768 protein-coding genes, 13 tRNA genes, 19 pseudogenes and 1 riboswitch (1 of these 801 only partly in view) are annotated in these 885941 nt (G+C 57.5%); of the genes and pseudogenes, 441 read left to right on the forward strand and 359 right to left on the reverse strand.

Annotated elements, in window-relative coordinates:
- The 5 genes in view from AC1ME2_RS18225 to AC1ME2_RS18245 are tightly spaced (at most 39 nt apart) and all read left to right on the forward strand, a layout consistent with a single transcriptional unit that may run on beyond the window.
- Positions 1 to 1543, forward strand: the 3' portion of a protein-coding gene (locus tag AC1ME2_RS18225) for a toxin VasX (RefSeq protein WP_480435710.1). 1424 nt of this gene lie to the left of the window's left edge; only the last 1543 of its 2967 coding nucleotides appear in the window; its start codon lies off the left edge, out of view; it ends in the stop codon at positions 1541 to 1543.
- A 13-nt stretch (positions 1544 to 1556) separates the two neighbouring features.
- Complete coding sequence (locus tag AC1ME2_RS18230) at positions 1557 to 2117, forward strand: hypothetical protein (protein WP_480435711.1); 561 nt, start codon at positions 1557 to 1559, stop codon at positions 2115 to 2117.
- On the forward strand, positions 2110 to 3240 hold the full coding sequence (locus AC1ME2_RS18235) for a hypothetical protein (RefSeq protein WP_480435712.1): 1131 nt from the start codon (positions 2110 to 2112) through the stop codon (positions 3238 to 3240). Before AC1ME2_RS18230 ends, AC1ME2_RS18235 begins: the two co-directional genes overlap by 8 nt.
- A 39-nt stretch (positions 3241 to 3279) precedes the next feature.
- A complete protein-coding gene (locus AC1ME2_RS18240; RefSeq protein WP_480435713.1) occupies positions 3280 to 3978 on the forward strand; it encodes a hypothetical protein in 699 nt (232 codons plus the stop codon).
- Entirely contained in the window at positions 3971 to 5107 is a 1137-nt protein-coding gene (locus AC1ME2_RS18245; protein WP_480435714.1) for a hypothetical protein, read from the forward strand. Before AC1ME2_RS18240 ends, AC1ME2_RS18245 begins: the two co-directional genes overlap by 8 nt.
- Before the next feature lie 79 nt (positions 5108 to 5186).
- On the opposite strand, the gene AC1ME2_RS18250 is transcribed toward AC1ME2_RS18245, so the two are convergent.
- Positions 5187 to 5642 carry a DUF721 domain-containing protein gene (locus AC1ME2_RS18250; protein ID WP_480435715.1) on the reverse strand — a complete coding sequence of 152 codons (456 nt, stop codon included), beginning with the start codon at positions 5640 to 5642 and terminating at the stop codon, positions 5187 to 5189.
- A gap of 306 nt (positions 5643 to 5948) precedes the next feature.
- Between AC1ME2_RS18250 and secA the strand changes: the two genes are divergently transcribed.
- The 4 genes from secA (at position 5949) to AC1ME2_RS18270 (ending at position 11742) form a co-directional block, all read left to right on the forward strand.
- Positions 5949 to 8684 (forward strand): preprotein translocase subunit SecA, encoded by a 2736-nt coding sequence (secA, locus tag AC1ME2_RS18255; protein WP_480435717.1) that lies wholly within the window; start codon positions 5949 to 5951, stop codon positions 8682 to 8684.
- A 125-nt stretch (positions 8685 to 8809) separates the two neighbouring features.
- Positions 8810 to 10027, forward strand: a complete 1218-nt coding sequence (gene argJ / locus AC1ME2_RS18260) for a bifunctional glutamate N-acetyltransferase/amino-acid acetyltransferase ArgJ (protein WP_480435718.1) — start codon at positions 8810 to 8812, stop codon at positions 10025 to 10027.
- 141 nt (positions 10028 to 10168) lie between these two features.
- On the forward strand, positions 10169 to 10801 hold the full coding sequence (locus AC1ME2_RS18265; protein ID WP_480435719.1) for a glutathione S-transferase family protein: 633 nt from the start codon (positions 10169 to 10171) through the stop codon (positions 10799 to 10801).
- Positions 10798 to 11742, forward strand: a complete 945-nt coding sequence (locus tag AC1ME2_RS18270; RefSeq protein ID WP_480435720.1) for a Nudix family hydrolase — start codon at positions 10798 to 10800, stop codon at positions 11740 to 11742. The genes AC1ME2_RS18265 and AC1ME2_RS18270 overlap by 4 nt, the downstream gene beginning before the upstream one ends.
- Positions 11743 to 11815: 73 nt before the next feature.
- Here the strand turns inward: AC1ME2_RS18270 and AC1ME2_RS18275 are convergent, their stop codons facing one another.
- The 3 genes from AC1ME2_RS18275 to AC1ME2_RS18285 form a co-directional block, all read right to left on the reverse strand.
- Positions 11816 to 12391 carry a cob(I)yrinic acid a,c-diamide adenosyltransferase gene (locus AC1ME2_RS18275; protein ID WP_480435721.1) on the reverse strand — a complete coding sequence of 192 codons (576 nt, stop codon included), beginning with the start codon at positions 12389 to 12391 and terminating at the stop codon, positions 11816 to 11818.
- Positions 12392 to 12393: 2 nt separating this feature from the next.
- The gene (locus AC1ME2_RS18280; RefSeq protein ID WP_480442205.1) at positions 12394 to 14430 is read right to left on the reverse strand and encodes a sensor histidine kinase; all 2037 of its coding nucleotides are present in this window, start codon (positions 14428 to 14430) and stop codon (positions 12394 to 12396) included.
- 79 nt (positions 14431 to 14509) lie between these two features.
- Positions 14510 to 15427, reverse strand: coding sequence for a putative 2-dehydropantoate 2-reductase (locus AC1ME2_RS18285; protein ID WP_480435722.1), 918 nt, complete (start codon positions 15425 to 15427; stop codon positions 14510 to 14512).
- A 175-nt stretch (positions 15428 to 15602) separates the two neighbouring features.
- Between AC1ME2_RS18285 and AC1ME2_RS18290 the strand changes: the two genes are divergently transcribed.
- Positions 15603 to 16082, forward strand: coding sequence for a YajQ family cyclic di-GMP-binding protein (locus AC1ME2_RS18290; RefSeq protein WP_219062239.1), 480 nt, complete (start codon positions 15603 to 15605; stop codon positions 16080 to 16082).
- 12 nt (positions 16083 to 16094) lie between these two features.
- Positions 16095 to 16943 (forward strand): mechanosensitive ion channel family protein, encoded by an 849-nt coding sequence (locus AC1ME2_RS18295; RefSeq protein WP_480435723.1) that lies wholly within the window; start codon positions 16095 to 16097, stop codon positions 16941 to 16943.
- Positions 16944 to 17034: 91 nt separating this feature from the next.
- On the opposite strand, the gene AC1ME2_RS18300 is transcribed toward AC1ME2_RS18295, so the two are convergent.
- Entirely contained in the window at positions 17035 to 18594 is a 1560-nt protein-coding gene (locus tag AC1ME2_RS18300; RefSeq protein ID WP_480435724.1) for an AmpG family muropeptide MFS transporter, read from the reverse strand.
- Positions 18595 to 18636: 42 nt separating this feature from the next.
- Complete coding sequence (locus AC1ME2_RS18305; protein ID WP_480442207.1) at positions 18637 to 18987, reverse strand: MGMT family protein; 351 nt, start codon at positions 18985 to 18987, stop codon at positions 18637 to 18639.
- 154 nt (positions 18988 to 19141) lie between these two features.
- On the opposite strand from AC1ME2_RS18305, the gene AC1ME2_RS18310 reads away from it, so the two are divergent.
- On the forward strand, positions 19142 to 20149 hold the full coding sequence (locus AC1ME2_RS18310) for a DUF481 domain-containing protein (protein WP_480435725.1): 1008 nt from the start codon (positions 19142 to 19144) through the stop codon (positions 20147 to 20149).
- A gap of 112 nt (positions 20150 to 20261) precedes the next feature.
- Here the strand turns inward: AC1ME2_RS18310 and AC1ME2_RS18315 are convergent, their stop codons facing one another.
- Positions 20262 to 21020 carry an SDR family oxidoreductase gene (locus AC1ME2_RS18315; RefSeq protein ID WP_480435727.1) on the reverse strand — a complete coding sequence of 253 codons (759 nt, stop codon included), beginning with the start codon at positions 21018 to 21020 and terminating at the stop codon, positions 20262 to 20264.
- Positions 21021 to 21165: 145 nt separating this feature from the next.
- On the opposite strand from AC1ME2_RS18315, the gene AC1ME2_RS18320 reads away from it, so the two are divergent.
- From AC1ME2_RS18320 to groL, 4 genes are all read left to right on the forward strand, one after another.
- Complete coding sequence (locus AC1ME2_RS18320) at positions 21166 to 21897, forward strand: HugZ family pyridoxamine 5'-phosphate oxidase (RefSeq protein WP_480435729.1); 732 nt, start codon at positions 21166 to 21168, stop codon at positions 21895 to 21897.
- A 66-nt stretch (positions 21898 to 21963) separates the two neighbouring features.
- A complete protein-coding gene (locus AC1ME2_RS18325; protein WP_480435730.1) occupies positions 21964 to 22446 on the forward strand; it encodes an FxsA family protein in 483 nt (160 codons plus the stop codon).
- 265 nt (positions 22447 to 22711) lie between these two features.
- The gene (locus AC1ME2_RS18330; RefSeq protein ID WP_020292988.1) at positions 22712 to 23005 is read left to right on the forward strand and encodes a co-chaperone GroES; all 294 of its coding nucleotides are present in this window, start codon (positions 22712 to 22714) and stop codon (positions 23003 to 23005) included.
- A gap of 50 nt (positions 23006 to 23055) precedes the next feature.
- Positions 23056 to 24699, forward strand: coding sequence for a chaperonin GroEL (gene groL / locus AC1ME2_RS18335; protein WP_480435731.1), 1644 nt, complete (start codon positions 23056 to 23058; stop codon positions 24697 to 24699).
- A 119-nt stretch (positions 24700 to 24818) separates the two neighbouring features.
- On the opposite strand, the gene AC1ME2_RS18340 is transcribed toward groL, so the two are convergent.
- Positions 24819 to 25565 (reverse strand): phosphatase PAP2 family protein, encoded by a 747-nt coding sequence (locus tag AC1ME2_RS18340; RefSeq protein WP_480435732.1) that lies wholly within the window; start codon positions 25563 to 25565, stop codon positions 24819 to 24821.
- A gap of 186 nt (positions 25566 to 25751) precedes the next feature.
- Here AC1ME2_RS18340 and AC1ME2_RS18345 point away from each other — a divergent pair, with 186 nt between their 5' ends.
- The 5 genes and pseudogenes from AC1ME2_RS18345 (at position 25752) to AC1ME2_RS18365 (ending at position 28333) form a co-directional block, all read left to right on the forward strand.
- Positions 25752 to 25892, forward strand: coding sequence for a hypothetical protein (locus AC1ME2_RS18345; protein ID WP_480442409.1), 141 nt, complete (start codon positions 25752 to 25754; stop codon positions 25890 to 25892).
- 146 nt (positions 25893 to 26038) lie between these two features.
- Positions 26039 to 26722 (forward strand): two-component system response regulator ColR, encoded by a 684-nt coding sequence (colR, locus tag AC1ME2_RS18350; protein WP_259098423.1) that lies wholly within the window; start codon positions 26039 to 26041, stop codon positions 26720 to 26722.
- On the forward strand, positions 26712 to 27992 hold the full coding sequence (locus AC1ME2_RS18355; RefSeq protein WP_480435733.1) for a sensor histidine kinase: 1281 nt from the start codon (positions 26712 to 26714) through the stop codon (positions 27990 to 27992). Before colR ends, AC1ME2_RS18355 begins: the two co-directional genes overlap by 11 nt.
- A 3-nt stretch (positions 27993 to 27995) precedes the next feature.
- Positions 27996 to 28103 (forward strand): annotated as a pseudogene (locus AC1ME2_RS18360) (lipopolysaccharide kinase InaA family protein); the annotation flags it as partial.
- Entirely contained in the window at positions 28103 to 28333 is a 231-nt protein-coding gene (locus tag AC1ME2_RS18365) for a hypothetical protein (protein ID WP_480435734.1), read from the forward strand. The pseudogene AC1ME2_RS18360 and the gene AC1ME2_RS18365, both read left to right, overlap by 1 nt.
- A gap of 81 nt (positions 28334 to 28414) precedes the next feature.
- Here the strand turns inward: AC1ME2_RS18365 and AC1ME2_RS18370 are convergent, their stop codons facing one another.
- From AC1ME2_RS18370 to AC1ME2_RS18415, 10 genes are all read right to left on the reverse strand, one after another.
- The gene (locus tag AC1ME2_RS18370) at positions 28415 to 31450 is read right to left on the reverse strand and encodes a multidrug efflux RND transporter permease subunit (protein ID WP_480435736.1); all 3036 of its coding nucleotides are present in this window, start codon (positions 31448 to 31450) and stop codon (positions 28415 to 28417) included.
- A gap of 14 nt (positions 31451 to 31464) precedes the next feature.
- Positions 31465 to 32616, reverse strand: coding sequence for an efflux RND transporter periplasmic adaptor subunit (locus tag AC1ME2_RS18375; protein WP_480435737.1), 1152 nt, complete (start codon positions 32614 to 32616; stop codon positions 31465 to 31467).
- A 129-nt stretch (positions 32617 to 32745) separates the two neighbouring features.
- Positions 32746 to 33837 carry a DUF1513 domain-containing protein gene (locus tag AC1ME2_RS18380; protein ID WP_480442208.1) on the reverse strand — a complete coding sequence of 364 codons (1092 nt, stop codon included), beginning with the start codon at positions 33835 to 33837 and terminating at the stop codon, positions 32746 to 32748.
- A 166-nt stretch (positions 33838 to 34003) separates the two neighbouring features.
- Positions 34004 to 35068, reverse strand: a complete 1065-nt coding sequence (locus AC1ME2_RS18385; protein ID WP_480435738.1) for an imelysin family protein — start codon at positions 35066 to 35068, stop codon at positions 34004 to 34006.
- 28 nt (positions 35069 to 35096) lie between these two features.
- Positions 35097 to 36524 (reverse strand): di-heme oxidoreductase family protein, encoded by a 1428-nt coding sequence (locus AC1ME2_RS18390; RefSeq protein ID WP_480435739.1) that lies wholly within the window; start codon positions 36522 to 36524, stop codon positions 35097 to 35099.
- A gap of 182 nt (positions 36525 to 36706) precedes the next feature.
- The gene (locus tag AC1ME2_RS18395) at positions 36707 to 38035 is read right to left on the reverse strand and encodes an imelysin family protein (protein WP_480435741.1); all 1329 of its coding nucleotides are present in this window, start codon (positions 38033 to 38035) and stop codon (positions 36707 to 36709) included.
- 170 nt (positions 38036 to 38205) lie between these two features.
- Positions 38206 to 40257 carry a putative bifunctional diguanylate cyclase/phosphodiesterase gene (locus tag AC1ME2_RS18400; protein ID WP_480435742.1) on the reverse strand — a complete coding sequence of 684 codons (2052 nt, stop codon included), beginning with the start codon at positions 40255 to 40257 and terminating at the stop codon, positions 38206 to 38208.
- Positions 40258 to 40563: 306 nt separating this feature from the next.
- Entirely contained in the window at positions 40564 to 41160 is a 597-nt protein-coding gene (locus tag AC1ME2_RS18405; protein WP_480435743.1) for a superoxide dismutase, read from the reverse strand.
- 346 nt (positions 41161 to 41506) lie between these two features.
- Positions 41507 to 42109, reverse strand: coding sequence for a LysE/ArgO family amino acid transporter (locus AC1ME2_RS18410; RefSeq protein ID WP_480435744.1), 603 nt, complete (start codon positions 42107 to 42109; stop codon positions 41507 to 41509).
- A 26-nt stretch (positions 42110 to 42135) separates the two neighbouring features.
- Complete coding sequence (locus tag AC1ME2_RS18415) at positions 42136 to 42534, reverse strand: ACT domain-containing protein (protein ID WP_480435746.1); 399 nt, start codon at positions 42532 to 42534, stop codon at positions 42136 to 42138.
- Between the two features lie 95 nt (positions 42535 to 42629).
- Between AC1ME2_RS18415 and AC1ME2_RS18420 the strand changes: the two genes are divergently transcribed.
- The 9 genes from AC1ME2_RS18420 (at position 42630) to AC1ME2_RS18460 (ending at position 52385) form a co-directional block, all read left to right on the forward strand.
- Entirely contained in the window at positions 42630 to 43529 is a 900-nt protein-coding gene (locus AC1ME2_RS18420; protein ID WP_480435747.1) for a LysR family transcriptional regulator ArgP, read from the forward strand.
- 65 nt (positions 43530 to 43594) lie between these two features.
- A complete protein-coding gene (locus AC1ME2_RS18425) occupies positions 43595 to 44587 on the forward strand; it encodes an NAD-dependent epimerase/dehydratase family protein (RefSeq protein ID WP_480435748.1) in 993 nt (330 codons plus the stop codon).
- A 238-nt stretch (positions 44588 to 44825) separates the two neighbouring features.
- Entirely contained in the window at positions 44826 to 45704 is an 879-nt protein-coding gene (locus tag AC1ME2_RS18430; RefSeq protein ID WP_480435749.1) for an ATPase, read from the forward strand.
- A 317-nt stretch (positions 45705 to 46021) separates the two neighbouring features.
- Positions 46022 to 46789 (forward strand): hypothetical protein, encoded by a 768-nt coding sequence (locus tag AC1ME2_RS18435; protein ID WP_480435750.1) that lies wholly within the window; start codon positions 46022 to 46024, stop codon positions 46787 to 46789.
- Between the two features lie 488 nt (positions 46790 to 47277).
- Complete coding sequence (locus AC1ME2_RS18440) at positions 47278 to 47613, forward strand: YceK/YidQ family lipoprotein (protein WP_480435752.1); 336 nt, start codon at positions 47278 to 47280, stop codon at positions 47611 to 47613.
- A gap of 542 nt (positions 47614 to 48155) precedes the next feature.
- The gene (locus AC1ME2_RS18445; RefSeq protein WP_480435753.1) at positions 48156 to 48767 is read left to right on the forward strand and encodes a hypothetical protein; all 612 of its coding nucleotides are present in this window, start codon (positions 48156 to 48158) and stop codon (positions 48765 to 48767) included.
- Positions 48764 to 49285 (forward strand): Tli1a family immunity protein, encoded by a 522-nt coding sequence (tli1a, locus tag AC1ME2_RS18450; protein WP_480435755.1) that lies wholly within the window; start codon positions 48764 to 48766, stop codon positions 49283 to 49285. Before AC1ME2_RS18445 ends, tli1a (AC1ME2_RS18450) begins: the two co-directional genes overlap by 4 nt.
- Complete coding sequence (gene tli1a / locus AC1ME2_RS18455; protein ID WP_480435757.1) at positions 49270 to 49827, forward strand: Tli1a family immunity protein; 558 nt, start codon at positions 49270 to 49272, stop codon at positions 49825 to 49827. Before tli1a (AC1ME2_RS18450) ends, tli1a (AC1ME2_RS18455) begins: the two co-directional genes overlap by 16 nt.
- Positions 49812 to 52385, forward strand: a complete 2574-nt coding sequence (locus AC1ME2_RS18460; RefSeq protein WP_480435759.1) for a T6SS phospholipase effector Tle1-like catalytic domain-containing protein — start codon at positions 49812 to 49814, stop codon at positions 52383 to 52385. Before tli1a (AC1ME2_RS18455) ends, AC1ME2_RS18460 begins: the two co-directional genes overlap by 16 nt.
- Before the next feature lie 128 nt (positions 52386 to 52513).
- On the opposite strand, the gene AC1ME2_RS18465 is transcribed toward AC1ME2_RS18460, so the two are convergent.
- From AC1ME2_RS18465 to AC1ME2_RS18475, 3 genes are read right to left on the reverse strand one after another with little or no spacing between them, the layout of a single operon-like run.
- Positions 52514 to 53563, reverse strand: coding sequence for an alkene reductase (locus tag AC1ME2_RS18465; RefSeq protein ID WP_480435760.1), 1050 nt, complete (start codon positions 53561 to 53563; stop codon positions 52514 to 52516).
- A 21-nt stretch (positions 53564 to 53584) separates the two neighbouring features.
- Complete coding sequence (locus AC1ME2_RS18470; protein WP_480435761.1) at positions 53585 to 54751, reverse strand: MFS transporter; 1167 nt, start codon at positions 54749 to 54751, stop codon at positions 53585 to 53587.
- 27 nt (positions 54752 to 54778) lie between these two features.
- Positions 54779 to 55081, reverse strand: coding sequence for an ArsR/SmtB family transcription factor (locus tag AC1ME2_RS18475; RefSeq protein ID WP_480435762.1), 303 nt, complete (start codon positions 55079 to 55081; stop codon positions 54779 to 54781).
- A 161-nt stretch (positions 55082 to 55242) separates the two neighbouring features.
- On the opposite strand from AC1ME2_RS18475, the gene AC1ME2_RS18480 reads away from it, so the two are divergent.
- Positions 55243 to 55836 (forward strand): acyl carrier protein phosphodiesterase, encoded by a 594-nt coding sequence (locus AC1ME2_RS18480; protein ID WP_480435763.1) that lies wholly within the window; start codon positions 55243 to 55245, stop codon positions 55834 to 55836.
- Here AC1ME2_RS18480 and AC1ME2_RS18485 read toward each other — a convergent pair.
- The gene (locus tag AC1ME2_RS18485; protein WP_480435765.1) at positions 55800 to 56585 is read right to left on the reverse strand and encodes a lysophospholipid acyltransferase family protein; all 786 of its coding nucleotides are present in this window, start codon (positions 56583 to 56585) and stop codon (positions 55800 to 55802) included. The two genes, AC1ME2_RS18480 and AC1ME2_RS18485, sit on opposite strands and share 37 nt — an antisense overlap.
- Complete coding sequence (olsB, locus tag AC1ME2_RS18490) at positions 56585 to 57340, reverse strand: L-ornithine N(alpha)-acyltransferase (protein ID WP_480435766.1); 756 nt, start codon at positions 57338 to 57340, stop codon at positions 56585 to 56587. Before olsB ends, AC1ME2_RS18485 begins: the two co-directional genes overlap by 1 nt.
- Before the next feature lie 534 nt (positions 57341 to 57874).
- Here olsB and AC1ME2_RS18495 point away from each other — a divergent pair.
- From AC1ME2_RS18495 to AC1ME2_RS18525, 7 genes and pseudogenes are all read left to right on the forward strand, one after another.
- Positions 57875 to 58896: pseudogene (locus AC1ME2_RS18495) on the forward strand (IS110 family RNA-guided transposase).
- A 561-nt stretch (positions 58897 to 59457) separates the two neighbouring features.
- Complete coding sequence (locus AC1ME2_RS18500) at positions 59458 to 60555, forward strand: serine hydrolase domain-containing protein (protein WP_480435768.1); 1098 nt, start codon at positions 59458 to 59460, stop codon at positions 60553 to 60555.
- Positions 60552 to 60872, forward strand: coding sequence for an amidase (locus tag AC1ME2_RS18505; RefSeq protein WP_480435769.1), 321 nt, complete (start codon positions 60552 to 60554; stop codon positions 60870 to 60872). Before AC1ME2_RS18500 ends, AC1ME2_RS18505 begins: the two co-directional genes overlap by 4 nt.
- A gap of 46 nt (positions 60873 to 60918) precedes the next feature.
- Positions 60919 to 62376 (forward strand): amidase, encoded by a 1458-nt coding sequence (locus AC1ME2_RS18510; RefSeq protein WP_480435770.1) that lies wholly within the window; start codon positions 60919 to 60921, stop codon positions 62374 to 62376.
- A 42-nt stretch (positions 62377 to 62418) separates the two neighbouring features.
- Entirely contained in the window at positions 62419 to 63012 is a 594-nt protein-coding gene (locus AC1ME2_RS18515; RefSeq protein WP_480435771.1) for a YceI family protein, read from the forward strand.
- Between the two features lies 1 nt (position 63013).
- Positions 63014 to 64171: a phospholipase D-like domain-containing protein gene (locus tag AC1ME2_RS18520; RefSeq protein WP_480435773.1), complete on the forward strand. Its 1158-nt coding sequence runs from the start codon at positions 63014 to 63016 to the stop codon at positions 64169 to 64171.
- Between the two features lie 112 nt (positions 64172 to 64283).
- A complete protein-coding gene (locus AC1ME2_RS18525) occupies positions 64284 to 64865 on the forward strand; it encodes a DJ-1/PfpI family protein (protein WP_480435774.1) in 582 nt (193 codons plus the stop codon).
- An 80-nt stretch (positions 64866 to 64945) separates the two neighbouring features.
- Here AC1ME2_RS18525 and AC1ME2_RS18530 read toward each other — a convergent pair whose 3' ends face one another.
- Positions 64946 to 66469, reverse strand: a complete 1524-nt coding sequence (locus tag AC1ME2_RS18530) for a fumarate hydratase (protein WP_480435775.1) — start codon at positions 66467 to 66469, stop codon at positions 64946 to 64948.
- Between the two features lie 483 nt (positions 66470 to 66952).
- Between AC1ME2_RS18530 and AC1ME2_RS18535 the strand changes: the two genes are divergently transcribed.
- Positions 66953 to 68059, forward strand: a complete 1107-nt coding sequence (locus AC1ME2_RS18535) for a GGDEF domain-containing protein (RefSeq protein WP_480442209.1) — start codon at positions 66953 to 66955, stop codon at positions 68057 to 68059.
- Complete coding sequence (locus AC1ME2_RS18540) at positions 68052 to 68993, forward strand: iron-sulfur-binding ferredoxin reductase (RefSeq protein ID WP_480435776.1); 942 nt, start codon at positions 68052 to 68054, stop codon at positions 68991 to 68993. Before AC1ME2_RS18535 ends, AC1ME2_RS18540 begins: the two co-directional genes overlap by 8 nt.
- A 116-nt stretch (positions 68994 to 69109) precedes the next feature.
- Here the strand turns inward: AC1ME2_RS18540 and pyk are convergent, their stop codons facing one another.
- Complete coding sequence (gene pyk / locus AC1ME2_RS18545; RefSeq protein ID WP_480435777.1) at positions 69110 to 70561, reverse strand: pyruvate kinase; 1452 nt, start codon at positions 70559 to 70561, stop codon at positions 69110 to 69112.
- A gap of 157 nt (positions 70562 to 70718) precedes the next feature.
- Here pyk and AC1ME2_RS18550 point away from each other — a divergent pair, with 157 nt between their 5' ends.
- Together AC1ME2_RS18550 and AC1ME2_RS18555 are read left to right on the forward strand one after the other, a co-directional pair.
- Positions 70719 to 71093 carry a tetratricopeptide repeat protein gene (locus tag AC1ME2_RS18550; RefSeq protein ID WP_480435779.1) on the forward strand — a complete coding sequence of 125 codons (375 nt, stop codon included), beginning with the start codon at positions 70719 to 70721 and terminating at the stop codon, positions 71091 to 71093.
- 300 nt (positions 71094 to 71393) lie between these two features.
- Positions 71394 to 71753, forward strand: a complete 360-nt coding sequence (locus tag AC1ME2_RS18555; protein WP_480435780.1) for a PilZ domain-containing protein — start codon at positions 71394 to 71396, stop codon at positions 71751 to 71753.
- Positions 71754 to 71798: 45 nt separating this feature from the next.
- Here the strand turns inward: AC1ME2_RS18555 and AC1ME2_RS18560 are convergent, their stop codons facing one another.
- Genes AC1ME2_RS18560 through AC1ME2_RS18585 form a run of 6 tightly spaced genes read right to left on the reverse strand, consistent with a single transcriptional unit; the run spans position 71799 to position 78644 of the window.
- A complete protein-coding gene (locus AC1ME2_RS18560; RefSeq protein WP_480435781.1) occupies positions 71799 to 73142 on the reverse strand; it encodes a DUF58 domain-containing protein in 1344 nt (447 codons plus the stop codon).
- Positions 73139 to 74149, reverse strand: coding sequence for an AAA family ATPase (locus AC1ME2_RS18565; RefSeq protein ID WP_480442211.1), 1011 nt, complete (start codon positions 74147 to 74149; stop codon positions 73139 to 73141). Before AC1ME2_RS18565 ends, AC1ME2_RS18560 begins: the two co-directional genes overlap by 4 nt.
- A gap of 11 nt (positions 74150 to 74160) precedes the next feature.
- Complete coding sequence (locus AC1ME2_RS18570; protein ID WP_480435782.1) at positions 74161 to 75369, reverse strand: DUF4350 domain-containing protein; 1209 nt, start codon at positions 75367 to 75369, stop codon at positions 74161 to 74163.
- Positions 75366 to 76955, reverse strand: coding sequence for a DUF4129 domain-containing protein (locus tag AC1ME2_RS18575; RefSeq protein ID WP_480435784.1), 1590 nt, complete (start codon positions 76953 to 76955; stop codon positions 75366 to 75368). The genes AC1ME2_RS18570 and AC1ME2_RS18575 overlap by 4 nt, the downstream gene beginning before the upstream one ends.
- A complete protein-coding gene (locus tag AC1ME2_RS18580) occupies positions 76942 to 77922 on the reverse strand; it encodes a stage II sporulation protein M (protein ID WP_480435786.1) in 981 nt (326 codons plus the stop codon). The genes AC1ME2_RS18575 and AC1ME2_RS18580 overlap by 14 nt, the downstream gene beginning before the upstream one ends.
- Complete coding sequence (locus tag AC1ME2_RS18585) at positions 77919 to 78644, reverse strand: RDD family protein (protein ID WP_480435788.1); 726 nt, start codon at positions 78642 to 78644, stop codon at positions 77919 to 77921. Before AC1ME2_RS18585 ends, AC1ME2_RS18580 begins: the two co-directional genes overlap by 4 nt.
- A 125-nt stretch (positions 78645 to 78769) precedes the next feature.
- Here AC1ME2_RS18585 and sbcB point away from each other — a divergent pair, with 125 nt between their 5' ends.
- A complete protein-coding gene (gene sbcB / locus AC1ME2_RS18590) occupies positions 78770 to 80200 on the forward strand; it encodes an exodeoxyribonuclease I (protein ID WP_480435789.1) in 1431 nt (476 codons plus the stop codon).
- Positions 80201 to 80325: 125 nt separating this feature from the next.
- Here sbcB and mvaT read toward each other — a convergent pair whose 3' ends face one another.
- Complete coding sequence (gene mvaT / locus AC1ME2_RS18595) at positions 80326 to 80703, reverse strand: histone-like nucleoid-structuring protein MvaT (RefSeq protein WP_480435790.1); 378 nt, start codon at positions 80701 to 80703, stop codon at positions 80326 to 80328.
- A 349-nt stretch (positions 80704 to 81052) separates the two neighbouring features.
- Between mvaT and purU the strand changes: the two genes are divergently transcribed.
- Positions 81053 to 81904, forward strand: a complete 852-nt coding sequence (gene purU / locus AC1ME2_RS18600; protein WP_480435791.1) for a formyltetrahydrofolate deformylase — start codon at positions 81053 to 81055, stop codon at positions 81902 to 81904.
- 525 nt (positions 81905 to 82429) lie between these two features.
- Here purU and gpgF read toward each other — a convergent pair.
- The 5 genes from gpgF to AC1ME2_RS18625 all read right to left on the reverse strand — a co-directional run bounded on the left by gpgF (position 82430) and on the right by AC1ME2_RS18625 (position 87480).
- Positions 82430 to 83425, reverse strand: coding sequence for a glucosaminyl phosphatidylglycerol flippase (gene gpgF, locus AC1ME2_RS18605; RefSeq protein WP_480435792.1), 996 nt, complete (start codon positions 83423 to 83425; stop codon positions 82430 to 82432).
- A complete protein-coding gene (gene gpgD, locus AC1ME2_RS18610; RefSeq protein ID WP_480435793.1) occupies positions 83422 to 84192 on the reverse strand; it encodes an N-acetylglucosaminyl phosphatidylglycerol deacetylase in 771 nt (256 codons plus the stop codon). Before gpgD ends, gpgF begins: the two co-directional genes overlap by 4 nt.
- Entirely contained in the window at positions 84185 to 85297 is a 1113-nt protein-coding gene (gene gpgS / locus AC1ME2_RS18615; protein ID WP_480435795.1) for an N-acetylglucosaminyl phosphatidylglycerol synthase, read from the reverse strand. Before gpgS ends, gpgD begins: the two co-directional genes overlap by 8 nt.
- 253 nt (positions 85298 to 85550) lie before the next feature.
- Positions 85551 to 87023 carry an inorganic phosphate transporter gene (locus tag AC1ME2_RS18620; RefSeq protein ID WP_480435796.1) on the reverse strand — a complete coding sequence of 491 codons (1473 nt, stop codon included), beginning with the start codon at positions 87021 to 87023 and terminating at the stop codon, positions 85551 to 85553.
- Positions 87024 to 87282: 259 nt separating this feature from the next.
- The gene (locus AC1ME2_RS18625) at positions 87283 to 87480 is read right to left on the reverse strand and encodes a hypothetical protein (RefSeq protein WP_480435797.1); all 198 of its coding nucleotides are present in this window, start codon (positions 87478 to 87480) and stop codon (positions 87283 to 87285) included.
- Between the two features lie 899 nt (positions 87481 to 88379).
- Here AC1ME2_RS18625 and pcaR point away from each other — a divergent pair.
- The 6 genes from pcaR (at position 88380) to pcaD (ending at position 94577) form a co-directional block, all read left to right on the forward strand.
- Positions 88380 to 89222 carry a pca regulon transcriptional regulator PcaR gene (gene pcaR / locus AC1ME2_RS18630; RefSeq protein WP_480435798.1) on the forward strand — a complete coding sequence of 281 codons (843 nt, stop codon included), beginning with the start codon at positions 88380 to 88382 and terminating at the stop codon, positions 89220 to 89222.
- Positions 89223 to 89420: 198 nt separating this feature from the next.
- The gene (locus AC1ME2_RS18635) at positions 89421 to 90278 is read left to right on the forward strand and encodes a CoA transferase subunit A (protein ID WP_480435799.1); all 858 of its coding nucleotides are present in this window, start codon (positions 89421 to 89423) and stop codon (positions 90276 to 90278) included.
- Positions 90279 to 91058, forward strand: coding sequence for a CoA-transferase subunit beta (locus AC1ME2_RS18640; RefSeq protein ID WP_480435801.1), 780 nt, complete (start codon positions 90279 to 90281; stop codon positions 91056 to 91058).
- The gene (pcaF, locus tag AC1ME2_RS18645) at positions 91055 to 92260 is read left to right on the forward strand and encodes a 3-oxoadipyl-CoA thiolase (protein ID WP_480435802.1); all 1206 of its coding nucleotides are present in this window, start codon (positions 91055 to 91057) and stop codon (positions 92258 to 92260) included. The genes AC1ME2_RS18640 and pcaF overlap by 4 nt, the downstream gene beginning before the upstream one ends.
- A gap of 172 nt (positions 92261 to 92432) precedes the next feature.
- Positions 92433 to 93713 (forward strand): MFS family transporter, encoded by a 1281-nt coding sequence (locus AC1ME2_RS18650; protein ID WP_480442213.1) that lies wholly within the window; start codon positions 92433 to 92435, stop codon positions 93711 to 93713.
- A gap of 75 nt (positions 93714 to 93788) precedes the next feature.
- Positions 93789 to 94577 (forward strand): 3-oxoadipate enol-lactonase, encoded by a 789-nt coding sequence (gene pcaD, locus AC1ME2_RS18655; protein ID WP_480435803.1) that lies wholly within the window; start codon positions 93789 to 93791, stop codon positions 94575 to 94577.
- 337 nt (positions 94578 to 94914) lie between these two features.
- On the opposite strand, the gene adeC is transcribed toward pcaD, so the two are convergent.
- From adeC to AC1ME2_RS18670, 3 genes are read right to left on the reverse strand one after another with little or no spacing between them, the layout of a single operon-like run.
- Complete coding sequence (gene adeC / locus AC1ME2_RS18660) at positions 94915 to 96375, reverse strand: AdeC/AdeK/OprM family multidrug efflux complex outer membrane factor (RefSeq protein ID WP_480435805.1); 1461 nt, start codon at positions 96373 to 96375, stop codon at positions 94915 to 94917.
- Positions 96372 to 99512, reverse strand: a complete 3141-nt coding sequence (locus tag AC1ME2_RS18665; protein ID WP_480435807.1) for an efflux RND transporter permease subunit — start codon at positions 99510 to 99512, stop codon at positions 96372 to 96374. The genes adeC and AC1ME2_RS18665 overlap by 4 nt, the downstream gene beginning before the upstream one ends.
- A gap of 3 nt (positions 99513 to 99515) precedes the next feature.
- Positions 99516 to 100676 (reverse strand): efflux RND transporter periplasmic adaptor subunit, encoded by a 1161-nt coding sequence (locus AC1ME2_RS18670; protein ID WP_480435808.1) that lies wholly within the window; start codon positions 100674 to 100676, stop codon positions 99516 to 99518.
- Between the two features lie 242 nt (positions 100677 to 100918).
- Here AC1ME2_RS18670 and AC1ME2_RS18675 point away from each other — a divergent pair, with 242 nt between their 5' ends.
- The 4 genes from AC1ME2_RS18675 (at position 100919) to AC1ME2_RS18690 (ending at position 104533) form a co-directional block, all read left to right on the forward strand.
- Positions 100919 to 101551: a TetR family transcriptional regulator gene (locus AC1ME2_RS18675; protein ID WP_480435810.1), complete on the forward strand. Its 633-nt coding sequence runs from the start codon at positions 100919 to 100921 to the stop codon at positions 101549 to 101551.
- A 334-nt stretch (positions 101552 to 101885) separates the two neighbouring features.
- Positions 101886 to 103016, forward strand: a complete 1131-nt coding sequence (locus AC1ME2_RS18680) for a DUF3396 domain-containing protein (protein ID WP_480435811.1) — start codon at positions 101886 to 101888, stop codon at positions 103014 to 103016.
- A gap of 183 nt (positions 103017 to 103199) precedes the next feature.
- The gene (locus AC1ME2_RS18685; RefSeq protein ID WP_480435812.1) at positions 103200 to 103898 is read left to right on the forward strand and encodes a CoA transferase subunit A; all 699 of its coding nucleotides are present in this window, start codon (positions 103200 to 103202) and stop codon (positions 103896 to 103898) included.
- Positions 103899 to 103900: 2 nt separating this feature from the next.
- Positions 103901 to 104533: a CoA transferase subunit B gene (locus AC1ME2_RS18690; protein ID WP_480435813.1), complete on the forward strand. Its 633-nt coding sequence runs from the start codon at positions 103901 to 103903 to the stop codon at positions 104531 to 104533.
- 15 nt (positions 104534 to 104548) lie between these two features.
- Here AC1ME2_RS18690 and AC1ME2_RS18695 read toward each other — a convergent pair whose 3' ends face one another.
- The gene (locus AC1ME2_RS18695; protein ID WP_480435815.1) at positions 104549 to 106063 is read right to left on the reverse strand and encodes an MDR family MFS transporter; all 1515 of its coding nucleotides are present in this window, start codon (positions 106061 to 106063) and stop codon (positions 104549 to 104551) included.
- Positions 106064 to 106185: 122 nt separating this feature from the next.
- Entirely contained in the window at positions 106186 to 107097 is a 912-nt protein-coding gene (locus AC1ME2_RS18700; RefSeq protein ID WP_480435816.1) for a LysR family transcriptional regulator, read from the reverse strand.
- Between the two features lie 102 nt (positions 107098 to 107199).
- Here AC1ME2_RS18700 and AC1ME2_RS18705 point away from each other — a divergent pair, with 102 nt between their 5' ends.
- Complete coding sequence (locus AC1ME2_RS18705; RefSeq protein ID WP_480435817.1) at positions 107200 to 107814, forward strand: NAD(P)-dependent oxidoreductase; 615 nt, start codon at positions 107200 to 107202, stop codon at positions 107812 to 107814.
- Positions 107815 to 108295: 481 nt separating this feature from the next.
- Here the strand turns inward: AC1ME2_RS18705 and AC1ME2_RS18710 are convergent, their stop codons facing one another.
- A complete protein-coding gene (locus AC1ME2_RS18710) occupies positions 108296 to 109183 on the reverse strand; it encodes a LysR substrate-binding domain-containing protein (protein ID WP_480435818.1) in 888 nt (295 codons plus the stop codon).
- A 159-nt stretch (positions 109184 to 109342) separates the two neighbouring features.
- On the opposite strand from AC1ME2_RS18710, the gene AC1ME2_RS18715 reads away from it, so the two are divergent.
- From AC1ME2_RS18715 to AC1ME2_RS18740, 6 genes are all read left to right on the forward strand, one after another.
- Positions 109343 to 110983 (forward strand): 5-guanidino-2-oxopentanoate decarboxylase, encoded by a 1641-nt coding sequence (locus AC1ME2_RS18715; protein ID WP_480435820.1) that lies wholly within the window; start codon positions 109343 to 109345, stop codon positions 110981 to 110983.
- Positions 110977 to 112446, forward strand: a complete 1470-nt coding sequence (locus AC1ME2_RS18720) for an aldehyde dehydrogenase family protein (RefSeq protein WP_480435822.1) — start codon at positions 110977 to 110979, stop codon at positions 112444 to 112446. Before AC1ME2_RS18715 ends, AC1ME2_RS18720 begins: the two co-directional genes overlap by 7 nt.
- 223 nt (positions 112447 to 112669) lie before the next feature.
- On the forward strand, positions 112670 to 113773 hold the full coding sequence (locus tag AC1ME2_RS18725) for an ABC transporter substrate-binding protein (RefSeq protein ID WP_480435824.1): 1104 nt from the start codon (positions 112670 to 112672) through the stop codon (positions 113771 to 113773).
- A 115-nt stretch (positions 113774 to 113888) separates the two neighbouring features.
- On the forward strand, positions 113889 to 114797 hold the full coding sequence (locus tag AC1ME2_RS18730; protein ID WP_480435825.1) for an ABC transporter permease: 909 nt from the start codon (positions 113889 to 113891) through the stop codon (positions 114795 to 114797).
- Positions 114794 to 115651 carry an ABC transporter permease gene (locus tag AC1ME2_RS18735; protein ID WP_480435826.1) on the forward strand — a complete coding sequence of 286 codons (858 nt, stop codon included), beginning with the start codon at positions 114794 to 114796 and terminating at the stop codon, positions 115649 to 115651. The genes AC1ME2_RS18730 and AC1ME2_RS18735 overlap by 4 nt, the downstream gene beginning before the upstream one ends.
- Positions 115652 to 115670: 19 nt before the next feature.
- On the forward strand, positions 115671 to 116726 hold the full coding sequence (locus AC1ME2_RS18740) for an ABC transporter ATP-binding protein (RefSeq protein ID WP_480435827.1): 1056 nt from the start codon (positions 115671 to 115673) through the stop codon (positions 116724 to 116726).
- Between the two features lie 28 nt (positions 116727 to 116754).
- On the opposite strand, the gene AC1ME2_RS18745 is transcribed toward AC1ME2_RS18740, so the two are convergent.
- Positions 116755 to 117684: an AraC family transcriptional regulator gene (locus AC1ME2_RS18745; protein WP_480435829.1), complete on the reverse strand. Its 930-nt coding sequence runs from the start codon at positions 117682 to 117684 to the stop codon at positions 116755 to 116757.
- 347 nt (positions 117685 to 118031) lie between these two features.
- Here AC1ME2_RS18745 and AC1ME2_RS18750 point away from each other — a divergent pair, with 347 nt between their 5' ends.
- On the forward strand, positions 118032 to 118415 hold the full coding sequence (locus AC1ME2_RS18750) for a putative quinol monooxygenase (RefSeq protein WP_480435830.1): 384 nt from the start codon (positions 118032 to 118034) through the stop codon (positions 118413 to 118415).
- Between the two features lie 37 nt (positions 118416 to 118452).
- On the forward strand, positions 118453 to 118722 hold the full coding sequence (locus AC1ME2_RS18755) for a hypothetical protein (protein WP_480435831.1): 270 nt from the start codon (positions 118453 to 118455) through the stop codon (positions 118720 to 118722).
- On the opposite strand, the gene AC1ME2_RS18760 is transcribed toward AC1ME2_RS18755, so the two are convergent.
- The gene (locus tag AC1ME2_RS18760) at positions 118690 to 119313 is read right to left on the reverse strand and encodes a flavin reductase family protein (protein ID WP_480435833.1); all 624 of its coding nucleotides are present in this window, start codon (positions 119311 to 119313) and stop codon (positions 118690 to 118692) included. The two genes, AC1ME2_RS18755 and AC1ME2_RS18760, sit on opposite strands and share 33 nt — an antisense overlap.
- A 135-nt stretch (positions 119314 to 119448) precedes the next feature.
- Positions 119449 to 119802, reverse strand: a complete 354-nt coding sequence (locus AC1ME2_RS18765; RefSeq protein WP_480435834.1) for a hypothetical protein — start codon at positions 119800 to 119802, stop codon at positions 119449 to 119451.
- Positions 119803 to 120169: 367 nt separating this feature from the next.
- Here AC1ME2_RS18765 and AC1ME2_RS18770 point away from each other — a divergent pair, with 367 nt between their 5' ends.
- A complete protein-coding gene (locus AC1ME2_RS18770; RefSeq protein ID WP_480435835.1) occupies positions 120170 to 120925 on the forward strand; it encodes a COG4705 family protein in 756 nt (251 codons plus the stop codon).
- Between the two features lie 53 nt (positions 120926 to 120978).
- Positions 120979 to 121194 (forward strand): hypothetical protein, encoded by a 216-nt coding sequence (locus tag AC1ME2_RS18775; RefSeq protein ID WP_480435836.1) that lies wholly within the window; start codon positions 120979 to 120981, stop codon positions 121192 to 121194.
- 188 nt (positions 121195 to 121382) lie between these two features.
- On the opposite strand, the gene AC1ME2_RS18780 is transcribed toward AC1ME2_RS18775, so the two are convergent.
- The 4 genes from AC1ME2_RS18780 to bglX form a co-directional block, all read right to left on the reverse strand.
- Positions 121383 to 122705, reverse strand: coding sequence for an MFS transporter (locus AC1ME2_RS18780; RefSeq protein ID WP_480435838.1), 1323 nt, complete (start codon positions 122703 to 122705; stop codon positions 121383 to 121385).
- A gap of 178 nt (positions 122706 to 122883) precedes the next feature.
- The gene (locus AC1ME2_RS18785; RefSeq protein ID WP_480435839.1) at positions 122884 to 124221 is read right to left on the reverse strand and encodes a sigma-54-dependent transcriptional regulator; all 1338 of its coding nucleotides are present in this window, start codon (positions 124219 to 124221) and stop codon (positions 122884 to 122886) included.
- A 6-nt stretch (positions 124222 to 124227) separates the two neighbouring features.
- Positions 124228 to 126006, reverse strand: coding sequence for an ATP-binding protein (locus AC1ME2_RS18790; protein ID WP_480435840.1), 1779 nt, complete (start codon positions 126004 to 126006; stop codon positions 124228 to 124230).
- A gap of 154 nt (positions 126007 to 126160) precedes the next feature.
- Positions 126161 to 128449 (reverse strand): beta-glucosidase BglX, encoded by a 2289-nt coding sequence (bglX, locus tag AC1ME2_RS18795; protein ID WP_480435841.1) that lies wholly within the window; start codon positions 128447 to 128449, stop codon positions 126161 to 126163.
- A 271-nt stretch (positions 128450 to 128720) separates the two neighbouring features.
- Between bglX and AC1ME2_RS18800 the strand changes: the two genes are divergently transcribed.
- The 4 genes from AC1ME2_RS18800 (at position 128721) to AC1ME2_RS18815 (ending at position 132033) form a co-directional block, all read left to right on the forward strand.
- Positions 128721 to 129329 (forward strand): LemA family protein, encoded by a 609-nt coding sequence (locus AC1ME2_RS18800; protein ID WP_480435842.1) that lies wholly within the window; start codon positions 128721 to 128723, stop codon positions 129327 to 129329.
- Positions 129329 to 130048 (forward strand): TPM domain-containing protein, encoded by a 720-nt coding sequence (locus tag AC1ME2_RS18805; protein WP_480435843.1) that lies wholly within the window; start codon positions 129329 to 129331, stop codon positions 130046 to 130048. Before AC1ME2_RS18800 ends, AC1ME2_RS18805 begins: the two co-directional genes overlap by 1 nt.
- 25 nt (positions 130049 to 130073) lie before the next feature.
- Positions 130074 to 130691, forward strand: coding sequence for a TPM domain-containing protein (locus tag AC1ME2_RS18810; protein WP_480435845.1), 618 nt, complete (start codon positions 130074 to 130076; stop codon positions 130689 to 130691).
- Between the two features lie 124 nt (positions 130692 to 130815).
- Complete coding sequence (locus tag AC1ME2_RS18815) at positions 130816 to 132033, forward strand: class I SAM-dependent methyltransferase (protein WP_480435846.1); 1218 nt, start codon at positions 130816 to 130818, stop codon at positions 132031 to 132033.
- On the opposite strand, the gene AC1ME2_RS18820 is transcribed toward AC1ME2_RS18815, so the two are convergent.
- Together AC1ME2_RS18820 and AC1ME2_RS18825 are read right to left on the reverse strand one after the other, a co-directional pair.
- On the reverse strand, positions 132034 to 132930 hold the full coding sequence (locus AC1ME2_RS18820; protein WP_480435847.1) for a DMT family transporter: 897 nt from the start codon (positions 132928 to 132930) through the stop codon (positions 132034 to 132036).
- Positions 132931 to 133062: 132 nt separating this feature from the next.
- Positions 133063 to 134109, reverse strand: a complete 1047-nt coding sequence (locus AC1ME2_RS18825) for a DUF4917 family protein (RefSeq protein WP_480435848.1) — start codon at positions 134107 to 134109, stop codon at positions 133063 to 133065.
- Between the two features lie 184 nt (positions 134110 to 134293).
- Here AC1ME2_RS18825 and yiaY point away from each other — a divergent pair, with 184 nt between their 5' ends.
- Both yiaY and AC1ME2_RS18835 read left to right on the forward strand, forming a co-directional pair.
- Positions 134294 to 135442, forward strand: a complete 1149-nt coding sequence (gene yiaY, locus AC1ME2_RS18830; protein ID WP_480435850.1) for an L-threonine dehydrogenase — start codon at positions 134294 to 134296, stop codon at positions 135440 to 135442.
- A 19-nt stretch (positions 135443 to 135461) separates the two neighbouring features.
- On the forward strand, positions 135462 to 135791 hold the full coding sequence (locus AC1ME2_RS18835; protein WP_480435851.1) for a DUF2025 family protein: 330 nt from the start codon (positions 135462 to 135464) through the stop codon (positions 135789 to 135791).
- Between the two features lie 126 nt (positions 135792 to 135917).
- Here AC1ME2_RS18835 and AC1ME2_RS18840 read toward each other — a convergent pair.
- The 15 genes and pseudogenes from AC1ME2_RS18840 to AC1ME2_RS18910 all read right to left on the reverse strand — a co-directional run.
- Positions 135918 to 136145, reverse strand: a pseudogene (locus AC1ME2_RS18840) (GFA family protein); the annotation flags it as partial.
- A 380-nt stretch (positions 136146 to 136525) separates the two neighbouring features.
- Positions 136526 to 137056, reverse strand: a complete 531-nt coding sequence (locus AC1ME2_RS18845; RefSeq protein ID WP_480435853.1) for a hypothetical protein — start codon at positions 137054 to 137056, stop codon at positions 136526 to 136528.
- Between the two features lie 440 nt (positions 137057 to 137496).
- Positions 137497 to 137570, reverse strand: a tRNA-Gly gene (locus tag AC1ME2_RS18850).
- 140 nt (positions 137571 to 137710) lie between these two features.
- Complete coding sequence (locus AC1ME2_RS18855; RefSeq protein ID WP_480435854.1) at positions 137711 to 138595, reverse strand: alpha/beta fold hydrolase; 885 nt, start codon at positions 138593 to 138595, stop codon at positions 137711 to 137713.
- Between the two features lie 307 nt (positions 138596 to 138902).
- Positions 138903 to 139595 (reverse strand): pseudouridine synthase, encoded by a 693-nt coding sequence (locus tag AC1ME2_RS18860; protein ID WP_480435855.1) that lies wholly within the window; start codon positions 139593 to 139595, stop codon positions 138903 to 138905.
- 44 nt (positions 139596 to 139639) lie between these two features.
- Positions 139640 to 139879 (reverse strand): cysteine-rich CWC family protein, encoded by a 240-nt coding sequence (locus AC1ME2_RS18865; protein WP_480435856.1) that lies wholly within the window; start codon positions 139877 to 139879, stop codon positions 139640 to 139642.
- Between the two features lie 7 nt (positions 139880 to 139886).
- Positions 139887 to 141374 carry a sensor domain-containing diguanylate cyclase gene (locus AC1ME2_RS18870; protein ID WP_480435857.1) on the reverse strand — a complete coding sequence of 496 codons (1488 nt, stop codon included), beginning with the start codon at positions 141372 to 141374 and terminating at the stop codon, positions 139887 to 139889.
- Positions 141375 to 141453: 79 nt separating this feature from the next.
- Positions 141454 to 144831 carry a dermonecrotic toxin domain-containing protein gene (locus AC1ME2_RS18875; RefSeq protein ID WP_480435858.1) on the reverse strand — a complete coding sequence of 1126 codons (3378 nt, stop codon included), beginning with the start codon at positions 144829 to 144831 and terminating at the stop codon, positions 141454 to 141456.
- 169 nt (positions 144832 to 145000) lie between these two features.
- Positions 145001 to 146812, reverse strand: coding sequence for an allophanate hydrolase (atzF, locus tag AC1ME2_RS18880; RefSeq protein ID WP_480435859.1), 1812 nt, complete (start codon positions 146810 to 146812; stop codon positions 145001 to 145003).
- Positions 146813 to 146842: 30 nt separating this feature from the next.
- Positions 146843 to 150493, reverse strand: a complete 3651-nt coding sequence (gene uca / locus AC1ME2_RS18885; protein ID WP_480435860.1) for an urea carboxylase — start codon at positions 150491 to 150493, stop codon at positions 146843 to 146845.
- A 295-nt stretch (positions 150494 to 150788) separates the two neighbouring features.
- On the reverse strand, positions 150789 to 151418 hold the full coding sequence (locus AC1ME2_RS18890) for an urea amidolyase associated protein UAAP2 (protein WP_480435861.1): 630 nt from the start codon (positions 151416 to 151418) through the stop codon (positions 150789 to 150791).
- 11 nt (positions 151419 to 151429) lie between these two features.
- The gene (locus tag AC1ME2_RS18895; RefSeq protein WP_480435862.1) at positions 151430 to 152167 is read right to left on the reverse strand and encodes an urea amidolyase associated protein UAAP1; all 738 of its coding nucleotides are present in this window, start codon (positions 152165 to 152167) and stop codon (positions 151430 to 151432) included.
- A gap of 12 nt (positions 152168 to 152179) precedes the next feature.
- A complete protein-coding gene (locus AC1ME2_RS18900) occupies positions 152180 to 152944 on the reverse strand; it encodes an ABC transporter ATP-binding protein (protein WP_480435863.1) in 765 nt (254 codons plus the stop codon).
- Positions 152941 to 153756 (reverse strand): ABC transporter permease, encoded by an 816-nt coding sequence (locus tag AC1ME2_RS18905; protein WP_480435864.1) that lies wholly within the window; start codon positions 153754 to 153756, stop codon positions 152941 to 152943. Before AC1ME2_RS18905 ends, AC1ME2_RS18900 begins: the two co-directional genes overlap by 4 nt.
- A gap of 27 nt (positions 153757 to 153783) precedes the next feature.
- Entirely contained in the window at positions 153784 to 154863 is a 1080-nt protein-coding gene (locus AC1ME2_RS18910) for a putative urea ABC transporter substrate-binding protein (protein ID WP_480435865.1), read from the reverse strand.
- A 60-nt stretch (positions 154864 to 154923) separates the two neighbouring features.
- A riboswitch (guanidine-I (ykkC/yxkD leader) is annotated at positions 154924 to 155025 on the reverse strand.
- A gap of 303 nt (positions 155026 to 155328) precedes the next feature.
- Here AC1ME2_RS18910 and AC1ME2_RS18915 point away from each other — a divergent pair.
- Entirely contained in the window at positions 155329 to 155730 is a 402-nt protein-coding gene (locus AC1ME2_RS18915) for a hypothetical protein (protein WP_480435866.1), read from the forward strand.
- 37 nt (positions 155731 to 155767) lie between these two features.
- On the opposite strand, the gene AC1ME2_RS18920 is transcribed toward AC1ME2_RS18915, so the two are convergent.
- The gene (locus AC1ME2_RS18920) at positions 155768 to 156880 is read right to left on the reverse strand and encodes an enoyl-CoA hydratase/isomerase family protein (RefSeq protein ID WP_480435867.1); all 1113 of its coding nucleotides are present in this window, start codon (positions 156878 to 156880) and stop codon (positions 155768 to 155770) included.
- A gap of 188 nt (positions 156881 to 157068) precedes the next feature.
- On the opposite strand from AC1ME2_RS18920, the gene ung reads away from it, so the two are divergent.
- Entirely contained in the window at positions 157069 to 157761 is a 693-nt protein-coding gene (gene ung / locus AC1ME2_RS18925) for a uracil-DNA glycosylase (protein WP_480435868.1), read from the forward strand.
- 223 nt (positions 157762 to 157984) lie between these two features.
- Here the strand turns inward: ung and AC1ME2_RS18930 are convergent, their stop codons facing one another.
- The 4 genes from AC1ME2_RS18930 to AC1ME2_RS18945 form a co-directional block, all read right to left on the reverse strand.
- Complete coding sequence (locus AC1ME2_RS18930; RefSeq protein WP_480435870.1) at positions 157985 to 159499, reverse strand: tripartite tricarboxylate transporter permease; 1515 nt, start codon at positions 159497 to 159499, stop codon at positions 157985 to 157987.
- 1 nt (position 159500) lies between these two features.
- Positions 159501 to 159959 carry a tripartite tricarboxylate transporter TctB family protein gene (locus AC1ME2_RS18935; protein ID WP_480435871.1) on the reverse strand — a complete coding sequence of 153 codons (459 nt, stop codon included), beginning with the start codon at positions 159957 to 159959 and terminating at the stop codon, positions 159501 to 159503.
- Positions 159960 to 160024: 65 nt separating this feature from the next.
- Positions 160025 to 161005, reverse strand: a complete 981-nt coding sequence (locus AC1ME2_RS18940) for a Bug family tripartite tricarboxylate transporter substrate binding protein (protein WP_480435872.1) — start codon at positions 161003 to 161005, stop codon at positions 160025 to 160027.
- Positions 161006 to 161052: 47 nt separating this feature from the next.
- On the reverse strand, positions 161053 to 162348 hold the full coding sequence (locus AC1ME2_RS18945; protein ID WP_480435873.1) for an OprD family porin: 1296 nt from the start codon (positions 162346 to 162348) through the stop codon (positions 161053 to 161055).
- Between the two features lie 229 nt (positions 162349 to 162577).
- Here AC1ME2_RS18945 and AC1ME2_RS18950 point away from each other — a divergent pair, with 229 nt between their 5' ends.
- Together AC1ME2_RS18950 and AC1ME2_RS18955 are read left to right on the forward strand one after the other, a co-directional pair.
- Entirely contained in the window at positions 162578 to 163249 is a 672-nt protein-coding gene (locus AC1ME2_RS18950) for a response regulator (RefSeq protein ID WP_480435875.1), read from the forward strand.
- Complete coding sequence (locus AC1ME2_RS18955) at positions 163242 to 164657, forward strand: sensor histidine kinase (RefSeq protein ID WP_480435876.1); 1416 nt, start codon at positions 163242 to 163244, stop codon at positions 164655 to 164657. The genes AC1ME2_RS18950 and AC1ME2_RS18955 overlap by 8 nt, the downstream gene beginning before the upstream one ends.
- Here the strand turns inward: AC1ME2_RS18955 and AC1ME2_RS18960 are convergent.
- Together AC1ME2_RS18960 and ygfZ are read right to left on the reverse strand one after the other, a co-directional pair.
- Positions 164651 to 165472, reverse strand: a complete 822-nt coding sequence (locus AC1ME2_RS18960; protein WP_480435877.1) for an HDOD domain-containing protein — start codon at positions 165470 to 165472, stop codon at positions 164651 to 164653. The genes AC1ME2_RS18955 and AC1ME2_RS18960 overlap by 7 nt on opposite strands.
- 99 nt (positions 165473 to 165571) lie before the next feature.
- Positions 165572 to 166513, reverse strand: a complete 942-nt coding sequence (gene ygfZ / locus AC1ME2_RS18965; RefSeq protein ID WP_480435879.1) for a CAF17-like 4Fe-4S cluster assembly/insertion protein YgfZ — start codon at positions 166511 to 166513, stop codon at positions 165572 to 165574.
- 159 nt (positions 166514 to 166672) lie between these two features.
- On the opposite strand from ygfZ, the gene AC1ME2_RS18970 reads away from it, so the two are divergent.
- Positions 166673 to 166927 (forward strand): FAD assembly factor SdhE, encoded by a 255-nt coding sequence (locus AC1ME2_RS18970; protein ID WP_480435880.1) that lies wholly within the window; start codon positions 166673 to 166675, stop codon positions 166925 to 166927.
- Entirely contained in the window at positions 166911 to 167378 is a 468-nt protein-coding gene (locus tag AC1ME2_RS18975; protein WP_480435881.1) for a protein YgfX, read from the forward strand. Before AC1ME2_RS18970 ends, AC1ME2_RS18975 begins: the two co-directional genes overlap by 17 nt.
- Here AC1ME2_RS18975 and nadB read toward each other — a convergent pair.
- Positions 167347 to 168963 carry an L-aspartate oxidase gene (gene nadB / locus AC1ME2_RS18980; RefSeq protein ID WP_480435882.1) on the reverse strand — a complete coding sequence of 539 codons (1617 nt, stop codon included), beginning with the start codon at positions 168961 to 168963 and terminating at the stop codon, positions 167347 to 167349. The two genes, AC1ME2_RS18975 and nadB, sit on opposite strands and share 32 nt — an antisense overlap.
- Positions 168964 to 169470: 507 nt before the next feature.
- Here nadB and rpoE point away from each other — a divergent pair.
- From rpoE to pdxJ, 11 genes are all read left to right on the forward strand, one after another.
- Complete coding sequence (gene rpoE / locus AC1ME2_RS18985) at positions 169471 to 170052, forward strand: RNA polymerase sigma factor RpoE/AlgU (RefSeq protein ID WP_219062107.1); 582 nt, start codon at positions 169471 to 169473, stop codon at positions 170050 to 170052.
- A 31-nt stretch (positions 170053 to 170083) separates the two neighbouring features.
- Positions 170084 to 170677 carry an anti sigma-E factor RseA C-terminal domain-containing protein gene (locus tag AC1ME2_RS18990; RefSeq protein WP_480435883.1) on the forward strand — a complete coding sequence of 198 codons (594 nt, stop codon included), beginning with the start codon at positions 170084 to 170086 and terminating at the stop codon, positions 170675 to 170677.
- A gap of 8 nt (positions 170678 to 170685) precedes the next feature.
- Positions 170686 to 171654 (forward strand): MucB/RseB C-terminal domain-containing protein, encoded by a 969-nt coding sequence (locus tag AC1ME2_RS18995; protein ID WP_480435884.1) that lies wholly within the window; start codon positions 170686 to 170688, stop codon positions 171652 to 171654.
- 350 nt (positions 171655 to 172004) lie between these two features.
- The gene (locus AC1ME2_RS19000) at positions 172005 to 173369 is read left to right on the forward strand and encodes a DegQ family serine endoprotease (RefSeq protein WP_480442215.1); all 1365 of its coding nucleotides are present in this window, start codon (positions 172005 to 172007) and stop codon (positions 173367 to 173369) included.
- A 179-nt stretch (positions 173370 to 173548) separates the two neighbouring features.
- On the forward strand, positions 173549 to 175348 hold the full coding sequence (lepA, locus tag AC1ME2_RS19005; RefSeq protein WP_480435885.1) for a translation elongation factor 4: 1800 nt from the start codon (positions 173549 to 173551) through the stop codon (positions 175346 to 175348).
- A gap of 5 nt (positions 175349 to 175353) precedes the next feature.
- Positions 175354 to 176208, forward strand: a complete 855-nt coding sequence (gene lepB, locus AC1ME2_RS19010; protein ID WP_480435886.1) for a signal peptidase I — start codon at positions 175354 to 175356, stop codon at positions 176206 to 176208.
- A 112-nt stretch (positions 176209 to 176320) separates the two neighbouring features.
- Positions 176321 to 176698: a DUF4845 domain-containing protein gene (locus AC1ME2_RS19015; RefSeq protein ID WP_480442217.1), complete on the forward strand. Its 378-nt coding sequence runs from the start codon at positions 176321 to 176323 to the stop codon at positions 176696 to 176698.
- Entirely contained in the window at positions 176695 to 177384 is a 690-nt protein-coding gene (gene rnc / locus AC1ME2_RS19020; protein WP_219062100.1) for a ribonuclease III, read from the forward strand. The genes AC1ME2_RS19015 and rnc overlap by 4 nt, the downstream gene beginning before the upstream one ends.
- Positions 177377 to 178279 (forward strand): GTPase Era, encoded by a 903-nt coding sequence (gene era, locus AC1ME2_RS19025; RefSeq protein ID WP_219062099.1) that lies wholly within the window; start codon positions 177377 to 177379, stop codon positions 178277 to 178279. The genes rnc and era overlap by 8 nt, the downstream gene beginning before the upstream one ends.
- 93 nt (positions 178280 to 178372) lie before the next feature.
- Positions 178373 to 179056 (forward strand): DNA repair protein RecO, encoded by a 684-nt coding sequence (gene recO, locus AC1ME2_RS19030; protein WP_480435887.1) that lies wholly within the window; start codon positions 178373 to 178375, stop codon positions 179054 to 179056.
- 52 nt (positions 179057 to 179108) lie between these two features.
- The gene (gene pdxJ, locus AC1ME2_RS19035; RefSeq protein WP_480435888.1) at positions 179109 to 179855 is read left to right on the forward strand and encodes a pyridoxine 5'-phosphate synthase; all 747 of its coding nucleotides are present in this window, start codon (positions 179109 to 179111) and stop codon (positions 179853 to 179855) included.
- A 76-nt stretch (positions 179856 to 179931) separates the two neighbouring features.
- Here pdxJ and cmoB read toward each other — a convergent pair whose 3' ends face one another.
- The 4 genes and pseudogenes from cmoB to AC1ME2_RS19055 form a co-directional block, all read right to left on the reverse strand.
- Positions 179932 to 180891 (reverse strand): tRNA 5-methoxyuridine(34)/uridine 5-oxyacetic acid(34) synthase CmoB, encoded by a 960-nt coding sequence (gene cmoB / locus AC1ME2_RS19040; RefSeq protein ID WP_480435890.1) that lies wholly within the window; start codon positions 180889 to 180891, stop codon positions 179932 to 179934.
- Positions 180888 to 181631 carry a carboxy-S-adenosyl-L-methionine synthase CmoA gene (gene cmoA, locus AC1ME2_RS19045; protein WP_480435891.1) on the reverse strand — a complete coding sequence of 248 codons (744 nt, stop codon included), beginning with the start codon at positions 181629 to 181631 and terminating at the stop codon, positions 180888 to 180890. The genes cmoB and cmoA overlap by 4 nt, the downstream gene beginning before the upstream one ends.
- Positions 181632 to 181746: 115 nt before the next feature.
- Positions 181747 to 182139: a protease inhibitor I42 family protein gene (locus tag AC1ME2_RS19050; protein WP_480435893.1), complete on the reverse strand. Its 393-nt coding sequence runs from the start codon at positions 182137 to 182139 to the stop codon at positions 181747 to 181749.
- 116 nt (positions 182140 to 182255) lie between these two features.
- Positions 182256 to 182393 (reverse strand): annotated as a pseudogene (locus AC1ME2_RS19055) (RNA-binding protein); the annotation flags it as partial.
- An 83-nt stretch (positions 182394 to 182476) separates the two neighbouring features.
- Here AC1ME2_RS19055 and AC1ME2_RS19060 point away from each other — a divergent pair.
- The 6 genes and pseudogenes from AC1ME2_RS19060 to AC1ME2_RS19085 all read left to right on the forward strand — a co-directional run bounded on the left by AC1ME2_RS19060 (position 182477) and on the right by AC1ME2_RS19085 (position 185105).
- Positions 182477 to 183616 carry an S-type pyocin domain-containing protein gene (locus tag AC1ME2_RS19060; protein WP_480435894.1) on the forward strand — a complete coding sequence of 380 codons (1140 nt, stop codon included), beginning with the start codon at positions 182477 to 182479 and terminating at the stop codon, positions 183614 to 183616.
- A gap of 15 nt (positions 183617 to 183631) precedes the next feature.
- A complete protein-coding gene (locus AC1ME2_RS19065) occupies positions 183632 to 183871 on the forward strand; it encodes a pyocin S6 family toxin immunity protein (protein ID WP_480435896.1) in 240 nt (79 codons plus the stop codon).
- Positions 183872 to 183892: 21 nt separating this feature from the next.
- Positions 183893 to 184135 (forward strand): pyocin S6 family toxin immunity protein, encoded by a 243-nt coding sequence (locus AC1ME2_RS19070; protein ID WP_480435897.1) that lies wholly within the window; start codon positions 183893 to 183895, stop codon positions 184133 to 184135.
- A 273-nt stretch (positions 184136 to 184408) separates the two neighbouring features.
- Positions 184409 to 184742, forward strand: a pseudogene (locus AC1ME2_RS19075) (colicin E3/pyocin S6 family cytotoxin); the annotation flags it as partial.
- The gene (locus AC1ME2_RS19080) at positions 184739 to 184972 is read left to right on the forward strand and encodes a DUF7683 domain-containing protein (RefSeq protein WP_480435898.1); all 234 of its coding nucleotides are present in this window, start codon (positions 184739 to 184741) and stop codon (positions 184970 to 184972) included. The pseudogene AC1ME2_RS19075 and the gene AC1ME2_RS19080, both read left to right, overlap by 4 nt.
- Before the next feature lie 4 nt (positions 184973 to 184976).
- A complete protein-coding gene (locus tag AC1ME2_RS19085) occupies positions 184977 to 185105 on the forward strand; it encodes a pyocin S6 family toxin immunity protein (RefSeq protein WP_480435901.1) in 129 nt (42 codons plus the stop codon).
- Positions 185106 to 185385: 280 nt separating this feature from the next.
- Here AC1ME2_RS19085 and lon (AC1ME2_RS19090) read toward each other — a convergent pair whose 3' ends face one another.
- Entirely contained in the window at positions 185386 to 187776 is a 2391-nt protein-coding gene (gene lon, locus AC1ME2_RS19090) for an endopeptidase La (protein WP_480442219.1), read from the reverse strand.
- 288 nt (positions 187777 to 188064) lie between these two features.
- Between lon (AC1ME2_RS19090) and AC1ME2_RS19095 the strand changes: the two genes are divergently transcribed.
- Both AC1ME2_RS19095 and AC1ME2_RS19100 read left to right on the forward strand, forming a co-directional pair.
- On the forward strand, positions 188065 to 188748 hold the full coding sequence (locus AC1ME2_RS19095; RefSeq protein ID WP_480435903.1) for a methylamine utilization protein: 684 nt from the start codon (positions 188065 to 188067) through the stop codon (positions 188746 to 188748).
- On the forward strand, positions 188745 to 191123 hold the full coding sequence (locus tag AC1ME2_RS19100) for a bifunctional diguanylate cyclase/phosphodiesterase (protein ID WP_480435904.1): 2379 nt from the start codon (positions 188745 to 188747) through the stop codon (positions 191121 to 191123). The genes AC1ME2_RS19095 and AC1ME2_RS19100 overlap by 4 nt, the downstream gene beginning before the upstream one ends.
- A 112-nt stretch (positions 191124 to 191235) precedes the next feature.
- Here AC1ME2_RS19100 and AC1ME2_RS19105 read toward each other — a convergent pair whose 3' ends face one another.
- Positions 191236 to 193674, reverse strand: coding sequence for a glucose/quinate/shikimate family membrane-bound PQQ-dependent dehydrogenase (locus AC1ME2_RS19105; protein WP_480435905.1), 2439 nt, complete (start codon positions 193672 to 193674; stop codon positions 191236 to 191238).
- Positions 193675 to 194001: 327 nt separating this feature from the next.
- On the opposite strand from AC1ME2_RS19105, the gene AC1ME2_RS19110 reads away from it, so the two are divergent.
- Complete coding sequence (locus AC1ME2_RS19110; RefSeq protein WP_480435907.1) at positions 194002 to 194229, forward strand: VF530 family protein; 228 nt, start codon at positions 194002 to 194004, stop codon at positions 194227 to 194229.
- Between the two features lie 38 nt (positions 194230 to 194267).
- Positions 194268 to 194930 carry a Pr6Pr family membrane protein gene (locus tag AC1ME2_RS19115; protein ID WP_480435908.1) on the forward strand — a complete coding sequence of 221 codons (663 nt, stop codon included), beginning with the start codon at positions 194268 to 194270 and terminating at the stop codon, positions 194928 to 194930.
- A 53-nt stretch (positions 194931 to 194983) separates the two neighbouring features.
- Here AC1ME2_RS19115 and AC1ME2_RS19120 read toward each other — a convergent pair whose 3' ends face one another.
- From AC1ME2_RS19120 to AC1ME2_RS19130, 3 genes are all read right to left on the reverse strand, one after another.
- On the reverse strand, positions 194984 to 195754 hold the full coding sequence (locus AC1ME2_RS19120) for a siderophore-interacting protein (RefSeq protein WP_480435910.1): 771 nt from the start codon (positions 195752 to 195754) through the stop codon (positions 194984 to 194986).
- On the reverse strand, positions 195754 to 196332 hold the full coding sequence (locus AC1ME2_RS19125; protein WP_480435911.1) for a PadR family transcriptional regulator: 579 nt from the start codon (positions 196330 to 196332) through the stop codon (positions 195754 to 195756). Before AC1ME2_RS19125 ends, AC1ME2_RS19120 begins: the two co-directional genes overlap by 1 nt.
- A 78-nt stretch (positions 196333 to 196410) precedes the next feature.
- The gene (locus AC1ME2_RS19130) at positions 196411 to 199536 is read right to left on the reverse strand and encodes a transglycosylase domain-containing protein (protein WP_480435913.1); all 3126 of its coding nucleotides are present in this window, start codon (positions 199534 to 199536) and stop codon (positions 196411 to 196413) included.
- A gap of 545 nt (positions 199537 to 200081) precedes the next feature.
- Between AC1ME2_RS19130 and AC1ME2_RS19135 the strand changes: the two genes are divergently transcribed.
- Entirely contained in the window at positions 200082 to 201503 is a 1422-nt protein-coding gene (locus AC1ME2_RS19135; RefSeq protein ID WP_480435915.1) for an amino acid permease, read from the forward strand.
- 78 nt (positions 201504 to 201581) lie between these two features.
- On the opposite strand, the gene AC1ME2_RS19140 is transcribed toward AC1ME2_RS19135, so the two are convergent.
- Positions 201582 to 202721, reverse strand: a complete 1140-nt coding sequence (locus AC1ME2_RS19140) for an OpgC domain-containing protein (RefSeq protein WP_480435916.1) — start codon at positions 202719 to 202721, stop codon at positions 201582 to 201584.
- 122 nt (positions 202722 to 202843) lie between these two features.
- On the opposite strand from AC1ME2_RS19140, the gene AC1ME2_RS19145 reads away from it, so the two are divergent.
- Genes AC1ME2_RS19145 through AC1ME2_RS19155 form a run of 3 tightly spaced genes read left to right on the forward strand, consistent with a single transcriptional unit; the run spans position 202844 to position 205852 of the window.
- Entirely contained in the window at positions 202844 to 203359 is a 516-nt protein-coding gene (locus tag AC1ME2_RS19145) for a GtrA family protein (RefSeq protein ID WP_480435918.1), read from the forward strand.
- Positions 203356 to 204282, forward strand: a complete 927-nt coding sequence (locus AC1ME2_RS19150; protein ID WP_480435920.1) for a glycosyltransferase family 2 protein — start codon at positions 203356 to 203358, stop codon at positions 204280 to 204282. The genes AC1ME2_RS19145 and AC1ME2_RS19150 overlap by 4 nt, the downstream gene beginning before the upstream one ends.
- Before the next feature lie 55 nt (positions 204283 to 204337).
- Positions 204338 to 205852, forward strand: coding sequence for a glucosyltransferase domain-containing protein (locus AC1ME2_RS19155; RefSeq protein ID WP_480435921.1), 1515 nt, complete (start codon positions 204338 to 204340; stop codon positions 205850 to 205852).
- Between the two features lie 129 nt (positions 205853 to 205981).
- Here AC1ME2_RS19155 and AC1ME2_RS19160 read toward each other — a convergent pair whose 3' ends face one another.
- Positions 205982 to 207592 (reverse strand): FMN-binding glutamate synthase family protein, encoded by a 1611-nt coding sequence (locus AC1ME2_RS19160; RefSeq protein ID WP_480435922.1) that lies wholly within the window; start codon positions 207590 to 207592, stop codon positions 205982 to 205984.
- Between the two features lie 117 nt (positions 207593 to 207709).
- Entirely contained in the window at positions 207710 to 208525 is an 816-nt protein-coding gene (locus tag AC1ME2_RS19165; protein ID WP_480435923.1) for a helix-turn-helix transcriptional regulator, read from the reverse strand.
- A gap of 136 nt (positions 208526 to 208661) precedes the next feature.
- On the opposite strand from AC1ME2_RS19165, the gene AC1ME2_RS19170 reads away from it, so the two are divergent.
- From AC1ME2_RS19170 to ddlA, 4 genes are all read left to right on the forward strand, one after another.
- Positions 208662 to 209480: a carbon-nitrogen hydrolase family protein gene (locus AC1ME2_RS19170; protein ID WP_480435924.1), complete on the forward strand. Its 819-nt coding sequence runs from the start codon at positions 208662 to 208664 to the stop codon at positions 209478 to 209480.
- Between the two features lie 83 nt (positions 209481 to 209563).
- Positions 209564 to 210889: an APC family permease gene (locus tag AC1ME2_RS19175; protein WP_480435926.1), complete on the forward strand. Its 1326-nt coding sequence runs from the start codon at positions 209564 to 209566 to the stop codon at positions 210887 to 210889.
- Between the two features lie 156 nt (positions 210890 to 211045).
- Positions 211046 to 211327 carry a type B 50S ribosomal protein L31 gene (locus AC1ME2_RS19180; RefSeq protein WP_480435928.1) on the forward strand — a complete coding sequence of 94 codons (282 nt, stop codon included), beginning with the start codon at positions 211046 to 211048 and terminating at the stop codon, positions 211325 to 211327.
- A 143-nt stretch (positions 211328 to 211470) separates the two neighbouring features.
- Positions 211471 to 212559: a D-alanine--D-alanine ligase gene (gene ddlA, locus AC1ME2_RS19185; protein WP_480435929.1), complete on the forward strand. Its 1089-nt coding sequence runs from the start codon at positions 211471 to 211473 to the stop codon at positions 212557 to 212559.
- Between the two features lie 117 nt (positions 212560 to 212676).
- Here the strand turns inward: ddlA and metR are convergent, their stop codons facing one another.
- The gene (gene metR, locus AC1ME2_RS19190; RefSeq protein ID WP_480442221.1) at positions 212677 to 213594 is read right to left on the reverse strand and encodes a transcriptional regulator MetR; all 918 of its coding nucleotides are present in this window, start codon (positions 213592 to 213594) and stop codon (positions 212677 to 212679) included.
- Between the two features lie 107 nt (positions 213595 to 213701).
- Between metR and metE the strand changes: the two genes are divergently transcribed.
- From metE to AC1ME2_RS19205, 3 genes are all read left to right on the forward strand, one after another.
- A complete protein-coding gene (gene metE / locus AC1ME2_RS19195) occupies positions 213702 to 216014 on the forward strand; it encodes a 5-methyltetrahydropteroyltriglutamate--homocysteine S-methyltransferase (RefSeq protein WP_480435931.1) in 2313 nt (770 codons plus the stop codon).
- Between the two features lie 209 nt (positions 216015 to 216223).
- The gene (locus tag AC1ME2_RS19200) at positions 216224 to 217216 is read left to right on the forward strand and encodes an alpha/beta fold hydrolase (protein WP_480435932.1); all 993 of its coding nucleotides are present in this window, start codon (positions 216224 to 216226) and stop codon (positions 217214 to 217216) included.
- A gap of 72 nt (positions 217217 to 217288) precedes the next feature.
- A complete protein-coding gene (locus AC1ME2_RS19205) occupies positions 217289 to 217945 on the forward strand; it encodes a DsbA family oxidoreductase (protein ID WP_480435934.1) in 657 nt (218 codons plus the stop codon).
- A 14-nt stretch (positions 217946 to 217959) separates the two neighbouring features.
- On the opposite strand, the gene AC1ME2_RS19210 is transcribed toward AC1ME2_RS19205, so the two are convergent.
- The 5 genes from AC1ME2_RS19210 to AC1ME2_RS19230 all read right to left on the reverse strand — a co-directional run bounded on the left by AC1ME2_RS19210 (position 217960) and on the right by AC1ME2_RS19230 (position 224231).
- Positions 217960 to 219357 (reverse strand): sigma-54-dependent transcriptional regulator, encoded by a 1398-nt coding sequence (locus AC1ME2_RS19210; protein WP_480435935.1) that lies wholly within the window; start codon positions 219355 to 219357, stop codon positions 217960 to 217962.
- Positions 219354 to 221105, reverse strand: a complete 1752-nt coding sequence (locus tag AC1ME2_RS19215) for a sensor histidine kinase (RefSeq protein ID WP_480435937.1) — start codon at positions 221103 to 221105, stop codon at positions 219354 to 219356. Before AC1ME2_RS19215 ends, AC1ME2_RS19210 begins: the two co-directional genes overlap by 4 nt.
- A 168-nt stretch (positions 221106 to 221273) precedes the next feature.
- Positions 221274 to 222149: an alpha/beta hydrolase gene (locus tag AC1ME2_RS19220; RefSeq protein WP_480435939.1), complete on the reverse strand. Its 876-nt coding sequence runs from the start codon at positions 222147 to 222149 to the stop codon at positions 221274 to 221276.
- A complete protein-coding gene (locus AC1ME2_RS19225) occupies positions 222146 to 223540 on the reverse strand; it encodes an aspartate aminotransferase family protein (protein ID WP_480435941.1) in 1395 nt (464 codons plus the stop codon). Before AC1ME2_RS19225 ends, AC1ME2_RS19220 begins: the two co-directional genes overlap by 4 nt.
- Positions 223533 to 224231 (reverse strand): MtnX-like HAD-IB family phosphatase, encoded by a 699-nt coding sequence (locus tag AC1ME2_RS19230; RefSeq protein ID WP_480435943.1) that lies wholly within the window; start codon positions 224229 to 224231, stop codon positions 223533 to 223535. Before AC1ME2_RS19230 ends, AC1ME2_RS19225 begins: the two co-directional genes overlap by 8 nt.
- A 249-nt stretch (positions 224232 to 224480) precedes the next feature.
- Here AC1ME2_RS19230 and AC1ME2_RS19235 point away from each other — a divergent pair, with 249 nt between their 5' ends.
- Positions 224481 to 225260 (forward strand): MipA/OmpV family protein, encoded by a 780-nt coding sequence (locus tag AC1ME2_RS19235; RefSeq protein ID WP_480435946.1) that lies wholly within the window; start codon positions 224481 to 224483, stop codon positions 225258 to 225260.
- Positions 225261 to 225289: 29 nt separating this feature from the next.
- On the opposite strand, the gene AC1ME2_RS19240 is transcribed toward AC1ME2_RS19235, so the two are convergent.
- The 13 genes from AC1ME2_RS19240 to AC1ME2_RS19300 form a co-directional block, all read right to left on the reverse strand.
- Positions 225290 to 225685, reverse strand: coding sequence for an EamA family transporter (locus AC1ME2_RS19240; RefSeq protein ID WP_480435949.1), 396 nt, complete (start codon positions 225683 to 225685; stop codon positions 225290 to 225292).
- Between the two features lie 7 nt (positions 225686 to 225692).
- A complete protein-coding gene (locus AC1ME2_RS19245) occupies positions 225693 to 226067 on the reverse strand; it encodes a DMT family transporter (RefSeq protein ID WP_480435951.1) in 375 nt (124 codons plus the stop codon).
- A gap of 165 nt (positions 226068 to 226232) precedes the next feature.
- Complete coding sequence (locus AC1ME2_RS19250) at positions 226233 to 226562, reverse strand: GlpM family protein (RefSeq protein WP_219062347.1); 330 nt, start codon at positions 226560 to 226562, stop codon at positions 226233 to 226235.
- A gap of 741 nt (positions 226563 to 227303) precedes the next feature.
- On the reverse strand, positions 227304 to 228629 hold the full coding sequence (gene aauR, locus AC1ME2_RS19255; protein ID WP_480435954.1) for a two-component response regulator AauR: 1326 nt from the start codon (positions 228627 to 228629) through the stop codon (positions 227304 to 227306).
- A 24-nt stretch (positions 228630 to 228653) separates the two neighbouring features.
- A complete protein-coding gene (aauS, locus tag AC1ME2_RS19260; protein ID WP_480435956.1) occupies positions 228654 to 230564 on the reverse strand; it encodes a two-component sensor histidine kinase AauS in 1911 nt (636 codons plus the stop codon).
- Positions 230565 to 230630: 66 nt separating this feature from the next.
- Positions 230631 to 231365, reverse strand: coding sequence for an amino acid ABC transporter ATP-binding protein (locus tag AC1ME2_RS19265; protein ID WP_480435959.1), 735 nt, complete (start codon positions 231363 to 231365; stop codon positions 230631 to 230633).
- Positions 231362 to 232030: an amino acid ABC transporter permease gene (locus AC1ME2_RS19270; protein ID WP_480442224.1), complete on the reverse strand. Its 669-nt coding sequence runs from the start codon at positions 232028 to 232030 to the stop codon at positions 231362 to 231364. Before AC1ME2_RS19270 ends, AC1ME2_RS19265 begins: the two co-directional genes overlap by 4 nt.
- Positions 232027 to 232773, reverse strand: coding sequence for an amino acid ABC transporter permease (locus AC1ME2_RS19275; protein WP_480435961.1), 747 nt, complete (start codon positions 232771 to 232773; stop codon positions 232027 to 232029). The genes AC1ME2_RS19270 and AC1ME2_RS19275 overlap by 4 nt, the downstream gene beginning before the upstream one ends.
- Positions 232774 to 232862: 89 nt before the next feature.
- The gene (locus tag AC1ME2_RS19280; protein ID WP_480435963.1) at positions 232863 to 233777 is read right to left on the reverse strand and encodes a glutamate/aspartate ABC transporter substrate-binding protein; all 915 of its coding nucleotides are present in this window, start codon (positions 233775 to 233777) and stop codon (positions 232863 to 232865) included.
- Positions 233778 to 234095: 318 nt separating this feature from the next.
- Positions 234096 to 235634, reverse strand: coding sequence for a glycerol-3-phosphate dehydrogenase (glpD, locus tag AC1ME2_RS19285; RefSeq protein ID WP_480435965.1), 1539 nt, complete (start codon positions 235632 to 235634; stop codon positions 234096 to 234098).
- Between the two features lie 263 nt (positions 235635 to 235897).
- Complete coding sequence (locus AC1ME2_RS19290) at positions 235898 to 236653, reverse strand: DeoR/GlpR family transcriptional regulator (RefSeq protein ID WP_480435967.1); 756 nt, start codon at positions 236651 to 236653, stop codon at positions 235898 to 235900.
- Between the two features lie 112 nt (positions 236654 to 236765).
- Positions 236766 to 238271, reverse strand: a complete 1506-nt coding sequence (glpK, locus tag AC1ME2_RS19295) for a glycerol kinase GlpK (RefSeq protein ID WP_480435969.1) — start codon at positions 238269 to 238271, stop codon at positions 236766 to 236768.
- A gap of 29 nt (positions 238272 to 238300) precedes the next feature.
- Complete coding sequence (locus tag AC1ME2_RS19300) at positions 238301 to 239167, reverse strand: MIP/aquaporin family protein (protein ID WP_480435972.1); 867 nt, start codon at positions 239165 to 239167, stop codon at positions 238301 to 238303.
- A gap of 385 nt (positions 239168 to 239552) precedes the next feature.
- Here AC1ME2_RS19300 and ybaK point away from each other — a divergent pair, with 385 nt between their 5' ends.
- Both ybaK and AC1ME2_RS19310 read left to right on the forward strand, forming a co-directional pair.
- Positions 239553 to 240023, forward strand: a complete 471-nt coding sequence (gene ybaK, locus AC1ME2_RS19305) for a Cys-tRNA(Pro) deacylase (RefSeq protein WP_480435973.1) — start codon at positions 239553 to 239555, stop codon at positions 240021 to 240023.
- Between the two features lie 96 nt (positions 240024 to 240119).
- A complete protein-coding gene (locus AC1ME2_RS19310) occupies positions 240120 to 240902 on the forward strand; it encodes a PhzF family phenazine biosynthesis protein (protein WP_480435975.1) in 783 nt (260 codons plus the stop codon).
- A 17-nt stretch (positions 240903 to 240919) separates the two neighbouring features.
- Here AC1ME2_RS19310 and AC1ME2_RS19315 read toward each other — a convergent pair whose 3' ends face one another.
- Together AC1ME2_RS19315 and argF are read right to left on the reverse strand one after the other, a co-directional pair.
- Entirely contained in the window at positions 240920 to 241993 is a 1074-nt protein-coding gene (locus tag AC1ME2_RS19315; RefSeq protein WP_480435976.1) for an ABC transporter ATP-binding protein, read from the reverse strand.
- Positions 241990 to 242910 (reverse strand): ornithine carbamoyltransferase, encoded by a 921-nt coding sequence (gene argF / locus AC1ME2_RS19320; RefSeq protein WP_480442226.1) that lies wholly within the window; start codon positions 242908 to 242910, stop codon positions 241990 to 241992. Before argF ends, AC1ME2_RS19315 begins: the two co-directional genes overlap by 4 nt.
- A gap of 330 nt (positions 242911 to 243240) precedes the next feature.
- Between argF and AC1ME2_RS19325 the strand changes: the two genes are divergently transcribed.
- From AC1ME2_RS19325 to grxD, 3 genes are all read left to right on the forward strand, one after another.
- A complete protein-coding gene (locus tag AC1ME2_RS19325; protein WP_480435977.1) occupies positions 243241 to 243534 on the forward strand; it encodes a hypothetical protein in 294 nt (97 codons plus the stop codon).
- Positions 243535 to 243673: 139 nt separating this feature from the next.
- On the forward strand, positions 243674 to 245782 hold the full coding sequence (locus AC1ME2_RS19330) for a molybdopterin oxidoreductase family protein (RefSeq protein ID WP_480435979.1): 2109 nt from the start codon (positions 243674 to 243676) through the stop codon (positions 245780 to 245782).
- A 105-nt stretch (positions 245783 to 245887) separates the two neighbouring features.
- Positions 245888 to 246229: a Grx4 family monothiol glutaredoxin gene (gene grxD / locus AC1ME2_RS19335; protein WP_480435982.1), complete on the forward strand. Its 342-nt coding sequence runs from the start codon at positions 245888 to 245890 to the stop codon at positions 246227 to 246229.
- Positions 246230 to 246377: 148 nt separating this feature from the next.
- Here the strand turns inward: grxD and bfr are convergent, their stop codons facing one another.
- The 4 genes from bfr to pyrC all read right to left on the reverse strand — a co-directional run bounded on the left by bfr (position 246378) and on the right by pyrC (position 249286).
- Complete coding sequence (gene bfr / locus AC1ME2_RS19340; protein WP_480435983.1) at positions 246378 to 246848, reverse strand: bacterioferritin; 471 nt, start codon at positions 246846 to 246848, stop codon at positions 246378 to 246380.
- Positions 246849 to 247050: 202 nt separating this feature from the next.
- Positions 247051 to 247269: a bacterioferritin-associated ferredoxin gene (locus AC1ME2_RS19345; RefSeq protein WP_480435985.1), complete on the reverse strand. Its 219-nt coding sequence runs from the start codon at positions 247267 to 247269 to the stop codon at positions 247051 to 247053.
- A 290-nt stretch (positions 247270 to 247559) separates the two neighbouring features.
- Positions 247560 to 248243: a ribonuclease T gene (gene rnt / locus AC1ME2_RS19350; protein ID WP_480435986.1), complete on the reverse strand. Its 684-nt coding sequence runs from the start codon at positions 248241 to 248243 to the stop codon at positions 247560 to 247562.
- On the reverse strand, positions 248240 to 249286 hold the full coding sequence (gene pyrC, locus AC1ME2_RS19355; RefSeq protein ID WP_480435987.1) for a dihydroorotase: 1047 nt from the start codon (positions 249284 to 249286) through the stop codon (positions 248240 to 248242). Before pyrC ends, rnt begins: the two co-directional genes overlap by 4 nt.
- 127 nt (positions 249287 to 249413) lie before the next feature.
- On the opposite strand from pyrC, the gene AC1ME2_RS19360 reads away from it, so the two are divergent.
- Together AC1ME2_RS19360 and AC1ME2_RS19365 are read left to right on the forward strand one after the other, a co-directional pair.
- Positions 249414 to 250328 carry a flagellar protein MotY gene (locus AC1ME2_RS19360; RefSeq protein WP_480435989.1) on the forward strand — a complete coding sequence of 305 codons (915 nt, stop codon included), beginning with the start codon at positions 249414 to 249416 and terminating at the stop codon, positions 250326 to 250328.
- Positions 250329 to 250457: 129 nt separating this feature from the next.
- Positions 250458 to 251675 carry an argininosuccinate synthase gene (locus tag AC1ME2_RS19365; RefSeq protein ID WP_480435990.1) on the forward strand — a complete coding sequence of 406 codons (1218 nt, stop codon included), beginning with the start codon at positions 250458 to 250460 and terminating at the stop codon, positions 251673 to 251675.
- A 197-nt stretch (positions 251676 to 251872) separates the two neighbouring features.
- On the opposite strand, the gene AC1ME2_RS19370 is transcribed toward AC1ME2_RS19365, so the two are convergent.
- From AC1ME2_RS19370 to AC1ME2_RS19380, 3 genes are all read right to left on the reverse strand, one after another.
- Positions 251873 to 252151: a hypothetical protein gene (locus tag AC1ME2_RS19370; protein WP_480435992.1), complete on the reverse strand. Its 279-nt coding sequence runs from the start codon at positions 252149 to 252151 to the stop codon at positions 251873 to 251875.
- 386 nt (positions 252152 to 252537) lie between these two features.
- Positions 252538 to 253158, reverse strand: a complete 621-nt coding sequence (locus tag AC1ME2_RS19375; RefSeq protein WP_480435993.1) for a hypothetical protein — start codon at positions 253156 to 253158, stop codon at positions 252538 to 252540.
- Between the two features lie 383 nt (positions 253159 to 253541).
- Complete coding sequence (locus tag AC1ME2_RS19380) at positions 253542 to 254087, reverse strand: hypothetical protein (RefSeq protein WP_480435995.1); 546 nt, start codon at positions 254085 to 254087, stop codon at positions 253542 to 253544.
- A 1345-nt stretch (positions 254088 to 255432) separates the two neighbouring features.
- On the opposite strand from AC1ME2_RS19380, the gene AC1ME2_RS19385 reads away from it, so the two are divergent.
- Positions 255433 to 256059: a response regulator gene (locus AC1ME2_RS19385; protein WP_480435997.1), complete on the forward strand. Its 627-nt coding sequence runs from the start codon at positions 255433 to 255435 to the stop codon at positions 256057 to 256059.
- A 179-nt stretch (positions 256060 to 256238) separates the two neighbouring features.
- On the opposite strand, the gene AC1ME2_RS19390 is transcribed toward AC1ME2_RS19385, so the two are convergent.
- The 8 genes from AC1ME2_RS19390 to metG all read right to left on the reverse strand — a co-directional run bounded on the left by AC1ME2_RS19390 (position 256239) and on the right by metG (position 263098).
- Positions 256239 to 256421 carry a PA3496 family putative envelope integrity protein gene (locus tag AC1ME2_RS19390; RefSeq protein ID WP_480435999.1) on the reverse strand — a complete coding sequence of 61 codons (183 nt, stop codon included), beginning with the start codon at positions 256419 to 256421 and terminating at the stop codon, positions 256239 to 256241.
- Positions 256422 to 256526: 105 nt separating this feature from the next.
- Positions 256527 to 257165 (reverse strand): endonuclease III, encoded by a 639-nt coding sequence (gene nth / locus AC1ME2_RS19395; protein ID WP_480436001.1) that lies wholly within the window; start codon positions 257163 to 257165, stop codon positions 256527 to 256529.
- Entirely contained in the window at positions 257162 to 257827 is a 666-nt protein-coding gene (locus tag AC1ME2_RS19400; RefSeq protein ID WP_480436003.1) for an Rnf-Nqr domain containing protein, read from the reverse strand. Before AC1ME2_RS19400 ends, nth begins: the two co-directional genes overlap by 4 nt.
- The gene (locus AC1ME2_RS19405) at positions 257824 to 258447 is read right to left on the reverse strand and encodes an RnfABCDGE type electron transport complex subunit G (protein ID WP_480436004.1); all 624 of its coding nucleotides are present in this window, start codon (positions 258445 to 258447) and stop codon (positions 257824 to 257826) included. The genes AC1ME2_RS19400 and AC1ME2_RS19405 overlap by 4 nt, the downstream gene beginning before the upstream one ends.
- Positions 258440 to 259453, reverse strand: a complete 1014-nt coding sequence (locus AC1ME2_RS19410; protein WP_480442228.1) for an RnfABCDGE type electron transport complex subunit D — start codon at positions 259451 to 259453, stop codon at positions 258440 to 258442. The genes AC1ME2_RS19405 and AC1ME2_RS19410 overlap by 8 nt, the downstream gene beginning before the upstream one ends.
- 22 nt (positions 259454 to 259475) lie before the next feature.
- Positions 259476 to 260342 (reverse strand): electron transport complex subunit RsxB, encoded by an 867-nt coding sequence (gene rsxB / locus AC1ME2_RS19415; protein ID WP_480436005.1) that lies wholly within the window; start codon positions 260340 to 260342, stop codon positions 259476 to 259478.
- Positions 260339 to 260926 (reverse strand): Rnf-Nqr domain containing protein, encoded by a 588-nt coding sequence (locus AC1ME2_RS19420; protein ID WP_480436008.1) that lies wholly within the window; start codon positions 260924 to 260926, stop codon positions 260339 to 260341. Before AC1ME2_RS19420 ends, rsxB begins: the two co-directional genes overlap by 4 nt.
- 129 nt (positions 260927 to 261055) lie before the next feature.
- The gene (metG, locus tag AC1ME2_RS19425; RefSeq protein ID WP_480436009.1) at positions 261056 to 263098 is read right to left on the reverse strand and encodes a methionine--tRNA ligase; all 2043 of its coding nucleotides are present in this window, start codon (positions 263096 to 263098) and stop codon (positions 261056 to 261058) included.
- 187 nt (positions 263099 to 263285) lie between these two features.
- Between metG and apbC the strand changes: the two genes are divergently transcribed.
- Positions 263286 to 264380 carry an iron-sulfur cluster carrier protein ApbC gene (gene apbC, locus AC1ME2_RS19430; protein ID WP_480436010.1) on the forward strand — a complete coding sequence of 365 codons (1095 nt, stop codon included), beginning with the start codon at positions 263286 to 263288 and terminating at the stop codon, positions 264378 to 264380.
- A 152-nt stretch (positions 264381 to 264532) separates the two neighbouring features.
- Here apbC and AC1ME2_RS19435 read toward each other — a convergent pair whose 3' ends face one another.
- The 13 genes from AC1ME2_RS19435 to yaaA all read right to left on the reverse strand — a co-directional run bounded on the left by AC1ME2_RS19435 (position 264533) and on the right by yaaA (position 282664).
- Complete coding sequence (locus AC1ME2_RS19435) at positions 264533 to 265984, reverse strand: mannose-1-phosphate guanylyltransferase/mannose-6-phosphate isomerase (RefSeq protein ID WP_480436013.1); 1452 nt, start codon at positions 265982 to 265984, stop codon at positions 264533 to 264535.
- Between the two features lie 123 nt (positions 265985 to 266107).
- Positions 266108 to 266794: an alginate O-acetyltransferase AlgF gene (locus AC1ME2_RS19440; RefSeq protein ID WP_480436014.1), complete on the reverse strand. Its 687-nt coding sequence runs from the start codon at positions 266792 to 266794 to the stop codon at positions 266108 to 266110.
- A gap of 12 nt (positions 266795 to 266806) precedes the next feature.
- On the reverse strand, positions 266807 to 267982 hold the full coding sequence (locus AC1ME2_RS19445) for an alginate O-acetyltransferase (protein ID WP_480436016.1): 1176 nt from the start codon (positions 267980 to 267982) through the stop codon (positions 266807 to 266809).
- Between the two features lie 10 nt (positions 267983 to 267992).
- On the reverse strand, positions 267993 to 269579 hold the full coding sequence (locus tag AC1ME2_RS19450; RefSeq protein ID WP_480436017.1) for an MBOAT family O-acyltransferase: 1587 nt from the start codon (positions 269577 to 269579) through the stop codon (positions 267993 to 267995).
- Positions 269580 to 269776: 197 nt separating this feature from the next.
- Positions 269777 to 270898 (reverse strand): mannuronate-specific alginate lyase, encoded by a 1122-nt coding sequence (locus AC1ME2_RS19455; RefSeq protein ID WP_480436018.1) that lies wholly within the window; start codon positions 270896 to 270898, stop codon positions 269777 to 269779.
- A gap of 7 nt (positions 270899 to 270905) precedes the next feature.
- The gene (locus AC1ME2_RS19460) at positions 270906 to 272360 is read right to left on the reverse strand and encodes an alginate O-acetyltransferase (protein WP_480436021.1); all 1455 of its coding nucleotides are present in this window, start codon (positions 272358 to 272360) and stop codon (positions 270906 to 270908) included.
- A gap of 12 nt (positions 272361 to 272372) precedes the next feature.
- Positions 272373 to 273950 carry a mannuronan 5-epimerase AlgG gene (gene algG, locus AC1ME2_RS19465; RefSeq protein WP_480436022.1) on the reverse strand — a complete coding sequence of 526 codons (1578 nt, stop codon included), beginning with the start codon at positions 273948 to 273950 and terminating at the stop codon, positions 272373 to 272375.
- 25 nt (positions 273951 to 273975) lie between these two features.
- Positions 273976 to 275445 carry an alginate export family protein gene (locus AC1ME2_RS19470; protein WP_480436024.1) on the reverse strand — a complete coding sequence of 490 codons (1470 nt, stop codon included), beginning with the start codon at positions 275443 to 275445 and terminating at the stop codon, positions 273976 to 273978.
- Positions 275442 to 276854 carry an alginate biosynthesis TPR repeat lipoprotein AlgK gene (algK, locus tag AC1ME2_RS19475; RefSeq protein ID WP_480436026.1) on the reverse strand — a complete coding sequence of 471 codons (1413 nt, stop codon included), beginning with the start codon at positions 276852 to 276854 and terminating at the stop codon, positions 275442 to 275444. Before algK ends, AC1ME2_RS19470 begins: the two co-directional genes overlap by 4 nt.
- Before the next feature lies 1 nt (position 276855).
- Positions 276856 to 278025: a PilZ domain-containing protein gene (locus AC1ME2_RS19480; RefSeq protein ID WP_480436029.1), complete on the reverse strand. Its 1170-nt coding sequence runs from the start codon at positions 278023 to 278025 to the stop codon at positions 276856 to 276858.
- A 40-nt stretch (positions 278026 to 278065) separates the two neighbouring features.
- The gene (alg8, locus tag AC1ME2_RS19485) at positions 278066 to 279547 is read right to left on the reverse strand and encodes a mannuronan synthase (protein WP_480436032.1); all 1482 of its coding nucleotides are present in this window, start codon (positions 279545 to 279547) and stop codon (positions 278066 to 278068) included.
- A 223-nt stretch (positions 279548 to 279770) separates the two neighbouring features.
- A complete protein-coding gene (locus AC1ME2_RS19490) occupies positions 279771 to 281087 on the reverse strand; it encodes a nucleotide sugar dehydrogenase (RefSeq protein ID WP_480436034.1) in 1317 nt (438 codons plus the stop codon).
- A gap of 797 nt (positions 281088 to 281884) precedes the next feature.
- Positions 281885 to 282664 (reverse strand): peroxide stress protein YaaA, encoded by a 780-nt coding sequence (yaaA, locus tag AC1ME2_RS19495; protein ID WP_480436037.1) that lies wholly within the window; start codon positions 282662 to 282664, stop codon positions 281885 to 281887.
- A gap of 95 nt (positions 282665 to 282759) precedes the next feature.
- On the opposite strand from yaaA, the gene AC1ME2_RS19500 reads away from it, so the two are divergent.
- Entirely contained in the window at positions 282760 to 283884 is a 1125-nt protein-coding gene (locus AC1ME2_RS19500; RefSeq protein ID WP_480436038.1) for a polysaccharide deacetylase family protein, read from the forward strand.
- A 348-nt stretch (positions 283885 to 284232) separates the two neighbouring features.
- Positions 284233 to 285627, forward strand: coding sequence for a PhoH family protein (locus tag AC1ME2_RS19505; protein ID WP_480436040.1), 1395 nt, complete (start codon positions 284233 to 284235; stop codon positions 285625 to 285627).
- Between the two features lie 130 nt (positions 285628 to 285757).
- On the opposite strand, the gene AC1ME2_RS19510 is transcribed toward AC1ME2_RS19505, so the two are convergent.
- A complete protein-coding gene (locus AC1ME2_RS19510) occupies positions 285758 to 286525 on the reverse strand; it encodes a sulfite exporter TauE/SafE family protein (RefSeq protein ID WP_480436042.1) in 768 nt (255 codons plus the stop codon).
- Positions 286526 to 286774: 249 nt separating this feature from the next.
- Positions 286775 to 287704 carry a hypothetical protein gene (locus AC1ME2_RS19515; RefSeq protein WP_480436044.1) on the reverse strand — a complete coding sequence of 310 codons (930 nt, stop codon included), beginning with the start codon at positions 287702 to 287704 and terminating at the stop codon, positions 286775 to 286777.
- A 371-nt stretch (positions 287705 to 288075) separates the two neighbouring features.
- On the opposite strand from AC1ME2_RS19515, the pseudogene AC1ME2_RS19520 reads away from it, so the two are divergent.
- The 4 genes and pseudogenes from AC1ME2_RS19520 to moaE form a co-directional block, all read left to right on the forward strand.
- Positions 288076 to 288207: pseudogene (locus AC1ME2_RS19520) on the forward strand (PhoH family protein); the annotation flags it as partial.
- Between the two features lie 163 nt (positions 288208 to 288370).
- Positions 288371 to 288856 (forward strand): cyclic pyranopterin monophosphate synthase MoaC, encoded by a 486-nt coding sequence (moaC, locus tag AC1ME2_RS19525; RefSeq protein WP_480436046.1) that lies wholly within the window; start codon positions 288371 to 288373, stop codon positions 288854 to 288856.
- Entirely contained in the window at positions 288853 to 289098 is a 246-nt protein-coding gene (locus AC1ME2_RS19530) for a MoaD/ThiS family protein (protein WP_480436047.1), read from the forward strand. The genes moaC and AC1ME2_RS19530 overlap by 4 nt, the downstream gene beginning before the upstream one ends.
- Before the next feature lie 2 nt (positions 289099 to 289100).
- Positions 289101 to 289559, forward strand: a complete 459-nt coding sequence (gene moaE / locus AC1ME2_RS19535) for a molybdopterin synthase catalytic subunit MoaE (protein ID WP_480436049.1) — start codon at positions 289101 to 289103, stop codon at positions 289557 to 289559.
- A 58-nt stretch (positions 289560 to 289617) separates the two neighbouring features.
- Here moaE and AC1ME2_RS19540 read toward each other — a convergent pair whose 3' ends face one another.
- The 3 genes from AC1ME2_RS19540 to AC1ME2_RS19550 form a co-directional block, all read right to left on the reverse strand.
- On the reverse strand, positions 289618 to 290745 hold the full coding sequence (locus AC1ME2_RS19540; protein WP_480436050.1) for an NAD(P)/FAD-dependent oxidoreductase: 1128 nt from the start codon (positions 290743 to 290745) through the stop codon (positions 289618 to 289620).
- Between the two features lie 164 nt (positions 290746 to 290909).
- The gene (rhlB, locus tag AC1ME2_RS19545) at positions 290910 to 292388 is read right to left on the reverse strand and encodes an ATP-dependent RNA helicase RhlB (RefSeq protein ID WP_480436052.1); all 1479 of its coding nucleotides are present in this window, start codon (positions 292386 to 292388) and stop codon (positions 290910 to 290912) included.
- Positions 292389 to 292535: 147 nt separating this feature from the next.
- The gene (locus tag AC1ME2_RS19550) at positions 292536 to 293192 is read right to left on the reverse strand and encodes an alpha/beta hydrolase (RefSeq protein WP_480436053.1); all 657 of its coding nucleotides are present in this window, start codon (positions 293190 to 293192) and stop codon (positions 292536 to 292538) included.
- 479 nt (positions 293193 to 293671) lie between these two features.
- Between AC1ME2_RS19550 and AC1ME2_RS19555 the strand changes: the two genes are divergently transcribed.
- From AC1ME2_RS19555 to AC1ME2_RS19595, 9 genes are all read left to right on the forward strand, one after another.
- Positions 293672 to 294700 (forward strand): amino acid ABC transporter substrate-binding protein, encoded by a 1029-nt coding sequence (locus AC1ME2_RS19555; RefSeq protein ID WP_480436054.1) that lies wholly within the window; start codon positions 293672 to 293674, stop codon positions 294698 to 294700.
- Between the two features lie 70 nt (positions 294701 to 294770).
- Positions 294771 to 295952 carry an amino acid ABC transporter permease gene (locus tag AC1ME2_RS19560; RefSeq protein ID WP_480436055.1) on the forward strand — a complete coding sequence of 394 codons (1182 nt, stop codon included), beginning with the start codon at positions 294771 to 294773 and terminating at the stop codon, positions 295950 to 295952.
- 10 nt (positions 295953 to 295962) lie between these two features.
- Positions 295963 to 297060: an amino acid ABC transporter permease gene (locus AC1ME2_RS19565; protein ID WP_480436057.1), complete on the forward strand. Its 1098-nt coding sequence runs from the start codon at positions 295963 to 295965 to the stop codon at positions 297058 to 297060.
- A 10-nt stretch (positions 297061 to 297070) separates the two neighbouring features.
- Entirely contained in the window at positions 297071 to 297835 is a 765-nt protein-coding gene (locus AC1ME2_RS19570) for an amino acid ABC transporter ATP-binding protein (RefSeq protein WP_480436059.1), read from the forward strand.
- Between the two features lie 265 nt (positions 297836 to 298100).
- Entirely contained in the window at positions 298101 to 299378 is a 1278-nt protein-coding gene (locus tag AC1ME2_RS19575; RefSeq protein ID WP_480436060.1) for a CynX/NimT family MFS transporter, read from the forward strand.
- 110 nt (positions 299379 to 299488) lie between these two features.
- Positions 299489 to 299959, forward strand: a complete 471-nt coding sequence (locus AC1ME2_RS19580; RefSeq protein ID WP_480442230.1) for a nuclear transport factor 2 family protein — start codon at positions 299489 to 299491, stop codon at positions 299957 to 299959.
- Between the two features lie 92 nt (positions 299960 to 300051).
- Positions 300052 to 305586 carry an NEL-type E3 ubiquitin ligase domain-containing protein gene (locus AC1ME2_RS19585; RefSeq protein WP_480436061.1) on the forward strand — a complete coding sequence of 1845 codons (5535 nt, stop codon included), beginning with the start codon at positions 300052 to 300054 and terminating at the stop codon, positions 305584 to 305586.
- A 124-nt stretch (positions 305587 to 305710) separates the two neighbouring features.
- A complete protein-coding gene (locus tag AC1ME2_RS19590; protein ID WP_480436062.1) occupies positions 305711 to 306031 on the forward strand; it encodes a GIY-YIG nuclease family protein in 321 nt (106 codons plus the stop codon).
- Between the two features lie 84 nt (positions 306032 to 306115).
- Complete coding sequence (locus AC1ME2_RS19595; protein ID WP_480436064.1) at positions 306116 to 307048, forward strand: glutathione S-transferase family protein; 933 nt, start codon at positions 306116 to 306118, stop codon at positions 307046 to 307048.
- A 127-nt stretch (positions 307049 to 307175) separates the two neighbouring features.
- Here AC1ME2_RS19595 and AC1ME2_RS19600 read toward each other — a convergent pair whose 3' ends face one another.
- Positions 307176 to 307526 carry a glutaredoxin family protein gene (locus AC1ME2_RS19600; protein ID WP_480436065.1) on the reverse strand — a complete coding sequence of 117 codons (351 nt, stop codon included), beginning with the start codon at positions 307524 to 307526 and terminating at the stop codon, positions 307176 to 307178.
- 6 nt (positions 307527 to 307532) lie between these two features.
- Complete coding sequence (gene yejK, locus AC1ME2_RS19605) at positions 307533 to 308534, reverse strand: nucleoid-associated protein YejK (protein WP_480436066.1); 1002 nt, start codon at positions 308532 to 308534, stop codon at positions 307533 to 307535.
- A gap of 416 nt (positions 308535 to 308950) precedes the next feature.
- Here yejK and AC1ME2_RS19610 point away from each other — a divergent pair, with 416 nt between their 5' ends.
- Positions 308951 to 309232, forward strand: a complete 282-nt coding sequence (locus tag AC1ME2_RS19610) for an HU family DNA-binding protein (protein WP_480436068.1) — start codon at positions 308951 to 308953, stop codon at positions 309230 to 309232.
- Between the two features lie 107 nt (positions 309233 to 309339).
- Here the strand turns inward: AC1ME2_RS19610 and rlmF are convergent, their stop codons facing one another.
- The 5 genes from rlmF to AC1ME2_RS19635 form a co-directional block, all read right to left on the reverse strand.
- On the reverse strand, positions 309340 to 310341 hold the full coding sequence (gene rlmF / locus AC1ME2_RS19615) for a 23S rRNA (adenine(1618)-N(6))-methyltransferase RlmF (protein WP_480436069.1): 1002 nt from the start codon (positions 310339 to 310341) through the stop codon (positions 309340 to 309342).
- Between the two features lie 177 nt (positions 310342 to 310518).
- Positions 310519 to 313365 (reverse strand): valine--tRNA ligase, encoded by a 2847-nt coding sequence (locus tag AC1ME2_RS19620; protein WP_480436070.1) that lies wholly within the window; start codon positions 313363 to 313365, stop codon positions 310519 to 310521.
- Between the two features lie 199 nt (positions 313366 to 313564).
- Complete coding sequence (locus AC1ME2_RS19625; protein ID WP_480436073.1) at positions 313565 to 313981, reverse strand: DNA polymerase III subunit chi; 417 nt, start codon at positions 313979 to 313981, stop codon at positions 313565 to 313567.
- Between the two features lie 7 nt (positions 313982 to 313988).
- Positions 313989 to 314417: a DNA polymerase III subunit chi gene (locus AC1ME2_RS19630; protein WP_480436074.1), complete on the reverse strand. Its 429-nt coding sequence runs from the start codon at positions 314415 to 314417 to the stop codon at positions 313989 to 313991.
- A 55-nt stretch (positions 314418 to 314472) separates the two neighbouring features.
- The gene (locus AC1ME2_RS19635) at positions 314473 to 315963 is read right to left on the reverse strand and encodes a leucyl aminopeptidase (RefSeq protein WP_480436077.1); all 1491 of its coding nucleotides are present in this window, start codon (positions 315961 to 315963) and stop codon (positions 314473 to 314475) included.
- Positions 315964 to 316301: 338 nt separating this feature from the next.
- On the opposite strand from AC1ME2_RS19635, the gene lptF reads away from it, so the two are divergent.
- Both lptF and lptG read left to right on the forward strand, forming a co-directional pair.
- Positions 316302 to 317423: an LPS export ABC transporter permease LptF gene (gene lptF / locus AC1ME2_RS19640; protein WP_480436079.1), complete on the forward strand. Its 1122-nt coding sequence runs from the start codon at positions 316302 to 316304 to the stop codon at positions 317421 to 317423.
- On the forward strand, positions 317416 to 318477 hold the full coding sequence (lptG, locus tag AC1ME2_RS19645) for an LPS export ABC transporter permease LptG (RefSeq protein ID WP_480436081.1): 1062 nt from the start codon (positions 317416 to 317418) through the stop codon (positions 318475 to 318477). Before lptF ends, lptG begins: the two co-directional genes overlap by 8 nt.
- Before the next feature lie 64 nt (positions 318478 to 318541).
- Here lptG and AC1ME2_RS19650 read toward each other — a convergent pair whose 3' ends face one another.
- The 23 genes from AC1ME2_RS19650 to gap all read right to left on the reverse strand — a co-directional run bounded on the left by AC1ME2_RS19650 (position 318542) and on the right by gap (position 344859).
- Positions 318542 to 319033: an RDD family protein gene (locus AC1ME2_RS19650; RefSeq protein ID WP_480436082.1), complete on the reverse strand. Its 492-nt coding sequence runs from the start codon at positions 319031 to 319033 to the stop codon at positions 318542 to 318544.
- A gap of 98 nt (positions 319034 to 319131) precedes the next feature.
- On the reverse strand, positions 319132 to 319344 hold the full coding sequence (locus tag AC1ME2_RS19655) for a cold-shock protein (protein WP_480436085.1): 213 nt from the start codon (positions 319342 to 319344) through the stop codon (positions 319132 to 319134).
- 314 nt (positions 319345 to 319658) lie between these two features.
- Entirely contained in the window at positions 319659 to 320783 is a 1125-nt protein-coding gene (gcvT, locus tag AC1ME2_RS19660) for a glycine cleavage system aminomethyltransferase GcvT (RefSeq protein ID WP_480436087.1), read from the reverse strand.
- A gap of 73 nt (positions 320784 to 320856) precedes the next feature.
- Positions 320857 to 322233, reverse strand: a complete 1377-nt coding sequence (locus AC1ME2_RS19665) for an L-serine ammonia-lyase (RefSeq protein WP_480436088.1) — start codon at positions 322231 to 322233, stop codon at positions 320857 to 320859.
- A 175-nt stretch (positions 322234 to 322408) separates the two neighbouring features.
- Positions 322409 to 325273, reverse strand: coding sequence for an aminomethyl-transferring glycine dehydrogenase (gcvP, locus tag AC1ME2_RS19670; RefSeq protein WP_480436090.1), 2865 nt, complete (start codon positions 325271 to 325273; stop codon positions 322409 to 322411).
- Positions 325274 to 325282: 9 nt separating this feature from the next.
- Positions 325283 to 325660, reverse strand: a complete 378-nt coding sequence (gene gcvH, locus AC1ME2_RS19675; RefSeq protein WP_480436092.1) for a glycine cleavage system protein GcvH — start codon at positions 325658 to 325660, stop codon at positions 325283 to 325285.
- A 370-nt stretch (positions 325661 to 326030) separates the two neighbouring features.
- On the reverse strand, positions 326031 to 326417 hold the full coding sequence (locus AC1ME2_RS19680; RefSeq protein ID WP_480436094.1) for a hypothetical protein: 387 nt from the start codon (positions 326415 to 326417) through the stop codon (positions 326031 to 326033).
- Positions 326414 to 327031 carry a hypothetical protein gene (locus AC1ME2_RS19685; protein ID WP_480436096.1) on the reverse strand — a complete coding sequence of 206 codons (618 nt, stop codon included), beginning with the start codon at positions 327029 to 327031 and terminating at the stop codon, positions 326414 to 326416. The genes AC1ME2_RS19680 and AC1ME2_RS19685 overlap by 4 nt, the downstream gene beginning before the upstream one ends.
- On the reverse strand, positions 327031 to 327417 hold the full coding sequence (locus AC1ME2_RS19690; RefSeq protein ID WP_480436097.1) for a hypothetical protein: 387 nt from the start codon (positions 327415 to 327417) through the stop codon (positions 327031 to 327033). The genes AC1ME2_RS19685 and AC1ME2_RS19690 overlap by 1 nt, the downstream gene beginning before the upstream one ends.
- Positions 327414 to 328895 carry a hypothetical protein gene (locus AC1ME2_RS19695; protein WP_480436099.1) on the reverse strand — a complete coding sequence of 494 codons (1482 nt, stop codon included), beginning with the start codon at positions 328893 to 328895 and terminating at the stop codon, positions 327414 to 327416. Before AC1ME2_RS19695 ends, AC1ME2_RS19690 begins: the two co-directional genes overlap by 4 nt.
- Positions 328892 to 329374: an Hcp family type VI secretion system effector gene (locus AC1ME2_RS19700; protein ID WP_480436100.1), complete on the reverse strand. Its 483-nt coding sequence runs from the start codon at positions 329372 to 329374 to the stop codon at positions 328892 to 328894. The genes AC1ME2_RS19695 and AC1ME2_RS19700 overlap by 4 nt, the downstream gene beginning before the upstream one ends.
- Positions 329375 to 329497: 123 nt before the next feature.
- Positions 329498 to 331006: a sigma-54-dependent transcriptional regulator gene (locus AC1ME2_RS19705; RefSeq protein ID WP_480436102.1), complete on the reverse strand. Its 1509-nt coding sequence runs from the start codon at positions 331004 to 331006 to the stop codon at positions 329498 to 329500.
- A gap of 85 nt (positions 331007 to 331091) precedes the next feature.
- The gene (locus tag AC1ME2_RS19710; RefSeq protein WP_480436104.1) at positions 331092 to 331448 is read right to left on the reverse strand and encodes a DUF5064 family protein; all 357 of its coding nucleotides are present in this window, start codon (positions 331446 to 331448) and stop codon (positions 331092 to 331094) included.
- Between the two features lie 77 nt (positions 331449 to 331525).
- Positions 331526 to 332455 carry a carbamate kinase gene (gene arcC / locus AC1ME2_RS19715; RefSeq protein WP_480436106.1) on the reverse strand — a complete coding sequence of 310 codons (930 nt, stop codon included), beginning with the start codon at positions 332453 to 332455 and terminating at the stop codon, positions 331526 to 331528.
- A gap of 493 nt (positions 332456 to 332948) precedes the next feature.
- Positions 332949 to 333956 (reverse strand): ornithine carbamoyltransferase, encoded by a 1008-nt coding sequence (locus AC1ME2_RS19720; RefSeq protein ID WP_480436107.1) that lies wholly within the window; start codon positions 333954 to 333956, stop codon positions 332949 to 332951.
- A 179-nt stretch (positions 333957 to 334135) separates the two neighbouring features.
- On the reverse strand, positions 334136 to 335392 hold the full coding sequence (arcA, locus tag AC1ME2_RS19725) for an arginine deiminase (protein WP_480436109.1): 1257 nt from the start codon (positions 335390 to 335392) through the stop codon (positions 334136 to 334138).
- A gap of 33 nt (positions 335393 to 335425) precedes the next feature.
- Positions 335426 to 336853: an arginine-ornithine antiporter gene (gene arcD / locus AC1ME2_RS19730; RefSeq protein WP_480436110.1), complete on the reverse strand. Its 1428-nt coding sequence runs from the start codon at positions 336851 to 336853 to the stop codon at positions 335426 to 335428.
- Positions 336854 to 337060: 207 nt separating this feature from the next.
- Entirely contained in the window at positions 337061 to 339343 is a 2283-nt protein-coding gene (gene secF / locus AC1ME2_RS19735; RefSeq protein ID WP_480436111.1) for a protein translocase subunit SecF, read from the reverse strand.
- A gap of 122 nt (positions 339344 to 339465) precedes the next feature.
- The gene (locus AC1ME2_RS19740) at positions 339466 to 339882 is read right to left on the reverse strand and encodes a YbaN family protein (RefSeq protein ID WP_480436114.1); all 417 of its coding nucleotides are present in this window, start codon (positions 339880 to 339882) and stop codon (positions 339466 to 339468) included.
- Between the two features lie 60 nt (positions 339883 to 339942).
- Positions 339943 to 340551 (reverse strand): biliverdin-producing heme oxygenase, encoded by a 609-nt coding sequence (locus AC1ME2_RS19745; RefSeq protein ID WP_480436116.1) that lies wholly within the window; start codon positions 340549 to 340551, stop codon positions 339943 to 339945.
- 52 nt (positions 340552 to 340603) lie between these two features.
- The gene (locus AC1ME2_RS19750; RefSeq protein ID WP_480436119.1) at positions 340604 to 343021 is read right to left on the reverse strand and encodes a TonB-dependent hemoglobin/transferrin/lactoferrin family receptor; all 2418 of its coding nucleotides are present in this window, start codon (positions 343019 to 343021) and stop codon (positions 340604 to 340606) included.
- Between the two features lie 175 nt (positions 343022 to 343196).
- Positions 343197 to 343709, reverse strand: coding sequence for an RNA polymerase sigma factor (locus tag AC1ME2_RS19755; RefSeq protein WP_480436120.1), 513 nt, complete (start codon positions 343707 to 343709; stop codon positions 343197 to 343199).
- A gap of 148 nt (positions 343710 to 343857) precedes the next feature.
- Positions 343858 to 344859, reverse strand: coding sequence for a type I glyceraldehyde-3-phosphate dehydrogenase (gene gap / locus AC1ME2_RS19760; RefSeq protein WP_480436122.1), 1002 nt, complete (start codon positions 344857 to 344859; stop codon positions 343858 to 343860).
- A 221-nt stretch (positions 344860 to 345080) separates the two neighbouring features.
- On the opposite strand from gap, the gene edd reads away from it, so the two are divergent.
- From edd to AC1ME2_RS19780, 4 genes are all read left to right on the forward strand, one after another.
- Positions 345081 to 346907 carry a phosphogluconate dehydratase gene (gene edd / locus AC1ME2_RS19765; protein WP_480436123.1) on the forward strand — a complete coding sequence of 609 codons (1827 nt, stop codon included), beginning with the start codon at positions 345081 to 345083 and terminating at the stop codon, positions 346905 to 346907.
- A complete protein-coding gene (locus AC1ME2_RS19770; RefSeq protein WP_480436124.1) occupies positions 346904 to 347860 on the forward strand; it encodes a glucokinase in 957 nt (318 codons plus the stop codon). Before edd ends, AC1ME2_RS19770 begins: the two co-directional genes overlap by 4 nt.
- Positions 347861 to 347958: 98 nt before the next feature.
- Complete coding sequence (locus AC1ME2_RS19775) at positions 347959 to 348702, forward strand: response regulator (protein ID WP_480436127.1); 744 nt, start codon at positions 347959 to 347961, stop codon at positions 348700 to 348702.
- Entirely contained in the window at positions 348692 to 350152 is a 1461-nt protein-coding gene (locus AC1ME2_RS19780) for an ATP-binding protein (protein WP_480436128.1), read from the forward strand. Before AC1ME2_RS19775 ends, AC1ME2_RS19780 begins: the two co-directional genes overlap by 11 nt.
- 407 nt (positions 350153 to 350559) lie before the next feature.
- On the opposite strand, the gene AC1ME2_RS19785 is transcribed toward AC1ME2_RS19780, so the two are convergent.
- Positions 350560 to 351864: an IS4 family transposase gene (locus AC1ME2_RS19785; protein ID WP_480442169.1), complete on the reverse strand. Its 1305-nt coding sequence runs from the start codon at positions 351862 to 351864 to the stop codon at positions 350560 to 350562.
- A 212-nt stretch (positions 351865 to 352076) separates the two neighbouring features.
- On the opposite strand from AC1ME2_RS19785, the gene AC1ME2_RS19790 reads away from it, so the two are divergent.
- From AC1ME2_RS19790 to AC1ME2_RS19815, 6 genes are all read left to right on the forward strand, one after another.
- On the forward strand, positions 352077 to 353315 hold the full coding sequence (locus AC1ME2_RS19790) for an ISL3 family transposase (RefSeq protein ID WP_480436129.1): 1239 nt from the start codon (positions 352077 to 352079) through the stop codon (positions 353313 to 353315).
- 215 nt (positions 353316 to 353530) lie between these two features.
- Positions 353531 to 354823 (forward strand): ABC transporter substrate-binding protein, encoded by a 1293-nt coding sequence (locus AC1ME2_RS19795; RefSeq protein ID WP_480436130.1) that lies wholly within the window; start codon positions 353531 to 353533, stop codon positions 354821 to 354823.
- A 126-nt stretch (positions 354824 to 354949) separates the two neighbouring features.
- On the forward strand, positions 354950 to 355858 hold the full coding sequence (locus AC1ME2_RS19800; RefSeq protein ID WP_480436132.1) for a carbohydrate ABC transporter permease: 909 nt from the start codon (positions 354950 to 354952) through the stop codon (positions 355856 to 355858).
- Positions 355851 to 356696 (forward strand): carbohydrate ABC transporter permease, encoded by an 846-nt coding sequence (locus tag AC1ME2_RS19805; RefSeq protein ID WP_480436133.1) that lies wholly within the window; start codon positions 355851 to 355853, stop codon positions 356694 to 356696. The genes AC1ME2_RS19800 and AC1ME2_RS19805 overlap by 8 nt, the downstream gene beginning before the upstream one ends.
- 2 nt (positions 356697 to 356698) lie before the next feature.
- Positions 356699 to 357862: an ABC transporter ATP-binding protein gene (locus tag AC1ME2_RS19810; protein WP_480436134.1), complete on the forward strand. Its 1164-nt coding sequence runs from the start codon at positions 356699 to 356701 to the stop codon at positions 357860 to 357862.
- Between the two features lie 122 nt (positions 357863 to 357984).
- On the forward strand, positions 357985 to 359349 hold the full coding sequence (locus AC1ME2_RS19815) for a carbohydrate porin (protein ID WP_480436136.1): 1365 nt from the start codon (positions 357985 to 357987) through the stop codon (positions 359347 to 359349).
- 450 nt (positions 359350 to 359799) lie between these two features.
- On the opposite strand, the gene AC1ME2_RS19820 is transcribed toward AC1ME2_RS19815, so the two are convergent.
- Positions 359800 to 360660, reverse strand: a complete 861-nt coding sequence (locus AC1ME2_RS19820) for a MurR/RpiR family transcriptional regulator (RefSeq protein ID WP_480442232.1) — start codon at positions 360658 to 360660, stop codon at positions 359800 to 359802.
- A gap of 239 nt (positions 360661 to 360899) precedes the next feature.
- Here AC1ME2_RS19820 and zwf point away from each other — a divergent pair, with 239 nt between their 5' ends.
- The 3 genes from zwf to AC1ME2_RS19835 are packed head-to-tail and all read left to right on the forward strand — an operon-like array spanning position 360900 to position 363761.
- A complete protein-coding gene (gene zwf, locus AC1ME2_RS19825) occupies positions 360900 to 362369 on the forward strand; it encodes a glucose-6-phosphate dehydrogenase (RefSeq protein ID WP_480436137.1) in 1470 nt (489 codons plus the stop codon).
- Positions 362356 to 363069: a 6-phosphogluconolactonase gene (gene pgl, locus AC1ME2_RS19830; RefSeq protein WP_480436139.1), complete on the forward strand. Its 714-nt coding sequence runs from the start codon at positions 362356 to 362358 to the stop codon at positions 363067 to 363069. Before zwf ends, pgl begins: the two co-directional genes overlap by 14 nt.
- 17 nt (positions 363070 to 363086) lie before the next feature.
- A complete protein-coding gene (locus AC1ME2_RS19835; protein WP_480436141.1) occupies positions 363087 to 363761 on the forward strand; it encodes a bifunctional 4-hydroxy-2-oxoglutarate aldolase/2-dehydro-3-deoxy-phosphogluconate aldolase in 675 nt (224 codons plus the stop codon).
- A gap of 68 nt (positions 363762 to 363829) precedes the next feature.
- Here AC1ME2_RS19835 and AC1ME2_RS19840 read toward each other — a convergent pair whose 3' ends face one another.
- Together AC1ME2_RS19840 and AC1ME2_RS19845 are read right to left on the reverse strand one after the other, a co-directional pair.
- Entirely contained in the window at positions 363830 to 365032 is a 1203-nt protein-coding gene (locus AC1ME2_RS19840) for an aminotransferase class V-fold PLP-dependent enzyme (protein WP_480436143.1), read from the reverse strand.
- Between the two features lie 26 nt (positions 365033 to 365058).
- The gene (locus AC1ME2_RS19845; protein WP_480436146.1) at positions 365059 to 365283 is read right to left on the reverse strand and encodes a DUF3820 family protein; all 225 of its coding nucleotides are present in this window, start codon (positions 365281 to 365283) and stop codon (positions 365059 to 365061) included.
- Positions 365284 to 365510: 227 nt separating this feature from the next.
- On the opposite strand from AC1ME2_RS19845, the gene AC1ME2_RS19850 reads away from it, so the two are divergent.
- The gene (locus tag AC1ME2_RS19850; RefSeq protein WP_480442234.1) at positions 365511 to 365984 is read left to right on the forward strand and encodes a ferritin-like domain-containing protein; all 474 of its coding nucleotides are present in this window, start codon (positions 365511 to 365513) and stop codon (positions 365982 to 365984) included.
- Between the two features lie 63 nt (positions 365985 to 366047).
- On the opposite strand, the gene AC1ME2_RS19855 is transcribed toward AC1ME2_RS19850, so the two are convergent.
- From AC1ME2_RS19855 to AC1ME2_RS19880, 6 genes are all read right to left on the reverse strand, one after another.
- Positions 366048 to 367580, reverse strand: a complete 1533-nt coding sequence (locus AC1ME2_RS19855) for a sensor domain-containing diguanylate cyclase (RefSeq protein ID WP_480436148.1) — start codon at positions 367578 to 367580, stop codon at positions 366048 to 366050.
- 402 nt (positions 367581 to 367982) lie between these two features.
- A complete protein-coding gene (locus tag AC1ME2_RS19860; protein ID WP_480436150.1) occupies positions 367983 to 368213 on the reverse strand; it encodes a hypothetical protein in 231 nt (76 codons plus the stop codon).
- Between the two features lie 207 nt (positions 368214 to 368420).
- Positions 368421 to 369785: a heavy metal sensor histidine kinase gene (locus AC1ME2_RS19865; RefSeq protein ID WP_480436152.1), complete on the reverse strand. Its 1365-nt coding sequence runs from the start codon at positions 369783 to 369785 to the stop codon at positions 368421 to 368423.
- On the reverse strand, positions 369775 to 370455 hold the full coding sequence (locus tag AC1ME2_RS19870) for a heavy metal response regulator transcription factor (RefSeq protein ID WP_480436154.1): 681 nt from the start codon (positions 370453 to 370455) through the stop codon (positions 369775 to 369777). The genes AC1ME2_RS19865 and AC1ME2_RS19870 overlap by 11 nt, the downstream gene beginning before the upstream one ends.
- 11 nt (positions 370456 to 370466) lie before the next feature.
- A complete protein-coding gene (locus AC1ME2_RS19875; protein ID WP_480436156.1) occupies positions 370467 to 373580 on the reverse strand; it encodes a multidrug efflux RND transporter permease subunit in 3114 nt (1037 codons plus the stop codon).
- Complete coding sequence (locus AC1ME2_RS19880) at positions 373577 to 374734, reverse strand: efflux RND transporter periplasmic adaptor subunit (RefSeq protein WP_480436159.1); 1158 nt, start codon at positions 374732 to 374734, stop codon at positions 373577 to 373579. Before AC1ME2_RS19880 ends, AC1ME2_RS19875 begins: the two co-directional genes overlap by 4 nt.
- Positions 374735 to 375119: 385 nt before the next feature.
- Here AC1ME2_RS19880 and AC1ME2_RS19885 point away from each other — a divergent pair, with 385 nt between their 5' ends.
- The 7 genes from AC1ME2_RS19885 to AC1ME2_RS19915 all read left to right on the forward strand — a co-directional run bounded on the left by AC1ME2_RS19885 (position 375120) and on the right by AC1ME2_RS19915 (position 382065).
- Positions 375120 to 375461, forward strand: coding sequence for a hypothetical protein (locus AC1ME2_RS19885; RefSeq protein WP_480436162.1), 342 nt, complete (start codon positions 375120 to 375122; stop codon positions 375459 to 375461).
- 333 nt (positions 375462 to 375794) lie between these two features.
- Entirely contained in the window at positions 375795 to 376376 is a 582-nt protein-coding gene (locus AC1ME2_RS19890; protein WP_480436164.1) for a fimbrial protein, read from the forward strand.
- Positions 376377 to 376437: 61 nt separating this feature from the next.
- Entirely contained in the window at positions 376438 to 377187 is a 750-nt protein-coding gene (locus AC1ME2_RS19895) for a fimbrial biogenesis chaperone (RefSeq protein WP_480436166.1), read from the forward strand.
- Between the two features lie 268 nt (positions 377188 to 377455).
- Entirely contained in the window at positions 377456 to 379915 is a 2460-nt protein-coding gene (locus AC1ME2_RS19900; protein ID WP_480442236.1) for a fimbria/pilus outer membrane usher protein, read from the forward strand.
- Entirely contained in the window at positions 379912 to 380727 is an 816-nt protein-coding gene (locus tag AC1ME2_RS19905) for a fimbrial biogenesis chaperone (RefSeq protein ID WP_480436168.1), read from the forward strand. The genes AC1ME2_RS19900 and AC1ME2_RS19905 overlap by 4 nt, the downstream gene beginning before the upstream one ends.
- Complete coding sequence (locus AC1ME2_RS19910; RefSeq protein WP_480436169.1) at positions 380724 to 381713, forward strand: fimbrial protein; 990 nt, start codon at positions 380724 to 380726, stop codon at positions 381711 to 381713. The genes AC1ME2_RS19905 and AC1ME2_RS19910 overlap by 4 nt, the downstream gene beginning before the upstream one ends.
- Positions 381714 to 381831: 118 nt before the next feature.
- Positions 381832 to 382065, forward strand: coding sequence for a hypothetical protein (locus AC1ME2_RS19915; protein ID WP_480436170.1), 234 nt, complete (start codon positions 381832 to 381834; stop codon positions 382063 to 382065).
- Between the two features lie 43 nt (positions 382066 to 382108).
- Here the strand turns inward: AC1ME2_RS19915 and AC1ME2_RS19920 are convergent, their stop codons facing one another.
- From AC1ME2_RS19920 to AC1ME2_RS19935, 4 genes are all read right to left on the reverse strand, one after another.
- Complete coding sequence (locus AC1ME2_RS19920; RefSeq protein ID WP_480436173.1) at positions 382109 to 382861, reverse strand: YkgJ family cysteine cluster protein; 753 nt, start codon at positions 382859 to 382861, stop codon at positions 382109 to 382111.
- 103 nt (positions 382862 to 382964) lie between these two features.
- A complete protein-coding gene (locus AC1ME2_RS19925) occupies positions 382965 to 383288 on the reverse strand; it encodes a hypothetical protein (RefSeq protein ID WP_480436175.1) in 324 nt (107 codons plus the stop codon).
- A gap of 303 nt (positions 383289 to 383591) precedes the next feature.
- Entirely contained in the window at positions 383592 to 384047 is a 456-nt protein-coding gene (locus tag AC1ME2_RS19930) for a GNAT family N-acetyltransferase (protein ID WP_480436176.1), read from the reverse strand.
- Between the two features lie 44 nt (positions 384048 to 384091).
- On the reverse strand, positions 384092 to 384994 hold the full coding sequence (locus tag AC1ME2_RS19935) for a chemotaxis protein (RefSeq protein WP_480436178.1): 903 nt from the start codon (positions 384992 to 384994) through the stop codon (positions 384092 to 384094).
- Positions 384995 to 385330: 336 nt separating this feature from the next.
- Between AC1ME2_RS19935 and hmpA the strand changes: the two genes are divergently transcribed.
- The 8 genes from hmpA (at position 385331) to AC1ME2_RS19975 (ending at position 393786) form a co-directional block, all read left to right on the forward strand.
- The gene (hmpA, locus tag AC1ME2_RS19940) at positions 385331 to 386512 is read left to right on the forward strand and encodes an NO-inducible flavohemoprotein (RefSeq protein ID WP_480436180.1); all 1182 of its coding nucleotides are present in this window, start codon (positions 385331 to 385333) and stop codon (positions 386510 to 386512) included.
- A gap of 672 nt (positions 386513 to 387184) precedes the next feature.
- Positions 387185 to 387694 carry a disulfide bond formation protein B gene (locus AC1ME2_RS19945; RefSeq protein ID WP_480436181.1) on the forward strand — a complete coding sequence of 170 codons (510 nt, stop codon included), beginning with the start codon at positions 387185 to 387187 and terminating at the stop codon, positions 387692 to 387694.
- Between the two features lie 488 nt (positions 387695 to 388182).
- Positions 388183 to 389121, forward strand: coding sequence for a ubiquinol oxidase subunit II (gene cyoA / locus AC1ME2_RS19950; protein WP_480436182.1), 939 nt, complete (start codon positions 388183 to 388185; stop codon positions 389119 to 389121).
- A 3-nt stretch (positions 389122 to 389124) separates the two neighbouring features.
- Positions 389125 to 391101 carry a cytochrome o ubiquinol oxidase subunit I gene (gene cyoB, locus AC1ME2_RS19955; RefSeq protein WP_480436183.1) on the forward strand — a complete coding sequence of 659 codons (1977 nt, stop codon included), beginning with the start codon at positions 389125 to 389127 and terminating at the stop codon, positions 391099 to 391101.
- A 3-nt stretch (positions 391102 to 391104) separates the two neighbouring features.
- Complete coding sequence (locus AC1ME2_RS19960) at positions 391105 to 391719, forward strand: cytochrome o ubiquinol oxidase subunit III (protein ID WP_480436185.1); 615 nt, start codon at positions 391105 to 391107, stop codon at positions 391717 to 391719.
- Complete coding sequence (gene cyoD, locus AC1ME2_RS19965; protein WP_480436187.1) at positions 391720 to 392079, forward strand: cytochrome o ubiquinol oxidase subunit IV; 360 nt, start codon at positions 391720 to 391722, stop codon at positions 392077 to 392079.
- 10 nt (positions 392080 to 392089) lie between these two features.
- Positions 392090 to 392977: a heme o synthase gene (cyoE, locus tag AC1ME2_RS19970; RefSeq protein WP_480436189.1), complete on the forward strand. Its 888-nt coding sequence runs from the start codon at positions 392090 to 392092 to the stop codon at positions 392975 to 392977.
- Positions 392978 to 393159: 182 nt separating this feature from the next.
- Positions 393160 to 393786, forward strand: coding sequence for a hypothetical protein (locus AC1ME2_RS19975; RefSeq protein WP_480436190.1), 627 nt, complete (start codon positions 393160 to 393162; stop codon positions 393784 to 393786).
- Between the two features lie 39 nt (positions 393787 to 393825).
- Here the strand turns inward: AC1ME2_RS19975 and AC1ME2_RS19980 are convergent, their stop codons facing one another.
- The 18 genes from AC1ME2_RS19980 to AC1ME2_RS20065 all read right to left on the reverse strand — a co-directional run bounded on the left by AC1ME2_RS19980 (position 393826) and on the right by AC1ME2_RS20065 (position 410588).
- Positions 393826 to 397170 (reverse strand): DUF6701 domain-containing protein, encoded by a 3345-nt coding sequence (locus tag AC1ME2_RS19980; RefSeq protein ID WP_480436192.1) that lies wholly within the window; start codon positions 397168 to 397170, stop codon positions 393826 to 393828.
- Positions 397167 to 397595 carry a hypothetical protein gene (locus AC1ME2_RS19985; RefSeq protein WP_480436194.1) on the reverse strand — a complete coding sequence of 143 codons (429 nt, stop codon included), beginning with the start codon at positions 397593 to 397595 and terminating at the stop codon, positions 397167 to 397169. Before AC1ME2_RS19985 ends, AC1ME2_RS19980 begins: the two co-directional genes overlap by 4 nt.
- Entirely contained in the window at positions 397585 to 398565 is a 981-nt protein-coding gene (locus AC1ME2_RS19990; RefSeq protein ID WP_480436195.1) for a prepilin-type N-terminal cleavage/methylation domain-containing protein, read from the reverse strand. The genes AC1ME2_RS19985 and AC1ME2_RS19990 overlap by 11 nt, the downstream gene beginning before the upstream one ends.
- Positions 398565 to 399020 carry a type II secretion system protein gene (locus tag AC1ME2_RS19995; RefSeq protein WP_480436197.1) on the reverse strand — a complete coding sequence of 152 codons (456 nt, stop codon included), beginning with the start codon at positions 399018 to 399020 and terminating at the stop codon, positions 398565 to 398567. The genes AC1ME2_RS19990 and AC1ME2_RS19995 overlap by 1 nt, the downstream gene beginning before the upstream one ends.
- Positions 399017 to 399469 carry a prepilin-type N-terminal cleavage/methylation domain-containing protein gene (locus AC1ME2_RS20000; protein ID WP_480436199.1) on the reverse strand — a complete coding sequence of 151 codons (453 nt, stop codon included), beginning with the start codon at positions 399467 to 399469 and terminating at the stop codon, positions 399017 to 399019. The genes AC1ME2_RS19995 and AC1ME2_RS20000 overlap by 4 nt, the downstream gene beginning before the upstream one ends.
- On the reverse strand, positions 399469 to 399909 hold the full coding sequence (locus tag AC1ME2_RS20005; protein ID WP_480436200.1) for a pilin: 441 nt from the start codon (positions 399907 to 399909) through the stop codon (positions 399469 to 399471). The genes AC1ME2_RS20000 and AC1ME2_RS20005 overlap by 1 nt, the downstream gene beginning before the upstream one ends.
- Before the next feature lie 28 nt (positions 399910 to 399937).
- Entirely contained in the window at positions 399938 to 400474 is a 537-nt protein-coding gene (locus AC1ME2_RS20010) for a prepilin-type N-terminal cleavage/methylation domain-containing protein (RefSeq protein WP_480436201.1), read from the reverse strand.
- 7 nt (positions 400475 to 400481) lie between these two features.
- Positions 400482 to 401009 (reverse strand): hypothetical protein, encoded by a 528-nt coding sequence (locus AC1ME2_RS20015; RefSeq protein WP_480436202.1) that lies wholly within the window; start codon positions 401007 to 401009, stop codon positions 400482 to 400484.
- Positions 401006 to 401515: a type II secretion system F family protein gene (locus tag AC1ME2_RS20020; protein ID WP_480442238.1), complete on the reverse strand. Its 510-nt coding sequence runs from the start codon at positions 401513 to 401515 to the stop codon at positions 401006 to 401008. The genes AC1ME2_RS20015 and AC1ME2_RS20020 overlap by 4 nt, the downstream gene beginning before the upstream one ends.
- Before the next feature lie 6 nt (positions 401516 to 401521).
- Complete coding sequence (locus AC1ME2_RS20025) at positions 401522 to 402238, reverse strand: type II secretion system F family protein (protein ID WP_480436204.1); 717 nt, start codon at positions 402236 to 402238, stop codon at positions 401522 to 401524.
- Between the two features lie 70 nt (positions 402239 to 402308).
- A complete protein-coding gene (locus tag AC1ME2_RS20030; protein ID WP_480442240.1) occupies positions 402309 to 404033 on the reverse strand; it encodes a GspE/PulE family protein in 1725 nt (574 codons plus the stop codon).
- 6 nt (positions 404034 to 404039) lie between these two features.
- On the reverse strand, positions 404040 to 405485 hold the full coding sequence (locus AC1ME2_RS20035; RefSeq protein ID WP_480436205.1) for a tetratricopeptide repeat protein: 1446 nt from the start codon (positions 405483 to 405485) through the stop codon (positions 404040 to 404042).
- Entirely contained in the window at positions 405482 to 406399 is a 918-nt protein-coding gene (locus AC1ME2_RS20040) for an ExeA family protein (protein ID WP_480436207.1), read from the reverse strand. The genes AC1ME2_RS20035 and AC1ME2_RS20040 overlap by 4 nt, the downstream gene beginning before the upstream one ends.
- A gap of 3 nt (positions 406400 to 406402) precedes the next feature.
- Positions 406403 to 408052, reverse strand: coding sequence for a secretin N-terminal domain-containing protein (locus AC1ME2_RS20045; RefSeq protein WP_480436210.1), 1650 nt, complete (start codon positions 408050 to 408052; stop codon positions 406403 to 406405).
- 5 nt (positions 408053 to 408057) lie between these two features.
- Positions 408058 to 408363, reverse strand: a complete 306-nt coding sequence (locus AC1ME2_RS20050) for a Type II secretory pathway component (RefSeq protein ID WP_480436213.1) — start codon at positions 408361 to 408363, stop codon at positions 408058 to 408060.
- Positions 408364 to 408373: 10 nt separating this feature from the next.
- Positions 408374 to 409051, reverse strand: coding sequence for a type II secretion system protein GspM (locus AC1ME2_RS20055; protein ID WP_480436215.1), 678 nt, complete (start codon positions 409049 to 409051; stop codon positions 408374 to 408376).
- Positions 409048 to 409653, reverse strand: a complete 606-nt coding sequence (locus AC1ME2_RS20060; RefSeq protein WP_480436216.1) for a PilN domain-containing protein — start codon at positions 409651 to 409653, stop codon at positions 409048 to 409050. The genes AC1ME2_RS20055 and AC1ME2_RS20060 overlap by 4 nt, the downstream gene beginning before the upstream one ends.
- Complete coding sequence (locus AC1ME2_RS20065; protein WP_480436217.1) at positions 409653 to 410588, reverse strand: MSHA biogenesis protein MshI; 936 nt, start codon at positions 410586 to 410588, stop codon at positions 409653 to 409655. Before AC1ME2_RS20065 ends, AC1ME2_RS20060 begins: the two co-directional genes overlap by 1 nt.
- Before the next feature lie 920 nt (positions 410589 to 411508).
- On the opposite strand from AC1ME2_RS20065, the gene AC1ME2_RS20070 reads away from it, so the two are divergent.
- From AC1ME2_RS20070 to AC1ME2_RS20105, 8 genes are all read left to right on the forward strand, one after another.
- Complete coding sequence (locus AC1ME2_RS20070) at positions 411509 to 412180, forward strand: ATPase (RefSeq protein WP_480436220.1); 672 nt, start codon at positions 411509 to 411511, stop codon at positions 412178 to 412180.
- 165 nt (positions 412181 to 412345) lie between these two features.
- Positions 412346 to 412717 (forward strand): hypothetical protein, encoded by a 372-nt coding sequence (locus AC1ME2_RS20075; protein ID WP_480436222.1) that lies wholly within the window; start codon positions 412346 to 412348, stop codon positions 412715 to 412717.
- 3 nt (positions 412718 to 412720) lie between these two features.
- Positions 412721 to 412903, forward strand: coding sequence for a DUF1289 domain-containing protein (locus AC1ME2_RS20080; protein WP_480436223.1), 183 nt, complete (start codon positions 412721 to 412723; stop codon positions 412901 to 412903).
- A gap of 81 nt (positions 412904 to 412984) precedes the next feature.
- Positions 412985 to 413365 (forward strand): hypothetical protein, encoded by a 381-nt coding sequence (locus AC1ME2_RS20085; RefSeq protein ID WP_480436224.1) that lies wholly within the window; start codon positions 412985 to 412987, stop codon positions 413363 to 413365.
- A gap of 208 nt (positions 413366 to 413573) precedes the next feature.
- Positions 413574 to 414101, forward strand: a complete 528-nt coding sequence (locus AC1ME2_RS20090) for an NADPH-dependent FMN reductase (RefSeq protein WP_480436226.1) — start codon at positions 413574 to 413576, stop codon at positions 414099 to 414101.
- 227 nt (positions 414102 to 414328) lie between these two features.
- On the forward strand, positions 414329 to 414607 hold the full coding sequence (locus AC1ME2_RS20095; RefSeq protein WP_480436227.1) for a YkgJ family cysteine cluster protein: 279 nt from the start codon (positions 414329 to 414331) through the stop codon (positions 414605 to 414607).
- A gap of 12 nt (positions 414608 to 414619) precedes the next feature.
- The gene (locus AC1ME2_RS20100) at positions 414620 to 415552 is read left to right on the forward strand and encodes a hypothetical protein (protein ID WP_480436228.1); all 933 of its coding nucleotides are present in this window, start codon (positions 414620 to 414622) and stop codon (positions 415550 to 415552) included.
- A gap of 4 nt (positions 415553 to 415556) precedes the next feature.
- Entirely contained in the window at positions 415557 to 415967 is a 411-nt protein-coding gene (locus tag AC1ME2_RS20105) for a hypothetical protein (RefSeq protein ID WP_480436229.1), read from the forward strand.
- A 347-nt stretch (positions 415968 to 416314) separates the two neighbouring features.
- Here AC1ME2_RS20105 and AC1ME2_RS20110 read toward each other — a convergent pair whose 3' ends face one another.
- Together AC1ME2_RS20110 and AC1ME2_RS20115 are read right to left on the reverse strand one after the other, a co-directional pair.
- On the reverse strand, positions 416315 to 416449 hold the full coding sequence (locus tag AC1ME2_RS20110; protein ID WP_480436230.1) for a hypothetical protein: 135 nt from the start codon (positions 416447 to 416449) through the stop codon (positions 416315 to 416317).
- Positions 416450 to 416623: 174 nt separating this feature from the next.
- Positions 416624 to 416971, reverse strand: a complete 348-nt coding sequence (locus AC1ME2_RS20115) for a hypothetical protein (protein WP_480436232.1) — start codon at positions 416969 to 416971, stop codon at positions 416624 to 416626.
- On the opposite strand from AC1ME2_RS20115, the pseudogene AC1ME2_RS20120 reads away from it, so the two are divergent.
- Positions 416898 to 417125: pseudogene (locus tag AC1ME2_RS20120) on the forward strand (DUF1801 domain-containing protein); the annotation flags it as partial. The gene AC1ME2_RS20115 and the pseudogene AC1ME2_RS20120 overlap by 74 nt on opposite strands.
- A 578-nt stretch (positions 417126 to 417703) precedes the next feature.
- Here AC1ME2_RS20120 and AC1ME2_RS20125 read toward each other — a convergent pair.
- A tRNA-Leu gene (locus AC1ME2_RS20125) sits at positions 417704 to 417788 on the reverse strand.
- 108 nt (positions 417789 to 417896) lie between these two features.
- Between AC1ME2_RS20125 and queA the strand changes: the two genes are divergently transcribed.
- The 6 genes from queA to AC1ME2_RS20155 all read left to right on the forward strand — a co-directional run bounded on the left by queA (position 417897) and on the right by AC1ME2_RS20155 (position 424020).
- Positions 417897 to 418961: a tRNA preQ1(34) S-adenosylmethionine ribosyltransferase-isomerase QueA gene (gene queA / locus AC1ME2_RS20130; protein WP_480436233.1), complete on the forward strand. Its 1065-nt coding sequence runs from the start codon at positions 417897 to 417899 to the stop codon at positions 418959 to 418961.
- Between the two features lie 14 nt (positions 418962 to 418975).
- Positions 418976 to 420091, forward strand: coding sequence for a tRNA guanosine(34) transglycosylase Tgt (gene tgt, locus AC1ME2_RS20135; RefSeq protein ID WP_480442241.1), 1116 nt, complete (start codon positions 418976 to 418978; stop codon positions 420089 to 420091).
- Positions 420092 to 420143: 52 nt separating this feature from the next.
- Positions 420144 to 420479, forward strand: coding sequence for a preprotein translocase subunit YajC (gene yajC, locus AC1ME2_RS20140; protein ID WP_480436236.1), 336 nt, complete (start codon positions 420144 to 420146; stop codon positions 420477 to 420479).
- Positions 420480 to 420542: 63 nt separating this feature from the next.
- Positions 420543 to 422411, forward strand: coding sequence for a protein translocase subunit SecD (gene secD / locus AC1ME2_RS20145; RefSeq protein WP_480436237.1), 1869 nt, complete (start codon positions 420543 to 420545; stop codon positions 422409 to 422411).
- Positions 422412 to 422420: 9 nt separating this feature from the next.
- On the forward strand, positions 422421 to 423332 hold the full coding sequence (gene secF, locus AC1ME2_RS20150) for a protein translocase subunit SecF (protein WP_480436240.1): 912 nt from the start codon (positions 422421 to 422423) through the stop codon (positions 423330 to 423332).
- A gap of 121 nt (positions 423333 to 423453) precedes the next feature.
- Positions 423454 to 424020: a glycine zipper 2TM domain-containing protein gene (locus AC1ME2_RS20155; RefSeq protein ID WP_480436241.1), complete on the forward strand. Its 567-nt coding sequence runs from the start codon at positions 423454 to 423456 to the stop codon at positions 424018 to 424020.
- A gap of 437 nt (positions 424021 to 424457) precedes the next feature.
- Here the strand turns inward: AC1ME2_RS20155 and suhB are convergent, their stop codons facing one another.
- Positions 424458 to 425273: a type III secretion system regulator SuhB gene (gene suhB, locus AC1ME2_RS20160; RefSeq protein ID WP_480436243.1), complete on the reverse strand. Its 816-nt coding sequence runs from the start codon at positions 425271 to 425273 to the stop codon at positions 424458 to 424460.
- 143 nt (positions 425274 to 425416) lie between these two features.
- Between suhB and trmJ the strand changes: the two genes are divergently transcribed.
- The 23 genes from trmJ to AC1ME2_RS20275 all read left to right on the forward strand — a co-directional run bounded on the left by trmJ (position 425417) and on the right by AC1ME2_RS20275 (position 445448).
- The gene (gene trmJ / locus AC1ME2_RS20165) at positions 425417 to 426187 is read left to right on the forward strand and encodes a tRNA (cytosine(32)/uridine(32)-2'-O)-methyltransferase TrmJ (protein ID WP_480436244.1); all 771 of its coding nucleotides are present in this window, start codon (positions 425417 to 425419) and stop codon (positions 426185 to 426187) included.
- Between the two features lie 2 nt (positions 426188 to 426189).
- On the forward strand, positions 426190 to 426966 hold the full coding sequence (gene cysE / locus AC1ME2_RS20170; protein ID WP_480442243.1) for a serine O-acetyltransferase: 777 nt from the start codon (positions 426190 to 426192) through the stop codon (positions 426964 to 426966).
- Between the two features lie 178 nt (positions 426967 to 427144).
- The gene (iscR, locus tag AC1ME2_RS20175) at positions 427145 to 427636 is read left to right on the forward strand and encodes a Fe-S cluster assembly transcriptional regulator IscR (protein ID WP_480436245.1); all 492 of its coding nucleotides are present in this window, start codon (positions 427145 to 427147) and stop codon (positions 427634 to 427636) included.
- A gap of 45 nt (positions 427637 to 427681) precedes the next feature.
- Positions 427682 to 428896, forward strand: coding sequence for an IscS subfamily cysteine desulfurase (locus AC1ME2_RS20180; RefSeq protein ID WP_480436246.1), 1215 nt, complete (start codon positions 427682 to 427684; stop codon positions 428894 to 428896).
- Between the two features lie 46 nt (positions 428897 to 428942).
- Positions 428943 to 429329, forward strand: a complete 387-nt coding sequence (iscU, locus tag AC1ME2_RS20185; RefSeq protein WP_480436247.1) for a Fe-S cluster assembly scaffold IscU — start codon at positions 428943 to 428945, stop codon at positions 429327 to 429329.
- A 57-nt stretch (positions 429330 to 429386) separates the two neighbouring features.
- Entirely contained in the window at positions 429387 to 429710 is a 324-nt protein-coding gene (gene iscA, locus AC1ME2_RS20190; protein WP_219061126.1) for an iron-sulfur cluster assembly protein IscA, read from the forward strand.
- Positions 429711 to 429718: 8 nt separating this feature from the next.
- Positions 429719 to 430240: a co-chaperone HscB gene (gene hscB / locus AC1ME2_RS20195; RefSeq protein ID WP_480436249.1), complete on the forward strand. Its 522-nt coding sequence runs from the start codon at positions 429719 to 429721 to the stop codon at positions 430238 to 430240.
- A gap of 42 nt (positions 430241 to 430282) precedes the next feature.
- On the forward strand, positions 430283 to 432145 hold the full coding sequence (gene hscA / locus AC1ME2_RS20200) for a Fe-S protein assembly chaperone HscA (protein ID WP_480436250.1): 1863 nt from the start codon (positions 430283 to 430285) through the stop codon (positions 432143 to 432145).
- Between the two features lie 3 nt (positions 432146 to 432148).
- Entirely contained in the window at positions 432149 to 432487 is a 339-nt protein-coding gene (gene fdx, locus AC1ME2_RS20205; RefSeq protein WP_480436251.1) for an ISC system 2Fe-2S type ferredoxin, read from the forward strand.
- A 12-nt stretch (positions 432488 to 432499) separates the two neighbouring features.
- On the forward strand, positions 432500 to 432700 hold the full coding sequence (gene iscX / locus AC1ME2_RS20210) for a Fe-S cluster assembly protein IscX (RefSeq protein ID WP_480436253.1): 201 nt from the start codon (positions 432500 to 432502) through the stop codon (positions 432698 to 432700).
- Positions 432701 to 432790: 90 nt separating this feature from the next.
- Positions 432791 to 433222 carry a nucleoside-diphosphate kinase gene (gene ndk / locus AC1ME2_RS20215; RefSeq protein ID WP_480411230.1) on the forward strand — a complete coding sequence of 144 codons (432 nt, stop codon included), beginning with the start codon at positions 432791 to 432793 and terminating at the stop codon, positions 433220 to 433222.
- Between the two features lie 24 nt (positions 433223 to 433246).
- Positions 433247 to 434395 (forward strand): dual-specificity RNA methyltransferase RlmN, encoded by a 1149-nt coding sequence (rlmN, locus tag AC1ME2_RS20220; RefSeq protein ID WP_480436254.1) that lies wholly within the window; start codon positions 433247 to 433249, stop codon positions 434393 to 434395.
- Positions 434396 to 434409: 14 nt separating this feature from the next.
- A complete protein-coding gene (pilW, locus tag AC1ME2_RS20225) occupies positions 434410 to 435168 on the forward strand; it encodes a type IV pilus biogenesis/stability protein PilW (RefSeq protein WP_480436255.1) in 759 nt (252 codons plus the stop codon).
- Complete coding sequence (locus AC1ME2_RS20230) at positions 435168 to 436148, forward strand: RodZ domain-containing protein (RefSeq protein WP_480436256.1); 981 nt, start codon at positions 435168 to 435170, stop codon at positions 436146 to 436148. The genes pilW and AC1ME2_RS20230 overlap by 1 nt, the downstream gene beginning before the upstream one ends.
- A 3-nt stretch (positions 436149 to 436151) precedes the next feature.
- Positions 436152 to 437261, forward strand: coding sequence for a flavodoxin-dependent (E)-4-hydroxy-3-methylbut-2-enyl-diphosphate synthase (ispG, locus tag AC1ME2_RS20235; protein ID WP_480436258.1), 1110 nt, complete (start codon positions 436152 to 436154; stop codon positions 437259 to 437261).
- 23 nt (positions 437262 to 437284) lie between these two features.
- The gene (hisS, locus tag AC1ME2_RS20240; RefSeq protein WP_480436261.1) at positions 437285 to 438574 is read left to right on the forward strand and encodes a histidine--tRNA ligase; all 1290 of its coding nucleotides are present in this window, start codon (positions 437285 to 437287) and stop codon (positions 438572 to 438574) included.
- 39 nt (positions 438575 to 438613) lie between these two features.
- Positions 438614 to 439255 carry a tetratricopeptide repeat protein gene (locus tag AC1ME2_RS20245; protein WP_480436262.1) on the forward strand — a complete coding sequence of 214 codons (642 nt, stop codon included), beginning with the start codon at positions 438614 to 438616 and terminating at the stop codon, positions 439253 to 439255.
- Positions 439248 to 440399 carry an outer membrane protein assembly factor BamB gene (gene bamB / locus AC1ME2_RS20250; protein WP_480436264.1) on the forward strand — a complete coding sequence of 384 codons (1152 nt, stop codon included), beginning with the start codon at positions 439248 to 439250 and terminating at the stop codon, positions 440397 to 440399. Before AC1ME2_RS20245 ends, bamB begins: the two co-directional genes overlap by 8 nt.
- 160 nt (positions 440400 to 440559) lie before the next feature.
- Positions 440560 to 442023 carry a ribosome biogenesis GTPase Der gene (gene der, locus AC1ME2_RS20255; protein WP_219061138.1) on the forward strand — a complete coding sequence of 488 codons (1464 nt, stop codon included), beginning with the start codon at positions 440560 to 440562 and terminating at the stop codon, positions 442021 to 442023.
- Between the two features lie 120 nt (positions 442024 to 442143).
- Positions 442144 to 443304, forward strand: a complete 1161-nt coding sequence (locus tag AC1ME2_RS20260) for a pyridoxal phosphate-dependent aminotransferase (protein ID WP_480436267.1) — start codon at positions 442144 to 442146, stop codon at positions 443302 to 443304.
- Positions 443297 to 444088 (forward strand): amidohydrolase, encoded by a 792-nt coding sequence (locus AC1ME2_RS20265; RefSeq protein WP_480436269.1) that lies wholly within the window; start codon positions 443297 to 443299, stop codon positions 444086 to 444088. The genes AC1ME2_RS20260 and AC1ME2_RS20265 overlap by 8 nt, the downstream gene beginning before the upstream one ends.
- A gap of 224 nt (positions 444089 to 444312) precedes the next feature.
- A complete protein-coding gene (locus AC1ME2_RS20270) occupies positions 444313 to 444615 on the forward strand; it encodes a transposase (protein WP_480435584.1) in 303 nt (100 codons plus the stop codon).
- 26 nt (positions 444616 to 444641) lie between these two features.
- Positions 444642 to 445448, forward strand: a complete 807-nt coding sequence (locus AC1ME2_RS20275; RefSeq protein WP_480442245.1) for an IS3 family transposase — start codon at positions 444642 to 444644, stop codon at positions 445446 to 445448.
- A 170-nt stretch (positions 445449 to 445618) separates the two neighbouring features.
- On the opposite strand, the gene leuA is transcribed toward AC1ME2_RS20275, so the two are convergent.
- Positions 445619 to 447289 (reverse strand): 2-isopropylmalate synthase, encoded by a 1671-nt coding sequence (leuA, locus tag AC1ME2_RS20280; protein WP_480436270.1) that lies wholly within the window; start codon positions 447287 to 447289, stop codon positions 445619 to 445621.
- Between the two features lie 420 nt (positions 447290 to 447709).
- On the opposite strand from leuA, the gene AC1ME2_RS20285 reads away from it, so the two are divergent.
- Positions 447710 to 448039 (forward strand): hypothetical protein, encoded by a 330-nt coding sequence (locus AC1ME2_RS20285; RefSeq protein WP_480436271.1) that lies wholly within the window; start codon positions 447710 to 447712, stop codon positions 448037 to 448039.
- Positions 448040 to 448049: 10 nt separating this feature from the next.
- Here AC1ME2_RS20285 and AC1ME2_RS20290 read toward each other — a convergent pair whose 3' ends face one another.
- Together AC1ME2_RS20290 and xseA are read right to left on the reverse strand one after the other, a co-directional pair.
- Positions 448050 to 448892 carry a peptidoglycan DD-metalloendopeptidase family protein gene (locus AC1ME2_RS20290; protein ID WP_480436273.1) on the reverse strand — a complete coding sequence of 281 codons (843 nt, stop codon included), beginning with the start codon at positions 448890 to 448892 and terminating at the stop codon, positions 448050 to 448052.
- A 7-nt stretch (positions 448893 to 448899) separates the two neighbouring features.
- A complete protein-coding gene (xseA, locus tag AC1ME2_RS20295; protein ID WP_480442246.1) occupies positions 448900 to 450279 on the reverse strand; it encodes an exodeoxyribonuclease VII large subunit in 1380 nt (459 codons plus the stop codon).
- 111 nt (positions 450280 to 450390) lie between these two features.
- Here xseA and AC1ME2_RS20300 point away from each other — a divergent pair, with 111 nt between their 5' ends.
- The 4 genes from AC1ME2_RS20300 to guaA all read left to right on the forward strand — a co-directional run bounded on the left by AC1ME2_RS20300 (position 450391) and on the right by guaA (position 455084).
- The gene (locus AC1ME2_RS20300) at positions 450391 to 451161 is read left to right on the forward strand and encodes a sulfite exporter TauE/SafE family protein (RefSeq protein WP_480436275.1); all 771 of its coding nucleotides are present in this window, start codon (positions 450391 to 450393) and stop codon (positions 451159 to 451161) included.
- Between the two features lie 68 nt (positions 451162 to 451229).
- Positions 451230 to 451787, forward strand: a complete 558-nt coding sequence (locus AC1ME2_RS20305) for a sugar ABC transporter ATPase (RefSeq protein ID WP_480436276.1) — start codon at positions 451230 to 451232, stop codon at positions 451785 to 451787.
- Between the two features lie 84 nt (positions 451788 to 451871).
- Positions 451872 to 453341, forward strand: a complete 1470-nt coding sequence (guaB, locus tag AC1ME2_RS20310; protein ID WP_480436277.1) for an IMP dehydrogenase — start codon at positions 451872 to 451874, stop codon at positions 453339 to 453341.
- 165 nt (positions 453342 to 453506) lie between these two features.
- Positions 453507 to 455084: a glutamine-hydrolyzing GMP synthase gene (guaA, locus tag AC1ME2_RS20315; protein WP_480436279.1), complete on the forward strand. Its 1578-nt coding sequence runs from the start codon at positions 453507 to 453509 to the stop codon at positions 455082 to 455084.
- 89 nt (positions 455085 to 455173) lie between these two features.
- Here the strand turns inward: guaA and AC1ME2_RS20320 are convergent, their stop codons facing one another.
- Entirely contained in the window at positions 455174 to 458092 is a 2919-nt protein-coding gene (locus AC1ME2_RS20320) for a membrane-targeted effector domain-containing toxin (RefSeq protein WP_480436280.1), read from the reverse strand.
- 201 nt (positions 458093 to 458293) lie between these two features.
- On the opposite strand from AC1ME2_RS20320, the gene AC1ME2_RS20325 reads away from it, so the two are divergent.
- Positions 458294 to 459670: a multicopper oxidase family protein gene (locus tag AC1ME2_RS20325; RefSeq protein WP_480436281.1), complete on the forward strand. Its 1377-nt coding sequence runs from the start codon at positions 458294 to 458296 to the stop codon at positions 459668 to 459670.
- Positions 459670 to 460152 carry a tRNA adenosine(34) deaminase TadA gene (gene tadA / locus AC1ME2_RS20330; protein WP_480436282.1) on the forward strand — a complete coding sequence of 161 codons (483 nt, stop codon included), beginning with the start codon at positions 459670 to 459672 and terminating at the stop codon, positions 460150 to 460152. The genes AC1ME2_RS20325 and tadA overlap by 1 nt, the downstream gene beginning before the upstream one ends.
- Positions 460153 to 460548: 396 nt before the next feature.
- On the opposite strand, the gene mltF is transcribed toward tadA, so the two are convergent.
- Entirely contained in the window at positions 460549 to 462009 is a 1461-nt protein-coding gene (gene mltF / locus AC1ME2_RS20335) for a membrane-bound lytic murein transglycosylase MltF (RefSeq protein WP_480436284.1), read from the reverse strand.
- Between the two features lie 190 nt (positions 462010 to 462199).
- On the opposite strand from mltF, the gene purL reads away from it, so the two are divergent.
- The 20 genes from purL (at position 462200) to AC1ME2_RS20435 (ending at position 489589) form a co-directional block, all read left to right on the forward strand.
- Positions 462200 to 466096, forward strand: a complete 3897-nt coding sequence (gene purL, locus AC1ME2_RS20340; protein ID WP_480436286.1) for a phosphoribosylformylglycinamidine synthase — start codon at positions 462200 to 462202, stop codon at positions 466094 to 466096.
- A 17-nt stretch (positions 466097 to 466113) separates the two neighbouring features.
- On the forward strand, positions 466114 to 466425 hold the full coding sequence (locus AC1ME2_RS20345) for an NGG1p interacting factor NIF3 (RefSeq protein ID WP_480436287.1): 312 nt from the start codon (positions 466114 to 466116) through the stop codon (positions 466423 to 466425).
- Positions 466426 to 466738: 313 nt separating this feature from the next.
- Entirely contained in the window at positions 466739 to 469495 is a 2757-nt protein-coding gene (gene gyrA / locus AC1ME2_RS20350; protein WP_480436288.1) for a DNA gyrase subunit A, read from the forward strand.
- A gap of 235 nt (positions 469496 to 469730) precedes the next feature.
- The gene (gene serC / locus AC1ME2_RS20355) at positions 469731 to 470816 is read left to right on the forward strand and encodes a 3-phosphoserine/phosphohydroxythreonine transaminase (protein ID WP_480436291.1); all 1086 of its coding nucleotides are present in this window, start codon (positions 469731 to 469733) and stop codon (positions 470814 to 470816) included.
- Positions 470816 to 471910, forward strand: a complete 1095-nt coding sequence (pheA, locus tag AC1ME2_RS20360; RefSeq protein WP_480436293.1) for a prephenate dehydratase — start codon at positions 470816 to 470818, stop codon at positions 471908 to 471910. The genes serC and pheA overlap by 1 nt, the downstream gene beginning before the upstream one ends.
- Before the next feature lie 16 nt (positions 471911 to 471926).
- A complete protein-coding gene (hisC, locus tag AC1ME2_RS20365; protein WP_480436294.1) occupies positions 471927 to 473039 on the forward strand; it encodes a histidinol-phosphate transaminase in 1113 nt (370 codons plus the stop codon).
- A gap of 28 nt (positions 473040 to 473067) precedes the next feature.
- The gene (locus AC1ME2_RS20370; protein WP_480442247.1) at positions 473068 to 475275 is read left to right on the forward strand and encodes a bifunctional prephenate dehydrogenase/3-phosphoshikimate 1-carboxyvinyltransferase; all 2208 of its coding nucleotides are present in this window, start codon (positions 473068 to 473070) and stop codon (positions 475273 to 475275) included.
- Positions 475272 to 475958 (forward strand): (d)CMP kinase, encoded by a 687-nt coding sequence (gene cmk / locus AC1ME2_RS20375; RefSeq protein ID WP_480436295.1) that lies wholly within the window; start codon positions 475272 to 475274, stop codon positions 475956 to 475958. The genes AC1ME2_RS20370 and cmk overlap by 4 nt, the downstream gene beginning before the upstream one ends.
- A gap of 124 nt (positions 475959 to 476082) precedes the next feature.
- Positions 476083 to 477774: a 30S ribosomal protein S1 gene (gene rpsA / locus AC1ME2_RS20380; RefSeq protein WP_480436297.1), complete on the forward strand. Its 1692-nt coding sequence runs from the start codon at positions 476083 to 476085 to the stop codon at positions 477772 to 477774.
- A 172-nt stretch (positions 477775 to 477946) separates the two neighbouring features.
- Positions 477947 to 478405: an REP-associated tyrosine transposase gene (locus AC1ME2_RS20385; protein WP_480436298.1), complete on the forward strand. Its 459-nt coding sequence runs from the start codon at positions 477947 to 477949 to the stop codon at positions 478403 to 478405.
- A gap of 1557 nt (positions 478406 to 479962) precedes the next feature.
- Positions 479963 to 480244 (forward strand): hypothetical protein, encoded by a 282-nt coding sequence (locus tag AC1ME2_RS20390; protein WP_480436300.1) that lies wholly within the window; start codon positions 479963 to 479965, stop codon positions 480242 to 480244.
- A 166-nt stretch (positions 480245 to 480410) separates the two neighbouring features.
- Positions 480411 to 480707 carry an integration host factor subunit beta gene (gene ihfB, locus AC1ME2_RS20395; RefSeq protein ID WP_480436301.1) on the forward strand — a complete coding sequence of 99 codons (297 nt, stop codon included), beginning with the start codon at positions 480411 to 480413 and terminating at the stop codon, positions 480705 to 480707.
- 24 nt (positions 480708 to 480731) lie between these two features.
- On the forward strand, positions 480732 to 480974 hold the full coding sequence (locus AC1ME2_RS20400; RefSeq protein ID WP_480436302.1) for a lipopolysaccharide assembly protein LapA domain-containing protein: 243 nt from the start codon (positions 480732 to 480734) through the stop codon (positions 480972 to 480974).
- Between the two features lie 313 nt (positions 480975 to 481287).
- Positions 481288 to 482778 (forward strand): MBL fold metallo-hydrolase RNA specificity domain-containing protein, encoded by a 1491-nt coding sequence (locus AC1ME2_RS20405; protein ID WP_480436304.1) that lies wholly within the window; start codon positions 481288 to 481290, stop codon positions 482776 to 482778.
- A gap of 447 nt (positions 482779 to 483225) precedes the next feature.
- Positions 483226 to 484302, forward strand: coding sequence for a dTDP-glucose 4,6-dehydratase (gene rfbB / locus AC1ME2_RS20410; protein ID WP_480436306.1), 1077 nt, complete (start codon positions 483226 to 483228; stop codon positions 484300 to 484302).
- The gene (gene rfbD / locus AC1ME2_RS20415; RefSeq protein ID WP_480436307.1) at positions 484299 to 485204 is read left to right on the forward strand and encodes a dTDP-4-dehydrorhamnose reductase; all 906 of its coding nucleotides are present in this window, start codon (positions 484299 to 484301) and stop codon (positions 485202 to 485204) included. Before rfbB ends, rfbD begins: the two co-directional genes overlap by 4 nt.
- Positions 485201 to 486091: a glucose-1-phosphate thymidylyltransferase RfbA gene (rfbA, locus tag AC1ME2_RS20420; protein ID WP_480436309.1), complete on the forward strand. Its 891-nt coding sequence runs from the start codon at positions 485201 to 485203 to the stop codon at positions 486089 to 486091. Before rfbD ends, rfbA begins: the two co-directional genes overlap by 4 nt.
- Before the next feature lie 58 nt (positions 486092 to 486149).
- A complete protein-coding gene (locus AC1ME2_RS20425) occupies positions 486150 to 487073 on the forward strand; it encodes a glycosyltransferase (protein ID WP_480436310.1) in 924 nt (307 codons plus the stop codon).
- Between the two features lie 453 nt (positions 487074 to 487526).
- Entirely contained in the window at positions 487527 to 488957 is a 1431-nt protein-coding gene (locus AC1ME2_RS20430; RefSeq protein ID WP_480436311.1) for an acyltransferase family protein, read from the forward strand.
- Positions 488958 to 489232: 275 nt separating this feature from the next.
- Positions 489233 to 489589 carry an acyltransferase family protein gene (locus tag AC1ME2_RS20435; protein WP_480436313.1) on the forward strand — a complete coding sequence of 119 codons (357 nt, stop codon included), beginning with the start codon at positions 489233 to 489235 and terminating at the stop codon, positions 489587 to 489589.
- Between the two features lie 69 nt (positions 489590 to 489658).
- On the opposite strand, the gene tnpC is transcribed toward AC1ME2_RS20435, so the two are convergent.
- A complete protein-coding gene (gene tnpC / locus AC1ME2_RS20440) occupies positions 489659 to 491191 on the reverse strand; it encodes an IS66 family transposase (RefSeq protein WP_480436315.1) in 1533 nt (510 codons plus the stop codon).
- Between the two features lie 17 nt (positions 491192 to 491208).
- Complete coding sequence (gene tnpB / locus AC1ME2_RS20445) at positions 491209 to 491568, reverse strand: IS66 family insertion sequence element accessory protein TnpB (RefSeq protein WP_323569419.1); 360 nt, start codon at positions 491566 to 491568, stop codon at positions 491209 to 491211.
- A gap of 140 nt (positions 491569 to 491708) precedes the next feature.
- Here tnpB and AC1ME2_RS20450 point away from each other — a divergent pair, with 140 nt between their 5' ends.
- Positions 491709 to 492233, forward strand: a complete 525-nt coding sequence (locus AC1ME2_RS20450; RefSeq protein WP_480442249.1) for an acyltransferase family protein — start codon at positions 491709 to 491711, stop codon at positions 492231 to 492233.
- Positions 492234 to 492709: 476 nt separating this feature from the next.
- Here the strand turns inward: AC1ME2_RS20450 and AC1ME2_RS20455 are convergent, their stop codons facing one another.
- Both AC1ME2_RS20455 and AC1ME2_RS20460 read right to left on the reverse strand, forming a co-directional pair.
- Complete coding sequence (locus tag AC1ME2_RS20455) at positions 492710 to 493543, reverse strand: class I SAM-dependent methyltransferase (protein ID WP_480436318.1); 834 nt, start codon at positions 493541 to 493543, stop codon at positions 492710 to 492712.
- Between the two features lie 580 nt (positions 493544 to 494123).
- A pseudogene (locus AC1ME2_RS20460) lies at positions 494124 to 494373 on the reverse strand (IS5/IS1182 family transposase); the annotation flags it as partial.
- 353 nt (positions 494374 to 494726) lie between these two features.
- On the opposite strand from AC1ME2_RS20460, the gene AC1ME2_RS20465 reads away from it, so the two are divergent.
- The 5 genes from AC1ME2_RS20465 to AC1ME2_RS20485 are packed head-to-tail and all read left to right on the forward strand — an operon-like array spanning position 494727 to position 502068.
- On the forward strand, positions 494727 to 495548 hold the full coding sequence (locus tag AC1ME2_RS20465; protein WP_480436320.1) for an ABC transporter permease: 822 nt from the start codon (positions 494727 to 494729) through the stop codon (positions 495546 to 495548).
- Entirely contained in the window at positions 495538 to 496803 is a 1266-nt protein-coding gene (locus AC1ME2_RS20470; protein ID WP_480436322.1) for an ABC transporter ATP-binding protein, read from the forward strand. Before AC1ME2_RS20465 ends, AC1ME2_RS20470 begins: the two co-directional genes overlap by 11 nt.
- The gene (locus AC1ME2_RS20475) at positions 496800 to 499823 is read left to right on the forward strand and encodes a glycosyltransferase (protein ID WP_480436324.1); all 3024 of its coding nucleotides are present in this window, start codon (positions 496800 to 496802) and stop codon (positions 499821 to 499823) included. The genes AC1ME2_RS20470 and AC1ME2_RS20475 overlap by 4 nt, the downstream gene beginning before the upstream one ends.
- Positions 499824 to 499864: 41 nt before the next feature.
- Positions 499865 to 500965 carry a non-hydrolyzing UDP-N-acetylglucosamine 2-epimerase gene (gene wecB / locus AC1ME2_RS20480; protein ID WP_480436325.1) on the forward strand — a complete coding sequence of 367 codons (1101 nt, stop codon included), beginning with the start codon at positions 499865 to 499867 and terminating at the stop codon, positions 500963 to 500965.
- Positions 500965 to 502068, forward strand: coding sequence for a glycosyltransferase family protein (locus AC1ME2_RS20485; protein ID WP_480436327.1), 1104 nt, complete (start codon positions 500965 to 500967; stop codon positions 502066 to 502068). The genes wecB (AC1ME2_RS20480) and AC1ME2_RS20485 overlap by 1 nt, the downstream gene beginning before the upstream one ends.
- A 64-nt stretch (positions 502069 to 502132) precedes the next feature.
- Here the strand turns inward: AC1ME2_RS20485 and AC1ME2_RS20490 are convergent, their stop codons facing one another.
- Together AC1ME2_RS20490 and AC1ME2_RS20495 are read right to left on the reverse strand one after the other, a co-directional pair.
- Positions 502133 to 502552: a hypothetical protein gene (locus tag AC1ME2_RS20490; RefSeq protein ID WP_480436329.1), complete on the reverse strand. Its 420-nt coding sequence runs from the start codon at positions 502550 to 502552 to the stop codon at positions 502133 to 502135.
- Positions 502552 to 503955, reverse strand: coding sequence for a GMC oxidoreductase (locus AC1ME2_RS20495; RefSeq protein ID WP_480436331.1), 1404 nt, complete (start codon positions 503953 to 503955; stop codon positions 502552 to 502554). The genes AC1ME2_RS20490 and AC1ME2_RS20495 overlap by 1 nt, the downstream gene beginning before the upstream one ends.
- 393 nt (positions 503956 to 504348) lie before the next feature.
- Here AC1ME2_RS20495 and AC1ME2_RS20500 point away from each other — a divergent pair, with 393 nt between their 5' ends.
- The 7 genes from AC1ME2_RS20500 (at position 504349) to AC1ME2_RS20530 (ending at position 513826) form a co-directional block, all read left to right on the forward strand.
- Positions 504349 to 505320 (forward strand): glycosyltransferase family 2 protein, encoded by a 972-nt coding sequence (locus tag AC1ME2_RS20500; protein ID WP_480436333.1) that lies wholly within the window; start codon positions 504349 to 504351, stop codon positions 505318 to 505320.
- A gap of 259 nt (positions 505321 to 505579) precedes the next feature.
- The gene (locus tag AC1ME2_RS20505) at positions 505580 to 508057 is read left to right on the forward strand and encodes a hypothetical protein (protein WP_480436335.1); all 2478 of its coding nucleotides are present in this window, start codon (positions 505580 to 505582) and stop codon (positions 508055 to 508057) included.
- A 185-nt stretch (positions 508058 to 508242) separates the two neighbouring features.
- Positions 508243 to 509214 carry a UDP-glucose 4-epimerase family protein gene (locus AC1ME2_RS20510; RefSeq protein WP_480442250.1) on the forward strand — a complete coding sequence of 324 codons (972 nt, stop codon included), beginning with the start codon at positions 508243 to 508245 and terminating at the stop codon, positions 509212 to 509214.
- Complete coding sequence (locus tag AC1ME2_RS20515; protein WP_480436337.1) at positions 509211 to 510239, forward strand: MraY family glycosyltransferase; 1029 nt, start codon at positions 509211 to 509213, stop codon at positions 510237 to 510239. The genes AC1ME2_RS20510 and AC1ME2_RS20515 overlap by 4 nt, the downstream gene beginning before the upstream one ends.
- 106 nt (positions 510240 to 510345) lie before the next feature.
- Positions 510346 to 512343, forward strand: coding sequence for a polysaccharide biosynthesis protein (locus AC1ME2_RS20520; protein ID WP_480436339.1), 1998 nt, complete (start codon positions 510346 to 510348; stop codon positions 512341 to 512343).
- Positions 512344 to 512690: 347 nt separating this feature from the next.
- The gene (locus AC1ME2_RS20525; protein WP_480435584.1) at positions 512691 to 512993 is read left to right on the forward strand and encodes a transposase; all 303 of its coding nucleotides are present in this window, start codon (positions 512691 to 512693) and stop codon (positions 512991 to 512993) included.
- Positions 512994 to 513019: 26 nt separating this feature from the next.
- Complete coding sequence (locus tag AC1ME2_RS20530; protein WP_480442245.1) at positions 513020 to 513826, forward strand: IS3 family transposase; 807 nt, start codon at positions 513020 to 513022, stop codon at positions 513824 to 513826.
- Positions 513827 to 514326: 500 nt separating this feature from the next.
- Here the strand turns inward: AC1ME2_RS20530 and AC1ME2_RS20535 are convergent, their stop codons facing one another.
- The 7 genes and pseudogenes from AC1ME2_RS20535 to AC1ME2_RS20565 form a co-directional block, all read right to left on the reverse strand.
- Positions 514327 to 515283: a GDP-mannose 4,6-dehydratase gene (locus AC1ME2_RS20535; RefSeq protein ID WP_480436340.1), complete on the reverse strand. Its 957-nt coding sequence runs from the start codon at positions 515281 to 515283 to the stop codon at positions 514327 to 514329.
- Positions 515284 to 516098: 815 nt separating this feature from the next.
- A pseudogene (gene wecB, locus AC1ME2_RS20540) lies at positions 516099 to 516936 on the reverse strand (non-hydrolyzing UDP-N-acetylglucosamine 2-epimerase).
- A gap of 54 nt (positions 516937 to 516990) precedes the next feature.
- Positions 516991 to 518562: an FAD-dependent oxidoreductase gene (locus tag AC1ME2_RS20545; RefSeq protein ID WP_480436341.1), complete on the reverse strand. Its 1572-nt coding sequence runs from the start codon at positions 518560 to 518562 to the stop codon at positions 516991 to 516993.
- Entirely contained in the window at positions 518559 to 519839 is a 1281-nt protein-coding gene (locus AC1ME2_RS20550) for an NAD-dependent epimerase/dehydratase family protein (protein WP_480436342.1), read from the reverse strand. The genes AC1ME2_RS20545 and AC1ME2_RS20550 overlap by 4 nt, the downstream gene beginning before the upstream one ends.
- Positions 519836 to 520363 (reverse strand): GtrA family protein, encoded by a 528-nt coding sequence (locus tag AC1ME2_RS20555; protein WP_480436343.1) that lies wholly within the window; start codon positions 520361 to 520363, stop codon positions 519836 to 519838. Before AC1ME2_RS20555 ends, AC1ME2_RS20550 begins: the two co-directional genes overlap by 4 nt.
- Positions 520360 to 521373 carry a glycosyltransferase family 2 protein gene (locus AC1ME2_RS20560; protein WP_480436345.1) on the reverse strand — a complete coding sequence of 338 codons (1014 nt, stop codon included), beginning with the start codon at positions 521371 to 521373 and terminating at the stop codon, positions 520360 to 520362. The genes AC1ME2_RS20555 and AC1ME2_RS20560 overlap by 4 nt, the downstream gene beginning before the upstream one ends.
- Positions 521374 to 521385: 12 nt before the next feature.
- Entirely contained in the window at positions 521386 to 521724 is a 339-nt protein-coding gene (locus AC1ME2_RS20565; protein WP_480436347.1) for a hypothetical protein, read from the reverse strand.
- Positions 521725 to 522144: 420 nt separating this feature from the next.
- On the opposite strand from AC1ME2_RS20565, the gene AC1ME2_RS20570 reads away from it, so the two are divergent.
- From AC1ME2_RS20570 to fabF (AC1ME2_RS20590), 5 genes and pseudogenes are all read left to right on the forward strand, one after another.
- On the forward strand, positions 522145 to 522477 hold the full coding sequence (locus AC1ME2_RS20570) for a ComEA family DNA-binding protein (RefSeq protein WP_480436348.1): 333 nt from the start codon (positions 522145 to 522147) through the stop codon (positions 522475 to 522477).
- A 109-nt stretch (positions 522478 to 522586) separates the two neighbouring features.
- Positions 522587 to 522934 carry a type II toxin-antitoxin system RelE/ParE family toxin gene (locus AC1ME2_RS20575; protein WP_480436349.1) on the forward strand — a complete coding sequence of 116 codons (348 nt, stop codon included), beginning with the start codon at positions 522587 to 522589 and terminating at the stop codon, positions 522932 to 522934.
- Positions 522935 to 522944: 10 nt separating this feature from the next.
- A complete protein-coding gene (locus AC1ME2_RS20580) occupies positions 522945 to 523247 on the forward strand; it encodes a helix-turn-helix domain-containing protein (RefSeq protein WP_480436351.1) in 303 nt (100 codons plus the stop codon).
- A 235-nt stretch (positions 523248 to 523482) separates the two neighbouring features.
- Positions 523483 to 523791: pseudogene (locus AC1ME2_RS20585) on the forward strand (SDR family NAD(P)-dependent oxidoreductase); the annotation flags it as partial.
- 78 nt (positions 523792 to 523869) lie between these two features.
- On the forward strand, positions 523870 to 525144 hold the full coding sequence (fabF, locus tag AC1ME2_RS20590) for a beta-ketoacyl-ACP synthase II (RefSeq protein ID WP_480436353.1): 1275 nt from the start codon (positions 523870 to 523872) through the stop codon (positions 525142 to 525144).
- A gap of 28 nt (positions 525145 to 525172) precedes the next feature.
- Here fabF (AC1ME2_RS20590) and AC1ME2_RS20595 read toward each other — a convergent pair whose 3' ends face one another.
- Complete coding sequence (locus AC1ME2_RS20595; protein WP_480436356.1) at positions 525173 to 525736, reverse strand: TetR/AcrR family transcriptional regulator; 564 nt, start codon at positions 525734 to 525736, stop codon at positions 525173 to 525175.
- A gap of 247 nt (positions 525737 to 525983) precedes the next feature.
- Here AC1ME2_RS20595 and AC1ME2_RS20600 point away from each other — a divergent pair, with 247 nt between their 5' ends.
- From AC1ME2_RS20600 to AC1ME2_RS20620, 5 genes are all read left to right on the forward strand, one after another.
- Entirely contained in the window at positions 525984 to 526937 is a 954-nt protein-coding gene (locus tag AC1ME2_RS20600) for an AraC family transcriptional regulator (RefSeq protein WP_480442252.1), read from the forward strand.
- A gap of 225 nt (positions 526938 to 527162) precedes the next feature.
- Positions 527163 to 528530: a benzoate 1,2-dioxygenase large subunit gene (gene benA / locus AC1ME2_RS20605; protein ID WP_480436357.1), complete on the forward strand. Its 1368-nt coding sequence runs from the start codon at positions 527163 to 527165 to the stop codon at positions 528528 to 528530.
- Positions 528530 to 529018 carry a benzoate 1,2-dioxygenase small subunit gene (gene benB / locus AC1ME2_RS20610; RefSeq protein WP_480436358.1) on the forward strand — a complete coding sequence of 163 codons (489 nt, stop codon included), beginning with the start codon at positions 528530 to 528532 and terminating at the stop codon, positions 529016 to 529018. Before benA ends, benB begins: the two co-directional genes overlap by 1 nt.
- 15 nt (positions 529019 to 529033) lie before the next feature.
- Positions 529034 to 530044 (forward strand): benzoate 1,2-dioxygenase electron transfer component BenC, encoded by a 1011-nt coding sequence (gene benC, locus AC1ME2_RS20615; RefSeq protein ID WP_480436360.1) that lies wholly within the window; start codon positions 529034 to 529036, stop codon positions 530042 to 530044.
- A 101-nt stretch (positions 530045 to 530145) separates the two neighbouring features.
- Positions 530146 to 530925, forward strand: coding sequence for a 1,6-dihydroxycyclohexa-2,4-diene-1-carboxylate dehydrogenase (locus tag AC1ME2_RS20620; RefSeq protein WP_480436361.1), 780 nt, complete (start codon positions 530146 to 530148; stop codon positions 530923 to 530925).
- A gap of 87 nt (positions 530926 to 531012) precedes the next feature.
- Here the strand turns inward: AC1ME2_RS20620 and AC1ME2_RS20625 are convergent, their stop codons facing one another.
- The 4 genes and pseudogenes from AC1ME2_RS20625 to dsbD form a co-directional block, all read right to left on the reverse strand.
- Positions 531013 to 531471: an REP-associated tyrosine transposase gene (locus AC1ME2_RS20625; protein WP_480436362.1), complete on the reverse strand. Its 459-nt coding sequence runs from the start codon at positions 531469 to 531471 to the stop codon at positions 531013 to 531015.
- 255 nt (positions 531472 to 531726) lie between these two features.
- The gene (gene dsbG, locus AC1ME2_RS20630) at positions 531727 to 532494 is read right to left on the reverse strand and encodes a thiol:disulfide interchange protein DsbG (RefSeq protein WP_480436364.1); all 768 of its coding nucleotides are present in this window, start codon (positions 532492 to 532494) and stop codon (positions 531727 to 531729) included.
- Positions 532491 to 533327, reverse strand: a complete 837-nt coding sequence (locus AC1ME2_RS20635; RefSeq protein WP_480436366.1) for a prolipoprotein diacylglyceryl transferase family protein — start codon at positions 533325 to 533327, stop codon at positions 532491 to 532493. Before AC1ME2_RS20635 ends, dsbG begins: the two co-directional genes overlap by 4 nt.
- Positions 533327 to 535071: pseudogene (gene dsbD, locus AC1ME2_RS20640) on the reverse strand (protein-disulfide reductase DsbD). Before dsbD ends, AC1ME2_RS20635 begins: the two are co-directional and overlap by 1 nt.
- A 705-nt stretch (positions 535072 to 535776) precedes the next feature.
- Between dsbD and AC1ME2_RS20645 the strand changes: the two are divergent.
- The 3 genes from AC1ME2_RS20645 (at position 535777) to AC1ME2_RS20655 (ending at position 539209) form a co-directional block, all read left to right on the forward strand.
- Complete coding sequence (locus tag AC1ME2_RS20645) at positions 535777 to 536466, forward strand: response regulator (RefSeq protein ID WP_480436368.1); 690 nt, start codon at positions 535777 to 535779, stop codon at positions 536464 to 536466.
- Positions 536463 to 537788, forward strand: coding sequence for an ATP-binding protein (locus tag AC1ME2_RS20650; protein WP_480436369.1), 1326 nt, complete (start codon positions 536463 to 536465; stop codon positions 537786 to 537788). Before AC1ME2_RS20645 ends, AC1ME2_RS20650 begins: the two co-directional genes overlap by 4 nt.
- A 143-nt stretch (positions 537789 to 537931) precedes the next feature.
- On the forward strand, positions 537932 to 539209 hold the full coding sequence (locus tag AC1ME2_RS20655) for a serine/threonine transporter (RefSeq protein WP_480436370.1): 1278 nt from the start codon (positions 537932 to 537934) through the stop codon (positions 539207 to 539209).
- Positions 539210 to 539279: 70 nt separating this feature from the next.
- On the opposite strand, the gene AC1ME2_RS20660 is transcribed toward AC1ME2_RS20655, so the two are convergent.
- From AC1ME2_RS20660 to AC1ME2_RS20675, 4 genes are all read right to left on the reverse strand, one after another.
- Positions 539280 to 539840, reverse strand: a complete 561-nt coding sequence (locus AC1ME2_RS20660) for a DUF1003 domain-containing protein (protein ID WP_480436372.1) — start codon at positions 539838 to 539840, stop codon at positions 539280 to 539282.
- A gap of 186 nt (positions 539841 to 540026) precedes the next feature.
- A complete protein-coding gene (locus tag AC1ME2_RS20665; protein ID WP_480436373.1) occupies positions 540027 to 540224 on the reverse strand; it encodes a hypothetical protein in 198 nt (65 codons plus the stop codon).
- Positions 540225 to 540346: 122 nt separating this feature from the next.
- Positions 540347 to 540829: a GreA/GreB family elongation factor gene (locus tag AC1ME2_RS20670; RefSeq protein ID WP_480436375.1), complete on the reverse strand. Its 483-nt coding sequence runs from the start codon at positions 540827 to 540829 to the stop codon at positions 540347 to 540349.
- 17 nt (positions 540830 to 540846) lie between these two features.
- Entirely contained in the window at positions 540847 to 541224 is a 378-nt protein-coding gene (locus AC1ME2_RS20675; RefSeq protein WP_480436377.1) for a hypothetical protein, read from the reverse strand.
- Between the two features lie 127 nt (positions 541225 to 541351).
- On the opposite strand from AC1ME2_RS20675, the gene earP reads away from it, so the two are divergent.
- Both earP and AC1ME2_RS20685 read left to right on the forward strand, forming a co-directional pair.
- Positions 541352 to 542485, forward strand: a complete 1134-nt coding sequence (earP, locus tag AC1ME2_RS20680) for an elongation factor P maturation arginine rhamnosyltransferase EarP (RefSeq protein WP_480436378.1) — start codon at positions 541352 to 541354, stop codon at positions 542483 to 542485.
- 47 nt (positions 542486 to 542532) lie between these two features.
- On the forward strand, positions 542533 to 543102 hold the full coding sequence (locus tag AC1ME2_RS20685; RefSeq protein ID WP_480436379.1) for an elongation factor P: 570 nt from the start codon (positions 542533 to 542535) through the stop codon (positions 543100 to 543102).
- Between the two features lie 101 nt (positions 543103 to 543203).
- On the opposite strand, the gene AC1ME2_RS20690 is transcribed toward AC1ME2_RS20685, so the two are convergent.
- Together AC1ME2_RS20690 and AC1ME2_RS20695 are read right to left on the reverse strand one after the other, a co-directional pair.
- A complete protein-coding gene (locus AC1ME2_RS20690; protein ID WP_480436380.1) occupies positions 543204 to 543623 on the reverse strand; it encodes an organic hydroperoxide resistance protein in 420 nt (139 codons plus the stop codon).
- Between the two features lie 248 nt (positions 543624 to 543871).
- A complete protein-coding gene (locus tag AC1ME2_RS20695) occupies positions 543872 to 544342 on the reverse strand; it encodes a MarR family winged helix-turn-helix transcriptional regulator (RefSeq protein WP_480436382.1) in 471 nt (156 codons plus the stop codon).
- Positions 544343 to 544549: 207 nt separating this feature from the next.
- On the opposite strand from AC1ME2_RS20695, the gene AC1ME2_RS20700 reads away from it, so the two are divergent.
- Complete coding sequence (locus AC1ME2_RS20700; RefSeq protein ID WP_480442254.1) at positions 544550 to 545296, forward strand: sulfite exporter TauE/SafE family protein; 747 nt, start codon at positions 544550 to 544552, stop codon at positions 545294 to 545296.
- Here AC1ME2_RS20700 and AC1ME2_RS20705 read toward each other — a convergent pair.
- Positions 545286 to 546167 carry a LysR family transcriptional regulator gene (locus tag AC1ME2_RS20705; RefSeq protein WP_480436384.1) on the reverse strand — a complete coding sequence of 294 codons (882 nt, stop codon included), beginning with the start codon at positions 546165 to 546167 and terminating at the stop codon, positions 545286 to 545288. The two genes, AC1ME2_RS20700 and AC1ME2_RS20705, sit on opposite strands and share 11 nt — an antisense overlap.
- A gap of 68 nt (positions 546168 to 546235) precedes the next feature.
- Here AC1ME2_RS20705 and AC1ME2_RS20710 point away from each other — a divergent pair, with 68 nt between their 5' ends.
- Positions 546236 to 546472: a DUF1127 domain-containing protein gene (locus AC1ME2_RS20710; RefSeq protein ID WP_480436386.1), complete on the forward strand. Its 237-nt coding sequence runs from the start codon at positions 546236 to 546238 to the stop codon at positions 546470 to 546472.
- Positions 546473 to 546522: 50 nt separating this feature from the next.
- A complete protein-coding gene (locus tag AC1ME2_RS20715; protein ID WP_480436389.1) occupies positions 546523 to 547728 on the forward strand; it encodes a winged helix-turn-helix domain-containing protein in 1206 nt (401 codons plus the stop codon).
- Positions 547729 to 547836: 108 nt separating this feature from the next.
- On the opposite strand, the gene AC1ME2_RS20720 is transcribed toward AC1ME2_RS20715, so the two are convergent.
- Positions 547837 to 549183: a class II 3-deoxy-7-phosphoheptulonate synthase gene (locus tag AC1ME2_RS20720; RefSeq protein WP_480436390.1), complete on the reverse strand. Its 1347-nt coding sequence runs from the start codon at positions 549181 to 549183 to the stop codon at positions 547837 to 547839.
- A 348-nt stretch (positions 549184 to 549531) separates the two neighbouring features.
- On the opposite strand from AC1ME2_RS20720, the gene AC1ME2_RS20725 reads away from it, so the two are divergent.
- On the forward strand, positions 549532 to 550287 hold the full coding sequence (locus AC1ME2_RS20725; protein WP_480436392.1) for a spermidine synthase: 756 nt from the start codon (positions 549532 to 549534) through the stop codon (positions 550285 to 550287).
- Positions 550288 to 550300: 13 nt separating this feature from the next.
- On the opposite strand, the gene AC1ME2_RS20730 is transcribed toward AC1ME2_RS20725, so the two are convergent.
- Positions 550301 to 551098 carry a crotonase/enoyl-CoA hydratase family protein gene (locus AC1ME2_RS20730; RefSeq protein ID WP_480436393.1) on the reverse strand — a complete coding sequence of 266 codons (798 nt, stop codon included), beginning with the start codon at positions 551096 to 551098 and terminating at the stop codon, positions 550301 to 550303.
- A gap of 412 nt (positions 551099 to 551510) precedes the next feature.
- On the opposite strand from AC1ME2_RS20730, the gene AC1ME2_RS20735 reads away from it, so the two are divergent.
- Complete coding sequence (locus tag AC1ME2_RS20735; RefSeq protein WP_480436394.1) at positions 551511 to 553193, forward strand: DEAD/DEAH box helicase; 1683 nt, start codon at positions 551511 to 551513, stop codon at positions 553191 to 553193.
- A gap of 147 nt (positions 553194 to 553340) precedes the next feature.
- Here the strand turns inward: AC1ME2_RS20735 and AC1ME2_RS20740 are convergent, their stop codons facing one another.
- The 3 genes from AC1ME2_RS20740 to AC1ME2_RS20750 all read right to left on the reverse strand — a co-directional run bounded on the left by AC1ME2_RS20740 (position 553341) and on the right by AC1ME2_RS20750 (position 555991).
- Positions 553341 to 553580 carry a pyocin S6 family toxin immunity protein gene (locus AC1ME2_RS20740; RefSeq protein ID WP_480436396.1) on the reverse strand — a complete coding sequence of 80 codons (240 nt, stop codon included), beginning with the start codon at positions 553578 to 553580 and terminating at the stop codon, positions 553341 to 553343.
- A gap of 16 nt (positions 553581 to 553596) precedes the next feature.
- On the reverse strand, positions 553597 to 554730 hold the full coding sequence (locus AC1ME2_RS20745; protein ID WP_480436398.1) for an S-type pyocin domain-containing protein: 1134 nt from the start codon (positions 554728 to 554730) through the stop codon (positions 553597 to 553599).
- 493 nt (positions 554731 to 555223) lie between these two features.
- Entirely contained in the window at positions 555224 to 555991 is a 768-nt protein-coding gene (locus tag AC1ME2_RS20750) for a DODA-type extradiol aromatic ring-opening family dioxygenase (protein WP_480436400.1), read from the reverse strand.
- Between the two features lie 103 nt (positions 555992 to 556094).
- On the opposite strand from AC1ME2_RS20750, the gene AC1ME2_RS20755 reads away from it, so the two are divergent.
- The gene (locus AC1ME2_RS20755) at positions 556095 to 556760 is read left to right on the forward strand and encodes a thiopurine S-methyltransferase (RefSeq protein WP_480436401.1); all 666 of its coding nucleotides are present in this window, start codon (positions 556095 to 556097) and stop codon (positions 556758 to 556760) included.
- Here the strand turns inward: AC1ME2_RS20755 and AC1ME2_RS20760 are convergent.
- From AC1ME2_RS20760 to AC1ME2_RS20770, 3 genes are all read right to left on the reverse strand, one after another.
- On the reverse strand, positions 556737 to 557387 hold the full coding sequence (locus AC1ME2_RS20760) for a DUF2959 domain-containing protein (protein WP_480436403.1): 651 nt from the start codon (positions 557385 to 557387) through the stop codon (positions 556737 to 556739). The genes AC1ME2_RS20755 and AC1ME2_RS20760 overlap by 24 nt on opposite strands.
- A gap of 75 nt (positions 557388 to 557462) precedes the next feature.
- The gene (htpX, locus tag AC1ME2_RS20765; protein WP_480436405.1) at positions 557463 to 558350 is read right to left on the reverse strand and encodes a protease HtpX; all 888 of its coding nucleotides are present in this window, start codon (positions 558348 to 558350) and stop codon (positions 557463 to 557465) included.
- A 231-nt stretch (positions 558351 to 558581) separates the two neighbouring features.
- Entirely contained in the window at positions 558582 to 559793 is a 1212-nt protein-coding gene (locus AC1ME2_RS20770) for a pyridoxal phosphate-dependent aminotransferase (protein WP_480436406.1), read from the reverse strand.
- Between the two features lie 192 nt (positions 559794 to 559985).
- On the opposite strand from AC1ME2_RS20770, the gene msrB reads away from it, so the two are divergent.
- Both msrB and AC1ME2_RS20780 read left to right on the forward strand, forming a co-directional pair.
- On the forward strand, positions 559986 to 560381 hold the full coding sequence (msrB, locus tag AC1ME2_RS20775; RefSeq protein ID WP_480436408.1) for a peptide-methionine (R)-S-oxide reductase MsrB: 396 nt from the start codon (positions 559986 to 559988) through the stop codon (positions 560379 to 560381).
- A 112-nt stretch (positions 560382 to 560493) separates the two neighbouring features.
- On the forward strand, positions 560494 to 560976 hold the full coding sequence (locus AC1ME2_RS20780; protein ID WP_480436409.1) for a glutathione peroxidase: 483 nt from the start codon (positions 560494 to 560496) through the stop codon (positions 560974 to 560976).
- Positions 560977 to 561566: 590 nt separating this feature from the next.
- Here the strand turns inward: AC1ME2_RS20780 and AC1ME2_RS20785 are convergent.
- Positions 561567 to 563897: a hybrid sensor histidine kinase/response regulator gene (locus AC1ME2_RS20785; RefSeq protein ID WP_480436410.1), complete on the reverse strand. Its 2331-nt coding sequence runs from the start codon at positions 563895 to 563897 to the stop codon at positions 561567 to 561569.
- A gap of 86 nt (positions 563898 to 563983) precedes the next feature.
- On the opposite strand from AC1ME2_RS20785, the gene AC1ME2_RS20790 reads away from it, so the two are divergent.
- Entirely contained in the window at positions 563984 to 564874 is an 891-nt protein-coding gene (locus tag AC1ME2_RS20790) for an ATP-binding protein (RefSeq protein ID WP_480436411.1), read from the forward strand.
- The gene (locus tag AC1ME2_RS20795) at positions 564871 to 565356 is read left to right on the forward strand and encodes a GAF domain-containing protein (protein ID WP_480436413.1); all 486 of its coding nucleotides are present in this window, start codon (positions 564871 to 564873) and stop codon (positions 565354 to 565356) included. Before AC1ME2_RS20790 ends, AC1ME2_RS20795 begins: the two co-directional genes overlap by 4 nt.
- Before the next feature lie 98 nt (positions 565357 to 565454).
- Here the strand turns inward: AC1ME2_RS20795 and AC1ME2_RS20800 are convergent, their stop codons facing one another.
- A complete protein-coding gene (locus AC1ME2_RS20800) occupies positions 565455 to 566225 on the reverse strand; it encodes a hypothetical protein (protein ID WP_480436414.1) in 771 nt (256 codons plus the stop codon).
- A 265-nt stretch (positions 566226 to 566490) separates the two neighbouring features.
- On the opposite strand from AC1ME2_RS20800, the gene AC1ME2_RS20805 reads away from it, so the two are divergent.
- From AC1ME2_RS20805 to AC1ME2_RS20820, 4 genes are all read left to right on the forward strand, one after another.
- A tRNA-Glu gene (locus tag AC1ME2_RS20805) sits at positions 566491 to 566566 on the forward strand.
- Between the two features lie 4 nt (positions 566567 to 566570).
- Positions 566571 to 566646 (forward strand) — tRNA-Gly (locus tag AC1ME2_RS20810).
- Between the two features lie 101 nt (positions 566647 to 566747).
- Positions 566748 to 566823 (forward strand) — tRNA-Glu (locus AC1ME2_RS20815).
- A 3-nt stretch (positions 566824 to 566826) separates the two neighbouring features.
- Positions 566827 to 566902, forward strand: a tRNA-Gly gene (locus AC1ME2_RS20820).
- Positions 566903 to 566960: 58 nt separating this feature from the next.
- Here the strand turns inward: AC1ME2_RS20820 and AC1ME2_RS20825 are convergent.
- The 3 genes from AC1ME2_RS20825 to AC1ME2_RS20835 form a co-directional block, all read right to left on the reverse strand.
- Complete coding sequence (locus tag AC1ME2_RS20825) at positions 566961 to 568190, reverse strand: acyl-CoA dehydrogenase family protein (protein ID WP_480436415.1); 1230 nt, start codon at positions 568188 to 568190, stop codon at positions 566961 to 566963.
- 121 nt (positions 568191 to 568311) lie between these two features.
- Positions 568312 to 569895: a rhodanese homology domain-containing protein gene (locus AC1ME2_RS20830; RefSeq protein WP_480436417.1), complete on the reverse strand. Its 1584-nt coding sequence runs from the start codon at positions 569893 to 569895 to the stop codon at positions 568312 to 568314.
- A complete protein-coding gene (locus AC1ME2_RS20835; protein WP_480436419.1) occupies positions 569892 to 570500 on the reverse strand; it encodes a cysteine dioxygenase family protein in 609 nt (202 codons plus the stop codon). Before AC1ME2_RS20835 ends, AC1ME2_RS20830 begins: the two co-directional genes overlap by 4 nt.
- 221 nt (positions 570501 to 570721) lie before the next feature.
- Here AC1ME2_RS20835 and AC1ME2_RS20840 point away from each other — a divergent pair, with 221 nt between their 5' ends.
- Positions 570722 to 571627, forward strand: a complete 906-nt coding sequence (locus AC1ME2_RS20840; RefSeq protein WP_480436420.1) for a LysR family transcriptional regulator — start codon at positions 570722 to 570724, stop codon at positions 571625 to 571627.
- A gap of 81 nt (positions 571628 to 571708) precedes the next feature.
- Here the strand turns inward: AC1ME2_RS20840 and AC1ME2_RS20845 are convergent, their stop codons facing one another.
- Entirely contained in the window at positions 571709 to 572797 is a 1089-nt protein-coding gene (locus tag AC1ME2_RS20845) for an LLM class flavin-dependent oxidoreductase (protein WP_480436422.1), read from the reverse strand.
- A gap of 258 nt (positions 572798 to 573055) precedes the next feature.
- Here AC1ME2_RS20845 and AC1ME2_RS20850 point away from each other — a divergent pair, with 258 nt between their 5' ends.
- Both AC1ME2_RS20850 and AC1ME2_RS20855 read left to right on the forward strand, forming a co-directional pair.
- Positions 573056 to 573862 carry an ABC transporter permease gene (locus AC1ME2_RS20850; protein WP_480436423.1) on the forward strand — a complete coding sequence of 269 codons (807 nt, stop codon included), beginning with the start codon at positions 573056 to 573058 and terminating at the stop codon, positions 573860 to 573862.
- A gap of 2 nt (positions 573863 to 573864) precedes the next feature.
- Positions 573865 to 574653 carry an ABC transporter ATP-binding protein gene (locus AC1ME2_RS20855; protein WP_480436424.1) on the forward strand — a complete coding sequence of 263 codons (789 nt, stop codon included), beginning with the start codon at positions 573865 to 573867 and terminating at the stop codon, positions 574651 to 574653.
- Positions 574654 to 574749: 96 nt separating this feature from the next.
- Here the strand turns inward: AC1ME2_RS20855 and AC1ME2_RS20860 are convergent, their stop codons facing one another.
- The gene (locus tag AC1ME2_RS20860) at positions 574750 to 575160 is read right to left on the reverse strand and encodes a PA2817 family protein (protein WP_480436426.1); all 411 of its coding nucleotides are present in this window, start codon (positions 575158 to 575160) and stop codon (positions 574750 to 574752) included.
- A 74-nt stretch (positions 575161 to 575234) separates the two neighbouring features.
- Entirely contained in the window at positions 575235 to 577682 is a 2448-nt protein-coding gene (locus tag AC1ME2_RS20865) for an acyl-CoA dehydrogenase (protein ID WP_480436427.1), read from the reverse strand.
- 260 nt (positions 577683 to 577942) lie between these two features.
- On the opposite strand from AC1ME2_RS20865, the gene AC1ME2_RS20870 reads away from it, so the two are divergent.
- The 3 genes from AC1ME2_RS20870 (at position 577943) to AC1ME2_RS20880 (ending at position 580420) form a co-directional block, all read left to right on the forward strand.
- Positions 577943 to 578566: a glutathione S-transferase family protein gene (locus AC1ME2_RS20870; protein ID WP_480436430.1), complete on the forward strand. Its 624-nt coding sequence runs from the start codon at positions 577943 to 577945 to the stop codon at positions 578564 to 578566.
- Between the two features lie 133 nt (positions 578567 to 578699).
- Entirely contained in the window at positions 578700 to 579632 is a 933-nt protein-coding gene (locus AC1ME2_RS20875) for an ABC transporter ATP-binding protein (RefSeq protein WP_480436431.1), read from the forward strand.
- On the forward strand, positions 579629 to 580420 hold the full coding sequence (locus AC1ME2_RS20880; protein WP_480436434.1) for an ABC transporter permease: 792 nt from the start codon (positions 579629 to 579631) through the stop codon (positions 580418 to 580420). The genes AC1ME2_RS20875 and AC1ME2_RS20880 overlap by 4 nt, the downstream gene beginning before the upstream one ends.
- 380 nt (positions 580421 to 580800) lie before the next feature.
- Here AC1ME2_RS20880 and AC1ME2_RS20885 read toward each other — a convergent pair whose 3' ends face one another.
- Complete coding sequence (locus tag AC1ME2_RS20885) at positions 580801 to 581316, reverse strand: DUF2062 domain-containing protein (protein ID WP_480436436.1); 516 nt, start codon at positions 581314 to 581316, stop codon at positions 580801 to 580803.
- A gap of 138 nt (positions 581317 to 581454) precedes the next feature.
- Between AC1ME2_RS20885 and AC1ME2_RS20890 the strand changes: the two genes are divergently transcribed.
- From AC1ME2_RS20890 to AC1ME2_RS20945, 12 genes and pseudogenes are all read left to right on the forward strand, one after another.
- The gene (locus tag AC1ME2_RS20890; RefSeq protein WP_480436438.1) at positions 581455 to 583671 is read left to right on the forward strand and encodes a DNA internalization-related competence protein ComEC/Rec2; all 2217 of its coding nucleotides are present in this window, start codon (positions 581455 to 581457) and stop codon (positions 583669 to 583671) included.
- 83 nt (positions 583672 to 583754) lie between these two features.
- Positions 583755 to 584390, forward strand: a complete 636-nt coding sequence (locus AC1ME2_RS20895) for a MotA/TolQ/ExbB proton channel family protein (protein ID WP_480436440.1) — start codon at positions 583755 to 583757, stop codon at positions 584388 to 584390.
- On the forward strand, positions 584387 to 584818 hold the full coding sequence (locus AC1ME2_RS20900) for an ExbD/TolR family protein (protein ID WP_480436442.1): 432 nt from the start codon (positions 584387 to 584389) through the stop codon (positions 584816 to 584818). The genes AC1ME2_RS20895 and AC1ME2_RS20900 overlap by 4 nt, the downstream gene beginning before the upstream one ends.
- Complete coding sequence (lpxK, locus tag AC1ME2_RS20905) at positions 584818 to 585822, forward strand: tetraacyldisaccharide 4'-kinase (RefSeq protein ID WP_480436443.1); 1005 nt, start codon at positions 584818 to 584820, stop codon at positions 585820 to 585822. Before AC1ME2_RS20900 ends, lpxK begins: the two co-directional genes overlap by 1 nt.
- 25 nt (positions 585823 to 585847) lie before the next feature.
- Entirely contained in the window at positions 585848 to 586033 is a 186-nt protein-coding gene (locus AC1ME2_RS20910) for a Trm112 family protein (protein ID WP_058437370.1), read from the forward strand.
- Positions 586030 to 586794 (forward strand): 3-deoxy-manno-octulosonate cytidylyltransferase, encoded by a 765-nt coding sequence (gene kdsB / locus AC1ME2_RS20915; RefSeq protein WP_480436445.1) that lies wholly within the window; start codon positions 586030 to 586032, stop codon positions 586792 to 586794. The genes AC1ME2_RS20910 and kdsB overlap by 4 nt, the downstream gene beginning before the upstream one ends.
- Complete coding sequence (gene murB, locus AC1ME2_RS20920) at positions 586794 to 587819, forward strand: UDP-N-acetylmuramate dehydrogenase (RefSeq protein ID WP_480436446.1); 1026 nt, start codon at positions 586794 to 586796, stop codon at positions 587817 to 587819. Before kdsB ends, murB begins: the two co-directional genes overlap by 1 nt.
- 271 nt (positions 587820 to 588090) lie before the next feature.
- Positions 588091 to 588561, forward strand: coding sequence for a (2Fe-2S)-binding protein (locus tag AC1ME2_RS20925; RefSeq protein ID WP_480436447.1), 471 nt, complete (start codon positions 588091 to 588093; stop codon positions 588559 to 588561).
- Between the two features lie 62 nt (positions 588562 to 588623).
- A pseudogene (locus tag AC1ME2_RS20930) lies at positions 588624 to 589055 on the forward strand (molybdopterin cofactor-binding domain-containing protein); the annotation flags it as partial.
- 39 nt (positions 589056 to 589094) lie between these two features.
- A complete protein-coding gene (locus tag AC1ME2_RS20935; RefSeq protein ID WP_480442256.1) occupies positions 589095 to 590879 on the forward strand; it encodes a xanthine dehydrogenase family protein molybdopterin-binding subunit in 1785 nt (594 codons plus the stop codon).
- Positions 590879 to 591865: an XdhC family protein gene (locus AC1ME2_RS20940; protein ID WP_480436449.1), complete on the forward strand. Its 987-nt coding sequence runs from the start codon at positions 590879 to 590881 to the stop codon at positions 591863 to 591865. Before AC1ME2_RS20935 ends, AC1ME2_RS20940 begins: the two co-directional genes overlap by 1 nt.
- On the forward strand, positions 591862 to 592470 hold the full coding sequence (locus AC1ME2_RS20945) for a nucleotidyltransferase family protein (protein ID WP_480436450.1): 609 nt from the start codon (positions 591862 to 591864) through the stop codon (positions 592468 to 592470). The genes AC1ME2_RS20940 and AC1ME2_RS20945 overlap by 4 nt, the downstream gene beginning before the upstream one ends.
- Before the next feature lie 543 nt (positions 592471 to 593013).
- Here the strand turns inward: AC1ME2_RS20945 and rne are convergent.
- Positions 593014 to 596226, reverse strand: a complete 3213-nt coding sequence (gene rne, locus AC1ME2_RS20950; RefSeq protein WP_480436451.1) for a ribonuclease E — start codon at positions 596224 to 596226, stop codon at positions 593014 to 593016.
- A gap of 710 nt (positions 596227 to 596936) precedes the next feature.
- On the opposite strand from rne, the gene rluC reads away from it, so the two are divergent.
- Genes rluC through AC1ME2_RS20965 form a run of 3 tightly spaced genes read left to right on the forward strand, consistent with a single transcriptional unit; the run spans position 596937 to position 599553 of the window.
- Positions 596937 to 597893: a 23S rRNA pseudouridine(955/2504/2580) synthase RluC gene (gene rluC, locus AC1ME2_RS20955; RefSeq protein ID WP_480436454.1), complete on the forward strand. Its 957-nt coding sequence runs from the start codon at positions 596937 to 596939 to the stop codon at positions 597891 to 597893.
- Entirely contained in the window at positions 597883 to 598539 is a 657-nt protein-coding gene (locus tag AC1ME2_RS20960) for an HAD-IA family hydrolase (protein WP_480436455.1), read from the forward strand. Before rluC ends, AC1ME2_RS20960 begins: the two co-directional genes overlap by 11 nt.
- A 21-nt stretch (positions 598540 to 598560) precedes the next feature.
- Positions 598561 to 599553 carry a S49 family peptidase gene (locus AC1ME2_RS20965; protein ID WP_480436456.1) on the forward strand — a complete coding sequence of 331 codons (993 nt, stop codon included), beginning with the start codon at positions 598561 to 598563 and terminating at the stop codon, positions 599551 to 599553.
- 483 nt (positions 599554 to 600036) lie between these two features.
- On the opposite strand, the gene AC1ME2_RS20970 is transcribed toward AC1ME2_RS20965, so the two are convergent.
- Positions 600037 to 600615, reverse strand: a complete 579-nt coding sequence (locus tag AC1ME2_RS20970; protein ID WP_480436457.1) for a Maf family protein — start codon at positions 600613 to 600615, stop codon at positions 600037 to 600039.
- A gap of 106 nt (positions 600616 to 600721) precedes the next feature.
- On the opposite strand from AC1ME2_RS20970, the gene AC1ME2_RS20975 reads away from it, so the two are divergent.
- The 13 genes from AC1ME2_RS20975 to AC1ME2_RS21035 all read left to right on the forward strand — a co-directional run bounded on the left by AC1ME2_RS20975 (position 600722) and on the right by AC1ME2_RS21035 (position 610998).
- Entirely contained in the window at positions 600722 to 601249 is a 528-nt protein-coding gene (locus AC1ME2_RS20975) for a YceD family protein (RefSeq protein ID WP_480436459.1), read from the forward strand.
- A gap of 13 nt (positions 601250 to 601262) precedes the next feature.
- Complete coding sequence (rpmF, locus tag AC1ME2_RS20980; protein ID WP_003442519.1) at positions 601263 to 601445, forward strand: 50S ribosomal protein L32; 183 nt, start codon at positions 601263 to 601265, stop codon at positions 601443 to 601445.
- Positions 601446 to 601449: 4 nt separating this feature from the next.
- Positions 601450 to 602457: a phosphate acyltransferase PlsX gene (plsX, locus tag AC1ME2_RS20985; RefSeq protein ID WP_480436462.1), complete on the forward strand. Its 1008-nt coding sequence runs from the start codon at positions 601450 to 601452 to the stop codon at positions 602455 to 602457.
- Between the two features lie 146 nt (positions 602458 to 602603).
- On the forward strand, positions 602604 to 603542 hold the full coding sequence (fabD, locus tag AC1ME2_RS20990) for an ACP S-malonyltransferase (RefSeq protein ID WP_480436464.1): 939 nt from the start codon (positions 602604 to 602606) through the stop codon (positions 603540 to 603542).
- A 15-nt stretch (positions 603543 to 603557) separates the two neighbouring features.
- Positions 603558 to 604301, forward strand: a complete 744-nt coding sequence (gene fabG, locus AC1ME2_RS20995; RefSeq protein ID WP_480436465.1) for a 3-oxoacyl-ACP reductase FabG — start codon at positions 603558 to 603560, stop codon at positions 604299 to 604301.
- 193 nt (positions 604302 to 604494) lie between these two features.
- The gene (acpP, locus tag AC1ME2_RS21000) at positions 604495 to 604734 is read left to right on the forward strand and encodes an acyl carrier protein (protein ID WP_480436467.1); all 240 of its coding nucleotides are present in this window, start codon (positions 604495 to 604497) and stop codon (positions 604732 to 604734) included.
- A 108-nt stretch (positions 604735 to 604842) separates the two neighbouring features.
- Positions 604843 to 606087: a beta-ketoacyl-ACP synthase II gene (gene fabF / locus AC1ME2_RS21005; RefSeq protein ID WP_480436468.1), complete on the forward strand. Its 1245-nt coding sequence runs from the start codon at positions 604843 to 604845 to the stop codon at positions 606085 to 606087.
- Complete coding sequence (gene pabC, locus AC1ME2_RS21010; RefSeq protein WP_480436470.1) at positions 606087 to 606902, forward strand: aminodeoxychorismate lyase; 816 nt, start codon at positions 606087 to 606089, stop codon at positions 606900 to 606902. The genes fabF (AC1ME2_RS21005) and pabC overlap by 1 nt, the downstream gene beginning before the upstream one ends.
- A gap of 3 nt (positions 606903 to 606905) precedes the next feature.
- The gene (gene mltG, locus AC1ME2_RS21015; protein WP_480436471.1) at positions 606906 to 608123 is read left to right on the forward strand and encodes an endolytic transglycosylase MltG; all 1218 of its coding nucleotides are present in this window, start codon (positions 606906 to 606908) and stop codon (positions 608121 to 608123) included.
- A 19-nt stretch (positions 608124 to 608142) separates the two neighbouring features.
- Positions 608143 to 608775, forward strand: a complete 633-nt coding sequence (gene tmk / locus AC1ME2_RS21020) for a dTMP kinase (protein ID WP_480436473.1) — start codon at positions 608143 to 608145, stop codon at positions 608773 to 608775.
- Positions 608768 to 609754 carry a DNA polymerase III subunit delta' gene (locus tag AC1ME2_RS21025; protein ID WP_480436476.1) on the forward strand — a complete coding sequence of 329 codons (987 nt, stop codon included), beginning with the start codon at positions 608768 to 608770 and terminating at the stop codon, positions 609752 to 609754. Before tmk ends, AC1ME2_RS21025 begins: the two co-directional genes overlap by 8 nt.
- Positions 609755 to 609842: 88 nt before the next feature.
- The gene (locus tag AC1ME2_RS21030; protein WP_480436477.1) at positions 609843 to 610199 is read left to right on the forward strand and encodes a PilZ domain-containing protein; all 357 of its coding nucleotides are present in this window, start codon (positions 609843 to 609845) and stop codon (positions 610197 to 610199) included.
- A 13-nt stretch (positions 610200 to 610212) separates the two neighbouring features.
- A complete protein-coding gene (locus AC1ME2_RS21035; RefSeq protein WP_480436479.1) occupies positions 610213 to 610998 on the forward strand; it encodes a TatD family hydrolase in 786 nt (261 codons plus the stop codon).
- A gap of 238 nt (positions 610999 to 611236) precedes the next feature.
- Here the strand turns inward: AC1ME2_RS21035 and AC1ME2_RS21040 are convergent, their stop codons facing one another.
- Complete coding sequence (locus tag AC1ME2_RS21040; RefSeq protein WP_480436481.1) at positions 611237 to 612370, reverse strand: aminotransferase class V-fold PLP-dependent enzyme; 1134 nt, start codon at positions 612368 to 612370, stop codon at positions 611237 to 611239.
- Positions 612371 to 612448: 78 nt separating this feature from the next.
- Here AC1ME2_RS21040 and AC1ME2_RS21045 point away from each other — a divergent pair, with 78 nt between their 5' ends.
- The 21 genes from AC1ME2_RS21045 to AC1ME2_RS21145 all read left to right on the forward strand — a co-directional run bounded on the left by AC1ME2_RS21045 (position 612449) and on the right by AC1ME2_RS21145 (position 632512).
- Positions 612449 to 613093, forward strand: coding sequence for a TetR/AcrR family transcriptional regulator (locus AC1ME2_RS21045; RefSeq protein ID WP_480436483.1), 645 nt, complete (start codon positions 612449 to 612451; stop codon positions 613091 to 613093).
- 135 nt (positions 613094 to 613228) lie between these two features.
- On the forward strand, positions 613229 to 614197 hold the full coding sequence (locus AC1ME2_RS21050; protein ID WP_480436486.1) for a GTP 3',8-cyclase MoaA: 969 nt from the start codon (positions 613229 to 613231) through the stop codon (positions 614195 to 614197).
- Positions 614198 to 614324: 127 nt separating this feature from the next.
- A complete protein-coding gene (locus tag AC1ME2_RS21055; protein WP_480436488.1) occupies positions 614325 to 614927 on the forward strand; it encodes a DUF4823 domain-containing protein in 603 nt (200 codons plus the stop codon).
- A 10-nt stretch (positions 614928 to 614937) separates the two neighbouring features.
- Positions 614938 to 615498: a DUF1285 domain-containing protein gene (locus tag AC1ME2_RS21060; protein ID WP_480436490.1), complete on the forward strand. Its 561-nt coding sequence runs from the start codon at positions 614938 to 614940 to the stop codon at positions 615496 to 615498.
- 106 nt (positions 615499 to 615604) lie between these two features.
- Positions 615605 to 616615, forward strand: coding sequence for an aspartate-semialdehyde dehydrogenase (locus AC1ME2_RS21065; protein ID WP_480436491.1), 1011 nt, complete (start codon positions 615605 to 615607; stop codon positions 616613 to 616615).
- Positions 616616 to 616703: 88 nt separating this feature from the next.
- A complete protein-coding gene (locus tag AC1ME2_RS21070) occupies positions 616704 to 619472 on the forward strand; it encodes a motility hub landmark protein FimV (RefSeq protein WP_480436493.1) in 2769 nt (922 codons plus the stop codon).
- Between the two features lie 142 nt (positions 619473 to 619614).
- Positions 619615 to 620439: a tRNA pseudouridine(38-40) synthase TruA gene (gene truA / locus AC1ME2_RS21075; RefSeq protein ID WP_480442258.1), complete on the forward strand. Its 825-nt coding sequence runs from the start codon at positions 619615 to 619617 to the stop codon at positions 620437 to 620439.
- A 63-nt stretch (positions 620440 to 620502) separates the two neighbouring features.
- Positions 620503 to 621123, forward strand: coding sequence for a phosphoribosylanthranilate isomerase (locus AC1ME2_RS21080; protein WP_480436494.1), 621 nt, complete (start codon positions 620503 to 620505; stop codon positions 621121 to 621123).
- 281 nt (positions 621124 to 621404) lie between these two features.
- Complete coding sequence (gene accD / locus AC1ME2_RS21085) at positions 621405 to 622325, forward strand: acetyl-CoA carboxylase, carboxyltransferase subunit beta (RefSeq protein ID WP_480436497.1); 921 nt, start codon at positions 621405 to 621407, stop codon at positions 622323 to 622325.
- Positions 622322 to 623629, forward strand: coding sequence for a bifunctional tetrahydrofolate synthase/dihydrofolate synthase (gene folC / locus AC1ME2_RS21090; protein WP_480436498.1), 1308 nt, complete (start codon positions 622322 to 622324; stop codon positions 623627 to 623629). Before accD ends, folC begins: the two co-directional genes overlap by 4 nt.
- On the forward strand, positions 623613 to 624239 hold the full coding sequence (locus AC1ME2_RS21095; RefSeq protein WP_480436499.1) for an SPOR domain-containing protein: 627 nt from the start codon (positions 623613 to 623615) through the stop codon (positions 624237 to 624239). Before folC ends, AC1ME2_RS21095 begins: the two co-directional genes overlap by 17 nt.
- An 87-nt stretch (positions 624240 to 624326) precedes the next feature.
- Positions 624327 to 624914 carry a CvpA family protein gene (locus AC1ME2_RS21100; protein ID WP_480436500.1) on the forward strand — a complete coding sequence of 196 codons (588 nt, stop codon included), beginning with the start codon at positions 624327 to 624329 and terminating at the stop codon, positions 624912 to 624914.
- Between the two features lie 12 nt (positions 624915 to 624926).
- Entirely contained in the window at positions 624927 to 626432 is a 1506-nt protein-coding gene (gene purF, locus AC1ME2_RS21105) for an amidophosphoribosyltransferase (RefSeq protein ID WP_480436502.1), read from the forward strand.
- A gap of 14 nt (positions 626433 to 626446) precedes the next feature.
- Entirely contained in the window at positions 626447 to 627658 is a 1212-nt protein-coding gene (locus AC1ME2_RS21110) for an O-succinylhomoserine sulfhydrylase (RefSeq protein WP_480436503.1), read from the forward strand.
- Between the two features lie 11 nt (positions 627659 to 627669).
- A complete protein-coding gene (locus AC1ME2_RS21115; RefSeq protein WP_480442259.1) occupies positions 627670 to 628434 on the forward strand; it encodes an SDR family oxidoreductase in 765 nt (254 codons plus the stop codon).
- A gap of 193 nt (positions 628435 to 628627) precedes the next feature.
- A tRNA-Val gene (locus tag AC1ME2_RS21120) sits at positions 628628 to 628703 on the forward strand.
- A 47-nt stretch (positions 628704 to 628750) separates the two neighbouring features.
- A tRNA-Asp gene (locus tag AC1ME2_RS21125) sits at positions 628751 to 628827 on the forward strand.
- Positions 628828 to 628956: 129 nt separating this feature from the next.
- Positions 628957 to 629033: transfer RNA gene (locus AC1ME2_RS21130), tRNA-Asp, on the forward strand.
- 210 nt (positions 629034 to 629243) lie between these two features.
- The gene (locus tag AC1ME2_RS21135) at positions 629244 to 630404 is read left to right on the forward strand and encodes an FIST N-terminal domain-containing protein (RefSeq protein ID WP_480436504.1); all 1161 of its coding nucleotides are present in this window, start codon (positions 629244 to 629246) and stop codon (positions 630402 to 630404) included.
- The gene (locus tag AC1ME2_RS21140) at positions 630397 to 631491 is read left to right on the forward strand and encodes a sensor histidine kinase (RefSeq protein WP_480436505.1); all 1095 of its coding nucleotides are present in this window, start codon (positions 630397 to 630399) and stop codon (positions 631489 to 631491) included. The genes AC1ME2_RS21135 and AC1ME2_RS21140 overlap by 8 nt, the downstream gene beginning before the upstream one ends.
- A gap of 205 nt (positions 631492 to 631696) precedes the next feature.
- The gene (locus tag AC1ME2_RS21145) at positions 631697 to 632512 is read left to right on the forward strand and encodes a DUF2242 domain-containing protein (protein WP_480436507.1); all 816 of its coding nucleotides are present in this window, start codon (positions 631697 to 631699) and stop codon (positions 632510 to 632512) included.
- Between the two features lie 81 nt (positions 632513 to 632593).
- Here AC1ME2_RS21145 and ilvA read toward each other — a convergent pair whose 3' ends face one another.
- From ilvA to AC1ME2_RS21160, 3 genes are all read right to left on the reverse strand, one after another.
- Positions 632594 to 634123, reverse strand: coding sequence for a threonine ammonia-lyase, biosynthetic (ilvA, locus tag AC1ME2_RS21150; protein WP_480442261.1), 1530 nt, complete (start codon positions 634121 to 634123; stop codon positions 632594 to 632596).
- 477 nt (positions 634124 to 634600) lie between these two features.
- Positions 634601 to 635641, reverse strand: coding sequence for an AraC family transcriptional regulator (locus AC1ME2_RS21155; RefSeq protein WP_480436510.1), 1041 nt, complete (start codon positions 635639 to 635641; stop codon positions 634601 to 634603).
- Between the two features lie 4 nt (positions 635642 to 635645).
- On the reverse strand, positions 635646 to 636791 hold the full coding sequence (locus tag AC1ME2_RS21160; protein WP_480436512.1) for a nitrilase-related carbon-nitrogen hydrolase: 1146 nt from the start codon (positions 636789 to 636791) through the stop codon (positions 635646 to 635648).
- A 242-nt stretch (positions 636792 to 637033) separates the two neighbouring features.
- Between AC1ME2_RS21160 and AC1ME2_RS21165 the strand changes: the two genes are divergently transcribed.
- From AC1ME2_RS21165 to AC1ME2_RS21180, 4 genes are all read left to right on the forward strand, one after another.
- A complete protein-coding gene (locus AC1ME2_RS21165; RefSeq protein WP_480436513.1) occupies positions 637034 to 639070 on the forward strand; it encodes an oxidoreductase in 2037 nt (678 codons plus the stop codon).
- A gap of 149 nt (positions 639071 to 639219) precedes the next feature.
- Positions 639220 to 640149 carry a 1-aminocyclopropane-1-carboxylate deaminase/D-cysteine desulfhydrase gene (locus tag AC1ME2_RS21170; RefSeq protein WP_480436514.1) on the forward strand — a complete coding sequence of 310 codons (930 nt, stop codon included), beginning with the start codon at positions 639220 to 639222 and terminating at the stop codon, positions 640147 to 640149.
- A gap of 136 nt (positions 640150 to 640285) precedes the next feature.
- Entirely contained in the window at positions 640286 to 641629 is a 1344-nt protein-coding gene (locus AC1ME2_RS21175; RefSeq protein WP_480436515.1) for an MFS transporter, read from the forward strand.
- Positions 641630 to 641816: 187 nt separating this feature from the next.
- Entirely contained in the window at positions 641817 to 643034 is a 1218-nt protein-coding gene (locus tag AC1ME2_RS21180; RefSeq protein WP_480436517.1) for an MFS transporter, read from the forward strand.
- A 626-nt stretch (positions 643035 to 643660) separates the two neighbouring features.
- Here AC1ME2_RS21180 and AC1ME2_RS21185 read toward each other — a convergent pair.
- Positions 643661 to 644650 (reverse strand): DUF1853 family protein, encoded by a 990-nt coding sequence (locus AC1ME2_RS21185; RefSeq protein ID WP_480436519.1) that lies wholly within the window; start codon positions 644648 to 644650, stop codon positions 643661 to 643663.
- Positions 644651 to 644842: 192 nt separating this feature from the next.
- Between AC1ME2_RS21185 and AC1ME2_RS21190 the strand changes: the two genes are divergently transcribed.
- The 8 genes from AC1ME2_RS21190 to AC1ME2_RS21225 all read left to right on the forward strand — a co-directional run bounded on the left by AC1ME2_RS21190 (position 644843) and on the right by AC1ME2_RS21225 (position 655224).
- Positions 644843 to 645733 carry an NAD(+) kinase gene (locus AC1ME2_RS21190; RefSeq protein ID WP_480436520.1) on the forward strand — a complete coding sequence of 297 codons (891 nt, stop codon included), beginning with the start codon at positions 644843 to 644845 and terminating at the stop codon, positions 645731 to 645733.
- The gene (locus AC1ME2_RS21195; protein ID WP_480436521.1) at positions 645733 to 646704 is read left to right on the forward strand and encodes a metallophosphoesterase; all 972 of its coding nucleotides are present in this window, start codon (positions 645733 to 645735) and stop codon (positions 646702 to 646704) included. Before AC1ME2_RS21190 ends, AC1ME2_RS21195 begins: the two co-directional genes overlap by 1 nt.
- Positions 646701 to 647570, forward strand: coding sequence for a rhomboid family intramembrane serine protease (locus AC1ME2_RS21200; RefSeq protein WP_480436523.1), 870 nt, complete (start codon positions 646701 to 646703; stop codon positions 647568 to 647570). The genes AC1ME2_RS21195 and AC1ME2_RS21200 overlap by 4 nt, the downstream gene beginning before the upstream one ends.
- Before the next feature lie 27 nt (positions 647571 to 647597).
- Positions 647598 to 647858 (forward strand): YeaC family protein, encoded by a 261-nt coding sequence (locus AC1ME2_RS21205; protein ID WP_480436525.1) that lies wholly within the window; start codon positions 647598 to 647600, stop codon positions 647856 to 647858.
- Positions 647855 to 648685, forward strand: a complete 831-nt coding sequence (locus AC1ME2_RS21210) for a DUF2797 domain-containing protein (RefSeq protein WP_480436526.1) — start codon at positions 647855 to 647857, stop codon at positions 648683 to 648685. Before AC1ME2_RS21205 ends, AC1ME2_RS21210 begins: the two co-directional genes overlap by 4 nt.
- Before the next feature lie 10 nt (positions 648686 to 648695).
- Positions 648696 to 651353, forward strand: a complete 2658-nt coding sequence (pepN, locus tag AC1ME2_RS21215) for an aminopeptidase N (RefSeq protein ID WP_480436527.1) — start codon at positions 648696 to 648698, stop codon at positions 651351 to 651353.
- Positions 651354 to 651717: 364 nt separating this feature from the next.
- Entirely contained in the window at positions 651718 to 652803 is a 1086-nt protein-coding gene (locus tag AC1ME2_RS21220; RefSeq protein ID WP_480436528.1) for a WD40/YVTN/BNR-like repeat-containing protein, read from the forward strand.
- A 27-nt stretch (positions 652804 to 652830) separates the two neighbouring features.
- Positions 652831 to 655224, forward strand: coding sequence for an efflux RND transporter permease subunit (locus AC1ME2_RS21225; RefSeq protein ID WP_480436530.1), 2394 nt, complete (start codon positions 652831 to 652833; stop codon positions 655222 to 655224).
- Between the two features lie 686 nt (positions 655225 to 655910).
- On the opposite strand, the gene AC1ME2_RS21230 is transcribed toward AC1ME2_RS21225, so the two are convergent.
- Positions 655911 to 656633, reverse strand: coding sequence for a FadR/GntR family transcriptional regulator (locus AC1ME2_RS21230; protein ID WP_480436531.1), 723 nt, complete (start codon positions 656631 to 656633; stop codon positions 655911 to 655913).
- Positions 656634 to 656740: 107 nt separating this feature from the next.
- Positions 656741 to 658483 carry an IlvD/Edd family dehydratase gene (locus tag AC1ME2_RS21235; protein WP_480436532.1) on the reverse strand — a complete coding sequence of 581 codons (1743 nt, stop codon included), beginning with the start codon at positions 658481 to 658483 and terminating at the stop codon, positions 656741 to 656743.
- A 196-nt stretch (positions 658484 to 658679) separates the two neighbouring features.
- On the opposite strand from AC1ME2_RS21235, the gene AC1ME2_RS21240 reads away from it, so the two are divergent.
- From AC1ME2_RS21240 to AC1ME2_RS21305, 14 genes are all read left to right on the forward strand, one after another.
- Positions 658680 to 660017, forward strand: coding sequence for an MFS transporter (locus AC1ME2_RS21240; protein WP_480436533.1), 1338 nt, complete (start codon positions 658680 to 658682; stop codon positions 660015 to 660017).
- Between the two features lie 25 nt (positions 660018 to 660042).
- Positions 660043 to 661035 (forward strand): AraD1 family protein, encoded by a 993-nt coding sequence (araD1, locus tag AC1ME2_RS21245; RefSeq protein WP_480436534.1) that lies wholly within the window; start codon positions 660043 to 660045, stop codon positions 661033 to 661035.
- A gap of 12 nt (positions 661036 to 661047) precedes the next feature.
- The gene (locus tag AC1ME2_RS21250; RefSeq protein WP_480436535.1) at positions 661048 to 662631 is read left to right on the forward strand and encodes an aldehyde dehydrogenase (NADP(+)); all 1584 of its coding nucleotides are present in this window, start codon (positions 661048 to 661050) and stop codon (positions 662629 to 662631) included.
- 187 nt (positions 662632 to 662818) lie between these two features.
- A complete protein-coding gene (locus tag AC1ME2_RS21255; protein ID WP_480436537.1) occupies positions 662819 to 663130 on the forward strand; it encodes a DUF5629 family protein in 312 nt (103 codons plus the stop codon).
- A 93-nt stretch (positions 663131 to 663223) separates the two neighbouring features.
- Positions 663224 to 665641, forward strand: a complete 2418-nt coding sequence (locus tag AC1ME2_RS21260) for a glucose/quinate/shikimate family membrane-bound PQQ-dependent dehydrogenase (RefSeq protein WP_480436539.1) — start codon at positions 663224 to 663226, stop codon at positions 665639 to 665641.
- 121 nt (positions 665642 to 665762) lie between these two features.
- Positions 665763 to 666929, forward strand: a complete 1167-nt coding sequence (locus tag AC1ME2_RS21265; protein ID WP_480436542.1) for a lactonase family protein — start codon at positions 665763 to 665765, stop codon at positions 666927 to 666929.
- Between the two features lie 170 nt (positions 666930 to 667099).
- Positions 667100 to 667282 (forward strand): hypothetical protein, encoded by a 183-nt coding sequence (locus AC1ME2_RS21270; protein WP_480436546.1) that lies wholly within the window; start codon positions 667100 to 667102, stop codon positions 667280 to 667282.
- Positions 667283 to 667586: 304 nt separating this feature from the next.
- Entirely contained in the window at positions 667587 to 667778 is a 192-nt protein-coding gene (locus tag AC1ME2_RS21275; RefSeq protein ID WP_480436548.1) for a hypothetical protein, read from the forward strand.
- Positions 667775 to 668002: a hypothetical protein gene (locus AC1ME2_RS21280; protein WP_480436550.1), complete on the forward strand. Its 228-nt coding sequence runs from the start codon at positions 667775 to 667777 to the stop codon at positions 668000 to 668002. The genes AC1ME2_RS21275 and AC1ME2_RS21280 overlap by 4 nt, the downstream gene beginning before the upstream one ends.
- Before the next feature lie 216 nt (positions 668003 to 668218).
- Positions 668219 to 669040 (forward strand): hypothetical protein, encoded by an 822-nt coding sequence (locus tag AC1ME2_RS21285; protein ID WP_480436551.1) that lies wholly within the window; start codon positions 668219 to 668221, stop codon positions 669038 to 669040.
- Complete coding sequence (locus AC1ME2_RS21290) at positions 669037 to 672357, forward strand: LysM peptidoglycan-binding domain-containing protein (protein WP_480436552.1); 3321 nt, start codon at positions 669037 to 669039, stop codon at positions 672355 to 672357. Before AC1ME2_RS21285 ends, AC1ME2_RS21290 begins: the two co-directional genes overlap by 4 nt.
- On the forward strand, positions 672342 to 673334 hold the full coding sequence (locus AC1ME2_RS21295) for a tetratricopeptide repeat protein (RefSeq protein ID WP_480436554.1): 993 nt from the start codon (positions 672342 to 672344) through the stop codon (positions 673332 to 673334). The genes AC1ME2_RS21290 and AC1ME2_RS21295 overlap by 16 nt, the downstream gene beginning before the upstream one ends.
- A 58-nt stretch (positions 673335 to 673392) precedes the next feature.
- Positions 673393 to 674385 (forward strand): tetratricopeptide repeat protein, encoded by a 993-nt coding sequence (locus AC1ME2_RS21300; protein ID WP_480436556.1) that lies wholly within the window; start codon positions 673393 to 673395, stop codon positions 674383 to 674385.
- Between the two features lie 150 nt (positions 674386 to 674535).
- Entirely contained in the window at positions 674536 to 675726 is a 1191-nt protein-coding gene (locus AC1ME2_RS21305; protein ID WP_480436557.1) for a hypothetical protein, read from the forward strand.
- Between the two features lie 57 nt (positions 675727 to 675783).
- Here the strand turns inward: AC1ME2_RS21305 and AC1ME2_RS21310 are convergent, their stop codons facing one another.
- The 12 genes from AC1ME2_RS21310 to AC1ME2_RS21365 form a co-directional block, all read right to left on the reverse strand.
- On the reverse strand, positions 675784 to 676410 hold the full coding sequence (locus AC1ME2_RS21310) for a glutathione S-transferase (RefSeq protein WP_480436559.1): 627 nt from the start codon (positions 676408 to 676410) through the stop codon (positions 675784 to 675786).
- 12 nt (positions 676411 to 676422) lie between these two features.
- Positions 676423 to 676935, reverse strand: coding sequence for a peptidylprolyl isomerase (locus AC1ME2_RS21315; RefSeq protein WP_480436561.1), 513 nt, complete (start codon positions 676933 to 676935; stop codon positions 676423 to 676425).
- 117 nt (positions 676936 to 677052) lie between these two features.
- A complete protein-coding gene (locus tag AC1ME2_RS21320) occupies positions 677053 to 680709 on the reverse strand; it encodes an AAA family ATPase (protein WP_480436563.1) in 3657 nt (1218 codons plus the stop codon).
- A complete protein-coding gene (locus tag AC1ME2_RS21325) occupies positions 680706 to 681947 on the reverse strand; it encodes an exonuclease SbcCD subunit D C-terminal domain-containing protein (RefSeq protein WP_480436564.1) in 1242 nt (413 codons plus the stop codon). The genes AC1ME2_RS21320 and AC1ME2_RS21325 overlap by 4 nt, the downstream gene beginning before the upstream one ends.
- Before the next feature lie 93 nt (positions 681948 to 682040).
- Positions 682041 to 683699 (reverse strand): BatD family protein, encoded by a 1659-nt coding sequence (locus AC1ME2_RS21330; RefSeq protein ID WP_480436565.1) that lies wholly within the window; start codon positions 683697 to 683699, stop codon positions 682041 to 682043.
- Positions 683696 to 685435, reverse strand: a complete 1740-nt coding sequence (locus AC1ME2_RS21335; RefSeq protein WP_480436566.1) for a vWA domain-containing protein — start codon at positions 685433 to 685435, stop codon at positions 683696 to 683698. The genes AC1ME2_RS21330 and AC1ME2_RS21335 overlap by 4 nt, the downstream gene beginning before the upstream one ends.
- The gene (locus AC1ME2_RS21340; RefSeq protein ID WP_480436568.1) at positions 685432 to 686502 is read right to left on the reverse strand and encodes a vWA domain-containing protein; all 1071 of its coding nucleotides are present in this window, start codon (positions 686500 to 686502) and stop codon (positions 685432 to 685434) included. Before AC1ME2_RS21340 ends, AC1ME2_RS21335 begins: the two co-directional genes overlap by 4 nt.
- Complete coding sequence (locus AC1ME2_RS21345) at positions 686495 to 686989, reverse strand: DUF4381 domain-containing protein (RefSeq protein WP_480436569.1); 495 nt, start codon at positions 686987 to 686989, stop codon at positions 686495 to 686497. Before AC1ME2_RS21345 ends, AC1ME2_RS21340 begins: the two co-directional genes overlap by 8 nt.
- Positions 686986 to 687930, reverse strand: coding sequence for a DUF58 domain-containing protein (locus AC1ME2_RS21350; RefSeq protein ID WP_480436570.1), 945 nt, complete (start codon positions 687928 to 687930; stop codon positions 686986 to 686988). Before AC1ME2_RS21350 ends, AC1ME2_RS21345 begins: the two co-directional genes overlap by 4 nt.
- A 5-nt stretch (positions 687931 to 687935) precedes the next feature.
- Entirely contained in the window at positions 687936 to 688895 is a 960-nt protein-coding gene (locus tag AC1ME2_RS21355) for an AAA family ATPase (RefSeq protein WP_480436572.1), read from the reverse strand.
- A 219-nt stretch (positions 688896 to 689114) separates the two neighbouring features.
- Entirely contained in the window at positions 689115 to 689864 is a 750-nt protein-coding gene (locus AC1ME2_RS21360) for an amidohydrolase family protein (RefSeq protein WP_480436574.1), read from the reverse strand.
- Between the two features lie 44 nt (positions 689865 to 689908).
- Entirely contained in the window at positions 689909 to 690268 is a 360-nt protein-coding gene (locus tag AC1ME2_RS21365; RefSeq protein WP_480436575.1) for a hypothetical protein, read from the reverse strand.
- A 173-nt stretch (positions 690269 to 690441) separates the two neighbouring features.
- Here AC1ME2_RS21365 and AC1ME2_RS21370 point away from each other — a divergent pair, with 173 nt between their 5' ends.
- Together AC1ME2_RS21370 and AC1ME2_RS21375 are read left to right on the forward strand one after the other, a co-directional pair.
- Positions 690442 to 690660: an alkylphosphonate utilization protein gene (locus tag AC1ME2_RS21370; RefSeq protein ID WP_257604287.1), complete on the forward strand. Its 219-nt coding sequence runs from the start codon at positions 690442 to 690444 to the stop codon at positions 690658 to 690660.
- A 501-nt stretch (positions 690661 to 691161) separates the two neighbouring features.
- The gene (locus AC1ME2_RS21375) at positions 691162 to 696021 is read left to right on the forward strand and encodes an NAD-glutamate dehydrogenase (RefSeq protein WP_480436577.1); all 4860 of its coding nucleotides are present in this window, start codon (positions 691162 to 691164) and stop codon (positions 696019 to 696021) included.
- Between the two features lie 494 nt (positions 696022 to 696515).
- Here the strand turns inward: AC1ME2_RS21375 and acnB are convergent, their stop codons facing one another.
- On the reverse strand, positions 696516 to 699116 hold the full coding sequence (gene acnB, locus AC1ME2_RS21380) for a bifunctional aconitate hydratase 2/2-methylisocitrate dehydratase (RefSeq protein ID WP_480442262.1): 2601 nt from the start codon (positions 699114 to 699116) through the stop codon (positions 696516 to 696518).
- Between the two features lie 406 nt (positions 699117 to 699522).
- Here acnB and AC1ME2_RS21385 point away from each other — a divergent pair, with 406 nt between their 5' ends.
- Positions 699523 to 699993 carry a DUF1289 domain-containing protein gene (locus tag AC1ME2_RS21385; RefSeq protein WP_480436578.1) on the forward strand — a complete coding sequence of 157 codons (471 nt, stop codon included), beginning with the start codon at positions 699523 to 699525 and terminating at the stop codon, positions 699991 to 699993.
- 119 nt (positions 699994 to 700112) lie between these two features.
- Here the strand turns inward: AC1ME2_RS21385 and AC1ME2_RS21390 are convergent, their stop codons facing one another.
- Positions 700113 to 700976 (reverse strand): universal stress protein, encoded by an 864-nt coding sequence (locus tag AC1ME2_RS21390; RefSeq protein ID WP_480436579.1) that lies wholly within the window; start codon positions 700974 to 700976, stop codon positions 700113 to 700115.
- Positions 700977 to 701231: 255 nt separating this feature from the next.
- Between AC1ME2_RS21390 and AC1ME2_RS21395 the strand changes: the two genes are divergently transcribed.
- The 5 genes from AC1ME2_RS21395 to AC1ME2_RS21415 all read left to right on the forward strand — a co-directional run bounded on the left by AC1ME2_RS21395 (position 701232) and on the right by AC1ME2_RS21415 (position 706874).
- Positions 701232 to 701846 (forward strand): MiaE family protein, encoded by a 615-nt coding sequence (locus AC1ME2_RS21395; protein WP_480436580.1) that lies wholly within the window; start codon positions 701232 to 701234, stop codon positions 701844 to 701846.
- Positions 701847 to 702075: 229 nt separating this feature from the next.
- A complete protein-coding gene (locus AC1ME2_RS21400) occupies positions 702076 to 702564 on the forward strand; it encodes a MarR family winged helix-turn-helix transcriptional regulator (protein WP_480436582.1) in 489 nt (162 codons plus the stop codon).
- Positions 702561 to 704030 carry an efflux transporter outer membrane subunit gene (locus tag AC1ME2_RS21405; protein ID WP_480436583.1) on the forward strand — a complete coding sequence of 490 codons (1470 nt, stop codon included), beginning with the start codon at positions 702561 to 702563 and terminating at the stop codon, positions 704028 to 704030. The genes AC1ME2_RS21400 and AC1ME2_RS21405 overlap by 4 nt, the downstream gene beginning before the upstream one ends.
- A 15-nt stretch (positions 704031 to 704045) precedes the next feature.
- Positions 704046 to 705278 carry an EmrA/EmrK family multidrug efflux transporter periplasmic adaptor subunit gene (locus AC1ME2_RS21410; RefSeq protein WP_480436584.1) on the forward strand — a complete coding sequence of 411 codons (1233 nt, stop codon included), beginning with the start codon at positions 704046 to 704048 and terminating at the stop codon, positions 705276 to 705278.
- Between the two features lie 63 nt (positions 705279 to 705341).
- Positions 705342 to 706874 (forward strand): DHA2 family efflux MFS transporter permease subunit, encoded by a 1533-nt coding sequence (locus AC1ME2_RS21415; protein ID WP_480436585.1) that lies wholly within the window; start codon positions 705342 to 705344, stop codon positions 706872 to 706874.
- Positions 706875 to 707424: 550 nt separating this feature from the next.
- On the opposite strand, the gene lpxH is transcribed toward AC1ME2_RS21415, so the two are convergent.
- Together lpxH and AC1ME2_RS21425 are read right to left on the reverse strand one after the other, a co-directional pair.
- Positions 707425 to 708168 carry a UDP-2,3-diacylglucosamine diphosphatase gene (lpxH, locus tag AC1ME2_RS21420; protein ID WP_480436587.1) on the reverse strand — a complete coding sequence of 248 codons (744 nt, stop codon included), beginning with the start codon at positions 708166 to 708168 and terminating at the stop codon, positions 707425 to 707427.
- Positions 708165 to 708665 carry a peptidylprolyl isomerase gene (locus AC1ME2_RS21425; protein ID WP_480436588.1) on the reverse strand — a complete coding sequence of 167 codons (501 nt, stop codon included), beginning with the start codon at positions 708663 to 708665 and terminating at the stop codon, positions 708165 to 708167. Before AC1ME2_RS21425 ends, lpxH begins: the two co-directional genes overlap by 4 nt.
- Positions 708666 to 708797: 132 nt before the next feature.
- On the opposite strand from AC1ME2_RS21425, the gene AC1ME2_RS21430 reads away from it, so the two are divergent.
- Together AC1ME2_RS21430 and cysS are read left to right on the forward strand one after the other, a co-directional pair.
- Positions 708798 to 710495: a glutamine--tRNA ligase/YqeY domain fusion protein gene (locus tag AC1ME2_RS21430; RefSeq protein WP_480436590.1), complete on the forward strand. Its 1698-nt coding sequence runs from the start codon at positions 708798 to 708800 to the stop codon at positions 710493 to 710495.
- A gap of 9 nt (positions 710496 to 710504) precedes the next feature.
- Positions 710505 to 711887 (forward strand): cysteine--tRNA ligase, encoded by a 1383-nt coding sequence (gene cysS, locus AC1ME2_RS21435; RefSeq protein WP_480436592.1) that lies wholly within the window; start codon positions 710505 to 710507, stop codon positions 711885 to 711887.
- Between the two features lie 61 nt (positions 711888 to 711948).
- Here the strand turns inward: cysS and folD are convergent, their stop codons facing one another.
- Complete coding sequence (gene folD / locus AC1ME2_RS21440) at positions 711949 to 712803, reverse strand: bifunctional methylenetetrahydrofolate dehydrogenase/methenyltetrahydrofolate cyclohydrolase FolD (protein ID WP_480436593.1); 855 nt, start codon at positions 712801 to 712803, stop codon at positions 711949 to 711951.
- A 281-nt stretch (positions 712804 to 713084) separates the two neighbouring features.
- Between folD and AC1ME2_RS21445 the strand changes: the two genes are divergently transcribed.
- From AC1ME2_RS21445 to AC1ME2_RS21490, 10 genes are all read left to right on the forward strand, one after another.
- A tRNA-Arg gene (locus AC1ME2_RS21445) sits at positions 713085 to 713161 on the forward strand.
- Between the two features lie 57 nt (positions 713162 to 713218).
- A tRNA-His gene (locus AC1ME2_RS21450) sits at positions 713219 to 713294 on the forward strand.
- Between the two features lie 56 nt (positions 713295 to 713350).
- A tRNA-Leu gene (locus AC1ME2_RS21455) sits at positions 713351 to 713435 on the forward strand.
- A 391-nt stretch (positions 713436 to 713826) separates the two neighbouring features.
- The gene (tig, locus tag AC1ME2_RS21460; protein WP_480436595.1) at positions 713827 to 715137 is read left to right on the forward strand and encodes a trigger factor; all 1311 of its coding nucleotides are present in this window, start codon (positions 713827 to 713829) and stop codon (positions 715135 to 715137) included.
- A gap of 90 nt (positions 715138 to 715227) precedes the next feature.
- The gene (gene clpP, locus AC1ME2_RS21465; protein ID WP_480436597.1) at positions 715228 to 715869 is read left to right on the forward strand and encodes an ATP-dependent Clp endopeptidase proteolytic subunit ClpP; all 642 of its coding nucleotides are present in this window, start codon (positions 715228 to 715230) and stop codon (positions 715867 to 715869) included.
- A 105-nt stretch (positions 715870 to 715974) separates the two neighbouring features.
- The gene (gene clpX, locus AC1ME2_RS21470) at positions 715975 to 717258 is read left to right on the forward strand and encodes an ATP-dependent Clp protease ATP-binding subunit ClpX (protein ID WP_480436599.1); all 1284 of its coding nucleotides are present in this window, start codon (positions 715975 to 715977) and stop codon (positions 717256 to 717258) included.
- A gap of 156 nt (positions 717259 to 717414) precedes the next feature.
- Positions 717415 to 719811, forward strand: a complete 2397-nt coding sequence (lon, locus tag AC1ME2_RS21475) for an endopeptidase La (protein WP_480436600.1) — start codon at positions 717415 to 717417, stop codon at positions 719809 to 719811.
- Positions 719812 to 719950: 139 nt separating this feature from the next.
- Positions 719951 to 720223 (forward strand): HU family DNA-binding protein, encoded by a 273-nt coding sequence (locus tag AC1ME2_RS21480; protein WP_002552737.1) that lies wholly within the window; start codon positions 719951 to 719953, stop codon positions 720221 to 720223.
- Positions 720224 to 720276: 53 nt separating this feature from the next.
- Positions 720277 to 720353 (forward strand) — tRNA-Asp (locus tag AC1ME2_RS21485).
- A 98-nt stretch (positions 720354 to 720451) separates the two neighbouring features.
- Positions 720452 to 722323: a SurA N-terminal domain-containing protein gene (locus tag AC1ME2_RS21490; protein WP_480436602.1), complete on the forward strand. Its 1872-nt coding sequence runs from the start codon at positions 720452 to 720454 to the stop codon at positions 722321 to 722323.
- Between the two features lie 120 nt (positions 722324 to 722443).
- On the opposite strand, the gene AC1ME2_RS21495 is transcribed toward AC1ME2_RS21490, so the two are convergent.
- The 9 genes from AC1ME2_RS21495 to gloB form a co-directional block, all read right to left on the reverse strand.
- Positions 722444 to 722644 (reverse strand): hypothetical protein, encoded by a 201-nt coding sequence (locus tag AC1ME2_RS21495; protein ID WP_480436605.1) that lies wholly within the window; start codon positions 722642 to 722644, stop codon positions 722444 to 722446.
- A 913-nt stretch (positions 722645 to 723557) separates the two neighbouring features.
- Positions 723558 to 724352 carry an enoyl-ACP reductase FabI gene (fabI, locus tag AC1ME2_RS21500; RefSeq protein ID WP_480436607.1) on the reverse strand — a complete coding sequence of 265 codons (795 nt, stop codon included), beginning with the start codon at positions 724350 to 724352 and terminating at the stop codon, positions 723558 to 723560.
- A gap of 18 nt (positions 724353 to 724370) precedes the next feature.
- Complete coding sequence (locus AC1ME2_RS21505) at positions 724371 to 725981, reverse strand: ABC transporter ATP-binding protein (RefSeq protein ID WP_480436609.1); 1611 nt, start codon at positions 725979 to 725981, stop codon at positions 724371 to 724373.
- 1 nt (position 725982) lies between these two features.
- Entirely contained in the window at positions 725983 to 727002 is a 1020-nt protein-coding gene (locus tag AC1ME2_RS21510) for an ABC transporter permease (RefSeq protein ID WP_480436612.1), read from the reverse strand.
- 1 nt (position 727003) lies between these two features.
- Complete coding sequence (locus AC1ME2_RS21515; RefSeq protein WP_480436614.1) at positions 727004 to 728077, reverse strand: microcin C ABC transporter permease YejB; 1074 nt, start codon at positions 728075 to 728077, stop codon at positions 727004 to 727006.
- Between the two features lies 1 nt (position 728078).
- A complete protein-coding gene (locus tag AC1ME2_RS21520; protein ID WP_480436616.1) occupies positions 728079 to 729932 on the reverse strand; it encodes an extracellular solute-binding protein in 1854 nt (617 codons plus the stop codon).
- Entirely contained in the window at positions 729929 to 731758 is a 1830-nt protein-coding gene (locus AC1ME2_RS21525) for an extracellular solute-binding protein (RefSeq protein WP_480436617.1), read from the reverse strand. The genes AC1ME2_RS21520 and AC1ME2_RS21525 overlap by 4 nt, the downstream gene beginning before the upstream one ends.
- 148 nt (positions 731759 to 731906) lie before the next feature.
- A complete protein-coding gene (locus tag AC1ME2_RS21530) occupies positions 731907 to 733481 on the reverse strand; it encodes a LysM peptidoglycan-binding domain-containing protein (RefSeq protein ID WP_480436618.1) in 1575 nt (524 codons plus the stop codon).
- A 99-nt stretch (positions 733482 to 733580) separates the two neighbouring features.
- Positions 733581 to 734360: a hydroxyacylglutathione hydrolase gene (gloB, locus tag AC1ME2_RS21535; RefSeq protein ID WP_480436620.1), complete on the reverse strand. Its 780-nt coding sequence runs from the start codon at positions 734358 to 734360 to the stop codon at positions 733581 to 733583.
- An 82-nt stretch (positions 734361 to 734442) separates the two neighbouring features.
- Here gloB and AC1ME2_RS21540 point away from each other — a divergent pair, with 82 nt between their 5' ends.
- From AC1ME2_RS21540 to AC1ME2_RS21570, 7 genes are all read left to right on the forward strand, one after another.
- The gene (locus AC1ME2_RS21540) at positions 734443 to 735201 is read left to right on the forward strand and encodes a class I SAM-dependent methyltransferase (protein ID WP_480436621.1); all 759 of its coding nucleotides are present in this window, start codon (positions 734443 to 734445) and stop codon (positions 735199 to 735201) included.
- An 86-nt stretch (positions 735202 to 735287) separates the two neighbouring features.
- The gene (rnhA, locus tag AC1ME2_RS21545) at positions 735288 to 735740 is read left to right on the forward strand and encodes a ribonuclease HI (RefSeq protein ID WP_480442264.1); all 453 of its coding nucleotides are present in this window, start codon (positions 735288 to 735290) and stop codon (positions 735738 to 735740) included.
- Positions 735733 to 736491: a DNA polymerase III subunit epsilon gene (gene dnaQ, locus AC1ME2_RS21550; RefSeq protein ID WP_480436623.1), complete on the forward strand. Its 759-nt coding sequence runs from the start codon at positions 735733 to 735735 to the stop codon at positions 736489 to 736491. The genes rnhA and dnaQ overlap by 8 nt, the downstream gene beginning before the upstream one ends.
- 30 nt (positions 736492 to 736521) lie before the next feature.
- Complete coding sequence (locus AC1ME2_RS21555) at positions 736522 to 737076, forward strand: GNAT family N-acetyltransferase (RefSeq protein ID WP_480436625.1); 555 nt, start codon at positions 736522 to 736524, stop codon at positions 737074 to 737076.
- Between the two features lie 210 nt (positions 737077 to 737286).
- Positions 737287 to 737823, forward strand: coding sequence for a sugar dehydrogenase complex small subunit (locus tag AC1ME2_RS21560; RefSeq protein ID WP_480436628.1), 537 nt, complete (start codon positions 737287 to 737289; stop codon positions 737821 to 737823).
- 14 nt (positions 737824 to 737837) lie between these two features.
- A complete protein-coding gene (locus tag AC1ME2_RS21565) occupies positions 737838 to 739427 on the forward strand; it encodes a GMC family oxidoreductase (protein ID WP_480436630.1) in 1590 nt (529 codons plus the stop codon).
- A gap of 10 nt (positions 739428 to 739437) precedes the next feature.
- Positions 739438 to 740901, forward strand: coding sequence for a c-type cytochrome (locus tag AC1ME2_RS21570; protein WP_480436631.1), 1464 nt, complete (start codon positions 739438 to 739440; stop codon positions 740899 to 740901).
- Positions 740902 to 740970: 69 nt separating this feature from the next.
- Here the strand turns inward: AC1ME2_RS21570 and AC1ME2_RS21575 are convergent, their stop codons facing one another.
- Positions 740971 to 741183: a hypothetical protein gene (locus tag AC1ME2_RS21575; RefSeq protein WP_480436633.1), complete on the reverse strand. Its 213-nt coding sequence runs from the start codon at positions 741181 to 741183 to the stop codon at positions 740971 to 740973.
- A 315-nt stretch (positions 741184 to 741498) separates the two neighbouring features.
- Here AC1ME2_RS21575 and AC1ME2_RS21580 point away from each other — a divergent pair, with 315 nt between their 5' ends.
- Positions 741499 to 742059 (forward strand): NADPH-dependent FMN reductase, encoded by a 561-nt coding sequence (locus AC1ME2_RS21580; RefSeq protein ID WP_480436636.1) that lies wholly within the window; start codon positions 741499 to 741501, stop codon positions 742057 to 742059.
- A 192-nt stretch (positions 742060 to 742251) separates the two neighbouring features.
- Positions 742252 to 747510: a dermonecrotic toxin domain-containing protein gene (locus tag AC1ME2_RS21585; protein ID WP_480436637.1), complete on the forward strand. Its 5259-nt coding sequence runs from the start codon at positions 742252 to 742254 to the stop codon at positions 747508 to 747510.
- Positions 747511 to 747591: 81 nt separating this feature from the next.
- On the opposite strand, the gene AC1ME2_RS21590 is transcribed toward AC1ME2_RS21585, so the two are convergent.
- From AC1ME2_RS21590 to antC, 3 genes and pseudogenes are all read right to left on the reverse strand, one after another.
- Positions 747592 to 748743, reverse strand: a complete 1152-nt coding sequence (locus AC1ME2_RS21590) for an acyl-CoA dehydrogenase family protein (protein WP_480436638.1) — start codon at positions 748741 to 748743, stop codon at positions 747592 to 747594.
- A 3-nt stretch (positions 748744 to 748746) separates the two neighbouring features.
- Complete coding sequence (locus AC1ME2_RS21595; RefSeq protein WP_480436640.1) at positions 748747 to 749826, reverse strand: enoyl-CoA hydratase/isomerase family protein; 1080 nt, start codon at positions 749824 to 749826, stop codon at positions 748747 to 748749.
- A 414-nt stretch (positions 749827 to 750240) separates the two neighbouring features.
- A pseudogene (antC, locus tag AC1ME2_RS21600) lies at positions 750241 to 750445 on the reverse strand (anthranilate 1,2-dioxygenase electron transfer component AntC); the annotation flags it as partial.
- Positions 750446 to 750462: 17 nt separating this feature from the next.
- Here antC and AC1ME2_RS21605 point away from each other — a divergent pair.
- Positions 750463 to 750642 (forward strand): annotated as a pseudogene (locus AC1ME2_RS21605) (helix-turn-helix domain-containing protein); the annotation flags it as partial.
- A 24-nt stretch (positions 750643 to 750666) separates the two neighbouring features.
- Here AC1ME2_RS21605 and egtB read toward each other — a convergent pair.
- The 4 genes from egtB to AC1ME2_RS21625 all read right to left on the reverse strand — a co-directional run bounded on the left by egtB (position 750667) and on the right by AC1ME2_RS21625 (position 754719).
- Complete coding sequence (gene egtB, locus AC1ME2_RS21610) at positions 750667 to 752841, reverse strand: ergothioneine biosynthesis protein EgtB (RefSeq protein ID WP_480436641.1); 2175 nt, start codon at positions 752839 to 752841, stop codon at positions 750667 to 750669.
- 133 nt (positions 752842 to 752974) lie between these two features.
- Entirely contained in the window at positions 752975 to 753343 is a 369-nt protein-coding gene (locus tag AC1ME2_RS21615) for a DUF427 domain-containing protein (protein WP_480436642.1), read from the reverse strand.
- Between the two features lie 213 nt (positions 753344 to 753556).
- Complete coding sequence (cynS, locus tag AC1ME2_RS21620) at positions 753557 to 754027, reverse strand: cyanase (RefSeq protein WP_480436643.1); 471 nt, start codon at positions 754025 to 754027, stop codon at positions 753557 to 753559.
- Between the two features lie 29 nt (positions 754028 to 754056).
- Complete coding sequence (locus AC1ME2_RS21625; protein WP_480436644.1) at positions 754057 to 754719, reverse strand: carbonic anhydrase; 663 nt, start codon at positions 754717 to 754719, stop codon at positions 754057 to 754059.
- A gap of 110 nt (positions 754720 to 754829) precedes the next feature.
- Between AC1ME2_RS21625 and cynR the strand changes: the two genes are divergently transcribed.
- The 3 genes from cynR (at position 754830) to AC1ME2_RS21640 (ending at position 758689) form a co-directional block, all read left to right on the forward strand.
- A complete protein-coding gene (gene cynR / locus AC1ME2_RS21630) occupies positions 754830 to 755711 on the forward strand; it encodes a transcriptional regulator CynR (RefSeq protein ID WP_480436645.1) in 882 nt (293 codons plus the stop codon).
- A gap of 147 nt (positions 755712 to 755858) precedes the next feature.
- Complete coding sequence (locus AC1ME2_RS21635; RefSeq protein WP_480436647.1) at positions 755859 to 757526, forward strand: MFS transporter; 1668 nt, start codon at positions 755859 to 755861, stop codon at positions 757524 to 757526.
- Positions 757523 to 758689 (forward strand): HlyD family secretion protein, encoded by a 1167-nt coding sequence (locus AC1ME2_RS21640; protein ID WP_480436649.1) that lies wholly within the window; start codon positions 757523 to 757525, stop codon positions 758687 to 758689. The genes AC1ME2_RS21635 and AC1ME2_RS21640 overlap by 4 nt, the downstream gene beginning before the upstream one ends.
- Before the next feature lie 157 nt (positions 758690 to 758846).
- Here the strand turns inward: AC1ME2_RS21640 and AC1ME2_RS21645 are convergent, their stop codons facing one another.
- From AC1ME2_RS21645 to AC1ME2_RS21680, 8 genes and pseudogenes are all read right to left on the reverse strand, one after another.
- Complete coding sequence (locus AC1ME2_RS21645) at positions 758847 to 759560, reverse strand: methyl-accepting chemotaxis protein (protein ID WP_480442266.1); 714 nt, start codon at positions 759558 to 759560, stop codon at positions 758847 to 758849.
- 219 nt (positions 759561 to 759779) lie between these two features.
- A pseudogene (locus AC1ME2_RS21650) lies at positions 759780 to 760535 on the reverse strand (methyl-accepting chemotaxis protein); the annotation flags it as partial.
- A gap of 125 nt (positions 760536 to 760660) precedes the next feature.
- Positions 760661 to 761482 (reverse strand): aldo/keto reductase, encoded by an 822-nt coding sequence (locus AC1ME2_RS21655; RefSeq protein ID WP_480436651.1) that lies wholly within the window; start codon positions 761480 to 761482, stop codon positions 760661 to 760663.
- Positions 761483 to 761571: 89 nt separating this feature from the next.
- Entirely contained in the window at positions 761572 to 763011 is a 1440-nt protein-coding gene (locus tag AC1ME2_RS21660) for an efflux transporter outer membrane subunit (RefSeq protein ID WP_480436654.1), read from the reverse strand.
- Entirely contained in the window at positions 763008 to 763898 is an 891-nt protein-coding gene (locus AC1ME2_RS21665; RefSeq protein WP_480436656.1) for an efflux RND transporter periplasmic adaptor subunit, read from the reverse strand. The genes AC1ME2_RS21660 and AC1ME2_RS21665 overlap by 4 nt, the downstream gene beginning before the upstream one ends.
- Positions 763895 to 764104, reverse strand: a complete 210-nt coding sequence (locus AC1ME2_RS21670; protein WP_480436657.1) for a DUF1656 domain-containing protein — start codon at positions 764102 to 764104, stop codon at positions 763895 to 763897. Before AC1ME2_RS21670 ends, AC1ME2_RS21665 begins: the two co-directional genes overlap by 4 nt.
- The gene (locus AC1ME2_RS21675; RefSeq protein ID WP_480436658.1) at positions 764101 to 766185 is read right to left on the reverse strand and encodes an FUSC family protein; all 2085 of its coding nucleotides are present in this window, start codon (positions 766183 to 766185) and stop codon (positions 764101 to 764103) included. The genes AC1ME2_RS21670 and AC1ME2_RS21675 overlap by 4 nt, the downstream gene beginning before the upstream one ends.
- Positions 766182 to 766634, reverse strand: coding sequence for a MarR family winged helix-turn-helix transcriptional regulator (locus AC1ME2_RS21680; protein WP_480436659.1), 453 nt, complete (start codon positions 766632 to 766634; stop codon positions 766182 to 766184). The genes AC1ME2_RS21675 and AC1ME2_RS21680 overlap by 4 nt, the downstream gene beginning before the upstream one ends.
- 191 nt (positions 766635 to 766825) lie before the next feature.
- Here AC1ME2_RS21680 and AC1ME2_RS21685 point away from each other — a divergent pair, with 191 nt between their 5' ends.
- The 4 genes from AC1ME2_RS21685 (at position 766826) to AC1ME2_RS21700 (ending at position 769662) form a co-directional block, all read left to right on the forward strand.
- Positions 766826 to 767395 carry a YbhB/YbcL family Raf kinase inhibitor-like protein gene (locus AC1ME2_RS21685; protein ID WP_480436661.1) on the forward strand — a complete coding sequence of 190 codons (570 nt, stop codon included), beginning with the start codon at positions 766826 to 766828 and terminating at the stop codon, positions 767393 to 767395.
- 141 nt (positions 767396 to 767536) lie between these two features.
- A complete protein-coding gene (locus tag AC1ME2_RS21690; RefSeq protein WP_480436663.1) occupies positions 767537 to 768142 on the forward strand; it encodes a hypothetical protein in 606 nt (201 codons plus the stop codon).
- A gap of 151 nt (positions 768143 to 768293) precedes the next feature.
- The gene (locus AC1ME2_RS21695; RefSeq protein WP_480436665.1) at positions 768294 to 768902 is read left to right on the forward strand and encodes a cytochrome b/b6 domain-containing protein; all 609 of its coding nucleotides are present in this window, start codon (positions 768294 to 768296) and stop codon (positions 768900 to 768902) included.
- The gene (locus AC1ME2_RS21700; RefSeq protein ID WP_480436666.1) at positions 768895 to 769662 is read left to right on the forward strand and encodes a molybdopterin-dependent oxidoreductase; all 768 of its coding nucleotides are present in this window, start codon (positions 768895 to 768897) and stop codon (positions 769660 to 769662) included. The genes AC1ME2_RS21695 and AC1ME2_RS21700 overlap by 8 nt, the downstream gene beginning before the upstream one ends.
- 284 nt (positions 769663 to 769946) lie before the next feature.
- On the opposite strand, the gene AC1ME2_RS21705 is transcribed toward AC1ME2_RS21700, so the two are convergent.
- The 6 genes from AC1ME2_RS21705 to AC1ME2_RS21730 all read right to left on the reverse strand — a co-directional run bounded on the left by AC1ME2_RS21705 (position 769947) and on the right by AC1ME2_RS21730 (position 776641).
- Positions 769947 to 770972, reverse strand: a complete 1026-nt coding sequence (locus AC1ME2_RS21705; protein WP_480436668.1) for an IS110 family RNA-guided transposase — start codon at positions 770970 to 770972, stop codon at positions 769947 to 769949.
- A gap of 327 nt (positions 770973 to 771299) precedes the next feature.
- A complete protein-coding gene (efeO, locus tag AC1ME2_RS21710; protein ID WP_480436670.1) occupies positions 771300 to 772124 on the reverse strand; it encodes an iron uptake system protein EfeO in 825 nt (274 codons plus the stop codon).
- A gap of 29 nt (positions 772125 to 772153) precedes the next feature.
- Positions 772154 to 773464 (reverse strand): iron uptake transporter deferrochelatase/peroxidase subunit, encoded by a 1311-nt coding sequence (efeB, locus tag AC1ME2_RS21715; protein ID WP_480436672.1) that lies wholly within the window; start codon positions 773462 to 773464, stop codon positions 772154 to 772156.
- Positions 773465 to 773509: 45 nt separating this feature from the next.
- On the reverse strand, positions 773510 to 774718 hold the full coding sequence (efeO, locus tag AC1ME2_RS21720; RefSeq protein ID WP_480436674.1) for an iron uptake system protein EfeO: 1209 nt from the start codon (positions 774716 to 774718) through the stop codon (positions 773510 to 773512).
- Between the two features lie 8 nt (positions 774719 to 774726).
- Entirely contained in the window at positions 774727 to 775584 is an 858-nt protein-coding gene (gene efeU / locus AC1ME2_RS21725) for an iron uptake transporter permease EfeU (protein WP_480436675.1), read from the reverse strand.
- Positions 775585 to 775762: 178 nt separating this feature from the next.
- Positions 775763 to 776641 carry a LysR family transcriptional regulator gene (locus AC1ME2_RS21730; RefSeq protein WP_480436676.1) on the reverse strand — a complete coding sequence of 293 codons (879 nt, stop codon included), beginning with the start codon at positions 776639 to 776641 and terminating at the stop codon, positions 775763 to 775765.
- Positions 776642 to 776774: 133 nt separating this feature from the next.
- Between AC1ME2_RS21730 and AC1ME2_RS21735 the strand changes: the two genes are divergently transcribed.
- The 5 genes from AC1ME2_RS21735 to AC1ME2_RS21755 all read left to right on the forward strand — a co-directional run bounded on the left by AC1ME2_RS21735 (position 776775) and on the right by AC1ME2_RS21755 (position 780967).
- Positions 776775 to 778067, forward strand: a complete 1293-nt coding sequence (locus AC1ME2_RS21735; protein ID WP_480442268.1) for a CitMHS family transporter — start codon at positions 776775 to 776777, stop codon at positions 778065 to 778067.
- 1 nt (position 778068) lies between these two features.
- On the forward strand, positions 778069 to 779433 hold the full coding sequence (locus AC1ME2_RS21740; protein WP_480436679.1) for an acyclic terpene utilization AtuA family protein: 1365 nt from the start codon (positions 778069 to 778071) through the stop codon (positions 779431 to 779433).
- Positions 779430 to 779747: an AtuA-related protein gene (locus tag AC1ME2_RS21745; protein WP_480436680.1), complete on the forward strand. Its 318-nt coding sequence runs from the start codon at positions 779430 to 779432 to the stop codon at positions 779745 to 779747. The genes AC1ME2_RS21740 and AC1ME2_RS21745 overlap by 4 nt, the downstream gene beginning before the upstream one ends.
- Before the next feature lie 206 nt (positions 779748 to 779953).
- On the forward strand, positions 779954 to 780169 hold the full coding sequence (locus AC1ME2_RS21750; RefSeq protein ID WP_480436681.1) for a hypothetical protein: 216 nt from the start codon (positions 779954 to 779956) through the stop codon (positions 780167 to 780169).
- 48 nt (positions 780170 to 780217) lie between these two features.
- Positions 780218 to 780967, forward strand: a complete 750-nt coding sequence (locus AC1ME2_RS21755) for an SDR family NAD(P)-dependent oxidoreductase (RefSeq protein ID WP_480436683.1) — start codon at positions 780218 to 780220, stop codon at positions 780965 to 780967.
- Positions 780968 to 780969: 2 nt separating this feature from the next.
- Here AC1ME2_RS21755 and AC1ME2_RS21760 read toward each other — a convergent pair whose 3' ends face one another.
- The 5 genes and pseudogenes from AC1ME2_RS21760 to AC1ME2_RS21780 all read right to left on the reverse strand — a co-directional run bounded on the left by AC1ME2_RS21760 (position 780970) and on the right by AC1ME2_RS21780 (position 784324).
- Positions 780970 to 781464 (reverse strand): DUF4142 domain-containing protein, encoded by a 495-nt coding sequence (locus tag AC1ME2_RS21760; protein ID WP_480436685.1) that lies wholly within the window; start codon positions 781462 to 781464, stop codon positions 780970 to 780972.
- Between the two features lie 86 nt (positions 781465 to 781550).
- Positions 781551 to 781706: a hypothetical protein gene (locus AC1ME2_RS21765; RefSeq protein ID WP_480436686.1), complete on the reverse strand. Its 156-nt coding sequence runs from the start codon at positions 781704 to 781706 to the stop codon at positions 781551 to 781553.
- Positions 781707 to 781852: 146 nt separating this feature from the next.
- Positions 781853 to 782311: a methyl-accepting chemotaxis protein gene (locus AC1ME2_RS21770; RefSeq protein WP_480442270.1), complete on the reverse strand. Its 459-nt coding sequence runs from the start codon at positions 782309 to 782311 to the stop codon at positions 781853 to 781855.
- 87 nt (positions 782312 to 782398) lie between these two features.
- Positions 782399 to 783172 (reverse strand): annotated as a pseudogene (locus AC1ME2_RS21775) (PAS domain-containing protein); the annotation flags it as partial.
- 243 nt (positions 783173 to 783415) lie between these two features.
- Complete coding sequence (locus tag AC1ME2_RS21780) at positions 783416 to 784324, reverse strand: MurR/RpiR family transcriptional regulator (protein ID WP_480436688.1); 909 nt, start codon at positions 784322 to 784324, stop codon at positions 783416 to 783418.
- A gap of 285 nt (positions 784325 to 784609) precedes the next feature.
- Here AC1ME2_RS21780 and AC1ME2_RS21785 point away from each other — a divergent pair, with 285 nt between their 5' ends.
- From AC1ME2_RS21785 to AC1ME2_RS21860, 16 genes are all read left to right on the forward strand, one after another.
- Positions 784610 to 786547 (forward strand): bifunctional 5-dehydro-2-deoxygluconokinase/5-dehydro-2-deoxyphosphogluconate aldolase, encoded by a 1938-nt coding sequence (locus AC1ME2_RS21785; RefSeq protein WP_480436689.1) that lies wholly within the window; start codon positions 784610 to 784612, stop codon positions 786545 to 786547.
- Between the two features lie 53 nt (positions 786548 to 786600).
- Complete coding sequence (iolE, locus tag AC1ME2_RS21790) at positions 786601 to 787536, forward strand: myo-inosose-2 dehydratase (RefSeq protein WP_480436691.1); 936 nt, start codon at positions 786601 to 786603, stop codon at positions 787534 to 787536.
- A complete protein-coding gene (iolB, locus tag AC1ME2_RS21795) occupies positions 787533 to 788342 on the forward strand; it encodes a 5-deoxy-glucuronate isomerase (RefSeq protein WP_480436693.1) in 810 nt (269 codons plus the stop codon). Before iolE ends, iolB begins: the two co-directional genes overlap by 4 nt.
- A 42-nt stretch (positions 788343 to 788384) precedes the next feature.
- On the forward strand, positions 788385 to 789887 hold the full coding sequence (locus tag AC1ME2_RS21800; protein ID WP_480436696.1) for a CoA-acylating methylmalonate-semialdehyde dehydrogenase: 1503 nt from the start codon (positions 788385 to 788387) through the stop codon (positions 789885 to 789887).
- Positions 789888 to 789923: 36 nt separating this feature from the next.
- The gene (locus AC1ME2_RS21805) at positions 789924 to 790736 is read left to right on the forward strand and encodes a TIM barrel protein (protein ID WP_480436698.1); all 813 of its coding nucleotides are present in this window, start codon (positions 789924 to 789926) and stop codon (positions 790734 to 790736) included.
- 105 nt (positions 790737 to 790841) lie between these two features.
- A complete protein-coding gene (gene iolD / locus AC1ME2_RS21810) occupies positions 790842 to 792779 on the forward strand; it encodes a 3D-(3,5/4)-trihydroxycyclohexane-1,2-dione acylhydrolase (decyclizing) (RefSeq protein WP_480436700.1) in 1938 nt (645 codons plus the stop codon).
- A gap of 39 nt (positions 792780 to 792818) precedes the next feature.
- Positions 792819 to 793829, forward strand: coding sequence for a bifunctional inositol 2-dehydrogenase/D-chiro-inositol 1-dehydrogenase (gene iolG, locus AC1ME2_RS21815; protein WP_480436701.1), 1011 nt, complete (start codon positions 792819 to 792821; stop codon positions 793827 to 793829).
- A gap of 110 nt (positions 793830 to 793939) precedes the next feature.
- Positions 793940 to 794800 carry a sugar phosphate isomerase/epimerase family protein gene (locus AC1ME2_RS21820; RefSeq protein ID WP_480436703.1) on the forward strand — a complete coding sequence of 287 codons (861 nt, stop codon included), beginning with the start codon at positions 793940 to 793942 and terminating at the stop codon, positions 794798 to 794800.
- A gap of 92 nt (positions 794801 to 794892) precedes the next feature.
- Complete coding sequence (locus tag AC1ME2_RS21825) at positions 794893 to 795918, forward strand: Gfo/Idh/MocA family protein (RefSeq protein ID WP_480436704.1); 1026 nt, start codon at positions 794893 to 794895, stop codon at positions 795916 to 795918.
- A 187-nt stretch (positions 795919 to 796105) separates the two neighbouring features.
- A complete protein-coding gene (locus AC1ME2_RS21830) occupies positions 796106 to 797032 on the forward strand; it encodes a sugar ABC transporter substrate-binding protein (RefSeq protein ID WP_480436706.1) in 927 nt (308 codons plus the stop codon).
- 53 nt (positions 797033 to 797085) lie between these two features.
- A complete protein-coding gene (locus AC1ME2_RS21835; protein ID WP_480436709.1) occupies positions 797086 to 798657 on the forward strand; it encodes a sugar ABC transporter ATP-binding protein in 1572 nt (523 codons plus the stop codon).
- Between the two features lie 41 nt (positions 798658 to 798698).
- The gene (locus AC1ME2_RS21840) at positions 798699 to 799721 is read left to right on the forward strand and encodes an ABC transporter permease (protein ID WP_480436710.1); all 1023 of its coding nucleotides are present in this window, start codon (positions 798699 to 798701) and stop codon (positions 799719 to 799721) included.
- A 123-nt stretch (positions 799722 to 799844) separates the two neighbouring features.
- The gene (locus AC1ME2_RS21845) at positions 799845 to 801194 is read left to right on the forward strand and encodes a carbohydrate porin (RefSeq protein ID WP_480436711.1); all 1350 of its coding nucleotides are present in this window, start codon (positions 799845 to 799847) and stop codon (positions 801192 to 801194) included.
- A 396-nt stretch (positions 801195 to 801590) separates the two neighbouring features.
- Positions 801591 to 801995, forward strand: coding sequence for a TraR/DksA family transcriptional regulator (locus tag AC1ME2_RS21850; RefSeq protein ID WP_480436712.1), 405 nt, complete (start codon positions 801591 to 801593; stop codon positions 801993 to 801995).
- A gap of 342 nt (positions 801996 to 802337) precedes the next feature.
- The gene (locus AC1ME2_RS21855) at positions 802338 to 803843 is read left to right on the forward strand and encodes a methyl-accepting chemotaxis protein (RefSeq protein ID WP_480442272.1); all 1506 of its coding nucleotides are present in this window, start codon (positions 802338 to 802340) and stop codon (positions 803841 to 803843) included.
- A 373-nt stretch (positions 803844 to 804216) separates the two neighbouring features.
- Positions 804217 to 805644, forward strand: a complete 1428-nt coding sequence (locus AC1ME2_RS21860; protein ID WP_480436714.1) for a T6SS phospholipase effector Tle1-like catalytic domain-containing protein — start codon at positions 804217 to 804219, stop codon at positions 805642 to 805644.
- Between the two features lie 48 nt (positions 805645 to 805692).
- On the opposite strand, the gene AC1ME2_RS21865 is transcribed toward AC1ME2_RS21860, so the two are convergent.
- On the reverse strand, positions 805693 to 805929 hold the full coding sequence (locus AC1ME2_RS21865; RefSeq protein ID WP_480436715.1) for a DUF2789 domain-containing protein: 237 nt from the start codon (positions 805927 to 805929) through the stop codon (positions 805693 to 805695).
- A 197-nt stretch (positions 805930 to 806126) separates the two neighbouring features.
- Positions 806127 to 806357, reverse strand: coding sequence for a hypothetical protein (locus tag AC1ME2_RS21870; protein ID WP_480436717.1), 231 nt, complete (start codon positions 806355 to 806357; stop codon positions 806127 to 806129).
- A 557-nt stretch (positions 806358 to 806914) separates the two neighbouring features.
- Between AC1ME2_RS21870 and AC1ME2_RS21875 the strand changes: the two genes are divergently transcribed.
- Complete coding sequence (locus AC1ME2_RS21875; protein ID WP_480442273.1) at positions 806915 to 807361, forward strand: hypothetical protein; 447 nt, start codon at positions 806915 to 806917, stop codon at positions 807359 to 807361.
- Positions 807362 to 807523: 162 nt separating this feature from the next.
- On the opposite strand, the gene AC1ME2_RS21880 is transcribed toward AC1ME2_RS21875, so the two are convergent.
- The 7 genes from AC1ME2_RS21880 to AC1ME2_RS21910 all read right to left on the reverse strand — a co-directional run bounded on the left by AC1ME2_RS21880 (position 807524) and on the right by AC1ME2_RS21910 (position 815316).
- Positions 807524 to 807901 carry a Na+/H+ antiporter subunit G gene (locus AC1ME2_RS21880; protein WP_480436719.1) on the reverse strand — a complete coding sequence of 126 codons (378 nt, stop codon included), beginning with the start codon at positions 807899 to 807901 and terminating at the stop codon, positions 807524 to 807526.
- Positions 807898 to 808176: a K+/H+ antiporter subunit F gene (locus AC1ME2_RS21885; protein WP_480436721.1), complete on the reverse strand. Its 279-nt coding sequence runs from the start codon at positions 808174 to 808176 to the stop codon at positions 807898 to 807900. The genes AC1ME2_RS21880 and AC1ME2_RS21885 overlap by 4 nt, the downstream gene beginning before the upstream one ends.
- On the reverse strand, positions 808173 to 808661 hold the full coding sequence (locus tag AC1ME2_RS21890; protein WP_480436722.1) for a Na+/H+ antiporter subunit E: 489 nt from the start codon (positions 808659 to 808661) through the stop codon (positions 808173 to 808175). Before AC1ME2_RS21890 ends, AC1ME2_RS21885 begins: the two co-directional genes overlap by 4 nt.
- Positions 808658 to 810340, reverse strand: coding sequence for a monovalent cation/H+ antiporter subunit D (locus AC1ME2_RS21895; RefSeq protein ID WP_480436724.1), 1683 nt, complete (start codon positions 810338 to 810340; stop codon positions 808658 to 808660). Before AC1ME2_RS21895 ends, AC1ME2_RS21890 begins: the two co-directional genes overlap by 4 nt.
- The gene (locus AC1ME2_RS21900) at positions 810337 to 810681 is read right to left on the reverse strand and encodes a Na+/H+ antiporter subunit C (RefSeq protein WP_480436726.1); all 345 of its coding nucleotides are present in this window, start codon (positions 810679 to 810681) and stop codon (positions 810337 to 810339) included. The genes AC1ME2_RS21895 and AC1ME2_RS21900 overlap by 4 nt, the downstream gene beginning before the upstream one ends.
- Complete coding sequence (locus tag AC1ME2_RS21905) at positions 810681 to 813599, reverse strand: monovalent cation/H+ antiporter subunit A (RefSeq protein ID WP_480436728.1); 2919 nt, start codon at positions 813597 to 813599, stop codon at positions 810681 to 810683. The genes AC1ME2_RS21900 and AC1ME2_RS21905 overlap by 1 nt, the downstream gene beginning before the upstream one ends.
- A gap of 682 nt (positions 813600 to 814281) precedes the next feature.
- Positions 814282 to 815316 (reverse strand): DMT family transporter, encoded by a 1035-nt coding sequence (locus AC1ME2_RS21910; RefSeq protein ID WP_480442275.1) that lies wholly within the window; start codon positions 815314 to 815316, stop codon positions 814282 to 814284.
- Here AC1ME2_RS21910 and AC1ME2_RS21915 point away from each other — a divergent pair.
- Together AC1ME2_RS21915 and AC1ME2_RS21920 are read left to right on the forward strand one after the other, a co-directional pair.
- Complete coding sequence (locus tag AC1ME2_RS21915; protein WP_480436730.1) at positions 815311 to 815874, forward strand: helix-turn-helix domain-containing protein; 564 nt, start codon at positions 815311 to 815313, stop codon at positions 815872 to 815874. The two genes, AC1ME2_RS21910 and AC1ME2_RS21915, sit on opposite strands and share 6 nt — an antisense overlap.
- A 209-nt stretch (positions 815875 to 816083) precedes the next feature.
- Positions 816084 to 817523, forward strand: coding sequence for an FAD/NAD(P)-binding protein (locus AC1ME2_RS21920; RefSeq protein ID WP_480436731.1), 1440 nt, complete (start codon positions 816084 to 816086; stop codon positions 817521 to 817523).
- 100 nt (positions 817524 to 817623) lie between these two features.
- Here AC1ME2_RS21920 and AC1ME2_RS21925 read toward each other — a convergent pair whose 3' ends face one another.
- The 4 genes from AC1ME2_RS21925 to ssuD all read right to left on the reverse strand — a co-directional run bounded on the left by AC1ME2_RS21925 (position 817624) and on the right by ssuD (position 821894).
- The gene (locus tag AC1ME2_RS21925) at positions 817624 to 818058 is read right to left on the reverse strand and encodes a hypothetical protein (RefSeq protein ID WP_480436733.1); all 435 of its coding nucleotides are present in this window, start codon (positions 818056 to 818058) and stop codon (positions 817624 to 817626) included.
- Positions 818059 to 818387: 329 nt separating this feature from the next.
- On the reverse strand, positions 818388 to 819494 hold the full coding sequence (locus AC1ME2_RS21930; protein WP_480436735.1) for a sigma-54 interaction domain-containing protein: 1107 nt from the start codon (positions 819492 to 819494) through the stop codon (positions 818388 to 818390).
- 8 nt (positions 819495 to 819502) lie between these two features.
- Entirely contained in the window at positions 819503 to 820690 is a 1188-nt protein-coding gene (locus tag AC1ME2_RS21935) for an acyl-CoA dehydrogenase family protein (RefSeq protein ID WP_480436737.1), read from the reverse strand.
- A 64-nt stretch (positions 820691 to 820754) separates the two neighbouring features.
- Positions 820755 to 821894 (reverse strand): FMNH2-dependent alkanesulfonate monooxygenase, encoded by a 1140-nt coding sequence (ssuD, locus tag AC1ME2_RS21940; RefSeq protein ID WP_480436738.1) that lies wholly within the window; start codon positions 821892 to 821894, stop codon positions 820755 to 820757.
- Positions 821895 to 822477: 583 nt separating this feature from the next.
- On the opposite strand from ssuD, the gene ampC reads away from it, so the two are divergent.
- The 11 genes and pseudogenes from ampC to AC1ME2_RS21995 all read left to right on the forward strand — a co-directional run bounded on the left by ampC (position 822478) and on the right by AC1ME2_RS21995 (position 834077).
- A complete protein-coding gene (gene ampC, locus AC1ME2_RS21945; protein ID WP_480436740.1) occupies positions 822478 to 823668 on the forward strand; it encodes a class C beta-lactamase in 1191 nt (396 codons plus the stop codon).
- 108 nt (positions 823669 to 823776) lie between these two features.
- On the forward strand, positions 823777 to 824697 hold the full coding sequence (locus AC1ME2_RS21950; RefSeq protein WP_480436742.1) for a LysR family transcriptional regulator: 921 nt from the start codon (positions 823777 to 823779) through the stop codon (positions 824695 to 824697).
- Positions 824698 to 824832: 135 nt separating this feature from the next.
- Positions 824833 to 826026 (forward strand): CaiB/BaiF CoA transferase family protein, encoded by a 1194-nt coding sequence (locus tag AC1ME2_RS21955; RefSeq protein WP_480436745.1) that lies wholly within the window; start codon positions 824833 to 824835, stop codon positions 826024 to 826026.
- Positions 826023 to 826961, forward strand: a complete 939-nt coding sequence (locus AC1ME2_RS21960) for a hydroxymethylglutaryl-CoA lyase (protein ID WP_480436746.1) — start codon at positions 826023 to 826025, stop codon at positions 826959 to 826961. The genes AC1ME2_RS21955 and AC1ME2_RS21960 overlap by 4 nt, the downstream gene beginning before the upstream one ends.
- Before the next feature lie 99 nt (positions 826962 to 827060).
- Complete coding sequence (locus AC1ME2_RS21965) at positions 827061 to 828398, forward strand: MFS transporter (protein WP_480436747.1); 1338 nt, start codon at positions 827061 to 827063, stop codon at positions 828396 to 828398.
- A 226-nt stretch (positions 828399 to 828624) separates the two neighbouring features.
- Positions 828625 to 829002, forward strand: coding sequence for a type II toxin-antitoxin system HigB family toxin (locus tag AC1ME2_RS21970; protein WP_480436748.1), 378 nt, complete (start codon positions 828625 to 828627; stop codon positions 829000 to 829002).
- Positions 828999 to 829481, forward strand: a complete 483-nt coding sequence (locus tag AC1ME2_RS21975) for a helix-turn-helix domain-containing protein (protein ID WP_480436750.1) — start codon at positions 828999 to 829001, stop codon at positions 829479 to 829481. Before AC1ME2_RS21970 ends, AC1ME2_RS21975 begins: the two co-directional genes overlap by 4 nt.
- A 151-nt stretch (positions 829482 to 829632) precedes the next feature.
- The gene (gene ku, locus AC1ME2_RS21980; protein ID WP_480436752.1) at positions 829633 to 830475 is read left to right on the forward strand and encodes a non-homologous end joining protein Ku; all 843 of its coding nucleotides are present in this window, start codon (positions 829633 to 829635) and stop codon (positions 830473 to 830475) included.
- A 53-nt stretch (positions 830476 to 830528) separates the two neighbouring features.
- Positions 830529 to 831096 (forward strand): annotated as a pseudogene (locus AC1ME2_RS21985) (DNA polymerase ligase N-terminal domain-containing protein); the annotation flags it as partial.
- 62 nt (positions 831097 to 831158) lie between these two features.
- A pseudogene (ligD, locus tag AC1ME2_RS21990) lies at positions 831159 to 833069 on the forward strand (DNA ligase D); the annotation flags it as partial.
- A gap of 93 nt (positions 833070 to 833162) precedes the next feature.
- The gene (locus tag AC1ME2_RS21995; RefSeq protein WP_480436754.1) at positions 833163 to 834077 is read left to right on the forward strand and encodes a hypothetical protein; all 915 of its coding nucleotides are present in this window, start codon (positions 833163 to 833165) and stop codon (positions 834075 to 834077) included.
- A 6-nt stretch (positions 834078 to 834083) separates the two neighbouring features.
- On the opposite strand, the gene AC1ME2_RS22000 is transcribed toward AC1ME2_RS21995, so the two are convergent.
- The gene (locus tag AC1ME2_RS22000) at positions 834084 to 834416 is read right to left on the reverse strand and encodes a hypothetical protein (RefSeq protein WP_480436756.1); all 333 of its coding nucleotides are present in this window, start codon (positions 834414 to 834416) and stop codon (positions 834084 to 834086) included.
- Between the two features lie 256 nt (positions 834417 to 834672).
- Here AC1ME2_RS22000 and AC1ME2_RS22005 point away from each other — a divergent pair, with 256 nt between their 5' ends.
- Positions 834673 to 840039, forward strand: a complete 5367-nt coding sequence (locus AC1ME2_RS22005) for a deaminase domain-containing protein (protein WP_480436757.1) — start codon at positions 834673 to 834675, stop codon at positions 840037 to 840039.
- Positions 840040 to 840118: 79 nt separating this feature from the next.
- On the opposite strand, the gene pssA is transcribed toward AC1ME2_RS22005, so the two are convergent.
- On the reverse strand, positions 840119 to 841462 hold the full coding sequence (gene pssA / locus AC1ME2_RS22010; RefSeq protein WP_480436758.1) for a CDP-diacylglycerol--serine O-phosphatidyltransferase: 1344 nt from the start codon (positions 841460 to 841462) through the stop codon (positions 840119 to 840121).
- A gap of 277 nt (positions 841463 to 841739) precedes the next feature.
- Between pssA and AC1ME2_RS22015 the strand changes: the two genes are divergently transcribed.
- Positions 841740 to 843290, forward strand: coding sequence for a sensor domain-containing diguanylate cyclase (locus tag AC1ME2_RS22015; RefSeq protein ID WP_480436759.1), 1551 nt, complete (start codon positions 841740 to 841742; stop codon positions 843288 to 843290).
- A 122-nt stretch (positions 843291 to 843412) separates the two neighbouring features.
- Here AC1ME2_RS22015 and AC1ME2_RS22020 read toward each other — a convergent pair whose 3' ends face one another.
- Positions 843413 to 844510: a glycerophosphodiester phosphodiesterase gene (locus AC1ME2_RS22020; protein ID WP_480442277.1), complete on the reverse strand. Its 1098-nt coding sequence runs from the start codon at positions 844508 to 844510 to the stop codon at positions 843413 to 843415.
- Between the two features lie 610 nt (positions 844511 to 845120).
- A complete protein-coding gene (locus AC1ME2_RS22025; RefSeq protein WP_480436761.1) occupies positions 845121 to 845729 on the reverse strand; it encodes a histidine phosphatase family protein in 609 nt (202 codons plus the stop codon).
- A gap of 129 nt (positions 845730 to 845858) precedes the next feature.
- Between AC1ME2_RS22025 and AC1ME2_RS22030 the strand changes: the two genes are divergently transcribed.
- Positions 845859 to 846794 carry a 2-hydroxyacid dehydrogenase gene (locus AC1ME2_RS22030; protein ID WP_480436762.1) on the forward strand — a complete coding sequence of 312 codons (936 nt, stop codon included), beginning with the start codon at positions 845859 to 845861 and terminating at the stop codon, positions 846792 to 846794.
- 8 nt (positions 846795 to 846802) lie between these two features.
- Here AC1ME2_RS22030 and AC1ME2_RS22035 read toward each other — a convergent pair whose 3' ends face one another.
- Positions 846803 to 847474, reverse strand: coding sequence for a type 1 glutamine amidotransferase (locus AC1ME2_RS22035; protein ID WP_480436763.1), 672 nt, complete (start codon positions 847472 to 847474; stop codon positions 846803 to 846805).
- Between the two features lie 102 nt (positions 847475 to 847576).
- Between AC1ME2_RS22035 and AC1ME2_RS22040 the strand changes: the two genes are divergently transcribed.
- The 3 genes from AC1ME2_RS22040 to AC1ME2_RS22050 all read left to right on the forward strand — a co-directional run bounded on the left by AC1ME2_RS22040 (position 847577) and on the right by AC1ME2_RS22050 (position 850898).
- Complete coding sequence (locus AC1ME2_RS22040; protein ID WP_480436764.1) at positions 847577 to 847978, forward strand: DUF488 domain-containing protein; 402 nt, start codon at positions 847577 to 847579, stop codon at positions 847976 to 847978.
- 233 nt (positions 847979 to 848211) lie between these two features.
- Positions 848212 to 849648: a cytochrome-c oxidase, cbb3-type subunit I gene (gene ccoN / locus AC1ME2_RS22045; protein ID WP_480436766.1), complete on the forward strand. Its 1437-nt coding sequence runs from the start codon at positions 848212 to 848214 to the stop codon at positions 849646 to 849648.
- Positions 849649 to 849767: 119 nt separating this feature from the next.
- Entirely contained in the window at positions 849768 to 850898 is a 1131-nt protein-coding gene (locus tag AC1ME2_RS22050; RefSeq protein ID WP_480436767.1) for an HPP family protein, read from the forward strand.
- A gap of 6 nt (positions 850899 to 850904) precedes the next feature.
- Here the strand turns inward: AC1ME2_RS22050 and AC1ME2_RS22055 are convergent, their stop codons facing one another.
- Complete coding sequence (locus AC1ME2_RS22055) at positions 850905 to 851768, reverse strand: LysR family transcriptional regulator (protein ID WP_480436769.1); 864 nt, start codon at positions 851766 to 851768, stop codon at positions 850905 to 850907.
- A gap of 219 nt (positions 851769 to 851987) precedes the next feature.
- Between AC1ME2_RS22055 and AC1ME2_RS22060 the strand changes: the two genes are divergently transcribed.
- The 4 genes and pseudogenes from AC1ME2_RS22060 to AC1ME2_RS22075 form a co-directional block, all read left to right on the forward strand.
- Positions 851988 to 852683 (forward strand): fumarylacetoacetate hydrolase family protein, encoded by a 696-nt coding sequence (locus tag AC1ME2_RS22060; protein WP_480436771.1) that lies wholly within the window; start codon positions 851988 to 851990, stop codon positions 852681 to 852683.
- A gap of 106 nt (positions 852684 to 852789) precedes the next feature.
- Complete coding sequence (locus AC1ME2_RS22065) at positions 852790 to 853695, forward strand: helix-turn-helix transcriptional regulator (protein WP_480436772.1); 906 nt, start codon at positions 852790 to 852792, stop codon at positions 853693 to 853695.
- A 149-nt stretch (positions 853696 to 853844) separates the two neighbouring features.
- On the forward strand, positions 853845 to 854276 hold the full coding sequence (locus AC1ME2_RS22070; protein WP_480436773.1) for a cytidine deaminase: 432 nt from the start codon (positions 853845 to 853847) through the stop codon (positions 854274 to 854276).
- Between the two features lie 43 nt (positions 854277 to 854319).
- Positions 854320 to 854571: pseudogene (locus AC1ME2_RS22075) on the forward strand (hypothetical protein); the annotation flags it as partial.
- 76 nt (positions 854572 to 854647) lie between these two features.
- Here AC1ME2_RS22075 and AC1ME2_RS22080 read toward each other — a convergent pair.
- The 3 genes from AC1ME2_RS22080 to AC1ME2_RS22090 all read right to left on the reverse strand — a co-directional run bounded on the left by AC1ME2_RS22080 (position 854648) and on the right by AC1ME2_RS22090 (position 857743).
- A complete protein-coding gene (locus AC1ME2_RS22080) occupies positions 854648 to 856066 on the reverse strand; it encodes a short-chain fatty acid transporter (RefSeq protein WP_480436775.1) in 1419 nt (472 codons plus the stop codon).
- A 243-nt stretch (positions 856067 to 856309) separates the two neighbouring features.
- Positions 856310 to 856966, reverse strand: coding sequence for a CoA transferase subunit B (locus AC1ME2_RS22085; RefSeq protein WP_480436776.1), 657 nt, complete (start codon positions 856964 to 856966; stop codon positions 856310 to 856312).
- A gap of 75 nt (positions 856967 to 857041) precedes the next feature.
- Positions 857042 to 857743, reverse strand: a complete 702-nt coding sequence (locus tag AC1ME2_RS22090) for a CoA transferase subunit A (RefSeq protein ID WP_480436777.1) — start codon at positions 857741 to 857743, stop codon at positions 857042 to 857044.
- 328 nt (positions 857744 to 858071) lie between these two features.
- Here AC1ME2_RS22090 and AC1ME2_RS22095 point away from each other — a divergent pair, with 328 nt between their 5' ends.
- Entirely contained in the window at positions 858072 to 858338 is a 267-nt protein-coding gene (locus AC1ME2_RS22095) for a hypothetical protein (RefSeq protein ID WP_480436778.1), read from the forward strand.
- Positions 858339 to 858473: 135 nt separating this feature from the next.
- Positions 858474 to 859082, forward strand: coding sequence for a LysE family translocator (locus AC1ME2_RS22100; protein ID WP_480436780.1), 609 nt, complete (start codon positions 858474 to 858476; stop codon positions 859080 to 859082).
- 94 nt (positions 859083 to 859176) lie between these two features.
- Here AC1ME2_RS22100 and ssuE read toward each other — a convergent pair whose 3' ends face one another.
- From ssuE to AC1ME2_RS22185, 17 genes are all read right to left on the reverse strand, one after another.
- On the reverse strand, positions 859177 to 859758 hold the full coding sequence (ssuE, locus tag AC1ME2_RS22105; protein WP_480436781.1) for an NADPH-dependent FMN reductase: 582 nt from the start codon (positions 859756 to 859758) through the stop codon (positions 859177 to 859179).
- A 294-nt stretch (positions 859759 to 860052) separates the two neighbouring features.
- Positions 860053 to 861135: a polysaccharide biosynthesis/export family protein gene (locus tag AC1ME2_RS22110; RefSeq protein ID WP_480436783.1), complete on the reverse strand. Its 1083-nt coding sequence runs from the start codon at positions 861133 to 861135 to the stop codon at positions 860053 to 860055.
- Between the two features lie 145 nt (positions 861136 to 861280).
- A complete protein-coding gene (locus AC1ME2_RS22115; RefSeq protein ID WP_480436784.1) occupies positions 861281 to 862690 on the reverse strand; it encodes an undecaprenyl-phosphate glucose phosphotransferase in 1410 nt (469 codons plus the stop codon).
- Positions 862691 to 862703: 13 nt separating this feature from the next.
- Entirely contained in the window at positions 862704 to 863921 is a 1218-nt protein-coding gene (locus tag AC1ME2_RS22120) for a glycosyltransferase family 4 protein (protein ID WP_480436785.1), read from the reverse strand.
- A 31-nt stretch (positions 863922 to 863952) separates the two neighbouring features.
- A complete protein-coding gene (locus AC1ME2_RS22125; protein ID WP_480436786.1) occupies positions 863953 to 864993 on the reverse strand; it encodes an acyltransferase family protein in 1041 nt (346 codons plus the stop codon).
- Between the two features lie 9 nt (positions 864994 to 865002).
- A complete protein-coding gene (locus AC1ME2_RS22130; RefSeq protein WP_480436788.1) occupies positions 865003 to 866148 on the reverse strand; it encodes a glycosyltransferase family 4 protein in 1146 nt (381 codons plus the stop codon).
- An 84-nt stretch (positions 866149 to 866232) separates the two neighbouring features.
- Positions 866233 to 867552: a hypothetical protein gene (locus AC1ME2_RS22135; protein WP_480436789.1), complete on the reverse strand. Its 1320-nt coding sequence runs from the start codon at positions 867550 to 867552 to the stop codon at positions 866233 to 866235.
- A 48-nt stretch (positions 867553 to 867600) separates the two neighbouring features.
- Positions 867601 to 868857 carry a glycosyltransferase family 4 protein gene (locus AC1ME2_RS22140; RefSeq protein ID WP_480436792.1) on the reverse strand — a complete coding sequence of 419 codons (1257 nt, stop codon included), beginning with the start codon at positions 868855 to 868857 and terminating at the stop codon, positions 867601 to 867603.
- Positions 868854 to 869855, reverse strand: coding sequence for a glycosyltransferase (locus AC1ME2_RS22145; protein ID WP_480436794.1), 1002 nt, complete (start codon positions 869853 to 869855; stop codon positions 868854 to 868856). The genes AC1ME2_RS22140 and AC1ME2_RS22145 overlap by 4 nt, the downstream gene beginning before the upstream one ends.
- Before the next feature lie 50 nt (positions 869856 to 869905).
- Positions 869906 to 870421, reverse strand: a complete 516-nt coding sequence (gene rfaH / locus AC1ME2_RS22150; RefSeq protein ID WP_480436796.1) for a transcription/translation regulatory transformer protein RfaH — start codon at positions 870419 to 870421, stop codon at positions 869906 to 869908.
- A gap of 52 nt (positions 870422 to 870473) precedes the next feature.
- Positions 870474 to 871226 (reverse strand): WbqC family protein, encoded by a 753-nt coding sequence (locus tag AC1ME2_RS22155; protein WP_480436798.1) that lies wholly within the window; start codon positions 871224 to 871226, stop codon positions 870474 to 870476.
- A gap of 34 nt (positions 871227 to 871260) precedes the next feature.
- Positions 871261 to 873477 carry a polysaccharide biosynthesis tyrosine autokinase gene (locus AC1ME2_RS22160; protein WP_480436800.1) on the reverse strand — a complete coding sequence of 739 codons (2217 nt, stop codon included), beginning with the start codon at positions 873475 to 873477 and terminating at the stop codon, positions 871261 to 871263.
- The gene (locus AC1ME2_RS22165; RefSeq protein ID WP_480436801.1) at positions 873478 to 873930 is read right to left on the reverse strand and encodes a low molecular weight protein-tyrosine-phosphatase; all 453 of its coding nucleotides are present in this window, start codon (positions 873928 to 873930) and stop codon (positions 873478 to 873480) included.
- On the reverse strand, positions 873920 to 874858 hold the full coding sequence (locus AC1ME2_RS22170; RefSeq protein WP_480436803.1) for a glycosyltransferase family 2 protein: 939 nt from the start codon (positions 874856 to 874858) through the stop codon (positions 873920 to 873922). Before AC1ME2_RS22170 ends, AC1ME2_RS22165 begins: the two co-directional genes overlap by 11 nt.
- Before the next feature lie 3 nt (positions 874859 to 874861).
- Positions 874862 to 876376, reverse strand: coding sequence for a lipopolysaccharide biosynthesis protein (locus AC1ME2_RS22175; RefSeq protein ID WP_480436804.1), 1515 nt, complete (start codon positions 876374 to 876376; stop codon positions 874862 to 874864).
- A 5-nt stretch (positions 876377 to 876381) separates the two neighbouring features.
- Positions 876382 to 877503, reverse strand: a complete 1122-nt coding sequence (locus AC1ME2_RS22180; RefSeq protein WP_480436805.1) for a DegT/DnrJ/EryC1/StrS family aminotransferase — start codon at positions 877501 to 877503, stop codon at positions 876382 to 876384.
- A 53-nt stretch (positions 877504 to 877556) separates the two neighbouring features.
- Entirely contained in the window at positions 877557 to 878336 is a 780-nt protein-coding gene (locus tag AC1ME2_RS22185; RefSeq protein WP_480436806.1) for a hypothetical protein, read from the reverse strand.
- Between the two features lie 1112 nt (positions 878337 to 879448).
- Here AC1ME2_RS22185 and AC1ME2_RS22190 point away from each other — a divergent pair.
- Entirely contained in the window at positions 879449 to 880615 is a 1167-nt protein-coding gene (locus AC1ME2_RS22190) for a cysteine desulfurase family protein (protein WP_480436808.1), read from the forward strand.
- Between the two features lie 57 nt (positions 880616 to 880672).
- A complete protein-coding gene (locus tag AC1ME2_RS22195) occupies positions 880673 to 882481 on the forward strand; it encodes an aminopeptidase P family protein (protein ID WP_480436809.1) in 1809 nt (602 codons plus the stop codon).
- Positions 882482 to 882502: 21 nt separating this feature from the next.
- Here AC1ME2_RS22195 and AC1ME2_RS22200 read toward each other — a convergent pair whose 3' ends face one another.
- On the reverse strand, positions 882503 to 883111 hold the full coding sequence (locus AC1ME2_RS22200) for a 2-hydroxychromene-2-carboxylate isomerase (RefSeq protein ID WP_480436811.1): 609 nt from the start codon (positions 883109 to 883111) through the stop codon (positions 882503 to 882505).
- A gap of 34 nt (positions 883112 to 883145) precedes the next feature.
- Positions 883146 to 883886, reverse strand: a complete 741-nt coding sequence (locus AC1ME2_RS22205) for an SDR family oxidoreductase (RefSeq protein ID WP_480436812.1) — start codon at positions 883884 to 883886, stop codon at positions 883146 to 883148.
- 90 nt (positions 883887 to 883976) lie between these two features.
- Between AC1ME2_RS22205 and AC1ME2_RS22210 the strand changes: the two genes are divergently transcribed.
- Entirely contained in the window at positions 883977 to 884549 is a 573-nt protein-coding gene (locus AC1ME2_RS22210; protein WP_480442279.1) for a TetR/AcrR family transcriptional regulator, read from the forward strand.
- 3 nt (positions 884550 to 884552) lie between these two features.
- Here the strand turns inward: AC1ME2_RS22210 and AC1ME2_RS22215 are convergent, their stop codons facing one another.
- Together AC1ME2_RS22215 and rhtA are read right to left on the reverse strand one after the other, a co-directional pair.
- Complete coding sequence (locus AC1ME2_RS22215; protein WP_480436813.1) at positions 884553 to 884831, reverse strand: hypothetical protein; 279 nt, start codon at positions 884829 to 884831, stop codon at positions 884553 to 884555.
- Positions 884832 to 885016: 185 nt separating this feature from the next.
- A complete protein-coding gene (rhtA, locus tag AC1ME2_RS22220) occupies positions 885017 to 885904 on the reverse strand; it encodes a threonine/homoserine exporter RhtA (protein WP_480436815.1) in 888 nt (295 codons plus the stop codon).
- Positions 885905 to 885941: the final 37 nt, after the last annotated feature.

Genomic DNA, 885941 nt, shown 5'->3' on the forward strand with positions numbered 1-885941 from the left:
CCATCGCGCCGCCTGGTATTTCGATGCGCAACAGGCCGCGCAGCAACTGGCGGCGTTCAGCGCCGAATATGCCTGCCTGAAAGACATCTGCCGCAGCGACACGTCCAGCCAAGCGATGCTCGAGTGGCTGGAGAAAAATCCGCAGTTCGGCCTGCCGCTCCTGCATACCTTGCCGTTGAGCGAACAAAGCCAACTGACCACCCAGTACGCCACGCTGGTCAACGTCGGCTATGCGCTACTCAATAATCTGCCGCACTGGATCGGCGAGTGGCAACGGATCACCCAGGGCAAACTCCCGGCCCTCGATCAGTTGCCCGACAACGTTCGCGTGGTCGCTGAAGGCGCGCGCGATACCTTGGCGCCAGCCCTGAGTCGCGGAATGGAACGGATTCAAAGCGCATTCATCCAGGGTATTCAACGCGAACAGATGCCGGACCTGGACCACCTGTTCCGCAACCTGCCCAAAGCCCTGCCGGGGCGAATTCTCGAAGCCGCAAAACGCGAAGGCGCGACCTTCACCTTCGCCACCCCGGCCGAACAAACCGCCTTGCAGAACGACCTCAAAGAAGTGCTTGAGCAGCGTCGACAACTCAAGTGGATCACCCATGAACGCAACCAGATCATCCGTCGCAGGGACCACAAAGAGCCCGAAGCGAAAAAATTGCAGGCCGAAATCTACCAAATTCGCGGGACACTGGACACGATAGAGGCGCGCCTGGCCAAAGCCATCAGCCCCATCCCCGAACTGCCCCATGAATCCGTAAGGCTATACGGCGCCGCGCAGGGCAAGGCGGGCGTGACCTTGCTGTTCCCGCCTGCGCAACAGCGCGAGTTGGGGCACTTGATGGGCAATGTGCGCCAGGGGATACAGACTGCACCGAAGCTGAATGTGCTGGGCGATGGGGTGGGGGTGCTGGTGTTTGTGGCGCAGATGGTGAACTTGATAGTGGTGGGGAGGGAGGCTAGGGCGCAGACGTGGAGCGATGAGGCGTTTCGTTCATTTGTTGTTGCCCTTACAGCTACTGCCACTTCTGGGTTTACGGCGGTTCGTGGGATTTTTGACACTGCCTTGACGGCTAGGGCTGCCGCGCTGGCGAGCGTTTTCCAGCGGCATGCTTTGAATAACGTGCATGTGCAGTTGGGCAAGATGCATGTTGGATTGGGAGTGTTTGGTTCACTCTTTGGGATTTTTGCAACCGGCGCTAGCCTCAATGCACACCATAGCAATTGGCAGCAGGCTGTGCGTAGCGGCAACCGTACCCTTCAAAACAGCGCGACGTTGGCCATGGTGGGTGCTGGGGGGCAGCTAGTCAGTCATTTTTATGATTTCGGGCACGTCGGATATTCGGCATACAAAATTCTGATCGCTAGGGACCGCGCGGCACGTACTGCGGCTTGGGCCGCCGCTGGAGTACGGATGTCGACAGTGTTCTTTCGCGTCAATCTGGCCGGCGCGTTTTTCACCGTCGTTGAACTGGGTGGCACCTGGCTCTACAACCGCCACACAATGGCTGGAAAGCACCCCATGGAGCCTGGACGGTAACAAACGTCAATTTTTGAGCCTCGGCGAATATCAACGAAAGTTGACGTGGCTGTTGCAGGTGCCACAGGTACAGGTCGGTCCTAAATTCCACAGCGACCGCTGGCAAGACATGCTGCGCCAAGCGCCGCGCGGCGCGATCCATCTAACACTGCCCGGCCTCAGTCTCGCCAACTTGCGAACACCTCTGTCGGATACGCCCTCTCATCGCCTGAGCATCGCCGCGTATCGGATCATAACCGCCCAGTGGGAGCGCGGGTTTGACAGCGACCAATGGGCCATCGTCAGTGAGCGGGTGATTGCCAGTTTGCGGGTGGTGCAGTCCGCGCCATTGATACTTCGGCTGGATTACCCGGATGAATGGGAGAGACCCTCGACCGTGGCCAAGGCCGCACTGGTCCTGGCTGTTGCCGTGCAAACCTACGACAGCGAGGGTGAGGCCCAGACGCATCTCTACCACCTGCGGCTGGACCCTAATGGCGAAGGTGTTTTCCCGGTGGCGCCCTTTGAGCCCCGATACGATACGGCGAAGTTGTTCACGGTCGACCCGCTGACACTGGAGGGCGCTGATGAGTAAGGCGCCTGAAATTACCCTGCAAGAACCGCAGCTTCAGCAACCCAAACAGGCGGGTGATGTGGAGCCGTTTCCCAGCGGTCGCGTCACCTACTTGGCTCCGCTGCCGCTGCCCACGCAATTGCCGCCGTGTTGTCCTGCCGTTGGGGAACTCAATGATGTTTATTTGGACTTTGGGCTGGGTTCGCCACAGGCCTTTTCATGGCAGGTTACCTTGGGTGGCCCATTTAATTTTTTTGTCGCGGCCAGTTTTCTGTTGCCGCTGATTGGTGGGTTGATAGTTATGTCGATGGGCGCTGAGTTGCCCGAGGTTTGGGAGGTGATCGTTGGAACGCACCGAGTAGGCTGGGGAATGACTGTGGGAATCAGTCTTTTGGCATTTGCCACTTACCTCATCATCTGGTTCTACATGCACAACAAATACGAAGAAGTCATTCCCACCCGTTTCAACCGTCAACGCCGTGAAGTGTGCTTCATGCCCGAGGATGCTGAAGTGCCGGTTTTCGTTCAGTGGGAGTCCCTCTCGGCCTGGGTCATAGAAGCTCAAGGCGCCAATCAATACGGTGTGCAGCGTCAGTACGGCATGGGGTTGGGCTTTTTCTATAACGATCGGGTGGTCAGCGTCGAATTTTCCTGCGCCGCACTGCCCATCGCCATCAGCAACTGGGAAGCCATCCGCGCGTACATGGAGTACGAAGTCCACACCCTGAAAGAGATCACCGACCCCCTAGACTTACAAGGCCCCGACGACCCGCCGCACGAAGGCCTGCACACCTTCCGCAACGCCCGCGCTCGCCTGCATCAGGAGATTCGCGACAAGCAACGCGGCTGGGTCTATGGCTTCTTCTGGTACCTGTTTCACGTCATGACCTTCTGGACCTTGCCGTTTCACCTGACCGAGTGGGAAGTCGGCCGGGTCAAGCGCATGGCTCGTCAAGCGCTGCCAGAGACCATGCGCGACTGGTCGGAGCCGCTGCCTCAAGCGCAATGGGCCAAGCCCAGTCCCGAATTGCTGAGCATGAGCGCGCAGGTTCGGGCGTTGCATAAACGCAATCCACAACGCCCGATCCCGGATATTTTTGCCGAGGTTTATCGAGCCGAGAAATCGGGGAAGCGCAGCGCATGATGGGCAGTCGTACCGACCCGCTGACACTGGAGGGCGCTGATGAGTAAGGCCCCTGAAATAACCCTGCGCGAACCTGAGCTGGGTGGCACCTGGCTCTACAACCGCTACAACACCTCGCCCCATGATCAATGGCTGGAAAGCACCCCATGGAGCCTGGACGGTAACAAACGTCAATTTTTGAGCCTCGGCGAATATCAACGAAAACTGACTTGGCTGTTGCAGGTGCCACAGGTACAGGTCGGTCCTAAATTCCACAGCGACCGCTGGCAAGACATGCTGTTGCAAGCCAGCCCCGGCAGCATTCATCTGACACTGCCCGGCCTCAGTCTCGCCAACCTGCGAACACCGCTGTCGGATAGGCCCACTCATCGCCTGAGCCTCGCCGCTTACCGGATTATCACCGCCCAATGGGACCGCGGCTTCGACAGCGATCAATGGGCCATCGTCAGTGAGCGGGTGATTGCCAGTTTGCGGGTGGTGCAGTCCGCGCCATTGATACTTCGGCTGGATTACCCGGATGAATGGGAGAGACCCTCGACCGTGGCCAAGGCCGCACTGGTCCTGGCTGTTGCCGTGCACACCTACGACAGCGAGGGTGAGGCCCAGACGCATCTCTACCACCTGCGGCTGGACCCTAATGGCGAAGGTGTTTTCCCGGTGGCGCCCTTTGAGCCCCGATACGATACGGCGAAGTTATTCACGGTCGATCCGCTGACGCTGGAGGGCGCTGATGCGTAAGGCGCCTGAAATAACCCTGCCCGAACCGCAGCTTCAGCAACCCAAGCAGGCGGGTGATGTGGAACCGTTTCCCAGCGGTCGTATTACCTACCTGGCTCCGCTGCCGTTGCCTACACAATTGCCGCCGCAATGTCCTTATGTGGGGGAGCTTAACGATGTGTATTTGGATTTTGGATTGGGGTGGCCGGGGGCTTTCTCATGGCAGACCAACTTAGGCCTCCCATTTAATTTTTTTGTCTTGGCCAGTTTTGTGTTGCCGCTAATCTTGGGGTTGATAGGTCTTTCGGTCGGCTATAGCTCGTCAGAAGCTTGGGAAGTGATCGCTGGAACGCACCGCGCTGGCTGGGGAATGACGGTGGGGGTCACACTTTTTGCTCTCGCCATCACCCTCCTTATCTGGTTCTACGTCCACAACAAATACGAAGAAATCATCCCCACGCGTTTCAACCGTCAACGCCGTGAAGTCTGTTTCGTCCCCAACGACGAAAGCGAACCCGTAATCGTGCCTTGGGAATCGGTCACCGCCTGGGTGATTCAAGCCCAGGGCGCCAATCAATACGGCGTCCAACGTCAATACGGCATGGGCGTGGGTTTTTACCATGAGGCCAGCGGCGAGCGTTTTACCTTGGAGTTCGTCTGCCCCGCACTGCCCATCGCCATCAGCAACTGGGAGGCCATCCGCGCCTACATGGAGTACGAAGTCCACACCCTGAAAGAAATCACCGACCCCCTAGACCTGCAAGGCCCCGACGACCCGCCCCACGAAGGCCTGCACACCTTCCGCAACGCCCGCGCTCGCATGCACCAAGAGATTCGTGACAAACAGCGCGGCTGGGTCTATGGCTTCTTCTGGTACTTGTTCCACGTCATGACCTTCTGGACCTTGCCGTTTTACCTGACCGAGTGGGAGGTGGGTCGAGTCAAACGCATGGCTCGTCAAGCGCTGCCAGAGGCCATGCGCGACTGGTCGGAGCCGCTGCCCAAAGAGCAATGGGCCAAGCCCAGCCCCGAGCTGCTGCGGATGAGCGCTCAGGTCCGGGCGCTGCATACACATCATCCGCAACGCACGATCACGGAGATTTTTGCCGAGGTTTATCGCGCCGAGAAGTCGGGGAAGCGCAGCGCATGATGGACGGTCGTCAGTGAGCAAGTGCCCCACGCGGTCTCACGAAAATAAGTCTACGTCCTGCATCGGTAGAGGATTTACCTCAACCCTTGGGCTTGCCATGACTCGCCAACCGCTCCAGCGCGGCACGCAGATTGGGGTCGGTAATACCCTCTGCCGTGGCCTGGATGCTTTCTGCGGCGATGGCCGACAGATGGATGGTATGTCCTGTTGCGCCCTGCTGGACGGTTGGCGGTTGCACTTTGAACAGGATGCGCGTCAGGCTGGCGAACTCTTCAAACGCGACCAGTTGGCGTTGCAGGCGCTTCTGTTGATAGCGCAGGCGCGTGGCCCAGTGACCGTCGGTCACGATCAGCAGCAGGCTGCCTTCGCGCCATGAAGCGACGTGGCAGTGTTCACGAGCGGCCGGTTGCAGCTGGGTTTCGAGCAGGCGCTGTAAATGCGCCAGGCGTTGAGCGTGGTGGAATATGGCTTTAAGCGGCTTCGCTTCGCGGAGCAAGACGGCCGGCGCCCTTGCCGAGAGGGGACGAAATGCCATTTGGGACACCTTGAGTTACAGAGCGGCCATGTTAGCAGAAAGCGCCCGCACGGCTGCGTTAGATGGGTTTTTCGTGCTTTTATCGGCAAATTCAATGAGTCACTTCACCCCTTGATGGGTTGAAGTCCAGAAAAACGGCCCTATTGTAAAGCTGCCCCGTTAGAGCACTGTGTCGGCATCGTGGAATAACGCCACTTTCCTCACCAGCGTTTCCGGGTAGAATGCTCGTTCGCATGCGGCCATGAGGGCTGCACGGGCGACTCACGGGGCCGCCCTCCATCCCTATGTGTGGAAGATCCTGTCGATATGTTTGCGCCTTTGTTAAAGAAACTTTTTGGAAGCAAGAACGAGCGTGAAGTCAAACGCATGCTCAAGACGGTCATAACCGTCAATGCCTTCGAAGAGCAAATGGTGGCCCTTTCGGACGAGCAATTGCGTGCCAAGACCGAAGAGTTCAAGGCCCGTTTAGCCAAAGGTGAAACCCTCGATCAACTGCTGCCTGAAGCATTTGCTGTTGCCCGCGAAGCTGGCAAGCGTGTCATGGGTATGCGCCACTTCGACGTCCAGTTGATTGGCGGCACGGCCCTGCACGAAGGCATGATCGCTGAAATGCGTACCGGTGAAGGCAAGACCCTGGTGGCAACACTGGCGGTTTACCTGAACGCGCTGTCCGGTAAGGGCGTGCACGTTATTACCGTGAACGACTACCTGGCTCGTCGTGACGCCAACTGGATGCGTCCGCTGTATGAATTCCTCGGTCTGACCGTCGGCGTTGTCACGCCTTTCCAGCCGCCGGAAGAGAAGCGTGCTGCTTATGCGTCGGATATCACCTACGGCACCAACAACGAATTCGGTTTCGATTACCTGCGCGACAACATGGCTTTCAGCATGGAAGACAAGTTCCAGCGCGAGCTTAACTTCGCTGTAATCGACGAAGTCGACTCGATCCTGATCGACGAAGCGCGTACGCCGCTGATCATTTCCGGACAGGCTGAAGACAGTTCCAAGCTGTACACCGAAATCAATAAGCTGATCCCTAAACTCGAGCAACACATCGAGGAAGTGGAAGGCGTCGTTACCAAGGCCGGGCACTTCACCGTTGACGAGAAAACCCGTCAGGTCGAACTGAACGAAGCCGGTCACCAGTTCATCGAAGAGATGCTGACTGACGTAGGTCTGCTGGCCGTTGGTGAAAGCCTGTACTCGGCCCATAACCTGGGCCTGTTGACCCACGTTTATGCCGGTTTGCGTGCGCATAAGCTGTTCCACCGCAACGTCGAGTACATCGTTCAGGATGGGCAGGTTCTGCTGGTTGACGAACACACCGGGCGTACCATGCCGGGTCGTCGTCTGTCCGAAGGCCTGCACCAGGCCATCGAAGCGAAGGAAGTCCTGAATATTCAGGCCGAGAGCCAGACCCTGGCATCGACCACCTTCCAGAACTATTTCCGCCTGTACAACAAGCTGTCCGGCATGACCGGTACGGCCGATACCGAGGCGTTCGAGTTCCATCAGATCTACAGCTTGGCGGTAACGGTCATTCCGCCGAACAAGCCGCTGGCGCGTAAAGACTTCAACGACCTGGTCTACCTGACGGCCGAAGAGAAGTACGCCGCCATCGTCACCGATATCAAAGAATGCCTGATCCAGGGTCGTCCGGTACTGGTGGGTACGGCAACCATCGAAACCTCCGAGCACATGTCCAACCTGTTGATCAAGGAAGGCATCGATCACAAGGTTCTGAACGCCAAGTATCACGAAAAAGAAGCCGAAATCATCGCGCAGGCCGGTCGTCCGGGTGCGCTGACCATCGCCACCAACATGGCCGGTCGTGGTACCGACATTCTGTTGGGCGGCAACTGGGAAGTGGAAGTCGCGGCCCTGGAAGAGCCGACCCCTGAGCAGATCGCTCAGATCAAAGCCGACTGGCAGAAACGCCATCAGCAAGTGATCGAAGCGGGCGGCCTGCATGTGATTGCTTCCGAGCGTCATGAATCGCGCCGTATCGATAACCAGCTGCGCGGTCGTGCCGGTCGTCAGGGCGATACAGGCTCCAGCCGTTTCTATCTGTCGCTGGAAGACAGCCTGATGCGTATTTTTGCCTCTGATCGGGTGAAAAACTTCATGAAAGCGCTGGGCATGCAGTCCGGCGAAGCGATCGAACACCGCATGGTGACCAACGCGATCGAAAAAGCGCAGCGTAAAGTCGAAGGCCGTAACTTCGACATTCGCAAGCAACTGCTCGAGTTCGATGACGTCTCCAACGAACAGCGTAAAGTGATTTACCACATGCGTAACAGCCTGCTGGCTGCGACCAACATTGGTGACACCATCGCTGACTTCCGCCTGGACGTGCTTAACAGCCTTGTCAGCCAGCACATTCCGCCACAGTCGCTGCCAGAGCAGTGGGATGTCGCGGGTCTGGAAGCGGCGCTGAACAGCGATTTCGGCGTTCAGCTACCGATCCAGCAGTGGCTCGACGAAGACGATCATCTGTACGAAGAAACCCTGCGCGAGAAGCTCCTGCACGAACTGCTGGCGGCTTACAACGATAAAGAAGAACAAGCCAGTGCCGAAGCGCTGCGTTCGTTCGAGAAGCAGATTCTGTTGCGTGTCCTTGACGACCTGTGGAAAGACCACCTGTCGACCATGGACCATCTGCGTCACGGGATTCACCTGCGTGGTTATGCGCAGAAGAACCCGAAACAGGAATACAAACGCGAGTCCTTCGCGCTGTTCCAGGAACTGCTCGATTCGATCAAACGCGACACTATCCGTGTGCTGTCCCACGTTCAGGTTCGCCGCGAAGATCCTGCCGAAGAAGAAGCCCGTCTGCGTCAAGACGCCGAGGAACTGGCTCAGCGCATGCAGTTCGAGCACGCTGACGCACCCGGTCTGGATCAGCCCGAAGCGCTGCTGGAGGAGGGCGACGTTGCTGTCGCAGCCGTACCGGTTCGCAACGATCAGAAGTTGGGTCGCAACGAATTATGCTGGTGTGGTTCAGGCAAAAAATTCAAGCACTGCCACGGCCAGATCAACTAAGTTCAGCCAGGCGTTGTTAACCTGAGATACCCCGCGCCGCGACCGGCCTAGCCGTCGCGGCGTTTTTCCATCGATTGAGCCGTACCGATACGGGCGGCGCAGATAGCTTTCAAGGAGCGCACTTCATGGCTGTTGGTCTTGGTCCTTTGCCGACGTTGCACCCGGTTCCTGGTTTTGAACTTGGCATTGCCTCTGCGGGTATCAAGCGCCCAGGGCGCAAGGACGTGGTGGTCATGCGCTGCGCCGAAGGTTCTCGTGTGGCGGGTGTGTTCACGCTGAACGCGTTCTGCGCAGCGCCAGTGATTCTGGCCAAGCAGCGTGTACAAGGCCCCGTGCGTTATTTGCTGACAAACACCGGTAATGCCAACGCGGGTACCGGTGAGCCAGGGCTGGTCGCAGCCGCGCGTACCTGCGCCAAACTCGCGGAGTTGGCGGGTGTCGACGCCCATGCCGTACTGCCTTATTCCACCGGCGTGATCGGTGAACCGTTGCCCGTGGAGAAAATCGAAGGCGCGCTGCAAGCCGCCCTCGACGACCTGTCTGTGGATAACTGGGCCGCTGCGGCGACCGGGATCATGACCACCGACACCCTGCCCAAGGGTGCGAGTCGTCAGTTCCAGCACGAAGGCGTGACGATTACCGTCACCGGCATCAGCAAAGGCGCTGGCATGATTCGTCCTAATATGGCGACCATGCTTGGCTACATCGCCACTGACGCCAAGGTTGCGCAGAGCGTGTTGCAGGACCTGCTGCGTGACGGGGCGAACAAGTCGTTCAACCGCATCACCATCGACGGCGACACCTCGACCAACGACTGCTGCATGCTGATCGCAACGGGCAAGGCCGCACTGCCGGAGATCACCGAGGCCAAAGGTCCGTTGTTCGCCGCGCTTAAACAAGCAGTGTTCGAAGTGTGCATGGACGTGGCTCAGGCCATCGTCCGTGATGGCGAGGGCGCAACCAAGTTTGTCACTGTCGAAGTCAACGGTGGCGGCAATCATCAAGAATGCCTGGACGTTGCTTACGCCGTCGCGCATTCGCCATTGATCAAGACGGCCTTGTTTGCCTCCGATCCCAACTGGGGCCGTATCCTCGCCGCTGTGGGTCGCGCTGGTGTGCCGGACCTGGACGTCAGCAAGATCGACGTCTTCCTCGGCACCGTGTGCATCGCCAGCAAAGGTTGCCGTGCGACCACCTACACCGAAGAGCAGGGTTCGGCGGTCATGGCTGAAGCTGAAATCACCATCCGCATCGAGCTGGGCCGTGGTGAATGCCGCGAAACCATCTGGACCACCGACCTGTCGCACGAATATGTGAAGATCAACGCGGAATACCGTACGTAATTTGGACCCGCACTTCAGCTGATTTTGTGGGAGCGAATTTATTCGCGAAGGCGGTATGCCTGACGTACCGCCTAGCATTTTTCGCGAATGAATTCGCTCCCACTTGACGTGACCTATCCGACCTCCTGGAGAGTCCCGAACATGAGCTTGCATCTGATTATCGGCGACAAACGCTTTTCTTCCTGGTCCCTGCGCCCTGCGCTGGCGCTGGACATGATCGGCGCGCCCTATACCGAACAAGTGATCTGGCTTAATCAGCCAGACAGTCGGCAGCGGGCGCTTGAACATTCGCCGACCGGCAAAGTGCCACTCCTGAAAACCGAACACGGCACTATCGCGGATTCTCTGGCGATTATTGAATACCTGGCCGAGCGTTTTCCCGACGCCGGTCTCTGGCCGCAGGATATCGCCGCTCGGGCCCAGGCGCGTTCCGCCTGCGCGCAGATGCACAGCGGGTTCATGGGCTTGCGCACGCACATGGGGTTCGACCTGCGGCGTGATGGGGCGCTGGACGTGATCCCTGCTGACGCTCGGGCCGATATCGACCGGATTGTTGCGCTGTGGGCTGAATGCCGTGCAGCGGCCGTTGAGAGTGGTCCTTGCCTGTTTGGTAAACTGAGCGCGGCGGATGCGTTTTTCGCCCCGGTTGCAGTGCGCCTGCGGACCTATCGCGTGGCATTGCCCGCCGAGGCTGCGGCGTATGTTGAAACAATTTACCAATGGCCTGCCTTTCAGCGCTGGCAGAAAGCAGGTCTAGAGGAAGTGGTGCGGTGAAACGAGTTCATGTAGCAGCGGCAGTGATCCGTGGCAACGACGGCAAAATCCTTATCGCGCGACGTGCGGGTACTCAGCACCAGGGCGGTTTGTGGGAGTTCCCTGGTGGCAAGGTCGAGGCCGGTGAAACGGTCGAAGCGGCGCTGGCGCGTGAGCTGTTGGAAGAGCTGGGTATTGTTGTGGTCACCACTCGCCCGCTGATCAAGGTTCAACACGACTACCCGGACAAGCAGGTGTTGCTGGATGTCTGGGAAGTGTCGGCATTCACCGGTGAGCCGCATGGCGCCGAGGGCCAGCCATTGGCGTGGGTGTCTACGCGCGAGCTGGCAGATTACGACTTTCCGGCAGCCAATCAGCCTATCGTCTCGGCAGCACGCTTGCCTGGCGAGTACCTGATCACCCCTGAGGGGCTGGAAACGCCTGAACTGCTGCGCGGTTTGCAAAAGGCGATCGCCGGGGGTATCAAGCTTGTGCAACTGCGCTCGCCGAACGGGTACGACCCGCAATACCGCGACTTGGCCGTGGATGCTGTCGGGCTGTGCGCAGGCAAGGCACAGCTGATGCTCAAAGGGCCGCTAGAGTGGCTGGGTGACTTCCCTGCGGCTGGCTGGCACCTGACAGCGGCACAGTTGCGCAAACTCGCCAGCGCAGGTCGACCGTTCCCTGCGGAACGCTGGTTGGCGGCTTCCTGTCATAACGCTGAGGAATTGGCGCTGGCCGAACAGATGGGTGTGGATTTCGTCACCCTGTCTCCGGTGCAAGCCACACTCACCCACCCAGACGCTCTGCCGCTGGGCTGGGAGCAGGCAACGCAGTTGATCGCGGGCTTCAGCAAACCCGTGTTTCTGCTCGGTGGTGTGGGTGTCAATGATCGCCAGCGTGCCTGGGAAAGCGGCGCGCAAGGGGTGGCAGGGATTCGAGCGTTTTGGCCTGAGGTCTGACGAGTTTCATTCGCCCCCACAGCCTGCGTGGGAGCGAATTTATTCGCGAAGGCGTCGACACAGACGCCGTCATTTAGGGCTTCGGCGCAGCCTGCCAAAGAATCTCGGCAATTCCCTGGCGCTTGGCAATCAAGCGCGCTGCAACGAACAGCAGGTCTGACAGTCGGTTGATGTAGGCCAGGCCAACCCCGGCCAGGGGTTCGATGGCATTGAGGTGTTGGCAGCGGCGTTCGGCGCTGCGTGCCAGGCTGCGACAAACGTGGGCCTGAGCAATCAACGCCGAACCACCCGGCAGAATGAAGTTTTCCAGCGGTCCCAGCTCTTCGTTCCACAAGTCGATGGCGGCTTCCAGTCGTTCGATTTCAGCGTTGTCGAGCGCTTGATACACTGGCATTGCCAGTTCGCCACCCAGATCGAACAAGCGATGCTGGCAAGGTTCAAGCACTTCGATCAACTCGCCCAAGCCCGGATAACGCTCGGTCTGCTCGGCCAGCCCTGCGAGCAACACGCCCACTTGGCTGTTCAATGTATCGACCTCGCCAATGGCCTCGATACGCGGGTGGTCTTTGGGTACGCGGCGGCCATCACCGAGGCCGGTTTCGCCTTTGTCGCCAGTGCGCGTGTAAATTTTTGACAGGCGAAAGCCCATACTTATAACTCCGAAAAAGGCGGCTCCTGCGCGTTGAGCATGTTGCCAGCCAACGGCAGGCGTAGTGTGAAGCAGGTGCCCTGGCCAGGGGACGATTGCACTTCCATCTGGCCTTTGTGGTTGTTGGTGATGATGAAATACGACACAGACAGCCCGAGCCCTGTGCCCTGACCGATTTCCTTGGTGGTGAAAAACGGCTCGAAGGTGCGCTTTCGTACACTCTCAGGCATACCGATGCCATTGTCCTCTACCTGAATCTCCGCCCACGGCGGGTTTAGGCGAGTACGCAGGGTGATGCGCCCCGGTTCGGCATCACTTGCCCGCTGGTGAATGGCCTGAGCGGCGTTTTTCAGTAAATTGAGCAGCACCTGCTCCAGTTCGTTCGCTGTGCCGGGTACGGGGCCAAGGTTGGGGTCGAACTGGCGGGTGATGGCCTGACCCTTGAAGTCGAAGCCGATGGTCAGGTCAAAGTCGTTACTGGCGATCTCTACGGCCTGATCAATCAGGGCGGGCAAGTCGCAGGGCGCCATCTGTCGGTTGCTGAGGCGGCTGAAACTGAGCATGTGGCTGACGATTTTGGCTGCGCGGGCGCCGGCCTGCTGGATGCCGTCGAGCAGTTTCGGCACTTCACGGCTTTGCAGGTATTGGTTGACCGTCGCCAGATCGATGCCGCTCTGTTCGGCCTGTTCAATGTTTTTTGCCAGATCCGGCGACAGGCGTCGGCGAATGTTCTGCACGTTATGCAGGATTGCACCTAAAGGGTTGTTGATTTCGTGGGCCATGCCGGCTGCAAGGCCGCCGACTGATAGCATCTTTTCTGACTGCACCATCATGTCCTCCAGCGACAGCCGCTGGGTGATGTCATCAATCCGAATCACCACACCACGGCCTGCGCTGCCCATCAGGGGGTAGAAGGTCAATGCGTAATGGTGGGGCACTTCATCTTTGACCCAGGTCACCCGCTCTATCTTGGTGACGGTGTGCCGCTCGACCGTTTGTTTGATTTTCGGCAGGAAAGCCTTCATGGGCTCAAAGGCGAGAAAAATCGGTTGATTGAGGGCTTCATCCAGCGGCGTGCCGGAGAGGGCGCTGGCCTCCTGATTCCACTGCGTGACATACAACTGTTCGTCGAGCGCGATCAGCGCCGACGGCATCGAGTCGATGATGCTGTTGAGGTAGTTTTGAAAACCGGTGAGTTTCTTCTCGATCTTGCTGCGCACCTGGACTTCGAGCTCAAGCTTGCGGTTGGTGTGACGGGTTTCTTCTGCCAGGCCCTGCGCCTGGTCATAGGCCTCTTGAGAGTCGTCCCGTGCGCGCTTGAGTTGCTGTTCCCGGGCTTCAATGCGCGAGAGCATGGTATTGAAGGCTTCAGCCAGGCTACCGATTTCATCGTCATTGCCCCGCTTGGCGCGCAACGCATAATTCTCCTCACGGGTGACCTGACGCGACAACTCTTCAAGCTGATAGATCGGCTCGGTGATCAGGCGTCGAATCTGCCGGGCAACGATTAGCCATAGCAGCACGCTGAACACCAGAATCCCCAAGCTGGCGGTGAACGTGCCGGTATAAAACGCCATCGGCAGCTCGCTGCTGGCCACCAGCAACAAATGGCCCGGTGCTTGTCCCGCTTTGGGGATATTAATCAGTTGGGTGCTGCGAAACTCGGTCAGGCGCCAGCCTTCTACGTTCTTGTAGCGGTCGGGTAGCTTGAGTTTTTCTCCCTGCTGTACCTGCGCCAAACGGTCGCCGTTGTTGTCGTACAGCGCTGCCGCACGCAATGGGGTGTAGCTATTGAGTTCCTTGAGCAAGGCTTGGGCGTTGGTCGTCGAGGTCAAGGCCTCTTGGGTGAGACTGGGGCTGCTGATCAGCCGGCCAATGGTCTGCAAGGCCTGTGGCGCCATGCTTTCCTGGGAAATGTAGTAAGCGGCACTGATAAAGGTCAGGTTGGCCACCAACAATACGGTGGTCAACAAGACCAGCAAGGCTGCCAGAAGCTTCTGGCCCACCGGTAGGTTTTCTAGGCGCTGGCGCAATGGCATCGGGCGAATCACATGCGATTGAGGAGTCAGCAGGGTAACGCGCTGTTCACGCACTGAGCAATCGTGGCTGCAGCGTAATCTAGTCGGTGCGCAAGCCGCGTGATTGCAAATGGGCGATCAAACGAGCTTGCAGTTGAGTCAGGTGTGGCAGCGAGCACTGATGACGCGCCGCCACCGCGCAGGCATGGCCCAACAAATAGCTGATTTCGGTTCGTCGGCCGTGGGCGACGTCCTGGTACATCGAAGAGTAGTTGGCTGCCGTCGCCTGAATCACTCGCTCGACCTCACTGTGCAAATCGTCGGCGGCGGCGGGCTCACCGCAGCAATTGAGCAGGTCACTCAATTCCGCGCACAGTGTCGCGACTTCGCAGCTGTGTACGTGCAGCCCACCGTTACGGCAGTCATGGAGTACGGTCAGCGGGTTGATCGCGCAGTTCAGCGCCAGCTTGCGCCAGAGTCGGGTGAGGATGTCCGGGGTCCATTGATGAGGGATGCCGCTGGTGTCTAGCTCATCTAGCCAGGTCGGCGGCGTTGGATCGCTTGCATCGCCGAGCCATGTGTAGCCATGGCCGGCAAATACCACGCGCCAGTCGCCGTCACGAAAAGCGCCCTCGGTACTCGACGCAATTATACAGCGGGCCTGTGGCACCTTTGCTGCGACTGCATCCTGACTGCCGAGACCGTTTTGCAACAGGATCAATTCGGCATTGGCGCTCAAGCGCGGGGCCAGACGGGCGACAGCCTCTTCTGCGTCATAGGCTTTACACGCCACCAGCAGGCGTTCAATGGGTTCGGCGGCGTCGAATGTTTGTGCGGGGATGGCCATAGGGTAGCTGTGGCTTTGCTCGACCAAGGTCAAACCGCCAGCGGCCTCGTAAGCCGCCAGGCGCGCGGGGTCGCGCAAGATCAGCCGCACCGGCAGTCCTGCTCGCGCCAACCGGGTTGCCCATAGGCTGCCGAGGCTGCCGGCGCCTAAAACATGCCAGATAACAGCCATCAGCCATTCACTGGCGAGGGTTTGATGGGCCGTTGAATGAAGGAATTGGAATTCAGCATGGCAGGCTCGCAGCGACGGTGGGGAAAGTCCCGTTATAATGACGGCGCATTCATACCGTCAAGTCAGGCGTGCTCCATCTTCATGTTGAGCCGCGCCGTTTATCTGGAGAAATTACATGCCCTCGTTCGACGTAGTGTCCGAACTGGATAAACACGAAGTCACTAATGCCGTCGACAATGCCATCAAAGAGCTGGATCGTCGGTACGACCTTAAAGGCAAAGGCACATTCGAGTTCAAGGAATTGACCGTGAACCTGACCGCCGAGGCAGACTTCCAACTCGAGGCCATGGTCGAAATCCTCAAGCTGTGCCTGGTCAAACGCAAGATTGATGTGCAATGCCTTGAACTCAAGGATGCTTATGCGTCCGGCAAATTGATGAAACAGGAAGCCACCCTTAAGGAAGGCATTGATAAAGAGATGGCGAAGAAAATCGTCGCTCATATCAAAGACGCCAAGCTAAAAGTGCAGGCAGCCATTCAGGGCGAGCAAGTTCGTGTGACCGGCAAGAAACGTGATGACCTGCAAGAAGCGATGGCCGTGCTGCGTGGTCATGAGTTTGGCATGCCCTTACAGTTCAACAATTTCCGCGATTAAAAGGAGGCGTAAATGGATTTGAATGCTCAAGTCAGTCATCTGCAGAAGCTCTCTGAAGCCTGGATTCCGCTGTTCTTGCAATACGGCAGCCGCGTGCTACTGGCAGTGGTCACCCTTGGCATCGGCTGGTGGGTGATCAACACAGTGACCCGTAGGCTGGGGGGGCTCTTGGCGCTGCGCAATGCCGATCTGGCCTTGCAGGGCTTCATCGGCAGCCTGGCGAACATCATTCTCAAGGTATTGCTGATCGTTAGCGTCGCGTCGATGATCGGTATTGAAACCACCTCGTTCGTGGCCGCCATTGGTGCCGCAGGTCTGGCCATCGGTCTGGCCTTGCAAGGCAGCCTTGCGAACTTCGCCGGTGGCGTGCTGATTTTGCTGTTCCGTCCGTTCCGCATCGGTGACTGGATCGAAGCCCAAAACATTAGCGGTACGGTCGACAATATCCTGATTTTTCATACCGTCCTGCGCACCGGTGACAACAAGACGGTGATCGTGCCCAACGGCATTCTGTCCAATGGCATCATCACCAACACCAACACCAACCGTCAGCCGACCCGCAAGGTGGTGTTCGATATCGGTGTGGATCACGACGCCAACCTCAAACAAGCCCTGCAAGTGCTGCTGGAGATGGCTCAGGATCCTCGCGTGTTACAGACCCCTGCGCCACAAGCGGTGGTCACGGCGCTGGGCGAAAATGCCATTACCCTGTCGCTACGGGTCTGGACCAAGACCGGCGACTATGGCGATATGGTTTCGTATTTCAATGTTGAGGCACGAGACCTCTTGAAGGCCGCCAACATCGATATTCCTACGCCATCGCGCATGGTCCGCGTGATGCAGGAAGCAGTAGAAAAATAAGCTGGCACTGCTGCAAACAAAAAGCCCCGGTTCTGAGCTGACCCCATAAAGTGGGGCCGTTCAAACCGGGGCTTTTGTTTGGCTGGATGCTCTAAGGCTGATCGCTGACCGGCGATTCAGTGGTTTCTGATGCTGGCATGCCCTTGCCGCGCCGCACCTCCTGGGACCAGTGCAGCGCGATCATTATCAGGGTCGGTATGCCGAGCAGGGCGGTGATCAGGAAGAAGGTGTGATAGCCAAACCTTTCTACCATCACGCCGGAGTAGCCACCTATCAGGCGCGGGAGCAGTAGCATGATTGAGCTGAGGAGCGCGTATTGCGTCGCCGAAAACTTCAGGTTGGTCAGGCTCGATAGGTACGCGACGAAGGCGGACGTCGCCATCCCTGCGCTGAAGTTGTCCAGGGAGATGGTCACGATCAGCATCCGCAGGTTCGGGCCCATGTCGGCGAGCAACAGGAACAGCAGGTTGGTGGCTGAAGAGGCCGCTCCACCGATAAACAGGATGGGCAAGATGCCGAAACGCACGATCAATAGGCCGCCAAAACCCGCGCCCAGTAGGGTCATGACCAGGCCGAAGAGTTTGCTGACGCTGGCAATCTGATCCTTGGTAAAGCCCAGGTCGATATAAAACACGTTAGCCATGACGCCCATGACCGTGTCTGACATTCGATAGGTTGCGATCAGGCCGAGCAGCAGAAATGCCTGCCAGCGATAGCGCCTGATGAAGTCGTTGACCGGGGTTAAAACGGGTGCGAGCCCGCGTCGGCCAATGGATGACAGGCACAGAGTGGTCAGTGTGATGTACAGGAGGGCGCGCAGAAAGGCGCGGTCTTCAAGCAGAAGGTCGACCCAGCGGGTGCCGTTGAAGAGCACGCCGGAGAAGTCTGTGTAGTACAGCTGGGTGAACATTGCGGGCACCGATACCAGCAAGATGATCAGCACAAAGACCGACGCCAATTGATGGCTGAACCCATAGCGCGCCGCCGACAGTTGAGTGCGCAGCGGCACCGGTGACTCACGCATGACCATCGTGGTAATCAGTGCGGGCAGCATCAACAGGCCGAAGATAATGTAGGTCCAGGCCCAAGCGGAATGTTTGTAACTGAAACCGGTAGAGCCGAAACCTTCGGCAATATAGAGTGCGCCGGCTGTCGCCAGCAGGGCTGCAACCCGGTAGCCGGACATGTAGCTGGCGGCCAACGCGGCCTGGCGGCTGTCCTCGGCGATTTCCAGACGATAGGCGTCGATGGCGATGTCTTGCGTCGCAGACGAGAACGCAACCAACACGGCAATAGCAATCAGCCAGGACAGATGTTTTTGTGGGTCGCAAAAACCCATGCCGATCAAGCCAAGCACTATCAGGGATTGAGACAGCACCAGCCATGATCGCCGACGGCCAAGTTTGCCAAGAAAAGGCAGGCGCCACTGGTCCAATAGGGGTGACCAGACCCACTTGAAGGCATACGCCAGGCCGATGAGGCTGGCATAACCGATGGTTTCACGTGCAACGCCCGCTTCGCGCAGCCAGACCGACAGCGTGGAAAACACGAGCATGTAAGGCAAGCCCGCAGCGAACCCGAGCAGCAATAGCACTAATGTCGAGGGGTTGGCATAAGCGGCGAGCGCGACGCGCCAGGATTTACGGGGCATGGGCTGAAGTCTGCCTCAGGTTGCGAAAACAAAGGGCGCACTCTAACCGCTGTGCTCTATCGGGCGCCAGCCATGGCACTGAATATCTACTCGATTATTCGAAATAGTGATGCCTTCAGCGCGTAGGCGCGCGCGCTGTTCGTCGCCGGAGGCTGTGCCTGCTGGCAAGCTGAGTCTACCGCCGGCCCCCAGTACCCGATGCCAGGGTAGGGAGGTGCCCAGCGGTAATTGGCTCAGTGTGCGCCCAACCCAGCGCGCGGCACGGCCCAGTCCTGCCAACTCCGCCAACTGACCATAGCTCACGACCTTGCCTTCCGGGACTTGATGGAGGGTCAGGTAGAGCGCTGCGCGCCGAACTTCAGCCGGCGTCAATGGCACGGTATCGTCCTGCATGGGTGGGTGATCAGTCACACGTTTCTTCCTGTTGAGAGACGGGTGGCACTAGCTTACGCGGAACTGAAACCCGTTTTCAGGGTCTTTAAGGGCTCGCCATCGTCTTGGACGATGATGCCCAATTCCCCCGTAAACCCGAGTCTTGTCGTCGCTTATGCTGTCTAGAACCTTGCTGTGCATCGCTATCACCAGCGTCTCCATGCCTTTGCTCGCCGATACCGTATGGTTAAAAAATGGTGACCGGCTGACCGGAACAATCAGAGTCTTCGACGGCGGTAAGTTGCTGCTCCAGACCGATTATGCCGGGGCGATCCCGCTGGACTGGAAACAGATCAAAACCCTGGAGAGTGACCAGAAACTTTTGATCAAGCAGGGCAAGTCCCCTGGCGAAATCGCCAAGTCGTTGCAGCCTGCCGAGGACGGCAAAGTGACGCTGGCCAATGGTGAGGCACCGAAGACTGTCGAACTGGCCAGCATTCAACAGATCATGAAGCCGCAACCGGTGATTACCGATCTGGTCTGGAAAGGCAGCGTCGACGCAGCGCTGGATTTTCAGCGCGCGGAAAAGAACACCGACGATTACAACATCGCCTTCAAAACTTCGGCGCGTCACGGCGATTGGCGGCATAACGCCAAAGGTGAGTACAACCGCGAAACTCAGGACGGCCTCGTCAGTACGGATAACTGGAGCGCCGAGTACTCCATTGACCGTTTTTTCACCGAAAAATGGTTCTGGGATGGCCGTGTTACCTACAAACGCGACGATATAGAGAATTTGTCCCGCCAACGTACAGTCGGTACCGGTCCGGGCTATCAATTCTGGGATGACGAGCTGGGTGCGTTCTCGCTGGGTTCATTGCTTAACCGCACCGACTACGAATACGCCGACGGTAAGAAAGCCAATTTCTATTCCGCGGGCATGAAGTGGGATTACAACCGCTTCTTGATTGGCAAGAAAGTTGAGTTCTTCACCAATGGTGAATTGAGCAAGTCACTCACCGGCGTTGCCAATTACAGTCTGGACAGTGAGATTGGGCTGCGTTACAAGGTCACCGAATGGGCCTCGCTCAACCTGAAGGCTGAGAAAAACCTCATTAGTGGTTCTTCCGACGGGGATCTCGACAAAACCCGCTATACGGCTGGCTTTGGGGTGACGTGGTAAGCGTCCGATGACGCCATCGCAGGGGGCATGCAACCAGGCATCCCCTCTGCGACTGGATCAGGGTCGCGTCCGACTGACGCGATCTACCTGATCAGCAATAGAGCCTGAGAACCTAGATCCGCAGCCCGCCATCCAGCTCCAGAATACGACCGCTGTAGTAATCGTTCTCCAGAATATACGCCGCCGAATGAGCGATCTCTTCAGGTTTGCCCATACGCTTGAGCGGGATGCCAGAGGTCATTTTTTCCAACGCTTCAGGCTTCATGCCCAAGGTCATTTCAGTTTCGATGAAGCCAGGCGCAATGCCCGCCACACGGATGCCATAGCGAGCCAGTTCCTTGGCCCAGGTCACGGTTGCTGCCGCGACACCGGCTTTGGCTGCCGAGTAGTTGGTCTGCCCGACGTTACCTGCACGGGAGATCGAAGAAATATTGATGATTGCGCCCTGATTCTTCAGTTCGATCATCTTTGCCGCTACTTCGCGGGTACACAGGAACACGCCTGTCAGGTTGACGTCGATGACTGCTTGCCACTGCGCGAGGGACATTTTGGTCATCTCGCCGTCCTTGACCCTAAGCAGCAGGCCATCACGGAGGATCCCTGCATTGTTGATCAGGCCGTGAATTGCCCCGAAGTCTTCGGCTACCTGGGCAACCATCTGCATCACGTGTTCTTCGTTAGCGACGTTGCACAGGTAGGCGCGCGCTTCAACGCCCAATGCCTGGCAAGCGGCGACCGTCTGGTCAAGCTTTTCCGGATTCAAGTCCACCAAGGCCAGCTTCACGCCTTTAGCGGCGAGATATTCGGCCATCGAGCGACCCAAACCCTGGCCACCGCCAGTGATAATAATTACCTTGTCTTTCAAATGCATGCGCGTGCCCAATAAACAGTCAGTGGTTATCCTTACCAGATGACCCACAATCACGACATTCGTGCTTGGAGCTGCCCTGGTGGCGCTGCGAAAAAAATTTCTGAGCGCCCGTCCGTTTACGGGATTCTTTATAAGGAGTCATAAAATGAGCGTGAATGCCGCTAAGCATGCCCGAGAACTGCTTCTCAAGGAATACCGGGGTGCGTTGTCCACTCACTCCAAGTCCATGCCTGGCTTCCCGTTTGGTTCGGTCGTGCCCTATTGCCTGGATGATCAAGGTAGGCCGCTGATCCTGATCAGCCGCATTGCCCAGCACACCCATAACCTGCAACGCGACCCCAAGTGCTCGCTGCTGGTAGGCGAACGCGGAGCTGAAGATGTGCAGGCGGTGGGCCGTGTGACGCTATTGGCCGAGGCCGAAAAACTGACCGACGGTGCGGCCATCGACGCGGCTGCCGAGCGCTATTACCGGTATTTTCCCGAATCGCAGAGCTATCACCAGGCTCACGACTTTGATTTTTGGGTGCTTGCCCCGGTGCGTTATCGCTATATCGGCGGTTTTGGGGCAATTCATTGGCTCGATGACGTAGCCCTGGCCAATCCGTTTTTCGGCGCGATTGAAGCCGGAATGGTCAAACATATGAATGATGACCACGTCAAAGCCATCGCACATTACGTGGCGCTGTCCGGTCTGCCGCAGACGCAGCCCGCGCAGATGGTGGGTGTCGACAGCGAAGGCATGCATTTACGCATCGGGCAGGGCCTATACTGGTTGGCTTTTGGCCACCCCTGTAATACGCCGACACAAGTCCGCGAAGCCTTGGTCCAGCTGGCCCATGCTGAAAAATGGCCGGTCGATCAAGCCCAAGAAGCTTGAATTAACGAGTTGGCGACATCACATAGGGTTTATTGGAAGTCACTCTTCCGCTGAGGAACTCATTTGATGCGCGTTTTTCTGTTGCTCTTTCTGCTATTTCCAGTGCTGGAGCTGTTCGTTCTGGTCAAGGTCGGTATGGCCATCGGCTTTTTGCCTACCTTCTTGCTGGTGGTCGCCAGCTCCATGCTCGGTGTATTCCTGATCCGCGTGGCGGGCTTTGCCACGGCCCTGCGTGCCCGTGAGAGTCTGGCCCGTGGCGAGCTGCCGGCCCAGCAGATGCTGGAAGGTCTGATGGTTGCAGTGGGTGGTGGGTTATTGCTGCTGCCCGGCTTCATCAGCGACGTGCTGGGGCTGATCTGCCTGCTGCCGGTCACCCGTCGGGTGTTGGTTAACAAGCTACGCAAGCGTGCTGAAGAGCAAGCGATTCGCCAGCGGGCGTTTGCCGATGACCTGCAAGCCGGCGGTGGTCCTGAACGTCCAGGTGCAATCCACCCCGGCAGCCGTCAGCCCAACGTGATCGAAGGAGAATTCGAGCATCGCGACAAGTAAGCGTGCAGGCTTGCATGCAGCGGTCTGCGCGGCACCTTCAGGTGCCGCATACGTTACAAAAGGCTGCACCTGTCAGCAAAAAAATTACACGCCAAGCCTTGTAATCACCTTGCTCGCCCTTATGTAAGGGTCACCGCAAGGTTTCTGGCGGATTCGCCAGACCGTATTCTGCGGTTCGCTCGTCGAACCGTAACCGGCAACGCCGGATGTTCTAACCCGCCGGTGCAGTCACCGGACGTTCAAAACCATAATTAGGAGATCGACAATGAAGCTTCGTCCTCTGCATGACCGCGTCGTAATCCGTCGCAGCGAAGAAGAATCAAAAACTGCTGGCGGTATCGTTCTGCCGGGTTCGGCTGCTGAAAAGCCAAACCGTGGCGAGATCCTCGCTGTGGGTACCGGCCGCGTGCTGGACAACGGTGAAGTGCGTGCGCTGGCCGTAAAAGTAGGCGACAAAGTGGTGTTTGGCCCTTACTCCGGCAGCAACACTGTGAAAGTAGACGGCGAAGACCTGCTGGTGATGAGCGAGAACGAAATTCTCGCAGTCGTCGAAGCCTGAGTATTTCCCGCGAATTTCCATTACTACAAAGTATTTAAGGAATAACGATCATGGCTGCAAAAGAAGTTAAATTTGGCGACTCCGCCCGTAAAAAAATGCTCACCGGTGTCAACGTCCTGGCTGACGCAGTTAAAGCGACCCTCGGGCCTAAAGGCCGTAACGTCATTATCGAAAAAAGCTTTGGTGCTCCGCTGATCACCAAAGACGGCGTTTCCGTTGCAAAAGAAATCGAACTGAAAGACCGTTTCGAAAACATGGGCGCGCAGCTGGTTAAAGACGTTGCTTCCCGTGCAAACGATGACGCAGGCGACGGCACCACGACCGCTACCGTTCTGGCTCAATCGATCGTCAACGAAGGCCTGAAAGCCGTTGCTGCCGGCATGAACCCGATGGACCTGAAGCGCGGCATCGACAAAGCGACCATCGCTATCGTTGCTCAGCTTAAGCTGCTGTCCAAGCCTTGCACCGACACCAAGGCCATCGCTCAGGTGGGTACTATCTCCGCCAACTCCGATAGCTCCATCGGCGACATCATTGCCGAAGCTATGGAAAAAGTGACTAAAGACGGCGTTATCACCGTTGAAGAAGGCACTGGCCTGGAAAACGAATTGTCTGTTGTTGAAGGCATGCAGTTTGACCGTGGTTACCTGTCCCCGTACTTCATCAACAAGCCAGATACCATGGTTGCCGAGCTGGACGGTCCGCTGATCCTGCTGGTCGACAAAAAAATCTCCAACATCCGCGAAATGCTGCCAGTTCTGGAAGCAGTGGCCAAAGCTGGCCGTCCGCTGTTGATCGTTGCTGAAGACGTTGAAGGCGAAGCCCTGGCGACTCTGGTTGTGAACAACATGCGCGGCATCGTGAAAGTTGCAGCCGTCAAAGCCCCAGGCTTTGGTGATCGTCGTAAGGCTATGCTGCAGGACATCGCTGTTCTGACTGGCGGTACCGTTATCTCCGAAGAGATCGGCCTGAGCCTGGAAACCACTACCCTGGAACACCTGGGTAATGCCAAGCGCGTTGTGCTGAACAAAGAAAACACCACCATCATCGACGGTGCAGGCGTTCGTGCCGACATCGACTCGCGTATCGCTCAGATCCGCACGCAAGTAGCCGACACCACGTCGGACTACGACAAAGAAAAACTGCAAGAGCGTCTGGCCAAGTTGTCCGGCGGCGTTGCAGTGATCAAAGTCGGCGCCGGTTCCGAAGTTGAAATGAAAGAGAAGAAAGCCCGCGTTGAAGACGCCCTGCACGCAACCCGTGCGGCCGTTGAAGAAGGCGTGGTACCTGGCGGTGGCGTGGCATTGGTTCGCTCCCTGCAAGCAATCGCTGGCCTGAAAGGCGACAACGCTGATCAGGACGTCGGTATCGCTCTGCTGCGTCGCGCTGTAGAAGCTCCACTGCGTCAGATCGTTTCCAACTCCGGCGACGAACCAAGCGTAGTTGTCGACAAGGTCAAGCAGGGTTCGGGTAACTTCGGTTACAACGCTGCTACCGGCGAATACGGCGACATGATCGAAATGGGCATCCTTGACCCGGCTAAAGTGACTCGCTCTGCTCTGCAAGCGGCCTCCTCCATTGCCAGCCTGATGATCACTACCGAAGCGATGATCGCTGAAGTGGTTGATGACAAGTCAAGCGGCGGCGGCATGCCGGACATGGGCGGCATGGGTGGTATGGGCGGCATGATGTAAGCCAGCTTTACCCCTCCCATAAAAAACCCCGCTTCGGCGGGGTTTTTTTTGACCAATGTTCGGTGAGCTTAAGTGTGCGGCGAGCGTTAACGCGCACCTCACACCCTACAGAATCAGGATCAACCGGCCTTGGCCACCAGAGGTTTACTCGCTGGGGCTTCTTTCGGTTCAGCGCGGTACAGCACGGCGTAATACGACCCCAGACTAATCAGCCAGCAGAACACGGCTGTCCAGACGTTGTGGGAGAAGAAGTGCGCACCTTGAAGCATTCGACCGATCGAGAAGATCGTGCCGAGGCTGAAGGCGAAGATCAGCGCAGCTCGGGCCATGCGAGGGCGGCGATCACGCAAAATGAAGAAGAGCGCGAACAGGGTGAAGCCGGTAGCAGCATGACCGCCGGGCCAGCAGCGCCCAGGGTTATCGGTTGCAGGGCGAGGGCTTAGCAGCTCGCTGTAGGTTTCCTTGCCGCCGAACTCGGTCAGGCTCCAGGGGCATTGCACCGAGGTCACAACCTTGGCCGGCGTCACGAAGCTGGTGGACAGCGCCATGGACAGCACCAGGCAACCGAGTTCACGACGGAACGGTATCAGGCGTTGCACAAAAAATGCGCCCGCAAAGGCCGCCAGGGAAATAAGACTGAACGCAATCACTGCCTGTTTGGCGTGATTGTGGAGGACGCTTTCCAGGAAATGGCTGTGTCGACCGATAAAGTCGCCCGCTACCGGATCATAGAGGTGCCTGGCGATATCCATGTCCAGCGAGGTCAGTTCCAGCAAGATCAGAATGACCGCTGTAATCGCGGGGACACCCAAGCACACCCAAAGATTGAGTGGGCGAGAGTAGGGTCGGGCAGAAGGTGAAGGCATGACAGATCCTGAGCGCGTAGAGAGAGGATCCAGGCCGATCAGCCTGGAGTATGGTTATTGTCGGGTACTCACCACAGAAGGTTGCTCGGCACTTCATCGGAGTACACGAGACAGTCAACAGCAATAAAGTTGAAGCGCACGCCAAATTCGCCCCAGAACAGCCGTTCTGCAACGGAGGTAAAAAGCATGATGAAAATACTGACGCTCAGCAGCCCCTGGAGAAACCAGCGGTGGACCGTAAAAGCCAATAGTGCAGCGCCGCCGATAGCGCAAACCGTATTGATGATGCCTTACCGCAAAGGGCAAAGTCTGGCAGCGACACTGTAATGCGGTTGTGAACCCGCTGTGAAAAAAACGTTGAGCGAGTTCGACCCTGCGACCCTGTCCTGACCGTTAGAACTGGTCGTGCGCGTCACTTGGCCTTAAGCTGCGCCAGCTTCAAAGGCCTTAACAGCATACAGAGAGAGTACCCCATGCGAATTCTGCTGGTTGAAGACAACCGCGACATCCTGGCAAACCTGGCGGATTACCTGGGTTTGAAGGGCTATACGGTCGACTGCGCGCAGGATGGGCTTTCCGGTTTGCACCTGGCGGCCACCGAGCACTACGACCTGATCGTGCTCGATATCATGCTGCCCGGTATAGACGGCTATACCCTGTGCAAGCGTCTGCGCGAGGATGCTCGGCGCGATACCCCTGTGATTATGCTCACCGCACGCGATCAACTGGACGACCGGCTGCAAGGCTTCCGGTCCGGCGCCGATGATTACCTGCTCAAACCCTTCGCTTTGTCCGAACTCGCCGCGCGAATCGAAGCGGTATTGCGTCGTGCCCAAGGGGGTGGCCGGCGCACCCTGCAGGTCGCTGACCTGATTTACGACCTCGATACGCTAGAAGTGACTCGGGAAGGGCGCCTGCTCAAACTCAACCCTGTCGGCCTCAAGCTGTTGGCGGTGTTGATGCAGAAAAGCCCGCATGTGCTGCGTCGGGAGATTCTTGAAGAGGCCTTGTGGGGCGACGATTGTCCCGACAGCGACAGCCTGCGCAGCCATGTGCACCAGTTACGTCAGGTGATCGACAAACCGTTTGCCAAGCCGCTACTGCAAACGGTGCATGGCGTTGGGTACCGCTTGGCCGAGGGCCGTGATGGAGTTTAAACAGAGCCTTGCCCAGCGGATCATCATCGCGTTCGCGTTGATGAGTGCGTTGGTCGCAGGATCGTTCGCCCTGGGCATCGTGGCAACCGTCCATGTGGTCGAAGAAAAGCTGATCTCCGCAGGTCTTGGGAGCGACCTCAACCGCTTGTTGTTGATGGACAGCATTAGCGACTGGAGCCATCGCCCGGAGCCAGGTGAGCTGTTCTATTTCAGCGACGGCCGTGGTGAGTTCGAGTTGCCTAAAGATTTGCGGCATCTGGAGCCAGGGTTTCATGAAGTCTTTCGTGATGACCGTTCCTATCACGTCATGGTGGTCGTCGTTGACGGACGTCGATACGCGTTGTTGAAGGATCAAAGCGATTTTGAAGAGCGTGAACGGGTGCTGTTCGCGGTGGTGCTGGTCGGGTTCGTCCTTGCGCTGGGGCTGGCGGTGTTCCTCGGCTGGGTATTGGCGCGAAAAGTAATGGCGCCGGTGGTAAGGCTGGCCAGACAGGTTAGGCATCGCGACCAACTGTTGGGGCTTGCGCCGCTCTTGGCGCCAGACTATGCCGCCGATGAAGTGGGTGAGCTGGCCGTGGCCTTTGATACCACGCTCGGGCGTTTGCGTCAGGCCCTGACGCGAGAGCGCCTGTTCACCAGTGATGTCAGTCATGAGCTGCGCACGCCGTTGATGGTACTTGCCAGTTCCTGTGAGTTGCTGCTTGAAAACCCGGCCCTCGATCAGCGCGCTCGCGCTCAGGTGCAGCGTATTGCTCGTGCCTGTGAAGAAATGCGTGATCTGGTGCAAACCTTTCTCATGTTGGCGCGTACCCAGCGTGAGGATTCGGACATGGCGCCGAAGCTATCCCTCGCCACGGCGGCTGATCAGTTGATCACGTTATGGCGTGAGCCCATTGAGGCCAAAGGTCTGACACTGTTGTTCGAGCCTGGTCAGCCTTCGGATACAGGCTACAACGCCACGTTCCTTCATGCGGTGATGGGCAACTTGCTGCGCAACGCATTGCATTACACCGACAGCGGGTTTATCCGGCTTACGCTAGAAGCTGAAGGCTTTGTGGTTGAGGACAGTGGCGTCGGAATTCCAGAGGAAAAACGTCAAGCCATGTTTCAGCCGTTCGTGCGCGGCAACGAGCAGCGAGGTGAAGGATTGGGCCTGGGGCTTTCTCTGGTCCAGCGGATCTGTGAAAACCAGGGGTGGAGCGTCAGCCTTACCAGCAGTGAGCCCAACGGTTGTCGTTTTCACGTTGATCTGCACGTCAAACCCTGCTGAGAGGACAGGGAACACCTACACCGCCAGTCGTCGTTCAGCACGGCGGACGGGCAGAAATGGGTCTACGGTTATAAGACAGCGTTCGGCAGCGCTATCAAAGGCTTACAGTAATGAGGCTCGAAATAGCCCGAAGTTTGTTTCTGGTGGGGGGGCTAGGCATAGCATCCTTGGCCCTGACCGTATGGGAGCAACCTGGTCCCAGGATATTGAGCGCGCAGCAGGGCGAGGGTCAATGCCCATTGCCGCGGGTCGCGCGGGTCGCCAAGGTTCAGGAGTCGAAGACGCCTGATCAAGATCTGTTGCTGTTGATGTATGGCTTGATTCAAGGAATGAGGCAATAAAATTGAAAACTTCTGCTACCTGAAGGCTCCGTTTTTACGGAGCCTTTCAGTTTCCGGGAGCTGCCTTCAATCGTTCGTCTGCTAAACCGCAGCCTTCTTGTCCGGTGCCGCCAGCAGCGTGTAGACACATGGCAGCACGAACAATGTGAACAACGTGCCAATCGACATCCCCGTGGCAATCACGGTGCCAATGTCGAAACGGCTTACCGCCCCGGCACCGGTGGCAAGAATCAACGGCACCATGCCAAACACCATGGCGGCAGTGGTCATCAATACCGGTCGCAGACGAATTGCGGCGGCCTCTTCAATCGCTTCACGGGCGCTCAGGCCCTTGTCGCGGCGTAACTTATTGGCGAACTCTACGATCAGGATGCCATGCTTGGTGATCAGCCCTATCAGCGTCACCATGCCCACTTGGGTGTAGATGTTCATGCTCGATAATCCCAGGAACAACGGGATCAGCGCCCCGCAGATCGACAGCGGTACGGTCATCAGAATCACCAAGGGGTCTCGAAAGCTTTCAAACTGCGCCGCCAGCACCAAAAAAATAATCGCCAGCGCCAGCCCAAAGGTCACCCACAAGGCGTTGCCTTCCTGCACGAACTGCCGCGCGCCACCTGCGTAGTCGAACGCGAAGCCGGGCGGGGCCTCTTCGGTGGCGATCTGGTGAAGGGTCTCGATGGCCTCGCCCATGCTGACAATCGGGACGCCTTGAATAATCGCCGAATTGAGCTGCTGAAACTGATTCAACTGGCGGGGCTTGGCCCGGTCACTGACCTTGATCAGCGTCGACAGTGGCAGTAGCTGGTTTTTATTGTTCTTCACGTAGTAAGTGTTCAGCCAATCAGGGTTGTCCCGATACGGCCGCTCGACCTGCGCGATAACCTTGTAGCTGCGGCCTTCGATGGTGAAACGGTTGATCTCCGCCTCGCCGAGCAGCGTCGCCAGCGTGCCACCCAGGTCCTGCATGGACACGCCCATCTGAGCGGCCTTGGCCCGATCGATATCGACAACCACTTCGGGCTTGTCGAAGGCCAGATCGATATCGAGAAAGGCGAACTTGCCAGACTCGACCGCGCGTTTCTTCACCCGGGTGGCGACTTGCAGCAGCGACTCGTAGTCGTTGGGCGTATTAATCACAAACTGAAAGGGCAAGCCATCGCCCGTGCCCGGCAGTGACGGTAGGTTGAAGCCGAACACTTGCAAGCCAGCAATCTTCGCCAGCTTGCCCTGTACCTCAGGCAGAATCTGCATTTGCGTGCGGCTGCGCTCGTTCCACGGTTTGAGCAGGAAACCGCCGATGCCGGACTGCACGCCGTCGAAGCCGTTGATCTGGAACGACGAGTAATATTCGGGAAACTCCCTGAAAATCGCGATGAACTCATCGGTGTACGTGTTCAGGTAGTCGAGGTTGGTCGGCTGCGGCGAGGTGGCCATCATGAAGATGATGCCCTGGTCTTCGTTGGGCGCCAGTTCCGATTGGGTGAACTTGAGCAGTACCGGGATCAGGCACAACACGATCAAGGCGAAGACCAGCACGACTGGCCGGGTATTCAATGTGCCGTGCAGCATGCGTTGGTAGCGGGCTTTGAGGCGCTCGAAGGCCTGATCGAGCGTATGGGACAGGCCGCCAGGATTCTCGTCATGACGCAAGAGCAGGGCGCACATCATGGGCGATAACGTCAGCGCGACAACCCCTGAAATGACCACGGCCCCTGCCAGCGTCAGGGCGAACTCTTTAAACAACGCACCGCTCAGGCCTTGAAGAAAACCGATGGGTGCATAAACGGCCGCTAGGGTGATGGTCATTGAGACCACCGGCATGGCGATTTCCCGGGCACCTTCGATGGCTGCATCGAACGGCGTCTTGCCCTTCTCGATGTGCCGATGGATGTTCTCCACCACCACAATGGCATCGTCCACCACCAGACCGATCGCCAGCACCATGGCCAGCAAGGTCAGCAAGTTGATTGAGTAGCCCATCAGTTGCATGAAGAACAGCACGCCGATCATCGACAGCGGGATAGTGATCACCGGAATCAGCACCGAACGCAGGGCGCCAAGGAACAGGAACACCACGACAATCACGATCAATACCGCTTCGATCAGGGTTTTCACCACTTCATGGATTGATGCCTGAATAAACAGCGTGGCGTCATAGGCGATGGACACTTTCAGGCTGGGCGGCAATTGGCTCTCCAGCTCCGGCAAGATCTTGCGCACCTCCTTGATCACATCCAGCGGGTTGGAGCTGGGTGTGCCCTTGATGCCGATATACACCGACGGCGTACCGTTGAAAGAGCTGACAATGTTGTAGTTTTCCGCACCCATTTCTACTCGGGCCACATCGCCCAGCAGGACACGGCTGTCACCCGAGATTTTCAGTGGGATCGCGGCAAAGGCTTCAGCAGACTTCAATTCAGTGGCGGCGTTGACGCTCGTAACCACGTACTCGCCTTTCACTTCGCCGGCCGCAGAGAGGAAGTTGTAGCGGCGCACGGCGTTGGTGACGTCACTGGCGGTCAGGCCGAAACCGGCGAGCCGCACAGGGTCGAGCCACACGCGCATGGCGAACACTTGATTGCCGATAATCTCTGCTTCGGCCATCCCCGGCAGGGTTGCAAGCTTGGGCTGAATCACCCGCGACAGGTAGTCGGTGATCTGCGGGTTATTCAATTCGCTGCTGTAGAAGCTGATGTACATCAAAGCCGAGGCGTCGGCCGCTTGCTTGGTCAGCACCGGGTCTTCAGCGTCTTGCGGTAGCTGGTTTTTGACCGCGTTGGTTTTGGCCAACAGCTCGGTGAACAGCCGGTCGCTGTCCGAGCCGATGCGTGCATAGATCGATATCACCGAAAAATTCTGGCGGCTGAACGAGGTCATGTAATCGATGCCCTCGGCGCTGGCCAGGCTCTGTTGCAGCGGTTGGGTGATATAGCCCTGGATGGTCTCTGCGTTGGCTCCGGGGTACGCCGTGGTCACGGTGATCAGGGCATTTTCCATCTGCGGGTATTGGCGAATGGTCAGCTTGCTGAATGCCTGAAAACCCAAGAGCACAATCAGCAGGCTGATCACGGTGGCCAACACCGGACGACGGATGAACGGGTCTGTAAACGCCATGAAGAATTCCTTGATCAGTCTGCGCGTGGCGGGCTGTTCTGTTCGGCTTGCAGTGTCTTGTCGGCACTGATGGCGACATGGGCGCCGGTGTCCAGTTTGAGCTGACCGGCACTGACCACTTGTTCGCCGGCTTGCAGCCCTTTGTTGACAACTGCCACGCCATTACGGCGCTCGCCGATCTCGACGAAGCGTCGCTCCACGGTCCATTGTGGCTCGCCTTTGGCGTCTTTTTCGGGCTGGCCGTCGGCGGTTCTTCTCGGCACCACGACATACACCGAGTCGCCGTAAAGGGTGTAGGTGATCGTGCTTTCAGGGACCACCACCCGGGTGCTGGCGCCTGGCAGCAACACCTGCAGGCTGGCGAACATCCCCGGCAACAGCTTGGCATCAGGATTGGGCAGCGTGGCGCGGACCAGTATGTTGCGCGTGGCGTCATCGACTTTCGGGTTGATCGCGCTGATTTTGGCCTCAAAGGTTTGCGTCGGGTAGGCCGCGACGTTGACCCTGGCGATCTGGCCGATGGCCAATTTAGGCACCGCTTGTTCAGGCACATAGAAATCGACGTACAAGCTGCTCAAATTCTGCAACGTAGCGATCATTGTGCCGCTCGCGAGGTAATCACCGACATCCACTTGGCGAATGCCGATGGTGCCGCTGAAGGGCGCGAGGATGCGTTTTTTCGCCAACGAGGCATTTAATTGCGCGACGGTGGCATCAGCTTTTTTCAGCTGCGCGGCCATACGGTCGAAATCACCTTTGGAAATCGCCTGGCTGCCGACCAATTGGCTGCCACGCCCGTGCTCAATCTTTGCCAGCCCCTGATCAGCTTCAGCGGTGCCCAACAGGGCTTTTTCCACATCGCTGTCCAGTTGCAGCAGCGGTTGGCCGGCAATGACCTTCTGCCCTGACTCGAACTGCACGGCCTTGACCGTTCCGGCAATCTCCAGGCTCAGATTGACCCCTTGCAGGGCCTTGAGGCTGCCGATGGCAGGCAGCAGGCTCTGCCACGGTTGTTCGCGGGCGCTGGCGACGGCAACACTGATGGGCGGTTTGGGCGTGGCGAACACCTGGATTTGCCGGTAGATGGAAAAGGCTTTATAGCCCGCCAGACTCAGCACCACGAGTAGCACAACCCCCAACATAATCAGCATGCGGCGACGCAGCATATTCCACTTCCTTGGAAAGACAGTTGAATCAGGCAGAAGACTCAGAATAGGCCGCCTTCAAAGCACCCATACACATTTCAGCTGTCCCCCGATCCAATGTGGAGCGAATTTATTCGCGACAGCGCTGTATCACACCACATGTAAATGGTTGTCCCAGAGCCCGGCTGGCAGTTCCAGCGGTGTTGCCAGCAGCTCTTTTTGCCGGCAATCGTAGAATCTGCAACGACCCTGGCCTGAGGTGACGACGAAGCCATCCGCCACTGCGCCGACGCCCGCGCAGTCGGCCAATGGCGCATCGAGACGCACTTCGCCGCTGTCCATATCCCAGATAAAAAAGCGATTGCCGCGCGGTGCAGTGAGGGCCACCAGGCGCAGCTCGCTGTGCACGGCAACGCTGGCGGTGTAGTGATTCATCGCCTGCAATTGACTGTCACCGACCGGGAAGGCAACGAAGGGCTGACCGGGGCGTTTGATCGCCAGCAGTTCAGCAGATTCGTGTGCGTCGCCCATGAACTGCTGCCCCGCGACAATCGTACCGTCGCTGGCAACGGCCAGGTGGCGGACGCTGTTCATCGACTGGCTGAGGGTTTCTTTGCTGAGCAAGGTGCCATTGCGCTGCATCAGTACCAGGCTGGGTTGCATCGCACTGAGGTTCATCTCGACCCGGCTTTCGGCTTCGGTGCGAATGCCGCCGTTGGCGACCACCAGCGTCTCACTATCGGGCATCCACGACACCTGATGTGGGCCGACGCCGTGGGTGGGGATTTCACCTCTGCGTACCAGTCGCTCGTTGACGAACTGATACACGCCCAGCACGCCGCGACCTGGGTCGGTGGTGTCGTTCTCGGTGGCGTACAGCCATTCGCCGCTTTTGTGAATGACGGCGTGGCCATAGAAGTGCCGGTTGGGCTGAGACGTAATGGTCTGGAGCAAGCGACCATCGCGCAGGTCGATCAGATAGCTTTGCGTTCCGGGCCTGCGCGCGACGAACAGCGCCAATGGCAGGTCAGGGTGATTGATGATGGCGTGGCAACGTTGGCCGACCTGAGTGGCGAAGACCTGGCTGCCGTCCAGACGATAACCCACGGCATAGTGCTGGCCGTTGCCGTCATCCCGAGCGGAAAGCAGCAGGGGATTTGCTCCTTTTTGCCGAAACCCCTTTTGCTGAAAAAGTGCCCAGCCGCCCAGCGTACAGGCGCTGAGCAGCAGGCTTCCAAGCAGGCTGTGTGAAAACGTAGCGAGCGAAGGCAAGACAAGGCAAAAACAGGCGAGGAAGCGGAGTTTACGTGTTGTAAATGAGCATTCCGAGCCTGTTTTTAACGCAGTATTGTCGAGCGCAGTAGTTTTCACACAGCCTGCAAGGGTCGGGGCCTGACGTTGCAACATATCAGTCACCATCGTTGGCGTTGAAGCCGAGCTGAATACCCAGCGCCTTGGCGAGTTCGCCTTCATGCAAGCGATGGAGCGCGTTGAGGCTGTCGTAGAAGGCATTGAGTTGCTGGCGGCCGGCGTCGGTAGCCAGCAGATCGGTCAGCGGAGGTTTCAACGCCGAAAGCAGTTGGCGGCTGGCAGCGTAGGCGGCATCGATTTTTTCGCTCAGCGGTTTCTGCTCGGCGGGCAGCAGGCCGCGCAGGCCGTGGTTGTCGACGCCGGACCACACCGTCTCAGCGCTGCCCAAACTGGCGTCCAGGCTGCTGAGCGACGCCTTGCTGCGCCAGGCGTCGGCCTGGAACGGCTGCGGTATGCCCTTGGTCTGACGACCCAGTGGCGTGCCGAGTTTTTTCTTCAGGCTGTCCAGCGCAGTGACCTGTACCCGAAGCAATTCAGCGATGGCTTCGTGGGCGTCGGCGTAACGCTGGTTGGGGAACTTGCTCAGTTGCGCGAGCATGCCATCAGTACTGTTCCAGCGAGTGAGGATCTCTTCGGCCAGACCTTTCTGGCGCTCACCGATAGCGATCAGCAAGGGGCAATAGCGGGTTTTTTGCTCGGCGTTGGCCATGTCGATATTGGCGTCGAACAGAATGTATTCATACGCCGAAAGACCCTGCACAACGACGCTGGATTGACTCAGTGCATCGGCGTTGATCTGCGGTTGTGCGCTCACCAATTGCTCGACCTGACGGCCTACCAGATTCTTTTTGTCCGGCCAGAATTGTACCTGCCAGGCACGATTGCCTTCAGCCAAAGGACCGATCAGCAGCGGTTGCAATTTCGCCCAGGCTTGTTGCGCATGCAGGAAGTCTGCGCGCGCGGTGTCCAGATTCGATGTGCCCCGACAGAACGCCAGCGCACTGATCGACAGCTGGCGGTCGGCATCGACCCAGTAACTGTAGGTCGGCAGGATTACCTGCTTGGCAATGGCCGCAGACGTTACGGCCTGTGGGTCTTGTGGCGAGCAGGCGCCGAGGGCAAAGGCCGCCAGGCTGGTGAATAACAGTGTGGGGCGGAACATGTCCGGCTCCTTTGTTCTATCGAGAAAATTATAGAGAGTTCAAAAACGCCAACAACGCTGTGCGCTGCCCGGCATCGAAAGCCAATACCTGTTGCTGCGCTGCTTGCGCCTCTCCACCGTGCCAGAGCACCGCTTCGAGCAGGTTGCGGGCGCGACCGTCATGTAAAAACTGCGTGTGACCACTGACTGTTTCGGTCAGGCCGATACCCCACAACGGAGGCGTGCGCCAGTCGCGGCCAGTGGCTTGGAATTCGCTGCGATGGTCCGCCAGCCCTTCGCCCATGTCATGCAGCAACAGATCGCTGTAAGGGCGGATCACTTGATTGGCTTGCTCGGGTTCGGCAGCGTTGGCACCCGTGGTGAACGTTGGTGTATGGCACTGCTGGCAGCCTGCTTGATAAAACAGATTTTTGCCGGCCAGCACCTGCGGGTTGTCGACATCCCGTCGCGCGGGCACACCCAGGTTGCGGCTGTAAAACAGCACCAGGCGCAGAATGTTGTCGCTGACCTCAGGCTCACCTTCGGGGTCTTTACCGGTTGGGGCGTTGCGGCAATCGATTTGGGTCGCGGTGCAGTCATCGACGGCTTTGAGGCGAGTGGTCAGGCCCATATCACCCGAGAAGGCGTGTGCATTTTGCTGGTTGAGATTCGGCTGACCGGCTTTCCAGCCAAATCGCCCCAGCACGACTTTCTGTTGTGCGTCGTCCCAGACCCAATTGGCGCGTCCAGCAATGCCGTTGAGGTGTTTAGCTTGAGCATTGGCGTTGGCCAGAATCGCCGCATCAGGGATCGCCTCCAGCAGGCCCAGCCCAATCATCGGGGGCGCGACGCGTGCGGAGAAAAGGGTGTCGGGGTGCATCGGCCCATAGCCGAGCTGGGTAATCTTCAATTTTGGCTGGCGCAACTCGACCCGTGTGCCGTCCTTGAAGGTCACTGGCAGCAGGTCATAGTCGACCCGCACCTTCCCTTCAGGCGCGACGCCGGGGATCGCCATGTCCTGCAACTGCCCGCCATACACAGGCTCGGGCAGTACACCCGCTTGCTCAATGAGTGTGGCGTAGGCGGGATCGTTGGGGATCGACAGGCGCACCAGCATTGACACCGCATTGCTGTCGCCTGAGGCCGGCGGATGACCGCGCCCGTCCTTGATGTGGCAGTTCTGGCAACCGTTGGTATTGAACAGCGGGCCCAAGCCATCACGGGCGGTGGTGGTCGACGGCGCGATCACCCAGGGGTTGCGAAAAAAGCTGTTGCCGACGCTGAAATCCAGACGGCGTACAGGCGAAAGATTGGCCGAGGGCAGCGAAAAAGCATTTCGATCGGACTTGTTGACTGTCGCGCTGCCAGCGGACAAGGCTTCACCCGGCTCGGCTGTAGTGAAACGCGGGGCGTCATCGCATGCACTCAGGGCCATGGACAGCAGTAGGGGGTACGACAAGCGGCGCAGCGCAAACATATACATCCTACTACTGCTGAAAAATGTGGACTGGCACGCGCATTACCTCGTGAAGCTATTCGCAGCGGGACGCGTAGTTGCAAGCCTGCTCCCACAGTTTGGGGACTCAACTCCTGTGGGAGCAGGCTTGCCTGCGAATGGGCTAACACGGTGTGCGGGGTGTATAGCTGCACAAAGTTGAATCAAAACGCGTGATCAGCGTTGTCCGGGTTCAGGTCGGTGATGCCGAGCTTGTTTGCCGCTTGTTCGATCGCGGCGGTCTGGGTGACTAGGGCGGCGATAGCGTCACGCACGATCTGGTTGCCCTGGGTGTTGCCGGCAGCGATCAGTTGATCGAAGTGCTCGCCCTGATTGGCGTGGTCGACGATGACTTGCAGCTTGGCCTGCGTGGCATTCAGGTCGGCCTTGAGCGTCGCGTCGGTGGTGGCGTCTGCTTTGGCGACCAGCGAAGACAGGCTCGGACCGCTGATGTGAGTCCCGTCTACACGGGTGTATTCGCCCAGATAAACGTTACGGATGCCTTTGGCATTGTAGAAGTGTGAGTTGTGCGTGTTGTCGCTGAAACAGTCGTGTTCGTCTTCGCTTGAGTTGGCTTCCAGCGCGACTTTCATGCGTTCGCCGGCCAGTTCGCCTAGGGACAGGCTGCCCATGCCGAAGAGTATTCTGCGCAGGCCACTTTCGCCGGATTCGGCTTCCAGGGTGGCGCGGTAGTTGTCCGCGACGCCCGGTTTCCAGTGGCCAACCATTTTTTTCATGTCGCTGACCAATAGGTCCGTTACCGCTTTGAGGTAGGCACGACGACGGTCGTTGTTGCCGCCAGTGCCTGCCGCACCTTCGACGTAATCAGTGGCCGGGCGCTCGCCGGCACCAGGGCCATTGCCGTGCAGGTCCTGGCCCCAAAGCAGGAATTCGATGGCGTGGTAACCGGTGGCGACATTGGCTTCTGAGCCACCCAGTTCGTTGAGGCTGGCCAGTGTCTCGCCAGTGATTTGCTTGACGTCGACCTTGTCTTCGCCGACCTGGATTTCAGTGTTGGCGATGATGTTGGCGGTCGCACCCGGGTTGCCCAGCGCGTGCTGGTAATCGCCGGCGACATAGTCGATCAGGCCTTCGTCCAGGGGCCAGGCGTTAACCTGGCCTTCCCAGTCGTCGATGAGGGTGTTGCCGAAGCGGAAGACTTCGCTCTGCATGTAAGGCACGCGAGCCGCGACCCAGGCATCACGGGCCTTTTTGAGGGCGTTCTCGTTGGGGTTGGCGAGAAAGTCGTTCACTGCGGTACGCAGGGTTTTCGCGGTGGATTCGGCATCGCTGAACACAGCGAAGACCATGTTGGTGTAGTTGGCAACCACTGCCTTGGCCGCGACGTCGTCAAGCTGGCCGGGCGTTGCAGGTGCATGGGCAGCGGCGACTGGAGCAGGTGCTTGCGGCGCCTTGTCCTTGCCTTCGCCACAACCGGCGAGCGAAATAGCGATGGCCAGCAGACTGGCGGTTGCCAGAGGCATACGAATCATGACGAAATCCTGCGTCGAGAGGTAAATGACACGCGTTAGCACTTGAAACGCTGCGCAATAATGCGAAACGTTTGCATTCCGTGTAAAGGCTAACCGGGTAAAACTTGGTTACATGTCATTTCGGCTGATAACAGCCTGCAACATCGGGGGCAGGGCGGGCGGCGTTCACATCACAGAATCGCCGCGTTGGAGCGCCTGGCCTGTTTCAGGTAGGCCAGTAATTCGCGGGCGGGAAGGGGTTTGCTGTAGTAATAGCCCTGACCTTCGTGGCAGCCTTCAGAGATGATGTACGCCTCTTGTTCGGCTGTTTCTACGCCTTCGGCGATCACCTGCATGCCGAGGCTTTTACCCAATTGGATGATGGCGCGCACGATGGTGACATCATCATCGTCAGCAATCAGGTCTTGCACGAAGCTCTTGTCGATCTTGATTTTGTCCAGCGGCAAACTCTTGAGGTAACTCAAGGAGGAATACCCAGTGCCGAAGTCATCAATAGCGATTAACGCACCGGAGCGGCGCAGGCTCAGCAGATGCTGGGCCGCAGTACTGATGTCCTCCATCAAGCCGGTTTCGGTGACTTCCAGTTCCAGGCTGCGCGGTGGCAGACGGTAGATCTGCAGCAGGTTGTTCACGACCCGCGGTAATTCGGCGTGGTGAAGCTGCACGGTGGACAGATTGACTGCCATGCGCAGGTCGCTGAAGCCCTGATCGTGCCATTCACGTAACTGCCGACAGGCCTGATCGAGCACCCACTCGCCAATTGCGATGATCGTGCCGTTCTGCTCGGCCAGCGGAATGAACAGGTCCGGCGGCACCAGACCATGTTCCGGATGCTGCCAACGCAGCAAGGCTTCAACGCCGACGATGCGATGATCGAGGTAGCTGATCTGCGGCTGATAAACCAGGTACAGCTGATTGCGTGGCAGGGCTTCGCGCAAGTCTTTTTCAAGCTCGCGACGTCGACGCATTTCGCTGTCGACGCTGGCGATATAGAACTGATAACGGTTGCGCGAGCGGGACTTGGCCAAGGTCATGGTCTGTTCGGCTTTTTGCAGCAGATTTTCGGTGCTGTCGCCATCTTCTGGAAACAAGGTGATGCCGATGGTCGCGCGCAGACGGATTTCCTGCTGGTCCTGTGCAAAGGGCGCTTCCAAATCGTCGAGGATGTTCTGCGCCAGTTCAGCCGCTTCGTAAGGCTGTTCGATATCGGCCTGGACCAGCGCGAACTGATCACCGCCCAAGCGGGCGAGGGCACCCAGTCGACCACTGTGGCCGCGTAGACGGTCAGCCAGCGCCAGCAGTAGTTGGTCGCCGGTCTGGTAGCTGAACTGTTCGTTGATGCCTTTAAAGTCATCAAGCCCTACACACAGCACCGCAACCCGACGTTGCAGGCGGCCAGCATCGACCAGGATTTTATCCAGCTGTTGTTGAAATTGCTGGCGGTTGGGCAAGCCGGTGAGGAAGTCGTACTGGGACATGCGCAACAGGCTGTTCTCGGCTTCGCGGCGCAGATGCGTGTTGCGCTCAATCGAGGCCAACAGCTGGTTGGCGGTATTGACCCAAATACCCAGTTCGTTTTTTTCATGGCCCTTGAGAAGCGGCAGTTGATGCTCGCCGGGGCGATCAGGGTTGATATTGGTCAGGTGTTCGATGATTTTCGACAGCGGTTTGGTCAGCAACCAGTGATAGACCAGGTACAGCACCAGGCCCATGGCCAGGGCTCGCAGTACGCCGGAAATGAAGATGATCACCGAACTGACGATAAAGCTTTCGCCATAGCTGGCGGTATCGAGGGTGATTCGCAGGTCGCCGTAGTATTCGCTGTACGGGCCGTGACCGACCAGTTGGGTGGTGAAAGTGCGCTCCTGGCCGAGGATCAGGTCGGTCAGCCAGCGGGTTGAGGTTTGTTTCAGTTCGCGGGATTTTTCCGCGAGCATGGTTTCGTTCGGATGACCAATGGACGCCATGCGCACCGCGTCGTCCTGAAACAAACCTTCGATGACCTGCATGCCCATCTCGCGGTCCAGGCTGTAAACCGCCTGGGTCGAAGGGTCGCGGAACATATCGAGAATACGTCCAGCATCACTGGAGACAGCCTGCCGGGTCTTGTAGGCGTCGAAGACGATCTGCGCACAACTCAATACCACCCCTACGATCAATGCCGAAAGTAGCACCACGCGCAACAACTTCACCGACAAGCTGTTTTTGAGTTCCAGCTTCAAATGACTATTCCTTAATCCGTGTCGGGAGCGTGTGATCCTGTACGAGCATTGGCAAACACAACCTGTCCGTCAGGGGGCACACATCTGGAGGTCAGTTGCGAGTACCTGGCTTTTGACGCTATTCGAGGGACGGGGATGAGGCTATCTCTACTGTGTCGGTCGAATATAGGTGGAGTTTGAGCGTTGATCTACAAAAACGTCAAGAATCTGATATTAGTCTGCTATTGCACCGTGACACTACAGAAAAGCGTGAAGTGCGGACGAAAAAAAACCCGGCACTGCCGGGTTTTTTTTCTGCATCAGCGCTTAGGCTTTGAAGACTTTGCCTTCGAACTGCTCGGCTACGAACGTCCAGTTGATCAGATTCCAGAACGCTTCTACGTACTTCGGACGCACGTTGCGGTAGTCGATGTAGTAAGCGTGTTCCCACACATCGCAGGTAAGCAATGGTGTTTCGCCGCTGGTCAGCGGGTTGCCGGCGCCGATGGTGCTGGCCAGAGCCAGGGAACCGTCAGCCTTTTTCACCAGCCAGCCCCAACCGGAACCGAAGGTGCCGATGGCGGTTTTGCTGAACTCTTCTTTGAACTTGGCGAAGGAGCCGAACGCAGCGTTGATCGCGTCAGCCAGAGCGCCGGTAGGTTCGCCGCCAGCGTTTGGTGCCATGCAGTTCCAGTAGAACGTGTGGTTCCAGACCTGAGCGGCGTTGTTGAAGATACCGCCTGAAGACGTCTTGATGATTTCTTCCAGGGTTTTGCCGTCGAACTCGGTGCCTGGCACCAGGTTATTCAGGTTCACGACGTAGGTGTTGTGGTGCTTGTCGTGGTGGTATTCCAGGGTTTCGCGGGAAATGTGCGGCTGCAGAGCATCGTGTGCGTAGGGCAGCGCAGGCAATTCAAAAGCCATGGTTAATCTCCTAATCAGGTCAGTTGCGGTGAGCGCAAGGCCGATCACGGGCGGCCAGACAAAAACATGCGTCGGGGAGTTTGTACTCTTTGCGACGCAGGGGCTGGATCATAGCACCGGGCCTGCGCCATAACCACGCAACAACTGTGTGGAATAGAGGTTCCAGAGCCTTGGGATAAAACTCATGATAATTATTGATCAGCAATTGGATGCTGATAACAGTCTTGGATTAGCGGTGGCTGAAAGGGCCTTTTCGCAGGCAAGCCTGCCCTCACAGATGTTGTGCACGACGCATGCCCTGTGGGAGCAGGCTTGCCTGCGAATAGATTCACGCGGTCTCGCTGACTCAGCTTGCTCGAATCAATTGCGCCGCCACACTGAACATCATCACCGCCACCAATAGGTCCAGCAGGCGCCAGGTTGCCGGTCGCGCTAACCACGGGGCGAGCCACGCCGCATCCACCGCCAGTGTGGTGAACCACAGCAATGAGGCACTCGCGGCGCCGACCACATACGCACCGGGCACAGTTTGCTGGGCGCCAAGCGAACCGATCAACAGCACGGTGTCCAGGTACACATGGGGGTTGAGCAGCGTCACCGCCAGCGCACTGAGCAGCACCGCGCGTCGTGAACGCACCCCGGTCTTTTCGCTGTGTTGCAGGCTTTGCCGGGAGCAGGCGCGGCGCAGCGCCAGGCTGCCGTACCACAGCAGAAATCCCGCCCCGCCCCAACGGGCGATCGACAATAGCAGTGGATTTTGCGCCAGCAGATTCGCCAGTCCAAAAACCCCGGCGGCCACTAGCAGCGCATCACAGACGATGCACAGCGCCGCGACGGGCAGGTGATGTTCGCGGCGCAAGCTTTGCGCGAGGACGAACGCGTTCTGCGTGCCAATCGCCATGATCAGCCCCGCTGCCACCAACAGGCCATTGAGATAGCTTTGCCACATACTCGGTCTCTCCTTTTGAGCGCTGCTTACGCGTGTGCCGCCAATTGCCGCAGAACAGACAGCGCCTTGTGCGCGTCGTCTTTGCCGACAAATAAATGGTCGTGGTAAAAGCCAGCGATCACGTTGCAACTGATGCCAGCCTGTCCGAGCGCGCCGGCGAAAGCAGCGGTCAAACCGACGGCTTCAAGGGCCGAATGCACGTTCAACGTGATCCATGCCGCGACGTAATCGAATGACAAGCCCAGTGCTTCGGCTTGCTGGCGTTCAATGATGACCGTCAGTCCCTCGCGCTCACGGAAGCTGCCCAGCACATCGGTGCCCTTGAGCACACGGGCGTCGGTGAGTGTGCAAAACACGTAGTCGCCATCATTCAGTTCCGGGCTCATGCTGCGCAGCAGCGTTGCCAGTGACGTTTCGCCAGCCATGTTTATTCCCTGGTTGATGCAGTTTGTGTGGCGAGTGTGGGGCGCTTGGCGGTATAAGAAAAACCAATAATGCTGATCACTCATTAGAGAAAATGATGTTCGACTATAAGTTGCTCTCTGCCTTGGCGGCGGTCATCGAGCAGGCCGGCTTTGAACGTGGCGCTCAGGTCCTGGGCTTGTCCCAGTCAGCCGTGTCGCAACGGATCAAATTGCTTGAGGCGCGAGTCGGTCAGCCGGTACTGATACGCGCCACCCCGCCAAGCCCGACAGAGATTGGCCGACGCTTGCTCAACCATGTGCAGCAGGTGCGCCTGCTTGAACGTGATTTGCAAAGCCTGGTGCCAGCGCTGGACGAAGAAGGCATGCCCGGACGCCTGCGCATCGCGCTTAACGCTGACAGCCTGGCGACGTGGTGGGCGGCTGCGGTGGGGGATTTTTGTGCCGAACAGCATCTATTGTTGGACCTGGTGGTAGAAGATCAGGACGTGGGCCTCAAGAGGATGCGTGCCGGTGAGGTGGCCGCCTGTTTGTGCGGCACCGAGCGGCCGGTGGCAGGGGCGCGCAGCGTGTTACTGGGCGCCATGCGCTATCGTGCGGTGGCCAGTCCCGATTTTATCGCCCGGCACTTTCCACAGGGCGTGACCGCAGCGCAACTGGCGCGCTCACCGGCGTTGGTGTTTGGTCCCGATGATTTTCTTCAGCATCGTTACCTGGCGTCGCTGGGCGTGGAGGGTGGCTTCGAGCATCATTTGTGTCCGTCGTCCGAAGGGTTTCTGCGCATGGCCGAGGCCGGGCTCGGTTGGGGTCTGGTGCCGCAGAAGCAGGTGCGTGATCAGATGCAGCGGGGCCTGCTGGTGGAGCTGCTGGCTGATCATCCCATCGATGTCCCTTTGTACTGGCATCATTGGCGCAATGGCGGTCGGTTGCTGACGCAGTTGACTGAGCACCTGACCCAACGGGCGGGCCAATGGCTGGTGCCGCTTAACATCCCGTGAGCGTCACCTGTTTCGAACCCTGCAATAACCAACACCTGTCATGCACACAGTTAACGGAGCGGTAAATGAAGATTCTGGTCACCGGCGCAAGCGGCTTCATCGGCGGACGCTTTGCGCGTTTCGCGTTAGAGCAGGGCTTGAGCGTGCGGGTCAACGGCCGTCGTGCCGAGGGCGTCGAGCATCTGGTGCGTCGTGGTGCGGAATTCATTCAGGGTGATTTGTCCGATCCAGAACTGGTACAGCGGCTGTGCCAGGACGTCGAGGCGGTGGTGCATTGTGCTGGCGCCGTGGGTGTTTGGGGGCGGCGTCAGGACTTTCAGCTGGGCAACGTGCAAGTGACGGAAAACATCGTTGAAGGCTGCCTTAAACAGCGCGTGCGGCGACTGGTGCATTTGTCATCGCCGTCGATTTATTTCGATGGCCATTCGCATCTGGGCATCAAGGAAGAGCAGGTGCCCAAGCGCTTCATCAACCACTACGCCGCGACTAAATACCTGGCAGAGCAAAAGGTGTTCGGTGCCGAAGAGTTCGGGCTGGAAGTCATCGCCCTGCGCCCGCGCTTTGTTACCGGTGCAGGCGATAACAGCATCTTCCCGCGGCTGTTGAACATGCAGCGCAAAAAGCGCCTGTCGATTGTCGGTAACGGCCTGAACAAGGTCGATTTCACCAGCATTCAGAACCTCAACGACGCCATGCTCAGCAGTCTGCTGGCAGCGGGTTCTGCCTTGGGCAAGGTCTACAACATCAGCAACGGCACGCCGGTTCCGCTGTGGGACGTGGTGAACTATGTCATGCGTCAGATGGAACTGCCCCAAGTCACCCGTTACCGCTCCTATGGTCTGGCTTACAGCATCGCGGCGCTGAACGAAGGCGCTTGTCTGCTGTGGCCCGGGCGCCCTGAGCCCACGCTGTCACGGTTGGGTGTGCAAATGATGAGCAAGGATTTCACCCTGGATATCAGCCGCGCCCAGCATTATCTGGACTATCAGCCGCGGGTCAGCCTATGGGCGGCATTGGACGAGTTTTGCGGTTGGTGGAAGGCACAACAGTCGAATTGACGCAGGGCCTCTTGGGAGCCGAGTCTGGTGGTTATACTGCAATCCTTTCTAGGTTCTGTACGAAAAGTGGCTGCGCTCGGTGATGCTGCGTTAAAAACAGGCTCGGAATGCTCATTTAGAGGCCTAAACTCGGGTGCGAGCCCAGTCCGCTTCCTCGCCTGTTTTTGCCTTGCCTGACCTTCGCTCGCCGACTTTTCGTACAGAACCTGGTCTTCAGCAGCCTCCATAAGGTTTAACCATGCGTAACGACCCGCACGATGACTTTGATGATGTGCCAAACCTCAGTGCCAAAGACGACGATGACGACTTTGCACCGACGGCAGGCGCTCGTGAGCGCACGACCGTCTATTCGCGCAACACGCCTGTGGTGAAGGTCAAACGCGCCAATACCGGGCCGATCTGGGCGTTGGTCGGCGCATTGTTCATTGCCTTTGCAGGGCTGGCCTGGTGGAGCTTTCAGCAGGTTTCATTGATGGAACAGCAACTGGTCGCGACCCAGGAAAGCTTTGCGCGCATCAGTGAAGAAGCGGCAGGGCGGTTACAAGACATCTCCGGGAAAGTGGTGGCGACCCAGTCGGTAGCCAGCAATGGCAGCGAAGCGTTGAAACTGCAAATCCAGAAGCTGGAAAGCAAACTGGACGATCAGGACAAACAGCAAGAGGGCGTCGTCGGCCAACAAAGTGGCTTGGACAAGCGTCTACAACAGATGTCTGCACAGACTACCCAGTTGCAGACCGCCAATGCTCAGTTACAGGATCAGGTGAAAAACCTGAGCACCGAACTGGCGGCATTGAAAGGCGCGCAGTCCGACGTGAAGGCCACCCAGTCCGACGTGAAGGCCTCGCAGTCCGCCCAAGCTCAGCTTGATGCTCAGATGAAAAGCCTGAACGCTGAAGTGGCCGCGCTGAAAAAGCAGGGCAATCCAAGTGTGGCCATCGACCGTCTTGAACAAGAGCTGCTGGTACTCAAAAGTGAGCAGGACAATCGTCCGGCTGCTACGGCTCAAGGTGGCAGTACCGCTGAGTTTGATTCATTCCGTGGGCAAGTCACGCGCAACATCAGTACCTTGCAAAGCCAGATCCAGAACCTGCAACAGCAGATCAACGCCCATCAGTAAGCCGTGAACGCATAAGGGCGCGCGCTCGCATCGGTGTATCGATAATGTCGGTGCGTAGCGTGGCCTGAAGTAGTTGTGGTGATTGGAAATAGGTCAGTTGCGTGTGGGGTTTTTCTGTTTATTGGTGTTTCTTGATAATGAGCCGCGGAGGGACTTGTTTTTTGTTAGTTCTTTTGTAAGGTGTCGTTGGCGACTGAGTTGTTATTGGTCGGGGCGGGTTATGAAAATAGTTTTATTCCCGTTAAATAAATACCTTTGCGATAACTAATTAATGCCGGGTCATGCACCGACTGCGTGATCAGGTAAAGGACGATATTATGAATGGACCTGCTGATTCGGATAGCCCGGCTGTTGAGCATTATTTTGATGATCCTGAGGCGTTGGTAATGGCCGTTTCAGGGCCGCCGAAAGTCCCTAAACGACCCATCAAAAAAGATCCTTCCGAAGACAACTCTTCGATCTCTAAGGATAAGCCCAAGGGCCCTTCAACCAAGCCACCGACTTCCCTGGATAAGCCAAAAGGCCCCCCAACCAAGCCGCCGACTTCCCTGGACAAGCCAAAAGGTCCACCCGCCAGGCCACCGATGATCTCGGACAAGCCAAAAGCTCCGCCAGCCAAGCCTCAAGTGGATCAAACGGGCTTGCCCGTCCGAGATCTTCCCGAAAAACCGGCACCCCGCAGCACCCTGGAAAGTGTCAGTACTGCCTTTGATATAGCCGCTAACGCGTTTTCGATCGCGTCCTCCATCAAGGATCTTTCCACCGGCCAACCCGTCCCCATCGCTACGCTGGCCGACGGAACCATTGTTAATAACGAAACGTCGACCGTTACACTTCCCGATGGGAAAGTAATTGATGACGCTAAAAAGACAGTGACTCATCCGGACGGAAGCAAACAATACGCAGATGGAACGACCGAATACCCGGATGGGTCAATCAAAGACCCTGCCGGTGATATCAAATACCCGGATGGAAGATGGTATTACTCGGCAGACAAAGTGATGCGTCATGTCGACGGCACGTTTGAATATGACGATGGCACGGTGACCGACGCGGACGGTAATCCCGTCGGCAAGCGTGTGTAGGGCGCACGGGAATAACTGTTGACTGCTCTGGCACTGATTGTAATGGGTGTTAGTTGTTAAACAAGGCAAGAAGCCCCGACTCTGTGAGTTGGGGCTTCTTCATTTTGGTCGATCAGTTATAATGCTCCACCGATTCACTCGACTCAAGTACCACACTTTCCAAACGCGAGAGCTGGGGTCGTATTGTTTCGCGAACCTCCCTAACACCACCGCAAAGCCTCCAGGATAGACGTGTTCCAGGTTTTTCAGCGCGTCAGCGCTGATACCTCCTGTGAACAGCTTCGTTTCATGTATGTATGCGGCTCCGTGCCAAGTTGTCAACGCTTGATCGCTTAGATACTCGGATAGACCTTGTTAAACCGGGTGGATAAGTCAAGAGACTGCCCCTTGTATCTATCTGTAGTTTGCATCGTGCAGAGCTGTCGGAATTTTCCTGTAGAGAATCGAGAATTGGACTACAGCGTTGCGCGACGCTCGTCAGTTACTATTTGAAAACTTTATTTAATAAAAGAGATGTGATTGCTTTGATTAAAAAAACGAAACATTTTATGCGTGGGACTCTAGTCGTGTTCCTGGTAGTTGCCACCAGCGGGTGTGGGACGGCCTTGGGTAGAGGAAATCATAATGGTGGGGTAGATGCTAATTACTTTAAGGGTGTTCAAGGAAGTTTTCAGTTGCTTACTGGACAGTTGGATGGTGGCTATGTTCCCATGGCCCTCGGTTGTTGGATATCAATCATATGTCCTGTGGCGGTGTTCTACTCACTGCCCATTGATGCGGCAATCGACACCGTCCTGCTGCCCTATGACTTCTTCAAGTCTTGATTTAGAAACTGTTTGCTAAGGACGTTGCCGCTAGGTATGAGCGCGCAGCTTTATTGTGTTCAATGTATTCGCAATCATGGTTGGCCTAACAACATCATCGTTTTTATTAGTTCTGGTTCTGTGTTTAGCTATATTTCGGAAATTTCCTGCAAAGAATTGTCGAGTCTCCTACTTCTCAAGGCGGTGAATTGAACGATCATTCGCTCGGATACTTCAGGTGATTTCAGACGCATAAAATGGCTGCGAAATGCCGGTCTTCAGTAATCTGAAAAGCTCAATCTGACCGTCGCCAATCTCAAAAATAACGTTGATCTACAGGCGTTCTGGTTTTCAGGGCAAGAACGGCTTAACCAACCCTGTTGTTTTAATGTCGAAGGGGTGATGGACCACTGTGAGTTGGACCTGGATGAATATCCGCATAAGTCGGCCTGTCTCTGCTTCGACGACTAAAGGGGGATGGTGTTCACTGCGTTATCCGCGAACAACTATCCGGCGAGATTGCGCAAGAAGCTGAGGCCGTCTAATTATTCTATGGAGATTACATGGTTTTATTCGTGCGCGATTGGCTCGGCGGTCTGAAAAAATACGCCAAGGGCCAAAACATTGAACACCTGGATGTTGTGATCAATGCCACGTTGCTCGACGACCCCCTATTGCAACGGCTGGCCGGACTCGATCCACCACCGCCTCAAGCATTACGGCTTGAAGGCACCCCGGAATACGCACTGGCAGTTCAAGGGTCGGTGCTGATTCGGGTTCTCTGGGAGCACGCCAGCCAAGTCGCCTGGCTCGGCGAGTTTCATACGGCGGCCATCAACTGGTACTGGATTGCCCATGACCGCAAGGCACAGGCCATCGGCGGCGATCAGCGCAAGCTTTATGAGTTTGCCCGCCCCCAAACACCCTTGATGCTCGACCAACGCCAAATGGAATCGATTCGCGCCCGGACCAAGGGCGAGCAATGGGAGGACCCCCAGGGATTGACCCGCCCAAACTACTCGGTCAGTAAAGAGCAACGGATCGCCCACATTCACTTGGGACTTATCGTCAGGGATGACAAGCACCTCAAAGGTAAAGAACACACCGCGTTCACGGTCGAGTGGCTAGCCCCAAACCTGCCCGAAGACCTGCTGCAGACCGGGGGGTTGGCATGAGGCGCCCACTCGCGCTTTGCCTGCTGGCCTGCCTTGCGCTGCAAGCGTGCAGCAAATCTCTGCCCGACCGACTCGGCGCGCCCATCGAGGGCTACAGCCACACCTCGGCGGCGATCAATTACTTCATGGTCAACGGCAATGGCGGTCCGAACGTCGGCCCTTACGGCGGGGGCGGCAAGCAGAACTGCTGCGTGAGCATGCCGCGCCAGTGGCATCCCGGCCTGACTGTGGTGGTGGAGTGGGAGAAAGATCCGAATGTTGGTGCGTCACGGTATTGGATCGAACCTCGATTCTCCGACGCATGGTTCAAGCGAATGGATGAACACGAAACCAAATACACCCGCCATCGCGCCGTCGTGGAGGTGGCGCCGTATGAAGAACTCGGCGTCGTCGATGTTCATTTCTTGCCCTGCAACCAAGTTGCCGTTTCGGCTGTCGCCGTTACGCCCGGCCAAGCCGGTTATCCCTTCAACTACCCGTCCAAAATGGAAGAGCCTGCCGTATGTCCCGCACCTTAAAACCTGGCGCCCCACGCCGAAGGCCAGCGCTTTGGGCGGCGGCTGCGCTCGCCTGCCTTGCGCTGCAAGCCTGTAGCAAATCGCTGCCCGAGCGCCTCGGCATTCCCATCGAGGGGTACAGCCACACCTCGGCGGCGATCAATTACTTCATGGTCAACGGCAACGGTGGTCCGAACATTGGGCCTTACGGCGGGGGCGGCAAGCAGAACTGCTGCGTGAGCATGCCGCGCCAGTGGCGCCCCGGCCTGACCGTGGTGGTGGAGTGGGAGAAGGATCCGAATACCGGTGACTCAGTTAACTGGCCCAAACCTCGTTACTCAGATGCTTGGCGAAAGGCCGCAAGAGAACACCAATCCAAATACACCCGCCATCGCGCCGTCGTGGAGGTGGCGCCGTATGAAAAGCTGGGGGCAATCACGGCGCATTTCCTGCCCTGCGACCAGGTAAAGATCTCTGCGGGCCCTACCTATCTCGGCATGCCTGATCACCCCTACAACTACCCCCTCAAAATGGAAGTCCCTGCCGTATGTCCATTACCTTGAATTCAGGTTCTCAACGCCCGGCCCCAGCGTCTTTAACGCCGACCCCACCGTTCCCAAAAGAGGGGCTGCTGCCGCGCACGTCCGAGGATGTGGCGCTTAACTACCGCACACAGTTCCGGCCCAAGCTGCTCGCCGGCTATGCGGCTCAGCGGGCCGCCAAGGCGGCGGGTGAAACCTATACCGGCCCGCCGTGCATCAATGTGCTGAACATCACCCTGTGTTTCGACGGCACCAACAACCACGAACCCTCGGACAAACTCGCTCAACCACCAAGCACCAGCAACGTGGCGCGGCTTTACCACGCCAGCGTCGGTGCCGGCCAAGGCACAGAGCAGAGCCGGGCGAACACAAACGGATTTTACGCCTATTACATGCAAGGGGTCGGCACCGAGTTCAAGGAGATCGGCGAATTCGAACCCCTGGATTCCGGGTTGATCGGCGCGGTCGGCGGCGAGAACCGGATCAATTGGGGCATTACCCGCTTGCTGGATGCAGTGGGCCGGGCTTGCGGCGAGCCGTATCTGGACCCCGGCGTTGCCTACGAACTGGTGCGAAAAATGGGCACCTCACTCACTGAAGAGATGCTCGGCGCGACGTTGCTCAAGAGCGATGACAGCCGTCGGCGCGAGGCCTTGCACGCGCCGTTGCTGGCGTTGCAAAAAAAGGTCGATTTCGTGCATGTGCGCAAGACCCAACCGCAGATCATCGGCCTGCGCCTGTACGTGTACGGCTTTTCCCGGGGCGCCGCCGAAGCCCGGGCCTTTGCCACTTGGTTGGAGAGCCTGACCCAAGTCGAGGTCGAGGGTGAAACCTGTTACCTGTTTGCCGGCCTGCCGATCTGCATTGCCTTCCTGGGCCTGTTCGACACCGTGGCCTCCACCGGCATGGCCTACGCGATGCCGTTCGCCGAGGGCCACATGAGCTGGGCCGATGACACCATGCGCCTGCCAGAGTCGGAAACGTTTCTGGAGCGCTGCGTGCATCTGGTCGCTGCCCATGAGCAACGGGTCTGTTTCCCGGTGGACTCGATTCGGCGCAAAAACGATCCCGATGACCCGAGCGGCCCCTCGACCTACCGCGCCAACACGGTCGAATACCTGTACCCCGGCATGCACTCCGATGTCGGTGGTGGGTATCCACCGGGCGATCAGGGCAAGTCGCTGGGCGGTCCTCAGGATGTGATGTCGCAGATTCCGTTGCAGCATATGTACGCCGAAGCTTATGCCGTAGGTGCACCGTTACAGGCTCCGAAAGACGTGCTCAGCGACGAACAGAGACAGGTCTGGCCGTGGCTGGCAATGGCGGAAGAAACAGAAATCGCCTTCGACATCTCCGAAACCCTCACCCACCGCTTCAACACCTGGCTCGCCCACCACAAAACCGGCCCGCTGGAAGACGTCTTGGCCGGTGAACAGGCGCTGCTGACGGGGTGGCGGATCAATCGGTATGGCAGCTATCACTACAGGACAACCTCCGCCTACCAGCATGTCAACGGCAAAGACATGACCCAGGAGGAATGGGATGCCCTTAAAGCGCTGCATGAGCGGCAGCTGGCTGAGGAAAAAGCCAACCATGAGGGCCAGCCGCTGCGCGAGTTGTCAGGCAGCACGCTGGCAGCGCATCAGGAATATCGGGCGCTCAAACAGGGTTATGAACAACGCGTCGGCGCGGAACGCCCCATCGACTTTAATACCAAAAAAGCCTTTGAGCCCACGCTCGATCAGCGCCAGATGGACAGGGCCATGATCGAGTTCGGTCGTGACTATGACCCGAACAACTGGTCGCTGGCGTTGGCCGGTGACGCCATCAGTTGGGCGACCATTCCTCATCTGATGTTCGGGGGGTTGATATACCTGACCAACGAGCAGGATGAAGCCCAGGAATACCGTGACCTGCGCACCGCTGGTAACCAAGCTTACCTGGCGCTATATGACTTAAAAACCGCCGAGCCCCTGACCGACATCGCTCGCACGCTCACCGACTTTTTCGACGAGCAGGTCCACGATTCCCGCGCTTGGTTCATGAACTCTTCTGGCTTGGGCGAGCGCGAAGTGTTCAGTGATTACTTCCGCTACCGCTGCATCTTTTTTGATAACGAGACGAACAAATCGCTGTCGCCGGTGGCGAGGGCTGGGCAAGTGATTGGGGTCGGCATTGCGGTGGCCAGTGTCGGCTTGAGCATCAAGCGCCACGACCCGCGTTATCTGGTGGGTCTGCTGATTCCATCGCTGGGCATTCCCGTGTTTCGCGGCAAGGTGGGCTTTCCACAAGTCAGCGCGTTTGATTCTGTCACGGGTATCGCCTTGCCCATGCTGGACAACCTCGACAACATTCGGGCGTTCAGCAAAGACCCCGGCGATATGCTGAAACTGGTGAAAGCCCTGCCCACGCCGCCTGCCCTCAGCGCAGAAACCGCGACTACGCCTGAGTTGCAAAAACTGCTCAAGGCCACGGAAGCGGCGAAGGCGTTGAAGGAGGTTAAGGACCTGCTCGACCAGTTGCCTGACGAGTCGAAGATGGGGTTGTTGGATCAGGTGAAGGGAGCGTTGGGTAGCTGAGGCCAAGAACTGCGGCAGGTTCAGATTGTGGACGCAGGACTACGAAGGCTGCGCTACGGTTCAAACGAAAAAGCTCCGGCTCTGAATGTGAACGAGTCGGGGCTTTTCCAGTTCAGATGCTCAGCGTCTTACATACGTGGGTAATCGATATAACCGACGGGCCCCTTGCCGTAGAACGTTTCAGGGTTTGGGATGTTCAGCGGTGCGTCTTGTTGCAGGCGCTCCGGCAGATCCGGGTTGGCGATAAACGGCACGCCGAACGCAACCGCGTCGGCTTTGCCACTGGCCAGCCAGGCATTAGCGCTGTCTTTGGTGAAGCGTTCGTTGGCGATGTACTGGCCGCCGAAGGCTTTTTTCAGTTGTGGGCCAAGGCTGTCGCCAGCTTCTTTTTCACGGGAGCAGATGAACGCTATCCCGCGTTTGCCCAGTTCACGGGCTACGTAGCTGAAGGTTTCAGACAAGTTCTCGTCGCCCATGTCATGGGAGTCGGCCCGTGGCGCCAGGTGCATGCCGACACGGCCCGCGCCCCAGACTTCGATCACCGCATCGGTCACTTCCAGCATCAGGCGTGCACGATTTTCCAGCGAGCCGCCGTATTCGTCGGTGCGATGGTTGGTGCTACTTTGCAGGAACTGATCGAGCAGGTAACCGTTGGCACCGTGAACCTCGACACCATCGAAACCAGCAGCCTTGGCGTTTTCCGCACCCATGCGGTAAGCATCGACGATATCGGCGATTTCAGCGGTTTCCAGGGCGCGTGGTACCGGGTAGTCAGACAGTGGGCGAACCAGGCTGACATGGCCCGCAGGGGCAATGGCGCTCGGAGCGACCGGCGCTTCACCGTTGAGGTACGACGGGTGGGAAATCCGGCCAACATGCCACAGTTGCAGAACGATACGGCCGCCCGCAGCGTGCACGGCTTTGGTGATGTTGCTCCAGCCCCGTACCTGGTCGTTGGACCAAATGCCGGGTGTGTCAGGGTAACCGACGCCCATCGGCGTGACCGACGTCGCTTCGCTGATGATCAGGCCCGCCGAGGCGCGCTGAACGTAGTACTCAGCCATCAGCGCATTGGGGACGCGACCTTCATCGGCACGGCAACGGGTCAGCGGCGCCATGATGATGCGGTTCGGCAATTTCAGATCGCCCAGTGTGATCGGGTCAAAAATAGTGGTCATGGTGTGAAACCCTCTAAATGATCAGTTGGTAGCCGGTGCCAGGTCGGGATTAACGCTCTGGCGAAAAGTAATCAGGGTCACCAGCAGTGCAAGCACCGCCAGCGCTGCAGCGGCCACAGGCACGCTGGTCAAGCCGAAGCCGCGTGCGATCACGCTCCCACCCACCCAAGCGCCCAGGGCGTTGCCGACGTTAAAGGCGCCGATGTTCAGGGTCGAAATCAGGTTGGGCGCGGCCTTGCCGAAGGTCATCACGTTCACTTGCAGGGCGGGCACGGCGGCGAAGCTTGCGGTGGCCCAGAGGAACAGGGTGATTTCAGTCGGAATCAGCGCGGTGCTGGTCCAGGTCAGCACGGTAGAGACCACCGCCATGACGATGAACACGCCGATCAGGGTCAGCGACATGTTGCGGTCGGCCAGCTTGCCGCCAATCACATTACCTAGGGTCAGGCCCAGGCCGATCAGCAGCAGGGTCCAGGTCACGCCGCGTGGTGAGACGCCGGTGACGTCGCCCAGCAGCGGTGCGATGTAGGTGAAGAGGGTGAACACGGACGCGGCGAACAGCACGGTCATGCTCAGTGACAACCAGATTCCGGCGCCTTTGAGGGCGGCCAGTTCGGCACGCATGTCGAGTTTTTCCTCGTCATGTTTGGCCGGCAGGAAACGGATCAAGCCAATCAACGAGACCACACCGAGCACCGTCACGGCCCAGAAGGTCGAACGCCAGCCAGCCAACTGACCCAGCGCTGTACCCAGCGGCACACCCAACACGTTGGCCAGGGTCAGCCCGGTGAACATCATCGCCACGGCAGAAGCACGACGATTGGGCGCGACCAGGTTTGCAGCCACCACCGAACCGATGCCGAAAAACGCACCGTGACACAGGGCGGTGACAATCCTGGCAAACATCAGCACGTTGTAGTCGCTGGCCAGGGCGCAGAGCAGGTTGCCGATGATGAAAATCACCATCAACGAGACCAGTGCGGCCTTGCGCGGCAGCTTGGCGGTGACCATGGCCATGAATGGCGCACCGATGGCCACGCCCAGGGCGTAACCGGTCACCAGCCAGCCAGCGCCAGGGATCGAGACACCAAGGTCAGCCGCGACATCGGGCAGCAGTCCCATGATCACGAATTCCGTGGTGCCGATAGCGAAGGCGCTCAAGGCCAGCATCAGTAATGAAAGAGGCACGACGCGTCTCCTAAAAGGTGGAAAAAATCAGAGTTGCTTGTTCATTTCTTGCAGGAACGCCTGGATGGCATCGTCGTTGCGTTTGAAAAAATGCCACTGGCCGACTTTTTTGCTGGTGATAAGACCTGCTCGTTGCAAGGTCGCCAGATGCGCAGAAATGGTGGATTGGGAAAGGCCCGCACGTTGGTCGATCTGCCCGGCGCAAACGCCGTGTTCCACGGAGTGCTCCTGATTGGGAAAGCAGGCGTGGGGGTCTTTGAGCCACGCGAGAATTTCACGGCGAACAGGGTGGGCCAGCGCTTTTATGATTTCGTCGAGGTCGATAGGCATGTCGTTCTCAAATCCGTACGTAACGGTATATCGCGATGGGGCGAACTTTATATTGGTATTTCGCGATATACAAATATTAAAGGGTGCTAAGCATCGCATAAAACGTTATATCGGGTTATATCGATATAGGCCTAGACGCTGAATAGGCGTACGCTGGGCCCATGAATTACCTCGCACATCTCCACTTGGGCGGTCAGCGCCCGGCGCAATTGCTCGGCAGTCTGTATGGCGATTTCGTCAAAGGACCGCTGCCTGGGCGCTTTACCCCTGAACTCGAAGCGGCGATCCAGCTGCATCGCCGCATTGATTTGTTCACGGATGCGCACCCGCTGATCAAACAGTCCATCGCACGTTTCCCGCCGGAGCGCCGGCGTTTTGCCGGCATCATGCTGGATGTGTTTTTCGATCATTGCCTGGCGCGGGACTGGGAGCTGTATGCCGAGCAACCGCTGGATGCATTCACCTCCAGGGTTTACCAGGTGCTGGCCGCCGAACCGGCGTTGCCGGAGCGCCTGGCCCTGATCGCGCCGCGCATGGCGGCTCAGGATTGGCTGGGCTCTTATCGTGAGTTCGAGGTGCTGGAGCAGGTGTTGAGCGGGATTTCCCGACGCCTGTCGCGGCCGCAAGGTTTGGCGGGCGGCATGCAGGAGTTGCAGGCGCTTTATGAACCCCTCAGCGCGGACTTCGTTGAGTTTTACCCGCTGTTGCAGGAGTTTGCTCAGGCTGCTTTGTCCGGACGCGATTCCCTCGGCTGAGCAATCTCGCCAAACAAGGCCAACTGCACGGCTTGCTGAGCCTTAAACGCCAGGGCGGTGCGTTCCTGATGCTGGCTGGCAATCGGGGTGAGCAACTGGATGTGTACATCACCCTGTTCGTTGGCGAACAGGCGCCGCAGGTGCGAGAGCAAATCGTCATCGCCGATGAACGGTGCAATGGGGTCAGGTTTGCCGTCACGCAGATAACGAATGGCAACCGGTTGCAACGGTACGCCCGCGTCGATTGCACTGGACAGCAGGCGACCGTGGAAGGTGCGCAGGCTACGGCCATCGGTGGTGGTGCCTTCCGGAAAAATCATCAGCGCATCGTGCTCTTGCAGGTGCTGGGTCATCTGCCGCTGAATCAAACGGCTATCGCCCGAACCACGGCGGATAAACAAGGAGCCGGCTTTCACCGCCAGCCAGCCGGCCACGGGCCAGGTGCGCACTTCAGCTTTGGACAGGAACGACAGGGGCGCGAGCATCCCCAGCAACGGAATATCGGTCCACGACACGTGGTTGCTGACCCACAGCATCGGCTCACGTGGCAGCTCGCCGCTGACAGTCACGCGAAAGGGTAGCGCGCCACTCAACCGTGCCATGAACCAACGGGCCCAGCGTTGTCGACGCGCCATTGAGTTGCCGATACGCAGGCGTTCGAGGACGCCAAACGCGCCCGCAATGGTCAGGCCCAGGGCAACCACCCACAGCACCCGTGCGACGCGGGCATAACCGCGTACCCGGCTCATCAAACGGCTGCCTTGAAGTGACGGGCATAACGGGGGCATAGCTCGTCGCGTTTGAGCAGGATGAACACGTCGGCTACCTGGAAATCTTCATCCCAGCACGGTTCGCCGCAGATCTTCGCCCCCAGCCGCATGTACGCCTTGAGCAGCGGTGGCATTTCACAGATGACGTTGTTGGGCAGGTCGAGGACCGGCAGCGGATTTTTCGGCTCGGCGCGTAGGTGTTCGGTGCTCAGATAGCGTTCGCGCAAGCGCTGCATGATCGCGTGGGCCTGGATGCCGCCATCTTGCATCGGAATGCTGGCGCAGCCCATCAGGTAGCTGTAACCGCCTTCATTGAGAATTTCCGCCAGCTCGCTCCACAACACAGCAATGGTGCCGCCGTTGCGGTACGCCGGGTCGACGCAGGTACGTCCCAGTTCCAGGATCGGACCTTGCAGATGGCCGAGGCCGTGCAGGCTGAACTCCTCTTCGCTGTAGAAGCGTCCCAGGGTATTGGCGGCCTTATGGTCAAGCAAGCGGGTGGTTGCTACCAGACGACCCGTGCTGAGGTCGCGTACGCCGATGTGCGAGCAGTGCACATCGTAGTCATCCCTGTCCAAGCCAAGCTCGGCGCCTTTGAGTTTGGCATTGAACTCGCCACTGAACACGCTGAAGCGCAAAGCCTGGGCTTCATGCAGCGCTTGTGCGCCAACCAGGCGTTCGGCCTGAAGGCGACGTTCGGCGCTTGTGTCACGACTGCGGGCGATCTGGGTCATGGGTCGTCTCCGTAAGCCAGCCATGGGTTTGCGGCCGGTCGACTGTGTTGTACGGAGTCAGGCTAGGGAGAGCCGATGTCACCACCATTAAGCTTTGGTGATGCTTGTATGACAGGGCGGCCGGAGGGGCCGCCCCGTCTTCGACGCCGCGCTGTCGCGCATGCGATTTGTGTGTCGCGATTGGTGGCGGCGTGTCAGGTACGCCGCCTTCGCGAATGAATTCGCTCCTACAGATTTTGATCTGCCTTCGGGATTTTGTGTGAATTGACTCTAAAATTACGGCAAGGCCCCGTTTCCAGGAGGCCGAACGCAGGCGTTGCGCAGGGGGTAACGAGGCAGGACGCCGAGTTAGCCGCACGGGGCCAGGGATGGCCCCGTGCGGCGCCCCCCGGAGCAACGCCGGAGCGAGGGAAGTCCGAGCCTAGGCGAGGATCCGTATGGAGGGGCAAGCGTTAATGAGATGGTCAGCCCAGCACGGGAACCCCGGTAAATCTAAACTTACCGGGGTTCTCATTTTCTCGAAGGAGATCGCTCATGAACAGCTTGACGTTGCTAGGTCTTGATATTGGAAAAAACACCTTTCACCTCATAGGGCACGACGCCTGCGGCCATCAAGTGCTGCGCAAGCAGTTCAATCGCAACCGCCTGCTTCAGTTCGCTGCGCAGCTAAAGCCCTGCACGATAGTGATGGAGTCCTGTGGTGGCTCACACTGGCTTGCCAGGAAGCTCATTTCTTCGGCCATCAGGCAAAACTTATTGCACCGCAGCATGTGAAGCCCTACGTCACGGGCAACAAAAACGACTACATAGACGCTGAGGCGATCTGTGAAGCTGCGTCCCGCCCTAAAACACACTACGTCGCCGTCAAAACTGTGGAGCAGCAAGTACTGTCGACCCAGCACCGCCTCCGAGAGGCGTTAGTGTGCCAACGAACTCAAACGATAAATCGCGTTCATGGATTCCTTCTTGAGTTTGGAATTGCGTTGCCCGCGACAAAAGCAGCCATGAACCAGATTCATCAGATACTGGATGACCCTGCCGCTGAATTGCCTCAACAGTTGAAGTTGTTTATTGAGCATCTGCTGGAGGACATTAATCGGATCACAGGGGAGATTAAGTCCATTGACCGCAGCATCAAGGACCAAGTGGTAGCTGATGATGCGGGATCACGACTGATGAGCATCCCCGGCATCGGCCCGATCACCGCTAGCGCGCTGCTGGCCGACATCGGGGACGCTTCCAATTTTCGCTCAGCACGAGACTTCGCCGCGTCTTTGGGACTGGTGCCGAGACAGTATTCAACGGGTGGCCAAACGGTGCTGCTGAACATCAGCAAGCGAGGTGACAAATACCTTCGAAAGCTGATGGTTCAAGGCTCTCGGGCGGTACTGGTGCGTATAGACAAGCGTACGGATGCTTTGGGGAGTTGGTGCAGAGACCTGCTCACACGAAAGCACCCGAACAAAGTCGCCTGCGCCTTGGCCAACAAACTGGCAAGAATCGTATGGGCCGTGTTAACTCGCGGAACTAGCTACAACGCACAATCCTTGGCTTGATCAAACACACTACCGGCTTTTGCGACGACAACGATGATGACGATAAACAGCTCAAATCCCGCCTGAAAACCTGGTAACCGAAACAGCTTTCGAAGCTGAAGCGTTTTTCAAGGACAGGCAGGAGCGACTACTCATCAAGGGCCGGGCAGCAAAGCTGCCCATTACGAGCCCGGATACATTAGTGCAAGCCTGCTTTACCGCTCATCGTCCCGTGGTTGCAGGAGGTGGGCTGACCATACATTCGGTTACCTTTTTGTGGTCCGGCATTCCGGCGTTTGTAAAAGGTGACACGCTGTAAGAGCGGAACCGTAATTCCAGCACACGCCAATGCCGGATATATACCCAATACCCAGCGCCAACACATTGTTTTTAAAAGATTAAAGCGCAGTTTTATAGGAGGGGCATCTGTGCCTGACAGATTGTCTTCGTGAATAAATTCACTCCCACGAGGTGAACCGGATTTTGTGGGAGCGAATTTATTCGCGAACGGCTGGATACGGTCTTCTCTGGCCTGTCACGAATCACTGCTAGGGTCATGAGCCTTGCGTGAGAGAACTCCTCATGAATCTACGGTTTTGTCTGGCTGGAGTCTTGGCCCTCTGTACCCATTCGGCACTGGCGCAAAACTGGCCCGGCGAACAATGGTCAAGCGCACCGGCGGCACAGAGCCCGGCGTTACGAGCGTTGGAGGATTACGCCTTCCCGACGCGTGATGACGCCACCCGCAAAGGCATCCGCACTGATGCGCTGTTGGTGATCCGTGACGGGCAACTGGTTTACGAGCGCTACGCGGCAGCGACCACGGCCAATACGCCGCACTTGACCTGGTCGATCAGCAAAAGCGTGATGGCCAGCGTGCTCGGGGTGGCGTTTGGTGAAGGGCGGTTTCAGTTGGGCGATCCAGTGAGCACATTCTATCCACCGTTCAAGGCCCATCCCGACATCCGTATCCAGGATTTACTGCACTGGGCCTCCGGTCTGGATTGGCAGGAAGACTATGAGTACGCGCCGCTCAACTCGTCAGTGGTGGCCATGCTTTACACCCGAGGGCGCGGCGACATGGCCCAATTCACCAGTGGGCATGGCGTCGCCAGTGCGCCGGGAACCTCATACCGTTATTCCAGCGGCGACAGCAACGTAGTGTCTGCTGCCTTGAAAGGCATGGTGGGCGACAAGGCCTACCCGGACTATCCCTGGACCGCGTTGTTCGACCCGTTGGGCATCCGTAGCGCGGTATGGGAAACCGATGGCGGCGGCACCTTTGTCGGCTCGTCCTATGCCTACATGAGTGCGCGGGATCTGGCGCGTATCGGCCTGCTGATGCAGCGCGGTGGACGCTGGCAGGATAAGCAACTACTGCCTAAGGCCTGGGTCGATTTCAATCTGACACCCTTCACTCATTATCAGTCCAACAGGGTGAATGAAGTGGCGGGCGGCCAGTGGTGGTTGAATCGCGCCGCTGACAACACCCCAAGGCCATGGCCCGACGCGCCGGCGGATACGTTTGCCGCACTCGGGCATTGGGGGCAGGCGCTGTATGTGGTGCCCAGCGGCAATCTGGTGATCGTACGTTATGCCGATGACCGCGACGGCAGTTATGACCCTAACCAACTGCTCAAACTGGCGCTGGCCGCGTTTGCCGTGGAGGGTGGCCAATGATCAATCGTAGAGCGTTTAGCTGTCTGCTGTTGCTGGTGGTCCTGACGATGGCCGCGCTGGCGTGGCAGAACCGCATTGCATTGCAGAGTTTTCCGAGCATCATCAGTGCTTACACGGCCAAGGAGTATTGTTCGTGTCGATACGTGATGGACAACCCGGCGGGCTATTGCGCAGGCTATGTTAAACAGTGGCTGCCCAGTAGCCTGACCGATGACGCCGAGCACAAACGTGTGACGTCCAGCGGCTTGGGGCGGACCAGTACCGCCGTCTGGAAAACCCCGCGACAGGGTTGTCAGTTGTTGCCGCCAACACCCTGAATCGGAACCCTGGTCTTGGGCCAGACACACCTCTGGGAAGTACTTTATGGAAAACAACCCGATCGTTGATGTCGACGCACTGGAATTGTCTCGCATGATCCACGCCCGGCAGGTGAGTTGTCGCGAAGTGATGCTGGCTTATCTGGCGCAGATCGAGCGATTCAATCCGCAGGTGAACGCCATCGTTTCACTGCGCCCGGCTGAAGCGTTGCTCGCAGAAGCGGACGAGTGCGACCGGCAGCTGGGGCTGGGTCAGTCCCGGGGCTGGATGCATGGCATGCCGCAAGCGATCAAGGATCTGGCCGCCACGGCCGGGTTACGCACAACCCTGGGGTCGCCGTTGTTCGCCGAGCAGATGCCTGAACATGATGCGATCTCCGTGGAGCGAGTGCGGGCCAGTGGCGCAATCATCATTGGCAAAACCAATGTCCCCGAGTTCGGTCTAGGCTCGCAGAGCTACAACACGGTATTTGGCACCACGCGCAATGCTTACGATCTCAATCGGGTCGCGGGCGGCAGTAGCGGTGGGGCGGCGGTAGCGCTGGCGACACGTATGCTGCCAGTGGCTGATGGCAGCGACATGATGGGCTCGCTGCGCAATCCGGCGGCCTTCAATAATCTCTTTGGCTTTCGTCCTTCGCAAGGGCGAGTGCCGCACGGCCCGGCGCCTGAGTTGTTCGTCCAGCAACTGTCGACCGAAGGCCCCATGGGCCGCACGGTAGCGGATGTCGCGCAGTTACTGAGTACTCAAGCAGGGTTTGACCCGCGTGCACCGTTGTCATTGCGCGGTGACCCGTCGCTGTTCGCTGGCGCCTTGCAGCGTGATTTCAAGGGTGTACGCCTAGGCTGGATGGGCGATTACAACGGCTACCTGCCCATGGAAGAGGGAGTGTTGGCGTTGTGCGAATTGGCGTTGCAGGACTTCACCCAGTTGGGTTGCGTGGTCGAAGCCTGTCAGCCGGACTTTCCCTTGGAGAAACTCTGGAGCAGTTGGCTGGTGCATCGCCATTGGCTGGTCCACGGCAGCCTTGGCAAGCTCTTCGCCGACCCACAGCAACGCCGCTTGCTCAAGCCTGAAGCGCAGTGGGAAGTGGAGGGCGGCTTGCACCTGAGCGGCGGGCAGATTTTTCAGGCATCGCTGGACCGCAGCGACTGGTATCGTGCGTTGAGCACGTTGTTCGAACGTTACGATTTCCTGCTGTTGCCCACGGCTCAGGTATTTCCGTTTGCCGCAGACCAGCACTGGCCACGCGTCATTGCAGGTCGGTCGATGGATACTTATCACCGCTGGATGGAGGTGGTGGTCGGCGCCTCGTTGGCTGGTTTGCCCGCGATGAGTGTTCCGGTCGGTTTCAACCCGGAGGGATTGCCGATGGGGATGCAGATCATCGGCCCGGCACAGGCGGATTGGGCTGTACTGCAATTAGCGCATGCCCATGAACAACTCACGCAGTGGGTCACGCGTTGTCCACCGCCGCTTTTACAGAGTTTGCCAGCTCTCTGACAGCCGGTTAAGGTTGGCGCCAACTGCGCACCTGGAGCTTGCATGCACAAGACGACCCGCCTGGCCCTACTGGGTGTGCAGGCCCTGTTCGGGGCTCTGGCCTTGCCGGCCCACGCCAGTTGGTATCTGGATAACGAGTCATCGCGACTGTCGTTTATTTCCACCAAAAATGTCGACACGTCGGAAGTGCATCGCTTCCTGACCTTGCACGGCAAGGTCGACCTTAACGGCTTGGCCGAACTTGAGGTTGAGCTGGACTCCGTCAGCAGCGGCATTCCCTTGCGCGACGAGCACATGCGTACTCAGTTGTTCGAGGTTAAACAGTTTCCCTCGGCGCAGATCGTTGCGCAGCTCGACCTGCAGCCGATCAATGACCTGGCGCCCGGCGCTCAACTGGAACTGCGCTTGCCGCTGACAGTCACCCTGCACGGAGCCAGCCACAGCTACAACACTGAACTGCTTGCCACCCGGCTCGATGATCGACGTTTCCAGGTGGTAACCCTCGAGCCCTTGGTGGTGCGTGCCGATGATTTCGATTTGGTATCAGGGTTGACTGCTTTGCGTAAGATCGCCGGGTTGTCGGCGATCAGCTTGTCGGTGCCGGTAGGTGCGGTACTGATTTTTACGGCGCGTTGACATGAGCAGAGCGATCTTTGCGTGGCGCAGCAACAATAAATTCAGCTTGCTGATCGACGGTCCGGCTTTTTTTCCGCGCATGATCGCGGCTATAGAACAGGCGCACCAACAGATCGAGCTGGAGCTCTACCTGGTGGAAACCGGGGCGTGCGCCGAGGCCGTGGTTCAAGCGCTCGTCCGTGCGGCATCGCGTGGTGTGGTGGTCCGCTGCCTGTTCGACGACTATGGCTCACAGGCTTTTACCTTGAGCTTGCGTAAACGATTGACCGACGCCGGTGTCATTCTGCGCTTCTACAACCGCGTGTTTTGGCGCCATGGTTTGCATAACCTCTATCGCGATCACCGCAAGTTGCTGTTGGTGGACAAGCGCCTGGCGGTGGTCGGTGGCACGGGCATGACCGATGAGTTCTGGCAGCCGGAGCAGAACACCAGCGAGTGGCATGAAGTGATGGTGGAAATCACGGGTCCGATGGTTGCTGACTGGCAGTTGCTGTTCGACCGGCAGTTTCACGCAAATCACCGCCCCACCGCATGGCGGCCGACGCTCAGTTTCGGGTTGCGGCGCCTACCCAAGGTGCCAGTTGCCTATCAGGGCTTGGGTCGCGTGGCGTATGCCGACTCCCGGCAACACCGCGACATTCTGCAATCGTTGGTGCGCGCGTTGAACAGCGGCCAGCGTCGAATCTGGCTGGCAACCCCGTATTTTCTACCCACCTGGAAAGTCCGTCGTTCACTGCGCAGAGCCGCCATGCGTGGCGTCGACGTGCGTCTGCTGTTGACCGGGCCGCGTACCGATCACCCGTCGGTGCGCTATGCCGGCCATCGCTATTACCCGCGCTTGCTCAAGGCTGGGGTGCGGATTTTTGAATACCAACCGTGCTTTTTGCATTTGAAGATGGTTCTGGTCGATGACTGGGTCAGCATCGGCTCGTGCAACTTTGATCACTGGAACCTGCGGTTCAACCTGGAAGCCAACCTCGAAGCCCTCGACCCCGGCCTGACACTGGCGGTGGCCACCTGCTTCGAAAACGATTTTGCCCTCAGCTCACAGGTCAGTCTCGAAGCCTGGGAGTCGCGCCCGCTGTGGCGTCGGATCAAGCAGCGGTTATGGGGCTGGATTGATCGCCTGGTCGTTAACGTACTCGATCGACGGGACTGACCCGTCGGGCACTGTTTCATGGGCGTAGTAGTTGCCTATTACCTGCCGTTCACCCAGTGGCCGTAGTTTGACTACTCTTATTGCCCAAGCCCATCTTCAAGGAGCGCTTCAAATGGCCGCTAAAAAAATTCTCATGCTGGTCGGCGATTACGTCGAAGACTATGAAGTGATGGTGCCATTCCAGGCGCTGCAGATGGTCGGGCATACCGTCCATGCGGTGTGTCCGGGAAAAACCAGTGGTCAATCCGTGCGCACGGCGATTCACGACTTTGAAGGTGATCAGACCTACAGCGAAAAACCAGGGCACAACTTTGCCCTCAACTTCGATTTCGACAAGGTTAATGTCCAGGATTACGACGCGTTGTTGGTGCCCGGCGGTCGGGCGCCGGAATACCTGCGCTTGAACGAGACGGTGTTGGACTGGGTTCGCGCCTTCGACAAGGCCGACAAGCCGATTGCTTCGGTCTGCCATGGTGCGCAACTGCTGGCCGCCGCTGGCATCCTCGAAGGCCGCGAATGCAGTGCTTATCCTGCGTGTGCGCCGGAAGTGCGTCTGGCCGGTGGCACGTTCATCGACATCGCGGTCACCGATGCCCATACCCATCGCAATCTGGTTTCCGCGCCTGCGTGGCCTGCGCATCCAGCCTGGCTTAACGGTTTCCTGAAACTGCTCGGGACCGAGATCATTCTGTAAGGAGGTATGCCGCGTCGAACCATTCGCGAATGAATTCGCTCCCACAGAGGTTTCGAGATCAAACTGTGGGAGCGAAGGTGTTACTGAACTTCTACCGCCAGACTTTCACTGATTTTCTTCTGCCAGATAGCCGGCCCAGTGATGTGTACCGATTCGCCTTTGCTATCGACTGCAACGGTGACCGGCATGTCTGAGACGTCGAACTCGTAGATCGCTTCCATGCCCATTTCGGGGAAGGCCACCACACGGGATTTCTTGATCGCCTGAGCCACCAGATAAGCCGCGCCGCCGACAGCCATCAAGTACACGGCTTTGTAGTCCTTGATCGCTTCGATGGCGGTCGGACCCCGTTCGGATTTGCCGATCATGCCCAGCAGGCCGGTCTGATCGAGAATCTGGCGGGTGAATTTATCCATCCGTGTTGCAGTGGTTGGGCCAGCAGGGCCAACGACTTCGTCGCGCACCGGATCAACCGGGCCAACGTAGTAGATGAAGCGACCCTTGAGGTCCACGGGCAGGGTTTCACCCTTGTTCAGCATCTCGACCATGCGCTTGTGCGCGGCGTCGCGACCGGTGAGCATCTTGCCGCTGAGCAGGATGGTTTCGCCGGTTTTCCAGCTCAGTACGTCTTCCGGTTTCAGGGTGTCGAGGTTGACGCGGCGCGCGGATGGACCCGCTTCCCAGACGATTTCCGGGTAGGCGTCCAGCGGTGGCGCTTCCAGCGAAGCCGGGCCACTGCCGTCGAGCACGAAGTGCGCGTGACGGGTCGCCGCGCAGTTAGGGATCATGCACACCGGCAACGAAGCCGCGTGGGTTGGGTAATCCATGATCTTCACGTCGAGCACGGTGGTCAGACCGCCAAGGCCCTGAGCACCGATGCCCAGTTGGTTGACCTTCTCGAACAGTTCCAGGCGCATCTCTTCGATACGGCTGGACGGCCCGCGCAGTTTCAGCTCGTGAATGTCAATGGACTCCATCAACACTTGCTTGGCCATGACCGCAGCTTTCTCGGCGGTACCGCCGATGCCGATGCCGAGCATGCCCGGTGGGCACCAGCCAGCACCCATGGTAGGTACGGTTTTCAGCACCCAGTCGACGATCGAATCGGACGGGTTGAGCATCGCCATCTTCGATTTGTTTTCCGAGCCGCCGCCTTTGGCCGCCACGTCCACTTCCACGGTGTTACCTGGGACGATGGAGTAGTGGATGACTGCCGGGGTGTTGTCTTTGGTGTTTTTACGCGCGCCTGCCGGGTCAGCCAGGATCGAAGCACGCAGGACGTTTTCCGGCAGGTTGTAAGCGCGACGCACGCCTTCGTTGATCATGTCGTCCAGGCCCATGGTGGCACCGTCCCAGCGCACGTCCATGCCGACCCGGACGAACACGGTCACGATGCCCGTGTCCTGGCAGATTGGCCGATGACCGGTAGCGCACATGCGCGAGTTGATCAGAATCTGAGCGATGGCATCGCGGGCCGCAGGCGACTCTTCGCGAAGATAGGCCCCATGCATGGCTTGAATAAAGTCTACGGGGTGGTAATAAGAAATGAACTGTAAGGCGTCGGCGACGCTCTGTATCAGGTCGTCTTGCTTGATCACGGTCATGTGGCACGCTCCTCTGCTAGGACGGGAACATTCGATTAGCTGTTTCCAACAGTGCTGTCGTGCTCTGCTGAAAGACATCTTTAAGTAAGCGCGCCGACCCACAACGCCGACGCAAAAAAGGCGCCGCAGTATAACGCGGCGCCGGCCCAGACACATCTGCTGGCGTGCAAACGATAGTCGACCAAGGGTGGGCACTTTTTTTGCGTGGTAGAAAATAACGTTGCTGTACAGAGAGCCTATATTGAATAGTGATTTTCAGTGGTATTACTGGAGTGGCAAGTAGCCTCTATCATGGGCTGGCGAGCTCGACGTTTCGAACATCGCAGATTCTTGATTCAGGCGCTGCAAGGCGTTGCAGGCCGGCAACGGGGCAACGGCAACTAAAATGGGTAGTTCCACACCAAACGTCTGCTAATGAAATTGGCCAACAGGCCATTTGTGCCAGTAAGGGAAGGGGGCCCTATGAGCACTGTGAGTCAACGAGTGACCCATAAAGCCATACAGCGTTTACTGTTGAAGCGGTTTGCCTTGGCTGCTGGCACCTATTTGCTGGTGGTGGCACTCGTCTGGGTGGCGATTGTCACCCACTATTATCAGGCCCCTCTACGCACTGCCGTTATGGGCACCGGTCTTGTAGTGCTTTGCCAATTGTTGCTACTCGCGGTATTTGTCAGCGGCCTCAATCTGCATTTCAAAGACCCAAGCCTGACCGAATTTCAGGTGTTATTAGCGCTGGGGTGGCAAACCTACCTGCTTGCCAATCTGGACAGCGCCCGGGGCACGTTCCTGGTTATGTATGTGCTGATCATGCTGTTCGGTCTGTTTCATCTGCAGCTCAAGGTATTTGTGCGCTGCGCGGTGTTCGTGTGTTTGAGCTTCGCCGGATTGAACCTGTGGGAAGCCTTCCATCACATACTGATCGATCCAGGCTTGGCAGCGTTGCAGGTATTCGTTCTGTTCATTGTTTTATTCTGGTTGTGTCTGTACGCCCGCTATGTTCAGGACTCACGGCAGCGCATGCGTCAGCGTCGCTTTGCGCTTCGGGCGCACCAAGACACCTTGCGCGGGATGATGCGTCAGCTTGAAGATCTGGTGGCGACTGACGAACTGACTGGCTTGTATAATCGTCGGCACTTCTGGCGCATCGCCTCCCGAGAATTGGGGGCCATGGATAATAGCTATTCTCACGGGTTGGCACTGATTGATCTGGATCACTTTAAGCGCATCAACGATCTTCATGGGTATGTCGCCGGGGATCAGGTGCTGCAGGCTTTTGCTGCCGTCGCCACTGCCTGTCTGCGTGGGGACGATGTATTGGCTCGCTATGGCGGGGAGGAATTCGTGTTGCTGATACCGCAATGCACCCCGGAGCACCTGACCTGCTGTTGCGAGCGGTTGCGCGAAGCGTTTACCCGTGTCGAGCTGGTAGGGCTGGAAGTGACGGGTTTGAGCCTGTCGGCGGGAATGACCTTGCTGGACATGGGCGACGATCTCGACGAAGCCTTGCAGCGTGCCGATCAAGCGCTTTACCGCGCCAAGCGCAGCGGACGAAATCGCTGTGCCGCCGCTTGGGAAAACGCCGATGCCTGACCTTCGTGTCGGTGACCGGCAATGGTCGGTCGCCGCAGCAAGCAATCTGCTCGATGCCCTGAATAACGCCGGGATCGCTGTGCCCTACAGTTGTCGAGCGGGCAGTTGCCATGCGTGCCTGGTCCGCTGCCTGCAAGGCGAGCCTGCGGATGCTCAGCCAGAAGCGCTGGAGGCCGGCAAACGTCAGCAGGGTTGGCGGTTGGCCTGTCAGTGTCGGGTCGTCGAAAACCTGACCGTGGAAGTCTTCGACCCTGGCCGCGATGGCCTGCCCGCCAAGGTTGTCAGTTGCGACTGGCTAAGCCCGACGGTATTGCGCTTGCGTCTGACGCCCGAGCGGCCATTTCGGTATCGCGCCGGGCAGCATCTGGTGCTGTGGACCGCCAACTGCATTGCTCGCCCCTACTCGCTGGCGAGCCTGCCGGAAGAGGATCGCTTCCTGGAGTTTCATCTTGATTGCCGTCACCCCGGCGCCTTCAGCGATGCCGCGCGGCACCTGCAGCCCGGCGACCCGGTAAGACTGGGGGAACTTCGCGGTGGCGCCCTGCACTACGATCCAGATTGGTCCAGTCGCCCGTTATTACTCCTGGCGGCTGGCACCGGACTTGGCCCGCTGTGGGGTGTGTTGCGCGAAGCCCTGCGTCAGGAGCATCAAGGTGCTATCCGGGTCATTCATCTGGCGCACGATGCGAGTGAGCACTACCTGGCGGGTCCATTGGCTGAGTTGGCGGCTGCCTGTCCGCGGGTGCAGATTCAATTGTTCAGCGCGGCCGAGCTACCCGCAGCGTTGGCTGAGCTGCGGCTTGTTACCCGGCAAACCATCGCCTTGCTCTGCGGGCACCCTGCCAGCGTCGAGCAGTTTGCCAAACGCCTTTATCTCTCCGGTCTACCGCGTAATCAACTGTTGGCTGATGTGTTTCTCACAAGGAACGCGTAAATACAGTGGGAGCGAATTCATTCGCGAAGATGCCCGTCTAGGCGCTAGGAATTCAAGGTGCAAAAAAAAGCCCCGCAGCGAACACTGCGGGGCTTCTTGATATTGCTGAGAAAGTCTTAAACCATCGGATCGCCGACGTGCAGGATCTTCATGCCATTGGTCCCGCCAATGGTGTGATAGCTATCACCTTTGGTCAGGATCACCCAGTCGCCTTGCTTGACGAGGCCACGTTTGACCAGCTCGTCCACCGCTGCCTGGCTGACTTGGCCCGGTGGCAGCGCCGCAGGGTCGAACGGCACGGTGTAGACGCCACGGAACATCGCGGCGCGTGCCTGGGTTTCGCGGTGTGGGGAGAACGCGTAGATCGGCACGGAGGAACGAATCCGCGACATGATCAGCGGCGTGTAGCCACTTTCGGTCAAGGCGATGATCGCTTTTACACCGGGGAAGTGGTTGGCCGTGTACATGGCCGCCAGTGCAATACTTTCATCACAGCGCTCGAATTTCTTGCCAATGCGGTGGCTGGAGGATTTGCTGGTCGGGTGCTTTTCAGCGCCGACGCAAATCCGCGCCATGGCCTGGACCGCTTCGATCGGGTACGCACCCGCGGCGCTTTCTGCCGAGAGCATCACCGCATCGGTGTAGTCGAGCACGGCGTTGGCAATATCGGACACCTCCGCGCGAGTCGGCATCGGGTTCTGGATCATCGACTCCATCATCTGCGTCGCCACGATGACCGCCTTGTTGTGGCGGCGTGCGTGCAGGATGATTTTTTTCTGGATGCCGACCAGTTCAGCGTCACCGATCTCAACACCCAGGTCGCCACGGGCAACCATGACGGCGTCACTGGCGCGAATCAGTGCGTCGAGGGTTTCATCGTTGGCCACGGCTTCGGCGCGTTCGATCTTCGCCACCAGCCAGGCAGTGCCGCCGGATTCGTCGCGCAGTTTGCGAGCGTATTCCATGTCGGCTGCATCGCGAGGGAACGAAACGGCCAGGTAATCCAGCTCCATTTCCGCTGCCAGCTTGATGTCGACCTTGTCTTTCTCGGTCAGGGCCGGCGCCGTCAAGCCACCACCACGGCGGTTGATGCCTTTGTGGTCGGACAGCGGACCACCGATCAACACCGTGCAATGCAATGCATCGGCGGTGGCGGTGTCAACACGCATGACTACGCGGCCGTCGTCGAGCAGCAGCTCATCGCCTACACCACAGTCTTTGACCAGGTCCGGGTAGTCGATGCCGACGATGTCCTGGGTGCCTTCAGTCAGTGGATGAACGGTAGAGAAGGTGAAGTGATCACCGATCTTGAGGTCGATCCGCTTGTTGGCGAATTTGGCGATACGAATTTTCGGGCCTTGCAGGTCACCGAGCAGTGCGACGAAGCGCCCGTGCTTGGCGGCAATCTCGCGGACCATGCGAGCGCGAGCTTTATGCTCGTCCGGCGTGCCGTGGGAGAAGTTCAGACGAGCGACGTCCAGACCGGCCAGGATCAGTTGTTCTAGAACTTCCGGCGAGTTACTGGCGGGGCCAAGGGTAGCGACGATTTTGGTACGACGAACGGTCATGCACAGACTCCTTTGCTGAGGCGCAGCGAGAGGCTACTACTGTCTAGTCCTGTAGTCATTGTTCCTTTGCACTACCTTACGCGGCCTTTTCTGGGCAAAAAACACTCTGAAGAAATCCATTACCGGGTCGATACATTGCAGAGCACAGGAGAGACCCATGCGAATCTTGATCGTTTTAGCGTTGATGGCCAGTGCCATAGGCTGCACCCGCTGGTCGATGGACCAGCATCTGAACAGCGCCTATCGCTCGTATGCCGATGGCAATTGCGACAGCGTGATGCTTGACTTGTCCCAGGTCGAGCGTGAGAGTCGTTCGCGTCGATACATCCAGCCTGAGGTGTCGATGCTGCGCGGGCAATGTCTGGAGCGCGAGAATCTGTTCGTTGATGCGGCGCAGACCTACCTGTTCATCATTACTCAGTACCCCTCCAGCGAGTATGCATTCCGGGCGCGCGCGCGTCTGGATACCCTGCAACAATTGGGGCACTATCATGGCGGCGAACCCGCTCAACCGAGTCCTGCTTCACTTTAATTACACCCGGTTGGATGGGCGGTCATGTTTTTGAGTGGCCATCTGCCTGCGCTGAGCTAGTCTCTGAGTGCAGGGAGCTAACTAAAGACGAACGGCACACACGCAGCCAAGGATTGGCGTACACACAAACGAACGCTCTATGACGAGGCTCTGCACTGGGCTGCGGTTATGGAGGTCTTTGATTGTGTGCAGGTATAAAGGGAGAATTCGCCCCGGCCGCGATCATCGCCAGCCCCCGTGCGAACTCGAATAGCACTAGCGCGACCATGCTTAATGGTTTACTCATAGCGACCGTCAAACATGCTTATCGAGCGACGAATCGAACGTCACCAACTGCCTTATTTTTTGCAGGTTTTCAATCGATATACCGATAAACCACTGGGGTGTCTGGGCAACGTTTCACAACACGGTTTGATGTTGATCAGCGACCTGCCGATTTTGGTAGATGCTGATTTTCAGTTGCGGTTGAAGATCCCGGGCCTCGATGGCGAACAGATAACCCTTGATATCAATGCTTGCTGTCGCTGGTGTCACGAAGACGAAACGCCCGGGAATTACGATTCGGGGTTCGTATTAGAGGCTTCGCCCATCGAGTACGCTCAGTTGATTCGGGCGTTGCAGCATTATTTCAGCTTCCATTCTCTGGAAGCGTCGGTCTGAGCACTGGCGCTGCTTGCAGTCGGCGCTGTGTTGATTGGCACTGAATTAAAGCGTGCCGGCCTTTTTCCAGTTCAGATAACGACTGACCAATTGCGCCCCGAGTTCTCCGGGGCGCGCATCCAGTACTGGCACGCCATGCGCGATCAACCGCTCGTGTAAAGCTGCGCGTGCGTTGAGGAAATCAATGGTGCCGCAGTAGGCAAGGGCGTCCTGCCAGGTGTGCACTGGCGTCTGACGCAGGTTATCGAGTATTTCTTCACGCAGGCTGACAACCAATACCCGGTGCTGACGGCTCAACTGTTTGACCGCTCCGAGCAATTGCTCATCGTCCTCATCGCGCAGATTGGTGACCAGTACCACCAGCGCGCGGCGTTTCTGCCGGACGAGCAATTGCCGAACGGCGACGCTGTAGTCGGCGGGACGCTGTGTGCATTTCAAGTCATAGACGCTGTTGAGCAATACATTCAACTGTCCTGGCCCTTTGACCGGTGCAAGGTAGTGGTTCTGCTCGCCAGCAAACGTGGTAATCCCCACAGCGTCGCCCTGACGCAATGCGACGTAACTGAGCAGCAGGCAGGCATTGAGCGCATGGTCGAAGTGCGCCAGGTCTCCATCCTGGCTGCGCATGCGTCGGCCGCAATCGAGCATGAAGACAATCTGCTGATCGCGTTCATCCTGGTATTCGCGGGCGATGGGTGTGCGTTGGCGTGCGGTGGCTTTCCAGTCGATCTGGCGCAGGCTGTCGCCTTCGCGAAACTCGCGCAGTTGATGAAACTCCAGCCCCAGGCCACGGCGCTGACGTTGGCGCACACCCAACTGGCTGATCCAGTTATCAACGGCGAGCAGCTGACCGCCGTACAGGCGAGCGAAGTCTGGGTAGACTCGGGTGGCGTCGATCAGCGGGACGTAGCGGCGTGTGGTCCATAGACGCAACGTGCTGGGCAGGTTGATTTCGCACCGTTCGAAGCCGAAGTGGCCGCGACTCAGCGGGCGCAGGCGGTAGCCCAGTTGGCCGTGTTCGCCGGGGAGCAGAGTGATGGGTTGCGGCAGGTTTTCAAAGGACAGACCCTCCGGCACATGATCGAACACCTTCAGTGTCAGCGGCTGGCTGAAATCGTGCTCAACGCTGATGCGAACTTCGCTCCAGCGTCCCAGCGCCAGACTGCCCGGCAGTAGACGTTGCAGGCGCGGCGAGGGCCGGCGCGTCAGTCGCAAGGCATCAATCAGGCTGATCAGTACCAGTGCCAACAACACCCCCCAACCTGCCGCCGAGAGTGTTGCCGGCAGGTCAATGCCCAGCGCGGTCAGGGTGCCGAGGACCACGGTCAGGCCCAGCAGCGCGCCGAACCAGCCGAGCAATAAGCGAGAGGGCTCGAGCACCTGCTTCATAGACGCGGTGCCGGAACCTGATCGAGCAGTTGTTTGAGCACTTGATCCACCGACAATCCTTCGATGTCCAGCTCGGGCGAGAGCCTGACCCGATGGCGCAACACGGCCAGCGCGCACCCCTTGATGTCATCCGGGATCACGAATTCGCCACCGCGCAGCAGTGCGCGTGCCCGGGCCCCGCGAACCAGTGCAATCGATGCCCGCGGCCCGGCGCCGAAGGTCAGGCCTGGCCAACTGCGGGTTGCGCGTGCCAGGCGCACGGCGTAATCGAGGACCTGTTCGTCCAGCGGCAACTCACTGGCAATGCGTTGCAGGGCCAATACGTCCTTGGCTTGCAGAACGGTGCGCAGCGGCTGCACCTCGAGCATGTCGGCCTTGGTCGAACGCGTGACCTGACGGACCATGCTCAGTTCTTCTGCGGCGTCGGGGTAGTCCATGCGCAACTTGAGCATGAAACGGTCGAGTTCAGATTCGGGCAGCGGATAAGTGCCTTCCTGCTCGATGGGATTTTGCGTGGCCAGCACCATGAACGGCTGCGCGATCGGCAGGGCGCGTCCTTCCAGGGTGACCTGGCGTTCCTGCATGGCTTCAAGCAGCGCGGCCTGGGTCTTCGCCGGGGCACGGTTGATTTCATCAGCCAGAAGCAGGTTAGTGAACAGCGGACCTTTGCGCAATTTGAACTGCTCGGTGTGGATGTCATACACCGCGTGGCCGGTGACATCACTGGGCATGAGATCAGGGGTGAACTGAATCCGAGCGAAATCCCCGCCGAAGCAGCGGGCGAGGGCGCGGACCAGCAACGTTTTGCCCAGTCCCGGAACACCCTCGATCAGCACATGGCCGCCAGCGATCAGCGCAGTCAACACATCGTCGATCACCGTATCCTGGCCGATCAGGACTTTTTGCAGTTCTTGGCGCAGGGTCTGAGCCAGATGACTGGCACGTTGTCGTTGCTGGGCCTGATTGCTGGGCGCTGGTGTGGTCTCGGCGTTGCTTTGCGGGTCCATCGGGTAGTCGCTCATAGGGCATTCCTGAGAGTTTGCAGGTGGGCAACCTGACGGGTGAATTCTGCGCTGGACAGTCGCTGAGCGAGCCGTGGGCGCAGGGCCTGGCTGACAGCGCTGGTGGGTTGGCGCGTCAGGCGCGCAAGCACCTGCCATTGATCGGCGACACCGAGGCGTTCGAAACCAGGATGACGCTGTTGAGCGCGACGCAATATGTCTTGCTGCAAGGCGCGCAACAGGATCTGTTGGCCACTGCGTCGGAGCAGGAAATCGGCACTGGCGCGCAGGTGTTCGGTCAAGTGTCGGCGGCCCCGTGAGGCGGGTGCCTGAAGGGGCCCGTGACGCAGGCCTACATGCCACAGCAGCAAACCGATCAGTAACGCCAGCGCAGTCAAGGCCTCCGGAAAATAACGCAGCAACAGGCTGAACACATCTTTATGTTCGGTTTGCAGCAGCATCGTCACCGAGCTGTCCTGGGTCAGGTACCACAGTAGCCAGGCGTTATCGTAGCGGCCGATGGCTTTGTTTTTCCACACATCACTGTCGGTCAGAATGGTGATCAAACCGTCGCCATAGGCCAGTTGCATCATGTGCGTCGCCGCACTGCTGTTGGCCCAGGACTGAGCATGGTCCTTGGGATCGTCCAGGTGAAAAGCAGGATCGAAACTGAAATAGGCCGGGTCGTCTTCGTTTTCCAGGTAGAGCTTGGTCAGCTCGGAGTAGTCAGTCGGGGCCAGGGGCGAAGGCGGTGTGCCGATCGTTGGCTTGGGCGCTATAGCGTTTGCGCGATCCTGTGATTGAAGGTCCGTGCTAAGGAATTGGTGAATCTGCACACGGTCCAGCAGCAGATCGCCACTGCGGCCTTTCTGTTCATCCCAGAGCTGCTCAGCGACGAACACCAGGTGACCGCCGGATTTGGTCCAACTCAACAACCGCTCGACTTGCCGGGGTGTCATGTTTTCTCGGCTGGCGAGGAGCATCAGCGTGTGTTGTTCCTGACGCGCGTCGGGCAAGTTCTGGAGGGTATTGGTGACTTGAACCGGCACCGAGTGTTGGCGCAGGAAGTTTTCGGCGGCCAGATAAGGGTTGCTGCGTACTTCGGGCGACGGGCCTTGGTCGATGACTTCTGTATAGGGTTCTACGTGGGTGTACAGATAGCGCCCGCCAAGGGCGAGCACGACGATGACCAGCAGGCCGATCAGCAGCGTGTTGCGCCTGTTCATCGGGGAGCCCCCGAACCGAACAGGTGCCGCCAGCCATCACACAGCTCCTGCTGCAGGTGCGCAGCGGGCAGGTGATGGCCGTAGGCAAGGTTCTGCCAGTGTCGGGTCAGGTTTTGGCTGTACGCGTTCAATGGCGGCAGCTTGAGCTGCGCGACGTGCTGCAACACCTGGCCCTCGGTGTCGGCGTTTTTCAGCGGCAGTTGGTAGTCGATCAACAGACGGCTGAGCAGCCCTCGATACAGCAAGCCCAACGCCTCGCGGGGTTGAGTGGTCCAGAGCCGTTCAGCTGTGCCGGCCACGTCATCGGGCAGGCTTTGGGTATTGACCTGCAAACCGAACAGTTGCTGTGGGACGCTGCGCTGGATGTTGTCCACGCCTTGGCGACGGCTGACGAAGGTGCTGATCCAGGCCCGGTATCGCCAAATCAATACGCTGACCAGGACGATCATTCCTGCCCACAGCAGCGCTTCAAACACCTGGGCAAATACGTTGGTGATACGCGCCAGCTCACTGATCAACCGGAGTAACCATTGCGCGGACGCCGCAGGGTTTTCTGCCTTGTCAGCCGCCTTGTCTTTGCTCAAGCGCCAACCGGTCTCGGTCTTGGGATTCTTGAACGGCGGTTGCGCCAGTTGTGTCTGAATGCTCTCGCGTGCAGCACTGCTGGTCAGTGCTTGATGCGTCAGGCGTGGCGTGTCCGGGCCGACCGGAGCGTGCTCGGGTGATGCCGGATCAAGCGGTGGCAATGGGCAGCTGTACTGTTGATCCGCCGCCCAGGTGGGTGGCGTGAATACTGAAAAAGCCAGGCTCAGACCGATCAACATGGCATAGGCGCTGCCGATCAGGCGTTGGCGCAAGCGGCGCAGCACCAGTTCGATATCCCAGGCTTCCAGCGCGGTGCGTCGGTTCAGGTACAAGGTGAAACCGCTGGCCACATAAATCGGTTCCCAGAAAATCAGCACCACGGCATAAAACGCGTTACTCAGGTGTTCGAGCCAGTTCCAGTGGCCTTCGATGTCGAGCAGGCTGTTCCAGCTCCAGTTCAGCTCGACCTGTTGCGGGATCAACAAATAGAAGACACTCATCAGCCCGATCCATAAGGTCATTTCCAGCGAGCTACCGACCGATGTCAGCCAGCGGGCCGCGCTCAGATTGCGTTGGCTGAGAATGCCGATGCGCTGCTGGCGTGCCGTGCCGGATAAATGTTCGAGTTGTTGCACGGGCAGTTGGAAGCTGCGGCTGAGGCTGAATCGGCGCCAGGTCAGGCTCGCCAGTAACTGCGGTTTGAGTGCGTTAGGCCAGGCTTTCAGGGCTTGCTTAAGGCTGGGCGTCGAACCGAACAGTGCCTGCGAAAGAATCAGCAGCGGCAGGCGCTCAAAGGCTGGCTTGAGCCACCAGAACACCAGGATCGCAATCGTTGGCGAGTCCCAGAACACCAGGCTGAGCAGGGCGAAGATCGGCAACGTGACGATGGCCCAACTGCCCATCAGCAAACCGCGATGCTCGCGAGCCAGCAGCACGCCAAGGTCGATGGCTTCCCAGGGGTTGCGCGGGCGAATCGCGACGCTGGCGTCAGTCAGGCGCATGGCGACTCCGTCCAGCGAAGATCAGGTACGCGGCGACCAGCCCCCATAAACAGGCACCGATCAGGTATTTGGTCAGCGGTCGAAAAGACGTTATCGATGACCAATAGGCCTCGATAAAGGCTGCGATAAGCAGAAATAGCATGACCCCGTAAATCAACTGCACGCTCACTTTTGCCGCCAGCCGTAGCGCCTCGCTGCGCGGCAAAGGCCCGGGTGCGAGCAGCGCCCAGCCCAGCTTCAGGCCTGCGGCTCCGGCAAGGGCCACGGCGCTCAGCTCGAAAGCGCCATGACCGATGACGAATGACCAGAAGGTCTGCCCATAACCGATACCGCTGAGATGACCGGCCACTGCACCGATCATCAGGCCATTGAAGAACAGAAAAAACAGGCTGCCCAGGCCGAACAGCAACCCGCTGGCGAAGGTCTGAAAGGCGATGCCGATGTTATGCATGATGTAGTAACCGAACATCATCCAGTCTTCGCTGGAACCCCGGGTCGCCGCCTCGCCAATGCGCCGCGCAGCGGGGTCGTACATACTTTCCATCTCGGTAACCTGCTCGGGGCTGACGACGCTGTAGACCAGGTCCGGAAAGAAATACACCAACAGGCCCATGCCGATCAGGCTGCCGAAAAACAGCAGGCTGGCGACCAGTACAAAGCGCCATTGGCTTCTGACCAGTCTCGGAAAGTCGGCGAGGACGAAACTCAACAGATGGGCGCCCAATTGGCTGTGGTGCCGATACAGCTGTTGATGGCCGCGCATGGCCAGTTGTTGCAACGGGTCTACCAGATGGCTGCTGTAGCCGCGATCTTGTGCCAAGGCCAATTGATGGCAGATTCGGCGATAGTCGCTGGCGAATGTCTCGCAGGCCTTGCTCTTCGCTTTACCGCGCTCCAGCGTGTCCAACTGTTGGGCGAAGCGCTGCCAGTCGGATTGATAGCGACTTTCGAACAGGCTCTGTTTCATGTTGGCCCCAACAGGCCGCGAGCGATGCCATTAAGGTGCGCAACGGCCTGATCTGCCGGGATCTGCAAGGGCTCCGCAAGAATCGCGGCCAACTCCTGGGTGCGTTCGGCGGACAGGCTGGCCTGCCGTTCGGCGAAGCCCAGCAGCGCGCGTTGTTCATCCAGCGTCAGGGCGAAGGGTGCAACCCGGGGCAAAGCCTGTGGCAGCGTTGGGCGCAGGATGGGAGGGTCGCAATAGATCACCAGGGTGCCTGCGGCCAGATCGCCCAGACGTTTGAAGGTGGGGTGTTGCAGGCAGCTTACGGCGCCCAGAAAGTAACCGAAGGGCAGCATGTCGACGAAACGCAGCAGGTTGCGAGTCAATGAAGCGGTCCAGCCAATCGGCGTGCCATCGTCGTGAACCACGCGCAGCCCCATGATCTGCTTGCCGAGGGTGCGCCCTTGATTCAGCACCTCGAACAGGACCATGTACCACCAGGTGCCCAGGAACAACACGAGCGCACTCAGGCCCATGCCGAACCTGTCGAACAGACTAAGGAAGATGAACAGCCCGCCCATGATCAGCCCACGAATCAACATATCGAGGGTAAAGGCCAGTGTGCGAGGCACCAGCCCCGCCGGGCGCAGGATCAGATCGATGCCTTCCGGGGTTTCAATGCGGGCGCGGGTATCCAGTGGCGCGTGCGGCGCTGCAATCCTTGGCAAAACTGGCTGGAGGGGCATTATCGAGAGGTGCACGCCTGAAGACAAAACCCGATGCTAGCCAGCGCGGGCCATTGAAGCAACCGATTGGCCATTTATGCTGCACACCCCCTACACTTTGCCGGTCTTCTGTTCAGGAATAGCCCGTGACCTCCAGCATTTTTTGGTACGACTATGAAACCACCGGTATCAACCCGCGCAATGATCGTGCGCTTCAGGTTGCCGGTATCCGCACGGACGCTGAGCTCAATGAGATCGCTGCGCCCATCAATATTTATTGTCAGCCGAGCGAGGACATCCTGCCGCACCCGGCGGCGTGCCTGATCACCGGCATCACCCCCGACCGCCTGGCCGAGCACGGCTTGAGCGAAGCCGCGTTCATGACCCGGGTACACGCCGAACTGTCGGCGCCAGGCACGTGTGGCGCGGGCTATAACACCTTGCGTTTCGACGATGAAGTGACTCGCTATAGCTTGTACCGCAACTTCTTCGATCCTTATGCGCGGGAGTGGCAGGGCGGCAATAGCCGTTGGGATTTGATCGACGTCGTACGAACAGCGTATGCGTTGCGTCCTGAAGGGATCATCTGGCCCGAGGAAGATGGGCGAGTGACCTTGAAGCTTGAGCGTCTGACCGCCGCCAATGGCATTGATCACGGTCAGGCTCACGATGCGTTGTCCGATGTGCGCGCCACTATTGCCTTGGCACGTTTGATTCGTGAGAAGCAGCCGAAACTGTATGACTACCTGTTTCAACTGCGCAGCAAGCAGCGAGTGCAGGATCAGATTCGATTGATTCAACCGCTGGTACACATTTCGGGGCGCTTTTCCGCGGCGCGCAGTTACTTGGGCGTGGTACTGCCACTGGCCTGGCACCCGCACAATCGAAATGCGCTAATTGTCTGTGACCTGCATCTAGACCCTGCGCCTTTGCTTGAACAGGACGTCGATACATTGCGCCAGCGCTTATATACCCGGCGAGATGATCTGGCCGCCGGTGAGTTACCGGTGCCGCTCAAGCTATTGCATGTAAACCGCTGCCCGGTGGTCGCACCTCTCAACGTGTTACGCGCGGAGGATCAGCAGCGCTTGCAGTTGGACATGGGGCACTATCAGGCGCGCGTACGGCAGTTAACTGACACGCAGGGACTTTGGCAGGATAAATTGAAAGCCATTTATGCGCGTGAAAATTTCACGCCCAGCGAAGATCCCGAGCAGCAGTTATATGACGGATTCTTTGGCGATCGTGATAAACGCTTGTGTGAACAAGTACGTACTGCCGACCCGCAACAATTAGCCCGCGACGAGTGGCCCTTCGATGATGAACGGCTGCCTGAATTACTCTTCAGGTATCGCGCCAGGAACTTTGCCGAGACCTTGACTGCCCAGGAGCAACAGCGCTGGCATGCATTTTGTCAGCAGCGCTTATCGAGTGCTGAGAGCGGGGCGCCTAATACCTTACACAGCTTTACACAGTCCCTGGTCGAGTTATCCCTTAGTGCTACGCCTGAGCAGCTTAAGGTACTGAGCCAATGGCAGGACTATGCCCAGCAACTGCGCGAGCGCTTCAACCTCTGAAGGGCAGGCCGGCTGGGGCTTGGACATTTTTTGTAATAAAATTATTGTAATAAAACGCCGATAATAAAAAACGCCAGCAAGCTGGCGTTTTTTATGAGCCGTCATGACTGACGGCCGGTAGTCATTTAGCCCAGCAGAGTTGCCCAGCCTTCAACTACGTCACCGCCCCACTTGGCTTTCCACTCTTTCAGAGTCTTGTGGTTGCCGCCTTTGGTTTCAATGACTTCGCCGTTGTGCGGGTTTTTGTACTGCTTGACCTTGCGAGCACGCTTGGTGCCGGTAGTTTTCACGGCGCCGCGAGGAGTCTTGCTAACTTTGGATTCTGGATCAAGCAACGCGATGATGTCGCGCAGCGATTTTTGATATTCGCCCATCAGGGTGCGCAGTTTGCCTTCGAATTCCAGCTCGGTTTGCAGTTTGTCGTCTTGCGACAGATTCTTCAAACGGGCTTGCAGTTCTTTGATGGCTTCTTCTGTGGCACGGTATTCGTTGATCAGGGACATGAGGGCTACCTTATGTTGTGAGGGTGGTAGGGAGACTGTGACGCAATAATAGTCAGACAGTTTGATCAAGTAAACATTAAAGAAAAGTTTTAGGGCAATTATTTATAAATTTGTCATGTGCTACAGCGTGACAAAACTTGATAATCCACCGTGGGCTGTAAATAGCGTCCGAATAATGGCCCTTTATAGCGCAGGGCCTCTGCCGGCATAGGGCTGTAGGACATGGGAACGCGGCGACGCCTGGACTGGCGAGACAGGGTGGTTTCAGGCTCGGCGAGAAGGAGTACTGCAGTTTTTCCGCGCAGTCGCTAGAATAGCGACCTTTGCGAAGTTCTGGAGTTTTTCCCTCATGCGCACTTTTCGGCTAGTGATTGCTTGCCCGGACCGCGTCGGCATCGTTGCTAAAGTCAGTAACTTTTTGGCCGCCTATAATGGCTGGATTACCGAAGCGAGCCATCATTCGGACAATCTCAGTGGCTGGTTCTTTATGCGTCACGAGATTCGTGCCGCTACATTGCCCTTTGAACTTGAGGCGTTCCGCAAGGCCTTCGCGCCGATTGCCGAAGAGTTCTCCATGAACTGGCGCATCACTGATTCGGCGCAGAAGAAGCGTGTGGTGTTGATGGCCAGTCGTGAATCCCATTGCCTGGCGGATCTGTTGCATCGCTGGCATACCGATGAACTGGACTGCGAAATCAGCTGCGTGATTTCAAACCATGAAGACCTGCGCAGCATGGTCGAGTGGCATAAAATCCCCTATTACCATGTACCGGTGGACTCAAAGGACAAGGAGCCGGCGTTCGCCGAAGTCTCTCGTCTGGTCAAGCACTATGAGGCGGACGTAGTGGTACTGGCGCGTTACATGCAGATCTTGCCGCCGCAACTGTGCCGCGAGTATGCGCATCAGGTGATCAACATTCATCACAGCTTCTTGCCGTCATTTGTAGGGGCCAAGCCTTATCACCAGGCGTCGCTGCGTGGCGTGAAGCTGATCGGCGCGACCTGTCACTACGTGACTGAAGAGCTCGATGCGGGTCCGATCATCGAACAGGACGTAGTGCGCGTCAGCCATCGTGACAGCATCGAGAACATGGTGCGCTTCGGCCGCGATGTGGAAAAAATGGTGCTGGCACGCGGGCTTCGTTATCACCTGGAAGACAGGGTGCTGGTGCATGACAACAAGACAGTTGTGTTTGACTAGTCTCAAGCACCTGAATTGCCGCCGTTCGCTCTCATCAAACTAATTTTTAATTATTTAAAAACAATGAGTTGGCGCTGGTCTTGATGTGTATATCCGGCATTTGGGTGTGCTGGAATTACGGTTTCGCTCTTACAGCGAGAAACCTTTTACAAGCGCCTAAAAGGTACCCCAAAACGCTTGCCCCTCCATGCGGATCCTCGCCTAGGCTCGGATTTCCCTCGCTCCGGCGTTGCTCCGGGGGTCGCCGCAAGGGGCCATCCCTGGCCCCGTGCGGCTTACTCGGCATCCTTGCCTCGTCACCCCCTGCGCAACGCCTGCGCTCGGCCTCCTGGAAACGGGGCCTGACCGTAATTCGGCAGTCAATTCACTCAAAAATCAAAGGCAAATCAAGACCCCGGTGGGAGCGAATTTATTCGCGAAGGCGGCTTACCTGACACACCACCACCAATCACAACCCAGTTTGCTGCGCGACAGCGCAGCGTCGAAGACGCGACGAGGCCTTCCACGGACATGCCGAAACAATAATCAGGCGTGTTTCAGGCGCATCAGCTTGTTCAGCAACGGTCGCCCAACCAACATTAAAAACACCGGTCCGCCCGCGATCAAGTAGAAGTAGTACGTCACCGCCCGCCAGATCAGGATCGCGGCGGCGGCTGTGGACTTGCCAACTATCGGCGCCAGCAGTGCGGCAGATGTCAGTTCTGCAGCGCCTGCGCCGCCGGGCAATAGGCTCAGTTGCCCGGCGCTCAGTGACAGCATCTGAATCAGAAAACTCCAGGCCCACTGAATGTCCACGCCCAAACCGCGCAAGGCCAGGTACAGCACGCTATAGCGCAAGCCCCAATGCAGGCAGGTCAGCACGAACACCTGCGCCAGTTTTCTCCGGGGTAGCTTCAACGTGTCGACAAACGCGTTGCGAAAGTGCAGCAGTTTGCGTGCCCAGTGCCGACGGGTCGTGGCGCTGGTCTTGAAGCGTTTGAGCAGGCCTCCGTTGAGTTTGATGATCTGCCGATGATAGCGGGCGAAGCCGAGGCACAGGCACAGCCCACACAGCATCAGAGCCGCACTCAGGCTGAGCATCCACTCCAGCTTCTGACTAAGTTTGTGAAACAGCGTGTACAGCAGAATACCCAGCAGGGCACACAGGAAAAACAGCAGATCGCTGAGTTGGTCGGTGGCGAAGACTGCGCTGCTTTTAGCCGGACGTACGCCATTGCGCGATAGCAAGGCCATTAATGTCAGTGGCCCGCCACTGCCGCCAGGCGTCGCGCAAATGGCGAACTCAGTGGCCATGACCATTCCGAGGCTTTTCAGTGGGCTTAACTCGCCGAGGCTATCACCGAGCAATAGGCGCAAGCGCAGCGCGTTCAAGCCCCAGCACACAACGATCATGCCAAGCATTCCCAATAGCAGGTCCAGGGGGAAGCTGCGCAGGCGCAGGAACATCTCACTGCCGCCCAATACAAACGGAATCAGGATGGCGGCGAGCAGGCCCGCTAATAACCAGGCAAGTCGTTTCACGCGGCTGAACTCAGGGCTGGACGCTGAGTGGCAAGCCAGTGCGCTTTGGTCATGGGTGTGCGACCGCTCTGCATCAGTCGTTTTAGAGTCTGCAGCCAGTAGGTACGGGAAAATTCATGGCGCATGTCGACCGGGTGCAATCCCAGGCGAATGGTCGAGGCTGCCTGAAACTTTTGCTCAAGGCGGTTGCTGACGATTTTTGACACGGCGCGCCGCCAAGGGCTGCGTGCGCTCCAGACAATGCTAGGGGCTTCGACGCGGGAAAAATCTGGCAGCCGATACAGATGCTGACGATCACTGGTGTAGTGCAGAGGTAGCCGTCGCAAGGCTTCTCGCGTGCCTTCACTCATCAGCCAGGCAGGGGCGATGAATCCGTGGAGCGGCCAGCCTAAGCGCTGAAATAATTCGATTCCGGCGTGCAGGCGCGCCAACGCCTGGTCACGGTCCAGGGCATAAAACTCGCCTTCCCACGTGAAAATGCGCCGCATGAAATAGTCGTGCGGTGTGCGCGGCGGCGGGCTGTCGTCGCAATGGTAGTAGCCATGCAGGGCCAGTTCGTCACCATGGGCAATGCGAGTTTCCAGTACGCGCTGAAAGTGATTGTCAGTGCTTACCGCGTTGCGTTTATGAAAGTCGGGAACCACTAACAGTGTCATCGGGATATTGCCCAAAGCGTCGATGGCTTGAACAAAAGGCTGGTAGTCGGCCCAGGTTTCTGGCGCCACATCATGAAGGACCAGCAGTACGCTACGCTCGGTGTCAGACATGAGTGAGCACCGGCAAACGACTGCCCAGGACAGCTTGATAATGTTCAAGCAGGCCCTCGACCACGGTGTCCCACGCGTATCGCTGTTCGACATACTGTCGCGCCTGGTAGCCTTTTTGCACGCTGTCGTGGCTGAACAGCTCTCGTACGGCGCTGGCCATGGACAAAGGATTGTTCGGCTCGCAGAGCAGGCCACACGCGTCAGGAACTATTTCGGAAAAAGCGCCAGCCGCCACCGCGATGACCGGAATGCCACTGGCCATGGCTTCGAGAATCACCAGGCCGAAGGTTTCCTGATCGCCTGCATGCAGTAAGGCATCGGCGCTGGCCAGTAATCGGGCGATTTCGTTGGCGGGGCAGAAATGACCGATGACCGACACATTGTCTGGAACCACATCAGGCATATGCGAGCCGACCAGCAACAGGTGATAGCCGGCGCCCAGTTGTCTCATGCAGTCGAGCAGTACGGGGAGATTCTTTTCGCGCGAACCACGTCCGGCAAAAATCAGCAGACGCGTGTGTTCGGCCAATCCCAGTTCGGCTCTGAGGCCAGGATCACGCAGGTTCGGCGTAAACGTCACAAGGTCTACACCCAACGGTTGCACATGCACATTCTCGACGCCCAATCTGATCAGCTTGTCGGCCATGATGGTACTGGGCGCTAATACCCGGTCGAAGTTGTTGTACAGCTTGCTGACATAGGTCTCGACATTAGTGCCGAGCCAATTACCGATGCGATTACTGACCAGCATCGGTAAATCGGAGTGATAGAAGCCAATGACCGGTACATCCAGTTGGCGACGTGCGTCCAGTGCGGCCCATGCAGTCAGGTAAGGATCGCCGACTTCGATGAGGTCGGGCTGCAGGTCTTTCAGGACATTGCGCCACGGCGCGAGGCGGAGAGGAAAGCGATAGCCATTACCGAAGGGCAGGGCCGGTGCAGGCACCTTATAAATGCCGTCTTTGTTGCTCAGGCTGGCGCCGGGGATCAAGAGGCTGTGACGAACGCCCGAATAACGTCCCAGGCGACGATGTTTTGCATCTAAATAAGTGCGCACGCCACCGCTGGCTGGGGCGTAGAACATGGTCATGTCAGCGATATGCACGGTAATAGTCCCTCCGCTCCATGGTTGTTCCTAAGGTTGACCACTGAGAAGAATAGATGTTCGGTGCGAAAAGGTAAGACGTTAGGGTCTGTTGACGTTTGGGGCCTCCGTCGCGGTCGTCACCAAACGTCAACAGACCTAGGGGACAGCGCCAAACTTAAACGTCCGGTACTGCTTTATAGGGTCGCTGCGAATCGAGGCTGACAGGCCAAAAAAAAGTGCCCAATAGGGCACTTTTTTTGAACCGTGTTATTCAAGCCAGCGCTTTTGACGCCAGCCAGAACAACCCTGCCGACAGCAGGATGGTCGCTGGCAGGGTCAAGACCCAGGCCAGGATAATGGCGCGCACGGTGCCACCTTGCAAACCGCTTTTGTTCGCGACCATGGTCCCGGCGACGCCAGAGGACAGGATATGGGTGGTCGAAACCGGCAGGCTGAAGACGTTAGCCAGGCCGATGGCGAGGGTGGTGGTGATTTGTGCCGACATACCTTGGGCATAGGTCATGCCTTGCTTGCCGATTTTTTCGCCGATGGTCAGCACCACGCGTTTCCAGCCAATCATGGTGCCCAGGCCCAAGGCCAGGGCGACGGCGAGAATGACCCAGAATGGCGCATATTCAGTGGTTGCCGTCAGGTCTTTACGAAGCTTTTCAAGGTCGGATTTTTCACGGGGAGCCAAGTTGGAAAGCTTGCCGACTTTTCGGGCGGTGTCATCCATACAGAGCAGGTAGCGACGCACTTCGATGCGGCTGTCCGTCGACAGTGAGTGATAGTCGACAACGCCTTTAAGCGTGCTGAGCAGGGCGTTGATGGTCGGTTCGGTTTGCTCCGGGTTGCAACTGAAGCGCTCCGGCAAGTCGCCTTCCTTCGATTTGCCCAAGGCCAGGAACTCACTCAGGGTCGCGCTGTTGCGCTGATAGAACTGGCTCAGGTGCAAGGTTGCATCGCGGGTGCGTTCGATCTGGTAGGTGGTGCTGCTCAGGTCGAGAACGAACTGGCTTGGCACTATGCCAATCAGCACCAGCATGATCAGGCCGATACCTTTCTGACCGTCGTTGGAGCCGTGCACGAAACTGACCGTCATGGCGGAAACCACCAATACCAGGCGGTTCCAGAAAGGCGGGTGCTTCTTGTCGTCCATCTTGCGACGCTGGTCAGGTGTCTTGTGCATCTTTGACAGCGGGCGCCACCATTTCAGAACAAGCAGCACCAGACCCGCGACGATGAAGCCTGCCAGCGGCGAAAATACCAGCGACGAACCGATATCGATCGCTTTCTGCCAATTGACGCCATCGGCCAGTGGAATGTGGTTGATCATTGCATTGGCGAGCCCGACGCCCAGAATCGAGCCAATCAGGGTGTGCGAACTGGAAGCCGGGATCCCGAAATACCAGGTGCCCAGGTTCCAGGTGATCGCCGCTGCGAGCAACGAGAACACCATGGCCAGGCCGTGTCCGGTATTCACATTGATCAGCAGTTCGACAGGCAGGAGGTGGACGATGGCATAAGCCACACCTACACCGCCCAGCAATACGCCGAGAAAATTGAACGCACCAGAAAGGAATACAGCCAGGTGGGGCGGCATGGCTTTGGTGTAGATGACAGTGGCTACTGCGTTAGCGGTGTCATGAAAGCCGTTGATGAACTCGAACGTGAGAACGAAGGCCAGGGCCAGCAGCAAGCTCACAAGCACCCAAGCATCTAGCCCGCTGAATAAATCGATCATGAAGGTTTACTGACCCGGTCGTAAGGGGGCGCGATTATGCCAGAAAACCCTATAAATCGATGCACTTGCTATCAATCGGTAACATTTTTCAACGAAATGGATACTCGTTTCAACAAAACAGATGATCACAGCTACCGCCTTTCAGGCTACCCGGAAGGTAGCCCTGCGTTCATTTTCGCCTCAAGCCTCAGCAAACAGGGCTCTGCGCCCGCCAGGACAGGGGCGCACCGCAAGCCACAGCTGATTTTAGCCGCAACGGCTAAGGTGCTTCCTTGAGGTCTTTTTCCATCTTCTGTAGTTCTTGCTGGAAAGCCTGATCGAGAAGGCTGGCTCTTTTGCGCCAAGGCTTACGTTCGGGCTCTGGTTGTGCGGCGTAGGTGGTGACTTCCCCGCCGTATACATCCTTGTAACGTTGTTCCTGGCGCTCAAGTTCCACGCGCAGTTCATCTTTCGTCACAGTGTTACCTAATAAAGTCGAAATTAATTCTGGTGAAAACGCAGAGCTCTGAAAGTGTTTGCACAACGTATGTCCGGTCCATCGGGCTGTTTAAACAGCCTGACGTTCCTTTACAAATTGTGTGTAAACACCTTCTTGCTGCACGCGGCTACGGGCACCAGAAAAAAAGCTGTCGTAGCAACAGGTACGGATTGCGAGCGCGGTGGCTAACAATGGATCGGGAGCTCATCCGCGTAATAATAGAACGGTGCACTGGGCCAGTGCAGGGTTCACATGATTGGATCCACGCTTAGCGCGGTGGAGTTTCAATCACAGCGGGGCATTATAGCCAGTCGACTGAAGAACACTATCTCCAAGATAGTCCGTGCCGTCAACTTTATGTGCGTGTTTGTTACGATAAGTCTGCTGTCTGTACTATTTTTCTGTACGACAATTCTGAAGTTTAGACACAGGCTGAATACGGATGGAACTTCTTATCCGAGGCACTGGCTGTTTCCAATTGAGAATGTCAGTAGGGGCACGGGATAAGCCCGAAGCGCTCGTCGTATAGAACACAGGGGTAGGCATGTTTTATCAGGCGCAATAGCGCAGCGGTTCTCCCGTGGTGCCGGAAGAGGCTGCGTATCGGGTAGCGTTGCGCTCGTGTACGGCGCTGAAAGAAAACGGCCTCGCTTCGTGGGCAAGGCCGTGCCGATGGACTTCTCGTGGGTACCTGACCAGTATTTCCAAGAAGCCACTTTAGCGGCGTGTGAAAGGTATAAGGATAAAGGCGACGGGTCAATTGCGATTATCGGTCATTGGTTCGATAATCGCCCGAGGTGGCCCGATGAATTCCGTAGTGAAGAGGCATGAAGGGCTTTGTATACGGCCTGAAAAGGCGTCGATAGGCGGTGTTAGGGATGAACGATCAACTGCGCAACTCATTTTCTTCGCTGGCGCCACCGATCGTTGCGTCGCCAGCCAAGCGTATTCAGGCGCTGACCGGCGACCCGGATTTCATGACGTCTCTGGCCAGAGGGTTGGCGGTGATCCATGCCTTTCAGGAGCGTAAGCGTCAATTGACCATTGCTCAGATCAGCCATCGCACGGAAATCCCCCGCGCTGCTGTACGCCGTTGCCTGCATACGTTGATTAAACTGGGCTACGCCACCAGTGATGGTCGGTCCTACTCGCTATTGCCTAAAGTCCTGACGTTGGGGCATGCCTATCTGTCATCGACGCCGCTTGCAATCTCGGCCCAACCCTATCTGGACCGCATGAGCGATCAATTGCATGAGGCCTGCAATATGGCGACCCTCGAAGGCGACGATATTCTCTATATCGCTCGTTCAGCCACGACCCAGCGATTGATCTCGGTGGATCTGTCCGTGGGCGGACGGTTGCCGGCCTATTGCACGTCCATGGGGCGCATTCTGTTGGCGGCGCTGGACGATGTTTCGCTGCGTGAATACCTCGATCACGTCGACCTGCAACCCAAAACCAGCCGCACATTATCGACACCCGAGGATTTGCTGGAATGTCTGCAACAGGTTCGCCAACGGGGTTGGTGCATCGTTGACCAGGAACTAGAGCAAGGTCTGCGCTCGATTGCCGTACCGGTCTATGACGCGTCCGGTCAGGTGTTGGCCGCCCTCAACGTCAGCACCAGCGCCGGACGCGTGGCCCGCACGGAACTGGAGCAGCGGTTTCTGCCGATCATGCTCGATGCCAGCCGCGATCTGAGTGCGCAGCTATTTACCTGATGCGCTGAATACAGGGTGTCTGATCGATTCGTTCGCGAAGAGCCGGCACTCTCAGTCGTTATCTTAATTTGTGCGATTAACGAACAGTTAGTCGATTATCGGATTGTTTGCCCCTTCGCTCAGGCATAACCTGATTCGCATTCCAGCGCAGTTAACGGCGCTATTTATTGAGTGTGATGCAAGATTGGGAGCAACTCCATGGCTGAAATTCTTTCTCTGCACGATGCCGTGAAGCAATTCGTCAACGATGGCGACACCGTTGCACTGGAAGGCTTCACCCATCTGATTCCCACCGCTGCGGGCCACGAGATCATTCGTCAGGGTAAAAAAGACCTGACCCTGGTACGCATGACCCCCGACTTGATCTATGACCAATTGATCGGTGCCGGTTGTGCGAAAAAACTGATTTTCTCTTGGGGCGGCAACCCTGGTGTTGGTTCCCTGCATCGCTTGCGTGATGCGGTCGAGAAACAGTGGCCGCACGCGATGGACATCGAAGAGCACAGCCATGCGGACCTGGCCAACGCCTACGTCGCGGGTGCGTCCGGGCTGCCTTTCGCGGTGTTGCGGGCTTACGCCGGTTCTGATCTGCCCAAGGTCAACCCGATGATCAAAACGGTCACCTGCCCCTTCACCGGAGAAGTGCTGGCCGCAGTCCCGGCTGTGCGCCCTGATATCACCGTGATTCATGCACAGAAAGCCGACCGTAAAGGCAACGTGCTGCTGTGGGGCATTCTTGGCGTGCAAAAAGAAGCGGCGCTGGCGGCCAAACGGTGCATCGTCACCGTCGAGGAAATCGTCGATGACCTCAAGGCCCCGATGAACGCCTGTGTACTGCCGACCTGGGCCCTGAGCGCCGTCTGCCTGGTACCGGGTGGCGCACATCCATCCTATGCCCATGGTTACTACGAGCGTGACAACCGCTTCTATCAAGCCTGGGACGCTATTGCTCGCGACCGCGACAGCTTCACTGCCTGGATTGCCGACTATATCCACGGCACTGCTGATTTCAATGAATTCAAAGCTCGGTTGGCTAGCGCTTCGGAGGCTCAATAAATGACTTACACCACCAATGAAATGATGACAGTCGCTGCAGCTCGTCGTTTGAAGAACGGTTCGGTCTGCTTCGTCGGCATCGGTCTGCCTTCCAAGGCCGCTAACCTGGCTCGGCTGACGTCTTCGCCGGACGTGGTACTGATTTACGAATCCGGCCCGATTGGCGCCAAGCCGAACGTGCTGCCGCTGTCGATTGGCGACGGCGAATTGGCGGAAACCGCCGACACCGTTGTCTCCACCAGCGAGATTTTTCGGTACTGGCTGCAAGGCGGCCGGGTTGACGTAGGTTTTCTGGGCGCCGCTCAGGTCGATCGCTTCGGCAACATCAATACCACCGTGGTGGGCGACTATCACAACCCTAAGGTCCGCTTGCCGGGAGCTGGCGGCGCGCCGGAGATTGCCGGTTCCGCGAAGCAGGTATTGATTATCCTCAAGCAGTCGGCGCGGGCATTCGTCAACAAGCTCGACTTCATCACCTCCGTCGGTCACGGCGAAGGCGGGGACTCGCGCAAGAGACTGGGCCTGCCCGGTGCTGGTCCTGTGGGGATCATCACTGACCTGTGCATTATGGAACCTGAGGCGGTTTCCAATGAGTTCGTGGTCACGACGCTGCACCCAGGCGTAACCCGCGAGCAAGTGATCGCTGCCACCGGTTGGGACGTGCGCTTTGCCGAGCATCTCGTGCATTCGGCTGAACCCACCGAAACTGAATTGACCGCGCTGCGTGATCTGGAAGCGCGTACCGCAATCGCACACGGTCAGGCACCGGGAGAAGCATGATGCGTGACGTTTATATCTGCGATGCGATTCGTACCCCCATCGGCCGTTTTGGCGGCGGCCTGTCGACGGTGCGTGCCGATGACCTGGCTGCGTTGCCGATCAAAGCATTGATGGAGCGTAACCCGTTGGTGAACTGGGACGAGGTGGACGAAGTATTTTTCGGCTGCGCCAACCAGGCTGGCGAAGACAACCGCAACGTGGCGCGTATGGCGGCCTTGCTGGCTGGCCTGCCGCAGACCATTCCGGGGGTGACGCTAAACCGCCTTTGCGCCTCGGGCATGGACGCAGTCGGCACCGCATTTCGCGCTATCGCCAGCGGTGAAATGGAGCTGGCCATTGCTGGCGGTGTTGAATCAATGTCCCGTGCGCCCTTTGTCATGGGCAAAGCCGATGCGGCGTTTTCGCGCAACATGAAGCTGGAAGACACCACCATCGGCTGGCGGTTTATCAACCCGCTGATGAAGGCGCAGTACGGCGTCGATGCCATGCCGCAGACCGGCGACAATGTTGCGGATGACTATAAGATTTCTCGTGCTGATCAGGATGCTTTTGCCCTGCGCAGCCAGCAGCGCACGGCCGCAGCTCAGGCCGCAGGCTATTTTGCTGAAGAAATCGTGCCGGTGCGCGTTATGCACAAAAAAGGCGAAACCATTGTTGCGCACGATGAACATCCTCGCGCTGATACCAGCCTGGAAACCTTAAGCAAGCTCAAACCGGTCAATGGGGCGGACAAAACCGTCACTGCGGGCAATGCCTCAGGCGTCAACGATGGCGCGGCAGCCATGATTCTGGCCTCGGCCGACGCCGTGAAAAAGCATGGTTTGACCGCACGGGCTCGGGTGCTGGGGATGGCCAGCGCAGCAGTCGCTCCGCGTGTGATGGGCATTGGCCCGGTGCCGGCAGTTCGAAAACTGGTCGAGCGTCTTGGCCTGGCAGTGACCGATTTTGATGTGATCGAACTCAATGAAGCCTTCGCCAGCCAAGGTCTGGCGGTGTTGCGTGAATTAGGTATTGCCGACGACGCACCGCAGGTCAATCCCAACGGTGGCGCGATTGCTTTGGGTCACCCCCTGGGCATGAGCGGCGCGCGCCTGGTATTGACGGCGTTGCATCAGCTAGAAAAAACGGGTGGCCGTAAAGGGCTGGCAACCATGTGCGTGGGGGTAGGGCAAGGCTTGGCGTTAGCCATCGAAAGAGTCTGATCTCACCGCTTACAAGCATCCAGGACAGGGCTGGCCTCCACGGCAGAAGAACCCTCTTCTGGATGATTGCGTTTTGTGCGGTCAGTTGATTACAGAATATGTCTAGAATGGGGTAGTTTCCCCTCAGAGTGAACGCCTAATGACAATAACAAGTACCGCCGTCTCCGAGCCCATGTATTACACCGGTGAGGAGCGCCGTAAGCGGATTTTTGCCATCGTCGGTGCCTCATCGGGCAACTTGGTCGAGTGGTTCGACTTTTACGTCTACGCCTTTTGTGCCATCTATTTCGCGCCAGCCTTCTTTCCCTCCGACGATCCGACCGTGCAGTTACTCAACACGGCGGGCGTATTCGCCGCTGGCTTTCTGATGCGCCCCATCGGCGGCTGGCTGTTTGGCCGGGTCGCGGACAAGCACGGCCGCAAGAACTCCATGATGATTTCGGTGCTGATGATGTGCGCCGGCTCATTGGTCATCGCCTGCCTGCCGACCTATGGCTCGATTGGCGCCTGGGCCCCGGCCCTGCTATTGGTGGCTCGGCTGTTTCAAGGCTTGTCCGTGGGCGGCGAATATGGCACCACGGCGACCTACATGAGCGAGGTTGCGCTCAAAGGGCAGCGTGGCTTCTTCGCTTCGTTCCAGTACGTGACCCTGATCGGCGGCCAGTTGCTGGCAGTGTTGACGGTGGTCATTCTGCAGCAGTTCCTCAGCACCGATGAGCTGCGTGCGTATGGCTGGCGCATCCCGTTCGTGGTGGGCGCCATCACGGCGGTGATCTCCCTGTTCCTGCGTCGCTCGCTCAAAGAAACCACGACGGCAGAAATGCGTCAGGACAAAGACGCCGGGAGCATGGCGGCGTTGTTCAGGGATCACAAAACAGCCTTTATCACCGTGCTCGGTTACACCGCCGGTGGTTCGCTGATTTTCTACACCTTTACCACCTACATGCAGAAATACCTGGTGAACACGGGCGGCATGGACGCCAAGGTCGCCAGTTACATCATGACCGGCGCGCTGTTCCTTTATATGTGCATGCAGCCACTGTTCGGTATGTTGGCGGACAAGATCGGTCGCCGTAACTCAATGCTGTGGTTCGGTGCGCTGGGTACGATTTTTACCGTACCGATTCTGATGACGCTAAAAGTCACGACCAACCCCTTCATTGCGTTTGTCCTGATCACGTTGGCGCTGGCAATTGTCAGCTTCTACACCTCGATCAGTGGTCTGGTGAAAGCTGAGATGTTCCCACCGCAAGTTCGCGCGCTAGGCGTCGGCCTGGCGTATGCCGTGGCTAACGCGATCTTTGGCGGCTCGGCCGAATACGTTGCGCTGAACCTGAAGAACATGGGCATGGAGAGCAACTTCTACTGGTACGTGACCGTCATGATGGCGATCGCTTTCCTGTTCAGCTTGCGCTTGCCGAAACAACCAACGTACCTGCATCACGATCTTTGATTGTTCCGCGCGCGCCTCAAGGGGCGTGCGTCATTCAGATGATGCGTTTATGTAACGCGTCCGAAGGAGGCTGCTGTGGGATTTGTACAATGTGCCGATGGTCAACTGCACTATCAACTTGATGGCCCGGAAGATGCTCCGGTACTGGTTTTGTCCAATTCGTTGGGCACCGACCTGCATATGTGGGACACCCAGTTGCCGACCTTCGGCAAATACTTCCGTGTCCTGCGCTACGACACCCGAGGACACGGTCGCTCGCTGGTGACGCCGGGCCCTTACAGCATCGAGCAATTGGGTCGGGATGTGCTGGCGTTGCTCGACGGATTGAATATTGAGCAAGTGCATTTCTGCGGGTTGTCCATGGGCGGACTGATTGGCCAATGGCTGGGCATTCATGCCAATGAGCGGCTGCACAAGCTGGTGCTGTGCAACACTGCGGCTAAAATCGGCGGTCCTGAGACCTGGGATCCGCGAATTGAAACCGTCCTGCGCGATGGCCCGGCGGCGATGGTCGCGCTGCGTGATGCGTCAATCGCGCGCTGGTTCACGCCTGAGTACGCCGCCGCCCACCCGGATCAGGCCAAGCGCATTACCGATATGCTCGCGGCAACCTCGCCTGGCGGTTATGCCGCCAACTGCGCAGCCGTACGCGACGCCGATTTCCGCGATCACCTGGGTTCGATCAGCGTGCCGACGCTGGTCATCTCCGGTACCCAGGACGCAGTGACGCCGCCAGCCGGCGGGCGTTTTATCCACGACCACGTCGAGGGCTCCGAGTACGAAGAAGTCCATGCGGCGCACCTGTCCAACGTAGAGGCCGGTGAGGTGTTTACCAGTCGGGTGTTGGCGTTTTTGTTGAGCTGAGATTGATCGAAATAAGAGGGTGCGTCAGTAACCCTGCCCGTGCAGGCTGTGTGAAAACTACTGCAGGCTGGGCGACTTCGGCGCTACGCACACAATACTGCGTTAAAAACAGGCTCGCGCGCGAGTCCGATCGGAATGCTCATTTACAACCCGTAGACTCGAGTGCGAGCCCAGTCCGCTTCCTCGCCTGTTTTTGCCTTGTCTTGCCTTCGCTCGCTACGTTTTCACACAGCCTGCGTGGGAACAGGCTTGCCTGTGAAGCGGACGACACGGTTTTGCTGATTCACATCCAATAAAAAACCCACCAGACGGTGGGTTTTTTTATGCAGCGCTGAAACTAGAACAGTCTGGTTTCAGGCACATCACCGGTCGCAGGCTTGGCCTGTCCGGTTTGTTCGTACCAACCGCCACCCAAGGCCTTGTACAGATTGACCTCGCTGGTCAGCTGCGAAAGGCGGTTGCTGATCAGTGCCTGCTGCGCGCTGAACAACGAGCGTTGGGCATCGAGGAAGGTCAGGTTACTGTCGATCCCGATCCGGTAGCGACGCTCGGCCAGGCGGTAGTAGTCCTGGTCGGCAGCGACCAGATCACGTTGGGCCTGGAGCTGATTGTTGAACGTTTGACGCGAGGCCAGGCCGTCGGAGACTTCCTGGAACGCGGTCTGGATGGCTTTCTCGTAGTTAGCGACGCCGATGTCTTTCTGGATTTTCGAGTAGTCCAGGCTGGCACGAAGGCTGCCCGCGTTGAAAATCGGCAGATTGATTTGCGGCTGGAACAACCAGGTACCGGACCCGCCTTTGAACAGCCCGGACAGGTCCGCGCTACCGGTGCCAGCACTGGCTGTCAGGCTGATGCTCGGGAAGAACGCGGCGCGTGCGGCGCCGATGTTGGCGTTGGCAGCCTTGAGCTGATGTTCCGCTTCAAGGATGTCCGGGCGCCGTTGTAGCAAGTCCGACGGCAAGCCCACTGGCATGTCTGCGAGCAGGTCGGCATTGAGTGGCTGACCCGCCGGCAGGTCGGCTGGCAGACCCGTGCCCAACAGTAGGGTCAGGCCGTTCAGGTCCTGAGCGACCAGGCGTTGGTACTGCGCCAGATTGACTCGGGCGCCTTCGACCGATGTACGCGACTGGGCCAGGTCGAGTGCCGAGGCCACGCCGACTTCGGCGCTGCGAGCGGTGAGCCTGTAGCTCTCTTCGAAGGCATGCAGCGTGTCTTGGGTCAGCTTGTACAGTTCTTTGTCGGCCTGCCAGGTCAGGTAAGCATTGGCGACACTGGCCACCAGGCTGATCTGCGTGCTGCGTCGGGCTTCCTCGCTGGAGAAGTAAGTCTCCAACGCTTGCTCGCTGAGGCTGTGAACGCGACCGAACAGGTCCAGCTCATAGGCGCTGACGCCCAGGGTGGCCGAATACTGACTGCTGATCACTGCTTTACCGGACTGCGACAGGTCAGCCGGAACCCGCTGACGGGTACTGCTGGCATTGGCCGAAACGGCCGGGTACAAATCGGCACGCTGAATACGGTATTGCGCGCGGAAGGCCTCGATGTTCAGCGCCGCGACGCGCAGGTCACGGTTGTTGACCAGCGCACTCTGGATCAGCTGTTGCAGGGCCGGGTCCTGAAAGAACTGGCGCCAGCCTTGCTCGGCAGCGGCGACGGCGGCCGATTCGGTTGGCGAGTAAGCCGGGCCTTGCGGCCATTGCGCTGGCACCGGCGCTGCTGGCTGGTTGTAATCGGGGATCAACGAGCAGCCACCAAGAATGAACGCGGTGATTGCCAGAGAGATCAGGGACTTGCTCATTGGCCAGCCTCATCGTGTGGAATTTCTGTCGGTTTGACCTTGCTTTTGAACAGCGAGGATATCGAAACGAAAAACAACGGCACCCAGAAAATCGCCAGCACCGTGGCTGTAATCATACCGCCGATTACCCCGGTACCGATTGAGTGTTGGCTGCCCGAGCCTGCACCCGTTGAAATCGCCAGCGGGACCACACCGAGGATGAATGCCATGGACGTCATCACGATTGGCCTTAACCGCATGCGGCAGGCTTCGATCGCCGCCTCCGTATAGGATTTCCCTTGCTCATGCAGCTCCTTGGCGAACTCAACGATCAGAATGGCATTTTTCGCCGACAGCCCAACCGTGACCAACAAGCCCACCTGGAAGAATACGTCGTTGGACAAGCCTCGCAGGCTGGTGGCAATCAACGCACCGATAACCCCCAAGGGCACCACCAGCATGACCGAGATCGGAATCGACCAGCTTTCATACAGGGCCGCCAGACAGAGGAACACCACCAGCAGCGACAGGGCGTACAGCGCGGGCGCCTGAGAGCCGGACAGGCGTTCTTCATAGGACAGACCGGTCCATGAATAACCGATACCGGCCGGTAGTTTCTTGGCGATGGCTTCGACTTCGTCCATGGCCTGGCCGGTGCTGTAGCCCGGTGCAGGTACACCCAGCACTTCTTCAGCTGTCACGCCGTTGTAACGCGACAGTTTCGGCGAGCCATACACCCACGTACCGCTGGCGAAGGAAGCGAACGGCACCATCTCGCCAGAAGCGTTGCGCACATACCACTTCTTCAAATCTTCAGGCGTCATCCGGCTACCGGCTTCACCCTGGACGTAGACCTTCTTGACTCGACCGCGGTCGATGAAGTCGTTGACGTAGCTGCCACCCAGCGCAATCGACAGTGTGGTGTTGATGTCCGACATCGTCACGCCCAAGGCGTTGGCGCGCTCGTCATCGATGACCAACTGATACTGCGGTTCATCGTTCAGACCATTGGGCCGTACACCCGCCAGAATCTTGCTTTGGGCGGCCAGACCGAGGAACTGATTACGCGCTTCCATCAGCTTGGCATGACCGAGTCCAGCCTGATCCTGCAGGTAAAAGTCAAAGCCTGTAGCGTTACCCAGTTCCAGTACCGAAGGCGGAACGACAGCGAATGACATCGAGTCCCGGAAGCTGAAGAAGTGTGCCTGGGCACGCTTGGCCAGCGCGAACACGCTGTTCTCTGCTGAACGCTCGTCCCATGGTTTGAGCAGGATGAAGGCCAGGCCGGAACTCTGACCGCGTCCGGCGAAGTTGAAGCCGTTAACGGTGAACACTGACTTGACCGCCGCACCTTCCGAGTCGAGCAGATAGGCGCGCATTTTGTCGAGAACGTCCTGAGTCCGTTCGGAGGAGGAGCCGGCCGGCGTCTGCACCTGGGCGAAGATCACACCCTGATCTTCCTCTGGCAGGAATGCGCTCGGGATGCGGGTGAACATAAAGACCATCCCGGCGAAAATCAGGGCGTAGCCCAGGAATGCCGGGATTTTGTGCTTGATCATGTTGCCCACGCCGCGTTCGTAACTCAGTACGCTACGGTCGAAGGTGCGGTTGAACCAACCGAAAAAACCACGTTTCGGTTGGCCATGTTTTTCGTGGTCGATCGGTTTGAGCAGGGTGGCGCACAATGCTGGAGTGAAGATCAGTGCAACCAGCACCGAGAGCGCCATGGCCGAAACAATGGTGATCGAGAACTGCCTGTAGATCACCCCGGTGGACCCGCCGAAGAACGCCATTGGTAGCAGAACCGCCGACAGTACCAGCGCAATACCGACCAGAGCTCCCTGAATCTGCCCCATGGATTTGCGTGTCGCGTCTCTGGGCGAGAGCTTCTCTTCGGCCATTACCCGCTCAACGTTCTCCACCACCACAATCGCATCGTCTACCAGCAAGCCGATGGCCAGCACCATGCCGAACATGGTCAGGGTGTTAATGGTGAACCCGGCGGCCGCGAGGATACCGAACGTACCGAGCAATACCACTGGCACCGTCATTGTGGTGATGATCGTGGCACGCAAGTTTTGCAAGAACAGGTACATCACCAGGAACACAAGGATGATGGCTTCTACTAGCGTATGGACTACGCCGGAAATCGATTCGGTGACCACTGGCGTGGTGTCATACGGGTACACCGCTTTCATGCCAGGCGGAAAGAAAGGTTCCAGCTGGGCAACGGTGGCGCGGATCGCTTTCGCGGTGTCCAGTGCGTTGGCGCCGGTGGCGAGTTTGATTGCAAGGCCGGAAGCCGGCTTACCGTTGAACTGAGCACTGACGCTATAGTTCTCGCCTCCCAGACCGACACTGGCGACATCTTTCAGTCGTACCTGAGAGCCATCAAGGTTGACCTTGAGCAGGATTTTTTCGAACTGTTCGGCAGTCTGTAGACGGGTTTTGCCGATGATAGTGGCGTTCAGCTGTTGGCCGGGAAGCGCGGGTAGACCGCCGATTTGGCCCGATGAAACCTGAACGTTCTGAGCTGCGATGGCGGTTTTAACGTCCACCGGGGTCAGCTGGAAGTTGTTCAGCTTGGCTGGATCAAGCCAGATACGCATGGCGTACTGGGCGCCGAAGACCTGGAAGTCACCCACACCGGACGTACGGGAGATAGGGTCCTGCATGTTCGACACAATGTAGTTGGCCAAGTCATCCTTGGTCATGCTGCCATCTTCGGACACCAGGCCGATAACCATCAGGAAGTTTTTCACCGCCTTGGTCACGCGAATACCTTGCTGCTGTACTTCTTGCGGCAACAGAGGTGTGGCCAGGTTCAGTTTGTTCTGGACCTGAACCTGCGCGATGTCCGGGCTGGTGCCCTGATTGAACGTCGCAGTGATGGTCATGCTGCCATCGGAGTCACTTTCCGAGCTGACATACCGCAGGTTGTCGATACCGTTGAGTTGCTGTTCGATGACCTGAACCACAGTGTCCTGCACGGTCTGTGCAGAAGCGCCTGGATAAGTCACCTGAATCGCGATGGCCGGTGGTGCAATGGCCGGGTATTGGTTGATCGGCAGCTTGAGAATCGAGAGGGCCCCGACCAACATGATGATCAGGGCAATTACCCAGGCAAAGATTGGACGGTCGATAAAAAATTTCGACATGAATTACTCCCCTTTACTGCTCGCGGCTTTTTCAGTTTCCGGTGCAGGTGCCGGGTTTGCTGCCTTGATGTTGGTCGCGTCGGCGACTTTCACTTCAGCGCCTGGTTTGACGTACTGCAGACCTTCGGTAATGACACGGTCACCCGCGTTCAGGCCGCTCTCGACCAGCCAGTCGTTGCCAACGGTGCGCGAGGCCACCAGGGTGCGCAGTTCGACCTTGTTGTCCTTGTTTACGATCAACGAGGTCGGCGTGCCTTTCAGGTCACGGGTCACGCCTTGTTGTGGAACCAGAATCGCTGCGTTGTTCACGCCTGACTGCAATTGAGCGTGCACGAACATGCCCGGCAGCAGTGTGTGAGCCGGGTTCGGGAACTTGGCGCGCAGGGTGACGGAGCCCGTGGTCTGGTCGACCGAGACTTCCGAGAACTCCAGTTTGCCGTCAAGCGGATAGGCACTGTTGTCTTCCAGTGTCAGTTTGACCTTGGCCGCGTTCTCTCCGACTTTTTGCAGTTGGCCGCCTTCCAGTTCATGGCGCAGCTTGAGCATGTCGGCCGAGGACTGAACAATATCGACGTAGATCGGGTCCAGTTGCTGAATCACTGCCATGGCGTTGGTCTGGGCGTTATTGACCAGCGCGCCTTCAGTGACGGCGGAGCGGCCGATACGACCGGAGATTGGAGCGAGCACTTTGGTGTAGCGCACGTTGATCTGAGCCGTCTGCAGGGCGGCCTGTGCTTCCAGGCTGGACGCTTGCGCCGTGTCGTATTCCTGACGGCTCACCGCGTGCTCATCGACCAATTGTTTATAGCGATCAGACAGCGATTTGGCCGACTGCAGGGTCGCCTTGGCACTGTTGGCCGTCGCCTCGTAGACAGCCGGGTCGATCTGATAAAGCTGATCGCCGGCCTTGACGTCACCGCCTTCAGTGAACAGACGTTTGAGAATGATGCCATTGACCTGAGGACGTACTTCAGCAATGCGGTACGCCGTGGTGCGCCCAGGCAGCTCGGTAGTCAGGGTAAAGGCTTGTGTTTGTAGAGTAACTACACCGACCTGAGGAGGGGGTGGGGCGGGCGCTGCTTCTTGCTTTTGGTTACACCCACTGAGCATCGATGCCAGGGCGACGGCAGTGACCAGAACGGTAACAGCTGGCTTGAATTGCATGAAGATCCTCGGGTCAGGAGCTTGAGTTGCTCAAGAAAGTGAAAAGGGTTTCGGCTAGATAAGTAGGATGCTAAGGAATATACTTACGTTCGCGGTTGTTTGTAAATACCCTGGCCTGCGACACTCCAGCACGGCAAGGCAAGATTGTAGGTCCGGGACAAGGCAATACAAAGGCCGCCCGGCACAGTGTCAGGCTGATTGAAATCATCAGGCTGACACATTTCGATTGAGGTTTTACTGCCATGGTCCGTCGTACCAAAGAGGAAGCTCAGGAAACCCGAAGCCAGATTCTGGAAGCAGCCGAGAAAGCTTTTTATGAGCGAGGCGTCGCCCGCACTACGCTGGCAGACATCGCTACGCTTGCGGGCGTTACTCGCGGAGCCATTTACTGGCACTTTAGCAACAAGGCCGATCTGGTTCAGGCGATGCTCGACAGCCTGCATGAGCCGCTCGATGAAATGGCCAAAGCCAGCGAAAGCGAAAACGAAGTAGACCCGCTGGGCTGCATGCGAAAATTGCTGATTCATTTGTTTCATCAAGTTGCATTGGACACTAAAACCCGTCGCATCAATGAAATTCTGTTTCATAAGTGCGAATTCACCGATGAAATGTGTGACATGCGGCGACAGCGTCAAGTTGCAGCCCTCGACTGCAATGACCGCATCGGGCTGGCCTTGAGCAACGCTGTACGTAAAGGCCAATTGCCTGCGGGTCTGAACACGGCACGCGCCTCGATCTGCCTGCATGCCTATATTGATGGCATCCTTGGGCAGTGGCTACTGATCCCGGATAGCTTTGCGCTTTGTAAAGAGGCCGAGCAACTGGTCGATACGGTCTTGGACATGCTTCGCTTGAGCCCCGCTTTACGTCATTGAGCGATGGCAGAAGTAGCGCTATCCAAATGAATATACCGGGATGGCGCTTGGCCTGTAGTTATATCTTCCTGCGCATCGTCTGGATAGTTAGTTTACTAAGTATTTACCTAGTGTTTTTTGCGAGCGTAGGTGAATGTGCATAACGTCCGGCTGCTTTTGGCGTCTGCTGCCAGGGGCGGCGAAAACGCTGAAAAAGTCGATATTTTGTAGGACATGAGTAGGACGCTTCTTGATATGCGTAGCTGATTTCCTAAAGTAATTTCCTCGTATTGCCCCTCTCTGAAAGACCCTTCAGTCTCTGCAGTCAGAAAACTTCAGATTGAGAGGACAGGGCATGTCAGAAATTATCTCTGATGACGTAAGCCTTTTGAGTCGGCTCAGGATTCAGGCTGCAAATATTGCGATCAACTCTGCAGAGGGCGATCCAATCGTTCGCCCGGGGCTGATCACCACGCTCTACTTCAGGCACGGCCACACACTGGAGACCAAGCGGCGGGTGGATGAGTGCTTTGTCTGGTTCCGTCAGCAGTTCAACGCCGAGCTCAAATGGCAGTTCTACAAACACTTGCGCAAAATGACACCCAGCAGCTTTGCCGGTTGTCGACGCAAGATTCTCGACAGTTCGCCTGACGAGCAATTTATCTGGTCGATTGGCAGTGGCACGCTGCAAGAAGTTGCCGAATATCAACTGTTTGTCATGAACACCCCCCAAAGTCAGGCCGATATTGATCGCTCCTGCCTGAAAATGGTCTTGCCGTTGTCGATTCTGCTTGAACCCGAAGGCGCTCAACGTTATGAGCGCTGGCTTAAATACCTGTGCGATCAGGTTTATGCCGAGCATGGTTATGGCGGTCTGGCGTGCGTTCTTCCTTATGAGGGCCATCACTACTTCCCATTGGAATACCAGCTGGCGCAGGAATACACCGGCCTGATGGTCGATCCCTTGCCCCATATAGAAAGCTTGCGCTTGCTTGATCACATCAAAGGGGTGAGTTGGTACACGATCATGGGAGGACGCTTCGTCACGCGGTTGGGCGGCAGTGATGTGTTGCGCCAGCAGCTCAGCCGTTGCAGCGATGTGGTTTTTCATGCCTATGACGACGGTTTGATTATCCGGGCTGGCGCCTTGCCGGAACTGGGCGGTCAGAGTGAGGCGCCGCCAGCGGCCTACATAGAAGTCAACAAGGTGCTCAAACCGGTTCGCGTGCAGGACACCGGTTGTCTGCACCCCTATCCAATACGCGGCGGGTTCAGCGAAGCGTCCACCGCGCTCTGGTATGCCCGCTTCGACGAAAAGCCCAAGCCCGCGCTGAGCGCGGGTGACCTCTGCAGCCATACAGGTTTCTGGTTCAGCAACGCCACGGCGCGCTCGCGACGACTGTTTACCCAAGGTGAAATCATGCCAACTTTCCCGCATATGAAAGCGGGGCGGGTTCAATGGTTTTGGGTGGAGGAGGCTGAGTGAGCGTGCGCTCGATGACCTCCAGGGCAGGATTCGTGCTCGATGAGTGTGCCTCGGGGGGGTTAACGAACACGGCGTTATCTCGATCAACCGTCTAAGCTCAGACGACACCGTAAAACCCTGGCCCGAAACCTGCGCCGCCGCCCCGCGATAACCTTGGGCGTGGCGACCTTCGAGGAATAACCATTGAATAAAATTTACTCGACCGCCGAATCAGCCCTGCAGGGCCTCGTCGAAGACGGCATGACCCTGGCGGTTGGCGGCTTTGGCCTGTGTGGTATTCCGGAAGCGTTGATTGCTGCGCTACGAGACAGCGGCAAGCGTGAATTGACTGTCATCAGCAACAACGCTGGCGTCGACGGTTTTGGCTTGGGCCAACTGCTCGCCACCCGGCAGATCCGCAAAATGATCTCGTCTTATGTGGGTGAGAATAAAGAGTTCGAGCGTCAGTACCTGGCGGGCGAACTGGAGCTGGAGTTCACCCCGCAAGGGACGTTGGCTGAAAAGCTGCGTGCTGGCGGCGCGGGCATTCCGGCGTTCTTCACCAAAACCGGTTACGGCACCCTGGTCGCCGAAGGCAAGGAAACCCGTGAGTTCGATGGCGAGTGGTTCGTGATGGAGCGTTCCCTGCGCGCCGACGTTGCGTTGGTCAAAGCGTGGAAGGCGGACACATCAGGCAATCTGGTGTTCAACAAGACCGCGCGCAACTTCAACCCGCTGGCGGCCATGGCCGCGAAAGTCTGCGTGGTCGAGGTCGAAGAAATCGTCGAACTTGGCGAGCTGGACCCGGATCAGATTCACCTGCCGGGCATTTATGTACAGCGTCTGGTACTCAATGCCACGCCTGAAAAACGTATCGAACAACGCACTGTGCGGAGCGCCTGATCATGGCTTGGACTCGTGAAGAAATGGCGCAGCGCGCCGCCCAGGAATTGCAGGACGGTTTTTACGTCAACCTCGGTATTGGCTTGCCCACCATGGTCGCCAACTACATTCCTGAAGGCATGGATGTTTGGTTGCAAAGTGAAAACGGCCTGCTCGGCATCGGTCCGTTCCCGCGTGACAATGAAGTCGACCCTGACCTGATCAACGCCGGTAAACAGACCATCACCACCTTGCCCGGCAGCAGTTTTTTCAACAGCGCGGACTCGTTCGCCATGATCCGTGGCGGTCATATCAACCTGTCGATTCTCGGTGCCATGCAGGTGTCTGAAAAAGGCGATCTGGCCAACTGGATGATCCCCGGCAAGATGGTCAAGGGCATGGGCGGTGCCATGGACCTGGTGGCGGGGGTTAAACGCGTTGTCGTGTTGATGGAACACACGGCCAAGGGCGGCACCCACAAACTGTTGGAGCACTGCGATCTGCCACTGACCGGGGTTGGGGTGGTCGACCGGATCATCACCGACCTGGCCGTACTGGATGTCACCGATACCGGTTTGAAACTGGTGGAGCTGGCCCCCGGCGTTAGCCTGGAAGCGCTTCAAGACGCCACCGGTTGCAAGGTGATTGCTCACTGACCGCCTCTGGCCGTTTCAGACGTCCCTGTCCTTGTCTGCGCGTCCGCGCAGCAGGTTATTGGGCATCGCCAATGCGGCGGCCAGACCGAACAGCGAAATCCCCGCGCTGACCATCAGCAAATGCCGGAATGTCAGTAGCAGCTCTTCACGCAAGTGTTGCTGCGCAGGTCCGCTGGCGGCATTCAGGCCGCCCATTAATACGTTGCCCGAACTGCCCTCGACGCCCATCGGTGCGCCGCTCAGCTGTGCGAGGCCGGATCGTTGCAGCATGGCTAGCAGCAACGCTGACATCAGCGCCACACCCACCGCGCCACCCAGCGAGCGGAACAGGTTGGTGGTGCTGGTGGCAACGCCCATGTCGTGCTGCGCGACTGAGTTTTGGGTGCCTACCAACGACGTGGGAAACTGCAGGCCGCTGGCAAAACCGGTCAGCACCATGAACACACTGGTGAGCAGCGCCGCTTGCGGAGGGGTATAGGCCATGCCCAGGACCGCGAAGGGCATCATCAGTGCACCGATGAGAATCAATGGTTTGTAGCGCCCGGTCATTGAGGTGCGACGGCCAGCGAAATACGCGCCCATGGGCATGCCGATTGCCAACGGCATCAGGTGCAGAGCTGCGCTGTCGGCACCGCCGCCGGTCACGGTCTGGAAGCGCAGGGGCACCAGCACGATCAGCGAGATGGCTTGAAAACTGGTGAAGAAAATCGTGCACCAGCACAGCACTGCGTTGCGATTGGCAAACAGGTGCATCGGCAGTAGGGGTTCGGGGGCACGACGCTCGTACCAAACGAACGTGATCAGTACCAGAAGCGCTATCCCGAGCAGCGCAAGTACCTGGCTGTCGCGCCAGTCATGGCCCTGGCCGATTTCAGTAATGCCCAGCAACAGGGCGCTCAGACCGACAATCATCAGCACCGTGCCGAGGTAGTCGATGATTGGCTTGCGTTGCGGAATAGGTAGCCCGATCAGCGTGCGGTGGGCGATCCACAAGGCGCTCAGGCCCAACGGCAGATTGATCAGAAACACCCAGCGCCACGACATGTATTGGGTCATGAAACCGCCCAGCACAGGCCCGGCCACGCTCGCCACCGCGTACATGCCGCTGAAGTAACCTTGATAGCGACCGCGTTCGCGAGGCGGGATGATGTCGCCAATGATCGCTTGGCTGACCGACACCATGCCGCCTGCGCCGATGCCCTGAAGGACCCGCGCCAGCACCAATTGCTCCATGTTTTGGGCCATGCCGCAGAACAGTGAGGCCAGGGTGAACATCCCCAGGCCAAACAGCATCAGGCGCCGTCGTCCATACAGATCGCCGAGCTTGCCATAAATCGGCACCGCCACCGTCAACGCCACCATATAGGCGGAGATCACCCAGGCGAGCAGGTCGAAGTCTTTGAATTGCGCAGAGATCGCCGGCATCGAGACCGCAACAATGGTCTGATCCAGCGCACTGAGGAAAACAGCCATCATCAGCGCGAATAACACGCCTCGGATCGCAGGTTTAGGTTGGTTGAGACTGGTCAAGGAGGTGCTCAACTAGCAGTGACCCCGCCGTAAATGTCGGCAGGACAAGGCTGGCCAGTTTAAACCGATAGCAGGCTACTCGATAGGGTCATATGGAACGTGAACGGGATGAAATGTGCGAATCAGGGGCAGAGGTGGTCATCCCATTCGGGCTCGGCCTGGAAACGTTCAGCGAGGAAATCCAACAGGCTGCGCAAGGTGGTGGGCATGTGCTTGCGGGAGGCGTACACCGCATACAGGGTCAGGTCCAAGGGTTGTGCTTCGGGTAATAGCCGGATCAGTTCACCGGTGCGCAGAAGCGGGGAGGCCAGGTAGGTCGGCAACATTGCCACGCCAGTCCCCGCCATGGTGGCGCGCATCAGGGCGGTGGCTTCGTTGCCGCTGATGTTGCCGTGGATAGGCACCGCCACCTGTTCGCCATCCTGCTTGAAATGCCACAGGCTTTTACCGAAATAGGAATGTGTCAGGCAGTTATGCTCGCTGAGGTCTTCCACCCGCAGCGGCACGGGATGTTCGCGCAAGTAACCCGGTGAAGCGCAGATTACCGAACGACAGACGGTCAGGCGCCGGGCAATCAGATTCGGGTCCAAGTCGTTGCTGGCTCGAATGGCCAGGTCGATGCGTTCATCGATCAGGTTCACCGTGCGGTCCAGGGACTGCATATCGATGCTCACGCCAGGGTGCAGTTTGACGAAGTCGCTGAGCGCATCGGCCATTTGCGCGTGACCGAAGGACGTGCTGACGCTGAGGCGCAAAGCCCCGCGCAGCGTATCGGCCGGAATGCTGACAGCGGCTTGCATATCGGCCGACAGCTCTAATAATTGTCGGCAGCGAGGCAGGGTTTCGTTGCCTGCGGCAGTCAGGCTCAGCTTGCGCGTGGTGCGGTGCATCAGGCGTGCGCCGATCCAGTCTTCCAGCTCAGCCAGATAGCGTGAAATCACGGGCCTCGACATGTCTAGATGGTCGGCCGCTGCCGACTGACTGCCCATGTCCACGACTGTGACAAACACCCGCATTGCGATTAAGCGATCCATGATTTGCCCGATTTCAGAAACAAACTATGTTCAAGCATCGCATTTTTTGTACTGAGTCGCGCAACTAAGCTCTGTTCATTGCCTAACCTTTGGAGAACTACCATGAGCAACATCGCAATTATCGGTGCCACCGGCCGTGCCGGAAGTCAGTTGTTAGAGGAAGCCCTGCGCCGTGGTCATAGCGTGACGGCTATTGCTCGGGACACGTCCTCTCTCGTCGGACGTGCGGGAGTGGTCTGCAAAGCTCTGGATGTCAGCGATGCCAAGGCTTACGCCGATGCAGTTGCTGGGCATGACGTGGTGATCAGTGCGACGCATTTTTCCAGTGTGTCGGCCAGTGCAACCATCGAACCGGTCAAGCAGGCTGGGGTTCCCCGTCTGCTGGTGGTAGGCGGCGCAGGCAGTCTGTTCGCCGCGCCCGGCCTGCGGGTGATCGATACGCCAAACTTCCCTGAAGAGTACAAAGCCGAAGCCGGCGCAGGGGTGACGTTTCTGGAGACGCTGCGACAGGAAAAGTTGCTGGACTGGACCTTTCTTTCGCCGTCGGCGGAGTTCTTCGAGGGCGAGCGTACGGGCTCATTCCGCTTGGGGAAGGACGATTTGCTGGTCAGTGCAGCCGGTAAAAGCTCGATCAGTTTTGCCGACTACGCCATCGCTATGCTTGATGAAGTTGAGCAACACGCACACCCGCGTCAGCGTTTTACAGTCGGTTATTGAGTTTTTTGTTGGAGGGAGCATCGGTGTGCCAGACATGCCGCCTTCGCGAATGAATTCGTTGCTATCAAACTGATTTTTAATCCTTTAAAAATAATGTGTTGGCGCTGGTCTTGATGTGTATATCCGGCATTTGAGTGTGCTGGAATTATGGTTCCGCTCTTACAGCGGGTCACCTTTTACAAACGCCGGAATGCCGGACCACTAAAAGGTACCCCAAAACGCTTGCCCCTCCATGCGGATCCTCGCCTAGGCTCGGATTTCCCTCGCTCCGGCGTTGCTCCGGGGGTCGCCGCAAGGGGCCGTCCCTGGCCCCGTGCGGCTAACTCGGCGTCCTGCCTCGTTACCCCCTGCGCAACGCCTGCGCTCGGCCTTCTGGAAAAGGGGCCTAGCCGTAATTCGATACTCAATTCACACTAAATCCCAAAGGCAGATCAAAATCTCTGTAGGAGCGAATTCATTCGCGAATGGCTTGACGGCGCCGTTAATCGGAACGTTCGGCCGCCTGGACGAGCAACCAATCGATCAGTTCGCGTAATTGTGGCGAGGGGTCGGAGCGTTCGGGATACACCAGGTAATAAGCGGCACCGGTGCGCACTTTGAGGTCGAAGGGCGCCACCAGCCGTCCGGCGCTGAGGTCTTCGCCGATCAGCGACCAATCGCCAATGGCGACCCCGGTTCCTTGGGCGGCGACCGACATGGCCAGGTCCAGCGTATCGAAATGCTGGCCCTTGCCGATATTGCTGACGGTGCCTCCGGCTGCTTTTAGCCAGCCTTCCCAATCGCGCTGATCGCGGGTCGGGTGCAGGAGCATGTGCTGCTCCAGATCCGCCAGGGTCTTGAGCTGAGTCGGTCCGGCCATGAGTTGCGGGGAGCAGACCGGCGTCAGTTGCTCATCGAATAAATGGTGTGCCGCCACCGAATTGGCCGGCGGTGCGCCATATACCACGGCGGCATCGAACTCTTCGCGGCGGAAGTCCACTGCATGCTGCACGGTGGTGGTCAACTCGACCGGCACATCCGGGCGCTCTTTCTGCCACTGCAACACACGCGGGAGCAGCCAGCGCATCATGCAGGTCGGGGCCTTGAGTCGCAGGGTTTCGCGTTTCGCACCGACGTGTTCGACCGCTTCGTCGATCAGCAAAAACACTTTCTGAATCCGTGGAAACAGCTCGCGCCCTTGGGCGGTCAGGCTCAGTCCGCGCGCCTGACGCTGGAACAACGTATAGCCCAGATGACTTTCCAGCCCAGAGATCTGCCGGCTCACCGCGCCTTGGGTGATGTGCAGCAGTTCTGCGGCCCGCGTGAAATTGCAGCACTGGGCTGTAATCAGAAAGGTATGCAGGGCAGGTAAGGGCGGCAGGCGTTTCATCGGGGCTCAGGTATGAATGGAGGACATGCCTAGCATGACATTTTTTGCGTTGTCACAGCTACGGCATGACGGTCCAATTAGACCTCATCTGTAGCGTGTCTGGCAGGCCTGAGTGCCGGGACAACGTGCAGTTCCCGAATAAAAGAAAGGCAGACGAACATGGCAACGTGCGGCGAAGTATTGGTCAAATTGCTCGAGGGCTACGGCGTCGAGCAAGTCTTCGGCATCCCGGGTGTGCACACCGTTGAGCTTTATCGCGGGCTCGCCAGCTCGTCGATCAACCATGTCACGCCGCGCCATGAGCAAGGCGCTGGCTTCATGGCCGACGGTTATGCACGCACCAGTGGCAAGCCGGGTGTGTGCTTCATCATCACCGGCCCCGGCATGACCAACATCACCACGGCCATGGGCCAGGCGTATGCCGACTCGATTCCGATGCTGGTGATTTCCAGTGTGCAGTCGCGCAGCCAGTTGGGCGGTGGGCGCGGCAAGTTGCATGAGCTGCCGTCGCAGAGCAATCTGGTCGCAGGCGTTGCTGCGTTTTCTCATACCTTGATGTCGGCGGCGGAATTGCCGGCCGTGTTGGCCCGCGCTTTTGCGTTGTTTCAGGCCGGTCGTCCGCGCCCGGTACACATCGAGATCCCCCTCGATGTACTGGTAGAAAACGCCGACGCGTTGCTCACCAGCGAACCTGTCAGCATCAGCCGTGCCGGTGCTGCGCCTGCGGCCATTGCACACATGGCCAGCTTGCTGGCAACGGCCAAACGGCCACTGATTCTGGCCGGTGGCGGCGCCATCGATGCCGCGCCTGCTTTGGCACGGCTTGCCGAACAGTTGGACGCCCCTGTAGCGCTAACCATCAATGCCAAGGGCATGTTGCCGTCGCGGCACCCGCTGTTGATTGGTTCAACCCAATCGCTGGTGGCGACGCGTGCGCTGGTGGCTGAGGCTGACGTGGTGTTGGCCATTGGCACCGAACTGGCCGAAACCGACTACGACATCACCTTCGCCGGTGGCTTCGAGATTCCCGGCGCGTTGCTGCGCATTGATATCGACCCCGATCAGACCGTGCGCAACTATGCGCCGCAGGTGGCGCTGGTCGCCGATGCCGACACTGCCGTGCAAGCTTTGTTGGTCGCGTTGTCTGCACAAGAACTGGCCCCTCGTCGCACCGACTGGGGCCACGTACGCGCATCTGCGTTGCGCGAAACCCTGGCAACCACCTGGGACGAAGCTACCCGCGGGCAGAGCGTCTTTTTGCAGACGGTGCTTGATGTGTTGCCCGATGCAGTGCTGGTCGGTGACTCGACTCAGCCGGTCTACACCGGCAATTTGACCCTCAATCTGGAGCAACCGCGTCGCTGGTTCAACTCATCGACCGGTTACGGCACCCTGGGTTATGCCTTGCCTGCCGCGATTGGCGCGTGGCTGGGTCGCGCCTCCGAGGCCAGCGCACGCGGTGCGGTGGTGTGCCTGATCGGCGACGGCGGTTTGCAATTCACTCTCTCGGAACTGGCCAGCGCCGTGGAAGCGCGCACGCCGATCATCGTCCTGTTGTGGAATAACCAGGGCTACGAGGAGATCAAAAAATACATGGTCAACCGCTCGATCGAGCCGGTGGGCGTCGACATCTATACCCCCGACTTTATCGGCGTTGCCAAAGCCCTGGGCTGTGAAGCAGAAGGGGTGGCTGGCGTCGAGGAACTGAAAGTGGCATTGCGAAAAGCGGGTGACCGCCAAGGCCCGACCTTGATCGAAATTGACCAGACAACCTGGATGAACGGGATGAAAGCATGCTGAACGCTCAAGCGAACCTGAATAACGCACCCCTTGCCGGTCTCTACATTGACGGTCAATGGCTGTCTGGCGGTGAGCAACTGACAGTGATCAACCCGGCCACCGAAGCGCCACTGGCGACGGTGGCTGGCGGCGATGCCACGGACGTCGAACACGCCGTGCAAGCAGCGCGTCTGGCATTCCCGGCCTGGTCACAGACCACGGGAGCGGCCAGGGGCGTGCTGTTGCGCAAGATCGTCAGCGGCGTGCAGGAACGACGCGAACGACTGATTGAGCTGCAATCGCGCAACAACGGTAAGCCGCTGTTTGAGGCGGCGATCGATGTCGATGATGTCATCGCCACATTCGACTATTACGCCAGCCTGGCCGAAGCGCTGGACGGGCAGCAAGACAGCACGCTGACATTGCCCAGCGAAGACTTCGCAGCACGTTTACGTCGTGAGCCGTGTGGCGTTGTCGGGTTGATCGTGCCGTGGAACTTCCCGATGGTCACCACCGCCTGGAAACTCGCCCCGGCCTTGGCTGCTGGCTGCTGCGTGGTATTGAAACCATCGGAAGTTACGCCGCTGCCGGAGCTGGAACTGGCGGACATTATCGCTCAAAGCGGTCTGCCAGCCGGGGTGTTCAACCTGGTCTGTGGGACCGGGCTGGCGGTCGGTGCGCCACTGGCGGCACACCTGAACGTTGCGAAAATATCGTTCACCGGCAGCAATGCGGTGGGTGTTCAGGTCATGCAGCGCGCCGCTGAAACGGTCAAGGGCGTGAGCCTGGAGCTGGGCGGCAAGTCCTCGCTGCTGGTGCTGGCCGATGCCGATCTGGATCTGGCGGTGGAGCTGGCCAGCGGTGGCGGATTCTTCAATGCCGGGCAGATGTGTTCAGCCACCAGTCGTGTGCTGGTGGCCGATGAGCTGGCCGATGCGTTCCTCGAAAAGCTCAAGGCGCGCGCCGAAGCCATCCGCGTGGCCGATCCCTTCGAGCCCGAGGTCGAGATGGGGGCGCTGGTCAATCAGGCGCAATACCAGCGGGTGCTCGGGCATATCGCACGGGGTGTGAGCGACGGCGCACGCCTGGTGTGCGGCGGCGGGCGGCCTGCGGATCTACCTCACGGATATTTTTTACAGCCCACAGTGTTCACTGATGTGCCCTTGGACAGTGCGTTATGGCGCGAAGAGATTTTCGGCCCGGTGCTGTGCGTGCGCCGTTTCGCTACGGAAGACGAGGCCATCGCGTTGGCGAATGACAGCGAGTTCGGTCTGGTGGCCAGCGTGGTCAGTCGCGACCCAGGCACTGCCGATCGTGTCGCCAACGCTCTGCAGGCCGGTCTGGTATGGATCAACGCGCCTCAGGTGATTTTTCCGCAGGCCGCGTGGGGCGGTTACAAGCAGAGCAGCATCGGTCGCGAGTTGGGACCGTGGGGCCTGCAGGCTTTTCAGGAAATCAAACACGTCATCCGCGCCGCCATTTAGCACCAAAGCGGCTCACGCATGCCTCCTGTCGAGGCATGCGTTTGACACATGGCTTCAATGACAATTTTTCGATTGTTGCGCCTCAAGCCCCGCCTCAGGATGAACGTGTCGAATCAGCTAGGGCCCCCGGAGCACGGGAGCTGTAGCCGGATCAACTGGCGCACTCAGCCTGAGGCGAAGCTGCGATCAACCCTCACATTTAGAAGAACAAAAGGAGTCCGTCATGGGCAAGCTTGATCTGAACAGAAGGCAATTCATCAAGACGGTGGGCGTTGCATCGGTCGCGGCTGCTGCGATGTCCATGCCCTTCATCCGGGCTAGTGCCAGTGACACCCGGTTCCAGGGTAAGACCCTGCGCTTGCTCACCTGGTCCGACGACACAGGCCTGGCGGCACTGCGCAATATCGCGGCCACTTTCGAAGCCAAAACCGGGGCCAAGGTCATCGCTGACCGTACCGGCAGTACCTCGGAGATGGTCGCCAAGCTCAAGGCCGGTGGTGATCGTCCGCAATACGACGTCATCACCCTCGCCGGTGTCGGTGCAGAGGGCCTGGCCGCCGCCGGTCTTCTGGAAAAACCAGACCTCAATCGCATCCCCAATCTGGTCGATGTGCCTGAAAAATACCGCACAGGCGCCAACGGTCACGGCATCGGTTATCTGCTCTGGTGCAACAGCCTGGTCTACAGCACCCGTACCGTGAAAGAAGCACCGGACAGCTACGCTGCACTGTGGGACCGGGACCTGGCACCGAATATTTTCCTGCCACCGCCAAACTGGACCGAGGCCATGGACCTGATCATCATCGCGGCCAAACTGGCCGGTGGCGATGAACACAACATTGAGCCCGGCTTCAAGAAACTGGCAGAGCTCAAGGACCGCGTAGTGACCCTGGGCGAGAACCCGAACCAGATTGCAGAACTGTTCCGTACAGGCTCGCTGGACATGGGCGGCCTGTACGCCCCTGCGTTCTTTCCGAAACAGATTCGCGATCCGGCCTACGGTCTGGGCGCTACCTTTGGGATGAAAGAAGGCTTCTACACCGACTTGATGCAGTCGGTCATGCCGAAAAATCGTCCAGGCGACACCGATCTGGCCTACGCCTTCATCAACCACTCTCTCGACCCACTGGTCCAGGGCAAGATGGCTGAAGACATCTTCAACGGCCCGGTCAACGCCAAGGCAATCATCTCGGCAGAAGCGCGCAAGAGCCCGTACATCCTCACGCCAGAGCAGATTGCCGACAAAGCGATCATGCACGACAACGCATTCCTGGCCACCGTTCATGATCAGTGGATCCGTCGATACACGGAAATCTTCTCTTCCTGAGTTGCGAGTCGCGGGCAAGCAAGCGCCTGCATGCTCCTGTAGGAGCGGGCTTGCCCGCGATGGCGGTGTCCAGACACACCGCCATGCTGAATCCATCTCCAACGAGATTATTGCCATGGAACACCCACCTCTGATCAGCTCGGCCGCCGTGCCTTCGGTACGCCGGGCTAAACCGATTTCCCCCACAGCACGCGCCTGGCTTTTTCTCTCGCCGTCGATGCTGTTTCTCGCCGTGCTGATTGCCGCCAGCTTGCTGGTATTGCGCATGAGTGTTGGCACCAAGGGCGCCGAATGGACCGGCTTCAGCCTTGCCAGCTATGCACAACTGGCTGAACCCTATTACCTGAAATCGTTGCTGTTGACCTTGCGCCTGGCGTTGTTCAGCGCGGTGATCGCTGTGGTGCTGGCGATCCCGGTGGGGTACACCATGTCGCGCTTGCAGTCGCCGCTGTTGCGTCGGGTGTTTCTCGCCGCTGTGCTCTTGCCGCTGCTGGTCAACCTGCTGCTGCAAAGCTATGGCTGGCTGGTGATCCTCGGCCCGGGCGGCATGCTCAATCAGGCGTTGATGGGGTTGGGCATCATCACCCGTCCGGTGATGATGCTCTACAACCAAAATGGCGTGCTGATGGGCCTGGTGCAAACGGCCTTCCCATTGGCGGTGTTGCCGATTGCCAGCGCCATGCGCGGGGTTTCGCGTAGCTACGAGGAAGCCGCCGCCACCTTGGGCGCCAGCCGTTTTCAAGTGTTTCGCCAAGTGGTGTTACCGATGAGCCTGCCCGGCATCATCACCGGCGCCACGCTGGTGTTTGCCTATAACGCCAGCAGTTTCGTCGTGCCGTTGCTCCTCGGCGGTCGGCGGGTGCCGATGCTGGCGGTGATGGTCCACGACCAGATCGCACCGTTGATGAACTGGCCTGCGGCCTCGGCTGCTGGCGTGGTGTTGATCATTACGACCCTGGCGATCATGACCCTCTCCGAATACATCACCGGCCGTCGTCGCCGTCTGCTGGAGGCTTCGCAATGAACAGCCCCTCGAAAAGCCGTTTACGCTTTCAACCGATCCTGCCCGGAGATACGGGCCGGTTCGCCGGCATTCTCTCCGGTTTCATTCTGTTGCTGGCCGTGCTGCCGATTCTGACCATGATTGTCATGTCGTTCAGTGGTGCCTCAAACCTGGACTTCCCGCCCAGCAGTTACAGCCTGCAGTGGTACAAGGCCGCCTGGAACACCTTTGTTTCTCCCGATGCCAGTGATGTGCTGAGCCTCGGCAAAGCCATGACCACCAGTCTGTGGGTCGCGTGCCTGACCATGGTCCTGGCGACCCTGGTCGCGGTGCCCGCGTCCTATGCCCTGACACGCTGCGAATTTCGCGGCAAGGGCGTGGCGCTGCAACTGATGTCACTGCCGTTGGTGTTCCCCATGGTGGTGCTCGGCCTGGCGTTGCTGCTGATATTCGACAGCCTGCCGTTCCAGATGAATACCTCGCGGCTGGTTATCGCGCACGTGATTCTGGCGCTGCCGTTCGTGGTGAAAAACTGCACCGCGGCGATGATGTCCATCGGCAGCGAAGTCGAGGAGGCCGCGCAAATGCTCGGCGCCTCACCGTTGCGGGCCATTTTCGACGTGGTCGTACCGTTGATGAAATCGGGGATTCTCGCCGGGATGTTGCTGGCCTTTATCGTCTCGTTCAACGAGTTCACCGTGACCTACTTTCTGTACAACATCGACGTGATGACCGTGCCAATCTGGATGTACAGCCGCACCGTGTCATCGCTGGACCCCACCGTCTTTTCGTTTGCCGTGCTGATCGTGCTGATCGACTTCGTCCTGATTTGGGCGTTGGAGAAGCTGGTCGGTGAAGGTGGCGTTTCGTTCTAATTTTTTGAGGTTTAGGTAAATGACCGGATTAATCCTGGAAAACGTCGAGAAATTCTACGGCTCGGCCTGTGCGGTAACGGACGTCAATCTGCACCTACCTGAAGGCAAACTGGTGTGTTTTCTCGGCCCTTCGGGCTGCGGCAAGACCACCTTGTTACGCATGATCGCTGGCCTGGAAACCTTGAGCAGCGGCGAGATTCGTCTTGATGGCGAGGACGTGAGCCATACCCCGGCGCACCAGCGCAATTTCGGCATGGTGTTCCAGTCGCTGGCGCTGTTCCCGCACATGACGGTCGGGGAAAATATCGCGTACCCGTTGAAGCTGCGTGGCGTGAGCAAGGCCGATCAGCAAGCGCGGGTCAAAGAGTTGCTCGAGTTGATCCAGTTACAGCAAATGGTTGATCGTCCGGTGGCCAAGCTCTCGGGCGGTCAGCGTCAGCGCGTGGCTATTGCGCGGGCGATTGCATCACACCCCAAGCTTCTGCTGCTGGATGAGCCTTTGTCGGCACTCGATGCCAAGCTCCGCGAGTCGATGCAGGTGGAGATCCGCCAACTGCAACAACGGCTGAACATCACCACTATTCTGGTGACTCACGATCAGCGCGAAGCCATGACCATGGCCGACATCGTGGTGGTGCTGGGGCAGAATCGTGTGCAGCAGGTCGGCACGCCGATTGAGATCTATCGCAACCCGGCCAACGAGTTCGTCGCCGACTTTATCGGCTCGGGTAATATTTTCCCTGCGACCGCGCTGGGCAACGGGCGCGTCGGATTGCCCGGCGGTGAGGCGCTGGACGTGCCGATTTGCGCGAGCATTGAAGCCGGCGCCAGGATCAAGATGCTGGTGCGCCCGGAGGATCTGCAACTGTCGTCGCCACTGCCGACCGCTGGCAACCGTCTGTTGGGCACCGTGACCTTCGTTCGCGATATCGGCGCGACCATTGAAACCACCATCGATTGCGCCGGTGTTTCGCTCACCGCGTTGAGTACGCCGTGCCAGGGCTTCGGTCTGAGCATTGGTAATCCGGTGTCGATCACCATTCCTTCCGAGGCCTGCCGGGTACTGACCGCCTGAATGTGAATGACTGACCTCTGGCGGTGCGTTAAACGCGCTTGCGCAGCCGAGCCAGGTCGCGCAAGGGCGGTGCGCCGAACAGACGGCTGTATTCGCGACTGAACTGCGAAGGGCTTTCATAGCCAACCCGATAACCGGCTGCCGAGGCGTCCAGCCCGTCAGCCAGCATCAACCGACGGGCCTCCTGCAACCGTAGCTGCTTTTGGTACTGCAAGGGGCTCATGGCCGTTACCGATTTGAAGCGATGGTGCAGCGTCGACACGCTGAGATTTACTTCGCGCGCCAGATCTTCGATGCGCAAGGGCTGCTCGTAGTTGCTGTTGAGCCATTTGATCGCCTGCGTGACGCGATGCGTCTGGCTATTGGATATCGCGATTTCATACAGCCGATAACCCTGCTGACTACGTAACAGGCGGTAAAGGATCTCGCGCTGAATCAGCGGCGCGAGCATGGCGATGTCTTTCGGGGTGGACAGCAAGCGTGTCAGACGCAGCACTGCATCGAGCAGTTGCGAATCAATGCGCTCTATATACAACCCGCGTCCAGTCGGGCGGGTCGGGACGCTCATGGGGCCGGCTTCAGCGATCAGGGCATTGATTTGCGCGGGGTCGATGTCCAGGCGCAGCGCCAGGTTCGGGTGCTCCGGCGTGGCATGCTGAATACAGCCACTGATCGGCATTGCCACCGAGACCACCAGATAATTCAGCGGGTCATAGGTGTAGTTTTCCTCACCCAGGCGCACGTCCTTGCTGCCTTGGGCGAGGATGCACAGGGCCGGCTGCACCAGGGTCGGAAACGATTGGATCGGATGATCGTGGCAAACCATGTGCAGCGGTGCGATGGCGGTGGTGAAAATGCCATCTTCAGGCGCAAAGCGTCGAATGATATCGGTCAACTCGGCACGCTGCTTTTCCATATCATCGTCCAACGGAACGCTGGGGGGCTCACGCTGCAACATGCCTCTACTCCTCTGAAGGTTCACCGATGAGCACAGCCTATTTTTGTGCAAACAAAAGTGCTACCTGGATTCTGCTCAATGCTTGCCTGATTCTGTCGTCGCGTGCACAGAGAGGTAGCAACTCACCCTTATCCAGGCCCGAACTTGCTTGATGCTACGGTGTTCGGCAGGTACGAATTTTCCGCGCTTAGCGTCAGGTGCAATGGGGAGCAAACACTCTGGCGCAGTAATAGGCAATAACCGGGCAGAAACCGGCTAACGGCAAACTCCCCACGGGCTTAATCTCTGCTGCTGTAGCGAGCCGCGCCGTGCCCCTTATAAAACTGTCCACCTCAGGAGTGCAGACCATGCCCAATCCAAGCCCTGTGAGCCACCTTGCCTTTGCCCGCGCCAGAACCGGGTGCAGTGCACACTTGGGCGTGCGACTGAGTAGCCTGATCGACCCTGCGCTGAAGGCCCCGGGCTGCCTGCACTTTGCGTTACAGCAATCAATGTGCGACTCGGATTTGTGGTTGGTGTCTGGCCTGTGGTCCAGCGAGCAGGCAATGAACGCTTATTTCTCTACACCGGAATTAAGCGTTTTTGCTGACGTGGTCCAGGAACTGGTGGTCAGCAGTCTGGATTTCCATACCTTTGCCACCGTTAGCGTGGCGCAGGCTAATCAGATGATCGTGCCCCTGCACGGTGTGGGTTCGACCATCGCGCTGCGGCCCGGCCTGCAAACAGTTTAGAATTGCCGCGTTTTCATCAACAGGCAGGATAAGCGGCATGGCACGTAAAGAGTTCAAAGACGTCGAAGCGGTTTCCGCAGTCATGCCCGGTGAGGGCGGTTACGATGCGGCGATTGCCGTTAAAGCCCATGGCGCGGGTGGCGCGCCACGTTTTCATCGTGTGCTGGACGGGCAAAAATTCAAAACTGCGCATGAAGCCGACCAGGCCGCGACCAACGTATTGGCCCTTCTGGTCGATGTCGATGCGGACGGTGAGTTGGTGTTTTTAGCCGGTTTAAACGGTGGGCCGGTACATCTTGAACAGTGACTCCGGGCTCAGCTGAAAGTAATCGGCCGGGCCGCCGCCGCGCAAAATAGGCGCTGCGGCTGCGGTGTCGTAGAGGCCATCTTTCAACAGCGACTTGGCAATATACACCGCCACCACTTCGCCAAGAATCAGCCAGCTCGACACCAATTCCTTGTCCGCGCGCTGCAATTGCACGATCTGCGTGACCTTGCATTCGAACGATACCGGCGTCTCCAGCACGCGTGGCACCTTGATGATGCGCGATGCTACTGGGGTCAGGTTCGCTAGCTCGAACTCATCGACCCCCGGCGCGACGGCTGCGCAGCTTTTATTCATTGCTTCGGCCAGTGGACGGGTCGCCAGATTCCAGGCGAATTCGCCGGTCTGTTCGATGTTGTTCAGGCTGTCCTTACGACCGACACTGCAAAAGCCGATGATCGGCGGAATGTAGTTGAAGGCGTTGAAGAAACTGTAAGGCGCCAGATTCAGATTGCCCTGAGCGTCCTGGGACGAAATCCAGCCGATAGGACGCGGGCCGACGATGGCATTGAACGGGTCATGGGGCAGGCGATGCCCTTGGGAAGGCTCGTAGAAATGGATATCGTCTGGCATGGCGGGATTCCTGATGACAACAGCTGCTTCTGGGAAGGCTGTCATAGTGCAAGGCATCGACCAGCGTTTCCAGACTTTCATGCCGCGCAAAATTAAGCCCGGCATAAGCCGGGCTGGAAGGAGCAGTGTGAGCTGTTAGCTCACACGGTTTGCACCGACGTGATCAGCGCCATCAGCGGCGACACGGTTTGCACCAACGTGGTCAGCACCATCAGCGGCGACACGGTTTGCGCCGACGTGGTCAGCGCCATCAGCGGCGACACGGTTTGCACCGACGTGATCAGCGCCATCAGCGGCTACGCGGTTTGCACCGACGTGGTCAGCGCCATCAGCGGCGACACGGTTTGCACCGACGTGATCAGCGCCATCAGCAGCAACATGAGTAGCGCTGGTGTGAGCCGAACCGTTTTCTGCAAAAGCGGGAAGGGCGAACGTGCTGCTGGCCAATACTGAGAACGCCAGGCCGAAGATAAGTTTTGAAGTTTTCATGATAGTTGATCCGCAAGGTATTTGGGGTGTTAAGTTGCTATGAGGTGAATTTTACGCCGCTCGGTTTCATTAAAAAGTCATTAAGGATGCTAACGACTATCGTTGAAATTGATAGTACAAAAAACAAAGTAAAATCATTAGGTTGCGGCGGTAATTGACGTTGGGTTCGGGGGAAAAAGATGCACTTTATACCCGCCTTGTCGGTGACGTTAGCCACGAAGTTGGCGCATTAGAGTGAGAAGTAGAATTATTATTCTGGTGAGGTGAAGTACGCATTTTTCATACTGAAGTCACTTATTTTTCACCCGTGCAATAGTACGATTGGCGCCGTGTGTGGATATCACTCCTTAAAAGGTTACTCAACTCTATGAATAAACTTCCTCAAATCACGCTCGCGTTCTGGGTGATGAAAATATGTGCGACTACCCTGGGGGAAACCGCAGGCGATCTGTTGTCCATGACGCTCAATGTCGGTTACGCCGTCAGCTCAATGATTTTGATCAGCGTTTTTTTGCTGACGTTGATCACGCAACTACGATCAAAAATCTATAATCCGGCGCTGTATTGGATTGTGATTCTTTCCACCAGTACGGCCGGCACCACCATGTCTGACTTCATGGACCGGACATTGGGGCTGGGGTATGCCTCTGGCTCGATGATCCTGATCGCCATATTGATAGCGATTTTTGCAGCCTGGCGTTTGAGTGGCGACTCGCTAGACGTGAACAAGATCCAGACCTTTCGAGGCGAGATGTTTTATTGGATGGCTATCCTGTTCTCCAACACGTTGGGCACAGCGCTGGGTGACTTTCTGGCAGACGATTCAGGGTTGGGCTTTGCCGGGGGCGCGTTGGTGATTGGTTCGGCCATTGCGTTGGTGGTGTTGCTCAAGTTCTACACAAAACTCTCGTCAGTCCTGTTGTTCTGGGTTGCTTTCGTATTGACGCGTCCTTTCGGCGCAACGGTAGGGGACTTTCTCACCAAGCCTCACGAAAAGGGTGGTCTGGATTTCGGCACTGTGGGTTCATCATTAGCTTTGGCAGGCGTTCTGCTGGCAATGATCGTGGCGGCGTCTGTCTATAAGAGCCGGGACTTACGAGAGGTCTCTGTCGAGCCTTCATAAAATCTGTAAAAAACTCAGCCCGGCACTGGCCGGGCTGAAGGTGACTCCAAGAAGTGTTGCCTCAAACGGTTTGCACAATCAGCACCCTCAGCCGCTATGCCTTCAACATCCAGGTGATTAGCGCCGTCACCAGTAACACCGTGAGTACTGACGTGGTCAGCATCATCAGCAGCAACGCGCTTTGCACCGACGTGATCAGCGCCATCAGCAGCACCATGATTTACACCTATGGGGTCAGAACCGTCAGAAACGACGTGGATTTGGATTGAATCCTACGCCGCTCGATTTGATTAAGAAGTCAATCAGGTTGCTACCGAACATCGCCAAAAGTGATAGTGCAAAAAACACGCGTTCATTCAGGTATTTACCAACGTTTTCAGTAAAGAAAAGGGGCGGCCACTTGAAGTGGTCGCCCCTTGTTTACTGGGTGATACCGATCAAAAGTCGGTATTCACGCTCAGTCGGTTTCGATCCGTGAGTGCTTGCGGGTGTCCTTCATGAACACGTAGACCAGCAGCGAAACGGCAATGCAGGCAGTGACGTACCAGTAGTAGCCCGTCTCCATGCCGATGCTTTTGAACCACAAAGCGATGTATTCAGCCGTGCCGCCGAAGACCGAAACGGTCAAGGCATAAGGCAGGCCCACGCCCAGGGCGCGAATCTCGGTAGGGAACAGCTCAGCCTTTACCACGGCATTGATCGAGGTGTAGCCGCTGACAATAATCAGCGCCGCCATGATCAGGAAGAACGCGCCCCACCAGCTCTGGACAGTGTGCAAGGTGGTCAGGATCGGCACCGTGAACAGCGTACCCAGAACGCCGAACGCAATCAGGATCGGACGCCGTCCGATTTTGTCCGAAAGCGCACCGACCAAGGGCTGGATGCACATGAACAGAAACAGCGTCGCTGCGGAAACAGTGGTGGAGTCGGAGATGCTCATGCCGACGGTGTTCACCAGGTACTTCTGCATGTAGGTGGTGTAGGTGTAGAAGGCCAGGGTGCCGCCCATGGTCAGGCCGACCACGGTCATCAGTTCCTTCGGATGACGCATCAAGGTGCGCATCAGGCTTTCTTTTGGCTTGTCTTTCTTCTTGGTGAACGACTCGGTCTCTTCCATCCCGCGCCGCAGGTACAGCGCGACCACGGCACACAGCGCGCCGATCACGAACGGAATACGCCAGCCCCATGCGTACAGTTGCTCAGTGGTCAGGGTTTGCTGAAGGATGATCAGCACCGCCAGCGCGATGAGCTGGCCGGAGATCAGGGTGACGTACTGGAAGCTGGAGAAGAAGCCGCGACGCTCCTTGGTGGCCATCTCGCTCAGGTACGTTGCCGACGTGCCGTACTCGCCACCCACTGACAAGCCCTGCAACAGCCGGGCGATTATCAGCAGGATCGGTGCCCCAACGCCGATGGTTTCGTAACTCGGCGTCAAGGCGATGATCAGCGAGCCGAAGCACATCAACAGCACGGATATCATCAGTGCGGCTTTGCGTCCCTTGCGGTCGGCGTAAATGCCCATCAGCCAGCCGCCGATCGGGCGCATCAAAAAGCCCACGGCGAAGATCGCAGCGGTGTTGAGCAGTTGTGCGGTGGTGTCGCCTTGGGGGAAGAACGATTTTGCGAAGTACAGCGAGAAAGCGGCGTAGACGTACCAGTCGTACCACTCGACCAGATTGCCGACCGAGCCGCTGAAAATCGATTTCAGGCGACTGCTTGTGGTTTTTTCTTTGGTCGGCGCATTAGCCGACCCTTTAGACAGAGAGTTGGGGATGTCCATCACGGATCCTTTAAGTCATTGTTTTTAGTGATGCACGTGCACGCGCAGCCTGGTAGTCCTATAGCAGGAGCTGTGCCAAGCCGTTGAGGGCCGATCTAGAGGGGTTAGTGTGAATTTATAGGCGGAAATCCGCTCATTGCCGTGGTTTCAATGAGCGAAAAACTGCCGATTGAGCGGCTTATTCCGCGCCTTGCAGGAACATTTCCCGTTGCAGGCCGTGGCGTTGCATCTTCTCGTTGAGCGTTCTGCGTGGCAGTTGCAGTTCGTGGAGGACCGCCTTGATGTCGCCTTTGTACCGGGTCAGCGCGGCGCGAAGGCAATGGGCTTCGAACGCCTCTTGCTGTGCGGCCAGTGACTGTCCGGATTCGAGGGTCGCAGGCTCTGTCTGGCCCAGCCCGAGGACTTGACGTTCCGCCGCGTTGGCCAGTTCGCGGACATTGCCCGGCCAGTCATGGCTGAGCAGATGGCTCAATTGCGCGCCGCTCAATACCGGAGCCTTGCGCCCAAGGCGTTCGGCAGCGGTGCGGGCGAAATGGCCGAACAGCAGCGGAATGTCTTCCCGGCGCTCGCGCAACGGCGGCAAACGCAGTTCAGCGACGTTCAGACGATACGCCAGGTCTTCGCGAAAACGCCCGGCACGCGCTTCTTCCAGCAGATCCGGTTTGGTCGCGGCGATAATCCGGATATCGACGCTGATGCTCTGGTTCGAACCCAGCCGTTCGAGGCGTTGCTCCTGAAGGACGCGCAGCAATTTGACCTGTTGGGCCAGCGGCATGCTTTCGATTTCATCGAGAAACAACGTACCGCCGTCGGCGTATTCCAGCTTGCCAATACGCTTGCCCTGCGCCCCGGTGAAGGCGCCGCTTTCGTGGCCGAACAATTCGGCTTCGAACAACTGCTCGGGGATCGCCGCGCAATTGAGCGCGACAAAGGGTTTGCCCGCCCGAGGGCCAAAGTCATGCAGGCAGCGCGCGACCAGTTCCTTGCCGCTGCCGGTTTCGCCGCGAATCACTACGTTGACCGGCAATTGCGACAGCTCCAGCACCTGTCGGCGCAAGGTGTGCAGGCTGGGCGCGACGCCCAACAGGGTCATGTCCAGTTTGGCCTTGGCATCGGCCTGCTCGTGCAGGCGACGATTTTCCAGCACCAACTGGCGCTTCTCCAGCGCCCGACGCAGGCTGCTCATCAGTGTTTCAGGGCTGAAGGGTTTCTCCAGAAAGTCATAGGCGCCGTCGCGCATGGCATCCACCGCCATGGGCACATCGCCGTGGCCGGTCAGCAGGATCACCGGCAAGTCCGGGTCGAAGCGTTGCAGGCGGGCCAGAAACTCCAGGCCGCTCATTCCTGGCATGCGTACATCGCTGAGAATCACGCCGGGAAAATGATCGGGCAGGGCGGCCAGGCAATCTTCAGCGCGTCTGTGCACCTGCACACTGAATCCGGATAGCGACAGCCATTGCTGCACCGCATCGCGGATGCTGGCTTCGTCATCGACCACAATTACAGAATTCAGCATGCAGGATCAGGCCTCCGGGTCAGTGGGCAGGGTCAGTGCGAATCGCGCGCCGTTGCCATGATTATCGACGCACAGCGTACCGCCGGACTCATGGACGATGGCGTAAGACACCGCCAGGCCCAGTCCGAGCCCATCGCCCACGGGTTTGGTGGTGAAGAACGGGTCAAAAACGTTGGCCAGATACTCCGGCGCAATGCCGCCGCCACTGTCGCCAACCGTCAGGCGCCACTGCGAAAGGTTAAGGGCGCCGTGGGGATGCGGTTCGACCTCGATACGCACGTCCAGACGCTTGAGCGGTTTATCGCGCATGGCGTCCAGCGCATTGCGTAGCAGGTTGATCAGTACCTGTTCCAGACGGATCGCATCACCGCGCACGTACGCGGGTCGAGTCAGGTGCAAGACACAACTGACGCGCTCTTCGCGCAGCCGAGGTTCGAGCAGGAGTAATGCCTGATCGACCACCGCCGCCAGGTCCAGCCGTTCCCGCAGGCCCCTGGGGCTTTTGCGGGCGAAGGTTTTCAAATGCCCGGTCAGCGCGGCCATGCGCGTCAGTTGCTGATCCAGTGGGGTCAGTGCCTGATAAGCTTCGTCGATACGGCCGTGATCGAGCAGCAGGCGCAGGCTGGCCAGTTGCATGCGTTGTGCGGTCAGCGGTTGATTGATTTCGTGGGCCAGCGCCGCAGACATCTGCCCTAGCGCCGCGAGTTTGGCCGACTGCACCAACCCGTCCTGAGCGGTGCGCAGGTCGCGGGTACGTTCTTCGACCAGTTGCTCCAGTTCTTCACGGTTGCGCTGATGCAAACGCGCCAGGCGCCAACGCTGATAAAGAAACAGGCTCAGAAACACCAGCGTCAGCCAGGTGCCGGCCGCTGCCAGCGCGGCATTGCGCAGGTCTTCGGCGGCCACCAGCGGTTTGCGCAACAGGTGTAAGGTCCAGCCTTCGCCAGTCAACGGCAACGATTCCCACAGATAGTCCACCGGACCGTCGGGGCCTTCGATCCGGGCCAGTCGACCACTGTCGTCGAACTCGCGCATCACCTGGTGACGCAGGGCCGACAAGGGTTGTTTGTCGTACTGACGGGTGGTGCTCAGTTCCGCACGATCACTGGCGGAAATCGGCTGCAACTCGCGATAACGCCAGCCGGGCTGATTGGCGATGAACACAATGCCCTTGGCGTCGCTGACCAGCAGCAGGTCGCTGCCCTGGCTCCATTCGTGTTCCAGGTCGGGGAACTCCAGTTTCACCACCATGGCGCCGAGAAACTCGCCCGCGTTGTTGGTTACTGCGTTCGATAAGAAATAACCGGGAATGCCGCTGGTGACGCCCACCGCATAAAAGCGCCCCACGCCTTGGGCCTTGGTCTGCAGAAAGTAAGGGCGAAACGCGTAGTTGTGACCGACATAGCTGCTAGGCAAACGCCAGTTACTGGCGCCGACCGCCAAACCGTTGCGGTCCAGCAGTTCCAGGGTCGATGACTGCGCCGCACTGTTGATCCGCTCCAGTTTGCGGTTTAACGCGTCCTGGGTCGTCGGGCTGACCGGTCCGTTTAAGGCCGAACGCAGTTCAGGGTCCAGCGCCAGCACGGCGGGCAGGGCGCGATAGCGTTCGATCAGGGTGTGCAGCGTGTTGCCATACAACGCCAATTGCCCATGGGCTCGCGCAGCATCGTCGGCCAAGGCGTGACGTTCGGTCTGACGCATCGCCATCCCGGCAGCCAATACCGCGCCCGCCAGAATGAGCAGCACATAGAGAGACAGGCGAAAGGTGCGAGCGGTAAAAGGCATGGTGGCGGAGGAGGAAATGGACCGGCAGGCACCTTAGCATGCGGCTGGACCAGGGATGGCGGGTGAACGTCGAGATTTTATGTCGTCTGATGTGCAGCTTTCGCGAAGGACGCGACGCGGTCCTGGGTCTGGACCGCGCCTCATGCCGCACCGCTTACAACAAATTAAAGTGCTCTGTTTTCACGTCGTTAGAGTCGAGACCGATCATCACGTTGAATTCGCCCGGCTCAGCGGCGTATTTCAGCGCAGGGTTGTAGAACTTCAGGTCGTCTTCACTGATGACGAAGTTGATGACTTTCTCTTCCCCCGGCTGAAGCATGACTTTCTGGAAGTTCTTCAGCTCTTTGACCGGGCGACTGATCGAGGCGGCAACATCGTGCAGATAAAGCTGGACCACCGTCTCTCCGGCAACTTCTCCGGAGTTCTTTACAGCGACGCTGGCGGTCAATTGGCCACCGCGTTTCATGTTTTTAGTCGATAGCGTGATGTCCGACACGTTGAACTGGGTGTAGCTCAAGCCATAACCAAACGGAAAGAGCGGGCCAGTGACGTCTTCTTCGAAGTAGTTCGACGTGTAGTTGGGAGGCGAACCGAGCGTGTAAGGACGGCCGGTGGGAAGGTGGTTGTAGTAGACCGGAATCTGCCCCACCGAACGAGGGAAGGACACCGGCAGTTTGCCTGACGGGTTGTAATCACCAAAGAGCACGTCCGCCACTGCATTGCCGCCTTCGGTGCCGGTGAACCAGGTTTCCAGCATTGCGTCAGCCTGTTTCTGTTCATCAACCAGGGTCAACGGACGGCCGTTCATCAGCACCAGCACCAAGGGTTTGCCGGTGGCTTTGAGCGCCTTGATCAGATCCCGCTGTCTGCCGGGAATATTAAGGTCGGTGCGGCTCGCCGATTCGTGGGACATGCCCCGCGACTCGCCGACCACTGCCACCACCACATCGGCTTGCTGTGCGACCTTGACGGCCTCGGCGATCATTTCTTCGGCCGGGCGTGGGTCAGTCTCGACTTCAGTGACCATGAAGTTCAGGTATTTAATGATTTTCGGGTTGTCAGTGACGTTAGCGCCCCGGGCATAGACCAACGTGGCCTTGTCGCCGACTGCATTGGCCAGACCGTCAAAAATAGTGACCGATTGTTTCGCCTCGCCCGCAGCAGACCAACTGCCCAGCATGTCGATCTGGCTTTTCGCCAGAGAACCGATGACCGCGATGGTGCCTTGCTTCTTCAGTGGCAACGTATGGTTATCGTTTTTCAGCAACACCATGGTCTTGCGCGCCACGTCACGCGCTTCTTTGCGGTGCAGGCGGTCTTCGGCATTGGTGTCGGCCGGGTCATGAGCGGCAGTGCCGATACGAACGTACGGGTCGGCGAACAGGCCCATGTCGTATTTGGCGCCCAACACTTCGCGAACGGCGTTATCGATATCTTTCTGGGAAATCTCGCCGTCCTTGAGCAGGCTTGGCAATTCTTTGCCATAGGCCGAGTCATTCATGCTCAGGTCAATGCCGTTCTTGATCGCCAGCTTGGCGGCTTCACGTTCGTCGCTGGCCACGCCGTGGCGGATCAGTTCCTTGATGGCGCCGTGGTCGCTGATGGTCACGCCCTTGAAGCCCCATTCCTTGCGCAGCAGGTCCTGCATCAACCAGGTATTGGACGTGGCCGGTACGCCGTTGACCGAGTTGAGTGCGACCATTACCCCGCCAGCACCGGCATCGATAGCGGCGCGGTAAGGCGGCAGGTAGTCCTGGTACATGCGCACCGGACTCATGTCGACGGTGTTGTAGTCACGCCCCCCTTCGACAGCGCCGTACAGCGCAAAGTGTTTGACGCTGGGCATCAGGCTGTCAGCACTACCGGGATGCTCGCCGCGATAAGCGTTGACCATCACTTTGGCAATGCGCGACACCAGGTAGGTGTCCTCGCCAAATCCTTCCGAACTGCGACCCCAGCGGGGATCGCGGGAGATATCGACCATCGGTGCGAACGTCATGTCCAGACCATCGGCGCTGGCTTCGATGGCCGACACCCGACCGCTCAAGGCTATCGCGTCCATGTCCCAGCTGGCCGCAAGACCCAAGCTGATCGGAAAGGTCGTACGATGGCCGTGGATCACGTCATAGGCGAAAAACATGGGGATCTTCAGGCGGCTCTTCGCAACAGCAGCCTCCTGCAACGGACGGTTTTCGGCGCGAGTGATCGAGTTGAAAGTACCGCCGATTCTGCCAGCGGCAATTTCCTTGAGAATAGTCGGCTGTGGCATTTCAGGGCCGATACTGATGAGTCGCAACTGCCCGATTTTTTCATCGAGGGTCATTTTTTTCATCAGGTCGGAGATGAATGCGTTTTTATTGTGCAGGGTGGAGTCATTGGTCTCGGCCATCACCGAGTGACTGGCCAGACCGACGACAAGGCCCAGCAAACACAGCTTATTCATGAATGATTTCTCAAGGCGTTCTTCAGCAACTCACGTTAAGTACTGGTCAGCCAAATGTTGGGTATTGAGCCTGTTGCGCTTATTGTCGATCAGGGCGAATGGGCGCCGCTGAACTCTTTGTCGCGCAGAGCATCTGTAGCGCAGCGAGTTTTAGCTTATTGCGCGTTAGCAATCCAGTCTTGGGCGCGGATTATGCAGCGGATCGCCTGTTTTGGCTAAAGTCAGTCTGTAGGCCAGAATTAAAAAGCATTTCAAATAGGGAGAAAAGAACATGCGAACACAACGGGGCTACCGTTTTAGTTGGTCCATGACGGCGCTGATGCTGTTGAGCACGTTATTGGCCGGTTGTGGCATTAACAACATCCCTACCTATGACGAACAGGTAAAGGCCGCTTGGGCGCAGGTGCAGAACCAATATCAGCGTCGGGCCGACCTGATCCCCAATCTAGTCGAGACGGTGCGGGGTTACGCCAAACAGGAACAGACCACCCTGACCGCTGTCATTGAGGCACGGGCCAAGGCCACGTCGATCCAGGTCGACGCCAGCACCTTGAACGACCCGGAAAAACTCAAGCAGTTCCAGCAAGCTCAGGGCCAGCTCACCAGCGCGCTGAGTCGTCTGATGGTGGTCTCCGAGCGTTACCCGGACCTGAAATCCAACCAAAACTTCCTTGCCCTGCAATCGCAGCTTGAAGGCACGGAAAACCGTATCGCCGTGGCGCGCAAAGACTTCATCGCTTCGGTCGAACGTTACAACACCGAAATCCGCACCTTCCCCGGTCGCCTCTGGCACACCGTGATGTACAGCGATCTGCCGATCCGGCCGAACTTTGAAGCCACGACGCCAGACTCCGAGAAAGCCCCGGAAGTGAAATTCTGATGCGCGCCCTGCGGCTGTCCCTGGTGGGCTTACTGTTGGCTTGCGCCACGGTGGCTCTGGCCGCGTTGGTGTTTCCGCCCCTGACCGGGCGCGTGGTCGACACCGCGCACCTGATCGACACGCAAACCGCCGCGCAACTGGCGCACATGCTCGAGGCCCATGAACAGGCAACGGGCGAGCAACTGGTGGTGGTCACGCTGCCCAACCTGCAAGGCACCAGCATTGAGGATTACGGTTATCAACTGGGTCGCTTCTGGGGCGTCGGGCAAAAGGGTAAAGACAACGGCGCGTTGCTGATCGTCGCCCGCGATGATCATAAAGTGCGGATTGAAGTGGGCTACGGTCTCGAAGAGCGTCTGACCGATGCCCAGTCTTCGGTGATCATCAATCAGGTCATCACCCCGGCGTTCAAGGCCGGTAACTTCGCCGGTGGCATCAGCCAGGGCGCGCAGGCCATGATTCAGGTGCTCGGCGGCAATCCGCTGGCCGAGCCCGCTGCCAACAATGGCTCCGGCAATGCTGTGCAGAACATGGTGTACCTGGCGCTGTTTTTGATCTTTATCTTTATAAACATGCTCTGGGGCCGAGGAAGAGGCGGTGGCGGTGGCTTCATCGGCGGCATGGGCGGTTTTGGCGCTGGAGGCTCGCGCTCCGGTGGCGGCGGTTTCAGTGGCGGCGGTGGCAGCTTCGGCGGCGGCGGCGCGTCCGGCAGTTGGTAAACGATGGGTCAATAGGTGATCGCACATGGCTTTACTGAATAAAGAAGAACAACGCCAGGTCGCCGAGGCTGTTAGCCGGGTCGAACAACGAACCGATGCCGAACTGGTCACGGTGCTGGCTGCACACGCCGACGATTACACGTACGCGCCGTTGATCGGGGCCGGGCTGGTGGCGCTGTTGCTGCCCGGGTTGATCAACTATTACCCAGGCTGGCTAAACGCCAACCAGCTGCTGTTGGCGCAGATGGCCACCTTTATCGTTGCCGCACTGATCATGCGCATTCCGGCAGTAACGACCCATCTGATCCCCAAGTCCGTACGCCATTGGCGCGCCGGTAGCCTGGCTCGTCGTCAATTCCTCGAACAAAATCTGCACCACACCATTGGGGGCACCGGCATTCTGATCTTCGTCTGTGAAGCTGAGCGCTACGTCGAAATCATCGTAGACCGAGGCATCAGCAGCCGTGTGGACGACACGGTCTGGAAAGCGCTGATCGAGGTGTTCACTCAACAGGTCCGTGACGGTAAAACCTTGCAAGGGTTCCTGGGCTGTATCGAAGCCTGCGGTGAATTGCTCGCGACCCACGTGCCCGTGACGCAGACGCGCAATGAGCTGCCGAATCGGTTGGTGGTGTTGGGGTGAAGGCGTATTTCAGTGGTCTGAGCTGACACCGCCAATCGCCAACCCGCAATTAAATTAACCCCAACCCCTCAACCCGCCTAAAATAGCCGCCTCGTTATTTTCAGCCCGTCCGAGGCGCTTTCCAATGTCAGCCACTGCAACGCCCACCCAGTCTGTGCCGGATCACCGTGCGCAGTTTTTGAGCCTGCTGGACACCAGTCTGTCGCAGAACTCCTTTATCAAGCTGGTGCTGGCCAAGTACGTCGGTGCTGAGGTGGAGTTGCAGCGCATCATCATCAAGCTGACGACGATCAAGGAGCTGCCGCACCTGTCGTTTGTGTACCGCTATAAATCCCGCGACATCACCAAGAATTTCCCGCTGGCGGAAGGGGTCGAGGTGATTGCGGGTTTATTGCCGGAGTCGTTCAAGAACGCGCACTTGTTATCGCTGACTGACGAAGTGCAGCTGGAATACAGCAAAAAAGGTAAAAGCACGCTGTTCACCAGCAAGGCCCAGCAGCAGCGCGAAGCGCCATCGGTCGAACATGATCGTGAGAAAAAGCGCTTTCTGGAGCTGAATCGACCGTTCTTGACCGATCTGGGCGTGACCAATAAGCAGCACGAACTGATCCCGTCCATGTCGCGTAAGTGGAAGCAGATCAACAAGTTCATCGAGGTGTTTTCCCACGCCTTGAGCACGTCGCCGCTGGCGCTGGATCAGCCGATCAAGGTCGCGGACTTTGGTTCGGGCAAGGGCTACCTGACCTTTGCTATTCATGATTACTTGCGCAACACCTTGCACGCCGAAGGCCATGTCACTGGGGTCGAGTTGCGCGAGGACATGGTGACGCTGTGCAACAACGCTGCCGCGCGTCTGGAGCATCCGGGCCTGGTTTTCCAGCATGGCGATGTGCGCACCGTGGCGCCCAGTGCCATCGATGTGATGATTGCCTTGCACGCCTGCGACATCGCCACCGATTACGCGATCCACATGGGTATTCGCTCTGGGGCGTCGATCATTATGTGTTCGCCGTGCTGCCACAAACAGATCCGCTTGCAGATTCAAAGCCCGACGCTGCTGCGGCCGATGCTGCAATACGGTTTGCACATGGGCCAGCAGGCGGAAATGGTCACTGACAGCCTGCGTGCCTTGTTCCTCGAAGCCTGCGGTTACGAGACCAAGGTGTTCGAGTTCATCTCGCTGGAGCACACCAATAAGAACAAAATGATTCTTGCGGTCAAACGCGCTGAGCCACTCAAGCAACCTGAGTTGCTGGCCAAGATCCAGGAGTTGAAAGAGTTCTACGGTATTCAGGAGCACTGCCTGGAAACCTTGCTCCAGGCAGACGGCACTATCAGCTGATTAAAGGCGGGTGGTGAGTGGCTGGGGCGCAATGACCGTGGTCTTGCGTCCCAGCATTACTGTAGCGATCACGCCCGCGGCGAATAGCCAGGTAATCGGCTCGATGTGTTCACCGAAAAACAGCGCTGAAAAGGTGATGGTGAAGAAAATCTGCAGCAGCTGTACCTGACTGACTCGCGAGATGCCGCCCATGGCCAGGCCGGCATACCAGGCGAAGAAGCCGATGAATTGCGAGAAGATCGACACGTAACCAAACGCCCACCACGTGCCGGTGGATATCGGCCCTTGATGCTGCATTGCCAGATAAATCACGGGTCCGAGCAGCAGTGGACTGGACAGCACCAGCGCCCAACAGATCACTTGCCAGCCCCCCATCTGCTTGGCCAGACGGCCGCCTTCGGCATAACCCAGCCCTCCGATCGCCACCGCCGCCAGCATCCACACGTCGCCTGCCTGAATATTCCCGGCGCCGCTGATCAAGGCATACCCGAGCACCAACCCACTGCCCAGTGCCGCGCAGGCCCAGAATGCTTTCGATGGGCGCTCATGGGAGAGCCACGCCGCATAGATCGCCACGCACAAGGGTTGTAAACCGTTGACCAGCGCGCCGTGGGACGCGGGCAGGGTTTTCATCGCCCAGGCGGACAGCACAGGGAAGCCGACAATCACCCCAAGCGCTACCAGACTCAGGCCTTTGACCTGCGCCCAGGTCGGCCACTTTTCGCGCCGCCAAAGCAACAGCGCTGCCGCCGGAATCGCCGCCAGTAACGCGCGGCCCAGGCCATTGAGGAGTGGGTGGACTTCCTGGACCACGATACGGGTCATGGGCAGCGTCAGACTGAAAATAATCACCCCGATCAGGCCCAGGGCCATGCCGGTGTTTTCGCGAGAGGACATGATGGAAGCGTGACCTTGTTGTTATGGGATACACGAGCCTCTCATCTAGCCACAAACCGCCCCCGCACGCCCTCACAGCTATCGAGAGATTTATCCGTACAGTTCGGGTGTTTGCTCCGGAGTGACTCGCTATCAGTGTTTTGCGCCGGTTGGCTTTGGTGCGCTAACAGCAGCATTCAGCCGCTCGACCGCCACCGACAATTCAGGATCGCCCAACGGATGGGTCTTGGCGTCGAAGAACGTCAACGTCACGTCCTGCCCCGCGAAGAGGGTGCTGTAGTGCCGCTTCTGGTGCTGGATAAAGGCAGTGCTGCGCGGGTAAATAGAGATGGCGATGGTCTTGACCCTGGCTTGCCTGATTGCCTCGATGATATGCGTGTCTTGTGCGCCAAGGGCGTGGCCAAAAATGCACAGCGCGTCTTCATGGGTGGCAAGTTGCGAGTAGCAGAAAGACAGGTAATCCGAGTGGCGGATCATCTTCAGCTTGTTCTCGCTGTTGTCTTCGCTGATGAATATCGGCACGTCATCCAGCGCATTGATGGCGAAGCTGCCCAGCAGGGTGCTTTCCGATGACAACAGCTTGCGAACGCTGCCGTCGAGGTTTTTCACCAGGTGCAGGCCGCCGTGCAGATAAAGCATGCGCGTGGCGTCGGTCGGCGTGTTGTTGAGGTTGAAGGTGGCGTCTTCGTCGAACAGGTCGTTGAATGTCTGCGGCGACTGCATCACGGCCCAATAACAGAGCAAGTCGTAGTTGGTCGAGTAGACGGTGCGGTACTGGCTGAACGCTTGATTGATACGGGCCAGGGTTTTTTCTTCCACCAGACGCCATGGAATGTGCACCGAACGCACGGCGTGGATCAGGGCTTCTTTAATCGCGAAATAACGATTGCGTGGCGATGAAGAGCTGATGGTCAGCGCGGCGTTGACCCTCATGGTGGTTTTCAGCGCACTCAGGATGGGCTCGAAATTGCTGGTGTTCATGGCCTTGAACACGGCAAGTTCGGTATGGCTCAACGGCTTGTTACGGGTGGTCTCGGCTGTTTCGAAGAGCGAGTCGTAAGAAAAGTTTTTCCACACCGCCATGCTCGCGCCATTACCCACCAGTAAACCGGAAAATGGGGTGGTCGCCCGCAGCTCATTCCAGTCTGCAAGCTCAGCATCAAAATCCGTGAAGTCCATAGTCTTTGTTCGTCGTCGTCAGGTCGGGAAAAGGCAGCGCCGGGACTTTATCACGCCTGTCGGCCGATCCCGGTGTTGATGCCAGTATTGAGCCAGATCAATGCGAAAGATTAGCGATCAGAAGATGCTACGCGCATTCGCCAAACCGGATCGACTGGCTTGGCTTGGTTACAGAGGACTTGCGATGAGCAGCACTTTCTTCATTCCTGCGGTGAACATCATGGGCATCGGCTGCATGGCCGAAGCGATGACCGCCATCCATAACTTTGGCTTTCGCAAAGCGTTGATCGTCACCGATGCCGGGCTGGTCAAGGCCGGTGTCGCAGCGAACATCGTTGGGTTGTTGGCTGAACAGGATATCGACGCACTGGTATTCGACGGTGCGCAAGCCAACCCTACCGTGGGTAACGTCGAGAAGGGCTTGGCGTTGCTCAAGAACAGCGGCTGCGACTTCGTGATTTCCCTCGGCGGCGGTTCGCCTCACGATTGCGCAAAAGGCATCGCGCTGTGTGCGACCAACGGTGGTCACATCAGCGATTACGAAGGTGTTGATCAGTCGGCCAAGCCGCAGCTGCCGGTGGTTGCGATCAATACCACGGCGGGTACTGCCAGCGAGATGACGCGGTTTTGCATCATCACCGACGAAGTCCGCCACATCAAAATGGCCATCGTCGACCGTAATGTCACCCCCGTACTCTCCGTCAACGATCCAGGACTGATGGTCGGGATGCCCAAAGCGCTCACTGCCGCCACGGGTATGGACGCACTGACCCACGCCATCGAAGCCTACGTCTCCACTGCCGCCACACCGATCACTGACGCCTGTGCCCTGAAAGCCATGGCGCTGATCTCCAGTAACCTGCGCCAGGCGGTGGTCGATGGCAGCGACATGGTCGCGCGGGAAAACATGGCGTATGCACAGTTCCTTGCCGGCATGGCGTTCAACAATGCCTCTTTGGGCTATGTACACGCGATGGCCCATCAATTGGGTGGCTTCTATAACTTGCCCCACGGCGTCTGCAACGCAATATTGCTGCCCCATGTCGAAAGCTTCAACGCCAGCGTCTGCCCGGCGCGGCTGACCGACATCGCCCACGCCATGGGCGAAGACACGCGCGGTCTCTCCCCGGAAGACGGCAGCCGGGCGGCCATCGCCGCCATTCGCAACCTGTCCCGTGCCGTCGACATCCCTGCGGGCCTCAAAGAGCTGGGCGTCAAGGAAGAAGACATTCCTACCCTGGCCGCCAATGCCTTGAAAGACGCCTGCGGCCTGACCAACCCGCGCCCTGCGGAACAGCACCAGATCGAAGCCATCTTCCGTAGCGCACTTTGATACGTCCCAGAGGATAACCATGAGCATTACCTCAAGCGTCATCTGCGACGCAGCCGATCTGCTTAAAGGCTTCGTCGGCTACCACCACAAAGCGGACAGGTACATCGTCCGCTTCAGCGAAGACGCCTTTGGCATGGACGTGCCTGACCACACCATCACGCCGACTCACGAATTCGTCTGGCAAGCCGGTGATAACCAGGTCATGACCCTCAAGCGCGAGCTGTTGGCGTTGTTGCTGGAGCAGAATATCGATGACCGGCTGAACATCACCGAGCCACTGCGGGTGTATGTGAAACGCGTGGACTTGCCGGAGATAACGGCCGTGCGGAGGTTGAAGGGGGAGGGGTGATGGATAGCGTGTGTGCCTAGGCCGACTGCTTACCTGTACAGTCGGCGGGAGGTGATGTTTACAAAGCAAAAGTGTTGGGCAATAAAGCGATGAAACGAATTTGTTTTCGGCGTTTTAACTCCCGCATCACCGCCCCGGCTGCCATTCCGAATATGCCTGGATACCCTCGTACTCAAGCCACGGCACATCATGCGAAACCCAAATATGATTTTCGGGAACTGCACCAGGGTCCTCATCCAAGGTCGCAATACGTACGATGACGATGGGATGTTGCGGGCGTTCGGCAATTAAGTGAGAACCGCATGCCGAGCAGAAGTGGCGCAACTTGCCGGGGGATGACTCGTAGGACGAGAGCGAAGCTGACTTGTCTGCGAATCGGTCCGGGGTCGCGTCCGACCGCACCAGTCGTAAAATGGCCGAACTCACCACCGCATGAAGGTTCTTCGGCCCTTATCGCAGGCAAGACTACGCGTCCCGGCCGCTCCGCCCTCCGGGCAGAATCGAGACCCGGATTGCTGCGCGACAGTGGGCGTGGAAGCCCTGGACAACCGCGAGCAGTTCCAGAGCCACACGCGCCGCCGGACACCGCCGGAGAGTTCACCTGCAATGCCGCCAGCACGCTGTTGCTGAGTGGGAAATTAAAACCCATCATTGGAAAGCAAAAGCCCGCCAATTGGCGGGCTTTCTGCATCGCACGAGAATATGGAAAAGCTCGCGCGACGGTAAGGACGGGTTTACTGATCTTGTTTGGTGGTCGAAGTGGCAGCCTTACTCAAGCCCTTTGCATTGTGATCTCCCGGCGTGGTGGTTGAGATCGCAGTGGCCTTGGTAAGTCCGTGGGTGGTTTTGGAATGTGCAATACCGGACGTAGCCACGGCATGGCCTTTACTGTCATTACGAGTGCGGCCAGTGTGATGACCATTGACGCCATTGACGCCATTGACGCCATGGTCCCTGACCGCGCGACCGGCATGAACGCTTTCTTTACCTTCAGCACGGCCACTGATGCCATGGTCCCTGACCGCTCGGCCGTCATGATCGCTTTCCTGACCTTCACCACGGCCATTGCTGCCAGCATCAGCAGAATGACCTTCTCCCTGGCCGCCACTGCCGATGCCGCCGCCGTGACCTGCGCCGCCACCGCTACCACCACCGTGGCTTCCTCCATCTTTTGCATAAGCGGAGCTCATGGGGAGTAAAGGAGCAGCAGCCAGCATCATTACGCATGACATAACAGCGATTAGATTCGTTTTCTTTAAAAGCATGATTGCTTCCATCGATCAGGATAGGTTCACGTGCACTAGGACGCCTATCACTGTCTATAGTTCTCAGGCTTCCGACGGAAGGAGATGATTACGCAGATGACTATTAACAGAAAGCCCGCAGGTGGCGGGCTCTCTGTCGAGGGGGCGCTGATCCGTCAGCTGATCTCAGTGTAGGTCAGGATGGTGGCGGTAAAGGGGTGGTGACAAAATTTCGGAATGAAAAAGCACGCAGGTAGTGGGCTCTCTTTAGATGGGCCAAATCCCTTTAGCTGACCTCATTGTGCTTGGCGGATGTAGAGATTGAGCCACGGCGCTTTTGGAGTAGGTATACGGTCGTGGAGGGTGGAACCTGACGTCTGCGTAAAAGCAGTAACTGTCACTGAAACTGTCACCAGTCGCTATTGGATGTCCGTGGACTGCGCTGGAGACCTTGAAAATAGTGGAGCGGGTGGCGGGAATCGAACCCGCGTGATCAGCTTGGGAAGCTGGAGTAATACCATTATACGACACCCGCTTTGAGCGGCTGACTTTGTACCAGATGTCGGCGCTGAACTGAAGCTCTATTTTTCTTCAGGTGGTATTTTTGTGTTGCGGATCAGGTGAATCACACACTCCCTGCACACGTTAGCGTCTACAGGGAGTGGTGGTTTCCGTTCACAGTGCAAATGCATGGTGGCTCTGTACCTGTGTGTAGCGTGGCCGTTTTGCAACGGGTGCTGGCTTGAGGAAACTCAATAGGGCCTTTTGCGAGTCGCGGCAGGCGGCTTTGTGTTCCATGTCCAGAAAGTGCCCGGTGGCCCGGAGGGTGCAGAACTCGCTTTGGCGCACGTGTTGACCGAAGAGCCGGGCGTCGTCTGCGGCGGTGTATTCGTCCCACTCGCCGTTGAGGAACAACACGGGCACGTCGATGGTTTTCGCAGCGTCGAGGTAGCACAGCTGGTCGATGGTCAGTACTTGGCTGATATGAAAGTGCATTTGCACGTATTCATGGATATCCAGGTTGCTGACATGCCGGTAGTTGAAGCGCTTGAACAGCGACGGCAGGTGTTTGCCGATGGTGTTGTTCACCAGGTGGCCGACCTCGTGACGATCAAACGCGCCGAGGTGCCTGACGCCTCGTTCGAGGTAGTCGCGCATGTGTTCGTTGACCACGGGGGAGAACGAACTGATGACGGCTTTTTCAATGCGTCGTGGTTTTTGCGCGAGCGCGATCAAGGTTGCCGCGCCGCCCCAGGAAAAGGACAGCACATGCTCGGCGGCGAAGTGGTCGATCAACTCAAGGAGGATCTGACCTTCGAGTTCTTTGGTCAGCGGCTGCCGATGCAAGTTGTGGGCTTTGGATTTGCCCGCGTAGGGTTGGTCGTACAGCACCACGTTGAATTGCGGGTGCAGGTTACGGACGGTCTGAGCAAAGGACGCAGTGGTGGCCATCGAGCCGTTGACCAGAATAATGGTCTTTTCTGCGGCATCTGCACGATACAACTCCGTGTAAACCCGGAACTGACCTTGTATATCAAGCACCGCGATTTCTGGCCTCATAACATAGACTCCTGGCGAAAACAGGTATGCGCGCAAACGAGGTTGCACGAGTTTCGTGACAGGTAGGCATACGCCTGGAAAGGGAGCCCATGTCGATCCGATGCAGTCTGGTCGACAGGTATTGTTATTGGCGGGCGGTTTGTCGGCACGGAGCCTGAGGCTCTCGGGACGGCAAAAGGTTTCTTAGAATGAGTTCATGACCAATCAGTCACATGCGGACTGACGGTTTGATTCAAGCAGGCTCGGGGGCAACCCGCAAGTGCCGTTGGTAAATTGTTCGACAACTTCTGCTGAGTGGTCGGATCGGTCAGATTGCGAGGATTTCTTCGGTGCTCAAGGCACGGTATTGCCCAGGCGCTAAACCGGCGTCCAGTTGCAGGGGGCCCATGCGTTCGCGGTGCAGGCGCAGGACTTTATTGTTGAAGTGGCCGAACATGCGTTTGACCTGATGGTAGCGGCCCTCGACGATACTCAAGCGCGCGCAGTGAGACCCCAGCACGATCAGTTCGGCGGGCTGAGTGGTGAGGTCTTCGAACGCGAAATAAAACCCTTCAGCGAATTTCTGCACATAGTCGTCACTGATCGCTTGCTCGGTTTCGACGTAGTAAATTTTCGCCAGCTTGGTCTGCGGTTGGGTCAATCGTCGCGACCAGACACCGTCATTGGTGATCAGCATCAGGCCCGTGGTGTTGAAATCGAGTCGACCGGCGATGTGCAGGTCTTCTTTGTCGGGCTCATCCAGCAAGTCGAGCACCGTCGGATGCTGTGGGTCGAGTGTCGCGCTGACGCAACCCGGTGGTTTATGCAGCATGAAATAGCGCGCCGGTTTGCCGACTTGCAACACGTCGTCGTCGCATTCCACACGGCTGAATTCACGCACCTCGTGAAGGGGGTCGTTGATGGTCTGACCGTCGACCTTGATTCGCTTGGCCACCAACGCAAATCGCACGTCTTTGCGGCTGAAGCGCGGCAGGTTGCTGAGGAATCGATCAAGACGCATGGCGGTGACGGACGACTGGGGAAGTGGCGCGCATGGTACGCGATCTAGTGGTTGTGCTTCGACTGAGCATCAGTTTCGATCTGCGCGCAGCGCGGGCACAGGCAGGCGGCATTGCGCACTTCCAGCGGCAGCGCTTCAAGCACAGCGGGGTCGATGCTGACTGAAAAGCACCAGCAGGGTTGCGCCGCCGTACGTGGGTTGGCGAGGGTGCAGCGGTTGCTGGCGCCGCATACAGGGCAGCGGTCGGGGTCGATTGAGTTTTTTTTAATCGTGTGGTTGTTCATGACGCGCCTATTCAAACTGAGACTGAGCCATGTCCATACACACCCGATTGCGCCCGGTCTGTTTGGCGCGATACAGCGCGTGGTCGGCGCGGGCAATCAGGCTGTGCAGGGTGTCGTCGGGTTGCAGTTCAGTCAGGCCAACGCTGACGGTGATTTGCAACGGAGTGCCGGAAAAGCTGTAGGAATGTTGCTCGGCCAGTAGACGAACTTTTTCCGCGACTTGCTGGGCGTTGGCGCTGTTGGTGTCTTTGAGCAGGATGATGAACTCTTCGCCGCCCCAGCGACAAATAATATCCGACTGACGCAAACAGCTTTGCAGGTCCTGGGCGAAGCCGACGAGCACTTCGTCGCCAGCCAGATGGCCATGTTCGTCATTGAGGCGCTTGAAGTGGTCGATGTCGATCAGTAGCGCCGCCAGGGGCTTGGGCTCGCGTTGCGCTTCCTGCATCGCCTTGAGCGCCATCAAATCGAAGCCGCGGCGATTGGGCAGACCGGTGAGACTGTCGAGGGTGGCCTGGGCTTCGATCTTGTGCTGATAGCGGCGGATGACCCGATGCAGCAGGAGCAGGACCACCAGTGTCACCACCAGGCAAATGAACAGGTTCAGGTACAGCGACTGGCGGATATCGGTGAGTGCGCCGTCTTCCTGTTTGTCGACGAACAGGTACCAGTTCAGTTCCGGGATGAAACGCACGTTGAGGAAGTGACCCTGGCCTTGCGCTTGGTATTCGAAACTGCCGGTCTGTGGCTTGGGCAGTTTGTTGTGCAAGTCGCTCAGGCCCGGCAGGTCTTTGAGGCGCTGACCGATGGCGGCACCCAGCGGTCCACCTTGGGCGCCGGTGAGCACGATTCGGCCGAAGGCGTCGACGAAATACACGCTTCGCTGATACCGCTGCTGATAACGGTCGATCAGTTTGATCACCGCATCCACGGTCAGGCCCACACCCGTGGCGCCGATGAAGTTGTCCTTGTAATCGAACACCTTGTAGTTGATGAAGAAGGTCAGGTTGTCCTTGTTGGCCATGTCTGGATCGACATTGATTTCATAGGGCGCAGCCATGTCGCGTACCCGGTAGTACCAGGTATCGCGCGGCTCTTTGGCGTCTATTTTCTTCAAGACTCCTTTGGCCTGGTAATACTTGAGGCTGGTGTCGGAGACAAAAAAGGCGGTGTAGGCGTCGTAGTGATTCATGACCTCGTTGAGGTAGCGGGTCATTTGCTCAGGGTCACGTTCGCCAGCCACTACCCAATCACGCATGAAGGTGTCGCGGGCCATCATTGAGGAAATCAGGATCGGTCGGACCAGGTCTTTCTGGATCTCCGAATACACCGTGTCCGAGGTCAATGGCAGCTCTGTGTTGACGATGCTGTCGCGAATCGACGCCCGCGAGGCGTAATAGCTGAGTAACGATGTTGCCAGAAAGCCGCCCCCCAGTAGGACGACCAGCGTCAGGATCAGTGACCGTTGCGACTTGAGTGGCGAGCTAAGTGGCATGACGAATCCGGTGGGAGAAGACCAATAGTGGCGGCATGCTAGCGTGCCGTCACTGCTTTGCGCTATTGCCGATTCAGGTTCACGGTGTAATCGGCATGGTCGCGGTCGGTGCTATATAAACGGGCGAGCGGCCCATCAAGGCGTTGATGGCAGCACACCGGCAGTGCACCAATAAAATTTTGTCGTAATGAATACCCTGTTCAGACAATGACTTGAAAAGATCCTGCAGGTTGGGATGAGTCACGCCAAAGCGATTCCTGACGGTCAGTACATCCATGGGCGTGGCGGGGAGCCCGTTTAAAGGCGACAGATTTGAATGACGCACTACCTGACTGATCTCCTGATACGTCTCGCCGCGGGTACTTTGGAATTTCATCAGCGAATAATTCTTGATATTGCCCGGAAGGGATGTTCCGGCCAGCACCTTATCGGTGATGGCATACGGCGGCAGCGGGCCTGCAGGACGCGCGAGGCTGTTGTTTGCGTTATTCAAGATAGAAAACGGTTTGACCCTCTGGCTCACGACTCGGTGAAGCGTTGGGTCGACCAGTTCATAACCATGCGGCGCGTAAGTTCTAAGTTCGGTGCCATTGGGGATCCGTGCGGTTTTAGTCCATGGCAAGTAATGCCCGTGTGTACTCACAACCAGGACTCTGGCTTGAGCCTTGTCCGAGGTCCAGAGCAGGAGTTTGCGACCAAGCTTCCAGGCTTTGACGGGTAAGGTTCCGAAGGAGTGATGGCCGGGAATGGTCCAGGTCTTGAGCAGGCTGTTGGTATTGAAAAATGTTTCCAGGCGGGTTTTACGGGCGTTGATTGATCGGTGAATCCAGGAGCCGAAGCTTTTTGTGGCGGCGGGTGTAGCGCTGGCAACCGCGATGGCTGTTTTCCCTGGGACGTTGAATGTGTTGAACATACGCAGCAATCGGGGGGTGTAGGGCGCTAGCTGCAACAACCCTAGAGACAGCGCGTTGAGCACTGCCTGGGTTTTTTCGGTGTCCCTATTTCCCGGCAACGCTGCTGTCGCGATGCCCAGGTAGATGGACCCGGCGTGAGTCGCCAGAGAGGCCAGTGCCGCGGGCACCAATAGCAATGACATCGGCGCCAGCAAGAGCTGTAGATGGTTGAGTTGACGCGTCCAATAACGCAGCGAAACTTCTTTCGAGGTCACGATGTTTTCATTCGCATCATCCTGATGATTACGTTGCAGCGTCTCGCGCATAAAGACGAAAGGCGACGAAGTAATGGGCTGCTCGCAGAAGGTACGGGCTTTGGCTTTATGCAGGTCGTTGGCGTAAACCACGTCGGTCCAGGGCCGAAGCAGGGAGGACGCCGGGTCGGGGATTTTATTGCCGCTCCAGATATCAAGAATATACATAAATTTCTCGTGGAGTCTGACCGGTATATAGCTCAACAGCATGCGTTGCCACTGCTTATCCTTGGCGGCGGTTTGTATATAACGGGTGAGTTCGATGTCGCTATTGAACTCGACAAATGCCACGGACTGACCGGCCTGGTAGAGAACCGTCAAGGGTGTGTTGGCGTGAGTGAATACCAGCAGACCGGCACAGCATTGGCATTGCGTGCCTTCTACTAACGAGGGTTTCAGGTAAAAACCCAGCGCTTTGCAGTGGATGCCAGTAGACGTCGTGGTGGATGAAGTCGTGTCCAACATCTCGACCAGAAGATCGAATCCAGCGCGTGATAACTGCTTCTGTTTAAGGCTGATCACTGCCTGCGCCATGAAGGTTGTCTTGAATGACTGCTCGATAGCCGCTCCCTGTTCCTCCCAAAAACGGTTGAGTTGCTTCGACATCAGGTCAAGAAAATCAGTGCGCTTGATGTGACTTTCGATGACCTCCGGAGAGATCGCAAGCTCAGCCCCTTCGGACCATTGCCCTTTGCCTGTGGGGTCGGTGTAAACCTGGCTACGGCCGCCGTTGTCGATATAGCCAACAGGCTGCTCGACCCGGTAGTTGCTCAACAGGGCTTTACTCAGGCTGATCGGGGTTTCGTCGGGGGTATGAATATACGTGATGGGCGAGTGGGCGCTGCCCAAGGGGGTGGTCGATGTGCCTCGAACATAGCGAATGAAGACATGATCCGGATTCACATCCAGTTGATGTTCGTTTTTCAGGTAGGCGCGCATCAGTCGATTGGCGGCCTTCAATGGATTGGGTATTCGCTTCACGATATCCGGCTGTAGTTCCCAGCGATCAAGGACGCTCACCAGGGTCAGGCCGCGTTCGACCAACATGAACAGGGTGTCCGCGTGGGTCTGTAGTGCGTGCTGCTCCAATGAAAACGCTTTCTGGGCGCGGGTGAGCGCGGAAAAAATATCCTCATTGAGGGTTTTTATATCGAGAGTGAAGGGCGCATCCCCTTGTTTGTCGGCAACGTCCAGATACGGCGCAAGCCAGGGCGACGTGTTCAAGGCGCTGAGAAGCTTTTGTCTCATCAACTCAGGGTTGTCGCTGATGTATTCGAAAACGGCAGGTCGCTGGCCGGTGATGTGAATAAAGCTGTGCGATGTGTTTTTTGATGTCAGTTGAAAGATGCCCGGCACGATGTTGTCATTCAGCAGCACCACACGGGCGACCGTGCGCTCGCCTTTGGCTGATGCTTCCAGGGCTTCAACGGTGGTGGGGAACCGGTCGAGTCCTATGGCTTCAAGCGCCAGGTTATAACCGTCCCGGCTGATCATCTTACGCGTGTGGTACCGCGCCAGCGTGTCGAGGAATGAAAGTTTGGCGAGGGTGCGATACGTCATTTCATGCGTGGCCCAGAAGGCGGCAAGTAAGGTCTCGTAGTGTCGAGGCCAATCCGCCTTGTCGATCAGCTTGAGGGCCAGGGTTGTGGTAAGCGACGGTGTTCCCTCATCAAGCGGATGATCAGGTTCAGCGCTCTGCATCAGGCCATAAAAACTGGCGGCATCAAAAGAGGTAACCGCCACATCGGTGAGGGACAGGCGCCATGCGTAGACTTCTTGCCCATCGACAGAGACGGCAGGATGCGTATCGGTCGTGAAGTCCATGTGCATCTGATCCGGGAAATGGTGCTTGCCGGTCTGTTCAAATAAAAGCTGGGTCAGCTGTTGTTTGATATAGGCACGCACCCCAGGTGGGCAGTCCATGTCCATCTGCCAGGCCTTCAAACTCAAGGTCGAGGTGGCGAGCAGTCTGGCGGCAGGACTCTTTCTGAGCGTGGCAAGCTGTTTGTTGTTCAGCACGAGGGTGGCGTCGTTGGCAGGTGGCTGTTCCCGCTGCAGTCCCTCCAGACGATCGTTGGACGTTGCGTAATAAAACGGCGACAGAGAAAAGGCTCCAGAAGAGGGTAGGGTATCGTTCTGCTCGCTGTGGTTGCCGGTCAGGTGCGTAAGCGCGGGGTGTACGAGGCTGTACGTTGAGGCGGGTGTGGTGCGTGCTGGAGCAGGGGGGACTGAATTTTCTTGGTCATTCATGTGGATGGCCGAACGTGAGGAGGGACGCGTCACTGTGTCATCGGGGACCTCTTCACGTCGTACATCTATGTAACGACGAGGCGCGGGTAAACAGGGGTATGCAGGACACTACGGCCGCGCACTGAAACGTACGCAGCCGTGTTCTCCGTCGTGCTATTTGAGGGCGAGTTCACGCACTCAAATAGGCGCGCCATCCGCCCAGGTGACTGATGTCTGTCGCGCCCTCCAGGCCGTAGGGTTCGCAGATGAAACCGCTTTCCCAGCGCCCGTCGGCCAACTGCACTTTGCCCAGACCCAAAGGTGCTGGAATACCGGTCAGAAACGAGCCCAGTTCGCTGCTTGGCAGCTCCCAGATTTCCACTGCAATCGCTACGCCGCCTTGCGCGACACGCAGCATGCCGGGCCGAAACGGTGGTCCGCTTGCCAATGCATAGAGCTGGTAATCCGCCGAGCTTTGCGTGGCTTCCAGCAAGCGACCGCCGCGCTGCTTGAGTTGCCCGTTCAGTGCCAGGCCATCCAGGTGCGCGCCGCACACGACCAGGCGTGCCATGTCGTTGCGGGCGACGGTCGCTGGGGCTGACAGGTTGGGTGCGTGGCCGCCGATCAGCGGCAGGCCGGTATGGCGTTGCAGGGCGTCGGCCAAGCTGAGCAGGTAGTGATCAGTGAAGACCCGACCGAACAGGGTTACGCCCCACGGCAGGCCGTTGTCCATGAAGGCACTGGGCACGGCGACGGCGGCGTAGTCCAGCAGGTTCATGAAATTGGTGTAGTAACCCAGTTCAGAGTTGCGCAGCACCGGCTCAGCCTCCAGTTCGGCGAGGGTCACTGGGCGGCCGATCGAGGGTGTCACTACGCAATCGAGGCCTTCAAGGGCTTTGTCGCACAGGGCTTTGAGCGCTTGCAGGCGGTAGTGTGCGCGGAAGGTTTGCACGCCGGTCACGGCGGGCGCTTTCGACAGTACTGCGCGGATCACCGGCAATACCGCTTCTGGATTCTGCTCCATCAGTTCGCCCGCAACGCTGTAGCGCTCGGCGACCCATGGGCCGTCGTACAGCAGGCGCGCAGCTTCGAGGAAGGGCGACAGGTCGAGCGGCACAGCTTCGCCGCCCATCGCGCTCAGGCGGTCAATGGCGTCACCGAACAGCAGCGGCCCTTGCTCGCAGCCAAAGAACGCCAGATCCTGCGCACGAGGTACGCCGAAACGAAACGGGCGGGGCGCGCCGAACGCCGAGGCGTCGTTCCACAGCGGGTTGCTGCGGCTGTATTCATCACGCGGATCGAGCCTGGCTACCAGGCCGAGCAACTGGCTGGCCTCGCGTGCGGTGGCGGTGAAGGTGGTCACGCAATCGAGGGTGCGGCAGGCCGGTACTACCCCTGCCGTGGAGATCAGGCCCTTGCTGGCTTTGAGCCCCACCAGATTGTTCAGCGCAGCTGGCACCCGGCCAGAACCGGCCGTGTCGGTGCCAAGGGCGAAGCTGGCAACGCCAAGGGCCACGGCCAATGATGATCCTGCGCTGGAACCGCCTGACGGGTACTCGGCCAGCACACTGTTTGGGCAGGCTCCGTAGGGTGAGCGGCTGCCGTTTAGCCCGGTGGCGAACTGGTCGAGGTTGGTCTTGCCCAACGGGATCGCGCCGAGACCGATCAACTGCTCGACGATGGTCGCCGAGCGCTCTGGGGTATAGGCGAACGCAGGGCAGGCGGCGGTGGTGGGGATGCCCGCCAGGTCGATGTTGTCCTTGATTGCGAACGGCACGCCATACAGTGGTAAATCGTTGAGGTCGCTGTTTTCCAGCACTGCCAGATAGGGTTCCAGCTCGGCAACACTCAGCAGGTGGATGAACAGGTGATAGTCCGGGTTCAGCGCGGCGGCTTTTTCGCGCAGGGCGAGGATCAGTTGCCGAGGTGTTTGGCGACCGTCTTGATACGCGGCGCGAACGCTGTCGAGGCGCAGGTCGCTTGAATACAGGTCATGGCTCATGGCGTAATTCCGTCAAAAAAATAAGTAAGTTCAGTCAGCTTCCAGCACCACGACCCGCTGCCCGGCACGCACCGCCGAGCCGGGTTGCACCCGCACTTCACGCACGGTGCCGGCCAGGGTTGCCAGTAGCGGGATTTCCATCTTCATCGACTCCAGAATCACCAGCACATCACCCACCTCAACCCGATGGCCGACCTCGACCTGCACCTGCCACAGGTTGCCGGCGATATGGCTGTCGACGCCATGCTGGCCAGCTTCAAGGGGTGTGTCGTCGGTGGCTGGCATAGCCGCTTCGTCGCTTTCAAAATTCGCCTGACCACTGGTGATCCAGCGTTCGCGTTCGGCGTTGAAGGCTCCTTGTTGCTGCGCACGAAACGCGGCGATGCCTTCGGCTTCACGGGCGAGGAAGTCCTGATAATCGGCCAGGTTCAAGGTGCTGTGCTCGATGTTCAGCGGGTAACGACCCAGCGGGAAATCGCGGCGAATGCGCAACAGCTCTTCAGCGCTGACCGGGTAAAAACGGATCTGATCGAAGAAGCGCAACAGCCACGGCTTGCCATCGAAGGCCGTGACTTCGCGGTAGCGATTCCACATCTGCAACGTGCGCCCGACAAACTGATAACCACCGGGGCCTTCCATGCCATACACGCACATGTAGGCGCCACCGATGCCGACCGAGTTTTCCGCCGTCCACGTTCGTGCCGGGTTGTACTTGGTCGTCACCAGCCGATGCCGAGGGTCGAGCGGGGTGGCGACAGGCGCGCCGAGGTACACGTCACCCAGGCCCATCACCAGGTAACTGGCGTCGAACACCGTGCGCTGCACTTCGTCGAGGTTGGGCAGGTCGTTGATGCGACGGATGAACTCCAGATTGCTCGGGCACCAGGGTGCGTCCTTGCGCACGGTGGTCATGTATTTCTCGATGGCCAACTGGCACGCCGGGTCATCCCAGGACAGCGGCAAGTGCACAATTCGCGACGGCACTTGAAGGTCTTTGGCCGCGCACACGGCGTCCCATTCGCCGGCAACGATGTCGAGCAGATCCGCCAGTGGCAGTTGCTCAGGCTGGTAGTGCACTTGCAGCGAGCGAATGCCTGGTGTCAGGTCTATCACGCCCTGGAGCGCTTTGGCTTCAAGGGCCTGCATCAACGCATGAGCGCGAAAGCGCAGTACCAGGTCCAGTTCGGGCGCGCCGATTTCCAGTAATAAATGCGTATCGCCAGACAGTCGCGCCACCAGCCGCGTGTCGTCTTGGCCGATATCCAAGACAACAGGTGAGATTAACCCGGAGGAACACAGACTCTGTGGGAGCAGGCTCGCCTGCGAATGGCTTGATGCGGTGGTGTCAGGTAAACCGCCTTCGCAGGCAAGCCTGCTCCCACAGGGATCGGTTTCCAGCTTGAGGGTCCGAGCGGTTTCGATACTGACCGGATGAAACTGCACGTTGTCCCCGGCTTTGAGTTGCCCCAGTTGCCAGAGGTCGGCTTCGATGATGGTCACCGGGCAGACGAAACCGCCCAGGCTCGGGCCATCCGGACCAAGGATGACCGGCATGTCGCCAGTGAAATCCACGGCACCGATGGCGTACGGGTTGTCGTGGATGTTCGAGGGGTGCAACCCGGCTTCGCCACCGTCGGCGCGGACCCATTCTGGCTTGGGACCGATCAGGCGGACGCCGGTACGGCTGGAGTTGAAATGCACTTCCCATGAGGTGGCGAAGAAGGTCTCGATGTAGCGTTCGGTGAAATATTCCGGTGCGCCATGGGGGCCGTAAATGACCCGGATCTGGCGCACGGCAGGCAGCTTTTGAAGCTGATTGTCCGGCACGCGCTGACCGATGCTGCGATCACTCAGGGCTGGAATGTGCAACACGTCACCGGCCCTTAAGGCTCGTCCGCCATGGCCGCCAAATTGCCCCAGGGTGAACGTGCTTTTGCTGCCCAGATAGTCCGGCAGCTCCAATCCGCCGCGCACACAGAGGTAGCTTCGTGCGCCGGAGCCAACGATGGTGCCTAGGGCCAGCGTCGAGCCAGCTGACACCAGCAACGCGGTATTCAGCGCCTGGGGCTGACCGTCCAGGGTCAGCGGAATCGTCGCGCCGGTGATGGCGACCACTGCGTCGGTGTTGAAGCGCAGCAGCGGGCCGCTCATGGTGATTTCCAGCGCGGCACAGCCTTCGGCGTTGCCCAGCAGACGGTTGCCCAGACGCAATGCGCGACTGTCCATCGGCCCGGACGGCGGCACACCGACGGCCCAGTAACCGAGGCGCCCCGGATAGTCCTGCACGCTGGTCTGGGTACCACCGCTCAGCACTTCAAAGGTGTTGGCGCGGTACACCAGACCTTCCAGGCAGCGGGTCCATGGCTGGCCGCTGGCGAAGGGCGCGTCGACGAGAATCTGCCGCAGGTAATCGCGGTTGGTTTCCACGCCATACAGGTGGCTGTCGCCCAGCGCTTGAGCAAGTCCAGCGCTGGCTTGGTCGCGGGTTGGCGCCCAACTGATCAGCTTGGCAATCATCGGGTCGAAGAACGGCGGAATCTCGCAACCGGCTTCGACCCAGGTGTCGATGCGCAAGGTTTTGCCATCGGCCGCAGGGAAGTTCACCGAGGTCAGCAAGCCAGGGCAGGGCTGGAAATCCCGGCCCGGGTCTTCGGCATAAAGCCGCGCCTGAATCGCATGACCATTCGCTTGCAAGCCCCTGCGCAACTGGTTGAGTGGCGCTAAATCACCCGCCGCCAGTTGCACCATCCAGCTGACCAGATCGACGCCCCACACCTGTTCGGTGACCCCGTGCTCGACCTGCAAGCGGGTGTTCACTTCGAGGAAGTAGAAACGCTGATCCTCGCTGTCGAACACGAACTCCACCGTCCCGGCGCTGCGGTAATTAACCGCTTTGGCCAGCTTGATCGCTGCCGCACACAGTTCGTCGGCCATGCCGTCTGGCAGGTTCGGTGCGGGGGTTTCTTCGAGGACTTTCTGGTTGCGCCGTTGCACCGAGCAATCACGCACACCGAGGGCGATAACCTCGCCCTGGCCGTCGCCGAACACCTGCACTTCCAGGTGCCGGGCACGTTGGATGTACTTCTCGATAAAGACTCCGGCGTCGCTGAAGTTGTTCTGTCCTAGGCGCTTCACCGCGTCGAACGATTCGCTTAGTTCGACCGCACTGCGGCACACGCGCATGCCGATCCCGCCACCGCCGGCCGTGCTTTTCAGCATCACCGGGTAGCCGATCAGCTCGCCAGCGTTGAGTGCGTCGCCGAGGCTGTCGAGTAGTTCGGTGCCTTCAAGCATCGGCACGCCATGTTGCTTGGCCAGCGCGCGAGCGGTGTGCTTGAGGCCAAACACTCGCAGTTGTTCAGGTGTCGGGCCGACGAAGGCGATGCCAGCGTCTTCGCAGGCTTGGGCGAACGCGGCGTTTTCGGAGAGGAAACCGTAACCAGGATGGATCGCCGTGGCGCCGCTGGCTTTGGCGATGGCGAGAATTTTATCCACCGCCAGATAAGTCCCGGCCGCTCCACCTTCGCCGAGGCTGTGGGCTTCATCGGCTTGAAGAATATGCAGGCTGGCGGCATCGGCTTCGGAATAGACCGCCACACCCTTGACCTGCAAGGCGCGCAGGGTACGCAGGATGCGGCAGGCAATGGCGCCACGGTTGGCGATCAGCAGTGTGTCGAACATGGCATAAACCCCGGAAACCGATGGCTGATCGGTTTCGTGCTGGGAAGCGGGCCGTCCCGCTATTTTCGTAGTGCCTCGAGGCCGTCCCCGATGGCTAAACCTGGTGCTCTTGTAGGAGCTGCCGCAGGCTGCGATAAGGCCCGAAGGGGCTTCGTCTCTGCTAGAGCGCTGCCGCCAAGGCGACAGATCGCAGCCTGCGGCAGCTCCTACAGACGGTTGCGGCGCTCTGACGCCAGGCACTGCCCGGAGCGGCTTTGGCACAGGCTGAATATCCAGCGGCGCAGCTTCAAAAGATTCAATTCCATATCAGCAGCTGCGCAGGCGTTGGGTTGTAGGCGTTGCACGGGTTGTTCAGTTGCGGGCAGTTGGAGATCAGCACGATCACGTCCATTTCCGCACGCAGTTCGACGTATTTTCCGGGGGCCGAGATGCCATCTTCGAAGGTCAGACCGCCGTCTGCGGTGACCGGCACGTTCATGAAGAAATTGATGTTCGGCCCGATGTCACCTTTGCTCAGGCGACCGTCATGGGCACAGGCGCGCAGGTAGTTGTCGCGGCAACTGTGCATGTGGCGTTTTTCCAGGGCGTAGCGCACGGTGTTGCTCTCCTGCGCGCAGGCGCCGCCGAGGGTGTCATGGCGTCCGCAAGTGTCTTCAACGATGGTCAGCATCGGTTTGCCGAGGTTGGAATACAGCACGCTGCCGGTGGTCAGGTACACGTTGTTCTGCCGGCGCAAGGTGCGCTGCACGTCATACCGTTCGCCGGGGTTGGCCAGGCTGTAGAACAGCGTATCGACCGCTTGATTGCCTTCCAGATCAAGGATGCGCAAGGTTTGCCCGGCTTTGACTTCCGTCAGCCAGGGCTCGCCTGCGGGAATGGTAGCGTTGTAGATCGCCGCTTCCGGGTGCTTGGAGAGTGTGGTCATGGCAGCGATCCTCAGGCGAACAGGCGATCAGTGTTGATAAACCCGCGCTCGTTTTCCGGGCGCGAGGTGCGGCAGTGCTCGGCGACGCTGGGGTCGGCGTTCATCCAGCTGAGCTTGAGCGGTTGGGGCGCGTACTGCGGATTAGGGTCCATCGGGTGCTGCAGGGCCGTCAGCACCACAAGGGTGTCCATCGGCGCATACAGCTCGATGTAGTCACCGGCTTTGGAGTTGTTCGCAACGAAGTGAAAGTGTCCGTCTTCGTCGACGCTGACGTTGCTGAACAGGTTCAGGGTCATCAGCAGGTCAGACAGGCCCAGGCCCCATTTGCCCAGTTCCACCAGCAGGTTATCGGTGCCGTTGCGAAAGAAGCCGTTGCGCAGTTCCTGATAGCGGCCTTGACCATACTTTTCCGCGACCTCTTCAGCGCACAACACACCACCGAAGCTGTCGCTCCAGCCGCAGGTATCCGCCGTGATCACTGCCAGCACGCGCCCCATGTCCGAGTACAGGCAGTGGCCGCTGGTGAGCTTGGCAGTGTGTTGGCATTTGAGGCTGTCCGGCAGGTTTAGCCGTTCAGTTTTTTCGTTAGCGTTAAGCAGGGTCAGGCTGACGTTGGCACCGCCTCGGAGGTCGGTCAGGCGCAGCAGTTGGCCGCGCTTGAGCACGAACGAGCGGTGGCCGCCGCCGGGCAACATCTCTTCGGCGAAAAGGGGGAACAGGGGTGTTGAGTCGGTCGTATGTTCTTTCATAAAGAAGGTCCTCTAAACCGTTTGCAGCGAGTCAATGGCGGCGCGTGCGGCGCGGCGATCGCTGTTCAAGGGAATGTCGTAAGTGATGCGGGCGCCGTAGGCACCGGGTGCGTGCGGGTCGTGGCGAACCTTGTCGAACACCAGCAGGCGCGTGCCGAGGTTGAAACCTTCGGACAGGTCGTGGGTGACCATGAACACAGTCAGTTGGGTCTCGCGCCACAGCTCCAGCAGCAGGACATGCATGTCCTTGCGGATGCCCGGATCGAGCGCGCCGAAGGGTTCATCCAGGAGCAATACGCGCGGTTGCATGATCAGTGCTTGAGCGATGGCCAGCCGTTGCTGCATGCCGCCCGACAATTGCGTTGGGTACTTGTCCAGCGCGTGGGCCAATCCCACTTTGCCCAGCAATGCAGCGGCCTGTTCCCGTGCCTCGCGCTTGGCGGTGCCAAACAGGCGCCCAAGCAGCGGCGCATGTGGCAATTCCAGACCCAGCGCGACGTTGTCCAGCACCGACAGATGCGGAAACACCGAGTAGCGCTGAAAGACCACGCCACGGCTGGCGTCCGGTTCGCCAGCAAGCGGCTTGCCGTCGAGATGGATCTGGCCGCGACTGGGCACTTCCTGACCGAGTAGCAAGCGCAAGAAGGTGGATTTACCGCAGCCCGAGGCGCCGACCAAGGTGCAGAACTCACCTTCGTTGACGCTCAGGTTCAGGCCTTCGAGCACCACTTGATCGTCGTACTGTTGCCAGACGTTTTTCACCGAAATAAAGCTCATGTGCGCGCGCCCTCATACCAGGGGAATGCACGCCGGGTCAGGGCCTTGAGCGCCCAATCCATCAGCCAGGCCAGCAGGGTGATCCAAACCACGTAGGGCAGGATCACGTCCATGGCCAAGTAACGTCGCACCAGAAAAATCCGATACCCCAAACCGTCAGTGGAGGCGATGGCTTCGGCCGCGATCAGGAACAACCAGGCCGAACCCAGCACCAGACGCAAGGCAATCAGCAGACGTGGCAGCAGTTGCGGCAGGATCACCCGCAGGATCAGGGTCCAGGTCGAGGCGCCGAGGGTTTGCGCCTTGATCAGCAGTTCAACCGGAATTTCCCGGGCGCGCTGCTCCAGATCCCGTGCCAGGATCGGTGTGATACCGATCACGATCAGCATGACTTTCGACAGCTCACCCAAGCCAAACACGATGAACAGAATCGGCAGAATCGCCAGCGGCGGGACCATCGACAGCACCGTCAGCAGTGGTGACAACGGCGCGCCGAACAGCGGCAGGATCCCCGACGCAATACCCAGGCACAGACCGAGCAGGGCGCTGATGCCAAGACCAATCGCCAGGCGTTGCAGGCTGGAGGCGGTGTCCTGCCACAGCAGATAACCGCCGCTGCGTTGGTCTTCGGTAAAGGCCATGCGCTTGACCGCATCGGTCATTTGCACCGCGCTGGGCAGCAGTTTGTCGTTGGGGTTTTCCGTGAGCCGGGTCGCCGAACCCATGAAATAGGCGAACAGCAACAGGGCGAACGGCAAGATCACCAAAATCAGACGGCTGGCGCGATCCGGGCGGCGGTTTATCAAGCGCATGGCAATAACCTTTAGACAGGGACGCGATTACAATTTGCCTTCGGCAGCCATCTGTACGTAGCTCGGGTCGAAGCGCAGCTTGAGGTTGGTCTTGTCGCCGCTGGTCACGCCATTGGCGAACGACATGCCGATCGCACTGGTGTCCTTGGCGCCTTCACCGAGCAGCCCATGTTGAAAGGAAAACTCGGCGACCTTGCGCATGGTCTGCGGCAGCTGTGCGCTGTTGGCGAAGTCGAGCGCTTCCTTGGGGGTGGCGAATAGCTTGGTGGTGTCCAGTTGCGACTGGAAGCCGGCCAGGTCGGTGCCCGAGGCTTTGGCCATGTGCTCCAGTGCGGCGGTGCTTGCGGCGGACTTGCTGTTCATCAGTGCGACCACTTCAAACCAGGCGCCGGTCAGGGCTTTGCCCAGTGCCGGGTTGTCTTTCAGGGTCTGGGTGTTGACCACCATCATGTCCATGATTTCGCCAGGGATCTTGCTCGAATCGAATACCTCGGTCACGCCAGGCTTGGCCTTGATGTCCGAAAGCATCGGGTTCCAGGTGGTCACCGCTTTGACGTCATCGGTGTTGAACGCCGCAGAAATGTCGGCGTCGGAGGTGTTGACGACCTTGAGGTCTTTCTCGGTAAGGTCAACGCTGTCCAGGGCACGGGCCAGCAAGTAGTGAGACACCGACAGCTCGACTAGATTGACCTTCATGCCTTTGAGGTCGGCGACTTTCTTGCCTTCACCCTTGATCACGATGCCGTCGTTGCCGTTGGAGAAATCGCTGACGATCAGCGCGGTGCTGTCGACGCCACCAGCGGCCGGGATGGTCAGCGCATCCATGTTGGTCATGGAGCAGCCATCGAATTGGCCAGCGGTGTATTGGTTGATCGATTCGACGTAGTCGTTGATCTGGGTGACATCGATGGTGATGCCGTATTTTTTCGCCCATTTGTCGACGATGCCTTGGGTGCCTGCGTATTCCCAGGGCATCCAGCCAGCATAGATGGTCCAGCAAACGTTGAAGTGCTCTTTCGGCGCTGCTTGCGCCGAAAGGCTCAATGCAGCGACGAGGCCAGCAGCGAGCATGGCGAACAGACGGGGCTTTTTGATGGAACTCTGCATATAAGAACCTCCAGTAGGAAAATCGAACGGTCAGGAGTCACGTGACACCACTGGTGTCCTGTCTCCCGGGCTTTTATCCCGCCGTGTAACCTCTACTGGAGGTCGCCAACTCTCGGACCAGCCACTCGCGTCAAGCGAGCCGGAACCCTAGTCAGCTATTGCAAATTGTGGTGCCGCGAACCTGTTTTGACTCCTGCACATCAAGTGTTAAGCGAGAGCCGTGCCAAGTCTCACCAAGCCTTGCGGCAGACGGGTTTCGCGCTTGTGTGGGGAATGGAAAGGGGCGGTGGCGCTTTATCATGGTGCGGCTGCGCACTGGTTCAGGGCGTTGCCGGGGCGGGATATAGTTTTCGGGGGCGGGCACTTGAGGGGTTTTTTGCGGTCTGATTTTTTGTCAGTCAGCGGTTTTGACCGATGCCGACCAGCGTCGCTGGTATGAGCTTTCCAGCGGTCCAGGAGGCCGCCATGTATCGACGACCTTTGCTTATAGTTGTGCTGGGTTTGACCCTCGCTGGTTGTTATGCAGGTCCCGGTTATTACGAACCCGATGTCTACACGGCACCCGTTTACGGTGGCGCTTACTACGGCATCTACGATCATTACTACCGACCCGGCTATTACGTGGGGTCACCCCGCTATTACGGGCCACGCCCGGGTCCTTATTACGCCCCTCGACCCGGTTACCGTCCTGGACCCGCCCCCTACGTCGGGCGGGGCTACTATCGCAGCGACGTCGGTGGTTCGCGCGGCCATTCCACCCCGCCATGGAATAATGGCCACAGTGGCGGCGGCCGAGGTAACAGTAATGGTTCTGGTGGCCGTGGTGGTTCGGGTGGCGGCCATGGTGGTCAAGGCGGAAACAGGTGAAGGGTCGCTCCAGTGGCGCTTCACCTGTTTCAAGGTTTTAGTAGTCCGAAAGGTCCGCCAGCGGATGCCGTCCTTCCCAGGCTTTATCGAAGTGGGCGTCGATCACGGCGTCCGGGATGTTGGCGACGTCTTGCCAGTGCCAATGGGGTTTTTGATCCTTATCGATCAATCGCGCCCGGACGCCTTCGCTGAACTCGGGATGACGACAGCAGTTGAGGCTTAGGGTGTATTCCATCTGGAATACCTGAGCCAGCGACAGGTGTCGGGCGCGGATGATCTGTTCCCACACCAGATGGGCCGTCAGCGGACAGCCTTCGGTCAGGTTCTTCGCCGCATGGCTGAGAAGCGTATCCTCGTGCGTGTGCAATTGACTGATGGCGCGCCAGGCGCACGGCAGCGTGGCAACGTCCAACAGCTCATCGATCTGCACCCGAAGCGGCAGCCATTGCGCGTCCGGTAGTTGGCCAATGGCCTCCTGCTGCAACGCCTTGAGCAGGCTGTTGAGTTGCACCGAGGTTTGTTCCTGCCAGTTCAATTGCCGCAGCCCTTCCACCAACTCTTCTTGCTGTTCATCCAGCAGAAAACGGTCGGCCAGGTCCAGGTCCAGCGCGTCACGCCCGTTGATGTGCGCGCCGGTCAATCCGAGGAACAGCCCCAGTTTGCCGGGCAGCCGGGAAAGAAACCAACTGGCGCCGACATCGGGGTACAACCCAATGCTGATTTCCGGCATTGCCAGGCGACTGGTCGGGGTGACGATGCGAATGCCGGCGCCCTGCAGCAAACCCATGCCACCACCAAGCACATAACCGTGGCCCCAGCAGATCAAGGGTTTGGGGTATGTGTGCAGACGATAATCGAGCCGGTATTCCGCCGCGAAAAAGTGCGCGGCCAGCGGCGGGACTTCGCCTGGATGGGCTCGGCAGGCTTCAACCAGCGCTCGTACGTCGCCGCCAGCGCAAAAAGATTTCGGGCCATTGCCACGCAGCAGAACACAGACGATTTGCGGGTCATTGGCCCACTCTTCAAGACGATCCATCAGCGCCTGGATCATCGGTAGAGACAACGCGTTCAGAGACTTTTCCGCATCCAGGCTGGCAATACCAATGCGTGCGCCGTCTTGGGCGAGGAGTTCTTCAAAGTGCAGATTCATCGTGACCTCTCGGGGGCGGGGCAACTCTATCCATTGAGTCTGTGATACCCCTCTGCGGGGGTAAGTTGCAAATGGTGATTGCAGGGAGGTGGGAAAGAGGGATGGGTGGCGGGGTGCAGTGACATTCGCCGATTGACATCGGTGGTCAGCTTTCCTAGTGTCCGCGCATTGATTTTTGCAGGTGTGCCATGACAAGCGACGACCGTATCAAACTCGAACCCGGCTGGAAGCACGCGTTGCACGAGGAATTCGAGCAGCCCTACATGAATGAACTGCGTGAGTTTTTGCGCCAGGAACACACTGCGGGCAAGGAAATCTATCCCCCGGGCCCCCTGATTTTCAATGCGCTGAATTCGACGCCACTGGATCAGGTCAAGGTGGTAATCCTCGGCCAGGACCCATATCACGGCCCGGGTCAGGCCCATGGTTTGTGCTTCTCGGTGCAGCCAGGCATACCGACGCCGCCGTCACTGGTCAATATCTATAAAGAACTCAAGCGCGACCTGAACATCGACATCGCCAATCACGGCTGCTTGCAGTCCTGGGCCGATCAGGGCGTGTTGCTGCTCAACACCACCATGACCGTCGAGCGCGCCAACGCCGCTTCACACGCGAAAAAAGGCTGGCAGACCTTCACCGATAGGGTGATCGAAGTGGTCAGCGAGCATCAGCCGCACCTGGTGTTTATGCTGTGGGGCGCGCATGCCCAAAGCAAACAGAAACTGATCGACGCCAGCAAACATCTGGTACTGACCTCGGTACACCCCTCGCCGCTGTCCGCTTACAAAGGCTTTCACGGCAACGGGCATTTCGGGCGGACCAACAAGTTCTTGCAACAGAATGGATTGACGCCGATTGACTGGAGATTGCCGCCGGTATGACCTGAATGAGATGGCGTGCCTCCTGCCATCTTCGCGAATGAATGAGCGCCCACAGAAAATAGCGAGTTCATTCGCGAACGGGCCAACCCAGCCTCTACTCAGCCCGCTTATCCCAATGCCGAAACAGCGGCTCGGCGAGAAACAGCACCAGCAGCCAGGGCCAGTCGACGGTTGCCGGGTTTAACGTCGGCGTGCCGTTGACCACCCTGTTTTTAAGGAGCGATCAAGCATCGGCCACGGCACGACGCTGCACGGAACGCTTACGCCAGATCCGCATGATCGGCATCGACAGCATGATGGCCGTCAGCACCCAGATCCCGAAGGTAATCGGGCTGGACCAAAGAATTTCCAAAGCACCATTGGAGATCGACAGGGCACGGCGCAGGTTCTGTTCCATCAAACCGCCGAGGATAAAGCCCAGCAGTACCGGCGACAGGGGGAAGTCCATCTTGCGCAGGATGTAACCGAAGATGCCGATGCCGACCATCAAGAACAAATCGAACGTGGTGGCATGCACGGCGTAGACGCCAATCGCAGTGATGATCGCGATCACCGGCACCAGCGCCCAGTTCGGCACAGCGAGGATGCGGGTGAAGATGCGGATCATCGGGATGTTGAGAATCACCAGCATGACGTTGGCGACGAACAACGAAGCGATCAGGCCCCAAACGATGTCGGGCTGCTGTTGAAACAGCAATGGGCCGGGCGTGATGTTGTACAGCGACAACGCGCCGATCATCACTGCCGTAGTGCCCGAGCCCGGAACGCCGAGGGTCAGCATCGGCACCAGCGCACCACATGCCGCACCGCCGATGGCGGTTTCCGGGGCCGCGAGGCCACGTATGTCACCTTGTCCGAATTTACCGGTCTTGCCCGCCAGACGTTTCTCGGTCATGTAGGCCACGGCGCTGGCCAGTGTCGCACCGGCACCCGGCAACACGCCCATGATGAAACCGAGCGCACCGCAACGCAGGTTCACCACGAACACCGAGCTGGCTTCTTTGAAGTTGAACATCATGCGGCCGGTGGCTTTGACCGCTTCTTGCCCGCGATGGGTTTTTTCCAGGAGCAATAGGATTTCGCTGATCGAGAACAGACCCAGGACCAGCACCACGAACTGAATCCCGTCAGTCATGTGTATGTTGTCGCCGGTGAAACGGTACACGCCGCTGTTGGCGTCGATGCCGACCGTGGACAGAAACAGCCCGATCAACGCTGCGATAAAGGTCTTCAGCGGACGATCACCGGCCATGCCGCCAAGGCAGACGATGGCGAACACCATCAGTACAAAATACTCCGCCGGTCCGAAGGCAATCGCCCACTTCGCCAGCAAGGGGGCGAACAGCACCATGCCGCAGGTGGCAATGAACGCACCGATAAACGAACTCCATGCCGACAGCGACAAGGCGACACCGGCCAGACCCTGGCGAGCCATCGGGTAACCGTCAAGGGTGGTCATCACCGTAGACGCTTCGCCCGGAATGTTCAGCAGGATCGAGCTGATCCGGCCGCCGTATTCGCAGCCCAGGTACACAGCGGCCAGGAGGATCAACGCCGACTCAGGGGGTAACCCGAGGGCGAAGGCGATAGGGATCAACAGCGCCACGCCATTGATCGGGCCGAGGCCGGGGAGCAAGCCGACAACGGTGCCGATCAGCGTGCCACACAGGGCGGTGATCAAGTTGTAGAGGGTCAGCGCAACGCCGAAGCCTTGGCTCAGGTAGCTAAAAGTGTCCACATCAATTCTCCAGAACGTCGAGCAGGCCCAGCGGCAACGGAACGTCCATGGCTTTATCGAACAACAGGTAAAGGCCAATGCTGATCAAGGTTACGACCACCACACTCAGCTTCCAGCGACCGCCATACAGGCGGGCCATGGGGATGCCGATCAGGATGCTGCTGAGGATGAAGCCCAAGGGTTCGAACAGACCGGCGAAAATAAGGAGCAACACCGTGCAAGCGGCGATTTTGATCAGGGTAGGTCGGTCCAGTGGCGGGTCTTCTTCGCCGTGGACGATGGCGGTCGGGCGAAACAGCATGTACAGCAAGCCCAGCATCATCAGGCTAAGCATCAGCAGGGGAAACGCCCGAGGCCCTACAGGTTCATAGGAAAATGCGGCCTGATAGGGCCAGGCCATCAGCGCAAGGCCGACGCACGCCAGCAGCAGGGCCGAGGCGAAAATTCGTTGTAAGAGCATGGGTAACTCCTGTGTCGCGCCGCCTCGAAAAGGACGACGCAACCACTGATATCAATTGAGTTCAATCACTGAATCAGGCCGAATTCTTTGGCCAGGATTTTGTAGTCGGCGACCTGCTTCTTCACGTACGCGTCCAGCTCCGGGCCGGTCATGGCAAAGGGGAACAGTTCGCGTTGGTCACGCAGCTTGGCGAAGTCATCGGAGGCCAGCAGTTTGTCGAAAGCCGCTTTCCACCAGGCGTAGTCTTCGTCGCTGACTTTTGGCCCGAGGTAGAAACCGCGTACCACCGGCCAGACGATGTCGTAGCCTTGCTCCTTGGCGGTCGGGATGTCTTTCATTTCCGGCTCGTCCAGGCGTTTTTCGGAGAACACGGCGAGCAGGCGCATGTCCCCGCCGAGGATGTGCGGCATCGAGTCGGAGATATCGGTGCTGCCCACTTGAATGTGGCCGCCGAGCAACGCAGTGGCGATTTCACCGCCGCCTTCGAGGGCGACATAACGCAGGTCACGCGGGTTGATGCCCGCCGCCTTGGCGATCAGTGCGGTCTGCATCCAGTCTTGGCTGCCGACGGTGCCTCCAGAGCCGATCACCACTTTGCTCGGGTCTTTTTTCAGTGCTTCGACCAGATCGTTGAGGTTCTTGTACGGCGAGTCGCTTTTCACTGCGATGGCGCCATAGCTGGTACCGACCGCCGCCAGCCAACGGACGGCATTCTCATCGAAGCGTCCGAACTTGCCTTGCGCCAGGTTCAACAGCGAGCCGCTGGACCATGCCACCAGCGTGCCTGCGTCGGCCGGGCGTTGGGCGACCACGGCGTTGTACGCCACGGCACCGACACCACCGGGCATGTAGGTCACGCGCATCGGTTTGCTCAGGAGCTTTTCGTTGACCAGCGCGCTCTGTGCCAACTTGCAGGTCAGGTCAAACCCGCCCCCCGGTGAGGCGGGCGCGATGCATTCCGGGCGCTTGGGTTCCGCGGCGAGCAACTGAGTAGCCATCAGCATGCAGCTGGCCGCCATGGCGAAACGACGCAAAAATAAAGTCATGGTTGTCTCCAGGGGAGTTATTGTTTTGGGCCCAGCGATTCCAGCGGTTACCAGATCGCGACCGTGTAACTGACCAGCAGGCGCACCTCATCGGCATCCCGGGCGAAGTTGGACCGGTACGTGGCGTTGCGCAGGCGCACGGCGACGTTTTTCAGCGGGCCGCTCTGTACCACGTATTTGATTTCGCTGTCGCGTTCCCACTCTTTGCCTTCGCCGTTGTGGCCGGTCACTTTGCCGTTGTCACCGCTGACGTAGCGGCTCATAAAGGTCAGGCCCGGGATGCCCAGTTTGGCGAGGTCATAGTCGTAACGCGCTTGCCAAGAGTGTTCGTTAGCCTCGGCGAAGTCGCCGATCTGCACGAAGTTGATGAGGAACGGATCACTGTCATTCACATACGGGAAGGCGCTGTCACCGGACATGTGTTGATAGCCCGCGCTGAATTTGTGACCGGTGAGGCTGTAGCTGACGATGCCATTGAGCGATTTGTTGTCGATGTTACCGCCGCGAGCCGCGCCCTGATCGTCGCTGATGGCCAGTCGCACATCTGCACCCAGTGTGCCGGGGCCCACAGGTTGCGCGGCCACAAGGCCGATGAAATGTTGGTTATAGACCTGATCAAGCTGCGCGAAGTGGTAGCTGGCGGTCATTTTCTCGGTGAGTTTGTAATCGAACCCGGCCATGTCGAAGTGATCACCCGTCGCGGTGCCGGTAAAGCGTTTGTTCTTGTTGTTCAGCGCGATGTCTTCGCTGCTGGTGTCGTCGCGGTCCTTTACCTTCTCAAGACGCCCCCCGGTAAAGGTCAGGTTCTTGAATTCCCGCGAGGTAAGCATGCCGCCTTCGAAGGACTGCGGCAGGATGCGTCCGTCGTTGGGTTTCAATGTTTGCAACTCGGGGATCAGCGTGCCGACTTTCAGTTCGGTGTCCGAGATTTTTATTTTGCCCGTCAGGCCCCATTTGGAATATTCGTCGGCAGCGCGGCCGTTGTCGTGGGTTGGCAGTAGGCCGGTGCCAGTGCGGTCAGGGCTTGAGTCGAGCTTGACCCCGAGCATGCCAATGGCGTCCAGACCAAAACCGACGGTGCCTGCGGTGTAGCCTGACTGGACATTCAGGATGAAGCCTTGGGCCCACTCGTCGCGCTTGGATTGTTGGGCACTGCTGCCATCGCGGAAGTCGCGGTTGAAGTACATGTTGCGGGTGTCTAGGCTGGCGCTGCTGTCTTCGATGAAATCGGCATAGCTGAGCGGGCTGAAACCGGCAAGGGCGGCGGCGCTGGCAAAGGCGGTGGGGCTGAGGCGAAGGGAACGAGCAGGCGAGGCGGCCTGAGGCTGCAAGGACAGCGTCATGAAATACTCCGTTGTTGTTATTATTTTTTAGTAAAAAGCTGTGAAAACGCATCGTGGCGCTTTCCAGTTTCGCGGTATGCGTAACCAACCGTACGGGGATGCTAGAGGGTGAAACTTTCACTAACCTTTCAACCGCCTTCTAGCTTCGGTTGATTTTTTCTGTGCTTCACAGCCAGCGGTGCGGCTGTAAACTCCTCGCCCTAATAAGCCTAAGAATCTGGAGAAGTCGATGCGTGTTCTTCTCGTCGAAGACCATCTGCAACTGGCCGAAAGTGTTGCCCAAGCCCTAAAAAGCGTGGGTTTGACCGTGGACGTTCTGCACGATGGGGTGGCCGCCGATTTGGCTTTGAGCACTGAGGAATATGCGGTCGCGATTCTGGATGTGGGCTTGCCGCGCATGGATGGCTTTGAAGTATTGGGTCGCTTGCGTGCCCGGGGCAAAAATCTGCCAGTACTGATGCTGACCGCCCGCAGCGATGTCAAAGACCGCGTCCATGGCCTCAATCTTGGCGCCGATGACTATTTGGCCAAACCCTTCGAACTTACCGAGCTGGAAGCGCGGGTCAAGGCGTTGCTCCGCCGTAGTGTGCTCGGCGGCGAACGCCAGCAGCGTTGCGGGGTGCTGGTCTATGACCTCGACACCCGGCGTTTTACCTTAGGCGAGGAGCTGTTGGTCGTCACGTCTCGTGAGCAGGCGGTGCTTGAAGCGCTGATCGCTCGACCTGGCCGGGTGATGAGTAAAGAGCAGTTGGCGGCGCACGTGTTTGGCCTCGATGAAGGCGCCAGCCCCGATGCCATAGAAATCTATGTGCACCGCCTGCGCAAAAAGCTCGATGGCCAGCCCATCGCCATCGTGACGTTCCGTGGTCTCGGCTATTTGCTGGAAAGCCGCGATGCTTAAAGCCGCACGCTCTCGGCGTACCAGCCTGCGTTGGCGGTTGTTGTGGAACCTGGGCTTGCTGTTGACGGTGTTGATGCTGGCCAGCGGTTTGAGCGCTTACTGGAATGGTCGCGAAGCAGCCGACACGGCCTATGACCGAACCTTGCTGGCGTCGGCGCGAACCATTGCCGCCGGGCTTTCGCAACGCGACGGGAGTCTGAGCGCCGATGTGCCTTATGTCGCTCTGGATACCTTTGCTTACGACAGTGCCGGGCGGATCTATTACCAGGTCAACGACATCAACAAAAAGTTGATCTCCGGCTATGAAAATCTGCCATCGCCGCCGCCGGGTACCCTGCGTACGGATGATTATCCGGCACTGGCGAGCTTTTATAATGGGCGTTATCAGGGCCAGGATGTGCGGGTGGTTAGCCTGCTCAAGCCTGTCAGCGAGCCTGACATGAACGGTATGGCGGAAATCCGCGTGGCCGAAACTGAGGAGGCTCGGGTGCGCATGGCTCGCAGCCTGATGGCTGATACGTTATTGCGCCTGGGCATGCTCGGCTTGGGCGCGTTGGTGTTGGTATGGTTCACCGTCAGCGCCGCGTTGCGCCCGCTGGAGCGTTTGCGTACGGCGGTCGAGGAGCGTCAGCCCGACGATCTAAGGGCGTTACCACTGGTGGAAGTCCAGCATGAGCTGCGCCCGCTGGTGAGTGCGCTCAATCACTTCACCGAACGCCTGCGCGTGCAGTTTGAGCGTCAGGAGCAATTCATCGCGGATGCCGCCCACGAGTTGCGCACGCCGTTGGCCGCGCTCAAGGCGCGCATCGAACTGGGGTTGCGTGATACCGATCCGGCAAACTGGCGTACCACCCTGGCATCAGCGGCGCAGGGCACTGATCGTCTGACGCATCTGGCCAATCAATTACTGTCTTTGGCTCGTATCGAAAACGGTGCGCGGGCGATTGCTGAAGGGGGTGCCCAGTTGCTCGACTTGAGCCAACTGGCTCGCGAGTTGGGCATGGCCATGGCGCCGCTGGCCCACGCGCGCGGCGTTGCGTTGGCGCTGGAGGCTGAAGAGCCGGTGTGGCTGCGCGGTGAACCGACGTTGCTTAACGAATTGCTGAGCAATCTGGTGGATAACGCCCTGGCGCACACACCGTCAGGTGGCAACGTGATTTTGCGGGTCAGCGCGCCATGCACCCTGGAAGTCGAAGATGACGGTCCCGGCATCCCTGAAACGGAGCGTGAGCGGGTGTTCGAACGCTTCTATCAGCGTCATCAGCAGGGGGCGGGGTCAGGCTTGGGGTTGGCGATTGTCGGCGAGATCTGTCGGGCGCATCTGGCGCAGATCAGCTTGCATGACGGTGCGGAGGGTGGTTTGACGGTGCGGGTGAGTTTTGTCCCGGTTCAAAACAGCGTTCAATAGAGCATGTTCATCGCTTCATCCATTTCGCAAACAAGGCGGCCATCGCCAAGGTCCAGACCCAGCTGGGCGAAGGCAGGCAAGCTGCTCAGTTCGATTTCGGCATAAGGATGGTTCGTGCCGTGGTAGCTGTGCACCGTTGCGATCTGCACCAGGTCGACGTAATCGGCGCGGACCGATTGGCGGGTGAAGTCCTGGAACTGCCCCGGCACCTTGGCCAGCGATTCAGGAAACTCCCAGTTGGTGAGCAGTTTTTCGCCGATAATTGGGTGAATATGCTCGATCACATGGTTGAGGCTGACGGCGTCTGAGAGCAGTTCGTAATGGTCTTCTGCGTACGTCAGGATCGGCAATATGCCAATCAGGTGCACCATGCCCGCCAAGGTCGCTTGATCGGGTTTGAGCTGCGAATGCTTGCGGCACAGCGAGTAACTGATACCCGCCACTTGCAGGCTTTGTTTCCAGACATCGCGCATCTTGCGTTCGACTACTTCGGACTTGGCCTGGAACATCTGCTCCACCACCAGTCCGATGGCCAGGTTGCAGCTGTAATTGATCCCTAGGCGGGTGATGGCGGTGTGCAGGTCGCTGACCTCGACGCTGGCGCGCATCTGTGGGCTGTTCACCACTTTGATCAGGCGTGCTGAAAGCGCGGTGTCGCCGCGTATTACCTTGCTCAAATCGCTGGCACTGATGTCTGGATTTTCGGCGGCGAGACGAATTTTCAGTGCGACTTCCGGCAGGGTTGGCAGAAACAGAGCATCGTTATTGATCGCCTTGATCAAGTCCGCTTGCACTTTGTCAGCCATGTCGCTCATGTCGAATCTCGTGATAGTGCGTGACCTGCACCTTAAGCGCTCGATGAGCGCTCGGAGCAATTTTCCAGGTTTTTGGTTTGAGCGGGGGAGGGGGCGCGCTTAACGCTGGGTTTCGAGTTTGGCGTCCAGTGTGTAAGGCAGGTCGGTCAATTGCAGCGCCGGGCCATCGAGGGTGCCGAGTCGGATATTACCGTCCTCCACGGCTTCGGCCTGCAACACCGCTAATAGTTCGATGCCGTTTGTCGCCTGCGCGGCAATAACCACTTCGCCCACGGCGCTCGCGTGAACCGGCGAGAACAGCGGAGTGCCAGGTTCAGGGATTTCAGCGCTGGCCAGGGTCAAGCGATACAGCCGACGCTTGAGTTTGCCCAGGTACTGCATGCGCGCAACGATTTCCTGGCCGGTGTAGCAGCCTTTTTTGAAACTCACGCCACCCACTGCTTGCAGATTGATCATCTGCGGAATGAAGGTTTCGCGAGTGCCGCCTAGCACTTGACCGATGCCGGCGCGAATCTGCCCCAGCAACCAGTCATTCAATGAGCCCTGAGCCAGTTGCGCCGCAAGATGCACCTGTACGTTTGCGGCCTGGTCGGTAGGGACCCACAGCTCGGCGCGGGCAGGGGAAACGCGAATGGCGATCAGACCATTGGCCCGCACCACGGTGTCAGACGCCTGCGGCAAGTCCAGTCCCAGCGTGATCAGTGCCGCGTCGCCATCGCTGAGGCCAAAGCGGACCCAGGCTGGGCTTTCGTCGGTGAGTTTTGATTTGGAGAACACCGCGTACTTCTTCAAATCCGCCAACTGCGGCTCAATCAGTTCAGACGCCATCGCCAGCAGGCAGCCATCGCCTTCAAGCAGTATGCGGAAACTCGATTGCATGCGGCCTTTTTGCGTGCAGCGCGCACCGAGGGTTGCGGTGGTGTCGTTGAGGTAATTGAGGTTGCAGCTTAATTGGCCCTGTAGGAACTTGCTGGCGTCAGGGCCGCGGACGGCGAGAATGCCCTCGTGGGACAGCGTGCAGAAAAAAGCTGAGTCGGCCATTGGTCATCGCAGGGTAAAAAGTCTGGGCACTATGATAGTGCTGTGTTTGCAGATAGGTACAGGGTTGATCAGGTGTCCTTTGAAAACTGCTGCGACCAAAGCGCAGTGCGCCTTCTGGAGCGGCGCCTGTATACTTGCCGCCTATTTGAGGAGCGCCCCATGGTCGATGACGTTGAACTCAACCGGCTTTACTGGCATAGCCGTCGCGGCATGCTTGAGCTGGACGTGTTGTTGGTCCCTTTTGTAAGGGAGGTTTACGCCACCCTGAATGCCGAAGATCGTGATCTTTATCGCAAATTGCTGACGTGTGAAGATCAGGACATGTTCGGCTGGTTCATGCAGCGTGCCGAATCTGAAGACCCGGAGCTGCAGCGCATGGTTCGCATGATTCTGGATCGTGTCCAGCCGAAGTGATTGTTTCGAATGCCGTTGGCAGGCCTCTCGGCTTCTGCTGACGGCTTACCTGATTGCTCAGGCGTTGGCGCTGGTTTCGTTATATTTCCTTGAAGGTCCCGGCTGGGCATGCGCGCTCGGCGTTTTGCTGTGCCTGATTCATGGAGGCTGGGCGTTGCCGCGTTTCATTTTGCTGAGCAGTCCATCGGCGTTTACCGGTTTGCGCCGTGATGCCGACGGTTGGCAGCTATGGAGTGCTCGTTCTGGCTGGAAGGCGGTGCAACTGCGACGAGACAGCCTGGCGCTGCCATTGGTCGTGGTACTGCGTTTTCGTCTGGTGGGGGAGCGGGGCGTCGCGGGGCGACGAGTGCGCGGTTTGTGCATCCCCCGCGACGCGCTGGCGCCGGAGGTACACCGGCGTTTGCGCGTGCGGTTGAAGTTTAGTCGACGTAGGTGGGCGGCACCAGAATAGTGTCCAGGGCCTCGGGCAACATGTCTGGGTAGTCCAGCGTGTAGTGCAACCCTCGGCTTTCCTTGCGTTCCATGGCCGAGCAAATCATCAATTCTGCCACTTGAGCCAGATTGCGCAGCTCGATCAGGTCACGGCTGACTTTATAGTTGCTGTAGAACTCGTCGATCTCGTCCAGCAGCAATCGCACCCGATGCTGGGCGCGCTGCAAGCGCTTGTTAGTGCGCACGATGCCCACGTAGTCCCACATGAAACGCCGCAATTCATCCCAGTTGTGAGCGATGATCACGTCTTCGTCTGAGTCGGTGACCTGGCTGGCATCCCAGGTAGGCAGCCCCTCAGGGAGTGGCACATTCGGCAATTGTTCGACGATGTCGGCCGCAGCTGAGCGGGCGTAGACGAAGCACTCCAGCAGCGAATTGCTGGCCATACGGTTGGCCCCGTGCAGGCCGGTGAAGCTGGTTTCTCCGATGGCGTAAAGGCCCGGCACATCGGTGCGGCCCTGTTCGTCGACCATTACCCCGCCGCAGGTATAGTGCGCGGCTGGCACCACCGGGATTGGCTGTTTGGTGATGTCGATGGAAAATTCAAGGCAACGCTCATAGACCGTCGGGAAGTGGGTCTTGATGAATTCTGCCGGTTTGTGGCTGATGTCCAGGTACACACAGTCAATGCCCAGGCGCTTCATTTCATGGTCGATGGCGCGGGCTACGATATCGCGCGGCGCCAACTCGGCCCGGGGATCGAAGCGCTGCATGAAACGCTCACCGTTCGGCAGTTTCAACCAGGCGCCTTCGCCGCGCAGTGCTTCGGTCACCAGAAAGCTTTTGGCTTGGGGGTGATACAGGCACGTGGGGTGGAACTGGTTGAACTCCAGATTCGCCACCCGGCAACCGGAACGCCAGGCCATGGCGATGCCATCACCGCAGGCGCCATCGGGGTTGCTGGTGTACAGGTAAACCTTTGCCGCGCCGCCAGACGCCAGGATGGTGAAGCGCGCACCGTAGGTGTCGACTTCGCCACTGGCGCGATTGAGCACGTAGGCGCCCAGGCAGCGTTGACCGTGCAGGCCCAAACGACGTTCGGTGATCAGATCGACCGCCACGCGCTGTTCCAGCAGTTCGATGTTAGGCCGTAGCCGGGCTTGCGCGAGCAGGGTTTTGAAGATTGCAGCGCCTGTGGCATCGGCGGCGTGGATGATGCGCCGATGGCTGTGCCCGCCTTCACGGGTCAGGTGGAATTCAAAACCGCCATCTTCCGTGGCTGATTGGTCATCGCGAGTAAACGGCACACCTTGATCGATCAGCCACTGAATGGCCTCGCGGCTGTGCTCGACGGTGAAGCGCACGGCGTCTTCATGGCACAGGCCGCCGCCAGCATCAAGGGTGTCTTCGACGTGGGATTGTACGGTGTCTGAGTTGTCCAGCACGGCAGCAACGCCGCCCTGGGCCCAGAATGTCGAACCGTTGGCCAGATCGCCCTTGCTCAAAACGGCAACGCGTAAATGGCTTGGCAAGGTGAGTGCAAGGCTCAACCCTGCGGCACCGCTGCCAATCACCAGGACGTCGTGTTGAAAATGTTGGCTCATGTCTGAATTCCGAGCTTAGCGGCCACTAGTATATAGAGGGGTGGGTCGGCACAATAGCAGCGCTTTTATGGCATTGTGAAACCACGGCGGGCTCGGATTGTGCTCCAGTCGGAACGATCATGCATACCGTTTTCCCTACGGAAGGTCGGTGTTGCGATGGTTTCCGGGCTGAATCAGCTTTTCCTCAAGAGCAGTGGGAAGCTTCTTACACCTGAAAGCGAAACTCGGGAACTTTTCATACACGCCCGGGCTCAATAGCGGGTTGCCTATAAAGGAACATGTCGGGTATGTGCGGGGGCTCAAAATATCGGCTTCCCCATGTGTATTCGGTGAAAAAATTATTCACGTAGCCGGTCATGCCCGAGCTGCGTTTTTCGTGCGGGCCTAATGACTGTCCGCAGGAAACTTGCGTGGAGGGAGAGAACTTTTGCGAAAAGCCCGAGTCTATGTTTGCAAGCCTGCTCAATGGCCAATGCAGCGCTCCTTCAGGTTCAACGAGGAGTGTTCATGCTAACCCAGGAAGAGGATCAGCAGTTGGTCGAGCGCGTACAACGCGGCGACAAGCGAGCTTTTGATCTGCTCGTGCTGAAATATCAGCACAAAATTCTCGGGTTGATCGTGCGATTCGTGCACGACACCCATGAAGCGCAGGACGTTGCTCAAGAAGCCTTTATCAAGGCTTATCGTGCACTTGGTAATTTTCGCGGGGACAGCGCCTTTTATACGTGGCTGTACCGTATCGCTATTAACACGGCGAAAAACTATTTGGTGTCGCGCGGTCGGCGACCACCGGATAGCGATGTAAGGTCTGAAGATGCGGAGTTCTACGATGGCGACCACGGCCTCAAGGACATCGAGTCGCCAGAGCGTGCATTGTTGAGGGATGAGATCGAGGGCACTGTCCATCGAACTATCCAGTTACTTCCGGAAGATTTACGTACAGCCCTAACTTTACGTGAATTCGATGGTCTTAGTTACGAAGACATTGCCAGCGTCATGCAGTGTCCGGTGGGTACCGTGCGCTCTCGCATTTTCCGCGCTCGGGAAGCCATAGACAAAGCCCTGCAACCCCTGTTGCAGGACTCCTGAGACAGCGGCGATAGCCAAGAGAGGAACCGCCATGAGTCGTGAAGCCCTGCAGGAATCGCTGTCCGCGGTGATGGATAACGAAGCGGACGAATTGGAATTACGTCGGGTGTTGAATGCCTTTGACGATGCGGATACACGTGCCACATGGTCGCGTTATCAAGTTGCCCGTGCAGCCATGCACAAAGACTTGCTGCTGCCTCATCTGGATATTTCGGCTGCTGTTTCTGCCGCGATCGCCGATGAAGTCAGCCCGCTCAAGACAGCGCGTAGTCCTTGGCGTAATCTCGGTCGGTTAGCTGTCGCCGCGTCGGTAACTGTCGCTGTATTGGCCGGTGTACGTTTGTACAATCAGGACGATATCGTTGGCGCCAAATTGGCTCAGCAAGCAGCTCCGCAGACGAACCTGTCGGTACCGCAAGTAAAAGGTCCAGCAGTATTGGCTGGCTATAATGAAAGCTCCGAGCAGGCTCCGGGCCCAATGGCAAGCGGTGTGTTGCAAGGTCAGGCGGGCTGGCACGACCAGCGGTTGCCAGGCTATCTGCGTCAACATGCTCAGCAAGCTGCTTTAAAGGGCACTGAAAGCGCTCTACCCTATGCTCGTGCTGCCAGCCTGGAAAACCGCTAAGGAGGATCATGCGCGTCATCCCTCTATTTCCGCTTCTGCTCGCTGGATGGATGGTTCTTCCAGCGTATGCCGACGACGCGCAAGACATGCTCAAGCGTCTTGCGCAAGCTGAGCAAACACAAAGCTTCCAAGGTACTTTCGTTTACGAGCGTAACGGTAGTTTCTCTACCCATCGGATCTGGCATCGTGTTGTCGATGGTAAAGTCCGTGAGCATCTGCTCCAGCTGGATGGCTCTGCACAGGAAGTGCTACGCGTCGATGGGCTTACCCAGTGTGTCAGCGGCACGCTGGTATCGGGTGTCACCAATCTGCATGACTCATCGGCGCGAGCCCTTGATCCGAAAAAACTTTCAGCTTGGTATGACATAACTGTTGTCGGGAAATCGCGGGTGGCGGGTCGTAATGCGATCATTGTTTCGATGACGCCTCGTGATCAGCACCGTTATGGCATCGAGTTGCACCTGGACAGCGAAACAGCATTGCCTTTGAAGTCGTTGCTGTTGAGCGACAAGGGTCAGTTGCTTGAGCGTTTCCAGTTTACCGAGCTAGATACTCGGGACGTCCCAACTGATCAGATGCTTGAGGCCAGTTCCGATTGCAAGCCGGTACAGATCGCCAAGGCCAATGATGACGTGTCCAATGTTCCGTCTGCATGGCGTTCGGACTGGTTGCCTGATGGCTTTGAGTTGAGCAGCAGCGCAGTGCGCAAGGATTCTGTCACGAAGGCTCTGGTGACCAGCTTGATGTATGACGATGGTCTTGCCCGATTCTCGGTTTTTATCGAGCCATTGGACGGTGCTGTTGTTGCTGACATTCGTACTCAGCTCGGTCCGACTGTCGCAGTATCGCGGCGGGTGACAACGCCTGCCGGAGATGCGATGGTCACCGTGGTGGGAGAGATACCAATAGGCACTGCGGAGCGGATTGCGCTGTCAATGCGCAATACTGATGGTCAGGTCAAGCAGGTGACTAAGTGAATGGCTGGGTAAGTGCCTGAGGCGAGGCGCTCTGATTTCGGGCTGTTTTATCGACAAGGCGAGCCTATGCTTGTCTTGTGGTGGAGATGCTGAAATGTTTAGTTATCTTTCCTGCTTGCAAAAAACTTCGATTTTCTCTAAAGGTCATTGCTTCGCAGCTCTGGCCTTTGTCGTGTCTGGGCAAAAAATGGCTGAGAAGGGCGCAGCAGTTACTTTGTGATGCACACATGCTCCTCGGGCCCGTCGGCCCGTACTGTTTAACCATGCTCGTTGTGAACGGGAGCCGTATGTTGATACCACGCTTGAAGTCTTACCTGTCATTTGTTGCCGCAGTCCTGATACTGGGTCAGATGGCCGCCGCGCAGGCGGAGGCTTTGCCTGACTTCACTGATCTCGTCGTGCAGGCCTCGCCCGCAGTGGTGAACATCAGTACTCGCCAGAAAATGCCTGCGCGCGCTGCCGCAGACGCTCAGATGCCGGACCTGGAAGGGCTGCCACCGCAGCTTCGCGAGTTCTTTGAGCGCAACATGCCTAAGGGGCAGCGCTCGCCCAAAGGTGATCGTCAGCGCGAAATTCAGTCTTTGGGTTCCGGCTTTATTATTTCTGCCGACGGCTATGTGTTGACCAACAACCATGTCATCGAAGGCGCAGATGAAATTCTCGTGCGTCTTTCTGATCGCAGTGAGTCGAAGGCCAAACTGATTGGCACTGATCCGCGCACTGATGTTGCGGTCCTGAAGATCGAAGGCAAAGACTTGCCGGTCGTCAAGATTGGCAATTCTGACAAGCTGAAAGTCGGTGAATGGGTATTGGCCATTGGTTCTCCGTTTGGCTTTGATCACTCGGTGACTAAAGGTATCGTCAGCGCCAAGGGTCGCAGCCTACCGAACGATACCTATGTGCCGTTCATTCAGACCGACGTGGCGATCAATCCGGGTAACTCCGGCGGTCCGTTGTTCAACATGGCAGGTGAAGTGGTCGGGATGAACTCCCAGATATTTACCCGCTCTGGTGGCTTTATGGGTCTGTCTTTTGCCATTCCAATCGACGTCGCGATGGATGTGGCTAACCAGTTGAAAGCGGGCGGAAAAGTCAGTCGCGGCTGGCTGGGCGTGGTGATTCAGGAGGTCAACAAAGACCTGGCTGAATCCTTCGGTCTGGACAAACCTGCCGGTGCGTTGGTGGCTCAGGTGCTGGAAGATGGTCCGGCCGCTAAAGGCGGCGTGCAAGTGGGTGACGTCATCCTCAGTGCCAATGGGCAGCCGATTGTAATGTCTGCGGACTTGCCTCACCTGGTCGGCAATATGAAGGATGGCAGCAAGGCCGACCTGGAAGTAATCCGTGACGGCAAACGCAAAACCTTGACCGTGACCATTGGCGCGCTGCCCGAGGAGGGTCAGGAAATGGGCGCTCTGGATTCCGGCGTCGAGCGCAGCAGTAATCGTCTCGGTGTGTCGGTCGTCGAGTTGACTGCTGAACAGAAGAAAACCTTCGACCTCAAGGGCGGTGTGGTTATCAAGGAAGTGCTGGACGGTCCTGCGGCCTTGATCGGCTTGCAGCCGGGCGATGTGATCACTCACCTGAACAATCAGGCGATCACCTCGGCCACGAACTTCACTGAAGTTGCCAAAAGCCTGCCGAAAAATCGCTCGGTGTCCATGCGCGTTCTGCGTCAGGGTCGAGCAAGCTTCATTACCTTCAAGCTGACTGAATAACAGGTTGGTGAGATGAAAAGGGCGGTGATTACCGCCCTTTTTTACGCCTGTCGTCCAGAGAATACGCTTACTGACCGCTGGTGTGGCGTGTGAACGTGACGCTTGAGTCTTCCATCAGGTACAATTCCCGGCTATTTTTCGGCGGGCAATCTGCCTGCAACCTTTTTGAGTGATGATCCGTGAGTGATTTGAGTCATATCCGTAATTTCTCCATCATCGCCCACATTGACCATGGCAAGTCGACGCTGGCCGACCGTTTCATTCAGATGTGCGGTGGCTTGTCTGAGCGCGAGATGGAAGCTCAAGTCCTCGATTCCATGGATCTTGAACGCGAACGCGGCATCACCATCAAGGCCCACAGCGTTACCCTGTATTACAAGGCGCTGGACGGCAAGACCTACCAACTGAACTTCATCGATACCCCGGGCCACGTCGACTTCACCTATGAAGTCAGCCGTTCCTTGGCCGCCTGCGAAGGCGCGCTGCTGGTAGTCGATGCGGGTCAAGGGGTCGAAGCTCAGTCCGTCGCCAACTGCTACACCGCTATCGAGCAGGGCCTTGAGGTCATGCCGGTACTGAACAAGATCGACTTGCCGCAGGCCGACCCGGACCGCGTCAAGGAAGAGATCGAGAAGATTATCGGCATCGATGCCACCGACGCGGTTGCCTGCTCAGCCAAGACCGGCGTGGGCGTCGATGAAGTGCTTGAGCGTCTGGTTCACACCATTCCCGCGCCGACCGGCAATATCGAAGACCCGCTGCAAGCGTTGATCATCGATTCCTGGTTCGACAACTACCTGGGCGTCGTCTCGCTGGTGCGTGTACGCCACGGCCGTGTGCGCAAGGGCGACAAGATTCTGGTCAAATCCACCGGCAAGATGCACCTGGTGGACAGCGTGGGTGTTTTTTCCCCCAAACATACGCAGACCGTTGACCTGAAAGCAGGCGAAGTAGGCTTCATCATCGCGGGCATCAAAGACATTCACGGCGCCCCCGTCGGTGACACCCTGACCCTGAGCTCCACGCCCGATGTGGACGTGCTGCCGGGCTTCAAGCGTGTACAGCCGCAGGTGTATGCCGGTTTGTTCCCGGTCAGTTCGGATGACTTCGAAGACTTCCGCGATGCGCTGCAAAAACTGACGCTCAACGACTCGTCCCTGCAATACTCGCCAGAAAGCTCCGACGCACTGGGTTTCGGCTTCCGTTGCGGATTCCTGGGCATGCTCCACATGGAGATCATCCAGGAGCGTCTGGAACGCGAGTACGACCTGGACCTGATCACCACGGCGCCAACGGTAATTTTTGAATTACTGTTGAAAAACGGTGAAACGATTCTCGTCGACAACCCGTCCAAGCTTCCTGATCAGTCCGTGATCGAAGATATGCGCGAACCGATCGTGCGGGCTAATATTCTTGTGCCGCAAGAGCACCTTGGCAACGTCATTACACTGTGCATCGAAAAACGTGGTGTGCAGCATGACATGTTGTTCCTGGGAACTCAGGTACAGCTGACCTATGATCTGCCGATGAATGAAGTGGTCCTGGACTTCTTCGACCGTCTCAAGTCGGTGAGCCGTGGTTATGCGTCTCTGGACTATCATTTCAACCGTTATCAGTCAGCAAATCTGGTCAAGCTCGATGTATTGATCAACGGTGAAAAAGTCGACGCTCTGGCGTTGATCGTGCATCGTGATACGGCGAACTCCAAAGGTCGCGCGTTGACCGAAAAGATGAAAGAACTGATCCCGCGGCAGATGTTCGACGTGGCAATCCAGGCCGCCATTGGCGGTCAGGTTATCGCGCGTACATCCGTCAAGGCGCTCAGAAAGAACGTACTGGCCAAATGTTACGGCGGTGACGCCAGCCGTAAGCGTAAACTGCTCGAGAAGCAAAAGGCCGGTAAAAAACGCATGAAGCAAGTGGGCAATGTGGAAATTCCACAGGAAGCCTTCCTTGCAGTGCTCAGGTTGGATAGTTAGGTCCTATGTCACTAAATTTCCCGCTATTGTTGGTCATCGCTGTCGTGGTCTGCGGCTCACTTGCGTTGCTCGACCTGCTCATTCTGGCACCACGCCGGCGGACAGCCATCACGACTTATCAGGGCAGCGTCAGCCAGCCGGATGTCGCGGTCCTGGAGCGCCTGGACAAAGAACCTTTGCTGGTTGAATACGGCAAATCGTTCTTTCCCGTGCTGTTCATCGTGCTGGTATTGCGCTCATTTCTGGTCGAGCCCTTCCAGATCCCTTCGGGGTCGATGAAGCCAACGCTGGATGTGGGTGATTTTATCCTGGTGAACAAGTTCGCCTACGGTATTCGCCTGCCGGTCCTGGATCAAAAAGTGATCCAGATCGGTGATCCACAGCGCGGCGATGTCATGGTGTTCCGCTACCCAAGTGACCCAAGCGTCAACTACATCAAGCGTGTGATTGGCTTGCCGGGTGATCAGATCCGTTACACCAGCGACAAGCGTCTGTTCCTCAATGGGGAGTTGGTGGCCAAGCAATTGATCGGCGCCGAGCCGGGGACCTTGGGCAGTGCGGAGCTGTATCAAGAGCACCTGGGTACAGTCGAACACCAGATTCGCCAGGAAATGAGCCGCTACCGTGCGCCACCAGACCATGAATGGACCGTGCCAGCCGGGCACTACTTCATGATGGGTGACAACCGGGATAACTCGAACGACAGCCGTTTTTGGGATGATCCAAACATTCCCAAGGATGAGTTGGGCATGGTTCCCGACAAGAATATCGTGGGTAAAGCCTTCGCTGTCTGGATGAGCTGGCCTGAGCCGAAGCTGAGCCACTTCCCTAACTTCTCGCGGGTTGGGCTGATCAAGTAGCCAATGCGGCGCTGTACTCAACAGCGCCGTATGTCATTTGGGCTGCGTTGAAACGGTGGCAATGGACACAAACCTTGCCAGCACCATGGAACAGCTACGCTTGAGGTCACACATGACATCTGCCGGCTCACAAAAAGGCTTGTCGTTCGTGGGGTGGTTGCTGGCTTTGGCTCTGATCGCTTTTGCGGCAACCTCGGCCTTAAAACTGATTCCGCATTACCTCGACTATATGTCGATGAAGAAAATCATTAGCTCGGTCGAAACCGACAAAACGCTGGAAATTACGACGATCAGCGATTTTTACAGTCATGTCAGCAAAGGCATGCAGGTCAACAGCATTCGGGATTTGGATTTGAACAAGGCGTTAAGTGTGACGGTGGAGAACAACCAGTTCCTCGCCCATTTGAAATACGAAAAACGTGAGCCACTGATCCAGAACATCGATCTGGTGGTCAAGTTCGACCACGAATTCAGCGTGGGTAAACCGTGAGCGTTTCCTTGAGTCGCCTGGAGCGTCAGCTCGGCTATACCTTCAAAGATCAGGAACTGATGATCCTGGCCCTGACTCACCGCAGTTTTGCCGGGCGCAACAATGAACGCCTGGAATTCCTCGGTGATGCCATTCTGAACTTCGTCGCCGGTGAAGCCTTGTTCGATCGCTTCCCTCTGGCGCGCGAAGGTCAGTTGTCGCGCTTGCGGGCACGATTGGTGAAAGGCGAGACGCTGGCCCTTCTGGCCCGTGGCTTCGACTTGGGCGAGTACCTGCGCCTGGGCTCCGGCGAATTGAAAAGCGGTGGTTTTCGTCGCGAATCGATTCTTGCCGATGCCCTGGAAGCGCTGATCGGTGCGATCTACCTGGATGCTGGCATGGACATGGCGCGTGAGCGCGTACTGGCCTGGCTGACCACCGAGTTCGACAGCCTGACCCTGGTCGATACCAACAAAGATCCTAAAACCCGGCTGCAGGAGTTTCTCCAGTCGCGTGCCTGTGACCTGCCGCGTTACGAAGTGGTGGATATTCAGGGCGAGCCGCACTGCCGGACATTTTTTGTCGAGTGCGAGATAAACTTATTGAATGAAAAAAGCCGGGGTCAGGGTGTCAGCCGTCGTATTGCCGAACAGGTAGCAGCGGCCGCAGCACTCATTGCCCTTGGCGTGGAGAACGGTCATGACTGATTCAACTGCAACACGCTGTGGCTATGTTGCCATTGTTGGCCGGCCCAACGTGGGCAAGTCCACGCTGCTGAACCACATCCTCGGACAAAAACTGGCGATCACGTCGCGTAAGCCGCAGACCACCCGGCACAACATGCTCGGTATCAAGACCGAAGGCACGGTACAGGCGGTCTACGTCGATACCCCAGGCATGCACAAAAACGGCGAGAAAGCGCTGAACCGTTACATGAACAAAACCGCTTCGGCCGCGTTGAAAGACGTCGATGTGGTGATTTTCGTTGTCGACCGTACCCGTTGGACCGATGAAGACCAGATGGTGCTCGAGCGCGTGCAATACGTGCAGGGTCCGGTGATTCTTGCGATCAACAAAACCGACCGCCTCGAAGACAAAGCCGCATTGATGCCGCATCTGGAATGGCTGCAAGGCCAACTGCCGAACGCGCAGATCGTGCCAATTTCTGCTCAGCAGGGTCATAACCTTGAAGCGCTGGAAGGTCTGATCGCTGCCCATTTGCCGGAAAACGATCACTTTTTCCCGGAAGATCAAATCACCGACCGCAGCAGCCGTTTCCTGGCCGCCGAGCTGGTCCGCGAGAAGATCATGCGTCAGCTCGGTGCCGAGTTGCCGTACCAGATCACCGTGGAAATCGAAGAGTTCAAGCAGCAGGGCAAAACCTTGCACATCCACGCGCTGATTCTTGTCGAGCGTGACGGTCAGAAGAAAATCATCATTGGCGACAAGGGTGAGCGGATCAAGCGTATCGGCACGGATGCACGCCGGGACATGGAGCTGCTGTTCGACTCCAAGGTCATGCTCAACCTGTGGGTCAAGGTCAAAGGCGGCTGGTCCGATGACGAACGCGCCCTGCGCTCGTTGGGTTACGGCGACCTGTAAGCCTCGCAGCCAGGTGACAGGTCGCCTTGTCGACCGATCACCTGGTCTGGTTATACCCCTCATATTGCTGCGATCTGCGAGCCTGCCTGAACGATGAGCACGCCCACCGGCCAACTTGCTTATGTGCTGCACAGCCGGGCGTACCGCGAAAGCAGCGCATTGGTCGATTTCCTTACCCCGCAAGGCCGATTGCGCGCTGTATTACGTAGCGCTCGCGGCAAGGCTGGCACCCTGGCACGTCCCTTTGTGCCGCTTGAAGTCGAGTTTCGCGGGCGCGGCGAACTGAAAAACGTCGGGCGCCTGGAAAGCGCAGGCCTTTCCACCTGGCTGATTGGCGAAGCGTTGTTCAGCGGTCTTTACCTGAATGAGCTACTGATCCGCCTGCTGCCTGCCGAAGACCCTCACCCTGCTGTTTTCGATCACTACGCCGCCACCTTGCTGGCACTGGCGGAAGGTCGGCCGCTTGAACCGCTGTTGCGCTCCTTTGAATGGCGGCTGCTCGATGATCTGGGCTATGGTTTTGCGCTGGACACCGATATCAACGGTGAACCGCTGGAAGCCGACGGCCTGTATCGCTTGCAAGTGGATGCTGGGCTGGAACGAGTATGGTTGTTGCAACCGGGGCTGTTTCAGGGGGCCGAGTTGATGGCCATGGCTGAAGCCGACTGGAGTGCCACGGGTGCTTTGGCGGCAGCCAAGCGGTTGATGCGCCAGGCGTTGGCCGTGCACTTGGGCGGGCGCCCGTTAGTCAGCCGTGAACTGTTTCGCAAGCCGTGAGCAAGCTTTATGCTGCTGCGGTCTGTTTTGATCAAATTTCTAGGAGACATCCGTGACCCATAGCACCCGCATTCTTCTTGGCGTGAACATCGACCATGTCGCCACCCTGCGTCAGGCCCGTGGCACCCGCTATCCGGACCCGGTGAAAGCAGCGTTGGATGCCGAAGAGGCGGGTGCCGATGGCATCACCGTGCACTTGCGCGAAGATCGTCGGCATATTCAGGAACGCGACGTACTGTTGCTCAAGGATGTGCTGCAAACGCGAATGAACTTTGAAATGGGCGTCACCGAAGAGATGCTCGCGTTCGCCGAGCGTCTGCGTCCGGCACATATCTGTCTGGTCCCGGAAACACGGCAGGAACTGACCACCGAGGGCGGTCTGGACGTTGCCGGTCAGGAAGCGCGGATCAAGGCTGCGGTGGACCGTCTGGCGAAAGTCGGCTGTGAAGTATCGCTGTTCATCGATCCTGATGAGCGGCAGATAGCGGCATCGAAACGCATAGGTGCGCCCGCCATCGAGCTGCACACAGGCCGTTACGCCGACGCGCAAACACCGAGTGAAGTCGCGGAAGAATTGAAACGCATCGCTGACGGTGTGGCGTTTGGCCTGGCCCAAGGCTTGATCGTCAATGCCGGTCATGGCTTGCACTACCACAACGTTGAAGCCGTCGCGGCGATCAAGGGTATCAACGAACTGAACATCGGCCACGCGCTGGTGGCGCATGCGCTGTTCGTCGGCTTCAAGTCCGCCGTGGCTGAAATGAAGGCATTGATTCTGGCAGCGGCTGCCAAGGGTTGATTCAAGCCTATCGCCAACAAGTTGGCTCCTACAGAAAATTGCGTTCCCCTGTAGGAGTCAACTTGTTGGCGAGCTTTTAAGGCTTGCGCGCCACGATCACTGCACGCATCGGTGCGGGCAAACCTTCCACCGTGCGACTGTGATCGGCTGGGTCTAGGTAGTCGCTCAATGACTGAAAGCGCATCCAGTCGGTGCCGCGCTGTTCTTCGACGCTGGTCGTGCTGACATCCACGCAGCGCACATCGACAAATCCGGCACGTCGCAGCCATAGCTCAAGGGCAGGCACTGACGGCAGGAACCAGACGTTGCGCATTTGTGCATAACGGTCTTCCGGCACCAGTACTTGCTGCACATCGCCTTCCACCACTAAGGTTTCCAGCACCAACTCTCCGCCTTTGACCAGGCAGTCTTTCAGCGCCAGCAAATGGTCGATGGGTGAGCGGCGGTGATAGAGCACGCCCATAGAAAATACCGTGTCGAAGCCTTCGAGATTGGCCGGCAGGTCCTCCAGGGCGAACGGCAGGTGCCAGGCGGGCAGGTCGGGCAGGTAACGCTGGATTGCCTGGAACTGACAGAAGAACAGCCAATTCGGGTCAACGCCGATTACGCTGTCAGCACCCGCGCCGAGCATGCGCCATTGGTAATAGCCATTGCCGCAACCGACATCCAGTACGCGTTTGCCCTTTAAATCGAGATGCGGCGACACTCGCGACCATTTCCAGTCCGAGCGCCATTCGGTGTCGATATGCACACCAAATACATCGAATGGCCCTTTACGCCAAGGCGATAAGCCCATCAGCGCCTTGCGCAACTGCACCCGCGTTTCGGCATCGCAGTCGTTATCAAGGGTGAAGCTTTCGACCAGATCGATGCGTGTCGGCACCAATTCAGGCAGGGCCTCCAACGCACTCTGCCAGCGTTGCAAGTCGCCGTGACTCTTGGTCATTTTGGCATCGAGTTGTGCTTGCAGACCATTGGCCCATTCAGCCAGAGGGGTGCCCGCCAAGCGGCGGACCAGTGGAGCGAGATCAATCATGGCAGGGCAATCAACGAGGCAAAGTTAAGGCATTGAAACCATGGGACCACCTTGGAAAACCCGGCCGCCAACAGGCGATCACGATGTTCTTCGAGGCTGTCGGGCTTCATGACGTTTTCAATGGCGCTGCGCTTCTGGGAAATCTCCAGATCGCTGTAGCCATTGGCGCGCTTGAACGCGACGTGCAGATCAGTGAGCAGCGCGTGTTCCTGCTCATCGTCGAAACGCAGTTTTTCCGACAGGATCAGCGCGCCGCCCGGCACCAGCGCCTGGCGGATGCGGCTGAGCAGGGCGAGGCGCTGCTCGGGGGCGATGAATTGCAGGGTAAAGTTCAGCGCCACCACCGAAGCCGGCTGGAACTGCAGGGCGAGAATATCGCCGTCGATGACTTCAACCGGCAGCAACTCCTGGAACATTGAGTCTTGAGCTTTTAGGTATTCGCGGCAGCGTTCAACCATCGCGCTCGAGTTATCCACAGCGACCACGCGACAGCCTTCACTGCGCACGTGACGGCGTAACGATTGAGTCACGGCTCCGAGCGAACTGCCCAGGTCGTACAGCACGCTATGAGGTTGGGCAAATTGCGCCGCAAGTACGCCAAGGTTCTCGACAATAGTCGGGTAGCCCGGTACCGAACGTTTGATCATGTCCGGAAACACGCGCACCACGTCCTCGTTAAAGGCGAAGTCCGGCACTTGGGCCAGGGGCTGGGCGAAAATGCGGTCGGGTTCTTTGCTCACGGAGGTTCCAGCGGAGAGGGCGAAAAGGCCGGCATTTTAGCCAGTTTGCGCTCAGGATGCGATGTGTCCTGTCAGACGGGTCGCATCAGGGCCTTCGCGAATGTCGACGCTACCCTCAATTGACCGTGATCGAGCAATCAAAGGTCTGTACCGGCGCCACTTCAGGCGCCCAAGGCTGTTGATAGATCATCAACAGACGCCCATCCCCCGCGTTGGCGGCTTGATAGCGCCACACCGATTGCCCGGCGCTCCCCACAAGCCCGATCTCTTCCGGGTTGCTATAAACCTCCGGTCCCAAACTACGCAGCACGCCCGGCGCAGGGTTCTGCACCTTCCAGCGATAACCGGTAGTGGGTGTACTGGGCAGGGTCAGGATCAACGTTTGCCCGGCTTTCAGCGCCAGAGGGCATTCGCTTTGTTTTTCAAGAGAGACAATCTGCCGTGGTTGTTGCGCACAGGCAGCAAGCAGGGCAAGGCTCAGTGGGACGAGCAGGCGGGCAGCAGTCATGGAGGCTCCAGTCGTTTGCAACGAACAGGGAGCATAGCCCTTCTTGCCAATAAGTTGGCTACAGGGTTTGCGTCAACTGCCAGGCAAAAAAAACCGAACCAGTCGGTTTTTTTTGTTCAGACGATCAGCTCAAGAGCAGATAAGTCTTCGCGATAGCGACGCAGCTTCAGCTGCTTGCCAGCAACGCGGGTGTCTTTCAATTTGGTCAGCAGACGCTCGAGGCCATCTTCCGGCAGCTCGACCAGGCTGAAACTCCAGGTTATCGAATTACCTTTGACCGGGTTCGGGCTGGGCAGCAAGCTCCCCGGCTCGACATAAAGTGATACAGGGACTTGTCATGAACAAGGATGACCCAAAAGATCCTTTCAACCGCTTTCGGCTCTCTAATCGAAATCTTCCCAACGGTGGTGGCTCGTGGGCAGCCTGGAATAAACCCTCTGAGCCAGAGCGGATTTACATCGCCGAAGATCGATGGCCGGCCCCTAAGGAACGTACAGATCTGGTCTTTGCCAAGTCCTGCATTTCTGGCAAATGGTGCCGCACTAACGCCGGTACTGCCCCAGAGCCCACCTCCAACTTCGGCAACGTGATGGTGGCGGGTGCCATGCTTATTCCATCTGCCAGCACCGCTGTAGCGACGGCCCTCGGTGCCGATCTGGCGCTGGGTCGCATGGCCGGTGGTGGAATCATGCAGCAGGGGCTCAATTGGGCACTACGCGGGGCGGGCGGGCCTGCCAGCATTTTCATATTGGGGATGCTCCTGGCCAAAATGGGCGACGGCACACTCTACACCGACGACCAGTTGCGCAGTATGGCTCGCGCTCCCACGCGTGTGCGCTTCCAGTTTCGCCGTGATGCCGAGGGCGCGCTACAGGTCTACGGCATCCATACCGGCGCCTCGGGCGACGACACGGTACGCACGGTGCAGGCCACGTGGAACGCCGACAAAACCGCGATGGAGACCAAGCTCAACGGCATCACCATTCTCTGGACCCCGCGGCGCAGCGGACTGGTACAAATGCCGCCGCTGGTATATCCCGACAACAATGGCGGAAAATTAGGCACTATCCTGGTCCACCCGATCCCGGACGGCACAGACTCGCAGATTGAAGGCCTTCCCGGCGAAGACATCACCACCGATGACTTTATTCTGGTGTTTCCGGCGGATACGGGTCTGAACTCGTTGTATGTGGTGTTTTCAAAGCCTGCTGGCGGGGGTGATATCAAGTACCACAAGCCGCCATTGGTGTTACCTGCATTTCCAGATACCTTTCCTGTTAAATCTAAAAGCAGCGTTCAGGGTGGCGGAGGTAAGCGTAGCCGATGGAAAGACCGCAAGGACCGAATATACGAGTGGGATAGCCAGCACGGCGCAGTTGAAATGTACGATCCGCAGGGGAAACACCTTGGTGAATTCAACCCGGAAACGGGCGAACAAACCAAGCCAGCAAAACCCGGCAGAACCACACCAAAATAGGATATGAGGCCAATTATGTTTTTATGGATCAGTGGGTTTTTAAAAGGCGATGATGAGGACGACTCGTTGAAATACGACCTTACCATTCAGCCTGAGCATGAAGCCGCTGTAATGGGAATTCTTGGCTGGAAAAATCTAAATGAGAGCCCAGATGGGGAATGGTTGCTAACCAGCAAGCAAGTACAGCAGATAGCCGTAGCGATCAATGAGCAGTTGCCAGTGGGGCTAGACCTGTTCATCGGAGTACGGGCCTAGCCGTAGGTCCCATATTAATTCATGAGATTTATCGTAATCAGTGGCTTTTATCCCGAACCCAATCCGGACAATTCATTGCAGTACGAAAGAGCTGTACCGCAAGAGTTAGAGTCAGCAGTGCTCGCCGCAATGGGGTGGGCGTCCCTGACGGACGTGCCGATGGGCGAAAACGATCTAACGCAAGGTCAAGCCGTAGCGGTAATGGCGGCACTCAGTGACGTCATCAAAGATGAGTTGATGTATTGCATTGGACTTTACAGCTAGTGGACTGAGTGGCTAGTGCATTTGTCTTTCACCAAGAAAACAATAACCAATTTATTTTTATGGATAAAAAATACACCCCGCAGGACCCGCTTTAACCGGGAGGGCGGTAATCGCTGCCTGCCGCTACGGTCCCGTATTGGCTGCGCGACAGCGCGGGATCTCTCGACGATTTGTGTCAGGACCATATGTGAGACCAACCCCAGTCCTGGGGCCTGTGGTCGCAGGAATGCCTGCGAAATAGAAGGCCTCTTCGGCGAAGACATCACCACCGATGACTGTATTCTGGTGTTTCCGGCGGATACGGGTCTGAACTCGCTGTATTTGGTGTTTACTCGGCCTATTGGCGGGGACCACAGCTATCACCCTGCACCCAAATGGGCTGACAGCCTTTCCGGATGCAAGGGTTACGCCTCGTAAAACACCTATACAAGGCGGGGGAGGACTACGTAAAAGATGGAAAACTAGGGATGGCACTATATTTGAGTGGGACAGCCAGCATGGAGCTGTTGAAAAATACAACAAGCGCGGAAAACATCTTGGGGAGTTTGATCACGAAACAGGTGAGCAAACTAAAGATGCAGATAACAGACGAGAGGTAGAACCATGAAATATATCGTTGAAGCATTTGACAAAGAAAACGAATTTCTAGATTTTGAAATTGTGCTTCCGGATGGTTGCGAAGCTCAATTGGCGGAGATAATGAACTGGACATCACCACAGCGAGGCGATGAGGGGTACAACCTTAGTGATACGCAGCTATTGAGCATTGAGCTATTAGCGAGTAAACGTTTTTACGACGCAAACCATATATTCCAACTCACCTGCAATGTGAACTGATAGGTTGCCCTTATGCATCACAGGGTTTTTTGCGAACGACAGCGACGATACTTCGCTGAAATATGAGCTAGAGGTGCCGCCTCAGTTTGAGCCAGCGGTACAGTTGCTCCTACAGGAGGGCGATTCTCTGTAGGAGATGCCGCCCCGTCTGCGACGCCGCGCTGTCGCGCAGCAAACTCGGCCTCTAATGTAGGAGCTGCCGAAGGCTGCGATAAGGTCGGCACGACCTTCAGCGATCTCAAGAAAACGACCGGTTCCGTCGGACGCGACCCCGGGGCGATCGCAGCCTTCGGCAGCTCCTACGAATCTGCGTTTGGCTGAAAATATAACGACATTTATGCTTTATTTTTCAATTGGTTATCTGTTGTTTGATAGGAGCCAACGTGAACTGGCGAAGGGTTTGACGCGATCGCTTAGAACAACACCTTCGCTACATCGGCAAAGCGTTTGGCGAAGTGCACGGTGATGCCTTCCTTGAGGTAGTCGGGCAGCTCTTCGAAGTTGCCACGGTTCGGTTCGGGCAGGATCAACTCTTGGATTTTCTGCCGCCGCGCCGCGATGACTTTCTCCCTTACGCCGCCAATCGGCAGTACATGGCCGGTCAGCGTCAGTTCGCCGGTCATGGCCACGCCTTTTTTCGGCGCCTGGTTGCGGGCCAGGGACAGCAAAGCGCTGGCCATGGTCACCCCGGCACTTGGGCCGTCTTTCGGTGTGGCGCCTTCGGGCACGTGCAAGTGCACAAAAGCTTCGTCGAAGAAGCGCGGATCGCCACCGAATTGCGCGAGGTTCGCGCTGATGTAGCTGTAGGCGATTTCCGCCGACTCTTTCATCACGTCCCCCAGTTGCCCGGTGAGTTTGAAGCCGCGGTTAAGCGTGTGGATCCGGGTTGCTTCGATCGGCAATGTGGCGCCGCCCATGCTGGTCCACGCCAGACCTGTGATCACGCCGGTGCCAGACAGCACTTGCTCGTTACGAAATACCGGCATGCCCAGCGAGGCTTCCAGGTCTTTGGGCGCGATCTTGATCACGGCCTTTGGGTCATCCAGCAGCTTGACCACAGACTTGCGCACTAGCTTGCCCAGTTGTTTCTCCAACTGTCGGACCCCGGCTTCACGGGCGTAACCGTCAATGACTGCACGTAACGCGTTGTCAGTGATGGACAGGCTGGCCTTTGACACACCAGCTTTCTCTAGCTGCTTAGGCCACAAATGGCGTTTGGCGATGGCGACTTTTTCTTCGGTGATGTAACCAGATAGGCGAATCACTTCCATTCGGTCGAGCAACGGACCGGGGATTGAATCCAGGGTGTTGGCGGTGCAGATGAACAGGACTTTCGACAGGTCCAGACGCAGGTCCAGGTAGTGATCGAGGAATTCCACGTTCTGCTCTGGATCAAGGGTTTCCAGCAGCGCCGAGGCCGGATCGCCCTGATAGCTCTGACCCATCTTGTCGATCTCGTCGAGCATGATCACGGGGTTCATCACTTCGACATCTTTGAGCGCCTGGACCAGCTTGCCCGGTTGCGCGCCGATGTACGTGCGACGGTGGCCCTTGATCTCTGCCTCGTCGCGCATACCGCCGACGCTGAACCGATAGAACGGCCGACCCAGGGATTCGGCAATCGAACGGCCTACGCTGGTTTTGCCTACGCCCGGCGGCCCGACCAGCAAGACGATGGAGCCGCTGATCTGGCCCTTGTAAGCGCCGACTGCGAGGAATTCGAGGATCCGGCTCTTGATGTCATCCAGTCCGGCATGATGCTGATCGAGCACCTTGCGCGCGTGCTTCAGGTCGAGCTTGTCCTTGCCGTAAACGCCCCACGGCACCGAACTGGCCCAATCCAGATAGTTACGCGTCACCGCGTATTCCGGTGAGCCGGTTTCCAGTATCGAGAGCTTGTTAATTTCCTCGTCGATCCGCTTGCGTGCCTGAGGCGGCAGGGTTTTGCCTTCCAGGCGCTGCTCAAACTGCTCGATATCGGCGCTGCGATCGTCCTTGCTCAAGCCCAGCTCTTGCTGGATCACTTTGAGCTGTTCCTTGAGGAAAAACTCGCGCTGGTGCTCACCGATCTTACGGTTCACTTCAGCGGAGATTTCTTTCTGCAAGCGTGCGACTTCGACTTCCTTGCGCAGCATTGGCAGGACTTTTTCCATGCGCTTGAGCATGGGCACGCAATCGAGCACTTCTTGCAGTTCGACGCCGGTCGCCGAGGTCAGCGCGGCCGCGAAATCGGTAAGCGGCGATGGATCGTTGGGGCTGAAGCGGTTCAGATAGTTTTTCAGCTCTTCGCTGTACAGCGGGTTGAGCGGCAGCAGTTCCTTGATCGCATTGATCAGGGCCATGCCGTAGGCCTTGACCTCATCGGTCGCCTCTACGGGCTGGTGCGGGTATTCGACTTCCACCAGATACGGTGGGCGATGATGTTTGAGCCAGGTGCGAATGCGCACCCGACTGAGGCCCTGGGCCACGAATTGCAGTTTGCCGTTCTCGCGACTGGCGTGGTGGATCTTTACCAGCGTGCCATATTCAGGCAGCGCATTGGTATCGAAATGGCGGGGGTCGTCGGGGGGCGTGTCCATGAAAAACAACGCCAGGGAATGATGGTCCGACTTGCTGACCAAATCCAGGGTCTCGGCCCAGGGGTCTTCGTTGACAATCACCGGCAGCACTTGCGCCGGGAAGAAAGGGCGGTTGTGGATCGGGATGATGTAGACCTTGTCCGGGAGATTTTGCCCCGGAAGGGCCAGGCTGGTGCTGGTCGACGTCAGGTTTACTTCGTGCTCGGCATTAACGTCATCTGACAAATTCTGTGAGTCTGCTTGCTGGTCGCTCATGGGGCACCTGCACAATTGAACATGCTGGTTAGATGGGGCGGAGCACCAGTGGTTTCAATGGCAAGGGCAAATAGATTCGGTCGAGTATAGGTTGCCGTGCAATAGGCCGAGCGTTTTTTATGGGGATCAATGGCGCGATGGCAAAAAGCCTCTTTTGATACGTGATCTTCTCCCTGCCGCCCGCTAATCGGGGTAGGCTGCATATTGCCAAGGCTGGCGCACTTTAACCGGCTCTACCGTTACAAGTGGGAGACAGGTATGTCTAACGTTCTACCTTCGGCTGTTCTAGCGAGTGTTCTTGCGGGGCTGTCGGTATTTTTCAGTGTGTGGGCGTCGGCGGCAACGCTTGACGCCGTCATCGTCGACCAACAGGGCAAACCGTTGGACGATGCGGTGCTGACCCTGCAAGGGCCCTTGGGTAAGCCAGTTGTCGCACCCAAAGCAGATATGGACCAGCGTGACAAACAGTTTGCGCCGTATGTGTTGGCAGTCCATACCGGTACCCAGATTGCTTTTCCCAACAGCGATAACATTCGCCATCAGGTCTACTCTTTCTCCCCCGCTAAACGCTTTGAATTGCGTTTATACGGAGGCACCCCCTCGCAGCCGGTGCTGTTCGACAAGCCAGGCGTGGTGGTGCTCGGGTGCAATATCCATGACTGGATGCTGGGTTACGTCTACGTCACTGATGACCCGTGGTTCGCCGTCAGCGATGACGACGGCAGCCTCAAACTCGACCAATTGCCCGCAGGGCGCTACAGAGTGACTCTGTGGCATCCGCAAACCATCGATATGCAGTCACAGTCCGGCGGTGAAATCGACGTGCAGGCCGCGGACATTCAACAGCGTTTCAGTCTGATCGTGCGGCCCAAAGCGCAGGAGATGCCTTCTCCGGTGCCCAGTGAGTTCGGCGAGACCTTCCATAAAGCCGCGTACGAATGAAGCTGCGCAGTAGTTTTCAGGCGCGTATCGCCTGCGTGCTGATCCTCCTGCCCCTTGTGGTGGTGGGCGCTGTATATTTTGCGGTTAAAGCTGCAACGAACGGCGCTGTACACACTCAGGCCGAGGAGCAATTGAAAGTCGGCACACGGGTGTTCGAGCGGCTGCTGGAAATTCGTGGTCGGCAGTTGCGTGACGGGGTGCAATTGCTGGCGGCGGATTTCGGCTTTCGCGATGCGGTGGCCAGCGGCGAATCTGCGACCATTCGTTCGGTGTTGCGCAATCATGGGGCGCGGATCAATGCCAGCGACATGTTCCTGCTGAGCATGGATGGCAAGGTCATAGCCAGCACCGTGGCCCAAGTGCCTGAAGGCAGTCAGTTCCGCTACGACAAAGCGCTGCGCGAGGTTCGGCGCAACAACCAAACGATGTTGATCGTCCCGGCGCAAGGCAAACCGCATCTTCTGGTGGAGAGCACCGTGTTGGCGCCGTTGCCGATCGGTCGTGTGGTCATGGGCTTTGCGATGGACAGTGATTTTGCCCAGGAGCTGCGTTCACTGAGTGGGCTGGAAGTGTCCTTTCTCGCGGTGGAAAATCAGCAGCCAGGGCAGATGGTCAGCACCCAGCCCGACTCGCTGTATGCCAGCCTGAATACGCTGATGCTCGACACCTCCCCAAGCCGGCATATCCAGATGACCGAACACCTGAGCGAGCGTTTCCTCAGCCAGTCATTGCTGTTGGTCAATACTGGGGATGCTCGCGACGGCCAAGTGGTTGCGTTGCTGCAAAGCCCGCTCGATCAGGCCATGCAGGCCTTTGCTCCGCTCGATGAAAAACTCTTCTGGATTGCCCTTGCCGCCTTGTTGGCCTCATTGGTGGGGGCGCTGCTGTTGGCGCGCAGCGTGTCATTGCCGGTACGTGCGTTGGCACAGGCGGCCGAGCGTATCGGCGAGGGTGACTATCAGACCTCTGTGGTGCTCAAACGCAGCGATGAACTGGGGGTGCTGGCCCGTGCGTTCAACTCGATGCAGAGCGGCATTGCCGAACGCGAGCAGCAATTGGCGCACAACGCGCTGCATGACGCCCTCACCGGGTTGCCTAACAGGGCGCTGGCAATGGAGCGTCTGGGCAGTGCGATTGCGGCTGAGCGCCCAGTGGCGCTGTTGTATCTGGGCATCGAGAACTTCCGGGCCATCAACGAAAGCTGCGGCGTTGAAGGTGTCGACCAGATGCTGCAACAGGCCGGTGAGCGGTTGCAGGCTGCGTTGCGTCCCGGCGATACCGTGGCTCGGCTGACCGCCAACGAATTTTTGCTGTTGCTGGAAAATACCGGCAGCGATGGGGCGGTAGCCATGGCCGACACGCTGCAACAGTTGTTGATCAAACCACAGAGGATTGGTAGTCACGAGATTACGCTGGACTGCTGCGTCGGCATCGCGGCGTACCCCACCGACGGCGATGTCCCGCAGGAGTTGCTCAATCGCGCCGCCATCGCTCGGCAAGATGCGGCGCAATTGCTCGGGCGTTTACAGATTTACCAGCAGGGCCGTGACGTGGCCCACCAGCGCCAGATCAGCCTGATTCGCGACCTGCGCCATGCGGCGGCCAATAATCAATTGGTCCTGCATTATCAGCCCAAGCTGGATATTCGCCAGCGTCGGGTACGTCAGGCCGAGGCACTGCTGCGTTGGCAGCACCCTCAGTTCGGACTGGTCTCGCCCCTGGAATTCATTGTATTGGCCGAGCGCACAGGCAGCATTCAATTGCTGACTAATTGGGTCATAGAAGAAACCATGCGCCAAATAGCCGAGTGGTCCGGGCGCGGAATGTATGTGCAGGTGTCGCTGAATATCTCTGCCGAAGACCTACTCAGCCATGATTTGGCTGATCGTGTGTCAGCGTTGCTCAAACAATACCGGGTACCTGCCGAACAATTGATCTTCGAGATCACCGAAAGCGCGGTCATGCGTGAGCCAGAACATGCGCTTCACGTCCTGCACCGTTTGTGTGAATGCGGGATCAGTCTGTCAATTGATGACTTTGGCACGGGCTATTCGTCGCTGGCGCATCTCAAGCGGATGCCGGTCAAGGAATTGAAGATCGACCAGTCGTTTGTGCGCGATCTTGATGAAACCAGTGAAGATGCAGTGATCGTGCGTTCCACCATCGAGATGAGCCATAACCTTGGCCTGAAAGTGGTCGCCGAAGGCGTCGAGTACGCGCACAGCCTGCGCCTGCTTGAGCGCTGGAAATGCGACACGGCGCAGGGTTATCTGATCAGCCGGCCATTGACGGCCGCCGAGTTTGAAGCCTGGATCGCCCAACCCCTTCCTTCCTACAGTCTGATGGGGCAGAGGTCCACAAAGGTCAACACGTGACCCGCAGTGATTTCAACGCGCGGGGACGTGATTGATAAGTAAAAGGGGTCAAGTCCCACAAAAAAGGCGGCTACCTCTCGGTAGCCGCCTTTTTCATTGGGTCAACGCCTCGTCAGTCCGGCAGTTTGAATGCCAGGATGTAGTCGCCTTGTTTGGTGCCCAGTGAACCGTGACCGCCCGCCATGACCAGCACGTATTGCTTGCCGTCCTTGCCGGTGTAGGTCATCGGTGTGGTTTGGCCACCTGCTGGCAGGCGACCTTCCCACAATTGCTTGCCGTTACGAACGTCATAGGCCCGTAGGTACTGGTCGAGGGTGGCGCTAAGGAAGGCCACACCGCCCTTGGTGATAAATGTTCCGCCCAGGCTAGGTACGCCCAGGGGCAATGGGATCGGAATCGGCGAACTGTCACGCACAGTGCCGTTTTTGTGTTTCCAGATCGTGGTGTGGTTGGTCAGGTCCACTGCTGCGACGTAACCCCACGCGGGTGCCTGGCAAGGCAGGCCCATGGGCGACAACATCGCTTCAAGGATCACACCATAAGGCGCACCTTTGTTCGGCTGTACGCCCTGTGTTTCGCTTTTACGACCCGGGCCTCCTTCCACTTCGGCGGCCGGTACCAGCCTGGATTTGAAGGCCATGTAGCTTGGGTTCACGAAAGCGATCTGACGCACCGGGTCAACGGAGATACCCCCCCAATCGAACACGCCGAAGTTGCCTGGGTAGATGATCGAGCCTTGCAGCGATGGCGGGGTGAAGGGGCCGTCATAACGCAGGGATTTGAAATTGATCCGGCACAGCATCTGATCGAACGGCGTCACGCCCCACATGTCGCGCTCCTTGAGGGGCGGCGGCATGAAGTTCAGGTCAGACTTGGGCTGGGTCGGCGACGAGCGGTCGCCTGCGACAGCACCTTGTGGAACAGGGATTTCGTTGATGGGCACGATTGGTTGACCGTTGGTCCGGTCCAGCACGTAGATACTGCCCTGCTTGGTCGATGCCAGGACGGCCTGTTTCATGCCATCAGCGGTTTTGATGTCCATGAGCGTCGGTTGACCGCCCACGTCCATGTCCCACAAGTCGTGATGGGTGAATTGGTAGTTCCAACGTAAGTGGCCGGTGTTGATGTCCAGCGCAACAAGGCCCGCGCTGAACTTCTCTGAATTAGGGGTGCGACCGCCGCCCCACTGGTCAGGCATCTGGTTGCCCATTGGCAGGTAAAGCATGCCGAGTTTTTCATCGACGCTGAACATCGACCACATGTTTGGCGAGTTGCGTGTGTAGAATTTTCCCGCTGCAATGGGGGCGGTGTCATCCGGATTGCCGCTGTCCCAGTTCCAGACCAGGCGACCGGTGTGTACGTCGAACGCACGGATGACGCCGGAAGGCTCATCGATGGAGACATTGTCTGTAACGTGCCCACCGATTACGACCAGATTTTGGGTGACGGCAGGCGGCGAGGTGGAGTAATAGCCGCCCGGTAAGAAAGTACCGATGTTGGCGGTCAAATCGATTGAGCCTTTATCGCCGAAGTCTTCGCAGCGCTTGCCTGTGTCTGCGTTCAGCGCGATCAGACGGGTATCGGCGGTTGGCAGGAACAGGCGACGTGGGCACGCGTTGGCGGTGGTTGCCGACGTTGCTGCCGCTGCCGGGCTTTGCGCAGGCATTGTCGACGGAGCGTGTGCAGGCGCCGCAGCGTACGCGGCGTCATCGTGATACGACACGCCGCGGCAGGTCATGTGTGCCCAACCCTTGAAATTGGCCGCTTTCTGCGTGCTGATCTTCGGGTCGAAACGCCAGATTTCCTTGCCGGTATCCGGGTCCAGCGCAATCACCTGGCTGTGCGGCGTGCACACATAAAGCATGCCGTTGACCTTGAGTGGCGTGTTCTCGGCAGTGGTTTCACTCGGATCGTTCGGCCCAGGAATATCCCCAGTGCGGTAGGTCCAGGCCGGCACCAGCTTGCCGACGTTTTCAGGGGTAATCTGCGCTAGCGGCGAATAGCGATCACCGAACGCGGTACGGCCGTAGGACTGCCAGTCACCGTCGGGCATGGCCGGGGCAGTGTTGGTGGTGCCTGCGGTCTCGCGATCCAATTGGCCTTTGATCTCGCCAGGGTCGGTGAACTGGCTTGCCAGCGCGGTCAGACCGGCCAGCACCACGGCGATGCTCAATGCGCCGGTGGCCATGGGTGCGGGCTGCCCACGCAGCAACGGACGACGAAACCACGGCAGTAAAAGCACGATGCCCAAGGCAAACCACAACGCCAGACGCGGAACCAGCTGCCACCAATCCAGGCCAACTTCCCACAGCGCCCAGAGCGTACTCGCGAACAAAATCAGCGCGTACAGGCCTAGCGCGGCACGACGTGCGGCGATGAGTAATACGCCGGTCACGACAAAGCCGATACCGGCCAGCAGGTAGTACACAGAGCCGCCCAGTTGGGTAAGCTTTATGCCTCCGGCCAACATGGCCAGGCCCATCAGCAGCATTACGAGACCGAGCAATGTCGGTAGCACGCGTGTTCTGCTCAAAGCACCGTCAGTGCTCATAGTGTGTTTCTCCAGGACGATTAAGGGGGTGCCGCTGGTTCGTAACGTCTATTTGGTGAGCCTAGCCCAGTCAGGTGCTTGCGCATGGACGCCACTGAGGCTGGCGATCAGACGTTGACGGGGTTATTTCATAGGCAGCTATCGATGCGCAGAGTTCAGGCCTCTGTGCCAAACATGGGATTTAATTGTTGATGAGGGCTTTTATCGGCATTTAGCGGGTGCCAATCTGAGGCTTGTGCACGCTAAGCTCTTCCCGCTGCCGGGACGCTCGGCTAAGGTGCGCACCTTACGGGGCACGCCCTGCTCAAATCAGTTCGAAGGTCTGGCATGACGACATCTAACAACAACCCGCTGCATGGCATAACGCTGGAACAGATCCTCAATGCGCTGGTGGCGCATTACGAGTGGTCAGGGTTGGCAGAACGCATTGATATTCGCTGTTTCAAAAGCGATCCGAGCATCAAGTCCAGCCTGACTTTTTTGCGCAAGACACCGTGGGCTCGGGAGAGGGTCGAAGGCTTATACGTGAAGTTGGCACGCAGCAAGGGCTGGTGAGCGCGCGGACGTCGCTCCCGGTACTCAAGGACTAGACAATGCACAGCGAACACGCACAACAGTCGCAACGACAACGCAGCTTCATGATCAGCGCGGCGCTCCTGGGCTGGTCGGCATTAGTTATTCAGCTCTACCTGATCTTTATCGCGCGGTGGATGGATCACGCGAGTCTGCTGGGTGGACTGGTGAGGTTTTTCAGTTTTTTTACCGTGCTCACCAACACCCTGGTGGCGACGGCCCTTAGCTGTGCAATCAGTGGCAGAAGCTCCGGTGCTCATCGTTTCTTCCGAACCCCTTGGGTGTGCGGGGGGATTGCCGCCAGCATTACGCTGGTGTGCCTCGCTTACAACGTGCTGCTGCGCCATCTTTGGCAGCCCGAGGGCTGGCATTGGGTCGCCGACGAATTGCTGCACGATGTCATGCCGCTGCTGTTTCTCCTGTACTGGTGGTTGTACGTACCCAAAGGCGGGATACGCCTGAGCCACATACTGCTGTGGACGATCTATCCGGTGATGTATTTCGCCTACGTGTTGTTGCGCGGGGATTTGATTGGCGACTACCTGTACCCGTTCATTGATGTAGGCACCCTCGGTTACGCCAAGGCCTTTATCAATGCAGGTGGCGTGCTGGCAGGGTTTGTAGTGATCTCGCTGGTGCTGGTAGGCCTTGATAGGCTCAAGGGCCGCAACGCCAGAGGATGAGCAATGCGGTCTGTTGAATAGCGCATTGCATTCACCCCTTGGTGCGAGGCACCTTAACCTTTATCGGATTCATCCAACCGCCAGTAACCGACGGTTTTGACGGCGGCTTCGTTCAGTCCGAACTCATTGAGCAACACGTGACGAACCTTGCGTGACAACGCCGCTTCGGTTGCCACCCAGGCATATAACTCACCTTCAGGCATTTCCAGCCTGCGCGTCACCGTCACCAAATCCTGCTCACCACGCACTATCCAAATCACGTCGACCTGCGCCAGGCTGTGCAAGGTCTGTTGCTCGGACGAATCGGCGATCTCGACCACGACCAACGCGCTGCGGTTGGCTGCCAGGCTTTCGACGCGGCGGGCAATGGCGGGGAGGGCGGTTTCGTCGCCGATCAGCAAGTAGCTGTCGAATATATCCGGGACGATCATCGAGCCCCGTGGACCCGCTATATGCAGCGATTGCCCCGGTTTGGCCTGCGCTGCCCACGTGGCGGCAGGGCCATCACCGTGGAGGACGAAATCAATATCCAGTTCGCCAGTTTTTGCGTCATAGCGTCGTGGCGTGTAGTCGCGCATAACCGGGCGTGGGCCATCGCCCGGGGCACCGGGGACGAAGGTCTCGAGTACGGCCTGTTCTTCAGCTGTCTGGGCGAAGATCAACTTCACGTGATCATCGGTGCCCAGGCTGATAAAGCCCTCGAGTTGCGGTCCGCCCAGGGTAATGCGGCGCATGCGGGGCGTCAGGTCGATGACGCGCAGCACCTCCAGCTTTCGGCGTTTGATGTCATGGTTGACGCGATGAATGATGTGTTGCGAATTCATCAATACTTCTCCGGGGCGCTGACAGGGCCATCGACGATGGCTTTGGCGGTGTTGTTCAGCAAATCGCGGACGCGCAGGATTTCTTCCGCGCTCCATCGACCGTGATGGACTTGCAGCGCATGCCGCAGGTTATGCACCGCTTCATGGATTTCCGGCGGCCGATCATGGCCCCGCAAGGAACGTTTACTGACGTCGATGCGCGTGCGTACGCCATCCAGTGCGACCGCTTGTTCCGCCAGCGATTGCTGACCAACTTGGGTGATGGTGTAGGATTTTTTCCCGCCCAAGGCGTCGCCGAGGATCATTTCGCTTTCTTCAAGAAAGGTCAGCGTCGGATAGATCACGCCGGGGCTGGGGCTGTAAGCGCCGTCGAACAGGCCTTCGATCTGGCGGATCAAGTCGTAGCCGTGGGAGGGCTGTTCGGCGATCAAGGCAAGCAGCAGTAGTTTCAGATCGCCGGGGGCGAAGACGCGTGGGCCGCGCCCGGCGCGTTCCCGGCCGGGGCGTTTTTCGAAACCATCGTGGCTGTCACCATGCTCTCGGTGAGCGTGGCGGGTGTGGTCACCTGTCTCTCTCATTTCTCTTTCTCCTGCGTAAGTTAGATATACCTTAAGATATATCTAACTTGTGACGCAAGAGCTAAAGACGAACGGTTCTTATTGGGCGTTCGCCTGCATAGAGGCCGTCGGGACGTGGCACTCGGTGTAGTGGCCTGGCGTCAAGTACGGGTTGAGGATCGGCGCCATGCCTTTGAGCACCTGCACCGGCAAGGCCGACGTGAATTTGAAGGCTTCAGACGCCCGACCGGGTACGAACGCCGTCAGCGTGCCGAAGTGATTGGCACCGATGTAGAACACAAAGGTCGCGGTGCGGTTGATCGACCGGGAGCTGAGAACTCGGCCTCCTGTGCCAATGCTCTCGATTCGGTTGTCACCGGTGCCGGTTTTGCCGCCCATGGGCAGCAGGGTGCCATCTGCGAGTTTGAAGCTGCCCTGCACGCGCTTGGCTGTACCGGCGTCCACCACCTGCGACAGTGCTTCACGCATGGCGGTCGCGACCTCCGATGGGAGCACGCGGACGCCCATATTGGGTTTGTTCGTCAACTGCGTATCGTAAGGCGTACCGGCGCCAAAATGCAGGCTGTCAACGCGCAATACGGGGAGGCGGATGCCGTCGTTCTGGATAATCCCAATCAACTCGGCCAACGCTGCGGGGCGATCCCCCGAGCTGCCGATGGCCGTCGCCAGTGACGGTACCAGATGGTCGAACGGGTAACCCAGTCGCTGCCAGCGGCGATGAATATCGGTGAAGGCCTCGATCTCCAGCATGGTGCGAATCCGGGTGTCGCGGGCGCTCTTGTGGTGGCTTTTGAACAGCCAGCTGTACACTTCCTGGCGCTGATCATGACTGGCGGCAACCGCGTCCTTGAACTGCGCTTGCGGGTTTTGCAGCAGGTAGCCCATCAACCACAAATCCAGCGGGTGAACCTTGGCGATGTAGCCCTGATCCGGCAGGTCGTACGCACCCGGTCCGTAGTTTTTATACAGCTCGGCGAGGCGTTTGTCGGTGAGTTTGTCGGTCGCTATTTTGTCTTCGGTCAGATGCCCACGGACAAAAGCATTAAACGCGTTCTGATCGGCATCGGGCAGCAAGTAGCGATGTACGGCAGCCAGCCGCATTGCAGTGGGATGCATGCCATCGAGGAAGGTATCCAGCCGGTCCTGGGTGGACTTGCCCTTGTAGCGTTTCCAGAAGCGCAGGAGAAACACGGTGCCTTCTCGATCGGCAAATTGGCTCAGGTATTCCTGGCGTTTGGGGTCATCATCGTCCTTGAGCAATTGAGCGCTGCTGTTGGGCGACTGATACGTGCTGTAGCGCACGAGGTCGCGCATCAGGCGAATGAACGGCAGGTTGATTGACTCGCGTATCGCGTCGCGCAAGCTTGGGCTACGACCGTTGTCTTCATTGCGAAAGTTATGGAAGTGATGCATCCCGCCCCCGGTAAAAAAGCTTTCTCCGGGACTGGCGGAATACTGCCGATCCAGCGCCGCTGAGAGCATCTTCGACAGGTCCTGATCTTTGTTCTGGATCAGGTAGTCAATGGCCCAGCGGGTGATCTGATCCTGTTCTTCGACCGGGACTTTTTTAAGCTCGGCGGGTGTTTGCCCGGCATAGCGCTGATGCAGCTCGGACATGATTTCCAGATAGCTGGTCAGCACGCGCATTTTCGCGGTAGAGCCCAGCTCCAGTTTGCTGCCCTCGTTGATGTCGAAAGGCTGGTCAGTGCTGTCGGTCTGTACGCGTACCCGTGAACCATCCAGGTCGCGCTCGAACAAGGTGAAGCTATAACTCACCTGCTGGGTGCTGGTCGGGGTCAGCAAGTGCTCACCGATCAAACCGAGTTTTCCGGCGACAGCAGGGTCCGCCAGATCTCGCAGGTATTGGCTGACGCGGGTCTGCAAGTCAACTTGCAAGGTGCTGGTCGCCGACAGATCCAGGCGATCGAGGTCATAAAGCGGACGATTGAGTAACGTGGACAGGCGACTGCGGGCGACGCTGATGCCCTTATTGGTTTCGATAGGCTGAATGGTAGGTTGCTGGGCCCAATCGCGATAGGTCACTGTGCTGGCCAACGCCGCGTTTGCCAGTGACTGATCGATTATGTCGTTCTGCGCCAGCAGGCGGATATGGCTGTCGGTCAGTTGCGCCAATTCTTCGCGACCTCGGGCCAGGTAATGCGAAGGCCGGCGTTGAGCAATCACCAGTGACAGTACCTGACGCAGCGCCAGACCTCGTTCAGCAAGGTTCTTTGGGTCGTTGGTGGTGGCGGTAAGTTGCTGATTGACCTTATTAAAGTCCGCGCCGTACCAGACGCGCAAACCTTCAGCCAGGCCATGCACTTCGCCATGCCCCGGCACGGCGGACAGCGGCACACTGTTGAGGTAATCACGAATCACGCGCTGCCGGGCCTCAAATGTCTGCGGGCCTGTTTGATAGGCACGGACGCTGGCGGAAATCATCTGCCGCAGCTTCTCCGCACCTGACTGCGTCAAGCCATCGGGTGAATGGCGATACTTCTCCAACTGTGTGGCGAGCGTACTGCCGCCCGCAGATTGACCGGACACGGCGAAGAGCTTGGCCGCTTGCGAAAACGCTGCCTTGGCAAAGCGCGGCCAATCGACGGCGGGGTTGGCCAACGGTTGCTGCGGGTCGAGCAGATCGCGGTTCTCGATAAACAGCAAGCTGTTCACCACCAGGGGCGGGATCGCCGCAAAACTGGGGTAGAGCTGCTGCGGATAGCTGAACTGATAAAGCGGTGCACCCTGGCAATCAGTAATCGACAACCCTGCCTGAATTTTCTCTTGGTACGGCACGAAGAAACCATGCTGGCTGTAGGCGAGCAGATTGGAGGAGAAGTGGGTTTGCTGGGTCACCAGATAGTCACGTTTGAGCAGGCGTGGCAGAAACTCATCCAGCGCTGAATAACCTAAACGTCTATCGAACGGGCCCTCACCGGGATACACGATCGAGTTGCTCGGGCCGGGCTGCATCGAATAGCTAAGCGTGGAAGCGAAGCGGCTGAACTCCCGGGCTTGCAGCTTGGAGCTACGGGTTTCTGCAGAGATAGCAAGGCCTAGAGCGATTAGCCCTGCCAGCAACAGCAACCAGAGCAGACGCCAGCCATACCGCTTACGGCGTGTATTTTTCGGCAGTGGAGCGCCATCAGAACCGTCAGCAGGAACCACGGTCTTTTTAGAGTCGGTATGCCACAAAGCGCCCATAGTCGATTGGCCCGGTTAAGCGTATTAATCGCACCTGCCACAAGCTTAGACGCTGGTCGCCTTTGGTGAGAAATTTGTAAGACCCAAGTAGGTAAATTCTTCAAAGAAATACAGCGCGCTGTATTCGGGCGTTATGCATGACTGAAGATGGGGCAGGAGGAACATTCCGACGCTGCCAAACGGCCCGCACAGATGAGATCGACAAAAATACACATGACAGAATATATCCCTCTCTCAAAGCGGTTTTTGCCGTGAATTATCGCCAAATAAAGACATTTATATAGTGAAATTAACTAGCTATTGATTTTTATACTGCGCGGCTATTGTGAAAGGCATCACTGACCTTTTCTGATAGCCGCTCTTTATCGAGGCATTTGTGTGCACCTTTTTCGTGCAGTACTCGCCGCCGATTTCAGTAGGACCCTTCCCGCATGACGGGCTCACTCACAAGGATGAGCTTGATAGCGCGGTGCACTGGCTTATCCGCCGGTGCTTTGAATCGTCGACTGACTACACATCCAATAACAATACGAGGTTGTAAATATATGCCAGTCGGCAAGCACGCTTTGCACATAGAGACCGCTCAAGGTGGACCTCTGAAACGAGAGTTGGGCGAGCGCCACATCCGCCTGATGGCTCTAGGTGCCTGTATTGGTGTCGGCCTGTTTCTCGGTTCTGCCAAAGCCATCGAGATGGCAGGGCCCGCGATCATGCTGTCTTACATCATCGGCGGCCTGGCGATCCTGGTGATCATGCGCGCCCTCGGTGAAATGGCCGTGCACAACCCGGTCGCTGGCTCCTTCAGCCGTTACGCACAAGACTACCTCGGCCCGTTGGCGGGCTTCCTTACCGGCTGGAACTACTGGTTCTTGTGGCTGGTAACCTGCGTTGCGGAAATCACCGCCGTTGCGGTTTACATGGGCGTCTGGTTCCCGGACGTACCGCGCTGGACCTGGGCGTTGGCGGCACTGATCAGCATGGGCACCATCAACCTGATCGCCGTCAAAGCCTTCGGTGAATTCGAGTTCTGGTTTGCCTTGATCAAGATCGTCACCATCATCGCCATGGTCGTCGGCGGTATCGGTGTCATCGCCTTTGGTTTCGGCAATAACGGCGTGGCGTTGGGCATCTCCAACCTGTGGAGCTACGGCGGCTTCATGCCCCATGGCGTGCAAGGCGTCCTGATGTCCCTGCAAATGGTGATGTTCGCCTACCTCGGCGTCGAAATGATCGGCCTGACCGCCGGTGAAGCGAAGAACCCACAAAAAACCATTCCCAGCGCGATTGGCTCGGTGTTCTGGCGGATCCTGTTGTTCTACGTCGGCGCGCTGTTCGTGATTTTGTCGATCTACCCGTGGAACGAAATCGGCACCCAGGGCAGTCCTTTCGTGATGACCTTCGAACGGCTAGGGATCAAGACCGCCGCCGGCATTATCAACTTCGTGGTGATCACTGCGGCCCTGTCGTCCTGCAACGGGGGCATCTTCAGCACCGGGCGCATGCTCTACAGCCTGGCGCAGAACGGCCAGGCGCCGCGTAGCTTCGCGCAAACCTCTGCCAACGGCGTACCGCGTCGCGCCCTGCTGCTGTCGATTTTTGTTTTGTTGATCGGCGTATTGCTTAACTACCTGGTGCCGGAAAAAGTCTTCGTCTGGGTAACGGCCATCGCCACCTTCGGCGCGATTTGGACCTGGGCCATGATCCTGCTCGCACAGCTCAAGTTCCGCCGTGGGCTGAGCAAAACCGAGCGAGATCAACTGAAGTTCCGCATGTGGTTATGGCCACTCAGCTCGTATCTGGCGCTGGCGTTCCTGATTCTGGTAGTTGGCCTGATGGCCTACTTCGAAGAAACCCGCATCGCTCTGTACGTCGGCCCGGCATTCCTGGTGCTCCTGACGGTGTTGTTCTACGCACTCAAACTGTCGCCTAAAAACGAAGCAGTGGGCGCTATACGTACGGCGTCATAACACCGCTTGAAACGCAAAAGCCCTGGTCGGTTGATCAGGGCTTTTTTATACGCCTCTCTATTTTCTGTATTTTCTAGATCACTTTGCAGGCAAGTCTGCCCCCGCCTGCTTGGGCGTCCCAAGTTGTTTGTTCCATTCCAGGCCGCTCGCCAACAACATCATCAAGCCCAACCCCGCCAGCGCCGTGCACACCTGCATCGGCCAAGTATCGCCCGCCAGGGCATTGGCCATGTCGGCCAAGGGGGCCAACAATACGCCAAAGCAGAAAACCCCCAGCGAGTAGCGGCCCATGCGGCAGGCTTGTTGGGCGGGCCAGTTGTTCAGCCATGCCTGACTTATCGGCAGCAGTTTCGCGGTGCAGTAGGCCAGCGCCAGGAAGTGCAGCAGACGCAGGGGTGAGAGGTCGGTTTTGCTGATGGGGTACAGCCGCTCGGAGATGACTGTCGGCATCAGCGCATCGTGCAGCCCCGGCCATTGCCACGAGAAGGTGATCAGCCCGGTGATCACCACGTAAGTTGCGCAGAGGATGAACCACGGTTGTTGCGTCAGAGGGCGTGGTTGCTGGACGCTAAGCCGTTGCCCACGAATGGCGCAGGCGCCGCCGAGGACGAACAGCAGTTGCCAGGCCACCGGGTTGAAATACCACACGCCACCTTCATACGCCGACAGATTCCAGCCAAACAGCGGCACCATCAGGTACAACGCAACGGACAGGGCTACCACGCATTCGGCCTGGCGCAGCAGCCAGGGCAGGATCAGTGGCAACGCCAGTAGCAGCAAAATGTAGAGCGGCAACGGGTCAGTCAGGTTGGGTTTGAAGCGCAGGAGTAACCCTTCGGCCAAGGCTTGTTGCGGGTTTCTGACGAAGTAGCCCAAGCCCATTTCCTGGATCATATCGCGGGTTTCGACATGATTGTTGGCGACGAACACGATGCCCATCAGCAGCGTCAGCAGGAAAATATGCACCACGTACAGCACCCACGCCCGCCGCAGGATGCGGACGCAGGCGACGACAAAACCATCGCGCAGGGCGATGCGCCCATAGGCCAGCACTGCCGCATAACCGGCGAGGAACACGAAGATCTCCGCCGCGTCGCTGAAGCCGAAGTTGCGCACAGTGAGCTGCGCTAAAGGGTTGCCGGGTACGTGATCCCAAAAAATGAAGATCAGCGCCAAGCCTCGAAAGAAGTCGATTCGAGGGTCACGTCCGTTAGCCATAACGGTGGGCTCTTTGCACAATAGGTTTAATGAGTATCGGCCGCTGGACCCGTAGGTTCCGTGCGGTCGATCAGGTAGGCCGTCAGCGCGGCAGGGTGTCGGGTTTTAACGGTGAATGCAAAATGCTCTTATTGCTGAATGTCTCAGGGCTTCGTTGGCGGCGTCTACTGTCATTTATGACAGTAGACGCGCTGACTGAGGCGATCTACTTTGGACACCAGCCACTCTTCGCTGCCAATGGCGGGTTAAACATGACAGGGGCATTAAACCGGATTTCAAAGGATTTTCAAAAGTATATATCGATAGGACTTGCTAACACGTTGGTTCACTGGAGTGTATTTTTGGTGCTGCACCTTGGTATGAGCATCAGTCAGGCGTACAGCAACCTGAGCGCCTTTAGTGTGGCGGTATCACTGTCGTTTTATGCCAACGCCCGATATACCTTTAGGGCCAAGGCATCCTGGTCGCGTTATGTGTTGTTCTTCGGTTTTATGGGGTTAGTGAGCCTGGGCGTCGGGCAGGCAGCAGAGGTGCTAAGACTGCCGGCGTTAATAACGCTGCTCCTGTTTTCAACCATCAGCCTGATCGGTGGCTACTTCTATTCCAAGTGTGTAGTTTTTCGGGAGCATACCTCTTGAAAATCTCGCTCATCGTTCCCGTCTTTAATGAAGAACAAGCGATTGCGCTGTTTTATCAAGCCGTCAGGCAAGAGCCTTTGCTGGCGTCATATTGCGTCGAGATCATTTTCGTTAACGATGGGAGTTCGGACCACACCGGCGAGTTTGCTCAGGCATTGGCGCTCGCGGATGACAATGTTCTGGTGGTGAATTTTTCGCGCAACTTCGGTAAGGAAGCAGCGTTGTTCGCAGGGCTTGAATACGCGAGCGGTGAGGTAATCATTCCGATGGATGTTGATCTGCAAGACCCGGTCAATGTCATTCCGCTGCTGGTTCGCGAATGGGAAAAGGGCGCTGACGTAGTATTGGCCAAGCGGCATGATCGTTCGGCGGACAGCTATGCCAAGCGTTACGCCGCAGCGATGTTCTATCAAGTACTCAACCTGATTGCCAGCACGAAGATTGAAGAAAATGTCGGGGACTTTCGGCTGATGGACCGCAAGGTGGTGGATGTAGTCAAAGCGTTGCCGGAGCAGCAACTGTTCATGAAAGGCGTGCTGTCATGGGCGGGATTTACGACCGTCGTCATCGAGTACGACCGGGCGGTACGGGTGGCGGGCGTCACCAAGTTCAATGGCTGGAAGCTGTGGAACCTGGCGCTGGACGGCATCACCTCCTTCAGTACCGTTCCTTTGCGCGTGTGGACCTATGTCGGTGGCGCGGTCTCGTTATTCTCATTGTTGTATGCCGTTTTCAGGGTGCTGGACAAATTGTTCTTCGGTAACAATGTGCCCGGTTACACATCGTTGATGACCGCCATTCTGTTTTTGGGCGGAGTGCAGCTCGTGGGGATCGGCGTATTGGGTGAGTACATTGGCCGGATTTATATGGAAGCCAAGCATCGACCAAGGTATGTCGTAAAGAATGTTGTAGGTAAAAAATGAGCGCCCTAATAGTTGTTGCTCGGATCATAGGAAATGGGCTGGAAAGGAGAGGGTAATGAGGCTTGATAAGAATCTGACCGCCGGAGAACTATTCGTATTTTTCTTGCTGGCCATGCTGTTTTATGTGTACCCAATTATTCAAGCTGATTATTCTTTTTTTGATGATCAATGGAGATCGTTGTTGTTGGCAGACGATGCGTGGAGAACCCAAGGCCGAATACTGAATGAGATAATGCATAAGGCGTTAGCGTTTACTAATGGAACGATAAATATTTTTCCGCTGCCTCTTTTTATTTCTACGACGGCGTTGGCGTTAGCATTAACGAGTTTGGTCTTGCACTATTACAAAAAAATAGGTTTTACTCAGTGCCTTGTGGTACTCCCTATGGGATACAGTCCTTTTTTTCTCGGTAATTTGACCTATCAATATGACGGCCCAGCCATGATGTTGAGTGTCGTCGCGATGATATATGCCATTACATACCGCTCGCCGAACAGGGTGTGGCAGCTTGGCGTGCCGGGATTATTGATTGCGGTTGCGATGGGGTTGTATCAGTTGGTGATTAGCGTGTTCGTAGGGCTGTGTTGTATAGAGGTCATTAAATCGCTTCGTGAAAAGGAGCCGCTGGGTGAAGTTTTATGTTCGCTGCTTCAGAAAGGGGCTCAATTGGGCGTGGGCGGTATTGTTTATTATTTCACCGCTTATCAGTTTTACGCCACATCCCGCGGCGATTTAATTGCTTGGGATAGCCACTGGTTTGCGGCAGTTGGATCTCGTTTTACGCTGGCGATGGAAAAGGTTGGTTTGCTATTTAACGAAGGTAATAGTTGGTTTTCAGTCATTTTGTTGGCGCTCGCTGCCGTTGGCTATGTTTTGACTTTTAGTAATGTCATCACTATTAAACAGCATGCTGCGAAGAAAATAGCAGTGCTGGTCGTTGGCCTGGGCATGCTGCCGCTCATGGTTTTAGTTGTTCCTGGGATTAGAATTCTGTTCAGCGATCCCGGCATAGCTGATGCCCGTAATCTGATGGGATTCTCGACGTTACTGGTCTTCATGTTTTTCTTGAGTCACTCGGTGCTGGAGCGAATTCATCCACGCTCACGCTGGTTTTTGGCTGTGCCCGTCGTGTGTATGCTGTCGTTCTCTTACGCGTATGGACATGTGCTTATCGCCAGAAAAGAACTTGAGCTGAGTGTCGTACATGACCTCGGGTATGATTTGACCTCTCACCAAGAGCTGAACAACGTGAAGCGCTTTTATTTGATAGGGCCTGATGCCGTTGTGAACTGGATACCCGGCGCTCATGGTGCGCTGACGCTGATGCCGGCCCTGCGGTACGTATTGACTGATATGGGACAGATATTTGTTGCCGAGCGTTTACCGAGGATCGGAATTACCAATGTAGCGGGATGGTCAGCAAAAAAAGACTTCGAGACTTCGGTGGGAAATAAAGAACATGTGCGGGTGGTGGATAACAAGTTTTACAGCATTTATCTGGTTGACGGTGACGGTTATATTGTATTTGCCACGATAACGGATTCTGAGGCCTATACGGCCCAACCCTGATGGCTAAATAAGAAACGACAATTTTTTGTTGTTTGCCCTTTTTGGTGACAGGGCACGCGAGCAAAAGAAGGACGATCCCTGTCCCGATATAGCTGGCGTGCGGGCTAATGTCGAATTCAATCGACGGCCTCAGATCGCATTAGGCTCAAAACTGTCGGCTCGCGCCATCTGCCACATGTTGGAGTAGAACTCGCCATCCACCTCGCCGGTCAGCAATTCGCCGGGCTTGAGGAATACATGGGACTGCGAGAACAACTTGATCTCGGTGGCGGAGATGCGTCGGACCAGGTGTTTGGCCTCAAGCTGCGAAGGATGATCGAGCCCGGCGGCGGCCAGCATTTCGGCTAAAGCCTTGAGCGTGCTGCGGTGAAAGTTGAACACCCGTTGGGCTTTGTCTGGCACTACCAGTGCCCGTTGACGCAATGCATCCTGGGTAGCGACGCCGGTCGGGCATTTGTTGGTGTGGCAGCTTTGCGACTGAATGCAGCCAATCGCGAACATGAAGCCGCGTGCCGAGTTGGCCCAATCAGCGCCGATGGCCAGCACGCTAGCGATGTCGAAAGCGCTGACGATCTTGCCGCTGGCACCGAGTTTGATCTTGTCCCGCAGGTTCAGGCCGACCAGGGTGTTGTGCACGAACAGCAGACCTTCACGCATCGGCACGCCCATGTGGTCGGTGAATTCCACTGGCGCTGCGCCGGTGCCGCCCTCTTTGCCGTCGACCACGATGAAGTCCGGAAGGATGCCGGTCTCAAGCATGGCTTTGGCGATGCCCATGAACTCCCACGGATGCCCCAGGCAGAACTTGAAGCCCACGGGTTTGCCACCGGACAGCTCGCGCAGCTGAGCAATGAAGTGCATCAGCTCGTAAGGGGTCGAAAACGCACTGTGCCGCGAGGGTGAGATGCAGTCTTCGCCCATCATGATGCCGCGGGTTTCAGCGATTTCCTTGGTCACTTTGCCCTTGGGCAAGATGCCTCCGTGGCCCGGTTTGGCGCCTTGGCTCATCTTGATTTCGATCATTCGCACTTGCGGGTCCTTTGCCTGCGCGGCGAAGCGCACCGGGTCGAAACGACCATCCGACGTCCGGCAGCCGAAGTAGCCGCTGCCCAGTTCCCAAGTCAAATCGCCACCGTTTTCCCGGTGATACGGGCTGATACTGCCTTCGCCGGTGTCGTGGGCGAAGTTGCCGAGTTTGGCGCCCTGGTTCAGCGCACGAATCGCGTTTGCGCTCAGCGAGCCAAAGCTCATCGCCGAGATATTGAAGACCGAGGCCGAGTACGGTTGTGTGCACTGCGGACCGCCGACGATCACACGAAAGGCGTGAGGATCGCTCAACGGTGCCGGGCGCATCGAGTGGCCGATGAATTCGAAACCGGTCTGGTAGACATCAATCAGGGTGCCGAAAGGTTTGTCCGCCGTTTCATTTTTGGCGCGCGAATACACCAGCGAGCGTTGGGCCCGAGAGAAGGGCAGGGCGTCATTGTCGGACTCCAGCAGGTACTGGCGGATCTCCGGGCGGATGCCTTCGACCAGGTAGCGGATATTGCCCAGGATCGGGTAGTTACGGCGTACCGCGTGCGGGGACTGCAACAGGTCGCCGATGCCGATCAGGCTGAGCACGCCGCTGACCAGGGTGAAGGGCCAAAGCCATTCGTGGTGCCAGAACGGAATACTGGCAAGGGTGAATAACACGCAAAACACAAAGAAGGCGTAACGACTGAGAAGGGACAAGCTCATGCGGAATCCTGGGGGTTTAATGACGGTTAATGTAAAAACGGTGGCGCTGTTCCGCGCCTATCAATCGGTGGTTTCACTCCGGGTCTCTGTGGACTGGCAATGAAACCTTCCCTCGATTCAGACACTTTGTGCCTGAAGAAAAATCGAAAACAGCTCCGACTGCGACTTGATGCCGAGCTTGCTGTAGATGTGCTTCTTGTGCACCCGCACGGTTTCGGCGGAGATTTCCAGTTTGCGGGCGATCTCCTTACTGGAGCAGCCGCTGAGCATCAGCCGCCCGACATCCAGCTCACGGGCGGTTAATTGCGCGCCTCTGCTCTGCTGCACCGATGCCTCCAGCTGGGTACGCCAATCATTGACCGGTTGCAGCGTCTGCATTTGTTGCTCGGACCGAACATCCGGTTCAGGCAGTTCGAACGGCATGCGTTGTCGGAGCAAGGCCACCACCCAGGGCTGAATCAGCGAAAGCAGGGCGATTTGTTCGCTGCTGAACCGCTCGGTCGAACCCAGTGACAGGCACACGGTGCGATCCGCATCGAGTTGGCAGTTGAACTGAATCTCATCGGCCACCACGTTCAGGCGAAAGTAGCGCTGATAATACTCGGTAAGTTCAAAGTGTTCCGGCGCCACCTCTGCCAAACGAAATAATCCGGTCTGCGAGAGCTCGCGGCTGGCGATGTAGAACGGGTCAAGCAGGTACAGGCCCTTGAGATAGTCCTGGAACAACTGGTCGGGCGTGCCATCTTCACCGGGGCATTCAGCGAACACCAGAGGACGTTGCCGGGAGCTGAACTGCAGCGCGACCCAGCTATCGAAATTCACGTATTGATTAAGCTGGCGCACCAATTGAGCCCAGAAGTTCGGCTTGTCCAGCGCGTCTATCAATTGTGCGACCGAGCGATGCCAAGCGATGTCCTGTAGTGCGATTGTCATACATCTACCCCTATTGGGTTACCACAGCTGCGTAATTCCCCGCACACGCTGCTGATGCGCATACTGCCCGCAGAGCCAATGACCAGGCCAGCATTTATTGTGCCGGGTCGGCTACGACGATAAATAAGGAGAACCCATGAAGGTCGAACTCGCCCAACTGGCAGGCCAGGATAACGGCACCGCCTACAACTTGCGGCGTGCCTTGGCAGCGATTGCCGCCTGCGCCAGCGACACCCAGTTGATCGTCTTTCCGGAAACCCATCTGATGGGCTTCCCTTCGGCCGACACCGTGGCCCGGATCGCCGAGCCGCTGGACGGTCCGACCGTACAAGCGGTGCAACAGGCTGCCCGCGAGCGTGATATCGCCGTGGTGATCGGCGTTGCCGAAAATGATAACGGTCAGTATTTCAACACCACGTTGCTGATTACCCCTGAAGGCATTGCCCTGCGCTATCGCAAGACACACCTGTGGGCGTCAGACCATGGTGTGTTCAGCCCCGGTGACCGCTTCGCCACGTGTGAGTGGAAGGGCATACGGGTCGGTCTGCTGATCTGTTACGACATCGAATTCCCGGAAACGGCGCGTGCCATCGCGCAGTTGGGGGCTGATCTGATCGTTGTCACCAACGGCAATATGGACCCGTACGGCCCAACGCATCGCACCGCGATCATGGCCAGAGCCCAGGAAAACCAAGCGTTTGCGCTGATGGTCAACCGCGTTGGCGAAGGCGATGGCGGCCTGTTGTTTGCCGGAGGCAGTGCCTTGGTCGACCCGTTTGGCAGTCTGCTGTACGAAGCGGGGCGCGAAGAAAGCCAGTTCAGCGTCGAGCTGGACCTCAGTCAGCTGACTGCCGCGCGCCGCGATTACCGTTATTTGAACGACCAGCGCCTGTGTTTACCAGGCGAAGTCGTCGAACACGCCGATGGCCGGCGTGAGCTGTTGATTCCCCGATAAGCACGGATTTTTATAACAACAACTGTTTTTGTTCTGCCGAACTTTTCTCTGCCATAAAACCAATAAATTCGGAGTAGTCGCTCATGGCTCATTTGCAACGCACCCTTTCACTAGGGTCGGTGGTGCTGTTTGGCATCGCTTATATGACACCGATTATCGTACTCGGTACTTTCGGCATTCTCGCGCAATCCACCAACGGCATGGTGCCCGCAGCGTATCTGGCGGCGCTGGTGGCAATGTTCTTCACGGCGATGAGTTACGGCCGCATGGCCGCGGCGTTCCCGGTCGCAGGGTCGGCCTACAGCTACGTACGCAAAGCCATCAGCCCGAAACTGGGCTTTATCGCCGGTTGGGCGGTGCTGCTTGATTACCTGTTCCTGCCCATGGCCATCTGGCTGATCGGCGCGGCCTACCTCGGTTCGGCGTTTCCGGCGATTCCGCAACCGGTCTGGGTCTTGGCGTTCATCGTCATTACCAGCGTGATCAACGTGGTCGGCTTGAAACTGGCCAATACCATCAACGCATTGCTAATGATCGTGCAATTCCTGGTGCTGGCGGCGTTCGTCGCGCTGAGTATTCATTACATCGGCGGCGATGCGAGCAAACCCCTGTGGACGTTGGCACCCTTCTTCAGTGGCGACATGCACATGCCGCTGATCATGAGTGGCGCGGCGATTGCCTGTTATTCGTTCCTCGGTTTCGACGCAGTCAGTACCTTGACTGAAGAAACCAAAGACCCACGTCGCACCATTCCCCGGGCGATCATGTTGATTACCCTGATTGGTGGTTTGGTCTTCGTAGGGGTCTCGTACTTCGTGCAGTTGGCACATCCCTCGTTCGTGTTCGAGAACGTCGATTCGGCGGCCTATGAAATCGCCCGCAATATTGGCGGTGATCTGTTCGTGTCGATCTTCCTCATCGGTCTGATCGTGGGTCAGTTCGCCTCAGGCTTGTCAGCACAGGCCAGCGGTTCGCGCCTGTTGTTCGCCATGGGTCGCGATGGGGTTTTATCGAAATCTTTTTTCGGGCGCCTGAACGAGCGTTTCGGCACGCCCGTCAACAGCATTGTGCTGTGCGGAGTGGTCGCTCTGCTGGCGTTGAAACTGGACGTCACGACCTCGACCTCCTTCATCAACTTCGGCGCGTTCCTGGCCTTCAGTCTGGTCAACCTGTCAGTGATTTTCCACTACTGGATCGGTGGGGAAAAGCGCGGCCTACGTGAACTTGTGCTGTTCCTGATCTTTCCGTTGATCGGTCTGGCCGCTGACCTGTGGCTGATGATCAGCCTAGACAAGCTGGCGATTATCCTGGGTCTGAGCTGGCTGGCGATTGGTTGCGTCTATCTGGCATGGCTCACCGGCGGCTTCCGTCGTCAGCCACCGGAGATGGACTTCCAGGAAGCGACCTGATCCATGCACGTGCGGTCTGCCAGACAGACCGCGTCGCCTGCGAATGGCTAGACCACAACGATCTAGGCTTATTGCGATCCATTATCGGCGTGCCTCTGCGTTCTCTTTCGGTGTAATCCACACTGACTGAACGTATTTTGCGGAGGCAAACTCACCATGAAAACTGGAATCCATCCCGATTACCGAATCGTGCTGTTTCATGACACGGCCGCCGATGAGTACTTCCTGATTGGCTCCACCGTTAAAACGGATCGCACCCTCAAGCACACTGATGGCAACACGTACCCGTATGTGGCGCTCGATATCTCCAGCGCCTCTCACGCGATGTACACCGGGCATCACCGCAAAGCCGATGCTGAAGGCCGTATTGCGGGCTTCAACAAGCGTTTTGCGATATTTGGCTCCGGGGGCAAGAAAGACGGACCCACTGCCGGATGAGTCAAATCGGTCTCGCGTTATGAACCCTTGCTTTTAGAGTGTTCATAGCGTGAGATTTTTTTGCCTGTACGTTGCCCTGCGCCACTGGACGAACGCCGAAAATTGTTTTTATCTCTGTGGCTTGAAAATAAGGAATCGCCACGTTGAAAAAAACAATCGCCATCGTCTTTGGTGGGCAATCCAGCGAGCACGAAGTCTCGTTGCAGTCAGCCCGTAATGTGATAAATGCGATCGATCGCGGCAGTTACGACATTACCTTGATCGGCGTCGACAAGCTGGGCCGCTGGTTGCGGTTCGATGAGAACGATTATCTGCTGAACGCCAACGATCCGGCGAAGATCACGCTAAGCCCATCGGGCAACTACCTGTCTCTGCTTCCGGGGAGTGCGGGCGGGCAGTTCATTGAGGTCGAAAGCGGTGTGGCGCTGGCGCGGATCGACGCGGTGTTTCCGCTGATTCACGGTTGCTTCGGTGAAGACGGCTCGCTGCAAGGCTTGCTGCGGTTGCTGAATATTCCGTTCGTGGGCCCGGATGTAGTGGGCTCGGCGGTGTGCATGGACAAGGACGTGACCAAGCGTCTGTTGCGCGATGCCGGGATTGCGGTGGCGCCTTTTGTGGTGCTGACACGCAATCAATCGGCTGACTTCAGCGCATTGGTCGAGCAGTTGGGCCTGCCGCTCTTCGTCAAACCCGCCAGCCAAGGCTCGTCGGTCGGCGTCAGCAAGGTGACCGACGAAGCGGGCTTTATCACGGCGTTGGCGTTGGCGTTCAGCTACGACCATAAGGTGCTGATCGAGCGAGGCATGGTAGGCCGTGAAGTTGAATGCGCGATCCTGGGCAACCGCGAGCCGCAGGCCAGCGTTTGCGGTGAGGTGATCGCCAACGATGAGTTCTACGCCTACGACACCAAATACCTGAATGACGGTCAGGCGCGGATCGCCATTCCTGCCGAACTGGCGGATGGGCTGGCTGATCAGGTGCGTGAAGTGGCGTTGCAGGCTTATCGAGTACTCGAATGCTCAGGCATGGCACGCGTCGACTTTTTTGTGACTGCGGCACGCGAAATCATCATCAACGAGGTCAACACTATTCCAGGCTTCACCTCGATCAGCATGTACCCGAAACTGTGGCAGGCGAGCGGCCTGTCGTATGCGGCGCTGATCGACCGGTTGATCGTGTTGGCGCTGGAGCGGGCAGATGAAGCCCGATTGCTCAAGACTGATATTTTCTAGGCGACCGCATCAAACCATTCGCGAATAAATTCACTCCCACAACGGATCGTGCGCTCCCCGAGCAGGCTGCGTGGGAGCGAATTTATTCGCGAAGGCGTCAGATCAGGCGATACATCCTCATCTGACGGCACTCACCCCATCCAGCGTTGAAAACGAGGTGTCTTTAGCGGTCAGCAGAAAATCACGCATGTACGGCGCGTCGAGCATGTCGGCGCGGATGCCGGCGTACAGCGTGGCGAATAAGCCTTTTTCGCCCAGACGCTTGGCCTTCACATAACCCCGTGAGCTGTATTCATGCAGCGCCCAATGGGGCATGCCACATACGCCGCGTCCGCTGGCGACCAGTTGCATCATCATCACCGTCAACTCCGAGGTGCGTACCTGCGCGGGTTCAACATCGGCCGGCTCCAGAAAACGGGTGAAGATGTCCAACCGGTCACGCTCTACCGGGTAGGTGATCAAGGTTTCCTTGAGCAGGTCTTCCGGGACGACATAGGGCTTGTTCGCCAGCGGATGCTGATTGGCGACCGCCAGCATGGCTTCGTAAGTGAACAACGGCACGTAAGTGATGCCCACCAGCTCCAGCGGATCGGAGGTCACCACCAGGTCCAGATCGCCACGGGCCAGTGCGGGCAGCGGCGCGAAAGAAAAACCGGACGACAGGTCCAGCTCGACTTCCGGCCATGCGTCGCGGAACTGGTCGATGGTTGGCATCAGCCACTGGAAGCAGCTATGGCATTCGATGGCCATGTGCAGGCGCCCCGCAGTACCGCCGGCCAGACGAGCAATATCGCGCTCGGCGCCCCGCAGTTGTGGCAACACGGAATCAGCCAACTGCAACAGGCGCAGCCCGGCACTGGTGAACCGTACCGGTTTGGTCTTACGCGTGAACAGCGACATGCCCATGCGCTCCTCCAGCTCTTTGAACTGATGGGACAAGGCAGATTGCGTCAGGTGCAGGCGTTCGGCGGCTTCCACAAGGCTGTCGGCCTCGCGCAAAGCGTGCAGGGTTTTCAGGTGGCGGATTTCCAGCACAACAGGCTCCATGAAAAAACTTTGTGATCAACACGAATACAATGAGTTTGTCTCATGTTGGTCGGACTGTCGACAATAGCGTCATCTTTTATCGGGAGGACGTTGTCATGGCCTTGGCCCACAATCTTGGATTTCCGCGCATCGGCGCTGATCGTGAATTGAAAAAAGCGCTGGAAGCGTATTGGAAAGGCGATCTTGATCAGGCGGGGCTGCGGGCAGTCGGCCGTGAAGTGCGCGCTATCAACTGGCAGTTGCAGAAAGACGCCGGGATAGATCTATTGCCAGTGGGCGACTTCGCCTGGTACGACCAGGTGCTGACTCATTCGCTGACCTTCGGCGTGATCCCTGAACGCTTCGCTGGCACTAGAGATGGCGCCGGCTTGCCGACGCTCGATACCTTATTCGCCATGGCCCGTGGCGCCAGTGATCATTGCTGCGGCAGTCATCATGGCCAGGCGCAATACGCTCAGGAACTGACCAAGTGGTTCGATACCAACTACCACTATCTAGTCCCTGAGTTCACTGAGGATCAGCGTTTCCAGCTGAGCTGGGAGCAGTTGTTCGAAGAGGTCGACGAAGCCCATGCGCTCGGTTATGCCGTCAAGCCGGTGTTGATTGGCCCTTTGACGTATCTGTGGCTGGGCAAAGCCAAGGGCGACAGCTTCGACAAACTTGATTTGCTGGAACGCCTGCTGCCGTTGTACGGCGAAATCCTCGGACGTCTGGCGGCGCAGGGTGTTGAATGGGTACAGATCGATGAACCGATCCTGACCCTCGACCTGCCACAAGCCTGGAAAAACGCGTTTGAACGCGCTTATCACAGCCTGCAATATTCGCCGTTGAAAAAACTGGTGGCCACCTACTTCGGCGGCCTGGAAGACAACCTTGGGCTGGCGGTGGCGCTGCCAGTGGCGGGCTTGCACATCGATCTGGTGCGTGCGCCGGAACAGCTGGCGGCAGTGCTTGACCGTCTGCCGACCTATAAGGTGCTGTCGTTGGGTGTGGTCAACGGGCGTAATGTCTGGCGTTGCGACCTGGACAACGCGCTAGAGCAGCTGCAACGGGCTCAAAGCCGTTTCGGCGACAACTTGTGGGTGGCCGGGTCGTCCTCGTTGCTGCACAGCCCGGTGAACCTGCAGCGTGAAGACACGCTCGATGCCGAACTGAAAAGCTGGCTGGCCTTTGCCGTGCAGAAGTGCGAAGAAATAGCGGTGCTCAGCGCGGCCTTGAACGATCCGCAGGCTGCGGCAGTGCAGGCAGCTTTGGTTGAGAGCCGCGCTATACAGCTCAGCCGCCAGCAATCACCGCGCATCCACAACCCCCACGTCCAGGCACGTCTGGCTGCGATCACTGCGGCTGACAGTCGGCGTCAGTCAGCCTTTGCCGAACGCATCGAGCTGCAACGCGCGCGGCTGAACCTGCCACCGTTTCCGACGACCACCATTGGCTCGTTCCCACAGACCGCGTCCATTCGTCTGGCGCGTCAGGCGTTCAAACAGGGCACCTTGTCGGCCAACGATTACACCGAAGCCATGCACCGAGAAATTCGTCATGCGGTGGACGTTCAAGAGTGTCTTGGGCTGGACGTACTGGTGCATGGCGAGGCCGAGCGTAATGACATGGTCGAGTACTTCGCCGAGCAGTTGGACGGGTATGCGTTCAGCCGGTTTGGCTGGGTTCAGAGCTACGGCTCACGCTGCGTGAAACCCGCCGTGATCTTCGGTGACCTGAGCCGTCCGCAGGCCATGACGGTTGAATGGACACGCTACGCTCAGAGCCTGACCGACAAGGTCATGAAAGGCATGCTCACAGGCCCGGTGACCCTGCTGATGTGGTCGTTCCCGCGTGAAGATGTTTCACGCAAGATTCAGGCGCAACAGTTGGCACTGGCGATCCGTGACGAAGTACTGGATCTGGAGCAGGCCGGCATCAAGATCGTGCAGATCGACGAAGCGGCCTTCCGTGAAGGGTTGCCGCTACGCCATGCACAGTGGCAGGAATATCTGGAATGGGCGGTGGAGGCTTTTCGCCTGTGCGCTTCTGGCGTGCGTGATGAAACCCAGATTCACACTCATATGTGCTACAGCGAATTTAACGACGTGATCGAATCAATTGCCGCCATGGACGCCGACGTAATCACCATTGAAACCTCACGCTCGGACATGGAATTGCTGGAGGCCTTCAAGGCATTCGACTACCCGAATGACATCGGGCCGGGCGTCTATGACATCCATTCGCCGCGAGTGCCGGAGATCGCCGAGATGGTCAAACTGATGGCCAAAGCGGTCAAGCACATTCCTGCTGAACGGCTGTGGGTCAACCCCGACTGCGGCCTGAAAACCCGTGGCTGGGCCGAGACTGAAGCGGCGCTGGTGAACATGGTGGCGGCGGCACGGCAACTGCGGCGCGAGTTGGTGTGATCACAACCATAGAATCTCCCACAGTGGTACGCGATCTACCGTGGGAGTGAATTCATTCGCGAAGGCGATTTAGCCAGACAAATACAGCTAACAGTTGAACCCGGACCACTGGGCAGCATTCATCAAATTGTCATGCAACTGTGGCAGCGCGCTTTGAAAAACATCATCAAACTTCGCACCTACTGGGGATTTGCGGCTTGGTGTTTTTCATGCGGGTGTTTATTTTTTGGGTCGCACTGTTGTGCGGCCTGCCTTCTTTTGCGGCTTCTCGATGCGACGTCAACGTCCCCACGCAAGTGGCCGACCTCAACGAGGTGCACCTGGCCTATCAGAGCATAGGGCGTACCTCCGATCCTGCGCTGGTCTTGGTGATGGGGTTGGGTGGCCAATTGATTCACTGGCCGGATGAGGTGGTGGTCGCGCTCTGTCAGCAGGGCTTTCGGGTCATTCGTTACGACAACCGCGATGTGGGTTTGTCCACGTGGGTACAGGCGCCAGCCAGTCCCAACCTCACTTATGAAGTCCTGCGCTACAAGCTTGGCTTGCCGGTTTCGGCGCCTTATAGCTTGACCGATATGGCCAATGACGCCTTGGGCTTGATGGATGCGCTGCATGTTCGGCAGTTCCATGTGTTGGGTGCGAGTATGGGCGGGATGATCGCTCAGCATCTGGCGGACATAGCGCCGGATCGCGTGGAAAGCCTGACCTTGATCATGACCAGTTCCGGCGCGCCGGGTTTGCCTGAGCCAAGCCCGGCGTTGCTGCAATTGCTGGCCCGACGCAGTGCGCCGAATCGCGAGGTGGCCATTGAGCAACAGGCGGACTTGCTGGCTGCCCTAGGCAGTCCGCAGGTATTGGATGATCGCAAGATGTTGTTGCAGCAGGCGGCGACCTCTTATGATCGTGCCTTCAATCCCGATGGCGTAAAGCGCCAGATTCTGGCGATTCTGGCCGAGTCCAGTCGCGTAGAGCTGCTTGATCGTCTGCGCCTGCCGACACTGGTGGTGCATGGCACCGCCGACCCGTTGTTACCGGTGATGCACGGCATCCATGTCGCCGCGCATATCCATGGCAGTCAGTTGCGCTTGATTCCAGGGTTGGCCCACCGTTTCCAGGAGGCGTTCAAGGCGCCGCTTCTGGCGGCGGTTCTGCCGTATCTGAAAGCGCATCAACACGATGGCAGTCATATTGCGCAGTTGTAGCTCAGGTGAAAAAGACGCCTGTGAAGGTGTAAGGTGCAAACTTTCCCACGGTGATAAGTGAGCGAGGGTTCCATGAGCACGCCCCTGAAAATCGATTTCGTTTCTGATGTGTCCTGTCCCTGGTGTGTGGTTGGCCTGCGGGCGTTGACCCAGGCGCTGGAAGGGCTGGGCGATGAGGTCAAGGCCGATATTCATTTCCAGCCGTTCGAGCTCAATCCGAACATGCCCGCTGAAGGTCAGGACATCAACGAGCATATCTTCGAGAAATACGGATCGACGCCAGAGCAGTCGCGGCAAAATCGCGAAGTGATCCGCCAGCGCGGTGCAGCGTTGGGGTTTACCTTTTCGCAGGGGGACCGACGTATCTACAACACCTTCGATGCTCATCGCCTGTTGCATTGGGCGGAGCTGGAGGGCAAGCAGCAAGCGTTGAAAGAAGCCTTGTTCGCCGCGTACTTCACCGATCACGCCAACCCTTCGGATCATGAAGTGCTGGCCGCCGTGGCTGAACAGGTGGGCTTGGACCGCCAGCGTGCCGAAGCGATTCTGGTTTCAGGCGAATACGCTGCCGAGGTCCGTGAACTGGAACAGTTGTGGGTTTCGCGTGGGGTCAGCTCAGTGCCAACCATCGTCTTCAACGATCGCTATGCCGTGTCTGGGGGGCAACCGGTGGAAGCGTTCACCGATGCCATTCGCCAGATTATTGCTGAGGCTGCCGAGCAGCAATAACGCGTCACAGGGTCTTACCGCACAATCTTGTCCACATGGATTTCCAGCTTTTTCAGCCGATACCACAGGCTGCGCTCGGAGACGCCGATCAATTGCGCGGCGGCGGCCTGAACGCCATGGGTTTCATGCAGGGCCGCGAGGATGTAGGCTTTTTCCACTTCGGCGAGGGCTGCATCCAGGTCCTTTGGGATCCCTGGGCCTTCGTTGAGCAGGTTGATGACGCTGCTGTCTACAGGGTGCGAGCCGAACAGGTAGGCCGGCAGATCGCTTTCTTCAATGGTGTGGTTGGAGGCGACGATGGTGGCGCGCTCCACGCAGTTTTGTAGCTCGCGGATATTGCCTGGCCATGGGTAATTGGCCATCGCCAGCATGGCTTCCGGGCTGAAGCCGGTGATGCGTTTGCCCGCAGTCGCGCCCAGCGTGTGAGCAAAATGCAGGGCCAGCGGCGCGATGTCCTCGGTCCGCTCGCGCAGAGGGGGCAGGGGGATCGGGAACACGTTCAAGCGGTAGTAAAGGTCTTCACGGAACTCCTTTTTCGCCACCGCTTCGAGCAAATCTTTGTTGGTTGCGGCAATCACTCGCACATCAACTTTGCGCTCACGCGAATCACCCACGGGCTCGATCACGCGCTCCTGCAAGGCGCGCAGAATTTTCGCCTGCAACGCCAAGGGCATGTCGCCCACTTCGTCAAGAAACAGCGTGCCCTTGTCAGCCTGCATGAAACGGCCGACGCGATCAGCCACGGCGCCGGTGAACGCGCCCTTGCGATGGCCAAACATCTCGCTCTCGAGCAAGCCTTCGGGGATTGCGGCGCAGTTGACCGCGATAAAGGGTTTGTCAGCGCGGTTACCGTGTTTGTGGATGGCGCGGGCAACCATCTCTTTGCCGGTCCCGCTTTCGCCGGTCAGCAGGATGGTGGCATTGCTTTCACGCACCGAATCGACTGCTTGCAGCACTTGGCGAAAGGCCGGGCTTTCACCGACCAGGCTGTCGATCTGCTGATGCTGGTCGAGTTCGGCGCGCAGGCGTGCGTTGTCGCGCAGGATGTCGCGAAACTGCAGGGCCTTGTTGACCGTGATGTCCAGCTCGTCGATATCAAAGGGCTTGCTGATGTAGTCATATGCGCCATTACGCATCGACTGCACAGCGTTTTTCACCGTGCTGTAGGCGGTCATGACGATCACGGGCAACATTGGGAAGCGGACTTTGATTTCAGCCAGCAATTGCGGGCCATCCATGCCTGGCATGCGCCAGTCACTGATCACCAGATCGATCTCTTCGCGTTCGAGCACGGCCAAGGCATGCAGGCCGTTGCCGGCAGTGAACACCTGGATATCATTTTGGCTCAGCGCTGAAGCCAGCAGGTCGCAGAGCTTGGGCTCGTCATCAACCACCAGCACGTTATGGCTCATGACCGCTCTCCATCATAGGCTGGCAAGTACAGATTGAACGTCGCTCCGACGCCTATTTGGCTGACGCATTCCACCCGGCCATCGTGGTTTTCCATGATCGAGAAGACCTTCGCCAAACCTAATCCGGTGCCGGATGCCTTGGTCGTGACAAAGGGGCTGAAGATACGGTCGATCATGTCTGGTTCAATGCCGTGGCCGGTGTCGGAAATACTAATGACCGTTGTTTCCTGAGCGATAGCAATGCCCACCGTCAAGCGCCCGCCCGTGGGCATCGCGTCGATTGCGTTGAGGATCAGATTCAGACAAGCCTGAGTCAGTTGCCGAGCGTCGGCATAAATCGTGGCATTGGCGTCGTGCTCGATGATCACCGCTTCGACGTGGTGGATCGACAGCTCCGGGGCGCAAAACCCCAGCAAATCATCCAGCAGAGGCCTGGCCAGTTGCGTGGAGCGGATCGGTGCGCTGGGTTTGGCGAAGTCGAGGAACTCGGTGATCAGGTCGTTGATCCGGGTGACCTCGGAAATCACGTACTCCAAGTGGCGCATGTCGGTTTCGGGCAGCTGCGCGCGGCGGTGCAGCAACTGGGTGGCGGTCTTGATAATACCTAGCGGATTGCGGATCTCGTGGGCCAACCCCATGGCCACCTCGCCCAGGGTATGCAAACGATCGCGGCGGCGCAGTTGTGCTTCCAGGTGCTGGAGCTCTTTGAGGCGTTCGGTCATGTCATTGAAGGTCACGCTGAGCTCGGCCAGCTCGTCGTTTCCGATGACCTCGACGCGCTGACGATAATCGCCGGCGGTTACGGCCCGCACGCCTTCGGACAAACCGCGCAACGGCTTGGTCAGGCGTTGGGAAATCAACCAGCCGACGCCCAGCGACAGGGCTGAGCCGAACAATAGAATAAGCATGAATAAATTGGTCTGATTGACCAGTCCGACCAGGGTGGTATGCCTTAGTAGTCCACTGAAAATGACGCCTTGAAGCTCCCCGGTGTCATTGAAAATCGGGGTATACAGGCCGGCGTAGCTGCTGGTGGACTGTTCGCTGGGCTCTTTGGTCTCGCGCAAGATTTGTTCGATTCTGGGTGGCACGACCGCCGGGTGGTTCATAAAGCGCTGTGTCGAAAAAATCTCGCTGAAGCCCCCGGCATCTCTCATATACAGCCGCAGGTCGAGGGAGTGTACGTCGGCCACGCTGGTGAGGAAGCTGCTGTCCAGGTAGGTCCCGATCAGTAACTCATAATCGACGCCATCCTGAGTAGACTGATAGGTCGACACCACGACACCTGTGAACACGCTGCCGTTGTGGATGGTTTGCAGTACCGCGTTGGGCGCGATACTGATCTGTTCGATGATGTTGTCGGCAACGGTGGAAAACACCACTTTGTGGTCACTGCTGCGGATTAGTGCGACCACGTCGATGCCCATCGCATTGGCGAGATCGGAGGTCAATTTATTGTGCCTGGCCGCAGAGGGTGCGGACGGGCGGGTGTTTTGCAGGAACAGCTGAGAGACCCTGGCGTTGACACGCAGAATTTCGCTGATTTCGTCCTGGACGATCCTGGTCGATTCTTGCAACCAGGTGCTCACGTTACTTTCAAAAATCTGCGACAACGTAGTCGCCGCCAGTTCGGCGGCGATCATTGTCGGAATTACGCTGACCAGCCAGAACGCCAATACCAGCTTGCGCTGTACGGTCCAGCGCGAAAGGGTAAACACCGTTCGGGTGCGGCTTTTTTCTTCGCTCATCAACGCTCGCTTATCGCAGCAGCCATGCCAAGGTCAAATCGCTCCGGTAGAAGGAGCATTTGCCCGGTTTCAATACAGTCCCCCAGCACACCGGGAAAACAATCGCTGCAAACGGCGTACTTGCTTGCCTGACGGCAGCAGAAAGAGTGAGGGGTGAGCATGGTGAGGTCAGGCCAGTTGTCGATGATTATTCAAAGAGACAGCATGGGGTTTCGGTTGTTCGGTCACGCTACCTATAAAGTCCGCGCTCAGGGTGATCACCTTACGATACTGCAGGTCCACGGTGATCATGTGATAGCAGTTGTCGAGCAGCACTTTAGTCACCGGCCCGCCAAGGTGTTTCTCGACATAGTCGGCATTCCAGCGGCTGGTGATGTCGTCTTCGATTGAATGCAACACCAACGTAGGCGTGGTGACCGAAGGCATTTCTCGTTTCACGACCGCGACCAATCGATGCAGCTCGCGAACGTTGACACCCGACATGGTCAGGAGTCCGGCATTGCTGCTTTCGCCGGCTTTCATCTGACGCTCGACGATAGCCCGCAAGCGTGCGTCCTTGATCCCGTAAGGCGAGCTCTCGTTGAAGCGGCACAGGTGCACACCAAACGGGATCGCCATGACCAAATGGCTCAACTTCGCTACTTTCGGCATGTTCCAGCCATCGTAGCGCAGGGTCGTCGAATACAGCAGTAAACCGGCGATTTGCCCCGGATGCTCGGCAGCCATGTGCATGGACATCACAGCGCCCATCGACAGCCCGCCGACGAACACCTGTGCGTGGCGTTGGCGGATGCCGACAAAGGCCTTGCGCGCGCTCTCGTACCAGTCTTTCCAGCCCGTGGCTTGCAGGTCGGCGTTGTCGCCGCAGTGCCCGGCAAGCGTGGGTACGTACACGGTGTACCCCCGCTTGGCCAAGCCTTGGGCAACCCGACGTAACTCCGTCGGGGTGCCGGTCAGGCCGTGGATCAACAACACCGCGACCGGGCCACTGCCGAGAACGAAACTGGCGTTACCTTCGCCCATATCGATCTCTGGCAGGTTCACCGCTTCATGGCCCGATGCAGCAGGCGGTCGAGCAGGGCAATGCCCAGATCGATTTCTGCGTAGCTGATTTCCAGCGACGGTGCCAGGGTGATGACGTTTTTGTAGTAGCCGCCCACATCGAGGATCAGGCCCAAGCGCTTGCCGTCGATTTCGATGTCGCCCTTCATGCCTTCGTCAACCATGAAGTCGAGTGTGGCCTTGTCCGGGGTGAAGCCATCCGGGCCGCAGATTTCCGCACGCAGTGCCAGGCCCAAACCGTCGACGTCGCCGATGATCGGGTAGCGTTTTTGCAGATCTTGCAGGCCAGCCAGGAAGTACTTGCCCTTTTCCATGACCATCGCGCCGTAGTCGACTTCGGAGGTCATTTTGAACATTTCCAGACCTACCGCAGTACCCAGTGGGTTGGAGGCGAAGGTGGAGTGAGTCGAGCCTGGCGGGAAGATTTTCGGGTTGATCAGTTCTTCGCGAGCCCAGATGCCGCCCAGTGGGTTGAGGCCGTTGGTCAGCGCCTTACCAAACACGATTACGTCGGGTTTGACGTCAAAGTGTTCAATGGACCACAGCTTGCCGGTGCGGAAGAAGCCCATCTGGATTTCGTCGACTACCATCAGGATGCCGTGTTGATCCAGGACGTGCTTGAGTTCGCTGTAGAAGTTCATCGGCGGGATAACGTAGCCGCCGGTGCCCTGAATCGGCTCGACGTAGAAGGCTGCGTATTCGCACTGGTTGGTTTTCGGATCCCAAACACCGTTGTATTCAGTCTCGAACAGACGGGCGAACTGCTGAACGCAGTGGGTGCCATATTCTTCTTTGGTCATGCCTTTCGGGCCACGGAAGTGGTATGGGAAAGGAACGAATTGCGCACGCTCGCCGAAATGGCCATAACGGCGACGGTAGCGGTAGCTGGACGTGATCGATGAAGCGCCCAAGGTACGGCCGTGGTAGCCGCCTTCGAAAGCGAACATCAAGCTTTTGCCGTTGCTGGCGTTACGCACGACTTTCAGCGAGTCTTCGATAGACTGCGAGCCGCCGACGTTGAAGTGAACGCGACCGTCCAGACCGAATTTGTTCTTGGCATCCACGGCGATCATTTCTGACAGCTCGATTTTGCCACGGTGCAGGTATTGGCTGGCAATCTGCGGCATGGAGTCGATTTGTTGCTTGAGCGCGTTGTTCAAGCGTGGGTTGGCGTAACCGAAGTTGACAGCCGAGTACCACATTTGCAGGTCGAGGTAAGCCTGGTCACTGGTGTCGTAGACGTACGAGCCTTCGCAACGATTGAAGATACGCGGCGGGTCGATGTAGTGAACGGTGTCGCCAAAGGAACAATACTTGGCTTCTTTCTCCAGAAGAATCTGGTCTTCTGGGCTCGCGATACGAATGTCAGACATGGTGGAAAAGTTCCTGCTGTTCAAGAGGGATGCTGATTGCATGGGCCGGTTCGAGGTGTGGCAAACGGGCGAGCAGAGCGGGTAAGTCGGCAAAAGAGTCGAAGCGGGCATAAGGGATGCCACTGCGTTCGCAATGTTCTGCCAGGCGATCTTTGGCGAATACGAAGTCGGCGGTCCCGGCCACGCACATGTCTGATTGACCGTCGCCGATCACCAGTATGCGTTTGCCTTTGGGGGCGGACTTGCATTTGCAGTTGCCGGAGGCTGCGCGGCAGGCATCGCTGGAGTGCGGGAACTCGATGCGCCAGCTATCCTCATCAACTTGACGCAGGCGATTGGCAATGATCGGCAACAGCGGGCACTCATGTCGCGCAAGAACGCGGGCGATGCCTTGTTCGATGCCGTCGCTAACGATGTCCAGTGTGGCGCCGCGGCTCAGGATAAGATCCACGAAGTCAGGAAATGCCGGGTCTATATCGACGGTGTCGAAATAGCCGAGAAGCTCTGATGGAGAGGCTTTCACCAAGGCGAGCTGCCGACCCAGGCATTCTCGCGAACCGATCTTGCCAGAGAGCCATTCGTCTTCGATGGCCTCCCAGCTAGGGTCGGCGAAACGCTCGAGGATGTTATCCACAGCGTCGGTCCGGGTGACGGTCCCATCGAAATCACACACGATATGCCAGTGCATCATCTGCAGGTGCCTATTTGATAAGGTCGATCAGGTAAGTAGAGCGCGCGTTTTGCGCTTGCACTGGGGTACAGCATGGACTGTGCCAATATGGGTTAACCCCGCTGCCAGTGGGTCTTGGCAACAGTGGCCGGGCACGGGGGGCTAGCAAGCTACAATTTTTGTAGCTTGCTACAAACAACATAAGTGCTTGCATAAGAGGGCCTGTTTAGGCGTACATGCGCGCACGTTCTTCCGTACGAGATAGTTTTCATGCCTTTTTCCAGGCTCAATCGCTGTGTTTTACTCACTGCATGTGCTTTGGGTTTCAGCGCGGCTGGGCAGGCCGAGCCAGTCATTGGCGACCTTGGTATGGCGCTCAGCTATCAGCCTCATGATCCCAGCGGCAGCCGTTACGAAGCCCGGGTTTTGCCCTACATGGATCTCACTTGGGGAGACTTCAGTCTCAGCTCGGACGATGGTTTGTCCTGGGATGCGCTGAAGGATGATGGCTGGAGCGCCGGCCCGTTCGTCAAATACGTCCCAGGCCGTAACGGCAACGGCACATTGCGCGGCTTGCGTGATGTGTCGGATATGGGCGAGGTCGGTGGTTTCGTGCAATACAGCCCTGCAGATTTCTGGCGTGTGTTTGCCCAAGTCGGTCAGACCGTGGGTGGTAGCGACAGGCAAGGCGGGATGCTGGGCCGGATCGGTGGTGAGCTGGGTTTCCCTCTGGGGTTGGGCGTCATTGGCGATACGTCAGTGACGGCGAACTATGCGGATGCTCGACAGACTCAAACCTTTTACGGCGTGAGTGCCCAGGAGGCGCAGGCCTCAGGCATCAGCCGATACAACGCCAGTGGCGGTCTGCAGAACGTCACCCTGACCCAGGGCGTGCAGTTTCCCCTCGCTCACGGCTGGTTGCTGCTGACCAGCGCCAGTTGGATCCACCTGGTCGGTTCAGCGGCGGACAGTTCAATCGTCAAACAAAAGGGCAATGATGACCAGGGCGAGCTCAATATTGCCGTGGCTTATCATTTCAAAGGCCTCTAAGGGCATCGCTCAGGCAGGTGGCATCTCCATTACGTGGGCGCTGCTTGTCCTTCCGCCAATAACACAATCCCGCCAATGATGACGCATACCCCCAGCCAGTGCAGCGGGCTTATCGTCTCGCCTAGGCCCAGCCATGAGCCGAGCAACACCACCACAAATACCAGTGAGCTCAAGGGGAAGGCCAGCGACAGGTTGCTGCGGCGCAAGATCAGCATCCAGCTGAGGAACGAGCCGATATAGCAGAAAATCGCCACCATGACTGCCAGGTTGTTCACCGCAGCCAGTAGCCAGCTCAAGCCAAACGGAATGGATGCCAACCCGTCACCCCCCACTTTCAGCGAGATTTGCGCGCCGCTTTCAAAGGCTATCAATAGTGCCCATAGGCCGATGCTGGCGCCGCGACCTTCGATCCAATTGTGTGTCATAGAGACCTCAAGCACCTGTGGCGCAAACCAGCATGACGCCGGTAGTGATGACGACAGTGCCAAGCCAGCGTCGTCGACTGACGGTTTCGCCCAACACAAGGCGCCCGCCAAGCACCACGCCGCAATAGCTCAGGCTTATCGCTGGAAACACCAGGCTCAGCGGTGCCAATGACAGTACCTCCAGCCAGGCAACGAAAAGGACGGAATAACAGGTAACCCCACACCACAGCAGGGGCGCACCGGCGATTTGTCGCCAGAAATAACGCAAGCGAAAGCCGCCGACGTGCTCGGGCAGCCGATCCAGACCGAGCTTGAAGGCGAGTTGGCCAATGACATCGAGCACGATGCACAGCGCGATCAGTAGGATCACGGTAGGGGTCAAGGGAACAGCTCCTGCCAATTGGCCGAGGGAAAGTGGATCGGGTGAATGCAAGGGATGGGCCAGTGCAGGGATGCGACGGCCTGCACAGTGGATCTGCGACCGGCACAGAATCATTGTGGGAGCAGGCTTGCAACTACGCGTCCCGCTGCGAATGTGTCGACGCGGTTATCCGTGAAACCGAATCCAGAACGTCACGAGCAGTGTCGCCGCGACCAGCCACGCCAATGCCGCCAGGGCAAGGGAGACTTCCAGGCGCCAGCGGTCGACCATCAGGTACAGCGCTGCCAGGTAAATGAAGTAGGGAATGATCGACCACATGCCAAACAGGATGGTGGTCTTCAAATCGTCCAGTGAACGACCCTTACCGACGATGTAATGGGCAATCAGAGCGAAGGTCGGGAATAACGGAACCAGACCGGCGATGTAGTAATTTTTTGTTTTGGCCAGCGCGGCCAGAATCACCACCACGGCAGCACCCAACAAGGCTTTGAAAATCAGGTCCACAATGGCCTCCGGTCAAACAACCCGTAAGTGATTGAAAAATAAAATATAAATTGCACAAGCTTTTCAGCCAAACCCTGACCCCCTGTAAGCGCGCTTGCAACTACGCGTCCCGCCGCGATGGAGCGCGAAGCGGTCCCAAAACGCTGAGTACGGTTCTCACTGGTAGAGTCGAGCGAGCTGATTTACGACTGCTACGCAGCCGATCGCGGGCAAGCGCGCTCCTATAAAACTGATTTTTAATCCTTTAAAAACAATGTTTTGGCGCTGATCTTGATGTATATATTCGGCATTTTGGTGTGCTGGAATTACGGTTTCGCTCTTACAGCGAGGAACCTTTTACAAGCGCCTAAAAGGTACCCCAAAACGCCTGCCCCTCCATGCGGATCCTCGCTTAGGCTCGGATTTCCCTCGCTCCGGCGTTGCTCCGGGGGTCGCCGCAAGGGGCCATCCCTGGCCCCGTGCGGCTTACTCGGCATCCTTGCCTCTTACCCCCCTGCGCAACGCCTGCGCTCGGCCTTCTGGAAAAGGGGCCTTGCCATAATTCGATACTCAATTCACATAAAATCCCAACGGCAGATCAAAATTCTGTGGGAGCAGGCTTGCCTGCGAAGGCTGCGTGCCTGACACACCACTAAACGATCACACCACGCAAATCAAAACCAGTTTGCTGCGCGACAGCGCGTGGCCTTTTATCCAAATGGCAAATGGCAAATGGCAAAGGGGTTGGATCGATCAACCCAACCCGTATTTTTTGACCTTGTCGAACAGCGTGGTCTTGGCCATGCCCAGTTCCTGACTGGCCTGACTGAGGTTGCCTCCGCTGCGTTGCAAGGCATCGCCGAGCAGGGTTTTTTCGAATGATTCCACTGCTTCGGCAAAGTCCAGACTGTTACTGGTGATGCTGGCGCCGGCCTTCTTGAAGGCTGGCAGGCCGAGGGCGTAACGCTCGGCGACGTTGCGCAGCTCGCGCACGTTGCCCGGCCAGTCGTGGCTCATCAGGCTCGATAGCGTCTGACGATCCAGCTCCGGGGTTTCGCGGTCGAAGCGTAACGCCGACAGCTGCAAGAAGTGTTCGAACAACTGCAGAATGTCCTCGCGTCGCTCCCGCAAAGGCGGCAGTTCCAGGGTGACCACATTCAGCCGGTAATACAGGTCACTGCGAAATTGACGGGCCTTGCTCAACTCGTCCAGATCGGACTTGGTCGCGGCAATCACCCGACAGTCCACGGTGACGCTCTGGTTCGAGCCCAGGCGTTCCAGCGTACGCTCCTGCAAAACCCGCAGCAGTTTGATCTGCAGGGTCATCGGCATGCTTTCGACTTCATCGAGAAACAGCGTGCCGTTATGGGCGTGCTCTATCTTGCCGATGCGACGTTTGCCCGCGCCGGTAAACGCGTTGGCTTCGTGGCCGAAAATCTCGCTTTCAAACAGGTTCTCCGGCAGGCCTCCGCAGTTGAGGGCGACGAATTGCTGAGAATGGCGGCGACTGAAGTCGTGCAGGCAGCGGGCAACCAACTCCTTGCCAGTACCGGTTTCACCTTCAATCAGGACGTTGGCTGAGGTGTCGGCCACGTTGCTGATTAATGCCCTCAGGTTTTGCATGGCCGGCGAGCGTCCAATGATTCGGCCCTCCAGTGAGTTACGCTCGGCCAGTTGCCGGCGTAGCGCCCACACTTCACGTGCCAGGCCGCGTTGCTCCAGAGCCCGTCGAGCCACTTCCACCAGACGCTCCGGGGAGAAGGGTTTTTCCATGAAGTCGTAAGCACCGTCGCGCATCGCGTTGACGGCCATGGAGATGTCGCCGTGTCCGGTAATCAGCACCACCGGCAAGCTGCGGTCTCGCGCCTTGAGGCGAGTCAGCAGTTCCAGTCCGTCGATTCCCGGCAAGCGGATATCGCTGATGACGATGCCCGCAAAATCTTCGCCAATCCTTGCCAACGCCTCTTCGGCACTGCCCACACCTTCACTGGGAATGTCTTCCAGGGCCAGGGCTTGCTGGCAACCGAGGAGGACATGAGGGTCGTCTTCGACGATCAGAACGGTCAGGTCGCTGTTCATGCTTTCAGGCTCATTAATAGCGGCTCATATCAGCTCGGCTTCGCGAGGTTCGGGCGGATTGAGCAGTGGCAGGCTCAAGACAAAAGCAGTGCCGCCGCTGGGAGGATGTTCTGCACTGAGACTGCCACCGGCTGCCGCAGCGAGGCTTGCAGACAGGGTCAGGCCAAGGCCAAGGCCGTGTTCGCCCGGTTTGGTGGTGAAGAACGGTTCGAATAGATGTTTGCGCGCTTCGGGGCCGATGCCATGACCGTTGTCACGCACATAGAGGCGGTAGCGACCGTCGGCGATTTCACCTTCGAGCCACAACTCGGGCAGCGGCTGGGCCTGCATGGCATCCAGGGCGTTGCCGATGAGGTTGACCAGGATTTGTTCCAGGCGCGTTTGATCGATTCGCAAGGCTACGTCCTCAAAATGCTCATGCAGTGTGAGGTCGAAGTTCTCCAGTCGGCCATTAAGTACCTGCAATGCGGCGTCGACGGCCTTGCGCAACGATGCTTGGCCTTTGTCATCGCCACGCCGGGCAAAGGCGCGCAGGCTGGCAGTGATCCGGCCCATACGATCGACCAGGTCATTGATGGTTTTCAGGTTGGTGCTGGCGGTGTCCAGCGCGCCGCGCTCGATGAAGCGTATGGTATTGCCGGATAAGGTGCGCAAGGCGGCCAAGGGTTGATTGAGTTCGTGGGCGATGCTGGTGGACATTTGGCCGATGGCGGCGAGTTTGCCGGCCTGGACCAGTTCATCCTGAGCGCGACGCAATGTGTCTTCGGCAAGGCGCCGTTCGCGGATCTGGGCCTTGAGGCGTTCATTGCTGGCGCGTAGATCGGCAGTGCGCTCGGCAATTTTGCGTTCGAGTTCATTGTTGGCCTCTTGCAGCGCTTCGCGGGCGGCCAATCGAGTGGCGATCACTTTGCGCCGCTCGTTCCAGGCAATCAGCAGAAATGCCACCAGCGCGCAGGCCACCGCTACCAACATTCCCTGGCGCGCGGCTTCGCTGCGCAACTCTTGCAGGGGCGTAAGCAACGTCAGGTGCCACGGTGTATCGTTCAGCCTTCGTGTCTGGGCCAGGTAACTGACTTCGGTATGGTCGTGATCGACGCTGGTATTGGCAGGGAAGGTCAGCTTCTCGACGCCTTCGGCCAACTGCTCGCGGGCCAGCGGCACCAGTTCATTGAGTGGCCACCAGTAATACTGCAGGCTGCGTGCGAGCCGCTCCTTGGTTTCCGGCGTCAGCGGGCGAACTGATTTCAGGCGGCGCGCTGGGTCGCTGGACAGAATGATGATGCCGTTCTCGTCAGTGACGAAAGCTTCCAGGCGAGCCCGTTGCCAGCGCTCCTCCAACGCTTCGAGGCGCACCTTGATCACCGCGACGCCAATAATCTTGCCTTGCTCTTCCAGGCCGTGGGCCAGGTAATAGCCGGGCTCGCCGGTGGTGCTGCCAATCCCGTAGAAGCGCCCCGGCAGACCCCGTATCGCATCCTGAAAATAGGCGCGGAACGACAGGTCTTCGCCCAGATAACTGTCGGCATCACGCCAGTTGCTGGTGGCCAGCACGCGCCCGGTGGTGTCGAGCACGTAAATCGCCCTGCTGCGACTGCGGCGATTAAGGCCTTCCAGGTAATCGTTGACGTTCTGGCGAAGCTCTGGGGTTGGGTCGTTCAATAAGCGCGATACATTCCCTTCCAGTTCAAGCACGCTCGGCAGGTAGGTGTATTTGCTGATTTCGCTTTCTACGGTGCGGGCGTGCAGCTCCAACTGCCGTTGACCGTTTTCGCTCAGGGCTTGAACGCCGTTGCGCTCGCTGACCAGATAACTGACATAGCCCAGCGCGACCATCAACAAGATGACCAGCGGGGGCAGAAACAGGTGGCGTATCAGGCGGGGTTTCACGGCAAGTGATGGCGGCGCGGCGCGATAGAGGTTGGGATCGCATTTCATCACAGTCGTCCGGGACCGACCAGCGGCCTGTGCCCAATAACTGTGGGCACAGACAGCCGGACTTACTTAGTGTTGCAGGATCTTGGCGAGGAAGTGTTGGGCACGCTCGGAGCGCGCGGTCACATCACCAAAGAACTCTTCTTTTGCACAATCTTCGACGATCTGCCCCTGATCCATGAAAATCACCCGGTTCGCCACTTTACGGGCGAAGCCCATTTCATGGGTTACGCACATCATGGTCATGCCTTCGTGGGCCAGTTGCACCATGACATCGAGCACTTCGTTGACCATTTCAGGGTCCAGGGCCGAGGTGGGCTCATCGAACAGCATGACCACCGGGTCCATCGCCAACGCACGGGCAATCGCCACACGTTGCTGCTGCCCACCGGAAAGTTGGCCCGGGTGCTTGTTGGCGTGGGCGGACAGGCCAACACGCTCCAGCAGTTGGAGACCTTTTTTGGTGGCTTCAGCCTTGCTGCGGCCAAGGACCTTGATCTGGGCGATGGTCAGGTTTTCGACGATGCTCAGGTGCGGGAACAGTTCGAAGTGCTGAAACACCATGCCAACCCGCGAACGCAGTTTGGGCAGGTTGGTCTTGGGGTCGCTGATCGAGGTGCCATCGACAATGATGTCGCCCTTCTGGAAGGGTTCCAGTGCATTCACGCACTTGATCAACGTCGATTTGCCAGAGCCGGATGGACCGCAAACCACCACCACTTCACCTTTCTTGACCTCGGTGCTGCAATTGGTCAGCACCTGGAAGTCCCCGTACCACTTGTCGATATTCTTGATTGAGATCATACGGCAAACCTTTTTTGCAGGCGCTTCACCAACTGCGAGGCGGCAAAGCTGATCGTGAAATACACCAGACCGGCGAAGATCAGGAACTCATTGGAGCGGCCAATGATGTCGCCACTGGAGCGCGTGGCATTAAGGAAGTCCACCAGGCCGACGGCATAAACCAGCGAAGTGTCCTGGAACAAAATGATGCTCTGCTGCAACAGCAGCGGGGTCATTTTGCGAAACGCCTGAGGCAGGATGATCAAACGCATCATTTGCCCGTAGTTCATGCCTAACGCCTGGGCTGCGCCCATCTGGCCTTTGGGAATGGACTGGACGCCGGCACGCACGATTTCGCAGAAATACGCGGCCTCGAACATCATGAACGCAACCAGACAGGAGGTGAACGCTCCGATCGGGGTGTCTTCGCCAGTGATCCAGCGCAGCACGAACGGCACCGCCAGATAGAACCAGGTGATTACCAGCAGCAGCGGGATCGAGCGAAAGTAGTTCACGTAAGCGCCGGCGAGCCTTGCCAGCAACTTGCTCGATGACAGGCGCATCAATGCCAGGACAGTACCCAGTGCAATGCCGCCGATGACGCCCAGCGCCATCAGTTGCAGGGTCATGATCATGCCGTTCCACATGCCCGGCAGGGCGGGAACAATTCCACTGAAGTCCATTATTTACCTCCCAGGGAAATCAGCCCGGGCACCGCAACTTTCTTCTCGATCATGCGCATCAACAGCATCAGGCTCATGTTCAAGGTGAAGTAGATCAGCGTCGCCAGGGTGAAGGCTTCGAACAGGTTGGCGGAGAACTCGGCGGTCTGTTTGGTCTGCGCAAGCAGCTCCATCAGGCCGATCAGAGAGGCTACGGACGAATTCTTGAAGACGTTCAGAAATTCCGAGGTCAGGGGTGGAATGATGATCCGGTACGCCTGGGGCAGCAGTACGTTCCAGTAGATCTGTGGCAGTTTGAAGCCCATGGCTCGCGCCGCTGATTCCTGACCAGCAGGCAGTGCCTGGATACCCGTGCGCACTTGTTCGCAAACCCGTGCGGCGGTGAACAGACCCAGACAGACCACGACACTTAGAAAGGCCGACGTCGTGGGGTTGAGGTCTTGCTTGTACCACTGCTGAAGATTGTCAGGCAGCAGGTCAGGTATCAGGAAGTACCAGATAAACAATTGCACCAGCAGCGGCACATTACGGAAGATTTCCACGTAGACCGTGGCAATGCCCGACACCCAGCGGTTAGGCACAGTACGCATTACCCCGAGCACCGAGCCCAGCGTTAGCGCGATGATCCAGGCAGCAACGGCGATGGCAATGGTCCAGCCCAGACCGGTGACGTACCAGTCCAGATAGATTTCGTTGCCTATGCCGGTGGACTTTAGGAAAACGCCCCAGTCCCAGTTGTAATTCATCAGGGTCTCCCCTCAGTTGGATCGATTCACGGGCACCTTATTTCACTTGAGTGCGCGTTGGCGCGCTCAAGTGAGCGATTAGCCAGCGCTTAGATAGTTTTTTCGGGAGCCGGCTTGTCGGTAGGCGTGGCGATCAGTTTTTTCAACTCGTCACTCATCGGGAAGTTCAGGTTCAGACCCTTTGGCGGAATCGGCTGCATGAACCATTTTGCGTAAATCGTGTTGATTTCACCCGAGGCGAAGGTCGCTTTGATCGCGTCATCGACAGCTTTCTTGAACGGGGCATCTTCTTTGCGAACCATGCAGCCGTAAATTTCATAGGACTGCGGAGTACCGGTCACGGCCCAGTCATCAGGCTTCTTGGCCTTGGCCATTTCGCCAGCGAGCAGGGCGTCATCCATCATGAATGCGACTGCACGGCCGGATTCGAGCATGTTGAAGGATTCGCCATGGTCCTTGGCGGAGATGACGTTCATGCCCATCTGTTTTTCGGCGTTCATCGACTTGATGATGCGTTCGGAGGTGGTGCCCGCCGTGGTGACGACGTTTTTACCTTTCAGGTCGGCGAAGTCTTTGTAGGTAGAGTCTTTCTTGGTCAGCAGGCGCGTGCCGATTTCGAAGATACCCACAGAGAAGTCGACTTGTTGACCGCGTTCAACGTTGTTGGTGGTGGAACCACACTCGAGGTCTACAGTGCCGTTTTGCACCAGCGGGATACGGGTTTGCGACGTGACCAGGTTGTACTTGATTTTCAGGTCTGGCATGGCCAGGTCTTTCTTGATGGCTTCGACGACTTTCAGTTGGATGTCGTGGGAATAGCCAACCGGAACCCCGGAAGCGTCAGCGATATAGGAGAACGGGATAGAAGCGTCGCGGTGCCCGAGGGTGATGGTGCCAGACTCTTTGATTTTCTTCAGTGTGCCGGTGAGTTCGGCAGCGAAAACTGGAGTGCTAATCAGAGCGGCAGCGATTGCTGCGCCCAAAAGATGGGGAACGATGCGCATCAGTTAATCCTCGACTTTGTTTTTTTTATAGGACCCCTGTGGTGGTCCTTTTGATAAGTGAGTGCCTTCAACGGCGGCCCAATCAGGCGCGCGCTACAGTCGGCACATTCGACTCTGAGTGTAGAGCATGACTCATGCCAAGGCGTTCAACATGATTAAGTTGTTGATTTATATGTAAGTTATTTGATTATTAGGCGCCGAAAAATCAGTTCGCGTCCGGCAGGCCGAACTAATAAGGTGGGCGCGTTCGGAAAACCGAATGGATGGGGCTGCAACACAACGGCCTCCCCGTTGCGAGGAGGCTGTCAGAGGGGGCGATCAGGCTGCTTCGATGCTGCTTTTATGGCGAGCGACGGTGTCGAGGTAGTCCTGCACACGCAATTGTTCGCTTGGCGTGGTGAACAGACCCAATTTGCTGCGACGCCAAAGAATGTCTTCAGCATTCAAGGCCCATTCCTCGCTGCACAGATAATCGATTTCGCGGGTATAAAGGCCGCCACCGAGGTGCTCACCCATATCGGCGAGCCCCTGCACACCTTCGAGCAAGCGCCAGCTGCGGCTGCCATAGGTGCGAGCCCAGCGTTGGGCGATTTCGCCTGGCAGCCAGTCGAAGCGCTTCGTCAGTTCTCTGCCCAAGGCGAGTGGTGTGCTCATGTCTTCGCCTCCCGGCAGGCTGGCAGTGGCGGTCCAGCTTGGCTTCATGTGCGGGAAGAAGGGCGCGAGATGCGTCATTGCTGATTCGGCCAGCTTGCGATAAGTCGTCAGCTTGCCGCCGAACACCGAGAGGATCGGTGCTTCTTCAGCGCTGCCCGACAGTGACAGGGTGTAGTCGCGGGTAACCGCCGAAGGATTATCTGATTCGTCATTGCACAGCGGACGAACGCCCGAGTAGGTGCGCACGATATCGCTGCGGCTCAGTTGTTTCTTGAAGTGTTCGTTGACCACGTTGAGCAGGTAGTCGATTTCGTCTTCGGTAATCGTCACTTTGCTCGGATCACCCTGATATTCACGGTCCGTGGTGCCGATGATGGTGAAGTGTTCCAGGTAAGGAATCGTGAAAACGATACGTTGATCTTCGTTTTGCAGGATGAACGCGTTTTCGCCCTCATACAGCGTGGGCACGATCAAATGGCTGCCCTGGATCAGGCGGATGCCATAGGGTGAGTCGAGTTTCAGGTCGTCACGGATGAATTTGGCGACCCAGGGGCCCGCGGCGTTGACCAGCGCTTTGGCGCGAATGGAAAACAGGCTGCCGTCGGATCGTTCCATGTTCATGTGCCACAGGCCCTTGCTGCGGCGGGCGTTGATGCAGCGCGTTTGGGTGTGGATGTGTGCGCCGTTTTCGCGAGCAGCCATGGCGTTGAGGACCACCAGGCGGGCGTCGTCGACCCAGCAGTCGGAATATTCGAAACCACGGGTGATGCTTGCGTTGAGCGGGCTGTCGCTGCCAAAGCGCAGGCTGCGCGAGGCGGGCAGTTTTTCCCGTTTACCGAGATGGTCATACAAAAACAGACCGGCACGGATCATCCAGGCGGGACGCAGGTGCGGGCGATGGGGGAGCACGAAACGCATCGGTTTGACGATGTGGGGTGCTTTGGCCAACAGCACTTCACGTTCGGCCAGGGCTTCTCGCACCAGGCGAAACTCATAATGTTCGAGATAGCGCAGGCCGCCATGGATCAGCTTGCTGCTGGCTGACGACGTGTGGCTGGCCAAGTCATCCTTTTCGCAAAGGAACACTGACAAGCCACGGCCGGCTGCGTCCGCTGCTATCCCTGCGCCGTTGATACCACCGCCAATGACGGCGATATCGTAAATGTCGGAAAGCGGTAGCACGGGCAAGGTGGTGCGGGGCATTTGATGGCCTCCTGTCTGTCTCTTCAAAGCATGGCTTCGAGCGGCGAATTCGAACATTTATGTTCAATTTCGAAAATAATAGCTCAATAAGAAGCGCGCAGCCAGCCTGTATTCATTGAAAATACTGATGGGAGGGGAGGGAAAGGAAGAAAATCGAACATTTTAACGGGGTGTGTCAGGCGCACCGGCGTCGCGTCCTTCGCGAATGAATTCGCTCCCACACAGCCTGCACACGGGATGTGTCGGGCTGTGTCAGGAGAGGGTCAGACCACTTCCACCCGGATCTTGTACTGAGTCAGCAGCTGCATCAGCGCAGGGACGGGGGCCTGGTCGGTGACCAGGCAATCGATCAGGCTGATCGGCCCCAGGCGGACCATTGCGTTGCGCCCGAACTTGCTGGAGTCGGCGGCCAGCAGCACTTTTCGGGCGTTGGCGATGATCGCCTGGGACACCCGCACTTCCTGATAATCGAAGTCCAGCAAGCTGCCGTCTTCATCGATGCCACTGATGCCGACCAGCGCGAAGTCGACCTTGAACTGATTGATAAAATCAACGCTGGCCTGACCTACCACTCCGCCATCGCGGCGAACATTGCCCCCGGCCAGCAGGACTTCGAAGTCATCCTTGGCGCTGAGGATCGAGGCTACATGCAGGTTATTGGTGATGATCTTCAGGTTGTTGTGGTTGAGCAGCGCACGGGCGATGGATTCGGTGGTGGTGCCGATATTGATGAACAGCGAGGCGTGGTCCGGGATCTGCGCGGCGATGGCCTCGGCGATCCGTTGTTTCTCATCGCGCATCTGGTCCGCACGCATGGCGTAGGCCGTGTTCTCGATACTTGAGTCATAGGCCGCGCCGCCGTGGTAGCGGCGCAACAGGTTCATTTCCGCCAATTGATTGATATCACGGCGGATGGTTTGCGGGGTCACGACAAACAGCTGAGCCATTTCTTCGATGCTGACATAACCGCGTTCGCGTACCAGCTCGAGGATCTGCTGCTGGCGGGGAGGCAGATTCATTGTGTTGATTTTCCTTCAGGCTGCCAAGCAAATGGCGACCATCATGCCGCAGCCTAATAGCGCTGTCAGCCGGAAACTCATACCTCTCCCCGCCCGCGAGGGCATTTGTCGATCAGTTGCTTTCTTCGTGCGGTTCCCAATCGCGGGTGCGGCTCACCGCTTTTTTCCAGCCTGCATAGAGCTTTTCTTTTTCCTCTTCGGCAAGTTGCGGTTCAAATTCGCGCTCGATCACCGCTTTGCTACGCAGCTCGTCCAGGCTGCCCCAGAAGCCGATGGCCAGGCCCGCGAGATAAGCAGCCCCCAGTGCAGTGGTTTCACGCATTTGCGGGCGTTCGACCTTGGTCCCGAGAATATCTGCCTGGAACTGCATCAAAAAGTTGTTGGCCACAGCGCCGCCATCCACGCGCAAGGCTTTGAGGCGCTCACCGGAGTCCTGCTGCATGGCGTCCAGAACGTCACGCGTCTGATAGGCGATCGACTCAAGCGCGGCACGAATGATGTGGTCGACCTTGACCCCGCGGGTCAGGCCAAACAATGCGCCACGGGCATACGGGTCCCAGTACGGTGCGCCAAGCCCGGTAAAGGCCGGCACCAGGTAGACGCCGTTGCTGTCCTTGACCTTGCCAGCGAAGTACTCGGTGTCCAGCGCGTCGTTGATGAGTTTCAGTTCGTCGCGCAGCCACTGGACGGTGGAACCGCCATTGAACACCGCGCCTTCAAGGGCATAGGCGACTTCGCCGCGTGGGCCGCAGGCAATGGTGGTCAGCATGCCGTGTTGCGATGTCACGGCTTTTTTGCCGGTATTCATCAACAGGAAGCAGCCGGTGCCGTAGGTGTTTTTCGCCTGACCGGGTTCGACGCACATCTGGCCGAACAAGGCCGCTTGTTGGTCTCCCGCAATACCGGCGATAGGGATGCCGCTTTTGCTGTGGCCGTAAACCTCGGAGGAGGACCGTACCTCAGGCAGCATCTCGCGTGGGATATCCAGCACCTTCAGCATCTTTTCATCCCATTCCAGGGTATGGATGTTGAAGAGCAGGGTGCGCGAGGCATTGGTGTAGTCGGTGACGTGAACTTTGCCACCGGTAAATTTCCAGATCAGCCAGCTGTCGATAGTGCCGAACAGCAGTTCGCCTTTGCGTGCGCGTTCGCGGCTGCCTTCGACATGATCGAGAATCCACTTGAGTTTGGTGCCGGAGAAGTAGGGGTCAGTGACCAGCCCTGTCGTTTCCTTGATGTAGGCTTCCAGGCCGTCGCGTTTGAGTTGTTGGCAGATTTCAGTGCTGCGGCGGCATTGCCAGACAATTGCGTTGTAGATGGGGCGGCCGGTGTCTTTTTCCCACACAACCGTGGTTTCGCGCTGATTGGTGATGCCAATGGCCGCAATTTGATCGTGGTGCAAATCTGCCTGGGCCAAGGCCTTGGTCATGCACGCGGTTTGGGTGGCAAAAATTTCCATGGGGTCATGCTCGACCCACCCTGCTTGGGGGTAATGCTGGACGAACTCGCTTTGTGCGGTACTGACCACATTGGCATCACGGTCGAAAATAATGGCGCGTGAACTGGTTGTGCCCTGGTCAAGGGCAATGATGTAGTTCTTATTCTGTGTGTCGGTCATGTCGATTGCCTTGCACTAATGGGTGAGGTTCAAGATGAAGCCTGGGCTTTGCTGCGAACGACATCGGCGTTCGTCTTCTCTACAACAGGGGTGCTGGGCAGGTAGCGGGCGATGAGCCCGCGATAGCTTGCAGCGCCAAGACAGGCGCCAAGGATTGGCGCGAAAATCGGAATCAGAAAGTACGGAATTTCACGGCCGCCGGTAAAAGCCATCGGGCCCCAGCCGGCGAGGAATGTCATCAGTTTAGGGCCGAAATCCCGTGCAGGGTTCATGGCAAACCCGGTCAACGGGCCCATGGCGCTGCCAATCACAGCGATCAGCAAGCCGATCAGCAGAGGCGCCATTGGACCTCGGGGTAAACCGTTGTTGTCGTCGGTCAGGGACATGATCACGCACATGAGAATGGCAGTGATCACCACTTCAACCAAGAAGGCTTGCTCGGTGGATATCGCCGGATTGGGGTAGGTGGAAAAGATTGACGCCAATTCCAGGCTGGCTTGAGTGCCGCGAACCATGTGATGCACGTGTTCGAATTCGAAGAACAGGCTGATGTAAAGCCCGTACACAAGGGCGGCCGCGCAGAAGGCGCCAGCGACTTGAGCGATGATATAGAAGGGCAGCTTTCTTTTTTCGAAGTCACCAAAAATGCACAGCGCAATACTGACTGCGGGGTTGAGGTGAGCGCCGGAAACCCCTGCGGTCAGGTAGATCGCCATGCTGACGCCAATGCCCCAGATGATGCTGATTTCCCACAATCCAAAGCTGACACCAGCGACCTTGAGCGCCGCAACACAACCTGTACCAAAGAAAATCAATAAAGCTGTCCCCAGAAATTCTGCCAGACATTGGCCTGTCAGCGTCGGCTGTTGCATGGGTTGCTGTAGAGCAGTTGTCATGGAAACCTCTTTTTTTGTTGTTCTAAAGCACTGAAGGAAAGTCATCAGTGCTTATCTCTTTCCACATCGGAGAAGTCCCCGTCTCCGAGCGGCCCACGATCCTTCGTCATCACCGAACCGAAATATTCGTTATCGAAAAAATATAGACAATAAAGAATGCTGTCAAAGGTCGAAAGTGAACCGTAGACCATAATTTGATCGTCTGTCGTTAGTTCGTTGCTCGTTTTTATGTAGGAAATTTCTTGCTGCTAACCCCTAAAGTTTTTTTTGCGGCGCCCATGACGGCGACACAGCTTGAATATCGCAGCCAATAAGGTGTTTTAGCTGCAGATGGCTTAAAGTACGCGTCTCGATCTAAAAGCCCCGCGACATCCCGGAGAGCTGCATGACCCCCGCATTGGATTTGTTGAAAAAAGTTCGCGCCGAGCACCGTGTTCACAGTTATGAACACGACCCGAAGGCGGCGTCTTATGGGTTGGAGGCGGCGGAAAAGCTTGGCCTTGAGCCCGCACAGGTGTTCAAGACCTTGCTGGCCGCGACTGAAAAAGGCGAATTGCTGGTGGCGGTGGTGCCGGTCGTCGGAAGTCTTGACCTCAAAGCGCTGGCGCATGCGGCGGGTGCCAAGAAAGTCGAAATGGCTGATCCCGCAGCTGCTCAGCGCGCCACAGGCTATTTGTTGGGCGGCATTAGCCCGTTAGGGCAGAAGAAGAGACTGCGTACTTTCATTGATCAATCGGCCCAGTCCTTTGCCACGCTCTTCGTCAGTGCCGGGCGCCGTGGCCTTGAAGTTGAGCTTTCGGCTGCCGTACTGGCGGAGCTCACCCAGGCAACGTTTTCCGGGATTGGTCGCGCCTAGCGTTCTGTATTGTCGAGAACGACACGTTCTGTGACTGGCGGTGTATCCGGCTGACGTGCATGCTGGGGGCAAATAATCTCAAGGACGTGCCCACTCATGCAGCTCGAATTTCATCAGGTCGACGCTTTCAGTAACCGCCCGTTCAGTGGCAACCCGGCAATGGTCTATCGACTGGATGCCTGGTTGGCGGATGAGTTGATGCAGCAGATCGCTGCCGAGCACAACCTGGCGGAAACCGCGTTTGTGGTCCGTGAAGCTCAGGGTTGGCGCATCCGCTGGTTCACTCCAACCACCGAAGTCCCGCTGTGTGGCCATGCCACCTTGGCCAGCGCTTACGTGTTGTTCGAAGTCTACAAAGAGCCGCTTGAACGAATAGATTTTATGAGTAAGTCGGGTGCCTTGAGTGTCACTCGCGAAAACGATCGGTTGCTGCTGGACTTTCCGGCCTTGGTGCCTCACGTAGTGGGGGTGACGGTCGAGCTTGAGCGGGCGCTGGGAGTCGACATTGTCGATGTGTTGGGTTCGACCGAATTGCTGGTGGTGTTGGAATCCGAACAGGCAGTGCGTGATTGCACGCCTGATATGGCGGCGCTGGCGCGTTTACCGTGGCCGGGAGTGATCATCACCGCCATGGGCATCCAGCATGACTTCGTCTCTCGCTACTTCGCACCGGCCATTGGTATCGCTGAAGACCCGGTGACCGGCTCGACCCATTGCAGTTTGATTCCCTATTGGTCGAATCGACTCGGCAAGCTAGGGCTGACCGCCTATCAATGCTCGGCCCGTGGCGGCGAGCTGTTCTGTCGCCTGGAAGGTGACCGAGTCAAAATCGGTGGGCATGCGACGCTGATCGCGAGCGGGAAGCTGTTACTGGGTTGATGCCGCGACAGGGCGATTCAGGCCAGGTCGTTCGCCGCAATGCAGCCAGCCGCCTGGAATAGCACCAGATGATCCGCCGCGACCCTAATCCCTACTTCGTCGCCTGCGCGATAGTCGACATGACTGGGGAAGATTGCTTCCAGTTGGCTGCCGGTTGGCAGTTTCAGCCGGTAAAGTGTCGAGGCGCCCTGAAAGGTCCTGCTAACAACGAGGGCCTTGAGCGCGCTGTCTGGCGCGTAGACGATGTCGTCTGGCCTTAGCAGCACATCCACTGCACCGCCGGTTGCCCAGATATAGGCACGATTGCCGCGTAACAGGCCTAGTTCGGTCTGCACTGATTCCGGGCTGACAAGCTGCCCACGAATGAAATAACCCTGACCGATAAAGCTGGCGACGAAAGGGGTCAGCGGCTCGTGATAGAGGGTGTAGGGCGTATCCCACTGCTCAAGCCTGCCTTCTTTGAATACACCGACGTGATCGCTGACAGCAAAGGCTTCTTCCTGGTCGTGAGTCACTAGAATTGCACTGGTGCCACGTGCCTTGAGGATGTCGCGGACTTCATGGCTGAGGCGTCGGCGCAACTCGCCATCAAGGTTGGAAAACGGCTCATCCAGTAATAACAACTGCGGCTCCGGCGCCAAGGCTCGGGCCAGCGCGACCCGCTGTTGTTGCCCGCCCGAGAGTTCATGCGGGTAGCGCTTGCCCAGTGTGCCGAGGTTGACGAGTTCGAGCAGTTCATCGATGACGTGCTTGAGGTGGGGGTGTTTGCGAATGCCGAAGCCAATATTTTCCGCGACACTCAGGTGCGGGAACAGCGCGTAGTCCTGAAAGACCATGCCGATCCGGCGCTTCTCGGGCGCCAAGGTGAAACCTGCGCGGGAGATGACTTCACCCCCCAGGGTGATTTCACCTTCATGCACCGGCTCGAAACCGGCGATGGCGCGCAGGGTCGTGGTCTTGCCGCACCCTGATGAGCCCAACAAGCAGCCGATATCACCGGTGTTGAGGTGCAGGTTAAGGTCCTGCACCACCCGTTGGTCCTGATAGCCGCACGCCAGATTACGCAGACTCAGCAGTAAAGGCTGGCTCATGCGTGGTGGTAGGCCGGCTCGACCAGAAACTCAAGCAGCGCTTTTTGCGCGTGCAGGCGATTTTCGGCTTGATCCCAGGGCACTGCGCGTGGGTCGTCGAGCAGATCCAGGCTGATTTCTTCGCCACGATGAGCCGGTAGACAATGCATGAACAGGACGTCTTCGGCGGCCAGATCAAGCAACTCGCGGGTCACCTGGAATGGCGCGAACAAGGCCAGGCGCTTGGCGGTTTCTTCTTCCTGACCCATGGAGGTCCAGACATCGGTGCTGACCAGATGCGCGCCCGCAACCGCTTGTCGTGGGTCCCGAACGACGCTGACCCGGTCACCGGCCAGCGCGAGGAATTCGGCGTTGGGCTCGTAACCTTCAGGGCAGGCGACACGCAGTTGAAAGTCAAACTGGATCGCGGCCTCTATATAGCTGTTGCACATGTTGTTGCCATCGCCAATCCAGGCCACAGTCTTGCCCTGGATCGAACCCCGATGCTCAAGAAAGGTTTGCATATCGGCCAGCAACTGGCAGGGGTGCAGGTCATCGGAGAGGCCGTTGATCACCGGAACACGGGAATTGGCGGCAAACTCAGTCAGGTTACTGTGGGCGAACGTACGGATCATCACCGCATCGACCATGCGCGACATGACTCTTGCGCCATCGGCGATAGGCTCGCCGCGACCCAATTGGGTGTCGCGAGGCGACAAAAAGATCGCCTGACCACCGAGCTGGATCATCCCGGCTTCGAACGAAAGACGTGTGCGAGTCGAGGATTTCTCGAAGATCATTCCGAGAACCCGGTTTTTCAATGGCTCGAAGAGTACGCCGCGGTTACGCAGGTCCTTCAGCTCTATGCCGCGACGAATCACGCTGACTAGCTCTTCTGGCGTGTAATCCATCATCGAGAGAAAGTGCCTTGCGCTCATCATTAACTACCTTTTTGCAACAGACCGCAGATACTCAAAGCCGGGTTTTATCGGGAAAACGGGCGAGACCTGCGGCGAAAGCCGCACGGGGCGACGAATAGGGAAGGCGCGATGTTATAAGCAAATGTCGCGTATTGCCAATAGCGAGCTGACTTCTGGAAAGACAGAAGCATTTGTACACTGGGGCCCAAGACCTTGGCAATTAGTGTCGATCACGTAACAGTTCCATAACATTACTGGCTGCCAGGCCCTGAACAGACTGGCTGACCATTTCATAAATGTCGAGGCTGGGTTATAAATAGCGCTTGCTCATCACGGGAGCTATGGGGAATGGATTCAAAAGAACAGCAGTTAACGGAATTACTCGGGCTCACGGCGCGCACCCTGACGCACCTCACTGCATCGATGACGTCCATGTCATTCGAATTGCTGCGCAGCAACGATGAAATTACCCGGTCGGCAGGACGCCGCATGATTGACCGCATGGCCACCGTCAGCGCTGGCCTTGATGAACATTGGCGCCTGATTGGCGAACTGACCGGGGTCCATGTTACTCAGGAGCAGGTCGAAACCGTTCATGAACTGCAAATGCAGCACAAGTTGACCACTCCACCACTCGTCTGAAGCTCCGTTTATTGGGCGCATCGGCCGGCTTGATGCTCTCAGATTCACACGATGAACGTTTCTGGCGCAGTCATTCACCAGACGCCATAGTTTTGTTTCCGCGACCGTAAAGGTGGCCCAAGACAAAATGAGGCTGGCAATGACCAAGACCCTCCATCATCGTGCCTGCCATCTGTGTGAAGCCATTTGCGGCCTGACCATTGAGATTACCACCCAAGAGGGCGCCGGGGCCCGGATCACGTCGATCAAGGGTGATGCTCTGGACAGTTTCAGTCGCGGCCATATCTGCCCCAAGGCGGTGGCGCTGCAAGATATCCAGAACGATCCTGACCGCCTGCGCCAGCCCATGCTCAGAGTGGGCAGCGAATGGCAGCCTATCGAGTGGCAAGCCGCGTTTGAATTGATTGCCGAGCGCTTGTTCGCCATCCAGCAACGTCATGGGCAAAATGCGGTAGCGGTCTATCAAGGCAACCCCAGCGTGCACAACTATGGGCTGATGACCCACAGCAACTACTTCCTGGGACTGCTGAAAACCCGTAATCGCTTTTCTGCCACGTCTGTGGACCAACTGCCCCATCACTTGAGCAGCCATTTGATGTACGGCCACGGTCTGCTGCTGCCCATTCCCGACATCGATCACACCGATTTCATGCTGATTCTCGGCGGTAACCCGCTGGCGTCCAATGGCAGCATCATGACGGTCCCCGATGTTGAAAAGCGCCTTAAAGCGATTCAGGCACGAGGCGGCAAGGTGGTGGTGGTCGATCCTCGCCGCAGCGAAACGGCAGCGATTGCCGATCAACACCTGTTTGTGCGTCCCGGTGGGGATGCGGCCTTGTTGTTTGGCGTGCTCAACACCTTGTTTGAAGAGCGCCTGACGCGTGACAGTCATCTGCCGGTGGATGGGCTGGATGAGGTACGGCAGGCCATCACCCACCTGAGCGCTGAAGCCATGAGCCCGCGTTGTGGCGTGCCTGCTGAGCAGATTCGCCAGTTGGCGCGTGACTTTGCCAGTGCCGACAAAGCGGTGTGCTATGGGCGGATGGGCATATCCACACAGTCCTTTGGCACGCTTTGCCATTGGCTGGTGCAACTGATCAATCTGGTCACCGGCAACCTGGACCGTGTCGGTGGGGCGCTGTGTACCGAGCCCGCAGTGGATCTGGTCAGCTCGACCTCGGGCGGCCATTTCAATCGCTGGCAAAGCCGGGTTTCTGGTCTCCCGGAATATGCAGGCGAGCTGCCGGTTTCCGCCTTGGCTGAAGAGATGCTGAACGAAGGGGAAGGGCAGGTCCGCGCGTTGATCACCGTCGCCGGGAATCCGGTGTTGTCGACGCCTAACGGGCGAAAACTGGAGCAGGCGCTCGAGGGGCTTGAGTTCATGCTCAGCATTGACCTGTACATCAACGAAACCACGCGCTATGCCGACCTGATTCTGCCATCGACCTCTGCGCTGGAAAACGATCATTACGACACCACGTTCAATATGTTTGCGGTGCGTAACGTCACGCGATTCAATCGCGCGATTCTCGAAAAACCTGAAGGTGCATTCCACGACTGGGAGATTTTCGTCGGCCTGGCCCAAGCGTTTGCCGCGAAAGCCGAGCTTGAACTGAAGCCGACACTGCCGCCGGCACAGATGATTGATCGGGGGCTGCGCGCCGGGCTTTATGGCGACGCCACCGAACACAAACTCTCATTGGAGACGCTACGAGACCACCCACATGGGCTGGATCTGGGCGCGCTGAAACCCAACCTTCAACCGCGCCTGAAGACTGCCAATCAGCGGATTCAGGCGGCGCCTGACGTGATTCTTGCTGATTTGGCGCGTTTCACTGCCGTGCAGGCGCCTCAAGTGGGTGAGCTGCTGCTGATCGGCCGTCGTCATGTGCGCAGCAATAACTCATGGATGCACAATTATCACCGGCTGGTGAAGGGCAAGCCGCGTCACCAGTTATTGATGCATCCGGATGATCTGTCTAGCCGTGGGTTGAGCGACGGGCAGTGGGTTCGGGTCAGTTCGCGGGTTGGGGTGGTCGAGGTGCAAGTGCTGGCCAGCGTCGAGATGATGCCCGGGGTGGTCAGCCTGCCTCATGGCTGGGGTCATGCGCGCCCAGGCGTGCACATGGGCATCGCCAGCGATCAGCCGGGCGTCAGTGCCAACGACCTGACCGATGAACGTCAATTGGACGCACTTTCGGGTAACGCGGTACTGAACGGAGTGCCGGTACACGTCGCGGCTGCGTAAGTAACGGGTCGGCGGTTAAGGAGAGCCCAAGCGTAGTGCTCGGGATTCCGTTACAATGCGCCACCGTGCCGACATCTGAGTCGGAAAGTTCAGCCGAGGTGCTCCATGGATATCATCGAAACTATTAAAGAGCAGATTGCCAGCAACACCATTCTGCTTTACATGAAAGGCTCTCCGAATGCCCCGCAGTGCGGCTTTTCGGCGAAAGCTTCGCAGGCATTGATGGCGTGTGGCGAGAAGTTCGCTTACGTCGACATCCTGCAGAACCCGGAAATTCGCGCCAACCTGCCTAAGTATGCCAATTGGCCGACGTTCCCGCAGTTGTGGGTCGGTGGCGAACTGGTCGGCGGCAGCGACATCATCACTGAGCTGCTGGCCAGTGGCGAGCTGCAAACGCAGGTCAAAGAAGCGACCGCCAAAGCAGCGGCTGATAAAGCCGACGCTTGATGGATGCTGATGTGGGTCTGCCCCGAATCTCTGGGAGCAGGCTTGCCTGCGAATGATTTGACGCGGTGTGCCTGATTCACCGCGTTCAAATGCCAGGCATTAAAAAGCCCGCCCTCGTGAGAGAGCGGGCTTTTTCGTCAGTGAGCGATCAGTCGCCCATTTGCGACTGCAAGTAGTTTTCGATCCCTACTTTATCGATCAAGCTCAGTTGGGTTTCAAGCCAGTCGATGTGCTCTTCTTCGGACTCGAGAATGTCTTCGAGCAGCTCACGGCTACCGAAATCGCCAACAACTTCAAAATGCGCGATGGCCGCTTTGAGGTCAGCCAGGGCTGTGGTTTCGATTTTTAGGTCGCACTCAAGCATTTCCTTGGTGTGCTCGCCGATCAGAATTTTGCCGAGATCTTGCACGTTAGGCAGACCTTCGAGGAACAAAATGCGCTTGATCAGCTTGTCAGCGTGCTTCATCTCGTCGATGGATTCGTGGTACTCGTGGGCGCCGAGTTTTTTCAGGCCCCAATCTTCGTACATGCGGGCATGCAGAAAGTATTGATTGATTGCGACCAGCTCGTTTCCGAGGATCTTGTTGAGATGCTGGATGACGGTGATGTCGCCTTTCATGTCGAGGTCCTGTTCTATGGCTTATGTAGATAAGACTAGGAGTCTGAGCCGCACTATGAAGGGTGTCAAACCTAAGGTATTGAATAATAAGTCAAATTAAATACTAATAAGAGTGTTTAAGTTCCGTATCTATGGGCTAAGCATTTGAATTAAAGACATAAAAAAACCGGACACAAGGTCCGGCCCTTTGAAAAAGCGGCATTCAGGCAGCTGAAAACTCTGCGGGGTAAGCCAGCATGACCTGGCTGCTCTGCAGCGCGGTCAGACTTTCACGCACGACGGCTTTGGCAACGGTAGCGCATTTGCCACATTTGCTGGCAACGCCCAACGTTTCGCGGACATCACGGTAACTGCAGCAACCCTCAAGGATCGCGTCCCGGATTTGCCCATCAGTAACACCTTGGCAGAGGCAGACATACATAAGTGAAAACCGTCGCTGGTTGATGACTCAGTGCTGGAGATACTAATGTTAATGAGAATGCTTGTCAAAACAACTTGTGTGAGCCCCGGATTAGAGCTGTCGGCTTCTCGCAGTGAGTGATGGAGGAGGGGTGGATAAGCCAATCCTGTCCTGGAAGCGGGTTTAAGCGCGTCCCTTCCGTCCAGAACACAGCGCGGCGTCGAAGGCGGGGTGGGCCCTCCTATAAAGCACCTGATGGCAGGCATAAAAAACCGGCCACATGGGCCGGTTTTCAGAGCTCAGGGCAGGCTTCAGTCGTTGAAGTCTTCCCAGCCGCCCATTTGTTTCCAGCGGTTGACGATGCCGCAGAACAGCTCTGCGGTTTTTTCGGTGTCGTAGCGGGCTGAGTGTGCTTCACGGCCATCAAAGTCGATGTCCGCTGTCTGACAGGCCTTGGCGAGCACGGTTTGACCATAAGCCAGACCCGCCAGGGTCGCGGTGTCGAAACTGGAGAACGGGTGGAAAGGGTTGCGCTTCATGTCCATGCGCGCGACGGCAGCGTTTACGAAGCCGAGGTCGAAGCTGGCGTTATGCCCCACCAGAATCGCGCGTTTGCAGCCATTGGCTTTCAAGGCTTTGCGAACGCCACGGAAGATGTCGGTCAGCGCAGTTTCTTCACTGACGGCCATGCGTAGCGGGTGATCGAGCTTGATGCCGGTGAACTCCAGCGCAGCCGCTTCGATATTGGCGCCTACGAACGGTTCAACACGGTAGAAGTAAGTGTGCTCAGGGAACACGAAGCCTTTTTCGTCCATGCCGATCGTGACAGCAGCGATTTCCAGCAGTGCATCGGTCGCCGAGTTGAATCCGCCGGTTTCTACGTCGATAACGACCGGCAGATAGCCGCGAAAACGGGCCGCCATGGGGTGACGAGAGCCGCCTCCGCCTCCGCCGCCATGACCGTCCTGTTCGTCGTCGAAATGATCTTCGCTCACGCGTGTTCCTCCAGCAGGCGCCAGCGCAGTTTTTCACCGGCGCGCAGCGGGATTACGGACAGCGTGCCAAACGGCAGGCTGGTGGGTGCGGTCCATTCATCACGGACCAGCGTTATGGTGTCGCGGTTGGGTGCCAGGCCGTAGAACGCAGGGCCATGAACACTGGCAAAACCTTCCAGTTTGTTCAGGGCATCGCGTTGTTCGAAGGCTTCGGCGTACAGCTCAATGGCAGCGTAAGCGGTGTAGCACCCGGCACAGCCGCACGCCGCTTCTTTGGCATGCTGGGCGTGAGGCGCTGAATCGGTACCCAGGAAGAATTTCGCGCTGCCACTGGTGGCGGCATCGAGCAATGCTTCCTGGTGAGTGTTGCGTTTGAGAATCGGCAGGCAATAGAAGTGCGGGCGAATGCCACCGACCAACATGTGGTTGCGATTATAGAGCAGGTGATGGGCGGTGATCGTTGCCCCGACGTTCGCCGAAGCTTCGTTGACGAACTGTACGGCTTCGCAGGTGGTGATGTGTTCGAAAACCACCTTCAGCGTGGGGAAGCGTTCAACCACTCGGCGTAAATGCTCATCAATGAAGATCTTCTCACGGTCGAAAACGTCGATTTCGCTGCGGGTCACTTCCCCATGGACCAGAAGCGGCAGGCCGACTTCAGCCATGGTTTCGAGCGCCGGGAAAATCTTGTCGATGCTGGTGACGCCGGAGTCGGAGTTGGTGGTTGCCCCTGCCGGGTACAGTTTCGCGGCATGGACAAAACCGCTGGCCTTGGCCGCGCGTATATCCTGCGGCTGCGTCAGGTCGGTCAGGTAAAGCACCATCAGCGGCTCGAAGTGGCTGCCTGCCGGGCGCGCAGCAAGGATACGCTGGCGATAGGCGTCAGCTTCCTGCGCATTACGTACCGGAGGCACTAGATTAGGCATGATGATTGCGCGTCCAAAAGTACGCGCTACGTCAGCGACGGTGTGAGGCAAAACAGCTCCATCACGGAGGTGAATGTGCCAGTCGTCGGGACGCAGAAGGGTCAGGCGGTCAGACATTGGGGATTCCAGGCGGGTCAAACTCGCTGGGAATGCTACCGGAAAAGACTCTTCCAGGCACTCGCTATCAAGTTTTCCGGGAAGTTACCGATAGCCAGTCGTGTACAGTTTTCTAGTGGAGCCTCCCGTGCGCCAGCGTTATTTAGCCTTGCTCAGCGTGTTTGCCAGTCTGCCGGCCGCGGCTATCACTTTCCAGACGCGTCTGGAGAGTATCGAATGGAAAGTCGAAGGCGATAAATTTGAGTGTCGCCTGACCCAACCTATCACCGATTTCGGTGTGGGTGAGTTCGTGCGCCGCGCGGGTGAACAGGCCACATTTCGCCTCAAAGCCAGCGGCAGCATGCTCGGTTCGGGTTCTGCAACGTTGTTGGCGGCGGCTGCGCCCTGGCAGCCGGGGCGCGGTGATCTCAACCTGGGTGCGGTTAAAATGAGCAACGGTTCAATTCCGTTCAATAGCTCCCAGGGCCAGGCCGGGCGTCTGATGGCGGGCTTGCTCGAAGGCCGCAGTCCGGTTATTCGTCATTACTCTCAAGAGGGTAATAGCGCCGTGGAAGTGCGGTTGTTACCGATCAAGTTCGGCAAGGCATTCAGCGATTACCAGACCTGTACCGCCAAATTGCTGCCGATGAATTACGAACAGGTCAAGCAGGCGCAAATAGGTTTTCCAGGCAACGGCGTCGATCTTGATGCGCCAGCTCGCGCAAAGCTGCAGGTGATCGCTGAGTTCCTGAAAGCCGATCCCACCGTTAACCATATCGAACTCGATGGCCATTCCGACAACAGCGGCAATCGACTGACCAACCGTGATATGTCGCGGCGCAGGGCGTTGGCAGTGATGGACTTCTTCAAGGCTCAAGGTGTGCCGGAAAAGCAGATAACCCTGCGCTTTCATGGCGAGCGATATCCGCTGGCGCCCAACACCAATGCCGCCAACCGCGCGCGTAACCGCCGGGTCAACGTCCATCTGGAACGTGTGGCGCCTGACGAGCCAGCACCTGTTGCACCTGTTGCGGCTGCGAGCAGCGCTGCAGCCACCTCCTGAGCGGCATGATTCGGTCGCGCCCTCGACACTCGCTGTCGCTTCGTCGTCACACGCTGTCGCGCCTCTGTAAATTCATGGGTTTGAGCGGTAGAATCATCGGTTTTCCGTACAACCCGGTGGAGTGATGGCATGGCGGACGTAAACAAGGTAGTTCTCGCGTATTCCGGTGGCTTGGATACTTCGGTAATCCTCAAGTGGCTGCAGGACACGTACAACTGCGAAGTAGTGACTTTCACTGCGGACCTGGGTCAAGGCGAAGAAGTCGAGCCCGCCCGCGCCAAGGCAAAAGCCATGGGCGTGAAAGAAATCTACATCGACGATCTGCGCGAAGAGTTCGTGCGCGATTTCGTATTCCCGATGTTCCGCGCCAATACCGTCTACGAGGGCGAGTACCTGCTGGGTACCTCCATCGCACGTCCGCTGATCGCCAAACGTCTGATCGAGATCGCCAACGAAACCGGCGCTGATGCCATTTCCCATGGCGCCACCGGCAAAGGCAACGATCAGGTTCGTTTCGAGCTGGGCGCCTATGCCCTCAAGCCGGGCGTCAAGGTGATTGCCCCGTGGCGTGAATGGGACCTGCTGTCGCGCGAAAAACTGATGGATTATGCCGAGAAGCATTCCATTCCGATCGAGCGCCACGGCAAGAAGAAGTCGCCGTACTCCATGGATGCCAACCTGCTGCACATCTCCTATGAAGGCGGCGTGCTGGAAGACACCTGGACCGAGCACGAAGATGACATGTGGCGCTGGACCAAGTCCCCAGAGGACGCGCCAAACGTTGCTACCTACCTGGAGTTGACCTATCGCAACGGCGATATCGTTGCGCTGGACGGCGTAGAGATGACGCCTGCCACGGTATTGGCAACCCTGAACCGCATTGGCGGCGAAAACGGTATCGGACGTCTGGATATCGTGGAGAACCGTTATGTTGGCATGAAGTCTCGCGGGTGCTACGAGACCCCGGGCGGCACCATCATGCTGCGCGCTCACCGCGCCATCGAGTCAATCACTCTGGATCGTGAAGTCGCTCACCTCAAGGATGAGTTGATGCCTAAATACGCCAGCATGATTTACACCGGTTACTGGTGGAGCCCTGAGCGTCTGATGTTGCAACAGATGATCGACGCGTCTCAGGCTCACGTGAATGGTGTTGTGCGTCTGAAGCTCTATAAGGGCAACGTCATCGTGACGGGTCGTAAATCTGACGAGTCATTGTTTGATGCGAACATCGCGACGTTTGAAGAGGACGGCGGCGCTTATAACCAGGCGGATGCTGCTGGCTTTATCAAGCTAAACGCCCTGCGCATGCGCATCGCTGCAAATAAAGGCCGTAAGTTATTCTGATGTCCGGTGCCGAGGGCTGCTGAAGACACCAAGGTGTGTTTGCAGTGCTCGTGCACGAGCGATGTAGCCCTTGACCCGCTCTCCCTCTGGAAGCGGGTCAAGGGCTGTTTTTGAATTCGATTCTGGCAACGCTTTGTCAGGGTTTTCGAAGCAGCCTGTGATTCGAGCCTATAGCATCTATACACCTGCGACTCGGGTCACTGATGCCTTGATTCCGGTGCTTTCTTAAGCCTCTTGGTCGTCGCTGTGTACGGTACGGCAGGGTCGTGAACGGTATCGCTAGAGAATGGCAATGAATTGTCCAGCAACGTAATAATGTCTTTCGGCGTTTTACTGTACTGCTTCATGAGTGCTTGAATTTTTCTTTCAAACTCAAGTGTTTGCATGAGCGAGGTGTTTTTTTTAAGCGACTCTAACAACAGCAGTTGTCGTTCAAGTGCTCTTTCGGTATCGCGGTATTCCTTTAATGTAGACATGATGTTTTCTACTCGAGAGTACGAAGGGTGGCCCTTAAGCATTTAAGGCGCGTTTACGCTAACGTGGGTGCGTCAGATTTTAAGGGGGGAGGCAATCGCACGCTGCGTCTCATTACACTAGCTGCTTTTTTTTGAAGTGTGCTTCAAGTGCCGATGTCAAAAAATAGTCCGGGTTTTAATAACGATATTCTAATCTCCAGAGATTTAAGGCTGTCATTGTTAGTCTCGCAGCTCCAGAGGAAGATGCGTTGCCATTCCAAGGTAAACTCCTACGTAATAAAATGAATAGAACGTTATCTATTTTAGAATTGGCTGTAATGGTTGTAGCGTTTTTCCCACGATTGGCAGCGAACAATTGAGCGATGTGGCAGTAATTTTGGATCTTTTTACACGTAGAATATGTCGTTTGAGTCATGCGTCAAAACGGCAAAGGTGTCGGTGTACTGTGTGCCTTTTTTTTGTTGCTTGATTAGGGCAATGAGTTCGTCGCGACTGAACGGTTCGCTCCAGTTTTTAAGCACTAAGATCCACCGAATTGATGGGCGTGCATCGCTGCGTACGGAACAGTCCTCAGTGACCAGCAGGGATAAAATATCCTTTAAGTCACGTCTACAAAAAATGGGCCTTCCATAGATAACATCCACCCTGCTTTCTGGGTGTAACAGAAGCCTTGATAGTGATTTTTTCTTGATTTTGTTTGCAGGTGCCTTGAGCGGTTCATGGTGTGTGCTGTCTTTTGAAGAAAATTCAGACTTCTCGAAAATCTTGAGAAAGTTTTTTTCGTTGGAGAAATCTGAGGGGGCATACAGGGCTTTGTAGTTGAAATTCAATGTCAAAAAAAACATAAATATCAGGGCAGAGGGAAAAACAATTAGAAACCAGACGTAAATGCCCTGGTTATCTTCGTGTAAAAAAGGCAGTGCTGTGGCTGCGGAGGCTTCGGAAAGCGCAGCGAACACGGCAATAATGCTCACGGGATTCATGCTGTTGATCGAGTCCTTAATCATGTTGATTCCTTTGTGTGGTGTGCGTTGATATGAGGCGATAATTGAGTGGCTATTAGATAAGCGAGAGACTGATATTGTTGCAATAAACAAACAGAGACTGGGTGTATTTAAGGGTAGCCGTAGGGCAGGGAAATACAATCATCATGGGGGACTAAGTTGTAGCGATTATTAATCGATGGGTGCTGCGGTACTTTTTGTTGCCGTGGACGATCAACGGGAGTGAGCGTATTTGACACCGATGGGCGAGGGCTAAAAAGTCCACAACGCCGGTCTCGGCGCGAGATGAACACTGACCGCTACTCTGTCACCCTGCTTCCACCGGTTTTTGCAGGTTGCGTTACCCACAACGACAGCATCGTATTAATAGTCGGCTTTTCAATGTGTTACTCCTCGGGCGGATTGCGTGGCGTGGCGCTCTCAGTGGTTTGCCTGAACTCAAATCGATAGTCCTGTCCAATTTTCCACACCTGACGCACGCTTAAATTCAATTTCTGAGCGATCTCCCATGCTGTGTATCCCAAGCTTGAGTAGTGTATGGCGTGGCCGGCGACGTCGTCATTGACGGAGGCTGGTTCAGCTTTGGTTTCGTTCCTGACCCCGCGAACAGGTCTGCTGTAGGGTATTTTCAGACCGTTTTCGCAGGCCATTCGTCTGACGTCCCTTTTGTTCATTCTCAGGGAGTATTGTAGGGCACTGACACCGGCGCCCTTGGCCACCAAACTTTTCAATAGTTCTAGCTTTTTAGGGTCGTCTTCTTCCAGCTCTGTATCAGGTCGGGCGGGAATGGCGGGTTCTATAGCGGTATCTGCTGTTTCTCCGAGGGGAATTATATGGATAACACCTCCTTGCTGAATGAACTGTTCTACGGCGGCCGCCAAGTCCAGTAGGTGTGCATGTTTAAGTGTGGGGTGGGAGACTTTTTTGTTCACGATGATATACCTGTTATTGGTATCAATGATGGGAGTGGCCACGGCATAAGATGTCACTCGCTTTAATCCGGTTGTGTCGGAAAAACAAGTGATCTTGAATGGCCAGGTATTAAGTGGTCGAGTTTAGTCAGTTCGACTCAATAACCAATGGGGGTGTGCTGGATCGCCGTCAGCATAATGCGCTGACTGAGTAGGCGACTTTGCCCAGTGATTCAATTAGGCAGTGCATGTAGGGTTTTAATAAAATCGCTGCTGATAAAAAGTAACGATTGGTAATGGATTTTGCAAGTGAAAAAAGTGCTTTACATAAATTGCTTCGCGAACAGCATGAGGTTCTTACATGAGGGCGGTCGGTATTCTTTATATGGCGTAGTACGTTTCCTCTTCGTAGTGTGAGGTATAGCTAGAACTCAACGAATAGCATTAACTTGTGGTCGGACGAGCTTTCTGTCTCCGTGATGCATACGGTTTTCTTGCAAAGTCAGTATGATTTCCACCTTCTGTGTGGCTCAGTAATGGTTCATGTGTTGAGGTGGGTTTCAAGTCGGCCGCGCAAACGTTCATCGCGATGAGGTAGGTTATTGGTGCGGGATAATTAGAAAAGCTGTTAAGTAATGTATAGGTTGAGTTGGGGTGTGGGGTTTTAGGACTTTTCTGAATACTATGTGGCTTTTTTCCTAAAATACATGAAGATAATAAAAAAACCTGTACGTGTGCATGGCTTTTTGATTCGACATGTGGGGATTTTTCTGGGAAGTCCGTAATAGAATCGGTAATAATTTATGACCGTTGTCCTGTGTGCTGTCTGACAATCCGACATATTCTGAATAGGTAGAAGATTGACGATATCGCTGCATCGGTGTGGCCACGGTTCACAGGCGCCATGTGCAGCGATCAGGTTCTAACCAGGCGGGATGACGCTCTCGGTTTTCAGTAGTGGCCTGATGCTATGTTTGTGCACCGATGGATCGGAGCGCGCACTGGATATGTCAGGTCCCGGTTTTTTTCGGCGGATATTCCCAAAGAAAATTGCGGTATGGATTGATTTATTTAACGAGATATTGCGCCGGTGCTTGACCAATCGTTGATTATTCTATTACGTGAATCACGATGCTGTAGGTCAGCAAATGAAGCCTTAACCATTTCATCCGCCCCTGAGGGTTGCCAATTGTCAAAAAGCTCAGAAAGTACATCGTGCATGGCGTCTTTTGTAGGATATATCTGTTGTATATGTAGGAATGGTCTCTGGCTGTTGGTCCTCGGGGGGGCACGCTATGCAAAGCACTAAACGACTAGGCTATTGTGCTGACTCTAAAAAATCGAACAGCGAAAATTGGACTTGCCCATGAATAAAGTGCTGATCGTGGATGATCACCCCGTCATTCGCCTTGCTGTACGCATGCTAATGGAGCGCCATGGCTATGAGGTCATCGCGGAAACGGATAATGGCGTGGACGCCTTGCAGCTGGCTCGCGAGCATTTGCCGGATATCGTTATTCTTGATATAGGGATCCCCAAGCTGGATGGCCTGGAGGTTATCGCTCGTCTGACGGCCATGACGTTACCTTTCAAGGTGCTGATTCTGACCTCGCAAGCTCCAGGGCATTTTTCCATGCGCTGCATGCAGGCAGGTGCTGCCGGTTATGTTTGCAAGCAACAAGACCTTACTGAGTTACTGAGTGCTATCAAAGCGGTGTTGTCGGGCTACAGCTATTTCCCCAACCAGGCCCTTCACACCGTGCGCTCAAGCCTGGGTAATGCCAGTGAGGCAGACATGGTCGATCGGCTGTCAGGTCGAGAAATGATGGTGCTGCAGCAACTGGCTCGCGGTAAAACCAATAAAGAAATCGCTGATGGAATGTTTCTGAGCAATAAAACCGTCAGTACCTACAAGACACGCTTGTTACTCAAACTCAACGCCCACTCATTGGTCGACTTGATTGAGCTGGCCCAGCGTAATGGTCTGGTCTGAGGCAGCGTTTCATTGCGTTCAGGGATAGCCGGAATATTGGATAGAGAGGGCAGGTTCTGCCGCCGCCACACATGGAAATCGCAAAGTCGCTAAAGCCTCTCGCGAGTGAGAGGCTTTAAACGGTCAAACGCTTGGGGGGCAAAGACCGCTTTCCAACAGCCGGCGGGGAGGCTGATGCTTTACAGGTCGAAGTCGTAATCGGCCAGTTGCTTTTGCAAACGTCGTTCTTCCAGAAGATTGTCTATAGTCCGGCGCTTACTCAAATTGGTCTTGGCCTGCTCCACAGGTGTCTGCGTATCCTCATCCGTTTCGACTGCAACGAAGTCGTCTTCTATGTCTAGTTGCTCTTTGCCAGTGCTCATAAAGTGACTCCAGGCTTAGGCTGTCATTGGCGCACCTTATAGCGACAATCCTGGGCTGGGTAAAAAAGATTTTTTCAATCGATCGCCTAATAAAACCTCTATCACTCAATCGTCAGAGGTCTTTTGCTTGTATTCGCAGAGGTCTTCGATTCTGCAGCTGCCACAGCGCGGCTTTCGAGCCTGGCAAACATAACGCCCATGCAGGATGAGCCAGTGATGAGCATCGAGCAGGAAATCCTTTGGAACAAATTTCATCAGTTGCTTTTCTACCTCGACCACATTTTTGCCGGGCGCGATGCCTGTGCGATTACTGACGCGAAAGATATGCGTGTCAACCGCCATGGTCAGTTGGCGAAAGGCGGTGTTAAGAACAACGTTGGCGGTTTTGCGCCCGACGCCCGGTAAGGCCTCTAGCGCTTCGCGGGTCTGTGGTACCTGGCCGCCGTGCAGTTCGACCAGCATTCTGCAGGTCTCGATGACGTTTTTTGCTTTGCTGTTGTAGAGCCCGATGGTTTTTATGTACTCGGACAACCCCGCCACGCCCAGGTCGTAAATCGCTTGGGGGGTATTGGCCACCGGATACAGGCGTGCAGTGGCTTTGTTCACCCCGACATCTGTCGCTTGGGCCGAAAGAATCACGGAGATCAGCAGTTCGAACGGTGAGCTGTAGGCCAATTCGGTTTTAGGTTCCGGATTGTCTTCGCGCAGGCGACGGAAAATTTCCAGGCGTTTTGCGGCATTCATGGGTGAAGCGTTTCCTTGGAAGCGGAGAGTCGATCAATGTTCTTGGCGTCAGGCATTCGATTTGGACTTGAGCGGCTTGCCCAGGCGTTTCTTGCAGCCAGAAGCAGTCCTAGCAGGATAAATCCTCCGGGCGTCAGGAGTGCAAGGTGTAGCCCTCCAGTGAGCACATTAATTTCCCAGTGCGTTGCGCTTGCGCCAAACAACCACTGGGCATGGCTGAACAAGGTGCCGTTGCCCAGCAATTCGCGCAGTAACCCAAGGATCAGCATCAATACGCTGAACAGAGTGATAAGCGTTGGAAACGCTTGAATTTGATCGTCAGCCACGTTGACTGCACGTTCGTTCAGCATGCAATGAATGCCAATCAATGCCAGGTAAATCCCTAGCCCCTGATAGAACGCTAGCGCTTGCGCCTGCAAAATCAGCTCAGTGCAACTGACGAGCGCTGCAGCCACCAGTGTACTGGCGAGCAGACGCGAGCCGGGGTTCAGTAGGGGGCGCATCCACCTGACTAACGCAACGTGCAGGCCGACGACGATCCATAGGACCAACAATAGCCCCATTGCCCGCACGAGCGAATCAGTGACGCCCAGGAGGGGTGTCAGGCTCAGCGGGCCAAGAAGGGGGCTGAAGTCGTTGTTCTGTTGCGCTCGCTCGCTCATGGCGGGTTACCTGTGGATGGCGACAGGAGTTGCGCTCGATTGGCATCGAAGAATTGCAGTGTTTCGTGGATCGCACGGGTGGTGGCTCGAGAAGTAATCGTCGCCCCCGCGATCTGATCGAATTGTCCGTTGTCTTTTTTCAATGCCCAACCCGACTCTGCCGGGTCATTCGTTGATTTGCCGAGAAACCCAGCCAGCCAGCCAGGTTCGGTAGCGATACGCGCGCCCAGACCCGGTGTTTCGCTTTGCTTGAGGGCTTTTACACCGATCAGTTTGCCATTGGCCGAGACGCCAATCAGCAGTTCGATGCTCCCGGAGTAACCCTGCGTCTGGCTTTGGAAAATGATGGCGCTGGGTTGATCACCCAGTGTTGCAAGATACGCGGCGATGACTGTCTGGGGTGCAGATGTGCGCTCAGGCAGGGTTAGAGGGTGTCGCAAAGGATGATTGTCATAGCTATCTGGAGGCAGGATCGATAGAAACGATTGAGCCTGAGCGGCCTCTCGCGCTGCAATGATTTGCCCACTTGCGCCGTGTTGCAGAGCGATCGTCAGGCCCGCCCCGACGCAGGCGAGGAGGGTGATGATCAACACGCTGAGGGTTCTGGAGGGTTTATTCATGACGCGGTTCCGGTTTTTCTTCGGAGGGCCTCATTCGCTCCAGGCGTTCCAGCGCGGGCACTGTGAGGTTCATCAACAGCACCGCGAAAGCAACCCCGTCGGGGTAGGCTCCCCACGTGCGGATCAGGTACGTGATCACTCCCACACCAACGCCAAACAACAGCCGCGCACGGGGGCTTTTGGGGCCGGACACCGGTTCTGTCGCGATAAAGAACGCGCCGAGCATGCTCGCACCCGTCAGCAGGTGAAACAGTGGCGAGCCGTGGGAATCCGACCCCGAACCGTTCCAAAAGAGCAGGCTGATGATGAACAGACTGCCGAGCATTCCCACAGGTGCATGCCAGGTGAACACCCGCTGTTTGAGCAGGAACGCACCGCCCGCGAGGAATGCCAGGTTGAGCCATTCCGCACCTCTGCCACCGAACCGGCCGAACGACGGGTTGCTCGCGAACAGTTCGTCGATGGTCAGACTCTTGTTGATCCGCAACGCATCCAGCGCAGTGGCTTGAGCCCAGGCATCGGGTTGCGTGCTTGAGCCGAAACTGACGCCGAAAATCTGTTGCAGGCCGCCCATCAGATTCAGACCATGGGGCGCCGGCCAGTGATTCATCTGTTGCGGAAACGACACCAGCGCCATGGCATACCCAAGCATGGCCGGGTTGAACGGGTTTTTACCCACACCGCCGAACAGGTGCTTGCCACATAGCAGCGCAAAGCCGCTGGCCAGCAAGGTCAACCACCATGGCGAATACGGTGGCAGGGCAAAGGCCAGCAGGGTTGCACTCACCAATGCACTGCCGTCGCTCAGGGACGGCTTGAGCGGCTGTTGGCGTAGCGTGAGTGCCGCGGCTTCTACCGCCAGGGCCATGCTGGCTGCCAGTAGCCAATTGATCACAACGCCCCAACCATAAAACCACAGCAGGGTCAGTGCGCCGGGCACCGTGGCCAGTAACACCAGTACCATGGTTTTTTGCAGGCGTTCGCTGAACTGTTCGGCCATGCTCATTTTTTCAGCCGTGCTGGGGCCCTCAGGCTTTGGCATGAGTGCTGACCTCAGGTTGCGCCTGAACCGTCGCTTCGAGCGTGATCAAGGTGTGCTCGGCGGCTTCGAATTCGCGCTGCAGTACAACCAGCTGTGCTTGCTGTTCAGCGGTTGGGGGATGGCCGAAGGCCTTGAGCGACTTGTTCAGCTGCGCCCGGCTCATGGCCAGGGCAATCTTGGCCTTTTTCAGGGCTTGGTCATTGGCGGCGGCTTTCTGCGCTCGAATGCGCTCGATGGCAGACTGTACGGGGTTGAGCGGGGCGGTGGTCGTTGTTACGGGTGTTTGAGTCGGGCGTTGTGAGCGGGCCAATCGTTCGGCCTGTTTGTGTTCTTCTTCGTGGCGCAGCCGGTCGTTGCGCAGCTCGAAGCGTCGGCGCGCATGGTTCCGCTTGCTGGCGCGGGCCTGTTGCTGTTCGCTGCTGAGCGCGAGGCTGCCAACGATGGGTATCACGCTGAGCGGCAACGGGTGCATTTCGATGCAATCCACTGGGCAAGGCGCCACGCACAGGTCGCAACCGGTGCACTCATCGACGATGACGGTGTGCATCAGCTTGGCCGCGCCCACGATGGCATCCACCGGGCAGGCCTGAATGCATTTGGTGCAGCCAATACATTCGGCTTCACGGATGAATGCAATCTGCGACGGTGCGGGGCCGCGCTCAAGGTCCAGTTGCACGACAGGTACTTTCAGTAGTCGAGCGAGCGCGGCGATGGTTTCGTCACCGCCAGGCGGGCACTTGTTGATCGCTTCGCCGCTGGCAATCCCCTCGGCGTAGGGCTTGCAGCCGGGATGCCCGCACTTGCCACACTGCGTCTGTGGCAACAGCGCGTCGATAGATTGGATCAGGTTCATGGTTTGACCAGCCCACTGAAGCCGAGAAAGGCCAGGCCCATCAGGCCGGCGCTGATCAGCTCGATGGGGACTCCGCGAAAAGGCAGTGGAACGTCTTGGGTTTGAATGCGTTGACGAAGATCGTGAAACAGACTCAGCACTAACCAAAAGCCCAGTCCGGCCCCAAGGCTCAATGCCAGCGTGAGGAAAATCCCCTTGTCTGCCTGCGTGCTCAGCAGCGAGAGCCCGAGGATCCCGGCATTGCTCAGCAGTAGCGGCCACAGCCCGTTGAGTGGCAATCGCGGCAATAATCGAGACAGCAGGGACAAGCCGGGCATGATCGACAGCACGGCGACCGGCAGTAACACAAACAAGCGCAGATACGTCAGTTCCAGCGGCATCAGCAGATAGCGGTACAGCAGGTAACTGAGGAGCGTGCTTAAAAGCATGATCCAAACGGTCGCAATGCCCAGTGCATGCACCTGCCAGCGGGAGAAGTCTGCTGGGTGCGAGGCCTGGAGCAGCGAATCAACCCCAAGTGGTAATTGCAACACAAAGTTGTTGATCAATGCTGCGCTGATGAGCGTGAGGATGAGATCGGTCATGATCGTGCCGGGGGATCGAGCAGGCGAGAGGGGGGCCTTTAAGGAAGATAGTACCCGGCAAAGAAGCAGGTCGTACTTCTTGCACGAAAAAGCCCACGAACAGCACTGTTCGCGGGCTTTTTATTGGGCTTACTTGATGCGTTGACCAGGCTTGGCGCCGCTGTCCGGGCTGAGCAGGTAGATTTCTTCACCACCAGGGCCTGCCGCCATCACCATGCCTTCGGAGATGCCAAAGCGCATTTTGCGTGGTTTGAGGTTGGCGATCATCATCGTCAGGCGACCTTCCAGCTCGGCTGGATTTGGGTAGGCGCTTTTTATCCCGGAAAAGACATTGCGCTGTTCGTCGCCAATGTCCAGGGTCAGACGCAGGAGCTTGTCGGCGCCTTCAACGTGTTCGGCCTTGAGGATCAGGGCCACGCGAAGGTCCACGGCTTCGAATGCGCCGAAGTCGATCTCTGCGGCCAATGGTTCTTTCACCAGTTCGCCATTACCTTGTGGGGCAACGGAGGTCTGGCTGGCGGTCAGGTCTTCTTTCGAGGCGTCGGTCATGGCTTGCACTTTTACGGGGTCGATTCGTGTCATTAGCGGCTGGAACGGATTGAGCTGATGATTGCTCAGTAGCGTCTGGTGGTCGTTCCAGGTCAGTGGCGCGACGTTCAGGAAGGCCTCTGCATCGGCAGCCAGGAGCGGCAACACCGGTTTGAGGAAAATCACCAGTTGGCGGAACAGGTTGATGCCCAGCGCACAAACAGCCTGGACTTCGTCTTGCTTGCCTTCCTGCTTGGCTAGCGACCAGGGTGCTTTTTCTGCGATGTACGCATTGGCGCGGTCAGCCAGGCCCATGATTTCGCGCATGGCCCGGGCAAAGTCGCGCGTTTCGTACGCGTCGGCGATGCTGGGTGCGGCGGTGAGGAAGGCGTCGGTCAATTCTGGCGCGGCATTGCCTGCGACCAGCACGCCGGCATTGCCTTTGTGGATGAAACCGGCACACCGGCTGGCAATGTTGACCACTTTGCCGATCAGGTCGGAGTTGACCTTCTGCACGAAGTCTTCCAGGTTCAGGTCCAGGTCGTCGACGCCCCGGCCGAGCTTGGCGGCATAGTAATAGCGCAGGTATTCCGGCGACAGGTTGTCCAGGTACGTACGGGCCTTGATGAAGGTGCCGCGCGATTTCGACATTTTCTGGCCGTTGACGGTCAGGTAGCCGTGGACGTTGATTGCGTTTGGCTTACGGAAGCCTGCACCTTCGAGCATGGCTGGCCAGAACAAGGCGTGGAAGTTGATGATGTCCTTGCCAATGAAGTGGTACAGCTCGGTGGTGGCATCCTTGGCCCAGTAAGCATCGAAGTCCAAATCAGGGCGACGTGCGCAAAGGTTCTTGAAGCTGGCCATGTAACCAATGGGCGCGTCCAGCCAGACATAGAAGTACTTGCCCGGCTCGCCTGGAATCTCGAAACCGAAATACGGCGCATCGCGTGAGATGTCCCACTGTTGCAGGCCTGCATCCAGCCATTCGGCGATTTTGTTTGCCACGGCATCCTGCAATGTGCCGCTGCGGGTCCAGCTTTTGAGCATCGCATCGAAGTCTGGCAGCTTGAAGAAGAAGTGCTGGGACTCTTTCAATACCGGTGTCGCACCGGAAATCGCTGATTTCGGATCTTTCAGGTCGGTCGGGGCGTAGGTTGCACCGCATTTTTCGCAGTTATCGCCGTACTGATCTTCCGTGCCGCATTTAGGGCAGGTGCCCTTGATGAAGCGGTCGGCCAGGAACATCTGCTTTTCCGGGTCGAAATACTGGGTAATCGAACGGGTTGCGATATGACCTGCGTCGCGCAAGCGGGTATAGATCAGGCTCGACAACTCACGATTTTCGTCAGAATGAGTCGAGTGGAAGTTATCGAAATCCACCAGGAAGTCGGCAAAGTCGGCGCTGTGTTCAGCCTTTACATTGTCGATCAGCTGTTCTGGGGTGATCCCTTCCTTTTCAGCGCGCAGCATGATCGCCGAGCCATGGGCGTCGTCCGCGCAGACATAAATGCACTGATTGCCGCGATGCTTCTGGAAGCGCACCCACATATCGGTCTGGATGTACTCAAGCATATGGCCAAGGTGAATTGATCCATTGGCATAGGGCAGGGCGCTGGTGACGAGAATCTTGCGTGGCTCGGACATGGGGCTCGGCTACTTGAAGTGAAACGGAGGTCGGTCACTATAAAGGTCTGGGCGATATATTTCACCCCGTTGGCAAGCATTGCCCACGATCAGCCAACTGATCGGCAGGGTGTGAAAGCATGCCGGCAACTTTCATAACGGGTAGGATAGCCTTCTGTTTTACTCAGTCTTTTTACCGGGAGTAGCCATGAGCGCCGTCAATCGCACAGCGGTGGAAGCCGTGCTTCGCCAATATACCGACCCTTACTTGAATCAGGATCCTCTCAGCGCTGGCTGTGTGCGTGCCATCGATATTCAGGGCGATCGCGTCAGCGTTCAGCTTGAGTTGGGTTATGCCGCCGCCCTGTTCAAGAATGGCTGGGCGCAAATGCTGAAAATGGCTATCGAAGGGATCGAGGGTGTGTCCTCGGCCAATGTCGACGTTCGCAGCGTGATCACTGCGCATAAGGCACAGGGACAAATCCCGGGTCTGGCCAATGTGAAGAACATCGTTGCCGTCGCTTCAGGTAAAGGCGGTGTGGGTAAATCCACTACCGCCGCAAACCTGGCGCTGGCGCTGTCCCGCGAAGGCGCACGGGTCGGTATTCTCGATGCCGATATCTATGGTCCGAGTCAGGGTGTGATGTTTGGCATCCCGGAAGGCACGCGGCCGAAGATCAAGGATCAAAAATGGTTCGTGCCCATCGAGTCCCATGGCATCGAAGTCATGTCCATGGCATTCCTGACCGATGACAACACGCCGATGGTCTGGCGCGGGCCAATGGTGTCTGGCGCGCTGCTGCAACTGATTACGCAAACAGCGTGGAATGATCTGGATTATCTGGTCATCGATATGCCGCCTGGCACCGGTGATATCCAGCTGACACTGGCACAGAAAGTCCCTGTGGCAGGCGCTGTGATTGTCACCACCCCGCAGGATCTGGCGTTGCTGGATGCCAAGAAAGGCGTCGAGATGTTCCGTAAGGTCAACATTCCGGTGTTGGGTGTCGTGGAAAACATGGCCGTGCACATCTGCTCCAATTGCGGTCACGCGGAGCACCTGTTCGGAGAGGGGGGTGGTGAGAAGCTGGCGGCGCAATACGACGTCGAGCTGTTGGCGTCATTGCCACTGTCGATCGTGATTCGCGAACAGGCGGACAGCGGCAAGCCGACAGTGATCGCCGATCCGGAAAGCCCGATTGCCATGGTCTATCAGGAACTGGCTCGTCACGTAGGTGCGCGAATCGTCTTGCAGGAAGCTCAAACCCAGGCGATGCCGAACATCACCATCAGCGACGACTGAACTGTCGATGTCGTGGGCATCCAGCCGGGTGCTCACGCTATTGGCGCAACACCTTTACATTTCTTACGATACATAAAAGCCTCCACACCCCCTCTGCGGATCTGAATACGCAGAGGGGGTGTGGAGGCTAGTGCGTTACGTTTGACGCCGTATCACCGCGCGATGGTCTTGGTCTGTATGCCCATTTCCAACACGTTGGAACGGCCGTAGACGTCTTCGAAACGTTCGATGTCGTCTTCGCCCAGGTAGCTGCCGGATTGGACTTCAATGATTTCCAACGCGATTTTGCCTGGGTTTTTCAAGCGGTGGACCGAGGCTATCGGGATGTACGTGGATTGGTTTTCGGTCAGCAGGAACACGTTTTCATCGCAGGTCACTTCGGCCGTGCCGGAGACGACGATCCAGTGTTCGGCACGGTGGTGGTGCATTTGCAGGGACAGGCAAGCGCCTGGTTTGACCGAGATGTGCTTGACCTGGAACCGGCCGCCCATGTCGACCGAATCGTAGGAACCCCAAGGTCGGTAAACCTCACAGTGGTTCTGGGTTTCGCTGCGACCCTGTTCGTTGAGGGTGTTGACCATCTGCTTGACGCCCTGAACCTTGTCCTTGTGGGCAATCATCATGGCGTCTTTGGTTTCGACCACGACAATGTTGTCCAGGCCAATGACCGAGACCAGTTTGCCATTGCCATGGATCATGCAGTTGCGGCTGTCCTGGATGACCACATCGCCTTTGGCGACGTTGCCGTGGACGTCTTTTTCCTGCACGTCCCACAGCGATGACCAGCAACCGACATCGTTCCAGCCAGCGGTGAGCGGAACCACGCAGGCGCGCTGGGTTTTTTCCATCACGGCATAGTCGATGGAATTGTCCGGGCAGCAGGCGAAGGTGGCTTCATCGATGTCGATGCTGTCGCCGTCACGGCTACTGCGCTCAAGGGCCAGCATGCAGGTGTCGTAGATGTCCGCGTCGTGCCTTTTCAGCTCTTCCAGGTAACGGCTGGCGCGGAACAGGAACATGCCGCTGTTCCAGAAATAACCGCCAGCCTTAACGAACTCGGTGGCGCGTTTTTCGTCAGGTTTTTCGACGAAGTGCGAAACGCGGCTCACACCTTCAGGCAGCAACACATCGTTGGTCGACTTGATGTAGCCATAGCCGGTTTCAGGTTTGGTCGCCGGTACGCCGAACAGCACCATTTCGCCGCGTTCAGCCGCGACGGTCGCCAGGGCGAGGGCACGTTGCAGGGCTTTTTGATCGTCGATGACGTGGTCGGCCGGCAGCACCAACATCAGTTCATCACGGCCTTCGCTCAGTAGCATCATCGCAGTGATCGCGACAGCCGGTGCGGTGTTGCGGCCGAAGGGCTCGAGCAAGATGGCCTGGGTTGCCAGCTTCAACGTATCCAGTTGCTCGCTGACGATGAAGCGGTGGTCCTTGTTGCAGACCACGATAGGGTCCTGCATACCGTCGAACTTCAGGCGCTCGAGGGTTTGCTGGAACAGGGTATGTTCGCCGGTCAGTGCCAGGAACTGTTTAGGGAACTGTTTGCGCGAAAGCGGCCAGAGTCGTGAACCGCTACCACCTGACAAGATTACTGGAATCATTTTGTTTCTCCAAAAGTCTTCAAAAAGGCTGTACGTCGTTTTCTGTCGTTTCAGTCTTGTTGTTGTTCCGTACCCGCCGGCCCTCGTTTGGCTAAGAAGTCCAGGGCCGGCTGTTTCAATGGGTTAGCGAGTCGCGACCGGGGGTTTTACCCATACCGGCGACAGGCTGCTGCCGCTGCCGGTGACATACAGCACGGCGGCTTCGCCACGCTCCAGGGCAACCGGTTTGAGGTCGCTGACTTTCTTGTCACCGTCGTACAGCGCCAGGCTGACTTTCACCGGGTTGATTTCACGGTCGCCACGGCCTTTGGCAGCGACGGCCGGGATCACGTCAGTCTTGCCATCGGCCGTTTTCAAGGTCAGCGCTTTGTCGCTGAGGTTCTGCACGCGAACCAGGGATTTCTGTTTGTTCTTGAACGGCGGCTCTTCCACCAGTTGCGGCGTGCCGCTGGTGTTGCTGACGAGGGTGTAATAGTGATCACTGGCCAGTTTCACCGGCAGGGTCTGGCTGCCGACCTTGGCGCTGTAGTCGCCCTGGGGCATGAAGCTGAAGGCACTGCTGGCCAACGGCGCGATTTCGTTGAGGTTGGTGTTACCCACGTTGGCGCTGACTTCCGCGTTGCTGGCGTTGTAGACCCGGATGAACGTCGAGCCTTTAGGCGCGGTCGGGCCGTAGAGCGCAGAGTCGCCACCGGCGAAAGCTTGCATGGAGAACAGGCCGATACCGGCAACCAGTGCGCAGGTTTTCAACAGGCTTTTTTTGGTTGAGCCGGTTTTGGACAAACGAAGTGGGGTGGTCTGTAAGGTCATGGGAAGGTCCTCTCAGTTTTGCGCCCGGTTGGGCGACTCGGATTTGTTGGCGTTAAGTGCCAAATTTTGTTGAGGGTCGCGAGCGTGTTTAAGGTGGGCGATCCACTGTGGATCGAACTCGCCAAGGTCGTTGTGAGCAGGCAGATAACGTTCCGGAAACTCCCAGATCAGCACCTGTGGCGGGCTGTTCTTGAACGCGTCGGTTTGCAGGTACTTGAGCATGGGCAGAATCGGGCCATGGCCGTCTTCGGCGTAATTGACCACGTCGCTGTGCAGCGCTTGCTTCAAGGCGCCAAGGAAGTTCCAATTCGGGTTGGCGCTATAGCTAGTGCCGACCAGCCCTACCGCGACTTCGCTGTCGGCGAACAGGGCATCGCCGCCTTCAGCCTCGGCCTGGGCCGGATTAGTGCTGCGTTGTTGCAGCTGATCCGGTTTAGGTAGCAGGTTGCTGAACAGCGGGTCCAGTGGCAGGAAAGTGGTCAGATCGCCCTTGTACGGCGCGGTCTCTTTGGCCACGGTGACGAACTTTTCAGGTTCGCCGCTCAAAGGCGTTTCCGTGCTGATGACCGTGCCTAGCCGTTGAGCGACGACATCGGCGCCCATGGGTGTCCAGTGAGTGTCCGTGCGCAGGAACACCGGGCCGATCTGCTTTGCGGTTTGCAGCGGTGTCAACAGGTCAGGGGCAATAATGCCGGCGTTCGCCACTTGCGCATGGAACTGTTGATACAGATCGGCATGCAGCGCAGCCGGGGTGTTGTTGCCGATGTGTTCCGGGTACAGGCGGGTTTTTGCCGGCACGATGGCCAGCACCAGCTGCGTGCCCTGTTTTTCCAAGGCATCGCGCACGCCCTGGATCAGCGCCAGGTTGTCTGCTTCGTTCTGTTCGCCATTGACCACGGGGTCGAATTCTTCATCGCTGTACAACCATTGATCGCTGCCCAGCACCACGCCGGGACGACCTTCGTTGAACAGTTTGAAATCCAGCGCGGCCCAGAGGTTGGTGCCCAGGCGTTTGATCGGGAACTCATCGTCGTAATGAGTCTCCGCTGCCTTGGTCCAGCGTCCGTTGAGCACGGTGGTCTCGGCGGAAGTCGAGAAGCTGCCGAAGCTGCGCAGCGACCAGGCACCCAGTGCCAACAGGATGGCGAGGAACAAGGCTATGTAGAGGATGCGTAATGATCGGGTCATGGCAGGCTCCTCAAAACTGGAAGTAAAGGAACGGCGAGAAACTTTGCGCCGAGAGCTTGAGGATCGATGCCACAAACAACAGCAACACCAGGGTTCGCATGGCATAACGCGGCCAGTCCGCGACCCAGAACGCAGGCTGCACTTGAGCCTCGGTGCCGACGGTGTAACCCGGCAGGTGAATGCTGTTCGGCTGATCGCCAGGGACTGCTTTGATCATCCCCGGTTGAGCTGTTGCGGGACCGTTGGCCTCGGTGCTCTCTTCGCCGGCAGCAGGTTTCGCACTCTTGATCTGGCCGGCTTTAGGTCGGTTGGCGTAGAAGTCACGCAGACCGAAGAACGCCAGTGTCATGTACGCCACGATCAGTGTTGCCACTTGCAGGCCGGTGAGGCTGGCGCGGTTAAGTTCCGACAGTTGCCATTCACCGAAGCTGAACATCGCGCCGTACATCCGAGCAGCAACGTGGAGGTTTTCCGAGCGGAAAATAACCCAGCCCATGATCACCAGCAGGAAGGTCAGCGCCCAGCGGATCGGGTTGAAACTGCGCTGGTTAGTGTTCAGCCCCAGTGCTTTTTCGATGGCCAGCCACATGCCGTGCCAGGCGCCCCACACGATGTAAGTGATGTTCGCGCCGTGCCACAGACCACCCAACAACATGGTCAGGAACAGGTTGCGGTAAGTGGTCAAGGTGCCCCCGCGGTTACCGCCCAAGGTGATGTACAGGTAGTCACGCAGCCAGGTGGACAGGCTGATGTGCCAGCGCCGCCAGAACTCGGTGATCGACTGGCTGATGTACGGCTGCTTGAAGTTCTCCATGAAGCGGAAGCCCATCATCAGGCCCAGGCCGATGGCCATGTCGCTGTAGCCGGAGAAGTCGAAATACAGCTGGGCGGTATAGGACAGGGCGCCGAGCCAGGCATCGCCGGTGGTCGGGTGCTGCAAGGCGAAGCAGTGGTCGGCGACCACGGCCAGGGTGTCAGCGATGAACACCTTCTTGATGAAACCCTGCATGAAGCGCGTGGCGCCTTCGGAGAACTTGTCCAACGTGTGCGTGCGATTGTTGAACTGGTCGGCCAGGTCACGGAAGCGCAACACCGGGCCTGCGATCAAGTGCGGAAAGATCGCGACGAACGCGGCGAAATCGATCAGGTTGCGTGTGGCCGGTGTGTCGCCACGGTAGACGTCGATGATGTAGCTGATCGACTCGAAGATGTAGAAGGAGATCCCGATCGGCAGCAACACATGGGTCAGGATGAACGGCTCCAGACCGAGCGAGGTCATCATTGCGTTGATGCTGTCCACGCCGAAGTTAGCGTATTTGAAGTAGCCCAGGATGCACAGATCCACCGCCACGCCGAGCAACAGCCAGCGCTGTGCCGGTTTGGTGCGTACGCCTGCCGCGCCGACTTTGAGGCCGATCCAGTAGTTCCACAGGGTCACGCCGACGAACAACGCCAGGAAATCCACTCGCCACCAGGCATAGAACGCATAGCTGGCAATCAGCAACAGCAAGTTGCGATAGCGTTGCCCACTCAAGTAGTACAAACCGAGGAAGATCGGCAAGAACAAGAACAGGAACACATTGGATGAGAAAACCATCCTTATCTCTCCGTTGGTTCAACAGTCAAGGGCCGCAGCCCCCCCAAACCCCCCCACCAAAAACAGGGGGGTGTATTGCCATCCTTGTAGGAGCGAATTCATTCGCGAAGGCGGTCTGTCAGACAGACCGTGTTGCCCCCCTTCGCGAATAAATTCGCTCCTACAGGATTTCAGCCAATCCCAAGCGGTGTGTCAGCTCACAAACCTTTGTTGCCTTTCTCATGCGACGGATCGAAAACCCTGGTCAGGTCGCCGCCAAGACGGAAGGTCTTGAACGGTTCCATCTTGTGTTTTTGATCCAGCACGTCGGCCTTGCAGGTGTAGAGCGAGCAGTAGGGTTCGAGCCAGGCGAACTTGCTGTCGACCTTCAGATCGGTCATGTCCTGTTTCTCGCCGTTGCGCTGGGTGAAGCTGTCGGAATCCTTGATCCCGCTCAGTACCCTTTCACCCAGACGCTGCAATGCACCGTTGTTTTCCGGGCGCAGGTCGAGGCCGTTGGCCTGGGCAAAGCTGGCGATCATCGCCATCGGCGGCAGGGCGTAGTTGTGATACGACAAGGCGCGCTGTTTGCGTTTCATCTCGTTGGGCAGGAAGCCGTCTTTGTCGATCTGATTGGCGCCGATGCGGTATTCCTTCACCGACCAGTCGAACAAATCACGTCGATTGGTCACCACCGACGTGGCCATCACCGACCAGGCAGCCCAGTAGGTGTGGTTGTTGTTCTTGTCCAGCGGCAGGTTGTCCCAGTCGCTGACCACCTGATCGGCCAGTTTGCTGAACCAGGTCTCGATGATTTGCGCTTGCTCCTGACGAGCCGCCATTGGGTGCGAATCGGAGAACTTCAGGCGCAGGTAAGCCGAGGACATGCTGCCCAGGGCCCATTTGCGCATCGACTTGCCTGTGTGGTTGAAGTCCTGGGACTCCAGCGCACCGGCCTTGGCCCACGTAGTGAGCAGGTTCAAGGCGCAGTCGAGCTGTTCCGGGCGACCGTCACGCATGTACTGCATGACGATTTTGCTGGTGTCACGCTCTAGCTTGGTAATGTCGGAAGTGGCGTCCCTGAAGGCTTTTTCCGAGACCTCGTTCAGGGTCGAACGGGCCTTGTCCGAGCCTTCGTACTTGCTACGAAACACCAGTTTGTCGGTGTACGGCTTGGGGATCGCATCGCAGGTGAATTTGTTGTCACCGCTCTTGACCTTCTCAATGCCGGCGAAGTAGCCCTGTGGCGGAACCAGCGACTGGGCGGCAGAAGCAGCATCGGTCGCAGACAGCAGCGCCACGGCGAGCAGGGTAGGGAGCATCATTTTTCGAGTGTGCATATAGGCCTCATAATCCGGCTTGCGCGGTATTTTGCGCAGGGCTTTGGAACACGTTGCGTTTGCATATTTTCGCGTCGACTTGCTGAGGTGCAGTGCCCGCTTCCGGGCCCTGTACTTCCACTGCGAGCAACTGCTGGTTAGCCCAGTCCTTGTCGTCGCGCAGCTCAAAGGCGAAGCGCCCGTCTGTATCGGAGGTTGTCGGTTTTTCGATTTTCAGGTCCTCATGCCGGCCATTCATGTACCAGAGCGTGGCGTGTAAGGTTTTTACCGACGTGTCGGCAAAGCGAATGTCGACCTGATTGCTGCCGTTGCGCACATCCTTGATGCCGTTTTTGCCATTGACCAGAAGCTCATTGGGCCCGGTTTTTAGCGTGGCGCTCTGGCTCATGATCGCCTCCTTGCCTTCGCAGCCGTTGTCGAGCATCGACATCATTTGCCGGTAGATGGTTTCTTGATCGAGGCGATACAGCGGCGAGAATTCCCAGATCAGAATTTTCGGTGGCTTTTTCTGGAAGTCGTCGCTGCCCAGGTATTGCAGCATCGAGCCTTCCAGACCGCCGCCAGGGAAGGCAACGTTGAGGACGTCCGCACCGATGTACTCTTCAAGGAAGCCGGCGAAGTTGTAGTTCTTGCCGCTGTGGCTGGTACCGACCAGGGTGATTTCCGGGTTGCCGGCGTCGCCGAACAGGTCGCCGTCGGCCGCTTCGCCCTTGGGCTCGGTCACGAATTGATCCATGTACTGGATCGAGTAGGTGTTGCCGCACAGTTGCGCGGCCATGTTGTGCAGGGTGCCGGTCTTGCCCATACGGCCCGATTTGTGGCTCTCGAATTCACGCTTGGGAATGTCAGCGAACCCAGGCACTTGCTTGACCTTTTCAGCAACGATTTTCGCCGTGCGCTGAGCGCCGTAAGGCGTCCAGTGTTGGTCGCCACGGAAGTAGAAATCGTGGCCTTGCTCTTCCTTGGTCGAGGGTTCATTGGTCAAGGGCGACAGGTCGGGCACCCAGTACCCCATCTTGCTGAAACGACCGAGCATGGCCTGGTAGTTTCTCAGCGCCGTCTCGTAGTCGAACTTGTCGCGATCAGTCGGAAACAGCTTGTTGCGGTCGACCAGACCACGGGTCGGTTGGTACACAACCACCAGCTCGACACCTTTGCTTTTGAAGGCATCGTGCAGTTCTTTCATGCGCCGATAGCCTTCGGGCGTGGTGTCGAATTGGGTACGCAGGTCTTCCTGGGTACGGAATAACCAATCGCCCTGAGCCTGCACCAGCGTGGTGAAGTTTTGCTGATAGCGAGTAGTGTAGTTCTTCGCGTCCAGGGCCTCGGGGCAAATGTTGCAGCACGGTGCGGCGGTGTACGTCGGTGCGTGTGCTTCATCGGCGCGTACGCCGTTCGAGGCTGCGAAGATGGCTGCCGTGAGGCCCGAGAGGCTGAGTAGCTTGATCAATTGAGCGTGCATAAATAGGTTTCCTCAGTCCCGGAGTTGTGTCTGGCGTTCGACCGGGTCGATCAACACGGCTTTTTTCTGGCGAACCAGCAGGTCGAGAATTTCGTCCTGACGTTCACCGAGAATCCCGTTGAAGGTGATCCCGTTGGCCTTGGTCGGTGCGAGCATCGATACCCGATACAGCTCGACACTCAACGGCGAGTCGATGGACAGCGGGCCGGAGCCGTTGGCGGCCAGTTCACCGCCGACCACGATCAGCGATACCTTGGTATCGAAGGGGTCGAGCGAGATGTTACGGTCGGTGTCGCTCAAATCCTTGATGTGGCCGTAGACACCCATCAGACCGTTGGCCATGGAGACGTTTTCGTACAAACGGATATTCACGCTGTTACGCACACGAATCCCATGGCGACGGTTGTTGATGACGCGGTTGCCCCAGATCAGGTTGTCGCCGCTTTCGTACATCGTGATGCCGTCGGAATGGTTCTGAAAAATCTCGTTGTAAGCGATCAGGTTGTTCACGCTGTTACGGTCGATCACCACGCCTGACAGGTTGTTGTCGTAGCTGCGGTTGTTGAAGATGAAGCTGTCGTTGACCTCGCGGGAAATAATAATCCCGTGTTTTTTCTGGGTCCCGTAGACCGTGTTATCGGCAATGATCAGACCGTGGGAACGGTCATGCGGGTCGATGCCGTACACGATGTTGTCGCGGTAGGTATTGCCCTTGACCACCACGTCGCGCGCTTCATAGCAGTAGAAGCCGTACCACATGTCCGAGAACTCGGAACCGATGATCCAGCCGGTCGGTTGTGGACGCTTGAGTACTTTGGCCATGTTCGGCGTGTACTGGGAAATACTCACACCATAGGATTTGCTGTTGGCGTAGCCGAAGCTGGCAATCTTGGTATTGACGATGTAGGTCTCAGTACCGCCCCAGGACAGCAGGAACGGGCGGAACTCGTTCGGCTTGCGGAAGGTCGCCGGGCCGTTGTCGGCTTCGCGCCAGCCGGTGATCTTGGTGTCCCGGACAAACAGCTGGCCATCGTTGATCAGGAACGAACCGGCTTCCTGAGACAAGCGCAGCTCTTGAGTCTTGTTGTCGACTTCAAGGATGCCCTTGCGCCCAACCACAATCGGCAACCTGGCCAGGAATACACCGGGCGAGGTTTCGCTGAAGTACTGCTTGGGCAGACTTTTGGTCAGGTCACGCAGGTTGACGTAACCGTCTTCGATAAAGATCGCCTGGGGGATGCCATGCTGGCGCGCCACCCATTCGATCATCTTGTTATCGCCACCGATAAAGTCTTTCAGGGCATCTTCTTGCATCATGCGCCGGACGTTGATTTTGCCCGGTTTGCTGCGCACGATTTTCTTGGCGACAGCTTCGGCGGTGTAGCCGGAGATATCGGGCAGTTTAGGCTTGGCCAGGTCCAGCGGCGCGGAGGGCGGGCTGGTCACGGTGTAGGTTTTGGCCAGTTGCAGGCCTTTGGCCGGTGCAGCGGGGTTGGTCGCAGGCTCGGTCGCGGCAAAGGCCGCAGCGCTGGTCAGCAGCAATGCGCTGGCCAGCAGGCTCATGGAGCCTCTTATGGGTAAATTGTTCATCGCATCGCTCCCTTCTCGGCGTGCATCAGAAGCGCCAGATGACGTCGATAAAGGCGCGGTGCATGTACGAATCCACTGCTTTACCGTAAGCATCACCCGGCTTGAACACACCGCCACGGAAGCGCACCAGTGCCGACGGTTCATCGATGGATTGGCTCAGCGCCGCAGGTAACAGGCCCTGTTTGAAGTACTTGGTGACCACCAGATCCATCTCCTGACCGAGGTCTTTTTTCCCGTCCATCAGTGGCAGCGAGGTGCTGGATTCCACTCCATCGTCGGCGTTGTACGTATTCTCTACAGCGTTGATGCCGCTGCTGCCGACAGGCTTGCTGCCATCGACGCGCCAGAATTTGTGGTAAATCAGGCTGGCGTCGTAGTCTTCACGCAACATCCAGGAGCCGAACAGCGTGCCGGTTTGTACGTTTTGCATGCTGCCGCGAAAGGCCTCGCCGAAACGATGGATGCGCGAGCGGGTACCTGTGTAGTTCGAACGGTTGCTTTCCAGACCGGTTTGTTCGTAGTTGCCGCTGGCGCGGGCATAGGCCGCACCGACTTGCCAGTTAGGGTCCAGGCGCAGGCGCAGCCCCAGGTCAGTGGCCCAGCCATTGACGTTTTCGTCAGTTTTGTCGCCAGCGACACTCATCCCGTTTTGGCTCGAAGGATGGATCGAGTCGCGTTTGCCGTTCAGCCCGGTCAGGCTGGCCCAGTAGTTGACGGTATTGGTGTTGCGGTAGTTATAGGCGTCGCTGTTGGCTTCGATACCCAGCCAGGTCAGGTCGCCATTTTCGGTTTTGTCCAGGGAGTCGACTTGATCAAGGCCACTCTTGAGCTTGCCGTCATCGTGGGTGTGATGAGCGCGCACACCAGCCCATTGACCTGGCATCCACTGCGCAGAAATATCGCCATACACATGCAGGCGATCCTTGTCTTTAGGCGACAGTTCGGAGAGGTCGGTGCGGTATTCGCTGAAGCGTTCTGCTGCGCCGACGTTGGCCCGAAGTAACGTGGTGTCGAAGGTCCAGTTCAGGGCTTCGATGTTGGCGTCGCGCCACATGCCGTCGTCGTTGCGCAGGCGCTGACGACCCAAACGCAGTTGCTCGCCTGGATAAGGGGTCAGGCCTTTGTAGCCGATCCAGAACTCGCGCATGGCCAGGTAGTTTTTTTCGGGTTTGCGCTCATCGCTGCTGTTGTTCTTGTTTGACTGTTGCAGGGTATCGGTTTCGATAATGTCGGTCGAAGTGACCACCTGGCCCATGGCGTAGGCGCTCCAGTTTCCGCGCTCGCCGTAGGCCCACGGGCGCAGGTCCAGACCGACACCGTTGACACTGCCGCCTGAGCGGGTGCCAAGGTCGCGGTCGTCTTCGGACTGGCCGGTTGCTTTCACTTCCAGACCGAAGTTCTTGGTTTCGGTCAGTGCTTCTGCCAACACAGAGGTGGCCGAGAGCAGGGAAACGCTCAGCCCCAGTCCGGCTGTCATCCATAGATTCAACTTCATAGGGCTTCCTCGGCGTCTTCTTCTTGCAGCGCATGCAGGACCAGAGTGTTCTGGGCGGACGTACCCCGTACCTGTTGCTCTTGTTGCAACAGACGTTGGGCTTCGGCGCGCTGTGCAGGCGGCAGTTGTTCATTGAGTAGCTGGGCGAGATCGGTCGCGTCCTGGGTCGGAGCGTTCTGCTTTAGCGCCAGTTGACTGAACACATAGGCATTGAGCGGGTTGGGCAGGGTGCCCTTACCTTGGGAGAACAATTGCGCGAGGGCATAGTCGGCGCTGTTCTGCCCGCCGCGAGCGGCTATCAAGAGTTGCTCGACGGCCTTTTGCGAATAGACCTGACCGAGGTAACCCCGGCGGTAGATCTGGCCCAGGTAGTAGTGCGCGGCGATTTCGCTGCCGGCGGCTTTTTGCAGATGCACTTCGGCTTGCCTGGCATCCGGGAGTACCCATTTGCCTTCGTAATAGAGCTTGCCCAGCAGCAGTTCGGCGCGCGGTTGATCCGCTGCGCGACCGTTGTTCAGGTACTCCATCATCTTGTTTACGTCGCCCAGTTCGGGGAAGTCATAGAGCAGTTTGGCCAGGGTGACCCAGGAAACCGGATAGCCCGGCGCGACGCCTTCCAGCAGTTGCTGGGCGGTCTTTTCATCGGGCTTGCCGAGATCGGTGTCACTCAATACACGAGCCACACCGTCTACCCGTTGCGCTGAAACCCTTCCGCTGGCGTGAGCGCTTTGCAGCTGCGCGATCAGCGCATGCTGTTGCTCGACCTGCCCCCGCTTCTGGTAAACGGTGGCCAGTTCGACATAGCAAATATCCGTGGCGAGCAGGGCCTGTTTGCAGAGGCTTTCGATTTCATCCAGGTGCTGGTCGTAGGTGTTCTGGGTGCGATAGAGCAGCACTTGGGCCAGACCCGCTTCCGGGTACCGTGCGGCACGCCACTGGTTGATCTGCTGCTGTGCGTTGACCTTGGGGAAGCTCTGCGGGTATTGCAGATACAGCATCGCCAGCGGGATCAAGGTGCCGCCTTCGCCATTGGCAAAGGCCTTTTTCAGCAGGCCCTCGGCTTCATGGTGTTCGGCTTCAGTGGCGTCTGGCTGGGCGACCAGCAATCGCCCGAGCCGGGCTTGGGCTCGGGGTGAGGTGTCAGCAGCGGCGCGATAGGTCGCTATGGCCTGCTTGATCTGGGCGGGGTCGTGGGTTTCGACCTGGATATCCGCCAGACCGACCTGTGCATCGCTATAACCCAGGTCCGCCAGTTGCCGATAATTCTGCTGTGCCATCGCGGTATCACCGCGTTTGAGGGCCTCGTTGGCCAAGCGCTGATCGGGCAGGCCCGCGCAACCGCTGAGGCCGATCGCTACAGCGAGGCCCAGCAGGGTCGGGGTCGACAGCTTTCGTAGTGGGCTAGCCATGTTAGAGACCCGCGGCCGTGGCTTTGTCGATCAGCCAGTTCAAGGAAGGACCACGGTCGCTGGTGACTTCCACCGGACGGCCGGACAGGCTGCTGCTCAGAGATTGGTCAGGCTTGATCTGCACGCGAATGTCGGTCGACAGGTCGGTGCTGCTGTTGTTGGTGCTGCTGACGATCTTGCCTTGACGGATTTCATCTTCGCCGGCGACCTGGAAGTTCACACGGGTACCGGGGCGCACGTCAGCGAACTGGCGATAGCTGAAGCGGGCATCGACAGTGGCTTCGGTATTGCGGGGTACCAGTTGGAAGATCACCGCGCCTTTGCCAGCGAACTGGCCGTCAGCGACCAGTTGTTTGGCGATGATGCAATCACAAGGGCTGGTCAGGGTGCCGCTCAGTTGACGGGCGAACAGGTCTTCGACCTTGGACGGTTGCAGTTGCGCGTCATCCAGGTGGTCTTTGAGCATCTCCAGCATGCTGGTGCTGAACGAGGCCAAGGGTGCGCCTTTGGCGATTACGCCATCGGTGCCGGCCAGACTTTTTACGGTGCCTTCGCGGGGCATGGTCACGTCCATGCTTGGCACGGTGACCACCCCGGCTGTTGCATGGCTGACGAAGTACAGGCCATACACCGACTTGAAGATAAAGCCGAATGCCACCAGGCCCACCAGGAAGATGCCCAGGCTGAAGGTCACCGCTCGCATACGGCCAAAAAACGTCATGCCGCTGCCGCCATCCTTCACCTTGCGTGCTTTGGTGAAGTTGTCACGTTGCAGGGTGGCGAGCACCTCACCCATGGTCACGATGTCACCGCTCAAGTGCGAGGTGATCAGGTGGCGCAGGGTGGCGATGTCTTGCTGTTCCAGGTTCTGGAACTGGCAACCGGCCCGGCCGCTGCGAGGATCAAAGGAGCGAACCTGGAGTTCCACGTCCATGGCCAGGCCAAGGTTATCGATGACGAATTGCAGACGGCCTTTTTGTACCTCCCCGATTTTCAGGGTCTGCTGACCGGCGTTGAAGCACAGACCGCCTGCGGACAGGTCTTCGACCCGGGCTATATGCGCGGTACCGTCGCTGCCGAAGAAGCGCAGCTTGGCTGGTATTTTGACCCGGGCGTGCTGGCGCTGGGCTTCTGATTCATGCACGACATTGGCATTCATGGCGGTATTCATGGCGGGTATTCCTACTTAATCAATTGATCCAATGGTCCGGTCAGACCATCGTCAGCAGCACAGCGACGAACACGCTGCCCGCGGAAAAGGTCATGGTCCGAGACGACCAGGTGTTGAACCAACGCTGAAAGCTGGCCAGGTCGCGGGTAAGTTTGGTGTCCTGGCGGGTCCAGGATTGTTGGTCGAGGCGGAAGAAAACGTAGATTTTCACCAGCGCGCCGACGATCTGGTTGTAATAGAGAATCACGGGGTAAGCGGGGCCGATGGTGTGTCCGGTGCAGGACAGCAACAGCGTCAGGATCAGGCGGGTGATGCCGATCCACAGCAGGTACATCAGGATGAACGTCACGCCATATTTGAAGCCGGCGATCAGGGCCACGGTCAGCCCGAGAATCGAGGTCCACATCGACACGCGTTGATCGAACAGCACCACGCTGGTGAACAACCCCAGACGCCTGACACCCAAGCCCAACGCACGTGAGTTCTGCCGCAGGTTGTTGCCGTACCAGCGGAACATCAGTTTGCGGCTGGCCTTGATAAAGCTCTTTTCCGGGGGGTGTTCAACGGTGTTGATCGAGGCGTCTGGCACGTAGAACGTGTCGTATCCCAAGCGCATCAAACTGAACCAGCTGGACTTGTCATCGCCGGTCAGGAACTTGAAGGTGCCCAGACGCCAATGGTGCAGGGAGTCGCTTTCGACGTCGGCGATAAATTCCGGGTCGGTGACCACTTCGGCACGGAACACCGACATCCGCCCAGTCATGGTCAGCACGCGCTTGGACAGGGCCATGGAGCACATGTTGAGGTGGCGTTGGGCGAAGCGCAGTTTGTGCCACTCGCTCATGATGTAGCCGCCACGTACTTCGCAGAACTCGTTGGTGGTCAGGCCGCCGACATTGCCGAATAACTGGAACCAAGGCACGGTCTTGCGCACGACGCCTGGGCTGAGCACGGTGTCGCCATCGATCACCGCAACCACTGCGCGAGCATCGGGCATGTGCCGGGAAATGGCGCGGAAGCCAAAGGCCAGACCGTCGCGTTTGCCGGTGCCAGCGATGCGTACGAAGTCCAGCTTGACCCGATCAGGCGGATTGAGTCTGGCCCACATGCTCTTGACCAACAGCTCGTCGGACATCTCCACCAGGGAGCAGACGATCGTGGTCGGGTAGCCACATTCGATGGCTTCACGAATCACCGAGCTGTACACCTGAGCGGTGGTCAGGGCATCAATCCGAAAGCTGGTGACCATCAGAAATACATGGGACGGATCTGCAGAGGCGCCGAGCTTGCGTACTTTGCGGCGCAAGTGCGGATAGACCACGTACAGAAACAGCATGCCGCGCAGAAAGTGCGTGGCACCCATCGAGTAGCGCCAGATGCCGACAGCGCCAATCAGGAATAGAAAGTTCTTCGACTGAGCGTCAAAGACACTGGTAGGCAGCGCCAGGGCGAGGCCCATTAATAGACTGAGATAAAACAGCCAACCTGCGGCTTGAAATAGGCCGTGCTTTAGCCTGTGCATAATCTGCATCCGTCTCGAGATCGGGCAAGCCAGTGGGGTGGCCCGAAGTGGTTAAGGCAGGCATGTGTCGCTGATGCCCGTCAGTTAAGGTGAGGGGAGACTTGTGGCAGCGGACTTATCCGCGAAGGAGGCGGCACATCCAGAATCAGGTGTGCCTGATACACCGCATTCGCGAATGAATTCGCTCCTACAGACCTTGACTGACGGCGTCAGAGCCGCTCGATTACCAGCAGATGCCTTCGGTCCGGCCAAGGGTGCTGGTGGCGTTGGACATGAAACCGACCAGGTCGACCACTTGTTTGCCGGCCGGGGCTTTGTCCGCCAAGGCGCGGAACTTCTCGTCACGGTTGCCGAGAATGATCACGTCGGAGTTGTTGATCACATCGTCGAAGTCCGAGTTGAGCAAGGACGAGACGTGGGGGATTTTCGACTCGATGTAGTCCTTGTTGGCGCCGTGCATACGGGCATATTCGACGTTGGTGTCGTAGATGCTCAGCTCGTAGCCTTTGCCGATCAGCATTTCAGCCAGGTCCACCAACGGGCTTTCGCGCAGGTCATCGGTGCCCGCCTTGAAGCTGAGGCCGAGCAGGGCGACTTTGCGTTTGTCATGGCTGGTGATGATGTCGAACGCGTTCTGCACTTGCGAAACGTTGCTGCGCATCAGCGAGTTGAGCAGCGGCGCGTCAACGTCCAGCGAGCCGGCACGGTAGGTCAGGGCGCGAACATCTTTGGGCAGGCAAGAGCCGCCGAAAGCGAAGCCAGGACGCATGTAGTACTGGGACAGGTTGAGTGTTTTGTCCTGGCAGACCACTTCCATCACTTCACGACCATCGACGCCCACCGCTTTAGCGATGTTGCCGATCTCGTTAGCAAAGGTGACCTTGGTCGCATGCCAGACGTTGCAGGTGTACTTGATCATCTCGGCGACAGCGATGTCCTTGCGGATGATCGGTGCGTCGAGTTCTTCGTACAGCGCTTGCAGCACGTCACCGGACGCCTTGTCGAACTCGCCGATCACGGTCATCGGTGGCAGGTCGTAATCCTTGATCGCGGTGCTTTCACGCAGGAACTCAGGGTTGACCGCAACACCGAAGTCGACGCCAGCCTTCTTGCCGGAGCAATCTTCAAGGATCGGGATCACCACGTTGGCGACAGTGCCCGGCAAAACGGTGCTGCGCACGACGATGGTGTGACGGGTGGTCTTGTCTCGCAGGACAAAGCCAATTTCCCGGCAGACTGATTCGATGTAATCGAGTTCCAGATCGCCGTTCTTTTTGCTGGGCGTGCCCACACAAATCATCGACAAGTCGGTGTCGCGAATGGCCTCGGAGAAGTCCGTGGTGCCCCGCAACTTCCCGGTTTTAATGCCCAGAGCCAGTAGTTCTTCCAGGCCCGGCTCGACGATGGGCGATCTGCCATTATTGATCAGGTCGATTTTGGCGCTTGAGATATCCACACCGACTACATCATGACCACGTGCAGACAGGCAGCCGGCACATACTGCACCGACATAGCCCAAACCAAAGATGCTGATACGCATCGTATTCTCCTCGTTAATTCACGCCATAAGTTGGCTGGGTATTTAGGTTGATCCGCAATAATCATCCGCTCAAAAGTGTGACGCTTAGAAGGTCACATAATGAGCGTCGGCATATTTAAGTTGTGAGGGCCTAATAAGGGGCGCACTCAATGATGCTGGTGTGGGCGAAATTCGGCCTATTGTCAGGCTCTGGCCCATGAGGCTTGGCGAAGCACTTCAGGGTGCGCATTGCCAGCAATCGCGGTGGACGCTGGCCTTGGCTCCGCGCCTTGACGCACGGGGCCTGGTGATTGCTACACGCACTGGAAGGGTGCTTTGCCTGATCGTCTCAGGTACGGCTGGTGCTGTCTCCTGAGCTAACTTATCGACCCTGCGGTCGACCGTATAGACGGTAACTTCCCTGATCGTCTTGCCAGTGCGTAAGCCATCTCTTACAGCACAGGCGAGAATTGTTACGATGGGTAAGAGCCTCTAATTTTGATATTAGTTCCTGACCGTCCATAGTCTTTTCAGAATAAGATTAAATAAGATCAGTGATAATTGTGCCTTCACGCTAGTGGCATTTTCGGTTATAGCCTTAGTTCATTGGTACTTGCGGGCAGAAATCCTTACAGCCCACTAGTTGAAATTAGTGCAGGGGAGGGGGTAAAAAAAATTGTAAATTTTTTGAGAATTTCAGATTCTGAATTTGCTGGTCATTTTTATGGCGTCAATAAAACGTCTAAAAGTGGGTGTTAATTGGATGGGCGGGAGGGGGATATGCACGTCTTTGAGTGGGCGTGCATTCTAAAATGCCATTACTCGGCGGGGGTGTCTCTGAGAAAAACCAGGGTGTCCGTTTTCGAGTGTGGGGCGCTGTATCGGTAACCGTGCTCGGCGAACTGTTTTAGGGCGTCGGGATTGTCGATCTGCTCCTTGATGACGAAGCGGCTCATCATTCCCCGGGCTTTTTTCGCGTAGAAGCTGATGATTTTGTACTGACCGTTCTTCAGATCGCGAAACTCGGTGTTGATGATCCGCGCATTGAGGGCTGAGCGCTTCACTGCCGAGAAATACTCATTGGAGGCCAGGTTGAGCAGCACGTCATCGCCTTGGTCAGCCAGCGCCTGGTTCAACCATTCACTGATTTGCGTGCCCCAAAAGGCGTAGAGATCCTTGCCGCGGGCATTGCCCAGTTTGGTGCCCATCTCCAGCCGGTAAGGCTGCATCAGGTCCAGCGGGCGCAATAAACCATAAAGGCCGGAGAGCATGCGCAGGTGATCCTGGGCATAGGTGAAGTCGGCGTCGGTGAAATTTTCGGCTTGCAACCCGGTGTAGACATCACCCTTGAACGCCAGCAGCGCCTGCTTGGCGTTCGCTGGGGTGAAAGCGGGTGTCCAGTTGCCGAAACGAGCGGCGTTGAGGCCCGAGAGCTTGTCCGACAGGTACATCAGTTCGCCGATCTGCAGGGGCGTTAATTCACGCAGCAGAACCATCAATTCCTGAGAGTGATCCAGGTACTGCGGCTGGGTGAAGCGCGCGGTCACGGGTGGGGTTTCGAAATCGAGGGTTTTGGCTGGGGAAATCACCATCAGCATAAAATCGTCTCCTTTAATCGTGGGCGCGATTCTAGGGGCTGCGAGGTGAGGACTCCAGCTATAGTGCGCAGCGGGGATTTTCTGGGGATCTGATTTTGCGCATTGTTCTATTTATCGCGACTTGCTTGTTCTGGTTCAACGCTCAGGCCGCCGGGCCTGCTGAACCGGCCATGCTGGATCGCAGCGTATGGCCCGAGCATTTGACCACGCCGGTCTTGTTTGATGTTGCCTCACGCGCGGAGATCCTGGCGTTCGCTCATGCCTTGTTGGTCAGCGAAAGCCAGGATGAAGCGGGCCTCAAGACGCGTCTGGGGTTGAAAAAAATCGACATGGTTTCGCTGAATTTTATCCGTCAGCGTCTATGGAAACGTTTGCTGGAGAACTACCAGTTTGCGCAACAAAGCTGTGAGCAGGATGCCTCGTTCTGTGTACTGGTCGAAGACATGCAGATGTTGCGCGAGCAAGCCGCCAAGTTTCAGGTCGCCGACGACTCGTTTTATGCGGCCTGGGCGGCGCCGAGTCAGGCGTTTCACGAACGCTACCTGAATGAGCTGCTGCGCATGGCGGCCTTGTTCCCGCTGGTCAGCAGTGAAATTGAGCGCTACAACTCAGATGAACTCACTGGCGACGAACTCAAGGACCGATCGTTTCTGCTTAGCTTCGACAGTGGCCCGACGGTGGTGGGTGGCACCACGGATTGGCTGACCGAATACCTGCGCCAGCAAAAACTCAACGCTGATTTTTTTGTGCTGGGCAAAAATATGCAAACGCGCCTGGAGAAAAACTCGGTGACCGAGGTGCAGGACCTCTATAAGCAGCAATGCGTCGGTTCGCAGGGCTGGGAATACCGCTCACACAGCCAGTGGCTCGATTGGCAGAACTCGGTGCAACGCAGCGCCGTGCTGTTGCAGCAGGTGTTGCCTGACAACTACCAGCCGCTGTTCCGTCCCCCTTACGGTCAACGTCGGGCCGACAGCGGCGAATACTTCCGCGCCCAGGGGCTGAAGGTTTCGCTGTGGAATATCGACTCTCAGGACTGGAACCAGAAAATGTCTGCCCAGCAAGCCAGCGAACGGGTGTTGACCCTGATGCTGCTGTGGCGACGCGGTGTGATTGTGTTCCATGACATCCACAACAAAGTCGAGATGGCGTTGCCCTGGCTGATCGCCAACACGGCACAAAGTGGACTTCAATGGCAGGATTGTCACGATTATCCCTGAAACGCCCGTGGGGCAAGGGAATGCACGCTTTTAAAGGGCCGGAGGAGGTGGATTTTTCCGGCAATTCTGGTCGGGCGGACTTCTGACTTTAACGGTGCTTATCGATCCCGCCAAGCGCTATTTGTCCTACTGAAAAATAAACATCAAAAAGACGTCAAAGTGCTTTTTTCTGTCATGAGTTATGCGGTATTACCACTACAGACCGCCGAAACCTGCAACACAGGTGGCGTCATCCCAGACCCACCATGAGCATGTCCCCTCTGCCTCAAGAGGGGAACTCGACGGCCTTTCCGTGGCGCAGCACTGTTAAGGTATTGCGTTGCTTGGCTTTTAAAAAGGTGAGCGAGTATGGATGATCACGGACGTACCCCTTCTTCTAACCAGCCAATCCTTTACGTGCTAGATACCAACGTATTGATCCATGATCCAAACGCACTGCTGAACTTCGAAGAGCACCACGTCACTATCCCCATGACCGTCCTTGAAGAGCTGGACAAGCTCAAGGCCGGCAAGCATTCGGTTGCTGCCGAGTGCCGTCAGGCCATTCGTTTGATCGACAAGACACTGGGCGGCGCCACACCGGAGGAAGTTGAACAAGGCGTACCGATCGACCGAGGCACAGGCATCTGCAAAGGCTTCCTGTCGATCCTGATGAACAAGCGGGCCGAGCCCAACAGCTTGCTGCCCGAGCACCTGAACGACAACATCATCATTAACCAATTGATCGACCTGCACGTGCGCGATAAGGATTTGCGTGTCGTACTGGTGACCAAAGACATCAACATGCGCCTCAAAGCGCGGGCGTGTGGGATCGCCGCAGAGGATTACAGCACCGACCAACTGGTCGACGACGTTTCCATGTTGTCGCGTGGCTACCACAACATGACCGGCTCCTTCTGGGACCGTGTCAGCAAGGTTGAAACCCGCCAGGACCACGGTCGCACCTGGCATCGGGTGCAGCTTATCGACAACTTGCCGGCGGTGCACATCAATGAGTTCATCATCGATGCGCAGGGCTTTGTCGGCTGGATCAAAGGTATCAAGGCTGACGAACTGCTGATTCTCGACATGCATCAGGAGCCCTTGTTGCACCAGGAAGCCTGGGGCCTGAAACCACGGGATATCTATCAGGGCCTGGCGTTGTTCGCGTTGCTCGATCCGGACATCCATCTGGTCAATCTGTCGGGCGCAGCCGGTTCGGGCAAAACAATTCTCGCGTTGGCGGCAGCCATCGAGCAGACCATGGTCAGCAAGCGCTATCGGCGCATTATCGCTACCCGTAGCGTGCAAGGGCTGGATCAGGAGATTGGTTTCCTGCCCGGTACCGAGGCCGAGAAAATGGAGCCGTGGCTTGGCGCCATTACCGATAACCTGGAAGCGCTGCACATGGATGACGAAAACACCCATGGCAGTGTCGACTACATCCTTAGCAAAGTGCCGTTGCAGTTCAAATCCCTCAACTACATCCGTGGACGCAGTTTTCAGCAAAGCCTGATCCTGATCGATGAATGTCAGAACCTCACACCGCACCAGATGAAAACCATCATCACCCGTGCCGGTTCCGGTTCCAAAGTGGTCTGCCTGGGTAACCTGGCGCAGATCGACACCCCGTACCTGTCGGCCACCAGTTCTGGCCTCACTTACCTGACGGAGCGTTTCAAAGACTTCCCCAATGGTGTGCACATCACCCTGCAAGGGGTGCCACGCTCGATCCTGGCCGAATACGCCGAGAGTCATTTGTAACGCTTGACCAACTGGGCGGCCGTTACGGCCGTCCATTTTCGCCCCCCCCGCTTCGTTCAAATGCTATTTGCTAAGAATCCTGACCTTTTCGGCATGGTATTGGTCGCAAGATTAGAAAGCCGGCTATAAATTATAAAAAGATGGATACTCCCATCCTACCTATCAAAAATAAAAGTAAAATTAAAAAGAATATCCGAATAAAGCCACTTCCATAACGCAATGCCAAAAAAGCGCCAGTGAGGGAGCCTGCAATATTACATGCACCAACCACTCCACCTATCGTCCATAAAACATTACCTGATGGGATAAAAAACATTAGCGCCGCGCTAAACGTTCCCAAATTAACTAATTTTGCTGAAGCTGAAGCATTTAAAAAGTCGAAACCAAAATATTTAACAAAAATAAAAAGCAGGAAACTGCCACTGCCCGGTCCAAAAATCCCATCATAAAACCCAATCAATCCTCCAAAAAAAATCCCCAACAGGACTTCTCTCTTTCCGCATTGAATATGAGAATGGACCCGGCCTAAATCTTTTTTTGCAAAGGTATAAATAGCCATCACTACCAAAATAATAAAAACAATATACTCCATAAGCTCTTTTGGCACGAGCGAAACAGAAATAGCACCAAAAAATGCGAATATAAATGCTGAAATCATAGTGGGAAGCATAAGTTTCCATACGATTTTTATTCTTTTTACATACGTGAAAGTAGATGAAATATTGCCCGCCAAAACAGCCAGTTTATTAGTTCCAAAAATAGTAGCCAAACTGTATTGGGGTAAAGCATGTAAGAGTGCTGGCAATTGTACAAGCCCCCCTCCACCAACTGCCGCATCAATTAAGCCACCGCAAAAAGCAAAAAATCCTATTACAACAAGAGCGTGTTCAAAATTCATATACTGTCCAGCCAAGGTTCGAGCGCTTGACGAATCATCATGACATCCTCGTCACTTTATTATACATAGGCGAATAACATGCCGCCCTAGATGCTCCGACCAACTTGCCGTTGCGGAAGTTAATCGGAATGTCCTTGGGCGTCATTACGCTAGCTTCCATTTCAACTGGCATGGCATGATTTAGATATTTAACAATAATGCCGAGCAGATTGAATATATAAAATACTTAAGATAAGCATTTCAGAACCATTAATTCATCAGCGTCAAAACTCCATGCAAAGAATTGAATGCTCTCCCGACACGATTATTATAATCAAGCATTACGTCCTTGAGCCGATCGATCTTAAACGTTAGGTCTACCGCGCGACCAAAAACTTGCGCTGCGGCTAAAGCATGCAGGCCATGCTTATTTTCTACTTCACCGGCATGGCCCATTACATATCCTTTTGCATTGCGTAGACTGTTATTGTTATTACTCAATGACGAATTGATAGAGAGAAGTTTCTCTTCGATATGTTGAGCGATTAAATTATACTCGCGTCCATTCCAGAGTTCCGAAGCGATAGAGACCATCATGGCGTCCATGATAGATTGTTTATGCTCAGAGGAGTTCATGGCGGACTTGTGCTCCGCAACACCCGTTTCGTAGAGAGATTCAGAAAACTCGTTGCACTCGTTAACTTTGTATTGACTTTCTACCCAGTCGGACGCACCAAAAGCTGCCGTCATGTAGCAGTACATACCATCATGTCCTTTATGTCCTAGGCCCAAATCATCCTTTGCGACCTCATGCATGTGCGCCATGATGTTATTATAACCAACTTGTTTCTCTGCAGGGACGGATAGAGCGTCCGCGGATAAACACATGATAATTTTAGCAGAAACTAAGCTAGTTGTTTTGTGAGTTTCATTCCATCCATTGAAAAATTTCAAAACGCCAGCGTCTACTTTGTCTTTTTTGAGGAGGGCTTTAAATGCGCTCTCGGCATAGAACTGAGCTTCTTGCGTGATCGAATGGCAAAGCACCTCGTGCATTGCATTCTGAATTTCGGTTATTTGCTCAACCTGCGCGAACACAGGCTCCCTCCGAAAATCGTCAGATATCATTCGCCCTGGTATTTTTAAGCTTCCTATATGCCTGGGTAATGCCTCATTGAAAATCTCACCAAACTCTTGCATCGACTTAGATCTTTAAAAAGTTTCGAAACGTTTTTGCGATGATGCTAAGTTCATTATTTCGCCTTGCCCTTTTATTTTGACTTATGAAGTCTCGTGATTTCATGCTTTGAGAGTAATGTTTACACATTTTCTGTCAATAAAATTATTGTATGATATCTCCTACAGCTCACTCCTTCTTATTAGTGGGAAAATTCTGATTTTTATTTTGTCTTCTTTTTCAACGATTTATATTCGTCGAATAATGCATTCGTATAGTAGAGAGTCGAGTTTAATCAAGGGGTGGTAATGTTTTGTAATGGGTAATGCTGATTTGGAACTGTGGAATCGCAGCGTTTCGGCGTAGGAACAATCGACACAATTGAGTTTGCAGACGCAGTTTTCAGCAAAGCCTGATCCTGATCGATGAATGTCAGAACCTCACACCGCACCAGATGAAAACCATCATCACCCTGCAAGGGGTGCCACGCTCGATTCTCGCCGAATACGCCGAGAGTCATTTGTAACTCACTCGCTGAGGATCTGTGGGAGCAGGCTTGTCTGCGAATGGGGATGCACGGTGTGTCAGGCCGGCCCTCTTCGCAGGCAAGCCTGCTCCTACAGTTATGAGTCAGGCCCACAATTTGAGGTTTAGGTTTACAATCGCCACTCCTGCTCAGGAGTAAGGCTGTGCTAACTCATCTCGATTCCCAAGGTCGCGCCAATATGGTCGACGTCACTGACAAAGACGTGACGTTCCGTGAAGCCGTGGCCCAAGCGTTTGTACGTATGCGCCCTGAAACCCTGCAAATGATCGTCAGTGGTGGCCATCCCAAAGGGGATGTGTTCGCCGTGGCGCGTATTGCGGGTATTCAAGCGGCAAAGAAAACTTCGGATTTGATCCCGCTGTGTCATCCATTGCTGCTGACTGGCGTCAAGGTCGAGCTGAGCGCGGAAGGTGAAGACGCGGTGCGTATCGTCGCCCGCTGCAAGCTGTCCGGGCAGACGGGGGTGGAAATGGAAGCGCTGACGGCCGCGAGCGTTGCCGCATTGACTATTTATGACATGTGCAAGGCGGTGGATCGCGGGATGGTCATCGAAAACGTCCGCCTGCTGGAAAAACTCGGCGGCAAGAGTGGTCATTTCATAGCTGAAGAGCAGGCGGGCGCGCAATGACGTTTAAAGTGCTGTATTTCGCCCGTTACCGCGAAGCCTTGGGGTTGGATACCGAAACGGTGGAAGGCGTTTTCGCCACCGTCGACGCACTGCGCGAACATCTGGCGCTGCGGGGTGGGGAGTGGCAGGTATTGGCCGAGCAGAACCTGATGTGTGCCCGCAACGAAGAGCTGTGTCAGCTCGACGAGCCGCTGGTATCGGGTGATGAAGTTGCTTTCTTCCCTACCGTGACCGGAGGCTGAGCATGGCCATTCGGGTGCAAACGGCGGCGTTCGATCCAGGCGCGGAAGTGAATGCCTTGCACGCTGCCAATGTGGGCGTCGGGGCGGTGGTCAGCTTCATTGGCTACGTGCGCGATTTCAACGAAGGGCGAGAAGTCGCGGGGATGTTTCTGGAGCATTACCCAGGCATGACGGAAAAGGCGCTTGGCAAGATCACTGCCGAAGCCGAACAGCGCTGGCCTTTGCTCACGCTGGAAGTGCTGCACCGGATCGGCGCTCTTGAACCGGGTGAGCCGATTGTGTTTGTCGGCGTTGCCAGCGCTCATCGGCAGGCGGCGTTCGAGGCCTGTGCGTTCGTGATGGACTACCTGAAAACCCGTGCTCCGTTCTGGAAAAAAGAAAACACCCGCGACGGCCCACGCTGGGTTGAAGGCCGTGACAGTGATCACGCGGCGGCGGGGCGTTGGGTCGATAAGGCCTGAACCGCGTCCCGCTGCGAGTGTGCCGTAAACCATGCCGGTCGTCACCCGGCAGGCGGTGTCAGCGAAGGCGGGACGGGGACAGCATCTGTGCAGTGAGACCGAATTGCTTGAGGTGTTCCGGCAAGTCCTGACCTTGTGCCAGTGCCGCACAGGCCTGCCCCATCGCTGCGGAGGTCTGAATGCCGTAACCGCCTTGCGCCGCGACCCAGAATAACCCCTGGACGTGTGGGTCAAAGCCCGCCACCAGGTTGCCATCGCTGACAAAACTGCGCAGACCCGCCCACGTACGGGTCGGTCGGCGAATGGTCAAGGTGGTGGCCTGTTCGATCTGATAAATACCCATGGCGATGTCCAGTTCTTCAGGCTGTACGTCATGCGGTTCTACCGGATCGGCGTTGGCGGGAGAACCGAGCAGCATGCCCGCGTCCGGTTTTATGTAGAACGACTCGTCCAGGCTGACCAGCATCGGCCAGTCATGAACATCCATGCCTTCAGGGGGCGCAAAGATAAAGGCGGCGCGGCGTTTTGGTTGCAGGTCCAGCGGCGCGGCGCCCGCCATCTTGCCCAGCGTGTCGGCCCATGCACCCGCAGCGTTGATTACCACGGGGGCGCTGTAGGTTTGCGCGGCGGTGTGCACCTGCCAGAGGCCTTGGGCGTCCAGCTCCAGGCTTAGCACTTCACTGTCGGTGTGGATCTGGCCCTTGTTCCGTCGGATGCCGCGCAGATAGCCTTGGTGCAGTGCATCTGTGTCTATATCGCTGGCAGTGGGGTCATAAATAGCGCCATGAACCAGCTCCGGGCGCAGGATCGGCAGGCGGGCACAGGCTTGTTCGGCGCTGAGCAATTGGGTCTCCGGTACGCCGGCTTTGGCACTCAGGTATTGGCGTTGCAGCTCCTCAGGGTCGCCGGTGAAGTCCACGGTCATTTCCCCGCGCGGCGACAACAAAGGCTGCTCGGCGAAACCGGCGGGTGGCGCATCGAGAAAGGCACGACTGGCCAGGGTCAAGGCGCGGACCTGGGTGGTGCCGTAAGCGGCGGTGTACAAGGCGGCCGAGCGACCGGAGGAGTGATAGGCCGGGTGCGATTCGCGCTCCAGCACAATCACGCGGGCGTGTTGCGACAGCCAGTAGCCGGTGGAAGCACCGGCGATACCGGCGCCGATAATGATGAAGTCTGCCTGGCTCATAAAGGTCTCCTAGGGGGGGCACGCGGTAGTTACAATAAACCTCCCTGCCCTTGAGTGTCTCGGGCGGGGAGAGCCAGCCCCCAGTGAAGGTGATAGGCCCGGCACGCCAAAAAAAAGCGCATCTCCGAAACCGGGATGCGCTTTTTTTGCACGATGCAGCGATTTTACTGAGGCATTGCGCTCTTGCGCACGACCGGTTTCAACAGCTCGGTCGGCGGCGTTTCGCAGCTGATCTTGCGGCCGAGCAGTGCTTCGATCGACGGCAACTGATAGGAGTCATCTTCCCCGGCGAAGCTGATCGAAACACCGCTGGCACCCGCACGGCCTGTACGGCCGATGCGGTGTACATAATCGTCCGGTACTTCAGGCAGGGTGAAGTTGATTACGTGGCTGATGCCGTCGATATGGATCCCGCGGCCTGCCACATCGGTGGCCACCAAGACGCGGATTTTACCCTCGCGGAAGCCTTCCAGGGTCTTGATGCGTTTGTGCTGTGGCACATCGCCGGACAATTGCGCGGCATTTACGCCATCCCGTACCAGACGTTCTTCAATGCGCCGCACTTCATCCTTGCGGTTGGCGAAGACCATCACCCGTTCCCAATTGTTCTCGGTCACGAGGTTGTAGAGCAGCTTGTACTTGTCGGCGGCGGCCACGGCATAGATATGCTGTTCGACCATTTCGCTGGCAACGTTCAAGGCTTCGATTTCGACGATGGACGGATCGGTGGTCCACTGCTTGGCGAGGTTCATCACGTCTTCGGTGAAGGTCGCGGAGAACAGCAGGGTCTGGCGTTCGCCCTTGTGCGGGGTCTGGCGAATGATCTGGCGCACCTGTGGGATGAAACCCATGTCGAGCATGCGGTCGGCTTCGTCCAGCACCATCACTTCGACCATGTCCAGATGCACTTCGCCGCGCTGGTTGAAGTCCAGCAGGCGGCCCGGTGTGGCCACGAGAATGTCGCAGTGTCGGGCTTCGAGCTGCTTGAGCTGTTTATCGAAGTCCATGCCGCCGACGAACGTCATGACGTTGAGGCCGGTGTATTTGGTCAGGCTGGCCGCATCCTTGGCGATCTGCACCACCAGCTCACGGGTAGGGGCGATGATCAGGGCACGCGGTTCGCCCATGTAGCGCTCTTTGGGCGGTGGGGTCTGTTCCAACTGCGTGATGATCGAAATCAGGAACGCGGCGGTTTTGCCGGTGCCGGTTTGCGCGCGACCGATGGCGTCTTTGCCCGCGAGGGTAAAGCCCAATACTTCGGCCTGGATGGGCGTGCAATACGGGAAACCCAGGTCATGGATGGCGTGCATCAGCTCGGGCGACAGGTTGAAGTCGTGAAAGCGGGTTTTGCCTTCCTGTGGCTCTACGACAAAGTCTTCGGGCTTCCAGGCGACGACCGGAGGCTTTGGTGCGCGTTCGCGACGCGGGCGCTCGGCCTTGGGTTGTTCGACTTTGGCGGGTTCGAGGCGCGTGTTCTGACCCTGGGCAGGCGTGCTGGCAGGTGCCGGATTTTGTGCGTTGCGTGGCCGCTGATCGCCCTCGGTAGGGGCCAAGGCAGCAGGCGAAGTTACGATAGGGCTGGGCGCGAGCTGCTCAGCCTCGCTTTTACCGAACATCTTTTTGAGTGCTTTGAGCACGGTCATCTCGTCAATTGATTAAGGAGTGTACGCCGGGCAGTGTAAAGCAAGAACCCGGCGCGGCGTAGTGCCATGCCAAATGCGCTACAGGAAGTGTCAACTATGGGCTTTTCAGCGCGCCGCAGGTGGTATTTTTCCGTTCTGTTTAAACGATTAACGCAGTTTTTGCGCCAACCAGGTACCGATGTCGGAAATTTCCTGCGGTAACACTTCATGGCCCATTGGGTATTCCTGCCATGTCGCGGTTACGCCCCAGGCCTTCAAGTACTCATACGCTGTGCGGCCCATCGCGTTTTGCACCACGTCATCATAATGCCCATGCAAGCAATACGCAGGGATGCGTTGCTGGCTGGCTGAAAGGGTCAGTTGGTCACTAAAGGTCGGTGCATAAGTGGAGAGCGCAATCACGCCGCCCAAGGGGCCTTGCCAGCGCAGGAACGCGGTATGCAACACCACCGCGCCACCTTGAGAAAAGCCTGCGAGGAAGATTCGCGCCGGGTCGATGCCACTGTCGCGCTGCGCTTCGATCAGGTCCAGGAGCATTTGGGCTGAGGACTCAAGCTGCTCGTGATTGATAGCCCGGGCGGGGTTCATGGCCAGAATGTCGTACCAACTGGGCATCTCGTAGCCACCATTTATGGTGACTGAGCGGGTCGGCGCCTGGGGCAAAACGAAGCGGGTCGTCAGCAACGTGGCTTGCAGCGCTTCAGCGACTGGCATGAAGTCATAACGGTCGGCACCCAAGCCGTGTAACCAGATGACGCAGGCATCTGGAGTGTTGACGGGTTGAAGGATCAAGGGGTCGCTCATAGCTGCTCCATTAGTGTGCGTGCGCTCTTTGGCAGTGCATTGGCACTGGGCGCATGTGAAAAAAGACTGACAAAGATGTCGCAAGGTTACAAGTTTTGGACTTGACCTGTCGCTAATTCGACATTGCCAGCATGCTGGTACGCGCTTTGCTAAGAAACCCTTGGAGTGAATGCGCTTCCCTTTGGAGGTAACACTATCAGGCGACTGATAGCTGTGGGGGAAGCATGGAATCCATGCATCAAGATTCTGCGTACGGTTCGTTCTGTACCGGACTGGTCCAGCGGACATCATGGGGCTTCAGTCCATTCGACCGATTAACGGGCTACGGGTAGGTGGTGTCGGGTAGATCTCGCACCAGACCCGTGGTCCAGGTCTTACGTCGCGTGACCCAAAAATAAGCCAGCACGGGTCATTAATGCCTCATAAGGGTGCGACGGGGCTCAAGCTCCCAAACAACAAAGAGCAAACTGGAGGTTTGAATGAAGATGTTGAAATCCACCCTGGCTGTACTGACGGCGGCAGCGGTTCTTGGTGTTAGCAGTTTTGCTCACGCAGGCGCCACCCTCGACGCTATTCAGAAAAAGGGTTTTGTTCAGTGCGGTGTCAGTGATGGCCTGCCAGGTTTTTCTGTTCCTGACTCTACAGGCAAGATCCTGGGTATCGACGCTGACGTTTGCCGCGCTGTTGCTGCTGCCGTTTTTGGTGACGCTACCAAGGTCAAGTTCAGCCAGTTGAACGCCAAAGAGCGTTTCACCGCGCTGCAGTCTGGCGAAATCGACGTGTTGTCGCGTAACACTACCTGGACCAGCTCCCGTGACGCAGGCATGGGCCTGGTGTTTGCCGGCGTGACTTACTATGACGGCGTTGGCTTCCTGGTAAACAAAAAGCTGGGTGTTAAAAGCGCCAAGGAACTGGATGGCGCGACCATCTGTATCCAGGCCGGTACCACCACTGAGCTGAACGTTTCCGACTTCTTCCGCGCCAACAAGCTTAAGTACACCCCGATCACTTTCGACACCTCTGATGAAAGCGCCAAGTCGCTGGAAAGCGGTCGTTGCGACGTACTGACCTCCGACAAATCGCAGCTGTTCGCACAGCGCAGCAAACTGGCGAGCCCGGACGATTACGTGGTAATGCCTGAAACCATCTCCAAGGAGCCACTGGGCCCAGTCGTGCGTAAGGGCGACGAAGATTGGTTCTCCATCGTCAAGTGGACCCTGTTCGCGATGGTCAACGCTGAAGAGATGGGCGTTACCTCGAAAAACGTTGTAGAAGAAGCCAAGGCCAGCAAAAACCCTGACGTTGCTCGTCTGCTCGGTACTGATGGTGAGTACGGTAAAGACCTGAAACTGCCGAAAGACTGGGTCGTGCAGATCGTTAAACAGGTCGGTAACTACGGCGAAGTCTTTGAGAAGAACCTCGGACAAAGCACGCCGCTGAAGATCGATCGTGGTCTGAACGCGCTGTGGAACAACGGCGGCATTCAATACGCACCTCCAGTGCGCTGATAGGCCCTGCGCTCGGTAACGGTTAACCGTTACCGAGCGTTGTTCTGTTCCAATTTTCATGGGGCACTTCATGCAAAATCAAATCGGCGCACCAAAGCAGAGGTTTTCCCTCAGCGATCCTAAAGTGCGTGCGTGGCTATTCCAGATCATCACGATTGGCGTGGTGGTCTTCATGGGTTGGTATCTGTTCGATAACACCCAAACAAACCTTCAGCATCGCGGTATTACGTCTGGCTTCGGCTTTCTTGAGCGGAGCGCCGGTTTTGGTATCGCTCAGCATTTGATCGATTACACCGAATCCGACACGTATGCGCGGGTGTTCGTCATTGGCCTGCTCAACACCCTGCTGGTGACGGTCATCGGTGTCGTGCTGGCGACGCTGCTGGGGTTCATCGTAGGTGTCTCCCGTTTGTCGTCGAACTGGATGATCAACAAGCTGGCGACGGTGTACGTCGAGGTTTTCCGTAACATTCCGCCTTTGCTGCAAATTCTGTTCTGGTACTTTGCCGTATTCCTGACCATGCCGGGCCCGCGAGGCAGCCATAGCATTGGCGGTATGTTCTTTTTCAGCAATCGCGGCTTGAACATGCCGGGCGCGACCCTGACCGACGCCTTCTGGCCGTTTCTGGGCAGCGTGGTGGTGGCCATCGTCGCCACCGTGCTGATGGTCCGCTGGGCCAACAAACGCTTCGAAGCCACTGGCGTGCCGTTTCACAAGTTCTGGGCCGGTCTGGTCTTGATGGTGGTGATCCCGGCGATGTGCGTTCTGGTCTCCGGCAATCCGCTACAGTGGGAAATGCCAGAGCTCAAGGGCTTCAACTTCGTTGGTGGCTGGGTGATGATCCCGGAACTGCTGGCCCTGACCATTGCCTTGACGGTGTACACGGCGGCATTCATCGCCGAGATCGTGCGCTCCGGGATCAAGTCGGTGAGCCACGGTCAGACCGAGGCGGCGCGCTCGTTGGGCCTGCGCCCTGGCCCGACCCTGCGCAAGGTCATCATTCCGCAAGCCCTGCGGGTGATCATTCCACCGCTGACCAGCCAATACCTGAACCTGGCGAAGAACTCTTCGTTGGCGGCCGGTATCGGTTACCCGGAAATGGTTTCGTTGTTTGCCGGTACGGTGCTCAATCAGACCGGTCAGGCTATCGAGGTGATTGCGATCACCATGAGCGTTTACCTGGCGATCAGTATCAGCATTTCGCTGCTGATGAACTGGTACAACAAGCGCATTGCGCTGATCGAACGGTGAGGAAAAGCGCATGACAACCCATACTTTCAAACCCGACATGCCACCCCCCAAGTTAAGCGTGGGGGCTGTGGCGTGGATGCGGGCAAATCTGTTCTCCAGCTGGCTCAACACCGTTCTGACGCTGTTTGCTTTCTACCTGGTCTGGTTAATCGTTCCGCCGTTGTTGCATTGGGCGATCTTCGATGCCAACTGGGTCGGCACCACCCGCGCCGACTGCACCAAGGCCGGTGCGTGCTGGGTATTCATCGAGCAACGCTTCGGTCAGTTCATGTATGGCTATTACCCCGTCGAACTGCGCTGGCGCATCGACCTGACCGTGTTGCTGGCGGTTTTCGGTGTGGCGCCCTTGTTCATATCCAGGTTCCCGCGCAAGGCCATTTATGGGCTGAGCTTCCTGGTGATCTACCCGATCGTGGCGTACTTCCTGCTGCACGGCGGACTGTTCGGCCTGGTCAACGTGGCAACCAGCCAATGGGGCGGTTTGATGTTGACCCTGGTGATCGCCACTGTGGGCATCGCCGGGGCTCTGCCGCTGGGTATCGTGCTGGCCTTGGGTCGACGTTCGAAAATGCCGGCGATTCGTGTGGTCTGCGTGACCTTCATCGAGTTCTGGCGTGGTGTGCCGTTGATTACCGTGCTGTTCATGTCCTCGGTGATGCTGCCGTTGTTCCTGCCCGAAGGCATGAGCTTCGACAAGTTGCTACGGGCGCTTATCGGGGTGATTCTGTTCCAGTCGGCCTACGTGGCTGAAGTGGTGCGCGGTGGTTTGCAAGCCATCCCCAAAGGTCAGTACGAAGCGGCCGCCGCCATGGGCCTGGGTTACTGGCGCAGCATGGGGCTGGTGATTCTGCCGCAGGCGTTGAAAATGGTGATTCCGGGCATCGTGAACACCTTTATCGCCCTGTTCAAGGACACCAGCCTGGTGATCATCATCGGTTTGTTCGACCTGCTCAACAGCGTCAAGCAAGCTGCCGCCGACCCGAAATGGCTCGGTATGGCCACCGAGGGCTATGTCTTTGCGGCCCTGGTTTTCTGGATCTTCTGTTTCGGCATGTCCCGCTACTCCATGCATTTGGAGCGTAAGTTGGACACAGGCCACAAGCGTTAGGAGTTTTGTGATGAGTGAAGCAATCAAACAGCCTCTGGGCGCTGAAGGCATGATCCAGATGCAGGGCGTACACAAGTGGTACGGCCAGTTCCACGTGTTGAAAGACATCAACCTGAACGTACGTCAGGGCGAGCGTATCGTGCTGTGCGGACCTTCTGGTTCGGGCAAGTCGACCACGATCCGCTGCCTCAACCGTCTGGAAGAGCACCAGCAGGGTCGCATCATCGTTGACGGTACCGAGTTGACCAACGACCTCAAGCAGATTGAAGCGATCCGTCGTGAAGTCGGCATGGTGTTCCAGCATTTCAATCTGTTCCCGCACCTGACCATCTTGCAGAACTGCACGCTGGCCCCGATGTGGGTGCGCAAGATGCCTAAGCGCAAGGCCGAAGAAGTCGCCATGCATTACTTGGAGCGTGTGCGGATTCCAGAGCAGGCGCACAAATTCCCGGGCCAGCTTTCCGGTGGTCAACAGCAGCGCGTGGCAATTGCCCGGGCGTTGTGCATGAAGCCGAAAATCATGCTGTTCGATGAGCCGACCTCGGCCCTCGATCCAGAAATGGTCAAGGAAGTGCTCGACACCATGGTCAGCCTCGCAGAAGACGGCATGACCATGCTCTGCGTAACCCACGAAATGGGCTTTGCCCGCACCGTGGCAAACCGGGTGATCTTCATGGACAAGGGCGAAATCGTCGAAGAGGCTGCGCCAAACGACTTCTTTGATAACCCACAAAGCGACCGTACCAAGTTGTTCCTGAGTCAGATTTTGCATTGATTTGGTGACAGGCTGCATAAAGAAACCCGGGCTTAGGTCCGGGTTTTTTATGGGTGTCGGGAATTGGGTGGGGTCTGATAAAAGTTCTGTGCTTGACGTATCGTCTTCGCGAATGAATTCGCTCCCACACAGCCTGCACAGCTCAAGCGGCGGAGCGAATTCATTCGCGAAGAGTTTATCGCTGCCGCAAACAGCCAACCTTGTGTTCTCTGTCGTTCTCCAACAGGATGCCCAGCCTGATCCAAAAACCTGACCAGAGAATCAAATGACGACTAAGGCGCCTCAGGCGAGCACTGGCCCCCATGACCTAAATGAACTGCTGATCGATGCCGAAGCCGACGATGAGCAGGTGCAGCAAAGCCACCCGGTACTGAAGCGTCCCTGGTTGCTGCTGTTGGGGCTGGTATTGGTCGCCTTGAACCTGCGTCCGGCGCTGTCGAGCATGGCGCCGATGCTCAGCGATGTCTCGAAAAGCCTTGGCCTGTCGGCGGCCAAAGCGGGTTTGCTGACCACGTTGCCTGTGCTGTGTCTGGGGTTGTTCGCGCCGCTGGCACCGATTCTGGCGCGGCGTTTTGGCAGTGAAAGGGTGGTACTGGGCATTCTGCTGACGCTGGCGGGCGGGATCATCCTGCGCAGTTCATTCGGTGAAGCGGGGCTGTTTGCCGGCAGCATTCTGGCCGGGGCGAGCATCGGCATCATCGGTGTGTTGCTGCCGGGGATCGTCAAACGGGATTTCGCTAAACAGGCCGGGATCATGACGGGCATCTACACCATGGCCTTGTGTATGGGTGCGGCGATGGCGTCGGGCTCGACCGTGCCGTTGAGTCAGTACTTCGACAACAGTTGGGCCATGGGGCTCGGTTTCTGGATTATTCCGGCGCTGGTCGCGGCGGTATTCTGGTTGCCCCAGGCGCGTCAGGGGCATGGCCTGCATCAAGTCGCCTACCGTGTGCGCGGTTTGCTGCGTGATCCACTGGCCTGGCAAGTCACCCTTTATATGGGCCTGCAATCATCGCTGGCGTATATCGTGTTTGGTTGGTTGCCATCGATTCTGATCGGTCGTGGCCTGTCACCGACCCAGGCGGGTCTGGTGCTGTCCGGTTCAATCATGGTGCAACTGATCAGTGCGCTGACTGCGCCTTGGCTGGCGACACGCGGCAAGGACCAGCGGCTGGCGATTGTGGTCGTGATGTTGCTGACGCTCGGCGGCTTGTCCGGCTGCCTCTACGCGCCGCTCGACGGTCTGTGGGGTTGGGCGGTTTTGCTGGGCCTGGGGCAGGGCGGGGCGTTCAGTCTGGCGCTGACCCTGATCGTGTTGCGCTCGCGGGATGCACATGTCGCGGCCAACCTGTCGAGCATGGCTCAAGGCTTCGGTTACACCCTCGCGTCCCTTGGGCCGTTCGCGGTGGGCATCGTTCATGACGTGACCGGGAGCTGGAATGCCGTTGGCTGGATCTTTGCTGTCCTCGGTCTGGGCGCGATCGTTTTCGGGCTGGGCGCCGGGCGTGCGTTGTATGTGCAGGTCAACAGCGAGAAAGTCTGACTGTGTCGGTATTCCCGGTACGAATGCTCATGGTCAGGCGGCGGATAGCCGACTATCGTGCATGCATCTTCTTTCCCAAAGGGCCTGGCTGCATGAGCGATATAAAAAGCGTGAGCGATGCCAACAGCGCAGTGATTACTGAGTTTTACCAAGCGTTCAATCGGCTGGACGCCGAGGCTATGAGTGCCTGCTACACCGAGGATGTGCTGTTCAGCGATCCGGTGTTTGGTGAGCTGCGTGGACGGCAAGCCGGTGACATGTGGCGCATGTTGACCTCGCGGGCCAAGGACTTCTCCGTGACCTACGACAATGTGCGCGCCGACGAGCGTACCGGTGGCGTGCATTGGGTCGCGACCTATTTGTTCAGCCAGACCGGCAACACCGTGGTCAACGATATCCAGGCGCGCTTCGTGTTTCGCGACGGCAAGATCTGCGAACACCATGACCATTTCGATCTGTGGCGTTGGTCGCGCCAGGCCCTCGGAATCAAGGGCGCGTTGTTGGGCTGGACGCCGTTTGTGCAGAACGCGATTCGAGCACAGGCGCAGAAGGGGCTTAAGGCGTTTCAAGCCGAGCGCTGAGGTTCTTGCCAACGTAGTATTTATCTAGGCTTTTTCAGGGATTGGGCCAGATAACGTCGCAACCTTATTTTCAGCAATAAGGTTATTGCGCCATGCCCTTGATACCCAATCCCCCTCCGATTGTGTCCCTTATCACTACCTCGAAACTTGAGCAGCTACAGCAACGGTTCAAGCAAGACCCTGTCCTTGATGTCATCCAGAAAAACCTGCCCGACGCGTTTACGCAGGCCTCGCTTCAAGCGCGCAAAGACTATTGTGCCGCGCTGTTGGCAAGCCGGCAGGCCAAGGACGCGTTGAAGCAACTGTTCAAGCCACTAAAGGGGCTCTCTGAATTTGCCGAGCCCTTGTTACGTCAGGCGCTGGATGCCCGGTTCGGTCCGGGTCTGGACGTCAGGAAAGATACGTTGTTTTATCCCACGCTCACCTCCGACGGGGCGACAGGACCGTCTACCCAGCTAACGCTGCTGGAGTCAGCGTTGCATAACTTCGAACGCAAGGAATCCGTGGCGGGATTCTTTCTGTCGAGTGCCGCGATCCTCGACAGCAAGGGCGAAGTTCACCCGAAGGGGATCAAGCCAGAACAATTCGCTGACCTGTGCCGACACCTGAATCTGGGGCGTAAATACCTGGACCACCTGCAAAGCGTGCTCGAACCGGACTCCGCACCGGACGATGCTCCGGACGCCGCCCGATTCAATGCCCGGGCAACATTCATTGCCAACGACAAAGCCGACATGGAAGTCTGCGCTCGCGCCGCTGCCATGAAAAAAACCATTGGCCAGGCGGCATGTTCGGCAGTGATAGCGCTGGCCCGGCAGCAACCTGAGCCGCAGTTCGATGGCCACCTCATGTGGTTGAAATGCCTGACGATGTTTGGGGTCGAGATACAGCGGGTGTTATTGATCACGCCACAACGTACCTGGACGACGACGCAAGTCCCCATTCTCCTGTACATCCCACAGGACCCTGTCAATCCGCTGAAGGAATACGGGTCCATGACCGAGTTGGAGGACGATCTTCGGACGCGCTTGATGGACAAATCCTACCAGGCGTTTTTCGCCCAACTCATCGGCGAGCGTAACAGAGCAGCGTTCTTCACCCGGTTGAACACACATCTTTTTCCACTGGCGCCCATCGATGGAGACATGTTTACCCAAGGACTTTGGCATCACGCCGCCGATCCCAAGGCAAACCTGGTACTCGACACCGACGTCATTAAAGAAGCTCCGTTCAGCAGGATGCACAGGCAGCAGCTGTTTTTGTTGAAGGACAATGCGCGATTCCTGGCGGTGCCTACCGAAGAGGAGGACGCGAAAAGCCGTCAGGAGCGGCTGGATTATTGGATGAGCATTGGCATGAACATCCTCAATGCCGCCTCGTTTGTGCTCCCCGCACTGGGCGCGGTCATGATGGTAGATTCGACGATGGAATTGATCGGAGAGGTGTATCACGGTCTTCAGGACCTGAGCCACGGCGATATGGACGAGGGTCTTGATCACCTGATGGACGCCGCTGGACAGATTGCTTTCATGGCGCTGCTGGTTGCGGGACACCAAGTGCCGGAGCCCCCGCCAATCAAGAGCAACAACTTTGTGGGTAAGGTCATCCCGATCACGCTCGATAACGGGGAGACCCGGCTCTGGAAGCCTGACCTGACACCTTTTCAATCCAGGACGGTGCTTCCCGAAGGTGTCAGCCCTGATATCGACGGTGTGGTTGAACACGATGGGAAAAAATACCTGACCATCGACGACCAGCGCTATGAGGTTCAGCACCATGAACCGCTGAATAAGTGGGTGATCAAGCATCCGAACGAAAACCATCCTTTTACCCCCACGCTCGAACATAACGGTGTCGGTGCGTTCTGGCATGAGGGTGAAATACCGCAACAGTGGGCGAAAGATAAATTATTCAAACGCCTTGGCCATTCTGTATCGGGCCTGTCCGACACCGCTGCCGAGCAGATACTGGCCGTTGTCGATGTCGACGAATCACTGCTGCGCCGGGTTCATGTGGAAAATGCGGTCCCGCCGGGGCAACTGCGCGATACGGTCAAGCGATTCCAGTTGGACGCGACGCTTGAAACCTCCATTGAGGAACCTGGCAGCACACGTTCAGAACGGTTCGAGCAGCTGTACAACGCCAGTGAAGTCACGACGGACCCACTTGCGCAGTTGATCCGTCGTGACTTCCCGACCATTCCAGCGGCAGTGGCAGAGGATCTGGTTGCCACCCTGACTTCCGCTGAGCAACAACTGATGCTGGAAACCGGTCGAATACCCTTGCGTATTGGCGAAGCGGCTGCCTGGCAGCAGAAGCAAACGCGACTGAACAGGGCTATCGAAGGTTTCTATCTGAAGTCTGTGGCCAATCCCGATACCGAAATCCTGAGCCTGCACCTGCTGGAAAAATTGCCCGGCTGGTCTGATCAGGTGCGTTTTGAGATTCGCCAAGGCACCCTCCGAGGATCGTTACTGGACAGCATCGGCGATCCACAAGCGTCCGAACTCAAGATCCTGGTCAAATCCAACGGTCGCTATCAAGCGTTCGACGCCGACGGTAATGAACTCAACAGCGTTCCCAAGGACGGCAATAATCTGTGCGCCTCGGTGCTGCATGCGTTGCCAGATGAACCTCGTCGCGCCATCGGCCTCCCGCATGTCGCACAAGGCCCCGAATTGAATGCCACGCTTGCGACGCTGGCCGCCGGTGACCGTGGACAAGCGTCACGTATTCTCGGCATACGCAAGGGACCGCTGAAGTTCAATATGCCCAAACGCATGAAACAGGGGCGTCTGGGTTATCCCCTGAGCGGCACGGGCAAGCTTGCCGGGTTTATCAGTGACGATCACTTGCTGGACAGGATCGGCTTGCTTGAGCTGGACACTGTGACTGCGCCGGAAGTGCTCACGGGCATGCGCAACGAAGGATTGTCCAATGCGGACATCAATGCACGGTTGGACGTGCTGCAGGAAGAACATCAGGCTCTGCGCTTCAGCCTGGACCAATGGACGTTGGCGTCGAGCGCGTTACCGGAATTGAGCGCAGCGCGCGCCGTCAGCAGGACTCGAATTGCTGAAGCGATCATGCATCATTGGCAAGCCAGCAGTGTATTCGTCGTCGGTGAGGCACCTGTCACGTTTCGCCTTGAGCACGTAGCGTTGGGAGATTTTCCTGCACAGTTGCCGGACTTTTTCTACAGTCGGATCGAAAGGTTGGAGTTGTTCGACACGGTGCGCAATCTGCACGAAATCCCTTTGTCAGAATGGAATGGGGTCGAACAAACACTTGAGCGTTTTTTGAGCAGGTTTGCGCACATAACCTCACTCGACGTCAGCAGACCTGTCGCAACCGGCTATCGATCACCAGGTTATTTAGAACTCCCGCGCATTGTATCGACCAGCCTTCCGCGCCTCAGAACACTGAACTTGATCAACCAGGACTTGACCATTAGCCCGATGGCCCTGGAGGCCTTGAATGGCCTTCAGGACCTCGAACGGCTGGACTTGAGTGGTAATAGTCTCGAATTACTCAATGAAATGACACAGTTCCCGATTCATCGGAATCTCCAGCGCCTCGGACTGGATCGCACCGGTACTAACTGGCCTTTTTGGCTCAATGATCGATTGCCTGGGCGTATCGGCGAACTTTCACTGAACGATAACCCTATCTCTGTCTTGCCTGATCGCATCGTGAGCAATCAGCTCGACTCGTCAGGCCGTACGCTTATTTCGTTGCAACGCAATCAATTGTCGCGTGCCACCCGCATGGAGATTTTCCTGGGTGAAGCCAGGACCGGCAGCTCGTTCAGCTACCACCTTGATATGCCTGTTGAACTTCAAACGCAGATGAACGTGCTGTTGCGGGAACAGGCAGAACTGGAAAGTGCATTGCGCGACTGGACAGACGCGTCGGGGTCCGGCGCACCTCTGGACGAGAACGTGATGCTGGGCAGGCGAGAAACAAGCGCAGTGCTGATCAACCACTGGGGCCGGGCGGTCTCGGGACGAGCCCCGCTTGCAGTGGTGATTGAATCGTCTCCGTTGGCCGACTTTCCTCAATTTTTGCCCGAGACCTTCTACCGCAATGTCAGCAGCCTATCGCTACAGGAGGTGACGGCCGACGTAGAACAATTGAATGGGTTTCTAAGGCGGTTTCAGCAGATAACCAGTCTGGAGCTCATCGAACTTTCTCCCCGCTTGGTGACGCCTCCGTGTGCGCTGGCTGAACTTCCGAACCTGTTAGAGCTGGACCTGATCAATCAGGGGATGATGATCGACCAAAATGCCATGGATTTTTTCGCTAGCCTTCCAAGGGTTCAACATTTGAATTTGAGTGGCAATCGACTCGGTCCGATAACGAATACCTCCGTTTTGGGACGCCACCATTGGCGGTCTCTGATGCTGGACAACGCCGGGATACAAAGCTGGCCTGAGTGGCTCACCGAGCTGGTTCCGGGAAACATAAACTCGTTGTCCCTTAACCGAAATCAAATAACCGAGCTACCGGCAGCAATTTTAGAGAACCCGCGCAACGATTGGGCGCATACCGAGATCTCCCTGGAGAGTAATCCGCTGTCGCGTGAATCCATGATCGCCGCCCACGCCCGTGATCATGGTTCCTATAGATCCTTCAGTTTCTATATGGACTTGCCTGAGGATATCCAGGCCATGCCCATCGACAGGACGGAGTCTGGGGTTTCCGACTCGGATACGGATACGGAGTCTGATTATGATTCTGATGCCCCAGTCCATGGGCATGGGCGGGTGGGCGGCGGTATTGCGGGGCGTCCTGTCGTTGAGCCGTGGCTTGTGGGTACCGCCGAAGAGATCGCCGATCATCGCGTGGTGTGGGAACAGCTCGAAACGGCTGCCGATGCGCCAGCGCTTTTGGCGTTGGTCAATCGTCTGCGAGAGTCTGCGGATTTCCTCCGGGCGCGTGATGCGCTGACCCCGCGTGTCTGGTATGTGCTGGAGGCGGCTGCACAAGACCCGGAGCTGCGCGGGCTGCTCAATGGCATGGCGCAGGACGAGGACATCGCCAATCCAACCTGCGCAGACGGCGTTCGGCTGGAGTTCAACCAAATGGAAGTTCGGGTCTTCACCCGTCGCTCACTTCGGGATATCCCGGACGCCGAGCGAGGACAGACACTCTATGGGCTCATGCGGCGGTTATACCGTTTGAGCGAAGTCGATCGCCTTGCGGTTACCAATACCCGTGGCCGGGATCAGGCGGAAGTACGCCTGGCCTACCGCTTGGGCTTGGCCGAGCGGCTGGATTTGCCCCTGCCACCTTCAAGCATGCTTTATAGAAACGTTGCCGGGGTAAACGCCGACGAACTGGCCACCGTTCAAGGCGAGGTGATGGCAAACGAGAGCGGCCCGGGGCTATTGGACTATGCGGCAAACAGGGATTTCTGGACCGACTGGCTTCGAGAAACGTACGCCCCGGAATTCGCGGAACTTCAGGAGACGTTCGATCAGGAGCGGTCACGCCTGGAGGATGACTTCCCTGAACTGAACGACGAGTATCTGGAACGGGCAAAACGATTGCTTGAGCAGAAAGAAGAGAAGGATCGAAACCTGATAAGGCAATTGACCAACAACGCAGGACTCAAGTACGACTGACAATACGCCGCGCCACCCGCTCTCTGTCTGTGTGACAGAGGGCGGGTGGTCCGTCCGGCCTTGTCGTTGGCAACCCGTCAAATACCTCTGATAGAATCGCCAACCCCTTTGCCTGTCAGCCACCATGCAAGAAACACCGTCCCCCGTCAGCAGTGAAACACCCACGGCGACCGGTATCCAAAAGCCTTGGTTCGTCTATCTGGTGCGCGCCGCCAACGGCTCGCTGTACTGCGGCATCAGTGATGATCCCCAGCGTCGCTTCGCCGCCCATCAACGCGGCAAGGGCGCACGGTTTTTCTATTCCAGCCCTGCGGTGGCGCTGGTGTATATCGAAGCGTGCTGCGATAAGCGTGAAGCCTTGCGTCAGGAGCGTTTGATCAAACAATTGAAGAAAAGCGCGAAGGAAGCGCTGGTGTTGAGCGCGGTTGCTCATCCATCGGCGTGATGTCCGCTTATCAGGCTGATCGGGTAGGCTCACAGGGCACAGGCAGGTAAGCTGAAGACTTTCCATCTGAAGGGCGGACCGAACATGACAGAGCTGATCCTGCACCATTACCCAGCCTCGCCGTTTTCCGAAAAGGCCCGTTTGATGCTGGGCTTCAAAGGGCTGTCGTGGCGTTCGGTGATGATCTCACCCGTCATGCCCAAGCCTGACCTGACGGCGTTGACCGGCGGTTATCGCAAAACGCCGGTGCTGCAGGTGGGGGCAGATATCTATTGCGACACAGCGTTGATGGCCCGCCGTCTGGAGCAGCAAAAAGCCTCACCCACATTTTTCCCCGAAGGCCAGGAATTCACCGTGGCCAGCTTCGCCGCCTGGTCCGACTCGATCATGTTCCAGCATGCCGTGAGCCTGGTATTCCAGCCCGAATCCATAGCGCTGCGTTTTGCCAAAGTGCCGCCTGAGGTGGTCAAAGCCTTCATCGCCGACCGTACCGAGTTGTTCAGTGGCGGCACCGCATCACGCCTGACGCTGGAGCAGGCAACGCATCAATGGCCCACCCTGATGGCCCGTCTGGAGCTGCAACTGGAACGCAATGGCGATTTCCTGTTTGGCGAGGCCTCGATTGCCGACTTCTCCCTTGCCCACACCCTGTGGTTTCTCAAGCAAACACACGTCACCGCACCGTTTGTAGATGCCTACCCGGCGGTGTCGACGTGGTTGAATCGAGTGCTGGGCTTCGGTCATGGTGCGTTCAGCGACATGAGTGCCACCGATGCGCTGGAGATCGCTCGTAACGCCACGCCCGCAGCGCTGCCGGACGAGGTCTTCGAAGACCCGAATGGCTTTACCCTAGGTCAGAAAGTGGCCATCTCCGCCGTCGACTACGGCGTCGATCCAGTGGAAGGCGAGTTAGTCTTTGCGGGTCGTGAAGCGCTGATCCTGCGTCGAGAGGACGAGCGCGCCGGTGTGGTGCATGTGCACTTTCCGCGCTTTGGATTTCGGATCGAGGCGCGCTGATACAGGGGATCGCATTCTGTAGGAGCAACCGGGGCGCGCAGTCTTGTTGGCGAGAGGCTTGGCGCGGTATGCCTGATACACCGCCTCGCCAACAAGGCTGCGCGTCCCGGTTACAGGTACTACGCGATCACTTCAGCGCCGCCAATATCGCCTCTTCACTGAATCCCCTGATCAACGTGCCATTCACGTCGATCAGCGGGATGCCACGTCCGCCCAGCGTTTCATAGGCCTTGCGGCCTTCGGCTGATTTCTCGATATCGAACTCTTTGTACGGGATGCCTTTGCTGTCGAGGAAGCGTCGGGTCTGTTTGCAGTAGCCGCACCAGTCGGTGGCGTAAAGCGTGACCCTGGCCTGCGCCTGGGTATGCATCGCTGCGGCGGAGGAGGGGTTGAAGAAGTGTTCGATCTTGCCCCAGTTCTGGTAGGCCACAACCACCAGCATGATCAAGACGAACTTCTTCAGCGTACGTACGAGCATGGGGGCTTAGCGCCGCTTCAACTGATCGGTGAGTTGGGTGGGCAGACCTTTGATGATCAAGGTGCCAGCCTCTTCGTCGTACTCGATCTTGTCGCCCAGCAAATGGGCTTCGAAGCTGATGGACAGGCCTTCTGCTCGGCCAGTGAAGCGACGGAACTGATTCAGGGTGCGCTTATCCGCCGGGATCTCCGGAGACAGGCCGTAGTCCTTGTTGCGGATGTGTTCGTAGAAGGCGCGCGGACGTTCTTCGTCAATCAGCCCTGAAAGCACTTCCAGGCCCATAGGCTCACCGATCTTGCTCTGGCTGCTGGCGTAGTCCACCAGTGTCTTGGTTTTCTCCCGGGCGGATTCTTCCGGCAGGTCTTCGCTTTCCACGAAGTCGCTGAACGCCTTGAGCAGGGTGCGGGTTTCGCCGGGGCCATCGACCCCTTCCTGGCAGCCGATGAAGTCGCGGAAATACTCTGAAACCTTTTTCCCGTTCTTGCCCTTGATGAAGGAAATGTACTGCTTGGATTGCTTGTTGTTCTGCCACTCGGAAATATTCACCCGTGCGGCCAGATGCAATTGGCCCAGGTCCAGATGGCGCGACGGCGTCACGTCCAGCTCGGCGTTTACCGCAACGCCTTCACTGTGGTGCAACAGGGCGATGGCCAGGTAGTCGGTCATGCCTTGTTGGTAGTGGGCAAACAAGACGTGGCCACCCACCGAGAGGTTGGATTCTTCCATCAGCTTTTGCAGGTGCTCGACCGCCACACGACTGAACGCGGTGAAATCCTTGCCGCCGTCCAGGTATTCCTTCAGCCAGCCGCTGAAAGGGTGCGCGCCGGACTCAGCATGGAAAAACCCCCAGGCCTTGCCTTGCTTCGCGTTATAGCTCTCGTTGAGGTCCGCCAGCATGTGCTCGATGGCTTGCGACTCAGCGAGTTCGGAGTCACGCGCATGGAGGACTGCCGGCGTACCGTCGGGTTTTTTGTCGATCAGGTGGACGATGCAATGACGGATCGGCATGGGCTTCTCGGCTGGGGTAGACGGAGGATGAAGCGCTGCGTTGGAACCGGCGCTCAATTCAAAGTCGCGCAGTGTAACGCACCTTGGGTACTGTCATAACGCTGCGCAAGCGCCCTGTTTTGGTCTGAATCGGGTGTTTCCCCTGTATTTTTAACGCTCTAACCCTCTAAAGCTGACCAAATGGGTAGGTAGGTGCGGATATTTGATCGTCTCTGTGCTAGTTTTGCCCGGTCTTGCGCACTTGAAGGGCGCTAAGCATGCAGTTTGTACGCGTCAGGTCGAACCAAAGCCCGGTTTCAGTATCTACATTTCGCGATTAATCGTGGCTGCTACTGGAGGGCCGGATTCATTGTCTGGCCCCAGGCCGATGCCGCATTCTGCAATCCACATGAATTTGATAGGGAAGGAACACCACCATGGCTCTGACTAAAGACCAATTGATCGCCGATATCGCTGAAGCTATCGACGCGCCAAAAACCACCGCGCGTAATGCTCTTGAGCAATTGGGCCAAATTGTTGCTGACCAACTGGAAAATGGCGCTGAAATCACTTTGCCAGGCATTGGCAAATTGAAAGTGACCGAGCGTCCAGCTCGTACCGGCCGTAACCCGTCGACGGGCGCAGCCATCGAAATCGCTGCCAAAAAAGTCATCAAATTCGTACCTGCTAAAGCGTTGACCGATTCGGTTAACAAGTAAGCCGAAACTGCCTTAAGGGCAGTTTTTACTTGCTGTAAAAAAGCCGTGCTCCGGATCACTCCGGGCACGGCTTTTTCAGGCCTGCGGTAAACACATCCAGCGTGAACTCAGCTTTTGGCCGATGCCCAGCGCTCCAGGCGCCATGCTTGCTGCTGTGCTTTGTCGAGGAACGTCCAGGCAACGAAGCGGCTCTGCTTCTGGCCTTGGGACATTTCCACCACGTGGCTTTCCACAACCCCGGCTTTTTTCAGCGTGCTTTGAATCGAGGCCAGGTTGGAGGCCTTCGACACCAGCGTGCTGAACCAGAACACCTGCCGTGGTACCTGCTTGCTCTCGTTGATCAATTGCGTCACGAAGCCAATTTCGCCGCCTTCGCACCACAGTTCCTGTGACTGCCCACCGAAGTTCAGGACGGGCAATTTGCGCTTGGGGTCTGCTTTGCCGAGGGCGCGCCATTTGCGTTGACTGCCGCGTTGCGCTTCGTCGATCGACGCGTGGAACGGCGGGTTGCACACGCTCAGGTCGAAACGTTCGTCGCTGCGCAGCAGGTCCAGGAGGATATGCGTGCGATTGCTTTGCAGGCGCAGGCTGATGGCTTTGCTCAGGCCATTGGACTTGACGATGGCGGTGGCGGCGGCGACGGCGGTTGGATCGATTTCCGAGCCGAGGAACTGCCAACCGTAGTCGCTGTGACCGATCAATGGATAGACGCAGTTGGCGCCCATGCCGATGTCCAATGCACGAATAGAGGCGCCGCGCGGGATAACGCCGTCGTTGCTGCTGGCCAACAGGTCAGCGATGAAGTGCAGGTAATCGGCACGCCCTGGAATCGGCGGGCACAGATAATCCGCCGGGATATCCCAATGGGCAACGCCATAGTAGGACTTGAGCAGGGCGCGGTTGAACACCCGCACGGCAGTCGGGTTGGCAAAGTCGATGCTTTCCTTGCCATACGGATTGATGACCACGAATTCGGCCAGTTCCGGGCTGCTTTTGATCAACTGCGCAAAATCGTAACGGCCTTGATGGCGGTTGCGTGGGTGCAGGGTCGCTTTTTCACGGGGCTCTGCGGGTTTGCTGGGTGCTTTAGGTGTGCGTGGCGCTGTCATGGGAGGTCAATTCTGTGAAGTGTAGGCGTAGCCCTGTAGGAGCTGCCGAAGGCTGCGATAAGGTTGGAACAACCTTCGCTTATTTAAGACCACGACCGCTTCGCAGTCGATCGCAGCCTTCGGCAGCTCCTACAGGGTGCCACTGGCTCGCTCGCGAGCCAGTCGTGCTTGTCGCCCTTACAAACTGGCGATACGTGCGTGTTGCTCAGCCAGCTTGCCCAGTGCCTGTTCGGCTTCGGTCAGCTTGCTGCGTTCTTTGGCGATGACTTCAGGCGGTGCTTTGTCGACGAAGGCAGCGTTGGACAGCTTGCCGCCGACACGTTGCACCTCACCTTGCAGGCGCAGGATTTCTTTGTCCAGGCGCGCCAGCTCAGCGGCTTTGTCGATCAAGCCAGCCATTGGCACCAGCACTTCCATCTCACCCACCAGCGCGGTAGCGGACAGTGGCGCTTCTGCGCCCTCAGCCAACACGGTGATGGATTCGAGCTTGGCCAGTTTTTTCAACAGGTAATCGTTTTCGGTCAGGCGACGCTGATCTTCTGCACCGACGTTCTTGAGGAACAATTGCAGCGGCTTGCCTGGGCCGATGTTCATTTCCCCACGAATGTTACGGGTGCCGAGCATCAGGCCCTTGAGCCACTCGATATCGCCTTCGGCGGCCTGATCGATACGTGCTTCATTGGCCACTGGCCACGGTTGCAGCATGATCGTCTTGCCCGTCACGCCAGCCAGCGGCGCGAGGCGCTGCCAGATTTCTTCGGTGATGAAGGGCATGAACGGGTGAGCCAGACGCAGCGCGACTTCCAGCACGCGAACCAGGGTGCGGCGGGTGCCGCGCTGGCGCTCGACCGGTGCGGTTTCGTCCCACAATACCGGCTTGGACAGTTCCAGGTACCAGTCGCAATACTGGTTCCAGATGAACTCGTACAGCGCCTGGGCCGCGAGGTCGAAGCGGAACTGGTCGAGTTGACGGGTCACTTCGGCTTCGGTGCGTTGCAATTGGGAGATGATCCAGCGATCTGCCAGCGAAAGCTCTACAGCTTCGCCGTTCTGGCCGCAGTCTTCGCCCTTGTCCAGAACGTAGCGCGCGGCGTTCCAGATCTTGTTGCAGAAGTTGCGATAGCCTTCGACGCGGCCCATGTCGAACTTGATGTCGCGGCCGGTGGAGGCCAGCGAGCAGAAGGTGAAGCGCAGGGCGTCGGTGCCATAGCTGGCGATACCGTCGGCGAACTCGTCACGGGTCTGCTTTTCGATCTTTTTCAACAGTTTCGGCTGCATCAAGCCGGTCGTGCGCTTCTGTACCAGCGCTTCGAGCTCGATACCGTCGATGATGTCCAGTGGGTCAAGGACGTTGCCCTTGGACTTGGACATCTTCTGGCCTTGGCCATCGCGTACCAAGCCGTGTACGTAGACGGTCTTGAATGGAACCTGCGGTGTACCGTCGTCGTTCTTCACCAAATGCATGGTCAGCATGATCATCCGGGCGACCCAGAAGAAAATGATGTCAAAACCTGTGACCAACACGTCGGTGGGGTGGAAGGTCTTGAGGGCTTCGGTTTTTTCCGGCCAGCCTAAGGTCGAAAAGGTCCACAGACCCGAGCTGAACCAGGTGTCGAGAACATCGTTGTCCTGTTGCAGCGCGATGTCCGGACCCAGGTGGTGCTTGGCACGCACTTCGGCTTCGTCGCGGCCGACATAGACCTTGCCGGACGCGTCGTACCAGGCGGGAATGCGGTGGCCCCACCAGAGTTGACGGCTGATGCACCAGTCCTGGATGTCGCGCATCCACGAGAAGTACATGTTTTCGTACTGCTTGGGCACGAAGGCGATGCGGCCATCTTCCACGGCGGCGATGGCAGGTTCGGCCAACGGCTTGGTGGAGACGTACCACTGATCGGTCAGCCACGGCTCGATAATGGTCCCGGAGCGGTCGCCCTTGGGCACTTTCAGCGCGTGGTCATCGACGCTCACCAGCAAACCCATTTCATCGAAGGCGGCGACAATGTGTTTGCGCGCTTCGAAACGGTCAAGGCCGGCGTAGGCGGCAGGCAGGGTGCCGTCCACCTGATCATTGAGCTTGCCGTCGATGTTGAACACTTGCGCGACAGGCAGGACAGCGGCGTTTTTATCGAAAATGTTCAGCAGCGGCAGGTTGTGGCGCTTGCCGACTTCATAGTCGTTGAAGTCGTGGGCTGGAGTGATCTTCACGCAGCCGGTGCCGAATTCAGGATCGCAATAATCGTCAGCAATGATCGGGATGCGGCGACCGACCAGTGGCAGCTCGACGAATTTGCCAATCAGGGCCTTGTAGCGCTCGTCTTCCGGGTTCACCGCCACAGCGGCGTCGCCGAGCATGGTTTCCGGACGCGTGGTGGCGACGACCAGGTAATCCAGGCCATCAGCGGTTTTAGCACCGTCAGCCAGAGGATAACGCAGGTTCCACAGGTGACCTTTCTCGTCGTGGTTTTCCACTTCCAGATCGGAAATCGCCGTGTGCAGCTTGGTGTCCCAGTTGACCAGACGCTTGCCGCGATAGATCAAGCCGTCTTCATGCAGGCGCACAAAGGCTTCTTTGACTGAGTCGGACAGGCCATCGTCCATGGTGAAGCGCTCACGGCTCCAGTCCACGGATGAACCCAGGCGGCGAATCTGCCGGCTGATGTTGCCGCCTGACTGATCCTTCCATTCCCAGATTTTTTCGAGGAATTTTTCACGGCCCAGGTCGTGACGGCTCAAGCCTTGAGCTTCGATCTGACGCTCTACCAGCATCTGCGTGGCGATACCGGCGTGGTCGGTGCCCGGCTGCCACAGGGTGTTGCGACCCTGCATGCGGCGGAAGCGGATCAGGGCGTCCATGATCGCGTTATTGAAGCCGTGACCCATGTGCAGACTGCCGGTGATGTTCGGCGGCGGAATCATGATGGTGTATGAGTCACCCGCGCCTTGCGGAGCGAAATAATTCTCGGCCTCCCAGGTTTGGTACCAGGAAGTTTCAATGGCGTGCGGCTGGTAGGTCTTATCCATGCGCGGCGGGACCCTATAGGCATTAATTCAGGAAAGCCGACAAGTATAGCGGGGATGGACAGCGGGGCGTAGAGCGAGGCGATGGTGGGCGGCAGAAAAGTGCGTTATAGCCGCTTCGCGAATGAATTCGCTGCTACACAGGATTTATGTCCACAAGCGAATTCGTTCGCGAAGGCGTCAGGTCAGACGCCGCAACACTTCAGGCCTGATATTGACTCAACAACCGTTCCATCCGCGCATCGAGGCGGCGCTTGATCTCGGTTTCGATATGCGGTGCGAAGTCATCGATGACGTCTTGCATGATCAATTGCGCAGCGGCACGCAGTTCGTTGTCCAGATGCAGCACGGCATCCGGATTGGCGCTGGCGGGTTGCGCGGCGGGAGGTTCGGGTGTCAGGGTCGGAATGTCCGCTTCGTCGATATCGGTGTCATCCGCTTCGGCGTGTACCGCCGCCTTGGCGCCCACCATGTCAAACAGCAACGGAATCTGAATGTCGCTGGCGACGGTGTTGGTCAGCAACGGCGGTTGCAGGGAGCTATCGCCGAGCAATTGGCGGATCGACTCGAGGTCATCCAGCAAATGCGCGGAGTCTTTCAGGGGGTTGGAAGTATCCATCGTATGCTCAGAGACGCTGTAACCGGTGATCTTGCAGAGGATAGCCTTGTTCACGATAGAAGCGGAAACTCTCTCGTGCGGCCTGACGGATTGCCGGGTCTTCTACCACGACTTCCGCCACGCGGGCAAAACGCTTGAAAAAATCGGGGATGCGCAGGTCCAGATTGACCAGCAGATCCTGATGCGGCCCAGGGTTATCGCCCACGCCTAAAACGACGGGAGCATCCTGATCGTCTTCCGCAGCGCCATGGGGCACGAAACTTTCGCCCTTGAAGCGCCACAAGCGGGCGTCGAGGTCGTCGCGCTGGGCTGCATCGCTGCAATGGATGTACACCCGATGACCCAGGCGCCAGGCTTTTTCGCTGAGTTTGCAGGCGAAGTCCAGGCGCGCCAGAGGATCAGCGCTGGGCAGGATATAAAAGTCGACTTGAGTCATGTCAGTTCCAAGGCGCAGGGCGCGTCAGCCAGTCGGCCGACACGCCCATGGGCGTTTACACGCCAGCGCGGTCGAGCAGGTATTGAGTCAACAGCGGAACCGGACGGCCGGTGGCGCCTTTGTCCTTGCCGCCGCTCAGCCATGCAGTGCCAGCGATGTCCAGATGCGCCCAGTTGTAGGCCTTGGCGAAGCGTGACAGGAAGCAACCGGCAGTGATCGAGCCGCCTTTTGGGCCGCCAATGTTGGCAATGTCGGCGAACGGGCTATCAAGTTGCTCTTGGTACTCATCGAACAACGGCAATTGCCAGGCGCGGTCATCGGCTTGTTTGCCAGCGTCGAGCAGTTGGCCGATCAGCGTGTCGTTGTTGCCCATCAGGCCCGAGGTGTGGCCGCCCAGTGCGACGACGCAGGCGCCGGTCAGGGTAGCGATGTCGATCACCGCTTGTGGCTTGAAGCGTTCGGCGTAGGTCAGGGTGTCACACAGCACCAGACGGCCTTCGGCGTCGGTGTTGAGGATCTCGACAGTTTGACCGCTCATGGTGCTGACGATATCGCCCGGGCGAGTGGCGTTGCCGCCAGGCATGTTCTCGGCACACGCCAGCAGGCATACCAGGTTGATCGGCAGTTTCAGCTCAAGCACCGCACGCAGGGTGCCGAACACACTGGCGGCACCGCACATGTCGAACTTCATTTCGTCCATGCCCGCAGCAGGCTTGATGCTGATGCCGCCGGTGTCGAAGGTGACGCCCTTGCCGACCAGTACGTACGGTTTTTCGCTCTTTTTGCCGCCCTGATAGTTCATCACGATCAGGCGAGGTGGTTGTTCGCTGCCCTGAGCCACGGCCAGGAAAGCGCCCATGCCCAGTTCCTTGAGCTTCTTCTCATCGAGGATGTCGATTTTGAGATTTTTGTGTTCCTTGCCCAGCGCTTTCGCTTCTTCGGCCAGGTAGCTTGGGTGGCAGACGTTGGGCGGCAGATTGCCCAAGTCGCGGGTGAAGGCCATGCCAGTGGCGATGGCGGCGGCGTGAGTGGCGGCGCGCTCGGTATCAGCCTGGGTGGTCTTGGCCGTCAACAGGGTGATTTTCTTCAGAGCACGGGGTTCGGCTTTCTGGCTTTTGAAACGATCGAATACGTATTCGCCATCGGCCAGGGTCTCTACCAGCAGGCGCGCTTTGCCGTAGGTGTCGCGATTCTTGACAGCTATATCATCGAGGGCGAATACGGCATCGCTGCCACCCAGGCCTTTTAGTACGTTTAGTGCGCCGATGACGACTTTGCGGAACTGACGGTCAGATAATTCGTCTTCTTTACCCACACCCACCAACAGCACGCGTTCGGCTTTGAGGTTGGGCAGGGTGTGCAGCAACAGGCTTTGGCCGACTTTGCCAGGCAGATCACCACGTTTGAGAACCGCACTAATCGCGCCGCCGCTGAGGGTGTCGAGTTTTGTCGCAGCGTCGCTGAGTGTGCGGTCTTCTGTGACTGCGACCACCAGCGTGGCGGTTTTCAAGGTTTCTGGACTAACGCTCTTTACAACAAATTCCATGTCGGGGTCCCCGAATAAACTGTGAGTTTTCGCAGAATAAGTGACCTGCGCAGCCACAGAGAGGTGTCTCGAATCTGTGGCGCCTGCTACAAGGCCCGCAGTTTGACCCTGACGCACGGACCCTGACAACCCTTCGCTTGATCCGTTTACAGGCAGTCCGGGCGTTGTCGTCTCGTGCGTATCAGCCTTCTAAGGAGAAGGCGCAGTGACAGGGACCCTCAATCACAGGATAATGCCGCATATTTTTTAGGCGGTCGCTTCTGCGAGCCGGTAATCATTGTGGCTGATTCGCTTTCTTTGTCTGGCCGCCTACGCCTGACAACCCTGGAGTGCCTGGTTTGATTGTTTTTCGTTATCTGTCCCGAGAAGTGATGGTTACCTTGAGCGCGGTCAGCGCGGTGTTGTTGGTAATCATCATGAGCGGACGCTTCATCAAATACCTGGCTCAAGCCGCATCGGGAGCCCTCGACCCTGGTGTTCTGTTCATGATCATGGGCTTTCGTATGCCTGGCTTCATGCAACTGATCCTGCCGCTGGCCTTGTTTTTGGGCATTCTTCTGGCTTACGGTCGGCTTTATCTTGAAAGCGAGATGACTGTCCTGGCCGCCACCGGCATGAGCCAGCAACGTTTGCTGTTGATCACCATGGCGCCAGCAACCGTGATTGCGCTGCTAGTCACCTGGCTAAGCCTGGGGTTGGCGCCGCAAGGTGCTGCGCAGGTTTCTATGATCGTCAACCAACAAGACGCGTTGACCGAGTTCGATACGCTGGTACCCGGCCGCTTCCAGGAGCTGCGCGACGGTTCGCGGATCACTTACACCGAAACGCTTTCAGACGACCGCGCTCATCTGGGTGGGGTATTCATCTCCGAGAAACGCACGTCCCAGAACGGGGCCAAGGATCAAGGGATTTCCGTGCTGGTCGCCGAGAAGGGACATCAAGAGGTCAGGGCTGATGGTTCCCACTATCTGATTCTGGAAAACGGTTACCGTTATGACGGCAACCCCGGTGAAGCCAACTACCGCGCCATCAAATACGAGACCTATGGCGCCCTGTTGCCAAAACCCGCGATCAGCGAGGAGATTACCGACCGCGAGTCGATTCCGACCCGTGATTTGTTCGGCAGTGATAATCCTCGCTACAAGGCTGAGTTGCAGTGGCGGCTCGCGCTACCGGTGCTGGTGTTCATCGTGACATTGATCGCGGTGCCGCTGGCCAAGGCCAATCCGCGTCAAGGGCGTTTCCTCAAGCTGCTTCCGGCGATTCTGCTGTATATGGCTTACCTGACCATTTTGATTGCTGCTCGCGGTGCGCTGGAGCGGGGCAAAATTCCAATGGCCCTGGGCCTTTGGTGGGTGCATGCGCTGTTTCTGGGCATTGGCTTGTTATTGCTGTATTGGGAGCCTCTGCGGCTGAAGGTGGCGAGTCGCCGCCGCGCGCAGGAGGTGGCCCGTGGTTAAAATCGACCGCTACATCGGCAAGAGTGTTTTAGTCGCGATCCTTGGCGTGCTCGGGGTCATTCTGGGGCTGGCGTCGCTGTTTGCATTCATCGATGAAATAAACGACATCAGCGACACCTACACGTTGGTCGATGTTGCTTCCTTCGTGTTGCTGACCGCGCCACGGCGTGTCTACGACATGTTGCCGATGGCGGCGCTGATCGGCTGTCTGGTTGGCCTTGGCAGTCTGGCCAGCAGCAGTGAACTGACCATCATGCGCGCAGCGGGTGTGTCTATCGGGCGTATCGTCTGGGCGGTGATGAAGCCGATGCTGGTGCTGATGATCGCTGGTTTGCTGGTGGGCGAGTATGTTGCTCCGCCCGCTGAAGACCTGGCTCAGTCCAACCGCGCCCTGGCTCAGGGCAGCGATGAATCGCAAACGGGCAGGTACGGTGTGTGGCACCGCCAGGGCGATGAGTTCATCCACATTAATACCGTGCAACCCAACGGGGTGCTGTACGGCGTGACCCGCTATAGTTTCGACGATCAACGGCACATGCAGTCCGCAAGTTTCTCGAAGAAGGCGAAGTTCGAGAATGATTCATGGGCCCTGGAAGACGTGACCACGACGCTCTTCCACACTGACAGCACTGAAGTCGTCAAAAGCCCGACTGAACATTGGGGCGTGTCCCTCAGCCCACTGTTGCTCAGCACGCTGGTCTTGCCGCCGGACTCGCTGTCGATCACTGGCTTGTGGAGTTACACGCATTATCTTGCGGATCAGGGTTTGAACAACGGCCGTTACTGGCTGGCGTTCTGGACCAAAGTCCTGCAGCCGCTGGTTACAATGGCGCTGGTATTGATGGCGATCTCGTTCATCTTCGGCCCATTGCGCTCGGTGACCCTGGGTCAACGGGTGTTCACCGGGGTGCTGGTCGGATTCACCTTCCGCATTGCCCAGGACCTGCTTGGGCCGTCGAGTCTGGTGTTCGGCTTCTCGCCGCTGTTCGCGGTGCTGGTGCCGTCCGGGATCTGTGCCGTGGCCGGGGTCTGGCTGCTGCGTCGGGCAGGGTAGAAAGAAGACAGACAAAAAAGCCGACGTCGAGTCGGCTTTTTTTCGTACGTGAGTTCATCCAGCGTCACTGCTTCTTGCGCTTGGGCACCTGTACCAGTTGGCTGTCGGAATATATGTCATGCCAGCTGCGCTTCTGCTTATCAAACAACATCCAGAAAAAGCCCAGCCCCACGCATAGCCACGAACCAATCGCGACCACGAAGCGCAATAGCGCCTGCCACAGGCTGATGCCAGTGCCGTCGTTGTTCTGCACGCGAATGCCCCATACCTGCATGCCGAGTGTCTGGCCTGAATGGGTCCAGAACTTGGCGAAGAAGCCGAACAGCACAAACACCAGGATTGTTGAAAGCAGCGGATCGCTGTCCAGCGACCCGGACTCGGTCAAGGCGCGTAATTTGGCCTCACCGATAAAAGCCATCAGTATCAGCTTGTAAATAAAGGTGGTGACCATCAGCAGGGCGATGCACAGCAGGGTGTCATAGAGCATAGCCGCAAGGCGATGACCCAGGCCCGCAACGGGAAAGTCGCCTTGTGGACGCAGCAGGTGTTTCGACATGACGGGCTCTCGGTTGCAAAAAAGAACCCATTTTACGGAATCCCAGCCATAAAAAAGCCCCTGATGTCAGTATCAGGGGCTTTTTTACATGAGGCTACTCAGGCTTCGGCTTGAACTTCATCCGCCTGCAAGCCTTTTTGGCCTTGCACTGCAACGAAGGTCACTTTCTGGCCTTCTTTCAGGCTCTTGAACCCGTTGCCCTGAATAGCGCGGAAATGGACGAACAGATCCGGACCGCTCTCTGGAGTGATAAAACCAAAACCTTTCTCGTCGTTAAACCACTTGACGGTACCGTTCTGACGATTCGACATTTTCTTTTTCCCTGGACCTTGAATTGATGGCAGCCCCTTTCACTTGAAAGAGTACTGGGCTGGTTGCGGGAAGAAGAACGTTGAGCGGGATGTAGCAATACTTAGAGCTACTGCCCGGGTCCCAGTTCAAGCGACCCATGCAAACACAGTTGAGAAACTCTACGCTAACCTCAGCAGAAAAAACAAGCCCTTCAAAGACCCGGTTTCAGGCGCTCTCCGGGCTGTTTGAAAAGATTTACCGATAGCGCGTGATCGATAGTTTTTTACCCGTTTACGGTGTTATGGATAGCGTAAACGGTGGACTAACCACGCCTTTAGCCACGGTAGTAACGTTGCGCAACAAACGGCATTTTACTGACCCGCATCGGCACTTTCTTACCCCGTACAATGGCCCAGACTTCGCTGTCCAGCGCGGTGTAAGCGCTGTCCAGGTAAGCCATGACCAGAGGCCCTCCGAGGCTTGGGCCAAAGCCGCCGCTGCTGACCGTACCGATGGTTTTGTCGTTGGCATCAACAATTTCTGCACCTTCACGTACAGGCGTACGTTCCTGCGGAAGCAGGCCGACACGTTTGCTGCTCACACCGGCTTGCTGCTGAGCGAAGATCTGCTCTGCACCCGGGAAACCCCCTGCGCGCGCGCCATCGGCACGCCGAACCTTGGAGATCGCCCACAACAGGCTGGCCTGGATCGGCGTGGTCTCAGTGTTCATGTCGTGGCCATACAGGCACAGGCCTGCTTCCAGGCGCAACGAGTCACGAGCACCGAGGCCGATCGGTGCGACTTCTGGCTCGGCCAACAGGCGACGGGCCAATGCGTCGGCTTGATCGGCGGGAACCGAGATCTCAAAACCGTCTTCACCGGTGTAGCCGGAGCGGCTGACATAGCAGTCGGCGCCGAGCAACGTCACCTTGGCAAACTGCATGAACGTCATTTTCGCCACTTCCGGGGCCAGACGAGCAAGGACAGTCACCGCCTCGGGGCCTTGCAGGGCCAGCAGGGCGCGTTCTTCGAACAACGGGTGGATGTCGCACTGACCGGCCAGGTGCTGTTGCAGGTGTGCCAGGTCTTGATCCTTGCACGCGGCGTTGACCACCAGAATCAACTCGTCGTTGCCGATGTTGGCGACCATCAGATCATCGAGAATGCCACCGCTTTCATTGGTGAACATCGCGTAGCGCTGCATGCCTACGGGCAAGTCGATGATGTCGACCGGCACCAGGGTTTCCAGGGCCTTGGCGGCGTTGGCGCCGGTCAGGCGAATCTGGCCCATGTGCGAAACATCGAACAGGCCAGCGTGAGCGCGGGTGTGCAGGTGCTCTTTAAGCACGCCAGCGGGGTATTGCACGGGCATGTCATAGCCGGCGAACGGCACCATTCGGGCACCTAGTTCGCGGTGCAAAGCGTGCAGCGGGGTGGTTAAAAGCTGTTCGGTGGACATTCATGGCTCCTTGGGTTTTTCCCAGCTTTCGCTTTGTAGAGGAGCGAAAGCAGTCGATTTCGTGAGGCTGTTTTTAGCACTCGATAATGTTCACGGCCAGTCCGCCTCGGGCGGTTTCCTTGTATTTGCTCTTCATGTCGGCGCCGGTCTGGCGCATGGTGCGGATCACTTTGTCGAGGGAGACAAAGTGCTGACCATCGCCGCGCAACGCCATGCGTACGGCATTGATCGCTTTAACCGAACCCATGGCGTTGCGCTCGATGCAGGGCACCTGCACCAAGCCACCAATCGGGTCGCACGTCAGACCGAGGTTGTGTTCCATGCCGATTTCGGCGGCGTTTTCTACCTGCTGGACATTGCCGCCCAACACTTCGCATAACGCCCCGGCCGCCATAGAGCAGGCCACGCCGACTTCGCCCTGACAGCCGACTTCGGCGCCGGAGATCGAGGCGTTTTCTTTATAGAGAATGCCAATTGCGGCCGCCGTGAGGAGAAAGCGCACCACTCCGTCTTCATTGGCACCGGAGATAAAGCGCATGTAGTAATGCAGTACCGCCGGGATAATGCCCGCCGCGCCGTTGGTGGGTGCGGTGACAACCCGGCCGCCGTTGGCGTTTTCTTCGTTGACTGCCAGGGCGTACAGGTTGACCCAGTCGAGCACCGACAGCGCATCGCGCAGCGCCGCTTCCGGGTTGTTGCACAACTGACGGTGCAACGCTGCGGCCCGGCGTTTGACCTTCAAGCCGCCCGGCAAAATGCCTTCATTGCGGCAACCTGCTTTTACACAATCCTGCATGACCTGCCAGATGTTCAGCAGGCCTTTGCGGGTTTCCGCTTCCGGGCGCCACGCAGCTTCGTTGGCCAGCATCACCTGGCTGATCGACAGACCCTGTGCGGTGCAATGGCCCAGCAAATCCTTGGCGCTTTTGAACGGGTAGGTCAGCGGCGTGCTGTCTTCGACGATCCGGTCAGCGCCGGCGGCGTCTTCATCGACGACAAAGCCACCGCCGACCGAATAATATTCGCGGCTACGAGTCTGCAAGCCGGCGGCATCGAAAGCACGGAAAATCATGCCGTTTGGATGGAACGCCAAGGGTTTGCGGATCATGGCCAAGTGTTGTTTTTCGATGAACTCGATGCTGTGTTCACCGAGCAGGTTCAGGCGCTGACTGCTGCGAATCTGTTGCAGGCGCGCAGCGATAGTTTCGGTATCGACGGTGTCTGGGTGCTCGCCTTCGAGGCCCAGCAGCACGGCTTTGTCACTGCCGTGGCCTTTGCCGGTAGCACCCAGTGAGCCATACAGCTCGACCTTGACGCAGGCCGTTGTCGCAAGCAAGTCGTCACGGCGCAGACCTTCGGCGAAGCGAGCTGCAGCCCGCATCGGGCCCACGGTATGCGAACTGGAGGGACCGATACCAATCTTGAACAGGTCAAACACGCTCAGAGACATGGTGCACTCCATTGTTTTTGTTGTTGAGCCGTTCGCAGGTAAGCCTGCTCCCACAAAATTTGAGTGATCCCCACTCTGTGGGAGCAGGCTTGCAACTACGCGTCCCGCTGCGAACGGCGATAGATCAGGCACCGCCTAAACAGGGGCCACTGCTTGCACAGTAGCCCCATCCCGATCAGGCGTCTTGATAGCTCTCGATGGACGGGCAGGCGCAGATCAGGTTGCGGTCGCCAAACACGTTGTCGACGCGACCCACGGGCGGCCAGTACTTGCTGTCGATCAACGAGGCTACCGGGTACACCGCTTGTTCACGGCTGTACGGATGGGTCCACTCGCCGACGATTTCAGCGGCGGTGTGCGGCGCATTTTTCAACGGGTTGTCGTCCTTGTCCAGCGCACCGCTTTCCACTGCGCGGATTTCCTCGCGGATGCGGATCATGGCTTCGCAGAAACGGTCCAGTTCTTCCTTGGATTCGCTTTCGGTCGGCTCAATCATCAGGGTGCCAGCCACCGGGAACGACATGGTCGGGGCATGGAAACCAAAATCGATCAAACGCTTGGCCACGTCATCGACGCTGATACCGCTGCTGTCTTTGAGCGGACGCAGGTCGAGGATGCATTCGTGGGCGACAAGACCGTTGCTGCCGGTGTACAGCACGGGGTAGTGCTCTTCCAGGCGGCGGGAAATGTAGTTGGCATTGAGGATCGCCAGTTGCGACGCGCGCTTGAGGCCTGTGCCACCCATCATGCGGATGTACATCCAGGTGATCGGCAGAATGCTTGCGCTGCCAAACGGTGCTGCGGCGACAGCGCCGGTTTTGCGCTCCATCGTCCCGTGACCCGGCAAGAACGGTTTCAGGTGTGACTTGACGCCGATCGGGCCAACGCCTGGGCCGCCACCGCCGTGGGGAATGCAGAAGGTTTTGTGCAGGTTCAGGTGCGAGACATCGCCGCCGAACTTGCCCGGTGCGCAGAGGCCAACCATGGCGTTCATGTTGGCGCCATCGATGTACACCTGACCGCCGTTGTCATGGACGATCCCGCAGATCTCGCGGATGCCTTCTTCGAACACACCGTGCGTCGAGGGGTAGGTAATCATCAGCGCGGCGAGATGTTCGCGGTGTTCGATGGCCTTGGCGCGCAAGTCTTCGATATCGACGTTGCCGCGTGCATCGCAGGCGGTCACGACCACGCGCATACCGGCCATGTTGGCGGTAGCGGGGTTGGTGCCGTGGGCTGACGACGGGATCAGGCAGATGTCGCGACGATCATCGCCACGGCTCTGGTGATAGGCACGGATCGCCAGCAGGCCAGCGTATTCGCCCTGAGAACCGGCGTTCGGTTGCAGCGAGATGGCGTCGTAACCGGTCGCGGCGCAGAGCATCGCTTCCAGTTCGTCGGTCAGTTGCTGGTAGCCCAGGCTTTGCTCGGCAGGCGCGAAGGGGTGCAGGTCGCCGAACTCGGCCCAGGTGATCGGGATCATTTCGCTGGCGGCGTTGAGCTTCATGGTGCACGAGCCCAGCGGAATCATGGTGCGGTCCAGCGCCAGGTCCTTGTCAGCCAAACGACGCAGGTAACGCATCAGTTCAGTTTCGGAGTGGTAACGGTTGAACACCGGGTGGCTGAGAATCGCCGACTGGCGCAGCAACGCAGCAGGCAGGCGCGATTCGACGCTGCTGGCCAGTGCATTGAAGTCCGGCAGGGTTTGCCCGTTAGTGGCGAACACTTGCCACAGGGCTTCGACGTCGGCCTGTTGAATGGTTTCGTCGAACGACAGGCCAAGGCGCTTGGCGTCGATTTCACGCAGGTTGATCTGTTGGGCGCGGGCCTTGACGTGCAACGCAGCCGTATCGGCACCGGTATTCAAGGTCAGGCTGTCAAAGAAGTATTCTTGATCGACGTTCAAACCCAGTTGGCTCAAGCCCTTGGCGAAGATCGCGGTCAGTTGGTGCGTGCGTTTGGCGATTTGCGTCAGGCCGCGTGGCCCGTGATAGACCGCATACATGCTGGCAATGTTGGCCAGCAGAACCTGTGCGGTGCAGATGTTGCTGGTGGCCTTTTCGCGGCGGATATGTTGTTCGCGGGTCTGCATCGCCAGGCGGTAGGCCTGCTTGCCATGACGGTCGATGGACACACCGACCAGACGGCCCGGCATATCGCGCTTGAACGCATCGCGTGTGGAGAAATACGCCGCGTGTGGCCCGCCGAAACCCAGGGGTACGCCAAAACGTTGCGCGCTGCCGATGGCCACGTCTGCGCCAAACTCACCCGGTGGGGTCAGCAACGTCAGGGCCAGCAAGTCAGCCGCCACGGCGACCAGGGCATGAACCGCGTGGAAACGCTCGACCAGCTCGCGGTAGTCGAACAGGTCACCGTTACTCGCCGGGTACTGCAGCAGCGCACCGAAATATTCGCTGACATCGCTCAGTTCGTTTTCATCCGCAACAACGACGGTGATGCCCAGTGGCTCGGCACGGGTGCGCAATACGTCGAGGGTCTGCGGGTGGCAATGGCTGGAGGCGAAGAACAGGTGGCTGCTTTTGTTCTTGCTCAAGCGTTTGCAGAAGGTCATGGCTTCAGCGGCAGCCGTAGCTTCATCGAGCAACGAGGCGTTGGCGATGGGCAGGCCGGTGAGATCGCTGATCAGGGTCTGGAAATTCAGCAGCGATTCCAGTCGGCCCTGGGAAATCTCTGGTTGATACGGGGTGTAAGCGGTGTACCAGGCCGGGTTTTCCAGCAGATTGCGCAGAATCGGTGCCGGGGTGTGGCAGTTGTAATAGCCCTGGCCGATGTAGGTCTTGAACAGTTGGTTTTTGCTGGCGATGGCTTTGATCGACGCCAGGGCATCGGCTTCGCTTTGCCCGGCAGATAGCTCCAAAACACTGGTGTCTTTGATGCTGTCCGGGATGACGCTGGCGCTCAGCGCTTCAAGGGAGTCAAAACCCAAGGTCGCGAGCATGGCCTTTTCGTCAGCCTGGCGCGGGCCGATGTGGCGCGCAATAAACTCGTTGGCGGTGCTCAATTCGATACGGTCAGTCATGTCAGCTCCTCAAACGTCGGCGTTGATCAGGCGGTCGTAGGCATCTTGGTCAAGCAAGGTGTCAAGGGCGCTGGCGTCTTCAGGAATGAAGCGAAAGAACCAGCCGGCGCCCAGTGCGTCTTCATTGACCAGCTCAGGCGTCGCCTCGAGCGCTGCGTTGACTTCGACCACTTCGCCATTGAGCGGCATGTTGATGCTGCTGGCAGCCTTCACGGATTCAACCACCGAGGCTTCAGCGTGCTGTGCGTACACCTTCAATTCCGGGAGTTGCACGAACACCACATCACCCAGCGAGTCTTGGGCGTAGGGCGTAATGCCAACGGTGACGCTGCCATCGGCTTCGGCGCGCAGCCATTCGTGATCGACGGTGAATCGCAACTCGCTCATAAAAACTCCTCAAGGGGCAAAAGCTCATGACGTGCATGAGCGCAATGGAGAAGACCTTAGCAAGTTTGCGGCCAATATTATTTATTCGTTGTAAATCAATAAGTTAAGTGAATGTTGTGTGTGCAAGGAATAAGCAGCTGTAGCGAAATCGCTACAGTCGTGACGGGATAAAAAAGACTTACAGGATCAAAGCCTTGCGGACGGGGGATGTCAGGGGTCTGTAGCGAAATCGTTCCGCTGTAGTGGTTTCAGTACAGAATGTAGGGGTTTTGCGTGGGGGCGGCAATCAGATTTCGCTTCTAGAGGCTGGGGTTGAATGACCTTCTTTTCACCAGTATTGCCGAGGGCAAACAGCCGTGTATCCGCAGGGCTAGACAAGATCGAACTCAGCTACCGCTGCAAGCCCACACATCACCAATAGCAGTACCCAGCCGGTCCGATGCAACACAATCAGTTTGCGTTTAAGGTCGGCAGGAAAGTTCTTTAGATCTTCCGCACTGGCCCCTCCATCCCGGAGAAAAAAATGAGGCATGACCATCAACCCCATTATTAATCCGAATACATGCAACCGACCCCAAGGGCCTGCGTTTATTAAAAACGCGCGAATCATAATAGCGGGACAGTTCTTCAAATGGTCCAACATCATGTCCATCTTGGTGTAGGCGAGATGCAGCGCAACGCCAAGCCAAACGAAAATACCTGCAAAATCAATTAGGCCGACACAGAGCATTATTTTGTCAGCGGTGCCCAAACTCATTGAGTGGCCTCGTAAATTCGTTCACCTATCTTTTCACCTGTCTTGCCGAGGACAAGCCCTGCTACCAAAGAACCGCTCCCTACTACCACAATGCCGCATACAAGCGTTCCTACCCCAGCAGTAGGCACCCCGAGAGCAACACAGATAGCGCCAGTCCCGGCAACGCTAAAAGCCGCACCGCTGAGAGCACCCCCCGCAACCCCGCCGATAAAACCTCCGCCTTCGGTGTATTTCACCTTTTCGCAGGCCTCGGTATTGCCCGCTGTGCACACGTCTTGAACCTTCATGTACGAGGCGCCGCCGCCGACGGCGGTGCCGATCCAGCCGCCGTATTTGACGTACTTGGAGGCCTTGGCCACGGCGGCGATGCGGGTGGCATAGCCGGGGTTCTGGTCGAATCCGCCCGCCCGCCCCGCGCGATGCACCAGGCTGCGACTGGAAATACCCAGGGCGCTTTTCAGCTTCGGGTGGTCGGGGAAGCCGATGCTTTTTTTGGTCAGCGAGGTGAGTTGGGTATTGAGTTGCGTAAACAGGTGCTTGCGCTTGGCAAAAAACTCGGGTGAACGCAGATGTCCATGCTTCTCAAAGGTGCTTGTATGTAAGGACTGAAGCACTAGCTACGACCGAACATGGCGTATACCCCAAGTCCACACATTACCAATAGGAGCGCCCAACTGACCCACTGCATAACAACTAGTTTGTGTTTTAAGGCGGCCGGGAAATTTTTTAGGTCCTCGGCGCTTGCCGCTCCATTGCGGAGAAAAACACCAGGCACGACCATCAGCCCCATTATTAACCCAAATACATGCAGGCGCCCCCAAGGGCCCGTATCTATTAAAAACACGCGAATCATAACCGCGGGGCAGTTTTTCAGGTGAACCAACATCAGGTCCATCCTGGTGTAGGCCAGATGCAGCGCTATGCCAATCCAAATGAAAAGCCCTCCAAAATCGATTAAACCGACGCAGAGGAAAATTTTGTCAGCGGTACTCACGCTCATTTGGTGACCTCGTGGATCACTTCACCTATCGCTTCACCGCCCTTCCCTCCAAGAGCACCTGCTGCAAAAGAAACTCCGCCGACTCCTACGACTACTACAAGGCCGCACATAAGAGTTCCTACCATGAAAGTGGGCGGCCCGATAGCGGCGCAGATAGCGCCAGTCCCAACAGCGCCTAAAGCCGCACCAGCGGCAACACCACCCGCGACCACACCTGCAAAGCCCCCACCTTCGGTGTACTTCACCTTTTTACAAGCCTCGGCATCACCCGCTCTACACACGTCTTGAACCTTCATGTATGAAGCTCCACCGCCGACAGCGGTGCCGACCCAGCCGCCGTATTGGACGTACTTGGAGACCTTGGCCACGCGGGCCAGGCGAGTGGCATAGCCGGGGTTCTGGCCGAATCCGCCCGCCGGCCCCGCGCGATGTACCAGGCTGCGACTGGAAATACCCAGGGCGCTTTTCAGCTTCGGGTGGTCGGGGAAGCCGATGCTTTTTTTGGTCAGCGAGGTGAGTTGGGTATTGAGCTGAGCAAACAGCTCCTTGCGCTTGGCAAAAAACTCGGGTGAACGCAGGTGTCCATGCTGCTCAAAGGTGCTTGTATGCAAGGCCTCTATTTTTTTCAGCAGAAGTTTCACCTCGTCCAGATTCTTGGCGAAAACCGCCGTTCCTACGCCGACCGCAGTGGAGCCGTGCGTGAGGAAGGATTCGATTTCGTCACGGTGACGCATCATAAAATCGGCTTCTTCCGGGCTAAGATCAGCCAACGCCTGATTCACCCTGCGTGCCGTTTCCATCAGCAGCGCTTCTTCGCCGGTGCATCGCGGATTTTCGGGATCACTCAGCACGATCAACTGGCCCGCTTTTACCTGATCCAAATCAGGGTTAAGGGCCCTGAATTTGGCGATCACGGCCGGGTTGCGTGAGGTGAACAGCTGCGCTTCCAGCTGCTCAGCCGTTGTGCTCTTGGGCACGACGTAGAACCCTGGGTCGTGTAACTCGATTGGCGCTGGCCATTGTTCTCGGGGGAAAAACTTATACGTGTCGACGGGAGGTGGCGGGGCTGCAGTCTGGGTTGTGCTTTGAGCCTTCTCATCAGGCGCGTTGAGGTGTTGAGCATGGACAAAGCGCAATAAGCGCTCGGGGTCGGGTTGTAATACGGGTTGGGTGAGTCTATGTACCGGGATACGCTTTACCGCATCGCTTATTGCAACGTGGCCGTTGCGTACCACGGCCTGCGCCTGGTTTAACAGGTCGTTCCGTTCTTGCAGCAGTGCCTGTATGCCTTGCTCAGGGGTTTTATGGCCGAGCTCGACATCATCGACAATGCGCTTTGCGTAATAGGCCACTTCCCGATTGAAGTGCACACGCGGGATACCGTGGCTAAGGTGGCGAGCACTGAGGGTAAGAGCTTGCGCCAGCAGTTGGCCCGCAGCTTGGTGGACATCCCATAGGTCATAACGGTTGGGGTTCATCCCTCTTCGCCCCAAAAGCTATAGCCGCTGGTCCCTGCCAAGTGGTGCCTCCAGGTGATTTCGCGGTAGCGAATAGCGACGTGTTCTTGAGGTTCTGCATCGGATTGTAAAATGACATGGGGCATATCAAGCGTCAGGTCAGCAATAATTCCGCCGCTGATCGACACTGAATAGAATTTTTCCTGCGTGCCAGCGGGCGATACGCGGTAGAAACTGATCGTACCGTTTATTTCTTCTCTGCTTGCGAGCGCTTGAGCGAGTAACGGCGATGATTTATCAACGTTTTTTGTGATGATGGGGTGGTGGGTTGCCCTGTTGACATTTCCAATAGTGGCCATGGTGTGGTTGTAAGACAGCACCATTATTTCGTCGGTATGGTCTGATTGATATTTGTTGCCCATGGAATCCTGAGTTGAGCAGCCCGCTGAAATCAGTCCTTGAGTCTTACCTGTCAGGGTCATGTAACCGTGGTTAGCCATACGTGCCAGTCTTTTTTTCGTCGGCCGGACAGTCTATTACCACGGGGGCAGGCCGGCTGTAGGACGCTTCCGAATATAGAGAAGGGGGGAGCGGAAACGGCCCTTGGTCAGAAGCGTCTGCGCTTAGCCCTTCCCCGGAATCCCGTACTTGCGCAACCGATGGGCGATGGCGGTGTGGGAGGTTTGCAGGCGGGCGGCGAGTTGGCGGGTGGAGGGGTAGCTGATGTAGAGCTTTTCCAGCAAGGTTTTCTCGAAGTCTTCGACGGCCTGTTCGAGGCTGCCCACTTCGCCGTCACTTTGCCGGGCGACAGACGTACCAGCGATGTCCAGATCACCGATGTCCACCAGCGTGCTTTCGCATATGGCTGCCGCGCGGAATATTACGTTCTGCAATTGGCGCACGTTGCCGGGCCAGCGATTGCCCAGCAGCGCCGGATAGGTGCCCGGTGTCAGGCGGCAAATCGGTCGTTGAATCTGCGCACAGGCTTGCTCCATGAAGTAGCGCGCCAGCAGCAGAATGTCCTGTCCGCGTTCGCGCAGCGGTGGCACTTCCAGGTTGAGTACGTTCAGGCGATAGAACAGGTCTTCGCGGAAGGTACCTTCGCTGACCATTTTTTCCAGGTCGCGATGGGTCGCGCTGAGAATCCGCACGTTGACCTTCACTTCACGATCACCCCCTACGCGGCGGAAACTGCCGTCATTCAGGAAGCGCAGCAGCTTGGCTTGCAGGTACGGCGACATTTCACCGATTTCGTCGAGAAACACCGTGCCGTGGTTGGCCAGCTCCATCAGCCCCGGCTTGCCGCCACGTTGCGCCCCGGTAAAGGCGCCGGGGGCGTAACCGAAGAGTTCGCTTTCGGCTAGGTTTTCCGGCAGCGCTGCGCAGTTGAGCGCCAGGAAAGGGGCGCTGTTTCGGGCGCTGATGGCATGACAGGCGCGAGCCACCAATTCCTTGCCGGTGCCGGTTTCGCCTTGAATCAGCAACGGCGCATCGAGGGCTGCCACGCGTTGGGCGCGGGTCTTGAGCATCCGGATCGGCGGCGACTCGCCCAGCAATGCATCGAAACCTTCGGCATGGTCATGGTGCAGCGCCGCCAGGCGTTCGCCGATCCGGCTCGGTAGGTACAGCGTCAACAGTGCGCCGGCGTCGGTGATCGGTGTGGCATCGAGCAGTAAAGCCTCGCCATTGAGCGTGACTTCGCGCAACGGCAGGCGAAAGCCGTTTTCCAGCAGTGCGGTTTGCAGGTCAGGGTCAGCGAACAGCTCGCCGACGGACTCTCCGGCAGGCTCGCGCCCGCACAGGGCAATCAGCGCCGGGTTGGCCAGCAGCACATGGCCAGCGCTGTCCAGGGCCAGGACCGGGTCGGTCATGGCTGCCAGCAGGGCATCGAGTTGCAGGTGGCGACGCTGACCAGGAAGGATGTCCACCACGGTGATCGCTTCGACGCCGCGTACCCGAAACAACGCATCCTTCAACTCTTCCAGCACTTGCGGGCTGAGCGTCGGGGCATCGATGTAAACATTCGGCGGGACCATTTCCACCGCGTCCAGGTTCAGGTTTCGCCCACCCAGGATGGCCAGCACTTCCTGGGTTATACCAACGCGGTCGATAAAGCAGACGTGAATACGCATGGGCAACTAATAGGTTCTGGACCGCAGGGGCGGCAATTATGCCAGCAAAACGATGGGTGGCGCGTCAGGCTTACCTGCGAAGGGCTCACTCCAGATGTTCGGGCTTCACGGAATCGCCGGATTTGACGTCGAGCTTTTGGCGGACGTCCTCGAACATTTCGTCATACTGCTTGTGCATCGCCAGCGGCAGGGAGCCGGTGGTGGGCATGCCATGTTTGAGCGCGATGCGGTTGGCATCGTGTGCGAAGTTGAACGCAGAGTCGCGCGGCAACTCAAAGTCATCCTTGAACGCATTGCCATTGACCTCACCTTCCATGGAGAAGTACATGGAGGGACCTTCCTTGGGGTCTTGCCTCACTTCGTAACGAATGTGGATGTCATAACTAAAGTCGTTGGGTTGCAGCGCAACGCGAGAGATGTGCAGATGACCTGGTTCAAACATGTGCGTTGCTCCTTCTCTGGGCGGTATGAGTAGAAACAGACCTTGCGGTCTGTCTGTGGTTCATCGGCAGGGAGCGTTCAGCGGTAAGTAATCCCCACGGTTGCGTTGCTGATCCGGGTCCCGGCATTACCGTTGACGATGTCTTCGATATCCGCCAATGAGCCGATCACCGCGACCTTGCCGGTGTTGCGGGCGAACTCGCAGGCTGCCTGCACTTTAGGCCCCATGGAGCCCGCAGCAAAGCCCAGTTTTTCCATTTCGTCGGGGTGAGCCTGGGCAATGGCCTTCTGCGTAGGTTTGCCCCAGTCGATAAAGGCGCCGCTCACGTCGGTCGCAATGACCAGCAAATCACTGCCCAATTGTTCTGCCAGCAAGGCCGAGCACAGGTCTTTGTCGATCACGGCCTCCACACCCTGCAGTTTGCCGTCCTCGCCATACATCGTTGGTATACCGCCGCCACCGGCACAGATCACGATGCTGCCTTTTTCCAGCAGCCACTTGATCGGGCGGATCTCGAAGATGCGTTTGGGTTTCGGGCTTGCGACCACACGGCGAAATTTATCGCCATCCGGGGCGATGCTCCAGCCTTTTTCCGCGGCCAGGCGCTCAGCGTCTTCTTTTGAGTAGACCGGGCCTATGGGCTTGGTCGGGTGCTGGAAGGCAGGGTCGTTGCCGTCCACTTCGACCTGGGTCAGCAGGGTGGCGAAAGGGACGTCGATGGGCAGAAGATTGCCCAGTTCCTGTTCGATCATGTAGCCGATCATGCCTTCGGTTTCAGCGCCCAGCACGTCCAGCGGGTAGGGGGTAACCGAGGTGTAGGCCGATGCCTGCAAGGACAACAGTCCCACTTGCGGACCATTGCCGTGGGCAATCACCAGTTCATTGCCAGGGACGATTTTGGCGATTTGTTCGGTGGCGACGCGGATATTTATCCGCTGATTATCCGCCGTCATCGGCTGGCCACGGCGGAGCAGGGCATTACCGCCCAGTGCAACGACGATACGCATGGTGTTTTTCCTTCTCTTGATAGGGCTGCGTCAAACCGTTCGTAGCGGGACGCGTAGTTGCAAACCTGCTCTCATCAAACTGCTTTTTAATTATTTAAAAACAATTAGTTATCGCTTGGTCTTGGGTGTATATCCGGCATTGGCGTGCGCTGGAATTATGGTTTCGCTCTTACAGCGAGGAACCTTTTTCAAACGCCAAAAAGGTCCCGCCAAAACGCTTGCCCCTCCATGCGGATCCTCGCTTAGGCTCGGATTTCCCTCGCTCCGGCGTTGCTCCGGGGGTCGCCGCAAGGGGCCGTCCCTGACCCCGTGCGGCTAACTCGGCATCCTTGCCTCGTTACCCCCTGCGCAACGCCTGCGCTCGGCCTTCTGGAAAAGGGGCCTTGCCGTAATTCGATACTCAATTCACACAAAATCCCAAAGGTAGATCAACATCCTGTGGGAGCAGGCTTGCCTGCGAAGACGGTCTGTCATGCGCAGAGAATTTCCAGCGTTAACCTGCCAGCGTCGACACCAGGATCGCCTTGATGGTGTGCATGCGGTTTTCCGCTTGCTCGAAGGCGATGTTGGCCGGCGACTCGAAGACGTCTTCGGTGACTTCCACGCCATTGGCCAGATTCGGGTAACGGCTGGCGATGTCTTTGCCGACCTTGGTCTCACTGTTGTGAAACGCTGGCAGGCAATGCATGAACTTCACCCGTGGGTTGCCCGATGCTTTCATCATCTCGGTGTTGACCTGATACGGCAGCAGTTGCTCGATGCGCTCGTCCCAGGCTTCAACCGGCTCGCCCATGGAGACCCAGATGTCGGTATGGATGAAGTCCACGCCCTTGACGGCTTCCAACGGGTCTTCAGTGATGGTGATGCGAGCGCCACTTTCTTCAGCGAACGCTTTGCACTGGGCAATGAAATCGGCGTGCGGCCACAGCGCTTTGGGTGCGCCGATGCGGACGTCCATGCCCAGTTTGGCGCCGATCATCAGCAGCGAATTACCCATGTTGTAGCGCGCATCACCCAAATAGGCGTAGCTGATGTCATGCAGTGGCTTGTCGCTGTGTTCGCGCATGGTCAGGGTGTCGGCAATCATCTGCGTCGGGTGGAACTCGGCGGTCAGGCCGTTGAACACGGGTACGCCCGCGAATTTGGCCAGCTCCTCGACGATTTCCTGTTCAAAACCACGGTACTCGATGGCGTCAAACATCCGGCCGAGCACGCGGGCGGTGTCTTTCATGCTTTCTTTGTGGCCGATTTGCGACGACACCGGGTCGATGTAGGTGACGTGGGCACCTTGATCGTGGGCGGCAACTTCGAAGGCGCAGCGGGTGCGGGTCGAGGTTTTTTCGAAGATCAGCGCGATGTTCTTGCCTTTGAGGTGTTGCTGCTCGGTGCCGGTGTACTTGGCGCGCTTGAGGTCGCGGGACAGGTCGAGCAGGTAATGCAGCTCACGGTTGGTGTGGTGCATCAAACTCAGCAGGCTGCGGTTACGCATGTTGAAAGCCATGTTTCAGATCTCCTTTGCCCAACACTGTGAAAACTACTGCGCTTGGAAATACTGCGTTAAAAACAGGCTCGGAATGCTCATTTACAATCAGTAGACTCCGCATCCTCGCCTGTTTTTGCCTTGTCTTTCCTGCGCTCGCTACGTTTTCACAGCGTTGGGTCGTATTAAGCCAAAAGGGTTTAGTAATCGATCGGGTCACGGATGATCGGGCAGGTCATGCAGTGACCGCCGCCGCGACCACGGCCCAGTTCGCCGGCGCTGATGGTGATGACCTCGACGCCGGCCTTGCGCAGCAGGGTGTTGGTGTAGGTGTTGCGGTCGTAGCCGATGACCACGCCCGGTTCCAGTGCAACCACGTTGTTGCCGTCATCCCATTGCTCGCGTTCGGCAGCGAAGCTGTTGCCGCCGGTTTCGACCACACGCAGGGTGGTGAGATTGAGCGCTGCAGCCACGGTATCAAGGAAGTTGGTTTGTTCGCGACGCACGTCGATACCGCCCGGCTTGCTTTCATCGGGACGCAGGCTGAACGCGACGATCTGGCTGACCACTTCCGGGAAAATCGTCACCAGGTCGCGGTCGCAGAAACTGAAGACGGTGTCTAGGTGCATCGCGGAGCGGGATTTCGGCAGCCCGGCGACAATGATCCGTTCAACTGCATTGTTCTTGAACAGGTTCTGCGCCAATTGGCCGATGGCCTGATGCGACGAGCGCTCGCCCATGCCGATCAGCACCACACCGTTGCCGATGGGCATGACGTCGCCGCCTTCAAGGGTGGCGCTGCCGTGATCCTGGTCGGGGTCGCCGTACCAGACCTGGAAGTCGGCGTGGGTGAACTCCGGGTGGAATTTATAGATGGCGCTGGCCAGCAGGGTTTCCTGACGACGGGCAGGCCAATACATCGGGTTTAGGGTCACGCCGCCATAAATCCAGCAGGTGGTGTCGCGGGTGAATATAGCGTTGGGCAGTGGTGGCAGGATGAAGCTGGAGTGGCCGAGGAAATCTCGGAACATTTCGATGGTCTTGCCGCCGAAGCTGGTCGGTAAATCATCGGCCGATACGCCGCCAATCAGGAATTCGGCGATCTGGCGTGGCTCCAGGCTGCGCACCCAGGCGTCGACTTCATCGACCAGAGCAACACCCACCAGATTGGGTGAAATCTTGCGTTCGAGAATCCAGTCCAGCGCCTCTGGAAGCGCAACGATGTCGGTCAACAGGTTGTGCATTTCCAGCACGTCGATGCCGCGTTCACGCATTTTCGTGACGAAGTCGAAGTGATCGCGCTTGGCCTGACTGACCCACAGCACGTCGTCGAACAGCAGCTCGTCGCAGTTATTTGGGGTCAGGCGCTGATGGGCCAGGCCGGGTGAGCAGACCAGGACCTTTCGAAGTTTTCCGGCTTCAGAGTGAACGCCGAGTTTGACTTTATCCGTGGACATATCTGTGCTCCTCCAATGATCCAGGCAAGGGTGTTACAGGGTCAGGAAGCCGTCGTAGAGGCCATAGGCGGCAATCAGCGCACCGATGACCACTGCCGCAAAGATCAGCTTCTCCACGTGGGTGAAAAGGGGTTGGCCTGCTTCCTGTTTAGCCTTGGCAAACAGGATCACGCCTGGGGCATAGAGCAGGGCCGACAGCAGCAGGTACTTCACCCCGCCGGCGTAGATTAACCAGACCGCGTAGATCAGCGCGATGGCGCTGATGGCCAGGTCCTTCTTGCGTTCGGCCAGGGCGTGCTCATAGGTCTCGCCACGCACCGCCAGCAACAGGGCATACGCCGCCGACCACAGGTAGGGCACCAGAATCATCGAGGTCGCGAGGTAGATCAGTGACAGGTAGGTACTGGCTGAGAACAGGGTGATCATCAGGAAAACCTGAACCAGGCCGTTGGTCAGCCACAGGGCGTTGGCCGGTACGTGGTTGGCGTTTTCCTTTCTGAGGAACGCGGGCATGGTGTGGTCATTGGCGGCGGCGAACATGATCTCCGCGCACAGCAGTACCCACGACAGAAGGGCGCCGAGCAGGGAAATGACCAAGCCAACGCTGATCAGCACCGCCCCCCAATGCCCGACGACGTGTTCAAGCACGGCGGCCATGGACGGGTTTTGCAGTTTCGCCAGCTCGGGCTGGGTCATGATCCCCAGCGACAACACGTTCACCAGCACCAGAAACAGCAGTACGGTGACGAACCCGATGATAGTGGCCTTGCCCACGTCCGAACGGTTCTCTGCGCGGGCCGAGAAGATGCTGGCGCCTTCGATGCCGATAAACACCCATACGGTGACCAGCATCATGTTGCGGACCTGATTCATCACGCTGCCCAGATCCGGGTTTTTAAACCCCCAGATATCAGCGGTGAAGATGTCCAGCTTGAACGCGAAGAAGGCGATCAATACGAACAGCAGCAAGGGTACGACCTTGGCGACGGTGGTCACCAGGTTGATGAACGCCGCTTCCTTGATCCCGCGCAACACCAGAAAATGCACAGCCCACAGCAGCACCGAAGCGCCGACGATCGCTGCGGGCGTGTTGCCCTGACCAAAAATAGGGAAAAAATAACCGAGGGTGCTGAACAGCAGAACGAAGTAGCCGACGTTGCCCAGCCAGGCACTGATCCAGTAACCCCAGGCGGACGAGAAACCCATGTAATCGCCGAACCCGGCTTTAGCGTAGGCGTAGACCCCACCATCAAGACCGGGCTTACGATTGGCCAGGGTCTGGAACACGAAACCCAAGGTCAACATACCCACTGCTGAAATGGCCCAGCCGATTAAAATCGCCCCGACGTCAGCACTGACTGCCATGTTCTGTGGCAGCGAAAAAATGCCTCCGCCGATCATGGACCCTACGACCAGCGCAACGAGTGCGCCGAGTCGAAGTTTGTCGGGAGATTGAGACATTGCGCAGCTCCATCCAGGAGAAGTAATGCCGAAGGGTAGGTTTCATCACCGTCGTAAAAAGTGACGCAGATCAACTAAATTCCTTATGTCACGGGAGGGTCAACGATGCAGTGGGCATTCCGATTGAAAATGTCGCATGGCCGCAAAAGCCCATGCGTAAAGGACGTGTGGAAGTTTTGACCGGTCAAGGCAGTTAAGCGTAGTCAACTATCGATGAGCGTCGTTGTTTTTTATTTGCATACGCTGGTGTGGGTGGCCATTCGTTTGCGCAACAGGCGGCTGGGTACTGGCTATCTGCGCCAAGAGCCCTTGCAACGCTACGATGCAATCCTGGGCGACCGGGCTGTCCGAGCGGACCTGTAACAAGGCCCGGTCGATGGCTTTGTCCACGCGGGTCCAATCGGCCGTGTTGAGGCGGCGCAGGTCTTCCTCGGCCTGGTCCCATTCGTGGTCAAGCACCTCCATGCGCGCTTTGGCCCCCTTCATATCGCCCTGCTGGACAAGGTTCAGGGCGTCGCGGGTTATTTTTGTGAAGGCGGAAAGATCCCCGAGGCGGGTGCCGTTATCCGGGCTGACGACTGAGGGGTTTTCCGGCGGGATGACGGCCCAGCCAATCGCGCCGATAACACCGAGCGCCAGGGTCGCTGACAGCAGTGCGATTGATTGAGTACGTGAGACGCCTGCCGGGGTGCCTAGGGTTTGCGGTTGTAACGCCAGCCACACATAACTGGAGATGAACAGCGAGGAGCAGGTGGCGCATATCAACCCGATCAGCAGGGCAATCGAGAACATTTCAAGGGGCGCGCAGGCAAAAAAGTACAGGCTGGCAGCGGCCATCACCACGGTCAGTAAGGTTACTGTCGAACGCCTGAAGGTCTGTTCGACGCTCCGATTGATCTGCAGTGCCAAGGGTTCGAGGGTGTCAGGGCCGGCGAGGCGGAGGTTGTCGCTGATGCGGCTGAACATCACGATTTTGTCATTCAGGGAATAGCCTATTACCGTGAGGATTGCCGCGATATAGGTGACGTCGACCTCGAACTTACCCAAGGCGAAGACGGCCGACACGACCAGAATCTCGAGAATGATCGGCACGAGGGTCGCCACGGCGATCCTCCAAGTGAAACGCGCACTGATGAACGCAGTGATGCTTGCCAGGGCGATCAAAATGGCCAGGACCGCATGATGTGTAAAATCGCGGGCAACGGCCGGATCAATAATGCTTTCTTCAAACACCGCCTTCGGATACCGCGTCTGGAACACGTTGATGACAGCCTTAAGTTGTTCAGGCTGCAGAACGTTATCGAAACGCACGGCAATGTGCGTGTGCTGCACGCCGCCTACCGCAAGGCTGGCGGGTACGATCCCGGCTTTGCTGATGATTTGCATGGCATGCTGTGGGCCAATAGGGTGGGGCAGATCGATGTCCAGCGCGGTGCCTGCCGTGACGTCGATCTCCAGGTTCAGCCCGTGACCCCGGTAGTAAAGGGTGCCGCTGATGATGGTCAGCAGTGCCACGAGGATAGCCACGCCGCCGATCCTGGAAAACGTGAATGGCCCCGCTTTTTCGCTGGTTTTTTTGGGTTTGCCGATCAACTGCTCGGCGCTTAACCAGCCGCTGTCGGCCAACCACAACGCCAGTTGTCGAACCAGCAGAAAATGGGTGGTGATGCCTACCACAATGCTGGCCAGCATGGTCAGGGAAAACCCCTGAATAGGGCCGACACCGGCGGCAAAAAGCACAATCATGGCCACGCCGGTGACCAGATTGGCATCGCGGATGGTCAGCAGCGAATGATCGAAACCGCGCATGACGGCGTCTTTAAGGGGGTGGTTATGCTTCAGCTCGTCGCGAATCCGTTCGAAGCAAATGATGCTCGCGTCTGCGGCCACACCAATGCCCAGGACAAGCGCCACGACGGCCGGCAGTGAGAAGGTAGCGTGCGCGGAGTTGAACAGAATCAACAACCCCCAGAGGTAGGTGATGGTCGCCAGAGAAGCGATCAGCCCCAGCCCACGGTAGAGGCCGATCAGCAGCAGGAAAATGGCGCCGACGCCAATCAAACCGGCTATCGCGGTGTCCTGAAAGGCGGTAGGGCCCAGGACGCTGCCGACGGTTTGCGAGTATTTCTCGGTTAGCCGCGTGGGCAATCCTTGAGGGTTAGCCAGGCTCGAGCGTGATGCCTCGGCAGACGTCAGACCGGGTAACTTGAGACGTATGTGATTTTGCCCTTCGATTTTTATCTCAGGCTCAGACAAGCCCATGCTGTCGGCACGTTGGCGCAAAATATCCACCGTGCCCTGCAGGTCTTGCTGGGTGAGCGGCTGTTGTCTGGCCAAGGGGGCGACGAGGTAATACATCTCGTAACCGCCGCGAAACTCCAGGCCAAAGCGGGTTTGCTGCACCACCGATGTGAACGTCAGGCCAACCAATGCGGTCAGTAGGGTCATCAGGAGGGTAAAAAAGAGCCTGCTTTTCAGCGTGGGGGTCATCGATTGAGCTCTGACAGATACTAAAATCAATTCGCAGGAATAGCAGACGCCCGAGAACGCTTATTTTTGTAAGCGTATACAAAAAGTCGTCAACGTTGCGTTAAAAATGCGTGGAGAGTGCTTTAGGGCGCCTCTGCAATCTCGGGTTCGGGGCGTGACCAGAGCCACAGGTTGCCCAGGCTCATGCCCGCGATGGCGAGGTACACAGGCCAATGGTGTTCAAGCTGGGTCAGCATGATGCCGGCGCACAGCAGCATGCTGATGGACGCGCTGACTTTTGCACGGCGGGTGACCAATTTTCCGTTGCGCCAGTTGCTCAGCATGGGGCCGAACAGGCGATGATTTTCCAGCCATGCACTCAGGCGTGGCGAGCTTTTAGTGGCGGCCCACGCGGCCAGCAGGATGAATTCGGTGGTGGGCAAACCGGGCACGACAATGGCGATCAGGCCGATCCCCACACTGACGTAAGCAAGGAGGGCGAACAACCGGCGTGAAAGGGGGGACCCTGGGGGTGTCCGGGGCTTGGTCTCGAGGGTCATGGGGCGTCTGTCCATTTGACAACCCGGCCAGCTTAACAGGGCTGTCCGGGCTTGAAGCATTCAGGCCCGTTCAACGTTGGGCGCGGGAGCGTAAGCCTGTTGCAGCAGCACATTGAAGCGGTCGAAAGCAGCGACGGCGCCTTGTTCCACCTGTGCGTCTTCTTCGGCGCTGAGTTCAAGGCTGTCCAGTATCCGCACAAAGCGTTTCCAGCCTTCAGCGCGGCCGCCTTCAGGTTCGCCAAGGTGACGGGCGCCGAAGGTGTCGCTCAAGCTCAGGGCCGCAGCACGTTTGATCAGGAACGCGGCACCGAGCTTGGAGCCCTCAGACACAAATAGCCAGCCTAGCGCGTGGGCTTTATCTGGATTCTGCAACGCGCCAGCGACCGGCCCTGGCACGGCAGTGGCGAGGTCTGCCAGATCGGCTTTGGCCTGTTCGGCCCGGCAGCGTTCGGGCAGGTCGGCGATGAGTTTGATCAATTCCGGCTCGGTATAGAGCGCTTTCAACTCGGTCTGGAACACATATTGTGCGACCACGAAGCGTGCATAGTTGGCCAAGGTTTCGAACGGGGCATGGGCCTTCACTGCTTGGTCGAGTTGCTCATGGGGCGCGTGAGTAATCCGGCTCAGGCGTTGAGAGCGCAGGCTCGGGCGATTCTGTTGAGAGGTCATCTTGTCTTCCTTGGGAAAAGGCGCGCCGCGGTTAACGGCGCGGTAAGCGGGCTCAAATATTCCACACCACGTTGATGCCGACGTTGCGACCCGGTTGGGTCAGGCGATCAAGGTTGGCCGGGCTGGTGACGCCCGCTTCGCCCACGCTGTCGTAGCCGCGCACGTCGTCCCAGCGCCAGTATTTCTTGTCGGCAAGGTTGTACAGGCCGGCGTTCACGGTCACGTCGGCGGTGACGTTGTAGAACCCGGTCAGGTCGAATACGCCGAAGCCCGGCGTTTTGAACTGGCTGGAGGTGCCATCGGGTGCATTGAAGACCTTTTCGGTGTTGTCCACCCGGTCCTTGCGTTTGACCAGGGTCCAGCTCAGCAAACCGCCGTAGGTGTTCTGGTCGTAGCCCAGGCCAAAGACACCGGTCAGTGGGTTGACGCTATTGATCTGCGTGCCCGTGTCATTGTTGCGACCGTAGGCGTAAGCCACCGAGCCTTGGGTGTACAGACCTTGTGGCGCGCCGAAGGTATCGAGTTGCAGACGGCCTTTGATCTCCGCGCCTTTGATGGTGGCGTGCTTGATGTTATTGGCCTGGAACTTGAGGTGGTCATAGCCCGGTTGGATGGCGTCTTCGTTGATGAAGTCTCGGTACGTGTTGTAGAACACCGCCACGTCAAACGATCCCGATTCGAAGTGCCCACGCAGGCCGGTTTCATAGCTTTTGCTTTTTTCCGGTTTCAGGTTCGGGTTGGGTTCGACGGTGTAGTCCTGACCGACGTTTTCAAAACGGCCATACAACGCCTTGGCCGTCGGCGTACGGAACCCTTCGGCGTATTGACCGTATCCGGTGTATTGCTCGCTGAACGCATAAGTCAGGCCGAACGTGGGCGACAGGCGGTGCCAGGTTTTGTTCTTGTCGCTGACCTGGCCTTTACCGTCCGAGGCGACGGTGTTGAGGAATTCCTGGGTGATGTGCGGAGCAAGCTTTGTGTAGTCGTAGCGCAGGCCTGGCAGGAAGGTCCAGTCGTTCCAGCGAATCTGGTCGTTAGCGAAGAGTGAGTAGGTGTTGATGGTCGGGTCGGGAAAGTCACTGGAGGGTTCCAAACGATCCGCAGGACTGTCCGCGCCAATCACCTGGCAACTGCCGAACACTGCCGCGCAGGTACCGCTGCCGCTGCGCAACCCGGTGACTTTCTGCTGCTTGATTGTGGTGCCATAGGTCAGCACATGATCGGTGTCGGCAATGGCGAAAGCCTTGTCCAGTTGCGCGTCGAAGACCCATTGTTGATCGTTGTAAACGGTGTTTCGGTCACGTAAAACCAGGCGTGGCGGGGCGCCGCGCGGTGGGACGTTATAACGCTCGAGGGTGCTTTGGTCGGTCTTGGCGATCTGGTAGTTCAGGCTCCATTTGACGTGATCGACCAGCAGGCTATCGAGGGCGAAGCTGTTTTCGAGGCCGAAACGTTCGCGGGTTACGGTGTCGTTGCCGTTGCGCGACAGGTACATGCCAAGCGGTACACCGTTGCCGAACGGACCACCGACCGCACTTTTCTGGTCAGTGTCGCGGTCGTCCTTGTACTTCTCGTAGGTCAGGCCCAGGCGCGACTCTTCGCCATAGTTCCAGCCCAGTTTGGCCAGTACGTTGGTAGACCGCACGTCTTCAGGGTTGGATTCGGTGCGTTGCAGGCCCAGACTATTGTTGTCGCCATAGGATTGCGTTTCGTGACCGTTGCGCTGGCTCAGGTGCAGCAGGCCATCGACGTCTTCATGACGGCCTGCAACGGTGGTGGAAGTGAGCCAGCTGTCATCGGCCGAGCTGTAACCTGTTTTCAAGCGGACGCCGACGTCGTTGCCTGGCTTGATGATGTCGTCGGGGTCCAGCGTGTAGTAACTGACCGCGCCGCCGATAGCACTGCTGCCGTACAGCACCGAGGCCGGGCCGCGAAGAATTTCCACGCGCTTGATGATTTCCGGGTCGACATAATTGCGATGCGTCTGGGCGTAAGGGCCACTGAAAAAATGGTCCGGCACCTCGACGCCATCGACTTGGGTCAGCACCCGGTCACCGTCGATGCCCCGGATGTTGTAACCCGTGGTGCCGGCGCGTTGGCCTGTGCCGCCCACTGAAACGCCGGGCTCATAACGCACCAGGTCTCGAATGTTGTTCACGTTCTGGTGATCGAGTTCTGCTCGGTCATGAACGGTGACGGTACTCGGTACTGAATTCACCGCCTGTTCCTGACGCGTTGCGCTGACGGTCATCTGTGGCAACGCGAGCATGCCCGCCGAAGGCTTTTCCTGCTCGACGTTTTGGCCCGGCTGCTCGTCGGGTGTCGCAGTGGCAGCAGAGGCGCTGCCTGTATTTGCGGTCAATAACGCCACGGTGAGCAAGGAAAGGGTGACGTGTTGCCGCCCTGTGTTGCAGCGTTTGCGATGAAGTGAGTGGCACGTTGTGGTGGGTGGGGTGAACGGTGACGGCATTGATAGCGCTCCCTGTCGTGCGTGTCTCTTATAGGTGTGCATGGATTACAAATGAGAATCAGTTGCATTGACTATAACTAGACGAACGACGACCCGCTATTGCGTAAAAAAAGCGTTGCTCAGTTCGACATCATCGGTTGTGTTGGGCCGCATGGCCTTCATTCGGTCGGAGCCGTTATGCATGTCGGGTCGCCACACCCACACAAATCGACATGACCAGCTTGAGTTCCTTTTGCACGGTGCTGGACGAGACCTCAAGCTGTTCAGCGATCTCGAGACAGCTGCAGCCTTGCAAGCGACTCAGGGAGAAAATCTTTTGCTGCCGGGCGCTCAGTTGAGTGAGGCTGGCACTCAACCGCTCCAGCAGACGCCAGGCGTGGATAGCCTCTTCCGCGGTGGTGTGCTGTTCAGCGACGTTTTTGAGCACCTCCAGCGGTACGTCCTCGATCAGGGTGCGCGCGCGAATCTTTCGCGCACGCAAATGGTCCCGGGCCAGGTTGCGTGCGGTCTGATAGACGAAAGGTTCCAGGTGGTCGATCGAGCGTTCGCTCAGCGCCCGGGTGACGCGCAGGTAGGTTTCGTGCAGCAAGTCCTCAGCGGTGCTGGGGTTGGTCACCATCCGCTGCAACGTGCGCAGCAGCACCACTCGCTGGGCAAGAAAAATGTCATTGAAGCGTGACTGACTCACGGGAGTACTCGACCAGATAAGCATCAAATGATAATTATTATCATTTGCGGTCGTGGTCAAGCGCTCATACGTGACAGATTATTTATACTGCCGCTCAAGGGGCGACCGCGCCAGCGACGGGCGGCGGTGCCCCTGATGCAAGACGGGCTTACTGGGCGTTATGCAGGGCCAGGCAGTTATCCAGCATGCGGTTGGAGAACGCCCATTCGTTGTCATACCAGGCCAGCACTTTGATCAACTTACCGTTGGCCTTGGTGTGGTTGGCATCGAAAATCGATGACAGCGGGTTGTGGTTGAAGTCATGAGACACCAGCGGCAGGGTGTTGTAGCCGAGGATTTTCGAGTGCCGGCTGGCTTCTTTGAAGACCGCGTTGACTTCGTCTGCGGTGGCTTCGCGTTTGAGCTGCACGGTCAGGTCCACCAGCGATACGTTGATCACCGGGACGCGAACCGCCATGCCGTTGAGTTTGCCCGCCAGTTCCGGCAGCACCAGGCCGACGGCTTCAGCCGCACCCGTCTTGGTCGGGATCATCGACTGGGTAGCCGAACGCGCACGGTACAGGTCGGTGTGGTAGACGTCGGTCAGGTTCTGGTCATTGGTGTAGGCGTGGATGGTGGTCATCAAGCCGCTTTCAATGCCCCATTCGCGGTGCAAAATCTGGGCGATGGGCGCCAGGCAGTTGGTGGTGCAGGAGGCGTTGGAAATAATCTGATGCGATTGACGCAGAACATTGTGGTTGACGCCATACACGACGGTGGCGTCCGCGCCCTTGGACGGGGCCGATACAATCACTTTACGTGCGCCGGCAGTAATGTGCGCAGCGGCTTTGTTGCGGTCAGTGAACAGGCCGGTGCACTCGAACACCACGTCGATGTTCTCTGCCTTCCACGGCAGCTCTGCCGGGTTGCGGATGGCGCTGACCGCAATTCGGTCACCGTTGACGGTGAGGCTTTCATGGTCGAACTCCACGGTGCCAGCAAAATGGCCATGGGTGGTGTCGAATTGCAGCAGGTGCGCGTTGATCGCGCTGTCACCCAGGTCGTTAATGGCGACGACCTGCAAGTCCTCTCGATAGCCTTGGGTATAGAGTGCGCGTAGGACATTGCGGCCAATGCGGCCAAAGCCATTGATTGCGATACGAAGCGTCATGCAGCCGTCCTCTTTTAAATTTGTTGTTGGAATTACAAGATTATTCGCATAAAAATAGAAAACAAGCCTTTTTAATGGCAATATTTTGTTTTATCTACAACGAGTAGCCCGTAAGACCGGTTCAAATGTTCGATATCAAGCCTTTGCCCAGCCTAGGCCTCACCGTCGACAATTGGAACTACCTGAATGGGTCACCTATCCGCTAGCCTGGAGTTCATCACATGCATCCCCGCGTTCTTGAGGTAACTGAACGGCTTATAGCCCGTAGTCGTGCGACACGTGAGCGCTATCTGCAAATGATCCACGCAGCCGCCAGTGACGGCCCGATGCGCGGTAAGCTGCAATGCGCCAACTTTGCTCACGGCGTGGCAGGCTGCGGCACCGAAGACAAGCAAAGCCTGAAAATGATGAACGCCGCCAACGTGGCCATTGTGTCGTCTTATAACGACATGCTGTCGGCGCATCAGCCGTACGAGCATTTCCCGGACCAGCTCAAACAGGCCCTGCGGGATATCGGCTCGGTCGGCCAGTTTGCCGGTGGTGTACCGGCAATGTGTGACGGCGTGACCCAAGGCGAGCCGGGCATGGAGCTGGGCATCGCCAGCCGTGAAGTGATCGCCATGGCCACCGCCATCGCGCTGTCGCACAACATGTTCGACGCCACCTTGTGCCTGGGTATCTGCGACAAGATCGTGCCGGGCCTGCTGATGGGCGCGTTACGTTTTGGTCATCTGCCGACACTGTTCGTGCCGGGCGGGCCGATGCCATCGGGTATATCCAACAAGGAAAAAGCTGACGTCCGTCAGCGCTACGCCGAAGGCAAGGCCAGCCGCGAAGAGCTGTTGGAGTCGGAGATGAAGTCCTACCACAGCCCCGGCACCTGCACGTTCTATGGCACCGCCAACACGAACCAGTTGCTGATGGAAGTCATGGGCCTGCACTTGCCGGGCGCTTCGTTCGTCAATCCGTACACCCCGTTGCGCGATGCCCTGACGCGCGAAGCGGCGCACCAGGTCACGCGTCTGACCAAGCAAAGCGGCGACTACATGCCGCTGGGCGAAATCGTCGACGAGCGCTCGTTGGTCAACTCCATCGTTGCCCTGCACGCCACAGGCGGCTCGACCAACCACACCTTGCACATGCCGGCCATTGCCATGGCGGCGGGCATTAAGTTGACCTGGCAAGACATGGCCGATCTGTCCGAAGTGGTGCCGACCCTGACCCACGTTTATCCAAACGGCAAGGCCGACATCAACCACTTCCAGGCGGCGGGCGGCATGTCGTTCCTGATCCGTGAACTGCTGGAGGCTGGGCTGCTGCACGAAAACGTCAACACCGTCGCCGGTTTCGGCCTGAGCCGTTACACCCGCGAGCCGTTCCTCGAAGATGGCAAGCTGGTCTGGCGCGAAGGCCCTATCGAAAGCCTGGATCAAGACATCCTGCGCCCCGTTGCACGGCCATTCTCGCCCGAAGGCGGTTTGCGCGTGATGGAAGGCAATCTCGGTCGTGGCGTGATGAAAGTCTCCGCCGTGGCGCCTGAGCATCAAGTGATACAAGCTCCGGCTCTGGTGTTCCAGGATCAACAGGACCTGGCTGACGCGTTCAAGGCCGGTGAACTGGAACGCGACTTCGTTGCGGTGATGCGCTTCCAGGGTCCACGTTCCAATGGCATGCCCGAACTGCACAAAATGACGCCGTTCCTTGGTGTGCTTCAGGACCGTGGTTTCAAAGTCGCGTTAGTCACCGATGGGCGCATGTCCGGCGCGTCCGGGAAGATCCCGGCGGCGATCCATGTCTGCCCCGAAGCCTTCGACGGCGGCCCGTTAGCGCTGATTCGTGACGGAGATATCATCCGCGTCGACGGCGTTAAAGGTACATTGCACGTGCTGGTCGAGCCGGCAGAATTGGCCGCCAGAGAGCCAGCGGTCGGTCTGCTCGACAACGGTGTCGGTTGCGGACGCGAGCTGTTTGGCTTCATGCGCATGGCCTTCAGCTCGGCAGAGCAGGGTGCCAGTGCCTTTACTTCGGGTCTGGAGACGCTTAAGTGAAATTGGCTTTGGTCGGTGATATTGGCGGCACTAATGCGCGTTTTGCCATCTGGGAAGACGATCAACTGCATTCGATCCGGGTGTTCCCGACCATCGACTACGCCAGCCCGGAAAAAGCCCTGGACGTCTATCTCGACGATCTGGACCTGCGCCCTGGTGAAGTCGGCTCGGTCTGCCTGGCGGTTGCCGGGCCGGTGAGCGGCGATGATTTTCACTTCACCAATAGCCACTGGCGCATCAACCGCCCTGAGTTCTGCGCCCATCTGAAGTTGGACAACCTGCTGCTGATCAATGACTTCACGGCGATGGCGCTGGGCATGACCCGGCTGCGTGACGATGAATACCTGACGGTCTGCCATGGCATCCCGCAAGCAGCGTCCCCCAGAGTGGTGATCGGTCCGGGTACCGGGCTTGGCGTGGCCACCTTGCTGCCCCTCGCCGACAACCACTGGATGGCGTTACCGGGCGAGGGCGGACATGTCGATCTGCCGCTCGGCACCCCACGCGAAGCGCAGATATGGGCACGGCTGATGACCGAGCACGAGCATGTCAGTGCCGAAACCATGCTCAGCGGCAGCGGGTTGTTGCTCCTGTATCAGGTCAGTTGCGCGCTGGATAACATCGAACCCACCCTTAAATCACCGGCCGCCATCACCTCGGCGGCGCTGGCGGGCAACCCGGTGGCGTCGGCGGTGCTGGAGCAGTTCTGTTGCTGGCTGGGACGGGTGGCGGGCAATAATGTGCTGACCGTCGGCGGTCGTGGTGGGGTCTACATCGTGGGTGGGGTCGTGCCGCGCTTTACGGACTTCTTCATCGCCAGCGGTTTTGCCCGGTCCTTTGCCGAAAAAGGCCTGATGAAAGACTATTTCAAAGGCGTACCGGTGTGGCTGGTGACCGCTGAGTACCCCGGTTTGATGGGGGCGGGTGTGGCGTTGCAGCAGGCATTTGGCTGAAGGCTGTGTGGGACCTACTGCGCCTGGCGCAGTCTGGGACCGTGTAACCTGTGCCACGTCTCGTTCATGAGGCGCATGTTTTATTCAGAACAAGGACGATGGATGTGAGTTCAGTCAGTAAATCGATTTTGCTGGTGGATGATGATCAGGATATTCGTGAATTGCTGCAAACCTACCTGAGTCGTTGTGGTTTCGTCGTACGCACGGTGGGCGATGGTGCCGGTTTTCGCCAGGCGCTAAACGACGAGCCCAGCGATCTGGTGATCCTCGATGTTATGTTGCCCGACGAAGATGGCTTTAGCCTGTGCCGCTGGGTGCGTCAGCATCCGCGTCAGTCCCAGGTGCCGATCATCATGCTCACGGCCAGCTCTGATGAGGCTGATCGGGTGATTGGTCTGGAACTGGGCGCTGATGATTATCTGGGCAAACCCTTCAGCCCTCGCGAATTGCAGGCGCGCATCAAGGCCCTGCTGCGACGTGCGCAATTCGGTCATGAGCGGGTCGCCGGAGAGGTATTGGCGTTTGATGAATGGCGTCTGGACATGGTCAGTCACCGGCTTTTTCACAACGATGGCGAGGAAGTGATCCTCTCCGGTGCCGATTTTGCGTTGCTTAAATTGTTTCTGGATCACCCGCAGCAAATCCTTGATCGCGACACCATCGGCAATGCCACCCGGGGCCGTGAGCTGATGCCTTTGGATCGCATCGTCGACATGGCCGTCAGCCGTCTGCGCCAACGCCTGCGTGATACCGGCAAGGCGCCGCGCCTGATTCGCACGGTGCGTGGCAGCGGCTATATTTTGGCGGCGAATGTCATGTCGTTGGCCAGCAATGGCTACTGAAAAAAAATGGCGCGTGCCGGTACCGGGCTCGCTGCTGGGTCGCATGCTATTGCTGACGCTGTTGGTCGTGCTGTTGGCGCAGGCGTTGTCGAGCATGATCTGGCTGTCGCAATTGCGCGCCACGCAAATGGAAGGCCTGGTCACCAGCGCTCGTAGCCTCGCGCACTCCATGGCCGCCAGTGTCAGTTATTTCCGATCGCTGCCGGTGGCCTATCGTCCGCTGGTGCTCGATCAATTGCGCAGCATGGGCGGCACGCGCTTCGTTGTGACCCTCAATGACAAACCGCTGGAAATGGACGTGCTGGGGCCGACCCCGCGCAAGACAGCGGTATTGACGGCGGTCGACGAGGTGCTGCGTCAGCATCTGGGCAGCGAGCCGACTATTTTGGTTCGTTTCGTGCGGCCAGAAGACCTGCGCATTTTTAACGGCGGCCTCAAGCTTGATGAGCTGCCGCGTTCCTGGGCGCATTACGCGTTGAGCCTGGAGCCGGTCAATCCGCCGGTCCTAGTCACCCAAATCGAACTGGCGCCCGGCGAATGGCTGTACATCGCCTCGTTGTTACCCGAACCCTACACCACGCTTGAAGAACAGAACCTGCCTGCGCAGCAGGTCTGGTTCATTGTGTTAACCAGCAGTTTTCTGCTGCTGTTCATTGGTCTTCTGGTGCATTGGCAAAGCCGCCCACTCAAGCGTCTGGCGCGTGCGGCGCGGGAAATGTCGCTGGGTACGGTGGTCGAACCGGTCGTCGAAGGGGGCGGCAGCGAGGTGGTCGAAGTCAGCCGCGCGTTCAACGCCATGCGCGAACGCATCAGCCGCTACCTCTCGGAGCGTAGCCAGTTGTTCAGTGCGATCTCTCACGATTTACGTACGCCCATCACGCGTCTGCGGCTGAGGGTCGAGTTGCTGGAAGATGAAGCCGTGCAAGCCAAGTTCAGTCGCGACCTCGACGAGCTTGAGCTGCTGGTCAAAGGCGCACTGCAATGCGTGAAAGACACCGATATCCACGAAAATATCGAGCCGGTGGACCTCAATCAGGTACTGCATTGCCTGGTCGAGCCCTACCTGTCACCTGCCGGGAACGGCCGCGTCACTCAGCGGGGGCAAGCCACCGCTTTTTATCCGGGCAAGCCGCTGGCGCTCAAGCGCTGCATTGGCAACCTGATCGACAACGCCCTCAAATACGGGCAGAAGGCCCACCTGCATATCGATGACGACGCTGAAGCCTTCGTGCTGCACGTCGATGACGAGGGCCCCGGCGTGCCCGAACAACGCCTGGAACAAGTGTTCGAGCCGCATTTTCGCCTGGCTGGCAAGCAACAGCAGGGTTACGGCCTGGGCCTGGGCATTGCGCGCAATATTGCCCACAGCCATGGCGGCGAAGTGAGCCTGCAAAACCTCCGCGAAGGGGGGTTGCGTGTGACGTTGCGTCTGCCGCGAACTGCGGATTGAGTCGTTTCGGAGCACTTGTAGGCGTTTAGCTTGCCTGCGAAATCGTTGGATCAGGCTCAGCTATTTCGCAAGTCATGACGCTCTTCTTTACACGACGGGCCTCTTCGCAGGCAAGCCTGCTCCCACAGGATTTTGATCTACCTTTGGGATTTTGTGTGAATTGAGTATTGAATTACGGCAAGGCCCCTTTTCCAGGAGGCCGAGCGCAGGCGTTGCGCAGGGGGTAACGAGGCAGGACGCCGAGTTAGCCGCACGGGGCCATGGATGGCCCCTTGCGGCGCCCCCCGGAGCAACGCCGGAGCGAGGGAAATCCGAGCCTAGGCGAGGATCCGCATGGAGGGGCAAAGCGTTTTGGCGGGACCTTTTTGGCGTTTGAAAAAGGTTCCTCGCTGTAAGAGCCAGCCCTTTCAAGGTGTTTTCCTTTTATGGGCCTTGAGCACCCGATCCGTCGATACATGCGCATTCGCAGCTCTGCCCTCCAGCCACTCCTTGGGTTTGGCGATTTTCGGTCCGCGTATGCTTTTGGCAACCTGCTTGGGTTTGATATTCCTGGCCAGCGCCAACAGGCGCTGTGCCAGGGTTTCCGAGGTCGTTTGAAGTGATAGGTAGTCTGAGGGTAGCGCGATCTGCATGCCCTCATAACCACTGCGCACTTGCACTGCCAAGTGAAACGTCGAGGCCTCCCATCCCTCTGGCTGCGTCTCGCGGTGAGCCTGTTCCACGCTGCGTTTGAGGACTGCCAAAACGTTGTAGGCCAAGATCGCCGAAGCAAAACCCAGCAACGCCGCTCTGGGAGAGCCGAGGCTTTCGATTTCACTGTCCAGCACCGATTCAAGGCGCTGGAACATCCCTTCTATGCTCCAACGACGACGGTATAAATCGGCGATCTGCTCGGCGCTGATGGTGTCGGGCAAGTTGCTCCAAAACCACATCACGGAGTCGCCTGAATCAGTATGTGTTTGCAGGGTCAGTTCAACTCGGCGCCAGCGGTAGCCACCCTTGAGTTCGATAATTTGCTCACGCACCGTTCCGCTTTCGACAGGGACCGGTTCTTGCCAGTCGCTTTCCTGAATCAGTTTTGGATGTTTGCTTGGCTGGCGAATAATGAAAGAAGCACCTACTTCCTCGCAGGCCTGCATGACGGGCATCGTGCAATAGAGCCGATCGGCCATCCACACCTGCCCCTCATGGGCGCGGGCCAACAGCGGCAGCACGCCGACGCGCTCACTCGCGTAGGCGTCCTCGCAAGGCTGCAAGTCGACAACCAGATCCAGGTCAGGATCGTAGACCACGACTGAAAATCCTGGCCGAGCCGCGCCTCGTTCACGCCGCAAAGCCCCCAACCGTTTTTCGGTAGAAGGCAAATGGTTGCCGTCGACGACGCGCAGTTGCCAGCCGGGCAAAATGGATGAACAGCCCAACTCTTCTATCGTCGGAGCCAAGCGTTCTGCGCTACCGGTGACCAGGGCCCGCAGCAAGGCGGGTTCGGTGCGGCTGACCTTGTCATAGAGCGCCGCCAAGCTGACAGGAAGATTCTCCATCTGCCGTGCGGCGGCATGCAGCGAAGGCCGTAAGCCCAATGAAACAAGGGACATCAGCTCAACGATGGTCGAAAACAAAAGCTCCCGCGGGTACTGGCGTTGACGATGTTCTTCGAACACCTGATCAACCCACTCAGCAGGAATGGCGTGATCCAGTGCCAACTTGACCATGACGCTGGCCGGTGTCTTTTTTTCAAACCGCGCTAGAACTTCTGCCCACATCGCTTTAGTCACCCTGACTGAGATTTTGGGGGATTTTAGCAAAGACCTTGAAAGGGCTGGCTGTAAGAGCGAAACCATAATTCCAGCACACGCGGATGCCGGATATACACATCAAAACCAGGGGCTTCACCGTTTTGAGTGGGTAATCTATCCTCCTACCCATGAAAGATATCGATTTATACGCCCAAATCCTTGGGCTCCAGGCACCGTGGAAAGTGGTCGCAGTTAACCTTGGCCGAACGTTGGGGCAAGTCGTTGTCGGCGTTGGGGTGTCTGATGCTGCTGCGTTTACCTGCCCGCAATGTGGCCTACCCGCTTCGCGTTATGACAAACGCAAGCGTCGTTGGCGGCATCTTGATACGTGTCAGTTCGTGACCATCCTTGAAGCTGAAATCCCCAGAGTGCATTGCGCCGAACATGGCGTGGTGACCGCCGAGGTTCCGTGGGCAGACGTGGGTTCAGGTTTCACCTTGATGTTTGAAGCATTGGTGATCAACTGGATCCAGGAAGCCAGTATTCAGGCGATCTCGCGTCAACTCCAGATGAGCTGGGGCAGCATTGACCGAATCATGGCTCGTGCCGTAAGGCGCGGATTGGCGCGTCGGAAACCGTTATCGCCGACCCAGATATGTGTGGACGAGACTTCGTTTCAAAAGCGTCGCGAGTACGTCACCGTGGTGACCGACCCCGCAACGGGTAAGGTCTTGCATGTGGAAGACGGCAACCTCACCCAGAGCCTGGAAGCGTTTTATACGAAGCTCAATAGCGACCAAAAGCAAGCTATTACGGGCGTTTCGATGGACATGTGGCCCGCCTTTATCAGCGCGACCCAGCGTCATATTCCGGATGCCATGCACAAAATAGCGTTCGACAAGTTCCATGTGGCCAAGCTGTTAAGTGAGGCGCTGGACAGAGTGCGTCATATGGAAAACCGCGAGCTGCTAAAGGCCGGCTCCACGGTGCTCAAGAACACGAAATACGTCTGGCTCAAGCGGGCCGAGAACCTGACCGAGCGACAACAGGCAACCTTCGAGTCGTTGCGAGAGGGTTCGTTGCGTACAGCCAAAGCGTGGGCGATCAAGGATCTGGCCAAGCAGTTGTGGCGAGGTAAGGATCGGGATGAGGTCGAACAACAGTGGAACCACTGGCTGGAGTGGGCCTTGAAGAGTGGGCTGCCACCGATGTGGAAAGTCGCCAAAACGATCAAGCGACGACTTTGGGGCATCGTCAACGCCATCGTGTTGAACCTGCATAACGGGCATGCAGAAAGCATGAACGCACGCATTCAACGGCTCAAGCAACGCTCTTGCGGGTTTCGAAATCGGGAGCGTTTTCGCAATGCCATTTACTTTCATTTTGGTGGTTTGGACTTATACCCTGAACGTCTCCAAAACTCATAACACCCACTTGATCCGGTGAAGCCCCCAAAACCAGCGCCAACACATTGTTTTTTAAAGATTAAAATTCTTTCTGATAGGCGCTGGAACTCCCAATGTAACCATGCGGTGACCTTTGCGCGTCCCTTCGTTACCGTAGCGCGCCAAACCCTTGGTTAAAATCCATGCAGCGCAAGCACCAGACTTGCTCACGTATAACAACAAGAAAAGGTAATCAGATGAATTCGATCTCCCGCCTCGCTGCTGTCATTTCCCTCGCCTCGTTGTTCCCCCTGAATGTTCTTGCTGCGGATGCGCCTGCCGGTTCAAAAGGCAGCGTGGAGGTAGTGCACTGGTGGACGTCCGGCGGTGAAGCAAAAGCCATTGGCGTGCTGAAACAGCTGGTGGAAAAAGACGGTTACACCTGGCAGGACAGCGCTGTCGCCGGTGGCGGTGGTGCAGCGGCGATGACCGTGCTGAAAACCCGTGCGGTGTCTGGTAACCCACCGTCTGCCGCGCAGATCAAAGGTCCGGACCTGCAAGAGTGGGGCGAGCTTGGCTTGTTGACCAACCTCGACGAGGTATCGAAAGCCAATAACTGGGACAAACTGCTGTCCAAAACCGTCTCCGACACCATGAAGTACCAAGGTCACTACGTGGCTGTACCGGTGAACATTCACCGGGTCAACTGGCTGTGGATCAACCCGGAAGTCTTCAAAAAAGCCGGTATCGCCAAAGCACCCACCACGCTCGAAGAGTTCTATGCGGCGGGTGACAAGCTCAAGGCCGCAGGTTTCATTCCTCTGGCGCACGGCGGTCAGCCTTGGCAGGACAGCACGGTCTTCGAAGACCTGGTGCTGAGCATCATGGGTGCGGATGGCTACAGGAAGGCCTTGATCGATCTCGACGCGAAAACGTTGACCGGCAGCCAGATGACTGAAGTCTTCACCGCGCTGAAGAAATTGCAAGGCTACATGGACCCTAACGGCACTGGACAGGACTGGAACCTGGAAGCTGCCAAGGTCATCACCGGCAAGGCCGGCATGCAGATCATGGGCGACTGGGCCAAAAGCGAGTGGAGCGCTGCGGGCAAGGTTGCCGGCAAGGACTATGAATGCGTTCCTTTCCCAGGCACCCAAGGCAGCTTCACCTACAACATCGACTCCCTGGCGATGTTCAAGCTGTCCGCCAAAAACAACACGCCTGGCAATCTCGCTGCTCAGAACGATGTGGCTAAAATCGTCCTTGAGCCTGAGTTCCAGTACGTGTTCAACCAGAACAAAGGCTCGATCCCGGTTCGTAACGATCTGGACATGAGCAAGTTCGACAGCTGTGGTCAGGCCTCGGCGAAGGACTTCAAGGAAGCCGACAAGAACGGCAAGCTTGAGCCGAGCATGGCACACAACATGGCGACCTCGCTCGCTGTGCAGGGCGCGATCTTTGACGTTGTCACCAACTTCATGAGCGACAAGAAGTCTGATCCGGCCAAAGCAGGGGCGCAAATGGCCTCGGCGATCAAGGCCGCTCAATAATCATTCTGTAACGCACCGCTGGTTCGCCAGCGGTACACCCCAGCCGTCGTTCGTGCCGCTGAAACCGTCATTGGTTTCACGATGGCGTTCGGTCTGGATTCCTTGTCCTCGAACTGGATTATTCCGATGAGTTCTGTCGCTGTGTTCAGCAAAGCCTCGCCATTCGACGCGCTGCAACGCTGGCTGCCCAAGCTGGTGTTGGCGCCAAGTATGCTGATTGTACTGGTCGGTTTTTATGGCTACATCCTGTGGACGTTTGTTCTTTCGTTCACCACCTCAAGCTTTATGCCCAGCTACAAATGGGCTGGCTTGCAGCAATACATACGTTTGCTCAACAACGATCGTTGGTGGGTCGCGAGCAAGAATCTGGCGGTGTTCGGTGGCATGTTCATCGGTATCAGCCTGGTACTGGGTGTCGTCTTGGCGGTGCTGTTGGATCAGCGTATTCGTCGCGAAGGGTTTATCCGCACGGTTTATCTGTACCCTATGGCGCTGTCGATGATCGTTACCGGTACGGCCTGGAAATGGTTGCTCAACCCGGGCCTTGGCCTGGACAAAATGTTGCGTGACTGGGGCTGGGAAGGTTTTAGTCTGGACTGGCTGATCGATCCGAATCGGGTGGTTTACTGCCTGGTGATCGCGGCGGTCTGGCAGTCGTCCGGGTTTGTCATGGCACTGTTTCTCGCCGGGTTGCGCGGGGTTGATCAGTCGATTATTCGTGCTGCACAGATCGACGGTGCGAGCCTGCCGACCATTTATCTGCGCGTCGTGCTGCCAAGCCTGCGACCGGTGTTTTTCAGCGCGGTGATGATCCTCGCGCACATTGCCATCAAGAGCTTCGACCTGGTGGCGGCGATGACGGCGGGTGGCCCTGGCTACTCCTCGGACCTGCCAGCGATGTTCATGTATTCGTTCACGTTCAGCCGCGGCCAGATGGGCATGGGTTCGGCCAGTGCGATCCTGATGCTCGGCGCAATTCTCGCCATCCTCGTCCCGTATCTGTACTCCGAGCTGAGGACCAAACGCCATGAATAGTCAGGTGGGTAAACCTTCCATCAGCATCAGCCGGGTCGCGATCTATGCCGTTTTGCTCTTGGCGGTCGCGGTGTACCTGGTGCCGCTGATCGTGATGCTGCTGACCAGCTTCAAATCCCCGGAAGACATCAGCACCGGTAACCTGTTGAGCTGGCCAAAAGTGGTCACCGGCATTGGTTGGGTCAAGGCCTGGGCCACGGTCGATGGCTACTTCTGGAACTCGGTGAAAATCACCGTGCCAGCGGTTGTGATCTCCACCGCCATCGGTGCCATCAACGGTTATGTGCTGGCGATGTGGCGCTTTCGCGGTTCGCAACTGTTCTTCGGTCTGTTGTTGTTCGGCTGCTTCCTGCCGTTCCAGACCGTGCTGCTGCCAGCGTCGTTCACGGTTGGCAAAATGGGGCTGGCTGCGTCCACCACCGGGCTGGTGTTCGTGCACGTGGTCTACGGTCTGGCATTCACCACGCTGTTCTTCCGCAATTACTACGTGGGCATTCCTGATGCACTGGTTAAGGCTGCGCGGCTGGACGGTGCCGGGTTTTTCACCATCTTTGGCCGGATCATTCTGCCGATGTCGACGCCGATCATCATGGTCTGTCTGATCTGGCAATTCACCCAGATCTGGAACGACTTCCTGTTCGGTGTGGTGTTCTCCAGCGGCGACTCGCAGCCCATCACCGTGGCACTGAACAACCTGGTCAACACCAGCACCGGTGCCAAGGAATACAACGTTGATATGGCGGCGGCGATGATCGCCGGGCTGCCGACACTGCTGGTCTATGTGCTGGCTGGTAAGTATTTCTTGCGTGGGCTGACGGCCGGCGCGGTCAAGGGGTAATCATGGCAACTCTCGAATTGCGCAACGTCAACAAGACCTACGGCAGCGGTTTGCCGGACACCTTGAAAAACATCGAACTGAAGATCGATAACGGTGAGTTTCTGATTCTGGTCGGCCCCTCGGGCTGCGGTAAATCGACCTTGATGAACTGCATCGCCGGGCTTGAAAATATCAGTGGCGGCTCGATCCTGATCGACGACGCCGACATCAGCGGCATGAGCCCCAAGGATCGCGACATCGCCATGGTGTTCCAGTCTTATGCCCTGTACCCGACCATGAGCGTGCGCGAGAACATCTCGTTCGGTTTGAAGATCCGCAAGATGGCCCCGGCGGCCATCGAGGAAGAGGTCGCGCGGGTCGCCAAACTGTTGCAGATCGAGCACCTGCTGAACCGCAAACCCGGCCAGCTTTCCGGTGGTCAACAACAGCGGGTGGCCATGGGCCGTGCGCTGGCACGTCGGCCGAAAATCTACCTGTTCGATGAGCCGCTTTCCAACCTCGACGCCAAGCTGCGGGTTGAGATGCGCACTGAAATGAAACTGATGCACCAGCGCCTGAAAACCACCACGGTCTACGTGACCCACGACCAGATCGAAGCCATGACCTTGGGCGACAAAGTGGCCGTGATGAAGGACGGGATCATTCAGCAGTTCGGCACGCCGAAGCAGATTTACAACGATCCGGCCAATCTGTTCGTTGCCAGTTTCATCGGTTCGCCGCCGATGAACTTCATCCCCTTGCGCCTGCAACGCAAGGACGGACGCTTGCTGGCGTTGCTCGACAGCGGTCAGGCGCGTTGTGAGCTGCCATTGAGCATGCTCGATGCGGGCCTGGAAGACCGTGAAGTGATTCTCGGCATGCGTCCTGAACAGATCGTTCTGGCGCCCGTCGAACCCAACGGTTTGCCGACCATTCGCGCCGAGGTCCAGGTGACCGAGCCGACCGGGCCGGACACGCTGGTGTTCGTCACACTCAATCAGAGCAAGGTCTGCTGCCGTCTGGCGCCGGATGTCGCGCCACAGGTAGGGGAATCCCTGAACCTGCAATTCGACCCCTCCAAAGTGTTGTTGTTCGATGCCAAGAGCGGTGAGCGGCTGGGGGTTTTGGGAACGTCGCAGCCCGCTGAACGTGGGGGCAAGGTCACACAGATAAATCGCGGCCTGTGAATGTCGCGCAAAGCACTATTGGTTGACTGACGTTGTCTTAACGGTTGGTCAGCCAGCGACACGATGTAAATCAAAGCAAGCCACGTGCAAAAACGAATAACAATAAAACGAGGACTTAATGGATGAAACATAACAAAGCCAAATCACTTACCCACTTCAAGCTCATTCGCCAGTTGTCTGTTTTGGGTGCGTTGAGTCTGGCTGGAAGCGTACACGCTGCCGACGCTTTTGATCCAAACTCGCCCTGGATGCTCGGTGACTGGGGCGGGCTGCGTACTGAACTGCTGGACAAGGGCTACGATTTCTCATTCGAGTATGTCGGTGAGGTCGGCAGCAATCTGCATGGCGGTTACAACAATGACAAAACGGCGCGTTACAGCGACCAGTTTGCCGTTGGCGTGGACATGAACCTGGAGAAAATCCTCGGCTGGCACGACACCGAAGCCAAGCTGACGATCACTGAGCGCAGTGGTCGCAACATCTCCAATGACCGCATCGGCGACCCGCGTGCCGGCACCTTGAGTTCGTCGCAAGAAGTCTGGGGCCGTGGTCAAACCTACCGCCTGACTCAAATGTGGATCAAGCAGAAATACTTCGACGGCGCACTGGATGTGAAAGTCGGCCGTTTCGGTGAAGGCGAAGACTTCAACACCTTCCCGTGCGACTTCCAGAACCTGGCGTTCTGCGGCTCGCAAGTGGGTAACTGGGCCGGCAGCATCTGGTACAACTGGCCCGTCAGCCAGTGGGCAACGCGGATCAAATACAACATCACGCCTGAGTTCTTCGCACAGGTCGGTGTTTACGAGCAGAACCCGTCCGAGCTGGACCGCGAGAACGGCTTCAAGCTTAGCGCCAGCGGCACCAAAGGCATGATTCTGCCGGTGGAGTTGGTCTGGTCGCCTAAGGTCAATGACCTGCCTGGCGAATACCGTCTTGGTTACTACTACAGCACCGCCAAAGCCGACGACGTGCTCGAAGGCGCTGATGGTCAGCCGCAACCACTCACACCGGGTGGGAATTTCAAGTCTCATGACAGCAAACACGGTTTCTGGGTTGTGGCCCAGCAGCAACTCACCACCCACAACGGCGATGCTTCCCGTGGTCTGAACGTGTTCGCCAACTTGACGCAGAACGACAAAGCCACCAGCTTCGTCGACAACTATCAGCAGATCGGTCTGACCTACAAAGGTCCGTTCGATGCCCGTCCGAAGGACGACATCGGCATCGGTATTGCGCGTATCCATGTCAACGACAATGCGCAAACTCGCGCACGTCTGGTCGATCAGATCAGCGGGATCGACGATTACAACAACCCGAGCTTCCTGCCGGTGCAGAACACTGAATACGACGCAGAGATCTACTACGGGTTCCACGTCACCAATTGGCTGACCGTGCGTCCCAACCTGCAATTCGTCAAACACCCAGGGGGTGTCGATCAAGTCGACGATGCGTTGGTTGCAGGCTTGAAGATTCAGTCGAAGTTCTAACAGGCGTTTAAAAAGGGACTTGAGCGCTTTAACCATCAAGGGGCGCGTGTGCTTTTTGGGCAGCCTTGGCTGCCCATTTTTTTATAGCGATATCCACTATAGAAACAGCACAGATTCTGTAGGAGGCCTCGCCGCGTCTTCGACGCCGCGCTGTCGTGCAGCAAACTGGGTAGGAGCTGCCGAAGGCTGCGATAAGGTCGGAACGACCTTCAGTGGTCTCAAGAAAGCGACCGGTTCCGTCGGACGCGACCCCGGGGCGATCGCAGCCTTCGGCAGCTCCTACAGGGGATCAGCGTTTTGGCTGAAAATTTAATAAGATTTATTCTTTGTTTTTCAATGGGTTATCTGTTTTTTGATGGGAGCTAATTCATTCGCGAATGGCCTGATGCGGTGTAACAGGCACACCCTGTCGCAGCCTTCGGGGGCAATGCGCCCGTGAGAAAATCAGCCTTAAATCAACTCATCATCAAGTGGATAGCGGCTGGCGTTGAGGCTTTCCTTGATTTTGCGCAAATGCGGCTGGAAATCCACGCCTCGGCGCAGGGTCATGCCGGTGGCCAATACATCGAGCACGGTGAGCTGGATGATCCGCGAAGTCATCGGCATGTAAATGTCGGTGTCCTCGGGCAGCGGAATATTCAGGCTCAGGGTGCTGGCCTTGGCCAGCGGCGATCCTTCGGCGGTCAGCCCCAGAACCGAGGCGCCATTCTCGCGAGCGATGCGCGCCACTTCCACCAGCTCGCGGGTGCGGCCAGTGTAGGAAATGATCACAAACAACTCACCGGTATGCGCCACCGAAGCGATCATGCGTTGCATCAGCACGTCAGCGTGCGCCGTCACCGCGAGGTTAAAGCGGAAGAATTTATGCTGCGCATCCATCGCCACCGGAGCCGAGGCGCCGAGGCCGAAAAAATGGATCTGCCGCGCCTGAATCAATAGGTCCACGGCTTTGCTGATCAGGTTCGGATCGAGTTGCTGCAGGGCGCTGTCCAGCGAGGCAATGGCGCTGCCGAAAATTTTCCGGGTGTAGTCCTCGGGGTTGTCGTCGGCCTCCACCGCGCGGCTCACATACGCCGCGCCACTGGCAAGGCTTTGTGCCAGCTGCAACTTGAGTTCGGGATAACCACTGACGCCGAATGAACGGCAGAAACGGTTGACCGTAGGCTCGCTGACCTTAGCGGCCTGGGCGAGTGCGGCGATACTCAAGCGTGTCGCTTGCTGTGGGTTGAGCAGGATCACCTCGGCGACCTTGCGCTCAGCCTTGTTCAATTCGTCGAGACGGCCCTGGATATGCTCCAGGAGGTTGCGCATGCGGTCCATTTAATATCCTTGTCGAGCAGGCAACAGACTGATTCGTACACACCCTGGCAGTGCCTGTCATCGAGAGTCTTACAGGCGCTGGCAAAGGTGGCCTATCGTACTGATGGCCCTCGTCGATCACCATCGGAATCTGGTTTTAGACGAAATGTTGTGGTTATTACTACGTATGGCCTTGAATACTGCCTATAAAAAAGGTATTTGTAGCCTAACTTGATAAAAGAACAAACATTATGCCCCTGATAACCGTTGAACCGTGCACCTTTGCCTTGTTTGGCGCGTTAGGCGACCTGGCAGTGCGCAAGCTGTTCCCGGCTTTATACCAGCTCGACCGCGCTGGATTGCTGCATGCCGATACCCGAATTGTTGCCTTGGCGCGTGAATCCGGTAGTGAGCAGCAGCATTTGGCGTACATCGATAGCAGTTTGCGCCGCTTTGTACCCGAAGCCGAGTTTGAAGAAGAACATGTACAGCGTTTTCAGGCGCGCCTGAGCTACCTGCACGTGGATTTTCTCAAAGCCGATGATTATGTCGCACTGGCTGAGCGGGTGGGGGACGCCGAACGGTTGATCGCCTATTTTGCGACCCCAGCCTCGGTGTATGGCGCGATCTGCGAGAACCTCGCGTCGGTCAACCTGACCGAGCGCACCCGTGCCGTGCTGGAAAAGCCCATCGGCCATGACCTGGCTTCTTCACGTCGGGTCAACGATGCGGTCGCGCAGTTCTTTCCGGAAAACCGCGTCTATCGAATCGACCACTACTTGGGCAAGGAAACCGTACAGAACCTGATCGCCCTGCGATTTGCCAACAGTCTGTTCGAGACCCAGTGGAATCAGAACCACATTTCCCATGTCGAAATCACGGTCGCTGAACAGGTCGGTATCGAAGGCCGTTGGGGCTACTTCGATCAGGCTGGGCAGCTGCGCGACATGATCCAGAACCATTTGCTGCAACTGCTTTGCCTGATCGCCATGGACCCGCCGAGCGATCTGTCTGCCGACAGTATTCGGGACGAGAAGGTCAAGGTGCTCAAGGCTCTGGCGCCGTTCACCCCCGAGCGCCTGGCGACTCAGGTGGTGCGTGGCCAGTACATTGCGGGCTACAGCGAAGGCAAGCCGGTGCCGGGTTATCTGGAGGAAGAAAACTCCAATACCCAGAGCGACACCGAAACCTTCGTTGCGCTGCGTGCAGATATTCGTAACTGGCGCTGGTCGGGCGTGCCGTTCTACCTGCGTACCGGCAAGCGCATGCCGCAAAAGCTGTCGCAGATCGTGATCCATTTCAAAGAGCCGCCGCACTACATCTTCGCCCCCGAGCAGCGTTTGCAGATCAGCAACCGGTTGATCATCCGCCTGCAGCCTGATGAAGGTATTTCCTTGCAGGTGATGACCAAGGATCAGGGGCTGGACAAAGGCATGCAGCTGCGCAGCGGCCCCTTGCAGTTGAATTTTTCAGACACGTATAACAGCGCGCGGATTCCCGACGCCTACGAGCGATTGTTGCTTGAGGTGATGCGCGGGAATCAGAACCTGTTTGTCCGTAAAGATGAAATCGAGTACGCGTGGCAATGGTGCGACCAGTTGATCGCGGGCTGGAAAAAGGCCGGCGATGCACCCAAGCCTTACGCGGCTGGGTCGTGGGGGCCAATGAGCTCCATTGCACTGATTACTCGTGACGGGAGGTCCTGGTATGGCGATATCTAAACTTGAACTGCCAGTGGGCATAGTCGCTCACACGTTTGCCGATCCGACACTGTTGGCCGAAGAACTGGCGACGGCTGTGGCTGAGCAACTGCGCAGCGCGATCAGCGCCCGAGGCGTGGCAACCCTGGTGGTGTCCGGTGGACGCAGTCCGGTGGCGTTTTTCCAAAATCTGGCTCAGCAGTCGCTGGACTGGTCCAAGGTGGTGGTCAGCCTGGCGGATGAACGCTGGGTGCCGGTCGAACATGCCGACAGCAATGCTGGCCTGTTGAAGCGCTACCTGCTGCAAGGCCCGGCTGCCGAAGCCCGCTTTATTGGCCTGTACCGTGCAACGTCAACCCTGGATGAGGCGGCAAAAGAGGCCGATCACGCCTTGGCTGAGTTGCCACCGATCGATGTGTTGGTGCTAGGCATGGGGGACGACGGTCACACCGCGTCGCTGTTTCCCAAGAGCCCGAACCTCAGCGAAGCGTTGCGCCTTGATGGGCAGCGTCGTTGCTTGCCGATGCTGGCGCCGACGGTGCCACGCCAGCGTTTGACCCTGACACGGCAGTTGTTGGCGTCTGCCCGTCTGCAGATCCTGTCTATTTCCGGTCAGGCCAAACTCGACACGTTACGCACGGCAGTGGCTGGCGATGATCTCGCCGAAATGCCGATCCGTGCCTTCCTTACGCCCTCCTTAGAGATTTACTGGTGCCCATGAACAAAGGATCAGCCGCCATGAAAACAACTGAAAAAAACCTGCCGCTGAACAGCATGGCGAACAAGATTGTCCAAATCGACGAACTCTGCGCCAAGGCGAAGATTTTGCCGGTGATCACCATTGCCCGTGAACAAGACATTCTGCCCCTGGCCGATGCGCTGGCCGCCGGTGGACTGACCACTCTGGAAGTGACCCTGCGCTCGGCATTCGGCCTGACGGCGATTCGGGTCCTGCGTGAACAACGCCCAGAGCTGTGCGTGGGGGCGGGCACCATCCTTGACCGGCAGATGTTGGCGGACGCTGAAGCGGCCGGTGCGCAATTCATCGTGACCCCCGGTTGCACGCCCGACCTGCTCCAGGCCGGTGTCGACAGCCTGGTGCCGATGTTGCCGGGGATCAGCAGCGCCTCGGAAATCATGATGGGCTATGCCCTGGGTTACCGTCGCTTCAAATTGTTCCCGGCTGAAATCAGCGGCGGCGTCGCGGCGATCAAGGCCCTTGGCGGCCCGTTTGTCGAGGTGCGCTTCTGCCCAACCGGTGGCGTTAACCCGGACAACCTGAAAAGCTACATGGCGCAGCCGAACGTGATGTGCGTGGGCGGCTCGTGGATGCTCGACAACGCCTGGATCAAGAGTGGCGACTGGGCACGGATTGAAGCGGCCAGTGTTGAAGCGCTGGCATTGTTTGACTAACTGATAGGTTGTTGGTTGTTGCTTGGCTTTTTACGGTGCGCCTTGGTCGGGCGCACCGTGTTTTTAGGTCACTGGCTCAGTTCACGCAGTGCCCGTACCAGTACTTTGATCTCCGCCACCGATGTGGTGAAGCCCGGCGTGATACGGATGCAAGGCCCACACGCAGCGCCGAGAGGTGCCACCGTGAACAGGTTGTACTCCTCCAGCAACCGCTCGACCATCCGCTGCTGATCCGCTTGGCGGGTAAAGCGCAATGCCGTGATCCCGCAATACAGACGTGGATCATCCGGCGTCAAAATCTCGATCCCCGACAATTCCCTTGCAGGCTTGACCCACAGGTCGCGCAGGTATTTCAGGCGTGCGCCTTTCACGGCGGCACCGCCCATCGCCAGATGCTCTTCGAATACTCGCGGCAGGGTCAGCAGCGCCGGAATATTGGGCGTGCCATAGGGCACGCGCGCGCGAATGTCATCGGCTGGAAATTGGCTGTTGCCCATGTCCGGGTCGATGCCCGCCAAGCGTTCTTTGGCGATGTAGATAAAACCTAGGCTCAGGGGGGCGCCGATCCACTTTTGCAGGTTGAACCCGGCAAAAACCACACCCAGTTCATCCAGTTTGAAATCGAGGTGCCCAAGGGCATGCACGCCGTCGAGGATCACATCAATGCCGTGTGCCTTGGCCAGCGCGGCAATCGCTTGCACTGGCATCACCAGACCGGTGCGGTGGGTGACGTGGGTCAGCACCATCAATTTCAAGCGGGGATGACGCTCGAAGGCCGTGCGGTAACTGTCCAGCAGGCTTTCATAACTGGCGGGGTGCGGGTGCTGGATTTCGATCACCTCCACGCCACGATTCTTCGCCAGCCAGCGCATGGCGTTTTGCACACTGTGGTAATCCAGGTCGCTGACCAACACCTGATCGCCGGGTTGCAGCGCGTTGTAGTTGCGGATCAGTGATTGCAGGGACTCGGAGGCACCGCGGGTGATGGCGATCTCGTCTGCGGGCACCTGGAGCATTGCTGCCAATTGGTCGCGAATCCGTACGCTGTCGACCTGATCGAACTGATAGCGCACGTACACCGAGTTGCAGCGGTTGACGTAGGCAATCTGGTGTTGATAGTCCTCGACCACGGTACGCGTCATGCGCCCGAAATAGCCGTTTTCCAGGTTGATCGGGCCGGGCTCCACCTCATAGCGTGAAGCGATGCGCTGCCAGAAGGCCTCGTCGCGGGCGCAGTCCTGTGCAGTGGCGGCGTGTTGAAGGGTAGGCATGGCGGCCTCGCTTGGCAGTTGAATCGTTAAGGGCGCGGTTTGCGTTTGCGCAGCGGGTCAAGCAGTTCGGACAAGCCGTTGTGGTCGATCTCGTGCATCAACGCCAACAGGCTGCCCAGCTCCCCCGAGGGAAAGCCTTCCCGAGCGAACCAGTTCAAATACTGTCCCGGTAAATCGGCGATGAGCCGGCCCTTGTATTTGCCATAAGGCATTTCGCGGGTGACCAGCAGTTCAAGTTTTTCGGGATTCATGTCCAGGCCATTCAATGGAGGGTGCACATTTGATGTGCACGAAACGACAGCCTTCAAGATACGTGCATTCTGCATGCAGGCCAAACGACAGTTCTTGCAGAAAGAGCGATTGATCTGTCTCTTGTAAAAGTCAACTTATTGAAATTTAAAGGTATTTCAGTGAAATAGAATGTGGCATGAAGGCTGCTGCTTTAACTGTCTTCCCCTCACCAATAAGGAGTTGGAAAATGACAGATATTAATAAAGAAGCCATTTCACTGCTCAACGATCTGATTGAAACCAGTAAGGATGGCGAAAAAGGCTTTCATACCAGCGCTGAAGACATCAAAGACCCGACGGTAAAGAGCTTTTTTATCAGCCGTTCGCAAGAGTGCGCCACAGCCGTTCGGGAACTCCAGGCTGAAGTTCGTGTTCTGGGCGGGGATCCTGAAACGTCTTCCAGCATCGCCAGCTCCCTGCACCGCGCCTGGGTCGATCTGAAGTCGGTTGTTACCGGTAAAAGCGATGAGGCAATTCTGAGTGAGGTAGAACGGGGTGAAGACACTGCGCTCAAGGCCTACAGAAAAGCGCTTGAAAAAGCTCGTGAAAAGAGTCTGCCAACGAACGTTGTCGCATTGATTCAGAAGCAGCTTGACGGTGCACAGCGTAACCATGATCAGGTCAAAGCCCTGCGTGATACTGCTCATATACAAAAGAGCTGATTAAACGCTTGAAAAAAACGCCAGCTCGTCTGGCGTTTTCTATGCCTGGCGCAACCTGCACACTCAAGTAATAAGAGGGTCGCGGTAGGATGTCCATGATCCAAACTCCACACGATTGCGACCTTTGCGTTTGGCTTGATACAGCGCCTGATCGGCAATACGGGTCAAGGTTGTCAGGCTATCGCCGGGACGTATCATATGAGAAGCGATGCCGATGCTGACCGTGATGGGGTGTTCGTCATTGGCAAAAGACGGCAGGGCCTCAATGGCAGCCCTGATGGTTTCGGCAATGACCTGCGCGCCCTCAAGAGGCGTTTCGGCCAGCACCACTGAAAACTCTTCGCCACCGTAACGCGCCGTAAGGTCTGCAGGGCGACGAACGCTGTCCTCGATAGTCGCTGCGACCAGGCGCAGAGCCTCGTCGCCACCGTGATGACCATGACGGTCGTTGAATGCTTTGAAATGGTCGACGTCGATCATCAGCAGCGACAGCGGCAGTCCTGAGCGCAAGCCCCGCGCCCATTCGGTTTTCAGTGCCTGATCGAGTCTGCGACGATTGGCCAGGCCGGTCAAACCGTCGGTAGCGGCCAATTGGGCCAGCTCATGTTCGGCTCGCTGGCGTAAACGCAGTTCACGGCACAGTAGATACGTCAGCCACAAAATGCCGAAACACAAGACGCAAGTAGCGCTGCCCACCAACAGGGTATTGCGCTTCCAGACGGCATACACCACCTCCACGGATTGACCAACGACCACGATCAACGGCAAGTCGCCTACCCGCGAAAAGGTGTACAAGCGCTCTTTATTGTCCAGCGAGGACACACTGGTGAAGTGGCCACTGCCTTCTTTGATAAAATGCCTGAAGTTAGCTTTCTGACTGAAATCCTCCCCGGTCATGTCCTTGCCATCCTGCACCGGTTGCCGCGCCAGAATAATACCGTGGGTATTGAGCAGGCTCACGTTGCTGTCCTTGCCGATATCCAGGCTCTTGAACAACTCATTGAAATACACCAGCCGCATCGCTCCCGAGGCTATGCCGAGAAATTTTCCGTCAGGCGAGGACATGCGGCGACTGAAGCTGATGCACCAATCGCGGTAGTCCCCCGTGCGCGTCTTGAACGGATCGCTGATCAGCAGGCCCAGCGATGGGTTGTCCCGGTGTGCCCGGAAATGAGCGCGGTCAGCATAGTTGCCGGTTCTGGGTATGAGCGAGGTCGAGTCGGCGAGTATGTCGCCGTCCTTGTTCAATAGCAGTAAATCACCTTTGTAGGGCGCGGCAGTGGAGCGGTCGAACAGCACCAGATGACGCATCTGTGGTGGGATGGCCATGATCCCCGGAAGCTGCCACGCGGTAATCATGCCCTGAAGTGAGGTGTCATACAGATCGGCATTGCGCAGCACATCGGCATCAATCAACTGCACGATATTGGACGCCGCGCGGGCGGCAAATTCCGTCGCGCTCTTGCGTTCGCGAAACAGCAGGGACGTGACGATCGCAAGAATTGTAATCACCGCCAAGGTGCTACCTAAAATCAAGATAATTTCGGGTCTGGACCATTTTCCTGGCGGTGCGTGCAATGTAAAGGTTGGGGTCATGACGAGCGTTCTATTGAGATAAAATGCGAAAAATAACTTAACTCTTTGATTTTAAATTAAATATTTAGTTAAAAAGAGTTCTTTCGATCCATGAAATAGAGATTATTTAACACCTCGTATTTGATGAGAGGTGATCAAAGTTCTTTTTGATAATTATTGCAAGTCGGACGTGTCTTGATAGTGCATGGGGTCAGTCTTCAAACCGAACGCACATCGCGTGTGAAGCGGGGGTGAGGTTCAGGGGGGTAGAGGGGTCAAGGCATTCGACGGACCCGATGGCGCACAGCCCATTTGGCAGAATCGCACGCAAAAAAAAAGCCACTGAAAGCAGTGGCTTTTAAAGAACGGTCGATCAGGTAGAGCACCTGATCAACTGTCGAGGGAAACGTTTTTTACAAACGATCAGCTCTTTTGAGCGTTTTCGGAAGTACCGCGATCTACTGATTTTTGCAGAGATTGCTCGTTATTCGGTGTCTTGGCGGTCATTTCTGCTCGGCTTTGGGCTTGTTCGATAGACGCCTGACGTGCGGCCTTCTGCGAAACAAACGACTGCGATTCTTCGGCGCAAACCTGACCGGCTAACAGGAATGAAGACAACACGAAAACGCTGGCAATACCCATACTGGTGGACATTTTGAAGACCTTCTTGCTAGGCAAGTGCTAAATGAGTGCGACGAAAATATAGGTCGAGAGGGGTTTGAAAAAGAGGGATGTGCTCAAAGGACTTTTGTCATTCTGGTAACAAAGCCTGGCACGGGTTTGAAATCCGCAGCGGTGCAGGCTGTGTGAAAACGTAGCTATCGAATCGGTGGGGCAGGCTCGCCGGTGACGGAGGGCTCGTCAGAACGGCAGGTTGATGCCGAAGGTATTGATGCCGTGCTGGCTGCGCACGAATACAGTACCGCCGTGCATCAGGGCGATGGCTTTGACGATTGCCAGGCCCAGCCCGTGGTTGGCGCCGCTGTTGCTGCGTGAGGCGTCGACGCGATAGAAACGTTCAAACAGCATGGGCAGGTGTTCGCTGGCAATTTCGGCGCCGGGGTTGGCCACGCCGATGCTGACGTGGTCGTCCTCGGTTTGAATGTCGACCCGGATCATTTGCCCTGGCTCGGTGTGTTGCACGGCGTTGTGCAGCAGGTTGATCAGCGCCCGTCGCAGGTGGGCTTTTTCGATACGCACGTTGGCGTCGCCCTGGACTTCGACCCGGACGTGTGCGTCTTCGAGGATGAAATCCAGGTAATCCAGGGTCGTGGCGACTTCTTTAGCCAGTGAGGTGGACGTCAGTTCGGTGGCCTTGCTGCCTTGGTCGGCACTGGCCAAAAATAGCATGTCGTTGATGATCGACCTCAATCGCTCAAGCTCTTCCAGGTTGGATTGCAGCACTTCCAGGTAATGCTCGGCCGAGCGGCCCCTGGTCAGCGCCACCTGAGTCTGGCCGATCAGGTTGGTCAGCGGCGAGCGCAGCTCATGGGCGACATCGGCGTTGAAGGATTCGAGCCTTGAGTAGGCCTGCTCGACGCGTTCCAGGGTGGAGTTGAATGAGCTAACGAACTGGTCGAGCTCAGGGGGCAGCGACGACAGTTGCAGGCGGCCGGACAAGTGCGGCGGGGCCAGTTTTCGGGCTTCCAGAGATAGGCTGACCAAGGGTTTCAAGCCAATGCGCGCAACCCAGTAACCCAGCACTGAGGCGAGCACAATGCCGATGGCTGCCAGGCTGATCACGGCGACCAGCAGCGAGTGCTGGGTTTGCCAGAAGGTTTCGGTGTCGACTGCGATCAAAAACCGTAGCGGCGGACGTTGGTCCTGTGCTGGGAATTGGCTGATCAGTACTTTGAACGGGAACTTATGGCCTGCCAGCGTTATGTCGTGCATCCCCGTCGGCCCCATGGCGAGCTGGCGAATCGCTGCATCCGGGCTTCCGAACTCATAGGTCGGGTCGCCGCTGACCACCCAGAATCGAATGCGTTTGTCTTCTTCGCTGAGCAGTTTGAGTTTGGCGCTGATCTTCGCCCAATGCTCGGGTGTGCCAAATCGGGTGATGGTGGATTCGAGCACGCTATAGCGGGCGCCCGCTTCGGCGGTCGGCAACTGGCCCAGGCCTTTTTCGACTTGCAGGTAGAGGGCCCAGCCGATCAGCATAAACACGAGCATTGCGACCAGCGCAAACATGCTGCTCAGGCGCAGGGCGATGGAATTAGTCGGCACTGCGGCTCTCCAGCACATAGCCCATGCCGCGAATGGTGTGCAGCAGTTTCTGCTCGAACGGCCCATCCAGCTTGGCGCGCAGGCGCTTGATCGCGACTTCTACGACGTTTGCATCGCTGTCGAAATTGACGTCCCAGACCATCTCGGCAATCGAGGTTTTGGAGAGGATTTGGCCTTGGCGGCGGGCCAGTACGCTGAGCAGGGAAAACTCCTTGGCGGTCAGGTCCAGGCGCATCCCGGCTCGGGTGGCCTTGCGGCTGATCAGATCGACCCAGAGGTCGGCGATGCTGATCTGCACCGGCTCATGGCCGCCACCACTGCGTCGGGTCAACGCCTGCAGGCGTGCGACCAGTTCGAGGAACGAGAAGGGCTTGCCCAGGTAATCGTCCGCGCCTTCGCGCAAGCCGCGGATGCGGTCGTCGACGTTTTCGCGGGCGGTGAGCATGATCACCGGCGTCTGTTTTCTGGCCCGCAGGGCACGCAAAACCCCATAGCCGTCCAGGCCAGGCAGCATGACGTCGAGGATAATCACCTCATAGTCACTTTCCAGCCCCAGGTGCAGGCCCTCGATGCCGTCGCGGGCCAGATCCACGGTATAGCCCTGTTCGGTCAAACCACGGTGCAGGTAGTCGGCGGTTTTTTCTTCATCTTCGATAATTAGCACACGCATGGGGGCGACACTCACTTGTCTATGGCCAGAGTCGGCGCTGGGTCAGCCACAGGTTGTGGATGGCGCCGATGGAACTGCCGCTCCAGCTGGAGGTAGATCACCGGCGTGGTGAACAGGGTCAACGCCTGGCTGACGAGCAACCCTCCGACCACGGCAATCCCCAACGGTTGGCGCAATTCTGCGCCGACCCCATAACCGAGCATCAGCGGCAACGCGCCCAGCAGGGCTGCGATCGTGGTCATGATAATCGGTCGGAAACGCGTCAGGCACGCTTCATAAATGGCGTCTTGTGGGCTGAGTCCTCGATTGCGTTGAGCATCCAGGGCGAAATCGACCAACAGGATACCGTTTTTCTTGACGATGCCGATCAGTAGCACGATGCCGATCAGGGCCATGATCGAGAAGTCCTGACCCAGCATCCAGAGCAGCAACAGCGCGCCGATTCCCGCCGATGGCAGGGTCGAGATGATGGTCAGTGGATGGACGAAGCTTTCATAAAGCACGCCAAGGATGATGTACACCGCCACCAGTGCCGCCAGCACCAGCCACGGCTGGTTGGCCAATGAACTCTGGAATGCCTGCGCCGCCCCCTGGAATGAGCCAATGATCGCCGGCGGCATGGCGATGTCGCTCTTGGCCTTGTCGAGCATCAACACGGCATCGCCCAACGCCACGCCTGGCGCGAGGTTGAAGGACATGTTGGCGGCCGGGAACATGCCGTCATGGCTGATGGACAGCGGCCCTTCAGTCGGAGGATCGACTTTAGCCAAGGCCGACAGCGGCACCATCTTGCCACTGAGCGGTGAGCGCAGATAGAAAAAGTTCAGGCTTTCGGCCTTGCCGCGTTGCTCTGCATCGAGTTCGAGGATGACTTTGTATTGGTTGATGTCGGTCTGGTACTCGTTGATCTGCCGTTGGCCAAAGGCGTCGTACAGCGCCTGGTCGACGTCACTGGTGGTCAGGCCAAAGCGGGCCGCCGCGCTGCGATCAATGCTGATGTGGGTGATGCTACCACCCAGTTGCAAATCGTTGGACAAGTCGCGGAAGGCCGGGTTTTCCCGTAGCTTCTCGGTCAGGCGTTGGGTCCAGGTGTTGAGCAGTTGACCGTCATTGCTCTTGAGCACGTACTGGTACTGGGCGCGACTCGGGCCGGAGCTGAGGTTGATGTCCTGCCCTGCGCGCAGGTACAGCACGATGCCTGGCACTTTCGCCAGTTTCGGTCGCATGCGGTCGATGAATTCGCTGACCGATACATCGCGGTCGCCGCGGTCTTTGAGGGCAATCCAAAAGCGTCCGTTGGCGATGGTCTGGTTACTGCCAGTCACACCCACCGAGTGGGAATAATTCTGGACCGCCGGATCATCGCCGATGATTTTGGCCAGCGCCAAGTGTTTTTCGACCATGTCAGGGTAAGAAATATCGGCAGCGGCCTCACTGGTTCCCAGCACAAAGGCGGTGTCCTGCACCGGGAAAAAACCTTTGGGGATGAAGATGTAACCCGCGACGGCCAGCGCCACCGTCATGGCGAAAATCCCCAGCATCACGCGCTGGTGAGCCAGCGCCTTGCGCAGACCGCGTTCATACAGCGCCAACAGGCGCTCGCCGAAGCCCGGCTTGGCATTGGGGTCATGCTTGGGGGCACGCATGAACATTGCCGCGAGGGTGGGCGCCAGCGTCAGTGAAACCACCACCGAAATCAGAATGGTCGCGGTGGCGGTGAGGGCAAACTCCTTGAACAGCCGCCCGACCACGCCACCCATGAACAGCAGAGGGATAAACGCTGCAACCAGCGAGAAGCTGATTGACACCACGGTGAAGCCGATTTCTCCGGCGCCCTTGATCGCCGCTTCGCGCATCCCATCGCCCGCTTCGAGGTGACGGTGGATGTTTTCCACCACCACAATCGCATCGTCGACCACAAACCCCACCGCCACGACAATCGCCACCAGTGTCAGGTTGTTCAGGCTGAAGCCGAACACGTACATCATCGCGAAACTGGCCACCAACGACACGCCTAGCACGCTGCTGACGATCAGGGTTGCGGACAGCTGGCGCAGGAACAATGCCATCACCGCGATCACCAACAGCACCGCGATCAACAGGGTAATTTCGACCTCATGCAACGACGCGCGAATGGTTTTGGTGCGGTCGATAAGTACCGACACCTCCACCGACGCTGGCAGCATCTCCTGCAGGCGTGGTAACTCGCGCTGGATGCGATCGACCGTGTCGACGATGTTTGCCCCTGGCTGGCGGTACACCACCAGGTTGACGCCTTGTTGATCGCCGGACCAGGCCCTGACGTAAGCGTTCTCTGAGCCGTCGATTACCCGCGCGATGTCTTTGAGGTGTACCGGTGCTCCGTTTTTATACGAGACGATCAGTTGGTCGTAATCCTTGGCTTCAAACAGCTGATCGTTGGCGGACAGGGTCGATACGCTGTTTTTGCCATAGAGCGCGCCTTTGGCCAGGTTCAAGCTGGTTTGTTGCAGCGCCACGCGAACGTCAGCCAGGGTCAGGCCCAGGGCCGCGAGTTTCTCCGGCGCGGCCTGAACCCGAATCGCCGGGCGTTGCTGGCCGGTGATGTTGACCAGGCCGACACCTTCAACCTGGCTGAGTTGACGAGCCAGCAGGGATTCGGTGAGGTCACTGAGCTCGGTGCCGGGCATCATGTTCGAGCTGACGGTAAGAATCAGCACCGGGCTGTCAGCCGGGTTGACCTTGCGCCAGGTGGGCAGGCTTGGCATGTCAGCCGGTAGCGTGCCCGCAGCGGTGTTGATGGCCGCCTGGACTTCCTGGGCGGCGGTGTCGATGCTTTTGTTGAGGGTGAATTGCAGCGTCAGGATGGTCGAACCCAATGCGCTGCTGGAGGTCATTTGAGTCATGCCGGGGACCGCGCTGAATTGCACCTCCAGCGGGGTCGCGATCGAGGATGCCATGGTTTGCGGGCTGGCGCCGGGCAGGGAGGCGGTGACCTGGATCGTCGGGAATTCAGCCTCTGGCAAAGGCGCTACTGGCAGGCGAGGGAAGGCGATCAGGCCCAGCAACACCGCCGCAAACGTCAGCAGCAAGGTGGCGACCGGATGATCGATGCACCACGCCGATATGGACCCCCGGCCTTTCATCGTTCGGTCTCCAGCGCGTTGTCCTGCCCGACGGTTGCCGGCGTGGTGATCACGTTGATACGTGAGCCGGGCTTGAGGCGGGACTGACCGTCGCTGACCAGCACATCACCCGCGTTGGGGCCTTTGATCAGGGTCAGCTTGCTGTCCTGATACAGCACTTCCACGGGCACCACCTCGACCGTATCGCCGTTGACCCTGTAGGCGAAGTGTTGATCCATACCGCGCTGGATCACTTGCGGCGGTACTTTCAAGGCATCGCGGTCGATGGCGGTCTGGATTTTGATGGTCACCAGTTGGCCGGGCCAAAGCTTTTCCGTCGCGTTGCTGAATTCAGCTTTGGCGCGAATGGTGCCGGTGGTGGCGGTTACCTGATTGTCGATCAGGGTCAATTTCCCCTCGCCCAGCAAGGTGCCGTTTTCGCTCTCGCCAATGTAGGCTTTGACGACCGCAGGCTTACTGGCATGGACCAGGGTCTGCAAGGTCGGCAGCATTTGTTGGGGCAGGGAAAACTCGACGGAAATAGGGTCGATCTGGGTAACGGAAAATAGACCGTCGGCATCGCTGACGCGCAGGAAGTTGCCTTCATCGACGTTGCGGATACCGACGCGGCCGCTCACCGGTGAGTGGATTTGTGTGTAGGACAGCTGCACCTGAGCGGCATTGATCGAGGCCTGATTGCCCAGTGACGTGGCCTGAAGCTGATGGACCAACGCTTGTTGCTGGTCGAAGGTCTGCTTGGAAATGCCGTTGTCCGTGGTCAGCAGGCGATAACGTTTCAGGTCTATTTGCGCGACGTCCAGCTGCGCCTGGCTTTGTCCCAGCTGAGCCTGAGCCTGTTCCAGCGTCGCACGAATCGAACGGTCATCAATGGTCGCCAACAGATCGCCGGCTTTGACGAGCTGACCCTCCTTGACCAGCAGCTTGGTCAGAATGCCATCGACTTGAGGTCGGACAATGACGCTGTGCAGCGAGAGCACGGAACCGATACCAGTGACATAGCGCGGCACATCCTCCTTGACCACGCTGATCACGTGGACCGGAATGGTCGGCGGCGTGGGCACTTTGGTCGTGACAGGTCGCAGGCTCCAACTGGTGAGCGCAATGAGCGCGACGATGACGCTGGTGGCAATGACGGTTCTGGTCTGTGTACGCATGCGGGGAAGGCGCCGGACAAGTCAAAAAAGGGCAGGGATTAGAGAAGGCGTCAATAGAGGGCCTTCCTCATCGTGAGTGTCAGCTTCTTCCTTATAGCCTGCCAACCCGGTCAGCAAAATGACTGCTAACTGACAGGATTGACAGCTAGCGCCGGGTGGGAGCTTCCGGCATGTCTGTTCTGTGGGTAAAACGTGCACGTTTCGTTAAAGAAAAGACAGTTTCTGACGATATAGAAAAGGTGTCAGATGCACTTTTTATATCGTCGGTTGAAAGGTTCACGAAAGAAAACAAAGGAAACTTCTTACATGGGACTTTTGGTTTTCGGGTGAACAATTTTTTTCACCGGCTTACTTATTGATGTGTAGGGCCGCGCGGAGTACTGCGATGAAAGGCGATAGGGCCGGTTGTATGTTGTTTTTGGTCGTTCTTTTCACCTCTGTGGCATCCGCCAACGGTGGTGTCATCAACTTCAGCGGTCAAGTGGTTAATACAGGGTGTGCCGTCCAGCCACTGTCTGACCATCAGCCTTTTGAAGCGATGCGAGAGGTGCGGATTTCATCGAAAATCACCCTCGTCGTGGACACCCACCGTAATGCCTGCAGTGGGGGCACCATTCCGTTCAACCCCGTATTCAAGGCACTTAACCCCTCGGAGGTGGAGGGCAGTGCAGGGTTCTCCGCAGACAGAACCTCAACATCCGGGGTAGTCACACTGACCTACCAGTAGCGGCTAGACGCTAATTGGAAGCCCTGCGAAACACGTTTATTTGTTTTTAGATCGACGTAAAAAAGACAGTTTCAGGTCACTAAGAATAATAAGTCGAAAAATAGTTAATCCTGACTTTGCCCATACTTTTTTATTGATGTGCCCGCTAAAAGCCCCTGTTTCCGGGCGCCTATCAATAATAAGGAATATTCCCACAGAAAGCGCCTGCTTTTCCTGTTGCCAAATCCATATCGGTAATATGGTTATCCTGACATTCAGTCATGCTTTATATCGTTATAGTTCTGTTCGTCCAATGATGGGCATATACGAACGAACGCAAGGAATGTCGTTAGCATGAAAAAAATCTCTCTCACATTGGCTGTACTGGGTGCAATGGGTTTAGGTGCGGCCGGTACCGCCAATGCTGCAAATAACGGGAAGCTGGTGTTCAACGGCACGCTGACCAACATCTCTTGTAACGTCGGGCCGGGCGCTGGGGTCGGTGCCGGTCCTAATGGCGATATCAACGTCGATCTGGGCAACGTTTCGTTCTCTGATATCGGCGCATCGAGCGCAAGCAAGCTGGAAACCGCTACGCCTGTCCAGTTGCTGGTCAATTGCAGCGCCGGCGTCGATCAATACGACACCGTGAAAATGCGCTTCGTTGCACGCTCCGGCAGCGGTCTGGATAACAACGACTCCAAGCTGTTGCGTACCACGGGTGCCGCAGACGGTGTGGGTATTGGCCTGCTCAACGCTCAATCGCAGATCATGGACTTGAGTGGTACCGAGACGATCGACAAGCCGCTGATCAAGGATGGCGCGGGTGGCGCGACAGCTGAGTTGAATTTTGGCGCGGTCTACGTGCTTAACGGCACCCCGACCAACCCGGGCAACGCCGATGGATTCATGCCTTTCGTGCTGGACTACGAGTAAAACCAATGACGGGGTGAGCTGCAATCACCCCGTCGCACCTCGGCTCAAGGTGAACGCCATCATGTTTTATCCCGCCATTCGTTATGCCTGCTTTTCGCTGGCAATGATCCTGACCGCCGGTGCCCAGGCAGGCATCGTGCTCAATACCACGCGCATTATTTATCCGGCAAAAGACAAGGAAGTCAGTTTCGGCGTACACAACCGCGGCGGCGGAGAAATTCTCCTGCAGTCCTGGCTTGAGTCTGACGCCAAGGGCACTGTCGATTTGCCGTTTGTGATTATCCCGGCGTTGGCCCGCATGCCAGGTGACGGCAAGCAACTGCTACGCATCATGTATGCCGGCGTGGACATGCCGATGGACCGCGAGTCGGTGTTTTGGCTCAACGTGCAGGAAATTCCTCAGGCCGCCGCAGCGAACGCATTGCAGATCGCTATCCGTCAGCGCATCAAGGTGTTTTTTCGGCCCCAGGGATTGAAGGCCGAGCCCGCCCAGGCGCCGGAAAAACTTCAATGGCGTCTGCTGGAGGGCGACGTGTTACAGGTGAGCAATCCTGGACCCTATTACGTGTCCATGGTCAGGATTGAGGTTCGGGACGGTACGACCCACGTGATGAAAAAGGACAGCCAGATGCTGGCGCCGAATCAATCCTTGAGCTTGCCGCTTGTCAGGCCAGCAGGCGGTCGTCCCTTGAAGCTGAGCTTCGTCAGCATCAATGACTTTGGTGGGCAGGTGCCCTATGAGGCCATGCTGACCGCGCGCGAGTCGATCAATGCGATCAAAGTCGCCAAGACCGATGCCGGCGTCAGGTAACGACTTCTCCAGAATTTTTTATTCATCGAGCAACCCGAGTAACGGCATCTGCGCGGACTCGGCAATTTTGCGCCTGCGCGAAAGGATTCTTCGGTGCGACAGAACTCCAAGGATTGAGTGATAACAGCAAATGGAACGGCTCAACCGAAGTACCCAGGGATTTCTCTCAGGTGATCTCCTGCGCGTCAATAAAAGCCTCCCGAGGTTTGATGTGCGCGCATCGTTCAGGCTCAGCACGCTCGCTATGGGAGTCGGTATGGCGTTGTCGATGCAGGCCGTGGCGGCACCAGATCAATCCAGCGACGCCGCAAAAGGTTCCCCGGTGGCATTCAATACGGCCTTTATCCAGGGCACCGACGAACCTGCCGACCTCAAAGAGTTTCTCCGCGGCAACAGCGTGTTACCCGGTGTCTACCGGGTGGACGTGTACGTCAATCGGGTCTTGAGTGGGCGCAGTGATGTCAAATTCACCCAAAACCCGGCTTCAGGATTGATTGAGCCGTGCCTGACGGAGGAGATGCTCCAGGCATTTGGGCTGGACATGGAGCGCTTGCACAAAGACCCAAGCCTCGCGGTTGATCGGCCACCGGCCGCGTGTTTTGACTTGCCAGCTCAGGTCGAGTTTGCCCGCGTCGACTACCAGCCCAATAGCTTGCTCCTGAATATCAGTGTGCCGCAGACCGCCATGGCACGGAGCGCCCGGGGTTATGTTTCACCCGAGCTCTGGGATGAAGGCGAGACCGCCGCGTTCATCAATTACAGCTTTAACGGGGCTCGTCGGCGCAATCAGCAAGAGAGCACGGATCAGTATTACCTGGGGCTGCGAAATGGCCTGAACCTGGGCGCCTGGCGCCTGCGCAACGAATCTTCGCTGACCTACGGCGACAATCAGCCTTATCGCTTGAGCAGTAACCGTACGTTTGCCCAGCGTGACCTCACGCGCCTCAAGGGGCAACTGACACTGGGTGAGATCTACTCTGACTCGCAGATCTTCGACAGTGTGCGGTTCAGTGGCGCCGAAATAGCCTCCGACGACGCCATGTTGCCTGACAGCGAACGCGTCTACGCCCCGACGATTCGTGGTATCGCCGAGACCAATGCCACGGTGGAAGTTCGCCAGAATGGCTTTCTTCTGTATAGCAGCAACGTGTCTCCGGGCCCGTTCGAGATTACCGATATCTACCCCAGCGGCTCCAATGGTGACCTGTTGGTTACCGTATTGGAGGCTGATGGGCGCACGCGCACCTTTACTCAAGCGTTTGCGTCGTTACCGATCATGGTGCCGCAAGGCGCGTTGCGTTATAGCCTCGCGGCCGGTCGATACGACAGCAACGCCGATCATCAGGCATCGCCGACGTTCACCAGTGGCACCCTGATTTATGGCCTCTCCGAGCGATTGACCGGCTTCGGTGGGCTGCAATGGGCCGAGGGCTATCAGGCGGCCAATGTCGGGGCGGGCGTTAATACCGGCCTGGGGGCCTTTTCGGCCGACCTGACGCAGTCGATCAGCCAGGCGCGTGCACACACGAGCGATCAGGGGCAGAGCATGCGGCTGCGCTATGCCAACACCCTCGATGTGACGAGCACCACCTTTGCCGTTGCGGGGTACCGCTATTCCACCGAGCAATACCGCACGCTGGAGGACCACGTCGACGAACTCGATGCTCGCATCGTCCGAACGGTCACTGGCCGGGCAAAGGATCGGGTCGAGCTGAGTGTCACGCAGTCGCTGCCTGGGCAATCCGGCTCGTTGAGCCTGACGGCCAGTGATCAGCGTTACTGGAATCTACCGGGTAAAACCCGTCAGCTGTATCTGTCCTACAACGGCGCATGGAAGACCGTCAGTTACAGCCTGTCGATCGAGCGTAACGAACAATTGGACAGTGAGGGGCAAGCCGACACCGATCACCGCCTTTCCCTGAGCCTGACAGTGCCGCTGGGCTCAAGCCACGGCTCGTCTCGGGCATCGTTCAATCTGGTGCGCGACGGCAGTGGTGACTACAACACCCAGGCTGGCCTCAACGGTCAGGTGCTGGACAACCGAAACGCGTTCTACTCGCTACAGACCGGGCGCGACAGCAGCTCTGGCACGTTCGGCTCCGGCAAACTCAACACCACCACGCCTTATGGTCGTTTTGAGGCCGGGTACAGTCAGGGCCGCGATTACGATGCCTTGAGCCTGGGCGCGTCAGGTTCGCTGGTTGCTCACAGTGGCGGGGTGAACTTTGGCCAGCCCCTGGGTGAAACCTTCGCCCTGGTGGAAGTGCCCAACATCAGCGGCGCGAAATTGACCAACTACAGCAACGTCGAGACCTCGGGCAATGGTTACGCAGTGCTGCCTTACGCCCAGCCTTACCGAACCAACTGGGTCAACCTGGATACCCGGCAGTTAGGTGCGGACATCGATGTGGATAACGCCATCGTCCAGGTGGTGCCGCGTCGCGGTGCCGTGAGTGTGGTGCACTTTACGGCGTCGGTGGGTCGCCGCGTGCAATTTGAGCTGGTGCGCACGGATGGCAGCAAGGTGCCGCTGGGCGCCAGCGTCGAGGACGAGCAGGGCAAGTCCCTGGCGGTGGTTGATCCCACCAGTCGTGCATTGGTGTTGACCGACCAGGAGCAAGGCGTACTTAGGGTGAAGTGGTCCGATCAAAGCTGCCTGGTGCCGTTTAGCCTGCCCCCCAAAGATCCACTGCGCGCCTACGAACGGCTGAAGGTCACCTGCCAATGAGCCTGTTGCAGCGACTCAATCGGGTGGTCATCCGCCTTGCATTGGCCTTGATAGGGATAGCCAGTACAGGCGCGCAGGCGGCTGTTTCCCTTGCCGGAACGCGGTTGATCTTCGACGGGGCCTTTCGCGAAGTCAGCATCGAGGTGATCAATCGAAGTCATCGCGAGGTCTTGCTCCAGGCATGGCTGAGCGACGCCGCGGAGGGGGAGGATGCGCAGGGCGGTGTGCCCGGCAATCTGCCCTTTGCCCTGACACCTCACCTGTCGCAACTGCCCGCTAACGGCAAACAGGCGCTGCGCATCCTGTATGAAGGTGTCGGCATGCCACCGGGGCAGGAGTCGCTGCTGCACTTGTATGTGATGGAAATCCCTCGGCGAGTTGAAGGCGAAAACCCACTGAGCATTGCCATTCGCCAGCGCATCAACGTGTTTTATCGCCCGCCAGGTTTGCCCGGTGATCCGGCCGATACCGCGCAGGGGTTGCGCTGGCAGTTGGCCCGCGACGCGAACGGCAGGATGTCGTTGCAGGTCAGCAATCGGTCTGCTTACTACGCCTCGCTCCAGAACCTGCAAATCGAGGGGCTCGCTGGAAAGCATGAGGTCAGCGATTACCTGCTGCTGCCACCGGGGACCTCCCGGACCTTACCCTTCAGCGCCGCCGATTCCGCTGATAGCCAATGGCACTATTTGTCCTTCAAGGCCCTTACTGATTATGGCGGCCAGCGCAATTACCGCGCCGAGATTGACGGGCGTTTACCGTTCAAGGCTCGGCTGCTGCCAGACACTGCCCACCTAAAAGGCTTACAACCATGATCGATATTTGCTGGACTCGACGTCTACTGCTGGTGCTGCTGTTGAGCCCAACGACGTGTTTTGCCTTGGTCTGCAAGGAACAGGGTACAGGCGCTGCGGTGATCAATGGCGATCTGGGCAGCACCGTTGCCATTCCTGCCGCTTCCCCCGAGGGGGCAATCGTCTGGCGCTCCGACCGGTTCAATGTCCAGGTCGAATGTTTCAAGGACGGTCTGCAAGGGCAGCAGGAGGAAGTATTCATCTATTTGAACCCGGACAACCTGCCGATTGGCCAGGGTATTCGTACCGGCTTGACCCTCGACGGCATCGACTACCTGCAAAACAGTGGCCGGATCAGTACACGCCAGAGCCTGCCGGCCTGCTATGAAAACGATGCGAATATCGCGGCTTGCCCGCGCATCACCTTCAATCTGGCGTTCTCGGTGTTCGTTCAGAAGTTCGGACCGACACCGCCGTCAGGGGTGGCCAGTCACCTGCTGGACTATCGGATGTTCCAACTCGACAGTGCAGCAGGCTTGAACCCGTTGCCCGGCTACAACCTGAGCTACGTCATCAACAACCTGAGCGGCCTGCGTTTCATTGCGTGCGATGCCGAGTTGCAGGTCACCCCGGAGACGGTCGAGTTTGGCTCGATAGGGATTCAGGGGGTGGCGGTGGGTCGGGTCATTGATCGACGTCCGTTTTCGCTGGTGACCAGCCGCACGTGCGACACGCCCTTCAGTCTCGATGCGCGATTCAAACCGGTGTCAGGTGTGCTGTCTGGCGACTTTCTGATCCCTACGGCCAACGATGGCGTCGGTATCCGCATCATCAATGGGCGCAACGGCGCGACGCTGCCTTACAACCAGCCTTTCCATCTGGCGGATCTGCTCGGGACGAGTCAGTCGGCGAAGGCCGATTTCGAGGCCGAACTGGTCTGGCAGAGCCAAACACCCAAAGCGGGCGCATTCGAAGCTGAAGTCATCATTGACCTGTTTTATAAATAGCAGGCGATGGGAGGTGAGAGGGGATGGCGGCAGGGCGTCTGCGATTCAGGTATGCTGCCCGACCTTGGGCGACTGTCCATGTTCGCCAGACGACTGACTCGATACTTTTGGAGCTTCCATGACTACCCCCGAACACACGCCAGCTCCTGAAGCCGCCGTCACCGAGCAGGTTGCAGAAACCACCGATAAAAAAGCGGCCATTCCTGCGTTCAGCTTTCCATTCAAGCCGGGCGAGTTGTTGCAAGCCAAGACTCAAGACTCGCTGTATTACAAGAAGTCGGGCAAAGCCAGCCATAACAAAGTCCCCGGTGTCGCGCCTCACGGCACACGCAAGACCATGGGCAAGCGCTGATTCTCAGGGCTGCCCAGTCCCGCCAGGCACTATGCAAAAGAAACTATGCAAAAGAAATAAAGGCATAGTCCAACGGATCGGCGTTCACTACCTGAACGCCAGCCCGTTGCAGCGTATTGGCAATCTCCGGGCCCGATACGTGAAAAACCCAACCCGATTCGACGGACAGCGCAGGTAACGCGCCGCTGTCGGCGATCTGTTGCGTGGCGGCCGCGAAGGCCTGTATATCGGGCAGGTACGCGGTAAAGCCGTCGCCTTTGAGCGCGGTGGTGCGAATCCCCAGCAGCTTGCAGATAGCGTCCTTGGCGGCAGCCTCATCGCGATCAGCCTGGCGCGATTGTTCGATCAGTGCCATCAGTTGGGTATCGACCAGGTTGCCACCGACGATCAAGTCCGGCCCTTGTTCCCAAGCGTTCGGCGGACAGTCTTTGGCTTCAGGCCGCAAGGGGATGTGCGGGTTGATCTCCATCGGGTAAATCCGACAGACCAAGGGGCGTCGCTCATAGATGCGGCACAGGTTTTCTGCGTCAAGATTCCGACAAGGTCCGACGTTATACGCCGCGAAGGTAATGGCGACATACACCTGTGCTGTGCCGCTGGGCACCTGACACGAACGGCGCTGTGCATGCGTGCGTTGCAGCGCTGGCACGCCATAACCGTCTTCGAGAAAACCCTCCGCCAGGATGATCACGGCCCCGCCGTCAGCCGCCCACTGCCTCGCCTCGGACAGCGTCAGGGGAACGTGGTGATCGGTGCAACACTTGCCACAACCTACGCATGAAAACGGTGTGTTCATTGACGTACAAGACCAGGAAAGACGCGGGTTGACGGTGACGGTTTACAAGCGCGATCCCCGCCGGGGAAGCTTTCGAAGCAAGTTGTGCGCCACTGGCAGGTGTTTATTTTTTCGGGAAAATGCTCACCGCATCCCACTCGGTTACCGTGGCTTTTTGGGTTTGACGTTGATACAGGCACAGCTCGGTGCCGGTTTTGTTCTTCATGTGCGCCTGCGGGTAGCGGCCTTTGAGCAGGAGTGCGCTGTAACCAATGCTGTCATCAAACAGCGCCGCGGTGCCGGCCGGTTTTACATCTTTAAGCTGACTGGCTTGCACACAACTGGCGATGATGGCTTTGTCCAGGTCGCCCCAGGCTTGGCTGCTAGAGGCGTTGGCTTGGGCCGCAACGGCCGCAAGGGCAATGCACAGCGCCGTGGATGCTTTCATATCAGGCTCCTCAAACAACCTGTAAGTGATTGAAAAATAAAATATAAATTGTACAAACTTTTCAGCCAAACACTGACCCCCTGTAGGAGCTGCCGAAGGCTGCGAATCGGTCCGGGGTCGCGTCCGACCGTAGCAGTCGTAAACTCTGGGTTGCTGAAGGTCGTGCCGGTTGCCCGCGACCCCGGCCTTTCGCAGCCTTCGGCAGCTCCTACCTGAACCCCGTTTGCTGCGCGACAGCGCGGGCCTCCCTTCGAGCATTGTTTCCGAAAGGCGGATTATGGCAGACGATATCGGGAGATGGTCTCAGTCGACGGTATAGCGCTGGACGTAACGCATACCGGATGTTTCATACAGGCGCCGAGCGTCGTGGTTGTTTTCCATTACCTTGAGGTCGACCCAGGCTTCGCCACGCACGCGAAAAGCCTCGAAGGCATGGTTCAACAGGGCGCGTGCAAGGCCTTGGCGTCGGGCGCGTGGATCAATCACCAGATCCTTGATGAAGGCGCTGGTCCAGCACTGTGCGACGCCGACCAGGCCGCGTTCGTCAGCGGCGATAAAGCACAGCGACGGGTCGAATTCAGGGTCGGTTGCAAACGCTGTGTGCCAGTGTTCATAGTCCGGAACGCTGCCTCCGCCTTGTTGGTAACCGAGTACCAATAGCGCGTGTACCTGTGGCGCGAGTTCGGGGCTGAACGTGAGCAGACGAATGGCGGCTGGGTTGATTATGGGCGCAAGAGGCTGGCGCAGGTCACGGCGCATCAGCCAGCACCCAGCAGTCGAGTCCTCCGGCAGAGGACTCGGTATCAGATGCCCTGGGCTTCGACCGTGCGGGCTGCGTGAATCAAGCATTTGGTCAACTCGGGTGAAGAAAACTTGGTCAGAACGGCGTTCGCGCCCGCCGCCTGGGCTTTTTCGCTGTTCATCTTGCTGTCCAGGGACGTGTGCAACAGCACGTACAAATCCTGAAAATCAGGCGTTTCGCGCAGGGTGCGGGTAAAGGCATAGCCGTCCATTTCCGACATTTCAATGTCAGACACCACCACGTTGATCTGTTCGTCCGTGCCTTGCAGTTCGAGCAGGCAGTCGATGGCTTCTTTGGCGCTTCGTGCGGTGTGGTAATGAACGCCAAGGCTGCGCAGGGTGATCAGCGATTGCTGCAAGGCCACTTGGCTGTCGTCGACCACAAGGATCTTGGCCTTGGCCAGTACCTGGGCATCTTCTTCGCTCAGGTGCGCAGGCTCCTCGGCGATGACCCTCGCCGGGGCGATGCCGTGGATGACTTTTTCGATATCCAGTACCTGTACCAGCACCCCATCGACCTGGGTCACGCCGGTGATGAACGACCTGTTGCCAGTGGCGAAGGGCGGAGGGCGGATGTCGGTGGTCAGGCAGTGCACGATCTTGCTCACGGCCTGCACATGCAACCCCTGCTTGGAGCGGCTGACGTCGGTGACGATCAGGCAGCCGCCTGAGGGATCGAGGAGCGGCTGTTCACCAATGGCCCGACTCAGGTCGATCACCGACAGCGATGCGCCGCGCAGGATGGCGATGCCTTTGACGTGCGGGTGGGATTCGGGCAAGCGGGTCAGGGCAGGGCAGGGGATGATCTCGCTGACTTTGAGCAAATTGATAGCCATCAGCTTGCCGCTGCGCAAGGTAAACAGCAGGAGCGAGAGGGAGTCTGCGCGGGCTTTATTCGAGGACATATCAACCTTCTGGAAATTAAAGGTGTCGCTACAAGAGTGGCAAACAGCGTTCGATGCCGGGTTATCGACTTGCAATGGTTTGGCTTTAGAGCATTTGTGCTGGAGGAGAGCAAACAGTCAAGCAGGCTGATGCGTGTGCCCGTAAATTCAGGCCGGAGGAGCCTTCTGTTTCGGTAGTCATAAAGACGCTAACGGGTCTTATTGACCGCGCGTTGTGTTAAGTCATTTTGACTGCTGTTTTTTCAAGCTATTGATTTTAAAGGTAAAAGTAGTTGGCACGAATCCTGAAATACACAGGGTAACCCGCTATAAGCCTTGCGACTCAGGAGTTCCCCCATGTTGAATGCTCAAGATCGTGCCATTGTTAAATCCACCGTGCCCCTGCTCGAGAGCGGCGGCGAAGCGCTGACCACTTACTTTTATAAAATGATGTTCGAGGAATACCCGCAAGTGCGCGCGTTTTTCAATCCGGCGCATCAGGCCAGCGGCGATCAACCTCGAGCGCTGGCCAATGGTGTGCTGATGTACGCACGCCACATCGATGAACTCGAGCAATTGGGTGATTTGGTGGCGGTCATCATCAATAAACATGTCGCCTTGCAGATCCTTCCGGAACATTACCCGATTGTCGGCTCCTGCCTGATCCGCGCCATTGCCGACGTGCTGGGGCGCGAAATTGCCACTGACGAAGTGCTGCAAGCCTGGACCCATGCGTATCAGCAACTGGCGGATATTCTGATCGGTGCCGAGGGTGCGATTTACGACGAAAAAGCCCAAGCCATCGGCGGCTGGCGCGGTGCGCGTGAGTTCAAATTGGCGAAGCGGGTGGAGGAAAGTGCCGAGATCACTTCCTTCTATCTGCAACCGGCGGATGACGGGCCGATCCTCGGCTTCACCGCAGGTCAATACATCGGTTTACAGCTGTTCATCGGTGGCGAAGAGATGCGCCGCAACTATTCGCTGTCAGCAGTGGCCGGTGGCAACCAATACCGCATCAGCGTCAAGCGCGAACCCAACGGTGTGGTGTCCAACTACCTGCACGACCAACTGCAGATTGGCGACAGCATCCAACTGTTCACGCCGTCAGGCGAGTTCACCCTGGCCGAGAGCCAGAAACCTTTGGTGTTGATCAGCGGCGGTGTCGGCATCACGCCGACATTGGCCATGCTTGAGACGGCGCTGGAAACCTCACGTCCTGTGCACTTCATTCACTGCGCACGAAATGGCGCGGTGCATGCATTCCGCGATTGGGTCGATGGTCTTGCTAGTATTCACCCGCAACTCAAGCACTTCTATTGCTACGCCGAAGACGATGGCGTGAGCCCTGCGGGCGATGCGGTTGGCCTGCTTGATCAGCAGCAGTTGGAGCAATGGTTGCCCGAAGATCGGGACCTGGATGCCTACTTCCTGGGACCGAAAGGGTTCATGGCAGCGGTTAAGCGTCAGTTGAAAGCAGCGGGTGTGCCCGATAAACAAAGTCGCTACGAGTTCTTCGGCCCGGCTTCTGCGCTCGAATAAACGCGGTTGAGTAAAGGATGCCGCCAGCCTCTGTCAGGGGCTGGCGGCATTTTTGTGTCCGCGCTTTGCCGGTTTGACTTGGTCTGCCTGGCACACTGGATCGCACATTTTCTGAGGGAGCGAGTTCATTCGCGAATGCGTTAGGTCAGGCACTGATGATGTAGGGTGTGAAGGCCTCTTCGCGAATGAATTCGCTCCTATCAAACAACCTATAACTAATTGAAAAATAAAGTATAAATGTCATTATATTTTCAGCAAAACGCTGACCCCCTGTAGGAGCTGCCGAAGGCTGCGAATCGGTCCGGGGTCGCGTCCGACCGTAGCAGTCGTAAACTCTGGATTGCTGAAGGTCGTGCCGGTCGCCCGCGACCCCGGCCTATCGCAGCCTTCGGCAGCTCCTACAGGCCCCTTGTTTGCTGCGCAACAGCGCGGCGTCGAAGGCAGGGGTAACCATTTCATTAGGGGTAGGGGTGCAACCTCAGCCACATCCCCTGTGGGAATTTATTCGCGAAGGGTTTGACGCGGTGTGTCAGGTCTATCGCCATCGGGCACCTGAATTGTTCCGTGCAGCGGTTTTGCCCTTGAGTTGGTAACCTCTGCCCACGATTATCGCGGGCGATCGGACCGTTGTGCATTTACACTCCGGGTCACACCATTTCAAAGGGTAAGGGAATGAGCGACAACACGATGTACCTGGGACGCGAGAAGCGCTTTCTGGTCTTGCTCGGGGTGATCTGCCTCGCGTTGATCGGTGGCGCGCTGTACATGCAAGTGGTATTGGGCGAGGCGCCGTGCCCGCTGTGCATTCTTCAACGGTATGCCTTATTGTTCATTGCCATCTTCGCCTTTATTGGCGCCGCGATGCCGGGCAAACGCAGCACTACGGTGTTCGAGGGGCTGGTCATGCTCAGCGCCATTGGCGGCATCATTGCTGCTGGCCGTCATGCCTATATCCTGGCGAACCCGACCGAAAGCTGTGGCCTGGATGTGTTGCAGCCAATCGTCGATGGCCTGCCATTGGCTTCGTGGTTCCCGCTGGGCTTTCAGGTTGATGGCTTTTGCACCACGCCCTATCCACCGATCCTCGGGTTGTCACTGGCGCAATGGGCGTTGGCCGCCTTCGTGCTGACCGTGATCCTGGTTCCGTTGGGGATCATGCGCAATCGTCGCAATACCCGCTGAACTCAATGGATACGGGACAAGGTGCCTCTCTTTCCGATGGGAAGCGGGGCTTTTTTTCTGTCCTGGAAAGTTCATTTTCAGGCGATTGTTGCAGGATTGAATATAAACTGTTGCCGAATAAGCCATAGTCAATAAAAGGTTACATATCTACAATCGCCAACAGTTCTTAGTCAGCCCCGCTTTGCAATTGACAAGAAACGAGATCGAAAGCGTCTCTACGCACTCTATGTAGGCCGCGCCGATACGACCTCAGGGACTGACACCCTTTCAAAATTTCCGCACCAAATGGAATTGGTCTGCTAACCAGGCCGTTGCCACCATACCAATAAGAAACCACAGATAATTCCGGATTTGTCGACTAGCCCTCCATTCTGGAGCGTTTTTGGCTGGCCCTAATTCAACGAAAAAAATATGCCAACACCTGGCAGGGCGAAGTGTTGGCGCTCGAATCCTATGTGCATTGCGTGCGCAGCTTTAGAGGTCGTGAGATGAGTAGAAAAAGGTACCCCAGATTGTTTGGCTTCTTGGCCCTTTTGAGCATGCTTGCGCTGGGTGGTTGCAACATGGCCCTGCTCGATCCAAAAGGGCAGATAGGCATCGACGAGAAAAACCTGATCATTACCGCGACGCTGCTGATGCTGCTGGTGGTTGTACCCGTGATCATTATGACGTTCGTCTTCGCCTGGAAATATCGCGCTTCGAACACCAATGCGACCTACGCGCCAAACTGGGCTCACTCCAGCAAAATCGAAGTGGTGGTGTGGGGCGTTCCGACCTTGATCGTGATCGCGCTGGGCGTCCTGATCTGGAAATCAAGTCACGAGCTCGACCCCTACAAGCCGTTGGACTCCAGCGTCAAGCCGGTGGTCATCGAAGTCGTTGCGATGGACTGGAAGTGGTTATTCATTTACCCGGAACTGGGTATCGCCACGGTCAACGAGATCAAGTTCCCGGCCAATGTCCCGGTTAACTTCAGGATCACGTCCGACTCCACCATGAACTCGTTCTTCATCCCGGGCCTTGGCGGTCAGATCTACGCCATGGCCGGTATGGAAACCAAGCTGCACTTGATCTCCAACGAAGAGCATGTGTACGACGGTATGGCAGCCAACTTGAGCGGCGAAGGCTTCTCAGACCAAAAGTTCAAGGCCTATGCCACCTCGCAGGCGGACTTCGATGCGTGGGTCGCTGCAGCCAAAAAAACACCACACCCGCTTGAAATCGCTGAATTCAATCAGTTGGCCAAGCCTAGCGTTAAAAATCCAGTTGAGTACTTCGCCACCGTCCAGCCGAACCTGTTCCAGACCGTCATTGATAAATATGAAGGGATGAACAAAGGCAAGGGGATGCACCACAAGGCGGACGATGCACCGGAAATGACGGGCATGGACATGAATGTGCATTCGGCTGCCAGCGCGGAGGAGTAAGAAATGTTCGGTAAATTAACGCTGGAAGCGATTCCCTTCCATGTACCGATCGTAATGGTGACGCTGGTTATCATCATGCTGGTTGGCGCGGGACTGGTCGCTGCAATCTCCTATCACCGCAAGTGGTCCTACCTGTGGACTGAATGGCTGACCTCGGTCGACCACAAAAAAATCGGTGTGATGTACATCATCGTGGCGCTGGTCATGCTCCTGCGCGGCTTTGCCGATGCGATCATGATGCGCTCGCAGCTGGCCCTCGCCAGCGCTGGCTCCGAAGGCTACTTGCCGCCGGAACATTACGACCAGATCTTCACCGCTCACGGCGTGATCATGATCTTCTTCATGGCGATGCCGTTTGTGGTCGGCCTGATGAACATCGTCGTACCGCTACAGATCGGTGCTCGCGACGTCGCCTTCCCGTTCCTCAACTCGTTGAGCTTCTGGTTGTTCGTGGTCGGCGCGGTACTGGTCAACCTGTCCCTGGGGCTCGGCGAGTTCGCCCGCACCGGTTGGGTTGCATATCCACCGCTCTCCGGTCTGGCATATAGCCCCGGTGTAGGGGTCGATTACTATATCTGGGCGTTGCAGTTGTCAGGATTGGGTACGTTGCTGACGGGGGTGAACTTTGTTGTCACCATCCTGAAAATGCGCACCCCTGGCATGACGTTGATGAAAATGCCGGTGTTTACCTGGAACTGCCTGTGCACCGCGATCCTGATCGTGGCGTCGTTCCCGATCCTCACCGCAACCTTGATCCTGCTGACGCTGGACCGTTACCTGGGCATGCACTTCTTCACCAACGAGCTTGGTGGCAACCCGATGATGTACGTCAACCTCATCTGGGCCTGGGGCCATCCTGAGGTGTACATCCTGATCCTGCCGGCCTTCGGTGTGTTCTCGGAAGTGACCTCGACGTTCTCTAAGAAGCGCCTGTTTGGTTACACCTCGCTGGTCTACGCGACCATCGCCATTACCGTGTTGTCCTTTGTTGTCTGGCTGCACCACTTCTTCACCATGGGGTCGGGGGCCAACGTCAACGCGTTCTTTGGCATCATGACGATCATTATCTCCGTACCCACGGGGGTGAAGATTTTCACCTGGCTGTTCACCATGTTCCGCGGGCGAATTCAATTCACCACGCCGATCCTCTGGACCCTGGGCTTTATCGTGACCTTCAGCATCGGCGGCATGACTGGCGTACTGCTGGCGGTTCCGGGTGCTGACTTCGTGCTGCACAACAGCCTGTTCCTGATCGCGCACTTCCATAACGTGATTATCGGCGGTGCCGTGTTCGGTTACCTGGCGGGCTTCGCCTACTGGTTCCCGAAAGCGTTCGGCTTCACGTTGAACGAGCGTCTGGGCAAGTATGCGTTCTGGTGCTGGATCGTTGGTTTCTACCTGGCGTTCATGCCGCTGTACGTGCTCGGCTTCATGGGCATGACCCGTCGTCTGAACCACTACGACAACCCGGCGTGGACACCTTGGCTGATCGCTGCGTTCTTGGGTGCGCTGGTCATCATGTTCGGCATCATCTTCCAGATCGCGCAACTGGTGGTCAGCATCCGTGATCGCGAGAAAAACCGTGACCTCACCGGTGACCCGTGGGATGCCCGCACGCTGGAATGGTCGACCTCTTCGCCGCCGCCGTTCTACAACTTCGCCGAGCAACCGCACGTCAATGGCTTGGACGCTCACTGGGAGACCAAGGAACTCGGCGTACAGAGCAAGAAAGCCGCCGACTACAAGAAGATCCACATGCCGCGCAATACCGGTGTTGGCTTCTACATCAGCGTTGGCAGCCTGGTCTTTGGCTTCGCGTTGATCTGGCACATCTGGTGGCTGGCAGCGGTCGGTCTGGTCGGCATGGTAGCCACCTTCATCGTGCGCAGTAACGACGATGACATCGACTACTACGTTCCCGCCGAAGAAGTGGCGCGAATCGAAAATGCACGCCTTCACACTTTGGCTCAGCAGGCTTAAACCATGTCGAACTTAGTATTAGAAGCTCAGATTACCCACGCTGAGGAGCTTGGGCACGAGGATGCCGGGTCCATGACCGTGTTCGGTTTCTGGATCTACCTGATGACTGACTGCATTTTGTTCGCGACGATCTTCGCCGCGTACTCAGTGCTCAGTAACAACGTCGCAGGTGGTCCGTCGGGCAAAGACATCTTCGAACTGCCTTATGTGCTGGTAGAAACCTTCTGCCTGCTGTTCAGCAGTATCACCTACGGTTTCGCCATGCTGGCGATGCACAAGGGTAACAAAAACGGGGTTATCGCATGGTTGGCAGTGACCTTCTTGTTGGGCCTGGCGTTCATCGGCATGGAAATCAACGAATTCCATCACCTGATCGCCGAGGGCTTCGGTCCTGATCGCAGCGCCTTTCTGTCCGGCTTCTTCACGCTGGTCGGTACCCACGGGCTGCACGTGACATCCGGTTTGATCTGGATGGCGGTGCTGATGTTCCAGATCAAGAAGAAAGGTCTGACCGCCACCAACAGCACGCGTCTGAGCTGCCTGAGTCTGTTCTGGCACTTCCTGGACGTGGTCTGGATCTGCGTGTTCACCGTTGTCTACCTGATGGGAGCCCTGTAAATGGATCATGCACATATCAGCCACACCGGTGCTCACGCACATGTCAGTGGTGCCGGTGCCGACCATGGCAGCCTGAAGTCCTACGCCATCGGGTTTTTCCTGTCGGTGATTCTGACGGTGATTCCTTTCGGTCTTTTGATGCACCCGGTGTTCCCGAAGACGATGACGCTGGCCATTGTCGTGGCCTTCGCTGTGGTCCAGATATTCGTGCACCTGGTGTTTTTCCTGCACATGAACAGGTCGTCCGAACAGCGCTGGAACATCATCGCCTTTGCCTTCACCGCCCTGATCATTGCGATCGTGGTCGGCCTGTCGTTGTGGATTATGTACAACATCCACACGAACATGATGGCCCACTGAGGATCTCCCCATGTGGCTGAAGCACTTTATCCAAATCACCAAGCCGGGGATCATTTTCGGTAATGTGCTTTCGGTAGCAGGTGGCTTTTTCCTGGCGGCCAAAGGGCATGTCGACTTTGGCCTGTTCCTGGCGGCTGTGATAGGCACCTCGTTGGTGGTGGCGTCCGGTTGCGTGTTCAACAACTGCATCGACCGCGACATCGACGTGAAAATGGAGCGCACCAAGAATAGGGTGCTGGTGCAGGGTCTGGTTTCATTGAAACTGGCCCTGGTCTTCGCCAGTGTGCTGGGTATCGCCGGGGTGGGCTTGCTGTACACCAAGGCCAACCCGCAGGCGGCGTTGTTCGCAGTGATCGGTTTTGTGATTTACGTCGGCTTCTATAGCCTGTACCTGAAACGCAAATCGGTGCACGGCACACTGGTCGGCAGCTTGTCAGGGGCCATGCCGCCCGTGATCGGTTATGTCGCGGTGAGCAACAGCTTCGACCTGGCGGCACTGACCTTGCTGGTGATGTTCAGTTTGTGGCAGATGCCGCATTCCTACGCCATCGCGATCTTCCGCTTCAATGACTACCTGGCAGCGTCGATTCCGGTCCTGCCGGTGAAGCGTGGCATCGTCGTCGCCAAGCGCCATATCCTGATCTACATCCTGGCGTTTTTACTGGCCACGCTGATGTTGACCGTGGGTGGCTACGCCGGCCTCAGCTACCTGGCCGTCGCGGCTGCGATGGGCATGTACTGGCTGTACATGGCCTGGAGCGGTTACAAGGCAGTGGATGATCGGGTCTGGGCGCGCAAACTGTTCGTCTTCTCGATCTTCACCATCACCGCGTTGAGCGTCATGATGTCGTTGGATTTTCAGACGCCCAGTGAGTTGCTGCTGACTTACGCACCTTGAGCTGAGCCACCTGCTGCACCTGCTGAAATAGAAACGCCCTGTTCTTCGGATGAAGAGCGGGGCGTTTTTTTGATCGGTCCATCATGCCCGATACCTGCGCGCATACTGCTATCCTTTGCGCAGAACGAATTCTGGTCTCACGCACATCTATGTGAAGCACATATAGGGAGGTTGCACGCGATATGAGGTTGGCAGATATCACTCAGTACGGAGGCATCACTGTCATGCTTCCGGCGGCTGTGGTCATTGGCGCCTGGCTTTGGTTTTCCAGGTCAAGACGGTCGGCATTGTTATGGCTTGTGGTTTTGCTGTCCGTCTACGCGACTGTCGGGGCGAGCAAGATACTCTTCAAAGGCTGGGGTATCGGCCTTGAAAACCTGAACATTGCCGTGATCAGTGGCCACGCCACCAACACCAGCCTGGTACTGCCGGTGGCGATGGGCTTGCTCGCGCAGCAAATCGATCCGCGCCTCCGCTGGCCGGGCGCCGGTGTGGGGCTATTGATTGCGTGGTGGTTCAGTATCAATTGCGTGGCACCCTATATCCATCCGCTGCAGGAAGCGATTGCCGGGGCACTGCTGGGGTCTGTCGCCGCTTGCGGGTTTTTGTATTGCCTGGAAAATACAGAGATCAAAAAAATCCCTGCGGCGGCGCTGGTGATTGGCCTCGCTTTCATCGTCTTCAATACGACCACCACAAAATACACCGCCGAGCACTTCCTGAACCGTATTGCGGTTTCGGTTTCTGGAGGAGAGACCGTGTTCAAGCGGTCTGAGTGGCGACCTCACCTTGAGACAACAAAACTTTAAGCGCTGTCGACACTGCCTAAGCCCGCCAAGCGGGGGCCGCTAGCGATACACTTCGCGGCGAAAGATCATGGGCGACGCGCCTCGATAGATGCCGAACGTAGCCAGCCCCGTTGCAGCCTGACGTCCCGTGCCATTCCAGTTATAGAAAAGCCAGGACGGTATTGTCGGCAAGCCACCGAGTACCGACCCGCTGATGCCTGGAGCCTGCAGATGCAATAGCCCCACACCCGCGCTGGGTGCGATCAACGAGACCATGCCATTGCCATAGTTTGGTTGACTGAGTTGCCCTGTATAGCTGCTGAGTGCGGGCGTTTGCAAAACGGCTGCCGTGGTGCAGGTATCCAGGCCTTCGGCCTGAAAGCTGCCGCCCGCAAGGCTCTGCCACGTCTCGATGCTCAAGGGCAGATCCAATGGTTGCAACTCAGAGCCATGGGCATTGCTCAGGCGCAAGCGGCCCAGACGGACCTGGCTACCCGGGCTGTTGCTGAAGTTATAGCTGTATGGCGAACAGCGGGTGCCATCGCCAAAGCAGGCGCCATCGGTATCGGTCAGGGTGGCCGCACTGAAGTTCTGGCGAATCGCCGCGATAAACGGGTAATCGTCGGCCAGTGGCAAAATCGCGGCGGTGTACTGCAAGGTTTCACCGATCCAGCGGTATTGCTCAGTGCCGTCACCGTCGTCGGCACCGCTTTGTGCCAGGCTTGCTCCGCCACTTTGGGTCAAGCGTCCGCTGAGATCCAGGCTGGTCTTGCCGGTGACCGAGGTATAAACATCTGGCACTGGCGCGAGCAGCCGCCAGAATGCGCTGCGGTCATAGTTATGTGTGATGCCTGCGGCGCGATTGAAACCTGTGATGGTCAAGGTCGGTTCTTGGCCGATGGCGAACGCCATGGGTTGGCCCTCATAACTGAAGGATGTACCGCAGCTTGGCGTCAGGCTGGCACTCGCTTGCCCCCCTAAATAAGCGGGGATAAAGCGTCCGACCAGATCGCTCTGACCACCACTGACTGTCTCACCAAAATAGCCATTGGCCGTCGGCGTCGCGGTGAGCTGGAATACGCCGACCTCAGAAATCGAGGTGCTGGTGGTGGTCTGGTTACCCAGTAAATGGTTGTATTGGTTCGGCGAGAGCGTTCCGTTAACGCCTGGCACGGGCGCCACCAGGGCGCTGGTCAGGGTGATACCGCTCATCTGGAAATTGGGGGTGATGATATGGCCGCTGCACAAAGCACCTGCGGTCAGCGGTTCACTGTCGTTTCCCCCCCAACCGACTGCCTGGATGCGTAAGGGGAAGCTGTCGCCCGCTCTGGCGCCGGGGAATACCCCACAGCTGTTGCTCACCCCTGCGACGGTGCAGGTCGAGTCGGTCTGTAAGCACAGACCGTAGGGCTTGGACACGAACTGATCACTGCCACTCATGCTCAGCCCTACGTCGCTGTTGGTGGCAGTGCCGCTATAGCTGGCGTTGAGCATCATCTGTCCGGCATCGTCGTAACGTACCGTCAGCTGCGTGCTGCCCGTGCTGTCAAACGCGAGGTTGAGGGTGCTCGGGCTGCTGGTCACCGGGGTGTTATTGACGATCACCGGCTGGGTGCCGGTGCCTGGACTAACGTAGGCCGAGGTAAAACTCAGGCTGCGAGTCACGTTGGCAAATCCGGGTACGCAGGCTTGCGAAGTGTCGCCTTTTTTCACGGCGCGCAGGGCAATGCTGCTTTGCGGTCGGGCTGCGATCAGGGTGGGCACATCGAAGATGAAACCGCTCGCGGCGTAGACAATCGTACAGCCACTGGTCGAGCATGCCGTCGATGACGAACTCCCAGGGATAGACGAGTTAACAGCAAGGGTCACGCTCCCCACGCCACTGCTGCGCAACTGCGCCTGGGCACTGCCGCCACTGAAGGTAATGGTGTTGCCGCTGATCACCGCTGGCGGAGTCGCTGTCCAGCCAGTGGCCGGGAACAGCACGACACTGACCGGATCGGCATAGAGGCTGCAACTGGCATTGCTACAGGCGGTGATGGTGATTGGCTGCGGGTTGCAGGTCAGTGCCGCGCCTGCATAGCTGAAGGCGAAGTGATCAACTTGAGCGGTCGGCGCTACGGCTTTGCAGGAAATATGCGGTGGGCTGGTGGTGCAGTCACCGGTGATGGTTTTGGCGCCGCCAGCGACGATAACGCCACCTATGCAGCTGTTGGTGGCGGTAATGGCGCCGCCGGCTGTGGCATTGCCACCCACACTCGTCCCGGTGAGCGTCATCGCCCCAAAGGACTGGGCATTGCCGCCAACGGTAGCGCGAGTGAAGGTGGTCGCCGCACCGGACACGGCGTCGCCGCCGATGCACGTGTCGGTGGCGGTGATGGCGGCGAATGCATTGACATCACCCGAGACGCTGCCGCGAACGAGGGTAATGGCGGCCCCGGTGCTGGTCATATTGCCCGTCACTGGGGTGTCAGTTGCCGTAATGACACCACCGGCCAGGACATTACCGCCGACACTGCCGGTTGTGAGTGTAATAGCCCCTGAGTTGCTGGTCAGATCGCCGGTTATCGGTGCCCCCGTCGAGGTGATGGCGCCTTCAGCTTGAACATCCGCACCGACGCTACCGCCAACGACAGTGATCGCTCCGGTGCTGGTGCTCAGGTTGCCCTTCGCGATTGTGTTGGTGGCGGTGATGGCCCCGTAGGCCTGGACATCTCCCCCCACGCTGGAGTCGGTCAACGTCAGCGCACCCGTCTGGCTGGTCAGGGTTCCGGTCACTGTGGTGCCTAGCTTGAGGATCACGGCCCCTTGAACCAGCAGGTTGCCGCCGACCATACCGCCAGCGAGCGTGACGGCCCCGGCGCTGCTGGTGAGATTGCCGCCTACCGAGGTGCCGGTGGCGGTAATTGCCCCGCCGGCCAGGACGTCGCCGCCGACGCTGCCGCCGACGAGTGTCACGGCACCGTTTAGTGTTTGGACCGAACCCGCCACCACGGCGTTGGATAGACTGATCGCGCCATCGGTGGAGCTTATAGAGGCACTGAACGTACTGTTGGTGCCCACGACGGTAATCGCGCCTGGGCCAGAGACCAGCGCCACAGTGTTGCTGCTGGAGCCGATTGAGTTGGTGTCGAGTGAGAAGCCTTGAGTCGCGACAACGGTAATATTACTGAAGAACAGCGACTGCACCGTCAGCGCGTCCCCCGCAGCCAGGATCATCTGTCCACTGCAGGTGAACGTACTGCCGCTGCTGGTCCAAGTGCCCGAACAGGGCGCATTTGTACTCAGCGTAGTGAAGGCATAGGTCGTTGCGGCCTGGGCCAGGTTGGTCAGCAACAGCCCCACCACAAGCGCAATCCCTAGACTGCCTCGTAGCCACCCTCGTATCTGCGCTTGTCTGCTCATGGCGCCCCTTTTTCTATGGTTGAGGTGAGCTGTCGGTAGGCGTAGTCGGAGCGGCTGCCGGGGCTGCCATTCTGCGCAGTGGCGGTGAAGTGGAAGATGTGTATGGCAGAGCCGTCGTTGTCCACGTAGTTGTTGGTGCTGCACGTCACATTGAGGCTGAACTCACTCAGGTTGTTACCGGCCAGGCTTGGTGTTCCTTGAGCGCAATTGCCGCTACTGATCGCCTGGCTTATTCCCCACTCCAGCCCGGCCCGCGCTGCCTGGTACGCGCGCGCTTGCTGTATGGACAGGCTGTTGGTCCCGTGCTGTGCGACGGACAGGCGGGCCATGGCGATAACCACCATGGCGACCACGATGAGCAGGAACAGTGCCGCCACCAGGCCAAAGCCCTGAGCGCGATGGGGCCAGCGGGGATCAGGGCGCATTGTCTACGTGTACCTGTTGCAAGAGTTGAAAGCTCTCGCCCTCAAGGGTGATGCGCAGCATCAGGGACAGCAAACCGGCGCGTTGGGTGCTGCCGGACTGGTAAGTGAACAGGGTTTGCGAACAGTCCACATTCACCGCCAGCGGCTGGGGATTGGAGCCCGCCGGCGGCGAGGCGGGCAACGTAGAAAGCAGTTGGTTATAGGTATAGCGAAGCAGTTGGCCGTTTTCGCAGGTAAAGCCCACCACCGTCTGGGCCAGATACAACCGCTGCTGCGGCGACGTATAGGCGAAGCGAAAGCCCGTGGCGGGCAGGTTGCCCACCGCGATCAGGCTTTCCCCGGCCGGTGCGCCCGCGAGCAGGCTGAACGTGGTGCCCGTCGGGGTAATCACGCCTGGATTGGCCGGTGCCCAGAGATTACTCCCGACAACCGGGTTACCCCCGGACTCGGCACCGATGTTGTACATCACCATCCACAGGGCTCCGGTCGGGTCGAATGCCCCGTCCAGCACCTGCACGGTATCGCAACGGCCACCAACGGTGGTGCTTGCGCACGTGCCAGCAGCCTCCGAGGAAAAACGCAGGCCTTCGCTGTCATCACGATTCGCGCGGTAGCGCACCGCGCTTTGGGTGAGCAGCAACTCCACGGTCGAGCCGTCGGCTGACACCCTGAGCGAGTTGGGCACGGCCAGGCGTACATCACGGGTCAGGCGATTCATCGCGCCGGCCGCTTGATCCACCAGTTCGCCGCGCCGGCTCTGGGCCAGGAAACCGTCCAGGGGGCGCGACAGTACGGTGCTGATCAACGCCACAATAGTGCCGGACAGGGCGATGACCAGCACCAGCTCGATCAAGGTGAAGCCATTCGCTTGAGGTGCAATGCCGCTCAACCCAGCACGGGTCGAACGGCGTCCAGGCACATGAGTGACTGTTGCGGCGCCATCGCCCTTCGTCAGCGCCAGGCCATTCATCAGTAGCGTGTCCGGTAGCCGCCCAGCACTAACGGCTGGTTAGCGGAATCGATGACGGTGACTTCAATGTACAGCGCGTCGGCGGCGGCCAAACCCGCCCAGGCTTGTGGGGTAACGCTGACGTTCACGCGGTAGGCGGCGAGGGCAGGGATCGCCGTGCCATCGGCTTCGCGGGCACCGTTGTCGCTGAGCCCGGCATAGTCACAGACATTTTGATACTGGCTGCGGCTACTCGGTGCGGCGGGGCAGACGGTGCCGCTGGCATCGACGTAGTCCTTCAGAAGGATTTCCTCAAGGTAGGCTTGGGCGATGTCCATGCTCTGCTGGCGTAGCAGGGGGTCGGCCGAACTGTTGGAGATGGCCGCCATGGCGCTGAACAGCGCCGCCCCCGCGATACCGATGATCACGATGGTCATCACCAGTTCGATCAGGGTCATGCCCCGTTGGCGCCTCATTGCAGCAAACCGGTGTCGGCGGTCACGCTGAACGTGAAGCCGCCGTTGAGGGTCCCGACAGTGGCACTCGCTGCGCTGGACGGACGGCCCAGAGAATCGAATACCACGGAAAAATTGGCCGTCGTCAGCGTCACATCTGTGGGCGCTGGCGCGGCAAAGGGTGTTTCGCCATCCGGGCCAAGAACCTCGGCGCTGTAGGCGCCGCTGCTGCAGTTGACCGCTTGGAGGAGGTGGTAACCGGTGTTGTCGAGGGTGACCTGAGTCAAGCAGCCGCTGGCCAGGGCCAGCTTCTGCCCATAGCGCACGGCGGCTTGGCTTTCCTCGAAAAACAGGCGCTCATCGAACCCCTGTCGATCAAAGAAGCGCGGCCCCACAACAGCCGAGAGAATGCCGATGATCACAATCACCAGAATCAGCTCGACCATTGTGAAGCCGCGGTTGTCAGGCATTAGCAGCCTGTAATGTCGACGGTAAAGACGGGGGCTGTTATGACCGCTGGAGTCCCTGTTGACGTTGCTGCCGTGTAGACAACATGGCAGTTAGCTGGAGTGGTTGCCCCGTTGGCGACCGCTGTTCCGGACGTTGATAAGTCGAAATCAGCCGAGGAAACTTGCGCCGCAACCATGATGTCACTGAGGCTTGGATAGCCGTTCACCATATTGACGCTAGCCCCTTCAAGGACTATGGGGTTTTTACCCTCGGCAAGAAATGCCGAATGCGCGATCGCAGAGGCTGAGCGCATAGACCCGGCTGCGGCGTTTACTGTTGCTCCTCGGGCATCGCCCGTCAGGTTAGCAAAACGCGGCAGTGCGAACGCGGCCAGGATGCCGAGGATAACGATCACCATGATCAGTTCGATCAGGGTGAAGCCACTTTGTTGTCTTTTCATCGTTTAATTCCTTTGGATAAAGCGTGAGTCAATTGATGGTGCTGGATACGTCGCCGGTATTGGCGTCGTATGAAATGGTGTCGTTTGCACTATTCGGCTGGTAGGTAAAGGTGCAGAACGTAGTGGAGGCGGTGGTCACGTAATCGGCAGTGCCTGCGACCGTGTCCACGGTGGGGGCGGACCCCTGCAGGACGTTGCGAAAGACCTCGTTGCACGCAGCTGGCGTCATTGCGGTGGTGGCAGCCGGTGTGCCCGTCGCGTTGATACCCACCGGCCAGCCATTGGCATTTACGTCAACGTTGTTATTGCCGAAGCCCTGCACATTGATCTGGCAGTTGCTCGGTGTGCCGCAGCCATTGGCGCCACCATTACGGTTTACTTCGTACTGCGAGCGCACCAGGAGCACGGCAGACGCCAGCGCGCCACCGGCACCCTTGATCGCTGCGTGCTGAGCGTCCTGGGTGACGTTGATAAAACGCGGCAGCGCGACGGCGGCGAGGATGCCGAGTATCGCGATGACCACCACAAGTTCGATCAGAGTGAAGCCTTTGCTTTTTTTCATCATGAGCCCTTCACCGATTCAACCAATTCGCAGCGGACAGTTCCGACGCGGGTACCGCTTCCAGCTCCAGAGCAAACGTGACGCCTGCCAAGCGTGCGCCAGTTGGCGGTTGCTCGGGCTCTGCTAATAATCGGTAGGCATGGATCTCGCCCGGCGACTGTGTCCATACCTCAGCAAACCGTACCCGGTACACAATCCAGCCTTGGGCTGGCAGCCAGTACCAATAGCCAGATTGCGGCTCTGCGCCCGCCGCCAGTTCGCCGCCGTAGTTGTCCTGCTGCCAGCGCAGCAGAGCAAATGGGTTGGCATGCCGCCAGGCCGGCTCCGGCGCCCGACCACTGGCCAACCGCTGGGCCACCAGATTGTTCAGGCTGGTCGCCAGGTATTCACGGGTGGCCTCCATCGCCCGCTGTTCGCTGATCCGGGCCACTTTCCAGCCCATCGTCAGCAACACCGGGAGCAACATCAGTAACGTGATGCTCCAACCCAAGCGCCGCAGCCGGCTGATGCTGCGGCCAATTCCGTAGTCGCGCCTCACCCATGGCCCTTGGCGGCCGAGGACAGGTCCCACATCGGCAGAAACACGCCGAGGGCAAGCACCAGCACCATGACGCCCATGCCCACGATCAGGATCGGCTCGATGGCATCGGCCAATTGCTTGAGGTCGTAGTCCACTTCCTGTTCGTAGAAATCCGCCACCTCGATGAACAGATCATCCAGCGCACCGGCTTCCTCACCCACCGACATCATTTGCAGCACCAGCGGGGTGAACAAACCGCTGGCAGTCGCGGTACGGGTCAGGGCTTCGCCGCGCTCCACGCCCTCGCGCATATTCAGGATGGCCCGCCCGATATAGCGGTTACCCACGCTGACACTGTTGATCGACAGGGTTTGCAACAGCGGCACGCCTGCGCGGTACATCATCGCGAAGGTGCGGGTAAAGCGGCCCAGCGCGATGCGCTCGAAAAGGCCGCCGACAACGGGCAGACGCAGTTTTATCTGGTCCCATCGCAGCGCCCCAGCGTCGGTATTTGTCCACGCGATGAACCCCTAAATGGCGCCAGCCATTACTAAACCCAGCAACCACCAGAAATCCTGGAAAAACTGTGAGGTTGCAATCAACACCCGGGTCGGTAAGGGCAGTTGAGCGTGAAATTGGGCGAACACCTTGGCAAAGGCTGGAATCACGAACATGTTGATCACGGTCAGCCCGACCCCCATTGCGATCAGCACAAACATCGGATAGCGGGTGGCCTGGGTGATGCGCTTGCGCGTCTCGCGTTCCAGCTCCAGGTACACCGAGAGTTGGCGAAAGGCCTGATCGAGCTGGCCGGTGTTCTCGCCGACGCTGATCATGCTGATAAACAGGGTGCCAAACACCTTGGGGTGTGCGTTGAGCGACACTGCCATGCTCATGCCGCCTTCGAGGTCGCTGCGCACCTCCAGCAGTACCTCGCGAAAGTATTGGTTACGGTGCGATTCGGCCAAGCCGCCAATGGCGCGGATGATCGGTACGCCCGCCTTGCTCAGGCTGTGCATCTGCCGACAGAAAATGATCAGCTCCAGCAGGTCTACTTTTTTGCTGCGCAAACGTTCGGTCAGAAGCGCCAGCAGGCTGTCGCCCTGTTCAGCGTGGGGCTCGATGGTCAGCGGAACGATGTTCTGCGCCAGGAGTTCACTGGCCAGCGTGTCGGCAGAGCTGCTAGTGCGGCTACCGCTGACCTTGCCACCCTGGGCATCACGGCCGGTAAATCGAAACTGGCTCATTGCGCAGGGCTCCCTGCACGGGGGGCGCGGGCGGGCGCGAAGGAGGCGAGTCTGTGCCGGTTAGCGCGCATCAGATCATCACCTCGTCGGTCCGGGTGACGCACACCTTCAGTACTTCCTCGACACTGGTCAGTCCGGCCAACGCATAGTCCAGCGCGCAGGCCGCGAGAGGCCGGTAGTGGGGACTGGCCAAGGCTGCGTCGGCGAAGCCTTGTGGGTCGTTGCGGCGCAGCGCGGCGATCATCGTCTCGTTCATTTCCAGCAGTTCGAAGACCCCCAGGCGCCCGGAGTAACCCGTGTTGTGGCAGTGGTGGCAGCCGGACCCGCGCTGGAAGTTGCGCCCGCTCAGCGAGGCACCGTACAGCGCCTCCAGCCAAACGATCTGGCGCAACTCGGGCACCTGCGTCTCTCGGCAGTTTTCACACACGCGGCGGATCAGCCGCTGGGCCAGTACGGCGCTCAGCGCGGTGGCGACCAGAAACGGCTCGACGCCCATGTCTACCAGGCGCATGGCAGAGGTCGGGGCATCATTAGTGTGCAGGGTCGACAGCACCAAGTGACCGGTCATGGCGGCGCGCAGACCGATCTCGGCGGTTTCCTGGTCACGCATCTCGCCAATCAACAGAACGTCCGGGTCCTGACGCAGGGCGGCGCGCAGCACGCGGGTGAACGTGAGCTCGATCTTGGCGTTGACTTGTACCTGATTAATCCGGGGCAGCCGGTACTCCACCGGGTCTTCGACGGTGATGATCTTCTTCTGCGGGCTGTTCAGCTCGCTGAGCCCGGCATATAACGTGGTGGTTTTGCCCGAGCCCGTGGGGCCCGTGACCAGGATCAGACCGAAGGGCCGCTCCAGCAGCTTGCGAAACCGCACCAGCATCTGCGCGGGCATGCCGCCAGCGTCGAGGCTGGTAATACCGTTAGTCTGGTCAAGCAGACGCATCACCACTGACTCGCCGAACTGCACGGGCATGGTCGATACGCGAACATCGAGGGTGTGGTTTTTGACCCGGATATTGAAGCGACCGTCCTGGGGCAGGCGCTTCTCGGAGATATCCAGGCCGGACATGATCTTCAGGCGCATGACCAGCGCCGAGGCCACCCGCGCTTCCTTCATCACGTGTTCGCTGAGCAAGCCGTCGATGCGCTGGCGAATGCGCAAGATGCCATCGCCGGGCTCGATATGGATGTCCGACGCCTTCATCTGTACCGCGTCTTCAAACAGCGTTTTGAGCAGGCGCACCACAGGCGCTTCGCTATTGTTGTCGGCGCCCAGTGCAGACAGGTCGAAGTCACTTTCCTTGAGTTCGCCTTCCAGCTCGCCCGCAATCGAGTCCATCTCGCTGGTGCGTCGGTACAGCATGTCGAGGGCCGTCAGCAGCTCAGCCTCACGTACCACGGCGGGGTGCACGGTGGTCTTGAGCAGACGATCCATCTCGTCGAGGGCGAACAGGTCGAGCGGGTCGCTCATGCCCACCAGCAGACCACCGGCCTCGCGGGAAAGAACGATGACGCGGAAGCGGCGGGCTACGGCTTCCGGTAGGGCCTGCACCAGATTCTTGTCGAACTTGAAGTGCTTGAGTTCGATAAAGGAGATGTTCAACTGTTCGGACAGTGCCGTCAGCAGGCGCACTTCCTCGACGAACCCGAGGTCGACCACGGTACGACCCAGCTTGAACCCCGTGCGTTTTTGTTCCTGCAAGGCGAGCTGCAATTGGATATCGTTGATCAGCCCGGACTCGATCAGCAGATCGCCGAGGCGCACTTTGCGCTGACGTATATCTTCCTTATTCATCATGACTCACTGACCTCCCAGTGCTGCAGCACGATCACTGGCGAAGCGTCGCGCGCCGTCATCCAGACCTTGTCCTTGCTGGGCCGCGCGGTAGTGAAGCGCCGCCGCAGCCGATTGATTCAGACGTTCCAGAGCGATCGCCAGGCCCAACTGCCAAGTGGCCTGGTTCGGCCGCAGTTTGATCATTTGCTCATACAACGTGGCGCTCTTTTGCCACTGCGCGGTCTGCTGGTAGCTGGCCGCGAGCAAGGCGTGATAAGTGAGTTCCTGGGCCAACGGCGGGGGGTTCTGCTCCATCGTTGCCACCGCACCCGGTGCATTACCGGTTTGCAGTTGCGAGCGTGCCAAAAGCAGGCGTAACTCGCTGTCGTTCGGCCACTGTTTCAACTGGACTGGCAACCAGGTCAGCAGCACTGATTGTTGGTTGTTGGCCAAGTACGCGCGGGCCAGACCGTGCACGACATTCAGATCATTCCCGCGTGACAGCAGCAGGGCCTGAAGCTCACGGACAGCCCGTGGATAATCCCCGCCCTGGAGGGTTTGTAGCGCCAGAGCCAGAGCATCCGGCTGGTAAGGGATGATCTTCATTTGGGGTGGGCCGCTCGCGGAAACTGGCTTTATCGCTGGCGCTACGGCGGTCCGGGGCTTCGCTTCAGCCGGCACCCGCGCATTGGCCCAAGCTGGCAGCGGTGATTCGGCGGTGTCTGAATCGACCGTTGTCGATTCAGTGGCCGGTCTGTTTTCCATGTCGCCCGTCATGTCCGAGGCGTCGCTCAGCGATGCCCTTGTTGACATGGGCACTTCGATCCACAGCAGCCAATGGTCGCCGGCCGGCTCCAATCGGTCACGCACCTGCAGGTTGTCACCCAGACCGACAAGCAACACCTGCACGCCCTGACCTTGGGCTTGCACTCGCCAAGACAGGCTGCGTCCTTCGCGCTGCAGTCGACCCTGGGGCATCTCGGCCCCTGGCTGTGTGCTCAATTGCACCCCAGGGAGACTGAGGGTGACGGCACCACTTTCATCGATACGTTGATACGGTACTGAGCGATCCAACAGCAGTTGCAGGACCAGGCCGCGGCTGTCGTTCTGAGGGAGCACGTCCAGAATGTGGGCGGCGGCGATCGGCGCTGGACTTGGGGTCACTGCCTGAACCAACGGCGCTACAGGCACTATCGGAGGCACTGCCGGCGCCGCAGGTACGACGGGCACTGCCGTGACAGGTTGCGGCAGTACGGAAGATTCAAGCAGACGGTTTACCAGCACACCCAATGGCAGGCCGATCAGGGTGATCAGTGCCAGTCCCGTCAGGATGCTGCGGATGCGTTGAAAGCGCTTGCGGCGGGCAGACCCTGCCTCATCCACAGCCAGCAGGCCGTCCAGTTGCAGCCGCTCGGCCGGCCCGGCGCGGCGCCCCTCGAGGTCGCGCAGCATGTCGTTGACCAGGCTCATACCAGCCTCTCCCCGTACTGAATCAGCCCGAACCCGATAGCCGCAGCCAGTAGCAGCAGCGACAGAATCACGACCCGCCAATAGGGCCAGGATGTACTCCGCTGTGCACCTTCGGTATCTCGCAGGGCACGTCGCACATGCCTTGCCCCGACTTGATGACGCCCCTCGCCGTAGGTCGCCATCAGCGCCTTATGTGCAAGGATATTGATCAGCCGTGGGACGCCACCGCTGTCGAGCACCAGGCGACGCACTGCGGCCGGGGCGAATAGGGGGTCGCCTCGGTAGCCGGCCACGGCCAGACGCTCAGTCAGATAACGGGTCGTGTCCTTCAGGTCCAACAGGCGCAGACGGTAGGAAAAAGTGATGCGTTGGCGCAGTTGACGCAGCTCGTTGCGCGCCAGGGTGACATCCAGTTCTGGTTGGCCGAACAGCACCACCTGGAGAAGTTTGGACTGCTCGGTTTCCAGGTTGGTCAACAGCCGCAGGGCTTCCAGGGTGCCGATGGGCAACCCCTGCGCTTCGTCGATCAACAGGACCGTGCTTTTGCCCGCAGCCGCCAGTTCGATCAAACGTTGATGCAAGACCTCCAGCACGCCTTGGGTATCAAACTCTTCAACATCGATAATGTGCAGCTCGCGGGCCAAGGCTTGTCGCAGGCCGGTCGAGCTCATGCCGGGGTTGGGCAGGTAGGCCAACTGATAGCGTTCGCTGTCCAATTGCTTGAGGAGGGTACGACAGATAAGCGTCTTGCCCGTGCCTACTTCGCCGGTCACTTTGATAAAGCCTTCACCCTCGCCAAGCGCCACGTGCAGCATATTAAGGCAGGCCTGATAGGGCGCCAGCTGCACCAGAAACTCGGTGTTGGGGGTCAGGGCGAACGGTTTCTCGCGCAGACCAAAGTAGGCTTCGTACATGGCCTACTTGAGTTCCTTGAAGGTCTCTGCGGTTTTGCGCAGTTCGCCCAGCCAGACCTCATCGTTCACCACCTGTGGTCGCATGAGAATCACCAGCTCGCTTTTGTTCAGGGATTTGCGCTGTTGCTTGAACAGGTTGCCGATGATGGGCAGTTTGCTGGCCCATGGGATATCGGCGTCGGTGTCGTTGCTGTCGTTTTGCAGCAAACCACCGATCACCACCACCTGACCGCTGCGGGCTCGCACGATGGAGTCGGACTGACGGGTTTCAGACAGTGCCAGCGGCAGGTTCAACACCGTGTTCTCGCTCAGGGTGATGATCTTGTTCTGATCGGTAACGCGGCTAACCGTCGGACGTACATGCAGGGTAACGACGTCGTTCTGATCGATCTGCGGTGTGACGTCCAGCGAGATGCCAGAAAAGAACGGGGTCAGGGTCACGTTCTGGGTCGGCTGGGTGACCCCGGCGACCGTTGTGGTGCCCGATTGTGACGACACGTCAGTGACAAAGAACTCGTCGGTGCCGACCTTGATCACTGCCTTCTGATTATTGAGCGTGGAAATCCGTGGGCTGGACAGCACGCGCACCTCACCCTGGGTTTCCAGCAACTGGATCAACCCGTTGAAATTGCCTACGCTGATCGTGCTGCCGAATACGCCGCCAACACCTGTTGGGCCAGCCAGTGCTGCGCTCCCCAGGCTTGTACCTATATCGCCACCCAGCTGGTCCCAGCTAATCCCGGCCTGGAAGCTCTTGGACAGCGTCACTTCGAGAATCTTGGTTTCCAGAATCACCTGGCGCTGCAGATTACGTTGGGCCTTTTCGAGAAAGCGTGCGACGTTCTCCTGGTCGGCACTTTTGGCGCGAACCACCAGCAGGCTGGCCTGTGGGTTGACGACCACACTGTTGCCTGGCTCGTCACCTACCATCACTTTTACGACATCGGCCACTTCCTTCCAGAAGTCGGCGTCACTGATGGTGGTCACCTGGCTGGCATTGAGGGTAGACGCCTGTCCGTTATTGCCATTGCTGCCGTTGCCATTATTACCGCTGTTACCGCTATTGCCGCCGTTGTCGCTACCACTGTTTCCGCTGCTGCTGCCGCTCCCGTGGTTACTGTTGCCGTTGGTTATCTGGCCTGAGCTGACGCGGGTGTCGGATTTACCGAAGCGCTGCAAATTCAGGTAATTGATGTCATAGCTGCGGGTGATCACGCTGTTTGGCAGGATTTGATAGCCATAGCTGGTGCGGCGAAAATCATAACCATAGGTGTCTCGCACTGCGCTAAGCACTTCTTCGAGCGTGACCCGGTGCAGGCTGAAGGTGATGTTGCCTGTTACGTCCGGATGCACCACCAGGTTCTGTCCGGCGCCTTGCATCAGGCTCAGGAAGAAGTCGCGAGCGGGCATATCGTTGGCCGATACATCGAAACGCGGATCACTCGAAGAGGGGCCTTGCGGGGAGTAAGCGGGCATCAATGCCGCTTGCACCGAAGGGGGTGGCACTACCTGCTTTTGCGCTTGTTGCAGGCTTTCGTTGAGTAACTGGTTGCTCTGGTCATAGAGCACTCGGTCGCCGCTTTTGAACGTCTGGCATGCGTTTAACAGGCACACCAGGCCAAGGAGGCCTAGGCCCGACAAGAACTTCATCATGGGCATCATCGGCTCGGTTGTATAACGGATTTAGCCAGGCGAAGAAGTTCGCGCTTGCCCTTGCGTTCGATCAAAACAGTCTGCGAATAAATAGCCAGTACGCGGCCATCGGCATAGGCGTCACCGACGCGGACCATTTGCCCGTCAATGACTGCGCGGCTGCCTTGGGCGCCCAGCAGAATGGCCTGTAGCACTGGGATTCGGGCCTTTTCACCGGTACGGGCTGGCGCGAGGCTGGCCGGTGGCTGAGTCGGATCAAGGGGGGGTTCGACGCTGGCCTGGGCCATAGCGCCGTATAACAGCACGCTCACTGCAAGGATTCTAAACACCGATCCACCCCGCATAACGGCTCAAGGTATACAGCTGCAGGCTGATCTGTGCGTGCGTTGAACCGGCTTCACCGACCCGATAGTCGAGGCTGTCCCAGTTCAGTTTCCACTGAGTGCCCTGGATCGCTTGCAGGTAGCGCAACAGGTCAAAGTAACCCCCTTGCAGCTTCAGGTTCACACCGTGCCGATACAAGACAACGGCGCTGGCCGGAGCCTTTGCCTTCGTTGCGGGGGTCGGGTCGGTCGAGGGCAGTTCGACCGGCGTACTGAAGCTCTCTAGGCTCAACATTTGCAGACCTGGCTGGGCTTTCAACAGGTCCTCGAGTACCGCACGCATTTTATCGGGACTGATCAGCTCGCCCGTGTTGTGGTCGATCTGTTCCAGCAACTGCGCGCTGCCAGACGACGCCAGGAGCAACGCACGGTTGTAGGGAATATTGGGGTCCGCCTCCAGTGCGGCGCGCAGTTTGGCCAGAGCGGTCACGGCTTCAACGCGATGCGCTTCGGCAGTCTGGTAGTCAGCCGTCTGCTTGGTCAGGCGGGCGGTCAGCGGGTTGCCGAGCAGCACCAGATACAGCGTGCCGAACAGCGCCAGGCCGACCCCGTAGGCCAGCCATTGCTCTCTCTGCGCCAAGGCTTTCCAGCGCTGCAACACGGTGCTCATGTTCATGGGCTGTCCTTTGGATCGGTAGCCCGTGAGGACAGGTCGAAATGCAGCAGTTGATCGTCGCCACGTCGCACATCGAAGCGTGCAAATTCACGCCCTTTGAATACCGCGCTCCGACCCAGGCGCTCCAGGTACTGCGGCAGCATCTGTTGGTTTTGGCTGAAACCCTGCAAGCGCATTTGGGTACCGCCGTCGCGCAAGGAAATAGCGTTCAGCCACAGGCCACTGGGAGGGTGCTGTTCAGCCAGAGCGGATAACGGCGCAACAAAACCGATGCGCTGCTGGCGCGCTACGACGTCTAAATAGCTGACCAGGCGCTGCAGTGCTTTGTTTTGCGCGTCTATGTCGGCCAGACGCAATGGCAACTGGGGGTCGAGTGTCGGTTGGACGAAGGAGGCTTTGGCGTCTTCCAGTTGGCGTAGCTGTTGTTGCTCCAGGGTTTGCGCCTGAGTCAAACGTTCTGCGCCCACGTACACGTGCCAGCCCTGCCAAACCCCATGACTCACACAGAGCAGCACCAGCAAGGCGAGGCCGGCAAGCATTTGAGGTTTCTGCGGTCCGTTGCGTGCGGTTTTTTCTACCTGATAAAGGTTGAGGTTCTGCATCAGGAAGCCGTCTGGCGCAGAGCTGCGCCAACGGCTGACATGCAGTGAGCCTGCGTCTCTTCATCCAGTTCAGCGGCGGGTTGTCCGGTGAACAGTTCGCGCAGGTCAAGGGCCTGCAGTTTCACGGTCAGTCCGTTAGCCAGCGCTTGCAGCGCTGCTTCGCCGTCGCGCTTCATGGGCAGCAATAGCAGGCGATTAATGTGGCCTTTACCTAATTGGCTCTCGAAATAGTCAAGGGAGCGCTGGATCTCCAGGGTTGCTGAAGAAAAATTTGAACCGGCCTGTTCCAGACCATGCTCGATAGCGCGTGCCATATACAGATCAGCGCCACGCTGCACACAGATAAGGCCCCCGCTGGAACGCAGACGTAACAGTGCGAAGTTCAAATTATCGGCACCCGCCAAGAGACCAAGGTTGCGAAATGCCATTTCCGTGACGTCTATGCTGACCAGCTTGAGTCCGGCCTGCTTGATCAGCTGGGCCCACTCCTGCATCTGCGCTTTATTGAGTACGGCGCAGTAGGCCATGCGCGAGCGGCCACGGTAGGCGTCTGCGGGCAGAGCAAACGCGTCAACGACGACATTTTCGAGGGGCTCGTTGATCAGGTCCTTGATACGCCAGCGCATGGCGACGCCCAAGTCTTCAGCGGGGACATCCGGGCTGTCGAGAAGCAGCATCTGGTAGGCAGCAGGGTGCAGCACAAGGTTGACCGGCAAGCCACTGAGGCCCAATTCGTCAACCATGTTTTTCAGTACGGTGGGGTGTTGTTCTGGCGTAGCCGTGCGGAATTCACAGTGGAGCAGACGTGGTGCTTCGCCTGGGCCCCGCTGTACATGAGCTATAGCGATACCATTTGGGCTGGTCTCAACACCCAGCAAGCCGCTCGCCGTGGTTTTAATTCGGGAAAACCACATCACTTCTACTACTCTCTTCACCTGGCGAAATGCGCCAGTACCACTCGATACACAAGAAGTGTGATGCCAAAACGATATCATATATGATAAGTGCAATGTCAAAACAATAGCACGTATTGTAAGAAAGTATGAGATCGGCGATGTATGGTCAGAATTTTGGCGTCAGGGGTTGTTTTGTTGTAGCTGGCGTCGATTTGAAGGTGTAAGTATTTAGCCGAAACGCTGATTTTTTGTGGGAGGCACCGGCCTGTCTTCGACGCCGCGCTGTCGCGCAGCAAACTGGATCCCTGTAGGAGCTGCCGAAGGCTGCGAAAGGCCGGGGTCGCGGGCGACCGGCACGACCTTCAGCAATCCAGAGTTTACGACTGCTACGGTCGGACGCGACCCCGGACCGATTCGCAGCCTTCGGCAGCTCCTACAGGGGGTCAGCGTTTGGCTGAAAATTCAATAACATTTATTCTTTATTTTTCAACTGGTTATAGGTTGTTTGATGAGAGGCTGGCTTGCGAATCGGCTGCGAAGCAGTCGCAAAATGGCTGGACTCACTATCGCTGGAAGGTCCTTCGGCCCTTATTTACTCAGAGCGCGAAGCAGACCTTGCTGCATGTTCAGCAAACCAGGGGAGATTCAAATCATGGTTTACTCACAAAACCGAATCGTGTTTCGTCCATTCTCTTTGGTCTAATACATCGCTGATCGTCTGCCAGTCGGCGAGATCCTTGACTAGAAAATCACCGCTCTCCGTATAGCCCCGTGGCGAAAACCTGTTTGAGGCGCTTTTTTTTGGGGAGGACTTTACACACGGCCCTCAAGTAACGAATCGCTCCTGCTTTTTACCATTCATTTAGTTGATAGTTACCATCGACGAATGCACGTTTTGTTTTTTTTGCGAAAGAGGAAGATAGCGTCCTACCGAACCCGCTTCTAAGGGAAATGCCGCGATGAGAACTTCCACCCTGCTGGCTCTTGTCGCCGTATTGACCGGTGGTGCTGTCGCCACGATGCCTTCTTACGCTGCCGACGCACCGTCCTGCCATTTGTTGTCGGTGGCCGACAGTACCGCTGGCCTGCAGCATGCACAATCAGTCGGCGTGCTCTACAGCGAAAATACCCTCAACACCCTTGAGTACCTTGAGCATTACCATGCTGTAGCACTGAGCGGCGTGAAAAATAGTGCGATCGATTCTCGCATTAGCGGTGCGTTTGCCAACAGCTCCGATCCGAAACTCGCGATCAATTGGCTCATGGGTTCGCTGCAGAAAGAATTCTCCTCAGTGACCGTCTACGACAACCTCGATGCGCTGGTGCAAGCCCACCCTGACGTAGTGGTCATGCTGGACACCTACAACCGTCTAGTGACACGGCGCAACACCCAGGTGGAAGCGCGCTTCGTCGCCAAATTTTACGATTCGAACCTGCAATACATTGGCAAGGCCGAAGGTGTAGGTGAAAAGCAAATGTCCACTGTCTGGGTGCATGGCAAAGCCGCGCCAGAGATTGCCGCGCAAATCGACCAGCAACGTGACCTGCAATTAAACGCCCTGAAACAGTTCGATGCGTCGCTGAAGGCGCTAGTTACGTCCGGCGGGATGGCTCAGGTCGCCATCAACTGACGGCGGGGTTCCATTGACGGCCTGTCCGCAAGCCCACTGACTATTCCTTTGCGTCTCAAGGCGCTGCTCATCGATACTGGCAAATGAGGCACGCAGCAGCGTGCCGCACGACACCAAACCGAGCGCCCCTCGGCAAGCCTTCGACACTGATTCAAGGATCAAACAATGCTGTTAAGCAAACGCGATCAGGCGCACATCGAGCGTCGCCTGGTGGCGACCCTGACCGACGCCTGTGAGACGGCCAAAGCTGAAATTGTCGGGTTCCAATGGCTGACCCACGAAATCGACTACGCCGTGTTCCCGTCCAGCCTGCGGGTGGTGTGGGTTTTCGATACGCAAGCCAACAAGGATCAAGCCCTGGCGAGCGGGCAGGGCGAACGCATGATCGAACTGACGGCTGTGGCGTTAAGCGAAGCGGATGTCCACGTCAGCCCAGTGTCAGCCCATGTGCATATCGATACTGAAGAGCAATGTCAGCGTGCCAATGCCGGAAACTGGCAGCAACGCCTGGCGCGCAAGCGCTCGACTCGGGGTTGAGTCGTGGCCAAGGACATCGAAAATCCCTGCATTTCCGTTTGCCAGTTGAGCGGTGACCTGTGCGTGAGTTGTGGTCGCACCAAGGACGACATCAGAAAATGGAAACGCATGAAGCGACCCGAAAAAATGGCCGCCGTACAACGAGCGAGCCTGCGCCTGAAGAGCCTGCAGAAAAAGGACGCTTAAAGTGCTAATGCCCCCGCGCGCAAGCCGTGCTCCAATAGGCCTTCCCGCAATGGCACTGCGTCAAAACCAAGGGAGCCAAACATGAGCAACGCGAAAGGGTCGACTGAAATAAAATGGCTTCCAGATGTGGAAGAACAGGACTACCCAGCGGCACAGTCCTACCTCCTTCTGCTATTCAGCGAAAACCGGGTGCAGAAAATCATTTCCGCCCTGCGTTCGGCAGACATTACCCAATTCAAGGCAAAGGACATCTTCCGTGCGTCAGAACTTTCCCTGCTCGGCATCAGCAACGCCCATATAGAGAAAGACCGCAGCAAAATCAAAAACGGAACACCGCTGTCACCGTTGCTGCTGGTCAGGGGAGAGAAGAGCGACAAACTGATCATCGCGGACGGCTATCACCGCCTCTGCGCCATCTACGGCGTTGCTGAAGATACCTGGATCAGGTGCAAGATTGTTTAGGGCTGTGCCAGAGGGGGGGCTGGAGTGTTCCATATATTCCGTGGTCTACAGCTTGATTATTGAGTCAGGAATACAAGTAGAGATACATATGCCTGGGTGCTATTGGCTTATCGCTTAGTAACCGCTGGAATCGCTCCAGTGTTCCCATGTGTCGTACTTCCTCTACACCCATGTCAAACTGCTCGTCTTTCACAGGGAAGTGTCTGCCATGGTTCGCCTCCTCGCGATTTCCGGAAGCCTGCGTGAAGCCTCGTCCAATGCAAGGCTTTTAGCTGCCGCACAATTGGTTCGTTTAGACGGTTTGACTATTAAAACCTATCGCGGTCTTGACCAATTGCCCCACTTCAACCCGGATCTATTGCAGTCGCCGCCTGAGCCGGTGCTGGCGCTTTATTCTCTGATCGCTGACACAGATGGGCTTCTGATTTCCTGCCCTGAGTATGCTCGCGGCATCCCAGGCTCGTTCAAGAACATGCTCGATTGGCTTGTCAGTTATGAAACCTTTCCAGGCATGCCGGTCGCGTTGCTCAACGCTTCGCCTCGGGCTTCCTGCGCCCAAGCTGCGCTGCGGTTAGTGCTGGAGACGATGTCGGCATGCATTGTTGAACCGGCGTGTTTTACGGTGAACCTATTGGCATCGGCAGCAAACCCCGCGCAGCTTGCGGATGATCCTGAGATAAGCCAACTGATCTTGAAGTCGCTGGAAGCGATGAAGCTGCAAATTGAGGTCTCATGAAATCAATCGTGATCAGGTAGTCTATTTTCGGCCGGCGTCTGCTCTGGGCCGGTTAAGAATGGCCGAGAGCGATCCGAAGCTGCGTCGTGGTAGACTGCATGATGGCACTGAGCTATCTTTGTCTTGGCTGTCACCACAGCCAGCCGCGCAAAGGACGTGAATAATGGGCAACGGATTGTTCTTAACTGCACCACTGAAATCGACAGCGCCAGCCGGGAGCGTTGATTGTGTTTCCATGCACTAAGTGCGGGCTGTGCTGCAAGAATCTGGACAAGTCTCCTGTTTATTCATATTTGAATAGAGGCGATGGTACCTGCGTTAATTTTGATAGTGAAAGTCATCTCTGCAAGATTTATGAAGATCGGCCTTTGATCTGCAGGGTCGATGCTTACTATGAGCGAAATTTGTCCGCCTGCATGAGCCGGGATGAATATATCGCCACCAATATGCAAAGTTGCAGGGATGTACAGGCTGCAGAAAAATTATTTATCTCGTTAATTGATTGAGAGGGATCTTAAGTGCCTATTCCATTTATTTTGTGGGGTGCCGCCGCCGCATTGGCAGCGACAGGTGTGTTCAAGGGAGTTGAGGCTTCCGGTAATTTCGACAAGGCCAAGGAAATCGGTGAGGCCGCCGAGAGCAACTACAAGAAAGCGTCGAAAAAATTGGATAAGTCCCGTGCCGAAACCCAAACTGTCCTGGCAGCATTGGGGGAACTGAAAGTCCATACGTTCACCCAGCAGATAAAACACCTCATCGAAGCGATCAAAAAACAGAAGAACGCCAAGAGTACTCTGAAAGGTTTTAATGAAGACCTGACCATTGATGAGCTGAAGGCCTATGAAAAGCTGGTGCTCAATTCCCTGGCCATTGAAAAAGGCCTTGCCTCCGGCATTGGCGGCGGTGCCTTGGCGGCCATCGGTGCCTACGGTTCGGTAGGCGCCTTGGCCAGTGCCTCCACCGGTGCTGCCATTTCCGGGCTTTCCGGGGTCGCGGCGACCAATGCCACCTTGGCGTGGCTGGGCGGAGGAGCGCTGAGTGCGGGCGGATTCGGCATGGCCGGCGGTATGTTGGCCTTGGGCGGAATCGTGTTGGGCCCGGCCCTGGCCATCGGCGGCTTCATGATGGCGGGCAAGGCTGAAGAAGCCCTGACCAAGGCCCATCAGTACGACGCCGAAGTTGAAACCGCTATTGCGGACATGGACGTGCTGAAAACCGCGCTTAAGGCGGTAAGGTCCAACGCTGCGGAGATGACCAAGACCATTACTGAACTGGTGGTGCGCTTTGAATTGATCAAGGTCGATGACGACAGTGACCGAGCCGCATTCGAAAGAATGGTGGCTTTGGGCGTGGGCTTGAAGAAGGTGCTGGACGTGCCAATTATTACCCAGGACGGGGCGGCGACCAAGGATATCAAGCGCACTATTTCCGGCATATTGACCCTGGACTAACGTGATGAAAAAACAAGTTGCGGGTCTGGTTAAGAATCTTCCTATAAACCCGGTGGAGACTGCCGGGGCGTCGTTCAATATTCTGGTTTCGGCCTGGGCCGACTATAAGAAAATCGCCGAGACAGAAGGTACAAAGAGGGCGGCTATCTCAGCGTTCAAGGAAACCAAGTTGGCTCAGATTGAATCTCAGAGAGGTATCCTTGAACAGTACCTTTCGGGTGTATTCAAGGAAAGGGCCTCGACGATAAACGGCTTTTTCGAGCGACTGGATAAGGGTATTGAAAGTGGCGACAGCGAACTGATTGGCCTGGCTATCGGCGCCATTGTCGATATCACCAAGGAGTCTCCCCTTGCGGGTGCGCGGGAGATTATCGGAGCGATGTATGATCCGGACATCAAAACGATAGAGATCTGAATCCTACGTCCTGTCGATGCAAGCGAGCTTGCATCGACAGGCGTTATGACTGAATGTGGAGATTCAGACCAGAAGGTCCAGCTTTCTTTTCTTGAAGGACGTTATTACGCGTTGATGCCATTCTTTAATGATTTTCGTTGTTTCTACGTAATTTACGCATTTGTTAAGCGTGCCCTATGGTTGAGGTAGCGTCCTGCCATCCAGCTCCCAGTCAAGCACCCTGATCCAGATCGGTGTCGTCATCTTCCACTCCATACCACCCACCCACGACCTAAACCAAGGCAATCAGTTTCGCCCCGTTTTTTATGGTAACGATGTCGTTGACGTTCATTTCAGTGCGAAACAAATCAATAGTGCTTTTTTTCCGCCTCCCAGTTACCCAGGCCAATGATTTTCTCGTGTTCGAGAATCGAATGTATGTTTGTATCGGCAAAGGACTTGTCGTCTGGATGAATCTGCATATGCCAGTAGGTAACGGTCATGTTAAATTCTTGTGGATGACGATTCTGGTGGTGGAGCGGACTATAGACTTTGAATAGCCCCGGGTTTTCTAGGCGTTTTCAAACGTCAGCTTTTGGCCGATTCTGTTGAAGAAGTCGAAATTTCATGCTGCGTGACTTTGAAATTGGCCGTCACCTCAGAGCCGATTCACCATGTTAGTGGCTCTTCGGTTCTGCGTTGACCGTTGCGGCTTTGTCAGTGGGTTGATTTGAGGTTTTTTGGTTGAAGCAGACGCACCTATCCCGTAGCAGGTGGTCCTTGATATGTAAGTTTGGCCAGTCGACGCGCGTCTGCTGCGGTTTGGCCGGTTCGCGGTGGAGGATCGTAAGAATCGTGGGGAAGGAAAACCGGAAACATTCGACTTCCTTGGGTTCACGCATTTCTGTAGTCAAGCCGAGAACGGGAAGTTCGAGGTTGGGCGCGTGAGCTCCAGTGTGGTCGCACGCCGGAATCATCTGCACAGGTGAAACGTACAAGAGCGTTGTGAAGTTGACCTTCGCCAAGGGCGCCTCGTTGGAGGACCCTTCAGGTCTCTTCAACTCTAGCCTCGAAGGCAACACCCGACGTGCCATTGATTTGCATGAGGGTGACAGGATTGATGAACAAGCGTTGAAGGCGCTCATTCACGCCGCCGTGGTTCTCAATACAGGTATTTAGCCGTAACGCTGATTTTTTGGAGCGTGCTTGCAACCACGCGTCCCACCATAGTCGACTGCGTAGCGGTCGTGAAAAGGGTTGGCTTCACTGGCCAGGGAAGGCCGTGCCGGCCTTTTCGCGGGCAAGCGCGCTCCTATCAAACAACAGATAAGTTGTTGAAAAATAAAGCATAAACGTCGTTATATTTTCAGCTAAACGCAGATTCGTAGGAGCTGCCGAAGGCTGCGATCGACCGGGAACCGGTCGCTTTCTTGAGACGGCTGAAGGTCGTGCCGGTCGCCCGCGACCCCGGCCTATCGCAGCCTTCGGCAGCTCCTACAGGACCCAGTTTGCTGCGCGACACCGCGGCGTTGCAGTCGGGCGACATATCCTACAACTACAACGGGTTTTCGGCGAACCATAGACCTGCGTCTGGCCGCCAGGCCAAGGAGCGAATTCGCCGCGGTCGCGGGGCGATGCTGACGTGCTCCAGGGAATCAGCGGTTGTCCAAAAACTGCACATCTGAGCCTTCCCCAGCCCCAGCCACTTTCCTGCGCCCATAAAAAAAGGCCTTGCAAAGCAAGGCCTTTCTCTAATTTGGTGCCCCGAGGGAGACTCGAACTCCCACTCCTTTCGAAAACGGATTTTGAATCCGCCGCGTCTACCGATTCCGCCATCAGGGCTTGATGGGCGCGGAGTATAGAGAGGGGATTACCGTTGGTCAATCATGTTTCGTGGTGAATGTTCATTATTTCCGCTAAACTTTCCGGCCCTGCTAGACGAACCCCATCATGCGTGTTGCTGACTTTACCTTCGAGCTCCCTGATTCTTTGATTGCTCGCCATCCTTTGGCCGAGCGTTGTGGCAGCCGCTTGTTGACCCTGGATGGGGTTAGCGGCGCACTGGCGCACCGTCAATTCACCGATTTGCTGGAGTATTTGCAGCCCGGCGATTTGATGGTGTTCAACAATACCCGGGTGATTCCGGCGCGTCTGTTCGGGCAGAAGGCGTCCGGCGGCAAGCTGGAGATTCTGGTCGAGCGTGTGCTCGACAGTCATCGGGTATTGGCGCATGTGCGTTCCAGCAAGTCGCCCAAGCCAGGCACGATGATCCTGATCGATGGCGGCGGCGAGGCGGAGATGGTGGTCCGTCATGACACCTTGTTCGAGCTGCGTTTTGCCGAAGAGGTGTTGCCGTTGCTGGAGCGGGTCGGCCATATGCCGTTGCCTCCTTATATAGACCGTCCGGATGACAGCGCGGATCGCGAGCGTTATCAGACGGTGTATGCCGAGCGCGCCGGGGCGGTTGCCGCGCCGACTGCGGGTCTGCATTTCGATCAGGCGCTGCTGGATGCGATTGCGCAGAAGGGCGTTTCGTCGGCCTTCGTGACCCTGCATGTTGGCGCGGGTACGTTCCAGCCGGTACGCGTTGAGCGGCTCGAAGACCACCACATGCACAATGAGTGGCTGGAAGTCAGTCAGGAGGTTGTCGATGCCGTGGCGGCGTGCCGTGCGCGGGGCGGTCGAGTGATTGCCGTGGGCACCACCAGCGTGCGCTCGCTGGAGAGTGCGGCGCGGGACGGTCAGCTCAAGGCGTTCAGTGGCGACACCGATATCTTTATTTACCCTGGGCGTCCGTTTCATGTGGTCGATGCCCTGGTGACCAACTTTCATTTGCCTGAATCCACACTGTTGATGCTGGTTTCGGCGTTCGCCGGTTATCCCGAAGCCATGGCTGCCTATGCGGCGGCGGTGGAGCATGGGTACCGCTTCTTTAGTTACGGTGATGCAATGTTCATCACCCGCAATCCCGCGCCGACAGCTCCTAAGGACTCGGCCCCAGAGGATCACGCATGAGCAACACCAGTCGTATGTCTTTCGAGTTGCTGGCCACTGACGGCAAAGCGCGTCGCGGTCGTTTGACCTTTCCTCGGGGTGTGGTCGAAACCCCTGCTTTCATGCCGGTCGGTACCTACGGCACGGTCAAAGGCATGCTGCCTCGGGATATCGAAGCGACTGGCGCGCAGATCATCCTCGGTAATACGTTCCACTTGTGGCTGCGTCCCGGCACCGAAGTGATCAAGCGTCACGGCGACCTGCATGACTTCATGCAGTGGAGCGGGCCGATTCTCACTGACTCCGGTGGTTTTCAGGTGTTCAGCCTGGGCGCCATGCGCAAGATCAAGGAGGAGGGCGTGACCTTCGCCTCGCCGGTGGACGGCGCCAAGGTGTTCATGGGGCCGGAAGAGTCGATGCAGGTCCAGCGTGACCTGGGCTCGGACATCGTGATGATTTTCGACGAGTGCACGCCATACCCGGCTGATGAAGACGTTGCTCGGGTCTCCATGGAGCTGTCGTTGCGCTGGGCCAAGCGCTCGAAAATCGCCCACGGCGAAAACACTGCGGCGCTGTTCGGTATCGTTCAGGGTGGCATGCACCAGGACCTGCGCATGCGCTCGCTGGAAGGCCTGGATCAGATCGGTTTCGACGGTCTGGCCATTGGCGGTCTGTCGGTCGGTGAGCCCAAGCACGAGATGATCAAGGTGCTGGACTACTTGCCAGGGATGATGCCGGCTGACAAGCCTCGTTACTTGATGGGCGTGGGCAAGCCAGAGGATCTGGTTGAAGGTGTGCGCCGCGGGATCGATATGTTCGATTGCGTGATGCCAACCCGTAACGCTCGCAACGGCCATTTGTTCATTGATACCGGCGTATTGAAAATCCGCAATGCGTTCCATCGTCATGACGATTCGGCACTGGATCCGACCTGCGATTGCTATACCTGCAAGAACTTCTCGCGTGCCTATCTGCATCATCTGGATAAGTGCGGGGAAATGCTGGGGAGTATGCTCAATACCATTCACAATTTGCGCCATTACCAAGTGCTTATGGCTGGTTTGCGCGAGTCTATTCAACAAGGTACATTGGCCGCCTTTGTCGATGCCTTCTACGCTAAACGCGGGCTTCCAACGCCGCCTTTGGATTGATTGAGTACTGGTTTTCTACCTTCTTATCAAAATTTTGCAATTGGAGTGCTAAATGAGCTTTTTTATCCCTTCCGCGTTAGCGGACGCCGCTGCACCTGCCGCCGGTCCTGCTGGTTCGGGCTTTGAGTGGATTTTCCTGGTCGGTTTCCTGGTCATCTTCTATCTGATGATATGGCGTCCACAGGCCAAGCGCGCGAAAGAACAGAAAAACCTGCTGGGCAACCTGCAAAAAGGTGACGAAGTTGTTACTTCCGGTGGTATTGCGGGCAAAATCAACAAAGTGACCGACGATTTCGTGGTCATCGAAGTATCCGACACCGTTGAACTGAAAATCCAAAAGGCCGCTATCGCTGCCACGCTGCCCAAGGGCACCTTGAAAGCGATCTAAGTTTCAGACTTTTACCAATCGACGGGGCGCGCAAGGCGCCCCGCGTTATAAGCGGGCGGCGTGATGCTGAACAAATACCCTCTGTGGAAATACGTACTGATCCTGGCGGTGCTGGTGATCGGTTTTATTTATTCCGCACCCAATCTCTACCCTGACGATCCGGCCATTCAAATCAGTGGCGCGAGCACTGCGCTGCAGGTGAACCAGGCTGACCTTGATCGCGTGAGCCGAGCGCTTACCGATGCAGGCATTACGGTCAAAGGCTCCTCGCTGGCCGATAAGGGCAAGGGCGGGTTGTTGCGTCTGACCAAGCAAGAAGACCAATTGCCAGCCAAGGACGTCGTGCGCAAGGCTTTGGGGGACGATTATGTCGTCGCGCTCAACCTGGCTCCGACCACGCCCAAGTGGTTGCGTGGCATTGGTGCAAGCCCGATGAAGATGGGCCTCGACTTGTCCGGTGGTGTGCACTTCCTGTTGGAAGTGGATATGGATAAGGCGCTGAGTGCGCGTCTGAACGTTTCTGAGGGCGAAGTTAAAACCCTGTTGCGCAAAGAGCGTGTGCGTTATCGCAGCATGCCGCAACTCGACGGTGGTATTCAGCTTGGTTTCAGCGATGCTGACTCTCGCGAACAAGCGCGTGCCCTGATCCATAAGAATTTCAGCGATTTCGCCCTGACCACCAATGAGCGCGGCGACTTGAGTGTTCTGCGTCTGGCGATGACTCCGGCGAAAATTGCCGAAATCCGTGAATACTCCATCAAGCAGAACTTGACCACGGTGCGTAACCGGGTCAATGAACTGGGTGTCGCCGAGCCTCTGGTTCAGCGTCAGGGTGCCAACCGTATCGTGGTTGAGCTGCCGGGCGTGCAGGACACCGCTGAAGCCAAACGTATTCTGGGCAAGACTGCCAACCTGGAGTTCCGTCTGGGCGCAGGTCCCGATGATTCGAAAGCCACTACCGAGATGTTCGAGTTCCGTGAGGGCGGTCGCCCTGCGGCGCCGGTCGAGCGTGGTCTGATCATCACCGGTGACCAGGTGACCGATGCCAAGGCTGGCTTCGATGAGCACGGTCGTCCGCAAGTGAACATCCGTCTGGATGGTCATGGTGGTGAGCTGATGAGTCGTTCGACTCGCAGCAACGTGGGTCGCAGCATGGCGGTGATCTTCATCGAGCAAAAGCCGACGACCACCTACACCAAGCAGATGGTCGATGGCGTCGAGAAAGACGTTCCGGTCCAGACCTTCACGGAAGAGAAGAAAATCATCAGTCTGGCGACCATCCAGTCGCCGCTGGGTAGCCAATTCCGTATTACGGGCCTCAATGGTCAGGGCGAGGCTTCCGAGCTTGCGCTGCTGTTGCGTGCTGGTGGTCTGGCTGCGCCGATGTACTTCGCTGAAGAACGCACAATCGGTCCGAGCCTGGGTGCTGACAACATCACCAAAGGTATTCATGCATCGCTGTGGGGCATGCTGTTTGTGTCGCTGTTCATCATGGCGATCTACCGTTTCTTCGGCATCATTGCCACCGTCGCACTGGCCGTGAACATGGTTATGCTGCTGGCGCTGATGTCCTTGCTGGGTGCGACGCTGACCCTGCCGGGTATCGCCGGTATCGTTCTGACCATGGGTATGGCGGTCGACGCCAACGTACTGATCTTCTCGCGAATACGTGAAGAGATTGCTACGGGCATGACGGTACAGCGGGCAATCAACGAAGGCTTCGGCCGGGCATTCACCGCGATCCTCGACGCCAACCTGACAACACTGTTGGTCGGCGGCATTCTCTTTGCGATGGGCACAGGCCCTGTCAAAGGCTTTGCGGTGACCATGTCGCTCGGGATCTTTACCTCGATGTTCACGGCCATCATGGTGACCCGCGCAATGGTCAACCTGATCTTCGGCGGACGTGACTTCAAGAAGTTGTGGATTTAAGGGGCTGCCATGTTACGTACGATTAACTTCATGGGCGTTCGCAATATTGCGTTCGCCTTCACCATGTTCCTTACCGCGCTGGCGTTGTTTAGCTGCTTCCATAAAGGGCTCAACTACGGTCTGGACTTCACGGGCGGTACGCTGATCGAGCTGACCTACGAGCATCCGGCTGATCTGAGCAAGGTGCGTCAGGAGCTGGTTTCTGCCGGTTACCACGACGCCATTGTGCAGAGCTTTGGCGCTACCACCGATTTGCTGGTGCGTATGCCGGGCGAAGACCCTCAGTTGGGTACTCAAGTGGCGCAAGCCTTGCGCAAAGGTGGCGCGGATAACCCGGTCACCGTCAAGCGCGTCGAGTTCGTTGGCCCGCAAGTGGGTGAAGAGCTGCGCGACCAAGGCGGCCTCGGCATGCTGATGGCGTTGGGCGGGGTTCTGATTTACCTGGCCTTCCGCTTTCAGTGGAAATTCGCCGTCGGTGCGATCGTCTCCTTGATTCACGACGTGATCGTCACCGTGGGGATTCTCTCGTTCTTCCAGGTGACCTTTGACCTCACGGTGCTTGCTGCCGTATTGGCGATCATCGGTTACTCGCTGAACGACACCATCGTGGTTTTCGACCGGGTCCGGGAAAACTTCCGGATACTGCGCAAGGCGTCGTTGATTGAAAACATCAACATCTCCACTACGCAAACCCTGTTGCGGACCATGGCGACCTCGATCTCCACCTTGCTGGCAATCGTGGCGCTGTGGGTATTCGGTGGCGACAGCCTGCACGGCTTCTCCGTCGCATTGTTCATCGGTGTGCTGGCGGGTACTTACTCATCCATCTACATCGCCAACGTGGTGTTGATCTGGCTGAACCTGAGTACCGAGGATCTGATTCCTCCCGTAGTGGCTGACAAGGTTGACGAGCGTCCGTAGGGCTTCATAGCTTTACCGGTGTCGACCCAGAAGGGCGTGAGTATTGAACTCACGCCCTTTTTTGTACTCCAAGGCCAGGATTAGCGTGGGAAATTTCGCGCGTTGTGACCAGGAGTTTCAAGTGAACAAGTCGTTGCTAGTGGGTACGGTGTTGGGGGCTGTCGCTGTGACCGCCGGGGGCGCTTTTGCTACCTATAGCCTTGTTAAAGGCGGCGCCCCTGAGTATGCGCAAGTGCTAGGCGTGCAGCCGATCAATGAGCAGATCAAGACCCCGCGTCAAGTCTGTAAAGATGTGGCGGTGACGCGTGAAAGGCCCGTCAAGGACGAGCATCAAATCATGGGTAGCGTGCTCGGCGCTGTGGCCGGTGGCCTGCTTGGCAATCAGGTGGGCGGCGGCAATGGTAAAAAGCTCGCTACAGTCGCGGGCGCTGTCGGCGGTGGTTACGCCGGTAACCGAGTGCAAAACCACATGCAGAACAGCGATACCTACACGACTAACCAGACGCGGTGTAATACCGTCAACGACATCAGCAGTAAAGTCGTCGGTTATGACGTGAAGTATCAGTTGGATGGCAAAGTCGGTCAGGTGCGGATGGACCGTGATCCTGGCAGCCAGATCCCGGTCGACAAGCAGGGTCAGTTGGTATTGGGTCAAGCCGCTCCGGCACCGCAAACCACCCAGCAATAAGGGGTTGGTTAGAGAAAAAGCACCTACGGGTGCTTTTTTGTGTCTGGTGTTTCCTGTCGGCGCCACCACACTAATGTCCAGGTCGCCCAAAATCCTGTGGGAGGCCTCGCCGCGTCTTCGACGCTGCGCTGTCGCGCAGCAAACTGGCTCCTACGAATCTGCGTTCGGCTGAAAATATAAGGAAATTTATTTTTATTTTTCAATGAGTTATAGGTTGTTTGATGAGAGCAAGCTTGCTTGCGAAGGCAGTGTCATGAGCCCAGATACATTCGCAACTGATGATGCCTTGAATGAGGGCTAATCAGGCAAACCGCGCCGCGTCCTTCGCAAGCGAGCTTGCTCCCACAGGGTGCTTGTATGTCTGACGCGGTTGTGTTGATACAAGTGACAGGCATAAAAAAACCGGCAAACGCCGGTTTTTTTGTCGACCCTGGAGCTTAACGCTTCAGCGAGGCCGGCAGGTGCGGTGCGATTGATGTCAGCACGGCTTTGAAGCACTTGGTGTTACCGGCAACGATATGGCCTTTTTCAAGGAAGTCGTGACCGCCGGTGAAGTCGCTCACCAGGCCGCCGGCTTCTTGAATCAGCAGTGCGCCTGCGGCCATGTCCCACTCGGACAGACCTGATTCCCAGAACGCATCGAAACGACCGGCAGCGACATAAGCGAGGTCGAGGCTGGCGGCGCCTGCACGGCGAATACCGGCAGTCTGGCCAACCAGGCTGCGGAACATGCCCAGGTAGTTTTCCAGATTGTCCATTTGCCCGTCGCGGAACGGGAAGCCGGTACCCAGCAGGGCGCCTTCGAGGCTTTTGCGCTGGCTGACGCGCAGACGGCGACCGTTAAGCGCAGCGCCACGGCCACGGCTGGCGGTGAATTCTTCCTGACGGACTGGGTCCAGAACCACGGCATGTTCAAGACGGCCGCGGTATTTGCAGGCAATGCTGACAGCGAAGTGCGGGACGCCGCGTACGAAGTTGGTGGTGCCATCAAGCGGGTCGATGATCCACAGGTACTCTGTGCCCTCGCCACTGCCTTCGTGCATGCCGCTTTCTTCGCCAAGGATGCCGTGAGTCGGGTAGGCCTTGCGCAGGGCGGTAATGATGCTCTGCTCGGCAGCGCGATCGATTTCAGTGACGTAATCCTTCGCGTCTTTTTCATCAACCTTGATGGTATCCAAGCGCTCGATGGAGCGGAAAATCAATTCACTGGCGCTGCGGGCGGCGCGCAGCGCGATATTCAGCATGGGCTGCATGGACGTTTCACCTAGGTCGTTAAAGAAAGCCGAACATTGTAGGGCGTGCCATCAATTATTTCCAGCACGCATAGCGTCCATAGCGTTAATGGGGGTGGTTCTGTAAGATTTGCTCCCCTTTCTCCCGTCTGTGAGAACTTGCATTGCTGCAAAATATTCGTGTTGTCCTGGTCGGTACCAGTCACCCCGGTAATATCGGTGGAGCTGCTCGTGCCATGAAAAACATGGGGCTTTCACGCCTGGTGCTGGTCGATCCGCTGGTGTTCCCTAACCATGAGGCGGATGCGCGTGCGTCTGGCGCAAGCGACATCCTCGAAAACGCACAGGTCGTGGCCACCCTTGAAGACGCGTTGGTCGGCTGCAATCTGGTGCTGGGCACCAGTGCGCGTGATCGGCGAATCCCATGGCCCTTGCTTGATCCGCGCGAATGCGGGGTGATGGCGTCCGAGCAGGCGGCGCAGGGCGCTGAAGTGGCGCTGGTGTTCGGTCGTGAATACGCCGGCCTGACCAACGAAGAGCTGCAGCGATGTCACTATCACATCCATATCCCTTCGGACCCTGAATTCAGTTCGCTGAATCTGGCGGCGGCGGTCCAGGTGCTGGCGTATGAAGTGCGGATGTCCTGGCTCGCGGCGCAAGGGCAGCCGACCAAAGTCGAGAAGGTCGAAGTGGCCTCTGCGCGCAGCGTGGAAGAAGTCACTACGGATGAGATGGAGCTGTTTTATGGCCATCTTCAGTCCACGCTGGTCGATATCGGTTTTCTCGATCCGGAAAACCCCCGTCACCTGATGGCACGCTTGCGTCGCCTGTTCGGTCGTAGCGCGGTGTACCGGTCGGAAATGAATATTTTGCGCGGCATCCTCACCGAGACGCAGAAAGTGGCGCGCGGCGAGCCCCATAAGCGGAAGGAATAATGATGTTCGAGCGTTTGCGAGAAGATATTCAAAGTGTATTCCACCGTGATCCCGCCGCCCGCAACGCCTTCGAGGTGTTGACCTGCTACCCCGGTATGCACGCAATCTGGCTGCATCGGTTGTCGCATTATCTGTGGACGCTTGACTGGAAGTGGCTGGCGCGCGTGGTGTCCAATTTCGGACGTTGGTTGACCGGGATTGAGATTCATCCGGGGGCGACGATTGGGCGGCGCTTCTTCATTGATCACGGGATGGGCATCGTGATCGGCGAAACGGCGGAAATCGGCGACGACGTCACGCTCTATCAGGGTGTCACCCTGGGCGGAACCAGCTGGAACAAAGGCAAGCGCCACCCGACGCTTGAGTCGGGCGTGGTGGTGGGGGCGGGTGCCAAGGTGCTGGGGCCGTTCACTGTCGGTGCGGGAGCCAAGGTCGGTTCCAATGCGGTGGTCACCAAGGCGGTGCCAGCGGGTGCCACGGTGGTGGGCATTCCAGGGCGGATCATCATCAAGTCCGACGACGAAGTGGAAGCCAAGCGCAAGGCTATCGCCGAAAAACTCGGTTTCGATGCCTATGGCGTCAGCGAAGATATGCCGGATCCGGTGGCGCGGGCGATTGGTCAGCTGCTCGATCATCTGCAGGCGGTCGATGCAAGGCTGGAAGGCATGTGCGGCGCGCTCAACGCGTTGGGCAGTGACTACTGCGCCAAAGAGCTGCCGGCGTTGCGCGGCGAGGTGTTTGATTGCGTGAAAGACAGCGGCGAAAGTAAAGTCGGCTGAAAGGCCGGAAGGGCGCAACGGTACTAGCCATAAGGCGTGTGCCAATGCGCCCTTGCATTTGCTATGATGCTGCCGCTGTTTCGCGGGTAATCCCGACTGATTTACTCGGTCTTATAGTTGACTTAAATACTCGGGAATAGCATACTCGCACTCATTCCGAACCTCCGTGGTACATGCCATGCGACTGACTACAAAAGGCCGATACGCTGTAACCGCCATGCTTGACCTGGCATTACATGCGCAGCACGGGCCAGTGTCTCTGGCCGATATCTCCGAGCGGCAAGGCATATCCCTGTCCTATCTTGAGCAACTGTTCGCCAAGCTGCGTCGCAGTAATCTGGTGTCGAGCGTGCGGGGGCCTGGTGGTGGTTACCAGCTGTCCCGTGACATGCAAGGCATCCAGGTCGCGCAGGTGATCGACGCGGTCAACGAATCTGTCGATGCAACACGTTGCCAGGGTCTAGGTGATTGCCATGCAGGCGATACCTGCCTGACTCACCACTTGTGGTGCGACCTCAGTTCGCAAATTCACGATTTTCTTAGCGGTATCAGCTTGGCTGACCTTGTCACTCGCAGTGAGGTACAAGAAGTCGCTCAGCGCCAGGATCTGCGCCGAAACACCTGCAGAACACCCCAGCTGGATAAGATTGAAACGTCCGCCGTCGAATGAACACAGATGAATGCGCGGCGCGCCTGCCTGATTAGGAGATATTCAATGAAATTGCCGATTTACCTCGATTACTCCGCGACTACCCCGGTCGATCCGCGCGTCGCGCAGAAAATGAGTGAATGCCTGCTGGTTGACGGAAACTTCGGTAACCCGGCCTCGCGTTCCCACGTTTTTGGCTGGAAAGCTGAAGAGTCTGTGGAGAATGCTCGCCGTCAGGTCGCTGATCTGGTGAACGCCGACCCGCGTGAAATCGTTTGGACATCCGGTGCTACCGAGTCCGACAACCTTGCGATCAAAGGCGTTGCGCACTTTTACGCCAGCAAAGGCAAGCACCTGGTCACCAACAAGATCGAACACAAAGCGGTCCTGGACACCATGCGTCAACTTGAGCGTGAAGGTTTCGAGGTCACTTATATCGAGCCCGGTGAAGACGGCCTGATTACGCCTGCGATGGTCGAAGCAGCTTTGCGTGACGACACCATCCTGGTTTCGGTCATGCACGTTAACAATGAAATCGGCACCATCAACGACATCGCGGCCATCGGTGAGCTGACCCGTTCGCGCGGTGTGTTGTTCCACGTCGATGCAGCCCAGTCTACTGGTAAAGTCGAGATCGACCTGGCCAACCTCAAGGTTGACCTGATGTCGTTCTCTGCGCACAAAACCTACGGCCCTAAAGGCATCGGCGCGCTGTACGTGAGCCGCAAACCGCGCGTTCGCATCGAAGCGACCATGCACGGTGGCGGTCATGAACGTGGCATGCGTTCGGGTACATTGGCGACCCACCAGATTGTCGGCATGGGCGAAGCGTTCCGCGTTGCCAAAGAAGACATGACGGCTGAAAACCTACGTATCAAGGCCCTGAGCGCTCGCTTCCTCAAGCAGGTTGAGGGTCTGGAAGAGCTGTACATCAACGGCAGCATGGTTTCCCGCGTACCGCATAACCTGAATTTGAGCTTCAACTACGTAGAAGGCGAGTCGCTGATCATGGCGCTCAAGGACCTGGCGGTTTCGTCCGGTTCCGCCTGCACCTCGGCTTCGCTGGAGCCGTCCTACGTGTTGCGCGCCCTGGGCCGCAACGATGAGTTGGCGCACAGCTCGATTCGCTTCACCTTCGGCCGTTTCACCACCGAAGAAGAAATTGACTACGCCGCACAGAAAGTCTGTGAGGCCGTTACCAAGCTGCGCACATTGTCGCCGCTGTGGGATATGTACAAAGACGGTGTCGACATCTCCAAGATCGAGTGGGCTGCGCACTAATACGTCGCCTCGAAGAGCGGCTACCTGATGAGAGAGGATTAGCACCATGGCATACAGCGAAAAGGTCATTGACCACTACGAAAACCCGCGTAACGTCGGCAAGATGGACGCGGAAGATCCTGATGTGGGTACCGGCATGGTCGGCGCACCGGCTTGCGGCGACGTAATGCGCCTGCAAATCAAGGTCAACGAGCACGGCATCATCGAAGACGCCAAGTTCAAAACCTACGGTTGCGGTTCGGCTATTGCCTCCAGCTCCCTGGCTACCGAGTGGATGAAAGGCAAGACTCTGGATGAAGCAGAGACCATCAAAAACACTCATCTGGCTGAAGAGTTGGCGTTGCCGCCGGTGAAAATCCACTGTTCAGTTCTCGCAGAAGACGCCATCAAGGCGGCTGTTCGCGATTACAAGCAGAAGAAAGGCTTGCTCTGATCCCTGTTTGGGGACGGGCCTTTTTTTAACGAAGCTTGATTCAAGTAAGGAGTTTCGATGGCTATCAGCATGACAGAAGCTGCCGCTCAACACGTACGTCGCTCCCTCGATGGCCGCGGCAAAGGTGACGGAGTTCGTCTGGGTGTTCGCACCACGGGCTGCTCAGGTCTGGCCTATGTGTTGGAGTTCGTCGATGAGGCGGGCAGTGAAGACACTGTGTTCGAGTTGCACGGCGTCAAAGTGATCATCGATCCGAAAAGCATGGTCTATCTCGATGGCACCGAGCTTGATTTCGTCAAGGAAGGGTTGAACGAAGGCTTCAAGTTCAACAACCCGAACGCGCGCGGTGAATGTGGCTGCGGCGAAAGCTTCAATATCTGAGGCTGATCGTGGGAATTCCTTGTCATTTCGCCTTATTCGAGCTCAAGCCAAGTTTTCGCCTGGATCTCGATCAGTTGGCGACGCGCTACCGTGAGTTGGCGCGTACCGTACATCCAGACCGTTTTGCTGATGCTTCCGAGCGTGAGCAACGGCTGGCGCTAGAACATTCTGCGAGTCTCAACGAGGCCTACCAGACGCTCAAGAACGCTCCGAAACGGGCGCGTTACTTGCTGACGCTGGAGGGTGCCGAGTTGCCGTTGGAAGTCACCGTGCAAGACCCCGAGTTCCTCATGCAGCAGATGCAGTGGCGTGAAGAACTTGAGGATTTGCAGGATGAAGCCGACCTGGCGGGTGTTGCGGTATTCAAGCGCCGGCTCAAAGTCGCTCAAGATGAACTGAACGAAAGCTTCGCTGCCTGTTGGGATGATGCTGCACAACGTGGATTGGCTGAACGGCTGATGCGGCGTATGCAGTTCCTCGACAAGCTCACCTATGAAGTGCGCCAGCTTGAAGAGCGCCTCGACGATTAACCCCGTGCTGCCTTGGCCGCACGCCTGTGAATTTCGATAAGCATGGCCCTACTGCAGATCGCCGAACCCGGCCAAAGTCCCCAACCACATCAGCGCCGTCTGGCGGTTGGGATCGACTTGGGCACTACCAATTCGCTGGTCGCTGCGTTACGCAGCGGACTTTCCGAGCCGCTGGCTGATGGCGATGGGCAGGTTATTCTGCCGTCTGCCGTTCGCTACCATGCTGATCGGGTCGAAGTAGGGCAGAGCGCCAAAAGCGCCGCCGCTATCGATCCGTTCAATACCGTGTTGTCAGTCAAGCGACTGATGGGGCGTGGCCTGTCCGACGTCAAACAGCTGGGTGAGCAACTGCCTTACCGATTTGTTGACGGCGAGTCTCACATGCCGTTCATCGACACCATTCAGGGGCCGAAAAGCCCGGTGCAAGTGTCGGCTGAAATTCTCAAGGTGCTGCGTCAGCGTGCTGAAGAGTCCTTGGGTGGCGAGTTGGTGGGGGCGGTGATTACCGTTCCGGCCTATTTCGACGACGCCCAGCGCCAGGCCACCAAAGATGCGGCTCGGCTGGCCGGTCTCAACGTTTTACGCCTGCTCAACGAGCCTACCGCTGCGGCGGTCGCTTATGGTCTGGATCAACACGCTGAAGGCGTGGTTGCGATCTACGACCTGGGTGGCGGTACGTTCGATATTTCCATTCTGCGTCTGACGGGCGGCGTCTTTGAAGTCTTGGCAACCGGTGGCGATACCGCACTGGGCGGCGATGACTTCGATCATGCAATTGCCAACTGGATCGTGAGCGAAGCCGGTCTTTCTGCCGACCTCGATCCCTCTGCACAACGCAGCCTGTTGCAAGCCGCTTGTGCGGCCAAAGAAGCGTTGACCGAAGTCGATTCGGTCGAGGTCGTGCATGGCGATTGGCATTCTGTGCTGACCCGCCAGGCCTTCAATGCGCTGCTTGAGCCCATGCTGGCGCGCAGCCTGAAGGCCTGTCGGCGTGCGATTCGCGATGCGGGTATCGAGATTGAAGAAGTTGAAGCGGTGGTCATGGTGGGCGGTTCGACCCGTGTACCGCGCGTGCGAGAGGCTGTCGCCGAACTGTTCGGTCGTCAGCCACTGACCAAGATCGATCCGGATCAAGTGGTGGCCATTGGCGCTGCGATCCAGGCTGATACGCTGGCAGGCAACAAGCGTGACGGTGAAGAACTCTTGCTGCTTGATGTGATTCCACTGTCTTTGGGGCTCGAAACCATGGGCGGGTTGATGGAGAAGGTGATTCCACGTAACACCACCATTCCCGTTGCCCGAGCTCAGGATTTCACCACCTATAAAGACGGCCAGTCAGCCATGATGATTCATGTGCTGCAAGGCGAGCGTGAGTTGATCAGCGATTGCCGCTCCCTGGCGCGCTTCGAATTGCGTGGCATTCCGCCGATGATTGCCGGTGCTGCGAAAATTCGCGTGACCTTCCAGGTCGACGCCGACGGTTTGCTCAGCGTCGCAGCCCGCGAACTCGGTTCGGGCATTGAGTCCAGCATCCAGGTCAAGCCATCCTACGGCCTGACTGACGGCGAGATTGCTCGCATGCTCAAGGATTCGTTCCAGTATGCAAGTGATGACAAAGTCGCTCGCGTACTGCGCGAACAGCAAGTCGACGCTCAGCGTCTGCTTGAGGCGGTGCAGGGTGCGCTGGCTGTGGATGGCGAACGCTTGCTCGACGCTGAAGAGCGGACGGTCATCGAGTTGCAAATGCAGGAACTGAGTAAATTGACGCAGGGCACTGATGGTCCGGCCATTGAGCAACAGACCAAGCGTCTGTCGCAGGTCACCGATGCCTTTGCAGCCCGACGCCTGGATTCAACGGTGAAAGCCGCGCTGGCGGGGCGCAACCTGAATGAAATTGAGGAATAACTGATGCCGCAGATCATTTTTCTGCCCAATGCGGATCACTGCCCCGACGGCGCTGTGATCGACGCTTATCCGGGTGAAACCATCATCCGTGCTGCGAAGCGTAATGGCATCGAGATCGAGCATGCCTGCGAGATGTCCTGTGCCTGCACCACCTGCCACTGCATCATTCGCGAAGGTTTCAATTCGCTCGAGCCTTCTGACGAGCTCGAAGACGATCTGCTCGACAAGGCCTGGGGTCTGGAAATGGAATCCCGCCTGTCGTGCCAGGCGATCGTCGGTGAAGAAGACCTCACTATCGAAATCCCGCGTTACAACATTAACCAGGTGTCCGAAGGGCACTGATAAGGAGCTGGCATGAGTCTTAAATGGGTTGATGTGCTGGAAATCGCTATCCAGCTGGCCGAGAGCAAACCTGATGTCAATCCGCTCACGGTGAACTTCGTCGATCTGCAGCGCTGGGTGCTTGCCCTGCCTGAGTTCAGCGATGATCCTGCGCGTGGTGGAGAGAAGGTTCTTGAGGCGATTCAGGCAGCCTGGATCGACGAGCTGGACTGAGCCGCTTTCGCAGTTAGGCAATAACCCTAAACCCGCGTATAATTCGCGGGTTTAATTTTTCGCTTTAATCATTGTTTCTGGAGTTACACCATGGCTGTTCAACGTACTTTCTCCATCATCAAGCCTGACGCCGTTGCTAAAAACGTAATCGGCGAGATCGTCACTCGTTTCGAAAAAGCCGGCCTGCAAGTCGTTGCTTCGAAAATGAAACAGCTGTCCAAAGCAGAAGCTGAAGGTTTCTACGCTGAGCACAGCGCTCGTGGCTTCTTCGGCGACCTGGTTGCTTTCATGATCTCCGGCCCGGTTGTTGTTCAGGTTCTGGAAGGCGAAAACGCCATTGCTAAAAACCGCGAACTGATGGGCGCTACCAACCCTAAAGAAGCAGCTGCCGGCACCATTCGCGCTGATTTCGCTGATTCCATCGACGCCAACGCTGTACACGGTTCCGATTCAGAAGCCGCTGCTGCACGTGAAATCGCTTACTTCTTCGCCGCTACCGAAGTAACCGCTCGTCAGGCCTAAGGCCCAATGAGTGAGGGTGAAAAAATGACAACATCGACTGGCAAAACAAACCTGTTGGGTCTGACTCAACCGGAAATGGAGAAGTTCTTCGACTCGATCGGGGAGAAGCGTTTCCGTGCCGGTCAGGTGATGAAATGGATTCACCACCTTGGCGTCGATGATTTCGACGTCATGACGAATGTCAGCAAGGCCTTGCGTGAAAAACTCAAGGTCTGCGCTGAAATTCGCGGTCCCGAAGTCGTCAGTGAGGACATTTCCACCGATGGCACCCGTAAATGGGTGGTGCGTGTGGCGTCCGGCAGCTGTGTCGAGACCGTTTACATCCCTCAAGGCAAACGCGGCACGCTGTGCGTTTCGTCCCAGGCGGGCTGTGCCCTGGATTGCAGTTTCTGCTCCACCGGCAAACAAGGCTTCAACAGCAACCTCACCGCCGCTGAAGTGATCGGCCAGGTGTGGATTGCCAATAAATCCTTTGGCAGCGTCCCGGCAACCGTCGACCGTGCCATCACCAATGTGGTGATGATGGGCATGGGTGAGCCGCTGCTGAACTTCGATAATGTCGTGGCCGCCATGCACCTGATGATGGATGACCTGGGCTATGGCATTTCCAAGCGTCGGGTGACTCTGTCCACCTCAGGCGTGGTACCGATGATCGACGAGCTGGCCAAGCACATCGACGTTTCACTGGCATTGTCGCTACATGCACCCAACGATGCACTGCGCAACCAGTTGGTACCGATCAACAAGAAGTACCCGCTCAAGGTCCTGCTCGAGTCCTGCCAGCGTTATATGGCGACCCTGGGCGAAAAGCGCGTACTGACCATCGAGTACACGTTGCTCAAAGACATCAACGACAAGGTTGAGCACGCGGTCGAAATGGCCGAGCTGCTCAAGGACACGCCTTGCAAGATCAACCTGATCCCGTTCAACCCGTTCCCTCACTCAGGTTACGAGCGCCCCAGCAATAATGCGATCCGCCGTTTTCAGGATCAGTTGCATCAGGCGGGTTACAACGTCACTGTGCGTACCACGCGCGGCGAAGATATCGATGCAGCCTGCGGTCAGCTGGTTGGCCTGGTGCTGGATCGTACTCGCCGCAGCGAGCGTTATATTGCTGTGCGTGAGTTGAGTGCCGAGGCCGACCTGGCCCAAAGCGCTGCGACTCGAACCTGACTGAGAGGATATCCATGACCCTGCGCACCGCGCTTTTGCTGTGTTTCGTCACCGTGCTGGTTGGCTGCGTTTCATCGGGCGCGGTAGACCCGATGAGTACCCGCAAGGGCCGCGACGAGGCACGCGCCGCTTACGTGCAGCTGGGGCTTGGTTATCTGCAGCAGGGCTCGACCGAGCGTGCCAAGGAGCCGTTGAAGAAAGCCCTCGAGCTTGACAGTTCCGACGCTGATGCGAATGCTGCGCTGGCGTTGGTCTTCCAGGCTGAAATGGAGCCGGAACTGGCAGACAAGCAATACCTCAAAGCGCTTTCGGCACGTTCGAGCGATGCGCGAATCCTGAATAATTACGGCAGCTTCCTGTACGAGCAAAAGCGCTACAAGGAAGCTTTCGAGCGTTTTCAACAGGCCGCCGCCGATACGCTCTATCCGGAGCGTTCGCGAGTTTTCGAGAGTCTGGGGATGACTGCGTTGATGCTCAATCAACGTGACGAAGCCACCGGCTACTTCATCAAAGCCTTGCGACTGGATCACCGACAACCGCGCGCGCTGCTGGAAATGGCTGAGTTGTCGTTCGAAGACAGGCATTATGTGCCCTCGCGTGAGTATTACGACCGTTTTAGTCAACTGAGCGATCAAAATGCACGTAGTCTATTGCTCGGTACGCGGTTGGCAAAAATCTACGAAGATCGTGACAAGGCGGCCAGTTTTGGCCTGCAACTAAAAAGACTCTATCCCGGTACGCCGGAATATCAGCAATACCTGTCGGAGCAATGATGAAAGCGGCGCATCCCGAAGTTGTAGCAGCCACTCGCGTGAACCCTGGCGAGACCTTGCGTCAGGGCCGTGAGAGTAAAGACTGGTCGCTGCCTGATGTGGCCTCAAGGCTGAACCTCACCGTAGCGTCCTTGGGCAACCTTGAGTCTGGCGATTTTGAAAAATTACCTGGGCATACCTTTGCCCGGGGCTATATACGTGCCTACGCCAAACTGCTGGGTCTGGATCAAAGCGGGCTGGTTCAGCAGTTCGATCAATACACCGGTACTGATGCCCATGGCAGCAATGTGCATAGCCTGGGTCGTATCGAAGAGCCAGTACGCCTGTCGCACAATATCCTGCGTATTGTCAGCTTGTTGTTGCTGGTGGTTCTGGTGGGTGCCGGTTTCTTCTGGTGGCAGGATCAGACGTCGATGCGCGGCAAGGAGTCGGCAGGGGTCAACCTTGAACACGTCGAAGTCGAAAGCGCTGATGGCACGACCCAGATTCATCCGTTGGATGAGCCTGAAGATCAAGCCGTGATCGAGACTCAGGGGACGCCATTGCCGCTCGCCGCTGGCGAGCCTGCGGCTGAAGCCGCAACGACGGCGCCTGGTGCTCCTGCTGCAGCCACGCCGTCGACCACTGCTCCGGCGATACTGGCTGCGGCGCCAGTGCACACAACCCCGATCACCCCGGTGTCGGCATCGACAACCGCAACGGCACCCTCGACGCCGCAAGCGGAATCGGCGGTAGCGGGTTCTGGCAAGATCAACCTGCAGTACGTCTTCGATTGCTGGACTCAAGTGACCGATGCCAACGGCAAGGTGTTGCTCAGCGGTGTGAAGCGCAAGGGCGAGAACCTGGATGTCACCGGCAAGCCGCCGCTCACCTTGCGGCTGGGCTTTGCTCGCGGTGTTCACGTGAGCTACAACGGCCAGTTGGTGGACATGGCACCTTTTACCAGTGGCGAAACCGCTCGCCTGAAGCTAGGGCAATAAGTCATGCACGGCGAATCCCCGATCAAGCGTCGCGAATCTCGTAAAATTTGGGTCGGCTCTGTCCCTGTGGGTGGTGATGCGCCCATCGCGGTGCAGAGCATGACCAACAGCGACACCAACGATGTCGCGGCCACTGTTGCGCAAATCAATCGTCTGGAAGCCGCTGGCGTCGATATCGTGCGGATTTCTGTCCCAGACATGGACGCTGCCGAGGCGTTTGGCCGGATCAAGCAATTGGTCAAGGTGCCCCTGGTTGCCGACATCCACTTCGACTACAAAATTGCCTTGCGTGTGGCCGAACTGGGTGTTGACTGCCTGCGGATCAACCCCGGCAACATCGGTCGCGAAGATCGCGTACGTGCCGTGGTGAGTGCCGCCCGTGACCGTGGCATTTCGATCCGTATCGGGGTTAACGCCGGTTCGCTGGAAAAAGACCTGCAGAAAAAATATGGCGAGCCGACACCGGCCGCGCTGGTCGAGTCCGCGTTGCGGCATGTCGAGCATCTGGATCGCCTGGATTTCCAGGACTTCAAGGTCAGCGTCAAGGCCAGCGATGTATTCATGGCGGTGGAAGCCTACCGCTTGCTCGCCAAGCAAATTATTCAGCCGTTGCACCTGGGTATCACCGAAGCCGGTGGCCTGCGTTCTGGCACAGTGAAATCGGCCGTTGGCCTCGGGATGCTGCTCGCCGACGGGATTGGCGATACTATCCGCATCTCGTTGGCTGCTGACCCGGTCGAAGAGGTGAAAGTCGGTTACGACATTCTCAAATCGCTGCATCTTCGTTCCCGTGGCATTAACTTCATCGCCTGCCCGAGCTGCTCGCGGCAGAACTTCGATGTGGTCAAGACCATGAACGAACTGGAAGTGCGTCTTGAAGACTTGTTGGTGCCGCTGGATGTCGCGGTGATCGGTTGTGTGGTCAACGGTCCGGGCGAAGCCAAGGAGGCGCATATCGGCCTCACCGGCGGTACGCCGAACTTGATTTACATCGACGGCAAGCCAGCCCAGAAGCTGACCAATGACAATCTGGTGGATGAGCTTGAACGCTTGATCCGTCAGAGAGCGGCCGAAAAGGTCGCAGCCGACGCAGCGCTCATCGCGCGCGGCTAATCAGCATTTTTTAAGGATTTTTCGTGAGTAAGTCACTGCAAGCCATTCGTGGCATGAACGACATCCTGCCCGATCAGACGCCCCTGTGGCGGTATTTCGAGGGCACAGTGTCGCGTCTGCTGGATAACTACGGTTACGGTCAGATCCGTATGCCGATCGTCGAGTTCACCGAGCTGTTCAAACGCTCCATCGGTGAAGTGACCGACATCGTCGAAAAAGAGATGTACACCTTCGCCGATCGTAATGGTGACTCGCTGACCCTGCGCCCTGAAGGCACCGCCGCGTGTGTGCGCGCAGTGCTTGAACACGGCATTACCGGTGGCGGCCAGGTGCAGAAGCTTTGGTACATTGGCCCTATGTTCCGTCACGAGCGGCCACAGAAAGGACGTTATCGCCAGTTTCATCAGATCGGTGTGGAAGTCTTCAATCTCGATGGCCCGGATATCGATGCCGAGCTGATCGTTCTGACCTGGCGTCTGTGGGGCCTGCTGGGCATCCGTGGCGCGGTCAAGCTTGAACTCAACAGCCTGGGCACCAGCGAAGCGCGCGGGCGTTATCGCGAGGCCCTGGTTGAATTCCTGTCGGCGCGCCTGAGCGAGCTCGACGAAGACAGCCAGCGTCGTCTGAAAACCAACCCGCTTCGCGTTCTCGACACCAAGAGCCCTGAAACCCAGGCCGTTCTGGTGGACGCGCCGAAGCTGGTGGATTACCTCGACGACGAGTCGCGCATCCACTTCGACGGCCTCAAGGCGCGTCTGGATGCCGCCGGTATTCCGTATGTGATCAATCCCAAGCTGGTGCGCGGGCTCGACTACTACAGCAAAACCGTTTTTGAATGGGTCACCGATCAGTTGGGCGCCCAAGGCACCGTGTGTGCCGGCGGTCGTTATGACGGACTGGTCGAGCAGATGGGCGGCAAGCCTACGACTGGCGTCGGTTTCGCGATGGGGATCGAGCGTCTGGTGCTGTTGTTGGAAACCCTGGGGCAGATCCCGGAAGAAATCTCGCGCCAGGTCGACGTCTATCTGTGTGCTTTCGGCGAAGCGGCCGAACTCGCTGCATTGACCCTGACCGAACGTTTGCGTGACCAGTTGCCGAACCTGCGTTTGCAGGTCAATGCTGGCGCTGGCAGTTTCAAAAGCCAGTTCAAAAAAGCCGACAAGAGCGGTGCGCTGTACGCGCTGATCCTGGGCGACGATGAACTGGCTCAGCACGTGGTCGGTTTCAAACCCCTGCGTGGCCAGGGCGAACAACAAAATATTGCCTGGGATGCTCTGTCCGAGCACCTGGCCGCCTGCGTCGTGCAGGGTTGAAGCTGATAAACAGCCGTTTTAGCGAATAGGAGTATTGGGGTGTCGCGTACCGAAGATGAAGAGTTGGCCGTGATGAAGGACTGGTGGCAACGCAACGGCAAACCCCTGGTCACTGGCGGTTTGCTGGCGTTGGTCGTGGTATTTGGCTGGCAGGCCTGGCACAGATATCAGGGCAATCAGTCGCAAGGCGCTTCGATGCTCTATCAGCAATTGCTGGAAACGACCCTGACCCCCAACGGTCAGCCTGATACCGCACGCGTTGCGGACATCGCGACCAAGCTGAAAAGCGAATTCGGTGGCTCGACTTATGCCCAGTACGGCAGCCTGTTCGTGGCCAAAGTGGCGGTCGATACCGGCAAGCTCGATGATGCTGCTGCTGAGCTCAAAGCCATTACCGACAAGCCAGTGAGCGATATGCTGGGTGAGATCGCACGTCAGCGTCTGGCTCGGGTATTGGCAGCTCAGAACAAAGTCGACGAAGCACTCAAGCTGCTCGACGGTGATGCCGACAAAGCATTCCTGGCCAGCCGTGAAGAACTCAAGGGCGACCTGCTGGTACAGCTAGGCCGCACCGACGAGGCGCACGCCGCTTACCAAAAAGCCAAATCCGCGCTGTCGCAAGAAGCGGCAGTGGGTGGCCTACAAATGAAACTCGACGACCTGGCGAAAGGGGATGCGTGACGTGAAGCGTTGGAAACATGCAGCATTGCTGGCCTTGGTCATTTTGGCTGCGGGTTGCAGCAGCAACAGCAAAAAGGAATTGCCACCGGCTGAGCTGACCGACTTCAAAGAAGAAGTGGTTCTGCAAAAGCAATGGAGCCGCTCCATCGGTGATGGCCAGGGCAAAATCTACAATATGGTGGTTCCGGCGGTCGAAGGTGAGCATATCTTCGCTGCGGACGTGACCGGTGTGGTGATGTCCCTGGACCGCATGACGGGCGACGTGATCTGGAAAAAAGACCTTGAACTGCCTGTTTCCGGTGCCGTTGGCGTAGGCTCCGGTCTGGTGATGCTCGGTACGCTCAAGGGCGAAGTCGTGGCGATGGACTCCGCCACCGGTGACGTAAAATGGCGCGCTCGCGTTTCCGGTGAAGTGCTGGCACCGCCTGCCACTAATGGTGACGTGGTCGTAGTACAGACGCAGGGTGACCGCGTGGTCGGCCTCGACGCCGCCACGGGCAACCGGCGCTGGCTCTATGAAAGCACACCTGCGGTGCTGACATTGCGCGGTACCGGCGCACCTATCGTGACCAGTCACCTTGCGCTGGCAGGCTTGTCAACGGGTAAAGTCGTCGCCCTGGACACGTCGAACGGTGTTCCGATCTGGGAGCAGCGTATCGCCATTCCACAAGGTCGCTCGGAGCTGGATCGTGTTGTCGATATCGACGGTGGGCTGCTGTTGTCCGGTAGCACGTTGTACGTCGCAAGCTACCAGGGTCGCGTCGCCGGTCTGGATGTGGAGAGCGGTCGTGTGCTTTGGCAGCGTGATGCGTCAAGCTATGCGGGTGTCGCTCAAGGTTTTGGCAGCGTCTACGTGAGTCTGGCCAACGGCACTGTCGAGGGCGTCGACGAGCGTTCGTCGACGGCTCTTTGGAGCAACGATGCGTTGGCGCGTCGCCAGTTGAGTGCGCCGGAAGTGTTTTCCAGCTACGTAGCGGTCGGCGACATGGAAGGCTATCTGCACTTGTTGAGCCAGGTTGATGGTCGTTTCGTTGGCCGTGAAAAAATTGACGGCGATGGTCTGCGCGTCCGGCCGGTGGTTGTTGGCGACATGATTTATGTTTTTGGCAACAGCGGCACGCTGGAAGCCCTGACGATCAAGTAGTGGCTGTTTATGCTTGAGGCTGCTGTCTATGCGTTGAAACATAGGGCCTCTTGCAGCCTTGCTCCGGCAAGGCTTGCGGTACTTTGAGTGCCGCTCCGAACTCCGGCCGCTGCCATGCAGCGGCTTTTGTATTTTCTGAAATAACGAAGTGGAGAGCCGCATGGTTCCCGTAATCGCCCTGGTGGGTCGACCGAACGTCGGCAAGTCCACCTTGTTCAACCGCCTGACCAGGACGCGTGACGCCATTGTCGGCGACCTGTCCGGTCTGACCCGTGATCGCCAATACGGTGAGGCAAAGTGGCAAGGGCGTTCCTACATCCTGATCGACACCGGCGGTATCTCTGGTGATGAACATGGCATGGACGAAAAGATGGCCGAGCAGTCGCTGCTGGCCATCGAAGAAGCCGATGTCGTGTTGTTCCTGGTAGACGCCCGCGCCGGTTTCACCGCTGCTGACCAAATGATCGGCGAGCACTTGCGCAAGCGTGGCAAGCGTTCCTACGTGGTTGCCAACAAGGTCGACAACATCGATCCCGAGATGGCACGCGCTGAATTCAGCCCGTTGGGCATGGGTGATGCGATCCCGGTTGCCGGTGCTCACGGTCGCGGCATCACTCAGATGCTGGAAATCGCCCTGAGCGAATTCCCGAAAGACCCTGAAGAAGAGATCGAGGCCGAAGACGTCGCCGAAGGCCAGGAAGCCAAGCGCATTCCCGGTCCTAGCGAAAAAGACGGCATCAAAATCGCGATCATCGGCCGTCCTAACGTCGGTAAATCGACGTTGGTCAACCGCATGCTCGGTGAAGACCGGGTTATCGTCTATGACGAACCTGGCACCACTCGCGACAGCATCTACATCCCGTTCGAGCGTAACGACGAGAAGTACACGCTGATCGACACCGCCGGTGTGCGCAAGCGCGGCAAGGTCCACGAGGAAGTCGAAAAGTTCTCGGTGGTGAAAACCCTGCAAGCGATCAAAGACGCCAACGTGGTGATCTTCGTGATGGATGCCCGGGAAGGTGTGGTCGATCACGACCTCAACCTGCTGGGCTTTGTCCTGGAGTCCGGTCGTGCGTTGGTTATCGCCTTGAACAAGTGGGACGGCATGGATCCGAGCGAGCGCGAGTTCGTGAAGATCGAGCTGCAACGTCGCTTGTTCTTCGTCGACTTCGCCGACATCCACTTTATCTCGGCCTTGCACGGCACGGGCGTGGGCAATCTCTACCAATCGGTTCAGAACTCGTTCAAGTCCGCGGTTACCCGCTGGCCGACTAACCGCCTGACTCAGATTCTTGAAGACGCGGTCAGCGAGCACGCACCGCCGATGGTTGGCAGCCGCCGCATCAAGCTTCGCTATGCTCACTTGGGTGGCGCTAACCCGCCGTTGATCGTGATCCACGGCAACCAGGTCGAGAAAGTACCCAAGTCCTATGTCCGTTATCTGGAAAACACTTACCGCCGTGTGTTGAAGCTGGTCGGTACGCCAATCCGGATCGAGTTCAAAGGCGGGGAGAACCCGTACGAAGGCAACAAGAACACGCTGACAGACCGTCAGGTCAACAAAAAGCGTCGAATGATGTCGCACCACAAGAAGGCCGACAAAAAGCGCAAGGATAAGCGTTGATCCCGTAACGGATATTCTTGAGAAGGGCGCCAATGGCGCCTTTTTTTATGCGTGCGGTATGGGCTATCCTGTTTGTTTCCCGCGCCGCTGTAGAGCCGGGTGTAAGCAAGGGAATGGCCCATGATCACCAGCAAGCTGCCGAATGTCGGCACGACCATTTTTACCGTGATGTCCCAGCTCGCCGCGCAGACCGGGGCAATCAACCTGTCCCAGGGTTTTCCTGATTTTGACGGCCCCCAAGCGTTGCGTGATGCCGTTGGTCGGCACATCGCTGATGGTCACAACCAATACTCGCCGATGACCGGCTTGCCTGCTCTGCGCCAACAAGTTGCAGCCAAGATTGCCCGTAGCTATGGCCGTCAGGTGGATGCCGACAGCGAAGTCACCATCACCCCCGGCGCGACTCAGGCGATTTTCTGCGCGATCCAGACGGTGGTTCAGCCTGGCGACGAAGTGATCGTGTTCGATCCGTGCTACGACAGTTATGAGCCTTCGGTTCAGTTGGCCGGTGGTCGCTGCGTGCATGTGCAGTTGGGCCTGGACCATTTTGCCATTGATTGGCAGAAGCTCGGCGAAGCGCTGAGTCCGCGCACGCGCATGATCATCCTCAACAGCCCGCACAACCCCAGCGGCGCCTTGATCACCCGCGATGACCTCGATAAGTTGGCGGCGTTGATTGCCAATCGCGACATCTATCTGGTCAGCGACGAAGTGTACGAGCACCTGGTATTCGACGGCGTACAGCACGCCAGTGTGTTGGCCCATGAGGAGCTCTACCAACGAGCGTTCGTGGTCAGTTCGTTCGGCAAGACCTATCACGTCACGGGCTGGAAAACCGGCTACGTTGTTGCGCCTCCAGCCTTGACTGACGAGTTGCGCAAGATCCATCAGTACGTGAGCTTCTGTGGCGTAACGCCGCTGCAATATGCCTTGGCCGATTTCATGGCCGAGCATCCCGAGCATGTCGAAGAGTTGCCCGCGTTCTATCAGGCCAAGCGCGATCTGTTCTGCGATCTGCTTGAACCCTCGCGCTTCAGCTTCAGTCGCGCGGCGGGGACCTACTTTCAGTTGGTGGATTACTCCAGCATCCGTCCGGATCTGAATGACGTCGACATGTCGCTGTGGATGACCCGCGAGCATGGGGTCGCCTCTATTCCTATCTCGGTCTTTTACCAAGACCCACCAGCAGGGCAGCGCCTGATTCGTTTGTGCTTTGCCAAACGTGAGGAGACGTTGCGTCAGGCAGCGGAAAAACTATGTGTGATCAAAAACCATGCGTGATCTAAGCGAACTGCCCAACCTCAATATAGCGCTGGTCCAGACCACACTGGCGTGGCAAGACCGCGAGGCCAACTATGAACATTTCGAGCTGATGCTGGATCAGGCTCGGGGTGCCGATCTGATTATCCTGCCAGAGATGTTCACCACCGGTTTCTCGATGCAGTCCGAAACCTTGTCTGAGCCGGAAAACGGCCCCACTGCCAAGTGGATGCTGGCCCAGGCCAAGCGATTGGATGCGGTCGTGACGGGTAGCCTGATCGTTCAGGCCGCAGACGGCAGCCATCGCAACCGCCTACTGTGGGCGCGCCCCGACGGTGAGCTGTTGCATTACGACAAGCGCCACTTGTTTCGCATGGCGGGGGAGCACAAGCACTTCACCCCGGGCGAGCGTCAGGTCCAGTTCGAATTGAAAGGCTGGCGAATCCGGCCGTTGATTTGCTACGACCTGCGTTTTCCGGTTTGGAGTCGTGATGCGCAAGACACCGACCTGCTGCTGTATGTCGCCAACTGGCCCGGCGCACGACGTCTGCACTGGAACCGTCTGCTACCCGCTCGCGCCATTGAAAACCTCTGCTACGTCGCCGCAGTCAATCGAGTCGGCATTGACGGTAAGGGCTTTACGTACACCGGCGATAGCCATGTTTTCGACTTTCAGGGCGAAAGCCTGTTTAGCGCCGGTGAGGCCGATGGGGTGTTTCAAGTGTGCCTGAGCGCTGCCGATCTGGCCGCCTACCGCAAACGCTTCCCGGCGAATCTGGATGCTGATGTGTTTGAGCTGCATTAAGCCCTTCGCAGCGGGACGCGTAGCTTAGTCAATCACTGTCCAACATTTGGAGGGCAGTTCAAACTGTAGGGGCAACCGGGACGCGCAGTCTTGTTCGCGAGGCGTCATACCTGACACACGGCATCAAGCCCTTCGCCAACAAGCTGAACTGGCCTAATGATTCTGGACACCTTCATCGGGCGCTATGATGGCGCCCAAATCAGAGGTGTAAATTGACTAAAGCCATGCGGGTTTCCTACTCCACCGAGTTCAAGCTCAAGGCTGCTGCCTTGGTGTTGGACGAGAATAAGTCTGTCCAAGATGTCTGCGCCAACATGAATATCGGTCTGACCGCACTGCGTCGGTGGGTTGATCAGTTGCGCAAGGAGCGTCAGGGAAAAGCGCCAGTCGGAACCAAGGCAATCACACCTGAGCAAAAGCGTATTCAACATCTCGAAGCCCTTCTCAAGCAAAAAGACATGGACATCGAAATCTTAAAAAAGGCTGGTGCTCTCCTGCTGTCGGACTCCAAAGATCGTTTGTACTGATCGAAGGGCTGGGCGAGCATTACGGCATTAAACGTTGTTGCCGGGTATTGGAAGTCAACCGCAGCAGCTTCTATGACTGGCTCAGTCGTCGTGGCCGAGTTAACAAGCAACGAGAGCAGCTCAAGGTCGCCGCCGTTAAAATACATACAACTTCACGAGGGGCTGCGGGCACAAGGATGCTGTCCAAGGCGTTGCAGGCGCAGGGTCATCAGGTGGGACGTTACATGGCCCGCAGCTTGATGAGGGAGGCCAATATCGTCAGTCATCAACGTCGACCGCACAAGTACAAGTCCTCCGGTACAGAAGCGCTGATAGCTCCCCATGAGCTCAAACGCAAGTTCAAGGTTGAGGCCACGAACCAGGTATGGCTCGGCGATATAACGTACATAAAAGCCGGTAAACGATGGTTGTATTTGGCGGCTGTATTAGACCTGTATGCCCGTCGTATCGTGGGCTGGGCGCTATCGATGATCTCCGATGCCACGCTGGCCTGTGAGGCGTTGAAGATGGCTGGCGAGCTTCGGGGACGGCCTAAGCAAGTTCTGTTTCACTCGGATCAGGGTTGTCAGTACACCAGCCACAAATTTCGCGACGAACTGACAGCGCTGGAAATGGGGCAAAGCATGAGTCGTAAAGGCGAATGCTGGGATAACGCACCTATGGAGCGTTTTTTTGGAAGCTTGAAGTCAGAGTGGGTACCCCCTGAGGGCTATGCCACGGAAGCAGAAGCGCGAGCTGATGTAATGAGCTATTTGATGTACTACAACCGCACCAGACTCCACAGCTATAACGGTTATCAATCACCGATAGCTATGGAGCAAATGGCGGCGTAAACCTTAACAGGTGTCCAGAATTACTTGACCAGTTCAAGTTGGCTCCTACAGAGGGTCTGGCACGGATATATTGTGCAGTTACGCGTCCCGCTGCGAAGAGGACCGAGCAATCAACATAAAAAAACCGGCCTGAAATTTTCATTTCAGACCGGTTTTTTTTCGGGCGAACCTTACGCGGCTTTGGCCTGGGCTTGACTCAGCGAGCGATTCAGGGCACTGAACAGTGCGCGGAAGCTGGCGGTGGTGATGTTTTCATCGATGCCTACACCGTGGACCGCACGATCACCATTGACCCGCAGCTCGATGTAAGCGGCTGCTTTGGCCGTTGTCCCGGCGCCAATGGCGTGTTCGTTGTAGTCCATGATTTCTACAGAAACCGGCAGGCTGGCGACCAGTGCTTCCAGAGCGCCTTTGCCCTTGCCGCGCCAGTGCTGGGTATCGCCATCGCAATGGACTTCAGCATCCACCGAGCTGTTGCCGTTTTCTTCCTGCAGTTTATGGCTGAGCAAGGCGTACGGCACGTTGGCTTGCAGGTATTCGCGGTGCAGCAAGCTATGAATCTGCTGCGCGCTCATTTCCAGGCCCAGGCGATCGGTTTCGCCCTGAACCACCTGGCTGAACTCGATCTGCATCCGGCGTGGCAGGCAGATGCCATATTCCTGTTCCAGCAAGTAAGCGATGCCGCCCTTGCCTGACTGGCTGTTGACCCGAATCACCGCCTCGTAGCTGCGCCCTATATCGGCCGGGTCGATCGGCAGGTAAGGCACTTCCCACAAGGTGTCAGGTTGTTGTTGGCTGAAACCTTTGCGGATGGCGTCCTGGTGCGAGCCAGAGAACGCGGTATGCACCAGATCGCCAACATACGGATGGCGTGGGTGGACCGGAATCTGGTTGCACTCCTCGACGACCTTGCGCACGCCGTCGATGTCAGAGAAGTCCAGTTGAGGGTTGATGCCCTGGGTATAGAGGTTCAGTGCCACGGTCACCAGATCGACGTTACCGGTACGCTCACCGTTACCGAACAGGCAACCTTCAACGCGATCAGCGCCCGCCATGAGGCCCAGTTCAGTGGCTGCAACACCGGTACCACGGTCGTTGTGGGTGTGCAGGCTGATCAGCACGCTGTCGCGGCGATTGATATTGCGGCCAAACCACTCGATCTGGTCGGCATATATGTTGGGTGTAGCCACTTCAACAGTTGCTGGCAGGTTGAGGATGACTTTGTGCTCAGGCGTCGGGTTCCAGACCTCGATCACCGCGTCGCACACTTCTTTGGCGAACTCCAGTTCAGTCGCGCTGAAGGTCTCTGGCGAGTATTCGAAGGTCCACTGGGTTTCAGGCTGCTGGGCGGCGAACTTGACGAACAGCTTGGCAGCGCTGACTGCGATTTCTTTCACGCCGGCTTTGTCCTGGTTGAAGACAATGCGGCGGAACGAAGGCGAGGTAGCGTTATACAGGTGAACGATGGCTTTCTTTGCCCCGCGCAGGGATTCGAACGTGCGCGCGATCAAGTCCTCACGACCCTGGGTCAGCACCTGAATGGTGGTGTCATCCGGGATGTGGTTGCCTTCAATCAGGGTACGGACGAAGTCAAAGTCGGTTTGCGATGCGGCCGGGAACGACGCTTCGATCTCCTTGACGCCAACGCTGACCAGTGTCTTCCAGAAGCGCAGTTTCTTGGTCGCATCCATTGGCTCGATCAGCGATTGGTTGCCGTCGCGAAGGTCAGAGCTGCACCAGATGGGCGCCGCGGTGATGGTCTTCGAAGGCCAGGTGCGGTCAGGCAGGTCAATAGTCGGAAACGCGCGGTACTTGGTCGAGGGATCGTTAAGCATTGCCATTGGGAGAAATCCTTGTTGTGCTGGCCGGATAGAGGCGGCCTACCGTAGAAACGAAAGAAAGGGGCGAGGCACCGCGATCTAGCTTGGCAGTCGTGCACTGACCAGGCAGAGGCAGCGATGTTGTCGCAACAGAATGAGGGTATGTGAGGTTTTCATGTCGTCAACCGTAACCATTGAGGTGAAAGTTGGCAAGCAGTGCTTGAAAATTGAGATAAATTCGCTATTTAACGTTTTTATTGGGTTTTTATAGCGATATTTTAAGGGATGCTGCTGTGCTATTGCGCGGGCTTCGACTGTTGCGCAACTTGAGCTATCGTCTTGGCAGACTTGTCTGCGAAAGGGGCGGCGCGGTATCGGGGTTGGCCGAGCGTCGATATTGGGTAAAAATTGCCATCGCTGAATTTGAATAAGGAATGGGTGATGAAAGAGTCGGATTGGAAACTGCTTAGCAAGCTGAAGCCGCTGGCGGTAGAGCGGCTGTACGATCGCATTTTTCATGATGTTCAGGGGGCAGTGGCAGCTCGGGGAAAAACCAGTCGTGAATTGGTTCACGGCACAAAGCGGGTTGTAGATGGCGGAATCAAGGAGGTATCGGCGATCTTTGACTCCTTGAATTTCTCACGAACCCATGCCGAAACCCATTTAATGTCTATGTGTAGCGCAAACCTTCTGACTGAACAGGAGTTGTCCGGATTCAGTGAGGAAACCCAGGAGCGCCTTCGCCAGTGGTTTGGACCCAATGACGAATGACATAGGCAACTCAGGGCTGAAACGCACCAATGAAAATCGCCGGATCGACCCGTGCGTCATTCAGGCTGACGTTCCAGTGCATGTGCGGCCCGGTTGCGCGGCCGGTTGAGCCGACTTTGCCTACCACGCCGCCACGGGCTACTGATTGGCCAACCTTCACGTCGATTTTCGACATGTGGCAGAACATGCTGATAAAGCCCTGGCCGTGGTCGACGAACACCGTGTTGCCATTGAAGAAGTAGTTGCCGATCAGGATCACCTTGCCTGCGGCTGGCGATTTGATCGGGGTGCCCGCGGGTACAGCGAAATCCAGACCCGCGTGGGGGTTACGTTCTTCGCCATTAAAGAATCGTCGCACGCCAAACTTGCTCGAAAGCGGCCCGTTCACCGGCTTGTCCAACAGCAGGTTGCTCGGCGTCCCCGGGGTAAAGCTACGGTAAGCACGAATCTGCTCGGCCAGTTCGCCATCAATACGTTTCAGGTCGGCAGGGTTGGGGTTGACCTGGCGCTGGTTCTTCAGGGTGATGTGTTGTTCGGGGTAATGCTTGCTGCCGACGGTGAAATTCAGGTTGCGGGTGCCGCTGGCGGTTTTGGCGGTGATTTGCTGGTCGCCGGGCTTGATCGTCAACGGCACACCCACAATCGCCAGCCAGCGTGCGTCCTGTTCCTTGACCACCAACACCGGTTTGCCTTGATAACTGGCTTGCGGCGTCTGTGCGTTGGCACCCAGATCAACCACCGCGACGCCGCCTGGTACTGGCTTGTTCAGCAGGCGGGCGATGTAACTGTCGTCTGCGGCCTGCGCGGGCAGGGCCAGACACAGTGCAAAAAGTGGCGCAATAAAACGCGGCATCAATGGATCAATCCAGAAGAGAGAGGGTGACGGGCGCCAGGTGGTTGTCTTCGACACGCACCTGCAATTCGCCTTCGCCAAGCCGGGCTTTCAAGCGCTGGCCGTTATGGGTTTGTTCCGCGCTGCGAATTGCATGACCACGTTCATCGAGCAGGATGCTGTAGCCACGGCTCAGCGTTGCCAGCGGGCTGACCACGTGCAGGGTCTGCATCTGGCTTTGCAGCTGCAAGCGGCGGGTCTTGATCGTTTCGCGGATCGCCCGGGGCAAGCGTTGGGCCAAACTGTCGAGCCGTTGTTTCAGTAGCGCCAGGGTGCGCCCCGGGTGCTGGGCGGCGAGGCGCGCTTGCAGATGAGTCAGGCGTGCAGCTCGTTTTTGCGTGAGCTGCTCGAAGGCACGGCGCAGGCGCATGTCCAGATCATCCAGACGCTGTGCTTGCTGACGCAGGCGCTCGCCAGGATGCCGCAAGCGTCGAGAGATGCCTTCCAGGCGCAGGCGCTCGCGCATCAAGCGATCCTGGATGCGGGTCACCAACCGACGCTTCAAGTTATCGACCCGACGCTGCAGGTCGCTGGAGTCTGGTGCGAGCAGCTCTGCCGCAGCCGAGGGTGTCGGCGCGCGCACGTCGGCCACGAAATCGCTGATCGAGACGTCGGTCTCATGCCCGACCGCGCTGACAATCGGCGTCACACAAGCATCGATTGCGCGGGCGACCGCTTCTTCGTTAAAGCACCACAAGTCTTCCAGCGAGCCGCCGCCACGGGCCAGGATCAAGGCATCAAAACCTCGAGAATCGGCCAGTTTCAAAGCACGGACAATTTGCGCGATAGCCTCGCGCCCCTGGACGGCGGTCGGGATCAACGTTAGTTGGACCTGCGGCGCACGGCGACGGAACACGCTGATGATGTCGCGAATCACCGCGCCCGTAGGCGAGCTGATGATGCCGATGCGACGCGGATGCAAAGGCAGCGGTACTTTGCGTTCGGCGCTGAACAGGCCCTCGGCGCTGAGTTTGTCTTTCAGTGCATCGAAGGCCAGGCGCAGGGCCCCTTCACCGGCGGGCTCGACGGTGTCGAGAATCAACTGATAGTCGCCACGGCCTTCGAACAGCGAAACCTTGCCGCGCACTTTCACGGCCAGACCGTCTTTCAATACCTGACGAACCCGTGCTGCGCTTTGCCGGAACAGCGCACAACGCACCTGGGCGCCACTGTCCTTGAGGGTGAAATACACATGGCCGGAAGCCGGGCGGGACAGATTGGAGATTTCGCCCTCAACCCAGATATTACTGAACACATCCTCCAGCAGCACGCGCGCGCGGCCGTTGAGCTGGCTGACGGTGAGGACTTCCCGGTCGAGGCCGAGTCTTGCGAAGGGGTCTTTAATCATGGCGGGCATGATAAAGGCGTCACCGCAGCTGTGTCGAACGGATACGTCCTCCGACAGGACCTCGTTCGTTTTTGCTAAAGTCAGCGCCCTTGCACTCATGGACGCGAGCTAATGACCCTTGTTGAGCTGTTCAATCAACTGGCGTTCACGCCCCTCGACTGGGTGCTGATCGAGCTGGGCGTGATGGGCGCGTATATCGTGTTTGGCATCGCCGGGTTTGGTACGGCGTTGATCGCCGGGCCGGTGCTGATCAATTTCATGACGTTGTCGCGGATCATTCCGCTGCTGGTGCTGCTGGATTTCATCGCAGCACTCGGCAATCTACTGCCTTCGCGCCAATCGGTGGTCAAGGCCGAACTCCTACGCCTGCTGCCTTGCATGGCGGTGGGCTGCACCTTGGGCGTGGTGTTTCTGCTCAACCTCAAGTCCGACGTATTGCTGTTGCTGATGGGGTTGTTCATCACCGCTTACGCGCTTTATAGCCTAGGGGTAAAAGTCCGTCCGACACAGCTCGCGGCGGGCTGGGCGATACCGATGGGCACCATTGGCGGCCTGTTCGGTGCGTTATTTGGCAGTGGTGGTTTTCTTTACGCGATTTACCTGAACAGTCGTTTGCCTTCCAAGGTGCAGGCGCGGGCGACCCAGGCGGCACTGATCAGTTGCAGCACCATTGTTCGGTTGAGCCTGTTTCTGCTGGCGGGGGTGTACGCCGAAATGCCGTTGCTGATGCTCGCCGCTTGCCTGTTTCCGGCAATGGTCGTGGGCTCATGGATTGGCCGTTCGCTGACCATGAAACTGTCGCGCGAGGCGTTTGTGCGCCTGGTCACCTGGCTGGTGCTGGCCAGTGGCATTGCGTTGATCGGTCGCTACTTATCCACATGAGCCAGTACTTGACCTGCGAGAGGGGGGGATTAAGCTGCCTTATTAAGCAGCAGCAATAGGCGTCATTCATGAACACCCAAAGTATCATCGTCCCGCAGATTTCCGACTTCCCGGCTCACGAGGCCAGGGCTCGGCTGATCCTGCGCTGGCTGATGAACAAGAACATCATCGAGCAAGAACTGACCACCTGCGGCCGCAGTTTCAGCAAGATGGCCTATGCCGTTGCGCCCGGTGCTCGGCATGTCGTTGAAAATCCGGACGCCTTACCGTTTGGTCAAGCGATCAACGGTCTGGAGATCGTCACCAAGCGCTGCATCTTTACCCCGCTGACCGATTTTGCCGAAGAAGCCGGATGCCCTGAGTGCAGAAAAGAAGTGGGTGAAGCGCTGTTCGACAGCCTGGAAGACTGGATGCCGGGTCACACCGATAACTTCATCTGCCCGGAATGCGGGCATGAAGACGACATCAATGGCTTCCTGTTCCTGCAAGCCTGCGGCTTTTCCAATTTGGGCTTCATCTTCAATAACTGGCTGGACGCCCCGTTCAAACAGAGTTTTCTCGATGAATTCGCCGAGCGTCTTGACCGGCCGGTTTCGTTCGTCAAAGTGCATTTGGACGCGGATTGATAATAGGCTGAGGTTTACATTGAGCCGAGAGGTCGGTATGGGTATAATGGCGCGCTTCCAATTTCCCGCTCGGGAGCCCCCGCGATGCTGCGTATCAGCCAAGAAGCTCTAACCTTCGACGACATTCTCCTAGTGCCCGGTTATTCCGAGGTACTTCCTAACGAAGTTAGTTTGAAGACACGTTTGACACGTGGCATCGAGCTGAACATTCCGCTGGTCTCTGCCGCAATGGATACCGTGACTGAAGCCCGTCTGGCAATTGCCATGGCTCAGGAAGGTGGTATCGGCATTATCCACAAGAACATGACCGTCGAGCAGCAAGCTGCCGAAGTGCGTAAGGTCAAGAAGTTCGAAGCCGGCGTCGTCAAGGACCCAATCACCATCGAGGCTGATGCCACGGTACGTGACCTGTTTGAACTGACGCATCTGCACAATATTTCCGGCGTACCGGTGATGCACAATGGCGATCTGGTCGGCATCGTGACATCCCGTGACGTGCGCTTCGAAAACCGTCTGGATGTTCCTGTCCGTGAAGTGATGACGCCTAAAGAGCGTCTCGTCACTGTTCGTGAAGGCGCCGACAAGAACGAAGTGCGTGAGCTGCTGCACAGGCATCGTCTGGAAAAAGTCCTGATCGTCGACGACAAGTTCGCGCTCAAGGGCATGATGACCGTCAAAGACATCGAAAAAGCCAAGGCGTACCCGCTGGCGAGCAAGGACGACCAAGGTCGTCTGCGTGTCGGCGCTGCGGTCGGCACCGGCAAGGACACTGCCGAACGCGTCGCAGCCCTGGTCTCGGCCGGCGTTGACGTGGTGGTGGTCGACACCGCCCACGGTCACTCCAAAGGCGTGATCGATCGCGTTCGTTGGGTCAAAGAGAATTTCCCTGAAGTGCAGGTCATTGGCGGCAACATCGCCACGGGCGCTGCTGCCACGGCGCTGGTTGAAGCGGGCGCCGATGCGGTCAAGGTCGGTATCGGTCCTGGTTCCATCTGCACCACGCGCATCGTTGCCGGTGTCGGCGTGCCGCAAATCAGTGCCATTGCCAACGTTGCTGCTGCCCTTGAAGGCACGGGCGTTCCGTTGATTGCCGATGGCGGCATCCGTTATTCGGGCGACCTGTCCAAAGCCATCGTAGCCGGTGCTTCCTGCGTGATGATGGGCTCGATGTTTGCCGGTACCGAAGAGGCGCCAGGCGAAATCGAACTGTTCCAGGGTCGCTCCTACAAGGCTTACCGCGGTATGGGTTCGCTGGGTGCAATGTCTCAGGCGCAGGGCTCTTCCGACCGTTACTTCCAGGACTCTTCCGAGGGTGCCGAGAAGCTGGTGCCGGAAGGCATCGAAGGCCGGGTCGCTTACAAAGGCTCGCTGAGCGCTATCGTTCACCAATTGATGGGCGGCCTGCGTTCCTCGATGGGTTACACCGGCAGCGCGGATATCGAAGAGATGCGCACCAAGCCTGAATTCGTGCGTATCACCGGTGCCGGCATGGCTGAGTCCCACGTCCATGACGTGCAGATCACCAAAGAAGCACCGAACTACCGCGTAGGCTAAACGCGAAATTAGCTATTCCTGTGGGACCGAATTCATTCGGGAAGCGGACTACGTGCTCTGTCTGATGGACCACGTTGTTGCTTTCGCGAATGAATTCGCTCCCACAGGTAATCCGGGGCTGCTAGCAGCCCCGCGTTTGTTTTTGGTATTCACGAGAGAAGAGTCATGGCCCTCGACATTCACGCCCATCGCATCCTGATCCTCGACTTCGGTTCCCAGTACACTCAGTTGATCGCCCGCCGCGTGCGTGAGATCGGTGTGTATTGCGAACTGCATCCGTTCGACATGGACGACGAAGCGATTCGCGAATTCAACCCGCGCGGGATCATTCTCGCCGGTGGCCCCGAGTCCGTACACGAGGCCAATAGCCCGCGTGCACCTCAGGCAGTGTTTGACCTGAACGTACCGGTCTTTGGTATTTGCTACGGCATGCAGACCATGGCTGAACAGCTGGGTGGTCGCGTGCAGGGTTCCGAGCTGCGCGAATTCGGTTATGCCCGTGTCGATGTGGTGGGCAAGAGCCGCATCCTCGATGGCATTGAAGATCACGTTGATCCTGACGGCGTTTTCGGCCTCGACGTGTGGATGAGCCACGGCGACAAAGTAACTGAAATCCCGCAAGGCTTTCATGTGTTGGCCAGCACTCCGAGCTGCCCGATCGCCGGTATGGCCGATGACAAACGTGGCTACTACGGCGTGCAGTTCCACCCGGAAGTGACCCACACCAAGCAGGGTGGCCGCATCCTGTCGCGCTTCATTCTCGACATCTGTGGCTGCGAAGCCCTGTGGACGCCGTCGCACATCGCTGAAGACGCCATCGCGCATGTCCGTGCCCTGGTTGGCACCGATAACGTGCTGCTCGGTCTGTCTGGCGGTGTCGATTCTTCGGTGGTTGCGGCATTGCTGCACAAAGCCATTGGCGATCAACTGACTTGCGTCTTTGTCGACAATGGCCTGCTGCGCCTGCATGAAGGCGAGCAAGTGATGGCCATGTTCGCCGAGAACATGGGTGTCAAAGTGATCCGCGCCAACGCTGCAGATCAGTTCCTCGACAATCTGGCGGGCGAGAGCGATCCAGAGAAGAAGCGCAAGATCATCGGTCGCACCTTCATCGATGTATTTGACGCCGAATCCTGCAAGCTGGACAACATCAAGTACCTGGCTCAGGGCACCATCTACCCGGACGTGATCGAGTCGGCTGGCGCGAAAAGCGGCAAGGCTCACGTGATCAAATCGCACCACAACGTGGGTGGTTTGCCGGACGAGATGAACCTGAAGCTGGTCGAGCCGCTGCGCGAACTGTTCAAGGATGAAGTCCGCCGCCTGGGCCTCGAACTCGGCCTGCCGTATGACATGGTCTACCGTCACCCATTCCCTGGTCCAGGCCTGGGTGTGCGGATTCTCGGTGAAGTGAAAAGGGAATATGCCGACCTGTTGCGTCGTGCTGACCACATCTTTATCGAAGAGCTGCGCAAGGCCGACTGGTATCACAAGGTCAGCCAGGCATTCGTGGTGTTCCAGCCGGTGAAATCGGTAGGCGTGGTGGGCGATGCCCGTCGTTACGCCTGGGTCGTGGCCCTGCGCGCCGTGGAAACTGTCGACTTCATGACTGCGCGTTGGGCACACCTGCCTTACGAACTGCTTGAAACCGTCAGCGGCCGCATCATCAATGAAATCGAAGGTATCTCCCGCGTCACTTACGACGTGTCGAGCAAGCCGCCAGCGACCATTGAGTGGGAATGATCGTTAGCTGAGTTAAAAAGCCGCTGATCAAATCAGCGGCTTTTTTGCATGTGCAGAACGAAAGACTGCACGCGTGCTTTTTCCCTCCGTCAGGTGTGCTTCATTCCCATGAGCATTAGCGCATTGATCAGCTCGCCGACACTGTCGAAACGTCGGCCGCTGATGTAACGCCAACTAGGTCGGTTGATATAGACATGCCCACGGTCTGTGTTGATCAACGTGCGCACGAGTGAGTTATCGCCACTGCGGTGAATCAGCGTGGACTGACCGTTGGATTTGTCCAGGGTAAACATGCCCGCCCGGGGAAGGCGGTTTTCCAGCGTTTCAGTAGGTGTGGATGAGGCGCCCTGTACGGTTTCCATCTGCAGTCTCAAGTCACTTTTTACGAAGCCCGATTTATTGCCGATTCCATTGGTCAGGTGCTTGCCGGGGTCGATGTCTATCCCTTTTGACTGGCCCATGCCGACGTCTTCAATTCGAAGACCAATAGCGCTCTCCAATTCGCTGACGCCCGGGACCCCTTCGAACGTATTGGCGTGGGAGTTGCCCACCAATGCTATCCACTTGCCGGCCCCCCGAGCGGTCTGATGGGCGCGAATCACGGTTCGAGCAAAAAAATTCATCATCCTTTGCCGCAACGTTCCATCGGGATCGGGCATGCCCGCGAGCCTGTAGCTCGCCATGCAGTCGATCGCCCTGACGCGTATATGGTTTTCGTTGGCCGTTTTGACCAGTGCCATGAAAGTGTATTGGCCGCTGGGGTCTGTGCTATGCCCAGCGTCGAGAGTGTTCAGATAGTGTTCGAGGTTCTCCGACATCTTTCCAGTCCGGGCAAAAACATCGAGGTCCGCTTGGTGGAAATCAGTAAGCAGGTGCTCCAGGTAAAGCGTCTTGACCTTGAGCTTGGCCAATTGCGGCATGTTCTCGATCAGCAGTTGCTTGCTGCCGATGCTCGAATGGCTCTCACCGACAACCAGGCCCGAGGTGTTATTGAAGATTTTTTTCAGGAAATCTTTGCTCTTGGCCGTGGGGGCCAGCTCCGGTATTTCCGGCCGTGGTGGTAGCTCTGGATGTTCATAGAACGCAGTGGCGTCCTGAGACAGACGTTCTCGGAGTGCCCTGAGCTTGATATAGGGTGCGTTCCACTCGTCACCCGGCATCGCACGGTCGCCACTCACTGCGTCGGATAGATAGACATCCTCGGCGGCGCTTCTCAGAGGCTGCTGCATTTCGACCGGAACGTCGTACGGGCTGACCGGTGTTTCGGCGGCGGATGCAGCGGCCGTTGAGCGACCCCATGGCAGTTTGCCAAAAATCTTGCCACCGCCTTTGAGCCCTTTGGCGACGATAGGCTCCCATTCGCCAAAGGCATTCAATCGCACGGGCAAGTTGCGATAGAACGAGAACGGGTTTTCTGGATCGATGATGACCCAGGTTTTCATCTCGTTGACGTAACGCACCGCGTAAGCGAAGTCATTCATGGAAATATAGGTTTCGGCTTTATCCAGTAGATAAATGCCGCGCATCCGTCCTTCGGTCAACGGGGTGAGTCCATCGAGCAACACGTTGGTTTCGAAGGGTGCCAACAGGTTATTGCTTTCGACGGCATAAACGGGCCCCGGCGCGATGGCCTCGAGATCAGGCGCGATGCTCGCCGGTTCAGCGGGCTCGATTGATTCGCCGCCTTCTTTAGGGACCACGGCCTCCAGCGCTTCTTCGCCTTCTGCTGACGCGCCGCCGGCGCCGATCAGGAAAAGACTGTTGAACAACGCATCCACGCCGCTGAGGATGGCGCCAATAACACCCGCCTTACGCTCGGCGGTGGTGTGGCCGTTGACCGCCTGATCGATGTGCAGGGCCGTATTCGACAGGCCTGCACCCACGGCCACCAACGCCACTGGCCAGTCCAGTGCTGCCAATCCACCGGCGACTCGCGAAAGGGAACTCAGATAGCCGATCCACATTTGCTTCCTCAAATCGGCATTGGAGTGCAGGGACAGGTAGGCATCGGAGCTCATCCGCGTTTTCGCTGTGTCGCGCATCCAGGTGAAGGCATCACCCGAAATCGTTTGATCGCTCTGATTGATCAGGCTGGGTCCCGGCGCCCCCCATGTGCTGAACAGCAGGTCCAACATGTGGTTCAAGCCGACGGCGTCATTCTGCAAGTGGGTGGACAGCGGGAAGTGCGCCATGAACGCGGCGCGTTTCGGCGCCCTGTTGGTTTGGGACAGTACCCACCAATGCAGATCGTCGTGGGTCTCGAACACATGGAATGCATCGATTTCGCCAGGTACGTAGAGCAACTGCCTGCCGTTGTGGTCCACGATACGCAGGATGTTGCTGGAAACATGGCCTGCGATATCAAACGTGCAAATGCGCAGCCCCTCGGTCGGCTGCGTTTCAGTCGTGAGTGCCTCAAGGCTGATCGGCCAGGACACATCGCCGCACACCGCGTTGATAACGGTCTGGAAGTTGTCATCAGTCAGCCAGCCGCTGTCACGATCCTCCAAGGCTCTGGCGATGAAATTGCCCTTTGCCATGGTCCGGAAATCGTCCGCGCGGTCCTGCCAGAACGCATTCAGTCTGGCGGTATATCGGGTGCTGAAATCGACTTGCCAGAGGTCGCTCAGTACATCGGCAGGCAGCAGCCGGACTTCATTGGTCTCGTTGAAAATCTTGGCCGTTGGACCCGCAGTATAGAAACCTCCAATTACTTGAAGATCGAGAACGTTGTCCTGGTCCTGAGCGTGGAATCGGCGCATGACCAGTTGCGGCAGGGTCATGGATTCGATGGGTGGGTCGTAATGCTGCCAGCCATTGAAGGTGCGTGGGCTGCTGACGGAGGTGGTGAAGCGATGCCAATAGACATGGTCTGGCTCGATGTCGCTGCCGAGGCGTTTGTGCAGGATTCCTTTCGCGGCCTCCCGCGCCATTTCCAGCATGTCCGGGCAGGATTCAACCAATTGACGAGCCAGGACGTCTAGGGCGATTCGGTCAGTTGAGTTCATAGGTGTCACTCATTGAAGGGGAGCCTGAAGCGTGACCGGGGCCTTGAACCGAAGAGCGGTACTTATGTAATGACCTCGTTAATCGAAAGGTCCTGTTCCGAAGTGCGCAATGTATTGAATTAATTGAGAGGGAAGGGCTTCCCTTATTAATTTGTAAATGCGCGTGTATCTTGTTCGCATTTTTCCGAGGTGCTTGCATCCATGTCCTTTACCCGTCGACAACTCCTTGTGGGTGGCCTGTCTGGTCTTGCCGTGGTTGGTTTAGGCGCAGGTGGGGCTTCGCGGTATTGGCTGGGTCGCAGGGATTCCGAGGCGGGGCACGACTACGAGTTGATTGCCGCACCCTTGGATCTGGAATTGGTGTCTGGTCGTCAGACTCCGGCTTGGGCATTCGGTGGCTCCGTGCCGGGCACTGAATTGCGGGTGCGTCAGGGGGAGTGGTTGCGGGTGCGCTTCATCAACAAGCTGCCGGTGCCAACCACCATTCACTGGCATGGGATCCGTCTGCCGCTGGAAATGGACGGCGTGCCGTACGTTTCGCAGTTGCCCGTGTTGCCGGGCGAGTATTTTGATTACATATTTCGCGTCCCGGACGCCGGCAGCTATTGGTACCACCCGCATGTGAACAGCAGCGAGCAGCTGGGGCGCGGGTTGGTCGGTCCGTTGATCGTCGAAGAGCGCGAGCCGACGGGCTTCCTGCATGAACGAACCCTGGGTCTGAAAAGCTGGCACGTTGACGAAGAGGGCGCTTTCACTGCCTTCAGCGTGCCTCGTGAAGCCGCGCGCGGCGGCACGGCGGGGCGGTTATCGACCATCAATGGCGTGCCGCAGGCAATCATCGACTTGCCTGCCGGGCAGATTGTCCGGGTAAGGCTGCTCAATCTCGACAATACCCTGACGTATCGCCTGAACATTCCAGGGGTCGAGGCGCAGATCTACGCGCTGGACGGCAACCCGGTCAAACCACGGCCGTTGGGTAAGGACTATTGGCTGGGGCCGGGCATGCGTATGTGCCTGGCGATCAAGGCGCCCGCGGTGGGTGAAGAGCTTTCGCTGCGCAATGGTCCGGTACGGTTGGGGACGTTCCGCTCAGTGCCCAGCAGTGACGCAATCAGTGAGTGGCCGCCGGAGCTGCCCGCCAATCCGGTGTCTGAGCCCGACCTGGCCAACGCAGAAAAGCTCAACTTCAACTTTGAATGGGTGGGTTCCGTGTCGGTGAACCTCGATAAGGGTGCGCCGCCGAGCCTGTGGCAGATCAACGGCAAGGCGTGGGATATTACCGACAAGACCTGCGCCGACCGGCCCATCGCCAAACTGCAAAAGGGCAAAAGCTACATCTTCGAGCTGAAAAACATGACCCAGTATCAGCACCCGATCCACCTGCATGGCATGACCTTCAAGGTCATCGCGTCTAATCGCAAGACCGTCATCCCTTATTTCACTGACACCTACCTGCTGGGAAAGAACGAGCGCGCACGTATCGCGCTGGTAGCTGATAATCCGGGGGTGTGGATGTTCCACTGCCATGTGATTGACCATATGGAAACCGGGCTTATGGCCGCAATCGAGGTGTCCTGATGAGGCAGCCCCACATTATTGATCGCAGTCAGGATCAACATTTCATGCGTGAGGCGCTGGCACTTGCCGCGCAAGGCGCAGCCTTGGGTGAAGTCCCGGTGGGCGCAGTCGTTGTGCAAAACGGCGACATTATCGGTCGCGGGTTCAATTGCCCCATCAGCGGCAGCGACCCCAGTGCCCATGCCGAGATGGTCGCCATTCGTGCTGCTGCCCAGGCGCTCGGCAATTACCGGCTATCGGGCAGCACCCTTTATGTAACCCTCGAGCCGTGCAGCATGTGCGCAGGCTTGATCGTGCATTCGCGCATCGCCCGCGTGGTCTACGGTGCGTTAGAGCCCAAGGCCGGCATCGTCCAGAGTCAGGGACAGTTCTTCAGCCAGGGCTTTCTCAATCATCGGGTGTTGTTCGAAGGGGGCGTACTGGCGGAGGAGTGCGGGACGATGTTGAGTGAATTCTTCAAGATGCGCCGGGCGAAGAGCTGAATCAGTTACACCGCGTCAAATTCTTCGCAGCGGGACGCGTAATTGCAAGCCTCCCACAACATATCCGTGCCAGACCCTCTGTAGGAGCCAACTTGTTGGCGAAGGGCTTGATGCCGTGTGTCAGGTATGACGCCTCCCATCAAACTGGGTCCCTGTAGGAGCTGCCGAAGGCTGCGATAGGCCGGGGTCGCGGGCGACCGGCACGACCTTCAGCGGTCTCAAGAAAGCGACCGGTTCCGTCGGACGCGACCCCGGGGCGATCGCAGCCTTCGGCAGCTCCTACAGGGGATCAGCGTTTTGCTGAAAATCTAATAACATTTATATTTTATTTTTCAATCACTTACAGGTTTTTTATGGGAGCAGGCTTGCCTGCGAAGAGCGGCGATACGGTCTGCCTCAAAGCGCCGGGTTTTCTTCAGTCGGCTTGGTCTTGTCCACGCCAGGCACGTGCAGGTTGCCATCGGCGACCTGGCTGCCTTCAAGCTGCGGCTGCGTGACCCACGTGAGGATGTCGTAATAGCGACGGATGTTGGCGACAAAGTGCACCGGTTCGCCGCCTCGGGCATAACCGTAACGGGTTTTACGGAACCACTGTTTTTGCGCCAGGCGCGGCAACATTTTTTTTACGTCGAGCCATTTATTCGGATTCAGGCCCTCGTTCTCGGCCAATTTGCGCGCATCGTCCAGATGACCACTGCCGATGTTGTAGGCCGCGAGAGCTAACCATGTACGATCGGGCTCTAAAATTTTGTCATCCAGCTGATCTTTCATGGCCGCAAAGTACTTTGACCCGCCGTCGATGCTCTGCTTGGCATCCAGCCGGTTGGACACGCCCATGGCCTGCGCCGTATTTTGAGTCAGCATCATCAAACCTCGCACGCCGGTTTTTGATGTGACGCTGGGCTGCCATAACGACTCTTGATACCCGATGGCGGCCAGCAATCGCCAATCCACCAGTTCTTCCTTGCCCGCCAAACGGAAATGTTTTTCATAGAGCGGCAAGCGCTGCTGAAGGTGCTGGGCAAAGGTGTAGGCGCCCACGTAACCGAGAACGTCGACATGCCCGTAATAGCGATCTTTCAAGCGCTGTAGCGTGCCGTTTTTCTCGACCTTGTCGAGGAAGTTGTTGATCTCGTTGAGCAGGCTGTTGTCTTCGCCTGGGGCGATGGCCCAGCGCTGGTCACGGCTGTCACCCAGATCGAAAGCCACGCGCACATTGGGGAAGTACACCTGATTCATCGCCAATTCGTTGGAGTCGACCAGGGTCAGATCGATCTGGCCCTCATCCACCATGCGCAGCAGGTCAACCACTTCCACCGCGTCGGATTCTTCGTATTCCAGCGTCGGCATCTTTACTTTCAGTGCGGCCAGCTGTTCAGCATGGCTGCTGCCCTTGAGCACCAGAATTTTTTTGCCGATCAGACCGCTAGCGTCGGTGGGGCGAGATTGGCCGTTGCGGTAGATGATCTGGGGGGTGACTTGCAGGTACGGATGGGAGAACCGGACTTGCTGCTTGCGTGTATCGGTAGCGACCAGGCCTGCAGCGGCCAGTACCGGGCCACCGGGCTTATGCAGTTGATCGAATAGATCATCAAGATTATCGGCGGTCTCGATCTGCAGTTTGACCCCGAGATCCTCTGCGAAGCGCTTGACCAGCTCGTATTCGAAACCGGTTTCACCGTTACGATCCTGGAAATAAGTGGCCGGGCTGTTCCGAGTGACCACGCGCAGAATGCCATCCTCCTTGACTCGCTCCAGTGTGTTGGGTTTATCAACACAGGCGCTGAGCATCAGGAAGAGTCCGGTTGCGATGAGCCATTTGGCACAGCGCGGGCGGAAAGCGGATTGGGAAAACATGGGTGCAGTATACGCAAAGGATCCCGACCGCCATATCTCGACAATGAAGACCGTGTCTGATAGGGCGAGGCCGTTCTCAGGGCGCCGACATTCGACGATGCTGGAAAGCGCCGTTTCGGGTGCCGAAAGTGGCGGTTTAGGCTAGAATGCATGGCCTCAAAGCACACCCCTTCCCGAGGCTGTCCCGAAGATGTTGATCCTGCGCGGTGCTCCTGCCCTTTCTGCCTTCCGCCACAGCAAATTACTTGAGCAACTGAAACAGAAAGTTTCAGCTGTCAGTGGCTTGTACGCTGAATTCGCCCACTTCGCTGAGGTCACTGGCGTTCTGTCCGGTGAAGACCAGCAGGTCCTTGCCCGCCTTCTGAAATACGGCCCGAGTGTGCCGGTTCAAGAGCCAAGCGGCCGGCTGTTCCTGGTGTTGCCGCGTTTTGGCACCATTTCGCCCTGGTCGAGCAAGGCCAGCGATATCGCCCGAAACTGCGGTCTGGCAAGCATTCAGCGCCTTGAGCGCGGTATTGCTTTCTATGTCGAAGGCCAATTCAGCGATGCCGAAGTCGAGCTGATCGCTGACGCGCTGCATGACCGCATGACGCAGTTGGTGTTGGGCACGCTGGAACAGGCCGCCGGTCTGTTCCGTCATGCCGAACCCAAACCGCTGACGGCCATCGATATTCTGGGTGGCGGTCGTGCCGCACTGGAAAAAGCCAACATCGAGCTGGGCCTTGCCCTGGCGGATGACGAAATCGATTACCTGGTGACCAGTTTCGCTACGCTGGGGCGCAACCCCCACGACATCGAGCTGATGATGTTCGCCCAGGCCAACTCCGAGCATTGTCGTCACAAGATCTTCAATGCCAGCTGGGATATCGACGGCGAGAATCAGGAAAAAAGCCTGTTTGGCATGATCAAGAACACCTTCCAGATGCATGGCGAAGGTGTCCTCTCTGCCTATAAGGACAACGCCGCAGTCATCGCAGGCCCGGTGGCGGGGCGTTTCTTCCCGAACCCTGAAACCCGCCAGTACGGCGCGGTGCAGGAGCCGGTGCACATCTTGATGAAGGTCGAGACCCACAACCACCCGACCGCGATTGCTCCATTCCCGGGTGCCGCTACCGGCTCCGGTGGCGAGATTCGCGACGAAGGTGCTACCGGTCGCGGCGCCAAGCCGAAAGCCGGCCTGACCGGTTTTACCGTGTCGAACCTGATGATTCCCGGTTTCGAACAGCCGTGGGAAGTGCCATACGGCAAACCCGAACGCATCGTGACGGCGCTGGACATCATGCTCGAAGGCCCGCTGGGCGGCGCGGCGTTCAACAACGAATTCGGACGTCCGGCCCTGACCGGTTACTTCCGCACCTTCGAACAACTGATCAGCACCCCGCACGGTGATGAAGTCCGTGGTTACCACAAGCCGATCATGCTGGCCGGTGGTATGGGCAACATCCGGGATGGACACGTACAGAAAGCCGAAATCACTGTCGGCTCCAGGCTGATCGTGCTCGGCGGTCCCGCCATGTTGATCGGTCTGGGGGGTGGTGCAGCGTCGTCGATGGCGACCGGCACCAGCTCTGCGGATCTGGATTTCGCTTCGGTTCAGCGTGAAAACCCTGAAATGGAGCGTCGCTGTCAGGAAGTGATCGACCGTTGCTGGCAGTTGGGCGACGAAAACCCGATCAGCTTTATCCATGACGTCGGCGCGGGCGGTCTGTCCAATGCCTTCCCTGAGCTGGTCAATGACGGTGAGCGTGGCGGTCGTTTCGAACTGCGCAACATTCCGAATGACGAGCCGGGCATGGCCCCGCTGGAAATCTGGAGCAACGAATCGCAGGAACGCTATGTGATGGCGGTTGGCGCTGCGGATTTCGAGCGTTTCAAAGCCATTTGCGAACGTGAGCGTTGCCCGTTTGCCGTCGTCGGTGAAGCCACCGCCGAACCGCAACTGACAGTGACCGACAGCCACTTCGGCAATAGCCCGGTGGACATGCCGCTCGAAGTGCTGCTGGGCAAGGCGCCGCGCATGCACCGTTCGGCGACTCGCGAAAGCGAACTGGGCGATGATTTTGACCCAAGCACCCTCGACATCGAAGAGAGTGTGCAGCGCGTTCTGCATCACCCGGCCGTCGCCAGCAAAAGCTTCCTGATCACCATCGGCGACCGCAGCATTACGGGTCTGGTTGCTCGCGATCAAATGGTGGGTCCGTGGCAAGTGCCCGTGGCTGACTGTGCCGTGACCGCTACCAGCTTCGACGTGAACACCGGTGAAGCCATGGCCATGGGCGAGCGCACACCGCTGGCGCTGCTGGACGCTCCGGCGTCCGGGCGTATGGCGATTGGCGAAACCCTGACCAACATCGTTGCTTCGCGCATCGCGAAGATTTCCGACATCAAACTGTCGGCCAACTGGATGTCCGCTGCCGGTCACCCCGGTGAAGACGCCCGTTTGTATGACACCGTAAAAGCGGTCGGCATGGAGCTGTGCCCTGATTTGGGCATCACCATCCCAGTGGGCAAGGACTCGATGTCCATGAAAACCCAGTGGCGCGATGAAGGCACCGAGAAGAGCGTGACGTCGCCGCTGTCGCTGATCGTGACCGGCTTCGCGCCGGTGGTCGACATCCGCCAGACCCTGACGCCAGAACTGCGCATGGACAAGGGCGACACCGACCTGATCCTGATCGATCTGGGCCGTGGTCAGAACCGCATGGGCGCTTCGATTCTCGCTCAGGTGCACGGCAAGCTGGGTCGCGTCGCGCCCGACGTGGACGACGCAGAAGACCTCAAGGCCTTCTTCGCGGTGATCCAGGGCCTGAATGCTGACGGTCACTTGCTGGCTTACCACGACCGTTCCGACGGTGGTCTGTTGGTCACCACGCTGGAAATGGCGTTCGCCGGCCACTGCGGTTTGAACCTGTACCTCGACAGCCTGGCGGAAACTTCAGCCGAGTTGTCAGCCATCCTGTTCAACGAAGAGCTGGGTGCCGTGATACAGGTTCACCGGGATGCTACGCCGGAGGTGCTTGCACAGTTCAGCGCGGCCGGGCTTGAAGAGTGCGTCGCGGTCATCGGTCAGCCGGTGAACAACGATGAAGTTGCGATCAGCTACAACGGTGAGCCGGTGTTCGGTGGTCAACGTCGTTTGCTGCAACGTCAGTGGGTAGAGACCAGCTATCAGATCCAGCGTCTGCGTGACAACGTCGAATGCGCCGAACAAGAATTCGACGCACTGCTTGAAGAAGACAACCCAGGCCTGAGTGCCAAGGTGGGCTTCGATGTGAACGACAACATCAGCGCGCCGTACATCAAGAAAGGCATTCGTCCGCAAGTGGCGGTCCTGCGTGAGCAGGGCGTCAACGGTCAGGTCGAGATGGCGGCTGCATTCGATCGCGCCGGCTTCAACGCTATCGACGTGCACATGAGCGATATTCTCGCCGGTAGCGTCGATCTGAATGAGTTCAAAGGTCTGGTGGCCTGCGGTGGTTTCTCCTACGGCGACGTGCTCGGCGCGGGCGAAGGCTGGGCCAAGTCGGCCTTGTTCAACAGCCGCGCGCGGGATGCCTTCCAGGGTTTCTTCGAGCGTCAGGACAGCTTCACCCTTGGCGTGTGCAACGGTTGCCAGATGTTGTCCAACCTCAGGGAACTGGTTCCAGGCAGCGAGTTCTGGCCTCATTTCGTGCGCAACCGCTCCGAGCAGTTCGAAGCACGGGTCGCAATGGTCCAGGTTCAGGACTCGGCGTCGATCTTCCTCCGGGGCATGGCCGGTTCGCGTATGCCGATCGCCATTGCCCACGGTGAAGGTCTGGCTGAATTCCGCAGCGAAGACGCATTGCTCGAAGCCGATTTGTCCGGGTGTGTGGCCATGCGGTTTGTCGACAACCATGGCAAGGTCACCGAAACTTACCCAGCCAACCCGAACGGTTCGCCACGCGGGATTACGGGCCTCACCAGTCGTGACGGTCGTGTCACCATCATGATGCCGCACCCTGAGCGTGTGTTCCGTGCCGTGCAGAACTCCTGGTGTCCGGAAGAGTGGGATGAAGACGGTGCCTGGATGCGTATGTTCCGTAATGCGCGGGTATGGGTGAACTGACAGATAAAGGTCGAGCCATGTACAAGCTCAGCTTTTTCGTACCGCCGAGCCATGTCGACGTGGTCAAGAGTGCCGTATTCGCCGCAGGTGCCGGGCGAATCGGGGCTTATGACTGTTGCTCATGGCAGACGCTGGGTCAAGGCCAGTTTCGCCCCTTGGACGGCAGCCAGCCGTTCATTGGGCGGGCGGGCGAGATCGAGCAGGTGCAGGAATGGAAGGTCGAGCTGGTGGTGGCTGACGATTTGATCACCCAGGCAGTGATGGCTCTCAAGCAGAGCCATCCCTATGAAACACCGGCCTATGAAGTGTGGAAACTGGCTGATTTTTGAATCTGTCTGCACGAGATTAAAATGTGGCTCCGATCCTCAAAACGCATGCAGGGCCCTCAGAGGCGCTATAAAGGCCAATCGTTGGTCGATTAGTGGTTTGGCAGGTTTCCTGGGGATAGGTCGGTGACCGCGTTTGTGATAACATTCGGCGGTTTCCAGGGTGGCGCGATGCGCCTGCCCTTACTGCGCAGATCCGTAGCATAACTCGTTGATTTGTCGTAAGTCGTTGCATGGCAAATGCCTGCAGCGGCGAGCTTCGTTCGTCCCGCATGGATGTGACGAGGTTTCACCAGAAAAAGGAATCAGGCTTCTCATGGGCGAACTGGCCAAAGAAATCCTCCCGGTCAATATCGAAGACGAGCTGAAACAGTCCTACCTCGACTACGCGATGAGCGTAATCGTCGGGCGGGCACTGCCTGATGCGCGTGATGGCTTGAAGCCCGTGCATCGGCGTGTACTCTTCGCGATGAGCGAACTGGGTAACGACTGGAACAAGCCGTACAAGAAATCTGCCCGTGTGGTCGGCGACGTTATCGGTAAGTACCACCCGCATGGTGATACCGCTGTTTACGACACTATCGTCCGGATGGCTCAGCCATTCTCCCTGCGCTACCTGTTGGTAGACGGCCAGGGCAACTTCGGTTCGGTGGACGGCGACAACGCCGCCGCCATGCGATACACCGAAGTCCGGATGACCAAACTGGCCCACGAGCTGCTGGCTGACCTGCATAAAGAAACCGTGGACTGGGTGCCGAACTACGACGGCACCGAAATGATCCCGGCGGTCATGCCAACCCGTATTCCCAACTTGCTGGTCAACGGCTCCAGCGGTATTGCCGTGGGCATGGCGACCAACATCCCGCCGCACAACCTCGGTGAAGTCATCGACGGTTGCCTGGCCCTCATCGACAACCCTGAGTTGAGCATCGATGAGTTGATGCAATACATTCCGGGCCCTGACTTTCCGACGGCCGCGATCATCAACGGTCGTGCCGGTATCGTCGAAGCCTACCGCACCGGTCGTGGGCGCATTTACATGCGTGCGCGTTCGATGGTCGAAGACATCGACAAGGTCGGTGGTCGTCAGCAGATCGTGATCACCGAACTCCCGTACCAGTTGAACAAGGCGCGTCTGATCGAGAAGATCGCCGAGCTGGTCAAAGAGAAAAAGCTCGAAGGCATCACTGAGCTGCGCGACGAGTCCGACAAAGACGGTATGCGCGTAGTTATCGAGCTGCGTCGTGGCGAAGTGCCTGAGGTCGTCCTCAACAACCTCTACGCCCAGACCCAACTGCAATGTGTTTTCGGTATCAACATCGTTGCATTGATCGATGGCCGTCCGCGGATCCTCAACCTCAAGGACCTGCTGGAAGCCTTCGTTCGTCACCGTCGCGAAGTGGTCACCCGTCGTACCGTTTTCGAACTGCGTAAAGCCCGTGAGCGTGGTCATCTGCTCGAAGGTCAAGCGGTTGCCTTGTCGAACATCGACCCGGTTATCGCCCTGATCAAAGCCTCGCCGACACCGGCTGAAGCCAAGGCCGCATTGATCGAAACGCCGTGGGAATCCAGTGCTGTTGTGCAAATGGTCGAACGTGCCGGTGCGGATTCATGCCGTCCGGACAACCTTGATCCGCAGTATGGCCTGCGCGATGGCAAGTATTTCCTGTCGCCGGAACAGGCTCAGGCGATTCTGGAGCTGCGTCTGCACCGTCTGACCGGTCTCGAACACGAAAAACTGCTGACCGAATACCAGGAAATCCTCACCCAGATCGGCGAGTTGCTGCGCATTCTCAACAGCGCCGAGCGTCTGATGGAAATCATCCGCGAAGAGCTGGAGTTGATCCGCGCTGAATACGGCGATGTACGCCGCACCGAGATTCTCGATGCGCGTCTGGACCTGACCCTGGGCGACCTGATCACCGAAGAAGAGCGCGTTGTCACCATCTCTCACGGTGGTTATGCCAAGACTCAGCCGTTGGCCGTCTACCAGGCTCAACGCCGTGGCGGTAAAGGCAAATCGGCTACCGGCGTTAAGGATGAGGACTACATCGCTCACCTGCTGGTCGCCAACAGTCACACCACGCTGTTGATGTTCTCCAGCAAGGGCAAGGTGTACTGGCTCAAGACATACGAAATTCCGGAAGCCTCCCGTGCTGCCCGTGGTCGTCCGTTGGTCAACCTGCTACCGCTGAGTGAGGGTGAATACATCACCACCATGCTGCCGGTGGACATGGAAGCCATGCGCAAGAAGTCCGAAGAAGAAGGCGGTGACGATGTCATCACCCCGGAACTGGACGACGTAGCAAGCGACGAAAGCGAAGAAGACAGAAAGGCGCGCATCAAGGCGGAAGACCGGAAGAAAGCTCCGTTCATCTTCATGTCGACTGCCAATGGCACCGTGAAGAAAACCCCGCTGGCGCAATTCAGCCGTCAACGCAGTGTTGGCCTGATCGCGCTGGAGCTGGACGAAGGCGACATCCTGATTTCCGCAGCCATCACCGATGGCGAACGCGAAGTCATGCTGTTCTCCGATGGCGGCAAAGTAACGCGCTTTAAAGAGTCCGACGTTCGCGCCATGGGCCGTACCGCTCGCGGTGTGCGCGGCATGCGTCTGCCAGAAGGTCAGAAGCTGATCTCCATGCTGATCCCGGAAGAAGGCAGCCAGATTCTGACCGCCTCCGAGCGTGGTTTCGGCAAACGCACCGCGATTACCGAGTTCCCTGAGTACAAGCGTGGCGGTCAGGGCGTTATTGCCATGGTCAGCAACGACCGTAACGGCCGTTTGGTCGGCGCGGTACAAGTGCTCGACGGCGAGGAAATCATGCTGATTTCCGACCAAGGGACCTTGGTTCGCACCCGTGTTGATGAAGTGTCCAGTCTGGGTCGTAATACCCAGGGCGTGACCTTGATCAAACTGGCCAGCGACGAAAAACTGGTCGGTCTTGAGCGTGTTCAAGAGCCGTCGGAAGTCGAAGGCGAAGAGCTTGAAGGCGAAGTGTTGGACGGCGAAGTGCTGGATGTCAGCGACATCGATGAATCACTGGAAACCGACGCACCGGAAGAAGAGTAATGCGATACCTGTAGGAGCCAACTTGTTGGCGAGGGGTTGATGCGGTGTGTCAGATGCACCGCGTCAAACCATTCGCAGACAAGTCAGCTCCTACGGCCTTCGGCCAGAAACAGATGTCCGGCCGAACACGAGTTCCTGTAGGAGCTGGCTTGCCTGCGATTGACCGCGAAGCGGTCACGGAAAGTCAGAAGCAACACCGAAAGCGTACAGACCCAAGCATTTGACGAGAGTGGATATGAGCAAGCGAGCTTTTAACTTCTGCGCAGGTCCTGCTGCGCTCCCTGAAGCTGTTCTGCTGCGTGCCCAGGCAGAACTTCTGGACTGGCATGGCAAAGGCCTGTCCGTCATGGAAATGAGTCATCGCAGTGATGAGTTCGTTTCCATTGCCAACAAGGCCGAGCAAGATCTGCGCGACCTGATGAGCATCCCCTCAAACTATAAAGTGCTGTTTCTGCAAGGCGGCGCAAGCCAGCAATTTGCCCAGATTCCGCTCAATCTGCTGCCTGAAAACGCCCGGGCCGATTACATCGACACCGGCATCTGGTCGCAGAAAGCTATTGAAGAAGCTTCACGCTTTGGTACCGTCAACATCGCTGCCAGCGCCAAGCCTTACGACTATTTCGCCATCCCCGGCCAGAACGAGTGGAAGCTGTCCAAAGACGCTGCCTACGTTCACTACGCACCCAATGAAACCATTGGCGGCCTGGAATTCAGCTGGATTCCTGAAACGGGCGACGTCCCACTGGTGGCCGACATGTCTTCGGACATCCTGTCGCGTCCCGTGGATGTTTCCAGGTTCGGCATGATCTACGCCGGCGCCCAGAAAAATATCGGCCCGAGCGGTATTGTCGTCGTGATCATTCGCGAAGACCTGCTCGGTCACGCCCGTACGATCTGCCCGACCATGCTCAACTACAAAGTCGCCGCCGATAACGCGTCGATGTACAACACTCCGCCGACCTTGTCCTGGTACCTGTCTGGTCTGGTATTTGAATGGCTCAAGGAGCAAGGCGGCGTGGAAGCCATCGGCAAACTCAATGACATCAAACAGCGCACGCTGTACGACTTCATCGACGCCAGCGGCCTGTACAGCAACCCGATCAACAAAACCGACCGCTCGTGGATGAACGTGCCGTTCCGTCTGGCCGATGATCGCCTGGACAAGCCGTTCCTGGTCGGTGCCGAAGCGCGTAACTTGCTCAACCTCAAGGGTCACCGTTCGGTCGGCGGCATGCGTGCCTCCATCTACAATGCCGTCGACATCCATGGGGTCAATGCCCTGGTGTCGTACATGGCAGAGTTCGAGAAGGAACACGGCTAATGTCTGAACAAGAACTCAAGGCGCTGCGCATACGCATTGATAGCCTGGACGAGAAAGTCCTGGAGCTGATCAGTGAGCGTGCGCGTTGTGCGCAGGAAGTCGCGCGGGTGAAAATGGCCTCGCTGGCTGAAGGCGAAGTGCCGGTGTTCTACCGTCCAGAACGCGAAGCCCAAGTACTCAAGCGCGTTATGGCGAGTAACAAGGGGCCGTTGGGCAATGAGGAGATGGCGCGTCTGTTCCGCGAAATCATGTCCTCGTGCCTGGCGCTGGAGCAGCCACTGAAAGTGGCTTACCTCGGCCCGGAAGGCACCTTCACTCAAGCTGCAGCCATGAAGCACTTTGGTCACGCGGTCATCAGTTTGCCGATGGCGGCCATTGATGAAGTGTTCCGTGAAGTGGCAGCCGGGGCGGTAAATTTTGGCGTGGTCCCGGTGGAAAACTCCACCGAAGGCGCGGTCAACCATACCCTAGACAGCTTTCTCGAACACGACATGGTCATCTGTGGCGAAGTCGAATTGCGTATCCACCACCACCTGTTGGTCGGTGAAAACACCAAGACCGACAGCATCAGCCGCATCTACTCCCACGCTCAGTCGCTGGCCCAGTGCCGTAAGTGGCTGGACGCGCATTACCCGAATGTCGAGCGCATCGCCGTTTCCAGCAACGCCGAAGCGGCCAAGCGGGTCAAGGGTGAGTGGAGTTCGGCAGCCATTGCTGGCGATATGGCTGCGGGCCTGTACGGCCTGACGCGCATCGCGGAAAAAATCGAAGACCGTCCGGATAACTCCACGCGGTTCCTGATTATTGGTAGCCAGGAAGTCCCGCCCACGGGCGACGACAAAACCTCGATCATTGTCTCGATGAGCAACAAGCCAGGTGCGCTGCATGAATTGCTGGTGCCCTTCCATGAGAACGGAATCGACCTGACCCGTATCGAAACCCGACCTTCGCGCAGCGGTAAATGGACCTACGTGTTCTTTATCGACTTCGTCGGCCATCACCGTGATCCGTTGATCAAGGCTGCGTTGGAAAAAATCAGCCAGGAAGCCGTGGCACTCAAGGTGCTGGGTTCTTACCCGAAAGCGGTTCTCTAAAAGGGGTTAGCACTGCATGAGCGTCGACTTCCTCGCCCTGGCACAGCCGGGCGTGCAAAAACTTTCGCCCTACGTCCCAGGCAAGCCCGTGGACGAACTGGCGCGCGAGCTGGACATCGATCCGGCCAAAATCATCAAGCTGGCCAGCAACGAAAACCCGCTGGGGGCCAGCCCTAAGGCCTTGGCCGCGATTCACGATGAGCTGGCCGAACTGACCCGCTACCCGGACGGCAATGGTTTCAACCTAAAGGCGCGTCTTGCCGAACGCTGCGGCGTGCAAGCCAGTCAAGTGACTTTGGGCAATGGCTCCAACGATATTCTGGAGTTGATCGCTCGCGCCTATCTGGCACCGGGCCTGAACGCAGTGTTCAGTGAGCATGCGTTCGCCATCTATCCGATCGTCACCCAAGCCGTTGGCGCCGACGCCCATGTGGCGCCCGCCAAAGACTGGGGCCACGACCTGCCGGCGATGCTGGCGGCTATCGATAGCAACACGCGCGTGGTGTTTATTGCCAACCCGAACAACCCGACCGGGACCTGGTTCGGTCCAAGTGCCTTGGCTGATTTCCTCGCCAAGGTGCCGGAAAACGTGTTGGTGGTGCTGGACGAGGCCTACATCGAATACGCCGAAGGCGCGGAACTGCCGAATGGCCTGAACTACCTGGCCGATTATCCCAACTTGCTGGTGTCTCGTACCTTCTCCAAAGCCTACGGCCTGGCGGCGTTGCGCGTGGGCTATTGCGTGTCTTCGCCGGTGGTCGCTGATGTGCTCAATCGCGTGCGTCAGCCGTTCAACGTCAACAGCCTTGCGCTGGCTGCGGCCTGTGCCGCGCTGGGCGATGCCGAGTACCTGGCCCAAAGCCGTCGCGCGAACGAAGCCGGGATGCAACAGCTTGAACAGGGGCTGCGCGTGTTGGGCCTGAGCTGGATTCCTTCCAAAGCCAACTTCCTGGCCATCGATCTCGGTCGTGAAGGCGCGTCGGTCTATCAAGGCCTGCTGCGTGAAGGCGTGATCGTACGTCCGGTTGGGGGGTATGGCATGCCAAACCACCTGCGGGTCAGCATCGGTTTGCCGGGCGAAAACGCCCGCTTCCTTGAGGCTTTGGCCAAGGTTCTGGCACGTGGTTGATGTCATGCCAGTGCAATTAGCTCAGCCTATGATCGGGCGCCTGGTGGTGATCGGCCTCGGTTTGATCGGTGGTTCGTTCGCCAAAGGCCTGCGCGAAAGTGGCGTGTGCCGTGAAGTGGTAGGGGTTGATCTGGACCCGCGCTCACGCCGGTTGGCGGTAGAGCTGGGCGTGGTCGACCGCTGCGAGGAAGATATTGCTGCCGCTTGTCGCGGCGCTGACGTTATCCAGCTCGCCGTGCCTATTCTGGCGATGGAAAAATTGCTCACGCTGTTGGCGACCCTTGACCTTGGCAACGCGGTGCTGACCGATGTCGGCAGTGCCAAGGGCAATGTGGTGCGCGCTGCACGCCTGGCATTTGGTAGTTTGCCCCCGCGTTTCGTGCCGGGGCATCCGATTGCCGGGTCTGAACAGAGCGGGGTGGAAGCGTCCGACGCTCAGCTGTTCCGTCGGCATAAAGTAATTTTGACGCCGCTGGCCGAAACCGACCCGGTGGCGCTGGCCCTGGTTGACCGTTTATGGTCCGAACTGGGTGCTGATGTTGAGCACATGCAGGTCGAGCGCCACGATGAAGTGTTGGCGGCGACCAGTCATTTGCCGCATTTGTTGGCGTTTGCTCTGGTGGACTCACTGGCCAAGCGCAACGAAAATCTGGATATTTTTAGATACGCCGCGGGCGGTTTTCGCGATTTCACAAGGATCGCGGGCAGTGACCCGGTGATGTGGCACGACATTTTTCTCGCCAACCGCGAGGCGGTGTTGCGCACATTAGATACATTTCGCAGCGACCTCGACGCCTTGCGCGACGCGGTCGATGCAGGGGATGGGCATCAATTGCTGGGCGTTTTCACTCGCGCCCGTGTTGCTCGCGAGCATTTCAGTAAAATCCTGGCCCGTCGGGCCTATGTGGACGCTATGAACTCCAACGACCTGATTTTCCTGGCTAATCCTGGTGGACGCGTTAGCGGACGTATCCGAGTTCCAGGCGATAAATCGATTTCCCACCGTTCGATCATGCTCGGCTCGCTGGCCGAAGGCACGACCGAAGTCGAAGGCTTCCTTGAAGGTGAAGACGCCCTGGCAACCTTGCAAGCGTTCCGTGACATGGGTGTTGTGATCGAAGGCCCGCACCACGGCCGCGTCACCATTCATGGGGTCGGCTTGCATGGTTTGAAAGCTGCTCCGGGCCCAATCTATCTGGGTAACTCCGGCACCTCGATGCGCCTGCTTTCCGGTTTGCTGGCAGCGCAGAGTTTCGACAGCACCTTGACCGGCGATGCCTCGCTGTCCAAGCGGCCGATGAACCGCGTCGCCAATCCATTGCGTGAAATGGGTGCCGTGATCGAGACCGCCGCTGAAGGTCGTCCGCCGATGACCATCCGTGGCGGCCATCGTCTGACCGGCCTGAACTACACCCTGCCAATGGCCAGTGCTCAGGTGAAATCCTGCGTGTTGTTGGCCGGTCTGTATGCCGACGGCAAGACGAGTGTCACTGAGCCTGCGCCGACCCGTGACCATACTGAACGCATGTTGCGCGGCTTCGGCTACCCGGTCAGCGTTCACGGCAGCACCGCTTCGGTTGAGTCTGGCCACAAACTGACGGCAACCCATATTGAAGTGCCGGCTGATATCTCCTCGGCAGCCTTCTTTCTGGTCGCCGCGTCCATTGCCGAAGGCTCGGACCTGCTGCTCGAACACGTCGGTATCAACCCGACGCGCACGGGTGTCATCGACATTCTGCGTCTGATGGGCGCTGACATCACTCTGGAGAACCAGCGCGAAGTCGGTGGCGAGCCCGTGGCTGACATACGTGTACGTGCAGCTAAACTGAAGGGTATCGACATCCCTGAAGCACTGGTTCCGCTGGCGATCGACGAATTTCCGGTGCTGTTCGTCGCGGCGGCCTGTGCAGAAGGGCGTACCGTCCTGCGCGGCGCCGAAGAGCTGCGCGTCAAGGAATCCGACCGTATCCAGGTCATGGCCGACGGCTTGCTGACGCTGGGCGTCAAAGTCGAACCAACCCCGGACGGTATCATTATTGATGGCGGCCTCATTGGCGGTGGCGAAGTCCACGGTCACGGCGACCACCGGATTGCCATGGCGTTCAGCGTTGCCTCCCTGCGCGCGTCGGCACCGATCCGTATCCATGATTGCGCCAATGTCGCGACCTCCTTCCCGAACTTCCTCGCACTCTGCGCTCAAGTCGGCATTCGTGTAGCACAAGAGGCTCAATCGTGAGGATTCAAGCTCCAGTCATCACCATCGATGGACCTAGCGGTTCGGGCAAAGGCACTGTTGCAGGCCGGTTGGCCAAGCATCTGGGCTGGCATCTGCTCGATTCCGGGGCGCTATATCGCCTGCTGGCCTTCGCTGCGGGCAACCATGGTGTCGACCTGACCAATGAAGAACTCTTGAAACAGCTGGCCGCTCATCTGGACGTGCAGTTCAGCGCGGGTAACGATGATCATGGCCAGCGCATTACCCTGGAAGGCGAAGATGTCACCCACGCCATCCGCAACGAACAGATCGGCAATGGTGCCTCGCAAGTCGCCTCACTGCCTGCCGTGCGCGATTCCTTGCTCCAGCGTCAGCGCGCTTTCAAGGAAGCGCCGGGCCTGGTTGCCGATGGCCGCGACATGGGTACCGTGGTGTTTCCAGACGCCCCGTTGAAGATTTATCTGACCGCCAGCGCTGAAGAGCGTGCACGTCGCCGTTACTTGCAGTTGAAGGCCAAAGGTGATGATGTTAGTCTGTCGAGTCTGCTAGATGAGATATGTGCACGCGACGAGCGTGACACCCAGCGAGCGGTAGCCCCGCTCAAGCCGGCGCATGACGCCATACAGCTGGATTCCACTGAATTATCCATCGAGCAGGTGTTAGAACGCATTTTGAGTGAAATCGCGCTACGCGATCTCGCCTGATGACAAGGAAGCGTGTGGGAGACCAGGCATAGTCCCACGTGTTTTCTTTTACTTGAACGAAACCCACATTGTCTGGAATGTGGCAGATGGGCGTATTCTTCGCCCTTGATCAACAGGAATTAAAATGAGCGAAAGCTTTGCAGAACTTTTTGAAGAAAGCCTAAAGACCCTCAACCTTCAGGCCGGTTCGATCATCACCGCGATCATCGTTGATATCGATTACCAGGCTGGATGGGTGACGGTTCACGCCGGTCTGAAATCTGAAGGCCTCATCCCGCTGGAGCAGTTCCACAACGACGCTGGCGAGCTGACCATCAAGATCGGCGACGAAGTGCACGTTGCACTGGACGCGGTCGAAGATGGCTTTGGCGAAACCAAGCTGTCCCGCGAAAAAGCCAAACGTGCTGAGTGCTGGATTGTTCTGGAAGCGGCTTTCGCAGCTGAAGAAGTGGTCAAGGGCGTTATCAACGGTAAGGTTAAAGGCGGCTTCACTGTCGACGTTAACGGCATCCGTGCGTTCCTGCCTGGTTCTCTGGTTGATGTCCGCCCAGTGCGTGACACGACTCACCTGGAAGGCAAAGAGCTCGAATTCAAGGTCATCAAACTCGACCAGAAACGCAACAACGTTGTCGTTTCCCGCCGTAGCGTCCTTGAAGCCGAGAACAGCGCTGAGCGCGAAGCTCTGCTGGAATCCTTGCAAGAAGGTCAGCAAGTCAAAGGTATCGTCAAAAACCTCACCGATTACGGCGCATTCGTCGATCTGGGTGGCGTCGATGGCCTGCTGCACATTACCGACATGGCTTGGAAACGTATCAAGCATCCATCGGAAATCGTCAACGTTGGCGATGAGATCGATGTAAAAGTCCTGAAGTACGATCGCGAACGCAATCGTGTTTCCTTGGGTCTGAAGCAATTGGGCGAAGATCCATGGGTCGCTATCAAAGCTCGTTACCCAGAAGGCACTCGCGTAACAGCCCGTGTTACCAACCTGACCGACTACGGCTGCTTCGCTGAGCTGGAAGAAGGCGTTGAAGGCCTGGTACACGTTTCCGAAATGGACTGGACCAACAAAAACATCCACCCTTCAAAAGTCGTACAAGTTGGCGACGAAGTGGAAGTTATGGTTCTGGACATCGACGAAGAGCGTCGTCGTATCTCCCTCGGCATCAAACAGTGCAAATCTAACCCATGGGAAGATTTCTCTGGCCAGTTCAACAAGGGCGATAAAATCTCCGGCACCATCAAGTCGATCACCGATTTCGGTATCTTCATTGGTCTGGACGGCGGCATCGACGGCCTGGTTCACCTGTCCGACATCTCCTGGAACGAAGTGGGCGAAGAAGCCGTACGTCGCTTCAAGAAAGGCGATGAGCTCGACACCGTGATCCTGTCTGTTGATCCAGAGCGTGAACGCATTTCCCTGGGTATCAAACAGCTGGAAAGCGATCCGTTCTCCGAGTACGTGATGGTTAACGACAAAGGCGCTATCGTTCGCGGTATCGTTAAAGAAGTTGACGCCAAAGGCGCCATCATCACTCTGGGCGACGACATCGAAGCTACTCTGAAAGCCTCCGAAATCAGCCGTGACCGCGTTGAAGACGCGCGTAACGTTCTGAAAGAAGGCGAAGAAGTTGAAGCCAAGATCATCAGCGTTGACCGCAAAAGCCGCGTAATCCAATTGTCCATCAAGTCGAAAGACGTTGAAGACGAGAAAGAAGCTATCCAAAGCCTGCGCACTAAGCCAGAAACTGCGGAAAGCACAGGTCCTACCACCATTGGTGACCTGCTTCGCGCACAAATGGAAAAACAGAACTAAGTTCTGATTGACCATAGAAAAAGGGCGACTTCGGTCGCCCTTTTTTGTGCCTGCGATTTACCCATCACGATCTCCCCCGAAACACCCCGCCAAACATGCTTGCCTGCACGCCACCCAACGCTTGGCTAATCTGGGGCATACACCTGATTAACCCAACGGGAGGGGCAACGGAATGCCCAAACACGCGCACACCCGCAACCTACGGCATGGCCGGTATTCTGAAACCAGTCGCATCTATCAAATAACCACCACCACCCAAAACCGCCACCCCCTCTTCAAAGACTGGCACCTGGGACGTCTGGTAGTTTCCGAACTGAAACGAGCCGAACAGCAAAATCTGGTTCAGTCACTGGCATGGGTTCTGATGCCCGATCACCTGCATTGGCTAATAGAGTTGAAGCAAGGCTCTCTTTCCCGCGTCATGCAGCAAATCAAAGCCCGAAGCGCCATCGCAATCAACAAAACCACCCAAAACGACACCCGTGTATGGCAACGCGGATACCACGATACGGCGGTCCGCGATGAGAATGACCTCAAAAACCTCGCCCGCTACATCGTCGCCAACCCGCTACGTGCTGGACTGGTCAAGCGAATCGGTGATTACCCCTTGTGGGACGCAATATGGCTTTAGGGTCAAATCAGCCTCTGGCCGCAGGAGAGACCGGGACGCGCACACCCTGGTCGGTCAGGCACTCCGCGTCGCATGGTCTTCGCAGCGGGACGCGTAGTTACAAGTCAGCTCCTACAGATTTTCGAAAATTCATCTCTTATATTTCAACTGCTTAAATCGTGTTTGCTGGGTGTCAGTACCGATACAAAACTGACCCAGCTTCTGGCCGCGAGGCCGTAGGAGAGACCGGGACGCGTAGTCTTGTCTGCGAAGACCATACAACGAGGTCCACCTGGCACACCCCCAACCCAGCTTCTGGCCGCTAGGCCGTAGGAGCTGACTTGTCTGCGAAGACCATACAGCGAGGTCCGCCTGGCACACCCCGGCCGCCCTCTACCCGCCAGGCCGCAGGAGAGACCGGGACACGCACACCCTTGCTCGGTCAGGCACTCCGCGCCGCATGGCCTTCGCAGCGGGACGCGTAGTTACAAGTCAGTTCCTACAGATTTTCAAAAATTTTGCTCTTATATTTCAACTACCTAACTGCAAAGACCACGTAGCCAGGTCCATCAGGTACACCCCAGACCCAGCCTCTGGCCGCTAGGCCGTAGGAGAGTCCGGAGCGCGCAGTTCCGTTTGCGAAGATCACACACCTTGCTCGGTCAGGCACTCCGCGCCGCATGGCCTTCGCAGCGGGACGCGTAGTTACAAGTCAGCTCCTACAGATTTTCAAAAATTTTGCTCTTATATTTCAACTACCTAACTGCAAAGACCACGTAGCCAGGTCCATCAGGTACACCCCAGACCCAGCCTCTGGCCGCTAGGCCGTAGGAGCTGACTTGTCTGCGAAGACCATACAGCGAGGTCCGCCTGGCACACCCCGGCCGCCCTCTACCCGCCAGGCCGCAGGAGAGACCGGGACACGCACACCCTGGCCGGTCAGGCACTCCGCGCCGCATGGCCTTCGCAGCGGGACGCGTAGTTACAAGTCAGCTCCTACAGATTTTCGAAAATTTTGCTCTTATATTTCAACTACCTAACTGCAAAGACCACGTAGCCAGGTCCATCAGGTACACCCCAGACCCAACTTCTGGGGCGCAGTTCAGGCCGTAGGAGCTGACTTGTCTGCGAAGACCATACAGCGAGGTCCGCCTGGCACACCCCGGCCGCCCTCTACCCGCCAGGCCGCAGGAGAGACCGGGACACGCAAACCCTGGTCGGTCAGACACTCCGCGCCGTATGGCCTTCGCAGCGGGACGCGTAGTTACAAGTCAGCTCCTACAGGTTTTCGAAAATTAACCTCTTATATTTCAAGCACTTAAATTGTGTTTGCTGGGTGTCAGTACCGATACAAAACTGACCCTGCTTCTGGCCGCTAGGCCGTAGGAGAGACCGGGACGCGTAGTTTTGTCTGCGAAGACCATACAACGAGGTCCACCAGGCACACCCTCAAACCAGCCTCTGCCCGAAGCCCGCAGTTACCGTATTGACCCTCAATGAGACAAACCCACCAGTACGCGACTAGACTAAAGTAGTCCCCAAGCTGTCGCAGGGCATGCCCCCGGCATAAGGAAATACATGCGCCGCATCATTATTCTTCTCGCCATCCTCGTCCTCACAGGCTGTGCCACCTCTCATAGAACCAAAGTAATACGTGGCCAAAGTGGATTGATGGTCGAATGCTCCGGTATGACGTCCAGTTGGGACGGGTGCTACGCCCGTGCGGCCCGCGAATGCAAACCCGGGGGGTTCAAGGTTCTCGGCAAATCCAGTGACGTCAAAGAAGATCCCGATGACTATCCATTCGGATGGAATCCGGCAGGCTATTTCAGCCGTAGCATGCTGGTGATCTGTAATTGACCGCCTGAATCCTGGGTATGCACCAACAAATGTCATAAATGAAGGGAACTTCGCGAGCCAGTAACCATCCTTCACATAAGTCAATACTCGGACTGTTCAAATCCTTCCAGTCATGCTAAAACCTTCACAGCGGTTACTCTAGCTGCTTGAAAAAGAAGGGAAAAATATGACGAAGTCGGAGTTGATCGAACGAATTGTCACCCATCAAGGGCTGCTCTCATCCAAGGATGTCGAGTTGGCCATCAAGACCATGCTCGAGCAAATGTCTCAATGCCTCGCCACCGGTGATCGCATCGAGATTCGTGGCTTTGGCAGCTTCTCTTTGCACTACCGCTCACCCCGCGTAGGGCGCAACCCAAAGACCGGTCAATCCGTGAGCCTGGACGGCAAATTCGTCCCTCACTTCAAACCGGGCAAAGAACTGCGTGATAGAGTCAACGAAGACGAAGAAGAGGGCTACTAACGCCCCCTATGAAAGGAGCAGTCGGTGCGTAACGTTAAGCGCGTAATGTTGATCGTAGTCATTCTGCTGGTTGTACTGGCGACGATAGTATTCATGTTGGAAAACCAACAACCTGTTGCCCTGGTCTTTCTTGGCTGGTCAGCCCCGGAGCTTTCGGTGGCGGTCCCTGTGATCGTGGCTCTGCTGGTCGGGATGGCGATCAGTCCCATTCTCGGATGGGTTATGTCTCTGCGTAAAAAGAATAAGAAGACCTCCAAAACGCTCTGAGTCGGACGGTTTTTAACCGTCACGGTCTGGTGATGGTCAGCGAAACCGCTTGTGAGCGGTCTCGAGATTTTTAGCCCCTGAAAAATCTCATCTTGATCCCCGAAACTGACCCCTCTCCCACGTCGGTGTTCTCCAGCACCCACGTATGACCATACCTAAGCGTCGACGCTCGCCAGACAGGCGAAGCCTCAGACAACCACCGAAAGAATTTGTAAAACGTTAAAGACTCGTCCGAGCCAAGGGTCCGGCTATGCTTGCGCGCTTTTTGTGGGCGTAAATCGTCTTTTACTCAGCAATACCGAGAGGGACTCTCATGCTTTACCCGGAAATAATTCATCACGGCGCCACTGCAGGTGTCACCGGCTCATGCCATCAACTGCAAATGGATGCAGTGACCAGTCTGCTAATCGACTGCGGCCTGTTCCAGGGAGAGGAAAATAAAGACGGGAAAGTGAACGCCAGCTCAATGGCAGTCGATTTTTCCGTCGAAACCATCAAAGCCCTGATCATCACCCATGTGCATGCCGATCACGTGGGGCGTATCCCTAATCTGCTGGCCGCCGGCTTCAATGGCCCGATTCTGTGCAGCGAACCGTCGGCCAAACTGTCGCCGATAGTTTTGGAGGATGCTTTTAAACTCGAACACGGTCGCGATGAAAAGCAGGTTGAACGTTATCTCAAGCTGATCGAACAGCGGACGATCGCACTTCCTTTCGACACGTGGTTCAACCTGGCGCAAACCCCGACGCTGACCTGTCGGATTCGCCTGCAACGTGCCGGGCATATTCTCGGTTCGGCGTACGTGGAATGTGATATCGAATACCCCGCCGAAAATCGCAACAAACGCGTGGTTTTCTCCGGCGATTTGGGTGCCTCGCATACCCCATTGCTCCCCAGCCCTAAATCACCCGAAAGGGCAGATGTGCTGGTGCTGGAGAGCACTTACGGTGACCGCCGGCATGAAGAGCGCAGTACGCGGCAAGCCCGGCTCGAAGACGTCATCGACAAGGCCTTGGCGGACCACGGCACCGTATTGATACCAGCGTTCAGCCTCGGGCGAACCCAGGAACTGCTCTACGAAATCGAAGACATCCTTCATCGTAAATCACTCCTGGGTAAAGACGCAGGCGGCGAGGGGAGGGCTGCAGAAAATCCAGCGTCTGAGCACAATCCAGAAAGCCTGACACTGTCTATCAACTGGCCTCAGTTGCCGATCATCCTCGACTCACCATTGGCCAGTCGGTTTACCAAGGTCTATCAGGAGCTTGATGAGTTCTGGGATACGGAGGCTACGGCGCGATTAAACCGCGGCCGTCGACCCCTACGCTTCGACCAGTTGATCACCATCGACAGCCACGCAAAGCACCTGCAAACGGTTAATTACCTGGCCAGTACCGGGCGACCCGCTATCGTCATCGCGGGCAGTGGCATGTGCTCTGGTGGACGAATCGTCAACTACCTGAAAGCCATGCTCGGTGACAGTCGGCACAATGTGCTGTTCGTCGGTTATCAAGCCAAAGGCACGCCAGGTGCAGCGATTCAGGCTCACGGCCCAAAGGCTGGGTATGTAGAGCTTGACCGTGAGCGCTTTGCTATTCGTGCGGGCGTCACCACGATAGGCGGCTATTCAGCTCACGCCGATCAGCAGGGGCTGGTGGATTTTGTCACCGGCATGAGCGAATGGCCCGCAGAGGTGCGGCTGGTGCATGGCGAAGCCCAGGCGAAAAAGGCCCTGAGCAATGTTTTGCAAAGAAAGTACCTGCTAGCAAAACGTAACCTGAAGGTAGTGATACCGGGTAGTTGAGGGGGATGCTCCAGCCGGGGCCACCTTTAAGGTCCGGGCTGGAACTGGGTTCCTGAGAAGTGCCCGTGTCATCGCATCGCTGAACTAAGCATTCGGATGCCTGGCTACACCGATTAAACCGTCGTTTACCCGCTAGAGCGGGTCCCTCAGTAGCGGCGGGTGGCACAGTAGTCGGGCCGAGTGATATTATTTTGATATCGGATATTCAGGTGAAAAGTGTCAAATACTTGAACTCAAGGACGCAGTTTGTCCTCTGACGTTAGCAATGCCTTCGTTTAACTGTAAAATGCCGCACTACATTGCCTCTGATTCGGCTCTCTCCAACGCTCGACCTAATTCGTACAGCTTACTTGCTCAAAAGCCCGAGCTAATGCGGTAGCTTTTGTTTTTTATAGATTGGACAAGACCACCATGGGCCTTGTCCGACACTCAAGGTATGGATTACGCGTGAAGATTTTAGTCACCGGTGGTGCGGGATTCATTGGCTCTGCAGTCATTCGCCACATTATTTCCAACACGACCGACTCGGTCGTGAACGTCGACAAGCTGACCTACGCGGGTAATCTGGAATCGCTTTCTGAGGTCGATCACAGTGATCGCTATGCCTTCGAGCGCGTTGACATCTGCAACCGTGAAGACGTCGAACGCGTGTTCCGTGATCACAGCCCCGACGCAGTAATGCACCTGGCGGCCGAGTCTCACGTCGACCGTTCAATCACTGGACCTTCCGAATTCATTCAGACCAATATCATCGGCACCTACACATTGCTGGAAGTGGCCCGTCAGTATTGGAACGGTCTGGACGACACGCGCAAAGCGGCATTCCGCTTTCACCACATCTCAACGGATGAAGTGTACGGCGACCTCGAAGGTCCCGAAGACCTCTTCACCGAAAGCACGCCGTATCAGCCAAGTTCGCCGTATTCGGCCAGTAAAACCAGTTCTGACCATTTGGTCCGTGCCTGGAGCCGTACCTACGGTTTGCCAACACTGGTGACCAACTGCTCGAACAACTACGGCCCGTGCCACTTCCCTGAGAAACTGATCCCGCTGATCATCCTCAATGCCCTGGAAGGCAAACCTTTGCCTGTCTATGGCAAAGGTAATCAGGTGCGTGATTGGCTTTACGTCGAAGACCATGCCCGCGCCTTGTATAAAGTGGTCACCGAAGGCGAAATCGGCGAGACCTACAACATCGGTGGTCATAACGAGAAACAGAACCTTGAAGTGGTCCACACGTTGTGTGCATTGCTCGATGAGCTGCGACCTGATTCCGCGTTCCGTCCCCACGCCAGCCTGATTACCTACGTTCAGGACCGTCCAGGGCATGACCTGCGTTATGCAATCGATGCGAGCAAAATCCAGCGCGAGCTGGGCTGGGTACCGCAAGAGACTTTCGAGTCGGGCATTCGCAAAATGGTGGAATGGTACCTAGACAACCCGGAATGGGTGGCTCACGTGAAGAGCGGCGCCTATCAGCAATGGATCGACAAGAACTACGCCTCTCGTTCAGGTAAAGCATGAAGATTCTCCTGCTTGGAAAAAATGGCCAGGTAGGGTGGGAGTTACAGCGTGCGCTCTGCGTGCTCGGCGAAGTGGTGGCGCTGGATCGCAGTGTCGTCGACAGCCCGTATGGTCAGCTACAGGGTGATTTGGCCGACCTCGATGCGCTGCGTCAGACCATTTGCGTCGTCAGGCCCGATGTCATCGTAAACGCAGCCGCCTACACCGCTGTCGATAAAGCTGAAACCGAACGTGAACTCGCGCATCGGATCAACGCCTTGGCGAGCCAGGTGATGGCCGAGGAAGCCCTGGCTCTGAATGCCTTGTTGATTCACTACTCGACTGACTACGTGTTCGACGGCAGTGGTAGTCGCCCCTGGACAGAAACCGATGCCGTCTCGCCGGTGAATCACTACGGCGCGACCAAGCTCGCTGGCGAGCAAATGATTCAGGCGTCGGGCTGTAAGCACCTGATCTTTCGGACCAGTTGGGTCTATGGGGCGCGAGGTAATAACTTCGCAAAAACGATGCTCAGGCTGGCCAAAGATCGTCAAACGCTGGGCGTCATCGCAGACCAGGTGGGCGCGCCCACCGGTGCGGATCTGTTGGCGGACGTCACGGCATTGGCTCTTCAGAAGGCGCTTGATTGCCCACAGATCAGCGGTGTGTACCACCTGGCAGCGACAGGTGAAGTTTCCTGGCATGCCTATGCACGGCATGTGATTGATTTTTCCCGGGCCCAAGGTGATCTTTTGGCCGTAGAGACAGTCGAACCTACCGACACCGCCGCCTATCCGACGCCCGCTCGCCGTCCTCTGAACTCTCGTTTGGATACACAGAAGCTGCGCGACACTTTTTCCCTGCACTTGCCGGATTGGCAAAGTGGTGTAACCCGAATGCTTATGGAAGTTTTGAATAAATGAATGCGACCTACCGTAAAGGCATCATCCTTGCTGGCGGCTCTGGCACGCGCTTGCACCCATTGACGTTGGGTGTGTCCAAGCAAATGCTGCCTATCTATGACAAGCCGATGATCTTTTACCCTCTGTCGGTTCTGATGCTCGCAGGCATGCGTGAAATCTTGATTATTTCCACCCCGGAAGATCTCCCATGCTTCCGAAAGCTGTTGGGCGATGGCAGTCAATACGGGATTCAACTGACCTACGCAGAACAACCTAGCCCGGATGGCCTGGCCCAAGCTTTTATCATTGGTGAGGAATTTATCGGTAAGGATCCATGCTGCTTGATCCTCGGCGATAACATCTTTTACGGCCAGCATTTTTCGGACAACCTGCGTTCAGCCAGCAATCAGACCCACGGCGCAACCGTATTTGGTTACCACGTGTCTGACCCGGAAAGATTCGGCGTCGTTGAATTCGACACGTCTGGCCGTGCGCTGAGCATCGAAGAAAAACCGCTCCAGCCAAAATCCAATTACGCGGTCACCGGCCTGTATTTCTACGACAACCAGGTTGTGGGAATTGCCAAGAGCATCAAGCCTTCTGAGCGCGGCGAACTGGAAATCACTGATGTAAACCTTGCCTACCTTGAGCAGCAGAGCCTGAATGTCGAGATGCTGGGTAGAGGTTTCGCCTGGCTGGATACGGGTACCCATGAGTCCCTGCTAGAGGCTAGCCACTTTGTGCACACCATCGAACAGCGCCAAGGGCTGAAAGTCGCCTGTCTGGAAGAGATCGCCTACACCAGTGGCTGGATCACGGGTGAGCAATTGGGTGCTCAGGCTGAGAAACTGAAAAAAACTGGCTATGGTCAGTATTTGCAGCGTTTATTGGACGCAGGCTCCCTTTGAACATCGACCTTGGATTTCTTCAAACTGAAATGTTCAGGCATTGCGAGCAGGTAAGGGCATGCCAGTAGAACATCCAAAAATTGCAGTTTTACTGGCTGCCTACAACGGTATGCAGTGGATCGAGGAACAGATTATATCGATCCTCAATCAATCGAATGTCGACGTAACGCTGTTTATCAGCGTCGATCCCTCTACGGACGGTACCGAAGCCTGGTGTGCTGCTTATGCTGCCGCGCACAGCAATGTACGACTGCTGCCTCCTGCGGGCAAATTTTCAGGTGCGGCGCGCAATTTCTTCCGTCTGGTCAGGGATGTTGATTTTGACGGTTTCGATTTCGTCGCCTTTGCCGATCAGGATGATGTCTGGTACGCAGACAAGCTTAAGCGGGCAACACAGGTCTTGATGGTCGGTGAGCACGATGCTTACTCAAGCAATGTCACCGCTTTTTGGCCCGATGGCAGAACCCTTTTGCTAGATAAAGCCCAGCCTCAAGTCGAATGGGATTTTCTGTTCGAAGCCGCTGGGCCCGGGTGTACCTATGTATTCAGTAAAAAAATGGCAGGTGAGCTAAAGGCCGCCATGTTGGCCAGCTGGGAATCGCTGCAGCTCGTCACGTTGCATGACTGGTACTGTTACGCATTTGCCCGCAGTCATGGCTACAAATGGTTTATCGACCCCGTGCCGGGCATGCGCTACCGTCAGCATGAACGGAATCAGGTCGGAGCCAATACCGGGATATCCTCGTTTATTGCGCGTTATAAAACGATCCATGACGGTTGGTGGTTTGCTCAGGTTCGTTTGATCACCGGTCTGGTCGGGAAGGGCGGTGACCCGTTTGTCAAAAGCTGGGTGAAGTTAGGGCGTTTGCAATTACTGCGGTTGGCCTTGAGTAGCGGCAACTGCCGCAGGCGAGTGCGGGATAAGCTTTTCTTTTTGTTTATCTGCTGCGCGACGGCGGTTGTTGGAAATAAACATATATGAAAGCCCCCAAAGTTTTCATGATAGGGGCTACAAGCTTTGTTGGAGATGCCTTGGTCTTTAACCTGCTTGTCGGTAAAAAGTTTGCTCTCGTGGCTACGACTACTCATCCCCTATCCGCGTGAGTCTACCGATGCATCCTTACCCATAACCCGCTTCATCGTCAAAACCCCAGGCCGGAGCTGCATGCTGTAATTCCGAACGTATGGATCTGTGCGGAGGGGTGGTGGGTGGCAGGTGACGGCCATTCCTGCCGCGACCGGAGGATGCGCAGGCCCTGACGGTTGCACGGTATCAGGAGATTCAGACGACCTATCCTTGTATAGGAAAAAAAATCCAGCTGTAGCGGCGGAGTAGTATCCGCCGCGCTATGACTTTCTTTCGAAATCTTAATAGTAGTTCGTCGGTGAATCCTGTATAAACGCTCCCTTAAAAATCAGGGGCGTGAGTGTTCAGATGGATAATGTACAAAAACAACATAGCCTAAAATACAACCCATCATTAGATGGTTTGCGCGGTGTCGCTGTTTTTATAGTATTTCTGACTCATATACATATATTCTCTGGTGGTAGATTTGGTGTAGACATGTTTTTTGTGCTCAGTGGTTATCTGATCACAGAGGTTCTGCATAATTCTCGGCGTAACAAGAACTTCTTGTGGGTCTTTTATTTTAGGCGTTTTCTAAGGCTGTTTCCTGCTCTGGCCTTTTTGTGTGCGGTGGTGGTTGTGATATGTGCAGTCGCCGGCGGTAATGTGAAAATATACAAGGATGTTTTGTCGTCGATTTTATATTCGCAGTCTTGGACTTCAGGCTTCAAGGATGGATTTAGTCTTTATTTGGGGCACACATGGTCGCTTTCTGTAGAGGAACAGTTCTATATTCTGTGGCCATTCGTTTGGACTCTTTTGGTTAGGTCAAATGCTAAGTATTCTTTGGCTGCGGCATTTATATTGTTATGTGCTGCTTTGATGTATCAGGCTTATATTTCGAAATTGCCAATAGCTTATGATCGATTGTATTTTTCCGCCGATACTCGATTCCAGGCGATATTGATCGGCGCAGTGGGATCCATGGCTACCCGAGTTAAAGGTGTGAGGGATTTTCTGTATAGGTATCTTGCTTCAATTCCAGTGGTGTCAATACTAGCCATTGGTGCGGTATGTGTTTCATATGGTTGGGATGCATATAGTAGCTTCTTTATTTCAGTATTCAGCCTGATCCTTATTTTTCGGCTTACTATGAAGGTAGGAACAGTTGATGCTAAAATATTGAGCGTTTCACCATTGGTCGGTCTTGGGAAAGTGTCTTACGGATTCTATCTGTGGCACGCTCCAATACTTGTTCTGCTGGAGAACTACTACAAGCTTGATACCTTGTACTTATTCCTTATCGGTCTACCTGCCTCACTGCTTGCTAGCGCTCTGTCATACCGCCTGATCGAGCAGCCTGCGCTCAAGCTCAGGTCTATTGTCTCGTATGTCACGCAACGAAAGCTAGGATTGTTTATCGTGCCGGTGTCCGTTGCCTCAATCAGTGCTGGCTTGCTTTACTTTCAATATGAAGATATCAGGAATTTTGTTCGTGGAACTCAGTTAGAGGTCGTGGCCTATGGGCCAAAGGTGTATCAGGTAGGTGATAAGGGTCCTCTCCAGCCTGATGGTTCACTTGTAATGTGGGTCAGTCTGAATAGCCGGCCGGACATGAAGTCAAGGTCTACGGTTTCTGGAATAAAGTCCGTGACTGCTTCCGGGAAAGACGGGCTCAACATTGTGGTACCTCAATCAATCGCTGCAACACCTGGCAAGTATGTCGTTCAGATATTGACACATGACGAGAGAGTTCAACTTCCATCCATTGACCTTGAGGTTGTAGCCGCTCCGCTATAGCGTTTATTTCCTATTTGAAAATACCCGCCATTGAACGGGTATTTTTTCGCCCTGGAGAAAAGCGTGCTCGTCACCGCTGCATAACTACTGGAGAACCTCCCAAGCGCTGGTCCAGTAGCCAGCGTTTCGCAAGCGATCCACGAACCCAACCCTCCAGAGGCTTTCTGCCTCTCGTTTAGGCGGACAAACACCAATGATGACAAGTGGGGGGCTTTAGAGTATTTTTGTGAGTTTTTTAGCTGAATCTACGATCATGACTAAGGAAGTATCGCCAAATGGGTTTCATAAGAATATTTCTTGCCTTATCAGTTATGTTCTCGCACATAGGGCCGATTAGCTGGATACCTGTCGCACCTGCTGGTTTTGCGGTGAATTGTTTTTACGTCATGTCTGGTTTCTACATTACCCTCGGGCTCAATGAGCGATACAAGACGCCTAATACAAACACCGAGTTTTATATGGGTCGAGTCCTTAGGCTCTGGCCGGTGTATCTGTTCTCCTTGTGTATCCTGATACCCACAGGGATGCTGGAAGCCGTAGCCCATACTATTTCCCAACAACCGTTGGCAATACAGATGGTTGCCATTTTTCAAACATCTTCATGCTCGGCTCGGACTTACTACTGCACGTAAGCTCCGTAGATGGAGAGGTTGTATGTAAGCGACCCATAAACCCCACGTACCGTTAGATGGGGTTTACGTTTACCTTGGCATCTCTGGCTTGCAGTTCCAAGGGAGCAAGGCTTCGAAGTCTTCTACCGACGAGGCTTGTGGCAGGCGTTCAAGTACGTGGCGCAGCCACGTATAGGGCTCCTGGCCGTTGGCTTTGGCGGTTTCAACCAAGCTATAAATCTGCGCGCTGGCCGTCGCACCTCTGGGCGTGTCGCTGAACAGCCATGCTTTTCGGCCTATCACAAACGGCTTTACTGCTCTTTCGGCGACGTTGTTGTCGATGGGTAAAAAGCCAGCCTCTGTGTAGCGCTCAAGCTTGCTCCAGTTGCTGGCCAGGTAACTGACGGCTCGGCCGAGCACGCTCTGCGGCGTAATCTGCGGATGTGTTTTCTCTAGCCAGCTTTTCAGTTGCGCCAAGACCGGCAAGCTCTTTTCCTGCCGACCGACAAAACGTTGTTCATCGCTTACGTCTTTCAGTTCACGCTCGATACCGTACAGCTTGTTAATCATCGTCAGGGCTATATCGGCACGCCCAGTTTTGCCCTTGGGTTGCACTTTTTGCGCTTCGACGAACTTGCGTCGAACGTGCGCCAGACAAGCTAGTCGCGTAACGCCCGGTTGCGCGCCCAAGGCGTTATAGCCGGCGTAATCGTCCGTCATCACGTAGCCGCGATAACCTTCGAGCAGGCGTAAAGGCACCTCCTGCGCACGGCTGGTCGTGTAGTCAAACAGCACTACTTTTCGATCCGGCGGACCACTCGCCTGCACCCACATCCAGGATTGGCTGGTCGGGTCTCGATCCGGCTCTTTCAGGACTTGCACCCGGGTTTCATCGCAGTGGATGACGGGGCTTTCCAGAAGCCGGTCCCGCATTAAATTCAGCAGAGGCTGCAAGTGCTCGCCGCATTGGATAACCCAGCGCGCCAACGTCTGTCGCGGGATATCCACGCCGTGGCGGCTGAGTACTGTTTCGAAGCGATGCAGCGGCAGTCCGTCGACATACTTGGTGGTCAGCAGCATCGCGAGGACACTGGGGCTGGCCATGCTCTTTTCAATCAACTGCGCCGGCTTGTCAGCGGTGACCGGTGCTGTTTCACAGCCACGGCACCCGTAAATTTTGCGGATGTGTTTGATGACGCGGATCTGCATCGGCACGATCTCCAGCTGTTCGCTGGTGTCTTCACCGATGGTGTGTTTGCGGCAACCGCAGGCACAGGTCAGTTCGTGTTCGGGCAGCTCGTGGATGACTTCAATGCGCGGCAGGTCGGCAGGCAGTGGTTTGCGTTTGCCACGACGTTTGGTGGGGGCAACGACTTCTTCGTCAGACTCTTCGCTGACCGCAACCACGATGCTTTCGGGCTCATTAAAGAGCGCGAGTTGCGGCGTCTGCGGATCGACTGTTTGCTCGGACTTGCGACCGAACAATCGGTCGCGCAACAACTTGATCTGTTCTTTCAGATCGACGATCTGACCCTTGTCTACTTGACGCTCACCGAGCATCTGCACAAGCATTTGCTTGAGCAGAACCGGATCATCAGGAAGGTTATCAGGCATCAAATTCATGCCTGGATTATATCCGATCAGGCGACGAATCGAGGGGTTAAAACTTGATGTGGGCGGTTGCGCCAGAGGTCAAAACCATCCAGCAACCAGTTCAGTTCTTGAACGGTCAGCACGATGGCCTCGTCAGTGATGTCGGGCGATGTTTTGAAACGTTCGGACTCCAGGCGCTTAAGCCAGAGGCAAAAACCGTTGCGCTCCCAGTAGAGTATTTTCACTCGATTACGGGGGCGATTCAGGAAGACGAAGAGCACAGGGTCGAACACTGCGACTTTGATATCCAGTTCGACCAGAGCGGCCAGGCCGTCGATTGACTTTCGAAAGTCCACCGGCTTGGGGTAGAGGTACACTTTTTCAACTTTGGCGTCGGGTCGCATCATGACGGTGCTGGCTCCAGAGAGAGATCGGGAGCACAGCGTCAGGCATTAGTTGGCGGCTTGGAATGTGGGCTTTATGGTGCGCTTACGGTTGTATTCTCCGAGTTTGGTGTTGATAAGTCGCATAATGGCTCTCAAAAAACATAATTAACTTGCCAGCATGGACTCTCTCTATCGAGATCATGTTCTATATTATTGCCCCGTTTATCGTAAGAAGCCCGAAAAAAACTGCTGTCTTCCTCATCACTGCGGCGCTCTATACGTTGTCAGCCAAAATACTGACCGACGCCTCGATTATCAAACTCAGAACAGATCTTTACTTCCCTGGCCCTGCTTTATACTTTGCGTTGGGTGCGGCGGGGTACTGGATAAACAAGCTATCTCCGATTTTTACAAAAAAATCCGTATTTTCCTACTTGGCCTTATTGGCGATAATAATTATATTCACCGGCCATACAATACAACAAATGCTTGCGCTTTTTGCACTTGCTGCACTTACTCCGTTCTTTTTTGAAAAAACCAAAAATAGCAAGATCGACAAGTGGTTTGGCGACCTTTCATACCCACTTTATATTATTCATATACCTGTCTCGATTGTGGTTCGTTGGCTTGGTTATTTTGAAGCTAACTCTTACACTTACTTCGCATCGATCGTGGTGGGTACCTAAATTGCTGTATACGCCGTTGAGTTGCCCGTTGAGAGATTCAGGAAATATCTAAGATCGCGCAAGAAAATTAAATTAAGCACCGTCGCAACTTAACTGAGTAGGCGTCAGACGTGGTGTATGTATCGTCTGACAGCTAGCGTCCTGTCTATAAAATAAATTCTCCGAAAAATTGGCTGCGTATTCTTGATCACCACACGCCCCGGAGGCAAACAGATGAGCGCCCAATATATTGACTTGGGCCCCGAGGAACACGCCGAGCTCAGGCATGGAGAGCTTTATTTGTGAGCCGGCGACGGATTTAGGCGAGGCAAAAAGTGTGCTATTTCGCGGTTTTATGAGATTAAGTTTTCTTATCCATGGCCCGACGAGGGTGTAGATAAGTGTCGAGTATCGGTAATCTGCATCTTGATGCGATATGCGCGGACTCCCACTATATTAAAGGAGTCACGCTAAAAATACCAACTCGTCAGGTAACGCTATTTGAATTCAACGCTATGACGGCTTCCAGAAAATGGCCATATTTTCTTTTTTCGGACTCTTGCAGCGATGGGGGCGGAATGCATGAGAGGCCAATAAATGCCGTGCTCGGGCTCTGCGTCCCGATATATCGTGATCTCGTCAAACCCTGCCTTCTTGAGCTCATTAATTACAGACCACTCAGAAAACCTTCTCATTTCTAGCGTGGATCCTGGCCCGCCGTGATAAACAAGGTCGTAGAAATACTGGATTTCTCCATTTTTCTTGGTGTTTCTTAAAAGTGGTCCAAGCTCGTTCTCTGTAATTTCCCATTTGTATATTTCAGGGAAATTTTCCGTGGTTATTACTCCAGTCTCTCCGGGGTGAAAGTACGGAACTGTAAATATAAATACGCCGTTTGGCTTAAGCAGCTTCCTGGCATTGACAAATGCTAGGCTTGCCGGGGATTCGACATGTTCAAAAACGTCGCTTGAAACTATGAAATCAAGCATTCCGACCATTGATGGATCTATATTTGTTATATCAACTTTTGGTTCTTGATGGTAGAAAGTGTTTTTGAATGCGATACGATGCGATAAAGGGGTGACATACCCTTCCCAGCAACTCATTCCAATTCCTTGTATGTCCGGGCGTGGTGGGTTTATTTCAGATATTGAAAGACTTTTTCCGAATAGTTCGGTAGTCAGCACTTGAACTATTGAGCGCATTCTTACCGTCGACCCGCAGCCGTCACAAGAGGCTTCCTCTCGGGTCAGTCTGGTTATGTCTGTAGTGTTATGTGAATCACATATGTTGCAAGTGAAAGTTGTGGTTCTCCCTTTTTCCAAACTCATGCTATCTCTCCGTCTACATGGCCGAGCAAGACGATAATTATTTGTTGGTCGGTGCACCTTAGCACACATTATTTTCAGTTGGAGGCTGTAATACCCATCACCTCGTAGCTACTGCAGATCCTCCCGAGCGCCAGCCCGGCTGCCGGTGTTTTTATTGTGCGCCAGGCATGGCGCATCGTGCGTATGCGTAACTGGTTTGGCTGTGGTGGCCACACTGGTGACTTGGAGGTGTAAGTCCTCCACACACCCGGCAAGGGGAAGTGTTAGCCGAAGGCAAGGGTGTCGCGGGCGACTGCGAATCTGAAGGAAGCCTAATGCAAATGGTGGCCTGACGAACAGGAAGCGGATAGAGGCGGCGTAGCGGGGTGAGGTTGCAATGACTTCTAAAGCCCGATACTTGCACGGAGCCCTATGACGTAAATCCGACAGGCATAATAAGCAGGAAGGTCGCGCGAATTACCCTGGGATATCTGCACGCTTGCCATTGTTCTAGCGAGCGTTGAGAGGCGACGGGATGAGCGGTAGAAGTCAGCCAAGGCCGTAGTAAGTGGAACATAACCCTGCCACCAGGGGTCGAACAGGATGCATTCTTGGTTTTATGCACCTCTAGATCGCGCTTGCCTTCCTTGTTCTTGGTCGAACTGGGCGCATGAACGATCATGGCATCGACGATCGTGCCCTGGCGCAACGACAGCCTTTTTTCCGTAAATAATTATTGATGACGGCCAGAATTCCCGCCGCCAGCTGGCTTTTTTCAGCAGGTGCCGGAAGTTTATGATGGTGGTACCTTCAGTGGTTGGAGCGCTCAGCGTGCGCCGGGCGAACTGGCGCGACGTCATTGCAGAAACAAAAAAACATAAGCGCAGGCCATTAGCTATCAAATTGAAAAAATCATGCGACAACCGATGTCGAACCGACAGAAATGGTCAGTTTCCTAGTGAAAAAGCATGTCTTAGTACGATATCATGTGCGATTCGGCCGGGGTTGCGGCGTGGCAACGACTAGATATCGCAATGCTAGCCCCCGTTGGTACCTATCAAGCAAGGCGAAAATGCATGGAAAGACATCAGCAAAATCCTTGCGGGAGGGCCCGGAACTTTTCCCCGAAATGGATCATTCACCCCATCGTTAAAATGATGCTTCTAGTTGGGCCACTGATAAAAGACATCGAGTCAAATCACTGATGCAAAATTATTCAGCACATCCTTTTGAGATGGTAAAAAGTTTCTGGCGAAACAAGCGTCTCATACTGCAACTAAGTAAGCGTGAAGTATTAGGTCGCTACCGTGGCTCCGCCTTGGGTTTGTCGTGGTCGTTCTTCAATCCGATACTCATGCTGGTCATTTACACTTTTATATTTTCTGTCGTATTCAAGGCCCGCTGGGGCACAGGGTCCGATGAAAGCAAGACTGATTTCGCTATCATCCTGTTTGTTGGATTGCTCATCCATGGATTTTTTGCCGAGTGCATTAATCGATCGCCGACCCTTATTACATCAAACGTCAGTTATGTGAAAAAAGTTGTATTTCCGCTCGAAATACTTCCCTGGGTAGCCTTCACCTCCGCGCTATTTCATGCCGCGATCAGCTTGATTGTTCTGCTGCTGGCGCAGTTGATTATTAACCATAGCATTCCACTTACTGCGCTGCTGCTGCCGATCGTAGTGCTTCCACTTTTTCTGGGTATTATGGGCATGAGCTGGTTATTCGCTTCGCTTGGTGTTTACTTGCGAGACATCAGCCAGATTACCGTCATGTTTTCCACGGTCCTGCTGTTCATGTCCGCGGTGTTTTTTCCGATAACGGCGTTGCCGGAAAAGTATCAGTTCTGGATCAGGGTAAACCCGTTGGCCTCCATCATCGAACAGAGTCGGAATGTGCTTGTATTTGGTCAGATGCCCGACGTTACCGTCTGGGGAATCATGCTGATGTTCGGGGCTGTCATGGCGTGGTTGGGATTTGCCTGGTTTCAAAAGACACGCAGGGGGTTCGCTGATGTGCTCTGAAGCGGTCATTAAAATCGATAACCTGAGCAAGTGTTATGAGGTCTATGACAAGCCACATAAACGCTTGCTGCAAATGATGCTTCCTGGCAAACGAAAGTACTACAGTGAATTCTGGGCACTAAAAAATGCATCTCTGGAAGTGCATCCAGGTGAAACCGTCGGCATCATTGGGAGCAACGGCTCAGGCAAATCCACGTTCCTTCAGTTGCTCTGCGGCACCTTGAACCCGAGTTCGGGCAGCATTCATGTTCGCGGGCGCGTTGCGGCTCTGCTTGAACTGGGGGCAGGCTTCAACCCGGAGTTTACCGGCAAGGAAAACGTATACCTTAACGCCGCGATACTGGGCCTGACCCGCGAAGAAATCGATCATCAATATGCAGCGATTGAGGACTTCGCGGAAATCGGAAATTTCATTGACCAACCGGTAAAAACCTACTCATCGGGCATGTACGTTCGCTTGGCTTTTTCGGTAGCCATCCACACCAACCCGAGCATACTGGTCGTCGATGAAGCGCTGTCCGTTGGCGATGCACGATTCCAGGCCAAATGCCTGGATCGCATCAAGCAGATGAAAGCCTCCGGCGTCAGCATCCTGTTCGTATCCCATGATGTAGCGGCCGTACGCTCCCTCTGCGATCGTGCACTTTGGCTGGACAAAGGCACTGTGCGCGGTCTGGGCGATGTTTTTCCGATCACAGCCCAATACACGGAACACCTGTTCAATAACTCGCCAAATACTGGTAACCAACCATCGAGTAGTGAGCCGCACAAAGCCAACCAACCCATCAATCATTGGGGCACTCATATCGGCATCATTCAGGATGCAGGTCTTTACGACGCCAACGGCGTCAAAAAGAACCTGTTCTGCGATCATGAAAAAATGAGTGTCAAAATACTGTTTAACACCCACCCGCTAAAAAGCCTCGATGGGCTGTCGGTTTCATTCTCGTTGAAAAATCTGGCAGGCAGCGACTTGATAGTCGGAAGTACCTGGAATGAACAATTGGTATTTAAAAGCTCCGATGCTCCCCAAGAGGTAAGCTTCGAACTCGAAAATCAACTTCGCTCCGGTGATTATCTGCTCGTCGCCGCCGTGGAAAATCGGTCGTCCGCTGCTATTCATTACTATGAATACATGGAAGGAGCGCAGTATTTTTCATCCTCCTTTTCCAGCAACCTGTCAGGGCTGTTCATGCCCAAACTATCTATTCATGTTCAACAAAATGATTCGGGTCAAGGAGTACCTACACCATGAAAAAATCGTCTGATGCTACAACGACCACTGGTGAAGTGAACTCCAAAACCTACTGGGACTATCGCTTCTCGAATGATTGGGAAGAAAACTTTGGCCGAGAGCAAAGCATTTTCTTCAGTGATATAGCCGCCGAACACTTCCCAAAATGGCTGTCCAATACCATTACCATTGATCGCCTAAGCATGTGCGATTGGGGCTGTGCGCAGGGTGACGGTACGGCCAATCTCGCAAAAAAACTCGGGATCCCCGAACTCACAGGCGTGGACTTCTCTTCCGAAGCCATTGAGAAAGCAATCCAAGCGTATCCGGACTGCAAATTCCTTTGCGATGATTTTTTGGGCAGCAGCAACGCTCCTCAGTGGGATATCGTATTCTCGTCCAATACGCTCGAGCACTTTGAGCAGCCTTGGGAAGTTCTGAAAAAAGTCGCCACAAAGGCTAAAAAACACATTGTCCTTCTATTGCCTTTTCGTGAAAAAGAGCTGATCGAAGAGCACTTCTACTCCTTCCAGTACGGGAATACCCCAGCCATCTTCGGAAGCTGGGCGCTGACCCACAGCAGTGTTTTCGACACTTCGTCGCATCAGCCGAATTACTGGCCGGGCGAACAGATCCTACTGGTATACACGAACGTGTCCGCACAGCAGGAAGGCAACAGCCTCGCTCTGGGTGATGTTCATATCGAATCGGACACGTCTCTGGCCGACAGCTACAAGGCTCGCTTTGTAGAAGCCCGCAAGCAGGCCATCGAAGCAAACAATGCCTTGGGAGAAATGACTGCTCGCCTGGCAAACTCCGAGCAAATGCTCCACAAAAGTCTGGAAGATAACGTCGTATATTCGGAAAATCTTTCAGCCGTGAGGGCACGTTATGACGAGGTGATAAACAGTCATTCCTGGAGAATCACTCAGCCATTGAGGTTTGCCATTCGAACGGCGCGCCATGGAATGCAGCCAAGTGACAAGCGGGCCCTGAAAAGCCGACTTCGCAGTCTCTTTAACCGGCTTCCGCTACCGGAAGCCGTTAAAACAGCCATTCGCAAGTCCTACACCCAGCTCGTGCGCCTACCGATGTCAGCCATGAAAGGACAACTGCTCGCCGGTGGTCAGTTCGACTGGCCAGCAATCTCGCCGACGCCTCAGAAAAAAGATCTTCCCGACTACATCTTCTGGGGAGTCATTGACTGGCACTTCAGACATCAGCGTCCCCAGCAACTTGCACAAGCACTGGCCCGTGCCGGCCGCCGCGTTTTTTATGTCTCGGTAAACCTTGTTGACGATCCGCGCGGCGGTTTCAGCGTCGAGCAACTCGATAGCGACGGACACTTGTTTCAGATTAACCTGTACGCCAAAGGCGCGCCTGTGATCTACAACAACCCTCCAGGGGTGGACATTGCCGATCAATTGAAAGCGTCGATCGGCCAGGTCTTGAGCTGGGCCAGCTCCAGGCAACTGGTATCCATCGTTCAACACCCGTTCTGGTATGAAACCGCCGCTGTGCTACCTGACAGCGAAGTTGTGTACGACTGCATGGATCATCACGAAGGCTTCGGCAATGTCTCGGAGGAAGTGCTGTCCATTGAACGAGCTCTGATGCGCAATGCCGATATCACAGTGACTACTTCGACCTGGCTTGACGAGATCGTTAGCAAATACACGTCGAAACGGGTACTGATCAGAAATGCTGGGGAATTCGCTCACTTCGCCAGCAAGCCTACAGATATCTACATCGATCCGAATGGTAGCCAGATCATTGGCTACTACGGTGCGATCGCAGAATGGTTTGACCTGAATCTACTCGCCACGCTGGCAGAGTCGTTCCCAGAATGCACAGTGCTGATGATCGGTGCTGATACCGTTGGCGCAGCCGCGCAACTGGCCAGCTACAAAAACGTTGTCTTTACTGGAGAAGTTGCCTATAGCGAACTTCCCAAGTACCTGCATGCGTTCGATGTCTGCCTGTTACCGTTCAAGGTGATTCCTCTGACACTGGCTACCAACCCGGTGAAGGTCTATGAATACCTGAGCGCTGGCAAACCGGTCGTCTCGGTAGATCTGCCTGAAATTAAGCAGTTCGAAAACCTGGTGCAGGCAGCCGCCACCGCAGAGGAATTTGTTCTGGCGGTAAGGCGCACCCTCGCAGCCCCCGCCACCCCGGCAGAGGTGCAACTCCGTCAGCACTTCGCGCAGAATCAGACCTGGGCGCACCGCGCAGAGCAATTGATTCACCGGATCGAAAACGAACGCACGCTTCCCCGCGTCAGTGTGATCGTGGTGACCTACAACAATATTGAGCTGACCAAAGCCTGCCTCGCGAGCCTGGACGAACATACAAATCACCAAAACCTCGAAATCATCGTAGTGGACAACGCATCGGCAGATGGATCGCCTGCGTTTCTGAGCGAGTGGGTGGCCAAAGGCCCGGATCGTAAACTCATCCTGAACGACGACAACCGAGGTTTTGCTGCTGGCAACAACCAGGGACTGGCGATTGCTGACGGCGATTTTCTCGTACTGCTCAATAACGACACCTACGTCACACCGGGTTGGGCGCGCACGCTATACCGTCATATGCAGCGCAATCCAGGCATCGGCATACTTGGCCCCGTCACCAATAACATTGGTAACGAAGCCAAGATTCAGATCAGTTACAACTCCATGAATGAGATGCTCGTCGAGTCAGGAAAATACACCAGGAACCGGATCGGGAAAGTACAAAGACTGTATACCGCCGCGTTCTTTTGCGTGATGTTTACCCGTGAGACGTACGAGCGTATCGGCCCACTTGATGAGGCATTCGGCCGTGGTTTCTTTGAAGATGATGACTACTGCCGACGCGTCGAACAACTCGGCCTAACCATCAACTGCGCTGAAGACGTGTTCATTCACCACCACTTGTCCGCCTCGTTTAACAAAATGCGCAGTGCTGACCGGCAAGCCCTTTTTGACCAAAACAAGGCCACCTATGAGGCCAAATGGGGAGAATGGAAGCCCCATGCCTACAAGAATGACAAACGCTAAGCGATGAGTCGACTTTGAAGATTGAATGAGGTAGCCGAGTTATGAAAATCAAAATTATCTGCACAGTAGGTACGCGTCCTGAAGCCATTAAAATGGCTCCCGTGATTTTGGCACTCAAAGAGCAGCCATGGGCCGATGTGAAAGTACTGGCGACTGCCCAGCACCGCCATATGCTCGACCAGGTTCTTAACTTTTTCGGCATCACACCCGATATCGACTTGGACATCATGCGTCCGAATCAGGCTCTGACGACGCTGACGGCCAGATTGTTGCTGGCGCTTGATGAAGTCTTGCTCGCCGAGAAGCCGGATGTCGTTCTGGCTCAGGGTGACACCACGACGGTGATGACCATGGCGCTGGCATGTTTTTACCATCGCATTCCGTTCGGTCACGTTGAAGCTGGCCTGCGAACATGGGATATTCAGAACCCATTTCCGGAAGAAGCGAATCGCGTCATTGCAGGCCGCTTGACCCGCTGGCATTTTGCACCCACCGAAAGCTCGCGCCAGAACCTGCTCAAAGAGGGCGTTTCGGATAGCGACATTACTGTTACCGGCAACACGGTAATCGACGCACTAATGATGACTGCCTCAAAAGAACTTGAAATTGGTATCGAGATTCCTGAAGACAAGCGCCTGATCCTGGTTACCTCGCACAGACGAGAGAACTTCGGCGAACCATTCCGAAATATCTGCCGTGCACTGAAAACCATCGCAGAACGGAATCCGGATGTTCAGATCCTCTATCCGGTTCATCCGAACCCGAATGTAAAAGACGTTGCGATCGAGCTGCTTGGCGACTGCAGCAATATCAAGCTTTGTGATCCGTTGGATTACGCGCCATTCATCGCGGCAATGAAACGCTCTTATCTCATCATCAGCGATTCGGGTGGCGTACAGGAAGAAGCACCCGCCCTCGCCAAGCCTGTCCTGGTCCTGCGCGATGAAACAGAGCGCCCGGAAGCAGTCGAGATGGGCGTTGTAAAACTGGTCGGCCCCAACTACGACCAGATCGTCAACGAAGCACAAACACTGCTGGATGATCCTGAGGCCTACAACGCCATGGCTCGCGGGATCTCTCCTTATGGCGACGGCAAGGGCGCGGAACGCATTGTCGCGGTCCTGAAGGAGCACTTCGCTTAATGCAGTTGATTTATTTGTCGCCAGTTCCCTGGACCAGTTTTGCCCAGCGCCCCCAGAAATTCGTACGGTGGTTCCACGAGATCACTGGCGGCAAGGTGTTGTGGGTTGAGCCTTATCCGAGCAGGTTCCCTTCACTCTCTGACCTGAAGAAAAGATCAGTTAGTGACCGTATCGAGGGGAATCATGGTGAACCCTGGTTGACCGTATTGGCTCCTGGGGCTTTACCCCTGGAACCCCTGCCAGGCTCTGGCTTGATCAACGGGACACTGATGTGGAGAAGCGCCTTAGCCAAGCTTAAGAGTTTCTCCGCGGAAGCGGACACATTACTTGTGATAGGCAAGCCAACTGTCATTGCCCTGCAGATCATGAAGGCACTGCCTAAAGTTAAGTCGGTGTATGATGCCATGGACGATTTTCCATCGTTCTATGGGGGGTGGTCGAAAAAAGCCATGAGCTATCGCGAACTCGCGATCGTCAAAAAGGTCACTCACCTGGTCGTATCATCTACGGCGCTGAAGAACAAATGGGAGAGCGTTCGCTCAGAAATAAACGTTATCCCAAACGCTTTGGATGCCGATCTCCTGCCGCCCTCGAAGACGACCCCTATGCGCGAAGAACGTCGTATTCTAGGATATGTAGGCACTATAGGTGCATGGTTTGACTGGCCGTGGGTGATAGCGCTCGCCAACGCGCGTCCGCAGGACACCGTCTGCCTGATTGGCCCGCTCTATAACAGTCCTGAATCGGCCATACCAAGCAACATCGAATTTTTGCCCGCCTGCGACCACAAGCAAGCGCTAAATGCCATGCTTGGATTTGATGTGGCGCTGATACCCTTTCTTAAAACATCACTTACTGCGTCCGTGGATCCGATAAAATACTACGAATTCAAGGCACTTGGATTGCCCATCATTTCGACCAGTTTTGGAGAAATGGTGTACCGCGCCGCGGAAAAAGGTGTGTATTTAACGACAGAAGATACCGCGCTCAATGAGGTGGTGGAAAAAGCCCTGAAATACAAACCCGACACTGAAGAGATAGAGCTCTTCAGGCTGGAAAACAGCTGGCAAAAAAGATTTTCGAAAATGCCCATTATCAACTAAACACATGAAGCCTTGAGCGAAAACGCGATGACCGGCCTTCATGACCGGTCAATAGCGAACACTATCAGGCTACTTTCGGGCACCCGGTGTCGATGCTTTTTAGAGCAGAACTCGGCACTCCACCTCCCGCAACCAAAATAATAAATACTTCAGTTTTCGTTATCGTAAGGTTCTGGTAGGTCACGAACCTGCCTGAGTTCGAATCATCAATAATAGACTGAGACAGCACTTTCTTCACCGCTGCGTCATCGGCTAGTTCTTTACCATTCACTTGCTTATATATGGCAGCAATGGTATCGATGACTGCGAAGTCTTTCGAATGCGGCAGCAAAGCAGTGATAGGTTTTAAATTAGTCCGAATATAGGAAAATATTCTTTCCATCGACTTCTGTTGCTTACTCGTACAGGAGTCACTGTCGAATGAGCAAGCCGATACCGCGAGACAAGCCGGGACAATAGCCAGAAACTGACGTCGAGTTGTCATTACGCGCCTCCTTGAATATGCTCACCCAGCCGGATCGCCAGCGCTACGATAGTCATAGTCGGGTTACTGAACCCCCCGGTTGGAAATATCGAACTGCCAGCCACATATAGATTACTCACCCCGAATACTCGGCAGTTTTTATCCACCACTCCCTCTTCCGAATTACCCCCCATGCGCGTTGTGCCATGAAGATGGCCTACCGCTTGAACGGCCACCGGGGTTTCTGGCTCACTCCATACCTGCATGCATTGCGTTGAAAGCCACTTTTTGGCGGCGGCAACGATTGCTATTTGAGGGCCCAGATCAAGCTTCAAATGTCCGTCGTTCTTTCCTGCAATGACATCTGCATCAAGAACCGAATTATTGGCGACGGACATTTGCTCCATTCCCAGAGTGCACTGATAGAACTGAGGCTCTACCCCATGGATTGCGCGGTAATTGTTGGCGACCTCAAGTTCACTGGGTTCTAATCGGTCGGCATAGAACTTGACCAATTGAAAATTGAAATCGGTGAGGCTGTGCTTTTCAAGATAACGAGCGGTCGGCGCAATCGAAATAAACGTACGTGACCAATACTCAGGCTTATCAATCAGAGCAGCCGTTTCCGGAGAGAAAAGAACTTTACCAATGGAGTAGCAATGAGGGTGCTCATAAAAATAATTGCCTACAAAGGCTGCGCTCTTGTCCTGAAGCTTCAAACTCTTTTTCGAGCGCGCCAGCACGCGGGCATTGCCAACCGCTCCACCTGCCAGAACGACTTCTTTAGTACATTTTACTTTTTTGAGCCCGGCGGGTGTTGATACAACAAGGCTTGTCACCTTTCCACCTTGGCTTTCAAAAAAATCGACAGTCGCATTTGTGACAAGCGTGATCAGCCTGGAAGCTGCTACATGCTCTTTTAAAGTGGTTTCATAGCGAGTAGGGGGAGAGAAACCAAAAGGTTTAGCCACCAGATCGGTTTTGTCAGAGATTAGAATATCGTCTACCAACGCACGTTCACCGCCCTCGATTTGAAGCCAGTCACTGGCCTTGCGATAGAACGGGAGTAATTCGCTTTTCTCAATGGGCCACGCCGGATATCCAGCAAGGTCTTTTCTCGAAAAGTTCAGTGAGCGTAATGTAGTGCACCATCCGCCCCACACACTGGAAGCTCCGCCAGGTTCACGTCGAACATGGAGTTGAGCATAACTTTCAGAAACGCCGTAATCGGCTTTCGCAATAGTTTCGGAAGTGATTTTCCACTCTTTTTGCCCCGGCCCAGAACCAGATTCAAACAGAGTGCAAGGAATACCTCTAGACTCTAATGTGTAAGCGGCGGCAAACGCAGCCAGACCTGAGCCTACGATTATAACGTCTGGAGAATTCTCTCCCCGCTTCAAAAACTCCGGAAATTCGACGACCATGACAGCTTCGCTATAAATTTATGAATCCAGAATAGTAGCACAGGATCTATACTAGTCACACACGGTGTGCCAATAGTGACGGTAGATCGATACTAGGCATCACCGCGCTCACCCCGAAGCGAGCCTGCTACTTCCAATTACTAGGCTTGACAAAACATATTTCGTTAAAATGACATGAGGCAGATCCTCCGCCTCGCCAAGGAAACGTGCATCTACCCGTACGCAGCTCTGCCAGCAAAGCCGCGCTGGACTGGAAAGACGCTCGCCCGCACCAACTATTTAGCTTGATTCGGCCTCCCCGAAAAAAGTGACACGCAACGGTGAAAAGATTATGATGCCTACAACTACGCCGGACGTTTCAGCGTCGCCTTGTATTGCGAACAGGAATTTAAAGTGGCAGCACAACAGAAAATTGCAGTGGTCATCCCTTGCTTCAAAGTAAAGTCTCAAATATTGGATGTCATTTCAAATATCGGCCCTGAAGTTGATCGCATTTACGTTGTGGATGATTGTTGCCCGCAGAACTCAGGCGCTTATGTTGAAGAAAATTGCAGTGATGATCGCGTCGTTGTGCTGTACAACCCTGTAAATCTTGGCGTAGGCGGAGCCGTCATGAATGGCTACAGTGCCGCTATCCAAGATGATATGTCGATCATTGTCAAAGTCGACGGTGACGGCCAAATGGACCCTCGCTTGATCCGGCAGTTTGTTGCCCCGATTGTAAGTGGCGAAGCCGACTACACTAAAGGCAACCGCTTTTTCGATCTTGAAGAAATACATGCAATGCCCAAGATGCGTTTATTTGGTAATGCGGTTTTATCATTCATGACCAAATTGTCTTCGGGCTACTGGGACCTGTTCGACCCTACCAATGGTTTTACAGCGATCCATCGAGACGTTGCAAAGCACTTGCCATTCGGCAAGATAAGCAATCGCTATTTCTTTGAAACGGATATGCTCTTCAGGCTTAACACCTTACGAGCGGTCGTCATCGATATACCGATGGATGCAAAATACGGAGACGAAGAAAGCAACCTTAAAATATCAAAAATCGTCGGCGAGTTCCTGCTCAAGCATACAAAGAACCTGTCAAAACGGATTTTTTATAATTACTACCTTAGAAATATGTCACTGGCCTCGCTGGAACTGCCGCTGGGGCTTGTAATGTTATTGGCAGGAACCTGCTTCGGGATAAGTCATTGGATTACATCCATTACGTCAGGCGTCCCTACGGCAGCAGGCACTGTGATGTTATCGGCACTCCCTATTATTCTTGGCACGCAACTGATTTTAGCCTTTATTGGTCATGATGTTTCATCCGTTCCCAAACGACCATTCCACTTAAAAATGCAATTTCGGCGTTAATCAATTTAGGAGTATTATAAATTTATGACTTGCTTAATTGCTTTTATTTATATTTTTGGCGTCGCTGCGGGTCAGATCTTGTTTAAGATGAACGCATCATCACTATATAAAACGGGCAATTTTTTGACATAACAACCTTCAAGAGCGACTCAGTCCACAGTATTCCGTCGGTATCGCTCCGATCATCAGCGGTATTGGTATTATCGTCGCTATTAGATCGTAATGTACTCAACTATTAAAAAACACTGGCAGCTTTCAGATGTCTAAGACCGCGTCTCCTTCTTCAATGCTCATCATTGGCGTTCTATTGATTTTCGCATTGAGCATTCCCGCCTTGGTAGCACACTACTCACCCACACTTCCTTTTCACTGGAACGTACCGCTGCTTTTAGATGCTGCCTGCTGGACACTGGGCGTACTTGCAATTGCTGCAGCATTCAAAACAATTAACTCTGGCTGCTCGCGCCAAGCCTTACTGGCATTGCTATTTATATATGTTGTCGTAGGTATAGGCATCGCAAGCACATTGGCGGTTATTTATTTCATTGTATCGTCTTACTTGCTTGGTCGACTGGCCTTGCAGCGGGTATCAACAGATACGCTAGCGGTAGCACTATTCGATCGTGCGTTGCTCGTTGGGATCGGTCTCTACGTTTGTCTGTTTAGTGTGTTAATCCATTTTCCGATCAATCACCAGATAGTCTATCTGGCAATCCTGACCGTTCCTTTTCTGCTTCTGAAAAAAAAAGAGAAAAGAACTGTTGTATTGAATGCATTGCGCAGCAATATTTCATCAAGAGTAACGGCACTTCAACAGGTACCCTTCGGAACGGTAGTAGCTCTGGTTTTACTCATTGGCTATGTTTCCAGATTCAGCTTTTTCCCCTCTATTGGTTTTGACGATAACGTATTACATCTAAGAATGTGGACGGAACTGACTCAGTACCATTTCTACAGTTTCGATATCGAACATCAGATCTGGTCTGTCGCCCCATTTGCCATAGATCTCCTGCATTCGATCATTTCGCTGGCGTCAAACTCAGATGCGAGAGGGGCACTAAACATTGCAATGCTAGGGCTGCTCCTTCGCGCGGTGTGGATAATATCGTCCTGCTTTCTCGACAATCGTCTCGATAAGGCCCTTGTCCTGCTACTATTCTGCAGCACCCCCATACTCTCCACCCTTCTGACCTCGCTGCAAACTGAGTTGCTGCTGGCACTTATGGTCACGATGGGGGTGAAGGTGCTGCTGGAGGAAAAGGGGGGGGACGCCAATACCAGATCGCTCGCGATTTTGGCTGCCGCATCATTGTGCGTCGCAACCAAACTACCCGGCATGGTTTTGGGCCTTATGCTATTAATAGCATACGCTCCTTTACTTTTTCGTGAAAAAATAAACTTAAAGGCCGATGATAAGCATCGCCGACTTGCGTTTTATATACTGCTTTTATTTGTACTTGCTTACACTGCAGTGCAGTCATATGCCTATTCCTGGTTGGTGTCAGGCAACCCGCTATTCCCCCTGTATAACGAAATATTTAAATCCCCTTATTTCGCCATACGAAATTTTTCGGATCCACTATACCAAAAGGGGTTTTCATTGCAGAGCTTCTGGTCCATTTTTTACAATACCAGCGCTTACTATGAATCAAAAAATTTTGTTGCCGGCTTTCAGTATCTCTATCTGTTGCCGGTCGGCCTTATCGCACTGATTGCTAGCAAGAAAACAAGCGTTCGAATCAAACTGATCCTGATAGTGCCGACACTGGGTTTTGGGCTAATTATGTTTGCCGCCTCTCAATATTGGCGGTATCTGTTTCCTGTCGTGCCGCTTGCGAGCGTGATTGTAGGTTTTCTTCTGTACCGGCTCGGTAGTGTTTGCGAAGGGGCGGCGAGTGGAACCTGGATCATTAGAGCTGTTTTTGTGTTCTTTATCGCAACTAATGTCTTTTTCCTCCCTGGAGTTACGTGGTATTTCTCTATCCCCCCTCAGTTTTCCTATACAACACAAGGCAAGGCAAGGATGACCGACGCCGTTGCTCCTTCCAAGTCTCTCACCGCATATCTGAGTAAAGACGCTAAAAATCCGACTGTGCTGTACGATCCCAATGCATCGTTGGGAGCGACGCTTCTCGGAAAACCGATTTATACGAACTGGTACTCTCCGAAACAGCGAGATGAGTATGACCAGATCAAAAGCAAAGCAGATGTTCTATCCCTGCTTGAGCGTAATCACATAGAGTATGTCGTATGGGACTCCACTCTATTGGCCACTCGAGTCAATCGCAATGCAATGCTACAGTTCTTGACCCTGCACGGCCAGCCGATCTATCAAGCCGGCCCGCTTATAGCGTACAAAATTTCAGCCGATGAGGTTCGTTATAAGCCATTTTTTGACATACACACTCAGGCTCTCGCGGCCCCAGAGGCGACCTCCACGCATTCATTGATGGCAGATACCAGGCCAAGAGTCATCGCGACGATCGCGATCAGCAATGCAAAATCCGCAAAATATGACGTGGCCTTCGAGTGCTCCGACTCAAGTGGTTCGTTTATTGCGCAGATTAATTGGAATGTAATGCCCGTCTACTACAAACTGATTCCGTGTGTGAAAGGCCGAGTAAACTTCACAGAAACCTTGCCCATTCCACAGGGCGCAACCAGTGGCGACATTTATGTCACCGCTAGAGACCGAGAAAGCGTTGAGGTGGTCGATTTAAGTATTGGCCTCAACTAAAAAATAATTACCCCATACTGCTTCTGCTTTGGGTTTTGACGCCGAAGTGGGTAGTGGGGTACGTATTTCGGGGGGAAGGTCAAAGGATGCTTACAATCTCCCCCAATTATCTAAAGACGCTTTTCTGTCCAATCAGTATCATCAATCATTTCGCGTCTGCACTCGCATCATTCAGAGTCATCGAAATGGTTGGTAGGTCAATTCTTGTCACCGGGGCGAGCGGTTTCCTGGGGGCTTCGCTGGTCAGGCACCTGGCGTCATCCGAGGCTTTTTCAGTCAGGGCGCCTGTCAGAAATACGCGTTTTTGTTTTCCCGCGTCGGTAGAGGTTCTGCCTATCGCGGATCTTGATGCGTCGACGAGCTGGCAGCACGCGTTGCCTGGCGTGGAGGTTGTGGTGCATGCGTCCGCACGGGTGCATGTGATGAGCGAGGCCGCGCAGGATCCTTTGGTTGAGTTTCGCAAGGTGAATGTCGAGGGCACGCTCAATCTTGCGCGTCAGGCCGCTGCGGCTGGGGTCAAGCGATTCATTTTCATCAGTTCGATCAAGGTCAACGGTGAAAGCACTTCGCCTGGTAAGCCGTTCTCGGCAGAGGATGCGCCTGCGCCTGTCGACGCTTATGGTATTTCCAAGCTGGAGGCCGAACAGGGCTTGTATGCACTGGGTGCATCGACGGGTATGGAGGTGGTCATTATTCGTCCGGTTCTGGTGTACGGTCCGGGCGTGAAGGCGAATTTCTTGAGCATGATGCGTTGGCTGTCCAGGGGGATTCCATTGCCGTTGGGCGCCATTCATAACCGTCGCAGCCTGGTCGCGTTAGACAACCTGATTAGCCTTATCGTTATTTGTATTGATCATCCGCGCGCGGCCAATCAGACTTTTTTGGTCAGCGATGGTGAGGATGTTTCCACCTCTGACCTGTTGCGCAAGCTGGCCTGTGCGCTGGGCAAGCCTGCGAGGCTGTTGCCGATACCGGGCTGGTTAATGCAAGGCGCTGCTGCTTTGCTGGGGCGCCGAAATGTGGCCCAGCGGTTGTTCGGGTCCTTGCAAGTGGATATCAGCAAAAACCGAACGTTATTGGGTTGGACACCTCCGGTCACTCTTGATCAGGGTTTAAGACTGACTGCACACCATTTTCTGGAATCACGTCATTCATGAGTTATTGGTGGCTTACCCCCGCAATCGCTGTTGTATCGTTTTTTCTAACCGCCGCTCTGCGCCGCTACGCGCTCGCCCGGAGCCTGTTGGATATCCCTAACGCCCGCAGTTCTCATTCTTTGCCTACGCCCCGGGGTGGTGGGGTGGCCATTGTGTTGGCGTTTCTATTGTCCCTTGGGGTTTTGTTTTCGCTGGGGGTACTGACGCACGCCACGTTTTTAGCCGCGAGTGGTGCTGGGGTGCTGGTCGCGGTTATTGGTTTTATGGATGATCATGGGCACATTGCCGCCAGGTGGCGTTTGCTGGGGCATTTTGCCGCGGCAGCGTGGGCGTTATTTTGGCTTGGCGGGCTGCCAGCGATCAGTGTGTTTGGTCTGTCGATTTCGTTTGGTTGGCTCGGGCAGGTGCTTGCGCTTTTTTACCTGGTCTGGATGCTCAACCTTTACAACTTCATGGACGGTATCGACGGTCTGGCCAGTGTCGAGGCGGTCTGTGTGTGTCTGGGGGCTTGCCTGCTGTATGGGTTGACTGGGCACGGCGACTTGATGTCGGCGCCTCTGTTGCTTGCGGTGTCGGTGGCAGGGTTTTTGTGCTGGAATTTCCCTCCTGCCCGAATTTTCATGGGCGATGCGGGCAGCGGGTTCCTGGGCATGGTGCTTGGAGTGCTGTCTTTGCAGGGCGCCTGGGCGGCGCCTCAGCTACTCTGGGGGTGGCTGATCTTGTTGGGGGTGTTTATTGTCGATGCTACCTTTACGTTGAGTCGCCGCTTGGTACGGGGTGACAAAGTGTATGAGGCTCATCGCAGTCACGCTTATCAGTTTGCTTCTCGCCGCTACGGCAGGCATCTGCCTGTCACCTTGGCCGTGGGGTTGATTAATCTTCTTTGGTTGCTGCCTATCGCTGTGGCGGTCGCCTGTTATGGGCTGGATGGAACGCTTGGGCTGATAGTGGCCTATGTGCCGCTGGTGTTATTGGCGGTGAAATTTCATGCCGGCGAGCTGGAAACTCCCGGTCGCGGAAATTAAGTATCGTTGCAGTTGTCGTATCGTCACCGATGATAAATTGCAAAGGTACGTATAATGGCCGCGGCTAATGGACACGAGGCCTATGGCCCTCAGGAGCTGACGATTTATGGATAAAATACGTGATTTTCTGGTGGGGCTGCCGAGACAGCAGAAGCGGCTGATACAGGTCTGTACGGATGTCGTGCTGGTCTGGGTTGCGCTGTTGCTGTCGTTCGTCGTTCGTTTGGGGATCGAGGATGTGACTCATCCCCTGTTCCAGCACACGTTTTTATTTATCGCGGCCCCCGTGGTGGCGATCCCGCTGTTTATCCGTTTCGGCATGTACCGGGCGGTGATGCGCTATTTCGGCAATGACGCGTTGATTGCCATCATCAAGGCAGTCAGCCTGTCTGCCCTGATACTTGCGTTTGTCGTTTACTGGTCCAGCAATCATGAGCCCGTCGTGCCGCGCTCGATCATCTTCAATTATTGGTGGTTGAGCATGGTGATCATCGGCGGGCTGCGCCTCGCCATGCGCCAATTCTTCTTGGGTCACTGGTTTTCGGGTGCCCAGCATGTTCCGTTCACCAGTCGTGACGACGGTCTGACCAAGGTTGCGATCTATGGGGCAGGTGTTGCGGGTAATCAGCTGGTTGCTGCCTTGCGGATGGGGCGAGTCATGCGCCCAGTGGCGTTTATTGATGATGATCCCAACATTGCTGAGCGGGTGATTGCTGGCTTGCAGGTGTACAAACCCAAGCATATCAAGCAGATGATTGATGTCACCGGCGCAACCGAGCTGTTACTGGCACTGCCGTCCTCAACCCGTGCGCGGCGTCGGGAGATTCTCGGTTATCTGGAAGGCTTTCCACTGCACGTACGTAGCGTGCCGAATTTCACGGACCTGGCCAGTGGCCGGGTTAAGGTCAGTGATATTCAAGAGGTGGACATCGGAGATTTGCTGGGTCGCGATGCTGTACCTGCTCAAGAAGAGTTGTTGGAGCATTGCATTAAAGAACAGGTCGTATTGGTGACCGGGGCAGGTGGGTCGATTGGCTCCGAGTTGTGCCGACAGATCGTCCATCTCGGCCCCACAAAATTGCTGCTGTTCGATCACAGTGAATTCAATCTTTACAGCATTCTTGGCGAGCTTGAGCAGCGCATTGCTCGCGAGTCGCTGGCTGTCGAGGTATTACCCATTCTGGGGTCGGTGCAGCACCCGTGGAAACTTCTCGATGTGATGAAGACGTGGGACGTGGATACGGTTTACCACGCTGCCGCCTATAAGCATGTGCCCATGGTTGAACACAATATCGCCGAAGGCGTATTGAATAACGTGATGGGTACGCTCTACACCGCCCAGGCTGCCCTGCAGTCCGGGGTTTCGAATTTTGTGTTGATCTCCACAGACAAGGCAGTGCGCCCGACGAATGTGATGGGCAGCACCAAACGCCTTGCGGAGCTGACGTTGCAGGCGTTGAGCCGAGAAGTGGCGCCCGTACTGTTTGGCGACAAGGCCAACGTCTCTCAAGTCAATAACACGCGGTTTACGATGGTTCGGTTTGGTAACGTATTGGGCTCGTCAGGCTCGGTTATTCCGCTGTTCCATAAGCAAATCAAAAACGGTGGGCCACTCACGGTCACTCATCCCAAGATTACACGTTACTTCATGACTATCCCTGAAGCCGCTCAGTTGGTTATTCAGGCGGGTTCCATGGGGCAGGGGGGGGATGTGTTCGTACTGGACATGGGCCAGCCGGTGAAAATTATTGAACTCGCAGAGAAGATGATCCACTTGTCAGGACTGAGCATTCGTTCGGACCGAAACCCTGAAGGCGACATAGAGGTGGAGTTTGTCGGGCTGCGTCCTGGTGAGAAGCTCTATGAGGAGTTGCTGATTGGGGAGAATGTCGCCGAGACACAGCACCCGATGATCATGTGTGCCAATGAGGATCACCTGAGTTGGGATCAGCTGAAAGTAAGGATTGCGGATTTACTGGGGGCTGTTGAGACCAATGATTGCGAGCACGTGCGTCAATTGCTTCGCGAGGTGGTAAGCGGCTACAGCCCGGAAGATGGGATTGTCGACTGGATGTACCAGCAACGGCATAAAGAGCCGCTATAAATTTTCAGCCAACCGCTTCACCCTGGTGGGTCAGGTACTCCGGGCAGAATCGATAAGGTCTATGCGTTTGAAATATAAGAGGTAAATTTTCGAAGATCTGTAGGAGCTGACTTGTCTGCGAAGGCCATTCGATGAGATCAGTCAGGCACACCGCGTTGCGGCTTTCGCAGACAAGTCAGCTCCTACGGGGATCAGCGTTTGGCTGGAAACCGCACTCAATAAAAACATTATTATTCAATGGCTTACGATTTTCTGTAGGAGCTGACTTGAACTGGCCTAATGATTCTGGACACCTTCATCGGGCGCTATGATGGCGCCCAAATCAGAGGTGTAAATTGACTAAAGCCATGCGGGTTTCCTACTCCACCGAGTTCAAGCTCAAGGCTGCTGCCTTGGTGTTGGACGAGAATAAGTCTGTCCAAGATGTCTGCGCCAACATGAATATCGGTCTGACCGCACTGCGTCGGTGGGTTGATCAGTTGCGCAAGGAGCGTCAGGGAAAAGCGCCAGTCGGAACCAAGGCAATCACACCTGAGCAAAAGCGTATTCAACATCTCGAAGCCCTTCTCAAGCAAAAAGACATGGACATCGAAATCTTAAAAAAGGCTGGTGCTCTCCTGCTGTCGGACTCCAAAGATCGTTTGTACTGATCGAAGGGCTGGGCGAGCATTACGGCATTAAACGTTGTTGCCGGGTATTGGAAGTCAACCGCAGCAGCTTCTATGACTGGCTCAGTCGTCGTGGCCGAGTTAACAAGCAACGAGAGCAGCTCAAGGTCGCCGCCGTTAAAATACATACAACTTCACGAGGGGCTGCGGGCACAAGGATGCTGTCCAAGGCGTTGCAGGCGCAGGGTCATCAGGTGGGACGTTACATGGCCCGCAGCTTGATGAGGGAGGCCAATATCGTCAGTCATCAACGTCGACCGCACAAGTACAAGTCCTCCGGTACAGAAGCGCTGATAGCTCCCCATGAGCTCAAACGCAAGTTCAAGGTTGAGGCCACGAACCAGGTATGGCTCGGCGATATAACGTACATAAAAGCCGGTAAACGATGGTTGTATTTGGCGGCTGTATTAGACCTGTATGCCCGTCGTATCGTGGGCTGGGCGCTATCGATGATCTCCGATGCCACGCTGGCCTGTGAGGCGTTGAAGATGGCTGGCGAGCTTCGGGGACGGCCTAAGCAAGTTCTGTTTCACTCGGATCAGGGTTGTCAGTACACCAGCCACAAATTTCGCGACGAACTGACAGCGCTGGAAATGGGGCAAAGCATGAGTCGTAAAGGCGAATGCTGGGATAACGCACCTATGGAGCGTTTTTTTGGAAGCTTGAAGTCAGAGTGGGTACCCCCTGAGGGCTATGCCACGGAAGCAGAAGCGCGAGCTGATGTAATGAGCTATTTGATGTACTACAACCGCACCAGACTCCACAGCTATAACGGTTATCAATCACCGATAGCTATGGAGCAAATGGCGGCGTAAACCTTAACAGGTGTCCAGAATTACTTGACCAGTTCAACTTGTCTGCGAAGACCATTCAATGAGATCAGTCAGGCACACCGCGTTGGCTGGAAACCGCACTCAATAAAAACATTATCATTCAATGGCTTACGATTTTCTGTGGGAGCTGACTTGTCTGCAAAGACCATTCAATGAGATCAGTCAGGCACACCGCGTTGCGGCTTTCGCAGACAAGTCAGCTCCTACGGGGATCAGCGTTTGGCTGGAAACCGCACTCAATAAAAACATTATCATTCAATGGCTTACGATTTTCTGTAGGAGCTGACTTGTCTGCGAAGACCATTCAATGAGATCAGTCAGGCACACCGCGTTGCGGCTTTCGCAGACAAGTCAGCTCCTACAGGCCTCCGGCCAAGATCGAGATCCAGTTTGCTGCGCGACGGCGCGGCGTGGCAGAAGGGACGACAGGCCTCTGGCCAGAATCGAGACCTAGTTTGCAGCCTGGCTGTCTCCTTCAGGAATCAGACGACGGGTTTTACCTGTTCGCGCCAATAATCCAGAAGTTCGCGCAAGGTCTGCTCCAGTGAAAGGGTGGGTTGCCATCCTGTGGCCTCCTTGAGGCGCTGATTACTGCCTGCCGCCACTGGAATGTCCGAAGGCCGTATACGTTGCTGATCGAGTTTGACCTCGATCTGCGCGTCGCTCAGGGATAGCAGCAGATCAAGCACGTCACGAATTTTATGCGAGCGGCCACTGGCGATATTCATGCACCGCGGATAGTCGGCTCTGTCGGCCAGCTTCAGGAGTTCGAGGTAAGCGCTGCACACATCCTGGACGTCGAGAAAGTCCCGACTCGCTTGCAGGTTGCCGACCTTGAGGACGGGCGCTTGCTGGCCAGACTCGATCAAGGCGATCTGCCGGGCAAAGGACGCGGTGACGAAGTCAGCTGATTGTTGCGCGCCGATGTGGTTGAAGGGCCGGGCGATGACGCCTTTGAGGCCCTGACGAAAATACTCCTGGAACGCGCTTTCGGCGGCCATTTTGCTTGCCCCGTAAGGGTTCAGCGGTTCACAGCGGGTCTGTTCGTCAACGGGTTGTCCTGATTTGAACGCCGCCCCATAAACTTCCGATGAACTGGCGAACAGCACGAAGGCTTCGGGAGCGTGCAGTCGCATCGCTTCGAGCAGGTTCACGCTGCCCATCACGTTGGTCTGCCAGGTTAGAAGCGGTTCGCTGAAACTGGTGGGCACGTGAGAAATGGCGGCCAGATGCACGATATGTGACGGTTGCACCCGAGCGACGACCTGAGCCAGACCGTGGGCGTCACGGATGTCGCAAGTGACCTGTTCGTCCGCGCGGCTGTCCACCCCCTGTGACTGGCTGCTCAGGGCGACGACATGGAACCCGGCATTTTGCAGCCGGGCCGTCAGTAGTTTGCCAACAAAGCCGTTAGCGCCTGTCAGCAGCAAGCGAGACATCAATGCCTTCTCCATCCGCACGGGGTATGAGTCCAGGTGGGTCGAGCCAGTCGGTCAGTGCCAATTGCAGGTTTTGACAGTCATAACGCTGCAGATTGCGTCGACTAGCGGCGGTCTTCTCCCAGCGTATCAGGAATATTGGACCGCGCTTGGGCGATCACTGGCTGCGGGGAGTTGATGCTGGCGTGGGCGCGACGTCGCACGATGTGTTCAGTGACGGAGTTTGCGGTTAGTTACGTTTATGCCAACAGTTTGACAGGTACTGGCTGGGCTTCACTGCTTGCGGATGGCAAGTCGGTAGCTCTCTCGTGGGTATTACGTTTACCGCTCCGGATCAGGCTCAGCGCAAATAGGGTACCTATCAGCGAAATAACGCCCCAACCGATAAAAAAAGTGACCATTTGTAGCTCCCGACTCGGTGAGTCTCCGTCTGGACAACGCTGAAATGAACCGTCGTTCGGTGCATTCAAGACCTTGCCCTAAATCTACATCGAAAAGTGAGTTGTACAAGTCAAAATATCACTTTCTTATCGCCAGAAAAACGGCATGGCGGTGTTTTTCTGGTTCGTTCTGACTAGTGCGTGGCGGTAAATTGGCGAATTTTGTGCGCGATGGTTTTTTGACTATTATTAAATGAGTAGTCTCATGCAGTTAGCAAGGGTGATGAGCAGATAAAGGATTTGGCGACATAATTACGGCGGAAGCGTCGAAAAAACGTTGATAAAAAAGTAATGAGGTTCGCGCCCTTGAATGCCAGCGCTTGGATAGGGTCAAAACGGCTATGGTCGCGCTAGCGGGCACTTTGGGGAGGCAGATCATTCGCAGTGTAAGAAATGTTGCCTTGGAACACTGACGATACGCTCTGCTGCCTTGCCATCGCCATAGGGAGAAACCCCACGAGCCATGGCCTTATAAGAGTCAGGATCAGCGAGCAAACGCTGCGCCTGTTCGATAATGGTGTCCCGATTGGCGCCTACGAGCTTGACCACTCCTAGGTCGACGGCTTCCGGTCGTTCGGTTTCTTCCCACAGTACCAAAACCGGTTTGCCAAGCGCCGGTGCTTCTTCCTGCACGCCGCCGGAATCGCTAATGATCAGTCACCAGAATCAGGCGTTTGCTTGAATCCTGGTCGATATCGAGTGGCAGTGTCCGCGCAGCAGTCGTCAGCAAAGCATCGATGACGGTATTGCCCGTCATGGTGATATCAGTTTGGGCTACGCGTTCGCGCAGTAGGTTGTCCATCGAACCCTGAGTCGGCGCGAAATGCCAACGGGCCAGTTTCCCGGCAATCACTCTGTTGGCTTCTTCGGGGAATGGGCTGTGCATGTCGCCGGTGCGCAGGCCTGCTTCGATATGGCCAAAGGGGATTCGCAAATAGAAACAGGCCAATGCCGCGCTCATCACTGTTGTCGTGTCACCTTGAGCCAGCACTACATCCGGTTTCTCGGACTGCAGGACGCCATCCAGATCCAGCAGTAATCGAGCGGTCAGAGTCGTCAATGACTGATTGGGCCGCATGATGTCCAGATCTATATCGGGAGTAATACCAAAAAACTCGAGCACCTGATCAAGCATGCCGCGATGCTGAGCCGTGGCCAGCACCCGGCAATTGATATTTCCTTCGACCTGAAGGGCCTTGATCACGGGAGCCATCTTGATGGCTTCAGGGCGCGTACCAATGATGCAGAGTACCTATTCCCTTCTTTCCTATACCTGTGTGGCAAGTGAGCGCCCTATCCGGTCCGCGTTGGCCATGATAGTCAGTGTGTGTGACTTTTCTGTAAGGCTTGGCAGGCAGGCCCCGTCGACGAGGTGTACGCCTGGGAGTCCCACCACTTCTCCAACATTGTTCGTCTGTCCAAGCTTGGGTGTCGAACGCATGGGCAGGGTTCCCGCATAGTGGATATCTGCCCCCGGTTTGCCGACAGTGAAGCTCATAGGCATCAATACGGCGCCCATTTTCCAGTAGATTTTACGCAGTATTGCCTCGGCGTTTTTCATTACGTCGCCCGTCTCGGGTTGCAGAGCACCCTCGATCCGAAGCGAACCATCAGTGCTCAGTACGACGGTGTTGTTGGACAAGTGGCCCGGAAGGAAGATATTTCCGACCAGGCAAGAACTGAGGAGGTTTTTCAGCAGTTCGACACTGTAGCGCTTGCTCATGGGAACACGACTAACGAACTCGGACATCGGCAAGCCTGTGGTGCTGAACGTTGAACCGAAAGCGGTAGTGCCTGAAGTAAGATCAAGTGCGAACGACAACTGGCCAAGGCCGAATGTCGAAACTCTTGGGGTGCCTAGCATCCTAGGTAGCCAAAGCAGGAAGGCAGCTGTGGGCGACGACAGCAGCGGTAGTGGTGCTGAGTAGTCAAGGTGTTTGAGGGCGAGCCTGGTCGATGCCAGAGTGCCTGCAGCCAGAAGAAGCCGCCGACTGGAAAAGCGCCTGGATGAACGTTGATCGGTAATTGTCCATGAACCTTCATGCCGATGGAGATCGTTCACCAAAAAGTCTTGAACGTGCTGAAATCCCGGGTACTGCTTGAGCTTTGGAAGCTCTTGTGACGCGGAGTACAACGCCTGATTCTGACAACCCCACAGACAGTTTCCGGACAGATCGCAGGCCTTTCGTTCTTCCAGATTTTGACTCAAGGCAGCTACCCGCGAGCGGCCAAGGCGAAAACCGAGACTGGGGAAAGACTGCCTGTGCCGGGTGTAGTTATCGAGCAATCGTCGGTGCAATTTATCCAGAGGCAAGGGTGGCTGTGACCATTCATCGAGACCAAAATAGTCTGAGAGGTCGTCATAGGCCTGACCACTGATGCCCATACGCCGAGAGACTGTCTCGTAGGACTTCTCCATATCTGCGTAGTCGATGGAGCATCCAGGAAAGTCACTGGCAGGAAGGCGTGCGACGCCGCAGCCCCATGCGTTCGACAGGCCGCCGGTTGCCAGCGATCCTATACCGATGAAGTTGTTTGTCTCTATGCGATTGGCTGCGCTAAACCCCTGAAAGACATGCGCATGGGTCGGGGTCTTTAGTTTGGGTGACACCGCATCGAGTTGGTTCAGGGCGTGGAAGTCCTCGCCTATCATCCATTTCCACTGATGTTTGTCGTTCGTCCTGCTGGTAAGAAACGGGGCGGTTGGCACGGCGCATGAGTCTGAGGCGGCTTGGGCATCCACCATGAGCACTTTCAGTCCCGCTTTAACGAGCGGATAGGCTGCTGAGGTGCCAGCCGGACCACTGCCTACAATAATGACATCGAACTCAGGCTTCACGCTTGATCACTTTCAAGAAATAGATGACGAGCAAGGGGGCTGCACACCAGTGCGAATACCCGCCACGTAAGCTCTTTAAACGCAGTCAGTCCCAGCGCTATCAGGATCGCGAAGAAATTACCCTGATGTGGGGAGCCTAAAAACACTTTTGCTCCCTGGGGGCTGGCCTCGGCGATGCTGATTGCAACCTGCAGCCGCCAGGATAATTCCCGACCATAAGGCTGCTTCAGGAAGCTGTCATTATCGAGTAGGGTCAGGAGAGCCGGCCAGCGCACTATCAAGCGTGAGCTGATCACCTTTTGCGTTCTGCCTGCGCGCTCCAGGGCGCTTGCGTAACGGCGAACCAGGCTTTGTTCCGGGCGGCTCTTAAGTAGGTAGCTCAACAGCACAATCCCCTCCAGGAGTAATTGCCTGCGTTGACCGCGACCTGAACGATGCATGCCATGAGCAAGCGGTCGAAGCTCCATACCTAGTCGTCGCAATGACATCTCGGTGTCCATGTACGGTAGGTTGATGAGTGAAAAAATACGGTCGAGGCCAAGTTTTGCGCTCGTGGATTGCCCTAATAGCAGGCCGAGCAGTTTGATGGGCGCCACCGGGAAGGGCACTGGAAGGCGAACTGCGTTTATACGGTTGTCTGCGATCGACATGAGAAAACGACCAAAGGAAACCGGTTGCACAGAGCCCAGATTAAAAGTCTCTGCGCGAATATCTTCCCGCTCGATGATGGTCAGTATCGAGGCCGCAAGGTCATCGACATGCACGGGTTGCACCGGGGGGGCGGGAAGAAGTATCGGAATGATTGGAAAGCGACGAATCAGCCCTGACAACATTCCAAAAAGTCCGAGTTCGGGTCCGCCATATACTTGCCCCGGTCTGATCACGACCCCGCCAGCGGCCAGCACTTCTTGCTCGATGCGCCATTTCGTTCGCCCATACGCGCTAGGGGCTGTACAGGCAGCAGTCTGGCTGGAGATGAAGATGAACTTGGCCGAGGCTTGCGTAGCGCAGCGGATCAACGCTTGAGCTGCCCGTACCTCGTCCTCTGAGGAAATGTGCGCACTTTTCGAAGTATCCGCAGCCAGGTGGACAAAGGCCTGGATCCCTGCCGGGCAATCAGGTGCGGACCCCTGCAGGTCATACGCCAGCCACGTATAGGCCGAGGGGCATGGCTTTCGTGTAGCGGAAATGATTTCGTGCCCTTTTTTCACGGCCAAGGCCGCCAGCCGCTGTCCGATATAACCTGTCGTTCCGGTTATGAGTACCTTCATAGTCATAAGCTATCAGGTCCATTGGGTCGAGCTGGCTTGGTCGCATCAATATGAAATACGAACAATTTGCTTATCCAGTAGGTGGAGAATGCGCAGGCTACGTCCGAGACAAACTTGACGGGGGTGGGGCTATTAATGACATACAGGGCTGCGGCAAACAAGGCCGATGAAAATGGAATGTTGATGGCGAGTAAAGAGAAGTAACGGATCGCTTGTACTTTACTGCTGCCACGGGTGGATTTGAACGTAAAGTGCCGATGTAAAAAGAACGCAAAGATTCCCCCGATGAACTTGCCTGCAATATTGGCCAGGACCGGCTCATCGTTGAATAACAAAATCAATAAGAGAAAGGACCCCATGTCCAACGCATACACCAAAAGCTGGATGATGCCGTACTTGATAAGCGTCAACATTTTTTCCTGATAACCACGACAGGGTGGAGTGCAAGAATACGCCTCCAGGCCCGCGCTGCCATCGACGTCTCGTGTCTTAAGAGAACGATCCGATAAAAAATCTTTCAGTATTTTCATTTGCCGCTTTCCTGTAGACGGCCTACTTTACGGCGCTTGGCATGCCTCGGTCTGCTTGGCACGGAGGCGATGTCATAGCCAAGGAATGCCATGATTAATTGCAACCCCATGAGTATGGGAAGCGCCCCGAGCATGACGGTGCCCGCGGGCGTTTGGGTGCCATTACTTGCAGATTCGAACCAGTGAAAGCTGCTGAAAATCAGCCCGAAAGAGAGCATTAAAATTCCGATGGCCAACTCGATCGATACCAGAGACATATCCCGTAAGTAGTAATTGTAGAAAATTCGCTTTACGAAGTTTTTGGTGTGTTTAAGTAAGAACTCGCCAATGATTTCCGATACTTTAAGATGACTGACCTCTTCGCCGTACTTGGCGGTCATCGGTATATCAACAACAACGGCGCGCAAGGTATTTAAGTGAAAGAGAATATCCGTCTCAAAAAAGTAGCGTTGATTTACTTTATCAAGCAACAGTAATTTTGCCGCGTCACGATGAATTGCGGTATAGCCATTGGTAGGGTCGAACAGATTCAAACAACCTGTTGATAGATTGACCGTCAGTGATAATACGGCGTTGCCGAAGAGGCGAGCGCGCGGCATTGATTGAACTTCTTCCAAATTAAAAACGCAGTTGCCTTTGGTGTAATCAGCTTCCCCCGCCAAAATCGGCTCAATGAACAGTGGGATCAGAGCGGGGTCCATCTGGCCGTCCCCATCAACTTTGACAATGATGCTCGCGCCATCGGCGATAGCGACTCGATAGCCAGTCATCACCGCGCCGCCCACGCCCTTGTTCATGTCATGGGACAGCACCTTGACCCGAGGGTCGGAACAAACGGTTGTTACATGCCCGCCGGAGTCGTCCGGGCAGGCGTCATCTACGACATAGATACGCCATACTTCGGGCCCTATCGCTTCAATCACACCGGCTATCTGTGCGGTGACTCGATAGCTTGGGATCACTACCGTGACACGCTGTGCTTCGGTGAAAAGCTCTATTTTTGAGTTCATCGATATCGCTGACTATTCTCTGAATGAGAGTGACTTGAACTCCAAAGGAGTTTCAGTGTGGCCTGAAGCATAGATGACAGCGAAATGAGGATTCAGCGGTGAGACGACCGTCATCTCATGCGCCGTCCAGTCTGCCTTGCAGTCAAATACCTCAGCATGGTACTGACGAAGGCGCTGTTGGCATCCATCCAATTGACTTGAATTCGTCCTGACGTTGGTGCGGTAGAGCAGCGCGAGCACGCTGTCTTTGAAGCGCAGGCCCGGCGTCACCTTCACTAACTGAGTGGCAGGTGTCTTCACACTTACCGTGAGAATTTTCTGGAAGGTGTCATAGGTCGATGGCGAAGTCAACGATCAGCCTTCGAGGTTGGAAAGTTCCGGATTCAGCAAGCGTTCTTGGCGGTAGCGATAGGCATTCTCATTGAGTTTTCGTATCTCGATCCCGGTCAATTGTGCGACCCGGAATGGACACTTTAAGTAACCGGCTGAGTTGAGATTCTGACAGTCTAGAGGGATCGATGATCAGCCAATCGACGTGACGGCTCATCAGGAACTGTGCCAGTTTTAATTCAGTGGGGCACGCTCGAAAAATAATTATTTTAAATGAACTCGAAGGGCGCTTTTAGACGGGACTGATGTTCGCTACGGCTTTGCACGTGAGATCAAATATTCGGTAACGCTTGGCTTTTTGACGGGTAACCGCTCTGAGCTACCTTTGAGAAGCAGCTTCGGAAAGTTGCTCTCACCCCCGGATACCATGGAGCGTTACGTATGCGTACTTCTGTCCTCTCGTCCTTCTTGTTTGCCTTGTTCACCACTGCCTCGGTTGCTGTGAGCGCCGCACCTGTCGCGGAGGTTTCAGCCCCCGTCCCTATCAGCGCCTCGGCCCTACAATCCCAGCAGGGTGAGAAGGTCAACCTCAATATGGCCGATGCCGAGATGCTTCAGCGGGAACTGATTGGCGTGGGCAACGCCAAGGCTAAAGCCATCGTGGCTTACCGTGAAGCCAATGGCGAGTTTGCTTCTGTTGACGAGATGCTTGAGGTGAAAGGCATCGGCAAAGCGATCCTTGAAAAAAATCGCGACAAAGTCAGCATTAACTAAATAGGCATCGGTGGATGAAAGGCTGGTCTTTTGACTGGCCTTTTTACTGCCTGAAATAATTGGGTTGGTCAGCAAGTGGTTGCCACTTGTACCATTTTAGGTACAATTTATGAGCGTGACTCATCTTGCTCCCGTACTGGGCGTACGTTTCTTTTGTACCGAGGCTGGCAATGAGCCCGTGCCTGAGTGGTTATCTGACCTTCCGAGGGAGTCAAAGAAGCTGATAGGCACGGATATAAAGACTGTTCAGCTTGGCTGGCCACTCGGCATGCCTGTGGTTCGTAAACTCGACAGCGGGCTCTGGGAGGTCAGGATTGATCTGGGTGACACCATTGCTCGTGTCCTTTTTACGGTCGTAGGTGGTGAAATGGTGTTGTTGCATGGCTTTATCAAAAAAAGTCAGAAGACACCCTCGGCGGATATGAAAACTGCTAAACAGCGCAAAGCAAGACTTTGAGGTACAGCGCATGAACAAACATATCGGTTCCAATTTTGACGACTTTCTTTCTGAGCAAGGCCTTGTTGAGGAGGTTTCTGCTGCGGCCCTCAAACGTGTAATTGCCTGGCAGATTGCAGAAGTGATGAAGGCTCAGCGGATCACCAAAAAAACGCTCGCTGAACGCATGCACACAAGCCGCACGGCTGTGGATCGGGCGCTTGATCAGAATGACGCTGGCATGACGCTAGCGACGCTGGCCAGCGCTGCTCGTGCTCTTGGCCAGCGGGTGGAAGTTCGGTTTATTCCTGAAAAGGACGTGGTTCGGGTTTGACCTATTACTTCGTCTGTCGGTCGTGGGGCCAGGTTTGCGTAGGCCCTTCGCAGACGAGACCGCGTGTCTCGGACCGCACATCCCAATCATTTCTGCCCCCAACCGTAGCGCTAAATCCATTCCTCGCGGTGTCTTGACATATTTAATGTCGATCAACATATAATCATAAAAATTACGGTTGTAATATTAAATACATCTTCCACCACAGGGCTCTTCACGGCCCAGGAGATCTGCAATGAGTACCTTGAACGCAAAAGGCACAGCCCTGATCACTGGCGCTTCCTCTGGCATCGGCGCCACTTATGCCGACCGTTTCGCCAAACGCGGCTACGATCTCTTATTAGTCGCTCGCGACCAGCGCCGCCTCGAAACCTTGGCAACGCGACTGCGTAGCGAAACAGGTGTAAAGGTAGAGGTTCTGAAAGCTGATCTGACCGACAAGGCTGATCTGCTGAAGATCGAACAGCGTTTGCGTGAGGATGTTTCGATTTCGCTGTTGCTCAATAACGCAGGTGTGGCGTTTGCCGGTACGTTTGCCGAGGCGCGAGTTGGGACGTGGTAATGGCGGCTCGTTATAAAGCTCCGGCTGTTTGAGCTTCTTTTTAAAGTTGAGGGTTATTGCATGAGTGGACGGCGAGTCGTAGTGACAGGCATGGGACTGGTATCACCTTTGGGCAGTGGCGTGGAGGCGGTGTGGCAGCGCTTGCTGGCGGGTCGTTCCGGGGTGATTCGGTTGCCGGATGATGTGGTGGCCGATTTGCCGGGCAAGGTCGGCGGTGTTGTGCCGTTGATCGCCGACGATGCCGAGGCCGGGTTCGATGCGGACGCTGCGGCGCCTCCTAAAGAGCAGAAGAAGATGGACCGCTTCATTCTGTACGCGCTGGCGGCGGCCAAGGAGGCCGTCACTCAGGCGGGTTGGGTCGCTGACAGCGAGGAAGCTCAGGAACGTACGGCAACCATTATTGGCTCTGGCGTGGGTGGTTTCAGTGCGATTGCCGAGGCGGTGCGGATCACGGATAGCCGTGGCCCGCGTCGTTTGTCACCGTTCACGATCCCGTCGTTTCTGGTCAATCTTGCGGCAGGCCATGTTTCGATCCAGCACGGTTTCAAGGGGCCACTTGGCGCGCCAGTGACTGCGTGTGCGGCGGGTGTTCAGGCGATTGGCGATGCGGCGCGGATGATTCGTTGGGGTGAGGCAGACATTGCTATCTGTGGCGGCGCTGAGGCGGCCATTGATCGCGTGAGCCTGGCCGGTTTTGCGGCAGCGCGGGCGCTGTCCAGTGGGTTCAATGACACGCCGGAGCGTGCATCGCGTCCGTTTGATCGGGATCGCGATGGGTTTGTGATGGGCGAGGGTGCAGGGATTCTGGTGATTGAATCGCTGGAACATGCGCTGGCGCGCGGGGCTAAGCCGATTGTCGAGTTGGTGGGGTATGGCACCAGTGCTGACGCCTACCACCTGACCGCCGGGCCGGAAGACGGCAACGGGGCGCAGCGCTCGATGCGGGCGGCGATTCGTCAGGCGGGTATTCAACCTTCCGAGATCCAGCATCTCAATGCCCACGCCACGTCCACGCCTGTGGGCGACAAGGGCGAGATGGCGGCGATCAAGGCGGTGTTTGGTGATCAGGAATCGATTGCTGTGACGTCGACCAAGTCGGCGACCGGGCATCTGCTGGGTGCGGCAGGCGGTATCGAAGCAATCTTCACGGTGTTGGCGATTCGCGATCAGATCGCACCGGCCACCCTCAACTTCGACAACCCCGACGAAGCGGCGCAGGGCCTGGATATCGTGCACGGCGCGGCGCGTCCGATGGACATCGAATATGCCTTGTCCAACGGGTTTGGGTTTGGTGGGGTCAACGCCACTGTGCTGTTTCGGCGTTGGCATGATTGATCGTTGACCTTTGGCCAGACGCAAAAGGTTAAGGGGTTGCTTGCCCCTTCAACCAGTCACGGGTGGTCTCGAGAATCCGGTCGGATAACGCGGGGTCTTTTACGCTGCGCGACAGTAGCAACGCACCCACTAGCGTCGACAGCATGACGATGCTTTGTTCGCTGGCGTTGGCTGGATCGGGCAGGGTGTTTTCGATGGATTCGAGCCGGGACTGGATCACTTCATCGGTAATCGGACTGGCCTGACCGCGCTGGCCCATTTCCGCAGACATGGTCGGTAGCGGGCAGCCTTGTTCTGGCGATGCACGGTGTGCAGGCGACAGGTAGCCTTCGATAAAAGCGTGCAGCGGTTCTTGCTCTGCGAACAGGTCGTTGCAGCGATCGGCGACATCGTCGGCAGCCTTGCGCAGTGATTGTTCAACCAGGTCATCTTTGGATTTGAAGTGGGCATAAAAACCGCCATGGGTCAGGCCCAGGGCTTTCATTAACGGTTGCAGGCCCGTGGCGCCAATGCCATCACGTCGAAAGCGTGCAGAGGCTTCGTGGATGATCCGTTGATGGGTATGGGCTTTATGGTCTTCCGAGTAGCGCATTGCTGGAGGCTCCCGTGTATGGCTCTTAGAGATATTGGCCATTATTTTCACATGTTTGCGCAACTTCTTGCATCAATCATTTAGTTGCCAAATACCCGGCTGTCAGGGCGTATGCAGACAGTGTTCGGTAATCGGACAGTCGGCTGTTGTTTACCCTGCATCTCCAGTACGCTCGTGAAAGTGCCAATCACCGGGAAAGTACTGGGAATTGGTGAGCAACTATAAAAATAAGATGAGCCTGCCATGTATGCAAAGCCTGCTGCTTAACGATAAAAGCATGGTGTTTGAGCGTGCCGACCCGTACGCGGTGTCGGAGTACGTCAACCAACATGTTGGTTCCCACTGCATCCAGTTGCCCGCTACGTCCAGACCGCAGGCCAGCCTCAATCACACTAAATTCGCCAGTCTCGACCTGTGTCGTATCAGCTACGGTGCCAGTGTTCACGTTACGTCTCCCGCGCTTGAAACCATCTATCACTTACAGATTCTGCTGCGAGGGCAGTGCCTGTCCAAATCGTATGGGCAGGAGCATTACTTCGCGCCAGGTGAGTTGCTGTTGATCAACCCTGATGATCCGGTAGACCTGATGTATTCCGCCGATTGCGAAAAATTTATTCTCAAGTTGCCGCTGCCGTTGCTTGACCTGACCTGCGCCGAGTTGCGCTGGCACAAGCCCAGCGAGGGCATTCGTTTTGCTTCCAATCGTCACAATCTGGCTGAACTCGATGGTTTCATGAGTTTGCTCGGGTTGGTCTGTCAGGAGGCGGAGACCGATCTGGTGTTGCCTCGGGTTCGCGAGCATTACACCCAGATCATTGCCAGCAAATTGCTCACGCTGCTGGGCACCAACGTCCACCGCGAGACACTGGACGTGCAGTCCGCGCCGTTCGAGCGGCTGGCTGAGTATATTGCGCAGAATCTCAAGCAAGACATCACCGCCGAGTCCTTGGCGCAGCTCAGCCACATGAGTATTCGTTCGCTGTACGCGCTGTTCGAACGCCATGCCGGCACCACGCCGATGAACTACATCCGCAGTAAAAAGCTTGAACGTATCCAGGCCAGTTTGTCCGATCCGAGTCAGCGCGTGCGCAACTTGACCGAAATCGCGCTGGACTATGGCTTCCTCCACCTGGGCCGCTTCGCCGAGTACTACAAAAATCAATATGGTGAATTGCCTTCAGTGACCCTCAAGCGCCGCTAACCCCTGTAGGCGCTGCCGAAGGCTGCGATAAGGGCCGAAGGACCTTCACAGAATCAAACACTGCGGCCGGTTCCCGTCCGATCGCAGCCTTCGGCAGCTCCTACAAAATGCTTGTTTCCCCCAAATCTGCACAAAACGGATAATCCTCTGCACTCACTGGATAGTGCCAACATCTCACCAGGGATAGCCTTCAAGGGTCGAAACATAACAATGGAGACCCCGGCCATGTCCCTGGGATTCGAGTTCCTGCATTCCCTGCTTGAGGAAGACCAAGAGAAGGGCATCTATCGCTGCAAGCGCGAGATGTTCACCGATCCACGGCTGTTCGAACTGGAGATGGAATACATCTTCGAGGGTAATTGGCTGTACTTGGCCCACGAAAGTCAGCTGCCCAACAAAAACGATTACTACACCACCACCATGGGCCGCCAGCCTGTGTTCATCGCCCGCAACAAGGACGGTGAACTCAACGCCTTCATCAACGCCTGCAGCCACCGCGGCGCGATGTTGTGCCGACACAAAACCGGGAACCGCTCAAGCTACACTTGCCCATTCCACGGTTGGACGTTCAATAACTCCGGCAAGCTGCTCAAAGTCAAAGACCCGGCAGAAGCCGGGTACCCCGATGCATTCAATTGCGAAGGCTCCCACGACCTGAAAAAGGTCGCGCGTTTCGAGTCCTATCGCGGCTTTCTGTTCGGCAGTCTTAACCCGGATGTGGTGTCGCTGAAGGAACATTTGGGCGAGTCGGCCAAGATCATCGACATGATCGCTGATCAATCGGCGGACGGTCTGGAAGTGCTGCGCGGTTCTTCCAGCTATGTCTACGAAGGCAACTGGAAACTGCACGCGGAAAACGGCGCCGACGGGTATCACGTCAGCTCGGTGCATTGGAACTATGCTGCCACCACCAATCGTCGCAAGAGCGCCGCCGCAGGCGACGATATCCGCGCGATGGACGCGGGTACCTGGTCCAAACAGGGTGGTGGTTTCTACTCGTTCGAACACGGTCACATGCTGCTTTGGACCCGCTGGTCCAACCCGGAAGATCGCCCGTTGTACGAGCGCCGTGACGAGCTAGCCCGGGACTTCGGCCAGGCTCGCGCTGACTGGATGATCGGTAACTCGCGCAACCTGTGCCTGTACCCAAGCGTGTATTTGATGGACCAGTTTGGTTCGCAGATCCGTATCGCGCGGCCGATTTCCGTCGATAAAACCGAGATCACCATTTACTGCATCGCACCCAAAGGTGAAAGCGACGAAGCCCGTGCCCGACGCATTCGGCAGTACGAGGACTTCTTCAACGTCAGCGGCATGGCGACGCCCGATGACCTGGAAGAATTCCGCTCCTGTCAGCAGGGTTTCATGGCCAAAGCCATGCCTTGGAACGACATGTCCCGTGGCGCCAAGCATTGGGTCGAAGGCGCGGACGATGCGGCTCGGGAAATCGATCTGCACCCGCTATTGAGTGGCAAGCGCACGGAAGACGAAGGCCTGTTCGTAGTTCAGCATCGGCACTGGCTGGACACGATGCACAAAGCACTCGCGCAGCAACAAAGCGCCCAACAGTTGATCCCTGTGGAGGCCGTGTGATGAGCATTTCCTACGATGCCGTGCGCGACTTCCTGTACCGCGAAGCGCGCTACCTGGATGACAAGGATTGGGACAGCTGGTTGGAGCTGTACGCCGCCGACGCCAGCTACTGGATGCCGTCCTGGGACGACCACGATGAACTCATCCAAAATCCGCAGCGGGAAATCTCGCTGATCTGGTACGGCAACCGCAGTGGTCTGGAAGACCGAATCTTCCGCATCAAGACCGAGCGTTCCAGCGCCAGCGTGCCGGACACCCGCACCTCCCACAATATCAGCAATATCGAGATCCTCGATCAGGCTGACGGGCTGTGCACACTGCGCTTTAACTGGCACACCCTGAGTTTTCGTTACAAGACCGTGGACAGCTATTTCGGCACCAACTTCTACACCCTGGACACTCGTGGTGAAACGCCACTGATCAAGGCCAAGAAGATCGTGCTGAAAAACGACTACGTACGTCAGGTCATCGACGTCTACCACCTCTGAAGCGAGTGCCTGATCATGACTCATACCATTGCGTTCAATTTTGAAGACGGCGTCACTCGATTCATCGACGCTAACGCCGGTGAAATCCTTGCCGACGCCGCCTACCGCCAAGGCATCAATATTCCGCTGGACTGTCGCGACGGTGCATGCGGCACCTGTAAATGTTTCGCCGAGTCGGGCACCTACAGCCTCGGCGAGGACTACATCGATGACGCCCTGACCGCTGCTGAAGCCGAGCAAGGTTTTGTTCTGACCTGCCAGATGCGCGCCGAAAGCGATTGCGTGGTGCGGGTGCCGGCGTCTTCGCAGGTCTGTCGCACCCAGCAGACCAGTTTCGACGGTGCCATCAGTGAAGTGCAGGCGTTGTCCGACAGCGCGATTCGGCTGTCTATCCGCAGCGAAGGCTTGGGCAAACTGGCGTTTTTGCCGGGGCAATACGTCAACCTGCAAGTGCCGGGCAGCGTTGAAACCCGTGCGTACTCCTTCAGTTCATTGCAGCACGAAGGACAGGTTTCGTTCCTGATCCGCAATGTGCCAGGCGGCTTGATGAGTACCTACCTCAAGGACCACGCTGCGCCAGGGCAAAGCATCAGCTTGACCGGACCATTGGGCAGTTTTTACCTGCGCGACATCAAGCGTCCGTTGTTGCTGCTGGCGGGCGGGACGGGGCTGGCGCCGTTTTTAGCGATGCTGGAAAAGATCGCCGAAGCGGGCAGCGACTACCCGGTGCACCTGATCTATGGCGTGACCCACGACTTCGATCTGGTGGAACTCGACAAGCTCGACTTGCTGGCGCAACGCATTCCCAACTTCAGCTACAGCGCGTGCGTGGCGTCGGCGGACAGTCAGCACCCGAAAAAAGGCTTTGTTACCCAACACATCGAGCCGGGGCATTTGAATGATGGCGAAGTCGACATCTACCTCTGCGGCCCACCGCCCATGGTCGAAGCCGTCAGCCTCAACCTGCGCGAGCGCGGCACGCAGCCCGCGAACTTTTACTTCGAAAAGTTTGCCGCGAGCGCTTGAGACCGCGTCGCGGCCATTCGCAGGCAAGCCTCCCACAGGATTGTGTGGGAGCAGGCTTACCTGCGATGAGGCCCGACCAGACACAACACAGGACAACTGACATGCCAAACAACCGCTTCACCCACAAAGTCGCCGTCATCACCGGTGCCGCCCAAGGTATTGGTCGCCGGGTCGCTGAGCGTATGGCCGAGGAGGGTGGCAAGCTGGTGTTGGTGGACCGCTCCGAACTGGTCCACGAACTGAACGACAGCCTCGGCCAAAACGCCGATATCCTGACCCTGACCGCTGATCTTGAACAATACGCTGACTGCAACAAGGTCATGGCTGCCGCTGCCGAACGCTTTGGCCGTATCGACATTCTGGTCAACAACGTCGGCGGCACTATTTGGGCAAAGCCGTTCGAGCATTACCTGGAACACGAGATTGAAAGCGAAGTGCGCCGCTCGCTGTTTCCGACGCTATGGTGCTGCCATGCGGTTCTGCCTTACATGCTTGAACAGGGCGCTGGCGCCATCGTTAACGTTTCGTCTGTCGCTACTCGCGGCGTAAACCGTGTGCCTTACGGCGCGGCCAAAGGCGGAGTGAATGCCCTGACTGCCTGCCTGGCCTTTGAAAACGCCGAGCGCGGTATTCGCATCAACGCCACCGCCCCCGGCGGCACTGAAGCACCCCCACGCCGCATCCCACGCAACACGGCCGAACAGAGCGATGCTGAAAAAGTCTGGTACCAACAGATCGTCGATCAGACACTCGATAGCAGCCTGATGAACCGCTATGGCACCGTTGACGAACAAGCTGGCGCCATCCTCTTCCTCGCCAGCGACGACGCCGCGTACATCACCGGCGTAACCCTGCCAGTCGGCGGCGGCGACCTCGGCTGACGCCGTTCGCAGCGGGACGCGTAGTTGCAAGCCTGCTCCCACAGAGGTACGCGGTCTTTTGTGGGAGCAGGCTTGCCTGCGAAGCTTTTAGAGCCAAGTCGCATCCCACAACGGATAATCACCCACTCGCTCAACCAATCCAGCTCGAAGAGGATTTGCCACGATATACCGCGCAAACTTCTTCAAATCATCGTCATAACGAACGGCAATATCGTGATAACCGAGCTGCCAAAATCGCCCTTCGTCTCCACGCGCTCTATTTATCGCGATACCGCTTCTGGATTTGACGCGCCGCATCAAGCTCTTCAACGAGCCATGTCGCAACTCGAATAACCAGTGAAAATGGTCCGGCATGATGACCCAGGCCAACGAGCAGATCAGGCCGTCCTTATGCACCTGTTTCATCTCGCTGACCAGCAAGCGCCCCAATCGCCAATCCTCAAAGGCACGACGGCGGTGAAGCACCTTTGACGTCACAAGATAAATCCTTCCAAACTCGGAAAATCGCCCTGTGCGCAGGTGGTGAGAGTGTGCGATAGCAGGCATTCCGTTGCCCTCTTGAGCGTAAAAACAGAGGGTTAACCTACCGCTTCAACGGCGTGAATGCAGTCTCATCTTCTTAGCCAGATATGTCTGGTGTCAGACAAACCGCCGTTCGCAGCGGGACGCGTAGTTGCAAGCCTGCTCCCACAGGATTGAGTAACGCCACAGATCCACTGTGGGAGTAGGCTTGCCTGCGAAAGCCATAGGTCAGACGCCGCAGGTATCTTTGCGGGAGAAGACTCCCCAAGAGATCGCGGGTTATTTCGGCCCCAATATTTTCCCGAGCAGCTCAGGTGTTGGTGCGCCTTGTTGCTGTTGCAGGTGGCCCTGATCATCGAGGTAGAAGATAGCCGGGGTCGCGGAGAGGCCCAGGTCGGTCATCAGTTGCAGGTTTGCGTCGAGCTTGGTTTGAATCTCTTTTGGAATGCTTGTCAGCGGTTTGAGCGAGCTGCCTTTACCCGCGCTTTCGTGAGTGTTCAGGGCGACTTCGGGGGATTTGTCGGCCAGCAGCGCGGCGGATTTGGCTGCGCTGTCTTCGCGGATAATACCGACCATGATGTGCCGCAATTGTACTTTTCCGGCCTTGACCCATGGCCGTTCCTGCTCCCAGAACATGTTGCAGTAGGGGCAATTCGGGTCGCTGAACAGGTAGACCACGCGGGGCGCGGTCTTGCTGCCGTCGGCGATCCAGGTGCTGTTTTCCATCTTGGTCCAGACTTCCTTGGCCATGGGCGCATACACCAGCTTGTCCAGCGGCGCCTTGCTCAAGTCCTTGCCTTTTTCGTCGTACAGATTGCCTGCCAGCACATGCTTGCCATCCGCCGTCAGGTAGAACGCCATGCCTTGGTTCTGGTATTCAGCGGCATACCCGCGCAGGCCGTCCGGGGCATCGAAAGTGCCGACGATGCGCGCGCCTTTGGCTTCCAGTGCCCGGATCGGTTCAGGCCATTGTTCGGCGTGCAGTTGCGAACTTTGCAGGGCGATCAGGCTGATAGCGATTGCTAAATAGTAACGGGGCAATGTCATGGCGTTGTCCTTGAGTGTGAAGAGGAAGAGCCGCTGTCGACGCTATCGAGATAGTGCGTCAGGCTGGCGGTGGACAGTTCGCCGAGGTGACTGCCGCGCAGGCGCCCATCGGCCGTATAGAAAATGGTAGTGGGCAGCGCCATGGAACCGATGCTTTGCGCCAGTTTGCCGCTGCCATCGAACAGTACATTGCGCAGATGCAGGCCTTGGTTGGCGATAAAACCGGCGACTGTCTGCTGGCTTTCGGCCTGGTTAACGAACAGAAAGACCACGTCTTCGCGTTCCGCCTGGGCCTTTTGCAGCACGGGCATTTCCCGGCGGCACGGTGGGCACCACGTTGCCCACAGGTTGATCACCAAAGGTTTGCCTTTGTAGTCGGCCAGTTGCACCGATTCCCCAGCGGCATTGCGCAAGGTCATCGGTGGCAGGCGCGCACTTTCCTGGTAGATGTTCAGGCCCATGGTCGCCAGTAACCAGAACAGCAAACCGCTGCTCAGCCCCAGCCCCAGCGGTCGACGCAACGCCTGCCGACGCCAGCCGCACCCAAGGCCGCCCAGTACCACCGCCAGCACACCGGGCCAGATCAGAAAACCACCGTCGCGGATGTCGATAATCTGCCAGAGCTCGTCGCGGAACTGCGGCCAGTACGCGATTACAAATCCCAACCGCGCCACGAATAGACCGAGCACAAACAGGCTGAAGAGCGCTGACTCAGGATTGACGCCACCACGTTTGGCGACCCGCCAACCCACCAGCGTTGCCAATCCCAGGGCGACGATCAGCAGCATATGATTCATCGCGAGGGCGAAGGGGCCAATCGAGAAACTCAACATCAGCCAGGCTCCCGGGTTGTTTGCCACTGTTGCAAAAAGGTCTGGGCGTCGACTTCACCGCTGATGCGCCGTTCACGCCGCTCTTCGCCCGTTGGACTTATCCACAGCAGGCTTGGTGGCCCCGGCACTTTATAGCGACTGAGGAGTTCGCGGCTGGCGGCGTTGTCGGCAGTGACATCCAGTTTCAGCAAGCGTACATCTTTCAATGCAGCCAGTACCTCGGCGTTGGCGAACACCTGTTTCTCCATTATTTTGCAGGACACACACCAGTCGGCATAGTAGTCGAGCAACACCCACTGACTCTGTGCCTTTGCAGCATCGAGTTCGCGTTGAAGGGGCTTGGGTTCACTGACCGTGGTGAAGGCGTCATGGTTGACGGTGTTTTCTGCGCGGTTGCCAACTGCGTGGCGTTGTACACCTGCAAGGGGCGCAACGGATCATCCGCGCCACCGGCGGCGCCGATCAGCATCAACGCTCCCCATAAGCCGATCACCAGACCGCCGGGGCCGAACAGGATCGCGGCGCGCTTGTGTTGCCGGGCCTGCATCACGGCGGCATAGGATGCGACCAATAACAGGACACCCCATATGCCGACCCACAGCGCCTCATCCAGTAGCGGCCGCACCATGATTAACGCGGTGCCAAGGAACAGAAAGCCGAACACGCCTTTGAGCAGGTTCATCCAGGCGCCCGGTTTAGGCAGGAAGCGATTGCCCAGCGTGACCAACAGCAAAAGTGGCACGCCGATGCCCAGTCCCATAGCAAACAGCACCAGACCGCCGTGCAGCGCATTGCCGCTTTGCGCGATGTAGAGCAGGGCGCCAGCCAGTGGCGCGGTCATGCAGGGGCCGACCATCAAGCCGGACAAGGCCCCCAAGACCCCGGCGCCGACCAGGCTGCCGCCTTGACGTTGGCGTCCGGCGCTCTCCAGACGATCACGCAGGAAGGCAGGCAGTTGCAGTTCGAAAAAGCCGAACATCGGTAGCGCCAGTACGACAAACAGTGCGGCGAAACTGCCGAGCAGCCAGGGTTGTTGCAACAGCGCTTGCAGGTTACCGCCCAGCAGCGCAGCCAGTACGCCGAGGCCTGCATAGATCAGGGCCATGCTCAGCACATAGCTGCTGGCCAGGGCGAAGCCACGCGTGGGACGTGTGCCGCTGCTGACCACCACGCCGGCCAAAATCGGCAGCATCGGTAACGAGCAGGGGGTAAAGGCCAGTAACAGGCCCAGGCCAAAGAAAACCAACAGGCTCCAGCCGAGCGAACGTTGTTCCAGACTGCTCGCCAGTGCCTGGTCCGGGGCTTGCGACGTGCCTGGATTGGCGGCGTTGTTGCCGCCCAAATCCAGGACTTTGCTTTGCGGTGGATAACACAGCCCGGCATCGGCGCAACCTTGCCAGCTCAGCTTCACTTGCCCGCTGGCGGAGGCCGGGATCAGCAAGTCCAGGGTGTTGCGATACACGGCCTGTGTGCCAAAGTACTCATCGCTGTGGGCCTCGCCTTCAGGCAATACGGGCCTGTTTTCAGGCGGCAAGCCCTCGAATTTCAGCCGCTGCTGATACAGGTAATACCCTTCACTGATGCGCCAGTGCAGGCGGGTCTCGCCAGACGCCATGCGCTCGGAGCTGAACGTAAACGCCTTGTTCACCGGCAGGAAATCCGCTTGAGCGAAAGGGTCTTTGCCCGGAAGTGCCTGGGCCAGGGCGGGTATCAGATAAAAGATGAATAGCAAAAAAATCCGCATCAAAAAAGCCTGGAAGTGACAGTTGACGCAAGGATGCAGGCTGCCGATTAAGTGAGCGTTAATGGCAGGGCGTGAGCACCGTCTTCGACGCCTTCGCCGCCTATCAAACTTATTTTTAATCTTTTAAAAACAATGTGTTGGCGCTGGTCTTGATGTGTATATCCGGCATGTGTGGTTGCTGGAATTATGGTTTCGCTTTTACAGCGAGGAACCTTTTTCAAACGTCGGGACGCCGAACCGCAAAAAGGTCCCGCCAAAAGGCTTGCCCCTCCATACGGATCCTCGCTTAGGCTCGGATTTCCCTCACTCCGGCGTTGCTCCGGGGGCCGCCGCAAGGGGCCGTCCCTGGCCCCGTGCGGCTTACTCGGCATCCTTGCCTCGTTACCCCCTGCGCAACGCCTGCGCTCGGCCTCCTGGAAAAGGGGCCTGACCGTAATTCGACAGTCAATTCACTCCAAATCCCAACAGCAGATCAAAATCCTGTGGGAGCAGGCTTGCCTGCGAAGGCTGCATGCCTGACACACCACCACCACCGATCACGACACACAAATCGCAACCCAGTTTGCTGCGCGACAGCGCGGCAGCTTCTACGACCTGGCGGCCAGAAGCAGGTCTGCGTGTAGGCGTGTGGGGGATGCCCAGTCCTCGCAATTAATCGCGGGTTAATCGTGTTCTGCTTTAATAACTCTTTTTCCGAGCCTACTCATGCACGTATTGCTCTGCGAAGACGACGATCTGATTGCCAGCGGTATTGTTGCCGGCCTTAATGCCCAGGGGCTGACGGTGGACCATGTCGCCACGGCGGCGGCTGTGCGGGCGATGGTGCAGGCTGCGCGGTTCGATGTGTTGATTCTCGATCTTGGCTTGCCCGATGAAGATGGCCTGAAGCTGTTGCGTCAGTTGCGCCAGAACGGTCTTGAACTGCCCGTGCTGATTCTCACCGCGCGGGATACGGTCACTGATCGGGTCGCGGGTTTGCAGGCCGGGGCTGACGATTACCTGCTCAAGCCCTTCGACCTGCGCGAACTCAGTGCTCGCCTGCACACGCTGATCCGCCGGGTTGCCGGGCGCTCGGTGAACCTGATCGAACATGGCTGCCTGACCTACGACCCCAGCAGTCGTGAGACGTTGTTGGCCGGGCAGCCGGTGGACCTTTCTCGTCGTGAACAAGCGCTGTTGCACGCCTTGTTGCACAACCGCGGCCGGGTGCTGTCCAGCGAGCAATTGAAGGACAGTGTCTACGGCTTCGGCGATGAAGTGGAAAGCAACGCGCTCAACGTGCATATCCACCATCTGCGCCGCAAATTGGGCCACACGATCGTCGAAACCGTGCGTGGCTTGGGTTATCGCCTCGGCCCTGCGGATGCCAAGCGCACCGGCTCGGAGGCGTCATGATGAGTTTAAGGGTGCGCCTGAGCCTGATCCTGGGGTCGGTGTTCGTGTTGATCTGGACCCTGGCTGCGGCCTGGATGCTCTGCGATTTGCGTGGCCAGATGATGCAGTCTCTCGATCAGCGTCTGGCCGCTTCGGCGCACATGGTCGCCGGTCTGCTCGAACAATTGCCGACCCCTGGAAAACGTGACGGCACCCCCCTGAGCGCCGAGCAATTGGGTATTCCCGGCGGGCTCGCGTGCCAGGTCAGTTCGCTGCGTGGCGAGGTGCTGGTGCGCAGTCATGCCAACCCCGATCAAGCCCTCGACGCCCAGCAGACTGGCTTTCACGATCAATTGATCAATGACGAACACTGGCGCAGTTTCACCCTGGCCCAGGGTGATCTGCGCATCACCACTGCGGACCGACAGGCTGAACGCGACACCCTCCAGCATTCCATATTGCTGGCTGCGTCGGTGCCGGTGGCGGTGGCCTTGCTCGGTAGTCTGGCGTTGCTGTGGCTGGGTATTGGTCGGGGTCTGGCGCCGCTCAATCGAATGCGCGATGCGTTGAAACGGCGCAATGCGGACTCCGTCGAGCCGTTGCATGTACCCGATCTGCCCAGCGAACTGCAGCCGCTGCTGGACACCCAGAATCAATTGTTTCAGCGCATCGCCCACACCCTGGAACGCGAGCGGCGACTGACTGGCGATGCTGCCCATGAGCTGCGCAGCCCGCTGACCGCTATCAAGACCCACCTGCAAGTGGCGCGCATGACCGAAGGTCCGGTGCGGGATCGTTCGTTGGCCCACGCCGAAGAGGGCGCCGACCGTCTGCACCGCACCCTGGAGCAGTTGCTGTTGCTGGCCAGGGTAGAAGGCAGTCTGTCGTTCGATGACGGCGTGCAGTGCAGCGCTGAAGAGGTTGCGCGGTTGGCGATCCATGATGCCAACCAGGGTGATAACCAGCGCATCGAACTGCGCCTGCCGAAGCGTCTTTCCCTAGCAGCGGTGGAAATGCCCGCCGCATTGGCCGTTGCAGCGTTGCGCAATCTGCTGGATAACGCGTTGCGCCACACGCCTGCCGATGCGCAGGTCGAGTTGAGCCTTGAGACTGATGCGCATACAGCTTGCTTCTGCGTGCGCGATCACGGCCCAGGCATTGCAACCGAGGACCTGCGCCACCTGACTGAACGTTTCTGGCGCAACGGTAAAAACCCTGGGAGCGGCCTGGGCCTGGCCATTGTGCAAGCCATTGTTCAGCGCTGCGTTTGTTCCCTGCGATTCGATAACCAGGCGGATGGCCTGCGCGTCGAGTTGCAGATGCCTCTGCGTAAGGACCCTTAGCGACCGTCCCTCTGACAGGCCTTTGATTATTAAGCTTAATCCCGGACAATTGCGCCCTTCTTGAGGTTGGGGGCGCTGACTGTAAAGTGTTGTGATCCGCCCCGGCCTTGCAGTAATGACCGGCAAACGGAGATTTCGAGCGGATGAATGACCAAGCCACCAGCGTCGATGAGCACGTTGAATTGGTGTCAGCGGGCATTGCCTCCTGGAACCCTCACGACACCACCTGGATGCTGGGCCTGTTTGGCACTGCAATCGGTGCAGGTACGCTTTTTCTGCCGATCAACGCCGGTATTGGGGGCTTCTGGCCACTGCTGATTCTGGCCGTGCTGGCGTTCCCCATGACCTTCTACGCCCACCGTGGCTTGACCCGGTTTGTGTTGTCCGGACGCGAAGGCGCCGACATCACCGAGGTCGTCGAACAACACTTCGGCAAGACCGCCGGTGTGCTGATTACCCTGCTGTATTTCTTTGCTGTGTTCCCGATCCTGCTGATTTACAGTGTGGCGCTGACCAATACCGTCGGCAGTTTTCTCGAGCATCAGTTGCATGTGCAGCCACCGCCCAGGGCGTTGCTGGCGTTTTTGCTGATCGTCGGTCTGCTGGCCGTGGTGCGCTGTGGCGAGAAGGCAATCGTCAAGGCGATGAGCCTGATGGTCTATCCCTTTATCGTTGCGCTGCTGTTCCTGGCGGTATTTCTGATTCCGCACTGGAGTGGCGGCATCCTGGCCACCGCGACCACGCTGCCTGAGCCGTCGGCGCTGCTGGACACCCTGTGGCTGGCGATTCCGGTGATGGTCTTCTCGTTCAACCATTCACCGATCATCTCGGCCTTTGCCGTGGACCAGAAGCGCCAGTACGGCAGCCACGCCGAAGTGCGCAGCTCGCAGATTCTTGCGCGCGCCCATGGCCTGATGGTGGTGATGGTGCTGTTCTTCGTGTTCAGTTGCGTGCTGACCTTGTCGCCGATGCAACTGGCCGAAGCCAAGGCGCAGAACCTGTCGATCCTGTCCTATCTGGCCAATCACTTCAGCAACCCGACGATTGCTTTCGTCGCGCCGCTGATTGCCTTTGTGGCCATCACCAAGTCATTTCTCGGCCACTACATTGGCGCCAGTGAAGGCCTTAAAGGCCTGGTCGTCAAAACCGGCCGCCGTCCCGCGCCGCGCACCCTGGATCGGCTGACGGCCGCGTTCATGTTGCTGGTGTGCTGGCTGGTGGCGACGTTGAATCCGAGCATCCTCGGGATGATCGAAACCCTAGGCGGCCCCGTTATTGCCGCACTGTTGTTTCTGATGCCGATGTACGCCATCCACAAAGTCCCGGCGATGCGCCGTTACGCGGGCAAGGCGTCCAACGTCTTCGTGACCGTGGTCGGTCTGGTGGCGATTACGGCGTTGGTTTATTCGTTGATCGACTGATGCTTTGACGCCGTGAACCTGTGGGGTGCTGACGCTCGATGGCCTGCACCCCTGTTAACTCGTTACCTGATCAGGTATTTTTTTTGACGAAGTGTTCGTGCATTTCCATCGTCAGGGTCTCGACTCGCTCGGTCAGGGCTTTGGTCATTTCGGTCAGGCGAGTGTTCTGCTCCAGCAGTTCGAGCATCAGCGCCGAGTTATGCGCGGCCAGGGCCATGCGTTTCTCGTTGGCCCCCGCCAGTTCTTCGCGGTGTAGCGCATCGGCATCAGCGTGGGCTTTGTCCCGCGCGGCCTGACGGGTCTGGGCCAGCAGGATCAAGGGGGCGGCGTAGGCCGCTTGCAGGCTGAACGCCAGGTTGAGCAGGATGAACGGGTAGACATCGAATTGGGTGAAACCAGCCAGGTTGACCCCGATCCACAACACGACAATCAGCGTCTGCCCGCCAAGAAACATCGGCGTGCCGAAGAAGCGTGCGAACGCTTCAGCCTTGAGGGCGAAGGTATCGTTGCCGAACGTGCTCGACAGGTGGGTGTGCGGCTTGAGGAAGCGCAGATGGTCGACATGCGCTTTCGTCGGGGTAGGCGGCACAACGGGATCGGAAAGGGTGGGCTCGGGCGTGGGGGTTGTCATTACAAATTCCTGATGATCAAGTAAACGGACGGACAGTAACGCCCGCGCCGCCACTATAGCGGCACGTCAGCTGCCTCGATATGTTCGGCAGACGCAGTGCCTGAATGCAGGCTGAACGGTTTTAGTTTTTGCGAAAATCGACTATCGCGTTCAGTGCCTGGTTTCAAGCGCGTACCCGCTATCGCCTCAATCGGGGTGCAAGGGCTTGGACACCTGCATGATGTGTGCATAGTCGTATACGTATTGCCGACCCGCATGGCTGGTCAGCCGCAGCCCCTCAATCAGCAGACGCTCTTTGTTGCTCAGGTATAACAACCCAGGATGTTCATCGGACTTGAGGCGATCACGTTCATGGGCGTCAGGGAAAGTGATGACGTTCGTCATGAAAAATCTCCTTGCGTATTGAGTCCTTGTCCCCGGATGTCGGTCCAGGCCACTGGTGATGTAGCGACAGTGCACCTTACCCAGAAAAAGTTGGAGGGATCAACCCTGCAAACGGATAGGTTTCACATCACTTGAGTGACTTCGAACGATTGGCGGGTGCCATTGATGGTGATTTCGACAACATCCCCCTCTGCTTTGCCGAGCAGGTTTTGTCCCAGGGGCGCGCGTGGCGTGATCACCGTGATCAAAAAATCATCCTGATAGATCTTCAAACCGGCGGCATCGGGACCCAGGAACACCTGTTGCTGGCTGCCGTTACCGGCCTCCAGACTGAGCAAATCGCCGATTTGAATCCCGCGTTGCTCGTCAAAAGGCCGCAGGCTCAGGTTCTGAAAAAGCACCAGCGACTGGCGGATTTCTTCGACGCGCCGTGCTTGTCCTGCCGCCAGGTATGACGCCTCCAGTCCCAGGGTGTCGTACTTGTTTTCGGCGATGTTTTCTTCGTGAGTCGCGGTCTCATAGGCGGTCTGGGCGGCGCGTTGCGCGACGTCCAGATCGACCTTGAGTTTGGCGATGATCAGTTCCAGAACGGATGACTTATTCATGGTGGTTCGCATCAGGCCTAACCACAGAACTGGCTGACGCTGGTCCGGGTTTTTTCACTGGGCGCGGTTTGATTCTGCTGCATCCAGAATTGGCATTTTGGCCCGTTGAGGCGCTTTTCCTGAGCGGCCTGAGTTTGCTGTTGAGCCTGTTGGGCCTGGGTGTCGAGCAGGTTCTGCTTATACTTGTCGAACATCGTGTTTTCCGACGCCGGTTGCGCTGGGGGACGTGAGCCTGTTGTGACGGCCTTGAACTGACTGACGACGTTGCCCAATACGATGGACTGGCTGGCGAGGGTCGTGTTGAAAGCCAATGCCACCGTCACCGCGATAGCGATGAAGCCGAGCCAGACGCCCAGCGCAATGCACATAATCAACTTCACGGGGCGAAAGGACATGACACGTTCCTGGTGTGATCAATGGATGCCAACGATTGTCGCACGACAGACGCCCGAAGCTGGAGCTTGCAGGCCGTTCTGACGGACAATTAGCTACTTTTAGCGCGTCTTTTTTAGGGAACCAGGCATGAAAGCCTCCTGGGATATTTTTTGCAACGTTGTCGATAACTACGGCGATATCGGGGTGACTTGGCGTCTGGCCCGGCAATTGGCGGCTGAGTATCCCTTCGCAGTGCGGTTATGGGTGGATGATTTGCAACCCTTCGCGCGGTTGTGTCCGGGGGCCGAGGTTGATGCCGCGCAGCAGTGGCAGGAGGGGGTCAGCGTCTGCCATTGGACCAAGGACTGGCAGCCGACCGAACCGGCGGATGTGGTGATCGAGTCGTTTGCCTGCCGTTTGCCAAAGGCTTATCGGGACGCCATGCCTCAGCGCTCGCGCCCGCCGCTATGGCTGAACCTGGACTACCTCAGCGCCGAGGAGTGGGTGTCCGGTTGCCATGCGTTGCCATCGCCGCAATCCAACGGCCTGCGCAAGATCTTCTTCTTCCCCGGGTTTCGTCAGACGACTGGTGGTTTGTTGCGTGAAGCCGGTTTGCTCGATCAACGCCTCGCTTTCCAGCAGGACCAAGCCGCACAGCGAACCTTTTTACGAGGCTTGGGCGTGGTTCCGGAAGAGGGTGCGCGCCTGATGTCGCTGTTCGCCTATGAAAACGCCGGGCTGGCCAGTTGGCTGGAGGCATTGGCTGCCGACAGCCGAGCCACCCACTTGTTGGTGCCAGAAGGGCGGATTCTGGGCGACCTGCAGCGTTGGCTGGGCGTCGAGGGGGTGCGGCCGGGAGCTTTGGAAGTCCGTGATTCGCTGACGGTCCACGTGCTGCCATTCGTCCGACAGGAGGACTATGACCGCCTCCTGTGGTGCTGCGATTTCAACGCCGTACGCGGGGAGGACTCGTTTGTTCGTGCGCAATGGGCCGGTCGACCGCTGCTCTGGCACATCTATGAACAAGATGACGACGCACACTGGGTCAAGCTCGACGCGTTCCTCGATCTCTATCTCCAGGGCCTCTCGCCTGCGGCTGCCCAGGCACTGAGGGATGTTTGGCGAGCCTGGAATGCCGGACAGGACATGGGTCAAAGCTGGTCTGATGTGCTGCAACACTGGCCGGAAGTCACCCAACACGCCGAATACTGGTGTCAGAAACAGGCTTCGCAGGCAGATCTTGCAGCGGCTCTAGTACAGTTTTACCGAAATTGGATATGATGCGCGGCCTAGATATTTGTAAATCCATCCAAATTCGGATATTCGTAATGAAAACTGGTAAAGAACTGAAACCCGGCACCGTGATTCGGCTCGAGAATGACCCTTGGTTGGTTCAGAAAGCTGAATTCACCAAGTCCGGTCGTAACAGCGCGATCATGAAAACCAAGTTGAAGAACCTGTTGACTGGTTACAAGACCGAGATCGTGTACAGCGCCGACGACAAACTGGATGACGTGATCCTTGATCGTAAGGCCGCCACGCTGTCTTTCATCAGCGGCGACACCTACACGTTCATGGACACCACCGACTACACCATGTACGAGCTGAACGCTGAAGACCTGGAAGCCGTTCTGCCGTTCATCGAAGAAGGCATGACTGACGTTTGCGAAGCGATCTTCTTTGAAGAACGTCTGGTTTCCGTCGAGCTGCCAACTACCATCATTCGTGAAGTTGACTACACCGAAGGCTCCGCACGTGGCGACACGTCGGGCAAGGTGATGAAGCCAGCCAAACTGAAAAACGGTACTGAGCTGAGCGTTGCTGACTTCGTCAACATCGGCGACCGGATCGAGATCGACACACGTGAAGGCGGTTCTTACAAAGGTCGCGCTAAATAAGCGCAGTCTTGTTCCGCAACACACGAAAGCCCGACCATCGAGTCGGGCTTTTTTGTGCGTGTTGATTGGTGAAGTAGGGGGCTTGCTTCACCACCCGCGAGTCAGACCGTTACGTGCAACCGTACATCGACATTGCCACGGGTGGCATTGGAGTAAGGGCAAACCCGGTGAGCGGCTTCGACCAGTTGCTGTGCGTCGGCCTGTTCCAGGCCTGGCAGGCTGATGTGCAGGTCGATGTCCAGGCCGAAACCACCGGGGATCTGGCCAATACCGACGTGGGCGGTGATCGACGTGTCTGCAGGGACAGTGCGTTTTTCTTGGCCGGCAACAAACTTCAGTGCGCCGATGAAGCAGGCTGAATAGCCTGCAGCGAACAACTGCTCAGGGTTGGTAGCTTCGCCGCCAGCGCCGCCCAGTTCTTTTGGGGTAGCCAGTTTGACGTCGAGAATTTTGTCGCTGGAAACAGCGCGACCATCACGGCCACCGGTTGCGGTTGCGATAGCGGTGTAGAGCGTATCCATGGTGAGGCCTCGTAGCGTTGAGTTTTAATATGCGCGCTAAATGATTGCGCGCTAACTAAGTGAATGGCAAATGTAGCGCTCTGATAGTTAGTGCGCAAGATAAATTTTTAGAAAGGTGATGGCTGAAGGGTTTTGGGGCGGGGGAGGATGTTTTTGTCTGATAAGTCGTCTTCGCGAATGAATTCGCTCCCACTGAAGATCCCGTATCTTTTGTGGGAGCGAATTCATTCGCGAAGGGGGGGGCACAGTCAAAGGCTGTCGTGCAAGTTCCCGCGCAGGGCGAGCAGCTCGCTTTGCAGGTCTCGCAGCCGATCCACCGTAGTGCCCGTGGCGGCGAAGATGCAGGAGGGAACATTTTTGGCTTTTTCGCGCAGTGCACGGCCTTGTTCGGTGAGGTACAGCCGCACAACACGTTCGTCTTCCTTGCTCCGGGTACGGCTCAGCAGGCCTTCGCCTTCAAGGCGTTTGAGCAAGGGGGTCAGGGAGCCGGGGTCGGTCAGCAACCGCGTGCTGACTTCACCCACCGTCATGCCGTCGTGTTCCCAGAGCACCAGCATCGCCAGGTACTGTGGATAAGTCAGGCCCAAGGCTTGCAGTAAGGGCTTGTAGACCTTGGTCATCATCAACGACGTCGAGTACAGGGCGAAGCACAGCTGACTGTCGAGCAGCAAATGGTTGCCATTGTCTGCGTTGCGGGTGGAGCTATGGTCAGCGCTCATGTGAACGTCCTCTGGGTAGTGCGCTCTAATTTAGTGCCGCGATCTTTAATGCACCAGATAAATTCTACCGATCAACGCCAGTCGCTGGCGCATTCATGAACCGTGAAGCCTCTGTGTATGGAATGTGAAGGCAGCGAGGCTGCTTTTGCGTTTCACCACGTCATGGGACTGCGTAGCATGCGCCCATGGATTGATTGGGGACGTGGTGTGATTGAAATCGGGATGTATGTGTTATTGGGCACCGCGATGGGGACATTGGGCGGGTTGTTCGGCATCGGCGGCGGTCTGGTCGCGATTCCCGCGCTAGGCGTGTTGTTTGGCCTGGATCAGCAGATGGCACAGGGCACGGCGTTGCTCATGGTTTTGCCTAACGTGTTGTTGGCATTATTGCGTTATCACCAGCGTAACCGGATCTCCCTGCGCAATGCCCTGATGCTGATCATTCCCGGTTTTTGCTTCGCCTGGCTGACGTCGCTGTGGGCTGTGCGCCTGGATGCGCACAGCATGCGCCTGGGCTTCGTCGCGTTCTTGATTGTGCTAACGCTGTTCAACCTGATTCAGATGTATTGGCACAAGGGCCAGGCCGGCAGTGAATTGCGTCATGCCAAATGGCTGTGGCTGCTGGGGGTCGGCTCGGGCATGACGGGTGGCCTGTTCGGCGTCGGTGGCGGGGTGGTCGCGACGCCGATCCTGACCAGCGTGTTCGGCGCGACACAGGTGGCTGCTCAAGGGTTGGCGCTGGCGTTGGCCGCGCCCAGTACAGCCATCACCCTGGTCACTTACGCGGTGCATGGCCACGTCAACTGGCAGATGGGCATTCCCTTGGCGGCGGGCGGCCTGCTGAGCATCAGTTGGGGCGTGAGGTTGGCGCATTCACTGCCCGAAAGACTCCTGCGTTCGCTGTTCTGCGGCTTTCTGGTGATCTGCGCCGTGGTGCTCGCGTTTAAAGTTTGAAGCCCTCGGCGATGTATCCCGCCAGGCATTCGGTGACCGGCGAGGTGTTTTTTGGATTGCGCAGCAACACAATGCTGGCGGACGGCAATTGCGGCAGCCCCTCGGCCTCGCCGATGATGCGCAGGTCTGGGGTGAGCAAACTCTCCAGTTGCGCAGTCACCGCCAGGCCTGCGGTGACCACGGCGCTGATCGCCGACAGGCTGGCGCTGGTGTAAGCGACACGGTACTCACGCTGCATAGCGTCGAGCGCGTTGCAGGCCCAGACTCGGCAAAAGCAGTCGGTGTTGAACATTGCCAGCGGCAGTGGCGTTTGTTCGTGAGGGCAAAAACCCTGCGCCTCCATCCAGACGAATCGCTCCTGACGCAAAATCTGGCCGATTTCGGTGCCCGGTTCTCGGGTGACGATGCTCAAGTCCAGGTCCTGGCGCAGTAGGAGTTGTTTGGACGGTTCGCAGTGAACCTCCACCTGCACCAGCGGATAGGCCTGAGCGAAGCGCGACAGAATCCCCGGCAAAAAGCGCATCACGTAATCGTCAGGTGAACCGATTTTCACCACGCCGACCATGTGCGGTTCGCGCAAGGTATTGAATACCTCGCTGTGCAGTTTGAGGATCCGTCGGGCGTAACCGAGCAGCACCTGGCCCTCGACTGTGAGGCTGACGGTACGACCGTCTTTCTGAAATAAAGAGCGCTGAAGAATGTCTTCTTCCAGGCGCTTCATCTGCATGCTGACCGCCGACTGTGTGCGGTTGACCACCTCTCCGGCACGGGTGAACCCACCCTCATCGGCAATCGCGACAAAGGTGCGCAACAGTTCGCTGTCGATACTCGGGTAGGTGGCCAACTCATCAATCTCACAGATGCAACGCATAAGAAACATTCGTTGGATTGATCTTAGCCCCGGCGCGAGACTTAAGTCATCCCCACTTGGAGGGCAAGGTGATGAAAGGTCAAAAAGGTTATGTGTTGGTGCAGAACAGCGGGCATTTGGGTTCATCGGGCGTGCGCCTGATAGGCATGATCAAGCGTCAGTTGCTGCGCTGGTATGAACTGCATCGTCAACGTCAGCAATTGGCGAGTCTGAGTGATGCCGCCCTGAAGGACTTGGGTTTGAGTCGTGCCGATACCCAGCAAGAAGTCGAGCGGCCGTTCTGGAATGACCCAATGAAACGCTGACAGCACGGCGGTCGATCAGGTAGCGTTGTGGACTGATCAGGAGGTCCTGAATGTCCGCAGATCTATCGCTCAAACAGGCACGGCGTCTGGCGCTGGCCGCCCAGGGATTCAACGGGCGCCAGCCGCCAGCGTCGATCAAGGCCGCTCATATCACACAGTTGATCGAGCGCCTGGGTGTTTTGCAGATCGATTCGGTCAATGCCTTGGTGCGTTCGCACTACCTGCCGTTATATTCCCGTCTGGGCAACTATGGCCAACCCTTGCTCGATCAAGTGGCCTGGAGTCAGGGCCGACAACGCAAGTTGTTCGAGTATTGGGGTCATGAAGCTTCGTTGTTGCCGCTCAGTCTTTATCCCTTGTTGCGCTGGCGTATGCGTCAGGCGTCCCAGGGCGTGGGGATCTATCAGGAGATGGCTAAATTCGGGCGCGAGCAGCAAGCGATCGTCACCCGTGTATTGCAGTCTGTGCGCGAGCGAGGTGCGCTGGGCGCCGGTAGCTTGAGCAGTCGCCAGGAGCGCGCCGGCCCTTGGTGGGACTGGAGCGCGGAGAAGCATGCGTTGGAATGGCTGTTTGCTGCCGGTGAGGTGACGGTGGCGGGTCGTCGTGGTTTCGAGCGTTTGTATGACTTGCCGGAGCGGGTATTGCCCGCAGCGATTCTCGATTACCCGGAATTGAGTGAAGCCGAGGCCCAGCGCGGTTTGCTGTTGCACGCAGCGACGGCATTGGGCGTGGGGACCGACAAAGACCTGCGCGATTACTTCCGACTAAGCCCGGCGCAAAGTTGTGTGGGTTTGGCGCAATTGGTCGAGGCCGGGGCGTTGCAGGTGGTGCAGGTCGACAGTTGGCGCCAGCCGGCGTATTGCCTGCCAGAGATCAAACTGCCGCGCAAAGTATCGGCCAGTGCCTTGCTGTCGCCTTTCGATTCGCTGATATGGGAACGCAGTCGCACCGAGCGGTTGTTCGACTTTCGTTATCGCCTGGAGATCTACACCCCGCAGCACAAGCGGGTGTATGGCTACTACGTGCTGCCGTTTTTGCACAACGAACGGATTGCCGCACGGGTCGATTTGCGGGCCGAGCGTGGGCTGGGGCGGTTGGCGGTGCACGCGGTGCATGAGGAGGCGCAGGGGCTGGATGAGGCGGGGATGTTGGCCTTGGCCAGCAACCTGCGGCAGATGGCGGATTGGTTGGGGCTGCCTGAGGTGCAGATCAATTGTCAGCGGGCGAGTGGGGTGAAATTGAAGGGGGCCTTTTAAACGGTGAGTTCCGTGTGGGAGCGAATTCATTCGCGAAGAGGCCGGTACATCCGATAGAAATCTGTCGGCTGTAATGCAGCATTCGCGAATGAATTCGCTCCCACAGGATCAGTGCCTTACCTGCTTCAATGTCTCGGCAATCAAAAATGCCAATTCCAGCGACTGGTCGGCGTTCATCCGTGGGTCGCAGTGGGTGTGGTAGCGATCCGACAGGCCGTCTTCGGTGATCGGGCGTGCGCCGCCGATGCATTCGGTGACGTTTTGCCCGGTCATCTCGATATGGATACCCCCGGCGTAAGTGCCTTCGGCCTGATGCACCTGGAAGAATTGTTTGACCTCGGTGAGAATCTGCGCGAAGTCACGGGTTTTGTAGCCGCTGCTGGCCTTGATCGTATTGCCGTGCATCGGGTCGGAGCTCCACAGCACCTTGCGACCTTCACGTTCGACCGCCCGAATCAGTTGCGGCAGGTGATCGCCAACCTTGTTCGCACCCATGCGTGCGATCAGGTTCAGGCGCCCTGGATCGTTGTCTGGGTTGAGCGTGTCGATGAGGCGGATCAAGTCCTCGGGGTCCATGCTCGGGCCGACTTTGACCCCGATAGGGTTCTTGACCCCACGCAGGAACTCGACATGCGCACCGTCCAGTTGCCGCGTGCGGTCGCCGATCCACAGCATGTGCGCCGAGCAATCGTAGTAATCGTTGGTCAGGCTGTCGCGGCGCACGAACGCTTCTTCGTAATTCAGCAGCAAGGCTTCGTGGGCGGTGAAGAAATTGGTTTCACGCAACTGCGGCGAGGTGTCCATGCCGCACGCACGCATGAACGCGAGGGTTTCGTCGATGCGGCTGGCCAGTTGGCTGTATTTTTCGGCCAGCGCCGAATTGGCGATGAAGTCCAGGTTCCACTGGTGTACCTGATGCAGGTCGGCAAAACCGCCTTGGGCGAACGCACGCAGGAGGTTCAAGGTTGCGGTGGACTGGTGATACGCCTGCAAAAGACGGTCTGGATCGGGCACGCGGTTTTTTTCATCAAAACCGATGCCGTTGACGATATCGCCCCGGTAGGCCGGGAGCGTCACGCCGCCAATGGTTTCATCATTGGAGGAGCGCGGTTTGGCGAACTGACCGGCCATGCGTCCGACTTTTACCACTGGGCAGCCAGCGGCAAACGTCATGACGATGGCCATTTGCAGCAACACTTTGAAGGTGTCGCGAATCTTCGCGGCGGAGAACTCGACAAAACTTTCTGCGCAGTCGCCACCTTGCAGCAAAAACGCACGACCCTGGGTTACCTCGGAAAACTGACGCCGCAACTCCCGGGCTTCTCCTGCGAACACCAGCGGCGGATAACCGGCCAGGCTCTGCTCGACACGCAACAAGTGCGCGGCGTCGGGGTATTGAGGTTGCTGCTGAATAGGCATTGCCCGCCAGCTGTCGGGGCTCCAGGGTTGGCTCATGGTGAACTCTAAGTCAGTGCGGTCGGACCGCCATGGTAGCAGTTCAGTGCCTGGGTGCCAGCGGATGGGGCTGCAGGCTCTATCAATAATTAACGTGACCTCTCGGGCCTTGTTCGCGGACAATCCGCGCTGTCGTACAGCAAGCTCGGTCTCGATTCTGCCCAGAGGGGCGTAGGAGCTGACTTGTCTGCGATAAGGTCGGAACGACCTTCCAACGGCAGTGATCTCACTATTTTTGCTAGCGCTTCGCACTAGATCGCAGACAAGTCAGCTCCTACAGGGATCAGCGCTTTTCTGAAAATTTTATTTATTTTTCAATTGGTTACAGGTTATTTGATAGGAGAGGCAATGACTGAGGAGAGGGTGGAGCGTGTACTGGCTGAAGTGCACGATGATTTCGGCATGATTCGCGTGCTGGAAGTGGACGAGTATCGCTTCCTCGAGTTCGGCGATGCCATCGAGCAAAGCTGCACGTTCACCGCCGACCCTAGCTGGCTGGAGTACGACTACACCCGCGCCATGCTGATTGGCGCGCTGTGCCACGAAGCTCCGGAAACTGCGCTGTTTCTAGGCCTTGGCGCGGGGACATTGACCCAGGCTTGCCTCAAGTTTCTGCCGCTGGAAGACGTCGAAGCCATCGAGTTGCGCCCTGACGTACCACGGCTGGCCATCGAGTTTCTCGGTCTGAATGACGACCCGCGCCTGTACATACGCATTGGCGATGCCCTGGAATTGCTCGCCAGTGCCGAAACCGCTGACCTGATCTTCGTTGATCTGTACACCGATCTGGGGCCAGGTGTAGGCCACCTGGCCTGGCAATTTCTGGAAAACTGTCAGAAACACCTCAATCCGGGCGGCTGGCTGGTGATCAACCAATGGGCTACCGATGACGGTAAGCCCTTGGGTGCTGCGCTGTTGCGCGGTCTTTATCACCGCCATTACTGGGAGCTGCCGGTGAAGGAGGGCAACGTGATTCTGATGGTGCCTGCGGACCTGGAACAGACGCTGGACCTGCAACAACTGACCGAGCGCGCCGAAACCCTCGCGCCGCGCCTCGGTTATTCGCTGTTGCCGTTGATCAAGGTCATCCGCCCGGCGACCTGATCGCCCTGGGCCGTTAGTTGCCTTTGAAGTCGCCGGGCCTGCGTTCCAGCATCGCTCGTACGCCTTCTTTGGCGTCTTCGCTGTCCATCACGCTGCGTATGAGCGCGGGCAGATTTTTCGCCGCCGCGGTCTCGCCTTCCAGCAGTGCCTGACGGGCTGAAGCCAGCGTGGTCCTGACCCCTAACGGTGCTTGCTCGGCAATGCGTGCGGCCAGTTTTATCGCACGGGGCAGCAAATCCTCGCTGGCCATGACTTCCTGGACCAGGCCTATTCGATAGGCCTCATGCGCGTCGAACTCATCGCCGGTCAGCAGCCAGCGCATGGCATTGCCCCACCCCGCACGTTGGTGCAGGCGCAAGGTGGCACCGCCAAAGGCAAAAATACCGCGCTGTACTTCCACTTGCGCGAAGCGGGTGTTGCTGGCGCACAGGTTGATGTCCGAGGCGAGCATCAGCTCGATGCCGATGGTCAGGCAGTAACCCTGCGCGGCGACGATCACTGGCTTGCTGACCCTGGGCCCCGTGAACACGCCCCAAGGGTCGCAGCCACCCTCGGGCACTTCCCAGCCGCTGGCGAGAGTAGGTCCGGCCGCAGCCAGATCAAGGCCTGCGGTGAAATGCTCGCCATGGCCGAACACCACGGCCACTCGCGCCGTATCGTTGCGTTCGAATTCCCCATAGGCGAGGCTCAGGTCATTGAGCAGGTCAAGATCAAAGGCGTTGCGTTTGGTGACGCGATCCAGGCCGATCAACATGACATGACCCTGCTGTTCGCGACTGACACGGCCGATGGAGGAGGAGGGCATAGGCATAATCCTTGTGCGCTGAGGGGTATTGGGCGTGCGAGGAACACCAGGAACGGTGAACCGTTTTAGCAGCGTGGCCTAGCGATACCGGGCCTTTGCAAAATAGACACTGCGGCGAATTTGCGCAAAGGCTGCGACGGACGGACGCACAGCCATTATTTTGTTAAAAAACCCTCCCTTTTGTGCGTAATTCCGGTATAGTGCGCGCCGGCCTTTAACAGGGCCCTCGTTCAGGTATTGCAATTCCCCGAAGCCAGCTTCGGCTGCTTGTTCGCTCTGCGGACTATCCTTGACGATCCATTCATTCAAACGTTTTCGCAAATCCCCGCCGACAAAGCAGCCAGGGCGACTCTAGGGTCTTACACGGCACGCGCTGCTTTGGAACATGGGTCTTTGCGGATGCACTAGAGGCAGACCCATGACCCAGGAAATCGGCGGCTTCGCCGCTTTTGAACTACACCCTACTATTCTTGCAGCCGTTATCGCGACTGGCTACGAAGAGCCTTCGGCTATTCAGCAGCAATCTATCCCGATCATCATGGCCGGTCACGACATGATTGGTCAGGCGCAAACCGGTACGGGTAAAACCGCTGCGTTCGCCCTGCCGATCCTGCATCGCATCGACCCGACCAAACGCGAGCCACAAGCGCTGATTCTTGCACCAACTCGCGAACTGGCCCTGCAAGTAGCCACCGCTTTCGAAACCTACGCCAAGCAAATGCCAGGTGTAACGGTTGTGGCTGTCTACGGCGGTGCGCCGATGGGCCCGCAATTGAAAGCTATCCGTAATGGCGCGCAGATCGTTGTCGCCACGCCGGGTCGTCTGTGCGATCACCTTCGCCGTGACGAAAAAGTCCTCTCTACCGTGAACCACCTGGTTCTCGACGAAGCAGACGAAATGTTGAAGCTGGGTTTCATGGACGACCTCGAAGTTATCTTCAAGGCCTTGCCAGCAACCCGCCAGACCGTTCTGTTCTCGGCCACCTTGCCACAATCTATCCGTGCCATCGCTGAGCGCCATCTGCGCGATCCGAAGCACGTCAAGATTCAGACCAAGACCCAGACCGTTACCGCGATCGAACAGGCTCACCTGTTGGTTCACGCTGACCAGAAGACCTCTGCTGTTCTGAGCCTGCTGGAAGTGGAAGACTTCGACGCACTGATCATGTTCGTGCGGACCAAGCAAGCGACTCTGGATCTGGCCAGCGCCCTGGAAGCCAAAGGCTACAAAGCCGCTGCGCTGAACGGTGACATTGCTCAGAACCAACGTGAACGCGTCATTGAATCGCTCAAGGACGGCCGTCTGGACATCGTGGTCGCGACCGACGTTGCTGCCCGTGGTCTTGACGTTCCGCGTATCACCCACGTATTCAACGTGGACATGCCTTACGATCCAGAGTCCTACGTTCACCGTATCGGCCGTACTGGCCGTGCCGGTCGCGAAGGTCGTGCATTGCTGTTGGTGACTCCACGTGAGCGCCGCATGCTGCAAGTGATCGAGCGTGTTACCGGTCAGAAAGTTGCTGAAGTCCGCCTGCCGGATGCTCAAGCTGTTCTCGATGCTCGCATCAAGAAATTGACTAACAGCCTGGCGCCACTGGTTGCTGACGCTGAGTCGACCCACGGTGATCTGCTTGATCGCCTGACTGCCGATATCGGTTGCAGCCCACGTGCCCTGGCCGCTGCTCTGTTGCGCAAAGCTACCAACGGTCAAGCATTGACCCTGGCAGCCATCGAACGTGATCGCCCACTGGTTCCAACCAGCGCGCCACGTGAGCGTAGCGATCGTTCATCTTCGGGTGATCGTCCTGAGCGCAGCGGTGCTGATCGTGAGCGTCGTGCTCCGGTTCCATTGGCGGAAGGCCGTGCTCGTTGCCGTACCGCGCTGGGTGCGCGTGACGGTATCGCGGCTAAAAACCTGTTGGGTGCAATCCTCAACGAAGGCGGCCTGGCCCGCGAAGCAATCGGCCGCATCCAGGTGCGCGATAGCTTCAGCCTGGTAGAGCTGCCGGAAGATGGCCTCGAGCGTCTGCTGACCAAGTTGAAAGACACCCGCGTTGCTGGCAAGCAGTTGAAGCTGCGTCGCTATCGCGAAGACTGATCTGCTCTTGAGCTGATCGTCTGAACAAAAAAATCCCCGACTGGTTCGGGGATTTTTTTTGCCTGTGGGCACAAAACCGGTGGGAGCAGGCTTGCAACTACGCGTCCCGCTGCGAAGGCATCGGATCAGGCGCAAGAGATGCTTTGGCTATGCGCGCACCCCTATGAACAGGTCTAGGTTCGTCGGTAGCGGTTCCTTGATAACAGCGGCGATTTGCTGAACCTGCGTAATCGTCAAAGGAAGTTCACCTGCGACCTCTGTTTCTAAACTTTCCCAGCCTAATACGTCCATTACCGCTTGCTCAAACTCCGGGTCCACATCGAGCTCAAATTTGATTGAGTCGTCTTCGACGTCGTCTACCAGAAAACCTGTGATTTCTAAAAACATGATTTTTCCTTCAGATTTACTTAGGTGTGGTTCGCCCTGGCTCGGCGTCCTTTGTTCGTTCTCCTGTCTGAGGGTCGAACTCCCCTAAATGCTTACCTTGGCTGTCATACAGCTCAACCCTGCCGTTCTCATAATCCCATTCATATCGGCCCTTACGATCTTTCCATCGGCTACGTTTTTTACCACCGCCTTGGACGCTAGACTTCTGTTTTGCACGTGTTGCATCCGGAAAAGCCGTCAGCCCTTTGGGGGCAGGGTGATAGCTGTGGTCGCCGCCAATAGGCCGAGCAAACACCACATACACTGAGTTCAGCCCCGTATCTGCCGGAAACACCAGAATACAGTCATCAGTGGTGATGTCTTCGCCGGGAAGGCCTTCAATCTGCGAGTCTGTGTCTTCCTGGATCGGATGGACCAGGATAGTGCCCAACCGTTCGCCATTGTTGTCGGGATAAATCAACGGCGGGATTGCTCCCAGTCCTCCGCGTTGCGGGGTCCACAGGATGGTGATGCCGTTGAGCTTGGCCTCCAATGCGGTTTTATCGGCGTTCCACGTAGCCTGCACCGTGCGTACCGTGTCATCACCTGATGCGGAGGTGTGAATGCCGTAGACCTGTAGCGTGCCCTCGGCGTCGCGGCGGAACTGGAAGCGCACACGCGTGGGCGCGCGACTCATACTGCGCAACTGGTCGTCGGTGTGGAGTGTGCCGTCGCCCATTTTGGCCGGCAGCATTCCCAGTATGAAAATGCTGGCAGGCCCGCCCGCGCCGCGTATTGCCCAATTGAAGCCCCGCTGCATGATTCCACCCCCGGCCATGCGCCCCAGCGCCAGATCGGCACCGAGGGCCGTCGCTATAGCGGTGCTCGCAGATGGAAAGAGCATGGCGCCCGCCACCATCACGTTTCCGAAGTTGGAGGTAGGCTCTGGGGCAGTACCGGCGTTAGTGCGGCACCATCCGCCAGAAATGCAGGACTTGGCAAAGACCAGGTCTGTACGTTCCTTAGGGGCCGGCCATCGATCTTCCGCGATGTAAACCCGCTCTGGCTCAGAGGGTTTATTCCAGGCTGCCCACGAGCCACCACCGTTGGGAAGATTTCGATTAGAGAGCCTAAAGCGGTTGAAAGGATCTTTTGGGTCATCCTTGTTCATGACAAGTCCCTGTATCACTTTATGTCGAGCCGGGGAGCTTGCTGCCCAGCCCGAACCCGGTCAAAGGTAATTCGGTAACCTGGAGTTTCAGCCTGGTAGAGCTGCCGGAAGATGGCCTCGAGCGTCTGCTCAGCAAACTGGGTTGCGATTTGTGTGTCGTGATTGGTGGTGTGTCAGATAAGCCGCCTTCGCGAACAAGACTGCGCGTCCCGGTTGCTCCTACAGAGAGATTTTGAGCTGCCGTTAGGGATTTGGAGTGAATTGACTACCGAATTACGGCCAGGCCCCTTTTCCAGAAGGCCGGAGCGAGGATCCGTATGGCAAAGCGACCGGTTCCCGGTCGATCGCAGCCTTAGGCAGCTCCTACGAATCTGCGTTTTGCTGAAAATATAATGACATTTATACTTTGTTTTTCAATTACTTATAGGTTGTTTGATAAGAGGCCTCGCCGCGTCTTCGCCGCCGCGATTAGCTTGACGCGGTGTATCAGCTCTCACCCAAACCGATAAATGTCCATCCCCAGCGCGCCCATGGTGAAGCCTTGGTACGCAATGCTGAATTCGCCGCCAGCGCCGCGTGCGAAGAATAGCGGCAGCAGGTGTTCATCGCTGGGATGGTTGCGAACGGCGTAGGGCGCCAGACGACGATAATCGTGCAGGGCGGATTCGTCATTGCTCGCCAGCTTGTCAACGATCCAGTCACGAAACGCTTTGGCCCAGGGCTCGACGCTTTCCGGCCCGGCGTGCCAGTCCAGTTCGCGCAGGTTGTGGGTGATGCTGCCAGAGCCGATCACCAACACACCCTGCTGACGCAGGCTGGCGAGGGCATGACCGACCCGGGTTTGCAGGGCAGGGCCCTGGCGGGTGGGCAGCGAAACCTGTACCACGGGAATATCGGCTTGCGGGTACATCAACGACAGCGGCACCCAGACGCCATGGTCAAGCGGTCGCTGGCTGTCGATTCGCGCAGGTAGGCCGCTGGCAGTGAGGAGTTCAACCACCTGTGCCGACAGCTCCGGTAAACCGGGCGCCGGGTATTGCACGGCAAACAAGGCAGGCGGAAAGCCCCCGAAGTCATGCAAGGTCTCCGGTTGTGGGTTGCCGTTGACCAGCAGCTCCTGGCTTTCCCAGTGGGCGGATACCATCACAATGGCACGCGGCCTCGGCAGTTCGGCGGCCAGGCGAGCGAGTGCGGGACCGCTCTCGCCAGGTTCCAGCGCGAGCATCGGTGAGCCATGAGAGATAAATAAGCTGGGAAACATAGTGAGCGTCCTGAGCGTTAAGATGGGGCTATCTTCAGGCAGAACATTGATCTAAATCTAATATAAGTTTTAACGTCTTTCTATCGAATTATCAGGAGTATTTATGCAGCCGGAGTTTTGGCACAAACGCTGGGCACTTGATCAGATTGGCTTTCACTTGGGCGAGGTCAATCCTTATCTGCAACGTTTCTGGCCTGATCTTGAGCTAAAAGAACATGCTCGGGTATTGGTGCCGCTGTGCGGTAAAAGTCTTGATCTGGCCTGGTTGGCTGGCCAAGGGTTTCAAGTGCTGGGTATCGAGCTGTCGGAAAAGGCGGTAGAGGATTTCTTCAGTGAGCAGCAACTGGATGCGCACATCAGCCAGCGAGGGCCGTTCAAGGTCTATAGCGCTGAGTCTATTGAGCTGTGGTGCGGAGATTTTTTCGCCCTTACGAAGGATGATGTCGTCGAGTGTGCAGGGCTTTATGATCGTGCGGCCTTGATCGCGCTGCCACCCGAGATGCGCCAACGCTATACACGGCATCTCACGCAGATTTTGCCCCGTGGGTGCCAAGGGTTGCTGATCACCCTGGACTACGATCAGACTCAAATCGACGGACCACCGTTTTCAGTGCCTGATGCGGAAATGCAGCAGTTGCTGGCAGCGGACTGGCAGTTGGACACTCTTGATGAGTGCGATGTGCTGGGCAAGAGCTGGAGATTCCTGCAGGGCGGCGTTACGCGGCTTGAGGAGCGGGCCTATCGCCTACTGCATCGTACGGCCCTGTAGGTGGCGGACAAACGTATTGGAATCGTCGATTGAGCGCTGCATGTCTTTGAGCAGTTGATCGACATTGCCTTGCAGGTTGCTGTACTCACCCTTGAGCGCGCCAATCGCCTGGGCGTTGAGGTTGTGCTTGAGGAACAGCACTTGATCGCGTAATACGCTAAGTACCGGCTCGATGCGGCTTTCAGCGGTTTTCATCTTCTGTAGTAATTCGCGGTATTCGGTCTGGGTGCGAGCCAGCTCCTTGGCGCTGGCGGCGCGCAGGTCTTTGTTGCTGTATTGATCGAGTTCGTCATTCCATTCGTCGAACAATGCGTCGGCCACGTTTTCGATGGCGCCGATGCGGTGGTGCACGGCAGCGGCGCTCTTTTCGCTGGCTTGGTAATCATCATTCAGCGCGTTGTAGCGCTTCTCCAGGTCTCCGCCATTGAATTGCACCACGCTGCGATAGTTCTGCAGCGCGCTGGTGAAATGTTGCTTGGCGTCTTGCTGTGCGTCGCGTGCGTCGTTAACCCGACTGACCAGCATTTGCCGTTTTGGGATGCCCGCTTTTTCCATGGCGGCGAAGTACGCGCTTTGGCAGCCGCTCAGGGCGAACAGGGCGATGCAGGCGAGGGCGAACTGGCGCATGGCGGTTTACTCCCTGATCCGGATAAAACAAAAGGGCGACTCGCGTCGCCCTCTCGTAACACTGTCTGAAGCTTATCAGCCGCGACGACGAAGCGCCTCGATTCGGTCTTCCAGTGCAGGGTGGCTCATGAACAGCCCGGCCAGCCCATGCTTGAGGCCTCCATTGATACCGAACGCGGCCAGACTGTCGGGCATTTGCACCGGCACGTCTTGTTCCGAGCGCAAGCGCTGCAAGGCGCCGATCATCGCGTTGGTGCCTGCCAGGCGCGCCCCGGCTTCGTCCGCCCGGTATTCGCGTTTGCGCGAGAACCACATCACGATGGTGCTGGCGAGGAAGCCCAATACCAGTTCGGCGAAGATAGTCGCGATGTAGTAGGCCATGCCCTGACCTTCTTCGTTCTTGAATATCACCTTGTCGACAAAGTTGCCGATGATTCGTGCGAAGAACATCACGAAGGTGTTCACCACGCCTTGCACCAGCGCCAGGGTGACCATGTCACCGTTGGCGACGTGGCCGATTTCGTGCGCCAGCACGGCTTTCACTTCGTCGGGCGAAAAGCGCTCCAGCAGACCCTGGCTGACGGCGACCAGTGCGTCATTCTTGTTCCAGCCTGTGGCGAAGGCGTTGGCCTCGTAGGCGGGGAAGATGCCAACCTCAGGCATCTTGATCCCGGCGTCGCGGGACAACTGCTCAACGGTTTGCAACAGCCATTGCTCATGGCGAGTGCGTGGCTGGGTAATGATCTGGGTGCTGGTACTCATTTTCGCCATCCACTTGGAGATGAACAGCGAGAAGAGCGAGCCGGCGAAACCAAATACAGCGCAGAAAACCAGCAGCTGATTGAGGTTCAGATCAACCCCATTGGCCGCCATGAACCCGTTGAAGCCAAAAAGGCTCAGGGTGATGCTGGCAATCAGCACGACCGCCAGGTTAGTGGCCAAGAACAGCAAAATGCGCATCATGGTTGAAACGTACTCCTCATGAAAATAGGTAGCGTGATGCGAGGTATATAAGGGGATGCCTGCAGCTATTCAACCAGGGGACTATTTCAAACTGTGTCATTTGCCTGCCCCTGTTGATAATTAAGCATAGTCGAACGGCTCGCGAGTTAGAGCGTCGCGAGCACTGAAAAGACCCGGGTGCAGGCTGCGCGGCCCGTTCAGACCGCGCAAGGCAGGGGATGACTCGTCCGCTTACTGGCGATAGGTCTTGAGGAAGTTGCCGATGCGGCCGATCGCCTGATCCAGGTCATCGACACGCGGCAGGGTCACTACGCGGAAATGGTCTGGCCATGGCCAGTTGAAGGCGGTGCCCTGAACGACCAGAAGCTTTTCTGACAGGAGGAGATCGAGAACGAACTTTTCGTCGTTGTGGATCGGGCAGATTTTCGGGTCGATGCGTGGGAACGCATACAACGCGCCCATCGGCTTGACGCAACTGACGCCGGGAATGTCATTGAGCAATTCCCAGGTCCGGTTGCGTTGCTCCAGCAGGCGCCCCTGTGGCAGCAACAGGTCATTGATGCTCTGGTAGCCGCCCAGTGCGGTCTGGATCGCGTGTTGGGCTGGCACGTTGGCACACAGGCGCATATTGGCCAGCATGTCGATGCCTTCGATGTAGCTATGGGCGTTGTGCTTGGGCCCGGAAATGGCAACCCAGCCCGACCGGAAGCCCGCGACGCGGTATGACTTGGACAGGCCGTTGAAGGTCAGGCAGAGCAGGTCGGGCGCCAAAGAAGCGGTGCAGATGTGTACGGCGTCGTCGTAAAGAATCTTGTCGTAGATTTCGTCGGAGAACACCACCAGGTTGTGCTGGCGTGCCAGTTCCAGCATGCCCATCAGCACTTCTTTGGGGTAGACCGCGCCGGTCGGGTTGTTCGGGTTGATGATGACCATGGCTTTGGTGTTCGGTGTGATCTTGGCCTTGATGTCCTGCAGGTCTGGCCACCAATACGTCTGTTCGTCGCACAGGTAATGCACGGGACTGCCACCGGCGAGGCAAACGGCCGCGGTCCACAGCGGGTAATCGGGTGCCGGGATCAGTACTTCATCGCCATTGTTGAGCAGGGCCTGCAGCGACATCACGATCAGCTCGGAGACGCCATTGCCCAGGTAGATGTCTTCAATGCCGACGCCTTCCACTTGCTTCTGCTGGTAGTACTGCATCACCGCCTTGCGTGCGCTGAACAGACCTTTGGAGTCGCTGTAGCCCTGTGCCGTCGGCAGATTGCGGATCACGTCCTGCAGGATTTCGTCCGGCGCTTCGAAACCAAATGGCGCGGGATTGCCGATGTTCAGCTTGAGGATGCGATGGCCTTCCTCTTCCAGGCGTTTGGCGTGCTTGAGCACTGGGCCGCGAATGTCATAACAGACGTTGGCGAGCTTGTTCGATTTGCTGACCTGCATGGTGATTGATCCCGAAAATGGACGATCCACTGTATTCACATAGCCTGGATGGCCGAGCATAGCGCCATGAAAATGGATTTGTATGCGCGAAACACGGGTGACAGACTGGCGTCTAACGAGGCGCAATGATACGTGCCGCCCGATCCGCGGAAAAGATACAGATCGGGCTTTTTCAGATGTGGAGGTGTACCCGTGGAAAAGTTGGAAAAAACCTGTGAAGAATGGCAGGCGATGCTTGATCCTGAGCAGTACAACGTTTGTCGCCTGAAAGCGACCGAACGCCCGTTTTCCGGGAAGTACAACAGTACCAAGACCGCCGGTGTCTATCACTGCGTGTGCTGCAACGAGGCACTCTTCGATTCCAAGACTAAATTCGATTCCGGTTGCGGCTGGCCAAGCTTCTACGCGCCTCTGGAAGGCAGTGCGGTCGTCGAAATCCGCGACATGACCCACGGCATGATCCGCACTGAAGTGGTCTGCGCCAAGTGTGATGCCCATTTGGGTCATGTGTTTCCCGACGGTCCACCGCCGACAGGTCTGCGTTATTGCATCAATTCGGTGTGTCTGGACCTGGTGCCAAGGGAATAAGGGGCTGATGGTCCCTTTTGTTATGCCGTGATATTGATGGGGTGAATTGGCTTGTGCGCAATTTAATTGCGCACTACTTTTCATCTACACTCCACTCTTTGAGGGCTTTGCCATGAGCGACAATCTGCTGACCATTCCATGCACGACCATCAAAGGCGAGCAAAAGACGTTGGCCGATTTTGCTGGCAAGGCAGTATTGGTGGTTAATACGGCGAGCAAGTGCGGTTTCACCCCACAGTACAAGGGGCTGGAAAAGCTTTGGCAGCGTTACAAGGATCAAGGTCTGGTAGTGCTGGGCTTCCCGTGCAATCAATTCGGCCATCAGGAGCCGGGGAATGAAGGGGCCATTTCCGAGTTTTGTGAATTGAATTTCGGGGTCAGTTTTCCGCTGTTCAAGAAGATCGACGTCAATGGCAGCAACGCGCACCCCTTATTCGTCCAGTTGAAAAAACAGGCGCCGGGCCTGCTGGGCTCCAGGCGCATCAAGTGGAACTTCACCAAGTTTTTGATCGGCAAGGACGGCAAGCTGGTCAAGCGCTTTGCACCCCTGACCAAGCCGGAAGACCTCTCCAGCGAAATAGAAGCGTTGCTGTAGGAGGCCCCGCCCCGTCTCGACGCCTCGCTGTCGCGCAGCAAACTGGGTTGTGATTTGTGTGGTGTGATCGGTGGTGGTGTGTCAGATAAGACGCCTTCGCGAATAAATTCGCTCCCACCGGGGTCTTGATTTTCCTTTAGTTTTTAAGTGAATTGACTGTCGAATTACGGTAAGGCCCCGTTTCCAGAACGCCGGAGCGAGGGAAGTCCGAGCCTAGGCGAGGATCCGTATGGAGGGGCAAGTGTTTTCGGTAGATGCCGGATATACACATCAAGACCAGCGCCAACACATTGTTTTTAAAAGATTAAAAGTCTGTTTGATAAGAGGCCTCGCCGCGTCTTCGACGCTGCGATGTCGCGCAGCAAACTGGTTGCGATTCTGCCCGGAGGGCGTAGGAGCTGACTTGTCTGCGAAAAGGGCCGGAGGACCTTCATGCGGTGGTGAATTCAGCCATTTTGCGACTGCTTCGCAGCCGATTCGCAGACAAGTCAGCTCCTACAGGGTCAGCGTTTGGCTGAAAATTCGATAACATTTATTCTTTATTTTTCAACTGGTTATAGGTTGTTTGATGAGAGTGGGCAGACCAACATCTACAAGGGGGCTGCGTTCGGCACAACCGGCAGCCACTGATCCAGCAGGCTGATCAGTTCTTCGCGGCGGAAGGGCTTGGCCAGGTAGTCGCTCATGCCCGCCGCGCGACAGCGTTCGCGTTCTTCAGGCATGGCGTTGGCCGTCAGGGCAATGATCGGCAGTTGCGGCCAGCGTCCGCTCTGGCGGATCTGGCGACTGGCTTCATAGCCATCCATGACCGGCATGTTGCAGTCCATCAGTATCAGATCGAAGTTCTGATGCTCAAGCTGTTCGAGCGCATCAGCGCCATGCCCACTGACGACAACATCGCAGCCAAGCTTGCTCAGGATACCCTTGGCCACCAGTTGATTGACCGGATTGTCTTCGACCAGCAAGACGCGCGCTCGGCGCGGCATCGGCGGGTTACCGAGTAACAGTTCGTGGTTGCCCGATTCATCCGTTTGTAACGTCCGTCGCAGGGTCTGATACAGCGCATTGCGTGCCAGCGGACGCGCCTGTTGCTGTAATGGCGCGAGGGCGCTGACTTGGTCGTAGGGCATGAAGTTGCCATAAGCCGTGATCAGCAGGATCGGCGCTTTGATGGCCGGGCGCAGGCCGAACAGGCATTCCGGGCAGTCAGTGATCAGCAGGTCGGGCTCAAGGCCATAAAGGCTGTCGCCGATGCTGTAGCGCCGGTACTCGATGCCCCAGTTGGGCAATAGGCTCGTCAGTAACTCTGTCAGGCCGCTACTGGCCGGACTGATGGCAATCACCCTGCCTTTGATAGGTCCGAAAGCCGGTGCCGGGGTATGGCTGGGCAAAGGCAGGTCGGCGCAGAACCGACTGCCGAACCCCACCTGGGACTCAATGCTCAGGTGGCCGTTCATGGCGCCACACAGATTGTTGGTGAGCGCCAGCCCAAGTCCGGTGCCGCCAAACTGACGTGTGATGTCCGCTGCGGCCTGAGTGAAGGGCTGGATGATTTTTGTCTGGGCGTCCTCGGCGATGCCTATTCCCGTGTCCCTAACTTCGATCCGTACGCCATCATTGTGTGCGCTCAGGCGCACATCGACGCGGCCAAGGCGGGTAAATTTCAGTGCATTGGACAGCAAGTTGCTGACGATTTGTCGAACCCTCGTGGGGTCGCCGAGTACCAGTGCGGGGAAGTGCGGGTCGATCAGGCAGGTTAATTCGACGCCGGGTGCTGTGTTTTGTGACAGCAGGTTAGCGGTGTCTTCGACCAGTGCGCTCAGGTCGAAAGCGATATGCTCAAGCTCAAGCTGGCCGGCATCGAACTTCGACAGGTCGAGAATATCGTTGAGCAACTCCACCAGTACCTTGCCCGAGTCATGGGCAATGGACAGTTGCTGGCGTTGTTCGGTGTTGAGTGGGCTGTCCAGAGACAGGGCGAGCATGCCCAGCAGGCCGTTAAGCGGGGTGCGGATTTCGTGGCTCATGTTGGCCAGGAAGGCCGAGCGCGCCTGGGCCATGTCCAGGGCAGTGCTGCGCGCAACCTGCAGCTCCTCGTTGGATTGGCTGAGGCGGGTATTGCTGGCCTTGAGTTCGGTGGTGCGCGCTGAAACGATGTTTTCCAGCTCGCTCAGATGGTCGGTGAGGAGGTTCTCTGCAACCTGGCGATGGGCGAACTCGCTGGCGATTGTTTCAAACTGCTCATTGGCGGCGTGCACCAGGACACCGATCTCATCCTGTTCGTGGTCTGGCGGGCAAGGCAGTCGGGTCTGCACTGGGCTGCGTGGGTCGCTGCGGCTCAGTGCGCGGATCACCCCCACCAGGGGTTTGGTCAGGGTCATATAAAACATCACCAGGAAGATCCCACTCAGCAGGAAGCTGCGTACAAATCCGTTGATCAGGGTGATCTCGGCGCGTTCCAGGAAGTGGCTGCCAAACGCAAAGGTGTCGATATCCAGGTGCAACGTGCCGATCGAGTCGTTGGGCATGTGGTTCAAATGCAGGATATCTTCGAACTGACGATTTTCACCAAAAAGAAAGTCGCTGATTATCCGATAGCGACCCTGCTCTCGGGGGCGTTCGGCACGGGCAAGCACCGCGTTATTGTTGTCGCTGATCCATGCGCCCGTGACGGCGGGGGAACGCAGTAGGCCTTGGATCAGTTCCTCAGCAAGTTCGGCGTCAATGTTGTAGGCAATTCGCGAGGCCGGGTTGTGGCTGATTTCCAGCAAAGAGCGAATTTCGCGATCGATGGAGGCATCTTCGCTGGCATAATCGAGGGTGATTTGAGCCAGGCTAAGCACGGTCCCCAAAATGAAACCGACCAGCACTGTCAGACGCGCTTGCTTGAACGACAGGCGGTTGGTGAACGATATATCCATGGGGCGGCGCCATTCCTTGTGTTCTTTTGCCGGGAAAGCATAGCCGATCAGGCCTTGCCTTTATTCAGTTTAATTAAGGAGACATCGTGGACTCTCGGTTGAATGCATTTCTCGAACGCGCCGATGCGGTACTGGCGCGTCTGGAGCCACTATTGCCGGCACCCCGCAGGCCGGTTGACTGGACGCACTCCTTGGCCGCGCGCTGGGTGCAGGAAGGTCGCAGTGGTTACTTGATGCCATTGCATGTCAGCCTGGACATGCGCCTGTCTGACCTGATCGGTGTGGATCGACAGCGCGATCAGCTGGCGCGTAATACCCGGCAGTTCATCGATGGTCTGCCAGCCAACCATGCCTTGCTCTGGGGCTCGCGAGGGACTGGCAAGTCTTCGTTGGTCCGTGCTCTTTTAGCTGAAAACCATCAGCGCGGTTTGCGTCTGATCGAGATCGAGCGCGATCACTTGGGCGATCTGCCGCGTGTGGTGGAGCAGTTGCAGAGCTTGCCGCAACGCTTCGTGCTGTTTTGCGATGACCTGTCGTTCGAGGCAGGCGAGAGCGATTACCGTGTGCTTAAAAGTGTGCTGGACGGCTCGCTGGAACAGGCGCCGGACAACGTGCTGTTGTACGCCACGTCCAACCGTCGCCATCTGGTGCCGGAGAAAGAAAGCGATAACGAGAACTGGCAGCGGGTCGACGGCGAGCTGCACCCCAGCGAGGCAGTGGAAGACAAGATTGCCTTGTCTGACCGTTTTGGCTTGTGGCTATCGTTCTATCCCTTCACTCAGGAACACTTTCTGAGCGTGGTCGAGCACTGGATCGGTGAATTGGCATCAGCGTCCGGCCTTGAGTGGCAGCGCGATGAGGCGCTGGATATCACAGCGGTCCGCTGGGCGACCGGACGCGGCAATCGCAACGGTCGCTGCGCTTATCAATTTGCGCGTTATTGGGTAGGACTAAAATTGTTGGAGCAGCAAGCATGATCGATTTACAAAACACCGGCGCTGGCCTGAATGGCTACGGTTTGCTCGCCGCGCAGTTGGAGTCGCTGCTGGCGGACGAGCGTGACCTTATTGCCAATGCCGCACAGTTTTCTGCCTTTTTGTTCAGTCAACTCGATGACTTGAACTGGGCCGGCTTCTATTTGGCTCGCAATGAAGAGCTGGTCCTTGGGCCTTTCCAGGGGCAGATCGCCTGTGTGCGAATCCCGTTTGGTCGTGGCGTTTGCGGCGCGGCGGCGGCCACCCGCCAGACTCAGCGGGTCGAGGATGTCCATGCGTTCGACGGGCACATTGCCTGTGACAGTGCATCGAATAGCGAACTGGTCGTGCCTTTGGTCAAAGACGGGCGGTTGATCGGCGTGCTGGATCTGGACAGCCCTCGAGTCGGGCGCTTCTCCGAGCAGGATCAGGCAGGCGTAGAACTGCTGGCAGCTATTTTTCTAAGGCTGACCACCTGCGATTGACGGGATGTTACGCAACCGTTGACGCTCTATACAGAGCCAGTGAGCCAGTGAGGCGACGGGCAGGACAGGCATCGGGCCTGTCTGCCCTGAAGCGTGACTCAGTCGTAGATGACTTTTTTCTTCCAGTCCGCGTCTGCTTCGACGGCCTTCAATCCGTCGGTCAATGCATTTATTTCGCCTTCGACGGGCGCAGTGTCGGTCAATACCATGGAGTTGGTGCGTGCCAGCAGTATCTCCATCTGATTGATTTGGTTCTGATAGATGTTCTGATCCGGTTGTTTGCGTAGGTATTGCACGCCGCGTTCGAACGCCAGTCGCGCCTGACCGGGCTGGTCTTGGGAGAGCGCCAGTTGACCCAGGTTATTGAAGAACTCGATGTGCAGCAGAACCAGAATGTTGCGGATTTCCTTGATCCATTGCTTGGCTTCGTTGGTCGGCAAGAAACCCTCGTGGGCAGCACGCGTGACCTGTCCGTGCAAGGCTTCTAATAGAAAGCGCACGTCTTTGGCCTTGGCTTCGGTCAGGATTGGGCCGGGTGGGTTGTTGATCGGAATCGCATAACCCTTATCCACCAGCGCCACGAGCTCGCCTGAACGTTTATTGAGGGGGCTGTTGCCCTTGTCCAGCGCCAGCAAACGCTGGTTTATATTGAGTTCCAGGCGCGTCAACAGCAGCTTGAGGGCTGGCGTCATCAATTGGCCGGGAAAGGTTTCGGTGATCTCGCCACAACGACGCAGGCGGTCATGCAGCTCGACTTTAAGGCGGGCCTTTTCCAGCTTATTGTTTTCCGATACGTGGTTAAGGAAACCGATGGCAATCAGAATGACAATGCCAGCGACTATCAGCAGGGTGATCGTGAGTGGGGTCACCGTTGAAACCTCGTTCGGGTAGTGTACGTCGAGTGTAGTGGTTAAGGCTTTTTGCCGATAGGTGCAGTGGGCACTCGTCAAACTAACGGCGCGGATAATCAGGCACGTGTCCGCGCTGGCCAAGATCTCAAAAGCAGGGAAGTCATTGATTTAGATATATTTATAGAAGGGGGTTGACGGCTAGCCTCTGTCTCCATAGAATGCGCGCCACTTACAGCGTAAAGCACACAGCGAAACGCAAATAAGTAGTGAATGTTGTACGTGTGTCCCCTTCGTCTAGTGGCCTAGGACACCGCCCTTTCACGGCGGTAACAGGGGTTCGAGTCCCCTAGGGGACGCCATATTGCGGGAATAGCTCAGTTGGTAGAGCACGACCTTGCCAAGGTCGGGGTCGCGAGTTCGAGTCTCGTTTCCCGCTCCATTTTTAAGCAGTCTTGCTCTCGGGCAGGGCTGGTGAAACCAAGGCAGGGTCTTAGGATCATGCTTTGGACACTGGAACATACTCTGTATGTTTCGGGCAGCGTCCCCTTCGTCTAGTGGCCTAGGACACCGCCCTTTCACGGCGGTAACAGGGGTTCGAGTCCCCTAGGGGACGCCATTTGCGGGAATAGCTCAGTTGGTAGAGCACGACCTTGCCAAGGTCGGGGTCGCGAGTTCGAGTCTCGTTTCCCGCTCCATATACAAACAAAAACGCCGCTCATTGAGCGGCGTTTTTGTGTGTGCGTTTTTTAGCATTTATCGCTCAGAACCCCTGTCCGGCACATTGTCGCTACCCACCGTTTGACGCTGCGCGAACACGGCGTTGCCGACGCCTGCCAATACGGCATCGTTTTGTGGGGTGTGGACGCGTCCGCACAAGACGTTGCGGTAATGCCGTTGCAGCGGATTTTTGCGTGACAGACCAGGATTGCCGGCCGCTTCGATGGCCAGTTCCACCGCGCGGATCGCGTTGCCGGTGACCAGGTATTTAATCTGCGCTGCGTGCACGGCAGGGGTCAGGCCCTGCGCAGCAGAGTCCAGCAGGTTGCGGTTGGCGAACAACAGGGTGTCGATGTGCCCGACGGTTTCCTGGACGCGTGGCAGGGTCGACAGCGCTGCACCGAGGCTGGAAGGTTTGCGTTGCTCCAGCCAGCTCACCAACCAGTCACGGGCCGAGTGGGCGATGGCGTCGTAAACCGAGGACAGCAACACTGACATCCACAGCAGCCCGGACGCATCGAGTTCTGCTTTGGGCGCACTCCATGGGCTGACGCTGACGGCATGTTCCAATGGCACCAGCGCGTCCTCGAAGATCACCTCATGGCTGCACGTGGCGCGCATGCCCAAGTGGTCCCAGTCCTCGACGATACGAACGCCAGGCGTGTTCTTGTGCACCAACCAGGCGCCGACCAGCGGGTCTTGGTCATCGCTGCGTGCCCACACGCTGTACCAGGTCAGACCATGGCTGCCGGTGGAGTAGATCTTGCTGCCGCTGATGCGCCACCCTTCAGCGGTGCGCCGGGCGGTGGTGGCGGGCAGACCACCACGGGCCGGGGTGCCAAGGTCGGGTTCGACCCGCAGGGCATTGATCAACGCGCCATCACGTACGGCCTCTTCGGCAACACGCAAGCGCAAATCATGCGGCCAGCTTTTGCTCTCCTGCAGGCGCGAATGCTGCAGGTATTGCATCACCAGAATCAGTGCGGTTGATGGCTCGCCTTTGGCCACGGCGCTGATGACGTGCTGCGCCCGAACCAGATCGGCCCCGCCGCCGCCCAGTTCTGAGGGGACGGTCAGGGCAAGCAGGCCATGTTCGTGCAGCAGGCGGAAATTCTCGTGGGGGAAGGCGCCACTCTGGTCATAACGTTCGGCCGTCTCCGCCAGCACAGCGCTGAGGGTCGCCAGTCGGGCCTCGAAGGCTGCAGGCGATTCGGGGGCTGCAGTGGTCTGTCGCACAACAGATGGGCGAAGGGTTGAAAGGCTCATCGAAGGTTTCCCTTATTGCATGGACGCCTGGATCAGCGTTGGCTGACAGGGATCGGGTTCAAAGATGCAGTGGCGCGATCAGGTGGACCGCGCCTTGTGCAGCGTTTAGATCACGCAGCGTTTAGATCACAAAGAAACCATGGGTCCCGTCGCGAGCGAGCTGATCGACCAGGCCGTATTCCCAGTCCAGGTACGCCTGCATGGCTTCGCGTGGGGCATCGGTGCCTTCATACGGTCGGCGGTAGCGATCAATCCGTGGCGAGGCCAGATGGCGTTCGCCGGTTTCTACCGGGAACCCCGCTGCGATCCAGGTGGCGGTGCCGCCCTTGAGCAGGAACACGTGTTTGCCGGTCAGGGCCTCGACGTCGGCCACGGCCAGGCGCGCCAGGCGGCCGCTGCCACAGGTCAGCACGTAGCGTTCAGCGGCAGGCACCTTGGTCAGCGCGTCCTTCAACTGCCCACGCAACGCCCACCAGGCGTCGGGAATATGCTGCTTGACGTAGTTGGCGCTGGCGGTGAAATCGAGCACCGCCACGTCGCCATGGCTGTGCCATTGGGCGAGGGTTTCGGCACTGATTTCTTCGACTTGAGGTGGGGTTGGGGCGGGGGCGTTCCATTCGCCTTTTTCAGTGAAGTCGTCGGCGCGCAGATCATCGACGACAAACACCTCCCACCCCAGCTGGGCAAGCCACGACGCGGACATGTTGGCGCGTACCCCGTCGTCATCCACCAGTACCAACCGGGCGCCCCGCACGCTGGCGAAGTGATCGGTTTCCTGCACCAGTTGCCCGCCGGGTGTCGAGCGGGCGCCAGGCAGATGGCCTTGGACAAATTCTTCGGGGGTACGCACATCAAACAGGTAGGTGCTGCGTTTGTTCTCGGCTTGCCAGCGTTGCACATCGTTGCGGGTGGCGCGCTGGACCTTGGCTTTATCCGCCACTTTGCGCGCATCGGCGCTGGCCAGTTCGCGGGTGTCTTCGCCCACCGTGGCGAAACGACGGGCCTGGCCGTGCTCAAGTTTTTGCCCGGCCAGCAGCCAGCCGATGGTGCCATTGCGCAGGGCCGAGATCGGGTTGGGAAGGCCGGCATTGACCAGTGATTGGGCGCCGATGATGCTGCGGGTACGGCCAGCGCAGTTGACGATGATTCGGGTGCTGGGGTCGGGTGCCAGTTCCCGTGCGCGCAGCACCAGTTCGGCGCCCGGCACGCTGATGCCGCTGGGGATGCTCATGGTCTGGTATTCGTCGTAACGGCGGGCGTCCAGCACCACCACGTCAGCCTTGGCCTCGAGCAGGGCCAACACGTCTTCGGCCGCCAGTGATGGGGTATGGCGTTGGCTTTCCACCAGTTCACCAAAGGCTTTGCTCGGTACGTTGACGTCGATAAACAGCTCGCCGCCGGCATCGCGCCAGCCTTGCAGGCCACCGTCGAGTAGCCTCACGTCGCTGTAGCCCAGGTCTTGCAAGCGCTGCACGGCAACCTGCGCCAGACCTTCGCCATTGTCATAAACGGTGACAGCGGTATCGCGTCGGGGAATACGCGAAAAGACTTCCAGTTCGAGTTTCGACAGCGGGATATTGGTGGCGAACAAAGGATGCGCTTCGGCGAAGGGCGCTTCTTCGCGGACATCGACCAGTACCAGCTCTTCATGGGCCAGCAGCGCACGGCGAATATCGGTGAAGGACCGGGTAGCTACAGTGCTCATTGGGCTTGGTTCTCTTTTGACAGGTCCCAGATATTCGGGAGAAAGGCGTTGGAATAGCCGGAGATGAATAGTTTTTCGCTGCCGTCAGGCTGATACACCGCCCGCCGCACCGCGCCGATGTTGGCGCCGTAAACGTGGATGCTGATCGAAACCTGATCATTGAACGCGTTGCTGACCTGATGGATATCGTTGCTGCGCGGCGACAAGGCTTCGACCTGGCCTGGTTCCAGGCGGATGGCTGGCCCTTCTTTCTCCAGTCGACCGCCCTCGCTGCGGGCATAGCCCTGGGAATATTCAGCCCCGCGCAACATGCCGATCAAGCCCCAGACGCGATGGTCGTGGATCGGCGTGGACTGCCCCGGTCCCCAGACAAAACTCACAATGGAAAACCGCTGTCGGGAGTCCGCGTGCAGGAGAAACTGCTGATACCGTTGCGGGTCGGGAGTAGCAAAATCATCGGGCAGCCAGTCGTCGAAGCTGACCAGTTGCGCCAGCAGCTTGCCGCTGCGATGCAGCAGGTCGCCTTCACGGGGATGGCTGTCGATCAACTCGGCCAGTGCGCCGATGAAGGCCCTGAGTCGTTCCGGGTGTCGAGTCTGAGTCATGTGTTTTCCGAGGCCAGTGCTGAATAGGTGGGTCTAAGAAATATAAACATAATGCAGGGGTTTAATATGCTATTTTTTAATGATTAGGTTATAACGAAAATGCATTTAATTCCTTTTTTTGTAAGCGCGCTCCTACAGAGGACGGGGGGGCTTTGCAGGGTTGTGCTAATGGAATTATGCTTTTTATACATTTCTTTCTTCCCTTCTTATGTACGGTCCGAATGAAAATTGATGATATCGATGCCTTCGTGGCAGTGATTCGCTGCCAATCGATCAGCCATGCGGCTGAGTCGTTGCAATTGACTCAGCCGGCGATTACCCGGCGGGTGCAGAATTTTGAGCAGGCGCTGGGCGTCGAGTTGTTCGACCGCAATACCAAACCGCTCAAACCCACCGTGATGGGCACACAGGTTTATCAACAATGCCAGGCGATCCTGCGGGAAATGGACGCGCTACGGGAGTTGGTCGCCAGTGATACACCGCCCAGCGGCCTGTTGCGCCTGGGTGTTCCACAGACCATTGGCGACGTGGTGCTGCTCGATGCGCTCAAGCACCTGCGTGCTGAATTCCCCGACTTGCGTGCGCAGGTGGTGACGGGGTGGGGCAGCTACCTGATTGGCAAGATAGAAAAGGGGGAACTGGACGCGGCGGCTGCATTGTTTCCGGCAGGCAAGATCTTTCCGGAAAATATCATGGGTGAGTCCATCGGCAAGATGGAATTGGTGGCGGTCTGCGCTAAACAGGCCCTGCCGAAAAAGCCGTGCAAACTGGCTGACTGTTATGAGCAGGGCTGGGTGCTCAATCCCGACGGTTGCGGCTTCCGCGCTGGCCTGCAACGCACCTTGTCGGATCAGGGGCTGACGTTGAAGGTCAATCTGGAAACCTTCGGCACCGAGCTGCAACTGGGGCTGGTCGCCGACGGCATGGGCCTGGGCCTGGTGCCGCGACCGTTGCTGGAACGCAGTGCGCATCGCGATCAACTGGCGATCATGCCGCTCAAGGATTTCAAGCCGGTCATGGACCTGTGGCTGATCTACCCGCGGTTCCTCGGCAACCTGCAAGCCCCGGTGGCCTCGTTTGGTAGTCTGGTGGCTGAATCATTGAAGAGAAGCCGCAACGTCGCGTGAGCCTGGATGGTCGGCAGTCGCTGATCGGGAAGAGATAAAAAAAGGCGCAATCCTGGGTCAAGGGCTGCGCTTTTCTATGTTTCACGCCACCTGTTCCCGCGCATCACGTTCGCGCCTGGCCACCCGCTCACGGGTCAGGGGGATGAGTTTTTTGCCGTAATCGATGGCGTCGTCCAGCGGGTCGAAACCACGGATCAGGAAGGTGGTAATACCCAGGTCGTAGTAGTCGAGCAGTGCTTCGGCGACTTGCTCCGGTGTCCCCACCAGCGCTGTGGAGTTGCCTTGGGCACCTAGCAGTCCGGCGATGCCGGTCCACAGGCGTTTGTCCAGGCGTGAACCTTGGGCGGCCGCTGCCAGCAGGCGACGTGAGCCTTCGTTCGGCGGTTCTCGACGCACGAAACCATTGGCCTGCGCCAGCGCCGTGGCTTTTTGCAGGATGCTGTCGGCGCGGGCCCAAGCCAGCTCTTCGGTTTCAGCGAGAATCGGGCGCAGTGACAGGCTGAAGCGAATCGTGCGGCCATGCCTGGCGGCTTCGGCGCGGACCTGTTTGACCACCTCGCGGACTTGCTCGTACGTCTCGCCCCACAGTGCATAAACGTCCGCATGCTTGCCCGCCACCGCGATGGCGGCTGGCGAGGAACCGCCAAAGTACAGCGGGATGTGTGGCAGTTGCGGGGATTTCACTGCCGAATGGGCGGCCTCGAATTGGTAATAAATGCCTTGGTAATCGAAGGGCGTCTCACGGGTCCATTCCTGACGCACCACGGACAGGTATTCATCGGTGCGCGCATAGCGTTCGTCTTTACCAATGAAGCTGCCGTCAGCGCGCAGTTCCTTGTCGTCGCCTCCGGTGATGATATGCACCGCAGTGCGCCCGCCATTGAACACGTCCAGCGTGGCGAACTGCCGGGCAGCCACGGTAGGGGCAATAAAGCCTGGACGATGGGCTACCAGAAATTGCAGGCGAGTGGTGACGCTGGCCGCGTGGGCGGCGACAAAAGCACTGTCCGGGCTATTGGAGTGGTAGGCCACCAGTGCGCGGTCGAAACCGGCGTCCTCATGGGCCTTCGCTACTTTCTCCACGTATTCGGGCTGAACGGTCGGGCCGCTACGGGGATGGATTTCCGAGCCCGGCTGAGTGGCGATGAAACCGATGAATTCGATGCTCATGGAAAGCGCTCCCTTCTGTCTATGATTGAGGCGGTCGTGTACCTGCAACATAGGGGGATAGATGGAGGGTGTGAAATTCTTTTTGGGTCTAAGTTAATTATAAAAATTATGTATTTTAAAATTTATAAAAATTAATAATTTTAATCATTAGGTTATTCCTAAAAAGAATTTTACTGGCGTTTTTTATGCGAATAGCATGAGGCCAACATCATTGAATCGGGCGTTGTTCAGCCCCGGTCTTTTCAGGAGGGATGCCTAATGTCCGAAAACATCCTCGATCCCCAGCGCGCAAATGCTGGTTTCTTTACGGTCAGCAAGGCTGAGCGAATTGACACACCCTCGGGTCGGCGCGCAGGGACGCATAAACGCTGGCGCGCGCCCGACTTCGTCATCCGACTGATCAGCCCTGTCGTCCTGCTACTGCTCTGGGAGCTGGCATCGCAGACAGGCTTGATTCCAGCGCGGGTGATTGCCGCGCCGTCGCAGATTGGCGGCACGTTATGGGCGATGATCGTTTCCGGGGAGTTGGGTAAACACCTTTGGGTGTCGTTGCAGCGCGCACTGCTCGGCCTGAGTATTGGCGTCAGTATCGGGGTGGTGGCGGCCCTGATCACCGGCTTGTCCAAGCGTGGTGAAGTGATACTGGATTCGCCGATGCAGATGCTGCGCACTATTCCTTCGCTGGCGCTGGTGCCGCTGTTCATTCTCTGGTTCGGCATCGGTGAGTTCACCAAGATCGCGCTGATCGTCATGGGCACCACGTTTCCGGTGTACCTGAACCTGTTCTCCGGCATTCGCAGCATCGACCCGAAACTGATCGAGGCCGCCAATACCTTGGGTCTCAATCGTCGCGAGCTGATCTGGCACGTGATTCTGCCGGGTTCGCTGCCCTCATTTTTTGTTGGCTTGCGTTATTCATTGGGTATCTCGTGGCTGGCACTGGTGTTCGTCGAACAGATCAACACCACTGCCGGTATCGGTTACCTGGCCAGTGATGCACGGGACTTCATGCGCACGCTGGAGCGCTATGCGCTGGCTTGGCGACCTACTTTCGTGAGGAACTGAACATGGCTGCTCTCGACCTTCTGCACGCCGCGTTGGTCCCCGTCCAGTTGCGCAATGTGGTTCGGCAATTTGGTCAGCAACGGGTGATCGACGGGCTGGACCTGGACATCGCGCCAGGCGAATTCGTCGTCTTGCTCGGCGCCAGCGGCTCGGGCAAGACTACCTTGCTGCGTACGCTTGCCGGCCTGGACACCATCGACAGTGGCCAACTGCGGGTGCCACTCGCCCGTGCGGCGGTGTTTCAGGAGCCGCGTTTGATGCCCTGGAAAAGCGCCTGGAAAAACGTGGTGCTGGGCCTGCGCATCAGCGATGCCAAACGGCGTGCCGTCGAGGCTTTGACCGAAGTAGGCCTGGCTCATCGCCTGAATGCTTTCCCCGCCACGCTGTCGGGTGGCGAAGCACAGCGTGTGGCGCTGGCGCGTGGGTTGGTGCGCGAGCCGAAACTGCTATTGCTCGACGAGCCGTTCGCTGCGCTGGACGCTTTGACCCGCATTCGCATGCATCAATTGATCATCGACTTGTGGCGTAAACACACCCCGGCAGTGCTACTGGTCACCCACGATGTCGACGAAGCAATCCTGTTGGCGGACCGGGTGATCGTGCTGGCCAACGGTAAGATCGCCGACGAAATACAGATTGAACTGCCCCGTCAACGGGACACTGGACAGCCCGGTTTCCAGGCGATTCGCACACGTTTACTTGGGTTATTGGGGGTAGACGTTGCTGCTCGGCACAAGCCCGATCACGAAGAGCCCGTGCACGAAAAAAAGCGGCGGTTTGCCAGTGCGTGATTGGGGGGCGTGTCAGGTAAACCGAGTGATGGCGTTCGCGAATGAATTCGCTCCCACGGAACTTGTAGGAGCGAACTCATTCGTGAAGGCGGTGGGTCAGTGCTTGCTGTCTTGCGCTGACATCGCCAACAGTTGTTTTTCCTGATTCCAGTCGAACGGTTCTTCGTTTTGCTCGGCTTCGTAGCGACGCTCTTCGAGTGCCTGGTACAGGTCGATCTCGTCATCGGGCATGAAGTGCAGGCAGTCGCCAGCGAAGAACCACAACAGATCGCGCGGGACCAAGTGAGCAATTTGCGGGTAGCGCTGGATCACTTGGCAGAGCATTTCCTGACCCAGGTATTGGCTTTCGATCGGGTCTTTGGGCAATAGCGCGACCAGTTCGTCGAAGCGTTCCATAAACAGCTCATGGCTTTCTTCGGGAACTTGCTCGGCCTCGCCAAGGGCGACCAGGATGCTGCGCAGGTGCGCAAGCAGGGCAAGTTGGTGGTCGAGCGTGGCGTCGGCCATGATGGAGTCCTCAAAAGCAAAAACGGGCGCCAGAGTATAAAGCCCTGCGCGCCCGCTGTCTTACCTCTGGTCAATTAGCGAGTCTTGCCCTCGGCCAGGGTCAGTTCCTCTTTATCGAAATCATCGACATCGATCACTTTGCGTCGCGCTGCCTCGGCCAGGCGTAGCGTCTGTGCCTGGGCGGGTTGCAATATGCCGGCTTGCAAGGCGGTATCGATAATATGTTCGCCGGCCACCGGCTGCACCTGACCACTTTTCAATGCGTGGTGCAGTTTTTGTTGCAGCGGTTGGCTGGCGTTCAGCAAGTCACTGGCGTGTTGCAGGGCACCGACCGGATCATCTGTCGATTGCGGGCGATAGCAGCCAGCAAGCAGTTCTTCCAACGCAGGATCGCCTTTGGCGCGACCGAGCACTTCGGCGACCTCGGCATCCAGTGCATCCGATGGCCCGGTGTGCCGACGGCCGAACGGGAACACCACTCCGCGCAGCAGGCAACCCAATACCCGGCTCGGGAAGTTGCGCAGCAGCCCATCCAGTGCGCGTTCGGACTGGCCAAGGCTTTCCTCCATGGCCCAGCGAAACAGCGGACGCAGGTGCTCGGGCGAGTCGAGGTCGTGATAGCGCTTGAGCGCGGCGGAGGCCAGGTACAGATGGCTCAGTACATCGCCGAGGCGAGCGGACAGCCGTTCCCGACGTTTTAGTTCACCTCCCAGCAGCATCATGCTCAAGTCGGCCAGCATGGCAAAAGCAGCGGCCTGACGATTCAGTGCGCGGAAATAGCCTTGGCTCAGGCTGTCTCCCGGCACGGTCTCGAAATGCCCAAGGCCGAGATTGAGAATGAAGGTACTGGCTGCGTTGCCGACCGCGAAGCCGATGTGCTTGAGCAGCAGGCCATCGAACTCCACCAAGGCGCGTTCGTGATCCTCGCGGCCGGCCAGGGCCATTTCCTTGAGCACGAATGGATGGCAGCGAATCGCGCCCTGACCGAAAATCATCAGGTTGCGTGAAAGGATGTTGGCGCCCTCTACGGTGATGAAGATCGGCGCCCCCTGCCAACTGCGGCCCAGGTAGTTGTTAGGGCCCATGATGATGCCCTTGCCGCCGTGCACGTCCATGGCGTGGCTGATGCATTCACGGCCACGTTCGGTCAGGTGATATTTCAGGATCGCCGACAACACCGACGGCTTTTCTCCCAGGTCCACCGCGTTGGCGGTGAGCATCCGCGCGCTGTCCATCAGCCAGGCGTTGCCACCGATTCGCGCCAGGGCTTCTTGAATACCTTCGAAAGCGGACAGGGGCACATTGAACTGTTCACGCACCTGCGCATATTGCCCGGTTACCAGGCTGGTGAACTTGGCTGCGCCGGTACCGACCGCAGGCAGCGAGATCGAACGGCCGACCGACAGGCAGTTCATCAGCATCATCCAGCCTTTGCCGAGCATTTCCTGACCCCCGATCAGAAGGTCCAGGGGGATGAACACGTCCTTGCCGCTGTTGGGGCCGTTCATGAACGCGGCGCCCAATGGCAGGTGACGGCGCCCGATTTCCACGCCCCGGGTGTCGGTGGGGATCAATGCCAGGCTGATGCCCAGGTCTTCCTTGTCACCCAGCAGGTGCTCTGGGTCGAACGCCTTGAAGGCCAAGCCGAGCAGGGTAGCGACCGGGCCTAGAGTGATGTAACGCTTCTCCCAGTTCAGGCGCAGACCGATGACTTCTTTACCTTGCCATTGGCCTTTGCAGATCACCCCGGTGTCCGGCATGGCGCCCGCATCGGAGCCCGCCAGCGGGCCGGTCAGGGCGAAACACGGGATGTCGTCGCCGCGTGCCAGGCGTGGCAAGTAATGATTGCGCTGTTCGTCAGTGCCGTAATGCAACAGCAGTTCGGCAGGGCCCAGGGAGTTGGGCACCATGACAGTGGACGCCAGATCGCCACTGCGGGTGGCCAGTTTCATCGCCACTTGGGAGTGGGCGTAGGCCGAGAAACCTTTGCCGCCATATTCTTTCGGGATGATCAGGGCGAAAAAGCCATGCTGCTTGATGTGTTCCCAGGCTTCAGGTGGCAAGTCCATTGACTGGCCGATCTGCCAGTCGCTGACCATCGCACACAGTTCTTCGGTCGGGCCATCGATGAACGCTTGTTCTTCTTCGGTGAACTGGGCCTTGGGGTAGGCCAGCAACGTGTCCCAGTCGGGGCGACCGCTGAACAGTTCGCCGTCCCACCAGACGGTGCCTGCGTCGATGGCATCGCGCTCGGTCTGCGACATGGGCGGCAAGGTTTTCTGGAACCACGAGAACAACCGCGCAGTGAAATACTTGCGGCGCAGGTCCGGCAGGGTCAATGGCAATACGACGGCCAGCCATAGCACCCAGAAAAGGGTCAGGAGCCAGCCCGGCGCGTGGCTGAAGGTGCCCATGGCCAGCAAATAGACCGCGACCATACCCAACGCGGGCAGGGGCGCGATGCGTCGATGGGCCAGGTAAGCAACCCCGACGACCAGAACCAGTATCCACAACAACAGCATAGGTAATCCTCCGTGATGACAGCGGCAAAAAAACCGCCATCAAGAGCTTAGTCGGCATCAGGTGAAGAGGGCGACAACAGCGAGCGCCTCGATAGTGACCACCCAGCGGTGGTGGAGTTCGCCGAGCATGAGCGCGGTTTTGGCACCGGCCCTCTGAATCAGCCGATTCAACCTCCATAATAGAGCGCTGGATTCAGAGGGGGGTGATCGGATTAAACTGACGCCCGATTGGGTCATTACGGTTTGACAGGGGAATGGCAATGCTGAAGATCTGGGGTCGGAAAAACTCTTCCAACGTGCGCAAGGCGCTGTGGTGCGCAGAAGAAGTTGCGGTGCCGTATGAAGCGATTGATGCCGGTGGTGCATTTGGCATTGTCGATCAACCCGAATACCGGGCGATGAACCCCAATGGCCGGATCCCGGTGATTGAGGATGACGGTTTCGTACTGTGGGAATCCAACGCCATCGTGCGCTACCTAGCCGCTCGTTATGCGCCGGGCTCGGCCATGTACCCTGACAGCCTGACCGCACGGGCGTCGGCGGACAAATGGATGGACTGGACCACCTCAACCTTTGCCGAGCCTTTTAAAACAGTATTTTGGGGCGTGTTGCGCACCCCGGCTGATCAGCAGGACTGGGTGCAGATCAACAGCGCGATCAAGACCTGCCAGCAGTTGTTGACAGTCGTCGACGACGCGTTGGCCGAGCAGCCGTATTTGTCCGGGGACGCGTTGGGCATGGGGGACATTCCTTTGGGCTGCTTTATATATGCCTGGTTTGAAATGCCGATTGAGCGTCCCGCCATGCACCATCTCCAAGCCTGGTATGAGCGCTTGAAAGCGCGACCGGCTTATCAAAAAGCGGTGATGACTGCGTTGAGTTAATACTGACTATCAACACATGTCGCTGTACTTGCGCGGCGTTGCCAAGCACCATTGCCCGGCTCGCCGCAGTTGTTAATGCGGGCGTTCGATCTCACTTATTTTTCCTTCCTCCTTCTTGGTGCGTATTTCAGATATGAGTTCCGCTCTGTCCATCCGGCAGCTAACCAAAACCTACGGCAACGGTTTCCAGGCCCTGAGTGGTATCGATCTGGATGTTGCTGAAGGTGATTTCTTCGCGTTGCTCGGCCCTAACGGCGCTGGCAAATCCACCACCATCGGCATCATCTCGACCCTGGTCAACAAAACCAGCGGTACAGTGAATATCTTTGGTCATGACCTGGACCGTGAGCCCGCAGCGCTCAAACGGTGCATCGGCGTGGTGCCGCAGGAATTCAATTTCAACCAGTTCGAAAAGACGTTCGACATCGTGGTGACCCAAGCCGGGTACTACGGTATCCCGCCTAAAATCGCCAAAGAGCGGGCCGAGCAATACCTGACTCAACTGGGTTTGTGGGACAAGCGTGACGTGCCATCGCGTGCGTTGTCCGGCGGCATGAAGCGCCGTCTGATGATCGCTCGGGCGCTGATTCACGAGCCGCGGCTGTTGATCCTTGATGAACCGACGGCGGGCGTGGACATTGAGCTGCGTCGCTCAATGTGGGCGTTCCTCACCGAACTGAACGAGAAAGGCATCACGATCATCCTCACCACGCACTACCTGGAAGAGGCTGAGCACCTGTGCCGCAATATCGGCATCATCGATCACGGCGTCATCGTCCAGAACATGGGCATGAAGCAGTTATTGAACACGCTGCATGTCGAGACGTTCCTGCTGGATCTGAGGGATGCGTATCAGGTGGCGCCGACCTTGATCGGTTACCCGTCGACGCTGATCGACAGCCATACCCTGGAAGTGCAGGTGGATAAGACCGTGGGTATTACCGCGCTGTTCGGTCAATTGGCCGCGCAGAAAGTCGAAGTGTTGAGCCTGCGCAATAAAACCAATCGCCTTGAGGAACTGTTCGTGTCTCTGGTGGAAAAAAACCTGGCAAAGGTGGCGGTATGAGTTTCAAACCTGGCGCCGAGCTGCGTCCCAACCTGATCGCCCTGCAGACCATCGTCTATCGCGAAATCCGCCGCTTCACCCGGATCTGGCCGCAAACGTTGCTGCCACCTGCGATCACCATGGTGTTGTACTTCGTGATCTTCGGCAACCTGATCGGTCGGCAGATCGGTGACATGGGTGGCTTCACTTACATGCAGTACATCGTGCCGGGGCTGATCATGATGTCGGTGATCACCAACTCGTACGGCAACGTAGTATCGAGTTTCTTCGGGGCCAAATTTCAGCGTTCGGTCGAAGAGTTGATGGTCTCGCCCGTCTCGCCACACACTATTCTGATCGGCTACACCCTGGGGGGTGTACTGCGCGGTTTGATGGTGGGGGTGATCGTGACCCTGTTGTCGATGTTCTTCACCGACCTGCAGGTCCATCACCTGGGGATCACGATAGTCGTGGTCGTGCTGACGGCGACGATCTTCTCGTTGTTGGGCTTTATCAACGCCGTTTTTGCACGCAACTTCGACGATATCTCGATTATCCCGACCTTCGTCCTGACGCCATTGACCTACCTGGGCGGGGTGTTCTACTCGATCAACCTGCTGCCGCCGTTCTGGCAGACCGTGTCCATGGCCAACCCGGTGTTGCACATGGTCAACGCCTTCCGTTACGGCATCCTGGGCGTGTCCGACATCCGCATCAGCGTCGCCATGACCTTTATGGTCATTGCAACCATCGCCTTGTACCTGGGCTGTGCACGGCTGCTGATCAGTGGGCGCGGGATGCGTCAGTAAGGCATTTGCTTCACCCTGTGTACTAGTGGGAGCTAATTTATTCGCGAAAGGTTTGATGCGGTGTATCTGACGAACCGCCTTCATCGCGAATGAATTCGCTCCTATCAAACAACCTTTAAGTCATTGGTTTTAAATAATTATTTTCTGACGCAATAGATCAACTGTGGGAGCAGGCTTGCCTGCGAAGAGGCCCGTCGTGTAAAGAAGAGCGTCATGAGTTGCGGAATATTTGAACCTGTTCCAACGCTTTCGCAGCGGGACGCGTAGTTGCAAGCCTGCTCCCACGGGAATTCAGGGTGAACCAAACACCCCGTTTGCTGCGCGACAGCGCGGCGTCGAAGACGGGGCGCGGCGGGGCTTTCCACAGATTCTGGTCAGCCTCACTTCCTCTTCTCTCTCCGCAAACGCCATTGCCTGCCCACCCACCAGCGCCAATACAGCAGGGTCAGGCAGTAGGCCAGTGCGCCAAATACCACGCCTGCCACGACCGATCCCAGCAAGAATGGCTGCCACAAAGTCGATAATTGCCCGCTGATCCACTCCCACGTCAGTTCGTCCGGTAGATGGCGCGGCGGCAGCTGCATCAGCCAGGCACCGATTTGGTACGTGCCATAAAACACCGGTGGCATCGTGATGGGATTGGTCAGCCAGACCAGGCTGACGCTTATCGGCATATTGCCGCGCACGGCGATGGCCAGCAGGGCCGCCAACAACATCTGCAAGGGAATGGGCATAAATGCCGCGAACAGCCCGATGCCCATCGCCCGCGCGACAGAGTGGCGATTGAGGTGCCAAAGGTTCGGGTCATGCAGAAGACGACCGAGAAAGCGTAAGGATTTGTGTTCCTTTATGCGGGTCGGGTCAGGCATGTAGCGTTTGAATAAACGACGCGGCATAGGGGTTCTCGTCCCGGGTATATGGGTCAGTATGCCTAGATTCTGCCCTTATCAAATTCAGACTTTGTGACAATTAATAAAAGCGGGGTCTGGCGGGGTGCGCTAATCCAAGAGAGGGGACTCTTCGAGGACAGGCTTATGCGCACAGGGATGGTGGCGCTCGCGCTGGGTCTTTTGGCTATTCGTTTCATGCCGGCATTGCCGCCGACTTGGTTGTTGCTGCTGATGCCCGTCGTGGCGTTGATGCTGTTGCCGTTTCGCAGTTATCCGCTGGCGTTTTTTCTGTTTGGATTCAGTTGGGCATGCGTGTCGGCGCACTGGGCGCTGGATGATCGCCTGCTGTCACGGCTCGACGGCCAGACGTTATGGTTGCAAGGTAAGGTGGTCGGCCTGCCGCAGTCGAGCGACGGTGTGGTGCGTTTTCAGCTCGAAGGTGCGCAATCACGTCGCGCCCGGTTGCCTGAACGCATGCGCGTGGCGTGGTATGGCGGCCCTGATGTGCGCAGTGGCGAACACTGGCGTCTGGCGGTCAAGCTCAAGCGCCCGGCGGGCCTGGTCAATCCCGATTCATTCGACTACGAAGCCTGGTTGTTGGCGCGGCGTATCGGCGCGACCGGCACGGTGGCGGATGGGCAGTTGCTTGTGCCTGCGCGCTCGGCCTGGCGCGATGCTGTGCGCCAGCGGCTGCTGGCGGTTGATGCGCAAGGTCGTGAAGGGGGGCTAACGGCGCTGGTGCTGGGCGATGACTCGGGGCTGACGACGGCTGATTGGCAAGTGCTGCAGGACACCGGCACTGTGCATCTGCTGGTGATCTCTGGCCAGCATATTGGGTTACTGGCCGGGTTGATTTACGCGCTGGTCGCCGGGCTGGCGCGTTGGGGGTTGTGGCCACGTCGTTTGCCATGGCTGCCTTGTGCGTGTGGCCTGGCGTTTGCCGCCGCGCTCAGTTATGGCTTGCTGGCTGGCTTTGAAGTGCCCGTGCGCCGAGCCTGCACGATGATCGGCATGGTCCTGCTCTGGCGCCTGCGCTTTCGCCACTTGGGCGTGTGGTGGCCCTTGTTGTTGTCACTCAACGCGGTGCTGATCGTCGAACCGCTGGTCAGCCTGCAACCGGGTTTTTGGTTGTCCTTCGTCGCAGTGGCCATTCTGATTCTGGTATTCAGTGGCCGGCTGGGTGCCTGGAGCTGGCTGCAAAGCTGGACCCGTGCGCAATGGTTGATCGCCATCGGATTACTGCCGGTATTGCTGGCGTTGAACCTGCCGGTCAGTCTCAGTGGGCCATTGGCCAACTTGCTCGCGGTGCCATGGATCAGCATTGTCGTGCTGCCGCTGGCGTTGCTCGGCACGGTGTTATTACCGGTGCCTGTTATTGGCGAAGGTGTGCTGTGGCTGGCGGGCGGCCTGCTGGGGTGGTTGTTCCAGGGGCTGGCGCTGGTCGCTGGATGGGTGCCTGCCTGGGTAGGCAGTGCGGTGCCAGGGTGGGCGTGGTGGCTGAGCGTCCTTGGCGGCCTCTTGTTGTTACTGCCCAAGGGCGTGCCGTTGCGTCTGTTGGGCTGGCCGCTGCTGTTGCTGTGCGTGTTCCCACCGTTGAAAACCGTGCCTCATGGTCAGGTCGAGGTCATGCAACTGGACGTGGGGCAGGGCCTGGCGATTGTGTTGCGGACTCGCCAGCACACGCTGTTGTATGACGCAGGGCCACGCTTCGGTGATTTCGATATTGGCCAGCGTGTGGTGCTGCCGTCGATACGCAAGACCGGCGTGCGTAACCTTGATGTGATGGTGATCAGTCACGCGCATGCCGACCATGCGGGAGGGGCGCAGGCCGTTTATGAAAGCGTGCCTGTTGCCCGCGTCCTGGCGGGTGAGGTGGCGAAGTTGCCGCCACTCTTGCAGGCTCAGGCCTGTCAGAACGGCGAGCAATGGCAGTGGGATGGCGTGCATTTCTCGACCTGGCGCTGGGAACAGGCGACGAGCAGCAACGAGGCGTCCTGTGTGCTGCGGGTAGAGGCCAATGGTGAGCGCCTGTTGTTGACCGGCGATATTGAAGCCGGGGCCGAACGCGCCGTGCTCGACAGCGGGTTCGATGTGCGTGCCCATTGGTTGCAGGCGCCGCATCATGGCAGCCGAAGTTCCTCATCCATGGCGTTTCTCAAGGCTGTCGCCCCCGAAAGCGTATTGATTTCCCGTGGGCGCAATAACACTTTCGGGCATCCGCATCCACAGGTGATGGCGCGCTACGCAGCCTTGGCTGTGCAACCCTATGACAGCGCCGAGCTGGGCGCCATTCGTCTACAACTGGGTTTGTTCGGTGAAGCACAGGGGGAGCGGGCCCGTCGGCGCTTCTGGCGTGATTGATCAGGTCGGTTATTTATCGCGGGGTTCGGCGAGCGGGCAGCCCTATGTTAGAGTGGCGCCACTTTTTTCAAGGGGTCGTCACTGTGTGGGAACTGGTCAAATCAGGCGGTTGGATGATGCTGCCAATCATTCTGAGTTCCATCGCTGCTGTCGCGATCGTCATCGAGCGACTCTGGACCTTACGTGCCAGTCGCATCACCCCGCCGCATTTGCTGGGTCAGGTGTGGCGCTGGATCAAAGACAAGCAACTTAACAGCGACAAGCTCAAGGAGCTGCGCGCCGACTCACCGCTGGGCGAGATCCTGGCGGCCGGTCTGGCGAACTCAAAGCATGGTCGCGAGATCATGAAAGAGTGCATCGAAGAGGCGGCGGCGCGGGTCATTCATGAACTCGAACGCTACCTGAGCGCCTTGGGCACCATTGCGGCCATGGCGCCTTTGCTCGGTTTGCTGGGGACGGTGCTGGGGATGATCGATATCTTCGGCTCGTTCGTGAACTCTGGCATGACCACCAACGCGTCCGTATTGGCCGGCGGTATTTCCAAAGCATTGATCTGCACGGCATCCGGTCTGATGGTCGGGATTCCCGCGATATTCTTCCACCGTTTCCTGCAAAGTCGGGTTGATGAGCTGGTGGTGGGCATGGAGCAGGAAGCGATCAAGCTGGTCGAAGTGGTGCAGGGCGACCGTGACGTCGATCTGACCGAGGGTAAAGCGTGAAATTCCGCCGCCGTAAACCGCGGGAGAACATCGACATCAACCTGGTGTCGTTGATCGATGTGGTGTTTATCCTGCTGCTGTTCTTCGTGGTCACCACCACATTTACCCGTGAAACCCAGTTACGCGTCGAATTGCCGCAAGCGGTCACCGGCACCCCGGAAACCGATTCGGACCTCAAGCATCTGGATATCGCGATCAGTGCCGATGGCGTCTATTCGCTGAACAACCGGTTGTTGCCCAAGAACGATCTGCCAACCCTGATCGAGGCACTGCAAAAGGAATCGGCAGGCGATACCAAGCTGCCGCTCTCGATCAGCGCCGATGGCAAAACCCCTCATCAAGCCGTCATCACGGCGATGGATGCGGCGGGCAAGCTGGGTTTCAGCCAACTGCGCATGACCACCGTCGTGGCACCAACGGCTAACTGATGGCGCTGACCGACCGCTTACTCAACGCCTGGTACACCGGCCATCCTGCGCTGGGTCTGTTGCGCCCGCTGGAATGGTTGTATCGGCGAGTGGTGCGCAACAAACGAGCGCGCTTCCTGGCCGGTGAAGGCGATATCTATAGGGCGTCGGTCCCGGTGCTGGTGGTCGGGAATGTCACGGTGGGCGGTACGGGCAAGACCCCGATGATCCTGTGGTTGATCGAACACTGTCGCAGCCGTGGCTTGCGGGTGGGGGTGGTCAGCCGAGGTTATGGCGCCAAACCGCCGAGTTTGCCGTGGCGGGTTCGTGTCGGGCAGAGTGCCAGCGAAGCCGGTGACGAACCGCTGTTGATCGTGCAGCGCAGCGGCGTAGCCCTGATGATCGACCCGGACCGCAGCCGCGCCGTGCGTGCCTTGCTCGATGCCGAGCCGCTGGACCTGATCCTGAGTGACGATGGCCTGCAGCATTATCGTCTGGCCCGGGATCTGGAACTGGTCTTGATCGATGCCGTTCGCGGCCTGGGCAATCGCCGCTGCCTGCCTGCCGGCCCCTTGCGCGAACCGATGGAGCGTCTGAGCAGCGTCGATGCAGTGCTTTATAACGGCGCCGCCAGCGACCGTTCGGACGGTTTCGCGTTTGTTCTCAAGCCCACCACCCTGGTCAACCTGCGCAGTGGCGAACGTCTGCCACTGGATCATTTCCCTGCCGGGCAAGCGCTGCATGCCGTGGCCGGAATTGGCAATCCACAACGTTTCTTCAACACCCTCGAAGCGCTACACTGGCGACCTGTTCACCACGCGTTCGCCGACCATGCGGTCTATAGCGCGCAGGCGTTGACGTTCACACCGTCGTTGCCACTGATCATGACCGAGAAGGACGCCGTGAAATGTCGGGCCTTCGCTGCTGAGGATTGGTGGTATCTGGCCGTGGATGCAGTGCCTTCAGCCGCTTTCGTCAGTTGGTTCGATTCGCAGTTGTTACGCCTTTTGCCTCTTTCGCCATAACAACCGCAGCACCACAGGATTTCTTATGGACACCAAATTGCTCGACATCCTCGCTTGCCCCATCTGCAAAGGGCCGCTCAAGCTCAGTGCCGACAAAACCGAGCTGATCAGCAAAGGCGCTGGGCTGGCCTATCCGATTCGTGATGGCATTCCGGTGATGCTGGAAAGCGAAGCGCGCACCTTGTCCACCGAAGAGCGTCTGGATAAATGACGGCGGCGTTCACCGTTGTTATTCCGGCGCGTTTCGGCTCCAGCCGTTTCCCCGGTAAGCCCCTGAAAATGATTGCTGGCAAGCCGATGATCCAGCACGTCTGGGAACAGGCGTGCAAAAGCAGCGCTGAGCGCGTGGTGGTGGCCACCGATGATGCGCGCATCTTTGAGGCGTGCCGTGGTTTTGGCGCCGAGGTGCTGCTGACCCGTGACGACCATAATTCCGGCACCGACCGTCTGGCCGAAGTCGCTGCTCAATTGGGCTTGGCGCCCGATGCTATCGTGGTCAACGTGCAGGGCGATGAGCCCATGATCCCGCCTGCGGTGATTGATCAAGTGGCGGACAACCTGGCGGCACACCCGGAAGCGCGGATGTCGACCCTGGCTGAACCGATCGATGACGTTGCACTCCTGTTTAATCCGAACGTGGTCAAGGTCGTGACTGATATCAATGGCCTGGCCCTGACGTTCAGCCGCGCACCGCTGCCTTGGGCGCGTGACGCCCTGGCCAAGGATCGCGATCAGTTACCGGCCGGCGTGCCTTATCGCCGACATATCGGGATCTACGCTTACCGTGCCGGCTTCCTGCACGACTTCGTCAGTTGGGGCCCGTGCTGGCTGGAAGACACGGAGAGCCTGGAGCAACTGCGCGCCCTCTGGCACGGCGTACGGATTCACGTCGCCGATGCGGTGGAAGCGCCGCCGGCGGGTGTCGACACCGCTGAAGACCTTGAGCGCGTGCGACGCTTGCTGGAGGTTTGATGACCTTGCAGGTGCAATCCGAGGTTTCCCTCAAGCCGTTCAACACCTTTGGCGTGGACGTGAAGGCCAACGCGTTCGCCGAAGCCCACAGCGACGACGATGTCCGTCAGGCACTGGCCTGGTCGGCTGAGCACCGAGTGCCATTGCTGGTTATCGGCGGCGGCAGCAATCTGTTGCTGACGGCCGATATTCAGGCGCTGGTGTTGCACATGGCCAGTCGCGGCATCCGTGTGCTCGCCGACGATGGCGAGCAGGTCATTGTGGAAGCCGAGGCGGGGGAGCTTTGGCATCCCTTTGTGGCATGGAGCCTTGAGCAAGGCCTGTCCGGCCTGGAAAACCTCAGCCTGATTCCCGGCACCGTGGGCGCTGCGCCGATGCAGAACATTGGTGCCTATGGTGTTGAAATCAAGGATGTATTCCACAGCCTGACTGCGCTGGACCGCCAGACCGGTGAGCTGCTTGAGTTTTCCCTTGGCGACTGCGCCTTTGCTTACCGCGACAGCGTGTTCAAGCACGAAACAGGGCGTTGGGTGATTCTGCGGGTACGCTTTGCTCTCGGTCGCGCCGCGCATCTGCATCTGGAATACGGTCCTGTGCGTCAACACCTGGATGAAAAACGAATCAGCCAGCCCACTGCCAAAGATGTGAGCGACGCCATCTGTGCAATCCGCCGTGAAAAACTGCCGGACCCAGCGGTGCTGGGCAATGCGGGCAGCTTTTTCAAGAATCCGTTGGTAGAGGCCTCGTTGGCTGCTGAACTGAAGCGCCAACACCCAGGTTTGATTGCTTATCCACAGGCCGATGGACACGTGAAGCTGGCGGCCGGCTGGTTGATTGAACACGCGGGCTGGAAAGGCTATCGCGATGCGGGCAATGGGGCAGGGGTACACCGCTTGCAATCCCTTGTGCTGGTCAATTATGGCAACGCCACCGGGTTGCAGCTGCTGGACCTTGCGCAACGTATTCAAAGTGACATCGCCGAGCGCTATAACGTGCGACTGGAAATGGAGCCGAACCTTTACTAAGGTTCGGTGGTTTTTAGGGCTATTCTCTTACCTCACTTGGTTATTGCTTCATCAAAACCACAGAATCCCTGAGGCGGACTCGTTCGCTTAAACGCTTTTTAGTTAGCTTGCTATCGTTTTTTTGTAAGGCGAGTGACGTGTTGATGTATCCGAACCGAGGGGCCGTGCGACACGGTCCTGTATTAGCCAGAGCCGATCTGCCTTAGCCAAAGAGCTGAATCCAGAGAAAGATCGCTCGTCTCGAACCCCTGATAAATAGGCGGCGTGCTCCATGATTACCCTGAACCTCAATGGCAAAGATCACCAATTGGATGCGACTGACGATATGCCGCTGCTGTGGGCTATTCGAGACATTGCGGGTTACACCGGGACCAAATTCGGCTGTGGCATGGGCGTGTGCGGTGCCTGCACCATCCATATCAACGGTGAGCCAGCGCGCTCATGTGTGACCCCGATCAGCAGCGTGGTCGGTCAACCGGTCACCACCATCGATAACTTGCACAGCGATCCGGTCGGGCAAGTGGTGCAGCAAGCCTGGCTCGATAACGGCGTAGCCCAATGCGGCTTCTGTCAGGGTGGACAGATCATGTCCGCCACCGCCTTGCTCAAGAGCAATCCGGCGCCTAGCGACGCTCAGATTGAAGACTATATGTCTGGCAACATTTGCCGTTGCGGTACCTATAACCGAATCAAAACTGCGATCCATCAGGCCGCGACTCACCTGAAGGAGGCCAAGGCATGAGCCAGTCCCTGAACGATTTCGCCCTGAACAACTTGAGCCGACGTGGTTTTCTTAAAGGTGTCGGTGCGACCAGCGCGCTGGTGCTGGCTGCCAGTTGGGGTTGGCAGGATGCCTTCGCTGACGAGAAAAAGTTCGGCGCCGACGGCATGCCGCACGGTTCGGTCGACGACCCGAAGGTCTACGTCAGCATCGATGCAGACGGCACCGTGACCGTGACGTGCAACCGTTCTGAAATGGGCCAGGGCATTCGCAGCAGCCTGAGCATGGTGGTCGCGGACGAACTGGAAGCCGATTGGGCGCAGGTCAAGGTCAAGCAGGCGCCGGCTGACGAGGTTCGTTTCGGCAACCAAGACACCGACGGTTCACGCAGCATGCGCCACTGGTTTGAACCAATGCGCCGCTGCGGTGCTGCCGCGCGGACCATGCTTGAACAAGCTGCTGCCGATCAATGGAAAGTGCCGTTGGCCGAATGCCACGCGCAGCTGCATAAAGTTATCCACAGGCCGACGGGGCGCGAGTTGGGGTATGGCGCCTTGGCCACTGCTGCCGGTGCGCTGGCGGTTCCCGCACGCGATAGCCTGCGCCTCAAGCAGCCTTCGGAGTTCCGTTATATCGGCAAGGAAGCGAAGCGCGCCCTCGATGGTGATGACATCGTCAATGGCCGGGCGATTTATGGCGCAGACGTGCATATCGACGGCATGGTCTACGCCACCATCGCGCGGCCACGGGTGTATGGCGGCAAAGTGAAAACGGTTGATTCCAGCGAAGCGCTGAAAGTACCCGGCGTGATCAAAGTTATGGAAATCGAGAGCAGCCCTCTGCCTTCCGAGTTCCAGCCGCTGGGCGGCGTGGCAGTTATCGCCAGCAACACTTGGGCTGCGATCAAAGGTCGTGATGCACTTAAAATCGAGTGGGACGATGGCGTTAACGCCAGTTACGACTCGGTCGCCTACCGCAAGGAACTGGAAGCTGCCGCGCAGAAGCCAGGCAAAGTGGTCCGTAGTACCGGTGACATCGACAACGCGATGAGCAAGGCTCACAGCAGTCTCGACGCCGCGTATTACCTACCGCACCTGGCGCAATCGCCGATGGAGCCCATGGTCGCCATCGCTCTGTTCAAGGACGGCGCGTGTGAGGCCTGGGCACCGAGCCAGGCGCCACAAGTGACCCGCACGCGGATCGCGGACCGTTTGGGTATCACCTTCGATAAGGTCACCGTCAATGTCACCCTGCTGGGCGGCGGTTTCGGGCGCAAGTCCAAGCCTGACTTTGTCGTCGAAGCCGCGATCCTGGCCAAAGCCATGCCCGGTAAAGCGGTGCGGGTCCAATGGACGCGGGAAGACGATATTCATAACTCATATTTCCACACGGTGTCGGCGGAGTACCTCAAGGCCAGCCTCAATAAGGACGGCATGCCGTCTGGCTGGTTGCACCGCACCGTAGCACCTAGCATCACCGCGCTGTTTGCACCGGGGGTGAAGAACGAGGGTGCGTTCGAATTGGGCATGGGCTTTACCAACATGCCGTACGCGATCCCCAATGTCCGCCTGGAAAACCCCGAAGCCGTGGCCCACACCCGTGTGGGTTGGTATCGCTCGGTATCGAACATTCCCCACGGGTTTGCGGTACAGAGCTTTATCGATGAGCTGGCGGCCAAAGCAAAGCAAGACCCCTTGAAGTACCAGCTGAAACTCCTGGGCTCGGATCGAAAAATTGATCCACGCACCCTCAGTGAAGAATGGAACTACGGCGAGTCTCCGGAGCGGTACCCGATTGATACCGCGCGCTTGCGTGCAGTGATCGAGCGGGCTGCCAAGGAAGCCGATTGGGGGCGTAAATTGCCCAAGGGCCGTGGCCTGGGCCTGGCCGCGCATTACAGCTTCGTCACCTATGTTGCGGCGGTGATTGAAGTCGAGGTCAAGGACGATGGCACCTTGATCGTGCACAAAGCCGACATCGCCGTGGATTGCGGGCCGCAGATCAACCCCGAGCGGATTCGTTCGCAGTTCGAAGGTGCCTGTGTGATGGGTCTGGGCAACGCGGTATTGGGAGAGATCAGCTTCAAGGAAGGCAAGGTTCAGCAGGACAACTTCCACATGTACGAAGTCGCCCGCATGTCGTTGGCACCCAAGCAGGTCGCCGTGCATCTGGTGACCCCTGCCGGTGACGTGCCGTTGGGCGGTGTTGGCGAGCCAGGTGTGCCACCGATTGCGCCGGCCTTGTGCAACGCGATCTTCGCCGCGACGGGCCAACGCATCCGCAGCCTGCCGATTCGCTATCAGCTCAACGGCTGGCAGGCGAAGCAGGCCAAGGTCTGATGGACAGCGTTGACCTGAATGTCCTGCGCAGCGTCCTCGAATGGCGCCGCGCCGGGCACCGTGTGCTGCTGTACAGCGTGGTGCAGACCTGGGGCAGTGCGCCTCGGCCACCCGGCGCGATGCTGGCCTTGCGCGAAGACGGCATGGTCGTCGGTTCTGTATCGGGTGGTTGCATCGAGGACGACCTGATTGCGCGCTTGCAGGAGGGGCGTGTGCACGCCAGCGATGGCGTGCAACTGGTGACCTATGGCGTGACCCGCGAAGAGGCCGCCCGATTTGGGCTGCCGTGCGGCGGTACGTTGCGTTTGACCGAAGAATGGGTCGGTGATGCGCAGTGGGTCGCCGACGTATTGCAGCGCTGTGAGGATCACCAGATCGTCGCCCGTGAGCTGAATCTACGGTCTGGTGCCGTCAGCCTGCACCCGGCCAGTCGTGAAGAGGGGGTGACGTTCGATGGCCAGACGCTGCGCACAATTTTTGGACCGCGCTGGCGTCTGCTGTTGATTGGCGCGGGGCAATTGTCACGGTATGTCGCCGAAATGGCTCATTTGCTGGATTTCGACGTGCTGATCTGTGATCCGCGCAAGGAATTTGCCTACGGTTGGGAAAATCAGCAAGCGCGCTTCGTGTCTGGTATGCCGGATGATGCAGTGCTGACCATCGAACCCGACGAGCGCACCGCCATCGTTGCCCTGACCCACGACCCGCGTCTGGATGACATGGCCTTGCTCACGGCATTGAGTTCAAAAGCGTTTTACGTGGGCGCGCTCGGTTCGCGGGCCACCAGTCAGAAACGCCGGGAAAACCTTGCTCAACTGGGCCTGGATGACGAGGTTATCGAGCGTTTGCATGGGCCTATCGGTCTACATATTGGCAGCCATACCCCTGCGGAAATCGCGTTGTCGCTGATGGCGGAGATCGTGACCCTCAAAAACGGCATCCCCTTGACCCAGAAAAAACCACACAGCGCGGAGGTCGGACGTTGAACACGACCGTCTGTGCTGTCGTACTTGCCGCAGGGCAGGGCAGTCGCTACCGGGAGATTGCCGGCGGCGATCAGGATAAGTTGCTGGCGCCGTGTATCGGGCGCGACGGTGTTATGCGACCCGTGCTGGAACAGGTGTTGCTAAATGTGCAGGCGGCTGTGGATAAAGGGGCTGTGGATAACTGTGTGTTATTGACCCGTCCCGAGAGCCTTGAGGTCATCGAGCTTGGGCTGCGTTATGGCTGCCAAGTGGAGTTGCTGGCGTCAGGCGGTATGGGCGACAGCATCGCTGCGGCGGTTACCGCTCAGCCCGACCATCGCGGTTGGCTGATTGTATTAGGGGATATGCCGTTTATCTTGCCCGATACGCTGGGTCGGGTGATCGACTCACTGCAAGACGGGTCCATCAGCGTGCCGGTCAGCGCCGGAGAGTACGGTCACCCGGTAGCATTCGGCCGACGGTTTTGCCTGTCGTTGATGGCATTGGCGGGCGAGCGTGGCGCAAAACGGTTGTTCCAGCCTGGGCTTGTGCGGGAAGTGCCGGTCGACGACCCCGGCGTGCTGTGGGACGTTGATACGCCAGCGGCGTTGGTGTTCATGCCCTGATAGCTGACATACCGTTTCGCAGGCAAGCCTGCTCCCATAAAACTGCTTTTTAATCTTTTAAAAACAATATGTTGGCGCTGGTCTTGATGTGTATATCCGGCATTTTGGTGTGCTGGAATTACGGTTTCGCTTTTACAGCGAGGAACCTTTTTCAAACGTCGGGACGCCGAACCGCAAAAAGGTCCCGCCAAAACGCTTTGCCCCTCCATACGGATCCTCGCTTAGGCTCGGATTTCCCTCGCTCCGGCGTTGCTCCGGGGGTCGCCGCAAGGGGCCGTCCCTGGCCCCGTGCGGCTTACTCGGCATCCTTGCCTCGTTACCCCCTGCGCAACGCCTGCGCTCGGCCTCCTGGAAAAGGGGGCTTGCCGTAATTCGATACTCAATTCACACAAAATCCCAACGGCAGATCAAAATCCTGTGGGAGCAGGCTTGCAACTACGCGTCCCGCTGCGAAGAATCCAGCGTGGTCTACCAGACAAAACCCAAAGCATAAAAAAAGCCCCCATCTGCTTGCGCAGGTGGGGGCTTTTTCATCAGCCGGGATTAAGCGAGCGGTTTAGGCTCTTTGCTTTCTTCCAGTGCTTCAGGGTGATGCTGCACAACTTCTTCAATCGAGCGCAGGTTCTCATCGATTACCGGCGCTTGTTCAGTGCTTTCAGTGTGCTGGGTTGATTCGACGTCAGCAACGACCGGAGCAGGTTCTACAGCAGCGGCAACCTGTGGAGCATTGACGGCTGCTTCTTCAGCTTCTTTTTGCAGACGCTCGGCTTCACGCTTGATACGACGCACTTCGCGAGGATCGTTCGGCGCGCGGCCCGTGCTGCTGACCGGAAGAACCGGAGCTTCTTCAGCGATAGCTTCAACCACAGCCTCAGGCGCTTGTGGTGCGGCGTTGACTTCCAGAGCAACCGGTGCAGGTTGTTCGGCTACCACAGGTTCAGCGACGACCGGTGCAGCAGGTGCTTCGGTCGGCAGTTCTGGCGACTCAGTTGCCTGAACCTCTTCCTGAACAGGGGCCACTGGTGTTTTGTGATACGACGCCGCGTGTTCGACGACAGGTGCGCTGAACAGCTCGGCTTGAGCGGCGACAGCCGGTTGTTCAGCCGGTGCTGCAACTTCTTCGCGTGGCGTGTACTGAACTTCAACGTCCGGCGCGGCTTCGGCGCGTGGGGCAACGTGAGCGATAGGCGCTTCAACCACTGGGGTCTCGACGACTGGCGCTTCGGTTACTTCTACAGCAGCAGTGGCACGTTCAGCCTGAAGGTGTGCATCGGCTTCGGCCGGTGCACTGATCACGCTGCTGGCGACGGCGGCAGTCACTGCCAGACCGGCAGCCAGATCGGAAGTGGTTTCTTCGCTGGAGCTCTCTTCAGAGCCTTCCGAACCTTCCGGGCCTTCGATCACATTGCCGTTGGCATCACGTTGACGCTCACGACGGTTGCTGCGACGACGCTGACCGCGTGAACGACGACGAGGGCGATCACCTTCGGCGTCATCCTGGTTGTCGTCCTGCAACAGTTCTTCGTTAGGTAGCACGTCTTCTTCGATGACCGCTACGGCCTGCTCGGCACGTGGCTGACGCTCTTCACGCGGTGCACGCGGCTGGCGTTCTTCACGCGGTGCGCGTTCAGGACGTTCTTCGCTACGGGCTTCAACTGGAGCGATGGCATCCAGTGGCTCGCGCAGTTCGCGGACCGGACGCTCTTCGCGTGGCTTGCGATCTTCACGTGGGGCACGTGGGGCGCGTTCTTCACGAGGTGGGCGAGCTGCGCGCTCTTCGCGAGGGGCTGGGGCCGCAGCCGTAGTTTCTTCACGGGCTTCACGGGGTGCACGTTCTTCGCGGGGTGCGCGTTCCTCACGAGGCGCACGCTCTTCACGCGGTGCACGTTCTTCACGAGGGGCGCGATCTTCGCGTGGTTTGCGTTCTTCATCGCGGCGGCCAGTACGGCTGCGGCTCTGCTGACGTCCGTTGCGGCGTTCTTCGGTACGAACAGGGCGTTCGGCCGCAGGCTTTTCAACCACGACCGGTGCGGGCTCTTCCTTGGTGGCGAACAGGCTGACCAGCGACTTCACCAGACCCTTGAACAGGCTTGGTTCGTGCACAATTGGAGCGGGTGCCGGTGCAACGGCTTCAACTGGCATCGGCGCGTTGGCACGCGGCGGAGCAGTTTTGACCGCAGCTTCCTGACGAACCAGAGTACGGGTCGCGGCTGGGGCGGGCGGCACTTCTTCCACTTCAGCGGCAGCCGCAGCGATTTCGTAGCTGGACTGGTTGATGTGGGCTTCCGGGCTGTCATCACGCAGGCGCTGCACTTCAAAGTGCGGCGTCTCGAGGTGATCGTTCGGCAGGATGACGATGCGGGCGTGAGTGCGCAGTTCGATCTTGGTGATCGAGTTGCGTTTTTCGTTGAGCAGGAACGCAGCCACCGGGATTGGCACCTGAGCGCGAACTTCGGCAGTGCGGTCTTTCAGGGCTTCTTCTTCGATCAGGCGAAGGATTGCCAGCGACAGCGATTCAACATCACGAATGATGCCGGTGCCGTTGCAACGAGGGCAAACGATACCGCTGCTTTCGCCGAGCGATGGACGCAGGCGCTGACGGGACATTTCCAGCAGGCCGAAACGCGAGATGCGGCCCACTTGGACGCGGGCACGGTCTTGTTCCAGGCTTTCGCGGACTTTCTCTTCCACGGCGCGCTGGTTCTTGGCCGGGGTCATGTCGATGAAGTCGATGACGATCAGGCCGCCGATATCACGCAGACGCAACTGACGGGCGATTTCTTCAGCCGCTTCCAGGTTGGTTTGCAGCGCGGTTTCTTCGATGTCGCTGCCTTTGGTGGCGCGCGCCGAGTTGATGTCGATGGACACCAGGGCTTCGGTCGGATCGATGACGATGGAGCCACCGGAAGGCAATTCGACGACGCGCTGGAAAGCGGTCTCGATCTGGCTTTCGATCTGGAATCGGTTGAACAGCGGTACGCTGTCTTCGTAGAGCTTGATTTTGCTGGCGTACTGCGGCATCACCTGGCGAATGAAGGTCAGGGCTTCTTCCTGGGCTTCAACGCTGTCGATCAGCACTTCGCCGATGTCCTGGCGCAGGTAATCGCGAATGGCGCGGATGATGACGTTGCTTTCCTGATAGATCAGGAACGGCGCGGAACGATCAAGCGACGCTTCTTTGATAGCGGTCCACAGTTGCAGCAGGTAATCGAGGTCCCATTGCATTTCTTCGCTGCTGCGGCCAAGGCCGGCAGTGCGCACGATCAAACCCATGTCGGCCGGAGCGATCAGACCGTTCAGCGCTTCACGCAACTCATTGCGTTCTTCGCCTTCGATGCGACGCGAGATACCGCCGGCACGCGGGTTGTTCGGCATCAGTACCAGATAACGACCGGCCAGGCTGATAAAGGTGGTCAGGGCTGCGCCCTTGTTGCCACGTTCTTCTTTTTCGACCTGAACGATGACTTCCTGGCCTTCGGTCAGGACGTCCTTGATGTTGACGCGGCCTTCAGGTGCTTTCTTGAAGTATTCGCGGGAGATTTCTTTGAGTGGCAGGAAGCCGTGGCGCTCAGAGCCAAAGTCGACAAAGGCAGCTTCAAGGCTTGGTTCGATGCGAGTAATCCGGCCTTTATAGATGTTGGCCTTCTTCTGCTCGCGTGCACCGGATTCGATGTCCAGGTCGTAAAGGCGTTGGCCATCTACCAGTGCAACACGCAACTCTTCGGGTTGAGTTGCGTTAATCAGCATTCTTTTCATGTAGTACCGTCGGTTTCCGGGCTGCCGGAAACGGCGTTCGGCACACACGACTTCTCACGGTCGGTGTCAGGGCGCGTCAGGAGTGGTTGGCCACTCCAGTGTCTAGCGAGTTTCGACCAGCGGGGTCGGACTTGCGACGACGTTTCCTGCTTGCTGTGGTGACAAAAGACACCCTGTCAGCAAAAGCTTTGTCAGGAGGAGGAATCAACCATCGGCAGCGGACGATATGAGCGTCTTGAATAAAGCCTAGTGCTACACAGTCCGATGGTTGTGCGTCTCCACCCCACACGTATACATGATAGGTCGGGTGCTGCCGTGCGCAGAATCCGCAACGGGTTGGCATTTACCGCGATCTTCGATAGGGAAGATCGCGCATCATTGCTTAAGGCTTTATTTCCGAAGCGTTCGCTCGGAGCGTCTGAAAGCGACTGCACTTTGTGAACTGGCCGTGAATATGGGCTCCGAAGGCGAGTGATAACTCTGCGATCTGGCTTGTTTCAGGCCTCATGTCACCTGCGCTCGTTACGTTTCCAGATCTTCCGTTGTCCAGCGAAAGCCCCGTCGGACGGCCTTGCGTCCTTGGAATTGCGATGGTCAGGGCCGGTGGTTATACCGTTTGTCCGCTGTCCAGGCCGCTTTTGGCGACGTTCGCGACTATAGCAGCAATCATTAAGTGCTTCAAATCCATAAAAATTGTTATGATTTGCGGCATGACGAATATTGCCCCTCCAACCTCCGGCGTCCAGCTGGTTGAGGTTGCGCCGGAACTTGCCGGTCAACGCATCGATAACTTTCTCTTCACTTATCTCAAGGGTGTTCCCAAGACCTTGATTTATCGCATTTTGCGTAAAGGCGAAGTGCGTGTGAACAAAGGTCGGATCAAGCCTGAGTACAAGCTGAAGGGCGGCGATATCATTCGCGTGCCGCCTCTGCGCCTGCCCGAGCGTGACGAGCCTGTGCCTGTGGCGCAAGGCCTGCTGCAGCGCCTGGAAGCCGCGATTGTCTACGAAGACAAGGCCCTGATCGTGCTGAACAAGCCCGCTGGCATCGCTGTGCATGGCGGTAGCGGCCTGAATTACGGGGTGATCGAAGCCTTTCGTCAGATGCGTCCGGACGCCAAGGAGTTGGAGTTGGTCCATCGGCTCGATCGGGACACTTCTGGCTTACTGATGATTGCGAAAAAACGCAGCATGCTCCGTCATCTGCATGAAGCATTGCGCGGTGATGGTGTTGATAAGCGTTATATGGCACTGGTCCGTGGGCACTGGGCGACTGCTCAGAAACGGGTGAACGCGCCGTTGCTCAAGAGCAATCTGCGGTCCGGCGAGCGCATGGTCGAGGTCAACGAAGAGGGTAAGGAGGCGCTGACAATCTTCAAGGTGCTGCGTCGCTTCGGTGATTTCGCCACCATGGTCGAGGCCAAGCCGGTGACGGGGCGTACTCACCAAATCCGCGTCCACACCCTGCACGCCGGGCATTGCATCGCGGGCGACACCAAGTACGGTGATGAAGACTTCAGCCGTGAAATCCGTGATTTGGGCGGCAAGCGCCTGTTCCTGCATGCTTACATGCTGACGGTCCCGCTGCCGGATGGCGGTGAACTGAAGTTGCAGGCGCCAGTCGATGATATGTGGGCCAAGACCGTGGAGCGTTTGAGTGCGCCCTGACTATAAATTGCTGATTTTCGATTGGGATGGCACGCTGGCCGATTCCATTGGTCGTATCGTCGAAGCGATGCGTGTAGCGGCCAATCTGTGCGATCTGGCGATACGCGACGACTTTGCGATCAAAGGCATCATCGGGCTGGGCTTGCCTGAGGCGATTGGTACGCTGTACCCGGACATTTCTCCGAGCCAGATGGCGGTTTTTCGTGAGCATTATGCCCAAAGCTACATCGCACTCGAGGCTGAGCCGTCGCCGTTGTTCGAGGGTGTAGTGCAGTCGCTTGAAGCATTTCGAGTCCAGGGTTACCAGCTTGCAGTCGCCACGGGTAAATCGCGTCGTGGCCTGGATAGGGTGTTGAGCGCGCATGGTTGGCAGGATTATTTCGAAATCACGCGTGCTGCCGACGAAACCGCGAGCAAACCGGACCCGTTGATGCTGCATGAGATCCTCAGGCATTGCGGCGTCGCGCCCGAGCAGGCGCTGATGATTGGCGATTCATCTTTTGATCTGTTGATGGCGCGTAACGCCTGCATGGATTCGGTTGCGGTGGGTTACGGTGCGCAATCACTGGCATCGTTGCGCGAATTCGAGCCGCGCCTGGCTATCGAGAGTTTTCCTGAATTGCGCGCCTGGTTGGGCGTGTGCTGATTATTTTTAGGGTGATTGAACATGTCGGACGAATGGAAAGGCAGTGAGGCTGAAGTAACGGGCAGCAACGCTGATGACAAAAGCTGGAAGCTGCTGGAAAAGACCTTGCTGGCCGGTGTGCAAGAACAGCGACGTTCGCGGCGCTGGGGTATCTTCTTCAAACTGCTGACGTTTGCTTATCTTGTCGGTGCGTTGTTGTTGTTTACACCGTTGATGGACTTCGAAAAAAGTGCGTCTCGCAGTGACAGTCACACTGCGTTGATCGAAGTGCAGGGCATGATTGCAGACAAGGAAGCGGCCAGTGCCGATAACATCGTCGGCAGTCTGCGCGCGGCATTTGACGACGCCAAGACCAAAGGCGTGATTCTGCGCATCAACAGCCCTGGCGGCAGTCCGGTACAGTCCGGTTACATCTATGACGAAATACGCCGTCTGCGCGCCGAGAAGCCGAACATCAAGGTTTACGCAGTTATCACTGATCTCGGCGCTTCCGGTGCCTACTACATCGCCAGTGCCGCCGATCAGATCTATGCCGACAAGGCGAGTCTGGTGGGCTCTATTGGGGTGACGGCGGCTACTTTTGGCTTCGTCGGGACCATGGACAAGCTGGGCGTGGATCGCCGTACCTACACGTCGGGGGAGCACAAAGCATTCCTTGACCCGTTCCAACCGCAGAAGGCCGACGAAACCGAGTTCTGGCAGGGCGTGCTGGACACCACTCATCGCCAGTTCATCGCCAGCGTCAAGCAGGGCCGTGGCGATCGCCTGAAGGATAAAGACCATCCCGAGTTGTTCTCCGGATTGGTCTGGACGGGCGAGCAAGCGTTGCCATTGGGCCTGATCGATGGTCTGGGCAGTGCCAGCTACGTTGCGCGCGAGATAATCGGCGAGAAAGAGATCGTCGATTACACCATCGAAGACTCTGCGTTTGATCGCTTCTCCAAGAAGCTGGGGGTCAGCATGGCAAACCAGTTAGCGATGTGGATGGGCTTTCAGGGGCCGTCGTTGCGCTAATAAAGGCAGTGATCTGTACACAGAAACCCGGCCATTGGTCGGGTTTTTGCGTGTGTGGTGATCAGTGGCAGTGTGTCAGCTGAGCCGCCTTCGCGAACAAGTTCGCTCCTACAGGGATCTTGATTGGTCTTTGGTTTTTGTGTGAATTGACTGTCAAATTACGGTAAGGCCCCGTTTCCAGAAGGCCGAGCGCAGGCGTTGCGCAGGGGGGGGGTACGAGGCAAGGATGCCGAGTTAGCCGCACGGGGCCAGGGACGGCCCCTTGCGGCGACCCCCGGAGCAACGCCGGAGCGAGGATCCGTATGGCGGGGCAAGCGTTTTGGGGTACCTTTTAGTGGTCCGGCATTCCGGCGTTTGTAAAAGGTTCCTCGCTGTAAGAGCGAAACCGTAATTCCAGCACACCAAAATGCCGGATATACACATCAAGATCAGTGCCAACATATTGTTTTTAAAAGATTAAAAAGCACAGGAGGTCTGTGAGCATCAGGGGATTTGCACGCCTTCCACGAGCAGCATGTCGATCAGGCGAATCAATGGCAGGCCGATCAGGCTGGTAGCGTCGCTGCCTTCGGTGCTGCGAAACAGGCTTACACCCAACCCTTCGGCCTTGAAGCTCCCTGCGCAATCATAGGGCTGCTCGGCGCGCAGGTAGCGTTCGAGGCTGGCTTGATCCAGATCGCGCATGTGCACGGTAAACGGGACGCAATCGACCTGGCAGTGGCCTGTGCGGCTGTTGAGCAGCGCCAGGCCGGTCAGGAACGTCACGCTTGCGCCGCTGGCGGCAGACAATTGCTCTAGAGCACGCTCGAACGTGTGGGGCTTGCCGAGGATCTGACCATTGAGGACTGCGACCTGGTCCGACCCAATGATCAGATGGTCAGGGTAGCTGTTGGCGAGCGCCTGCGCCTTCTCTCGAGCCAGGCGCTGAACCAGTTCGATCGCGGGTTCTTCAGGTCGGCGGTTTTCATCGATATCAGGTGCGTAGCAGGTGAACGGCACGCGCAGGCGGGCGAGCAATTCGCGGCGGTAGGGTGAGCTGGATGCGAGTAGCAGAGGTGGCATGCTGTTCTCCAAAAGATGAAAGGTCATTCTAATCAGCACCTAAGGTGGCGCACAGGCCTGAATTTCCTTTGACAGAGGGAGGGCTCGTCCCTAGAATGCTGCGCCTATGTTGAATGACCCGATTCCACCTCACGTTGACCCGCGCAAATTAGCTGATCGTGGCACTACTCTTCAGGGAGAAGTACCGCTGGCTGATTTGGAGAGACTCTGCGACCCGCTTTCCGATAACCTCGGTACGGTGCAGGCGAAATTTGTTTTTGAGCGCGACGAGCGCAGATCTGTGGTCATCCACAGTTCCATCGACGTCGAAGTCAAAATGGTTTGCCAGCGTTGTCTTGAGCTGGTCACCCTGCCGATCCACAGCGAATGCAGTTACGCTGTGGTGAAAGAGGGTGCGAATACCCAGTCGTTACCGAAAGGTTATGACGTGCTGGAACTGGGCGAAGATCCATTGGATCTGCTGGCATTGATCGAGGAGGAGCTTTTGCTCGCCTTGCCCATTGTGCCTGCTCATCATCCGGAAGAATGCCAGCAGCCGGCGGACCTTAACGAGTCCGAGCCGAGCGTGGACGAGGTAACGCGGTCCAACCCGTTCAGTGTATTGGCGCAGTTAAAGCGTGACCCAAACGTTTAGGAGTTAATCAATTATGGCTGTTCAGCAGAACAAAAAATCCCGCTCTGCCCGTGACATGCGTCGTTCCCACGATGCTCTTTCGGCAAGCACTCTGTCTGTAGAAAAAACCACAGGTGAAATTCACCTGCGTCACCACGTATCGCCGGAAGGTGTTTACCGTGGTCGTAAAGTGATCGATAAAGGCGCTGACGAGTAATTTCTTGTCCGCTTCGATCATCGCGATTGACGCAATGGGTGGGGACTCCGGTCCCCGCAGCATTGTGCAGGCCAGTATTGCTTGTTTGGCCGCTACACCCTCGCTACACCTGACCCTCGTCGGTCAAGCCCCTCTCCTTGAAGAATTGATTGCCCGCCATTCTGGTGTGGATCGCTCACGTCTGCGTGTTGTAAATGCTGACGAAGTGATTGCCATGGACGAGCGTCCCTCACAGGCCCTGCGCGGCAAGCCCGATTCGTCGATGCGTGTGGCGCTGGGTTTACTGGCCTCTGGTCAGGTGCAGGCGTGTGTCAGCGCGGGTAATACCGGGGCGCTGATGGCGCTGTCGCGCTTCGTGCTCAAGACCTTGCCGGGCATCGATCGCCCCGCCATGATTGCAGCCATCCCCACTCAGCGCGGTTATTGCCAGTTGCTGGACCTGGGGGCGAATGTCGATTGCAGCGCCGAAAACCTCTATCAGTTCGCTGTGATGGGGGCGGTCGCGGCTGAGGCGTTGGGTGTTCCCCAGCCTCGGGTGGCGTTGCTCAATATTGGCACCGAGGATATTAAGGGCAATCAGCAGGTCAAGCTGGCAGCCGCTCTGCTTCAGGCTGCGCGGGGTTTGAACTATATCGGTTTCGTCGAGGGCGATGGTGTGTACCGTGGCGAGGCTGATGTGGTGGTGTGCGACGGTTTTGTCGGTAATATCCTGCTCAAGTCCAGCGAAGGATTGGCGACTATGATCGGTGATCGGATCGAATCGCTGTTCAAGCAGAGCGTGTTTACAAGGGCGGTAGGTGCGTTGGCGCTGCCCATGCTCAAGCGTTTGCGGGCCGACCTAGCGCCTGCTCGGCATAATGGCGCGAGCTTTTTGGGCTTGCAGGGTATTGTCGTGAAAAGTCATGGTGCTGCGGGTGTGCAAGGCTTCCAGAGTGCGATCCAGCGGGCTTTGATCGAGATTCAGGAGAACTTGCCGCAACGCTTGGGTGGACGCCTGGAGGAGCTGCTTTAGGCTGTCTCTGGGGGTGATTCGCGCAAATGTGACGCTCGTGACCGGTCAGTCATCCAACTGTCCATCACTAATACTTAATTTTGAGTTTTTGCGCCTGGCGTGGTCAGGCGTCAATTTTCGACGACAAATCATTAGGGGCTTGTTCAATGTCTGCATCCCTCGCATTCGTCTTTCCGGGTCAAGGATCGCAGTCCCTCGGCATGCTTGCCGAACAGGGCGCCCAGCATAGGCTGATCCTCGATACCTTCAGTGAAGCTTCCGAAGCCCTGGGTTACGACCTTTGGGCGCTGACCCAGCAAGGGCCGGAAGAGCAACTCAATCAAACCGATAAAACCCAGCCTGCGATTCTGACGGCCTCCGTTGCGCTGTGGCGCCTGTGGTTGGCTGAAAGCACGCTGCGCCCTGCGTATGTCGCCGGACACAGTCTGGGCGAGTACAGTGCGCTGGTGGCCGCAGGCAGCCTGACCTTGAAAGATGCGGTCAAGCTGGTTGAACGTCGTGGTCAGTTGATGCAGCAGGCTGTGCCGGCGGGTCAGGGCGGTATGGCCGCCATTCTGGGGCTGGACGATGCCGAGGTGTTGGCCGCTTGCGCCGAGGCCGCCCAAGGCGATGTCGTCAGCGCGGTGAATTTCAACTCGCCGGGCCAAGTGGTCATCGCAGGCTCCGCTGCCGCCGTCGAGCGGGCCATCGAGGCCTGCAAGGCCCGTGGCGCCAAACGTGCATTGCCATTGCCGGTCAGTGTGCCGTCGCATTGCGAATTGATGCGTCCGGCCGCCGAGCGCTTCGCTGAGGCCATCGAGGGGATTGCCTGGCAAGCGCCGCAGATCAAGCTGGTACAAAATGTCAGTGCGTCGGCGGTGGCGGATCTTGATACCCTCAAGCGCGATCTGTTAGAGCAGTTGTACAAGCCTGTGCGTTGGGTCGAGTCTATCCAGTTCCTTGCAGCCCATGGCGCGACTCGGTTGGTCGAGTGCGGGCCCGGTAAAGTGCTGGCTGGTTTGAACAAGCGCTGCGCCGAAGGCGTAACGACCTACAACCTTAATACCCCAGATGCCTTCGCCGCCACCCGTGCGGCATTAGCCTGATTAGGAGAAGCTTGCATGAGCCTGCAAGGTAAAGTTGCACTGGTCACCGGTGCGAGCCGCGGTATTGGCCAAGCCATTGCCCTTGAATTGGGACGTAACGGTGCGATCGTGGTCGGGACGGCAACGTCCGAGTCTGGCGCCGAGCGTATCAGCGCGACCTTCAAGGAAAATGGCATTGAAGGTTTCGGGCTGGCGCTCGATGTCTGCAACGATGCGTCGGTCAGCGCGACACTGGCATTGATTCAAGAGCGCGTTGGTGCGCCGTTGATCCTGGTCAATAACGCCGGTATCACCCGTGACAACCTGATGATGCGAATGAAAGATGACGAATGGCATGACGTTGTCGACACCAACCTGAACAGTCTATTTCGGCTGTCCAAGGGTGTTTTGCGCGGCATGACCAAGGCCCGTTGGGGTCGAATCATCAGTATTGGGTCGGTAGTGGGTGCCATGGGCAACGCAGGCCAAGTAAACTACGCAGCCGCAAAGGCTGGTCTGGAAGGTTTCAGCCGCGCCCTGGCCCGTGAAGTCGGTTCGCGTGCGGTCACCGTGAACGCGGTTGCACCCGGTTTTATCGATACTGATATGACCCGCGAGCTGCCAGAAGCGCAACGTCAGTCGTTGATTACCCAGATTCCTTTGGGACGTTTGGGGCAGGCGCAAGAGATCGCGCACGTGGTCGCTTTTCTTGCATCTGAAGGTGCCGGCTACGTTACCGGGGCTACAATCCCGGTGAATGGCGGCATGTACATGAGTTAAATGTGACGGGTTGCTTCAAAAAAATGTCATACGACCGGTCTAAAATCCGTTATAAAGCTGCAATCTATTAATAGGCGGAAGGCGGGTGTGGTTACAGGGGATGAGCATTGAGCTTGAAATGCGCAAAACCTCTTCGATACACTTACCCACCGGCCAGCTGCCTGAATTTGTCCACTAGGAGTTAAAACAAGGTATGAGCACCATCGAAGAGCGCGTCAAGAAAATCGTTATGGAGCAACTTGGCGTCAAAGCAGAGGAAGTGACAAACGCTGCTTCTTTCGTTGAAGACCTGGGCGCTGACTCCCTTGATACCGTGGAGCTGGTGATGGCTCTGGAAGAGGAATTCGAGACCGAAATCCCTGACGAAGAAGCCGAAAAAATCACTACCGTTCAAGCAGCCATCGACTACGTTACTAGCCACGACGCAAAATAGTTTGTAGTTGTCGCTTGCTGTCGGGAAAAACCGCACTGCCATCATCGGCGTGCGGTTTTTTCTTTAGATGTGATGTAAAGAGTCGTCAACAGATTAAAGGAGAGTGCTGTGTCGCGTAGACGCGTCGTAGTCACCGGTATGGGTATGTTGTCGCCACTGGGCACGGACGTTCCGAGTTCTTGGCAGGGCATTCTGGCTGGTCGCAGTGGCATTGGTCTGATCGAACACACGGACCTTTCGGCCTTTACCACCCGTTTTGGCGGCTCGGTAAAAGGCTTCAACGTCGAGGAGTATCTGGCGCCCAAAGAGGCCCGGCGTCTCGACCTTTTCATTCAGTACGGTTTGGCCGCGAGCTTTCAGGCCGTGCGTAACTCCGGGCTTGAAGTGACCGACGCTAACCGTGATCGCATTGGCGTTGCCATGGGTGCGGGTATCGGTGGCTTGACCAATATCGAGAACAACGCCCGCTCGTTGCATGAGCAAGGACCGGGGCGGATTTCTCCGTTTTTTGTACCGGGCTCGATTATCAATATGATTTCCGGCTTCCTGTCGATCCATCTGGGTGCACAGGGGCCTAACTACGCCATCGCAACCGCTTGCTCCACGGGCACCCATTGCATTGGCATGGCTGCACGCAACATTGCCTACGGTGAAGCCGACGTGATGATCGCCGGGGGCGCGGAAATGGCCGCCTGCGGTCTGGGTATGGGTGGCTTTGGTGCCGCGCGGGCGCTGTCTACCCGCAATGACGACCCTGCCCGGGCAAGCCGTCCGTGGGACAAAGGCCGTGATGGTTTCGTTTTGTCCGACGGCGCCGGAGCCTTGGTGCTTGAAGAACTGGAGCACGCCAAGGCGCGTGGCGCGACCATCTATGCCGAGCTGATCGGCTTTGGTATGAGCGGTGACGCTTATCACATGACCTCGCCACCTGAAGATGGTGCCGGTGCCGCACGTTGCATTGCCAATGCGCTGCGTGACGCCAGGATCAACGTTGATGAAGTGCAGCACATCAACGCTCACGGCACGTCGACCCTGGCGGGCGATTTGGCCGAAGCATCGGCGATCAAGACCGTCTTTGGCGACCATGCCTACAAGCTGGCCATCACGTCGACCAAATCGATGACCGGTCACTTGCTCGGTGCTGCTGGAGCCGTCGAGGCGATTTTCAGCATTCTGGCCATCAATGGCCAGGTCGCGCCGCCGACGATCAACCTTGATGAGCCGGGCGAAGGCTGTGATCTGGACTTCGTCCCGCACGAAGCTCGAAGCATGCCCATCGATGTCGTGCTCTCCAACTCCTTCGGATTTGGTGGTACCAATGGGTCACTGGTGTTCCGTCGGTACGCTGATTGATGCCAAGTTGGATCAATGGTCGTCCAGCTGACACCCTGCCCGTCACGGATAGGGGGCTGGCTTACGGTGATGGTTTATTTGAAACCATCGCCGTCAAGGCGGGACAGCCTTTGTTGTTTGAGCGTCATCTGCAACGCTTGGCATCAGGTTGCAGTCGATTGGCTATTGCGGCGGATCAGACCTTGATCCGCGGCGAATTGCTGGCGTTTGCTGCGCAGTTGGGCGAGGGCGTGATGAAGCTGATTCTCACCCGTGGCGACAGCGTGCGCGGTTACGCACCCCCCCCCATGGCCAAGCCACGGCGCATCCTTCAGGGTAGCCCGGCGCCAGCCTATCCCGCGGCTCATGCCGATCTGGGTGTTTGCCTGTTTCAATGCCTCACCCGTTTATCTGAACAACCGCTGCTGGCCGGGCTTAAGCACCTGAACCGGCTCGAGCAGGTGCTCGCACGCAGTGAATGGCAGGATAGTGCGTACGCTGAAGGGCTTATGTGCGATACCTCCGGGCGGATTATTGAGGGCGTGTACAGCAATGTGTTTCTGATCAAGGACGGTGTGCTGTTGACCGCTGATCTGAGCCGTTGCGGCGTGGCCGGAGTGATGCGCGCCGAACTACTGGCTCAAGCTCGGGCGCTGGGTATCAGCACTGAAGAGCGCGACCTCCAGAGGGTCGACCTGGAGCAAGCGGATGAGGTTTTCCTGTGCAACAGTGTTTACGGCGTGTGGCCCGTGCGAGGGTTTGCACTGCTGAACTGGCCGGTTGGTCCGCTCACCCGTAAACTGCAGGATATTGCTCGTGCGCTTCTGGATGTTTGATTAGTGATTCGTAAATTTTTTGTGCTGCTCGAAGGTTGTCTGGTCCTCGCAGGGCTCCTGCTGGGCCTGTCCCTGTGGCAACAGGATGCAGCGCTCAAGCAGCCCTTGAACCTGACTCAGGAACAGTTGCTCGACGTTCCCGCAGGCTCCACGCCCACCGGCGTGCTTAATCGTTTGCAGACCGACGGTGTGCTCAAGGATACCTTCTGGCTGCGTCTTTACTGGCGCTTCAACCTGTCTGGGCAATCGTTTCACAGCGGTGAATACCGCATGACACCCGGAATGAATGCCAAGGCGCTGCTGGGAATGTGGCAGCGCGGTGAAGTGGTGCAGTACAGCCTGACACTGGTCGAGGGCTGGAATTTCCGCCAGGTTCGTGCGGCCTTGGCCAAGCAGGTCAAGCTTGATCAAACCCTGGCCAAGCTGAGTGACACGGAATTGATGGCCAAACTTGGCCATGCCGATGTATTTCCCGAAGGTCGTTTTTTCCCTGATACCTATCGTTACGTGCGCGGCATGAGCGACGTCGACTTGCTCAAGCAGGCCTATAACCGTCTGGATGAAGTCTTGGCGGAGGAGTGGACCAAGCGTGCGGCGGACGTGCCTTACACCGAGCCATATCAGGCGCTGATCATGGCATCGCTGGTGGAGAAGGAAACTGGCGTGCCTCAGGAGCGTGCGCAGATCGCGGGTGTTTTTGTCCGGCGCTTGCAGATCGGTATGCTGTTGCAGACTGATCCGACTGTGATCTATGGCCTTGGCGAGCGTTACAACGGCAAGCTGACCCGGGCCTACCTGAAAGAGCCGACACCCTATAACACTTATGTCATCTCGGGTTTGCCGCCGACACCGATCTCGTCGGTGGGGCGCGAAGCCATCCATGCCGCGCTCAATCCGGTGTCTGGCAGCAGCTTGTATTTCGTTGCGCGGGGCGACGGCAGTCACGTTTTTTCTGCCGATCTGGATGCACATAACAACGCTGTTCGCGAGTTTCAGCTCAAGCGGCGGGCGGACTATCGTTCCAGTCCGGCGCCTGTTGCAGCCCCGGCAACCGCGCCAACACCCGAGTTGGAGGTCGCACCTGCACCTGCACCTGCACTTTTACCTTTACCGGCTCCTGCTCCCGCTCCAACTCCCGAGCCGGAGGTCGTTCCCGCTCCTGTTCCTGTTCCCGCACCCACGGCTGCTTCGGATGAAAAAGGCGAGCAGGGCCCGCAATGAATTTGATTAAGGACTGCCTGTGACTGGCTTGTTTATTACCCTGGAAGGTCCGGAAGGCGCCGGTAAAAGCACCAACCGTGAATACCTGGCCGACCGCCTGCGCGCCCACGGCATCGATGTCGTGTTGACCCGGGAGCCGGGTGGTACGCCGTTGGCTGAGCGGATTCGCGAGCTGTTATTGGCGCCCAGCGATGAGCCGATGAACGCCGATACCGAGCTGTTGTTGGTATTTGCTGCCAGAGCCCAGCATCTGGCTGAAGTCATTCGTCCTGCACTGGCTCGCGGAGCGGTGGTGCTGTGCGATCGGTTCACGGATGCGACCTATGCCTATCAAGGGGGGGGGCGGGGTTTGTCCCAGGAGCGAATCGCCACCCTGGAAAATTTTGTTCAGGGCGATCTGCGTCCCGACCTGACCCTGGTGTTCGACCTGCCGGTGGAAATCGGTCTGGCGCGCGCCACCGCCCGTGGCCGGCTTGATCGTTTCGAGCAGGAAGGCCGGACGTTTTTCGACGCCGTGCGCAGCACCTACCTTGAGCGTGCCGCCGCCAGTCCTGAGCGCTACCGTCTGGTGAACGCTGCATTGTCGTTGTCAGACGTTCAGCAATCGCTTGATGGCTTGCTGCCCGAGTTGCTGGAGCTTCAACGTGGCTGAGGCCTACCCTTGGCAGGAAAGTCTTTGGCAGCAACTGGCTGGGCGTAGCCAGCACGCGCATGCTTATTTGCTTCACGGGCCGGCGGGGATCGGCAAGCGTGCACTGGCGGAGCGTCTGATGGCTCGCTTGTTGTGCCAACGCCCTCAAGGGCTGGATGCCTGTGGTCAGTGCAAGTCCTGCTTGCTGCTGGTGGCTGGCAGCCACCCGGATAATTACGTGCTGGAGCCGGAAGAGGCGGACAAGGCGATCAAGGTCGATCAGGTCCGCGATTTGGTCAGCTTTGTCGTACAGACCGCGCACATGGGGGGGCGCAAGGTGGTGTTGATCGAACCCGCCGAATCGATGAACGTCAACGCCGCCAACGCATTGCTCAAAAGCCTCGAAGAGCCTTCGGGCAATACCGTACTGCTATTGGTCAGTCATCAGCCGAGCCGATTGCTGCCCACCGTCAAAAGCCGTTGCGTGCAACAGGCCTGCCCGCTGCCCAGTGAGGCGATGAGCCTGGACTGGCTGGCCAGCGCGTTGCCTGATTGCGCAGAGGACGAACGTTTCGAATTGCTGACGCTGGCTGCGGGTTCCCCATTGGCGGCGGTCAGCTTGCATGCCCAGGGCGTACGGGAGCAGCGGGCGCTGGTGGTGGACGGTGTGAAAAAACTGCTCAAACACCAGCAATCACCGACTCAGCTGGCTGAAGGCTGGAAAGATATTCCTCTGTTGTTGCTGTTTGACTGGTTTTGCGACTGGTCATACCTGATTCTGCGCTATCAGCTGACTCAGGATGAAGCGGGCCTTGGTTTGGGTGATATGCGTAAGGTGCTGCAATACCTGGCGCAGAAATCCACCCAGGGCAAAGTGCTCGATATTCAGGATTGGGTGCTGGCCCAACGTCAGAAAGTCATGTCCAAGGCCAACCTTAACCGCGTGTTGTTGCTCGAAGCGTTGTTGGTGCAGTGGGCAGGCTTGCCCGGACAGGGTTAGACTCTAGGGTCTGTTGACGTTTGGTGACGCGGTTCGCCACCAAACGTCAACAGACCCTATTATTCGGATCACGCCATCAGGAGTTGTAATGAACTTGCCGCTGAGTCCAGGCCCACGGAATGGTATTTTGTCCCTGACTATCAAGGACAAATCCGTGCTGTACGCTGCCTATATGCCGTTCATCAAAAATGGTGGCCTGTTCATCCCGACCAGCAAAAGCTACAAGCTGGGTGACGAGGTGTTCATGTTGCTCAACCTGATGGACGAGCCGGAAAAGATCCCGGTGACAGGTAAGGTCTCCTGGATCACGCCCAAGGGTGCCCAGGGTAATCGGGCTGCCGGGGTCGGCGTGCAGTTCAATGACGGTGATAACACTGCCCGTAACAAGATTGAAACGTACCTGGCCGGAGCCCTGAAATCCGACCGGCCCACCCACACCATGTAGTTGCTATCTCGCCATGCTTGTAGATTCCCATTGCCACCTCGACCGTCTCGATCTCGCTGAACATGCAGGTTCACTCGACGCTGCGCTCGATGCTGCGCGGGCGCGTGGTGTCGGGCATTTTTTGTGCATCGGTGTCAGCGCCGAGAATGCAGGTGCAGTCAAAGCCCTGGCCGAGCGTTATGACGATGTGGATTGTTCGGTGGGTATACATCCGCTGGACCTGCAACCGGGTGTGGCGCCAGCGCTGGACTGGTTGCTGGACGAGTTGAATCACCCGCGCGTGGTGGCGATTGGCGAGACGGGGCTTGATTATCACTACGAGCCAGAGGCTGCCGAGCTTCAGCAGCAATCGTTTCGCCTGCACCTGGAAGCGGCCAACCTCACGGGTAAGCCGGTCATTGTGCATACCCGCGGCGCTCGCGCCGACACCCTGAACCTGCTGCGAGAAGCTGCGTTGCCACAAGGGGGTGTGCTGCACTGCTTCACCGAAGATTGGGAGATGGCCAGGGCAGCGCTGGATCTGGGGTTTTATATCTCATTGTCCGGGATCGTCACCTTCCGTAATGCTGATGCGTTGCGAGACGTCGCGCGTCAGGTGCCCGCTGATCGATTGCTGGTGGAAACCGACTCGCCCTATCTGGCGCCGATCCCTTATCGAGGCAAGCCCAACCTTCCGCAATACGTGCGGGAAGTAGCAGAGTTTCTGGCGATGTTGCGCGGTGAGTCCTACGAGCGCTTTGCCGAAAAGACTACTGAAAACTTCATGCGTCTGTTCCCTTTGGCGCACGTGAAGCGCTAGGCGCTGTTTGTTTTGAGTGGTTTTTGGGGCAAAAAAAACCCGGCTTCTGGGGGGGGAAGCCGGGTTAAGACCATTAGGAGTAAAACAAAGGTGCGTTGTCCATTGGCACCTTTATCAGCGCGTCACTTGGGGGAGATGTCACGCCAACACCTTAAGTATTGGTCATGATTGGCCGGCGTCCAGCCGGATCTGCTCATTTTTTAAACAGATTTGGAATACCTTCGCTTCGGTTGAGTTCTCAATGAGCTGCCAGCTTGCGCACGATAGCTAATGTCTCTTCGATTACCCGCGATTCAGTATAAAAATGCGGCGAAAACCTGACGCCAGGTCCACGCTGAACGCAAACCACCTGTTCCTGTTTAAGGTGCTCGAACACGTGGGCGTTCGCCACGCCATCCAGGCTGAAACTCAGAATGCCCGCACGTCGATCAGGATGTATGGGCGTGTGCAGGCGGGCGCCGGGAATGGCACTCAGCCCTTCTTCCAGCCAGAGGATACGTTCCGCTATTGCTTTGCCAACCTCGTCCATACCGACTTCTTCGAGCAGAGACAGGCTGGCTTCCAGCGCCATGGTGCCAAGCATGTTCGGGCTGCCACATTCAAAGCGGCGGGCCGATAAGGCGGGCTCCCATGTGGTGCGGTTGTAGTCACCCATATGCTCAAGCATATGCCAACCAAACTCACTCAGTTTCAGCTGTGGCCGCAACGCGCTACGGCAATAAAACACGCCCAGGCCTTCCGGGCCCAGCAGCCACTTATGGCCGTCTGCCATGGCGAAGTCACATTGGCTGGCCTGAACATCAAAGGGCAGGGCGCCTAGCTGCTGAATCGCATCAATGCAGAACAGCACGTTGCGTTGTTTGCAGCCCTGGCCCAAGTGTTCAAGATCCAGGCGCAAGCCCGAAGCGTATTGCACCGCGCTGATCGACAACAGTCGTGTGCGAGGTCCGCAGGCGGCGAGCAGCGCTGCTTCCGGGTTTTCGCTTTTGAGGCTGACCTGGATGACTTCGACGCCTTTTGGCGCTAGCGCCTCCCAGACGATGCGGTTGGACGGAAACTCTTCGTCGCTGATGACTATTTGGTCGCCGGCTTTCCAGTCCAGTCCAAAAGCAACGAACGAGAGTGCTTCCGACGTATTTTTGACCAGGGCAATGTCATCGGTCGAAGGTGCGTTCAGCAGGCGCATCAAGCGTTCACGCAAGCGCTGCTCTACCACCATCCAGTCCGGATAATCCCGTGCACCCAGTAAAACGTTCTCCTGAGCGAAGCGGCTGACTGCGGTTGCTGTGCGTTTCGGCCAGGGAGCCACCGCGGCATGGTTCAAATATCGCAGGCCCGGGGCCTGTGCAAATTCATCAAGAAACGTAGACATGGTCGGATGATCCGTGCAATTTGGCGCAAGTTAGGCATAATACGCGGCTTCGATTTTGACCCCTACAGACCTTTTCTCATGCAAAAAGAACCTCGTAAGGTCCGTGAGTTTCGTCGCCGCGAGCAAGAAATTCTCGATACCGCGCTAAAGCTGTTCCTCGATCAAGGTGAAGACAGTGTCACCGTCGAGATGATCGCTGATGCCGTGGGTATCGGCAAAGGCACCATCTATAAACACTTCAAGTCCAAGGCAGAGATTTACCTGCGCTTGATGCTCGACTATGAGCGCGATTTGAACGAGTTGCTCCACTCTGCCGACGTCGACAAGGATAAGGAAGCTTTATCCCGCGCCTATTTCGAGTTCCGCATGCGTGATCCACAGCGCTACCGGTTGTTCGATCGTCTGGAAGAAAAAGTGGTCAGGGGCAGCCATGTGCCGGAAATGGTCGAGGAGTTGCACGGGATTCGGGCGTCGAACTTTGAGCGTCTGACCCTGTTGATCAAGGGCCGGATCAGCGAGGGCAAGCTCGAAGACGTGCCGCCTTATTTCCATTACTGCGCTTCCTGGGCGCTGGTGCACGGTGCGGTGGCGCTCTATCACTCGCCGTTCTGGAGCAACGTAATCGAAGATCAGGAAGGTTTCTTTCAGTTCCTGATGGATATCGGTGTGCGCATGGGCAACAAGCGCAAGCGTGATACCGATACTATTCCGCCAGGCATCTGAGGTATTCGGTGGCGTTATAGCGACAGGTAGTGAATGCCGGGGCGACAGAGCAGGAATATACTTGGATCTGGGGCTTGCTAAAACTTGATTTTTTAGTCAGGTTTCACAGGTCTAATACCTTAGCCGGAGCCGTTCATGATCGTTGACCGTCAAGGCAGGCGTTTTCGCAATTTGCGAATCAGCCTGACTTCAGCCTGCAACTATGCGTGTACCTACTGTGTGCCCAACGGCAAACGACTGGTTGCCGCGCAGGATGAGTTGTCGGCCGATGCCATGGCGCGTGGCGTAACCTATCTGATCGAGGCCGCAGGCATCGAGCGTCTGCGCATTACCGGCGGTGAGCCGCTGGTGAGCCCGAAGCTGGAAGCCTTCATGCGTCAGGTCGGGCAACTGGGTCTGGCCGAAATCAGTCTGACCACCAATGGTCAATTACTCGCTCGCAAGCTGCCATTGCTGGTCGATGCCGGTATTCGCCGGATCAACGTCTCCCTTGATACCCTCGACCCTGCGGCCTTCCGCAAGATCGCCCGTGGCGGTGATCTGGCCACTGTGCTGGACGGCATGGATCAGGCACGCGCTGCCGGGATCAAAATCAAAGTCAATATGGTGCCGCTGCGTGGGCAAAACCTGGATCAGGTGATGCCGTTGCTCGACTACTGCCTGGAGCGAGGCTATGAGCTGCGCTTCATTGAGTTGATGCGCATGGGGCATCTGGCCAGCGATTCGAATGCCTTCCTGCAGCAGTTCGTCAGCTTGCAGCAATTACTGGCATTGGTCGGCGAGCATTATGAGTACCTGCAGGCCGACGCGCCCGTGGATGCCACTGCTGTTCGGTATCAAATTCCCAACCATGGTTTTTTCGGCGTGATCGCCAACGAAAGCGTGCCGTTCTGCCGTACCTGCTCACGCTTGCGCCTCTCTTCCACAGGCTGGTTGCACGGTTGCCTGTCCTCCAGTAACCGCCACTACGTCGGTGACTTGCTGGATAAACCGCGCCATGAAGCCTTGCCAGCGCTCCAGCGATTGCTGGTCAAAGCCTTGGGCGACAAGCAGGAAGTCGCGTTTTCCGGCGGCGCCACGATCATGAAAATCATCGGCGGCTAAACACAGCACCTCCCGGTATCTGGCGCATCACCCTCGAGTGTTGTTGCTCTCACTGTGTCTCATGGCGCGGAAGCTGCATTGGGTGCGCATTCGCCGGTTTTCCGTCACTGGCACCTGGGAGAGCATGATGCGTAGTCTGGTTTTGCTACTGACGCTGCTGGCGTTGAGTGGCTGCATGAGTATCAGTGACATGGGGCAGGGCACTCATGATCAGTTGAGTGATGCGGGCTTGCTTGATCATAGCGACACGAGTCGGGCCAACAATCGGCGTTTGCAGGCAGACTCCTTCATTTATATCGCCCAAGGCTCATTCGTTCCGCCCGGCAACGCCTATCCGCGGCCCAATGTCGTGGCCGAAGAAGCCTTTAACGGCTTTGTCGAATACTTCCCAATGGTTCGTCGGGCAAAAGCGCCAATGGGCCTGGATGCGGCCCTGAACGAAGCGCGTGCGGCGGGTGCGAACTACTTGCTGTACACCCGCTTCGCCAAAGCTGACGACCGGATTGGTAACAGCGATGACTGGGCCGACCAGCAAGCGTTGGATCGGCTGGGGGTCGACAGTGGTGTGATTCAACTGATGGTGATTGAAACCAACACCCGCTATTTGGTTGATACCGCACGGATTCACATGCGCGGCGGATTGCTGACGCTGCACAACACCAAGCCCGAGGATTTGCTTGGTCCACCCTTAGAGGACTACGCTCGCAGTCTGTTAGGCGTGAGCCGTTAAGGAGAAGCGCATGAGCGGTCCGGGCAAGGCCAACGATTTATTCGCGCAGATCCCCAAGTCGAAGGGGCTGCCGCCTGTTCACCTATGGAATCCCGATTTTTGCGGCGATATAGATATGCGTATTGCCCGTGACGGCACGTGGTATTACCTCGGCACGCCCATCGGGCGTAAACCGATGGTGCGCCTGTTTTCCACGATCATGCGCCGTGACGGCGACGATTACTTTCTGATTACCCCCGTAGAGAAAGTCCGGATCAAGGTGGATGACGCGCCCTTCGTCGCTGTCAGTCTTGAGGTGGAAGGTGAGGGCGAAGATCAGCGCTTGCGCTTCATCACCAATGTCGAGGACCAGGCCGAGGCGGGGCCCGAGCATCCAATACGGGTAGAAACTGATCCGCTGACCCAGGAGCCGGCGCCCTACATTCATGTGCGGGTCAATCTGGAAGCGCTGATTCATCGCAATGTGTTCTATCAATTGGTCGATCTGGCGGTCACGCGAGAAATCGACGGGCAGCGTTGGTTGGGCGTATGGAGTGGTGGCATATTTTTTCGAATCGGGTTGGAACCCTGAAATTGACTGTCAGTCGGATTAAACCTGTCTCTGCTCTTGAGGTTAATTGCCTGTCAGTACCTCGACGGTTAAAGTGCCGCTCCCCGTTTTTGCTTGAGGTTTTTGCATGACACAGTCCTTTGATATTGCCGTGATCGGCGCCACCGGTACTGTGGGCGAAACCCTGGTCCAGATTCTTGAAGATCGCGAGTTCCCGGTGGCGGGTCTGCACCTGCTGGCGAGCATCGAATCGGCTGGCCATTCGGTGCCATTCAAGGGCAAGAATGTGCGCGTGCGTGAAGTGGATGAATTCGATTTCAGCAAAGTCCAGTTGGCTTTTTTTGCCGCCGGCCCGGCCATTACCCGCAGCTATGCGGCCCGGGCAACTGCGGCCGGTTGCACGGTGATCGACCTGTCTGGCGGTTTGCCGGTCGAGCAGGCGCCCAACATTGTCCCGGAAATCAATGCAGCCCTGATTGGTACGCTGAAAAAGCCGTATCAAATTGCCAGCCCCAGTCCATCTGCTGCGGCGTTGGCCGTGGTGATTGCGCCGTTGCGCGAGCTGCTTGAAATTCTGCGGATTAACGTCACTGCCTGCCTCGCGGTGTCCAGTCAAGGCCGCGAAGGTGTGGCGGAGCTGGCTCGGCAAACCGCTGAACTGCTTAACGTGCGACCGATGGAACCGCGTTTTTTTGATCGGCAGATGGCCTTCAATGTTCTGGCTCAGGTGGGTACGCCGGACGCCCAAGGTCATGTCCCTTTGGAGAAGCGCCTGGTCGCCGAGCTGCGTGAGTTGCTTGCGGTGCCTGCACTCAAGGTGTGCGCTACCTGCATTCAGGTCCCGGTATTTTTTGGTGATAGCTTTAGTGTTTCGCTGCAGCTGTCGGGCGCGGTCGATGTTGCTGCAGTCAACGCTAGGCTGGAGGCTGCGCCGGGCGTTGAACTGGTCGAGGCGGGGGATTACCCCACTGCGGTCGGCGATGCCGTTGGCCAGGATGTCGTCTATGTAGGGCGCGTGCGGGCGGGGATTGACGACCCTGCGGAACTTAATCTGTGGATCACGTCTGATAATGTGCGTAAGGGTGCAGCGTTGAACGCTGTGCAAGTAGCTGAATTGTTGATAAAAGATCTTGTGTAAAAGATACTTGGCAACAATTCAAGAGTCATTTTAGCTTGCAGACTTTACCTTCTCGGTTGCCGAGGAATATTCAAACAAGGGATGGGCTATGGTTCAGGTTCGCAAACTGGTATTAGCAATCGCTGCCGCTTCGGCGCTGTCATCTGGTATGGCGCATGCGTTGGGGCTCGGGGAGCTGACTCTGAAGTCGACCTTGAACCAGCCTCTGGTTGCCGAGATCGAGCTCCTCGATGCGCATGGTCTGAATGCAGGGCAGGTTGTGCCGAGTTTGGCGACGTCCGCTGACTTCTCCCAGGCGGGCGTTGATCGACAAGCATTTCTCAATGATCTGACGTTTACCCCTGTGCTGAATGCCAGCGGGAAAAGCGTTCTGCGGATCACGTCGAGCAAACCGATCCGCGATCCCTACATGAAATTCCTTGTGCAAGTGCTCTGGCCCAACGGCCGGTTGCTGCGCGAATACAGCCTGTTGCTCGATCCGCCGAAGGCTGCACCGGAGGCCGCCGCTGCTGCGCAACTCCCGGCTACTGCGCCCGTCGAGCCCCAAGCGCTGCCCGAAACGCCGCCTGTTCCAGTGGAGATGCCCGCGCCGACGCCCGTCGCGGAGGCTAAATCTGCTCAATACACCACTAGCAAGCGCGATACGCTGTGGGAAATAGCCGCCCGCGTACGCAGTGGTGGTTCGGTTCAGCAGACCATGCTGGCCATTCAAGCGCTGAACCCGGATGCGTTTATCGGTGGCAACATCAATCGGATGAAAACCGGCCAAGTGTTGCGCCTTCCCGATCAGCAACAAATCACCACGCTCCCTCAGCCGCAGGCCGTTGCTCAGGTCGCTGAGCAAAATACCGCCTGGCGTCAGCGGCGCAGTTTGCCCGCAGCAAAGCGTCAGGTAGATGCGACCCGTCGCGATCGTGCCGGTGCTGCGCCTTCGAAGGTTGACGTGCAGGATAACTTGAGCCTGGTCGCGGGCCATTCCAAGGCGGATGGCAAAGGTACTTCCGGTGATAGCAAAGCGCTCAACAGTAAGCTGGCCGTAGCCAAGGAAAGCCTCGATACCTCTCGTCGTGACAATGCAGAGCTGAAAAGCCGCATGAGCGACTTGCAAAGTCAGTTGGACAAGCTGCAACGCTTGATCCAGCTGAAAAACGATCAGTTGGCCAAAATGCAGGCTCAGGGTGCGACTGCGGGTACGGTTCCGCCGATGCCTGCCGAACTGCTCGCGACTCCGTCGGCCGAGATTGCCGCAAAGGTTCCGGGTGAGGTCGCGCCCGAAGACGTTCTGCCACCTGCTGCCGCGCAAGCCAGCGCAGCGCCGGCTGCGGAACCGATCGCTCCTGCGCCTGCGGCGCCCGCACAAGAGGAAAACACAGAAAATCCGCTGAATAAATTGCTTGCCAGCCCGCTGCTGTTGGGGTTAGTGGGTGGCGGCGCGCTATTGATTGTGCTGCTGTTGCTGCTGTTCCTGGCTCGACGTCGCAATGCTCAGCAAGCGACTGACAAACATATGCGCATGGCCCGGGCGCTGGCTGAAGAGTCCGAGTTTGCTGTCGACATGGATTTGCCCGAAGACAGTTTCGACGGCATCGATGTTCCGCCGCCAAGTGTCAAGCTGGCGTCAGCGCCAGTGCCCGCGCCGATCATCGAACCGGTGCGTGAACGGCCGACTGATGTACTGGATCAGGCGAATATTCATGTCGCCAACGGTCGTCTCAATCAGGCTGCCGAGCTTCTGGAACAGGCCATCAAGGAAGAGCCGCAACGCAGCGAGCTACGCCTGAAACTGATGGAGATTTACGCTGAGCAAGGTGATCGCGGTCGCTTTACTGGCGAGGAACGCAAGTTGGTGGCCACCGGCCAAAATCACGCTGAAGTCGAACAACTTAAAAGTCGCTATCCCTCGATGGTGGTGGTGGCTGCTGCAGGTTTGGGCGCAGCGGCCTTGGCGGCAGAACTCGACGCCAAATACGTCAAGGATTTGATGCTCGATGAACCTGAGGCTCCTGCTCCGGCGGTTGTCCCAGCGCCTGCACCTGCTCCTGCTCAAATCCCTGCGCCTGTCGCGGAATCCAATGAGTTGGATGATTTCGACAACGATTTCGACTTAAGTCTGGATGATCTGGAAGAAGCCTCGCCTGCGATCATCAAAAATCCTGTCGAACCGGCACTCGATGTTCCGCAGCTCGAGGATGAGCCTCATTTGGGCGACGAACTGAGCGTCGATGCGCCTTTGGCTGCCGAAGCGTTGGACGATGATGAGCTGAGTTTTGAAACCGTATTGCGGCAGCAGGCGGAAGCCAAGCAAAGCACACCCGATGATTTGGCGGATTTCGACCTGGATCTCTCGGAAGAGCAGCCCTCGTTGAATGCCGAGGACGATTTCCTGCTCAGCCTCAAAGAAGATCTGCACGATCTTCCCGCTTTTGATACCGCACCGATCCTCGATCAGCCGGTCGTCGACAAGTCGCCTGCGGATGATTTGGAATTGCCTGATGATTTCGATCTGTCTTTGGCAGATGAAATAGACGCCGAGGCCGCACCCGAGGCCTTCGCTTCGGAACTCGATGACGTGAACGCTGAGCTGGATCGTCTGTCCCAGAGCCTTGAGCAGCCACCGATGGCCAAGCCGTTCGAAGCGCCAAGCAAAACCGCAAAAAACGCCGTGGCTGCGGACGACGAACCTGAGTTCGACTTCCTGGCCGGAACGGATGAGGCCGCGACCAAGCTTGATCTGGCCAGGGCTTACATCGAAATGGGCGACAGCGACGGCGCTCGCGACATTCTCGATGAAGTGGTTGGCGAAGGTGATGAAGGCCAGAAAACCGAAGCGCGGGAGATGCTGACGCGGTTGGCCTGACCTGATACTCGTGACTTGATCGCATGACGACCGCCTTTGCGGTCGTTTGCGTTTCTGATGCCCGAACCCCTTATAATGGCCGCTTTTGCGCAAACCAACAGGCTGTAAGTCCTTGTCAAATGCAGATAACGCGGCAGCCGAAATGGCTGCCGCTGGTTTTTCCAGAATCGCGTTGGGTGTCGAGTACAAGGGTTCGCGTTATTGCGGCTGGCAGCGTCAGGCTTCCGGTGTCCTGACCGTTCAGGAAACCCTTGAGCATGCATTGTCCAAAGTCGCTGATTCGCCCGTCTCGTTGCTGTGCGCCGGGCGCACCGATGCGGGCGTTCACGCCTGTGGGCAAGTGGTGCACTTCGATACGCAGGCTGAGCGCTCGCTGAAAGCCTGGGTCATGGGCGCTAATATCAACCTGCCGCATGATGTCAGTGTGACCTGGGCCAAGGTCATGCCGGCGCATTTTCATGCGCGGTTCAAAGCGATTGCCCGCCGTTACCGCTATGTGATCTACAACGATCCGATCCGGCCGGCGCATCTTGGCCAGGAAATCACCTGGAACCATCGCCCGCTGGATGCCGAGCGCATGGCGCAGGCGGCTCAGTATCTGGTTGGCAAGCATGACTTCAGTGCGTTCCGCGCCGGGCAATGCCAGGCCAAGTCACCGATCAAGCAGTTGCATCACCTGCGAGTCACGCGTCACGGCCAAATGATTGTCATCGACGTTCGCGCCAATGCGTTCTTGCACCACATGGTGCGCAACATCGCTGGCGTGTTAATGACCATTGGCACCGGCGAACGACCCGTCGAATGGGCCAGGGACGTGCTGGAGAGTCGGGTCCGTCGTACCGGTGGCGTCACCGCGCACCCGTTCGGGCTTTACCTGGTGCAAGTGGAGTACCACGATGAGTTCGCTTTGCCGGAACGTTACATCGGTCCACACTTCTTGACCGGCTTCACTGAACTTGACGGCTGACGCCCGGAAAAGCATTTGCTAACATCCGGGACTTCCCCGAACAAGGCTTGAGGTTTTCACTGTATGCCAGCCGTTCGCAGCAAGATCTGCGGTATTACCCGCATAGAAGATGCGTTGGCCGCCATTGATGCCGGGGCTGATGCCATCGGCTTTGTGTTTTACGCCAAAAGCCCTCGGGCCGTCAGCGTCGAGCAAGCGCGCGCAATCATTGCGGCTTTGCCACCGTTTATTACGACCGTCGGCTTGTTCGTCAATGCCAGCCGTTGCGAACTCACCGAGATACTGGAAGTCGTACCCCTGGATCTCTTGCAGTTCCATGGCGACGAAACGCCCGAGGACTGTGACGGCTATCATCGACCTTACATCAAGGCGTTGCGCGTGCAGGCGGGTGATGACATCGCCGCCAGTTGCCGGGCCTATTCCAGGGCCAGCGGTATTCTGCTCGACACGTACGTTGCCGGCGTGCCCGGCGGTACGGGTGAGGCATTTGACTGGTCGTTGATACCGCACGAACTGAGCAAGCCGATTATTCTGGCGGGCGGTTTGACGCCAGATAACGTGGCGCAGGCCATCGCTCAGGTCCGGCCTTATGCGGTGGATGTCAGCGGGGGAGTTGAAGTGAGCAAGGGAATCAAGGACCACGACAAGATTCGTGCGTTCATGCGTGCGGTGCAGGGTTCTTGATTCCATCAGTTGACAGGTTGTTTGCCTGATGTGACGGTTGGTGTTTAGCCACCGTCCATAAGCCTGGCGCCGCGATAAGTGCGCGGGTTGATATTGAACAAACGACGACGCTGATGCGCGTGGTCACAATGGCGGGTGATGAGGTTCGGTTCAGGCAGGTCCGGCAGTATGCCGATCCCTGAGGTGCCACGTCGCTGCTGTACACATGAATTAGCTCAAGGGCATACGCGGGGCTGTGAATCGCTAACGCGTTCGAGCCACCGGTACTGGAGAAAGAAAGCATGAGCAACTGGTTGGTAGACAAACTGATCCCTTCGATCATGCGTTCCGAGGTGAAAAAAAGCTCGGTACCAGAAGGGCTTTGGCATAAATGCCCGTCTTGTGAAGCGGTGCTCTATCGTCCAGAGCTGGAAAAGACCCTGGACGTCTGCCCTAAATGCAATCACCACATGCGCATTGGCGCGCGCGCCCGTCTGAACATCTTCCTTGATGTGGAAGGGCGGGCAGAGCTTGGGACAGACCTCGAGCCGGTGGATCGACTGAAGTTTCGCGACAGCAAGAAGTACAAGGATCGCCTGGTCGCTGCGCAGAAGCAGACCGGCGAGAAAGATGCGCTGATCTCCATGAGTGGCACGCTGCTCGGGATGCCAGTCGTGGCGTGTGCGTTCGAGTTCTCGTTCATGGGCGGCTCGATGGGGGCCATCGTGGGTGAGCGGTTTGTACGCGCCGCCAACTATGCACTGGAAAATCGCTGCCCAATGATCTGCTTTGCCGCTTCCGGTGGCGCGCGGATGCAGGAAGCGCTGATTTCCCTGATGCAAATGGCCAAGACATCGGCTGTATTGGCGCGTCTTCGCGAAGAAAGTTTGCCATTCATCTCGATCCTGACTGATCCCGTCTACGGTGGTGTTTCCGCCAGTCTGGCGATGCTGGGCGACGTGATCGTGGCCGAGCCCAAGGCCCTGATCGGGTTCGCCGGTCCGCGCGTGATCGAGCAGACGGTGCGGGAAAAACTCCCAGAAGGTTTCCAGCGCAGTGAATTTCTGCTGGAACACGGCGCCATTGACCTGATCGTCCATCGTCAAGAGCTGCGTCCCCGTATGGGTAACTTGCTGGCCCAACTGATGGGCTTGCCGACGCCCAAGTTTATCGCTGCACCTGTGGAACCGATCATTGTTCCGCTGGCACCGGCCACTGTATGACCTCGCGGACCTTGGGCGACTGGCTCGCTTACCTTGAGCAACTGCATCCATCGGCCATCGATATGGGGTTGGAGCGTTCGCAACAGGTTGCGCTCAGGCTGGGTTTGACCCGGCCGGCGCCCCGGGTGATCACGGTTACAGGGACCAACGGTAAAGGTTCTACCTGTGCGTTCATCGCCTCATTGATGCAGGCGCAAGGGCTCAAGGTCGGTGTCTACAGCTCGCCGCACCTGCTGCGTTATAACGAACGGGTGCAGGTGCAGGGCGTCGACGCCAGCGATGATCAGCTGTGTGAAGCGTTCGTCGCGGTGGAAGCCGCTCGGGGTGACATCTCCCTGACCTACTTCGAAATGGGCACGCTCGCGGCGTTCTGGCTATTCGAGCGTGCGGCGCTGGACGCCGTGGTGCTGGAAATTGGCCTCGGCGGACGTCTCGATGCGGTGAACCTGATCGATGCCGATCTGGCCTTGATCACCAGTATCGGTATCGATCACGCTGACTGGCTGGGTGATACCCGTGAATCAGTCGCCTTCGAAAAGGCCGGGATCCTGCGTCAGGGGCGTCCAGCCCTGTGTGGTGACCTTGATCCTCCTGCGCCATTGCTCGAACGTGTCAGGGAACTCAATTGCCCATTCCTTTTGCGGGGTCGTGATTTCGATCTGGCTGTGACCGACAGCGACTGGCATTGGCAGGGGCATGACGCGCGCGGGCAGTTGGTTGAGTTGCATGATCTGCCGCTCCTCGACCTGCCGATGGAAAACGCCGCGTTGGCCCTGCAGGCTTATCTGCTGCTGGACCTTCCTTGGGTGCCGGAACACCTTCGCGCGGCCTTGAGCGGTACACGGTTGACCGGTCGTCTGGATCGGCGGCAGATCAACTGGCATGGCAAGCCACTGAAATTGTTGCTTGATGTCGGCCATAATCCCCATGCGGCGCACTATCTGGCGCAGAGCCTGGCGAGGCGGCCGCTGACCGGTAAGCGTCTGGCGGTTTTCGGATTGCTGGCGGACAAAGACCTCAGCGGTGTGCTGGCCGAACTGGATGCCAGCGTGCAGGATTGGGCTGTCGCACCTTTGCCGACACCGCGTAGCGCCTCGGTCGGCGAATTGCAGGCTGCGTTACAGAACCTTGGCGCGAGCGTGACGTCTTATCAAAGTGTCGCACTGGCGCTGGAAGGGCAGTGCGATCAAGCGACGGCCGAGGATGAAATTTTACTGTTCGGGTCTTTTTATTGTGTTGCCGAGGCTTTGGAATGGCTGGCCCGGCACGCCAAGGAGGAAGTTGCAAATGGCTTTGCTGGATAACGTGTTCAAACAGCGGATGGTAGGTGCACTGGTGTTGATCGCGCTGGCGGTGATTTTTTTGCCTATGCTGTTTTCGCGTCAGGATGAGTCGCGTCGGGTGCTGGTCGATGTGCCCGCCACACCACAAACGCCGACAGCGCCTCAGGTGCAGGTCGAGCCGGTACCGGTTCCAGAGCCTCAATCGTTGCCGCAGGAACCTGTGCCGACCGATGAGGACCTTGCTCAGCCCAAAGCATCTTCGATCGCTGTGCCAACAACGATGGTTACGCCGTCGGTCGCGACCACGCAGCCCGTCCCGGTAGCGAAGTCGGCACCTGCTGCAGCGTCAGCCAAACCCTCGGCGGACCCCAGTCGTGTCGATGCCAACGGCTTGTCGGTCAGTTGGTCGGTGCAGTTGGCCAGCCTGTCCAATCGCGCCAGCGCCGACGCATTGCAGAAAACCCTGCGCGCTCAGGGTTATAACGCCTATATTCGCTCCTCAGACGGCTTGAACCGAGTGTTTGTCGGACCGCTGATCGAGCGCGCCGAGGCTGATCGTTTGCGTGATCAGCTGAACAAACAACAGAAACTCAGCGGTCTGGTGGTGCGCTTTCAGCCTGAGCGCAAGTGAGTCCCACTGTCTAATCGGTAATCGCTGCTTACCGACGGGCTGGCGCTCTGCTAAAATGCGCCGCCTTATCCGTCTGTAGGCTGCAACGTGCCATTTACTCCGGTTGATTGGGCGATCATTGCGATTATCGTCATCTCCGCTTTGATCAGTTTGAAGCGCGGCTTCGTCAAGGAAGCCTTGTCGTTACTCACCTGGGTCATTGCCGGTGTCGTTGCCTGGATGTTCGGCGGCTCGCTTTCGCAGTACCTTGTCAGCTATATCGAGACACCTTCAGCTCGTATAATTGCTGGCTGCACCATTCTGTTTGTCGCCACCCTGCTGGTCGGCGCCATGGTCAACTTTCTCATCAGTGAACTGATTCGCGTCACCGGGCTTTCCGGGACCGATCGTTTTCTAGGCATGGTCTTCGGCGCTGCGCGCGGAGGCTTGCTGGTGGTTGTAGCGGTCGGGCTGTTGAGCCTGGGCCCCGTACAGCAAGATCAATGGTGGCAGCAGTCGAAACTGATGCCACAATTTCTATTGGTCGCTGACTGGTCGAAAAACCTGATTCTCGGGTTGTCCAGCAAGTGGCTAGCCAGCGGTATCAGCGTACCCGCTGATCTCCCGTTCAAGGATCACCTCCTGCCGTCAACAATTCAGCAAGAAGTGTTCGGTAAATCCAGTTCCACTAAGTAGGGGTTGCGTCGCATGTGTGGCATCGTCGGTATCGTCGGTAAGTCGAACGTCAATCAGTCGCTGTATGACGCGCTAACCGTCCTCCAGCACCGCGGCCAGGACGCTGCCGGTATCGTGACCAGCCATGGCGGCCGGTTGTTTCTGCGCAAGGATAATGGGTTGGTTCGCGATGTGTTCCATCAGCGCCATATGCAGCGCCTGGTCGGTCACATGGGCATCGGCCATGTGCGCTATCCCACTGCGGGCAGCTCGACGTCGGCCGAAGCTCAGCCGTTTTACGTCAACTCGCCGTATGGCATCACCCTGGCCCACAACGGCAATCTGACCAATGTCGAGCAACTGACCAAGGAAATTTACGAGTCGGATCTGCGTCACGTCAACACCAACTCCGATTCGGAAGTGCTGCTCAATATTTTCGCTCACGAACTGGCCCGGCGCGGCAAGTTGCAGCCGACTGAAGAAGACGTTTTCGCCGCCGTGACCGATGTGCACCACCGTTGCCGTGGCGGTTACGCCGTGGTTGCGATGATCACTGGCTATGGCATCGTCGGCTTTCGTGACCCGCATGCCATACGTCCGATCGTCTTCGGTCAGCGTCATACCGACGGAGGCGTCGAATACATGATCGCTTCGGAAAGCGTTGCGCTGGACGTACTTGGTTTCACCCTGATCCGTGATCTGGCGCCGGGTGAAGCGGTCTACATCACTGAAGATGGCAAGCTGCATACCCGTCAGTGTGCGACCAATCCGCAATACGCACCGTGCATCTTCGAACACGTCTACCTGGCGCGTCCTGACTCGATCATTGACGGCATCTCGGTATACAAGGCGCGTCTGCGCATGGGCGAGCGGCTGGCGGACAAAATTGTGCGCGAGCGCCCTGATCACGACATTGACGTGGTTATCCCGATTCCTGACACCAGCCGTACCGCAGCGCTCGAACTGGCCAATCGCCTGGGTGTGAAGTTCCGCGAAGGTTTCGTCAAGAACCGCTACATCGGTCGTACCTTCATCATGCCGGGGCAGGCGGCGCGGAAAAAATCCGTACGCCAGAAGCTCAACGCCATTGAGCTGGAATTCCGTGGCAAGAACGTGATGCTGGTGGATGACTCCATCGTGCGGGGTACCACCTGCAAGCAGATCATTCAGATGGCCCGCGAAGCCGGGGCCAAGAACGTGTATTTCTGTTCTGCGGCACCTGCTGTGCGTTACCCGAACGTCTACGGCATCGACATGCCGAGTGCTCATGAGCTGATCGCGCACAACCGTACCACGCAGGACGTTGCGGATCTGATCGGCGCCGACTGGCTGATTTATCAGGACCTCAGTGACCTGATCGATGCAGTGGGCGGCGGCAAGGTCAAAATCGCAAACTTTGACTGCGCGGTATTCGACGGCAAGTACGTGACCGGCGATATCGACGAGCACTACCTGAACAGGATCGAGCAGGCGCGCAATGACGCCTCCAAGGTCAAGACTCAGGCAGTCAGCGCCATTATCGATTTGTACAACAACTAAAAGGAGTAGGCGGCATGACTCACGAATGGGATGCCGGTCGGCTGGACAGTGATCTCGACGGCGTGGGTTTCGACACCCTCGCTGTGCGTGCCGGTCAGCACCGCACACCGGAAGGTGAGCATGGCGACCCGATGTTCTTCACCTCCAGTTATGTGTTCCGCACTGCCGCCGACGCGGCGGCGCGGTTCGCGGGTGAAGTGCCGGGCAACGTCTACTCGCGTTACACCAACCCCACCGTGCGTTCTTTCGAGGAGCGGATTGCCGCGCTCGAAGGTGCTGAGCAGGCCGTTGCTACGGCAACAGGCATGGCGGCGATCCTGGCCACGGTGATGAGCTTGTGCAGTGCCGGCGACCATGTGCTGGTGTCGCGCAGTGTGTTTGGTTCGACCATCAGCCTGTTCGAGAAGTACTTCAAGCGCTTCGGTGTCGAAGTCGATTATGTCCCGCTGGCCGATCTGTCTGGCTGGGATGCTGCAATCAAGGCCAATACGAAGCTGCTGTTCGTCGAGTCGCCGTCCAATCCGTTGGCCGAGCTGGTGGATATCGCCGCACTGGCCGAAGTCGCCCATGCCAAAGGCGCGATGCTGGTGGTCGACAACTGTTTCTGCACGCCTGCGTTGCAGCAGCCTTTGCTGCTGGGTGCTGACGTGGTCGTGCATTCGGCGACCAAGTTCATCGACGGTCAGGGCCGTTGCATGGGCGGTGTGGTGGCCGGTCGCAGTGAGCAAATGAAAGAAGTGGTGGGTTTCCTTCGTACAGCCGGGCCGACGCTGAGCCCGTTCAACGCCTGGATCTTCCTCAAGGGCCTGGAAACATTGAGCCTGCGCATGCGCGCTCACTGCGCCAGCGCCCAGATTCTGGCCGAGTGGCTGGAGCAGCAGGACGGCATTGAGAGGGTTCATTACGCAGGCCTCAAAAGCCATCCTCAGTACGCGTTAGCGAAACGCCAGCAAAAGGGTTTTGGTGCGGTGGTGAGTTTTGAAGTCAAGGGTGGCAAAGAGGGCGCCTGGCGCTTTATCGATGCCACACGGTTGATTTCGATCACCGCCAACCTGGGCGACAGCAAAACCACGATCACCCACCCGAGCACTACCTCTCATGGGCGTCTGGCGCCGCAAGAGCGCGAAGCGGCCGGGATTCGTGACAGTTTGATCAGGGTTGCCGTGGGTCTGGAGGACGTTGCCGACCTGCAGGCGGATCTGGCGCGCGGTCTGGCGGCGTTGTGAGTGAGTGGGCAGTGGCACCGGCCATTACCCACAATGGTCGGGTCGCGCTGGTCACGGGTGCGGCGCGCGGCATCGGATTGGGTATAGCTGCCTGGTTGATCAGCGAAGGCTGGCAGGTGGTGCTGACGGACCTGGACCGTGTTCGCGGCTCGAAAGTGGCGAAGGTGCTGGGCGAAAATGCCTGGTTCATCGCCATGGACGTGTCCAGTGAAGAGCAAGTAAAGGTGTGTGTGGCCGAAGTGCTGGGACAGTTCGGTCGCCTTGATGCGCTGGTCTGTAATGCGGCCATTGCCGATCCGCACAACACAACACTCGAAAGTTTGAGCCTTCACGACTGGAGCCGCGTGTTGGCGGTCAATCTCAATGGGCCCATGCTCCTGGCCAAGCACTGTGCGCCCTACCTGCGCGCTCACTGCGGCGCCATCGTTAATTTGACCTCGACCCGCACCGCGCAATCGGAACCGGACACTGAGGCCTATGCAGCGAGCAAGGGCGGCCTGTTGGCGCTGACCCATGCCTTGGCCATCAGTTTGGGGCCAGAGATTCGTGTCAACGCTGTCAGCCCCGGCTGGATCGACACACGGGACCCCTCTGTGCGTCGTACAGAGCCTCTGTCCGATGCCGATCATTCCCAACACCCGGTGGGCAGGGTGGGGACGGTTGAGGACGTGGCAGCGATTGTGGTCTGGCTGCTGTCGAAAAATGCGGGGTTCGTCACCGGCCAGGAGTTCGTGGTTGATGGCGGCATGACCAAGAAAATGATTTATCAGGATTGAACAGGTAGGCGCGAATGCGGTGCATCAGATACTCATGATGTGGATGTGCCGATCTCTTCGCGAATAGAACCGCTCCCACAAATGTGATGCGGTCAGGCAATTGACTCAAAATGGTCTTTTTTAAAAAAACTTCAAGCAGGGTATTGACTTAGGTCCGATATCTGGGTAAATTTCGCGGCCTCAACGAAGCAAAGGGTGATTAGCTCAGCTGGGAGAGCAGCTGCCTTACAAGCAGCGGGTCGGCGGTTCGATCCCGTCATCACCCACCATTTATTGAGTGTTCTTTAACGAGAGCAGGACGAAAGTCCACCGACAAGCAGCGGTAGTTCAGTCGGTTAGAATACCGGCCTGTCACGCCGGGGGTCGCGGGTTCGAGTCCCGTCCGCTGCGCCATATTTTTCAGATTGGGTTCGCCCGGTCTGAGACTGAAAAGCCTCAGGGCTTGTCAGTCAGGGTTTCAACGAAGCAGGCTCTCGAAGGCCGGTTTCAAATGAGTTCATCGGATGCAAGTCCGAGCGACAAGCAGCGGTAGTTCAGTCGGTTAGAATACCGGCCTGTCACGCCGGGGGTCGCGGGTTCGAGTCCCGTCCGCTGCGCCATATCCCGCTTCAAGGCCCTTGAACTCCTTGAAGCAACAAAGAAGCGACCTTAGGGTCGCTTTTTTGTTTTCTGAATTCCACTTAACGCCATCCCCGGCACCGTTACGGTGAGCACATCCGTCCCTTTCACACTCCGGGATTAGGTTATGCTCGAAGCGTGAAGGCGTTAGGCATCGGTTGCCGCCATGGCGGGGAGGCAGGGAGTGACTCATGGAGTTTTCAGGCAATATTCGCAGGGCGCAGTCGTTTGCTGTCGACACGCGGGAAGCGGTGCGTGAACTCCACGCCGGGGTCGTTCAGCACGACATGGCGCTGGTGTTGTTCTTCTGCTCGCCCACCTACGACAGGGAGATAGTCGCGCAAGAAATGGCGCGTCTATTCCCCGGCGTAGAAGTTGTCGGCTGCTCGACGGCGGGGGAGATTGGTCCAGCAGGTTATCGCGTCGACAGCATCACTGGGGTCAGTTTTCCTGGAAGCGATTTTGCAGCGGTGGTGGGCGTCATTGACCATCTGCAGCAATTCGAAGCGGCCAAGGTTATGGAGTTTGCTCAACGGCAACTGCAACGGCTGGCGATCAAGGCGCCTGGGGCGTCAGATCGCAGCGGTTTTGCGCTGCTGCTCACCGATGGCCTTTCAGTCCGTGAAGAGCCGCTGACCAACGCCTTGCAACGATCCTTGGGCAAGTTGCCGATGATTGGGGGGTCTGCTGCGGATGCATTGTGTTTCGGCCACACCTACGTCTACTTCGACGGGACATTTCACAGTGATAGCGCGATCGTGGTCCTGCTGAGTACGCCTTTGCCGTTCAAACTATTCAAAATCCAGCATTTTGTGCCGACTTCCGAAAGGCTGGTGGTGACTGCCGCCGACCCCGTGCATCGCGTGGTGAAAGAAATCAACGGATTGCCCGCCGCTGAGGAATACGCCCGCTATATCGGTGTTGAGGTCAGCGATCTAAACCCCTTGAGTTTTGCGGCTTTCCCCTTGGTGGTGTTGATCGGGGAGGCGAGCTATGTGCGTTCTATTCAAGCGGCCAATAGCGACGGGAGCCTGACGTTCTTTTGTGCCATCGAGGAAGGGCTCGTGTTGCGCCTGGCCCATGGCATGGATCTGGTGGAGAACCTGGAGCAGTCTTTCGCGCAATTCAACGCAGAAATCGGGCCGCCTCAGTTGGTCCTGGGTTTTGACTGTGTTCTGCGTAGAGCGGAAATCACCCTCAATGGCCTCAATGACGCCGTTGAAGATATTTTTCGACGCAACAATGTCACCGGGTTTACCACCTACGGTGAGCAATTTCGCGGTGTGCACGTCAACCAGACACTCACCGGTATCGTGATCGGCGCGGCGTTGCCCGAGGTGCACAATGCTTGAGCGAGTGGCGCTGTCTGCTGACGAAGAAAAGCACCTGCGCACTGAGATCGCTCGCAAGGACAGGATCATCGAAGTGCTGATGGACCGCGCCGAACGCGGTACCAACGGCCAGGGTTCCGATTTCGACCTGTTCCAGACCACGGTCATGCTGGAAGATCTGGTGCGTGATCGGACACAAGACCTGCAAACCGCTCTGCACACTAACGAGAGCATCACCCGTGAGTTGAAAGCGGCCCAGGGGGAACTGGTGACCACTGCCCGTCTGGCCGGTATGGCTGAAATCGCAAACAACGTACTGCACAACGTCGGGAACGTTCTCAATAGCGTGAACATATCCGCCGACATCGTCTGCTCCACAATGCGCGAGTCCAAGGCTCGCGGGCTGAATAATGTCGTAAAGCTCATCCAGGAGCACTCAGATGACATCGGTGACTTCCTGGTTCGAGATGAAAAAGGAAAGATGCTGCTGCCCTACCTGTTCAAGCTGGTGGCAGTGTTGTCCGTCGAGCAGCGCAACGTGCTGGATGAACTGGGCTCGTTGACCCGAAATATCAATCACATCAAAAGCATCGTCGCGACTCAACAGTCTCATGCCGGCTCGGCTAGCATGATCGAGGAAGTCGATTTGGATCTTGTGCTGCAGGATATCCTGCGTCTGAGCGCCGGAACCGTGGGAGAGCACCGGGTTATGGTGTTCAAGGAATACTCGGACGTGCCCGCACTGCTGTTGGACAAGTCGCGGCTTATCCAGATTTTGGTCAATTTGCTGCGAAATGCCAGGCAGGCCATGGACGTCATCCATGATCTGACACGCCCGATCATCCTGCGCGCAAAGGTGGTTGACGGCGATGAGGGCAGGCGTTTGCAATTGAGCGTGGAAGATCAGGGTGAAGGTATCGCTCCTGAGTGCCTTTCGCAGCTTTTCATTCACGGTTTCACGACCCGCAAAGAGGGCCATGGTTTCGGCCTGCACAGCTGCGCGCTGGCGGCCAATGAGATGGGCGGTACCCTGAAGGCCCACAGCGATGGGCCTGGTACCGGGGCAGTGTTCACCCTTGAGTTTCCGATGGCCCCAGCACTGTGTTGATCCACGGTGTCGGGTGCGGGCTTTTTGGGTTTTTCGGGATTTGAATGCCGGTACGCGTGCTTTTACCGGTGTAGAATCACCCCAGCCGTCAGTCAAATCGACCATACCTCCAAACTGCGTTGATCGAACGTCAGCCTTGTTGCAGACTTACCCCCTCGTTTCAGGACCGCAGTTCTGCTGACAGTTATTTCTCCCAGGATTTTTAATGTCTAAATTACTAAGCTTTCGCACCGCATGCTGGGTCACCGCCCTGCTGGCTGCCGCAGGCTGCTCAACGCCTAAGCCTGCGGTCTACGAGCATGAAAATTTCGACGACTCCGGCACTTTTTCGAGAAAATACCCGGTCAGCGATTCCGCTTCCTGCGAGGCGGCGCGACGGGCCTTGCTCAGTCAGGGTTACATCATCACCAGCAGTGACCCGAAAGTGATCAGTGGGCACAAAAGTTTCCAGCAGACGGGTGAAACCCACATGGAGATCAGCTTCAGCGTGGTCTGCGCGTCCGATGGCACTGCCACCAACGGCGCGACCATGTTTGCCAACGCCTTGCAGGATCGTTACGCGCTGAAAAAGGTCAACAACTCGGCGAGCGTGGGTGTTGGCGTGTTGGGTTCGGTGTCGATGCCGATCGGGTCCACTGACGACTCCTTGGTCAAGGTCGCCAGCGAGACGGTCTCGTCGGCCACGTTCTATGACCGCTTCTTCACCCTGGTGGAAATCTTCTTGCCGCCTGAAGTGAAAAAAGCCGCCCATATCCCTGAAAAACCGAAAACCGATCTGGGTATACCAGAACCGGCAGCTCAAGCGCCGAAGCCGGCAGCGTTGGCAGATACCAAGCCTGCGGCTCCCGATGCGGCACCTGCCACAGCACCTGCGAAAGAATCTGCTCCAGCGACGGCTCCTGCTGCCGCCAATGGAAGTGAACCAGCGCCAGCACCGGCTGAGCACGAGTCTATTAAGGTCGAACCTGTAACGCCTGCGCCTGCGCCGACACCTGTTCAGCCAGCGGCAACGACACCTTAGCGTCTGGCAAGCAGCATCCAGGGTCATGAAAATAGCCGCTGAGACTTCTCTGTTCAGCGGCTTTTTGATGGGCGGCGTTCCTTAGCTTAGAAAAAGCTTGTACGCCGGGTTGTCGCTTTCATCCCAATACGGATAGCCAATCTCGGCCAGCGCGGCTGGGATCAGGTGGCGCTCGTCTTCCGGGACCACCCACCCGGCCATGACCCGGCCATCCGCCGCGCCATGGTTGCGGTAGTGGAACATCGAGATATTCCACTGGCCGCCGAGCTTGTTGAGGAAGTTGAACAGCGCACCGGGGCGTTCGGGGAACTCGAAGCGGAACACCACTTCATCGCTGACCCGCGCCGCATGGCCACCGACCATGTGACGGATATGCAGCTTCGCCAGCTCGTTATCGGTCAAGTCCAGCACCGGAAAACCCTGCTCGGCTAGGCTGCTAAGCAGCGCGGCGCGCGGGTCGTTTTCCGGGTGGGTCTGCACCCCGACGAAGATGTGCGCTTCGCGATCGGTGTGGTAGCGGTAGTTGAATTCGGTGATCTGGCGTTTACCGATGGCTTTGCAGAAGGCTTTGAAGCTGCCCGGCTTCTCGGGAATGGTCACCGCGATGATCGCTTCGCGGCCTTCGCCCAGCTCGGCGCGTTCGGCGACGTGGCGCAGGCGGTCGAAGTTGACGTTGGCGCCCGAGTCGATGGCCACCAGGGTCTGGCCGCTGACGCCGTACAGCTCAATGTATTTCTTGATCCCGGCCACGCCCAGCGCGCCGGCAGGCTCAGTGATCGAGCGGGTGTCGTCGTAGATGTCCTTGATCGCCGCACAGATTTCATCGGTGCTGACGGTGATCACTTCGTCGACATAGTCCTTGCAGATATCAAAGGTGTGCTGGCCGATCTGCGCCACTGCCACGCCATCGGCGAACAGCCCGACCTGGCTCAATACCACACGCTCGCCTGCGGCCATGGCCGCTTGCAGGCAGTTGGAGTCGTCCGGCTCGACGCCAATCACCTTGATCTCCGGGCGCAGGTATTTGACGTACGCCGCGATGCCGGCGATCAACCCGCCGCCGCCCACCGGGACAAAAATCGCGTCCAGACGCCCCGGATGCTGACGCAGGATTTCCATCGCCACAGTGCCTTGCCCGGCAATGGTGTCGGGGTCGTCATAGGGGTGGACGTAGACGTAGCCTTTTTCTTCGACCAGCTTCAGGGAAAACGCCAGGGCTTCGGGGAACGAGTCGCCGTGCAGCACCACTTTGCCGCCGCGCGAACGCACGCCTTCGACCTTGATCTCGGGGGTGGTTTTGGGCATGACGATGGTGGCTTTGACCCCCAACACTTTGGCCGCCAGCGCCAGCCCCTGCGCGTGATTGCCGGCCGACGCGGTGACCACGCCCTTGGCCCGTTCGGCTTCGCTCAGCTGCGTCAGCTTGTTGTAGGCGCCGCGAATCTTGAACGAGAACACCGGCTGCAAGTCTTCGCGCTTGAGCAACACCTGATTGCCGAGGCGTTCGGATAGCTGGCGGGCCCGCTGCAAGGGGGTTTCAACGGCCACGTCGTAAACGCGCGAGGTGAGGATTTTCTTGACGTACTGCTTGAGCAAATCGCTCATTGACAGGCTCCTGGTGCGAGAGGTGTTGCCCAGGAGACAGAAGAAAAACCCGCCTCTAGGGCGGGTTGGGTGCAGCCGTCAGCTAACCCGCCAAGATAGGAATGGCGGTAATAATAATCTGGCCGACGAACTGCTGGGTTAGGTTCATGCCTCGAAGACTATTTCGGATGGCGTGGGCAAGTCAAGCGCAGGCTATGTAGGAGCGCGCTTGCAACTACGCGTCCCGCCGCGATGGCGTCGAGTCAGATGTACCAATGATCGTGGGCAAGAACCAGGCGTCCCTTTACAGTGGGGTGACACATTCATTTTTTCGTCACGTTGGCACTTTAAGGTGAAAGCCGTGGTCAGTAACAACACCAACAAAATGAGCATCAGCCAAAGAGGGCATGCGTAATGGACGAATATCAGGAAGAACTACTGGAATACCAGGCCTTCGAACTCGACCCACTGGAACCGGCCGACGACGCTACCGAGCTGTAAGCGTCACCCGGTTTGACGTTGGCTGCGGCGGAACTCTCCCGGGGTTTGCCCGTTCCAGCGTTTGAAGGCGCGTTGAAAAGCCTCGGCCGAGGCAAAACCCAGCAGGTAGGCGATTTCACCGAAGGCCAGCTCCGTATCGCGGATATAGGTCATGGCCAGGTCGCGGCGGGTGTCATTGAGAATGGCGCGAAACTGCGTGCCTTCATCGGCCAGTTTACGGCGCAGGGTCCAGGTCGGCAGCTTCAGTCGCGCGGCCACTTCTTCCAGGTCCGGTTCCCGCCCCCCATTCAACAACGGCCCGAGCAATTGAGTGATGCGCTCACGCAGGCTGCGGGTACGGGTCAGTTGTTCCAGTTCCTTTTCGCACAATTGCAGCAAGTGCTGCCAGGTGCTGGGGCAGTGGTCTGGGTTGCGTAGCCCGAGGCTTAACTGGCTCAGGCGCAGTTGATTGATGTCGGCACCAAAACTCACCGGGCTATCGCTCAAGTCGCTGTAAGACGCGGCGTAGGCCGGTGCAGGAAACTCGATGTCGACCTTTTCCGCCCGCAGGCGACAACCGGCCAGACTCGAGAGCTGTTGAATCCAGCTGGCGAGAATCGAATCCACCACAAAGCGGTTGTAGGCGTTGTAGGGGCTGATGGAATAGAAGCGCAGCCAGGCGCCCTGAGCGTCCTCATGAAAGCTCGATTGCCCTCGATAGTTGGAGCCATACAGCGCTTCAAAACGAATCAGACAACGTGCCGCCTCGCGCACTGTGGGCGCCTGTGCGGCAGTGACCCCCGCCAGTCCTGCCTGGCTGATACGACTCAACTGGCCCATGCGCAAGCCCAGCCCCGGCTCGCCAGTCAACTGGATAGCGGCATGCCCGAGGCGCATGTAACGCGGGATCGACAAACGCGCACCGGGCTCAGCCAGGCGTGCCGGGTCCAGCCCGTATTGTTCCAGCAAGGGTTCAGGGTCCTGGCCGAAACTGCGCACAGCGTCCGCCAGGCTATGGACGAAGCCTACTGACAAATCACCCAGACGCACCCGTGTCGGAGTCATCGATTCACAGCCAGAGGTTGATCAGGCGGGCACCATGCCCAGGTCGATCGGCGCTGATCTGATCGGTGCCCGTCAGGTTTTGGCGGTTGGCAAAGCTGTGGCCAGAGCTCCCCTGATCCCAAAACTGGCCACGCATGAACACACTGATCCCCGCACGCGCGGTACTGACCGGCGGATGGCCGGTCAGGGTCAGGCGACGCCAGGCTTCGCCCTCGCTGATTTCTTCCGGCTTGAGGCTGACGCCTTCAGGCGTCGATGCACTTTTATAACCTCGCCAAGGCTTGAACCAGAGGCCATTGCCCACCACAAACGCTGGCACGGCAATCAATTCGGCGCCGTTATTATTGAGCTGTGCGTAATTGCGCGGATACCAACTGTCACTGCCGATCAGCACGCCCAATCGCCCGGCCGGGGTGTCGATGACATTCAGCGCTGCATGCACCGCTGGCTGGATGTAATTACGTTCAGCGAACGTCGGGTACAGTTGGCGTTGCGGCTGGCCAATGGGCTGGCCGTCGCTCCCGAACACCAGGCTGCTGTTGTACAGAGGGCCTGGGCCGATGTGCAGTTGGCCGTTATTGATGCTCGGTTCGGGCAGTACGATGGAACCCGCCACCAGTGTCACGGCAAACTCTTTGGCCAGGCCGCCGAACAGGGCCTGGTAATCCTCGGCCATGGCCTGCGCTTTCATGCGCAGGTGAGCGTCATCGAGCCGGTTGCTGCCCTTGGCCCGTATCAATGCGTTGAGAAATTGCAGCGGGTTACTAACCGACAGCCAGTTCATGGCCTCGTTGATCGTCGTGGCTTGATACAGCTCATCTTTTTCACCGCTGGCAAACAGCCAGGTGCCGATGTGTTCAGGCAACACCACGATGGTTTTGCTGTTGAGCAGACCCTTGTCACGGGCTTGTTGCAGATAGGCCGCCAGCTTGCGGTGCAAATGCTCGCGGCTTTGATAATCGGTGGGGTACAACTCGGGCTGAATACCCAGAAGGTTGCCGCGCTCGCCGGGCTGGCCTTCATTCACCGCCAATTGAATGCGCAGATCCGAAAGATAATGGCCTACAGGGCGTTGCCCGGTCCAAATGGCGTAACTGGCGATCATGGCGATCAGCAGCAGCGCCACGGAGAAACTGAAAATTTTGCGCATGGAAGACACAGAGAGCAGCCGTGAGCAGGATTCGCTGACTAGGGTAGGGCGATGAGCCGCGCTTGCCAACCCTCGCTGTACATTTGGATCAATAACTTGTCACTTTCAGTCATTGAGTGTGAGCGGGCGGCTCTTTAATGTTTGCGCCATGAACAGGTCAGTGGCGTTTGCCTCCTGCCTGAATAATTGACGGGTGCCCATTGAGGCCCCCGCATCCCGTGATGACGTTCGATGGAGTCTCTATGGCCGCCGCTCTCTACCCACACCTGTTGGCCCCGCTGGACCTGGGATTCACCACGCTGCGCAACCGCACCCTGATGGGCTCCATGCACACAGGCCTTGAAGAGAAGCCCGGTGGATTCGAGCGCATGGCGGCTTATTTCGCTGAGCGGGCCCGCGGTGGTGTTGGCCTGATGGTGACCGGCGGTATCGGCCCGAACGACGAGGGCGGGGTGTATTCCGGCGCGGCCAAGCTGACCACGGTTGAAGAAGCGGACAAGCATCGCATCGTGACCAAGGCAGTGCATGAAGCCGGCGGCAAAATCTGCATGCAGATCCTCCACGCCGGGCGCTATGCCTACAGCCCGAGGCAAGTGGCCCCGAGCGCGATTCAGGCGCCGATCAACCCGTTCAAGCCCAAAGAGCTGGACGAAGAAGGCATCGAAAAGCAGATTCAGGATTTCGTCACCTGTTCGACCCTGGCACAAATCGCCGAGTACGACGGCGTCGAAATCATGGGTTCGGAAGGCTATTTCATTAACCAGTTCCTGGCCGCTCACACCAACCATCGCACCGATCGCTGGGGTGGCAGTTATGAAAATCGCATGCGCTTGCCCGTGGAGATTGTCCGTCGTGTGCGCGAGGCGGTAGGCCCGAATTTCATCATCATTTATCGCCTGTCGATGCTTGATCTGGTGGAAGGTGGCAGTGTCTGGGAAGAAATCGTGCAACTGGCAAAAGCCATCGAGGCGGCGGGTGCGACCCTGATCAACACCGGTATCGGCTGGCACGAGGCACGAATTCCGACCATCGCGACCAAGGTCCCACGCGGGGCTTTCAGCAAGGTCACCGCTAAATTGCGCGGTTCGGTGAGCATTCCACTGATCACCACCAACCGTATCAACACCCCGGAAATCGCCGAGCAGATCCTCAGCGAGGGCGATGCCGACATGGTGTCCATGGCGCGACCGTTTCTAGCGGATGCGGACTTCGTTAACAAGGCTGCCGCCGGTCGCAGTGACGAAATCAACACCTGCATCGGCTGCAATCAGGCCTGTCTGGACCATACCTTCGGCGGCAAATTGACCAGCTGTCTGGTCAACCCGCGTGCTTGCCACGAGACCGAACTCAACTACCTGCCCGTGCAGCAGATCAAAAAAATCGCGGTGATCGGTGCCGGTCCTGCCGGTCTGGCTGCTGCGACTGTGGCGGCTGAGCGTGGGCATCAGGTGACGTTGTTTGATTCGGCCAGCGAGATCGGTGGCCAGTTCAACGTTGCCAAACGCGTGCCGGGCAAGGAAGAGTTCTCCGAAACCCTGCGCTATTTTTCTCGCAAGCTGCAAACCACGGGTGTCGAGGTCTGCTTGAACACCCGGGTGGCGGTCAGCGATCTGCTCGGTGCCGGTTACGACGAGATTATTCTGGCGACGGGCATTGCCCCGCGTACGCCAGCTATTCCCGGCGTCGAGCATGAAAAAGTGCTGAATTACCTCGACGTGATTCTGGGGCGTAAGCCGGTAGGGAAAAGCGTTGCAGTGATCGGCGCGGGCGGTATCGGTTTCGACGTATCGGAATATTTGGTGCACAAGGGCGTGTCGACGAGTCTGGACCGGGTCGCGTTCTGGAAAGAGTGGGGCATCGATACAGCCTTGGAAGCACGTGGTGGGGTTGCAGGGATCAAGGCCGAGCCGCATGCGCCGGCGCGTCAGGTGTTCCTCTTGCAGCGCAAGAAAACCAAGGTCGGCGATGGCCTGGGTAAAACCACCGGCTGGATTCATCGCACGGGCTTGAAGAACAAGCAGGTGCAAATGCTCAACGGCGTCGAATACCTGAAAATCGACGATGCTGGCTTGCATATCCGTATTGACGAAGGTGAACCGCAGCTATTGCCTGTGGATAACATTGTCATCTGCGCCGGCCAGGACCCGTTGCGTGAGCTGTATGACGGCTTGGTCGAGGCCGGACAGAACGTGCACCTGATCGGCGGCGCGGACATCGCTGCCGAACTGGACGCGAAGCGCGCGATCAATCAGGGTTCGCGGTTGGCGGCTGAGTTGTAAGATTCTTTTCGCAGGCAAGCCTGCTCCCACAGGATTTGGCCCCGACTCAAATCCTGTGACTGCCCTCAATCTGTGGGAGCAGGCTTGCAACTACGCGTCCCGCTGCGAATAGCTTGACGCGGTCTACCTGAAACACCGATTCTGCGGCCATGTTTCCCCCAATCCCCACCCCACCGGACGCCCCCCTCGAACCCTTGCATCTGCCTTGGCTAAAACAGGCCGATGTCGAGGTGGCCATCCTGCGTCTGGACCTGATTGATCCGCTGATCTCCGGCAACAAATGGTTCAAGCTGACTCATCATCTGGCGGCAGCCGCTCAGGCCGGTGCTGAAGGCGTGATCAGCCTGGGCGGTGCACATTCCAATCATCTGCATGCCTTGGCCGCAGCGGGCAAACGCTTCGGTTTTCCCACCGTCGGCCTGTTGCGTGGCCACGCGCAAGACACCCCAACCAGTCTCGATTTGCAAGCATTTGGCATGCAGCTGCACTGGTTGGGTTACGCCGGTTATCGCGCGCGGCATCAAGCGGGTTTCTGGTTGCCGTGGCAAGCCCGTTACCCGCACCTGCACCCGGTACCGGAAGGCGGCGGTGGGTTGCCCGGTGCCTTGGGGTGCGCCGAGTTGGTGGTTCAAGCGCGCAGCCAATTGAGTCAATTGGGCTGGGACGATTACCACGCCTGGTGGTTGGCGGCAGGCACCGGGGCCACCCTGGCCGGGCTGGTCCTGGCGGAAGCAGGCGCCCACCCGGTCTATGGTGCGCTGGCGGTGCCGGACAACCACGGTGTCGCCGAGCACGTCACCGCTATCCTCACGCACGCTACCGTGAGCCATTGTGCCTATCAGCTTCTGGACGCCAGCCGCGGCGGCTTTGCCAAGACCGATCCGCGCTTGTTGGACTTCATCGCCGCCAGCGAAGCCGACAGCGGCCTGCCACTGGAGCCGCTGTACACCGGCAAAGCGCTACTGGCTTTGCACGATCACGTGGTGGCGGGGTTATTTCCCCGAGGTACGCGCCTGATTTTTGTGCACACAGGCGGCTTGCAGGGGCGGCGCGGAATGGCGGCGAAGACCTCGCTCTGATTCTCATGGCATGAATCCTGCGGTCCTCATTCGGTAACGGGTCGGTCCTGGGTACGCGGATGACACTTCTGGAGTCAGTGCATCTCGGCGCTGTCCCGATAATCGATACCTTCCTGACGAGTACGCCGAGGTCCGCATGACAACCCAAGCAATGAAGGGTGTAGACCCTGCCACGTTGAGACGTGTGATCTGTGCAGCGGCCATTGGTAACTTTGTCGAGTGGTTCGACTTTGCGGTGTATGGCTTTTTGGCGACGACCATTGCTCAGCAGTTTTTCCCCAGCGGTGACCCCAGTGCCGCGCTATTGAAGACGTTTGCCGTATTTGCCGTGGCGTTCGCTTTTCGGCCTTTGGGCGGCATTTTTTTCGGCATGCTCGGCGACCGAGTAGGGCGCAAGAAAACCCTGGCCTTGACCATCCTGCTGATGGCGGGTGCGACGACGTTGATCGGCGTGCTGCCAAGTTACGCGGCAATTGGCGTGCTGGCGCCTGTGTTGTTGACGTTGATCCGCTGTGCCCAAGGGTTTTCCGCCGGGGGCGAATACGCGGGCGCCTGCGCTTATCTGATGGAGCATGCACCGCGCACCCAGCGCGCCTGGTATGGCAGCTTTGTGCCGGTGTCGACGTTCTCCGCCTTCGCCTGCGCGGCGGTGGTGGCCTATGCGCTGGAGTCATCGCTGTCGCTGGAAGCCATGAGCAGTTGGGGCTGGCGCTTGCCGTTTCTGCTGGCAGCCCCGCTGGGGTTGGTCGGGCTGTATCTGCGCTGGAAACTGGATGAAACCCCAGCGTTTCAGGCCGTCGCCAATGAGGCTGCGGTGGCCCATTCCCCATTGCGCGAAACCCTGCGTAACCACGGGGCTGCGATCTGCTGTCTGGGCGCGTTCGTGTCGCTGACGGCGCTGTCGTTTTATATGTTCACCACCTACTTCGCCACGTACCTGCAAGTTGCAGGCGGCCTGAGCCGGGCCACGGCATTGCTGGTGTCGGTGATTGCGCTGATTTTTGCCGCAGCGATCTGTCCACTGGCCGGGATGTTTTCCGACAGGGTCGGGCGTCGGGCAACAATGGCAAGCGCTGGGGTGTTGTTGCTTGTGGTGGTGTATCCCGCGTTCCTGATGGCCAGTTCCGGCTCGTTCATCGCGTCGATCATCGGCGTGATGCTGTTGGCAATCGGCGCAGTGCTGTGTGGTGTGGTCACGGCGGCCTTGCTCTCCGAAACCTTCCCGACACGCACGCGTTACACCGCCTCGGCGATCACCTACAACATGGCCTACACGATTTTTGGCGGTACTGCGCCGCTGGTCGCCACGTGGCTGATCACCACGACTGGCAGCAATTTGTCCCCGGCGTTTTACCTGATGGCTGTCGCAGTGCTGGCGTTGGCGGGCGGATTGGCGTTGCCGGAGACGTCGAAGGTTTGCTTGCATGGGGCTGAAGGGGCTGGTGAATCCGACGTGTCGCCGCTTGGGTCTGTCGCTTAACGAATACCCCTACTGATGCTTTTGAATGCACGGGCATCAGAGAGAATAAATTTTGCCTGCCAAGGACAGTCCGCAACAAAAAATGGCATTCGTGCGTTAAAAAGTGGCACATTGGCGCCGCCACTGTTGGCGGCATCCTTTGCAATCACCGTTGCAAAGCGCCTACCCATTGTTACGGATGATCTTCATGGCTATCAGCAACACTCAGTCGAGCCCGGTCTCTCCCTTGGCTGCAAGCCAAAGCAGTCCGCTGGTCATGCGCATCATTGGTGCCGTGGCGCTGGCGCATCTGATCAACGACCTTATCCAGTCGGTGTTGCCGTCGATCTATCCGATGCTCAAGGCCAACTACGGACTGACCTTCACTCAGGTCGGATTGATTACCCTGACCTTTCAGATCACGGCATCGCTGCTGCAACCGTGGGTCGGTTATTACACGGATCGTCATCCAAACCCGCTGTTATTGCCGGCAGGGGCGATCTGTACGCTGGTTGGGATTGTGATGCTCTCGACGGTCGGCAGCTTTCCGCTCATTCTGCTGGCGTCGGCATTGATCGGCATCGGTTCTTCAACGTTCCACCCGGAAGCCTCGCGCATCGCCCGTCTGGCCTCGGGCGGCCGCTTTGGCCTGGCACAATCCACCTTCCAGGTGGGCGGCAACGCTGGCTCGGCATTCGGCCCGTTGCTGGCGGCGGCCATCATCATTCCGTTTGGCCAGGGCAATGTCGCCTGGTTCGGACTGTTTGCGTTGTTTGCCATCGGCTTGCTGTACGCCATCAGCCGCTGGTACCGCGCGCACCTGAACCTGTTCAAGCTCAAGGCCGGGCAACAAGCCAGCCATGGTCTGTCGAAAAACCGGGTGATCGGCGCGTTGATGGTCCTTGGCTTTCTGGTGTTTTCCAAATACTTCTACATGTCCAGCTTCACCAGCTATTTCACGTTTTACCTGATCCAGAAATTCGACCTGTCAGTGGCCAGTTCGCAACTGCACTTGTTCCTGTTTCTCGGTGCGGTGGCGGCGGGGACGTTCTTTGGCGGCCCTATCGGCGACAAAGTTGGACGTAAAGCGGTGATCTGGTTCTCGATTCTGGGGGTGGCGCCGTTCACCTTGATGCTGCCCTACGCGGACCTGTTCTGGACCACCGTGCTGAGCGTGATCATCGGCTTTATTCTGGCGTCGGCGTTTTCGGCCATCGTGGTGTTTGCCCAAGAGCTGGTGCCGGGTAATGTCGGCATGATCGCCGGGGTGTTCTTCGGTCTGATGTTCGGTTTTGGCGGGATCGGCGCCGCGTTGCTCGGTTACCTGGCGGACATCCACGGGATCATCTACGTGTACAGCCTCTGCTCGCTCCTGCCACTGCTGGGGATTTTTACGGTTCTGTTGCCCAATACCAAGAAGGTCTGATCTGTAGACCTCGACATCGCCTTCGCAGCGGGACGCGTAGTTGCAAGCCTGCTCTCACAGGTATTGCAGTGTTCGCGATCTCTGTGGGAGGCCTCGCCGCGTGTTCGACGCTGCGCTGTCGCGCAGCAAACTGGGTTGCGATTTGTGTGTCGTGATCGGTGGTGGTGTGTCAGATAAGACGCCTTCGCGAATGAATTCGCTCCTACAAGATTTTGATCTGCCTTTGGAATTTGGAGTGAATTGACTATCGAATTACGGTAAGGCCCCGTTTCCAGGAGGCCGAGCGCAGGCGTTGCGCAGGGGGGTACGAGGCAAGGATGCCGAGTAAGCCGCACGGGGCCAGGGACGGCCCCTTGCGGCGACCCCCGGAGCAACGCCGGAGCGAGGGAAATCCGAGCTTAAGCGAGGATCCGTATGGCGGGGCAAGCGTTTTGGGGTACCTTTTAGTGGTCCGGCATTCCGGCGTTTGTAAAAGGTTCCTCGCTGTAAAAGCGAAACCATAAGTCCAGCAACCACATATGCCAGATATTCACACGAATAAAATCGCCAAATCATTGTTTTTAAAGGATTAAAAAACAGTCTGATGGGAGCAGGCTTGCCTGCGAATGGCGCGATGCGGATTTAGTTCAATCAGGTGGCATCGACACCGCGATCGATCTGATCGCGTTGGTCGTATCCCCGAGGTTGGGCCACTGATCCGATACCAGGAACAGTCGTTCGTCCTCCTCCCAATCGCCGTAGTCATTTTCGGTCAGGCGTACCAACAGCTGTGCCGGCGCCAACGGGTCCAGGTGCAGCAACCAATCTGCTAACTGATCATCCTGCCAGGTCTGCGCTTCGCTGTAATGAGCCGGGGCCAGCCAGGCATGACGGGGCAGGGGTTGCCAACGGCCAGCGGGGCTTTGCGCGATGAAGTCGGGCCAGTCGCGCTGATGCAGCCAACGCCCGTTCAGGTGCAGACGATGCGCGCCTGCCGGTGATTGTGCCTTCCCCGGCCATGGATAAAGCAGGTAACCCCCCAGCCACAGCTCGGCGCTGAACTGGCCAACGTCCAGCGCGTTGAGCGCTTCGCGGGCTTCCGGTCGCGCCGAGATGGGCAGTTGATGCTGGCTCAGGTGCGCGAGCTTGCGGTCCAGTCGGTCATGACAACCCGGTCCCAGCCATTGCGCGGGGTCCTTGCCATCACCTTGTTGTGGCCCCAGATAGAGTTTGATCGCCAACTCCACATGGTGCACGCCGTCCCGGTCACGCAGCAGCATGTCCAGTTCCCCCAGGGTGTGACCGGCCAGGCGGATGGGTAAATTGGCAGCGATCATTTCAATGCCGGGTGCCTGCTGCACGGCAAATTGCCAAAGCCGCTCGTAGTACAGGCCCAGGCGTCGGGTCGCGCCCAGTGACAGCCAGTGATTCAGGCTGCTGCTGTCCTGGTCCAGGCGTAATAACCAGTCGGCCAGCATTTGTGGTGCCTGGACCCAATCACTGCCTGTCAGGGGATGACGTTGCGGCCAGGGTGTTTCGGCGAGCATGGGCGGCGCGAGGATGACCCACGCCAAGTCGCGCACTTCGGGATGGCGCAACTGGCGGGGCAGGTCGAGTAAGCTCGGGAACAATGTCATGCAGCGAGAATAGCCTGAGTTGAGGGGGTTGCGTCAGACACTGATGAGTGTGCTGGGGGTAACCCTAGGTGCGGGAGCGAATTTATTCGTGAAGGCGTCCAGGCAGGCAAATAATCTGCGTCGGTTTGCCGCTGGACCGGCCTTTCACTCATAATCGCCTTTTTAAGCCGTATCGAGTCCAGCAGGAGCCCCATGGAGCAATTTCGCAATATTGGCATCATTGGTCGCCTCGGCAGTTCGCAGGTGCTTGATACCGTACGACGACTGAAGGCGTTTCTGCTCGCTAGGCACATGCACGTGATCCTCGAAGACACCATCGCCGAGGTTTTGCCGGGTCATGGTCTGCAAACGTCGACGCGTAAAATGCTCGGCGAAGTCTGCGACATGGTCATCGTCGTCGGTGGTGATGGCAGCCTCCTGGGCGCTGCACGGGCGTTGGCACGGCATAACGTGCCGGTGCTGGGGATCAACCGGGGCAGCCTTGGTTTTCTCACCGACATTCGTCCGGATGAGCTGGAGGTGAAGGTTGCCGAAGTGCTAGACGGCCACTATCTGGTGGAGAACCGTTTCCTGCTGCAGGCTGAAGTGCGGCGCCATGGCGAAGCCATCGGTCAGGGGGATGCGCTCAACGACGTGGTGCTGCACCCGGGTAAATCGACGCGGATGATTGAGTTCGAGCTGTTTATCGATGGCCAGTTCGTGTGCAGCCAGAAGGCCGACGGCCTGATTGTCGCCACGCCGACCGGGTCGACCGCCTACGCGTTGTCGGCGGGCGGGCCGATCATGCACCCCAAACTCGACGCCATCGTCATCGTGCCAATGTACCCGCATACCTTGTCTGGCCGACCGATCGTGGTCGATGGTAATAGCGAATTGAAGATCGTCGTGTCCAAAGACATGCAGATCTACCCGCAAGTCTCGTGTGACGGGCAGAACCATTTCAGTTGCGCGCCCGGTGACACCATCCATATCAGCAAGAAACCGCAAAAGCTGCGGCTGATCCATCCTCTTGATCACAACTATTATGAAGTCTGTCGCACCAAGCTTGGCTGGGGCAGCCGACTTGGTGGTGGAGGCGATTGATGCTCGATCCCGCGCGTAGCTATGATCTGATCGGTGACGTGCATGGTTGTGCCCATACCCTTGAGCACCTGCTCGACACCCTCGGTTACCGTTTTCAGGCGGGCGTCTGGCGCCATCCTGAACGTATTGCGCTGTTCCTCGGCGACATCATCGACCGTGGCCCGCGGATTCGCGAAGCGTTGCACATCGTTCATGGCATGGTCGAAGCTGGCCAGGCTCACTGCATCATGGGCAACCATGAGTTCAACGCGCTGGGCTGGAGCACGCCAGCCTTGCCGGGCAGCAACAAGCAATTCGTGCGCGAACATACACCGCGTCACGCGCGGCTGATCGAGGAAACCCTGACCCAATTCGCACAGCACCCCGGAGACTGGCAAGACTTCCTCACATGGTTCTACGACATGCCGCTGTTTATCGATGCCGGCCGGTTTCGCATGGTTCACGCCTGCTGGGACGCCGGTTTGATCGAGCCGCTACGGGCGCAGTATGGCGATGGCTGTATCGACGAACACTTTGTTCAGGCTTCCGCCGTGCCGGGCAGTTTCGCCAGCAACGTCTTCGACCGTCTGCTGCGCGGCACAGACATGCGTCTGCCCCATGGCCTGACCTTGACCGGCGGCGACGGCCTTACCCGTGCATTTTTCCGCACCAAGTTCTGGGAAGACGACCCGCAAACCTATGGCGACGTGGTGTTTCAGCCCGACGCATTGCCCGATCTGGTCGCGAAGACACCGTTGTCGCCCATCGAAAAAAATGCCTTGTTACGCTACGGCATCGACGAGCCCTTGCTCTTCGTCGGCCATTATTGGCGCAGTGGCCAGCCCGCCGCCATCCGGCCGAACCTGGCGTGCCTGGATTACAGCGCCGTGCTTTACGGCAAACTGGTCGCCTATCGGTTGGACCAGGAAACCCGCATCGACCCGCACAAGTTCGTTTGGGTCGATGTTGAACGTCCAGAGGCGGTGCAATGAATCCTGTCGCGGTATTACGTCTGCCGTTGACCACTGATTTGAGCGGTTTCGTCAGCCTGTTGCGGCGCTTGCGCGTGCCCCATCGGGTCATTGAAGAGTCGGACGAGCAAGTCTTGTGGGTACCGAATACGCAGCTGGCCGATGATGTTCGTCTGCTGTATCAACGCTTCCCCGAAGGCGATCCTTCCTATCAATTACCCGCTGCCGAGCAGGGCGCGACCTACACCCGCCCCGGTTTTGTCCAGCAGTTACGCAACAGCCCGGTCACGACGCTGGTGCTCCTGCTGTGCTTGATCGTGGGCGCCGTGACCCTGCTCGGTGACAACTTTGACACCCTGAGCTGGCTGACGTTTGTCGACTTCCGTGTGCGCGGTGACTACATCACCTTCATACCGCTGGCCGACAGCTTGGCCGCAGGGCAGTGGTGGCGGCTGATCACACCGATGCTGGTGCATTTCGGTGTACTCCATCTGGCGATGAACGGCATGTGGTACTGGGAGCTGGGACGGCGGATCGAGTTGCGCGAGGGCAGCTGGCACTTGCTCGGGCTGACCGTGCTGTTCAGTCTGGTGTCCAACTACACCCAATATTGGGTCGGCGGGCCGACCCTGTTTGGTGGTCTGTCGGGCGTACTTTACGGCTTGCTCGGCCATTGCTGGATCTTCCAGCTGCTGGCGCCGAACCCTGTTTATCGTCTGCCCCGTGGCGTGCTGATCATGATGTTGGTCTGGCTGTTGCTGTGCCTGTCGGGTCTGATCAGCATGCTTGGCTTTGGCGCCATCGCCAACGGCGCCCATGTCGGCGGGCTGATCATCGGTTGTGTTACAGGTCTTCTAGGCGGTGCCTTGGCCCGTCGGACTCGTTAAAATTACGTCCTTACTGTGGAGCGTGGCATGTCCTCTTTTGTTGAAATGATCGAAAACATTACCCCAGATATTTATCAAAGCCTGAAATTGGCGGTGGAAATCGGCAAGTGGTCCGACGGTCGCAAGCTGACCCAGGAGCAGCGTGAGTTGTCCTTGCAGGCGTTGATCGCGTGGGAAGTGCAAAACCTGCCCGAAGACCAACACACCGGTTACATGGGCACGCAGGAATGCAAGTCCAAATCGATAACAGTGCCGAACGTTCTGTTCAAATCGGATGCTGTCCATTGATCGAGATTGGCCGCGGTGCAATCAGCAAGATGTCGGCGCGCCTCGATGCGTCGTTGGTGCAGTATGGTTTTCGTTTGGGCGACGCGGACATTCCGGTCAACCCCATGATCGGCAAGACCGTGCGCCTGGAATACCTGGGCGCCATCCATTGCACCCATTGCGGGCGCAAGACCAAGACCAGCTTCAGCCAGGGGTATTGCTACCCGTGCATGACCAAACTGGCGCAGTGCGACCTCTGCATCATGAGCCCGGAAAAATGCCACTACGAGCACGGTACCTGTCGTGATCCGGCGTGGGGTGAGCAGTTCTGCATGACCGATCATGTGGTCTATCTGGCCAACTCTTCCGGAGTAAAGGTCGGCATCACCCGCGCCACGCAGTTGCCCACCCGCTGGCTCGATCAGGGGGCCAGTCAGGCGGTGCCGATTGTGCGCGTCGCGACCCGGCAGCAATCCGGTTTTGTCGAAGACCTGTTGCGCAGTCAGGTGGCCGACCGCACCAACTGGCGTGCCTTGCTCAAGGGCGATGCACCGCCGGTGGACTTGAAAGCCGTTCGCCAGCAACTGTTCGACACCTGCGGCGAAGGCTTGCTCGGCTTGCAGGAACGGTTTGGCCTGCAGGCCATCCAACTCTTGCATGACGTCGAACCGATTGAAATTCGTTACCCCGTTGAGGCTTATCCGACCAAAATCGTCAGCTTCAATCTGGACAAGAACCCGATCGTTGAAGGCACGCTGATGGGAATCAAGGGGCAGTACCTGATCTTCGATACCGGCGTGATCAATATTCGCAAATACACGGCTTATCAGCTCGCCGTGCATCAGTAAGGATTCCAGCATGCGCACAGAACAACCGAAAATGATCTATCTGAAAGACTATCAGGCGCCTGAGTACCTCATTGATGAGACGCACCTGACCTTCGAACTGTTCGAGGACCACACCCTGGTCCATGCGCAACTGGTGATGCGTCGCAACCCGGCACGTGGCGCCGGTCTGCCGCCGCTGGTACTGGATGGGCAGTTGCTCGAACTGCTGTCGCTCAAGCTCGACGACACTGAATTGGGTGCTGGCGACTACCAACAGACCCCCGACCACCTGACCGTGCAACCCAAGGCTGCGCAATTCACCCTCGACACCTCGGTACGAATCCACCCGGAAACCAATACCGCGCTGGAAGGCCTGTACAAATCCAGCGGCATGTTCTGCACCCAGTGCGAGGCCGAAGGTTTTCGCAAGATCACCTATTACCTCGACCGTCCGGATGTGATGAGCAAGTTCACCACCACCGTCAGCGCCGAGCAGCACAGCTATCCGGTGCTGCTGTCCAACGGGAACCCGATTGCCAGCGGTCCGGGAGAGGACGGTCGGCATTGGGCGACCTGGGAAGATCCGTTCATGAAACCGGCGTACCTGTTCGCGCTGGTGGCCGGTGATTTGTGGTGCATCGAAGACGTGTTCACCACCATGAACCAGCGCGACGTGACACTGCGCATCTACGTCGAGCCAGAAAACGTCGACAAGTGCCAGCACGCCATGAACAGCCTGAAGAAGTCCATGCGCTGGGACGAAGAGACCTACGGTCGCGAATACGACCTGGATATCTTCATGATCGTTGCGGTCAATGACTTCAACATGGGCGCCATGGAGAACAAGGGCCTCAACATCTTCAACTCCAGCTGTGTGCTGGCCCGCGCCGAAACCGCCACCGATGCCGCGCACCAGCGGGTCGAGGCGGTGGTCGCCCACGAATACTTCCACAACTGGTCGGGCAACCGCGTGACCTGCCGCGACTGGTTCCAGTTGTCGCTCAAGGAAGGCTTCACGGTCTTCCGTGACGCTGAGTTCTCGGCTGATATGAACTCGAGTACGGTCAAACGCATCGAAGACGTCGCTTACCTGCGGACCCACCAGTTCGCCGAAGACGCCGGCCCCATGGCCCACGCCGTGCGCCCGGACAGCTTCATCGAGATTTCCAACTTCTACACACTGACCGTGTACGAGAAAGGCTCGGAAGTGGTGCGTATGCTGCGCACCTTGCTGGGGGCCGAGGGCTTCCGTAAAGGCAGCGACCTGTACTTCGACCGCCATGACGGTCAGGCCGTGACCTGTGACGACTTCATCAAGGCCATGGAAGACGCCAATGGTGCCGAACTGACCCAGTTCAAACGCTGGTACAGCCAGGCAGGTACACCACGGTTGGCGGTCAGCGAGGCGTATGACAGCGCGGCGAAAACCTACAGCCTGACCTTCCGCCAAAGCTACCCGGCGACCCCGGACAAGCAGGAAAAGCAACCCTTCGTGATCCCGGTGGAACTCGGCTTGCTGGATGCGCAGGGCGGCGAAATCGCCTTGCGTCTGTCCGGTGAAGCAGCGGCTACGGGCACCACGCGGGTGATTTCGGTGAACGAAGCCGAGCAGACCTTCACCTTCGTCGACATCGCTGAAAAGCCGCTGCCGTCGTTGCTGCGTGGTTTCTCGGCACCGGTCAAACTGAGCTTTCCGTACAGCCGCGACCAACTGATGTTCCTGATGCAACATGACAGCGACGGCTTCAATCGCTGGGAAGCAGGCCAGCAACTGTCGGTGCAGGTGTTGCAGGAATTGATCGGTCAACACCAGAAGGGTGAGCCACTGGTGCTCGATCAGCGTCTGGTGACGGCGTTGAGCAGCGTACTGGCTGACGATCAACTCGATCAGGCCATGGTCGCCGAGATGCTGTCGTTGCCGGGCGAAGCCTACCTGACAGAAATCAGCGAAGTTGCCGACGTGGACGCGATCCATGCCGCGCGCGAGTTTGCCCGCAAGCAATTGGCCGACAGCCTGTTCGAGGGCCTATGGCAGCGTTATCAGGCCAACCGCGAGCTGTCGAAAAACACCGCCTACATCGCCGAGGCCGAGCATTTCGCCCGTCGCGGCCTGCAAAATATTGCCCTGTCGTACCTGATGCTCAGTGGCAAACCGCAGGTGCTTGCGGCGTGTCTTGAGCAGTTCGATACGTGCGACAACATGACCGAACGCTTGACCGCGCTCGCGGTGTTGGTGAACTCGCCATTCGCCGAAGAGAAAGCCAAGACCCTGGCCACGTTCGCCGAAAACTTCAAGGACAACCCACTGGTCATGGACCAATGGTTCAGCGTCCAGGCTGCAAGCACCTTGCCGGGTGGCCTGCAACGGGTTCAAGCGTTGATGGCGCACCCAGCCTTCACGATGAAAAACCCGAACAAGGTTCGTGCATTGGTCGGTGCATTCGCGGGTCAGAACCTGATCAACTTCCATGCGGCGGATGGCTCGGGCTATCGCTTCCTGGCGGACCTGGTGATTCAACTGAACGCCTTCAACCCACAGATCGCCTCGCGCCAATTGGCACCGCTGACACGCTGGCGCAAATACGACAGCGCCCGTCAGGCGCTGATGAAAGGTGAGCTGGAGCGCATCCGCGCCTCAGGCGATCTGTCGAGTGATGTGTACGAGGTAGTGAGCAAAAGTCTGGCTTGATTCATTCGCAGTCCGACACGCAGCTTTCGCGAATGAATTCGCTCCTACAGTAGATTGCGTTGATTCTGTAGGAGCGAATTTATTCGCGAATGGCCTGATGCGGTGTGTCAGGCCGCCCTCGCTGAAAATTTTCAGGCGTTACCCGCGAACATTGGGGTAGCGCCTTTTTTATGCGTGCCCATCAAGCAACCGAATACCCCATCAATCACGCCTGTTCTGCTTAACAAAAGTTAACGTCTTGTCGATTGTCATGGGTTTCTAAAGCTGGATAGGATAGCCCCGCTTCCAAAGGGTTTTCTAGAGCGGTTGCGGCCCTCTGGCACATCTTGCGGTCGACCTAATAACAATAACGGGGGAGAGGTCTATGAGTGAGCCTGTAAATCGGCGCACCCAGTCCGGTGTGGATATGGCTAACAGCCGCCCACTGGCGTTACGTAAAGGCAAGTCCCTGGCGACAGCACTCTCTATCTTCAGTGTGCTCTCGGTATTTGCGTTGGCCGCACCCTTGCAGGCTGCGCAAAGTAACGCTGAAGACTCCACGTTTTCCATCGAATCGTCCAAATCCTCTCGTGGTCTGTTGCTCGGCGTGGCCCATGCCGGTGCGCGACTGATTGTCGTGGGCGACCGGGGCCACATTCTGTATTCCGATGATCAGGGTAAGACCTGGACCCAGGCCAAAGTACCGAGCCGGCAGTTGCTGACGGCGGTGTATTTTGTCGATGACAAGCATGGTTGGGCCGTCGGGCACGATGCACAGATCCTTGCCAGCGTCGATGGCGGCGTGACCTGGACCAAGCAGTTCGAAGACCTCAAGCGCGAAGCACCTCTGCTGGACGTCTGGTTCAAGGACACCACCACAGGTTTTGCTGTAGGTGCCTATGGCGCGTTGCTGACGACCACTGACGGTGGCGCGCAGTGGGCCGATGTCAGCGACCGCATCGACAACGAAGACCAGTCCCACTACAACGGCATCGCTCAGATCAAGGATTCGGGTCTGTTCCTCGTGGGTGAAATGGGCAACATGTTCCGTTCTGCCGATGAGGGACAAACGTGGGAACGCGTGAAAAGCCCTTATCAAGGTTCCCTGTTCGGCGTGATCGGCACGGCCAACGTGGGCACGCTGCTGGCCTACGGTCTGCGCGGTAATCTGTTTCGCTCAACTGATTTTGGCAACACCTGGGACGCCATAGTGCTTAAGGGCGCGCGTGGCCCACTGGAGTTCGGCCTGTCGAGCGCGGCCTTGTTGCCAGATGGTTCGCTGGTACTGGTGGGCAATGGCGGCAGTGTGATGCGCAGCACGGACGACGGCGTTTCGTTCAAGGTCTCCAACCGTCCTGATCGCATCTCTCTGGCGGGGGTGACCGCCGACGACAAGGGCGATCTGATTCTGGTAGGACAAGGCGGCGTTCACGTTACCTCGCCAACCGGCGCTGAGCTGGGCCAACAATAAGACCTATTAAGGCGAGGAAGCTTTCGCATGACCCAACATCAACCTCTTCTTCATCATCATCAAGACAAGGCGACGCTCCTTGAACGGTTGATCTTCAACAATCGCCCGGCAGTGATCTTCATTTGCTTGCTGGTCAGTGTTTTTCTGTTCTATCAGGCGACGCTGATCCGACCGTCGACCAGTTTCGAAAAAATGATTCCGCTCGAGCATCCTTTCATTCAAAAGATGCTCGAACACCGCAACGATTTGGCCAACCTCGGTAACACCGTACGGATCTCCGTGGAAGCCGTGGATGGCGATATCTTCACCAAGGAGTACATGGAGACCCTGCGTCAGATCAACGACGAAGTGTTTTATATCTCCGGCGTTGATCGCTCCGGGTTGAAGTCGCTGTGGAGTCCCAGTGTGCGCTGGACCGAAGTGACCGAAGAAGGGTTTGCCGGTGGTGAAGTCATCCCGCAAAGCTACAACGGTTCAGAAGACAGCCTCGATCAACTGCGCAACAACGTGCTCAAGTCGGGTCAGGTCGGTCGGCTGGTGGCCAACGATTTCAAATCAAGCATCGTTGATATTCCGCTGCTGGAGTCTTATCCGGACCCGAATGATCAGGGCAAGCTGCTGGCGCTCGATTACCGGCAGTTTTCCCATCAGCTTGAAGAGAAAATTCGCGACAAGTTCCAGGCGCAGAATCCCAATGTGAAGGTGCACATCGTCGGTTTCGCCAAAAAAGTCGGCGACCTGATCGATGGCCTGATCATGGTGGTCCTGTTTTTTGGTGTGGCTTTTCTGATTACCCTAGTGTTGCTCGTCTGGTTCACGCGGTGTATCCGCAGCACCATCGCCGTGCTCAGTACCACGCTGATTGCAGTGGTCTGGCAATTGGGGTTGATGCACGTGGTGGGCTTCGGTCTGGACCCGTATTCGATGCTGGTGCCGTTCCTGATCTTCGCCATCGGTATTTCCCACGGCGTACAAAAAATCAACGGCATCGCCTTGCAGTCCAGCGACGCCGACAACGCCTTGACGGCGGCTCGACGGACCTTTCGCCAACTGTTTCTGCCGGGGATGATCGCGATTCTTGCCGACGCAGTGGGCTTCATCACTTTGTTGATCATCAACATTGGCGTGATCCGCGAGCTGGCCATCGGCGCGTCGATTGGTGTGGCGGTCATCGTATTCACCAACCTGATCCTGTTGCCGGTGGCGATTTCTTATGTCGGCATCAGCAATAGAGCGGTTGAACGCAGTAAAAAGGATGCCGTACGTGAGCATCCGTTCTGGCGCCTGCTGTCGAACTTCGCCAGCGCGAAAGTGGCTCCGGTGTCTATCGTCCTGGCGCTGTTGGCCTTTGGCGGTGGGCTCTGGTACAGCCAGAACCTGAAAATCGGTGACCTTGATCAGGGTGCGCCGGAACTGCGTCCAGATTCGCGCTACAACAAAGACAACAGCTTCATTATCAAAAATTACTCCACCAGTTCCGACGTGTTGGTGGTGATGGTCAAGACCCCGCCAGAAGGGTGCTCGGCTTACCCGACGATGTCTGCCATCAATGAGCTGACCTGGAAGATGGAGAACACCCCGGGCGTGCAGTCGGCAATTTCCCTGGTGACGGTGTCCAAGCAGATGATCAAGGGCATGAACGAGGGCAACCTGAAATGGGAGTCCCTGTCACGTAACAAGGACGTGCTGAACAGCTCTATCTCCCGCGCTGATGGTCTGTACAACAACGATTGTTCACTGGCACCGCTGTTGGTGTTCCTCAACGACCACAAGGCCGAAACCCTCGACCGCGCAGTGCATGCAGTGAAGGACTTCGCCAGGGACAACGACAAGGACGGTCTGCAATTCCTCCTAGCGGCAGGCAACGCCGGGATCGAGGCGGCCACCAACGAAGTGATCAAGGAATCGGAGCTGACAATCCTGATCCTGGTCTACCTCTGCGTGGCGACCATGTGCATGATCACCTTCCGTTCGTGGGCGGCGACCTTGTGCATCGTTCTGCCGCTGGTGCTGACCTCGGTACTGGGTAACGCCTTGATGGCCTTCATGGGCATCGGCGTGAAAGTCGCGACCTTGCCGGTAGTGGCGCTGGGCGTGGGGATCGGTGTCGACTACGGCATCTACGTTTACAGCCGTCTGGAGAGTTTCCTGCGTGCCGGTCTGCCCCTGCAGGAAGCGTATTACGAGACCTTGAAGTCCACCGGTAAAGCGGTGCTGTTTACCGGTTTGTGCCTGTCCATCGGGGTCTGCACCTGGATCTTCTCGGCGATCAAGTTTCAGGCCGACATGGGCCTGATGCTGACCTTCATGCTCCTCTGGAACATGTTCGGCGCCCTGTGGCTATTACCAGCATTGGCGCGGTTCCTGATCAAACCGGAAAAAATGGCGGGCAAGGTCGGGAACTCGTTGTTCTCACACTGAAGTCGTCCGCAATAAAAAAACCGCAGCTCGGTGAGCGCTGCGGTTTTTTGCTTTTACACGCTTCGCAGGCAAGCCTGCCACCGTTTTATGTACACCGCGAAACCTGTGGGAGGCCTCGCCTCGCCGTGTCTCCGACAGCCGCGCTGTCGCGCAGCAAACTGGTTTTTATTTGTGTGGTGTGATCGTTTAGTGGTGTGTCAGCTGAGCCGCCTTCGCGAATAAATTCGCTCCTATCAAATAACCTATAAGTTATTGAAAAATAAAGCATAAATGTCGTAATATTTTCAGCCAGACGCAGCTCCTACATCCATGGTTACCCCCTTTTCTGCGCGACAGCGCGGCGTCGCAGACGGGGCCTACTACAGAGATTTTGATCCGCCGTTAGATGTTGTGTGAATTGAGTATCGAATTACGGCCAGGCCCCTTTTCCAGGAGGCCGGAGCGAGGGAAATCCGAGCCTAAGCGAGGATCCGTATGGAGGGGCAAGCCTTTTGGCGGGACCTTTTTGCGGTTCGGCGTCCCGACGTTTGAAAAAGGTTCCTCGCTGTAAGAGCGAAACCGTAATTTCAGCACGCGCCAATGCCGGATATACACCCAAGACCCAGCGACAACTCATTGTTTTTAAAGAGTTAAAAAACAGTTTGATGGGAGGCCTCGCCGCGAATGGGACGATGAGGTTTATCCGCTTACAACGACAAATCCTGCCCCAACACCACACTCAAGGCGCTCCTCGCGTCATCCAGTTGCACCAGCGTTGCATGCCGTGCGCCGAGGGCGTCGCGGTTTTCGATGGCGGTGAGGATGGCTTTGTGGCGCGGCATCGCCAGCTCATGCAGGTTCGGCCGTTGGTTGGAGTGTTTCAACGCTTCGCGCAACGCCAGCGACAGCATGTTGCACAGGTGTGCGAGCAGGTCGTTGTGGGTGGCGTCGGCGATCCTGCTGTGGAAATCCAGGTCTGGCTGCAACAGTGCGTCAGGCGTTGGCGCGGCTTCCATGCGCTGGTAGGCCTCGCCGATTGAAGCGATGTCCTGATCGGTCGCGTGCTGGGCGGCGAGGGCGGCCGCCGCAGGTTCGATGATGCTGCGCACGCTGGTCAGCAGGTTGAAAAATTCATTTTGCGGTGTGCTTTGCATGACCCAATGCAACACGTCGGGGTCAAGCAAATGCCATTCGCGACGCGGTTTGACTACCGTGCCGACCCGTGGTCGGGAATACACCAGGCCCTTGGCGACCAACACCCGCGTGGCTTCACGCAGCACCGGTCGGCTGACCGCGTACTCTTCACACAAGGTCGCTTCGGCAGGCAGTTTATCGTCAGGTTTGAAGCGGCCAGACACGATCTGCATGCCGATGTCCTGAACGATGCGGGCATGCATGCTTTTGCGGTCGGAGGGCTTACGGTAATCCATGAGGGCGCGTGTCAATCCTGAGCAATAAGTGCCGCGCATAATAGCATCGTGCTGAGAGTGAGGCTGGGCGACGATGGTCGTGTCGCTCAGCTATTTATCCCTGCAATTCAATGCGAATGACGCGGCACCTCGGCACCACGACAGCCGACCAGGAAGTCGAAATCGCAGCCTTGATCGGCTTGCATCACATGGTCGATGTACAGCTGGCGATAACCGCCCAGCAGCAATTTTTCCGGAGCCTGCCAGTCGGCCAGACGCCCGGCCAGTTCGGCATCGGAGATGTCTAGGTGCAGACGGCCGTTGGCGCAGTCGAGTTCGATCCAGTCACCTTCGTGCACCACCGCCAAGGGCCCGCCCGCTGCGGCTTCCGGTGCCACATGCAACACCACGGTGCCGTAGGCGGTGCCGCTCATGCGCGCGTCGGAGATGCGCACCATGTCGGTCACGCCCTGGGCCAACAGCTTAGCTGGCAATCCCATGTTGCCGACTTCGGCCATGCCCGGATAACCCTTCGGTCCGCAGTTCTTCATCACCATGACGCAGCTGGCGTCTATGTCCAGTTCCGGGTCGTTGATCCGTGCCTTGTAATGGTCGAAGTTCTCGAACACCACGGCGCGCCCCCTGTGTTGCATCAGTTCGGCGCTGGCGGCCGAAGGCTTGAGCACTGCACCCAGCGGTGCAAGGTTGCCGCGCAACACACAGATGCCGCCGTCGGCGCGAATCGGGTTGTCGATCGTGCGGATCACTTCGTCCTCGCCATAGATCGGCGAAGCTTTGGTGTTTTCCCACAGGCTCTTGCCGTTGACGGTCAGGGCGTCCGGGTTGGGCAGTAAATTGGCCTCACCCAGGCGACGCAGCACCGCAGGCAGCCCCCCTGCGTAATAAAACTCTTCCATCAGGAAGCGCCCCGAGGGTTGTAGGTCGACGATGGTCGGTATGCCGCGACCCATGCGGGTCCAGTCGTCCAGGTCCAGCTCGACGCCGATACGCCCGGCAATCGCCTTCAAGTGAATGACCGCATTGGTCGAGCCACCAATGGCAGCGTTGACGCGAATGGCGTTTTCGAAGGCTTCTTTGGTGAGGATTTTTGACAGACGCAGGTCTTCACGGACCATTTCCACCGCACGCATGCCGGACATATGGGCCAGTACGTAGCGTCGGGCATCGACTGCGGGAATCGCCGCGTTATGGGGCAGGGAAGTGCCGAGGGCTTCGGCCATGCAGGCCATGGTCGAGGCGGTGCCCATGGTGTTGCAGGTGCCTGCGGAACGGGACATGCCGCCTTCGGCCGCGAGGAAGTCGTCGAGGCTGATTTGCCCGGCTTTTACCTGTTCGCTGAGTTGCCACACCACCGTACCGGAACCGATGTCCTTGCCTTTGTGTTTGCCGTTGAGCATCGGCCCGCCGGTGACGACGATGGCAGGCACGTCGCAACTGGCGGCGCCCATCAGCAATGCCGGGGTGGTTTTATCGCAGCCGGTCAGCAGCACCACGCCATCGATAGGGTTGCCTCGAATCGCTTCTTCGACATCCATGCTCGTCAGGTTGCGGGTGAACATCGCGGTAGGGCGCAGGTTGGATTCGCCATTGGAGAACACCGGGAACTCCACCGGGAAGCCGCCCGCTTCGATCACCCCACGTTTGACGTGCTCGGCGATCTGCCGGAAATGCGCGTTGCACGGCGTCAGTTCCGACCAGGTATTACAGATGCCAATGATGGGCTTGCCATGGAACTGATGATCGGCGATGCCCTGGTTCTTCATCCAGCTGCGGTACATGAAGCCGTTCTTGTCGGCAGTACCAAACCATTGGGCAGAACGCAGGGGTGATTTTTTCTCGGAATCAGACATGATCGTCACTCTTATTGTAAGACTTAATGGCGTTTATTTTGGTTAAAGTAAGCCTAAAAACCCGTATTTGGAAGGGTTGTGGCTTAAATAGTAATACTATATAGTCGATTTCCAGTGAGGGATGACCCTGCCAGTGTTGTGAGGCGCAGAGGCGATCCCCGAGGTTCCATAACAAAAACAATTGGAGACCACCTTCATGAGCCAGGAACTCCGGCTTATACGTCGCATCACCCTGAAACTGATTCCCTTCCTGATCCTGCTGTACCTGATCGCTTACGTGGATCGCTCTGCGGTCGGTTTCGCCAAGCTGCACATGGGCGCGGATCTGGGCATCGGTGACGCGGCTTACGGGTTGGGTGCCGGGCTGTTTTTTATTGGCTACTTCCTGTTGGAGATCCCCAGCAACCTGATGCTTGAACGCTTCGGCGCTCGCCGCTGGTTCGCCCGCATCATGATCACCTGGGGCGCGATCACCCTCGGCATGGCGTTTGTTCAAGGGCCGCACAGTTTCTACGTGATGCGCTTGCTGTTGGGCGCGGCGGAGGCGGGCTTCTTCCCTGGGGTGCTGTACTACATCACCCAGTGGTTCCCGGTTCGCCATCGCGGCAAGATCCTCGGCTTGTTCATCCTTTCGCAACCCATCGCCATGATGATCACTGGGCCGGTTTCCGGTGGCTTGCTGGGCATGGACGGCGTGCTCGGTCTGCACGGCTGGCAGTGGCTGTTCATCGTCATCGGCACCCCGGCGATTCTGCTGACCTGGCCGGTGTTACGTTGGTTACCGGACGGTCCGAAACAGGTGAAGTGGATGGACCCGTCCGAGAAAAACTGGCTGGCCGGTGAGCTGAAAAAGGACCTGGAAGACTATGGCCAGACCCGTCATGGCAATCCATTGCACGCGCTTAAAGACAAGCGTGTATTACTCCTGGCGCTGTTCTACCTGCCCGTGACCCTGAGCATTTATGGACTGGGCTTGTGGCTGCCGACCTTGATCAAGCAGTTCGGCGGTAGCGACCTGACCACCGGTTTCGTTTCGGCGGTACCTTATATTTTCGGCATCATCGGTCTGCTGATCATCCCGCGCAGTTCCGACCGATTGAATGACCGCTACGGCCATCTGGCGGTGCTGTATGTGCTCGGCGCCATTGGCCTGTTTCTCAGTGCCTGGCTGACGATGCCGGTCCTGCAACTGGCGGCCCTGTGCCTGGTGGCGTTCGCGTTGTTTTCCTGCACTGCGGTGTTCTGGACCTTGCCGGGACGTTTTTTTGCCGGGGCCAGTGCGGCAGCCGGTATCGCCCTGATCAACTCGGTCGGCAACCTCGGCGGTTATATCGGTCCTTTCGTGATCGGCGCGCTGAAGGAGTACACCGGCAACCTCGCGTCGGGCCTGTACTTCCTGTCTGGCGTCATGGTCTGCGGCGTATTCCTGACCGGCATCGTCTACCGCCTGCTGGAGCGTAAACACGCTCTGCCTCCGACCGAATTTGCTGCCAGCGCCCGAAGCCAAAGGGCTCAGCCTGCCAGCCGTCCTTGAATCCTGCAAAGAAGGGAGCATGCACATGCGATTAGTACAGTTCGAATTGAGCAATGGCCAGCGTCGGGTTGGCGTGGTGGACGGCGAGCAGGTGCGCGAAGTGGTGGGCGCGGCCAGCGTTCGCGAATTGGCGCTGGCCGCCATCGAGGCGGGCGTCAGTCTGGTACAGCAGGTCGAGAACCACGGGCTGGGTGCCAATCACGATTACCCGCAACTGCTGCAAGACCTGCGCATTTTGCCGCCGCTGGACCATCCCGATCCGGCGCACATGCTGGTCAGCGGTACCGGCCTGACGCATTTTGGCAGTGCTGCGACGCGGGACAAAATGCACCAGCACACGGTTGATGACGCAACGCTGACCGACAGCATGCGCATCTTTCAATGGGGCTTGGAGGGCGGTAAACCGGCCGCCGGCCAGGTCGGTGTGCAGCCAGAGTGGTTCTACAAAGGCGACGGCAGCATTGTCGTTCGCCCAGGGCGTGCGTTCCCGCTGCCGCCGTTCGCTGAAGATGCTGGCGAAGAGCCGGAGTTGAGCGGTTTGTACGTGATTGGCCCTGACCATAAGCCTTACCGTCTGGGTTTCGCCATCGGCAATGAGTTCTCCGACCATGTGATGGAGCGCAAGAACTATCTGTACCTCGCTCACTCCAAATTACGTGCTTGTTCATTTGGCCCGGAATTGCGGGTGGGTGAACTGCCACAACACCTGTCGGGCACCAGCCGAATCCTCCGTGACGGCGCGGTGCTCTGGGAGAAAGAGTTTCTCAGTGGCGAGGCCAACATGTGCCACAGCTTCGAGAACCTCGAATACCACCACTTCAAGTACCGCCAATTCCTGCGTCCGGGTGATGTACACATCCATTTCTTCGGCACTGCGACGCTGTCTTTTGCTGACGGCGTGCGCGCTCAGCCAGGGGATACGTTCGACATCAGCCACGCCGACTTCGGCGCCCCGTTGATCAACGGCATCGCCCCGGCTGAAGCGGCTTTTCAGCCCGGCGCCATTGGCACCCTTTAAGGAGAACCGTTCATGTCCCACATTCTTGGTCACAACTACATCGGCGGCCAGCGTAGCGCTGCCGGCAAGGTCATCGTGCACAGCGTCGACGCCAGCACCGGCGAAAAACTGCCCCATGATTTCTATCAGGCCACCCTCGAAGAAGTCGACAGCGCCGCCAAAGCCGCCGCTGTCGCGTACCCTATCTATCGCCAATTGAGTGCAGCCAAGCGTGCTGAATTCCTCGACGCCATCGCCGATGAACTTGATGCGTTGGGCGATGGCTTCGTTGCTGTGGTTTGCCGTGAAACTGCGCTGCCTGCCGGGCGTATCCAGGGTGAGCGCGGGCGCACCAGCGGCCAGATGCGCTTGTTCGCCAAGGTCCTGCGTCGTGGAGATTTCTACGGTGCGCGAATCGATCAGGCGTTGCCGGAGCGCAAACCGTTACCTCGTCCGGACCTGCGTCAATACCGCATCGGCCTGGGCCCGGTTGCAGTGTTCGGCGCCAGTAACTTTCCGCTGGCGTTCTCGACGGCCGGTGGCGACACCGCCTCGGCCCTCGCGGCCGGTTGCCCGGTGGTGTTCAAGGCCCACAGCGGGCACATGGCAACCGCCGAACAGGTCGCTGATGCGATCATCCGCGCGGCGGAAAAGACCGGCATGCCGACGGGCGTATTCAACATGATCTACGGCGCCGGCGTGGGTGAAGCGCTGGTCAAACATCCGGCGATTCTGGCCGTGGGCTTCACCGGCTCGCTCAAAGGTGGCCGCGCCCTGTGCGACATGGCGGCAGCGCGCCCACAACCGATTCCAGTGTTCGCCGAGATGAGCAGTATCAATCCGGTGATCATCCTTCCCGAGGCCTTGGCTGCACGCGGCGACAGCATTGCCAGTGAACTGGCGGCGTCAGTGGTTCAGGGGTGCGGTCAGTTCTGCACCAATCCCGGTCTGGTCATTGGCCTGCGCTCGCCCGCGTTCAGCGAATTCGTGCAACAACTCAGCGCGCAGATCAACGATCAATCACCGCAAACCATGCTCAATGCAGGCACGCTAGGCAGCTATGCCAAAGGCTTGCAGGCATTGCAGGCGCATCCGGGTATCGCGCACCTGGCGGGCAGCGAACAGCAGGGCAATCAGGCCCTGCCGCAACTGTTCAAGGCCGATGTCAGCCTGTTGCTCAAGGGCGACGCGGTGTTGCAGGAAGAAGTATTTGGCCCGACCACCGTGGTCGTCGAAGTCGCTGATCAAGCCCAGCTCAGCGAGGCCCTGCACGGTTTGCACGGTCAGCTCACCGCCACCTTGATCGCTGAACCCGGCGACCTGCAGCAGTTCAGCGAACTCACCGCGCTGCTGGAACTGAAGGTCGGCCGTATCCTGCTCAACGGTTATCCGACCGGGGTCGAAGTGTGCGATTCGATGGTACACGGCGGGCCTTATCCCGCGACTTCCGATGCCCGTGGGACGTCGGTGGGGACGTTGGCGATCGATCGCTTCCTGCGCCCTGTGTGCTTCCAGAACTTCCCGGACAGCGCACTGCCTGATGCCCTGAAAAACGCCAATCCACTGAGGATTCAGCGATTGGTGGATGGGGTGGCGTCAACGGCTGCGATTGGCTGATTCGGGGGGCGCATAACTGCGGCCTGACGCGTACATAAAACCAAGGAGCGCGCTTGCCCGCTATGGCGAGCCAGCTCCTACCGCCATCGGCCAGAATCGAAACCGAGCCCGATCATCGCGTTCTCTGAGGAATTGGGAAGCCGTTTGGCCTATCATTCGCCTTTATTTACTCAGGCGATTGACTGTTATGACCAACACTGACCAAACCCTGCTTGCGGCCTTGCAAACGTCCAACATGCTGGAAATCGACGGGCTGCATGCCTGGGAGTTTTCCCTGGGCGACGAACATCTGGAGATCGAGGCGATAGACGGTCGCGAGCGCAAAGTCTGGCGCTTCAGCCTGGCGCAGGTGCAAGCGGCGACATTTGACCCGCAATTGCAGAGCTGGACCCTCAGTGATGGCAACACAGATCACCGGATCGTTTGCCTGAGTGCTTTCACGCCGAGCGATGATGAGGACGAAGACGTAGACGTAGACGACGCTCCAGAGCGGGATTGATTCGCGCCGAGGGGGACGAATCTCCTACGGCGGCTATACTGCGTTTCACACCGGCCCAAAGGATTTGAGCCACAAACGATAGGGAGATCCACCATGAGTAACCAAAGTGCAATAAAAAGTCGTACACACCTTTTACCGACCTTGGTCGGGATAGTGTTGTTAGTGCTAGGTTTGGTGATGCTGGCCGGGGGCGTCAAGCTGGTGCAGTTGGGCGGGTCGTTCTATTACGTGCTTGGCGGGGCTGGCTTTGCATTAAGCGGGATGTTGCTGATTCTGGCGCGGCGTGCGGCGATTGGGCTGTACGCATTGCTGCTGTTTGTCAGCACGCTATGGGCGTGGTGGGAAGTCGGGCTGGATTGGTGGCAACTGGTTCCACGCTTGTCCTTGTGGTTTGTCCTGGGCATCGTGCTGCTGCTGCCCGCGGTGCGGAATTCATTGATACCGGAATACCGAAGATTCTCCACCGCCAGCCTTAGCCTGGCGGTGCTGGTTGCCGGTGCTGTGGCGTTGGCCAGTCAATACACGCACTACGATGAAATCAAGGGGGAACTGGCGCGCACCGATGTGGGCATGAAGGAGAGTGCGCCGAAGCAACCTGAAGGCGATTGGCAGTCATACGGGCGCAGTGCGTTCGGTGACCGATACTCGCCTCTGGCGCAAATTACCCCGGACAATGCCCATCAACTGCAACTCGCCTGGACCTTTCGCACCGGCGATTTGCCGGGGCCTAATGATCCTAAGGAAACCACTGCCGAGAACACTCCGCTCAAGGTCAATGGCATGCTCTATCTGTGCACCCCGCACAGCCAGGTGATTGCCCTGGACCCGGATTCCGGCAAGGAAATCTGGCGCTTCGACCCCAAACTCAGTACGCAGAACGCCGCCAGCTTCAAAGGGTGGGCGCACATGACCTGTCGCGGCGTGGCCTACCATGACGTCGGGGCTTATCCCCCAGCCCCTTCGGGTAAAGCCCCCGCAGGCAAAGCCGTCGCGGGCGTGACGAATACCTGTCCCAAGCGCATTTTTGTGCCCACCGCCGATACCCGTCTGATCGCCTTGAACGCTGATAACGGCAAACCGTGCGAAGAGTTTGGCGATCAGGGCTCGGTCGACCTGACCCGCAACATCGGGGACTTCACCGCAGGAGGGTATTACTCGACATCGCCGCCTGCGGTCACCCGCGATCTGGTGATCATTGGTGGGCATGTCACCGACAATGAATCCGTCGACGAGCCGTCCGGGGTGATTCGTGCCTTCGATGTGCGCAGCGGCAAACTGGTGTGGAATTGGGACAGCGGCAACCCCGATAACACCCAACCGATCCTGCCCGGCCTGACCTATACCCGCAACTCGCCCAACATGTGGTCGGTCATGAGCGTCGACGAAAAACTGGGCATGCTCTATCTGCCCATGGGCAATCAGACACCGGATCAATGGGGCGGTGACCGCAAGAAACCTGAGGTGTACAGCGCCGGCGTGACGGCGCTGGACATCGCTACGGGCAAGGTGCGCTGGACCTTTCAGTTCACCCACCATGATTTGTGGGACATGGACGTCGGCGGGCAGCCAACGCTGATGGACCTCAAGACCCTGAGCGGGATCAAGCCTGCACTGCTGGCATCGACCAAGCAGGGCAGCATCTATGTACTTGACCGCCGCACCGGTGCGCCCATTGTGCCGATCAAGGAAACCGCTGTGCCGCAGGGCGCTGTCGAGGGTGATATCACCTCGCCGACTCAGCCCATGTCGGCGCTGAACATGATGCCGCCGCGCCTGCGGGAAGCGGACATGTGGGGCGTGACGCCGATCGATCAGATGCTGTGTCGCATCACCTTTCGTTCGCTGCGCTATGAAGGGATTTACACGCCACCCTCCGTCCAGGGCTCGATTATTTATCCGGGCAATGTTGGGGTCTTCAATTGGGGCGGCATCTCCGTCGACCCGGTTCGGCAGGTTGCCTTTCTCTCGCCCAATTACATGGCGTTTGTCTCGACACTGGTGCCGCGCACTGCCGTGGAGGGTGGTCCTGCACGCAAAAGTGAAACCCAGGGTGTGCAGCCAAACAAAGGCGCGCCGTATGGCGTGATCCTGTCGCCACTGCTTTCGCGCTTGGGTTTGCCGTGCCAGGCACCCGCGTGGGGTTATGTCGCGGCGGTTGATCTGACCACCCACAAAGTGATCTGGAAACACAAGAACGGTACGGTCCGAGACAGTGCGCCGCTGCCAATTCCCTTGCCCATGGGTGTGCCGAGCATGGGGGGCACGATCAGCACCGCCGGTGGTGTGTCGTTCCTCGCCGGGACGTTGGATCAATACCTGCGGGCCTATGACATCCGTAACGGTAGACAACTGTGGGAAGGCCGCCTGCCAGCAGGCGGACAGGCCACGCCCATGACCTATACCGGTAGTGACGGTCGCCAATACGTGCTGATCGTGGCCGGCGGTCACGGCTCGCTCGGCACCCGGCAGGGCGATTATGTGATGGCCTTTGCTTTGCCCAAACCCCAATAAAACGCCCCGATAAACAACCGCGATAAAACTACTGCATCAAGGGCGCTGTCATAGAACAGGTGGCCATGGAGCGACTGGCCAAATGTGGCGCCCAACACGTCCAATAAATAGAGAGATGCCCATGAACTCTAAAATTTTGCCCTGGCTGGTGATGGCCAGCGGGATCATCGCTTTCCCTGTGCTCGCGCAAAGCGTCACTGACTACGATGTGTTGGTGGGGTCTTACACCCAAGGCACAAGTGAAGGCATCTACCGCTATCGGTTTGACAGCCAGAGTGGAAAGATCGACCCGCAACCGCGGCAAGTGATCAAAAGCGAAAACCCGTCCTGGCTGACGCTCTCCAAGGATCAGCGCCACCTGTTTGCGGTCAATGAGAACGGGCCGGGTCAGCGCGACACCGTGGGCAAGGTCAGCAGCTTCACCATCGATGGTAAAAGCCATGAAGTGACACCGATCAATCAGGTCGACAGCAAGGGTGACGAGCCGACCCATTCCAGCCTGAGCCTGGACGGACGTTTCCTGTTCGTGGCCAACTACGCCGTGCATCCCGATCCGGGTGGCGTGCTGGCAGTGGTGCCAGTGGACACGTCCGGCAAGCTGTCCGCCGTGGCGCAAACCAGTACCCATCCGGCCAGCCATGTCGATCCAGAGCGTCAGGCATCGTCCCACGTGCATTCGGCCGTACCGACGCCGGATGGCAAGTACCTGATAGCCAGCGATCTGGGGGCCGACAAGCTGTTTGTCTTTCGCTACGACAGCAAAGCCACGCAGCCTCTTCAACCCGCAAAGACCCCATCGGTGGAATTGCCTGCGGGCAGCGGACCTCGGCACTTGCTGTTCAGCAACGACGGCAAGCATGCCTACCTGACATTGGAAATGGCAGCGCAAGTGGCGCTGTTCGATTACCACGACGGGGTTTTCAAGCGCACACAACTGATCGATCTGACTGACAAGAGCCTGCAGCAGAAAAACGGTGGCGGTGGCCTGCACACCTCGGCGGACGGCAAATTCCTGTATGTCGCCAATCGGGGAGAAGCCAATCAGTTAGTGGTGTTTGCCATTGCTCCGGGCACCGGCCAGCTCAAGGAAATTCAGCGACGCTCGGTCGAGGGCACTGAACCGCGTGAATTCAGCATCGACCCCCAAGGTCATTTTTTGTTGATTGCCAATCAAAAGAGCAACCAGATCGTCACCGTCCGTCGTGATGCCAAGACCGGTCTTTTGGGCGAAACCGTGCAGAAAATGGACTTCGACTCACCGTCTGACTTCAAATTCCTGACCCGATAACCCCCTGCGAAACAGGCTTCAGCCCCCTGGCTACGGGGCTGGAGCCTGTTATTAATTCAATTGATATGGGCTACTAATACAAAGCATTTCTGAGATCGGACCCCCGGGCGTAAGTTTGAGTCACGGCCTTCAACGGCAGCTATCAAACCAGAACATTCGAGGCTTACGACATGAACTTCAATCTCTTCTCCGTCATCGCAGCATCCGCTATCTCTGCCACCGTCGCCCTGCCTGCCAGCGCAAATGTTGAGATCAGCAACAAAAAATCGAACATCACCCAGAGCTACACCACAAAATACCTGCAACAAAGTGCCCACTTCTACGCCGCACTGGATCACAAAACACAGCAATGAATTCATCCCTGAAATGAACCCATTCCCCGTTATCGACAACATCGATAACGGGGAATGGGTTCGTCCGCGTTTTTTTATTCCCGTCGCAGCATCTGCCCGTGTAAAGCCGCCCTCGCGAACAACTCCGCTCCGCCAATCGATTGATGCTGCCCCCCGATCCGAGGGACATTCTTCGCTCTATCGCCTCGATCAAAGCCTTCAATAATCAATCAACCTGATGTCCGGTATGCATCGCCATCGTTATTCAGCGCCAACGATTTCTACGATCCTGTGAGCCACGAAACATGCCCACGGAGCTGCTGACATGGCCACCGCCATCCTTCATTCATTCAAGCAAGGCGCATACATCGCCATTGCCCTCTATGTTGCTTTCATCGCGGCAGCCACTGTCTCCAGCATGAATGCACCGTCGATTGATCCTGTCACCGCGTCGGTCGGTGCGCCCGTCGTCAAGGTTGAGCGCCCTGCGGCGAATGTGCAGGAGCGTGCGTCATGAAGGGCAGCCAGTTATGGGTCATCGCCTTTTTTACCGTGATCACCAACGGCTTTTCGTTGGTCGGTCTGGGCGAGGCTTCATCAGGCGGTCTGGCGCGCAGCATTGAATGTAAACACAGCATTGCCCACGGCATCGAAATGGCCAGAGCGCACACATTAATAGCTGGAAATCCGCCAAATAAACTCGGGCTGTTTGAATCAGGACTCTTTACGGTTATCTGCTGAACGTCGGGATGGTGCTTTGGCAGTTCAACTCTACCCTACGGAATCCTGGCGGACAGCAGATGCTGTGTGAGTGACCCACCCTCTCTTCGTCGTTGTAAGACCAATCCTCAAACCCAATCGGAAACGTCTCCTTCGTACCCCCCTGCATTGAAGCGGCTCTTCATTCGCGGCATGTTTCGTCCTTTCTGGCAGACCCTCAAAGGACGAACGGCTTTTATGTCTGACGCGATCCCCCGGTTTCTTAACCGTCCTACCCTGAACGGTCCTCGCTTGGAACAGGGGCAGAAGATAGTGTTCCTCATCGAAGCCGCCCACGCGCCTGCTGCATGGACGGTGCTGATACAAAAAGGTGCGCAGTTCAACGTTGATCTGCTGTGGTTCGGCACACCGTTTCAGGCGCACATGGCCCAAGGACCTTCCTGGTTTGTGGTCAACGCAGCGTGCATCGACGGGCTGGCGGAGGTGTGCCATCAACGCCCCGCAGGCATAGCCTTGACCTGCAGTGACCCGGTGCAGGCACTGGCTCATGCCCGAACATTGCTGAGCATGACCCCGCCGAACGTAGTGGCAATCCACGACCCCGTTGTCTGGGCCGCGCTGGCAATGGAAAACGTTCGGCAACACGCCTGCTTGTTCGGTCCGTGGAGTGAGGTCTACACCCCGGTCCCTGGCGTTAATCCCACATCACGTCAGTGGCATGTCTGGAAAGCCGAAACACCCGCCACTGAGCCCTGCGAATACCCCCTCGCTTTCCCGGACACCCTGTACTCGACCTACACCGACATCCGCTGGCTGCACTGGCTACGGCAGAACCCGCAGCACTTTGCTCAGGTGCCAGACCAAGAACTGCCCCGCGTAGTCACCAACCTCGATTTCTTCGTGAAGCACGGCATCGGCGTCGACCGTGACCTGTTGCAGCTGTCTGCGCTGATCACCCACGGCAACGTGCGTGAGCACGAAGACCTTCTCCCGATCCTCACCTCGCGCGAACGGCCGCACCGTCGGGTCGAGCAACTGCTACAGGGGCTACAGCCATGACCACTCGTATTTATACCGTCCAGCAAGGGGACACCCTCAGCGAGCTCGCGCAGCGATTGGCTAGCAGTGTTGACGAATTACGGCGCCTTAATCCCTTTATCAAAAACCCGAACTACATCCGCACGGGCTGGACGCTGAACGTGCCGGACACCGCCGGCGCGCCCGTGGCGGACAGCCCGACACCCGCGCCAGATACCAGCGCCCTGGAGGTGTTGCACCTCGACCCTGTTGCCGCGCCGCCTGAACACTGCACCGTCGATTTCTGCGGCGAGCAGCCGTGCAAGCGAGACACCCATTACGCCGACGTTATTTATGAAGTCGGTCAGGACCGTTTCTGGCTGCTGCGCGAACACACCCTGAACACGTTGGTCGCCGCCGCCGATGACCTGCAAAAGAAGCTGCTGACCACTGATCCCGACTCACGGATCAATGCCCTGAATGACGCGGGGCTGCTGGAGCCCTTTCTGGAACCCAAAACCAGCAGCTTTCTGGATGCGCAGAACAGCCAGCGGTATTTGGAAATTGAGCATGAGTTGGACCAGATAGGGGACGACCTCGGACGACTGGGGATACGCGAAGAGGGCTTGCAGGACGTCAAACACGTACCGAATCTCACGGTTGAGCAGCTAAGGCACGTCAACCAACAGCAACAGACCGCCCTGCCGTTACGCCGCGAACGGGCCGCACTCGATGCCAAGGGCCATAAAATTGCCCTCGAACGCGGCTACAGTTTTGAAGACGGTCATCTGTACAGCGCCGAGGCGATGAAGGCTCGCGAGATTATTCAACGCTACCTTAAGCAGCGCCAAGTCTTCGTCGATCTGGGCAGAGCGTTCTTTAGTCCCGCAGAACTGGATAAGTATCAACAGGAATACGCGAAAGTCATCGCTGAGCTGCAGTACGCAAACGCCCACCGCACCCAGCCGCGACGGGACGTTGAGCTGTGGCTTCTACAGTCGAGAGGCCAATTCCATTATTCAGAACTGGTCAAAACCCTTCTCGAAGCCGCCGCCTACGGCCTGGCCTTGCCCGAATACGCCCTGCAAGGCGACAGCGGGGATATTCAGCAAGGGTTTGAGGCGTACGAGAAATACCACGCCTTGCTCAGGCAAAAAGCAGCCCTGGATCAACACGTCGAAAAATCATTCGACAATTGGGTCAATGTCGCCAAACAACAGCCTCCGAGCAGCCTGTTCACCACGGAAGCCGTGCAGTGGCAGGCACTTGAAGCCCAAGAACAGGCGCTGAAGAAAAAGGCCGAAGACTTCGTCAAACATTCCAAACCCCTACGCCACCTGCTCTGGAACCCCGAGACCTTCGCTCCAAAACCGCAACAGCGGCTGGTGCGCACTCACTTTCCGTTGCGAGAAATCAGCGTGCCCACCGAGCGCACACGCCTGCGCCACTTGAGCCTCACCGACGTGCTCAAACACCTCAACCAAAGCACTCGGGACCTGCTCAAGGAAGACCTGAACAAAGCACTGGCCCAAGTCAAAGATCCCACCTTCAAAGTGACGGCGGGCAAAACGAGTGCCGACCCGGACCTGTTCACCTCCTGGCTGAAAATGAACGACGCTCGGCCCGTTGAAATCCAGGACGGCTGGTTCGACCGCAACGGCTTCTTCCAGCCTGAAACGTTCAAGCGCTACATCAACACCGAAAAAATCTACATCGAGAACCTGCGCGACGACGCCACCTTCGACGCGTGGGGTGAAGACCTGCGCCAGATGCTGTTCAAGCAAAGCACCCTCGGCCCCCTGCGCTTGTTCGATAACAGCCCGCAGGCGCGCTTGATTCGTTGCCTGACCCCGGCCCAGAGCAACGTGCAACTCGCCAGCCAAGTACTCGCCCCCTGTGTCAGCCTGAAAAAAGGCCTGGGCGCGTCGGCCAACGTGACGCTGGACGTCAACCTGGCGCAGGGCGAAATTGAGGTGGCCTCGTTTGAGCTGCCAGGGCGGGCCGAGGCGACACCGAAAACGCTGAGCTACAAAAACGAGAACGACGACCAGGGCCAGAAAGTAGCCGACGGTATCGTCACGCTCGGGAAGTTTTGCCTGACTGGCAGCCTCAAGGCCTGGGGCTTCGCCGGCGCCTCAATGATGCTCAGCGCCAACCTGCGCGTGGGGCCGAACAAGCAGGAAAACGATGACCTGGGCCTCGACACCGGGCGTGATGTGGAGCGCCGTCTCAGCCGCGCAGAAACCGGCCTGAGGCCTCATATCCGCCACGACGACGTCCTTGGCGGACAGTTCAACCTGTTCGCTGGCGTACAAGGTGGGGTCAAAATCAATGGCTCGCTGCTCTGGGCGCCGCCCGACGACCTGCTGACCCTGCGCCACCCGACATTCAAGAAACACATCGACAACGACGGTTGGCTGGAACTCGCCACCCTGGGCATCGACGCCTCCGCCGCCTTGGGTGTCGGCACCAAGGCCGGGCTTAACCTGTCCCTGCAAAACGGCTACGTGATCCTGCGCATGAACGCGGCCATCATTGCCGGCCCCGGCGTGCAGGGCGCCTTCAACTTCGTGGTGGGCTACAAAGCGATTATCCAGATCCTGGATATCTTCAATAAAGCACTGGTTGAAAACAACTATAAAAAAATGGTCTGGGTACAACCGGAGGCCTTCGCTTACTTCAGCAAACTGCAACTGCTCAGCGCGCTTGGCGTGGACATGCAGTGGGTGTTCTTGAGGGGGTATAACGTTGTTAGTCGGATGTATGACGCGATAAAGGCAGGGGGGCGGGCGGGGCCGATGGCTCATGAGATCTTTGACAAACAAGACGATCAGGAATTAAGAAGATGGTATTCCACCTTGACGCCCGAGGGGTTGGGGTCGCTGTTGGATACGCTACTTCAAACGCCAAGGCCATTTGAAGTAGAAGTGCAGGGCGATATGGGTGGCACAAGGACGATAAGGTATACGACGCAGCAATGCCATTTATTGCAGCAGCACGCGATCGAAATTATTTTGAGCTCCATCTATGAGAATGCCATGGCAGGCTCATACAATAAGACAGGCTATGAAAATCTGGCCTCGGCACAAGAGCGGTTTGGCAAAGCGGTACTGCGGTTTTCATCCTTTAACAAGCCGGAAAATCCCAGGTTTATTTATTGTGAAAATGTATACCGAATGAGTAATTTCATGGCGGCAAATGCCGGGAAGTTGCCTGCGGATAATAGAATGCAAACAAGATATTTTTCCGCAAGAAAAATATTAGGCGAAGCGATGGATACTACCTGTGATTTTGCATCAATGACAAAATTCTGGAACCCAGATGCAGGGACGGAGCTGGCACTATGGCCAAAATATTGATTGTCTCAGTGAAATTAACCGGCCTACTGTTGCTGTTTAGTCATTGTGCCTGGGCTCAATTAACGCCAGAGCAAGAAGAGGCGCGAAGCCAAGGTTTATTTTTCTTAAATATGATCAAGAGTGCAAAGGCAAGCCCTTTTCTTGAAGTGTCAGCCGAGGCTGGGGATACGGAGTCACAGTATTACTTGGCTGAAATTATTAGGCGGAACCAAAAAGTTATAACACCGAAAGCTCAGAAACTGTACGAGGCCGCCGCCGAAAAAGGCGATATCTACGCCATGATGCGATTGTCCGATAAGGGTGACGACCTCTGCCACATCATGGAGAACTGCCCGCCGGATATAAAAACACCTCAGGCGTGGTTGGAAGCCGCTCGCTCACTGGCCAAAGAAAGAGCCGCTCAGGGGGATGGTGAAGCCATGCAGCAACTTTTTTTGATGACCAGTCATTTTGATTGGTTAATCAAAGCAGCGGAGTCCGGTTTTCCCGAGGCGCAGGAATGGCTCGGTTCTTTATACAAAGAAGGTGCAGGCACTTTCCTGATGCCCAGCAACCGGGAAAAAGAAATCGAGAAATGGTACAAAGCTTCGGCGGAAGGCGGCTATCCACCCGGTATGAACAGTTACGCCGATCTGCTGAATAAGCGCGGAGACCGTCAAGGGTATGGTTACTGGATCGAGCAATCGGCCAAAGCTGGCCACTTTAGTGCAATGTCCGGCTACGCCGCGTGGACCGCGCATATGCCCGACGAAGTCGGCTATCCGCTTGATCTGATAAAAGCCTACGGTCTGACACTGCTCATGGCAGAAGCAGATCCCGGAAGAGGGCCGTCATCGCCGGGCTACGGAGGGCAGGTACTGCCAGAGGTCGCCGCCAAAATGACCGCCGAACAAATCGAAGCCGGAAAGGTCTACGCCAACGAGTGGGCGAAAACCCATCCGCCGCTGTCGAGATTCCCGCCTAAGTACGGATTTTAATAGTCGCTGGGCGCTTCATCTAAAAAATGAATCGCCCATTACTATGGATGGCAACTGCATGCATAAAATGTTTATTTATTTAACAAAGACAATCTTCACGCTATTCATCGTCTGTAACAGTGCCTGGGCTCAATTGACACCCGAGCAAGAGGATGCACGGGTTAAAGGCGTCTTTCTTTACAATATGGATGATGGCTATACATCTAAACCTTTTCTTGAAATAGCCGCAAACGCCGGGGATGGTGAATCTCAGTATTACCTGGCAGAACTTATACGACTTCGGAAAAAACATATCAGTACCGAGGCGCAAGCGCTGTACGAAGCTGCGGCCGAAAAAGGTGATGTCTACGCCATGATGCGATTGTCCGATAAAGGTGATGACCTTTGCCACATCATGGAGAATTGCCCGCCTGATATAAAAACACCTCAAGAGTGGCTGGAAAACGCTCGCTCACTTGCGAAAGAAAGAGCCGCTCAGGGGGATGGTGAAGCCATGCAGCAGCTTTTTTTGATGACCAGTCATTTTGATTGGTTAATCAAAGCCGCGGAGTCCGGTTTCCCCGAGGCACAGGAATGGCTAGGTTCTTTATACAGAGAAGGCGCAGGCACTTTCCTGATCCCCGGTAACCGGAAAAAGGAAATCGAGAAATGGTACAAGGCCTCGGCGGAAGGCGGCTATCCACCCGGCATGAACAGTTACGCCGACTTTCTGAATGCACGCGGAGATCGTCAAGGGTTTGCTTACTGGATTGAGAGATCGGCCAAAGCCGGAGACTTTGGTGCCATGTCTGACTATGCCGCTTGGGCGGCACATATGCCCGACAAGGTAGGGTATCCACTTGATCTGGTAAAAGCCTACGGGCTGACACTGCTCATGGCAGAAGCGGACCCCGGCAGAGGGCCTTCATCGCCGGGCTACGGAGGGCAAGTACTGCCAAGGGTCGCCGCTAAAATGACCCCCGAACAAATCGAAGCTGGCAAAGCCTACGCCAAAGAATGGGCAAAGACCCATCCGCCGCTGTCGAGATTCCCGCCTAAGTACGGATATTGATGCCAGCTGGACGTTCCCACACCAACGCACGTAGGACTCATCCTTAAACTTCGCAAGACAACTCTCTACCTGCGCCCCCCTCATTGAAACCGCTCCTGTGTCGCCGCATCTTGCAGTTCTTCTGAACGTTTTTGTAGGCGATACCCTGCCATGTCAACGGCCAAACACCCTGTACTTGATAAAACCGAACCTTTGCGCGCCGCCGCTAACCAACAGCAGTTGGGGTGCCTGGAAAGTACGTGGCTGGGCTGGAACGAGCTGCATCGTTTTGTCTGTTCTAAAGGGCATGTTTTTCTCAAGACCCCGAGGCGGATGAGCCGATGCCAGGAGAGTTGTCAGGCGTGCATTCAGGATCGCTTTACGGCGCGGGTGCGCGCCATTGCTCAGGAAGCCGGGGTGACCTGGCTGGATGAGCGGTGGCTGGGTTATGGCGTGCCCCATAACTTTCGTTGTTCGCAGGGGCACACGTGGCAGCGTAAATCTTCGACCATGGGCTTGTACCCTGATTGCAGCCTCTGCAAACGAGACAAGGCCAGAAACCTCAAGGGGTTCTCCGACAGCCTGACCCGTTTGCAGCAGATCGCTGCGCAGCACGGCGGGGTATGTTTGGCTGATGCTTACACCAGCACACGTCAACGGTATGGTTTTCGCTGTGCCCAGGGGCACGTCTGGGAGTCTTTAGGCGTCAATGTCATGGGCGGCGCGTGGTGCCGTGAGTGTGCGATCCAGCCCAGACTTATCCATGAAAAGGGGGTGGACGGACTGGTACGGTTGCGTGAAATGGCCGAACGCCATGGCGGGGTCTGCCTTGACCAAGAGTACCGGGGTGTAAAGCATCACTATCGCTTTCGTTGCCGTGTCGGGCATGAGTGGACGAGGTTGGGATCGAGCGCCTTGCATGGCAGCTGGTGTGTTAAATGCCACCTGAAGGCGAAGACGCTGACCCTCGATGACGCGCATCGGGCCGCAGCGGCGAAAGGCGGGAAATGTCTGTCCACTGAGTATGCAAATGCTCAAATTAAGCTTCAGTGGCAATGCCAGAACGGGCATCGCTGGCTTGCCCCGATGGCGACTATCAGACAGGGTGGTTGGTGTAAGCGGTGTCCAAAGAGCAGGCTAAGCCTCGACGATGCTCATCAGGGCGCACGAGCAAGAGGCGGGGAATGCCTGTCCACCGAATACGTCAACTGCCACACAAAAATGCATTGGCTGTGCGAGCGAGGGCATAGCTGGCACACCAACCTGTCACTCATACGTAATGGCCATTGGTGCCCTGAGTGCTCTTATATGGCAAAGGTCACGACGCTGAAGACCATGAAGCGTTATTTGTCGGCCAAGTAAGGGCGGGTGATGTGGCGGTGAAGGGGGCGGGTCGGCGTGCACCGGGTTGGCCACGTGTCAGACCGGCTTGGTCATCACACTCTTGAACAATTCCGACTCGATAAAGGTCTGTAACCAGGCCTGCAGGCGAGGATAGGGGCTTTGCCAGAACCAGTCCGGGTCGACGTAGCAGAACTGCCTCACAAAGGGCGCGAGGGCGATGTCGGCAAGGGTCAGATGCTCGGCGACCAGAAACGCTTGCTGTAGCAGGCGCGCTTCGAGCTTTTGCAAAAACAGCGCACCGAGGTCGCGGTAGTGTTCCTGCGAGTGTTCAGGATGACGGACCGCGTATTTGTAGCGATCCAGATGAAGCTTGAATACCTGATCGTTTTCTTCGATCAATGCCCCGATGTCTCTCCGGGCCTGCGGGTCATTCGCCAGCAGCCAGTCATCGGGGTCGTTGAGCGCCAGTGCCCAGCGCATGATGCCGAGGCTCTCGTCGATCACGCGTCCGCCCTCACAGATCAATACGGGCACAGTGCCTTTGGGTGAACAGGCGAGCATGTGCGGCGGCTTTTCTTTGAGGCTGACTTCGCGAATTTCCAGTGCGCAGCCTGCGTAAAACAACGCCATGCGCGCACGCATGGCGTAGGGGCAGCGCCGGAAAGAGTAAAGAATCGGCGTCGCGGTGTTCACGGCGCTCAACAACGGGTCTCTTTACGCTTCGTCAGTCAGTTGGCCGCAGTCGGCGATCACGACTTTTTTGCTGGTTTTGCCTGATTGCGAGCCCAGTGCTTCGATGGCTCTCACGACGTCCATGCCTTCGATGACTTTACCGAATACCACGTGCTTGCCATCCAGCCAGCTGGTGACGATGGTGGTGATGAAGAACTGGCTGCCGTTGGTGTTAGGGCCAGCGTTGGCCATGGACAGGTCGCCTGGCTCGGTGTGCTTCAGGGTGAAGTTCTCGTCCTTGAACTTTTCGCCGTAGATCGACTTGCCGCCGGTGCCGTTGTGGTTGGTGAAGTCACCGCCTTGCAGCATGAAGTCTTTAATCACGCGGTGGAACGAAGAGCCCTTGTAGTGCAGGCCGTCGCCTTTTTCGCCGGTGCACAGGGCACGGAAGTTCTCAGCGGTTTTCGGTGTCACGTCGTCGCGCAGTTCCATGACGATGCGGCCCAATGGCTCGTCGTTGGCGGTGATGTCGAAAAATACTTTTGAATTGGACATGGGATCTACCTTCTTGTCTAAATTGGCGCGACGGGGCGCGCCGTGGGTGTGCAGGGTACAGAAATTCCGCTTGGCGGTTTTGTCTGACTCAGAAAATGGGGGCTGCCTGCAGGTTTATCAATTGCTGACCTCAATCGTACTCAAGCCATTGCCCTGACGCCGCACCTGAATTTGTACCGGGATTCGCTCATGCATTTCCTGCACATGGGAAATCACCCCCACTTTACGCCCTTGGGCTTGCAGGCCATCGAGGGCATCCATGGCCAGTTGCAGGGATTCCGGGTCGAGGCTGCCGAAGCCTTCGTCGATGAACAGGGATTCGATTTTCAGCGTGCTCGAGGCCATTGAGGCCAGGCCCAGGGCCAGGGCCAATGACACGAGGAACGTCTCGCCGCCGGACAACGAATGCACCGAGCGCAGTTCGTCGCCCATTTCGGTGTCCAGTACCAGTAAGCCCAACATACTGCCGCCGCGTTTCAGTCGATAGCGGCGTACCAGTTGGCGCAGTTGCGCGTTGGCATGGTGAACCAGCAGGTCAAGGTTGTAGGCCTGAGCGATCTTGCGAAACTTGTCGCCTTCGGCCGAGCCGATCAGCGTGGCCAGACGCGCCCAACGTTGATACTGGGCATAGGCGTCGGCAATCTGTTGCGTCAGTGCCTGGTTGGCATCCTGCCGGCGTTGATCGTCGGCTTGCTGGGCACGCAGGTCGGCGTTGAGGTGTTCACTAGCAGCGAACAGACCTTGTAACTCGCTCAACGCGCTGTCCAGTTGCTCGGCGTCAAGGTTGCCGTTGTGTTGCGCCTGATGGCTGTGCAGGCGCTGTTCACGCTCGTGCAACCGGACGTTGGCTTGTTCGATGGCTTTTTCGCTGTGCTGCAGGTGTTGGCGCAGGTGGCTGACGCGCTCATCGTCGACGCTCAGTAACTGTTCGAGACCCCTGTCATCCAGTTCGCTATGGCGGCTGCGCCATTCAGCAATCCTGGCGCTCAGTTCGCTGCTTTCTTGTTCCAGGCTTTGCAGGCGCTCTTGCTTGGCCTTGAGTTCGGCGGCGAGTTGGATCAGTTGGCTATGCACGTCCTGCAACGCTTGGCCGGCTGCGCTTTCGGCGTGACGAGCCAGTTCGACGGCGTGCTCCAGCTGTTGCTGCCAGCGTTCAGCACTGCGCTGTTCACCGGCTTGGCCGCCCAGCAGTTCAGAGAGTGTTTGCTGACCGGTGTGCTGTTCATGGGTGAGGGCGGCGAAGCGTTGTTGCAGTTCCTCTAGATGCTTGACGCGAGCCTGTTGCTGGAACTGCTCCTGCTCGATTTTTTGCTGGCGCCCACGCTGTTCAAGCTGCTCATCGCGTTGCTGCTCAAGTTGATCCAGACGCTGGGTCACCTGCTGGTCGAGCTGCATGACCGTCACCGCAGCCTCGTTGCGCAAGCCATTGAGGATCTCGGCGGGCAGCAGCGGGGCGAAAACCGCCAACTCTTCTTCCAGGCGCTCACGGTCGCTGGCCAGTTGCCGCTGCTGTTCGGCCACGTGTTGGGTGGCGGTCTGGCTGGCCTCGGTGGCGGCTTGCAGTTGTTGCTGCAGGCGCCCGGCGTCGTGTTGCAGCGTGAGTAAGGCACTCTGGCGCTGCTCATCCTGGGTGATATTTTGAGACAGCTGACTTAATTGCTGGCTCAACCAACCGTCGCGCTTGGCCGCGTCCTGTTCCAGGAGTCGAGCGCTGAGCGGGTGAGCTTCAAGGCTCGGCGCTAAGGCGTGTTGCTGCGCTGTCAGTTGCTCCTGCTGGTGCAGGAATTCTTTTTGCTGAGCAATCAATCCGCTGACGCTGGCGCGCAGATCGACCAGCTTTTCCTTCAGCACGTCTACGGCTTTCAGGGCGTTGGCTTCTTCGCTTTCGTCATGCCGAGTCAGGCTTTGCAGCAGGGCCTCAGGCTGATGATAAGGATGCTCGTGACTGCCACACACCGGGCACGGCTGGTCGTCCTGCAACTGTTCGCGCAGTTCCTCGACACTGGCGCTGCGGGCCAGGCGTTGGCGCTCCAAAAGTTGCTGGGTGACTGCCAGGGTTTGCTCGGCGACCTTGAGTTGATCCTTGGCCTGAATCCCCTCACGGTTGAGGTCTTCGCGTTGTTGCTGGGTATTCTGTTGTTTCTGGGCAAGCTCCAGCGCGCGCTTGTCGAGCGTCTGCTGCCCGGTCCATAAACGCGCAAGGTCTTCGAAGGCGCGTTGCTGTTTGCGATTGTCTTGCAACAGGCTGCCGAGGATCTGGATTTGCTCGCTGACGGCCGGGGCTTCAGCACCGGCCTCGCGGTACAGCAACTCCAGGGCGCTGCGTTGCTCGGTGAGGTGTTGGCTGGCGCTGGCGGCACGCAGCTCAAGCTGCGGCAACTCGATCTGCCCCTGTTTCAGGCGGCCACCGATCTGCATCAGTTGCTTCAGGCGTTCCCGGTAGGCATTCCAGGCTTCGCTGAGTGGGGCCAATACGCTGCTCTGCTCCAGCTCTGCGGCCATTCGCTCCAGTCGCTCGGCCACCTGGTGTTGTTGGTCGAGCAAACCTTGCAACGCGCTTTGGCCCTGCGTGCACTGTTGATCAGCCAGTTGCTTGAGCTCAGTCGCCTGGCTTAGCTCCTGAGTCAAACGCGCCACCGTGCTTTGGGTTTCGAAGGCTTGACGCAACAGCGGTGCAGCGTCGGTCTGCTGCTTCTGCGCGCTGAGTAGCGCGGCGTGGGCATCGACTTGAGCTTTCTCAAGCTGCGCCTGCTGGGCCTGACGCTCTGTCTGTTGCTGGTAATCCTGCTGAATCTGCGCCGCCAGTGGGCTGAGCTGGGTGTTCAGCTCGGCCTGACGGGCGAATTGGTGACGTTGCGGTGCCAGTTGTTCCAGCTGGGCCAGCTTCAGGCGCTCGGCGCTCTGGCCGTCCCAGTGCAATTGCGCCTGTTGCAGTTGGTCGGCGGCGCTTTGCTGCTCGTCCTGCAACTGGACCAGAACCTTGAGCCATTGATGCTGAAGCTCAAGCTGCTTGAGTTGCGCTTGTTGGGTTTTCAGCTGTTGCTGGGCTTCGTTGAAGCGCTGGTCGAGTTCGGCGCGGGCCTCTGGCGCTAGTGGTGTTACGCCCGTGGCCAGTGCTTTTAGATCGTCATGGACCTTTTCCGCTTCCTTGCTCTTGCTGTAGGCGCGCCGCCCCAGTTGGCTGTAAATCGCGGTGTCGGTGAGCTTTTCCAGCAGTTCGCTGCGCTCTTTGTCATCGGCCTTGAGGAAAGCGCTGAACTCGCTTTGCGCGAGCATTACGGCGCGGGTGAACTGTTCAAAGTTCAGCCCCAGACGTGCTTCAAGCAGGGTTTTGTATTCGGTTTTGTTCTGGCTGCTCAACACCTGTTCGCTGTCCAGATCGGTCAGGGTCTGGCGGCTGGCCTGGAGTTTTTTGCTGGCGTTATCCCGTGCGCGGTTGGTTTCCCAGCGGGCGCGATAACGACGATTGTCGATGCCGACGAAATCCACTTCGGCATAACCGCTGCCCGTACCACGACGCAGCAAGGTGCGCGGGTCGTTGGTACTGATATCGCCGTCGATTTCCGGCACTTTGGATTGACCGACATTGTTCAGACGCGGGATGGCACCGAACAGTGCCAGGCACAGGGCATCGAGCACCGTGCTTTTCCCGGCCCCGGTTGGCCCGGTGATGGCGAACAAACCGGCGCTGGCCAGAGGTTCGGCGGTGAAATCCAGCTCGAACGGGCCAGCCAGGGAGGCCAGGTTTTTCAGGCGAATGGCGAGAATTTTCATGGCTGCTCGCTCTCCAGTTGTACGTCCTGCAAGAGCGTGGCGAAGTCCTTGAGGGTTTGGTCGTCGACCTCGCTGCCGTAGCTGTCCTGCCAGGCGCGGCTGAACAGCTCTTGCGGGCTGAGTTGATCCAGGTCGATCAGGCCATTGCCGTTGTCACCACCCTCGACGCCGTTGCCCGCGTATTCGACGGCGATGCGCACCAGACGCACGGCCTTGCCTTGCAGGACGGTTTCGATTTGCTGGCGCAGATCGGGCTGTGGCTCGTCGAGGCGCACCCGAACTTCCAGCCAGGGTTGGCGCTCGATGTCCGCCAGCAGATCAACCGCGGGCAACGATGCCAGTTGCACCAACAGTTCGGCCAGGGGGGCCGGGCCGACGCGTTGTAGATTGACTGCGCGAGGAATCAAGCAGGGTTCAACGCTGATCAGTTGATCGCCGTCGCAATTGATTTCGAGGATCTGATGTTGATAGCCGATTTCCGAAAACGATAGTGGGATCGGCGAGCCGCTGTAGCGGATGCGATCTTCACCGTTGACCTTCTGCGGTTTGTGCAAGTGTCCCAGGGCGACGTAGGTAATGCTCGGGCCGAATAGACTGGCGGGCAGGGCCTCTGCGTTGCCGATGATCAGGCTGCGTTCAGAGTCTTCGGACACCGAGCCGCCGGCCATGTGCGCGTGGCTAATGGCGATCAAGGCTTGCCCCGGCTGGCGCTTGAGGTTGGCGGCCTCGATCAGCAGCTCATGGACCCGGCCAATGCCGCGCAGGTAGTCGTCGCCCAAGGTGGCGCCCGTGACTTCGGCGGGCCGAAGAAAGGGCAGCGCCAGGCACCAGGCACCGATGTCGCCGTTGGCCTTGGGTAACGGCAGCAGCAGGCGTTCGGCATCCAGTTGCCCGTCATCGAGCCACAACACGCGCCCCAGAGCATGGGTGCGCAAACGGCGCATCAACGGCGCAGGCAGTTCGATGCGCGAGCCGGAGTCGTGGTTGCCGGCGATCATCACGATGGTCAGCAATGGCTGCTGTTCATGCGCATTGACGATGAAGTCGTACAGGCGCTCCTGGGCTTTGACCGGCGGGTTGACGGTGTCGAAAATATCCCCCGCGATCAGCAGCACATCAGGCTGACGCTCGATCAGACGGTCCAGCAGCCAGGTCAGGAAGCAGGCGTGTTCGAAGTCTCGCTCCTGGCCATGCAGGTTCTGGCCGAGGTGCCAGTCGGAGGTATGGAACAAACGCATGGGGAATCCTTGTACAACCTGTAGGAGCGGACTTGTCCGCGAAGAGGCCGGGTCAGTCAATGAAGATCGAATAAAAACCGCAGATATTCAGCATTATTTCGGGTACAACGGTGGCAGGCTGGTGTCGGTTGCCGGGTCTTGACCCCGCTCACCGGCAGGCAACGTACGCACGGCGCGCCACAGCTCTTCGCCTTGCCAATACTGTCCGGCCTCGCTGTACAGCGCGCCGTTCAGGCCGTCTAGGGCGTCGGACAAGGGCACGAAGCGTGCTGCCATGTCGGCCAGGGTTTCCGGTTGTTGGCGAGCCCAGGCATCCAGAGCTTGGCGGGTCGCCTGCGGATCGTTGGCCAGGCTGGCACGTTTGAGATCATCAAGTACGGTACGCGGGCTCGGACCCGCCTGCACAACCCGCGACACTGCCGGTTGCCAACGCGCGCGCCACCATAGGCCAAAGCCGAGCAGGGTGGTGCAGGCCAGAAACACTGTACTCAGTTGCCAAGGCCACAGCGACGGCCCGACGAGGGGCAGGCCGTTCGCGCTGTTGCTCACCGGGGTATCCACCGACAGGCTTGGGTTGTCAGCCACCAGCAGGGTGCGCGCCGGGAGACTGCTGTGTTCCAGATGATCTTCGCGGGTATTCCACCAAGCCACGTCCAACGCGGGCAGATCAATTGCGCCCGTGCGCGTTGGCACCCATGCCTCACGTTCTTCGCGAGTGCCGATCAAGCCACTGTCGCTGGACAGGTTGGCCAGGTGTGGCTGATCAGGATAACGACGCAGGCCAATGACGTCAGTGTCGGGCAGCGGCGGCAGTTGCGCGCTGGACAAGCCTTCGGCCTTGAGCGTCAGGGTGCGGGTCAGGGAATCGCCGATATGGCCGTGATCCGGCTCCGGGCTCCAGGCTTCGCTCAGGGTCAAGCTGCGGGCCGGCAACCATGGGGTATTGGCAGGGTAGTCGGCGGGCTGAGGTTTGACCATCAGCGGGATTTCGGCGGAGCTGACGTGCACCAGTTTGCCAGGCTGGGGACCGGACGAATGAGTACCCTGAGCCGGCGCTATCTGGGCTTGAGCGTCCTGCACCAAGGTTGCACTGAATACTTGCGCGGGAATCAGCAGTTCACCACTGTGCTGTGGATAAATCGCGTAGCGTATCTCGATGACACCGTGGCGAATGCCGTTGATCAGCTTTTCATAGGTGCGCGAATCGCCGAGCTTCTCGATCCGCGTATCCGGGATTTGCAGCGGCGTGAGGTTGCTGTCGTCGAACAGCGCCACCGAGTGATAGACGCGCAGGGTCAGTATGGCCTGAGCCTGAACGTAGACGCTGTCCTGATCAAGGCTGGCGTCGATGAACACCGGTGCCAGCGTGCTTTGTGCCTGGGTTTCGCTTTGCACCACTTGCAACGTGATGGGCTGGCTTTTCAGCTCGCCCAGTTGCAACGAAGGGATGATCACGCTGCCGTTCTGCTTCGGCAGCAGGGTGATGATCCAGCGGGTAGTGGCCTGGGCGCCGCCATCAAGGGTAGTCAGATGGTTGATCTGACGCGTGCCGTGCACGTCGAAATCAGCGTCCAGCGGTGCGAGATCGGGTTTACCGAACAGGGTCACGTCGCTGGATTCCAGGGTCAGCTCTACCGTCTCGCCGGAGTTCAGTCGCGCGCGGTCAACGCTGGCCAGCAGCTCGCCAGCCTGAGCCGAAAAGGCCACAAGGCACAGCATGAGGCTGATCAATAAAGTGTATGGGCGACTCATCGGGTCGGTTCCTGATGCTGTTGCTGTTCATACCAAAACTTACGTCGCAACAGCTCACCGGGATCGTCCGGGATCTGTCGCAGCCATTGTTCCAGCGCTTGTCGGCGCTCGCCGTCGAAGGCAGTGTCGGCGGGTTTGATTGGCGGTCGGGTGGTATTTTCATCGCCCAATTGTGAGCCTGGAACGTCATTGCCACCCGCCGGGCTGTTCGGGCTGCCAGTGATGGAATGGTTATCGGTGGTGGTGTCCTCACCTGACGGGGACGATGGCTGATTCGGATTTTGCGGTGCGGTCGTCGCGCTGGCCTGCGGGCTTTGCTCTGTGTTGTCTTTTTTGCTGTCGGCCGGTTTGCTGGTCTCGTTGGTCTTTTGCTGTTTATTCTCCTCCAGCAAGCGTTCGACCAGTGCCTTGTTTTTCAAGGCCGGCTGCAGATCGGGTTGGCGCTCCAGTGCTTGCTCATAGGCATCCAGCGCAGCTTCCAGTTCGCCAGCCTTGGCCAGCGCATTCCCGCGATTGTAATGGTCGGCGGCGTTGTTGCCTTCAGAAAATCGCTGAGCGGCGGCGGCATAGTCACTGGCCTCATACAGCGCTACGCCTTGCCATTGCCTGTCCTGAAAGTGTTGCGCGGCTTCGCTGGGACGGTTTTGCTCGAGCAAGTGTTGGCCCTGTTGGTCGGGCCGCAACCACAGATCGTTGAACTCGAAGGCATAGCTGGGCTGCGGCAGCATGAACAGCAGCGGCAGGCACAACAACCAACCCCGGCGTCCGGCGCAGGCTGCGAGTAACAATAACGGCAGCAGCAGCCATGGACCCTGGTCGTCCCAGGTGTCCAGATGCACGGTCTGGCCATTGCTGCGCAGGGTTTGCGGACTGTCGAGCAGGCCCAGATCTCGCAGGTCTGAGTCATCCAGGCGTGCCTGGCGGTAGCGTCCGTCGAGCTGGCTGGCGAAGTCCTTCAGGCTCTGGTTGTCCAGGCGCGCCAGCAGAATCGCGCCTTGTGGGTCTTTGAGAAAGCCGCCTTTTTCTTGCGCGACCGGCGCGCCGTCAACCGTGCCGATGCCGAGGATCAGCAGCGGTACTGATTGTCGGTCTAACGCCTGGCGGATGCCTTGGCGTTCCTGCTCGCTCAATGACGATCCGATCAACAGTAAGCGGCCCTGGCCCTGCGCACCCTGCTTGAGCAGGGCAAGCGCCTTCTTCACCGCAAGGTCGGCGCGGTGGCCGGCTTCAGGCATGATCGATGGCTTGATCGCGTCGAGCAGGTTACGACTGGTGGCCAGGTCGTCAGACAACGGCACCAGCGTGTGAGCGCTGCCTGCGTAGACGATGATCGCGGTCTGTGAATCGCTGCGGCTCTGCAACAGGTCGAGCAGTTTGCGTCGCGCCTGCTCCAGGCGTGTTGGCGGGGTGTCGGTGGCGAGCATTTCCGGGGTCAATTCCAGCAGCACCACCAACGGGTCGGCGGGCTTCTGGCTGACGTGTTCAACGCGCTGCCAACTCGGCCCGAGCAATGCCAGCACAGCGAGGGTCCAGGCCAGGCCTAGTGCGACCCATGGCAATTTACTGTCGCGACCACTGCCGCCACCGAGCAACACGGCGTGGAAGGCCGCTGGCAGAATCATCTGCCAGCGTCCCGCACGCTTTTGTCGATGCCAGAGTTGCCACAGCAGCCAGCCCAGCAGCGGCAATAACAGCAACCACCAGGGCCGGAGCCAATGCGGCCAGAGCGCGATCATCGACGTCTCCGCAAACGCTTGAGCCGCTGGCGCCATTGCTGATTCGATGGCAGGAAAGCTTTCTGTTTGAAGAAGCGTTGCAGCACGTTGTTCGGAAAGCGTTCGCGGACCACCAACAACAGGCTCAATAGCAGCGCGCCAGCCAGCGGCCAGTGATACAACGCCTGTGCCGGGCGCGCCTGGGTCGGTTGTTGGGCGACAGGTTCCAGCGTATCGAGGGTTTGCCTGATCTTCTGCAATTGTTGGCCATCGCTGGCGCGAAAGTATTGGCCACCGCTAATCTCGGCGATTTGCTTGAGGGTGGGCTCGTCCAGGTCCATGCTCGGGTTCAGGCCGAGCATGCCCAGAGCACCGCTCTGTTCCGGGTCCGCACCCATGCCGATTGGGTAGATTTTTACGCCTTCAGCGGCCGCCAAACGGGCAGCTGTCACCGGATCAATTTCGCCGGCGTTGTTGGCGCCGTCGGTGACCAGCACCAATACCCGGCTTTGCGCAGGGCGCTGACGCAGGCGCTTGAGGCCCAGGCCAATGGCGTCGCCGATGGCCGTGTTTTTTCCGGCGATGCCAATCCGCGCTTCATCCAGCCAGATACGCACGGTGTGTCGGTCGAAGGTCAGAGGTGACTGAAGATAGGCCTTGCTGCCAAACAGGATCAGGCCAACACGATCACCTTCACGACTTTCGAGAAAGTCTCCCAGCAAATTTTTGACCAAGGTCAAGCGACTGACGTCATCGCCGTTCCAGTGCATATCGGGGGTGTCCATGGAGCCGGAGACATCGACGGCCACCAGCAAGTCGCGACCACTGGCAGCAATCGGCAACGGTTCGCCGAGCCACTCTGGACGGGCGGCAGCTATCAGCAACAACAGCCATAGCAGAATGAGCGGTGCCTGCTGCCGCCAGCCGGGCAAACTTGTTCGCGCCCGACGCCCGGCCAGACTTTCCAGTTCGCTGAGAAAACTGACTTTGAGCGCGGCCTCACCGCTGTCCGCCGCAGGCAACAGTACCCTCATCAGCCACGGCAGCGGCAGCAGGACGAAGATCCACGGCCAGGCGAACTCAAACATGTTTGCGAATCCAGGTGTCAACCGCCTGGTTCAGGCCGGTGATGGCTTTGTCATCAAGTTTGCATTCCGGTTTGTACGCGCCTTCGACCAGCACCATCCAGCGGGTCAGGCCGGCGGCGGGGCAGCGGTTGTCGAGGAAGGCCAGCCACTTGCGCCCGTTCAATGTGTGACTCTGGCTGTAGGGATAATGGTTGCGGCACAGGCGTTTGAGCAGCGCGTTGATTTGCTGTAGCCAGGCGCCAGCGGGTGCGCCGTCATAGGGCTTGGGCAGTTGGGCGAGTTCAGCCAGGGCCGCGACCCTTAATGGGTCCAGCGGTTGCTCGGCGCGGCTGATCTGGCGCTTGCCGGGCCAGTAGCGCCGCAAACGCCACAGGCCCCAAGCAGCCACTGGCAGCAACAGCAGCATTAACCACCAGCCCAGCGCGGGTGGCCAGAGGCTGACCGCAGCTGGGGATATCAGCGGTTGCAGTTGGTCCAGGCTGTTCATCGTTGTTTACCTGGACGCCGGGCGTTCAGGTATTCGCGCAGTTGTTCGACCATTTCGCTCTGCGTGCTCAGCGGCATCAACAACACACGAAGTTTTTGCGCGAGCAATTCCCAGCGCGCAACCCGGGCTTCACCCTGCGCGCGATAGGCCTGGCGCAAATCTGGTTTGAGGGTGTCGAGTTCCAGCTGCGCGCCTCGCTCGGCAAAGCGCAACAGGCCTGCTGCCGGCAAGGCGTGATCCAGTGGGTCGGACAGCGGCAACAGCAGCAGGTCGCAATGCCGGGACAGCAGACTCAGTTGCTGTTCGGCCGCGTCGGACAGTGCACGTTCATCACAGATCACGATCACCATGCTGCCGGGACGCAACACTTCACGCGCGCGGCGCAGGGCCGTGCCGAAGGCGTCGCGGTCGGCAGGGATTTCGGTATGCAGCGACTGGTTGACACGTACCAACCGGTTGAGCAACTGCAACAGGCTCTGCTTACTGCGCCGGGGTTTGATCTCATAGTGTTCGTTGTCGCCGAATACCAGGCCGCCGACCCGGTCGTTATGGCCCAGGGCGGCCCAGCCGATGAGTGCGGCAGCCTGGGCGGCGAGGACCGATTTGAACATCAGGCCTGAACCAAAAAACAATCGACGGCTTTGCTCCACCAGAATGAAGATGGGGCGTTCGCGCTCTTCATGGAACAGCTTGGTGTGTGGCTCCTGGGTGCGGGCAGTGACACGCCAATCGATGGTGCGCACGTCGTCGCCGGCCTGGTAAACCCGCACCTGATCGAAGTCCACGCCACGCCCGCGCAGTTTCGAGTGGTGCAGGCCAATCAACGGGCTGCGCTGGCTCGGCGTGGAAAACAGCTGCACTTCGCGCACGCGATGGCGCATCTTGATCAGCTCAGCGAGGCTGACGCGAATTCCCGGTTCGGCAATCGGTAGGGGTTGCATGGGGATCAGGCGACAGCCACGACGTCGAGGATGCGCTGGATCACGCGGTCCTGATCGATACCGGCGGCTTCCGCTTCGAACGACAGAATAATACGGTGGCGCAACACGTCGAACAGCACGGCCTGAATATCTTCGGGGCTGACGAAATCCCGACCGGCCAGCCAGGCATGAGCCCGGGCGCAACGGTCCAGGGCAATCGAGCCACGCGGGCTGGCGCCGTAAGCGATCCAGTCGGCCATTTCCGGGTCGAATTTGGCGGGTGTGCGCGTTGCCATCACCAGTTGCACCAGGTATTCCTCCACCGCATCGGCCATGTACAGCCCGAGGATTTCCTTGCGTGCGGCGAAAATCGCCTCTTGGCTGACCCTGCGCTCTGGCTTGGTCTCACCATTAAGTGCTTCGCCACGGGCCTGCTGGAGAATTTTGCGCTCGACTGCCGCGTCCGGGAAGCCGATTTTGACGTGCATCAGGAAACGGTCGAGTTGGGCTTCTGGCAGCGGATAGGTGCCTTCCTGCTCGATGGGGTTCTGCGTCGCCATCACCAGAAACAGCGGTGACAAGTCATAGGTGCTGCGTCCGACACTGACCTGGCGTTCTGCCATGGCCTCGAGTAAGGCCGACTGAACCTTGGCCGGTGCCCGGTTGATTTCGTCGGCAAGTACAAGATTGTGGAAGATAGGCCCCTGTTGGAAGACGAAGCTGCCCGTTTCCGGACGATAGATCTCGGTGCCGGTGATGTCGGCAGGCAGCAAATCGGGGGTGAATTGAATGCGATGAAATTGTGCTTCGACGCCTTCGGCCAGTTCCTTGATGGCTTTGGTCTTGGCCAGGCCGGGTGCGCCTTCGACCAGCATATGGCCGTCAGCGAGCAGGGCTATCAACAGCCGTTCGATCAGTTTTTCCTGGCCGAGAATCTGCGTTGAGAGAAAGGTTCGCAGCGCAATCAGCGCTTCACGATGTTCCATCGTTGACTGTTCCTGGCAGGGTGACCGACAGCGTCAAATGACACTGAGGTTGGGGGCGTTACTTTAATCCATCCGAGGCTGTGCCGACTAACGGCTATGGGCTTTTTTCTGGGATTATCAGATTAAGCCTGCAGCAGTCTCGGAATTGTCCTACATGTCGTGTCAAAGCCGTGTAGGAAATTGGTGCTGGATAGATTCTTATCGCAGCCTTGGCAGCGCCTACAACCGATAAAACGCTACCGCATTATCCCTAAGCACCAACCGTGCGCCCTGTTCGCCCACTGCATCGATCAGCAGCTCAATATCACTGGCAGCGAAAGGCCGTGGTGCGCGGGTAGAAGGCAGGTCGGTGCCGAACATCAAGGCATGAGGGTTGGCGGCGAAAATATCTTTGAGTGCGGCACCAACCGGGAAGTCCACCCGGCCAAAACCGCAGGCCTTGATGCGCACGCCCTGTTCGGCCAGGCGCAACACGCTGGGCAACCCTTCCATGCTCAAGCCCAGGTGGTCGATGCTGACCGCCGGCAATTGCAGCAGGCGCTTTTCAATCTCGGGCAGCTCGCGGGAGTCGATATACAGCTCCGAGTGCCAGCCCACTTGCTCGTGCACGCGCCTGGCCAACGCTTCCAGCTGGTCCAGTTGCTCCGAACCGCCGCGCTTGAGGTTGAAGCGCAGTGCATGCACGCCAAAGCCGTTCAGGGTTTTCAGTTCGGCGTTGGTCACGCTGCCTGGCAATTGCGTCACGCCAACGAAACCGGACCCCAGCCGATGCAGGGCGTCGAGCAGATAACCTTGATCGAAGCCCTGGAAAGAACCTGACACCACGGCACCGCCGGTTACGCCCAGTGAACGGGTGTGGGCCAGGTAATCCTCGACGGTAAAAGGATCGGGCAGATAACCGTTGTTGGGCGTCAGCGGAAAGCGCGAATCGATGATGTGGCAGTGGGCATCGAAAATGGAGAGGGTCATGGCAGGTCCAGTCTCAGTGTCAGTTAACGATCAAGCACGGTTGCTCAGGCAATTTCGCTGACGTAGGTGCCGATGTCTTCCAGAATAATCTGCAAGGTTTCTTCTACATCACGCAACTCGGACGCAGACGTCGTGTGACGGATTTCATAGTTGGCATGGCCGTCTAGCTGCTCAGCGTCGGCCGGGTCGATTTCGATCAACGCGCGTTCGGCGCTGAAGGTCACTTTCAAGTTTTTCAGGGTGAGCGTCTTGTCGTCACGGACGGTGATTTCCACCTGGTTCTCGTCAGGGAAACGGGTCAGCGAGAACAGATCGCCGGTTTCTCCGTGGCAGCAGAACAGGGCCATATCGTCGTATTCGTCATCGCATGGGTTGACGATGAGGGTGGTCGTGTTGATGTGCATAATGGTTTCCTGATCTATCGAGGCGGGCAGAACGCAATTTTGCCAGTCTCGGCGATTGTTTGTCGGTTAATTACACGCTATGCCCTAGCAGCCCGCTAGGTTTTTATTGGTCGGGGCAGGGGCTATAATGCTGGCCATTACACCTTCGTAATGCTTAAGAATGTTTACTCGATATGACCCTGATTGTTAGAGACAGCAATGGCACCCAACTGGCCGACGGCGATTCAGTGACGCTGATCAAGGACCTTAAAGTCAAAGGCACTTCGGTCACCCTGAAGCGCGGCACCATGGTCAAGGGCATCCGCCTGACCGATAACGAAGACGAAGTTGAATGCAAGGTCGAGAAAGTCAAAGGCCTGGTATTGCGTACCGAGTTCTTGAAAAAAGCCTGATCCCTGATCATCGGCTGCTTGTCCAGGGGTGCGCGATCGCACCCCATGACGTTTTATCCGCAAACGCCCCCGCTTTACCCTGCTGGCTGTGATCCTTTTCTCAGTGTCGGCAATTCCTGCCCTCGATCGTTCAAGAATGCCTCATCCGGTGTCGACCTCTATTTAACGGGGATTTCGCGCGCGTGTTACGTGCCGATGACCGAATATGTCGCAGCACCGCAAGCAGGGCCGGGCCCGCTGTCGTTAAGCTTCGCAGCAGGATGGACACCTCTAAAGACACAGCCTGCCTGGGCAGTCGTTTTTGTAGATGCCCATTTTCTTCATGAGGGTTCATTCCCGAGAAAATGAATGTGACTACCCGATCGTGACGAGCGTTTGTTCTTTAGCTTCACTACCCTGTCATGCTGTGCTGCTTTTGTTTGAATCCCAGCACGCGTGATGGCCTTCCCCGGAAGGGGATGCGACGCTTCCACCAATAAAAGCCCAAGCGGAGTACCACAGATGGCGTTCTTCACCGCAGCCAGCAAGTCCGACTTTCAGCACCAACTGCAAGCGGCACTGGCGCAGCACATCAGTGAACAGGCACTGCCACAAGTGGCGCTGTTCGCTGAGCAATTTTTCGGCATTATTTCCCTAGATGAACTGACCCAGCGCCGGTTGTCCGACCTGGCCGGTTGCACCTTGTCTGCCTGGCGACTGCTTGAACGTTTTGAACATATTCATCCGCAAGTGCGGGTATACAACCCCGATTACGAACGTCATGGCTGGCAATCGACTCACACCGCGGTCGAGGTTCTGCATCACGATCTGCCGTTTCTGGTGGACTCGGTCCGTACTGAGCTGAACCGTCGCGGTTATAGCATTCATACCCTGCAAACCACCGTGCTGAGCGTGCGTCGCGGCAGCAAGGGCGAATTGCTGGAGTTGCTGCCCAAGGGTTCTCACGGCGAGGACATCCTGGAAGAGTCTCTGATGTATCTGGAGATTGATCGCTGCGCCAATGCCGCCGAAATGAATGTGCTGGTGCGTGAGCTGGAGCAAGTGCTGAATGAAGTGCGGGTCGCGGTCGCTGACTTCGAACCGATGAAGGCCAAGATCAGCGAACTGCTGGCGGGTGTCGATACCCTTGAGTTCGCCGTTGAAGAAGGCGAGAAGTCCGAGGTCAAGGTCTTCCTGCAATGGCTGGTGGACAACCACTTCACCTTCCTTGGCTACGAAGAGTTCGAAGTCCGTAACGACAACGGCGGCGGCTACCTGGTGTATGACGAGTCGTCCTTCCTCGGTCTGACCAAGCTGCTGCGTGCCGGGTTGACCAAAGAAGACCTGCACATCGAAGACTATGCAGTGAATTACCTGCAAGAGCCGATGTTGCTGTCGTTTGCCAAGGCCGCACACCCAAGTCGTGTACATCGCCCTGCGTACCCGGATTACGTGTCGATCCGCAAGATCGATGCCGCCGGCAACGTGATCAAGGAATGCCGCTTCATGGGTCTGTACACCTCTTCGGTGTACGGCGAGAGCGTGCGTCAGATTCCTTACATTCGCCGCAAGGTTGCCGAAGTCGAGCGCCGCTCCGGTTTCGACGCCAAGGCGCATCTGGGTAAAGAGCTGGCGCAGGTGGTGGAAGTGCTGCCGCGTGATGACCTGTTCCAGACCCCGGTGGACGAGCTGTTCAACACCGTGATGTCCATCGTGCAGATCCAGGAGCGCAACAAGATTCGCGTGTTCCTGCGCAAAGACCCGTACGGCCGTTTCTGCTACTGCCTGGCCTATGTGCCACGCGACGTCTATTCCACCGAAGTCCGGCAGAAAATCCAGCAAGTGTTGATGGATCGGTTGAAGGCCAGCGATTGCGAATTCTGGACCTTCTTCTCCGAGTCAGTCCTGGCGCGCGTGCAGTTGATCCTGCGAGTGGACCCGAAAAGCCGTCTCGACATCGACCCGCAGCAACTGGAAAACGAAGTGGTGCAGGCCTGCCGTTCGTGGCAGGACGACTACTCCAACCTCGTCATCGAAAGTTTCGGCGAAGCCCATGGCACCAATGTGCTGTCGGACTTCCCGAAAGGCTTCCCGGCCGGTTATCGTGAGCGCTTCGCTGCGCATTCGGCCGTGGTCGACATGCAACACTTGCTCAGCCTGACCGAAGCCAATCCGTTAGTGATGAGCTTCTACCAGCCACTGGCGCAGGCCGGTAAGCAGCAACTGCATTGCAAGCTGTACCACGCTGATACCCCGCTGGCCTTGTCCGATGTCCTGCCGATTCTGGAAAACCTTGGCCTGCGTGTGCTGGGTGAGTTCCCTTATCGCCTGCGTCGGAAAAATGGCCGCGAGTTCTGGATTCACGACTTTGCCTTCACCGCGGGCGAGGGTCTGAACCTCGACATTCAGCAGCTCAACGACACGCTGCAAGATGCGTTCGTGCATATCGTGAGCGGCGATGCCGAAAACGATGCGTTCAACCGTCTGGTGTTGACGGCTGGCCTGCCGTGGCGCGATGTTGCGTTGCTGCGTGCTTATGCCCGTTATATGAAACAGATTCGCCTGGGCTTCGACCTGGGTTATATCGCCAGCACCCTGAACAACCACACCGATATCGCTCGCGAGCTGACCCGGTTGTTCAAGACGCGCTTCTATCTGGCGCGCAAACTGACGGCCGACGACCTGGAAGACAAGCAACAACGTCTGGAACAAGCGATTCTGGCGGCACTGGACAACGTTCAGGTGCTCAACGAAGACCGCATCCTGCGTCGTTACCTGGACCTGATCAAAGCCACCTTACGGACCAACTTCTACCAACCGGACGCCAACGGTCAGAACAAGAGCTACTTCAGCTTCAAGTTCAACCCGCGCCTGATTCCCGAACTGCCCAAGCCGGTGCCGAAATTCGAGATCTTCGTCTATTCGCCACGGGTCGAAGGTGTACACCTGCGCTTCGGTAACGTCGCTCGTGGTGGCCTGCGCTGGTCTGATCGTGAGGAAGATTACCGTACCGAAGTGTTGGGTCTGGTAAAAGCCCAGCAAGTGAAGAACTCGGTGATCGTGCCGGTCGGCGCCAAGGGCGGTTTCCTGCCGCGTCGTCTGCCACTGGGTGGCGGTCGCGACGAAATCCAGGCCGAAGGCATCGCGTGCTACCGGATCTTTATTTCCGGCTTGCTGGACATTACTGACAACCTGAAAGAAGGCGCCCTGGTACCTCCGTTGAACGTGGTTCGTCACGACGACGATGACCCGTACCTGGTGGTCGCGGCGGACAAAGGCACGGCGACCTTCTCTGACATCGCCAACGGTATCGCCATCGACTACGGTTTCTGGCTCGGTGACGCGTTCGCTTCCGGCGGTTCGGCTGGCTACGACCACAAGAAAATGGGTATCACCGCCAAGGGCGCGTGGGTCGGCGTACAACGTCACTTCCGTGAACGCGGGATCAATGTTCAGGAAGACAGCATCACCGTGGTGGGTATTGGTGACATGGCGGGCGACGTGTTCGGTAACGGCTTGTTGATGTCGGACAAGCTGCAACTGGTTGCGGCCTTCAACCACCTGCACATCTTCATCGATCCTAATCCTGAGCTGGCCAACAGCTTCGTCGAGCGTCAGCGCCTGTTCGATCTGCCGCGTTCGGCCTGGACCGACTACGACACCAGCATCATGTCCGAAGGCGGCGGGATCTTCTCGCGCAGTGCGAAAAGCATCGCCATCAGCCCGCAGATGAAAGAGCGCTTTGACATCAGCGCCGACAAACTGACCCCGACGGAGTTGCTCAATGCGCTGCTCAAGGCGCCAGTGGATCTGCTGTGGAACGGCGGTATCGGTACCTACGTCAAGTCCAGCGAAGAAAGCCACGCCGATGTTGGCGACAAGGCCAACGACGCGCTGCGTGTGAACGGTAACGAACTGCGCTGCAAAGTCGTGGGCGAGGGCGGTAACCTCGGCATGACCCAGCTCGGTCGGGTCGAGTTCGGCCTCAACGGCGGCGGCTCCAACACCGACTTCATCGACAACGCTGGTGGTGTGGATTGCTCCGACCACGAAGTGAACATCAAGATCCTGCTCAACGAAGTGGTGCATGCTGGCGACATGACTGAAAAGCAGCGCAACCAGTTGCTCGAAAGCATGACGGACGAAGTGGGCAGCCTGGTACTGGGCAACAACTACAAGCAAACGCAGGCCTTGTCCCTGGCCGCGCGCCGCGCTTACGATCGGATCGCTGAATACAAGCGCCTGATGAACGACCTGGAAGCGCGGGGCAAGCTGGACCGTGCCATCGAGTTCCTCCCGGTCGAAGAGCAATTGGTCGAGCGGGTCGCGGCAGGCCATGGCCTGACCCGTCCTGAACTGTCGGTGCTGATCTCTTATAGCAAGATCGACCTTAAGGAATCGCTGCTCGAATCCCGCGTTCCGGACGACGATTACCTGGTCCGCGACATGGAGACGGCGTTCCCGCCATCACTGGCTGCCAAGTTCTCCGACGCCATGCGTCACCACCGCCTCAAACGCGAAATCGTCAGCACCCAGATCGCCAACGACCTGGTCAACCATATGGGTATCACCTTCGTTCAGCGGCTCAAAGAGTCCACTGGCATGAGTGCAGCCAACGTGGCGGGCGCTTACGTGATCGTGCGGGACATCTTCCACCTGCCGCATTGGTTCCGTCAGATTGAGGCGCTGGATTACAAGGTTCCGGCCGAAATCCAACTGGCCCTGATGGACGAACTGATGCGTTTGGGTCGTCGCGCCACGCGCTGGTTCCTGCGCAGCCGTCGCAACGAACTGGATGCTGGACGCGACGTCGCACACTTCGGTCCGCACATCGCCGCGTTGGGCCTCAAGCTCGACGAACTGCTCGAAGGCCCAACCCGGGAAGTCTGGCAGACCCGTTATCAGGCGTATGTCGAGGCGGGCGTACCCGAGTTGCTGGCGCGCATGGTTGCAGGCACCAGCCACTTGTACACGCTGTTGCCAATCATCGAAGCGTCGGACGTCACCGGGCAGAACGCTGCCGACGTGGCCAAGGCTTACTTCGCGGTGGGCAGTGCACTGGACGTGACCTGGTACTTGCAGCAGATCAGTAACCTGCCGGTGGAAAACAACTGGCAGGCCCTGGCGCGTGAAGCCTTCCGTGACGACATCGACTGGCAGCAACGGGCGATCACCGTGTCTGTCCTGCAGATGCCAAATGCTCCAGCGGATATCGAAGCGCGGCTGGCATTGTGGCTTGAACAGCACCTGCCGATGGTAGAGCGCTGGCGCGCAATGCTGGTCGAGCTGCGTGCGGCCAGTGGTACTGACTACGCGATGTATGCAGTGGCCAACCGTGAGTTGCTGGACCTGGCGATGAGTGGTCAGACTGTTGTGGTTTGATGGTTTGATGGTTTGAGTTGACGCGATAACAAGAAAGCCCTGCAGATGCGGGGCTTTTCTTTGTCTGGTAAGTCTGAGCTGACGCCTTCGCGAATGAATTCGCTCCTATCAAACAGACTTTTAATCTTTTAAAACAATGTGTTGGCGCTGGTCTTGATGTGTATATCCGGCATTTTGGTGTGCTGGAATTACGGTTCCGCTCTTACAGCGTGTCACCTTTTACAAACGCCGGAATGCCGGACCACAAAAAGGTAACCGAATGTATGGTCAGCCCACCTCCTGCAACCACGGGACGATGAGCGGTAAAGCAGGCTTGCAACTACGCGTCCCGCTGCGAAGGCGGCTTATCTGACACACCACTAAACCATCACACCACGCAAATCAAAACCAGCTTGCTGCGCGACAGCGCGACGTCGGAGGCGGGGCGACATCTCCTACAGAAAGGCAAAAAAAACCCCGTCACCAGGACGGGGTTTTTTCAACGCGGTGTTTCGTTACGCTTGAACAGCCGGGATATTGGCGTTCGCAGCAGCTTCACGGAACTCGGCGATCTGGTCGAAACTCAGGTAGCGGTAAACGTCCGCTGCCATGGTGTCGATTTCTTTCGCGTAAACCATGTATTCCTCAACAGTCGGCAGGCGACCAAGGATCGATGCAACAGACGCCAACTCGGCCGAGGCCAGGTAAACGTTCGCGCCATCACCCAGGCGGTTGGGGAAGTTACGGGTCGACGTGGACACAACGGTAGCGTTCGGTTCAACGCGTGCCTGGTTACCCATGCACAGCGAGCAACCTGGCATTTCCATGCGTGCGCCAGCTTTGCCGTAGATGCCGTAGTAGCCTTCTTCGGTCAACTGGTGCGCGTCCATTTTGGTCGGAGGCGATAGCCACAGACGGGTTGGCAGCGAACCTTCAACTTTCTGCAGCAACTTGCCGGCAGCGCGGAAGTGACCAATGTTGGTCATGCATGAACCGATGAACACTTCGTCGATTTTCTCGCCAGCAACGCTGGAGAGCAGACGAGCGTCGTCCGGGTCGTTCGGCGCGCAGAGCACAGGCTCTTTGATGTCAGCCAGGTCGATTACGATGGTTTCGGCGTATTCGGCGTCAGCATCGGCAACCATCAGCTCAGGGTTGGCAACCCAGGCTTCCATCGCTTGAGCGCGACGTTCCAGAGTACGAGCATCGCCGTAGCCTTCGCCGATCATCCAGCGCAGCAGGGTGATGTTGGAGCTCAGGTACTCGGAGATGGACTCTTTCGACAGCTTGATGGTGCAACCAGCAGCGGAACGCTCGGCAGAGGCGTCGGACAGCTCGAAAGCCTGTTCGATGCTCAGGTTGTCGAGGCCTTCGATTTCCAGGATGCGACCGGAGAATGCGTTTTTCTTGCCTTTCTTCTCTACGGTCAGCAGGCCAGCCTGAATCGCGTAGTAAGGAATGGAGTGAACGAGGTCACGCAGGGTAACGCCCGGTTGCATTTTGCCTTTGAAACGCACCAGGATCGATTCCGGCATGTCCAATGGCATAACGCCAGTGGCAGCAGCGAACGCGACCAGACCGGAACCGGCAGGGAACGAAATCCCCATTGGGAAACGGGTGTGCGAGTCACCACCGGTACCGACGGTATCCGGCAGCAGCATACGGTTCAGCCAGCTGTGGATGATGCCATCGCCCGGACGCAGGGAAACGCCGCCGCGGGTCATGATGAAGTCAGGCAGGGTGTGGTGAGTCTTGACGTCGATCGGCTTTGGATACGCCGCGGTATGGCAGAAAGACTGCATGACCAGATCGGTAGAGAAACCCAGGCAAGCCAGGTCTTTCAATTCGTCGCGAGTCATCGGGCCAGTCGTGTCCTGGGAACCGACGGTGGTCATCTTCGGCTCGCAGTACGTGCCTGGACGAACGCCGGCGACGCCGCATGCTTTACCGACCATTTTCTGCGCCAGGGTGAAACCCTTGGTGCTGGCAGCCGGTTGCTCAGGCAGTTTGAACAGGGTCGAAGGTGGCAGACCCAGCTCGGTACGGGCTTTTTCGGTCAAACCACGGCCAATGATCAGCGGGATACGGCCGCCAGCACGAACTTCGTCTAGCAGTACCGGGGTCTTCATTTCGAAGGTGGCCAGGACTTCTTCGCTGTTGTGCTTGGTGACTTTACCGGCGTGCGGGTAAAGGTCGATCACATCGCCCATGTTCATCTGGGAAACGTCGAACTCGATCGGCAAAGCGCCGGCATCTTCCATGGTGTTGTAGAAGATTGGAGCGATTTTGTTACCGAAGCAGAAGCCGCCGGAGCGCTTGTTCGGTACGAAAGGAACGTCGTCGCCGAAGAACCACAGCACCGAGTTGGTGGCTGATTTACGCGAAGAACCGGTACCGACCACGTCACCGACGTAGGCGATAGGGAAACCTTGGCCGCGCATGGTTTCGATCAGCTTCATCGGACCGGTTACGCCTTGCTCATCAGGCACGATGCCGTCACGGGCCATTTTCAACATGGCCAGGGCGTGCAACGGGATGTCAGGACGGGACCAGGCATCAGGTGCAGGGGACAGGTCGTCGGTGTTGGTTTCGCCAGTGACCTTGAACACGCGCAGGCTGATTTTGTCGTCCAGCGTAGGGCGCTTCTGGAACCACTCGCCATCAGCCCAGGATTGCAGAACACCTTTGGCGTGAACGTTGCCGTTCTTGGCTTTTTCAGCCACGTCGTGGAACGCGTCGAACATCAGCAGGGTGTGCTTGAGTTCTTTGGCAGCAACTGGCGCCAGTTCAGCGTCGTCCAGCAGATCAACCAGGGTGACGATGTTGTAGCCACCTTGCATGGTGCCCAGCAATTCAACGGCACGTTTTTTGTCGATCAGCGGAGAGGTGGCTTCACCTTTGGCCAGAGCGGACAGGAAGCCAGCTTTGACGTATGCAGCTTCGTCAACGCCTGGTGGAACGCGATTGGTGATCAGGTCGACAAGGAAAGCTTCTTCGCCAGCCGGGGGGGTTTTCAGCAGCTCAATCAGACCTGCGGTTTGTTCGGCGTTAAGCGGCTGGGGCACGATACCCTGGACGGCACGCTCTTCGATGTGTTTACGGTAGGCTTCAAGCACAGTTATTACCCTCATCAGTGGTCCCAAATGGGTGTCCGGGACGCTCATCCAGAAATTATCCGCACCCATGCGCTTTTTAGGCTTTTTGAGCCATTTGGCCGGGGAGTCGGTAATTTCTTACAGAAGCTGTTTTCAAAGTTTTACGCCTGCAGGACGGCTGATGAGTGTCGACACAAGATTTTTTCGAGAAGAAATTCTTGCGTCAACACCGGACTGCGGGGTTACTTGACTGTGCTCGTGACGCTTTGAAAACAGCTTCCAGCGGACATTGGCGCCTTAAAAGGCTCGCTGATTCTACGGCAAAAACTCGGCAAAAGTAAGTTAGACCCTGCATCTTCAGGGGTGACCCTCGTTAGACAAAGGGCTAACATGGCGGCCTGTTTCGCCTCTTGTCGTCCTCTTTACCATGCCCAAACACACCATCAAGACCCCCTGCATCGGCCTCTGTTCCACGGTTTACGGGGATCTGGTGTGCCGTGGTTGCAAGCGTTTCCACCACGAAGTGATCAATTGGAATGGTTACAACGAGGACGAGAAACGTGCGGTCTGGTTGCGCCTTGAACAACTGCTCGTTCAGGTCATGACCGCCAAGCTTGAAGTGTTCGACGCCACCAAACTGCGTCGGCAGTTGGAGCAACGCAAGATCCGTTTTGTGCCGCATCAGTCGGTCTATTGCTGGGCCTACCAACTGATCGTCCGCGGTGCGCGGGTTATCAGTCAACTTGAAGCGTATGGCGTGGTGTTGATGCCGGAGTTTCGCGGTTGGGCTCTGCCAGAATTGCGCGATGCGATTGATCGCGAATTTTTTCTGCTGTCAGAAGCCCATTACGAGCGGTACATCGCGCCTGGGTTTCTCAAGGATGCGTTTGGCGGGTGAGGCGGGGTGTCAGGTAGATCGCATCAAGCCATTCGCGAATAAATTCGCACACAGAAATAGGTGACCCCTGTGTGGAAGCAAATTTATTCGCGAAGGCCGTGTAACAGGGGCTAACGCTATCAGCCCTTGGCCGCCAGCGCTTCCAGGTGAGCAATGATCTCGTCGGTCTTCAATACCAGCACATCGGTTTCCAGTGAATCGAGCACTGCTTCGGCGGTGTTGCCGATCAGTGCGCCGGAAAAACCTGTGCGTGCCACGGTGCCGATCACGGTCACGACGGCGTTGAGTTTGTGCGCGGTATAGGGGATCAGTACGTCGGCCGGGCCTTCGGCAATGTGCAGGTTGGCATCATCGACGTCGAATTCGGATTGAAACGCCTGGCATTGCTCACGGTAGCGTGCCTCGATGGTTTCCTTGAGTTGAAACACTGGGTCGGTAGCCGACAGCATGGGGGAGGGATGCGCGGTGATGACATGCAGTTGGCCCTTGGCCAGGGCGGCGATGTCGAAACCGTGGTCCACGATACTGAAGTGCAGGGCGCGGTGCTCTTCATCGGAGTTGCCGACGTCGACTGCGGCGAGAATCACCCCGCCTGCCCATGGCGTCTTGGTTTTGACCATCAGTACGGGGCTTGGGCATAACCGCAGCAATTTCCAGTCATCTGGGGTCAACAGGGCTTTTTTCAGCGGGTTATCCGGGAAATGCTGCTTGATCACCAAACCGCAGCCCTGGATCTGCTGAACGTCGATGATGGTTTGATGCAGGCTATCGTGCCAGGCACTCTCGCTAGTGACGCTGAAGCCATCGTTGAGCAGGCTGCTCTCAAGTACTTTAAGCAGGGCCGAATGGTCATGCTTTTTGTCACAGACCAACAAATGCAGATGCGCTTGAGTCACACCCGCTATCAGTTTGGCGCGTTTGAGGGCCAGGCTGTCGGCGTGTGGGGGTTCGATTATCACGAGGATGCTGCGAATGGCTTGCATGGCTGGAATCTCCCTAAATGTGACTGACTATTTTCACAGCGGCTGGTTAGGCACAACTATAGTTGCACTCCACTGACTGGGTTGTTGATCCATATCAGGACAAATCTGCTGCAAGGCGCTGGTTCATTCGCGCTGCCCTCGTATAATGCTGCGCTTTGCCCACCCAGCCGTACTGTGAGCCTATGCAACTGAACCTAGAAGTCGAATCCTTCCTGCGTTGTCCCTTGCCCGACAGTCGGGTTATCGGGGGCTTCGATGCTGTCTGAAATCCATGATTTCCTAGGGTGCAAAACGCCAGCGGGCTGGATTGAGGCGGCGTTGCTCAATCAGGAAAGAATGCTGCTTGATCACAAGAATTGTGAGTTCAAGGCTGCCAGCACGGCCATGAGCATGATCGCCAAATACGGAGGGTATCCCGATCTGGTCATGATGATGTCGCGTCTGGCCCGTGAAGAGTTGGTGCACCATGAACAGGTTTTGCGCCTGATGAAAAAGCGCAAAATCGAATGGCGGGCCCTGTCGGCTAGTCGCTATGCCTCTGGGCTAAGAGCGGTCGTGCGTACCCATGAGCCGGTAAAGCTTGTTGATACGTTGGTGGTGGGGGCGTTTATCGAAGCGCGTAGCTGTGAACGCTTCGAGGCGCTGGTGCCGTATCTGGATGAAGAATTGGGCCGTTTCTATGACGGATTGCTGAAAAGTGAAGCCCGGCATTTTCAGGGTTACCTTAAGCTGGCCTACCAATACGGTGAAGCCGCTGACGTTGATCGCACGATCGAAAAAGTCAGGGCCGTCGAGGCCGGGTTGATCGAGAGTCCCGACGTCGAGTTCCGCTTCCACAGCGGTGTGCCGGGCCAGCAGCCCCGAGATTAAAGCCCCCGCAGTCGCAAACCTTTCTGTATGAGTACGCCCGTGGCGCGCCTTCGCGGTTTTTGATGAACGAATGCGCTGTGGGTGTCCAGGTCCATCTGTTGTTCGATAGAGTTATAAAAACGGCTGCTGGCCGTCCAACTAGTAAGCTTGCTAATTAATGCGTTGACATTCGCTGTCTAGGCAGTAACATCACACCAACTCTCTGCCTAAGCAGCTTTTTGGTGGTTCGATGAAGCACTTCACACCCGACAATTTTTACTCCGGCCTCATGGGCCTGCTGATTGGGCGCACGAACGCGCTCAAAGACCGCCTGCTGGACACTCATCTGGTGCCTTACGGGGTGACGGCATCGCAGTTTAAAGTGCTGATTATCATTGCTCAGTTTGCTACCGATACCCCGGCAGGGTTGTGCCGTCATCTGTCGCTCGACAGCGGCTCAATGACCCGCATGCTGGACCGCCTTGAGCAAAAAGAACTCATCACCCGCACCCGCTCTGACATGGATCGGCGTCAGGTGCATCTGGCATTGACCGAAGAGGGGCAAAAGCTCTCGGATCGGCTTCCGCAGATCGGCGCTGAAGCCCTGAACGATTTGTTCGGTGCGCTCGACCCCGCCGAGCTGGCAAGCCTTGAGCAGATTCTTACCAAGGTGCTGGTGGCGGCCGATGATCAGATCACCATTGGCCGTCTGTGCTTAAAAACGACAGGTGTGCAATGAGCAGCGTGACCTTGCGGACCTCATTGAGTCTGGTGTTTCTGGCCATGACCCTGGCCGGTTGCGCCAGTTACCGTGGTCTTGAAATCGAAGGCGTAAGTCTGGATGCGAAAAACCTGCAAGCCGCGCAGACCCTCAAGGGCGTGACGTTGTCGCCCGCTGCCTGGCCGAAAAGCGATTGGTGGAAAAGCCTCGGTGATCCGCAACTGGATGGGCTGATCACCGAAGCGTTGCGTGACAGCCCCGACTTGCAAGTCGCCAGCGCTCGGGCGCATCAGGCGACTGCCGCCGCGTATGCCGCCAATGCCGCGCGCATGCCGACTCTCGATGCCGAGGGCGGTGTCAGCCGTCAGCGTCTGGCAGCCGACCAGAGCCCTGCCGGGCAGGGCGGTACCTACGCCACCGTGCGTAGTCTGCAGGCGACCTTCAATTACAATGTCGATCTCTGGGGCGGCCAGCGCGCCACTTGGGAAGCGGCCTTGGGCCAGGCGCGTGCCGCCGAAGTCGATCAACAGGCTGCGCGCTTGACGTTGGCCGCCAATGTTGCTCGTGCCTACAGTGATCTGGGTCTGGCCCACGTGGTCTACGACCTAGCCGCCCAGGACCTGAAGCGCACCAAACAAATGCTCGATCTGGGCAGCCGTCGTCTCAATTCTGGAATCGACAGTCGCTTCCAGTTCCAGCAGACCCAAAGCCTGGAAGCCAACTCCGAAGAGCAGTTGATCGACGCAGGTAAACGTCTGCGCAGCGCGAAAATTGCCTTGGCGGTCTTGTTGGGCAAAGGGCCGGACCGCGGTAACGAGATCCAGCGTCCGAACATACTCAAGCCAAGTACCGTGGCCTTGCCACCGTCGTTGCCGGTTGATTTGCTCGGTCGTCGTCCGGACCTCGTCGCTGCCCGCTGGCGCGTTGAGGCGGCGAGCAAAAATATCGTTGCCGCCAAGACCACTTTCTACCCGAACCTGAACCTGAGTGCCGCTGCCGGTACCGAGTCGTTGCTGGGGGACGCGATGTTTGGCTCGGCCAGTCGCTTCTTCAACATCGCCCCGGCGCTGTCCTTGCCTATTTTCGACGGTGGTCGCTTGCGCGCCAACCTCGATGCTCGCGACGCCGATTACGACCTCGCGGTGGCGCAGTACAACCAAAGCCTGGTCCACGCGTTGGGCGACGTCAGCGACGCGCTCTCGCAACTGCGCTCTATCAGCGGCCAGATTGACGCTCAACAACGGTCAACCGACGCCGCCCAAGCTTCGTTCGACACGGCGACCCAGCGTTATGGCTCAGGGATCGGCAACCACCTCGATGTGCTGAGCATTGAACAGCAATTGCTCCAGTCACAACGCCAACTGGCGGATCTCAACGCCGAACGAATCGATTTGTCGATCCAGTTGATGCAGGCGCTGGGTGGAGGTTTTCAAGGTGAAAGCCAAGGCCAAACGCCCCCATCAACCGCTTCGCTGACTGAATAACTCAAGGTAATCGTCATGGCTACTGCCGCTACCGAAAATACGTCTTTACACGACCAAAAAGGTCAGAACGAAGCTCAAAACGAAGCTCGGGATCAGAACCCGCGCAAGCGTAAGATCTGGCTGCTGGTGGTCCTGATATTGGTGATCCTCGGTGGGCTGGGTATCTGGGGCTGGTATGAAATCTACGGGCGCTGGAACGAAAGCACCGATGACGCCTATGTGAACGGCAACGTGGTGGCCATTACGCCGCTGGTGGCCGGGACGGTGATCAGCATCGGCGCCGACGATGGCGATCTGGTCCGTGAGGGCCAGGTGCTTGTTCGGTTCGACCCCAGCGATGCCGAAGTCAGCCTGCAAAGTGCCGAAGCCAATCTGGGCAAGACGGTGCGCCAGGTGCGCGGCTTGTACAGTAATGTCGACGGGATGAAGGCACAGTTGGCTGCGCAACGGGCCGAGGTGCAGAAAGCCCGGGACAACTACAACCGCCGTAAAAATCTTGCCGCAGGCGGGGCGATCTCTCAGGAAGAGCTGTCCCATGCCCGCGATGATCTGACGACCGCGCAAAATGCGTTGAACAACGTCCAGCAGCAACTGGCTACCAGCTCCGCGTTGGTGGACGACACGGTGGTGTCTTCGCACCCGGATGTGAAAGCGGCTGCCGCACAGTTGCGTCAGGCTTATCTCGGCAACGCCCGTAGCACCTTGATTGCACCCGTCACCGGCTACGTGGCCAAGCGCACCGTGCAATTGGGTCAACGGGTTCAACCCGGCACTGCGTTGATGGCAGTGATCCCGCTGAATCAGCTGTGGATCGATGCCAACTTCAAAGAAACCCAACTGGGCAAGATGCGCATCGGTCAGCCGGTGGATATCGAGTCTGACCTGTACGGCAGTGACGTGAAGTTCAGCGGCACGATTGACAGCCTGGGTGCCGGTACGGGTAGCGCGTTTGCCTTGCTGCCAGCACAGAACGCCACGGGTAACTGGATCAAAATCGTGCAGCGCGTGCCGGTGCGGATTCATATCAACCCTGAGCAGTTGAAAGAGCATCCGCTACGTATTGGCCTGTCGACAGTGGTCAACGTCAATCTGCACGATCAGAGCGGCCCGGTATTGGCTCAGCAACCGTCGCAGAAGGCCTCGTTCAGCACCACTATCTACGAGGAACAACTGGCTGACGCCGACGCCCTGATTACTCGTTTAATCCACGAAAACAGCGCTACCAACAGTCGGACGGTTCAGCGCTGATTCGCCAATCCCTCCGCTCCGGCCCCATGGTCGGAGCAACGTTCAAGTTTTAAAGGATTCGCGATGAGCTCGACCGCCCCGGCCTCTTTTACGCCGCCCAGTTTGTTGATGTGCACTATCGGCCTGTCGCTGGCGACCTTTATGCAGGTGCTCGACACCACCATCGCCAACGTCGCACTGCCGACTATTTCCGGCAACCTGGGGGTGAGTTCGGAGCAGGGCACCTGGGTGATCACCTCGTTTGCTGTCAGTAACGCGATTGCGTTGCCGTTGACCGGTTGGCTCAGCCGTCGGGTGGGTGAGGTGAAGCTGTTTATCTGGGCCACCGTGTTGTTCGTGATGGCGTCGTTTTTGTGCGGGATTTCCCAGTCGATGCCAGAGCTGGTGGGTTTTCGGGTTCTGCAAGGTGTGGTTGCCGGTCCGCTGTATCCCATGACCCAGACGCTGCTGATTGCGGTCTATCCCCCGGCAAAAAGGGGGATGGCACTGGCATTGCTGGCGATGGTCACGGTGGTGGCGCCCATTGCCGGGCCGATTCTCGGCGGATGGATCACTGACAGCTACAGTTGGCCCTGGATTTTCTTCATCAATATTCCAATCGGCCTGTTCGCTGCGTTCGTGGTGCGTACACAAATGCGTGCGCGGCCGGTGGTTACCAGTCGCCAGCCCATGGATTACATCGGTCTGCTGACATTGATTGTGGGCGTGGGTGCGTTGCAAATCGTGCTCGACAAGGGCAATGATCTGGACTGGTTCTCGTCCAACTTTATCGTGATAGGTACCGTCATTTCAGTGGTCTTCCTGGCGATTTTCATCATCTGGGAAATGACTGACCGGCACCCCATCGTCAATTTGCGCCTGTTCGCCTTCCGTAACTTCCGCATCGGTACCATCACCCTGGTGGGTGGTTATGCTGGCTTCTTCGGTATCAACCTGTTGCTGCCCCAGTGGCTGCAGACGCAGATGGGGTACACCGCGACCTATGCAGGGCTGGCGGTGGCGCCTATTGGTATTCTGCCGGTGTTGATGTCGCCCTTTGTCGGCAAGTACGCACATAAATTCGACCTGCGACTGCTGGCCGGGCTGGCGTTTTTTGCGATAGGGCTGAGCTGCTTCGTGCGCGCCGATTTCACCAGTCAGGTTGATTTTGAGCATATCGCGCTGGTGCAGCTGTTCATGGGGGCCGGTGTAGCGCTGTTCTTCATGCCAACGTTGACCATCTTGCTGTCTGACTTGCCGCCTGACCAGATAGCTGACGGTTCCGGGCTGGCGACGTTTCTGCGTAACCTCGGGGGTAGCTTTGCTGCATCGCTCACCACCTGGATCTGGATTCGTCGGGCAAATCAGCACCATGCCTATTTAAGCGAAAGCATCAGCACCTACGAATCTGCGACCCGCGACGCCCTGAGTAATCTGGGCGGGGCGAGCAGTCAGGCGTATGCGCAGCTTGAGGGGATGCTCACCAGTCAGGCGTACATGATGTCGACCGTAGACTACTTCCACATGCTGGGCTGGGGCTTCATGGGCCTGATTCTGCTGGTATGGATGGCCAAACCGCCGTTCGCGGCAAAGGCGGGGCCGCCGGCGGGGCATTGATAGACGGAGCGCATTGCTTTATTTGCAGCGGGACGCGCAGTTCGCTCCTCTTATCAAACTGATTTTTAATCTTTTAAAAACAATGTGTTGGCGCTGTGCATTGGGTGTATATCCGGCATTGGCGTGTGCTGAAATTACGGTTCCGCTCTTACAGCGTGTCACTTTTTCAGACGCCAAAAAGTAACCAAAACGCTTGCCCCGCCATACGGATCCTCGCCTAGGCTCGGACTTCCCTCGCTCCGGCGTTGCTCCGGGGGTCGCCGCAAGGGGCCGTCCCTGGCCCCGTGCGGCTTACTCGGCATCCTTGCCTCGTTACCCCCTGCGCAACGCCTGCGCTCGGCCTTCTGGAAACGGGGCCTCGCCGTAATTCGATACTCAATTCACACAAAATCCAAAGGCAGATCAAAACCCTGTGGGAGCAGGCTTGCCTGCGAAGGCGGCTCAGCTGACACACCACTAAACCATCACACCAAGCAAATCAAAACCAGTTTGCTGTGCGACAGCGCAGCGTCGAAGACGAGGCGGGCCCTCCTACAGGGGAGCGATGGCGTTAGTGAATTAACGCTGGTACCGGCACAAAATCAAACGCCGCCAACTGAAAACCCTGTTCATCCACCTGCAACGCCCAGCCCTGACGATCCCAATCCCCTAGCACAATCCGCTTCGCGGCATCGTCGCCGACCTGCAGTTTATGAATCGCCGGGCGGTGGGTGTGACCGTGGATCAGCGTGCGTACCCCGTATTGGGCCATGATCCGTGGGACTTCATCGGGCGTGACGTCGACGATGTCGTTGGCTTTCATGCGGGTCTGTGCACGGCTTTCGCTGCGCAGCTTGCGTGCCAGTTTGTGTCGGGTGCCCAAGGGTAAATGACGCAAGACCCATAAGGTCAGCGGGTTGCGCAGGTAGCGGCGCATGTGCATGTAGGCTTCGTCGCGGGTACACAGGCTGTCGCCGTGCATCAGCAGCACAGGTTCGCCATTGAGTTGCACCACGCTTGGGTCTTTCAACAAGGTGCAGCCTGCAGCCTTGCAGAACGCCTTACCGATCATGAAATCACGGTTGCCGTGCATCAGGAAAACCAACGTGCCGCTGTCGCTCAGTGCGCGCAGGGCCTTGCAGATCGACAGTTGGAACGGTGACATGGCGTCATCGCCGATCCATGCCTCGAAAAAATCCCCGAGGATGTACAGCGATTCGGCAGCGCGGGCCCGGCCATCGAGTAACGCCAGAAACGCCCGGGTAATGTCCGGGCGCTCCTCCTCCAGATGCAGATCAGAGATCAGCAATATCACTCAATGATCTCGGCTTTCACGATAATCACGTCTTCGGCGGGTACGTCCTGATGACCGGCTTTCATGGTGGTCGCCACGCCCTTGATCTTCTCGACCGTGTCCATACCGTCTACCACTTCACCAAATACGGTGTAGCCCCAACCCTGAACGGTCGGTGCCGTGTGGTCGAGGAAGTCGTTGTCGCCGACATTGATGAAGAACTGCGAGGACGCCGAATGCGGCTCCATGGTGCGCGCCATGGCCACGGTGCCTTTCTTGTTGGAAAGGCCGTTGTTGGCTTCATTCTTGATGGTGGCGCGGGTTTTCTTTTGTGCCATGCCCGGCTCGAAACCACCGCCCTGGATCATGAAGTTGCTGATCACGCGGTGGAATACAGTGTTGTCGTAATGGCCTTCTTTAACGTACTGCACAAAGTTGGCCACGGTTTCCGGCGCTTTATCGGCGTTCAGTTGCAGGACGATGTCGCCATGGTTCGTGCTCAGTTTGACTTTGGACATTGTAAAAATCGCTCGTTTTGAATTCGTGGAAGGCGCGCGCGCTGGTCGCAACACCTTGACAGCTTCGGCTATGATAGGCGCTTTGATTTAGTCGGCCTACCCTGGCCGCGCACTTGTATGTTCAAGGATCCTATGAGCAAGCCCACTGACTCCACTGCGAATTCCAAGGCAGGTCCTGCTGTCCCGACCAATTTCCTGCGCGCGATCGTGCAGGCAGACCTGGACGCGGGCAAGCACACCCAGATCGTGACCCGTTTCCCGCCTGAGCCCAACGGTTACCTGCACATCGGCCACGCCAAGGCGATCTGCGTGAACTTCGGTCTGGCCCAAGAGTTCGGTGGCGTAACGCACCTGCGTTTCGATGACACCAACCCGGCCAAGGAAGACCAGGAATACATCGACGCCATCGAAAGCGACGTGAAGTGGCTGGGCTTTGAGTGGGCTGGCGAAGTGCGTTATGCCTCGCAGTATTTCGATCAACTGCACGAATGGGCCATCGTACTGATCAAGGCGGGCAAGGCGTTCGTCTGCGACCTGAGCCCCGAGCAGTCCAAGGAATACCGGGGTAATTTGACCGAGCCGGGCAAGAACAGCCCGTTCCGTGAGCGTAGCGTCGAGGAAAACCTGGACCTGTTCGCCCGGATGAAGGCTGGCGAGTTCAAAGATGGCGAGCGTGTGTTGCGGGCCAAGATCGACATGGCCTCACCGAACATGAACCTGCGCGACCCGATCATGTATCGCATTCGCCATGCGCGTCACCATCAGACCGGTGACAAGTGGTGCATCTACCCGAACTATGACTTCACCCACGGTCAGTCGGATGCCATCGAAGGCATTACCCACTCGATCTGCACCCTTGAGTTCGAAGGCCATCGCCCGTTGTACGAATGGTTCCTGGAGAGCCTCCCGGTGCCGAGTCGGCCGCGTCAGTACGAGTTCTCGCGTCTCAATCTTAGCTACACCGTCACCAGCAAGCGCAAGCTCAAGCAACTGGTCGATGAGAAGCACGTCCATGGCTGGGATGACCCGCGCATGTCGACCTTGTCGGGTTTCCGTCGTCGCGGTTACACCGCAGGCTCGATCCGTAACTTCTGCGAGATGGTCGGCACCAACCGTTCCGATGGCATCGTCGATTTCGCCATGCTCGAATTCAGCATCCGCGACGACCTCGATCACAGCGCTCCGCGTGCCATGTGCGTGCTGCGTCCGCTGAAAGTCGTGATCACCAACTACCCGGAAGGTCAGGTCGAGAAGCTCGAATTGCCGCGTCACCCGAAAGAAGACATGGGTGTACGTGAGCTGCCGTTTGCGCGTGAAATCTACATCGACCGTGATGACTTCATGGAAGAGCCGCCAAAAGGCTACAAACGTCTGGAGCCCAACGGCGAAGTGCGCCTGCGTGGTAGCTACGTGATTCGCGCCGATGAAGCGATCAAGGACGCGGACGGCAACATCGTCGAACTGCGTTGCTCGTACGATCCGGAAACCCTGGGCAAAAACCCTGAGGGGCGCAAGGTCAAAGGCGTTGTGCACTGGGTGCCGGCGGCTGAAAGCATTGAATGCGAAGTGCGTCTGTACGATCGTCTGTTCCGTTCGCCGAGCCCGGACAAAGCCGAAGACGGCGACAGCTTCCTGGACAACATCAACCCTGATTCCCTGCAAGTGCTCACGGGTTGCCGAGCCGAGCCGTCATTGGCACAAGCGCAACCGGAAGACCGTTTCCAGTTCGAACGCGAAGGTTATTTCTGCGCGGACATCAAGGACTCGAAACCCGGTCAGCCGGTGTTTAACCGTACTGTGACGCTGCGTGACTCATGGGGTCAGAGCTAAGGAATCATCGTGCTCTCAATTTACAACACGCTCACCAAGAGCAAAGAAGTCTTCAAGCCTCTGGACGGCAACAAGGTGCGGATGTACGTGTGCGGCATGACCGTATATGACTTCTGCCACCTTGGGCACGGCCGCAGCATGGTCGCGTTCGATCTGGTCACCCGCTGGTTGCGCTTCAGCGGGTATGACTTGACCTATGTGCGCAACATCACCGATATCGACGACAAGATCATCAATCGCGCCCGTGAAAACGGCGAGTCTTTCGAGGCACTCACCGCACGCATGATCGATGCGATGCATGAGGACGAAGCGCGGTTGAACATCCTGCCGCCGGACATGGAGCCGCGCGCGACCGATCATATCGCGGGCATGCACGCCATGATCCAGGCCTTGATCGACAAGGGTTATGCCTACGCTCCGGGCAATGGCGACGTGTACTACCGCGTCGGCAAGTTCATGGGTTACGGCAAGCTGTCGCGCAAGAAGATCGAAGACCTGCGCATCGGTGCGCGGATCGAAGTGGATGAGTCCAAAGACGACCCGCTGGACTTCGTGCTGTGGAAGGGCGTCAAGCCGGGCGAGCCGAGCTGGGAGTCGCCGTGGGGCGCCGGGCGTCCGGGCTGGCACATCGAATGCTCGGTGATGTCGACCTGCTGCCTGGGCGAGACCTTCGATATTCATGGCGGCGGCAACGATCTCGAGTTCCCGCACCACGAAAACGAAATCGCCCAGAGTGAGGCGGCCACTGGCAAGCCTTATGCCAACGCCTGGATGCACTGCGGCATGATCCGCATCAATGGCGAGAAGATGTCCAAGTCATTGAACAACTTCTTCACCATTCGCGACGTGCTGGAGAAATACCAACCGGAAGTGGTGCGTTATCTGTTGGTGTCCAGCCATTACCGCAGCTCGATCAACTACTCAGAAGACAGCCTGAAAGAGTCCAAGGGTGCGCTGGAGCGTTTCTATCACGCCCTCAAAGGCTTGCCCGCTGTTGCGCCGGCCGGTGGTGAAGCGTTCGTCGAACGGTTCTCTGCGGCGATGAACGACGACTTCGGCACGCCGGAAGCCTGCGCGGTGCTGTTCGAGATGGTGCGCGAAATCAACCGTCTGCGTGACACCGATCTGGCTACAGCTGCGGGCTTGGCGGCACGTCTGAAAGAATTGGCCAGTGTGTTGGGTGTGTTGCAGCTTGAAGCCGACGACTTTCTGCGTGCAGGCGCAGAGGGTCGGGTCGATGCGGTGGAAGTCGAAGCGCTGATTCAGGCTCGACTGACCGCTCGTGCCAACAAGGACTGGGCCGAATCGGACCGCATTCGCGACCAACTCACCGCTATGAGCGTGGTGTTGGAAGATGGCAAGGGTGGAACGACCTGGCGTCTGGCTGACTGAGTTTTGAGCCATGAAAAACGGCACCCTTGGGTGCCGTTTTTTTATGCCTGATCTCGCGCACTCAGACGTGCAGGGTTTCCGCAGCGTACAAGGTGTTTTCCAGCAGGCAGGCACGGGTCATCGGGCCAACGCCGCCCGGTACCGGAGTGATCCAGCCGGCGCGGGGCAGGGCGGTTTCATACACCACGTCACCTACGAGCTTGCCGTCTGCCTGACGATTGATGCCGACGTCGATTACGATCGCGCCTTCCTTGATCCATTCGCCTTTCACCAGTCCGGGTTTGCCGGCAGCGACCACCACGAGGTCCGCGCGGCCGATATGGCCCGGCAGGTCGCGGGTGAAGCGGTGGGTGACCGTAACCGTGCAGCCAGCCAGCAGCAATTCCATCGCCATCGGACGCCCGACGATGTTGCTGGCGCCGACGATGACGGCATCCATCCCGTAAAGATCGACACCGGTGCTTTCCAGCAGGGTCATGATGCCCTTGGGGGTGCAGGGGCGCAGCAGGGGGATGCGTTGCGCCAGGCGGCCGACGTTATAAGGATGAAAGCCATCCACGTCTTTGTCCGGGCGAATACGCTCCAGCAATTTTGATGCATCCAGATGCGCGGGCAGTGGCAGTTGCACCAGGATGCCGTCGATATCCGGATCATCGTTGAGGCGATCGATCAGGTCGGTCAGCTCATCCTGTGAGGTGTTGGTGGGCAAGTCGTAGGCTTGCGAGTTGAAGCCAACCTCTTCACAGTCTTTACGCTTGTGCGAGACATAAACCTGAGACGCGGGGTCGTTGCCAACCAGAATCACCGCGAGGCCCGGTGTACGCAGGCCTTGTTCGCGACGCTCGGTGACACGTTTGGCGATCTGTTGGCGCAGGCTGGCTGCGATCGCTTTACCGTCGATTAGTTTTGCTGTCATGTCGCGTGATTAACCATCGAAAGGGATTGAAAAAGAGCACGCATTCTCGCATGACATGACCCAAGGGCAAAGGCGCTTGGTCTGCATATTCCCCTAACTCCTTTATCTAACTGAATTTTTTTCGAAAAAGAGTTGACGTCTTCCAGGGTCGTCTATAAGATTCGTCGCACTTGTCGGGCACAGCCTAGCACTGGTTAAGAAGGTCAGGCAGAGTGGTTGATTGGCTCGGCGTGACTGAAGCTCTTAATTTGTAATCGGTATAATGAATACAGATTAAATAAGCGCCCGTAGCTCAGTTGGATAGAGCATCCGCCTTCTAAGCGGATGGTCGCAGGTTCGAGTCCTGTCGGGTGCGCCATTCAGGCAACTTTGGCACAAGTAATGTTGTATTGATGTATCGGTCACACGCTATATGGTGGGCGTAGCTCAGTTGGTAGAGCACGGGATTGTGACTCCCGTTGTCGAGGGTTCGATCCCCTTCGTCCACCCCATATTCGAAAGGCGCCCGACTTAACAATCCGGCGCCTTTGCTTTAAAGGCTTGAAGCGCGGACGTGGTGGAATTGGTAGACACACTGGATTTAGGTTCCAGCGCCGAAAGGTGTGAGAGTTCGAGTCTCTCCGTCCGCACCAAGATACAAGCTTTGTGAAATGCCCGCGGCATTCACAAAGCAGCAGGAAGGCCGCCTAGTGCGGCTTTTTTTTGTTTCAAAATATTGAAAATTTCGCCCGGTGCGAGCGCCGTTTCGCCTGTTTTCTCTGGCGTTCGGCGATTTTTGGTTGATGTAGAAGGTCTGCAACGTATCAGGGGCTCCTTATATAGGGTGCGCCAGACGTGTCGCTTGCTGCCTGGCGTCAATTGTTCGCACTGGGCGTCGTCGCCCCCCTGTCGGCTGCTTGATTTCATGCTACTCACTTACCCTTTTTCAGTGGGGTGACTTCTTGAGTTTGACCCACTAGAATGCATGCCCTTGATTCTGGGGTCGGAAACGGCCGGCTAACGTCTGTGCAACGAGGAATATCCATGCAAGTTTCTGTTGAAAATACTTCCGCTCTTGAGCGCCGCATGACCATTGGCGTGCCTGCCGAACGCATCGAGACTGAAGTCAACAAGCGTCTGCAGCAGACTGCCCGTAAAGCTAAGATCCCAGGCTTCCGTCCTGGCAAAGTGCCTATGAGCGTGATCCGTCAGCGTTATGAAGACGGCGCTCGTCAGGAAGCACTGGGCGATCTGATTCAGGCAACGTTTTACGAAGCAGTGGTTGAACAGAAGCTCAATCCAGCTGGCGCACCTTCGGTAGAGCCAAAAACCTTTGAAAAAGGTAAAGACCTGGAATACGTGGCTACTTTCGAAGTATTCCCGGAATTCACGGTTGCAGGCTTCGAGTCCATCACTGTCGAGCGTCTGAGTGCAGACGTGGCTGACGCTGACCTGGACAAAATGCTGGAAGTCCTGCGCAAGCAAAATGTTCGTTTCGACGTCACTGAGCGTGCTGCTCAGAACGAAGATCAACTGAACATCGATTTCGTTGGCAAGGTTGATGGCGAAGTGTTTGCGGGTGGCTCTGCCAAAGGTACTCAGTTGGTTCTGGGTTCCGGTCGCATGATCCCTGGCTTCGAAGACGGTCTGGTTGGCGCTAAAGCTGGCGAAGAACGCGTTCTGAACCTGACCTTCCCGGAAAACTACCAGAACCTGGAGCTGGCCAACAAAGCCGCCGAGTTCACCGTGACGGTCAACACTGTTTCCGAGCCTAAATTGCCTGAGTTGAACGAAGCGTTCTTCACTCAGTTCGGCATCAAGGAGACGGGCATCGACGGTTTCCGGACCGAGGTTCGTAAGAACATGGATCGCGAACTGCGTCAGGCGATCAAGTCCAAGGTCAAGAATCAGGTGATGGACGGCTTGTTGGCCTCCAACCCGATCGACGTGCCTAAAGCGCTGCTCGACAACGAAGTGAACCGTCTGCGCGTGCAGGCTGTTCAGCAGTTCGGCGGCAACATCAAACCAGACCAACTGCCGGCCGAGCTGTTCGAAGAGCAAGCCAAGCGCCGTGTAGAGCTGGGCCTGATCGTTGCTGAAGTGGTCAAGCAGTTCGATCTCAAGCCTGACGACGCTCGTGTTCGCGAAATGATCCAGGAGATGGCATCGGCTTACCAAGAGCCTGAGCAGGTTGTGTCCTGGTACTACAAGAACGACCAGCAGCTGAACGAAGTGCGTTCGGTTGTGCTGGAAGAGCAAGTTGTGGATACTGTTTTGCAGAAAGCTAGCGTGACCGACAAATCGGTCTCTTACGAAGAAGCAGTCAAGCCGGTAGAAGCTCCACAAGCCGACTGATTTTTCTCTCGTTCGAAAACACACATAAGCCAGCCTTCGCGCTGGCTTACGTGTATTCAAGAAATGACTATTTGGGAGTGAATGCGAGACATGTCCCGCAATTCTTATATTCAGCAGAACTCTGACATCCAGGCCGCTGGCGGCCTGGTCCCGATGGTTATCGAGCAGTCCGCCCGTGGCGAACGCGCCTATGACATCTACTCGCGCCTCCTAAAGGAGCGGGTGATCTTTCTGGTGGGTCCAGTAGAAGACTACATGGCCAACCTGATCGCGGCGCAACTGCTGTTCCTTGAAGCCGAAAACCCGGACAAGGACATCCATCTCTACATCAACTCACCAGGCGGTTCGGTGACTGCAGGCATGTCAATCTATGACACCATGCAGTTCATCAAGCCAGACGTGTCGACTATTTGCATCGGTCAGGCCTGCAGCATGGGCGCCTTGCTGTTGACTGGCGGCGCGGCTAAAAAGCGTTACTGCTTGCCGAACTCGCGAATGATGATTCACCAGCCACTGGGCGGTTTCCAGGGGCAGGCATCGGATATTGATATCCATGCCAAGGAAATCCTGTCCATTCGTGCTCGCTTGAATGAAATTCTTGCGCTCCACACCGGGCAATCGATTGAGACCATCGAGCAAGACACCAATCGTGACAACTTCATGAGCGCCGAGCGCGCCTGTGAATATGGTTTGATTGATCAGGTGCTTACTCAGCGTCAAATGGCTCGCTAAGCAGCTCAATCGTAGGTGGTTGGAATAACCGGCCACCTGCGGGCTTGAAAAAGCCCGCAATAGCCTTCATCTTGTGTTGCAAGCCTACCGGATTGGATCGATCGAATGACTGACACCCGCAACGGCGAGGACAACGGCAAATTGCTCTATTGCTCCTTCTGTGGCAAAAGCCAGCATGAAGTGCGCAAATTGATTGCCGGCCCCTCGGTTTTTATCTGCGACGAATGCGTCGACCTGTGCAATGACATCATCCGAGAGGAGGTGCAAGAAGCCCAGGCCGAAAGCAGTGCGCATAAATTGCCATCGCCAAAAGAAATCAGCGGCATCCTTGATCAATATGTGATTGGTCAAGAACGTGCAAAAAAGGTTCTGGCAGTAGCGGTGTACAACCACTACAAGCGTCTGAATCAGCGCGACAAAAAGAATGATGATGTTGAACTCGGTAAAAGCAACATCCTGCTGATCGGCCCTACAGGCTCCGGCAAGACGCTGCTCGCCGAAACATTGGCTCGATTGCTCAATGTACCGTTCACCATTGCTGACGCCACCACCCTGACCGAAGCTGGTTATGTGGGTGAGGACGTCGAAAACATCATTCAGAAGCTGTTGCAGAAATGTGACTACGACGTAGAAAAAGCCCAGATGGGTATTGTCTACATCGATGAAATCGACAAGATTTCGCGCAAATCCGACAACCCTTCGATTACTCGCGATGTTTCCGGTGAGGGCGTGCAACAAGCCTTGCTGAAACTGATCGAGGGCACTGTGGCTTCCGTTCCTCCTCAAGGAGGTCGTAAGCATCCACAGCAGGAATTCCTGCAAGTGGACACACGTAACATCCTGTTTATCTGCGGTGGTGCTTTCTCAGGCCTGGAAAAGGTTATTCAGAGCCGTTCCACTCGCGGCGGCATCGGTTTCAACGCCGAAGTACGCAGCAAGGACGAAGGCAAGAAGGTTGGCGAATCGCTGCGTGAGGTTGAGCCTGACGATCTGGTCAAGTTCGGTCTGATTCCGGAATTCGTGGGCCGTCTGCCGGTTCTGGCAACGTTGGACGAATTGGATGAGGCTGCTCTGATGCAGATTCTCACCGAGCCGAAAAACGCGCTGACCAAGCAGTATGCAAAACTGTTCGAAATGGAAGGTGTGGAACTCGAATTCCGTGCTGATGCACTGAAATCGATCGCCAAACGCGCACTTGAGCGCAAAACAGGCGCCCGCGGTCTGCGTTCCATTCTCGAAGGTGTTCTGCTCGACACCATGTACGAGATCCCCTCGCAGTCCGAGGTGAGCAAGGTGGTGATCGATGAGAGCGTCATCGAGGGCACATCCAAGCCGTTGTTGATTTACGAAAACAACGAGCCGGTTGCCAAGGCTGCTCCAGACGCGTAAGTGAAGTTGCTACGCGTACAGGGAATAAAGAAGGGGCCTTCGGGCCCCTTCTGCTTTTCCTGCGCCAGAGCTTGTTTTTTTAAGACGCTACCCCCATCTTGACCTCAAGCTTACTTCCACTGTCCACGGCCGAATGGCCGTCGTAGAGGCGAAATCATGAAGACCACCATCGAATTGCCTCTTTTGCCATTGCGTGATGTTGTGGTTTATCCGCACATGGTTATCCCGCTGTTTGTGGGGCGCGAGAAATCTATCGAAGCCCTTGAGGCTGCGATGACTGGCGACAAGCAGATTCTTTTGCTCGCGCAAAGGAATCCTGCAGACGACGATCCAGGTGAAGACGCTCTCTATCGGGTCGGCACCGTTGCAACCGTATTGCAGCTGCTTAAACTGCCTGACGGCACCGTCAAGGTGCTGGTCGAAGGTGAGCAGCGTGGCGCTGTCGAGCGCTTCATCGAGGTCGATGGTCATTGTCGCGCTGAAGTGGCCTTGATCGACGAGGTGGATGCCCCCGACCGTGAATCCGAAGTGTTCGTGCGCAGCTTGCTGGCTCAGTTCGAACAATATGTGCAGTTGGGTAAAAAAGTCCCGGCTGAAGTCCTGTCTTCACTCAACAGCATCGATGAGCCGGGCCGCCTGGTCGACACCATGGCTGCGCACATGGCGCTCAAGATCGAGCAGAAGCAGGAGATCCTCGAAATCGTTGATCTGTCTGCGCGGGTAGAGCACGTGTTGGCGTTGCTGGATGCTGAAATTGACCTGCTGCAGGTCGAGAAACGCATCCGCGGCCGCGTCAAAAAACAGATGGAGCGCAGCCAGCGCGAGTACTACCTGAATGAGCAGATGAAGGCCATTCAGAAAGAGCTGGGCGACAGTGACGAAAGCCACAATGAAATCGAAGAGCTGAAAAAGCGTATCGATGCTGCAGGTTTGCCCAAGGATGCCTTGACCAAAGCGTTGGCGGAGCTGAACAAGCTCAAGCAAATGTCGCCAATGTCGGCTGAGGCCACCGTGGTGCGCTCCTATATCGACTGGCTGGTGCAGGTGCCGTGGAAGGCTCAGAGCAAGGTGCGTCTTGACCTGGCTCGCGCTGAAGACATTCTTGATGCCGACCACTATGGTCTGGATGAAGTCAAAGAACGCATCCTCGAATACCTCGCCGTGCAAAAACGCGTGAAAAAAATTCGCGGTCCGGTGTTGTGTCTGGTAGGTCCGCCGGGTGTCGGTAAAACGTCCCTCGCAGAGTCGATTGCTCATGCGACTAACCGTAAATTCGTGCGTATGGCCCTCGGTGGTGTGCGTGATGAAGCGGAAATCCGTGGTCATCGCCGCACTTACATCGGTTCGATGCCAGGTAGATTGATACAAAAGATGACAAAGGTGGGTGTTCGCAACCCGCTGTTCCTGCTTGATGAAATCGACAAGATGGGCAGTGATATGCGCGGCGATCCAGCCTCGGCATTGCTTGAAGTGCTCGACCCGGAGCAGAACCACAATTTCAACGACCATTACCTGGAAGTCGACTACGACCTTTCCGACGTAATGTTCCTGTGTACCGCAAACTCCATGAACATCCCTGCGGCGTTGCTGGACCGGATGGAAGTCATCCGTCTGCCTGGCTATACCGAAGACGAAAAAATCAACATCGCGGTCAAATACCTGTCGCCAAAACAGATTCAGGCCAACGGCTTGAAGAAAGGCGAAGTGGAGTTTGAAGAGGAAGCGATTCGCGACATCGTTCGCTACTACACCCGTGAAGCTGGCGTGCGTAGCCTGGAGCGGCAAATCGCCAAAATCTGCCGCAAGGCGGTCAAGGAACACGCGCTGGAAAAACGCTTCGCGATCAGCGTTACCGCAGAAATGCTTGAGCATTTCCTGGGTGTACGTAAATTCCGCTACGGTTTGGCCGAGCAACAGGATCAAATCGGTCAAGTGACTGGCTTGGCGTGGACATCGGTGGGCGGCGAATTGTTGACCATCGAAGCGGCCGTGGTGCCTGGCAAAGGTCAGTTGATCAAGACCGGTTCGTTGGGTGATGTGATGGTCGAATCGATCACTGCGGCCTTGACCGTTGTGCGCAGTCGCGCGAAAAGCCTGGGGATCCCTCTGGACTTCCATGAGAAGCGTGACGTCCATATCCACATGCCAGAAGGTGCCACCCCTAAAGACGGCCCTAGCGCTGGCGTAGGCATGTGCACGGCCCTTGTTTCAGCGTTGACACAGATTCCTGTCCGCGCCGACGTGGCAATGACCGGTGAAATCACCCTGCGGGGGCAGGTTTTGGCCATCGGTGGTTTGAAGGAAAAACTGCTTGCGGCGCACCGTGGCGGAATCAAAACGGTGATCATTCCTGAAGAAAACGTACGGGACTTGAAAGAGATTCCGGACAATATCAAAAAGGATCTGCAGATCAAACCGGTTAAATGGATTGACGAGGTCCTGCAAATTGCGCTGCAATACGCGCCGGAGCCCTTGCCAGATGTGGCCCCGGAGATGATTGCGAAGGACGAAAAGCGCGAGTCTGACTCTAAGGAGAGAATTAGCACGCATTAGTCTGAGTGGCCTTCCTTGACAGCTTTTTAGAGCCCTTGTTATAAAGCGGCTCTTAAAGCGTCTGCAGGCCATTCAGCGCTCGTTTTGGCTACACCAAAAAACTTAGAAACATACTCAATAGATAGTAAGGGGACTTAGAGTGAACAAGTCGGAACTGATTGATGCTATCGCTGCATCTGCTGATATCCCGAAAGCTGCTGCTGGCCGTGCGCTGGACGCAGTAATCGAATCCGTCACTGGCGCTCTGAAGGCTGGGGATTCTGTGGTACTGGTAGGTTTTGGTACTTTCTCCGTGACAGATCGTCCTGCTCGTATCGGTCGCAACCCTCAGACGGGTAAGACGCTGGAAATCGCAGCAGCCAAAAAACCAGGTTTCAAAGCCGGTAAAGCATTGAAAGAAGCTGTTAACTAAGTTTCTTTCAAGCCTTTGCCTATTCAGGACAGCGTCATTTCTGTCCTGGCAGCGGAGCGGTAGTTCAGTCGGTTAGAATACCGGCCTGTCACGCCGGGGGTCGCGGGTTCGAGTCCCGTCCGCTCCGCCAGTTACGAGAAGGCGCATCCTCGGATGCGCCTTTCTTCTATACGGATTCCACCCACGCTTCGCGGTTGGTTAATCAGTACAACCGTTCCTGGGGGACGCATGCTGCAGAATATCAGGGATAAATCCCAAGGCTGGATCGCCAAAACGATCATTGGGGTCATCGTGGCATTGATGGCCTTGACCGGTTTTGATGCCATTTTCAGGGCCACCAGCACGAGTCAGGATGCTGCCAAGGTCAATGGTGAAGAAATCACGACAAACGAGCTGAGTCAGGCGGTCGATATGCAACGCCGTCAGCTTGTGCAGCAGTTGGGCAAGGATTTCGATCCTGCGCTGCTGGATGAAAAAATGCTTCACGACTCAGCCTTGAAAGGGTTGGTTGATCGTAAGTTGTTGCTGCAAGGCGCAGCTGATTCGAAATTCGCTTTCTCCGAAGCAGCTCTGGATCAACAGATTTTGCAGACACCTGAGTTTCAGGTAGACGGCAAATTCAGTGCTGACCGTTTTGATCAGGTTATCCGTCAGTTGGGCTTCAGCCGTTTGCAATTCCGCCAGATGATGGCTCAGGAAATGCTGATCGGCCAGTTGCGCGCCGGTTTGGCGGGCAGCGCTTTTGTGACCGATGCTCAGGTTGATGCGTTCGCACGTCTGGAAAAACAGACTCGCGATTTTGCCACGCTGACATTCAAAGCCGACACTGCGGCCGTGAAAGTGACCGATGATGAAGTCAAGGCGCATTACGACGAACACGCCAAAGAGTTCATGAGCCCGGAGCAGGTCGTACTGGACTATATCGAATTGAAGAAGTCTTCTTTCTTTGATCAGGTTGAAGTCAAGGACGCCGATTTGCAGGCGGCTTATCAGAAAGAAATCGGCAACCTTGCCGAGCAGCGTCGTGCTGCGCACATTCTGATCGAAGTGAATGACAAGCTGAACGACGCTCAGGCCAAGGCGAAGATTGAAGAAATTCAACAGCGTCTGGCCAAGGGTGAAGATTTCGCGGCGTTGGCCAAGGAGTTTTCCCAGGATCCGGGGTCTGCCAGCAAAGGCGGCGACCTGGGTTATGCAGGTCAGGGCGTCTACGATCCGGCTTTCGAAAAGGCGCTGTATGAGCTGAAGAAAGACCAGGTTTCGACCCCGGTACGCAGCGACTACGGTTGGCACTTGATCAAACTGTTGGGCGTTGAAGCACCGTCGGTGCCGAGCTTCGCCAGTTTGAAAGGCAAGTTGACCCACGAGTTGAAAAGTCAGCAGGTCGAGCAGCGTTTCGTTGATGCGACCAAGCAGCTTGAAGATTCGGCGTTCGAAGCGTCCGATCTGGTACAGCCTGCTCAAGAGCTGAAGCTGAAAGTGCAGACCACTGCACCGTTCGGTCGTGAAGGCGGTGAAGGCCTGACGTCCAACCGTGCAGTGATCCAGGCGGCATTCAGCCCTGAAGTGCTTGAAGAAGGCTCCAACAGTGCGCCGCTTGAACTTGATCCGGAAACGGTCGTGGTCGTACGGATGAAGGAACACCGTCAGCCAGAGCAGTTGCCCCTTGAAAGCGTTGCCAGCAGCATTCGTGCGCAGTTGATCAAAAATCACGCTACCGAAGCGGTCAAGGCCAAAGGTACTGAACTGGTTGCAGGCCTGCGTGATGGCAAGATTGCTTTTGCTGCGAAGCAGAACGGTCAAAGCTGGAAAGTCCTGGAAGCGGTCACCCGCAGTCAGGAAGGCGTCGATCCGGCGGTTCTGCAAGCCTTGTTCCGCATGCCCAAGCCTGAAGGTAAGGACAAGCCGACCTACACCAGCCTGACCTTGGTCGATGGCAGCTTCGTGGTAGTGCGCCTTAATGGTGTCAACGAGGCCGCAGCGCCGACAGCTGATGAGAAAGCCCAGTACCGTCGCTTCCTCGCCTCGCGTGCCGGCCAGCAGGATTTCGCTGCTTACCGTGCGCAGTTGGAAAGCAAAGCGAAGATCAACCGTTACTGACGTCTGATCCCGCGAAAAAAAGAAGGCCGCTCAATGAGCGGCCTTTTTTTTGATTCGCCCGGCAGGGCCCATCTAGAGGGATGGCTGTCGGTGCTTCGAGACAGCTTATTAATCAGCTTATTAATCAGCTTTCATCAGGTTCGAACTGTAGTCACTAAAGCTTTTGCCCAGCATCGAAGAGCCCATGCCATTGAGCTTGGCGTTGTTCGCCTGAGGCTGACTGCACCCCTCGGAAAAACAGCTCTCTGATGACATGCCAGAGCAGGCGCCCAGCAATAAGGTGCTGGCCACAAAAACAACCTTGATATAATTCAGCTTCATTTTTCAGTCTCCGCTGGCTGGAAGTGAAATGCCGCATGCAAAAAATCCGAGCCTGACCACAGGCTTCACAGGAAACTATTACTGCAAATGCCATCGGTCTGCCATCGCAATCTTTGCTCTACACCAGGATTGTCAGGTTTTGTCAGCTTAGCGACAGCTTTGTGATGCGCTGTAACGTCAATTGCACAGTCTAGTCCTGAAATCGACTGACACTTCCTGGCAGCACATTTGACTTCCCGCGCTGTTGCGCAGCAAGCTAGGTTACGTTTTGTGTGTCGTGATCGGTGATGGTGTGTCAGATAAGCCGCCTTCGCGAACAAGTTCGCTCCTATCAAACTGCTTTTTAATCTTTTAAAAACAATGTGTTGGCGCTGGTCTTGATGTGTATATCCGGCATTTGGGTGTGCTGAAATTACGGTTTCGCTCTTACAGCGAGGAACCTTTTACAAACGTCGGGACGCCGAACCGCAAAAAGGTCCCGCCAAAAGGCTTGCCCCTCCATACGGGTCCTCGCTGGAGCGAGGACTGCCCTCGCTCCAGCGTTGCTCCGGGGGTCGCCGCAAGGGGCCGTCCCTGGCCCCGTGCGGCTAACTCGGCGTCCTGCCTCGTTACCCCCTGCGCAACGCCTGCGCTCGGCCTTCTGGAAAAGGGGCCTTGCCATAATTCGATACTCAATTCACACAAAATCCCAAAGGCAGATCAAAATCTCTGTAGGAGCGAACTTGTTCGCGAAGGCGGCTTATCTGACACACCGCCACCGATCACACCACGCAAATCAAAACCAGTTTGCTGCGCAACAGCGCGGCGTCGCAGACGGGGCGACATCTCCCACAAGGCCTGCACAACAGGCACTCAATAAAAAGCCCGCCGTTCGTGAGAGCAGCGGGCTTTTTGAGTGCCGCGCGTTGAGTTTTTACTCTTCGAGGTTGCCCATCGCGGTGGTGTTGAAACCGCCGTCGACGTACATGATCTCGCCGCTGATGCCCGACGCCAGGTCTGAGCACAGGAACGCGCCGGCGTTGCCGACTTCATCAATGGTCACGTTGCGACGCAGCGGCGTTTGCGCTTCGTTGACAGCGAGCATTTTGCGGAAGTTCTTGATGCCGGAGGCGGCGAGGGTGCGGATCGGGCCAGCCGATACTGCGTTCACGCGTGTGCCTTCCGGGCCAAGGCTACCTGCCAGATAACGTACACCGGCTTCCAGGCTGGCCTTGGCCATGCCCATCACGTTGTAGTTAGGCATGGTGCGTTCTGCACCGAGGTAAGACAGGGTCAGCAGGCTGCCATTGCGGCCTTTCATCATTTCGCGACCGGCCTTGGCCAGTGCGACGAAGCTGTAGGCGCTGATGTCATGAGCGATGCGGAAACCTTCGCGGGTTGTCGCGTTGGTGAAGTCACCGTCAAGCTGGTCGCCCGGGGCGAAGCCGACTGAGTGAACGATCACGTCCAGGCCATCCCACTTCTTGCCCAGTTCTTCGAAGACCTTGGCGATCTCTTCGTCGCTGGCCACGTCGCAAGGGAAGCACAGTTCAGGACCTGAGCCCCAGCCTGCGGCGAACTCTTCGACACGCCCTTTGAGTTTGTCGTTCTGATACGTGAAGGCGAGCTCTGCGCCCTCGCGATGCATGGCGGCAGCGATGCCGGATGCGATGGACAGTTTGCTAGCGACACCGACGATCAGGACGCGCTTACCGGCGAGAAAACCCATGTGTTGTTCCTCTTCAGGTTAATCGACAGCTACCGGCGCCAAAAAGGCGGCTTCCAGTAGCTGCTGTGTATAGGGATGTTGCGGTGCGGCAAAAATGCTGCGCGCCGAACCCTGTTCAACGACTTGCCCCTGCTTGACCACCATCAACTGGTGGCTGAGCGCTTTGACTACCGCCAGGTCGTGGCTGATAAACAAATAGGTCAGGTTGTACTTTTTTTGCAGTGAACGCAGTAGCTCCACCACTTGGCGCTGAACCGTCCGGTCGAGCGCCGATGTGGGCTCGTCCAGCACAATCAGCGCCGGTTTTAACACTAATGCCCGGGCAATGGCGATTCTCTGCCGTTGCCCGCCGGAAAATTCATGGGGGTAGCGGTACCGGGTTGCCGGGTCCAGACCTACCTCCTTAAGCGCTTCGACGATGGCGAGCTCCTGTTCGGCTGCTGTGCCCATGCCATGAATGCGCAGGCCCTCACCAACGATTTCGCCTACACACATGCGTGGACTCAGGCTGCCGAAAGGGTCCTGAAATACCACCTGCATTTGCCGACGCAATGGGCGAATTTGCTGTTGCGTCAGGCAGTCTAGCGTTTTGTCTTGAAACCGTATGGCGCCCTTGCTACCGATCAGGCGAAGAATCGCCAGACCCAGCGTCGATTTGCCTGAGCCGCTTTCACCGACAATCCCCAGGGTCTGCCCTTGGGGCAGGCTGAAGGTGATGCCATCGACCGCTTTGACATAATCGACGGTGTGTTTGAACAGGCCTTTTTTGATCGGAAACCACACCCGCAAGTCTTCGACTTCGAGCAGCGGTGGGCCGGGAACAGTGTCCACCGGGTCCCCACTGGGCTCGGCACCCAGCAACTCTTGCGTGTACGGATGTTGAGGCGAACGGAACAGCTCTTCACATGACGCTTGTTCGACGATGCAACCTTGTTGCATGACACATACCCGATGCGCAATTTTCCGAACCAGGTTCAGATCGTGGCTGATCAGCAATAGTGCCATGCCTAATTTGGCCTGCAACTCTTTGAGTAATTTAAGAATTTTCACCTGTACCGTCACGTCGAGTGCGGTGGTTGGCTCGTCGGCGATCAGCAGCTCAGGCTCATTGGCCAAGGCCATGGCGATCATGACACGCTGTCGCTGGCCGCCTGAGAGCTCGTGTGGCAGGGCTTTGAGTCGTTTGTGCGGCTCGGTGATGCCTACCAGCTCAAGCAGCTCCAGCGTGCGCAGCGTGGCCGCCTTGCCCTGCAAACCCTTATGCAGGCCGAGCACCTCGTTGATCTGCTTCTCGATGGACTGCAGCGGGTTAAGCGACGTCATCGGTTCTTGAAAGACCATCGCGATCCGGTTGCCACGAATCGCGCGCAACCTTTTCTCGCTCAGCGTCAGCAGGTCATGCCCGGCGTAGCGGATGGTTCCGCTGGGATGGCGCGCGTGCGGGTAGGGCAGCAGGCGCAGAAACGAGTGCGCGATGACTGACTTGCCAGAGCCGCTTTCACCGACCAGCGCCAGGGTTTCGCCGCGGCGGATATCGAAGCTGACGCCTTCGACCACGCGATTGACCTGTTTGCCGGTAACGAACTCGACGGCGAGATCGCGGACTTCGATCAAATTGTCCTTGTTCATCTCATTTCCTCGGGTCGAAAGCGTCGCGGGCGGATTCGCCGATGAACACCAGAAGGCTGAGCATCAAGGCCAGCACGGCGAAGGCGCTGATTCCGAGCCAGGGCGCCTGCAGGTTGGATTTGCCCTGCGCCACCAATTCGCCCAGTGACGGGGAACCGGCAGGCAAGCCGAAGCCCAGGAAATCCAGCGCAGTCAGGGTGCCGATGGCGCCAGTGAGAATGAACGGCATGAACGTCATGGTTGAAACCATGGCGTTGGGCAGGATATGGCGGAACATGATCGCGCCGTTCTGCATGCCCAGTGCCCGCGCAGCGCGCACGTATTCCAGGTTGCGCCCACGCAGGAACTCGGCGCGTACCACGTCCACCAGGCTCATCCATGAAAACAGCAGCATGATGCCCAGTAGCCACCAGAAATTAGGTTGGACGAAGCTGGCCAGGATGATCAGCAGGTACAACACCGGCAACCCGGACCAGACCTCCAGGAAGCGCTGCCCCAACAGATCCACCCAGCCGCCATAAAAGCCCTGTAGGGCCCCACTGATGACGCCGATGATTGAGCTGAATACGGTTAACGTCAGGGCAAACAGCACGGAGATGCGGAAACCATAGATGACCCGCGCCAATACGTCGCGGCCCTGATCGTCGGTGCCGAAGTAATTCTCCCGCGAGGGCGGGCCAGGGGCCGGGACTTTCAGGTCGTAATTGATGCTCTGATAGCTATAGGGAATCGGCGGCCACAGGGTCCAGCCATTCTTTGCTGCCAGTAGCTCCTTGATGTAGGGGCTTTTGTAATTGGCCTCCAGCGGGAACTCTCCGCCGAAGACCGTCTCGGGGTAGCGCTTGAACACCGGGAAATACCACTCGCCGTCATAGCGCACGGCCAGTGGCTTGTCGTTGGCAATCAATTCGGCGCCCAGGCTCAGGCCGAACAATATCAGGAACAGCCACAGCGACCACCAGCCGCGCTTGTTGGCCTTGAAACGCTCGAAGCGGCGGCGATTGAGAGGGGAGAGGGTCATATCAATGCTCCCTGTTTTCGAAGTCGATACGCGGGTCGACCAGCGTATACGTGATGTCTCCGATCAATTTCACCACCAGCCCTAGCAGGGTAAAAATAAACAAGGTGCCGAACACCACCGGGTAGTCGCGGTTGATGGCTGCCTCGAAACTCATCAAGCCCAGGCCGTCGAGGGAGAAGATCACCTCCACCAGCAGTGAGCCGGTGAAGAGAATACCGATGAGCGCTGAGGGGAAACCGGCGATCACCAACAGCATGGCGTTACGGAATACGTGACTGTACAGCACGCGATGCTGGGTCAGGCCCTTGGCCTTGGCGGTGATGACGTACTGCTTGCCGATTTCTTCGAGAAAGCTGTTTTTGGTCAGTAGGGTCATGGTCGCGAAGTTGCCGATGACCAACGCGGTGACCGGCAGCGCCAGGTGCCAGAAGTAATCGAGGATTTTGCCGCTCCAGCTCAGCTCGGCGAAGTTGTTCGAGGTCAGGCCGCGCAAGGGGAACCAGTCGAAATAACTGCCGCCGGCGAACACCACGATCAGCAGGATGGCAAACAGGAAGGCGGGAATGGCGTAACCGACGATGATCGCCGAGCTGGTCCATACGTCGAAGTGGCTACCGTGTCGTGTTGCCTTGGCGATCCCCAGCGGGATCGAGACCAGGTACATGATCAAGGTGCTCCACAGCCCCAGTGAGATGGATACCGGCATCTTTTCGACAATCAGGTCGATCACTTTGGCATCGCGGAAAAAACTGTCGCCAAAATCCAGCGTGGCGTAGTTCTTGATCATGATCCACAGGCGTTCGGGGGCGGACTTGTCGAAGCCATACAGGTGCTCGATCTCCTTTACCAAGGCTGGATCAAGCCCTTGCGCGCCGCGATAACTGGAACCGGCCACCGACACTTCCGCACCACCGCCGGCAATGCGGCTGGTGGCGCCATCGAAGCCTTCGATCTTGGCGATCATCTGTTCTACAGGGCCGCCGGGCGCGGCCTGGATGATCACGAAGTTGATCAGCAAAATGCCGAACAGCGTCGGAATGATCAGCAGCAAGCGCCGAAAAATGTAAGCCAGCATCTTATTGCTCCACGCTCGCCGGCTCGGCTTGCTCAGGGGGTTGTGCAGGGGTCACCGGCTTGGCGTCGGGTTTTACCCACCAGGTCGAGGTGGCGACGTCGTACAGCGGTGTCACCTTGGGGTGGTCGATGTGGTCCCAATATGCCACGCGCCAGGTCTTGATATGCCAGTTGGGGATCACGTAGTAGCCCCAGAGCAACACGCGGTCCAGCGCACGGGCGTGGGTGATCAGGCTTTGCCGTGAGTCGGCGTTGATCATGCCGTCGACCAGGGTGTCGATGGCCGGGTCTTTGAGGCCAATGAAATTGCGGCTGCCAGGTTTGTCTGCGCTGGAAGAGTCCCAGTATTCACGTTGTTCGTTGCCCGGCGAACTGGACTGCGGGAAGCCGCTGACAATCATGTCGAAGTCACGCGAGCGCAAACGGTTCACGTATTGCGACACGTCGACCCGGCGCAGCACCAGGTCGATGCCAAGGTCGCTGAGATTGCGCTTGAAGGGCAGCAGGACGCGTTCGAACTCGGTCTGCGCCAGCAAGAACTCGATCTGCACGGGCTTGCCCTGGGCGTCGACCATCTTGTCGTCGACGATGCGCCAGCCGGCCTCTTGCAGCAGTTGAAAGGCTTTGCGCTGTTGCGGCCGAATCATGCCGCTGCCATCGGTGACCGGCAACTTGAATTCGTCGCTAAACACCCGGTCAGGTATTTTTCCACGTAACGGCTCGAGTACGGCCAGTTCTTCTTTGCTCGGCAAGCCGCTGGACGCCATGTCTGAATTGTCGAAGTAGCTTTTGGTCCGTGTGTAGGCGCCGTTGAACAGCTGCTTGTTGGTCCACTGGAAATCCAGCAGCAGGTTCAGCGCTTCTCGTACTCGCACGTCCTGGAATATCGGGCGCCGCAGGTTGAAGACAAAACCCTGCATCCCGGTAGGGCTGCCGTTGGGGATTTCGTCTTTGATCAACCGACCGGCGGTGACAGCAGGGGTGTTGTACGCGGTGGCCCAGTTTTTGGCGCTGATTTCGAGCCAATAATCAAATTGCCCGGCCTTGAGCGCTTCGAGGGCGACGGTGTTGTCCCGGTAGTAGTCGATGGACATCGTGTCAAAGTTGTAAAAACCACGGTTGACTGGCAGGTCCTTGCCCCAGTAGTCCTTGACCCGCTCGTAACGAATCGAGCGGCCGGCTTTGACCTCAGCCACCTTGTACGGGCCGCTGCCCAACGGGATTTCCAGATTGCCTTTGGCGAAGTCACGATGTTCCCACCAATGCTTGGGCAGGACCGGCAATTGGCCGAGGATCAGTGGCAATTCGCGGTTGTCGTTGTGCTTGAACTTGAACAGTACCCGCAGAGGATCTTCGGCGATTACCTGATCAACGTCGGCGTAGTAGCCGCGATACATCGGCGCGCCGTTTTTGATCAGGGTCTGGAAGCTGAACACCACGTCTTCGGCGCGGATGGGATGGCCGTCCTGGAAGTGGGCTTCGGGGCGCAAATAGAAACGGACCCAGCTATTGTCCGGTGCTTTTTCGATTTTGCCGGCAATCAGCCCGTATTCAGTGAAGGGTTCGTCCAGACCCTGTCGGGCGAGGGTGTCGTAAATCATGCCAATGTCTTGAGCCGGCACGCCTTTGTTGATAAAGGGATTGAGGCTGTCGAAGCTACCAAAGCCAGCCTCGCGAAAGCTGCCGCCCTTGGGGGCATCCGGATTGACGTAATCGAAATGTTTGAAATTGGCAGGGTATTTCGGCGCTTCGTTGTACAGGGTCAATGCGTGTTCGGGGGCGGCCAGGGCTACGCAGGCCACGCCCATCAGCAACATGCCGCTGGCCCGCATCAGCAGGGAGCGCATAGCAATCATTGGGTTTTCTCCGAAGGCTTGAGCCACCACGCACGCAAACCCAGGGTATAGGGTGGGGTGGTGACCAGGGCGAACCGGTTGCGGTACGCCAGGCGATGGTAATCGAGGTACCAGTTGGGGATGCTGTAGTACTGCCAGAGCAACACCCGGTCTAGAGCCCGGGCTGCGGCGAGTTGTTCATCGCTTGACTGTGCCGCCAGTAGTTGATCAAGCAGGTTGTCGACCACCGGACTGGAAACACCCGCGTAATTTTTGCTGCCTTTGATGCCGGCCTGGCTTGAATGGAAGTACTGCCACTGCTCGAGGCCGGGGCTGAGGCTCTGGTTCAGGGTCATCAAAATCATGTCGAAATCGAACTGGTCCAGACGCTGTTTGTACTGGGCGCTATCCACCGTCCGCAAGCGGGCGTCGATTCCGAGGCGAGTAAGGTCTTCGACGTACGGCTGCAGTATCCGCTCGAGATTGGGGTTGACCAGCAGTATTTCGAAGCGCAGGGGCTGGCCGTTGCGATTGAGCAACCGCTGGTCGGACAACGTCCAGCCTGCTTCGGCAAACAGGCCAAGTGCCTTGCGCAGGGTTTCTCGGGGAATGCCACCGCCATCGGTCTTTGGCACATTGAACGGCTGGGTGAACAGGCTCGGCGGCAGTTGATCACGCCAAGGCGACAGCATCAGCCATTCGCGACCTGAGGGCAGCCCGGTGGCGGAGAATTCGCTGTTGGGGTAATAGCTCGTCGAGCGGGTGTAGGCGTCGCTGAATAGCGCACGGTTGGTCCACTCGAAATTGAACATCAGGCCCAGTGCCTCGCGCACCTTGACGTTGGCAAAGGTGTCACGCCGGGTGTTCATGAACAACCCTTGGGTCTGGGTCGGAATCTTGTGCGGGATCTGCGCCTTGATCACGTCGCCCCGGGCGACTGCGGGGAAGTTGTAGCCGTTCGACCAGTTTTTGGCCTGGTGCTCGATGTAGATATCGAACTCACCGGCCTTGAACGCTTCGAACGCCACATCGCTGTCACGGTAGAACTCGACCTCTACGCGATCGAAATTGTACTTGCCTCGGTTCACCGCAAGATCCTTGCCCCACCAGTCCTTGACCCGCTCGAACACCAGTCGTCGGCCGGGTTGTACGTGGGTGATCCGGTAAGGACCACTGCCCACGGGCGGTTCGAACGTGGTGGCCTTGAAATCGCGATTTTTCCAATAGTGTTGCGGTAATACCGGCAACTCACCCAAACGCAGGATCAGCAAAGGATTGCCTGCACGTTTGAAGACGAAGCGAATGCGATGGCGGCCAAGAATGTCGACTCGCTGCACTTCCTGCAGGGCGGTGCGGTATTGCGGATGTCCTTCCTTGAGCAGCAACCGATAGGAGAACGCCACGTCATACGCGGTGATGGGTTTGCCATCGTGGAAGCGTGCCTGCGGGCGCAGGTTGAAGACCACCCAGCTGCGGTCTTCACTGTACTCGACGGTTTGCGCGATCAGGCCGTAGCTGGAGGTCGGTTCGTCGCCTGACGGGTCGTATTGGCCGGTGCCGACCATCAAGGGTTCGTTGAGCTCGTTGACCCCGTATTGCAGGAAGTTCGGCGTCGAAATCGGGCTGCTGCCCTTGAGCGTGTAAGGGTTGAGCGTATCGAAAGTGCCAAATGCCATGATCCGCAAGGTGCCGCCTTTCGGCGCCTCGGGATTGACCCAGTCGAAATGGGTAAAGCTGGCTGGGTACTTGAGTACACCGAACTGCGCGTAGCCATAGCTTTCGCTGATGGTTGCGCCTGCGGGAAAGCTCAAGACCAGGCTAAGTAATAGCAGGAGGGGACGTATCAAGTCAGAGATCCGATCCAGGAGGCTTGGGCTTCTTGGGCGGTACAGTAACAGCTTGTATCCGTTGGAAAAAGACCGCCTCCCAGGCTGCCCCGGGCGGCGACTCCGGCTTCCTGCCCTGAAGTTATTTCGGGGCGGGAACCCGCCGATCTCAAGGGGCCTGGTACACGGTCAGGATCTGGCCTGGTTTGAGAGCATGGCCGCTGTGGGGGTTCAAGCGCTGGAGGTGTTCCATTTCGACGTTGAAACGTTTGGCCACCATGTACATCGAATCGCCCTTGCGAATCGTGTATTGGGTCGACTTCTTGTCGCTGCCTTTGCCTTTGCTTTTCCCTTTGGCGCTGATCATGTCCTGCATGACCAGGGTCTGCCCGACTTTCAGGTTTTGCCCGGACAGTTGGTTCCAGTGCTGCAGGTCTTTGACCTCGACTTTGTTGGCTTTGGCGATAGTCATCAGGTTATCGCCCTTTTTTACCCGATAGTTGCGGCTTCGCGTGGGCTTGTCGCGGCTGGCCATTTCCTCGAATACCGGTCGTGCCGGGGTCATGCCGGGCTGGGTCGGAATGCTCAAGGCCTGACCCACGTGCAGGCTGTTACCAGACAGTCTGTTCGAATCCTTGAGCGAGCTGACCGACACCTGGTAGCGGCTGGCGAGGCTGACCAGGGTGTCTCCAGAGCGCACGCGGTATTGCTGCCAGTCCACCAGTTCCTGCGGTTTCATATTCGACAGGCTGGCGGTCAGCAGTTGTGCCTTGGCTGTCGGCACCAGCAAATGCTGCGGCCCGTCGATGGTCATGCGTTTCTTGAAGGCCGGGTTGAGCTGGAATAACTCGTTTTCGTCGATATTAGCCATGGCGGCGACCTTTGACAGGTCCATACGCTGGTTGAGCTCAACGACCTGGAAATAGGGCTGGTTGGCAATCGGGTTGAGGTTGACGCCGTAGGCTTCCGGTGCGAGCACCACTTGCGACAACGCCAGGAATTTTGGCACGTAATCCTGGGTTTCCTGCGGTAATGGCAGGTTCCAGTAATCGGTGGGCAGACCAAGCTTCTGGTTGCGTTCGATGGCCCGGCTGACGGTGCCTTCGCCTGCGTTATAGGCGGCCAGCGCCAATAGCCAGTCACCGTTGAACATGTCGTGCAGGCGCGTCAGGTAGTCCAGGGCGGCGATGGTCGAGGCGGTAATGTCGCGTCGGCCGTCGTAGAAGCTGGTCTGACGAAGGTTGAAGTAACGCCCGGTAGAGGGAATGAACTGCCACAGGCCCACGGCATCGCTGCGCGAGTACGCCATGGGGTCGTAGGCGCTTTCGATCACCGGAAGCAAAGCCAGCTCCAGCGGCATGTTGCGCTCTTCGAGGCGCTCTACGATGTAGTGCATGTACAGGCTGCCACGTTGGCCAGCGTTTTCCAGAAAGGATGGGTTGTTGGCAAACCACAGGCGTTGTTGATCGATACGTGGGTTTTGGCCATTGCCTTCTTGCAACTGGAAGCCCTGACGCATCCGTTCCCAGACATCCTGTGGCGCCAGCGGGGTCGGTTTGTCAGTGAGAAACATCGGTTTTTGCTTGATTCCAACGGCGAGATTTGGCGCGCGATGGCTGCTGATTTGATCGATTTGGCTGGTGGTGTGACAGCCAGCCAGGAGGGCGCTCAGGGCCACAGCGATAGCCTGGGCCAACCGGGTCAATGCGTCTGAATTGATGGCTTTGCGTATGGATGACGACATTGGCTGGGGGGTATTTCCAGGCGAAAATGTCGGGCGATTCTAGGAACCACCTCGCCAACGGTCAACCTTTCAGAATTTTCATGCTGATCGCGCCAGTCCTTAGAACTTATCTTTCCAGGCTCGTAAGCTAGCAAAAATAGCACTTGGAGACTGATTGTCTGTACCCGTCCGTTCGTCTATTTTTTCTTTAATGGATGTTTCGTGAGTACGAATGAACGGGTTGGTGCGTCGTTCCAGCGCTAGATTGGAGGGCAGGCTGATTCGATTTTCACTGCGCCATTGGCTGACTTGGGCAAAGCGTTCAGCGATGTCGACATTGCCCGGTTCGACCGCTTGGGCGAAGCGCAAATTGCTCAGGGTGTATTCATGGGTGCAATACACCAACGTGCTGCCTGGCAGCGCTGCCAGACGGCTCAATGACTGGTGCATTTGTTCGGGCGTGCCCTCGAACAGTCGGCCGCAACCTGCCGCGAACAGGGTGTCGCCGCAAAACAGCAGCGGCGCTGTCGGATCGTCGTGGTAGAAGGCGATATGGCCCAGGGTGTGACCGGGCACGGCATACACGGTAAAATTCAAGCCAAGTACGCTGATCGGGTCGTTGTCCTTGAGGGCGACGTCTCGCGCCGGGATGTTTTCGGCTGCAGGCCCCAGTACCCGAGCGCCGGTGGCTTTTTTCAGCTGCTCGACGCCGCCGACATGATCGGCATGGTGGTGCGTGACCATGATGTCACTGAGCTTCCAGCCAGGGTGCTGCTCCAGCCAGGCCAGAACCGGTGTGGCATCGCCGGGATCGACCACCGCACAGCGTTGGTTGGCAGTGTCTTGTAACAACCAAATGTAGTTGTCAGTGAAAGCGGGCAGGGCATCGATCTGTATCATGGCGCAGTTCGCTAAGCTGGAAACAATGGTGCATCTTAGAGTCTGTAGCGGTTCTACGCGAGCGCCCTCATGGAGAACACAAATGACCGATGAAGCTTTTGCCCAGGCTGATCCTGAATGGCTTGCGCTGATCAGTTCGGCCCGCACGTGGTTGTCCGGACCGCTGGGGCAACTGTTGCTGGATGAGGAACGGCGCGTGCTCGACGATGAGCTGGGGCGCTTCTTCGGCGGCTATCTGGTGCATTACGGCCCCTCTGCCGAGACGCCGCCGGCGGCCAAACAGGTCCAGCGTAACGTTCGTCTCGGTGCACCATTACCCGGTGTGGAAATCGTCTGTGAAGAACAGGCGTGGCCCCTGAGTGAGCACGCCGCCGACGTTGTGGTCATGCAGCATGGGTTGGACTTCTGCCTGTCGCCTCACGGCTTGCTGCGTGAAGCAGCCGGCAGCGTGCGCCCCGGGGGACATCTGCTGATTGTCGGGATTAATCCGTGGAGCGCTTGGGGGCTGCGGCATATTTTCGCCCATGATGCGTTGCGCAAGGCTCGCTGCATTTCACCGTCGCGGGTAGCTGACTGGTTGAACCTGCTGGGCTTTGCGCTGGAGAAACGACGCTTCGGATGCTATCGTCCGCCGCTTGCTTCCGCGGCCTGGCAAGCACGACTGGCCGGGCTGGAGCGCCTCGGCGACGGTTGGCAAAGCCCCGGCGGCGGCTTCTATTTATTGGTCGCACGCAAGATTGTGGTCGGTCTGCGTCCCGTGCGTCAGGTGCGGCGCGAGCCCATGGGCAAACTGCTGCCATTGCCGATGGCCAAGGTCAACCGGCGCAATCCGCAGCCGTAAAGCGTCACGCAAGACACGCCGGCTGAAGGTGTGTCGATGAAAGTTCGGTGGAAAGCCAGATGGAAGGTTTGATGGAAAAGGTTGCAATGAGCGAAAGCGTCGAAATCTTCACCGACGGCGCCTGTAAAGGTAATCCTGGCCCCGGCGGCTGGGGCGCCTTGCTGGTGTGCAAGGGTGTCGAAAAAGAACTGTGGGGTGGCGAAGCCAATACCACCAATAACCGGATGGAGCTGACCGCTGCCATTCGTGGCCTTGAAGAACTCAAGCGGCACTGCGAAGTGCTGGTGGTCACCGACTCCGAATATGTCATGAAGGGCATGAAGGAATGGCTGGTCAACTGGAAGAAACGTGGCTGGAAAACCGCCGCCAAGCAACCAGTGAAAAATGCCGATCTGTGGCAGTTGCTCGATGAACAGGTCAATCGCCATACCGTGACCTGGAAGTGGGTACGTGGGCACACCGGTCATCATGGCAACGAGCGTGCAGACCAGTTGGCCAATCGCGGCGTGGATGAAGTAAGAGGCATCAAACATGCGTAGTGTCGTACTCGATACCGAAACCACCGGTATGCCCGTCACTGATGGCCACCGGGTCATCGAGATCGGTTGCGTCGAGTTGATCGGCCGCCGTCTGACCGGGCGGCATTTTCACGTGTACCTGCAACCCGATCGCGAAAGCGATGAGGGCGCGATCGGCGTCCACGGTATCACCAACGAGTTTCTGGTGGGCAAACCGCGCTTCAATGAGGTCTCGGAGGAGTTTTTCGAGTTCATCAAGGGCGCGCAGCTGATCATCCACAATGCCGCGTTCGACGTCGGTTTCATCAATAACGAATTCGCCTTGATGGGGCAGCGGGACAAGGCTGATATTACTCAGCATTGCACCATCCTCGACACGTTGGCGATGGCCCGAGAGCGTCACCCTGGCCAGCGCAACAGCCTCGATGCACTGTGCAAGCGTTACGGGGTCGACAACTCCGGCCGTGAATTGCACGGTGCTCTGCTCGATGCCGAGATTCTCGCCGACGTTTACCTGACCATGACCGGTGGGCAGACCAGTCTGTCTCTGGCGGGCAATGCGACGGACGGCAATGGTTCTGGCGAAGGCTCGGGCAACACCGCCAGTGAAATTCGCCGCTTACCCGAGGGTCGGTCACCGGCTCGGGTTATTCGTGCCAGTGACAGCGAAATGGCCGAGCATGACGTGCGCATGGCGGCGATCGCAAAATCGGCCGGTGCGCCTGCATTGTGGGTGCAGTTGCAAGAGGCACACGCGCAGACGGCTCAGTAAGTACCTATTCTCCGATAACGCAGTGGTGTTATGACTCAGGCAAACCCGGCACTCTCCATTCGAGTCGCGGATGAGTGCTTCGAGGATTACATCCTCAACAGCGAATTCACCTTCACCGTCAGCGGCTATGCACTGGCGCAAGTGGGCCAGCGCGTCGAGTGCTGGGAAATCGAACCGGTCGCGCCTTATTGCAAGAATTACGGGATCGACTCCCAGGAGTTCTGCCATTACCGGGACGCAGCCGACAGCACGGTGTTGGTGGCCTGGCTGGGCGAGCGTGCTGTGGGCCATGTGGTACTCAGTACTCACTGGAATGGCTTTGCCCATGTCGATGAACTGGCTGTTGACGCTTCGGCGCGCCGCAATGGTGTGGCCCGTTCACTGCTGGAGGTTGCGCAGTTCTGGGGGCGCAAGCGCTGCCTGCCGGGTTTGATGCTCGAGACTCAAAACAATAACCTGGCGGCCTGCAAACTCTACCAGCGTTGCGGCTTTGTGGTGGGTGGCATCGATCACATGCTGTATCGGGCCATCGATCCTGAAACACGGGAAACTGCGATTTTCTGGTACTTGGTGTTTGAAGATTAATCTCCACGGATAGCTGAACTTTTTAGGGCGACGGTTTGTCTGCTGTCGACACCCTATGGTATTCAGTGCTTTCAACTTTTTAATATAAATACGTCGTATTTAGATTGGGTGTTTGTCCGTTGATTTCGAGAGCGAATCAATGGATGAGCCTGATGACCTAATGCCGTGCCTCAAACAGTGTGTACGTTATCGACAGGCCAGGAGATACGCGTGATATCCCGCAGAAAATTACTTTACGCCGGTGCCGCAGTGGTCGGCGTCGCACTGGGTTCGCCGCTATGGGTGGGTTCAGTGTTGGCCCAGGAAGTGAGCGCCGCGGCCAACAGTGATGTGGAGCAGTTCTACCAGCTGTCGTTGTTTCTGACCGAACGCCAGGCACTGGACCGGAATGTGTCATTGCGGGTGCTGGCGATGTGTACGCAGGAAGACAGCCTGTTCCCCGAGAAGATGAAAGCCTTGTGGGGCAAGATTCAGCAACAGCCACTGGCGAATGTCGGCCTGCTGCAGCAAAGCCCGTTCTATCAAGACGAGGTGCTCAAAGCTACGGTGCAGAAAATCGTCTCTGCCTGGTACCTCGGGTATATCGGAACGCCGGTGTCTCAGCGTGCCGTGGATGACACGCGACTGATTACCTATACCGGCGCGTTGATGTACGAGCCGACGCGTGACGCCACGGTTATTCCGAGTTACTCCCGTGGACACACCAACTACTGGGTCGATCCTCCGGCCACGCTAGCCAATGATTGATACAAGGTGCACACATGAATCAGTCCTTTGATGCCGATGTGATCGTTGTAGGTTCAGGGGCGCTGGGCAGCAATGCCGCTTTTGAATTGGCCAAACAAGGCAAGTCTGTGATTATTCTGGAAGCGGGTGTGCATATTCCCCGCTGGAAGATTGTCGAGAACTTCCGTAATGCGTCGAACAAAAGCAACTACAACGCTCCTTATCCCAATGAGCCTTGGGCTCATCACTCCTACGATGAAGACTATATCGAGAACACAGGGTCGTTTGATTTCCGTCCGGGCATGTTGAAACTGGTGGGCGGAACAACGTGGCACTGGGCGGCAGCGTGCTGGCGCTACCTGCCCAATGACATGAAGTTGAAGACCTTGTATGGCGTCGGCCGCGACTGGCCGATGGAATACAGTGAGTTGGAACCCTACTATGTTCGCGCTGAAGTGGCGCTGGGGGTTTGCGGCAGCGATACGGATGACCAGAGCGGGCATGACGGCGATGCGTTTCCGCCGCGCTCCAGTCCCTACCCCATGCTGCCCGAAGGCGATACGTACCTGTTTCAGCGGCTTAAAGCGCGCCTGTCTCCTGCCGGTTATCACTTCATCCACGAGCCCAATGGCCGGGCGACTCAGCCGTATGATGGACGTCCCCCCTGTAGCGGCAATAACAATTGCATGCCGGTGTGCCCAATCGGGGCCATGTACAGCGGTGACGTACATGCCCGCCATGCTCAACAGGCCGGGGCCAAACTGATCACTGACGCCACCGCGTACAAACTGGAGAAGGGTGCCGATGACAAGATCATCGCGCTGCACTATCGAAGCTCCAAGGGGGATGACGTTCGGTTGACCGCCAAATATTTCGTGGTCGCCGCCCATGGTCTGGAAACACCGAAACTGTTGTTGATCTCCGAGGTGGCCAATTCGTCCGATCAGGTGGGTCGTAACTTGATGGATCACACTGGCATGGGCTTGCAATTCCTCGCGGATGAACCTGTCTGGCCGGGACGGGGTGCCGTGCAGCAGGGCGGTATTTTCAATCGCCGTGATGGGGACTTTCGCAAGGAGCGCGCCTCGGTCAAACATGCCATATCCAACAACGTCCCTAACGCCGCCGTCGCCAGACGGTTGATCGGCCAAGGTGTGTTCGGCAAGCAGCTCGATAATCAGATACGCCACGATGCAGCGCGTTGGGTTGATATATCGACTGTTTACGAAACCTTGCCACGGTCGACCAATACGGTTCGCCCCAGTACCACGCGCAAAGATGCCCTCGGAATACCCATGCTGGTGGTCAATTATGAAGTGGACGATTACGTCAAAGCGGCCAAGGTGGGTGTCGACGAAGACTACAAGGATTTTGTCCGCCTCATGGGGGGCACGGTCGTGACGGATAACACGGGTTGGCAGAACCGTGATCACCTGATGGGCACCGTTATCATGGGGGCGGACCCGAAAGACTCAGTGGTCAATCACGAATGTCGGACCCACGACCACGTCAATCTATTCCTCGCGACCACCGGGGTCATTCCTGCGTCAGGGACGATCAATCCGACGCTGACCGGTGTGGCCTTGAGCATTCGCCTCGCCGACATCATCGCCCGTGAAATTTAGGAAACCGCCCATGAATAGGCTCCATCGTCAGGGTCGGCTGTTATTCAAACGGGTCGCGCTCTGTAGCCTCCTGTCGTCATCCCTGGCATTTGCCGCAGCAGATGACCCCGCGCTGATCAAGCAGGGCGCGTACATCGCCCGAGCGGCGGACTGTGCTGCGTGCCACCGCACCGCTGAGAAAGGTGGTGAGGATTTTGCCGGGGGTTATGTCATCGATTCGCCCATGGGCAAGATCGTTGCCAGCAACATAACGCCCTCCAGGGACTTCGGGATCGGCAACTACACCGAGCAGCAATTTGCCGACGCCCTGCGTAAGGGTATCAATGCCCAAGGCAAGCATCTGTACCCGGCAATGCCTTATACCTCCTACCAGGGCATGAGTGATCAGGATGTTCACGCGCTGTATGCTTACCTGCAGCAGGGCGTGAAGCCGGTGGACAAAGCGGTTGCGCAAACCCATCTGGCGTTTCCGTTCAATATTCGTCAGGCGATGTTCGGCTGGAACCTGCTGTTCCTCGACGGTCATGGCTTTAAGCCCAATGCGCAAGTGTCCGATCAGGTCAATCGTGGCCGCTACCTCGTCGACAGCCTGGCTCACTGCGGTGCCTGCCATACGCCGCGTAATGTGTTGATGGCCGAAAATAACAGTCAGTACCTTGCGGGTGCCGCGCTGGGCGGCTGGGTTGCGCCCAATATTACGTCGGACGAGGTCAGCGGGCTGGGTGGCTGGAGCGATGATGGCTTGGTCCGGTTTCTGAAAAACGGCCATCTCGCTGACAAGGCCCAAGCCGCTGGCGGCATGGCTGAAGCCGTAGAGAATAGCTTCCGCTACCTCGGCGATGATGATTTGCAGGCCATGGCCGCCTATTTGAAAACGGTGCCCGCGATTCGCGACCCGCAGCAGACCAGCGTCGCCCTACGCGAGGTCAAACCGGTGGACATGAGCACCCTGGAGACAGGACAGGGCGATCAGCTTTCGCTGGCGGACTCGAGCGGTACTGATGGGGCGCGGCTCTATAATTCGGCCTGCTCCAGTTGCCATGGTCGAGACGGACAGGGCACGGGAGACAGGTTTTACCCGTCACTGAGCCAGAACCGTGCGCTCAACGGTACGCAGGCTAATAACCTGATCATGACTATTATTGCGGGCATTGACCGTAAAGGGGCTGACCTGGAAGTCAGCATGCCGGCATTTGCCGATCAACTGAACAATCAACAGATTGCGGCGATTGCAAACTACAGTCTGCAAACGTTCGGTAATCCGAAGCTGTCGGTGACGGAGGGGGATATCGAGAAGATGCGCCGAGGAGGCGATGTGCCGCTATTGATTACCGCGATGCCTTATCTGGAGTGGGCGGCCGGGTTGATCGTGTTGGGATTGGTGGTGGCGATTGTGATTTATAGAAAGCGCAAACGCGCCAATTTGATCATCACTAAAAAGAGAGACCTGAATCGCCGCCTGCGCCCAACTTAATTCAGGACGTTAAAGCGGCGCGCAGGTAACCAGGCGATTTAGCGCAGGCAACAACCCGGCACTCCCGACTCAGGGAGTGCGGGTCATTTTTACGCCGGACTGAAGCAACTCGAAGTCGTCTCCGCCCAAATGAGTAACTCGATCGCCAATGGCCAGACGGTAGGTCGAAACAGGCTCCGTGCCGCTGGCCGCATCGGGCTGTGATTCCTGGAATTCATGCACCGAGTAGACGCGGCCTTCCGCATCTCTTGCATGAAAATGTCGGACGAGAACTGAAGCCATTTGCTTTGTAACCTCTGAAGATAACCGCTCATTTGCACTGACATGCTAACACTGCGCGCTGACAATCGACGCCCACTTGTAAGGTAAGTCTGAACGAATTGGTTCAGTTGCAACACCCATGTCTTTCAGACCGCTGTTTTATAGGCGAGTTTTCCGGCGTTGAAAAAATAGTTTGAGCCGTTGGCCTGCGCGTGGCAGTTCGCTCTGCGCGGCGTTTTTGAAGGCTCAATCGCAATTATCGGCTCCGAAAACCAGACTAAACTCTCGCCTTCATCTATAACTGAAACCTCCCTTAATCAGTAGGCGGAAATCCTCATGAGCCAGGTCTATACGATCGCTGTTGTTGTCGGCAGTCTGAGAAAAGACTCGATCAACCGTAAGGTCGCGCTTGCATTGATAGCGTTGGCCCCCAGCAGCCTGAAGTTGAACATCGTCGAAATTGGCGATTTGCCCCTCTATAACGAAGATATCGATACGGCTACGCCGCCCGCCGCCTATACGGCGTTTCGCCAACAAATCAGCGCAGCCGATGGCGTGCTGTTTGTCAGCCCGGAATATAACCGTTCGGTGCCGGGCGTCCTGAAAAACGCCATCGACGTGGGTTCGCGCCCGTATGGCAAAAGTGCCTGGGCCGGCAAGCCGGGCGCCGTGATCAGTGCCTCGCCGGGGGCCGTCGGCGGTTTCGGCGCTAACCATCATTTGCGTCAATCCATGGTTTTTCTGAATGTACCGTGCATGCAGCAACCAGAAGCGTATCTGAGCAATGCCGGGACTTTTTTCGATGCGGCGGGCACGTTGTCCGAGCAAACCAAACCCTTCCTGCAGACGTTTATCAATGCGTTTGCGGCATGGGTCGAGCTGCTTAGGAAGGTTTAATGCCTGAAGGCAGTGCGTCAACCGCCTGCGGACACTGCCGGTGCCCGGCAAGGGTGTCCCCTCTGGAAAACGCCGCCTTGCGTTATGTACCGCAGGGCGAGCGTGGTACTTCGGTAAGTTTCTCTTTCACGTTCAACCACCGTCGCGGAATTCGTTCGGCGTGGTGGTTTTCAGCGCAAAAGGAAACTTGCCATGACATCCCCCTCTCGCCCGTACTTCCATACCGAATCGCTCAAAGACAGATTTTCCCAGGACCTGACCGACGCCGTCCTCACCGAACATATCGACGAGGACGAAGCGCGCTGGTTGCGAACGCTGGTGAGTCCATCTGCTCTGGTCGGGACGGTGATACCACCGCGTCTGGACAGCGTGATCAAAACCGGTGGTCTGCCCACTGACGTTGAACTGGCTGCTGCGGTGCAGATCAGCTACCCATCGAGCGATACCACCGTTTACCTCAGTACCCTGCTGTATGGCTTGGAGCGATTCGAGGATCGAGAACAATTACTCGCCATATTGCTGAAACGTTTCGGATCGCGAACAAGTGCTGTGCCAACGTTTGAAGATCAATTGATCGACGAGCCGTTGTTTGAGTATCGAATGCTGAAAATCATCGATCACCAAGTGGAAAAAATCGTTGAACTGGCCCAGCATTTAGAGCAGATCCCCTCACTGCAAGCGGTACTGAAATATACCCTGCAAGAGCAGATCAAGGCCGCAATACCCGGGACGTCGATCGATCCTTCGACGCACTTGCTGCAGATCATCCAATCAACAGCGCAGTCGTCAGTGAAGGATGTCACGGGCGTCCAGTCGCTCGTGGATGCTGCACTGGACGAGTACATCGGACGGGAATTGCCGCAAGGTACTGAGCGGCGCTTTCTGGGTCCGTTGGGTACAACCCTTGACCCGCATGAGGCGCAACCTCAACAACAAGCGCTGTCTGACACGGTCAAGGGGCTGCAAACGTCTTTTGTTAATCGACTGGGTCATTTTTGGTGGTCACCGGTCGGCCATGGCCAGACGCGTCGTGAATACGTTGCTGCTGCGTTGGCCGAATGCTTCCGACAGGAGCTACTGGCACGCAGGCACGACGCCACGCTCGACGCTCATGAGTTTCGACGACTGAGTTCACTGTTAGATCCGTCTCTTGAACAATGGGGCGATGGCGGTCAGGTTCACCTCAGGAAACTCACGCTGTCTCTTGATAATCGAGAGCCGTCGACGCTGGCGGGCGTATTTATGATGGAATCGGTTGTGCCGTCGCTGTCGGAACTGTTGCTCTATTCAGTCGAAAAGGGACTGCGTTCGTTTCTAGATCGAGCGGCATTAAACGCGCATTTCGACACAGACGAAGGACGCACAGAGCTGCTGCAATACCTGTCGTTGGACGATCATGTTCGGGTGCTTACGCCGGCCAGGTTGCAGTTGGCGTATGAAAACATCGATGGGCCCTTGTTTCTGGATCGAATCGATTCGGTCATCGCCTTGCAGGGCCTTAATCTGGCTTTCGTTATCGGTCAGCCTCGCAAGGACCGCAATCAGGCTGCCGTCATGATTGACGATGCATTGGATATTCGTCATCTGATTGACCATCGCCTGTCGCGGCTTGGAGGCGGCGGTCGATGGCGCGAGGTACCGGGCACGTTCGATGAAACATGGCCCCAGGCACCCTCGATCCCACTGGCACTACCACCTGCCAAGGCCGAAACCTCCGGGCTCCGTCCATCCTGGCAAGAACTGATGCAGACGCTCGATGGCGATGCCCGACTTATCTGGCAAGCGCACCCGAGTATCGAATCCTGCGCCCGCGATGTGCTGAACAAGCAGTTGGCCATCCTGGGTGAGGGGCGTCTGGATGCGAAGGATGTTCAAGTGCAGCTCATTGAGGCGCTGCCTGTCGAGGCGCTGAGAGATACTGCAGAAGCCCCGCCTGTCGTAGTCAGTCCGACAACGGCCCCCGTCGATCTGGTCACCCTGCTGCTCGACCGAGTGAGTGGTCATCGAGCGGCTGATGTGCCCGTCGACAGTCGGATTATCCTTGCCCCGGCAACTATTGCGCAGACGGGCCCCGTCACACTGCTGACACCGGCGTTGGTCGATCATCTGCTGAAATACGCGCACGCCCAGTTTTCCGCGGCGCTGGCACGCCAGACCAAGCGGTTCCACACGCACGCACTGCGTCAGGTCAATACCCAATTGCACCCTGGGGCGTTGTCGTGCGAAATAACGGCAGGGCTGCTTCGCCTGGAGCTGGATCTGGAGGGCCGTCTGGACGAACTCGATCAGCAAGAGCAGGTTATGGTCGAGCAAGTGCTGAGTTACCCCGTGCGCAGCCTGCGCCGGGTGTTTGGCGACGCCATCGTCGAAGTCTGTGCCCTGTCGTACACCTATGACGAGACGCTTCCGTCGGTGCAGATGACCAGCCTTTTCATGCTGCATCAACCCTCACTCGCCCCCCCTGGTGTAGTGCTCTGGTCTCCATTGTTGGGTATACGTCGATTCGACTCACTTGTTGATCTCAAGCAATTGTTGGTTGCCAAGCTGGTAAGCACTCACCACCGCGAGCAGTGGCTGGATTTTTTTCCCGAGCCTGAACAGGGCATGATCCGCAAGCACCTGGAGCACACCAATGGCAACCGGATGTCTATCGACACTGTTCAGTTGGATGAGCATTTTATTGAGCAGTTGCAACGGGTTGAGCAGGACCGACAATGCAAGGCTGTCGAACACGCAGTTCAATTCGCAACGCGCTGCCGTGTGGAGACGAAACTGCTCAGCAACCTCGTAACCGCTGCCCAGGCTAATGACCAGATGGATGCAGCGCTGGATGCCATGTCAGGCGCAATTCAGCGAGCTCTGTTCGAAGCGCAACTGCCGGACTGGATGAAAAAAGCCTCGATTGAGGACTTGCAGAAGTATGCCGACGTACTCAAGCGTTACTACCGGGTCGGTAATCCGAAAAAAGATTTTTTATTCGGCATTCCTTACCTAAAGGCGTACGCCCGCGAAAAAATACTCGGCCAGTTGGGTATCGACTTCCCCGGCCAGTCGTTCGACCCGGACACCTTGCAGATAACCCTTACGCGATACGTTGGAACCCCGGTGGGGACTGGACAGACGCCTTCTTTCCTGCCCGCTGTGACCGACGTCAGCACCGAAACATTGACCGAATACTCGCTTAATCATTTTTCGACGATCCAGGGGGCGAGCCTGGCGGTGAGTTCAACTGAAGAAAGTCCGGCTTCCCTGCTGTTGACGCCCACCTACCTTAGGGGGTTGATCCACACGCTGGATGTGGGAGCGCATTATCAGCAACTGCTGGCGCAAAAATTGGACAGCAGTCATCCGGACCACAGTCTCCGCAGAGGTTTATTTTTCAAGCAGTTGCCAGGGCTGATGATCGAAACTGCTCTTCAGCAAAAGCTTGAAGAGCAGCTCAGTGCCAGTGCCTACGATTACATACAGGGCCTGATGGACATGCCTGATGGTCTTGCCCGGCAACCTGTACATGAAGAGGACATTGTCCTGTGTCCGCTTCGACTGATCGCACAGGCGGGTGCCACGGCGGATAGTGTGCCCGGCTTTTACGTCATAGGCCCAAAGGATTCATCTCAGGGTCCGGTGATCCTGTATTCGATTTTTAATCAGAATTTTTGCTTCAAGGAGTACGCTGACAACGCCAGCCTGCTGCAGGACATACGTACATCGAGCAGTCTGCAGACGCAGCTTATGCAGCGTGTCACACCCGAGGTGCAGACGCGTTATGGCCATCACAGCTTCCTTCTGCCACCGGTGTGGAGTACCGAGTTCTATACGGATTTCCCAATGTTTCCATTAGGGCCTGTCACCCTGGACAGCGAACCGGTTGAGGGCAACGTTTTGCAGTATCTGTTCAGTGATGCCGTGAGCGTACTCAAGGAAATAGCGAAAAAGCAGACAGTGACCACCGCCCAGGCTGATTGGGAGTCGTTCACGTATCTGATGACACTTCAGGCCGAGCAGGTCCTTATTTTTCTGCCTGGCGATCTCGGCCTGCTGGTTGCTAACTGGCAAGCGCTATCGTTACTTCAATCATCAGCCACCTCGGCCGTCAGTCGACACTGGGGCGAGGCAGTGTCGGAGTTTACCGCTGCTTTGGCCGTTTTTATTTCGGCCAAACAGTCAGCGCCGGAGGTCGACGAACCAGCCATTGAGGTGCTGAGAGACCTTGACTCGCCGCTAGAATTTTCCTGGCGAAATGCTCAATTGCCTCCAGACGTAAAAGTCCGTTTGCAAGCGTTTGAAGCGTCCGATATCGCATTGAGCGATTTGATGAAAGATGAGCTGTACAACCTTTACCAGGCGCCCTTGACGCTGAAAAAATATGCGGCTGTCGCCGGCAAGGTTTATCAGGTACAGCTACAGGATGAGGGGGGCTGGCGCATCGTCAGTGGTGACAACGTTGGGCCGAACCTGAAACTCAATGATCATCAGCAATGGGAGCTCAATGTGCGTTGGGGGCTGAGGGGTGGAGGAGGGCTTCTCACTCGGCCCAAATCGCCTGATGCTTTCACTCTCAATGAAGTCGACGCAGCGGTCGATCAGACGTTCGGGGTGCTGGCCAGTGGAATGCCCGCGATACGTTTGAGGTATCGAGACCACGCGCGCAGGATTGGTCGCGCCCATCTGCAATCCAAACACTATCTCGAGAGCTGCCTGGAAAACCTGAACGTGCGGACGCCCGCTGCACCGCTCAATGCACAGGTCAACCAAATCATTAACGAGTTCTTTGGTGTACAGACGCCGAGTGCAGGGCTTGTCGACGCAATCAAAAAGTCGACAACAGGCTTGTTCAACGCCGTGATGGATGTCTCTTTGGCACCTTATTCTTCACCCCGGTTTGTCATGGGATTGAATCGGGCAGGGTACGAAACCACTGTCGCGTTCACGCTTAAGGCTGATCCACTCCAGCGTATATACCTGAGCGAGCGGTTCTTTGATGTTTCGAAATATGACCTCAAGCCTCCAGCCGTTGGCAGAGCGGGTTTCAATCTGAGTACCCATTATCGAGCGGCTGTACTCATCCACGAACTGTCTCACCTAAGCAATGACACGCACGATATCGCTTACCTGGAGTCTACGGCCCCTTTCCTCGATCTGTTGGCCAGCAGCACGCCGGACCAGGTTCGGATCAAATCCGATCTGGAGGAGCTGCATCATCGCTATCTTTCGCATCAGACCCCGGCCAATCAGCTGTTCAAACACTTTAAAAACGGCCGGTGGCAAGATATCAATGATGAAGGGGAGGGTAAGCAATTCGTTCTGAACGTCACCGGACAAAAAAAACTGGTAGACGCTCGCCCGGTTTTTCTGGCCAATGCTGAAAAGCGTAGCGAAATAATGCTGGGAAACGCTGACTCTTTGGGCCTTCTCATCACGTTGTTGGGACGCAAGCAGTTCGCCCCTTGAACTGTTTTTCGGGTGCATTGAGGCTGCGTTGAAAAAGAGCCGCTTGAAAAAGCGGCTCGTTCCAACTCTTTTACCCGCGAATCAAATCGTGTAATGCCGCAACTCACGGGCGATGACCAAACGCTGGATTTCACTGGAGCCTTCGTAGATCTGGGTGATTCGCGCATCCCGGTAATAGCGTTCCACCGGATAGTCTTCCAGGTAGCCATAGCCGCCGTGGATCTGCATGGCTTTGGAACAGACTTTCTCAGCCATTTCCGACGCGAACAGCTTGGCTTGTGACGCTTCCGACAAGCAGGGTTTGCCCGCGCTGCGCAAGCGAGCCGCGTGCAGAATCAGCAGGCGTGCAGCGTTGAGTTGGGTGTGCATGTCGGCGAGCATGTTCGAGACGCTTTGGTGCTCGATGATCGGCTTGTCGAACTGCACCCGCTCGCGTGCATACGCCAATGCTGCGTCGAACGCGGCGCGGGCAATGCCCAGTGCTTGTGCGGCAATGCCTATGCGTCCGCCTTCGAGGTTGGACAGGGCAATGGCCAGGCCCTTGCCACGCTCGCCCAGCAGATTGGCGGCGGGGATGTGGCAATTGCTCAAGGTCACGGCGCAGGTGTCTGACGCGCGAATGCCCATCTTGTGTTCAGTACGGTCCACCACGAAGCCCGCGGTGTCGGTCGGCACCAGAAACGCCGACAGGCCTTTTTTGCCCAATTCGGGATCGGTCACGGCGAAGACAATGGCCAGCTTGGCGCGTTTGCCGTTGCTGACGAACTGCTTGGAACCATTGATGACCCATTCATCGCCCTGCAACTCAGCGCGGGTGCGCAGGTTGTGCGCTTCGGAGCCGGCCTGGGGTTCAGTCAGGGCAAAACAGCCGATGGCCTGGCCGCTGGCCAGTTGTGCCAACCACGTCTGCTTTTGCGCCTCGGTACCGTAATTGAGCACCGGACCGCAGCCCACCGAGTTGTGAATGCTCATGAGCGCACCTGTGGCGCCATCGCCTGCGGAGATCTCTTCCACGGCAAGGGCGTAGGCCACGTAATCGACATAAGTGCCGCCCCATTCTTCCGGGACCACCATCCCCAGCAGGCCCAATTCGCCCATCTTGGCGACCAGGGTGTCATCGATCCAGCCGGCTTTTTCCCACGCCTGGGCATAGGGTGCGATTTCGTTGCGGGCGAAGTCGCGCGCCATGTCGCGAATCATTACCTGTTCTTCTGTCAGTTCAAGGTCGTGCATGGCTTAGCCCTCATGGCCGTTAAAGAAGCTTTGGACATGCTCGGCACTGAGCGCCTGCACGGTGGGTGGATTCCACTGTGGATTTTTATCTTTGTCGATGATCAGCGCGCGGACGCCTTCGATCAGATCGCCGTGTTCGAACCACTGGCGATCCAGGTGCAGCTCCAGAGCGAAGCAGGCTTCAAGCGGCAAATGGCGACCGCGACGCAGCATCTCCAGGGTCACCGACATTGCCAGCGGCGAGCGGGTTTCCATCAGGGCTGCGGTACTCATCGCCCAATCGTGACTGTTAGCGATGGTGACTTCACGCAGTTGTTCGATGATGCTCGGGACATCCGGCAGGCCGAAGAAATGGTCGATGACCGGTCGCAGCTTTTCCAGGGGCGCATCGGGTAATTGCTGCACGGCGTTTTTCGCCAGCAGGCTTTGTAAATCTTTCAGCGCGTTGCCATTCCACACCAGGCTGTCCAGTTGCTGGTCCAGGTGCGGTAAAACTTCGCTGTTGAGGTACCAATCGGCCAACCCGCAATAAAGCGCATCCGCTGCACGAATCTGTACGCCGGTGACGCCAAGGTAAACCCCCAGCTCGCCTTGTACTCGCGACAGAAAATAACTACCGCCCACGTCCGGGAAATAACCGATGGCGACTTCCGGCATCGCCAGTCGGCTGCGTTCGGTGATAACCCGCAAGTCGGCACCTTGCGCCAACCCCATGCCGCCGCCGAGTACATAACCATCCATCAGCGCCAACACCGGTTTTCGGTAGTGGTGAATGGTCAGGTCGAGGGCGTATTCCTCGGCAAAAAAGTCCAGGTGCAGGGTTTGGCCGGCCTTGTAGCTGTCGTACAACGAGCGAATATCGCCACCGGCGCAAAAAGCCTTATCGCCGCTGCCGCGCAAGACCACGGCGTACACGTCATCATCCTGCGCCCAGGCGTCGAGCTGATCTTGCAGCAGGCGGACCATGTCCAGGGTGAGAGCGTTCAAGCCGGCAGGGCGGTTGAGGGTCAAGTGGCCGATATGGTTGCGAACTGTGGCGAGCACGGCGTCGTCAGTTCCAACGGATAAATCCTGGGCAGTCATGGCTATCTCTCTGCGGCTTTATTGTTCTGCTTCTCGTTTGGAACGAGAAATATCCCCGGATGCTAACAGTGCAAATTTGCAAAAGACAATCGGGAATTGTGCAGCAGGGCGATGCGTTTTTGCTTGGGCGGGCCTCTTCGCAGCGGAACGCGTAGTTGCAAGCCTGCTCCCACAGGGTATGCGGTCATCTGTGGGAGGCCTCGCCTCGCCGCGTCTTCGACGCCGCGCTGTCGCGCAGCAAACTGGTTTTGATTTGTGTGTCGCGATGGGTGGCGGCGTGTCAGGTACGCCGCCTTCGCGAACAAGACTGCGCGTCCCGGTTACTCCTACAGAGATTTTGATCTGCCTTTGGGGTTTGGAATGAATTGAGTATCGAATTACGGCAAGGTCCCTTCTCCAGAAGGCCGGAGCGGCAGCATCGCGAACGCCGTAGTACAGATGCACCGGCTGACCGCAGCCGCCGCGTTCGGCGATGTCATCGAGCATGCCCAGCAAGGCCGACAGCCCGGTGCCGCCCGCCACCAGAATAGGAACGCTTCGATTCACTGCCCGGTATGTGCAAGCGTGCGTACTGCCCGGGCAGGTAGTCCAGGCGTTGACCGTTGGCGCGGGCATCCACCTTGCAGGATGGCCGTGCTCAGCGCGGTCCGCCAGGAAATGCTCGAAGACCGTTCGGCGCGCAATATTTCGGTGATCGCCATGGGCTGGGGGTTTACTCACCTTGGACGCTTTTCCAGCGAATACCGCAAGCTGTTCGGCGAGACGCCAAGCGCCACGTTGCAACGCAACGAAGCCCGCCGGGCCCGCTCGGTTTAACACGTGCCGGACGCCTTGAATCGTCTACCTCGCCTTCAAGCAGAACAGCGCCACTTGCGGGGCTTCGCTCACCCAGTAATCACTCACTGACCAGTTGGCATCCGCCGCCAGTGCGGTAAACGATTCGACGGTGAACTTGTGTGAGTTCTCTGTGTGCAGGCGTTCGCCAGCGCTGAAGTGGAAGGTGTGGCCAGCGACCTTTACGACGTGTTCGCGGCGGCTCTCCAAATACATCTCTATGCGTTCCTCGGTTTCGTTCCAGAGCGCCAGATGGTCGAAAACCTCAACGTTGAAATCGCCATCGAGTTCGCGGTTGATACGGGTCAACAGGTTCTTGTTGAAGCGCGCCGTGATGCCTTCAGCATCGTTGTACGCCGCGACCAGGGTGTCGGCGTCCTTGACCATGTCTACCCCGACGATGAAGTGAGCGTGTTTGCCCAGCAGTGCATGGGTCGAACGCAGAAATTTCGTCGCTTGCTGATGGGTGAAATTGCCGATGGTCGAGCCCGGGAAGAACCCCACGCACGCGTGTCCGGCAACCTCGGCTGGCAATCGCAGGGCCCGACTGAAGTCGTCTATCTGGGGGGCAACGCTCAATGCCGGGTAGCTTTTTTTCAGCAGCGCGGCGGCCTTCTTCAGCGCATTGGCGCTGATGTCGATGGGTACGTACAGCGCTATCTGCGGCGCGGCGTCGAGCAGCAATCGGGTTTTCTCGCTGGCACCACTGCCGAACTCCACCAGGGCCGCGCCCTCGGGAATTGCATCGGAAATCTGCCGGGCAACCTGGGTCAACAGACCGGTTTCGGCGCGAGTCGGGTAGTACTCGGGGGTCTCGCAGATGGCCTCGAACAACTCGGAGCCAGCAGCATCATAGAAGTACTTGGGTGACAGGTTTTTCAGCGACGCCGACAGCCCGGCAATCACGTCGCGGGCGAATTCGCTGTCGTGGCTTTTCACTACGCCGGGCTGGCGTGCATCGCGGGCCAGTCGTAAACCGGAAAACATCCAGCGCTTTTCCGGGTGGAAAAAGTTGCGGTAGGTGGTGCGGGCGTGGCCGGGGGAGGTGACGCTGGCGCCACCGCGAAGGACCATCAGGTTGATCATGAACTTGCCGTTGTATTCGCCTACCGCGCTGGACGCCGGGTGAAACCCTGGATAGGCATTGTAGGCACTTTGGGTCCATTGCCAGGCGACGTCATCAACCTGCTCAAGCAGCCCGGCCTCCGCTGCAACTTCCCATTCGGCTTCCGTGGGTAGACGTGCGTCGGCCCAGAGGGCAAAGGCTGCGGCTTCGTAATAGCTGATGCTGATCACCGGCGCTGCCGGATCAATAGCCTCCAACCCGCGCAGGGTCATCTGGCGCCAGCCGTGTTCATCGTGTTGCCAATAGAGCGGTGCGTTCCAGCCATTTTCCTGCACTACCGCCCAGCCGTCCGACAACCACAGTCCGGCCTTGGTATAGCCGCCGTCTGCCATGAACGCCAGCCATTCGCCGTTGGTCACCAGACGGTCGCTGATTTCGAACGATTGCAAGTAGAGGGTATGCCTCGGCCCTTCATTGTCGAAGGCAAAACCTATGCCCTTGTGGCCTATTTGGGTCAGGCCACCTTTGAGCGGTTTGAACAGACCGCGACGTCCGGACACCTCTTTAGCCCAACGTGGGTCATAGGCAGGCTTGAGTGAGGACATGCTGAACAGGTGCAGGATGTCCATCAGCAACAACTCTTGGTGCTGCTCCTCATGGGCCAGACCCAGTTCAACCAGATCGGAAACGGTATCGGGCAGCTCGGATTGAAGCAAGGTTCGCATGTGTTCATCGACGTGCTTGCGGTAGGCCAGAACCCTGTCCAGGGTCGGACGTGTCATCAGCCCGCGTTGTGGCCGGGGATGACGGGGGCCGACGGCTTCATAGTAGGAGTTGAACAGGTAACCGAATGCTGGATCGAAGGGGCAATAATCGGCGACGTTTTCGGCCAGCAAAAACGTCTCGAAGAACCAGGTGGTATGCGCTATGTGCCACTTGGCGGGGCTTGCGTCCGGCATGGACTGAACGACCATGTCCTCAGCGCTCAGTGGTGCGATCAGGTTCTCGGTCCGGTTTCGAATGGCCTGGTAGCGCTTGAGCAGAGCGGTACCGGCGGGGATGTCGCGTAGCTCTCTTGAGGTGCTGGTCATCAGGTTCTCCGGCCATTCGGCCACTGCCAATCCTTCACTGTTTCCAAAGGGTGCAGGGCGTCATGCGTTTTTTTCATGACCAGGCCAGGACGAGGTGCTGATGCGCCTTTCCCCTGCCCGGAAAGTCATAAAGCGTTACGGCTCAGAAGCGCTTTGTTCAGCCCTGTACACCCTCGGTTTGGAAGGTCACCTGATCGGGGTAAAAGGCGACGTGCTCCTTTATTTCTACCACTGCCGGGTACGGGTCTTCGTATGTCCAAACGGCGTTTTCGGCGCTGTGCCCTTCGGCATTGAGGCTGAAGTAATGGGCGTCACCCTTGTAGGGGCAATAACTGTGATGTTCGGTGCGCGTGTAACGTTCAAGCCGAATGTCGGATCGCGGAATATAAAAGGTGGGCGGGTGGGTGCTTTCTTCGAGCATCAGTGCCTTTTCTGTCTGCGCGACGACGACGCCGTTGAAGTGCACGGTGACACGGCCATGGAACGGGGAGACGCTGATGGGATGGTTGGGGCCGGGGATTTTCATGGCGACCAGTCCTTAAGCGATAAAGAAGGCTACAAGCATAGTAGATGTCCATCATAAAAATAGGGATGAACGTATTATTTGCATCGAAGGAATAGGTTCACGCGTATTTCTTTCCTCAGAACGGATTCCTGCTCAATCGCCCAGCGGGTAAATCTCGGTATTTTAGTGTCTGGGTGTTGGCTCGCCGAGTACTTTTCGGCGAGCCCTACCACCTTAGAACGGTTTTAATGGCAGAAACTTGCCATCCAGCGTGATGACTGCGCGGGAGCCGCCTTCAGGGTCTTCAACTTTTTTGATGTCCAGTTTGAAGTTGATCGCGCTGATAATCCCGTCGCCAAATTGCTCATGAACAATGGCTTTCAAGGTCGTGCCATAGATCTGGATCATCTCGTAGAAACGGTAAAGGGTCGGGTCGGTGGGCACACCGCCGGGAATGCTGCCGCGTACCGGAATGATTTGCAGCCGGGCGATGGCATCGGCATCCAGTTCCAGACGTTCACCGACCCGTTTTGCCGCGCTTTCTGGCAATGGATGCTGGCCGAGCAGGGCGGCAGTCACATAGGCCAGGCTCAGCCCGGTGCCGTCGGTGAGGTCCTGCCAGGAGAGGTTCTTGCGCGCTTTGATCGCAAGAATGTCAGTGGTCAGGGCCAGGCTTGGATCTTGGTAAGCATGAGACTGTTGCATGGGGGTAACTCCGGTGAGGTTAGGGAGGGTCAAGCGACTGCGGGGGTACGTTGGGAGCGTTTGGCACAGATAAACGGATGTTCGGCCAAGGAAACAAACGCATTCGTGTCGCCGTTCAGCGCGTCGACCGAGCCGCTTTCGATGTCGTAGACCCAGCCGTGCAAATTCAGCTGCCCTTGTTCCTGGGCCAGCCTGATGCTGGGATGCGTCTGGATGTTTGCCAGTTGGGCTATTACGTTTTCACGCACCATCGAACTCAGCCGTGCCGCATCTGAGGCATGTGTGCGAGACGCGTTGATGACTTTCGCCGAGTCGGCGTGCCGCAGCCAACTGGCGACGGCGGGCAAGTGATCCATGCAGGTGCAGCTTGAAAGGGCCGTCATCGCTCCACAATCGGAATGCCCGCAGACCACGATATCGGTGACACCCAGTACGGCGACGGCATATTCGACGGTGGCAGAAACGCCTCCTGGCTCAGGGCCGTAAGACGGCACGATGTTGCCGGCGTTACGGATAACGAACAGTTCGCCCGGTTCCTGCTGTGTCAGTAGTTCTGGAACCACCCGGCTATCGGAACAGGTAATGAACAACGTGCCGGGGTGTTGGGTTGTGGCCAACTGTTTGAACAAGTCGGTGCGTTTTGGAAACACTTCGGTCTGAAACCTGAGAAATCCATCAATCAGCGTTTTCATGGTGAGGGGCCTGGTGGGTTGCTGTGGGCCCCATATTGGTTTGCTAGCGCTATAACGTCCAAGACCCATATACAATGCAATCTATAAGTACAGCCTATAGAGGATTGGCCATGCTGCTTCGACATCTTCGCTACTTGCTGGCAGTGGCCGATCACGGCAACTTCACCCGTGCTGCGCAGGCCCTGCATGTCTCGCAGCCAACGCTTTCGCAGCAAATCAAACAGCTGGAAGAGTCTTTAGGTGCTGAACTGCTTGACCGTACGGCTCGGTCTGTCCAACCGACCGATGCTGGCGCTGCTTATATTGAATACGCGCGCAGGGTGCTGAGGGAGCTGGAAGCGGGTGAGCGGGCCATCCACGACGTCAAGGACTTGTCCCGTGGCACCTTAAGGCTGGCAATGACGCCGACCTTCATGGCGTACCTGGTCGGCCCCTTGGTCAAGGACTACACGGCAAAGTTTCCGAACATTCATTTGAAAATATTTGAGTTGTCCATGGGCGACATTGAGGCAGGGCTTGCTGACGACTCCTTGGACATAGCCATCGCGTTTACCCAGGTGAGGAACCCCGATATCGAATGCGTCCCGGTATTCGTGGAAAAGTTAGGGGTGATGGTCGGTCGCAATCACCCGCTGTATGAGAGCCGACGCCCGCTGGCGCCGAGCGAACTGGCGGCGCTTGAGTGGGCACTTCTGACGCCGGACTTCATCACCCGAACCTGCATCGACGAGTACTTTCAGGGTCAGAAAATCACCCCGCAGGTACTGATGGAGGCCAACTCGGTGAGCACGATTCTGGAAATCATCCGCCACACCAACGTGGCCACGATTCTCCCGGAAGAAACGGCTACGCAGGATCTCGCACTTCGGCGGATCGATCTGATCGAGCCGGCACCGCAGCGTATGGCTGCGCTGCTTAGACGGCGCAACAGCTATCAAAGCTCAGCGTCGGTGGAGTTCACCAGGTTGGTGACTTCAAGACGCGCGTATTAACGCTCTCAAGACGAATTGTCGCCGTTGAAAAGCGCAACACTGGCAAGAACACCGGTCCTGCGGTTTACTACTACTTAGCCGCACTTCACTGATCTGGATTCACTCGGTTCATGAATATTTGAGGAGAGAGTCCATCAGGTCCACTCGATGAACAAATACACTCCCCACAACTGGGCGCCCCATGAGCGACCGTCACTGCCGGGCTCGCCGTCGACCCCGTTGCACTCGACGGGCAAGCGTTGGGCGTTTGCGGTTGTCGGTGTGATTGTTGCGTTGACCGGCGGGCTGGGTAACGCGCTGGTGATTGCCAACTTGCCATACCTGCAAGGTGCGTTGGGCGCGACGACGGCGGAAATAGCCTGGCTGCCCGCCGCGTATGTCATGACCAACGTGTCGATGAACCTGCTGCTGGTGAAGTTTCGTCAGCAGTTTGGTTTGCGGGCGTTCACCGAAGTGTTTTTGGCGCTGTACGCGCTGGTGACATTCGCCCACCTGTTCGTCAATGATCTGGAGTCGGCGGTTGCTGTGCGTGCGGCTCACGGTATGGTCGGTGCGGCGCTCAGCTCACTGGGCCTGTATTACATGATTCAGGCCTTCCCGCAGAAATGGCGGATGAAGGCGCTGGTCCTCGGTCTGGGCACCTCGCAACTGGCGATTCCTCTGGCGCGACTGGTGTCAGAAGACCTTCTGCAAATCGCTGAATGGCGCGGTCTTTATCTCTTTGAACTGGGCATGGCGTTGCTCTCACTGGGCTGCGTGCTGCTGCTCAAACTGCCGCACGGCGATCGTTTCAAGGCGTTTGAACCGCTCGATTTTCTCACCTTCGGCCTGCTTGCCAGCGGCTTCGCCTTGCTGTGCGCGGTGCTGTCATTGGGACGGATCGACTGGTGGCTGGAGGCGCCGTGGATCGGTATTGCGTCGGCGTCCTCGATCGTGCTGATCCTCGCCGGCCTGGCTATTGAGCACAACCGTATCCGCCCCTTGCTGATTACCCGCTGGCTGGGAAGCGGCCGGATCATTCGTCTGGCCTTGGCGGTGGTGTTGATTCGCATCGTGCTGTCGGAGCAGTCCATTGGCGCGGTTGGCTTTCTGCAGGCGTTGAACATGAGCAGCCAGCAGATGCACAGCCTGTACCTGGTGATGGTGCTGGGCAGTGTGGTGGGGTTGGCGGCCAGTGCGCTGACCATTGATCCGCAGCACCTGTTCAAGCCTGTACTGATTGCGTTGGCAACGATGGCCGTGGGTGCCTGGATGGACAGCAGTTCGACCAACCTGACCCGGCCCGAGAACATGTACATCAGCCAGTTTCTGCTGGCCTTTGGCGGCACATTTTTCCTCGGTCCGACCCTGGTGCAGGGGATGAGTGGGGTGATTGGCAACCCGCGTAACCTGGTCAGTTTTTCGGTGCTGTTCGGTATCACTCAAAACATTGGCGGGCTGATCGGGTCTGCTGCACTGGGTACGCTGCAGATCGTGCGCGAAAAATTTCACTCCAGTCACCTCGTCGAGCACCTGACGTTGATCAATGCGCAGGTGCAATCGCGCCTGCAAAGCACCAGCGGCAGCTATGCCTCCGCCATTGCCGACCCGTCGCTGCGCACCAATCAGGGCATTCGTGCCCTCGCTGCCGCAGCAACCCGTGAGGCCAATGTTCTTGCCTATAACGATGTATTCATGACGATCGCGCTGATCGCGGTATTGACCTTGATATGGATTTTCTTGCGTAGCCTCTGGTTGATGATGACCACCGAAAAAATTGCTCCTGCACCGACACCTTCGTCCTCCGATCAACCCAGTGGCCCTGAACTTTCATGACTGAGTCCAACACCCCGCCACCCGCACCCCTCACTGCGCCGCCGAGTACTCAACCACGGCCGTTGCGGGTACGCATTTTTTCTTCATTGGTGTTCGGTTCGATTGCGCTCGTCGGCGTATTAATCGTGCTCTATGCCTGGCAATTGCCGCCCTTCAGCAGCGCCATCGAGAGCACGGAAAACGCGTTGGTCAGAGGCCAGGTGACGATCATCGGGCCTCAGCTCAGCGGTTATGTGTATGAGGTGCCCGTGCAGGACTTCCAGTTCGTCAAGGCCGGCGATTTGTTGGTGCGCCTTGATGACCGGATCTACAAACAGCATCTGGATCAGGCGCTGGCGCAACTGGGGGTGCAGAAAGCGGCGCTGGACAACAACCTGCAACAGCGTCGCAGTGCCGAAGCGACCATCCTCCAGCGACAGGCCGCGCTGGCCAACACCGTTGCCCAGGGCCGCAAGACCGCCGCTGATTTGCGCCGTAACGAGGATTTGATCGCGGATGGATCGGTGTCCAAACGCGATCTGGACCTGACCCTGGCCAGCAACGCCCAAGCGGTCGCCGCAGTGGCCGAGGCGCAGGCATCGCTGGAAATTTCCCGTCAGGATCTGCAAACCGTGATCGTCAATCGTGGCTCGTTGCAGGCGTCAGTGGCCAATGCCGAAGCCGCCATCGAACTGGCACGGATCGACCTGTCCAACACGCGTGTAACCGCGCCGCGCGATGGCCAGTTGGGCCAGATTGGTGTGCGGTTGGGTGCTTACGTGAACTCGGGGGCGCAGCTGATGGCGCTGGTGCCGGATCGGCTGTGGATCATCGCCAACATGAAAGAAACCCAGATGGCCAACGTACGTCTCGGCCAGCCAGTCACCTTCACTGTCGATTCCCTTGATCATCAGAAGATGCAGGGCCGGGTACAACGTATCTCACCCGCCACTGGCTCGGAGTTCAGCTTGCTACCCGCAGACAACGCCACAGGGAACTTCGTCAAGATTGCGCAGCGAATACCGGTGCGGATCGCCGTCGATCCCGATCAGCCCCAGGCCAAACGCTTGCGGCCGGGGATGTCGGTGGTGGTGAGCATCGACACCCGCCAGAGCGGTGAAGCACCACCTGACCCGGCTGATGACGATCAGCCCCGAGATGAACCGATCAAAACAGCTGAGTGAACAGCCCATAACGCGAGCCGTACAGCTGAATGCCTGCGCACTTCAATAGTCATCGCGTTTGCGAAAAGCCCAGCGGCCAGCGAGCAAGGCAAACGTCGTGACCAACGGCACCAGCACCCAAAAAACCTCGGGGTCAGTGACCGGCAAAATACGCCTGTCAGGCACTCAGCCGCGCCGTCACCTCATTTAACTGACTCGACACGCTGTGCAGGTTACGGCTGGCCGTTTCAGTACGTTTTACATTGTCCTGGTTGGTGTTGGCGATGTGGGTGATCTCTACCAGGTTGCGCGACATGTCTTCGGCAACCGAGGTTTGCTCTTCGGCAGCGGTGGCGATCTGGCGATTCATGTCGCGGATCGCCTCGACCGCTTCGGTGATGCGATGCAGCATATGGCCCGCTTCAGTGACCTGCTCGACGCTTTCTTCGCTGCGAGACTGGCCACTCTCAATCGCTTTCACCGCGTCGAGGGCGCCGGTCTGTACGGTGTGGATGATTTGATTGATCTCGGCGGTGGAGGCGGCGGTGCGCTGTGCCAGGCTGCGGACTTCGTCGGCGACTACCGCAAACCCGCGACCTGCGTCTCCTGCGCGTGCAGCTTCAATGGCCGCGTTGAGGGCCAGCAGGTTGGTCTGTTCTGCGATACCGCGTATGACTTCGAGTACTTTGCCAATGCGTCCGCTGTCGGTTTCCAACTGACGAATGACCGAGGCCGTATTTGAAATCTCGCCCCGCATATGAGTAATCGCGGCAATGGTTGCTTGCATGACCTGTTCGCCTTGCTGGGCGCTGCGGTCAGCGTCGTCCGCGGCGGCGGCCGCGTGTGCAGCGTGTCGGGCCACTTCTTGCGCGGTGGCGGACATTTCATTCATGGCTGTGGCGACTTGGTCGGTGCGCTCGAACTGCTCGTTGGTGCCCTTAGCAATCAGTTGTGCTATCGCATTCAACTCACCGTTGGCGCCATCCAGGTCCGTAGCGCTGCGCTTCAAATGGCTGAAGGTATCGGCCAGGAAGTCCCGAAGCGTGTTGGCGGCCACGGCCAGACGGCCCAGCTCATCTTGACGCTCGGTGCTGACACGCTCACCGAATTTACCCTGGCTGAGCTGAGCGACGTAGTCGATCAGCCGTCGAATCGGGTCAATTAGATTGCGGTTGACCAGCCACAGGCTGAACAATCCGATCAACAGGCCGGACGCCAGCATCACCGCAATGCCGAGGAAAATCGTGCGGTTTGCGTCCGCGCTGATGTGGTCCGATTGCTCGCGGCCCTGTTCGCGTAACTGGGTGACCAACGCGCTCATTTGATCACTGACGGCGCGATCCACGCCTTTGACAGCGGTATCACCCACCACAGGATCTCCGTTGGCGGCCACAAAAGCATCGCGGCCTTTTTGGTACGCAGTGCCCAGCACCCGATGGGCTTCCCGCAGGCTCTCGATCCGGGTATTCAGTTCGGCGTCAGCAGTCTCGTGAGTGGCAATTTGTCCAAGGATGTCTTGCACCTGACGTTGGCGCTCCTCGAATTGCCCCCAATATTTATTCAGGTCAGCCGGCTGCTTGCCCCGCAGCAGGACGTTCTTCCATTCCTGTACCTGAATTTTGAACTGGAGGTTGGCTTCATCGATCAGTTGTGACGTGTGCAGCGGCCCGTCGATCAGGCCCTTATAGCTTTGCACGCCGCTGGACAGGAAATGAAAACAGGCCAAAGCGATCAGCAGGATCGCCAACAGACTGCCACCGAGCAACGCCAGAATCTGGGCTCTCAGGGATTTTTGCAAAAACATGGGTTGTGTCTCATGGCCAGGGATAAGGCATTCCACGCGGGGAACGGGGTACGGCAACGACATCCCTGTCCTTCAAGGTCGGGATTGCCCCGAACTTGAAGGTCGTACCTAGAGGTCGGCGGACGCCGGGGTTTCTTGAGTCCATTCGGCGGACAGGAAGGTGCGTTGTCGTGAGCCCTAAAGAGTGCTCACACCATCGCGAGCCCTCGCTTGCGCGTGGGCGCAGGCCAGGCGCTGTCAATGGCGTGCAGGTCTTCGGCGGTCAGGGTCAATTGCGCGGCGGCAGCGTTGAGGCGTACATGCTCGGGGTTGACGGCTTTGGGGATGGCAATGACGCCGTGCTGGTGCAGCACCCAGGCCAGGCTGATCTGCGCGGGTGTGGCGTTATGTCGGGCGGCGATGTCGCACAGCACCGGGTTTTTCAGCAGCTGCCCGGCCTGAGCAATGGGGCAGTAGGCCATCAGCGGCATGAGGTGGATCTGTGCCCAGGGCAGCAGGTCAAATTCGATGCCACGTTGTTCGAGGTTGTAGAGCACCTGGTTGGTCGCGCACGCCGGGGCGGCCAGTTCATGCATGTCCGCGACGTCGAAATTGGAGACGCCCCAGCCACCGATTTTGCCGGCTTTGCGCAGGCGCTCGAAGGCTTCGACGGTTTCTTCCAGCGGGTATTGGCCCCGCCAATGCAGCAAGTACAGGTCGATGTGGTCTGTGCCAAGGCGCTGCAAGCTGCGCTCACACGCCATCGGAATACCTGCGCGGCTGGCGTTTTGCGGGTAGACCTTGCTGACCAGAAATACGTTGTCGCGCTGCCCGGCGATGGCCTCGCCGACCACTTCTTCGGCGCCACCTTCTGCGTACATTTCAGCGGTATCGATCAGGGTCATGCCGTGTTCGATGCCCAAACGCAACGCGGCCACTTCCTGTTTTCGTTGATCCGGATTTTCGCCCATCTGCCAGGTGCCCTGGCCGATGACGGGGACGGATGTGCCAGCCAATTCGAGCGTTCGCATGTGATCTCCTGCAATCAGTGGGTAACAGTTAGTCTGGCAGCAGGATGAAGCGCCGGTTCAAATTGGCCCGGGAAAAGCGGTGATAGTGATCATTTACTCACCGCCGCCGTGCGGCCATTCTCCCAACCCCCACCCAACGCCAAAAACAGATCGATCTGGCCCATGGCGACTTGGGTATTGGCAGAGGCCAATTGGGCGCTGACATCAGTATAGGTGCGCATGGCTTGCAGGTCGGCGAGAAACGAGGCACGGCCGGCCAGGAAGAACCGGTGAGTCTGATCGGCCGCCTGCTGGGCCGACTGTTCGGCGTCGGCCAGCGCATCACGTCGTTCCAGCAAGGCGGTGTATTGCGCCAGACCGGTCTGCGCTTCGCGGATCGCGTTGAGCACCACACCATCGAAATGCGCCAGCGCGGCTTGGGTCGACGCTTCGGCTTCATGGATACGCGCACGGGAGCCGTTCGAGGGCACCGTCCAGCTCAGCAACGGGCCAAAACCCCAACGATTGGTCGCCGGTTGGCCGAGGTCACTCAGAATGCCGACGGTGCCAATGCTCGCGCCGATACTGATGTCCGGGTACAGCGCGCCGGTGGCGACACCAATTTCGGCAGTTGCGGCCGCCAGTCGGCGTTCGGCCTGGCGAATATCGGGCCGGCGTTTGAGCAATGCGGCACCGTCGCCGACGGGCATGAGTTGCGCGATGTGAGGCAGTTCAGCGCACGTCGTTATGCCAGCAGGCAGTTGCGCCAGCGGTTTGGCCAGCAGCATCGACAAGCGGAACAGCCCGGCCTGACGTGCGGCGTTGTAGCGCGGCAACTCGGCACGCAGGGATTTGAATTGGGTTTGTGACCGTGTGACTTGGGTTTCATCTCCACGGCCCGCATCGCGCAGGCGCTGGGTCAGGGTCAGGCTTTGCTGTTGCAGGTCCAGCGAATGCAGGGCGATGTTCTGCTCTTCATTGGCCGCGCAGACTTGGGTGTAGGCGCGGACCACGTCGGCCACCAGAGTGATGCGTGCTGTGTCCGCTGCAGCCTGGGTCGCATCGGCATTGGCTTGTGCGCCTTCTATGCCGCGTTGCAGGGTGCCGAACAGATCGAACTGGTAAGAGGTGCTGATGCCGATATCGCCGACGTTGGCCACGGGCACTTTCTCGGTCAATAGATAGGCCTCGCCTGACTCCTGCAAGCGTTGTGCGCCCATTTTTACCCCACTGTGGAATCCCCCCAAGGACTGGGCTTCCTCCACTTGCATCCGGGCCCGAGACAGATTGGCGGCTGCTACCCGCAGGTCGGTGTTGGAGGTCATCGCCTGGCGTACCAGCTCATCAAGCCGAGGGTCTTGATACAACCGCCACCAATCTGCCGGCACCGGCGCGGACATCACATCAGCACCCTGGCCAGCGATTTTGCCCTGTAAATCCGGGCGATTCAGTGCAGCGTCCTTGGGCAGATGATAGTCCGGCCCCACCATCTGGCAGGCGGACAACAGCAAACCCAGGCCTACGGTCGCCAGGCGCGCGCCCTGTTTCATTGCGCGGCCTCCTGTTTGTGAGCGTCCTCGATGATCGACACCGTCGCGGTCCGCCCGGCAATCATGCGGAAGTCATCCGGTACGCTGTCGAAGGCAATCCGCACGGGGATCCGTTGTGCCAGTCGCACCCAGCTGAACGCCGGGTTGACGTTGGGCAACAGGTTGGTGCCGCTGCTGCGATCACGGTCTTCAATACCGGCGACGATGCTTTGCACATGCCCGCGCAAGCGCGCCCCGTCACCGATCACGCGGATATCCACGGCTTGCCCGATGTGAATGCCAGCCAGTTTGGTTTCTTCAAAATAGCCGTCGATATGGAACGAGGAGCCGTCGACCACCGACAAAACGGCATGACCTGCGGTGACGAACTCCTGCGCACGCGGCGCGCGGTCGTTGAGGTAGCCGTCCACCGGGCTGCGGATCACCGAGCGGTCCAGGTTCAGTTGTGCGGCGTCGACCGCCACTTGCGACTCGCTCAAGGCTGACAAGGCGCGTGCTTCGCGCGATTGGCTTTCTTCCAGTTGTTCCTGTGCGACCAGATTGCCCAGACCCCGGTTGCGTTTGTTTTCGCGACGGGCCTGTTCGTAGGCTTCCTGGCGTTCGGCCGTTGTCGCCTTGGCCTGGCGCAGGGCCAGACGAAAGCGCTCCTGGTCGATGGTGAACAGAACCTGGCCCTTGGTCACCACCTGGTTGTCGGTCACCTCGACCTTCTGGATCAGGCCGGAAATGTCCGGGGCGATCTGCACCACGTCGGCACGAATATGACCATCGCGGGTCCAGGGCGCGAACATGTAATACATCACCATGCGCCAGACCACGAAGGTGGCAAAGGTCACGATAAGCAGGGTCAGGACCACACGGCCCAACGTCAGTAAGGGTTTTTTCATTTCATCAGGTATCGACTGAGAGTATCCACAGCGCCGAGTAACACAGCGTATAGACCTACGTTGAACAATGCCCGGTGCCAGACCAGACGGTAAAAGTGGGCGCGTGTCAGCAGCGCGTGCACCCCCAGATAAAGCACATACGTGATGCCCATCAGCACCAGCAGCGTGGGCACGAACACCCCACTGATATCCAGATCACCGATCATAAAGGCGCTCCATCAATGCCATAGGGCGGTTGTTCTTCGGTTTCACCTGTAGCCACGATTTCGACGCCAGGCAGCAGTGCCAGGCGCAGACCACTCAACGCATGCAGCAGTTGGGTGCGGGTTGGATCGTCGTCCATCCATTGCGCGGTCAGTGAGCGCCGTGCCCGGTCCATGGTCATCAACAGACCTTTGGGCGCGGGCAAGCGTTCGCGTGCTTTGAGGCAGGCCTGGAAATAAACGCCGACCTCCTCGACCACCTGCCGCAGCGCCGTTTGGGGGACCGCGTGTACGCGAGGAATATACGCCTGCAAATCCATCAAGCTGAGGGCGACCTGCAGTTCGCGCAGGGCAATGCCGGTGTCTTGTGCGGTGATGGTCAAGCGCGGGAGATGCTGCATCAGGCGGTCGAGCATCTGCACGCCCATGCGCCGATGCTCGGCCAGTGTCGCCGGCTGGCACAGGGTGACGATGTCGCGCCAACTGAAACGGGTCAGGCGCTTGGCGGCCAATTCGACGCCGAAGGGCCGTACCACCAGGGTCCAGACAAAGGCGAATAATAGCCCTATCGGCCCCGCAAGGTTGGTGTTGACGAAGGTCAGAAAGTCGGCGTCGTAGGCGCCCTGAATGCTGATGAATGAGGCCGTGTTGACGATGGTCAGCAGGGTCCCCAGGTAAAAGCGCGGCTGCACGGTCAAGGTGCCGACAACGATGAAGGGGACGGCGAAGGCCAGCACCAGCATCGGAAAGTCATGCAGGTTGGGCAGCACCAGGAACAGGTAGAGACTGGCGAACAGCACCGACATCGCAGTCCAGAAAAAGAAGCGATAGATCTGAGGTGCAGGGTCGTCCATGGCCGCAAAGAAGCTGCACGCCACGGCGGCCAGAATCACCGCGCTGCCGCCATCGGTCCAGCCCAGAAATATCCACAACACGGAGGCGACGATGATTGCCATGACGCTGGAAAATACCGAATACAGCATCAAGCCGCGATCAAAAAACGGCGTCAACCGGCCCAGGCGCCAATGCCGATAGACCGCGCGCCACGAGGACTGGTCGTCAGTGCGCAACGCATGTTGCAGGCTGCGACAGTCCTGCCACAGGTTGATCCATTCACCGAGGCGGTAGAGCGCGTTGGAAAGCAATAACGGGTGCCGATCATCCAACTGCGCCGAGCTGGGTTGCAAACGCTCCAGATGATCGCGCAGCGCCTGCCAATGCTCGATCGGCGCGCCTTCGCGGGTGCTGTGTAACCAGGCACGGGTTTCGGCCAGCAGCGGCACCAGGCTGGCGATCTGTTCGGGTGCGCGTTTTTCCAGCGCCAACAGAGCGTCGTTCAGTGCATCCACAACAGGCAGCAGGTGAATCATCCGTCCGCGCAATTCTTTACTGTTGCGCATTGTCTGCGGTCGCGCACCTTCGTGAGGCAACTGACCGATCATCGGTTCCAGCGTATTGAAAGTAGCAACCATCGAGGTGCGAAGGCGGGTAATGTCTTCCGGTGCCGGAGTGCGCGCCAAAAAGAGCTCACTGTAAGCGGTGGCGTTGGTAAACCAGTTGCCGGCCGTGTCGAGCAGCACCGGGGCCAGTCGCCGCGGCCAAAACATACCGCCCACCACGGCGGCACACACAATACCGAGGAAAATTTCCTCGGTGCGTGAAACCGCGATGTCGAACACCGCCAGTGGGTTATCCACCACCGGAAAGGCGATCATCGGCAGGGTGTAGCCCGCGAGCATCAGCGCGTAACTGTTGGCCGTGCGCAGGTGCAGGGAGAGAAACAGCAACGTACCGGTCCAGAGTGCAATCACGATGGCCAGCAGAAACGGGGTCTGAACAAACAGTGGCACGAAGAATACCGCCGCTGCCGCACCTACAAACGTTCCGAGCGCCCGATAGAGCGCCTTGGAACTGGTTGGGCCAACGAACGGGCTGGAAACGATATAGACCGTGGCCATGGCCCAATAAGGCCGAGGCATTTCCATGATCAACGCGATATACAACGCGAGCATTGAGGCGGCGAAGGTCCGCACGCCGTAGAACCAGTCACGCGCTGGCGGTACGCCGGTAAAAAATCTGTTCAAGATGACGACACCGTGCTGTCATGGCCGGCATCTTCGAACGCGGTCAGCACCCTTAGGGTGGCTTCGAGATCGGCGGTTTCGATATTTTTCAGCACGTCCCGGCGCAGACAAATCAACTCGTTTTCGATCGCCAACGCCAGCGTGCGGCCACTCTCGGTCAGGCTCAAGGACTTGGCGCGACGGTCTGTGGGGTCTTCGGTGCGGCAGACCACGCCCGCTGCACATAATTGATCGAGCAAGCGCACCAGCGAGGGGCTTTCCATCCCGGCGGCCTGGGCCACCGTCACTTGGCGCACGCCGTCACCCAGACGCAGAATCATCAGCAACGGCATGGCGCAGGCTTCGGAGATGCCGTAGCCGACGAGTGTCGTGTGACAGATACGCCGCCAGTGACGGGACGCTGCCACGATGCCGCGGCTGATGCTCATTTGCAGGATGTCGAGAGTCATGGCGTTGCCGGCGATAATGATTGGAAGTGATATTATTAGCTTGCTAACAATTAATAGTTTGTAACACTGTTCCAGCGACGTCAACTGTCATTTTGCTCGGCGGCAGGATGAATTAAGCGCACCGGGGATGTGTCCAATCATTCACCAGCATGGCCTGCTGATCCGATAACGAGTGACCCGAGGGGACTTGCATGCAACGTTTATCACGATCCTCATCCGTTTGCGTCTGGTTGGCGGGCGGTGCACTGACGCTGTGTCTGCAACTGCCGGCGCAGGCCCAAGAGCGGTTTACCCTGAATACGCCAGGCGCCGAGGACAATGCGTTTTTTTCTCAGGACAATGCCGGCAGCGCCAATGATTGCGGGGGCAAGAATATCTCTCCCGCGCTGAGCTGGAATGAAGCGCCCAAAGGCACGCAGAGTTTTGCGCTGATCCTGCATGATCCGGATGGACAGAAAGGGTCGGGCGTCGATCATTGGCTTCATTACGGATTGCCCGCCAGCACCCGGCAGATAGCAATGGGGGTAGGAGGGGAATCGAAGCTGGAAGGCGTCGGTGGCATGAATACGCGAGGCAGCACTGCTTATACAGGGCCATGCCCGCCACCTGGCGACAGCCCGCATCATTACGTCATTCAACTGTATGCCCTGGATCTGGCACCCGATGCGCTGGAAGCGGGCCTGACGGGTGAGCAGCTACGGGCCAGGATCAAAGGCCACGTCTTGGGTGTCAGCAGCGTGGTGCATCGGTATCAGCGGTGAGTGAGACCGCGTCGATCCCTTCGCGAATGAATTCACTCCCGCAGATTTTGTGCCAGACACAAATCTCAGGTACTCGCCGGTCATGGTGCAGTGCCGGTTTGGGGGGATGATGGCTACGAACCCACTCAACCAGGTATCGACATGAAGAATGCACTGTCCACTACGTTCGGTCTGCTTCTGCTCAGCGCCGCTGTCATGACCCAGGCCGCCGATATGCCGGTGGTCAAACCCATGCGCGGCACTATTGATAGCGTCCAGGCTGATACGTTGAATTTCACCACCCGCGCCGGTCAGCATCAGAGCATCGGCTTGACCGACAAGACGACGATTCGTTTGATTTCAAAAACCAGTCTGGATTCGATCAAAGCTGACAGCTTTATCGGCTCGGCGGCCACGCCACAGGCTGACGGCACGTTGAAAGCACTGGAAGTTACGGTATTCGAAGCTAGCCTGAAAGGCAGTGGTGAAGGTCACTATGGTTGGGAAAATGCCGACGGCAGCACCGGCACCATGACCAACGGCACCGTGGGCACGTTGGCAAAAGCCAATGGCCGCACGTTGACCGTGCTCTACAAGGGCGGTGAGAAACAACTGGTTGTGCCTGAAAACGTGCCTATCGCCTACGTTCAGCCTGGTGAGCGCAGCGAACTCAAAGCCGGTGCCAAGATCGTCCTGTTCCCGGCCGATGACGGTAAGTCCGCGCGCGGTATTGCAGTGGGCAAGGATGGGTTCACGCCACCGATGTAATTCAATACCGCGTCAAGCTATTCGCAGGCAAGCCTGCTCCCACAGAGTCCGGGTCGGTCGCGGATCTTGTGCCAAACTCATACCTGTGGGCAGGCTTGCAACTACGCGTCCCGCTGCGAAGCGGTCATGCAGACGTCCCACGGAGACACCCATGAGCACTCGACGTATCCACCCCTGGCCGGTGCGGCTTACGCACTGGCTCAACGCGCTGGGCATGGTTGGCATGTTCATGAGCGGCTGGGGCATCTACAACGCTTCGCCTTTATTCCCTTTTCGCTTTCCCCGCGAGATAACCCTGGGCGGTTGGCTCGGGGGTTCCATTGCCTGGCATCTGGCAGTGATGTGGCTGCTGGTGATCAACGGCCTGGCCTACGTGTTGTATGGCGTGTTCAGTCAGCACTTCAAGCGCGATTTGTTACCGATTTCAGTGGGCGCGGTGAGGCGTGATCTGTGGGATGCCCTGCGCTTCCGTCTGGCTCACCAACACGGGCGCTATAACGCCGTGCAGCGGTTGTTGTATTGGTTGGTGTTAATGCTGGGGGTGTTGGTGGTCTTGTCTGGACTGTCCATCTGGAAACCGGTCCAGTTCCAGGTGCTGTGCAGCTTGCTGGGCGGATTCGACGTCGCTCGCTTCGTGCATTTTGGCGCGATGGCCGGGATCGGCGCATTCGTCGTCGTCCATCTGGTGTTGGTGCTGCTGGTGCCACGTACATTTGTGCCGATGATTACGGGCGGTACTCGGGAGAACTCCAATGATTGAACCCAAGCAGCGGCCACCCCGCTTGCGCCTGGAACCGGCGCAGCAGACCCAACTGATCAATATTCAACGACGCTCGTTTCTGCGCGCCGGGCTGACGATTGGCGCCATGTCGATGCTCACCGGCTGCAACCTTGAAAGTGACGACGCAGTGGACAAAGCCTTGTGGGCCATGTCGCGCTGGAACGACCGGGTTCAGGCCTGGCTGTTCAGCGGCCAGCGTCTGGCACCGACCTACGATCTGGCAAAGGTCACCACTCCGTTCCCGTTCAATGCCTTCTACCCTGAATACAATGTGCCCGAGGTCGATCTTTCCACGTACCGTCTGGCGGTGTCCGGGCTGGTGCGTGATAAGCAACCCTGGACCCTGGAAAACCTGCGAACGCTGCCGCAACGCACTGACATCACGCGGCTGATCTGCGTCGAAGGCTGGAGCGCGATTGGTCAATGGGGCGGTGTGCCGTTGCGTACATTCCTGGAACACATCGGTGCGGACACCACGGCAAAGTTCGTCGGTTTCAAATGTGCCGACACCTACTACTCAAGCATGGACATGCCGACTGCATTGCATCCACAAACCCTGCTGGCGCTGGACTTCGGCGAAGTGGCGTTGCCACCGGATTACGGTTATCCGTTGCGTGTGCGGGTGCCGACCAAGTTGGGGTTCAAGAATCCCAAACACATCGTCGAGCTCTTCGTGACCAATGACTACCCGGGCGGGTATTGGGAAGATCAGGGTTATAACTGGTTTAGCGGGAGTTAAAGCAACCGCTGCGCGGTTGATCGCAGCCTTCGGCAGCTCCTACATCTATGGTTACCCCTTTTCTGCAATACTAAATCCGATGCATGGTTGGCTTGCGGTCATCTATTCGGCGTCTGAGCTTATGCCCGCGCCTCGATGAAAATCGCGCCCGACGGTCCTCATTAGGGAAACGGCTTCAAGAGCCGCGTAGGAGCCCAGGATCTCCGTCAGGCCGGTTGGCCGTTCATGTCATCTGTTATTCAGCATCGCAAAACCAGGTGGGTGGTGCTTGGGTGACAGCAGGGTCAGGCGGCCATAGCGCTTGGCCCTGCATCGAATTCAGTGTGGTGTGCGGCTATTGCCCAGGCGATACGTGCCAGTTTGTTGGCCAAGGCGCAAACCACCTTGTTTGGATGGCTTCGGCTCAGCAACTGGCGGACCCAGTCCGCCAGTGGGCCCGTCCGTCGATCCAGCGTTATCAAATAGACTCGAGCACCCTGGACAAATAGACGCCTTTGATTTCTATCACCGCGCTTGCTGATCCCCAGCAATACCTGCTTGCCGCCGGTGCTGTGTTGCTTGGGTACAAGCCCTATCGAGGCGGCATAGTCACGCCCACATTTGAACTGATGACCGTCGCCCAACTCTGCAGCCACGACGGTGGCGGTGATCGGGCCGACGCACGGAATCGTCATTAACCGGCGGGCCAGATCATCGTCAGCGGCTTGGCGTTCGACTTGATGGTCCATCGCCTTGACCTTTTGGTCCAGGTAAGTGAAGTGGCTATGCAGGTCCATTAGCAACGTTTTGATTAGCCCAGAGAAGTCGCAGGTTTCGAGTAATACCGGCAATTCCCTGATGGCTTTGAAACTGGGAGTCAAACCGATACCGACTTCCAGAAGCGCGGCGTGGATGCGGTTGACGGTGGCGGTGCGATCCTTGATGAACGAGTCGCGCACGATATTGAGCAGGGCCAAAGCTTGCTGCGCTTCAGACTTGGGTGCGACAAATCGCATGCTGCCCCGGCTGGCGGCGTCGCAAATGCCTTCAGCATCAGCGAAGTCATTTTTGTTGCTTTTGACATAGGGGTGCACATGGTGCGGTGCAATCAGCTTGGGTTCATGCCCGAATCTGATCATCTCCCGAGCCATGAAGTGAGCCCCACCGCACGCTTCCATCGCGACAGTGCACGGTGGAAGATTGGCAAAGTATTTGGGATAGGTTGCGCGGCTGAGCTTTCTGCGTTGAAGCTCGCGCCCTTGGTTATCGTGAGCAACTACATGAAAGCTCTGTTTTCCCAGATCAATGCTGACAATCGCTGCGTGGTTCATGGAAATGATCTCCGTTAGATACCCAGTGAAAGCTTAGTGGGCGTTCCACTGGGTAGGCGGGGGTAACCATTTCATTAGAGATTTTGATCTGCCTTTGGGATTTGGAGTGAATTGACTACCAAATTACGGCAAGGCCCCGTTTCCAGAAGGCTGAGCAACGCCGGAGCGAGGGAAATCCGAGCCTAAGCCAGGATCCGTATGGAGGGGCAATGTACGGGAGCGAGACGAGCATGGGTCTGTGTAGGAGCTGCCGAAGGCTGCGATAAGGTTGGAACAACCTTCAGGGGAGCAGCTTCAGGATTCCTGGATCCTGAAGCTGCTTTTCACTCAGTTCAGACCCAGCTTGCCACGCAAGGTGGACAGGTCTTCAGCCAGGGTGTTGACCGGGCCAGTCAGCGCCTTGCGATCATTTGCACTGACTTTGTCATACGTCTCGTAGCCACCGTCTTTGGTTTTGTATTTGGCCAGGATCTTGTTGACCGCAGCAAAGTTCTTGTCGACTTTGGCGGCAAACGCTTTGTCCTGTTTTTCGATCTGCGGGCGGAACAGGTCGACGATTTTCTTGGCGCCGTCGATGTTGCCCTGGAAGTCATACAGGTCAGTGTGGCTGTAGCGGTCTTCTTCACCGGAAATTTTGGTGGCAGCGACTTCTTCGAGCAGCGCAGCAGCACCGCCGACGACTTTCTCAGGCGGGAAGGTCAGGCCTGCGACACGGGTTTGCAGGTCTTTCACGTCGCCGTTGAGTTTGTCGGCCAGTTCACCCAGGCCCGTGGTGCTGTTCTCGGAGAACAGGCTGTATTCGATGCGGTGGAAGCCAGTGAAGTCTTCAGCCTTCACGCCTTTTTCGTGGTCATCAACACGGGAGTCGATGGACGCATCCAGGTCACTGAACAACTCGGCAATCGGTTCGATGGATTCGTAGTAAACGCGAGTCGGGGCATACAGTTTTTTAGCGGTGGCCAGATCGCCTTTTTTCACGGCGTCGGTGAACTGCTGAGTGTGGCTGCCCAATTGATCAAGTTGTTCGGTGACGTAGATTTTGTAGTCCGAAATCGGTCCCACCAAGTCCAGCGGCGCTGTCGCGGCGAAGGCGGCCAAGGGAGTCTGGAGCAAGCCAAAGATAAGCATCAACGCGAGAGGCGACTTTTTCATGGGACTTTTCCGGGTGAGATGAGTGTGGGTCAAAGCGTTTTCGTCGGTGTGGACGCGGCAAGCAGCGACCGTCCGAGGTAATCCTGATGGTTGACGACACCGGGTAACGTGAAGAAGTAGCCACCGCCAATGGGCTTGAGGTACTCCTCTAGAGGTTCGCCATTGAGGCGTGTCTGCACGGTGATAAAGCCTTTTTCCAGATCGGACTGGTAGCAGATGAACAGCAGGCCCATGTCGAGCTGGCCGTTCTTGCTCACGCCGTTGGAGTAGTTGAACGGGCGACGCAAGATCCGGTTGCGCTCAGTGTCGGCGGTACGCGGGTTGGCCATGCGGATGTGCGAGTCCAGGCGAGTGTGCTTGCCGTGGGGATCGGCGGCGTAGTTCGGCACATTGGTCTCCTTCTTGCCATCCATCGGCGCGCCGGTGGTCTTGACCCGGCCAAAAATCGCTTCCTGTTCCTGCAAAGGCGTCCGGTCCCAGCGCTCGACGAAGTTACGGATGATCCGCACCGCCTGATAGCTGCCATTGGCGGTCCATGCGGGCTCATCGCTGCCGGGCTGAACCCAGACCAGGTAGTCCATGGATTTTTGATCGTTGGAATCGGGGTTGGCCGAACCGTCGCGAAAACCCAGGAAGTTACGTGCGCTCTCTGCGGGCTGTCCGGGTTTGATCGGTGCCTGAGCCGGTACGGTGCCTTCTTGCTTCCAGCGCACCAACAGCAAGTCGGGCAGGTTTTTGACGATGTCACGCAGGGCGTGAATGTTGCTGTCGGGCGTGTTGGCGCAGAACTGAATGCTCAAGTCACCGTGGCAGCGGTCAGGCTCCAGCGCATCATTAGGGAAGCCAACCATGCGGATCAGGCGCTTGGGCTTGACCAACGCGAGGCCGAAACGCTCGTCGAACAACGACTCACCGACCGACACGGTGATGGTCAGGTTGTCCGGCGTCACCACTGGGCCGAGGATGCCCGAATCCACCGGTGGGAATTTTGGATCGACCTGTGGCACAACACCGCCGGTCATCAGGAACGCGATGCGCTCATTCAGCGTGTGGAACAGGCGCTCAAGATCTTCACGGTCGCTGGCCAATACATCGAACGTGACGAGCATGCCTGCGGCGGGGCGGGGCGTGACAATGCCGGTCTGATGAGGGCCATGGAACTCGTTATGGTCCTGGGTCTTTTTGCTGTGCGGTGCTTCGGTGACTTGCGACGGGGACGCTGCCAGAACGTTGCCGCTCAGGCTGCTGCCCGCCAGTGCTGCACCCGCTGCGCCGAGCCCCAGAAGCACGCGGCGACGTTGGGCTGAAAGCGGGGCATTGGACATGTCTGAATCTTTCATAGTGATGAGGTCTTCGCTCTATTGCCGGCCTGAAAAGGACACTGTTTAAAGGCCTTTAAGGCCAAGGGCTGGATCGATGCCATCGAGTGCGTCGGCCAGTGCCTTGGCGCGGTCTGCTATCTGTTGGCGTTGCTCAGTCGTGACCTGATCGTACGGGCGGTAACCACTGTCGGTTTTCAAACTGTCGAGTTCAGAACCGAGGGCCGTTGAGGCCGCATCGATCTTTTGCAGCAGGTCGCCGGCCGTCTTGGCCAGCAGCGGACGCAACAGATCGATGACTTTGCGTGTGCCTTCCAGATTGGCGACAAAACCGCTCAGGTCAGCATGGCTGTAGCGTTCCTCTTCGCCGGTGCTGCGGATTTCGGCCAATGTGCGCATGTTGCGGGTGATGATGCCAACCAGTTGTTCGGGCGCCATGGTTTGCGCCATCAGTTGTTGCTTGAGGCTGGTGACGTCGGTTTGTAGTCGTTGCGCCGTCAGTGCCAGGCCATCGAGCTTGTTCTGATTGAACAGGGTGTATTCAATGCGATGGAAACCGGTGAAGCTCAGGTCTTGCTCGCGTTTTTCGTAGTAATCGGCGCGGGCGTTGATGGCGTTGTCCAACTCGGCAAAGCGCTGAGCGGCAGGCGCGATCCGCTGGTAAGCACTACGTGCCTGCAGATAAGCGCTCCGTGCCTGCTCCAGATCACCTGCGTCGATGGCCTGTTGCAGGGTGGTAACGGCCTTGATCAGCGCTGAACTCTGGCTGCTCAAATAAACGCGGTATTCGGACAATGGCCCGACAAACGCGAGCATCGATGGCCGGGCTTTGGCGCTGGCGTCGGATTCGGTGGTCGGGGTCACATGCAGGGTGCCGCGCGGGTTGCTCAGCAGGCCGCAGGTGATGGTGTAGTTGCCCGGCATCAGGTTGGCGTTGATCACCTGGCTCAGGCCGGGTGCAATGTTTTCGCGCTCTTCGAGCACCAGCACACCGTCAAGAATTTCCCATTCAACCGCGCGATCAGAGCGGTTGACGATACGGAAGGCGCTGCGTCCGGCGGGGACGGTCAAGGCATTCGGCTCACAATTATGGGCGTGAATAGTGACGGTGATCTCTGCGCTGTTATTGGCCTGGCGCTTTTGCATGGCAGCGCGAGAGGCATAGTAGAACAGCCCGCCGGCCGCGATCATGATGATCACGGAGCCGGCGACTGCCAATCGCAAGACGCGAGGAGGTCTGGCTTTCTCGGGAAGCCCAGAGGGGAGATTCGACATGGGTATCCTTACTCGTTCGTAGCGGAAGATGATTGGTGATGCACGGGTTTAGCCGATTGAGCCCCCGGCGCTGGCAGGAAGAACAGCACCAACGCTCCGATCAGGTAAATCAGATAAGCACCCAAGGTGCTGACTGTCGGCGCATCCTGATAACCAAACATGCCGGCCAGTACCGACCCCAGTGGGCCGTCCATCGGCAGATAAGCACTAAGGTCGAAGACCACCGCTTGCAAGTGATTCCATATCCCTGCTTCATGCAGCGCTTGCACCGAGGTGGAGAGAATCCCTGCGGCGACCACCAGAATGAACAGGCCGGTCCAACGGAAGAACATACCCAGATTCAGGCGCATGCTGCCGCTGTAGATGGCAAACCCCACACCAATGGCCAGCAGCAGGCCGAGCAGGGCACCGATGGGGGCCGCTGCACCTTCGCTTTGCTGGAACACCGCCAACAGGAAAAACACCGTTTCCAGCCCTTCGCGGGCGACGGCGAAGAACACCATGGCGATCAGTGCGTAAACTTGATTTTTTGATGTGGCGAGTGCAGCGTCGAGAGAGGCGTGCAACGAGTGCTTGATGGAGCGTGCGACCTTGCGCATCCAGAACACCATCGAACTGAGAATGCCCACGGCCACCAGGCCAATCACGCCTTCGAACAACTCTTGCTGTTTTTGCGGGAATTCAGCGCTGACCAGTTCCAGGCCGCCGCCGACCACCAGCGCCAGTGCGATTGCGAGGAAGACGCCAATCCATACGGCGGGCATCCACTCCCCGCGGCCGGTCTGCTTCAGGTAGCTGGCGATGATGCCAACAATAAGCGCGGCTTCAATCCCTTCGCGCAGCATGATCAAAAAAGGAACGAGCATTCTTCACCAGGTCATAACGGTAGGGTGAGTCACCGGATACGCAACGAGTATCAAGGTGCGTTTGGTAATCTGTAACTGAATGATACTCATTATTAAATGTGAATGCTTAATTTTTTCAGCACCCTGGTTTTTTTGCAGACTCGTACAGGCCAGATTTAGATTCTTCCCAAGCGTTGGATCAGAGTAGCGTCTTGATTAATTCCACAAAACGCTGGGCGGCCGGACTCAGGCGTTGACCTGCACGGGTGATCAGGCCGATTTCGCGGCTGACTCCCGGATGATCGACCGGCACACGCACCAAATCGCCACGGCCATCGTCTGCGGATTCGGGCAACAGCGTCATGCCCAGGCCCTGACGCACCAACGCCAGTACGGTCGACATGTAATTGGCTTCCAGCCCCGGCATCAGTTGCAGACCGTCGTCGGCAAACAACTGCTCCACGCGCTCGCGCACGCTGCTGTCACGGCCGGTCAGGATCATTGGCTGTCCTGCCAGCGCCGAGAGCTTCACTGATTGGCGTGATGCCAGCGAATGATCGCCAGGGATGAACAGGCACAACCGATCCACCCTCACCACCTGAAAGTCCAGGCCGTGGCCCATCCGCGCGCGTACCCCCAGACCGAAATCCACTTCGCCTTCACGCACCAGCGCATCGATGCGCTGCGCCACCACATCGCGCAGGCGTATCTCCACCCCCGGAAACTGTTCGCGAAATAGCTTCAGTACTGGAGGCAGTGCCCCTGAAGAGATCGAGGGCAGGGCGGCGATGGTTACCACGCCTCGGCGTAGCGCCGCCAGATCCCGCGAACTGGTGACGATGTTGTCCAGGTCCAGCAGCAGTTTTTCCATCGGCCCCAAGGCTTTTTGCCCGGCCGCCGTAAGGCTGACCTGACGCGGGCTGCGTTCGAGCAGCGTGACACCCAGCCAGTCTTCGAGTTGCTGAATCTGCACGGTCAGCGCCGAAGGCGACAGGTGTAGCGCTATTGCTGCCTTGGCAAAACTGCCGCTATGGGCCACGGCGAGAAAGGCCCGAATATGCTGGATCGAATTCTTCATTCTGTTTTTCCGAACGTAGCCTGGTGAACATTTCAATTTACAAAGCTTACCCCGCTTTTCAATACTCGTTGAAAACAACAACGGTTCGTTCCGCTGCCTCAGGCGCTCAGGAATGACACACAGGACTCTGCCCATGCTCGCCACGCTCGGTGTTATCACCATCCTCTGTCTGCTCATTGCTGTGATGAGCAAACGGCTCTCGCCACTGGTTGCGCTAATTGCGTTGCCGATCATCGCGGCATTGATCGGTGGCTTCGGCCTGGAAACCAGCGCCTTTATCATTACCGGCATCAAGAACGTCGCCCCGGTGGTGGGCATGTTCGTGTTCGCCATCCTGTTCTTTGGCGTCATGACCGACGCCGGCATGCTCGACCCCATCATTGACCGCATCCTGCGCACAGTAGGGACGCGACCGACACGGATCGTGATCGGCACTGCGTTACTGGCGTTGTTGGTGCATTTGGATGGTTCGGGGGCGGTGACTTTTCTGGTGACCATCCCAGCCATGCTCCCGCTCTATAACCGTCTTGGCATGGACCGGCGCATCCTGGCGTGCGTCACGGCCATGGCGGCCGGGGTCAATTTTCTGCCTTGGACCGGCCCGGTGCTGCGATCCTCGGCGGCGTTGCATGTGCCGGTGTCGGACCTGTTTCAACCACTGATTCCGGTGCAGATCGTGGGCTTGGTGTTTGTATTCACCTGCGCCTGGCTGCTCGGTCGCCGCGAAGAGCGTCGGCTCGGCCTTGGCGCTGGCGTCACGGTCGATGTGGTTCCCCAGCGCACCCTCAGCGCGGAAGAAGAAGGGCTGCGTCGGCCACGGTTGTTCTGGCTCAATCTGCTGCTGACCGTGTTAGTGATGGGCGTGATGATTGCTGGCTGGGTCGACCCGGTGGTGATGTTCATGCTCGGTACCGTATTGGCGCTGTGCATCAACTACCCGAACGTAGACGCCCAGCGGGCCCGCGTCGATGCACACGCCAAAACCGCCTTGACCATGGCCAGCATCCTCCTGGCGGCCGGGGTGTTCACCGGGATCATGCAGGGCAGCGGCATGCTCAAAGCCATGGCTGAAGTGGCGGTGGCGCAGATCCCCGCTGGCCACGGTCATTTGATCCCTGCGGTAGTGGGCTTTCTGTCCATGCCGTTGAGCCTGTTGTTTGATCCAGACTCGTTCTATTTCGGTGTGATGCCAGTGATCGCTGAAGTCGGCAAGGCGCTGGGCGTCGACCCGCTGCAAGTGGCTCAGGCCTCGTTGCTCGGCGTACACACCACCGGGTTCCCGGTGAGCCCGCTGACGCCAGCGACCTTTCTGTTGGTCGGCCTGTGCAAGATCGAGTTGGCCGACCACCAACGTTTCACCATCCCCTTTATGTTCGCCGCGTCGGTGTTGATGACCCTGACCGCATTGCTCCTGGGAGTCTTCTGACATGAAAACCTTACGCATAGGCTCTGGCGCCGGTTACTCGGGTGACCGCATTGAGCCTGCCGTGGAACTGGCCGAGCAGGGCGATCTGGACTATCTGGTCTTTGAATGCCTGGCCGAACGCACCATCGCCTTGGCACAGCAGGCCCGTCTGGCTGATCCCGAGGCGGGTTACGACCCCTTGCTGAGCGAGCGTATGCGCCGGGTGCTGCCTTTTGTCGGTTGTGGCATTAATGGCCATCGCCGACGCTTGCGCGTGATCACGAACATGGGCGCCGCCAACCCGCTGGCGGCCGCTCGCGAGGTACGGCGGATCGCTGCGGAGCTGGGGTTGAACCGCCTGAAAGTCGCCGCGTTGACCGGCGATGATGTGCTCGATACGTTGCAGGCCGAGCCTTCCTTGCTACTCGACAATGGTGCAACCCTGGGCTCGCTGGGCGAAAGACTGATCTCGGCCAATGCATATCTGGGCGCGGCAGGCATCGTCGAAGCGCTGCAGGCCGACGCGGATGTGGTGATCACCGGCAGGGTCGCCGACCCATCGTTGTTCCTCGCACCGCAGCTGTTCGAGTTTGGTTGGGCTGAAGATGATTGGGCCTTGTTGGGGCGCGGCACATTGGTTGGCCATCTGCTCGAATGCGCCGGACAGATCAGCGGCGGGTACTTTGCCGATCCCGGCTACAAGGATGTTCCCGATCTGGCTCGGCTGGGCTTCCCGCTGGCCGAGGTGGATGCTCAGGGGCGGGCGGTGATCAGCAAAGTGTCGGGCACGGGCGGACGCATCGACACCGCCACCTGCACTGAACAACTGATCTATGAAGTGCACGACCCGGCGGCGTACCTGACGCCGGATGTCAGTGCCGATTTTTCTGCGGTCAGCTTCAGTGCCGACGGTGTCGACCGGGTGCGTGTTGCGGGAGCAGACGGGCACCCACGGCCTGAAACCTTGAAGGTGTCGGTGGGTTACCTCGATGGCTGGATCGGCGAAGGGCAGATCGCGTATGGCGGGCCGGGGGCTGTGGCCCGGGCGCAGTTGGCCCGTGAGGTCGTGCTCGAACGGCTGAAACTGACCGGCGTGATCTACGACGAAGTGCGCGCTGAGCTGATTGGCGTCGATGCGTTGCACGGGGCCGGGCTAGGTTCACGCACGAGCAGCGAACCGTGGGAGGTGCGTTTGCGGGTGGCCGCACGCTGTGCTGATCGAGCCGAAGCGGTGCGGGTCGGCAATGAAGTGGAAACCCTGTACACCAACGGTCCTTACGGAGGTGGCGGGGCCAGCAAAAGCCTGCGTCAGGTGGTGGCGGTCGCGTCGCTGTACCTGCCACGTGATGCAGTCACCCCGCACGTTCATCTGGAGGATGCCCCATGAGTACCGTCAAACTGCGTGAGCTGGCCCATTCCCGCACGGGCGACAAAGGCGACACCTCGAACATTTCGGTCATCGCCTATCGCGCCGAAGACTACCCGCACCTGTGCCAGACGCTGACTGTCGAGCGCGTCACGGCCTGGTTTGTCGAACTGCTCGACCCGGCGGCAGGCCCTGTGCGGCGCTATGAGTTGCCCAATGTTCATGCCCTGAACTTCGTTTTGCCCGGCATCCTGCGCGGAGGCGTGACACGCTCCCTGGCACTGGACGCCCACGGCAAGGCGCTGGGGGCGGCGTTGTTGGACATGCAGGTGTAGGTCAGTGAGTGTTGTCCGGAGGCATAGCCCCGCAGGGGCTAGCTGACTGGCGGCATCAATAAGGAAATTAAAAAAAATTACTTAATAATGATTTGTGCTTATAGGACGATTAAAACTACTTTGACAGGGTTTAATATTGGATCCAATCTGTAGGACTGAAGCGTTATCTTTGTTGTGCTCATTTTGGTCATGAAGGAATTAAGGGTATGAGCGATCAGAACGCTGTTCTCCTTCAAAAAAACGAGAATGCCGACGCTGAAGTGTGTCGGGACTCTTCATTGACACCTTCGGATAAGCGCTCGGCAGAGTTAGCGATTTTTCACACTGTTCAGGTTCTTTTGAAGCGGTCCAACAGCCCGGCCCGACTGTCGATCTCCAGCATCAACGTGGATCGTGTGCCTGACCGGGTCAACCATTGCTAGTGCCGGGAAAACCGGGGCATGTAAAATCAGCTCGCTAAGGTGGTTCTCATGAAGAATGTAGTGGTCACCGGAGCTGCCAGTGGCATTGGCAAAGCAGTGGTCAAGGCTTGTATTTCCGAAGGCTTCCATGTGATTGCCGCAGACAATGACATGGATGGGCTTGAATGCCTGGCGGCAGGGGTCGGGCGTGAGCAGTTGGAGGTTCAGTTCGCGGATTTTTCCGATTTCTCCACCATCAAGTCGTTTATTCCTGGTCTGTATGAGAAGCACAACTCGCTGTACGCGCTGATCAATAACGCGGGCCTTTATCCAGGTAAAAGTGTTTGTCGCTATACCGATAAAGAACTCGACGATACTTGGATCGTCAACCTTAAAGCCTTGGTGTACCTGTCCAAAGACTTTGCAGAGAGGGAAATGGAATCCAAAGCATTTCGCAGCATCGTCAACATCACCTCGGTGGAGGGGGAGGCTGGCGGCGGTGATGCGCGATACGGCGCTACTAAAGCGGGGGTGATTGGTTTGACCAAAGCCAACGCCTGGAACTTCGCCCCTTACATCCGAGTAAACGCGGTCTCGCCGGCCATGGTTCGCGAGACGGCCATTCACCCCTTGATTGCCAATTACCGACAACAAGAATACACGCGAGCGGAAACGATCAACGGCCCGACCAGATCCGATAGCATGGCCGATATAATTATTTTTTTGTTGTCCGAAAAGAGCACGCAGCTAACCGGGAAAGTCGTCGCAGTGAATGACGGTACCTACCCTGTGTATCAGCAAGAGGCCCGTGTGGGCTGATATTACTTGTCGTAGTTGGCCTGCAATTGTTTTGCCATGTCCAAGTGCCGTTGCAATGTAGGCAAGGTGTCTTTAGCGAACGTTGTGAGTGCCGGCGTCTGCGACGTCCTGACTTCATCCTGGAACAGCTTGATGGCGGCTTCATGAGCCTTCACTTGGTTGTTGATGTAGGCGTTGTCGAACGATGCGTCGCGGTATTGAAGAAACATGTTCTTGGCGCGGTCCATAAGTTCAATTTCACGGGCCAACGGTACCTGTAAAACCTTCGCCACCTCGGCCAGTTTCTGGTTGGTGTCGGTGTGGTCCTTGATCATCATTTGAGCGAAGCTTTTCACCTCAACGGAGTGGCTTTTTTCGAGCGCCAGTTGGCTGGTCTGGATTTCTGCAAGGCCCTTGGCGGAGGCATTATCAACAAAGACTGCCGGGGAGGCCGCATAAGCATGGGTACACGCCATACCAAACAGCAGGGCAAGGCCGGTTGCTCGAAGGGTGGACATGCTGAGTTTCATGCGTGAATGCCTCGGACGGATAAACAACAAGTTTCAGTAAGGCGGGAATAAAAATCCCCGCCTTAGCCGGTCACTTACTTGCTGCGTCCGCCGGTATAGCCCTGTTCTGGGCCTTTTTTTCCGGGATCAGGAGCTTTTTCGTGGCCCTGGGCAAGGTTGCCGCCGCCACTGCTCTTTTTGCTGGGGTCAGAGTGCTTGTCGCCAGCCGTTGGTTTTTTGTTGGTAGGCATGATGAATTCACCTCTTCATGAGTGCGTGCTGTTACGAGGTCTATGGGCCTCGTAACAGATTTGAATCCATGCATTACAAAAGGTTTAACAAATGACAGAAGTAACCGATGAGTGGTGTTAGTCACCGGTGCTGAATCGTTTTGGGTTCAGCGCGCCACATCCTGACGAGCAAACATCCTCACCGCATCCACGGCATTGCTCGTGCCGTCGCTTATTTGCACGATGACCGAGCCGGCCTGATCGGCCAGTTCCACACCTTTGGCAGCCGTTGTTCGGGTATTGTCCATGCTCTCGATGGCTTGCTGGGTCTCGCTCTGGATCACCTGAATCATTTCTGATATTTCCGCTGTGGAGCGGCTGGTACGTCCTGCCAGTTGCCGGACTTCGTCGGCAACCACTGCGAATCCTCGGCCTTGATCCCCGGCCCGCGCTGCTTCAATGGCTGCGTTGAGGGCCAACAGATTGGTTTGGTCGGCGATGCTGCGGATGGTATTGACGATGGCGCTGATCTGTCCCGAACGCTCGCCTAATTGGGTGATGATCCGGGAGGAGTCCTCGATATCTATGGATATCTGGCGCATCTCGCTGGCGGCCTGCTGAATCACCCGTGTGCCTTGTTCGGTGACCTTCTGTGTCTCGACGGAGATGTGATACGCCTGGGCGGCGCTATGGGCATCCTTTTCATGCTGTTCGATACGCGCGGTAATGTCAGAGGCGAATTTGACCACCTTGCACAATTTGCCGCTGGCGTCATGCACAGGGTTGTAGCTGGCCTCCATCCAAACGGTCTGGCCGTGCTTGCCCACCCGCTTGAACTGACCGCTGAAAAACTCACCCTTGTTCAGGCGCCGCCAGAAATCCTCGTACTCATCACTGTTGATCAATTCGGGCGGGCACAACTTCCGATGATACTTGCCCTGTAGTTCGTTCAGGCTATAGCCCAACAGCTTCAGCAGGTTTTGATTGGCAGAGAGAATACGTCCATCAAGATCGAACTCGATCACTGCCATGGAACGGTCGATGGCCTGAAGCTTGTTTTTCGCTTCAGTTTCAAGCTGGACTTTCTCAGTGACGTCGATGGCATATTTGATAACACTCACCACCTTGCCCGTGGTGTCTTTGACCGGGCTATAGCTGGCTTCGAGCCAGACCGGCTGGCCGTCGCCCGCAACGCGTCGAAAGGTCGCCGTGACGGAGTCTCCAGCTCGCAGGCGTGACCACAGTTGCGTGTATTCGTCGCTGCGGCTGTATTCGGAAGTGCAGAACTGCCGGTGCTCCTTGCCAATAACCTGGTCCCTTCGATAACGCAGGGTGTTGAGGAAGTTGTCATTGGCGCTGAGCACGATGCCATTCAAGTCAAACTCGATGGTTGCCATGGAGCGGTCAATGGCCTGAAGCAGGCAGGCTTGCTGGGCAATGACTTGTTGCAAGTCATGTATAACTTTTTTATTCGAGGCAAATAGCATGCTGCACCTGGCTCAGGGAAATAAGCGTGGATTAGAACCTCTGCTCCTTGGTCAGCAAGGCGAACAGGTGGTTTTTACATTCACTTATGCTAAAAGGCCATCATACGTATTTACGTCTAAAAAGCTGCAATTAATTGTACAAGATTTTATCTTTGTACAACTTATATTCGTTTGGGTTGAGGGATGTTGTTTTGGATACTTCGGGCGAGCGTGCGGGCAAAAAACGTCGGTCATTGTTTGAGGCTAATCCTCAAATCCCACCTGCTCATGTATCTGATCGACCTTTAGCTCCAGCCGATAAGCCACGGCGATGAACAGCGCCTGACACAGGCACAGCGTTGCGCTCAGGGAGCGGAAGGCGAAGGAGCTGCCTTCGTTGACCAGCAATAATGCGTTGGCGCGTTTGGCCAGAGGGGAGAGGTTGCTGTCGGTGATGATCAGGGTTTTTGCCAGATTGTGCTGGGCGATGCGCAGGCAGTGTTGGGTTTCTTTGCCATAGGGTGTGAAGCTGATGGCGATGACCAGGTCGTTGGCGCGCACGCTGCGCATTTGTTCGCGATAGCTGCCGCCCAGGCCTGAGATCAGGTGGATACGCTTGTTGGTGTGTTGCAGGTTGTAGACCAGGTAGTCGGCGACCGCAAAGGAACGCCGCACGCCAACCACATAGATGTTGTCTGCATTCACCACCAGATCGACCGCCTTGTCGAAGGCCTCGTCATCGAGTTCGGCACCCAGACGTTCCAGCCCGGACAGCGTGGCATTCACACACTCGCGTGCCAGGTCGCCGCCGCTGGCTTTCTGCGACTTGTTGGCGATCATGCTGCGGATGCGCTGCTGGTAGTTCTGAACCGGGGTGGTCTTGTGGGTATAGGCCTCACGAAACAGCGCCTGCATTTCACTGAAGCCGCTGAATCCGAACCGCTGGGAAAACCGCACGATGGCCGACGGATGCACTTCGCATTCACGGGCGATATCGCTGATGCGGTCGACCATGATCCGGTCGCTTTGCTGGCTCATGTAGGTGGCGATACGTTTGAGCTGACGCGGCAAGTTTTCGTATTCAGTGGTGATCAGCTTGAGCAGACCTTCGGCGTTCATTAGCGGCGCGTCGGCGCAGCTTTCGGGCAACGCGTGCTGATCAGTACTGGGCATACGATTCAATCCTTCTGGCTTGCTCTTATAAGGCATTGCGGGCCGAAAGAACCGGTCCTGGCCCTGACACTAGACGGTGCAGTTTACAGGGGTTGCGATGTATATCCTCGCCTGTTTAGCACGAAGTGCTATTGCACCAAAGCATATTGGAAAAAATATTCCACATAAAAAATTTATAGAATAAATATTGATCGTCGTCGACAGACGTTCTAGTCTGCACCCACCAAGAGCGTTTCGCGCAACTTCGGCGCGCAACGCAGGCTGATAAAAATAACAGGAGCCAGCATGGGCCAGACTCGTTTTGCCAGTGGGCGTCAATTGGATCTGATTTGCCTCGGGCGCCTCGGCGTCGATCTTTACGCACAGCAGGTCGGTGCGCGGCTGGAGGATGTCAGCAGTTTTGCCAAATACCTCGGTGGCTCGTCGGCGAACATCGCCTTCGGAACCGCTCGCCTGGGGCTCAAATCCGCCATGCTCAGCCGGGTCGGTGACGACCATATGGGCCGCTTCCTCCTCGAGTCCCTGGTCCGGGAAGGGTGTGACATCAGCGGGATCAAGGTCGATCCGGAACGCTTGACCGCCCTGGTTCTGCTGGGTCTCAAGGACCGCGAAACCTTCCCGTTAGTGTTCTACCGCGAAAACTGCGCAGACATGGCGCTACGCAGCGAGGACATCAGTGAGGAACTGATTGCCTCCAGTAAAGCGCTGCTGATCACCGGTACCCATTTCTCCACTGATCAAGTGTTCAAGGCCAGCAGCCAGGCACTGGATTACGCCGAAAAACACAACGTCAAACGTATCCTCGATATCGACTACCGCCCCGTGCTGTGGGGTTTGGCAGGCAAGTCCGATGGTGAAACCCGGTTCGTCGCTGATCAAAAGGTCAGCCAGCATGTGCAGCGGATCCTGCCGCGTTTCGACCTGATCGTCGGCACCGAAGAAGAGTTTTTGATGGCTGGCGGTTCCAGCGATCTGCTCAGCGCCCTGCGCACCGTGCGTGGCCTGACTGCCGCGACACTGGTGGTCAAGCTCGGCCCACAAGGTTGCACGGTGATTCAGGGTGCGATCCCCGCCAGGCTGGAGGACGGTGCGATCTACCCCGGCGTGCGGGTCGAAGTACTGAACGTTCTGGGCGCCGGCGATGCCTTCATGTCGGGCTACCTGAAAGGTTGGCTGAACGATGCCAGCGACGAGCGTTGCTGCCAGTTGGCCAATGCCTGCGGTGGTCTGGTGGTGTCCCGGCATGCCTGCGCGCCCGCCATGCCGACCGTGGCCGAACTCGATTACCTGTTCAACAGCCCAGTGCCGATAACCCGCCCGGACCAGGACACGGTGCTGCAACGCCTGCATCAGGTCAGCGTGCCGCGTAAGCAATGGAAGCCGCTATTTATTTTCGCCTTCGATCATCGAGGGCAACTGGTGGAGCTGGCGCAGAAGGCGGGTCGTGATCTGAGCAGCATCGGTCAACTCAAGCAGCTCTTTATTCAGGCAGTGGAGCGGGTCGAAATCGATTTGAAAGAGCGGGGCATCGAAGCCGATGTCGGGCTGTTGGCTGATCAGCGTTTTGGTCAGGACTCACTGAACGCCGCGACCGGCCGTGGCTGGTGGGTCGCCCGCCCAGTGGAGGTGCAGGGCTCACGGCCGCTGATGTTCGAGCATGGTCGTTCGGTAGGCAGCAATTTGCTGAACTGGCCTCAGGAACACATCATCAAGTGCCTGGTGCAGTTTCATCCTGATGACGAACCGCTGCTGCGTCTGGAGCAGGAAGCCCAGCTCATGGGTCTGTACCAGGCCGCACAGGTCAGCGGGCACGAGCTGCTATTGGAAATAATCCCACCCAAAGATCATCCGTCCAGCTATCCCGATGTGCTCTATCGCGCGCTGAAACGCCTGTACAACCTAGGCATCTTCCCTGCGTGGTGGAAGATCGAAGCGCAGACCGCCGAGGTCTGGCAGCAACTCGATGAGTTGATTCGCGAGCGCGACCCTTATTGCCGAGGTGTGGTACTGCTGGGTCTGAACGCGCCTGTCGAAGCGTTGGCCAAGGGCTTCAAGCAAGCTCGCCACAGCAGCAGTTGCCGGGGTTTTGCCGTGGGTCGGACGATTTTTCAGGAACCCAGTCGGGCCTGGATGGCCGGCGAAATCGACGACGCGACCTTGATCAACCGGGTGCAAGGCACCTTTGTGCTCTTGATCGAGTCCTGGCGTGAGGCACGAGCCTGACGCCGTCGCTGTGATCTGAAATCTGTCAGTTGAAAACAAAAAAAGGTGCAGCCATGCCCGTTTCCACGCGCTCTCCCTCTGGCCCTTCGGCGATCCGGATTGGCATCAATCCCATCTCCTGGAGCAACGACGACCTGCCTGCCCTCGGCGGCGAAACACCCTTGAGCACGGCCCTGAGCGAAGGCCAGGAGATCGGCTACGAAGGTTTCGAACTCAACGGCAAGTTTCCCAAGGACGCCAAGGGTGTCGGCGATGTGCTGCGTCCTTACGGTCTGGCGCTGGTGTCAGGCTGGTACTCCAGCCGCCTGGCCCAGCGCTCAGTGGCGGAGGAAATCGAGGCCATCGCCGGTCACGTTCAGTTACTTGCCGAAAACGGCGCCAAGGTTTTGGTGTACGGCGAGGTCGCCGACTCGATTCAAGGCCAGCGCATCCCTCTGGTTGAACGGCCACGATTTCACAGCGATCAGGCGTGGCAGGAATACGCCGACAAACTCACCGAGCTGGCACGTTTCACCTTGTCTCAAGGCGTACGTCTGGCCTATCACCACCACATGGGTGCCTACGTTGAATCGCCGCAGGACATCGATCAGTTGATGGCCCTGACGGGCAAAGAAGTTGGGCTGTTGTTCGATTCGGGCCATTGCTACATGGGCGGCGGCGAGCCGTTGCAGGTGCTGACAACGCACATCCAGCGCGTTTGCCATGTGCACTTCAAGGACGTGCGCAAGCCGGTGGTGCAACTGGCGCGCAACAACCTGTGGAGCTTCCCCGACTGCATCATCAACGGCACCTTTACCGTGCCCGGTGATGGCGATATCGACTTTGCTGCGTTGCTCGACGTGCTGTTGGCTGCGGACTACAGCGGCTGGCTGGTGGTCGAGGCCGAGCAGGATCCTGCTGTCGCACCCAGTTACGTCTACGCCAAAAAAGGCTACGAGACGTTGCGCGGTCTGCTGACCGCTGCTCAGAAAAGGAGCGCCGGACAATGAACCTGTTGGTTAAAAGCAAGCGCGACGGCCGCACCATGGTCGAGCTCGGTGCCGGTGCTTTGGAGTACGTGGGCTTCGCGGCCTATCGTCTGACGGTCGGCGAAAGCCTGCCGGTCAGAGCCGGGGACAAGGAACTGTGTCTGGTGCTGCTCAGCGGACGGGTCAGCATCAAGGGTGACGCGCCGGTGCAGGGCGGTTTCCAGTGGGAGAACATTGGGGATCGCAAGTCGGTCTTCGAAGACAAATCGCCGTTCGCGGTGTACCTGCCGCCCCATAGCCAAGCGCAGATCACCGCGCTGAGCGCCGTGCAAGTCGCGGTCTGCGCGGCCCCTGGCGATGTCACGAAAAACCTGTCTGCGCGCTTGATCACCCCTGACAGCATGAAACGCAGCACGCGTGGCAAGGCGGCCAACACCCGTTACGTCTGCGACATCCTTCCCGATACCGAGCCAGCGCATTCGTTGCTGGTGGTGGAAGTGCGCACGCCGTCCGGGCATTCGTCGAGTTATCCACCGCACAAACACGATCAGGACGACCTGCCGCACGAAAGCTTTCTGGAAGAAACCTATTACCACCAGATCAACCCACCTCAGGGTTTCGTGTTCCAGCGCGTGTACACCGACGATCGCAGCATCGATCAGGCCATGGCCGTGGAAAACAACGATTTGGTGACCGTGCCCAAGGGCTATCACCCGGTCAGTGTGCCGTATGGCTACGAGTCCTATTACCTGAACGTAATGGCCGGGCCGAAACGCGCCTGGCAATTTCATAACGATCCTCAGCACAGCTGGCTGCTGGATCTTTGATCCTGTTTTTTATTGATTGAATTGAGTGCGAGGAGCAGCGGCATGAGCGAGTCCCCGGTTATCGGCCATTACATCAATGGCAAGGTGCAAGAAGGCGCCAGCGAGCGATACAGCAACGTGTTCAACCCGGCCACCGGCAGCGTGCAGGCACGGGTTGCACTGGCAACCTTGAAAACCGTGGACGAGGCCGTCGCTTCTGCGCTGGCGGCGTTCCCGGCCTGGGCTGATCAGTCGTCCCTGCGCCGTGCGCGGGTGATGTTCAAGTTCAAGGAACTGCTCGATCAACACCACGATGAACTGGCGGAAATCATCAGCCGTGAACATGGCAAGGTGTTCTCCGACGCCAAGGGCGAAGTGACGCGTGGGATCGAAATCGTCGAGTTCGCCTGCGGTGCACCGAGCCTGTTGAAAACCGATTTCAGCGACAACATCGGTGGCGGCATCGACAACTGGAACTTGCGTCAGCCACTGGGCGTCTGTGCCGGGGTCACTCCGTTCAACTTTCCGGTGATGGTGCCACTGTGGATGATTCCCATGGCGCTGGTCACCGGCAACGCCTTCATTCTAAAGCCGTCCGAACGCGATCCGTCGGCCAGCCTGTTGATGGCGCGGTTGCTCACCGAAGCGGGTCTGCCCGATGGTGTGTTTAACGTGGTGCAGGGCGACAAGGTGGCGGTTGACGGCTTGCTGCAACACCCGGACATCGAGGCGATTTCTTTTGTCGGCTCGACACCGATTGCCGAGTACATCTACCAACAAGGGACTTCCCGGGGCAAACGAGTACAAGCCTTGGGCGGCGCCAAGAACCACATGATCGTCATGCCTGACGCCGACCTGGATCAAGCGGCCGACGCACTGATCGGTGCGGCCTACGGTTCGGCGGGCGAGCGCTGTATGGCGATTTCCATCGCGGTGGTGGTGGGCGATGTGGGTGACCGCCTGATTGAAAAGCTGCTGCCACGGATTGATCAGCTCAAGGTCGGCAACGGCATGCAGAGCGACATCGACATGGGCCCTCTGGTGACCGACGTGCACAAGGCCAAGGTCGAGGGTTTCATCGATCAGGGTGTGGCGCAGGGCGCGCAACTGATCGTCGATGGACGCCACTTCACGGTGCCGGGCGCCGAACAGGGCTTTTTTGTAGGCGCCACGCTGTTCGATAACGTCACGCCTGAAATGAGCATCTATAAAGAAGAAATCTTCGGTCCGGTGCTGGGCATCGTTCGCGTACCGGATTTCGCCAGCGCGGTGGCGCTGATCAATGCCCACGAATTTGGCAACGGCGTGTCGTGCTTCACCCGCGATGGCGGCGTCGCTCGCGCATTCGCTCGCACGATCAAGGTCGGCATGGTCGGGATCAACGTGCCCATTCCAGTTCCGATGGCCTGGCATTCGTTTGGTGGCTGGAAGCGCTCGCTGTTCGGCGATCACCACGCCTATGGCGAAGAAGGCATGCGTTTCTATAGCCGCTACAAAAGCGTGATGCAGCGCTGGCCCGACAGCATTGCCAAAGGCCCCGAATTCGGTATGCCGACCGCTAAATAAATCGTGTGCGCGTGGATATTTTGGAGAACAAGAATAATGAGCCATCCCCTGCGTTTTGCCTTGAACCGTATGGTTGCCCCACGCTTGTCACTGGCGGATTTCGTTGCGCTGGCAGTGACCTTGAAAGCCGATGCCATTGAAATTCGCAATGACCTTAAAGGCATCGAGATCGAGGACGGCACTGCGCCACAGACCGTCCGCGATCTGTGCGCCGCACAGGGTATTCGCGTGTTGTCGATCAATGCCCTTTACCCCTTCGATGTGTGGAATGACCAGCGCCGTGCCCAGGCATTGAAGCTGGCGATCTATGCCCGTGAGTGTGGGGCCGAAGCATTGGTGCTTTGCCCATTGAACGACCGCGCTGATCAGCGCAATGCCGCAGAACGCGCTGCGGGTTTGCGCACGGCGTTGAGCGCACTGGCGCCAATCCTGCGCGAGCACGGCATTCTTGGGTTCGTCGAACCGCTGGGGTTTGAAGAGTGTTCGTTGCGCCGCAAGCGTCAGGCGGTGGATGCGATCAAGGCGGTCGGCGGGCTGGATGTGTTCCGCCTGGTACATGACACCTTTCACCACCATCTGGCGGGTGAAAAAGAGTTTTTTGCCGACTTGACCGGGCTGGTGCACATCTCCGGTGTCGAAGATGACGCAGTGCCGCTGGCGAGCATTCGTGACGGGCATCGGGTGTTGGTCGGCGAGGCGGACATTCTCGGCAACGCCGCCCAGATCGAGCGCTTGCTCGGCGACGGTTATGCCGGGCATTTGTCCTTCGAACCGTTCGCCGACAGCGTGCATGAGCTGATCGATATCCAGCAGGCGCTGGGGGCGAGCATGGCCTTTTTGCAGCGATGATTGCGCGGCCCTCTTCGCAGGCAAGCCTGCTCCCACAGACGTTGCATACCCCTGTGGGAGCAGGCTTGCCTGCGAATAGGGCCTATCAGACATAGGGAGTCGAACATGAAAACCACACGTTTAACCATGGCCCAGGCGCTGGTGAAGTTTCTCGATAACCAGTACGTCGAAGTCGACGGGGTTCAGAGCAAATTCGTCGCCGGGATTTTCACCATCTTCGGGCACGGCAATGTGCTGGGCATCGGCCAGGCACTGGAGCAGGACAGCGGTCAGTTGATTGTCCATCAGGGCCGAAACGAGCAGGGCATGTGCCACGCGGCCATCGGTTTCGCCAAGCAGAACCTGCGGCGCAAGATCTACGCCTGTTCGTCATCGGTCGGGCCGGGTGCCGCGAACATGCTGACAGCGGCCGCCACGGCCACCGCAAACCGCATCCCGCTGCTGCTGTTACCGGGCGATGTCTATGCCAGCCGTCAGCCAGACCCGGTCCTGCAACAGATCGAGCAGTTTCACGACCTGAGTATCAGCACCAATGATGCGTTCAAGGCCGTGAGTAAATATTGGGACCGGATCAACCGTCCAGAGCAATTGATGAGCGCGGCGCTCAATGCGATGCGCGTGCTGACTGATCCTGCTGAAACCGGCGCCGTAACCCTCGCGCTGCCTCAGGATGTACAGGCAGAAGCCTATGACTATCCCGACAGCTTCCTGCAAAAACGTGTGCACCGCATCGACCGTCGTCCCGCCAGTGAAGCGATGCTGGGCGATGCGCGGGCCCTGCTCAAGGGCAAACGCAAACCGTTGCTGGTGTGTGGCGGCGGGGTGCGTTACTCGGGGGCGGCGGATGCGTTGCAGGCGTTTGCCGAGCGCTTTGACATTCCGTTCGCCGAAACCCAGGCCGGTAAAAGCGCCATCGTCTCGGCTCACCCGCTGAACCTCGGCGGCCTGGGCGAGACCGGTTCGTTGGCCGCCAACCTGTTGGCCAAGGAGGCAGACGTGATCATTGGCGTCGGCACCCGTTACAGCGATTTCACCACCGCATCTAAATGGCTGTTCCAGAATCCTGAGGTGCAGTTTCTCAACCTCAACGTCAGTGCATTTGATGCGCAGAAACTTGACGGGGTGCAAGTGCTGGCCGACGCCAAAGTGGCATTGGAGGCGCTGACCGAAGCGTTGGCAGAAAGCGGCTATCGCTCGGCCTGGGGTGACCAGCCACAACGGGCTCGGGCGCAGTTGGAGGCTGAAGTGGACCGTCTCTACGCGGTCGAATACCAGACCGAGGATTTCGTCCCGGAAATCAACGACCACCTAGACCCCGCGGTGTTACGTGAATTCATCGAGTTGACCGGTTCCTGCCTGACCCAAAGCCGGGTGCTGGGTGTGCTCAATCAGAGCCTGCCCCGCGACGCGGTGATCGTTGCCGCAGCGGGCAGCTTGCCAGGGGATCTGCAGCGGGCCTGGCGCAGCACCGGGGTTAACACCTACCACGTCGAATACGGCTATTCGTGCATGGGCTACGAGGTCAATGCTGCGTTGGGGGTCAAGCTGGCCGAGCCGCAGCGAGAGGTCTATGCACTGGTCGGCGACGGCTCTTACATGATGCTGCACTCGGAGCTGGCTACGTCGATTCAGGAGCGGCGCAAGGTCAACGTCATCCTGCTCGACAACATGACCTTCGGCTGCATCAACAACCTGCAAATGGAACACGGAATGGACAGCTTCGGCACCGAGTTCCGTTTCCGTAACCCGGAAACCGGCAAGCTGGATGGCGACTTCGTGCCGGTGGATTTTGCCATGAGCGCGGCGGCCTACGGCTGCAAGACCTACAAGGTGAATACCCTTCCTGAACTGGAGGCGGCACTGATCGATGCGCAGAAACAAAGCGTGTCGACGCTGATCGACATCAAAGTTCTGCCCAAGACCATGATCCACAAATACCTGTCCTGGTGGCGGGTAGGGGTGGCTGAAGTCTCGACCACCGGCACCACCGCCCAGGTCTTCGAAAAAGTGAACAAAGAACTGGCGAAAGCCCGCAAATACTGATCGAAGTCACCCCAGAACAAATCCAAAGGGAGCACTGAAATGGCGTTGAAATTAGGCGTAATCGGCACCGGCGCAATTGGCCAGGATCACATCCGGCGTTGCAGCCAGACCCTGCTGGGCAGTCAGGTCGTGGCCCTGACCGATATCAATCTCGAACAGGCCGCCAAGGTGGCCCGCGACCTGAACCTGACGGCCGAGGTCTATGCCGACGGACATGCGCTGATCAACGCGCCGGATGTCGAGGCGGTGTTGGTCACGTCCTGGGGGCCGAGCCATGAAGCGTTCGTGCTGGCAGCGATTGCCGCCGGCAAGCCGGTATTCTGCGAGAAGCCATTGGCGGTGACGGCCGAAGGCTGTCGGCGGATCGTCGAGGCCGAGATCGCCCACGGCAAGCGCCTGGTTCAGGTCGGCTTCATGCGTCCGTACGATGAAGGCTACCGCGCGCTGAAATCCGTGATCGACAGCGGCCAGATCGGCGAGCCGTTGATGCTGCACTGCGCCCATCGCAACCCCACCGTGGGCGAGAACTACAAGACCGACATGGCGATCACCGACACGCTGATCCACGAGATCGATGTGCTGCGCTGGTTGCTCGACGACGACTATGTGTCGGTGCAAGTGGTGTTCCCGCGTAAATCCGGCAAGGCCTTTGCTCACCTCAAAGACCCGCAGATCGTCCTGCTGGAAACCGTCAAAGGCACGCGCATCGATGTCGAAGTCTTTGTGAACTGCCAATACGGTTATGACATTCAATGCGAAGTGGTGGGTGAAACCGGCATCGCTCGACTGCCAGAGCCTTCGCAAGTGCAGCTGCGCAGCGGGGCGAAGCTGTCCAACGCGATCTTGATGGACTGGAAGGACCGCTTCATCGCGGCTTATGACGTCGAATTGCAGGCGTTTATCAATGGCGTACGGGCAGGCCAAGTCGGCGGACCTTCGGCCTGGGATGGTTATGCTGCCGCAGTCACCGCCGATGCGTGCATTGAAGCGCAGAACAGCGGTGCTATCGTCCCGGTGAGCTTGCCGGATCGCCCTGCTTTTTATGCCTGACAGATAGCTTTCGCGAATGAATTCGCTCCCACAGTGTGAATTGCAGATTTTCTGTGGGAGCGAATTTATTCGCGAATGGCTGGACCCGGTTTCACTGGTGGAGAACAACAATGCGCATTGCCCTGGATCCCTATATGTACCGCCATCTGCCGCTGGGCAAGATGGTCGATAAAGTTGCCGAGCTGGGTTACGAACACATCGAGCTGTCGCCCCGCGAAGATTTTATGCCGTTCTACAAATACCCTCGTGTCGACCGGGCGCGGATCAAGGAGTTTCGCAAAGCCTTGAGCGACGCCGGAGTCAAACTCTCATCGCTATTGCCGCTGTATCACTGGGCCGGCCCCGATGAGGAGCTGCGCAAGGCGGCGGTGCGTAACTGGAAGCGCGCGATCCAGATTGCCGTGGAGATGGATTGCGAACTGATCAACACCGAATTCAGTGGGCAGGCCGACAACGCACTGGTCTGTGAAAACCAGTTCATGAAGTCCATGGATGAACTGATGCCGATCTTCGAACGCGAAGGGGTCAAGCTCGATATTCAGGCGCACCCCTATGATTTTTGCGAACGCAATAATGAATCGGTGGACATCATTCGCGGCCTCGACTGTGACTGGATCAACTACCTTTATGCCGCGCCGCATACCTTCTTCTATGACGATGGCATTGGGGATATTGCCTCGATGCTCAAATACGCCGGTTCCAGACTGACGCACTTGATCATCGCCGACACCTACAACCACAAGGCTTCGTCGGGTTTGCGCTATATCGTCAACCCGCCGGGGGTGACTGCCACGGTGCATCAGCACCTGGATATCGGGCAGGGCGAAGTGGATTGGCAGGCGTTCTTCTCTACCCTGCGTGAGATCAAGTTCGACGGCATCGCGACTGTCTCGGTGTTTGCCTGGGAGGAGCGGGCGGATGAATCCAATCGCTTTATGTTGGAACGGGTGAGGAGTGAGTTGATCAGATAGATCGCGTTGCCCGATCGATTCGCAGGCAAGCCTGCTCCCACAGAGGAATGCGAATGCCGCACCACACATTTTGAATCAAGCAGGAGAACTCAATGCGCATTGGATTAGTGGGATATGGCAAGGGCGGGCGTTATTTTCACGCGCCTTTGATCGCCAGTTTGCCCGGTGCGACGTTTGTCGGCGTGGTCACCCGTTCGCCGGAGCGGCGCGCGGAGCTGGCCCAGGATTATCCAAAAGTGGTGGCGTTCGACAGCCTCGCTGATCTGGTTGCCGCCGACATCGATGCCGTGGTGATTTCCACGCCATTGGCTTCACGCAGGGCGCTGATCCTCGAAGCCATCGAGCTGGGCGTGGCGGTGGTCAGCGATAAACCCTTCGCCAACGACGCAGCGCAGGCCCGTGAGTTGGTCCAGGCCGCCGAACGTCGAGGGGTGTTACTCAGCGTCTATCAGAACCGGCGCTGGGATTCGGATTTTCTCACGCTGCGCAAGCTGATCGACAACGGTGTGCTGGGCGAGATCAGCCGATTCGAGTCCAGGGTCGAACGGTATTCGCCCAAATCGGTGGGCAAGGTGAGCGGCGGCGGGATGCTGCGTGATCTGGGCAGCCATCTGGTGGACCAGGCAATGCTGCTGTTCGGCCCGGTTTCTCGGGTCTACGCCGAGCTGGACTTTGCCACGGCAGACACGGAACTCGACCACGCTTTTTTCGTTTCTTTGACCCACGCCAATGGCGTGGTTTCGCATTTGTGGGGCAGCTGTTTGCAGAACTGCCCGGGGCCGCGCTTTCGGGTCAGCGGCTCGGCGGGCTGTTACAGCGTCGAAGGTCTGGACGGGCAGGAAGCGGCCTCGCTGGCCGGTCTGTCACCGAAAAGCGAGGGTGACCGCTGGGGCGTTGAAGAACACCGACGCTGGGGCTGGTTCGAGCAAGGCGAGCAGCGCGAGCGTATCCCCTCCGAGCGAGGCTGTTGGGACGCGTTTTATCGCCAGTTACAGGAGGCTGTAGCGGGCAGGGGGCCGAACCCGGTCGATCCGCGTGATGCGGTGGCGTCTGCGGCTGTGCTCGATGCGGCGCGGTTGAGTTCAGAGAGCGGGAAAGTAGTCGATTTGCTGGGTTGATGTGCCGGCCTATTCGCAGGCAAGCCTGCTCCCACAGGGATAGGTGATTTTCGGTGGGAGCAGGGCAAACGCTGCAAAAAATGAAAATAGAAAAGAATTCTAAAATCAGTTGATATAGAAATTATTTTCCAATAGAGTCGTTTCAGGTTATCCATAAAACAAAACAAAAATTTGGAGACAGACCCGCATGAAGACCCCTATTCGTTTCACTTCCCTTACTTTGGCGTTGATGTTGGTTAGCGGCGCGGCCTTGGCCGACCTCAAAATCGGCGTGAGCATGTCGCAGTTCGACGATACCTGGCTCACCTACTTGCGCGAATCCATGGATAAAAAAGCCAAGTCCATGCCGGATGGCGTCACGCTGCAATTCGAAGACGCCCGCAGCGACGTGGTCAAACAGTTGAGTCAGGTCGAGAACTTCATCAGCCAGAAAGTCGACGCCATTGTGGTTAACCCGGTGGACACCGCCGCCACCCAAAAAATCACCGCCGCCGCCGTCAAGGCCGGAATTCCGCTGATCTACGTCAACCGCAGGCCTGATGACCTGCACCTGCCCAAGGGTGTGGTTACGGTCGCCTCCAATGACCTGGAGGCCGGTAAGATGCAGATGCAGTACCTGGCCGACAAGATGAGTGGCAAAGGCAATATCGTGATCCTGCTGGGCGATCTGGCCAACAACTCTACGCAGAACCGCACCAAAGGCGTTAAAGAAGTGCTCGCCAAATACCCGGACATCAAGATCACTCAGGAGCAGACCGGTACTTGGCTGCGCCAGAAGGGCATGGATCTGACCAACGACTGGATTACCCAGGGCAAAAAATTCGATGCGGTGGTCGCCAATAATGACGAAATGGCTATTGGTGCTTCCATGGCACTCAAACAGGCCGGCGTTAAACAGGGCTCGGTGTTGATCGCCGGTATCGACGGTGCGCCTGATGGCCTGCGCGCGGTGAAGAAAGGGACGATGACCGTGTCGGTGTTCCAGGACGCCAAGGGCCAGGCCGATGGCTCGATCGACACAGCAGTGAAAATGGTCAAACACGAGGCCGTGGAACAAGCCGTTTGGGTGCCCTATCGCTTGATCACCCCGGAGAACGTCGATTCGTTCAAATAGCAGCGCTTTTGCCTCTTCCTAAAAACAATAACGTCGCTTGAGGAACCAGTCACATGTTCGCTTCAGCTACTGCTTCGAGTACCGCCAAGACCGATCTATCGGCTGGCGCTGCTGCAACCGACACTGCCGATGTGCCCTATCTGCTGGAAATCATCAACGTCAGTAAAAGCTTCCCCGGTGTGTTGGCCCTGTCCAATGTGCAACTGCGCGTGCGCCCCGGTTCAGTGCTGGCGTTGATGGGCGAGAACGGCGCCGGTAAATCCACCTTGATGAAGATCATCGCCGGCATCTACCAGCCCGACGACGGCGAGCTGCGCCTGCGTGGCAAACCCATCAGCTTCGACACACCGCTGGCCGCTTTGCAGGCCGGGATCGCGATGATCCATCAGGAACTCAACCTGATGCCGCACATGAGCATCGCTGAAAACATCTGGATCGGCCGTGAGCAACTCAATGGCCTGCACATGATTGATCACCGGGAAATGTTCCGCTGCACCGCTGCGTTGCTGGAGCGCTTGCGCATCAACCTCGACCCGCAGGAACTGGTGGGCAACCTGAGCATTGCCGAGCGGCAGATGGTCGAGATCGCCAAGGCCGTGTCTTACGACTCCGACATTCTGATCATGGATGAACCGACGTCTGCCATTACCGACAAGGAAGTCACCCACCTGTTCTCGATCATTGCCGACCTCAAGGCGCAGGGTAAGGGCATCATTTATATCACCCATAAAATGAACGAAGTCTTCAGCATCGCCGATGAAGTAGCGGTGTTTCGCGATGGCGCCTATATCGGCCTGCAGCGTGCTGACAGCATGAATGGCGACAGCCTGATTTCAATGATGGTCGGTCGCGAGTTGACCCAATTGTTCCCGGTACGGGAAAAACCGATTGGCGATCTGCTGATGTCAGTGCGAGATCTACGTCTGGATGGTGTGTTCCAGGGCGTTTCGTTTGATCTGCATGCGGGCGAAATTCTAGGGATCGCCGGGCTGATGGGTTCCGGGCGAACCAATATCGCGGAAACCATCTTTGGTATCACCCCCAGTGACGGCGGGGATATTCAGCTCGACGGCGTCAGCGTGCGTATCAGCGATCCGCACCTGGCGATCGAAAAAGGCTTTGGCCTGCTGACCGAGGATCGCAAGCTCAGCGGCCTGTTCCCCTGCCTGTCAGTGCTGGAAAACATGGAAATGGCGGTGTTGCCGCACTACGCCGGCGGCGGTTTTATCCAGCAAAAAGCCCTGCGCACGTTGTGCGAAGACATGTGCAAGAAGCTGCGGGTGAAAACTCCGTCGCTGGAGCAGTGCATCGACACCTTGTCCGGTGGTAACCAGCAAAAGGCCCTGCTTGCACGCTGGCTGATGACCAACCCACGGTTGCTGATCCTTGATGAGCCGACCCGGGGCATCGATGTCGGCGCCAAGGTGGAGATCTATCGGTTGATTTCCTATCTGGCCAGCGAAGGCATGGCGGTGATCATGATTTCCTCGGAGTTACCTGAAGTTCTGGGCATGAGTGACCGGGTCATGGTCATGCACGAGGGCGAGATGATGGGCATGCTCGACCGTAGCGAAGCGACCCAGGAGCGAGTAATGCACCTCGCTTCTGGCCATTCTGTTCACTAGCGGGCCGGTGAGCACGCAGCAGAACATGAGGATTAACCGCAATGAACGCGATTCTGGAAAATAAACCCGCCGTAGGGGCGGTCAAGTCGAAGCGGCGCTTGCCCACCGAGTTGAGCATTTTTCTGGTGCTGATTGGCATCGGCCTGGTCTTCGAGGTGTTTGGCTGGATCGTTCGTGATCAGAGCTTTCTCTTTAACGCTCAGCGTCTGGTGTTGATGATCCTGCAAGTGTCGATCATTGGCCTGCTGGCCATCGGCGTGACCCAGGTCATCATTACCACCGGTATCGATTTGTCCTCGGGTTCGGTGTTGGCGCTGTCGGCAATGATCGCCGCCAGTCTGGCGCAAACCTCGGACTTTGCCCGAGCCGTGTTTCCATCGCTCACCGATCTGCCGGTGTGGATCCCGGTGGTCGCCGGGCTGGGGGTGGGGCTGCTGGCGGGGGCGATCAACGGCAGCATCATTGCCATCACCGGAATTCCGCCGTTCATTGCGACCTTGGGCATGATGGTGTCGGCTCGTGGTGTGGCGCGCTTCTACACGTCAGGCCAGCCGGTGAGCATGCTGTCGGATTCGTACACCGCCATCGGTCAGGGGGCAATGCCGGTCATCATCTTCCTAGTGGTCGCGGTGATCTTCCACATCGCCCTGCGCTACACAAAATACGGCAAGTACACCTACGCCATCGGCGGCAACATGCAGGCGGCGCGCACGTCCGGGATCAACGTCAAACGTCATTTGATCATGGTCTACAGCATTGCCGGCTTGCTGGCCGGGCTAGCGGGCGTGGTGGCTTCGGCGCGGGCGGCGACAGGGCAGGCCGGTATGGGCATGTCTTACGAGCTGGACGCGATTGCCGCTGCGGTGATCGGTGGTACCAGCCTGGCGGGAGGTGTGGGGCGCATCACCGGGACCGTGATCGGCGCGTTGATCCTTGGGGTCATGGCCAGCGGCTTCACCTTCGTCGGCGTCGACGCTTATATCCAGGACATCATCAAGGGCTTGATCATTGTCATCGCCGTGGTGATCGACCAATACCGCAACAAGCGCAAAATCAAGCGCTGAGTCACCGTTTCGCCACAGGGGTCAGTTCTGGCCCTTGTGTCTGGCTTTTGTTTCTAAAGACCAATCTTCGTTCACACCCTCGTTCAAAAAAACCTTAACAACAATAAAGAGGAGAGCTTTGCCATGGGCGCAAGAAAATCGAATGTGTTTGTTTCTCCCTGTCTGTTGGGGCTGGCAGTCATGTGTATCGGCGGACAGGTACTGGCGGCAGAGGCTTTTGATCCCGACTCCAAGTGGCTGACGGGCGACTGGGGTGGGTTACGTACCGAGTTGCTGGACAAAGGCTATGACTTCCAGCTGGAACACGGCGGCGAGTTGGCAACCAACATAAAGGGCGGCTACAACGAGGATCATACGGCCCGTTGGACCGAGCAATTCGTGTTGGGTCTGAAGGTCGATCTGCAAAAGACCCTGGGCCTGGAGAACGCGCTGTTCAAGGTAGCGATCACCGAACGTGACGGCCGCAGCCTGACCAATGACCGGATCGCTGATCCGCGTGTGGGGGGCTACGACTCATCACAGGAAGTCTATGGTCGGGGGCAGACCTGGCGGTTGACCCAGCTGTGGTTCAGCAAGGGTTTTCTCGATAACAAACTGGACGTGAAACTGGGTCGCCTCGGCCTCGGCGAGGACTTCAACAGCTTCCCGTGCGACTTCCAGAGCCTGACGTTCTGCGGTTCGCAGGTGGGCAACTGGGCCGGTAGTATCTGGTACAACTGGCCAGTCAGCCAATGGGGTGGTCGGGTCAAGTACAACCTCGATCCGGAACTGTTTGTACAAGTGGGCGCCTACGAACAGAACCCTACTAACCTGGAAACTGGCAACGGTTTCAAACTCAATGGCAGTGGCTCCAAGGGTACGGTGGTCCCGGTGGAATTGGTCTGGTCGCCGAAAGTCCAGGGTCTGCCGGGTGAATACCGCGTCGGTTATTACTACAGCAGCGCAAATGCCAATGATGTGCTTTTGGGCGTCAACGGGCAGCCACAGCCGTTGGTGGGAGGGGATTTCCGTTCTCACAGCAGCAAATCCGGTTACTGGCTGGTGGCGCAACAGCAAATAACCAGTCGTGACGGCGATACCAGTCGCGGTCTGTCGCTATTCGCCAACCTCACGCTGCATGACAAGGACACCAATCAGGTCGACAATTTTATCCAGGCGGGCATGGTTTACACCGGCCCCTTCGATGCGCGGCCCAAGGATGCCATCGGGTTTGGCGTTGCACGGGTGCATACCAACAAAGACTATCTCGAACGTGCCGAGCTGCAAAGTCAGATCAGTGGTCATACTGACTACAATGACCCGAACAGCATCCCGCTGCAGCATAGCGAATACAGCTCCGAGGTTTACTACGGCGTACATGTGACCAACTGGCTGACGGTGCGGCCGAACCTGCAATACGTGCTTTATCCGGGCGGTGTGCGGGAAGTCGCCGCCGCCTGGATCGGTGGTGTCAAAGTGGAAACGGTGTTCTGATTCAGGTAGGGAAATGAAAATGCCTGCACGACCCCTACCGGGCTGTGCGGGCATTTGACTTTGGGTTTTTGTCGATCCTTTGGAACCGATGGACCGCACGTCGGTCAGACCGTCCTGTCGAGGGTGATGATGGTGTTGCCGTTGCTCTGGAAATCCCCGGCCAGAGCAGATTTCACGGGTGTTACGCGAGGCCGTGAACAGGCAGGCAGCAAGGCCGTTGCGCGACTTGTTGAGCAAAACCCTTTCAATTAGGTTGCCGAGTCCACACGCCGGCCTTAGACTGCCGCCCCTCATAAATTGAGTGCCAGGTGGCGCTTGGAGACGATGGCGCTTTTTCGGCAACGCTGAACCGCTCCTTAATTCGCCTTAATGCACGTATTTTTTATAGAGAAATCAATGACAAAGGACAAGTTGCTGGCGATGCCGGCCGATGACTACATGAATGCCGAGCAGCACGCTTTCTTCGTCGAGCTGCTGCAAGGCATGAAAGTCGAGATCCACGAGCGAATCGAGCAGAGCCGTATTGCTATCGAAAGCCTGGACACGCCTTCCGACCCTGCTGATGCGGCGTCGGTTGAAGAAGAGCGCCACTGGTTGGTGAACGTGATCGATCGTGATCAGCGCATGCTTCCTCAGCTGGAAATGGCCCTTGAACGAATTGGCAACGACAGCTTTGGCTGGTGCGAAGACAGCGGTGAGGCGATTGGCCTTAAGCGCCTGCTGATCAGCCCTGCTACCAAGTACTGCATTGAAGCTCAAGAACGTCACGAGCAGATAGACAAGCACCAACGTCAGGCCTGATAGGTGCTGGCAGTTGCTTTATGGGGGCATTCAACTGCCCCGATAGGGTTGTGCCTGTGGTTTTATTTTGAGCGAACCCTCGTCGTTCCAAGACTACCAATCGACCTAGTACTTGCGACCTACTACTTACCACTAACGACTCATGGCTAATGGCTGTTGTCTGGCGTTTAATACAGACAAATAACGATAAGCACAGGTGGGGTGATTAGCATGGCTGGTGACGGGTCTCTCGTGGGAACGTTGGCGTCGCAGGCTCAGTCCTCAAACCCTGCCCCTCTCAAAAGCTCAAGCTGGCTCACGCCCTTGTTGCAGAGTCTGGCCCTGTGTTTGTTGCTTCTGGCGATGGCGTTTACCGGCTTATCGGTTTACGCCTGCCTGCCGGTGGCAGTGTTGCTGGTCTGGTTACCGCGCCTGCTGACCGGTCAGTCCGCGCCGGTCGCGGACCTGGATACTGGCAGCGATATCACCGAGTTGACTCGCGATCTCTCCTACACCACCAGCCACAACGCACTGTCTGCGGCAGGTGTGGCTTTTTCCGTACGCCAGTTGGCAGGTAGAATCCAGTCTCAACTCGATGCCGCCGAGCAGATCGTCAGCAGCGCCGACGTCCTGATCACCACCGAGAAGGTGACTTCTCAGCTCAGCCTGCAAGCGCTTACAGCGGCAAGCGAAGCCCGGCAGAGCAGTGATGCCGGACGCAGCGTGCTGGCTGAATCCATCACCCGCATGCATCAACTGAGCAAGCGCGCCATCGGCAGTCGCGAGCTGATCGAAGCCCTCAGCCAGCGCAGCGAAGAAATTCAGCGTGTCACTCTGGTTATTCAGTCGATTGCCAGCCAGACCAACCTGCTGGCGCTCAATGCCGCCATAGAAGCCGCCCGCGCAGGCGAGCACGGGCGCGGTTTTGCTGTGGTCGCTGACGAGGTGCGCGGTCTGGCCGGTCGTACCGCCAGCGCCACTGAGGAAGTCGGGCAGATGGTGGCTGACATTCAGCAGCGCACCGGGCAAGTGGTCGAGCAGATCCGGCAACTGTCCAGTGATCTGGACAGCGGCGTGGAACAGGTCGAACACACCGGTAAGCATTTGGAAAACATTGCCCGCCTGGCAGCCGGGGTAGAAACACAAGTCAGCGAGATTTCTGCGGGTGCGCAGACCAATCAGGTGCAACTGAGCAGCCTGTTCACTGCCGTCGAGCAAATGCGCAGTGATTTGGCGATCAGTGACGAGCAGACCCGGCAACTGGCCAAGGCCGCCGTGCAGATGGAAGGACAGGCAGAGACCATCAGTGAGCGCCTGGCGCAGGTCGGGCTGGACGATTATCACCAGCGAGTCTATGACCTCGCCCGCGAAGGCGCCCGGCAGATAGCTGCGCAATTCGAAGCCGATATCGATCAGAACCGCATCAGCCTTGAAGATCTGTTTGATCGCAGCTACCAGTTGATCCCCAAGAGTTCTCCGAGCAAGTTTCAGACCCGTTTCGACCGCTACACCGATCAGGTACTGCCCTCGATCCAAGAGCCGCTGCTGCCGCGTCACGAAGGCTTGGTCTTCGCCATTGCCTGCACACCACAAGGCTATGTACCGACGCATAACAAGGTATTCAGCCAGCCGATGACCGGCGATATCAAGCTTGATACAACGCAGAACCGCACCAAGCGCAAGTTCGATGACCGCACTGGTATCCGTTGTGGCAGCCATCAACAGCCTGTACTGCTGCAAACCTACACCCGCGATACGGGAGAGCTGATGCACGACCTGTCGGTGCCTATCATGGTCAAGGGACGCCATTGGGGAGGCCTGCGGTTGGGCTACAAGCCCGAAGACCTGCCGCAGCACAAACGCGGGTAAAGGTTTTTCGACGAGTCAGGTGATTCCCCTTCCGTGGGTGACAGGCGTTACCCACGACATAAGTCTGCCGTTGATGATGGGGCTGTGCTTACGCTATTCAAATGAGTGCAGTCGTTAAGTCGTTTAATGGGCTTTATTGATCCTTCTTGCAGTATTTATTAGTTAATGGGCTCTCTAACTTCTCTGTTGCATGTGGGAAGCGTCTGAAGTGTCTTGAGTGTCTTGACGTCTGCGTATGGCTGAGCAAGCTGATTTAAATCAGAAGCGTTTATTGATTTAAAGCAGGCTGGTTTTCAGCGGCGCCATACAGGGCGGAAATATCATGAACTCGACAGACACATCCAAAAGAGGGGCTGGCAGCCTTGTCCCCCAAATGTGCCGCGTTACGCTGCGCATCGGCCTGTTCTTCGATGGAACAGGTAACAACCGGATCAATAGCCACATCGCGGCCCGTTGCCGCGCTCAGATCGCGATAAATAATTCACACATCAGTGAGTGCGGAGGGCGCCATACCGACCCTGCGAGTAGTTACAGCAATGATTTAAGCAATGTGGCCAGGTTGTATGAGCTTTATCGCAAGCAGCCCAACGTACAGGCCATGAAAAGTGGATTGAAAGCGTACTGGCCGATTTATGTAAGCGGCATTGGTACAACCTCTGGAAAGTCCGATTCAGTGTGGGCTGGCCAAAGTTTCGGACGTGGCAGCACGGGTGTCATTGCCAAGGTTGCAAACGGCGTCAAACAGCTTGGCGCTGTGCTTGATGCGTTCAAGGGCGAGAACCCTGGGTGCGTTATCGACGGGCTGGAATTCGATCTTTTCGGCTTCAGTCGTGGTGCCGCCGCCGCTCGACACTTTGCCAATGAAGTGTTGAAACAGGCAAAAGGTGCCCTTGGGCCTTTACTCGATCAGAGAGGAATCCCATGGAGTCCAGACTTTGCCTGGCATAACGCAAGCGTAAAACTGAGGGTGATCGGTCTGTTCGACACCGTCGCAGCCATAGGTGGCATCAAAGACTGGGGCAATATTCGGGACGCCAGCAACAGGGGGGTCAATCTCTACCTGCCTCCCGGTTCAGCGCAGCAGGTGTTGCATCTGGTCGCTGCCGATGAGCAGCGGCGCAACTTCGCCTTGAACAGCATCGCCCCGGATTGGCCGAGGGAGGTGGTGGTGCCAGGCGCGCACTCGGATATTGGCGGTGGCTATCATCCGCAGATGTGGGAAAAACTATTTCTGACCCGGCCACGCCGAAGCATCGTAAGCCTCGATACGAACTGCCGCGCCAGCCCTGCCTGGCTGGAAAGCGAGTCGGATCTGCGGGCGATAGACGCCAGTCAATGGTTTGATCCGCTGGACAGGGAAGCTTCGTTGCGCGTCGAAGGCTATGAGCGCTATCCCGGCGCTGGCAGCAACAAGGTCGGCGTGAAAGCGGTCCTGGCTGCGGTGAGCCTGGAACGTCGGGTCTTCGGCCATCTTTCCAGGGTCTACCTGCGGGTGATGCATGAGCTGGCCTGTGCCGAGGGGGTGCCTCTGGACCCGATACCGGACAACCCTGAGTTGAGTCTTGTACCCGAGCTGCAAGTGGTTGCGCAAAAACTGATTGCCTACGCCAAAGGCGATCCCTACACGCTCGACGAAAGTGAACAGCGCATGTTACGCCAGCGCTATATCCATCGCTCCGCTCACTGGAACGCTGCCGTCGGTAATGGCGGCAGCCTGAGTGACGCGGTTTTCATCCATGCGCCACAGTCTGGAGGGCGTGTTCATCACCCGAACGTCAGTCAGCCCGGCTATCCCCGCTGAGGTGGCTGCAATGAGGCCTGATCCCGGCTGACAGCTCGGTGTCAGGGCCTAGTTGACCTGATGCAATCGCTCATTGAGTTCATCCACAACGAGCGCCCATTCGGCGTCTTCGCGCAACTCTTCCTGGAGGAATCGCGCCTGTTGCGGTGTCCAGAATTCGGCCTCAGAGAGTTTGATGTTTTTTGGCAGAGGATGGCTGGCGATGAATGCATCGATACTGGACAGGTCGGATTCAAGGCCCAGTTGTTCGAACAGGGTTGTCAGCGTAGGCGTGATCAATTCCATGTTATCTCCTTGACGGGCAAAAACACCGTGCAGCAATGGGGGCCGTTACTAATAGGGCTGGCAACGTATCTGAGGCCAAGGCGCGGCAAGAGTTCGAGGGGATAAGCGAGCAGTGACAGATTTTTTTCGTACTCGATTCCGGGCACCGATTGCCAGCAACGATAACTGATGGGCACCGGCCCCGGAACGACAATGGGCTAGACGCTCAGACCGCCGGCATCGACCGCATCTTTCAAGGCCTTGGCAGCCTCTTTTGCGGCAGTCGCGGCGACATCAGCTGTTTTGAACCATCGGTCTTTTTCGACTTGATGGTAGCTGATAGCATTTTTTTCCTCTTTGGCGCGCATGACTATTACCGCTTGGAACTCACCTTCGATTTCCCTGGATTCACCCCAGACGAAGAACTCGCCGATATCAAATTCAGTCACTATTACCTTCCTGTGGATGACGAGTTGCTACTCTACGGTACGCAAGCGCATTGCCTGTTTTTTTGATTTTGGCGAGTATGGCAGTTGTTGGGGCGTGCAGGCTGGGTTTAGTGCCCACAATGACGAATGACCTGTTGTCGGGGCCAGGCGTCAACCGGCGGATGTCTGCTGCCAGTGATGCCCCCGGACGAAAGGTATATATCCGGTGGGGGGGGCTAGCCGGTAGAATCACGTTTTAATTCGTGAATGCGTTGCCTGATACTCTCTGGCAACCAAAAGCGTGATTTCCTGCAAGGCTGGACGCCAGTATGGCGAGACGCCAAGCCGGTTATCAACTAATCTTCTGCCCTAGGTTGTGGGCAGGTACCCTGGCCAGAAATTGACACTTTTCCTCGAAACGTCAGGGATGCTGGATCCAGGTCAGTCAGTATTTTTGTGCGACGAACATAGACAGCTAAACAGCTGTATCAAGGCCAGGTTTGTGCGGTGTCCGAACGCTATCGGACAAGATCATTTTCAAGTTTGAGGATTCTTCATTGGCAGTAAGTAATCTGGATATGCACGCATTATTCGTGCTCGGCGATCTTCGCGCCAAGCTGGTCAAGCAGTTCCAATCCCGTTTTGTTTATGTCACCGAGCAAACCGCCGAAGGCATTTACATTGCTGAAATCGATACCGAAACCGCGCTGGTGGTGGACGACAAGCCTCGTCTGGAACTCAAAGTGGGCGACCATTTTCGCGCTGCAGTATTGCCCAGCCGTGAAGGTGGCAAGTTCGAACTGAAGTTTCGCGATATCAAACTAACGGTCTATGGCCTGGGTGAGTACGCCTATGTCAATACGGCTGACGGTCACGGCATTTTGTTCAAGGAGGGTCATACCGTGGTCACGGTTTTTGCCGCCAACGAGCAGTTGCAAGGCACCTTGAGCAAGACCCTGAAAGCGGTTACCGGCAAAGCCGCGAAATGGCGTAAAGGCGAGCTGACATTCAAGGCCAGCGAATAAGGCGCTGATTGCGTCGTGTGATCACTCGGGTATTTGTGGTGTCTTTGCTGCCCTCTTCGCAGGCAGGCCTGCTCCCACAGTGGAATTGCGGTGTTCCTCCATCCTGTGGGAGCAGGCTTGCCTGCGAAGAAATACACGCGGTGTACCTGACACGCCCGCCAATCAGCTCCCGCCCGGGTCACTTTCGGGGTGACCGCCACTGACTTCAGGCGGCACGTCATCGCCCGCCATGCGTTTGCGAAACAGACCGGTACGGGCCAGCAGCAGGGTGGTGACGGGCACTGTGATCGCCAACAGTACCGGGATTAACCAGGCATGAATCACCGGTTCGGATTTCAGCGCTGAAAAATAGCAGATCGACGCCAGCGCCACGCACCACGCACCCAAGGTCGAGGCCAATGCGGGCGGGTGCATGCGCTGGAAGAAATCCTTCATGCGCAGCAAGCCGAGGGCGCCGGTCAGGGCGAACAGGCTGCTGGTCACCAACAAAACGGCGGTGATGATTTCGACCCAAAACGGCAACACGCTGAGCGAATTCATTCGATCACCTCACCGCGCAACAGGAACTTCGCCAGCGCAAACGAGCCAACGAAGCCGAACAGGGCAATCAACAGCGCCGCCTCGAAATACGTATCGCTGGCATAACGGATGCCCAGCACCAGCATCATCAACATGGCGAGGATGTACAGGTAGTCGAGGGCGAGTACCCGATCCTGCGCGGACGGGCCCTTGAACAGGCGAATCAAGGTCAACACCATGGCCATCACGAAGATGAACAGGCTCAGTAAAATGGCGTTGGAGAGCAGGGCACTCATTGGAAAATCTCCATCAATGGGCGTTCGTAACACCGCTTGAAATGCTCGATGAACTGCGCCTCATCGTCCAGATCGAATACATGTATCAGCAATACGCTACGGTCCAGTGCCAGTTCGGACCAGATCGTACCGGGAATGACCGAGCTGATCATCGACAGGGCTGCCAGACCATTGGCCTCACGCAAATCCAGCGGCACTTTGACGAACGCTGAACGGGGGGGGCGTCGTTTGGCGTTCCAGACCGCCCAGCCCACGGCAATGTTCGACGACACCACGTCGCGGCCTACCCGCAGGAACAATTTAAGCATCACACCGGGCCTGCGGATCCTCACTGGCAGGGGCCGCAATGGTTTCATCAGCAAGGGTGCTAAAAACCCGAGTACTGCACCGAGCAGAAGATTGCCAGGGCTGAGGGACAGATTCAGCACCAGCCACAGTAGCCAGAGCGCCAGCGATAGCCACGGGGCCGGGAGCAGACGTTTCATGGCTGCACCTCCTGAACGACGGCAGTGGTTGGCCCCGGTATTGGTCGGGTGGCCATGACGGACAGCACGTATTGCTGCGGATCATGCAGCACCGCCGCCGTGTCCTGGGTGTAGCGCAACAACGGCTCAGCCTTGAACGTGAGCACAATGCACACACCCAACAGGATCAGGATGGGCAAGCACTCGTTGCGTCGTAGCACGGGCGAGGGTCGCTCTCTGGGCGCCCAGAAGCGCTGAATCCCGACGCGGGAAAAAGCGATCAGCGAGGTCAGACCGGAGAAGACCAACAGGCCGATCAGGGCCCAACTGGCCCCTGAAACCGCCTCGTCCTTGGCCACATCCAGCCCCAGAGGGTTGAGCAAAGCGCTGAGCAGCGTCAGCTTGCCAATAAAGCCAGACAGCGGCGGCATGCCAATGATCAACAATGCGCAGGCGATGAAGCTCAGACCCAGGAAGGCCATGGTCCTCGGAATCACCTGGCCGACCACGGCTTTCTGTTCCTCGTCGAGGTTTATACCCGGCACTGGCGGCAACGATCCCAACGGTCGAGGCCGTTGATCCATGTCTTCAAAGAGGGGGATTTCGTTGGCCGAGCGCGAGCGTTCGATCAGTTCGGCCAGCAGGAACAGGGCGCTGAGCGCCAGGGTCGAACTGACCAGATAGAACAAAGCCCCGGCGGTCAGGCTCGGCTGGGCAAAGCCGATGGCCGACAGCAGGATGCCGGCCGATACCAGAATGCTCAGGCTGGCCATACGTTCCAGGCGTTGCGCGGCCAGAATGGCCACTGCGGCGCAGAAGATAGTCACCATGCCGCCGTAAATCAGCCAGTCACCACCAAAAAACGCTGAAGCGCCAGCTTGACCGGAAAACAGCAGGGTCCATAGCCGCAGCAGGGTATAGACGCCGACTTTGGTCATGATCGCGAACATCGCAGCCACCGGCGCGCTGGCGGCCGAGTAGGCCGGCACCAGCCAGAAATTCAGCGGCCACATGCCGGCCTTGGCCAGGAACGCCGTGGCGAGAATCGCCGCGCCGGCATGCAGCAGGCCGCGATCGGCTTCGGGCACCAACGGTATTTTTATCGCCAGATCGGCCATGTTCAAGGTGCCGGTAACGCCATAAATCATCGCCGCACCTATCAGGAACAACGACGAGGCCACCAGATTGATGGTGATGTAATGCAGGCCAGACGAGACCCGTGCGCGTCCAGAACCATGCAGCATCAGGCCATAGGACGCGGCCAGCAGCACCTCGAAGAACACGAACAGGTTGAACAGGTCTGCGGTGAGAAAGGCCCCGTAAAGGCCCAACAGCTGGATCTGGAACAGCGCGTGAAAGCTGGCGCCGGCCCGGTCCCAGCGCGCCAGGGCGAAGAGCAGCGCACAGACCCCCAGGATTCCAGTCAGCACCAGCATCAGCGCGGATAAATGATCCACCACCAGCACGATGCCGAACGGTGCTTCCCAGTTGCCCGGCAGGTAAACCCCGATAGAGCCGGTGGTGCCTGCCTGTTGCACCCAGACCAACAAACTGATCGATACCGCCAGCCCCAGCAGGGTTGAGAGCACATTGATCCGGGCTTTGAGCGGCCGATGCTTTTCGCCGAGCATCAGCATCACGGCTGCGGTCAACAAGGGCAGCAGAATGGGAGCGACGATCAGTTGATTCATCAACGTCATTTTTTAGGCTCCCGGCCATCCACATGGTCGGTGCCGGTCAGCCCCCGCGAGGCCAGCAGCAGGACCATAAACAGTGCCGTCATGGCGAAGCTGATGACAATCGCCGTCAGGACCAGTGCTTGCGGCAAGGGGTCTGTGTAATTGAGCAGGTCTTGCGGTACGCCGTCCTTGATGATTGGCTCTTTACCAATGAACAGGCTGCCCATGCTGAAGATGAACAGGTTGACCCCGTAGGACAGCAGGCACAGGCCCATCACCACTTGAAAGGTGCGTGGCCGCAGGATCAACCAGACACCCGAGGCCGCCAGCACACCGATTGCAATTGCGATGACTTCTTCCATCAGGCGGCCCCTTGCGTGGCTAAGGATTTTGGCAGCGAGGTCGGTCGATGGCTGCGCACCGACTGGTGAGCCAAGGCCGTAAGGATCAGCAGCGTCGAGCCGACCACCACGGCGTATACGCCGATATCGAAGAACAGCGCGCTGGCGAAATGGATATCGCCCAGTAGCGGTAACTGCAGGTGCGCGGTATGGGTGGTCATGAAGGGATAGCCGAGTGCCATCGAACCCAACCCGGTCAGCATTGCAAACAGCAGCCCTACACCAATCCAGCGCAGCGGACGCAGGCTCATTTGCGCCTCGACCCACTGGGTTCCGGCGACCATGTATTGAAGAATGAAGGCCACGGACATCACCAGTCCGGCGACGAACCCACCGCCCGGCAAATTGTGCCCGCGCATGAACAGGTACATCGACACCACGAGTGCGATGGGCAACAACAAGCGCACCAGCACCGCCGGCACCATCATGAAGCCCAATGCGGTGTCGCTGGCGCTACGCGGGTTGACCAGATCGGTGACCACATCACGCGCCAGCAAGCGTTGCTGGGCAGGCAGCGGGAGACTTTCTTTGGGCGGGCGGAAGCGTCTTAACAGCGCGAATACCGTCAAAGCGACCGCCGCCAATACGGTGATTTCACCCAAGGTGTCGAAGCCCCGGAAATCCACCAGCATCACGTTCACCACATTGCTGCCGCCGCCTTGAGGCAGGGCTCGGCTGAGGTAAAACGAAGAAATTGTATTGGGCGTTGGCCGGGTCAGCATCGCATAGGACAGCAGCGCCATGCCGCCACCGACCAGCACTGCCAGGAGCAAGTCGCGTAGGCGGCGCGCCCGGGCCCGGATGAGAGTGCTGGGCAGTGGCGCGACATTTTCGTTGCGGCGTGGCAACCAACGCAGGCCGAGCAGAATCAGTACGGTAGTGACCACCTCCACCACCAGTTGAGTCAGGGCCAGATCCGGTGCAGAGAACCAGACGAAGGTGATGCAGGTCATCAAGCCGCAGACGCCGACCATGGTCAGTGCCGCGAGACGGTGATATTTGGCCTGCCACGCGGCACCGAGGGCGCACGCAATTGCAATCAGCCACAGCGTCACAAACACCGCCGAGCCTGGGATTTTCGGTCTGTCGCCCCACGTCAGGCCGCTGTGATACAGCGGAATCATTCCGGCAATCAATGCGACCAACACCAGCAGGAACAGCTGCGCCTGCAAGCGGCGGGTGCTGATTTTTCGCTCGAAACGCCGAGCCCAGCGCATCATCAATGCCAGGCCGCGTTCGAACAGATGCTTGCCATTGAGGCGTGAAACCAGGGGTGGACCCGCAAATCGGCCTTGTTTGAAGGACGAGCGCAACAACAGGTACAGCACGATACCGCCGACCATGGCCAGCAGGCTCATGATCATCGGCGTGTTCCAGCCGTGCCAGATCGCCAGGTTGTAGTCGGGTAGCGTGCCGCCCACGACGGGCCGGGCTGCAGTGGCCAGCAAGGGGCCAACCGACTGCGCGGGGAAAATACCGACGATCAGGCAGACTAATACGAGCAGCTCCACCGGTGCGCGCATCCAGCGTGGCGGCTCGTGAGGCGTATGGGGCAGGTCGGTGGCTTTCGGACCGAAAAACACATCCACGGTAAAACGCAGTGCGTAGGCGACGCTGAAGGTCCCCGCGATGGTCGCGATGACAGGCAGGGCCATTTCGACCCACGCGGTAGAGGAGATGAACACGGTTTCGGCGAAGAACATTTCCTTGGACAGGAAGCCGTTCAGCAGTGGAATCCCGGCCATCGATGCACTGGCGACCATGGCCAGGGTGGCGGTGTACGGCATCATCTTGAACAGGCCACTGAGCCGTCGAATATCGCGGGTGCCACTTTCGTGGTCGATGATCCCGGCGGCCATGAACAGCGAGGCTTTGAAGGTGGCATGGTTGAGAATATGAAACACAGCGGCCACGGCGGCCAGCGGGCTATTGAGGCCCAACAGCAGGGTAATCAATCCCAGATGGCTGATGGTCGAGTAGGCCAGCAGGCCTTTGAGGTCGGTCTGGAAGATTGCCGCGTAGGCGCCCAGTACCAAGGTGCAGGCGCCAGCGCCGCCGACGATCCAGAACCATTCTTCGGTGCCCGACAATACTGGCCAGAACCGCGCCAGCAAAAATACCCCGGCCTTGACCATGGTCGCGGAGTGCAGATAGGCCGACACCGGTGTCGGTGCGGCCATGGCATGGGGCAGCCAGAAGTGAAAAGGGAACTGCGCGCTCTTGCTCAAGGCGCCAATCAGAATCAGTGGGAGTAAAACCGGATACAGAGCATGGGCGCGAATCTGGTCGCCAGCGGCCAGTACTTTGTCCAGGTCGTAACTGCCGACCACATGGCCGAGCAGCATGACTCCCACCAACAACGCAAGGCCGCCGGCCCCAGTGACCAGCAGGGCCATGTAAGCACCGCGACGGGCGTCGGCGCGATGGTGCCAGTAGCCGATCAGCAGGAAGGAAAAGAGGCTGGTCAGCTCCCAGAAAAATACGATCTGGATCAGGTTGCCGGAGATCACCAGACCTAACATTGCGCCCATGAACGCGAGGAAAAAGGCGAAAAAGCGCGGCACCGGGTCATCAGGTGACATGTAATAACGCGCGTACAAGGACACCAGCGCACCGATGCCTAGCACCAGCATGGAAAACAACCAGGCAAAACCATCCATCCGCAGGACGAAATTCAGCCCCAGGCTGGGTAGCCAAAAGAACTCCTGACGAATCACGCCACCGTCGGCGATCTGCGGGTACCACAGGGCGACCTGGATCGCGCCGATCAGATTCACGAGGCCTGCCAGGATAGATTCAGCGTTACGCGCATTGTGTGGCAGCAGGGCCGCCAGACAGCTGCCGATGAAAGGCAGAAGCAGCAGAACTATCAGGGACATAGGCTTCTAATCTGCGGGGGGGTGTCCGGGATCATACGTGGCAGGTCCCGGATCACCAACCAGCAAGCTGTGGCAGAATCCTACAGACTCTGAAGGTCAGGGCCGTTCGGGGCCCGGGTATTCGCGAATACATGTATTCCCACAGGTACGGCGCAAACCCTGTGGGAGGCCCCGCCGCGTCTTCGACGCTGCGCTGTCGCGCAGTAAACTGGGTTGCGATTTGTGTGTCGTGATCGGTGGTGGTGTGTCAGATAAGCCGCCTTCGCAGCGGGACGCGCAGTTGCAAGCCTGCTCCCACAGGTTTTTGATCTGCCTTTGGGATTTTGTGTGAATTGGCTGCCGAATTACGGCAAGGCCCCTTTTCCAGAAGGCCGAGCGCAGGCGTTGCGCAGGGGGTGACGAGGCAAGGATGCCGAGTAAGCCGCACGGGGCCAGGGACGGGCCCTTGCGGCGCCCCCCGGAGCAACGCCGGAGCGAGGGAAGTCCGAGCCTAAGCGAGGATCCGTATGGAGGGGCAAGCGTTTTGGGGTACCTTTTAGGCGCTTGTAAAAGGTTCCTCGCTGTAAAAGCGAAACCATAGGCCCAGCAACCACATATGTCGGATATTCACACGAAGCAAAGCGCCAAATTATTGTTTTTAAAGAATTAAAAAGCAGTTTGATAAGAGATTCTATGTTTGTGATCAATCCGTCTCGCCCAGTGCCTTCCTTTGATCCTCTTCTTCCACTGCCGCCGCCTTGGCCCGTAGCTTCAACTCGCTGACAATCACCCCTGCAACGATCAACGCCGCACCCAGCAGAGCGATGGCGGGCAGGCGCTCGCCGGCCAGACGCCCGGCAATTCCGGCCCATACCGGTTCACCGGCATAGATCACTGTGGCGCGGGTGGGCGAGACGGTTTTCTGCGCCCAGTTCATTGCGACTTGAATCGCTGCGCTGGCAGCACCAAGCCCCACTGCGCTGATCACCAGCAACCAGGAGAACGGTGGGAGTTGCTCGCCGGTCGGGACAACCATCAGAAACGACAGCACCGAGGCGGTTACCAATTGCACCACGGTCACCCGGCGCACATCGACCTTGCCGGCATAGGCACTGATCAGGATGATCTCGCCGGCAATCGCCACGGCGCTGATCACGGTGGCCATTTCTCCTGGGCTGAAATTCAGCGAGGCGCCATTGGGCCCGGACAGCAGCATCAACCCGGCGAAGGCCAGGCCGATGCCCAGGCTGGGCATCAAGCCCGGACGGCGCCCCAGCACCAGCCATTGCAACAGCGGTACGAAAGGCACATACAACGCAGTGATGAAGGCAGACTGGCTGCTGGGAATGGTTTGCAGGCCGATGGTTTGCAGGCCATATCCGAGCATGATCGATACGCCGATGAATACCCCGGCCTTGAATTCGAGCAGCGTCAGGTCGCGCAGAACGCGCAAGGAAAACAGGGCGACGATGGACGCCGCGGCGGCGAACCGCAGCCCGACGAAAAACAGCGGGCCACTGGACGTCAGTGCATGCTGCACCAGCAGGAACGTCCCGCCCCAGATCACGGTGATCAGGATCAATACAGCTTCTGCTTTACTGATTCGGGGAGTCAGGCGGGTAGACTTCATGGTATTCACCGGGCTATGGAGCTTGCGTGTGACAAAGGTGAGACGCAGAATGCGTCGAAAGTGGGCAGTATACTGCGCAAATTGAATCAGGCGAGCAATATAGTGCACAAAGACATCGCTCATAGAGCCCCGGTGCTGCAACACGTCAGCCAGAATGTGCGCCGGCTGCGCAACGCCGCAGACCTTAGTCAGAGCGCCTTGGCGGAAAAATCCGGGGTAAGTCGCAGGATGCTGGTGGCGATCGAGGCCGGCGAGAAAAACGTGAGTCTGGCAACCCTTGATCGGGTCGCCGAAGCGTTGGACGTGGCGTTCAGTGATTTGATCCAGGCGCCGGACGTACGCGATCCCAGCCGCATCAATGAAGTGGCCTGGGCGGGGCTGATCCCAGGGAGCAAAGCAGTGTTGCTGGCGAAAGCAGTGGCCACGCGTGAGGTCGAGTTGTGGGAGTTTTGCCTGGAGCCCGGAGAAGTTTATGCTTCGGAAGCCGACCCCGAAGGTTGGAGTGAGCAGGTCTATGTGTTCGAGGGCTGCTTGAGCATCGGTCTGGCGGATGTCATCCATCGTGTCGAAAGCGGCGAGTTCTACATGTTCGCCAGCAGTCAGGCCCATACCTATAGAAATGATGGGGCGGTGTCTGTACGGTTTGTGCGCAACGTGGTGCTCTGAGGGCTCCCGGACGGGTGTTGATGGCTCGACAACTGTTCACCGACCAACAGCGTTTGAACACTTTGTCAGTTTGCTGGCGTTTTTCATCGATTAATTTGCACCCAGCCGAAGAAAACCGGTCATTTTGATCAGGCACGGCCTGTGCAAGCTATCAGGCAGGCAGCACGTGTTGATGTGCTTTTTGAATGCGCACTTTTGAAGGAAAGGGAATGACCGAGCCGCACCCATCCCAGGCGATTCCAGCCGCCCTTACAGCCGATATCCTGATCGTGGGTGGCGGCCTGAGCGGCAGCATGCTGGCCACGCAATTATTGCGATTACCGGGCAAACGACGGATTTTGATTGTCGAGTCGCGCAGTGAGCTGGGGCGTGGCGAAGCCTACAGCGCGACTGAATTGGGCCACACCCTCAACGGCAACGCCGCACGCATGAGTGTCGAGCCGGACAATCCTGATGACCTGACCCAATGGCTGGGCAATTACATCGCTGCGGGCGGCTGGCCTGAGTCTGCCGAACAACAGGTGCCGCTGGCGGAGCTATTCCCGCCACGGGGCATTTTCGGTCTGTATGTGCAGCAACGATTGGCTGAGGCCCTGGCACTCGGCGCTACCCATGAATCGAGCCTGGAGCATGTGCGCAGCGAAGCCACCGATCTGCAAAGCAATGACGCAGGTGTGCGGATTACCCTGCGCGATGGCCGCCAATTACAGGGCACGTTTGCGGTGCTGGCCACCGGCATGTTTCCTGCTGCGCGAACCCCGCAACGTGAGTCCAGCGGGCTCAACGCGGCGTCGGTCGATCCTTGGGACGTTGATGCCATGCGCCAGCTCGACCCTCAGGCAAAAGTACTGATCATCGGCTCCGGCCTGACCATGGTCGATGCCCTGGTTTCCTTGCAGCAGGCCGGCCATCGTGGCCCGATCGAAGTGTTTTCCCGTCACGGTCTATTGCCCCATGTTCGCCGTCAGCCGCCTGTCTGGGTGGATTTTCTGGCCGAGGATCACAGCATTCGCAGCACGCGTCAGTTGCTGCGCAAAGTGCGCGAGCAGTGCGCGCAAGCGATCGCTGAGGGGATCGATTGGCAAGCGCCGCTGGATACGGTTCGCGCGCACATTGGCCGGCTGTGGCACCAGGCCAGTGACGTGCAGCGTCGGCAATTCGTTCGCCATGTGCGCCCCTGGTGGGAAAGCCATCACCATCGTTCACCGCCGCCAAGCGCAGCGTTGTTGGCGCGCCGAGTAGACGAGGGGCGGCTGACCATTCACGCCGCGTCATTGCAGGGGGTGGAAGTACTGTCGACAGGGCAGGTGCAGATTCGCATCCGTCGTCGCGGAGAATCTGAGGCGTCGCATGTCATTGGCGATGCCTTGATTAACTCCACAGGCATCGAATACGACTGGCGTCGGGTGGACCGTGCATTGCCTAAACAGCTTTTGGCACGGGGTCTTGTACGACCGGGTCCGCTGGCGCTGGGCATTGCCGCGCAGCCCAGTGGTGCATTGATCGATGCGCAGGGAGACGTCTCGCAACGTCTGTTCGCCATGGGCCCGCCATTGCGCGGTATGTGGTGGGAAAGCACGGCAGTGACCGACGTTGCCAGTCAGGCCAAAGCCTTGGCTGACCGACTGGTTTCACTGGGTAACAACTGACGCATAACAACGGACGCATAACAAAACGCCGCTCAGCCGATGACAGCTGAGCGGCGCTCCTTCACTTCACTGGGGTTCATTCAGCGCGAGTGAGCGGTCCTTATTTGATGCTGCTGATGCTGCCCTTGTTGCCGGTAACCTTGACGTTGACCTTCTTGAACAGGAGGTAGTTTTTAACGGTGACTTCGTAGCGAGGTGCGACGATCAGGTCGGAACCGGAGCTTTTCACGGCTTTGAAAGCGGCGGCAGCTTTCACTGCGGAGATCGGGTCAGGCAGGCCGATTGCGGAACCGCCCGCACCGCCGTAAGTAACGCCATCAGCGAACTGGGTATCGCCACCCACGCTCAGCCAGCCGAACAGAATCGTGGTAGACGATTCGCCGCTGATTTGTTCCCCGACTTTCACATTGGCTTTCAAGTCAGCAGTGACCGAACCGGCGATCGGAGCGGTTGGCTGGCTCATGTTATAGCTCACGCAGCCGCTGGTCGTTGCGATCAGGGTGGCGACAGCGGCAGCAAGGTATAACTTCTTCATGTGTGGTGACTCCTGGTGGTTAGTGCTTGGGCATAGATAAGCCGGCGCAACCTTAACGGGAGTCGATACCAGGATCTGTCAGACACTTCCTGTAAATATGAAGGTCTTGTGACTAGGTTTGGTCAGGATTTTCGTACGGTATTAAATAGTTAATAATTTTCCCCGAAAACACTGGGCTAGAGCGGTTGAAGAGACTTTTATTTCTGATCCGGACGCTGCGGTCCGGCACCTCTTTTTACCCCGTGCATCTGCTCATTTTCGTAATGGGCAAGCGTCCATCGACACGTAACCGCGGGCGCAGTCAGTACACCCAGGCACCCGATTGACGTTCAGATGGACAGCTGCAGCACCCGGTTACCCGGCGTATTTTCACTGGGGCGACGTTTGTTCACGGCCAGTTCGCCAATCTTGATCAGCCGGGTCCGCGTGACGTTGCGGCTCAAGCCGAGCAAGTTGGCGGTGTGCACCTGGTTGTAATGGCTAAAGCGATAGGCCGCACGCAACAGGGCGTCTTCGACTTTTTCGTGCAGGGCGCCAGCTTGCTCTTCGAACAGGGTTTGGAACGCTCGGGTCAGCAGCGCCTCGGCGGACTCGTCAACCGGTGCGGTGTCATCCTGGCGCTCGATGCGCATGTTCGACAGGCGCAGGTCGTCTCGCTGGATCAGCCCGTCGTGGCAAATGAGCAAGGTGTGGTGAATGACGTTTTCCAGTTCGCGGATATTCCCTGGCCAGCTGTAGCTCCTGAGCTTGTGTTCAGCGTCGGGGCTGATGCTGATCTTGCCGTAGCCCAGGCGTCGGCTATAGACCTCGATGAAATGCCGGGTCAATGGCAGGATATCGCCAGGACGCTCGCGCAGCGGGCTCAACTCCAGGCTGACCACGTCCAGGCGGTAATACAGGTCCTCGCGAAAATGCCCCGCATTGATGGCTTTCTCCAACTGCACGTTGGTGGCCGCCAGCACCCGCACATCAATGGGGATACTTTTGCGTGACCCCAGACGCACCACTTCGCGCTCCTGCAAAACCCGGAGCAGTTTTACCTGGATGGGCATTGGCAGATCACCGATCTCATCGAGGAACAGCGTGCCGCCATTGGCCTCTTCGAACCAGCCGGCTTTAGCGCTGAGGGCGCCGGTGAAGGCACCTTTTTCGTGGCCGAACAGTTCGGCCTCGACCAGCGATTCGGAAAAGGCTCCGCAGTTGACCGCCACGAAAGGGCGATTGCGCCGGGCGCTGAGGTTATGGATATGGCGCGCGACCAACTCCTTACCGGTGCCGGTCTCGCCAATGATCAACACGCTGGCTTCACTGGGCGCGACCTGCTGCACATGCGCCAACAGGGCCTGAGATTTCGGGTCCTCGAAGACCTGGGCGGTGGCCCGGATCGAAGTCGCCAAGGCTGGCGATGGGGGTAAGGTCAGAAGCTGCATGGGCATCTCTATCACTATGAGTAAAAGGTCGGGACAGGCAGAGTACGATTCAATGCCCATTCACCCAGCTCGTGGAGTTTGTAGTCCACGGGGTCGTGCAAGGTCTGAGTACGCAGATTGCGCCAATGCCGATCGAGGCGCAGGGACGCGTGGGTTGAGCGCGCGCCTGTCACCTCGAACAGCTTGCTACACAGCTCCAGGCCCTGGCGGGTGGCGGCGACTTTGGCGGTGGCGATGGCCGTTGCCAGATGGCCGCGCTCCTCGCTGCTCAGATCCGGACCTTTGGCCCAGGCAGCATCGAGCTGTTCGGCGGCCCGTTCGACCAACGACCGTACGCCTTGCAGCGCCACCCAGAACTCCCCGTAGTGCGCCAACACATATGGGTCCTGACGGATGTCCTCGGTAGCGGATTTGAACCAGGGGCGGGTTTCGGTGAGGGTGTATTGCCGCGCCTCATTGAAGGCGCCTTCAGCGATACCGAGAAACATATGGGTGAATGTCAGTTGCGCGATCAGCGGACGCAAGCAGGCGAAGGGCGTGCTCAGCGGACCTGGATCGAGGAGCAATTCCGACTCTTCGATCCGCACCCGCTCAAAGCTGGCATTGCCACTGTCGGTCTGACGCTGGCCCATGTTGTTCCAGTCTTTGTGCAGGGTGATGCCGCTGCGTCCGCTGGGGATGGCCGCGATCAGCAACTGGCCCCCAGCCGTTTCGTCCACGGCCGAGGCGATCAGCATCTGCGAATCGCTGGCCCCGGAGCAAAAGCTCTTTTTGCCAGAGAACTCCCGCCAGCCGTCGAATGTTTTGACGACAGTGCGGGTGTCCAATGGGTTGAGGGCGTTGCCCCAGAACCAGTTTTTGCGCGCGGTCTGCTCAAACCAGGGCTGCCATTGTTCCGGCTTTGCAAACAGACGCACGGTGGCCAACATCAAATGATGGAAGCCAAAGACGTGTGCGATGGAGCTGTCGACCTTGGCGAACTCACGAACGATGTTCAAGGTTTCACTCCAACTGCCCCCTAGCCCACCATATTGAAGAGGAATACTCAGCGCCAGCAGACCGCTTTTGCGCAGTGCATCGCGCTCGGCTTTGGGGGTGCCGCCACGCTCATCGCGCTCGACGGCGGTTTCGGCAAACTGCGCGGCCAGTTTTTGGGCTGTCTGTAACGGCGTGGACAGGGTGTTTTGCGGCTTGGCAGTCACACAGGCGTCCTCTAGGTGGCGTATGCAGGGTCGGGCGTGTCCAGCCTGTGTCAGACACAACTCATCACTTGGCCTGAGGCGGCAAATCATTGGCGATCATTTCGCCAAATGGACCGGTCAGGTTGGTGATCCCGCGTCCGGCCAGGCTCGCGTAGGGTTCGGGCAGCAGCGGGAACACCAACTCGGCGAAGCGGTAGGCTTCTTCAAGGTGTGGATAACCGGAGAAAATGAAACTCTCGATCCCCAGGTCTGAATATTCTTTGATCCGTGCCGCAACCTCTTGCGGGTTGCCCACCAGCGCGGTGCCGGCGCCCCCGCGCACCAGGCCGACACCGGCCCACAGGTTCGGTGCGATTTCCAGATTATCGCGGCGCCCGTCGTGCAGCGCCGTCATGCGCCGCTGGCCTTCGGAGTCAAAGCGCGAGAACGATTTCTGCGCGGCAGCAATGGTTTCGTCGCTGATGTGTTCGATCAGGGTATCGGCGGCTTTCCAGGCATCTTCGCTGGTTTCACGCACAATCACATGCAGACGGATACCGAAACGCACCGTGCGTCCCTTGCGGGCGGCACGCTCGCGAACGTCAGCGATCTTCTCGGCGACGGCGGCCGGCGGTTCGCCCCAGGTCAGGTAGACATCCACCTGCTCGGCGGCCAGTTCGTGTGCAGCCTCGGAAGAGCCACCGAAGTACAGCGGCGGGTAAGGTTTCTGAATAGGCGGGTACAACGCTTTGGCGTTCTGTACGCGCAAGTGCTTGCCTTCAAAGTCCACGGCTTCGCCTTGCAGTACACGACGCCAGATGTGCAGGAACTCGTCGGTGACTTCGTAGCGCTCGCTGTGATCGAGATAGATGCCGTCGCCTCGGTTTTCATCCGGGTCGCCGCCAGTCACCACGTTGATCAGCAGTCGGCCACCGGACAGTCGATCCAGGGTGGCCGCCATCCGCGCGGACACAGTCGGCGAGATGATGCCGGGACGGATGGCCACCAAATATTTCAGGCGCTCGGTCAATGGCACCAGCGCCGAGGCGATGACCCAGGAGTCTTCGCAAGAGCGGCCGGTGGGGATCAGCACCCCGTGATAACCCAGGTCATCCGCTGCCTGAGCCACTTGTTTGAGGTAATTCAGGGTAACGGGGCGAGCGCCTTTGGTGGTGCCTAGGTAATGGCCGTCGCCGTGAGTGGGGAGAAACCAGAAAACATCCATGACAAATCCTTAAGGCAATGTGCAGCAAATTTTTATGGACGCCGAACAACAGTGCGGCGCGTGTGCAATAGGGGAAAAATGTGCAGTCGCAAAAAATGGTGGCTCAATCGGCAATGGAACTCACAGGCCCTGAGCAAGAGCTGTACCAAGGGACAACCCCCGTGTTCCCACCCCAGGTAACGCTGGCTAACCTCAGTCTCGTGTTTGCTGACAATGCTTTTGTTGAATGGCTGTTGCCGGGCAAACAGTTGCTGGATCAACACTGCGTTGAGCGATGGCTATTTATAACGCCTTGTATTTATTCCGCAAAAGAACCTAATTCCATATTTTTATAACTTTTGCATATATGCGGGGGGTAGGTCTTATGCTCAGGGCCCAGCAACGCTTGCAGTACTGTCCTGCAGGACATGGCCCTGATCATTGAGATTGCACACGGTATGCGTGTCGATGTGCTTGTCGTCGAGCGTTCTTTTTGGGTCAGGGTGGCGCTCGTTGATGGAGGTTTACGCGAGGCTATCGGCTGTGAGGCCGCACTTATGTGATAATTTTCGCCGCCCAATAAAACCCTCCAAAGGACGACCGAATGCACCCAAATGGAAAACTCTGTGCACCGTTTCTCTTTCTTGCCTGCGCGGCTTTGTTCGGCACCTCCGCAGTTGCGGATACGGAAAAATCAGATGTCGACAACCTTGTGCAAGACGCCGCCCAGTCGATCATGCAGCAGTACAAGATTCCCGGCCTGGCTATCGCAGTTACCGCTAACGGTAAACAACGTTTCTACAACTACGGGCTGGCCTCTAGGGAAACCGGGCGAAAGGTCACCCGCGATACGCTGTTCGAGATCGGATCGATCAGCAAAACGTTCACTGCAACCCTGGCCACTTACGCTCAGGTCAACGGTCGGCTTGCACTCAGCGACCACCCCGGCAAGTATCTGCCGCAGCTCCAGGGCAGCCAGTTGGACAAGGTGACGCTGATCAACTTGGGGACTCATACGGCGGGAGGGTTTCCCCTTCAGGTCCCTGATGACGTCCAGAACGACGAGCAGTTGATGGACTACTTCAGGTCTTGGCAGCCCCCATTCGCCCCTGGCACCCACAGGACTTACGCCAACCCCAGTGTCGGCTTGCTTGGGATGATTGCGGCCAAGAGCATGAACATCCCCTTTGATGAGGCTCTTGAGGCCCAGCTCTTTCCGAAACTCGGCATGCACGGCAGCTACATCAATGTGCCGTCGAACAAGATGTCGCTCTATGCACAGGGCTATAACAAACAGGACGCTCCAGTCAGGCTTAACCCCGGAGTGCTTGCCGCCGAAGCCTACGGAGTGAAAACCAGCGCCCAGGACTTGATTCGCTTCGTCGAGGCTAACCTGAACCTTGCCCAGACAGACGCCACGCTTAAGCGCGCGATCGCTGATACCCATATCGGCTACTTCCAGCTTGGGCCGATGACCCAGGACCTGATCTGGGAGCAGTATGGCTACCCGGTGAAGCTCGATACGCTACTGGAAGGCAACGCTGACAAGATGGCTTATGAAAGTCAGGCGGCCACCGAGCTGATCCCGCCCCAGCCCCCGCAACAGGCGGTCTGGGTAAACAAGACCGGCTCAACCAGCGGGTTTGGAGCCTACGTTGCTTTCATCCCGGCGAAGAAGCTCGGCATTGTGATCCTGGCCAACAAGAATTATCCCAACGAGCCCCGGGTTCGTTTGGCGTATCAAATCCTGAGCAAATTGGATTGCTGCTCGCGAGCAGAGCACTCAGGCATCTAGCTGGGCCTGCCACCGACGTTCTTCGTGCAGGCGAGTGTGGGGTTTTAAACCTCGGTAGCTGATTTACGGATATCCTCGGCCTCATCGCGAAGCCGAGATCCGCACCCCATGCGCCACAAAAACCTCACCCGTCGTCTCGACCTGATCACCCTGCAACTGTTTGTCGCCGTGCACGAAGAGGGCACATTGACTCGGGCGGCTGCGCGGGAGGCGATTGCGGTGTCGGCAGCCAGTAAGCGTTTGATGGAACTGGAGGATGCGCTGGGCATTGGCCTGTTCGTGCGTAATGCTAAAGGCATGGCGTTGACCGCAGCGGGGGAAACGCTGCTGCACCATGCGCGGCGGATGCTGTTCGATGTGGAAAAAATCGGCCTGGAACTGGGCGAACACATTCAGGGTGTACGCGGTTATGTGCGGATGCTGGCGAACCTGTCTGCGATCATTCAGTTTTTGCCGGAAGACCTGCACGACTTCGTCTCCAACCATGAACAAGTGAAAATCGACCTCGAAGAACGCCCCAGCAACGGTGTGGTGCAGGGCATCGTTGATGGCGTGGCGGACATTGGGATTTGTTCGATGGACACCGACACCCAACGCCTGTTCAGCGTGCCTTATCGCAAGGACAAACTGGTGGTCGTGATGCGCAGCGACCATCCCTTGGCTGATCGTGATCAGGTGGCCTTCGCCGATACCCTGGACTATGACTATGTCGGCTTGCATGCGGCCAGTTCGATCAACATGCGCACCCACGCAGCGGCCCGTGCCTGCGGGCGGATAGTGCGCCTGCGGATTCACGTTCCGGGTTTCGACGCAGTGTGCCGGATGGTGCAGGCCAATATGGGCATCGGCATCCTGCCGCAAAAGGCGTATGAACTGTTCGGTCGCTCGCTGGGGTTGACGGCGGTGGCATTGAGCGATGATTGGTCCGAACGCACCTTGCTGCTGGTAACTCGCGACCAGGCGTCGTTGTCGCCGGTCAGCCGTTTGCTGTTCGAACACTTGCGCTGCCTGGAAAATCCCGCGAGCTAGACACGCCGCCTCAAGCCTTCGCGTTTCGCGAACGCCGCTTGCCAACAGAAGGTTGGATTGTTCTGTGCCGGGTCCTCTAGCCTTGGCTCACGTTCCAGGGCTTACATTCCAATAAAAAAATATGAGGTACTGAAGATGACTGGTCCCCTGAGTGGAATCCGCGTTATCGAGATCGGCACACTGATCGCGGCGCCCTTCGCTGCGCGCCTGATGGCGGAGTTCGGCGCTGAAGTGATCAAGATCGAATCGATGGGGCAGGGCGATCCTCTTCGTAAATGGCGAAAACTCCACGAGGGCACCTCCCTGTGGTGGTACCTGCAATCACGCAACAAGAAATCCCTCGCACTGAATCTCAAATCTCCCGAAGGCATCGCCATCGTCAAGCAGCTCGCTGAAAGCACCGACGTGCTGATCGAGAACTTGCGCCCCGGCGCGCTGGAAAAACTGGGTCTGGGTTGGGACGTTCTGCATGCGCTGAACCCCAAGCTGACCCTAGTGCGCATCTCCGGCTACGGCCAGACCGGCCCCTACCGTGACCGTTCCGGTTTTGGCGCCATCGGCGAGGCCATGGGTGGCATCCGTTACACCACCGGCACTCCTGGCTCACCGCCAGCGCGGGTCGGCGTCAGCCTGGGTGATTCGCTGGCATCGATGCACGCGGTGATGGGCGCGCTGATGTCGTTGCTGCGGGTGAAGACCGGGCAGGGCGATGGGCAGATTGTCGATGTGTCACTGGTCGAAAGCGTGTTCAACGTCATGGAAAGTCTGGTGCCGGAATACGCCATGCAGGGCCACATACGTGAGCGTAGCGGCGGCGCCTTGCCGGGCATCGCACCTTCTAATACCTACCCGACTGCCGACGGCGCCTACGTAGTGATCGCGGGCAATAGCGACCCGATTTACAAGCGTCTGATGCAGGTTATCGGCCGCCCCGACCTGGGCGAAAACCCCGAGTTGGCGCACAACGATGGTCGGGCGCTGCAGAGCGCGATGCTCGATGAAGCGATCAGCGTCTGGACCTTGAGCCAGCCCATCGACACCGTGTTGCAGGCCCTGGAAACGGCTGAAGTGCCGGCCGGGCGCATCTACTCAGTGGCGGACATCGTCGCCGACCCACACTATCAGGCACGCAACATGATTCTCGACGCCGAGTTGCCGGACGGCGCTGCCGTGAAGATGCCAGGCATCGTGCCCAAACTTTCCGAGACACCCGGCTCAATCAATTGGCAGGGGCCGAGCCTGGGCCAGCACACGGCCAGCGTACTCAGCGAACTGGGCATGACCGAGCAGGATATCGCCCGACTCAAACACGATGGGGTGGTCCAATGATTACTGACTATTCCGACAGCCTGATTGTCCAGGAAGTCGCGCCGCGAGACGGCCTGCAAATCGAACCCACGTGGGTAGAAACTGCCGACAAGATCGCCTTGATCGATCAACTGTCACTGGCTGGTTTTTCCCGTATCGAAGCCGGTTCCTTTGTTTCGCCCAAGGCCATTCCAGCGTTGCGCGACGGTGAGGAGGTGTTCCTTGGCATCCAGCGTCGGCCCGGCGTGACGTACGTTGCGCTGGTGCCCAACCTCAAAGGTGCGCAGCGCGCCCTCAGTGCGGGTGCCGATGAGCTGAACCTGGTGATGTCCGCCAGCCAGACCCATAACTTGGCAAACATGCGTATGCGCTGCGAACAATCGCTTACGGCATTTGCCGATGTGGTGGCACTGGCGCGCGGCACGTCGCTGGGCCTGAATGCCTCCATCGCCACCACCTTCGGCTGCCCCTTCGAAGGCGTGATCAGCGAAGACCGGGTGATGCAGATTGTCGATGCCTATCTGGAGTTGGGCATGCAGGGCATCAGCCTGGCCGACACGACGGGCATGGCCAATCCACGTCAGGTCTATCGTCTGGTACAGCGTGTGCTGACACGGGTTCCGGCGTCAAAGTTGACGCTGCACTTCCACAACACCCGAGGCCTGGGCCTGAGCAATGTGTTGGCTGCCTACGAGGCCGGCGCACGCCGCTTCGATGCCTCCCTTGGGGGGCTGGGTGGTTGCCCGTTCGCCCCTGGCGCCTCCGGCAACATCTGCACCGAAGACCTCGTGAATATGTGCGAGGAAATGGGTATTCACACCGGCATTAATTTGCCTCATTTACTGGAGATGTCTCGCCGTCTGCCTGCGCTGTTGGGCCATGAAATGCCCGGTCAGGTGGCCAAGGCCGGGCGCAACTGCGACCTGCATCGTGCACCGGAGAATATGCCCGTTTGAACCTGTTTCACCTTTAGCGTGACCAAGGGGGCACATGCCCCCGGACCAGACAACAAAAACAATCGGACACCCACGGGAAGTCCGTCTGGAGAAAATGAAATGACACTCTCTGTTCTGAACGCGGACAGCAGCCCTGCCGAGATCGTGAGCGCGGAAAAGGCCCTGATCAGTAAAGTCGCCTGGCGCCTGATGCCGTTGATCATGGTCTGCTATCTGTTCGCCTTCTTCGACCGCATCAACATCAGCTTCGCCAAATTCCAGCTACAGACTGACCTGAGCCTGAGCGATACCGCTTATGGTCTCGGCGCGGGGCTGTTCGTGGTCGGTTACGTGCTGTTCGAAGTGCCCAGCAACATGATGCTGTACAAGGTCGGCGCACGGCGCTGGATCGCCCGGATCATGATGTCCTGGGGTGTGGCGACGGCGTTGATGGTTTTCGTCAATACCGAATGGCAGTTCTACGGTTTGCGCTTCATCATTGGCGCAATGGAAGCAGGCTTCGCACCGGGCGTGCTGTATTACCTGACGCTGTGGTTCCCGCAGCACTATCGTGGGCGGATCACCTCAATGCTGTTCCTGGCCTCGGCCTTCGCCGGCCTGGTTGGCGCGCCGCTCTCGGGCCTGGTCCTCGGTCATCTCGATGGCGTGATGAACATGCGCGGCTGGCACTGGCTGTTCCTGCTGGGCGGTTTGCCCTGTGTGCTGCTGGGCCTGTTGGTGCTGGTGGTGCTCAAGGATAAAATCGCCGATGCGCAGTGGCTGACGGGCCAGGAAAAGACCTATTTGGCCAGCCGCGTCGCCCACCACGAACCCCACAAAGGTGGCGGCTCCTTGCTGGCGGCATTGAAGCTGCCGGGCTTCTTGATGCTCGGGCTGATTTATTTCTTGATTCAAGTGGCGTCCTACGGCCTCAACTTCTGGGCACCGCAGTTGATTCGCAGCGCCGGCACTGAAAGCCCGGTGATCATCGGTTTGCTTACGGCTATCCCGTATATCTGCGGCGCCATCAGCATGGTCGTAGTCGGGCGGATGTCCGATGCCAGCGGCGAACGGCGCAAATACGTGGCCGGTCTGGTGGTGCTGGGAGCGATCGGCTTCTTTAGCGCCGGGATATTCGCTGAGCATACGTTGTTTCTGATCATCTCCCTGAGTTTGCTGGGTGCAGGCATCGTCGCCTCGATCCCGGCGTTCTGGGCCCTGCCGCCAAAACTGCTGGCCGGTGCTGGCGCAGGTGCAGCGGGCGGGATTGCGGTGATCAACACCCTTGGGCAGTTCGGCGGTATCGTCAGCCCGATCATGGTCGGCCGAATCAAGGACCTGACCGGCAGCACCACCCCCGCGCTGTACGTGATCGGCATCGCCAGCCTGATTGCCGCCGGGCTGCTGCTTTGGGCTTTGCCGGCGAAGCTGCGGACGTTGGACAAGACGGGGCATTGATGCCCATCCCTTTCGCAGGCAAGCCTGCTTGTGGGAGGCCTCGCCGCATCTCCGACGCTGCGCTGTCGCGCAGCAAACTCGGTCCCTGTAGGAGCTGCCGAAGGCTGCGATAAGGTCGACACGACCTTCAGCGGTCTCAAGAAAGCGACCGGTTCCGTCGGACGCGACCCCGGGGCGATCGCAGCCTTCGGCAGCTCCTACAAATCTACGTTTTGCTGAAAATATAATGACATTTATATTTTATTTTTCAATGAGTTATCTTCTGTTTGATAAGAGCAGGCTTGCAACTACGCGTCCCGCTGCATTTGACGAGGCTGCCAGGCGTTACCCTAACGATGCTGCAAACCTGAACGCAACCTATCGGTTGCTCAGCGCATCTGTAGCGCTGGCTTCATCTGAGTTGAAGCAAACGTTTAACACGCTGGACCGCTTCACTCATCGGGCCGGCTGGTATGTCATCGACATAGGCGGGAATAATTTGCGGCTGATGGTAGCCATCGATTTTGACAAGCATCTGGTGTTCGTCAAACACATCTACACGCATGCCGAGTACACGAAAGCCAACAAGTGGTATCAAGCGCATAAAACAGGGGGCAGACCATGAATGCCGTATTAGCTGAACGCATCGTTGATAACGTTGCTATTCGCGAACTTGCTCAGCGAATGGAGGCGCTTCGGCTGGACATGGATCGCATGGGCGCTCACTTCACCCACCACGTTGACTCCGACATCGACTATCAAAAAGCGCTGACTGTGGTCGATGAGTTGACGGATGGACAGGCCCTGGATGCCGTCGAGCAAACGCTGCTCGATACGCTTTGCGACACCCTTGAGCGTTATGAAAATAATGCGCCTCAATTCGCGGCGTTCAACGCGCGCATTGCTGCCCTCACCGATATCGATCTGATCAAAGCACTGATGCTTCAAAATAAGCTTACCGGCGCAGATATTCCCGAGATCGGGGACAAAACGGTGGTGTCGCGAATTTTGAGTGGTCAACGGAAGTTGACCATCGAGATGGTTGCCCGACTGGCGGCACGTTTCCATCTAGACCCCGGCGCGTTTATGCCGCGTGACATTTAAACCTGCTGACAAAGCAGCGCCTCACAAGGCTTGAACTGCAAGCCCGCTCCGGCGGGTGTTTCCTTTTGCTGTTCCGCGTCCGTCGCCTCCCCGAAACTTTGTCTCGACGCTCCTGTCATTTCTAGAACACGACAGCGCAGGGAGTCAGGTGATGGCACGAGCAATCTGGAAGGGCGCGATCAGTTTCGGGCTGGTGCATATCCCGGTCGCGCTGGTGTCGGCGACGTCTTCTGGGGGAGTCGATTTCGATTGGCTCGACAAGCGCACTATGGACCCGGTCGGTTACAAGCGGATCAACAAGGTCACCGGCAAGGAAATGACCCAGGAAAATATCGTCAAGGGCGTGCAGTACGAAAAGGGCCGTTACGTGGTCCTCAGCGAAGAAGAGATTCGCTCCGCCCACCCCAAATCGACTCAGACCATCGAGATTTTTGGCTTTGTCGACAGTGACCGGATCCCCTTGCAGAACATCGACACCCCATACTTCCTGGCCCCCGACAAGCACGGGGAGAAGGTTTATGCGTTGCTGCGCGAAACCCTGGTCGATACCCGAAAAGTCGCCCTGGCCAATGTGGTACTGCACACCCGTCAGCACCTGGCGGCGGTGATGCCGCTGGATTCTGCAATGGTGCTGGTGATTCTGCGCTGGCCGGCCGAAGTGCGCAGCCTGGATACCCTGGAGTTGACCGACGCGGTGACCGAGGCGACGTTGAGCAAAAGCGAGCGCGACATGGCGCGGCGGCTGGTCAAGGACATGAGCGTCGATTGGCAGCCCGATGAGTACCGTGACACCTTCGAAGAAAAGATCATGCAACTGGTCGAGACCAAGGCACGAGAAGGCAAAATCGAGGATGTCGAAACCAGTGTCGGCGAACCGGAACGCAAAAGCGCCGATGTCATTGACCTCACCGAGTTGCTCAAGCGCAGCCTGGGCAGCAAAAGCCCGGCCAAACGACGGGCACCTTCCCGAAAGAAAACCAGCAAAGCCTCTTGAAGTCTCTTTAAGCAAATCTTCACCCGCTCCGATCCAGCGCAAGGTAATCGATCATGGCCAAGCCATTGAGTGAGTACGCCCGCAAACGCAATTTCGACATCACTTCCGAGCCGTCGGAGCTTGCTGATCGAAAGCAGACCCAGCGCGGGGCCAAGGCATTGAGTTTTGTGGTGCACAAGCACGATGCGCGCAACCTGCATTACGATTTTCGCCTGGAACTGGACGGCACCTTGAAGAGTTGGGCGGTGCCCAAGGGGCCGAGTCTGGACCCGAAAAACAAGCGCCTGGCCGTGCATGTCGAGGATCACCCGCTCGGTTATGCGAGCTTCGAAGGCAGCATTCCCGAAGGTCAGTACGGGGCCGGGGATGTGATTGTCTGGGACCACGGCATCTGGCAGCCCCACGGCGATCCGCGGGCGACCTACAAGGAAGGCAAACTCAAATTCACCCTGATCGGTGAAAAATTGACGGGCGAATGGGCACTGGTTCGCACTCACCTCAAAGGCAGTGGTGACAAGGAACAGTGGTTGCTGATCAAGGAAAAGGATGAGGTCGCGCGACCTGCCGAGGAGTACGACATCGTCGAGGCACTACCGAAGAGCGTGATCAGCGGCACGACCGTGGGCGAGACACGCACTGCGAAGAAAACCAAAAAGGCCAAAACGTCCTCCCACGTCCCCGACAAGCTGGCGCCGCAGTTGGCAACGCTGGTCGATAGACCGCCCAGTGGCGAATGGCTGTATGAAATCAAATTCGACGGCTACCGGATCCTGACCCATTTCAGCGCTGGACAGGTGTGCCTGCTCAGCCGCAACGGCAACGACTGGACCGAGCGATTACCACTGCAAGCCAAGGCCCTGGCCGCCATGAACCTGAAAGACAGCTGGCTCGACGGCGAGATGGTGATGCTCAACGACAAGGGATTGCCGGACTTTCAGGCCTTGCAGAACGCCTTCGACATCGGTCGCAGTAAAGATGTCGTTTATTTCCTGTTCGACGCACCGTATCTCAATGGCCAGGACCTGCGCGAGACGCCCGTGCAAGAGCGTCGCGCAGCATTGAAGAAGGTGCTCGACAAGCAGCGCAGTCGCTTGTTGCGATTCTCCGATGGGTTCACCGCGAACCACCGCGATATCGTCGAAAGCGCGTGCGCCATGTCGCTGGAGGGCGTGACCGGTAAACGTGTTGGCAGCCCTTACGTGTCCAAACGCAGCCCGGACTGGATCAAACTCAAGTGTCGTTTGCGTCAGGAGTTCGTGATCGTCGGCTACACCTCACCGCAAGGCAGTCGCAGTGGTTTTGGCGCACTGTTGCTGGCCGTCAACGAAGAGGGAGAGCAACCGGGGTGGGTGTACGCCGGCCGAGTGGGCACTGGCTTCAATCAGGCAACCCTGACGCAACTGCACCAGCGCATGAGCAAACTGGAGCGTGAGTCGTCGCCACTGGCGAAAAAGCTGGGCGCTGATCAAGCGAAAGGTGTGCATTGGATCGAACCGGAACTGGTCTGCGAAGCCGAGTTCGCCGAATGGACCCGTGAAGGTGTTTTGCGTCAGGCGGCATTTATCGCCCTGCGTAGCGACAAGCCAGCGGGTGACGTGGTCCGCGAGCATCCGCTCCCGGCGAAGGATATAAACGCTAAACCCAAAACCTGCAAGGCCAAGGCCACGCCTGACATGGACAAAAGAAAAACCCAAGGCAAAATCAGTGTCGCTGGGGTAGGCATCAGCCATCCGGATCGGGTAATCGACAGCGACAGCGGCACCCTGAAAATAGAGTTGGCGCACTTCTACGAAGCCATCGCCGACTGGCTGTTGCCGCATCTGAATCATCGCCCCGTGGCGCTGCTGCGTTGCCCGGAAGGTGTTAGCGGTGAACAGTTCTTCCAGAAGCATGCCGAGCAATTGGCGATTCCCGATATCAAACAACTGGCGGCCGGCCTTGACCCCGGTCATGCACGGCTGATGGAAATCGATACGGTGCAGGCGCTGGTGGGTTCAGTACAAATGGGCGCTATCGAATTTCACACCTGGGGCGCGACCAGCGACAAGATTGAAACCCCGGACCGGCTCATTCTGGACCTCGACCCGGACCCCGCACTGCCATGGCGCAGCATGGTCGAGGCGACCCAACTGACCCTGACTGTGCTCGACGAACTGGGTTTGCAAGCCTTCCTTAAAACCAGCGGCGGCAAGGGCATGCATATCATTGTGCCGCTCGCCCGTCAGGCGGATTGGGGCACCGTCAAAACCTTCGCCAAAGCCATCGCGCAATTTATCACCCAGCAATTGCCCGAACGTTTCACCGCCACCATGGGCCCGAAAAACCGCGTCGGAAAAATCTTCATCGACTACCTGCGCAACACCCGTGGCGGCAGCACCGTCACCGCCTATTCAGCCCGCGCCAGACCGGGACTGCCCGTTTCCGTCCCCATTGGCCGCGACGAACTCGCAGACCTGAAATCTGCCCAGCAATGGAATGTCGGTAACCTCCACGAGCGTCTCGACAGCCTGAAAACGGACCCGTGGGCGGGGTACAAGAATCGTCAGCGAATAACCAAAAAGATGTGCAAGCAGTTGGGGATTGAGGGGCGTTGAAAGCGAGGGGACGAGCGCGCACTGATCGCTGCTATTCGTTACAGGCCATTTGCCATAACATCGGCCCATTCAATGGAAAGAGAGCGTACGTACGTGAGTAGTTTCCTGGACAAAATCAAAAGCAAAATCAACAAGGCCTCTCCCGATTTGCTCGCACGCACGTCCGAGCTGATGGAAAAAGGCAAGAAAGCCGCTGTTGAAATGGCTGACAAGGCTGCTCCCGTGATCAAGCAGGCGTCCTCTAAAGCCAGTGCTTATGCCCAAGAGAAATCACCTGTCATCAAAGCGCAGGCGCTCAGGGCTTTGGAAGAAGCCAAGGTTCAGCGCGCGGTGCTGCAAGAGAAAGCCCGGAGCGACAAGGTTGCCCATGCAGAGTTTGTACGGACCATGTACTTGATGACGCTCACTCCACGTTCACGGGAGTTCATCGACGAGAAGTTCAACCACTACGGTCGCTCGCTGAACTTCATGTGCATCACCGGCGAGGTGCTTGCGTCGGACAAGCGTGCAGACGTGAGGGTGTCTGCCAGCCATTCGCTCAGTGCCCATGGCGGCGACTTTCTTTGGCAGGGTACGGGCTCCGTGAGCATGAACGTAACCAGCCATTCCTTCGTCAACACCACCACTAACACGGCCCGTGAGCTCTGGGTCCGGCTGCCGGACGGAGTCGAAAAGCCGATCTATCTGTTCGACAGCAACATCCCGATGCGTGAGGGTCAGGCTATTTCGCTGATCTTCTGCAACGCTGACGACAGCCCCAACGGCACGCTGGTGGCGCTGGTGAATCACACTGCCAAGGCCATGTGGAAGGTACTGGGCCCCGCCGAGATTAATCAGCGTTATAAGCTCTATACCAAGGAGCCCGGCGTGTTCAATGGCCGTGAAGTTCGCGAGACGACCGCGCGTTTGCTCAACGAGTTGGACATCCGCTTGAGCCAGCTAGGCGAGTGGGCAGGTCGCTTCGAGGCACCTTCAAGCGAAGCTGATCAGGCCCTGCTCGACAATTGAGCGGGCTTAGGTGGCGCCATGCGTATCTACCTGCTCGGCGGGGTAGAACTCGCCTTGCATGCCTTGTTCAGTCAATCGCTGTTTGACCTGTTTTTCGGCTTGATAGACGCAAGTGCGGTCATTGACGTCTTCGATGATCAGCCAGATTCGTGTGACATTTTGCCCATGGGTGCCCTCGCTGAGCATGTCGTGGGTGAGCAGTTGTTCATCCCGCCACAGGCACAACTCCTCGACCGTGCTCTCCACGCTGAGCGGTGCAGGTGGCGAGGCCAGCCAGACTTCGTTAAAGAGTCGAAGGTCGGTGCTTGTCAGGTCTTCAGGGCTTATCGCGACTTTCATGATGCCTCCTGCCGTGAGTGTTCTCACTAACTGAGAGGGCGCCCGACGGCTTACGTTCCCGTGCGTCCGCGCCGTCGCACGATTGATAACGCTCCCCGGTTCCTGTGCCGTCACTGTTTACGCAAAGCGCCCGCGTTTTTCATGGGGGGCTAACGTTCATCCGTACCCTACAACCCAGTAGGACTTTGCCCGCGATTGGAGTCTGGTTTTCCGCCTTACATTGAGGGGCCTTTGTGTATTTAGTTTTTCAAGTCGCTTGGCGACTTTCAAAAACCAAGGCCGTGGAAACTATTCAATGCTCTCTTCTGTACCTGAAACGCTGGACATAAAAACGATCAGCACTGCTCGTTTACTGCGCAAAATTGTTTTCACTCTCGATCATGAGGCTGACAGCAACGTGTATTCATTACCCGAACAGGACAGTCCAGAGGCTGCTCCTGTCGAAGCCAATGCTCATTTTAAAACAGTCAGATTGGTGCTCGGGCATCTGCTGGGTGACGACATCAGGTTCTTGACCGACAGTCTGGCAAGCCCGGATGCCACGCTGGAGTCGAAATTATCAAGGCTCTATCAAAGCGCTCTGACCCGAACATTGGTCGCGACTGTGCTGAACTGTCCCGAAGGCACGGTTACGCCGTTGATGGTCCATCAATTCTTCGCCCGTATTGCCTGGCTCGACGAGTCGATACTCATCACGCCAGAGGCCAACGCTCAGTTTGAGTTTTATGTCCACGGCTACACGGCGTTCTGGGATGGAGCGATTGTTCTGGGCGCTGATAAATATTCCGAGCTGGGTGGATTACTCACGTCTATCCCCGAGGATCTACGGTGCTGGATGGTTCAGTTCAAACGTGGCGAGCGGAGCATGCCTATCGTCGAGTGGCTTACGTTGAGCTCGGCGAGCGCGCTGTATAACGGGCTGGCCGTTGCCGATCATGAATTTTCAGAAGAAAACAGTGTGGAGGACGAGTCCCACAGTGTCTTCGCTAGCGTTGTCGCCTCGCTGCTGCCAAGCCACGGAGATTACGAGGATGATGTACTGCTGCTGTCGCTGACTGAGCAGCTTGATTCAGCTGCGACGTGGGTGTCGATTGAGCACTACCTGCGTTCGATTCCCACCCTGGACGCTGAAGCGATAGCGTTGCCGATCGATTTATCAACGCCCATGTCCGCAGCAACGCGGCGTGAGTTTTTCCGCAAAATCGCCGTCTATGTTTTCAATCCTGACAATGAACCCTGGCTGGATCTGGCGCTGGAGAACGCAAGACGTGCGCCAGGAATGCGAGCACTGTCGGTGGCGACCGCGCTTTGTCTGAAACATCCCGAACTCGCGCCTGAACTGGCCCTGAGGGCATCATCCCTGATGCTGCCACTGGAGCATCCTGATCTGCCATTAGTCGCGTCGCTGCCTGACTTTCGGGTGTTGACCAGGAGTGTCCCGCCATTGAGCACTTGGAGCACCGCGCGGGATGTGAATGACCTGTTCCAGCAACTCGGTATTGATGTGTTGTGTGAGCCCAAGGGCGCGGCGCGCGTACTGCGTTTATCGGCCCGCGAAACTTGGCGGGCCCTGATGCAAACGGCCCAGTTCAAGGCGATGTTCTCTCCCATGCTCGCCAGCATGGCCTGGTACGGCGCAAACGAAAACGAACAACCATCGCCACGTATCACCCAGGCATTGGCGGGTCGCGCCATCGTCGAGTCCTTTCTGGGCACAACGGACGCAAATCCCGAATCCGTCGAAACGTTTATTCACAGTAAGCGAGTGGCTGAATACAGCCATAACAAATTAGTCGAGCACCTGCGCAAAAAAATCAGCGTGCATAATCCAGGTGCATCGCCAAGCTCAGATGCCATGCTCGAATACTTGCTGCTCCGCGAATGGGCGCCGGAGCTTCTGGTGGAAGGGGTTCCTGACCACCTCCACTACGGCCGTTCATTGCAAAGTGTGTCGTTCCTTCAGGGAGTCGCCTTGCTTGAAGCGCTCGCGCCGGGAAGGGCGCAAAGCAATGGATTCGACGATATAGTCGGTGTGACTGCAGACATGGGCCAGTCTGATAACCCCGCTATGCATGCCCTGTGGGCAAAGACGCGGGTGCTGCCGGCATTGCGTTACGCGATAGCCCATGGCGCCATTGAATGGTCGGGTGACGATGACATTCGCACAGCGACTGCCGCCCAAATCACCCAGGCGTTGCAGTACCTCAGCGCGCAGCAGGAACTACACGCGCAAGAGCTGAACCGTCTGCTCTCCCTTAAAACCCCTGATCGCCTGTTGATTGCGCAACAGCAGCTGTCCGAGGCCAATGTGCCGGAAAGCTACTGGAACGTGCCACCGTATGGGCACGCCGTGCGGCAGTTTCTGGACAGTATGGGCCTGTCGGTCTCGTCCTCTTATAGCTGGGACGCAATGATTGCCACACCCGGCAGCCTAGAGGATGTCGGCGCGCCTCAAGCGCCTGCTCACCGACCCACCCTGGTTGAGCTGATGGTCATGGGGGAGTTTTATACGCGGGATAAACCTACGGTTTCTCAGGCGTATGAGCAGGCATTCGATGTTTTTCATCAAGCGCTGACGAGTGCTGAGAGCGCCATCATCAAGCGTTTGCTGGCCGAAATGCCGACCTCCGATACGGCGTTGCTGGCGACGTCGACCTGCGAGGTGAGTCGAATCAAGTTCGACTCGGAGGAGGGCGCTCAGGGCGTTTTCATACGCTGCCAGTCTGGCGACCATCGTCATGACTTTCACAGCCATACGGTGACCAACGAAACGTTTTTCGAGCTGATTCCGGCTGCCGGGGTTGCTCGCCAGGTTGCTCAACGCTTCAACTACCACGTTGAGCTCGACCAAGGACTCAGCGGTAACATCGTCGAAACCGTCGAAAAGCAGCGACGCAATGCAGAAAAAATCGCTAAAGCGCTCGTCACACCGTTGTTGCCGTTCGACAGTGACGCCTACCTGAAGGGGTCGGTTTCACGCTCGGCGAGCCAGTTTAATCATCCGCTTCAGGCAACGCTGGTGCCGTCACCGAGTCTGGTCTTCATGCCTGGCGCCAGCGACCCAAAAATGCTGAGTAGCCTGGCGGCGCTTGCCGCTGAACATTTGCGCGCCAGCTCGATTGAGACCTTGAAGCGCGAGCATCTTCATCAGACCGAGTGGGAGAAAATCTGGGCTGCGCAAAAGGCGATAGCCGACGGTATAGCGCGTTTTGCCATTCCCTTTTACGGGTGCGTCAAAGACCTGAGCGCAGGCAACACCTCTACCGGGGTGATCAGCGGCTGCGTGCTTGACGTCATCTTTGCGTTGGTGCCATTAGGTCAGTTTGTCGGTTCGACGGTGCGAATTATCCTGCGGGCGGGCGAAATCACCGTGCTGTCGATGACCGAACAAATGGGCACCGCCCTCGGACGATTACTCGCCGGGCTGGCGGAACAAAGCGCGTTAGTGATGGTGCGCGATGTGCCGTTACTCGCGTTTAGCCTGTCAAAACTGGCGTGGGCCAAACTACTTGAGCAAGTGCCATCGCTGGAAAAAATGTTGTCGCACGAAGCCGTCTCGGCTACCGCAGCCGTGATCAACGAAGGCAAGTATCGAATCCCCGACAGCCTTGCCGACAGCTGGCAGCCCGTCGCTGAGCGTCAGGACACATGGGCGGTCGTCGATGGCGTTACAAACGTGACGGTGCGCAACGTTGGCACACATGAGGCCCCAGAGTTCCAACTACTGGACCCTTATTCTGAAAAGCCCTTCGGGCCTAAGTTGATACTCATCTCAGACATCAAGGCCACCACGTCCGTCGAGTTGGTGACGTTGACGGACGGGTTGGGGGCTGGACTCAGCCGCGCCCCCTCTGTTGTACCCGCAACCCTCATTGAGGAAGGTCGTTTCGAGGTGGCGATTAGCGAATCCCGTAGCGTGTCGTTCAGCGAAAGGAAAAACGGAGTGTTCGACGTTCTCGTCGATGAGCACGTCTATCAACTAAACAGCGAGGTCGCAGTTCCAGCGTTGCGTAAGCTGTCAGTCGAGAAACTCTCTGATGAAACTCACCTTCTGCAAGCGCTGGAAAACCTGTGCCGGCCACGTCGCGGCCTCGTCCCCGTCCCTTGCGATAGCGCTCTAAAGCTCGTTACACCGCCTGTTCAACCAGTGTCTGCCTCCGTAACGCCGCCGGGTCGCTTCTCGAGCGTGGCGTACAAGGCCCGTGAATTCAAAATGGATCAATTTCCTGGACAGAGGCCGTCGACCAGCAGTGCATCAGGCGGCATCGATGTGTTGGTTCATGAAGGCAAAATAGTGAAGTGGGATAACGACGTGGCGTCAGCCGGTGCATTGCTCCCGTCGGGGTCCGCAGGACAGAAGACGCTGGTCGCGGTCACGGCAGAAGAGAAGCTTATTTATGCGTTGCCTGATGCACCCATTTATCGTCAGCAGGTCAAGGGCACTTTTTCCAGCGACAGGATGCTTGGACTTCCGTCCGATCTGGAGGAGGTTCAAGTCGCACAGAACGCTGCCCATTTGCCTGTCATAGAACTTGGAGGCATTGCCACTGGCATTGAAGACTCGCGGACGTTACGAGGCATTCGGACTAAGGTTGATGGTGTCGATTGGATTTACGTCGAGGCAGACACCGGGGTTGTTTATAGAGCACGTCCCGACAGTGATCCGTCAGTCAAGGAACTGCAGTTTTCGCGGGTTGAGCTGGCGGATAAAGAAGCGTTCAACGAGTTCGCACGATTGTCAGAGCAGTACCGAATAGTTGCCGATCGGCCTTTAGCGTTTCGTGACCAAAACAATATCGCGCGTTTGTTCTACGACCTGGTTGCGCAGTCGGAAGAGTTTAAATGGAAAATCCCGAAAGCCATGCAAGGCAGTTCCTATGATGATTATGTGCAATGGTGCAGTAGAGAGAGTCAACCCAATACGTTTCTGAACAGTGCGCCCAATATTTTAGCGGCGGAAGCCGTACAGAAAGAGTTTGTTGCCTTGGCAAAAGAGAGTATTCCCGATTTCAAGTTAATCGGAGAACGGACGCTGTCCGAGCAGCAGCACGCAATGGAAGTCCTTAACAATTTGCTGCCGGTACAAGGCAGTAAAAAGTGGCTGCCACTGGAGCTGGAGACGCTCGTACTCCCCGCCACGGCCAATAAGATTTCACGTCAGATCAGTGGCGCCAATCTGGCGTATATGATCATTGAGACCGAGGCGGACGAACGCTTTGTCTATTACGCGTTGTCGGGCGGCGAGAAGGCGAAGCCGCTCAAGTTGAAACTGGATGTTGCGGACAGCACGGAGCACGTTATCAAAGGTGTTACTTACCGTGATGCCCGTGCGCGCATGAGCGGTCGTGCGCCAGACCCACAATTCACCAGCCTTCCGGTGGTCAGGAGCACCGACAATGTAATCATCAGGGACTATCTGCGCTATGTGGATTCAGAGCGTCTGATTGCCACGATCGTCAAAGAGGACATGGAGGGTACGACGATCAGGCATATCCAAGTATTTACGCTGATGGACACCTGCCGGTCGTGTGGCGGAATGGTGCTTCCTAGGTTGAAGCTTGATTACCCCGGTGCGAGTTTCTCAGTGACCTACTTGAAGGCATATCTCCCCGGCAAGGTGTAAACCCTCGTCATCCCAACGTTGAACCCACCCACGGCTTGGCCCGCGGGTGGGCGCTGTACGCGATCATCAAACGTGGCAATTAAAGGATGCGGTACAACAAACGCTCGATGCGAACGCGGCTGACCCGACGCAGAAACGTGCGCACGGCAACGGGATATTCACTGAGCGTGTCCAGTTCGTCGTACTTGCCGACCCGCAGGGTATTGCGCATCAGTTGAGTGACTTCCACGTCCCGGCGTGCGGTCCACTCGGCCTTGGGATCGTCGATCAGCAGCGCATTTTCCAGATCCAGCTGGAAGGCTCGCGGATTGAGGTTGTTGCCCGTCAGCAAGGTGTAACGCTGGTCGGCCCAGAGGCCCTTCAGGTGGAACGTGTTGTCACCGTCTTTCCACAGGTGCAGGTTCAACTGATAGTTGGCGATGGCGTGCTGATGCTTTTGTGCGAAGCGACGCAAGCTGATTTCGTAGAGATAAGGCAGTGCGGCAATGATTTTAAAGGGCTCGTCGGCCGGGATGAAAAAGTCATTGGCCGTCTTGTCGCCGATGATGATATCGATGGTCACGCCGCGCTTGAGGGCGCGATTGATTTCCCGCGTCACGGTCACCGGCAGATTGAAATACGGCGTGCACAGTGTCAGTTGTGTCTGGGTGGCCGCGATCAATTCGCAAATAGTACGGCTAAGCGGGTTTTTGTTGCCCACACCCAGTAGCGGAATGACCCGCAGGCCGCCGACGTCTTCGCTGCTGTGCGTAGTGTCGTACGACGTGTGTTTTAGATGGTTCCTGAAGGCCCGGATATCACCCCGCAAACTGCGAGAAGTGGGCGGCGAGGGCAGGTCCAGGCGGTGAACCGCCTTCGACGCGAGCACCTCGTTGTGCAGCAGTTGTTGCATCGAGTCGGCCAGCGCTTTGTTCTGCAACAGGTGGTAGCGATCAAGGCGGTACTTGTCGAATTTGTGCAGGTAAACATTATTGATGCTGGCGCCACTGTAGATCACGCAGTCGTCGATCACGATGCCCTTGAGGTGCAGCACCCCGAACAGTTCGCGGGTCTGCACGGGCACGCCATACACCGGCACTTCTACGTCATACTCCAGGTTTTGCGCCTGATACCACGCGGAATTACCGGGCTGCTTGCCTGCGCCAATCAACCCTCGCTGTGCGCGAAACCAGTCCACCAGGACCACGATATCCAATGTCGGTCGCGCCACTTTGGCTGCGTACAAGGCGTCGAGAATTTCCTGGCCTGCTTCATCCTGTTGCAGGTACAGGGCAACCACGTAGACCCGATGAGTAGCCGCAGCGATCTTCTCCAGCAGACAGCGACGGTAGTCGGCGGCGTTGGGCAGCATCGTGATGGCATCGGCTGCCAAGGCAAAACCACGGAGCGTGGGGAGGGTGGAGCGTCTGAAAGTGGAGCGCATAAGCCTCTCGAAGCGTTAGCCAGATAGCCCGGGAGCTTACACCAGAGCGTCGAGGAAATGGTCTGCCTCTTTGCCAGGCATATAAAGTCGATCAATATATTGAGTGCAAAGAAAGTACCGAAGGTTATCCAATCGCGTGAGCCGGCGTACAGGGTCAACCCAAAAAGAGGATGGGTTATACCCGGCGGCTGCTATGACGGTCGCGTGACAGTTACTTTTAAGTCCGCAAGCGCTATTGAGGTTAAGGTAGTGTACGCTTGCGACCTCTGAAAGCAGGATGAAGTTGTTGATATCCGATCACCACGATGGCAGGGAAGTGCCGACACAGCCGGTCAAAAAAATGCCAGTATTATGGCGAGCAATCACTGCTATTTTTTTGGTGTGTGTGTCAATCGTGGGTTTTAATTTATGGCAGTTGAAACACGCCAAAGACCACGAGTTGGAACAAGCCGAAATCGCGACGTCCAATCTTTCCAAATCGTTGGCTCAGCAAGCAGAAGATACGTTCGATGAAGCCGATGTCATATTGGTCGATCTTGTTGAGCGTCTGCAGCATGATGGTTCAGCACCGGCCCAGATCGAACGCCTTCATAATCTTCTGGTGCAACATGTCCTGGAAACGCATCAATTACAGGGTTTGTTTTTTTATGACCGTACGGGGGCATGGATCCTTACCTCTTTTGAAAGCAAGCCGGAACACGCCAATAATGCTGATCGCGAATACTTTCAATATCACCAGCAGAACGCAAATCTTGGTCCGCACATAGGCAAAGCGGTGCGCAGCCGAACGACCAACGATTGGATAATACCGATTTCAAGACGGGTGAATGACAAACAAGGCCAGTTTGCGGGTGTTGTATTGGCCACGCTTAATATGAAATATTTTGACCGGTTTTTTGAGGAATTCAACATTGATAGCCAGGGCGCGATTTTCCTGGCGCTGGCAGATGGCACTATTTTGGCTCGACGCCCCTTCGTGGATGATCTCGTTGGAAAGTCCGTCGCGAAAGGGCAGGTGTTCAACGATTACCTGTCAAAGTCCACTTCTGGCACGGCCATGGTGACGTCCATGTTGGATAACATCACCCGGCTCTATGGTTATAGACAGCTGGAAAAATATCCCTTGGTCGTTGCGGCAGCCATCTCGGAGGCGTCACTGCTCGATGAGTGGCTACAAAACGCGCTTAAATCAGTCATCGTCATTGTCATCGCTGTGCTGGCCAACATTTTATTCGGCGTTTTACTTATCCAACAGATCCGATTCGGCCTGCAGGCGGAAGCGAAGATGCGCGTCGCTCAGGACACCCTTGAGAGGCTGGCCATGCAGGACAGTCTGACCGGTTTAGCCAACAGGCGTCATTTCGAAAGCGTCCTCAATGCCGAGTTTCGTCGCAGCGGGCGGAACAGGACGCCCTTGAGCCTGATCATGTTGGATATCGATTTTTTCAAAAGCTTCAACGATGCCTACGGTCACTACGCGGGAGACCATTGCATCGCCGCAGTTGCGGACGCCATCCGGGGTTGTTTGAATCGTGCGGGTGATTTGGCGGTTCGTTACGGTGGTGAAGAGATGGCGATATTTTTGCCGGACAATGATGCCCAAGGCGCCTACGCACTGGCTGAAAAAATCAGGCTCTCGATTCTCGCCAAACAGATGCCGCATGCCGATAACCCCGAGGGTATCGTCACCGCCAGCTTTGGCTGTTATTCCTGTGTGCCCAGTGAATACAACAGCATTGAAGCCCTGATAAAACGAGCGGACTCCGCGTTGTACGCAGCGAAAAGGTCTGGCAGGAATAAAACCATGACGTTTCAGCTGGACGTGTAACCCCGTTCTGAACCGTTCTGAATCCAGATAAGTGGGAGGGGAAAATAACGTGGCGTAAAGGTTCGTTAGCGTTTGCGTTGAGGCGGTAACGAACCTTTACGTTCAGCGCCGCTGAAACGCTCTCAATACCCGTTTCGACGAAGAAGGGTGTCCAGGCTTTCTGACGAAGGACGACCATAGAAGGTGAGCAATTGTGCGGCGCGGTTGGTGAAGAAACCGTCGGCGCCCCGGGCGCTGAGCGCTTTGAAGTCTGCCTCGTCATCGACGGTATAGGGATGAATCAGCAGGCCTTTGTCATGGGCCATTTGGTTCATCCACGGCTTGGTCAGGTCCATGTAGCTCTGATCACCACCGTCTTTGAGCGCCGAGGCAGGTCCGGTGCCAATGGCGCCGTGGGCTTTTGCCCAGTCCATCCACGCAGCAAACTCCGCTTCGGACTTCACGTTCTGTCGGGCATAAAAACTGGCTTTGTCTTTGGCGCCCGAGGTCTTGAAGGTGGTGTCCGAACTGGCCTGGATATAGCCATCCCCCAACCATAGCAACAGTACTTTTGGCACCTGTGGCATGCTTTTTTGCAGCAGTTCTAGGCTCGGTTTTTCGAAGGTCTGCAAGATCACGCGGCCAGCCATGTTCGCGACATTCACCCGACCCTTTGCGGCTTCGGGTCGTTGATCGAGCCAGCCGCGTTTGGCCAGGGTGTTTTTAAGGTCTTCTTCAATGCCGGGAAACTGGGCGGGAACCTTGGTTTCGATATACAACCCCGGTTTGTTCTCGCCACCCTCGGCAATATCGATGACTTCGTCCAAGGTCAGTATTTTCAAGCCGGCGTAACGGCTGCGGGCTCTGGCGGGGAAGGCGGTATTGAACCAGGAGCCCGCATCCAGTTGTTTGAGTTCAGCCAGTGTGAAGCTGCTCACAGGTTGCTTGACCCTGTCCGGGTACACCTGCGCGATGTTGGTCGTACGCCCGAGGGTATCGTCGTGCAGGGCGATCAGAACCCCGTCCTTGGTGCGCTGAATATCCATCTCCAAGTAATCAGCCCCCAACTCCCGCGCCAGCGTATAAGCGGGAATGGTTTCCTCTGGCGCATCAAACGAGGCGCCCCGGTGTGCAATGACGGCGGGCCAGGGCACACCGATTTTGGCGGCGAGCGCCTTGCCCGGCTGTTCAACCGCCAGCGTGGTTTCACTCATTACCAGTGCGCTCGCTAACAGTGTCATGAGCCCGACCGCGCGTGGAATATTTTGCAACATGTTTGATTTTCCTTTTCTGCAGGGATCATTCACGACCTTCTTGATCGCCATGCAGGCCCCGAAAAATCGAGACCTCCCACGTCTTGGCATTAACAGCAACGATCAGTGCCAGCCATCGAGCTGTCGCTGCTGCACTGTAACAAGTCGACTGTGACGAAACGGCTAATGCGACAGGTATTCCGCGAGGCACTCGATAATGGTTAAAATGGCGCCAATTTGTTAACGAGGGATTATCTCGGCATGGAGATGACGGTAAAGACTTTTTTGGAGCTCAACATAGCGAAGCGCGAGCCTGGCGTATTTTTTTCGAGCTGTATCCGTACGTTCACTGATGCCGAGCTGCTTTACGAAATAAACGTTGATAAGAACCTGGAGACAGTGGATGTCGGGCTGTACTCGATGCATGACAAGTACGTGTGGTCACAGAAACGTGTTTATTTTATTTATGACGAAGACGGTAAACAGTTCCTTCGCTCCGTTCCTCGGAACCAGATTTAATACGAATCACCTGATTTATTGACCTGACATCATGTGCATAAGGGCGTCTCGGGTGCCTTTGTGCACCCCGCCCAAGCCCTCACAAAAATCCTTCCTGCATCCGTAACCGCCACCGCCCATTGAACCGCAACTCAGTCGCTGATAACGGCTCGATGTCGATTGAGTTAAACGCGGCCGGTGGGCATCGCAGGGCGTGCAGGACGGCAGCGCGGATCACGAACGGGTGGGTGATCGCGACGAAGTGTCCCGGTGTGCGCAGGGTGTCGAGCCATGCGCCGACGCGTGCGCAAACGTCAGCCACGGATTCGCCGCCATGCACGGCCGAGGCGCTGTCTGCAGACCAGGCCTGGAGTGCTTCGGGCTCATGCGCCTGCAGATCGTTGATGCGCTTGCCTTGCCAGTGTCCAAAATCGCAATCGCGCAACTCAGGGACGATATCCATCTGCGACCCGAACAGGTGAGCGGTTTGCCGGGCGCGGATTTCGGGTGCGCTGAGTAAATGCACGGAGGGCTTGAAGCGGTCGGCCAGCGAATGCCCCAGCGTCTGCCCATTCAGTTCGATAGGCTCGTCCAGGGGAAAGCGTGCGAGCTTTTGTGCGAGTGTCCGGGCATGGCAGATCAAGGTCAAACGAGTCGCCATCGCGGGATCCATACGGGTTTTGCGAATCGGGAAGTTTACATCGTCCATGCAGTTGTATCATTTTGCGCTGGCTAACGCCGTTTGCCACGTGACCTGCGGGCCCGATAGACGGCATAGTTCACGGACTGATTGAGTGTGGTCTGACCTTGGACCTTGGACTGTGGAGTGGAGGAACGTATGACGACTGTTCTGGTACTGGTTGAAACCATTAACGACTATTTGCCGATACTCGAAAACAGTGGTTTTCGCCTGATTCTGGCGCCGAGCCCGGCCGAGCGGGCAAAGGCCATTGAGGCGCACGGTGCGCAGATCAACGCAGTGTTGACCCGCGGTCCTTTAGGTTTTTATGCGGATGAAATCGCCGCGCTGCCGCATCTGGAAATCATCTGCGTGATCGGTGCCGGCTATGAGCATGTCGACCTTGAGGCCGCCAAGGCTCGGAATATTACGGTGACAAATGGGGCAGGGGTCAATGCGCCCTCGGTCGCCGATCACGCCTTGGCGCTGTTGCTGTCGCTGGTGCGTGATATCCCGCGTGCCGATGCATCGGTGCGGCGTGGCGAATGGCGTAAAGTCATGCGTCCTTCGCTGGCCGGCAAGCGCCTCGGTATTCTTGGGCTGGGCGCAGTGGGCATGGCGATCGCCAAACGTGCCGCCCTGGGTTTTGATATGTCCGTGAGTTATCACAACCGCCAGCCACGCTCTGACGTGCCTTACGCTTATTGCGCAAGCCCGGGCGAACTGGCGAGCGCCTCGGACTTCTTTATCGTCGCGACACCCGGTGGGGCAGGGACTCGGCAGTTGGTCGACAAACAGGTGCTGGAGGCCTTGGGGCCCCGCGGTTTTATCGTCAACATCGCGCGTGCCAGCGTCATCTCGACGGCGGACCTTATCGATGCGCTTGAACACAACCGTATCGCTGGCGCCGCACTGGATGTCTTTGATGATGAACCGCACGTACCGGATGCGCTCAAGGCATTGAGCAACGTAGTGCTCACCCCGCATGTCGCTGGGCTCTCGCCCGAAGCGTCGCAGGGCACGGTTCAGTTGGTGGCGGACAACCTGCTGGCGTATTTTGCCGGGCAACCGGTGCTAACGCCGGTGCGCAACTGAATCGGGCTTTAGCGTTGTGATCGGTCTTCGCAAGCAGCGGCCCACCAAACATCCAGCGCCGTCCTGAGCCAGTGGGCGACGTTGGTGTAAGCCTGAACCGGATCGTTATCACTGCTGCGCGGTAAGGGTGACTCGTCACCGAAATACTGGTTGAGCGTGGTGACGGATTCCTGGTTCCATTCCGGGTGAAACTGCAAACCAATACGCCGTGGCCCCACTGAAAACATTTGCTGTTTACAGACCTCGCTGGCTGCATGGCTCTTTGCGCCGGGTGGCAGATCGAATGAGTCCTCATGCCATTCCAATACGTCGAGTGTCTGGCCGTCATCGAACTGCACCTTTGTCCAGCCGGTTTCCGCCGATGGCATGCGTCGCACGGTTGCGTCGAGGCCCAAGGCCAACAGCTGGGCGCCGAGGCAGATGGCGAACACCGGAGCATCGTGTGCCAGGCTCGCGGCCAGCCATTCGCGTTCTGCTTGCAGCCACGAAGGGCCAGCGTTGGATTCATAGGGCCCACCCAGCAGTATCACGGGCGCATTACCCTCCGGTGGCCGTTGGCCAAGGTCGGCACGGAAGATCTGCAGGACTAAGCCTCGCTCGTCAGCCCAACGGGCGATTTCGCCGGGTCCTTCGGCAGGATGATGCTGGACCAGGTTCAGTGTTAAAGGGTGTGGCGTCACGGGTCTATTCCTTTGAAGACAGGGCCCGATTTGAAGGCCAGGCGTCGGTAGGGCTTGGTCAGGTGCCAACTATACTCAGCCCGTCGGTAAAAGGAGAAGGCCATGATTCAATGCAAGCGCGCTTATGACCCGGTGTCCCCCGCAGATGGCTATCGTGTATTGGTCGACCGCCTTTGGCCAAGAAACATGCGCAAAGACCACTTGGTCCTCAACGAGTGGTTGCCTGACACGGGCCCGACCACCCCATTGAGAAAGGCGTTCAAAAGTGGCGCGATGAACTTCACGGATTTTTGTACGGGGTATCGCCAAGAACTGACGGCTCATCCGGAACATTGGTGGCGATTGCTCGAACCTGCCCGGCAAGGCACGCTGACACTCATCTATTCGGCGAAAGACACCGAGCATAACAATGCAGTCGTGCTTAGGGAGTGGCTTGAAGACGAACTGGATAAGCAGGGGCCGCAAAGTTCTCCTGTGTGTTATGTAGGCTCACACCTCAAGTAAGCAACAGGCGTAACGCAAGTAACCTCAATAAAAGTGAAGTCAAACATCATTAATTTGACATTGCCCAACCTGCCGTTGATCGGCACACTGCTGGCGCTCACTGCTTACTGTCTCCATCCCTGCTGTCTCGAGTGCTTGCTTCATTGAGTTCTGACGCTTGGATTCAAGGCACACCTGTGTCTTTTTTTCGGCGATCAGTGTGAGTCACTCAGTGTGCTTGTAATGGAATAATTATGGCCCGTGTAAATGCTCCCGATATCAACGCTTCCTATAATTACGACATCGTTCGCCGCTTCACGTTAATGACCCTGTTCTGGGGGATCCTTGGTATGGGGATGGGCGTGTTTCTGGCGGCACAGTTAGTCTGGCCTGAGCTGAACTTGAATATGCCATGGACCACGTTTGGCCGCCTGCGGCCTGTCCATACTAATCTGGTGATTTTTGCATTTGGCGGCGGTGCATTATTTGCAACGTCATTCTATGTGGTTCAGCGCACCAGTCGGGTTCGGTTGATATCCGACAGGTTGGCAAACTTCGTATTCTGGGGCTGGCAAGCCATTATCGTTGCCCTGCTGATCACTTACCCCTTGGGCTATACCACGTCCAAGGAATACGCCGAAATGGAATGGCCCATTGCGATAGCGGTGGCCGTCGTTTGGGTGGTGTATGCCTATTTGTTTTTCGGCACTATCGCCCGCCGCAACGTGAAGCATATTTATGTCGGTAACTGGTTTTACGGTGCCTTCATCGTGGTGACGGGCATGGTGCATGTGATCAACCACCTTTCGGTTCCGGTCAGTTTGCTGAAGTCCTATTCGGTCTATTCCGGCGCGACCGATGCAATGGTCCAATGGTGGTATGGCCACAGCGTTGTTGGCTTTATTTTGTCTGTCGGTTTTTTGGGCATGATGTATTACTTTGTGCCGAAACAGGCCGAGCGGCCGATTTACTCCTATCGGTTATCCATCGTGCACTTCTGGTCGATCATCACCCTATACATATGGGCGGGTCCGCACCATTTGCACTACACCGCACTGCCAGACTGGGCTCAGTCACTGGGCATGGCGATGTCGATGATTCTGCTGGCGCCAAGCTGGGGCGGCATGATCAACGGCATGATGACCTTGTCGGGGGCGTGGCATAAGTTGCGTACCGACCCGATTTTGCGATTCCTTGTCGTGTCCCTGGCGTTCTACGGCATGTCGACCTTCGAAGGGCCGATGATGGCGATCAAAACGGTCAATGCGCTTTCCCATTACACCGACTGGACCATTGGCCACGTACATGCTGGCGCCCTCGGTTGGGTTGCCATGATCAGCATCGGGACGCTGTACCACATGATCCCCAAACTGTATGGCCGCGAGCAAATGCACAGCGTAGGGCTGATCAACGTGCACTTCTGGCTGGCGACCATCGGTACCGTTTTGTACATCGCATCGATGTGGGTCAATGGCATCACTCAGGGTTTGATGTGGCGTGCGATCAACGATGACGGGACATTGACTTACTCCTTCGTCGAAACGCTACAAGCCAGTCACCCAGGCTATGTCGTGCGGCTTATAGGCGGTTCGGTCTTCGCTGGCGGGATGCTTCTGATGGCGTACAACACCTGGCGCACTGTGCGGGCAGGTGAGCGCAACGTCCAGTCACCGATTGTGGCCGTGGCTTGATTGACGACAAGAGATGTGGACCGTTTCCCTGTCCAGGGATGAAATTTTTTTAGTATCGTCGCCCTGATACGAGGCTCACCCAGTTGCTTGGGTGCGCCTTTTTAATTCTGGTTTTGATTATGCCGCGTTATCGCTTTATGGGTTGGCTTGCTCGTTTTACACCGGCGACATTAAACACGCGCCCCAAAGAATGGTTGAGAGCGAGTGTCGGAAGCTTTCTCGGGCTGCTGGTCAGCACGCTGATCTGTCGCGCAGTCTTTGGCAGTTCAGTCGAATTGCATTTGATGGGGCCGGTGGCAGCGTCGGCCGTTATCGTGTTTGCCGTTTCTTCGGGGGCGCTGGCGCAACCCTGGCCGGTCATTGGCGGCTATCTGACCTCAACGGCGGTGGCGTTGATTGTCACCCATTATGTCGGCTATTCGCTGGAAAGCGCCGCCTTGGCTGTTGGCCTGTCGTTGGGCGCGATGTGTGTGTTGCGTTGCTTGCACCCCCCCGGGGCGGCCTTGGCCCTGTGCCTGGTGTTGGCGGATACCGAACTCTCCGGGATGGGCCTTCACGTGTTCTACCCGGTCATGCTCAATGCGATTTGCTTGCTCATCGCGGCGTTGCTCTACAACAACATCACTGGGGTACGTTATCCCAAACTGCACGTCGTTACGGCAGTGCACCTCACTCACGATCCGGCCCCAGAGGAGCGCGTCGGCATCACCTCGGCGGACCTGGACCTGGCGTTGGCCGATATTGGCGAGTTTGTCGATGTGACACGTGAAGAACTCGAAGAGATCGTGCGTGCCACTGAAAAACATGCGTTGCGGCGCAGCATGGGCGATATCACGGCGGCTCAGATCATGTCGCGGGATTTACAGTGTGCCACCCCGGACACTTCGGTCGCGCAGGCGTTGAAAATGTTGACCTCGCATCACATCAAGACGCTGCCGGTTCTGGATGAGGATAGGCACCTTGTTGGCATCGTCAGTTTGATTGATTTGCTTGGGCATCCACTCAATACCAAACGATTCGGTGTGCTGGGCCGATTGGGCCTGAGCCGCAGAGTAATGCTGGGGCAGGTGATGAGCCGCCCCGTCACCTGCGTGCAGGGCGATGCGCATGTCGTCGAACTGATTCCGTTGTTATCAGGGTTGGGGCTGCATTGCCTGCCGGTCATGGAGAGGGGGGAGTTGATCGGCATCGTGACCCAGACCGACCTGATTGCAGCGCTTCATCGGGATTTGATCATGCACCTTGGCTGACCATGACTAGATGATCGGGTCCCAGCGTTGCGACCAGTCACTGTCCGCCTTGACGATGTCTCGTAACAGCTCGAACGCCGACTGCAACGTCGGCGAATCGCGATCACGCGAGTAAACCAGATAGGTGGGGTACGTGAACTCTGGCGCCCTCGGCACGCGCTCTAACACGCCACTGTCCAGATAACTCTGGACCACCCGGGTACGGAAATAGCCGGCACCCCCATTTTCAAGAATGTAGTGCAGCGCCAGCGGCCCCAGATTGAAGCTGATCGCCGCTTTGGCCTGGTCTGGAAGCGCCGCATCATGTTGCTTGCGGAAGTCGTCACCCCAGTCGACATACACGTAGGGCTCCGGGTTGGATGTCAGGCGCACCTGAATCAGTTTCTCTTCAAGCAATTGCTCGACTTGCAGACCCGGCCAGTAGGTTGGCTGATAGACCAGTGCGGCATCCAAGACACCCAGTTCAAGTTGTTGCAACAGCTGCTTGCCGTCCCCTATCTCTGCGCGCAAGGCGTGGGTCGGGATTTTCTCGCGTAGCTGTTGCACCCAGCTCAGCATCAGCGGGTTGCACAAACTGACTTCACCACCGATGTGCAGCACATTGCGGTAGCCCTCAGGCAGAGGAAGGTCCCGACGCGCCGCTTCCCAGGTCTGCACCAGTTGATTGGCATACACCACGAACGCTTCGCCATCAGCCGTCAATTTGGCCCCGGCCCGGTTGCGGATGAACAGCGTGCAGTTGAGATGACTCTCAAGCTTCTGCACGCGGGCGGTGATGGCCGTCTGCGTGACATGCAGTCGTTCGGCGGCAGCCACAAGACTGCCGTAACGCGCGATCTCTACAAAGGTTCGAGCCAGGTCGATGTCCATGTGCACTCACTTCAAATCATAAGTCTCGATTGTAGAGAGATCCGCTGGGCGCAGGGAGCCCGGGAATGGCGGATTAACGGGAAGTCGCGGTGCAAGGCGTATCGACCACCTGCGTTGTTTCGTCCAAAAGCTTCTTCGTTCTGTCCAACCTGTCGCCGAGGGCCCTGCGCACACTGGCGTCATGGCTGCTATGGCGCCGCTATCTGTCAGGAGAGAACCATGAGCGATTACGTGATTGCACCCGTTACAGCCCCATCCTTGGCCGTCCAGGGCACATCGAGCCGGTTCCCCATTCGCCGGGTGTTTTGCGTGGGCAGAAACTACTCGGAGCATGCTCGGGAGATGGGCCATGACCCTGACCGCGAGCCGCCGTTTTTCTTTATGAAACCGGCCGATGCCGTGATCCCGGCCGAAGGCGATATTGCCTACCCGCCGCTGACCGAGGATCTGCACCATGAGATCGAACTGGTGGTAGCGATTGGCAAGGACGGTGTCGACATTGCACCTGAAGACGCCTTGAGCCATGTATGGGGCTATGCGGCGGGCGCCGACCTGACGCGTCGTGATATTCAGGCCCAGGCCAAAAAAATGGGCCGGCCATGGGATTGGGCCAAAGGCTTCGACGGCTCCGGGCCAAGCAGCCCTTTGGTGCCGGTCAGCACTGCGGGCCATCCGGAAAAAGGTGCGATCTGGCTCAAGGTCAATGGTGTCGAGCGCCAGCGCGGCGATCTCAGCGATCAGATATGGTCGGTCAAAGACGTGATCAGCTATATCTCGCAATCGGTAACACTCAAAGCGGGCGACCTGATTTTTACCGGCACGCCGGCCGGTGTCGGCGCGCTGCAGGTGGGTGATGTGGTCAACGGCGGCATCGAGGGGATCAGCGAGTTTACCTTCACCGTCAGCGCTCGCTGAGGCAGCCCGCCAGGCGACTCGTCACGACAACAATTCGCTGGGCCTGACCGCCACGCTGAAATACCCTGTGGCGGTCAGCTCAACGTGAAGTCAGGGTGAGTCAGCCATGCCAACAATGTCCCGTGTGCCCACCTACGGTATGCAGCAACGCAGCGACCGGGCGGACTTTTATATCCGCGACAAGTCAGCTCGACCGGCGCTGACGACGCCTCATCGACATGAATATTTCCAGATCCAGATCAATCTGGGCGGCGATACCGTGCAGCACATTGGCGGTGCTATTCGACCCTTCCCGCGCAATACCCTGGCGTTCATCCTGCCCCATCGTCTGCATGTCATCCCGCATCCGGAGAATGGCAATTTCGTGCTGATCAATTTCTCCCAGGAATTCCTCCTGCACCACATGCCCTGCGACCCGATGGACCTGGAAGACATACCCCTCGCCCAAGCGCCCGAGCTGGCACCGTTCCGCTTTCAGGAGCACCTGGACTTCATCCTTGAAGATGCAGATTTCGCTGAGGTTGAAGTGCTGCTGCAAAAGATGCGCGAGCTTGATCGGTCCCGTCAGTTAGGCACCGGCTTGATGCTCAAGGGGTGTCTGCTGCAGTTGATCGGTAACGTGTGCACTGTGTACGAATCGCAGCTGTTGGCGTTGTCAGCCAGCAAGGCGGAAAAACGTGGCCGACGTGACGCGCTGGGGCGGGTGTCCACCTACATTCGCGAACACATTGCCGACGCCTCCATGACTCTCAAGGACGCCGCAGCTGCGGCTTTTCTGTCGCCCAACTACCTGACGCACCTCCTGCGCAAGGAAACCGGCAGCACGTTTTCGGAACTGGTCCTGGATCGACGCATGCGCCTGGCGCGTACTCACTTGATCAACAGCACCAAACCCATCAGCCACATTGCCCAGGTGTGCGGCTTTGCCGACGAAGCCTATTTCTCCCGGCGGTTTCGCAAAGCGAACGGCCTGCCGCCGGGGCAGTTCCGACGTCAGCATCCGGGCGTGTAGCGGCGTCAACTTGAACGTTGGCTATGCTCATTCTGCAGCCGAAACCTGGCAGACGGTTTCAGAGCGGTTGCCTGATAGGCATTATAAACGTGGAGAATCTGACGATGTATTGGCTGAAACAGCACCCTCAATCGGAAGGATCATCTCGAATGACGAAGAAACCGCTAAAGACGCCTAGCGCCGCCGAGTGTCGAACGCGCCTGTCGGATGAAGCCGTCTCAGCCGCCGATCAAGCCTATGCGCCGTACTCGAAGTTTCACGTGGGCGCTGCGGTACTGGGATCATCGGGAACGATCTATCGCGGCGCCAACATCGAAAACGCCAGTTATGGGTTGGGCATTTGCGCGGAACGCGTGGCGCTGGCCAATGCACGAATGGCTGGGGAACTAAACATTGCGGCTATAGCGATTGCCTGTGTGAGCGCTGCACACGACTCACCGCTCAATGAAAGAGTGCCCTGCGGCGCCTGTCGGCAGTGGATTCAGGAACTGGCACCTGATGCGCAGATTTTTATTGTCGGCGAGGAAGCGAGTTACTCCATCGCTCAGCTGTTGCCGCATGCGTTCACACTGCGCAATTGACAGCGAAGGTGGCGTGTCAGGTATACCGCGAAAGCAGATCAATCGTTGCCGTTATGGACTCAATAAAGAATTTAGGGATTCGCTGTTATCGGGGCCGTTGAAAGTTTCTGGGCATGACCAAATGGGTGAAGTCCGCGCGATCGAACTGGCAGGGCATCCCTTTTTTATCGCCACATTGTTTCAGCCGGAAAGAGCCGCTCTAGCAGGTGTTACCCCTCCGTTGGTTTCGGCGCTCATTCGGGCGTGCGCACTCTATGCTTCCAGCAAGGTCTGCGAGAGAGGACTGAACCAATGATTGCCCTGATTGCCGAGGCCGCGCAGTCACCGCCTTGAAGGCCACTGTCTGTCGATGACAAGCAGTGGCCAGTGGTTTATGGCATGACCGGCGGGATGTACGCCAACGTGGTGCCCAACGCCCACAGCAGGAACAACACCAACGGGGTGTGGACCAGCAGCTGTACAAACGAGAACCCGATCAGGTCACGCGCCTTCAGGCCCAGAACGCCCAGCAACGGCAGCATGTAGAACGGGTTGATCAGGTTCGGCAAGGCCTCTGCAGCGTTGTAGATCTGCACCGCCCAGCCCAGGTGATATTTCAGGTCATTGGCGACCTGCATCACGTAAGGCGCTTCGATGATCCACTTACCGCCGCCTGACGGAATGAAGAAGCCCAGCACCGCCGAGTACACGCCCATCAGCAGCGCGTAAGTGTCGTGCGAGGCGATCTGGGTGAAGAAGGTCGAAATGTGGTGGGCCAGGGTTTGCGCATCGCTGCCTTTGACCGTGGTCATCAGTGCCGCAATCGAACCGTAGAGCGGGAACTGGATCAATACGCCCGTGGTGGTTGGCACTGCGCGAGACACCGCATCGAGGAAGCTGCGCGGCCGCCAGTGCAGCAGGGCACCGGTCATGATGAACAGAAAGTTATAGGTGTTCAGCCCGGAAATGGCGGTGATCGCCGGTTTGGTCGAGAACTCATGGAACAACCAGCCTGCGGCCAGCAGCACTAACAGAATGATCAATATCGGGCTGTACTCAAGCCACTCACCAGGGCGTGAGCGCTTGGGTATTGCCGGCAGGCTGAAACTCGGGTCGACACCGCAGGCCGCTGCATCCTTGGCGCTGGAGGGGCCGGGTGCAGTGGCGTAGGCGATGATCAGCGAGACCACGATCAGGATCGCCAACATCACGCCTGACTGCCAGAGGAAGATGGTTTGAGTGAAGGGGATCATGCCGGTAATCGCCAGGATCGACGGCGGCAAGCTGGCCGGGTTAGCTTGCAGTTGCGCCGCCGAAGACGAAAGCCCCAACGCCCAGACCGCACCCAGGCCCAGATAGGCCGCCGCACCGGCGGCACGGTAATCCATGCGTAAATCGGTGCGTCGAGCCAGCGCACGAACCAACAGGCCGCCAAACACCAGCGACAACCCCCAGTTCAGCAAGGAGGCAACCATGGAGATCAATGCCACCCAGGCCACTGCTGAGCGGCCGTTCTTAGGGATGCGCGCCAAGCGGTCGATCAGGCGTACCGCGGGTGGCGAACTGGCCACCACATAACCACCAATCACCACGAAAGCCATCTGCATGGTGAACGGGATCAAACTCCAGAAGCCGTCGCCAAACGCGGTGGCGGCCTCAGTCGGCTTGGCACCCATGGCCATGGTCGCAACGGCCACGATAACCACCGCCAGCACGGCGAACACCCAGGAATCAGGGAACCAGCGTTCAGCCCAATTGGCGCAACGCAGGGCAAAGCGGGCATAGCGGCTGTCTTCTATATCGGCGGCCATGAGTCCTACCTTTTTTTGAATTTATTATTGAGTGGCTAAGGATGTAGCCCGTTCTTGTCAGGGGGGCGTTATAAAACAACAAACCCCTTCAAGTACTGAAGGGGCAGGATGGCACAACGTGATGGCATCGTCTGATTACATCTGGAAAATTTTGCTGCCTTGTTCGCAGGCAAGCCTGCTCCCTCACAGGCTGCACAGGGATATGCGGTTTACTGTGGGAGCAGGCTTGCCTGCGAATAGGGTTTAAAACGTCATTTCCACGACATCGTCCGGCACGATCAATTTACCGGCGGTCTTGGCGATGATTTCTTCAATGCTGACCCCCGGTGCACGCTCGCGCAGGATAAAGGCGCCGTCGGCAATTTCCAGGTAAGCGAGGTCGGTCAGCACTTTGCGGATGCAGCCGGCACCGGTCAGCGGCAGGCTGCAGCGCGCCAGCAGTTTGGATTCACCGTCTTTGGACGCGTGGGTCATGGTGACAATGATGTTGTCGGCACCGGCCACCAGGTCCATCGCGCCGCCCATGCCTTTGATCAACTTGCCGGGGATCATCCAGGAGGCGATGTTGCCCTCGACGTCGACCTCGAAAGCACCCAGTACGGTGAGGTCAACATGACCGCCACGGATCATGGCAAAGGATTCGGCGGAGGAAAAAATCGAGGCCCCTTTGCGCGCGGTCACGGTTTGTTTGCCAGCGTTGATCATGTCGGCATCGATGGTTTCTTCGGTGGGAAACTCGCCCATACCGAGCAGGCCGTTTTCCGACTGCAGCATCACGTCGATATCGGTAGGCACGTAGTTGGCGACCAGGGTCGGAATGCCGATGCCCAGGTTGACGTAAAAACCATCTTTCAATTCACGTGCGACGCGCTGTGCCATTTGTTCGCGGGAAAGTGCCATGGTCAGGATCTCTTATTGTTCGGAGCGAGAGTGTTCTAAACGAGAAGACTCTTTGAGTGCAGCGAAAGAACGGCCTCAGGCCTTCTTGACGGTGCGCTGTTCGATGCGTTTCTCGAAGGTGCCCAGGATCACGCGATCAACATAAATACCGGGGGTGTGGATCTCACTTGGCAGCAGTTCGCCGGGTTCGACGATTTCTTCGACTTCGACCACGGTGATCCTGCCGGCAGTGGCGACGACCGGGTTGAAGTTCTGCGCGGTATGGCGGTAAACCACGTTGCCGAAATGGTCGGCTTTCCAGCCTTTGACGATGGCGAAATCACCCGTGATCGCCTCTTCAAGGATCACGTTGCGCCCATTGAACTGGCGGGTTTCCTTGCCGTCAGCGACAGGGGTGCCATAACCGGTGGCGGTATAAAAAGCGGGGATGCCGGCACCGCCAGCGCGCATTTTTTCGGCCAGGGTGCCTTGCGGGGTCAGTTCGACTTCCAGCTCGCCGCTGAGCAGTTGGCGTTCGAACAGGGCGTTCTCGCCGACGTAAGACGCGACCATTTTGCGGATCTGATGGTCTTCGAGCAGCACCCCGAGACCGAAGCCGTCGACACCGCAGTTATTGGAAACAACGGTGAGGCCTTTGACGCCACGACGTTTGATTTCCGCGATCAGGTTTTCAGGGATGCCGCACAGACCGAAACCACCGGACAGCACCGTCATGTTATCGGTCAGCCCTTCCAGTGCTTCTTCGTACGTTGCCACTCGTTTGTCGAGCCCAGCCATGGTGATCCGCCTTTTGTAGTTGTTGACCGACAAGCAGGCTGTCGGAGAGCGTTCGTTGCATCTTCGCTTGCCTTCAATGATTTGTTAATTTTGTTTTTCTGATGGATTGATAAGAAAACTAAATATATAAACCTCAAACAGCTCGGCGCTTCACTTTGCTGTTGGGCAACGAGGGACGTTTTTTTGTGGGAGGGGGTGGGCGGCATTTTTTGTCAGGCGAGGGGGAGCGCAAAGAAATCGATAGCAACTATCGAGCACGATGATTTTTGTTCATTGGGGGCGACGAGTAGCCTTGGCTCATTCCGAAACGAACCTTGTGAACATGCTTATGAACCGCTTGCTGCCCCTTGCCTTGTTGCTCACCGCTGCCGTTCTTTCTGGATGTGCCAGCCACTCTCCGGAACTGCGTCCTTACACCGCCGAAGAGACCCGCGAACTGGCGCTCGAAGACTTGAACCGTCGTGGTTTGTCGTTTGACGAATACCAGGCCAAGAAAGCCCAGCTGATCAGCTCGCCGCAAATCGTCCACGAATTCGACAACCGTGGCGAGATGAACGCCGCTCATGGCGTCGCTGCCCCGGATCGTCAGGGTTGAGGGTGCCTACACAATCGGCTTCGCTGCGTTAACGACTCGTAACTGTACTGTCCGAAGTTTCACTTAACTGTCCGTGGGTTTTCAGCAACCCCTGCGATAGGGTGGGTCCTGACTGTTTTTATCCTGGACCGACTCATGACGCTGACTGTTGATCTGCTGCTGGCCTTCGCCTTATTTGCTTTTGTTACCTCTGTTACACCGGGGCCTAACAACACGATGTTGTTGGCGTCGGGTGTGAACTTCGGTTTCAATCGTTCTATCCCCCATATTCTCGGTATCAGCTGTGGCTTTTTTGTCCTGGTGCTGGCGGTCGGTCTTGGCTTGGGCGCGGTGTTCCAGGCGTATCCACTGCTGTACAGCGTGCTGCGTTACGCAGGCGCGGCCTATTTGCTTTATCTGGCCTGGAAAATTGCCACGTCAGGGCCTGTCACCCATGAACTAAACAGCGAGGCTCGCCCGCTCGGTTACTGGGGCGCCGCCGCTTTTCAATGGGTCAACCCTAAAGCCTGGGTCATGGCCGTGGGGGCGATTAGTACCTACACCCCCTTGCAGGGTTATTTCAGCAATGTATGGATCATTGCGGCCGTGTTCGCCTTGATCAATGCCCCAACGGTCAGCATCTGGGCCGGGTTCGGCAGCCTGCTGCGCACGGTCTTGCGTAACCCGCGTTGGCTGCGAGTATTCAACGGCTCGATGGCGCTGTTGCTGGTGCTGTCGTTGTATCCCCTGTTGTTCGAGCATTAATCCCGATCAGGCTGTGTGAAAACTACTGCAGGCTGGGCGACTTCGGTGCTACGCACACAATACTGCGTTAAAAACAGGCTGCAACACTGCGTGTTCACAATGCCAGTTTCAAATGGCCACCGGGCAGCGAGTGCCGGGCCTGGACCCTTCGCAGCAGTCCATGATGGAAATGCTCCAGCCCTTCATGCAGGCGTTCGGTGAGGATTTCGTCGAGTTCGCCACCCTGCGGGTTGTCGCTGTAGCTGATCTGGGTATCGATGGCGAAGATACCGTGCAGTACTTCCTGGCATTTGAGCGCCGAGAGCACCGGTTTCAGCGCGTAGTCCACCGCCAGCATGTGCGCAATGCTGCCGCCGGTGGCCAGTGGCAGAACAACCTTGCCGTGTAACGCACGCTCGGGCAGCAGGTCAAGCAGGGTCTTCAGTGCGCCGGAAAATGACGCCTTGTACACCGGCGTGCCTATGAGCAGGCCATCGGCCTGTCTGACTGCCTCGATAAAGTCGATGACCTGCGGGCTGTCGAAGCGCGCGTAGAGCAGGTCTTCTGCCGCAAAGTCACGAATTTTGAGGGCCTGGACGTTCACGTCATGGGCTTGCAGCCAATGACGCGCATGTTCCAGAACCACCCCGGAACGGGATTTCAGGGCAGGGCTGCCTGAGAGAGAAACTACCAACATGTTGTATGTCCTTGGGTCAATGTCACCCGCCATGCAGATGGCTTCGGTCCGGTCATCGGTTACTCAAGAACAAAGCAGCATGCGTGCCAGTATCGAATTAGTAGTTAACCATATGAAATTAAACGATTTTTATAAAGTAAGTGTTTGTGGGGTCGGCGGCTGACTGTTGCTGCAGTGACACAGGGTGCATCAACTGTTGATGAGCTGTTGATGGCGCAACAGTGGTCAGTTGTTAAATCGCAGGCAAAAAAATCCCCGCACTCGGTGGAGGCGGGGATTTTTTTTGCCTGCGATTTAGTTTTTGAATGCAGCGCCGGTGGCGACCACGCTGGCCGATGGCAGCAAATTGCTGATGTAGCGGTTCCAGCGGGTGATATTGGCCGGGCCGACGAACACCACATCCTGTGCCTCGAGTTCAAACTCACGGGCCAGCACGAAGGCGGTCGGTTTATCCGCATTGAGGTGGTAAACCGTGGCACCTGTCAGGCCATTGTTAGTCACACTGCGGATCACGTAGACCGCATTGCCATCGGCAGAGTCCACGGCGAGGCCACCTGAATTACCGAGGGCTTCCATCAACGTCAGGCTAGAGGTGCTGAAAGAAATGACCTGTGGACGTACGACTTCTCCCAGGACATAGATCTTGTTCTGCGAGTTGCTGTTCAAGTGCAGGTAGTCGCCATTCTTGAGGAAGATTTTGCTCAGTTGCGAACCTTTGCGGTTGAGTGCGTCGATATCGAGCACGTACTCCTTACCGTCACGAGTGAGCGTCAACCCCGCCAGGTTGGCGTCGTTCAGATCCAGTCCGGCGGTGCTGATGGCTTGCACCAGACTCAGCGGAATATTGGTGATGGGTTGTGTACCCGAGGTCTTGAACGCGCCTGCCAGTAATATGGTTTGGCTGTTGTAACGGTACACTTTGACGTCGACCTTGACCTCTGTGTACTGCGGCAGCAAGCCCATCCTCAGTTGCTCACGTATCTGGGCAACGGTTTTGCCGGCAGCCTGGATCTTACCGATATAGGGGAAAAAAACGGTGCCGTCGCTCAGTACTTCACGGCTGTTGGCATCGAGCTGAGCCATGGACCCCGGCGCTGTCAATTCGGGGTGTTCAAAGACGGTCACCAATAAGGTATCACCTGCACCAACGACGTATTCGGGTGTGCGGTAGTTCAACAGTTCAGGCGGCAGCACTATGGCTTTGCTTGCGGCATGCTGTTGCTGCACGGATTGAGGGGTAATGTCGACGAGTTTGACTTGAGGGGCGTCAGGGGCATTGTCTTCTACTTCGCCTAGCGTCAGATGCTGCCCAGGAGCAAATGCGCAGCCTTGCAAAATCAGGCTAGAAAACAGTACAACAGCGAGGGTACGCTTCATATTATTCTTCCTTCCGAAAGGTGCACGGTGCACCACAGTGATTTCATTGCATCCCTTACCAACACCGGTACTGCGTTATTGCGATCGCACACGCCCCAGCGCGCCTCCTCAATGAGCCTGGCTGTGCAAAGAGTAGATGATTTACTTAGAATGCGTTTTTGTTGAGAAAGCCCTTGAACAGGGTCAGCAGAATGATTTTGATGTCCAGCCAGATCGACCAATGCTCGATGTATTCGAGGTCGAATTCGACGCGCTTCTGCATCTTGTCCAGGGTGTCGGTTTCGCCACGCCAGCCATTGATCTGCGCCCAACCGGTGATGCCGGGTTTGACCTTGTGCCGCAGCATGTAACCGCTGACCTGCTTGCGGTATTGCTCGTTGTGCGCCACCGCATGAGGCCTCGGGCCGACGATGGACATGTCGCCGCGTAATACGTTGAAGAATTGCGGCAGCTCGTCAAGCGAGGTGCGGCGCAGAAAGGCGCCGAGTGGTGTGATCCGCGGATCGTTACGTGTGGCCTGACGGACGATATCGCCGTTCTCCTGCACGCTCATGCTGCGAAATTTCCAGACCATGATTGGCCGTCCATCCAGACCATAACGACGCTGCCGAAACAGCACGGGGCCGGGCGATGTGAGTTTGATCGTGGCGGCAATCAGCACCAACGGTAAGGCGATCATCACCAGAATCAGACTGGAGAACACGATGTCTTCCAGGCGCTTGACCACACGCCAGGCGCCGTCCAACGGCGAATCGAAGATGCTGATACTGGTCAAGCCATTGATGCTTTGCGTGCGTGCGTGCAGCAGCTCGAACATGAACATATCCGGAATCAGATAGACCGAGGCGGTGGTGTCGCTCAAGCCTTTGACCAATTCGCACAGATGCGGCTGATCGAGCGCCAGGGTGATGTAAATCTTGTCGATGCGACCTTCACGCGCATGGCTGATCAATTGTTCCAGATTGCCCAGTACCGGCACCTGTAGACCAACGATTGCGTGGTCCATCTGCCGAGGTTCCTCTTCGTAGAAACCGAGCAGGTTCATGCCCATCCAGGGTGCGCTGGAAATCGACATGGCCAAGCGTTCGCCACATTGCCCGGTGCCGACAATGGCCACCCGACGCGTGTTGTGGCCGCGGCGTCGCAGCGCCTGCAACAGGCTGCGGATCAACAGTCGATAACCACACAGCACTATCAGCACCAGCGCGAACCAGGCCATCTGGCTGTTGTTGGGCACATTGGCGTGGTTTAACAATGCGTAGTTCACGGACAGCAGGATGATGAACGTCAACGACCAATAACTGAAGACTTTGGTCAGCTCGCGCAGAATGCGTTCGCCACGCCAGGAGCCATACAGCTGGTGGTACTCACCGAGCCAGTGGAAGACCAGCACCGAGAGTATGATCAGGAACCAGGGTTCGGCTCCCATGGGCGTGCCTTTGAGGCGGTTCAACCAATAGCCGCACAGCACGATGACGGCCAGGTCGAGTAAACGGTGAGCCACGGATAGCAGCGACTGATGCGCGTGCAGAATACCGCGAAATTGAGTGCTCATAAGCTGTGCTCGCTCAGAGTGATTTGATCGGAACTACACGCGCGCTGTGATCGGCGACGGCCACTGGCGCAGTGAGTACCGCTGCGGCCACGGGCTGAGGATTGCGTGAAGGGTGAGCGGCACTCAAGCGTGCTTCTACGAAGCTTTTGATTTCCCGCTCGAAGCGCTCACCGGAAAAACGTTCGGCGTTGTTGCGACAGGCTGTGGCGCTGATCCGTGGTTTGGCGTTTTCGAATTCGTCGATGGCGGCCATCAGCGACGCGGCCGTTTGATCAGGGTAGAAAACGCCAGTCGGCGAGGGATGGTCGAGGCCACAGATGGTTTCAAGCACTCCACCTTTGGCATAGGCAATCACCGGGGTACCACAGGCTTGCGCTTCGACCGGGCTGATGCCGAAGTCTTCCTCGGCGGCAAAGACAAAGGCCTTGGCGTTGCGCATGTGTTCCTGTAACACGGCAAACGGTTGATAGCCCATTAGCGTTACGTTCGGCGCATGGATGGCTTGGGCTTTGGCCATTTCCGGACCATCGCCGATCACGATCAGACGTTTGTCCGGCATCGCCGCGAACGCTTCGATGATCATCGGCATGCGCTTGTAGGGCACCATGCGCGAGGCCGTCAGGTAGTACTCCTGCTTGGTTTCTTGCAGGGTAAAACCCACGGTATCCACCGGTGGATAGATCACCGTCGATTCGCGGCGATAGGCTTTGGAAATGCGCCGGCCAATGAAGTGCGAATTGGCGATAAAGTCATCGACCCCGGCGGCGGTGCGTTGATCCCACATGCGGATGTAATGCAGGATCATCCGCGCCAGCTTACCTTTCAAACCCTCGTTCAGCCTGGCTTCGAAAAGGTATTGGTGCTGCAAATCCCAGGCATAACGGATCGGTGAATGCACGTAGCTGATGTGTAACTGGTCTGGGCCGCTCAGCACGCCTTTGGCCACGGCATGGCTACTGGAGATGATCAGGTCATACCCGGACAGGTCCAGTTGCTCGATGGCCAGTGGCATCAGCGGCAAGTATTTCTGGTAATGGGTTTTGGCCTTGGGCAGACGCTGGATGAACGTGGTCTTTGCTGTCTTGCCTCCCAAATGGGCGCGATCCTGGTCGCTGAGAAAGTCGATCACCGAGAACAAATCAGCCTCTGGCCATGCTTTTATCAGCGCAGCGAGTACTCGTTCGGCGCCAGCGTAGGTCACCAGCCAGTCATGGACGATAGCAATTTTCATTGGATTCTCTCGTGTGAGCCCGGGGCTGTGTTCAGGCTTGGGCAGGCTGAGTCTTGGCGTGGCGATTGTTGAGGCGCTTCCCGAGGTTGATAAAAGGCAGTTCGACGCAGCGGTAACACAGGTGGGCGGCGCCCAGCGTCAATGCAGTGGCGAACACGGCAATGAGTAGGGGCGGCAGCTTGAGTCCGCTGAGCAGGTAATGGCTGAGCATCAACATCGACGGGTGTAGCAGGTACAGCGAGTAACTGATTGCACCCAGCCAGAGCAGCAGCGGGTGGGCCAGTTGCATGCTCCGGGTCAACAGCAGGAAGCTGCTGATGGCCAAGGCGTAGGTGAACAGATAGCGGCTCCAGGTTTCGCCGTTGCCCATGTCTTGGTTATAGGCCAGGACGAAGGTCAAGGGCAGCAACAACAGGTAGGCGCTCAGTATCGTAATCAGGCTACGGGTCAATTGGCGGCTGTGTTCGGCCAGCAACCACTGACGCCAGATGGAGCCGAAGAACATCAGCGACAACGCCAGCGGCAGCGCCACTGGCAACTTGCGCTCGGTCACATAGCGCGCGATGGCCATGACCAGCGCCAGCACCAGCAACGCCAGGACGCAACGAGTGCGCAAGACCAGGTCGAAGAGCTTGCCGCCCATGAACAGCAGCAGGCACAAACTGTAGAACACCAGTTCGATAAACAGCGTCCAATACAGGCCGATGACATCGCCGAAGCCCAATGCGGTCTGCATCATGCTCAGGTTGGCAATGATCTGCGGCCATGGCGGAAACACCCCGTTGGTCAGTTGCAACATGCATAAGAACACCATCAGGGACAGCCAGTACGCCGGGTACAACCGCATCACGCGCGAAATCACAAAGCATCGCGCGCCGTCAGGGCCAGGTCGCAGACTGAATGGAATCACGATGCCGCTGATCATGAAGAACCACAGCACCCCCAGCTTTCCCGGATCAAGTAGATGGTCGAGCAGCCAGACACTGCCAAACAACGGCACGTACATATGCGTGAACACCACCAAGAGCGCAGCGATGCCGCGTAAAGCGTCGAGATAGGCCAAGCGTTTCATGGGAATGCCTCACGACTTGCTGGATGACGATTTCACAGGGGGGTTCTCATTGGCTGCCTGCTGGGTCGCTTCCTGCCGGGTCAATCCAGGGTCATTGGTTTGCGCGAGCAGGGCGTCTATGCGTTGTGATACGCGACGGGCCGAGTCCTCCCAGGAAAACCGTGCCACGTTGTTCAGGCCGCGACGGCGCAAAGAATGGCGTAACGGCAGATCGGTCAGGATGCGTTCCATGGCGACGGCGATATGGCCGACATCCACCGGGTCGAAATACAGTGCGCTGGCTTGCAGCACTTCGGGGATTGATGCCGCATTGGCCGCCAGCACCGGGCAACCACAGGCCTGAGCTTCCAGCGGCGGTATGCCGAACCCCTCATACAGTGAGGGGAACACAAAGGCTGTTGCGCCCTGGTATTGGGCGATCAGCTCGGCGTCGCTGAGCCTGCCGAGAAAATGGATGCGGGGGTCACTGCTGACCAGTCGTTTCAGGTTGGGGTCGGAAAAAACTTCGTTCGCGGCACCGACAATGTGCAATTGCAGATGTTCTTGAGCGCGCAACGTGACGAACGCTTCAATCATGCGACTGAAATTCTTGTGTGCGCTGGGTGAAGACACCGCCAGCAGGTAGTGCTGCTTATCGGTGAGCGGCGGACCCGGTTGAAAGGCATCGCTGACAGCATTGGGCACTACAAAAATATTGCGCTCGGGGTAGTTATAGAACTCTGAAATTTCTCCCTTTGAAAAATTGCTCACGGTTAGCAGCGCTTTGATCCGCGTCAGCAGGATCGGGGTCATCACCCGATACAGCGTACGGAACGCACGGGAGTAGCTTTCCGGGTGACGCACGTAAGTGATGTCGTGATGGGTAGCGATCTGGTTGCTGTACAGCAGTGGTGCGGTGCTGCACAACGACACCAGCAACGGACTGCCTTGGCGGCGCAGATACAGCGGCAGGTCCAGCTGTTCCCAGAGGTGACCGCTATTGCGTCCGATGCAGCGCACATCCAGGGCTTTGGCGCTTTCGTGCATCTTGATGCCATGGGGTGCGACAAAGACCACGTCGTCGCGCATCTGCTTGAGGGCCAGGCAAGTCTGCTCAGCGAATCGTTGTACGCCGCGCAATTCCTGAGTAAGAAAACGTGCATTGATCACAATCATCGGAGGCGACCTGAGGGGAGGGTTGAAAGGCCTAGGTAGGTGCTGTTGCCAAGTGCTGTTGCAGACTACCGCCGCAAGGGGCGATCAATGTTGTGAGCTAAAGAGCGCAGGCGTGTTGCCCAGGCTGATAATTTTAGGAAATTCGTTTATCGGGAGCAGTGCCGAGCAGCGACTGTTGTCGCATTGCCAGACGGTACCGCTGTCGAAGCGGCCCTTTTCGGGCTCGCCTGTGTCAATGATCTGTACATCGCCGCGTTGCACGCTGCTGGCGTCAACGTGTATGTGCTGGTTACCGCCTGCGCTCCAGGCCACCAGTATCTGCTCGGGGCCTTTGGAGAAACGCAGCAGGTAAATCGAGCCATCCTCGCGGCTTTTTTCCGGCTCGTAACTGTATTCGCGCAACGTTGGACTGATTGCCTTGAGGGTCTGGTAGGCCGGTTTGGTCTGCAGATTTTGCTCAAGCAGACCTAAATTCTGCTTCAGGTCACTGCGGTCCGTGCCGTCATTGATAAGGTCGTACCACCACATACCTTTGATGTCCGGTACGGTTCTCGCCAAAAAAAAACTGCGGGCCAGGTACGCCGCCTGGGTTCTCTCATCGACCCCGCACTTGCCTTCGTTACTGGGCCAGCCCATTTCAGTCAGGTACAAGGGCACCGGTCTGGCGGCAATCGATCTGAAGCCTGCATCCACCTCTCGCAGCCATTCAATCCAGTGCTCCGGGGTGTGGTTCTCGGCACTGCGGCAGTACACGGACGGGTGCAGCGACAGACCATCCACGTGGGACAGCACATCAGCCTTGAGCAAACGATCAGCAAACCCTGAGTCGATCCCTCGACTGGTGATGGCGCCAGCCAGGATTTTTGCATGTTTGTTTTGCGCCCGGATGTGCTGCACGGTTTCATCAACCAGGGTTGCGTAATCGCGGGAGGAACCGGCATCGGCCGGATTCTCGTGGTCCCACTCATTCCATATTTCGTAGAAATCTACGCGGTCCCTCAGCTTTCGAGTGACGAAACTCGCGTAGTTGCCGAAGGCCGCTCTGACTTGGGGGGCGATGGGTTTTGCATTGTTGTCGTAAAACGGGTTGCCATAGCCCAGTACCAACAACGGGCGCAATCGATGTTCGTGCGCTTTGTTCAACCAGGACTGCCAAGCCGGATCTATATGCAGCTGTCCTCGTCGGGGCTCTGCTGTCGACCAATAGGCGTCATCACGTACCGAGTCGATCCCGGCGTCGCTGATCAACTTCATGACACTGGCCGATGAGCTGCTTTTATTGAGCAGGTGGGTGCCAACGCCAATGATGAAGGGGTCATCACCCATGGCCGAGACACTGAAAAGCAGGCCCGACAGCAATAACGTCAGTTGTTGGCGCGACGTGGTCAGGTTCGGAGTGAGCATGTTTCGTCTCAGTGACGCGGCGGCGGTCCGGAGCGACTGCTCAGGGGGTCACGGGCCGGGTAATACTGGGTGGGACAAAGGTTGACCGTCATGTCGAGCGATTTTATCCAGGAGCGTCTGGTCGAAAATACTTTGGTAACTGTCGAGCATCAGGTCCAGGTTGAGCAGCGACGCGATGCTCGCACGTGCCTGGGCGCCAAGCCGGGTGAGCAGCTCAGGCTGCTGATGCAAGCGCAGCATGGCCAACCCCAGCGAATCCGGCTCATCGGGGCTGCACAGCAGGCCGTTGAGCCGATCCTGAATAAGCTCTGGCAACCCGCCCATGCGGCTCGCGATGACTGGCCGTGAATGAGCGCAGGCTTCAACGGCGACCATGCCGAAGGGTTCTTTCCAGATGGATGGGACCACAGCGACATCGATCTGGCTGTAGAACACGTCCGGCGACTGATACCCGACAAAACTGATGTTCGGCGATGTCACCAGCGCCTTGAGCTGCGCTTCATCATTAAGCTGGCCGCGCCCGGCAATCTGCAACGTGGCGTTGAACGGTAGGCGCTGGAATTGCTCGATCAACCAGCGCACGCCCTTGGCCTCGGAAAGCGTGCCCATGTAGCCAAAACGTAGCGGTTCCCGGGCAGTCAGACCGTTGAGGTGCCGGGGGGGTACTCGCGGGGCGGGGAATGGGCTGCTGTTGTGGACAACATGGGCCTTGGCACTGCGGAAATAACCCTGGTCTAGCAAGGTGTCGAGCATGAAACGACTAACGCCGATCACCGTATCAACCTGAGCCGATCGCTGATCGTGGCCCTTGCGAAACTGTTTGCAACTGAAGCACTGGTGCTCACAGCTTTTGCCCTTTTTGAACAAGGTACTGCGGGGGCAGAGCAGGTACATGTCATGCAGCACCTGGACCATGGGCAAGCCGGCGGCGCTGATTTCATCCCAGACTGAAACGGACCAGCCGCTGAGGTTATGGCACACCACCAAATCAGGTCGCTCGATACTGATCACGTCACGCACGTATCCGCGCATGCTGCGGTTGTAGCGGTCGCGCACATGCCAGCCAAGCCGGCTCAGCCGCCCTGGACGCTGTGCGGTGTGGTGCCAGTAAAAGTTGCGCAGCCCGGCACGATAAACCTTGATCCGGTTTAACGAACCCTCGCTCAGTCCAGGCTCCGGTCCCGTGGCCAATACCACCACTTTGCAGCCACGTTCTTGCAGGCCCTCTACGGTGCGCTGCAGGATGATTTCTGCACCACCGCCAATATGCGGTGGGTAAAGACTGTTGATGAACAGGATTTTCATAATGGATACGACTGATGTAGCCCCAGCACGCCGGATTCACCGTCGTGAATGGCTTTTTCGATCAGACTCAAGCGTTGTTCGGCCCCGCGTCGTTTGGCGACCACCCGCAACAAGCGAAAGAACACCCAGCGGTTCAGGCCGTACAGCAAGGATGACGATGCCCAGATATTTTTGTCGAACCAGGCCTGATTACGGGCACCGTAATATGCGCGCAGGTCTGAGCCCCCCAGCAGGAAGCTTTCGTAAATGTTGCTGGTCTTGGCCTTGATGTTCCATGACTCTTCCAGGTCATCAAGCAGCGCTTCGGGGACCAGGAAAATCCGTCCCCCACCGGCGGTGATGCGCCAGGTGTATTCGCTGTCATCGGCATACAGCAGCAACGCATCCAGCGGCAGGCCGATTTTTTTATACAAATTGCGGTGGGCGAGCAGACCGCCATAGGTCGCGAACGGCAATTGCACCATGCGCTGTTGCGTTTGTTTTGTCCGAGGATGACCCCAAGGCAGGCGGCGCCAGAGCTTGTAGGGCAACTGGGCAATATGGAAACCGAAGAAGCTTGAGCGACGCTGAATGGCAAAGCAGTTGGGCACACCCGCGGCGATATCGGCTTGATGGGTCGGGCGAAAACCCAACACGGCAGCTTTCTCACGGCCATCGATGCGCTCGCGTTTGTACAGGCATTTGTGCAAGGTCGCGATGGCATTGACGGTCGGTGCGTTGTCGTCGTCCATCAACCAAATGTACTCGGCACCGGCGTCCAGCGCGGCCTGGATACCCACCGAGTAGCCTTTGGCCGAACCGGTGTTGTGTTGCAGGTAAATGATGTCGACCTTACCTGGCCAGGCCCGTGCGAGTGACTCGAGTGGCGCCACCGACGCATTGCTGACGATGATGACGCGTTCGATCTGGGGACTGGCCAATGAACGACTGACCAGTGTTTGCAGGTAAGACAAGCGATCACCATAGGTGAGCGTCACCAGCGTTGTTTTAGGGGTCATGGTGAGCTCCATGCTGTTTATAAACAGTCAAAGTCCGAGTCAGAGAGTTCTCAGGCTCGCTCTTCCATTCGCGCCAAACTGCTGATCGGCAAGGTGACCTTCTGTTCACGTTGCAACAAATTGAGCAGAATCACCGCGCGTTCTTCGCCGTCGGTCGCGAGGAAAATCGCCTCGATGTCGCAGAAACTGCCCGCCTTTACGAGTACATGGTCGCCCTGTTGAAACTCCGGCTGTGGCGTAGGCAACAACAGCCGTTGGCGAATCTGCTCGATTAGTTCGTCCCGCACCGGGACCGGATGTGCGCCGAAGGTGACGATACGGGCCACTCCACGGGTAGAGCGGATCGGGTACCAGTTGTCGTTTACCTGATCCATGCGGATGAACAGATAGCCGGGGAACAGTTCTTCTTTGCTGACGGCCCGAGGGTTGCGCTTTTTTGGCGCTGTCGCTTTGAGCGGGCGATAGCATTCGAACTGCTGACGTTGCAGGTGCTCTTGCGCGCGGGCTTCCTGGCGCGGCTTGGTCTGGATCAGATACCAGCGTGCGGGGCTTTCCATGTAAGGCATATGTTCACTCCACTGCAATCCAAGTTTGACTGGGTAGTACAACATCAGGTGTTCAGCCGGTGGCGCTCTTGAGCTCATAGTCGTCTTGCACTGCAGCGTCGTAGACCGAGTAGCACGACAGCAAATGTTGAACCTGCTCGACGCAGTTGAACATCAGTACATCGATGATTGAGAGATTAGCAACGAAAGGCTCTTTGTATTGCCGATAGGTGATCGGATTGATTTTGAAGAAGCCCAGCGACAGGTTATGCCGTGCAAAAAACTCAGCGTCATACAGATCGACCCCGCCAATGGGATTGAGATAACGCTCGCAAGCAAAATTTTTCACGATCCGTACCACCCGGTCCTGTTTGTCGGTTGGGATACCGATATCCAGATCAGCGCTGCGAAGAATAGGTGTGTCAATGTGCAGGTAGGCGCACATTTCCCTGATCGAGTGTTCGATGTAAGGCGCCAGCTTCTGTTGCGGGAAGAGGATCAAACGCTCCAGCAAGGGCATGACTTGCGCGAAATAGGGAGCTTTGCAATAACTTTGAGTGATCAGGTTAATCAGGCGTTGAGCCTCCTCGATGAAGCCATCGCTCAGATAACGCTGGTTGATCGGCAAGTCGAATCGATCCCGTTTCAGCGGAAAGGTGATTAGTTTGGCTTCGCCGTTATAAAGGATGCGGTTGCGGTTGACCCAACCCGACCTGATGTACTGCAAGTCATCGCCAAGGACGAAGACATCGGTTGAGGCAATCAGTTGAAAGTAGCCCAAATAGGGAAACAGGTATGGCTGCATCATTGCGATTGTGTTGGCCATGGTCATCTCCTTGATTTCAGTGAGATCCGTGTTGTCACTTTCGAACAGGGCTGTAGTCATATCCATAGGCTGCGCAGTCGTAGGCAGAGGTCGATGCCTTGCGCAGTACACCGTTAAAAATGGCGCCTTTGATCACCACACCGTTTTGTCCCAGACGGCGTTTGCAGGCTTCGATTTCCTTGACCGTGCTCAGGCCGAAGCGGGTGACCAGCAAGCATGTGCCCGACTGGCGTCCGACCAGCGTGGCATCGGTCACTGCGAGAATGGGGGGCGTGTCGATAATCACCAGGTCATAGAGCGGCGACAAGTCGCTGAGCAGCTTGTTGAAGTTGTCGTGCATCAACAACTCCGACGGGTTGGGTGCCGTGAAACCGCAGGAGATGAAATACAGATTCGGCACTTCTGTGGCGTTCACCACTTCGTGGCTGGTCAGGCGAGCGGCCAGCGTGTCGGACAGGCCGTATTTGGGGTGCAGGCGGAATACCTTTTGCAGATAGCCCTTGCGCATGTCGGCGTCGATCAGCAGCACACGCTTGCCCGTCTGGGCAATGATCACCGCCAGGTTGCTGGACACGAACGACTTGCCCGCGCCCGGTGTCGGGCTGGAAATCATCAGTACGTTGTTGCGTGCTTCGAGCATCGCGAAGTGCAGGCTGGTGCGCAGACTCCGCAGCGACTCCACGGCCAACTCGGTAGGTTCGGAGACGCTCAGTAATTTCGACCCTGTGGCCGCAGAACGATCCTTGTTTTTTTTCGCCAGACGCTCTTGTTTCCGCGAGTACGGGAGTGAGGCGTAGACCGGCATGCCGAGATTTTCGATGATGTCAGGGTTGTCCACACCGCGATAAAACGCTTGGCGCAGGAACACCGCGATGACCGCCACCACTGCGCCAAGCAGCGTTGCGATGAGCACGATCAGTTTGCGCAAGGGTTTGGCCGGTTCTTCGATATTGACGTCAGCGTTGTCGATGATCCGTACGTTACCGATGCTGCCTGCGCGAAGGATGTCCTGTTCCTGACTCTTGTTCAGCAACAAGGTATAGGTCTGAGTGGTGACTTGCATGTCGCGGGTCAGGCGCAGCAACTCTTGTTGAGTGACCGGCAGCGCCTGGATTTTCTTCAACAGGACTTGTTTTTGCGCTTCAAGTTGGTCCATCTGAGTGATCAGTGCGCGATAGGTTGGGTGTTCACGGGTATACAGCCGTTCGACCTCGACTCTTTTGAGCTTCAGTTCGGAGAGCATAGAGTCGAGTTTGACCACTTGGTCGAGCACCGATTTGGTTTCGATGCTCAGGTCCACGGATTTGGCACTGGTCTGGAAAGCGTTCAGGGCTTGCTCTGATTGTTCCAGCTGCTTGCGTACCAGCGGCAGTTGCGAGCGCAGAAACTCCAGGCGTTGTGCGGCTTCGGCAGAGCTGCGTTCAACGTTCTGGCGCACGTAAAGGCGGCTGATTTCATCAAGAATAGTTTTGGCCTGGACGGGGTTGGTGTCCTGAATGGACATGTAGATGATGCCTGAATCCTTGCCTGCTTCACTGATGTTCAGACGGCTCTGATATTCCAGCGCGCTGGTCAGGGTACGTTCTTTGGTCAGTTGGAACTCGGTGCCGGGGCGCGCCAGGAGCGTGGCCACCTGAATCTTCACGCCGTTACCTTCAACGGTTTGATTGGTCTGGCCTTTGAGCAGCAGCTGATGGTTTTTGTCGTACAGAGAGAACGAGCCTGTTTCGTTAGCCACCAGCGTCAACTGTTCACCGAGCAAGGCATCGGGAACCTCCAGTTGGAATACGCTGATACGTTCGCCACCCCAGGCGTAGTTCTTCAGGTCAAATACTGGCTCAGCGAATCCACCCGCACTTTGCGGCTTATAGGTGCGGGCCATATATGTGCCGAATACCGGGAAGTAACGGGGCGTCTGGACAATGTTGAGCTTGAGGTCGTCGACCACTCGGCCCAGCACGGCCCGCGACTTGATCAGTTCGATTTCGGTGGCGGCCTGAGACACTGACAAGGGCTTGCTGCTGACTTCCGGAGTTGCTTCGATGCCGATTTTCTTCGGCTCGATCTGAATCATCGCGTTGGCTTGATAGACCGGCGTGGCAAGCAGGGCATAGGCCACGCCGAGCAGGAAAAAGAAGCTAACGATCGAGGCGATCAGACCCTTATGGTCAAACAATGTGCGCAAGATAGTTGCCAGATCGATCCGGGTGTCCTGGAAATAATCCAGGGAAGAGCGGTTCATAATGGTCATTTATCTTGTTACTCCTGACTGAAGATAAGGGAGCCAGTCATCCACACAACGCGAAAGGTGCTCGAAGGTCTGTTCGAAGGCTAATTTCGGGCGCCGGTAGGGGTCGGCTATTTCCAGCTCGTGTTGCCATTTACCGATCAGAAACACTTTGCCGCGTACTTCTGGAGCCAGCTTCAAAATGCTGTGCATCTGTTCTTGTTCCATCAGCAGAATCAGGTCGGCCTGATGCAACATCTGCCGATCGACTTGACGCGCTCGATGCTGGAAAGTTGGCACTTTATGAATCGTCAGGACTTCACGGGCCAGAGGGTCCATCGACGCGGTCAGCATGGCGTGAGTCCCTGCCGATGAAATCTGCACACCGGACGCCAGGACGCGTTGGCGAAATATCGCCTCAGCCATCGGGCTGCGGCAGATGTTGCCGACGCAGATCACCAGCAGGTTATTGAACATGACCTTTACTGCCCGACAGCGTCAGTAGCAGACGTTTACTGAGATTGACGCTGATGTTACGGGCCACCAATAGCAACGCTTGTACCTTGTGCAGCGGTGTTATGGCTGACAGCGATAAACCAAACACCTGAATCAGGAAGTACTCGTACAGCTCCTGATTACCTATACGGTTGTAGTAGTTGGCCAGGCTGGTGCACGTCTGCAGGCTCATGTGCAATTTTCGTTTGTGCGATCGCATGGAGAAAATGCCTCCTGGGTGCAAGCGGTACATGGCGGGCTTGATCTGGGCGAGGAATTTCCCTTTGCCAAACGCGCCGAGCAGCGACCACCAGCACAGGTCGTTGAGTGGTGCGAGGAGCAATTCCGGCGGCATCTCGTGAAAGACATTGCGAAAGCACACGGTCAGGGTTGAAATCAGCCGCGCCTTTTGCAACTCGATGGCGCTGGCGTCGCGACGTAATTCGCCCTGTAACTGGATGCCTCGTTCACCATTGCTGTCGAAGGAAATGGCGTCGTGGTAGGTCATTGAGTAATCGGGGTGGCTCTCGAGGAAGTCCACCTGGATTTGAAGTTTGCGTGGGTCGGTCCAGTAGTCGTCGGCTTCGCAATAAGCGATGTAGCGTCCACGCGCTTCCTTGAACAGCGCCGGCACACAAGGTTTGCCTAACTGGTACTGGTTAACGCCATGATAAAACGGCCTGATTATCTCCGGATAACGCTCTACATACTGCGCGATGATGTGGGGGGTGCCGTCGGTGGACGCATCGTCGTTAATCAGAATTTCGAAAGGAAAATTCGTCTCTTGCGCCAGGAAGCCATCGAGCGTCTGGGCAATAAACGCTTCCTGGTTGTACGCAGGGCAGACGATGCTCAATAGCGGAGGTTGGGAGGGGTGCTCAGTAACGTTTTTTTGCAAAATGGCATCCATGGCTCAAATACTCGGTTTGCTGAACAAGATGTAAATCTTCATGGCCAGCGGCTTGTAGCTTCCTGCCACCAGTACCAGGGTGATCAGACCGCTGGCAGCCAGGCCCATGAAGGTCGTGAAACGGTCATCACCAGCGATCATGCGGAACAGCGGTTCGCTGACCACGATGCCGGCAGCGGTCATCAGGCTGATACGCAAAATGTCCTGTAACCATTGGCCATGGATGCCAGGGGCCAATCGGTTATGCACGATCGATGGCCAAATAACGAAAGACACCAGGCGTAAACCAAACCAGGCCAGCGCGGCGCCGTAGGCTCCTTGGTAGTGGATTGCCAGGAACATGACCGGCACGGTCACCATCGCTGAAATCACGCTGTACCAGACATGCATCTGCATATTCCCGTGGGCGTATTGCAGGTAGAACTGGAACGCACTGGCGGCCATGATCGCGCTGCCCAATGAATACCAAAGCAGTATCGTATGGCTCCATTGGGCCGCAGCGTGATCACCGGTCCAGGCGTAAATCAGCGGTTCGGCGTGCGCCCCGATGACCGCAGCCAGCGGAAACAGAAAGGTACAGACGAAGCGGTTGGCGGATAGAAACAGGGTATGCATGTCGTCCTGGCGGTCTTCGGCCATCAACACCGTCAAGCGCGGCAAGAGCGTTTGCGCCAGGGGGTTGGCCAACATCAGAATGCCAGTGGTAATCAGTGCTACCAGTGAGAAATAACCGTACTCCTTGAGCAACAGTATTTCCGAGAGCAGAACCTTGTCCATCTGGGTCAGGACGATCCACAACACGGTCGTCAGGGACATGCTGGCGGCAAACGGAATGATCGGTTTGACCAGCGCCCAGTTGAAGCCGCTGAACAGGTGCGGGGTCGGCATTTGCTGGTAGGCGCGGGCCGCGAAGATCAACGCTTCGATAACACCCACCAGCACCTGGAATTTGAAAAAATCCCGAGGATCGTTAGAGATTGAACTGACCAGCAGTAACCCGCCGAAATAGCGCAGGGTGGCAATGATCACATTGGCGGTGTTCAGCCAGGCATGTTGTTCCAAACCCTGTATGCCGCTTTTATAGAGCGTCGAATACAGGCGCAGGGCGATGATCACCCCCATCATGCTGATACAGCTGATGAGGGTTTGATGGTCCAGGACCCGAGCGTTGAGCCATTCCACCGCAATCCATGGGCTGGCGGCGTAAATCACCACGCAGCACAGTGCTGCCAGGGGTAAAAAAATAATCTCGAACGAGCGCAGTAAATGCCCGGCGTTTCGCTCGCTGACTGGCAAACTCTGCTGGTGGGCGACAGCGCGAACCAGACTGGGGGACATCCCTGCATCGAGTAACTGCAGCCATGCCTGCATGACGGAGAAAAAACCGATCAGGCCATAAGCCTCGGCCCCCAGATGGCCGAGGTAAAACGGCATTATCAGAATACCGACCAGCAACGCATAAGCTTGTCCGGCATAACTTAACGCCGTATTTCTGATGACGGAAAATTTTCTCGACATGGCGTCTAGATAACCTGAGCGAAGGCTGGATCTTGATAGCTGATCGAGCCAAGACTGCATTCAGTGATTAGGGTGTCGATGATTTTGTCTTGGTCATCGCGTGCCAGCCCCGGATAGATCGGCAGACACAGTACGCGTTGGCTCAGGGCTCGGGAGTTGCATTGAGCGGCTTGCGGCTGCAGGTATTCGAGGGTGTCCAGAGACGGGTAGAAATAACGACGGGGGTTGATGCCGTTGTCGTTAAGGGCGGCCCGTACCCGTAATAGTTGTTGCTCATCGCTCAGGCCAATGGGGAAGTAGCTGTTGTTGAGCTGGCTGTTGGCTTCTGCCTGCTGGAGGTCCACGTAGTCGCCCAGTTGCGACTGGTAATAATGAGCAATCTCAGCACGCTGTTCAAAGATGCTGTCGATGTCGTCAAGGATGCACAGGCCCATGGCTGCCGAAAACTCGTTGAGTTTGGCGTTGATCCCTATGCCGTCGATTTTGTCGGTGTCGGCGATACCGAAGTTGCACAGCAGGTAGACACGTCGGGCGATTTCGTCATCGTTGGTAATGATGGCGCCGCCTTCAATGGTGTGAAACAACTTGGTCGCATGAAAACTCAATGTGCTGATGTCGCCCCAGTTGAGCACCGACTGACCGGCGTGTTTGACCCCAAATGCATGAGCGCCGTCATACACGACTTTGAGCTGGTGTTTGCGCGCAATTTGCTCGATGCGCTCGACTGCACACGGGTTGCCGAACACATGAGTGCCGACGATCGCTGTGGTGTCGGAAACGATCCTGCTTTCTATATGCTCAGGCGAGATGTTCCAGGTGTGCGCGTCGATGTCGGCGAAGATCGGCCGGATGCCTTCCCACTGCAATGAACTGCTTGTTGCTACAAAGCTGAACGGAGTGGTCACAGCGCTGCCGCTCAGCCCCAGTGCGCGGTAAGCGACCTGCAAGGCCAGCGTACCGTTATTGGTCAGCAACACGTGTTTAACCCCCAAAAACGCTTTGAGTCGCTCCTCCAACTCATGCACCAAGGGACCGTGATTGGTTAGCCAGCCCCTTGCGTAGATGCCTTCTACGTAGGATTTGAACTTGTTGATGTCGCCAAGGTAGGTCTTGGTCACGTTGATCATCGAAGCCTCCATGTCTGACGCTGAGCAGTAATTTCGAACACTTCAGCACCCAACTAACCGAGCGTGGGTGGCTGACTACCTGTTTTACGGCTGACCAATCGAGCCCGACGTTGGTTGAACTTGAGAATCAGTCGCGTGGCCAGACTGCCTGCGTGGGGGTCGCCAAAATGAAAGATGGCGGTGGCACGCTTCAGGTCAGAGCCGACCGAGCTGTTTGCATGCAACGAGCGATAACCCCAGAAGAAGTAAATACTGCCGGGCTCCAACTGCAACGTGGCGGGTTTTAGCCAGCCGCGTTGTATGGCCAGGCATATCAACTTGCGACTGAAACGGTTTTGCAATAACGCCTTTTCAATAACGTTCAGCACCACGCTGGAACGTACGGTGCGGACGTTAGGAAATAGAACTAAATCTCCGCGCTCTTCGCCTTCCTGCGGGATAAAGATTGGAATCAGTGCGGTCACCAGACTGGCGTCATAGTGGAAGCAATTGGACTCTCGTTGTCCCTGGTTTCCTTGTACGCAGCGCAGGACCGGGTAGATTTGACTGCTGAGTGCCTGCTTGTTGGCTGCGTGGCGGTACAATCTGGCCAGCAATGCCTTGAGTCGGGGGGCGGCCCAGAAGTGTACCAACAGGCTGTCGGCCAATGCCTGCTCGCCGTGATAGGCAAAATACTCGCCGGGATGTTTGGCCGCCTGGAGGTCGGTGTAGGTACGCAGCTGTTGGAGATCGGCGTCGCTGATCGCACCGTTCAGCTTGGCAAAGCCATGGGTATCAATCTCATTGGCCAGCTGTTTTATCTGCTGCTCATCAATGTCAAAAGATAATGGCATCGCTTCAGGCTCATGGAGGTAATTGAGGAAGCCGGACGGTGGTCAGGTGTCGGTGCCATTATTTAATGGCACCTGCTAAAAACGAACACTGCTACAACACGTTGTTCAAGCACGCTACCGCCCGAATCGGTTGATCCTGCCGCTGTCTGTTTTTTAAAGGACGTTGTTTTAAACGATCAAATCTGCAAGTTAGGCGAACTGCCGAAGTTAGCCTTCACGCAATGCTACCGCCAGACCGAGCACGCTCAGTAAAAAACAAGTGTTCAATTAATCAATGGACTCCCACAGGCGCAAGAAACTGCACCGTGCCGAAAACTAATCCTGTGTTGGCAGCGCTGGAAAGCGTGTGGGCTGGACGAGTCGTGCGCTCTGCTCTTTGGCAGTGCTGCATTAGCAACGAATCATCTGACAGGCATATATATCGACGGCGGCGTCCTTCCTGTCAAATTATTTCGTCAATAAACTGTTAAGTTTTTGATAAACGGTTTATCAGAGCTTGTAAGTCGTTGATTTTGTTAATCGTCAAAAAAACATCACATGTGCTGCTTAGGTGCGGTGACGTTTTTTAGGCGCTTAAAACAGACAAGAATAGTGCAGTTAATCACGATCTAGTTTGAGCAAAGTAGTCACCAGGTCGCTGTGAGTGTAGTTCGTTTTTATTAAAGGGTTTGTTGCTCGAATGAAGGTATCGACGCTGTTTCTGGCACTGCGTTGAGTGGGTTGTGCACAGCGGGCCGTTGGAAAACTAAGCGTTTCGGCTCTTGGTATCCATAGATTGGATCCAAGTTTAATTATACGGGTGCGGAGGTCCAGCACTTAAAAACCAATAGGTGTAGAAATCCTCCTTATATCCAGTAGGGCTATTTGATATTTGACGAGTGTCGTTCGCAATGCCGATCGACCTTAGGTCGACAGGCAAGGATGAGTCTGGATCACGGGGAAATAACTGCGCCTTGGTTCAGGTGAATTCCATATATTCTTTTTTGGAATATATAAAGATAAATTAATAATTATTAGATCTATGTGAATTCAGGCACTATCAAGCGCTCAGTGCATCGACATCACGCAATCACTCCAGCGTTCTGGGTTGTGCGCCTCAGGGTTATCTGTCTATGAAAAGTTTTCCGTTGTATTTCGATTACGCGGCAACCACACCTGTGGATGAGCGTGTCATTAAGGTCATGGTCGAGTGCCTGGGCCTGTCCGGGAATTTTGGTAATCCTGCATCCAGCTCTCATCTCTATGGTCAGCAGGCTCGGCAAGCGGTCGAGCAGGCTCGTCAACACGTTGCCCACCTCGTCGGTGCAAAGGCCACGCAAATAGTCTGGACGTCCGGTGCGACCGAGTCGAACAACCTGGCGCTCAAGGGCGTTGCGCAGGGTCGAGTGCAGCGGGGAGGACATATCATTACCAGCCAGCTTGAGCACAAGGCGATTCTCGACACAGCGCAGCAATTGCAAGCGGCTGGCTACGAGGTAACTTACCTGGCACCGGATGCCCAGGGTTTGATCGCTCCTGCAGCTGTCAGCGCGGCGCTTCGTGAAGACACCTTTCTGGTGTCGCTGATGTTGGTCAATAATGAATTGGGCACGCTCAACGATGTCGCAGCCATCGGCAAGCTCGTCCGTGAACACGGCGCGCTGTTTCATGTCGATGCCGCTCAAGGTGCCGGGAAGGTGAACATTGATCTGGCCGCGCTGGCGGTGGACCTGATGTCGTTCTCTGCGCACAAAGTCTACGGACCCAAAGGTATCGGTGCGCTCTATGTCGGCCCGCGTGCCGACCAGCGCTTGAAGGCCCAAATCCATGGTGGCGGGCACGAAGGGGGGCTGCGTTCGGGCACACTGGCCACCCATCAGATTGCAGGCATGGGTGCCGCTTTCGCTTTGGCTGCCGAAGTGTTTGAACACGAGACCGCTCAGATCGAACGCCTGCATTTGCGCTTGCGGCAGCAACTGGCCGGAATTCCTGGCTTGCGCGTCAATGGCAGCTCGACCCAGAGAGTCCCGCACACCCTTAGCCTGACCTTTGGCGAAGACAATCTGAATCTGGCTGCCCTGAGCAATGAGTTGGCCTTTTCTTCCACTTCTGCCTGTAACTCGGCAAAAAATGCACCGTCGCATGTGCTTCTTGCCCTTGGCCACGACGTGCAGGCTGCACGCCAGACCATTCGCCTGAGCCTGGGGCGCTTTACCACTGAGGACGATGTGGACCGCGCAGCCCGGTTGATCAAGGCGTCTTTGACCCAACCTGCCTTCTGGGCAGTTGCTCAGCCATGAGTGCTGCTCCATTATCTGAACCGGAACATGCCAATTACCGGTTCAGCAGGAGAGTCCATGAGTACGCAGTCGAAAACCAACGGAGTGGTCACCGAACGTTTGGCGCAAGCGCGCGCCCTGATGAGCCGGGAGCATATCGATGCTTATCTGGTGCCGTCGGCGGATCCGCATCTTTCTGAATACCTGCCGGGCTATTGGCAGGGCCGGCAGTGGCTTTCGGGTTTCCATGGCTCGGTCGGCACGCTGATCATTACCCAGAGTTTCGCGGGTTTGTGGGTCGATAGCCGTTATTGGGAACAAGCCAGTAAAGAGCTGACGGGCAGTGGCATCGAGTTGGTGAAGTTAGTGCAGGGCCAGCCAGGTCCGCTGGATTGGCTGGCTGAAAAGGCGACGACCAAAAGCGTTGTGGCCGTTGATGGCGCGGTGCTGGCGGTTGCCTCGGCGCGTACGCTCGCGGCCAAGTTGTATGAACGTGGTGCGAGCTTGCGCACGGATTTTGATCTGCTCACCGAACTGTGGCTGGACCGTCCTGGGTTGCCGACCAATGCCATTTATCAGCATTTACCCCCCCAGGCGACCGTGAGTCGAGGCGACAAACTGGCCAAATTGCGTCAGGCGTTGCAAGAGCGTGGTGCGGATTGGCATTTCATCGCGACCCTGGATGACATCGCCTGGCTGTTCAATCTGCGCGGTGCTGATGTTTCTTACAACCCGGTGTTCATTTCCTTTGCCTTGATTGGCCCTCAACGGATCAGCCTGTTTGTTGACTCCGTCAAAGTCGATGCCGAGCTGCGTCAAGCACTGGAGGGGGAGGGCATCACACTCGTCGAATACACCAAAGTTGCCTCGGCGCTGCGTGATGTCCCGACCGACGCTCGATTGTTGATTGATCCGGCGCGGGTTACCTGCGGCTTGCTCGATCACCTTAAAGCCGAAGTGACATTGATTGAGGGGCTAAACCCTACAACGCTGTTCAAATCGCAAAAAAGCGATGCCGATGCACAACATATCCGCCAGGCCATGGAGCAGGACGGTGCTGCGCTCTGTGAGTTCTTTGCCTGGCTGACATCGGCGCTGGGACGCGAACCGGTCAGCGAGTTGTCTATTGATCTTCATTTGGGGCAGGCTCGGGCCCGTCGTCCGGGCTATGTCTCACCAAGCTTCGCGACCATTGCGGGTTTCAACGCCAATGGGGCCATGCCGCATTACCGCGCTACCGAGCAGGAGCATGCGCAAATTGAGGGTGATGGTCTGTTGCTGATCGATTCGGGCGGCCAATACTTGGGTGGCACCACCGATATTACACGGATGGTGCCCATCGGAACGCCCAGCGCCGAGCAAAAACGTGATTGCACGCGTGTGCTCAAAGGTGTGATCGCGCTGTCGCGGGCACACTTTCCTCGTGGGATTGCTTCACCGTTGCTGGATGCTATCGCCCGCGCGCCGATCTGGGCTGAGGGCGTCGACTATGGTCACGGCACCGGGCATGGTGTTGGGTACTTCCTCAACGTTCATGAGGGGCCGCAAGTCATTGCCTATCAAGCCGTCGCAGCGCCGCAAACGGCAATGCAGCCGGGCATGATCACCTCTATTGAACCAGGGACTTATCGCCCTGGTCGCTGGGGCGTACGCATCGAGAACCTGGTGCTCAACGTTGATGCAGGGCAAACCGAATTTGGTGAATTCCTCACATTCGAAACCCTGACCCTGTGCCCTATCGATACCCGTTGTCTTGAAATTTCCTTGCTGACCCAAGACGAGCGCGACTGGCTCAATGCCTACCACGCTCAGGTCAACGAGCGTCTCAGTCCATTGTTGCAAGGGCCTGCTCTGGAGTGGTTGCGCACACGTACCGTCGCGGTCTAATCCGTCGATTGCGCCGTTTGCTCATGCCGATAGGGAGTGGCTACTCAGGGCTTCACGAACGAAATCCAGACGGTCCTGACCGAAGAACAGCTCATCGCCGACGAACATGCAGGGTGCGCCGAATACGCCGCGTTGCAGTGCGAGTTCGGTAGTGGCTTTGAGCTGATCCTTGACCTGCGGATCATTAATCCATTCGACGATAAGTTCAGGATCGAAGCCCCCGGCTTTTAACGTCGAAGCCACCATCACGGGGTCGTTAAGATTGAGGTCATCGACCCACAGCGCTTTAAAAATGCAATCGAGATAAGCGATAAAGCATTCCGGATGGCGCAGCTGTACACCCGCTGCGGCGCGCATGAGGTTTAGCGTATTGATTGGGAAGTGCGAATTAAAGTGTAGCGGTACGCCATAGCGTTTGGCGTAGCGGCTCATGTCCCGAACCATGTACTGGGCTTTGGCCGGAACGGTAAGGGGTGACGCGTTGCTGGTTGCCTTGAATACGCCTCCGAGCAGCATCGGCCTGTAAATCAATTGGCTGCCTGTTTCCGCGCAAATTTTGCTCAGTTGGGTGTAGGCCAGGTAGCTAGAGGGGCTGCCAACGTCGAAGAAAAACTCTACCGTCTTGCTCATGTTCGATATTCCCTATTGTTATTGTGAGGCGTACTTACCAGCGCTCGCTCCAGGGGCGCAGGTCCAGCTCGAATGTCCAGGCGTCGCGAGGCTGGCTGTGCAAAAACCAGTAGTTTTCGGCAATGTGCTCAGGGTTGAGGATGCCGTCCTCTTCTTTAAGTGCGTAGCGATCCGGGAATTGAGTCCGTATGAAATCGGTATCGATGGCGCCGTCCACCACTACATGGGCCACGTGAACATTCAGCGGTCCGAGTTCACGCGCCATGCTTTGGGCCAGTGCGCGAATGCCATGTTTGGCCCCGGCGAAAGCAGCAAAACCGGCTGCTCCTCGCAACCCCGCCGTGGCCCCAGTGAACAGAATCGTGCCGCGCTGGCGTTTCACCATGCGTTTGGCGACTTCCCGGCCATTCAAAAAGCCTGAGAAACACGCCATTTCCCAAATCTTGAAGTATTTGCGCGCGGTCTCTTCAAGAATGCTGCAGGGGACGTTGGCGCCGATGTTGAAGACGAAGGCCTCGATCGGACCTATCTCGGTTTCGATCTGTTCCACCAAGGCGATCACATCCTCTTCCTTGCGGGCGTCCGAGGCAAAGCCATGAGCTTGACCTCCTTCGGCGTTGATCGCATCCACCAGAGGCTGCAGCTTGTCGGCACTGCGTCGAGTGACGCAGGCTATATAGCCTTCACGCGCAAACCGTTTGGCGATAGCGCCACCCGTTGCATCGCCGGCGCCAATTACCAATACGACTTTCTTCTTGTTTGAGTCATCTGTCATGGTTCTATCCTTGGCTAAACGATCGTTTACTAAACGAACGTTATGCTAAGCTTTTGCTTACGTCAAGAAGTCAGCTATCCAGAGGTCAATGTGCGCTATTCAGTTATTCACAAAGAGCAAACCCGCGAAAAACTGCTGGAAAGCAGTGGGGGCATGGCCAAGGCGCAGGGCTTCTCGACAATCGGCGTTGATGGCCTTATGAAAGCGATTGGTCTTACAGGTGGGGCGTTCTACAGTCACTTTTCTTCGAAGGACGAATTGTTTGGCGCTATCGTCGAGCGAGAGTTGAGCAACAGTTTGAGGCGCTTGAGTGCGGAGGGAGATCAGGATCGCCTGCAACTGAAGCGATGTCTGAAGCAATACCTGAGCATGGCGCACGTAGAAAATCCGCAGGGAGGATGTGTGTTGCCGTCTTTAGGGGCGGAAATCGCTCGGGCTGATCAGGCTGTTCGGCTTCATGCCGAACACTGGTTATGCCAGCTACAGCAGGCGTGGGCGCATACACTGGACAGCGAAAGCCTGGCTTGGGCCGCGCTGTCGCAATGCATCGGTGCGTTGGTTGTTGCAAGAATGCTGTCCACTCCCCTGATTCAACAGCAAGTTCTCGATGCCAGCCGCGATGTGCTGGTCCAGCAAATTGACGCGCAAGGAGCGAGCGAATAGAGACTATTTGCAGATAATGATCATGCTGCGGCTGGTATAGCCCGCTGGGTTGATACCGAAAGGGTAATCACCTGGATCTTCCACTGCGTCGCCTGATTTGGCGATGAGTTTATAGCCTTTCACGTCGCATGAGCTGGCGGCCAGTTCATAGCACTTGTCCCAGGAAGAGGTGAGTCCGGAGCAGTTGATATGAAGTCCGCGTTTGCCGATCTTCACAGGTTTGTAGGTTGCTGCGCAGCCCGCGAGCGCCAGCAATGCCAAGACGATCAATATGTGTTTCATTCCCTTCCTTACCTGGCGAATGCATAAATGCCAGCGCCTTGCTCTGAATTCGCTTATCTGCGTGATCGTGCCGATGACGTCCAGGTCGGGATGAAGCTCCAGCGGTAATGGCGGCTACGGAGCTCAACATGGCGCAACCACGTTACAAATGCTAGAGGCGTTTTACATCTGTCCCGAAAGCGGGGTCAGTCAGCGGGTACCAGCGCTGGCCGTTTTGGGCGCATGGTCAGTGTGGCACCCGCTGAAGCCAGAATGATTGAGCCAATGGCTAGCCACTGCATCAGCGTAAGGCTTTCATGCAGGAAAAGTAGTCCGGACAGCGCTCCAAACGCGGGTTCGATACTCATCAACGTGCTGAAGGTTCGGGCAGGCAAGCGCGTCAATGCCATCATCTCCAGACTGTAGGGCAAGGCGGTCGACAGAATCGCCACGCCTAACGCGGTGGTGAGCAATGCCGGATTTAGCAATGCCGAGCCTGCGTGCACAATCCCGATAGGCGCAATGAATATCGCCGCAATCAAGACACCTAGCGCTGCGGTCTGAATGCCGTTGTCCGCGCCAGCTTTTTGGCCGGACACGATATACAGTGCCCAGCAGACTCCCGCGCTGATCGCATAGCCGATTCCAATAAGATCGATATTCGTACCGCTCTCCTTAGTCGGTATCAACAGCAGCAAGCCTGTGACGGCCAGAGCGATCCAGACAAAGTCGATTGCTCTGCGCGAAGAGATGAGTGCGACGGTCAATGGTCCCGTGAACTCAAGCGCGACGGCGATCCCGAGCGGCACGGTGCGTAAGGACATATAGAAGAGGAAGTTCATGCCGCCCAGCGCGATGCCGTAGATGATGACGGTACGCAATGACTTGGCGGTTAGCTTTGCACGCCAGGGACGCAGAACCAGCAGCAGAATCAGACTGGCAAAAACCAGCCTCAAGGTGGTGGTGCCTTGTGCTCCTATTAGAGGAAACATGCTCTTGGCCAGCGATGCGCCGGATTGGATCGAGGCCATGGCTATAAGTAGCAGGCCCACCGGGAAGAGAGTCGAGGCAAGACTGCGGGGCTGGTCGGTCATTACGGTTTAATCGTCCACGGTCATCTGAATAGGGGTG

It is taken from the genome of Pseudomonas sp. ASL9, from assembly GCF_056680335.1.

Excerpts from the sequence above, each read along its gene's own strand:
- AC1ME2_RS18235 (WP_480435712.1), top strand. The coding sequence starts at position 2,110 with ATGAGTAAGGCGCCTGAAATTACCCTGCAAGAACCGCAGCTTCAGCAA.
- AC1ME2_RS18240 (WP_480435713.1), top strand. The coding sequence starts at position 3,280 with ATGAGTAAGGCCCCTGAAATAACCCTGCGCGAACCTGAGCTGGGTGGC.
- AC1ME2_RS18245 (WP_480435714.1), top strand. The coding sequence starts at position 3,971 with ATGCGTAAGGCGCCTGAAATAACCCTGCCCGAACCGCAGCTTCAGCAA.
- AC1ME2_RS18250 (WP_480435715.1), bottom strand. The coding sequence starts at position 5,642 with ATGGCATTTCGTCCCCTCTCGGCAAGGGCGCCGGCCGTCTTGCTCCGC.
- secA (WP_480435717.1), top strand. The coding sequence starts at position 5,949 with ATGTTTGCGCCTTTGTTAAAGAAACTTTTTGGAAGCAAGAACGAGCGT.
- argJ (WP_480435718.1), top strand. The coding sequence starts at position 8,810 with ATGGCTGTTGGTCTTGGTCCTTTGCCGACGTTGCACCCGGTTCCTGGT.
- AC1ME2_RS18265 (WP_480435719.1), top strand. The coding sequence starts at position 10,169 with ATGAGCTTGCATCTGATTATCGGCGACAAACGCTTTTCTTCCTGGTCC.
- AC1ME2_RS18275 (WP_480435721.1), bottom strand. The coding sequence starts at position 12,391 with ATGGGCTTTCGCCTGTCAAAAATTTACACGCGCACTGGCGACAAAGGC.
- AC1ME2_RS18280 (WP_480442205.1), bottom strand. The coding sequence starts at position 14,430 with ATGCCATTGCGCCAGCGCCTAGAAAACCTACCGGTGGGCCAGAAGCTT.
- AC1ME2_RS18285 (WP_480435722.1), bottom strand. The coding sequence starts at position 15,427 with ATGGCTGTTATCTGGCATGTTTTAGGCGCCGGCAGCCTCGGCAGCCTA.
- AC1ME2_RS18290 (WP_219062239.1), top strand. The coding sequence starts at position 15,603 with ATGCCCTCGTTCGACGTAGTGTCCGAACTGGATAAACACGAAGTCACT.
- AC1ME2_RS18295 (WP_480435723.1), top strand. The coding sequence starts at position 16,095 with ATGGATTTGAATGCTCAAGTCAGTCATCTGCAGAAGCTCTCTGAAGCC.
- AC1ME2_RS18300 (WP_480435724.1), bottom strand. The coding sequence starts at position 18,594 with ATGCCCCGTAAATCCTGGCGCGTCGCGCTCGCCGCTTATGCCAACCCC.
- AC1ME2_RS18305 (WP_480442207.1), bottom strand. The coding sequence starts at position 18,987 with ATGCAGGACGATACCGTGCCATTGACGCCGGCTGAAGTTCGGCGCGCA.
- AC1ME2_RS18310 (WP_480435725.1), top strand. The coding sequence starts at position 19,142 with ATGCTGTCTAGAACCTTGCTGTGCATCGCTATCACCAGCGTCTCCATG.
- AC1ME2_RS18315 (WP_480435727.1), bottom strand. The coding sequence starts at position 21,020 with ATGCATTTGAAAGACAAGGTAATTATTATCACTGGCGGTGGCCAGGGT.
- AC1ME2_RS18320 (WP_480435729.1), top strand. The coding sequence starts at position 21,166 with ATGAGCGTGAATGCCGCTAAGCATGCCCGAGAACTGCTTCTCAAGGAA.
- AC1ME2_RS18325 (WP_480435730.1), top strand. The coding sequence starts at position 21,964 with ATGCGCGTTTTTCTGTTGCTCTTTCTGCTATTTCCAGTGCTGGAGCTG.
- AC1ME2_RS18330 (WP_020292988.1), top strand. The coding sequence starts at position 22,712 with ATGAAGCTTCGTCCTCTGCATGACCGCGTCGTAATCCGTCGCAGCGAA.
- groL (WP_480435731.1), top strand. The coding sequence starts at position 23,056 with ATGGCTGCAAAAGAAGTTAAATTTGGCGACTCCGCCCGTAAAAAAATG.
- AC1ME2_RS18340 (WP_480435732.1), bottom strand. The coding sequence starts at position 25,565 with ATGCCTTCACCTTCTGCCCGACCCTACTCTCGCCCACTCAATCTTTGG.
- AC1ME2_RS18345 (WP_480442409.1), top strand. The coding sequence starts at position 25,752 with ATGATGAAAATACTGACGCTCAGCAGCCCCTGGAGAAACCAGCGGTGG.
- colR (WP_259098423.1), top strand. The coding sequence starts at position 26,039 with ATGCGAATTCTGCTGGTTGAAGACAACCGCGACATCCTGGCAAACCTG.
- AC1ME2_RS18355 (WP_480435733.1), top strand. The coding sequence starts at position 26,712 with ATGGAGTTTAAACAGAGCCTTGCCCAGCGGATCATCATCGCGTTCGCG.
- AC1ME2_RS18365 (WP_480435734.1), top strand. The coding sequence starts at position 28,103 with ATGAGGCTCGAAATAGCCCGAAGTTTGTTTCTGGTGGGGGGGCTAGGC.
- AC1ME2_RS18370 (WP_480435736.1), bottom strand. The coding sequence starts at position 31,450 with ATGGCGTTTACAGACCCGTTCATCCGTCGTCCGGTGTTGGCCACCGTG.
- AC1ME2_RS18375 (WP_480435737.1), bottom strand. The coding sequence starts at position 32,616 with ATGCTGCGTCGCCGCATGCTGATTATGTTGGGGGTTGTGCTACTCGTG.
- AC1ME2_RS18385 (WP_480435738.1), bottom strand. The coding sequence starts at position 35,068 with ATGTTCCGCCCCACACTGTTATTCACCAGCCTGGCGGCCTTTGCCCTC.
- AC1ME2_RS18390 (WP_480435739.1), bottom strand. The coding sequence starts at position 36,524 with ATGTTTGCGCTGCGCCGCTTGTCGTACCCCCTACTGCTGTCCATGGCC.
- AC1ME2_RS18395 (WP_480435741.1), bottom strand. The coding sequence starts at position 38,035 with ATGATTCGTATGCCTCTGGCAACCGCCAGTCTGCTGGCCATCGCTATT.
- AC1ME2_RS18405 (WP_480435743.1), bottom strand. The coding sequence starts at position 41,160 with ATGGCTTTTGAATTGCCTGCGCTGCCCTACGCACACGATGCTCTGCAG.
- AC1ME2_RS18410 (WP_480435744.1), bottom strand. The coding sequence starts at position 42,109 with ATGTGGCAAAGCTATCTCAATGGCCTGTTGGTGGCAGCGGGGCTGATC.
- AC1ME2_RS18415 (WP_480435746.1), bottom strand. The coding sequence starts at position 42,534 with ATGGCTGGCGAAACGTCACTGGCAACGCTGCTGCGCAGCATGAGCCCG.
- AC1ME2_RS18420 (WP_480435747.1), top strand. The coding sequence starts at position 42,630 with ATGTTCGACTATAAGTTGCTCTCTGCCTTGGCGGCGGTCATCGAGCAG.
- AC1ME2_RS18425 (WP_480435748.1), top strand. The coding sequence starts at position 43,595 with ATGAAGATTCTGGTCACCGGCGCAAGCGGCTTCATCGGCGGACGCTTT.
- AC1ME2_RS18430 (WP_480435749.1), top strand. The coding sequence starts at position 44,826 with ATGCGTAACGACCCGCACGATGACTTTGATGATGTGCCAAACCTCAGT.
- AC1ME2_RS18435 (WP_480435750.1), top strand. The coding sequence starts at position 46,022 with ATGAATGGACCTGCTGATTCGGATAGCCCGGCTGTTGAGCATTATTTT.
- AC1ME2_RS18445 (WP_480435753.1), top strand. The coding sequence starts at position 48,156 with ATGGTTTTATTCGTGCGCGATTGGCTCGGCGGTCTGAAAAAATACGCC.
- tli1a (WP_480435755.1), top strand. The coding sequence starts at position 48,764 with ATGAGGCGCCCACTCGCGCTTTGCCTGCTGGCCTGCCTTGCGCTGCAA.
- tli1a (WP_480435757.1), top strand. The coding sequence starts at position 49,270 with ATGTCCCGCACCTTAAAACCTGGCGCCCCACGCCGAAGGCCAGCGCTT.
- AC1ME2_RS18460 (WP_480435759.1), top strand. The coding sequence starts at position 49,812 with ATGTCCATTACCTTGAATTCAGGTTCTCAACGCCCGGCCCCAGCGTCT.
- AC1ME2_RS18465 (WP_480435760.1), bottom strand. The coding sequence starts at position 53,563 with ATGACCACTATTTTTGACCCGATCACACTGGGCGATCTGAAATTGCCG.
- AC1ME2_RS18475 (WP_480435762.1), bottom strand. The coding sequence starts at position 55,081 with ATGCCTATCGACCTCGACGAAATCATAAAAGCGCTGGCCCACCCTGTT.
- AC1ME2_RS18480 (WP_480435763.1), top strand. The coding sequence starts at position 55,243 with ATGAATTACCTCGCACATCTCCACTTGGGCGGTCAGCGCCCGGCGCAA.
- AC1ME2_RS18485 (WP_480435765.1), bottom strand. The coding sequence starts at position 56,585 with ATGAGCCGGGTACGCGGTTATGCCCGCGTCGCACGGGTGCTGTGGGTG.
- olsB (WP_480435766.1), bottom strand. The coding sequence starts at position 57,340 with ATGACCCAGATCGCCCGCAGTCGTGACACAAGCGCCGAACGTCGCCTT.
- AC1ME2_RS18500 (WP_480435768.1), top strand. The coding sequence starts at position 59,458 with ATGAATCTACGGTTTTGTCTGGCTGGAGTCTTGGCCCTCTGTACCCAT.
- AC1ME2_RS18505 (WP_480435769.1), top strand. The coding sequence starts at position 60,552 with ATGATCAATCGTAGAGCGTTTAGCTGTCTGCTGTTGCTGGTGGTCCTG.
- AC1ME2_RS18510 (WP_480435770.1), top strand. The coding sequence starts at position 60,919 with ATGGAAAACAACCCGATCGTTGATGTCGACGCACTGGAATTGTCTCGC.
- AC1ME2_RS18515 (WP_480435771.1), top strand. The coding sequence starts at position 62,419 with ATGCACAAGACGACCCGCCTGGCCCTACTGGGTGTGCAGGCCCTGTTC.
- AC1ME2_RS18520 (WP_480435773.1), top strand. The coding sequence starts at position 63,014 with ATGAGCAGAGCGATCTTTGCGTGGCGCAGCAACAATAAATTCAGCTTG.
- AC1ME2_RS18525 (WP_480435774.1), top strand. The coding sequence starts at position 64,284 with ATGGCCGCTAAAAAAATTCTCATGCTGGTCGGCGATTACGTCGAAGAC.
- AC1ME2_RS18530 (WP_480435775.1), bottom strand. The coding sequence starts at position 66,469 with ATGACCGTGATCAAGCAAGACGACCTGATACAGAGCGTCGCCGACGCC.
- AC1ME2_RS18540 (WP_480435776.1), top strand. The coding sequence starts at position 68,052 with ATGCCTGACCTTCGTGTCGGTGACCGGCAATGGTCGGTCGCCGCAGCA.
- pyk (WP_480435777.1), bottom strand. The coding sequence starts at position 70,561 with ATGACCGTTCGTCGTACCAAAATCGTCGCTACCCTTGGCCCCGCCAGT.
- AC1ME2_RS18550 (WP_480435779.1), top strand. The coding sequence starts at position 70,719 with ATGCGAATCTTGATCGTTTTAGCGTTGATGGCCAGTGCCATAGGCTGC.
- AC1ME2_RS18555 (WP_480435780.1), top strand. The coding sequence starts at position 71,394 with ATGCTTATCGAGCGACGAATCGAACGTCACCAACTGCCTTATTTTTTG.
- AC1ME2_RS18560 (WP_480435781.1), bottom strand. The coding sequence starts at position 73,142 with ATGAAGCAGGTGCTCGAGCCCTCTCGCTTATTGCTCGGCTGGTTCGGC.
- AC1ME2_RS18565 (WP_480442211.1), bottom strand. The coding sequence starts at position 74,149 with ATGGACCCGCAAAGCAACGCCGAGACCACACCAGCGCCCAGCAATCAG.
- AC1ME2_RS18570 (WP_480435782.1), bottom strand. The coding sequence starts at position 75,369 with ATGAACAGGCGCAACACGCTGCTGATCGGCCTGCTGGTCATCGTCGTG.
- AC1ME2_RS18575 (WP_480435784.1), bottom strand. The coding sequence starts at position 76,955 with ATGCGCCTGACTGACGCCAGCGTCGCGATTCGCCCGCGCAACCCCTGG.
- AC1ME2_RS18580 (WP_480435786.1), bottom strand. The coding sequence starts at position 77,922 with ATGAAACAGAGCCTGTTCGAAAGTCGCTATCAATCCGACTGGCAGCGC.
- AC1ME2_RS18585 (WP_480435788.1), bottom strand. The coding sequence starts at position 78,644 with ATGCCCCTCCAGCCAGTTTTGCCAAGGATTGCAGCGCCGCACGCGCCA.
- mvaT (WP_480435790.1), bottom strand. The coding sequence starts at position 80,703 with ATGTCCCTGATCAACGAATACCGTGCCACAGAAGAAGCCATCAAAGAA.
- purU (WP_480435791.1), top strand. The coding sequence starts at position 81,053 with ATGCGCACTTTTCGGCTAGTGATTGCTTGCCCGGACCGCGTCGGCATC.
- gpgD (WP_480435793.1), bottom strand. The coding sequence starts at position 84,192 with ATGTCTGACACCGAGCGTAGCGTACTGCTGGTCCTTCATGATGTGGCG.
- AC1ME2_RS18620 (WP_480435796.1), bottom strand. The coding sequence starts at position 87,023 with ATGATCGATTTATTCAGCGGGCTAGATGCTTGGGTGCTTGTGAGCTTG.
- pcaR (WP_480435798.1), top strand. The coding sequence starts at position 88,380 with ATGAACGATCAACTGCGCAACTCATTTTCTTCGCTGGCGCCACCGATC.
- AC1ME2_RS18635 (WP_480435799.1), top strand. The coding sequence starts at position 89,421 with ATGGCTGAAATTCTTTCTCTGCACGATGCCGTGAAGCAATTCGTCAAC.
- AC1ME2_RS18640 (WP_480435801.1), top strand. The coding sequence starts at position 90,279 with ATGACTTACACCACCAATGAAATGATGACAGTCGCTGCAGCTCGTCGT.
- pcaF (WP_480435802.1), top strand. The coding sequence starts at position 91,055 with ATGATGCGTGACGTTTATATCTGCGATGCGATTCGTACCCCCATCGGC.
- AC1ME2_RS18650 (WP_480442213.1), top strand. The coding sequence starts at position 92,433 with ATGTATTACACCGGTGAGGAGCGCCGTAAGCGGATTTTTGCCATCGTC.
- adeC (WP_480435805.1), bottom strand. The coding sequence starts at position 96,375 with ATGAGCAAGTCCCTGATCTCTCTGGCAATCACCGCGTTCATTCTTGGT.
- AC1ME2_RS18665 (WP_480435807.1), bottom strand. The coding sequence starts at position 99,512 with ATGTCGAAATTTTTTATCGACCGTCCAATCTTTGCCTGGGTAATTGCC.
- AC1ME2_RS18670 (WP_480435808.1), bottom strand. The coding sequence starts at position 100,676 with ATGCAATTCAAGCCAGCTGTTACCGTTCTGGTCACTGCCGTCGCCCTG.
- AC1ME2_RS18675 (WP_480435810.1), top strand. The coding sequence starts at position 100,919 with ATGGTCCGTCGTACCAAAGAGGAAGCTCAGGAAACCCGAAGCCAGATT.
- AC1ME2_RS18680 (WP_480435811.1), top strand. The coding sequence starts at position 101,886 with ATGTCAGAAATTATCTCTGATGACGTAAGCCTTTTGAGTCGGCTCAGG.
- AC1ME2_RS18690 (WP_480435813.1), top strand. The coding sequence starts at position 103,901 with ATGGCTTGGACTCGTGAAGAAATGGCGCAGCGCGCCGCCCAGGAATTG.
- AC1ME2_RS18700 (WP_480435816.1), bottom strand. The coding sequence starts at position 107,097 with ATGGATCGCTTAATCGCAATGCGGGTGTTTGTCACAGTCGTGGACATG.
- AC1ME2_RS18705 (WP_480435817.1), top strand. The coding sequence starts at position 107,200 with ATGAGCAACATCGCAATTATCGGTGCCACCGGCCGTGCCGGAAGTCAG.
- AC1ME2_RS18710 (WP_480435818.1), bottom strand. The coding sequence starts at position 109,183 with ATGAAACGCCTGCCGCCCTTACCTGCCCTGCATACCTTTCTGATTACA.
- AC1ME2_RS18715 (WP_480435820.1), top strand. The coding sequence starts at position 109,343 with ATGGCAACGTGCGGCGAAGTATTGGTCAAATTGCTCGAGGGCTACGGC.
- AC1ME2_RS18720 (WP_480435822.1), top strand. The coding sequence starts at position 110,977 with ATGCTGAACGCTCAAGCGAACCTGAATAACGCACCCCTTGCCGGTCTC.
- AC1ME2_RS18725 (WP_480435824.1), top strand. The coding sequence starts at position 112,670 with ATGGGCAAGCTTGATCTGAACAGAAGGCAATTCATCAAGACGGTGGGC.
- AC1ME2_RS18730 (WP_480435825.1), top strand. The coding sequence starts at position 113,889 with ATGGAACACCCACCTCTGATCAGCTCGGCCGCCGTGCCTTCGGTACGC.
- AC1ME2_RS18735 (WP_480435826.1), top strand. The coding sequence starts at position 114,794 with ATGAACAGCCCCTCGAAAAGCCGTTTACGCTTTCAACCGATCCTGCCC.
- AC1ME2_RS18740 (WP_480435827.1), top strand. The coding sequence starts at position 115,671 with ATGACCGGATTAATCCTGGAAAACGTCGAGAAATTCTACGGCTCGGCC.
- AC1ME2_RS18745 (WP_480435829.1), bottom strand. The coding sequence starts at position 117,684 with ATGTTGCAGCGTGAGCCCCCCAGCGTTCCGTTGGACGATGATATGGAA.
- AC1ME2_RS18750 (WP_480435830.1), top strand. The coding sequence starts at position 118,032 with ATGCCCAATCCAAGCCCTGTGAGCCACCTTGCCTTTGCCCGCGCCAGA.
- AC1ME2_RS18755 (WP_480435831.1), top strand. The coding sequence starts at position 118,453 with ATGGCACGTAAAGAGTTCAAAGACGTCGAAGCGGTTTCCGCAGTCATG.
- AC1ME2_RS18760 (WP_480435833.1), bottom strand. The coding sequence starts at position 119,313 with ATGCCAGACGATATCCATTTCTACGAGCCTTCCCAAGGGCATCGCCTG.
- AC1ME2_RS18765 (WP_480435834.1), bottom strand. The coding sequence starts at position 119,802 with ATGAAAACTTCAAAACTTATCTTCGGCCTGGCGTTCTCAGTATTGGCC.
- AC1ME2_RS18770 (WP_480435835.1), top strand. The coding sequence starts at position 120,170 with ATGAATAAACTTCCTCAAATCACGCTCGCGTTCTGGGTGATGAAAATA.
- AC1ME2_RS18780 (WP_480435838.1), bottom strand. The coding sequence starts at position 122,705 with ATGGACATCCCCAACTCTCTGTCTAAAGGGTCGGCTAATGCGCCGACC.
- AC1ME2_RS18785 (WP_480435839.1), bottom strand. The coding sequence starts at position 124,221 with ATGCTGAATTCTGTAATTGTGGTCGATGACGAAGCCAGCATCCGCGAT.
- AC1ME2_RS18790 (WP_480435840.1), bottom strand. The coding sequence starts at position 126,006 with ATGCCTTTTACCGCTCGCACCTTTCGCCTGTCTCTCTATGTGCTGCTC.
- bglX (WP_480435841.1), bottom strand. The coding sequence starts at position 128,449 with ATGAATAAGCTGTGTTTGCTGGGCCTTGTCGTCGGTCTGGCCAGTCAC.
- AC1ME2_RS18800 (WP_480435842.1), top strand. The coding sequence starts at position 128,721 with ATGCGAACACAACGGGGCTACCGTTTTAGTTGGTCCATGACGGCGCTG.
- AC1ME2_RS18805 (WP_480435843.1), top strand. The coding sequence starts at position 129,329 with ATGCGCGCCCTGCGGCTGTCCCTGGTGGGCTTACTGTTGGCTTGCGCC.
- AC1ME2_RS18810 (WP_480435845.1), top strand. The coding sequence starts at position 130,074 with ATGGCTTTACTGAATAAAGAAGAACAACGCCAGGTCGCCGAGGCTGTT.
- AC1ME2_RS18815 (WP_480435846.1), top strand. The coding sequence starts at position 130,816 with ATGTCAGCCACTGCAACGCCCACCCAGTCTGTGCCGGATCACCGTGCG.
- AC1ME2_RS18820 (WP_480435847.1), bottom strand. The coding sequence starts at position 132,930 with ATGTCCTCTCGCGAAAACACCGGCATGGCCCTGGGCCTGATCGGGGTG.
- AC1ME2_RS18825 (WP_480435848.1), bottom strand. The coding sequence starts at position 134,109 with ATGGACTTCACGGATTTTGATGCTGAGCTTGCAGACTGGAATGAGCTG.
- yiaY (WP_480435850.1), top strand. The coding sequence starts at position 134,294 with ATGAGCAGCACTTTCTTCATTCCTGCGGTGAACATCATGGGCATCGGC.
- AC1ME2_RS18835 (WP_480435851.1), top strand. The coding sequence starts at position 135,462 with ATGAGCATTACCTCAAGCGTCATCTGCGACGCAGCCGATCTGCTTAAA.
- AC1ME2_RS18845 (WP_480435853.1), bottom strand. The coding sequence starts at position 137,056 with ATGCTTTTAAAGAAAACGAATCTAATCGCTGTTATGTCATGCGTAATG.
- AC1ME2_RS18855 (WP_480435854.1), bottom strand. The coding sequence starts at position 138,595 with ATGAGGCCAGAAATCGCGGTGCTTGATATACAAGGTCAGTTCCGGGTT.
- AC1ME2_RS18860 (WP_480435855.1), bottom strand. The coding sequence starts at position 139,595 with ATGCGTCTTGATCGATTCCTCAGCAACCTGCCGCGCTTCAGCCGCAAA.
- AC1ME2_RS18865 (WP_480435856.1), bottom strand. The coding sequence starts at position 139,879 with ATGAACAACCACACGATTAAAAAAAACTCAATCGACCCCGACCGCTGC.
- AC1ME2_RS18870 (WP_480435857.1), bottom strand. The coding sequence starts at position 141,374 with ATGCCACTTAGCTCGCCACTCAAGTCGCAACGGTCACTGATCCTGACG.
- AC1ME2_RS18875 (WP_480435858.1), bottom strand. The coding sequence starts at position 144,831 with ATGAATGACCAAGAAAATTCAGTCCCCCCTGCTCCAGCACGCACCACA.
- atzF (WP_480435859.1), bottom strand. The coding sequence starts at position 146,812 with ATGAGCCATGACCTGTATTCAAGCGACCTGCGCCTCGACAGCGTTCGC.
- uca (WP_480435860.1), bottom strand. The coding sequence starts at position 150,493 with ATGTTCGACACACTGCTGATCGCCAACCGTGGCGCCATTGCCTGCCGC.
- AC1ME2_RS18890 (WP_480435861.1), bottom strand. The coding sequence starts at position 151,418 with ATGACCACACTCTCCAAGCACCCGGAAGCGGCGATCTACAACGCTACC.
- AC1ME2_RS18895 (WP_480435862.1), bottom strand. The coding sequence starts at position 152,167 with ATGAAAGAACATACGACCGACTCAACACCCCTGTTCCCCCTTTTCGCC.
- AC1ME2_RS18900 (WP_480435863.1), bottom strand. The coding sequence starts at position 152,944 with ATGAGCTTTATTTCGGTGAAAAACGTCTGGCAACAGTACGACGATCAA.
- AC1ME2_RS18905 (WP_480435864.1), bottom strand. The coding sequence starts at position 153,756 with ATGCGCTTGATAAACCGCCGCCCGGATCGCGCCAGCCGTCTGATTTTG.
- AC1ME2_RS18910 (WP_480435865.1), bottom strand. The coding sequence starts at position 154,863 with ATGCAGAGTTCCATCAAAAAGCCCCGTCTGTTCGCCATGCTCGCTGCT.
- AC1ME2_RS18915 (WP_480435866.1), top strand. The coding sequence starts at position 155,329 with ATGTATCGACGACCTTTGCTTATAGTTGTGCTGGGTTTGACCCTCGCT.
- AC1ME2_RS18920 (WP_480435867.1), bottom strand. The coding sequence starts at position 156,880 with ATGAATCTGCACTTTGAAGAACTCCTCGCCCAAGACGGCGCACGCATT.
- ung (WP_480435868.1), top strand. The coding sequence starts at position 157,069 with ATGACAAGCGACGACCGTATCAAACTCGAACCCGGCTGGAAGCACGCG.
- AC1ME2_RS18935 (WP_480435871.1), bottom strand. The coding sequence starts at position 159,959 with ATGCTCTTACAACGAATTTTCGCCTCGGCCCTGCTGCTGGCGTGCGTC.
- AC1ME2_RS18940 (WP_480435872.1), bottom strand. The coding sequence starts at position 161,005 with ATGACTTTATTTTTGCGTCGTTTCGCCATGGCGGCCAGCTGCATGCTG.
- AC1ME2_RS18945 (WP_480435873.1), bottom strand. The coding sequence starts at position 162,348 with ATGACGCTGTCCTTGCAGCCTCAGGCCGCCTCGCCTGCTCGTTCCCTT.
- AC1ME2_RS18950 (WP_480435875.1), top strand. The coding sequence starts at position 162,578 with ATGCGTGTTCTTCTCGTCGAAGACCATCTGCAACTGGCCGAAAGTGTT.
- AC1ME2_RS18955 (WP_480435876.1), top strand. The coding sequence starts at position 163,242 with ATGCTTAAAGCCGCACGCTCTCGGCGTACCAGCCTGCGTTGGCGGTTG.
- AC1ME2_RS18960 (WP_480435877.1), bottom strand. The coding sequence starts at position 165,472 with ATGAGCGACATGGCTGACAAAGTGCAAGCGGACTTGATCAAGGCGATC.
- ygfZ (WP_480435879.1), bottom strand. The coding sequence starts at position 166,513 with ATGGCCGACTCAGCTTTTTTCTGCACGCTGTCCCACGAGGGCATTCTC.
- AC1ME2_RS18970 (WP_480435880.1), top strand. The coding sequence starts at position 166,673 with ATGGTCGATGACGTTGAACTCAACCGGCTTTACTGGCATAGCCGTCGC.
- nadB (WP_480435882.1), bottom strand. The coding sequence starts at position 168,963 with ATGAGCCAACATTTTCAACACGACGTCCTGGTGATTGGCAGCGGTGCC.
- rpoE (WP_219062107.1), top strand. The coding sequence starts at position 169,471 with ATGCTAACCCAGGAAGAGGATCAGCAGTTGGTCGAGCGCGTACAACGC.
- AC1ME2_RS18990 (WP_480435883.1), top strand. The coding sequence starts at position 170,084 with ATGAGTCGTGAAGCCCTGCAGGAATCGCTGTCCGCGGTGATGGATAAC.
- AC1ME2_RS18995 (WP_480435884.1), top strand. The coding sequence starts at position 170,686 with ATGCGCGTCATCCCTCTATTTCCGCTTCTGCTCGCTGGATGGATGGTT.
- AC1ME2_RS19000 (WP_480442215.1), top strand. The coding sequence starts at position 172,005 with ATGGCCGCCGCGCAGGCGGAGGCTTTGCCTGACTTCACTGATCTCGTC.
- lepB (WP_480435886.1), top strand. The coding sequence starts at position 175,354 with ATGTCACTAAATTTCCCGCTATTGTTGGTCATCGCTGTCGTGGTCTGC.
- AC1ME2_RS19015 (WP_480442217.1), top strand. The coding sequence starts at position 176,321 with ATGACATCTGCCGGCTCACAAAAAGGCTTGTCGTTCGTGGGGTGGTTG.
- era (WP_219062099.1), top strand. The coding sequence starts at position 177,377 with ATGACTGATTCAACTGCAACACGCTGTGGCTATGTTGCCATTGTTGGC.
- recO (WP_480435887.1), top strand. The coding sequence starts at position 178,373 with ATGAGCACGCCCACCGGCCAACTTGCTTATGTGCTGCACAGCCGGGCG.
- cmoB (WP_480435890.1), bottom strand. The coding sequence starts at position 180,891 with ATGATTGATCTCGCTCCACTGGTCCGCCGCTTGGCGGGCACCCCTCTG.
- AC1ME2_RS19050 (WP_480435893.1), bottom strand. The coding sequence starts at position 182,139 with ATGACTGCTGCCCGCCTGCTCGTCCCACTGAGCCTTGCCCTGCTTGCT.
- AC1ME2_RS19060 (WP_480435894.1), top strand. The coding sequence starts at position 182,477 with ATGAACAAGGATGACCCAAAAGATCCTTTCAACCGCTTTCGGCTCTCT.
- AC1ME2_RS19065 (WP_480435896.1), top strand. The coding sequence starts at position 183,632 with ATGTTTTTATGGATCAGTGGGTTTTTAAAAGGCGATGATGAGGACGAC.
- AC1ME2_RS19070 (WP_480435897.1), top strand. The coding sequence starts at position 183,893 with ATGAGATTTATCGTAATCAGTGGCTTTTATCCCGAACCCAATCCGGAC.
- AC1ME2_RS19080 (WP_480435898.1), top strand. The coding sequence starts at position 184,739 with ATGAAATATATCGTTGAAGCATTTGACAAAGAAAACGAATTTCTAGAT.
- AC1ME2_RS19095 (WP_480435903.1), top strand. The coding sequence starts at position 188,065 with ATGTCTAACGTTCTACCTTCGGCTGTTCTAGCGAGTGTTCTTGCGGGG.
- AC1ME2_RS19100 (WP_480435904.1), top strand. The coding sequence starts at position 188,745 with ATGAAGCTGCGCAGTAGTTTTCAGGCGCGTATCGCCTGCGTGCTGATC.
- AC1ME2_RS19105 (WP_480435905.1), bottom strand. The coding sequence starts at position 193,674 with ATGAGCACTGACGGTGCTTTGAGCAGAACACGCGTGCTACCGACATTG.
- AC1ME2_RS19110 (WP_480435907.1), top strand. The coding sequence starts at position 194,002 with ATGACGACATCTAACAACAACCCGCTGCATGGCATAACGCTGGAACAG.
- AC1ME2_RS19115 (WP_480435908.1), top strand. The coding sequence starts at position 194,268 with ATGCACAGCGAACACGCACAACAGTCGCAACGACAACGCAGCTTCATG.
- AC1ME2_RS19120 (WP_480435910.1), bottom strand. The coding sequence starts at position 195,754 with ATGAATTCGCAACACATCATTCATCGCGTCAACCATGACATCAAACGC.
- AC1ME2_RS19125 (WP_480435911.1), bottom strand. The coding sequence starts at position 196,332 with ATGAGAGAGACAGGTGACCACACCCGCCACGCTCACCGAGAGCATGGT.
- AC1ME2_RS19130 (WP_480435913.1), bottom strand. The coding sequence starts at position 199,536 with ATGGGCGCTTTGTGGCATACCGACTCTAAAAAGACCGTGGTTCCTGCT.
- AC1ME2_RS19135 (WP_480435915.1), top strand. The coding sequence starts at position 200,082 with ATGCCAGTCGGCAAGCACGCTTTGCACATAGAGACCGCTCAAGGTGGA.
- AC1ME2_RS19140 (WP_480435916.1), bottom strand. The coding sequence starts at position 202,721 with ATGGCTAACGGACGTGACCCTCGAATCGACTTCTTTCGAGGCTTGGCG.
- AC1ME2_RS19145 (WP_480435918.1), top strand. The coding sequence starts at position 202,844 with ATGCTCTTATTGCTGAATGTCTCAGGGCTTCGTTGGCGGCGTCTACTG.
- AC1ME2_RS19155 (WP_480435921.1), top strand. The coding sequence starts at position 204,338 with ATGAGGCTTGATAAGAATCTGACCGCCGGAGAACTATTCGTATTTTTC.
- AC1ME2_RS19160 (WP_480435922.1), bottom strand. The coding sequence starts at position 207,592 with ATGAGCTTGTCCCTTCTCAGTCGTTACGCCTTCTTTGTGTTTTGCGTG.
- AC1ME2_RS19165 (WP_480435923.1), bottom strand. The coding sequence starts at position 208,525 with ATGACAATCGCACTACAGGACATCGCTTGGCATCGCTCGGTCGCACAA.
- AC1ME2_RS19170 (WP_480435924.1), top strand. The coding sequence starts at position 208,662 with ATGAAGGTCGAACTCGCCCAACTGGCAGGCCAGGATAACGGCACCGCC.
- AC1ME2_RS19175 (WP_480435926.1), top strand. The coding sequence starts at position 209,564 with ATGGCTCATTTGCAACGCACCCTTTCACTAGGGTCGGTGGTGCTGTTT.
- AC1ME2_RS19180 (WP_480435928.1), top strand. The coding sequence starts at position 211,046 with ATGAAAACTGGAATCCATCCCGATTACCGAATCGTGCTGTTTCATGAC.
- metE (WP_480435931.1), top strand. The coding sequence starts at position 213,702 with ATGGCCTTGGCCCACAATCTTGGATTTCCGCGCATCGGCGCTGATCGT.
- AC1ME2_RS19200 (WP_480435932.1), top strand. The coding sequence starts at position 216,224 with ATGCGGGTGTTTATTTTTTGGGTCGCACTGTTGTGCGGCCTGCCTTCT.
- AC1ME2_RS19205 (WP_480435934.1), top strand. The coding sequence starts at position 217,289 with ATGAGCACGCCCCTGAAAATCGATTTCGTTTCTGATGTGTCCTGTCCC.
- AC1ME2_RS19210 (WP_480435935.1), bottom strand. The coding sequence starts at position 219,357 with ATGAGCCATAACGTGCTGGTGGTTGATGACGAGCCCAAGCTCTGCGAC.
- AC1ME2_RS19215 (WP_480435937.1), bottom strand. The coding sequence starts at position 221,105 with ATGAGCGAAGAAAAAAGCCGCACCCGAACGGTGTTTACCCTTTCGCGC.
- AC1ME2_RS19225 (WP_480435941.1), bottom strand. The coding sequence starts at position 223,540 with ATGTCTGACATTCGTATCGCGAGCCCAGAAGACCAGATTCTTCTGGAG.
- AC1ME2_RS19230 (WP_480435943.1), bottom strand. The coding sequence starts at position 224,231 with ATGATGCACTGGCATATCGTGTGTGATTTCGATGGGACCGTCACCCGG.
- AC1ME2_RS19235 (WP_480435946.1), top strand. The coding sequence starts at position 224,481 with ATGCCTTTTTCCAGGCTCAATCGCTGTGTTTTACTCACTGCATGTGCT.
- AC1ME2_RS19240 (WP_480435949.1), bottom strand. The coding sequence starts at position 225,685 with ATGACACACAATTGGATCGAAGGTCGCGGCGCCAGCATCGGCCTATGG.
- aauR (WP_480435954.1), bottom strand. The coding sequence starts at position 228,629 with ATGAACAGCGACCTGACCGTTCTGATCGTCGAAGACGACCCTCATGTC.
- aauS (WP_480435956.1), bottom strand. The coding sequence starts at position 230,564 with ATGAAATGCGATCCCAACCTCTATCGCGCCGCGCCGCCATCACTTGCC.
- AC1ME2_RS19265 (WP_480435959.1), bottom strand. The coding sequence starts at position 231,365 with ATGATCTCAATCAAGAATATCGACAAGTGGTACGGGGACTTCCAGGTG.
- AC1ME2_RS19275 (WP_480435961.1), bottom strand. The coding sequence starts at position 232,773 with ATGAATTACAACTGGGACTGGGGCGTTTTCCTAAAGTCCACCGGCATA.
- AC1ME2_RS19280 (WP_480435963.1), bottom strand. The coding sequence starts at position 233,777 with ATGCGCATCGTTCCCCATCTTTTGGGCGCAGCAATCGCTGCCGCTCTG.
- glpD (WP_480435965.1), bottom strand. The coding sequence starts at position 235,634 with ATGCCCCGCACCACCTTGCCCGTGCTACCGCTTTCCGACATTTACGAT.
- AC1ME2_RS19290 (WP_480435967.1), bottom strand. The coding sequence starts at position 236,653 with ATGAATCTGCCTCCCCGCCAGCAGCAGATCCTCGAGCTGGTACGCGAA.
- glpK (WP_480435969.1), bottom strand. The coding sequence starts at position 238,271 with ATGACCGACACACAGAATAAGAACTACATCATTGCCCTTGACCAGGGC.
- AC1ME2_RS19300 (WP_480435972.1), bottom strand. The coding sequence starts at position 239,167 with ATGACAACTGCTCTACAGCAACCCATGCAACAGCCGACGCTGACAGGC.
- ybaK (WP_480435973.1), top strand. The coding sequence starts at position 239,553 with ATGACCCCCGCATTGGATTTGTTGAAAAAAGTTCGCGCCGAGCACCGT.
- AC1ME2_RS19310 (WP_480435975.1), top strand. The coding sequence starts at position 240,120 with ATGCAGCTCGAATTTCATCAGGTCGACGCTTTCAGTAACCGCCCGTTC.
- AC1ME2_RS19315 (WP_480435976.1), bottom strand. The coding sequence starts at position 241,993 with ATGAGCCAGCCTTTACTGCTGAGTCTGCGTAATCTGGCGTGCGGCTAT.
- argF (WP_480442226.1), bottom strand. The coding sequence starts at position 242,910 with ATGAGCGCAAGGCACTTTCTCTCGATGATGGATTACACGCCAGAAGAG.
- AC1ME2_RS19325 (WP_480435977.1), top strand. The coding sequence starts at position 243,241 with ATGGATTCAAAAGAACAGCAGTTAACGGAATTACTCGGGCTCACGGCG.
- AC1ME2_RS19330 (WP_480435979.1), top strand. The coding sequence starts at position 243,674 with ATGACCAAGACCCTCCATCATCGTGCCTGCCATCTGTGTGAAGCCATT.
- grxD (WP_480435982.1), top strand. The coding sequence starts at position 245,888 with ATGGATATCATCGAAACTATTAAAGAGCAGATTGCCAGCAACACCATT.
- bfr (WP_480435983.1), bottom strand. The coding sequence starts at position 246,848 with ATGAAAGGCGACATCACCGTCATCCAGCATCTCAACAAGATCCTCGGA.
- AC1ME2_RS19345 (WP_480435985.1), bottom strand. The coding sequence starts at position 247,269 with ATGTATGTCTGCCTCTGCCAAGGTGTTACTGATGGGCAAATCCGGGAC.
- pyrC (WP_480435987.1), bottom strand. The coding sequence starts at position 249,286 with ATGTCTGACCGCCTGACCCTTCTGCGTCCCGACGACTGGCACATTCAC.
- AC1ME2_RS19365 (WP_480435990.1), top strand. The coding sequence starts at position 250,458 with ATGGCGGACGTAAACAAGGTAGTTCTCGCGTATTCCGGTGGCTTGGAT.
- AC1ME2_RS19370 (WP_480435992.1), bottom strand. The coding sequence starts at position 252,151 with ATGTCTACATTAAAGGAATACCGCGATACCGAAAGAGCACTTGAACGA.
- AC1ME2_RS19375 (WP_480435993.1), bottom strand. The coding sequence starts at position 253,158 with ATGATTAAGGACTCGATCAACAGCATGAATCCCGTGAGCATTATTGCC.
- AC1ME2_RS19385 (WP_480435997.1), top strand. The coding sequence starts at position 255,433 with ATGAATAAAGTGCTGATCGTGGATGATCACCCCGTCATTCGCCTTGCT.
- AC1ME2_RS19390 (WP_480435999.1), bottom strand. The coding sequence starts at position 256,421 with ATGAGCACTGGCAAAGAGCAACTAGACATAGAAGACGACTTCGTTGCA.
- nth (WP_480436001.1), bottom strand. The coding sequence starts at position 257,165 with ATGAATGCCGCAAAACGCCTGGAAATTTTCCGTCGCCTGCGCGAAGAC.
- AC1ME2_RS19400 (WP_480436003.1), bottom strand. The coding sequence starts at position 257,827 with ATGAGCGAGCGAGCGCAACAGAACAACGACTTCAGCCCCCTTCTTGGC.
- AC1ME2_RS19405 (WP_480436004.1), bottom strand. The coding sequence starts at position 258,447 with ATGAATAAACCCTCCAGAACCCTCAGCGTGTTGATCATCACCCTCCTC.
- AC1ME2_RS19410 (WP_480442228.1), bottom strand. The coding sequence starts at position 259,453 with ATGAGCATGGCCGAACAGTTCAGCGAACGCCTGCAAAAAACCATGGTA.
- rsxB (WP_480436005.1), bottom strand. The coding sequence starts at position 260,342 with ATGAACCTGATCCAATCTATCGACGCGCTGTTGCCACAGACGCAGTGT.
- AC1ME2_RS19420 (WP_480436008.1), bottom strand. The coding sequence starts at position 260,926 with ATGACCGATCTCATCCTCACGCTCATCAGCGCAGCATTGATCAACAAC.
- metG (WP_480436009.1), bottom strand. The coding sequence starts at position 263,098 with ATGTCCGAGCCACGCAAGATTCTCGTCACCAGCGCCCTGCCCTATGCC.
- apbC (WP_480436010.1), top strand. The coding sequence starts at position 263,286 with ATGAGCGCCGTCAATCGCACAGCGGTGGAAGCCGTGCTTCGCCAATAT.
- AC1ME2_RS19435 (WP_480436013.1), bottom strand. The coding sequence starts at position 265,984 with ATGATTCCAGTAATCTTGTCAGGTGGTAGCGGTTCACGACTCTGGCCG.
- AC1ME2_RS19440 (WP_480436014.1), bottom strand. The coding sequence starts at position 266,794 with ATGACCTTACAGACCACCCCACTTCGTTTGTCCAAAACCGGCTCAACC.
- AC1ME2_RS19445 (WP_480436016.1), bottom strand. The coding sequence starts at position 267,982 with ATGACCCGATCATTACGCATCCTCTACATAGCCTTGTTCCTCGCCATC.
- AC1ME2_RS19450 (WP_480436017.1), bottom strand. The coding sequence starts at position 269,579 with ATGGTTTTCTCATCCAATGTGTTCCTGTTCTTGTTCTTGCCGATCTTC.
- AC1ME2_RS19455 (WP_480436018.1), bottom strand. The coding sequence starts at position 270,898 with ATGCACACTCGAAAAATGATGCTCCCTACCCTGCTCGCCGTGGCGCTG.
- AC1ME2_RS19460 (WP_480436021.1), bottom strand. The coding sequence starts at position 272,360 with ATGCACGCTCAATTGATCAAGCTACTCAGCCTCTCGGGCCTCACGGCA.
- algG (WP_480436022.1), bottom strand. The coding sequence starts at position 273,950 with ATGAACAATTTACCCATAAGAGGCTCCATGAGCCTGCTGGCCAGCGCA.
- AC1ME2_RS19470 (WP_480436024.1), bottom strand. The coding sequence starts at position 275,445 with ATGAAGTTGAATCTATGGATGACAGCCGGACTGGGGCTGAGCGTTTCC.
- algK (WP_480436026.1), bottom strand. The coding sequence starts at position 276,854 with ATGGCTAGCCCACTACGAAAGCTGTCGACCCCGACCCTGCTGGGCCTC.
- AC1ME2_RS19480 (WP_480436029.1), bottom strand. The coding sequence starts at position 278,025 with ATGAATACCGCCATGAATGCCAATGTCGTGCATGAATCAGAAGCCCAG.
- alg8 (WP_480436032.1), bottom strand. The coding sequence starts at position 279,547 with ATGCACAGGCTAAAGCACGGCCTATTTCAAGCCGCAGGTTGGCTGTTT.
- AC1ME2_RS19490 (WP_480436034.1), bottom strand. The coding sequence starts at position 281,087 with ATGCGTATCAGCATCTTTGGTTTGGGCTATGTCGGTGCAGTATGTGCC.
- yaaA (WP_480436037.1), bottom strand. The coding sequence starts at position 282,664 with ATGCTGATGGTGATTTCCCCAGCCAAAACCCTCGATTTCGAAACCCCA.
- AC1ME2_RS19505 (WP_480436040.1), top strand. The coding sequence starts at position 284,233 with ATGGATGATCACGGACGTACCCCTTCTTCTAACCAGCCAATCCTTTAC.
- AC1ME2_RS19510 (WP_480436042.1), bottom strand. The coding sequence starts at position 286,525 with ATGAATTTTGAACACGCTCTTGTTGTAATAGGATTTTTTGCTTTTTGC.
- AC1ME2_RS19515 (WP_480436044.1), bottom strand. The coding sequence starts at position 287,704 with ATGCAAGAGTTTGGTGAGATTTTCAATGAGGCATTACCCAGGCATATA.
- AC1ME2_RS19530 (WP_480436047.1), top strand. The coding sequence starts at position 288,853 with ATGACGTTTAAAGTGCTGTATTTCGCCCGTTACCGCGAAGCCTTGGGG.
- moaE (WP_480436049.1), top strand. The coding sequence starts at position 289,101 with ATGGCCATTCGGGTGCAAACGGCGGCGTTCGATCCAGGCGCGGAAGTG.
- AC1ME2_RS19540 (WP_480436050.1), bottom strand. The coding sequence starts at position 290,745 with ATGAGCCAGGCAGACTTCATCATTATCGGCGCCGGTATCGCCGGTGCT.
- rhlB (WP_480436052.1), bottom strand. The coding sequence starts at position 292,388 with ATGACCGTGCTCAAAGCACTCAAAAAGATGTTCGGTAAAAGCGAGGCT.
- AC1ME2_RS19550 (WP_480436053.1), bottom strand. The coding sequence starts at position 293,192 with ATGAGCGACCCCTTGATCCTTCAACCCGTCAACACTCCAGATGCCTGC.
- AC1ME2_RS19555 (WP_480436054.1), top strand. The coding sequence starts at position 293,672 with ATGAAGATGTTGAAATCCACCCTGGCTGTACTGACGGCGGCAGCGGTT.
- AC1ME2_RS19560 (WP_480436055.1), top strand. The coding sequence starts at position 294,771 with ATGCAAAATCAAATCGGCGCACCAAAGCAGAGGTTTTCCCTCAGCGAT.
- AC1ME2_RS19565 (WP_480436057.1), top strand. The coding sequence starts at position 295,963 with ATGACAACCCATACTTTCAAACCCGACATGCCACCCCCCAAGTTAAGC.
- AC1ME2_RS19570 (WP_480436059.1), top strand. The coding sequence starts at position 297,071 with ATGAGTGAAGCAATCAAACAGCCTCTGGGCGCTGAAGGCATGATCCAG.
- AC1ME2_RS19575 (WP_480436060.1), top strand. The coding sequence starts at position 298,101 with ATGACGACTAAGGCGCCTCAGGCGAGCACTGGCCCCCATGACCTAAAT.
- AC1ME2_RS19585 (WP_480436061.1), top strand. The coding sequence starts at position 300,052 with ATGCCCTTGATACCCAATCCCCCTCCGATTGTGTCCCTTATCACTACC.
- AC1ME2_RS19590 (WP_480436062.1), top strand. The coding sequence starts at position 305,711 with ATGCAAGAAACACCGTCCCCCGTCAGCAGTGAAACACCCACGGCGACC.
- AC1ME2_RS19595 (WP_480436064.1), top strand. The coding sequence starts at position 306,116 with ATGACAGAGCTGATCCTGCACCATTACCCAGCCTCGCCGTTTTCCGAA.
- AC1ME2_RS19600 (WP_480436065.1), bottom strand. The coding sequence starts at position 307,526 with ATGCTCGTACGTACGCTGAAGAAGTTCGTCTTGATCATGCTGGTGGTT.
- yejK (WP_480436066.1), bottom strand. The coding sequence starts at position 308,534 with ATGCCGATCCGTCATTGCATCGTCCACCTGATCGACAAAAAACCCGAC.
- AC1ME2_RS19610 (WP_480436068.1), top strand. The coding sequence starts at position 308,951 with ATGGCTCTGACTAAAGACCAATTGATCGCCGATATCGCTGAAGCTATC.
- rlmF (WP_480436069.1), bottom strand. The coding sequence starts at position 310,341 with ATGACAGCGCCACGCACACCTAAAGCACCCAGCAAACCCGCAGAGCCC.
- AC1ME2_RS19620 (WP_480436070.1), bottom strand. The coding sequence starts at position 313,365 with ATGGATAAGACCTACCAGCCGCACGCCATTGAAACTTCCTGGTACCAA.
- AC1ME2_RS19625 (WP_480436073.1), bottom strand. The coding sequence starts at position 313,981 with ATGGATACTTCCAACCCCCTGAAAGACTCCGCGCATTTGCTGGATGAC.
- AC1ME2_RS19630 (WP_480436074.1), bottom strand. The coding sequence starts at position 314,417 with ATGACTCAAGTCGACTTTTATATCCTGCCCAGCGCTGATCCTCTGGCG.
- AC1ME2_RS19635 (WP_480436077.1), bottom strand. The coding sequence starts at position 315,963 with ATGGAATTTGTTGTAAAGAGCGTTAGTCCAGAAACCTTGAAAACCGCC.
- AC1ME2_RS19650 (WP_480436082.1), bottom strand. The coding sequence starts at position 319,033 with ATGTCGAAACACCTGCTGCGTCCACAAGGCGACTTTCCCGTTGCGGGC.
- AC1ME2_RS19655 (WP_480436085.1), bottom strand. The coding sequence starts at position 319,344 with ATGTCGAATCGTCAGAACGGTACCGTCAAGTGGTTTAACGACGAGAAA.
- gcvT (WP_480436087.1), bottom strand. The coding sequence starts at position 320,783 with ATGTCCACCGAACAGCTTTTAACCACCCCGCTGCACGCTTTGCACCGC.
- AC1ME2_RS19665 (WP_480436088.1), bottom strand. The coding sequence starts at position 322,233 with ATGTCTCTGAGCGTGTTTGACCTGTTCAAGATTGGTATCGGTCCCTCC.
- gcvP (WP_480436090.1), bottom strand. The coding sequence starts at position 325,273 with ATGACTGACCGTATCGAATTGAGCACCGCCAACGAGTTTATTGCGCGC.
- gcvH (WP_480436092.1), bottom strand. The coding sequence starts at position 325,660 with ATGAGCGAGTTGCGATTCACCGTCGATCACGAATGGCTGCGCGCCGAA.
- AC1ME2_RS19680 (WP_480436094.1), bottom strand. The coding sequence starts at position 326,417 with ATGAGTTTGGGCACCGCTGACAAAATAATGCTCTGTGTCGGCCTAATT.
- AC1ME2_RS19690 (WP_480436097.1), bottom strand. The coding sequence starts at position 327,417 with ATGAGCGTGAGTACCGCTGACAAAATTTTCCTCTGCGTCGGTTTAATC.
- AC1ME2_RS19695 (WP_480436099.1), bottom strand. The coding sequence starts at position 328,895 with ATGAACCCCAACCGTTATGACCTATGGGATGTCCACCAAGCTGCGGGC.
- AC1ME2_RS19700 (WP_480436100.1), bottom strand. The coding sequence starts at position 329,374 with ATGGCTAACCACGGTTACATGACCCTGACAGGTAAGACTCAAGGACTG.
- AC1ME2_RS19705 (WP_480436102.1), bottom strand. The coding sequence starts at position 331,006 with ATGCGTATTCACGTCTGCTTTATCGACCGCGTTGGTATAACCCAGGAA.
- AC1ME2_RS19710 (WP_480436104.1), bottom strand. The coding sequence starts at position 331,448 with ATGTTTGAACCAGGTCATCTGCACATCTCTCGCGTTGCGCTGCAACCC.
- arcC (WP_480436106.1), bottom strand. The coding sequence starts at position 332,455 with ATGCGTATCGTCGTTGCACTGGGCGGTAATGCCCTGCTCCGCCGTGGC.
- AC1ME2_RS19720 (WP_480436107.1), bottom strand. The coding sequence starts at position 333,956 with ATGGCTTTCAACATGCGTAACCGCAGCCTGCTGAGTTTGATGCACCAC.
- arcA (WP_480436109.1), bottom strand. The coding sequence starts at position 335,392 with ATGTCCACGGATAAAGTCAAACTCGGCGTTCACTCTGAAGCCGGAAAA.
- arcD (WP_480436110.1), bottom strand. The coding sequence starts at position 336,853 with ATGTCTCAATCTCCCGACAAACTTCGACTCGGCGCACTCGTTGCGCTG.
- secF (WP_480436111.1), bottom strand. The coding sequence starts at position 339,343 with ATGACCCCCACGCTGAAAAGCAGGCTCTTTTTTACCCTCCTGATGACC.
- AC1ME2_RS19740 (WP_480436114.1), bottom strand. The coding sequence starts at position 339,882 with ATGACCCTCGAGACCAAGCCCCGGACACCCCCAGGGTCCCCCCTTTCA.
- AC1ME2_RS19745 (WP_480436116.1), bottom strand. The coding sequence starts at position 340,551 with ATGACCTCTCAACAGAATCGCCCGAGCCTGCGCTCTCAACGCCTGAGC.
- AC1ME2_RS19750 (WP_480436119.1), bottom strand. The coding sequence starts at position 343,021 with ATGCCGTCACCGTTCACCCCACCCACCACAACGTGCCACTCACTTCAT.
- gap (WP_480436122.1), bottom strand. The coding sequence starts at position 344,859 with ATGACGCTTCGTATCGCAATCAATGGCTTTGGCCGCATTGGCCGCAAT.
- edd (WP_480436123.1), top strand. The coding sequence starts at position 345,081 with ATGCATCCCCGCGTTCTTGAGGTAACTGAACGGCTTATAGCCCGTAGT.
- AC1ME2_RS19775 (WP_480436127.1), top strand. The coding sequence starts at position 347,959 with ATGGATGTGAGTTCAGTCAGTAAATCGATTTTGCTGGTGGATGATGAT.
- AC1ME2_RS19780 (WP_480436128.1), top strand. The coding sequence starts at position 348,692 with ATGGCTACTGAAAAAAAATGGCGCGTGCCGGTACCGGGCTCGCTGCTG.
- AC1ME2_RS19785 (WP_480442169.1), bottom strand. The coding sequence starts at position 351,864 with ATGGTCAAGTTGGCACTGGATCACGCCATTCCTGCTGAGTGGGTTGAT.
- AC1ME2_RS19790 (WP_480436129.1), top strand. The coding sequence starts at position 352,077 with ATGAAAGATATCGATTTATACGCCCAAATCCTTGGGCTCCAGGCACCG.
- AC1ME2_RS19795 (WP_480436130.1), top strand. The coding sequence starts at position 353,531 with ATGAATTCGATCTCCCGCCTCGCTGCTGTCATTTCCCTCGCCTCGTTG.
- AC1ME2_RS19800 (WP_480436132.1), top strand. The coding sequence starts at position 354,950 with ATGAGTTCTGTCGCTGTGTTCAGCAAAGCCTCGCCATTCGACGCGCTG.
- AC1ME2_RS19805 (WP_480436133.1), top strand. The coding sequence starts at position 355,851 with ATGAATAGTCAGGTGGGTAAACCTTCCATCAGCATCAGCCGGGTCGCG.
- AC1ME2_RS19810 (WP_480436134.1), top strand. The coding sequence starts at position 356,699 with ATGGCAACTCTCGAATTGCGCAACGTCAACAAGACCTACGGCAGCGGT.
- AC1ME2_RS19815 (WP_480436136.1), top strand. The coding sequence starts at position 357,985 with ATGAAACATAACAAAGCCAAATCACTTACCCACTTCAAGCTCATTCGC.
- AC1ME2_RS19820 (WP_480442232.1), bottom strand. The coding sequence starts at position 360,660 with ATGCGCAACCTCCTGGAGCATATCCAGGGCCGTCTCGACGAATTGAAC.
- zwf (WP_480436137.1), top strand. The coding sequence starts at position 360,900 with ATGCCCCTGATAACCGTTGAACCGTGCACCTTTGCCTTGTTTGGCGCG.
- pgl (WP_480436139.1), top strand. The coding sequence starts at position 362,356 with ATGGCGATATCTAAACTTGAACTGCCAGTGGGCATAGTCGCTCACACG.
- AC1ME2_RS19835 (WP_480436141.1), top strand. The coding sequence starts at position 363,087 with ATGAAAACAACTGAAAAAAACCTGCCGCTGAACAGCATGGCGAACAAG.
- AC1ME2_RS19840 (WP_480436143.1), bottom strand. The coding sequence starts at position 365,032 with ATGCCTACCCTTCAACACGCCGCCACTGCACAGGACTGCGCCCGCGAC.
- AC1ME2_RS19845 (WP_480436146.1), bottom strand. The coding sequence starts at position 365,283 with ATGAATCCCGAAAAACTTGAACTGCTGGTCACCCGCGAAATGCCTTAT.
- AC1ME2_RS19850 (WP_480442234.1), top strand. The coding sequence starts at position 365,511 with ATGACAGATATTAATAAAGAAGCCATTTCACTGCTCAACGATCTGATT.
- AC1ME2_RS19855 (WP_480436148.1), bottom strand. The coding sequence starts at position 367,580 with ATGACCCCAACCTTTACATTGCACGCACCGCCAGGAAAATGGTCCAGA.
- AC1ME2_RS19860 (WP_480436150.1), bottom strand. The coding sequence starts at position 368,213 with ATGTCCACCAGTATGGGTATTGCCAGCGTTTTCGTGTTGTCTTCATTC.
- AC1ME2_RS19870 (WP_480436154.1), bottom strand. The coding sequence starts at position 370,455 with ATGCGTGTGCTAATTATCGAAGATGAAGAAAAAACCGCCGACTACCTG.
- AC1ME2_RS19875 (WP_480436156.1), bottom strand. The coding sequence starts at position 373,580 with ATGAAAGGCCGGGGGTCCATATCGGCGTGGTGCATCGATCATCCGGTC.
- AC1ME2_RS19880 (WP_480436159.1), bottom strand. The coding sequence starts at position 374,734 with ATGCGTACACAGACCAGAACCGTCATTGCCACCAGCGTCATCGTCGCG.
- AC1ME2_RS19885 (WP_480436162.1), top strand. The coding sequence starts at position 375,120 with ATGAAAGGCGATAGGGCCGGTTGTATGTTGTTTTTGGTCGTTCTTTTC.
- AC1ME2_RS19890 (WP_480436164.1), top strand. The coding sequence starts at position 375,795 with ATGAAAAAAATCTCTCTCACATTGGCTGTACTGGGTGCAATGGGTTTA.
- AC1ME2_RS19895 (WP_480436166.1), top strand. The coding sequence starts at position 376,438 with ATGTTTTATCCCGCCATTCGTTATGCCTGCTTTTCGCTGGCAATGATC.
- AC1ME2_RS19900 (WP_480442236.1), top strand. The coding sequence starts at position 377,456 with ATGCAGGCCGTGGCGGCACCAGATCAATCCAGCGACGCCGCAAAAGGT.
- AC1ME2_RS19905 (WP_480436168.1), top strand. The coding sequence starts at position 379,912 with ATGAGCCTGTTGCAGCGACTCAATCGGGTGGTCATCCGCCTTGCATTG.
- AC1ME2_RS19910 (WP_480436169.1), top strand. The coding sequence starts at position 380,724 with ATGATCGATATTTGCTGGACTCGACGTCTACTGCTGGTGCTGCTGTTG.
- AC1ME2_RS19915 (WP_480436170.1), top strand. The coding sequence starts at position 381,832 with ATGACTACCCCCGAACACACGCCAGCTCCTGAAGCCGCCGTCACCGAG.
- AC1ME2_RS19920 (WP_480436173.1), bottom strand. The coding sequence starts at position 382,861 with ATGAACACACCGTTTTCATGCGTAGGTTGTGGCAAGTGTTGCACCGAT.
- AC1ME2_RS19925 (WP_480436175.1), bottom strand. The coding sequence starts at position 383,288 with ATGAAAGCATCCACGGCGCTGTGCATTGCCCTTGCGGCCGTTGCGGCC.
- AC1ME2_RS19930 (WP_480436176.1), bottom strand. The coding sequence starts at position 384,047 with ATGCGCCGTGACCTGCGCCAGCCTCTTGCGCCCATAATCAACCCAGCC.
- AC1ME2_RS19935 (WP_480436178.1), bottom strand. The coding sequence starts at position 384,994 with ATGTCCTCGAATAAAGCCCGCGCAGACTCCCTCTCGCTCCTGCTGTTT.
- hmpA (WP_480436180.1), top strand. The coding sequence starts at position 385,331 with ATGTTGAATGCTCAAGATCGTGCCATTGTTAAATCCACCGTGCCCCTG.
- AC1ME2_RS19945 (WP_480436181.1), top strand. The coding sequence starts at position 387,185 with ATGAGCGACAACACGATGTACCTGGGACGCGAGAAGCGCTTTCTGGTC.
- cyoA (WP_480436182.1), top strand. The coding sequence starts at position 388,183 with ATGAGTAGAAAAAGGTACCCCAGATTGTTTGGCTTCTTGGCCCTTTTG.
- cyoB (WP_480436183.1), top strand. The coding sequence starts at position 389,125 with ATGTTCGGTAAATTAACGCTGGAAGCGATTCCCTTCCATGTACCGATC.
- AC1ME2_RS19960 (WP_480436185.1), top strand. The coding sequence starts at position 391,105 with ATGTCGAACTTAGTATTAGAAGCTCAGATTACCCACGCTGAGGAGCTT.
- cyoD (WP_480436187.1), top strand. The coding sequence starts at position 391,720 with ATGGATCATGCACATATCAGCCACACCGGTGCTCACGCACATGTCAGT.
- cyoE (WP_480436189.1), top strand. The coding sequence starts at position 392,090 with ATGTGGCTGAAGCACTTTATCCAAATCACCAAGCCGGGGATCATTTTC.
- AC1ME2_RS19975 (WP_480436190.1), top strand. The coding sequence starts at position 393,160 with ATGAGGTTGGCAGATATCACTCAGTACGGAGGCATCACTGTCATGCTT.
- AC1ME2_RS19980 (WP_480436192.1), bottom strand. The coding sequence starts at position 397,170 with ATGAGCAGACAAGCGCAGATACGAGGGTGGCTACGAGGCAGTCTAGGG.
- AC1ME2_RS19985 (WP_480436194.1), bottom strand. The coding sequence starts at position 397,595 with ATGCGCCCTGATCCCCGCTGGCCCCATCGCGCTCAGGGCTTTGGCCTG.
- AC1ME2_RS19990 (WP_480436195.1), bottom strand. The coding sequence starts at position 398,565 with ATGAATGGCCTGGCGCTGACGAAGGGCGATGGCGCCGCAACAGTCACT.
- AC1ME2_RS19995 (WP_480436197.1), bottom strand. The coding sequence starts at position 399,020 with ATGAGGCGCCAACGGGGCATGACCCTGATCGAACTGGTGATGACCATC.
- AC1ME2_RS20000 (WP_480436199.1), bottom strand. The coding sequence starts at position 399,469 with ATGCCTGACAACCGCGGCTTCACAATGGTCGAGCTGATTCTGGTGATT.
- AC1ME2_RS20005 (WP_480436200.1), bottom strand. The coding sequence starts at position 399,909 with ATGAAAAGACAACAAAGTGGCTTCACCCTGATCGAACTGATCATGGTG.
- AC1ME2_RS20010 (WP_480436201.1), bottom strand. The coding sequence starts at position 400,474 with ATGATGAAAAAAAGCAAAGGCTTCACTCTGATCGAACTTGTGGTGGTC.
- AC1ME2_RS20025 (WP_480436204.1), bottom strand. The coding sequence starts at position 402,238 with ATGAGCCAGTTTCGATTTACCGGCCGTGATGCCCAGGGTGGCAAGGTC.
- AC1ME2_RS20030 (WP_480442240.1), bottom strand. The coding sequence starts at position 404,033 with ATGAATAAGGAAGATATACGTCAGCGCAAAGTGCGCCTCGGCGATCTG.
- AC1ME2_RS20035 (WP_480436205.1), bottom strand. The coding sequence starts at position 405,485 with ATGAGCCTGGTCAACGACATGCTGCGCGACCTCGAGGGGCGCCGCGCC.
- AC1ME2_RS20040 (WP_480436207.1), bottom strand. The coding sequence starts at position 406,399 with ATGTACGAAGCCTACTTTGGTCTGCGCGAGAAACCGTTCGCCCTGACC.
- AC1ME2_RS20045 (WP_480436210.1), bottom strand. The coding sequence starts at position 408,052 with ATGATGAAGTTCTTGTCGGGCCTAGGCCTCCTTGGCCTGGTGTGCCTG.
- AC1ME2_RS20055 (WP_480436215.1), bottom strand. The coding sequence starts at position 409,051 with ATGAACATGAGCACCGTGTTGCAGCGCTGGAAAGCCTTGGCGCAGAGA.
- AC1ME2_RS20060 (WP_480436216.1), bottom strand. The coding sequence starts at position 409,653 with ATGCAGAACCTCAACCTTTATCAGGTAGAAAAAACCGCACGCAACGGA.
- AC1ME2_RS20070 (WP_480436220.1), top strand. The coding sequence starts at position 411,509 with ATGAGAACTTCCACCCTGCTGGCTCTTGTCGCCGTATTGACCGGTGGT.
- AC1ME2_RS20075 (WP_480436222.1), top strand. The coding sequence starts at position 412,346 with ATGCTGTTAAGCAAACGCGATCAGGCGCACATCGAGCGTCGCCTGGTG.
- AC1ME2_RS20085 (WP_480436224.1), top strand. The coding sequence starts at position 412,985 with ATGAGCAACGCGAAAGGGTCGACTGAAATAAAATGGCTTCCAGATGTG.
- AC1ME2_RS20090 (WP_480436226.1), top strand. The coding sequence starts at position 413,574 with ATGGTTCGCCTCCTCGCGATTTCCGGAAGCCTGCGTGAAGCCTCGTCC.
- AC1ME2_RS20105 (WP_480436229.1), top strand. The coding sequence starts at position 415,557 with ATGAAAAAACAAGTTGCGGGTCTGGTTAAGAATCTTCCTATAAACCCG.
- AC1ME2_RS20110 (WP_480436230.1), bottom strand. The coding sequence starts at position 416,449 with ATGACCGTTACCTACTGGCATATGCAGATTCATCCAGACGACAAGTCC.
- queA (WP_480436233.1), top strand. The coding sequence starts at position 417,897 with ATGCGTGTTGCTGACTTTACCTTCGAGCTCCCTGATTCTTTGATTGCT.
- tgt (WP_480442241.1), top strand. The coding sequence starts at position 418,976 with ATGTCTTTCGAGTTGCTGGCCACTGACGGCAAAGCGCGTCGCGGTCGT.
- yajC (WP_480436236.1), top strand. The coding sequence starts at position 420,144 with ATGAGCTTTTTTATCCCTTCCGCGTTAGCGGACGCCGCTGCACCTGCC.
- secD (WP_480436237.1), top strand. The coding sequence starts at position 420,543 with ATGCTGAACAAATACCCTCTGTGGAAATACGTACTGATCCTGGCGGTG.
- secF (WP_480436240.1), top strand. The coding sequence starts at position 422,421 with ATGTTACGTACGATTAACTTCATGGGCGTTCGCAATATTGCGTTCGCC.
- suhB (WP_480436243.1), bottom strand. The coding sequence starts at position 425,273 with ATGCAGCCCATGCTGAATATCGCGCTGCGCGCCGCCCGCAGCGCCAGT.
- cysE (WP_480442243.1), top strand. The coding sequence starts at position 426,190 with ATGTTCGAGCGTTTGCGAGAAGATATTCAAAGTGTATTCCACCGTGAT.
- iscR (WP_480436245.1), top strand. The coding sequence starts at position 427,145 with ATGCGACTGACTACAAAAGGCCGATACGCTGTAACCGCCATGCTTGAC.
- AC1ME2_RS20180 (WP_480436246.1), top strand. The coding sequence starts at position 427,682 with ATGAAATTGCCGATTTACCTCGATTACTCCGCGACTACCCCGGTCGAT.
- iscU (WP_480436247.1), top strand. The coding sequence starts at position 428,943 with ATGGCATACAGCGAAAAGGTCATTGACCACTACGAAAACCCGCGTAAC.
- iscA (WP_219061126.1), top strand. The coding sequence starts at position 429,387 with ATGGCTATCAGCATGACAGAAGCTGCCGCTCAACACGTACGTCGCTCC.
- hscA (WP_480436250.1), top strand. The coding sequence starts at position 430,283 with ATGGCCCTACTGCAGATCGCCGAACCCGGCCAAAGTCCCCAACCACAT.
- fdx (WP_480436251.1), top strand. The coding sequence starts at position 432,149 with ATGCCGCAGATCATTTTTCTGCCCAATGCGGATCACTGCCCCGACGGC.
- iscX (WP_480436253.1), top strand. The coding sequence starts at position 432,500 with ATGAGTCTTAAATGGGTTGATGTGCTGGAAATCGCTATCCAGCTGGCC.
- ndk (WP_480411230.1), top strand. The coding sequence starts at position 432,791 with ATGGCTGTTCAACGTACTTTCTCCATCATCAAGCCTGACGCCGTTGCT.
- rlmN (WP_480436254.1), top strand. The coding sequence starts at position 433,247 with ATGACAACATCGACTGGCAAAACAAACCTGTTGGGTCTGACTCAACCG.
- pilW (WP_480436255.1), top strand. The coding sequence starts at position 434,410 with ATGACCCTGCGCACCGCGCTTTTGCTGTGTTTCGTCACCGTGCTGGTT.
- AC1ME2_RS20230 (WP_480436256.1), top strand. The coding sequence starts at position 435,168 with ATGAAAGCGGCGCATCCCGAAGTTGTAGCAGCCACTCGCGTGAACCCT.
- ispG (WP_480436258.1), top strand. The coding sequence starts at position 436,152 with ATGCACGGCGAATCCCCGATCAAGCGTCGCGAATCTCGTAAAATTTGG.
- bamB (WP_480436264.1), top strand. The coding sequence starts at position 439,248 with ATGCGTGACGTGAAGCGTTGGAAACATGCAGCATTGCTGGCCTTGGTC.
- der (WP_219061138.1), top strand. The coding sequence starts at position 440,560 with ATGGTTCCCGTAATCGCCCTGGTGGGTCGACCGAACGTCGGCAAGTCC.
- AC1ME2_RS20260 (WP_480436267.1), top strand. The coding sequence starts at position 442,144 with ATGATCACCAGCAAGCTGCCGAATGTCGGCACGACCATTTTTACCGTG.
- AC1ME2_RS20265 (WP_480436269.1), top strand. The coding sequence starts at position 443,297 with ATGCGTGATCTAAGCGAACTGCCCAACCTCAATATAGCGCTGGTCCAG.
- AC1ME2_RS20270 (WP_480435584.1), top strand. The coding sequence starts at position 444,313 with ATGCGGGTTTCCTACTCCACCGAGTTCAAGCTCAAGGCTGCTGCCTTG.
- leuA (WP_480436270.1), bottom strand. The coding sequence starts at position 447,289 with ATGGCAATGCTTAACGATCCCTCGACCAAGTACCGCGCGTTTCCGACT.
- AC1ME2_RS20285 (WP_480436271.1), top strand. The coding sequence starts at position 447,710 with ATGAAAGAGTCGGATTGGAAACTGCTTAGCAAGCTGAAGCCGCTGGCG.
- AC1ME2_RS20290 (WP_480436273.1), bottom strand. The coding sequence starts at position 448,892 with ATGCCGCGTTTTATTGCGCCACTTTTTGCACTGTGTCTGGCCCTGCCC.
- xseA (WP_480442246.1), bottom strand. The coding sequence starts at position 450,279 with ATGATTAAAGACCCCTTCGCAAGACTCGGCCTCGACCGGGAAGTCCTC.
- AC1ME2_RS20300 (WP_480436275.1), top strand. The coding sequence starts at position 450,391 with ATGACCCTTGTTGAGCTGTTCAATCAACTGGCGTTCACGCCCCTCGAC.
- AC1ME2_RS20305 (WP_480436276.1), top strand. The coding sequence starts at position 451,230 with ATGAACACCCAAAGTATCATCGTCCCGCAGATTTCCGACTTCCCGGCT.
- guaB (WP_480436277.1), top strand. The coding sequence starts at position 451,872 with ATGCTGCGTATCAGCCAAGAAGCTCTAACCTTCGACGACATTCTCCTA.
- guaA (WP_480436279.1), top strand. The coding sequence starts at position 453,507 with ATGGCCCTCGACATTCACGCCCATCGCATCCTGATCCTCGACTTCGGT.
- AC1ME2_RS20320 (WP_480436280.1), bottom strand. The coding sequence starts at position 458,092 with ATGAACTCAACTGACCGAATCGCCCTAGACGTCCTGGCTCGTCAATTG.
- AC1ME2_RS20325 (WP_480436281.1), top strand. The coding sequence starts at position 458,294 with ATGTCCTTTACCCGTCGACAACTCCTTGTGGGTGGCCTGTCTGGTCTT.
- tadA (WP_480436282.1), top strand. The coding sequence starts at position 459,670 with ATGAGGCAGCCCCACATTATTGATCGCAGTCAGGATCAACATTTCATG.
- mltF (WP_480436284.1), bottom strand. The coding sequence starts at position 462,009 with ATGTTTTCCCAATCCGCTTTCCGCCCGCGCTGTGCCAAATGGCTCATC.
- purL (WP_480436286.1), top strand. The coding sequence starts at position 462,200 with ATGTTGATCCTGCGCGGTGCTCCTGCCCTTTCTGCCTTCCGCCACAGC.
- AC1ME2_RS20345 (WP_480436287.1), top strand. The coding sequence starts at position 466,114 with ATGTACAAGCTCAGCTTTTTCGTACCGCCGAGCCATGTCGACGTGGTC.
- gyrA (WP_480436288.1), top strand. The coding sequence starts at position 466,739 with ATGGGCGAACTGGCCAAAGAAATCCTCCCGGTCAATATCGAAGACGAG.
- serC (WP_480436291.1), top strand. The coding sequence starts at position 469,731 with ATGAGCAAGCGAGCTTTTAACTTCTGCGCAGGTCCTGCTGCGCTCCCT.
- pheA (WP_480436293.1), top strand. The coding sequence starts at position 470,816 with ATGTCTGAACAAGAACTCAAGGCGCTGCGCATACGCATTGATAGCCTG.
- hisC (WP_480436294.1), top strand. The coding sequence starts at position 471,927 with ATGAGCGTCGACTTCCTCGCCCTGGCACAGCCGGGCGTGCAAAAACTT.
- AC1ME2_RS20370 (WP_480442247.1), top strand. The coding sequence starts at position 473,068 with ATGATCGGGCGCCTGGTGGTGATCGGCCTCGGTTTGATCGGTGGTTCG.
- rpsA (WP_480436297.1), top strand. The coding sequence starts at position 476,083 with ATGAGCGAAAGCTTTGCAGAACTTTTTGAAGAAAGCCTAAAGACCCTC.
- AC1ME2_RS20385 (WP_480436298.1), top strand. The coding sequence starts at position 477,947 with ATGCCCAAACACGCGCACACCCGCAACCTACGGCATGGCCGGTATTCT.
- AC1ME2_RS20390 (WP_480436300.1), top strand. The coding sequence starts at position 479,963 with ATGCGCCGCATCATTATTCTTCTCGCCATCCTCGTCCTCACAGGCTGT.
- ihfB (WP_480436301.1), top strand. The coding sequence starts at position 480,411 with ATGACGAAGTCGGAGTTGATCGAACGAATTGTCACCCATCAAGGGCTG.
- AC1ME2_RS20405 (WP_480436304.1), top strand. The coding sequence starts at position 481,288 with ATGCTTTACCCGGAAATAATTCATCACGGCGCCACTGCAGGTGTCACC.
- rfbD (WP_480436307.1), top strand. The coding sequence starts at position 484,299 with ATGAAGATTCTCCTGCTTGGAAAAAATGGCCAGGTAGGGTGGGAGTTA.
- rfbA (WP_480436309.1), top strand. The coding sequence starts at position 485,201 with ATGAATGCGACCTACCGTAAAGGCATCATCCTTGCTGGCGGCTCTGGC.
- AC1ME2_RS20425 (WP_480436310.1), top strand. The coding sequence starts at position 486,150 with ATGCCAGTAGAACATCCAAAAATTGCAGTTTTACTGGCTGCCTACAAC.
- AC1ME2_RS20430 (WP_480436311.1), top strand. The coding sequence starts at position 487,527 with ATGGATAATGTACAAAAACAACATAGCCTAAAATACAACCCATCATTA.
- AC1ME2_RS20435 (WP_480436313.1), top strand. The coding sequence starts at position 489,233 with ATGGGTTTCATAAGAATATTTCTTGCCTTATCAGTTATGTTCTCGCAC.
- tnpC (WP_480436315.1), bottom strand. The coding sequence starts at position 491,191 with ATGAATTTGATGCCTGATAACCTTCCTGATGATCCGGTTCTGCTCAAG.
- tnpB (WP_323569419.1), bottom strand. The coding sequence starts at position 491,568 with ATGATGCGACCCGACGCCAAAGTTGAAAAAGTGTACCTCTACCCCAAG.
- AC1ME2_RS20455 (WP_480436318.1), bottom strand. The coding sequence starts at position 493,543 with ATGAGTTTGGAAAAAGGGAGAACCACAACTTTCACTTGCAACATATGT.
- AC1ME2_RS20465 (WP_480436320.1), top strand. The coding sequence starts at position 494,727 with ATGCAAAATTATTCAGCACATCCTTTTGAGATGGTAAAAAGTTTCTGG.
- AC1ME2_RS20470 (WP_480436322.1), top strand. The coding sequence starts at position 495,538 with ATGTGCTCTGAAGCGGTCATTAAAATCGATAACCTGAGCAAGTGTTAT.
- AC1ME2_RS20475 (WP_480436324.1), top strand. The coding sequence starts at position 496,800 with ATGAAAAAATCGTCTGATGCTACAACGACCACTGGTGAAGTGAACTCC.
- wecB (WP_480436325.1), top strand. The coding sequence starts at position 499,865 with ATGAAAATCAAAATTATCTGCACAGTAGGTACGCGTCCTGAAGCCATT.
- AC1ME2_RS20485 (WP_480436327.1), top strand. The coding sequence starts at position 500,965 with ATGCAGTTGATTTATTTGTCGCCAGTTCCCTGGACCAGTTTTGCCCAG.
- AC1ME2_RS20490 (WP_480436329.1), bottom strand. The coding sequence starts at position 502,552 with ATGACAACTCGACGTCAGTTTCTGGCTATTGTCCCGGCTTGTCTCGCG.
- AC1ME2_RS20495 (WP_480436331.1), bottom strand. The coding sequence starts at position 503,955 with ATGGTCGTCGAATTTCCGGAGTTTTTGAAGCGGGGAGAGAATTCTCCA.
- AC1ME2_RS20505 (WP_480436335.1), top strand. The coding sequence starts at position 505,580 with ATGTCTAAGACCGCGTCTCCTTCTTCAATGCTCATCATTGGCGTTCTA.
- AC1ME2_RS20510 (WP_480442250.1), top strand. The coding sequence starts at position 508,243 with ATGGTTGGTAGGTCAATTCTTGTCACCGGGGCGAGCGGTTTCCTGGGG.
- AC1ME2_RS20515 (WP_480436337.1), top strand. The coding sequence starts at position 509,211 with ATGAGTTATTGGTGGCTTACCCCCGCAATCGCTGTTGTATCGTTTTTT.
- AC1ME2_RS20520 (WP_480436339.1), top strand. The coding sequence starts at position 510,346 with ATGGATAAAATACGTGATTTTCTGGTGGGGCTGCCGAGACAGCAGAAG.
- AC1ME2_RS20525 (WP_480435584.1), top strand. The coding sequence starts at position 512,691 with ATGCGGGTTTCCTACTCCACCGAGTTCAAGCTCAAGGCTGCTGCCTTG.
- AC1ME2_RS20535 (WP_480436340.1), bottom strand. The coding sequence starts at position 515,283 with ATGTCTCGCTTGCTGCTGACAGGCGCTAACGGCTTTGTTGGCAAACTA.
- AC1ME2_RS20550 (WP_480436342.1), bottom strand. The coding sequence starts at position 519,839 with ATGACTATGAAGGTACTCATAACCGGAACGACAGGTTATATCGGACAG.
- AC1ME2_RS20555 (WP_480436343.1), bottom strand. The coding sequence starts at position 520,363 with ATGAAAATACTGAAAGATTTTTTATCGGATCGTTCTCTTAAGACACGA.
- AC1ME2_RS20560 (WP_480436345.1), bottom strand. The coding sequence starts at position 521,373 with ATGAACTCAAAAATAGAGCTTTTCACCGAAGCACAGCGTGTCACGGTA.
- AC1ME2_RS20570 (WP_480436348.1), top strand. The coding sequence starts at position 522,145 with ATGCGTACTTCTGTCCTCTCGTCCTTCTTGTTTGCCTTGTTCACCACT.
- AC1ME2_RS20575 (WP_480436349.1), top strand. The coding sequence starts at position 522,587 with ATGAGCGTGACTCATCTTGCTCCCGTACTGGGCGTACGTTTCTTTTGT.
- AC1ME2_RS20580 (WP_480436351.1), top strand. The coding sequence starts at position 522,945 with ATGAACAAACATATCGGTTCCAATTTTGACGACTTTCTTTCTGAGCAA.
- fabF (WP_480436353.1), top strand. The coding sequence starts at position 523,870 with ATGAGTGGACGGCGAGTCGTAGTGACAGGCATGGGACTGGTATCACCT.
- AC1ME2_RS20595 (WP_480436356.1), bottom strand. The coding sequence starts at position 525,736 with ATGCGCTACTCGGAAGACCATAAAGCCCATACCCATCAACGGATCATC.
- AC1ME2_RS20600 (WP_480442252.1), top strand. The coding sequence starts at position 525,984 with ATGCAAAGCCTGCTGCTTAACGATAAAAGCATGGTGTTTGAGCGTGCC.
- benA (WP_480436357.1), top strand. The coding sequence starts at position 527,163 with ATGTCCCTGGGATTCGAGTTCCTGCATTCCCTGCTTGAGGAAGACCAA.
- benB (WP_480436358.1), top strand. The coding sequence starts at position 528,530 with ATGAGCATTTCCTACGATGCCGTGCGCGACTTCCTGTACCGCGAAGCG.
- benC (WP_480436360.1), top strand. The coding sequence starts at position 529,034 with ATGACTCATACCATTGCGTTCAATTTTGAAGACGGCGTCACTCGATTC.
- AC1ME2_RS20620 (WP_480436361.1), top strand. The coding sequence starts at position 530,146 with ATGCCAAACAACCGCTTCACCCACAAAGTCGCCGTCATCACCGGTGCC.
- AC1ME2_RS20625 (WP_480436362.1), bottom strand. The coding sequence starts at position 531,471 with ATGCCTGCTATCGCACACTCTCACCACCTGCGCACAGGGCGATTTTCC.
- dsbG (WP_480436364.1), bottom strand. The coding sequence starts at position 532,494 with ATGACATTGCCCCGTTACTATTTAGCAATCGCTATCAGCCTGATCGCC.
- AC1ME2_RS20635 (WP_480436366.1), bottom strand. The coding sequence starts at position 533,327 with ATGTTGAGTTTCTCGATTGGCCCCTTCGCCCTCGCGATGAATCATATG.
- AC1ME2_RS20645 (WP_480436368.1), top strand. The coding sequence starts at position 535,777 with ATGCACGTATTGCTCTGCGAAGACGACGATCTGATTGCCAGCGGTATT.
- AC1ME2_RS20650 (WP_480436369.1), top strand. The coding sequence starts at position 536,463 with ATGATGAGTTTAAGGGTGCGCCTGAGCCTGATCCTGGGGTCGGTGTTC.
- AC1ME2_RS20655 (WP_480436370.1), top strand. The coding sequence starts at position 537,932 with ATGAATGACCAAGCCACCAGCGTCGATGAGCACGTTGAATTGGTGTCA.
- AC1ME2_RS20660 (WP_480436372.1), bottom strand. The coding sequence starts at position 539,840 with ATGACAACCCCCACGCCCGAGCCCACCCTTTCCGATCCCGTTGTGCCG.
- AC1ME2_RS20665 (WP_480436373.1), bottom strand. The coding sequence starts at position 540,224 with ATGACGAACGTCATCACTTTCCCTGACGCCCATGAACGTGATCGCCTC.
- AC1ME2_RS20670 (WP_480436375.1), bottom strand. The coding sequence starts at position 540,829 with ATGAATAAGTCATCCGTTCTGGAACTGATCATCGCCAAACTCAAGGTC.
- AC1ME2_RS20675 (WP_480436377.1), bottom strand. The coding sequence starts at position 541,224 with ATGTCCTTTCGCCCCGTGAAGTTGATTATGTGCATTGCGCTGGGCGTC.
- earP (WP_480436378.1), top strand. The coding sequence starts at position 541,352 with ATGAAAGCCTCCTGGGATATTTTTTGCAACGTTGTCGATAACTACGGC.
- AC1ME2_RS20685 (WP_480436379.1), top strand. The coding sequence starts at position 542,533 with ATGAAAACTGGTAAAGAACTGAAACCCGGCACCGTGATTCGGCTCGAG.
- AC1ME2_RS20690 (WP_480436380.1), bottom strand. The coding sequence starts at position 543,623 with ATGGATACGCTCTACACCGCTATCGCAACCGCAACCGGTGGCCGTGAT.
- AC1ME2_RS20695 (WP_480436382.1), bottom strand. The coding sequence starts at position 544,342 with ATGAGCGCTGACCATAGCTCCACCCGCAACGCAGACAATGGCAACCAT.
- AC1ME2_RS20705 (WP_480436384.1), bottom strand. The coding sequence starts at position 546,167 with ATGCGTTGCATCTGTGAGATTGATGAGTTGGCCACCTACCCGAGTATC.
- AC1ME2_RS20715 (WP_480436389.1), top strand. The coding sequence starts at position 546,523 with ATGTCCGCAGATCTATCGCTCAAACAGGCACGGCGTCTGGCGCTGGCC.
- AC1ME2_RS20720 (WP_480436390.1), bottom strand. The coding sequence starts at position 549,183 with ATGAGCCAACCCTGGAGCCCCGACAGCTGGCGGGCAATGCCTATTCAG.
- AC1ME2_RS20725 (WP_480436392.1), top strand. The coding sequence starts at position 549,532 with ATGACTGAGGAGAGGGTGGAGCGTGTACTGGCTGAAGTGCACGATGAT.
- AC1ME2_RS20730 (WP_480436393.1), bottom strand. The coding sequence starts at position 551,098 with ATGCCTATGCCCTCCTCCTCCATCGGCCGTGTCAGTCGCGAACAGCAG.
- AC1ME2_RS20735 (WP_480436394.1), top strand. The coding sequence starts at position 551,511 with ATGACCCAGGAAATCGGCGGCTTCGCCGCTTTTGAACTACACCCTACT.
- AC1ME2_RS20740 (WP_480436396.1), bottom strand. The coding sequence starts at position 553,580 with ATGTTTTTAGAAATCACAGGTTTTCTGGTAGACGACGTCGAAGACGAC.
- AC1ME2_RS20745 (WP_480436398.1), bottom strand. The coding sequence starts at position 554,730 with ATGAACAAGGATGACCCAAAAGATCCTTTCAACCGCTTTAGGCTCTCT.
- AC1ME2_RS20750 (WP_480436400.1), bottom strand. The coding sequence starts at position 555,991 with ATGTTTCCCAGCTTATTTATCTCTCATGGCTCACCGATGCTCGCGCTG.
- AC1ME2_RS20755 (WP_480436401.1), top strand. The coding sequence starts at position 556,095 with ATGCAGCCGGAGTTTTGGCACAAACGCTGGGCACTTGATCAGATTGGC.
- AC1ME2_RS20760 (WP_480436403.1), bottom strand. The coding sequence starts at position 557,387 with ATGCGCCAGTTCGCCCTCGCCTGCATCGCCCTGTTCGCCCTGAGCGGC.
- htpX (WP_480436405.1), bottom strand. The coding sequence starts at position 558,350 with ATGATGCGCATTTTGCTGTTCTTGGCCACTAACCTGGCGGTCGTGCTG.
- AC1ME2_RS20770 (WP_480436406.1), bottom strand. The coding sequence starts at position 559,793 with ATGCAGGTCAGCAAATCGAACAAGCTCGCCAACGTCTGTTATGACATT.
- AC1ME2_RS20780 (WP_480436409.1), top strand. The coding sequence starts at position 560,494 with ATGAGCGACAATCTGCTGACCATTCCATGCACGACCATCAAAGGCGAG.
- AC1ME2_RS20785 (WP_480436410.1), bottom strand. The coding sequence starts at position 563,897 with ATGGATATATCGTTCACCAACCGCCTGTCGTTCAAGCAAGCGCGTCTG.
- AC1ME2_RS20795 (WP_480436413.1), top strand. The coding sequence starts at position 564,871 with ATGATCGATTTACAAAACACCGGCGCTGGCCTGAATGGCTACGGTTTG.
- AC1ME2_RS20825 (WP_480436415.1), bottom strand. The coding sequence starts at position 568,190 with ATGAGCCTTTCAACCCTTCGCCCATCTGTTGTGCGACAGACCACTGCA.
- AC1ME2_RS20830 (WP_480436417.1), bottom strand. The coding sequence starts at position 569,895 with ATGAGCACTGTAGCTACCCGGTCCTTCACCGATATTCGCCGTGCGCTG.
- AC1ME2_RS20835 (WP_480436419.1), bottom strand. The coding sequence starts at position 570,500 with ATGACTCAGACTCGACACCCGGAACGACTCAGGGCCTTCATCGGCGCA.
- AC1ME2_RS20840 (WP_480436420.1), top strand. The coding sequence starts at position 570,722 with ATGAAAATTGATGATATCGATGCCTTCGTGGCAGTGATTCGCTGCCAA.
- AC1ME2_RS20845 (WP_480436422.1), bottom strand. The coding sequence starts at position 572,797 with ATGAGCATCGAATTCATCGGTTTCATCGCCACTCAGCCGGGCTCGGAA.
- AC1ME2_RS20850 (WP_480436423.1), top strand. The coding sequence starts at position 573,056 with ATGTCCGAAAACATCCTCGATCCCCAGCGCGCAAATGCTGGTTTCTTT.
- AC1ME2_RS20855 (WP_480436424.1), top strand. The coding sequence starts at position 573,865 with ATGGCTGCTCTCGACCTTCTGCACGCCGCGTTGGTCCCCGTCCAGTTG.
- AC1ME2_RS20860 (WP_480436426.1), bottom strand. The coding sequence starts at position 575,160 with ATGGCCGACGCCACGCTCGACCACCAACTTGCCCTGCTTGCGCACCTG.
- AC1ME2_RS20865 (WP_480436427.1), bottom strand. The coding sequence starts at position 577,682 with ATGCTGTTGTTGTGGATACTGGTTCTGGTCGTCGGGGTTGCTTACCTG.
- AC1ME2_RS20870 (WP_480436430.1), top strand. The coding sequence starts at position 577,943 with ATGCTGAAGATCTGGGGTCGGAAAAACTCTTCCAACGTGCGCAAGGCG.
- AC1ME2_RS20875 (WP_480436431.1), top strand. The coding sequence starts at position 578,700 with ATGAGTTCCGCTCTGTCCATCCGGCAGCTAACCAAAACCTACGGCAAC.
- AC1ME2_RS20880 (WP_480436434.1), top strand. The coding sequence starts at position 579,629 with ATGAGTTTCAAACCTGGCGCCGAGCTGCGTCCCAACCTGATCGCCCTG.
- AC1ME2_RS20885 (WP_480436436.1), bottom strand. The coding sequence starts at position 581,316 with ATGCCGCGTCGTTTATTCAAACGCTACATGCCTGACCCGACCCGCATA.
- AC1ME2_RS20890 (WP_480436438.1), top strand. The coding sequence starts at position 581,455 with ATGCGCACAGGGATGGTGGCGCTCGCGCTGGGTCTTTTGGCTATTCGT.
- lpxK (WP_480436443.1), top strand. The coding sequence starts at position 584,818 with ATGGCGCTGACCGACCGCTTACTCAACGCCTGGTACACCGGCCATCCT.
- AC1ME2_RS20910 (WP_058437370.1), top strand. The coding sequence starts at position 585,848 with ATGGACACCAAATTGCTCGACATCCTCGCTTGCCCCATCTGCAAAGGG.
- kdsB (WP_480436445.1), top strand. The coding sequence starts at position 586,030 with ATGACGGCGGCGTTCACCGTTGTTATTCCGGCGCGTTTCGGCTCCAGC.
- murB (WP_480436446.1), top strand. The coding sequence starts at position 586,794 with ATGACCTTGCAGGTGCAATCCGAGGTTTCCCTCAAGCCGTTCAACACC.
- AC1ME2_RS20925 (WP_480436447.1), top strand. The coding sequence starts at position 588,091 with ATGATTACCCTGAACCTCAATGGCAAAGATCACCAATTGGATGCGACT.
- AC1ME2_RS20940 (WP_480436449.1), top strand. The coding sequence starts at position 590,879 with ATGGACAGCGTTGACCTGAATGTCCTGCGCAGCGTCCTCGAATGGCGC.
- rne (WP_480436451.1), bottom strand. The coding sequence starts at position 596,226 with ATGAAAAGAATGCTGATTAACGCAACTCAACCCGAAGAGTTGCGTGTT.
- rluC (WP_480436454.1), top strand. The coding sequence starts at position 596,937 with ATGACGAATATTGCCCCTCCAACCTCCGGCGTCCAGCTGGTTGAGGTT.
- AC1ME2_RS20965 (WP_480436456.1), top strand. The coding sequence starts at position 598,561 with ATGTCGGACGAATGGAAAGGCAGTGAGGCTGAAGTAACGGGCAGCAAC.
- AC1ME2_RS20970 (WP_480436457.1), bottom strand. The coding sequence starts at position 600,615 with ATGCCACCTCTGCTACTCGCATCCAGCTCACCCTACCGCCGCGAATTG.
- AC1ME2_RS20975 (WP_480436459.1), top strand. The coding sequence starts at position 600,722 with ATGTTGAATGACCCGATTCCACCTCACGTTGACCCGCGCAAATTAGCT.
- rpmF (WP_003442519.1), top strand. The coding sequence starts at position 601,263 with ATGGCTGTTCAGCAGAACAAAAAATCCCGCTCTGCCCGTGACATGCGT.
- fabD (WP_480436464.1), top strand. The coding sequence starts at position 602,604 with ATGTCTGCATCCCTCGCATTCGTCTTTCCGGGTCAAGGATCGCAGTCC.
- fabG (WP_480436465.1), top strand. The coding sequence starts at position 603,558 with ATGAGCCTGCAAGGTAAAGTTGCACTGGTCACCGGTGCGAGCCGCGGT.
- acpP (WP_480436467.1), top strand. The coding sequence starts at position 604,495 with ATGAGCACCATCGAAGAGCGCGTCAAGAAAATCGTTATGGAGCAACTT.
- pabC (WP_480436470.1), top strand. The coding sequence starts at position 606,087 with ATGCCAAGTTGGATCAATGGTCGTCCAGCTGACACCCTGCCCGTCACG.
- AC1ME2_RS21030 (WP_480436477.1), top strand. The coding sequence starts at position 609,843 with ATGAACTTGCCGCTGAGTCCAGGCCCACGGAATGGTATTTTGTCCCTG.
- AC1ME2_RS21035 (WP_480436479.1), top strand. The coding sequence starts at position 610,213 with ATGCTTGTAGATTCCCATTGCCACCTCGACCGTCTCGATCTCGCTGAA.
- AC1ME2_RS21040 (WP_480436481.1), bottom strand. The coding sequence starts at position 612,370 with ATGTCTACGTTTCTTGATGAATTTGCACAGGCCCCGGGCCTGCGATAT.
- AC1ME2_RS21045 (WP_480436483.1), top strand. The coding sequence starts at position 612,449 with ATGCAAAAAGAACCTCGTAAGGTCCGTGAGTTTCGTCGCCGCGAGCAA.
- AC1ME2_RS21050 (WP_480436486.1), top strand. The coding sequence starts at position 613,229 with ATGATCGTTGACCGTCAAGGCAGGCGTTTTCGCAATTTGCGAATCAGC.
- AC1ME2_RS21055 (WP_480436488.1), top strand. The coding sequence starts at position 614,325 with ATGCGTAGTCTGGTTTTGCTACTGACGCTGCTGGCGTTGAGTGGCTGC.
- AC1ME2_RS21060 (WP_480436490.1), top strand. The coding sequence starts at position 614,938 with ATGAGCGGTCCGGGCAAGGCCAACGATTTATTCGCGCAGATCCCCAAG.
- AC1ME2_RS21065 (WP_480436491.1), top strand. The coding sequence starts at position 615,605 with ATGACACAGTCCTTTGATATTGCCGTGATCGGCGCCACCGGTACTGTG.
- AC1ME2_RS21070 (WP_480436493.1), top strand. The coding sequence starts at position 616,704 with ATGGTTCAGGTTCGCAAACTGGTATTAGCAATCGCTGCCGCTTCGGCG.
- truA (WP_480442258.1), top strand. The coding sequence starts at position 619,615 with ATGGCTGCCGCTGGTTTTTCCAGAATCGCGTTGGGTGTCGAGTACAAG.
- AC1ME2_RS21080 (WP_480436494.1), top strand. The coding sequence starts at position 620,503 with ATGCCAGCCGTTCGCAGCAAGATCTGCGGTATTACCCGCATAGAAGAT.
- accD (WP_480436497.1), top strand. The coding sequence starts at position 621,405 with ATGAGCAACTGGTTGGTAGACAAACTGATCCCTTCGATCATGCGTTCC.
- folC (WP_480436498.1), top strand. The coding sequence starts at position 622,322 with ATGACCTCGCGGACCTTGGGCGACTGGCTCGCTTACCTTGAGCAACTG.
- AC1ME2_RS21095 (WP_480436499.1), top strand. The coding sequence starts at position 623,613 with ATGGCTTTGCTGGATAACGTGTTCAAACAGCGGATGGTAGGTGCACTG.
- purF (WP_480436502.1), top strand. The coding sequence starts at position 624,927 with ATGTGTGGCATCGTCGGTATCGTCGGTAAGTCGAACGTCAATCAGTCG.
- AC1ME2_RS21110 (WP_480436503.1), top strand. The coding sequence starts at position 626,447 with ATGACTCACGAATGGGATGCCGGTCGGCTGGACAGTGATCTCGACGGC.
- AC1ME2_RS21135 (WP_480436504.1), top strand. The coding sequence starts at position 629,244 with ATGGAGTTTTCAGGCAATATTCGCAGGGCGCAGTCGTTTGCTGTCGAC.
- AC1ME2_RS21140 (WP_480436505.1), top strand. The coding sequence starts at position 630,397 with ATGCTTGAGCGAGTGGCGCTGTCTGCTGACGAAGAAAAGCACCTGCGC.
- AC1ME2_RS21145 (WP_480436507.1), top strand. The coding sequence starts at position 631,697 with ATGTCTAAATTACTAAGCTTTCGCACCGCATGCTGGGTCACCGCCCTG.
- AC1ME2_RS21155 (WP_480436510.1), bottom strand. The coding sequence starts at position 635,641 with ATGACTCCGACACGGGTGCGTCTGGGTGATTTGTCAGTAGGCTTCGTC.
- AC1ME2_RS21160 (WP_480436512.1), bottom strand. The coding sequence starts at position 636,791 with ATGCGCAAAATTTTCAGTTTCTCCGTGGCGCTGCTGCTGATCGCCATG.
- AC1ME2_RS21165 (WP_480436513.1), top strand. The coding sequence starts at position 637,034 with ATGGCCGCCGCTCTCTACCCACACCTGTTGGCCCCGCTGGACCTGGGA.
- AC1ME2_RS21170 (WP_480436514.1), top strand. The coding sequence starts at position 639,220 with ATGTTTCCCCCAATCCCCACCCCACCGGACGCCCCCCTCGAACCCTTG.
- AC1ME2_RS21175 (WP_480436515.1), top strand. The coding sequence starts at position 640,286 with ATGACAACCCAAGCAATGAAGGGTGTAGACCCTGCCACGTTGAGACGT.
- AC1ME2_RS21180 (WP_480436517.1), top strand. The coding sequence starts at position 641,817 with ATGGCTATCAGCAACACTCAGTCGAGCCCGGTCTCTCCCTTGGCTGCA.
- AC1ME2_RS21185 (WP_480436519.1), bottom strand. The coding sequence starts at position 644,650 with ATGACATTGTTCCCGAGCTTACTCGACCTGCCCCGCCAGTTGCGCCAT.
- AC1ME2_RS21190 (WP_480436520.1), top strand. The coding sequence starts at position 644,843 with ATGGAGCAATTTCGCAATATTGGCATCATTGGTCGCCTCGGCAGTTCG.
- AC1ME2_RS21195 (WP_480436521.1), top strand. The coding sequence starts at position 645,733 with ATGCTCGATCCCGCGCGTAGCTATGATCTGATCGGTGACGTGCATGGT.
- AC1ME2_RS21200 (WP_480436523.1), top strand. The coding sequence starts at position 646,701 with ATGAATCCTGTCGCGGTATTACGTCTGCCGTTGACCACTGATTTGAGC.
- AC1ME2_RS21205 (WP_480436525.1), top strand. The coding sequence starts at position 647,598 with ATGTCCTCTTTTGTTGAAATGATCGAAAACATTACCCCAGATATTTAT.
- pepN (WP_480436527.1), top strand. The coding sequence starts at position 648,696 with ATGCGCACAGAACAACCGAAAATGATCTATCTGAAAGACTATCAGGCG.
- AC1ME2_RS21220 (WP_480436528.1), top strand. The coding sequence starts at position 651,718 with ATGAGTGAGCCTGTAAATCGGCGCACCCAGTCCGGTGTGGATATGGCT.
- AC1ME2_RS21225 (WP_480436530.1), top strand. The coding sequence starts at position 652,831 with ATGACCCAACATCAACCTCTTCTTCATCATCATCAAGACAAGGCGACG.
- AC1ME2_RS21230 (WP_480436531.1), bottom strand. The coding sequence starts at position 656,633 with ATGGATTACCGTAAGCCCTCCGACCGCAAAAGCATGCATGCCCGCATC.
- AC1ME2_RS21235 (WP_480436532.1), bottom strand. The coding sequence starts at position 658,483 with ATGTCTGATTCCGAGAAAAAATCACCCCTGCGTTCTGCCCAATGGTTT.
- AC1ME2_RS21240 (WP_480436533.1), top strand. The coding sequence starts at position 658,680 with ATGAGCCAGGAACTCCGGCTTATACGTCGCATCACCCTGAAACTGATT.
- araD1 (WP_480436534.1), top strand. The coding sequence starts at position 660,043 with ATGCGATTAGTACAGTTCGAATTGAGCAATGGCCAGCGTCGGGTTGGC.
- AC1ME2_RS21250 (WP_480436535.1), top strand. The coding sequence starts at position 661,048 with ATGTCCCACATTCTTGGTCACAACTACATCGGCGGCCAGCGTAGCGCT.
- AC1ME2_RS21255 (WP_480436537.1), top strand. The coding sequence starts at position 662,819 with ATGACCAACACTGACCAAACCCTGCTTGCGGCCTTGCAAACGTCCAAC.
- AC1ME2_RS21260 (WP_480436539.1), top strand. The coding sequence starts at position 663,224 with ATGAGTAACCAAAGTGCAATAAAAAGTCGTACACACCTTTTACCGACC.
- AC1ME2_RS21265 (WP_480436542.1), top strand. The coding sequence starts at position 665,763 with ATGAACTCTAAAATTTTGCCCTGGCTGGTGATGGCCAGCGGGATCATC.
- AC1ME2_RS21270 (WP_480436546.1), top strand. The coding sequence starts at position 667,100 with ATGAACTTCAATCTCTTCTCCGTCATCGCAGCATCCGCTATCTCTGCC.
- AC1ME2_RS21275 (WP_480436548.1), top strand. The coding sequence starts at position 667,587 with ATGGCCACCGCCATCCTTCATTCATTCAAGCAAGGCGCATACATCGCC.
- AC1ME2_RS21280 (WP_480436550.1), top strand. The coding sequence starts at position 667,775 with ATGAAGGGCAGCCAGTTATGGGTCATCGCCTTTTTTACCGTGATCACC.
- AC1ME2_RS21285 (WP_480436551.1), top strand. The coding sequence starts at position 668,219 with ATGTCTGACGCGATCCCCCGGTTTCTTAACCGTCCTACCCTGAACGGT.
- AC1ME2_RS21290 (WP_480436552.1), top strand. The coding sequence starts at position 669,037 with ATGACCACTCGTATTTATACCGTCCAGCAAGGGGACACCCTCAGCGAG.
- AC1ME2_RS21295 (WP_480436554.1), top strand. The coding sequence starts at position 672,342 with ATGGCCAAAATATTGATTGTCTCAGTGAAATTAACCGGCCTACTGTTG.
- AC1ME2_RS21300 (WP_480436556.1), top strand. The coding sequence starts at position 673,393 with ATGCATAAAATGTTTATTTATTTAACAAAGACAATCTTCACGCTATTC.
- AC1ME2_RS21305 (WP_480436557.1), top strand. The coding sequence starts at position 674,536 with ATGTCAACGGCCAAACACCCTGTACTTGATAAAACCGAACCTTTGCGC.
- AC1ME2_RS21315 (WP_480436561.1), bottom strand. The coding sequence starts at position 676,935 with ATGTCCAATTCAAAAGTATTTTTCGACATCACCGCCAACGACGAGCCA.
- AC1ME2_RS21320 (WP_480436563.1), bottom strand. The coding sequence starts at position 680,709 with ATGAAAATTCTCGCCATTCGCCTGAAAAACCTGGCCTCCCTGGCTGGC.
- AC1ME2_RS21325 (WP_480436564.1), bottom strand. The coding sequence starts at position 681,947 with ATGCGTTTGTTCCATACCTCCGACTGGCACCTCGGCCAGAACCTGCAT.
- AC1ME2_RS21330 (WP_480436565.1), bottom strand. The coding sequence starts at position 683,699 with ATGAGTCGCCCATACACTTTATTGATCAGCCTCATGCTGTGCCTTGTG.
- AC1ME2_RS21335 (WP_480436566.1), bottom strand. The coding sequence starts at position 685,435 with ATGATCGCGCTCTGGCCGCATTGGCTCCGGCCCTGGTGGTTGCTGTTA.
- AC1ME2_RS21340 (WP_480436568.1), bottom strand. The coding sequence starts at position 686,502 with ATGTTTGAGTTCGCCTGGCCGTGGATCTTCGTCCTGCTGCCGCTGCCG.
- AC1ME2_RS21345 (WP_480436569.1), bottom strand. The coding sequence starts at position 686,989 with ATGAACAGCCTGGACCAACTGCAACCGCTGATATCCCCAGCTGCGGTC.
- AC1ME2_RS21350 (WP_480436570.1), bottom strand. The coding sequence starts at position 687,930 with ATGCAACCCCTACCGATTGCCGAACCGGGAATTCGCGTCAGCCTCGCT.
- AC1ME2_RS21355 (WP_480436572.1), bottom strand. The coding sequence starts at position 688,895 with ATGGAACATCGTGAAGCGCTGATTGCGCTGCGAACCTTTCTCTCAACG.
- AC1ME2_RS21360 (WP_480436574.1), bottom strand. The coding sequence starts at position 689,864 with ATGACCCTCTCCATTTTCGATGCCCACTGCCACATCATCGATTCGCGC.
- AC1ME2_RS21365 (WP_480436575.1), bottom strand. The coding sequence starts at position 690,268 with ATGCACATCAACACGACCACCCTCATCGTCAACCCATGCGATGACGAA.
- AC1ME2_RS21370 (WP_257604287.1), top strand. The coding sequence starts at position 690,442 with ATGACCCTGATTGTTAGAGACAGCAATGGCACCCAACTGGCCGACGGC.
- AC1ME2_RS21375 (WP_480436577.1), top strand. The coding sequence starts at position 691,162 with ATGGCGTTCTTCACCGCAGCCAGCAAGTCCGACTTTCAGCACCAACTG.
- AC1ME2_RS21385 (WP_480436578.1), top strand. The coding sequence starts at position 699,523 with ATGCCCAAACACACCATCAAGACCCCCTGCATCGGCCTCTGTTCCACG.
- AC1ME2_RS21390 (WP_480436579.1), bottom strand. The coding sequence starts at position 700,976 with ATGCAAGCCATTCGCAGCATCCTCGTGATAATCGAACCCCCACACGCC.
- AC1ME2_RS21395 (WP_480436580.1), top strand. The coding sequence starts at position 701,232 with ATGCTGTCTGAAATCCATGATTTCCTAGGGTGCAAAACGCCAGCGGGC.
- AC1ME2_RS21400 (WP_480436582.1), top strand. The coding sequence starts at position 702,076 with ATGAAGCACTTCACACCCGACAATTTTTACTCCGGCCTCATGGGCCTG.
- AC1ME2_RS21405 (WP_480436583.1), top strand. The coding sequence starts at position 702,561 with ATGAGCAGCGTGACCTTGCGGACCTCATTGAGTCTGGTGTTTCTGGCC.
- AC1ME2_RS21410 (WP_480436584.1), top strand. The coding sequence starts at position 704,046 with ATGGCTACTGCCGCTACCGAAAATACGTCTTTACACGACCAAAAAGGT.
- AC1ME2_RS21415 (WP_480436585.1), top strand. The coding sequence starts at position 705,342 with ATGAGCTCGACCGCCCCGGCCTCTTTTACGCCGCCCAGTTTGTTGATG.
- AC1ME2_RS21425 (WP_480436588.1), bottom strand. The coding sequence starts at position 708,665 with ATGTCCAAAGTCAAACTGAGCACGAACCATGGCGACATCGTCCTGCAA.
- AC1ME2_RS21430 (WP_480436590.1), top strand. The coding sequence starts at position 708,798 with ATGAGCAAGCCCACTGACTCCACTGCGAATTCCAAGGCAGGTCCTGCT.
- folD (WP_480436593.1), bottom strand. The coding sequence starts at position 712,803 with ATGACAGCAAAACTAATCGACGGTAAAGCGATCGCAGCCAGCCTGCGC.
- tig (WP_480436595.1), top strand. The coding sequence starts at position 713,827 with ATGCAAGTTTCTGTTGAAAATACTTCCGCTCTTGAGCGCCGCATGACC.
- clpP (WP_480436597.1), top strand. The coding sequence starts at position 715,228 with ATGTCCCGCAATTCTTATATTCAGCAGAACTCTGACATCCAGGCCGCT.
- clpX (WP_480436599.1), top strand. The coding sequence starts at position 715,975 with ATGACTGACACCCGCAACGGCGAGGACAACGGCAAATTGCTCTATTGC.
- lon (WP_480436600.1), top strand. The coding sequence starts at position 717,415 with ATGAAGACCACCATCGAATTGCCTCTTTTGCCATTGCGTGATGTTGTG.
- AC1ME2_RS21490 (WP_480436602.1), top strand. The coding sequence starts at position 720,452 with ATGCTGCAGAATATCAGGGATAAATCCCAAGGCTGGATCGCCAAAACG.
- AC1ME2_RS21495 (WP_480436605.1), bottom strand. The coding sequence starts at position 722,644 with ATGAAGCTGAATTATATCAAGGTTGTTTTTGTGGCCAGCACCTTATTG.
- fabI (WP_480436607.1), bottom strand. The coding sequence starts at position 724,352 with ATGGGTTTTCTCGCCGGTAAGCGCGTCCTGATCGTCGGTGTCGCTAGC.
- AC1ME2_RS21505 (WP_480436609.1), bottom strand. The coding sequence starts at position 725,981 with ATGAACAAGGACAATTTGATCGAAGTCCGCGATCTCGCCGTCGAGTTC.
- AC1ME2_RS21510 (WP_480436612.1), bottom strand. The coding sequence starts at position 727,002 with ATGACCCTCTCCCCTCTCAATCGCCGCCGCTTCGAGCGTTTCAAGGCC.
- AC1ME2_RS21515 (WP_480436614.1), bottom strand. The coding sequence starts at position 728,077 with ATGCTGGCTTACATTTTTCGGCGCTTGCTGCTGATCATTCCGACGCTG.
- AC1ME2_RS21520 (WP_480436616.1), bottom strand. The coding sequence starts at position 729,932 with ATGATTGCTATGCGCTCCCTGCTGATGCGGGCCAGCGGCATGTTGCTG.
- AC1ME2_RS21530 (WP_480436618.1), bottom strand. The coding sequence starts at position 733,481 with ATGTCGTCATCCATACGCAAAGCCATCAATTCAGACGCATTGACCCGG.
- gloB (WP_480436620.1), bottom strand. The coding sequence starts at position 734,360 with ATGATACAGATCGATGCCCTGCCCGCTTTCACTGACAACTACATTTGG.
- AC1ME2_RS21540 (WP_480436621.1), top strand. The coding sequence starts at position 734,443 with ATGACCGATGAAGCTTTTGCCCAGGCTGATCCTGAATGGCTTGCGCTG.
- rnhA (WP_480442264.1), top strand. The coding sequence starts at position 735,288 with ATGAGCGAAAGCGTCGAAATCTTCACCGACGGCGCCTGTAAAGGTAAT.
- dnaQ (WP_480436623.1), top strand. The coding sequence starts at position 735,733 with ATGCGTAGTGTCGTACTCGATACCGAAACCACCGGTATGCCCGTCACT.
- AC1ME2_RS21555 (WP_480436625.1), top strand. The coding sequence starts at position 736,522 with ATGACTCAGGCAAACCCGGCACTCTCCATTCGAGTCGCGGATGAGTGC.
- AC1ME2_RS21565 (WP_480436630.1), top strand. The coding sequence starts at position 737,838 with ATGAATCAGTCCTTTGATGCCGATGTGATCGTTGTAGGTTCAGGGGCG.
- AC1ME2_RS21570 (WP_480436631.1), top strand. The coding sequence starts at position 739,438 with ATGAATAGGCTCCATCGTCAGGGTCGGCTGTTATTCAAACGGGTCGCG.
- AC1ME2_RS21575 (WP_480436633.1), bottom strand. The coding sequence starts at position 741,183 with ATGGCTTCAGTTCTCGTCCGACATTTTCATGCAAGAGATGCGGAAGGC.
- AC1ME2_RS21580 (WP_480436636.1), top strand. The coding sequence starts at position 741,499 with ATGAGCCAGGTCTATACGATCGCTGTTGTTGTCGGCAGTCTGAGAAAA.
- AC1ME2_RS21585 (WP_480436637.1), top strand. The coding sequence starts at position 742,252 with ATGACATCCCCCTCTCGCCCGTACTTCCATACCGAATCGCTCAAAGAC.
- AC1ME2_RS21590 (WP_480436638.1), bottom strand. The coding sequence starts at position 748,743 with ATGCACGACCTTGAACTGACAGAAGAACAGGTAATGATTCGCGACATG.
- AC1ME2_RS21595 (WP_480436640.1), bottom strand. The coding sequence starts at position 749,826 with ATGACTGCCCAGGATTTATCCGTTGGAACTGACGACGCCGTGCTCGCC.
- AC1ME2_RS21615 (WP_480436642.1), bottom strand. The coding sequence starts at position 753,343 with ATGAAAATCCCCGGCCCCAACCATCCCATCAGCGTCTCCCCGTTCCAT.
- cynS (WP_480436643.1), bottom strand. The coding sequence starts at position 754,027 with ATGCAACAGTCTCATGCTTACCAAGATCCAAGCCTGGCCCTGACCACT.
- AC1ME2_RS21625 (WP_480436644.1), bottom strand. The coding sequence starts at position 754,719 with ATGAAAACGCTGATTGATGGATTTCTCAGGTTTCAGACCGAAGTGTTT.
- cynR (WP_480436645.1), top strand. The coding sequence starts at position 754,830 with ATGCTGCTTCGACATCTTCGCTACTTGCTGGCAGTGGCCGATCACGGC.
- AC1ME2_RS21635 (WP_480436647.1), top strand. The coding sequence starts at position 755,859 with ATGAACAAATACACTCCCCACAACTGGGCGCCCCATGAGCGACCGTCA.
- AC1ME2_RS21640 (WP_480436649.1), top strand. The coding sequence starts at position 757,523 with ATGACTGAGTCCAACACCCCGCCACCCGCACCCCTCACTGCGCCGCCG.
- AC1ME2_RS21645 (WP_480442266.1), bottom strand. The coding sequence starts at position 759,560 with ATGAATGAAATGTCCGCCACCGCGCAAGAAGTGGCCCGACACGCTGCA.
- AC1ME2_RS21655 (WP_480436651.1), bottom strand. The coding sequence starts at position 761,482 with ATGCGAACGCTCGAATTGGCTGGCACATCCGTCCCCGTCATCGGCCAG.
- AC1ME2_RS21660 (WP_480436654.1), bottom strand. The coding sequence starts at position 763,011 with ATGAAACAGGGCGCGCGCCTGGCGACCGTAGGCCTGGGTTTGCTGTTG.
- AC1ME2_RS21665 (WP_480436656.1), bottom strand. The coding sequence starts at position 763,898 with ATGAAAAAACCCTTACTGACGTTGGGCCGTGTGGTCCTGACCCTGCTT.
- AC1ME2_RS21670 (WP_480436657.1), bottom strand. The coding sequence starts at position 764,104 with ATGATCGGTGATCTGGATATCAGTGGGGTGTTCGTGCCCACGCTGCTG.
- AC1ME2_RS21680 (WP_480436659.1), bottom strand. The coding sequence starts at position 766,634 with ATGACTCTCGACATCCTGCAAATGAGCATCAGCCGCGGCATCGTGGCA.
- AC1ME2_RS21685 (WP_480436661.1), top strand. The coding sequence starts at position 766,826 with ATGCAACGTTTATCACGATCCTCATCCGTTTGCGTCTGGTTGGCGGGC.
- AC1ME2_RS21690 (WP_480436663.1), top strand. The coding sequence starts at position 767,537 with ATGAAGAATGCACTGTCCACTACGTTCGGTCTGCTTCTGCTCAGCGCC.
- AC1ME2_RS21695 (WP_480436665.1), top strand. The coding sequence starts at position 768,294 with ATGAGCACTCGACGTATCCACCCCTGGCCGGTGCGGCTTACGCACTGG.
- AC1ME2_RS21700 (WP_480436666.1), top strand. The coding sequence starts at position 768,895 with ATGATTGAACCCAAGCAGCGGCCACCCCGCTTGCGCCTGGAACCGGCG.
- AC1ME2_RS21705 (WP_480436668.1), bottom strand. The coding sequence starts at position 770,972 with ATGAACCACGCAGCGATTGTCAGCATTGATCTGGGAAAACAGAGCTTT.
- efeO (WP_480436670.1), bottom strand. The coding sequence starts at position 772,124 with ATGAAAAAGTCGCCTCTCGCGTTGATGCTTATCTTTGGCTTGCTCCAG.
- efeB (WP_480436672.1), bottom strand. The coding sequence starts at position 773,464 with ATGAAAGATTCAGACATGTCCAATGCCCCGCTTTCAGCCCAACGTCGC.
- efeO (WP_480436674.1), bottom strand. The coding sequence starts at position 774,718 with ATGTCGAATCTCCCCTCTGGGCTTCCCGAGAAAGCCAGACCTCCTCGC.
- efeU (WP_480436675.1), bottom strand. The coding sequence starts at position 775,584 with ATGCTCGTTCCTTTTTTGATCATGCTGCGCGAAGGGATTGAAGCCGCG.
- AC1ME2_RS21730 (WP_480436676.1), bottom strand. The coding sequence starts at position 776,641 with ATGAAGAATTCGATCCAGCATATTCGGGCCTTTCTCGCCGTGGCCCAT.
- AC1ME2_RS21735 (WP_480442268.1), top strand. The coding sequence starts at position 776,775 with ATGCTCGCCACGCTCGGTGTTATCACCATCCTCTGTCTGCTCATTGCT.
- AC1ME2_RS21740 (WP_480436679.1), top strand. The coding sequence starts at position 778,069 with ATGAAAACCTTACGCATAGGCTCTGGCGCCGGTTACTCGGGTGACCGC.
- AC1ME2_RS21745 (WP_480436680.1), top strand. The coding sequence starts at position 779,430 with ATGAGTACCGTCAAACTGCGTGAGCTGGCCCATTCCCGCACGGGCGAC.
- AC1ME2_RS21750 (WP_480436681.1), top strand. The coding sequence starts at position 779,954 with ATGAGCGATCAGAACGCTGTTCTCCTTCAAAAAAACGAGAATGCCGAC.
- AC1ME2_RS21755 (WP_480436683.1), top strand. The coding sequence starts at position 780,218 with ATGAAGAATGTAGTGGTCACCGGAGCTGCCAGTGGCATTGGCAAAGCA.
- AC1ME2_RS21760 (WP_480436685.1), bottom strand. The coding sequence starts at position 781,464 with ATGTCCACCCTTCGAGCAACCGGCCTTGCCCTGCTGTTTGGTATGGCG.
- AC1ME2_RS21765 (WP_480436686.1), bottom strand. The coding sequence starts at position 781,706 with ATGCCTACCAACAAAAAACCAACGGCTGGCGACAAGCACTCTGACCCC.
- AC1ME2_RS21780 (WP_480436688.1), bottom strand. The coding sequence starts at position 784,324 with ATGCCCAGTACTGATCAGCACGCGTTGCCCGAAAGCTGCGCCGACGCG.
- AC1ME2_RS21785 (WP_480436689.1), top strand. The coding sequence starts at position 784,610 with ATGGGCCAGACTCGTTTTGCCAGTGGGCGTCAATTGGATCTGATTTGC.
- iolE (WP_480436691.1), top strand. The coding sequence starts at position 786,601 with ATGCCCGTTTCCACGCGCTCTCCCTCTGGCCCTTCGGCGATCCGGATT.
- iolB (WP_480436693.1), top strand. The coding sequence starts at position 787,533 with ATGAACCTGTTGGTTAAAAGCAAGCGCGACGGCCGCACCATGGTCGAG.
- AC1ME2_RS21800 (WP_480436696.1), top strand. The coding sequence starts at position 788,385 with ATGAGCGAGTCCCCGGTTATCGGCCATTACATCAATGGCAAGGTGCAA.
- AC1ME2_RS21805 (WP_480436698.1), top strand. The coding sequence starts at position 789,924 with ATGAGCCATCCCCTGCGTTTTGCCTTGAACCGTATGGTTGCCCCACGC.
- iolD (WP_480436700.1), top strand. The coding sequence starts at position 790,842 with ATGAAAACCACACGTTTAACCATGGCCCAGGCGCTGGTGAAGTTTCTC.
- iolG (WP_480436701.1), top strand. The coding sequence starts at position 792,819 with ATGGCGTTGAAATTAGGCGTAATCGGCACCGGCGCAATTGGCCAGGAT.
- AC1ME2_RS21820 (WP_480436703.1), top strand. The coding sequence starts at position 793,940 with ATGCGCATTGCCCTGGATCCCTATATGTACCGCCATCTGCCGCTGGGC.
- AC1ME2_RS21825 (WP_480436704.1), top strand. The coding sequence starts at position 794,893 with ATGCGCATTGGATTAGTGGGATATGGCAAGGGCGGGCGTTATTTTCAC.
- AC1ME2_RS21830 (WP_480436706.1), top strand. The coding sequence starts at position 796,106 with ATGAAGACCCCTATTCGTTTCACTTCCCTTACTTTGGCGTTGATGTTG.
- AC1ME2_RS21835 (WP_480436709.1), top strand. The coding sequence starts at position 797,086 with ATGTTCGCTTCAGCTACTGCTTCGAGTACCGCCAAGACCGATCTATCG.
- AC1ME2_RS21840 (WP_480436710.1), top strand. The coding sequence starts at position 798,699 with ATGAACGCGATTCTGGAAAATAAACCCGCCGTAGGGGCGGTCAAGTCG.
- AC1ME2_RS21845 (WP_480436711.1), top strand. The coding sequence starts at position 799,845 with ATGGGCGCAAGAAAATCGAATGTGTTTGTTTCTCCCTGTCTGTTGGGG.
- AC1ME2_RS21850 (WP_480436712.1), top strand. The coding sequence starts at position 801,591 with ATGACAAAGGACAAGTTGCTGGCGATGCCGGCCGATGACTACATGAAT.
- AC1ME2_RS21855 (WP_480442272.1), top strand. The coding sequence starts at position 802,338 with ATGGCGTTTACCGGCTTATCGGTTTACGCCTGCCTGCCGGTGGCAGTG.
- AC1ME2_RS21860 (WP_480436714.1), top strand. The coding sequence starts at position 804,217 with ATGTGCCGCGTTACGCTGCGCATCGGCCTGTTCTTCGATGGAACAGGT.
- AC1ME2_RS21865 (WP_480436715.1), bottom strand. The coding sequence starts at position 805,929 with ATGGAATTGATCACGCCTACGCTGACAACCCTGTTCGAACAACTGGGC.
- AC1ME2_RS21875 (WP_480442273.1), top strand. The coding sequence starts at position 806,915 with ATGCACGCATTATTCGTGCTCGGCGATCTTCGCGCCAAGCTGGTCAAG.
- AC1ME2_RS21880 (WP_480436719.1), bottom strand. The coding sequence starts at position 807,901 with ATGAATTCGCTCAGCGTGTTGCCGTTTTGGGTCGAAATCATCACCGCC.
- AC1ME2_RS21885 (WP_480436721.1), bottom strand. The coding sequence starts at position 808,176 with ATGAGTGCCCTGCTCTCCAACGCCATTTTACTGAGCCTGTTCATCTTC.
- AC1ME2_RS21890 (WP_480436722.1), bottom strand. The coding sequence starts at position 808,661 with ATGAAACGTCTGCTCCCGGCCCCGTGGCTATCGCTGGCGCTCTGGCTA.
- AC1ME2_RS21895 (WP_480436724.1), bottom strand. The coding sequence starts at position 810,340 with ATGACGTTGATGAATCAACTGATCGTCGCTCCCATTCTGCTGCCCTTG.
- AC1ME2_RS21900 (WP_480436726.1), bottom strand. The coding sequence starts at position 810,681 with ATGGAAGAAGTCATCGCAATTGCAATCGGTGTGCTGGCGGCCTCGGGT.
- AC1ME2_RS21905 (WP_480436728.1), bottom strand. The coding sequence starts at position 813,599 with ATGTCCCTGATAGTTCTGCTGCTTCTGCCTTTCATCGGCAGCTGTCTG.
- AC1ME2_RS21920 (WP_480436731.1), top strand. The coding sequence starts at position 816,084 with ATGACCGAGCCGCACCCATCCCAGGCGATTCCAGCCGCCCTTACAGCC.
- AC1ME2_RS21925 (WP_480436733.1), bottom strand. The coding sequence starts at position 818,058 with ATGAAGAAGTTATACCTTGCTGCCGCTGTCGCCACCCTGATCGCAACG.
- AC1ME2_RS21930 (WP_480436735.1), bottom strand. The coding sequence starts at position 819,494 with ATGCCCATGCAGCTTCTGACCTTACCCCCATCGCCAGCCTTGGCGACT.
- ssuD (WP_480436738.1), bottom strand. The coding sequence starts at position 821,894 with ATGGATGTTTTCTGGTTTCTCCCCACTCACGGCGACGGCCATTACCTA.
- ampC (WP_480436740.1), top strand. The coding sequence starts at position 822,478 with ATGCACCCAAATGGAAAACTCTGTGCACCGTTTCTCTTTCTTGCCTGC.
- AC1ME2_RS21950 (WP_480436742.1), top strand. The coding sequence starts at position 823,777 with ATGCGCCACAAAAACCTCACCCGTCGTCTCGACCTGATCACCCTGCAA.
- AC1ME2_RS21955 (WP_480436745.1), top strand. The coding sequence starts at position 824,833 with ATGACTGGTCCCCTGAGTGGAATCCGCGTTATCGAGATCGGCACACTG.
- AC1ME2_RS21960 (WP_480436746.1), top strand. The coding sequence starts at position 826,023 with ATGATTACTGACTATTCCGACAGCCTGATTGTCCAGGAAGTCGCGCCG.
- AC1ME2_RS21965 (WP_480436747.1), top strand. The coding sequence starts at position 827,061 with ATGACACTCTCTGTTCTGAACGCGGACAGCAGCCCTGCCGAGATCGTG.
- AC1ME2_RS21970 (WP_480436748.1), top strand. The coding sequence starts at position 828,625 with ATGACATTTATATTTTATTTTTCAATGAGTTATCTTCTGTTTGATAAG.
- AC1ME2_RS21975 (WP_480436750.1), top strand. The coding sequence starts at position 828,999 with ATGAATGCCGTATTAGCTGAACGCATCGTTGATAACGTTGCTATTCGC.
- ku (WP_480436752.1), top strand. The coding sequence starts at position 829,633 with ATGGCACGAGCAATCTGGAAGGGCGCGATCAGTTTCGGGCTGGTGCAT.
- AC1ME2_RS22000 (WP_480436756.1), bottom strand. The coding sequence starts at position 834,416 with ATGAAAGTCGCGATAAGCCCTGAAGACCTGACAAGCACCGACCTTCGA.
- pssA (WP_480436758.1), bottom strand. The coding sequence starts at position 841,462 with ATGCGCTCCACTTTCAGACGCTCCACCCTCCCCACGCTCCGTGGTTTT.
- AC1ME2_RS22015 (WP_480436759.1), top strand. The coding sequence starts at position 841,740 with ATGAAGTTGTTGATATCCGATCACCACGATGGCAGGGAAGTGCCGACA.
- AC1ME2_RS22020 (WP_480442277.1), bottom strand. The coding sequence starts at position 844,510 with ATGACACTGTTAGCGAGCGCACTGGTAATGAGTGAAACCACGCTGGCG.
- AC1ME2_RS22025 (WP_480436761.1), bottom strand. The coding sequence starts at position 845,729 with ATGGACGATGTAAACTTCCCGATTCGCAAAACCCGTATGGATCCCGCG.
- AC1ME2_RS22030 (WP_480436762.1), top strand. The coding sequence starts at position 845,859 with ATGACGACTGTTCTGGTACTGGTTGAAACCATTAACGACTATTTGCCG.
- AC1ME2_RS22040 (WP_480436764.1), top strand. The coding sequence starts at position 847,577 with ATGATTCAATGCAAGCGCGCTTATGACCCGGTGTCCCCCGCAGATGGC.
- ccoN (WP_480436766.1), top strand. The coding sequence starts at position 848,212 with ATGGCCCGTGTAAATGCTCCCGATATCAACGCTTCCTATAATTACGAC.
- AC1ME2_RS22050 (WP_480436767.1), top strand. The coding sequence starts at position 849,768 with ATGCCGCGTTATCGCTTTATGGGTTGGCTTGCTCGTTTTACACCGGCG.
- AC1ME2_RS22055 (WP_480436769.1), bottom strand. The coding sequence starts at position 851,768 with ATGGACATCGACCTGGCTCGAACCTTTGTAGAGATCGCGCGTTACGGC.
- AC1ME2_RS22060 (WP_480436771.1), top strand. The coding sequence starts at position 851,988 with ATGAGCGATTACGTGATTGCACCCGTTACAGCCCCATCCTTGGCCGTC.
- AC1ME2_RS22065 (WP_480436772.1), top strand. The coding sequence starts at position 852,790 with ATGCCAACAATGTCCCGTGTGCCCACCTACGGTATGCAGCAACGCAGC.
- AC1ME2_RS22070 (WP_480436773.1), top strand. The coding sequence starts at position 853,845 with ATGACGAAGAAACCGCTAAAGACGCCTAGCGCCGCCGAGTGTCGAACG.
- AC1ME2_RS22080 (WP_480436775.1), bottom strand. The coding sequence starts at position 856,066 with ATGGCCGCCGATATAGAAGACAGCCGCTATGCCCGCTTTGCCCTGCGT.
- AC1ME2_RS22085 (WP_480436776.1), bottom strand. The coding sequence starts at position 856,966 with ATGGCACTTTCCCGCGAACAAATGGCACAGCGCGTCGCACGTGAATTG.
- AC1ME2_RS22090 (WP_480436777.1), bottom strand. The coding sequence starts at position 857,743 with ATGGCTGGGCTCGACAAACGAGTGGCAACGTACGAAGAAGCACTGGAA.
- AC1ME2_RS22095 (WP_480436778.1), top strand. The coding sequence starts at position 858,072 with ATGAACCGCTTGCTGCCCCTTGCCTTGTTGCTCACCGCTGCCGTTCTT.
- AC1ME2_RS22100 (WP_480436780.1), top strand. The coding sequence starts at position 858,474 with ATGACGCTGACTGTTGATCTGCTGCTGGCCTTCGCCTTATTTGCTTTT.
- ssuE (WP_480436781.1), bottom strand. The coding sequence starts at position 859,758 with ATGTTGGTAGTTTCTCTCTCAGGCAGCCCTGCCCTGAAATCCCGTTCC.
- AC1ME2_RS22110 (WP_480436783.1), bottom strand. The coding sequence starts at position 861,135 with ATGAAGCGTACCCTCGCTGTTGTACTGTTTTCTAGCCTGATTTTGCAA.
- AC1ME2_RS22115 (WP_480436784.1), bottom strand. The coding sequence starts at position 862,690 with ATGAGCACTCAATTTCGCGGTATTCTGCACGCGCATCAGTCGCTGCTA.
- AC1ME2_RS22120 (WP_480436785.1), bottom strand. The coding sequence starts at position 863,921 with ATGAAAATTGCTATCGTCCATGACTGGCTGGTGACCTACGCTGGCGCC.
- AC1ME2_RS22125 (WP_480436786.1), bottom strand. The coding sequence starts at position 864,993 with ATGAAACGCTTGGCCTATCTCGACGCTTTACGCGGCATCGCTGCGCTC.
- AC1ME2_RS22130 (WP_480436788.1), bottom strand. The coding sequence starts at position 866,148 with ATGATTGTGATCAATGCACGTTTTCTTACTCAGGAATTGCGCGGCGTA.
- AC1ME2_RS22135 (WP_480436789.1), bottom strand. The coding sequence starts at position 867,552 with ATGCTCACTCCGAACCTGACCACGTCGCGCCAACAACTGACGTTATTG.
- AC1ME2_RS22140 (WP_480436792.1), bottom strand. The coding sequence starts at position 868,857 with ATGAAAATCCTGTTCATCAACAGTCTTTACCCACCGCATATTGGCGGT.
- AC1ME2_RS22145 (WP_480436794.1), bottom strand. The coding sequence starts at position 869,855 with ATGACCCCTAAAACAACGCTGGTGACGCTCACCTATGGTGATCGCTTG.
- rfaH (WP_480436796.1), bottom strand. The coding sequence starts at position 870,421 with ATGCCTTACATGGAAAGCCCCGCACGCTGGTATCTGATCCAGACCAAG.
- AC1ME2_RS22155 (WP_480436798.1), bottom strand. The coding sequence starts at position 871,226 with ATGGCCAACACAATCGCAATGATGCAGCCATACCTGTTTCCCTATTTG.
- AC1ME2_RS22160 (WP_480436800.1), bottom strand. The coding sequence starts at position 873,477 with ATGACCATTATGAACCGCTCTTCCCTGGATTATTTCCAGGACACCCGG.
- AC1ME2_RS22165 (WP_480436801.1), bottom strand. The coding sequence starts at position 873,930 with ATGTTCAATAACCTGCTGGTGATCTGCGTCGGCAACATCTGCCGCAGC.
- AC1ME2_RS22170 (WP_480436803.1), bottom strand. The coding sequence starts at position 874,858 with ATGGATGCCATTTTGCAAAAAAACGTTACTGAGCACCCCTCCCAACCT.
- AC1ME2_RS22175 (WP_480436804.1), bottom strand. The coding sequence starts at position 876,376 with ATGTCGAGAAAATTTTCCGTCATCAGAAATACGGCGTTAAGTTATGCC.
- AC1ME2_RS22180 (WP_480436805.1), bottom strand. The coding sequence starts at position 877,503 with ATGATCAACGTGACCAAGACCTACCTTGGCGACATCAACAAGTTCAAA.
- AC1ME2_RS22185 (WP_480436806.1), bottom strand. The coding sequence starts at position 878,336 with ATGCCATTATCTTTTGACATTGATGAGCAGCAGATAAAACAGCTGGCC.
- AC1ME2_RS22190 (WP_480436808.1), top strand. The coding sequence starts at position 879,449 with ATGAAAAGTTTTCCGTTGTATTTCGATTACGCGGCAACCACACCTGTG.
- AC1ME2_RS22195 (WP_480436809.1), top strand. The coding sequence starts at position 880,673 with ATGAGTACGCAGTCGAAAACCAACGGAGTGGTCACCGAACGTTTGGCG.
- AC1ME2_RS22200 (WP_480436811.1), bottom strand. The coding sequence starts at position 883,111 with ATGAGCAAGACGGTAGAGTTTTTCTTCGACGTTGGCAGCCCCTCTAGC.
- AC1ME2_RS22205 (WP_480436812.1), bottom strand. The coding sequence starts at position 883,886 with ATGACAGATGACTCAAACAAGAAGAAAGTCGTATTGGTAATTGGCGCC.
- AC1ME2_RS22215 (WP_480436813.1), bottom strand. The coding sequence starts at position 884,831 with ATGAAACACATATTGATCGTCTTGGCATTGCTGGCGCTCGCGGGCTGC.
- rhtA (WP_480436815.1), bottom strand. The coding sequence starts at position 885,904 with ATGACCGACCAGCCCCGCAGTCTTGCCTCGACTCTCTTCCCGGTGGGC.